The sequence below is a fragment of the Arthrobacter nitrophenolicus genome (assembly GCF_045833485.1).
Taxonomy (GTDB): Bacteria; Actinomycetota; Actinomycetes; order Actinomycetales; family Micrococcaceae; genus Arthrobacter; species Arthrobacter nitrophenolicus.
Genome location: NZ_CP174504.1, coordinates 3517259 through 4240493, shown reverse-complemented (window position 1 = coordinate 4240493; position 723235 = coordinate 3517259). Strand labels below are relative to the sequence as shown.

Here is a 723235-nt window from a genome sequence, read left to right as displayed (position 1 = left end):
CGGACCAGGTGGTCCGGGCCCGCTGCCGTGCGTGGCTGGAAGTGCTACTGCCTCAGGAAGCTGATGGCGTCGTCGTCGGTGAGCTGTTCGAAATGCCGGTAGAAGCTGCCCACTGCACGGAACTTGCCCGGCAGGTGCAGGCAGATCACGGCGTCACAAACGCGCTCCACGGAGGCCTCGGCATCGATGGAGGCCACCGGAGCGGCGGCCACCACGGTAGCGGCCCCACCTTCGCGGACTGCCTCGACGGCGGCCCGCATGGTGGCGCCGGTGGCCAGGCCGTCGTCCACCAGCACCACGGTCTTCCCGCTGAGGTCATGTTCGGTGCCGGGGTAGAGGTCCACGCGGCGGAGCAGTTCGGCACGCTCGCGCTCCTCCACTTCATCGAGCCACTCGCGGCGAACCCCGTGCTCCAGGACGCGGTCCAGCAGGGGCTTGTTGATGAGCCGGACAGTGCGGCCGCGTGCCCACGCCAGCGCTCCGTAGGCGGTCTCCTCATGTCCGGGGATGCCCAGTTTCCGCACCAGCACCGTTCCCACGGGAAGGTAGAGGGCCTTGGCGGCCGCAGCGGCCACCGGAATCCCGCCGCGTGCCAGGCCGAGGACCAGGGTGTCCGGCCGCTCCCGGAACTGCGGAAGTACCGCGGCCAGGCGCTCGCCGGCCTCCGTGCGGTCTTCGAAACGGGTAACCATCTGCTCCTCCAGGCTTTCCTGCACCTGGTTTCAGCCTACCGCCAGCCCGGGCAGCCTGTGCCCGGGCACTGCGGCAGAGTTGCCGGACCTATATGGCCAGGAACGCGATGGCGGCCTGTTTGAAGGCCCGGCTGGTGACGGCGTTGGTGTGGTTGCGTCCCGGCAGGACCAGCTGTTCGGCCATGGAACCGGCGCTTGCCGCCAGCTCTGCGAGTTTAGGCAGGCTGCCCACCCGTTCGTCCTGGTCGCCCGAGACCAGGAGCATCGGAACGTGGGGGACGGCCTCGGAAGGGTCGTACGGTTCTGCCTTGATGGCCTCCACCAGGGACAGAAGGGCGAAGATGTTGTTGCTGGGCAGCAGCAGGGCCATCTTCAGGAGGCGGGCAGTGGATTCGTCGGCGATCGGGGTGCCGTCGGCAAGGTAGTCCTGGGCGGCCACCAGGTCGAACTCCGCCAGTGGATCTGCGGTGTTCGCTCCGCCCAGGACCAGTCGGTGGACGATCTCCGGCTGGGTTGCGCCGAACTCCCAGGCGAGCCGGGAACCCAGCGAATAGCCCACAACGTCCAGTCCGCTGGAAGGGTCGCCTGCCTGCAGGGGCCGAACGCCGGCGTCGAACGCTGCCTGCAGCAGGTCCGCACGGATCCTGCTGGGGGAGTAGGAATCACGGTCCTCGGGCGCGCCGCTGCGGCCGTGCCCCGGCAGGTCCACGGTGATCACCCGGCGTCCCGCCTGCAGCAGCGCCTGCACCCAGCCGGTGTCCTCCCAGTTGAGCTTGGAGGAGGAGGAAAAGCCGTGCAGCAGCAGCACCGGCCGGAGCCCGGCATCCTCCTCCGGTTCGTGGACCCCCACGTACAGCTGGGGGTCCGTGCCCTCCACAGTGTGGGTTTGCTGTTGGCCGGTGTGCCTGCCGCTCATGCTGTCAGTCCTCATCAACTCATGCGTCCGGGCGGGCCCGGCGCGACGGTGCCTGGCATCACTCTACCTGCCGTGCTGGCGCCGGGCGGCGCCGGAGGACCGGCGTGTAAACCGGGCTCCCAGCGCGCAGGCCAGGGCGATGCCGGCGATCAGGGCAAAGGTGCTGAAAAGCTGCACCCGGCTGGCGTCGGCGCTGAAGCCGACGGCAAAGATCAGTGCCAGCAGGACCAGGCCAACAATTGTGAGGCCGGGGAAGCCCTTCATCCGCAGGGGGAGGCGGATGCCCTCCCGGTCCGCGCGGCGGCGCAGCACCAGCTGGGACACCAGCGCGCTGCCCCACACCACCAGGCAGGTGGACCCCACCAGCTGGAAGAGTGCCGGCAGGATGCGCTCCGGGAAGAGCAGTTCCAGGACGGTGGCAATGAAGCCGAAGGCCACGGAGACCGCGACCGCGAGCATGGGGACGCTCTGCCCGGCCAGCCGGGAGAGGAAAGCCGGCGCCTCCCCCCGCTCCGCCAGCGAATAGACCATCCGCGAGGCGCCGTACAGGTTGGCATTCAGCGCGGAAAGGAGCGCGACGACGGCCACCAGGGTTATGGCGGTGGCGGCACCCGGGATGCCTGCGGCGTCGAGGACGCCGGCGAAGGGCGACGCCAGTGCGCCGGACGTGGCGGGAAGGACTGCGGCGATGACGAACACCGAGCCGATGTAGAACACCAGGATCCGCCACACCACGGTGCGGATGGCCTTTCCCACGCTGTGCTCGGGATCTTCCGTCTCCGCTGCCGCCACCGAGACGATTTCGGTTCCACCGAAGGCGAAGATCACCACGAAGAGCGCCGAGGCGATGCCTCCCAGTCCCTCCGGGGCGAAATCCGTGGTGAGGTTTGCCAGGCCGGGCGAGGCAACGTCCGGCAGGAGTCCCAGCAGAAGGGCTGCGCCCACCACCAGGAACAGTACGATCGCGGCCACCTTGAGGATGGCAAACCAAAATTCGAACTCCCCGAAGTTCCGGACGCCGGCCAGGTTGATCCCGGTGAAGACCACCATGAACACCAGTGCAAGTGCCCAGACCGGGATGACGGGCCATACCGAAAACAGCAGCCCTGCGGCGCCGAGTGCTTCGGCGGCGATCACCACCACCAGCTGCAGCCACCACAGCCACCCGATGGTGGCCCCGGCAGTCTTGCCCAAGGCCCTTTCCGCATAGACGGAAAAGGCCCCGCTGGTCGGATTCGCCGCCGCCATCTCGCCCAGTGCCCACATCACCAGGATGATGAGTGTCCCTGCCACAAGGTAGGAGACCAGCACCGCGGGGCCCGCCGCCTGGATGCCGGCGCCGGAACCGAGGAACAGGCCGGCGCCGATGGCGGATCCCAGCCCCATCATGGTGAGCTGCCGGGGCTTCATGCTGTGGCCGAGGTGGTGCTGCGGGCGGGCGGGGGCGGACTTCGTCGTCATGGAAGTGAACCTTCTTGGGGTCTTGGGTTTTCGTCCTCTTGGGACCACTCGAATTTACCGCCTGGCGGGCGCCTTGCCGAACCGCACCGGCCGGGCCTCCGGGCGCATCCGGCCCGGGGCGCGTTTCAGTCGCGTCGGACACATTTCCGGTTTAGGGCCCGACGGCCTTAGAATCAGTTATGGTCACGTTGACTATAACTGTCGGAGCCGGCAGCCGGACCGTAATTACGAAGGAGGTGGATGCATGTACTACAGCTCAGCGAATGTCTCCGAGCGCCGTGCCGCGCCCCCTTCGCTCGCCATTTCCACGGTCATTTTCGCCCTGCGGCCCAGCGAAACATCTGGCCGGCCCACCCTGTGGCTGCCGCTGGTGCGCCGCATCCGCGAACCCTTCAAGGGACTGTGGGCCCTGCCCGGCGGACCCCTCAGCCATGATGAGTCCCTCCAGGACGCCGCATCACGGAACCTTCGGGAAACGACCGGCCTGGCCCCCAACTACCTGGAGCAGCTGTACGCCTTCGGCGGCCTGCACCGGTCACCCACCCAGCGGGTGGTCTCCATTGTCTATTGGGCCCTGGTCCAGCCGACGGAGGCGGCGCTTGCCGACGTTTCCGAGAATGTGCGGTGGTTCCGGGCGGACCGGCTGGGCGACCTGGCGTTCGACCATAACGCGATTGTGGACTACGCACTCTGGCGCCTCCGGAACAAGCTGGCCTACGGCTCGGTGGCCTACCACCTCCTGGGCGAGTACTTCACCCTCGCCCAGGTCCGCGAGGTCTACGAAGCGGTCCTGGACCGCCAACTGGACCCGGCCAACTTCCGGCGCCAGCTCAGATCCACCCCGGAAATCGAAGAAACAGACCAATTCCTCCAGGGCGGTAAACACCGCCCGCCCCGCCTCTACCGCTTTACCGGCCGTCCCGGCCTTGATCCAGACAACAGGAGCACACCATGAGCAGCGTCAACACAGCAATCCAGCTCATCACGCGTGAACAGGCCGAAAAGGGCGCAGCCGCCAAAGGCAGCACCTGCAGCCCCGCCCTCGCCAAGGGCCCGTGGGACTACGATCTGGCCGAGGCGCTCGCCGGTGTCCCCGCCTACGGTCCGGGGGCCTCGAGCGCCGACGTGGCACCGGCGGCTACCCCCCGGCAGGGGCAGCTGCCCGAGGAATACAAGCTCGCCAGCGACGCCGAGCTTGCCGAACGCATCACCGCCGCCAAAGCTGCACTGGGGGACCGTGCCGTCATCCTGGGGCACTTCTACCAGCGGGACGAGGTTGTCCAGTACGCGGACTTCGTGGGCGACTCCTTCCAGCTGGCCAACGCCGCACTCACCCGGCCGGACGCAGAAGCCATCATTTTCTGCGGGGTCCACTTCATGGCCGAAACCGCGGACATCCTCTCCGAGCCCGACCAGGCTGTCATCCTGCCCAACCTCGCCGCCGGCTGCTCCATGGCGGACATGGCCGACGCCGACTCCGTCGCCGAGTGCTGGGAACAGCTGGAGGAAATCTTCGGGACCGAGCCCGACGCCGACGGCCGGGTTCCGGTGATTCCCGTCACCTACATGAATTCCTCCGCAGCCCTCAAGGCATTCTGCGGCGAGCACGGGGGCATCGTGTGCACCTCGTCCAACGCTAAGACAGTCCTTGAATGGGCCTTCCAGCGGGCACAGCGCGTGCTGTTCTTCCCGGACCAGCACCTGGGCCGCAACACCGCAAAGGCGCTGGGCGTGCCGCTGGAGCAGATGCCCATGTGGAACCCGCGCAAGGAACTCGGCGGCAACGGTGAGCAGGCGCTCCTGGATTCACGGGTCATCCTGTGGCACGGGTTCTGCTCCGTCCACAAGCGCTTCACCACCGCCCAGATCGACAAGGCACGGGCCGACTACCCCGGCGTCCAGGTGATCGTCCACCCGGAGTGCCCCATGGAAGTGGTTGACGCCGCCGATTCCGCCGGTTCGACGGACTTCATCAAGAAAGCCATCGCCGGCGCCACGGAGCCCACAACCTTCGCGATCGGCACCGAGATCAACATGGTTAACCGGCTCGCCGCCGAGTACCCGCAGCACACCATCTTCTGCCTTGACCCCGTCATCTGCCCCTGCTCAACCATGTACCGGATCCACCCGGGCTACCTCGCCTGGGTGCTCGAGGAACTGGTTGCCGGCCGGGTGGTGAACAGGATCACCGTGGACGATGCCGTGCAGGCCAACGCCCGGACCGCCCTCGAGCGCATGCTCGCGGCCAGGCCGTAGCGAAGGCCCCACCATGTTCGAGCGAGGGACGGTCCCGTCCGGGACCAGCTCAGCAGCGCCCGCCCGGCAGCGGCTCGTCGTCGTCGGAAGCGGCATCGCCGGCCTGTACGCCGCCCTGTTGGCGGCCGACGCCGGTGCCGACACCGTCCTGCTGACCAAGGGCCGGCTGGGCGAAAGCAACACCTGGTACGCCCAGGGCGGGATTTCAGCCGTGCTCCAGGTCCCCGCGCCCGGCGACACCGTGGCCGCGCACATCGCCGACACACTCCGGGCCGGTGCCGGGCACTGCGATGAAGTGGCCGTCCGGCTCATGTGCACCGAAGCGCGGCTGGACATTGAGGGCCTCCGGCGGTTCGGCGTGCGCTTTGACATGGGGAACGGCGGCGGCCCGGCCCTTGGCCTGGAAGCGGCGCACAGCGCGCCCCGCATCCTCCACGCCGGCGGCGATGCCACCGGCGCCAGGGTTGCCGAGGCCCTGATCCGTGCCGTGCTGGCAGCGCAGGCGGAAGGCAAACTGCGGGTCCTGACCAGGGCCTACGCAACCGCCCTGCTGAAGGACGGCGGCCGGGTCACCGGCGTCGGGTATCTTCAGGACGGCCGGACAGCCGGCATCGAGGCCGACGCCGTCCTGCTGGCCACGGGCGGCGCCGGCCAACTGTTCGCCCGGACCACCAACCCCGGCGTTGCCACCGCCGACGGCCTCGCGCTCGCCGTCCGCGCCGGCGCAGCCACCGCGGACCTGGAGTTCTTCCAGTTCCACCCGACCTGCATGGTGGACGCGGCCGCTGACCGGGCTGCCGCCCCGGTCGGGCCGCTGCTGATCTCCGAAGCGGTCCGCGGGGAAGGCGCCATCCTGGTTGACGCCGGCGGGCGCCGCTTCATGCGCGCCTACCACCCCGACGCCGAACTCGCCCCGCGCGACGTCGTATCACGCAGCATCGCCCTCCACCTGGCCAAACTCGGCGACCCGAACGGCCACGTCTACCTGGACGCACGCGTCATCGAGGAGGCGCGCGGGGCAGGGTTCCTCGAGCGCCGGTTCCCCACCCTCACCCGGAAGACCCGCGAGGCCGGCATCGACTGGACCCGCGAACTTGTCCCGGTGGCGCCGGCGGCCCACTACTGGATGGGCGGCATCGCCACCGACCACTCCGCCCGCACCAGCATCCCCGGGCTCTACGCCGCCGGCGAAGTCGCCCGCACCGGTGTCCACGGCGCAAACCGGCTGGCCAGCAACTCGCTCCTCGAAGGACTCGTCTTCGGCCGCCGCGCTGTTGAGGACTTCCTCTCAGGCTCCACTTGGGGTTCGCCTGACGGCACCCCTCCGCGTGCTGTCTCGGCCGCGGGCGGCCTCGCCTTGACGCACGCTTCCGGGGCACCATCAGGCGACCGCTCGAACGTCACCTTTTCGGCGGCGTCAGCAGCTGGCGGGGCCGGTTTCTCGTTGAGTGGGGGAGGGGATGCTCGTTTTTCGCGGGAGGCTCTTCGCCGGTTGATGACCTCGCATGCTGGTGTTTTGCGGTCGGGGGAGCTGTTGGGGGAGGCCGCCGGCACCCTGGAGCGGTGGGCCGGCGTCGTTCCAACCGGTGCTCCTGATGCCGTCGCTGCGCATGAGGACCGGAACCTGTTGCTGGCAGCCCGGCTGCTGGTTGCTGCAGCGCTGGAACGCTCGGAATCCCTTGGTGCCCACTACCGCAGCGACGAACCCGTCGAAACCATGTCACTTCCGAAAGCGAGCGTTGTCCATGACTGAGCACTCCGTAATCGACCAGGCCGTCCGTCCCGGGCGGGCGCCCGGCCTGACCCTTCCCGCAGGCCCTGTCCGGGAAATCCTGGAACGGGCGTACGCCGAGGACGCCCCCGCCGGGGACATCACCTCGCAGCTGCTGATCCCGGCCGCCGCCCGCGCCACGGCCGTCCTCAACGCCCGGGTGCCCGGGGTCCTCAGCGGGGCCACCGTGTTCCGCGATGCGATGCAGCTGGTGGATCCGGGCATCAGCGTCGAACTGCTGGTGGCGGACGGGGAAACGTTCGACGCCGGCACCCACCTCGCCCGGGTCAGCGGCCCCGCCCGGTCGGTTCTGCTCGCCGAGCGGGTTGCACTCAACCTGGTCCAGCGGATGTCCGCCATCGCCACCCGGACCGCCGAGTTCGTGCAGCTGACCCGGGGCACGCGGGCACGGATCACCGACACCCGGAAAACCACCCCCGGCCTGCGGATCCTGGAGCGCTTTGCCGTCCGCTGCGGCGGCGGGGCCAACCACCGCTACAGCCTCTCCGACGCCGTGCTGGCCAAGGACAACCACCTGGCGGTGATGACCGGCGGGGACCCGGCCAGGCTCACGGAACTGCTGCTCGAAGCCAGGGCGCAGCTGGGGCACACCACGCACTTCGAAGTGGAAGTGGACCGGATGGACCAGATTGAACCGGTCCTGGCGGCAGGCGTGGACACCATCATGCTGGACAACTTCAGCACCGAAGAGCTGGCCGCAGGGGTTGCCCTGGTGGCGGGACGGGCCCGGGTGGAAGCGAGCGGGAACGTCAACATCCACACGGTTGCGGAAATCGCCGCCACCGGCGTGGATGTCATCTCCGTCGGCGCCCTGACGCACACAGTGGCTGCCCTCGACCTCGGCCTGGACGTGGAACTGACCGTCGGGTGAGCACACTGTGATTTTCCTGGATGCCGCCGCCACCACCCCCGTCCGCCGTGAGGTGCTCGAGGCCATGTGGCCCTACCTCACCGGAGAATTCGGAAACCCCTCCAGCCACCACACGCTGGGGGAGTCCGCCGCGCGGGCACTGGCTGACGCCCGGGCCTCCGTGGCCGCCGCACTGGGATGCCGGCCGGGCGAAGTGACCTTCACGTCGGGAGGGACCGAAGCTGACAACCTGGCCGTGAAGGGCATCGCCCTGGCCCGGCAGGCCGCGGACCCTGCCGTGAACCGGGTGGTGATCAGCGCCGTCGAACACCCGGCGGTGGAGGAATCCGCCCGCTACCTGGAACGCTTCCACGGCTTCAGCGTGGACGTGGTGCCGGTGGACAGCTATGGACAGGTGACGCCCAAGTCGCTCGGGGACGTCCTCCGGCCGGAGACGGCGCTGGTCAGCGTGATGTACGCCAACAATGAGGTGGGCACCGTCCAGCCGATCACGGAGCTGGCCGCCCTGGCCCGGGAGCGCGGAATCCCCTTCCACACCGACGCCGTGCAGGCCGCAGGCTGGCTGGCCCTGGACACCAAGGCCCTCGGCGTGGACGCACTGAGCATCTCCGGCCACAAACTGGGGGCGCCCAAAGGCTGTGGCGTGCTCTATGTCCGGAGCCGGACAAGGATGGAACCGCTCATCCACGGGGGCGGGCAGGAACGCGGCCGGCGGTCCGGCACCGAAAACGTTGCCGGCGCCGTCGGCCTGGCCACCGCGCTGGCACTCTCCCAGGCACGCCAGCAGGACCAGCAGGCGAGGGTCACGGCGCTACGGGACAACTTCGTCAGTACAGTGTTGTCGGCCGTCCCCGGAGCCGTCCTCACCGGCCACCCCACGGACCGCCTCCCGTCCGTGGCGTCCTTCTGCTTTCCCGGCACCAGCGGCGAGTCCGTGCTGCTGGAACTGGAACGCCAGGGCGTGGTGTGTTCCAGCGGATCGGCGTGTGCCGCCGGATCGGATGCGCCGTCGCCGGTGCTGACGGCCCTGGGGATTCCCGCCGAGGTTGCCCAGACGGCGGTCCGGTTCAGCTTCGATTCCTCCGTCACCGCGGAGGACCTGAGCGCTGCGGCCGCCGCCGTGGGTTCCGCCGTCACCAGCGTCAGGGCCCTGGGCGCAGGCTGACGGCGCCGGCTGAACGCACGGGCTGACGGCGCTGGTCGCTGATCGCTGGCCATGGGCGCCGGCAGCATTGTTTGACGGCGCGACGACGCCACGGCCCCGTGGGCGTCAGTACAGTTCGCCCACCGGGATCTCCACGGCCAGCCGGTTGGCCGGGCCCGGCAGGGGGCACGCCCACGCCTCGTTGTAGGCGCAGGACGGGTTGTAGGCAAAGTTGAAGTCCAGGACGAACGTGGCATCGGCGCCGGTGCCCTGGACACCGTGGAAGGCGCCCTTGATGGTGTCCAGGAGGTACCGTCCGCCACCGTAGCTGCCGCCCGGCCGGCCCGCCGTCGCATCCCTGAACGGCACGAAGATGCCGCCGCCGTACCCATGCAGCTTCCACACGGCAAGCTGCCCCATCTCCGGCAGGTCAAAGGTGCCCAGCCGGATGAAGTGGACCACGCCGTCGGTCCCGGTGTCCACCGCCATCTCCCGCCCGGCACCCTCCTTGGTCAGCGGCACGTGGAACCGGTAGATGGGGTCGTAGTCGGCCGTTTTGAGGCCGGAGAAAAGCGCCTTGCCCTCGGCGGTGAGTGCCGAGGCCGGGTGCGTGGCAAACATCAGGTCCCGCTGGTGCCGCCAGTAGGAATGCGCCTCCGCCGGACTTTCGGCGGAGATCTTCCGGACGTTTTCGTACAGGGCAAAGGTCCGGAGCCGCCAGTCCGCGATGTCGACGGCGGAGATGTCCGCGGGGTTTTCTTCGGCCGTGCCGTGCTGTTCCGCCATAGTCCCCAGCCTAGCCCCCGTGACAGGTATGCAGGTTCGACGGCGACACGCCCACCGGGCACGCCCGGTCCTGCGGGTGGGATCCGGACGGGAGGGGCGGGCAGGAAACACCCCGCCGCCCGCCGTGGCAAGCAGGGAAGCGCGGCTAGGCTGGCTCCATGAGAGGCAAGGCACCGGTTCCCGTCCTGTCCGCCGTTTTCCTGCTGGCTGCTGCGTTGGCCGTGCCTGGATGCTCCGGACCGCAGGACAGCGGTCCCGGTTGGACGGCGCAGCCTGACGTGACGCCGTCACCTGCCGGCCCAAGTGCCGGTTCCGGCGCGTCACCAGCCCCGGCCACGGACGGGGCTTCCGCCACTGCCACCGCCGGACCGTCACCTGCCGCCACGGCCGCCGCCTGGAAGACGTTCTCCGATCCCGCGAAGACCGTGAGTTTCGAACTGCCGCAGGAGTGGATCGCCCAGTCCGTAACTCCTGATGAGGGGACCCTGCCCGGTGCGCTGAAGATTGAGGTCAAGAAGCCCGACGGCACGTTCATGGCAGCCCTGCGGACCGGACTGCCGCCGTCGGCCGCTGACTGCCCCGAAAGCGTCCGCAAGCCGTACACCGTGATCAGCAGCCTGCCGGTGGACGTGGCGGCCGCGGGCGGCGAGGGGACCATCCCGCCGCGGATGGTGTTCCGGGTGATCCAGGGGTACAGGTTCTTCGGGTCCTACGGCATCACCAACGTGGTGGGCGGCGCCGGCAACCAGGCGTGCGAACTCCGGAACGTGGTCCGCGGCCCGGCGGGCAAGGGGGACTGGTCCTTCGGCGACCTGGTGTCCCTGAAGGCGTTCGCGCCGGACGAGAGGGTGGCCCCGGCCAAGGCGTTCGACACCCTTGGGCAGGCGGCTGAGTATGTGGAGGGAAGCGCGGACTTCGCCAACGTGCAGCGGATGCTAATGTCTCTGGAGATCAAAAACTAGTCCCGCTGCCGGCTCCCACAGGAGCGGGCATGGCGGGGGCTTTCCTTCCGACGCCGACACCCCCCGGAGATTCATGGAACGCTCTGTTTCCGCACGCCTGGCCTTCCGCACCGCAGCCAATACCAAGGTGGCCATGGCCATCGCAGTGGCGCGGAACAGCGGCTACTCCTCCTTCAAGGAGTCCCTGTCCGTCAAGGCCGGCGGCGAGGAGGTGGCGCTGACCGAAATCGGCGACCACCACGGCGGCAGGTTCCACTACATGGAGTTCAGCGAACCCTCCGACGTCACGGTGGAGTATGCGGCCACCGTGGCCGGGCGGGGGGAGCCGGAGGACACCGGCCTCGCCGACCGCATCCGCTACGTCCGTCCCAGCCGGTATGCGGAGTCGGACCGGCTGCTGCCCACCGCCTATGCCGAGTTCGACAGCGTCTCCGGAACCGGCCTGCTGCACGCGGTGCGCAACTGGGTCCACGGCGAGCTCCGCTACCTCAGCGGCTCATCCCGCGGCACCGACGGCGCCGTGGAAACGCTGCTCAGCAGGCGCGGCGTGTGCCGGGACTTCGCGCACCTCGCCATCGCCCTGCTGCGGTCCAAGGACATTCCGGCCCGCCTGGCGGCGGTCTACGCCCCCGGGCTCAACCCCATGGACTTCCACGCCGTGGCCGAGGCCTACGTGGACGGCGCCTGGCACGTCATCGACCCCACGGGGCTCGCCCCGCGCGAGTCGATGTTGCGCATCACCGCCGGGCGGGACTCCTCAGATACCGCCTTCCTCTCCACGGTGGGCGGCAGTCTGGTCCTCAACCAGCTGAAGGTCACCGCCGTCGTCAACGGGGACCTGCCGGTTGAGGATGCCGGCCGGCTGGTGCAGCTGGGCTAGCGTTTCCCCAGGGAATCCCGGAGCTTGTCGGTCAGCCGGCGGAGCTCCTTCTGCTCCGCCGGTGTCAGGGCCGGGCCCACCAGCGCGGAAATGTCGCGGACGTGCTCACGGCCAATCTCCTTCTGGAGCTCCCGGCCTTCATCGGTGAGCTGGATCAGGATGCCGCGGCCGTCCTCCGGGGCCGGCATCCGTGCCACCAGCCCGCGCTTCTCCAGCCGCTCCACCAGCCGGCTCAGGCTGGACTGGCTCAGCAGGACGTTGTCATTGAGCTCGTTGAGCCGCAGCCAGCCGGAAGGGCAGCGGGACAGCGTGAACAGGACGTCGTACTCGTTTACCGCCAGCTTCCGGAAAGCCGGGCCCGACTGCAGTTTCCGCATCACAGCCACCTGGGCCCGGAACAGCGACTCCCAGGTCTCCGCCGCGAGGCGGACGGGCGATTCCGGTCCTCCGGCAGCCATTACGCCTCCGCCGGGGTCTTTGCAGCGTCCTGGGCAGCCAGCAGCGTGGCCACGCGGCCTGCATGGGTGGGCGGCTCCGGAACGTGGGCGGGTTTGCGCGCGGCGTACTCCTTGCGCAGCACCGGAAGGACTTCCTCGCCGAACAGGTCCAGCTGCTCCAGCACCGTCTTCAGCGGAAGGCCGGCGTGGTCAATGAGGAACAGCTGCCGCTGGTAGTCGCCGAAGTGCTCGCGGAAGGTCAGGGTCTTTTCAATGACTTCCTGCGGGCTGCCCACCGTAAGGGGCGTTTGCGCGGTGAAATCCTCCAGCGACGGCCCGTGCCCGTAGACGGGGGCGTTGTCGAAGTAGGGCCGGAATTCCCGGACGGCGTCCTGGGAGTTCTTCCGCATGAAGAACTGGCCGCCCAGGCCAACGATCGCCTGGTCCGCCTTGCCGTGGCCGTAGTGCTCGTAGCGCTCGCGGTAGAGGCCGATCAGCTGCTGGTAGTGCTCCTTGGGCCAGAAGATGTTGTTGGCGAAGAAGCCGTCACCGTAGTACGCGGCCACTTCGGCGATCTGCGGCGTGCGGATGGAGCCGTGCCAGACGAAGGGGGCCACGCCGTCGAGCGGGCGGGGCGTGGAGGTGAAGTTCTGCAGCGGGGTGCGGAACTTTCCGGACCAGTTCACGGTGTCCTCGTCCCACAGCCGGCGCAGCAGGCTGTAGTTCTCAATGGCCAGCTCCACGCCGTCCTGGATGTTCTTGCCGAACCAGGGGTACACCGGTGCGGTGTTGCCGCGGCCAAGGACCAGGTCCACGCGCCCGTCGGCAAGATGCTGGAGCATCGCGAAGTCCTCGGCGATCTTCACGGGGTCGTTCGTGGTGATCAGCGTGGTGGCCGTTGACAGGATGATCCGCTCGGCCTGAGCCGCGATGTAGGCGAGCGTGGTGGTGGGGGAGGAGGAGAAGAACGGCCGGTTATGGTGCTCGCCCAGCGCATAGACGTCCATCCCGATCTCTTCGACCTTTTTGGCGATGGCAACAGAGGCCTTGATCCGCTCGTTCTCGGTGGGAGTGCGGCCCGTGGTGGGATCCGTGGTGATGTCGCTGACGCTGAAGACGCCGATCTGCATGATGTGCCCTTTCCTCTGGAGTTGCGAGCTTGGTTCAAGTGTAAACCAATTTAGATGCATTTGCATCTATCGTCGGGTACAACGCAGCCGGGCGGCGAATATTCCCTGTTTTACTCCGGGCTTCCCTGGGCGGCACGGCGGCCGCTGACCTTGGGCACCATGCCCGTGGTCCAGTCGTCGAATTCCTCATCCACGTCGGTGGCGGCAGCGAACTCGGGGCGTTCCTGGAGTTCCCGGAGCAGCGCCTTCTTCTCGCGCCGGCCCTCCACCAGCCGGTACAGCACCGGGACCAGGACGAGCGTCAGGGCCGTTGAGGAGACGAGCCCGCCGATCACCACCACGGCCAGCGGCTGCGAAATGAATCCCCCGCCGCCCGTGAGCCCCATTGCCATGGGGGTAAGGGCGAAGACCGTTGCCAGTGCCGTCATCAGGATGGGCCGGAGCCGCTGGCGGGCCCCGTGCGTGATGGCGTCCGCAACGTTCATCCCCGGCCGTCCGTCACGTGGCTGCCGGTACTGGTTGATGAGGTCGATCAGCACGATGGCGTTGGTGACCACGATGCCCACCAGCATGAGCATGCCGATCAGGGACGGGAGGCCAAGCGGGACGCCTGTCACCAGCAGCAGGGCCACGGCCCCGGTGGCCGCGAACGGAACGGAGACCAGCAGGATCAGCGGCTGGACTAGGGATTTGAAGGTGGCCACCATGATCACGTAGACGATGGCGATGGCCGCCAGCAGGGCCAGGCCAAGCTGTCGGAACGATTCCGCCTGCTGCGTGGTTGCGCCGCCGATTTCTGCGGTCACCCCCGGCGGGAGCTGCACGTCAGCCAGCCGCTTCTGGACTTCGGCGCTGACCGCACCAAGGTTGGAGCCCGACGGCGTGACGGAGACCCGTGCGGTCCGCTGCCCGTTGCTGGCAGTGATGGAGACCGGAACGTCTACCTGTTCCACGGAGGCGATGGTGCCCAGCGTCACCGGGCCGGCGGCTGCGGGCAGCGGGATGTTCCGCACGGCGTCGATGCTGGTGAACCGGGTTCCCTTGCCGATCTGCACCGGGAAGTCGTCGGTGTCGATCCGGACTTCGCCTGCCGGGATGGGGCTGATGGTGGATGCGAGGACCCCGGCAACCTGTTCCTCGTTGAGGCCCGCCGCCACAGCCTTGGCCCGGTCCACCTTCACCTGCACGACGGGCTGGGTGGCTGCCAGGTTGGTTTCCACCTCGCTGCTGCCCGGGACACCGGCCATGGCCGCAACCATTGTGTCGCTGGCTTCCTGCAGGTCGGCGGTGCTGGCAGCCTTGAGGGTGATGTCCACGGTGGAGGACGTGCCGAAGCCGCCCTGCTGCGTTCCCACCGACACCTTGCCGGAATCCGGCACTTTGGCCAGTTCGGAACGCACGGTGTCCTGCAGCTCCACCTGGTCCGCCTTTTCGTCGGTGACCACTGTGAAGGTGGAATTCGAGGAGCCGGTGGAGACGAGGGCGGCGAACCCGGCCTGTGCGTTGCCTGATGTCACCTGGACGTCCTTGATGCCGTCGATGCCGCGGAGTACCTCCTCCAGCCGGACGGCAGCCGCGCTGGTGTCCGCCAGGCTGGTTCCGGCAGGGAGCACCTGGCGGACGGTCATGCTGTTCTGGCCGGAATTGCCCAGGAGGTTGGTGGCCAGCAGGGGAGCCATGGCGGCGGTCGCGCCCAGCACCAGTACTGCCGCCACCAGGGTGATGACGGGGTGCTTCTGCGTCGAGGTCAGGATGGGCAGGTAGCCCCGCTGCAGCCGGCTGCGCTGCTCGGCTTCCAGCGCCTTCGCCCGGGCCTCGGCGGCGAAAGCCCGCGCCGCGGCGGAATCCGCCTGCAGTCCGCCGGGCACCGCGCCCTTGTTCCGGAGGAACCAGTAGGCCAGCACCGGAACGATGGTCAGCGAGACCAGCAGCGAGGCCAGCAACGCCATGGTGACAGTCAGGGCGAAGGGCCGGAACAGCTCGCCGGCCAGTTCACCCACGAAGGCAATGGGCAGGAACACGGCAACCGTGGTCAGGGTGGAAGCGGTGATGGCACCGGCAACCTCCCGGATGGCGGTGAGGATGGCGGTGACCTTCTCCTCCCCGTACGTGAGGTGCCGCTTGATGTTTTCGATGACGACGATCGAGTCATCCACTACCCGGCCGATGGCGATGGTCAGCGCGCCGAGCGTCAGGATGTTCAGCGAGTAGTTGGTGGCCGAGAGCCCGATGAAGGTGATCAGCAGGGACAGGGGGATGGAAACGGCGGTCACCAGGGTGGAACGGGTGGACATCAGGAAGACCAGGATGACGGCCACGGCGAAGCCCAGTCCCAGCAGGCCCTCCGTGGTCAGGTCCTTGATGGACTTCTCGATGAAGGGTGCCTGGTCAAAGACCGGCGTGAACTTCGCGCCGGAACCCAGTTCGGTTTCCAGGTCGCCCAGCATGTCCCGCACGGCGTGGGAGATGGCCACAGTGTCACCCTCGGGCTTCTTGGTGACGGACACCGCAAGGGTTTCCTCCCCGTTGGTGCGGGTGATCGACGTGCGTTCATCGTCCTGCAGCGACACGTCCGCCACGGAGCCGACGGTGGCGGCATTCTTCGCCCCGGACAGCGGGAGGGCCTTGATGGCGTCGAGCGAGTCCACCGGGCTGCCGATCTGCAGGGACAGCGTATTGCCCTCTTCCTCCAGGGTTCCGGCCGGCACCAGCGCACCGTTGTTTGCGAGCGCGTCCCGGATGGAGGTGATGCTGGCCCCCGCGGCCGCCATCGCCTCAGGGCGCGGAAGGATCTCGATGTGCTGGGTGGCCCCGCCGGTGACGTCGGCTCCCCGGACGCCGTCGATCTTCTGCAGCCTCGGCACGCTCAGGCGCTGAAGGTCGGCATTGAGTTCGCTGAGCGGCTTGTCCGAGGACACGGCCAGGAAGACGATCGGGAAGTCGCTGATGCTGCCGGCGATGGCCTGCGGCTGGACGTCCTCCGGCAGCGTCCTCTTGGCGTTGGAGATGGCGCGGTCAATCTGGGCGCGGGCGCGGTCCAGGTTGGAGCCATACGTGAAGACCAGGGTGATCTGCGAAACCCCGTTCCGCGAGGTGGAGGAGGTGGACTCCAGCCCCTCCACCCCGTTGAGCGCCGTCTCCAGCGGCCCGCTCACCTGCTTGTCCACGACCTCCGGAGAGGCTCCGGGCATGGCGGTGAGCACCGTGATCTGCGGGAACTCAATGGAAGGAATGAGCTCCTGCTTCAGCGAGGTCATGGTGATCACGCCGAAGACGGACGCAAAGACGGTGATCAGTGCGATCAGCGCCCGGTTCGCCAGGGAGAGGTGGGCCAGCCGGAACATCGCATGCACTCCTGGAGGGTAGGGGAACTGGTGCGTTCCCGCTGGTGCCGGCCGGTGGCCCCGGCCGGGTCAGCGGCCGGCGGAAACGCTCTCCAGCTGCAGTGACTTGGCGGTCGCCTGCTCCAGCTCGACGGCGAGGTCCGGATTCTCATCCAGCTTCACCCCGTAGCCGGGCATCATGTCCTTGAGCTTCGACTGCCAGCCCTTGAAGTTCTTCGGGAACGTCTTCTGCAGCAGTTCGATCATGATGGGAACGGCGGTCGAAGCTCCGGGGGACGCGCCGAGGAGCGCGCCGATGGAGCCATCACGGCCGGCGATCACTTCAGTACCGAATTGCAGGACACCGCCCTTGTTGGGGTCTTTCTTGATGATCTGTACACGCTGGCCGGCGGTAATCAGTTCCCAGTCGCCATCCTTGGCCTCGGGGTAGTACTCACGCAGCGCCTCCACCTTGTCCCCGTGCCGCTTGGCCACTTCCTTGATCAGGTAGGCGGTGAGGTCCATGTTGTCCTTGGCCACGGCAAGCATCGGAATGATGTTGGACGGGCGGATGGACAGCGGCAGGTCCAGGTAGGAGCCGTTCTTGAGGAAGTTGGTGGAGAACCCGGCGTAGGGGCCGAACAGCAGTGAACGCTTGCCGTCCACGTAGCGGGTGTCCAGGTGCGGGACGGACATGGGCGGAGCGCCCACCGACGCCTGGCCGTACACCTTGGCGCTGTGCTGGGCCGCGATGGTTTCGTCGGTGCAGCGGAAGAACTGGCCGGACACGGGGAACCCGCCGTAGCCCTTGCTTTCCGGGATGCCGGAAGCCTGGAGCAGGTGGAGGGCGCCGCCGCCGGCACCGACGAAGACGAACTTGGCATGGATCTTGCCGTGTTCGCCGGACTTCGGGTACTTCAGCGAGAGGTCCCAGCCGCCGTCGGACGCGCGGGAAATCCCCGTGACGTCGTGGCCGTAGTTGATTTCGACGCCGTTGTTCCCCAGGTACGTTGTCAGCTCGCGGGTCAGTGCCCCGAAGTCGACGTCGGTGCCTTCGGCGGCACGCGTGGCGGCAACGCGCTGCTTCGGGTCGCGTCCCTTGACGATCAGCGGAGCCCACTTGGCGATCTGGGCCTGGTCCTCCGAGTACTCCATGCTCCGGAACAGGGTGTGCGGCTTCAGCGCCTCATACCGGGTCTTCAGGAAGCGGGTGTGGTCCTCGCCGATCACGAAGCTCATGTGCGGCACGGTGTTGATGAAGCCCTTGGGCGAACCGATGAGGTTCCGGTCCACCAGGTGGGACCAGAACTGCCGGGAGAGCTGGAACTGCTCGTTGATGAGCAGTGCCTTGGCGGGGTTTACTGAGCCGTCTTTGGCTGCAGGGGAGTAGTTGAGTTCGCAGAGGGCGGCATGGCCGGTTCCTGCGTTGTTCCACGGGCCCGAGCTTTCAAGCCCGGGCTGGTCCAGCCGCTCGAACAGGGAGATGGTCCAGTTCGGCTCCAGCTGCTTGAGAAATGCCCCCAGCGTGGCGCTCATGATGCCGCCGCCAATCAGGACGACGTCGGCATGCGGGGTCTTGGAAATGAAGGTCACGATCAGTCTCCGATTGCAGCGGCTCTGGCTGTCACAGAATATCCCCGGGCAGCCGACATACTGAAATTGGCTCCGCCCGTCAAGGCTTTAGTTGCACCTTCGTGAAAACTTCATTTAAGACCGGCGAGGCCGGGTAGCCCACAACCCGGTCGGAGAGGGCCAGTGCAGAGATGGGGAAGGCGATCGGAACGGCCGGTACCGTGGCAGCGATCTGGGCGTTGATGGTGTGATATTGCTCATCCCGCTCCTGTCCTTCCGGCAGGCCACGGGCGCGGTTGATCTTGGAGAAGACCTGCGGATCCTGGTAGCCGAACTCGCCGTTCTTCTCCCCGAACAGGGGACCCACGAAGTTGTCGGCATCGGAGTAGGAGCCGTTCCAGCCGAGGAGGTGGAGCGCGTGGTCGCCAGGTGACTGGACCTTCTGGAGGTAGCCTTCGGACCATTCCACCGGGACCGGCCGGACATTGAAGCCCGCCGCGGTGAGCTGCCGGCTGAGCTCGGCGTACACCTTCTCAGGGGTGGGCAGGTACGGCCGCGTGACGTTCAGCGGGTAGTAGAACCTCAGTTCCTCGCCCGCGTAGCCGGCTTCCTTGAGGTACTCCTTGGCTTTTGCCAGGTCATGGCCCAGTTCCGGGGCATCGTTGTTGAAGCCGCTGATCTTCGGCGGGACAAACTGGGTTGCCTTTGCCGTGTTGTCGATGAAGAACTTCCGGATCAGGGTTTCCTTGTCGATCGCCATCTCGATGGCCTGCCGGACCTTCAAATTCTGCAGGACCGGCACCTCCTGGTTGATGCCCACGTACATCACCGAGAACGGGTCCCGCTGGACGATCTGCTTTCCACGCTTGACCAGTTGGTCGAAGTTGCCGACGGTCACGGCATCGTAGCCGTCGATCTTGCCGTCGAGCAGGGCCTGGAGCCGGAGCTGCGGATGGTTGTAGGCCAGGAAATTGATGGTGGCAATCTGGCCCCGCTCGCCCCAGTACGCCTCGTTGGTCACCAGGGTGACACTTTCCGCGTCCCAGGAGGCGAGGCTGAAAGGACCTGTACCCACGGGACTGGTGGCAAAGGCGGACAGCGGGGGACCACCGCGGTCCTGGTCCAGGACGTCTGCGGTGCCGGCAGCGAGTGCGGCAGGTGACGCCATGGCGAACGCGGGAAGGGTGAGCGCCTGGAGGAACGCGGTGAACCGCTGGGTCAGGTCGATCCGTACCGTGTGCTCGGACAGGGCCGTGCAGCTCTTGAAGATGGACAGGTCCGGCTCATCCGAGTGTGCCTTGAAGACTCCCTTGAACGAGCTTCCCGGGGCCTGCCGGCGCAGCTCCGCGGAGAAGGCGAACCACCGGTTGAAGTTCACGCAGACGGCGTCCGCGTTGAAGGGTGTGCCGTCCTGGAAGACCACTCCCTTGCGCAGCGTGAAGGTATAGGAGCGGCCCTCGTTGGACTCGCTCCATTCCGTGGCCAGCAACGGTGTGGGCTTGCCCGTGGTCTGGTCCACGCCCACCAGCCCCTCAAGGATCTGCCGGGTGATCCGCTGTGACTCGACGTCGCTGGACAGTGCCGGGTCAAGTCCCAGGGGCTGTGCCGCGGTGCCGAAGTTGAAGGTGGCCGTGGGTTCGGGTGGGGTGGTGGCGCTGGGTGAACCGGACGACGGCGAAGGGGCCGGAGCTGCCGTGCACGAGGTTGCACCCAGTGCCAGGAGGGCGGCGCCGGCCGTCAGGACCGTCCGCCGCGATGGACTGCTGGGCACTCGTGGATCACCTCTGGATATTGCCGGCTCCGCTACCTGCGGGCCGGAAAGGCCAGTCTAATTGACGGTGCTGCCGGTGCCGGCACCGCTGTTGTCCCCCACATGCCGCCGCCGTTTAAGCGCCGGCGCCGGGCTCCGCGGTTGGCGGGGCCCGGCGTCCGGATGGTTCGCAGTGCGGTAGTGCCTGCTGCCTACTTGGGCATCAGCACAGAGTCGATGAGGTAGACGGTGGCGTTCTTGGTCTTGACGCCGCCGCAGATCACGTTGGCGTCATCAACCTTGAGCGCGTCGCCGCTGCCGCTCACGGTGACGGAGCCGCCCTGGACAGTTGCGTGGGTGCCGGCGATCATGTCGGGCGTGATCTGGCCGGGGACAACGTGGTAGGTGAGGATCTTGCTCAGGAGTGCGTCGTCGGTCTTCAGCGTTTCGATGGTGGCCGGGTCGATCTTGGCGAAGGCCTCGTCCACCGGGGCGAAGACCGTGAATTCGCCGCCGTTAAGCGTGTCCACCAGGTCAACCTTGGGGTTCAGCTTCCCGGAAACGGCCGCGGTCAGGGTGGTCAGGATGGGGTTGTTCGAGGCGGCAACTGCCACGGGATCGAGGGCCATGCCTTCAACCGAGCCGGCGCCGGTGGGAACCTGCTCGGCGTAGCCGGCGCAACCCGGGCCCACCAGGTTTGCTGCGGGATCCATGGCAGCGGCGGACGGGCTTGCCGACGGGGAGGCGGCCATGCTGGAGGCTGCCGCGGACGGGCTTTCAGCCGCGGCGGAAGACCCCGAGGTGCTGCCGGTCCCGCCACAGGCGGTCAGGCCCAGCAATGCTGCAGCGGCAACGCCTGCGACGCTGAAGGTTGTGCGCGTGATTGTCTGCATTTCAGTTCTCCTTGGATCATGGCTTCTGCTCGCCGCAGACGGACTGTCCGCGGCGTCTATCAGGTCTGGCTTTGCAAGCACCTGCCCCAGGCTGGTGTCTCATTGGCTATTCGGCCGGTGGACAGGACCGGATGGGTGGATCCAGGAAGTTTTTCGGCGGCGGACGAAATCCGGCCGCAGCGAACGCGCAGGTGAAGGGGGTGTTGGCCCTGTTAAAGCAGAAGATCCCCGCTGCCGGATGAACTGCACCCCGGCCCGGGGATCTCCTGATGTGATGTGCGCAAGGGGGGACTTGAACCCCCACGCCCGAAGGCACAGGAACCTAAATCCTGCGTGTCTGCCAATTTCACCACTCGCGCGTGGCGTCATGCCGAGATACGTAAAACCGGTACCTCAAAGCAGTACCGGCAATGCGTACGACGGCGGATGCCAGTTTTTATTGTAGCGTCGCCCGCGGCGTGGCCATGCCAGGCCGCGACAGGTCAGGCGTCCAGCTTCAGGTCGCGGCGCAGCTTGGCGACGTGGCCGGTTGCGCGGACGTTGTACTGGGCAAGCAGAACCTGGCCGTCGGGGTCCACCACGATGGTGGAGCGGATCAGGCCCTCGTACGTCTTTCCATAGTTCTTCTTTTCGCCCCAGGCGCCGTAGGCCTCGGCCACCGCGTGGTCCTCATCGGCGAGCAAAGGAAAAGTCAGTTCCTCCTTGGCGGCGAACTTGGCCAGCTTTTCCACCGGGTCCGGCGAAATTCCCATAACGTCGTACCCGGCCGACTGCAGGGACGACAGGCTGTCACGGAAGTCGCAGGCCTCCTTGGTGCAGCCCGGCGTGGAAGCGGCCGGGTAGAAGTAGACGATGGTGTGCCGGCCGTTGCCCGGGGACAGGCTGACGTCCTGGCCGGATGAGTCCTTGAGGGTGAATGCGGGGGCTTTGTCGCCAATCACGAGTCTGTCAGCCATTGTTTTTCTCCTAGTTGCAGGCGGGACACAACAGCCTAGTAAGGGGGAGGGGCCGGTGCTAATCGGCACTTGGCTATACTTGCTGCTATGCCTGATATGGAGCACTGGCCCACGGGACGCCTCTTGTCCACTGCTGCGCGCCTCGTAGAACACTCATGGAACGAAAAACTTGGTGCCATCGGTCTCACGCATGCCGGAGTCATAGCCATTGAGGTTTTGGCTGCCCAGGGACCCATGACCCAGGCACAGCTTGCCCAGTTTGTGCGTGTACAGGCACAAACCATGGGCAAAACCCTCAGCCGGCTTGAGTCGCACGGGCACATCGTGCGGGTTCGCAGCACGTCGGACCGCAGGAGCCACGTGGTGTCACTCACGGAACGGGGCAAGGAAGCGGTTGCGGCTGCCGTCGAGATGGAGCGTTCCGTCCTTGCCTCCGCGTCGATCGACCCTGAAGTACTACGGCAGGAGCTCAAGGCCGTGGTCCGGGAACTCGCCAGCCAGTTCGGCACCGTGCCCAGCAACGCCGCGGCCCTCGTGGAGAATTCACCCTAGGCAGTTCCTGCCGCCGGCCGTTCCGGACAAACGGGGCGTGACCGCAGTTTCAGCAGAAGCTGCAGTCACGCCTTTTTTGTGGGCGCTGTAACCACCATTGGCGGGCGGGTACGGCGCTGCCACCCCGTATCCGCGGCATAAAAACAAAACAGCCCCCGGCCCGCGTTTCCGCAAGCCGGAGGCTGTTTTCCCAGTGGTGCACCCCCCGGGACTTGAACCCGGAACCCATTGATTAAGAGTCAATTGCTCTGCCAATTGAGCTAGAGGTGCATCTTGTTTGTTTCAGTCATTCGGGCTTTTTCTTTCCCGTTGACCTCCGCAACGACATGAAACTCTACACGAACTTTTGGTGCATGTGAAATCGGGCCCCGCTTCGAGGGGCGGGTCGCGTTCGGGCTGGCAAAACCCCCGGAAAATCAAGGGTTTCCGGGGGTTTTGCGCGTCACTGCCTGCCGGAAAAGACGTCCTGATCCTGCAGGGCCGGCCGGCGGATTCCTGTGAGTTGGGCCACAGCCGGCCGGGGTGGCTGCTAAAGGCGCTTGCGGCGGGGCGCCCGGAAACCCGCGGCTTCCGCATGCGCCGCCGATTCAAACCAGACGTCAGCCCTGGTTTCCCCGAAGTCCGGGTGCCCTTCCTCGTAATAGACCATCGCGCCGGCGTCGCCCTTGACCTCGAACCCGGCAGGTCCGCTGCCGTCCGGCCCTGCTGCGGCCGAGCCGGCACCATAGGGTTCGGCTGCGGCGAGGTGCCCCGCGGCTTCCGGCTGGTATCCGGCCCCGGCGTCTTCCCCGGGACCCCGGTCCTGCACGTCGTGGTCGGCCCCTGTTTCCACCAACGCAGAGGACTGTGCCCGGTCCAGGGTCTCGGCTTCCGCCGCACCGGCCGGAACGGCAGGGCCTGTTGCCGCGGGGGTCGTCCCTGCCGCCGCGGTTCCCTGTGTGGCAGTTCCCTGCGTGGCGGGGGAGGGGGTTCCGGTGGCGCCTGTCCGGGCCGCTGCCGGGGTGCCGGCGTCGTCCGCTTCTTCAACTGCGGCGGTTTCGGCGCCCGGAAGGGTCGGCGCATGCGGTTCCGTGTACTCGGGATGGTGGACGGGCCGGGCAGGTTCCGCGGCGGACTGTTCCGTCGCGCCGTGAGGCGCTGCCGGAGCCACTGCTTCGGGGGTGGTATGCGATGCCGCTGCTGAACTGGCGCGGGCGGAGGGGGAGCCACCTGCTTCGGACCACTGTGTTTCCCATTCGGCCTGGTCCTGGTGCCGCCGCTCGTCGTGGGATGTCCCGCCGGCGCTGCCATGAGAGGCATCCGCACCGGCCGGCGTTGCCGCGCTGGACCCGGCCCCCGACCGCTCCCGCCGCGGCGTTTCTTCCACCGGTGCCGGGGCCGGTTCGTCAGCGGTAGTGGGTGCCGCGGGCTCGGCAGGCCGGCCGAAGCCGGCCGCAGTGGCGATCCCCGTGGTGCCTGCCGCCTCAGCGGAAGGAGCGGCCCCACCTGAGGACAGTGCGCCGTCGCTGCGGGGAGCATTCGTCACGGTCGGCTCGTGCTTCGACTTCGTCGAATTGCTGCGGTTCAGCAACCACCACACGATGCCGACGGCCACAACAATCAGAATGACCCAGAAAAACGTATCCATGGCTAACCCTTCAATCAGGAGGCAAGGTGTCCTGCCCCCGACGCTACGTCGGGTGCCTAACGCTGTCTAGGTTTTCGCACGCCGGAAGCGGGGCGGCGGTAACCGCCAGGGGTGAGGCGGGCCACACCCGGAATGCCCCGGATGGTGTTTGCGTCTCAAAATATGAGATGCCAGTCCACTATCTGGCAGAAATAATCCGGATTTTCGGCTTTGCCCGCCTTGCGCGGTCCTTCCGGCCCCCGTCGGAGCCATAGACTTTCCCCTATGAGTGAGACCACCATCGCAACCGACAACAAGCCTGACATCAAACCCCGTAGCCGGGTCGTAACCGACGGAATCCACGCTGCACCGGCACGTGGCATGTTCCGGGCGGTCGGCATGGGGGACGACGACTTCGCGAAGCCCCAGGTCGGTGTCGCGAGCTCGTGGAACGAAATCACTCCCTGCAACCTCTCCCTTAACCGGCTTGCCCAGGGCGCCAAGGAAGGCGTCCACGCCGGCGGCGGTTTCCCCATGCAGTTCGGCACCATCTCGGTCTCGGACGGCATCTCCATGGGACATGAGGGCATGCACTTCTCCCTCGTGTCCCGCGAGGTCATCGCAGACTCCGTGGAAACCGTCATGCAGGCCGAGCGCATCGATGGATCCGTGCTGCTGGCAGGCTGCGACAAATCCCTTCCCGGCATGCTCATGGCCGCCGCCCGCCTGGACTTGTCCAGCGTGTTCCTCTACGCCGGCTCCATCATGCCCGGCTGGGTCAAGCTTGAGGACGGCTCCGAAAAGGAAGTCACTCTCATCGACGCCTTCGAGGCTGTTGGCGCCTGCGCGGCCGGCAAGATGAGCATGGAGGACCTGACCCGGATCGAAAAGGCCATCTGCCCCGGCGAAGGTGCCTGCGGCGGCATGTATACGGCCAACACCATGGCCTGCATCGGTGAGGCCCTGGGCATGTCCCTGCCCGGCTCCGCAGCCCCGCCGTCGGCGGACCGCCGTCGCGATGAGTTCGCCCGCAAGTCCGGCGAAGCTGTGGTCAACCTGCTGCGCCAGGGCATCACCGCCCGCGACATCATGACCAAGAAGGCCTTCGAGAACGCCATCGCCGTAACCATGGCGTTCGGCGGCTCCACCAACGCCGTCCTGCACCTGCTGGCCATCGCCCGTGAGGCGGAGGTCGAGCTGACCCTGGACGACTTCAACCGCATCGGCGACAAGATCCCGCACCTTGGCGACCTCAAGCCCTTCGGCCGCTACGTGATGACGGACGTCGACAAGATCGGCGGCGTCCCGGTCATCATGAAGGCGCTGCTCGACGCCGGCCTGCTGCACGGGGACTGCCTCACCGTGACCGGCAAGACCGTCGCGGAAAACCTCGAGGCCATCAACCCGCCGGACGTGGACGGCAAGATCCTGCGTGCGCTGGACAACCCCATCCACAAGACGGGCGGCATCACCATCCTGCACGGCACCATGGCCCCCGAAGGCGCCGTCGTGAAGAGTGCCGGCTTCGACGCTGACGTCTTTGAAGGCACTGCCCGCGTGTTCGAGCGCGAGCAGGGAGCCCTGGACGCGCTGGACAACGGCCAGATCAAGGCCGGCGACGTTGTCGTGATCCGTTATGAAGGCCCCAAGGGCGGTCCCGGTATGCGCGAGATGCTCGCCATCACCGGCGCCATCAAGGGCGCGGGCCTGGGCAAGGACGTCCTGCTCCTGACCGACGGCCGGTTCTCCGGCGGCACCACCGGCCTGTGCATCGGCCACGTTGCGCCTGAAGCGGTCGACGGCGGCCCCATCGCCTTCGTCAAGGACGGCGACCGGATCCGCGTCGACATCGCCGCCCGCAGCTTCGACCTGCTGGTTGACGAAGCCGAGCTCGAAGCCCGCAAGGTGGGCTGGGAGCCGCTGCCGGCCCGTTACACCAAGGGTGTCCTGGCCAAGTACGCCAAGCTGGTGCACAGCGCCAGCACCGGCGCATACTGCGGCTAAGAGGTTTCGACAGGCTCAACCACCGGCCGTTGGTTGAGCCCGTCGATACCGTTGGTCCTGCATCGCGGGATCAAAAGGTGGACAATGTTGTCCACATGGTGAGATAGGGTGGTGCTTCGTTGACACCCATCCCACCAGAGGGAAAACTGAACGCATGACTTTCGTTACCGCCGGCACCGTCGTCGTCCTTACCAAGCGCGTGGCACTATAGCCTCCTCTGGTAACGAACCGTCACGCGCAAACCCCTCGAAGAGCCGCCAGGCTGAGGGGTTTTTTTATTTCCTGCAGTTTCCATGAACCACAGATGATCCACAAGGAAGAGTCCGATGAGCAAAGGATCGCCGATCAGCCCCTCGCTGTTGGCTACCAAGTCCACTGGAGCCACCAAGGCTCCGGAACGCGCCGACCGGACGGCTGACAATGCCGCCGTCGTCGCCGACCTTGCTGCCGCCTCTCCTGTCCTTGGGCCGAACAACGTTGTACCCCCAACGGTGATGACCGGCTCGCAAGCTATTGTCCGCTCGCTCGAAGAACTCGGCGTCGACGATATTTTCGGTTTGCCTGGTGGCGCGATCCTGCCCACCTACGACCCCTTGATGGCCTCCACCATGAATCACGTGCTGGTCCGTCACGAACAGGGAGCCGGCCACGCCGCGCAAGGCTACGCCATGGTCACCGGACGGGTTGGCGTCTGCATCGCCACCTCGGGCCCGGGTGCCACCAACCTCGTTACCGCCATCATGGATGCCCACATGGACTCCGTGCCGCTGGTGGCCATCACCGGCCAGGTGTCCAGTGGAGTGATCGGCACCGACGCTTTCCAGGAAGCGGACATCGTGGGCATCACCATGCCCATCACCAAGCACTCGTTTCTGGTCACCGACCCCAACGACATCCCGCACGTCATGGCGGAGGCGTTCCACCTCGCCTCCACCGGCCGTCCCGGCCCGGTGCTGGTGGATGTTGCCAAGGACGCCCAGGTTGGCCAGATGACGTTCTCCTGGCCGCCGAAGATCGACCTGCCCGGATACCGCCCCGTCACCCGGGGCCACAACAAGCAGGTGCGCGAAGCCGCGAAACTCATCGCCGCTTCCACCAAGCCCGTCCTGTACGTGGGCGGCGGTGTGGTCAAGGCACACGCAAGCGCCGAACTGCTGGCCCTCGCCGAGGCCACGGGCGCCCCGGTGGTGACTACGTTGATGGCCAAGGGCGTGTTCCCGGACTCGCACCCGCAGCATGTGGGCATGCCCGGCATGCACGGCAGTGTTTCCGCCGTTACGGCGCTGCAGCAGGCCGACCTCCTGATCACCCTGGGCGCACGGTTCGACGACCGCGTTACCGGCGTGCTCAAGACGTTTGCGCCGATGGCCAAGGTCATCCACGCCGACATCGACCCCGCGGAAATCTCCAAGAACCGCACCGCCGATGTCCCCATCGTCGGTTCGGTCAAGGAAATCATTCCCGAACTGACCGACGCCGTGCATGCGCAGTTCGGCAGCACCGGAACCCCGGACCTCACCACGTGGTGGGCTTTCCTGAACAACCTCAAGGAAACCTACCCGCTGGGCTGGACCGAACCGGACGACGGCCTCACCGCTCCGCAGAAGGTCATCGAACGCATCGGCGCCCTCACCGGCCCCGAAGGCGTGTACGTGGCAGGCGTGGGCCAGCACCAGATGTGGGCAGCGCAGTTCATCAAGTACGAGCGCCCGCACGCCTGGCTGAATTCGGGCGGTGCCGGAACCATGGGTTACGCCGTACCGGCCGCCATGGGCGCCAAGGTGGGGGAGCCGGACCGGGTGGTCTGGGCCATCGACGGCGACGGCTGCTTCCAGATGACCAACCAGGAACTGGCCACCTGCGCCATCAACAACATTCCCATCAAGGTTGCGGTCATCAACAACTCCTCACTGGGCATGGTGCGCCAGTGGCAGACCCTCTTCTACGAAGGCCGCTACTCCAACACCGACCTCAACACGGGCCACGACACCGTCCGCATCCCGGACTTCGTCAAGCTGGGGGAGGCCTACGGCTGCGCGTCGTTCCGCTGCGAACGCGACGAGGACATCGACGCCACCATCCAGAAGGCCCTCGAGATCAACGACCGGCCCGTCGTCATCGACTTCGTGGTCAGCCCCAACTCGATGGTGTGGCCGATGGTGCCCGCCGGCGTGAGTAACGACCAGATCCAGGTCGCCCGCAACATGACCCCGGAATGGGAAGAAGAGGACTGAGCATGAGCCGCCACACCCTGTCCGTCCTTGTCGAAGACAAGCCGGGCGTCCTGACCCGCGTCGCGAGCCTCTTTGCCCGCCGCGCCTTCAACATCAACTCCCTGGCCGTCGGCCCCACCGAAGTACCGGGCATCTCCCGGATGACGGTGGTTGTCGACGCCGACGGCGACCTGATCGAACAGGTCACCAAGCAGCTCAACAAGCTGATCAATGTCATCAAGATCGTTGAGCTGACCTCCGAATCTTCCGTACAGCGCGACCACATCCTGGTCAAGGTACGTGCGGATGCCGCAACACGCCTGCAGGTTACCCAGGCTGCAGACCTGTTCCGTGCCGCCGTCGTCGACGTGTCTACAGACTCGTTGGTGATCGAGGCAACCGGTACCCCGGAGAAGCTTGCAGCGCTGCTTTCAGTGCTGGAGCCCTTCGGCATCCGCGAAATCGTGCAGTCCGGCACCCTGGCCGTTGGACGGGGATCCCGCTCCATGAGTGACCGGGCGCTGCGTTCCGCCTAGGCCTGCCCAGGCGGAACTCCGCCCGGAACCGCAAGCACCACACCACCTATCTACCAAAACACTCAAGAGGAGTTACGCAAGTGACTGAAATGTTCTACGACGACGACGCCGACCTGTCGATCATCCAGGGCCGCAAGGTTGCCATCGTTGGCTACGGCTCGCAGGGCCACGCCCACGCGCTCAACCTGCGCGATTCCGGCGTCGACGTCGTTATCGCCCTGCAGGAAGGCTCCAAGTCCAGGGCCAAGGCCGAGGATGCGGGCTTCACCGTCAAGAACGTGGCCGACGCCGCCGAGTGGGCCGACGTCATCATGATCCTGGCGCCGGACCAGCACCAGCGCTCGATCTTCAACGACTCCATCAAGGACAAGCTGACTCCGGGCAAGGCACTGGCCTTCGCCCACGGCTTCAACATCCGCTTCGGCTACATCCAGGCACCGGAGGGCGTTGACGTCATCCTGATCGCCCCGAAGGCACCCGGCCACACCGTCCGCCGCGAGTTCGAGGCCGGCCGCGGCATCCCGGACATCATCGCCGTCGAGCAGGACGCCTCCGGTTCCGCCTGGGATCTGGCAAAGTCCTACGCCAAGGCCATCGGCGGCACCCGCGCCGGCGTCATCAAGACCACTTTCACCGAAGAGACCGAAACGGACCTCTTCGGCGAGCAGGCCGTCCTGTGCGGCGGCGTCTCCCAGCTGATCCAGTACGGCTTCGAGACCCTGACCGAAGCCGGCTACCAGCCGCAGATCGCCTACTTCGAGGTGCTCCACGAGCTCAAGCTCATCGTTGACCTCATGTGGGAAGGCGGCATCGCCAAGCAGCGCTGGAGCGTCTCCGACACCGCAGAGTACGGCGACTACGTCTCCGGCCCGCGCGTTATCACCCCCGAGGTGAAGGAAAACATGAAGGCTGTCCTGGCCGACGTCCAGTCCGGTGCCTTCGCCAAGCGCTTCATCGAGGACCAGGACAACGGCGGCGTGGAGTTCAAGGAACTGCGCGCCAAGGCTGAGCAGCACCCGATCGAGGCCGTGGGCCGCGAGCTGCGCTCCCTGTTCTCCTGGCAGCAGCAGGACGTGGACTACGTGGAAGGCTCCGCAGCCCGCTAAGGCTGCCGGAAACCCGCCCTAACCAGGGCCGCGGTGAGGCCGGGTTCACACTTAACAATGTGAGCCCGGCCTTTCCGTCGGCCTAGACTTGTTCCATCCCCAGGACTGCAACGCAGAGGATCAGCCGTGTCAAAACCCGTAGTACTGCTCGCCGAAGAACTTTCCCCCGCCACCGTCGAGGCCCTTGGCCCGGACTTCGAAATCCGCCAGACCGACGGCGCCGACCGTTCCCAGCTGCTCTCGGCGATCAGTGACGTTGACGCCATCCTGGTCCGCTCCGCGACCCAGGTGGATGCTGAAGCCATCGCCGCCGCAAAGAACCTGAAGGTCATCGCCCGCGCCGGCGTGGGACTGGACAACGTGGACATCAAGGCCGCCACGCAGGCAGGCGTGATGGTGGTCAACGCCCCCACGTCCAACATCGTCTCCGCTGCGGAACTCACCGTGGGCCACATCCTCAGCCTCGCCCGCCATATCCCGCAGGCCAGCGCCGCCCTCAAGGACGGCGAATGGAAGCGCTCCAAGTACACGGGCATCGAACTGTTCGAGAAGAAAATCGGCATCATCGGCCTCGGCCGGATCGGCGCCCTCGTCGCAGCCCGGCTCAAAGGCTTCGACACCAAAATCCTCGCGTACGACCCCTACATCACCTCCGCCCGCGCGGCCCAGCTCGGCGTGCAGCTGGTCACCCTGGACGAGCTCCTGGCCCAGGCCGACTTCATCACCATCCACATGCCCAAGACCCCTGAAACCGTGGGCATGCTCGGCGCGGACGCCTTCAAGAAGATGAAGAACACCGCCTACGTCGTCAACGTGGCCCGCGGCGGCCTGGTGGACGAGGAAGCCCTCTTCACGGCGCTTCAGGACGGCGAAATTGCCGGCGCCGGCGTCGACGTCTTCGCCAAGGAGCCCAGCACCGACCTGCCGTTCTTCAAGCTCGACAACGTGGTGGTCACCCCGCACCTGGGCGCCTCCACCGACGAAGCCCAGGAAAAGGCCGGCGTTTCGGTGGCAAAGTCGGTCCGCCTGGCCCTCGCCGGTGAGCTGGTCCCGGATGCCGTCAACGTCGCCGGCGGCGTCATCGCCCCCGACGTCCGCCCCGGCATCCCGCTGATCGAAAAGCTGGGCCGCATCTTCACCGCCCTGACCCACGATTCCCTGACCCAGTTCGACGTCGAGGTTGCCGGCGAAATCTCGTCGCTGGACGTCAAGGTCCTGGAACTGGCAGCCCTGAAGGGCATCTTCGCGGACGTCGTGACCGAGCAGGTCTCCTACGTCAACGCCCCGGTCATCGCGGAGCAGCGCGGCATCAACGTCCGCCTGATCACCACTGCGGAGACCGAGTCCTACCGCAACGTCCTGACCCTGCGCGGCGCGCTGAGCGACGGCAGCCAGATCTCCGTGGCGGGAACCCTGACCGGTCCCAAGCAGATCCAGAAGCTCGTAGGCATCAACGGCTTCGAGGTGGAAATCCCGATCAGCGAGCACGTGGTGGTTGTTGGCTACACCGACCGCCCCGGCGTCATCGGCACCATCGGCCACATCCTGGGCATGAACAACATCAACATCGCCGGCATGCAGGTGGCCCGCCACGACCAGGGCGGCCAGGTCCTCGCCCTGCTCACCGTGGACAGCTCCGTGCCGCAGCAGGTGCTGGACGCCATCAAGGCCGGCATCGGCGCCGACATGGTCCGGGAAGTGGACCTGGAAGACTAAACACCCCGGCAGTGGCCGGGAAACGCCGTACCAACGGCCCCCGCCGGGCGTGTCCCGGCGGGGCCACATATGATTGGCCGGTCTGCTTACAATGGCTTGGTCCTGGTTCAGGACCGGGCCGGCAGGCCGGCCATCACCTTTTGCACATCCGTCCGTAGTCGTCCATGTCCGCCGGGGGCACGGTGTGCGCACGCAATCCAGGTTTCAGGGAGTTCCATGAACGCCGTCCAGAGGTTCATCAGAAGCAAAGTGCTGCTGTTGACCGCTGCTATCTTGATCGCAGCCATGTGCTTGTCGGTCCTCGTCCAAAGCCAGTCCCAGGCCGCGCTCAACCGGACCGTGGATGAAAATTCCCGGGGCCTCTACGACGTCCTCGTCCAGGCCAAGGCGCCCGCCGGTGCCCTGCTGCAGCCGGAAATCGCCAACGGTACCGGCGGCATCAGCTTCGAGCAGCTGGAATCCATCAAGAAGCTGTCCGGGACCTCCGTGGCCGCACCCATCAGCCTGGTTTCCCGCGTGACCCAGAACCTCGAAGCGCCGCGCCTGGATGCCATGGACTACCTCGGCTACAACGCCGGCCTCGCCGGCACCGCGACGGCGGACCAGGCCGCCGGTGCCACGGCGCCGGACAAGTGGCCTGCCGCGGAGTCCGTCCTGAGTGACGAGAGCAAGAAATACCGGCTCACCGCCAGCGCGGTAAGCTCCGACGGCGTCTCCGAGCAGACCCTCTTCAAGTCCACGGCCGAGGGCACCCTGGGCAAGGCGAAACTTGTTGAGGAACAGGCCGCCGGCGGCAGCAGCATCCGGATCGCGGCCCCCGAGGGCGAAACGGGCATCAAGTTCCCCGCGCCCGCCGGAGGCTCCGAGCACAACCTGTTCAACCTGTCCGTGTCCCTGCCCCTGGCGCCCGAAGTCACGGAATCCGTGGTGGCAGTCGACCCCGCCGCGGAGCGCGCCCTGCTGGGCTCCGCCGGTGACTTCCTGGCGCCGCTGGAAAAGGCCCCGCCGGCCGACGCCCGCAACGCCGGTGCCATCGGCCGCTACTTCGAAGGCCTGTTCACCACCGGAATCGGCCTCGACCAGCTGGAGGAAGGACCGGACTTCCTGGGCGTCAAGCTCAAGTACTGGGCGCCGCTGATGACCCAGTACCAGCAGGCGAAGCGCAACGGCCAGCTCACCGCAGACTCCCAGGCGATTCCGCTGATCGTGCGCTCCGGCACCTCGCTGGACCTTAAGTACAACGTCAAGATCGAAGAGATCGACGAGTCCGGCAAGGTGGTCAAGGACGTCGGAACCGTCTCCCGGTCGCTGGACAAGGACTACCTGCCGTTCGTCTCCAAGGACCCGTTCGTCCTGTCCTGGCCGGGCTCCACCGACCACTCGTCGCTCCTGGGTGCCACCGGCAACTTCAACCAGGGTCTTTACACTCCCGCCACCTGGAGCACGGACTTTGCCGCCGCGCCGAAGTACACCGACGGCGAGGAGGCGGCCAACGGCGCCGTGGACAAGACCGCCGTTCCCGGCGAATGGGTCACCATCAACCGCCTGCCCGAAAAGAGCGCCAACGGCACGCCCGTGGACCAGACCCAGCGCGAGCCGGTGGACGAGCGGTCCTACCGCGAGAACCTGGCAACGGGTGAAAAGACGGCAGCCCCGCTGGCTATGGTCTACGGCACCTTCGACCCCGCAGCCGTGGCCGAGGCCGCCGGCGACGTCAACAAGCTTCCCTTGGGCGGCTACGATCCCACCCCCTTCACCCTGGTCAAGGACGCCGAAGGCAAGGACGTTCCTGCCACCGAGCTTGAGCCCTCGCTGAGCGCCACCGGTCTCGCCAGCCAGTCGGCGGGCGCGATCACCGACTACTACGGGCTCGCCGCTGCCCGCGGCTACACGGACAACGCCGACGTGATCGACGCCGTGCGCGTCCGCGCCAAGGCACCGGGAAGCTGGAAGGAAGCCCAGCCGGAGGTGGAGAAGCTCGCCGCCGAGATCCGGGACATGGGCCTGGAAGCCACCATCGTGGCCGGCTCCGCCCGTGAGGACGCCAGCATCTTCGTGCCCGGCTATTCCAAGGACGACGCCGGCAAGGAGTCCGCGCTGGGCACTGTCCAGCAGTCGTGGGTGCGGCAGAACGCGGCCGAGGCCGTGACGGGATCGCTCTCCGGAACCAACGTGACCCTGCTCTTCCTGACCCTGTGCGGCGCGGCCCTGCTGACAGGGGCGTCCACCGTGAGCTACATCCGGAAGCGGCGCAGCGAAGCCGGAACCCTCCGGGCCATGGGCTGGACCCAGCGGCGGATCCGCAGCTGGGTGCTGGAGGAATTCGGCGTGGGCGCAGTGTTGCTGGCCGTGGCCGGCCTCGTCCTGAGCCTGGTCAGCTGGAGCATCGCCACTGCCCTGGTGTGCGTGGCTGTCCTGCTGCTGTATATCGGCGCCGCGTTCTTCGCAGCGCAGCAGCTGCGCCACCGCGACGTGATCGACCAGGAGCCGCAGCACGACGAGCGGCTTATTCCGGTGGATTCGCCGCTAACGTTTGCCAACCGCCAGCTGGGCACCAACAAGTTCAACACACTGGCCCTGGCCGTGGCCGTCGGTGTTTTCGGCGCCGCCGTGGGCGGCCTGATCGCCCTGCTGATCGACATTCCCCGGGCAGCCGGGGCGAGCGCCCTGAGCGGGTTGGCCGCCGCCAGCGTGGCCCTGCCCAGCATCCTCCTGGCGCTGGCCGGCGTGGTGGTCGGCCTGGTGCTGACCCTTGTGACCGGAAGGTTCGAGCTGAATGCCAAGCGGCAGTACCTGAGCATCCTCGAGGCCATGGGCTGGAACCCTGACATGCTCCGCCAGGTCCGCCTGTTCGAAAACGCGCTGGTGGGAACCGTGGCCCTGCCCCTGGGCGTGCTGGGCGCCCTGGGCATCGGCCTCCTGCTGGCACCCTATGCCGCACTGTGGGCAGGCGTCGCCGGCCTCGTGGCTGTACTTTGCTGGATACCTATTGCAACGAAAGTGGTCCAATGACAAACCCGACCAATGTCCAGCGGAGCCGCAGGAGCGGCTCCGGCGAGGTTCCCCTGCAGACCCGCGCGAACACCATCGTCAAGGCGGCTGACCACGCCACCCCGCTGGAATTGAGCGACATCACCATCCGCTACGGCGGCGGCAAGGGCGGTGCCGAGGCCGTCAGTGTGGTGGAGGGCTTCGACCTGACGCTGCACGCCGGCGAGATGCACTGCGTGGCCGGCCGAAGCGGCTCCGGCAAGACAAGCATCCTCACCGTCGGCGCAGGACTGACGCTGCCGACGTCGGGCCGCGTCTTTTGGGAAGGCGATTCCCTGGAGAGCATGGGCGACGACGAAATCGCCGACCGCCGTCGTGCCCTCATCGGCTATGTCGACCAGGGCGGCGCCCTGATCGACGGCATGAGCGCCCTCGAGAACGTCCTCCTGCCTGCCGTTCCCGACGGCGAAGTGGACCAGCGGCGGGACATGGCCAAGGACCTCCTGGACCTGGTGGGCCTCGGCCGCCGCATGCGCCACCGGCCGGCGCAGCTGTCCGGCGGTGAACGCCAGCGCGTCGCCATCGCCCGCGCGCTGATCCTGGGAACCCGGGTCCTGGTGGTGGACGAACCCACCGCAAGCCTGGACCGCGCCTCGGCCAACCGCATCATCAGCATCCTGAAAGACACTACTAACGACGGCATTGCCGTGCTGGTTGCGTCACACGACCACGAACTGGTCCGGCTCAGCGATACCCTGACTGAACTGATCTAGCCTGTCCCTCCGCACCGAAGGTAACCGTCCGCACGTGACTGCTTCAGAGAAGACGCCGTTCTACATCACCACGGCCATCACCTACCCCAACGGCGTGCCGCACATCGGCCACGCCTACGAGTACATCGCCACCGACGCCATGGCCCGGTTCAAGCGGCTGGACGGCTATGACGTGATGTTCCTGACCGGCACGGACGAGCACGGCATGAAGATCGCCCAGGCCGCCGAAAAGGAAGGCATCACCCCCAAGGAGCTGGTGGACCGGAACGCCGAGGTGTACAAGGCGGCGCACGCCGCCCTCGGCATCACCTACGACCGCTTCATCCGGACCACGGATGCCGACCACTACGCGGCCTCGCAGGCGATCTGGAAAAAGATGGAAGCCAAGGGCGACATCTACCTGTCCAAGTACGAGGGCTGGTACTCCGTGCGGGACGAGGCCTTCTACGGCGAGGACGACACCGTGGTCAAGGACGACGGCGTGCGCTACTCGAAGGAAACGGACACCGAGGTGACCTGGACGGCCGAGGAGAGCTACTTCTTCCGGCTGTCCGCCTACCAGGACAAGCTGCTGGCTCTCTACGAATCCCACCCGGAGTTCGGTGCGCCGCAGTACCGGTTCAACGAAGTGATCAGCTTCGTCCGGCGCGGCCTGGAGGACCTGTCCATCAGCCGCACCACGTTCGACTGGGGCGTTCCGGTTCCCGGCAACGACAAGCACGTCATGTACGTCTGGGTGGACGCGCTGACGAACTACCTGACGGGCGTGGGCTACCCGGATGTCGAGTCGGAGAAGTTCCGCAGGTTCTGGCCTGCGGACGTCCACATCATCGGCAAGGACATCTCCCGTTTCCACGCCATCTACTGGCCGGCCTTCCTCATGAGCGCCGGCCTGGAGTTGCCCAAGCGGGTAATGATCCACGGCTTCCTGCACAACAACGGCGTGAAGATGTCCAAGTCGCTCGGCAACGTGGTGGCTCCGGCCGACTTCGTGGCGCAGTACGGCCTGGACCAGGTGCGGTTCTTCTTCCTCCGCGAAGTCCCCTTCGGCGCCGACGGAAGCTACAACCACGAGGCCATCGTGGGCAGGATGAACTCGGACCTCGCCAACAACTTCGGCAACCTTGCGCAGCGGTCGCTCTCCATGGTGGCCAAGAACTGCGGCGGCGCCGTTCCCGTACCGGGGGAGTTCACTGCAGCCGACGCGGCCATCCTCGCGCAGGCCGGTGGGCTCCTGGAGACTGCCCGGGCCGCATTCGAAAAGCAGGAATTCAGCCGGGCCCTCGAAGCCATCTGGGTGGTCCTGGGTGACACCAACGCGTACTTCGCCGAGCAGGCGCCCTGGGTCCTCCGGAAGACCGACGTCGGACGCATGAACACCGTGCTCTACGTGACGCTCGAGGTGCTCCGGATCGTGGCCATCCTGGCCCAGCCGGTGATGCCCGGAGCCACGGGGAAGCTCCTGGAAAGCCTGGGCCAGCCCGACGGCGAGGCCCGGCTGTTCTCGGCGATCGCCACTCCGATCACCCCCGGGACTGCCCTCCCGGCACCGTCACCGGTATTCCCCAAGTACGAGGAACCCGCCGGCGCCTGACAGCTGCTTCCCGGGCCGGCCTGGCCGGCCCGGGGGACCCGGCCACGAAACAAGTAGTGGCCCATTTTTATATGAGTACCGGCTACTGGAGATTCGCCGGAGTACTCAACATAGCCTTTTCCTGTTAGCAAACTGATGATTCGCATCTGGGAGAACCGTCGCCTCGATGCCGTCTGTTTGCCTTTTTTATGTCGTCACCCGGGGCGCCGTTTTTCCTGCACGTTCGTCAGTTTGAAGCAGACGAAGGACGGAGACGGAAATGAAACGGATCCTTGCCGCGCTGGGGGTCACAAGCCTCGCACTGTTTGGTGCATCAGCCACGGCCAACGCCACAGGCGGAGCATCGGGTGACAACGAAAAAATCACCATTTGCCACGCCACAGGCTCGGAAACAAACCCGTACGTGCCAATCACCATCGACCTCAACGGGCTGAACGGCCACGTGGGCCACCAGCATGACGAGGACATTATTCCCGCCAACAACGGGAAGGTCCTCCCCGGCGGCCAGAACCTGGACAAGGTGGACTGGTGGAACGCCGGCTGCACCAAGCCCGGAGGGGCGGTAACGCCCACGCCAAAACCCACCCACCCGCACGATGACAATGGCAAGAAGATCAGCATCTGCCATGCCACGGGATCGGAAACCAACCCCTACGTGGTGATCACCATTGCCCTCCAAGGCCTCAACGGACACGCAGGCGCCCACCACCAGCACGCTGAGGACATCATCCCGCCGAATGACGGAAAAGTGATGCCCGCAGGCCAGAACTGGACCGCCGAGGGCCAGGCAACCTGGAACAACGACTGCGTCCCCGTAAAGGTGCCGCCGACTACACCGCCGACGACCCCGCCGACAGTGCCGCCAACAGTCACGCCGACAACCCCGCCCACCGGAGCGGTTGTCCCCGCACCGAAGCCCAGTGGCGCAGCAGTTGGTAAGCCGGCAGGCGGAGCAGGCGCAGTGACCGCCAACAACCAGGGCTTCAATGTGCAGACCGCCGTGGCCGGGAACCAGGAACCCGGAATTGCCCCGTGGCTCGGCGGCGCGGCAGCACTGCTGCTGGCCGGCGCAGCCATTGCGGCCCGGAAGTCGCTGGCAGGCGGCGGAACCCAGGGCAGGCATCACCAGTAAGTCCCCGGCTGCCGCTTCCGCGGCAACCGGCTGAACAAGCGCAGGGCGCCGTGCCGGCACGTGGGCACGGCGCCCTCCGCGCGGGGAGCCGTATGCACGAACCATCCTCGACAGAACCGGAAGCAGACAGCGCCGCCCACCGCCACCGGACGGACGGGCAGCTGGGGCGCCTGCGCCTCCTCGCCGGTGCGCTCCTGCTGGCCGGGCTGGCATGCCTGGTGCTGTTCCTGCCCTCCCTGGCCGGACGGGATGGAAACACTTCCCTTCCGGAGGTTTCCGCTCCTGCGGCCACAACAGCGGCGGTGGCCACGGCCCCGGCACCTTCCAGCGCCGCACCAGCACCTGCCACCAGCCCGACTCCCGAGGGGCCGGCGGCTGCAGCACCCCAACACCTGGCCTACCCGGCGGCGGGGATCGATGTGGTGGTCCACCCCCTCGACCCGAGTGCTGAGGACCAGGAACGCCGGACCATCATTCCGCCGTCCACGAAGGACGGCTACTGGCTCACGCCCTACGGCACCCCCGGTGCCGGCTCCGCAAACACCACCTACATCGTGGGCCACAGCTGGCAGGACCAGGACGCGCCCTTCAACCACCTCAGCACCAGGGCCGCTGCCGGAGACCTGCTGACGGTCACCACCTCAACCGGCCAGCTGGCCTACCGGGTGGAATCTGTCACCACCTACGAAAAGTCCAGCCTGAAGGACAGTCCCATCTGGGCCGTCGCACCCAACACGGTGGTGCTCATTTCCTGTTATACGGACGACCTGTGGGGGACGAACGTGGTGGTCGTGGCAACGCCCGCATAATGAGACGGCTTGACCACGATATGGATCGCTTGGCTACCCTGAAACTATGAGCGCATCCTCCATCGATCTGGCAGTTATCCCCGGCGACGGTATTGGCCCGGAGGTCATTGCCGAGGCAGTCAAAGTCCTGGAAAAAGCTGTCGCAGCCGAAGGGGTGGAGCTCAAGCAGACCCACTACAAGCTCGGCGCGGAGCACTGGCTGGCAACGGGGGAGACCCTTCCGGACGAGGTCCTCGAGGACCTGCGGACCCGGGACGCCATCCTCTTCGGCGCCGTGGGTGCAGCCCCCGGCGATACCCGGATCCCGTCGGGCATCATCGAGCGCGAGATGCTGCTGAAGCTCCGCTTCAGCCTGGACCACTACGTCAACCTGCGGCCGTCACGGCTGTACGGCACGGTGGGCAGCCCGCTGGCCAATCCGGGCACCATCGACTTCATCGTTGTCCGTGAAGGTACCGAGGGCCCTTATGTGGGCAACGGCGGAAGCCTCCGGGCGGGCACCCCCCATGAGGTGGCAACCGAAGTTTCACTGAACACCGCCCACGGCGTGGAGCGCGTGGTGCGGGACGCCTTCCGGCGTGCAAGTGCCCGGGAGCGCAAGCACGTCACCCTGGTCCACAAGCACAATGTCCTGGTCTACGCAGGCCACCTATGGAAGCGGACTGTCGAGGCCGTGGCCGCGGAGTTCCCGGAGGTCACGCACGACTACCTGCACGTGGATGCAGCCACCATTTTCATGGTCACGGACCCGTCCCGCTTTGACGTGATCGTCACGGACAACCTCTTCGGCGACATCCTGACCGACCTGGCTGCCGCCATCACCGGGGGCATCGGGCTGGCGGCATCCGGCAATATCAACATGGACCGCACCGCCCCGTCCATGTTCGAGCCGGTCCACGGCTCCGCGCCGGACATCGCCGGCCAGGGCAAAGCGGACCCCACCGCCGCCATCCTGTCCGCCGCCCTGCTCCTGGACCACCTCGGCTTCACCGCGGCGTCACGCAGGATCGAAGCGGCAGTGGTTGCCGACGTCGAAAAGCGCGACGGCGGTGCCCGCAGCACCAGTGCGATCGGCGACGCGATCGCGGCCGGACTCTGACCCCGCGCCGGGGCCTCCGGCATCGGGCGTAAGCTTGTCTCGAATCACCAAATGCCGCCCTCGCGTTCAGCGCTGAACCCGGGCGGCCGATCGTGGAGGAACCATGACCCAGACTGCCCACGGCGTCGAATTCAGCCGGCAGCTATCGGCCAACCCGAAGTCTGCTGAAGAGCGTGCAGCCATCCTGGCGAACCCGGGATTCGGCAACCACTTCACCGACCACACCGCCATCGTGGACTACAGCGTCGACGAGAACGGTAAAGGCGGATGGCACAATCCCCGGGTGGAGGCCTATGGGCCCATCTCCCTGGACCCGTCCGCGGCCGTGCTGCATTACGGGCAGGAAATTTTCGAAGGGCTCAAGGCCTACCGCCACGCCGACGGTTCGGTGTGGACCTTCCGTCCGGAAGCCAACGCCGCCCGCCTCAACAAGTCGGCCCGCAGGCTGGCGCTGCCTGAATTGCCTGCCGAATACTTCCTCGGCGCCATCCGCGAACTGGTGACCGTCGACAAGGAATGGGTTCCGGACGGTGACGGCGAGTCCCTGTACCTGCGGCCGTTCATGATCGCCACCGAGGCATTCCTGGGCGTCCGGGCTGCGCGCGAAGTCTCTTTCCGGGTCATTGCCTCACCGGCAGGCAACTACTTCGGCGGCGAGCTCAAGCCGGTGTCCATCTGGATTTCCAGGGAGTACGCGCGGGCCGGCCGCGGCGGCACCGGTGCGGCCAAGTGCGGCGGCAACTACGCTGCTTCGCTCATTGCGCAGCAGGAAGCCGAAGCGAACGGCTGCAAGCAGGTCCTGTTCCTCGACCAGTTCAATGACAACGCGGTGGAAGAGCTGGGCGGCATGAATGTGTTCTTCGTCATGAAGGACGGCTCACTGGCCACCCCCGCGCTCACCGGCACCATCCTGGAAGGCGTCACCCGCATGTCCGTCATCCAGGTGGCCAAGGACATGGGCCGGGAAGTCGCCGAGCGCAAGATCACCCTGGATGAGTGGCGCGACGGCGTTGCCTCCGGCGAGATCACCGAGGTTTTCGCCTGCGGTACTGCCGCCGTCATCACCCCGATCGGTGTCCTCAAGGACGCCACGGAATTCATTGGATCCGAGGACGCCAAGGCGGGGGAGACCACCATGGCCATCCGCGAACGGCTGCTCGGCATCCAGACCGGCACGTCCCCGGACACCCACGGCTGGCTGACCCGCCTGGCTTGAGCCGGGGCTTATCGCCAAACAACGACGGCGCCTGCGGGGCTTCTGCCCGGCAGGCGCCGTTTTGCGGGTGGACAGGTCAGCGGCGGGCGGCTTTCCTGGCGGCGTTCTTCAGCGCCTTCCGCGAAACCGGCTTCAGCGCCTTCCGGGCCGCTTCTTCCGCGATGGCCTGGTTGCGGCGGGCATCAATGATGTCGTTCCACAGGGTCGTGGCGAAGACGCCCCCGTCCTGGGCGTAGACATCGTAGGGGTAGCCCGCAAAGACGTGCGGCGTCGAGTTGCCGGCGGGTAGATCCTTGCCTGCTGCCTTCGCGGCGGCGTCGCCCACGGCCCACGTCCGGGTCAGGTGGCGGGTGAGGTTCTCCTGGACAAAGATGCTTGCGTCGCTGGCCTCGGCGGCGCGCCTGAGGAGACCCTCCAGGTCTCCAGCCAGGATGCCGGCTGCCCGTTCCTCCACGGTTGCCGGATCTCCCGCCAGGTCCTTTTCCGCTCCTTCCACCGCCGTACTCCAGTCGGCGGTCTCACGGAACTTCCGCCACGTGGGAAACCAGACAATGCTGCCCGTCGCGTGGTTGTGGATGTGCAGGAGCCCGCTGTTCTTCTCTGTTGCGGCATGGTCATGACCGGCCGAGTCCGCTTCGGCGAGGAGGTCTGCAAGCGTGATGGTGCTCATGGTGTGGTTCCGGCTTCCTGGAGGCAACGAGTGGGTTCACCCGTGGTCAACCCGGGCACCCCGCCGTTCTATTCCGGAGCCTATTCCGGGAAGCTATTCCAGGAAGCAGGCGGCGGTGGTCCGGCAGCGGATGCAAAGATGGGATGGTGACGTCAGCCTCCGGTTCCATCCTGCAGCGCAGCTCCGCCCTGACCCAATACATCCTGGCCCCCAATCCCGGCCCCATGAGCCTGGAGGGGACCAACTCCTACATCGTGCGGGCCACCGGCCGTCCCGGTGCAGTTGTGGTGGACCCAGGCCCCCTCGACGACGGCCACCTGCGCGCGCTGGCCGCCGCCGGCCCGGTGGAACTCATCCTCGTAACCCACCGCCATGCGGACCACACGGCAGGATCTGCCCGCCTGCATGAACTGACGGGCGCCCCCGTCCGGGCGGCGGACCCCGCACACTGCCACGGCGGCGGTGAACCCCTGCACGCCGGGGTGATCCGCGCCGCGGGGCTCGAGATCAACGTGCTGCCCACGCCCGGCCATACGTCCGATTCGCTGTGCTTCCACCTTCCGGAGGACGGCCCCGGCGGTTCGGTCCTGACCGGAGACACCATCCTGGGCAGGGGCACCACCATGCTGGACTTCCCGGACGGCACGCTGGGGGACTACCTCGGAACTTTGGACAGGCTCGAGGCCCTGGGCCCGGCCACTGTCCTCCCGGCACACGGGCCCGTGCTGCCCTCCGTGGAGTCGATCGCACGCGACTACCGGCTGCACCGGCAGGAGAGGCTCGGCCAGATCCGCGCGGCGCTGGAACAACTCGGCCGGGACGCATCCGTGGGTGAGGTGGCAGACGCCGTCTATGCCGACGTCGTGCCCTCCGTCCGGCGGGCAGCCGAAATGTCCGTCGCCGCCCAGCTGCATTACCTGCGGGAAGAAGCCGGACGGCTTTAAGCCTGGCGAGGGCCGGCGGCCCGGCACGGACCGGCCGGCGCGGAACGGTAGGGTAGGACCCATGCGTATTGCCAGGTTTGTTGTCGATTCTGATCCCCTTTACGGTGTTGTTGAAGGCGGGCCGGGCAGTGAGGAAGTCACTGTCATCCATGGAGACCCCTTCTTCAACGGCGTGGAGCGCACGTCCGTCCGCCACAAGCTGGAGGATGTCCGGCTGCTGGCCCCCATCATCCCCCGCAGCAAGGTCATCGGTGTGGGGCGCAACTACGTGGAGCATGCGCGCGAGCTTGGCAATGAGGTGCCGGCGCAGCCGCTCCTTTTCCTGAAGCCCAACACGGCCGTCGTGGGTCCCAACGATCCCGTGGTCCTTCCGGAGTTCTCTGAGGAAGTCTCCTTCGAGGCCGAACTGTGCGTGGTCATCGGCCGGATCTGCAAGGACGTTCCCGAGGACCGTGTGGATGATGTCATCTTCGGCTACACCTGCGGCAACGACCTCACGGCCCGTGACGTCCAGAAGACCGACCTGCAGTGGACCCGGGCCAAGGGTTTTGACACCTCGGCGCCACTCGGCCCGTGGATCGAGACAGACCTCGATCCCGAGGACCTGCAGATCCAGGGGCGGCTGAACGGCGAGGTGCGCCAGGACGGCAGCACCAGCCAGATGATCCGGGGCGTGCGGGAACTGGTCTCCGTGGTGTCACAGGCCTTCACCCTCCTGCCGGGCGATGTCATCATGACGGGAACCCCCGCCGGCGTGGGCCTGGTGAATGCAGGCGACCGCTTCGAGGTGGAGATCGAGGGGATCGGGCGCCTGTCCAATCCGATCGTCCGCCGCTGACTCCGGCGGACGGCCGCCGCCGGCATCCGGTGCCGCCGCGCCGGGCGGCGGCGGCAGACGGTAAAGTTGGAGCCACTATGACTACTCCTTCTGCGTCCCCTGCTGCCTCCCTGCCATCCGTTTCAGCCGATACACCCGTGCGCGTCCGGTTCTGCCCCTCGCCCACCGGCACCCCGCACGTCGGCCTGATCCGGACGGCGCTCTTCAACTGGGCCCATGCCAAGCACACCAAGGGAACGTTTGTCTTCCGCATCGAGGACACCGACGCCGCACGCGACTCGGAGGAAAGCTACCAGCAGCTGCTGGAGGCGCTGAAGTGGCTGGGCATCACCTGGGAAGAAGGCGTGGAAGTCGGCGGACCGCACGAACCCTACCGGCAGTCGCAGCGCCTGGACCTCTACAAGGACGTCGTAGCCAAGCTGATCGCGGGCGGTTACGCCTATGAGTGCTACTCGTCCCCTGAGGAAGTGGAGGCACGCCACCGGGCTGCGGGACGCGATCCCAAGCTCGGCTACGACAACTTCGATCGGGAGCTCACCGAGGAGCAGGTGGCGGCGTTCAAGGCGGAAGGCCGCCAGCCCGTGCTGCGGGTCCGGATGCCCGACGAGGACGTCACCTTCACCGACCTGGTACGCGGCGAAATCACTTTCAAGGCCGGCAGCATCCCGGACTATGTGATCGTGCGCGCCGACGGCTCACCCCTGTACACCCTGGTGAATCCTGTCGACGACGCACTCATGGGCATCACGCACGTGCTGCGCGGGGAGGACCTGCTCTCGTCCACCCCCCGGCAGGTGGTCCTCATCCGGGCCCTGATGGACCTGGGCGTGGCCAGCTACATGCCCGAATTCGGCCACCTGCCGTACGTCATGGGTGAAGGCAACAAGAAGCTGTCCAAGCGGGACCCGCAGTCCAACCTGTTCCTCCTGCGTGACCGCGGCTTCATCCCCGAAGGCCTCCTCAACTACCTCTCGCTGCTGGGCTGGAGCCTGTCCGCGGACGAGGACATTTTCACCGTGGACCAGCTCATCGAGCACTTCGACGTGCATGACGTCCTGGCCAACCCGGCACGCTTCGACATCAAGAAGGCCGAAGCCATCAACGGCACCCACATCCGGATGCTCGCACCGGAAGACTTCCGGGACCGGCTGGTGCCCTACCTGCGGAACGCGGGATACCTGGGGGAACAGCTCACGGAACGGCAGGAGCAGATCCTTACCGACGCGGCGCCCCTGATCCAGGAACGCATTGCCCTGCTGGGCGAGGCGCCGGACATGCTGGGGTTCCTCTTCAAGGCCGATGACGCCATCGACATCGCCGATGACGCCCGCAAGGGACTGCCGCAGAACCTCGAGGAAGTCCTCGACGCAGCCATCGCCGCGCTCGAACCCGTGGAGGAATGGACGCCGGACACTATCCAGGCTGCACTCAAGCAGGCACTCGTGGAGGACCTCGGCATCAAGCCGCGGCTGGCCTTTGGCCCGGTCCGCACGGCCGTGTCCGGCCGCCGGATCTCGCCCCCTCTGTTCGAATCCATGGTGATCCTGGGCAAGGAATCCTCCCTGCGCCGGCTCCGGACCTTCCGCGCCTGATGACTGCTCCCGGCAAGGCGCGCAGCGGCGTCCTGGAGACACCCTTCGGGGCGGTCCGCGGTGTCCTCTTCGATATCGACGACACCCTGGTGGACCTCGAATACTCGATGACCACTGCCTTGCGGGAGGTCAGCGAACATCTCCTGCCCGGCCTGGACCAGGCCGGGTGGGAGCGGTTCGGGCGCATCTTCACCCACGAGACCACGCACTACTACGACCAGTACCTCGCCGGCGAAGTGACGTTCAACGAACAGCGCCTGCTCCGCGGCCGCGCTGCCCTGGGGCACTTCGGGGTTGAACTGGCCGACGGCGAGGAATCGCACCGGTGGCTCAGCGCCTACATGGAGCGCCAGCCTGCCTACGTCAAGCCTTTCCCGGACGTCCTGCCGCTGCTGGATGTCCTGGACGGCGCAGGCATCCCCTACGGCGCGGTCAGCAACAACGTCCACGACTACCAGCGGGCCAAGCTGGACAGCGCCGGACTGGAACGCGTCACGCACCTGGTGGGCACCGACACGCTCGGCGTCGCCAAACCCAATCCAGCCATGTACCTCGAGGGCGTTCGGCTGCTGGGCACCGCCGCCTCCGAAACGCTCTACGTGGGCGATAACCGGCTGCTGGACGCCGAGGGTTCCACCGCAGCCGGGCTGCTGGGCGTGTGGCTGAACCGGACGGGTGAGCCGGTGACAGGGTTCGACGGCCACATGGTTGCCTCGCTCGATGGGCTGGTAAGGCACGTCACACCCGGCCGATTTGTGCGGGCTGAAAGTCTCGGGTAGAGTATTTTCTCGTGCTGAGGCGCACGGAGCGGGGTGAAAGCCCTGACAACCGGCCCGAAAGTGCCATTGGGATATGGTGTAATTGGCAACACTACGGTTTCTGGTACCGTCATTCTAGGTTCGAGTCCTGGTATCCCAGCTCTGGTTTGAGCACCGGTTTTCCGGTCTCGGGACAGAAAAGTTCCAAACGGTCCGCCGATTTGGAACACGAGCGAAGTGTATGAAACAATCACTGAGCTTGACCAGCGGAAACGCTGGCAGGAAGTACGCGGCCCCATCGTATAGCGGCCTAGTACGCCGCCCTCTCACGGCGGTAACGCGGGTTCGAATCCCGCTGGGGTCACCAACGAAATGGTCCCGGGCAGAAGCCCGGGACCATTTTTCTTTGTCCTGTTAGAAGTCCCCGCCGGCCGGACAATTCCGCCGGTCATGCCCGGCGGAAAGGCCCGTCTGCAGGGGAGCCCCGCCGTCGTTTGCCGCTGACCGGGCGGCGTGAGCTGGCATGATGTTGCTGTGACCTCCCGGAACGAGCACGATGATGCAGCCCAGCCGGCGCAGACCGCCGAAGCGGTGGCCCTGCTGGAAGATGTGCGGAGCGCCCTTGCGGAGGTCAGCCTGCCGCTGGCGCTTCCAGGTGCTGACCAGGCCCGGCGTGAAGCTGCCGGCGCCGCGAGCCAGCTGGAGGACTACATCCTTCCCCGGTACCGGAGCCTGGACGCGCCGCTGCTGGCCGTTGTTGGGGGTTCCACCGGCGCCGGGAAGTCGACCCTTGTGAATGCGCTCGTGGGCCATCCGGTGACCCGTGCCGGCGCCATCCGGCCCACCACGCGCCAGCCCATCCTGCTGCACAACCCGGCGGAGGCGGCGTGGTTCGAAGGCCAGCGTGTCCTACCCGGCCTCAGCCGGATCCGCGGCGCCCTTACCGGCCAGGCCGCCGCCGGGCAGCCTCCCGCCGGGCAGGCACCGGAACGCCCCGGGACGGCGCCGTCGTCGTCGTTCGTCCTGCTGGCGGACCCCGCCGTTCCCGCCGGGATCGCCCTGCTGGACGCCCCGGACGTCGATTCCATCGCCGATGAGAACAGGAGGCTGGCAGGACAGCTGCTGGCGGCGGCAGATCTCTGGGTTTTCGTCACCACCGCAAACCGCTACGCCGACGCCGTTCCGTGGAAGCTGCTGCTGGATGCGGCCGGCCGGGACATCATGGTGGCCGTGGTGCTGGACCGGGTTCCGCCGGGGGCGGAGGCTGAAGTCAGTGGGGACCTCCGGGCGCTCCTCGACAAGGAGGGCCTGGGCGCTGCACAGCTGTTCATCATTCCGGAGACCACACTGGATGCAAAAGGAATGCTGCCCGCTGCAGCTATCCGTCCGCTGGCCACATGGCTGCAGGACCTCGCGGCGGACGCTGCCGGCCGCTCGGACGTCGCCCGGCGGACCCTCAACGGGGCAGTCCGGGCATTGGCCGGCAAGGTATCCGCCATCGCCCTGGCTGCGGCAGAGCAGCGGCGTGCAGCGGGCAGCCTGGAGTCCGATGCCGTGTCGGTTTACCGGGACGCGGCGGAGCGCATCATGGATGCCACCCGCGACGGTGCGCTCCTGCGTGGTGAAGTACTCGCCCGGTGGCAGGACTTCGTCGGTACCGGTGAGTTCTTCCGCGCCCTGGAGCAGAACGTTGGACGGTTCCGGGACCGGCTGGGTGCCTTCTTCCGGGGTGAACCGCCGCCCGCCGTGCGGGTGGAGGCCGCCATCGAGACAGGCCTGCAGGCCGTCATCCTGGACGAGGCAGCCACCGCGGCCGAGGAGACCGACCAGCGCTGGCGGTCCGATCCGGCCGGGCGCCAGCTGCTGGGAACGGACGATCTTTCAGGTACTGCTCCGGGCTTCGCCGACCGGGCCGCCGCGGAAATACGTGCGTGGCAGGAGGCCCTCATGGAGCTCATCCGGACAGAGGGCCAGGGCAAGCGGACCCAGGCGCGCTGGCTTTCCTTCGGAATCAACGGCCTCGGTGCCGCGCTGATGATCGTGGTCTTTTCGATGACCGCCGGACTGACAGGCCTGGAAGTCGGTGTTGCCGGCGGGACTGCCGTGGTGGGCCAGCGGCTGCTGGAGGCGGTGTTCGGCGAGGATGCCGTCCGCCGGATGGCCGAAAAGGCACGGGAGGACCTCGCGCTCCGGTGCCGGCGGCTGCTGGATGAGGAGCAGCAGAAATTCCTGGACCGGCTGCCGGACAGCGTCGAGGGCACCGAAGCCGTCCTCACGGCACAGTCAAGTGCCCTGGTCCGGCTGGCAGGCAGCGCGTGAGCCGCCACAGTGCCGCCAGGGAGGCTTCCCGCCTGGACAGCAGGCTCCAGGCACTCGACGACGCCCGCGGTCTTGGCGAAGGCGTCCTGCCCGACCAGGCGCTGGAGGAAGTCCTGGCTGTCCTGGACAGGGCAAGTTCCCGCCGGTCGCTGTCCGCGGACCACACCGTGGTGGGCTTCTTCGGTGCCACGGGCAGCGGCAAATCCTCCTTGTTTAATGCGGTCAGCGGCGCGGAAATTGCGACGGCGGCGGCCCGCCGCCCCACAACATCGGAACCTTTGGCAGGGGTCTGGGGCGCCGACGGCAGCGGGCCGCTCCTTGACTGGCTCGAAGTCCGCAACCGGCACCACGCGGCCGCCGTGGACGGCTTCGCTGACGAGGAGACGGGGCTGATCCTGCTGGATCTGCCCGATTTCGACTCCACCCGGGAAGCCAACCGTGAAGTGGTGGAACGGATGGTAGGCCTGGTTGACGTTCTGGTGTGGGTCCTGGACCCGCAAAAATATGCCGATGCGGCGGTCCATCACGGCTTCCTCGCCCGGCTCGCCTCCCACGGCGCGGTGACCCTCGTGGTGCTGAACCAGGTTGACCGGCTGCCGGTGCCGGACGTGGAACCGGTGCTGGAATCCCTCCGCGCCATCCTGGCCCGCGACGGCCTCGGGCAGGTGAGGGTGCTTCCGACGTCCGCGGTGACAGGCGCCGGCGTCGATACCCTGCGGGCGGCCATCCGGTCCGTTGCCGTCCAGCGCCGCGCCCAGTCGCAGAGGCTGGCCGCCGATGTTTCCAAGGCAGGCCGGGACCTGCGGGCAGCCTCGGGGGACGGGGAAGCGGCCGGGGTTGCGCCGGCGGCAAAAGCCAGGCTGGCTGAAGAACTGGCAGTGGCCGCGAATGTGCCGGTTGTGGTCAGCGCCGTTGCCCGGTCCTACCGGCTGGAATCAGTGCGGCGGACCGGCTGGCCCGTCACCAGGTGGCTTGCAAGGTTCCGTCCGGACCCCCTGCGCCGGCTCAATCTCCGCAGCACCACACCGGCCGAACTGAACCGGACGTCACTGCCGGCCGCGGGTGCCCCGGAGAGCGCCCGGACGGACGCAGCCGTGCGGGCATTCGCCGATGCCGCCAGCGCCGGTGCGCCCGGACCGTGGCGGGCCGCCATTAGGAGCGCCGCCCGGGAAGGCCGTGAAAGGCTGCCTGATGCCCTGGACCAGGCGATTGCCGGCACGGACATCGGCGCCAACCGCAAGGCATGGTGGTGGGGCCTATTCAATGTGGTGCAGTGGCTGGCGCTCCTGACCGTGCTGGGCGGGCTTGGCTGGCTCGGCGTGCTCGCCGGCCTGGGCTACTTCCAGATGCCGGTGCCGGAGGTGCCGCGGGTGGAAGGCTGGCCCATACCCACCCTGATGGCCGCGTCTGGGGTGGTGCTGGGGGTCTTCCTTGCCGTCACCGGCCGGGTCATTGCCGCCGGCGCCGCAAACGCCCGGGCCAGCAGGGCGCGGAAGCGGCTGAATAAAGCCGTGGCAGCTGTGGCCCACAAGCTGATCGTGGAGCCGGTGGAGGTGGAGGTGGGCAGGCTTGCCGCCTTCAACGCCGCCTTGAGGCGTGCCGGGGAGAGCTAGGAACCGGCCCGCAGGCCGTCCGCTACCGCTGACCGCCGGACGCCTCCAGCGCGGCCGCGGCGTCACGGACCTTGATGAGCGTCCGCAGGTTGCGTGTTGTGGTGGCCGACTTGAACTTTGCCTTTGCCGAGAGCTTGCTGAAGGGGCTGTCCAGCGTTCCGCCGGCCGGTGCCAGCCAGGCGAGGGCTTCCGGACCGAGCCGCTGCTGTTGGGTGCCTTCGAGGGCGGCACCCGCGGCATCCAGATGGTCGAGCACCTTGGTGTCCGACGACAGCGTGATGTAGGTATGGGTGGATTTGTCGTCCGCCGGCCAGGGGCAGGCATCCACCAGTGCGGCCACCCGGGATGCATCCAGGACCACAACCCAGGCCTCGTAGCCAAAGGCCGCGCGGAGGCAGTCTTCGCATTCCCGCTTGACGGCACGGGCATCACGGCTGCTGGTGAGCACCACGTTTCCGCTGGCCAGGAGGGTCTTTGCGTCGGCAAAGCCGCAGCCCTTCAGGGCCTCCCGCAGGTCCGCCATTTTGATATTGATCCCGCCCACGTTGATGCCGCGGAGGAACACCGCATAGCTGCCCATGGCCACAGCCTAGCGCCCGGTGCCCGCGGACGGTCGGGACTTGTCAGTCGTTGTTCTTGCGCAGGGCTTCGGTGAGGATGCGCCCGGCGTTGCACACCACTTCCGCGTGCAGCCGGCCGGGCTGGCGGGTGAGCCGCTCGATGGGGCCGGAGATGGACACGGCCGCGATCACCCGGCCGGACGGCCCGCGCACGGGTGCAGAAACGGAGGCAACCCCCGGCTCACGTTCGCCGAGGCTCTGGCCCCAGCCCCGGCGTCGTACGCCCGCCAGCACGGTGGGCGTGAACCGGGCGGACTGCAGGCCTTCCAGCAGTCGGTCGTGGTCCTCCCATGCCAGGAGCACCTGCGCAGCGGATCCGGCCTTCATGGACAGCTGGGTGCCCACCGGAATGGTGTCGCGAAGGCCGATGGGGCGTTCCGCCGACGCCACGCATACCCGCCAGTCACCCTGGCGGCGGAAGATCTGTGCACTCTCGCCGGTGGCGTCCCGCAACTGCATCAGGACTGGTCCTGCGGAGGCGATCAGGCGGTCCTCGCCGGCGGCGGACGCCAGTTCAACGAGCCTGCTGCCCAGGACGAAGCGGCCCTGGATATCCCGGCTGACCAGCCGGTGGTGGACCAGTGCAAGTGCCAGCCGGTGGACAGTGGGCCGGGCCAGGCCGGTGGCAGCTACCAGCTGTGCCAGCGTGGTGGGGCCGGCCTCCAGTGCATCAAGCACCTGGGCAGCTTTATCAATGACACCGACTCCACTAGAATTGTCCATGTAATGATATTGCCGTCTCAATATCTGAGATGCAAATCTTTCGGCTGGCGCACGGTGAAGCCGTCCTGCTTCAGTTGGAACAATCAATCACAACAGCAGTGAAGGGAGCTGGCCATGGCAAAGACATTGGCCGAGAAAGTCTGGGACGCGCACGTGGTGCGCAAAGGTGACGGCGACGGAGCCAACGCCCAGCCCGACCTTCTCTTCATCGACCTTCACCTGGTCCACGAGGTCACCTCGCCGCAGGCCTTCGAAGGCCTCCGCCTGGCCGGACGCAAGCTGCGCCGGCCTGACTTGACCATTGCCACGGAGGACCACAACACTCCGACGCTGGACATCGACAAGCCTATCGCTGACCTCACCAGCCGAACCCAGATCCAGACGCTGCGCAACAACTGCGCCGAGTTCGGTGTCCGGCTGCACAGCCTGGGCGACGCCGAACAGGGCATTGTGCACGTGGTTGGCCCGCAGCTGGGCCTGACCCAGCCCGGCATGACGGTGGTCTGCGGCGACTCCCACACGTCCACCCATGGTGCCTTCGGTGCACTTGCCATGGGCATTGGCACCTCGGAGGTGGAGCATGTCATGGCCACCCAGACGCTCTCCCTTAAGCCGTTCAAGACCATGGCCATCAACGTTGAGGGCACCCTCCGTCCCGGCGTCACCGCCAAGGACATCATCCTCGCCGTCATCGCGAAGATCGGCACCGGCGGCGGCCAGGGCTACGTCCTGGAATACCGCGGCTCGGCCATCCGCGCCCTGTCCATGGACGCCCGGATGACCATCTGCAACATGTCCATCGAGGCGGGCGCCCGCGCCGGCATGGTGGCCCCGGATGAAACAACCTACGCCTACATGAAGGGCCGCCCGCACGCGCCGGAGGGCGCTGACTGGGACGCCGCAGTCGAGTACTGGAACACGTTGAAGACCGACGACGACGCCGTCTTCGACGCGCAGGTGGACCTGGATGCCAACACGCTGGAGCCCTTCGTCACCTGGGGCACCAACCCCGGCCAGGGCGTTTCGCTGTCCGAATCAGTGCCGTCGCCGGAGGACTTCGGCGACGAGAACGCCAAGGCAGCCGCGGAGCGCGCCCTGCAATACATGGGGCTTGAAGCCGGCACCCGTATGAAGGACATCCGCGTCGACACCGTCTTCCTGGGTTCCTGCACCAACTCCCGCATCGAGGACCTCCGTGCGGCGGCGGACATCATCCGCGGCCGGGAAAAGGACCCCAAGGTCCGCATGCTGGTGGTTCCCGGTTCCGCCCGGGTCCGCCTGGAAGCCGAAGCCGAGGGCCTGGACCGCGTGTTCAAGGACTTCGGTGCCGAATGGCGCTTTGCCGGCTGCTCCATGTGCCTGGGCATGAACCCGGACCAGCTGGAGCCGGGGGAGCGCTGCGCCTCCACCTCGAACCGCAACTTCGAAGGACGCCAGGGCAAGGGCGGCCGCACCCACCTGGTGTCCCCGGTGGTGGCCGCAGCCACAGCCGTCCGCGGCACGCTCAGCTCGCCGTCGGACCTTGGCCCGGCCCCTGAACCGGCGGCCAAGCCCGCCGGAACCGCCATCCGCACCGACGCAGCCTAGGAGCCAGCCATGGAAAAGTTCACCAAGCACACCGGCGTCGGCGTTCCGCTGCGCCAGAGCAACGTCGATACCGACCAGATCATCCCCGCGGTCTACCTCAAGCGGATCACCCGCACCGGGTTCGAGGATGCCCTGTTCTCCGCCTGGCGCAAGGATCCATCATTCATCCTGAACCAGGAGCCGTTCAACGCCGGCTCGGTCCTGGTGGCCGGCCCGGACTTCGGTACCGGGTCCTCGCGTGAACATGCGGTCTGGGCCCTGAAGGACTACGGCTTCAAGGCGGTCCTTTCCTCCCGGTTCGCCGACATCTTCCGCGGCAATTCCGGCAAGCAGGGACTGCTCGCCGCGCAGGTGGCCCAGGACGATATCGAACTGATCTGGAAAGAGCTGGAGAACGCTCCGGGCACCGAGGTCACCGTGGACCTCGAGTCCAAGACAGTGGTGTGCGGCAACATCGTGGCACCGTTCGACATCGACGACTACACCCGTTGGCGCCTGCTGGAGGGCCTGGACGATATCGGGCTGACCCTGCAGCACGAGGCGGACATCACGGCGTACGAGGCCACGCGTCCGGCCTTCAAGCCGAAAACCCTGCCGGCCAAGCTTTCCTGACCGCTCCACAGCTTCCGTCCGCAGTACCCGGGCCCCGCCACACCACGTCGGCGGGGCCCGCGTATTTCGGTTCGGTAACACGACCTCCTATGCTTGGGTGGAGCCTTTGCAAGGATTTGGGGGCGAGTAATCGTGAGGAAACCGGTATATGAGTAGTGTTCTGACAATCCGCGGCGGAGTCCCGCTTACAGGCCGCGTCAGCGTCCGGGGGGCAAAGAATCTGGTTCCCAAGGCCATGGTGGCCGCATTGCTGGGCAATGAACCGTCGGTGTTGCGGAACGTCCCGGAAATCAAGGACGTGGAGGTAGTCACCTCCCTGCTGCAGCTGCACGGCGTCACGGTGGTCAAGGACCCTGTCAACGGCGATCTCACCCTTGATCCCAAGGATGCGAAGACTGCGCCGAGCACGGCCATCGACGCCCACGCCGGCGATTCCAGGATTCCCATCCTGCTCTGCGGTCCCCTGATCCACGCGATCGGCGAAGCCTTCATCCCGGACCTGGGCGGCTGCAAGATTGGTGACCGCCCCATCGACTACCACCTGGACGTCCTGCGCCAGTTCGGTGCCGTGGTGGAGAAGCGTCCCGGCGGCATCCACATCTCCGCGCCCAAGGGACTCCACGGCGCCAAGATTTCCCTGCCGTATCCCTCCGTGGGTGCCACGGAGCAGGTGCTCCTGAGCGCCACCCGCGCCGAAGGCATCACCGAGTTGTCCGGTGCAGCAACCGAGCCGGAGATCATCGACCTCATCGCCGTGCTGCAGAAAATGGGCGCCATCATCAGCGTCCAGACGGACCGGACCATCCGCATCGAGGGTGTCCGCGACCTGGGCGGCTACAACCACCGGGCCCTGTCCGACCGGAACGAGTCCGCATCCTGGGCTTCTGCCGCCCTGGTCACCCGCGGCGACATCTTCGTTGAGGGGGCATCCCAGCGGGACATGATGACTTTCCTGAACACCTACCGCAAGGTGGGCGGGGGAATGGACATCGGCGAGGACGGCATCCGCTTCTACCACCCGGGCGGAAAGCTCAACCCGCTGGTCCTGGAAACGGACGTCCACCCGGGGTTCATGACCGACTGGCAGCAGCCGCTGGTGGTGGCCCTCACCCAGGCTGAGGGCGTATCCATCGTCCACGAGACGGTCTACGAGAACCGGTTCGGCTTCACCGACGCCCTGATCAGGATGGGCGCCAGCATCCAGGTGCACCGCGAATGCCTGGGCAGCGTTCCCTGCCGGTTCGGGCAGCGGAACTTCCTGCACTCGGCAGTGATTTCGGGACCCACCCAGCTCAAGGGAACAGACATCGACGTGCCGGACCTCCGTGGCGGCTTCAGCCACCTGATTGCCGCCCTGGCGGCCACGGGCACCTCACGGGTCACCGGCATCGACATCATCAACCGCGGCTACGAGCGCTTCACTGAAAAGCTCGCCGGACTCGGTGCCGATTTCGACATCACCACCAAGAAGTAGCGGGGGACCGTGAAGGAATCGGCCAAGAGCAGGGCCACGTTCATTCTCATTGCCGGCGTTGCGCGCCCGCTGCTGAACCTCATGATGGGGAAGAAGTGGGAGGGAACCGACAAGCTTCCCGCCGGCGGGTTCATTGCCGCCCCGAACCACTGCACCGAGATTGACCCGCTGGTGGTGGGCCACATGCTGTACAACAACAACAGGGCGCCGCACTTCCTGGCAAAGGCGGCCCTCTTCAAGGTGCCCGGCCTCGGCTGGCTGCTGCGCGCAACCAAACAGGTCCCCGTGGAGCGTTCGACGGCGGGAGCCAACCGCTCGCTGCAGGTCGCCCAGGAGATCGTCGCCGAGGGCGGGGCCATCATCATCTACCCCGAAGGCACCCTGACCCGGGATCCGGACCTGTGGCCCATGAAGGGCCATACCGGGGCGGCCAGGCTCGCGCTCGAGGGCGGAATCCCGGTAGTACCCATCGCGCACTGGGGAGCCCACGAGGTCTTTCCCCGCTACGGCAAAAGCTTCCACCTGTTCCCCCGCAAGCAGTCCCGCGTGGTGGTGGGGGACCCCGTGGACCTCAGCGCGTTCGCCGGCAAGCCCCTGGACAAGGCCACGCTCACGGCGGCCACTGACGCAATCATGGACGCCATCACCGGCCTCCTGGCTGACCTGCGCGGTGAACAGCCCCCGGCCGAGCGCTGGGACCCGGCGCGGCAGCAGCAGGCCAAGCACGGGCGGTTCGTTGAACGCGGACAGCAGCAGTCCGGCGACGGGGCGGATGCCCAGTGACGCTTGACGCGGACATGACCGGTTCGGCGCGGTCCGTGGCCGTGCTCGGCGCCGGATCCTGGGGGACTACCTTCGCGAAGATCCTGGCCGATGCCGCCATCGCCGCGGACTCCCCGCGCGCCATCAGGGTCTGGGGCCGGCGGCCCGAAGTGGTGGAACAGATCAACGCCAGCCATCGCAATGAACAGTATTTGAAGGACATCGCCCTTCCCCCCAGCATCACAGCGTCCACCGACGTCCGTGAGGTGCTCCACGGGGCCGACCTCGTGGTCCTTGCGGTCCCGGCCCAGTCGCTGCGGCCGCAACTGCGGGAATGGAAGGGCCTGATCTCGCCGGGGGCCATCGTGGTCTCCCTCATGAAGGGCCTTGAGCTCGGGACCGACTCGCGCATGAGCCAGGTCATCCAGGAGGAGCTGGACCTTCCCGCGGACCGGATCGCCGTCGTCTCCGGCCCCAACCTGGCCATGGAAATTGCCCGCGAGGAACCCACCGCCTCCGTGGTGGCCTGCGCGGAACCGGCAGTCGCCGGCTGGCTGGCCAGAAGCTGCACCGCGCCGTACTTCCGGCCCTACACCACCTCGGACGTGGTGGGCGTCGAAATCGGCGGGATCGTCAAGAACGTCATCGCACTGGCAGTGGGCATCTGCGAGGGCAAGCAGATGGGGGACAACACCAAGGCCTCGGTCATCACCCGGGGACTTGCGGAAACTTCACGGCTGGCCCTGGCCCTGGGCGGTGAAGCGAAAACCATGGCGGGCCTCGCCGGCCTGGGTGACCTGGTGGCCACCTGTTCGTCGCCGCTGTCCCGGAACCATACCGCCGGACGGCTTCTTGGCCAGGGCCTCACCCTCGAGGAAGTGGGCCAGAAGATGACCCAAACAGCCGAGGGCATCAAGTCGGGCCAGGCCGTGCACGAACTGGCCGGCAAGCTGGGCGTGGACATGCCCATCACGGCCGCCGTCGTGGCAGTGCTTGCCGGCAAGCTGTCCGTTAACCAACTGGGGACTGTCCTGCTGTCCCGGGAACTGAAACCTGAAGGCGATTACTGACCATGTCCCATGACAACCTGACCGCAGGTAAACCGGCCAAACCCCGGGTCGCGGTACTTTTCGGCGGCCGCTCGAGCGAGCATGCCGTCAGCTGCGTCACCGCTGCCGGCGTCCTCGGTGCCATTAATAAGGACAAGTACGAGGTGATTCCGATCGGAATCGCCAAGTCCGGGCAGTGGGTACTGGCCTCCGCCGACACCGCCCAATGGTCCCTTTCCTCATCATCGCTGCCCGAGGTTGTGCCGTCGGCGGAGACCGTAACGCTCGCGGAGATCGGCGGCGAGCACCAGTTGATCGTGGCGGCACCCAACGAAGTCCCCAAGGAGCTGGGAACCGTCGACGTGGTGTTCCCGCTGCTGCACGGCCCGTTCGGCGAGGACGGCACCATCCAGGGGCTGCTGGAGCTTTCAGACACCCGGTACGTGGGCGCTGGGGTCCTGGCTTCCGCCGTGGGCATGGACAAGCACTTCATGAAAGTGGTCTTCGAGGCAGCCGGACTGCAGGTGGGCCCGTACATCGCGGTCACGGACCGGCAGTGGCGCAAGGACCCCGAAGCCGTCCGCAAGCAGGTGGACCGCCTCGGTTTCCCTGTTTTCGTCAAGCCCGCCCGGGCCGGTTCCTCCATGGGGATCTCCAAGGTGGACTCCATGGAGCACCTGGACTCCGCCATCGAGGAGGCACGCCGGCACGATCTCAAGCTGGTCATTGAGGCAGGAATTGCGGGCCGCGAGATCGAGTGCGCCGTACTGGAAGGCAGGGGCACTGACGCTCCGCGGACCTCGATGCCCGGTGAGATTTCCGTGGCCGGCGGCGGCCACGAGTTCTATGACTTCGAGGCAAAGTACGTGGAGGACAATGCCGCAGCGCTGAGTTGTCCCGCCGACATGCCGGAGGAAGCCATCGCCCGGGTCCGTGAGCTTGCCGCGGCAGCGTTTGACGCGGTTGGCGCCGAAGGGCTGAGCCGGGTGGATTTCTTCTACACTCCTGAGGGCGAACTGGTGATCAACGAGATCAACACCATGCCGGGCTTCACGCCCAAGAGCATGTACCCGCAGATGTGGGCCGCGTCCGGGCTCAGCTATCCGGACCTGATCGACGAGCTCATCTACCTGGCATTGAACCGCAGGACCGGCCTGCGCTGACGGGCCGCGGAGGGCCCTGTCCGGGGCAACCCGGAAGGGCCTTCCTATTGGCTCTGCGGCAGGTCCTGCAACTCTTCCTGGCCCACGCAGTTCCGGGTCGCCGGGATCTTGCCGGCCGAGGTGGCAAGGTCAGCGAGGACCGTGGCCGAACTGATCTTGTCCGGATCCATGAGAATTTCGGTGGCTGGCTCACGGCCGTAGGTGGTCAGTGTCCACACCGGGTCACCCTCCTTGATCACCCAGTCAATGCCGTTCACGGTCACGCACCGGTCCGTCGTGGGCCCGGGCACGTTGACGCCGCAGCGCAGGATGACGAGGGACGGGTCGCCCCAGGCGGCCGTTGCCTGGCTGTTCGTCTTCCGCAACTGCGCCTCTCCAATCGCATCAGGCAGTGACACCATCATGGGGGCGCAGGCCGGATTGGCAGCATCCTTGGCAGCCGTGACGTCCACTGCGGGGGAACACCCGGCCAGGGAGAAAGCGGCAAGGGCTCCAACCAGTGCAATCCTGGCGGCACGGACGAAGAAGGAAGGCATGGGGTGGTGCATTTTTCCATCATCCCGGCTTGCGCGTGGCAAGACCAATCGCCCGGCTGTTTCCCCTTGTCAGCGCCGCCGGCGCCGAAGTGCAGCGTTGCTGACGCACCCTTATAAGCTGGCTTCATCATGAAAATCACCGCTGTTGCTGCGCCATCCCACCGGCTGGATCCAGAAGCAAAGACCTCCCGGCCCATCCGCGCGCACAGCATCAGGGCGGCGGGTGTTCTTGCCGCCGTCGCGGTCCTGGGCTTCCTCTCATGGTTCCGGCTTCCGGAAGTGACCCGTGGCACGCTCTGGGCGGAGGACGCGGCAGTCTTCCTGGCCGACACCATGTCCATCGGAGCATGGCAAAGCATCGCTGACCCCTACGCCGGCTACCTTCACACAATCCCGCGGCTTGTTTCCGGCATCGCGTATACGGTTGCCCCGATCGACGCCTATGCCACGCTTGTTTCCTTCCTGAGCTGCGTGGTGGTGGCCGCGGTTTCCGTGGGTACCTACTTTTTGTCCGCGCAGATTTTCCCCCACCGGAGCTACCGCCTGATGCTGGCACTGATCCCGGTCCTGGTTCCGGTGGGCCCCCTGGAGGTCCTGGGCAACGTTGCCAACCTCCACTGGTACCTGCTCTGGCTCTGCCCCTGGCTGCTCGTTTATGAGCCGCGGGGATGGACTGGGCGTGCCGGGCTCGTTGTTGCCACCCTGGCCGCCGCCACCACCGAGATCATCGTGGGCATCTTCCTGCCCCTGGCACTGTGGTCACTGGTGAAGAGGCGGAACTATGCAGCGCCGCTGGCCCTGGTTGCCGGCATCGGCCTCCAGCTGTTGGCCACGGTCGCGGATCCCCGCTACGCAGAAACGCCCCGCCTGGACTCCATGCAGCCTTTGTCGGTCATCTACGGATTCATCCTGCAGGCAGTCGGCTCGATCTGGGAGCCGGACGCCCGCACCATGGCGCTGAACATCGTGACTTTCGGCGGCTTTGCCGTGGTTGTCCCCTCCATCATTGTCCTCGGGTTGCTCGCCTACATCACCATTTACGGGCGCGCCCCTTTGAAGGTTGCTGCCTTGTATGCAGCGGGCGCTGCCGCGGCCTGCTGGGCGGCTGCGACAGTGCTTAATCCCTCACCCGAATTCGATTTCGCGAATTTCTCGAGGGACGACTGGCTGTCCGGCTTCACGTTCTTCCGCTATGCGGTCACGCCTTCCATGTTCCTGCTTGCCCTGGTTCCCATGGCCTGCGCTGTGGCTGAGGACAGAGGGATCATCGGACGCAACCGGGCCAGGTACCTGGCTCCGGTCCTGATGGCGGTCTTCCTGTCCACGAGCTATTTCGAGGCCACGCCTGCCAGGCAGACCGGGCCCGAATGGACGACCGGGGTCCGGGCGGCCGCCGCGCAGTGCGCGGCGGACCCGTCCCTGACCGAGGCAGTCATTGCCGTGACACCCGCCACGTGGCAGGTGGCTGTTCCCTGCCGGGTGCTCTCCGGCCGTTAATTGGACAGCGGTAGTTGGACAGCGGGCAGGCACCCAATGTCAGGGGCGCGCTGTAGCGTAGTGCCGTGCCTGAAAAGCCCTTGAGCAACAGTGAATCCATCCGACCCGGCGCGGGCAGCGCCGGCCCTGCGCCCCAGGACTCCTTGCCCCTGGGCTCCTTGACCCTGGAGTCCGGCAGCCGGGAGCGGCAGCCGGCCGTGGCCGGATTGTCCGAAGCCGAACTGCTGGCCAGGATCTTTCCCCGGCTTGCCATGGGCAGCGCGCATACCGAGGCCACGCTGCTCGGCCCCGGGGATGACGCCGCGGTGCTTGCCGTACCGGACGGGCGAACCGTCATCAGCATCGACACCCAGGTCGAGGACCAGGACTTCCGCCTTGCCTGGGCCAACGGCTACCGCACCACCGGCTACGACGTCGGCTGGAAGGCAGCTGCACAGAACCTCAGCGACATCAACGCCATGGGGGCCAGCGCAACATCCATGGTGGTAAGCCTCACGCTGCCGCCGGATACCCCGGTCAGCTGGGTTGAGGACCTGGCAGACGGACTCACCGCAGGAATCCGGGAACTGGGTGCCGGCCGCTGCTCGGTTGCCGGCGGCGACCTTGGCCGGGGGCGGGAAATCTCCGTTACCGTCGCCGTCCTTGGAACGCTCGACGGCGGCGCTGCCGTCCTGCGTTCCGGTGCGCAGCCAGGCGATGTGCTGGCGCTGGCGGGCACGGCGGGGCACGCCGCTGCGGGCCTCGCGCTGCTCGAATCAGATGTGCCTGTGGACCGCCTCAACCCGGAGCAACGTGTGTTCCTGGAACTGCAGTGCCGGCCGCGGCCGCCACTGTCAGCTGGTCCAGCCGCCAGGGCTGCCGGGGCCAGCGCCATGCTGGATATCTCGGACGGCCTGGTCCGCGATGGCCGCCGGCTGGCGGTTGCCAGCCGCGTGGCCGTGGACCTCGACCCGGAACAGCTGGCGCGCCTGGCGTCCGTCCTCCAGCCGGCCGCAGAGCTGCTCCGGGCCGATGCGCGGGAATGGGTCCTCAGCGGCGGGGAGGACCACGGACTGCTCGCCACATTCCCGCCCGGCATTCAGCTGCCTCCCGGATTCACTGCGATAGGCTCGGTACAAGCACTGGGAATCAACGAGGTTCCGGGCGTCAGGATTGCGGGCCGGTCCGCGGACACCGGGGGATGGGATCACTTTGCACACTAAGGTTGCCGCCAACGCGCAAGCGATGAAGAGATGGCTGGGCAAGGCCGAAACTGCCCTGGGCAACCACAGCGACCGTCTGAACGCCATCAATATCTTCCCCGTTGCAGACGGGGACACCGGCACCAACCTGTACCTGACCGTCCGGGCCGCAGCGCGCTCCCTCGCCGCGGGCACGGACCAGCCGGCACAGGTGGACGTTGGCGCAGTCCTGTCCACCGCAGGGCAGGCTGCCCTCGAAGAGGCAAGGGGCAATTCCGGGACGTTGTTCTCCGTTTTCCTTTGCGCCGCCGCAGAGCCGCTTGAAGGCCATACCCGGCTGACCTCCACCCTGCTTGCCGCGGCCCTGAACCGGGCCCAGATCCGTGCCTGGTCCGCATTGAGCGACCCCGTACCGGGCACCATGCTCTCCGTTATGGAAGCCGCAGCGCGCGCGGCAGCCGCAGTGGATGCCGGGCAGAACGGAGATGACAGCAACCATGCCCTGGGCCTGGCGCTGGATGCCGCCGTTGAGGGGGCGCTGGCAGCTGTCATCCAGACGGAGGACCAGCTCGATGCCCTGACCACCGCCCACGTTGTGGACGCCGGCGGCGTCGGCATGCTGCTGATCCTTGACTGCCTCCGCTCCGCGGTCATGGGGGTTGAGCTCCAGAGCGAACTTCTTGACGGACTCCACGGCTACGACGTCGCGGACCCGCACATCCATGCCGACATGCCGGACGACGACGGCGTGGAGGTCATGTGCACCATCAACCTGTCCCCGCTGAACGCCGCCACCCTCCGGCAGCGCCTGGACGAAATCGGCGAGTCCGTCATCATGAGCCAGGTGGGCAGCGGCGCTGACGCGGGCGGGAACTACCGGTGGCGGGTCCACGTCCACGTTCCGGATCCGGAGCCTGCCGTCGCCATCATCCGGTCCCTTGGCGAACCCTCCCAGATCAGCATCAGTGAACTCGCGCTGCCGCGGGAACCTGATGCCAGCGCAGTCAACACCGCCGGGCATGAACGCTGAGCTGGACCTGGCCCTGGAACGGCGCATCGGCAAACGTTCCGCCGCCGTCATCGAAAAACACCTGGGCATCACCACGGTCGAGGAGCTGCTGAACTACTTTCCCCGCCGCTACCTCACCCGCGGCGAACTGACGCCCATCAGCGACATTCCGCTCGATGAGGACGTCACCCTGATCGCCCGGGTGCTCTCCAGCAGTACCCGGACCATGCGCGCACGGAAGGGAACCATCACCGACGTCGTCATCTCGGACGACGACGGCCAGGCCGGGCTGCGGCTCGTGGGCGGCACCGATTACCGCGGGAAAGCCCCGGGTACGCTCAAGATCAGCTTCTTCAACGGTTACCGGGCCAAGGCTGAATTGCTGCCCGGCAGGCGGGCGCTGTTCTCCGGCAAGGTCACCAGCTTCAAAGGTTCGCTTGGCCTGACAAACCCCGATTACCACGTCCTGGACGAGGAGCCCTTCTCCGCGGGCGGGCAGGATGCCGGCAAGCTGGCCGCCATGCCCATTCCCGTCTATCCGGCAACGGCAAAGCTCCCGAGCTGGAAAATCCAGAAGGTGGTCGCCGCCCTGCTGGAGACGGCGGACCTCGCCTCGCTGCCGGACCCCGTTCCAGCGGCCGTTGCTGAACGCGAAGGCTTCCTGCCCCTCCACCAGGCGTACCGGCTGATCCATGCGCCAGAAACGGCGGCGGACTGGAAGCAGGCGCGCGAGCGGCTCCGGTACCAGGAAGCGCTGGTCCTGCAGTCGGCGCTCGCCCGGCGCAGGGCCCAGTTGGCTTCAGAGGAGGCCACCGCGCGGCGGCCACGACCGGACGGGGTGCGGGCCGCGTTCGACCGCAGCCTCCCCTTCACGCTGACCGACGGCCAGGCCGCTGTGGGCAAGACCCTTGCCGGGGAGCTGGCGCGCGATTTCCCGATGAACCGGTTGCTCCAGGGCGAGGTGGGCTCCGGCAAGACGGTGGTGGCGCTGCGTGCCATGCTGCAGGTAGTCGACGCCGGAGGGCAGGCGGCCCTGCTGGCCCCCACCGAAGTGCTGGCCGCACAGCACTATGATTCCATCCGCCGCACCCTCGGCCCGCTCTCCAGGGATGGGCTGCTGGGCGGCCTGGGCGCCGGGGACGACGCATCCGTCCAGGTCACCCTGCTCACGGGGTCCATGCCGACGGCGGCCCGCAGGCAGGCAATGCTGGACGCCGCGTCCGGAACGGCCGGCATCGTCATCGGCACCCACGCCTTGCTCAGTGACAACGTGTCCTTCTACGACCTCGGCCTGATCGTGGTGGACGAGCAGCATCGGTTCGGTGTGGAGCAGCGTGATGCCCTCCGCGCCAAAGCCCGGAAACCGCCCCACCTGCTGGTCATGACAGCTACTCCGATTCCCCGCACGGTGGCCATGACCGTCTTCGGCGACCTTGAAACATCCACTCTTGACGAACTGCCCAAGGGCCGTGCGCCCATCACCACGCACCTGGTGGGCCTCGCGGAAAACCCTGCGTGGGCCGGCCGGATCTGGGCCCGCGCGCGCGAGGAGATCGACGCCGGCCACCAGGTGTACGTCGTCTGTCCCAAGATCGGCACCGACGACGACGGCGACTTCAGCCCCGGCGAAGCGGAGCCGCCCGGCCTTGATGCCGAGGAAAGCCAGCGGGAACTGGCGTCGGTGACAGCCGTCGTCGAACATCTGCAGGGTGAACCTTCCCTGTCAGGCGTGCCGCTGGCTCCGCTGCACGGACGCCAGGACCCCGAGCTGAAGTCGGCCACGATGGCCGGGTTCGTGGACAACACCGTCAAACTGCTGGTCTCGACCACCGTGATCGAGGTGGGCGTGGACGTCCACAACGCAACACTGATGGTCATCCTAGACGCCGACCGGTTCGGCATCTCCCAGCTGCACCAGCTCCGCGGCCGCGTGGGACGTGGAGGACTGCCCGGCACCTGCCTGCTGGTCACGGCACTCGAACCGGGCCATCCCAGCCGGCGGAGGCTGGAAGCAGTGGCCGCGACCACCGACGGCTTCGTCCTGTCGCAGGAGGACCTGAAGCTCCGCCGCGAGGGCGACATCCTGGGAGCCTCCCAGTCCGGCGGGCGCTCCACCTTGAAGCTGCTGCGGGTCCTGGAGCACGAGGATGTCATTGCCCGGGCCAGGGAGGACGCGCAGGACATTGTGGCCGCGGACCCGTTCCTGTCCCGCCACGAGGAACTGGCGGACGCCATCGAGAAGTACCTTAACCCGGAAAAGGAGGCGTTCCTTGAACGCGGATAACAGGGGAGCTGCCGGATACGCCGGCGCTGCCAGGAGGCCAGAATGAGCCGGATCATAGCCGGTGCCGCCGGCGGCACCCCGCTGTCAGCGGTTCCGGGCTCCTTGACCCGCCCCACCACCGACCGCGTCAAGGAGGCACTGTTTTCCCGCCTTGACGCTTTCGACGTCATCTCCGGCGCCCGGGTGCTGGATCTTTATGCCGGCTCCGGCTCGCTGGGAATCGAAAGTGGCAGCCGCGGCGCACAGTCCGTGGAGCTGGTGGAATCCGATGCCAAGGCCAGCGCTGTCTGCCAGCGGAACGCGGACCTCCTCAACGGGGTCCTGGGGCGCAAGGCGGTAACGGTGCACCGGTCCAGGGTTGAGCCGTTCCTGGAGCGTGCCGCACCGGCCACAACCTGGGACCTGGTCTTCCTGGACCCGCCATATCCCCTTGAGGAGCTGGCAGTGTCCGCTGTGCTGGCGAAACTGGCCCCGCATCTCGCTCCGTCGGCGGTCGTCGTGGTGGAACGCTCATCCCGTTCGCCGGAGCCGGAATGGCCCGGAAGCCTGGCACGGTTCGCGGAAAAGAAATACGGCGAAACCAGGCTGTGGTTTGCCGAGCCGAATGTGCCGGACGCAATTGCCGGCGATGATATCCCGGAGGCGGCAGAGGCGGAGGGGCAAAGCCAATAGGCGTCAGCCCGCCAGGGGATCGAGATCCACTCCGGCGAGCACCCTGGCGGGGTGCGGGCCGCGGGCCGTGAGTTCCACGGACCACTCCCTTGGCCATGGCACCTGTGTGCCCGCCAGTATGATGTTGCCGGGGTACCGGCCCTCGAACATGCCCGCTTCTGCGATGGCGGCCACATCGGCCATCGCCTGCCGCATCGCGGTCACCTGGCTGCGCACCAGCGTCAGGCCCGGCTCGTCGCCCACGTTGACCACCAGCACGCCCTCCGGGCCCAGCTTCTCCCGCGCTTCCCGGTAGAAGCCGGCGCAGGCAAGATGGGCTGGTGCTTCAGGCCCCGAAAAAATATCGAGGATGATGACGTCGAAGCTGAGCTCCGGGTCCAGTTCATCCAGTGCATCCCTGGCATCCCCGGTAATGGTGTGGAGATCCGTTCCCTCCGGGAGAGGAAGCTGGCGCAGGACAAAATCGAGCAGTTCACGCTCCAGTTCCACTGCATACTGCAGTGACCCCGGCCGGGTGGCCTGGATGTAACGGGCCAGCGTCAGTGCTCCGGCGCCCAGGTGCAGCGCCCGGATCGGTTCTCCCGGCGGGGCTGCAAGGTCTACCAGGTGCCCGATCCTGCGGAGGTACTCGTAGAAAATCTCTTCCGGGTGGCCCAGGTTGACGTGGGACTGTTCGGCGCCGCCGATACTCAACACATAGCTGCCCTCCGTGAAGCTGTCAGGATCAATAGCTGCGTGCTGGCCCGTGCTGCGCAGGAACCTGGTGGCATGGCCCGCATTCCCGGCGGACATCAGAGCTTTTCGCTGAGGGTGGCCAGCCTTCCGGCTGCTTCCTCAAGGACGGCGGCCTTCTTGCAGAACGCAAACCGGAGCAGGCTGCGCGTCCGTTCCGCTCCTTCCGGGTGGCAGAACACCGGGACCGGTATTGCCGCCACGCCCACCAGGGCAGGCAGGCGCCTGGCAAGGTCCACCGAGTCCGTGATGCCCAGGGGGGCCGTGTCCACGTTGACGAAATAGGTGCCCTGCGGGGAGAAGACATCAAAGCCGGCGGCGCGCAGGCCGGCACTGAGGATGTCCCGCTTGCGCTCCAGGTCAGCGGCGATGCCCTTGAAGAAGTCATCCGGCAGGGCCAGTCCGGCTGCAATCGCCGCCTGGAAGGGCGTCCCGGAGCTGTACGTGAGGAACTGCTTCACGGTCCGCGCCGCCGCCACCAGTTCCGCCGGGCCGGAGAGCCAGCCCACTTTCCAGCCGGTGAGCGAAAAGGTCTTTCCGGCCGAGGAGATGGTGATGGTCCGCTCTGCTGCCCCGGGAAGGCCGGCCACCGGGGTGTGGCTGACGCCGAACGTCAGGTGCTCATAAACCTCGTCCGTGATGATGATGCTGTCGTACTTCCGGGCCAGCTCCACGATCCGTTGCAGGACGCTGCGCGGGAAGACGGCCCCGGTGGGATTGTGGGGATTGTTGAGCAGCACAACCCGGGTCCGTTGGCTGAAGGCAGCTTCGAGGGCGGCCATGTCCGGGAGGAAGTCCGGCGCCGCAAGCGGTGCCGTCACATGGGTGGCACCAGCGAGGCCGATCACCGCCCCATAGGAATCGTAAAAGGGCTCGAAGGTGAGCACTTCGTCGCCGGGGCGGGCGAAGGCAAGGAGGGACGCGGCGATGCCTTCGGTGGCTCCGGTGGTGATGACCACCTCTGTTTCGGGGTCCGGGGCCAGGCCATAGAAGCGCTCCTGGTGCGCCGCCACCGCCTCCCGCAGCAGCGGGAGGCCCTTGCCCGGGGCGTACTGGTTCGCCCCTGAGCTGATGGCGGCGCGGGCCGCCTCACGGATTTCCAGCGGACCGTCCTCATCCGGGAAGCCCTGGCCCAGGTTGATCGCTCCGGTACGGACGGCCAGCCCGGTCATTTCCTCGAAGATCGTCACGCCCAGTCCGCCGTCGGGCGCCAGGAGATTGGCGCCGAGCGCCGTGCGCTGCCAGGGGGCAGGAGCTGGGGAAGGTTCCGGTCGAGGATGCATCAAGTCATGTTATCCCGGGCTTTTAATGGGGTAGGTTCGGAGCATGAGACGAGCTGTCTGCCCAGGATCCTTCGACCCCATCCACAACGGCCATCTTGAGGTTATTGCGCGGGCGGCCGGCCTTTTTGATGAAGTCATTGTGGCCATCTCCACGAATTACGCCAAGAAGTACAGGTTCACCCTGGACGAGAGGCTGGAGATGGCCCGGGAAACCCTGGCCTCGCTCAAGGGAATCGTTGTTGAGCCCGTGGGGGAGGGCCTGCTTGCGGAGTACTGCCGCCAGCGCGGTGTGTCCGCGATCGTGAAGGGGCTCAGGTCCTCTTCGGATTTCGACTACGAACTGCCCATGGCAACCATGAACCGCCAGCTCAGCGGCGTGGAGACCGTGTTCCTGCCCGCAGAGGCCCACTATGTCCACCTGTCGTCCACCCTCATCAAGGAAGTGGCCGGCCTGGGCGGCAGCGTGTCCGACTATGTGCCCAGGTCTGTGCAGCGGCGGATGCTTGCTGGCGAGCCTGCGCAGGATCAGCAGCCCAGGCGGTAGGCTTGTCCGGTACTTCGAGCCCGCCGGCACCCCGGTTTGAGTCCCCGGGATTCTTCAGGCTAAAATAGTACGTCGGTCATATGTTCAACAGGAGTTCTCATTAAAAGAGATGCTGGTTCGCCCTTGGTGTTCGATGTCAAGGATCTCGGTCGAAGCCCGGGAAGCATGCGGACGCTGAAGGAACATGTACCCGCACCAAGTGATCTTGGTGTGCCGCTCATTGGTGTTCAGGAAGGCTCGGATGTCGAGCTGGATCTGAGGCTTGAGGCCGTACACGAAGGAATTCTGGTATCAGGAACCGCCCTCACCGAAGTAACCGGTGAATGCGGCCGATGCCTGGATCCCCTTGCGTATGACCTGGAGGTCAATGTGCAAGAACTTTTCTTCTACGAAGGCGCTGAGCTTTCGGACGGAGAAGATGATGAAGAGCAACGTCGAGTCGAGCACGATCTAATCGATCTTGAACCGGTGTTGCGGGACGCGGTTGTTACCATGCTGCCGTTCCAGCCGGTGTGCCGGGAAGACTGCCAGGGCCTTTGCTCCGAATGCGGAGCTCGCCTGGAAGACGAGCCGGGGCACCACCACGAGGTCATTGATCCTCGCTGGGCTGCCCTAGCTGATATGGCTAAGCCTGACCGGCAAAATTGATTTGTACGTGTTTGTCTAGAGAGAAATGAGTTAGCCGTGGCTGTTCCCAAGCGGAAAATGTCTCGCTCGAATACCCGCGCCCGCCGCTCGCAGTGGAAGGCGACCGCCCCCCACCTGGTGAAGACCGTTGAGAACGGCCAGGTTACATACAGCCTGCCGCACCAGGCGAAGGTCGTTACCGACTCTGCTGGCACTGCGCTGTTCCTTGAGTACAAGGGCCGCAAGGTCGCTGACGTCTAATCGGCCACTCAGGCTGACCAGATGTCTTCAACTGAAGAGCTTCTGAAGCGTCTCGGTGTCACTATTGACGCCGGGACGCTTCGTCTTGCGCTGACACACCGTTCCTACGCCTACGAGAACGGCGGCATTCCCACCAACGAACGGCTCGAATTCCTGGGTGACTCCATCCTGGGGTTCTCGGTGACGGATGCCCTCTACCGGGACAATCCGGACCTTCCCGAAGGGGACCTGGCAAAGCGGCGGTCCGCAGTGGTCAGTACCCGTGCCCTGGCCAACATCGGGCGCAGCCTCGGCATCGGCGAGTACATCTACCTTGGACAGGGCGAAAAGCTCACCGAAGGCAAGAACAAGGCGTCGATCCTGGCCGACACCATGGAGGCGCTGATCGGTGCCACCTACGTGTCCAATGACATCGAGACCGCCCGCCAGCTGGTCATGCGGCTGATTGGTCCGCTGCTGAAGGACGCTGCCGTGCTGGGCGCCGGTACCGACTGGAAGACCAGCATCCAGGAGCTTGCGGCCAGCCGGCAGCTGGGCACCATCCACTACGCGGTGGACGGCGCCGGCCCGGACCATGCCCGGACGTTCACGGCGGTCCTGAACATTGGCGGGACGGCCTACGGCAAGGGCTCCGGCCACTCCAAGAAGGAAGCGGAGCAGGAAGCCGCCGCCGACGCCTGGCGTGTCCTGTCCGGAGCCAAATCCACCGACGCATCCGGCACGTCGGCTGGTTCCGTAGCAGCGAAGTAGCGCATGCCCGAACTGCCCGAGGTGGAAGTGGTGCGCCGCGGCCTGGTGAGCTGGGTCCGTGGCCGCACCATCGAAGCCGTCGACGTCCTGGACCCGCGTTCCATCCGGCGCCATGCCCTGGGAACCGAAGATTTCATCGGCAATCTTGAGGGTGCGGTGGTGGCGGACGTCGTGCGCCGGGGCAAGTTCCTGTGGATGCCGCTGCTGGACCGCGCCGGCCTGCAAGGCCGGCAAATGAACGGAAGCGGCGACGTCCCGGCGGTGGCGCTGATGGCGCATCTTGGAATGAGCGGCCAGCTCCTGATGCAGGACCGGGACGTTCCCGACGAAAAGCACCTCAAGGTGCGGTTCCGGCTCAGCCGCAGTGACGGCATGCCGGAACAGCTGCGGTTCGTGGACCAGCGGATCTTCGGCGGACTGTTCGTCACGGCGATGGTCCCCACGGACGACGGCGGTCCGGGCGGCCTTGCCGAGTCCCCCCTCGCACTGATTGCGGAAGAGGCTGCGCACATCGCCCGGGACCCGCTGGACCCGGCCTTCTCCTTCGACCTCTTCTTCCGCCGCCTCCGCAAGCGCAAAACCGGACTCAAGCGCGCATTGCTGGACCAGGGACTGGTCTCAGGAATCGGTAACATCTACGCCGACGAAGCCCTGTGGGCTGCCAAACTGCACTATGCCCGGCCCACCGACACCCTGCGCAGGGCCGAGGCCGAAAGAGTCCTGGAAAGCGCCCGCCAGGTCATGCTTGACGCCCTTGCCGCGGGTGGAACCAGCTTCGATTCCCTCTACGTCAACGTGAACGGTGCCTCCGGCTACTTCGACCGGTCACTGAATGCCTACGGCCGCGAAGGTGAGCCCTGCAAGCGGTGCGCCGCAGCAGGAATCCACGCCACCATCCGCCGGGAGCAGTTCATGAACCGCTCATCCCACACCTGCCCGGTCTGCCAGCCGCGGCCGCGCAACGGACGCTGGTAACCGCCTGCAACCGGGACCACTTGCGGGGGACAACCGCGGGAATCCGGGACTTTGGCCGCGAACCCAGTAAATTTGGGAGTTCCAAGCAGCAGCTGCAGCCACCGAGGAGATCCGAAACGCCTTGCACCTCAAAAGCCTCACCGTCCGGGGGTTCAAGTCCTTTGCGTCGGCAACCACCTTCGACTTCGAGCCGGGGGTCACCGCGGTAGTCGGCCCCAACGGTTCCGGCAAGTCCAACGTGGTGGACGCGCTGGCCTGGGTCATGGGGGAGCAGGGCGCCAAGACCCTTCGCGGGGGCAAGATGGAGGACGTCATCTTCGCGGGCACCTCGGGCCGGCCTCCGCTGGGCCGGGCGCACGTGTCCCTCACCATCGACAATTCCGACGGCGCCCTGCCCATCGAATACAGCGAAGTCACCATCTCCCGCACCCTCTTCAGGACCGGCGGGTCTGAGTACGCCATCAACGGGGCATCGTGCCGCCTGCTGGACATCCAGGAGCTGCTGTCCGATTCAGGACTTGGCCGGGAAATGCATGTGATCGTGGGCCAGGGGCAGCTGGACCGGGTCCTGCACGCCACACCGGAGGACCGGCGCGGTTTCATCGAGGAGGCCGCCGGCATCCTCAAGCACCGGCGCCGCAAGGAACGGACCGTCCGCAAGCTCGAGGCGATGCAGGCGAACCTCCAGCGCCTCACCGACCTCACCGGCGAACTCCGGCGCCAGCTCACGCCGCTCGGCAAGCAGGCCGAGGTTGCCCGGCGTGCGCAGCGGGTCCAGTTCGATGTCCGCGACGCACGCGCCCGCCTTCTGGCCGACGACCTGGTCCAGTTGCAGCTCGCCCTGGAACAGGACGTCGCGGACGAAGCCGCCCTCAAGGCACGGCGCGGCGTCGTTGAACATGAGTTGGAAACCGGCCGGCGGCAGCAGGCAGCACTGGAGCAGATGGCGGCAGAGGCCACGCCCAGGCTCAACGCAGCCCGGGACACCTGGTACCAGTTGTCCGCCGCCCGGGAGCGGCTCCGGTCCCTCGGATCGCTTGCCCGCGAACGCAGCCGCCTGCTCGGCTCGGCTGACGCCGCGCCCGCCTCCGGCCGGGACCCGGAACAGCTGGAACGGCAGGCTGCCCGGGTGCGCGAGGAACTGGCCGAACTCGAGCGGACGATTCTGGACCGGCGGAGTGCACTGGAAGCGGCCACGTCGGCAAAAGCCGGGGCCGAGCAGGCCGCGACCGCCGAAGACCAGCGGCTCACGGTCCAGCTTCGCGCCGCTGCTGACCGGCGGGAGGGCCTGGCAAGGCTGGCCGGGCAGGTGGCGGCAGCCAGGTCGCGGGTGGAATCCGCACAGGCTGAACTCGGCAGGTTGCGGGAATCGCTTGCGGCCGGGGTGGAACGCCGTGCCCGCGCCCAGGAAGAGTTCACGGCGCTGGAAAACCAGGTGGCGGGAGTTGAAGAGGGCGAGGAATCGCTCGACGCCGACTATGAGGACGCCAGTGCTGCGCTGGAGGCAGTCCTTGACGACATTGCGCGCCTCAAGTCCGAAGTCAACGAGGGCATCCGCAAGCGTGATGCCCTGGCGGCGCGCAGGGACGCACTCAAGCTCGGCCTGGACCGCAAGGACGGTGCACGGCACGTCCTGCAGTCCGGCGTCGCAGGCATCGAAGGCAGCGTCGCAGGGGAACTGGCGGTGGAACCTGGATACGAGACCGCCATCGCCGCGGCGCTGGGGGAGGCCTCCGATGCTGTGCTGGTGCGGGACGCCGAAACGGCGGCCACTGTCCTGCAGCTGCTCAAGGACGACGACGCCGGCCGCGCCACGCTGCTGCTCCGGTCCGCCGCCGAAGCCGGGCAGGGCAGGAACGCGGACAGCCTGCCGGCCGGAGCCCAGTGGGCCGGCGACCTGATTGGCGGCAGCGGCCCCGGCCCGGACGTGGCCAGGCACCTGCTGTTCGGGACCGCCATCGTCGAAGATATTGCAGCGGCAATTGCACTGGCATCCAGCCGGCCCAGGATCAGCGCCGTGACCCGTGCCGGTGACATCCTCACCGCCGTCTCTGCCACGGGAGGCTCCGCCAAGGCGCCGTCGCTGCTGGAGGTCCAGGCCGCCGTCGACGACGCCGCACAGCAGCTTGCAGTCGTCACTGCGGCCATCGAGCAGAACAGGTTCGCCCTGGCCGGCGCCGAAGCACGCCGCGCCGAAGCGCAGGAACGGGCGGACGCCGCCCTCGACCGGCTGCACGAGTCGGATGCCCGCCTTGCCGCCGTCGCGGAACGGCTGGGCCACCTCAACTCCGTCCTCCGCAGCGCCGCCGGCGAGAGCGACCGGCTTGCCGCCTCCCTCGCCAAAGCCGAAGCCAACGTGGCGTCGGAACAGGAAGCACTCGCGGCCGTCGCCGCCCGCCTTGCCGCGGCGCAGGAGGCACCGGTGGAGCAGGAACCGTCCACTGGGCACCGGGACGCGCTCGCCAGGGCGGCGTCCTCCGCCCGGGCCGCCGAGGTGGAGGCGAGGCTGGCGCTGCGCAGCGCCGAAGAGCAGCTGGCCGCCACCCGCAACCGCGTTGCTTCCCTGGAACGTGCGGCCGCCACAGAGCGCCGTGCCCGGGAGGAAGCAGCCGAACGGGCCAGGCGCCGGCGCATCCAGGCCCGGCGTGCCGCGGCAGTCGTGGCCGCGGTCGAGGCCGCGCTCCGCCACGTGGATGTTTCCGTCGCGATCGCCGCAACTGAACGGGACCGCGCCGAAGAGAACCGTGAGCTGCGCGAGCAGGGCCTGAAAGACGTCAGGAGTACCAATGATGCGCTGGCCCGGGAACTCGCCGAGCTGACAGACAACGTGCATCGCGACGAGCTGGCCCGCGCGAGGCAGCGTGCGCAGATCGAGGCGTTGGAAACCCGGTCGGTGGACGAACTCGGCATCACTCCGGACGCCCTGGTCAGCGACTACGGGCCGCACGTGCCGGTGCCGGTCCCGGCAGAGGAAAGTGGGGACAAATGGGCCGCCCTGCGGGCCCCCGTGGACGCCGGCGGGGAAGAAATCCTGGAAGGAAAACCCTTCAACCGGTCAGAGCAGGAAAAGCGGCTCCGGAAAGCCGAACGCGACCTCGCCAGCCTGGGCAGGGTAAACCCGCTGGCACTCGAGGAATTCGCGGCACTGGAGGAACGCCACCAGTTCCTCAGCACCCAGCTTGAGGACCTTAAGGCTAGCCGCAAGGACCTGCTGGACATCATCAAGGAAGTGGACCTTCGCGTCCAGCGCGTCTTCACCGAGGCGTTCGAGGACACCCAGGCGCAGTTCGTCAGGGTCTTCGAACGGCTCTTTCCCGGCGGCGAGGGACGGCTGGTCCTCACCGACCCTTCCGACATGCTTACCACCGGCATCGACGTCGAGGCGCGCCCGGCAGGCAAGAAGATCAAGCGGCTCTCACTGCTCTCCGGCGGCGAACGGTCCCTGACCGCCGTTGCCCTGCTGGTGGCGATCTTCAAGGCCCGTCCCTCACCCTTCTACGTGATGGACGAGGTGGAGGCCGCCCTTGACGACACCAACCTGGGCAGGCTCATCACCATCTTCGAGGAACTGCGGGAGTCAAGCCAGCTCATTGTCATCACCCACCAGAAACGCACCATGGAAGTCGCTGACGCCCTGTACGGCGTCACGATGCGGGGCGACGGCGTCTCCACGGTGATCAGCCAGCGCCTGGGGGCCGACGCGTAGCGCCGCGGTCCGGGCCCCGTTGCGGCGGGGCGGGCGCCGCGGAGCCGCCAAAGGCGCCTGCTTCGTTGTGAGAAGCTAGGGGAGTGAATGACATCCTTCCCATTATTCTGTCCATTGTTGCTGCCCTGGCGGTTATCGGCGGGCTGATTCCTGTCCTGCTGAAGACTCGGAAGAACATCACCCAGTACCCGGGCACGCGTGATGCAAACGACCCCGAAGTGCAGTCCGGCGGCAGCACGCTCGTCGATGAACGCCCGGTCCCGGCGGCGGACCGGAAGGCGCCGGCCGGCGTCGACGTCGCGGACCTGGACACCACCACGGTCCCGGACGATGCGGCCGGGCTGGAAGTCATCCCGGTGGAAACCCCGCTGCCCGTCGCAGGGCGCCTGGTCCGCCTGCGGGAGCGGCTTGTCCGCTCCAACAACATCATGGGCAAGGGCCTGCTGGCCCTGCTCTCCAGCGACAAGATCGACGAGAACGTCTGGGACGAAGTCGAGGAAACGCTGCTGCTGGCAGACCTTGGGACCGAACCCACCATGCAGCTGGTGGACGCCCTGCGCGAGCGGGTCAAGGTGCTGGGCACCCGGACACCCGAGCAGGTCAAGGCACTGCTGCGGGAAGAACTCATCAAGCTTGTGGACCCGACGATGGACCGCAGCCTCAACGTCCAACGGCACGCCGACAAGCCGGCCGTCATGATGGTGGTGGGTGTCAACGGCGTGGGCAAGACCACCACGGTGGGCAAGCTCGCCCGAGTGCTGGTCGCCGAGGATAAGGACGTCCTGCTGGGAGCCGCGGACACCTTCCGCGCCGCTGCCGCCGAACAGCTGGCAACCTGGGGCCAGCGGGTGGGGGTTCCCACGGTGAAGTCGGACATCGACGGCGCCGATCCGGCCTCCGTTGCCTATGAGGCCGTCAAGGCGGGCATCAACCAGGAAGTCGATGTGGTCATGATCGACACCGCGGGCCGCCTTCAGAACAAGGTGGGCCTCATGGACGAGCTCGGCAAGGTCAAACGCGTCATCGAAAAGCTCGCCGAGGTGGACGAGGTCCTGCTGGTCCTGGATGCAACCACCGGCCAGAACGGCCTGAACCAGGCCCGGGTCTTCTCGGAAGTGGTCAATATCACCGGCATCGTCCTGACCAAGCTGGACGGAACGGCCAAGGGCGGCATCGTCGTCGCCATCCAGAAGAGCCTGGGCGTCCCCGTGAAGCTCATCGGGCTGGGTGAAGGGGCGGACGACCTCGCCCCGTTCGAAGCCGAAGGCTTTGTTGACGCGCTGCTGAACTAGATGCAATTCAACTAGCGGTGTCCGGAGCCGGTACCCGGGCCTTGACCAGGCCGGGTGCCGGCTCCCGGCTTTTAAGGCTTCGCCTGGCGCAGGGTTTCGCGCGTGGCCAGCCACGTGCAGGCCGCCACCAGCATGATGCCGCCGGTTACGCCGAAAGCCCAGCCGAAGCCGAGCCGGTCAGCCAGGACGCCGGCCAGGACCGGCCCCGCGATCGCGCCGACGTCGGACACCATCTGGTAGACCGCAAGTACCTTGCCGCCGGACCGTCCGTTGCCGATCACGTCCGCAACGGCAGCCTGCTGCGCGGGGCCGAACAGCCCCGACCCGATTCCGGCCAGCGCCGAGGCGGCCAGGAACCACCACAGGTCCTGGGTGAAGCCGATGCCCGCAGTAGCCAGCCCCGCCACCAGCAGGCCCCAGATCATCATCGGCTTCCGTCCCAGCGTGTCGGCCAGCCGCCCCGAGACGGTCAGGGCCAGCGCATTTCCACCGGCGAAGACTGCCAGGGCAATGCCCGCAGCTTCCGGTCCGGAACCAAAGGCAGCAGCCGCAAAGAGTGGAACCGTGGCCATCCGGACTCCAAACGTCGCCCATCCGTTGGCGAAGCTGGAGAACAGCGCCGACCGGTAGGCCCCGGTTGCCAGGGCTTCGCCGAACGGCATGTCGGGGGCCTTCGTCCGCCCCTCAGTTGACCCGCGGCGCTGGTGGCTCAGCTGGGTTTGGACCACGACGGCGGCCACCACCAGGGCGGCGGCATAGGCCAGGAACGGAATGCGGAGGCCGAACCCGGCCAGCAGGCCGCCCACGATGGGTCCACACACATTGCCGACCAGGAACGCGGACGCGTAGGCCCCGGATACCCGGCCCCGGCTCTCCGGCGGGGCCAAGCGCACCACCAGCGCCATGGAGGCGACGGTGAACATCACCGACCCGGCACCGCCCAGCCCGCGGAAGAGCAGCAACTGCCAATAGTTCCCGGCGAAGGCGCAGGCTGCCGTGGAGGCCGCCACGATCAGCAGCCCCGCGACATAGACCGGCCGCTCACCCAGCCGGCCGATCAGCGTGCCGCCCGCCGGCGCAAAGATCAGCCGCATGAAGGCGAAGATGGCAACGATCACCGCAGCCTCGGTGTTTCCTACCCCGAAGGTTGTGGCGAATTGCGGCAATACGGGCGCAACAAGCCCGAATCCGAGGGCAATCAGGAACGCCGCAACCAGCATCACCTTGATATCGCGCGGGAGCTTGTCCCGCCGTGGCCGAAGGCGGGCCAAAATCCTTGATGTGGCGCCGCTCACGCGGGGTGCTGCAGTCATGAAGCGAAGTTCCTTGCACAGTGGGTTGCGGGGGTGCGGCTGGGGTAGTGAAACACAACCGTAACAACCCGGATATGCACCATTTACTTCCTAGAGGTTCTTGTAACAGACCGGCAATCTAAATCCTCTCCGGGCGAAACACGCCGCCGACACACTTTTTACAGGACGCAAAAGGCGTTGGCAGGCGGAAGACTCCGCAACATTCGGATGAGAGAGGACGTGCACCATGGAACTTACCGCAGGTCACGTATGGCTCATGGTGGCGGCAGCGCTCGTGCTGCTCATGACACCAGGTCTGGCATTTTTCTACGGCGGCATGACCCGTGCCAAGGCAGCACTGAACATGATGATGATGAGCTTCATCTCCATCGGCATCGTGAGTGTTGTGTGGGTACTGTGGGGCTACTCCATGACGGGCGGTGACGGCTTCCTGCAGATCGTCGGGAACCCGTTCGCGAGCTTCGGCCTCGAGGGAGTCAACACGGCGGATTCGCCGGACGGCCTCATCCTGGTGGGCTACGGGGCAACCTTCGCCATTATCACCGTGGCCCTGATCAGCGGCGCAATCGCCGACCGCGCCAAGTTCGGCGCATGGAGCGTCTTCGTGCCCGTCTGGGTCACCCTGGTGTACTGCCCCCTTGCCTACATGGTGTGGGGCGGCGGCCTCTTCGGTGAGGAAGGCGCCATCGGCCAGGCGCTCGGCCCGGCCATCGACTTCGCAGGCGGCACTGTCGTCCACATCAACGCCGGCGTGGCGGCCCTGATCCTGGTCCTCATCATCGGCAACCGCAAGGGCTTCGGCAAGGACCCCAACCACCGCCCGCACAACATCCCGTTCGTCATGCTCGGCGCTGCCATCCTGTGGTTCGGCTGGTTCGGCTTCAACGGCGGCCTCGCCTCTTCCGCAGAACAGGGCGGCCTCATCTGGGTCAACACCCTCGCCGCTCCCGCCGCCGCGATGCTCGGCTGGCTTGTTACCGAGCGCATCCGCGACGGACACCCCACGTCACTCGGTGCCGCCTCCGGCGTGGTTGCCGGCCTGGTTGCCATCACCCCGGCCTGCGCCAACGTCAGCCCGGTGGGTGCCCTCGGCCTCGGCGTCGTGGCAGGTGTGGCTTCCGCCCTCGCAGTCGGCCTCAAGTTCCGCTGGGGCTTCGATGACTCGCTCGACGTCGTCGGCGTGCACCTTGTGTCCGGCATCATCGGCACGGTGGCCCTGGGCTTCATCGCCCTCCCCACCGACGGCGTGGGCGGCGGCCTCTTCTACGGCGGCGGCATGGCCCAGATGTGGGCCCAGCTCGCAGCGGCCGGCATCGCCATCGCCTACTCGGCAATCCTGACGCTCATCATCGCCCTTGCCATCCACAAGACCATGGGCTTCCGGGTCTCCCAGGAACAGGAAACCGTGGGCGTGGACCTGAGCCTGCACGCCGAAACGGCATACGAGTTCGGTGTGGGCGGCCACGGCGGCTCCTTCCAGCCGCTGCACGACATGATTACGGGCAAGGGCCAGCAGGACTCCGCTGCGCAGCCGGCGAAGGCTGCACAGCAGAACGAATCAGCAACAGGTAAGGAAAGCGTGGGGGCATGAAACTGATCACTGCAATCGTCAGGCCGGAAAAGCTCGAAACAATCCGGGAAGGACTGGAAGCCTACGGCGTACAGGGCCTGACGGTCAGCGCGGCCAGCGGTTACGGCCGGCAGCGCGGCTACACGGAGGTCTACCGCGGAGCGGAATACAACGTGGATCTCCTGCCCAAGATCCGGGTGGAGGTGCTGGCCACGGATGAGCAGGCGGACGACATCCTGGACGTGATCATCGCCAGCTCCAACACCGGCCGCGCCGGGGACGGCAAGGTCTGGACAGTGGACGTCTTTGAAGCCGTCCGGGTCCGGACCGGCGAACGCGGAGTAGCCGCAATCTAGGCAGGGCAGTCAGCAGGCAGAGAAAAACGGGCGGGATACCGGAAGGTATCCCGCCCGCTTTTGCTGTCCCGGAAAGCTGCTGTACCCCGTAAGCCGCTGCGCCGGTGCCGGTGCCGGGAAGCAGGCAGGGGCAGGCCCAGGACGGCGTGCGGCCTACCCGCGCCGTCCGGTGGTGGGCCACGCTGCGGGACCGGCCGAGCCGGCGTCGTACTCCTCAAGCAGCACCGCGTCCTGCTGCCACGCCGTGAGCACAGGCTCAACGATCCGCCAGCATTCCTCTGCCGTGTCGCCCCGGACCGAGAGCAGCGGATCGCCCGCCAGCACCCCTTCGAGGACTTCCCCATAGGGAAGCAGGTCCGACGCACTGAGTTCGGTTTCGAGAGTCGCGCGGCTGAGGCTGAAAATATCGCCCGGACCGTTCACGTCCACGTCGAACTGCAGGGTGTCGGGACCGAAACCGATCCGCAGCTGGTTGGGGGAGTCAACACCCGTGAAGCCCGCGGGAAGGTGCGGCACCGGCCGGAACGTGACAATTGCCTCCTTGCGTTTGGCGCCGAGGGCCTTGCCCGAACGGAGGATGAAGGGGACGCCCTTCCACCGCCAGTTGTCGATTCCGACCTCGATCTCGGCGAGGGTCTCGGTTCCGCGCTTCGGGTCCACGCCGTCTTCCCTGGCATAGTCGGGGACATTCTTCCCCGCTGCCGTCCCGGCTGTGTAGCGTGCCCGCCGGGTGCAGGCGGCCAACGGGGTGTTGACGCTGCTGGCGCGCAGTACGGCGGAGATGGCGTCCCGCAGGTCGCGCTCGCGGATGGTGGCGGGAGGTTCGATGGCCAGCAGCGCCATGATCTGCAGGAGGTGGCTCTGGATCATGTCCCGGAGGGCGCCGGCGCCGTCGTAATAGCGGGCGCGTCCTTCCAGGGCGAGGTCCTCGTCGAAGATGATTTCCACCTTTTCGACGTGGTGCCGGTTCCAGACCGGCTCCAGGAAGTTGTTCGCGAAGCGCAGCCCCAGGATGTTTAGCACGGTGGCCTTGCCGAGGAAATGGTCCACCCGGTGGACGTGGTCCTCGGGGACGAGCCGCACCAGCGTCCGGTTGAGGGAGCGCGCTGATTCCTCGCTTGAACCGAACGGCTTCTCCATCACCAGCCGGGTCCCGGGCGGGACATCCTCCGGCCGCAGTGCTTCGCAGGCAAGCTGGCTGATCTTCGGGGGGAGCGCGAAGTACACTGCCACCGGTCCCTCAAGGCTGTTCAGCAGCGACGCCAGGGACCCTGCGCCGGTGACATCCAGCTGGTGGTAGACGGTCTCCTTCTCCAGCGCCTTCAGCGCATCCCTGCCGTCCGCGCCGGCAGCCTCGGCGGCTGCCGTGAATGAGGACTGCACGCGTTCCCGCCACTGCTCCGGGGTCCAGGGGTCCGACCCCGCCCCGACGAGCCGGAGCCCGCCCGCGCGTCCCCGTGCCACCAGGCGCGCCAGGCCGGGAAGGAGCAGCCGGCCGGTCAGATCCCCAGAAGCGCCGAGGATGAGCAGGGTTTTTACAGTTGTTTGGCTCGTCATTTTGCCAGCATGCCATCTGGCGGGCCCGACTTGGTACCCTAGATAGTCGAGTCCCGATCATCTCCTGAAAGAAGTGCGCGGCGCGTGTTCAATTCTCTGTCTGACCGGTTGACAGCAACCTTCAAAAATCTCCGCGGCAAGGGCCGCCTCACTGAGGCCGACGTCGATGCCACAGTCCGTGAGATCCGCCGTGCCCTCCTGGACGCGGACGTTGCCGTTCCCGTGGTGCGTGAATTCACCGGCAGGGTCCGCGAACGCGCATTCGGCGCCGAGGTGTCGGCAGCGCTGAACCCGAGCCAGCAGATCGTCAAGATCGTCAACGAGGAACTTGTCGAAATCCTCGGCGGCGAAACCCGGCGCATCCGCCTCGCCAAGAGCGGCCCCACCGTCATCATGCTGGCGGGCCTCCAGGGTGCCGGTAAGACCACACTCGCGGGCAAGCTCTCCAAGTGGCTCAAGGCCCAGGGGCACAGCCCCATGCTGGTGGCCTGCGACCTCCAGCGCCCCAACGCCGTCACCCAGCTCCAGGTGGTGGGCGAGCGGGCCAAGGTGCCCGTCTTCGCTCCGCACCCGGGCGCCACCTCCACTGAGCTCGACCAGCCCGCGGGCGATCCCGTGGCCGTGGCCCGCGCCGGCGTCGAGGAAGCCCGCCAGAAGCTGCACGACGTCGTCATCGTGGACACCGCCGGCCGGCTGGGCGTCGACGCCGACATGATGGAGCAGGCGCGCCAGATCCGCCGGGCCATCGTGCCGAACGAAGTGCTGTTCGTCATCGACTCCATGATCGGCCAGGACGCCGTGAACACGGCACTGGCCTTCGATGAGGGCGTGAACTTCACCGGCATCGTCCTGTCCAAGCTCGACGGCGACGCCCGCGGCGGTGCCGCGCTTTCCGTCGCGTCGGTCACCGGCAAGCCGGTCATGTTCGCCTCCACGGGTGAAGGTCTGGACGACTTCGAGCTGTTCCACCCGGACCGGATGGCCTCGCGCATCCTGGACATGGGCGATGTCCTCACGCTCATCGAGCAGGCCGAGAAGTCCTGGGACAAGGAAGAAGCCGCCCGGATGGCGAAGAAATTCGCTGACCAGGAGGACTTCACCCTGGAGGACTTCCTCGCCCAGATGCAGCAGATCCGCAACATGGGATCGATGAAGAAAATGCTCATGATGATGCCGGGTGCCCAGAACATCCGCCAGCAGCTGGAGCAGTTCGACGAGCGCGAGATCGACCGCGTGGAAGCGATCGTCCGCTCCATGACGCCGCATGAGCGCCTGGCTCCCAAGATCATCAACGGCTCGCGCCGCGCCCGCATCGCCCGCGGTTCCGGTGTCCACGTCTCCGAGGTCAACGGCCTGCTGGAGCGCTTTGCCCAGGCCCAGAAGATGATGAAGAAAATGGCGCAGGGCGGCATGCCGGGAATGCCGGGCATGCCGGGCCTTCCCGGTGCCGGCGGCGGGGCGCGGAAGAACGCCAAGAACGCACCTAAGAAGAAGGCAAAGTCCGGCAACCCGGCCAAGGCAGCCCAGGAGCGGAAGGACGCCGAGGCCCGCCGGGCCAACGCCGCCAAGGCGCTCCCGACCGGTGCAGCCTTCGGCCAGCAGTCCGGCGACTTCGACCCGTCCCAGCTGAACCTGCCCAAGGGCTTTGACAAGTTCCTCGGCAAGTAGCAGCCTCCACCGGCTGGCCGGCAGGGGATGCTTCCGCGGCACGCCCGCCGGGCATCGGCTGTTGGCCGCCCCGGGCGGCTCCCGGGGAAGTCGGTGCCGTGGAATAGGGTTGGGACATGTTCAAGCAGAGGGTAGTGTTCGTGCACGGCGCCGGAAGTTACGGTGCCGCAGCATGGCCGCGCCAGCACGGCATGGCGCTGTCCTACGATGCCCTGTTCCTGCGCCGCCACGGCTTCGATCCCGTCGCCGAACCTGTGGAATCCTCGTTCGCCGCGGATACCGCCATCGTGTTGAGGTCGCTGGCAGATGACGGGCGCGGCGCCGCCGGCGGCCACATCGTTGCTCACGCCCAAGGCGCCATCGCCGCCATGATGGCTGCCGTGGAACGGCCGGATCTCGTCTATTCCCTGACCCTCGTGGAACCGGCATGCCTGTCGCTGACGGCGGAACTGCCGGCCACGGCGGCGCACATCAGCCTCATGAAGCCGTTGTTCGAGGTGCGGCACCAGCTCAGCGACGAAGACTTCCAGCGCGAATTCGTGCGGCGGGTCTATGCCACAGACCTGCAGGAACCGGCCACCGCGGAGGAGAAGCGGTCCGCCCGGCGCCTGCGGCTGCAGGCGCCCTCCTGGGAGGCGCCGCTGCACATCGTTCCCGGGGTCCCTACCCTGGTCCTGACCGGTGGATGGGAACCGCTGTACGAGGAAATTGCCGGCTACCTCCGCGAAACCGGAGCCGTGCACCGCACTGCTGCCGGCGGGCACCGGCCGCATGATTCCCCCGACGGGGACCGGGCCGTCCGCTCCTTTATCAGCGACGTCGGCAGGGCCCGGTCCGCCCGCGCCTCCTGACGGAGCGCCCGGGCTTCCCCTCCGTCCGGCCGGCCCCCAATTGCCAGCCGGACGAAGGGGAAGGTTTCTACGGGGAGACCGCCTCGGGCAGCCGCGGCTCCGGCAGGTAGACCTTGCCGCCCGACGCCAGGAATTCCTGGCTCTTCTCCCGCATGCCGGTTGCCCGGTCCGCCAGGGCTGCCTGCGCCTCCGCGGACCCGTATTCGTCCCGGATGTCCTGGCTGATCCGCATGGAGCAGAACTTGGGCCCGCACATGGAGCAGAAGTGTGCCGTTTTGGCCGGCTCCGCGGGAAGCGTCTCGTCATGGAAGGCCTCGGCGGTCACCGGATCCAGTGACAGGGCGAACTGGTCGCGCCACCGGAATTCGAAGCGCGCCTTGGACAGGGCGTCATCGCGTTCGTGCGCGCCGGGGTGGCCCTTCGCCAGGTCCGCAGCGTGCGCTGCAATCTTGTAGGTGATGACCCCCGTCTTGACGTCGTCCTTGTTGGGCAGGCCCAGGTGTTCCTTCGGTGTCACGTAGCAGAGCATCGCGGTGCCGTAACGGGCGATTTCCGTGGCGCCGATGGCTGAGGTGATGTGGTCGTAGCCGGGTGCCACGTCGGTAACCAGGGGACCGAGGGTGTAGAAGGGCGCACCCTTGCACAGCTCCTGCTGGCGCTCCACGTTTTCACGGACCAGGTGGAAGGGGATGTGCCCGGGACCTTCCACCATCACCTGGACGTCGTACTCCCAGGCGCGCAGGGTGAGCTCGGCCAGCGTGTCCAGTTCGGCAAACTGGGCGGCGTCGTTCGCGTCGGCCGTGGCACCCGGCCGCAGACCGTCGCCAAGCGAAAACGCGACGTCGTACCTGGCGAAGATCTCACACAGCTCATCGAAGTGTGTGTACAGGAAATTCTCCTGGTGGTGCGCCAGGCACCAGCCGGCCATGATGGAGCCGCCGCGCGACACGATGCCCGTGACCCGGTTTGCAGTCAGCGGCACGTAGCGCAGGAGGACGCCGGCGTGCACCGTCATGTAGTCCACGCCCTGTTCGCACTGCTCAATGACGGTGTCGCGGAAGATCTCCCAGGTCAGCTTGTTGGCTTCGCCGTTGACCTTCTCCAGCGCCTGGTAGATGGGCACGGTACCGATCGGTACGGGGGAGTTGCGGATGATCCATTCGCGCGTGGTGTGGATGTCATCACCGGTGGAGAGGTCCATCACGGTGTCCGCGCCCCACTGCGTGGCCCACTGCAGCTTGTCCACCTCTTCCGCGATGGAACTGGTGACCGCGGAGTTGCCGATGTTGGCGTTGATCTTCACCAGGAACGCCTTGCCGATGATCATCGGCTCCGACTCAGGGTGGTTGATGTTGCTGGGAATGATGGCGCGGCCCGCCGCCAGTTCACTGCGGACCAGCTCCACGTCGCAGTTTTCGCGCAGTGCCACGAAGCGCATTTCGGGGGTGATGATGCCCTGCCGGGCGTAGTGCATCTGGGTTACCGTCCGGCCCCCGACGGCGCGGCGGGGCACCGGCTGCGCGCCCTTCCACTCGGCTGACGCGGCGCCGCGGCGGACGGCCGAGCGGCCGTCGTCGAGCAGGTTCCTGCCCCTGCCGCTGTACGCCTCGGTATCTCCCCGCCCGGCGATCCATGCTGCCCGGAAGGGCGGCAGCCCCCTCACCGGATCACTGCCTGGCCCGGCAGTCCGGTAGGTGCGGAAAGGCGGGTTCGCGTCTCCGTTGGGGGACGGTTCCAGGGAGATTTCCGTTACGGGAACCCGGATGCCCGATCCATCGTCGATGAAGGCCAGCGCATGCGACGCCAGGGACCGGGTGGCAGTTGCTGGTTTCCCCTCCGGCAGCACGTTCCCGGACTGGTTTTGGGCAGGGCTCAGCTGTTCATTTGGTGTACTCAAGGAATACTCACTTCCTTCGCCGGCATTACCCGGACAGGTTCGACGGTCGCAGGCTGCCTCAGCCCGATCTCAGCCCCTGCAGGGGCACCCGTGTGGTCAGGAACGAAGCTACCACAGCCGGTCCGCCGATCCTTGTCACAACTGCCGGTGTTAGCCTGACTGGCGACGAAAAAGGGGATCCGATGCCGGAAATCATAGAATTCAGCGGCCCTGTGCTGACCGGGCCGGCCAGCGAACACCGCGGCCTGTGGTCCGTGGACGGGGCGCTGACATTTGTCCGCCCGCAGCAGGCTCCGGGCCGGGTGCTGGACGGCTGGGTGCTGCCCGGCCTGGTGGATGCGCACTGCCACATCGGGCTGGGGCCGGAGGGTCCGGTGGACTCCGCTGCCGCGGCGGACCAGGCCCGTGCGGACCTGGCTGCCGGCACGCTGCTGGTGCGTGACGCCGGCTCGCCGGCTGACACCCGGTGGATGCAGGGCGGCCGGGACTTCCCGGTGCTGATCCGGGCCGGGCGCCATGTGGCCCGCACACGCCGCTACCTCCGCGGCTTCGCTGACGAGGTGGAACCGGAGCACCTCGTGGAGGCCGTGCGCAAACAGGCCCGCGACGGCGACGGCTGGGTCAAGCTCGTCGGGGACTGGATCGACCGCGGGGCCGGGGACCTGGCACCCTCGTTTCCTGCCGCCGTCGTCCGGGATGCTGTCCGGGCCGCCCATGACGAAGGCGCCCGGGTGACTGCCCATTGCTTCGCCGAAGACACCCTCGACCAGATGCTGGATGCGGGCATCGACTGCATCGAGCACGCCACCGGCCTCCTGCCCCGGCATCTTCCCCGGTTTGCGGAACAGGGCGTGCCGATCGTCCCCACCCTGGTCAACATCGCCACGTTCCCCGATATCGCTGCGCAGGCACGGCACAAATTCCCGCGCTACGCGGCGCACATGATGGCCCTGTGGGAGCGGCGCCTGGAGCGCGTGGGTGAGGCCTACGACGCCGGCGTGAGGATTTTCGCAGGGACGGACGCCGGCAGCGTCATCAGGCACGGGCGGATCGCCGACGAGATCCTTGCCCTGCACCAGGCAGGCCTGCCCATGGCGGCTGCGCTGGACGCCGCCTGCTGGTCGGCACGGGAGTGGCTCGGAGCGGACGGCGTGGCTGAGGGGGCGCGTGCCGACGTGGTTGTCTGCCGAAAGGATCCGCGTACCCGCCCGGAGGCCGTCCGGGACCTTTCCCACGTGGTGCTGGGAGGCCGCATCATCTCAGGGCCATAAGAAGGCTCTTGGAATAAATTGAAGCTTCAAGTAATTTTAACTGTGACAGGCCGTGTCCTCCGTGCGGCCGCCAGTACAGGGAGCATTCAATGACCGCAGAAGCCACCAGCCAGGACCTTCTTCCTGCCGACCTCACCATGGGCACCGTGATGCTCAAGGTCGGTGACATGAAGGTCATGACCGACTACTACCAGCGCGCCCTCGGCCTCGACGTTGTTGCCGAGCAGGACGGCGGCCTCTACCTCGGCCGCCTCCGGAAGCCGCTTGTCCACCTGGCGCCCGCGCCGGGGCTGAACCTTCCGGGCAGGGGGGAGGCGGGCCTCTTCCACACTGCGCTGCTGTTCGAGGACCAGGCCTCCCTCGCCGCAACCGTCGCCACCGCCGCACGCTTCAACCCGCACTCGTTCACCGGCAGCGCGGACCACCTTGTCAGCGAGGCCTTCTATTTCACCGACCCCGAAGGCAACGGCATCGAGCTGTACTGGGACCGGCCGCGCAGCAACTGGTCCTGGAACGGGACGGACGTGGTGATGGACAGCCTGGCGCTGCCGCCGCAGCGCTACCTTGAGCAGCACCTCACGGAGGAATCCCTGGAAGGACAGCACACCACCGCGGCCGGCGTCGGCCACGTCCACCTCCAGGTGGGCGACGTGCAGTCCGCCCGCGACTTCTACGTTGGCATCCTCGGCTTCGAGAAGACCGCGGGGTGGCACGGGCAGGCCCTCTTCGTCTCAGCGGGCCGGTACCACCACCACATGGCCATGAACGTCTGGAACAGCCGCGGCGCCGGCCCCCGGAAGGACACGCTGGGCCTTGGCGAGGTCCTCATCGAAGTGCCCGCGGGTGACGACGTCGGCGCGCTGGCTGACCGCCTGAAGGTCTCCGGAATACCGTCCAGCCACACCGGGGCGGAGTTGCTGTTCGAGGACCCGTGGCGCAACAACATCCGGGTGGCAGTACGCTGACCCCGGCGCCCCCGTACTAGGCTGAAACCGAAAGGCCGGTGCGGGTGACCGCCCCGTCCGCCGCACTTTCGACGGAAGGTTACCCCAATGGGCTTCACCGAGATCTTTGTCGCCACCCATGATGCAGCTCTCAAGCGCGCCGGTCTCCTGGACGCAGGCGGGGGAGCCCCCGCCGGCCAGGGCGTCCGCATTCCGGACATCACGGACTATGAGGTGGAACAGCTCGGCGACCTGGCCGGCACGGCCGTGCACGCCGGGGGAGCCGACTACGAGCTGACGATGGTCGATGTCACCAGCGATTCGCTGCTTGCCGTACCCCCTGCCATGGTCCGGGCGCTGGCCGACCTGCTGACCTACGAAACCGAGGGCGAAGGCAATGTCCTGGACGACGTCGCCGAACAGTGGGCGGCGCAGGAGGACATGCCATTCGGCGCTGCCCAGGCCCGTGTGTACGTCCAGCAGCTGGCCGAACTGGCCGGTGACGTGGACGATTCAGAACGGACAGGGCTGTACGTCTGGTCCGCGTAAGCGTTTGGCGCAACCTGTCCTGGAGCGCGCTTAATGCCGGCCCTTCCAGGGCCTGCGCCGCGCCAAGTCGAAATCGCGGCGCTCATCTGGCACAATAAACAGGTACTCGATCTGCGTGGCCCCTCTCTCCGCGTCCGGATCCTGTCCTTCGAACCCGCAAGTACGGCCCGCCCCACGGGTGCAGAAAACCGGGCTCACCCCCTTTTTCTGAAACAGGAGTGACCACAAAAGTGGCCGTAAAGATTCGCCTTAAGCGCCTCGGCAAGATGCGCGCCCCGTACTACCGCATCGTCGTCGCGGACTCACGCACCAAGCGTGACGGCCGCGCCATCGAGGAAATCGGCAAGTACCACCCCACCGAAGAGCCCTCGTACATCGAGGTCAACTCCGAGCGTGCGCAGTACTGGCTGTCCGTCGGCGCCCAGCCGTCCGAGCAGGTTGCCGCGATCCTGAAGATCACCGGTGACTGGCAGAAGTTCAAGGGCCTGCCGGGCCAGGAAGGCACCCTCAAGACCAAGTCTGAGAAGGAAGCCTTCGTTGCCCCGGAAAAGGGTTCCGTGATCATCCCGGAAGCCATCACCAAGAAGGCCTCCAAGTCTGACGCAGCAGAAGCCCCGGCCGAAGCCGAAGCAGAGACCACCGAGGCTGAGTAAATTGCTGGCAGACGCGCTGGAGCACCTGGTCCGCGGGATCGTTGATTCCCCGGACGACGTCAAGGTCAGCTCGAAGAGCAACCGCCGCGGGGACACCCTCGAGGTGCGTGTTCACCAGGATGACCTCGGACGGGTGATCGGCCGCCAGGGCCGCACGGCACGCGCACTGCGCACCGTCGTCGCAGCACTGGCCGGCGGCGAACCGGTCAGGGTCGACGTCGTCGACACCGACCGCCGCCGCTGAGCGCACGGCAACACCAGTTTTTTGCTCCGGCCCCTCCACCAGCAGGTGGAGGGGCCGGAGTCTTTTCCAGAACACCCGCTTTACCGACCCGAACAGAGGAAGACATGCAGCTTCAGGTGGCCCGCATCGGCAAACCCCACGGCATCCGCGGGGAAGTCACGGTCCAGGTCCTGACAGACGCTCCTGAGGACCGCTTTATCCCCGGCACCGAGTTCGTGGTTGAGCCCGCGTCCTCCGGCCCGCTGACGGTGAGCAGCGCACGCTGGAACAAGGACATCCTCCTGTTGGGATTCGAAGAAATAGCCGACCGCAACCAGGCAGAGACGCTGCGTGGAGCCAAGCTCTTCATCGAAACGGCGGACCTGGACGAGGATGACGACGAGGGCTGGTACGAGCATGAACTCGTGGGCCTCGAAGCCCGCGTGGGCGACCAGGTGGTGGGCAAAGTCACCGCCCTCAACACGGCCCCGGCCCAGGACCTGCTGATGGTCACCACCCCGGAAGGCGGGGAAATCCTGGTCCCGTTTGTGGAGCAGATCGTCCCGGAAGTGAACATCGGGGAGGGGTACATCCTCCTCACCCCGCCGGACGGCCTCTTCGAGCTGAATTCGGAAGACGCCGCCGCATCCGGTGAGGAAGGCAAAGCGTAGATGCGGATCGACGTCGTCACAATTTTTCCGGAGTACCTGGCACCGCTGGAACTTTCGCTGATCGGAAAGGCCCGGCAGGACGGCCTGCTGGATCTTCGGGTCCATGACCTGCGCGCTTTCACCACCGACAGGCACCGGACGGTGGATGACACTCCCTACGGCGGCGGCGCCGGCATGGTGATGAAGCCCGAGCCCTGGGCGCAGGCGCTTGCGGCCATCGCCGGAGACCGTCCGGAGGGTGCCGGCAAACCGGTCCTCATCGTCCCGTCACCGGCGGGGGAGCGGTTTACGCAGGCCCTTGCCTACGAACTGGCCGAGGAAAAGCACCTGGCCTTCGCATGCGGGCGCTATGAGGGCATCGACGAACGCGTCATTGACTGGTCCCGGGACCACTTCGACGTCCGGCCCGTCAGCCTCGGAGACTACGTCCTGAACGGCGGGGAGGTGGCTGTCCTGGCGATGGTCGAGGCCATCGGCCGGTTGCTGCCCGGCGTGGTGGGCAACCCGGAATCCCTGGTCGAGGAGTCCCACTCGGACGGGCTCCTGGAATACCCCGTCTACACCAAGCCCTCAGTCTGGCGGGACCGGGAAGTGCCGGCGGTGCTGCTGAGCGGCAACCATGGCAGGATTGCGCAGTGGCGGCGGCACGAACAGTTCCGCCGGACTGCCCAGCGCCGCCCGGACCTCCTCGAAGGGTTCGACGCCGGCAAGCTGCCACGTGCCGACCGCACCGAACTGCAGGACCTGGGGTACGACGTCGTCGACGGGAAGCTGGTCCGCCGCGCCGGGGCGGCGGAAGAAGCACGCGACTGACGATGCCGCCCCGTCCGCCCGGACTGTGGGCGGATTGGCTGTAATGGCGCTGCTGTGGCAAAATTAGTCCTTGTGTCTGCTGGGCCAGCGCCTGCCACAGGGGGAGCGAAGCCAACAGCCTGACAACCGGCCCCGTCAACAATTGGGGTGGCCGGACTACTTAGCTTTCGGCAGCATTTCCGGCGCTACCTGCGCCGTGCCCTGCTGCCGTGACCCAAAGTGAATGACCTGTGGCGTTCACCAGGAGTGCAATCATGCATATTCTCGATTCCGTAGACGCAGCTTCGCTGCGCACCGATGTTCCCGAATTCCGCGCGGGTGACACCCTCAAGGTTCACGTGAACATCATCGAAGGCAAGAACTCCCGCGTCCAGGTGTTCCAGGGCTTCGTCCTGGGCCGCCAGGGTGACGGCGTCCGCGAGACCTTCACGGTCCGCAAGGTCTCCTTCGGTGTCGGCGTTGAGCGTACCTTCCCGGTACACTCCCCGATCATCGAAAAGATCGAGGTTGTCACCAAGGGCGACGTTCGCCGCGCCAAGCTTTACTACATGCGTGCACTGCGCGGTAAGGCTGCGAAGATCAAGGAAAAGCGCGACTTCAGCACCGCCAAGTAAGTCCTTTTCGGACATACGCAGGCTGGGCCGCAGCCGTATCCGGCCAGCGCCGGAGCCAATCAGCACCAGCGCCAGGATACGGACCATGGACCAGACAAAACGCCAGCCCACAAGAATGGGCTGGCGTTTTGCGTTCCTGGCACTGCTCCTTGCCGTGGCCGTCAGCGGGGTGGTCCGGTCACTGTGGCTCGACGTCTACTTCATTCCGTCCGAGTCCATGGAACCCCTGCTGGAAGGCGGGGACCGGATCCTGGTGTCCCGGACCGACTTCCAGGCAGAACCCATCCGCCGGGGCGACATCGTGGTGTTCGACGGCAGGGGTACGTTCGCACCGCTCAACAGCGGCAGGGGCCCCGTCGTGGATGCGGCCTCAGGCGTCGCCCAGTGGCTTGGACTCACCGGCAGCGACACCACCTATGTCAAACGCGTCATCGGTCTCCCCGGCGACACCGTGGCCTGCTGCGACGCGGCGGGAAAGATTACGGTTAATGGCGGGGCGCTGGACGAGCCCTACCTCTTCAGCGGCGACGCCCCCAGCACGCAGAAATTCACCGCGGTGATCCCGGAGGGGCGGCTGTGGCTCATGGGTGACCACCGTTCGCTGTCCGCCGATTCCCGGAGCCTGCTGGGCGCCCCCGGCGGCGGCATGGTGCCGATGGAACGCGTCGTCGGGCGTCCCGTCCAGATCATCTGGCCCCTTGATAGATTTGCTCCAGTACCCCGCCCGTACGCGGCGGAACCAATAACAGAGAACGGACAGTAGATGCCCGAGAATCACGCGCGGACACCGGAACCGCGCCCCGACGGCGCCTCTGAGACTCCGGCAGGCCAGACCGCCGGCGGGCCCGTCCCCGGCCCGGAAGCGCCTGACCCGGCGCCGGCGGAAAGCCGGTCCGCCGCGAAGGCAGCCGCAAAGCCCGCCGGCAGCCCGGTGTTCGCATGGCTGAAGGAGGTCGCCACGGTGGTGGTGATCGCCGTCGTGCTGTCCTTCCTCATCAAGACTTTCCTTTTCCGGGCGTTCTTCATTCCGTCCGAGTCCATGGTGAACACCCTGGACGTCGACGACCGCATCTTCGTCAACCTCCTGGTGCCGGAGCCCTTCTCGCTCAGCCGCGGAGACATTGTGGTCTTCCGCGATACCAAGGGCTGGCTCCCGCCGGTCGAAGAGAAAGCGGACGGCCCTTTCACCTGGGTGCAGGACGGGCTGACGTTCGTTGGGCTGCTCCCGGACAATTCCGAGCAGCACCTGGTCAAAAGGGTCATCGGGCTGCCCGGCGACCACGTGGTCTGCTGCGATGCCGGCGGTAAACTGACCATTAACGGCTCTGCCGTGGACGAGCCCTACGTCAACCCCGCCGAGGTCCCGCAGGTCCGGAACTTCGACGTTGTGGTTCCCGAAGGAAAGGTGTGGGTGATGGGCGACAACCGGAACCATTCCGCCGATTCGAGGGCGCACATGGACTCCGACGGCGGTTTCATCGACCTTGACGACCTCGAAGGCAAGGCGGCAGTCATTGCGTGGCCGCTGAACCGGATAACAACGCTTGACAACTATCCGGACGTGTTCCGGAACGTACCCGCCGCTCCCTGACATGTCCCCGGCAGTCAAGACAGTCCCGGCAGAGGCCGCTCCGGCCCGTCGCCGGTCCGGTTCCACGAAAGTGCCCGCGGGCACCAGGGCGTCCGCCGGGCGCGCCAAGGCGCCGACGTTGCGGCACGAGCGGTCCTTCAAGGCCCAGGGGGTCCGTTTCCTCGCCGGGATGGACGAGGTGGGCCGCGGCGCACTGGCCGGGCCGGTCAGCGTCGGCATCGCCGTCGTCGACCTTGAACGCCAGCGCAGCCTTGCCGGGGTGCGGGACAGCAAGCTCCTGCCGCCCGCTGAAAGGGAACGCCTGGATCCACTGGTCCGCCGCTGGAGCGTGGCCTCGGCGGTCGGCCACGCCAGCGCCCGGGAAATTGATGACTTCGGCATCATGGCCGCCCTGCGCCTGGCGGGAACCAGGGCCTGGAACGCCGTCCTGGCGGCCGGGGTCACACCGGAACTCGTGCTCCTGGACGGCAACCACAACTGGCTTTCCCCGGCGGAGCAGCCGTCCCTCTTCGAACCGGTTGCCCTCGACGCTGCCTGCCAGGCCCCGGTGCACACCAAAATCAAGGCCGACATGCAATGTTTGAGCGTTGCGGCGGCGAGCGTTATCGCCAAGGTGGAACGGGACAGGGCAATGCGGGAACTGCACGCCGAGTACCCGGACTTTGGCTGGGACATCAACAAGGGCTACGCCACGGCGCTCCACCGCGACGTGCTGCGCGCTGCCGGACCAAGCCCCTACCACCGCGTGAGCTGGAACCTGCTCGGCGGGGAACTCCGGGACAGGGAAGCGGCGGACGGTGAGGTGCCGGACGACGAATGTGCTTTGGACGAACTTTCCCTCGATGAACGGTCCGGCCTGGCGGAATCCGCCGCGGACTGATCCCCGCTCCCGTCCGGGCGCCCGCGGCGGCGGACATGGTGCAAGATGGAAGCATGAGTGCTGAGGATCTTGAAAACTACGAAACCGACATGGAGCTCCAGCTCTACCGTGAATACCGCGACGTCGTCGGACTGTTCAGCTATGTAGTCGAGACCGAACGGCGCTTCTACCTGGCAAACCACGTGGACCTGCAGGCCCGCAGCGCAGACGGCGAGGTCTACTTCGACCTGACGCTGCAGGATGCCTGGGTGTGGGACGTGTACCGCTCCGCCCGGTTCGTCAAGAGCGTCCGGGTCCTCACCTTCAAGGACGTCAACGTGGAAGAGCTTCCGCGCAATGAAGAACTGGCCATGCCCAAGGACGTGGACCTGGGTAACTAGGTCCGGGGCCGCCGCGCCACTTTCCCTTCACAGCCCGCCGTATGCACATACGGCGGGCTGTGCTGTCCGCCGCTACTTCCGCAGGCCCAGGCTGGTTAACGGAGGTAGAAACATGAAATCGAAAGACCTGCTGGGCCGGCACGGCGAGGAACTCGCCGCCGGCTACCTGGAGTCGCTGGGCATGCTGGTGGTGGAACGCAACTGGCGCTGCCCCGAGGGTGAAATCGACATCGTCGCCCTGGACGGCGACGCCCTGGTGATCGCCGAAGTCAAAACACGGCGTTCCCTGGACTACGGCCACCCGTTCGAAGCGGTAGGGCCCGAAAAGCTTGCCCGGCTGCACCGCCTCGGCTCGGCATGGTGCCGCGACCGGGAATTGCGGATGCCCCTGCGGCGGGTGGACGTCATTGCCGTCGTTGATGACGGGGGAGGCCAGCCCACCGTGGAACACCTCAAGGGGGTCGGGTGATGGCACTGGGCCGCACATATTCCATCGCGCTGGTGGGCCTGAACGGGTACATGGTTGAGGTCGAGGCCGACATTGGACAGACCCTGCCGGCCTTCATCATCCTTGGGCTGCCCGATGCCTCCCTCAACGAAGCACGGGAGCGGATCAGGTCCGCTGCCAGGAACTCCGGAATTCCGCTCAGCCGCAGGAAGATCACTGCCAACCTGATTCCGGCCTCGCTTCCCAAGCGCGGTTCCGGCTTCGACCTCGCCGTGACCATGGCCGTGCTCCGCGCCGCCAATGACATCCGGCCCACTGGCCGGACGGTCTTCATCGCCGAGCTTGGGCTTGACGGCCGGCTCCGGCCGGTCCGTGGAATCCTTCCCGCGGTCATGGCCTCGGTGCAGGCAGGATTCCCTGACATTGTGGTGGCGCACGCCAACCTCGCCGAGGCCGCCCTGGTTCCGGGAGCACATGTGCGGGGCTACCGCACCCTTGCCAGGCTGGCACTGGACTTCGGAGCGGATCCGCAGGAGCTCGCCCTTGACTTCGAACCCGAGGACCAGGACGGTGGCGATGACCTTTCCGCCACGGACGGGCCCTGCCCCGACATGGCTGACGTGTCCGGGCAGGCCGATGCCCGCCGTGCCCTGGAGGTCGCAGCTGCCGGCGCCCACCATCTGCTGCTGACCGGCCCGCCCGGCGCCGGCAAAACCATGCTGGCGGAACGGCTGCCCGGCCTGCTGCCAGACCTTGGCGACCATGAATCCATGGAGGTCACCGCCATCCACTCGCTCTGCGGGCTTCCCTCCTCCACGGTCCAGCTGCTTCGGCGGCCGCCCTTCGAAAGCCCACACCATTCGGCAACAGCCGCAGCCATCATCGGCGGGGGTTCAGGGCTGCCGCGGCCCGGGGCAGCCTCGCGGGCGCACCGCGGTGTGCTGTTCCTGGACGAGGCACCCGAATACGAGCGGCGGGTCCTGGACGCGCTGCGGCAGCCGCTGGAAAGCGGGGAACTGGTGATCCACAGGTCGGCCGGGACAGCGGCGTATCCTGCACGCTTCCAGCTGGTGCTCGCAGCCAACCCCTGCCCCTGCGGCAAGGCTTCCGGGAAGGGGCTCGAGTGCACCTGCACACCCATGATGCGGCGCCGCTACCTGGCCAGGATGTCCGGGCCGCTGCTGGACCGGGTGGACATCCAGCTGCAGGTCGAACGGGTATCGCTCGCCGAGTTTGGCCAGTCCGGAGCTGAGGAGGATTCAGCGGCCGTAGCCGGACGGGTGCGGGAAGCCCGACTCCGCCAGTCGGAGCGGCTGCAGCCCTTCGGACTGGAGACCAACTCCCAGGTGCCCGGCCGCATCCTGCGCGGAGAACTGCGGCTGGCGCCGGCGGCAACCCGGATCCTGGACCATTCCCTGGAGCGGGGCATTTTGACTGCACGCGGCTATGACCGCGTGCTTCGCCTGGCCTGGACACTCGCCGACCTGGGCCACCGGGACAAGCCGGACACCGACGATATCGGACAGGCACTCGGACTGCGGCAGGCCGCGGCGGTGTCGGCATGAGGGAAACATCAATGGACCCCGACCGCCTGGCCCGCGCCGCGCTGTCACGCCTGATGGAGCCGCAGGACGCCGCCGGACTTGCCCTCGTACAGGTGGCGGGAGCCGTGGATGCCCTCGGCATCGCTACCGGGGAGTTGAAGGCAGGGCCGGAACTGGAACGCGAAATCACGGCACTCCTCGCGGACAGCGGAGCCGCCACCAGCTGGGCCGGCATGGCGGCTGCGCTCAAGCGGTGGCAGCCCAGGATCCCTGACCTGGCGCCCGAGCGGGACCTCGCCACCATGGCCCGCCTGGGCGGACGGCTCATCATCCCCTCCGACGAGCTGTGGCCCGCCCAGTTGGCAGATCTCGGGATCCAGGAGCCGCTCTGCCTCTGGTGGCGCGGCCAGGAGCAGCCCCTGCCGGCGGTGGACACCAGCATCGCACTGGTGGGTTCCCGGGACAGCACCAGCTACGGGGCCTCGGTGACGGGGGATCTCGCCTACTCGCTGGCCCAGCGCGGCTTTACCGTGGTGTCCGGCGGCGCCTACGGGATCGACGCCCATGCACACCGGGCAGCGCTCGCCGGCGGTGCAGGTGCTGTTCCCACCATCGCGGTCATGGCAGGCGGCGTGGACAGGTTCTATCCGTCCGGCAACGAGGACCTCCTGCGGGCTGTCTGCAACCAGGGTGCTGTCCTCGCGGAGGTGCCGCCGGGATCAGCCCCCACGCGCTACCGGTTCCTGCAGCGCAACCGGCTGATTGCGGCACTGTCCGCCGTCACCGTCGTCGTGGAGGCGCGCTGGCGGTCCGGAGCACTGAACACGGCCCATCACGCCGAATCCCTCGGCCGTGCGGTCGGTGCAGTGCCGGGGTCGGTGCACAGTGCGAATTCGGCAGGATGCCACCGGCTGCTGCGCGACGGGGGAGCCGTGTGTGTTACCGATGCCGCAGAAATTGCCGAACTCGCCTCGCCGAGCGGCAGCGCGCTGCCCGAACAGCGGCAGGCCAGCGCCCAGGTGCAGGACGGATTGACCCTCGAGGACCTGATCCTGCTCGATGCGCTGCCGCTGCGCTCCACCACCTCCGTCGAGAAGCTCGCGGCCGTGGCCGGGCTGGGGCAGGAATCGGTGCGTGCCGGCCTGGGCAGGCTCGGGCTGCTCGGCCTGGCCGTTTCCGAACGGGGCGGCTGGAAGAGAGGCAAGGCTTCCGTCTGATGTACCGCCCTGATGGAGACAAAGTGGTGGCCGGCGCCGTGTCAGCCCACAGGTACGGCTCCAGGAACTGAGACAGTAAGGGAGTGGAAAATGAGGAAATGCCACCAGGACTCAGCGACGCCCTGGACGCGTTCGCCGGCTACCTGTCCGGAGAGCGTGCGGTGTCGGCCCACACGCGGCGTGCCTACCTCGGCGACGTCCGCAGCCTCCTGGCGCATGCCGCCTCGGAAGGTGCCTCCGTGCTTGGGGACCTCGAACTGGGCATGCTCCGCCGCTGGCTGGGTGTCCAGAGCCAGTCCGGCGCCGCCCGGGCAACCCTGGCCAGGAGGTCCGCCACGGTAAGGTCATTCACCGCATGGGCTTTGCGCGAGGAACGGATCGCCGTGGATCCTGCCCTGCGGCTGAAGGCGCCCAAGCGTGAACGGTCCCTGCCCGGTGTCCTGCAGAGTTCGCAGTTGACCCGGCTGCTGGGCCAGCTGGAGCACAGTGCAGCCGACGGCGAGCCCCTGGCCGTCCGCAACCGCGCAATAGTGGAACTTCTCTACGCCACCGGCGTGCGGGTGGGGGAACTTGCGGGGCTGGACATCGATGACCTGGACCCGGACCGGCGAACGCTGCGTGTCCTGGGCAAAGGCAACAAGGAGCGTACCGTTCCCTACGGCGTTCCCGCCGCGGTGGCGGTGGATGACTGGCTGCGCCGTGGACGGCCGCTGCTGGCGCGGGAGAACAGCGGCCCCGCCCTGTTCCTCGGCGCCCGCGGGCGCCGGGTGGACCAGCGGCAGGTGCGCGAATTGGTCAACCGGCTCCTGGAAGCGCTGGGGGATACCTCGGCTTCGGGACCCCACGCCCTGCGCCATTCCGCCGCTACCCACCTGCTGGACGGCGGCGCGGACCTGCGGGCGGTGCAGGAAATACTGGGGCACAGCAGCCTGGCCACGACGCAAATCTACACGCATGTTTCGGTGGACCGGCTGCGCAAAAGCTACCAGCAGGCCCACCCGCGGGCCTAAGTTCCGGAAAGCTAATCGCACTGGCGTAATTCTGCGGCGTACGGCACAATAAGAGTCACGTCCGGCAACTTTCAAGTACCGCTTGAAGCCCTTGGGCTGCAGGCGGTGCGGCAAGTCCGGACGCAGCATTCATATCTGAATAACCAGGCAAGGAGTCCCGCAGGCAGGGCACAGCGGTTCCATCCAGGCAGAGGTCGTTGGGGAAGACGTACCTAGAGCTATGGAGGATGGAATGTCTGTTGCAATGACCCGCGGTGTGCTTTTCGTTCACTCGGCCCCTACGGCCCTGTGCCCTCATGTTGAGTGGGCCATAGGTTCCGTCGTTGACAAGCGCACGGACCTTGAGTGGACCCCTCAGCCTGCCGCGCCCGGAATGTTCCGTGCCGAGTTGTCCTGGACCGGGACGCCCGGCACCGGGGCTAAGTTGGCGTCCTCACTGCGCGGCTGGGCGCACCTCCGCTTCGAAGTGACGGAGGAGCCAAGCCAGGGAGTGGACGGCGGGCGGTGGTCGCACACCCCTGAGCTGGGTATTTTCCATGCGGTGACGGACGTGCACGGCAACATCATGGTGTCCGAGGACCGCATCCGCTACGCCTACGAGTCCGGAGCAGGGGACCCCGCTGCCGTCTACCATGAACTGTCCCTGGCACTCGGTGAAGCCTGGGACGAGGAGCTCGAACCCTTCCGGCACGCCGCGGAAGGCGCGCCCGTGCGCTGGCTCCACCAGGTGGGCTGACCGCCGTCGTACCCCAGCCCGGATTCCCGGACCGAAACACCACTCCATAGCAATGAAGGAGGCCCCGCCAGCCGGCGGGGCCTCCTTCTTGTTCCGGGTATGTCCCGGTGATGTCAGACGCTTCGGACGGCGACGACGGCGTTGTGGCCGCCGAAACCGAACGAGTTGCTGAGCGCCACGATGTTCCCGGCAGGCAGGTCGCGAGCGGAGGTCACCACATCCAGCGGGATCTCCGGGTCCTGGTTTTCGAGGTTGATGGTCACCGGCGCCTTGCGGTCGTATACCGCAAGGACGGTGAGGACCGCCTCGACGGCACCCGATGCGCCCAGCAGGTGGCCCATCTGCGACTTCGTGGCGGAGACCGCCACGTTGTCCACGTGGTTGCCCAGGGCGGCGCGCAGGGCGGTGTACTCGGGCTTGTCACCAACAGGGGTGGAGGTGGCGTGCGCGTTGACGTGGACCACGTCCTCCGCCTGGATCCGGCCGTCGAACATAGCGGCCTTCAGTGCGCGGGTGGCGCCCAGGCCCTCCGGGTCCGGCGCGGTGATGTGGTAGGCGTCGGCGGTGACGGAGGTGCCGGCGAGTTCGCCGTAGATCCGCGCGCCGCGGGCCAGGGCATGCTCCTCGGCTTCAAGGACGAGGGCGCCTGCACCCTCGCCCATGACGAACCCGTCACGGCCGGTGTCGTAGGGCCGGGAAGCACCCTGCGGGTCATCATTGCGCCGGGAGAGCGCCTGCATGGAGGCGAACGCGGCCAGGGGCATCGGATGGATGGCTGCCTCGGCGCCGCCGCACATGACCACGTCAGCCTTGCCGGAGCGGATCAGTTCCAGGCCAAGGTGCATGGCTTCGGTACCGGAGGCGCAGGCGGACACCGGGGTGTGGGCGCCGGCCCGGGCGCCGAGGTCCAGGCTGACGGCCGCGGCAACACCGTTGGGCATCAGCATGGGCACGGTCATGGGCAGGACCCGGCGGGGGCCCTTTTCCTTCAGGGTGTCCCAGGCGTCCAGCAGCGTCCAGACACCGCCGATACCGGTAGCGAAGGCGACAGCCAGGCGGTCCTTGTCGAATTCGGTGATGCCGGAGTCTGCCCACGCCTCGCGGGCGGCAATGACGCCGAACTGGGTGGAGGGGTCCATCCGCTTGGCCTCAACGCGGCTGAGCACGTCAAGGGCAGGGGTGCTGCAGCGGGCAGCGAAATGGACGGGAAGCTCGTACTTGGCGACCCAGTCATCCTCCAGGGTGCGGGCACCGGAGACCCCCTTGAGCGCGTTGCTCCACATTGTGGGAACGTCGCCGCCGATGGGCGTGGTGGCGCCCAGACCGGTAATGACTACTTTGCGTGTCATGGGATCACTCTTTCGTCGGTGGGAATCCGTCTCCGTCTTCCGGAGGGTCCCGCGTGTTGATGGCCGGCCTCGGCCGGGTGGAGAAAATGCAGCGGGGGGGGCGCGGCCGGCAACCCCGCCCCCCCCCCCCCCCCACCCCGCCCCCCCCCCCCCCCCCCCCCCGCGCCCCCCCCCCCCCCCCCCCCCCCCCCCCCCCCCCGCCCCCCCCCCCCCACCCCCCCACCCCCCCCCCCCCCCCCCCGGGCCCCCCCCCCACCTCAGGCTGCCCCCCCCCGCCCCCGCCGCGGGCGGGCCCACGGCCGCCGCCCAGCGCCTGGCCGTCAGGTTCTTGACCTCTTCATCCGGAATGCGCACGCCGAACTTCTCTTCGGCGTTCACCACGATGGTCATCATGGAGATGGAGTCGATGTCCAGGTCCTCGGTGAAGGACTTGTCCAGCTCCACAGCCTCAGGGGCCAGGCCGGTTTCCTCGTTGACGATTTCAGCCAGGCCGGCCAGGATCTCTTCGTTGCTAGCCATTGATGGCTCCTTTTCTTGTATTGCCGGCAGGGGCTGCCGGAAATGGTTCAGGCCGCGGATGCGAACCCTTGGGGACGTTCCTAGGGAAGGACAACTACCTGCGCGCCGAAGACCAGCCCGGCGCCAAAGCCGATCTGCAGGGCCAGCCCGCCGCTGAGCTCCGGGTTTTCCTGCAGCAGCCGGTGCGTTGCCAGCGGAATGGATGCAGCGGACGTGTTGCCGGCGTCGGCAATGTCCCGTGCCACTGTAACCGTCTCCGGCAGCTTCAGCTTCTTCACCATCTCGTCGATGATGCGCATGTTGGCCTGGTGCGGGATGAAGGCCACCAGGTCCTCGGCCTCGACGCCTGCGGCTTCAAGTGCCTGCTGCGCTACCTTGGCCATTTCCCAGACAGCCCAGCGGAAGACGGTCTGGCCGTCCTGGCGAAGCGTGGGGTACAGCTCCTGGGCCTCCTCGAGGAGGGCCAGGTCCCCGGTGGAGTCCGACTGGCGGGCAGCCAGGCCGAGGTCCCGGACATCCAGCATGGAGCGCGTCATGCCGATCGCATCCCACTTGCTGCCGTCCGAGCCCCATACCGAGGGTGCGATGCCCGGGGTTTCGGAAGGACCGATCACGACGGCGCCTGCACCGTCGCCGAGCAGGAAGGAGATGGTGCGTTCACGGTTGTCGATGACGTCGGAGAGCTTCTCCGCGCCGACCACCAGGACGTACTTGGCGGTTCCGGACCGGACCAGGGCGTCACCCTGGGCGATGCCGTAGCAGTAACCGGCGCATGCGGCGGAAATATCGAAGGCCGGTGCCGGCGTGGCTCCCAGGCGGTCAGCCAGGCTGGCTGCGGCGGAAGGGGTGGCGTAGGGGTGGGTCACCGTCGAAACGATGACGGCGCCGAGCTCCGAAGCCTCGATGCCGGCCTTTTCCATCGCCTCGCGGGCAGCGCCCTCGGCCATGTCAATGACGCTTACATCCGCCTTGGCGCGGTGGCGGGTGACGATTCCCGTCCGCTGGCGGATCCACTCGTCGGAGGAGTCGATCCACTGGCAGACGTCCTCGTTGGTCACGATGACGTCCGGCCGGTAGGCGCCCAGGCCGAGGATGCGGGTGTGCTCCTGGATGGGAGCCTGTTTCAGCGTGGGAACGCTCATGCGTTGCCCTCCAGTTCTGCAAAGAGCGCCAGGGCGGCAGATAGGTCGTCGGGGGTCTTGACCGCGACGGTCTTGACGCCGGGCATGCCGCGCTTTGCCAGGCCTGCAAGGGTGCCGGCGGGAGCGAGTTCGATGACTCCGGTCACTCCGCGCTGGACCAGGGTCTCCATGCACAGGTCCCAGCGCACGGGGCGTGACACCTGCGCGATCAGGCTGTCGACGGCGGCACGGCCGTCGGTGACTTCGCCGCCGTCGTAGTTGGACAGCAGGGGAACGGCCGGCGCCTGCGGCTTCAGCTGCGGCTCAAGAGCCTTCAGGGCGCTGACGGCAGGGGACATGTGGCTGGTGTGGAAGGCACCCGCAACCTTGAGCGGAATGACCCGGGCCTTGGCGGGTGGGTTGTCCGCAAGGGCCTTGAGCTGCTCGAAGGTTCCGGCCGCCACGGTCTGGCCCGCGCCGTTGACATTGGCCGGAGTTGCACCGGACGCCTCGATGGCTGCCAGGACTTCGGCAGGATCGCCGCCCACCACGGCACTCATGCCGGTGGGGGTGACGGAGGCTGCGGCCGCCATGCTGTTGGCCCGTTCGCGGACGAACGTCATGGCTTCCTGTTCGGTCAGGACGCCGGCAAGGGCGGAGGCGGTGATTTCACCTACCGAGTGGCCGGCCAGGATGACCGGCAGCGAGTTGAGTTCGACGTCGAAGAGGGACGCCGCGGCCACGAGGCCGGCGGCAACGATCAGGGGCTGCGCAACGGCAGTGTCCTTGATGGTTTCCTCGTCGGAAGTGGTCCCGTGAGCGATCAGGTCGATTCCGGCGATGTCGCTCAAGGTGGCCAGTTGGCCTGCCACCGGGGGCAGTTCCAGCCAGGGGGCCAGAAAACCCGGGGTTTGTGAGCCCTGTCCAGGGCAGACTATTGCAAGCACGTAACCAGCTTTCCAAATTACTTCGTGATCCAGCGGTGTTTGTCCGCACCAAGCTCACGGGGTCAGGTTGTAGGAAGTCTACAACGGTTCAGGGCTGAGTCCGCGACGGCTGACGTTCCGTGGCGGCTTTGGGAGGGGCCGAAAGCCGGCCCACCACCAGTGCTGCCTGCAGGACGAAAGCTTCCCGCGGGAGGAGCGGGTCCCAGCCCGTGACATCACAGACACGCTTGAGCCGGTACCTGACCGTGTTGGCATGGACGAAGAGTTCCCGGGCCGTGGCTTCCAGCGAATGGCCCAGCTCCAGGTAGGTGCCGAGGGTTTCCACGAGGCCGTTGGATGCCGCCAGCAGGGGCCGGTAGATGTTCTTGACCAGGGAGCGGCGTGCGGCGTCGTCGCCCGAGATGACCCGCTCTGGAAGCAGGTCGTCCGCGGCCACCGGCCGCGGCGCGGAAGGCCATGCCTTGGCGGCGGTGAGGCCGGCAAAGGCGGACTGCGCGGAGCCGCTGGCTTCGAGCAGCGATCCCGCCTCGGGACCGTACACAACAGGGCCGGGGGCGAACATGTCGCTGAGTTTGATGTAGGCGGTTTCCCGGTCCTGGACGCCCCCGAGGATGAGGATCAGCCGGTCGCCCTGGATGCCCACCAGTGCGTCCTCGGCATACCGGCCGGCCATGCGCCGCAGCTCGCTGACGTAGCTGGCGCTCGGCTCGGAGGGGGAATTGCCCACCATGACCGTGAAGCGCTCCTGCGCTTTCCAGCCCAGCGCAGCGATCCTTGACCGCAGCGCGTCGGTGTTTTCGCCCCGCAGGATGGCATCCACGATCAGGGCTTCGAGCCGGGTGTCCCACGACCCGCGGGACTCGGCGGCGCGGGCGTAGACGTCCGCGGCGGCAAACGCCACCTCCCGCGAATAGCGCAGCACGGCTTCGCGAAGGGACGGCTGGTCAGCCTCGGGCGCGATGACCGGGACCTGGTCCTCCACCACCTCCACCACGATCCTGATCAGCTGCAGCGCTTTCTGCAGGCTGATGGAGCGCGTGAGTTCGGTGGGAGCGGTGCCGAAAACGTCGGTGAGGATCCACGACGGCGAGCTCGGCCGCTCGTACCAGGTGACGAACGCCGCAATGCCGTTCTGGGCCACCATCCCCAGCGCCGACCGTTCGTCCGAGCTCAGCCGGCTGTACCAGGGCAGCGACTTTTCCAGTTCCCGCATGGTGGTGGTGGACAGCTGCCCCACGTTGGCACGCAGTTTCTTGAGGGTTTCCGACTTCTCCGGGGTGACCGCAGGCTGGGCCGGTTTACGCTTCGCGGACGGGGTGGCAGGTGCTGGCATGCTTTGAGCATACGGGCAGCGGGCGGCAACCTCCATTTGTGCGAAGGCTACAATCCGCTTTGTCATGCATCACACGTTCGGGACAGCCTCCCGGGCAACGGACGACGGCGGCCCCCGCCTTTCGGTGGGAGCCGCCGTCGCTGCTGCTGGCCGGGGAGAGGTTACGCCTCGCCTCCGGCGTTGCCGGTGGTTCCGGCATTCACGTTGTGCAGGCGGTACTTCTCGATGGCCTTGACCGGAGCCTGGGCGTCCACTTCACCGCGGCGCGCCAGCATCTCAAGCGCACGCACCACAATGGAGTGGGTGTCGTTCTTGAAGAAGCGGCGGGCTGCGGCGCGGGTGTCCGAGAAGCCGAAGCCGTCGGCGCCCAGGGTGGCGTATTCATTCGGGATGAACTGCCGGATCTGGTCCGGAACAGCCTTCATGTAGTCCGAAACTGCGACGACAGGCCCGGTGGCACCCTCAAGCTGACGGGTGACGAACGGGACCCGGGCGGGCTGTTCGGGGTTGAGGAAGGCTTCCTCTTCGGCGGCGAGGCCGTCGCGGCGGAGTTCGTTCCAGGAGGTGACGGACCAGACGTCGGCGGAGACGGACCAGTCTTCGGCGAGGATCCGCTGGGCTTCGAGGGCCCAGGGGACGGAGACGCCGGAGGCCAGGAGTTGGGTCCGGGGGCCGTCGATCTTGGCGGGCTGGAGCAGGTAGATGCCCTTGATGACGCCCTCGACGTCGAGTTCCTCGGGTTCGGCGGGCTGGACGATGGGCTCGTTGTACACGGTGAGGTAGTACATGAGGTTCTTGTCCGTGCTGTCCGGGCCGTACATCCGCTCGAGGCCGTCGCGGATGATGTGGCCCATTTCGTAGCCGTAGGCGGGGTCGTAGGTGACTACTGCCGGGTTGGTGGAGGCGAGCAGGGGGGAGTGGCCGTCGGCGTGCTGGAGGCCTTCGCCGGTGAGGGTGGTCCGGCCTGCGGTGGCGCCGATGATGAAGCCGCGGGTCATTTGGTCCGCGGCTGCCCAGAAGGCGTCGCCGGTGCGCTGGAAGCCGAACATGGAGTAGAACACGTAGACCGGGACCAGGGGTACGCCGTGGGTGGCGTAGGCGGTGCCGGCGGCGGTGAAGGCTGCCACGGCGCCGGCTTCGTTGATGCCGGGGTGGATCAGCTGGCCGGCGGGGGATTCCTTGTAGGCCAGGACCAGGTCGCGGTCCACGGACAGGTAGTTCTGGCCCTTGGGGTTGTAGATCTTCGCCGTCGGGAAGAACGCATCCATGCCGAAGGTACGTGCCTCGTCCGGGATGATCGGGGCGATGTGCTTGCCGAAGTTCTTGTCCCGCATCAGGTCCTTGAGCAGGCGGACGAATGCCATGGTGGTGGCTGCCTGCTGCTTGCCCGAGCCGCGCTTGGCCACCTCATAGGACTTCGCCTCGGGCAGCGTGATCTCGGCGTGCTTGGAGCGGCGCTCCGGCACGGACCCGCCCAGGGCCGCCCGGCGCTCCATCATGTACTGGATTTCCGGCGCATCGGTGCCCGGGTGGTAGTACGGCGGCCGGTACGGATCCTTCTCCAGCTGCTCGTCGCTGACCGGGATCCGCAGGTGGTCGCGGAACTTCTTCAGGTCATCCAGGGTCAGCTTCTTCATCTGGTGGGTCGCGTTGCGGCCCTCGAAGTGCGGTCCGAGTCCGTAGCCCTTGACGGTTTTGGCGAGGATGACGGTGGGTTTGCCCTTGAATTCGGTGGCTGCCTTGTACGCGGCGTAGACCTTGCGGTAGTCGTGGCCGCCGCGTTTGAGGTTCCAGATCTGGTCGTCGGTGAGGTCCGCGACGAGGTCCTTGGTGCGGGGGTCCTTGCCGAAGAAGTGTTCGCGGACGAACCCGCCGGACTCGGCCTTGTAGGTCTGGTAGTCCCCGTCGGGGGTTTCGTTCATGATCTTCACGAGCGACCCGTCGGTGTCGCGGGTGAGCAGGTCGTCCCATTCCCGGCCCCAGACGACCTTGATCACGTTCCAGCCCGCGCCGCGGAAGAACGCTTCGAGTTCCTGCATGATCTTGCCGTTGCCGCGCACCGGCCCGTCCAGGCGCTGGAGGTTGCAGTTAATGACGAAGTTCAGGTTGTCCAGGTTCTCGTTCGCGGCGAGCTGGAGCAGGCCGCGGGATTCGGGCTCGTCCATTTCGCCGTCGCCCAGGAACGCCCAGACCTGCTGGTCGGAGGTGTCTTTCAGGCCCCGGTTGTGCAGGTACCGGTTGGACTGGGCCTGGTAGATCGCGTTCATCGGCCCGATGCCCATGGACACGGTGGGGAATTCCCAGAACTGCGGCATCAACCGCGGGTGCGGGTAGGAGGACAGGGCGTGGCCCTCGCGGGACTTTTCCTGCCGGAACCCGTCCAGGTCCTCCTCGGAGAGCCGGCCTTCCATGAACGCGCGGGCGTACATGCCCGGGGACGCGTGGCCCTGGAAGAAGACCTGGTCCCCGCCGCCGGGGTGGTCCTTGCCGCGGAAGAAGTGGTTGAACCCGACCTCGTACAGGGTCGCCGCGCCGGCGTAGGTGGAAATGTGCCCGCCCACGGCGATGTCCGGCCGCTGCGCCCGGTGCACCATGACCGCTGCGTTCCAGCGCATGTACGCCCGGTACCGGCGCTCGTATTCCTCGTTGCCCGGGAACGGTGCTTCCTGGTCCACCGGGATGGTGTTCACGTAATCGGTGGTGGTCACCATCGGCACCCCGACGCTCTGCGCGCCCGCGCGCTGCAGCAGGCTCCGCATGATGTATTGGGCACGCTCGGTACCCTGTTCCCTGATCAGCGCGTCCAGGGACTCAACCCACTCGGCAGTCTCTTCCGGATCACGATCAGGCAGCTGGTTAGTCAACCCGCTGAGGATATGGGAGGTATCTTCTCCTGCAGCCACGTCCAACCTCTCTTTGCGCGCATGAATCGGCGCACTCAGGCCAGGCAGGGTGACTGCCCGGCGTATATACGCCGTGTGCGACGTATCGGTTACAACAGCCCGGTCATGTGTGCCGGGCAGGGTCCTAGAGCTCCTATGTCTGCACGGAGTTACAAGGTTGTTGTCCCGCAGGCATAGTTGTCATCAGCCACTCTAGCCCTCACCGCAAGGCGATGCGTAGCCGCAGCCCGGGCACTCCAGTTGTATTTCGCCGTCATACTGGTTCTGTGACGAAAAGCCGCTGCACAGCGGGCCGGCCGCACCCGATGTGACGCAGAATATGCTGCACGGCGGGGGCGGCAGCTTGAAGCGCAGGCACAAAGGGTGTTGGCTTGGGGAGTAATGGAAATCACTATGTGCACTGCATATCTAAGGCATTGGAGGAACACGTGAGCGAGGCCGACGCCGCCACTTCGGTAAATGTGGCGGAAAAATTGGGTTTCAAGAATGGGGATCTGATTCAGGAGTTCGGTTACGACGACGATGTCGATTTCGACTTGCGTGACGATATAGAGGACCTCACCGGTTCGGAGTTGCTGGACGAGGACGACCACGAAGTTGCGGACGCCGTCATCTTCTGGTGGCGCGACGGCGACGGCGACCTGGTGGACAGCCTCATGGATTCGCTGACGACGCTGGGGGAGAACGGCGTCGTCTGGCTGCTGACCCCCAAGTCCGGCCGCGACGGCTACGTCTCGCCGGCGGACATCCAGGAGGCCGCGCCCACCGCCGGCCTGCACGTCACCACGTCCGCAGGTGTGTCCAAGGACTGGAGCGCCAGCCGCCTGGTGAGCAGGAAGAACAAGTGACGGCAGCGCTTGCCGCTGCCTCTGCTGCTGTCCCTGCGGTCGGCGTGACGGCCCCCGACTTCGAGCTTTCCAACCAATACGGCGAGCCGGTCCGGCTTTCGTCGTTCCGCGGCCAGAACGTGGTCCTGGTTTTCTACCCCTTCGCGTTCTCGGGAATCTGCACCGGTGAACTGTGCGAAATCCGGGACAACCTGGCTGTGTTCGAGAACGCGGACGCCACGGTCCTTGCCATCTCGGTCGACAGCAAGTTCAGCCTCCGCGCCTACGCTGAGCAGGAAGGGTACGGATTCGACCTGCTGGCAGACTTCTGGCCCCATGGCGGCGTCGCTTCCTCCTACGGTGTTTTCGACGAAGAGACCGGGATGGCCAGGCGCGGCACGTTCATCATCGATGCGGCGGGAACAATCCGGTACACGGTGGTGAACCCGAGGGGCCAGGCCAGGGACTTCGAGGAGTACCGCGCGGCACTTGCCGGGCTGGCGGAGGCCTGAGCGGGCATGGAAGGGCAGCGGCACGGGGTAGGCCTGACGGGCTTTGCCAGCATGCCGCCGGCACCCGCCGCCGCCCCCTCCAGCCAGGACCTTGAGGTGCTCCGCAGGATCCGGGACCTCCTGGGCGGAATGCGCTTCGCGCTGCTGACGGGCGCCGGGCTCAGCACTGATTCAGGCATCCCCGACTACCGGGGCCCGGGCTCGCCGCCCCGTACCCCAATGACCTACCAGGAGTTTGTCCGCGAAGCAGCGAACCGGCAACGGTACTGGGCACGGAACCATATCGGCTGGTCACACCTTCGGCACGCGGATCCGAATCCAGGGCACTTTGCGGCCGCCCACCTCGAACGGCGGGGCTACCTCACGGGCCTGATTACGCAGAACGTGGACCGCCTCCATGAGGATGCCGGCAGTTCGAACGTCATCGACCTCCACGGCAGGTTCGACCAGGTGGTCTGCCTCGACTGCACCCGCACCTATTCCCGGAAGCTCCTGGCCGGCATGCTGGCCGAACTCAATCCGGATTTCCTTGAACGGGCTGCGGCCACCGGTCTCGTGGAGATGGCGCCCGACGCAGATGCCACCGTGGAGGACCGGGCGCTGATCAGCAGTTTCGTCGTCGCTGCCTGCCCGGCATGCGGCGGAACCCTGAAGCCGGACTTTGTCTATTTTGGCGAGAACGTTCCCAAAGACCGGGTGGAGAAGGCCTACGCGATGGTGGACGCGGCTGCCGCCGTGGTGGTGGCCGGTTCCTCGCTGACCGTGATGAGCGGTTTGCGGTTTGTGCGGCACGCCGCCAAGGACGGCAAACCTGTGGTGATCATCAACCGGGGCGAAACCCGCGGGGATGACAAAGCCACCATCAAGCTGGAAGCGGGCGTTTCGGAGTCGCTTACCTGGCTTGCCGGGAACCTGCCGCCGCTCTGACATGCTGGTCCGTGCAGCAGCCCCTGCGCCGATTCGCGTTTGGGGCTCCGCGTCAGGTAGAGTCTATGTTCGTTGGTTGCGGCGGAAACGCCGGATTCAGCGCCTTGGGTCTTTAGCTCAGCTGGTAGAGCGCCACGTTTACACCGTGGATGTCATCGGTTCGATCCCGGTAGGACCCACCACAAAAACCCCGCATTTCCTGCCTTCCAGGCTCACGGAACTGCGGGGTTTTTTCGTTGGCGGCACAGCCGAATGTCAGACCCCCGCCATAGCTTTGCAGTCATGGAACACGTGATAGTCCGCAGGGGCGGAGATGGAATGCCGACGGCGGTGGTCTGCCGGGGACGGGAATGGTCCGTGGGTGCCGAGCCGGTGAGATGGTTCGAACGGATTAACTGGTGGGAGACCCACCGGAGGATGCCAAAGGGCAGAAGCCGCGTGGACGTGGAGATCCTGCAGGTCCAGGTGCGGCTGGGAAGCAACCGGAACTCCGCCCTGACCACCATGGTGCTGGAACGTGACGGACTCGGGGGCGGCTGGCGCCTGCGGGAGTCCCTGGCCGGCGCGGCGTAGCACCAGTCCCAAGGGAAGGGCCTGCGTGCGGGCATTGGAAAACCCTCCACCGCGACTATTGGGGGATGCCGCGGTGGAGGGCCTGAGTTGAATATACCGTGAACTGCAGGAAACAAAAAGTTACCGTTGAATGTGTCTGCAGCATTACCCGGGGCCGGAGTCTTGGGTCACGGCCGTCAGCGGCGGACCGGGATGAAGACGCGCGGCTGCTCGGTCCAGGTATCGGCCATCCGGGCCATGGTCCGGCGAAGGATCCGGTCGGAACCTTCCCTCGCCGCCGCGGCGTCGCCCCTGGCGATCGCTTCCGCCACGTCCACGTGCCACTGCAGGGCAGCCTCGTTGGGGTGGTCGGGCATGAGGCCGTGCACCGTTCGGCCGGTCAGCGTCTCCGCCACCTGGCCCATGAGGTTGGCGAACATCTCATTGCCGGAGCCGGAAAGCAGGAGGGAATGGAACTGGATATCCAGGTCCAGGAAGCGCGGCACCTCACCGTTGAGGCCGGCGTCGCGCATGGCATAGGCCACGTCCACCAGCTCGAGCCTCAGCGGGGCCGGCGCGTTCTGGGCGGCCAGCTCGGCCGCGGCAGGTTCAACGGCCGCCCGCAGCTCGGCGAGGGAGCGAAGCTGCGCGCCGCGGGCGTCGCTGGCAAGCCGCCACCGGATGACCTGCGGATCAAAGGGATTCCAGCGGCTGGGCGGCAGGACCCGGATGCCCACCCGCTTCGTGGTCTCCACCAGCCCCAGTGACTGCAGGACGCGGACTGCTTCACGGATGACGGACCGGGAAACCTTGAGTTCGTCTTCAAGCTGCTCTGCGAGCATGACATGGCCAGCAGGCAGCTCGCCTGCGATGATGCGGGTGCCAAGATTTTCGATGGCACGGTGGTGCAGGCTGCTGGTCATGCCGTTAAGCCTAGTGGGAACGGGCCCGGCGGCCAGGCTGGAGGCGGCCGGCGGCGACACAAAGCATTCCAGTATCCGGTTGCCCCTTTCCTCATACCTCCGGAATATATATGCTTTATTCCGACCCTGGTCATGGCGGGCGGCTTCGACGAGGCTGCCGCCATTCGTCCTGAAGCAATGAATTGGAGTTTTGATGTCTGCACACATCGGTGTCACCGGCCTTGCGGTGATGGGTGCCAACCTGGCCCGCAACCTCGCGCGGAACGGCTTCACCGTCGCCCTGCACAACAGGTCCGTGGAGAAGACCGACGCACTGCTGGAGCGGTACGGATCCGAAGGCGACTTCATCCGCACCGAAACCCTGCAGGAACTGGTCGACTCACTGGAGAAGCCCCGGCGCGTGCTGATCATGGTCAAGGCCGGCAAGCCGGTGGACTCGGTCATCGAACAGCTTGAGCCGCTGCTCGAACCGGGCGACATCATCATCGACGCCGGCAACTCCCACTATGAGGACACCCGCCGGCGCGAAGCCGCGCTGGCCAAGAAGGACCTGCATTTCGTGGGCGTGGGTGTCTCCGGCGGCGAGGAGGGCGCGCTGAACGGCCCGTCCATCATGCCGGGCGGCTCCAAGGAGTCCTACAAGGCCCTCGGCCCGCTGCTGGAAAAGATTTCCGCCAAGGTTGACGGCGAGCCCTGCTGCGCCTGGGTGGGCACCGATGGCGCCGGCCACTTCGTCAAAATGGTCCACAACGGCATCGAATACGCGGACATGCAGGTCATCGGCGAGGCGTTTGACCTGCTGCGCTCCGGGGCCGGAATCGAACCCGCCGAGCAGGCCAAAATTTTCTCGGAATGGAACAAGGGCGAGCTCTCCTCCTTCCTGATCGAAATCTCCGCCGAAGTCCTGGGCCACGTTGACGCGAAGACCGGCAAACCGTTCGTCGACGTCGTGGTGGACGCGGCTGGACAGAAGGGCACCGGCCGCTGGACCGTCATCTCCGCCCTGGAGCTCGGTTCCCCGGTGTCGGGCATCGCCGAGTCCGTCTTCGCCCGTGCACTCTCCTCGCAGGCCGGCCAGCGCAAGCTGGGCCAGGAACTGCTGGAAGGCGGGGAAGCCGCCGTCGAGATCCCGGACACCTTCGTCGAGGACGTCCGCCAGGCGCTCTACGCCTCAAAGCTGGTCTCCTACGCGCAGGGACTGGACATGCTGACCTCGGCAGCCAAGGAATACGGCTGGGACCTGAAGCTGGACGAGATTGCTTCCCTGTGGCGTGCGGGCTGCATCATCCGTGCGGAACTGCTCAAGGACATCACCAAGGCCTACGCCGCGGACGAGAAGCCGGCCAACCTGCTGTTCGCCCCGGCCTTCACGAAGGCCATCGCCGATGCCCTGCCGGCATGGCGGCGCGTGGTGGCCACCGCAGTCCAGCTCGGAATTCCTGTCCCCGTATTCTCCTCCTCGCTGGCCTACTACGACGGCCTGCGCCGCAAGCGTGTTGCTGCCGCCCTGATCCAGGGACAGCGCGACCTGTTCGGTGCGCACACCTACGGCCGGATCGACGCCGAAGGCACGTTCCACACCCTGTGGGGCGAGGACAAGTCCGAAATCGAAGCGGTGGACACCCACTAGCCAGTCCAACGGCAAACGGCCGGCAGTTCCTGGAGATCTCCAGGAACTGCCGGCCGTTACTGTTTGCCTTACGGGATGCCAGCAAAATGGCGGCAGGTCAGATCCGGTATTCGATGTCGTACTCGGCCGGGTCCACCGCGGGCTTGGTCTCCCGCTGCGCGTCGCGGTGCCGCCACTTGGCAGGAACACCGGTGACGATTGACTCCGGCGGCGCGTCCTTAACGACGACGGCGTTCGCGCCCACGGCGCTGTCCCGTCCAATGGTGATCGGTCCCAGGATCTTGGCCCCGGCGCCAATGGTGACGCGGTCGCCAATGGTGGGGTGCCGCTTGATGCGCGCCAGGGAGCGGCCGCCGAGGGTCACACCGTGGTACATCATGACGTCCTCGCCAATTTCGGCAGTCTCACCAATGACCACGCCCATGCCGTGGTCGATGAAGAACCGGCGGCCGATGGTGGCGCCCGGATGGATCTCGATGCCGGTCGCGAACCTGCCCAGCTGGGAGATCAGCCGGGCCGGGAACCGGAGGGCAGGATTCTGCCACAGCCGGTGCGTCAGCCGGTGGATCCAGATGGCATGCAGGCCGGAGTAAGCGAAAAAGTTCTCAAAAGAACCTCGAGCCGCCGGGTCATGGGACCGGGCGGCGTCGAGGTCTTCCTTCAGTCTTGCGAAAAAGCCCACAAAGTTCTTTCTACAGGAAACGGGCGGAAAGCGGCCTGATCAGCCCCGGATGTCGTCATAGAGCACGGTGGAGATGTAACGCTCGCCGAAGTCGCACACGACGGCGACGATCAGCTTGCCCTTGTTCTCGGGCCGCTTGGCCAGCTCCAGCGCGCCCCAGACAATGGCGCCCGAGGAGATGCCGCCCAGGATGCCTTCCTTGACGCCGAGGTCGCGGGCAACGCGCACGGAATCCTCCAGCGTGGCGTCGAGGACCTCGTCGTAGACGTTGGTGTCGAGGATTTCGGGGACAAAGTTGGCGCCGATGCCCTGGATCTTGTGCGGGCCGGGGGCGCCGCCGTTGAGGATGGCCGAGTCCTTGGGTTCGATGGCCACGATCTGGACGCCGGGCTTGCGCTCCTTCAGGACCTGTCCGACGCCGGTGACCGTTCCGCCGGTGCCGACGCCGGCAACGAAGATGTCCACCTCGCCGTCGGTGTCGGCCCAGACCTCTTCGGCCGTGGTGGTGCGGTGGATCTCCGGGTTGGCCTCGTTCGCGAACTGGCGCGCCCAGATGGCGTTCTCCGTGTTGGCAACGATTTCCTGGGCCTTCTCCACGGCACCGCGCATGCCTTCGGAGCCGGGGGTCAGGACGATCTCGGCACCGAAGGCGCGCAGCATGACCCGGCGCTCGGTGGACATGGTCTCGGGCATGGTGAGGATGACCTTGTAGCCGCGTGCAGCACCCACCATGGCCAGGGCGATGCCCGTGTTGCCGGAGGTGCCTTCCACGATGGTTCCGCCGGGCTTCAGGGCACCGGACTTCTCGGCGGCGTCGACGATGGCCACGCCGATACGGTCCTTGACGCTGTTGGCAGGGTTGTAGAACTCCAGCTTCACGGCGACGGTGGCTTCCAGCCCCTCGCTGAGCCGGTTGAGCCTGACCAGCGGAGTGCCGCCGACCAGCTGCGTTACATCGTCATAGATCCGTGCCATGTACATACGCCTATCTCTGAAGGGTGGATACTGAGGTCAGCCTAACGAGGCGGCGTAACCGTGGCTAAGCGTTAAGCCATGCAGAGTAATATTTCCTGGCCTTGGCCAGCTTGGGGTTGATGATCACCTGGCAGTACCCCTGCTCCGGATGCTTGGCGTAATAGTTCTGGTGGAACTCCTCTGCCACATAAAAGCGCGGAAGCCGGCTGACTTCGGTGACGATCGGATCCCGCCACAGCTCCTGGTTCCGTTCGATCGCCTCCTCGAACAGGATCTTCTCTTCCGTGGTTTCGTAGAACATCGACGAACGGTACTGCGTGCCGACGTCGTACCCCTGGCGGTTCAGGGTGGTGGGGTCATGGAGGGCGAAGAACATGTCAAGGATGACCTCGGCCGGGATGATGTCCTCGTCGAAGGTCACGGCCACAACCTCGGCATGGCCAGTGGTTCCGCTGCAGACGGAGTAATAGTCGGGGTGGGGGTCGTGCCCGCCGGTGTAGCCGGACACCACCGAGGTGACGCCCATGGTCTTCTGGTAGACAGCGTCAAGGCACCAAAAGCAGCCTCCGCCCAGAACAAAAGTTTTCATGACCTCTTCAATGGTTGGCGGGCCCGGATGATTCCCCTGCCGGCTGCGGTACCCGTCACGGTACGGGGCCGACCACGGCGGATGGGGTAAAACTAAGACTATGGAACCTGTGGACACCGACGTTACCGGCCCCGAAGACCACAACGACGGCGACGCCCCCTCGGACCCGGCGGCGGCCGGTACGGCGGAGGCTCCAAGCCTGGGCGACCTGCTGCTGGCGGTGGAGGAACTCTGGCCCGAATCCCTGGCCGAGGACTGGGACGAGGTGGGACTCGTTGCGGGCCACCCGTCCACTCCCGTCACCAAGGTGATGTTCGCGGTGGACCCTACGCTGGAGGTCATCGAGGAAGCCGTGGAGTGGGGCGCCGAACTCCTCATCACCCACCATCCGCTCCTCCTCAAGGGGGTCACCTCGGTTGCCGCCACCACGGCGAAGGGAAGGGCAGTCCACCGGCTCATCGAGTCGGGTACGGCACTCCTGACGGTGCACACCAACGGTGACTCCGCCGTCGGAGGCGTTTCTGACGTGCTGGCAGACGCCCTGGGACTCCGGGACGTGGCACCCCTGACCGTTGCCGCCAACGGGCTGCCGGAAGAGGGCATCGGCCGGGTCGGCGACCTGGCGGATGCCATGACCCTGGGTGAGTTCGCCGCCCGCGTCTTCGGGATCCTGCCGTCCGTGGCCGGCGGCGTCCGGGTGTCCGGCGACAAGGACGGCCTGGTGCGGCGCATCGCCGTCTGCGGCGGCGCGGGCGACTCGCTGCTCAACGAGGTCCGGGCCAGCAACGCGGATGTCTACGTCACGGCCGACCTCCGGCACCACCCCGCATCCGAAGCCCGGGAGTCGGCGCTGAACGGCCGGCCGTACCTCGTGGACGTCTCGCACTTCGCCAGCGAATGGCTCTGGCTGCCGGCTGCGGCAGCCGCCCTGGGCAACGTCCTCGCGGACCAGGGGCACGACGTCGAAATCCAGGTCAGCACCACCAACAGCGATCCGTGGGACTTCATACTCACTCCGGGCTAAGCCGGGGGAGCAGGCCACGCGCTAGAGTCAAGGAAGCGCCTGCAGGGTGCCCGGCTCCGGCCGGAAGGGATCAAGCGGAGGTAATAGTGGCGAAGGCAGCACCGGCGGAACAGTTGAAGTTGCTCGAACTGCAGGGGCTGGACGCCAGGCTTAAGTCGCTCGCCACCCGCCGCCGGGCGCTGGAGAACGATCCGCGGATCAAGGACCTCGAAGCCGCCCTCTCGGTTGCCAACGGCGAACTTGGCGCAGCCAAGGTGGCCGTCCACGACGCAGAATCCGAGTTGAAGCGTGCCGAGGCGGACGTGGAACAGGTGGCCACCCGCATCGAACGGGACGAGGCACGGCTCAACAGCGGCACCGGCCTGTCCAAGGACCTGGTGGCCCTCCAAAAGGACATTGCGTCGCTGAACAAGCGCCGCTCCGACCTGGAGGACGTGGAGCTGGAAATCCTGGAAAGGCTGGACGCCCTCAGGGCCCGCCAGGCAGCCCAGCAGGTCATCGTGGACGATATCCAAGGTTCTTTCGGCGGTATCCGCGCCGAGCTGGATGAGGCCATCGCCGGGGTCGACGCGGAAGCCGCCGGGGTCCGGGCCAGGCGGGATGAATTCGCGCAGGGACTCGACGCCCCACTGCTTGCCGTCTACGAGAAGACGCTCGCGAAGCGGGGCGTCGGCGCTGCCCGGCTGTTCCACGGAACGTCGGAGGCTTCCGGCATGAAGCTCAGCCCCGGCGACCTCGCCGAGATCAAGGCAGCCTCCGCGGACGACATCGTCTTCTGCCCCGACTCCGGCGCCATCCTGGTGCGTTCGGAGGAGTGGGCCTGACCTGCCGGGCTTTCAGTCCTGCAGGATGATGTTCAGGGCGTGCGGCTTCCGCGCCGATCCCGCAACCAGCTCCGCATCCCATTTCTCCCGTGCCGCGCCCAGAAGCTGTTCGGGGCTGGCAGGAGCCTTCCCGCGACGGACCAGCAGGTGGCGTGCGAGCTCACCACGGGTGTGCTTGGCGAAGTGGCTGACCACCTTGCGCACGCCGCCGGTCTCCGTGAAGACATTGACCGCGACCGTCCGGGCAGGGGGCGGGGTCCACGCGGCTGCGTAGGTGCTGGACCTGCAGTCCACCAGCAGGTGGCCCTCCACCGCCCCGCCGAGTGCGTCCGCCAGGAGCGGCTTCCAGAACGGGGCGAGCCGGCCGACGTCGGGCAGTGCAGTCCCCATTGAGAGCCGGTAGGCAGGGACGCTGTCGCCGAAACGCAACGCTCCCCACAGCGCCGAAATGACCAGCACCGATTCGTCTGCCTTGCGGCGCTGGGCCGGGGTGAGGCTCCGGTAGCCGAGGGCGTCGTACAGGACGCCGGAATAGATCGTGTGTGCCGGTGCCGCCGGCTCCGCGTGGAGCCGGGTGTTGCGGCGGACGTCGTCGCTCAGCGATGCTCCCACCCCCAGGAGCGCAAGGGCGTCCTCGTGCGCGCTGACGGTCCCCAGCGCCTCGAGGACTTTGGCGCGGTAGGGGTTGAGGGCGGGGAAGCCCAGGGACTGCCAGTCGACGGCGGCACCGCGGACTGCCGGCGTCTTGCCTTCGGAGGGGGGAAGCAGAATAAGCACCGTCCGATCCTACCGGCGGCGGAAAGGACGCCCCGCGCCGGTAGACTGGTTGAGGATGGGACAGCCAGACGGCCGCGCGCCACGCAAGTGGCTCGAGGAACGTCCGGGCTCCACAGGGCAGGGTGGTGGGTAACGCCCACTCGGGGTAACCCGCAGGCAAGTGCCACAGAGAACAGACCGCCCGCATCCTTTGTCCGTGGACGGGGGAGCGCGGGTAAGGGTGAAACGGTGGTGTAAGAGACCACCAGCTTCCCGGGTGACCGGGAAGGCTAGGTAAACCCCACCCGGAGCAAGGCCAGACAGGACACGTTTGAGGGCTGCCCGCCCGAGTGTCCGGGTAGGCCGCTGGAGGGTACCGGCAACGGTACTCGTAGATGGATGGCCGTCGCTCCACTTCCGGCAACGGAAGCGGGGAACAGAACCCGGCGTATCGGCTGTCCCGTCCATCAACCGGTTTGACCTTGGAAGTTTTGTTGGTGATCCTGAACCGTGCCCGCAAATACTGATCGCCACCCGGACAGCCAACCGGCCCGGGGTGCCACTCCCGGCCGCGCCAGGCAGGCGCTTGCCCTGCTGGGCTTCCTGGCCCTTTCCCTGGCCGCGTGGGCGCTGGCCTCGGTTCCCATCATCCTGCATTCGCCCGGCTGGTTCGCGGAGTCAGTCAAGGCGCCCTGGATGCCACCGGGATGGATGTTCCGGTCCATGTGGATCGCGCTCTACATCGGCGTCGCCGTTGCCGCCTGGCTGGTCTGGCGGAAAGGTGCCCTGACCAGGGGGACGCTGGCCTGCTATATCGTCCAGCTGGTGCTTAATGCAGGGTGGCCGCTGACGTTCTTCGGACTGTATCCCGTCCTGGGGACCGCTGCCCTGTGGGTCGCGTTCGCCGTCATCGCCGGCCTGGCAGTGACCCTGGTCTTCCTGATCATGCGGTTCGGACCGGTCAACACAGGTGCCGGGTTACTGGTGCTGCCCTACTTCTCCTGGGTGGTCTTTTCCGCCAGCCTCAACCTCTATTCGGCCCTGCACAATTAGCTTGCCCGGCCGTGTGAGTGATTTCACGCGCCTGCAGCCTGTTGCGGGGCGCGGGCCAATTTAGAATGGATAGCGGACGTAGGGGTTCTTCCGCCGGGAGTTGCGTTCGCAGCCGGCGGTTTTTCTTTGCACACGATCCATGCGCCTGGGGGCCGAACCCTGCAGGCGTGGGTGCCCCTGGACATCATCCGGTGGCCGACATCCGCGTACGAGGACGTATGCGGCTGAACCGAGGAAGGTATTTCTGTGAGCCAGACGTCAGATTCTTGTCTTGATACATGGATGGGCCGGGAGGCCCTCGCCGAGGCCATGATTCCGGTGATCGGCCGGCTTTACCGCGAAAACAACGTGGTGACCAGCATCCATGGCCGGAGCCTGATCAACAAGTCCACCATGAACATCCTCAAGGCGCACCGCTTCGCGCGCCGGATGAGCAAGGACGAATTGCTCCTTGAAGAGACTGCCCCGCTGCTGAACACCCTGGCCGGGCTTGAGCTGGGCGCGGCTGCGATCGACATTGCCCGCCTGAACCAGAAGTTCAAGGAAGAGGGCGACGGCGCCACCCTGGAGGAGTTCCTCCGTGCCGAGCTCGCCGAGATCGTGGGCAAGCGCGGCGCTGACGAGCGCACCAGCACTGACGTGGTGCTGTACGGCTTTGGCCGGATCGGCCGGCTCCTGGCCCGCCTCCTGATCGAAAAGGCCGGTGGCGGCCATGGCCTGCGCCTGCGCGCCATTGTGGTCCGCCGCGGTTCCGACAACGACCTGGCCAAGCGCGCCAGCCTGCTGCGCCGCGACTCCGTGCACGGCTCCTTCGAAGGCACCATCCGCATCGACGAGGAAGCCAACACGATCACGGCCAACGGCGTCCGGATCCAGGTCATCTACTCGAACGATCCGGCAACCATCGACTACACCGCCTACGGCATCAGCAACGCCCTGGTGGTGGACAACACCGGCCGCTGGCGCGACGCCGAAGGCCTGTCCCAGCACCTGCAGAGCAAGGGTGTTGCACGGGTTCTGCTGACCGCGCCGGGCAAGGGCGAGCTGAAGAACATCGTCCACGGCATCAACCACGGAACCATCGAGGACACGGACACCATCGTCTCCGCGGCGTCCTGCACCACCAACGCCATCACCCCGGTCCTGAAGGCCCTCAACGACAAGTTCGGCGTGGTCCACGGCCACGTGGAAACCGTGCACTCCTTCACCAACGACCAGAACCTCATCGACAACTTCCACAAGGGCGACCGGCGCGGCCGCTCCGCCGCGCTGAACATGGTGATCACCGAGACCGGTGCTGCCAAGGCCGTCGCCAAGGCACTGCCGGAACTGCTGGGCAAGCTCACCGGCAGCTCCATCCGCGTTCCCACCCCGGACGTCTCCCTGGCCATCCTGAACCTGACACTCGAGAACGGGACCACCAAGGACGAGGTGAACAACTACCTCCGCGAGATGTCGCTGCACTCGGACCTGCGCAAGCAGATCGACTACATCGATTCCCCCGAGGTGGTCTCCACCGACTTCGTCGGTTCCCGCCGCGCCGGCATCGTGGACGGCCTGGCGACCGTCTCCACCGACAAGAACCTCGTGGTCTACGTCTGGTACGACAACGAATTCGGCTACAGCTGCCAGGTGGTCCGCGTGATGGAAGAGATGGCCGGCGTCAACCCGCCGTCCTACCCCGCCAAGGAAAGCGCCAAGGCGCTGGCGGCCATCGCCGTCTAGCCATTCGCGGGTCACGCTAATTCCCGGCTGGTTCTCTGGAATCAGCCGGGAATCGGGACCACACTAATGGCATGGAAAAAGATTCGACGCTCCAGCACGACACCACCCTGGAACACGCACTCGACGTCGCCAAGGCAAACCACAAGGAAGCCGTCCGGCTCCTTGAGCGGGCACGTGCGGCACACCAGGCAGGCGACGTCGGCGAGGACAGGGTACGCCAGCTCGAGGGCCTCCTGGCCATTGCCGAAGAGGACCTGCGGCGGGTGATGCGGGAGCAGTAACCGCTCCACCCGATCCGTCACCTGCCCTCCACACTGTGGAAAACGGCGAGGTGGAGTTCTCGCTGCCCTAGGCTCGTGGGGTGCAGGACGTCAGCCGCCGGCAGGGAAAGCCGTGACCGTGAGCTGGTCCACCTACCGGCGGGCCCGCCGCCGCTCGCGCCAAGCGTGGGTCATTCTGGCACTGGCCGCGGTTTCCATCGTTGGGGGCCTTGCCTGGTTCTTTAGCGCGGGCCAGTTCGCCCTCGCGGAACCGGCGCCGGCAGGTCCTTCCGAGGCCCCCGTCTTCGATCCCGCGTGGATGAAGCCGGTGGCAGCCGTCCACCCGGTCCCCGGCGGACGTGCGCTTGACGCTTTGGACACGCTGCCGGTCAAGGGCCGGGCAGCGAAGGGCGGCTACGACCGGGAAGCCTTCGGCCAGGCCTGGTCCGACGTGGACCGGAACGGCTGCGATACCCGCAACGACATCCTCCGCCGCGACCTGGCGGACGTTGTCTTCGCCGAAGGTTCCAGGTGCCGGGTCTCGGCCGGCCGCTTCCATGAGCCCTACACCGGCCAGCACGTCGGTTTCCGCCGCGGCCAGGACAGCAGCAGGGCTGTGCAGGTGGACCACGTTGTTGCCCTGGCGGACGCCTGGCAAAAGGGCGCCCAGCAGTTGACTCCCGGGCAGCGCCAGAGCCTCGCCAATGACCCCTTGAACCTCATCGCCGCGGACGGGCCGGCCAACCAGCAGAAAAGCGCTGGCGACGCCGCCACCTGGCTTCCTGCAAACAAGTCCATCAGGTGCCATTACGTGGCACGGCAGATTTCCGTGAAGGCCGCCTACGGCCTCTGGGTAACCGGCGCGGAGAAGGACGCGATGAAGCGCGTCCTCGGCTCCTGTCCGGACCAGCAGACGGTGCGGGCCCGCTGACAGCCGCTGCGTGCCTGGAGGCAGCGGCCGGCTAGTGTCCGAACGGGTCCGGATCCACTCCCGGCATCCAGGTCAGGCCGGGCACGCCCCAGCCGTTCTTCTTGGCCTGTTTCATCGCCTTGCGGGAGTAGCGGTCCATGAGACGGTTGACGTAGAGCTTTCCGTCCAGGTGGTCGTATTCGTGCTGGATGACCCTGGCGAACCAGCCGGTGGCCTCGAACTTCACCGGCTCCCCGAATCCGTCGAAGCCTTCAACCCGGGCCCATTCGGCACGCTTGAGCGGATACACCTCCCCGGGAAAGGACAGGCAGCCCTCTTCTTCCTCGTCCGGGTCCGGAGCGGCGCCGGAGATTTTGGACAGCGTCAGGACCGGGTTGACCAGGACACCGGTGGGTGGAGCGCCGTCGTCGTTTGCGTACTTGTAGACAAAGATCCGCTTACCGACGCCGATCTGGGGGGCCGCGAGGCCTACGCCGTTGGCTGCATCGTTGGTTTCAAACATGTCGGCGATTAAGGCGCGCAGGTCGTCGTCGAACACCTCAACCTCGGAGGCCCGGCGGTGCAGCACGGGTTCTCCCCAGATGGTGATTGGCAGAACGGTCATGTCAGTGGTCCTTCGGCTTGCGGCCCTGGCCGGGGCCTGGGGCGATGCTGCAACAACAAAGGAGGCCGTACCGGATATCCGGTACGGCCTCCTTCTTGGACGGCTACCTGCCGTCCTGTGAGGGTGAGCGACGGGGGTTGAACCCGCGACCTCCTGGACCACAACCAGGCGCTCTGCCAACTGAGCTACGCCCACCATGTTTCCCGCAGAAAGACCGGCTTCCCGGCCCCCTGGAAAGGCAACTCAAATAGCTTACCTGCTCTTCAGGGGTGCTTTGTCCACTTTTGGCCTTTTCGGGAAAAATTCCTGCAAACGTGGCGCAGATTACGCTTCCGGGAGCCTGGCCGTTTCCGCTGCCGTGATGCGGCGGGCAATCTGCTGGGCCGTCACGCTGTCCGGACCCGGGGAGGGGACGAACACGGCCTCGCGGTAGTAACGGAGTTCGTCGATGGAATCCTTGATGTCCCCCAGGGCCCGGTGGCCGCCCTTTTTGGCGGGGGACTGGAAGTAGGCACGCGCGTACCAGCGGCGGGACAGTTCCTTGATGGTGCTGACGTCGATGACCCGGTAGTGCAGGTGTTCCACCACGGCTGGCATGTCCCGGGAAAGGAACACCCGGTCAGTCCCTACCGAGTTGCCGCCCAGCGGAGCCTTCCGCGGGTCCGGCACCCATTCCGCGATGTACTCCATCACTGCCGCCTCTGCCTCGGCCATGGTCTTTCCGAACGGAAGCTCCTTCAGCAGGCCGGACTTGGTATGCATATCCCGGACGAAATCGTTCATCTGGGCAAGAGCGGCATCGTCCGGCTTAATGACCACATCCACGCCGTCACCAAGGACGTTCAGTTCAGAATCGGTGACCAGGGCCGCCACCTCGATCAGGGCGTCGTTCTTGATGTCCAAACCGGTCATTTCGCAGTCGATCCAGACGATTCGTTCGTTAGAGATAGGCACCGGACCAGCCTACCGTTACACCTCCCGGCATCCGGCCGGTGCTAGGATTTCGGTACGCGGCGGGTCGCCCTGCTGTCGGACGAAAAGCGCCCCCGGACGGCTGTGCTGCCTGCCGGGCACAAGCCGCGCACACGCAAAAAGATTGGACGATCCTGAGATGACGGCGCCTTTGCCCGCGGCGGGGGAGTTGGCGGCCGCCGCCACCGCCGGAGCGGGCACCGCCGGAATGGACAATCCCCGCTTCCCGCTCCTGGCCGGCTTCATCGGTTCCATGTTCCTGCTGGTCGGCTCGCTGGGCGTGGGCTGGCTCGCCCCCGTCTCGGAGCTGCGCCGGATGCCCCTGTTCATCTGGATGCGCGCCGAGGCAGCCGGAGTGGCCCTCTCCATCGTGCTGCTGGCCGTGGGGGCCATGCTGCTGGTGCGGGCCTGGCTGCGGCTGGGGCAGATCGTCCACGTCTGGGGGGCCGAGGCGCGCAGCGCCACCCTGAAGGCTGTGGTGGCGTGGGGGCTGCCCATGATGTTCTGCGTGCCTCTGTTCAGCCGTGACGTCTATGCGTACATCGGCCAGGGCCGGCTCATGGTGGAAGGCTTCAACCCGTACGAGAACGGCATCTCGGCGCTGTCCAACTACTTCCAGCTGGGCGCGGACAAGATGTGGACGGAAGCACCCGTTCCCTACGGCCAGCTGTTCCTGTGGATTGAGCAGCTGGTGGTGTGGTCCACGAACGTCCAGCCGGAAGCCAGCGTGATGCTGTTCCGGCTGGTGGCGGTGGCCGGCGTCATCCTCTGCGTCATCTACGTGCCCAAACTTGCCGAACTGCACGGGATCAACCCGCACCGCGCCCTGTGGCTGACCGCCGCGAACCCGCTCTTCCTGACCAACTTCATCGCCAGCGTCCACAATGATGCGCTGATGATCGGCCTGGCTCTGGCCGGGCTGTACTACTCGGCCACCCGGCGGGCCATCCGGGGCATCGTGCTGGTTACCCTGTCCATCGCGGTCAAACCCATCACCATCGTGTTCCTCCCGTTCATCGGCCTGCTCTGGGCCGGCCGGGAGGCGGGCTGGGCGCGGAAGTTCGTGTTCTGGGCCCTGACCGGCGGGCTGAGCCTGGCCCTGCTGACCCTCATGGCCCTGGTCAACGGCTTCGGTTTTGGCTGGATCAGCGGGCTCTCCGCCCCCGGCAGCATCTCCATCTGGTACGCGCCCGTCGGGCTCATCGGAATGGTGGTGGCCTCGCTGGCCAACTCCTTCGGCTTTGACGGATCCGTGCCGGCCGGCTGGGTTTTCAATGCCGGAAAGCTGCTGGCTGTGGCTGTCGTCTGCTGGCAGATTTTCCGGGGCGACTATGACCGTCTCATGCGGCGCCTTACGCTGGCGCTCGCTGCCGTGGTGCTGCTGGCCCCCATCATCCAGGCATGGTACGTGGTGTGGCTCATCCCGCTGTTTGCCGTCACCGGCATCCGCAATGACTGGCAGGTCAAGGCACTCTACTTTGTGGTGTCCTTCTTCATGATCTACGCCATCTCCGACCAGCTGGAGGTCTTCCCCTACCTGCAGACCGAGGACCTCGGTTTCGCGCTCGCCCTGGCCCGGGTTGCCGCGGCGGTGACCGGGCTGCTGTTCGGGCTTTACCTGATCTTCTGGGATCCGCAAACCAAGCGGCTGTTCCGCAAAGCCGGCGGGCCCGTCGTCGAGCGTCCCGTGATCTAGGCCGGACTTTCCTGCCCGATCCGCCGCAGGGCCTCCCTGCGGGACAACGGGCTCATCCGGGACGCGTGTGCGGCAACGAAGGCCGCCACCCATGCCGGCGCCGTCTTCGCGTACTCCCGCAGCGCCCAGCCGATCGCCTTGCGGATGAAGAACTCGGGGTCGGCCAGGTTCGCTTCGATAACCTCCGCGAGCAGTGCGGCGTCGGTGGCGTCCTTGGCCTTGAGCTGGGCAGTGATGGAAGCCCGCCTGATCCAAAAATCGGGGTCCCTGCTCCAGCTGCGGAGCACTGCCGACATCTCCGGCCGGTGTGCCTGCAGCAGCCCGCAGAGCCGTCCGGACACCCCATCCGTGAAATCCCACCACGCCCCGCTCCGGATGATCTCCTCATATACCGGGAGCATCTGCAGGTCCCCGGCCACCAGCCGGCCTCCGGTCAGGTCGATGGCTGCGTACCGCTCCTCCCGGACGCCCGCGGTGCGCCACAACTCCAGTACGGTGGCGCGGAGTTGCCCGGGTGCGGTAAAGGGTGCGGCCGCAACAGCTGACGCCACCACCTTGCGGACCTCCGGCACCCGCACCCCCAGCGCCGGCTCGCTGGACTTCATGTAGGCCTGCATGCCGGCTGCCCGGACGGGATCTGCCCGCTCCCGAAGGGCGTTGTGGATCAGGCGGAGGACAGCCTCGTTTTTCCTTTCCCCGGTGCCCATGTCCGCCACTCTAACGTGCAGGTCACCCGAAGGGTTGCGATAAGCTGGTGAGCGCTAACATCCTATTTTCCGGAGCTCACTTTGGCCGCTACTGAATTCACCATCGCCTCGGGCCCCTACACGGCCCTGATCACCGCACGCGGGGGAGCGCTCCGCAGCTTACGGCACCTCGGGCGGGACCTTGTGGTCGGCTTCGCCGCTGACGGCCCCATTCCCGACTACCGCGGCGTCATCTGTGCACCGTGGCCCAACCGCCTCGAGGATGGAAAGTACACCTACGCCGGACAGGATTACGAGGCGCCAGTGAATGAGCCGGAGAGGGGGTCGGCGCTCCACGGCCTGGCCACGGACCAGGTATGGAAAGTCCTGGCCGCCGGCGGAAGTGAAGTGACCCTGGGTTTCCGCGTGGAACCAGGACCGGCATTCCCTTCTCAACTGGACCTGACGGCAACCTATGCCCTCTCGGCGGCCGGCCTGCACAGCACCGTGAAGGCCGTTAATACGGGCAAGGCCGCCGCGCCCTACGGTGTGTGCCCCCACCCCTACCTGGTGGCAGGGCCTGCGCCGCTGGACGACTGGGCACTCGAACTTCCCGCCGGCGAGTTCCTCGAGGTGACGCCGGACCGGTTGCTGCCCGTGGGGATGCGGAGCGTTGAACGGCATGCGTTCGACTTCCGCACGCCGCGCCGCGTCGGGCCACTGAAGATAGACCATGCCTTCACCGGCATCACCCGGGACAAGGATGGGCAGGCATGTGTACGGGTGACGGACCCGGCGGGAACGGGAGTGGAACTGGCCTGGGGCCCCGAGTGGCCGTGGGTCCAGGTCCACACCGCGGACAAGCCCGCGGGTCCGGACCGGCTGGGCCTTGCCGTGGAGCCGATGACCTGCCCGCCGGACGCCTTCAACTCGGGCCGGGACGTGGTGCACCTGCAGCCGGGCGGTTCCCACTCGGCGTCGTGGACCATCCGTGCCACCGGTTGACGGCGGCAGGCCGGCGGGCGTAAACCCCTAGTTTTTGGCGGCGGCTGCTGCCAGTGGCGCCGCTGCGGCCGGCCCCGCCCAGCCTGCCCGTGCCAGCCAGTCCGCGCAGAGGGAGGGCCACTGGGCCGTCCCCGGTTCTTCGCCCGCCAGGCCCAGCCCGTGGCGGCCCTGCGGAAAGACGTGCAGTTCCGCCGGGACGCCGGCTGCCATCAACGCGCCCGCATAGCGCAGGCTGTGGCTGACCGGCACCGCCGCGTCATCGGCGGTGTGCCAGAGGAACGCCGGCGGCGTCACGCTGCTGACGTGCAGGTCGGCGGACAGTGCTGCGAGGAGGTCCGACGGCGGCGCGCCGCCCAGGAGGTTGTCCACCGAACCCTGGTGCACTTCGTGCGTCAGGGACACGACGGGGTAGCAAAGGACGCTCAAGTCCGGGACGGCCGCGGGGACGTCCAGCCGTGGGCTGCCGGTGGCAGCCCCCGTGGAAAGGGTTGCAGCCAGGTGTCCGCCGGCGGAAAACCCGAGCACGCCCACCCGCTCCGGGTCCACGGCCAGGCCGTGAACACCGCTGCGGATGTACAGCATGGCCTCCTTGGCGTCTTCAAGGGGTGCCGGATGCCGGTCCGGTGCCACCCGGTAGCGCAGCACGAAGGCGTGGACGCCCAGCGAAGCCAGCCACTCCGCCACGGGCTCCGCCTCATGGTCCGCCTGCCTGGCGTACCCGCCGCCCGGAAGCACCAGGAACGCAGGCCTGGTGCCGCCCCCGCTTCCGGCCGCGGCCGGGACTAGTCTCAGGTCGATCGCCACGCTCATGCCGCCTCCGTGCTGCGGCGCAGCGTGACCTCGCCGGTGATGGGCTGCGGCGCGCTGTCGTCGTCGCCCGCCAGGGGCGCCGTGGCCCGGGTGGCGAGCCGGCCGATCTCCTCCAGCGGCAGGCTCACGGTGGAGAGTGCCGGACGGAAATCCCGCAGGGTCTCGATATCGTCAAAACCGGCAATGGCTGCGTCCCGCGGTATGCGCAGTCCTTCCGCCCGCAGTGCCGCTGCCGCTCCAATGGCCATGACGTCGTTCACGGCGAAGATGCACATCTTCGGGCCGGCCGGTTCCCCGGTTCCGGTGCTGCCGCCCTTGATCCGCGCTGCCAGCTTCAGGCCCGCCTCGTAGCCGCCGGCCCGGTTGAAGGAACTGCGCAGGATTTCCGCCGGCGCCCGCCCTGCCTTCGCCAGGCCCTCCTGGAAGCCGTGGATCCGGTCGTCAGAGGTCAGCAGCCCCTCCGGTCCGCCGATGATGACAAAGTCCCCGCCCCAGTGCGCGGCCAGTTCGGTGGCCAGCGCGCCGGCAAGTTCCTGGTTGGGTACGGCCACCACGTGGTATCCGTCCTGCGCCGAGGCGCCCACCACCGGATGCCCGACGACGGCCACGCGCCCGCCGTTGCGGCAGTACCTGTCCAGCTCCGCCGCCAGTTCCGCGTTGTCCTCCCGGTCCTCGGTCCGGGACGACCGCGAACCGGCGATCACGATGGAGTCGGCGCGCCGGGCGGCAAAGGCGGCCACGGCTTCCTTCTCCTCGGCGGGTGCGCCGCCGGTGGTGGCCAGCAGGACCATCTTGCGCTGCTCCCGGGCAGCCTCCTGCACCCCGCGGGCGATGGCGGCGAAGTAGGGGTCGGCAATGTCATGGACGATGAGGCCGATAAGGCCGGAGCTGGATTTGGCCAGGCCCTGGGCCTGGGCGTTGGGGATGTAGCCGAGCGAATCGGCCGCCTGGCGGACCCGGTCCGCGATGTCCTTGCCGGGCTTGCGTGCCGAGCCGTTGAGGACGCGCGATGCGGTAGCGGGGGATACCCCGGCGAGCCGGGCCACCTCGGTGAGGGTACTTGCAGCCACAGCATCTCCTGGGTGTCGTGGACCAAATTAAGCGGTTATCACATTATGGCGCAGAAACTTGTTGGCGGAAAGCGCTTGCCAACCAGCGGTGCGGCGTGCATCATTGAAGAAGTGGGAATGCGCTTTCCCAATACGACTTGAGTAAAACTGCTCACTCACCGTGGAGGACACATGGGCTTCGAAACGAAAACGATCCGCATCGCCATGAACGGCATCACCGGCCGGATGGGCTACCGCCAGCATCTGCTGCGGTCCATCCTTCCGATCCGTGATGCCGGCGGCTTCACCCTGGAGGACGGCACCCGGGTCCAGGTTGAGCCCATCCTGGTGGGACGCAACGAGGCCAAGATCCGCGAGCTCGCCGAAAAGCACAAGGTTGCCGAGTGGAGCACCGACCTCGACGCCGTCATCAACGATCCCACCGTGGATGTTGTCTTCGACGCGTCCATGACCAGCCTTCGCGCCGCAACCCTGAAGAAGGCGATGCAGGCGGGCAAGCACATCTTCACCGAAAAGCCCACCGCGGAAACCCTCGAGGAAGCCATTGAACTGGCCCGCATGGGCAAGGAAGCAGGCGTCACCGCAGGCGTCGTCCACGACAAGCTGTACCTGCCCGGCCTCGTCAAGCTCCGCCGCCTGGTGGACGAAGGCTTCTTCGGCCGGATCCTCTCCATCCGGGGCGAATTCGGCTACTGGGTCTTCGAAGGGGACATCCAGGCCGCGCAGCGCCCGTCCTGGAACTACCGCAAGGAAGATGGCGGCGGAATGACTACGGACATGTTCTGCCACTGGAACTACGTCCTGGAAGGCATCATCGGCAAGGTCAAGAGCGTCAACGCCAAGACCGCCACCCACATCCCCGCCCGCTGGGACGAGGCCGGCAAGGAATACAAGGCCACCGCGGACGACGCCTCCTACGGCATCTTCGAGCTGGAAACCCCGGGCGGCGACGAGGTCATCGGCCAGATCAACTCCTCCTGGGCCGTCCGGGTCTACCGTGACGAACTGGTGGAGTTCCAGGTGGACGGCACGCACGGCTCCGCCGTCGCCGGCCTGAACAAGTGCGTCGCCCAGCAGCGCGCCCACACCCCCAAGCCCGTCTGGAACCCAGACCTGCCCGTCACCGAATCCTTCCGTGACCAGTGGCAGGAAGTCCCGGCCAACGCCGAACTGGACAACGGCTTCAAGCTGCAGTGGGAAGAATTCCTGCGCGACGTCGTTGCTGGCCGCGAACACCGCTTCGGCCTGCTCTCCGCCGCCCGTGGTGTCCAGCTCGCCGAGCTCGGCCTGCAGTCCAACGACGAACGCCGCACCATCGACATCCCGGAGATCACCCTCTAATGACCTCGCTCATCCTTCCCTCCTCCGACGGCGGCACCCGCGAGTACCGCCTCCAGGGTGCCACCACGTGGGCCCGCCCCACCGCCCCGCTGACGGCCCGGCGCGCCTATGCCGCTGCGCACGTCATTCCCGAAGTCCTCGCCGACAACACCCCCGGGACCCCGGCCCGGCTCGACTGGGACGCCACCATGTCCTACCGGCACGAGCTGTGGTCCTACGGCCTGGGCGTCGCCGATGCCATGGACACCGCCCAGCGCGGCATGGGCCTGGACTGGGCGGCCACCCAGCAGCTCATCAAGCGCACCGGCGTGGAAGCTGCTTCGGTGGTCTCGGCCGGCAACGCAGCAACTGCCGGCAAGTCCGTGCGCGACCTCGTTGCGTGCGGTGCGGGCACCGACCAGCTGGACATCGACTCCCTTCCCGTCGGTGAAGCCGGCCTCAAGGCTGTCCTTGAGGCCTACCGCGAGCAGATCGCCGTCATCAGCGAGGCCGGGCCCAAGGTCATCCTCATGGCATCCCGAGCCCTGGCCAAGGTGGCCAGCGGCCCCGAGGACTATGTGAACGTGTACTCCACCCTGCTGCAGGAAGTGGATCAGCCCGTCATCCTGCACTGGCTGGGGACCATGTTCGATCCCGCGCTCGCCGGCTACTGGGGCTCTGACGATGTGCCCGCCGCAACCGAGACGTTCCTGAACCTCATCAAGGACAACGCGGACAAGGTTGACGGTGTGAAGGTCTCGCTGCTGGACGCCAGCCACGAGGTGGCCCTGCGTGCGGCCCTGCCCGACGGCGTCCGCCTCTACACCGGCGACGACTTCAACTACCCGGAACTCATCGACGGCGACGGCAGCCACCACTCGGACGCGCTGCTGGGCATCTTCGCGGCGATCTATCCGGCCGCCTCGGTGGCCCTGCAGAACTACGACGCCGGAAACGCCGCCAAGGCGCGGGAAATCCTTGACTCCACCCGCGAGCTGGGCAAGCACATTTTCAGCGCCCCCACGTTCTACTACAAAACCGGCATAGCCTTCATGTCCTGGCTCAACGGCAAGCAGCCCGGCTTCCAGATGGTGGGCGGCCTGCACTCCGGACGGTCCGTCTGCCACCTGGCCAAAACCTTCGAGCTGGCCGACCAGGCCGGTCTGCTGAAGGACCCCGCCCTGGCCGCCTTCCGGATGTCCGATTACCTGCGGATCAACGGAGTGGGAGTATGAGCGACTTTTCGCGCCTGTCCATCAACAGCGCCACCACCAAGAAATGGACCCTGGCGCAGGTCGTTGAGGGCTGCGTCAACGCCGGTATCCCCGCCATCGGCCCCTGGCGGGACCGCGTGGAGGAGGCCGGGCTGGACAAGGCCGCGCGCCTGATCAAGGACGCCGGGCTGCGGGTTTCCTCCCTCTGCCGGGGCGGCTTCCTCACGGCTGCCGACGCCGAAGGCCAGGCGGCCGCGCTCGCGGACAACCGGGCGGCCATCCTGGAAGCCGTTGCCCTGGACACCCGGGAGCTGTTCCTGGTGGTGGGCGGGCTGGCCCCGGGGGAGAAGGACGTGGTGGCCGCACGCCAGCGCGTGGCGGACCGCCTTGCCGACCTTGTCCCGTTCGCGGAGGAGAACGGTGTCCGCCTGGTGCTTGAGCCGCTGCACCCGATGTACGCCGCGGACCGTGCACTGATCTCCACCCTCGGCCAGGCGCTGGACCTCGCGGCCCCGTTCGACGCCTCTACGGTGGGCGTCGCCGTCGACACTTTCCATGTCTGGTGGGATCCGGAACTGAAGGCGCAGATCGAACGCGCCGGCCGCGAAAACCGGATCGCCTCCTATCAGGTGTGCGACTTCAACATGCCCATCGCCGCCGATCCGCTGCTCTCCCGCGGATACATGGGCGACGGCGTGGTGGACTTCGCCACCATCGGCACCTGGGTGCGCGACGCCGGCTACACCGGCGACATCGAAGTGGAAATCTTCAACCAGGAAATCTGGGACACGGACGGCAACACCGTCCTGTCCACGGTGAAGGAGCGCTACGCGGAGCTTGTCCTCCCGTTCGCCTGACATCGTCCGGATACCTGGCCAGACCGCGGGCTCCTGCTACGTCACGGCAGGAGCCTGCGCCCCACAGAAAAGACCCGGACCGCGCACGCAGCGCGGTCCGGGTCTTCTGTGTGGTGGAGCTGTCTTCTGTGTGGTGGAGCTTAGGCGTACAGCGCCGCGCAGCTCCGGTAACGGGCCAGCACTCCAGCGTCGTCCCTGCCCGCGGAAAGAACGACGGCGTCTGCCGCCCACTCCGGGAAGCGTCCCGCCAATGCCGCGGCGGCCTGCCGTGCGGCGCCGTCGGCCACATATTCGCCCGGCTGCGGCACGGCGACATCAAGTTCCAGCAGCCGCGGTGCCACCTCCTGCACGGCGGCGGACTGGGCGCCGCCGCCCACCAGCAGGATCCGCCGGGCGGCGACCCCCTGGCCCTGCAGCGCGGCAAGCCCGTCGGCCAGTGAGCAGACCACGCCCTCGACGGCTGCACATGCCATGTTCTCCGGGGTGTAGTTCGCGCGGGTGATGCCGTGCAGCGATCCTGTGGCGTCCGGCAGGTTGGGCGTCCGCTCGCCGTCGAAGTACGGGACCAGGGTCAGGCCCCCCGCTCCGGGCGCCGCCGACAATGCAAGCCGGTTGAATTCCGGAAGGTCCACTCCCAGCAGCGCCGCCGTCGCATCGAAAACGCGCGTGGCGTTCAGGGTGCAGACCAGCGGCAGGTAGTGCCCTGCGGCATCGGCGAAGCCGGCCACCAGTCCGGAGGGGTCCGCCGCCGGCGTTTCCGAGACGGCAAAGACCGTACCGGAGGTGCCCAGCGACATTACGGCGTCACCCAGCCGTGCCCCGGCGCCGAGGGCGGCGGCAGCGTTGTCCCCGGCGCCGGCGGCGACGAGGGCACCCTGCGGAGTCCGGCCTGCCGCTTCGAGCGGGCCGAGCACCCTGGGCAGCACCGGCACGTGGCCGAGCGAGGCTGCCAGGACCTCCGGGAGGTACCGGCCCTCCGCCGTCGAGTAGTACCCCGTCCCCGACGCGTCAGAACGGTCCGTGGCGAGGGCCTGCAGCCCTTCCCCGCCGCTGCCGGGGCCGTGGCCCATCAGCCGCCAGGAAAGCCAGTCGTGCGGAAGGCAGATGGCAGCCACCCTGGCGGCGTTTTCCGGTTCGTTTTCCGCCAGCCAGTGCAGCTTGGTCAGCGTCAGCGAGGCTCCTGGCACTGTGCCGGTCGTTTCTGCCCAGTAGCGGGCGCCGGCGGCAATGTCGCCGTCGCCCGCCGTCTTGATCAGGTCCGCCGCGGCACCTGCGCTGCGGGTGTCGTTCCAGAGCAGGGCGGGCCGGACTACCTCCCCGCCGCTGTCCAGGCAGACCATGCCGTGCTGCTGGCCTCCCACGGAGACCGCGGCAACGTCCTCGAGCCCGCCCGCCCGGGCGATGGCTTCCTGGAGTGCCGTCCACCAGTGCTCCGGGTGGATTTCCGAACCGTCCGGATGGGCGGCCCGTCCCTGCCGTACCAGCGCTCCGGTGTCCGCGTCGCGGATCACCACCTTGCAGGACTGGGTGGAGCTGTCGATGCCTGCTACGAGGGCCATGGCCTAGCGGGAGCCCAGGAGGTGTTCGATGGCGAGCTGGTTCAGCCGGACGAAGGCGAAGGAGCGTTCGGCGGCCTTGTCGGCGTCGAAATCCTCGAACGAGGCTGCGTCCTGGAGCAGGTCCGCGGCGGTTTCGCCCTGGGCAAGGGTGGCTTCGCCGAGTTCGAAGACACCGGAGGCCGCGAGGGCTTCCTGGATCTCGGAGTCTGCGCGGAAGGCGGTGGCACGTTCCTTGAGGAGCAGGTACATCGCCATGTTGGCCTTGGCGGACTCCCAGACGCCGTCGTAGCCGTCGGTGCGGGAGGGCTTGTAGTCGAAGTGCCGGGGGCCGTCGTACTTGGGGCCGCCGTTGGGGAAACCATTTTCGAGCAGGTCCACCGTGAAGAAGGCGCTGGTGAGGTCGCCGTGGCCGAAGACCAGGTCCTGGTCGTACTTGATGCCGCGCTGGCCGTTGAGGTCGATGTGGAAGAGCTTGCCGGCCCAGAGGGCCTGGGCGATGCCGTGGGTGAAGTTCAGGCCGGCCATCTGTTCGTGCCCGGTCTCGGGGTTCAGGCCTACGATGTCGCCGTGCTCGAGCTGGGCGATGAACGCCAGTCCGTGGCCGACGGTGGGCAGGAAGATGTCGCCGCGGGGCTCGTTGGGCTTGGGCTCGAGCGCGATGCGGAGGTTGTAGCCCTTTTCCTTGATGTAGGCGGCGGCTGTGTCCACGCCTTCCTTCATGCGGTCAAGGGCGGCGGAAAGGTCCTTGGAGCCGTCATATTCGCTGCCTTCGCGTCCGCCCCACATAACGAATGTTTCGGCGCCGAACTCGGCGGCGAGGTCGATGTTGCGCAGCACTTTGGACAGGGCAAAGCGGCGGACGGAGCGGTCGTTGGAGGTGAAGCCGCCGTCCTTGAACACCGGGTGGCTGAACAGGTTGGTGGTGACCATGGGTACCTTCAGGCCGGTTTCGGCGAGGGCTGCCCGGAAGTTCTTCAGGATCAGGTCCCGCTCCGAAGCGGTGGCTTCGAAGGGGATCAGGTCATTGTCATGGAAGGTGATGCCGTAGGCGCCGAGTTCACTGAGGCGGTGGACGGCTTCAACAGGGTCAAGGGCGGCGCGGGTGGCAACGCCGAACGGATCGGCTCCCGTCCAGCCAACGGTCCAGAGGCCAAAGGTGAACTTGTCTGCGGGGGTGGGGGAGAGGGTCATTGATGCTTCCTTGCATTCGTGCCGCAGCAGTGCGGGCAATTAGTTCATTGCCTGAACTATATGCACCGCCGTAGGCTGGGGTCAAGAGGTCCGGCGCCCCAGCCGGAGAAAAATTCTTTAGGGAGGTTCCATTGGCGACTGCCCCGGCTTTGCCTGCAACTGCGGCCGGCGTGCCCGGAAGCATGGGCGACGTCCGCCGGAGCAATACCGCGCTGGTGCTTGGGGCAGTAGCCAAGGCGCCCGCCGGTATCCACCCCAGCCGGGCCCAGCTGGCCACTGCCACGGGGCTGACCAAGGCGTCCGTGTCCAGCCTGGTCCTGGACCTCCTGGACGCGGGGCTCCTGCGTGAAACAGGGCAAAGCCAGCAGGGCCGCGGACGGCCCGGCGTCGGCCTTGAACTCAATCCCGCCCGTGGTGTCCTGGGCATGGAGATCAACGTCGACTACATTGCGGCGGGGCTGGTGGACCTGTCCGGAAACCTCCTGGTCCATGAAGTGCGCGAGCAGGACAACCGGTCCGCGGGTACAGGCCCCGTGCTGGCGGCACTGGCAGGCCTGGCCGGCACGGTCCGGGCCGCGGCGGGGGAGCGCGGCGTCGAGGTCCTGGGTGGAGGGCTCGCGGTGCCCGGTCTTGTGGATCCCGCGGCGGCACGCATCCTCACCGCGCCAAACCTGGGGTGGGCCAACGTCACGCTGGAGCCCGGCGCGGTGCTGCCGGGCGCGCCCCTGGGCGTGGCGCTTTTCAACGAAGCCAACGCAGCAGCCCTGGCCGAGGTACGGCACCGGCCAAAGGACGGCTCCGACTTCCTGTTCGTTTCGGGCGAAGTGGGTGTCGGCGGCGGGCTGGTCATCGGTTCCGAACTGTTTACGGGCCCGGACGGGCATGCCGGGGAGGTTGGGCACGTGGTGGTGGAACCCGACGGCACCGGCTGCTCCTGCGGGGGAACCGGGTGCCTGGAAACAGTGGCGGGCCAGGACGCGATCCTTGCCGCCGCCGGTATCGCAGCCGATACCCGGACACGGTCTGCGTCGATGGCCCTGCTGGTACAGGCGCTGCAGGCGGGCGAACCCGCGGCGCTGGCGGCCGTGAACCGTGCCGGCCGGTATCTCGGTGTGGCACTGGCTTCGACCATGCGGGTGGTAAACATTGGCTCCGTGGTGCTCGGTGGCCACTTCGCCGTCCTCGATCCGTGGCTGCGGGCACCGCTGCTGGCAAGCCTCGGCAGGTACGCCCCCGGCAGGTTTTCCCCGGAGCAGGTGACTCTTTCCGTGGTGGGGGAGTCAGGGGCGCTTCTCGGCGCCGCCGGCAGCGTGGTCCGCTCGCTGATCGACGCGCCACACCTGCTGCAGTCCTGACCCGGCGTTAACGCGCGACGCCTCCGGTTCCTCGAACCGAAGGCGTCATCCGGCGTGCCCCAGGAGGGAATCGAACCCCCGACCGGCGGATTAGAAGGCCGCTGCTCTATCCCCTGAGCTACTGAGGCAGGTGCATCCGGAGCTGAACTCCGGCGCCTCGAAAAGTTTACATTGCCGGGACTGCCTGTGGTGCGTGTCCATCCCCGGGTGGTCGACTTCCCCTCTACAGGCGTCGCGAATGCGATGTTGTCCACATAGGAGCTGCGTGCCCTCGCCCCGTCAACGCTCCGGCGGCAAGCTGGTCTTGCCTGCTAGGGCATCACCATTAACGACAGGACGAAGAGATGAGCGACACCATCACGATCCGGGGCTTTGTTGCCACCGAGATCACGAGCGGCACCACGCCGGGAGGAACCGCCACTGCCTCCTTCCGCATAGCTTCCACCACCCGTCGGCGCGACAGGGAGACCGGCGTCTGGTCCGACAGCCACACAAACTGGTTCCTGGTCCAGGGCTACCGGCACCTTGCGGGCAGCATTGGCTGCAGCATCAGGAAGGGCCAGCCCGTCATCGTGGTAGGAAAGCTCAAGATCCGCAGCTGGGAAAGGGACGGCAGGGTCTACTATTCCCACACCATCGACGCCGACTCCGTGGGCCATGACCTCATGTGGGGCACGGCCAACTTCACCCGTTCTTCCACGAAGCCGGCTCTCTCGCTTGTGGAGCACGGGACCCCTCCCGGCCCGGCACACACCATCCACCCGGATGGCCCGCTCGACGAACCCGATGACGGCGACGACGACGTGGATGGCGGTGATCCTGCCGCCACCTACGTGGAGGACGGCGACGGCAACCTGGTGCCGCTCAATCTGGAAACGGGGGAACTCGCCGAATCAGGAGTCTAGCTTTCCCCAGTCAACGCGCCCACCAGGTTCCTGGGCGGGCAGGGTGCCGGCACCCCCCGGCCGCGCCCTGTCCGCCCAGGCTGCAAAACCGGCCAGGTTGCCGTGGCAGAATGACAGCATGCGGCTTACTCCTGACCACCGGCAGATCAACAGGGCCGGCGGCTCACCTGCTGCTCCCTCAGCATCCTTCCGTTTCCGGACGATGCCGCTTCGTATGCTTGCAAGCGCGGCGCTCCTGGTCCTGATGTCGGCCTGTACCCCCGGCTCCACCACTGAACCTGCCGGGTCCGCCACAGGCAATGAAGAGCCGGCTGTGCAAACTGCTCCCGCCGGAGACAGCGGAGCAGGCGGCCAGGCGCTCGCAGACACGTCGGCCAAGCCCTCAGCCAATCCCGAAGCTGTGGCCACCGAAGAGGTTAAGGAGACGGTCACTACCGTGCTGACCCAGCTCGCGGCGGCGGCGCCCAAGCCGGCCACCGCCCAGGTGACCGACGCCCTTACCGGCGCCGGCATTGCACCCGGCGTCCTGCAGGTCTCCCAGAGCCGTACCCCCACCGGCCTGGAGGCTGATGCCATTGAAGCGGCCGTGCTGCAGGGCAAGGATTGCGTCATCGGCCAGGTCAGGGAAGGGACAGTGACGGTCACGGTCCTGCCCGTGCTGGCGAACGGCAAGTGCTTCGTCGGCTCCTGAGTCTGCCGCAAATATGAGTTAAGCCCGCCAACCCACTAGATTTGGAACCATGGCGGAATTTATCTACACAATGACCAAGGCCCGAAAAGCCGTTGGCGAAAAGCTCATTCTTGACGACGTAAGCATGTCGTTCTTCCCTGGCGCCAAGATTGGCGTTGTAGGCCCTAACGGTGCCGGTAAGTCCACCATCCTCAAGATCATGGCCGGACTGGACACCCCCTCGAACGGCGAAGCCCGGCTCAGCCCCGGCTACACCGTGGGTATCCTGCTCCAGGAGCCCCCGCTGAACGAAGAGAAGACCGTCCTGGGCAACGTCCAGGAAGGCGTGGGCGAGATCTACGGCAAGATCCAGCGCTTCAACGAGATTTCCGAGGAAATGGCCAGCCCTGACGCTGACTATGACACCCTCCTCGAGGAGATGGGCAAGCTCCAGGAAGCCATCGATGCCGCCGACGCCTGGGACCTGGATTCCCAGCTCGAACAGGCCATGGACGCCCTCCGCTGCCCGCCTGCCGACGCCGACGTCACCAACCTTTCCGGTGGTGAGCGCCGCCGCGTCGCCCTGTGCAAGCTTCTCCTGCAGAAGCCGGACCTGCTGCTCCTCGACGAGCCCACCAACCACCTGGACGCCGAAAGCGTCCTGTGGCTCGAACAGCACCTCTCCAGCTACCCGGGCGCCGTCCTGGCCGTGACCCACGACCGTTACTTCCTCGACCACGTGGCGGAATGGATCGCCGAGGTGGACCGCGGCCACCTATACCCCTACGAGGGCAACTACTCCACCTACCTGGAGAAGAAGCGCGCCCGCCTGGAGATCCAGGGCAAGAAGGACGCCAAGCAGGCCAAGCGCCTCGCCGAGGAACTCGAGTGGGTCCGCTCCAACGCGAAGGGCCGGCAGACCAAGTCGAAGGCCCGTTTGGCGCGCTACGAGGAAATGGCAGCCGAGGCTGACCGTACCCGCAAGCTTGACTTCGAAGAGATCCAGATTCCGCCGGGACCCCGCCTGGGCGGCCTGGTGCTGGAGGCCAAGAACCTCCAGAAGGGCTTCGAGGACCGGGTGCTCATCGACGGACTGTCCTTCAGCCTGCCGCGCAACGGCATCGTCGGCGTCATCGGACCCAACGGCGTGGGCAAGACCACCCTGTTCAAGACCATCGTCGGCCTGGAGCCGCTGGACGGCGGCGACCTCAAGATCGGTGACTCCGTCAAGATCTCCTACGCGGACCAGAGCCGCGGCGGCATCGACCCCAACAAGACGCTGTGGGAGGTTGTTTCCGACGGCCTCGACTTCATCCAGGTGGGCCAGGTGGAAATGCCGTCCCGCGCCTACGTGGCCGCCTTCGGCTTCAAGGGCCCAGACCAGCAGAAGAAGGCCGGCGTGCTTTCCGGCGGTGAGCGCAACCGCCTGAACCTCGCGCTGACCCTCAAGCAGGGCGGAAACCTGCTGCTCCTTGACGAGCCCACCAACGACCTCGACGTCGAAACCCTCAGCAGCCTGGAGAACGCGCTGCTCGAGTTCCCCGGCTGCGCCGTCGTCGTATCCCACGACCGCTGGTTCCTGGACCGGGTGGCCACGCACATCCTGGCCTACGAAGGTGACGACGAAAACCCCTCCAAGTGGTATTGGTTCGAGGGCAACTTCGAGTCCTACGAGGAGAACAAGGTGGAACGCCTGGGCCCCGATGCTGCCAAGCCGCACCGTGTGACCCACCGCCGCCTGACCCGCGACTAGGAGTCAAGCGCCAAGGAGGCCGGCACCCGTTGGGTGCCGGCCTCCTGCGTATCGTCGTGCCTGCTACTCCCGGCCGGCTTTGCGGATCTGGTGTTCCAGGACCTTGGACTGGAAAGCCCCCACCACCTTGCTCTTCACATCCGTGGGAACCCGGACCATGCCCTCCTGCGCCACCGAAGCCACGTGCTGGCCGGCCTGGTTAAAGATCTTGCCGGTGGCCAGCCCGCGGGCGCCCTGCGCACTGGGGGACTCCTGGACGTAGAGCAGCCATTCATCAACGCGGGCGGGCCGGTGCCACCACATGGCGTGGTCGAGGCTGGCAACGTTCATTCCCGGCGTCATCCAGCTCAGGCCGTGCCGGCGCAGGATGGACTCGAGGAGCGTGTAGTCGCTGGCGTAGGCGAGGGCCGCCCGGTGCAGGTTGGCGTTGTCCGGCATGGGCCCGAACGTCTTCATCCATACCGCGTTGCGGGCTTCCCGGGTGCCTTTGGCCGAGATGTACAGCGGCGGATCCACGTGCCGGATATCGAAGGGCCGTTCATAGGCGTAGTGCCGCGCGACGGGATTGTCGAACTTGCCGAGCAGGTCCGCGGTGGAGGGCAGGGACTCGGGGTCCGGGATCCCGGCAGGCATGGCCGACTCGTGCTCGACGCCCTCGTCCTCGCCCTGGAAGGACGCGATCATCGACAGGATGGGCACGCCGTCCTGGTAGGCGTGGACCCGGCGGGCGGAAAAGGAGCGGCCGTCCCGGAGGCGCTGCACCCCGAACGTGATGGGCTTGTTGGCATCGCCCGGCCGCAGGAAGTACCCGTGCATGGAATGGACGAACCGCTCCGGGTCCACGGTGCGGATGGATGCGATCAGCGACTGCGCCAGGACCTGGCCGCCGAACACGCGGTGGTGGGGCTGCTGCTGCGACGGCCCAAGGAAGATGTCCTCGTCCGTCCGGGCTCCCTCCAGCTGGCCAAGGTCAAGCAGTTTGATCAGCGACAACGTGGGGTCACCGTTCGGCGGCGCCAGGAGTCCGGCTTCGGCTTCAGTCATGGTTTGACTCTAGACGGCGCCCCGGCACTGCTCAACCGCGGCCCAGCCGGTAGTGTTCTTGATGTGTCTGATCTCCTCACCTCGTCCTTCCGCTTCGCTGATCCCCGCGATCTTGCCGACCTGAAGACTTATGCCACGCGCGCCAAAGCGATCGACGACGGCGCCATCCGGCTGCAGGCCGCGGGTTCCGTCCTCGCCGCGTACGTGTGCGTGCTGCGGCCCCGCCTGCTGGGTGAATCCACCCCCACCATCCTCGGGCTGCGCACCATGGCCTTGGCAGCGCCGTCGGAAACGGACGTTACGGTGACGCTGTCGGCTGTGCTGGACCGCCTGGCCAGGGCAGGGGAGGACGACGTCGAGTTGCCGGTTCCGCCCACCACCGTCACCGAGTCCTGGACGGGCGTGGGTGCGCCCCGCAGCGGCTGGGAGCTGCTGGGCCCGCGAAGCGACGCGTCCCTGCGGGAAGCAGCCGAAGCCGGAATCGCCGAAGTGGCCTCGATTGTGCCGGATAAGCCGGGCGCGATGATCGTCAACAACGCGAGGGCAGCCGTGTGGGGCAGGGAACTGGACGATTCGGGGCTGCCTGCGGGTGCAGCCTTCGCCGCCCTCGCCCTGGGTTTCCTCGCGGACGGCGACCAGAAGCTGTACCGCGCCGGCCGCTGGTTCCGGCTCTCCGGCCCCCGCGGACACGTCCTTGCCCGGACCGGAAGCGGGTTGCTCTAGGAGCAGGAACCGCCTACTGGCCGGACGGGCTGTTAATCATGGACAGCGCTGCCCGCTCCATGTAGTCCCACAGGGTGCCTTCATAAAGGGGCGGCAGCTCCAGGGCGTCCACGGCCTTGCGCATGTGGAACAGCCAGCGGTCCTTGGCCTCGGGCGTCACCTTGAACGGCATGTGGCGCATCCGGAGACGCGGATGGCCGCGCTCCTCGCCGTAGGTGGTGGGACCGCCCCAGTACTGCTCCAGGAACATCAGGAACCGCCGCTTGGCCGGCCCCAGATCCTCTTCCGGGTACATCGGGCGCAGCAGCGGATCGGTCGCCACGCCGTCGTAAAAGACATCGATGAGCTTGGCGAACGTGTCGTGGCCGCCGACGGCGTCGTAGAAGTTGTCCGTGTAGCCGGGCTGGCTGAAGGGATCGTTCTGCATCAGCTGGCGCGGCCGCTGGGGCTCAACGGGAATCGTCATGGCTACTCTCCGGCTTTCTGGTTTGTCTTCGTGTTCTCGGCACCGTGGTCCGAGCCCTGGTCGGTGGTGCCGTCCGGCCCCTCATGCAGCGGGACGTAGTTTCCCTGCGACCGGTTGCCCACGCGCAGGATTTCACCGTTGCGCAGGTACCAGATGGCGCCGTCGTCGGACCGGACGCGGGTGATGCGCAGGCCCATCGACTCAACCACGCCCACCACCTCGCTGGTCTCGATCACGTCGCCGATCCCGTACTGGTCCTCGATGGTGATGAAAATGCCCGCCAGGAAGTCGCGGATCAGCTGCTGGGCGCCGAAACCGATGGCCACACCCAGGATTCCGACGCTGGTGAGCAGCGGGGCGATGTTGATGTCCAGGTTCTGAAGCACGTACATGCCGGTGATGACCACCACCAGCACGCCCACGACGCTGTTCAGCAGGGACCCGATGGTCTCGGCGCGCTGCACGCGCCGTTCATGGTCCAGCGCACGCAGCGCGGGGGCCACCCACTTGAAAGTGCGGTTCTTGAAGAAGTTGCTGCCGGACGCCACCCGCCGCGTGATGCGGGAAATAACGAACGTCGCCACCAGCCACACGGCAACGCCCACGCCGAGGCTGATCACGATCCCCGTGATACTGACGCCGTCCGGATCGGACGCGGCGGACGGCAGGACTGACAACATATTGACCATAGGTGGGAAAACTCCTTGAAGCGCGGCTCTGTTCTCCTTTAACCCTAGCCCCGTAGCGTGGAGCAATGCGCATCCTCATCCTCGGCGGAACCGCCTTCCTGTCAGCAGAAATCGTCCGCCAGGCAGCCGGCGCAGGCCACCGGATTGCCTGCCTGGCGCGGGGAACGGCGGGCCCGCCACCGCCGGGTGCCGAGTGGATCCGGGCAGACCGTTCACTGGGCGCGAAAGCCTATGGCGGCGTGTCGGGGGAGTGGGACGCCGTCATCGACGTCGCCCGGAACCCGGCCTTCGCCCGGGACGCGCTGGCGTGCCTCGCAGACCGGGCGGCGCACTGGACTTTCGTATCCAGTTGCTCCGTCTATGCGGACCACTCGGTCCCCGGGGCAACGGAGGACGCGGCACTCCTGCCGGCACTGGACCCGGGTGTGGAATCCACTGCCGAAAACTACGGCGAATCGAAGGCGGCCATTGAGGACGCCACCCTTGCTGCCGCCGGCGGCAGGGCCCACCTTTGCCGGGCAGGCCTGATTGGCGGCCCCGGCGACGGCTCGGACCGCTACGGCTACTGGCCGGCGCGCCTGGCCAGGGACAACAAACCGGTCCTCGTCCCGGACATCGGCGGGTACCCCACGCAGGTCATCGACGTCCGCGACCTTGCCGGCTGGATTTTGCTGGCCGCGGAACGAGGCACCACCGGTGCTTTGAACGCGGTGGGGGAGACAGTGCCGTTCGGACAATTCCTCGAGGCGGCGCGGGCGGCTGCCGGCCATCGTGGGCAGATCGTCACGGCTGGCGAAGAATGGCTGGCGCAGCAGGGCGTGGAGTACTGGTCCGGCCCGGACTCGCTGCCGCTGTGGCTTCCACCCGGCCATGACGGCTTCATGGCCCGCAGCAACCAGGCCGCCAAAGCGGCAGGACTGGTCCTGCGGCCCTGGCAGGAAACCCTGGCGGACACCCTGCTCGACGAACGCAGCCGGGGCCTGGACCGGCCACGCAGGGCCGGGCTGGCACCCGCCACGGAAGACCGGCTGGTGGCGAGCCTCGCAGGCTAGGCAACCACCGTGACAGGTTCGTGCTCCACCGGGAAGTTCACGCTCCGGGCAATGAAGCAGACCTGGTTGGCCTCGTGGTGCAGCCGGGCGGCCAACTCCGCCTGGCCGCCGTCGGCGAGGGTGACCCGGGGGCGCAGCGTCACGCGCTCAAACTGGCCGCTGCCGTCCCGGTTCAGCCGGAGCATCCCCGTCGCTTCGTCGCGGTAGTCCGTCACCACCACGCCGTGCTTGACGGCCACATGCAGGTAGGAAAGCATGTGGCACTGCGCCAGCGCGGCCAGGAGCAGCTGTTCCGGGTTGTACCGTTCCCGGTCGCCGTGGAACGTCGGGTCGGCGGAACCCTTGAGGACAGGCAGCCCGGGGATGATGATGTCGTGGTCCCGTGAGTAGGCGCGGTAGGACGTGGTCCCGTCACCCAGGTTGCCGGTCCACTGCACCGCCAGTTCGTAGTGGTGTTCGGAAAGGCCCATCATTCACCTCCGGCCGGCGTGCGGCTACACATCGGCGGCCCTGGCACGAAGGGCGCGCGCGACGCCGTCGCGGTTTTCCAGCATCATCCGCCGCAGCGCCGCGCTTCCGGGCGGCAGGGCTGCGAGGAAGCCGTCCGTTCGGTCGATGGTGGCCTGCGTGGTCAGCAGCGCCGGGTAGAGTCCGACGACGATCTGCTGCGCCAGTGCGTGCGTCCGGCTCTCGACTATGCCCGGCACCGCCTCGAAGTACTTCTCCGCGTACGGTTCAAGAAGCGACCGGTCATGGACGCGCATGAAGCCGCTCACAGCGGACCCCTGCAGTGCGTTGGACAGTTCGCCCTTGACCACGATCGACTCCCACGCCGCCGCCTTCGCTTCGGGAGTGGGGATCGCAGCCTTGGCCAGGGCCGCGGCGTTCTGGCCGCTGGAGGTGTTGTCGCGCTGCAGTTCGGCGTCGATCCCGTCCTGCCCCATCCGGCCGCCGGCCACCAGCGAAGCCACCAGCTCCCAGCGCAGGTCCTGGTCCACGGCCAGTCCCTCCAGCACCGCCGAGCCGTCCAGCAGCCCGGCCACCTTGTCCAGCTGCTCCTGGCTGCTGGCGAGCAGGGCAAAGGACTTCACGAACTGCAGCTGCGCGTCGGAACCGCCGGGGACCCCGGACGCGAGCGTCCACAACCGGTCGGCCGCTGCCACGGTGGCCGCTGCGCGGTGTTCCTCCGCCACGTAGAAGTTCAGCGTGGTGGCCAGCTGGCGGAGCTGCACCAGGATCACCGAGGAGTCGGACTCCGCCGCCACGTTGGCCAGGACCAGCTCCACGTACTTGCGGGCAGGAGTTTCGCCGTCGCGGGCGGCGTCCCACGCGGAATTCCAGACCAGGGTCCGCGGCAGGCTCGCCGCGAAGTCCTTCAGGTGCGCCGTCGCCGTGGCCAGGGACTCCGGGTCCAGCCGCACCTTCGCGTAGGCGAGGTCGTCGTCGTTGACCAGGATCAGGTCCGGCCGGGCCAGGCCCACCAGGCCGGGCACGTCCGTGCGTTCGCCGTCGACGTCCAGCTCTTCGCGGTGCACCCGCTCGAGCTTTCCCGCGCCGTTCAGGTTGTAGAACCCCACGGCGAGGCGGTGGGGACGGATGGTGGGCCACTCCTCCACGGCGGACTGCACGATCGCGAAGGACCGCAGGGTGCCATCGGAATCTGTTTCCAGTTCAGGGCGGAGGGTGTTCACACCGGCGGTTTCCAGCCATTGCCGGCCCCAGTCGTCCAGGTCGCGGCCGCTGGCCTTCTCCAGCTCCACCATCAGGTCGCTCAGTTCGGTGTTTTGCCAGGAATGCTTGGCGAAGTACTCCCGCACGCCCGCCATGAACTGCTCCGGCCCCACCCAAGCCACCAGCTGGCGGAGGACGGACGCACCCTTGGCATAGGTGATGCCGTCGAAGTTCACCTCGACGTCCTGCAGGTCATTGATCTCGGCAAAGATCGGGTGGGTGGTGGGCAGCTGGTCCTGCCGGTACGCCCAGGATTTCTCCACCGAGGCGAACGTGGTCCAGGCGCCCGTGAAGGAGGTGGCTTCCACCGCAGCCAGGTGTGACATGTACTCAGCGAAGGATTCGTTGAGCCACAGGTCGTTCCACCACCGCATGGTCACCAGGTCGCCGAACCACATGTGGGCCAGCTCGTGCAGGACGGTGATCGCGCGGCGCTCAACCTGCGCCTGGGTGACCTTGCTGCGGAAGACGTAGCCCTCCAGGATGGTCACGGCACCCGCGTTCTCCATGGCCCCGGCGTTGAATTCAGGCACGAACAGCTGGTCGTACTTTTCGAAGGGGTAGGGGCAGCCGAACTGTTCCTCGAAGAATGCGAAGCCCTGCCGGGTCAGCTCGAAGATGTTGTCCGCATCCAGGTACTGCATGAGCGACTTCCGGGCAAAGACCCCCAGCGGGATGACCCGGCCGTCGGAACTGGACACTTCGCTGCGGACCGACTGGTAGGGGCCGGCGATCAAGGCTGTGACGTAGGAGGACAGCCGGGGCGTGGGGGCGAACGTCCACACTGAGCGGGCCCCGCCGTCGTCGCCGGGCGCTGCGGGGGACGGCTGGGGAGTGGGGGAGTTGGAGATGACATCCCAGTGCGACGGCGCCGTGACGGTGAACGCAAAGGTTGCCTTCAGGTCCGGCTGCTCGAAGACGGCGAACATCCTGCGGGAATCGGGAACCTCGAACTGGGTGTACAGGTAGACCTCGTTGTCCACAGGATCCACGAACCGGTGCAGGCCCTCGCCGGTGTTCATGTAGGGCGCATCCGCCACGACGGTGAGCTCGTTGTGCTCCTGGAGGTCCGGCAGCTGGATGCGCACCCCGTCGGCCACGGCGGCAGGATCGAGGGCCCGGCCGTTCAGGGTGGCACTATGCACGGTGCGCGTCACGGCGTCGATGAAGGTGGACGATCCTGGCCTTGCCGTGAATTTCACGGTGGTGGTGCTGCCGAAGACCTCCCCGCCCTTTGTCAGGTCCAGGTGGATGTCATAGGAGTCGACCGTGATCAGATCGGCGCGCTCACGGGCTTCGGCGCGGGTCAGGTTCATGCCTGGCAAGTGGACCTCCAGAGAAGTTGCGGCTGCGGAGGTGGGGGTACCCAGCTCCGGCACTGATCATTCTTGCATTGCCCGGCCCGGTACGTTGCCCGCGTCACACCCGCGTGCTGCACAGGCACGGCAACGGCCGGTGCGGAGTAGCGTTAAGGCATGGGTAAGTTCCTGGATTCGGTGGATGCCAAGGCCCTGCGCTTTGCCGTCGGGTTTCCGGTTGTCCTGGCCGGCGCGTTCGTCCTCTGCGCGTTCCTGCTGCGGCGTGACCTTCCCGAGCCGCTTGCCATCCGCTGGACGGACGACGGCGGCGCGGCGTTCGCCCCGTTCGGCGCCTACGTCGGGGTGGGCGCCCTGATGATCGTTGTGTTCGGCTGGCTGGTCCTCTGCCAGGCCGTGCCGCTGGGTCGTCCCGTGGTGATGCGGCGGATCATGATGGGCGCCGGGCTTTTCCTCACGCTGTTCATCACCAGTGCCCTCGCTGCCGGCCTTGTTGGCCAGGCAGGACTGGCGGACGCGCGCGAATCGCGGGTGGACCTGACCGTCCTGGCCCTTGGCAGCGGAGCCGCCGTGTCCCTCGGCGTCATCATGGGCTTCATGTACAAGGCGGACCAGCAATGGTCCCCGGACGACGACCGGGCTCTCCAGGCCGCCATCGCCACGGAGCTCGATCCGGACCTGACCCGGGACAGCATGCGCCTGTGGGTCCATGCCAGGAGTTCCGTCTTCGTCATGATCGGCATCGCCTCACTGTTCCCGGCGGCGCTGATCGCCATCGCCGTGCCGTGGCTTGGCATCCTGCTCGTGGTCCTGGCCTTCTTCGGCGCAGCGTTCCTGTTTGCCCGGGTCAAAGCGGACCGCGGCGGCCTGAAAGTCCTGCTGGCCGGCGTGGTACCGGTGATGGACATCCCGGCAGGCTCCATCACTGCCGCCAGCGCGGCGGACGTCCGGGCGGCAGACTATGGCGGCTGGGGCTACCGGAAGCACGGCGAAACCGCGGCGATGCTGGTCAGCAGCGGACCCGCCGTCGTCGTGCGCAAGGCTGACGGCCAGCGACTGGCCGTCAGCAGCGGCAGCCAGGCTTCCGCGGCCCGGCTCGCAGAGGTCCTGACCCGGGTGGCCGCCAGGGCACGTCGCGCCGGCGGACCCCCGCAGCCCGGTCCGGCGGAGTCCTAGTATCCTTGTCCGTGTCATTCCACCGGCCGGCTCCTCCGGGCCCGGCCGCCAGCGCCGCCAACTGAACGGATTCTGCTCGTGACCTCTACCCCTGCCTTCCCGCGGGTCCACATCGCCACCGACCACGCGGGCATGGAGCTCAGCGCCCACCTGGTTTCCCACCTGACCGCCAAGGGCTACGAAGTGGTGGACCACGGCCCCAAGGTCTACGACGCGCAGGACGACTACCCGTCCTTCTGCATCAACGCAGCACTCGCAGTGGTGGCGGACCAGCAGGCAGGAGTCCACGCGCTGGGCATCGTGCTGGGCGGCTCCGGCAACGGCGAACAGATCGCCGCCAACAAGGTCAAGGGCGTCCGCGCAGCCCTGGCGTGGAACCACTCCACGGCCACCCTGGCCCGCGAGCACAACGACGCCAACGTGGTGGCCGTGGGCGGCCGCCAGCACACCGTGGAGGAAGCCACGGAGCTCATCGAAGCCTTCCTGGCCGAGCCTTTCAGCAACGATGAACGGCACGTCCGCAGGATCGGCAAGATCGCCGCTTACGAGGCCACCGGCGAGGTCATCGAGTAGTGCCGGAGGGGCATTCAGTCCGGCGCCTGGCCCGCCAGTTCGGCGACGTTTTCGCGGGCCGGCGGCTTGCCGTGTCCAGCCCCCAGGGCAGGTTCAGCGGGGGAGCGGCGCTCCTGGACGGCCACACGCTGCTCACCGCCGAAGCCCACGGGAAGCACCTCTTCCTGCACTTCGACAACTCCCTGGTCCTGCACGTCCACCTGGGCCTGTACGGGGCCTGGAGCTTCGGCGGCGACCGCACCTTCACCGGGGCCTCCAGCATTGGAGCGCCCCGCCGGGTGGGGGAGCAGGAAGCCTTTGCGGACGGGGATGACGACGCCGATGCCGCCTATGCCGGGCCTCCAGCCCCGGTGGGCGCGGTCCGGGTCCGGCTCGCCAGCAGCCACGGCTGGGCGGACCTTCGCGGCGCGACAACCTGTGAAACCATTACAGCCGCGGAAGCGGAGGCGGTGCTGGCCAGGCTGGGCCCGGATCCCCTCCGCAACCGGCGCGGCGACGCCGGACGCTTTGCCGCCAACCTGCAGCGCCGCAAGACACCCCTGGCCGCGCTGCTGATGGACCAGAAAATCATTGCCGGCATCGGCAATGTGTACCGGGCCGAGGTGCTGTTCCGCCTGCGCCTGCACCCGTGGCTGCCAGGCTCCGCCGTGCCGGACACCGCCGCGCGCAAGCTGTGGCGCGACGTCGTCGCCCTCATGAACGACGGCGTGGCCGACGGCCGCATCATCACCACGCCGCCAAAATACTGGACCCTCGATGGCACGACGGCCGCCAAAGCCGCCGCCGCCGGCCTGCCGGTCCCGGCCAGGAGCAGCAGCTTCCCCTCCAGGGAGGACGCCCATTTCGTGTACAAGCGGCACGGCCTGCCCTGCCGGGTATGCCGCACCGTCGTGCTGATGGCCGACCTGGCCGGACGCAACCTGTACTGGTGCCCCACGTGCCAGCAGGAGTAGCGGGGCCTGCCTGCGTCCTTCCCGGGGCACTTTGACACGGACACGCCGGCCGCCGGCGGGGAATTGGGCAACTGCGCCGCCAAAGTGCCCCAGGACGGCCCTGCAATTTTCGGCTTAACGCAAAAGGACCCCCGGTCGGGGGTCCTTTTGGTTTGGAGGGGACGACGGGAATCGAACCCGCGTAATCAGTTTGGAAGACTGAGGCTTTACCATTAAGCTACGTCCCCGAAGGAAGATCCATTTGCAACATTAGCAGTTGGAAACTCCGGGCTGGCTGTCCAAGCCGGATATAACTAAACCTAATCCATGGGCTACGTGTCAAATGTGCAAACACGGCGCGTATCACCGTAGACTTGCCTGTGCACTAACGGGGTGTAGCTCAGCTTGGCTAGAGCGCCTGCTTTGGGAGCAGGAAGTCGCAGGTTCAAATCCTGTCACCCCGACTCTGCGGCCCGGACCACACGGCCTGGACAAAAACATTGCGTTTGCAGAAACCCATCCCACAAACCCAGGAGTACTTAGACCGTGAAGAGCGCTGTCGAGAACCTCACCCCCACGCGGGTCAAGCTCAACGTTGAGGTTCCCTTTGAGGAACTGAAGCCCAGCATCGACTCGGCTTACAAGACTGTTGCTTCGCAGATCCAGGTCCCTGGCTTCCGTAAGGGCAAGGTTCCCGCCAAGCTCATCGACCAGCGCGTCGGCCGCGGCTACGTCCTCGAGACCGCCATCAACGAAGGCCTCAACGGCTGGTACCAGGCTGCCGTGCAGGAATCCGGCATCCGCCCGCTGAGCCGTCCCGAGGTTGAAATCACCGAGGTCCCGGACCCCTCCGCCACCGACGGCGGCCTGAAGTTCGCTGCCGAGGTCGACGTCCGTCCCGAGATCGAACTCCCGGACTACGCCGGCATCAAGGTTGAGGTCGCTGCTGCCGAGTCCTCCGAAGAAGACGTGGACAAGGCCCTGGATGAACTGCGCGGCCGCTTCGGCACGCTGAAGTCCGTTGACCGCCCGGCTGCCGATGGTGACTTCCTCACCATCGACATCACCGCCACCATCGACGGCGAAGAGGTTGACTCCGCATCCGGCCTGTCCTACCAGGTTGGCTCCGGCACCATGCTCGAAGGCCTCGATGAGGCAGTCACCGGCCTCAGCGCCGACGAGGACGCCATCTTCAACACCACCCTGGTGGGCGGCGACCACGCCGGCCAGGAGTCCCAGGTCAAGGTTGTGGTCAAGGCCGTCAAGGAGCGCGAGCTGCCTGAGGCCAACGACGACTTCGCCCAGCTGGCGTCCGAGTTCGACACCCTGGCCGAACTCCGCGAGGACCTGGCCAAGCAGGCCGCCGACTCCAAGATCGTTGAGCAGGGCGTCGAGGCCCGCGACAAGGTCCTGGACAAGCTCGTCGAACTCGTCGAGGTGCCGGTTCCGGACTCCGTCGTCGAAGAGCAGCTCGAAGCCCACTTCAAGGAGGGCAACGGCCACGGCGAAGGCGAGCACGACACCGAGGAGCACCGCGAAGAGGTCCGCGCCAACACCGCGCGCGCCTTCCAGAACGAGATCATCCTCGACGCCATCGCCGAGAAGGAAGAAGTCAACGTCAGCCAGAACGAGCTGATCGACTACATCGTCTCCACCGCCAGCCAGTACGGCATGGACCCCAACCAGTTCGCCCAGATCATCGATCAGAGCGGCCAGGTCCCCATGATGGTTTCCGAGGTCCGCCGCCGCAAGGCGCTGGCCGTTGTCCTGGGCCAGGCCGAGGTGACCGACACCGACGGCAAGGCCGTTGACCTCAGCGACTTCGTCCGCCCGGGCGGCGAAGAGGCTCCTGCGGCCGAGGCAGCAGACGCCGAGGCTGTGGAGGCGGAAACCGCCGAGACCGCTTCCGAGGACGACAAGGCCGAGGCAAAGGCCTAGTCTTTCCCGACGCATGAACGGCCCCTGGATCACCGGATCCGGGGGCCGTTCGCGTTCCGCCCGGGTCCCGGCGCACCAGGTTCGCCCAGCGTGCGCCGTCAGCGAACAGCCGTCGGGGCGCGAACAAAATGTCGGTGAAACCGGTTAGTGTCCAAGTAGTGATTTTCAGTGATGTCACCGTCACCAGCGAGAGGTAAGTAAACATGTCACAGCACCCAGAGGCCCCCCGGATGGCGACCGTCGATCCCGCGGCCCAGGACAACTACATTTACAACCGCCTGCTGAAGGAGCGGATCATCTGGCTTGGCTCGGAGGTGCGCGATGACAACGCCAACGCAATCTGCTCCCAGCTGCTCCTCCTGTCCGCCGAAAACCCGGACAAGGACATCTACCTGTACATCAACTCCCCGGGCGGCTCCGTGACGGCCGGCATGGCCATCTACGACACCATGCAGTTCATCCCCAACGACGTCGTCACCGTCGCCACCGGCCTGGCCGCCTCCATGGGGCAGTTCCTGCTGTCCTCGGGCACCAAGGGCAAACGCTACGCCACCCCCAACGCCCGCGTCCTGATGCACCAGCCGTCCGGCGGCATCGGCGGCACCGCGTCGGACATCAAGATCCAGGCGGAACTGATCCTCCACATGAAGAAGGTCATGGCGGAACTGACCGCCGAGCAGACCGGCCAGACCGTGGAAACCATCCTCAAGGACAACGACCGCGACAAGTGGTTCACCGCCACCGAAGCGCTCGAGTACGGCTTCTTCGACAAGATCGCCGCCCACGCCGGCTCCGTCTCCGGCGGCGGCGGAACGTCGAACGGCTCCGGCAGCCAGCCGGCATCCGAGAACTAAACCGGCACCACGAACACTCAGATCAGGAGCAACAGAAAATGAACTACAACTTCGGGTGGTCCGCCGGTAATCTTCCGTCCAGCCGCTACGTCCTGCCCCAGTTCGAGGAGCGCACCCCTTACGGCTTCAAGCGCCAGGACCCCTACACCAAGCTGTTCGAGGACCGCATCATCTTCCTGGGCGTGCAGGTGGACGACGCCTCGGCGGACGACATCATGGCCCAGCTGCTGGTCCTTGAGTCCACCGACCCGGACCGCGACATCACCCTATACATCAACTCGCCCGGCGGCTCCTTCACCGCCATGACGGCGATCTACGACACCATGCAGTACATCCGCCCGGAAATCCAGACCGTCTGCCTGGGGCAGGCTGCCAGCGCCGCAGCAGTCCTCCTCGCGGCCGGAACCCCGGGCAAGCGCCTGGCCCTCCCGAACGCCCGCGTCCTGATCCACCAGCCCGCCCTTTCCGGCGGCCAGGGCGGACAGGCCTCGGACCTCGAGATCCAGGCCGCGGAAGTCATGCGCATGCGGTCCTGGCTCGAGGACACCCTGGCCCGCCACTCCGGCAGGACGTCCGAGCAGGTCAACAACGATATCGAGCGTGACAAGATCCTCACCGCGGACGAGGCCCAGGCTTACGGCCTGATCGACCAGGTCCTGGACTCACGCAAGATCAAGCCTCAGGCAATTACGAGGTAGCAGTACGTAAAGCGCCGGTGCGGGCCAGTTCATTTGGCCCCACCGGCCTTTTCCTTCCACCCTTGGGAGCCAATGTGACCTAGAGTGGATGTTGTCACAAACCGGTCCTCGCAGGCTGGTGATGATTCCAGCGACCGTGCAAGGCTGCTCGGCAGCAAGATACTAAGGGGTTCACATATGGCTCGGATTGGCGAGAGCACGGATCTGCTGAAGTGCTCTTTCTGCGGAAAGAGCCAGAAGCAGGTGCGCAAGCTCATTGCCGGGCCCGGGGTGTACATCTGCGATGAGTGCATTGAACTGTGCAACGAAATCATCGAAGAGGAACTCGCGGAAGTCGCCGACCTGGGCAGCTTCGAACTGCCCAAGCCCCGCGAAATCTTCGACTTCCTGCAGGAATACGTGATCGGCCAGGAGCCTGCCAAGCGTTCCCTCGCCGTCGCCGTCTACAACCACTACAAGCGCATCCAGGCCGGGCACGCACCCAAGTCCGGAAGTCTGGCCGACGGCGGACACCATGACGACGTCGAGATCGCCAAGTCCAACATCCTGCTCATCGGCCCCACCGGCTGCGGCAAGACCTACCTGGCCCAGACCCTCGCCCGGCGTCTGAACGTGCCGTTCGCCGTGGCCGACGCCACCGCCCTGACCGAGGCCGGCTACGTGGGCGAGGACGTGGAGAACATCCTCCTCAAGCTCATCCAAGCGGCGGACTACGATGTCAAGAAGGCCGAACAGGGCATTATCTACATCGACGAGATCGACAAAATCTCCCGCAAGAGCGAAAACCCTTCCATCACCCGCGACGTTTCCGGTGAAGGCGTGCAGCAGGCACTCCTAAAGATCCTCGAGGGCACGGTCGCCTCGGTACCGCCGCAGGGAGGCCGGAAGCACCCGCACCAGGAATTCATCCAGATCGACACCACCAACGTGCTGTTCATCGTGGCCGGCGCGTTCGCAGGCCTGGAAGAGATCATCGGCTCCCGGTCCGGGCGCAAGGGGATCGGGTTCGGTGCACCGCTCAACGAAGCCAGCAAAAAGGTGGACTCCTACGGCGAGGTCATGCCGGAGGACCTGCTCAAGTTCGGCCTGATTCCTGAATTCATCGGCCGCCTCCCCGTGATCACCACGGTGTCCAACCTGGACCGCGAGGCACTGATCCAGATCCTCTCCACGCCGAAGAACGCCCTGGTCAAGCAGTACCAGAAGATGTTCCAGATTGATGGCGTGGAACTCGTCTTTGACGACGCCGCGCTGGATGCCATCGCCGACCAGGCGCTGGAACGCGGCACGGGCGCCCGGGGCCTGCGGGCGATCCTGGAGGAAGTCCTGCTGCCGGTCATGTTCGACCTTCCCAGCCGCGAGGACGTGGCCAGCGTGGTCATCACCGCGGACGTTGTGCTGAAGGATGCCGAACCCACCATGATTCCGCACGCGGCCAAGCGGCGTAAGTCTGCCTGACGCCCCGCCTGATCCGCAACACCTGCCAGCCGTGGCTGCCGCGCGGGCAGCCGCCACCACCCGAAGGACCTGCTATGCCTGAAACCGTCAAGAACAAGGCCGACTTCTGGTTCGATCCGCTGTGCCCCTTCGCCTGGATCACGTCCCGGTGGATCGGGGAAGTGGAGGGCGTCCGTGACATCGAAACGGTGTGGCACGTCATGAGCCTCGCCGTGCTCAATGAGGGCCGCGACCTGGAGCCGTCCTACCGGGAATCCATGGACAACGCCTGGGGCTTGGTCCGCGTCATCATCGCCGCCCAGCAGGAGCACGGGCAGGAGACCGTTAAGGCCCTGTACGACGCCATGGGCACCCTGATCCACGACGGCGGCGAAAAGGACCGCGGCCTCGTCATCACCAAGGCGCTGGCGGAATGCGGGCTGCCCGCCTCTTTGGCCGAAGCGGCCTCCACCGACGCCTACGACGCGCAGCTCCGCGCCAGCCACGAGGAAGGCATTTCGCTGGTGGGCCAGGACGTGGGAACCCCCGTGGTGGCCATCAACGGCACCGCATTCTTTGGCCCCGTCCTGACCCGCATTCCGCGGAGCGAGGAGGCCGGCAGGCTCTGGGACGCCACCACCGTCCTGGCCGGCTACCCGCACTTCTTCGAGCTCAAGCGCAGCCGCACGGAGCGTCCGGAATTCGACTGAACCGTTGGCCTCCCGCAGCGGAAAGGGCCTAGGGAAAACTACTCGTTTGTAGTTCTCCCGGGGCCCTTGCGCATGCCCCCGGCCGGGACAACAATGGTTCTTACCCACTTCGAAAGAAGCGGGACGCAGGAACCGAAGATTCAGTGATATGTATCTGACGCAGCCATCGGCAAAGCCAGATACAAGCTACCAGTGACGTGGTAGGAAGACCTGAAATTTCCCAGGATCCTGCCAGACCATCAAGTCGTCACCAGATGGCCGAAAAGTCGAAGCCCCACCAACGGCAAAACGCTGATGGGGCTTCCCCTTTGTCCGGAATCCGGACCCAGGCCTTAAAACCCGGCCTTAGGCCTTGGCGGGCTCGTCCGTAACGGCAAGGTCCACGCCGTTGACCGTAAGCTCACCGTCGGCCGCCACCAGGGTGATGTCCCGGGCGTTGGACGCCGCCTTCAGGTCGGACAGGCCGGCCTGCAACTGAGCGGTCAGTGCTTCAGGCGCCGTGATGGTCGCGGACAGCACCTCGGTGCGCTGCTTGACCTTCGCCTCGGACTTGGCCTTGCGGACACCGCTGAGTGCGAGTCCCACCGTGGCCAGCATGGTGGTGTCCCCGCCGGGAACCTCCAGCCCCGCGGGCCATTCGGCGCGGTGGACCGAGCCGTTGCGCCACCAGCTCCACACCTCCTCGGTGGCGAAGGGCAGGAACGGGGCGAACAGCCGCAGCAGGGTGTCCAGGGTGGTGGCCAGGGCCGCCAGCACCGAAGCCTGCTCTGCTTCGCCGGCCGCGCCGTAGGCGCGGTCCTTGATGAGTTCGACGTAGTCGTCCGTGAACTGCCAGAAGAAGCTCTCGGTGATCTGCAGCGCCCGGGCGTAGTCGTAGTTGTTGAACGCCTTGGTGGACTCCCGCACTACCTCGCCGAGCTGGGCCAGTAATGCACGGTCCAGAGGGTTGGTGAGCACGGACAGGTCCGCACGGAGCACCGAGTTTTCCGTGGCCCCGAGGTTGAGGACGAACTTGGAAGCGTTGAGCAGCTTGATGGCCAGGCGGCGGCCGATCTTCATCTGCGCAATCTCGTACGCGGTGTCCGCACCCAGGCGGGCGGAGGCCGCCCAGTAACGGACGGCATCGGAACCGTACTCGTCCAGGACGTCGGTGGGAACCACCACGTTGCCCTTGGACTTGGACATCTTCTTGCGGTCCGGGTCCAGGATCCAGCCGGAGATCGCCGCGTGCTTCCACGGCGCGTTCTTCTGCAGTGCGTCGGCACGCACCACCGAGGAGAAGAGCCAGGTCCGGATGATGTCGTGGCCCTGCGGGCGCAGGTCGAACGGGTAGACCTTGGCGAAGAGTTCCTCGTCGCGGCTCCAGCCGCCCACAATCTGCGGAGTCAGCGAGGACGTGGCCCAGGTGTCGAAGATGTCGGCGTCACCGGTGAAGCCGCCCGGCACGTCGCGCTGGGATTCCTCGTATCCCGGGGCGGCGTCTGCCATCGGGTCCACCGGGAGCTGCTCATCCGAGGGAACGATGGGTGCGTCATAGTTCGGGTTGCCGTCACTGTCCAGCGGGTACCAGACGGGGATGGGCACGCCGAAGAAGCGCTGCCGGGAGACCAGCCAGTCGCCGTTGAGCCCCGAGATCCAGTTCTCGTAGCGTGAGCGCATGAAGGAGGGGTGGAAGTCGATTTCGTGGCCGCGCGCAATCAGCCGTTCGCGGCGGTCCTCATCGCGGCCGCCGTTGCGGATGTACCACTGCCGGGAGGTGACAACCTCGAGCGGCTTGTCGCCCTTCTCGTAGAAGTTCACCGGGTGCATGATCTTCTTCGGCTCACCCTCCAGGAGGTCCGCGGCGGCCAGGAGCTCCACCACGCCTTCCTTGGCGCTGAAGACCGTCTTGCCGGCGATCTTCGCGAAGGCCTCACGGCCGGCGTCGGTGGTAATCCACTCCGGGGTTTCCCCGACGATCCGGCCGTCACGGCCCACGATCGCGCGGGTGGGCAGCTGCAGTTCGCGCCACCAGGTGACGTCCGTCAGGTCGCCGAAGGTGCACACCATGGCGATGCCGGAGCCCTTGTCCGCCTTCGCGAGCGGGTGCGCCTTGACCTCGACCTCGACGCCGAATACGGGGGAGGTCACCTTCTTGCCGAACAGCGGCTGGTACCGTTCGTCGTCGGGGTTGGCCACCAGCGCCGCGCAGGCAGCCAGCAGCTCCGGACGGGTGGTCTCGATGTAGATCTTCTCCCCGTCCTCGGTGAAGAAGGGGTAGCGGTAGTAGGCGCCGGGCACTTCGCGGTCTTCGAGTTCGGCCTGCGCCACTGCGGTCCGGAAGGTGATGTCCCACAGTGTGGGCGCCTCGGCCATGTAGGCGTCGCCGGCAGCGAGGTTGGCCAGGAAGGCGCGCTGGGAGGCGGCGCGCGAATTGTCGTCGATGGTCCGGTACGTCAGTTTCCAGTCAACCGACAGGCCCAGTGTCTGGAACAGGTTCTCAAAGACCTTCTCGTCCTCGACTGCCAGCTCTTCACACAGTTCGATGAAGTTCCGGCGGGAGACAACGTCGAAGTCCCGCTGGTTCTTGGCCGGCTGGGCCGGCGGGCGGTAGTCCGGGTTGTAGGGGATGGCGGGGTCGCAACGGACGCCGTAGTAGTTCTGCACCCGGCGTTCGGTGGGCAGGCCGTTGTCGTCCCAGCCCATGGGGTAGAAGACGTTCTTGCCGGTCATGCGCTGGTAGCGTGCCAGCACGTCGGTCTGGGTGTAGGAGAACATGTGCCCCACATGCAGCGACCCCGAAGCGGTGGGTGGGGGAGTGTCGATCGAGTAGACCTGTTTCCGGGTGGTGTCGGGGTCGAACTTGTAGGTTCCCTCGGCCAGCCAGCGCTGCGTCAGGGCAGCTTCGAGGCCCTCGAGGGCCGGCTTGTCCGGAACGTTGATGGGGGCGGTGATGGGCGTGTCTGTACCCTGCGTGTCTTCAGCCATTGGGCAATTCTTTCATGCTCCGTTGCTTCGCACAGAACCGCCGGGGGAGTAGCATGCCGCCCATGGGTGCCAAAGGAGCCGGCTTCGCCGTTAAACGGATCTACGATCCGCCGGCGGACGACGACGGATACCGGGTCCTGGTGGACAGGCTTTGGCCCCGCGGGGTGGCGAAGGAGGCCGCGGGCATTGACCTGTGGCTGAAGGAGGTGGCACCATCCACCGGCCTCCGCAAGGAGTTCGGGCACCACCGGGAACGCTTTGCCGAATTCGCTGAACAGTACCGCCATGAACTTGACGGGAACCACGCCGTGGCAAAGCTGCTGGACCTCGCCGCCCGCCACCCCCGCGTCACGCTCCTTTACGCTGCCCGCGACACCGAAGCAAACCACGCCCGCGTCCTGCTCGACTATCTCGCGCCTGACCCGGACTGACCTGAAGCGGTGTTGCCCCGGTCCAGGTTCGTGGCGGCAGGCGGCTAGGGTGGTGCCATGACTGACGATGTGCACAAGAAAGCAGCTTTGGTGACCGGCGCGAGCAGCGGGATCGGGGAAGCCGCGGTGCGCGCCCTGGCATCCGGCGGATGGACAGTCTTCGCCGTGGCCCGCCGGGCGGACCGGCTCGAGGCGCTGGCGGCCGAAACCGGGGCAACCGCCATTCCCGCCGATATTTCCGCGGACGACGACGTGTCCCGCCTGCTGAGCCAGGTCACCGAAGCGGGCGGCATCGACACCCTGGTCAACATTGCCGGTGGTGCCAGGGGCGCCGACCGGATCGCGGACGCCAGCACGGAGGACTGGGACTGGATGTACCGGGTGAACGTCCTGGGCACCATGAAACTGACCCGCGCCTTCCTGCCCATGCTGCGCGCCCACGGGGAAGGAACGGTGCTGAACCTCACCTCCACCGCCGGCCTTGCCGCGTACGAAGGCGGCGGAGGCTACAACGCCGCCAAATACGCCCAGCGTGCCATGACCGAGGCGCTCCGGCTGGAGGAAGCCGAACACAACATCCGCGTCATCGAAGTTGCGCCTGGACTGGTCCACACCGAGGAGTTCGCCCTCAACAGGCTCGGGAACCGGCAGGCGGCCGACAAGGTCTACCAGGGAGTGGAGAAGCCCCTGACGGCCGGGGACGTTGCGGACGTCGTCCGGTACGCCGTCAGCGCCCCGCACCACGTCAACCTGGACCAGATCGTCATCCGGCCGGTGGCCCAGGCCTCCAACTACAAGCTCATCCGCAAGGGCTAGCCCGGGGGCCGCAGGACCAGGCCTACGACAGCCGGATCTCCAGCACCGCCAGGACGGCAGCGTGGTCCGTGCCCGCAACCCGGCGGACCGAGTAGCCAGACCCCGTGATGTCCGGGCTCGTGACCAGATGGTCCAGCGTCACCCCGGGAAGGTAGTAGCCGCGCATCGGCCAGGTGGGGACCAGCCGGCTTCCGGCGGCTGCGGAAACATCCACCAGCGGCCTCGTCCGGCTGTCCCCCGCCAGCAGGTCCCGGAACTCCCGGTGGTCGAGGGTGGCGTTGAAATCGCCCGCCAGCAGGAGCGGCCCGGCTCCGGCGTCAATCCGGTCCAATGCTGCGAGGTCACTGCGCCATTGAGCGAGGCCGTCATTGACGGGCGCGAGGGTATGGACGGCGACTACCCGCAGGGCCGCTTCCTGCCCGGCAGCCGACAGGTCGACGCTGACCACGGGCATCCTGAACGGGCTGTCGGGCACCATCCCCACCTCCCGGAGCGACAACGAGGAGAAGACGGCAGCGCCGGCGGCCCTGGCCCTGGGATGCGCCACCTGGTGGGGGAGCAGGCGAGGCAAGCCGGCCGCAGACAACCTGTCCGCCAGTTCCTGGGTGTATTCCGCCACCACCAGCAGGTCCACCTGGTGTTCCTGCACCAGGTCCACGATGCCGGCGGCGTCCGCCTGGCCCAGCCCGGCATTGATGGCCATGGCTTTCACCTCCACCACCGGCTGGCCCGCCTGCGCTGTTTCAGGCGAAGCGGCCGCCGGGGGAAAGAGCCACAATACCTGGACACCGAGAAGCGCCGCGGCCACCAGCTGCAGCGGCCTGCTGCGCGCGGCAATGGACAGCAGAAGCGCGACGGCGGCCGGCACCGTGAACCAGGGAACAAAGGCCAGCAGTTGGACGGCCATCACGGGCCAGTCAGCGGGAATGGCGCGCAGCAGGCCAATCAGCGCCACGGGAGCGACGGAGGCTGCCGAGGCCCAGCGGAAGGCCCGGGCGCGACGACGCCGGGCGGGCGGGACCGGGGCCGCGTCAGTCATGCCTCCGATTGTAGGGACTGCCGGCGGGAAGCGGGCGGGCTGAATGGAAACCTGCGCCTGATGGATAGTAGAATCGAAACCGGCTATGACCCGGCAATCACCGGTGAGCTTCCGGAAGAACACGCGGACTGGCTTGTCGAACCTGGCATCCCGGCACGCGCCAGTAGAACCGGACGGGTAAGCCCGTCACAGCAGTAATGAGTGGCCGTCGTCGCGTACGTTCCTTCCGGAGCACGCAACGCGGTAAGTGAGGTGGTACCGCGGTGAGCGTGGAGTCCGGCGGACAACACGGAAACCGTCCTCGCATCCTGAACGGAACAGAAGGCGCAAGCCGGCAGTTCGCCAAGCTCAACCCAGGATGTCGACATGACGTATTACCCCAAGGCCTCGGCCAGTACTTCCACCAGCGCGTCGTCCGGCGGCGGTGCCGCTGTGTCCGCCTCCGTGAAGTTCCCGGAGATCGAAGAGCGCATCCTGAAGTACTGGGACCAGGACGGCACCTTCCAGGCCAGCATCGACCAGCGCAGCGCCGACGCCCCCGGCGGTGAACCCGGCAGCAACGAGTTCGTGTTCTACGACGGCCCGCCCTTCGCCAACGGCCTGCCGCACTACGGCCACCTCCTCACCGGCTACGCCAAGGACCTGGTGGGCCGGTACCAGACCCAGCGCGGCAAGCGCGTTGAGCGCCGCTTCGGCTGGGACACCCACGGGCTGCCCGCCGAACTGGAAGCCATGAAGCAGCTGGGCATGACGGACAAGACCCAGATCGAAGCCATGGGCATCGACAAGTTCAATGACGCCTGCCGGGCATCCGTCATGAAATACGCCGACGAATGGCGCAGCTACGTCACCCGCCAGGCACGCTGGGTTGACTTCGACAACGACTACAAAACGCTCAACGTCGAGTACATGGAGTCCGTCCTCTGGGCTTTCAAGCAGCTGCACGAGAAAGGCCTGACCTACAACGGCTACCGCGTGCTTCCCTACTGCTGGAAGGACGAGACGCCGCTGTCCAACCACGAGCTCCGGATGGACGACGACGTCTACAAGAACCGGCAGGACCAGACCGTCACGGTCACGTTCCCCATCACCGCCGGACAGTCGGAGCTGTCGCAGAAGCTTGCCGGCGTCCAGGCGCTCGCCTGGACCACCACGCCCTGGACCCTGCCGACCAACGCCGCGCTCGCCGTCGGGCCTGCCATCACCTACGCCGTGCTGCCGGCCGGTCCCAACGGCATCAAGGCCGCATCCGCCGACGCGCCCGTCACCGGCAGCTTCCTGCTGGCCGCCGACCTGGTGGGCAGCTATGCCAAGGACCTGGGCTACGACGACTTCGAAGCGGCCCAGGCCGCCGTCGTGTCCACGCACACCGGTGCCGAACTGGAGGGCCTGGCCTACGAGCCGCTGTGGCATGACTTTGCCGACAACGAAAAGTACGGCATGGAGAACGCCTGGCGTTTCCTGGTGGCCGATTACGTCACCACCACCGACGGCACGGGCATCGTGCACCAGGCCCCCGCCTACGGCGAGGACGACCAGAAGGTCTGCGAGGAAGCCGGGATCCCGGTCATCCTCTCCGTGGATGAAGGCGCCAAATTCCTGCCTCTGTTCAAGCACGGCGACCTCCACGACATTGTGGGCCTGCAGGTGTTCGAGGCCAACAAACCCATCACCCAGGTCCTGCGCGCCCAGGGCCGGCTCGTCAAGCAGGCAAGCTACGAGCACAGCTACCCGCACTGCTGGCGGTGTCGCAACCCGCTGATCTACCGCGCCGTCTCCTCCTGGTACGTGGAGGTCACCAAGTTCAAGGACCGGATGTCCGAACTGAACCAGGAGATCAACTGGATCCCCGGCAACGTCAAGGACGGCCAGTTCGGCAAGTGGCTGGAAAACGCCCGCGACTGGTCCATCAGCCGGAACCGATACTGGGGCAGCCCCATCCCGGTGTGGCAGTCCAGCGACCCCGAATACCCCCGCACCGACGTCTACGGCTCGCTGGCGGAAATCGAGGCCGACTTCGGCCGGCTGCCGCTGAACCAGGACGGCCAGGTGGACCTGCACCGTCCGTTCATCGACGAACTGACCCGGCCCAACCCGGACGACCCGCGCACGCCCGAAGAAGGCCGGTCCGTGATGCGCCGGGTGGAGGACGTCCTGGACGTCTGGTTCGACTCCGGCTCCATGCCCTACGGCCAGGTGCATTACCCGTTCCAGAACGAAGCCTGGTTCGACACCCACAACCCGGCAGACTTCATCGTGGAGTACATCGGGCAAACCCGCGGCTGGTTCTACATGCTGCACATCCTTTCGACGGCCCTGTTCGACCGGCCGGCGTTCCGCAACGTCATCAGCCACGGCATCGTGCTCGGCTCCGACGGGCAGAAGATGTCCAAGAGTCTGCGCAACTACCCGGACGTGTCCGAAGTGCTGGACCGCGACGGATCCGACGCCATGCGCTGGTTCCTGATGTCCAGCCCCATCCTGCGCGGCGGCAACCTGATCGTCACCGAGCAGGGCATCCGCGACGGCGTCCGGCAGGTCATCCTGCCGCTCTGGAACGTGTACAGCTTCTTCACGCTCTACACCAATGCCGCCAACGGCGGCGCCGGCTATGACGCGCAGCTGCGCTACGACGGGTACACGGACACCCTGGACCAGTACCTGCTCGCCAACACCGGCGAACTGGTGCGGAACATGACCGGGCAGCTGGACACCTACGACATCTCCGGCGCGTGCGACGAGCTCCGCGGCTACCTGGACATGCTGACCAACTGGTACGTCCGCCGCAGCCGCCAGCGCTTCTTCGACGAGGACCGGGACGCCTTCGACGCCCTGTACACCGCCCTGGAGGCTGTCTCACGTGCGGCGGCGTCGCTGCTGCCGCTGGTGACGGAAGAAATCTGGCGGGGTCTCACCGGCGGCCGCTCCGTGCACCTGGCTGACTGGCCCGACGCCGCACAGTTCCCGGCCAACCCGGACCTGGTCGAGGCCATGGACCGGGTGCAGCAGATCTGCTCCACCGGTTCCTCCCTGCGGAAGGCAGCGAACCTGCGTGTCCGCCTGCCACTCCAGGAACTCACCGTGGTGGCACCCGGGGCCGATGCGCTGGAAGGCTTCGCCGCCGTCGTCGCGGACGAACTCAACCTCCGCTCGGTCCGGCTGCTGGACGCCGCCACTGCCTCCCCCGAGGAGTTCGGCATCCAGCAGAAGCTGGTGGTCAACGCCCGCGCTGCCGGCCCCCGCCTGGGCAAGAACGTCCAGGTGGCCATCAAGGGCTCCAAGTCCGGTGACTGGTCCGTGGATGACGCCGGCGTGGTGACCGCGGGCGGGCTCCAGCTGGAACCCCAGGAGTACACGCTGGAAACCGTCGTGGCGGAATCCGACGGCGGATCGGCCTCCGTGGCGGTGCTTCCGGGCGGCGGCTTCGTGGTCCTCAACACTGAGGTCACCCCGGAGCTCGAAGCCGAAGGCCTGGCACGCGACATGGTCCGCGCCATCCAGCAGGCCCGTAAGGACGCCGGACTCAACGTCAGCGACCGGATCCGCACAACGGTGACGGCAGCCCAAAACGTGGTGGACGCCCTGCTGGCGAACGCGGAGCTGGTCAAAGGTGAAACACTGACCGTGGACCTCGCCGCGGAGCCTGCCGACCTGGCCGAGCCCGCCGTCGCCGTCGAAAAAGTGGAGGCCTAGGACATGACCGATCACTTCTCAGTGGAAAGTGTCTACGCCGAACTGCTCGGCCGGGCACCGGAAAACAAGATGGAACCCCGGCTGGCTCCGCTCTTCCGGGCCATGGAGGTGCTGGGTGAGCCCAACAAGGCGTACCCGATCATTCACGTGACGGGCACCAACGGCAAGACCTCCACCTCCCGCATGATCGAAGCCGTCCTCCGCGCCCACGGGCTGAGCACCGGCCGCTACACCAGCCCGCACCTGTCCAAAGTCACCGAGCGGATCAGCATCGACGGCCATCCGGTCCCTGACGAGACGTTCGTCCGGATCTGGGATGAGATCCGTCCCTACCTGCAGATCGTGGACGCGGAACTGGAAGCGGAGGGGCAGCCGCGCCTCACGTACTTCGAGTGCCTCACCATCCTGGGCTTCGCCGTCTTCGCGGACCAGCCGGTCAACGTGGCCATTATCGAGGTGGGCCTTGGCGGCATCACCGACGCCACGAACGTGGGCGACGGCCAGGTCTCGGTCATCACCCCGATTTCGCTGGACCACACCGACCTGCTGGGGGACACCCCCGGGGACATCGCCCTGGAAAAGGCCGGCATCATCAAGCCGGGCGGTTACCTGGTGAGCGCAGCGCAGCCGCTGGACGCCGCGCAGGTGCTCCTCGAGAAAGCCAAGGAAGTGGGCGTGCCGTTCCGCTTCGAGGGCGTGGAGTTCGGCGTCGAGTCCCGGACCGTGGCGGTCGGCGGCCAGATGGTCACCATCCAAGGCATCGCCGGCCGGTACCCGGACCTCCTGGTGCCCCTGCACGGTGCCCACCAGGCCCAGAACGCCGCCGTGGCGGTGGCCGCGCTGGAGGCGTTCTTCGGCGGCGAAAAGGAACTCAACTTCGAAGTGCTGCAGGAGGGCTTCGCCGGGGTGACGTCCCCCGGTCGGCTGGAAGTGGTGCGTACCGCGCCCACCATCATCGTCGACGCCGCCCACAACCCGGACGGCATCAAGGCGTCAGCCGCCGCACTGCAGGAGGCCTTCACGTTCACCCGCCTTGTTCCAGTGGTGGGCGTGCTCAAGGAAAAGGACGCCGAGGAGATCCTGCGCGAGCTCAAGGAATCCCTGGGTGGCATTGCCGAGGAATACTGCTTCACGCAGTCGAACTCGCCGCGCGCCGTTCCGGCTGCCGAACTCGCCGAACTTGCCGTTGACCTCGGCTTCGGCGAGGACAACGTGCACATCGCCGAGAAGCTTGACGACGCCCTTGAATGGGCCGTGGAGCGGGCCGAAGCCAATGACGACCTCTCCGGCGGCGTCTTGGTGACCGGTTCCATCACGCTGGTTGCGGAAGCCCGGATCCTGCTCGGAAAGACGGAGGCATAGGAATGGCCAGGCTCACCAAGGCCCAGCGGGAGTGGCGGCCGGGCATGCCCCGGAAGCGCCGCTCCACCAAGGTCATGTTCGCCTCCACGGTGCTGCTCCTGGAAGCATTCGTGATGTTCTTCGCCACCCTGGCGGTCTTTGGCCTGCGACGCGGCGAGTTTCCGCCGGCGCTGATCCTGGGCGTCGGCATCGGCCTGAGCGTGGTCATGGTCCTGGCCTGCGCTGTCCTGACAAAGCCCTGGGGCGTCGGCCTCGGCTGGATCCTGCAGATCGTGCTGGTCCTGACCGGCATCTTCGAACCCGCCATGTTCCTGGTGGGGGCCCTCTTCGCACTGGCTTGGTGGTACGGAATCAGGACCGGCATCCGGCTGGACCGCGAAGCTGCCCAGCGCGAGCGTGAGCAGGCCGAGTGGGAAGCAGCCCACCCGGACCAGGCCGCCGGTCCCGGCCAGCCGCAAACCCCCTAAACCGGCCGGATCCTGCCGGCGGGTCCCCGTAGACTTGTCCCGAAACCCCACCAACGCATTGGAGCAGTTGTGACCACTGAGCGCACCCTCGTCCTGATCAAGCCCGACGGCGTCGCCCGTAACCTCACCGGTGCCATCCTGGCCCGCGTCGAAGCCAAGGGATACACCCTTGCTGAACTGAAGAAGGTGGAAGCCACCCGCGAACTGCTCGAGCAGCACTACGAGGAGCACATTGGCAAGCCGTTCTACGAGCCGCTGGTGGAGTTCATGCTCAGCGGACCCGTGGTGGCGGCCATCTTCGAGGGCCACCGCGTCATCGAGGGCTTCCGCTCGCTGGCCGGCACCACCGATCCTACGACGGCGGCCCCGGGCACCATCCGCGGCGACTTCGGCCGCGACTGGGGCCTGAAGGTCCAGCAGAACCTGGTGCACGGCTCCGACTCCACAGATTCAGCCGAGCGCGAGATCAAGATCTGGTTCTAGGCGACCTGAACGAAGCAAAAGGGAAGGCCGGTGTTCTGACGAACACCGGCCTTCCCTTTGCCGTTAATGCGCCTAGAATCCTGACGTTCCCGCGAACACCTGGATGAACGCGAAGAAGATGCTGGCGGCGACGGCCACGTAGAGCAGGGCCACGATGATCCAGCCGGAATCAGCCACAACACGTGCTGCGCCGGAGCGGAGCGGGATGATGCCTGCGCTGATATTCCGGATGGTGACCCAGATGAAGAGGGGGATCATGGCGGCCCAGACGATCATGCAGAAGGGGCACAGGATGTGGATGTCGTAGAGCGCCTGCGACCACAGCCACACCACGAACGCGAAGCCCAGGGTGACGCCCGTCTGCAGGCCCACCCAGAACCACCGGGCAAAGGTGGCGCCGGACAGCAGTGCCATGCCTACGGTGATGATGACGGCGAACGCCACGATCCCGATAAACATGTTGGGGAAGCCGAACAGGGAGCTCTGCCAGGTCTTCATCACATCCCCGCAGGAAATCCAGGGATTGACGTCGCACACGGTGGTGTGGTTCGGGTCCTGGAGCACGGCAAGCTTTTCCAGGACCAGGGTCCCGGAAGCCAGCCAGCCGACGGCCCCGGTGATCACCAGCAGCCAGCCGAAAGGCCGGTTGCGGGCCATGAAGGGCACGGCTGCGGAACTGGTGTCCGGGCCGGTGGTCCGGTCCGGGGCTTCGGTGCCGCTGGCGGGGGAGATGCTGGGCATTGGTATGGGGTCCTTTTCGTCCGGTGCTCCTTGCCCGATTGTAACGCCGCGGGCTGGATGCCACTCCCAGGAAAAAAGGTCCGCAGCCTCCGCCTCCGCCGTGATTTAGTCCGGATGTGAGAGAATGAACCTGGCTGGAAGCCGATCCACATTCGGACTCCGGTCCGGTGGACTGTTCTCAAGACCGCCAATGATGAGCAGGGCAGGCTTCGAAGGCTGACAGCACTCCCGCGACTCCATTGGACGGCACCTGGTTGTGGCACGTAGAACAACGGGTTTCAGGACGTCCCCCGGCTCCCACGGGCTGCCGCACCCCAATGCCGGTGCGAACCTGGGAGTATCCACTTGACTTCTGTCAACGCCTGCGGGTTTTGACAATATGTGCCCCAATGGGTGCCGGATGTGGCGGTACGTCAGGGGCAGGAGTGTAGCTGCATATGGAAAACGAGCAAGACTTGGCCGTTAACGGCGAAACGACGGCCACAGAGCCCGCCGTTGCACCCAAGAGGACCCGCCGCAAGGCGGCACCGAAAACCGACGACGGCGGCGCCACTGTCCCGGCCGACGCCGCCACCGCGGAGAATGTCGAGGCTGCGGCGGAGGAAACCAAGGCACCGGCCCGCCGGACCCGTGCACGCAAGAAGGTAGACGCCGCGGAGCCCCTCCCCGTGTTCGCCGGCGACGCCGCAGAGACCGCAGCCGCTTCGGCTGATGCCGCCGAGGGCGCGCCTGCCGCGCCGGAAGCGGAAGAGAAACCCGTCCGCCGCCGTCGAGTTGCCACCCGGAAGGCCGCTGCCCCGGCAGCCGGGGCTGCAGCAGCAGAGCCGGCTGCGGAAGCTGCGCCGGCGGAAACTGTTTCCGCGCAGCCGGAGGCGGCTGCCGGCGGAGCGGAAGACACCGTCGCAGCTCCTGCCGCGGAGCAAACACCTGAGGCAGCGTCCGAAGAGGCGCCCGCAGCTGCGGACGCCGGCCAGACGCCGTCGGACGCTGCCGCCGCCAGTGAAGCGCCGCAACAGCCAGTGGCCGGGCAAGCAACCGAGACGGAGGAGCCTGCAAAGGAGGCTGCCAGCCCCTTCGCCTCGCTGTTCCTGGAACCGGCTTCCCCTACTTCCGTACTGTTCCAGGCCCCCGACCTGAGCACTGTCGTGCGCCCGGCTCCGGCCGTCCCCGAGGAAGTGGAAGAGGACGACGCCGAGGACGACGACACCGACGATTCAGCTGGCCGCCGCAGGCGCCGCAGCCGTGGCCGCCGCAGCCGCGGCCGTAGCGAAGACCGGGCCGCGGAGGCTGCCACTGACGGCGACGCCGGCGAAGACGCCGAAGCGGAGGGCGACGAAGGGTCCGCACTCCTGGAAGAGGGCGTCACCTCGCGCCGGCGGCGCCGGCGGCGCCGCGGCGACCAGGACCTCGAACTGACCGGCGGCGGGGACGACGATCCGCCCAACACGGTGACCCGCGTCCGTGCGCCCCGCGCGGTGAGCGAAGCGCCCGTGAGCAACCGCGTGACCAGCGTGAAGGGTTCCACCCGCCTTGAAGCCAAGAAGCAGCGCCGGCGTGAGTCCCGCGATACCGGGCGCCGCCGCACGGTGATCACCGAGGCAGAGTTCCTGGCGCGCCGGGAATCCGTGGACCGCCAGATGATCGTCCGCCAGCGCGACGACAGAATCCAGATCGCAGTCCTCGAGGACGGCGTCCTCGCCGAGCACTTCGTCTCCAAGACCCAGCAGGACTCGCTGATCGGCAACGTCTACCTGGGCAAGGTCCAGAACGTGCTGCCCTCCATGGAGGCGGCATTCGTTGACATCGGGCGCGGCCGCAATGCTGTCCTGTACGCCGGTGAAGTCAACTGGGAAGCCGTCAACCTCGAAGGCAAGCAGCGCCGGATCGAGAACGCCCTCAAGTCGGGCGACACCGTCCTGGTCCAGGTGACCAAGGACCCGGTGGGCCACAAGGGCGCACGCCTGACCAGCCAGATCTCGCTGCCCGGCCGCTACCTCGTGTACGTCCCCGGCGGGTCCATGACGGGCATCTCACGCAAACTGCCCGACGTCGAACGCAACCGGCTCAAGCGCATCCTCAAGGACCGCCTCCCGGAGCAGGCCGGCGTCATTGTGCGCACCGCGGCGGAAGGGGCGTCCGAGGAAGAGCTCACCCACGACATCAACCGGCTGCGCGCCCAGTGGGAAGGCATCGAAAGCCAGTCCACCTCCACCAAGGTCCTGGCTCCCGAACTGCTGTACGGCGAACCGGACCTCACCATCAAGGTGGTGCGCGACGTCTTCAACGAGGACTTCTCCAAGCTGATCGTCTCCGGTGAAGAGGCCTGGGACACCATCGAGGCCTATGTCACCTACGTTGCCCCGGACCTGGTGGGCCGTCTCGAGAAGTGGACCAAGGACCAGGACATCTTCGCCGCCTGGCGGATCGACGAGCAGATCCACAAGGCCCTGGAACGGAAGGTCTTCCTCCCGTCCGGCGGTTCCCTGGTGATCGACCGCACCGAGGCCATGACCGTGGTGGACGTCAACACCGGCAAGTTCACGGGCAGCGGCGGCAACCTGGAGGAAACCGTCACCAAGAACAACCTCGAAGCAGCTGAGGAAGTGGTGCGCCAGCTCCGGCTCCGCGACATCGGCGGCATCATCGTTATCGACTTCATCGACATGGTCCTGGAATCCAACCGCGACCTGGTGCTGCGCCGGCTGGTGGAGTGCCTGGGCCGCGACCGCACCAAGCACCAGGTCGCCGAGGTAACGTCCCTGGGCCTGGTCCAGATGACCCGCAAGCGCATGGGCACCGGGCTCCTGGAGGTCTTTGGGGAGCAGTGCGAGGCTTGCGCCGGACGCGGTGTCGTCACCCACGACGACCCCGTGGAGCACCGCCGCGCCAACATCGTTGCCGCTGAACACCATGTCCAGCGCACCGACAACCGGCCTGACGCCCGGGCCGAAGGCCACCGGAACGAGGGACAGCGGACCGACAGCAGCCAGCCCGGGGGACGCCCTGACCGCAAGCGCCGGCGCGGACGCGGCGGCCAGCAGCCCGAGGCTGCCCCGGCAGCCGCGGTGCATGTCCACACCGTCCATCCGGACCCGGCCGACGCCGAGCGCCACGCCAAGGCTGAAGCCACCCGGCTGGCCCTTGCCAACATCGCGGCGGCCGCGCATGCTGCGCACCTGCATGACGACGAGGTTGCGGCGGCCCGGCAGGCGCAGTCGGCCGCCCAGCCGGCAGCGCCGGCCGTGGAAGAGAAGCACGACGCCGGCACCCCGCCACGTCCTGCGGCTGTCCTGACCTTCGGCGGCGAGAAGGTTGTCCTTCCGTTCGTGGAGCATGCGGAAGAGCAGCAGCCCCGCCCGGCCCTCACCCTGGACAGGCTTGCCGAAGCGTTCGCCCACCTGGGCGAACCGGCACCTGCCGCCGAAACACCGGCGGAAGAGCCGGAAGCCAAGCGGCCCGAGGCCGTTCCGGCGCAGGTGGAGCAGCCGGTTGCCCCCGCGGAAGCTGGGAAGGACTGGTCGGACCACACGTTGGAACAGTCCCGCCAGCGCCGGCCGCGGCGCAACCGCAGCGCCAGCCGCGCCCAGGGTGCCGCCAACGAAACCACCGTGCAGCAGCACGAGAACGTTCCGGCGGCCAGTGCCGGACATACCCATGCTGCAAAGGCCCCGGAACCCGCGGCGTCCTCACCGGAAGGCAAGGAAGGCGCGCCCAAGCCCGCCGAAGCGCCCATCATCCTGGGCGTCGGCGTTCCTGCCTCGGAGCTCTAGCTGTACTAACCCGGTTGGTTGGTGACACGGCTGACTGGTGAGGCGCCTTTGAGTGCGGTGTGGGGCCTGCGGCGATTGTAGTACTGGATGAAGTCCGGGTAGCAGGCTTGCCGTTCGGCTTCTGAGCCGTAGGCCCTGGCGTAGGCCCATTCCTCCTGCAGGATGCGGTTGAACCGCTCAACCTTCCCGTTGGTCTGTGGCCGGTATGGTCTGGTGCGTTTGTGCCTGATCCCGGCCTCGGCCAGGACAGCGGCGAAGGCACGGGAGCGGTAGCAGGAGCCGTTGTCGGTCAGGACCCGCTGGATCCTGACGCCCTGGGCGGCGAACGCGGCGATGGCGTTGCGCATGAATGCCGAGGCCGTCTCCTTGGTCTCGTCCGGCAGGATCTCGGAATAAACGAACCGGGAATGGTCGTCCACCGCGTGGTGCAAGAATGTGTAGCCGCGGACCTGGCCCCGGCCCCTGGTCCGGCCTTCAGCGAGGTTCCGGGCCCGGGCATTCGCTTCGCCCTGCACCCGCCCATGGATGCGGTGGCCGCCACCGTTCGGGATCCGGCCGAGTTTCTTGACGTCCACGTGGATCATCTCGCCCGGCCACGCGTATTCGTACCTGCGGGCGCGGTCCCGGCCACGGACTCTGATCCCTGTTGCCGGGTCGGTGAACCGCAGCGGAGGGCAGAGATAGCGGGCCAGGATGCGGTGAACCGTGGAGACGTTCAGGTGCAGGTGATAGGCGATCCGGGCAGGGCCCCACCGCCGGTTCACCCGCAGTCCGAGCACACGCCTCTCGGTGCGCACCCGGGTCCGGTGCGGGCAGGTCAACGGCCGGCTCCGCCGGTCCTGCAGCCCAGCCTCTCCCAACTCCCGGTAGCGGCGGGACCAGCGCGCGGCCGTCGGAACGGAAACGTTGAACCGCTCAGCAGCCCGGCGCAACGGCCACCCATCAACCACGATGCAACGGGCCAGCTGCCGACGCCCCGAATGAGCCAAAAACGCGTTACGGTGGGACACGAGGACCTCCTGGTTTGTGTTCGCTCTCGACAAGCACCACACAACACCCGGAGGTCCTCTTATTGCTTCAAATCAATCCCCGTGTCACCAACCTGCCGGGACAATACATCTAGCCCGGGCAGGGCCAGCCACCGGGAAGTCCCCGTTTCATGGACGATTCCCCTCCGCATCCCGGGGGGAACGGTCCATGAAGCGGGGACTTCCTGCATGCGGGGGCTGTCACTTTTCCCGGGCTCCCATGTCAGCGGCTAGGCTGGGAAACCGACACGGGGTGCCGCGCGAAGGGCCGGCTGAGATCCAGACCCGTTGAACCTGTCCGGCTAGTACCGGCGAAGGGATGTCTTTTGTCTTCGACGCTCTTAATACCCGCGGAAACTTCCCAGCCAGGCGCTGTCCCGGATGCAACCGTCCAGGCCGCGTCCGCCCGGCCGGCGGCAGGCCGGGACGTGCCGCGCGTCCTGTCCATTGCCGGTTCGGACCCGTCGGGTGGCGCCGGCATCCAGGCGGACCTGAAAAGCATTGCAGCTCACGGCGGCTACGGCATGGCCGCCATCACCGCGCTCACAGCGCAGAACACCCGCGGCGTGGCGGCAGTCCACCTGCCGCCCGCGTCATTCCTCGCCAGCCAGCTGGACGCCATCAGCGACGACATCACCATCGACGCCGTCAAAATCGGCATGCTGGGCGACGCCGGGGTGATCGCCACAGTCCGGACCTGGCTGGAGAAGGTGCGTCCCGCCGTCGTGGTCCTCGATCCGGTGATGGTGGCCACCAGCGGCGACCGGCTGCTCCAGGAATCCGCCGAGGCGGCGCTTCGCGACCTGCTGCCGCTGGCCCACCTCATCACGCCGAACCTGGCCGAACTTGCGATGCTCGTGGGCGAAGAGCCCCAGGATTCCTGGGCCGGGGCCCTGGAACAAGGCCGGAAGCTGGCCGACGCCACCGGAGCAACCGTGCTGGTGAAGGGCGGCCACCTGTCAGGTGCGCAGTGCCCGGACGCCCTGGTCAACACCGCCGGCCTGCTGCGGACCGAAGTCATCGAGGTGCCGGGGGAGCGGGTGGCCACCAGGAACAGCCACGGAACGGGCTGCTCGCTGTCCTCTGCAATGGCCACGGTGCAGGCGCGGCTGGGGGACTGGGAAGCGGCGCTGCGGGAAGTGAAGCCCTGGCTGGCAGGAGCGCTGGGGGACTCTGCCCGGCTTGAGGTAGGGACCGGGAACGGGCCGGTGCACCACTTCCACCACCTGCGGCCCGTTCCGCAGCCGGGGGCGTTTGAGGCCCTGCTCCGGGCGGAAGCCGAAGCGGACCTGGATGCCATCTACCGCCTGGACTTCATCCGCGGCCTGGTCTCGGGCAGCCTGCCGGAACGGGAATTTGCCTACTACCTGGCCCAGGACGCCATTTACCTGAACGGCTACTCCCGCGTGCTGGCACGGGCAAGCGCCCTGGCCCCCACGGACGCGGAGCAGCTGTTCTGGGCCGGATCCGCGCAGCAGTGCCTGGAGGTTGAGTCCGAGCTGCACCGGTCCTGGCTGAGCACGCGTCCCGTCCGGGCCGAACTCGGCCCCGTGACAAAGTCCTACGTCGACCACCTCACCGCGGCCTCGGCGTCGGGCAGCTACGCGGTGCTTGCCGCGGCTGTCCTGCCGTGCTTCTGGCTGTATGCGGAGGTGGGCAAGACCCTCCACGCACAGTTCCTCGCCGCGGGGGAACCGGCCGGCCACCCCTACGCGGAGTGGCTCCGGACCTACGCTGACGAGGACTTTGCCGCAGCGACCCGCAAGGCTATCGCCATCGTGGACGCGACCGGACGGGCCGGCTCGGACGGCGAACGGGCGGCCATGGTCACGGCCTTTAAACAGTCCTGCCGCCTGGAAGTGGACTTTTTCGACGCGCCGCGGCTGCACGCCTGAGCCTCCGGGCCCCGTCCCGCCGGTACCATTGTTGGTGCGCGGTCCCGCCGCCCGGCCGGCCTGTGGTTGCTATCACAGCCGGCGCGCCGGAGCCAGCCTCATTTGCGGCCGAAGACGAAATTAGCGTAGTCTAGTTCTTCGGTGCTTACGCCAACACTTGGGTTATGACCCCACGGCGTTGAGGCACAGCGAGAAGCCAGCCTGTTAGAGCCGGTTCCGCACGCAAATTTAGTTAGAAACGTCGAGAGAAGTGAGTTCCCAAGTGGTGTACGCGATTGTCCGCGCAGGCGGCCGCCAAGAGAAGGTTTCCGTCGGAGACTTCGTTACCCTGAACCGCGTCGCCGGTGGGGCTGGCAGCACCATACAGCTGCCCGCGCTGCTCCTGGTAGACGGTGACAAGGTCACCTCCGCCGCTGCTGACCTGGCCAAGGTGACTGTTACGGCTGAGATCCTCCAGGACCTCCGCGGTCCCAAGGTTGTCATCCAGAAGTTCAAGAACAAGACCGGTTACAAGAAGCGCCAGGGTCACCGCCAGGAACTGACCAAGGTCAAGATCACCGGCATCAAGTAACCACCGGTTACTGTTCAGGTTTTTCAGCAAATTCCCCAGAATTTAGAGGCAGGCATTTCAGATGGCACATAAAAAGGGCGCGAGCTCCACTCGCAACGGCCGCGACTCCAACGCTCAGTACCTCGGCGTCAAGCGCTTCGGCGGCCAGGTAGTTTCCGCCGGCGAGATCATCGTCCGCCAGCGTGGCACCCACTTCCACCCGGGCGCCGGCGTGGGACGTGGCGGCGACGACACCCTGTTCGCACTGACCCCGGGAGCCGTTGAATTCGGTACCCGCCGCGGTCGCCGCGTCGTCAACATCGTTGCTGCTGCAGCTGCAGAGTAACAACCAGCATTAAAGCGGTGGAGCGGGCCTGATGGCCCGCTCCACTGTTCTTTTAACCGCATTACAATCGTGATGGCGCTTTTGGCGCCGCGAAAACAGCACTGAGGAGATTTACGTGGCCAGCTTTGTAGACCGGGTAGTACTGCACGTATCCGGCGGTAGCGGCGGCCACGGGTGTGTCTCCGTCCACCGCGAGAAGTTCAAGCCCCTCGGCGGGCCCGACGGCGGTAACGGCGGCAACGGCGGGGACGTCATCCTGCGCGTGGACCACCAGACCACCACCCTCCTTGACTACCACCACGCACCGCACCGCCACGCCACCAACGGCGGTCCCGGCATGGGCGACTGGCGCGGCGGCAAGAATGGCGAGACCCTGGTCCTGCCTGTTCCCGACGGCACCGTGGTGAAGTCCAAGGACGGCACCGTCCTGGCGGACCTCGTGGGCGAAGGTGCCGAATTTGTGGCGGCGGCCGGCGGCATCGGCGGCCTGGGCAACGCGGCCCTGTCCTCCCAGAAGCGCCGGGCTCCGGGCTTCGCGCTCCTCGGCATCGAGGGCGAATCCCGGGACATTGTCCTGGAGCTGAAGTCCATCGCGGACATCGCACTGGTCGGCTTCCCGTCTGCGGGCAAGTCCAGCCTGATCGCCGCCATGTCCGCCGCCCGGCCCAAGATTGCCGATTATCCCTTCACCACCCTCATTCCAAACCTTGGCGTGGTGCAGGCAGGCGATGTCCGTTTCACCATCGCCGACGTGCCCGGACTGATCGAAGGGGCCAGCGAGGGCAAGGGCCTCGGCCACCACTTCCTGCGCCACGTGGAGCGCTGCGCCGCGCTGGTCCATGTCCTTGACTGCGGCACCCTGGAATCGGACCGCGATCCGCTCTCCGACCTCGCCATCATCGAGGCCGAGCTCGAAAAGTACGCCGTGGACATGAGCTACGCCGGACAGGACGGCGAAGTCGTCCCGTTGAACCACCGTCCGCGCCTGGTGGCGCTGAACAAGGTGGACCTGCCGGACGGCAAGGACATGGCCGACTTCGTCCGCCCCGAGCTGGAGTCCCGCGGGTACCGGGTGTTCGAGGTGTCCGCCACCAGCCATGAAGGACTGCGCCAGCTCGGCTTCGCCATGGCGGAGATCGTCCAGGCGGCCCGCGACGCGGTGGCTGCCGCGCCGCCCAAGGTGCAGCCGGCCGTGCTGCGGCCGCGCGCCGTCAACGAAACCGGCTTCCGGATCCGCCGCGAGGAAAAGAACCTGGAGCCGCTGTTCCGGGTCCTGGGCGAGAAGCCCGTGCGCTGGGTCAAGCAGACCGATTTCACCAACGAGGAAGCCATCGGCTACCTCGCCGACCGCCTGGCGAAGCTCGGCGTCGAAACGGAACTGTTCAAGCAGGGCGCCAAGCCCGGCGATACCGTGGTGATCGGCGAGGACGACGGCGTCGTCTTCGACTGGGAGCCCACCATGATGGCGGGTGCCGAGCTCCTGGCGTCCCCGCGCGGAACGGACGTCCGGTTCGCGGACATTGGTGACCGCCCCACCCGCAGCCAGAAGCGCGAAGAGCAGCAGGAGCGCAAGGATGCCAAGGCTGCGGCCCGGGCCGAGCTGGAGGCTGAGCGCAAGGCCGGCATCTGGACCGAGTCCGTGAGCAGCCGCCGCGTGGCCAAGCCCCTCAAGGAAAGCGGACTCGACGCCGATGACTTCTAGGACGGCCGCCGCGGAACCGGAAACCCGGGCCGTGGACAGGAGTGTGCTCGCCAATGCCCGGCGCGTGGTGGTCAAAGTCGGTTCGTCGTCGCTGACCAGCATCAAGGGCGGCATCGCCGAGGAATCGCTCATCGCCCTCGCCGATGCCCTGGCCGCCAAGCGCAACGCGGGCACGGAACTGATCCTGGTGTCCTCCGGCGCCATTGCCGCCGGGCTCGCCCCGCTGGGCCTTGCCAAGCGGCCGCGGGACCTCGCAACCCAGCAGGCCGCGGCCAGCGTGGGGCAGGGGCTGCTGATGGCCCGTTACACCCAGGCCTTCGGGGCGCACGGCGTGACGGTCAGCCAGGTGCTGCTTACCGCCGAAGACCTGATGCGCCGGAGCCAGCACACCAACGCCTTCCGGGCCCTTGACCGGCTCCTGAACCTGGGCGTGGTCCCTGTCGTCAACGAGAATGACACCGTCGCCACGCACGAGATCCGGTTCGGCGACAACGACCGGCTCGCCGCCCTGGTGGCGCACCTGGTCCGGGCCGACGCTCTGGTGCTGCTGTCCGACGTCGACTCCCTTTACGACGGCCCGCCGTCGCATGGGGCCAAGCGGATTCCCCTGGTCGAAGGACCCCACGACCTCGAAGGCGTCACCATCGGCAAAGCCGGCAAGGCCGGCGTCGGCACCGGCGGGATGATGACCAAGGTGGAGGCAGCCACCATGGCCGCCGGCTCCGGCATCCACGCCCTGGTCACCTCCACGCCCAACGCGGCCGCCGCCCTGAACGGCGAAGACGTGGGCACCTGGTTCACTGTCAACGGCTCACGCAAACCCGTCCGTCTCCTCTGGCTGGCACACGTCGCCTCCGTGCAGGGCCGCCTGGTCCTGGACGACGGCGCGGTGCGGGCCGTGCGGCACCACCGCACCTCCCTGCTGCCCGCGGGCATCTCGGCGGTGCACGGGGATTTTGAAGCCGGCGACGCCGTCGAGATCGCGGGTGTCGACGGCACCGTGGTGGCGCGCGGGCTGGTGAACTACTCGTCCGAGGAACTGCCGCGCATGCTCGGACGGTCCACCCGGGACCTCGGGGAGGAACTGGGCACTGGCTACGACCGCGAAGTTGTTCATGTTGACGACCTGGTTCTGGTCTGAGTCCCCGGCTCGCCTAAACTTGGAACATGACTGAGGCCCTGATTTCCAACACTGCTGACAATTCCGTAGACGCTGCCGCTGCCGGTGCGCAGCCGGGCACGCCTGCAGCAGCGCCGGAATCCGCCTCGGTTCCCCTCTCCGAGGCCGAGGTCCAGGCTGCAGTCCACGCCATCGCCGACCGTTCACGCACCGCCGCCCGCCGGATGGCCATGGCCAACCGTGCCTGGAAGGACCGGGCACTGCGGGCAGTGGGCGCCGCCCTGGAGGAAAACACCCGGGCGATCCTGGCCGCGAACGCCACGGACGTTGCCGCCGGCAAGGCCAACGGCACCTCCGTTGCCATGCTTGACCGCCTGACGCTGACCGAGGCCCGCATCGCCGGGCTGGTGGCAGCGCTCGAAAACCTGGCCAACCTGCCCGACCCCGTCGGCAACGTGGTCCGCGGCCAGACCCTGCCCAACGGCCTGCGCCTGCGCCAGGTCAACGTCCCCATGGGCGTGGTGGCAGCCATTTACGAAGCCCGCCCCAACGTCACCGTGGACATCGCGGGCCTGGCCCTCAAGAGCGGCAACGCCGTGATCCTCCGCGGCGGCAGCGCTGCCGAGGCCACCAACGAGGTCCTGGTGCGGGTGCTGCGTGAGGCACTCGAATCCGTCGGCCTGCCCGCCGACGCCGTGCAGACCGTGGACCAGTACGGACGCGCCGGCGCCAACGTGCTCATGCGGGCCCGCGGCAAGGTGGACGTCCTGATTCCCCGCGGCGGCCGTGACCTCATCCAGACGGTGGTCAACAACTCCGCCGTCCCCGTCATCGAGACGGGGGAGGGCAACGTGCATATCTTCATCGACGAATCCGCCGGCGAAGAGATGGCCGTGGAGATCCTGCTCAACGCCAAGACCCAGCGGCCAAGCGTCTGCAACACCGTTGAAACGCTCCTGGTCCACTCCGGGTCCACTGTACTTCCCGCCGTCGCTGCCGCCCTGGGCAAGGCCGGCGTGCGGCTGCACGCGGATGACCGCATCCGTGCCGCCCTGCCTGCCAACATCGAGGCGGAACCGGCCACGGATGAGGACTGGGGCACCGAGTACATGGACCTGGACCTGGCCGTTGCCATGGTGGACAGCCTCGATGAGGCCGTCAGCCACATCCGCACCTGGTCCACCGGCCACACCGAAGCCATCCTCACCAACAACCTGGCCAACGCCGAACGGTTCATTGCCGAAGTCGATTCGGCAGCGGTCATCGTGAACGCGTCCACGCGGTTCACCGACGGCGGTGAACTGGGGCTGGGTGCCGAGGTGGGCATTTCCACGCAGAAACTGCATGCCCGCGGTCCGATGGGCCTGACCGAGCTCACCACCACCAAGTGGATCGTGCAGGGCGAGGGCCAAGTCCGCGGGTAGCAACGCGGTAACATAGACCAGACGCCAGAAAGCAGCGGACCTTTCCGCTGCCACCAACCTTTGAAACCCTAGGGGAGAAAATGCTGCTCCAGCAGATCGCCATGACCGTCGCCGAAGGCGAAGAACACGAACTCGCGCCGTTGTGGGCTGAGCCGTGGGTCTTCGGCGTGGTCATCTTCGCCATCTTCCTGGTGCTGATGTTCATCACCCTCTCCTACAAGAACCTGGGCAACCGCCACGCTGCGACCGAGGAGCACGCGGATCCCCACCGCCAGCACCCGAACAAGCACGATCACGGGCAGGGCCACTAACATTTCCCGCGTTTTGCGCCACAGCGGCCCCGGCCGCAGGCTGCGCCTGGGCGTGATGGGTGGGACGTTCGATCCCATCCATCACGGCCACCTGGTTGCTGCCAGCGAAGTTGCCGCCGAGTTCGACCTGGACGAGGTGGTTTTCGTCCCCACCGGCCAGCCGTGGCAGAAGTCCCACAAACAGGTCAGCGAGCCCGAGCACCGGTACCTCATGACGGTGATTGCCACGGCCTCGAATCCGCGCTTCACCGTGAGCCGGGTGGACATCGAACGTCCGGGCCCCACCTACACCATTGACACCCTTCGTGACCTGCGCGCGCAGCGTCCGGATGCGGATCTCTTCTTCATCACCGGGGCGGACGCCCTGGCCCAGATCCTGTCCTGGAAGGACATCGACGAACTGTGGTCGCTGGCCCATTTCGTCGGCGTCACCCGCCCGGGCCATGTGCTTGACGGCATGGGACGGGACGACGTCAGCCTGCTCGAAGTGCCCGCCATGGCCATCTCCTCCACGGACTGCCGGGCCCGGGTCGCGGCGCACGACCCCGTCTGGTACCTGGTGCCGGACGGTGTGGTGCAGTACATCGCCAAGTACGGTCTCTATGCCCAGGTGCCGGCGGACGGGAACCAGCCATCCTCCGAAGCACGTGAACCAGCCAGTACTGAATGAGTTCTCAATGAGCCAGGAACAGCCCCCCATCCGCAGCCGCCGGGAACTCCGGAAGGCCAGGGACGCCCAGCAGGCGTCCGTGTCCACAGGCCCGGAGCAGCTTGCCCCTGCCACTGACCGGCAGCCTGCGGCGCTGCCGGACGCCAAGCGCCCGGCAGGCCCGGGCGCTGATGTGACCCCTCCTGCCGCCGGCGCGCAGGCGGCCGCCGCCAAGACTGCCGACCCGGTTTCCACCCAGCGGTCGTCCCAGATCCGGGCCCGGGACCGCGCAGCATTGCGCACCATCAAAGAGCTGGAAGAAAAAGAAGGCCAGCTTGCCGCCGGTGGTCCGCCCACCCGCCGCCAGCTCCGCCTGCAGCAGCTCAAGGAACAGGCGCTGACCGCCGCCAACCCCATCGTTCCGCCTGCCGCGGGTCCTTCGGCTGCTCCCGCCGAACCTGCCGCCGGGGCGGGCCACAAGCCGCAGCCGGCACAGGATGGCGCCTCGCCTGCGGCCATGACGCCGCCTGCAGCGAAGAACCCGCCCGCCAAGGGAGGACCGGCCGCCGCTGCCCGCTCCGGGGGACCGGAGGGTATGACGGTTGAGCAGGCCCTTGCTGCCAGGGCACTTATCGCCGAGCAGGCCAGGAACCAGATCGCCAAAATGGAGCACATTGCCTCCATGGATCCGGAAGCGGTGGACCCCGACATTCTGGCGGAGCAGATTGCCCTCGCCGAACGAGCCGCCGTCATGAACCGCCGCGCCCTCGCCAAGCAAAAACTTGCCGAGCAGGCCGGCACGCCACCGGTCCCCGCTAAGGACCCGGCCACCAAAGACGCAGCCTCCCAGGAGCGCCCCGGCCCGTCAACAGCCAGCAACCTGGCCATGGTCACACCGCTTGAGTTTGTGCAGGTTCCCGGCATCGACCGCCCGGTGATGAAGCCGCCGGCCACCTCCCACGTACCCGTTGCCACCCGCCCCGGTACAAAGGTCCCGCCTGCCGGCACAAGCAAGCAGCGGCGTCCCGCCAGCCGGCCCAACCAGGCAGCGGCGGACAGCGCATCCGGCCGTTCCCAGGTCATCGCCCGCGCCGAGGCTGCCGCCCGCGCGGCCACCCGTCCCAAGGCTGTTGTCTTCCCGGAAGACCAGTCCGAGGGACTCGCTGATGAACTGCCCAGGGTCCCGGCCAGTTCAGCCTACGGGCTCGACCCCCTGGACGCGGCCACTGCCGGACTGGCCCGGGCAAAGCGGAACCGGGTACTGCAGCTGTGCATCCTGCTTTTCGGCATCGTGGCGCTCATCTCAGGCATCTTCCTGATTATCAGCGGCATCTCCAGCTGACCGGCGAGCCCCCACATTTTTTCACCAACAAGGAGTCCCGTGACTGCATCAGATTCATCCATCACCATAGCCCGCACCGCCGCAAAGGCGGCCGCGGACAAGATCGCCCAGGACATCGTGGCACTTGACGTCAGTGAGCGGCTGGCGCTGGCGGACGTGTTCCTCATCGCCTCCGCGCCCAGCGAACGCCAGGTCAACGCCATTGTGGACGGTATCGAGGAAGAGCTGGCCAAGCAGGACCTGCGGCCGGTGCGCCGTGAAGGCCGCTCGGGTGGCCGCTGGGTCCTGCTGGACTACTCCGACATCGTCATCCATGTGCAGCATGAAGAGGACCGGGTGTTCTACGCCCTCGAGCGTCTCTGGAAGGACTGCCCCGTGGTGGACCTCCAGCTCGGTGACGACGCCTCCGCGAAGGCAGCGGCAGCTTCCGAAGGCGAGTAGCTGGCGCACCGGCGCGGCGAATATTCCCGATTTGGAATTTTCGGAATTGCTGTTCTAAGATATTTGAGTTGCTTCGGGGGAGACCCGGAGAAAGCTTGAAAGAGCAGCAACAATCCGGGGCTGTGGCGCAGCTGGTAGCGCACCTGCATGGCATGCAGGGGGTCAGGGGTTCGAGTCCCCTCAGCTCCACCGGACAAATCCGCCGGAATCATCTGATTCCGGCGGATTTTTTGTTTCCCGCCAGGAAGTCGACGGCCTCCGGACCCCATCCACGGGCTGCTCCAGTCGCCCTACTTATGGGCTGCACGCCGCAGACTTTCCCGATTTGGTGCATCCGCAAAAGTGCATTAAGCTGGTCAGGTTGCTCCGGGGAATTCGACCGGAACGGCAAAAGTACGGGGCTGTGGCGCAGCTGGTAGCGCACCTGCATGGCATGCAGGGGGTCAGGGGTTCGAGTCCCCTCAGCTCCACCCGATTCTCCACCAGGAGAAGGAAAGAGGAACCATCCTTCAAGGATGGTTCCTCTTCTGCTTTAAATCCGGACCCCGCGCGTCAGAGCCAGGCTGTCAGGCGCAGCGGAGGTTCCTGTCCGCCTGGCCGCTGCACCAGGACCTGGTTCACTCCGGTCAGGTTGTTCTCAAAGCCCAGCGCGCTGGAAGCCATGTACAGCCGCCACACCCGGGCCCGGCCCAGGCCGGCCAGCCCGGCCGCCTGGTCCCAGTTCTCCTCCAGCCGCCTGACCCACGCGCGCAGCGTCAAGGCGTAGTGGCGGCGCAGCGCCTCCACGTCCAGGACCTCGAAACCGGCGGACTCCAGGGCCGCAACCATCTCGCCGAGGCTGATCATCTCGCCGTCGGGAAAGACATACCGGGGGATAAACGAATCCGGATCCGGCTTTGTGGGTCCGGCGTTCCAGGAAATGGCGTGGTTGAGCAGCCGGCCGCCGGGCCGCAGCAGCGCAAACAGTGCCGCCGCGTAGCCGGGGGTATGTTCACGCCCCACATGCTCAGACATGCCGATGGAACTGACCGCATCAAACGGCCCGTCCGGTATGTCCCGGTAGTCCTGGACCCGGATGTCCACCTTGTCCGTCAGCCCGGCATCTGCTGCGCGTTTCCGGGCGAGGACCGCCTGTTCCGCCGAAAGCGTTACGCCCACCACGGTGGCCCCGTACTTTCCCGCCGCGTGCAGGGCGAAACTGCCCCAGCCGCAGCCCACGTCCAGCACGCGCATGCCGGGTTTCAGGTCCAGCTTCCGGCAGACAAGGTCCAGCTTCGCTTCCTGTGCCGCGTCCAGCCCCTCCACCAGGCGGGCGCCTGCCGTCGGGCCCCGCATACCCTCAGCATCCCCGGGCCAGACGGCGCACGAGTACACCATTGACGGCCCCAGCACCAGGGCGTAGAAGTCGTTGCCGACGTCGTAGTGGTGTGAAATGGCGGCCGAGTCCCGGCGGCGCGAATGCAGCCTGCCTTTGCGCTGGATCCGGGCCTCCTCGGGTGGCGGCGCCGGATTGGGGCCCAGGGCCCCCAGCCGGATGGCGGTGCGGACCAGGGACCAGAGTTCGGCGGGGGTGGGCGGCCGGAATGGACCGGGCTCGGTGAATTTTCCCACCGAACTCAACGCCGAGAAGGCTTCGAAGACGTCCCCGGGCGCATCGATCTCGCCGGCGACGTAAGCCCTGCTCATCCCCAGCTGCCCGGGCGACCACAGCATCCGGCGCAGGGCCCGCCGGGAACGGAATTCCAGGACGGGTGCCCCCTCCGGGCCGGCTTCGGAACCGTCCCAGGCCTTCAGGCGCAGTGGTATCTGTTCGGTTCCCAACACGATGCCCAATGCCTTGGCCAGTTTTGCTGCCGCACCGTGGTCTCTCCTCATGGTGGCTGCCTTCCCGTACAGCCCGGGCCGCCCCGGGTAACCTTGCCGTGCCCTCCCGGGCCGGTTCCTTGGGCCAACCCTAAAGCCGGAACCCCCCGCCCGACTATCATGGGGGAGTGAATTCTGCCCGCGTCGACGTCGCCGTGATCGGGGCGGGCCAGGCGGGGCTGTCCGCCGCCTACCATCTGCAGCGCCGCGGGCTCCACTACGTGGTGCTCGACGCCGAAGAAGGGCCGGGCGGTGCGTGGCGGCACCGGTGGCGGAGCCTTCGGATGGCCACCGTCAACGGAATCATCGACCTTCCGGGCATCGCGAAACCCGCCGTCGACCCCTCCGAACCCAGTTCAGAATTCCTGACCCGCTACTTCCGTGATTATGAGGAAGAACTGGGCCTCGCTGTCCGGCGCCCCGTGAAGGTCCGCTCGGTCAGCCGCGAAGATACCGACCCGGCGGGCAGGTTGGCGATTTCCACCTCCGACGGCGAGTGGGCGGCAAAAGCGGTCATCAACGCCACGGGCACCTGGACCCGGCCGTTCTGGCCCATCTACCCGGGGCAGTCCACCTTCCGGGGCAGACAGCTGCACGTGGCCGACTACGTTTCCGCCGAAGAGTTCGCCGGCCTGCATGTCATCGTGGTGGGCGGCGGAATCTCCGCCGTCGGACTTCTGGACGAAATCTCGCAGGTGACCTCCACCAGCTGGTTCACCAGGCGGGAACCGGTGTGGCGGGATGCGGAGTTTGACGCCCGGGCGGGACACGACGCGGTGGCGCTCGTGGAGGAGCGGGTCCGCAAGGGTCTGCCGCCGCAGAGCGTGGTGTCGGTGACGGGGCTGATCTGGACGCCCGCACTCCGGGCTGCTTCGGCACGGGGCGCGCTGCACCGGCAACCCATGTTCACGGCCATCGAGCCGGACGGGGTGCGCCTGGCAGGCGGGAGTCTCCTGAGGGCCGACGTCATCCTCTGGGCCACCGGATTCCGTGCCGAGCTCGAGCATCTGGCGCCGCTTCACCTGCGCGGGCCCGGCGGTGGAATCGTCATGGACGGAACACAGGTGGCGGCCGAACCGCGCGTCCACCTGGTGGGCTACGGGCCGTCGTCGTCCACCATCGGAGCCAACCGGGCAGGCCGCGCGGCCGTGGCCGCCATCCTGAAGCTGCCAGGAGTCGCTCCCGCCGCGGAAACGGTAACGTGGGGCTGACCCCGTTTTCCGACGTGAAAGCGCGGTCCGGGCATCGGGAACAGCAGAAAGCAGCAGGCATCAGTGGCAACCAACCGTCTTGAGGACGTCTTCCAAGTGCTCCGGCGGCGGCCCGACGTGGAGGCCCCCAACCTCCAGGCGTGGGATGCCACCGACCGGCTGCTGCTGGAGACGGCCCGGGACCACGTCGCCCCGGGCAGCCGGCTGGCGGTCATCGGCGACCGGTACGGCGCACTGACCCTCGGCGCGCTGGCGGTGCTGGAACCGGCAGCGGTCCGCGTGCACCAGGACCTGATCACGGGGGAGCGGGCGCTGCGCCTCAACGCCGCGGACTGGCTGGCTGCAGGGCACGACGCCGGCACAGCCACCGAGCCGGCCTTTGAACAGGTGCCGCTTGGCCCCGCGCTCCTGGCTGACGCGGACGCCGTGCTCCTGCAGTTGCCGAAGACCCTGGCTGAGCTGGAGGAAATTGTGGCCGCGGTGGCCCGGCACGCGCCCGCCGGTGTGACCCTGCTGGCCGGTGGCCGGGTCAAGCACATGTCCCTGGGCATGAATGCTGTCCTGGAAAGATTCTTCGACTCGGTCCAGCCGCAGCTCGCCCGGCAAAAGTCCCGTGTCATCCTTGCCACCGGCATCAAGGCAACCCGGGAGCCGGACCGCTTCCCCGTCGTCGGCCATCTTGCCGAACTGGACCTGGAGGTCGCCGCGCACGGGGCCGTCTTTGCCGGCCCGAAGCTGGACATCGGCACCCGGTTCCTGCTGACCTTCCTGCCGGCCATGAAACCCGCCCGCCACGCTGTTGACCTCGGCTGCGGCACCGGCATCCTCGCTGCCATGTATGCCAGGCACTCACCCGAATCCACCGTCACCGCCACCGACCAGTCGGCCGCTGCCGCGGCCTCCGCCCTGGCCACTGCCCGTGCGAACGGGCTTCAGGACCGCATCCGCGTCCTGCAGGATGACGCGCTCAGCACCATGGAGGCCGGCAGCGCCGACCTGGTGCTGCTGAATCCGCCGTTCCACGTCGGGGCCGGAGTGCATGCTGGCGCCGGGCTGAAAATGATCGAGGCCGCGGGGCGCGTGCTGGCCCCGGACGGTGAACTGTGGACCGTGTACAACCGGCATCTGCCCTACCTCCCTGCGCTGGAGCGCCAGGTGGGACCAACTGCCGTCATGGGGCAGAACCCCAAGTTCCTGGTGACCCGGAGCATCAAGCGCAAGTTCCCATAAAGGTACGCAAGGTCCGGTAAATGTATGCGCAAAGTAGGCCTCGCCGCCGTCGCGCCCTATGGGTCTGCGCCTACGCGTAACGTACGATTCAAGCAGCACCACAACCACGTGGCCGAAGAAGTTTAGGGGACACCGTGACCGAGATCCGCCAATCCTCTCCGAGGCGCGGAACCAACCTGCCCCGGATGGGCGACTTCAACCTCACGGTGATCCTGGATGCCATCCGCAGGTCCTCCGGCGGGCTGAGCCGCGTTGAGCTCGCACAGATCGTGGGCTTGTCGCCGCAGACCATCTCCAACATCTCCCGCCGCCTCCTGGACCAGAACCTCATTGTCGAAGCCGGCAAGGAAGGCAGCGGGCCTGGAAAGCCCCGCACCATCCTCCGCCTCAACCCCCGCGGCATGTACGCCCTGGGCGTCCACCTCGATCCCGCCGTCACAACCTTCGTGGTCCTTGACCTCGTGGGCGCCGTGGTGCGGCACTCGCGGATCAAGACGCCGGGCGGCAACGATCCGTCCGCCGTGATCAGCACCATCGCGGCCGAAATCGCCCAGCTTGTGGAGGACTCAGGGGTAGACCGGGACCGGATCGCCGGCCTCGGGGTCGCGGCACCGGGTCCCATCGACCTGGACAACGGAACTGTGGTGGACCCGCCGCTGCTGCCGGGCTGGGACCGGGTGGAGCTGCGCAACGCGCTCTCGGACGCCACCGGCTACTCGGTCCTCATGGACAAGGACGTGACCAGTGCCGCTGTCGCCGAAACATGGGCCGGCGGACCCAGCGGCGCGGGCAGCTTCGTGTTCATGTACATGGGTACCGGCATCGGCTGCGGCATCGTGCTCAATGATGAAGTGGTGCGGGGAACGTCCGGCAATGCCGGCGAGATCGGCCACATTGTGGTGGACCCTGACGGGCCCCAGTGCGACTGCGGGCTGCGCGGCTGCGTGAAATCTTCCTGCATCCCCCAGGTCCTCGTTGCGGAAGCCGAGGCTGCCGGCATCCTGGACGGCTCCCGTGCCGGAAACAGCGGCGCGGAGATCCAGCAAAGCTTCGCCCGGCTCTGCGAACTGGCCGACGCCGGCGACCAGCGCGCTGCCGCCATCATCGACAAGTCCGCCGTGCTGGTTGCCCGGGCGGTATCGGTGGTCACCAACACCCTGGACGTCGAACGCGTGGTCTTCGGCGGCCCCTTCTGGAGCGGCATGGCAGAACGTTTCCTGGCGAAGGTTCCGCCGGTGCTGGATGCCAACAGTGCGGCCCGGCTGATCCACCCCATCGAGGTGGTGGGGACTGGCGTGGGGGAGGACGTGGGTGCCATCGGTGCAGCCTCGCTGGTGCTGGAACACACTCTTGCCCCCCGCGCCCAGCGGCTGCTGCTGGAGAGCTGACCCGACGCATTGGACCGGTGCCTTGATTGCGGCATCCCGCCCATCTAGCATGTGCATATTGCCGCGGCTGGGGCCCGCTGACAACGGGGTCCGCAGCTTTAACTGAATGGAGCACCATGCGTCACCGGGCCCTGAAAAACATGTCATTGTTCGCCGCGGCACTGGTTGCGCTGGCGGCCTGCAGTCCCGGTACTCCGGACGAGGGGTCCAAGACCCTGAAAGTGGCGTACCAGAAGACGGATTCCTTCACCGCGCTGGACACGATGTTCCAGTCGGCCAAGGAGGAGTTCGAGGCAGCGAACCAGGGCGTCACCGTTGAGCTGCAGCCCATTCAGGGCAACGACGATGACTACGGCACAAAGCTGGCCCTCGCCCTGCGCTCGTCGTCCACCGCGCCCGACGTGTTCTACGAGGACACGTTCAAGGTTCGCTCGGACGTGGACGCGGGCTACCTCCTGAAGCTTGACTCCCACCTTGAGGGGTGGGAGGACTGGGACAAATACGACGACGCCGCCAAGGCAGCCGGCCGCGCGGACGACGGCGGCACGTACGCGGTGCCGCTGGGCACCGATACCCGGGCCATCTGGTACAACAAGAAAGTCCTCGCGGCCGCCGGCATCAGCGAACCCTGGCAGCCGCGCAGCTGGCAGGACATCCTCGACGCCGCCCGGAAGATCAAAGCCAACGATCCCTCCGCCATCCCGTTCAACATGTACGCAGGCAAGGGAACCGGCGAGGGCACCGTCATGCAGGGGTTCTACGAACTGCTCTACGGCACCGGATCCAGCCTCTACGACGAGGAATCCAAGAAATGGGTCGTCGGGTCCGCCGGATTCAAGGACTCGCTGGGCTTCCTCAAGACGCTCTATGACGAACAGCTGGCCGTCACCCCCGCGGAGGCACTTGACGCGAACGTCTGGAAGAAGGTGTTCGGCGAATGGTTCCCGAACGGAAAGCTGGGCGCCACCGTGGAAGGTTCCTACGCGCCGTCGTTCTGGCAAAAGGGCGGCAGCTACGAGTGGCCCGGCTACGAGCAGGACATGGGCGTGGCCCCGTTCCCCACCCAGAACGGTGACGCTCCCGGCGCAGTCAGCATGTCAGGCGGCTGGACCCTGGCAGTGGGCGCCGAAACCAAGGAGCCGGACCTGGCGTTCAAGTTCCTGTCGACGGCGCTGAATCAGAAGAACTCCCTGGCGTTCACCGTGGAGAGCTCGCAGATCGCCGTCCGGACAGACGTGGCTGCCGACCCCGGCTACCAGGACGCCAACCCCTTCGTGAAGGATGTCTCAGACCTGGTGAAGGTCACCCGGTACCGGCCGGCCACGTCCGACTACCCCCGGATCTCCGCCGCTGTCCAGGAGGCAACCGAGGCGGTCATCACCGGCAGCCGGACGCCGGAGCAGGCCGCCGCCGACTACGACGCAGCAGTCACGGATATTGTGGGCGGCGACAAGACCGTCCGGAAGTAACCTGTGCTGCTGAGCCACCGGGCCCGGCAGCTGGTCCGCTACCTGCCGGTCCTTCCTGCCGTCCTGCTCCTGCTGGTCTTCCTCGCCGGCCCCGTTCTCTGGGCCTTCCAGGCGTCGCTGACCAACGCCGGGCTGACCGGCCGCAGCGCCAGGAATCCCGAATGGGTGGGCCTGGAAAATTACCAGCGGCTGCTCACCGACCCCGTCTTCCCGCTCTCCCTCTGGCTCACGGTTGTGTTCGTGGGAGGATCGGCGGTGCTGGGCCAGAACCTGCTTGGCCTGGCCATCGCTGTACTGATGCGCCGGGCACGGCCGGCGGTCGCATCCCTCGTCGGGACGGCCGTGGTGGCCGCATGGGTGCTGCCCGAGATCGTGGCCGCCTTCGCCGCCTACGCGTACTTCAGCAAGGACGGGACGCTTAACCAGCTGCTCGGGGCCCTGGGCTTCGGCAGGCCGGAGTGGCTGTACGCGTTCCCGATGGTGGCCGTGATGCTGGCCAACGTGTGGCGCGGGACGGCCTTCTCCATGCTCGTGTACAAGGCCGCTCTCAACGATGTTCCCACCGAGGTCACGGAGGCTGCCCAAATGGACGGCGCCCGGGGCTGGCAGCGTCTGCTCTTCATCACGCTGCCCATGATCCGGGGCAGCATCGCGACCAATCTGATGCTCATCACCCTGCAGACCCTGGCGGTGTTCACCCTGGTCTGGGTGATGACGGCGGGCGGGCCGGCCAACGCCAGCACCACGCTGCCCATCCTGGCCTACCAGGAGGCTTTCAAGTTCGGCGACATCGGGTACGGGACGGCGGTGGCTTCCGTGCTCATCCTGGTCGGCGCTGTGTTCGGCGTCGTGTACATCCGGCTGCTGAAGGAGCCGCGGGCATGACCGCCCCCGCCAGGACATTGCCGCCGCGCGGGGTGCAGGCTCTGCCACCCCGCCGCAGGCGCGGTACCACCCCGGCGGACCTGGCCCTGCTGCTGGTGGGCGCTTGCTTCCTGCTGCCCCTCCTGTGGCTGGTCCTGGGCTCCCTGGACCCGCAGGCCGGACACGAAACCAGGGTGCCGCGGCAGCCCGGGCTGGAGAACTTCGCCGCCATCCTGACCCCGGAACTGCTATTGCAACCGCTGTGGAACAGCGTGGTGCTGTCCGCCGGGACAGGGGCCGTCACGCTGGTGGCCGCCGTGCTGGCGGCCTATCCGCTGTCCCGTTACCGGTCCCGGTTCAACACGCCGTTCCTGTACGCGGTCCTGTTCGGCACCTGCCTGCCCATCACGGCCATCATGGTTCCGGTGTACGGCTTGTTCGTCCAGCTGGAGCTGCTGGACTCCATGCCGGCCACCATCTTCTTCATGGCCACCACCACGCTGCCCATGGCCATCTGGATGACCAGGAACTTCATGGACGGCGTGCCGGTGTCCCTCGAGGAGGCCGCCTGGGTGGATGGTGCCTCAAGGATGGCGGCGCTGCGGACCATCGTGTTGCCGCTCATGCGCCAAGGCCTCGGCGTCGTCTTTATCTTCGTGTTCATCCAGGCGTGGGGGAACTTCTTCGTCCCGTTCGTGCTGCTCCTGTCCGAAGCGCGGCAGCCCGCCGCGGTGTCCATCTATAGCTTCTTCGGACAACACGGGGCAGTCGCGTACGGCCAGCTGGCCGCATTCTCGATCCTCTATTCACTGCCGGTCCTGGCCCTGTACATCATTGTGGCAAGGTGGTCCGGCAGTTCCTTCGCCCTCTCCGGAGCGGTGCGGGGCTAGGGCCTCTTAGTCGATGTCCTCGACCACAACCCCGAACGGGATGCTGTCGTCGAGGTGGGCCTGGTGGCCGGTGGCTCCGGGGTTGTAGGTAACCCGGACCCCGTGGAGCTTGTCTGCTGCGGACTGCATCAGGACAGGCCTTACAGTGCTGACGAACATCTCGTTCTTGTCGGCGAGAAATTCCTTATAACTGGCTGGAAGCTCAATCATGGCAAAAGGATAGACCTGCCAGGCCCTGATGGGGAGGGGTCCCCATTTGCCGGATCCGCGGTCCAGGTCTTGGATAGGATGGCGGCGAAGTGCATCTGTTCCATCCAAGGGCACAGGGCACGGCCACGAACAGCCACCAGGGGGATAGACAGTGCTTCAAACCAGTGCGTCCGCGAGGATCGAACCGGCGGAGCTGGCACGGGCACAGCAGGTGGCCGCCAGTATTTCCCGGAGCTTTGAAGCCAAGGTGGTGGGCCAGTCCCGGCTGCGGGAGTCACTGCTGGTGGGGCTGCTGACGGGCGGCCACATCCTGCTGGAAAGCGTCCCGGGCCTTGCCAAGACCACCGCGGCGCAGACGGTGGCTGAGGCGGTCAGCGCCGACTTCCGCAGGATCCAGTGCACCCCGGACCTGCTGCCCAGCGACATCGTGGGAACGCAGATTTACGACGCCGCCAAAGGAACCTTCATCACTCAGCTCGGCCCAGTCCACGCCAACATCGTCCTGCTCGACGAAATCAACCGCTCCAGCGCCAAGACCCAGAGCGCCATGCTGGAGGCAATGCAGGAGCGCCAGACCTCGATCGGCGGCCAGGACTACCGGCTGCCGTCACCGTTCCTGGTGCTCGCCACCCAGAACCCCATCGAACAGGAAGGCACCTACCAGCTCCCGGAAGCGCAGATGGACCGGTTCATGCTCAAGGATGTGCTGGACTATCCGTCTCCGGCCGAGGAAGCGGAAATCATCCGGCGGATCGACGCCGGCGTCTACACGCTGGAGCAGGCTCCGGCGGCAGCAGCGTCACTGGATTCCGTGGCTGAAGTGCAGGAGATCGTCCGGCGGATCTACATCGATCCCGCCATCGTCAACTACATCGTGGGGCTGGTCTTCGTCACCCGCAACGCCCACCAGTACATCGACCAGCGGCTGGCCGGCTTCATCGAGTTCGGTGCCAGCCCGCGTGCCAGCATCGCCTTCAGCCAGGCGGCCCGGGCCGTCGCGCTGCTGAACGGCAGGGACCATGTCATACCCGAGGACGTCAAGGCGCTGGCCCACCGGGTGCTGCGCCACCGGCTGATCCTGAACTTCGATGCGGTGGCCGAGCAGGTGCCGGTGGAATCGGTGATCGACGCCGTCGTCGCCGCCGTCCAGACCCCCTGAGGCCGGCATGGCCAGCCTCCTCCTGCGGGTGAAGTCGAAGATGGCAATCTTCGCCCACCGCAAAGCACGCGGCCTGCTCGACGGCGAGTACGGTTCAGTGTTCCGCGGCCGCAGCCTGGACTTTGACGATCTCCGCGCCTACGTGCCCGGAGACGAAGTGCGGGACATTGACTGGAAAGCGTCGGCGCGGCACGGGTCGCCGCTGATCAAACGCTACGTGGCGGTCCGCCGCCAGACGCTCCTGCTGCTCACCGATACCGGACGGAACATGGCCGCCATCTCCCGGACGGGGGAGCCGAAGAAGGACATCGCCGTCATGGCGCTCGGCGTGATGGGCTACCTGGCCCACCGTCATGGCGACGTGGTGGGGCTGGTCAGCGGCGACTCCGTCCGCACCCGCTTCATTCCGGCCAAGGGGGGCGAGGCCCACCTGGAGCGGCTCCTCCGGCAGGTGCATGGCGACGCCGGTGCCGGGGTGGCACCCAGCAGGCTCGAAGACCAGCTGGACCACGTGGCCCGGACCGTGAAGGGGCGGAACCTGCTGTTCGTCGTCGCGGACGAAATCGCCGCCACCCCTGCCATGGCAGGGCTGCTCCGCCGCCTTCGCGCGCAGCATGAAATCCTTTGGCTCACGGTGCGCGACGCGGATCTGGCGCCCAGCCAGCCCGGCCCGGGCGGCGCCGTCGCGGACTTCTACAGTGTTGCCGACTCCGTCCTTCTTCCCGCGCACCTGGCCCAATCCGACACCGTGGTGGCCGCGTACACGAAGGGCATTGCCGAGCGGGACGCCGCCCGCAAGGCCATGCTGCGGCAGGCAGGCATCACGGAAGGCGACGTGGCAGGCAGCCAGGGCGTTGTCACCGCGCTGTTCGCGCTCCTGGAAAGGCACCGCCGTGCAGGCTGAACCCGGCTTCTACGGTCCGCTCCAGTACAGCCCGGTATGGATGTGGGCAGGCGTGGCACTCCTGGCAGTGGTGGCAGGCTGGTATGTCTTCGTCTTTGCCGTCACCCGGCATCCGCGGACAACGGCACACCGCCCGCGCGCGGCATCCCTCACCGACCTTCCCGCGCTGAAGGCCGCCTACCTGCAACGCATCGACGACGTGGAACGGGCCGCCGCGGCCGGCCAACGCGGCGTGCGTGCCAGCCACCAGGACCTCAGCCGCCTGCTGCGCAGCTTCGTCCGGGACGCCTCAGGCGTGGACGCACTCCGGATGACCCGCCAGGACCTCGAACGACACCCGCTGCCCGCCGCCGCGTCCGCCGTCGGCGCGTTGTATCCGGGCGAATTCGGGCAGGAACCGCTGCCTCCGGTTTCCACCGCCGCCGCCAAGGCACGGGAGACGGTGAGCACATGGGGCTGATGTTCTGGTGGCTGCTGCCGCTGGCGGTGGTTGCCGCCGCTGCCGTCGGCGTTGCTGCCTTCCGCGCCGGCACCAGGGGCAGTGCCCGACGCCGGCCTGCAGCGCACGCCGACCGCCTCACCCTGCTGCCGGAGTACCAGGCTGCGGTCAGGCGCTACCGGCGGTGGCTGGCTATTGCTGGGCTCGCCTGCGCGTCACTGCTGGTGTCGTCAGCGGTGGCGGCGGCCCGTCCAGTTGACGTCACAACGATTCGGCCCGAGCAGCACAACCGGGACATCATGCTGTGCCTGGACGCATCAGGCTCCATGAGCAGCGCTGACGCGGCGGTGGTGGAGGCCTATGCAGAGCTGGCACGGAAGTTCGACGGTGAACGGATCGGACTGGCCATCTTCGACAGCACGGCCATCCAGGTGTTTCCCCTGACTGATGACTATGACTACGTCCAGGAACAGCTGCAGCAGGCCAGGGACGCGTTCGATGGAAAGCCGGGGAGCTCCGGGTTCCTGGACGAAACCTGGAGCGGCCGCGGCTCGTCCCTGATCGGTGACGGGCTGGCATCGTGCCTGAACAGTTTCCCCTCGCCGGACACCGCCGACGGCGGGGCACCAAGCGCTCCCCAGCGTTCGCGGTCGGTGGTGCTCGCCACGGACAACCTGCTGTCCGGCGAGCCCATCATGACGCTGGCTGAAGCTGCGCAGCTGGCGGCAGGCCGCTCCGTGCGGGTATACGCGCTGAACCCGGCGGACCTCGATTACGGCGCCGGTGCCGGCCAGCCGGGGGCCCAGCTCCGGTCGGCTGCTGAATCCACCAGCGGGGCCTATTACGCGCTGGACAATCCGGACGCCATCGCGGGCATCGTGTCGGCGGTGGAGGAAACGGAGACAGCGGCAATCAAGGGTGCTCCGCGCGCGGTGGTCTCGGATGAGCCGGCGGTGCCCCTGGCGGCTGCCCTCGTGTCCGGGCTGGTCCTGTGCACCGCGTTGTGGCGGTTGCGGATATGACCAGGGTGCGGATTCCCCGAAGGATGCCAACACGTGCCTGGCTGCGCCGGGGCCTGCTGGTGGCGCTCCTGCTCCTGGCGCTGGTACGGCCGGGCGTGTCCGGCGGTACAGCCCAGGCTGCGACGTCGGACCTTAACGTGTTCTTCGTGGTGGATACCACCACCAGCATGGTGGCCGAAGACCACGGAAGCGGGACTCCCCGGATGGACGGCGTGCGGCGGGACATCATGGCCATCGCGGCAGAGCTGCCGGGGGCACGTTTTTCCGTGCTGACCTTTGACACCAAGGGACACGTCCGGATGCCGCTGACCACCGACACCCTTGCCCTGGAAACGATCACGTCCGTCCTCGAGCCCCAGGTCACCGCGTACGCCAAGGGGAGCAGCATCAGCGCGGCCCGGCAGGTGCTCGCTGAACGCCTCGCGGCAGCCCGGGACAGCCACCCTCAACGGCCACGGCTCGTCTTCTACCTGGGCGACGGCGAGCAGACCAGCTCCGCTGCGCCCGAACCGCTGGGTATGGGGAACGGCCTGGTATCCGGGGGAGCGGTGCTCGGTTACGGCACCCCGGCCGGCGGGCGGATGAAGGAGAATACAGGCGTGGCGTCCGACGGCGGCGACCGGGAGTCGCGGTATGTCCAGGACATGGAGGGCAGGGACGCAGTCTCGGTCATTGACGAGGGCAGGCTCCGGGAGATTGCCTCGCAGCTGCAGGTGCCGTATGTGCACCGGGCCGCCGGCGATCCTGCTGCACCGATGCTGCAGCAGGCCCGCCCAGGCACAATGGAGTCCGCCGCGAATGACGCCTCGCTGCCGGGAAGGACAGAGCTGTACTGGGTCCTGGCCGCCGGCGCCTTTGCCCTGGCGCTGGTGGAATTCGGTGTGGTCATTCGGAGGGTCCGCGCCCTGCAGCCCGCCAAGGCGCCCGAACCGGAAACATCGGCGCAGAGCCGCAGGGGCGGGCGCTCCGCCAAAGCCAGGGAGGACGCCCGATGATTCCTTCCGTTCCGGCGCCTTCCGCATCCGGGGACAGGCGAAGCCGGATGCGCCGCCGCCAGCTTCTGCTGTTATGGTCCGCCGTACCCGTGCTGGTTCTGCTCGGTGTCGCCGCAAAATTCCTCAGCCTTGGGCTCCTTGCAGGCCAGGCCGCGGAAGCATATGCGGCCAAAGACACTGCAGCTGTCGAGGCTGCAGCTGAAGGGCTGAACCCCGCCAACGTCGTCGAACGGCACAAGGCACCGTTCGCGGCAGGCGACGCCAAAGTTCTGGCGGGAGATTACCCTGCCGCCAGGATCCTCTTCCAGGAAGCGCTGGACGGCGTGCCCGCCGTATCTCCTGACGACTGCGTCATACGGGTGAACCTCAGCCTCGCAATCGAACACATCGGTGACGCCAAGCTGCGGGCGGAGGACCCGGCGTCGGCTGCTGCCCTTTACGCAGAAGCCCTGGATGTGGCGGTGGCTGCGCCGCCGGGATGCTTTTCCGGGGCCAGTGCCCAGGACGCAGGGAAACAGCTGACCGAAGCGGAGCGGCGCCTGACCGAAAAACTGGCCGCCGCCGCGGAGTCCACAGAGGCGCCGGGGGAATCGGAGCCGGAGGACAGCGCCGAGGAACAGCCCTCTCCGCAGAAAAGCCAACTGGAACAGCTTGGGGAGAGCGCCCGGCAGGCGGAACGCGAACGCAATGCTGCCCGCGAGCGGGACGACTACCTGAGGGATACCGGGGATGCGGGGCCCGACCGTCCCTGGTAGCGGTGCAGTGGCCGGCGGGAAAAGCAGCAACCAGGCGAAGAAAATTCCATTTCAGCAATGAAACAAGGCGTAAGACTGCGTCTTAATTCGGAGGCCAACTTGAATGCTCGGGCCCCCGCTCATAGAGTCTTATACAAGTTACCGCGGTAACGTGTCAGCGATCCTCCGTGCGGGAGGGTGTGGGTGCCCCCATGTGGGCCTGACATTTGCTCACGGACAACTTCATTTCAGGCGTAACAGTCGCGGCTGCGTCCTGTGGAGTTCCCCGTGTGTTCCCCAAACTCAATTCATTGCCGACTGCCGCCACGTTTATGGCAGCAGGCCTCAATGGCCCAAAGCCAAGGACGCAAATGTCACCACCAAGCCTTATTGAGACACATCCGAATCTATCTGACGCCGCTCCCGTAGCGCTGTCCTATGAGCTGTTCCCGCCCCGTTCGCCGGCGGCCGCAGAGACGCTCTGGACTACCATCCGTGTACTCGAAACCACCGAGCCGGACTATGTCTCCGTCACGTATGGTGCCAGCGGATCCAACCGGGACACCGCCGTCGAGCTCATCAACCGCCTCCTGCTCGAAACCACGCTTCGGCCACTGGCCCACCTGACCTGTGTCGGGAACACCCCGCAGGAACTGGCGGGCATCATCGGCCAGCTGCTGGACACCGGCGTGCGCGGCATCCTTGCCTTGCGCGGCGACCTGCCGGCCGACGGCCAGGTTACCGACGGTTCGCTCCGTTATGCCCAGGACCTGATCGAGCTCATCCGCCGGGTCGAGCAGCGCCGTTCGGCACTGCTGTGTGCCGGGAAGATCGCCGTCGGCGTCGCGGCCTACCCTGCGCGCCACCCCGAATCGCCGAGCGAGGAGCACGACGTCGAGGTGCTGCTGGCCAAGCAGCGTTCCGGTGCCGACTTCGCCATCACCCAGGTGTTCTTCCACGCGGACCAGTACGCCGACCTCCTCACCAGGGCACGCCGGGCCGGGGTCACCATCCCGATCATCCCTGGCGTCATGCCGCTCACCAGCCTCCGGCGCCTCAACCGCCTGGGCGAACTGACCGGCGTGGAACCGGCTCCGGAACTGACGGCCAAGCTGGCCGCGGCCGACACCGACCTGGAACGACTCCACATCGGCGTCGACGCCACCGTCGACCTTTCCAACGCAGCCCTGGATGCCGGGGCGCCCGGCATCCACATCTACACCTTCAACGAGCACCAGAGCGCGCTGGAAGTGCTGGACAAGCTCGCCCTGCCGCGGCGCGGCCGTGCCGGCGTCCGCCCGGCCTCCACGGTCCGCCCCCAGCTCGCCGGCTGACGCAGCACACCCGCCGGCCACGCAGTTTGACGCCGCCCTGGTCCGGCAGCTCCGCGCTGCCCTCTTTTCCCCTGTGCCTTCGATAACCAGTGCCTTTCATGCAGAGCACAACGAATTTTAAGGACTTTGCCATGACTGAAAAGAACACTCCCTTCCCGTCCGCCTCACTCCTTGGCTACCCCCGTATCGGCCGCCGCCGCGAGCTGAAGAAGGCCGTGGAAGCCTACTGGGCCGGCAAGATTGACGCCGCCGCCCTTGACGCCGCAGCCAAGGACATCCAGCTGACCATCGCAAAGCGGCTGCAGGAACTCGGCCTGACCGAGGCCGCAGCCGTCCCCGGCACCTTCTCCTACTACGACCAGGTCCTGGACACCACCGCACACCTCGGAGCCGTGCCCGCCCGCTTCGGCAAGCTCCTCAACGCCGAAGGCCAGCTGGACCTCGACGGCTACTTCACCCTGGCCCGCGGCAACAAGGAGCAGCAGCCGCTGGAAATGACCAAGTGGTTCGACACCAACTACCACTACCTGGTTCCCGAAATCGGTCCGGAGACCGAGTTCACCCTGGCTTCCACCGCCAAGGTGGACGAGTTTGCCTACGCGCTGGCCAACGGCATCGAGACCCGCCCCTACATCGTCGGCCCGGTCACCTACCTGCTGCTGTCCAAAGCCTCCGACGACGCCCCCGCCGGGTTCGCGCCGCTGTCCCGCCTCGAGGACATCCTGCCCGTCTATGTCCGGCTGCTTGAGAAGCTCGCTGCCGCCGGTGCCGGCTGGGTCCAACTCGACGAGCCCGCCCTGGTAGTCGACCAGGACACCCCCGCCGCTGAAATTGAAGCAGCCGTGGCACGGGCCTACGAGGTACTCACCGCTGCCACCAACCGCCCGCAGATCCTCGTGTCCACCCCGTACGGCTCCCTGGACAACCAGCTCGGTACCCTCGCGGCCACCAACATCGACGCCCTGCACATCGACGTCTTCAAGGGCGCCGTTCCGTCCGAGGCAGCCCTCGCGGGCCTGGGCAACAAGACCCTGGTTGCCGGTGTGGTTGACGGACACAACATCTGGCGCAACGACCTCGCCGCCTCGGCCGCGAAACTGGACGCACTGAAGGCCGCCGCCGGCAGGATCGCTGTGTCCACCTCAACCTCCACGCAGCACGTCCCGCACGACGTCGCCGAGGAAACCCAGCTTCCCGATCAGCTCCGCAGCTGGCTGGCGTTCTCAGACCAGAAAGCCGTCGAGGTCAAGACCCTCGCGTCCTACCTTGCGGATCCCGCCTCCGCTAAAGCCGCGATCGACGAGGCAACCGCCGTGATCTCTTCCCGCGCCACCGCCGAAGGCGTGCGCCGCGCCGACGTCCGGGCCCGCACCGAAGCCCTGACCGCCGCCGACTTCACCCGCGCCGAGTACGGGGTCCGGGCAGCAGCCCAGGAGGAAGCGCTGCAGCTGCCGCCGCTGCCCACCACCACCATCGGGTCCTTCCCGCAGACGTCCGAGATCCGCTCCGCCCGTGCCCGCAACACCAAGGGCGAGCTGAGCGACGAGCAGTACCAGCAGCTCATGAAGGACGAAATCAAGCGCGTCGTGGACCTGCAGGAAGAACTCGGCTACGACGTCCTGGTGCACGGCGAGCCCGAGCGCAACGACATGGTGCAGTATTTCGCGGAAAACCTCGAAGGCTTCGACGTGACGGTGCACGGCTGGGTCCAGTCCTACGGCTCACGCTGCACCCGCCCGTCCATCCTCTGGGGCGACGTCACCCGCTCGGCCCCCATCACGGTGGAATGGGCGAAATACGCACAGTCCCTGACCAGCAAGCCGATGAAGGGCATGCTCACCGGCCCGGTCACCATCCTGGCCTGGTCCTTCGTCCGCGATGACCAGCCGCTGGCCGAGACCGCCAACCAGGTTGGCCTGGCGCTGCGCGACGAAATCGCCGACCTTGAAGCCGCCGGCATCCAGGTCATCCAGGTGGACGAGCCCGCACTGCGCGAACTCCTTCCGCTGCGCAAGGCCGACCACGCCGACTACCTGAAGTGGTCCGTGGACTCCTTCCGCCTCGCCACCGCGGGCGCCAAAGACGCCACCCAGATCCACACCCACCTCTGCTACTCGGAGTTCGGTGTAATCATCGACGCGATCGACGGCCTCGACGCCGACGTGACCTCCATCGAAGCAGCCCGCTCCCGCATGGAGGTTGTCCACGACCTCGAGTCCCACGGCTTCGGCCGCGGCGTCGGCCCTGGCGTTTACGACATCCACTCGCCCCGCGTGCCGGGAGAGCAGGAAGTCACTGAACTCCTCAGCACCGCCGTCAAGCACGTCCCGTCCCGCCAGCTCTGGGTCAACCCGGACTGCGGCCTGAAGACCCGCGGCTACGCCGAGACCGAAGAGTCCCTGCGCAACCTGGTCAAGGCAACCCGGACGGTCCGCGCGGAACTGCTGGAAGCCGCGAAGTAGCTGAATAAGGTTTCGACAAGCTCACCCGTTGAGCTTGTCGTCGCTTTTGTGTCCGGTGGTTGAGCCTGTCGAAACCCCGTCAGGTTTCGACAGGCTCAACCACCGTCGGTGCTTCAGGACTCCCAGAGGATCTCGTCGTCAACAACGCCGTCCTCATCAGCGGAGGCCACCAGGACTTCGTCCGTGAAATGCTCGCCGAGGGTGAAATCCAGAACGAAGTAGCGTTCAGGCTGGCCGGGGTAGATACCCACATGGCCGAGTTTCAACGCCTTGAGGAACACGTCATTGGTGAGCTGGCTGCGTTCCTCCACGCCGAAGACCTTCTGCAGGTGCTCGTCCTTGAGGGCGTTGCAGTGGAAATGCAGGTACTCCCGCGGGCTGGTGCCTTCCTGCTCCAGCTCCTCGGCGATCATGTCCCGGACTTCGTCCACCAGTTCCGGCAGGAACCGCAGGCGGTAGTCCACCTTGCGCAGTGCGGCTTCGTCGAAGTGGTCGTGGGCGGTGATGTTCAGGTCGAGTTCCAGCGGGTGGCCGCGCAGCTCATGCTTGGCGGCGATGGAGTGGTCCCTGCCGTGGTTGAGCTCTATCTCTCCAAAGTGCTGGCTCGCTACCTTGCTCATAGTCTCAACATAGACCCGAACAGCAGTGCATTCCAGCGTTCACGCCTAATTCACCGACGTCCGCATTCCGGCGAGGGTCTCGGCCAGCAGATCGACGAAGAGCTGCACCCGGGCGGTTTTCCTGTCGTTGATCAGCAGTGCGAAGACGTTGCGGGCCAGCCGGATCTCGGGAACATCCAGGACCACCACACCTGCAGGCTTGTTCCGCAGCGCGAGCTCGGGCACCAGTGCCGCGCCCAGCCCGGCGGCGGCCATCTCCAGGCTGGCGTGGAAGTCGTCGCTGTGTGCCACCACCCGGGGATGGAGGTTGCAGCCGGCAAAGAGCCGCTCGATCACCATGGCGTCGCTGGTCCCGGGATGGTGCATGATCCATGGCATTTCGGACAGATGGTCTGCCGCCACCTTCGCGTCCGGCCGGAAACCCCAGCCGGCGGGCAGGACAACCCGGAAATCGTCGTCGCCGATCCATTGCCGGTTGATGGTTGCCGGCCAGGCCACGCCGGTCTGGCCCACCTGGAACACCACGGCCAGATCCAGGTCGCCGCCGGCGCGCAGCCCCTGGATGGTCTGGCCGGGCTCGGCCACGGACACCCTCAGGTCAATGCCCAGGTTCTTCCATGCCGGATTCTTCAGGATCCGCGGCAGGACGTACGTGGCAAGGCTGGGGAAGATGCCGAGCCGGAGTTCCTGGCTGGCGCTGTCCTGGGTCTTGGCGGCGGCGGCCATCAGCGCTTCGATGTCCGTCAGCACCTTGGCGGCGTGCCGGGTCATGACGACGGCGGCCTCCGTGGGCACGACGCTCCGCGCCGACCGCTGGAACAGGACCACCCCGGTGTCCCGCTCGAGGGCGGACATCTGCTGCGATACGGCGGAGGCCGTGTAGCCAAGGGTTGACGCGGCGGCCGCAAACGAGCCCAGCCGCGTGACCTCCATCAGGGTCTTCAGGTGTACCGGATTTACCACCAGCCCACAGTACTGCGCGCAGCACCTTTCCGCGCGCGGGACCATTCCGGCGTACGCACCCATCCGCGGCGGCGGCGGCACCGAATTGCCCTCTGTATACCCACCCTTGGCAAGTGTTCAGCAGAGGAGCATGAATGTCACCCAACCCAGCAGCGAGTGCAGGCGGACGACGGCGAGTGGCCGTCATCGGCAGCGGCGTCGCCGGACTGACGGCCGCCTACGTCCTGAACAGGCAGGACGACGTGACACTCTTCGAGGCCGATTCGCGGCTGGGCGGGCACGCGCACACGCACGAGATGCCGCAGCCCGACGGCACGTTCCTTGGCGTCGACACCGGGTTCATCGTCCACAACGAACGGACCTACCCCACCCTGCTGCGGCTGTTTGCCGAGCTGGGTGTGGAAACCCAGGATTCCGAGATGAGCATGTCCATCCGCTGCGACGGCTGCGGCCTGGAATATGCCGGTGCCCGCGATGGCGGCCGCGGCATCATCGCCCGCCCCTCCAGCCTGCTCCGCGGCCGCTACCTCCTGATGCTGCTGGAGGTCACCCGCTTCTACCGGAAGGCAAGGGCCCTGCTGAAAACCGCGCCGGTGGCTGCCGTCAGGGGCGGGGACAGCGTTCCCGAACTGACCCTCGGTGAATTCCTTGCCCGCGAGAACTTCAGCCCCTACTTCATTTCCCACTTCATGACCCCTGTGGTCAGCGCTGTCTGGTCCTGCGATCCCACCACCGCGCTGGCGTACCCGGCCCGCTACCTGTTCACCTTCCTCGGGCATCACGGCATGCTGGGCGTCAAGGGCTCGCCGCAGTGGCGGACCGTCACCGGCGGATCCGCCCGGTACGTCGAGAAACTCGCCGCCACTCTTCCGGACGTACGGCTCAACACTCCCGTCAGTGCCATCCGGCGCCGACCCGACGGTGTGGAAATCGCAACGGAAGACGGGCTGGAAGACTTTGACGCCGTCGTGATTGCCACCCACCCGGCCCAGGCGCTCGGGTTCCTGGCCGATGCCACGCCCGAGGAGAAAGAAGCACTGGGCGGCATGCCGTACTCGGTCAACCACACCGTTTTTCACCGGGACCCGGCGGTGCTGCCATCTGCGGACAACGCGAAGGCGTCCTGGAACTACCGGCTCCCGTCCTGCGAGGCCCGGCCGGACAAGGTCCTGGTCAGCTACGACCTCACCCGCCTGCAGCGGCTGGCACCGGCAGACGGACAGCCCTACCTGGTGAGCCTGGGGGAGTCCGAACTGATCGCCGGCGACGCCATACTCGAACGTATGGTCTACGAACATCCTCAGTACACCCCGGAATCGCTGCGTGCACAGGCGGCCATAGCCGCCCTGGGCGACAGCCGGATCGCCTACGCCGGGGCCTACCTGGGCTGGGGCTTCCATGAGGACGGCGCGCTGTCCGGTGTCCGTGCCGCCGAAAAGCTGGGCCGCTCCTGGCCTGTCGCCCGGCCGGCGGATGATGAGACGTCCTCGGACGACGGCGAGCGGGAGCTTGCCGCGGCAGCGGAACCTGCATGAGTGCCGACGCAGCCATCTACCGCACGTCCATTTCGCACGTGCGGCGCAGCCCGCTGAAGAACGCCTTCACGTACCGCAGCTACAGCTGGTTCGTCGACGTCGACAGGCTTCCCCGCCTGCCGCGGCTGCTCCGGCCGTTGGCCGTGTTCCGCGCCGGCGACCACCTTGGCGATCCGGATGCGACCATCCGTGCCAACGTTGAGCGCTACCTGCGGACCCAGGGGATAGAGCCCGACGGCGGCGCCATCCACATGCTGACAAGCGCCAGGGTGTTCGGTTACGTCTTCAACCCGCTCACCCTGTTCTGGTGCTACCGGTCCAGCGGGGAGCTCGAATGCGTGGTGGCCGAGGTCCACAACACGTACGGGGAGCGGCACTGCTACCTGCTCCGGACGGACCCGGCCGGCCGGGCCTCCGTCCCGAAGGCCTTCTATGTCTCGCCGTTCAATGACCTTGACGGCCAGTACCGGATGAAACTGCCCGCCCCGGGGGACCGGCTGGCGGTGTCGATTGTCCTGGAACGGGAAGGCCACCGGCCGTTCGTTGCGACCATGGACGGCCGGCGGCATCCGGCCACCCTGCGCAATATCCTGGCCGCCGCGCTCGCCGTGCCGGCCGCGCCGCTGCTCGTATCCGCACTCATTCGGGTGCAGGGCATTACACTCTGGGCAAGACGCCTGCCCGTCGTCGCCCGGCCACAACATACTTCCCAGGAGGCAGTTCAATGACAATGACGGACGATAATGGAACCGCCTTCGCCGGTGGCAATGCCGGCAAGGCCGGCCGGGATGTTCCGGCGGCCTGGACCAGTACCGGCGTTCCGGCGGCGCCGGCCACCATCGACGTGGACGTGTGGCCGGAAGTCGCCCGGCCGCCGTCGGGCGCCAAGGCCGCGGTGGCCGGAAAGGCCGCCGGACTCCTTTTCAAGGGAGCGGTCAAGCGCCTGCCGCTCCGGGTGGAGTACCCGGACGGCACTGTGCTGGGAACAGGCGGGCCGGACGCGCCGGTGATGATGATGGTGCGGCCGGAAGCCTTCGAGGCGCGGATCGGCGACAACGGCCTGATCGGTCTTGGCGAATCCTTCATGGCAGGGGACTGGGAAGCCAGCGACCTCGCGGCCGTGCTTGAGGTTTTCGCCGCCTCCGTGGACACGCTTATTCCGATGCCGCTGCAGAAACTCCGCGCCCTCTACCTTCCGCGCACCCCGCGGCAGGAACGGAACGCCGAACAGAACACGCGCAGCAACATCTCACGGCACTACGACCTCTCCAACGACCTGTTCTCGAACTTCCTCGACGCCACCATGAGCTACTCGTCAGCACTTTTTCCGCTCGGGGCAGGGCGGCTGGAATCTGTGGGCTGGCAGGAACTGGCAGGAGCCCAGCAGGCCAAGATCGACAGGCTGCTGGACAAGGCCGGAGTAGGGAAAGGCACCCGGCTCTTGGAAATCGGGACCGGCTGGGGCGAACTGGCACTGCGTGCAGCAGCCCGCGGCGCCACCGTCTACAGCGTTACCCTCTCCAGCGAACAGCAGGCCCTTGCCCAGGAACGCATTGCCGCCGCCGGCTACGCGGACCGGGTGACCGTGGCGCTGCAGGACTACCGGGCAGTGGAGGGCGAGTACGACGCCGTGGTGTCGGTGGAGATGATCGAGGCCGTGGGCTATGAGTACTGGCCCATCTACTTCCAGACCATCGACCGGGTCCTGGCTCCCGGCGGCAAGGTGGCCATCCAGGCCATCACCATGCCGCACGGCCGGATGCTGGCCACCCGCAACGCCTACACCTGGGTGCACAAGTACATCTTCCCCGGCGGCTTCCTGCCTTCCGTGCGTGCCATTGAGGGTGTGACGCAGCAGCACACCACCCTGAGGGTACGCGAGCGGATGGGCATGGGGGACCATTACGCGGCCACCCTCCGCCTCTGGGAAGAGCGGTTCCTGGAGCGTTCACGCGAGGTTGGCGAACTGGGCTTCGATGCGGTCTTCCAGCGGATGTGGCTGTTCTACCTCTGCTACTCAAGGGCCGGTTTCCAGTCCGGATATCTCGATGTGCAGCAGATCGTGCTGGACCGCCGGGAGGCGCAGCTCTAGCCACCGCACCCTGCCACCGCACCACTACGGCGGCCCGGGCACCCGGGCGGGTCCCGGCGTCGTGCCATTAATCACCACGAGGGGTTCCGAAGGTCACTTCGGAACCCCTTTTTGGTGTTTTCGCCTTCCTCCCCGGAGGCCGCGACACGCCGTCTTTCGCGCGACACGCTGGGCGTTAAATGTGCCTAACTACTCCACAGGGTGTGGATTCCGTCCGCGAAAAAGCCGTGATTCCGGACATTTTGAAGGGCCCTGCCTGTGGATTAACGGTGCATTAAATGACATACTTGTAATACATCATCTTGGGGTTCCAATGAGGCGTCTGCACTACATGTAGTATCGACATACAGCTTGGACGGGGACACCGGGCCAGCGACGATTTCGACAAAAGGGGACAGCGACCATGACCGTAACGGTTTACACCAAGCCTGCTTGTGTTCAGTGCAACGCCACCTACCGTGCGCTCGACAAGAAGGGCATCACCTACCAGAGCGTTGACATCTCCCAGGACGCCGACGCCCTCGAACGCCTGAAGGCCCTGGGCTACATGCAGGCACCCGTTGTGGTCACGGACCAGGACCACTGGTCAGGCTTCCGCCCGGACAAGATCGAAGAACTGGCCCTCTCGGCCGTTTCCTCCGTGGCCTAGGAGCCCTGCTTTTCCTGCCGGCAACAACCAACCAGCCGAGGTGACTCCCACGGCAGCTCCAACAGCACAGCAAGGCCATCCGGCTTCGCAGATCCACGCGGCTCAGCGCGTGGAGGTGTCCCCACCGGCCCGGCTTCCGGATAACCCGGAACCGGTCCGGACAGACAGCCAGCTCATCTATTTTTCCTCGGCATCCGAGAACACCAGCCGCTTTGTCACGAAGCTCGGACGCGATGTGGCTCGGATCCCGCTCTACTCCAGGGACGCACCCCTTCTTGCCACCCGGCCGTTCGTGCTGGTGGTGCCCACGTATGGCGGCACCGGGGGAGAGGGGTCCGTTCCGAAGCAGGTCATCCGGTTTTTGAACAACCCGCAGAACAGGCAGCTTCTCCGCGGGGTGATCGGGGCCGGCAACACGAATTTCGGTGACAATTACTGCCTGGCCGGCGACATCATCGCCGCCAAGTGCGGGGTACCGCACCTCTACCGCTTCGAATTAATGGGCACGCCAGACGACGTGTCCCGCGTCAACCATGGATTGGACACGTTTTGGACACGACTGTCGCAGACACAGAAGTAACCAGGGCCCAGAAGCCCGAGATGCCGGCCGCCTACAAGGGCCTGGGCTACCACGAGTTGAACGCCATGCTGAACCTGTACGGTCCCAGCGGCGAGATCCAGTTCGAGGCGGACCGCGAGGCCGCCCACCAGTACTTCCTGCAGCACGTTAACAACAACACCGTGTTCTTCCATGACCTGGAGGAAAAGCTCGACTACCTGGTGAAGAACCAGTACTACGAGCGCGAGACGCTGGACCAGTACACGATGAACTTCATCCGTGACCTGTTCAACCGGGCCTACAAGAAGAAGTTCCGCTTCGAGACCTTCCTGGGCGCGTTCAAGTTCTACACCTCCTACACGCTGAAGACGTTCGACGGCAAGCGCTACCTGGAGCGCTACGAGGACCGCGTCTGCATGGTGGCCATGCACCTTGCCCGCGGCAACGAGGAACTTGCCACCCGCCTGGTGGATGAAATCATTGACGGCCGCTTCCAGCCGGCCACCCCCACCTTCCTCAACGCCGGCAAGGCCCAGCGCGGCGAACTCGTCTCCTGCTTCCTGCTGCGCATCGAGGACAACATGGAGTCCATCGCCCGCGGCATCAACTCCGCTCTGCAGCTGTCCAAGCGCGGCGGCGGCGTGGCCCTGTCCCTGACCAACATCCGCGAGCACGGCGCGCCGATCAAGCAGATCGAAAACCAGTCCTCCGGCGTCATCCCCGTGATGAAGCTCCTCGAAGACAGCTTCTCCTACGCCAACCAGCTTGGCGCGCGCCAGGGCGCCGGTGCCGTGTACCTGCACGCCCACCACCCGGACATCTACCGGTTCCTGGACACCAAGCGCGAGAACGCGGACGAGAAGATCCGCATCAAGACCCTCTCGCTGGGCGTCGTCATCCCGGACATCACGTTCGAGCTGGCCAAGAAGAACGAGGACATGTACCTGTTCTCGCCGTACGACGTCGAACGCGTCTACGGCATGCCCTTCTCCGACGTCTCGGTCACCGAGAAGTACTACGAGATGGTGGACGATTCCCGGATCAAGAAGACCAAGATCAGCGCCCGCGAGTTCTTCCAGACCCTCGCCGAGATCCAGTTCGAGTCCGGCTACCCGTACATCATGTTCGAGGACACCGTGAACCGGGCCAACCCGATCGCCGGCAAGATCACCATGAGCAACCTCTGCTCGGAGATCCTGCAGGTCTCCACGCCGTCCCTGTACAACGAGGACCTGACGTACCAGACCGTCGGCAAGGACATCTCCTGCAACCTCGGTTCGATGAACATCGCGAAGACCATGGATTCGCCGGACTTCGGTGCCTCCATTGACACTGCCATCCGCGCGCTGAGCGCAGTGTCGGACATGTCCTACATCAACTCGGTGCCGTCCGTGGCCGAGGGCAATGCGAAGTCCCATGCCATCGGCCTGGGCCAGATGAACCTGCATGGCTACCTGGCGCGCGAGCGGGTCCACTACGGCTCCGAAGAAGGCCTGGACTTCACCAACATCTACTTCTACACGGTGCTGTTCCACGCCCTGCGTGCGTCCAACAGGCTCGCCATCGAGACCGGCCAGAAGTTCGGCGGTTTCGAGAACTCCAAATACGCGAGCGGCGAGTTCTTCGACAAGTACACCGAGCAGGAATGGCTTCCGGAGACTGAGCGTGTGCGCGAGCTGTTCGCCGGCCACCACATCCCCACCCAGGATGACTGGCGCGAGCTGAAGGTCTCCGTCATGGAGCACGGCATCTACAACCAGAACCTGCAGGCTGTTCCGCCCACGGGGTCGATCTCCTACATCAACAACTCGACGTCCTCCATCCACCCGGTGGCCGCCAAGATCGAGATCCGCAAGGAAGGCAAGATCGGCCGCGTCTACTACCCGGCGCCGTACCTGACGAACGACAACCTGGACTACTACCAGGACGCGTACGAGATCGGCTACGAGAAGATCATCGACACCTACGCCGCTGCCACGCAGCACGTGGACCAGGGCCTGTCCCTGACGCTGTTCTTCAAGGACACCGCCACCACCCGCGACATCAACAAGGCGCAGATCTACGCATGGCGCAAGGGCATCAAGACGCTCTACTACATCCGCCTCCGCCAGCTCGCGCTGGAAGGGACCGAGGTGGAGGGTTGCGTCTCCTGCGCACTTTAATCTTCAACTAAATCTTGCCAGTACGACGGCGGGCAACCGCCCGCCGTCGTACGCTTTAACTTAGAGAACCACCCAACAATGAGGGGATGACATGACCGAGAAGGTCAAGCTTCTGAGCCACGTCGAGGCCATCAACTGGAACCGCATCCAGGACGACAAGGACGTGGAGGTCTGGAACCGACTCGTCAACAACTTCTGGCTGCCCGAGAAGGTGCCGCTGTCCAATGACGTCCAGTCCTGGAACACGCTGACGCCGGCCGAGCAGCAGCTCACCATGCGCGTCTTCACCGGCCTCACCCTGCTGGACACCATCCAGGGCACCGTCGGTGCCGTCTCCCTCATCCCGGATGCGCTGACCCCGCATGAGGAAGCCGTCTACACGAACATCGCGTTCATGGAGTCTGTGCACGCCAAGAGCTACTCCTCCATCTTCTCCACGCTGGCTTCCACCAAGGAGATTGACGAGGCGTTCCGCTGGTCCACCGAGAACGAGAACCTTCAGAAGAAGGCCCAGATCGTCATGGACTACTACCAGGGCGACGACCCCCTGAAGCGCAAGGTGGCCTCGACGCTGCTGGAGAGCTTCCTGTTCTACTCGGGCTTCTACCTGCCCATGTACTGGTCCTCGCGCGCCAAGCTCACGAACACCGCTGACCTGATCCGCCTGATCATCCGCGACGAGGCCGTGCACGGCTACTACATCGGCTACAAGTTCCAGCGCGGACTGGAGACCGTCTCCGAGGAGCGCCGCCAGGAGATCAAGGACTACACGTTCGAGCTGCTCTTCGAACTGTACGAGAACGAGGTCCAGTACACGCACGATCTCTACGACGGCGTGGGCCTGGCCGAGGACGTCAAGAAGTTCCTGCACTACAACGCCAACAAGGCGCTGATGAACCTGGGCTACGAGGCGATGTTCCCGGCCTCCGTCACCGACGTGAACCCGGCCATCCTCTCGGCCTTGTCCCCGAATGCCGACGAGAACCACGACTTCTTCTCCGGGTCCGGCTCCTCCTACGTGATCGGCAAGGCCGTCAACACCGAAGACGAGGACTGGGACTTCTAGCCGAAGAAGATCGGGGGCCATCCGAGCGCTCAAGACGGTTCATCCCGAGAACCGTTAACCCATACTGGAGCGAGAGCACTCCTTGGCCAGGACCCGCGGCCGCCCAAGGCAATTGCCTTGGGCGGCCGTCCCGGTTAAGGGTGCGGCTCGCCCAGCCGCTGCTGCTTTGACGGGGCAGCAGCTCAAAGGCTTTGACATCGTGATGGACTTGTAGAGTTCGCCGGTAGCCGGAGACTGCTTTTTCTTCCTTGCCGGTGGGATGGTGCCTGGTGCTTGCTGGTGGCATGGTGCCTGATGAGCCGTATGTCGCCGGGTTTGGCAGTTGGGATTTTTTCTGCCTCTGTTGGGTGCGCGGGTGCTGGCGTAGACTTGGAGCGCCTGCAGGTAACCATCAGATGACGCCGGGTTGTTCGGGACATGCGAATGTCCGAGCCTTCTCTTAGCGAGATCGCGAAGGTACCTGCAGGTTCTGCGTTTAAGGTAGTTGGGCTGCCTCTCCGGGCGGAACTTCCTGTGCCGGGATGACGTTCCGGTTCCTGCCGACAATGCGTGAATGTACTGGACGTTTGGCTCTTGCGGCGCCCCGCCAGCCCCACACGATAATCGTTCAGGCGTTCATCGCGGCATAGTGTCCGAAGCCTGCAACCCGTTTGTCCTCAGAACAACGGCCAGGGGACCGCAGGCATCTCAGCTCTCGGCGCGGGGAAACGCCCTGCGGACCGCAACCGGGCGCAGCGCGCTCCGAGTGAGGCGACTTCTTCGGCGCTGAGCAGGTTGTCCAGACTTCGGCCCAGCTCACCGCGCAGTCCTTCGATGATGCGATCGATGCCGTCGCGTTCCTCGGCGGTCAACGTTTCTCCCAGCCACCCCCACAGCACCGTGCGCAGCTTGTAGTCCTGGTGGAAGGTGAGCCCGTGGTCCACGCCGTGCCGGTGGCCGTCCGCCATGGCAAGGATATGGTCGCCTTTGCGGTCGGCATTGTTCACGACGACGTCGAACACCGCCATGCGCCGGAGCGCCGGCGTGTCCTCGTGGACGAGGGCGACTCTCCGTCCGCTCCCATCCTGGCCCTCAAGGACCTGTTTCCACCCGTTACCGGGTGCGCCGTCGTCCGCCGCGACAAGATCCACCGCAGTCTGGTCGGGGTCTGGCTCCTGCCACAGCTGCACCATTCCTTCGCCCAATGGGCCGTCGCGGAGCCAGGTGAACGGCACCACGTTCCAGCCAAGGACCTCGGAAACCAGGTACGCTGCGACCTCCCGGTGGGCCAGGAAGCCGTCGGGAAAATCCCACAGCGGTTTCTCCCCGGCTATCGGCTTGTAGACGACCGAGGTGCCGCCGATGCTGCCCAGAAAGGTGGCGTTCGACGCCGTCGCGATGCGACCGGTGAGGGTCAGCTCGGCAGTCAGCAGGTCGGGCGCCGGCATCAGGCCTCGGGCAGTGTGCAGACGTGCCCGTCGGGGTCCACGGGGTAACCGCAGAGCGGGCATGCGGGACGCCCGGCACCCACCACCTCACGGGTGCGTTTGGCAAAAGCGCGGGCGGTGCCAACGGGCATCCGCACGAGCAGCATCTCGGGTACCTCGCCGCCGTTCCCATCAGCCAGGTCGTCGTCGTCATCAGGATCGCCATCCATGATGGGGTAGGCCTCTATGACCACCTGCGCCGTCGTCGGGTCCCAGCCCAGGGTCATGGCCCCGGCACGGAACTGCTCCTCGACCGCCTCGAGCTGGTCATTGTCCACGAGTTCGATGGGCGTGCCCGTGGGAACGCTGAAGGGGTTGCCCTCAAGCGTGATGAGCTGATCGAGGATTTCGTCGATCTTCTCGGCGAGCTGGGCCGACTGCTGCTTCTCCAGGGCGATGCTCACAATTTGCTTCCCCGTGCGCACCTGCAGGTAGAACGTGCGTGCCCCCGGAAGGCCGATGGTGCCAATGACGACCCGGTCAGGCCAGGCAAACTCGTGAACAAGTGTGGGCATGTCAGTATCTTAGGCACATGAGGTCTACTGCGCCGTGTGCCCTGCACCGCCGCCCACCGGCGCATCGCCGGTTTTGACGCCCTTCGACAGCCACGAAAGATCTCCGGCGTCGGTGTTCGTCACAAGGACGCTGGGCCGAAGAGCACCATAGTGCACGATCGATACGGAAGCGGGACCCACGTTAATGCGCTGGAACAGATCGAGGTGCATTCCGAGCGCGTCCGCCAGGATCGATTTGATGACGTCGCCGTGACTCACTGCCGCCCACACCGCTCCCGGCCCATGTTCGGCTTCGACGGCTGCATCGTGGCGTCGGATCGCCGCTACCGACCGGGCCTGCATCGCCGCCATGGATTCGCCGCCGGGAAAAACGACGGCGGACGGTTGCGACTGCACAGCCGCCCACAGCTCTTCGGTTGCGAGATCACTGAGCATCCGGCCCTGCCACTGGCCGTAATCGCACTCGGTGAGATCGGGCTCGGCCAGCGCGGCAGGATTACCAGCCTGGCGCTCCAGGATGAACTGTGCGGTTTGCTGGCAACGCTCGAGCGGGCTCGAGACCACGCCGGCCAAGGGCACCACCGCGAGCCGGTCTCCGGTCGAGGCTGCCTGCTCGCGCCCGGTCTGGTCCAAACTGACGCCGGCCGCCCGGCCCGCCAGCAGTCCGGCGGCATTGGCTGTGGTGCGGCCGTGCCGCACGAGGATAACTGTCGCCATCCATCCAGCCTAACCAGCATCGCTCGCCGGATCCTGCGGGCGCGGTTGATTCAGCGCGGTTGATTCGGCCCGGCGGTTACCGGTGGATGCGCTCCCGCCAGTCTGCCGGCACCTTGCCTGCCGGCCCGGGGGACGGCTGCTCCGGCGGTCTGGACTGGGGGTCCGGAAGCCGCGGGCCGCGGAAGAACTTCTTCGTGGGAAGTTCGTAGAACCAGTCCTCCCCGGGTTCAAAGGACCTTATGACGGGGTGCCCGGCGGCGCGTGCGTGGGCACTGGCATGCTGGGAGGGGGATGAGTCGCAGCATCCGATGTGGCCGCATTGGGCGCACCGGCGCAGATGCAGCCACCAGCCCGGGCCGTCGCCCCTGAGGCACTCCGCACACCCTGTTCCACTGGGTGCGGCGGCGAGGCTGATTCCGGGAATTTGGCGGTCTTCCATGGCGCCTCATTCTGGCAGAATCTCCGCACCTTGTCCCCGCTGTCCCGGCGGGAGTATCGTGATCGCCACCGAACCCCCTTGATCCGGAAAGACGGCGGCCATGGACGACTCGGTTCCGATCATGCTGATTGCCACCCCGGACCCGGCCTCCCGGCGCATCCTCGAAGATGAGCTACGCCGACGGTACGGCGCCGACTATGAAGTGGTGGCCTGCGCCGGCCACGCCCACGGGCGGGCAGTGCTTGAAGGGCTCCGGCACTGGAACCGCCAGGTGGCCCTCATCCTCGGATGCTATGGCCCGGCTGACCGGGGCGGACTCGATTTCCTGCGCCGTGCCTACGGCTTCCATCCGGCCGCCAAGCGCGGTGTGGTGGTGACATGGGGTGACTTCGAAAGCGCCCCCACTGTTTTCCAGGCGATCGCGCAGGGATACGCCGAACTACTGATCATTCGTCCCGAACGGCCGCGCGACGAAGAGTTCCACGGGGCCATCACCGACGCCCTCGATGACTGGCACCTGGCCCAGGGTGTCGGGTTCGAGGCGGTCCGGCTGATCGGCCAGGTAGGCGACGAAAGGACCCACGTGCTGCGCGACTCCTTGAGTCGAAACCACATCCCCGTCGGCTTCCATCCGGTCGGATCAGAGACGGCGCAACGGACGCTGGAGAACCTGGGCCTGCGCGACCCGGTGCTGCCGGTCATGGTGCTGCAGTTCACCGCTGCCCCCATTGTCCTGGAGAACCCTAGCGACCTTGAGATCGCCGAAGCCTTTGGGGTGACGCGGCCACCACCGGCAGACAAGATCTTTGATGTTGTGGTGGTGGGCGCCGGTCCGTCCGGTCTCGCCACCGCCGTCTACGCCTCCTCGGAGGGCCTCTCCACCATGGTGGTGGAGGAAGAGGCCGTGGGCGGCCAGGCCGGCACCAGTTCGTTGATCCGCAACTACCCCGGCTTCTCCCGCGGCGTCAGCGGAGCCCACCTGGCCTTCCGCTCATTCCACCAGGCCTGGACCCTGGGCACGGACTTCCTCTTCCTGCGGAAAGTGGAGAAGCTCAGTGTTGATGGAGCCCTGTACCGGGTGTCGATTTCCGACGGCACCGTGGTGCGGTGCCGCACAGTGGTGGTGGCCACCGGCGTGGACTACCGCCGCCTCGGCATACCCCAGCTTGAAAACCTGGTGGGGAGGGGAGTCTTCTACGGGGCAACGGTCTCCGAGGCGCCGTCGATGACCGGCAAACACGTCTGCGTTGTGGGCGGCGGCAACTCGGCCGGACAGGCCGTCCTGCACCTTGCGAAGTACGCGAAGAAGGTGACGCTGCTGGTGCGCGGGCCCACCTTGTCGGCCAGCATGTCCGAGTACCTCATTTCCCAGCTTGAGGCCACCCGGAACGTGGCAATCCGGTACGGTACGTCGATCGTGGGGGCCCGCGACCAGGACGGATTCCTTGCCAGCCTCAAAGTGGCCGCGACCGGTGCCGGCGGCGCAACGTCAACCGACGAGATTGAAGCGGGCGGCTTGTTCGTGCTGATCGGATCGATGCCACGTACCTCCTGGTTGCCCGACACCGTGGAGCGGGACCAGGCCGGCTTTCTCCGGACGGGCACCAGCCTGGATAACAGCAAGGCTGGGGCCACCACGCCGGACCGGCAGCCCTTGGCCCTGGAAACGAGCATGCCCGGCGTTTTCGCGATCGGTGACGTCAGGGCCGGTTCTATCAAAAGGGTGGCTACTGCAGTGGGGGATGGGGCCACCGTGGTCTCGATGCTCCATGCCTACCTGGCCGGGCACCCCCTGCCCGCCCCGCCCGCCGCCCCAAGTGTGGCAGCCGCACCCGAGGAGCACTCCGGTGACGTCCGCTACAACTGACGCCGCACCGGTGATTGCGCCGATGCGGTGGCTGCTCTACATCGCCGCATTCCTCGTGTTTCTTGCCGGCCTGGTGCTGTTCGTGTTTCCGCTCCGGACTGCGGAATGGTTCGCATGGACAGTCAATCCGCCCATGACCGCTGTATTCCTCGGTGCGGCATACTGGTCGGCCGCCGGCCTGGAGGTGGCGGGCGCCCGCGCAGCAAGCTGGGAGTCGGCGAGGCTGGCAGTCTGGCCCGTATTCGTCTTCACCACGCTGACCCTGGGAGTCACGCTGATCCATCTCGACCGCTTCCACCTCTCGCCCGGCGCTGGCCCTCTCGCCCAGGTCGCCACCTGGGCGTGGCTGGCCATCTACGCCATCGTGCCCGTGGCGATGCTGGTGATCAGCTGGGTGCAGATCAGGTCCCGGCGCCCGGCCCCGGCATCGGTGGCGGCGGCACGGCCGGTGCTGCCCCCTGCGCTGCGGCTGCTCCTGGTGGTCATCGCCGGAGTGCTGGTGCTCTATGGCGTGGCGCTCCTGGCAGTACCCGCTGCCGCTTCGACGTGGTGGCCGTGGACATTATCCGAGCTCACCGCGAGGGCCGTCGGAGCGTGGCTGGTGGGCCTGGGCTGGTCCGCCGCGCAGGGCCAGTTCAGCAGCGATGTCCGCACCGTCCGCCCCGTGGCCCTCACCTCCGTCGTTTTCGTCATCCTGCAGGCGCTCGCCCTGCTGCGGCATGGCGACGCCCTCACATGGACCGGCGCGCCGGCCGTCGGCTTCGTCACCGTCCTGGTCGCCATCGGAGTAGCCGGTGCATGGGCGCTTGCCTTATCCCTGTGGCCGGCAGCCCGGGCCGGAAGCGCATGAGGACCGGAGCCTAGAAACTGGTCACCAGTTCGCCGAGCACCTCCTCGAGCCGGTTCGGATCCGTCGCGTCGTAGTAGTGGGCGCCGCTTGCCTTCGCGATCTGGAGGAGGGTGGGGACATCGGCGTCGGGCCCGTAGGCAAGGGTGAAGACGAGCACCGGCGTCGAATGGTTCTGGTGGCTTAGCTGCTCGCTCACCCCGCCCAGGTCGCCCGGATGCCTGGTGTCATTCTTGCCGTCGCTCAGGAGCACGATGGTGTTGATGAAATCATCCTTGTATCCCTTGGCCTGCTCTCCAGCGAAGCGGCTCACAGCCTCGAAAAGTGGCGTGGCATCCACGGCCTTCAGCTCATTGAGCTTGGCGATGAGGTCCGCTTTGTTGGACTTTAACGGGGCCACGGGGGTCACGATGCCCGGCTGCAGCGGTCCGTCGCCCTCATGGGAGAAAGCGGCCAGTCCAATCTCATCCTCGCCCGTGAAGTGGTCCAGCGCTTTGACCACCGCATCCTTGGCCCGCTGCAGCTTGTTCGCCCCCGGATCCTGCACCATGGACTCCGAGACGTCCACCAGGAACAATGCCCTGGCCCGCTTGCGGACGTCGGGGAAGCTGCCTTGCATGGCCGCCAGGGTCTCCGCCTTTGGCAGCGGCAGCGGCTGGAGCGTCTGGGCGTAGCGACCGGTGCCTGCCACCTCCGGATCAAGCTCGCCCTGGATGGACCGGTAACCGGACGCCTTGACAACGTTCTGGCCCTGTTCCGTCACTGCAAAGGCGAGGAAGTCCTGGGCCGCGGACCGTTGCAGGCTGTCCACCCAGTCTCCACCGAGGACCACAGCCGGATTGTCCGCCACGTGCACTCCGTCGCTGGGGTAGATGGCGCGGAGCGGCTCCTTGGGGGCGGGTCCCGCGTGCTTCGTTGTCCCGTCCTCGCTGACCACGCCGCGGTTGTAGTCCCAGACGGATTTTTCATCGACAATCACCGCGGAGAGGAATTCCGCGACGTTCCCGGCGTCGTCCGCCTCCCTGGCGTGCCACAGGAAATGTTCCGGGGTAGCCATGTAATGGCTGGTGCCCAGTTCCACGGCACGCACCTTGTCCACCAGGGAGGATGCCTTGAGGTCCATGGCGTCAAGGCCACCCACGCTGCCGCCGGCCGCGCCGTAGGAAGCAGCAAGGGCCATCAGACCCGCAGTCGAGACCAGCGGACTGGCCTTGCCGAACTTGAACTTCCCCCAGTCGCCGTGGCCCAGGCGCTCCCAGATGTCCTGCTCCCCCGCCATCTTGAAGACGTCGGACCACGACGGCGGCTGGTCGTCCCAGCCGAGGGCGGAGGCCATCGTCTCCGGCATGGCCACGACGATGGCGCTGCGGGCAATGCTGGTTCCCTCGCCAGAGACAGTATTTCCGCCGCCTTGCCGGGCGATCCGCAGCCAGGCGGAGGAGTCCGGCAGCCAGAGGGCGGGCCTGTCGCCGGCCGGAACACCGGGGAACTGTGCAGCCACCTTGCCGGCAGCGGCCCCCGATTTTTCCTGGGTCACTTCCGGCGTCACGCACTTGCCGTCCACATTGCGCGGTTTTGCCGTGTACTCGGCCGCCAAGGCACGCGCCATGTCGGCGTTCTCAAGCGACGTCAGGATGTTCAGCGCGATGCAGGGTGAGGACCCGGCGACGGCGGGAGGACTGTCCTGCGCGAGCGGCCCGTTGGTTGAGGGCGGGCTGCCATTCCCCGCGGATGGGCCGTCCGCTGCATCCGGGAAGATCAGCGCCCGCAGCACGAACGCGCCGCCAACAATGAGAAGCGCCACGGTGGCCGCCGCGGCGATCCACACCCAGCGGGGATAGCTCGGGTCAGTTGCTGCGCGTCGACGGCCCATGCTCGTTTCCTTTGAAATCCACCGGGTTTCCCCGGCGTGAATGCAAATTATGAAACTTGCCCGCGGCACTTCCACCGCGGCGCGCCTAGCCCCCTGCACCTGGATACGCCCTTTGAGGATAACCCCCGCTGGCGCTAACTGAGTGTCCGGATCCACATTTTTGGTTCAATCTTGCGGGTTCCGCACTCATCCAGGGCCTTGGCACTCAGTGCCCGACGACGTCGAGCGCCACGAGCTCGGCGCCCTCACCTTCCGCGAAGATCGCCATCCCGGTGCTCGCCTCGGCGGGGAACACAAGGTCCGTGATGGTGGCAAGCCCGTCCTGGGCGAAGACTTCCACGGAGCACCGGTCGAGGTACACACGCAGGCGCAGGCGCCCGTCCCGCAGCGGCACGGCCACGGTTTCCATCGACGGAAAGGCTTCATGGAACCCGGTGTTCCCTGACTCCCGCCGGTCCAGGCGCAGCACGCCCTGGCGGGTGTCGTAGGTGAGGACAGTCCGCCCGGCGTCGCCTGCATGGAGGACCAGGCCCACTGCAGCGGCACTGCCCGGACGGAATTCGGCGTCGATGCGCGCTGCCGCCGCGGAGACGGGAAGCTCCACCACCCCCGGCGCCAAAGCCCGCGGACCCAGCCGGAAGTCCTGGACGTCCGGCCCGGTGGAGTAACCGATGGCTTCCTGTCGAAGCACCACCCTGCCGTCCACGCGGGTGAGCGTGACCTCCCGCGGCAGCGACATGGCACTGCGCCACGCTCCGGTGGGCGTGGAACCGGCGTAGTCCCAGTTGTTCATCCAGCCGATCATGATCCGGCGGCCGTCCGGCATGTTGCTGAACGAAACGGCCGCGTAGTAGTCCCGTCCCCAGTCCAGCCAGCCGTACTCGTGCATGCGCGAGCCGTCCTCCTGGAGCCCCTCGGTGACGGTCGATCCGGACCGGAACGCCACGCCGTCGAAGTCTCCCACGAAGTACTGTCCCGCCGAACCGCCGGCGATGCCTCCCGGGTTGATGTTCACGACGAGGACCCACCGGGTGTCCTGCGGGTTCCCGTCCACCGGCAGCTCGAACAGGTCCGGGCATTCCCACACCCCGCCGGTGGCGTTGGCCGGGCCGAACGTGCTCAGGTACTCCCAGGACTGCAGGTCCGCGGACCTATAGAGCACCACCTGGCGCTGCACCGCTTCGACGGCGACCATCACCCAGTAGCTTTCGCAGCCGCCGTCGTACCAAAAGACTTTGGGGTCGCGGAAGTCCGCCGAGGCGCGGTCCAGGACCGGATTGCCCTGGTGCTTCGTCCAGGTCCGGCCTTCGTCCAGGCTGTAGGCGAGGGACTGCGCCTGCCGGCCGGCAAGCGGGGAGGCCCCACCGTACGCGCTGGTGTAGATGGCAACCAGCGGAGGTGTGTCCGCCGCGCCGAAGCCGCTGGTGTTGCGCTCGTCGAACACGGCGGAGCCGGAAAAGATGGCTTCCTGGTCATCGCACGGGATGGCGACCGGCTGCTCGTCCCAGTGGAGCAGGTCCCGGGACGTGGCATGGCCCCAGGACATGTTGCCCCAGTCCGGGCCGAAGGGGTTGTGCTGGTAGAAGAGGTGGTAGGTGCCGTTGAGGTACACGAGCCCGTTGGGATCGTTGAGCCAGTTGCGCGCGGCGGAGTAGTGCCACTGGGGCCGGAACGGGTCGGTGAGGGACGCTGCCGGTGCGCCGGCCGCCGTCGATAGTGTTGCCACGGTTCAGCCCTTCACGCCGCTGGAGGCGATGCTGTTGACGAATGAACGCTGGAAGGCGATGAAGAGCACCACCACCGGAACGGTGATCAGGGAGGCGTACGCCATCACCTCGCCCCAGGAGACGTTCAGCTGGAAAAAGTACTGGATGCCGATCATCACGGGCCGCAGCTCCTCGGACTGGACCACCATCAGCGGCCAGAGGTAGGAGTTCCACGCCGGCAGGAAGGTCAGGATCGCCACCGTGGCCGTTGCGGGTCCGGACAGCGGCATGACCACCTGGCGGTAGATCTTGAACCAGCCGGCCCCGTCGATCCTTGCGGCTTCGTCCAGTTCCTTGGGGATGGACTCGAAGTACTGGTGGAACAGGTAGATGGAGAAGGCGTTGGCGATGAACGGGATGATCTGGACCTGGTAGGTGTCCAGCCAGCCCTTGGAGAACTCGAGGCTGAAGCCGTTCAGCTCGAAGTAGGGGAGCTGGTTGACCCACCACACCAGCGGCAGCGCCAGGGTCTGGAACGGGACAATCAGGGTGGCCAGGATCGCGGTGAACACGATCTTCTTGCCGCGGACCTGCATGCGGGACAGGGCGAAGGCGCAGAGGCTGTTGACGAAGATGCCCAGGACCACGGTGACGGCGGAGACGCCCACCGAGTTGAGCAGGAAGCGCGCCGCGGGGACACGGTCGAAGACCGCCGCGTAGTTGTCGAAGGAGATGTTGCCCACCGGAAGGAACGCTGCCAGCGAGGACATGTCACCGAAGATCTGCTGGTCCGGCTTGAGCGAGGACACCAGCATGAAGACGATGGGAAACGCGGCCACGACGGCGAAGAGGATCCGCACCAGCATGGTGCCGGCGCTCTTGAGGAGCAGTTGGTTTTTCATGTCAGTCTTTCTCCCGGGTGAGGTGGCGCTGCACCGCGGAGACGATCAGCACGAGGACGAAGAACACCAGCGAGATGGCGGAGGCGTAGGAGGTCTCCTGCTGCCGGTAACCGGACTGGACGGCCTCATAAATGATGGTGGTGGTTGAATCCATGGGCCCGCCCTGGGTCATCACGCTGATCTGGTCGAAGAGGCCGAGGGCCTGGATGGTGATGGTGACCAGGACCAGGCTGCGGGTGTGGAACAGGCCCGGCCAGGTGACGTAGCGGAACTGCTGCCACCGGCTGGTGCCGTCCAGCTGTGATGCCTCGTAAAGCTCCCCGGAAATGCCCTGCAGCCCGGCCAGCCAGATGATCATGTGGAAGCCGGCGGCCTGCCAGATGGACAGGATGATGATGGCGGGCATCGCGGTGTTCGGATCCCCGAGCCAGTCCGGCCCGTTGATCAGGCCGAGGCTGACGGCGGAGAGGATCTCGTTGATCAGGCCGTCCTTGCGGTACATGAACAGCCACAGCAGCGAGACCACCACCATGGAGGTGACCACGGGCAGGAAGTACACGGTGCGGAAGAAGTTCACGCCGCGGAACTTCTTGTTGATCAGCAGCGCCATCACCAGGGCCAGGCCGGACTGCACCGGAACGATGACCACGGTGAAGTACGCGACGTTGAGCAGGGCCCGGTAGAACGTGGGGTCCGAAAAGAGCCTGGCGAAGTTGTCCAGGCCCACGAATTCGACCGGACGCGGCGAGATGAGCCGGGCGTTCGTGAAGGCCAGCCCGAATCCGAGGATGGCCGGGATGAAGATGAAGGCCAGGAGCAGCAGCGCCGCCGGGGCGATCATGCCCCAGCCGCTGAGCTGCTCGCGGCGGAAGCCTGGCCGGCGGTGGGCCTTGCGGGCCTTTCCGTCAGTGTTCGACGGCGGCAGTGCGGCTTCAGGGGCGGCAGGACGCGGGCGGGTGGGAAGGTCAGTTGCCATGGGGGTCTCCGTAGGTCCGGCTGCCGGCGGGCTGGGGCGCAGATATGGCGCCACAGCCCGCCGGACATGCTCCGGCTAGTTCTTGTAGCCGCCGTTGGACTTGATGTTGGCGTCGATCGCCTTCACGGCGTTGTCCAGCGTGGACTTGGCGTCGGCCCCGTTCAGGATGTCCTGGACGGCCTTGCCGTATTCGGTGGCAATGAAGGGGTAGGCGGGCGTCTCCGGACGCATCACGGCGTACTCGCGGGAGAAGTCCATGAAGATCCGGTTTGCGCCGCCCTCGGCGAAGCTGGGGATCTGAGCGGCCGCCTCTTCACTGGCCGGGATGGCGCCGGTGGCCTTCGCCACCGCGGCGATGTTCTCCGGCTTCAGCGAGTAGGAGAGGTAGTCCATGGCGGCCTCGGCGTTGCTGCAGCCGCTGGTCACGCCCCACTGCCAGGAGGCGCCGCCGATCTTGGGGCCCTCGCCCAGGTCCACCGGCGGCATGACCACCAGGTCGTCGCCGAGTGCGGCCTTGGCTTTGTCAGCGGCCCACGAACCCGTGTACACGATGGCACTCTTGTTGTTCAGGAAGTCCTGGGTGGAATCCTTGCCGCTCTTCTTGGCCATGAAGCCCTGGTCGGCCAGCCCACGGAACCACTCGGCCCACTGCACGGCCTTGTCGCCGTTGAGCTCGCCCTCGGCGCTCTGGAAGCCGTCCCTGTTGACGAGGTCGCCACCGAAGGACTGCAGGAAGGGGGAGTAGGCGTAGGGGAGCCATTCACCGGTGCCGGCGGTGCCCAGGTCCAGCGGGTGTTCCCACTTGCCCAGCGCCTTGAGCTTGGTCAGGGCTTCCTGGAACTCCTCCTTGGTCCAGGGTTGCTCCATGGTGGCCACGCGGACGCCGGCAGCCTCCAGATCCGAGGCCCGGGCCATCATGGCCAGGGCGACGTCGTAGTAGCCCACGGCGTAGGGCTTTCCGTCCCACTCGGCCACGGTGCTGGGAAGCTGGCTCGAAAGGTCCGCGTCCAGTTCCAGGGGTGCCAGGTAGCCGGCCCAGGCCCAGTTGGGCACGTTGGGGCCGTCGATGTCCACGATGCAGGGCAGGTTGCCCGCTGCTGCCGCGGAAACCACGGAATCGTTGTAGGAGTCCTGCGGGAATGCCTGGACCTTGATCTTTACCTTGTCCTGGCTGCTGTTGTAGGAGTCGACGATCTTCTGGACAGCGGCCAGTTCGTCCGGATTGCCGGCGTTGTGGGTCCACAGGGCAATCTCGCCGGAGCCCTCGGATGAGGAGGAGGCGCTGCCCTTTCCGCAGCCGGCGAGGGTGGCGGTGAGGGCTGCGGCAGCTATGCTGGTCGCCAGGATCTTGGTGAACTTCGTGTTCATGGGTCAGTCTTTCTGCTTGGACAGCGGGGATTGATGAGGGTCCTGCAGGGAACGCGGCCGCTGCAACGGCTGCGTTCCCGTTTTGTTGGGGATTGTTTTGGTGCGGCCGCCGCTTTGGCGGCCCGGGGAGGGTCAGCCCCGGGGAGGGGCGACAGAATCCCGCACCACGAGCGGGCAGCTGCTGGACTCGTGGGCGCGGGGAGTTTCGGGATTCTCAAGTTCGGCAAGCAGCTGGAGGACAGCCCACCGGCCCATCTCGTAGTGGGGGAGCGCCACGGTGGACAGCCCCGGCCACAGGCCGTCGGCGATGAGTTCAAGGTTGTCGACGCCGACCACCGACAGGTCGGCAGGGATTGTCAGGCCCAGGTGGCCGGCGGCCTGGTAGGCGCCCATCGCCATCTGGTCGTTGAAGCAGAACAGCGCTGTGGGCCGGTCCGCTCGGGACAGCAGGCGGAACGCAGCCTCCCGGCCTCCTGCTGTACTGGGATGGGCGGACACCAGTTGGCCGGGCCCCAGCCCGAGTCCATGGCGTTCCAGCCCGGCCCGGAAGCCGGCCAGCCGTCCGTGGGCGGCGGGAATATCGTCCTCGTTGTTGATCATGCCGATCCTGCGGTGGCCTGCCTCCACCAGGAGTCCGGCGGCCGATTCACCGGCACCGAACTCGTCCGGCACCACCGAGGAAAGCTCCGGATTGTCCGTGGTGGCATCCAGGACGATGGTGGGCATGCCCTGGAGCTCTTCGGGGACGGACACCAGCTGGTTGTACATGCGGGCGTAGATGATCCCGTCCACCTGGTGCTGTTTCAGGGCCCGGATCTCGTGCTTTTCAAGTTCATTGTCGAGTCCGGAGTTCACCACCATCAGCAGGTGCCCGTGCTCCGAGGCGGCATCCTGCGCGCCCTGGATCATGGCGCCCGCGAAAGGGGTGGTGGTGATCTCGTCGCTGACCAGGCCGAGGATCTGGGAGCGCTGGTTCCGCAGCCCGCTGGCCAGCCGGTTGGGGGCGTAGCCGAGGTCGCCGGCTACGGCCTTGATGTGCTCCACTGTGCGGGCGTTGACCCGGGAGCTGTGCGTTTCGCTCAGGGCATGGGACACCGTGGTCACAGAGACGCCGGCTGCCTTCGCCACGTCCCGGATGTTCACCTTCGTCGCCATCGACTGTTCCTTTGCAAAACGTTTTGTATGTTGCCTGCATCACTATATGCAAAACGTTTTGCATCCGTCAAGGGGCAAGTTTCAGACGATCCGCGGGTACGCTCCCGCTATGGAGGTACACACGGTCTCGGTAGTTATTCCTACCCGCAACGATGGTGCACAGCTGAGGACCTGCCTTGCCCTGCTCACCAGGCAGACCAGGCCGGCTGACGAGATCATCGTGGTGGACAATGCGAGCAGCGACGACACTGCTGCGATCTGCGCGGCAGCGGGGGTGAAGCGGATAACCGTGGACCTTCCGGGCATTCCGGCTACGGCTGCCGCCGGTTTTGATGCGGCCACAGGATCAATCATTGCCCGGCTGGACACCGACTCCCGTCCGCCGCGGGACTGGCTGGAACACGCGGAGCGGATCCTCCGGGCGGCCGCACCGCTCACCGCCGTCACGGGACCCGGCGATTTCTACGGCGGGAATGCACTGGTCCGCTGGGCCGGCCGGCACGTATTCCTCGGCGCATACTTCACGGTTGTCGGCTTCCTCCTGGGACATCCGCCGGTATACGGGTCAAATTTCGCCCTGCGCCGGGAGCTTTGGGAAGGAATCAGCTCCTCGGTTGTCCGGGACAATGCCCTGGTCCACGACGACCTGGACATCTCCTACCGGCTGCGGCCGGACATGGGCGTCCTGTACGACCCCACCCTGAAAGTTGGCGTGTCGGCACGCCCTTTTGCCAGCTGGGCATCATTCCGGCGCCGCATCGTCATGTCGGTGGTGACCTTCCGCGTTGAATTCCGGCATGAGCCGCCACTGCGCCGCCGCCTCGACAGGTTCCGGTGGCGCCGCGGGCACCGTAGTCCTGCTACGCCGGCTCGTCCGCCTTGGCATAGAGGGCGATAAGGTCGCGGCTGAACTGGTGCGGGGACGTTTCGCACGGGCTGTGCCCTCCGCGGTAGACGCCGATCCGGGCTCTGATTGCCTGGGCAAACAGGCGGTGCAGCCGGAGCGGCCAGAGGTCATGTTCGCCGACGGCGACGAACTTGGGCAGGGACGCCTCCGCCAGCGTCGCGCGGAGGTCCGGCGCATCCTGCATCAGTGTGTAGATATCCCGGACCGACTGCCTGCGGGTGAAGCGGAACCGGTAGTTGACGAAGCTTCGCCGCCCCTTGGGTACATGGACGAACCTGCCGCTGCGGATGCCCCAGATCAGCAGCGCGGCGCCGATCCTGCCATTTACCCAGCTGCTGAAACGGCCGATGCGGCTGACGCCCCGGAAGCTCTGGCCGGGTTCCGGCGGGCAACTCTGCAGCGTGAGGGACCTGAACAGCTCCGGCCGCTGCGCGTACGCCAACTGGGCAATGATGGCAGCGAAGGAATACGCCACAACGTGGGCCGGGCTGGTTGCTGCGGTTTCCAGGACGGCCAAAAGGTCATCAACGAACAGCTGGTAGTCGTAGTGCTTCCTGGGCGGCATGAGATTTTCCGGGCCGGCGGCCGCTGACTCATACTGCCCGGCCAGGTCGTAGCTCAACACGAAGTAGCCGGCGTCGGCGAGGTCGGGCATCATGAGCAGGAAATCTTCTTTGGAACCCGTCGCGCCCGGAACCATCACAATGGCCGGATTGTCCGGATTCCCCATGGTCAATGCCGCCAGGCTGCCGCTGGGGACTTTGATGGTGCGGCTCACGGAGCCTTTGGGGGGTATCGACCAATCAACGTCACCCAGTTCCGCATCCCTGAGGGCTGCAGCATCCACCCGGGCTGAGCCGAGCTCCCCGGGGTCAACCCCGTCCTGTCCCTTGCCCGGATCCGCCATGTTCCCACGATAGCCCCGGCTGCTCCGCTTGGTCAGTGCCCGGCTGCGGCGACCAGGCAACCCGCCGGACAAATGCATGGAGGCGCCGGTAGACCTCCTGGGATTCCGGATAACGGTAATCCTGCTGCCAGGTGTGCTCTGTATTTGCGCTGGACCAGGCGTAGATGAGCGTTTCCACCGGCACGGCGTGGTGCTGAAGCCGTTCGATGAAATTGAGGTTTGCGCGGTAGAAGAAGTCACGCTCCGAAGTTGTGACAAACACGGGCGGGTGGCCCGGGCCTAGCCACTCGATCGGCGACACAACGGCGGCTGCGTCCTGGAGGTGTTCAACGGTCCGGCGGGATCCGGGGAATCGTCGGGACCGGCCGGCGGGAGGACCCGCCGCGGGCAGGAGCATCCGGACAAAGTTGAGGCTGAGGACAAAACTGCGCTCGAAAAACACGGAGAAGTCCACCGCGCTGCAGTGCTGCACCAGCCCCTTGAGCTGCGTGCCGGAAAAAGCCGGCTCCAGGGCGTAATGGGCAGCCAGCTCGGGCCGAAGGCTTACTGCCGTGAGCAGGGCTGAGATGTGCCCGCCGGCGGAGTCGCCGCCCAAGATGAGGCGCTCCGGGTCCCCGCCGTAGTCCCGGATATGCGCGGCCACCCATGCCAGCGCCGCATTCGCGTCCTCAAGCACGTGCCCCATATGGAAGCGGGGTGCCTGGCGGTAGTTGACGTTGACCACCACCATCCCGCCCAGCACCTGGCTGGCGCAGTATTTGGTCACCGCTGCCTTGTCCCCGGACGTCCATCCTCCACCATGGAAATAGACGTAGACGGGAAGCAGTTCCCCATTGGCGGGCGGCCGCTGAAGGGCCGGGGGAGTCCCCTCAAGGGGGGTCAGGACATCGAGTCGGTGGCTGGGCAGGCCGTCGCCGGCGTAGTCGATGTCGTGGGCGTACGCGACTTCGGTGATGGGATCGGTGTTGAACCATGCCCGCTCGCGTTCACTCACGGCCCGCATCAGAAGCCGCCATGTCCACACAGGCACGCGGCGCAAGACTCCCCGCGCGCTTCTGGCGAAGGAAAATGCGCTGCCGGACTGGGCGGCCACCGCGGTCATCCTCCCATTTTACCGACAAGCGCGGAGTGCGTGTGTTGTCAGTCCTGGCGCCCTTCGAGGAGGCGCCGGGCGTTCTCCTGGGCCTCCAGGGCCTGCTCGGTCACCACTTCGCCCCGCAGATGCCCGGCTGCGGAGAGGATGGTCCGAAGTTCCTGGACGGTGCGCGGTGTGCTGACGCCCCGGTGCGCCATGGCGTGGCAGTTGGCGCACAGCGGAACAAGGTCCGTTATGGGATCCAGTTCGTAGCCGGCCTCGAGCTGGGCTGCCGGCACCGTATGGTGCACGTGGATGAAGCCGTTTCCGATCTCGCCGTAGGACGCTTCAAAGGAGAAGCCGCACGCTGCGCAGGCCGTTCCATGGAACGCCAGGCAGACGCGGCGGGCATCGGCGTCGCGCTCGTATCGGTTCGCGCCAACAGAGGCGGCTGCCTCAGGCGGATAGGCGCCCGGAACGACGTCGAAAGGGTCCACTGCCGCCGGCCCCTGCTCCCGCCAAAGCCGCCGAAGTCCGGACTCCGCCGGCGGTGGGACGGACAGGAGCGTGGAATCTGCGGCGTCCCCCCAGGGGATGTCCGGGACTTCCGCGGCCAAGGTGTCCGAAGGAATCTGCTCACCCAGGGGCAGCAGGACGTCGAAGGCCACGGCCACCGCCCCGCCAGGGGCGGCGCCTTCGGTGCCACCTCCTGACTCCGCGGTTCCGCAGACCACAATGCCGTGCCCGATCAGGCCGCTGCCCGCGCCGCTGCTTCCGTGGAAAAGCAGCCACACCTCGGTACCTGGCCGGATTATTCTGCCCGGGCCGACATCCCAGCGGTCAAGGATGCGTCCTGACGTGAGGACCTGTTCGACGGCGGCACGGTAGTTCCAGCGGTTCCAGTGGCTGGCGTTCCACACCAGGACTACCGCAGCCGGGCCCATGCCGCGCTCACGTCCCGCCATGCGCGCTCACTCCGCCCGTCCGCGGCGGGAAATGAGGACCGGGCCCCGTGCGTGGTGCAGCACCGCGTGTGCCGTTGAGCCGATCGTCTCCCGCAGGAAACCGCGCCCCTGCGTTCCCACCACCAGCATCCTCGCCTGCGCAGAGGCCATCAGGATGGCATGCGGTATTGACGTGTCAGCCAGGACCGCGCCGTCCACCGGGACGCCGGGTGCCAGCGCCCGGGCGCGGGCCAGGGCGCTTTGAAGGACTTTGTCGGCCGCCGCCTCCGCTGCAACAGCCTCGGACGGATCCGGCTGCCGGTACCCCGCCGGCATGTGCCGGACGTGGACCACCATGAGCCCCGCCCGTGACACCGACGCCATGGCACAGGCATCCTCAAGGGCCGCGGGGGACCCTGAGCCGTCGACTGCCACCACCACCGGCCCCGCAGGGTGGATATCGGACCTGATGACGGCAACGGGGCAGCCGGCTGTGGCGGCGAGTTCCAGGCTCACCGATCCCACCAGCAGGCCAAGGAAACCGCCCAGGCCCCGGCTGCCGACGGCAACCATTGCCTGGCCTTCAGAGATTTGGGCCAAGTACGATGCCGGCAGCCCGTGCAGCAGCGTTCCCTTAACGTCCAGTCCGGGTACGGCCGCCCCCGCTTCGGCTACACCTTCCTCAAGGATTGCCTCTGACGAGCGCTCCAGCCCGCTGTCAGCAACACCGGGGACCGGGCCAAGGTTCCTGGTCAGCAGGGGCCAGATGGAGCAGTGCACCACGTGCAGGGGACAGCCGCGCAGGTCCGCCTGGTGCGCTGCCCAGTGGACCGCTGCGACAGCTTCAGGCGAGCCGTCGTAACCGGCAACGATGGACCCGTTCTCCTGCATCGCTCCCTCATTCCTGGTCCGGGGGACCTTCGGCACTGGAAGGGCCTCCAGGGAAGTTCCATCCTGATGTGGTGGGGCACTGCCTACCCGCCTATCTAAGCAAGCACCACAAGCCGGGGGAAGCAACAACGCTGACGATCCGAGGAGCATCTCATGTCCGTGTGGCAGGAAAACATCACCCCTGGCAGGTTCGAGGGCCAGACCGTCATCGTGACCGGGGCTGCCTCCGGCATCGGACTGGCGACTGCGCTGCGGGTTGCACGGGAAGGCGGCCGGGTCATCGCCAGTGACCTCAGCAGCGAAGGCCTGGACAAGCTCACAGCCGGTCATGGCGACCTTGCCCTTGTGCCGGTACCGGGAGACATCAGCTTGGAGGACGTGGTCCAGCGTGTGGTGGCGGCCGCCGGCGGACGGGTGGACGCACTCGCCAACGTGGCAGGCATCATGGACAGCTTCCAGCCGGTGCATGAGCTCGACGACGAAACATGGCACCGGGTCCTGGACGTCAACCTGACCTCCATGATGCGCCTGATGCGGGCAGTGGTGCCGTTGATGCTTGATGCGGGCTCCGGGTCCATCGTCAACGTCTCGTCCGAAGCCGGTTTACGGGGATCCGCGGCAGGTGCCGCGTACACCGTGAGCAAGCATGCCGTCATCGGGCTCACCCGGAGTTCCGCCGTCATGTACGGGCGCCGTGGAATCCGGGTAAACGCGGTGGCGCCCGGCGGCACCAGGACGGACATCCACGCCGAATTCAAGTCCCAGCTTGCCGCCGAAGTCCTGGGACCCTTCATGCAGGTGAACGTCCCGCCTATCGCTGAGGCCGGGGAACTGGCTGCCGGGATCACATTCCTGCTCAGCCGGGACGGTTCAAACATCAACGGCGTAGTGCTCGCCTCGGACAACGGGTGGAACGCCATTTAGGCCGCCTCCCGTGGAAACCGCTCTTTACGGGAGCCGGAAGGCAGGAGGTCCGGTGCGAAGGATCATAGGCATGGCTTTCGCCCTGGTCGCACTGCTGCTGGGCTTCACTGCCGCTGCTGCGGCTGTTCCGCCGGTGTCCGTCCAGGTTGAGGACAGGGCAGGGGTCCTGGACCGGAGCACGCTGCTTCCGGCCTTGGAGGGTATTGAGTTCCATGAGCCCACCCGCGTGGTGGTTTACACCTACAACGGCAGGGCAGAGGACAACCTGAACGAGGAAGTCCTGAGGTTCGCCCGGACCGAACACCCGGAGTGGATCAGCTCTGACGGGCAGAAGTGGGCCGACGGACTGTTTATCTTCGCCCTGGATCCGGTGGGCCGCCATGTTGGCACCTACATGGGTGAAGACCGCAAAGTGTCCCTCGAGCAGCGCAGCGACATCCAGGACGCGGCCAGGGATCTCCTGCGTGACGCCCAGTGGACGGACGGCACCATCGCCGGGGTCCGGCGCGCGGCAGAACTCATCAACCAGCCGTGGTACCAGTCCACGGCCCTCCTGGTTACCGCGTGGGTGACGGCGGGAACGGCGGCGCTGGGGGCGGGTGCCTGGCTCATTGTGCGGGCAGTCACCAGGTCCGCCAGCCGGAAGGAAATAGAACGCGGGGACCAAAGCTACGCCAACGTCAGCATGGACCTTGAGGTGACGGAACTGAACGCGGCCACCATCCCGGCGTCGTCCCGGTACGGAAGCCAGGTGCTGGAGAAGCACCGCACCTTCCTCAACCGCTACAACCTGGCCAGCGGGCTTGCCAACAGGGTGCATGCCTTGTCCAACGGGTCGCTGGGCATACGCAGGAATCTCAAGCTCGCCCGTGAATACGCGGACGCTGCCTCCGAACTGGACGCCCTGGACGACGTCATTGCGGACAGCAATGCCCTCCTGAACCGCGGCAGCACGTGGCAGACGGCCTGGGACCGGCAGCTGGCGCCCTTCCGCAGCGACCTCGCGGGGCTGGAACAACTCCTCACCAGGCGGCACGCGCAGGGGGACTCGGCAACGGCAGCCGCGCTCCGGTCCTTCCGCGACCAGAGCCTGCGGGACATTGAACGGTGGACCGCGGACCTGGCAGAGGAAAGGATCAGCCCGGAAAAAGCGCTGGACCGCCTCTATGAGGCCCGGACCAGGCTCGCCGGCCTGCTGGAGAACCACGCAGCGACCGTCATCGACGGCTATGCGAAAAACGGACGCGAAGCCGAGCTGATGCGCAAGGAGATGGCGGCGGCACAGGAGGGCCTCGACCACAAACGGCGGAGCTATGAGCCGAGCATCCTGGGCACTGTCTACCCGTCCTACCAGTTCTTCTCCGTTGCCACCTTCAACTCTGGGTTCAACACGGGAGTCAGCAGCGTCAGCTCGGCCCGCGGCGGGGACGGCAGCACCACCGGGTACGGGAGCAGCGGCGGGAGCTTCTCCGGGTCCGGCAGCTCGTCCAGCTTCTGAGGGCCGCCGCATGGACTGTGGCTACAGGGCCCGGCCCAGGCTCCGCTGCAGAAGGTAGGACCCGAGGGCCAGCAGCCCCAGCGCCATGGCCGCAAGAACGCCCAGCTGCGGAAGGATGTCCGCCAGGGAGCCGTTATGCCGCTGGATGTCCGCGAAAGCGTCATACGCCCAGCGGTGCGGCGTTAGCCAGGACACTGCCTGCAGAGTCTCCGAAAAGAACTCCGGCGGCACCATGGAACCGCCAAGGCCTGCCAGCACCAAACCTGCCCCTACCCCTACGCCTGCCGCGGCGGCGTCGTTATCCATCACGGAACCGATCACCATCGCCGCTGCTGCCGATACCGCGCAGAAGACAACCAGGACCAGTCCGGCGGGCAGCGGGTTGCCCCAGTCGACGCCGAACAGCAACGCCGTGCCGGCCATAATGTAGCCGCCCTGGACCGCAGCGATTCCGAAGCGTCCCAGGGCCTGGCCGGCGAGCGCCTGCCAGCTTGCGACGGGCGCTGCCATGACGCGCGCAACGACTCCCAGGCGCCTGGATTTGATGAGGGTGGCGGCACCCGTGAGGGAACTCAGGAAGACAAACAGCAGGAGCTGCTGTGCGGCTCCAAGGTCGAACCGGCCCAGGCCCTGGAACTCCCGCGAGACGTCGCCGGTGTCAACCAGTTCAACCCGCGGCTGTTCCACCGTTTCCCGCGCCTGGGCGAGCGCCGCTGCAGCTTCTGCGGTTCCAACCCCCGCGGACTCCAGGAGGGATTGCTGCCGCCGCTCCGTGCTGACGGCCTGGATGGAAGCCCGGACCTCCTGGAGGACGGCCTGGGCGGCCGACTGCGAGGCGGTCACCACTTCGAGGTCCGCCGGGCGGCCGGCCGCGAAGTCGGCGGCATCGCCGTCGCTGATGAAGATCCCGACGTCGGTCCTGCCGCGGCTCAGCTGGTCCCGCACCGTCGCGGCTCCTGCAGCGGACACCTGGACGCCGTCCTCCGCCAGTTGCTCCGACAGGGCCTTCGCCAGTTCCGTGTCCGCCCCGCCGGACAGCGCCACCCGCGACTGGCCGCTGTTGGCGCCAAACTGCGAGCCGAGCAGCAGGATCAGGAGGAGGGGAAAGATGAAGACAAAGAAAATATTGGACCTGTCCCGCAGGAAGAGTCGCACCTCCACGGCAGCAATCCCAAGGATGCTCCTCATGCCCGCACCCCCCGGTCCGGTACCAGCCGGGAGGCCAGGGTTGCCGCGGCGGCGAACCCCAGCATGATGGTGACGGGGACGGCAACTTCCGCCACCCCGCCGCCGCCGGCCGTGATGCCCAGCCCGCGGATGAAGGCGGCAATGGGGTTCAGGTCCATCAGGGTGGCAAGGAAGCCGGAGGCCTCGATGGGGAAGAAGGCCCCGCCGGCTATCCCCAGCAGCATGGCGAGGATGGACTGGACGATGTTCGCCTGCTCCGCGGTCCGCACCAGGCGGGCAACAATGAAGGTGAGGCTCGTCGCGGCTGCCCCCACCGCCAGGACGAGGAGTGCCACCGCCGCCGGCGAGCCGAAGGAGACGCCGAAGAGCGCGCTGCCCGCAGTCAGCAGGATGGTGGTGGCCACGACACCGAGAATGAAGCCCACCAGGGCCTTGGCGGTGATGATGGTCCCCGGGGCAACAGGGGTGGACTGCAGCCTGGCCAGCGTGCCTTCCTCCCGCTCGGCAAGCAGTCCCAGGACACCGAAGCCAACGGTGAACAGCAGGAACAGCCCGGTCTGCCCCGCCACCAGCGTTCCCTTGAGGGAGAGCTGTTCGGCGGATGCCTTGCCTTCGGACAGCGTCAGGGCCGGAATGCCGGCGGCGGCCTGCTGCGCGAGTCCGCCGAGGGCTTCGTGGGGGAGCCCGGCGATGCCCCCTGCTTCAGCGGTCACGGTTCCCGCCGTGAACTGTTCCAGGAGTCCGTCCACGACAGAGATCAGGACGTTGGTTTCGAGCCCGGCCGAGTCCCCTTCAATGACCTGGACGGTGACGGCCTGCCCGGACGTCACTGCGGCAGTGAAATTGGCCGGGAGGATGACGCCGAGGTCCGCTCCCGTGTCCTTGGTCTCGCGGCTGACATCGGCGGCGGCGACCCTGCGGACGGTGACGTCCATGACGGGCAGTGAGCCGACGGCGTCCAGCAGCGCGCCTCCAAGCTGGCCGCTGTCCTCGGAGCTTGCGACGACGACGGCCGGCTTCAGTTCCACGCTTTCGGTGTCGAAGCCGCCGAAGGACAGGTTCAGTACAGCCATCAGGGCCAGGGGTACCAGGAGGGAGAATATGAAAACGGATTTGTCCCGGACCCGCTGCCGGAGGTCGTTGCCGACCATTGTCCACAATCCGCGCACGTCAGTCCCGGAGGGCTCTGCCCGTGAGGTGGAGGAACACGGATTCCAGGTCGGGGCGGACGATCTCCACAGAGGTCAGCGTCATTCCCGCCCGGCCCGCTGCCGCCACGATGGGGGCCAGGAGGCCGGGGCCATTGTGGACGGTCAGGATCAGACCGGATGCTCCGCCGTCGACCTGCTGCACCCCCGGCAGCAGGCGAAGGGCGGCTGCAGCGGCACTGGTGTTGCCGCTGCCATGCAGGTCGATGCGGTCGGCGCCGCCCGTCAGTTCCACCAGCTGGCCCCTGGTGCCTTCGGCCTGGATCCTGCCTTCGTCAATGATCGCGATCCTGTCGCAGAGGCGCTCCGCCTCTTCCATGTAGTGCGTGGTGTAGAGGACGGCCATCCCCTCCGTGGCAAGCCCCTCCACCGATTCCAGGATGGAATTCCGTGACTGCGGGTCCACCCCCACGGTGGGCTCATCCAGGATCAACAGGGTGGGCCGGTGCAGCAGGCCGATCCCGATATTCAGCCGGCGCTTCATTCCGCCGGAGAACTTCTTGGTCTGCTCGCCGGCCCGGTCGGCAAGCCCGATGAGGTTCAGGACCTCCGCGATCCGATCCTTCAGCCCCTGCCCGCGCAGGCCCTGAAGCCGTCCAAAGAACAGCAGGTTTTCCGTAGCCGTCAGGTCCGGATAGATCGCAAGTTCCTGGGGCACCAGGCCGATGTTTCCCTTGGCGCGGGTGTTCGCGGGGGTCATGGCCGACCCGGCTAGTTCGATGGCTCCGGACTCTGCAGGGATGAGCCCGGCCACCATGGAAATGATGGTGGTCTTGCCGGCACCGTTGGGGCCGAGGAGTCCATAGGTTTCGCCGGCCTGGATGTGGAAGGAGACGTCATCCACAACGGTGCGGCCGCCATAACGCTTGACCAGGCCCTTGACACCCAGGACCTGGGCCTTTTGTGTTTGAACGTCAGCCGTCATGGCGTCACTGCCTCTCCCGGACTCCTAGGCGGCACCGAGGGAACCTGCCTTGCCGGTACGGAGTGGACGGACCTGGGGGCCGCGCCGCGGCGGCCTGGCCCGGGCAAGGCCGGCAGGAGCGAGGTCGGTGATCAAACCGGTGCCGGCGCATTCACGGACATCCTCGATGGCAGCAGCGGCGTGGTACTTGTCCGGGTACTGTCCGGACACTGCCAGGACGCTGCCGTCCGGCGCCACCAGCCTGAACCTGATGCGCGAATCCTCATCGGCAAACAGTTCGAACGTTCCCGCCATAAGCTTTCTCCCTCAATAGTCCTGTCTCCAGCCGCTGCGGAGCACGTGGGCAACCGGCATCCCGGTGCAGCCCGGACACAGCACCCCAGCCTTGGTGCATCCTTGGGCCTCCCTTTACCGTGCCAGAGGGCAGGACCAGGCATTAGGGACCAAAGTCCCGTATTGACCATTCACTGGGGTAACCGGGAGCGCCTGCTGCCGGACGCCACATACTCTGGGTTCATGAGCGAGCGTAAGAGCACTTGGCATGTGCGGCACAAGGAGAGCTTGAGCCGGGGTGAGCGGGCGGCGGACATCCTTCGCAACGGGATGGGCAGCTGGACGTTTGTGGGAATCTTCGTCGCGTTCATGGTCGCGTGGGCCGTCATCAACTCCTATGCCCTTGCGGCGGACGCCTGGGACCCTTATCCCTACATCCTCCTCAACCTCTTCCTCTCCATGCTGGCCGGGCTCCAGGGCGCCATCCTGCTGATCGCGGCCAAACGGCAGGATGCGATCGCCGCGGCAATGGCCCGCCACGATTACGAAACGGACGTGCAGTCCGAGTCTGAAATCGAACGGCTGACGGCCATCAACAATGAGCAACTGGAGTTGCTGAACGAGCTGCGGTCCATGCTGCTGCGCGCCGAAGCCCTCGCGGGCAGGGACGACGGCGGCCCCGGCCGCGCCACGGGCGCCGGCACATAGAACACGGCTGCTGCCGCTGGACGTGGCTGGCGGCTACGCTGTCGGCCAGACCACCTTCGTCTGCCATTTGGCAGGATCCGGTTCCTGCTCCGGATCACTCAGGTAGTACTCCCACATGCTGTCGGACGGCGTGAGGCCCTCGGCCTGCATCTGTTGCTGGATGGCGCCGTAGGTTTCGCCGAGGGTGTCGTAAGGTCCGGTGTGGATGGCTTCGAAGGCGTCGCCCCCGGGCAGCACCGACGTCTGCACTCCATCTGTTCCGGTGAAGTGGCCGGCGATGGGGAAACCCGCTTCGACATCGACAGTGTCGCTGGGCATGCCGTGGTACCTGGCGAACGGAGGGCCGGCGGGGAAGACACCCTGTTTCTGCGTCGCTGCCATGATGGCGCCGAAGGCACGGCCGAAAAACTCGGTCAGCGAGGTCATGGGGACCCGTTCACGGATGACGGCGACCGGCTGTTCCGCGGCGTGGATTTTCCTGGGCTGTGGATCGTTCATGGCACCAGCGTCCGCTTCCGGAGGCTGGCGGGACAGGGCATAAAGCCCCTAAACCGCAACCGGCCTTATGCGGCCGACGCGTAGGCCTCGCGCATCCACTCCTGCACCTCGCCGTCGAGGACGCTGGTGTCCGGAAGCTCCAGGTGGTGCATCCAGACAGCGGGGGAGGGATGGGCCACCTCCTTGAAGCGTGGCGATCCGTCCTCCCGCGGCAGGGGAAGCGAAAGGACCAGCGGAATATTCGAGGTGACATACATGCCCGGGCGCCACAGGTACGCGAAGCTGCGGCGCCGGCGGAACGCGATCTGGCACTTGCTGACACGGATATCCATCGGCCCCAGGCTGGCGGCCATCCGTTCCGCCGCCTCGTAAATTGCCTGGGCCGGGGGTGACCCTTCCAGGAAGCGGGCAACGGTCCAGGCATTGCCGTCGGGGTCCATGTGCCCGAAGCCTTTGCCCCTATTTCGCGGCGTCGGCAAGGTCATCCGCCATTTGGCCGCCCGGCTTTCCTCACCCGTGAGCAGTGGCCCTTCCGTGCCCTTGACGTAGAACGCCATGGGACCGCCGATAATGCTGGCGCCGGCGTTCTCGAGGGCGCGGGTGATCTTCCTGCCCGCGTCACCGTGGATGAACAGCTTGAGCCGGGTATCGAACGCGGCCGCCTTCACCCCGGCCAGTCCGCGGGCGGCCAGGTCTCCGAGTGCCCGGACGATCGCCGGCGTGGGCCGCCAGCCGTTGATCGGGCTACCCACGACGAGCAGGTCGCCGGCCTGGATGCTTCCGGGCTCGAACCCGTCCACGGGAACAGCCCTGGCACCGGCGCCGAGTCCGGAAGCAACGGCCTCGGCAATGGCCTTGGTGTTTCCGTAGCCGGAGTCGTACAGGATGACAGCCTTCATATCGTCGTGTCCTTTGCGGTGGTGCCGAAGATCGGGATTGTCTCCCAAGAAACGTACAAAGGACGCAGACGGTGGGGCAGGGCCGAAAGTCACAAGGGGCATCGGGAAATTCAGCCCGGAGCTCAGGCCTAAATGCCCTAGTTCGCCTGCGGGGGGCCGGGTACCTTCGGCGTATGCATAACGACCCTCCGCAGCCTGCCACCGAAGTCCTCCGCCCGGGCGACTGCTGGGACTTCCTGCGCGGTGTTTCGGTGGGCCACCTGGCAGTGACGGTGGACGACCATCCGGAAATCTTTCCGGTGAACTTCAAGGTGGACGACGAATCGCTCGTGTTCCGGACCGGCGAGGGGACCAAGCTTCGAAGTGCCGGCGGCCATTCCGCCGTCGCACTGGAAGCCGATGGATTCGACGCCTCCACCCGGACGGCCTGGAGCGTCCTGGTCAAAGGCCACGCCGTTGTCCTGGAGCCATCCCCGGAGCTGCTGACCGGCGTCGGGCTGACGCTTTTCCCGTGGCAGGCCGGGCAGAAAGACCATTTCGTCCGCGTCGTTCCGGCATCCGTCACGGGACGCCGGTTTGGCGTAACGTCGCCACTGACCTGGTGGAACCAGCTCGATGTTGCCCCGCGGGCGGCCGGTGGATGAAGCGGCCGGCAGGTCCGGTTGACGCCTCGGCCGCTACCCGGCTGACCGGGCACATGGATGCCGGCACTGACCGGGGAAGCCGTGCCGGCAGACTTCTCCGGCAATATCCCCTGGTGGCGCTGACCTCCCTCATGATCCTGGCCACCGTGCTCCTGCCGCAGTTCGGCCTCGAAGGGCCGGTCCGGCTGCTCGCTTCGGTCTACGCCGCCGCCGTTGTGCTCGTCAGGTCCGTGTCCATGATCCGGACGCTGCGGAAGGGCCGCTGGGGCATTGATCTTCTGGCGCTGATGGCCGTGGCCAGTACTGTCGCCGTGGGCGAGTACCTCGCCGCGCTGGTGGTGATCCTCATGCTTGCCAGCGGTGAGGGGCTTGAAGACTTCGCCCACGGCAGGGCAGTACGGGAGCTGAGGTCGCTGCTGGACCGCGCGCCCCGGTTTGCGCACCGTGAGATTGCCGGACCGGTCCTGGACGACGTGCCCGTCGACGCGGTGGTGCCGGGGGATGTGCTGGTGGTGCGTCCCTCCGAGCTGGTCCCGGTGGACGGGGAGCTCCTGTCGGACTCGGCGAGCCTGGACGAATCGTCGCTGACGGGGGAGAGCCTGCCGGTGGAGCGGCACCGCGGGGAACTGCTGCTCAGCGGGTCAGTCAACGGCGAGGCGGCCATCAGGATGCGCGCGACCGCCACGGCTGCCGATTCCCAGTACAGCCGGATCATCGCCCTGGTGGAGGAAGCATCCGCCAGCAGGGCACCGGTGGTCCGGCTGGCGGACCGTTATGCGGTGCCCTTCACCGTCCTCGCCCTCGCCATGGCCGGAACCGCCTGGCTGCTGTCCGGGGACCCCGTCCGGTTCGCCCAGGTCCTGGTGGTAGCGACACCCTGCCCGCTCCTCATAGCCGCACCGGTGGCATTCCTTGCGGGCACCAGCCAGGCTGCCCGCAAGGGCATCATCATCAAGAACACCAGCACACTCGAACAGCTGGCCAGGGCGCGGACCGCCGTCTTTGACAAGACCGGAACCCTCACGTCCGGCCGGCCGGTGCTGGACAGGGTGGAGCTGGCTTCCGGACCTGGGCAGGGCAACGGCGAAGGTTCCGCCGCCGGACGGCTGCTCCAGCTGGCTGCATCTGCCGAACAGTTCTCGTCCCACGTCCTGGCCTCATCCGTCATCGAAGCCGCTGCCGCGCGGAACCTTCGGCTTCTCCCGGTGACGCAGGCAACGGAACATGCCACGCAGGGTGTGGAAGCAGTGTGCGGGGGCGAAAGGGTAGTGGTAGGCAAGGCAGGCCTCGTCGGCGCTTCAGCAAGCGGGTTCCGGGCGGCCGCCCTGCAAAGCGGCCAACTGGCCGTCTATGTCGCCGTCAATGGAACCTATGCAGGCGCCCTCATCATGAAAGACCCGCTGCGCGCCGACGCAATGGACACGCTCGCCACGCTCCACCGGCTGGGCATCCGGCACACCATGCTGCTTACCGGCGACGCCCACGCGACTGCGGCGCATATCGCCAGGGAGGCGGGCATCCGGCACGTCAAGGCTGAATGCCTGCCTGCTGACAAGGTGAGCGAGGTGGCTGCGATCGCTGAACGCCCGGTGCTCATGGTGGGCGACGGCGTCAACGACGCCCCCGTCCTGGCCGCTGCCGATGTCGGCGTCGCCATGGGAGCAAAAGGTGCGACGGCGGCGAGCGAGTCCGCCGACGTCGTGGTCATGCTGGACGACCTCTCCAAGGTGGCCCTGGCAGTAGCCATCGGCAAGCGCACCCTCGCTGTGGCGCTGACCAGCATCTGGACCGGAATAGGTGCCAGCATCGCGTTGATGGCGGTGGCCATGACGGGTTACATCCCCGCGGTCACCGGGGCCCTCCTCCAGGAACTCGTCGACCTGGCCACGATCGTGAAGGGGTTGCGGGCGCTTCACGGGGCAGACCGCCTTCCGGGCATGACCTCCAGCCCTGTCGGGGCCACCAGCCGGGAGGCGGAGTACATGTGAGGGCGGCGGAGGGCCTGACCTCCAGGCAGGCGGCGGAGCTTCTCCAGCGGACAGGACCCAACCTCCTTCCGGCGGAAAAGCCCGTTCCCCAATGGCGGAAACTCTGGGGCGAGATGACCCACTTCTTTGCCCTGATGCTGTGGTGCGCCGCTGTCCTTGCCTATGTCGCCGACATGCCGCAGCTGGCGGTGGCGATTGTGGTCGTCGTCATCGTCAACGGCGTCTTCGCCCACATCCAGCAGGAACGTGCCCAGCACGCAGCCGCCAGGCTCCGCGGGCTGCTGCCCGCGGACGTGGTGGTGCGGCGGGACGGACGGGTCCGCACGGTCCACGCGAGCGAACTCGTGGCCGGCGACGTGGTGCTCCTGGCCGCAGGCGACCGCGTTCCGGCCGACGCCGTCCTGGCCACGGCATCAGCCTGCGCGGTGGACGAGTCCATGCTGACCGGCGAGAGCGAGCTGGTGCCCAAGAAGGCGGGCGATGCCGCATGGGGTGGAACCTTCCTGGTCAACGGGGAGGGCGAAGCGGTTGTGACGGCAACCGGTGCCCGCACCCAACTGGCCGGGATCGCTGCGCTCACAAGCCAGGCCGCGCCTCCGCCCACCCCGCTGTCCCTCGAGCTGCGCAGGATAGTCCGGGTCATCGCCGGTGTGGCCCTGGCAATTGCCGCACTCTTCTTCATCACCTCGCTGTTGGTGGGCTTCCAGTGGCGGGACGCCTTCCTCTTCGCCATCGGCGTGGCCGTGGCCCTCGTCCCCGAAGGGCTGCTGCCCACTGTCACCCTTTCACTGGCCATGGGTGCGCAGCGCATGGCATCTCGCAAGGCGCTGGTGCGCAACCTGGAGGCCGTGGAGACCCTGGGATCCACCACTTTCATCTGCACCGACAAAACCGGCACGCTGACCCAAAACAGGATGAACGCCGTGGAAGTCCTCACGACGGCGGGCCGCGTCCAGGTGGCGGGAGAGGGCTACCAGCCTGAAGCGGCGGTGCAGGGGGAAGGGATCGGCCGGGCGGCTGAGGCAGCGCTCGCGGCGCTCGCCGCATCCCAGGGTGGCGCAGAGTTCCGCGACGGGCAATGGCGGGCACAGGGGGATCCGATGGAAGCAGCCATCGATGCACTTGCCCGCAGGCTGACCGGACGGACGGCGGAGCGGCAAACACCCCTGCGCCGCATTGCCTTTGACCCCGCGCGCCGCCGGGAAACGGCGGTTGTCGGAACGGACGCGTACTGCAAGGGCGCCCCGGAAGCCGTGTTTCCTTTGTGCCGCGACGTGTCGGCGCTCCTGCGGGACGAGGTGCAGGGCATGGCATCAAGGGGCCTGCGGGTGATCGCAGTGGCACGACGCCGGCTGGACGCCGATGATCCTCCTGCCGCGGCCGGCAGGTGGCAGTCGTGCCCCGCGGAGCTCATCGAGCGGCGCATGGAGCTGCTGGGACTGATCGGCCTGCATGATCCGCCCAGGCCCGACGTGGCCGAAGTGATCCGGACGGCGCGCCGGGCAGGACTCAAACTGGCCATGATCACTGGCGACCATCCTGAGACTGCCGCCGCCATCGCCCGCGAAATCGGCCTGATCGGGACTCCGGAGGTTGTGGTGGAGGGCGCCGGCCTCCCGGATGACGAACAGATGCTCGGTGCACTGCTGGACCGGGACGGGGTGGTGGTGAGCAGGGTGTCCCCGGAGCAGAAACTCCGTGTGGCCCGGGCCCTGCAGTCCAGGGGCCACGTGGTGGCCATGACGGGAGACGGCGTCAACGACGGGCCGGCGCTCCGCGAAGCCGATATCGGCGTCGCCATGGGCCTGACCGGCACCGATGTGGCCCGCGAAGCCGCAGACCTGGTCCTCCTCGACGACCATTTCGGCACCATCGTGGCCGCCATCGAGCAAGGCCGCGCCACCTATTCCAACATCCACCGCTTCCTCACGTACCACCTCACGGACAACGTGGCCGAGCTGACCCCTTTCGTCATCTGGGCGCTCTCCGGCGGACAGTTTCCGCTTGCCCTCGGCGTGCTCCAGATCCTGGCCCTGGACATCGGCACCGACCTGCTTCCCGCGCTGGCACTGGGGGCTGAGCCCCCGGGCAAGCATGTCCTGGCCCGGCCGCCGGAGCGGCGGCACCTGATGGACAGGCAGCTCATGATCCGGGTTTTCTGCGTGCTGGGACCAGTGGAGGCTGCGGTGGAAATGGCGGCGTTCTCCGCCGTGCTGTTTGGCGGCGGCTGGATCCGCGGCGAAGCCCCGGAGGCGGGGCTCCTGATGGCAGCCTCCGGGGCAGCCTTCACCGCCGTCGTCCTTGGCCAGCTCGCCAACGCCTATGCGTGCCGGAGCGCGACGGCGGCGCCGTGGCGCCTGGGCTGGGGTACCAACAGGCTCCTGGCCTGGGCCGTCCTGGCCGAACTGGCCGTCCTCGCCGCGTGCCTGTACATTCCCCAGGCCGCTGCGCTGCTGGGGCACGCCCCGCCGCCGCCTGCCGGCCTCCTCCTTGCTGCCCTGGCAATTCCTGCGGTCCTTGCCGCCGACTGGGCCTACAAGGCCATCCGGGGCCGGATGCGGGCGGCATAGCCGTGGCCGCCGGTGCCCGCCCGCCCGTGCCCGCAGGACCAAAGCCTCTGCCCGCACTCTTCAGCCAGGCACAAAATCGAGGAATGAAAGCTGCCGCGGCACCATCCGTCAACAATGCCCGTGTGATGTGGATCGGGGAGACGGGCATCGGGGACATCGCCTCCGTTGGGGGGAAGAATGCCTCGCTCGGGGAGCTCAGCCGGTCCCTGCGGTCGGCCGGCGTCAGCGTTCCGGAAGGGTTTGCGACCACTGCTTCGGCGTACAGGGCGTTCCTGGAAGCCAACGCCCTGGTGCCGCGGGTCAAGGAACTCGTTGCGGACTACCGCAGCGGACAGTCAACGCTCCGGCAGGCAGGCGCCGCCATCCGGGAGCTTTTCCTGGCAGCGACGTTCCCCGAGGACACGGCGGCCGATATCCGCGAACACTACCGGGCGCTCTGCCGCCGGGCGGGGGAGCAGCAGGTGCCGGTGGCCGTCCGCAGCAGCGCCACGGCTGAAGACCTGCCCGATGCCAGTTTCGCCGGCCAGCAGGAGACGTTCCTGAACGTGGCGGGGGAGCGGGCGGTCCTGGACGCCTGCCGCCGCTGCTACGCCTCGCTGTTCACCGACAGGGCCATCACCTACCGCGAGATCAAGGGGTTTGACCACCTCGATGTTGCCCTGTCCGTGGGCGTCCAGCGGATGGTGCGGTCCGACGTCGGTGCTTCCGGAGTGATGTTCTCGATCGACACCGAATCGGGGTTTCCCGGCGCCGTCCTCATCAGTGCCGCGTGGGGACTCGGGGAAACCGTGGTGCAGGGAACCGTCAACCCGGACAAGTACCAGGTGTTCAAGCCCCTGCTCGCCAATGCTTCACTGAACCCCGTCATTGAGCGGCACGTGGGGGCCAAAGAACGGAAAATGGTTTACAGCCATGGCGGCGACGCCCGCACGAAAATGGTGGAGACCACCCCGCACGAACGCAGCTCGCTGGTGTTGTCGGACCCGGAAGTTGTCCTCCTTGCACGCTGGGCTGCGGCCGTTGAGGACCACTACGGGCGCCCGATGGACATGGAGTGGGCGAAGGATGGCATCACCGGCGAACTGTTCATGGTGCAGGCGCGGCCGGAAACCGTGCAGGCCCAAAAGACGGGCTCAACCTTCCGGACGTACCGTCTTCGGCAGCAGGGCAGGCTCCTGACCGCCGGGGCCGCAATCGGGGATTCCATTGCCCGGGGTCCTGCCTGCGTCATCCGTGATGCGAAGGACATTGAAGACTTTGTGGACGGTTCGGTCCTGGTGACCCGGATGACCGATCCGGACTGGGTGCCGGTGATGAAGCGGGCGGCAGGAATCGTCACCGACCATGGAGGACCCACCAGCCACGCCGCGATCGTCAGCCGCGAACTGGGGGTGCCGGCCGTCGTCGGCACACGGAACGCAACGGAAGTCCTTGCCAACGGCGCAGCGGTGACCTTGTCCTGTGCCGAAGGCGAAGAAGGGCACGTCTATGAAGGGCTGCTGGACTTCGCCGTGGAGGAAGTGGACATGGCCACCCTTCCCGCCACCCGGACGGCTGTGATGGTCAATATTGGCAGCCCTGCCGCCGCATTCAAGTGGTGGCGGCTGCCGGCCGCGGGCGTCGGCCTCGCGCGGATGGAATTCATCATCAACAACCTGATCCGCATCCACCCCATGGCCCTGGTCCATCCCGAGCGTGTCGCCGATCCGGAGGCCGCCGCGCTGATCGAAGACCTGACCCGGGGCTACCCGGACCGCCGGGAGTATTTCATCGATGTCCTGGCCACCGGGATCGCGAAAATCGCGGCGCCCTTCTACCCCAAGCCCGTTATTGTCCGCCTCAGCGACTTCAAAACCAACGAATACAGCCACCTCATCGGAGGCGGGGCCTTCGAACAACCCGAAGAGAACCCGATGCTCGGCTTCCGCGGAGCCTCTCGCTACTACAGCGAACATTACCGGGAGGGGTTCGCGCTGGAATGCGAAGCCCTCAAGCGGGTCCGGGAACACATCGGCTTTTCCAACGTAATCGTCATGGTCCCGTTCTGCCGGACGGTGGGGGAAGCTGACCTCGTGATCAAGGCCATGGCGGAACACGGACTGGTCCGCGGCGAAGCGGGGCTCGAGCTGTACATGATGTGTGAAATACCGGCCAACGTGGTGCTGGCCGGCGACTTTGCGCGGCGTTTCGACGGCTTCTCCATTGGTTCGAACGACCTTACGCAGCTGGTCCTGGGAGTGGACCGTGATTCCGAGCAGCTCGCCGCGCTCTTCGACGAGCGGGATCCGGCGGTCACCACCATGATTGCCGAGGCCATCGGCAAGGCCCACGCCGCCGGGATCAAAATCGGCATCTGCGGCCAGGGCCCCAGCAACCACCCCGACCTCGCCGAATTCCTGGTGGACCAGGGCATCGACTCCATCTCGCTGAACCCCGACACGTACCTGCGCACCATCCCCATCATCGCGGCTGCCGAACAGCGGCTGGGCAAACAGGCCTAAAGGCACTGGAAGCGGCGGCGCCTTCACTGGTACTGATGAAGCCATGACCACGTCGCCGACCGCTGCTGCTGCGAAGCCGCCCTTCGACGCCGTGATCTTCGACCTGGACGGCGTGGTCACGAACACCGCATCCGTGCACCGGGCCGCCTGGAAGGACGCGTTCGACCGGATCCTGCAGGACCCCCGGATCCCGCCGACGGCAAACCGGGCCGCGATGACCAAGGCCGACTACCTGAACTTCATCGACGGCCTTCCGCGCGAGGATGGCGTCCTGAAGTTCCTCGCCGCCAGGGGGGTGGAGATAGACCGCGGGACGCAGGCCGACGAGCCGGGGGCATGGACAGCGGTTGGCCTTGGTGCCCTGAAGAACCGCCTGTTCCTGGAACGCCTGAAACGCGGCGGGATCCAGGCCTACCCGGGAACGCTGCAGCTCCTGCAGCGGCTTTCCGGCGCCGGGGTGCCGGCCGCCCTTGTCACGTCCAGCCGCAACGCCTCGGCGATCCTGGAGTCAGCAGGACTTACCCGCTATTTCAACGCGGTGGTGGACGGCAACCTGGCCGCAAGCCTCGAGCTGCAGGGAAAGCCCGCCCCGGACACCTTCCTCGCGGCAGCGTCCCGGCTCGGAGTCCTCCCGTCCCGCTCGGTCGTCATCGAGGATGCCGGCGCGGGCGTGCAGGCTGCCCGCCGCGGCGGCTTCGGACTGGTGGTGGGAATTGACCGCAACGGGACCCGGCGCGAGCTGGAAGCGGCTGGCGCCGCCGTCGTGCTCAACGACGTCGCTGAACTGGACCTGGGACTGGTTGCCGGTGATCCCTGGCAGCTTGTCTATGAGGGGTCCGATCCGGGACACGAAGGGCACCGGGAGGCGCTCACGACCCTGGGGAACGGCTATCTGGCAGTCCGGGGCGCGGCCCCCGAGGGCGGGCCCTTTAGCTACCCGGGCATGTACCTGGCAGGGGTCTATAACCGGGTCTCGGCCGTGGTGGCAGGCGAAGAGCTGCTGGAAGAGCACATGGTGAACGGGCCCAACTGCCTTCCCCTGGACCTGCGCCCGGCCGGCGGAACCTGGTGGTCCGAAGGAGGGCTGGTTGTCCTCCGGGAGCGCAGGACACTGGACCTCCGCGCTGCCGTCCTGGAGCGGCGGCTCCTGCTCGAAGCGGCGGACCGGCGCCGCCTGGAGGTGGTCCAAACCCGGTTCGTGTCCATGGCCGACCCGCACCTGCTGGGCCTCGCCACGAGCATCACCCCGCTGGGCTGGAGCGGAACCCTTGATGTGCGTACCGGCATCAACACCGCAGTGAGGAATGCGAACATCAGGGACCCCTCGTCCGGACAGGGGATCCACCTCAGGGACAGGACCGGTCCCGGACCGGACCGCACGGATCCGGCGGACAGCACGGCTGTGGTGCAGGTGGAGACCACACAAAGCCTGGTCCGGATCGCGGCTGCCTTCCGCGTCGTTGTCCCCGGCGAGGCCGGGGCAGGCGGACGCGGCCGGAAGGGAGGCCTGCACTTCCAGTCCTTCACGCTTGCCCTCAAGGAGGGAACGACGGCGGAGGTCGCCAAGACGGTGGCGGTGGTGACGTCGCGCGACCACGCGATTTCCAGTCCCGAGTCGGAGGCAAAGGCGGTGCTGGAGCGGGCCGGCAGTGACTTCGATGCCCTGCTCTACGCCCACCGGGAGGCGTGGCGGCGGGAACTGCGTCCCTTCCTGGTGGAGATCGACGCCCCCGTACAGGTCCGGCTGGTCCTCAACCTCCATATCTTCCACCTCCTGCAGACACTGACCCACCACACCGCCGAGCTGGACGCCGGGGTCACCGCCCGCGGGCTTCATGGCGAGGGATACCGCGGGCATGTCTTCTGGGACGAGCTGTTCGTGCTGCCCCTGCTGACGTCACGGACGCCCCACGTGGCCCGTGCCCTGATCGATTACCGGTGGCGCAGGCTTCCAGCAGCCCGCCAGGCCGCCCGCGCCCTGGGGCTCCGGGGCGTCAAGTTCCCGTGGCAGAGCGGCAGCGACGGGAAGGAGGAAACGCCAAAGTGGCTGTACAACGAAAAGTCCGGGCGGTGGGTGAAGGACCACTCCCACATGCAGCTGCATGCGGGCCTCGCCGTCGCCTTCAACGCCTGGCAGTACTACCAGGCAACCGGTGACACCGCATGGCTCTTCGAACGGGGCGCTGAGCTGCTGATCGAAGTGGCCCGGTTTTTTGTGTCCCTGGCGCAAGACGACCAGGACACGGGCCGGTACCACCTGCGGGGCGTAGTGGGGCCGGACGAGTACCACACCGGCTACCCGGGAAACGCCGGGCCCGGCCTGGACGACAACGCCTACACCAATGTCATGGCGGCCTGGGTCTGCGTGCAGGCTTCCGAGCTTGTGGCCTCTGCGCACGGAAACGACCTTGCCGAGCTCCTGGAGCGGCTTGACGTGGCGGACGGGGAACCTGCAGCCTGGGCCCGTGTAGGCAAGGCCATGTACGTTCCGTTAGGCCCCGACGGCGTGATCAGCCAGTTCGAAGGCTACGAACAGCTGCAGGAACTCGACTGGGAACACTACCGGGAGGCGTACGACAGCATAGAGCGGCTCGACCTCATACTCGAGGCAGAAGGCGACGAAACCAACCGGTACAAGCTCGCAAAGCAGGCCGACGTCCTGATGCTGCCGTACCTGCTGGGGCATGAGGGCCTTGTCACGTTCCTCAACGAGCTCGGCTACGCGTACACGATGGAACAGCTGCACCGGACCATCGAGTACTACCTGGCCAGGACTGCGCACGGTTCGACACTGAGCCGCGTTGCCCACGCATCCGTCCTTGCCGGCCTGGACGCCGACCGCGCCTGGGACAGCTACCGTGAGGCGCTGGACGCCGACCTTGACGACACGCAGCACGGCACCACCCGGGCCGGCATCCATCTGGGAGCCATGGCCGGCACCATCGACGTCATCCAGCGCAGCTTTGCCGGATTGCGCATGAGCGGCGACACCATGGTGTTCGCCCCCAACCTGCCCGCAGGGCTCAACGCGGTTGCCTTCCAGGTCCGGTACCGGGGACATCTCCTGACCGTGCGCCTCGGGGGCGGCCGCATCAGTGTCGCCTCCGCGCCCGGGAACGCCATGCCCATCAAAGTGCGGGTGGCCGGAAGGGACATGACGCTTGCCGCCGGCCAGGCGAGGGACTTCGCCGCACCCCGGCAAATTAAGGGACCGGCCGGCCCATGAACCTTCCACAACGGCTGGGTGTCCTGACCAGCGGAGGTGACTGCCCGGGGGTGAACGCGGTGATCCGGGGCGCTGTGCTGGGCGGCACCGTCGCGCACGGTTACGAATTCGTGGGCTTCCGGGACGGCTGGCGGGGAGTCCTGGAAGACGACCTGCTGCCGCTGCCCCGGCGGGCGGTGCGCGGCATCTCGGGGCTGGGCGGAACCATCCTGGGAACATCACGCACCAACCCGCTGTCAGAGGGCGGGGTGGAAGCGGTCCGTGGCAGCATGCGCCGCCACCGGCTGGCGGGGCTGATCGCCATCGGTGGCGAAGGTACGCTGGCGGCCGGCAAGGCCCTCTCCGACCAGGGCGTCAACGTCGTCGGCGTGCCGAAGACGATTGACAATGATCTGGGCGCCACGGACTACACGTTCGGGTTCGATTCGGCCGTGCAGACGGCCACCGAGGCAATCGACAGGCTGCGGACCACCGGTGAATCGCACCACCGCTGCATGATCGCCGAGGTCATGGGCCGGAACGCCGGCTGGATTGCACTGCACGCCGGGATGGCGTCCGGGGCCCATGCCATCCTGATCCCTGAACACCGGGTGGCATTGAAGCAGGTGGCCGCCTGGGTCACCTCCGCCCGTGACCGCGGGCGGGCTCCGCTGGTGGTGGTGGCCGAGGCATTTACGCCGGAGGGGCAGGATGCGCCGTACGCGCCCCGCGGCCTGGATACATTTGGACGGCCGCGGCTCGGCGGGATCGGGCTTGCCCTTGAACGGGAGCTGCAACAGCTGACGGGGATTGAAACCCGCGCCACCGTCCTCGGCCACATCCAGCGCGGCGGCGAACCGACAGCCTTCGACCGCGTCCTGGCAACCCGGCTTGGAATGGCCGCGGTGGGGGCAGCAGCTGCGGGTCGCTGGGGGACGATGGTGTCCCTGCGCGGCACGGAGATCGTCAACGTGGGGCTGGAGCAGGCCCTGGGAGCGTTGAAGGTGGTTCCCGAGGCGCGCTACCAGGAGGCGGCCGTGCTGTTCGGCTGACTGGCTCCGCCTTGCTTGCTTCGGCCGGGTGTGCCCAGCTAGCCGTGGGCGGCGACGTATTCCACCAGGCCCCCCACGGTGGCCACGGCGAAATAGTCCCGCTCGGGGATGTCCACTCCCGTAGATCCGGCGATGGTTTCCACCAGGCGGAGGAAATCGAGGGAATCCAGCTCCAGGTCCTGGCGCAGCCTTGCGCCGTCGGCCAGGTCCCCGGGTTCGACGTCGGGCGCCACCTGGCCGATGGCCGCCTGCACTGCCGTTCGGGCGTCCTGCTGGTTCATAGCTCCTCCGGGGTTTGCAACAGTTCGTCGATTCGGGACAGGAAACGGCCGCCGCGCAGCCCGTTGCTGACCCTGTGGTCCGCGGACAGGGTTGCAGTGGCGGCGTGGCGGACGCCGAGCATGCCGTGATGGGCCCAGGGCTGCTCCATGACCCTGCCGAAGCCAACCATGGCCACCTGCGGCGGATAGATGACCCCGTAGACGCTCTCCACGCCGAGGTCCCCCAGGTTTGTGACGGTGATGGTCGGATCTGCCATCTCGGCCCGCTGCAGCCGCCCGGCCCGGGCCCGGTCAACGAGGTCCCGCAGCTGCTCCATGAGTTCGTCGAGCGTCAGGGCGTCCGCATCATGCAGGGCAGGCGCCACGAGCCCGCCATGGCGCAGGGCCACCGCAACTCCCAGGTGCACGGCAGTGCCGGGGTGGAATGAGCCGTCCGTGAAGAAGCCATTCATTTCCGGCACCTCCTTCGCCGCCAGCGCGGTGGCCTTGAGCAGCAATGCTGACGGAACCAGGCGCGAGGCGACAGGCCGCCCGCCGTTGGCCGACGCCATCCATGCCATCGCAGCTTCCAGGTCCAGGGTCGTGGCGAGGTAGTAGTGCGGGATTTCCTTCTTGGAGCGGGACATCAGCGCGCCCACCGCCTGCCGGAGGCTTTCCGCCTTCCCGCCCGCGGCCTCCTTCCGGCCCCGCCGTGCGCCCGTCCCGGCGCCGGCAGGTGCCGCCGCCACTGGAGGTTCCGGCGTCGGGACCGGCGGCTCAACCCGGGATCCGGCGGCTGCTTCGCGGCGCACATCCGCCTCGGTCACCGCTCCCTCCGGCCCGGTTCCGGACAGGCCCTGCAGGTTCACGCCAAACTGTTCCGCCAGCCGGCGCGCCAGCGGCGAGGAGCGCACCCGGCCGCCCCGGCCCGCGCCGGAGGAAGCCGCGTCCGGCACCCGGTCCGGGGCCGGTGCTGAAGGAACGGGCATCCTGGTGGGGGACGCTGCGGCGGCGCGTTCGACGTCGGCACGCGTCACCGCACCGTTCCTGCCGCTCCCGTGGAGCGAGCCGACGTCGACCCCCAGCGAGTGCGCCAGGTGCCGTACGGGGGGGCGGAAGCTTTGCATCCCGGTCAGCGGGAGCCCGGCCACTGGGAGCCTGGTCAGCGGAAGTCCGGTCACTGGCGGGTCGTCCGGAGGGCAGCTGCGCGGGCGTGGCGGTGATCCGGGCGATGGGCGTCCCCACATCCACCGTGTCGCCGATCTCCACGAGGAACTCGGCAACGACGCCTTCCTCAAAGGACTCAATGTCCATCACGGTCTTGTCCGTGTCCACCGCGGCAATGAGATCGCCTTTGCGGACATAGTCGCCAGGCCTGACCAGCCACTCCACCACCTTGCCGTGCTCCATGTCAGCGCCCAGGGACGGCATCCGGAACTCAGCCACGGGTACCCGCAGCTTCCCTTGCTGCAGCCACCACCCGTTCCACCGACGGCAGCGCGGCGAGCTCCATGTGCTTGGCATACGGCACGGGCACCTCCTCGCTGCAGACCCGCTGTACCGGGGCGTCCAGGTCGAAAAACGCGTGTTCGCTGATCCGGGCTGCTATCTCAGCCGAGATGCTGCCGCTGCGCCAGCCCTCGTCCACCACCACTGCCCGGTGCGTCCTGCCGACGCTGCCAAGGATGGTTGCGTCGTCGAGCGGCCGCAGGGTCCGCAGGTCGATGACCTCCGCGTCGATGCCTTCCCCTGCCAGCTGGTCAGCGGCTTCAAGCACGGCAGGAAGGGTGCCGCCGTACGTGATGAGCGTGACGCCGGTGCCCGGGCGCCGGATGGCGGCCGTGCCGATGTCCACCGGGCCGGCATCGTCCGCCAGCTCCCCGGCCACGTTGTACAGGGATCCGTGCTCAAAAATCAGGACCGGGTCCGGGTCTTCCAGCGCGGTCCAGAGCATGCCGCGGGCGTCGGCCAGCGTGGCGGGGGCCAGGATCCGCAGGCCGGGGATATGCGCGTACCAGCCTTCCAGGCTGTGCGAGTGCTGCGCGCCCAGCTGGCGTCCGGCTCCGGTGGTCATCCGGATGACGAGCGGCACGTTGAACTGTCCGCCGGACATGTGCAGGAGCGTCGCTGCGTTGTTGACGATCTGGTCCAGCGCCAGGAGGCTGAAATTGACCGTCATGATTTCGACGACGGGCCGCATCCCGCCCAGCGCGGCCCCGATGCCGGCGCCCACGAAACCCGACTCGGACAGCGGTGTATCGCGGATGCGTTCCGGCCCGAATTCCTCCAGCAGGCCAAGGCTGACGGCGAAGCCCCCGCCGTAGCGGCCCACATCCTCGCCCATCAGGAAGACCCGCCCGTCGCGTTCCAGGGCGTCGCGGAGTGCCGCGCGCAGGGCTTCCCGGTACGTGGTCTTCATCCTGCTGCCCTGCCTGCCTGGTCCGCGCCGGGCGTCCTGTCGCTGTACACGAACCGGGTTAGCTCCTCCACCGGTTCCAGGGTTCCTGCCTCGGCGAACTCGACGCCGGCTGCCATTTCCGCGTCAACGTCCGCCTGCAGCGTTTCCCAGGTTTCCGCCGGCAGTTGGCCCGCAGCGTCCATGGAATCCCGGAGCAAACGGATGGGATCGCGTTCCATCCAGCGGGCCACCTCGGCTTTCTCCCGGTAGAGTTCCGGATCGAACATTGAATGGGCGCGGAACCGGTAGGTGCGGAGCTCGAGGAAATGCGGCCCGCCGCCGGACCGGACGGCGTCAACGGCGCGCCGGGCAGTCTCCTCGACGGCGAGGACGTCCATCCCGTCCACGGCCCAGGCGGGAATCTCGTAGCCGGCGGCTTTGAGCGCGATGTCCGTTTGCGACTCCGAGCGGGCCAACGCTGTGCCCATGGCATAGAGGTTGTTCTCGCAGCAGAACAGGACGGGCAGCTGCCACAGGGCTGCCAGGTTCAGGCTTTCGTGGAATTCGCCCTCGGCCACCGCACCTTCGCCGAAGAAGCAGGCTGTCACCCGGTGCCGGCCACTCATTTTGTCAGCCAGCGCCAGTCCGACGGCGAGGGGCAGCCCGCCGGCGACGATCGCATTTCCGCCGTAGAACCGGGTAGCGGCATCAAAGAGGTGCATCGAGCCGCCCCGGCCGCGGCAGCATCCTTCAAGCCGGCCGTACATCTCGGCAAGGATGGCCCCGGCGGAGACCCCCCGCAGGAGCGCGTGGCCGTGTTCCCGGTAGGTGGCCACCACGCAGTCCTCCGCTCCCAGCGGTTCAAGGACGCCGGCGGCCACGGCCTCCTCTCCGATGTACACATGCAGGAATCCGCGGATCCTCGCGGCACTGTACAGTTCCACGCACTTTTCCTCGAGCCGGCGGATACGCAGCATCTGGCGCAGGAGGTGGCGGGCGTGGTCGGCGTCGGCGGGGCCCTGGCTGCCGCGCACTGCGGTCATGGCCGTTGCTCCGGGGCCTGCTCCAGGGTGGAGAGATCGCCCTCGGGCAGCCCGAGCTCGCGGGATTTGAGGAGCCGGCGGAGGATTTTTCCGCTGCGTGTCCTGGGCAGGGACGGGGTGAAATCGAGCAGCCGGGGAGCGACGGCGGCGCCCAGCCTCTTGCGGGCAAACCCAATAATGTCCAGGCGAAGTTCCTCTGACTGTCCATACCCCTGCCGGAGCTCCACGAATGCCTTGACCAGTTGGCCGGCCACCGGGTCAGGAACGCCAATGACCCCTGCCTCCGCCACGGCGGGGTGCTCCATCAGGCAGCTTTCCACCTCGAAGGGCCCGATCAGGTGGCCTGAAGACTTGATGACGTCGTCCCCGCGGCCCACGAACCAGTAGTAGCCGTCGGCGTCACGCCGGGCGAGGTCTCCGGTCAGGTACCAGCCCCCGGCGAAACAGCGACGGTAGCGTTCTTCCTCATTCAGGTACCCCCTGAACATCGACGGCCAGCCGGGGCGCAGCGCCAGTTCACCGATGGAGTCCGGGTCGTTGACCAGCAAGGCCTCACCGTCACGGAGCAGCGGTTTTCCGTCGGCGTCCCGCGCCACGAGTCCTGCCTCGATTCCGGGCAGGGGCCGGCCCATGGAGCCGGGGCGGATCGGCATCGCCGGGTAGTTGGCGATCATGATTCCGCCTGTCTCGGTTTGCCACCAGTTGTCGTGGACCGGCAGGCCCAGGACGTCCTGGCCCCACATGACAACCTCCGGATTCAGCGGCTCGCCCACGCTTGCCACGAACCGAAGTGCAGAAAGGTCATGCCCGGCCGCCTTGTCCGGACCCGCCTTCATCAGCATGCGCAGGGCGGTGGGGGCCGTGTACCAGACGGTCACCCGTTGTTCGGCAAGGATCCGGTACCAGCGTTCCGCGTCCAGTTCTTCCTCATCCACGACGACGGTGACACCGTGCACCAGCGGGGCGATGATGCCGTAGGACATGCCGGTCACCCAGCCCGGATCCGCAGTGCACCAGTAGATGTCATCCGGATGGAGGTCAAGGGCAAAGCGGCCGGTGGCGTAGTGGGCAGTGACGGCGTCATGGACGTGGACGGCGCCTTTGGGCGTGCCGGTCGTGCCGCTCGTGAAATGCAGGAGGGCCATGTCGTCCGGCCGGGTCACTTCGATGTCCCGCAGAGGGACGGCAGCCGCCATGAGTTCTGCAAGGTCCAGGGTTTCCGGTTCCGGCGTCCCGTCCGCGTCAACCAGGAGGACCACGTGGAGGTCGGGGAGGCTGTCCCTGAGTGGTGCCACCTTTTTGCGGTAAAGCGCCCTGGTGGTCACCAGGACGCGTGCTGCTCCAAGGTGGAGCCGCTGCCGCACCGGCTCGGGGCCGAAGGCGGAGAACAGCGGGCAGAAGACGCTGCCGTTCTTGAAGGTCCCCAGCACTGCCGCATAGAGGTCGGGGCACCTGCCCAGCAGGGAGAAGACGCGCTCGCCGCGCCGGATGCCAAGCTCCCGGAGGACGGTGGCAAATTTACCTGACTGGCCGGCGAGTTCCAGGTAGGTCAGCGACTGCACGCCGCCGTCGGCCCGGATGAAGCGGAGCGCTTCCCGTCCGCCCTGTCCACGGACCACATGGCGGTCAACGGCTTCATACGCCATGTTCAGCCCCCGGCCCCCGGGCAGCCCGGACAGCTCATTCCGGGCCTGGTCCCATGAAAAGGTTCGTCGGGTTGCCTCGTAGTCGGCGAGGTTTGGCCGCACTGCGAAGGATCCGGTGTCCTTGGTGATCGTGGGCCAGCGGGTGGGACCTGCGGTTCCAGTCCTCATCGTCCCATCAGACTCCTTGTGTGGGCGCGGAGGATAGGGTCATAGGTCCCTGCGCTTCCCTGCCCGTCCCGGGGGACAGGCCGGATAATAGTGGCCCGGCGAGGGGCGCCGTTTGTGGCCACCGGGATCACGATACCGCGGGCGACGAGTCCTGCCAGAGGCCGATGATATTCCCCTCCGTGTCCTGGAAATAGGCGTTCCAGCCAAGACCAGGCACCTCAAGCTTGCCGCGCACCGTCTTGCCGCCCGACTGCACTATGTGCTCCAGCGCCGCGTCAATGTTGTCCACCGCGATGGTGATCAGCGGAAACTTGAGCACGTCCCCGCGCCGGAAGATTAGTACTCTCGGACCAGGGCCGAATGGTCTTCCGCGGCTTAGCCTGCCTCGGGAGGGGTGACCGTACCCGCAGTGTCGCCACCGTCGACGACGAACTCGGCTCCGGTGACAAACGAAGACTCGTTGGACGCGAGGTAGAGAACCAGGCTGGCGACTTCACCCGGATGCCCCATCCTGCCGATCGCAACGCGGCTCATATCCGTCTCCACCCCGGCCGTCATTGGTGTGGAAATGACCCCGGGATGAACGGAATTGGCCCTGATCCCGTAGCGACCAAGATCGAGGGCGACACTCTTTGTCAATCCCCGCACTCCGAACTTCGACGCGGTGTAACCAGGAATCTGCTCATACCCCCGCAGGCCGGCAATCGAGGAGATGTTGATGATTGATCCTCCCTTTGATTGCTTAAGGGCCGGTATCGATGCCTTGATCCCATTGAAGGTTCCGGTGAGGTTGACGGCGATGACCGCGTTCCATTGATCCAGGGTGTAGTCCTCGATGGACGCGAAATTTACGATCCCTGCATTGTTCAAAGCCTCGACGGCGGCTTTCACCGCGGCCTCCCACTCCTGCGGGCTTGTCACGTCCAGATGGACGTAGAGGGCGCCGGAGCCCAGGCGTTCAGCGGTTTCCTTTCCTTCACCGTCCAGGACGTCGGCTATGACCACCCGGGCTCCTTCGCCGTGCAGCCTGGCGGCCACGGCGGCCCCAATACCGCGGGCGCCCCCGGTGACGAGGGCTACTTTGTCGATGACTCGTTCCATTGAGTGGTTCCTCCTTGTGATTGCAGCTTCAGACCTGGTGTGGGCCGCTTGGCGAGCCCGGTGTGGACAGGACCTTGTCCTCTCGCGGAAAGCTAGAAAGCTGCTTAGCGTGGATGGGGGAACCAAGCTGCCGCCAGGGAAGGAGACGCCTTGCGTTGGGATCTGGGGTTGACGGGGATTGCGCTCCTTGCGGCCATGTCTTTGGCATTCGGCGGTGTGGCCCATCTCATCGTCGGGAAGAGGGCGTGGCGCTGGACGTGGCTGCTCGGCGCAGCCGGCTACTTCCTTGGCGGCGTGCTGGTCAGCGAAGTGTGGTTTGGGTGGGCCACGGAAGTGGAACTGCAGCCCAACATTGACGGCCTGTCCTTCGACGAGGTCCAGCTCGTGACCTTGTTCGGAATTGTTGTTGCCGTAGTGCTCAGGTTCGTGGTGCGCCGGAAAGCCCCTCCTCCGCCACCGCCGTATTAGATGGTTGTTTTCCGGGGCGACAGGTCCTGCAAGGGCTTATGGCCTGGACCCGGCCAGGCCATAAAGGCCCTTCAGCTAGGCCCGGCTGATGGGGATCTTCGACGAGGTGGACTGTTTGGCCTGGTCGGGCATGGGGGCGCGGACCTCGAGAACGCCGTCCTTGTAGGACGCAGTCACGTCACTTTCCTGGACACCGTCGGGCAGCGGGATCCGCCGGACAAAGGACCCGTAACGGAACTCCGAACGATACGTGTCCTTTTCCTTCTGTTCCTTCTTTTCCTCCCGCTTGGCCTTGATCACCAGGGCACCCTGGGACACCGTCACGTCGACGTCCTTGTCCGGGTCGATGCCTGGCAACTCAGCCCTGACCACCACTGTGTTGCCCTCCACTATCTCCTCCACGCGAATCGCCGAGGCACCCATCTCGCTGTCAAAGAGCCGCTCGAACATGTCGAGGGGGGAGCGGCGGGTATCGAACCACTTCATCAGGTCAGTCATGTCTGCCTCCTGTTGGGTTGAGCCGGACCGTGGAATGGCCGGCACCTCCACCATCCGCCGGGTGCGCGCCGGGTTCCAGAGCCAAAAGTCCTGACTCCGGCAACGGCGTCAGGACGGGCCGATTTTCAGGACCGCGGAGCCTGTCACCCTGTCCGCGGCAAGATCCGCCAGCGCCCTGTCCGCTGCGTCGAACGGGTAGACCGTCACGGTGGGTGCCAGCGGGATCCGGGCCGCCAGCGCGAGGAATTCCCGGCCGTCTGCGCGGGTATTGGCGGTCACGCTGCGGATTTGCCGTTCATAAAAGAGTTCGGACGCGTAATCCAGAGCGGGTATGGCGCTGAGGTGGATGCCCGCGATAGCGAGGGTTCCTCCACGGTCCAGGGCGCGGAGTGCCACCGGCACCAGGTCACCCACAGGGGCAAACAGGATCGCGGCGTCAAGAGGCTCTGGCGGGACATCATAGGCATCGCCCACGAAGACCGCCCCAAGGTCCCGGGCAAGCGAACGGGCCTCCTGTGAGCGGGTCATGACGTATACGCGCGTGCCCTGGAACATTGCCAGCTGTGCGGTCAGGTGGGCCGAACTGCCAAAGCCGTAAATGCCCAGCCGGCCCCCAGGCGGAACGCTGGCCCGCTTCAGCGCGCGATAGCCGATAATGCCTGAACAGAGCAGCGGGGCCGCCTGTTCATCGGTAAAGACGGGCGGAATCGGGTAGGCAAAACTTTGGGATACTGCAAGCTGCTCGGCGTAGCCGCCATCCTTGTCCCAGCCAGTAAAGACGGGGGTGGAGCACAGGTTCTCGTCGCCGCGGAGGCAGTAGGCGCATTCGCCGCAGACCCCGCCAAGCCACGCAACCCCCACCCTGTCGCCGGTCCGGTATGCCGAATTGGCCGCCGCCTCGACGACGAAGCCCACGGCCTCGTGCCCGGGCACAACGTGGGGGTGGCGGGGTGCGAGGTCTCCTTCGGCGAGGTGCAGGTCGGTCCGGCAGATACCGCAGACGTTGACCTGGACCAGGATTTCATCAGCTCCGGGAGCCGGGCTGCTCCGATCGCCCAGCACCAGGGGATGGTTGGTCACCGGACCTGGCCGGTCCACCCACCATGCGCGCATGTTCTCCTCCTTCCGGATGCCCACTCCACCCTCGCACCACCGGCGGCGCGCAACCAGAGCCGAAGGTCACTCCCGATGCGTCCGCACGGACGGTATGCGCCCCCGCTGGTGGTGTTTCACCCCTTCGACGGCAAGGCTTCCCGCGGCTGCCGCCAGGAGGTCCGGGGCGGGCCAGTCAAGCCTGAAGAACTCCACCGCAAGCGGCACGGTGAACAACAGGGCAAGGCCGCCGTACATGCCGGCCAGAATGAGGAACTTCGGCCGGTTGAGCGGGCGGGAAACGGAGACCAGGATCCAGGCTGCAATGAGGCTGAGGGTGAGAGTGGAGGCGGTTTGGACGGCCGCCGTACTGTGTCCGCCGGTTGCGGAAGCGTAGATACTGACGCCCATCACACTGGCGGCGACGCCGACTCCGGCGGGGACAGCAAAGGCCAGGGAACGCTTGAGGAATCCAGGCTCATAACGCTGGCCGGACGGCTGCAGGGCGAGGAAGAACGCGGGCAGGCCTATGGTCAGCCCGTCGATGGCGGAGAGCTGGCGTGGCAGGAACGGGAACGGCAACAGCATGATCCCGGTCGTCAGCGCAATGAGTGTTGAATATATGGTCTTGCTCAGGAAGACCATGGACACCCGTTCGATGTTGCTGATGGCCCTGCGGCCCTCGGCAACAATGGCGGGCAGCCTGTCGAAACGGCCATCGAGCAGCACCAGCCTGGCCACCGCCTTGGTGGCGGGGGAGGCCGAGTCCATGGCGATACCCAGGTCGGCTTCCTTCAGTGCCAGGACGTCGTTGACCCCGTCGCCCGTCATGGCCACCGTATGTGCCCGTCGCTTCAGGGCCCGGATCATGTCCTGCTTCTGGGCCGGGGTGACGCTGCCGAAGACGTGGTGGGCCTCCACAACCTGCTCGAGCAGGTCCGGATCCGCGGGCAGTTTCCGTGCGTCGTAGGCCGCGCCCGTTCCGAATCCCACCTTGCCCGCGAGGACGCCCACGGTCCGGGGATCGTCACCGGAGATGATCTTCACGGTGACCCCCTGCTGCCGGAAGAAGTCCAGTGTCCTGGGTGCGTCCTCCCGCAGGTTTTCATGAAAGGTCAGCAGCAGTGCCGGCGTCGTGTGGCCGGGCACCCCGGCCGTCCCGGTGCCGGCAGCTGGAAGGCACCAGGGATTATGGACAAGTGCCAGGGTCCGCAAACCGGAAGATGCCAGCGCGGCTGCCCGGCGGTGCGCTTCCCTGCAACCGGCTGATGGACCACCCAGGAGTGCATCGGGTGCCCCCAGGATCCACGTCCCGGCGGCGCCGGACGCCGGTCCGAAGGTCACCGAACTCCACTTTTGTGCGGCAGTAAAAGGGACAGCGGACACCTCCGGCAGGGCATTCGACGCCGGAAAGGCTTCACCGATGGCGGCGGCCGTGCTGCTGGTGCCGGCGTTGGCGCCGAACCATTCCAGGGCCGCCCTCCATCCCTCCGCCGGTCCGGCACCCGCGTCATGGACGGCGTCGAAGGCAACGGAACCGGACGACAGCGTCCCGGTTTTATCAACGCACAGGACGTCCACCCTTGCCAGCACCTCCACCGCGGCGAGTTCCTGGACCAGCACCTTCTGGCGCGCAAGCCGCAGCCCGCCAACGGCAAAGGCCACGCTGGTGAGCAGCAGCAGGCCCAGGGGGATCATGGCCAGGACGCCGGCAACAGCCGCCACGGCCGTCACGGTCCACCGTCCCGGGTCCTGCATCCCCGCCCAGCCCCCGTGGGTCTGCACCTGCGCATTGATGACGAGCAGCGCCGTGGGGAGCAACAGCCACGAGACGACGGTGAAGACCCGCTCGAGCCCCCTCCGGATCTCCGACGTCACCAGGGAGAAGCGCCTTGCTTCGGAAGTAAGCCGGTAGGCGAACGTTTCCTCTCCCACTTTGACGACACGGGCCACGCCACCGCCGGCCAGTATCAGGGTCCCGGCCAGCAGCCTGTCGCCGGGATGTTTCCCCACGGGCTCGGATTCTCCGGTCAGGAAGGACTCGTCCACCTCAAGGTAGTCATCGTCAACGAGCTGCAGGTCTGCGGTGACCTGGTCCCCGGCGCCCAGCACAACAAGATCGTCGGGAACCAGGCCTGCCGCCGGAATCTCCTGCCTGACCCCGTCCCGCAGGACCCGGCTCCTCGCGGCATGCAGGACAGCCAGCTGGTCCAGCGAGCGCTTCGCACGGTACTCCTGCAAGATACCGATGACGGAATTGCCCACTGCCGACAAGCCAAACAACGCATCGCGCCATTGATCCAGGACGAACAGGAGCAGGAAACTGCACGCCACGATGCCGTTGAACAGCGTCAGGACATTGGCCCGGATAATCTGCCAGACTGTGCGGCTGGCGGCAAACGGCACGCTGTTGACACGGCCCGCCCTGGTCCGCTCCAGGACCTCGGCAGAGGAAAGCCCCCCGGGTCCGGGGTGGGAACCCCGGGCAGGGCCGGCAGCCAGCGGGCGCTTGCCTCCAGCGTCGGACATGGCCTCCTACTGGATCTACTGCTTGTGTTCGGATTTCCGCAGGTGCGTGATGATGGTGGCGCAGGGCGGCCGGGTCAGCACGGCATGGGCGGTGGATCCCAGAAGGAGCCGTCCAACGCTGCCCCTGCCCCGGCTGCCCAGCACCAGGAGCCTGGCGTTCGAGCCGGCCTGGATCAGCGCATCCGCCGGTTCCAGGACGGTCTCCAAAACCCCGTGCACCACGATGTCCGGGTACTCCTGCCTGAGCCCTGCCACAGTTTCGGACAGGACAACCTGTTCCTCCTCCAGCACATGGGCGGCAAACCTGCTGGACGGAAGCCCAGCCTTGATCCAGCGGTTGGGGCCGGTAAATGCGTAGAGGACTGTCAGTTCCTCGCCCAACGCATCCGCCTCGGCCGCGGCGAATGCCACCGCCTGGGTGGACTCCTGGGATCCGTCGACGCCGACCACGACGCCGCGCCCGCCTTCCTGCCCCGGCCCGATCACCGCGACCGGCGACTCCGCCACGGCAGCGGCCTGCAGTGCCCTGTCCGTCAGTGCGCCGCGTGCGTGGCCGCTGGATCCCAGGACCAGCATGGCCGCGTTCTTCGAATAATCGCCCAGTGAAGCTCCAATCGCCCCCTCAAGCAGTTCGAGCGAAACCTGCAGCCCCGGCTGCATTTCGTGCACGCGTTCCCCGACTTCCTTGAGCATGTCAAGGCCCGACTGTCGCAGGACGTCAACGTAGGGGAGGGCTTCCCCTACTATCCACCGGTCATCCAGGACATGCAGTACAACCAGGGGAACTTTGTGCTTCTTTGCCCGGGCAGCCGCCCAGGCCACGGCAGCGTTGGAGGCCGAAGATTCGGTGATGCCGACGGCGATCGGCTTGCCTGTTTCCATGATGGATCACACTTTCTGGCGTTGATTGTGGCGGCGGATGGGGGAATCAGGCAGTTTCGCCAGTTGCTGCGTCGAGGGGCGGCCACCAGTGCGTGGGTGGTGCGATCACAAACCGCCGGCCGCTGATGTCCGCGGGAGTTATGCGGATGAGGATGTTCTTCTGACCCGGCTGCCATGGGGACAGGCCGGCGTCCATGGCGTCCAGGACTTCTTCGGTGTCCGTGACAATGGCAGCCTGTCCCTTCACCACAACGCTCCAGGCGATGGTGCCGTACTGGTTCATGCCGTCAGTTTCCACGGCCACCACTGTCCGGCCGGGAAGCGAACCGAGTTTGGATCCTTCGCCGGTACGGATCAGGAGGGTTCCGTTGGTGGGGACGTAGTTGGCCGGGAAGATTTCCACCGTTTGGCCGCTGGTGAATGCGACCCGGCAGAGGGAAGTGGAGCGGAGGTACCTCCAGCAGTCGTGGACTCCCAGGTTCTCGATTTCAGGTTTGGCTGCAGCTGTATCCATGGCCGTAGCCTAGGTCGCGGAACCGGTCCGGGATAGGGAAGAAGGTCCTGCCGAATCAACCGGCCTGTCAGCACCTTCCGGCGGCGGCCCGGCGGGCTGTATCGGGCCGCCACCTGATCTTCTACACTGGTCCCATATATCCCTTCTTGACACAGGAGGGACTGTTCTTCCCGGCGGCGCTGCGCGCTCTACCGGTCTTTTCGATGGGCAAGGGCTGCGACGAGGCAGCCGTTCGCCGCAGGAGGTAAGGGACATGAGCAATGACCGGCCCTGGCAGTCCCCGATCAAGGAAAGAGCGGAGGACCTTCTCCGCGAGTTCGTTGCCCGCGCTGACGAGCTGCTGGATACCCAGGAACGGATCAACGGCCTGCTCGGGGCGGTGGTGGCGCTTGCGGAGGACCTCAGCCTGGAAGCTGTGCTGGACCGCGTGGTGCAGTCCGCCTGCGTTCTGGTTGGGGCAAGGTACGGCGCCCTGGGAGTCATCGGGGAAGACCGCAAGCTGAGCCACTTCATCACGGTGGGGATCGATGAGGAGGGCATCAGGTCCATCGGGGACCTGCCCACGGGCCACGGCGTCCTGGGGCTGCTGATCCGCGAGCCAACGCCGCTGCGGCTGCATGACCTCGGCCAGCATCCGATAGCATCAGGCTTTCCCTCGAACCACCCTCCCATGAAGACTTTCCTGGGGGTCCCGGTGCGGGTCAGGGACGAGGTCTTTGGCAACCTCTACCTTACGGAGAAGAACGGCGGCCAGGATTTCACGCCCGAGGATGAAGACCTTGCGGTCGCGTTGGCCGCAGCCGCCGGGGTGGCGATCCAGAACGCACGCCTCTTCGAAGACAGCAAGCGCCGCCAGAAGTGGCTGGAGGCAGGGATGGAGCTCAGCACCCGCCTCATCATGGCCTCCCATGCGGCCGATGAAGCTGCCTTGGACCTCGTCCTGGAAACCGCTTTGGAAGTTTCCGATTCCTCCCTTGCGGTGGTGGTGGCGGGCCCGGCCGGTGAGGGGGTCCTGAGGTGCAGGGCGTCGCTTGGGGCCCAGAGCCTCCAGGCGGGCCAGGAGCTCAAGGCGTCCGAAGTGGTTGCCAAAGTCCTCGAAACGGGTGAGTCCCTGGTGGCCCGGGACCCGCACGAGGTCTTCGACGAAGAGGTCACGGAAAAACTGGGACCGGTCCTGGTCTGTGCCCTCGGCCATCCAGGCAGTGCCAACGGCGCCCTGCTGCTTGCCCGTCCCAGGGGATCAACGGTCTACGCCCAATCGGACATCGACTCCAGCGCGCTCTTCGGGAGCAGAATCGGCCTGGCACTTGACCTGGCGCGGGTCAACGCACTCCGCGAACAGAACCTGCTGTTCACTGACCGGGAACGCATCGCCCGGGACCTGCACGACCTCGTGATCCAGCGCCTCTTCGCAGCCGGCCTTAGCATCCAGAGCCTGCGGCGCTACACCCTCGATCCCGTCGCCAACGACCGCATTGCAGCTGTCACCTCGGAACTGGATGACACCATCCGGAAATTGCGGGACACCATCTACTCCCTCCGGACGGGCGAGGAGGAGCGGGAGCCCCTCACCGGCCGGATCCTGCGGATCATCCGGGACAATTCGCTCAGCTACCCTGTGGACCCCGCAGTGTCCCTCATCGGGCCGGTGGATTCGGTGCGGGAGGATCTTGCCGCGCACCTGCTGCCTGTCCTTACCGAGGGCCTGAGCAACGCGTTGAGGCATTCCGTGGCCGGCGCGATCGATGTTGCGGTGACCGTCACGCCGGACCAGGTCCAGCTGGTCATCAGCGACAACGGCCAGGGTTTCGAGGAGCCGGACAAGACGAGCGGACTGGCGAATATGCGGCGCCGGGCCGGGCTGCTGGGCGGCACCTGTTCCATTGAAAGTGCCCCCGGCGAGGGCACCCGGGTGACGTGGTGTGTCTCCCGCACCTGACCGCAGATTGCCACAGTACTAGCGCTTAGGACGCGTCCGAAATGTTCCGGGTGACATAGACCGCGGCCTGGGTCCGCCGTTCAAACCCCAGCTTCGCGAGGATTGAGGAGACGTAGTTCTTCACGGTCTTTTCCGCCAGGAACAGGTCATCCCCTATTTGCCGGTTCGTCAGGCCCTGCCCGATCAGGGCCAGGACTTTCTTCTCCTGCGCGCTGAGGGCCTCCAGGCGGGGGTCTGTCGGCGCATTGGACAGGCCTGCCATGACCCGCTGCTCCACCCCCGGTTCAAAGAGTGACTCACCTGCTGCAGCCCTGCGGATTCCGCTGAGGAGGTCATCGCTCCTGATCTGCTTGAGGATGTAGCCCGATGCCCCGGCGAGGACCGCGCCGCGAAGTGCCTGCTCGTCGTCGTAGCTTGTCAGGATCAGGCAGCGCAGGCGGGGATCAAGGGAACGCACGTCGCGGCATACCTCAATGCCGGTGCCGTCCGGAAGGCGCCCGTCCAGGATGGCGATGTCCGGGTGCAGGGCGGGTATCCGGCGCGTGGCCTCGGCCGCCGACCCGCTTTCGCCCACCACAAGGAAGCCCTCCCCTTCGAGCAGATCCTTGAGTCCCTGCCTGACGAGTTCGTGGTCATCGAGGATGAACACCCGGACAGGTCCTTGGGGTTCCGGACTGTTTCCCGGCCCCGTCTCTTCCCTTTGCACGCTGCACTCCCAATTGTTCCGGCCCCCAGCCTGCACCTTCTGTGCGGGGCAGCCCTCCCGGAAGGGGGCTGATCCCATTCTTTCCTGTACCGGCCACCTCTGGAAGGGACCAAAGTCCAGTCCTATCCCGCGGCGCCTGACAATGGCCGCACCCTGGTCAGCATGACGTCCATGAAGACGTCCTGGTTGTCGGCGCTGCCCAGGCCGTGTCCGCCGTCGAGCCAGACCAGCTCCTTGTGTGGCGCTGCCAGCATGGTGTAATACTCCTCGACCAGGGGTGCCATCGCGTTGACGTCATACCGGCCGACGAAGAAGAACACCGGTATGTCCAGGACCGGAGCGTCTTTGACGAAGTCCAGGTGCTCCAGTTGGGGATATACGGCGTTGAAGGAGTTGACCAGTCCGCGGGTGTGGTTGATCTTGTCGATGTAGCCGTACTCCGGGACAAAGAACGGGATGACCGGCACGATGAGGGAGTAGCGGGGCGTCCCCATGATGTCGTTGAGCACGTCGAGGTAGTCGACGTAAGGGGCCACTAAGTTGTCCCCGCCATAAGGGGGTGGACCGTTGCGGCGCAACTTCTCCGCGCTTCCGGTATCGCCCTGCTCCTCAAGGTGCCGCAGGGCGCGTTCGTAACCCAGGCGGTCGTTTTCGACGGTGTTCACCATCTGGCCGCTGCTGATAAACGCGTGATAGAGCTCTGGATGCTCCTGGACCAGCCAGATGCCGACGATGCTGGACCACGAGACCCCGTAGAGGTAGATCCTTTCCTGGTTGAACCGGTTGCGCAGCAGTTCCGTGAGGGCAGCGGCGTCCGCCACGAACCGCTCCCTGTCCAGCTCCTCAAACGGCACGGCGCCGTAGGACTTGCCCGTCCCCGGCTCGTCCCAGCTGACCACGGTGAAGTGCTCCTCCAGAGTCCGGAACTCCATCGCGTTGAAGAACCCGCCGCCGCCCGGGCCTCCCATCCCCAGGTTGAGGAGCACGGGGTTGGCCGTGTCGTGTCCGCGGATGGTGACCCACTGCCGCGTGCCGTTCAGCTCAACTTCCTCCATGCTGGCTATGCTGCCGGGCAGTGGCCGTCCGTCCCGGTCCAGGATGGGAGGCGTCGCAGCGAAGGCCTGCGACGCGGCCACGGCCGCTGCCGCGAGCAGCGCCGTGGCTGCGAGGCCATAGAGCTTGTCCTTCGCCTTCTGCCGGCGGAGGACGATCCAGGCGACGGCGGCCAGGCAGGCCAGGAGCAGCGCAAGCCACAGCGGGAGCGGCACCGCCGTGGTCAGCGGCAGGAGCAGTACCGGCAAAGACAGGACGACGGCGGCCACCAGCGCCAGGGCCGTGGTCAAGGTGGCAGACCGGCGGGATGCCGGGCCAACCCGTTGAGCATCCATGCTTACTCCTCGAAGAGAACGTTGATCTCCTCAGCCTGCGGCCGGGAGCAGCGCGGCTGTAGGGGCGAAAGTCATCCTGTACGGGTATGCGGGCCAGGTCGGGGCGGTGACCTTCGGCCCTACCCGGGCAAGCCTGGCCTGCGCCAGTCTGGGGGAGAAGCGTCATAAAGGATGGGAAGCTGATGACTGCAACCGAGGGGCCCAGGATCATTGCCGGGGTGGATGGATCCGAGGCGTCCGTTGAGGCGCTGCGCGTTGCGGCCACACTGGCGGAACCACTCGGAGCCACAGTGGAAGCGTGGGCCTGCTGGGATGTCCCGGCCGGGTACGGGGTGTACTTGGCGGTAAGTATTGAAGGTTTCAAATATGCCGCCGAACAAGTGTTGCAGCAGGCGCTCACTGATGCTTTTGGTGACGAGCGGCCCTCCCGGGTCCGCCCGCGGCTGGTGCGTGGCAAACCCGGCCACCTGCTGATTGACGGGAGCCGGAGCGCCCTGCTCCTCGTTGTCGGACGTCGCGGGCACGGAGGCTTCGTACCCGGGTCGGTGAGCTCCGCGTGCGTGAGCCATGCACACTGTCCCGTCCTGGTGGTGCACACACCGGAGACGGCCACTGCCCGGGGGGCGGAAAAGCAAGCCGCAGCCGATGCTCCTCAGTGATGGCCGGCGTCGTGCGCGTGCCCGTGTCCGTGGCGGACGGCGGACTCTCCCGTCAGCTCGTGGAGTCCCTCCACCGACCCGGCAAGCGACAGTCCTGGTGATTCAGCGATGAACGGCAGCAGGAGGCGGTTCTCCTTGTCCAGGTGGAGGGCGAAGATCCGCTGGATGAGGCTTCCGGCAATGGCGGCCTGAACACCGGTGGCTGTCCGCAGTTCGTCCACCAGTTCCACGATGACCCGGTGCTCCGCGAGCATCCCTTCCACCAGGAGCTTTCCCTCCGGCAGTGCTCGCGGCCCCTCATACAGCAGGCCCTCCTCCGCAAGGGCGTGGGGCACCAGGTCGCTGTCGCACCAGTCGAGCAGCGCGGCCTGTGCCCTTTCCCCGGCGGGGGAGTCACCCGCCTCGAGGGCCTCCACCAGGAGGCCAACCAGCCCGTTGAGCTGTTTCAGCATGTCAGCGTGGTGGGTTTCGACATCCTGGAGTGCCCTGGCTTCGACGGCGGCATCCTTGGCTGTATTCATTGCTCGGCGTTCCGTTCCTCGTGATCTTTACGGTGGCCTGGACGTCTGCTGACCCAACGGATGTTCCGGCTGGTCCAGTAGCCGGCGGCACACATGATGCCGAATCCGATGATGCCCAGGAGCGGAACCTGCAACAGCTGGCCGGTCACCAGGATGAGCAGCCCGGCCAGGATCGCTGCCGCTCCGCTGCGAAGGTGCCTCCTGCCGGGAGCGGTAAACGCATCGCTGCCCAGCAGCAGGGCAAGTTTCGGATCGTCCAGCTCCAGCCGGCTGCTGATCCTGTCGAGTTCCCGTTTCTCGAATTCCGAGAGTGCCACGGCGGTCTCCAAGCTTGTGCGTTGTCATCCGAACACGGCCTGGCGTGCAGGCCGGTTCCCTTCCATCATCCGGCCGGAGGGCAAGGGGCGGCAGAGCCATTGGTCCCAACTTGGCCGTAAGGTATCCGGCGCCGGCCGGGGCTTTTGGCACTTGTTGGGCCGGGCGGATGGGGCAACCCTTGGAGAACCGGAAGCACGAGCTCCGGCTGGCGACGTACGCCTTCCGAGGAGGTTCCGTGAAGTCCCGCGTGAACGCGTTCCTGGTCCGCTGGGTGGGATGGGTGACGTTGGGTGAGAGCCTGGGTTTTCTTGGCCCGGTAGTTGCCCAGCTCACCGCGGCCGCGTTCCTGCCGGACGGAATGCTGCTGCTGGTGCTTGGCGGGGTTGTGGAAGGTGCCGTCCTGGGCTGGTTCCAGGCGCACGTGCTCCGCGGCCGGCTTCCGGCCGTTTCCGTCCGCCGGTGGGTGGGCCTCACTGCGCTGGCAGCTGCGATTGCCTGGACACTGGGGCTGTTCCCGGCCGCCACCGATGCCTGGCAGGAATGGCCCGCGGCCGCACAGATCGGCGGCGCGTCCGTGGCAGGAGTCCTCCTGCTGGGGTCAATCGGGTTTGCCCAGTGGATTGAGTTGCGCAGGCACGTGGCGGGAGCCTGGCGGTGGATAGCCGGAAGTGCTGCAGCCTGGGCTGCGGGCCTGGCAGTTTTCTTTGCCGTGTCCACCCCGCTCTGGCAGCCGGGGCAGGAACAGTGGCTTGTGGCGGCGATCGGTGTTGTGGCGGCAGTCCTGATGGCGTTCACCATGGCCGTGATCAGCGGGGTGGTCCTGATGCGGATCCTTCCGGACCGGCCGTGATGGCATCCCGGACAAAGATTGTCCGGCGGGCGGAAGCTGCGGCGTTTACTCGAATCCGGCCCGCGTGACGTCGTCCAGCGTGGTGTGCCACATCATGGGCGCTGTCAAGGAAAAACGCCGGCCGGTCACGGACTCGGGCACTATCCGGACGAGGTGTTCCTGCCCTACGCCCTGCCAAGGAAACAGCCCGCGCCGGATCTCGTCCAGCGCCGCCCCGGTCGGCTGGGTTTCAACCGCTTTCCCCTTGACCACCACGCTCCAGGCCAGGCCGAACTGCGCGCTCACCGCATCCGCCTCCAGGGCAACGGTGGAATCGGACTGGATAGCCTGTTGCTTGGTTCCACCGCCAGTCCTGAAGATCAATGTCTGATCCTCCACTTTGAAGTTGACGGGGAAGACATCAGGGTGGCCGTCCACGATGACGGCCAGCCTGCCCACCGTCGTCTCCGCCAGGAGTGTCCAGCACTCTTCGGGATCGAGTATCTCTGCCTCAGGCACGTTGTTCTTGTCGCTCATGTGGCCCAGCGTAGGCCGTTTTCCCGGCCGCAGACAGGGCCCAAAGGCCCGGAGGCTGCGTCGCCACGGCTTCGTCTAGAAGCCTGTTCGCCGGAAGCGCTTGTCCACGGCAACAACCAGGGAGGCAAGCAGCGCGATGCCGAGGATCCGCAGCCAGGTTTCAGGGTTGATGGGGGCGGTATGGAAGAGCCCGTTCATCAGCGGAGAGTAGGTGATGGCAAGCTGGCCCGCCATCTGGAGAACCACGCCCAGTACGATCCACGGATTGGCAAAAACCCCCACCCGCCACGCCGGCCTTGTCAGGGAACGGCAGCTGAACAGGTAGAACAGCTCCACCGCAACGAAGAGGTTGACCGCCGCCGTCCTGGCTTCTGCCAGGGACGCGCCGCCGGCGAGCTCGAGCTCGAAAATCCACCACGTACCGGCAACCAGGAGGACCGAAACCAGGATGATGCGCACGGTCAGCACCCAGGTGAGAAGCGGCCGGTCGGGCTTCCTGGGCGGCCGGGACATGATGCCGGGTTCTTTCGGCTCGAACGCGAGCATCAGGCCCAGTGCCACGGCGGTGGTCATGTTGATCCAGAGGATCTGCGTGGGCAGGATGGGAAGCGTTCCGCCGATCAGGATGGCTACCAGGATCACCAGGCCCTCGCCCATGTTCGTGGGCAAGGTCCAGACGATGAACTTGGTCAGGTTGTCAAAGACGTTCCGGCCTTCTTCGACAGCGGCTTCGATCGTGGCGAAGTCGTCGTCCGTGAGGACGATGTCCGCGGCTTCCTTGGCCGCCTCCGTTCCCGAACGGCCCATGGAGACGCCGACGTCGGCCTGGCGCAAGGCGGGCGCGTCATTGACGCCGTCGCCGGTCATCGCCACCACATGGCCCCTGGACTGGAGCGCCCCAATCAGGCGCAGTTTCTGCTCAGGAGACACGCGTGCGAAGACGTTCGTCTGCTCCACCGCGTCCGGCAGCTGGTGTTCCGGAATGGCGTCCAGCAAGGAACCCGTCAGGGCCCGGCTGCCTTCCCCGCTGGTCCGCAGGCCGACGGCGTCGGCAATGGAGAGCGCCGTGCCCACATGATCGCCGGTGATCATCTTCACCCCCACCCCTGCGTCATGGCAGGCCCGCACGGACGCCGCCGCCGCGTTCCTCGGCGGATCAAGCATTGCCTGGAGCCCGGTGAGGGTAAGGCGGCCCTCCAGGACTTCTTCCGCGAGCGGACCGGCGTCCTTCGGGAGGTGCATCATTGCGGTGGCAAGCACGCGCAGGCCGGTACGGGTCAGGCCATGCACCGCCTCCAGGACTTCCTGCCGGCGGATTGGAGCCGGCCTGCCGCTGGGGTCCAGCTGGGTGCCGCAAAGCTCGAGCACCCGCTCCACGGCCCCCTTGACCAATACTGTCCCGCCCTGGCCCGGAAGGGCGGGGGAGTGGAGGGTCGCCATGTATTGCCGTTCGGAGGTGAACGGCAGGGTTCCGCGGCGGGGGTTTGCCGCCAGGAATTCCGCGACGTCGATGCCGCCCTTGCCGGCCACCACCAGCATCGCCGCCTCGGTGGGGTCGCCCTGGGCCTGCCACAGCTGCCCGTCAAGGACGATTTTGGCGTCGTTGCAGGCGCCTCCAGCCAGGAGGGACCAGTAGAGTGCTGCGTCCTGCGTTGACTCCGGCTCCACGGCGGCCCCTTCGGGCGCGCCTTTCCCCGCTGCGGAGATCCGGCCTGCAGGACCGTAGCCGGAACCGGAGACGTCGTAGCTGGCGGAGGGGGTCCACAGAGCCCGCACCGTCATCTGGTTCTCCGTGAATGTACCGGTCTTGTCGGAGCAGATCACCGTGGTGCTGCCGAGGGTTTCCACCACGGGCAGGCGGCGCACTACCGCCCGCCGCCTGGCCATCCGGCGGACACCAATGGCAAGCGTTACCGTAACGGCGGCCGGCAAGCCTTCGGGGATGGCCCCCACTGCGAGCGCGACGGCGGCGGTGAAGGTTTCCGCCGGCTGCTGGCCGCGCACCACCCCCGCCGCGAACGCCAGCGCGGCGAGGGCCAGGATGGCAACCGTGAGCGTCGAACTGAACCGGGCAAGCTTCCTGGTCAGCGGGGTGGCCACGGTCTGTACCGCCCCCATGAGCCGGTGGATTTCGCCGAGCTCAGTTTCACCGCCGATGGCGACGACGATGCCCTCGCCGGTGCCTGCGGTCACCAGGGTCCCGCTGTAGACCATGTTCCGCCGGTCGGCCACGGGGGTGCCTACCGGCAGCACCACCTCGTCCTTGGACACCGCTTCGGATTCCCCGGTGAGGGCGGACTCATCAACCCGCAGGCCGGAGAGGCGGACAAGGCGCAGGTCCGCCGGCACTTTGTCCCCCGCTTCGAGGAGTACCAGGTCCCCCGGGACGAGGTCCTCGGACGGTATCTCCTGCCTCTGCCCGTCCCGCAACACCACCGCGGCGGTCCGTACCAGCGAATGGAGGGCATCCAGCGCCGCTTCCGCGCGGGTTTCCTGGACAAAGCCGATGAGCGTATTGACGAGCACCACGGCCAGGATCACGCCGGAATCCAGGTATTCGCCCAGGACACCCGTGACGGCGGCTGCGGCCAGCAGCACGTAGACCAGGGGATTGTTGAACTGGCGCAGCAGCTTGCGCCACATCCCTCCCCGTTTGGACCGGGGAAGCATGTTGGCGCCAAACTGCGAGCGCCGCCGCGACACCTGGCCGGGGCCGAGGCCCTTGGTGATATCCGTTTCAAGAAGGAGCACCACTTCGTGCACGGGCAGGGTGTGGTGGTCCGAAACCGGAGCGGCCTTCCTGCCCGCAGAGTTGGCCTGCCTGGCTCTTTCCATGGTTCCCTTCTTCGGGGTCCCGCCGGGTCTTTGGACTTACTGCGCAAGCAACGCGTCGAGGGTGGCAAAGCCGTAACCGGCCGCGCTGATGCGGTCGATCACCTGCGGCAAGGCGTCGGCATCGAGGGTGCTGCGGTCGTCGGGGTTGGAGCCAATATGCATGAGGACAATTTCGCCCGGCTGCAGGGCAGCCATGACCCGGTCGGAGACGATCTGGGCGCTGATGCCCCCGCTGGTGCCCTTCCAGCCAAGCGTGTCCACCGACCATCGGACGGCTGCATAGCCCAGATCGTTGACCGCCTCGATGGTCCGGGCATCCCGTTCACCGAAAGGAAAGCGGAACAACGGCCTCGGGTCGGCGCCGGCGGCCAGGATTGCTTCCTCGGCCCCGCGCACCTGCTGCACGATCTGTGCGTCACTGAGTCCGGTGAAACCGGGATGGGTCATGGAGTGGTTGCCCACGCGGTGCCCTGCGGAGACAATCTGCCGGACGCCGTCCGGATTGTTCGCGGCCCAGTTCCCAGTGAGGAAGAATGTTCCGGCCACTCCTTTGGCTGACAGCGCCGACAGGATCTTCGGCAGGCCTGCCGCGTTGGCCCCGGCGTCAAACGTCAGCGCCACGGTGTTCCCGGCGCCGGGAACAGCTGTCAGGTCCTGGTTGCGCAGCCCTGCAGGGAACGGGTCCTGCGGCGGAACGGTGCCCGGGGCAGGTGGTGTAGTAGCAGGTACGGGAGGCACGGTCACCGGCGGTTGCACCGGAGTCTGTCCTGCCTCCGGGGTCTCGGTCCCGGCTGGCGCAGGGGGCGGCGGCGTGGCAGAAGGGCTGGACGGCGTGGGGGAGGCGGCGCTGCTGGTGGCCGCGCTCGTGCCCGGGGACGGCCCGGCCGCGGGCTCGGGGCTCTCCGCGGGGCGCTGCAGCAGGACGGCCAGGACGACGGCGACGAGCACCAGGGCGGCTACGAGTGCAATGGCTGCCGTCCGGCGTCGTCCATTTCCCGGCAGCGGATCCGTCGGCCCGCTGCCGGTCGCATCCGGCCTGCTCACGGCATTCCCCTTCAGGACTTGTTGTGGTCTGTTTCAGGCGTGTGGACCACCAGGACCGGGCAGTGGGCATGGGACACGAGGGCCGAACTGACGGATCCGAGCAGCATGCCCCCGAAACCTCCGTGGCCCCGCCGTCCGACCACCACCATGTCCGCGTCCCTGCTGGCTTCGATCAGTGACTCGCGCGGGTGCCCCCGGACGAGGCCCACCACGACGTTCGACGGCGTCTCCGGGCCGAAGGCTTTTGTCACCGCCTCGTCAAGGATCTGCCCGGCGCGTTCCTCGAAGCCTTCGATGCCCACCATGACGTAGCCGGCGTACACCTGGGGGTAGTCCCAGTAGGCGGTGGCGAGGACCTTGGCGCCAAGGGGCAGCGCCAGGCGCTGGGCCTGCCGGAGCGCCTCCACGGAGGGCTCTGACCCGTCCACGCCCACGAGAATCCGGGCAAATGGTGTTTCCGCTGTGCTCATTTCAGCTCCTCATGTGGCGGCGGTGGTCCCTCGTATCTTGTCGCGGCCGTTGCCGGAGGGGTAGGGCCGAAGGTCCGCCTGGCGTTCCCTGGTTCCTGGTCAAGGGGTCCCTGGTCGAGCCGGAAGGGCGGGTATTCATCACGCATCAAGGCCGTGTAGGCCATGACGCGGTAGATCCAGCGGTTGATCCCGAGTATCAGGTCGAACAGCGGGCGCTGGTAGCGGCCGGTAAAGAGCAGCGCCACCACTGCCACCAGGACCAGGATTCCCAGCAGGGACAGGCCGGTACCCCGTTCATACGTGGTTCCGAGGTCTTCGGTGTCTGCCGGCCAGGTCCAGGTGGTGCCGGCCAGGGCGGCAACGATCAGCAGGTGCGGAATGGACAGGAGCCACCACTTGACGAGGACGAGGCCGCGGGAAAGGCGTTCAGGGTAGTCCACCTCGAAGTCCGCCGGATAGGCCGTGCGTGCCAGGGTGAAGGGCGGGTAGAGGTCGGTGCCTGCTGCGGCGTAGGCGTAGAAGGCCACCCTCCAGTTCCAGCGCATGACCCCGACGTTGAAGTCGAACAGGGCCCGCGGATAGCGGCCGGTGAACAGGATGGCGAACCCGGCCACGACGGTGGTCACGAGGAACGCGAACCACAGGAAGACCAGGACGATGAAGTGCGGGATGGCCAGGAACCACTTCACCAGCCACATGGCCCGTGACAAGGCGGGATCCAGCTCCCCAATGAGCCGAGCGGGATACGGGGCGCTGTCCCGTGCCTCCGGATTCATAGGCGCTTGTGGTGGAAGTACCGCTGCGCCCGGAGGACCGGCGTGCCGCCCGAGTCCCACCGCCCCCAGGATCAGCAGGGGGATGCCGATGGCGAGTGCGACTGCGCCTCCCACCAGCAGGCCGGTGGCCGCAGGCCGGATCAGATCTGAACGGAAGCCGGCCTGCACCTGCGCGTCGACGCCGGTGCTGCCGTCGGCATTCATGATGACTATCGCCCAGCTTCCCGCAGCCAAGTCCCAAGTCAGCTCCTGTTCGCCGGCACCCGCAACGGATGCGCTCCAGAACTGTTGCTCCCGGGGAGGTGCCGGCGAGCCGGTGCCGGGAACGTCACGGTACTCCGCCCGGAAGGGCCGGCTGTCCACCTCGAGGAGCTCGGAGTGGTGCACGCCGGAAAGATATCGCTCAACATCTTCCTGGGGAGCAATCCCCAGGAAGATTTCCCTGCCGGGGTCAACGGAGGATGCGCGCAACCTGAGTGTGCCGACGTCGAAAGGCAGCCGGGGTGGGACGCCCTCGCCCACGGCATCGATTCTTGGCGAGGTCAGGGCGTGGGAGCCCACCGAGAGCCGGGCGGTGCCGGAGGTGAGGTATCCGTCGCCCTGGACGGATCCCACCACTGAGGCAACCACCCCCGCAGCCAGGACGGTGGCCCCGGCGATCGAGGCAAGGATGCCGAGAATGAGCAGGATGACTGCGGGGGTCTTCTTCATGGTGCCGGTCCAGGCCTAGGCCTTGTTCCTGGCGGCCTGGATCCTGGTAATGACCGTGGGGCACGGCAGGTGCTTCAGGACGCCGTGGGCTGTGGATCCGAGGAGAAGGCGCTTGATGCCGCCCCTGCCGCGGCTGCCTACCACCAGCAGCCTGGCTCCGGCGGCGGCATCCACCAGGGCGTCCACGGGGGTCTTTTCGGTCTCGAGGATCTGATGGACTTTCAGGTCCGGGTAGTCTTCCTCAAGCCCGGCTACTGTTTCGGAAAGGACTACCCGTTCTTCCTGCACGATCAGCTCCGCCAGAGTGGTGGACGACAGTCCGGCATCCACGATTGGATCGGGTGTTCGCACCGCGTAGACCACCGTGAGCTCCTCACCCTCCCGGTCAGCCTCTGCGGCCGCAAAGCTGACGGCGAGGGTCGCTTCCTTGGAACCGTCAACGCCCACCACCACGCCGGAGCGGCCGTTGAGATCCTGCGTCCCTACCACGGCAACCGGGACTTTGGCGGTGGCGGCAACCTGGAGTGCCCGGTCGGCCAGGACGCCGCCAAGGTGCCCGGTCCCCGAGCCCACGACCAGCATTGATGCCTTGCCGGAATATTTGGCGAGCGCTCCGCCAACGCTTCCGTTGAGGAGCCGGGTGGTGACGGGAACCTGGAAGGTGCCCCGGATCCGTCCGGCGGCCACCTGCAGGAGCTTGTCGCCGGCCTCTTCCAGCACCCCAAACCAGGGGTAGGGATCTGCCACCCAGCGGTCGTCTACGACGTGGAGAATCACCAGCGGGACATTCGCCCGCTGGGCCCGGCGGGCTGCCCACAGGACGGCCGCCTGGCTTTGGGCCGAGTCGTTGGTGCCTACGGCGATTGGTTTATGGATTGTCATGGCCGTGCTTCCTCGTCTTGTGCGGTGCTGGACACGTTTAACACTCCCGCCCGGGGGCCGCGGATTGTAGGGCCAAAGGTCACGGGCGCGGAGGCGGCCGACCGTGGATATGGAGGGGACCTAAGGCCCTTGGGGGACCCCGGGTTCCAGTGCGAGCCTGTGGAATAAGCCGCGAACAAAGAGGCGCCCACGGGCCACCTCCGGGGAAGGCACAGATGCTCCATCACATCAGGCTCCACAGGACGCTTTGGGCGCTGACCGCCGTCCTCACCCTGCCGGTTGCGGCGGCAGGCGCCGCGCGTCCGGAAATCTATGCCGGGATTGTCAGCAGTAACATCCTGCCCGGGGCATTTTCCCAGGACTTGCTCTCAGTGGCAGCCGGGCTTGGCCTCGGCTATCTTGCCGTCGCGGCCGGACCCGGGAAGACCAGGCACCACATCGCAGCACTGGGGATCCTGGGCTACCTTTTCTACGCGTACGGGATTTATGTGATTGAACGGGCCTACAACGGCCTCTACCTGGCCTACATGGGCATCTTCGCCTTGGCCTTCTGGTGCATGGTCCTGGCGGGCGCGCACTTCAGGCGCGATCTGACCCCACCGGCCCTCCCGAAGGGTATCCGCTTGCTCTCGGCCTCGGGCGCGATCCTCCAGCCGCTGATCTTCTACCCACTGTGGATCGCGATGCTCCTGCCCCTGATGAACAGCGGAGAGCAGATCGATTCCCTCTACTCGATCTTCATCCTGGATCTGTGCTTCATCATGCCCGGCTTCCTGATCCTGTCCGTCCTGACCTTCAGGAACCGCGCCGTGGGGCTTCTGCTTTTACCCGCACTCCACGTGCTGGGTTTCATCCTGATCTTTTCCCTCGCAATCGGAGAACTGGCCAAGCCGCTTTTCGGTGTCCCGCTCAGCCCGCCGGCGCTGTGGCCCCCGCTGGCTCTGTCGCTGCTGTTCCTGGTGCTCGGGATCCTGCATCTGGCCAAGCTCAGGCCGGGCTCGGCCGCACCGGGGGATGCTTCCACCCCGGGAGGCAGGCGCGTACTCTGGGATGACCGTTAGGAAGTAAGCGGCCCGGATGCATTGGGTGATTTTCCCCAGCCCCTCGGAGGAATGCCTGGCAGCCGCTCGAACCCGCACCACCTCTCGGATCCACGAATCACGCGCGGCCCTTCCCGTCTGGCGTTTTCCCATTTAAACGGCTCACGCCTCCCTGACTTTCGACAACTTAAGATGAGGAGTTCCCATGGACCCTGGGGCGCTTCTGGCGCTGGTTGGAGGCTATATCACTGCCGCCATCGGCGTTTTCCTGCTGTACTCGCCGGTCCTTGTCCTGGTGGTCTGGCTGCTCCTCCTCGCAGGGCTGCTGCAGCTGCTGGCGTGGCCCTTTATCATCCTGTTCCGCAAACTGCGCAGGAAGCCGGAACCCCCTTCGGACGGATCCTGGTTGCTGCACTGATCCATGGGGAAAGACCCGGTTCACATCCCGCCCTTTTCATCAGTATGCTTACTATTGTTCGCCCGGAGTTCAAGAGAAAGGCATCACCATGACTGAACAGAACCTCCCCGATGACAACCTCGAGGTGGTCGAGGAAAATGATGTGCTCCTGGATGAAACCCCCGGCGCCGCTGCGTCCTTTGAGCTGGATCCCGTCAAGGGGGAGCCGGACAGCTACCCGGGCGCCGCGGAGAACAATCCGGACCGCTGGCAGGAGGATCCGCTTCTCCAAGGAGAGACTGTTTCGGGTGAAGAAGAGGATTTCCTGAGTGACCAGACGCTCCGCGACGAGACGGCGGACGCCCGGTACAACGCAGGCGATGAGCAAGTGCCGCCGGATGCGCCCACCCTCGGTGAAGCCGTGGCGGACGTCGACTTCGGCGAAAACCCGGCCGGGCCCGAGGCCGAGGCAAGTGACGATACCGAGAACTTCGGAGGGTCGCCGCTCAGCGAGTTCGACCCCGAGGACCTGGAGCGCTGACAGCAGGCGGGGGCCAGCACGCCCTGGCCGAAAACGGGATCACGGCTAGACTAATAAGCAGGCTGATGAATATCAGTTGGTAGATCAGGACTTAGGGAGTTTCACATGAACTTGGGAAGCATGATCAGGAATGCCGCTGGACGATTCACGGGCAGGACCGGCACCAGCGGAACAGTCCGCGGTACCGGGATGAACGCCGCCAGGCGGACGCCGCACGCAACGGGCGGCAGGACCGGCGGCATGGCCCACAAAATCATGGGAATGCTCCGGCGGCACTAAAACCACGAAACCAGGAAGCAGGTCCCGGATACGTCCGGAACCTGCTTTTTGGTCCTTCAGAGCATGCGTGAACTCGTCATCCTCGGCACCGCGTCCCAGGTGCCCACCCGCGCCAGGAACCACAATGGGTACCTGCTGCGCTGGGATGGCGAGGGCCTGCTGTTCGATCCGGGCGAAGGAACGCAGCGGCAAATGATCCACGCGGGTGTTCCGGCAACCCACATCACGCGTATCTGCCTCACCCACGTCCATGGCGACCACTGTTACGGCCTTCCCGGCGTGCTGTCCAGGCTGGCCCTCGACGGCGTGCGGCATCCCGTCCACCTGCACTATCCGGCCGCAGGCGAGGATGTGGTCCGTGCCCTGGTCTCGATCAGTTCGCCCGGCATCGATCTGCGCCTGCACCCCCACGGCAAAGCGGGAATCATCGCCGACGGGCTTGAGGTCCGGCCGCTGAAGCACCGCATCGATACCTTTGGCTACCGGCTTGTGGAACCGGACGGCCGGACCCTGCTGCCCGACCGGCTGGCGGCGGCGGGCATCGCAGGACCCGACGTCGGCCGCCTGCAGCGCGAGGGCACGCTCAACGGCGTCAACCTCGAGGCCGTGAGCATCCACCGGCCCGGCCAGCGTTTCGCATTCGTCATGGACACCGCGCCGTGCGCCGGTGCTGAGGAACTGGCCGACGGCGCCGACCTCCTGGTTGCCGAATCAACCTTCAGCGATGACGACGCCGGCCTGGCGCAGCAATACCGCCACCTCACCGCCGGGCAAGCGGGGGAGCTGGCGTCGCACGCCGGTGCCCGTGCCTTGGTACTGACGCATTTTTCATCCCGCTATGGCGACGACGCCACCATGCTTGCTGCCCAGGCATCCGCACGCGCCGGCGCCGCCGCCGTCATGGCCGCTTCAGACCTGCAGCACATTCCCTTTCCGCAGCGGCGCAGCCCCCGCGCCGACCTGGCACACCAGGCAGTCCACCACCTGACCCGGCAAGGAGGCCGACAATGAGCGCCACGTCCGAGGAAGTCGACGGCGTCACACCTGCGGGCGGGGAGCCCGAGCTGAAACGGGTCCTGGGCCCGAAACTCCTCCTGCTCTTCATCGTGGGGGACATTCTTGGCGCCGGTGTCTACGCCGTCACCGGCACCATGGCCGGAACGGTGGGCGGCATCGTCTGGCTGCCGTTCCTCCTGGCTTTCGTGGTGGCGACGCTGACGGCGTTTTCCTACCTCGAACTGGTCACGCAGTATCCCCAGGCGGCGGGCGCTGCCCTGTACACGCACAAAGCCTTCGGCATCCACTTCGTCACGTTCCTGGTGGCCTTCGCAGTGGTCTGCTCCGGCATCACCAGCGCCTCCACCTCAGCCAACGTCCTGGCACAGAATTTCTTCGGCGGGCTGGAAATCAACGGAGTCATGGGTGATCCCGGCCAGGGCGTCATTACGGCCGTCGCCCTGGCATTCATGCTCCTGCTGGCCGCCATCAACCTGCGGGGCGTGGGGGAGAGCGTCAAGTTCAACGTGGTGCTCACCCTGGTGGAAATGGTGGCGCTAAGCATCGTGATCGGCGTCGGGTTCTTCGTCATGGCCCAGGGCACGGGCAACCCCGGCGGGATCTTCGTCTTCAACGACTACCAGGACAAAGGCCTGTTCCTCGCCGTCACCGCCGCCACCTCCATCGCATTCTTCGCCATGGTGGGTTTTGAGGACTCGGTGAACATGGTGGAGGAAACCCGCCAGCCCGAAAAGATCTTCCCCCGGACCATGCTGACCGGCCTCGGCATCGCCGTGCTGCTGTACATGCTGGTTGCCGTGTCCGTGGTCAGTGTCCTCTCGCCCACCGAACTGGAGGGCATCCGCGAAGCCGAAGGCGCCGCACTGCTCGAGGTGGTGCACAAGGGCTCACCGGACTTTCCCATCGACCGGATCTTCCCGTTCCTGGCCGTCTTCGCCGTGGCCAATACGGCACTGATCAACATGCTCATGGCCAGCCGGCTGATCTACGGCCTGGCCCGCCAGCAGGTCCTGCCGCATCCCCTGGGCAAGGTCCTGCCGGTCCGCCGCACCCCGTGGGCGGGCATTGCCTTCTCCACCGTCCTTGCCCTGGGGCTCATCCTCTACGTGACCAGCGATCCGGAAAGCAACATTGTCGCCAACCTTTCCGGCACAACGGCGTTCCTGCTGCTGTGCGTCTTCACCGTCGTCAACGTGGCGTGCCTGGTGCTGCGGAGGAAACGGGATCCGAACCGGAAAGTCTTCTTCACCTCGCCCGGACCCCTGCCCCTGGTCGCAGCCATCCTTTGCGCCTTCCTGGCCGGGCCGTGGGTGGGACGGAACGTGATCCAGTACCAGATAGCCGGCGGACTGATGGCCATCGGCGTGGTCCTCTGGCTCGCCACCTGGCTGATCAACCGCCGGACCAACCGCGGGGATAGGGTTAACCCATGACTGCAGCTGCAGAATCAACCGTCACTTTCGACAGCCGCTTCGCCAGCGAACTGGCAGATATGGCAGTTCCCTGGCAGGCGGAGGAAGCCCCGGAGCCCCGGCTCCTGGTCTTCAACGACGCCCTCGCGGAAGAACTCGGGCTGGATGCCAGCTACCTGCGCAGCCCGGAAGGCGTGCGGTTGCTGCTGGGCAACCACGTGCCGGAAGGGGCCGCTCCGGTGGCCCAGGCCTACGCCGGCCACCAGTTCGGCGGCTACTCACCCCTCCTCGGGGACGGACGCGCCCTCCTGCTCGGCGAAATCGTGGACGCCAACGGCCGCCTGCGCGATATCCACCTCAAAGGCTCGGGCCGCACACCGTTCGCGCGGGCAGGGGACGGCCGTGCCGTCGTCGGGCCCATGCTCCGTGAATACCTCGTCAGTGAGGCAATGCACGCGATGGGCATTCCCACCACCAGGTCGCTCGCCGTCGTCGGCACCGGACGCATGGTGCGCCGGGACGACATGCTGCCCGGGGCGGTCCTGGCCAGGGTGGCCGGCAGCCACCTGCGGGTGGGAAGTTTCCAGTACGCGCGGGCCACGGACAACCTCGAGCTGCTGCGCCGCCTGGCGGACCACGCCATCAGCCGGCATTACCCTGCCGCCGCCGAGGCAGACAATCCCTATCTTGCGCTGTTCCGGGCGGTGGTGTCGGCCCAGGCTGCGCTCGTGGCGCAATGGATGCTGGTGGGCTTCGTCCACGGCGTGATGAACACGGACAACATGACCATTTCCGGCGAGACCATCGACTACGGCCCCTGCGCATTCATGGACGACTTCAACCCGGCCGCCGTTTACAGTTCCATTGATGTGGGCGGGCGGTACGCCTATGCCAACCAGCCGGTCATCGCCGAATGGAACCTGGCCCGCCTCGCCGAGTCGATCCTCCCGCTGATCAACGAGGACCAGGAGCAGGCTGTCGCTCCCGCCGTGGAGGCGCTGGGCGAATTCCGCGGGCAGTACAGCGATGCGTGGTTCAACGGAATGCAGGCCAAGCTGGGCCTGCCGGCCGTCCCCGCGGGAAGCCCTGAAGCCGAAGCGGCGTCCGAACTGGTGGACGGCGTGGTAGCGATCCTGAAGGACGGCCCCGTGGACTACACCCGGTTCTTCCGCTACCTGGGCGAAGCGGCGCGCGGAAATGAACGGCCGGTCCGCGGCATGGTCATGGACCTCGCGGCATTTGATGCCTGGGCCGGCCGCTGGCGGTCCATGAAACCGGACGCGGACCGGATGGACCGGCTAAACCCCGTGTACATTCCGCGGAACCACCTGGTGGAAGAGGCCCTGGCTGCAGCCACCGGGGGCGACCTGGAGCCACTGAACAGGCTCCTGGAAGCAGTGCGTGCCCCCTATGAAGAGCGTCCCGGCCTGGAACGCTACGCCGAAGGGGCCCCGGAAGACTTCGGCAAGTACATGACGTTCTGCGGTACGTGACAGAAAGAGCCGGACTCTGCCGGAAGCACATTAACGGGCAAGGGCGGCGGCCGGGAGTTCCCGGCCGCCGCCCTTGTCTCTGTACTGCGTCTGTTGCGGCTGCTTCAGCTGCGCCGGGTGACTAGGCTACCCGGACGAAGGAAGCTCCACTGAGCCAGCTGATGGAGTGGACTTCGGTCTTGTAGCCGTCCACGCCGCCGCTGACAACCTGGCCGTCGCCGGCGTAGACGCCCACGTGGCCGGCAGTGATCACCAGGTCGCCGGGGGCGGGGGTGCCCACGGTGGTGCCGTACTGGTAGAACTGGCCGGGAGCCAGGTCACCGACGGACAGGCCAACGGAGCGCAGTGCCTTCTCCACCATGGCGGTGCAGTCCTGCTGCACGCCCAGCTGGCTGTAGGCGGAAGCCAGGATGGCTGCGCCGGTGCCGGTGCCGGTGGCGGCCGGGGCGGGAGCCGGGGCCGGGGCAACGGCGGCGGAGGCGTAGTTCACGGTGGTTCCGGTGCTCGCCAGGGCCGGTGCGGCCGGAGCAGGCGCAGCAGCAGGTGCCACGTAGCCGGCGCCCGGAATGGTGATCTGGTCACCGGGGTAGATGATGGTGGAAATATCCAGGCCGTTGGCGGCCAGCACGTCGTTCAGGCTGACGCCATGTGCAGCCGAGATGGCACCCAGGGTATCGCCGGAGACCACGGTGTAGACGTTGCCGGCGGCGGGGGCTGCGGCAGCGGGAGCAGCCACGGCAGCGGCCGGAGCGCTGTACGCCTGGACGCTAGCGGTTTCGGTGGTGTCCGGGCCGGTCACGCCAGCGTGGGCGGGAGCTCCAACACCGAACGCAATGCCGGACGCAGCGGCAACTGCGAGCACCGGACGGCTGAGCGTCCGGGCCTGGGACTTTGCGGAAGCAGCCAAGCCCTGGAGCGCGATTGAGCGGGCCGGAGTCGCGCGGTGACGGGCGGTAGGAAAATTTTTTGACACGTGTGATCGCCTCTCCCATGCCTGCGGGGTGAGCTGTCGGGTTCGGGTTGGAGATACCCGGCCGAAGGGCGACCGCCCGTAATGGACGAAGGCGCTGTCGACTTAACCCCAAGGCCACAAATGGCCGTGGAAACTTGGTTCCCCCGTCCCTGCCAGCTGGAAAGCGGTTGAATCCCGTATCAGTGGCAGGGCTCGGCATACTGATGGGAATGTCCCGTTTTGGGAGGGACACCTGAAGACCATAACCCGGCCCCGGAGCAATTGTCACGTTTGGGTAACATCCGAGGCGCTTCTATCATATTAAGCAAATGTTTGGAGTTTCATACCACATCCGGTTGACCTCGGGTGATACCGAGCGTCCGGCGCGGCCTGTTATTTGTGTCACAAAATCATAAAGACAAAGCAGGCTGGCGGTCCTAACCCTCAACCTCGCATTGAAACCCGATAGGCTTCGGAACTATGCGCCTGATCGGAAGCATGCTGATGCCCCCGCTGCTGGGAGGGGTGCTGGCCCTCGCCCTGGCCGGCCCGTCCGCCCTGCTTCCGGCGTCCGCGGACGACGCCCCGCCGGGCGGGTATCCCTCGTGGGAGGACGTGCAGAAAGCGCAGCAGTCGGAAGCCGGCAAGGCGGCCGAAATCGAGAAGATCACAGGCCTGCTGCAAGGCCTGCAATCCGAATCCGAAACGCTCGGGGCAGCCGCCGTCGTATCTGCGGCCGATTATGCACTGGCCGACGCCGCCCTGCAGTCCGCAACAACGAGGGTGGATGCCCTTGCCGGCCAGGCTGCCGAGGCAAATGCGGAGTTGCAGCGGCATCAGCAGGCGATTGGTGCGCTGGCCGCCAGGTCGTACAAAACCGGCGGAACCACCATGGGACTCTTTGTGGCACTGGAAGCCCTTGAGAACAACAGCATTCACGGGCTCAATGTGGTTGAAGTCGTGGGAGCCAAGACCGCGGACCTGGTCAGCCGGGCGGAGGCCGCGGGAAAGGCCACCGCTGCCCTGGCGGAGCAGGAAAAGGCCGCCCGGGCGGAGCGTGAACGCCTGTCCGGAGAGGCGAAGGCCAAACTGGACGCTGCCCGTTCCGCCCAGGACGCGGTGGCCCGCCAGGTCGCCGAAGAGCAGCGGCGCAGCGGAGAGTTGACCGCCCAGCTGGCATCCCTCAAGGGCACGACGGCGGCGCTTGAGGGCGAATACCGGCAAGGCCGGGCGGCGCTTGCGGCCTATGAGGCGGCGCAGGCAGCCAAACGCGCCGCTGCCGAGGAGCAGGCCCGCCGGCAGGCGGCTGCAGATGCCGCCCTTGCCGCTGCGCAAAAGCCTCCCGCACCGCCAAACCCGGCCCAGGCGGTACCGGTGCCAGTGAACCCCCCGCCGGTAAATCCGGCACCGGTCAACACCAACCCGGCCCCGGCGGACCCCGGCCCCGTCGCCCCTGCGCCGGCAAGCCCCGCCCCGCCTGCCGTCGTCGTGCCCTCCGTGCCGGGTGGCGCTGTCAACGATCCCGCCGCAGCCAAAAGCTATGCCTCCGGCCGCCTCGCGTCCTATGGATGGGGGCAGGACCAGTTCCTCTGCCTCGCCCAGCTCTGGACGAAGGAATCCAACTGGCTGACCACTGCCACCAACCCCTACTCCGGAGCCTATGGAATTCCGCAGGCCCTGCCGCCCGGCAAGCTGGGAAGCGCCGGCAGCGACTGGCTCACCAGCTACCGCACCCAGATCGAGTGGGGGCTGGGGTATATCCGGGACCGCTACCGGACACCCTGCGCGGCGTGGGACCACTCCGTGGCCAGGAACTGGTACTGAGGGGCGCGCTAGGCTTTCTCCATGCCAGATTTTGAGCGGTTCCGGGTGCTGCTTGAGGAGGAGCGGAAGCGGAAGGCTGCGCTGCTTCCGGACCTCCGCGCGGACATCGCCTCGGCCAGTTCGGCCCGGCTCGATTCAAATGTCGACGACGAGCACGATCCCGAGGGTGCCACAATCGCCTTCGAACTGTCCCAGGCGTCCGCACTCCTGAAGCAGAGCGCCGCCGGCCTGGACCAGGTGGAGGCCGCCCTCGCCCGGCTGGACGCCGGAACCTACGGCACGTGCGCCGTATGCGGCGAAGCCATCGCCGAGGGCAGGCTGGAAGCCCGGCCGTGGACCCCGTTCTGCATCACCCACGCCGGGGCGGGCCGGCGATGAGCGCAGGGCCGGACGTCGTTGACGCGGCAGCGGAGTTCATCGACCGTACCCTGCAGAATGAGGGCTCCTGGTATCGCGCGGACGACGCCGCCGCCCGGCTGGGCGGGATCCTCGCCTCCTACGGTTCCTCCGTGGGCGCTGTCCGGGGAACCGTCCGTGATGCGCTCCGGAAATTCAAGGTTTTGGACCATGATGACGTCGTCCAGCTGGCCTCCGCCCTCTGGGGCCGGCCCAGGCCAGGCGCCAGGCCGGTCTTCGAGCGGCGGCTGGCAGCCGTGGTGCTGCTCCAGGCCAAGGCCGCCTGGCTGCGCCACTCGGACCTGACCCGGATCGAGGGGTTCCTCCGCTCCGCCTCCACGGCGGAACTCGAGGGACCCCTGGTGGCCGATGTCGTGGCGCCGCTGCTTGCCGGGCTGCCGGAGCGGGACCGGCAGCGCGCCGGCGTGGTGCTGGCCCGCTGGGCCGAGGATCCGCACGGCAGCCTGCGGCAGGCGGCGGCAGTGCTTGGGCAGCCGCCAAGCGCCGGCTTCCCGCCCGGGCGCAAGACCCCACAAGAAGGAGACATCCATGAACGATCCCTATGACCTTGGACGCTTCGTCGCTGCACAGGACAGTGGCGGGACGTATGAGCGGGCCCTGGCCGAACTTCAACTCGGTGGCAAGCGGGGCCACTGGATGTGGTTCATCTTTCCGCAGATCGCAGGGCTGGGACAGAGTGCCACCTCCCGGAAGTATGCGATCAGGTCACTGGACGAAGCCCGGGGATACCTTGAGCACGACGTACTGGGCCCGCGCCTGCTGGAGTGCGCACAGGCCCTCACCAACCATGCCGGGCGCGCCGCAGAGGACATCCTGGGCGGCATTGACGCCCGCAAGCTGCAGTCGTCCATGACGCTGTTCCTCCGCGCCGCACCCGGCGAAACAGTGTTCAAAACCGTTCTTGCACAGTTTTTCGACGGCCAGCCCGACCAGGCCACCGATGAATTGCTCGCCGGGCAGGACCAGGCCTAGGACCTATGGGGTGGGGCTGCCGCCGTTGACGTTCAGCGTCTCGCCCAGCACGAAGCTGGACTCGGGCGAGGCCAGGAACACGTAGGCCGGCGCGAGTTCTGCGGGCTGGCCGGCGCGGCCCAGGGGAGTGGACTGCCCGAATTCCGGCAGGTCCTCCTTGGGCTGGCCACTGCTGACCTGCAGCGGTGTCCAGATGGGGCCCGGCGCAACGGCGTTGACACGGATCCCCTTGGGAGCGAGCTGCTGGGCCAGGCCCTTGGTGAAGTTGTTGATGCTGGCCTTGGTGGTGGCGTAGTCCACCAGCGTCGGTGAGGGGTTGTAGGCCTGCACCGACGTGGTGTTGATGATGGTGGACCCTGCAGGCATGTGCGGAAGGGCTGCCTTGGTCAGCCAGAACATGGCGTAGACATTGGTCTTCAGCGTGTGGTCAAACTGCTCGTCGGTGATGTCCGCGAGGTCCTCCTGGGCCACCTGCTTTCCGGCGTTGTTGACCAGGATGTCCACACCGCCCAGGACTGCCACGGCGGTGTCCACCACGTCACGGCAGGCTGACGGGTCCTTGAGGTCCCCGGGCACCTTCACGGCCTTCCTGCCTGCGGCTTCGATAATGCCTGCGATCCTGGCAGCGTCCTCCTCCTCCTGCGGCAGGTAGGACATGACGACGTCGGCCCCCTCCCGGGCGAACGCGATGGCCGCGGCGGCACCGATGCCCGAGTCCGCGCCGGTGACGATTGCCTTCCGGCCTTCGAGCCGCCCCGTGCCGCGGTAGGTTTCCTCGCCGAGGTCCGCCTTGGGCATCAGCTCCGCGTCCAGCCCCGGTTCGGGCTGGTGCTGCTTCGGCGGGGAAATGTGCTCGTAGGCGGTGACCGGGTTCCGGAAGGTGTACTGGTCTGTCATGGTGGTCCTCCTGCTGGTGGAACGATTCCAGGAAAGCTAAGCATGCTTACCGTTCCAGCCTAGGCAACCGGAGGCCGGCTGCCAACCCGGAACTACTCCCGCGTGACCTCGACCAGGCGCACCTCCGCCAGCCGGCCGGCGTCGATAATTGCCGTCATGTACGTGCAGGCGGGCTGGCGCCGGCGGTCCGTGGGCGAGCCGGGGTTGAGCAGCCGCAGGCCAGCAGGGGAGGTGGCGTCCCAGGGGATATGGCTGTGCCCGAAGACCAAGACGTCCGCGTCCGGATAGAGCGCCTCGCACCGCAGCTCGCGCCCCTTTGCCTGCCCGGTCTCGTGGACCATGGCAAACCGGACGCCATCCAGGGTGATGCGCGCGGTTTCAGGGAGCCGGGCGCGCAGATCCGGCCCGTCATTGTTCCCGTAGACGCCCACCAGCGAACGGCTGCGTTCCTGGAATTTGTCCAGCACCTCCGCCTGCACCCAGTCCCCGGCGTGGAAGACCACATCCGCGCTTTCGACGGCGGCCCATACCTTGGCGGGCAGGTCCTTGGCCCGCTTGGGAATGTGCGTATCAGCAACCAGGACGATGTTCAGCGGCATAGGGAAATCCTGCCACGCGGGGCCTGTTCCGGTTCCCGGGAGAGTCGTAATCTGGGGGCTGGAGGTGATTGCCATGGAGGCAGCGCAGGGCGACCGCATTATCGTCCACGGCCGGCATGTTGGATCCACGGACCGACACGGAGTGATCCTGGAAGTGCGGGGACAGGACGGAACCCCGCCTTACCTGGTCCGCTTTGATGACGGGCACGAGACCATCATGTATCCCGGCGGTGATTTCGCCGTCGAACGCGCGCACGGCAACTGACGTCCGCGGATACTGGGCCCGGGCGTGATGCACCTGTCAGACTGGGCTGATGGATCATTCTCTGGCTTCCGCAGCGTCCGCCACCCCGCCCGTCCGCACGGGTCCCCGGGATCCGGGCGACGCCTGGGTGGAAGGGGACCGCGGGCGCTTCTGGGGCCGGTTCGGCGCTGCCGGCGTGCTGGCCTACGATCCGGCGAAGGGTGTGCTGCTGCAGCACCGGGCGTTCTGGAGCCATAACGGCGGAACGTGGGGGCTCCCGGGCGGAGCCCTCCACCAGGGCGAGGAGCCCGTGGCCGGCGCGCTCCGGGAGGCCTGGGAAGAGGCGGCGGTCCCGCCGGAGGGTGTGGACGTGCTGTTCACCTCTGTCCTGGACCTGGGCTACTGGTCCTACACCACGGTGGTGGTCCTGGTGCGCGAGCCCTTCGACCCGGTCATCAGCGATCCTGAGAGCATCGAATTGCTGTGGATCCCGCTCGATGCGGTGGAGCAGAAGGAACTGCATCCCGGTTTCGCGGCCGCCTGGCCCGGCCTGAGGCGGCGGCTCGCTGCCGCCGGCCCCGATCGCGGCGGCGCTTCCTAGTAGTCCGGACCGTATTCCGCCGTGACCAGGATGGGCAGGTGGTCCGAGTTGCCGCGCGGCAGCGTCTCCACGCTCTGGATGTCCAGGCCCAGGGATGTGGCAAAGTCGAAGTGGCCCTTGAAGACCTTGTACCGGGTGTAGGTGCGCCGGTTGCTGAGGGAGAGGGCATACCCGGAGTTCTTCATGTGGATGTCCAGGTTCTTCGTGAAGAACGGGTAGTTGAAGTCACCCACCATCAGCGTCATCAGGCCCCTGCCCATGCTGAGGAGTTCGGCATGGGCGGCGTGGATCTGCTTGCGCCGGAGCGAGTTGGAGGCGGTGAGCGGCGCCGCGTGGAACGAGCCGATGACCAGTTCGTGCTGGGTGTCGTTGTCCATCACCCGCACGCCGATCAGCCGTTCGTGCGCCGGTGCCAGGACCCTGTCATGCATCGACTTTTTCAGCGCGAAGGATTGGGTATCGAGCGCGGTGAAGCGGCTGGTGCGGTAGTAGACGGCGAGGCCCAGCCGGTTTCCCTTGGTGACGTGCGCCAGGTGCAGCGGGCCCAGCGTTTCAGGGAGGTCGCTGGCGTCCACCTCCTGGAGGCAGAGGGCATCGACGTCATGGTTCCTGGCCAGGGCGAGAAGCTCGCCGCTGGCCTTGTGTTTGCGGAGGTTGTAGCTGATGACGCGCATGGAATACCTCGTTTCGAGGTCGCTGACAGGACCAGTTCCTGAGTCTAGTCCGCTGGCTTCATCCAGACTCAATCATTTCGCCGGCACAGCATTTCGCGCCGGACCGCTGCTGCGGTGTTGCGCCAGCCGTTAGAGTTAGTGGCAATTCACTGAAGTTCTCTGCGAAAGGCCAGCGTTGACTGACGAGTTCCCCGGGCTTGCCGAAGGCAACGCCTATTACCAGGTCCTGGGCGGCGGCCACTTCCGATCCACCATCCATGCGCAGGGCGCCTGGAACGCCCACGAACAGCACATGGCGCCCGCCTCCGGGCTCCTGGCCGAAGCCCTTGAACGCCACCAGCCGCGGGCGGATATGCGGATGGCCCGGCTCAGCTACGAGATCCTGGGCCTGATCCCGGGCGGGGAATTCCACATCGAGACCTCCACGCTAAGGCCAGGGAAGACCATCGAACTGCTGCAGGCGGAGTTGGTGGCTGCGGGCCGGACAGCAATCCGGGCAACAGCCTGGCGGATGATCACCAGCGACACTGCTGAAGTCGCCGCCGTCGAGGATTCCGCCATCCCGGGTCCGGACGACTGCAAGCCTTACGACGGTTCGGCCGTCTGGCCGGGTGGCTACATCAGGTCCCTGGAAATGCGTGTTGCCGAAGGGCACCGGCCGGGCGCCGGCAAAGTGTGGCTTCGCACCGACCACCCGCTCACGGACCGGGAGGACAGCAGCGACCTGGCCCGCCTGATGGGCCTGGTGGACACCGCCAACGGCATCGCTGCCCGGGTTCCGCCGGGCAAGGACAGCTTCGCCTTTCCCAACCTGGACCTGCAGATCCACATGTACCGGCGGCCCGAAGGCGAGTGGCTGGGGCTGGACAACGCGGTGTCCTTCGGCCGGGACGGGATCGGTTTGACGTCCACGGTCCTGCATGACCGGATGGGCCCGTTCGGGCGCGCCGAACAGATCCTGACGCTGCGCCGGACGTGACCTGCTGATGATGGTCCTTTAGGAGGCCCTGGACGTATCGTTAAGTATCGTTGTATATCGTTCGCATGCTCCAGAGGAGACCAGCATGAATGGATCGTTCCCGGCTTACGGATTCGGCGGCAGCAGCAATATCGACGGGCTGTGGCAGGCCGTGGAGGAGCTGCGTTCACGGTTCGAGAAACGCGCCGGCACCCGTGCCGGCAAGGGCGAGGTGCGGGCGGCGGTGCTGGCCCTGCTCGCAGAGCGTCCCATGCACGGCTACCAGATCATCCGCGAAATCGAGGAGCGCAGCGGCGGCAACTGGAAGCCGAGCGCAGGCTCCGTGTACCCCACACTCCAGTTGCTGGCCGACGAGGGCGTGATCAGGGCCGAGGAATCGAACGGCCGGAAAATCTACACCCTCACGGAAGCCGGCCGGGAAGAGGTGGCCCGCGACCACCTGTCGGAGCCGTGGAGCGCCGGCGGGCCTGCCGCCGGGGCGGGTTTCGCCTCCCTGCCCCGGGCAGGCGTTGAGCTCGCCCAGGCGGCCGCGCAGGTGGGGCGGACAGGATCACCGGAACAGGTGAAACAGGCCGTGGCCGTACTGGACGAGGCGCGGCGCCGGATGTACTCCATCCTCGCCCAGGACTGACGCAGGTGCCCCCGCTCCGCCACGACCTGCTCAACCCTGTATCCGGCGCGGGAAACACCAGTGCCCGGTACCGGCGGATCCTCCGGTTCGCCGCGTGGAACCTGGCGTCGATCTGGTGGTTCGAGCTCTTCCTGCCCCGGATCGGGCTGGCGCGGGCCGCGGAGCGGACCCGCTCCCGGCGGATGCAGCGCTTCGCCCGACGCTTCCACCTGCTCGCGGTGGACCTCGGTGGCCTGATGATCAAGGTGGGCCAGTTCCTGTCGTCCCGGCTGGACGTGCTGCCCCCGGAAATTACCGACGAGCTCGAGGGCCTGCAGGACGAGGTCCCGCCGGTTCCGTTCGCCGCCCTGCGCACGCTTGCTGAATCCGAACTCGGCTGCCCGCTGGAGCGGGTATTCGCCGTGTTCGAGGAGACTCCGATTGCGGCAGCATCACTGGGCCAGGCGCACCGCGCACGGCTCCTTCCGGAGTTCGCCGAGGAGGCCGGGCTGAAGGACGTGGTGGTGAAGGTGCAGCGTCCGGGCATCGACGTGATTGTCGCCGTCGACCTTGCCGCGCTGCGCAGGGTGGGCGGGTGGCTCAGCCGCTTCCGCCTCATTTCGGACCGGGCGGACGTCCCGGCCCTGGTGGAGGAATTCGCGCAGACCAGCCACGAGGAGATCGACTATCTTCACGAGGCCGCCAATTCGGAGCGGTTCGCGTCTGATTTCGACGGCGACGCCCGCGTTCAGGTGCCCCAGCCCGTCTGGGAACAAAGCACCCGCCGTGTCCTCACCCTGGAGGACGTCACGGCCATCAAGGTCACCGACGTCGCTGCGCTCCGGGCGGCCGGGATCGATCCGGCGGAGGTGGCTCCGGTCTTCGCCGCGGTCATGTTCGACCAGCTGTTCACCAACGGCTTCTTCCACGCCGACCCGCATCCGGGCAACATTTTCGTCACCCCCGTGCATGGCGGCAGCGGTGAAAAACCGTGGAAACTGACGTTCATCGATTTCGGCATGACGGGTGAGGTCACGGCTTCCACCCGCAGCGGCCTGCGCAAGCTCCTGATCGCTGCCGCAGCGCGTGACGGCAAGGGACTGGTGGCAGCCATCAGGGACGTGGGCGTCCTGATACCCGCGGCCGACACGGTGGAGCTGGAGAGGGCCATGACCCAGCTCTTCGCCAGGTTCGGGGGCATGGGATTCGCCGAGCTCCGGGAAGTGGATCCCCGTGAATTCCGTGATTTTGCGGTGGAGTTCGGCGACCTGGTCCGGTCGCTGCCGTTCCAGCTGCCCGAGAACTTCCTGCTGATCATCCGCGCCATGTCACTGACCTCGGGGGTGTGCAGTTCCCTGGATCCGAAGTTCAACCTGTGGGACTCGGTGGAACCCTATGCCGCCCGCTTGCTGCGGGACGAGCGAGGCAACCTGGTGCAGGACGCTGCTCGGCAGGCGCTGGACGCCGCCGGCCTGGTGCTTCGGCTGCCCGGGCGGGTGGACGGTTTCCTGACCCGGGCCGAAGAGGGGAACCTCTCCGTTGCCAACCCCCGCCTTGAACGCCAGGTGGCCCGGCTGGAGCGGACGGCGCGGCGGACGGCCTCGGTCCTCGTGTTTGCCGCCCTGCTGGTGGCGGGCGCGTTGGTCCGTGCTGACGATGCCGGGCTGGGGAATGCCCTGATGCTTGCCTCGGTGGTCCCGCTGCTGGCCGGCCTGTGGGTCGGCCGCCGCGGGCTGTGAACAATGTGGCAGGCGACGGCGTAACCTAGGGTTGGCCTGTCCGCCGGCAGTCCAACCAGGAACTGCGGAATGACCATAAGGGAGCCCGGCACCATGCACCACCCCGTTCAGGAAACGCGCACACTGACTGTGGTGCGGCAGGAAGTTTCGCTGGGAGCGGGGCGGGACCTGGAATTCGGGCTGGAGCTCCTGGCAAAGGCCAGGTCGGGACAGATCGGTCCGGCCCTTCGGCTTTACCGTCCCGCTCCCACCGTGGCGTTCGGCCAGCGGGACACCCGCCTGCCGGGGTTCGAAGCAGCGGCCCTTGCCTGCCGTGACAACGGCTTTGAACCGCTGGTCCGCCGGGCCGGCGGACGCGCAGCCGCCTACCATCAGGGCACCCTGGTGGTGGACCACATCGAGCCGGATGCCGATGCGATTGCCGGCTCCAAAACCCGCTTCGGGTACTTCGGGGAATTGTTCGCCCAGGCCCTGCAGTCCGTCGGTGTCCACGCCGCCGTGGGGGAAATCCCGGGGGAATACTGCCCGGGCGAGTTCAGCGTCCACGGGTCATACCCGGCCGATTCCTCCCGCCGGATCAAGCTCGTGGGCACCGCCCAGCGGGTCGTGGCGGGCGGCTGGCTCTTCAGCTCGGTGATCGTGGTGGAAAACTCCGCCCCGATCCGGAAAGTCCTGACGGACAGTTACGCGGCCCTGGGGCTTGAATGGGATCCGGCCACAGCGGGCGCCGTCGAAGACCTGGTGCCCGGTACCACCGTCCAGGCCGTTGAGGACGCGCTGCTGCAAACGTATGCGGGCCATGCCGCCCTGGAGTCCGCTTCCTTCAGCAGCCTGGGGGCATGACCCGCATCGAAAAGTGTGTGCGGCCGGCCGTGCCTATGCCGCCAGGCGCGCCTTGACCTCGGCTGCCGACGGGTTGGTTGCTGCCGAACCGTCCGGGAACAGGACCGTGGGAACGGTGCGGTTGCCGCCGTTCAGCTGCTCCACGAGTTCGGCGGTGCCATCCACTTCCTCGATGTTGATCTCCGTGTAGCCGATGCCCTGCGCATCCAGCTGCTTCTTCAGCCGGTTGCAGTAGCCGCACCAGGTGGTGGAGAACATGGTGATGGTGCCGGATTCGGGAGTGAAATCCACAGGGGTCTCCTCTGTGTCGATGTAGGGTTCCGTTCCTGTCAACGGTAGCGTGCCTGCGCCTATTCCCGTGCGCCCGCAGCTGCCGGACGGCCCGGATGACAGCAGATGTCGCCGATGGCATGCTGGAGCCATGTGTGGACGCTATGTGATGGCACGCGCCGTGGGGGGCCTCCTGGCGGAATTCGACGCCGAGCTGGAGGATGAGGTGAGCATTCCGCCGTCGTGGAATGTGGCGCCCACCGACGACGTCCCCATTGTCCTGGAACGGCTGGTGGATGACGGGCCGGAGCGCAGGCAGGTCCGGCAGCTGCATGTGGCCCGCTGGGGCCTTGTCCCTTCGTGGGCGAAGGACCCGGGAATCGGCTCGCGGATGATCAATGCCAGGAGCGAATCCGTGCTGGAGAAGCCCGCGTTCCGGAAGGCCGTCCAGTCGCGCCGCTGTGCAGTGCCGGCTTATCTGTAGTTGTCTGTCGGTCGTCCCCGGCAGGTGGGGCTGGAACTGTTGAAGACGCGTCCGTAAGAAGTCCTGACCTCAGTTTTTCGTCAAGCCCGTTGGCGTTCACACCTTTGTGGTCCAGTATTTGAACATAGCCAGAGGCTCCTGATGATTTGAGAAGAGCTTGTCGGCGTTAGTGGCATCCATGGGAGAAGACGATGGGCGGAATCGAAGGTCTCATGGAAGAGTCCAATGAGCGCTGGGCCTATGCTGCGAAAAGAGCTCAGGGGCTGAGTGACGACGGCCTTGGCGAGGCCGTGAAAACCTATTACACGCGGTATTTTCCAGCCGGGCTGGTATTACTCCTTGCGGCCGGGACGGTTGGCGGGATGCTGGCCTTCCCTGGCCTTCGAGGGGATTGGGCATCCTTCCTGGTGTTCGGGTTTTTCCTCGCAGCCGTCGGTGTTCTGATTGGGGGTCTTGTTTACAACTCGAAAAAAGTGGTGCCTGCGGCCAGATCTGGAAGGGTCGATGTGCTGCTTTCGCTGGAGGGCGAGGAAAGAAAGCAGATTCGTAGGGAGATAGCCGGGAAGACTGAGGTGGATCCGCAACACCTTGTAGTCTCGCGGGGTGCCGCGGTGCAACAGCGGAAGGGCCTGGCGACGCAACTCGTGATCCAGGCACCGTTATTTCCGCTTGTCTTTACTCCTCAGGCCGTGAACTTTGCGCTACGCGGTGACATCGTGGCCGCGTGGGTAATGACAGTCGGCGTTGTTGCCGCTGTGATTGCAGCGGGGTTGTTTGTCCGCGACTTCCGGCGTGCGGGCCGGTTCCTGGCACGCACTGCCAACCAGGTGAATCACGGAACATCTATCTGAGCCGGTTGGGTTACTTTCCTGCGGCGGCTGGTTCTATAAGCTCCGGCCCGTCATTGCGGACGTTGTTGACGCGGTTGCTGACAACACGTGGGACCAGGTGCGGTTCGGGCATGGAATCCAGTAAGGCCCTTACATCTGCCTCGGAGGTCGTGTCCGGGTCGAGCCAGCCCGAATACATCTCCGGAGGCACAATCAGCGGCGTGCGGTCGTGGATGTGGCCGAGGGCATCGGAGGCATCAGTGGTGATGACCGTGGCTGTCCGCAGCCATTTGTCGGGGTGGTCGTTGGGCAGGGAAGGATCGGGCCAGTTTTCAAAGAGGGCGGCGAAGGCAAGGATCTGGTTGTCCGCCCCGTGGAGGTATGTGGGGATCTTCCCGCCCTCAGGGGTTTTTTCCCACTCAAAGTATCCGTCGCCTGCGAGCAGTCCCCGTCTTGCCGATGCGGCTTTCCTGAAGGAGGGTTTTTCGGTAATGGTTTCCATTCTGGCGTTGATGAGTCTCGCACCGCCTTTGGGGTCCTTGGCCCAGGACGGAACCAGACCCCAGCGGGCGGTGACCAACTTTCTGGTCACGGGTGCGCCGTCTCCTGTGCTCCGGTCCAGAATCAGCGGGACGGTGTCTGTTGGAGCCACATTGTAGGAAGGCTGGAGTTCGTCGATGTAGGATTCCTCGACGTCGAAAGCCGCGAGAAGATCACCAACAGCTCTGCTCATGACGTATCTACCGCACATATGGCTATTATGCCCGCTGCTGCGGCCGCTGATCCTGTCCCATCGCCGCAACTGTCGTCCACATGCATTGATGGAAGGGGGACACGTTGGTCAGTCGGCGTCGTGCAAAGCAGGGTGGCGCCGCAGCCGCAGCAGTTCGCCATGGGCGGCTTCCAGAGCGGCCTTGAGTTCGGAGATCTCGGCCCGATGCCGGGCCCGTTCTTCTCGGAGGGCGATGGTGAGTGTGCGGACGATGCTGCTTGTGGAGGTTGCCGCGGCGGGCTCGCTGGGCGGCACTGCCGCCCGCATGCCGGCAGTGCGGCCGCGAAGGTCTTGGATGCGGTTACGCAGATCAGGCGTGCGGTAGAGAAAGTCCTTGGAAACGTGGCCCGCCGTCGCGACCGCCTCAAAGGTGATGGGTGTGCCGGCTTTCAGTAGTGCGCGTATGCCGGCGTCAGCGCGGTCGCGTGCTGCTTGGCGTTTTCGTAACGCGGCTTGGGCGAGTAGTTCCGGGTTGCCGCGGCTCATTACGACTCCTGCGGATCGTGTCGGTCGGCGTTGATTCGGGTTTGCTCTCCTGCGCCGCGGATTGGCTCGTGAGCGTCGTCCGATTGGGTCTTGATCGTTTCAACGATGGTCTTGAGTGCGCGCTGCTCGCGGCGGCGGAGGGTGAGCCATACGTGGTTTTCGCTCATCGGTTCTCCTGTGCGTTGCTGGTGCGCAGCCTGCCGGTTGTCGATGAGCTGGTCGAGAGCGACTGCCTCGCCTTCGTGGACGCCAAGGAATCGTTCGTCGGTGACGAACAGGTTGCAGGTGAGGCAGGCGTTGCCTTTGTCGCAGCTCTTGGCCGGGGGCAGTGTGCACCAGCCGTTTGGCAGCACGCGGTCGGTGCGTGAGTCCAGCGCCATCAGCTCATAGAGGTCCTCGCCTTCGATCGCTGATGCGGAGCCCGAGGTTGTGATCTTGCGGTAGCGGAGGAACTCGGCTTTCGCTGTCGCGTCGAGGGTCTGCGCGTAGTGCATCGTCATTTCGGGGCTTAGGTGGCCCATGTAGCGCTGGACGACGTGCAGGGGCACGCCTGCGTTGATCAGGCTTGTCGCTTTCGTGTGCCGGAACCGGTGCGTTTTGCCCAGGTCCAGCGGTGTTCCATCGGCTTCAGTCAACCCGGCGAGGGCAACGAGGTGATGCAGTTGTTGTCGGAAACGTCCGTCCTTGTAGGGGTGCTGGCCGCGAAGGTTGCCCTGAGCCTTCACAAACAAGTACTTCGGTGTCACCCCGGCTTCGAAGTTTTCGGTGAGCCAGCGGCGCTGCTCTGCAATGATGGCGGTGACTTCCTGGTCGACGAAGATCGTGTCCGGCGCGTCCACGATTTTCGTCTGCTGGTAGCGCAGCTTTGCGATGTTCCCGCCTTCAGGGGTGGGGCCCTCGACCGGGATGATCGGATCGAGGTCCAGCATGCAGATCTCATTGATCCGACGTCCGGTAGCCATCATCAGCAGCAGAATCCGCATCCCCTGCTCGTCCCCTAATCCACCGAGCGGGCGAGGGACGCCGAGCAAGTGGGCATGTGACGCCAGCGCCGACATGACCGTGTCGGTAAACAGGTGCCGTTCGTCGTAGCGGTTCTTGTGAACGCGCGGAATGTCTCCTGGCCGCCAGAACCTCAGATACTCAGGACCAATACCGGTCCACCGCTCATCACCGACCGCGGCCGCAGCCTCGGGTCCGAAATCGTTCATAAATGCGTAGAGGCCCCGGACTGCCGCGGTAATCTGGGCGACGCTCCCGATCGAGCGCGGTTTGCCGGTGTTCTTCCCGTGGCGTGTTTTTGCCTGACGGGTTTCGCTCAGGAACTCCAGCATCAACGGGCGCAGCCGGGCGGGGTCCGGCGTGAGTCGCGGACCCGGGAGATTTCGGGCTGCAGCAAATTCTCCGAAGGGAAGGAGCGCGTTGTGCCGGCCGTGCACGCTTGCCCAGGTCAGCTGGCCCGCCTCGAGTTGCGTCTTGACGTAGAACATCGCGCCCTGACGGAACCACGTGGGTTGGAGACGGTGCCAGTGGACCGCGACCTGCGAGAGCATCTCCTGGGGCCGCCGGGGGATTCGCTGGTCCATGGTCAGGTCCCAGATCTCTCGTTGCCACCACGGCCTTGTGTCGTAGGCGAACCAGAGAAGCTTGCTGACCCGGTCCAGCGGTGACAGGAATGTGCGCAGCGTGTTCGGATTAGGCAGCTGCTTCGTGCGCCGGACCCAGGTCGTAGCCAGTTCAGTGCGCCATACGGCCGGCGTGTAGTTCATCAGGCTCTCGAACGGCTGGCCGGCCCGCTGCAGCCGTTTCGACGTCGCGGAGAGCTCCCGCAGGAGTAATCCCAACGGCGCGCAGGGCACTCGCCCGCCGAGCTCGACAATGCGCCAGATCGCGAACATCAGCTCGTTCTGCATCGTGGTGGGCAGGCCGTCGAGGTGAATGTTGCCGATCTTGTCGTGATAAAAACCGAATGAGCTTAGATGCTCGGCCGGGATCGAGTCCCGCGTGTAGTGCAGCAGACGAAGGCCCTCGGGGACTGCGCTGAGCAGTTCCTCGTTCCGTGCCGCAGTGAAGCCAGGTGCTCCGCTGGCATGCAGGATCCCGACCATGTCTGCGTCAGATGTCCGCATGCCCGTCCCTCCATTGTTTTGTCACGGCGGACCAATCGGCCAGTGCCCGCAATTCTTCGTCCTCGGTCACCCAGGCGTAGGTGTTCAGGGTTGTCTGGACGTCTGCGTGACCGAGTCGCCGACTGACCACATGAATTGGTCGGCCAGAGAGAAGCAGGGCCGTGGCATGGGTGTGACGGAACCAGTGCGGCGACCAATGCGCCGGCACAAGGTCACCGAGCACCCGTTTTATCCGGGCGATCAGCTTGTAAATCGTTTCCGGGCGAATTGGTGCGAAGTGCTTTCCGCCGGCGACGTTTACGAAGACGTATGAGCCGTCGATGTCCTCGACTGCCAGGTCCAGGCCTGCCTCGCAGAGGTGCCAGACGTACTCGGCGTAGAGGCGGTCCAGTTCGTCGGAGATGTAGAGCTTGCGGTAATTTCCGCCCTTCACCCGCGCCCCGTGCGGATGGGGGCGCGGGATCACCTCGATGTACGGATTCTCGCCGCCGCCCGAGTGCCAGTCCCGGTGCTGCAATGAAAGCGCTTCGCCAAGCCGCAACCCTGTCTCCTCAAGCAAAGAGAAGAACAGCCGGTCCCTGATCGATCCTGACCAGGACCTCGTGCCGGGGTCCCAGTGCGCGCAGGCTTGTTTGATGGAGTCGATCTGCGCGGGCGTCAAGGTTGGTGCCGCCCGCCGTCGCCGGTGGACCTTTACTGATACAGACGCCGCACGTGACCCGCGTCGGATGTGAGTCAGGAACGGCAAGTACGGCGAGTTCGATTCCCGACCCAGGAACAATGCCGGAATTCCCTCGAGGCCGCGCCACTGCTGGAACACATAGAACGACCGAACCGCCTGCAGCCTCTGGGCCGCCGTTGCATCAGCGATCCGCTCCGGTACGGCGGACAAAGACGATACTCCTGGCGGAAGCCCGGACCGCATCCAGCCAAGGAATCCGGTGAAATCTTCGACACCGAACACGTCCCAGCTCTGGCCACGAAGCTCGAGGAACTCCCACCACAAGGCCAACCCTCGCGCATAAGCCTTCACTGTGTTCGGGGAGGCGTCGGTCTGCCGCAAAAACTCAAGGTACGACTCGATCTCCCTGGCTGGCAGTAGATCAGCACCCAGGACAGTCCAAGTGGGCTCCTCGCCCTCCAACCGTATGCTTTGCACCCTCATCGCACGGCTCCTTCGCCAAGCCCATCGTCCACCCGGCAGACTCGCGGACCTCGCAACGACACGAAAGACGGCCTCAGCGTCAAAGACGCGTACCGGGTAATGCCGACTTGAACACTTTCCAGAAGGCAAAGCGTGACTGTTGAAGACGTTAAAGACCGGGGGATTTGAGTACCGGATAACCCGGCGGACGGCTACTACGAATGGAAGCAGGGCCCGGGGAAGGCCAAGCAGCCCTACTACGTGCATCCCGGGGAAAACAGGGGGCTGGTCTTTGCCGGCCTCTACGAATGGTGGCGGGACCCCTCCGTGCCGGCCGGCGAGCCGGGGCAGTGGATGCTTTCCACTTCCATCCTGACAACTGACACACCGCCGCCGGGATCAGAGTCGACAGTGTTCGGGAAGCTGACAGCGCTGCACGACCGGGTTCCGCTGCCCATGGACAAGGCCACCATGCAGGCCTGGCTGGACCCGGAAGCTGATGATGCGGCCGGGCTGGTGGATCTGGTGCGGTCCGGCGTCAAGGATGTTGCTGCGGACTGGCTCGTGGAGTCCGTGGGCAAGGAAGTGGGCAACGTGCGCAACAACGGCCCGGATCTGATCCGGCCCGTGGAGGCACTGTTCTAGCAGGCCCGCCCTGCCGGGGGACCGGTCAAACGGTGACTGTGCCGGCGTCGTCCACTGCCCAGGTGGGGTTGTACGCCACTTCCCAGCGGAATCCGTCCGGGTCGGCAAAATAGCCGCTGTAGCCGCCCCACGGCTGGGTCACCGGTTCGGCGACGACGGCGGCGCCCGCTGCTGCCGCCTCGGCCATCACCTGGTCCACTTCCTCCGTGCTGCCAAGGTTGTGGCTCAGGGTGATGCTGGGGACCGGGCCGGGGGCGCTGACGCCGGCTTCCGCCTGCATCTGGCCCGCGTCCCAGAGTGAGAGCACCAGGCCATGGTTGACCTGGATGAACACCACGTCCCCGGGAACCTCCTTGTGGACCGGCCAGCCCAGGCCATCCACGTAGAACGCCCTGGACGCTGGAACGCTGCGGACGCCCAATGAAATGAAGTCGACTCTTGGCTGCATGCTTCGATACTGTCAGACGATGGCAACTATTCAAGGAAACGATCGGGACGCTTTGGCCGATAAGGAACAGCTCGCTGCCGTCCGGGTTGCTGTGGATGAGGTGGATGACCAGATTGTCACCCTCATCGCCCGCCGCGAACGGCTGATCCGCATCGCCGGCACCCTGAAGGGCGACGACGCGGAGGTCCGTGCGCCCGACCGCGTGGAACGGATCATCGAACACGTCCGCTCGGCGGCTGAGAAGAAGGACATTGACCCGGACATCGTGGAATCCACGTACCGGGCCATGATCTCGGGCTTTATTGAACTCGAGATGCGGGTCCACAAAGAATCCAGCTGACCGCCCGCGCCAGGGCAAAAAAAGTCCGGGCAAGAAAAACCCCGGGCAACAAAAAGAGGAAGCCTTACAGGGCTTCCTCTACCGGGACGCCGTGCTGGAACTCCCGGCCGTCCGCCTCGCTGAAGGCGGAGATGACATGCCCCTGGCCGAGTCCATTGATGGCGGCCTTGGGGAAATGCCCGGTGATGGTGCTGTCGGAGTGGGTTACGCCGGACAGGTCATAGTTCTCCTCGACCCCCTGTTCGCGGTTGAACGAGTAGAAGGCAATGGCCTCCCCGTTCATGAACTCGATGCACAGCCGCCGCTGCGACGAATAATCCGGGGTGGCACCGACCAGTCCCACCACGTATGCGCCGGATCCGGGAATAGTGCCGTCGATATCGAAGGTGGCCACGAGGGTGGAGTCCTGTGCTTTGAGGCTTGCCTGCTTGAGGAGTGCGTCTTGGGTATCCATGGCTCCATCCTGCTCCCTGCTTTACGCTCCGTCCACCCCCTTGTCCGGTAACGGCGGGGAAGCCCTGCTGCCCATTTCTATGCATCAGGCTGAACCCGGCGTAGACTTGAACTGTTCGAACACATATTCGAATAGGGTCAGGTTATTCCGGGAGGCGGCATGGGCATGTTCAGCGAATCCGTTGATGTCCTGTGCTCGCCGGAAGGCCAGCCTGTAAGCCTTACCTGGGGCGGCCGGTCCTACGATGTCTGCGCCGAACCAATGCGCTGGTATGAGCGGCGGCAGTGGTGGGCAGAGGACAGCAGGGCACCCCTGGGGAGCGGCCCCGGGATAGTGGACCATGAAATCTGGCGGGTGCAGGTATTGCCTGCCCCGGACGGCGCCGCCGGCAGCAATGCCACCGAAGAACCGCTGACCCTTGACCTTTCCCGCCATATCCGCAGTGGCCGCTGGCGGCTCCTGCGGATCCATGATGCCCTCCGGCCCAGAACAGCATGAGCTTCACGCACCTTCACGTCTCCACCGCCTTCAGCGCCCACTATGGGGTTTCCTGGCCGGATGAACTGGCGCAGGCCGCCGCAGCGGACGGTGCCACTGCCCTTGCCTGCACCGACCGGGACGGCTTGTACGGAACCATCAAGCACCTCAAGGCCTGTATGGCTGCAGGCCTTGATCCCATCGTGGGAGTAGACCTTGCGGTCCTTGACGACGACGGCGACCACCGCACCCAGGTGGCAGGCAGGGTGGTTGTCCTTGCCCGCGGGCACAACAACGGCGCGGGCTACCGTGCCTTGTGCCGCCTGATCTCAGACGCCCATGCCCGGACAACGGGAAAAGCCGGGGGAGCGGTGCCCGTGGCCTTGACACGTGCAGAACTTGCCTCCCGGACACTTGATCCGCACACCCTCAAGCCGGTACTGACTGTCCTGATCGGCCCGGATTCGGATGTCGGCCGGGCGATGGGAGGCCGGCGTTATCTCCGCCCGCGCACCCTCTTCAAACAATGGCTGGATGCCATGCCGGGCGGGACTGTGGTGGCTGAGATCGTCTCCCAGCTCAGCGCCCCGGGGTCACCATTGAGCACTGCCCACGCAGTCCGCATGCTCCGGCTCGCCGAGGAACACCACGTGCCGGCGATCCTGACCAACGCTGTCCGGTACTGCGCTGCGGACGGCGCCCCCACGGCTGACGTTCTGGATTCGGCCAGGACCCTGAAATCGCTGCCGGAGCTCGCCAGCGAACCGCTGCTCCAACCCACCGGCCAGGGCTGGCTGAAGTCGGCTGACCAGATGCTCCTGCTCGGCAAGGAAATCATCGCTGCGGCAGGATACGGTGCCGCTGACCTGAAACAGCTGATGACGCAGACCGAGGCGCTCGCGGACCTGTGCCGGATTGATCCTGCCTCAGACATGGGGTGGAAACAGCCCGTGGTGCCGGAGGCCGCCGTGCTGGGAATCAGCCAGGAACCGCACCAGGAACTCGTGGAGCGTTGCAACGCAGGGATAGGCAGGCGCTTTCCAGGCATTAGCGGGGCTGCAGAAAAATCCATGGTTTCCCGGCTGGAGCATGAACTGGGCATCATCCGGAACCTCGGATTTTCCTCCTACTTCCTGACAGTGGCCGAAGTGTCCAGGATGATCCAGGACATGGGCGTCCGGGCTGCGGCCCGCGGATCCGGCGCTTCCAGCCTTGTGAATTACCTCATCGACGTCAGCCACGTGAACCCCCTCCAGCATGACCTGATCTTCGAGCGCTTCCTCTCCCAGGACCGGGCCACCCTTCCGGACATCGACATCGACGTAGAAAGTGCCGAGCGCCACAACGTCTACCGGCGGATTTTCGAGCGGTTCGGTTCCGAGCGCGTCACGCTGATGAGCATGCAGAACGGCTACCGGGCCAGGGGAGCGGTACGCGACGCCGGCATGGCCCTTGGCATGGATGACGGCGAAGTGGGGGAGATCGCCAAGCAGCTGTGGCGCTTCTCAGCCCGCAAGTTCCGTGAAGCGCTGCAGGAAAAACCCGAACTCCGGGAGTTTGCCGGAAGGGTTGAGCAGCGCGACGCCGACGGCAACCAACAGCTGGATCTGCTGGTGGACCTGACCGAACGCCTTGACCGGCTGCCCCGCCATATCTCCATGCATCCCTGTGGCGTGATCCTCGGCGACGCAACCCTCCTGGACCGCACCCCGGTCCAGCCGAGCGGGCTGGGGCTGCCCATGAGCCAGTTCGACAAGCACGACATGGACCCCATGGGCATGCTTAAGCTCGATGTCCTGGGGGTCCGGATGCAAAGCGCCATGGCCTTCGCGGTCCGGGAAATCATCCGGATCCATCCGTCAAAGGATGAGGTTGTTGCTGCCGGCCGGCACTCGGCCGGGTCGGATGGTTCGGGGCCGGACTATATTGCGGACAACGGCCATATCGACCTCAATGCGGTGCCGCTCGATGACGAGCCCACCTATGAACTGATCCGAAGCACCCACACCCTGGGCTGCTTCCAGATCGAATCACCGGGCCAGCGCGAGCTGATCGGCAAGATGGCCCCACGGGAGTTCAACGACCTCATCATCGATATTTCACTTTTCCGCCCCGGGCCCATGAAGTCGGATATGGTGCGGCCCTTCCTTGAACACCGGCACGGGTTTGCCCCGGAGGTCTACCCCCACCCCGACCTGAAACCGGTGCTGGCGGAAACCCACGGTGTGACCGTGTTCCACGAGCAGATCCTGAGGACGTTCGACGTCATGACCGGTTGCGGCCTGGCCAAAGCGGACGAGTTCCGCAGGGCCCTGAGCAGCGAAGAGGGCGAAGCAGGCGTTGAAGAGTATTTCCGGAGGAAGGCAAAAGCGAAGGGGTATTCAGCCGACGTCGTGGACAAGGTTTGGGACACCCTTAAGTCCTTTGCCAGTTTCGGTTTCTGCAAAGCCCACGGTGCTGCCTTCGCTGTGCCCACCTACCAGTCAGCATGGCTGAAAACCCACCATCCCGAGGCATTCCTTGCCGGGCTGTGGGAGCACGATCCCGGCATGTACCCCAAACGGCTGCTGGTTGCCGAGGCGAGAAGGCTGGGTATCCCGATCCTTCCGCTGGATATCAACCTCAGCAAAGCCGAGTATCGGGTTGAACGGATCCAGTCCGGCCCTGACGCCGGAAAACTCGGCATCCGCCTGAGCCTTAACGGTATCTACGGGCTCTCCACAACAGAGTTGAAGAGAATCATTGGCGGACAGCCCTACGAATCGCTGGCCGACCTCCGCGCAAGGTCGAAAATCAGCAAACCAAACATCAAAAGGCTCGCTCAGCTGGGGGCCTTCGATTCGCTGCACCGGGAAGCGGGAGGTACAGCCAACCGGGCCGACCTGGTGCACCATCTGCAGAAGCTCCAGGCGTCCGGCGGCAGCAGGAAAGGCGTCGAGGTCCTGGAGGGACAGCTATCACTTCCCCTGGGGGATGTTGAACTGCGGAATATCACCCCGGAACTGCCGGCCCCAACCCTGGTGGAAAACGTCCGGGCAGAGCTTGACCTGATGGCAGTGGACGTCAGCACCCACCTGATGGACAGCCACCGGCCCCTGCTGGACAGGCTGGGCGTCACCACCGCAGACAAACTGCTGGGACTGCGGAACGGCACCGAGGTCCTGGTGGCCGGGGTGCGGGTGGCCACCCAGACCCCACCCATGCGGGGCGGCAGGCGGGTGGTGTTCATCAGCATCGACGACGGCACGGGCTGTGTCGACTCTGTCTTCTTCCACGAGGCCCAGGAAAAAGCCGGGATGCTCCTGTTCGGCACCAGGCTGCTCCTCATTAGGGGCACCACCCGGCGGACCGGTCCCCGGGGAATCAGCCTGAGTGCCAGCATGGCCTGGGACCTCAGCCGGACCGAAACCCTGCCGTTCCCGGATCCGGCAGCCCGGGAGCAGGACGTGCCCCATCCGCTGGACGGGATCAGCAGAAGCCTTGCCATTACCGGATTCAACGGCTGACCCTGCCGTGCGCCGCGTTGGTCGGCCTATCACCGAACAGATAGCATTGACGATGGCTGGCTGTGGTCCCCGTACGCCACAAGCTATGAAGCCTGAACTTTGAATAGGAGACACCCGTGTCAGATGCCCAGCAGATCACCCTCGTCGTCGATGGCGAAGAGACCAAGGTGACTACCGGGACAACCGGTGCGGAACTCTTCTTTGAGCGCCGCGATGTAGTTGTGGCCCGCGTCAACGGCGAACTGAAGGACCTGGACCAGGAACTTCCCGAGGGCGCCGACGTCGAAGGCGTCACCATTGATTCCCCCGACGGGCTGAACGTGCTCCGCCACTCCACCGCCCACGTCATGGCGCAGGCAGTGCAGCAGCTGCGGCCGGACGCCAAGCTGGGAATCGGCCCCTACATCACCGACGGCTTCTACTTCGACTTCGATGTCGCAGAGCCGTTCACCCCCGAGGACCTCAAGACCCTCGAGAAGATGATGCAGAAAATCATCAACCAGAACCAGAAGTTCGTCCGCCGCGTGGTCAGCGAGGACGATGCCCGCGAGGCCATGAAGAACGAGCCCTACAAGCTTGAGCTGCTGGGCAAGAAGAACGACGCCGCCGAGGCAGGTGAAGGCGTGAACGTCGAGGTGGGCGCCGGTGACATCACCATCTACGACAACGTGGAGCGCAAGGACGGCACCACCGTCTGGTGCGACCTCTGCCGCGGGCCGCACCTGCCCAACACCAAGCTCATCTCCAACGCCTTTGCCCTGACGCGGTCGTCTTCCGCCTACTGGCTGGGCAACCAGAAGAACCAGCAGCTGCAGCGCATCTACGGCACCGCCTGGCCCACCAAGGACGCGCTCAAGGCGTACCAGGAGCGGCTCGCCGAGGCGGAACGCCGTGACCACCGCAAGCTCGGCTCGGAACTGGACCTCTTCTCCTTCCCGGACGAACTGGGCTCCGGTCTGCCTGTCTTCCACCCCAAGGGCGGCATCATCCGCAAGGAAATGGAGGACTACTCACGCCAGCGCCACGTCGAGGCAGGCTACGAGTTCGTCTACACGCCGCACATCACCAAAGGCCACCTCTATGAGGTTTCCGGCCACCTCGACTGGTACAAGGACGGCATGTTCCCGGCCATGCAGGTGGACGCCGAACTGAACGAGGACGGCACGGTGCGCAAGCCGGCCCAGGACTACTACCTGAAGCCGATGAACTGCCCCATGCACAACCTGATCTTCAGGTCCCGCGGCCGCTCCTACCGGGAACTGCCCCTGCGCTTGTTCGAATTCGGCTCCGTCTACCGTTACGAGAAGTCCGGCGTGGTCCACGGTCTCACCCGGGTCCGGGGCATGACACAGGACGACGCCCACATCTACTGCACCCGCGAGCAGATGAAGGACGAGCTCACCAAGACCCTGACGTTCGTCCTGGACCTGCTCAAGGACTACGGCCTGAACGACTTCTACCTGGAGCTCTCCACCAAGGACCCGGAAAAGTACGTCGGTGAAGACGCCGCCTGGGAGGAAGCCACCAGGACCCTCGCCGAGGTTGCGCAGGAGTCGGGGCTGGAACTCGTTCCGGATCCGGGCGGAGCAGCCTTCTACGGTCCCAAGATTTCCGTGCAGGCGAAGGATGCCCTGGGCCGCACCTGGCAGATGTCCACCATCCAGCTGGACTTTAACCTGCCCGAACGCTTCGAACTGGAGTTCCAGGCAGCGGACGGCAGCCGGCAGCGGCCCGTGATGATCCACCGCGCCCTCTTCGGCTCCGTGGAGCGGTTCATGGGCGTGCTCACCGAACACTACGCCGGCGCCTTCCCCGCCTGGCTTGCGCCCGTCCAGGTGGTCGGCATTCCGGTTGCGGAAGCCTTCAACGAGTACATGTTCGACGTCGTCGACCAGCTTAAGGCGGCGGGCATCCGCGCCGAGGTGGACACGTCGTCGGACCGCTTCCCGAAGAAGATCCGCACCGCCAGCAAGGACAAGATCCCGTTCGTGCTGATCGCCGGCGGGGACGACGCCGAGGCAGGTGCCGTGTCCTTCCGCTTCCGCGACGGAAGCCAGGACAACGGCGTGCCGGTGGCCGAGGCGGTCAAGCGGATCACGGAAGCCGTCCGTAACCGGACCAGCTAGCGGAACGGAACCAGCAGCGTGCAGGAGAACACAGGCGCAGGGTATCCAGGGGATGCCGGCGTTACCGACGACTTTGACCTCGCCGGTGTCCCGGACGCCTTCCAGCGCCTGTGGACTCCGCACCGCATGGCCTACATCAAGGGCGGCCAGCACCAGTTCAAGAACGAAAACGACTGCCCGTTCTGCCTGGGGCCGGGACGCACCGACGAGGACGCCCTCATCGTCCACCGCGGCAGGACCTGCTACGTGGTCTTGAACCTTTTCCCCTACAATCCCGGGCACCTGCTGGTGTGCCCCTACCGCCACATTCCGGATTACACAGACCTGACGCTGGAGGAAACCGCTGAGTTTGCCGACCTGACGCAGACCGCCATGCGGGTGCTGCGGAAGGTGGCGAACCCCGGCGGGTTCAACCTGGGCATGAACCAGGGCGTGGTGGGCGGCGCAGGCATCGCCGCCCACCTGCACCAGCACGTGGTTCCACGCTGGGGCGGGGACGGGAACTTCTTCCCGATCATCGCCCAGACCAAGGCCATCACGCAGACCCTCGACGAGGTCCGCCAGCAGGTGGCCGACGCCTGGCCCGGGGAGACGGATGCTGAATAGGCACGCGCGCGGATTCTTTACCGCGCTCTTCACCCCCCTGGCCCGCTGGCTCCTCCGGATGGGCGTCTCGCCTGACGCCGTCACCGTCATCGGAACCGCCGGCGTCGTGGTTGGCGCCTTGGTGTTCTTTCCGCTGGGGCAGCTGTTCTGGGGAACGCTCTTCATCACGGCCTTCATCTTCTCCGACGTCCTGGACGGCATCATGGCCAGGATGCAGGATGTGAAAAGCCGGTGGGGAAACTTCCTCGACTCCACCCTGGACCGCATCGCCGACGGCGCGCTTTTTGCCGGCCTGGCCATCTGGTTCTTCACCGGCGGGGCGGATACCCCCATAGCAGTTGCTGCGATGCTTTGCCTGGTGCTGGGCATGGTGGTGTCCTATGCCAGGGCCAAAGCGGAGTCCCTGGGGTTCACCGCGAACGTGGGAATCGCCGAGCGTGCCGAACGCCTGGTTTCCGTGCTGGTGGTCACCGGCCTGACCGGCCTGGGCCTGCCCCCGGTGGTGCTCCTGGCCACCCTCGTGCTGCTCGCCCTGGCCAGCTTCATCACCGTTGTGCAGCGCGTGCTGTCCGTCCGCCGGCAGGCACAGGCGGAGCCGTCGCCTGCTGATTAAGTACAATTAAGCCGCCCGGCCCCGGTGGGACTAGTATTAGGACTGCCCGGTCAATGGATCCGGCACTATCCGTGTGTGCACAGTCCGGCACTTGCCGCCTGCACGCCCGGCGAAGGTCATCTATCTACCCATAGGGGTTTTTGTGTCTACACCTGATGTAAGCAGCGAGGCCAGTTCCTCCGCGAACAGCGTCACGGGCAGCAGCCGCGTGAAGCGCGGCATGGCCGAGATGCTCAAGGGCGGCGTCATCATGGACGTCGTCAACGTCGAACAGGCCCGCATCGCCGAAGACGCCGGTGCCGTTGCTGTCATGGCGCTTGAACGCGTCCCGGCCGACATCCGCGCCCAGGGCGGCGTGTCCCGCATGTCCGATCCCGACATGATCGACCAGATCATCGACGCCGTGTCCATCCCGGTCATGGCCAAGGCCCGGATCGGCCACTTCGTCGAAGCCCAGGTCCTGCAGTCCCTCGGCGTCGACTACATCGACGAGTCCGAGGTCCTCACCCCGGCCGACTACACCAACCACATCGACAAGTGGAACTTCACCGTTCCCTTCGTCTGCGGTGCCACCAACCTCGGTGAGGCGCTGCGCCGCATCAACGAGGGCGCGGCGATGATCCGCTCCAAGGGCGAAGCCGGCACCGGCGACGTCTCCAACGCCACCACCCACATGCGCCAGATCCGCGCCGAGCTGCTCAAGCTCGCCGCCCTGCCCGAGGACGAGCTCTACGTCGCGGCCAAGGAACTGCAGGCACCCTACGAACTGGTCAAGGAAGTCGCCTCCACCGGCAAGCTTCCCGTGGTCCTGTTCACCGCCGGCGGCATTGCCACCCCGGCTGACGCCGCCATGATGATGCAGCTCGGCGCCGACGGCGTATTCGTCGGATCCGGCATCTTCAAGTCCGGCAACCCCGCCCAGCGCGCCGCCGCCGTCGTGAAGGCCACCACCTTCTTCGACGACCCGGACGTCATCGCCAAGGCCTCCCGCGGCCTGGGCGAAGCCATGGTGGGCATCAACGTCGACGAGATCCCCCAGCCCCACCGTTTGGCTGAACGCGGCTGGTAGTCCTCTGCCTTACGGCAGGCCCTGATCCTCTGCACGCTATTCCCCACGTCCCGCTAAGGCCGCTTCGCGGCGAGCGGGGACGCGGGGCCCCTTTTACGCGTGCTGCCGGACCAGTCCCTGCCTCCCAGTAGTAACGACGCCGGTTCCTCACCCTCTATGGTGGGGGACCGGCGTCGTACTTCTTTAAGCGGGGGACAGGTGACCACTTACTCCAGGCCGCGGCGTTTCAGGAGGGGCTCGAGCCTTGCCTCGCGGCCGCGCAGGGTCCGGAAGGAGTCCAGGGGGTCGCGGCTGTTTCCGCGCGAGAGGAGCTCCCGGCGGAAGCGTTCACCGTTGGCCCGGGTGAGGCCGCCGTTTCCGGAGAACCAGTCCACGGTTTCAGCGTCCAGCACTTCACTCCAGATGTAGGAGTAGTAGCCGGCGGCGTACCCTGCCCCGGCAAAGATGTGCTGGAAGTAGCCCGTCCGGTACCGCGGCGGAATCAGCGGGTGGGCGATCCCCGCCGCTGCGAGGGCCTTCGCCTCGAACTCGAGCGCGTGGTCCGGGACGTCACCCGGCTCCAGTGTGTGCCAGGCGAGGTCCAGCAGGGCCGCAGCAAGGTATTCGGTGGTGGCAAAGCCTTCGCCCCAGAGCCGGGATTCTTCGAGGCGGTCCACGATGTCCTGCGGCAGCGGCTCCCCCGTGACATGGTGCCGGGCGTAGTTGGACAGTACTTCCGGCCACATGATCCACATCTCGTTGGCCTGCGAGGGATACTCCACGAAGTCACGGGGCACGGACGTCCCCGAGAACCGGGGATACGTGACGCTGGACAGGAGCCCGTGCAGGGCGTGGCCGAATTCGTGGAACGCCGTGCGGAGCTCGTCCAGGGTCAGCAGCGTGGCTTCGCCCGCCGGCGGCTTGGAGATGTTCAGGTTGTTGATCACCACGGGGCGGGTTCCCAGCAGCGCTGACTGGTCCACGAGGGAATTCATCCACGCCCCGCCGCGCTTGGACTCCCGGCTGTAGTAGTCGCCCAGGAACAGTCCCAGGCCGCTGCCGTCCTCGTTGCGGACCTCCCAGATCCGGACGTCGGGGTGGTAGCCGGCAAGGTCCGTCCGTTCGTGGAAGGTGATGCCGTACAAGGCGGTGGCGGCATGGAACACGCCATCGGCCAGCACGGTGTCAAGCTCGAAATACGGCCGGAGCGCCTGTTCGTCGACGTCGTACCTTTCCTTCCGGACCTTCGCGGAATAGTAGGCCCAGTCCCAGGCTTCCAGCGGATGGCCCGCGACGGCGGCCAGTGCCTTGGCCTCCGCATCGGCGTTCCGGACGGCGGCCGGTGCCAGCCGGCCAAGCATGGACTGGACGGCCCCGAAGTCCGGAGCGGTCTGCCGGTCCACCACCAGTTCGGCGTAGTTGGCGTATCCCAGGAGGGACGCCTTCTCGGCCCGCAGGCCGGCCATCCGGCGTGCCAGGTCCAGGACGTCCAGTTCGCCGCCACTGCTGCCGCGCGCCACCGACGCCTCGAACAGCCGGCGCCGAACGTTCCGGTCAGCCAGCGAGGCAAGGGCAGGCTGGTTTCCCGGCTGGACGAGGGTGAGCAGGTACTTGCCATCGTGCCCCGCTTCGCGGGCCGCCTCCGCAGCACTGGCCACATCATCGGCCGGCAGGCCCGCAAGCTCATCGGGACTGTCCAGCAGGAGGGCAGCTGACTTCATGCCTTCCTTGACCCGCTGGCCGAACTCCGTGCCGAGCCGGGCCAACTCGGCGTTGATGGCCCGGAGCCGCTCCTGCCCGGGACCGTCCAGCTGGATGCCTGACTGGCGGAACTCCTTCAGGTACTCCTCGAGGAGGCGCACAGACTCGGGATCGCGGCCCGACGCGTCAACGGCCGCAAATCTGTCGAACAGCGCGCGATTCAGGAACACCTCGTCCTGGTGCGCGGAAAACCGGGGCGAAAATTCGGTTTCCAGCTGCCGGATCCGCTCTGATGCGTCGGCTGACACCAGGGTGAAGAACGGCGCCGCGGCGCGCTCCAGCAACCGCCCGGACCGTTCCATCGCCACCACGGTGTTCTCGAAATCGGCAGGCTCAGGGTTATCCACGATTGCCTGGATCTCGGCCATGTGCTCGGCCAGTCCGGCGTGGATGGCTTCGGCGTAGTGCGAATCCTCGATCGATGTGAACGGAGGGAGTCCGTAGGGGAGGGGGCTGGGAGTCAGGAGGGGGTTCGTCATGGGGCAAACCTTTCACAGCAGGGCACGCTTCTCAATGTGGCAACAATGACCGATGCCGGCGGCAGCCATCCCTACAATGACGGGTATGGGGACCATAGCCGCCAGGGCGGCCGGGCGCTGGCGCGCCCATGCCGTGGCATTGTCGTTGGCCGGAGCGCTGGGCCTGACGGGTGCGCTGGCGGGCTGCGGCCTGCTTGCTGAACAGAACGGGACGCCGCCACAGACAGCCTCGCAGCCCGCCACTGCCCGGCCTGGTACGGCCCAACCAACCGGGGCCGGGACACCGTCCCCTGGCGCCACACCCACGCCTGTTCCCACTCCCGGGAAGGGGCCGGCGTGCCCGGTGCTCCGGTGCACCTCTGTCCTGGTCACCGGCGACATGCTGGTCCACACCCAGCTGTGGCAGCAGGCGCAGCAGGATGCCGCCGCCGCCGGAAGTCCCGGCCTCGATTTTGTGCCGCTGCTGGAGGGCCAGCGCCGCTATATCAGCAGGAGCGATCTTGCCATCTGCCACCAGGAGACGCCGGTGGCCGGGCCGGAGGGGCCCTTCTCCGCCTATCCCTCCTTCAATGTCCCGCCGCAGATCATTTCGGCGTCAAAGGCGGTGGGCTACCAGGCATGTACGACGGCGAGCAACCATACCATCGACCGTGGCACCGACGGGCTGCTGCGCACCCTCGACGCCCTGGATGCGGCGGGGCTCAAGCACACCGGCTCATACCGCACGGAAAACGAGTCCCACGGGATCCTCATCGTGCAGACTCCGGCCGCCAAAGTGGCTGTCATCCAGGCTACGTACGGACTCAACGGACTGATCCCCGAGTACCCGTGGCAGGTGGACATGCTGGACGCACCGGCCATGATTGCCAAGGCGGAGAAGGCCAGGGCACTGGGCGCGGACATCGTCCTGGCCGCCATGCACGCAGGCGACGAATACGCCAGCGCACCGAATGCCCAGCAGCAGGAGATTGCCCACGCCCTGGCTGACAGCGGCCAGTTCAACCTGGTGTACGGGCACCACACGCACTCGGTCCTGCCGATCGAAAACTACAACGGAACCTGGATCGTCTACGGGCTGGGCAACGGGGTCACGGAACTCTCGCCCTGGTATGTCGTGAACAACGAGGGCCTGCTGGTCCGGGCACAGTTTGGGCAGGACGGTTCCGGTAAGTGGAGCGTCACGGACCTAGCCTGGGCGCCGTCGGTCATTGTCCGTGATCCCTACCGCTGGTGTTCGGTCGCTTCGGACGCGCCGCAGGGTCCCTGCGCCGGGCAGGAGGCTGACGCCGCCACCCGGCAGCGGACGCAGGCAGTGGTGGAGTCGATGGGGGCGGCGGCTGCCGGAGCCCACGAACTGCTCATCAGCCGCGAGCCGTAAGCCTTGTCAGCGGGGACGCCGGGCTGCGTGTTCCCTTGCCAGCACGGCATACCTGTCGTCCGGGTGGCCCGGCTCGAAGGTTCCGTACCTGCGCTCCGCCGCCGTACGGATCAGGAAATCCGCGATGGCCGGGTTTTTCGGCAGCAGCGAACCGTGCAGGTAGCTGGCAACGATGTTCCGGTAGCGGGCACCTTCATGTCCGTCGCTGCTGTTGTTGCCCGTCCCCTTGGCGGTGGTGCCCAGGGGGCGGACACCCTCTCCCAGGGTGGTCTGGCCGCTGTGGTTTTCGTACCCGAGGACTTCGCCGAACTCGGGCGTGGAGACCTTGACGTTGCCAATCAGCCGCTCATCGGTGCCGTGGGTCTCGACGTCCAGGACGCCGATGCCGGGGATGACGGCGCCGGTGCGGGTCTTGAAGAACCGCCCGAAGAGCTGGTAAAGGCCGCAGATCAGCAGCATGGGCGCGCCGTCCTCCGCCAGGCCCTTCAGCTCCGCGGCCCGTGCCTGGAGGTCGTCCTGGATGACGAGCTGCCCGCTGTCCTGGCCGCCGCCGCCCACAATGATGTCCACGTCCGCCGGGAACGGGTCGCCCACGTTGTACTCAAGCAGTTCGGGCGTGTAGCCGTGCCAGCTGATCCTGCGCTGCAGGACCAGGGCGTTGCCCCAGTCGCCGTAGATGTTCATGTCCCGCGGGTAGAGCTGGACAACGCGGAGCGCGCCCTTGCTTCGGCCTCCAGCCGCTTCTGCGGAGGGTGTTTCCAGACTCACGAGACAACCTCCACGGTGGTGATCTTGGACAGTTCGCGGCGGATCGCCAGCATGGCGGTGTACGTGCAGAAGATCCGCTTGGGCTTGCCCGAAGCTTCCCGGATGAAGGCGGCCAGCGCCGGCGCGATCTCGGGCTGGACTGATCCGAAGGGGACCTCGTCATACTGCAGCCGCAATGCCATGTCGTAGGCACGGGATCCGGTGAGCTGGTCCACGCCTTCCGCCCGCAGGGAATCGAACTCCACGTCCCACAGCCAGGACATGTCCCGGCCGTCGGCGTAGTTGTCATTGATGGCTATCATCGTGGCGTAGCCGCCCGCCGGGAACGACTTCAGGCCGAGCCGGAAACCGCTGGGGTTCTTGACCAGCACCAGGTCCAGGGGCTGGCCGTCCACGGTCAGGCTTTCGCCGCGGCCGAACGCCGGTGCCACCTGGGACAATGCCTCCAGCAGCGTTTCGTGGTTTGCGGTTGCGGCGCCTCCGCCGCAAATGCTCCTGGCGAGGGTCAGGGCGGCCGCTGCATTAAAGATGTTGTACACGCCGCGGAGCTTCATCGCCGTGGTGACAGTGCCGCCGTCGTACTCGAATTCGGCGGTGTCGGCACCCACATTGCGGAGTACGACGTCGGCCGCCGGCTTCTCCGGAAGGCCGGCCGGGGCGGGACTTCCGGGAGCGGCGCGCATGTCGTCGTCGTTGGGGAACGTACCCAGCAGCGACTCGTCCAGCCCGAAGTACTTCACGTCCTGCCCGGTAAGGGTGTCGGCGATCCTTGCGACCCTTGGGTCCTCGCGGTTCAGGACCACCGTGCCGGTGGTCTTGGCTGCGATCTGCTGGAGCAGCTGGGCTGTCTTGTCGATTTCACCAAACCGGTCCAGCTGGTCCCGCAGGACATTCAGGAGCAGGCAGTAGCGGGGCGGGACGCTGTTGACGAAGTGGACGGCATGGGCTTCATCGAGTTCCAGGACGGCGATATCGGCATCGAGCCTGCCGCGCCAGTCCACCTCCCCCAGCAGGGCGGCTGCGACGCCGCGGGTGAAATTGCTGCCGGTGCGGTTGGTGAAAACCTTGAGCCCCTGGCTCTCCAGCAGTTCCACCACCATCTTGGTGGTGGTGGTCTTTCCGTTGGTGCCGCTTACCACCGCAACGCCATGGGGGAGGGTGCTGAGCGTCCGCCGCATGAAGCCGGGATCGATTTTTTCGACCACCAGGCCCGGCAGGGCGGAGCCGCCGCCCCGGAGCCGGGTGGCCCGGCGGACCAGCTTGCCGAGCGGAACACTAAGGGAAAACATGTTTCGAATATATCCCAGCAACGGCATGCAACCGCCGCGTGGTGTTCCCCGCGGAGCGGGCGGCAGGGCCCGGGCCCGTATGCTGGATGGATGACAAATTCCCTTTCCGCCGATTCCGCGCGCGTTGGTGCAGGCCTGCGGATCGGCGTCCTGGCGCTCCAGGGTGACTTCCGCGAGCACCTTCGCGCCGTCGAGGCCACCGGTGCCGAAGCCGTAGGCATCCGCCGGCCCAAGGAACTGGACGGCCTGGACGGGCTCATCATTCCCGGCGGCGAGTCAACGGCAATCGACAAGCTCGCGCGGGCCTTCGACCTGGCCGAACCGCTGCGGGAGCGCATTGCCGAAGGACTGCCGGTCTACGGCTCCTGCGCCGGCATGATCCTGCTGGCCTCGGACATCGCCGACCCCGCCACCGACCTCTCCGGCGCCCCGCAACAGACCTTCGGCGGCCTGGACATGACGGTCCGCCGCAACGCCTTCGGCCGGCAGCGGGACTCGTTCGAAACGGACCTGGACTTCAAGGGCCTGGACTTCAGCGCCACGGATGCGGGCGTTCCGCCCGTCCACGCCGTGTTCATCCGGGGCCCCTGGGTGGAGCGGGTGGGCCCGGACGTTGAAGTGCTGGCGCAGGTGGAACCCGCGGAGCCGGAGCATGCGTCCCACGCTGTCCCCCTGCCCGGGACGGCTAGAATTGTTGCAGTGCGTTCGGGCCAGCTGCTGGCCACCTCCTTCCACCCGGAAGTGACTGGGGAAAAACGCGTACACGAACTCTTTATCCGGATGATCAGAGGAGAAGCGTAAAGCATGTCAGGCCACTCCAAATGGGCGACGACCAAGCACAAGAAGGCGATCATTGACAGCCGCCGCGCAAAGTCGTTCGCCAAGCTGATCAAGAACATCGAAGTCGCAGCCCGCATGGGCGGGCCGGACCTCGCCGGCAACCCCGGCCTGGAACTGGCAGTCACCAAGGCGAAGAAGACCTCGGTCCCCAACGACAACATCGACCGCGCCATCAAGCGCGGTGCAGGCCTCACCGGTGAAGTGGTGGACTACACCGAGATCATGTACGAGGCCCGCGGACCCCAGGGCTCGGCGCTGCTGATCGAGTGCCTCACGGACAACAAGAACCGTGCCGCCTCCGAGGTGCGCCTGGCCATCTCCCGCAACGGCGGCACCATCGCCGATCCCGGCTCCGTCAGCTACCTCTTCACCCGGAAGGGCGTGGTGACGCTGCCCAAGAACGGCCTCTCCGAGGACGACGTCCTGATGGCGGTGCTCGATGCCGGCGCCGAGGAAGTCAAGGACAACGGCGACAGCTTCGAAATCCACTCGGAGCCCGGCGACCTGCCCGCCATCCGCGAGGCGCTGAAGGAAGCCGGCATCGAATACGACACCGACGAAGTCGAGTTCGTGCCCTCCATGCAGGTGGACCTGGACCTCGACGGTGCCCGCAAGTTCCTGAAGCTCTCCGACGCGCTCGAGGACCTCGACGACGTCCAGAACGTCTACACCAACGCCGACCTCAGCGACGACGTCCAGGCCGCCCTGGAATCAGAGTGACGTCCGGCCTTGCCTGCTGAACAGGGCCCTGCCGCCCGCGTCCGGCACGCGTGACCCTGCGCGTGCTGGGGGTGGACCCCGGCCTCACCCGCTGCGGGATCGGCGTCGTGGACGTCGAGCGGAACCGGCGGGCCACCATGGTGGCCGTCGGCGTGGTCGGGACCTCCCCGGAGGAGACCCTGGACCAGCGGCTGCTGGTGATCGCCACGGCTATCGACGAATGGCTTGACCGCTACGAGCCCCAGGTCCTCGCCGTCGAACGTGTCTTCTCGCAACTGAATGTCAGTACCGTGATGGGCGTGGCGCAGGCGTCCGGGGTGGTGATCGCGGCGGCAGCCCGCCGGGGCATCCCGGTGGCCCTGCACACGCCGTCGGAAGTCAAAGCCGCGGTGACGGGCAGCGGCTCGTCCAACAAGGATGCCGTGACCAAGCTGGTTACCAAGATCCTTCGCCTTGACGCGCCGCCACGACCCGCCGACGCTGCCGACGCCCTGGCTCTCGCCATTACCCACGCCTGGCGGGCCGGAAGCGGAGCGGCGTCCGCCACCACCGGTCCCGGCAGCTCCTCGCTGACACCCGCCCAGCAGGCCTGGGCAGCGGCCGAGGCAAAGGCGCGGCGTGCCCGCTGAATGTCCTGGCCCCTTGCTAGGGTATTCGTAGATATGTTCGGATAGCCGGTCCCTGCAGGGGAGCCGGCCTACACCAGGAGCCCCGGCCTTGATCAGTTTCCTCCGCGGAACCGTAGCGCACGTAGGCCTGTCCACGGCCGTCATCGACCTCAACGGCGCCGGCATGAGCGTGTTCGCCACCCCGCAGACCCTCAGCGGACTGCGCACGGGGGAGGAAGGGAAGCTGTTCACGTCCCTGATTGTCCGGGAAGACTCCCTGACCCTCTTCGGATTCGCCACCGATGACGAACGGGAAGTGTTCGACGTGCTCCTCAGCGTCAGCGGCGTCGGGCCACGGCTGGCCCTTGCCGTCCTGGCGGTCCACGATCCCGAGGCCATCCGGGTTGCCGCGCACACCGGCGACAGCAAGACCTTCACCAAGGTCCCCGGCATCGGACCCAAGGTGGCGGGCCGGATCGTCCTGGAGCTGGCCGGGAAACTCGTTCCGCACGGCACCGCCGGTTCCGCAGCCGCCCCCACTGCCGCCGAGGCAGCATGGAAGCCCCAGGTGGTGGCGGCGATGACCAGCCTCGGCTGGTCTGAAAAGGACGCCTCATCCAGCATCGACAAAGCCCTGGCGGATGAGCCGGAAGTATCCTTCCGCGGCAACGTCCCCGAAATCCTCCGGACCACGCTGCGCTGGCTGGGCCAGGACGGCGCCCGGGCGGGCAACCGCGTAGGCAGCCGTGGCTGAACCGTCACTGGTGGCGGCAGGGGAGGAGCCGGAAGAGCGTGCCATCGAAGCCGCCCTCCGGCCCAAGAACCTGGACGACTTCGTGGGCCAGCACCGGGTGCGCAAGCAGCTGTCCCTGGTGCTGAAAGCCTCCCGGATGCGCGGCCGCAGCGCGGACCATGTGCTCTTTTCCGGCCCGCCCGGCCTGGGCAAAACCACCCTCGCCATGATTGTCGCGTCCGAGATGAACGCCCCGCTGCGCATCAGCAGCGGCCCGGCCATCCAGCACGCAGGCGACCTCGCAGCCATCCTGTCCTCGCTGTCCGAAGGCGAGGTGCTCTTCCTCGACGAAATCCACCGCATGTCCCGTCCGGCCGAAGAAATGCTGTACATGGCCATGGAGGACTTCCGGGTGGACATCGTGGTGGGCAAGGGGGCCGGGGCCACGGCCATTCCGCTGGAACTTCCGCCCTTCACCCTGGTGGGTGCCACCACCCGGGCCGGCCTGCTTCCCGGACCACTGCGCGACCGGTTCGGCTTCACCGGGCACCTGGAGTTCTACTCCGTCCAGGAGCTGGAACTGGTCCTCCGCCGTTCAGCCGGACTGCTGGACCTCAAGGTGAACTCCGCCGGCTTCACGGAGATTGCCGGGCGTTCGCGCGGCACCCCCCGGATCGCCAACCGCCTGCTGCGGCGGGTCCGGGACTGGGCCCTGGTCCACGAAATCGAGCAGATTGACGCCCGTGCAGCCTCCGCCGCGCTGGACATGTACGAGGTGGACAAGAAGGGGCTGGATCGCCTGGACCGGTCAGTCCTCGAGGCCCTCATCACCAAGTTCGGCGGCGGGCCGGTAGGGCTGTCCACCCTGGCCATCGCCGTCGGCGAGGAAACCGAAACTGTCGAAACGGTGGCAGAGCCTTTCCTGGTCAGGGAGGGCCTGCTGGGCCGCACGCCCCGGGGCAGGATCGCCATGGCACCGGCGTGGACGCACCTGGGCTACGCCATCCCGTCCGGCGTGTTTGCCCAGGAGCAGCTGGAGCTCTTCGATCCCGACTCCGACGCCGCCGCAGCATCCGACGGCTGGGCCCCGGAAAGCCAATAACAGGCTCCCTTCAGTTTTTCCCCTTAGACTGGTATGACGCTCGGCACGTCCGGGCCCGTGTTTCGCCGGCGCCATTCAACTGGCCGCCTCGGTGGGAAAGGGATTCCGTCAGGCATTTGCCTGGCAGTCCGGCCACCGGCGGAACGGGGCGGACGTTGCCGGAAAAATCGGTTCGGCACTTTAAGGAACGGAATTCCCCTTGGATCCAATGTCAATTCTCCTGTTCGTCATGCTCGGAGTTTTCATCTTCATGATGTTCCGGCGCAATAAGAAGACGCAGCAGCAGCAGGCGGAGCTCCAGTCGAAGTTCGGCCCGGGCGTCGACGTGATGACCAGCTTCGGCCTTTTCGGCCGGATCGTCGCCGTTGACGAAGCCGAGAACAAAGTCACCCTTGAACTTTCCCCGGGCAACCTCGCCACGGTCCACCGGCAGGCTGTCACCAAGATCGTCGAACCCGTGGCCGTTGAGCCCATGACCGTTGAGCCGGAGCCCGCTGCGCCGGCCGTACCGGACGATGCCTCCTCCCTGACCGGCCGTGAGGGCGGCAGCACCGCCACCACGCCGGTGGAGACGCCCGACGAAACCCTCAAGCGCCTCAACGACGAGGGCAAGAAGGACAGTTAGTCCCGCTGAACGCATAACCCTCTACCGCTGCGGAATGCCGCCGGTGCTGGCCACAGCAGGCACCGGCGGTTCTTCCGTGATCAAGAGAAAGATCGACAATGGCACGAACTGGCCCCAAGAAACCAGGCCTCAGGGTCCTGGTCTGGCTCGGCGTAATCATCGCCGCGCTGACCGCTGTCCTGGCCGGCGGCACCCTCAGCGGGCAGGCAAGCTGGGCGCCCAAGCTCGCTCTGGACCTTGAAGGCGGAACCCAGATGATCCTGGCGCCGAAGGTCGAGGGCGGCTCGGACATCAACGAGGAACAGCTCAACCAGGCCGTGGCGATCATCCGCCAGCGCGTTGACGGCTCCGGTGTTGCCGAAGCCGAAATCAGTACCCAGTCCGGCCGGAATGTGGTGGTCAGCCTTCCGGGAACCCCCTCCAGCCAGACACGCGACCTCATCCAGGCCTCCGCGGACATGAACTTCCGTCCGGTCCTTCTCAACGGTGCCGGCGCACCTGTTCCCGAGGAATCACGGGCGCCCGAGGACCAGCTGCCCAAGCCCACCGCGGAGCCGGCCAACAGCAGCGACATCAACTGGATCACCCCGGAAATCTACCGGCAGTTCGAGTCCCTGGACTGTGACAACCCGGCCCAGGATGAACAGGAACGCTCGGATCCGGCCAAGCCGCTGGTCACCTGCGAGCCTGCCACGGACACCACCCCGGCCATCAAGTACATCCTGGGTCCGGTGGAGGTCAAGGGCAGCAACATCGTCACCTCGTCCTTCCAGCTGCAGCAGGGCGCCCAGGGCGCCGTCACCAACGACTGGGCCGTGAACATCCAGTTCGACGACGAGGGCACCGCCAAGTTCAAAGAGGTCACCGAGCGCCTCAACCAGTTCTATGTGGCCGCCGGCGGCGAATCAGGCACCGACCCCAAAGCCCAGTTCGCCATCGTCCTGGACGACCAGGTGATCTCGGCGCCCCGGTCGCTGGCCGTCATCACCGACGGACGCCCGCAGATCACCGGCGGCTTTACGGAGCAGACGGCCAAGACGCTGTCCGACCAGCTCCGTTTCGGCGCCCTGCCCATCAGCTTCGAAATCCAGAGCGAGCAGCAGATTTCCGCCACCCTCGGCGGCGAGCAGCTGCGAATGGGCCTCCTCGCCGGCCTGATCGGCCTGCTGCTGGTGGTGGTCTATTCGCTCTTCCAGTACCGGGCCCTGGGCTTCGTCACCATCGCCTCGCTGGTGGTCGCGGGTATCCTCACCTACCTGGCCATCGCCATCCTCGGCTGGACGGAAAACTACCGGCTCTCCCTCGCCGGCGTCGCGGGCATCATCGTGGCGATCGGCCAGACGGCCGACTCGTTCATCGTCTACTTCGAGCGCATCCGCGATGAACTCCGCGAGGGCCGCGGCCTGGTGTCCGCCGTCGAAAACGGCTGGAAGCGCGCCAAGCGCACGGTCCTGGCCTCCAAGGCCGTGAACCTCCTGGCCGCCCTGGTCCTGTACTTCGTGGCCGTCGGCAACGTCCGCGGCTTCGCCTTCACCCTGGGCCTCACCGCCATCGCGGACCTCATCGTGGTGTTCATGTTCACGCATCCCACGCTGCAGCTGCTGGCCCGCACCAGGTTCTTCGGCGAGGGCCACCCGCTGTCCGGGCTCGATCCCAAGCGGCTGGGCGCCGTGCCGCTGTACCGCGGTGCCGGACGCGTCCGCACCCCGGAGGACAGGCCGGCGGCGGTCCGCGCCAAGAACGCGGGCGCGGCTGCCGAAGCCGAACGCAGGATGACCATTGCCGAACGCCGCCTGGCGGAGAAGCAGGAGCAGCTTGCCGGTTCCTCCAAGACGGCAGCGAAGGAGAACAAGTAATGTCAGGCTTCGCCAACTTCGGCAACGAGCTCTACACCGGAAAGCGCTCCTACGATTTCGTGGGCTCCAAGAAAATCTGGTTCCTCATCGCCGCCGTGGCGGTGGCCCTGTCCATCGTCATCCCGGCGGTCAAGGGCGGCTTCAACCTGGGCATCGAATTCCGCGGCGGCTCCGAGTTCACGGTCTCCAACGTTCAAACGACGGACGCTGCCCTGGGCGAGAAAGCCGTCACGGACGTCGTCGCGGGCAGTGTTCCGCGCGTCGCCAACGTGGCCGGGACCACCATGCGGATCCAGACCGACAAGCTCACGGACGATGAGACCCTCCGCATCAAGGAGGGCCTGACCGCGGCCTACGGCGTCACGGAAAACGAGGTGACGTCAACCTTCGTAGGTCCCACGTGGGGCGCGGACGTCACCAAGCAGGCGCTGATCGGCCTGGTGATCTTTGTCCTGCTGGCGGCGGTCCTAATGGCGCTGTACTTCCGCACGTGGAAGATGTCGCTCTCGGCCATCGCGGGCATGGCGGTGACCATGTTCATCACCGCAGGCGTCTATGCGCTGAGCGATTTCGAGGTCACCCCGTCAGCCATCATCGGCTTCCTGACCGTCCTGAGCTACTCGCTGTACGACACCGTGGTGGTGTTCGACAAGATCCGTGAGAACACCGCGGAGATCGACGCCTCCACGCGGCGCACCTTTGCCGAGGAGGTCAACCTCGCCGTGAACCAGACCCTGGTCCGTTCCATCAACACCATGATGGTGGCCATCCTTCCCGTGGGCGCCATCCTGTTCATCGGTGCCGGACTGCTGGGCGCAGGTACGCTCCGTGACCTGTCACTGGCCTTGTTCGTGGGCATCCTCATCGGCACGGCCGCCACCATTTTCGTGGGGGCACCCATGTACGCCTGGCTGCGGCAGAACGAGCCGGACCTGGTCAGGCAGGCCAAGCGCGTGGAGCACCGCCGTGCCGGCGCGGCCGGCCGGACGGCCTCCACCGAACCGGCCCAGGCCTGACCGCCGCATCATCCCAGTCGAGGGCCTGAAGACGGCCCCGGGCCGGACAGCGCAACCATCGCGCTGTCCGGCCCGGCACATTTAAGGGCCGGTTATAAAACTGCAGGGCGTGGGGAATAGACTGAAGTAATTAAAGCGGTGGTGAGGAGTGCTTCATTGGAAGAACGTTCGGCGTCGGCGCCAACGGCACAGGGAGACAAGAATCCTGCCGGTGTGCAAACAGGGCTGGCGGCATCGGCGCGCCCTGGTTCCTTGGTGCCCGTCGACAACTCCGGGTCCCGTGCCACGTTTCCGGGGCGCCGCGAACGTACCCGCTCCCGGCTTGCCCGCCTGACCGGGCGCAGCACAGCCACGTACTCGCCCATCCTCGAGCCGCTGCTGAGGACAGTCCGGGCCAACAATCCGAAAGAGGATTTTGACCTCATCCAGCGCGCGTTCGACGTGGCGGAGCGGAGCCACCGGGGCCAGAAGCGCAAGAGCGGCGACCCGTACATCACCCACCCGGTGGCTGTGGCCACCATCCTGGCCGAGCTCGGCCTGAGCGGCACCACGTTGGCGGCAGCCCTCCTGCACGATACCGTGGAGGACACGCCGTACACCCTCGATGACCTGAAGCGGGATTTCGGCCCGGAAGTGGCGATGCTGGTCGACGGCGTCACCAAACTGGACAAGGTGAGCTTCGGCGAGGCTGCGCAGTCCGAAACCGTCCGCAAGATGGTCGTGGCCATGGCCAAGGACATCCGCGTGCTGATGATCAAACTGGCCGACCGGCTCCACAACGCCCGCACCTGGCGGTTCGTATCCGCAGAGTCCTCCGCCCGCAAGGCACGCGAAACGCTGGAGATCTTCGCCCCGCTGGCCCACCGCCTGGGCATGAACACCATCAAATGGGAGCTCGAGGACCTTTCCTTCGCGGCACTCTATCCCAAGGTGTACGAGGAAATCGTGAGGATGGTGGGGGACCGCACCCCTGAGCGCGAGAAGAGCCTCAGCGTCATCCGCGACCAGATCACCGAGGACCTGCGCACCGCACGGATCAAGGCCACCATCACGGGCCGGCCCAAGCACTACTACTCGATCTACCAGAAGATGATTGTCCGGGACAAGGACTTCGACGACATCAACGACCTCATGGGGGTCCGGGTCCTGGTGGACTCCGTCCGGGACTGCTATGCAGCCCTTGGCACCATGCATTCGCGCTGGAACCCGCTGCCGGGCCGGTTCAAGGACTACATCGCGATGCCCAAGTTCAACATGTACCAGTCGCTGCACACCACAGTGATCGGCCCGGGCGGCAAGCCCGTGGAAATCCAGATCAGGACCCACGAGATGCACCGCCGCGCGGAATACGGTGTGGCGGCGCACTGGAAGTACAAGGACCAGCCCAACCGCACCGCCGTCGGCCCCGGCAGCCCCCGCGACGGCGACATGGGGTGGCTGCGGTCCCTGGTGGACTGGCAGCAGGAGACGTCAGATCCCGGTGAGTTCCTCGATTCGCTCCGGTTCGAGATCAACGCCCGCGAAGTGTTCGTCTTCACCCCCAAGGGTGAGGTCATGGCACTGCCGGCAGGCTCCACTCCCGTCGATTTCGCGTACGCCGTGCACACCGAGGTGGGGCACCGGACAATTGGCGCCCGCGTCAACGGCAAGCTGGTGCCGCTCAACAGCGAGCTGAACCACGGCGACTGGGTGGAGATCTTCACCTCCAAGGCCGAGGGCGCCGGTCCCAGCCAGGACTGGCAGCACTTCGTCAAGAGTGCCCGGGCCCGGAACAAGATCCGGCAGTGGTTCAGCAAGGAGCGCCGCGAGGAAGCGATCGACCGCGGCAAGGAACTGCTGACCCGGGCAATGCGCAAGCAGAACCTTCCGCTGCAGCGCCTGATGACCCACGAGGCATTGGCGGCCGTGGCCGAAGAGTTCAAGTACGTGGACATCTCCGGGCTCTACGCCGGTGTCGGCGACGGCCACACCTCCGCGCAGGCGGTCATGGAGAAACTCGTCGAAAGCCTCGGGGGGAAGGAAAGCGCCGACGACGACATCACCGAAGTCAGCATCCCCACCCAGGTCACCAAGGCACGTTTCTCGGACTCGGGCGTCGTGGTCCGCGGCGTCGGCGACGTCTGGGTGAAGCTGGCGCGCTGCTGCACCCCCGTTCCGCCCGACCCCATCCTGGGCTTCGTCACGCGCGGATCCGGGGTATCCGTGCACCGCACGGACTGCACCAACATCTCCGACCTCAAGGACCAGCCGGACAGGATCGTGGACGTGGACTGGGCGCCCACCCAGTCCAGCGTGTTCCTCGTGGAGATCCAGGTGGAGGCCCTGGACCGCAAGTCGCTGCTGTCCGACGTGACCCGGGTGTTGTCGGAGAACCACGTGAACATCCTGGCCGCCAGCGTCCACACGTCCACGGACCGGGTGGCCATCTCAAAGTTCGCCTTCGAGATGGGCGACCCCAAGTACCTGAGCCACGTCCTGAGTGCCGTCCGCCGGATCGACGGCGTCTTCGACGTCTACCGCACCACCGGAAACAAGCGCAGGAGCTAGGGAAGCGAGCTTCTCCAGCGCAGCCCTCTTGTGCGGAACCCGCGGCGAGGCCTCTATCGCAAGGACCAGCAGCCGCAGCCGCACGTCCTGCTGGGGGCGTGCCAGCAGCGCCGCAAGCGCAGGAATGGCGCGCTCCGCCTCCACGTGCAGTGCCACGTCCAACGCCGTGCGGAGCGGGCTGGAGACCATCAGCCCGCCCAGGCTGACGACGTCGAAGGGGCCCAGCCTGACCTCATGCAGCGTGCAGCCGCGCGTGTTGCGCAGGCTTGAGACACGCCGTTTGGCATCCACCAACAACGCAAGCCGGTCCGGCTCCGCCGCGCACCCGTAGATCCAGGCCGCCGTCATCCGGCCTGCCACGACGCGCTGCCTGACCGCCTGGGGAACACCGCCCGCGGCGGCCCGCGCCCGCAGCTGGGGCGAGCCCTGCACTTCCGGCAGGGTGTAGCCGTTGTGGTGGAGCCGGGCGAGCAGGCCGTCCGCGGCGAGGGACTGCAGTTCCGGACCGGCGAAGGGCATCCCCGGCGCATACAGTTCGGGGAAGCGGGGCGCCTGGCTCCCCGCTGGGTGGTCAAGGCCTGGGGCAGCAGGGGAAGCCGGTGATGTCGCCATCCATCCATCCTGCCCCTTGGCGTTAACGGCCGCAGGCCCGGTTCCGGTTATGTGGATAACCGGGACCGGGCCTGCGCGTTGCGGGTGGCGCGGGGTCAGGAAAGCTCGCTGGCCGACCGCTGGATCTGGTCGAGCCAGGCCTGGCGCGCCTCGAGGGCTTCCCGGGCAGCCTTGATCTTGCGCTGGTCGCCGCTCTTCTCGGCTGCCGCCAGGTCCTCCTGCAGACCGGCGATGGCCGATTCAAGCTGGGACAGCGCGCTGTTGGTGCGTGCCTTCCGCTCCGGGTTGGACCGCTGCCACTGCTCTTCCTCGGCCTGGCGGACAGCGTCCTCCACCTTGCGAAGCCCGGCTTCGATACGGCCCATGTCCGCGCGCGGAACCTTGCCGGCTTCCTCCCAGCGGTCGCGGATGGACTGCAGGGCCTTCTTGGCGGCTCCGAGGTCCTTCACCGGGAGGATGCCGTTGGCTTCCTCCAGAAGGGCTTCCTTGACGGTGAGATTGGCGGCGTATTCCTGGTCGATCTCGTCGTTCGCGGCCTGCCGGTTGGTGAAGAAGACATCCTGGGCAGCACGGAACCGCGCCCACAGGGCGTCGTCGTCCTTGCGGCTGGCCCGCGGGGACGCCTTCCACTGGTCCATGAGGCGCCGGTATTCACCGGCGGCGAAGCCCCAGTCGGTGGACGTTGACAGTGCCTCGGCTTCGGCAATCAGCTTTTCCTTCGCAGCCTTGGCTGCGGAGTTGTTGCTGTCCAGCTGCGAGAAGTAGGCGCGGCGGTGCCGGTCGAAGACGGTGCGGGCTGCCCGGAACCTCTTCCACAGGGCGTCCTCGTTGCTGCGGCCCAGCCGGACACCGCTCTTCTGCGCGGCTTTCCAGCTCTCGAACAGTTCGTTCATCCGTGCGCTGGACGTCTTCCACTGCGTCTGGGCCGGGTCCTGGCCGGAAATCTGTTCCGCTTCGGCAACGATGGCCTCACGGGCGGCCAGTTCGGACGCACGGACGGCCTCGTGCTCGGCCTTCTCCGCCTTTTCGAGTTCGGTGATCTGCGTGGTGAGTGTGTCCAGCCGTGCCTCGGCCGCACGGAGGTCTCCCACCATGTTGCGCTCGGCGAGCTGCTCCCGCAGGTGGGTCACGGTCTTTTGCATGTCGGTGCTGGGGGCCTTCGAGCTGACGCGCTGTTCCAGCAGGACGATCTGGGCCACGACGTCGTCGTATTTCCGTGCGAAGTACGCCAGCGCCTCGTCATCGCTGACGCCCGGGTACTGGCCCACGGGGTGCTCGGCGCCGTCGATGGTGAGGAAGACATGTCCGTCGCCTTCCACCCGGCCCCACTTCGAAGCCTCGGCCAGGGATGTGGCGGGCGGAGCCTGGACGGGCGCCGCTGCGGGAGCGGCAGCCGCCGGCTTGGGGCGGGATGCGAAAGCCGCGGGCGACGGAGCAGAGGGGCGGGGCCCCGGGGCGGGTGCAGGGGCTGGAGCAGCTGAGGCAGCGGGAGCGGGCGGCGCATCCACCGCGGGAGCGGTGCCGGTTGCTTCGTCCTCAGCCACCGCTGCGGGCGCGCCGGCCGGTTCCTGGCCGTTCTCTGCCGCGGGGGCTTCCGTTTCCGGAGTGCCCACTGCCGGGGCTGCGCCGTCCGTGGTGGCCTGGGCCGTCCCGGTCAGTTCTGCTGCTGTTTCGTCGGATTTCTGACTGTCTGTCACCGCTAAAAGTCTTTCGCTTGGAGGGAATACTTCCGTACTGCACCGCGGCCGCGGGCCGGGCTCCTACTTCAGAGAAAACGAGTCTATCGTGACTGGTTGCACAGGTGCGCCGTCCGTGTCACTGGTGACGGGAGTAATCCCGGCGGCGGCAATGGTGGATACCACGTCCAGTCCGGAGGTCACCTTGCCCACCACCGTGTAGCCGCCGGCGCTGTCCGCGGGGATGGTGGTGTCCTTGTAGACGATGAAGAACTGGGTCCCGTTGCCGTAGGCGTTGTTGCCTGTCCGGGCCACAGCGATGGTCCCGGCAGGGTAGGTGTTGTCCGCGGGGGTGTTTTCCAGGGGACCCCAGGTGTAGTTGGGATCGCCCTTGCCGTCGCCGGTGGGGGAGCCGCACTGCATAACGCCGAAAGCGTCGCCGGTGGTCAGGCGGTGGCAGGTTTTTCCGCTGTAGTAGCCCTCGTCGCTGAGGGACTTGAAGACGGCGGCGGCCTGCGGTGCGCTGGTGCCGTCCAGCTCTACGCCCAGGGGGCTCCCGTTCAGCACCAGCTCGCCGGTAAACGTCTTTCCGGCGGCGGTATCGGCCGCCGGAATGTTGGGGCCGTTGGTGGCCTGCGCAGACGGAGTGGCGGAAGCCGACGGGCTGGTGAGGCCGGCCTCGGCCGCAGCGAATTCATCCTCTGTGGGGTTGCCGGCAAAGGCAGTGAGCTGGAGCACGACGGCGAGGACAACGGCGGCGGTTCCGGCGCCGGCGGCCACGAGGTTGTCGCGCTTGCGCCGCTTCTCCTGGTCCCGCCGCAGCTCGCGCTTGGCCTCCATCTGCTGGATGCGCCGTTTGGCTTCGCGGGCACTGCGTGAACTGGCCGGCAAGGGTCCTCCTCATAGTCGGGCTGCTGCACTGCGGCCAACAGGGCCGGCAGCACAGGTTTTTTGGCGGCCGGGCCCTGCCGCCCGTGCGCATTAGAGATGCACACCGATGACGCATAAACTGACTGCCGCACATAGTTTATGCATGACTGGCTGGACTGCCGCCGATCGGCGCCCGCAACGGGCGGAAAGCGGCCAGCATCCGGCGCTTTAAGAGGAGAACTTCCATGGCACGCACCGCCTCCCTGTCCGGATTCCCCGAGTGGCTTCCCGAGGAGCGGCTGGTGGAACTTCATGTCCTGGACACGCTGCGGCGGGTTTTCGAGCTTCACGGCTTCGCCTCGATCGAGACCCGTGCCGTGGAGACCGTGGGGCAGCTGCTGCGCAAGGGCGAGATCGACAAGGAAGTGTACGGCCTCAGCCGCCTCCAGGAGGATGACAGCGACAACCCGGTCAAAGGGGGCAAGGCCGACCCGCACGCGCTGGCCCTGCACTTCGACCTCACCGTCCCGTTTGCCCGCTACGTGGTGGAAAACGCCGGCTACCTGGCCTTCCCGTTCCGGCGGTACCAGATCCAGAAGGTGTGGCGCGGCGAGCGTCCGCAGGAGGGGCGTGCCCGCGAGTTCACCCAGGCTGACATCGACGTGGTGGGCGACGGCGAACTGCCGTTCCGGTACGACGTCGAGATCGCCCTGGTGATCGCCGAAGCGTTGAGCGCGCTGCCCATCCCTGACTTCCGGCTGCGGATCAACAACCGGAAGCTGGCCGAAGGCTTCTACCGCGGCATCGGCCTGGATGACACCGCCGGTGTGCTCCGCAGCATCGACAAGCTCGAGAAGATCGGGCCTGAGAAGGTGGCCGAGCTGCTCAAGTCCGAGCTGGGTGCCACGGATGAGCAGGCGCGGAAGGCACTGCAGCTGGCCGCCATCCGGACGGAGGACACTTCCTTCGTGGCCCAGGTGCGTGCGCTCGGCGTGTCCAACGAGCTGCTTGATGAGGGGCTGGATGAGCTGGAGCAGGTCATCGACGCCGCCGTCCAGCGTGCCCCGGGCAAGGTACTGGCAGACCTGAGCATCGCCCGCGGCCTGGACTACTACACCGGCACCGTGGTGGAGACCGTCCTGGTGGGCCACGAGCAGCTGGGTTCCATCTGCTCCGGCGGCCGGTACGACGCCCTCGCCTCGAAGGGCAACCGGAAGTTCCCCGGCGTCGGCCTGTCCATCGGTGTCACCCGGCTGGTGTCCCGCATCCTCAGCCAGGACCTGGCCAGGGCTTCACGCTCGGTCCCCACCGCTGTCCTGGTGGCCCTCACCCATGACGACAGCTGGGGTGCCGCGCAGGATGTTGCGGCCCAGCTGCGCAGCCGCGGCATCCCCACCGAGGTGGCGGCCAAGGCGGAGAAGTTCGGCAAGCAGATCAAGTTCGCCGACCGGCGCGGCATCCCGTTCGTGTGGTTCACGGACGACGACGGCACCCACCAGGTGAAGGACATCCGAACCGGCGAGCAGGTGGTGGCAGCCCCCGAAACCTGGATGCCGCCGTCGGAGGACCTTTCGGTGCAGGTGGCCAGCGCGGAGCCCGCCGCCGTTTAGCCGGATTGCCCGCAGCAGGGGCCGCCATGGGGCGGCGGTCCCTGTCCAGCGGGTAAACTCGGACAGGACTGTTCCTGCAACGGTCCTTTTATATCTCCCACAGTTTCCCCCTGATCTCTCTAGAAAGGCGTGCTGTGCTGCGCACACATGACCTCGGATCCCTTCGTTCCGAGCACATTGGACAAACCGTAACCCTGGCCGGCTGGGTGGGCCGCCGCCGTGATCACGGTGGTGTGGCATTCGTGGACCTGCGCGACGCTTCCGGCGTGGCCCAGGTGGTGGTCCGCGAGGAAGAGGTCTTCCACGGGTTGCGCAACGAGTACGTCCTGCAGGTCACCGGCACTGTGTCCAAGCGCCCCGAGGGCAACGAAAACCCGGCCCTGGCCACCGGCGACATCGAGGTCATGGCGGACAAGGTGGTCATCCTGAACACCTCCGACCCCCTGCCGTTCCAGATCGACGAGCACGTGGAGGTTGGCGAGGAAGCCCGGCTGAAGCACCGCTACCTGGACCTCCGCCGCCCCGGCCCCAGCCGCAACCTCCGGCTGCGCTCCGAGGCAAACCGGGTGGCACGCGAACTCCTCCACAAGGACGGCTTCGTGGAGATCGAGACGCCCACGCTGACCCGCTCCACCCCCGAAGGCGCGCGCGACTTCCTGGTTCCGGCCCGCCTGGCGCCCGGTTCCTGGTACGCGCTGCCGCAGTCCCCGCAGCTGTTCAAGCAGCTGCTGCAGGTGGGCGGCTTCGAGAAGTACTACCAGATTGCCCGCTGCTACCGGGACGAGGACTTCCGCGCCGACCGCCAGCCGGAGTTCACCCAGCTGGACATCGAGGCGAGCTTCGTTGACCAGGACGACATCATCACCCTCGGCGAGAACATCGTCCAGGCCGTGTGGCGCCTCATCGACGTCGAGATCCCCACGCCCATCCAGCGGATTACCTACGCGGACGCCATGGCCCGCTATGGCTCGGACAAGCCGGACCTGCGTTTCGGCCAGGAACTGACCGAGCTGACGGAGTTCTTCAAGGACACCAACTTTGGCGTGTTCAAGGCACCGTACGTCGGTGCCGTCGTCATGCCCGGCGGCGCCTCGCAGGCCCGCCGCGCCCTGGACGCCTGGCAGGAATGGGCCAAGCAGCGCGGCGCCAAGGGCCTGGCCTACGTCCTGTACAAGGAAGACGGCGAGCTGGCAGGTCCCGTTGCCAAGAACCTGACGGACGCCGAGCGCGCTGGCCTGGCCGACGCCGTCGGTGCCAAGCCGGGCGACTGCATCTTCTTCGCCGCCGGCGAGAAGACTCCGTCCCGCGCCCTCCTCGGTGCGGCACGGGTGGAGATCGGCCACCGCACCGGCCTGATCAACCCCAGCGACTGGGCTTTCTGCTGGGTTGTCGACGCCCCGATGTTCGAACCGGCAGCCGCCGCGGTTGCTTCCGGCGACGTCGCGGTCGGCGCCGGGCAGTGGACCGCCGTGCACCACGCGTTCACCTCGCCCAAGCCCGAGTTCCTGGACACCTTCGACAAGGATCCCGAGTCTGCACTGTCCTACGCGTACGACATCGTCTGCAACGGCAACGAGATCGGCGGCGGCTCCATCCGTATCCACCAGCGCGACGTGCAGGAACGCGTCTTTGAACTGATGGGCCTGGACAAGGAGGACGCGCAGACCAAGTTCGGCTTCCTGCTTGAGGGCTTCAAGTACGGCGCCCCTCCGCATGGCGGCATTGCCTTCGGCTGGGACCGCGTTGTCTCCCTGCTGGCCGGCGTGGATTCGATCCGCGACGTCATCGCCTTCCCGAAGTCCGGCGGCGGCCATGATCCGCTGACCGACGCGCCGGCCCCGATCACGCCGCAGCAGCGCAAGGAAGCCGGCGTCGATTTCAAGCCTGAGGCAGTCAAGCCGGCCGAGGCCAAGAAGGCTGAAGCAATCGCGAAGTAAGCACGCACCAGCTGCATGACAGGAGGCTTCCCGGCCGCGCCGGGGAGCCTCCTGCCATTAATGAAGGAGGTCCTGTGGCCACAGGTGTGACCGGCATACATGCGGGCCCGGCCGGCGGCGCTGCTGCCTGGGATGTTGAGGCAGCAATGGACGCCGCCTGGCCAGCTATGGAACGGCACTCGGCCGGCGGCTGGGTGTTCCGTGCCGCCGGCGGGGTCACCCAGCGGGCCAACTCGATCTGGCCACGGCATCCCGGCGGTACTGAAGTGCCGCCGGCGCTGCTGCGGGACGCGCGCGCCTGGTACAGGGCGCGCCGGCTGCCGGTGATCTTCCAGGTGCCCGCCGGCGCCCGGACAGCCGCGCTCGACGAGTTCCTCGACGCCGAAGGGTTCACCCGGCAGTCCGAGACGCTGATCATGACCCGAGGCCCCCTGCCCGATGCTCACACGCCGGAAGCTTCGGTGGAGATCCGCACCGACCCGTCGGCCGACTGGCTCAACGTGTGGTGGACAGTGGACGGACGGGGCGGCGCGGACGCCCTCGCCACCGCCACGGACATCCTCAAGGGCTGCCCGTCCCTGTACGCGCTGGTGAGGGACGACGCCGGCCGGCCGGCCGCCGTCGGACGCCTCGCCATTCCCGCTGGGGACACAGCGCCGCGGGGTGGGGACACGGCCCGGCGCGGCGGCATCTACTGCATGGCCACGCTGCCTGACGCACGCGGCCGCGGCTATGGCACCGCTGTCCTGCGCGCGCTGCTCCACGCCGGTTCCGTGCAGGGACTGGACGGCTACTGGCTGCTGGTAACCGTCGCGAACCGGTCCGCCCAGGAGCTGTATGCCCGGGCCGGGTTCCGGGAAACCGGCCGCTACCTGTACCGGCAGGAGCGGCCGCGGCGCGCACTGACCGGCTGCTAGCGCTCACCGTTCGACGGTTCCCTGCGCACTCGATGCTCCGAACCATCGAATCGGCAAGGAATCGTCGAATCGGCGGCGGAACTGGCCTACGGCGGGGCGTCCGTCACCTGCACCTTTACGGAGCAGGCGTCCGCGGCCGCCTTCCTCAGCACGGCCAGCCGCGGGTCGGAGACGTCGAGGTAGGGCAGCCGGGGCAGGCGCGCGTAGTCCCTCAAGGCAGGGTGCCCGAGGACCAGGTCAGCCAGGGCCCGGTCGCCGCCGGGGACCACATACTCGAAGGCTTCCGGGCCGAACACCTCCGCGGCCTGCTGCGCCACCGCTTCCACCAGCGCATCCGCCTGGTTGGACCTGCGCCGGGCAAACCTCTGCTGCGACTGGCCCCCTGCGGCTGTCCTGCCCTGGACGTACCGGGTTCCGGCCTTGGAAGCCAGCAAATCCCCTTCCGCCGCGACGCCGATGCCGTACCCGCCGCGCCTGACCAGGAGCAGGCCAAGCCGCCGCGGCTGCGCCGCGAGGCTGGCCAGCCGTTCCAAAGCGTCGGCGCCGCGGCCCGGCCGCCCGTCCGCCGGCCATGGTGCCTGGAGCAGTGCGGAGGCGCCGTCGCCCGCCACCAGCCGCAGCCCGTCGTCGTCGTCCGAGAGACGGTACCCGCCATGGGACGCACCGAACCGCTCAGCCCAGCCGGCAACGCGGTTCCCCGGCACAAAGGCGGTCCGGACGGACAGGGGCCTGACGCCGGGGGAGTTCTGTGCTGTCATGGCGGCATCCTTCGGGAGATGGCTGGCGGCGGGAAAGCCGGGCGGGTCCAAGTAGCCTATCTATGTGGAAGATCTCTTCGGGCACGGGCCGGGCAACGACGACGACGGCGACGACGGTGCGCCTGCCGCACGCCGGAGTGCCGGGGGAGCGGGCAGTGCCTCCCCGCGCGGTCCGCTCGCCGTCCGGATGCGTCCCCGCACCCTCGATGAAGTAGTCGGCCAGCAGCACCTCCTGGGCCAGGGCTCGCCCCTGCGCCAGCTCGCTGCCGGGGCCGGAGCGGACACGTCCGGCCCTGCAGGACCCAGTTCACTGATCCTCTGGGGGCCGCCGGGCACCGGAAAAACCACCCTGGCGCATGTCATCGCCCGCGGTCCGGGCCGGAAGTTCGTGGAGCTCTCAGCCATCACCGCCGGGGTCAAGGACGTCCGTCGGGTGATGGACGAGGCCCTCACCGCCCGCGACCTCTACAAGACCACCACCGTCCTGTTCCTGGACGAGATCCACCGCTTCAACAAGGCCCAGCAGGACGCGCTGCTTCCCGGCGTCGAGAACCGCTGGGTGGTCCTGGTGGCCGCCACCACGGAAAACCCGTCGTTCTCGGTGGTCTCCCCGCTGCTGTCACGCTCGCTGCTGCTGACCCTCAAGCCGCTCACCGACGCCGACATCGAAGGGCTCCTGGTCCGGGCGGTGCAGGATCCGCGCGGACTCGACGGCAAGGCCGAGCTCGATGAAGAGGCGCTGGCCCACCTGGTCCGGCTGTCCGGCGGCGACGCCCGGCGCGCACTGACCGCCCTGGAGGCGGCTGCTGGCGTGGCCTTCGGCGATGCCGATGACGCCGCCGGCGGCGACGGCCCGGTGAAGGTGGAACTCAAGCACACCGAGCGGGCCCTGGACGTGGCAGCCGTCCGCTACGACCGGGCCGGGGACCAGCACTACGACGTCGCCAGCGCCTTCATAAAATCCATCAGGGGATCCGACGTCGACGCCGCGCTGCACTACCTGGCCCGGATGCTCGAGGCGGGGGAGGACCCGCGCTTCGTCGCCCGGCGGATCGTGATCTCCGCCGCGGAGGACGTGGGCATGGCCGATCCCACCGCGCTGCAGACAGCCGTTGCCGCGGCGCAGGCGGTCCAGCTCATCGGCATGCCCGAAGGCAGGATTATTTTGGCGGAGGCGGTGGTCCACCTTGCCACGGCGCCGAAGTCCAATGCCGCCTACATGGGCATCAACCAGGCCATCGCCGACGTCCGTGCAGGCATGGGCAACGGCATCCCGGCGCATTTGCGCGACTCGCACTACCCCGGTTCCAAGCAGCTGGGCCACGGCCTGGGCTACAAGTACGCCCATGACGCACCGCACGCGGTGGCCACCCAGCAATACCCGCCGGATGACCTGGTGGGGAAGGACTACTACCGGCCGACGGGCAACGGTGCCGAGCGGGACATCGCGGTGCGGCTGGAGCGCCTGCGGCGGATTGTCCGGGGGAAGTAGCCCCATGGTAGGATGGATGTTTGTCTGGCAAGGCACGGACGCACAATCCCCTTGAATTTCCTTCGAGTAGGTTATGCCCTGTGCCCAGTAGCAAAAGGCAGCGGTTGGCCGATGCTCTCCATCGTGGAGGCCAGTAACACTGACACACCGCAGATATTGGAAGGACACAAGTGGCTAACAACACTCGTGCTCGCCGTCAGGCCCGCCTCTCGCGGTCCCTCGGCATCGCTCTGACCCCCAAGGCCGCCAAGTACATGGAGCGCCGCCCGTACGGCCCCGGTGAGCATGGCCGTGCCCGCAAGAAGCAGGACTCCGACTACGCCGTACGTCTGCGCGAAAAGCAGCGCCTGCGCGCCCAGTACGGCATCCGCGAAGCACAGATGACCCGTGCCTTCGAAGAGGCCCGCCGCACCAAGGGCCTGACCGGTGAGAACCTCATCGAACTGCTCGAAATGCGCCTCGACGCCCTGGTCCTGCGTGCCGGCTTCGCCCGCACCATCGCCCAGGCCCGCCAGCTGGTTGTGCACCGCCACATCATGGTTGACGGCGTCCGCGTTGACCGTCCGTCGTTCCGCGTCGGCGAGGGCCAGCTGGTCCACGTCCACAGCCGCAGCGAAACAATGGTTCCGCTCCAGGTTGCAGCAGCCGGCGCCCACCGCGACGTCCTGCCTGCCGTCCCCGCTTACCTGGACGTCAAGCTCGAGGCACTGCAGGCCCGCCTGGTCCGCCGCCCCAAGCGCTCCGAAATCCCGGTGACCTGCGAAGAGCAGCTCGTCGTCGAATTCTACGCACGCTAATCCCAAGCAGCGTATCCAAAGAAGCCCGTGGCAAGCGCCGCGGGCTTCTTTGTATGTAAGGTACTTGGGGGACATCTGCAAGAACGCGCTTCCTGGGCGCGCGCAGGATGGACCAAACCACAGAATTCGAGGAGATGAACGTCTATGTCTGGTGGCGATATCGCCGGCCTGATCGCTGCCGGGGTATTTGCGCTCCTGGTGCTGCTGCTTGCCGTGCCCATCCTGAAACTTGGGAAGGTGTTTGACGAGGTGCGGACGGCCATCAGGTCCATCAGCGACGGCGCCACGCCCCTGATGGATGAGGTCACCGCCACGGTCTCCACCACCAACCAGCAGCTCAAGAAGGTGGACGGCATCTCGTCCAACGTCTCCGACGCGTCCGCGAACCTCTCCGCGCTGTCCTCCCTGGTTGCCGCCACGGTAGGGTCGCCGCTCATCAAGGTGGCGGCGTTCAGCTACGGTGTGCGCACCGCGCTGTCCAACCGCAAGAAGCCCGCTGCCGGCCGCCGCAGCCGCTAGATCCAGAAAGAACCGGAAATGAAACGACTTGTCTGGATGGGAATCGGCGTCGCGATCGGGATCATCGCCTTCCGCAAAGTAAGTGAAGCGCAGTCCAGCCTGGGGCCGGAAGGCCTCAACCGCGCGGTCGGCCGGCTGGCTGACGGCGTGTACGAATTCGCCGACGCCGTCCGCGACGGCATGCGCGAACGGGAAACGGACCTTCGCGCCGCCCTGGGCGTCGAGGCCGAAGCCGCCCGCCACTGACCGGCAGGCAACCGGCCGTCGCCGGCCGGAACAACACCGGCAGGGTCCGTCCCCGGACTCCTGCCAACTGAACGAACTATCCGCGCCGGTGCGCGGACCAAGAAGGGTAAGTAAACAGCTCATGAAGTCGCAGGAGATCACAAAGCGCTGGGTGGACTTTTTTGTCAGCAAGGGCCACACGGCGGTTCCCTCCGCGTCGCTGGTCTCCAGCGACCCCTCGCTGCTGTTCACGGTTGCCGGCATGGTGCCGTTCATTCCTTACCTCACCGCCCGGGAAGAAGCCCCCTACTCCCGCGCCACCAGCGTGCAGAAGTGCATCCGCACCGGCGATATCGAGGAAGTGGGCAAGACCGCCCGGCACGGCACGTTCTTCCAGATGTGCGGCAATTTCTCCTTTGGCGACTACTTCAAGGAAGACGCCATCAAGTACGCCTGGGAGCTGCTTACCAGCAGCGTTGACGACGGCGGGTACGGCCTTGAGCCCGAGCGCCTTTGGGTCACGGTCTACGAGGAGGACGACGAGGCGAAGGACCTGTGGCTGAAGAACACGGGCGTCCCCGCAGAGCGCATCCAGAAGATGGGCAAGTCGGACAACTACTGGCACACCGGCCAGCCCGGCCCGGCAGGTCCCTGCTCGGAGATCTACTACGACCGCGGCCCCGCCTACGGCGTGGAGGGCGGCCCCGAAGCGGACGACAACCGCTACGTCGAGATCTGGAACCTTGTGTTCATGCAGTACCAGATCGACAACGTCCGCTCGAAGGTGGACTTCGACATCGTCGCCGACCTGCCCAAGAAGAACATCGACACCGGCCTGGGCATGGAACGCCTGGCAATGATCCTGCAGGGCGTCGAGAACATGTACGAGACCGACCAGGTCCGTCCCGTGATCGACAAGGCAGCCGAACTGTCCGGCAAGGAATACACCTCCGCCGAGTCCGACGACGATCCGCACCACACGGACGACGTCCGCATGCGCGTGGTGGCCGACCACATCCGGTCCGCCCTCATGCTGATCGCCGACGGCGTGGTCCCGTCCAACGAGGGACGCGGCTACGTCCTGCGCCGGCTCATCCGCCGCGCCGTGCGCGCCATGCGGCTCCTCGGCGTCGAGCAGGCCTGCCTGCCCGAACTCCTGCCCGCGTCCCGCGACGCCATGAAGGGCGTCTACCCGGTGGTGGAGACCGACTTCGACCGGATCAGCCGGATCGCCTACGCCGAAGAAAAGGCCTTCCTGCGCACCATCGCCTCCGGCACCGCACGGCTGGAAGAAGCCGTCGTTGCGTCCAAAGCCGCCGGCAAGCCGCTCTCCGGCGAGGACGCCTTCACCCTGCACGACACCTACGGCTTCCCGATCGACCTGACGCTGGAAATGGCCGAGGAGGCCGGGCTGAAGGTTGACGAGGCCGAATTCCGCAGCCTCATGCAGGAACAGCGCAAGCGTGCCCAGGCGGACGCCAAGGCCAAGAAGGGCGGGCACGCGGACATCTCCGCGTTCCAGGAACTGCTCGGCGAAGGCGAAACGGTCTTCACCGGCTACACCGAGCTCGACGGCGAGTCACGGGTCCGTGGCATCATCCACGGCGGGCAGCGGGTGGCTCACGCGGCCACCGGCGACGAGATCGAGCTCGTGCTCAGCGAGACGCCGTTCTACGCCGAGGCAGGCGGCCAGGCGGCAGACACCGGCCTGATCACCGGTGACGGCTTCGTCGTTGAGGTCCTGGACGTCCAGCGCCCCGTCAAGGGACTGAGCGTGCACAAGGCGATCGTCCGCGAGGGCGAAATCCCGGCCGACGCCTTGGTGCGCGCCGCCGTCGACCGTGAACGCCGCCACGCCGCAGAACAGGCGCACACGGCCACCCACATCGTGCACGCCGCCCTGCACCAGATCCTGGGGCCCGAAGCCACCCAGCGCGGTTCCTTCAACAAGGCCGGCTACCTGCGCTTCGACTTCGCCTGGGGCGAGGGCCTGAGCACTGCCACCCGCTCCGAAATCGAGGAAGTCTCCAACCTCGCCATCCGCAACAACTACGCGGTGGAAACCAAGGTGATGGCGCTGGCTGAAGCCAAGGCCATGGGCGCCATGGCGCTCTTCGGCGAGAACTACGGCAGCGAAGTCCGCGTTGTCGAGATCGACGGCGCCTGGTCCCGTGAGCTCTGCGGCGGCACCCACGTCGCCAACACGTCCCTTATCGGCAGCCTTTCCCTGCTTGGCGAACAGTCCGTCGGCTCTGGAAACCGCCGTGTTGAGGCCTTCGTTGGCATGGACGCCTTCCGGCACCTGGCCGCGGAGCGGGCCCTGGTGACGGAACTCACCGAGATGCTGAAGGTTCCGTCAGGGCAGCTGGCTGACCGGATCGCCACCACCCTCGCCAAGCTCAAGGCGACCGAGAAGGAACTGGAGCGCCTGCGCAAGGAGCAGCTGGCGGCAGCGGCCGCCCAGCTGGTCAACACCGCCCGGGACGCCGCCGGTGTCAGCGTGATCGCCCACGACGCCGGCATGGTCAGCGGCGCCGACGACCTGCGCGGCCTGGCCCTGGACCTGCGGAACAGGCTCGGCACCGCCCCGGCCACCGTGGCCGTGGCCGGTGTGGCCAACGACCGTCCCGTTATCCTGGTGGCCACCAACGAGGCAGCGCGCGGCGCCGGCGTGAAGGCAGGTGCCCTGGTGCGCCTGGCTGCCGGGATCCTCGGCGGTGGCGGTGGCGGCAAGGACGACGTCGCCCAGGGCGGCGGAACCGACGCCGGCAAGGTGGGCGCCGCCCTGGCAGCCGTCGTCGACGCCGTCGAACGGCGCTAACACTGCCATGACCAATCCTGCAGCTGCCGGCGGCTACCCCCAGGGCGTGAAACTGGGGGTGGACGTCGGCACCGTCCGGGTCGGGGTGGCCATCTGCGACCGGGACTCGATCCTCGCCACGCCCTACAAGACGCTGGACCGGAACGCGAAAAAGAACTCCGACGTCAAGCTCATTGCGAGGCTGGTGGAGGAGCTCGGTGCCGTCCAGGTTTTTGTCGGGCTCCCCAGGACGATGAAAGGCGAAGAACACTCGTCTGCGCGGATGGCCGGCGACTACGCGGAACTGCTGGTTGCCGAGCTGGCTGGCCGCAATCAGGACGTGCCGGTCAACCTCGTGGACGAGCGGCTCAGCAGCGTCACGGCCCACCGCAACCTCCACGAAGCTGGCATGAGCAGCAGGAATCACCGTAAAGTAGTGGATCAGGTCGCGGCGGCAGGGATTCTCCAGCACGCCATCGACATGCAGAAAGCCAGGGGAGCGGATGTCGGCTCACGCGTGACAGCGCCATCCCCGTCCGTGGACCAGGGTGCCGGCGGGGTGGACGCGTCCGTCCCCGGCACTTCGGGGGACACGACCCGATTTTCAGATAATGGAAGGCAACAGTGAGCCCTGCCAACATTGACGACGCTTCCGGCCCCTTTGACGGCGGGACGGCGAGGCCGCTGACCCGCAAGGAAATCCGGGCACGGGAAAAAAGCCTCAATACCGGCGGCCAGGGCACTGTTCCCGAGCAGGCTTATGAGACCGGACATGACGTTCCGCCGCCGCCCGCCGAACCTCCCGCTGTTCCTGAGCCGCCCGCTGTTACCAGTGCGCCCGCTGCACCCGCGCCGGCCGCTCCGGTGCAGGCGGCTGAACCTGCCCGGGTTGAGGAGCCGGTCCCGGCTCCTCCCGCGATGCCTCCGTCCATCCAGGACGCGCCCCCCGTAGAACACCACGATGTCGCCGTGCATGAGCACGATGGGCATGCGGGCGACGTGCACGCCGTCCATGACGAGCCTGCGCTGGTGGGCCGGCAGCATGCACCCGCCACCCAACACCTGAACCAGGTCCATGTTCCCGCGCACGGCTACCGGGAAGAGCAGGCCTACCGGGACGACCTGGACCACGGGCAGGCCTACCACGACGAGGCTTACCACCATGACGTCCACCCCGACGACGCCCACCACGGCATCCACCATGACGCCGGGCACCATGACGCCGGGCACCACGATGACGAGCACCATGACGACGGCGGCCACCACGGCCTGCTGGCCGGCTCCACGGCGGCGCAGGTAGTGCCCAGGCCCTCCAAGAAGGTCCGGCGCCGGCGCCGGCTGCTGGCACTCTTCCTGACCCTTGCCGTTTTCGTCACTGCCGTGGCCGTCGGCGCACAGTTCCTCAAGCCCCTCCTCGGCAGCGACAAGCCCAGCGACTTCCCGGGCCCGGGAACGGGGGAAGTCCAGGTAACCGTGGACAACGGCGAAGGCACCCGCTCCGTCGCTGTCGACCTTGAGAGCAAGGGCGTGGTGGCCAACGCGGACACTTTCCTGCAGGCGTTCGCGGCTTCGGGGGGGACCCTGTCGCCCGGCGACTACACCTTCCGGTCCGAAATGAAGAACAGCGACGCCGTGGATGTCCTCCTTGGCCAGGACAAGGCAAAGGTCATCTACTTCGCCCTGAGCGCCGGCCTGCGCGTCAACGAATCCCTGGAGGCGATCGCCGAGGGGTCCGGGATCTCGATCCAGGACCTGCAGGCACTCAGCAACCAGCCCGCGCAGTTCGGACTGCCCGCCAACGCGAAGAACCTGGAAGGCTACCTGGCACCGGGAGAACACCGGTTCCCCCTCGGGACCCCGGCAAAGGACATTCTCCAGTCGCTCGTCAAAATCACGGTTGACGAACTCGTGTCCCAGGGAATCACCGATCCGGCCAAACAGTACGAAGCCGTGATCGTGGCCAGCATTGTGCAGGCCGAGGGCGGCCAGGCCGAGTACGGCGATGTGGCCGGTGCCATCTACAACCGGCTGAAGCCCAACGACCAGACCAACGGCTTCCTCCAGGTGGACTCCGCCGTGACCTACGGCCTGGGCACCAAGAGCTACAACTTCACCGACGAACAGCGCCAGGACAAGTCCAACCCGTACAACACCTACGCCAATCCGGGACTGCCGCCAGGTCCCATCGGATCGCCCGGCAAGACCGCCATCGACGCCGCCGCGAGGCCCAAGACCAATGACTACCTGTACTGGGTGACCATCAACCTGGACACCAAGGAGACCAAGTTCTCCCGCACCCTGGCGGAGCACAACGTCTACGTTGAGCAGTACAACGCGTGGTGCATGGCCAACGCGGGCCGCTGCGCATGAGCCTGCGGGCTGCCGTCCTCGGCCACCCGATCAGCCACTCGAAGTCACCGGCACTGCACCATGCGGCCTACACGCGGCTGGGGATAGGGATCAGCTACACGGCCATCGACGTCACAGAAGAGCTGCTGCCATCGCTGATGCGGCAGATCCGCGACCAGCCCGGCTGGCGCGGACTGTCGGTCACCATGCCGCTGAAAACGGCCATGCTTAACGAGGTGGACGAGGTGCGCGGCGTGGCCCGGACGCTGGGCGTGGTCAATACGGTGTCCTTCGAAGACCACGACGGCGGCCGGAAGATCGTGGGATCCAACACCGATGTTGCCGGGATCGTTAACGCCCTCCGGCATGCAGGGACGGGAACAGCTCCTGCCGCCGTCATCCTTGGCGGCGGCGGAACAGCCGCGTCTGCCATCGCCGCGCTGAAGGAACTTGGGACGGACCACGTCCAGGTCTTCGTCCGGGACACCTCCAGGACGGGCGAGGTACGCTCCGCCGCCGCAAGCCTGGGGATGGACCTGGACATCCGCCGCCTGGCGGACGCCGCGCACCCCACGGCAGCCGCCGACGTCGTCATCTCCACCCTGCCGCCGCGGGCCGCGGATGGCCTCGCGTCCGAAATCGCGGAGCTGAAGACCGCAACCCCCGGTGTACTGCTGGATGTTGCCTACGATCCCTGGCCCAGCCTGGTTGCCTCGGTGTGGCAGGCGGGCGGCGGCACCGTGGTCCCCGGCCTCGAGATGCTGCTGTACCAGGCAGTGGAACAGGTACGCCTGTTTACCCGCCGCGGCGATGACGTCAATGCGGCCGTCATAGATGTGATGTGCGCCTCAGTCGGCCTTCCCCGACGGGCTTTGTAACCGCCCCCCGTGGCAGGATGGAAGATATGTTGCGTTGGTTGACTGCCGGTGAATCCCATGGTCCGGCTCTGATGGGAATTATTGAAGGCGTCCCCGCCGGTGTGGAAATCACCAGCGGGCACATCGCAGACTCCTTGGCACGCCGCCGGCTGGGCTACGGCCGTGGCGCGCGCATGAAGTTCGAGCAGGACGTTGTCACCATCCTCGGTGGCGTCCGCCACGGCATCACCCAGGGCGGCCCCGTGGCCATCCAGGTGGGCAATACCGAATGGCCCAAGTGGGAGCAGATCATGTCCGCGGACCCCGTGGACCCCGCACTGCTCGCCGACCAGGCCCGCAACGCCCCGCTCACCCGCCCCCGCCCGGGGCACGCCGACTTCACCGGCATGCAGAAGTACGGCTTCGACGAGGCACGTCCCGTGCTGGAACGCGCAAGCGCCCGCGAAACCGCCACGCGCGTGGCCATGGGCACCGTGGCGGCCCGGTTCCTCAAGCACCTCGGGATCGAACTGGTCAGCCACACCGTGTCCATCGCAAGCGTGACGGTTCCGGAAGGCCGTCCGCTGCCTGTCCCCGCCGACGTCATCGCCCTCGACGCCGATCCGCTGCGCTGCTTCGACCGCGAAACCTCCGACGCCATGGTGGCCGAAGTGGATGCCGCCCACAAGGAAGGCGAAACCCTTGGCGGCGTGGTGGAAGTCCTTGCCTACGGCCTTCCCCCGGGACTGGGCAGCTACGTGCACTGGGACCGCCGCCTCGACTCCCGGCTCGCCGCCGCCCTGATGGGCATCCAGGCCATCAAGGGAGTGGAGGTCGGTGACGGCTTCCGCACCGCCGCGCGCCGCGGTTCAGCCGCCCACGACGAAATTGTCCGCGACGACGCCGGCCGGATCGTCCGCGCCAGCAACCGCGCCGGCGGCATCGAAGGCGGCATGAGCATCGGCGACGTCCTGCGCGTCCGTGCTGCCATGAAGCCGATCGCCACCGTGCCCCGCGCCCTGAAGACCATCGACGTCAGCACCGGCGAGCCCGCGAAGGCGCACCACCAGCGCTCGGACGTCTGTGCCGTCCCCGCCGCAGGGGTCGTGGCCGAAGCCATGGTGGCCCTGGTCCTGGCCGAAGCCGTCGCCGAGAAGTTCGGCGGCGACTCCGTGGCCGAGACCGCCCGCAACATCAAGGGTTACCTGGACAGCATTCCGGCGTCCCTGGACTCGATCGGCCAGTAGTGCCGCACCGCAGCAATACAGGTCCAGTCGGCGACCGGCCGATTGTCCTGATCGGTCCCATGGCCGTGGGCAAATCGGCCATCGGGCAGCAGCTGGCCCAGCAGCTCCATGCCCCCTTCGTTGACACCGACGCCGTCATTGTCGCCGGACACGGCTCCATCGCCGAGATCTTCGCCGGCCGCGGCGAGCATGCCTTCCGGGAAATCGAAGCCCGGACAGTCGCCGCCGCCGTCGAAGCTGCGCAGGGAACCGCGACGGTCATCTCACTCGGCGGCGGTGCAGTCCTTGACTCCGGAACCCAGCAGCTGATCAGCCGCTGCACCGTGGTGTACCTGGAATGCGATGCCGAAACTGTCGCCAGCCGCATCGCCCGCAACTCCGGGCGTCCGCTGCTGGCCGGGGACGCCATGGGCCGCTGGACGGCCATGTTCGCCACCCGCAAGCCCGTCTACGAACGGCTTGCAGATATCACCCTGGACGTTCGCCACGGTTCGGTTGCCGAACTGGGCGAACGGCTCGAAGCAGCACTGCGGACCTACGCAGCTGCCAAACAGGAAGTTGAACAGTGAACACTTCATCAACAGTGATCAAAGTCACCGGTGAATCCGCCGCCGACAATTACGACGTCGTCGTGGGGCGGGGCCTGCTCGGCGAACTTCCCGGGCGGCTGGGTGAGCGTGTCCGGCGCGTGCTCGTTATCCACCCGCGCGCCCTGCGCCTCACCGGCGACACGGTCCGCGACGAACTGGCCGAGGCCGGTTTCACCGCCCTGACAGCCGAAATCCCGGATGCGGAGGAAGGCAAGCACATCCAGGTTGCCGCCTTCTGCTGGCAGGTCCTTGGCCAGAACGATTTCACCCGTTCCGACGCCATCGTCGCGGTCGGTGGCGGCGCTGTGACTGACCTGGCCGGCTTTGTGGCTGCCACCTGGCTGCGCGGGGTGAAGGTCATCCACATGCCCACCAGCCTGCTCGGCATGGTGGACGCCTCCGTGGGTGGAAAAACCGGCATCAACACCGCCGAGGGCAAGAACCTGGTGGGCGCGTTCCACCCGCCGGCGGCGGTCCTGGCCGACCTGGACACCCTGGACACGCTGCCCAGGAACGAAATCATTTCCGGAATGGCCGAGGTCATCAAATGCGGCTTCATCGCCGATCCCGCCATCCTGGACCTGGTGGAGCGGGACACCGCGGCTGTTGTTGACCCGCACTCCGAGGCCATCCGGGAACTGATCGAGCGGGCCATCGCCGTCAAGGCAAAGGTAGTCTCCGAGGACCTGAAAGAGTCCGGTCTGCGGGAGATCCTCAACTACGGGCACACCCTTGGCCACGCCATCGAACTGGTGGAACGCTACTCCTGGCGGCACGGCGCGGCCGTGTCCGTGGGCATGATGTTCGCCGCCGAACTGGCGCGCAGCGTGGGACGGCTCAGTGACGCCGACGCAGACCGGCACCGCACCATCCTGGAAGGGCTGGGCCTGCCCGTCACGTACCGCCGCGACCGGTGGCAGGGCCTGCTGGACGGTATGCGCCGGGACAAGAAATCGCGCGGTGACCTGCTGCGGTTCGTCGTGCTCGACGGAGTGGCGAAGCCGGGAATCCTGGACGTTCCGGATACCTCGCTCCTGTTCGCCGCCTACCAGGAGATTGCCTCCTGATGGCGGGCGGCATGACGGGAACAGCAGACTGGCCGGAGGCCGGCTTCCCCGGGATCAGGATCAATCCGGAAACACTGCTGCCGGCAATCGTGAACGAGGATGCCTGCCGCGAAGCACTGGCCGCGTCCACCGACCCCGCGGACCATATCTTTGTCCTGCTGGTGGAGGGCCACGCCTCCGAAGCCGCCGAGCTTCTCGCTGAAGCACGGTTCCGGGATCCGGAGTCCTTCCGGCTGCGCGCCTTCGAAGCCGAAGTGCTCCGGGTCTCCAACCGCCCGGACCGCGCGGTGGAGCTCTTCCGCCAGCTCCTCAGCGAGGTGCAGGGAACACCCCGCGAAGCACTCGTGCTGCAGTTCCTGGGCAAGACCCAGTACAGCGCAGGCCAGACGTCCGCGGCGGTGGAATCCTTCACGCGTGCACTCGACCTGCGGGTGGCGGAATCGGCTGACGCGGCCCTGATCTACTCGTCCACGGTGGCCCTCCAGCGGGCGCGGGACGTCCTGGAACTGGCCTGCTGAACTGCCCCCGCCCCGCTCCGGGGAAACCTGCCGGCGGATTACCGGTAGAATGGTTCTTGGATTTTTTCCGAACCGCGCGATTTTTGACAAACACGCGCCGGCGGGCCGTCTGGCCTGCCCGGCCGGCATAGAACGTCTGACCAACCTGCCAGACAGAGAAACCAGAGGAAACCAGTGGCAACCACTAACGACATCAAGAACGGAACGGTCCTTAAGCTCGAGGGCCAGCTCTGGAACGTCATCGAATTCCAGCACGTCAAGCCGGGCAAGGGTGGCGCCTTCGTGCGGACCAAGATGCGGAACGTGATGTCCGGCAAGGTTGTGGACAAGACGTTCAACGCCGGCCTCAAGATCGAGACCGCCACCGTGGACCGCCGCGACTACCAGTACCTCTACCAGGACGGTGCCGACTTCGTGTTCATGGACACCTCCGACTACGACCAGATCACGGTCTCCGGAGCCACCGTTGGCGACGCCACCAACTTCATGCTCGAGAACCAGATGGTCAACATCGCCATCCACGACGGCACCCCGCTGTACATCGAACTGCCGCCGAGCGTCGTGCTGGAAATCACCTACACCGAGCCGGGCCTGCAGGGCGACCGCTCCTCGGCAGGCACCAAGCCGGCCACCCTGGAAACCGGCTACGAGATCCAGGTCCCGCTCTTCATCGAGAACAACACCAAGGTCAAGGTGGACACCCGCGACGGCAGCTACCTCGGCCGGGTCTCTGAGTAGTGAGCGCACGCGGTAAAGCCCGCAGCAGGGCACTGGATGTTCTTTTCGAGGCCGAGCAGCGCTCGGTCTCACCCTTCGACGTCCTGCGGGCGCGCCGGGAAAAGACTGACCAGATCGTCAATCCGTACACCGTGGAAATTGTCGAGGGCGTGGTGTCGCAGCAGGCCGCGATCGACGAGTTCCTGGAGACCTATTCCCAGGGCTGGAGCCTGGAACGGATGCCTTCCGTGGACCGGGCCATCCTGCGCATCGGCACCTGGGAACTGCTCTACAACGACGACGTCCCGGACGGTGTGGCGGTCAGCGAGGCCGTGGCGCTGGCCAAGACGCTGTCCACCGATGAGTCGCCCCAGTTCATCAACGGGCTCCTGGGCCGCCTGCAGCAGCTGAAGCCGTCGCTACTCGCCTAGCAGCCGCGCCGGGCTCATTATGCCGTACGGGCCGGCCCCCACGAACAGCGTGAACTGCTCCCCGAAAGTTGGACTGAAAATTCAGTTCCGGCTGACGGGGAGCAGTTTCCTGTTTAAGGGCAATCCGTTGCTTGGGGAGCAGCGCTGAACCGCGGCCGGGAATCGCGTACTACAGTGGATGCATGGCTCCCAGCCGCCATCCGCTCGACGACCTGCGCGAAACCATCGGCCATCTGGCCGATCAGCTCAAGCTGCCCGGTTCGGAGCGCGTCGACGACCTCGTCGGTGATCTCATCGGTCCGAAGCCCGGGCCTGCCCGTCCGCTGTCCGAGGTGCAGGCCGAGCTCGACGCGCTGGTCGGACTGGAGACCGTGAAGGAACAGGTCCGGGCCCTCGTCGCACTGCTCCAGGTCCAGGCCCGCCGTAAGGCGCACGGCCTGCCGGAGGTGGCCACATCACAGCACTTGGTGTTCCTCGGAAACCCGGGCACGGGCAAGACCACCGTGGCGCGGCTCCTGGCCGAGATGTACCGGGCGGTCGGACTGCTGCAGAAGGGCCACCTGGTCGAGGTGGACCGTTCGGGCCTGGTGGGGCAATATGTCGGCGCCACCGCCATCAAGACAGACCGGGTGATCCGGCGTGCACTGGACGGCGTTTTGTTCATCGATGAGGCCTATGCGCTGGCCCCGGAGGACGGCCGGATGGATTTCGGGCCCGAGGCGATCGAGGTCCTGCTCAAGCGGATGGAGGACCACCGCCACCGCCTGGTGGTGATCGTGGCGGGGTATCCGCGGCTGATGGAGTCCTTCCTGCTCTCGAACCCCGGCCTGCGTTCCCGGTTCGCCCGCGAGATCACGTTTCCCGATTACTCTGTCGAGGCACTCCAGACGATCTTCCACCAGATGCTGGCCCAGCACGAGTACACGCTGGAGCCGGGGGCGGACGAGATGCTGCGCCGCATCTTCACCGGCCTGCACGCGAGCGAGGACTCCGGCAACGCACGGTTCGCCCGCACACTGTTCGAGCAGGCGCTCAACCGCCAGGCGCTGAGGCTCTCGCGCGACAAGGAACTAAGTCTCGACGAGCTCGATCGTGAGGCCGTCATGACGCTCACTGCGGATGACATCGTCGAGGCCGCACTGGCCCTGGGCGAAGCGCCGGAGCCGGAGCCGGAACCGGTGCCGGACCCCGAGCCGTCACGCTGGTGGCGCTGGCTGGCCTGACAGCCTGGCCGCTACGGCCCTGGACGCCGTGTTAGTGCCGGCCTTTACGACGCCACCGCTGCGCGGAGGGCCAGGATGTGCTGCAGCTGCTGCCGCTCTTCAGCCTGGTGCAGCGGGACGTCACGGCCGCTGAGGATCCGCTGGCGGGTGTTGGCCAGCCGGGTGGCCGCCTTCAGGAATTCCTTCATCTGCCGTTTCCGGCCATAGCTGCCGGCCCAGTTCAGCACGGTGCGGCGGCCCCCGAGCGTGGCCAGGAGTTCCACCTCGGCCGTGGTGAACCAGCCGGCAGCGGAGTATTCCAGCAGCCGCTGCCGCGTCAGCCTCTTCTCGGCAACGCGCAGCAGGACGATCCCCGCCACGGCCAGGAAGAAGATGGGCACCTGGACAAAGACATAGTCCAGCAGGAAACCCTGGCCCATGCTGTTCCAGCGGTTATGCAGGAACATTGCAGGCAGCAGCCCCACAATGAAGGCCGCCACGGAAGCCCCCGCATGCCAGCGCCGGGCGGCGAAGCCCATGATCAGCCCTGTCGTGCCAGTGAAGATGGCATGGGCAAAGGGCGACATCACGCCCCGCAGGAAGAACACCTGGGCGAACTCGCTGGCCGGGCTGGCCGATTCGGCGATGGCCCGGCCGAAATAGAGGATGTTCTCGGTGAATGCGAACCCGCCGGCGATCGTGAACGCGAACACCACCCCGTCCACCGGCCCGTCGAAATGCCGCCGGGCAAGGAGGAGCAGCAGGAGCAGGCCCAGGGACTTGGCGAATTCCTCCACGATGGGCGCCTGGACGGTGGCCATGTAGGTCTGCAGGTCCGGGATGTCGGAAAACTGGAAGGCCAGGACGAAGAAGGGCTGGATCAGGAGGGTGGCGGCGATGGACACCGCGGCGCCCCACGTGAAGGCGAAGAAGAGCAGCCGCTTCGGCTCGGGCTCCCACTTGTCGATGACATAGACGGCCAGCAGCACCACCGAGAGCGGCAGCAGCGAGGCCAGGAACCCGATCAGGAAGCCGGCTGTGCCCGTATTGGACAGCAGGAAGGGCACCACCAGGAACAGGCTGAGGAACGCGAGGGCGCCGCCGGCCACCGTCAGACCAAGCAGTCCGCCGCTGGTCCGTGCCGCCCGCAGCGCGGTTCCCTGCACCTGCGGCGGCAGTACCGCCTCCACCGGCCCGCCGTAGTGTCCCGGCGCCGGCCGGTAGTTCTCCGGCTGCACGTGTCCCATCCAGCTCGGATTTGCCTGGCGGGGGAGCGGGGAGGCAGGGCCGGAGTAGGGATCTTCAGGGCGCCCGGGCGATGGCTGGCGGGGATGCGTCGACATACCCGAAAGCCTAGGTGTGCCGTGCCGCCCGTCCAAGGATCCTTACCCCGCGGCGGCCCCGGATGTGACCATCGCCGCGTTCCGCCGGCGCCGGTCCGCGGAACGCCGTGTGGTAATTTTGGAACCGCACATGATCCTTTTTTAATTCCGTCCTGTGAGGCGGGGAAAGGGGAGACGAGCGTTGACTTCTGTCACCAGCGCACCGGTTCCAGCCAGGACAGTCCTGAATTCGGCTGACATTGACCGTGCGCTCACTCGTATCGCCCATGAGATCCTTGAGGCCAACAAGGGGTCCAAGGACCTGGTCCTGCTGGGCATCCCGCGCCGGGGCTACCCGCTGGCAGTCCGGCTCGCCGAAAAAATCGCGGCCGCGGACAGCTCTGTTGATGCCGCGGCAATCGTCGGCCAGCTCGACGTCACCATGTTCCGTGACGATCTCTTCCACCAGGGAACCCGGCCGCCCTATCCCACCAAACTGCCACGCACCGGCATCGACAACAAAGTCGTGGTCCTGATCGACGACGTCCTCTATTCGGGCCGCACCATCCGCGCCGCGCTGGACGCACTCATCGATCTGGGCCGTCCCCGCATTGTCCGGCTGGCCGTGCTCATCGACCGCGGCCACCGTGAACTGCCCATCCGCGCCGACCATGTGGGAAAGAACCTTCCCACGTCCTCCTCCGAGAAGGTCCGGGTCCGGCTCGAAGAAACGGACACGCCCCCCGGCGGCGCCCCCACCAACGAAGTAGTGATTGAAGGCGGCTCGTGAAGCACCTGCTCTCCACCCAGGACCTTAGCCGTTCCAATGCCATCAGCATCCTGGACACCGCCGAAGAGATGGCGGCCGTGGGCGACCGCGAAGTCAAGAAGCTGCCCGCGCTGCGCGGCCGCACCGTGGTGAACCTCTTCTTCGAAGACTCCACCCGCACCCGCATCTCGTTCGAAGCCGCCGCCAAGCGCCTCTCCGCGGATGTCATCAACTTCGCGGCCAAGGGATCATCGGTGTCCAAGGGCGAGTCCCTGAAGGACACGGCCCAGACCCTGTCCGCGATGGGCGCGGACGCCGTCGTCATCCGCCACTGGGCCTCCGGCGCCCCGCATCGCCTGGCCGCGACGGACTGGATCGACGCCGCCGTCATCAACGCCGGCGACGGCACCCACGAGCACCCAACCCAGGCGCTGCTTGACGCGTTCACCATGCGCCGGCACTGGGCGCGGCTGTCCGGCACCGGCTCCGAGGGCGCCGACTTGAAAGGGATGCGCGTGGCCATCGCCGGCGACGTCCTGCATTCCCGGGTGGCCCGCTCCAACGTCTGGCTCCTCCGCACCCTCGGCGCGGAGGTCACGCTGGTGGCACCGCCCACCCTGCTGCCCATCGGCCTCGAAAAATGGCCCTGCAAGGTCAGCTACAACCTGGACGACACGCTGGCGCAGGGCGTGGACGCCGTCATGATGCTCCGGGTCCAGGGTGAACGGATGAACGCCTCCTTCTTCCCCAGCACCCGCGAATACTCGAGGCGCTGGGGCTTCGACGACAACCGCCTGCGGGCGCTGGACCGCCTCGGCATGAAGGACACCATCATCATGCACCCGGGCCCCATGAACCGCGGCCTGGAGATTTCCGCGGCCGCCGCCGATTCGCCCCGGTCCACCGTCCTGGCCCAGGTCCGCAACGGCGTGTCCGTGCGGATGGCCGCCCTGTACCTGCTGCTCTCCGGGGACACCCGTGAACCAGCCCAACCGGTCCTGGCCGCGGCCGGCACCGCCCAGACCAAGGAGAGCAACTGATGGCAGGCAACACCGGAACCTATCTGATCCGCGGAGCCTCGATCCTGGGCGGCGAACCGGCGGACCTGCTGATCCGGGACGGCGTCATCGCCGAAACCGGAAAGGGGCTGTCCGCTGACGGGGCCACCGTGATTGACGCCGCCGGCCTGGTGGCCCTGCCGGGCATGGTTGATGTGCACACGCACCTCCGGGAGCCCGGCCGGGAGGACGCGGAGACCGTGGAAACGGGAACCCGCGCCGCGGCACTGGGCGGCTACACCGCCGTGCACGCGATGGCGAACAGCACCCCCGTGGCGGACACCGCCGGCGTGGTGGAGCAGGTCTACACCCTTGGCCGGACCGCCGGCTGGGTTGATGTGCGGCCCGTCGGTGCCGTCACCGTGGGCCTCGCCGGCGAGCAGCTCGCCGAGCTCGGTGCCATGGCAGACTCCCGTGCCCGGGTCCGGATGTTCTCCGACGACGGCATCTGCGTCCACGACCCCGTACTGATGCGCCGCGCACTGGAATACGTCAAGGCGTTCGACGGCGTGGTGGCCCAGCACGCGCAGGAGCCCCGCCTCACCGCCGGCGCCCAGATGAATGAAGGCGAAGTCTCAGCCGTCCTGGGCCTGACCGGATGGCCGGCCGTCGCCGAGGAAAGCATCATCGCCCGCGACGTCCTGCTGGCCCAGCACGTCGGCTCGCGCCTGCACGTCTGCCACGTGTCCACCGCCGGATCGGTGGACATCATCCGCTGGGCCAAGGAACGCGGGATCGACGTCACCGCCGAGGTTACGCCGCACCACCTGCTGCTCACGGATGACCTGGTCCGCAGCTACGATCCCGTCTTCAAGGTCAACCCGCCGCTGCGCACCGACGCAGACGTCCAGGCCTTGCGCGCCGGGCTGGCTGACGGCACCATCGACGTCGTGGGTACCGACCACGCGCCGCACCCCAGCGAGCACAAGGAATGCGAGTGGGCGCAGGCAGCCATGGGCATGACCGGACTGGAAACAGCCCTGTCCGTGGTGCAGCACACCATGATCGAAACCGGCCTGATGGGCTGGGCCGACTTCGCCCGGGTCACCTCCACCACACCTGCCAGGATCGGCCGCCTCGGTGACCAGGGCCGTCCGCTGGAGGCAGGGGAGCCCGCCAACGTCATCCTGGTGGACCCGGCGGCACGCTGGACCGTGGACCCGTACCGGATGGCCACCATGGGACGGAACTCGCCGTTCAAGGGCCGCGAACTGCCCGGCAAGGTGGTGGCCACGTTCTTCAAGGGGCACCCCACCGTCCTGGACGGCGAACTCAACACCCCCTACCCGTACGCAGCCGCTCCGGCAGGCGCCGCCTGATGGACAAAATCCTCCCCGGACTGGCGATGCTGGCGGTCATCGCCGTCGTCTTCGTCCTGCTCGCCATCGGCTGGCGGAACCGCCTGAAGCGCCAGTCCGACGTCGAACAGCTGCCTCCCGTGCCCGCGGCGCCCGGCGAGCCGATCACCACGGCCGAAGGCCAGTACGTTGCCACCACCACCGGCGGTGACTGGCTGGACCGGATCGCCGTGCACGGCCTTGGCATCCGCACCAACGCAACCCTCTCGGTGTACCCCCACGGCGTCCTCTTCGACCGCTCCGGCGCCCCGGCGCTGTACATTCCCGCCGCCGCGCTTGGCGGCGTCCGGCAGGACAGCGGGATGGCCGGAAAGTTCGTCGAGAAGGACGGCCTGCTGGTGCTGACCTGGCTGCACGGCTCCCACGAGCTGGACACCGGGTTCCGCACCCGCCGCGCCGCGGACAAGGACACGCTCTACGCGGCACTCCAGGAATTGATCTCCTCAGCCCCGGCCGCAGGCGCCACCAGTGGAAAGTAAGACAGTGACGGATATGCCCGCAGCAAACACACCAGCAGCCACAGACCCAGCAGTGAAAGCGAATACAGTGACAGCAACTACCTCCGCTCCGGCAGCCCTCGTCCTCGAAGACGGCCGCATCTTCCGCGGAACCAGCTACGGCGCCACCGGAACGGCGCTGGGCGAAGCAGTCTTCGCCACCGGCATGACCGGGTACCAGGAAACCATCACGGACCCCTCCTACGCCCGGCAGCTGGTTGTCCAGACCGCCCCGCACATCGGCAACACCGGCGTCAACAGCGAGGACGCCGAGTCCCGCCGCATCTGGGTGGCGGGCTACATCGTCAGGGACGCCGCACGCCGGCCGTCCAACTGGCGGTCCGAACGCTCCCTCGACGAGGAACTGGTGGAGCAGGGGATCGTCGGCATCCAGGGCGTGGACACCCGCGCCATCACCCGCCACCTGCGGGAGCACAAAACCATGCGGGCCGGCATCTTCTCCGGCGAGGCAGCCCAGGCAACCGACAAGGAACTCCTTGACGCCGTCCTGGCTAGCGCCCCCATGGAAGGCGCCCGCCTGGCCGAGGAGGTCAGCGTGGATGAGGCGTACGTCGTGGAACCCAAGGACCACGGCTGGGACGGCGAACCCCGTTTCACCATCGCCGCGATCGACCTCGGCATCAAGGCCATGACCCCGGTCCGCTTCGCCGAACGCGGCGTCCGCGTCCACGTCCTGCCCGCCACCGCCACCCTTGAGGACGTCAAGGCCGTACACCCGGACGGCTTCTTTATGTCCAACGGCCCCGGCGATCCCGCCACCGCCGAAACCCAGGTCAAGCTGCTCCGCTCAGTACTGGACGAAAAGCTGCCCTACTTCGGTATCTGCTTCGGCAACCAGATCCTGGGCCGTGCGCTCGGCTTCGGTACCTACAAGCTCCGCTACGGCCACCGCGGCATCAACCAGCCTGTCATGGACCGCCGCACCGGCAAGGTGGAGATCACCTCCCAGAACCACGGCTTTGCCGTGGACGCACCGCTCGACGGCGCCACCCAGGCTCCGGAGGAGCGCTACGGGCGCGTCGAGGTCAGCCACGTCAGCCTCAACGACGACGTCGTCGAAGGCCTCGCCTGCCTGGACATCCCCGCGTTCTCCGTGCAGTACCACCCCGAAGCCGCAGCCGGCCCGCACGACGCCGCCTACCTCTTCGACCGCTTCATCGAACTGATGGCGGGCACCCGGGACGGCCGCACCGCCAACCTGTCCAAGGAGCCCGTGGACTCCGTGCATAACCCGATCGACCGCGACGCCGCCCAGCAGGGCACCGACAAGACTGAGGACAAGAAGTAATGCCCAAGAGAACAGACCTGAAGAGCGTCCTGGTCATCGGATCCGGACCCATCGTCATCGGCCAGGCCGCCGAATTCGATTACTCCGGCACGCAGGCGCTGCGCGTCCTCAAGGAGGAGGGCCTGCGGGTCATCCTGGTGAACTCCAACCCGGCCACCATCATGACCGACCCCGAGTTCGCGGACGCCACCTACATCGAGCCCATCACCCCCGAGGTGGTGGAGAAGATCATCGCCAAGGAGCGTCCGGACGCCGTCCTGCCCACCCTGGGCGGCCAGACTGCGCTGAACACCGCTATCGCGCTGGACAAGAACGGCGTGCTCGAGAAGTACAACGTGGAACTCATCGGCGCCAACATCGCCGCCATCGAGCTCGGCGAGGACCGCGAAAAGTTCAAGGGCGTGGTGGAGCGCTGCGGCGCTGAGTCCGCCCGCAGCCACATCATCCACACCATGGACGAGGCGCTCGAGGCCGCCGGCGACCTCGGCTACCCGATGGTTGTCCGCCCCTCCTTCACCATGGGCGGCCTGGGCTCCGGCCTGGCCTACAACGAGGACGACCTGCGCCGCATTGTCGGCCAGGGCCTGCAGTACAGCCCCACCAGCGAGGTCCTGCTCGAAGAGAGCATCCTCGGCTGGAAGGAATACGAGCTCGAGATGATGCGGGACAAGAACGACAACGTGGTTGTCGTCTGCTCCATCGAGAACTTCGATCCCGTCGGCGTCCACACCGGCGACTCCATCACCGTGGCCCCCGCGCTGACCCTGACCGACCGCGAGTACCAAAAGCTGCGCGACGTCGCCATCGCCGTCATCCGCGAAGTGGGCGTGGACACCGGCGGCTGCAACATCCAGTTCGCCATCGACCCCGCCACGGGCCGCGTGGTGGTCATCGAAATGAACCCCCGGGTTTCCCGGTCCTCCGCCCTGGCGTCCAAGGCCACCGGCTTCGCCATCGCCAAGATCGCCACCAAGCTCTCGCTCGGCTACACCCTGGACGAGATCCCGAACGACATCACCCAGAAGACGCCCGCGTCCTTCGAGCCCACCCTCGACTACGTCGTGGTCAAGGTGCCGCGGTTCGCGTTCGAGAAGTTCCCGGCAGCGGACAACACGCTGACCACCACCATGAAGTCGGTGGGCGAAGCGATGGCCATGGGCCGCAACTTCACCGAAGCCCTGCAGAAGGCCCTGCGCTCCCTCGAGCAGAAGGGCTCGCAGCTGGACTTCAGCAGCGTCCCCGAATGGGAAGTCGCCGAGCTCATCGAAAAGGCCAAGCGCCCCACCACGGAGCGCCTGCACCAGGTTCAGCGCGCCCTCCTGGGCGGTGCCACCGTGGAGCAGCTGTTCGAAGCCACCAAGATCGACCCGTGGTTCCTCGACCAGCTCCAGCTGCTGAACGAGATCTCCCGCGAGATCCGCCAGGCCGGCGCCCTCACCAAGGAGATGCTGCAGCGCGCCAAGCGCCACGGCTTCTCGGACGAGCAGATCGGATCGCTCACGCACAACTCCGAGGCCGTGGTCCGCGGCGTCCGCCAGGCCCTCGGCATCCGCCCGGTCTACAAGACCGTGGACACCTGCGCCGCCGAATTCGCCGCCTACACCCCGTACCACTACTCGGCGTACGACGAAGAGGACGAGGTGGCGCTGCACTCCAAGCCGTCCATCCTCATCCTGGGCTCCGGGCCCAACCGGATCGGCCAGGGCATCGAGTTCGACTACTCCTGCGTGCACGCCTCCATGGCGCTGCGCAAGGCCGGCTACGAGACCGTCATGGTCAACTGCAACCCGGAAACCGTCTCCACCGACTACGACATCTCCACCCGCCTGTACTTCGAGCCGCTGACGCTCGAGGACGTGCTGGAGGTCATCGCGGCTGAGGAACGGACCGGCGGCGTCATGGGCGTGTTTGTCCAGCTCGGCGGCCAGACCCCGCTGAAGCTCGCACAGCAGCTCGCCGACGCCGGGGTCCCGATCCTCGGCACCTCCCCGGAAGCCATCGACCTGGCAGAGCACCGCGGAGCGTTCGCGCGGGTCCTGGACAAGGCAGGCCTCGTCTCCCCGAAGAACGGCACCGCCGTATCCTTCGAGGACGCCAAGAAGATCGCCGACGAAATCGGCTACCCCGTGCTGGTCCGCCCGTCCTACGTCCTGGGCGGCCGCGGCATGGAAATCGTCTACGACGAAGCCAACCTCTCCCGCTACATCGCCAACGCCACCGAGATCACCCCGGACCACCCGGTCCTGATCGACCGCTTCCTCGAGGACGCCGTCGAGATCGACGTCGACGCCCTCTTCGACGGCACCGACATGTACCTCGGCGGCATCATGGAGCACATCGAGGAAGCCGGCATCCACTCCGGCGACTCCGCCTGCGTCCTGCCGCCCATCACGCTGGGCAGCAACGTCATCGAGCGCGTGCGCACCGCCACCCGCGCCATCGCGGAAGGCGTGGGCGTGCGGGGCCTGATCAACATCCAGTTCGCGCTGGCCTCGGACGTCCTGTACGTCCTCGAAGCCAACCCCCGCGCATCCCGCACGGTTCCGTTCGTGTCCAAGGCAACGGGCGTCCAGATGGCCAAGGCCGCAGCCCTGATCGGCACCGGGGTGACCATCAACCAGCTCCGCAGCGCCTACAAGATGCTGCCCGAGTCCGGCGACGGGTCCACACTGCCGCTGGACGCGCCGGTGGCCGTCAAGGAAGCCGTCCTGCCCTTCAGCCGCTTCCGGACGCTCGAAGGCAAGGTCGTGGATTCCCTCCTCGGCCCGGAAATGCGGTCCACCGGCGAGGTCATGGGCATCGACAAGCACTTCGACACCGCCTTCGCCAAGAGCCAGGCCGGCGCCAACAACGCGCTGCCCACCGAGGGCAAGGTCTTCGTCTCCGTGGCCAACCGCGACAAGCGCTCCGTCATCATGGGCGTCAAGCGGCTCTCGGACCTCGGTTTCGAAATCGTCTCGACCGGCGGCACCGCCGATGTCCTGCGCCGCAACGGCATCCAGGCCACGCCGGTCCGCAAGGTCGCCGAAGGGAGCAGCGCCGAAGGCGAGGGCACCATCGCCGACCTGGTGGTTGCCGGCGAGATCGACATGGTCTTCAACACGCCGTCCGGCGGCGAGGCCCGCAGCGACGGCTACGAGCTGCGCGCCGCGGCCACGTCCATCGGCATTCCCTGCATCACCACGGTGGCCGAGTTCAACGCCGCGGTCCAGGCCATCGAGGCCATGCGCACCTACGAGTGGTCGGTCACCAGCCTGCAGGAGCACGCCGCCGCCCTGGCTGAATCGCAGAAGGCGGCCCTGCAGAATGCCTGAGCAGGTATCCGCTGCCGGGCAGGTATCCGGCACCGGCCGGGAGTCATTCGGCTCCCGGCTGGGTGCCGCCATGGCCGCCCGTGGCCCCCTCTGCGTCGGAATTGATCCGCACCCCGCACTGCTGAAGAGCTGGGGACTGGACGACGACGCCGCCGGGCTGAGGAGCTTTTCGCTCACCGTTTTGGAGGCGGTGGCTTCCCTCGCTGCCGCGGTCAAGCCGCAGGTGGCGCTCTTTGAGCGGCACGGCTCGGCGGGCATGGCTGTGCTCGAAGAACTCCTCGCCGCCGCCCGCGACGAATCGGTACTGACAATTGCCGACGCCAAACGCGGTGACATCGGCTCCACCATGGCCGCCTACGCGGACGCCTGGCTCCGCGACGGCTCACCGCTGGCGGCCGACTCGGTGACGCTCAGCCCCTACCTGGGCTTTGAATCGCTCCGCCCGGCGCTGGACCTTGCGGCGGAGACCGGACGAGGAGTTTTCGTCCTCGCCCTCACCTCCAACCCGGAGGGCCCGTCCGTCCAGCACGTGGGGGGAGCGGAGTCCGTGGCCCGCAGGATTGCCTCGGCCGCTGCTGCCGAGAACACCCGCTACCCCGGTGCGCTCGGATCCGTCGGACTGGTGGTCGGCGCGACAGTGGGCAGCGCCCTGGCCGACCTCGGGATGGATCTTGCGGCAGTGCACGGTCCCATCCTCGCCCCCGGGCTGGGGGCCCAGGGGGCCACCCCGGCAGATCTCCGGGCAACGTTCGGAACGGCCTACCCCCAGGTCCTGGGGACTTCCAGCCGGGACATCCTGGCTGCGGGCCCGGGGCTTGGCGGACTCCGGGAGGCGGCCCTGCGGACGCTGGACGGGCTGCGCGGCGAATAACGTTCCGTTTGCCCGGATGCATTGATTCAGGCCGCACCAAAGGGTAGTTTCAGGGACAGGTTCAAGGGCGGCCGCCCTTGAACGAATCCGCCGAATCCGGGGGTGTCTGCCATGGTGCTGCGACCTTTGACCGCATCGGAACGGGCTGACGCCCTGAACAAGGCGGCTGCCGCCCGGGCCACCCGCGCGGCGGCCAAGGAAAGCCTGAAGAACGGCAAGAGGTCCGCGGCGGACATCATCAACTCCGCCATGGAGGACGACGCCCTGGCGCGGATGCGGGTCTCCGAGCTTCTCGAGGCGCTGCCCGGGATCGGCAAGGTCCGGGCCGCGGCCATCATGGAGCAACTGGGCATCGCCACCTCCCGCAGGGTCCGCGGGCTGGGCGTCCACCAGCGCCGGGCGCTGGTAGATTTTATAGACGAGCATTAGGGCGGCACGCACCCCGCCCATCCCCGAACTTCGGCAAAGGAATACGTGAGCAAGAAACCTGGACTGACAGTCCTCGCTGGTCCGACGGCTGTTGGCAAAGGCACCGTGTCCACCTACATCCGCGACAACTACCCCGAGGTCTGGCTGTCCGTCTCGGCCACCACCAGGGCTCCACGGCCCGGCGAAGTGGACGGCGTCCACTACTTCTTCAAATCCAAGGAGGAGTTCGAGCAGCTCATCGCGGACGGTGAGCTGCTGGAATGGGCAGTGGTCCATGGCCAGAACACCTACGGCACGCTCAAGAGCACGGTGGACAAGGCAATCGCCGAGGGCCGTTCCGTGCTCCTGGAAATCGACCTGCAGGGTGCGCGGCAGGTCAAGGCGGCCGTCCCGGACGCCCAGTTTGTCTTTCTGGCCCCGCCCACCTGGGACGAAATGGTCCGCCGGCTGGTGGGCCGCGGCACCGAAACGCCGGAGGAACAGCAGCGGCGCCTGGAAACCGCTAAACTGGAACTTGCTGCTGAACCGGAGTTCGACCACACCGTCATCAACGACGACGTCCGCCGGGCAGCGGACGAGCTAGTTTCACTCATGGGGCTGACCCCGCATCCGCACCTGCCGGAACCGTCAGCCCGCTAGGAATTTGGAGAATTCGTGTCCACGAACCTTGAAGGCATCATCAACCCGCCGATCGACTCGCTGCTTGAAGCAGCCGATTCCAAGTACGGCCTGGTGATCTTCGGTGCCAAGCGTGCTCGTCAGATCAACGCTTACTACGCCCAGCTGCACGAGGGCCTCTTCGAGTACGTCGGCCCCCTGGTCGACACCAAGCTGAACGAGAAGTCGCTCTCGATCGCCCTGCGCGAGATCAACGAAGGCAAGCTGGTTTCCACGCCGATCCAAGCCGCAGAGTAATTTGCCGCTGAACTGACTTGCTGTTGACGGAGGTCACGTGCGCATAGTCCTCGGAGTCGGGGGAGGGATTGCCGCCTACAAGGTGGCATCGCTCCTCCGGCTTTTTACTGAAGCCGGCCACCAAGTGACCGTCATTCCCACGGAGGCGTCCACCCGCTTCGTGGGTACAGCCACCTGGGAGGCGCTGTCCGGGAACCCGGTCAGCAACAGCGTTTTCGACGACGTCCACCAGGTCAACCACGTCCGCCTTGGCCACGAGGCCGACCTTGTGGTGGTTGCACCGGCCACGGCCGACCTCCTGGCCAAGGCCGCGACAGGACAGGCCGGCGACCTCCTTACCAACACGCTCCTTATGGCCCGCGGCCCGGTCCTGTTCGCCCCGGCCATGCACACCGAGATGTGGCAGCATGCCGCCACCCGCGCCAACGTGGAAACCCTCCGTGGCCGCGGCGCAGCCGTCCTGGAGCCTGCCACCGGGCGGTTGACCGGTGCCGACTCGGGCCCCGGGCGGCTGCCGGAGCCGCAGGTGATCTTCGACGCCGCCATGGCACTCGTGCAGGGACAGACCGACTTCCAGCTGCCGCTGGCGGGCCGGACCGTCACCATCAGCGCCGGCGGCACCCGCGAACCCCTGGACCCCGTGCGCTTCCTCGGCAACCGGTCCTCCGGCAAGCAGGGCGTGGCCCTGGCCGTGGCCGCCCGCAATGCCGGGGCGACCGTGCGCCTGCTGGCAGCCCACATGGAAGTCCCGCCGCCCGCCGGCGTTGAAGTAGTGACGGTCGAGACGGCACTCCAGCTGCGCGAAGCCGCCCTGGCGGCGGCCGCGGACTCCGACGTCGTCATCATGTCTGCCGCCGTCGCCGACTTCCGGCCGGCCGTGGTCTCCGACACGAAAATCAAGAAACGTGATGACAGCGCCGATCCCGTCATCACCCTCGTCCGCAACCCGGACATCCTGCATGAACTGGTTGAAGTCCGGAACGCCGCGGGGGATGAAGCGCGCCAGCGCCTGATCGTCGGATTTGCCGCCGAGACCGGCGACAGCCATGGAGACGTCCTGGCCTACGCCGAGGCAAAGCTGCAGCGCAAGGGCTGCGACCTCCTGGTGGTCAACCACGTCGGCTCGGACAAGGTGTTCGGCCAGGACACCAACTCCGTGGTCATCCTGGCCCGTTCCGGCTCCGAACCACAGGAGGCCTCGGGGACCAAGGCAGAGGTTTCCGAGGCCATCATCAACCGCATCGGCTTTGAACTGAACTCTGTTTCACCCCGGGCCTGAGTGTTCCGCGCCACGTTTGCTTCGCGGGAAGACATCTCCCGCGGGGCCAACGTGCTCCAACCAGTAAGGTAGTTGAGTGACTTTACCCCTGCACCTTCCCCAGACCTCCGCGGCCACGCCCACGGCGCTCCGGCTCTTCACGTCCGAGTCGGTCACCGAAGGCCACCCGGACAAGATCTGCGACCAGATCAGTGACGCCATCCTTGACGCCCTGCTGGCGGCAGACCCGGAATCCAGGGTAGCCGTGGAAACCATGGCCACCACCGGCCTGGTGCATGTGGCAGGCGAAGTCACCACCGACGCCTACGTGGAGATCCCGCAGATCGTCCGGGAGACCATCCTCGGCATCGGTTACGACTCGTCCGCCAACGGCTTCGACGGCGCCCGCTGCGGCGTCTCGGTGTCCATCGGCCAGCAGTCCAACGACATCGCCGGCGGCGTCTTCAACTCCCTGGAAGCCCGCGAGGGGCGCCAGGAGGACGATTACGACCTGCAGGGCGCAGGCGACCAGGGCCTGATGTTCGGCTACGCCAGCGACGAAACACCCTCCTACATGCCCACGCCGATCTGGCTTGCGCACCGCCTGTCCGAGCGGCTCACCGAGGTCCGGAAGTCCGGCGAACTGCCGTACCTTCGGCCGGACGGCAAAACCCAGGTCACCGTGGGATACGACCGCGACCTTCCCGTCTCGGTGGAAACCGTGGTCATCTCCAGCCAGCATGCTGAAGGCGCAAGCCTGGACCAGCTCCGCGCCGACCTCGCGGCCGTGGTCATCGAGCCTGTTCTTGCCGGGGCCAACCTGGACATCTCCCGCGCCAGGAACATCCTGAACCCGGCCGGGGAATTCGTTATCGGCGGCCCGGTGGGCGATGCCGGCCTGACCGGCCGCAAGATTATCGTGGACACCTATGGCGGCATGGCCCGGCACGGCGGCGGCGCCTTCTCGGGCAAGGACCCGTCCAAGGTGGACCGCTCCGCCGCCTATGCCATGCGCTGGGTCGCCAAGAACGTGGTGGCCGCCGGACTTGCCAAGCGCGCGGAAATACAGATCGCCTACGCCATCGGCCAGGCCCGCCCGGTGGGCACGTACGTGGAGACCTTCGGCACCGAAACAGTTGACCCCGCCCGGATCAGCGCCGCGATCGCCGAAATCTTCGACCTGCGCCCCCGCGCCATCATCGACGCCCTTGACCTGAAGCGGCCCATCTACGCCAAGACCGCGGCCCACGGGCACTTTGGCCGTGACGAGCCCGACTTCACCTGGGAACGGCTGGACCGCGTGGACGAGCTGAAAGCGTTCTTCAACGCCTAGGCCACTTCCGGCAGCCCGAATGTCAGTGGCCGGTGCTTGGCTTGCCATGTCCGGACGAAGGCTGAATGGAGGGGGCCGCAGTGGTTGGTGACAGATCCTCCCAGCCGGGACCCGGCCTTTCCAGTGCGGGGGGACAGGCCGTCCAGCCCTCCCTGCTCCAGGGCTTTCCATCGCGGAAGCTGCCCGGCGGCGCAGCTATGGCTGCCGCGCTTCCCGTGGCCCGTGTGCTGGTGGAATCCTCGCTGCCGCACCTGGACCGGCCGTTCGATTACGCGGTTCCGGCCAGCATGGACGATGAAGCACGGCCGGGTGTCCGGGTGAAGGTCAGCTTCAACGGCCAGGACCTGGCCGGTTTCCTGCTGGAACGGCTCGCCGAATCCGACGCCGGCACCACCCTGTTGCCGCTGGCCAAGGTGGTTTCACCAGTTCCGGTGCTGACCCCCGCTGTCCGGGATCTTGCCGCCGCGGTGGCCGCCCGGTACGCGGGCACACTCAGCGATGTGCTCCGCCTTGCCGTGCCGCCCAGGGTGGCCCGCCTGGATAAGGAGTTTCCCGCCGCCGCTGTGCAGGATGGCGGGGAACCGGCACCGGCCGATCCGGGCACAGTCTCGGGCGGGGAGGCCGCGCCGGCTGTGACCGGCTTGCCGGGCACCTCCGCCTGGTCGGCCTACCGCAACGGACCGGCATTCCTGCGCCACCTTGGCAGCGGCGGATCCCCGCGCGCCGTCATCAATCCGCTGCAGGGGTACGGCCCGGGAGGCTGGCCCCGCCTGCTGGCCGAGGCGGCCGCCGCTGCCCACGCCGCCGGCCGGGGCGCAGTCCTGGTGGTTCCCGACAACCGCGACCTGGACCGGCTGGAAAACGCCCTGCATGCCGTGCTGCCGGAGGCCGCCGTCGCCCGGCTTACCGCGGAGGACGGGCCGACGCCCCGCTACCGCAACTTCCTGCGCCTCCTGGCCGGGCAGGCCCGCGTGGCCATCGGCACCAGGTCTGCGGCGTTCGCCCCCGTCCGGAACCTTGGCCTGGTGGTTTGCTGGGACGACGGCGACGACCTCCACATAGAGCAACGTGCACCGTACGCCCATGCCAGGGAGGTCCTGCTGCTGCGCGCTGAACAGGAAGGCGCGGCCTGCCTCCTTGCCGGGCACGCCCGCAGCACCGAGGTGCAGCGCCTGGTGGAAGCCGGATGGGTGCTTCCCGTGGAGGCGGACCGGCCGGATGTCCGCCGCACCGTGCCCCGGGTGGTCAACACCGCAGACAGCTTCGAGCAGGAACGTGATCCGTTGGCCACGGTGGCCCGGCTGCCCGGCGCCGCCTGGCGCGCTGCCAAGGAGGGCCTGGAACGCGGCCCGGTCCTGGTCCAGGTTGCGCGCGCAGGCTATGCCCCGTCCCTTGCCTGTGAAACCTGCCGTGAACCCGCCCGCTGCGGGACCTGCCGGGGGCCGCTGGCGCTGGCCGGCACCGCCGCCCTGCCCCAATGCCGCTGGTGCTCCACGCCCGCTCCGGACTGGAGGTGCGGCCACTGCGGCGGGCGGCGGCTGCGCAAAGGTGCCACCGGCGTGCTGCGCACCGCGGAGGAACTTGGCCGTGCGTTCCCCGGCACCACCGTGGTGACCTCCTCCGGCGACCAGGTGAAGGCGTCCGTCGGTGACGGCAAGGCCCTCGTCGTGGCGACGGTCGGGGCGGAACCCGTGGCGGACGGCGGTTATGCGGCAGCGCTGCTGCTGGACGGCGACTCCCTGCTGCGCCGGGAAACGTTGCGCGCCGGTGAGGACACTGTCCGGCGCTGGTTCAATGCCGCCGCGCTGGTCCGTCCGGCGGCAGCCGGGGGGCTGGTGGTGGTGACGGCGTCGGATACCGCCGCCACGGGTGCGCTCCTCCGCTGGGACCCGGCCGGCTATGCCCAACGGGAACTCTCCCTCCGGGCCGAACTCCAGCTGCCTCCCGCCGTACGGATCGCGTCCGTCACGGGACCCAGGGCCGCCGTCGAGCATTACACCGGGGCGGTGGAAGCCGAGCTTGAGACGGCCGGGATCACGCTCCGCACGGCCGGGCCGGCGCCCCTGCTGCTGAACGGTCCGCCCTCGCCGCGCCGCGCTGCCGAGGACGTCCGGACGCTCCTGTTCTTTCCCTACAGCCAGGCGGCCGCCGTGGTTCGGGTGCTCCGGGTGACGCGGGCCGCTGCAGCCGCCAAGCGCACCATGGATCCCGTCCAGCTCCGGCTGGACGGCGTGGACGTGCTCTAGCGCGTCCTGCCGCGGCGCCGCTTGACGATCTCGGCGGCCACCTCCACCAGCTGCCGTGCCGATTCATCCCAGCTGAACTCGCGGGCACGGGCCAGGGACCTGCGGGACACCGCCTGCCAGGTGGCCGGGTCCTGGAGCCTGGCCACGGCCTCGGCAAACTGCCCCGGGGAGGCGGGGTCCACGTACGTTGCCGCGTCGCCGCCCACTTCCCGGAAGATGGGAATGTCGCTGGCGATGACTGGAGTGCCGAGCGACATGGCCTCGACCAGGGGGAGCCCGTAGCCTTCGGCGCGGGAGAGGCTGACCAGGGCCGTGGCGGTCCGCAGCAGCGTGGCGTATTCCTCGTCGGTCACCCCGTTGTGGAAGACCACGGAGGCATCCGGTGCCACCAGGGCTTCCAGCTCCGCCCGCCGCTGCGGGGTGATCCTGCTGAGCAGGTGGAGGGTGTAGCCGGGAAGCTGCGCCATGCCGGCCACCATGGTCTCTACATTCTTGTAGGGCATGAAGGAGCCCATGTAGACAATCGACTTCTCCGCCCCGGCCTCGGCGGGCCTGGGGTCCAGTTCGGGCTGCGGGGCGTTGCTGATGATCCGCACCGGGCGGCGGGTCAGGCGGTACTTGGCGATGAGTGCTTCCGTGGTCCGGCTGACCGTGGCCACCGTATCGGCGCGGTCGAGGAGCACCCGCTGCGGCCAGAATGCCTTGTGGTAGAGCCGCCACAGCAGGCGCACGGGTGCGGGCAGGAAGCCGGGGGGATCCGGGTGCTCGTAGTAGATGAGGTCGTGCAGGGTCAGGACCAGGCCGTATTTCCGGCCCCAGGTTCCCATGGTCTGCATGGGGCACACCACCACGTCGGCGCCCAGCGCGTTGACCGTGCGCGCCACGAACAGCTCCCGGGGGGACAGCGGGCTGCTGATCAGGGTGTAGGGGACATCCGGAAGCAGGGCGAGCTGCCGGACATCGGAAATGAGCATGGACACATCGGCGATTTTCGCCGTCGCGGCAATCAGGCTCGCGCCGTAGCGGCTGATGCCGTCGTGGTGGTCGGTCCTGGTGAAACGGGCATCGATGATGATCTTCACGCGGGGTGGTCCTCCAGGAAGCTGCGGATGGAGCGGGCGGCGGGTTCGGGCGTCTCGTAGTGGATCAGGTGCCCGACGCCGGGAATCACCGTGAGCTGCCCGTCCGGAAGGAGTGCCGCCAGGCGGTGCTGGTCCGGAAGCATGGCGATCTCGTCTTTCTCGCCGGCAACCAGCAGCACGGGAAGGTTCAGGCTTCCGGCCACCTCAGCCACGTGGCTGCTGACGGACGCGGTGAAGGCTTCGAGCAGGCTGTCCCGGTTCGCGAACGCACTGAAGTAGGCGTGGTGCTGGCCGTGGATGAAGTTGCGGAGGCTGCTGTCCTTCGTCTTGGCCATGGCTTCGCTCATCACGCGGACGATCAGCGGGCTGCGCAGCAGCGCGAGCCCCAGGGGCCGGGGGAGGCGGGCACCCAGGCGGTAGTAGAGCACTGCCAGCCGGGTCATGATCCCTTTCGGCCCCTCAAGAGCGGGGGCGGCGATGGGGTTGATGAGGATGAGCGGGCTGACGGCGTCCGGATTGGCTGCCACGAAGTGCGCGGCGATGATGGACCCGAACGAATGGCCCAGCAGGACAGTGTCAGGGCCCAGGCCAAGTGCCGCCATGAAGTCCGCAATGAACCGGCCGTAGCGTTCCACCGAGTGGGCGCCGGACCGGAAGGCCCCGGAACTGCCGAATCCGGGAAGGTCGGGCATGACCAGGCGCATGTCCGGAAGCTGGTCGGCCACCCGCAGCAGGCCGTGGTGGTCGCCGCGGAAACCGTGGATGACCAGGATGGTGCGGGTGTCCGGGGTGGCGTGCAGGGGTGCACAGGTCCAGTAGGCAACCGTGGCACCGTCCACCTCCACGGTGGCGGCGGTGGTGCGGGCGGCGAGGTCCGGGCTGATGTAGGCGGGCGCGGTGGACTGTCCCGGGCTGGTTGTTTTCATTGTCACCGGCTCCTAGTTGACGTTGTCGGGATGGGAGCCGGTGCGGTGTCCCCGCTCCAGCCCAGCGATCGCTGCCATGTCCCGCTCGGAAAGATCGAAGCCAAAGACATCCATGTTTTCGCGGATGCGTGCTTCGGAGCTCGCCTTGGGAATGGCCACATGGCCAAGCTGCATGTGCCAGCGCAGGATCACCTGGGCAGGGGTCCTGCGGTGTTCCGCCGCGCAGGCCCCGATCACGGGATCGGCGAGCACCTGGCCCCTGCCGAGGGGACTCCAGGCTTCGGTCATGATGCCCAGCTCCTTGTGCTTGCTGCGCAGTTCCTCCTGCTGCAGCCAGGGATGGAGCTCAATCTGGTTGACGGCGGGAACCACCTCGGCCGTCTGCAGCAGCCGGTCAAGGTGTGCGGGCTGGAAGTTGCTGACGCCGATGGCGCGGACCCTGCCTTCCCGGTACAGCGTTTCCAGTGCCCGGTAGGTCTCCGGGTACAGCCCCTGCCGCGGGCAGGGCCAGTGGATGAGGTACATGTCCACGTAGTCCAGCCCCAGGTTGACCATCGAGTCATCGAAAGCCCGGAGCGTGGCGTCGTAGCCGTGATGGTCGTTCCAGACCTTGGTGGTGATGAAGATATCCTCCCTGGAGAGGGCCGGAAAGAGCTCACCTGACCCTCCGCTGCCCGCCTGCGCGCTGAGCTGGGGGCTGATGCCGCGCGCCACGCCCAGCTCGTTGCCGTACATCGCTGCCGTGTCGAAGTGGCGGTAACCCGCCGCGAGGGCCATGGCAACGAGCCCTTCGGCTTCGGCAGCGGGCACCTTGTACAGCCCGAAGCCGAGCTGGTTGATCAGCACGCCGTTGTTCAGGCTGAGCCGGGGTGAGGTTCTCATGGCATCGACTCTACCCACTCGCGGTGGCGAGGCCTTCGAAATCCACCAGCCGCCGCGCGGTTGCTTCATCCAGGATCAGGTCGGTGGCAAGGATTGCTGCCAGGGCTCCCCGCAGGCTGTCGATCTTGGAGGCGCCGGAGACCACGCAGATCCTCCGCCGCACCTGCCGGAGCTGTGAAAGGGCCGGGCCGGTGGAGCGTTCGTTCAGGACAATGCCGTCGGAGGACCCGTCGCCGCGGAAGAAGACCGTGGCAACGTCACCCACCACATCCGAGGTGGCCAGCGCGTGGAGGTCGTCCTCGTCCAGGTAGCCGCCGGAGTAGACGTGGCTCGGGTAATCGGCATCCACCGAGCCGACGCCGAAGATGGCGATGCTCATCTTCGCCTGCAGTGCCAGGATGCGCTGCACGCTGCGTTCATTCCACATGGCGGTCTTGGTGGCGGCATGGTCGAAAAAAGCGGGCACCGGGAACTGCTCCACGCGGGCTCCGTACGCACTGCCGAAGCGGCGCATGATGTCGCTGGCGTAGGTAATGCCGGTGGTGTGCATGTTGCCCGCACCGTTCAGCTGGACGATGACGCTGTCATGGGTGATCTTCCTTGTCAGGTGCCGGCTGACGGCACTGATGGTCGATCCCCAGGCCACCCCGATGATGGTGTTCGAGTCCACCAGCGGCCCGATGGTCCGGGCTGCCTGGATGGCCACCCGGTCCAGGGTTTCGGCCTCGTTGAGCGTCTCGAGGACGGGGACCACGTGCACGTCCACGCTGTAGCGCTGCCGGATCATGCCCTCCAGTTCGGGCCCGGTGTCCAGGGGGTTGCGGATCTGGACCTGGACCAGGCCGGATTCGCGGGCAGCGGAAAGAAGCCGGGAAACGGTGGACCGGGAGGTCCGGAGTTCCCGTGCGATGGCATCCATGGTGAGATCCTGCAGATAGTACATCTGTGCAGCGCGGAGGGCATCCGCGTGCCGGGAGGGGTTCATCGGCATTCCGTTCTGCACGTTTGTGCATTGAGCTTGACTCCATTTTCCATCACTTCAACCATGGTTTGGGAACGGCGGCGAAAGCGCCGCGCATCGGGAGAAATCACCAGGAGTAGTTGTGGGAGCCACAGAGCCAACCGTCCATCCATCCGCGCCCCGGCAGTCCGCCGAAGCGCCGAAGCCGGGGTCGGTGCGAAGCCCGGTGGGCAACCTGAAGCGGCGTCCGCATGCCAAAGTGCTGGTGGTGGGCGGCGGCATCAACGGTGTGGGCACGTTCCGCGACCTTGCCCTGCAGGGTGTCGACGTCGCACTCGTGGAACGCGGCGACTACTGCCAGGGTGCAAGCGGTGCGTCATCGCACATGATCCACGGCGGCATCCGCTACCTGGAAAACGGCGAGTTCCGGCTGGTCCGGGAGTCGGTGGTGGAGCGCAACAGGCTGCTCCGGATCGCGCCGCACTACGTCAAGCCGCTGCAGACCACCATTCCAATCTTCAGCACCTTCTCCGGCGTACTGGCCGCGCCCCTGCGCTTCCTCACGCACAAGCAGCAGGGCAAACCGAAGGAGCGCGGCGCGTTCCTGATCAAGCTCGGCCTGAGCCTGTACGACTCCTTTTCCCGGGCCGGCGGTACAGTGCCCCGGCACCGGTTCCTTGACCACAAGCGGGCATTGGCGGAGCTGCCTGCGCTGCGGCCCGACGTCAAATACACGGCCACCTACTTCGATGCCTCCGTGCACAACCCCGAGCGGCTTACCCTCGACGTGCTGCAGGACGGCGAACTGGCCGGCCGGACGGGCGCCGCCCCGGGGCAGGGAGACACTGCCCGTGCCAGCAATTACGTGTCACTGCAGTCCATGACGTCCCGGCCCAACCCTGGAACCGGGCGGGGAAGCACTGTCCGGCTCCGGGACGAACTGACGGGGGAGGAATTCGACTTCACCGCCGACGTCATCGTCAATACCACCGGCGCCTGGGTTGACCTCACCAACCAGGCGATGGGCTCCTCCTCGTCCTTCATGGGCGGCACCAAGGGCTCGCACATCGTGCTGGACAATCCCGCCCTGCTTGAGGCCTGCCGGGGCCGGGAGATCTTCTTCGAGCACACGGATGGCCGGATCGTCCTGATCTACCCGATGGGTGACCGCGTGCTGGTGGGCACCACCGACGTGGATGCCGACATGGCCCAGGACGCCGTCTGCACCGACGAGGAAATCTCGTACTTCTTCGACCTCATCGGGCATGTGTTCCCCGCGGTCCCGGTGACCCGCGAACAGATCGTCTACACCTTTTCGGGCGTACGTCCCCTGCCCCGGCATGACGCCACCCAGCCGGGCTTCGTCTCCCGCGACTACCGCATCGAGCGCCGCGGTCCGGCAGCTGGCGGGACGGGCGCCATCGTCCTGAGCCTGGTTGGCGGCAAATGGACCACCTTCCGTGCCCTCGCCGAGCACCTGGCCGACGACGTCCTGGCCGTGCTGGGCAAGGAGCGCCAGGTGAGCACCGCACAGCTGCCCATCGGCGGCGGCGCCGGTTTCCCCGCCGACGAGGCAGGCGTCCAGCAGTGGATCAAGGCGCATATGGCCCCCGGCCGGGACGCGGACCGCACCGCCGGGCTCCTGACGCGCTACGGCACCCGTGCGGAGGCGGTCATGGAATACCTCGACGCCGGCGAGGACCGGCCGCTGCACTCCACCCGCGAGCTGAGCGTGCGTGAACTCGAGTTCATGGCAGCCAACGAGCAGGTGGGCCACCTGGTGGACGTCCTCATCCGGCGGACCTCCCTGGCCTTCCGCGGGCTCGTCACGGGGGAACTGCTCAATGAGGTGGCAGAAGTGCTGGCTGTTCCGCTTGGATGGGATGCAGCAGCCCGGAAAGCGGAGATCCTCCACGCCCAGGACGTGCTGAAGCGCTTCCACCGGGTGGAAACGCCCAGCCTGGTGGCGTAGCGGTACCCCGCCGCCATCCACCGCCACCAAACCGACAAGGACGTCATCCATGAACCAGTACATTCTCGCCATCGACCAGGGCACCACCAGCACCCGCGCCATCATCTTCGACCACTCCGGCGGCATTGTCTCCTCGGGGCAGATGGAGCACGCGCAGATCTTCCCGCAGGCAGGCTGGGTGGAACATGACCCAGCGGAAATCTGGAACAACACCCGCGAAGTCATTGCCTCCGCCCTGTCCAAGGCGAACCTGACGCGGCACGACATTGCCGCCGTCGGAATCACCAACCAGCGCGAAACCGCCGTCGTGTGGGACAAAACCACCGGTGAGGCGGTGTACAACGCGATCGTGTGGCAGGACACCCGGACGCAGGACATCGTGGACGAACTGTCGCGGGACGGCGGAAGTGACCGCTTCAAGCAGAAGGTCGGACTGCCGCTGGCCACCTACTTCTCGGGCACCAAGATCAAGTGGATCCTGGACAACGTCGCGGGGGCCCGGGAACGTGCCGAAGCGGGCGACCTGCTGTTCGGCAACACTGACGCGTGGGTGCTGTGGAACCTGACGGGCGGCGTGGACGGTGGCGTCCACGCCACGGACGTCACCAACGCGTCCCGTACGCTGTTCATGGACCTGGAGACCCTGCAGTGGGACGAGGACATCCTGAAGGTCTTCGGCGTGCCGCGCAGCATGATGCCGGCCATCAGGTCGTCCTCGGAGGTGTACGGCCACGTCCACACCTCCCAGCTGCTCCGGGAAACGCCGGTGGCCGGAATCCTCGGCGACCAGCAGGCGGCCACGTTCGGGCAGGCGGCCTTCGAAACCGGCGGGGCCAAGAACACGTACGGGACGGGCTGCTTCCTGATCTTCAATACCGGCGGGGAGATTGTCCACTCCAGGAACGGACTCCTCACCACGGTCGGCTACAAACTGGGGGACGCCGCCCCGCACTACGCCCTCGAAGGATCCATCGCCGTCGCGGGCTCACTCATCCAGTGGCTGCGGGACAACCTGGGCATGATCAGCAGCGCGCCAGAGGTGGAAACCCTGGCGGCGTCCGTCAAGGACAACGGCGGCGTCTACATCGTTCCGGCGTTCTCGGGCCTGTTCGCCCCGCACTGGCGCCCGGATGCCCGCGGCGCCATCGTCGGCCTCACCCGTTTTGTCAACAAGAACCACATAGCCCGTGCCGCGCTGGAAGCCACCGCCTTCCAGACCCGCGAGGTGCTGGACGCCGTCAACGCCGACTCCGGCGTGCCCCTCAGCGAGCTTAAGGTCGACGGCGGGATGGTGGCCAACGACGCACTGATGCAGTTCCAGGCGGACATCCTGGGTGTCCCCGTCATCCGTCCCAGGGTCATCGAGACCACAGCGCTTGGGGCGGCCTACGCGGCCGGGCTGGCGGTCGGGTTCTGGAAGGACCTGGGCGAGCTGTCAGCCAACTGGTCGGAGGACAAACGGTGGGAGCCGCAGCTCGACGCGGCCGAGCGGGACCGGCAGATGCGCCTCTGGCGGAAAGCCGTCACCAAGTCCATGGACTGGGTGGACGGGGATGTGAAGTAGCCCTTCGGAGCCAGGGCCGGCCCCGGACTCAGACTGTGCCGGTTTCCACGATCCCTTTACTGCCATCCACTGTGACCCATTGGCCGGTGTGCAGGACCCTCGTGGCGTTGCCGGTGCCCACCACGGCCGGAATCCCGTATTCCCGCGCCACCAGGGAGGCATGCGCGGCGAGGTTACCCGTATCCGTGACGACGGCGGCGGCGCTGGCGAAGAGCGGGGTCCAGGCAGGTGCCGTCGCCCTGGCCACGAGGACTTCGCCCGGCCGGAAGCCCGCGAAGTCGGCCGGACCGCCGACCAGCCGGACCTGCCCGCGGGCGCGGCCGGGGCTTGCCGGGTGCCCGCTGAGTGCCCCTGCGGGAAGGGCGCGTTCTGAACGGGCCTTGTTGGCTATCCGGTCAAAGGAGTTGCCCAGCAGGGGCAGAGTGCCCAGGGTGAGCGGCGCGTCGAGTTTCCGCTGCCGCAGCCAATCATCCCGGCGCCGGGACACCTCAGCGTGCCGGGGTGGTCCGTTGGTTCGGAGCTCCCGCCGGGTAAGGAAGTAGACGTCCTCCGGATCGCTGATGGTTCCGGCCTGCTGCAGGATTGTTCCAATTCGCGCAGCGCACCGGCGCAGCAGCGGCCAGCCCAGCGTGAAGTCGCGGGCCTGTTCCTCCCGCAACAGCGCGTAGTGCTGGGCAACGGCCAGGAGGGTGTCGAAGCGGCGCAGCCGGCGGGTTCCGCGCAGGGTCCGACGGCAGGCAGCCTCGGCCGCCCGGCGCCGGTCCGCGGCATTGGAGGGAGCATGGCGCCTGGCGTCGGCCGGTGCCGGTGACACTGCCGGCTCCTCGCCCGCTGTCCTGTGGTACCAGTCAAGGCTGTACACGGCATGGGGCACCTGGGGCGGGGCGGACGGGAGCAGCCCGCCGAGCAGTACCTGGTAGCCCTCAGCCCCGGAAGCCACAGCGGCCGCCAGGTGCCGCCGCCAGAAGCGGGCAAGGGCCATCTCCATCTTCCAGGCGGCACCGCCGGTGACCGAGAAGTACCAAAGGTAGGCTCCTGCCGCGCCCACCACGTCCTCCACCTGGCCGATGATGTCCGGAAGGCCGGCCGCATCGCCGCCCGCCGGCTGTCCCTCCGCCAGGCGGCGGTAGGCCGGGAGGCACTCCGTCCGCCATTCGTCCTCCAGGCTCCGCAGGACAGCGCGGTCGGCACCGCGCGGGTCCAGCATGGGACGGACCACGCAGTTGAAGATGTAGCGCAGCGACCCGCCAAACAGCAGGTGGGGGAGCGCCCTCGGCGTCGGCGGAGCCACGTAGTACCAGCCGTTGACCGCGGCGTGTTCCATCGGCACCTGGACGCCGGTGGAGTGCGCCACAGCCCGGTTGTAGGCGGAGTCCAGGGTTGGCACCAGCCAGTCCATGAAGAGCGGGGTGACCGGTTCGGGCAGCCATTCGCCCAGCCGGAAGTTGCAGATCCACACGCCCTTCCCCGGCCGCTGCCAGGCCACCGGTTCAGGGACGGCGGTCATTGGCCGCGCCTGCACAAGCTGGACCTGGCCGGACCTGTCCAGCGCCCATTCGACATCCTGGGGAGCACCGAAATGCCCGGCGACCCGCTGGGCCGCGGCCGCCACCGCCGTCGCGACTTCCGCCGTCAGGAGGTCCCCGCCGCGGGTGCACGTGGCGCTGCCGTTCCGGACTGTCCATTCTTCTCCGCCCTCGGAGCCGGAGACGAGCCCTTCAGCGAGCCCCGGCACAGCGGAAATAACAGTTTCGTCCCGGGCCCCGGTCAGCGGGTTGGCGGAGAATGCGACACCCGCCGCCGTGGGCTCCACCATCTGCTGGACCAGCACGGCCATGGCTCCGCTGCCGGCCTGGCCGAGGGACTCCTGATAGGCGCGCACCCTGCCGGCCTCCGCCGACTGGAAGCAGCGGGCAACCGCAGCGGCCAGGCCTGCCGGCTCGACGTTGAGGTAGCTTTCGTACATGCCGGCGTAGGACGCACCCGGCAGGTCTTCAGCGGCGGCGGAGGAGCGGACGGCATAGGGGCCGGGGCCCGCAGCGAGGGCAGCGTCCTGCAACAGGCGCAACCAGTCGCCGCGTCCCGAGGCGTCGTCGTAGGCGGCACGGGTGACCACGTATCCGGGCGGAACCCGGAACCCTGCCATCCGCAGCCGGGACAGGGCGGCGGCCTTGCCGCCAACAGCGTCCCGCTGCAGTGCGGCGGCTCCGCCAAGCCGGGGAAAGCGGCCTTCCGCGCCCGCGGCGTTCTCCGCATCATGCATGGCGTCACCTGCCGGATCGGGGCCCGGACGGCCCGGTTCCAGTCTAGTGACGGGCAACCTGCCGGGTACAGCCCCGTTCGTCCCCGCCTCCCGCAGGTGCGCTAAAGTAGTTCCATGCGTGCGATTCTTCTGCTTAGCTAGCCGCCGGGTGTCGGAGACAACGGACAGCTGAGCGGCAGCCCCTCCATGGCGAGGGGCTTTTGTGTGTCCGGGAGGATTTCCCGGGCCGCTGCGGGAGGATCAGGCCGTTATGGCAGCACAAGTGCCGTAACAGAACAGAAGAGGGCAGCAGTGGGCGTTCAGCCGGAGACAGAGACCGGAGCAGCAGTGGCAGCGGAAGCACCCGAGGAGGGCACGTACAGCTTCACGGCCATGGAGGCCAAGTGGCCGCAGGTGTGGGAGGACCTGAAGGTCTTCACCCCTGTCGACGACGGATCACGGGAGCGGCGGTACGTGCTGGACATGTTCCCGTACCCGTCCGGGGACCTGCACATGGGCCACGCCGAAGCGTTCGCGATGGGCGACGTCGTGGCCCGCTACCTCCGCCAGCAGGGCTATGACGTGCTGCATCCGATCGGCTGGGACTCCTTTGGCCTGCCGGCGGAGAACGCCGCGATCAAGCGGAACGCCCACCCCAGCGAGTGGACGTACGCGAACATCGACACCCAGGCCGCGTCCTTCAAGCGTTATGCCATCTCCGCGGACTGGTCCCGCCGGCTGCACACCTCGGATCCCGAGTACTACCGCTGGACCCAGTGGCTCTTCAAGCGCTTCTACGAGCGCGGCCTGGCGTACCGGAAGAATTCGCCGGTCAACTGGTGCCCCAAGGACCAGACCGTCCTGGCCAACGAGCAGGTTGTCAACGGAGCCTGCGAGCGCTGCGGCACCACTGTCACCAAGAAGTCCCTGAACCAGTGGTACTTCAAGATCACCGACTACGCCGACCGGCTGCTCGACGACATGGAACAGCTCCGCGGCCACTGGCCCGAACGGGTGCTGGCCATGCAGAAGAACTGGATCGGCCGGTCCGAGGGTGCCCACGTCAACTTCGTGATCGAGGCCGACGGCGGCAAGCCCGCCAAGGAGGTCACTGTCTTCACCACGCGCCCGGACACCCTGTACGGCGCCACGTTCTTCGTGGTGGCCGCTGATGCACCGCTCGCCGTCGAACTCGTGACGGAGGAACACGCCGCCGCGCTGGACGAGTACCGTGAACAGGTCAAGGCACTGTCGGAGATCGAACGCCAGTCCACGGAACGCGAAAAGACAGGCGTCTTCACCGGCCGGTACGCCATCAACCCGCTGAACGGGGAAAAGCTGCCCGTCTGGGCCGCCGACTACGTCCTGGCCGACTACGGCACCGGCGCCATCATGGCCGTTCCTGCCCACGACCAGCGCGACCTCGACTTCGCCCGTACCTTCGACCTGCCGGTACGCGCGGTTCTGGACACCGGCGAGGAGGACCCGGCCGTGTCCGGCACCGCCACCGCCGGCGAGGGCACCCTGATCAACTCCGGCGAGCTGGACGGGCTGCCCAAGTCTGAGGCCATCCCCGCCGCCATCGCCATCCTGGAGCGTCAGGGCACGGGCGAGAAGTTCGTGAACTTCCGCCTCCGCGACTGGCTGCTGAGCCGGCAGCGGTTCTGGGGTACCCCCATTCCGATCATCCACTGCCCGTCCTGCGGCGAGGTGCCCGTGCCCGACGAGCAGCTGCCCGTCACGCTGCCCGCGGACCTGCGTGGTGAGGACCTGGCCCCGAAGGGCACCTCGCCACTGGCCGCCGCCGAAGCGTGGGTCAATGTCGAGTGCCCGTCCTGCCACGGTCCTGCCAAGCGCGACACCGACACCATGGACACCTTCGTGGACTCGTCCTGGTACTTCCTGCGGTTCGTGTCGCCGCACTACACCGAGGGCCCGTTCGATCCGCAGAAGATCAACGACTGGATGCCGGTGGGGCAGTACGTCGGCGGCGTGGAGCACGCCATCCTGCACCTGCTGTACGCCCGATTCTTCACCAAGGTCATCAACGACCTCGGAATGATAGAGGCCAACGAACCGTTCAGCGCCCTCCTCAACCAGGGCCAGGTGCTTAACGGCGGCAAGGCCATGAGCAAGTCGCTGGGCAACGGTGTGGACCTGGGTGAGCAGCTGGACAAGTACGGCGTGGACGCCGTCCGCCTCACCATGATCTTCGCCTCCCCGCCCGAGGACGACGTGGACTGGGCCGATGTGTCCCCGTCCGGCTCCGCCAAGTTCCTGGCCCGTGCCTGGCGCCTGGCACAGGATGTCGCCAGCGCTCCCGGCACCGACTTCAGTACCGGGGACCGGGCGCTGCGTTCGGTCACGCACCGCACCATCGCGGACGCCGCCGAGCTGCTGGACGCCAACAAGTTCAACGTCGTGGTGGCCAAGCTGATGGAACTGGTCAACGCCACCCGCAAGGCCATCGACTCCGGTGCAGGCGGCGCCGATCCGGCCGTCCGCGAAGCAGCCGAAGCAGTTGCCGTCATCCTCAGCCTGTTTGCGCCCTACACTGCCGAAGACATGTGGAACGTGCTGGGCCACCCCGCATCCGTCGCCAACGCCGGCTGGCCGGTCCACGACCCCGCACTCCTGGTCCAGGCGACGGTCACCGCCGTCGTCCAGGTCCAGGGGAAGGTGCGGGACCGGCTGGAAGTCTCCCCGGATGTTTCCGAGGACGAACTCCGCGAGCTGGCCCTGGCCTCCGAGAACGTCCAGCGCGCGATGGACGGCCGCGGCATCCGCACGGTCATCGTCCGGGCACCTAAACTGGTCAACATCGTCCCGGCCTAGCAGGCCGGACCCGGCCACCGGACAACTCCGGTGGCCGGCCAGTGACACCAGGAGGCCCCTTGCCCGACAGTTCCGCCACCGGCTGGCCCTGGTTCCGGGCCCGCCTGGCAGGTTTCCGCCCCGCGCCCAAGCCCGGAGCCGGCGTCGTCCGCACCGCGGTGGTGACGGACTCGGCTGCGGCCCTGCCGCAGCCGTGGGCGGACGGGCTCAAGGCAGACGGGCTGCTCACCGTGATCCCCATGCCCGTCATGGTGGGAGCGGACATTTACGGCGAGGGTGAAGACGACATCCTGGAAACCATCGCGCTGGCCCTGGCCGCGGGGACGCCGGTCAAGACGTCCCGCCCCTCGCCCGGGCAATTCGAGCAGGCCTTCCGTGCCGCGCTGCGCCGGGGGTACCAGGAGGTCGTCTCCATTCACATCTCCGGTGAGCTCTCCGGCACGGCGGATGCCGCCCGCCTGGCTGCCGCCCGGGTGGGGATCCCGGTGGAAGTGGTTGATTCGCGCACGGTGGGAATGGCGCTGGGCATGGCGGTCCAGGCCGCTGTGGCGGCTGCGGCCGGCGGCGCCGACGCGGTCCGTACTGCCTCCGCCGCGGCGGCCCAGGCCGGGCAGACCAGGGTCTATTTTTACGTCCCGAGCCTCGAGCAGCTCCGGCGCGGCGGCCGGATCGGCCCGGCGGCATCACTGCTGGGCACCATGCTGGCCATCAAACCAATCCTCGCAGTGGAGAACGGCAAGATCGTTCCGCTGGAGAAGGTGCGGTCGGCCGCCAAGGCGGTGGCCCGGCTGGAGGAGCTCGTCGCCGCCGAGGCGCAGGCCCAGCCCGGGCAGGCCGTCCGGCTGGCGGTGCACCATTTCGGAAACCAGGACGAAGCCGAGGGCCTCGCGGCCAGGCTGGCAGCGGCCCTTCCGCAGTGCCCGCCGGCGCAGATCAGTTCACTTCCGGCGGTGCTTGCGGCGCATGCCGGGCTGGGTGTCCTGGCCGTCATCGTGGGCCACGACGCTGCGGGCGGCGCACCCGGGCCCAAGGCGCCGAGCCTGTCCACATAGCACCTCGCGGGCCTGTTGCCAGGTGCCCGGATGTCCCTAGCGTGAAGCCATGTCACGCCGGGATGCTGGAGCAGCGGGTCCTTCGGCGCGCCATGCCAGGTCCCGGCTGCAGGCAAGCCTGGGCGGGCGGAAGGGCCTTCTGGCCGACGGCGGCGGGGAGCAGGATTTCGAATACCGGGGGAGTGAAGAGCCCCTCCCGGACACGGCGGGCGTTGAAGGCGGGCCTGCCGGGCTGGCACCCGTCCTGCGCTGGCGGCTGGGGCTTCGGGCTGCAGTCCTGCTCGGCGTCCTTGCCGTTGCCGCCGGCGCGGTGTTCTGGTGGCAGACCGCGTCCGGCCGCCCGCAGATCCTGCCGCTTGCCGGGATCAGCGCCGGCCAGGCGGCGGAGAGCGGACCCCGGGACGGAGACGGCGGCGACGCCGGGGCGGACGGGGACGGCCTGCCCGGGGTGACTGAACCTCCGGGAAATTCCGCGGGCCCAGTGGTGGTCCATGTTGCCGGTGCGGTGGCCGCGCCCGGCGTGGTGACCCTGCCGGCGGGGAGCCGCGTCCATGACGCCATCGGCGCCGCGGGCGGCGGCACGTCCGACGCCGATCTCAACCGCCTCAACCTGGCACTGGTTGTCGAGGACGGACAAAAAATCCACGTTCCCCGGCAGGGCGAAGCCACGCCCCCGATATCGGAGTCCGCAGGGGCGCCCGGTGCCGCGGGCGGCGCAGGTGGCGCACCGGGATCCGGCGGTGCGAAGGTCAACCTCAACACCGCCGTGGCGGCGGAGCTTGACACCCTGCCCAAGGTGGGGCCGGTGCTGGCCCAGCGGATTGTGGACTGGCGCGCAGACCACGGTCCCTTCAGGAGCGTGGAGGAGCTGGACGCGGTGGACGGTGTGGGCCCCAAGATGCTGGAAGCATTGCTGCCACTGGTGACGGTGTGACGTGCCGCGGCTGGTGAACGGGCATCCCGGTGCCTAGCGACGGAGGACGCGGCAGCCGGTGGAGCCGGTTCGTGGAGGCTGCCGTCAGTGGCGGCCCCGGTAGTGGCGCCAGCGGGGCGAACGGGAACGACAGCGGGAACCCGCCCGTCTCCGGCAAATACTCCGGGCGCATGGACGCAATCCGGGACAGGCTTGCCCTGCCCGGGCGGAGGGGCGGCGCTGCACCACGCGATAGTGCCGGCAGCGACGGCGGGACCGGGCCTCCGCGCCGTCGTACCGATCTTCGCCTTGCCCTTCCGGCTGCCATGGTCTGGGGAGCCTCCCTTGCCGGGTTATGGTTGACGCCCGCGGCCCTGGCCGTGCTCTGCCTGGGCCTGGCTGCCCTCGGCGCGCTGCTGCTGGCGCGTCTCCGCGGCCGGACACCCGCCGTCCGTCCGCAGGGCCGGCGCAGCTTCCGGGCCACCTCTGCCATTGCCCTCCTGCTCGCCGCCGCCGCTGCAGCCCATTCTTCCGTTGCCGCCAGCCAGCGTTTTGACGGCCCGCTCGCCGAAGCCATCGCGGGCGGCAAGACTGCGGTTGCCCTGGTGGAGGTGGCCGGTGCGCCGCGCCCGCTCGGCAGGCCAGGGCTGGCTGGTCCGCCTGAACGCTGGTCCGTGCCTGTCCTGACCCGGGAAGTCGCCACCGGAGGCGTGGTGCTGCGCACCCGGGCGCAGCTGGTGGTCATGGGTGGTGGGGCCTGGGGGACCCTGGTCCCGGGACAGGCGGTGCGGGCCACCGGGAAACTGCGTCCGGCCGATCCCGGACGGTATGAGGCCGGAACGCTGGCCGCCTCTTCCGCGCCGGGCCCGGCCGACGGCGGCTCCGGGCTGGAGAGCGCGGCGAAGGACCTGCGGAGCCGCTTTGTCAGCGCCGCCGCTTTCCTGGCCCCCGATGCCGCAGGCCTCCTCCCGGGCATGGTCACCGGGGACACCAGCGCCCTGGACGAAGGGCTGGAGAACGCCATGAAAGCTGTTGGCATGACCCACCTCACTGCTGTCTCCGGCGCCAACTGCAGCCTTGTCCTGGGCGCGCTGCTGCTTGCCTGCCGGCGGATGCGGATGCCACGTGCACCCGCGGCCGCGGCGGCCCTGGCCGGGCTGGGACTGTTCGTGGTGCTCGTCGGCCCGGATGCCAGCGTCCTGCGGGCGGCCGTGATGGGAGCAGTGGCAGTGGCTGCCCTCGCCGGTGGCCGTCGGGGACGCGGACTGAGTTTCCTCTGCCTGGCGGTGATGGGGCTCCTGCTCGTCGACCCGGGGCTGGGCGGGAGCTTCGGGTTCCTGCTTTCGGTCCTGGCGACGCTGGGAATCATCGTTCTGGGCAGACGGATCATTGACTGGACTCCCGCTCCCATTCCCCGGTGGGCGGCCGCAGCCGTGGCGGTTCCGCTGTCGGCGCAGCTGCTGTGCGGGCCCGTCATTGTCCTGCTGCAGCCCCAGTTTTCGACCTACTCACTCCTGGCGAACGTGGCCGCGTCACCCCTGGTGGCGCCGGTGACCCTGCTGGGAACCGCAGCGGTTCCCCTCATTGTCCTGGTCCCCTGGCCAGCCACGTTCCTCATCGCCGTGTCTGGAACGTTCAGTGCCGGCGTCGCAGGCATCGCCCGGTTCAGCTCTCAGCTTCCGGGGGCTTCGCTTCCCTGGCCGGAAGGCCTGCCCGGGCTGCTGTCCATGCTCCTGCTCTCGGCCCTCACCTTCTCTCTAACATGGGCTGCGGCACGTCCGCGGGCAGTTGTGTGCCTTGTCCGCGCGGCACACCGGATCACGGTCTCTCTTCTTGCGCTGCCGGAGCGCAGGCGCGCAGCCTGGGATCGCCGGCATGGCTTTGACCACGGTGCAGGACATGGCAGGCTGGGATACTCCACAAAATATTCCGGAAGGGATCCCCGATGGCCGCTGCGCAAAAACGAGCAACCCGTCCGGCGGCGTCGAACGCTGCCGCCTGGCGCGAGGCAGCCCCGGCGCCCGTTGTCCTGATCACCGGCCCCGAGGAGTACCTGGGCATCCGGGCCATGGACAACATCCGATCCCAGGTCCGCGCCACGTCGCCCGATGTGGAGGTCAGCCGGGTCGACGCCGCCGCCTACGAGGCCGGAAGCCTTTTGATGCTGGTCAGCCCGTCGCTGTTCGGGGAGAGCAAACTGATTGAGGTCGAAGGCCTCGAATCCATGAATGAGGCTTTCCTGGCCGACGCCCTGGCCTACCTGGGCCATCTGGAACCGGACGCCGTCCTGGTCCTGCGGCATGGCGGGGGAGCGCGCGGCAAGAAGCTCCTTGACGCCATCAAAAAAGGCGGCTGGCCCGTGGTGGACTGCCAGCCGCTCAAGAAGGACGCCGACAAGATGGCCTTCGTGTCCGCGGAGTTCAAGGCGGCCGGCCGGCGGATCGAGCAGGACGCGGTCCTTGCCCTGGTCAACGCGGTTGGCGCCAACCTTTCTGAACTGGCCGCTGCCTGCAGCCAGCTGATTTCCGATGCGGGAACCACCGTGACGTCGGAGCTGGTCGACCGGTACTACGGCGGCAGGATCGAGGCGACGGCGTTCAAGGTGGCCGACGCTGCAATGGCCGGAAACGGGCCCCTGGCGCTGTCGACGCTCCGGCACGCCCTTGCCACGGGGGCCGATCCGGTTCCCCTGGTGGCGGCCCTGGCAGCCAAACTGCGCACGGTGGCCCGGGTGGCCGGTGCCTCGGGCTCTGCTGCACAGATCGCCGCCGAACTGGGCATGCAGCCGTGGCTGGTGGAGCAGGCGCAGCGTGACGTCCGGCGGTGGACTCCGGAGGGGCTGGTCCGGTCCATCCAGGCCACGGCGGAGGCGGACGCGCAGGTCAAGGGGCTCTCGCGTGACCCTGTGTTCGCCGTCGAGAATGCGGTCCGGATCATCGCAATGTCAGTCCAGGGCCGCTGACCCCACCCGCACTTCCGCTTAAAGGCGCGTGGCCGGTACCCGAGGGTACCGGCCACGATCATCAGTTCGGGGAACTGGAAACCTTACAGTGCGTTGACCTTCTTGGAGATCGCCGACTTGCGGTTTGCTGCGTTGTTCTTGTGCAGAACACCCTTGCTGACAGCCTTGTCCAGCTTGCGGCTGGCAACAACCAGGGCAGCAGTAGCTGCATCCTTGTCCGTGGACTCAACGGCGGTGTTGACGGCGCGGATGGCCGTCTTCAGCTCGGACTTGACTGCGTTGTTGCGCAGGCGTGCCTTCTCGTTGGTGAGGATGCGCTTCTTCTGGGACTTGATATTCGCCACGTGTGAACTCTCTTTTTAATGCGGAAATGGTCTAGAGGGCTTTCAGGCTGGCCATTGACTGAGCGGCGTGGGGATACCTATGGCGGCCAACCATCAGTGGCCGTCGACCTGCACGGACACACAGCTATAAAGAATAGCAGGTCAGCCGCCGGACTGGCCATTCAAGGCCTACGTCCAGCCGTGTCGCGAGCGGAGCCCTGCGGCCACGGCCTCAAAGCGCTTGCGGTCCAGCACGGCGCCCTCCCGGCGGATGTCCGCCGGCATGATCTGCAGGATGCGGTCAAGCCGGGCCTCGCTGGGCCTTGCCTGCCGGTCCCAGCCGCCCACGCCCAGGTCCACGTAGTCGGCGGACGCCGATGCTGCGGGCACCCGGTCCCGGCTGGTGAGCATCAGTCCCAGCAGGTACGGTCCGCTGCGTCCCACCAGCAGGACCGGGCGGTCCTTCCCTCGGGAGTGGTCCTCCTGGTACGGCACCCACGCCCACACCACCTCGCCCGGGTCCGGATCGCCGTCGGGCTTGGGCGCATAACTGACGGTGGAACGCCCCCGGAAATCCCCCGGGTAGCGGCCTGTGCCGGCAGAAGCAGCAGGCCCCGAGGCGTCGGAGCGGGACCGGGCCGGGGCGCCGGACGAAGCGGAGCCGGCAGCACCGAGCAGCCGAAGCCCGCTCCGGACGGCATTTCCCAGGGAACGGAGACTGAAAGGCATTCCGCCACCTTACAGCCGGGCCCGGCTGCGGACATGACCGCAAACCCGGCGGGAATGCGGTGCCACGCGCCCGGACGTGGGACACTTGAAGTTGACGATGTGCGGCTGGACCGCGGGAACCTGATCAAGGGTGCACCCGGCGGCAGCCGCGGAAATGCCAACAGTAAGGACCCCTGCGTGTCTCCCATGGCCCGCACCGCCCCGGTGCCCGCCGCGACAGATCCGGCCATCATTCGGAATTTCTGCATCATCGCGCACATTGACCACGGCAAGTCCACCCTGGCTGACCGCATGCTGCAGTCCACCGGAGTGGTGCAGGCACGCGACATGAAGGCCCAGTACCTGGACCGCATGGACATCGAGCGTGAACGCGGCATCACCATCAAGTCCCAGGCCGTCCGCATGCCCTGGGAAGTCGACGGCGTCAGCTACGCACTGAACATGATCGACACCCCCGGCCACGTGGACTTCACCTATGAAGTGTCCCGGTCGCTGGCAGCGTGCGAAGGCGCCGTCCTGCTGGTGGACGCCGCGCAGGGCATCGAGGCGCAAACCCTCGCCAACCTGTACCTGGCGATGGAAAACGACCTCACCATCATTCCGGTGCTCAACAAGATCGACCTTCCGGCGGCGCAGCCGGAGAAGTACGCGGCGGAACTGGCGAACCTCATCGGCGGCGATCCGGAGGACGTCCTGCTGGTTTCGGGCAAGACCGGCGTGGGCGTGGAGGCCCTGCTGGACAAGATCGTCACCGACCTCCCGGCGCCCGTGGGTGACGCCAACGCCCCAGCCCGCGCCATGATCTTCGACTCCGTCTACGACACGTACCGCGGCGTGGTCACCTACGTGCGGGTGGTGGACGGCATGCTGCATCCGCGCGAACGCATCCAGATGATGTCCACCAAGGCCTCGCACGAACTCCTGGAGATCGGCGTCAGCTCACCCGAACCCACGCCTTCCAAGGGCCTCGGCGTCGGTGAGGTGGGCTACCTCATCACCGGTGTGAAGGACGTCCGCCAGTCCAAGGTCGGTGACACTGTCACCAACCTGGCCAAACCGGCGTCGGAATCCCTCAGCGGCTACGCGGATCCCAAGCCCATGGTGTTCTCCGGCCTCTACCCGCTGGACGGAACCGATTATCCGGTGCTCCGCGATGCCCTGGACAAGCTCAAGCTCAACGACGCCGCACTGGTCTACGAGCCGGAAACCTCCGCCGCCCTGGGCTTCGGCTTCCGCGTGGGCTTCCTTGGCCTGCTGCACCTCGAGATCGTCCGGGAACGCCTGGAGCGTGAATTCAACCTGGACCTCATTTCCACGGCACCGAACGTGGTGTACGAGGTGACCCTTGAGGACAAGTCCGTCCTGACCGTCACCAACCCCAGCGAGTTCCCGGCGGGCAAGATCCGGGAAGTCCGGGAGCCCATGGTGTCTGCCACCATCCTTGCCCCGAACGAGTTCGTCGGGGCAATCATGGAGCTCTGCCAGGGCCGCCGCGGTCAGATGAAGGGCATGGACTACCTCTCCGAGGACCGCGTGGAACTGCGGTACTGGATCCCGCTGGCCGAGATCGTCTTCGACTTCTTCGACATCCTCAAGTCCAAGACCCGCGGCTACGCGTCGCTGGACTGGAAGGCCGACGGCGAGCAGGTGGCCGACCTGGTCAAGGTGGACATCCTGCTCCAGGGCGAACAGGTGGACGCCTTCAGTGCCATCACGCACAAGGACAAGGCTTATGCGTACGGCGTGATGATGACCGGCAAGCTGCGTGAGCTCATTCCGAGGCAGCAGTTCGAGGTGCCCATCCAGGCGGCCATCGGATCCCGGATCATCGCCCGCGAAAGCATCCGCGCGATCCGCAAGGACGTCCTCGCCAAGTGCTACGGCGGTGACATCTCGCGTAAGCGCAAGCTGCTGGAAAAGCAGAAGGAAGGCAAGAAGCGCATGAAGATGGTGGGCCGCGTGGAGGTTCCGCAGGAGGCCTTCATCGCCGCGCTGACCACCGACGAGTCCAAGGACAAGGCCAAGAAGTAGTGATGACAGTGGCCGCATCCATCCAGGGCCGCAGCGATGCCTAGCGTTCTTCCTTTGGGCGACCCCGCGCCGCCGGACGGCCTGCTGCCCGCACAGGCGGCCCAGGGCGCGGGCAACCGTGCCTTCGGGCTGTATGTCCACATTCCCTTCTGCGCCGTGCGCTGCGGGTACTGCGACTTCAACACCTACACCGCCACCGAGCTCGGCGGCGGTGCGTCGCAGGACGCCTATGCCGGCACGGCCGCTTCCGAGGTGGCGTTTGCCGCCCGGGTGCTCGCCGGATCCGGGGTTCCGGCGCGGCAGCTCAGCACCGTTTTCTTCGGCGGCGGGACGCCCACCCTTCTTCCCGCAGACGATCTCGCCCTGATCCTTCGGGCGGCAGTCGACGAGTGGGGCATTGAGGACGGGGCGGAGGTTACAACCGAAGCCAATCCGGACTCTGTCACTCCAGAGTCCCTCGCTGTCCTTAAAGCAGCGGGTTTCACGCGGGTTTCCTTTGGCATGCAGTCCGCGGTTCCTCACGTCCTGAAGGTCCTGGACCGGACGCATACCCCGAGCAGGGTTCCGCAGGTGGTGCAGTGGGCCCGGGAGGCCGGACTGGCCGTCAGCCTGGACCTGATCTACGGCACGCCGGGCGAATCCCTGGACGACTGGCGGTACTCCCTGGAGACTGCCCTGTCTTACGAGCCCGACCACATCAGCGCCTACGCGCTGATCGTGGAGGACGGCACCAAGCTCGCCGCGCAGATGCGCCGCGGGGAGGTTCCGGGTATCGACGACGACGACCACGCCGACAAGTACGAGCTCGCCGACCAGCTGATCTCTGCGGCCGGGCTGGGCTGGTACGAGGTCAGCAACTGGGCCCGCACCCCGGAACAGGCGTGCCGCCACAACCTCGCCTACTGGCGGGGGGACGACTGGTGGGGGATCGGACCGGGTGCGCACTCCCACGTGGGCGGCGTCCGGTGGTGGAACGTCAAGCATCCCACCGCCTACGCCGGCCGCCTTGCCCAGGGAGCCTCACCGGCTGCCGGGCGGGAAACCCTGGACGGGGAAACCCGGACTGTTGAACGCATCATGCTGGAGGCGCGCCTCCAGGCAGGCCTCGAAGTGGCCACCCTGAGCGCTGTTGGACGCCATGAGGTGGCGGGGCTGATCGCCGACGGCCTGGTGGACCCGGCCGCGGCATTCCGCGGGAGGCTGGTCCTCACCCTGAAGGGGCGCCTGCTCGCCGACGCGGTGGTCCGCCGGATCCTCCCGGACTGACAGCTGGCGGGGCCCCGGCGCGAGCTTGCGAGTGCTGGGAGCCGGTGGGGACTACTTGATCCAGCGCAGGTTGTACTGGTACCGGTGCGGCTGGCCCTTGTTCACATGGATGCCGGCCGCCACCGAGAAGCACGTCAGGGCGATCCAGATCAGCGTGGCGATGACGGCGAAGATGTTGCCGATCACGGGGATGAACACCAGGATGTTCGCCACCACGGCCGCGATGGTGGGCGGCAGGCTGAAGTTCAGCGCTTCCTTGGATTCCTGCGCCGTAAACGGACCGCGGTCGCGGAAGATCAGGAAGATCAGGAGCGCAGGGACACAGCCGAGGATCCCGCCGAAGTGCGCCAGCGTGGCCCACTGCCGGTCCTCGCCTGCCGTCAGGGGCAGCGCGTTCGCCGGGACGCCATGATATTCGGAGCGGCCTGCGCCGCCCTGGCTGTCCCTGTGATCACGGGTGTTTTCTGCCACAGTCTGTTTCCTTCGAGAGTGCAAATAGTGCCAAATGCCGGTATTGCCTTGCTGCGGCCGCGAACAGCGCCGCAGGACCCGCAGTACCAAGAATACTGGCTATCCGGGACGTGGCTCCCCAATCAGGGCACCGTGAGGAAGTCGATCACTTCCTCAACCCGGCCCAGCAGCGACGCCTCAAGGTCAGCGTAGCTGCGGACGGCGCCCAGCAGCTTCTGCCACCCCAGCCCGATGTCCTCCTTTGTGGCGTGCGGCCATCCGAAGGCCGCCAGCACGCCGGTCTTCCAGTCCTGGCCGCGGGGCACTACCGGCCACTGCTCGATTCCCAGCACAGCGGGCCTGATGGCCTGCCACACATCCACGTACGGGTGGCCCACGATCAGCACATTCCCTGCAGCCCCGGGCGACGCCATCACGGCGTCGGCGATGCGGGACTCCTTCGAGTCCGGCACCAGGTGGTCCACGAGCACGCCGAGCCGCCGTCCCGGGCCGGGCCGGAAATCCGCCACCGCCCCGGCGAGGTCGTCAATGCCGTGCAGCGGCTCGACGACGATGCCCTCCACCCGTAGGTCGTCGCCCCAGACCTTTTCCACCAGTTCGGCGTCGTGCTTGCCCTCCACCCAGATCCGGCTGGCTTTGGCCACCTGGGCCCGCTGGCCGGTGACCTTGACCGAGCCCGACGCCGTCCTGCCGGCACCGCTGCCGGCGGCGGCGCGTGGTGCCGGCGGCATCAGCCGGATGGCCCGGCCCTCCAGGAGGAAACCGAATCCGAGCCGGAACGTCCGCGACTTTCCCCGCCGGTCCTCCAGCGCCACCACGTGCATGCCGCCGGACTTTTCCACCCGGGTCACGGCGCCGACCCACCCGGACTGGACGTCCTCAAGGACCATGCCGCGTTCAACGGGGATTTCGGGCAGTTGGGTGCGGACGGGGCCGGACATCTCCCGGGGCCCCCAGTTCTGGTAATCCATGGATCGACTCCGCCTAGCGCTAGATCAGTGCCGCCGGAATTTCGCCCGGAGCGGTACCAATGCTAACAACGGGCCAAGGCATAATAGACTGTTAGCACTTGGGCATGTCGAGTGCTAACCCCTGATGGTTTGCCCTGATGTTGTTGCACGGGGCGGCGCTGCCGCCCCGACCCTGGATGGAGGTGGAGTGTGAGCGAGCCACGCAGACTGGAAGTGCTGCGGGCAATCGTGGAGGACTACGTCCACTCCCGCGAGCCCGTTGGTTCGAAGGCGTTGGTGGAGAGGCATCATCTCGGCGTATCCAGTGCAACAATCCGCAACGACATGGCAGCGCTTGAAGACGAAGGGCTCATCACCGCTCCGCACACCAGTGCAGGCAGGATACCCACGGACAAGGGTTACCGCCTGTTCGTTGACCAGATCTCGGCCGTGAAGCCCCTTTCCCAGGCTGAACGGCGCGCCATCCAGTCGCTGCTGGAAGGTGCCGACGACCTCGATGATGTCCTGGACCGCACCGTCCGCCTGCTGTCCCAGCTGACCAACCAGGTGGCGGTGGTCCAGTATCCCCACCTGAGCCGCGCCCTGATCCGGCACATCGAATTCGTCCTGCTGGCACCGCGGAAAGTGCTGGTGGTCCTGATCGCCAACAGCGGCAAGGTGGAACAGCGGGTCATCGACGTCGGCCAGGACCTCGGCGACGACGCCCTCGCCGCGCTCCGGACCCAGTTCCTCGGTTCCCTTGCCGGGACCCCGCTGGGCCAGCTGGGGCAGTCCCTGCCCGGCGTCGTCTCCGCTGTCAGCCCGGCACAGCGGCCGGCCGCCCAGGCGCTGGCCCACGGGCTGGAACTCCTGGCACACAGCAGCCGCGAGGAGCGCATGGTCATGGCGGGCACCGCCAACCTTGCCCGGTCCAACGTGGATTTCCCGCTCAGCATCGGACCTGTGCTGGAAGCCCTGGAGGAACAGGTGGTGATGCTGCGCCTGCTGAGCGAAATGGCGCAGGACCACCGTGGCGTGGCAGTCAGCATCGGGCGGGAGAACCCCTATGACGGCCTTGCCGAAGCCTCCGTGGTGGCTACCGGCTACGGTCCGGACAGCGCGGCAAAAATAGGCGTGCTGGGTCCCACCCGCATGGACTATCCCACCACCATGGCCGCCGTCAGGGCTGTTGCCCGCTACCTGTCCCGGATCCTGGGGCCCTGAGCGGGGTGCCGGCTGCCGTGGCAGCCGGTCCGCGGAAGGACACCCCACTGCATGCAGTACAACAAGGAAGAGATACGAACTTTGAGCAGCCACTACGACGTCCTTGGAGTCTCGCCGGAGGCCACCGGAGAAGAAATCAAGAAGGCCTACCGCAAGCTGGCCCGCACCCTGCACCCGGACGTCAACCCGGGCGAGGAGGCTGCTGACCGCTTCAAGGCAGTAACCCACGCGTACGAAGTCCTCTCGGACCCCCAGAAGCGGCGCGTCTACGACACCACCGGCAACGAGAATGGCACGGACAATGGGTTCGGCGGCGGCAGCTACGCCGGCCAGGGCTTCGCTTTCCAGGACATCTTCGACACCTTTTTCGGTGCCGGCGGCTCCGCCGGCCCGGCCTCCCGGGTGCGCCGTGGGCAGGACGCCCTTATCAGCGTCCGGATCGACCTCCGCGACGCCGTCTTCGGCGTCAACAAGAAACTCGAGGTGGACACGGCCGTCACCTGCCCCACCTGCGAAGGCTCCTGCTGCCAGCCCGGCTCGCATCCGGAGCGCTGCGACATCTGCGGCGGCAGCGGCCAGGTCCAGCGGGCGGTCCGCTCCATCCTCGGCCAGGTCATGACGGCTGCCCCCTGCGGCAGCTGCGAAGGATTCGGCACCGTCATTAAGGATCCCTGCAACGAGTGCAGCGGCCAGGGCCGCATCCGCAGCCGCCGTTCACTGACCATCAAGGTTCCTGCCGGCGTCGCCACCGGAACCCGTATCCAGCTGTCCGGGCAGGGCGAGGCGGGACCCGCCGGCGGACCTTCCGGCGACCTCTACGTGGAGATCCGGGTCAACAACGACCCCACCTACGTCCGGGACGGGGACGACCTCCACGCCACACTGAACATTCCCATGACGGCGGCCGCCCTTGGCACCGAGGTGAACCTGGAGACCTTCGACGGGACCCAGGAGATCGACGTCAAGCCCGGTACACAGTCCGGTGAGATCATCACCCTGCGCGGCTTGGGCGTCACCCACCTGCGCGGGTACGGCCGCGGGGACCTCAAAGTGCACCTGCAGGTGGAGACTCCCGCCAAGCTCGATGCCGCCCAGGAAGACCTGCTGCGGCAGTTGGCCAAGCTCCGGGGCGAGCAGATCACCGAGGGAAAGCTGGCTGCCAGCGGCGGCATGTTCGCCAAGCTTCGGGACCGCCTCGGTAACCTGTAGCGGTGAGCAACCCAGTCTTCTTCACCGCCGCCGGGTCCCTCGACGGAATGGCCCCCGGTGGCCTCTTCGTACTGGAAGGGGCCGAGGCCAGGCACGCCGTTGCCGTCAAGCGCCTTGAAGCGGGTGAGCCGGTCGATATCGTCGACGGCGCCGGCACCAGGATGACCGGGCGGGTCGCCGGTGCTGCCCCGGCGGCACTGGAAGTGGAGTGCACGTCCGTAGCCGTCGAACCGCTGCCGGACGTCCGGCTGGTGCTCGTCCAGGCCCTGGCCAAGGGCGACCGGGACGAACTGGCCATCGAAACGGCCACCGAGCTGGGGATCGACGCCGTGGTCCCGTGGCAGTCCGAACGTTCCATCGTGCGGTGGAAGGGTGACCGCGCAGCGAAAGCCCACGCCAAATGGCAGTCGGTGGTCACCGCCGCCGCCAAGCAGGCACGCCGGTCCTGGGTGCCTGAGGTCCGCCCTGCCGTCGACACTGCGGGGCTGTCCGCAGCCGTCGAGGCCGCGGACCTGGCAGTAATCCTGCACGAGGACGCCGTCCGCCCGTTGCGCAGCGTCCTTGAGGGCTGGCAGGCCGGTGGCGGGGGTGCGGAACCCCGCGAGGTGCTCCTGATCGTCGGACCCGAGGGCGGCATCAGCCCCCGCGAAGTCACCAGGCTCTGCGACAAGGGCGCCGTGACGGCGCTGCTGGGGCACCATGTCCTGCGGTCGTCCACGGCCGGGCCCGCCGCCGTCGTGCTGGCCAGCGACATCCTGGGCCGCTGGGCGGCTACCGCACCTTGAAGGCCCTGGTGTCCTCAAACTGGTCCGGACCGCCGCCGGTTCCGGCCTGCGCCGCCCGCAGCTCGTAGTCACCCGCGGGCATGGTCAGGGCCAGGGTGAAAACCCCCGCCTGGCCCTGTTCCGGCGAGGCCGTGGTCTCCCCGGTGAGGAAGGGCTCGGTGCTGCCGTCGGCTCCGGACCGCAGGATCTGCCAGCGGAGCTTTCCGCCGGCGGTTGTGCTTCGTCCGGTGATCTTGACGCTGCCCCCGGGCACCTCCACATTTTCCTGCGGATCTATGATCCAGACGGGCGCCACCAGGCCCGTGCTCCGGGTCATGAGTGCGCCGAGCTGGATGTGGTCGAACGCCATGTAGTCCGTGTGCCCGTCCACCAGGATCCGCACCCGGATCTGCTGCCCGGAATCGATCAGGCCTGAGCTGGCTGCGGCGGCGGTTGCCGTGTACACCAGCTGCTGGATGGCCCGGGCCGCCATGTCCGCATCGAGGTTGCTGTTGAAGGCGTCCTCGGAGACGTCCACGGTGATGACGTCCTTGCCCGAAATGGAGGTGGCGAGCTTGTCCGGGTTCTGCCAGGGCGTGAAAAAGTCGGGGTCGAACGGCTTGTCCGACATCATGGAGCGCAGGGCGCGCGTGACCGGATTTTCCTGGTCCGGGACATCACGGAATTCCCGGTACAGGAAAACGTCGCTGCCGCTGCGCCCAATCCAGTAGACCGGCGCCTTGTTGGAGGACTGGGTGGTTTCCAGCGGCGCACTCGTGGGCGGTGCCTGCGCTGTGCCGGTGGCGATGGGATTGGTGGCCAACGTGCCGGTCGGCGCGGGCCCGGCCTCGGCGATGCAGCCTGTCAGGGCCGGGACAGCTGCCAGGACGCTGGCCAGCAAGAGACCGCGCACGCGGCCCATGGCACGGCCGGCCCTCAGGGGCGCAGCGGTTTCCGGCACGTTCGTCCTGTCCTTTCCTGGCATGGAGGGCCGATCCCCGGGCGGCCTGGGCTTCCAGCTGAAGCTGGATTTCCAGCATGGCACACACCTCCGGGCGTTGCCTCCGCCGGCCCGCCCGCCGGCCGAACTGCAACGGGAACGATATGAGGCCGATATGAAGTTGATACCTAATGACGGAATGCGGTCATCGTTCCCTTCGGGCAGCGGCTTCCCGTATCCGGCGCCGGCGGCTGCTGGCGTAATATGGAAAGACATTCTGAACCGACCTCGAGGGGACCACAGGCCAGCGGGCCATCACTATGACTGAATCAGCGAACGGAAAGCGCCGGTCCGCCGGAGAGGGCAGCAACGGGGAGTTCCCCCATTCGCTGCCAGGCATCCGGACCGAGGTGGTCCTTTTCGACAACTCCGATCAGATGGTCCAGTCGCTTGGCAGCCACGATGAGGCGCTGCGGTACATCGAGGAGCAGTTCCCGGACGTTAACTTCCACGTCCGCGGCAACGAGCTCTCCATCAGCGGACCCACCCACGACGTGCCACGGATCATGCGGTTGCTCCACGAGGTCCGCGGACTCGTGGCACGCGGCACGGTCATCAGCCCCACGGTTCTGCAGCAGCTGGTGGCCCTGCTGCGCACCCAGTCACTGCAGAACCCCGTGGACGTGCTGACCCACGACATCCTCTCCAGCCGGGGCCGGACAATACGCCCGAAAACCCTGAACCAGAAGAACTACGTCGACGCCATCGACGACAACACTGTGATCTTCGGTATCGGGCCCGCCGGCACGGGCAAGACCTACCTGGCCATGGCCAAGGCGGTCCAGGCGCTGCAGCAAAAAGAGGTCAACCGCATCATCCTGACGCGTCCGGCAGTGGAAGCCGGGGAGCGCCTCGGCTTCCTGCCCGGAACCCTCAGCGACAAGATCGATCCGTACCTGCGGCCGCTCTATGACGCCCTGCACGACATGATGGACCCCGAATCCATCCCGCGGCTCATGGCGGCCGGAACCATCGAAGTGGCGCCCCTCGCCTACATGCGCGGGCGCACCCTCAACGACGCCTTCATCATCCTCGACGAGGCGCAGAACACCACGCCGGAACAGATGAAGATGTTCCTGACCCGGCTGGGCTTCGGATCCAAGATGGTGGTCACCGGTGACATCACCCAGGTTGACCTTCCGTTCGGCACCCGGTCCGGGCTGCGCATCGTGGAGGAGATCCTGCAGGGCATCGAAGGCGTCAATTTCTCCGTCCTGGACGCCGCCGACGTCGTCCGCCACCGCCTCGTGGGCGATATCGTCAATGCCTACAGCCTCTGGGACGACTCCCAGCGGGCGAGGGCCAAACACACAGCCGCAAGAGAAAAACGGGGGGAACACGCTTGAGCATCGAGGTGAACAACGAGTCCGGGGTCCAGGTGGACGAAGCCGAACTCGTTGCACTGTCCCGGTACATCTTTGAACAGCTCTACATCCACCCGCAGGCGGAACTGTCCATCCTGCTGGTGGATGAGCCCGCGATGGAAAAACTGCATCTCGAGCTGATGGACGAGCCCGGTTCCACCGACGTCCTGTCCGTGCCCATGGATGAACTCACCCCCGGAACACCTGACCGGCCCACGCCGCAGGGCATGCTGGGTGACATCGCCATTTGCCCGCAGGTGGCAAAAGTGCAGGCCCGGAACGCAGGCCACCAGCTGCAGGATGAGATGCTGCTGCTGACCACCCACGGCATCCTGCACCTGCTGGGCTACGACCATGCGGAACCCGAGGAGAAAGCCGAAATGTTCGGGCTCCAGCGGGAACTCCTGTCCGGCTTCACCGGCAAAGAAGCACCCGCCGAGACCACCCAGTGACGCCTTTGCTCCTGGTCGCGATGGCCCTGCTCTTCCTGGGCGTCGCGGCGGTGCTGACGGCGGCCGAGGCCGCCTTCAATTTCCTTCCGCGCCATGATGCGGAAGAAGCGCTCCTTCGGAGCCGGGGCAATGCGATGCGCCGAATCCTTGCGGAGCCGGTTGCGCACATCCGCGCGCTGCGGTTCTGGCGGATCTGGTTCGAGATGGCCTCCGCGGTGGCTGTTGCCGTCCTGCTCTACAGCCTGCTGGACAACATCTGGCTCGCCGGACTGGCGGCAACAGGCATCATGGCGCTGCTCGGATTCGTCATCGTGGGCGTGTCGCCCCGCCAGCTGGGACGGCTGCATTCCGCTGCCGTGGTCCGGTTCACGGCCCCTACCATCCGGTTCCTGACCTGGGTCCTGGGGCCGATCCCCGGCTGGCTCGTGGCCCTGGGCAGCTCGGCTGCTCCCGGCGCGCCCGGCGGCGATGAGGCCTTCTTCAGCGAGCAGGAGTTCCGTGAACTGGTGGAGCGGGCCAGCGAATCGGACATGATCGAGGACACCGAAGCCGAGATGATCCAATCGGTGTTCGATTTCGGCGACACCCTGGTGCGTGCCGTCATGGTCCCCAGGACGGACATCGTCAGCATCGAATCCGGGTCCAGCCTGCACCAGGCCATGTCCCTGTTCCTCCGCTCCGGATATTCAAGGATCCCGGTCATCGGCGAGGACACGGACCACATCCTCGGCATCATCTACCTGAAGGACGTTGCCGCCGCCGTCCATGAACTTGCGCCGGACGCGGAACCGCCCCTGGTGGATTCGCTGGCCCGCGAGGTCCGGTACGTCCCCGAATCCAAGCCCGTGAGCGACCTCCTGCGTGAACTGCAGAAGGAATCCACCCATGTCGCCATCGTCATCGACGAATACGGCGGCACCGCCGGCCTGGTCACCCTCGAGGACCTGATCGAGGAAATCGTGGGCGAAATCGTGGACGAGTACGACACCGAAAGCGCGGAAGCCGTTGAGCTTGGTGACGGTTCCTACCGCGTCAGCGCACGGATGAGCATCGATGACCTGGGCGAGCTCTTCGACATCGAGCTTGACGACGACGAAGTGGACACTGTGGGCGGCCTCCTTGCCAAGGCGCTTGGCCGGGTTCCCATCGTGGGAAGCCACGTTGAAGTCCACGGCGTTTCGCTCCGGGCCGACCGCCTGGAAGGCCGGCGCAACCGCGTCAGCCACATCATTGCGGCTCCGGTGCCAAGAGTAGACACTGACTTTGAAGACCTCCTCGAAGAGGCGGACACAACCCAGCAGGGAGTTCCACGTGAGCAAGAAAAATAAGGCGGCACCGGCGGAAGACTTCGGCGGCTTCCACGCAGGATTCTCGGTCCTGGTGGGCCGGCCCAATGCCGGCAAGTCCACCCTGACGAACGCCCTGGTGGGGAAGAAAGTGGCCATCACCTCCGCGAAGCCGCAAACCACCCGGCACACCATCCGCGGCATCGTCCACCGGGACGACGCCCAGCTGATCCTGGTGGACACCCCGGGCCTGCACCGCCCGCGAACCCTCCTCGGAAAGCGCCTGAACGACCTCGTGGCGGACACCCTCGCAGAGGTTGACGCCATCGGATTCTGCCTGCCGGCCAACGAAAAGATCGGGCCAGGCGACAAATTCATCGCCGCCCAGCTCGCGGCGGTGGGCCGCAAGCCCGTCATCGCCATCGTCACCAAGGCGGACCTGGTGGACCGCCAGGCACTGACCGAGCAGCTCCTCGCGGTGGCGGAGCTGGGCCGGGAAGTCCTGGGGGAGGAGGGCTGGAAGGACATCGTGCCGGTCTCCGCCACGGACGGTTTCCAGGTGGATACGGTTGCCGATGTCCTGATCAACCACATGCCGCCGTCGCCCCCGCTGTATCCCGATGGCGAGCTCACGGACGAACCGGAAGCGGTGATGGTGGCCGAACTCATACGGGAGGCCGCGCTCGAGGGCGTGCGGGACGAGTTGCCGCACTCCCTGGCCGTGGTGGTCGAAGAGATCGTCCCGCGGGAGGACCGGCCTGACGACAACCCGCTCCTGGATGTGCGGGTCAACCTGTATGTGGAGCGCCCTTCCCAGAAGGCCATCATCATCGGCAAGGGCGGCAGCAGGCTTCGCGAGGTGGGCACCAATGCGCGCAAGGGCATCGAGGCCCTGCTCGGCACGCGAATCTACCTTGACCTGCACGTCAAGGTGGCCAAGGACTGGCAGCGCGACCCGAAGCAGCTGGTCAAACTCGGATTCTGATCCGCCTGTGCGGCCGTTGCCGGGCGGGCGCCCGGCATTCTCCCAGACTGGACCACTAAAATGGACCGGATTTTGATTTTAGAGGAAGGTTCACCACGTGGTTCGAGGCCGCGATATACGCGACAACGAAGCTGATGTGCCAGCCGGAACAGGGCCGGTATCCCGGCACGCGCACGACAGCGCCCTGGGGACGGCGCGGCATCTGGGCCCCTTCCGCGGCATGCCCGTCTGGCTCAAGATCGTCACGGGCGTCCTGTCCCTGGCCATTATTGGCGGCCTGGCTTTCGCCGGGTTCTGGTACCTGCGCCTGCAGAACAATATTTCCAAGGCTCCATTGAATGCCGGCGGAGGCAACAGCGAGACGGTCAGCGACGCGACGGGCAGGATGCAGATCCTCATCCTGGGCTCGGACACGCGCGACGGCAAGAACGCCGAGTACGGCACGGCCGACGACTCCAAGGGCTATGGCAAGTCGGACGTCATGATGCTTATGGACATCTCCGAGGACAACAAACGCGTGAGCGTCATCAGTTTCCCCCGCGACCTGCTGGTGGACATTCCCCAGTGCAAGGACGAGAAGACCGGCCAGGAGTACCCTGCCCGCAGCGGCATCATGATCAACGAGGCCATGGCGGAAGCCGGCATCGGCTGTGCCGTGGACACGGTCAACAGGATCACCGGCCTGGAAGTGGACCACTTCATGATGGCCGACTTCAACGCCGTGAAGGAACTGTCCAACGCTGTGGGCGGCGTGGAAGTCTGCATCAGCGACGCCGTGTACGACCCCGATTCACGGCTGCGGCTGCCTGCCGGCACCTCGATGGTCCAGGGCGAGCAGGCACTCGCCTTCCTGCGGACCCGGCATGCCTTCGCCGATGGCGGGGACCTGGGCCGGATCAAGGCGCAACAGGGATTCCTATCGTCGCTGACCCGCAAGATCAAGGACGACGGCACCCTGTCCGATCCAGGCAAGATGCTGAAGATCGCCGACGTCGTCACCCAGAACCTGACGGTGGATGAAGGGCTGGCCTCCGTTCCCACCCTGCTGACCATCGGCAACCGGCTCAAGGACATCGACATCAGCAAGGTGGCGTTCGTCGCCGTCCCCACCACCCCGGCGGACGTTGACCCGAACAGGCTCCAGATCGCCGAGCCTGCCGGCTCCCAGCTCTTCGCGGCCCTCCGGCAGGACGTTGACCTGACCGATCCCACCGCGCCCGCCACCCCCGCGCCCGGGGAAACTGCCCCGCCGTCGCCCGCCCCCACCGAAACGGTTCCGGCGCCGCCCGCCTACGACAAGGCCCTGCAGCCGGTGACGGTGGCCAACGGCAGCGGCGTGCCCGGCCGTGCGCAGGAAATCGTGCAGGCCCTGGTCTCCGGCGGATTTACCCAGGCCGCCCAGTTCGAAAGCACAGCCGTGGAGCAATCCGTGGTCTACTACGGTTCCGACTTCGCCGATGTTGCCGCCGACGTCGCGGCACTGCTGGGCATCCCCGCGGGCCAGCTGGTTCCCGCCCCCGGCGTCTCAGGAGTGCAGGTCTACCTCGGCACGGACTTCGCCTCGGGCACCACCTACGGGACCGGGGCAGGGGCCGCCCTGCCCGAGGATATCGTGAACCAGACGGCCGGCGACGCCACATGCCAGCAGGCCAACCCGTACCTGATCGTCCAGGAGTAGAGCGTCCGCGAACCGAAAGCGGGGCGCCACCCCAAAGGGTGGCGCCCCGCTTCCAGTTAAGGGCAATGTCCCGGGACAGCTACCAGATGCTGACCCGCTCCGCCGGCGGCATCCACATGCCGTCCTCTTCGGTGACGTCGAAGGCCTCGTGGAAGGCGTCCAGGTTTTTCGCGATCGCGTTCGTCCTGAACTCGTTGGGGGAGTGGGGGTCGGTGGCGAGCCGGCGGACGGCCTCTTCCTGCCGGATCACCTGGCGCCATCCGGCTGCCCACGAGGCGAAGAAGCGCTGCGCGCCGGTGAGCCCGTCCAGGACTTCCGGTTCCTTGCCGTCCAGGCTGATCAGGTACGCCTTGTACGCGATGGCAAGGCCCGCCAGGTCGCCGATGTTCTCGCCCAGGGTGAGCCGTCCGTTGACGAAATGCCCGGGAGCAGCCGACGGCGACAGCGCATCGTACTGGGCCACCAGCTTGGCCGTGAGCTGTTCGAACGCCTGCCGGTCCTCGTCCGTCCACCAGTTCCGGAGGGCGCCGCCGCCGTCGAACTGCGAACCCTGGTCATCGAAGCCGTGCCCGATCTCGTGGCCGATCACGGCACCAATGCCCCCGTAATTGACGGCGTCGTCGGCCTCGGCGGTGAAGAATGGCGGCTGCAGGATCGCGGCCGGGAACACGATCTCGTTCATCATCGGGTGGTAATAGGCATTGACCGTCTGCGGGGTCATCAGCCACTTGTTGCGGTCCACCGGCTTGCCCACCTCATCAAGGTGGCGGTCGACGTCGGCGTTGTGCGCCCGCTCCACGTTGCCCAGCAGGTCGGCAGGATCGATCTCCACGGCGGAATAGTCGATCCATTCATCAGGGAAGCCGATCTTTGCCCGGAAGCCTTCGAGCTTCCGCAGCGCTTCGGCCTTGGTGGCCTCACCCATCCAGCCCACCCCGGTGATGCTGCGGCGGTAGGCCTCGATGAGATTCGCAACGAGCGTCTGCATCCGGGCCTTGTGGGTTTCCGGGAAGTGCCGGGCCACGTAGATCTGGCCCACGGCTTCGCCCAGGGCGGCCTCCACCACGCCCACGCCGCGCTTCCACCGGTCCTTGTTACGGGGCGTGCCGCTGATGGTGGTGCCGTAGAACGCGAAGTTCGCGTCAACGAAGGCTGCTGACAGGTACGGTGCCGCGGCACTGATCACGCGCATGGCAAGCCATTCCTGCCACACGGACAACGGTTCTGATTCCAGTAGCCCGGCTGCGCCTTCGAAGAACGGCGGCGTGCTCACCACGATCTCCTGCCGCTTGTCGCCGTCGATGCCCGCCGCCTCAAACCAGGTGGCAAGGTGCGGGAACAGGGCCGACGCTTCGTCCGCGGTCTTCAGGTTGTAGGTCTTCTGCGGGTTCCGCAGGGTGACGTTGTCCCAGTGGTGCGACGCGAGCTTCGTTTCGAGCTCCACTACCCGCCCGGCCGCGGCTTCCGCGTCCGCCACGCCGGCAAGGCCGAACATGGCCTGCACATGCGACCGGTACGCGGACACCATGGGAGCGAACTTGTCCTCCCGGTAGTAGGACTCGTCCGGAAGCCCCAGGCCGCCCTGGCCGGTGTAGAGCAGGACCCGGTCCGGATTCCCGGCGTCCGGGGCCGGATAGATGTAGAAGAGGCCGCCCACGTCGGCGCGGAACAGCCGCCCCGCCAGTGCTATGAGGTCGGCGGCGGAGGACGTGGCGAAGACGTCCGCAAGCCGCTGGCGGATGGGTTCCATCCCCTTGGCCTCCACGGTCTCCTCATCCATGAAGCTGCTGTAGAGGCCGCCAATCTTGCGCTCGATCCCGCTGGCCGAACCGGCCTTGGCCGCCGCTTCCTCGATGATGTCCCGGACGGCAATTTCGGAACCGTCCCGCAAGGCGGTGAATGTGCCCTCGAGCGGGCGGTCGTCGGGAATTTCCGTGGCCTTCAGCCAGGCGCCGTTGACGTGCTGGTACAGGTCATCCTGCGGCCGGACCGTGTGATCTATGGTGGACAGGTCGATCCCCGAAATGGGCACTGAAACTCCTTTGCTGCAGGCCCTGCATCCGGGCTCCAGCGCCGGAGAGGTCTGCATGGTGGACTTTGCGGACGGTAGTGCCCTTTCATCTTACGCACGCGTGCTAGGCTCAGAATGTGCGTGCAGAGCTCCTTCTCCTTAGCTGCCGCGGCGAGGCCCCAGACGCGATCTAGCGCAAGGCCACCCCTCGCTGCGGAGTTTGTGTTGCCCGGCCACCCTTTCAATGAAGATCTCCAGAAAAGGCCCCACGTAATGCGAAACGCACAAAAGCCCTCCGGAATGCCCGCCCACCGGTACACGCCGTTCCAGGACCTGATCAAGGTCGAACTGCCGGACCGCACCTGGCCGGACAAGGTCATCACCAAGGCTCCCCGCTGGTGCGCTGTCGACCTGCGCGACGGGAACCAGGCCCTGATCGACCCCATGAGCCCGGCCCGCAAGATGAAGATGTTCGACCTGCTGGTCCGTATGGGCTACAAGGAAATCGAGGTCGGCTTCCCGTCCGCATCCCAGACCGACTTCGACTTTGTCCGCCAGCTGATCGAGGGCAACCACATCCCGGACGATGTCACGATCCAGGTGCTGACCCAGGCCCGTGAGCACCTGATCGAGCGCACGTACGAATCCCTGGTCGGCGCCAAGCAGGCGATCGTCCACCTGTACAACTCCACCTCGGTCCTGCAGCGCCGCGTGGTCTTCAACCAGGACGAAGACGGCATCCTGGACATCGCGCTGCAGGGTGCACGGCTGTGCAAGAAGTACGAGGAAACCCTCGGCGATACCCACGTCACCTACGAATACTCGCCGGAATCCTTCACCGGGACAGAGCTCGAGTACGCCGTCCGGGTGTGCAACGCCGTCGCCGACGTCTTCGAGGCGTCCGCCGACGGGCAGGTCATCATCAACCTGCCCGCCACCGTGGAAATGGCCACGCCCAACGTGTACGCGGACTCCATCGAGTGGATGAGCCGCCACCTGCACCCCCGAGAAGGCATCATCCTGTCCCTGCACCCGCACAACGACCGCGGCACCGGCGTCGCCGCCGCCGAACTGGGATACATGGCGGGCGCGGACCGGATCGAGGGCTGCCTCTTCGGCAACGGCGAGCGGACCGGCAACGTGGACCTGGTCACGCTGGGCCTGAACCTGCTCGTCCAGGGCATCGATCCCATGATCGACTTCTCCAACATCGACGACATCCGCCGGACCGTTGAGTACTGCAACCAGCTGCCCGTCCCGGAACGGTCCCCGTATGGCGGCGACCTTGTCTTCACCGCCTTCTCCGGCTCGCACCAGGACGCCATCAAGAAGGGCTTTGAGGCCCTGGAACGCGACGCTGCCGCCGCCGGAAAGGACGTTGCGGACTTCACCTGGCAGGTTCCGTACCTGCCCATCGACCCCAAGGACCTGGGCCGCAGCTACGAGGCCGTCATCCGCGTGAACTCCCAGTCCGGCAAGGGAGGCGTGGCCTACCTGCTCAAGAACGAGCACAGCCTGGACCTGCCGCGCCGCGCGCAGATCGAGTTCTCCGGCGTCATCCAGCGCCGCACCGACACCGTGGGCGGCGAGGTCAGCGGCGCACAGCTGTGGCAGATCTTCCAGGACGAGTACCTGCCCTCCGGCAAGGCTGATGCGCAGTGGGGCCGCTACGCGCTCGGCGCCGTCAAGACCGAAACGGACGACGACGGCGGCATGACCCTGCACGCCGCCCTCACCATCGACGGTGTGCAGGTCAGCCGCACCGGCACCGGCAACGGGCCCATCGCCGCGCTGCTGGGCATCCTGCATGAGGACGGCGTGGACGTCCGCGTCCTGGACTACAGCGAGCACGCACTCTCCGAGGGCGGCAACGCCCTGGCCGCCGCGTACGTCGAGGCGGCAGTGGGGGAGCGGGTCCTGTGGGGCGTGGGGATCGACGCCAACACCAGCATGTCCGCCCTGAAGGCCGTCATCTCCGCCGTGAACCGCGCCATCAGGGACGCCCAGGCCTGAAAACTGCGAGCCGTGCCGCCGGGACATCCACCCGGCGGCACAGCTGTGTCCGGTGGGATGGGAAGCCAAGAGGATGGGAAGATAAAGCGTGGCCCAACACTCTTTCGCCTCCCGCGCATACCGGGATGACGCCGTCGTGCTCCGCACGCACAAGCTGGGCGAGGCGGACCGCATCATCACCCTCCTGACCAAGCACCACGGCCAGGTGCGCGCGGTGGCCAAGGGTGTGCGGCGCACCAGCAGCCGGTTCGGGGCGAGGCTGGAACCGTTCATGGTGGCAGATCTCCAGCTGGTCTCGGGACGCACCCTGGACATCGTCACCCAGGCCGTGGCCAAGGGCGCCTATGGCGGGAGCATCGCGGCCGATTACGGCCGCTACACGGTTGCCGCGGCCATGACCGAAACCGCCGAAAAGCTGACCGACGTGGACGGTGAATCCGGCACAGCCCAGTACAACCTGCTGGTCGGCGCCCTGGCCGCCCTCAGCCGGGATGAACACGCGCCCGGCCTGATCCTCGATTCCTACCTGCTGCGGGCTCTGGCCACCGGCGGCTGGGCGCCAAGCTTTACCGAGTGTGCCCGCTGCGGACTGCCGGGACCCCACAGCGCTTTCGCGGCCCCCCTGGGCGGGATGGTCTGCAACGGGTGCCGGCCTCCCGGCTCGCCGGCACCGGCCCCCGAAACTGTCGTCCTGCTCGCAGCGCTGCTGACGGGCGACTGGAGCACGGCGGATGTATCCCTGCCGGTGCACCGCAAGGAGGCTGCGGGCCTGGTCGCGGCCTACCTGCAGTGGCACCTCGAACGAGTCCTCAAATCCCTCAAACATGTGGAGCGAAGCTGATAGTGGCCCTGGGAAGAAAGAACAACGCAGCCCGCAAGCGGACCCGCCCGGTGGTGGCGCCGTACCCGCACCCTTCCGGGGCCGTGGCGCCGTCCATTCCGGCGGAATTCATCCCCCGCCACGTCGCCATCGTCATGGACGGCAACGGCCGCTGGGCGAACCAGCGCGGACTGCCGCGCATCGAGGGCCACAAGGCCGGCGAACCGGCGCTGCTGGACGTCATGGCCGGCGCCATCGAGCTGGGCATCGAATACGTCAGCGTCTACGCCTTCTCCACCGAGAACTGGCGGCGGTCACCGGAGGAAGTCCGCTTCCTGATGGGATTTAACAAGGATGTGCTGCGGCGCCAGCGGAACCAGCTGGACGAGTGGGGGGTGCGGGTCCGCTGGTCCGGGCGGCGGCCCAAACTCTGGGGCTCCGTCATCCGGGAGCTCGAGGAGGCCGAGGAATTCACCGCCGCCAACAGCACGTGCACGTTGACCATGTGTGTTAATTACGGCGGCCGCGCCGAAATCACCGATGCCGTGTCCGCCATCGCGGCCGACGTCGCCGCTGGCAGGTTGAAGCCAGGCGCCATCAGCGAACGGACGATCCAGAAGTACCTGGACGAGCCGGACCTACCGGACGTGGACCTCTTCCTCCGCAGCTCCGGGGAGCAGCGGCTGTCCAACTTCATGCTGTGGCAGTCCGCGTACGCCGAGTTTGTCTTCATGGACACGCTGTGGCCCGACGTGGACCGGCGCACGCTGTGGGCAGCCGTGGAAGAGTACGCGCAGCGGGACCGCCGCTACGGCGGAGCCGTGGACGCGGCGCGGCCGGCGGACGCCATCCGCCAGGACCAGGCCTGAACGCTCAAAGTCCGGGGCTGCCCTCGGCAGGATAGCCGCTGAGCCACGCGGCGAGGTCCCGGTAGGCCTCCTCCCGCACTGCCCGGCGGGACAGCAGGATGTCGTGGATGGCACCCGGGTAGCGGAAGACAGCCACCCGCCGGCCCAGGCCCAGGGCACGCCGGGCTGTCTCCTCGACGTCGATGACCGCATCCGCCGTCATCATCTCCGCAGACCATTCGAGCTGGATGTGGGTACGGTCGGACAGCAGCACAAGCGCGGGCGCCTGGATATCCAGGCGGCGCTCCACTGCGGCGTGGCCGGCAAGCACCGCACGTGCCCACCCTGCCCTGATCGGAAATGAGGCCATGGGCCGCCACACCGGGTCAAGGTTCCATTCCCCGTGTGCTTCCTTGCTCACGCTTTGCCAGTAGCCCGGCATGTCCGGAAGCCGGAACGGGTAGAGCGGGTTGCTCTTGGAGAGCGGGTCCACCAGATAGGTGGCCAGGCTGCGGAGGAAGCTGCTGCCCTGCAGTTCGAGCCACGGGGCATTCAGGATCAGGGTGCCCAAAGCCTTCGGGTTCCGGTCAGCCCACAAGGCCGCGATGAGGCCACCCAGCGAATGGCCCAGCAGGTGGACGGTCGGCGTGACGCCGGGGCCTGCCTTCTCTGCCACGTCGTCCCTGACCGCCTGGATTGCCGCCGCCAGGTCCTCGTCGTACACGGCAAGGTCGCTGGTGTACCCGGGGGTCTGCCAGGAACGGAGGCTGCGCCCAAATTTACGCAGGTCCACGGCGTAGAAGGGGAACCCTGCACGGGTAAGGTATTCGGCCGCTTCCGTCTGCAGGAAGTAGTCCGCCCAGCCGTGCACGTAAAGGACCGCGTCCATCCGGGCAGCCCCGCCCGCGGGGGACGGCCTCACCGCCGGGACCGCGCACCGCACGAGGGTTGCGACGACGTCGCCCTCCTCATCCGGTGCAAGCGGCAACGTTCGCTGCTGGTACGGGGGACCAAGGATGTCCGCGGTCCATTCGCCGCTGCGTTCCCCGACAGCGGAATACTCGGCCGTCATGGATGCGGCCCGGCCGGGGCGGGCGGAAGGGGATCGCCGCCATAGGCGGACAGCCAGCGGGCCAGCCGGGCGTAGGCGTCCGCACGCACCGCGGCAGGCGAGAGGAAGACGTCGTGCAGCGCGCCGTCGATCCGTTCGATCGTCACCGTCCGGCCGAGGGTGAGGGCCCGGGCGCTGATGGTGTTGACATCAAGGACCGCATCCGTGCGCCGCATCTCCTCAGACCAGAACAGCCCGTTCGCGCTGCCGCGGGAGAGCAGGACCAGGATGGGCACCTCGATGTTCAACCCGCGCGCCACCTTGGCGTGCCCCGCCAGCACTGCGCTGAGCCAGCCGGCGCGGACCGGAAAGGCCATGGGCGGCCGGTACCGCTCATCGAGCGGCCACTCTCCTTCAGCCGCGCTGCTGATCGTGCGCCAGTAGAAGCCGCGCTCGGGCAGCCGCAACACCGCTTCGGGGCGGAGCCGTGCCACCGGGCCCACCATGCCGGAGGCTGCCCGGCGCACCAGGCTGCTGCCGTGCATTTCCAGCCAGGGGCTGTTCAGGACCAGGTGGGACACTGTCCCGGGCCGCCTGCTGGCCCACAGCACGGCCACCAGGCCGCCGGTGGAATGACCCATCAGGGTCACAGGCCCGGCCCCGCCCTCCCGGCTGATCAGCCGGAGGGCCTCTTCGATTTCGGCGTCATAGTCGGCCAGGTCCGATACATATCCGCCCGGATACTCGGGCCGCAGGCTTCGGCCATGGTTGTGCATGTCCAGCGCGTAGAAGTCGTAGCCCGCCTCCTGCCAGAACCGTGCCAGGTCCACGTTGAAGAAGTAGTCGCTCCAGCCGTGGAGGAAGAGGACGGCCCGGCGCGGCGCCCGGGACGGGGCGGAACCGTCCCCTGCAGGGCGGAATCGGACCAGGGTGGCGGTCCGTTCGACGCCGTCGGGGCCTGCCGCAGTGAAGGCAAGGGATTCGAACTCCTCACCCAGGATGTCCTGCTGCCAGCCCATGGATTCATGCTAATGCGCACCGCATCCGCTCCGCGTGATTTTGGAACAGGCAGTCCGAGACGGAAGACTGGAGGCATGCGCGTTTACCCCACTTTTTTCAGGCTGGCCTTTTCATGGATGGACGCCGAGCGCGCCCACAAAATCGGTTTCAAGGGCATCCGGCTCGCGCATGCTTCCGGCGCCGGAAAAATCCTGCAGAAACTGACGGCTCCGGCGCCGTCGCTGCAGACCACGGCTTTTGGCGTGACCTTCCCGTCGCCGTTCGGGCTCGCCGCGGGTTTCGACAAGGAAGGACTTGGCATCGAGGCCCTCTCCGAGCTGGGGTTCGGCCACGTGGAAGTTGGCACCATCACGGGGCAGGCCCAGCCCGGCAACGAGAAGCCGCGGCTGTTCCGGCTGGTGCAGGACCGCGCCGTGATCAACCGGATGGGATTCAACAATGACGGCGCCGCCGCCGTCGCCCCCCGCCTGAAGGCCGCCCGTGCCGCCCTGCAGCGGACGCACACAGGCGTCCGTCCCGTCATTGGCGTCAACATCGGCAAGACCAAGGTCGTGGAACTCGCCGACGCCGTGGACGACTACCTGGTCAGTGCCCGCAGCCTGGCCCCTGCCGCCGACTACCTGGTGGTCAACGTCAGTTCCCCGAACACGCCCGGACTGCGGCTGCTCCAGGACGTGGAGACCCTCCGCCCGTTGCTCACCGCGGTAGGGGAGGAGGCGGACCGGGCCGCCGGGCGGCACGTGCCCCTGCTGGTGAAGATCGCCCCCGACCTCAGCGACGAGGATATCGACGACGTCGCCCGGCTGGCGCTGGACCTCAAGCTGGACGGCATCATCGCCACCAATACCACCATCGCCCGGACCGGTCTCACCTCCCCGGCCGCCGAGGTCGAAAAATGCGGAGCCGGCGGTCTCTCGGGTGCACCCCTGAAGCAGCGGTCGCTCGAGGTGCTGCGGCGCCTGAAGCTGGCAACCGGGGATGCCCTGACGCTCGTGGCTGTGGGCGGCGTCGAAACAGCACAGGATGTCCAGGACAGGCTCGATGCCGGGGCAACACTCGTCCAGGGCTACACCGCATTCCTCTACGAAGGCCCGTTCTGGGCGGCCCGGATCAACCGCGCTTTGGCCAAGAAACGCCGCCCGTAGCGACCTCCTTAAACCGGCAAACCCCGGCGGGTCATCCCGCCGGGGTTTGCTGTTGCTGCAGTTGGTGCCGCTAACTCAGGCCGGGTACTGGCCGCGCTTGACCTGGGGCTTGGGAAGGCGCAGTTTGCGGAACTGCAGGGAGCGCATGGACCCGTACCAGACGGTGCCGCGCTCCACGTCCCCGAACTTCTCCGTGAGCCGCTTGCGGAGTTTGCGGGACAGGATGAAGACGTCCAGGAACACGGCCAGGAACATGACCCAGAACCCACCCAGGACGTAGATCATCAGGTCGCTGGAAGCAGGCACCACCAGGGACACCAGGACAAAGACCAGCGCACCGAACATGAGGTATTCGCCGAGGCTGAAGCGGGCATCCACGTAATCGCGGGCGAACCGCTTCTGCGGTCCCTTGTCCCGCAGGGGGAGGAACCTCTCGTCACCGGTGTCCAGCGCCTGGCGCATTTTCTGCCGCTGGTCCTGGATCGCCTGCCGCTCTGCGGCCTTGGACGCCTTGCGGTCCTCCGGCACCAGCGGGCGCTTGCGCGCTGCTTCCTGGGCCTTGCGGGTTGGGGTTGGAGCTCCCTTGCCAACAACACTGTTAGGCTGCGCCGCAGCGTCTGCCGCCTGCCGGTCTACTGATTCCTGCGCCGAGGGCGCTTCCTTTTTACGTCCGAACACCAGAACAGAATACCCTTGCAGGCCGGTGCAGGCCGCCCTCCGGGTCCGGGCTGCCGCAGGGCCAGATGTGACGCGGGTAATGTTTTCGCCATGACTTCATCACCCCAGGCTGCTCCTACCAACCCTGCCCGTCCCGCCACCCCGGGCCAGGCAGGCCAGAATGTTACGGAAGAACTCCGCGCGTCAATCGACAGCACCTTTGACCGGACCCTGGCCCGGCTCAAGGAACTCGTCGCCATCCCGGGCATCGCCTGGCCAAGCTTCGAGCGTGCGCCGCTGGAACGCAGCGCCGAAGCAGTCGCTGAACTGCTCCGCGCTGCAGGCCTGGACCCGGTACAGGTCCTCGCTTGCCCGAAGGAGGACGGGACTCCCGGCGGTCCGGCCGTCGTCGCCCGCCGTCCGGCCGCCGAGGGCAAGCCCACCATCCTGCTCTATGCCCACCACGACGTCCAGCCGGCCGGAGACGAAGCGCTCTGGGAGACGCAGCCCTTCACCGCAGTGGAGAAGGACGGGCGCCTCTACGGGCGGGGCGCGGCGGATGACAAGGCCGGCATCATGGCCCACATCGCCGCTTACGCCGCGGTGTCCGAGGTCCTCGGTGACGCGCTGGGCCTCGGTGTGACCTTCTTCTTTGAAGGGGAGGAGGAGGCCGGATCACCCACCTTCCGTCCCTTCCTCGAAGCCCACCGGGAGTTGCTGCGGGCCGACGTCATCGTCGTCGCCGATTCGAGCAACTGGAAAGTGGGCGTTCCCGCCCTCACCACCAGCCTCCGGGGGCTCGTGGACGGCACCGTTGAGGTCCAGGTGCTCGAACACGCGGTGCACTCCGGCATGTACGGCGGCCCCGTGCTGGACGCGCCCACGCTGCTGGCCCGCCTGATCGCGACATTCCACGACGCCGAGGGCAACGTCGCCATCGACGGCCTCGTTGCCACGGACCAGGCAACGGTGGACCTGCCCGAAGCCGACTACCGCGCCGATGCCTCCGTGCTCGACGGCGTCCGGCTCGCCGGTTCGGGCAGCATCGCCTCGCGCCTGTGGACGAAACCGGCCCTGTCGATCATCGGTATCGATGCCCCTGCGGTAGCGGTCGCATCCAACACGCTGCTGCCACGGGCCCGTGCCAAGTTCAGCCTTCGGCTCGCCCCCGGCCAGGATCCCGCGGCCGCCATGGACGCGGTGCGCCGGCACGTCGAGGCCCACGCACCTTTCGGTGCCAGGATCATCTTCACCCCGGGGGAGAGCGGCAACCCCTTCCAGACCGACACCTCCTCACCGGCCGCCAAGGTGGCCATGTGGGCCCTCGGCGAGGCATGGGGTGTCCCGGCCGTCAAAACCGGCATCGGCGGTTCCATCCCCTTCATCGCGGACCTGCTGGAGCTTTATCCGGACGCCCAGATCCTGGTGACGGGCGTGGAGGATCCGGACTCCCGCGCCCACAGCGCCAACGAATCCCTCCACCTCGGCGACTTCCGGAAGGCCATCCTGGCCGAGGCGCTGATGCTCGTGCGGCTGAACAGCCAGGGATGACGGGGCCAACGGGAGTGAAAACGGCGCACAGGGAACAAGCGGCGGCCTTGCATGGTTACGTCAGGAGTTAGAGCTACAGGGCTGTCCCGCGTAGCATGTAGCTATAGCCCATACCCCAATCCGTAGGGGCTGGCACCGCCAAGGCGGAGCCGCCAGGACCCGTCCTAAGAAGGTAGGCCAATGAGCACCGCAACCAATGAGAACAGCACCGAAACCACCAGCGCTGCCGGCGAGCTGCCGGTTCATGAGGTCAACCTGACCGACGTCGCAGCAGGCAAGGTCCGCAGTCTTCTCGAGCAGGAAGGCCGTACGGATCTGCGCCTTCGGGTTGCCGTGCAGCCCGGCGGCTGCTCAGGACTGATCTACCAGCTCTACTTTGACGAGCGCCTCCTCGACGGAGACGCCGTCCGCGACTTCGACGGCGTCGAGGTCGTCGTGGACAAGATGAGCGTCCCGTACCTCAGCGGTGCAAGCATCGACTTCGAGGACACCATTTCAAAGCAGGGCTTCACCATCGATAACCCCAATGCCGGTGGCTCCTGCGCCTGTGGAGATTCCTTCCACTAAGCCGGTTGTTTCGCCTGATGCCGGCGCCGTGCCCCCTGCCATGAACATTGGTTGGAGGCACGGCGCCGACATGTGGGCGAAATGCCCGGGGGAGCGGTAAGCTCTACACCGAGTAGTAAAACTTTTAGTGTGCCCGGGGCGCCGATGTGCGCCCGGACAACAGCAACAAGTAGGAAGGGCCGTCTGTGAGTTCGCAGAACCGAACCGGCAGCCGACGCAAAACGATCACTACGATCACTGGCTTGGCTATTGCCGGCGCGTTGGTTTTGACCGGATGTTCGCCAGAGGTAGAGAAGGGGTGGCTGCCCACTGAACGTGGCACCACCAGCAACACCGACCGCATCATGGACCTCTGGGTCAACTCATGGATTGCCGCCCTGGTTGTGGGCATCATTACCTGGGGACTGATCGTTTGGTGCATCGTGGCCTACCGCCGCCGCAAGGGCACTGTCGGGTTCCCGCGGCAGACCAGCTTCAACCTTCCCCTGGAAGTCTTCTACCTCACCATCCCGCTGTTCATGGTCCTGGTGTTCTTCTACTTCACCGACCGCGACCAGCAGGCCATCGATGACCGCTCCCAGCCCGCCGACGTCGTCGTTGACGTCCGCGGCAAGCAGTGGGCGTGGGACTTCAACTACAAGGCCGGCGACGTCATCGAAGAAGACGTCCACGAGGCCGGGGTCCAGGCGCACCTGACCGGCAACACGATCGACAAGGAACAGCTCCCCACCCTATACCTGCCGGTGAACAAGTCCGTTGACCTGGAACTGAACGCACGCGACGTCATCCACTCCTTCTGGGTTCCCGCCTTCCTGCAGAAGCGCGACATGATCCCCGGCAAGACCAACTACATCCGGTTTACCCCCACTAAAGAGGGCACCTACGACGGCAAGTGCGCCGAACTCTGCGGCGAGTACCACTCCGAAATGCTGTTCCGCGTGAAGGTGGTGTCCGAGGCTGAATTCCAGGCCCACATGGACAACCTGAAGGCTGCGGGCAACACGGGCCTCCTCGGTGTGGAGTACGACCGCAACCCGAACCTGAACGAAATTAAGTAAGGGGAGCGACGTGGCTACGTACACTCAATCCGCACCCACCGGAGTCCTGCCGGCTCCCGTGGTTCCCAAGTCCAAGGGGCGCATTGTCGTCAACTGGATCACCTCCACCGACCACAAGACCATCGGGTACATGTACCTGATCGCGTCCTTCGTGTTCTTCTGCCTGGGCGGCGTGATGGCGCTGCTCATCCGTGCCGAACTCTTCGAGCCCGGCATGCAGATCCTGCAGACCAAGGAGCAGTACAACCAGCTGTTCACCATGCACGGCACCGTGATGCTCCTGATGTTCGCCACCCCGCTGTTCGCCGGGTTCGCAAACGTCATCATGCCGCTGCAGATCGGTGCACCCGACGTCGCGTTCCCGCGCCTTAACGCCCTGGCGTTCTGGTTCTTCCTGTTCGGCTCCACCATTGCCGTCTCGGGCTTCATCACCCCGCAGGGCGCCGCCTCCTTTGGCTGGTTCGCCTACGCGCCGCTGTCCAACACCACATTCAGCCCCGGCATCGGCGGTGACCTGTGGGTCTTCGGCCTGGCGCTGTCCGGTTTCGGCACCATCCTGGGCGCCGTCAACTTCATCACTACCATCATCTGCATGCGCGCCCCCGGCATGACCATGTGGCGGATGCCGATCTTCACCTGGAACACGCTGGTCACGGCCATCCTGGTCCTCATGGCCTTCCCGCCGCTGGCTGCAGCGCTGTTCGCGCTCGGTGCGGACCGCCGCTTCGGTGCCCACATCTTCGACCCGGAGAACGGCGGCGCCGTCCTGTGGCAGCACCTGTTCTGGTTCTTCGGCCACCCCGAGGTGTACATCATCGCGCTGCCGTTCTTCGGCATCGTTTCGGAGATCTTCCCGGTCTTCAGCCGCAAGCCGATCTTCGGCTACAAGGGCCTCGTCTACGCCACCATCGCCATCGCCGCCCTGTCTGTCACCGTGTGGGCGCACCACATGTACGTCACCGGTTCGGTGCTGCTGCCGTTCTTCGCGTTCATGACCATGCTGATCGCGGTGCCCACCGGCGTGAAGTTCTTCAACTGGATCGGTACCATGTGGCGCGGCTCGCTGACGTTCGAAACGCCCATGCTGTGGAGCGTCGGCTTCCTCATCACCTTCCTCTTCGGCGGCCTGACCGGCATCATCCTGGCCTCCCCGCCGCTGGACTTCCACGTCTCCGACTCCTACTTCGTGGTGGCGCACTTCCACTACGTGGTGTTCGGCACCGTGGTGTTCGCGATGTTCGCCGGGTTCTACTTCTGGTGGCCCAAGTGGACCGGCAAGATGCTGAACGAGCGCCTGGGCAAGATCCACTTCTGGCTCCTCTTCCTCGGCTTCCACGGCACCTTCCTCATCCAGCACTGGCTGGGCGTTGAGGGCATGCCCCGCCGCTACGCCGACTACCTGGTGGAGGACAACTTCACTTGGATGAACCAGTTCTCCACGGTTGCGTCCTTCGTCCTCGGTGCCTCGCTCATCCCGTTCTTCTGGAACGTGTACATCACCTGGCGCAACGCCGAAAAGGTCCAGGTGGATGATCCCTGGGGCTTCGGGGCCTCGCTCGAGTGGGCCACGTCCTGCCCGCCGCCGCGGCACAACTTCACGTCGCTGCCTCGCATCCGCTCCGAGCGTCCTGCCCTGGACCTGCACCACCCGGAACTCCGCCAGGTGCACACCGTTGAGTCCCCCGCTCCTGCAGCCCAGGTCCTGGGCAACGCCGACCAGAAGGACACCGCACAGTGAAAATCGAATCCTGGATCTTTGGCGCCGGAGTCTTCTTCTTCGTCCCCGTAGCCCTGGTATACGGCTTCCTGACCAACTGGGGTGAATGGGTCGGCATCCTGGGTATCCTGCTGGTCGGCGGCCTCGCCGGCATGATCGGCGGATACCTCGGCTTCACCGGCAAGCGCGTCGGACTCCGCCCCGAGGACCGCAGCGATGCTGAGATCCACGAGGGCGCCGGCGAGCAGGGCCACTTCAGCCCTTGGAGCTGGTGGCCGCTGGTCCTCGGCCTCGCTTGCGCAGGCGGATTCCTCGGCCTGGCAGTCGGATGGTGGATCCTCTTCATCGCCGCCGGCCTCGCCGTCGTGGCACTCATCGGCTGGGTATACGAGTACAGCCGCGGAGACCACGCCCACTAGGCAAGCAGCTTCATAAGTACGACGTCGGGCCCCACCTTAGGTGGGGCCTGACGTCGTTTGTGTTACCGGCGCGCGCCGCGGCAGTGCAGGGGGCCTGGCCCCGCGGCTGCTAGGGCGCCCCCTGGGACTCCAGGAGGCCGGCAAGGTCCTTCAGGGCCTCGCGGGCTTCCTGATGGCTTGCAGGCCCGTTCAGGGCCGTTTCATTGACGCCCAGTTCCACTTCGCAGCCGTGGTGGAAATCGGCCGCCATCACCTGGAGCAGCGACCGGGCGTCCACACCGCTGATACCGGCCTTGGCGATGGTCACAGGCAAACCAGTGTCGGTGACGGCCCGGACGAAAACCGCGGCAGGACGGGCGTGCAGCCCGACAGAGGCCGTAACCACGGCCTTGTGTGTTGGCAAAGGGGACTCCTTCGTCGCGACGGCCCCCACCCGTCGGTGCTGATTTTTCCTGACCAAATATATCGGCCGCACACATTCACCGCCCAAACAGAACCTAGGCCGGACCGGGCTGGTCTAGACCTGACCTACCATAGAAGGGGAAATTCGACGGCAGGGAGAGACCATGGCGCCGGGCGCTCAGGGCATCAAAGGCGAAATTGACCGCACCAGCGGAACGTCCATCTACATCCAGCTCCGGGAAATCCTGCGGGCCTACATTGCTGAGTCATGCCCTCCCGGCAGTGCGCTTCCGTCCGAGCGCGACCTCGCCGAGCGCTTTGGGCTCGCGAGAATGACCGTCCGGCAGGCCATTGACGCGCTGGTCGGCGAGGAGGTTATCGAACGGGTGGTAGGGCTGGGCACATTCGTCCGCCGGCCCAAAGTTGACCTGCAGGTCAAGCTGACGTCCTACAGCGAGGAGATGCAGCGCCGTGGCATGGTTCCGGCGGCCAAGGTGCTCAGTTTCGAGCAGATCGGTGCCAGTGCATTCCTTGCCCGCGAACTCCAGCTCGATGAGGGAACCCCGCTGGTCCGCTTCCGCCGGCTGCTCCTGGCGGACGGGGAGCCCATGAGCGTGGATGAAAACTTCATTCCCGCCCACCGTGTCCCCGGACTCCTGGACGGCGAACCTCCCACGTCCCTGTACAACGTCCTCAGCGAGCAGTTCGGGCTGGTGATGGAGTGGGGCGAGGACATGATCGAGGCGACGGCCGCATCGCCCTCCACGGCCCGGCTCCTCAATGTTGAGGTGGGGTCGCCGCTGCTGAAAATCCAGCGGCACGCGTTCGTGGCGCGGGCGATGGTGGACTACTCCGTGTCCTACTACCGGGCGGACCGGTACAAGCTCTGGGTGCCCCTGCAACGTCCGGGAGCGCGGCGGGCCCGCAACCATTAGAGCCGCCGCTTCCCAGCCCGCAGCAGCCCCCGGAACGTGCTGCCAGGGGGTTAAACAGAAGAGGCCCGGTCCATGCGGACCGGGCCTCTTCTGTTGTGGAACCTAGTGGGACAGGCTCTTGGCTTCCTCGGGAGCTTCGACCGCTGCGTGGCCGTGGCCGTGTGCAGCCTCAAGCTCGGCAGGGGTTGCCGGAGCAACGCGGTCCTCAAAGAACCACTTGGAGAGCAGTGCGCGGCGCTTCTCCTTGCGCGTCACCACGCCGTGTTCGTTCGGAATCGCCGGAATAACTTCCGGTGACTCGAAGCCCACCAGCTTGTAGCGCTTGTACTCATCCAGCGGTGCGTGGACCTCGATGAACTCACCGTGGGGGAGACGGACGATGCGGCCGGTCTCACGTCCGTGCAGTGCGATTTCGCGGTCCTTGCGCTGGAGCGCCAGGGCAACGCGCTTGGTGACGATGAACGCAATGATCGGGCCGATGAAGAACAGTGCACGCAGCCAGTACGTGACGTCGTTCAGCGAGACACCGAAGTGCGTCGCGATGAGGTCGGATCCTGCCGCGGCCCACATCACGCAGTACCAGACGAAACCGGCCATGCCGATCGCGGTGCGGGTGGGGGCGTTGCGGGGACGGTCAAGCACGTGGTGCTCGCGGTCGTCCTTGGTAACCCAGCGTTCGATCCACGGGTACATGAACATCACGGTGAACAGGATGCCCGCCGGGACAAGGGCCGGCAGCAGCACGTTGAACGTGAAGACGAAGCCGAACCAGTTCTGCTCCACCTGCCAGTCACCGAAGGTACCCGGCATCAGGCGCAGGGCGCCGTCCACGAAGCCGATGTACCAGTCAGGCTGGGTACCGGCGGAAACGGGGGAGGGATCGTAGGGACCGTAGTTCCAGATCGGGTTGATGGTGAAGAAGCCGGCCATCAGGGCCAGGACACCGAAGACGATGAAGAAGAACCCACCGGCCTTGGCGGCGTACACCGGACCCAGGGGGTAGCCCACAACGTTGTTGTCGTTGCGGCCCGGGCCGGGGTACTGGGTGTGCTTGTGGACGACCACCATGAACAGGTGCAGGACGATCATGAGCAGGATAAGCGCCGGCACCAGCAGGATGTGCAGCATGTACAGGCGGCCGATGATGGCGGTGCCCGGGAACTCGCCACCGAACAGGAAGAACGAGATGTAGGTGCCGATGACCGGGATGGACTTGATGACGCCGTCGATGATGCGCAGGCCGTTGCCGGACAGCAGGTCATCAGGCAGCGAGTATCCGGTGAAGCCGGCAGCCATGGCCAGGATGAGCAGCACCCCGCCGACAACCCAGTTCATTTCGCGCGGCCGGCGGAATGCGCCGGTGAAGAAAACGCGGAGCATGTGCACGGCGATGGAGGCCACGAACAGCAGTGCCGCCCAGTGGTGTACCTGGCGCATGAAGAGCCCGCCGCGGACATCAAAGGAGATATCCAGGGAAGAGTTGTAGGCCACCGACATCTCCACGCCCTTGAGGGGGACGTAGGAGCCGTCGTAGTGGGTCTCCGCCATGGACGGATCAAAGAAGAACGTCAGGAAAGTGCCCGAGAGCAGTAGGATGACGAAGGAGTAGAGGGCAACTTCGCCGAACATGAAGGACCAGTGGTCCGGGAAAACCTTGCGGCCGAATTCCCGAAGGATTCCAGAGCCGCCAACGCGCGAGTCGACGAAGTCGGTAAACCGGCCGGTCTTGGTTTTGGCGACGAAAGCGGGCTCAGCTGTTGATGCTGCGCTCATGCATATCACGCTCCCAGTAACTTGGTCCTACGGGTTCTTTGAAGTCGCTGGTAGCGACCAGGTAGCCCTCGTCGTCAACTGCGATGGGCAGCTGGGGGAGAGGCCGGCTGGCGGGGCCGAAGATCACCTTGCACTCCTGCGTGAGGTCAAAGGTGGACTGGTGGCACGGGCACAGCAGGTGGTGCGTCTGCTGCTCGTACAGAGCAACAGGGCAGCCGACGTGGGTGCAGATCTTGGAGTAGGCAACGATGCCGTTGTAACCCCAGTCCTCGCGTCCCTCGGAAGGGTTCAGCGAGGCAGGATCCAGACGCATGAGCAGCACAACGGCCTTGGCCTTTTCGTTGAGCTTGCCCTCGTGGAGTTCGTTCAGCCCTTCGGGAATCACGTGGAAGGCCGAACCGATGGTGACGTCCGCAGCCTTGATGGGGGTGCCATCGGGGTCGCGGGCGAGGCGCTTGAGCTTGCCGTCCTGCGGCGCCCACATGGTGTGCGCCAGCTTGTTGTCCGGGCGCGGGCCCAGGTCGCCGAAAATGGCGACGGCGGGGAGCGGAGCCAGGGCAACGGCGCCGAGAAGCGTGTTGCGGATCAGCGGGCGGCGCTTGATGCCGGTCTCCTCGACGATGTCGTCGACGATGCGGACAGCTGCCTTCCGGTCCTCTTCGTAGCGGATCGCGTGGCGTTCCTCGGAGACCTCGTGATCGGGCATCAGGGCCTTGGCCCAGTGCACGATGCCGGTACCGATGCCGAGCATCGCGAACGCGGTACCAAGGCCCAGCAGCATGTTCTGGAGCCGGATGGTGCCGATGGTGGACTCGTCGCCACCCAGATCGATGGCAAAGTACGCCACCAGGAAGATCAGGGTTCCAACAACAGAGATGCCAAATAGTAAGGCGACCTGCCGTTCTGCCCGCTTTGCGGCCTTCGGGTCCGTGTCAGCCAGGCGCAAACGGTGCGGGGGAATTCCAGGATCCTGGAACTTCTCCACCTCATTCTGACCAGCCGTAGCTACGGTGCCCGAGTGGTTCGGACTGCCGTCACTATGGTTGCCCATAATTCGCCTCATCCTTCTCTCGTCCCGGCGGGTGCCGGGTTAGTTTCTAATATCAATCTGCTGACGGTGCAGCAGTAATTCTTGGGCTTGGGCCGGACGTCAGGACGTACGGGAGGTCAGCCAGATGGTGAACGCGATGATGACACCGAGGCCGGCGACCCAGACAAACAGGCCTTCTGCGACCGGACCCAGTGAACCGAGGTCGGCGCCACCGGGGGAACCGGTGGTTTCGATCTGCTTCAGGAAGGTGATGATGTCGCGCTTGCCCTCGGGGGTGATGTTTGAGTCACTGAACACCGGCATGTTCTGCGGGCCGGTGACCATGGCCTCGTAGATGTGCTTTCCGGAAACGTCGGCCAGGGCCGGAGCGAACTTGCCCCTTGTCAGGGCACCGCCGGCGGCAGCTGCGTTGTGGCACATGGCGCAGTTGGTGCGGAACAGCTCGCCACCCTCGGCGGCGTCGCCGCCTTCGTCCAGCAGCTCTTCTTCAGGAACTGCCGGGCCGGCTCCCAGGGAAGCAACATACGCTGACAACTGCTGGGTCTGCTCATCGTTGAACTGGACAGGCTTCTTGAGTGCCTGGGGGCCGTTCATCTGCATCGGCATGCGGCCGGTGCCAACCTGGAAGTCAACTGCAGCGGCACCTACGCCCACCAGGGAGGGTCCATCCTGGGTTCCACTTGCACCGAAGCCGTGGCACGTGGCGCAGTTGGCGTCAAACAGCTTGCCGCCCTCTTCAACGTCGTTCGCACTGTAGGTGGTGGTGGAAGCCTTGGCCTCGTTGACGGTGGTGGCAACGGCGTACAGCCCACCCGTGAGGAGGAGCCCCATCAGGAGCAGCGCTATTGCTGCAAGTGGGTGACGCCGCTTTTGTGAGAGTGCCTTCACGTGGTGGTTCCTTTAGTCGTTCCTGCGCCGGCTCCGGGAGCCGCTACCTGAAATTCTGCCTCTTGTAGAAAAAGAATCAAAGCTGGCTACTTGAGTACGTAGATGACCAGGAAGAGGCCGATCCACACGACGTCCACGAAGTGCCAGTAGTAAGAGGTGACGATCGCAGACGTTGCTTCGAAGTGCCCGAACTTCTTCGCGGCAAAAGCACGGCCCATGATGAGCAGGAAGGCGATGAGCCCGCCGATCACGTGCAGGCCGTGGAAGCCGGTGGTCATGTAGAACGCGGAGCCGTAGGCGTTGGAGGAGAGCGATACGTGCTCGGAAACGAGCATGGCGTACTCGGTGGCCTGGCCGGCGACGAAGAACGCACCCATAAGGAACGTCAGGAGGAACCATTCGTTCATTCCCCAGCGGGAGAACTGGAACGCACCCCCGGTCCGGCGCGGCTGGAGCCGCTCAGCGGCGAAGACGCCCATCTGGCAAGTGAAGGAACTGGCCACGAGGACGATCGTGTTGGCGAGCGCGAAGGGGAAGTTGAGCTTGGCTGTCTCGTCCGCCCACATTTGCGCGCTGGTGGAGCGCAGGGTGAAGTACATGGCGAAGAGACCGGCGAAGAACATCAACTCGCTGGACAGCCACACTACGGTTCCAACGGAAACCATATTGGGGCGGTTCAGCGTGGGGTGCGCCGGGGTACTGGGGGCATGGGTCGCAGATGTCACATAGACATTATGTCTGTAAAAGTCCGTGCTGCCCAACGCAAACCGCCTTTTCGGGGGACTTTTTCTACAAAGACGCGAAATCGCTGCGAAAAGTTCCCCGGGCCGTTCATATTGGTCAGCCCGCGGCTTCCCTCGATAGCATCAGGAGGTGACTTCACAGGCTTCTGCAGCGTCCGCCAACTCGTGGCCCCGGCTCATCTCGTCCTTGATCAGCGGCAGGGACCTTACGGCGGACAACACCTCCTGGGCGATGGACACCATCATGTCCGGGGAGGCCACTCCGGCGCAGATAGCCGGTTTCCTGGTTGCCCTCAGTGCCAAGGGTGAAACCGTTGAGGAGCTTTCGGGCCTCGTGGACGCCATGCTGGCGCACGCCAACCCGGTGACGATTACCGGCGAAAAGCTGGACATCGTCGGCACCGGTGGTGACCAACTTAACACCGTTAATATTTCCACTATGGCGGCCCTCGTCGCTGCCGGTGCCGGTGCGAAGGTGGTCAAGCACGGCAACCGGGCTGCGTCGTCGTCGTCGGGATCAGCGGACGTTCTGGAGGCGCTCGGGGTCCGCCTCGACCTGTCCATCGAGCAGGTGGCACGCAATGCCGAAGAGGCGGGAATCACATTCTGCTTCGCCCAGGTCTTCCACCCGTCGTTCCGCCATACCGCGGTGCCGAGGCGGGAGCTGGCGATTCCCACGGCATTCAACTTCCTGGGCCCTCTCACCAACCCCGCGCAGGTGCAGGCCTCCGCCGTCGGGGTTGCCCATGCCCGGATGGCGCCGCTGGTCGCGGGGGTGCTCGCCCGCCGGGGGAGCCGGGGGCTTGTTTTCCGCGGAAATGACGGACTCGACGAGCTCACCACCACCGGCCCGTCCACGGTGTGGGAAATCCGCGGCGGTGCCGTGAACGAACTGACGTTTGCACCCCAGGACCTCGGAATCAGCCTGGCCACTGTGGAACAGCTGCGCGGCGGGGACGCGCAGGCGAATGCGGCCGTGGTGCGGGAAGTCCTGGCAGGCAAGGAAGGCCCCGCACGGGACGCGGTGCTGCTCAACGCCGCGGCCGGGCTCGTTGCCTTCGACCTTGCCGCGGAGGGACCGTTCCTGGACCGGATGCAAATGGCGTATGCCAGAGCCGCAGAATCCATCGATTCCGGTGCCGCAGCTGCAGTGCTCGACAAATGGGTGGCCCTGACCAGGGCCTAGGCCCCTATTGCTCGAAGCCGAGCGAGAACGCCGCGTCCAGGTCGTGCTGCGAGTAGGCGCGGAACGCGATGTGCGTGGTGGTATGAACCACGGCGGGAACCTTTGAGAGCTTGTCGGCGATGACATCTGCCAGGTCCTCATGCCTGCGGACCCGCGCAACGGCGATCAGATCCCATTCGCCCGTGACCGAATAGACCTCGCTGATCCCGTCGATCGCTGAGATCTCCTCCGCCGTCTCGGGAATACGCGAAGCGTCGGTCTTGATCAGAACGAATGCGGTGATCACGTTGAACCCCTCCGGATCAGTTGCGCCGCGGCAATGCCCGGCAGGCTTGTTAGTGCTGCCAGCCTATTACATCCGCGCGCTGCGCCTGCCCGGCCAGCCAAGTCCAAGGTTACGTTCTCCGGCGGCGGACACCGGCGATGACCAGGCGGTAGCCCACCAGGAGAACGCCAAGGCTCAGCAACGCCACAATAACGAAGGGGAGTACCACCGTCTGGCCGGTGACGGCCCGCAGCAGCATGCCTCCCACGAGGCTGCCCAGCCAGACCGCCAGGCCGCTCCTGCGTACCGACAGGGGATCGCGCCATGCCCGCGCCGCCAGCCATCCAGCTGCCGCCCCTGCCAGGAACGGCCATGCCGTGAGGAGCACGCCGGAGACCACATCCCCGCGCTGGTGGGCGTCACGTCCGACGGCGGCGAAGACCAGGATCAGCACGAGATCGGCTACAGCGGCTGCCGCCGCCACAGCGGTCAACGAAGGCTTGGCTGGCTTCAGATTCCGGGAACTCATGGATTCGACCTTAGCGTCCCGTTCCCGCAAGGGGCGATCCGGATTAGGCTCAAGCCGGAAGGGAGCAAACTATGCCGCGTCGTATCGGGACCTGCCTCTGGTTCGAGAACCAGGCGGAGGAGGCCGCAAAGTTCTACGTCAGCGTCTTCGACGAATCGAAGATCATTGATGTCTCGCGGTTTGGCGAGGGCGGCCCGGGAGCCGCGGGTGAGGCAATCGCCGTCGACTTTGAACTGGAAGGGCGCCCGTTTACGGCATTGAACGGGGCCCGCGGGTCCAGCTTCACCGAAGCCGTGTCCTTCGTGGTGGACTGCGAGGACCAGGCCGTGGTGGACCGGTACTGGACAGCGTTGACCGACGGCGGTTCGGAAAGCATGTGCGGCTGGCTGAAGGATCGGTACGGGGTGTCCTGGCAGGTGGTGCCTTCCGTGCTTCCATCGCTGATTGCCGGACCGGACCCGGAGGGCTCCCAGCGGGCAATGCAGGCCATGCTCGGGATGCGGAAACTGGATATCGCCGAACTGCAAAAGGCCTACGAAGGCTGATAGATCAGGGTTCCCGCCCGCCGCATGCCGTGTATACGTCTGCTGATTGCGCCGGCAGGGGAGGGGGAGGGGCATGGAAGTCCAGGCTACTTTGGAGGTTGCGTGAACAAGCCGCTCTGGATCTGCTGCCTGGTGGGTGCCGCCATTGGCATCACCCTCGGCCTCGCCGTCTTCGACAGCCCGGTTGTCGGTTTCGCCGTCGGCCTGGGACTTGGAGCCATCGTGGGTGCAGGAATCGGCACCAGACAGCCGTAACGGTGATTCGGATTGACCATGTGGCCTGCTGCCCGCAGCCGGGCTGCCTGTGTTCAAGTGGCGGCAGGCCACTGCGGGGCAGCCAGGAGGCGTTCCGGGAGAGCGGTGAATCCACGTTACTGGCATCCCTGCGGATCTAAGCCGGTCGTATTCTCTCGAGAGTCGGATGAGGAACAGAGCTGGGATAAAAGACCACGTGTGCGATAAGCGGTCAGCCGGTATCGTCTCGGAGTAGCAAGGACGGCTACTAGTGGAAGCGATCGACATGCGTGGAGTAGGGCCCTTTTCGCAACGGCAAAAGCTGATAATGACGATCGGGACGTCTAGCTTGACCGCGCTTGCGTTTATTACGTTTGTCGTGCACCTAGTCACAGGTAGCGGCGAATGGCCGTTTTATGGATTGTGTGTTGTAGCTGGAGTAACCATGGTCGTTTGGGTCCGAAAGGCTCCGACTACTGGTGCTCGAGGATGACCGGTCTCGGTTTGAGCCTGTTCGCGATTGGCGCTGTTGGTTTGTTGGCCAGCGTCGTTTATGCGCTCATCGATAAGCTGAAAACTGGGGTCCTGTTTCGGCGGAAGAAACTTCTACTCCCTGTGGCGTTCGGGTCGGGTGCGCTTGGTCTGGTCGGCATGCTGATCGTTTATTTCTCCCAACAGCCTTGAACGGATGAGGCAGGTGGTTCCCAAGCGGTTGCCTCAGGGTCTGGTTCTGAGGTTGACGTAGCGGGACCAGGCGTCGCCTGCCGCGTCTGCGTGGAGAAAGGCTACTTGGTGGCTGTATCCGAGTGCGTCCGCGACCAGTGGCGGTGGTGAGACTAAGAGGTGTTCGTCGAGGGCCGTGTTTCGTGCGCCCCGAAGGTCGATGCCCAAGCTTCGGAGCCTATCCATGATGCCGTTTGGGTGAAGTGGTTGTCCGGCCCGGGTCCCCGGGAAGAGCCAGGGGCTTTGTGCGTCTGATCCTGTTCTGAGATTGGGACGGCCTGCAAGGTGCTCTCGAAGCAAGTCGGCGAAGGGTTCGGGAATGGGCACTGGGTGCGGGCCGAAGGTGATCCGCATGTTCCCGGTGCTTTCATTGGTTTCGATAGCGTCGGTCCGGAGTTTTGCGACCCGAACGAGCGGCTGGGCATAGAGAAGCAGCAGGATGCCGGCGACTCGGTAGGGCAGGGACTCGCTGGTGCCGGTAAGCAGTTCCCGGAGCCAGGCCACGCGCTGGTCCTGGGTGATCGCGGGGCGGGTTTTGGCTGCGTAGTGGCCCATGTCCACTCGGTGGTTTTTGCCGGTGTTCTTGATGAAGACGATGAAGGTGCGGATGGCTTTTCTTGTCGTGGGACCGGTTGCGAGCCAGGTTTCGATGTCTTGCTGGGTGCAGCTCGCAGCCGTCCGCTGGTGGGTTTCCCAGAGCCAGTCCAGAAACTTTACGGTTTCGGTGATCTCTTGCTTGGCCGAGTGGACCGGGGCTTGGGCGCTCTTCTCCGGTGTTGTGATGGACCGGATGCGCCGGAGGTGATGCCAGGTGGCGAACTGTGCGACGGGTTTGGCGACCTCCTCGGGCAGGTGGCGGACCTTGTCGTCAATCCAAGTTTCGAACCGGGCCAGATACGGGTCTTGGTAGGGGAGGAGTCCATGATGAATGAACAGGGCGCGCAGGTGATTGGCTTCGCGGCTGGCTGACTTAGCCGCGGCATCGAGTCCTTCGTGCGTCAAGGGGGTTTCCCCGCTCGATAGAGAGCCGAGGAGTGCTTGGACTATGAGGGAGCGCTTCCACGTGATGATGCTCTCGGGCCGGTCCGCTTTGCAAAGGGCCTCGACGATTTTGCCGGCGGTGTCCGGGTCGACGGGGTGCATGAGCAGTAGTTCGTTGAGGTCCTCCCGGAGGGCGCAGCGGGCGCATATGCCGCGCCGGTAGAACTCGCCCTCCGTATTGCAACGGGTGCAGTGGAAGTCGTGGATGATGCCGGCGCAGGGCGCGCAGCGGGGCCCTCCGGCAGCCGCGGGAGGGCCTGGCAACAGTCGATGCTGGCCGCAGTCCGGGCAGGTCCCGTGGGTGCGGGTGGCGGTGGTAAAGCATGGGCCGCAGATTTTCCCTTCGGGCCAGGTGGCGCGGGTTTTACCGGCGGCCCGGCCGCAGCGTGCGCAGGTAGCAGTCCCGGTGGTGCGGGGCCGGCCGCGGCTGGTGTTGCGGGGGCTGAGACCTTCGGGTTTGTCAGTGATCATTGTCGATGATGCGTGCGCGCCGTGGTCTGACGGTGCGGTTTAGGTCGACGACGTTGGGGGCGCTGGTGCCGGTTTTGCGTCCGCGGACGTCGGCGGCCGTGACGGTGATGAGGTCCTCGGGTCCGCAGGAGAAGATGTCGCAGATCGCGGCGATGACCTGCAGTGCGACGCGTTCAGGTTTCTGGTTGACGAGCCGGTAGACCTGTGGTCGGGACAAGGTGATCCCGCGCTCGGCCAGCAGTGGGATGAGGTCGGTGGTGTTGTGAAGTCCCCGTGCCGCCATGAGCTCGGAGAGCCGCCACTTGTATTCAACTTCGCGTCTCACCATTGACCTCGCATCTGCACGCCCAGGACTTCATCCAGGGTGCGGTCCAGCGCAGCCCGGAGGGTCGTGTTGCGGAAGTCGTCGCTGACGAACTGGTAGATCCCGGTGGTGGAGGCGTGTTCGTGGCCCATCTGATGTTGCACGAATCTAGGATCCCATCCGTCCTCCAGCAGGTGCGTTGCATAGGAGCGCCGGAGCGAATGCAGGTCCAGGCCATCCATTGGCAGGCCCAGCTCGTCGAGGTAGCGCCGGAGCCGGCGCAGCAGGGTGGATTCACAAATTAGGCCACCGCGTTCGCTGGGGAACAGGTCCAGGGTGTCGAGCGTGCCTCGTCCGTTGGCGAGCCAGTCCTCGAGGACGCCTGCGGTCCAGTCGAAGACCGTCAAGACGCTGCGGGGTTTGTGCGGGGACCCCTTGCGGGATTTGCCGAACCGGACCTTGCAGACGCCTGCCTTGCCGAACCTTCGTGCTTGGGGGTTGGCCGCAAAGTCGATGGTTTGCAGGTGCCGGAGTTCGTTGAACCGCAAGCCGTACGAGTAGGCGACTTTCAGCATGACGGCGTCCCGGTAGGCTGCCTGCCAGCCTTTCTTGCCCGAGGCGGCGATGAGTTCGACCTGGTCGTCGGCGTGATCGAACAGCATCTGCAGTTCCGTCTTGGTGAAGGGCCGCTTGGAGGCGCGTCCTTCGTACTCCTGTGTGTGGGAGGCGGTGTTCCAGTCAAAGAAGACCTGGGACGGGTGTGTGCCGAAGCGCTGTTCGCAGACCTGGTCCCAGCCGTAGTCGGGGTTCGACACGTAGGACGTGAACCGGCGGAGCGTGGACTGGTAACCCCGGATAGTGGAGTGCGTCAGCTGGTGGATTGAGCGGAGGTCACCGAAATACTCCTCGACGTGCTCCGGTGCCCAGTTCCAAGGGAACTCGTTCACATGGTTGACGAACCTGCGGACACTTGCGATTCCCTTGTCGATCGTGTCGAACTGGAGGTTCCTGGAGAGCTGCTGGTTGCGCCACCCGGTCAGCATGTCCTCGAGCGTCTGTTCCTCGGGATGCAGCAGCTGCACCGCGCTCAGCTGCAGCACACGCCCGGACGCGTCGACCGCCATTCTCACCCCGCTTTTCCCTCGAAGTTGTGCTCAAATCCTGAATCAATGATTCATTAAATGCATCATCAGCACAAAACTGCAGGTCAGAGGCTTGTCATGACTGCTTAAAGGTTCAGCCGTGCAGCTGCCGGACAGCACCTGACCAGCTGCACATCAAAGCTTTCGCGTCGAATGTTCCGCGGAATCTCAAGGAAGTTAGAGATCTGCTCGCGCATCCGGGGGATCGGGACGATTGATTCATCTGATGCAATACGCAGAGTACTACTTGACATAATGTAGATTATCGGCGTTAGAGTGGGACGAGTAGAAGTAGATGAGAGAACTGGTCCCGCATAGTTTTTTGGTGTTTACGCAGGTCAAACGGCTCCATTGATGCCTCAGCGGCGACGGGCCTGAACGAGTCGCTACGCGCAATGGCGTGGGATAGCGGCCTAATCTCTCACTAAGTGAGAGATTTTTGCGTACAGTTGGATCAGTGAGCATCGAACCTGGGCGCATTCCGGCCTTTCTGACCAACGTCAATGTCGGGCTGCTGCGGGCCGAGGATCGAGTTTTCGAGGCGATGTTGGATGGCTGGCGTGCGCAGATGTTGGCGCGTGGCCTGTCGACGTCGTACATCAAGAGCTCGTGTGGAACGGTCCAAAAGTTTCAGGAGCACGCCAATGAGTATCCGTGGACGTGGTCGGCGCATCACGTAGATGAGTTCCTGGCTGACAGGCGCAGCTCTGAGAAAGGTCTGGCGTTATCAACCCTGAGGGCTAATTCCGGGGCGATCAGGGCGTTCTGCTCGTACCTGACGGACGGACGCTACGGCTGGGCGTCATTCTGCGAACGGATCTTTGCCGACATTCCGGTACAGGTGGTCTTCGAGTGGAACTCACCCCGACACACGACCGATGATGCCGTGCCGGCACGACGCCGGGCCTTCACGCGGACCGAACTGCAGACCTTCTTCGATGCCGCCGACGATCTGGTCGACACTGAGTTCGCCAAGGGTTCAAAGCGATGGCTTCCGGCGCTGAGGGACTCGACGGCGTTCAAGGTCGCTTACGCCTACGGGCTTCGCCGGCGTGAACTGGTGATGCTTGAGTACGTTGATTTCGGCCCTAACCCGCACGTTGAACAGTTTGGACGCTTCGGGGCGCTCCAAGTGCGCTGGGCAAAGGGCACCAAGGGTTCAGGGCCACGTCGCCGGACCGTGCTCACCGTCCCGGAATTCGACTGGGTGGTGGGGCTCCTTGAGTACTGGCTCTCCCCTGACGGCCGTAAACGATTCCCCACCGCTGACCGGTCAGCCAGCCTCTGGCCATCAGAGCGCTCCGGCTCCACTGTTTACCGCAACTTCGACCGCTCTTTCCAGCGGGTGAGGAAAATCGCCGGGCTCCCGGAAGAACTGACCCTGCACACGCTGAGGCACTCCTACGTGACGCATCTGATCGAGGCCGGTTACGACCCCTTGTTTATCCAGCAGCAGGTCGGGCACAGTTACTCCTCCACCACAGCCCTCTATACTTCCGTGTCGGCGGACTTCAAACAGAAGACCATCCAGAAAATGATCGCCCAGCGGCTGCGCAGCGGCGTCACTGATGAGGGGAACGGCCATGGCTGAACAGCGACGGATTGGCTACCGCTGGAACCTCCGGCAGCTGATGGCCCAACGCAACCTCTGGAAGACCACCGAGCTTCTCCCCCTGCTGAAATCCCGGGGTATCAATCTCTCCAACGCCCAGGTCCACCGGCTCGTCACCGGAACGCCGGAACGCATTCCAGCCCAGACCTTCGCGGCGCTCTGCGACATCCTGGAATGCACGCCCAACGACCTGTTCGAACCCTACGTGCAGATGCGCGCCGCGAAGACCGCCAACGCCCCGAAGAGGCCAGAGGATCTTGGGATCACCCCCGGCGCGCCGAGCGCGCGACGGATCCGCGTGCTGCCACCGGATGAAGATGCCTAGGCCGCGAAAAGCCGGCGACCCCATCAAATGGCCCGAAGCATGCGGGCGCTGCGGCGAACACCATCAAATCGCGGTCCGCTGGCCGGACGGCGGAATCTGCGGCTACTGCTACCAGCAGGCCAAAAGAACCCGAGGCACCTGCGCCTGCGGTCACGAGGGCGTCCTGCCCGGCCGCGTCGACACGCTGCCGGCATGCCGGAGCTGCTCCGGAGTCCAGCTCAACATCGACTGCATCGGATGCGGGAGCGAGGATGAACTCCACTCAGGGAACCGATGCTGGTCATGCATCCTCGCCGCTACCGTCGACAGGCTCCTCAGCCCACTGGACAATCAGACGCCCTCCCCCGCGCTTCAAGCAATCGCCACAGCCTTCAAGTCCATGAAACGGGCCAACAGTGGCCTGACCTGGATCCAGCAACCACACGTCACTGCCTTCCTCCAACAACTGTCGGCCGCGCCTGTGATCACACACGCACGTCTCGACGAACTGCCGGCCTCCCGCACCCGCGAATACGTCCGCGGCCTACTCGTTGAACACAACGCGCTGCCGCGCCGCGATGAGCTCAGCGCAAGGTTCGGTGAATGGTCCGACCAGGCACTCGAGCGGATCACCAGCCAGAACCATCGGGACATCATCCGGCGCTACATCCGCTGGCACCACCAACGCCGGATGAACCAGATGGACGAGGTCACCCAAGGCACCTTCCTGAGGGCCAAACAGTCAGTCACCGTGGCTATCGAACTGCTGAACTGGCTCACCGAACGCGACACTGAACTCGCAGAAGTGACCCAGGCGCACCTGGACCGATGGCAAGCAGAAGGCCCGACGACACGAGGCATTGCCTCATGCTTCCTCGACTGGGCAACCAGAACCAGCCTTATCGATCCCTCAGTGAAGCTGCAGCCCCACCGGCGCGGCACCAGCCCACGACTCGACGCCACCGCTCAGACCGAGCTCGTTGCCACCGTCAGCCACACGATCGACATGAACCCGAGGGACCGCGCCGCAGCCATCCTCATCCTGGTCTTCGGCCAGCAGGTCACCAACATCGTCCGACTGACCTGGGACAACGTCACCGTGACAGAGGACCTCGTCAGCATCACCTTCGGAACCGTCGAAATCGCACTCACATCACCGCTCGATGAGCCATGGCGCGAACTCGCAGCCACGCCAACCCACCACCAGACAGCAGCGCACCCCAACAGCAACTGGGTATTTCGCGGCGGCTCACCCGGCCAGCACATCCAAGCCTCAACCCTCACTCAACGGCTGAGCACTGACTTCAGCACCCGAGCGGCCAGGCTCGGAACCCTCCACGAACTCACCAAACTCGCCCCCGTTGCAATCATCGCCGAAGCCCTCGGCTACTCCCCGGCCACGATCGATCGCCACGCCATCGACTCATCAGCCAACTACGCCCAATACATCGCCTCGGCAGCGGCGACCAGGAAGGCACCGAGATGATCCGAATCTCCAAGCGATTCCAGGAAGCTGCGCAGAGAATCCTGGACGGTGACGAATCCAAGATCGCTGCTGCGGCGTTAGAAGGCGTCCTGCTCGATGAATATCTAGGCGAAGAAGACATGGAAAATCTACTCTTCGCTCTTTCCCTTTACGCCCCGGGCGACGGCCCTGAGTATTTTGACGGCCCTCAACTTCGTAGGACCCTTCAGGAAACACTCAGCAACGTCCACTTCCCCAGACCCAAAGAGCAGCCTTAACAGACAACGTGCCGAGAAAACGTCCGCATGAACGGGCCAACTCGTCCCACATCAACACGTCCCGCTGCCAGTCCGCGAATTGTCCCGGGATGGGTCTGGGCCTCTCGATCCTTAGTGCGCTGGAGCCGTGTAGCCACAAGCAATTCCGCAGGTCAGCGGCGCATGCCATTGTCTTAATGTGGGCCCTCGTTAAGAATGGGTCAATGACGGTCTATGTGCGATCACTTGAAACTGCGGTTCCCAAAACCATGCTGGTCCAGTCTGAAGCCCGTGACGTCTTCGCCGCCCAGCCAGGCCTCACGAGGCTGGGTTCGCGGCTGGTCAATACCTGCTTCGACTCGGCTGCCATCGATACCCGGTTCACAGCTGTTGAGGAACTGACCAACGACTTCCGCTCGGACGACCCGCAGTTCTACGACCCGTCCTCTGGCCTTCTCCTGAATCCGAGCACCAAGGTCCGCAACGAAATCTTCGCCCGTGAGGCCACCAAACTGTTCGTGGCAGCCGCCCGTGCAGCACTGGACGCCGCCTCGGAATTCGATTTAGTTGACATAACTCACCTCGTGACCGTCTCCTGTACGGGTTTCTTCAACCCCGGACCGGACTACAAGATCGTCCGTGAGCTTGGCCTGGATCCGGCGGTCCAGCGTTACCACCTCGGTTTCATGGGTTGTTATGCCGCCTTTCCCGCACTCCGCGCCGCGAAGCTCTTCTGTGAGGCTGACCCGAACGCCGTGGTCCTGGTGGTGTGCGCCGAACTGTGCTCGCTGCACGTGCGGACCTCGAACGACCCCGACACCATCATGGGCTCCGCATTGTTTGCTGACGGTGCGGCCGCCGCCGTGGTCACGGCCCGGCCGGATGCGGCGGAAAAGGCACTCCTGCGACTGGACCACTTCGAAACTGTGCTCACGCCGGTTGGCGAGGACTCCATGGCCTGGAACATCGGCGACAATGGCTTTGAAATGGTGCTCGGCAACTACGTCCCGCACATCATCGACGACCACATTGTGGGGGCACTGCAGCCCCTCCTGGCGCAGGAGCCTGAACTGGCAGCACTCCCCTACACGTCCATCCAGCACTGGGGCATCCATCCGGGCGGGCGCAGCATCCTGGACAAGGTCCAGTCCCGGCTCGGCCTGACCGACCCGCAACTGGTGCCGGCCCGCGAAGTCCTGCGGAACTACGGCAACATGAGCAGCGCCACCGTGCTCTTCGTCCTCAAACACATCTTGGAACAGGACGTTCAGCCCCAGGACGGTGCCGGCGGCGGGCGGATCTGCTCCATGGCATTCGGGCCCGGCCTCACCGTGGAGACGGCCCTGTTCACGAAACTGCGGCAGGCGCCGGCGGACACTGCGGCAGTCTCCGGCGGCCGGGCAGCGGAGATCCGGCAGCCGCTGGCGGCGGAAGCCCCGGTGGCCTGACCGGCGTGGATCTGCCGATGCGGAAACGTGACGCCACGGCTGTGGAGCTGATGGACCTGCCTGACTGCGACGCCCGCCGGCTGGACAACACCTACCGCCAGTTCGGCGTCGTGAACCGGGTCCTCGGCGGCTGGCGGCGGCTCTACCGGCGGGAGCTCCGTCCCTTGCTGGCGGTACAGCCGGTCCGGGTCCTGGATATTGGCTCCGGCGGCGGCGACCTTGCCGTCATGCTGGCCCGCTGGGCCCGGCGCGACGGCCTCAGCCTCTCCATCACGGGAATTGATCCCGACCCCCGTGCAGCATCCTTCGCGCAGAAGCGGCCTCCCGTACAGGGCGTCGAGTTCCGGCAGGCACACAGTGCGGACGAGGTGGTAGCCGGCCGGACATATGACGTGGTGATCTCCAACCACGTCCTCCATCACCTCCCCGCGGAGGAACTGCGAACCCTGCTGGCGCATTCGGAGGTCCTCGCCGGGACGAAGGTCCTGCACAACGACCTCCGCCGAAGCCCCGCAGCCTTCACCCTGTTCGGGATGGCAGCCCTCCCCTTTCGCGGCTCCTACATCCGCGTGGACGGGCTGACCTCCATCCGCCGGAGCTACACTCCTGCCGAACTTTCCGCGCTCGCTCCCCCGGGCTGGACAGTGGAACGCAGCGCCGCTTTCCACCAGGTCCTCACCTACCGCCAGGGGTAACCATGAAAGTGGATGTAGATGTGGTGGTGGTGGGCGGCGGTCCGGTAGGCCTGTACCTCGCGGCGGCGCTTCTCCAGCAGGGCATCAGCGTCCGGGTGCTTGAGCGCCGGCAGTCCCGTGACCTCCACTCGCGCGCCATCGGCATCCATCCCCCGGCGCTCGATGCCCTGGACGGCATCGGTGTTGCTTCCGCCCTGGTGCGCGAAGGCGTTCCGATCCGGACCGGAATGGCGGTCAGCCGCGGAAAAACACTGGGCGTCATGGCGTTCGACGGCGTTTCGGACACCTTCCCGTTCGTGCTGGCACTGCCCCAGTTCCGGACCGAGCAACTTCTGGAGACCCGCCTTCGCGCATTGGACAGCGGGGCGCTGGTACGGGGCGTGGAAGCCACCGGAGTGAACGACGACGGCGACCACGTCACCATCGAGGTGCAGCGGCCGCCGGGCACGCCGGCAGGAGCCACGTCCTTCAGCGCCTCGATGGTGGTGGCCGCAGACGGCGCCCGGTCCAGGTGGCGCGGCCTCCTGGGCGTTCCAGTACACAGGAAGACGTATCCGGACCACTACCTGATGGGGGATTTCGCCGATTCCGGCCGCCACGGGGACATGGCGGTCCTCTTCCTGGAGCGCGACGGAATTGTCGAGTCCTTTCCCCTGCCGGGCGGAATCCGGCGCTGGGTGGTCCGTCTCGGCCGACCGGCAGAAGATGCACGGGCCGTGGACCTCGCCGGGATCGTCGCGCAGCGCACCGGTATCCTGCCCGACGCCGGGACCAACAGCATGCTCAGCGCGTTCAGCGTGCGCTCCACCCTCGCGCTGAGAACGGCGGTGGGAAGGGTGGTGCTGCTGGGCGATGCCGCCCATGAAATCAGTCCCATCGGGGGCCAGGGCATGAATCTCGGCTGGCTGGACGCCCGGGCCCTGGTTCCGCTCCTCCTGGAATCCCTGGCAGGAAGGCGCACGGACACCGAATTCACGCGGTTCGAGGCGGACCGGCGCCGGGCTGCGCAGCTGGCCCGCCGGCAGTCGGAAATCAACATGCTGCTGGGACGCCCGCTGCCGTCGCCCCTGGTGCGCTTGCGGAATGCGGCCATCGGCGCCGCCGCCGCAACGCCGGCCGTGAACGCCTGGGTGGCGCGGCGGTTCACCATGCAGGAGGAGCGGCTCCACTCCGGCAACTCGTGCAGGCTTACCGGAAGTAGCAGTCGTAACTGTCCTGGCTGACGATCAGGCCGTCGCTGACTTCGAACACCGAGGACGTCCTCGCCCGAATGGTTTCCCCAGCATCCCAGTACCGGAGGTCCATCAGGACAGTGGCGGACCAGTCCGCTTCCACGGCCACCCTGCCCTCCTCGCACGTGGTGCGGCGGATGGTGAACTTCTGGTCCCGCACCACCGTGGAACTCTGGTCGGCGCCGGCGAGGACATCTGCCAGGGTCCGGGTGGCGCCCTCGGGAGCGAGCAAGTGCGGAGCCTCCACCAGAATGAATGACTCGGCAAGGAATGGCTTGATGCCCGCCGCTCCCCCGCCCGCTTCCAGCACCTTGAGGAAACCCAGGACGCAATCGAGCGGCGACGCGCCGGGCAGAGACGAAATGGCCATGACATCGACAGTAGCCCAGCCCCGCTGCCCAGTAGGCTTTCGTCATGACGCCAAGCACGCCCGGAACGGCCATGACCGACGACCAGATCCGCGAACTGGTGGAGCAGATCCTCTCTGCCGGGATGTTGCCGCCGATCGTCCAGGCCGGCCACCCGGCGCTGCGCCAGCGCGCGGCGGCCTACAACGGACAACTGCCCGCGGACCAGTTGGCCCGGCTGATTGAGCTGATGCGCCAGGTCATGCACGAGGCACCCGGGGTGGGGCTGGCGGCGCCGCAGCTTGGCATACCGCTTCAAATTGCGGTCCTTGAGGACCAGTACGACGTCGATCCGGAGGCAGCCGCCTTGCGCAACCGGATCCCGCTGGAGTTCCTGGCCATCCTCAATCCCCGGTACACGCCGCAGGGCAGCGGAACCGCCGCTTTTTACGAAGGATGCCTCTCCCTGAACGGGCTCCAGGCCGTGGTGGCCCGCCCGGAGAACGTGCTCCTTGAGTATGAAACGCCCGACGGCGCGGCGGTGCAGCGCCAGTTTTCCGGCTGGCAGGCCCGGATCGTGCAGCACGAAACCGACCACCTCAACGGGATCCTCTACATCGACAGGGCCCAGCTGCGGTCCTTGAGCAGCAACAGCGAGTACGCGGCGCATTGGGCTGCGCCCGGAATCGGCAGGGCCCGGGAGGGCCTCGGCTTTGACGACCAGCCGGCGGGCATCAGCGTCAGCTGACGTCCGGGCCGGAGGGGCCGGCCGCCTAAGATGGTGCAATGCCCCCAACAACGGACCTTCCCCTGCTGTGCCCGGTCTGCTCGGCGCCGTTGACCTACACCGCCGCCGAGCCGCCGAAACCGGGAAGGCTTGCCTGCGCCGCACGGCACAGTTTCGACGCCGCACGGCAGGGCTACTTCAACCTGCTGGTCGGTAAGGGCACCGCCTTCAAGGCCGATTCCGCCGCGATGGTGGATGCCCGCTTCAACTTCCTTAGCCGGGGCCACTACCGGCCGCTGGCACAAGCCGTGGCAGCCGCCGTCGTACCCGTCCTGTCCGGCGACCGGCCGGCCGTGCTGGACTCGGGCACCGGAACCGGGCACTACCTGCGCGAACTGCTGGACACAGCCGCCGCACACGGCCGGACAGTGTCCGCCGCAGGGCTTGACATTTCCAAATTCGCGCTGCGCCGTGCCGCCCGGCTCAACCCCGAAGCCATGAACCTGGTGTGGGATATCTGGCAGCCGCTGCCGCTGGCAGCTAACTCTGTTGATGTGGTCACGGTGATTTTTGCGCCCCGCAACGCTGCCGAGTTCGCCCGTGTTCTCCGGCCCGGCGGGCGCCTGGTGGTGGTCACCCCGCGCGAGGGCCATCTTGCCGGCATCGCAGCCCTGGCGGGCATGCTCGCCATTGAGGAAGGCAAGGACGCCCGGCTGGCCGCCGCGATGGCCCGGCACTTCGAGGTGGAGGAAAGCTCCGACGTCGACATTCCACTGGCGCTCAACCGCGAGGATGCGGCAGCCCTGGCATTCATGGGGCCGGCAGGCCACCACACGGACCGCGACGCCATCGTCGCCCGGCTTAGCGGCATTCCGGAGCCGCTGCGGGTCGAGGCGAAGTTCCGGCTGACGGTGTTCCGGCCCCGGCTGCCGGACGGCACGTAACGACTTGGCCACTATCGCCACTGCCGGTTGCGTGACCCGGCCCACAGCCCCGGCCCCGGACTAGGATAAGAAAACAGGTACCAAAGGGCCCGCGACGGTGCCCGGGTGACCAAGGGGGCGGCAGTGTTCGAATGGTTGGGGGAAAACTGGTGGGCCCTGTGGCTCACGGCTTTCCTGGCATTTGCGGTGATCGAGATGATCACGCTTGACCTGTTTTTCATCATGCTCGGCGGCGGTGCCCTGGCTGCCCTGGTAGCAGACTTTGCCGGCGCTGACGGCTGGCTGCAGATCGTCGTTTTCTGCGTGGTGTCCCTGCTGATGATCGCTTTCGTCCGTCCGGTGGCGCTGTCCCACCTGAAGAAGGGCCCCGCCGAGCAGCGCACCAACGTTGACCGGCTGATCGGCGAGCAGGCAGTGGTGATGGAGGCCGTCACCTCGGACGGCGGCCTGGTAAAGATCGGCGGCGACATCTGGAGCGCCCGTTCCGAGGCCGGGGTGCTTCCCGCCGGACAAAAAGTGGTGGTGGCGGCGATCGACGGCGCCACGGCAGTAGTTTCGGCGCCACCCGCCAGCGGCACGTCCTGACACAGCAGTATCAATTGGGGAACAAGGGAGACGCATGGAAAACGCAGGAGGAGCGGCTTTGGCCGTCGTGCTGGTAGTCCTGATCGTGTTTGTGATCATCGTTCTGGTGCGCTCGGTCCGGATCATTCCGCAGGCCAGGGCCGGCGTGGTGGAGCGGCTCGGCAAATACCAGCGCACCCTGAATCCGGGGCTGACCATCCTCATTCCCTTCGTGGACCGGCTCCTTCCGCTGCTGGACCTCCGCGAGCAGGTGGTCTCCTTCCCGCCGCAGCCGGTGATCACCGAGGACAACCTGGTGGTCTCGATCGACACCGTGGTCTACTTCCAGGTCACCGACCCCCGCGCAGCCACCTACGAGATCGCCAACTATATCCAGGCGGTGGAGCAGCTCACCACCACCACGCTCCGTAACGTGGTGGGCGGACTGAACCTCGAAGAAGCGCTGACCTCGCGTGACCAGATCAACGGCCAGCTCCGCGGCGTCCTGGATGAGGCCACCGGCCGCTGGGGAATCCGCGTTTCCCGTGTTGAGCTGAAGGCGATCGATCCGCCGCACTCCATCCAGGACTCGATGGAAAAGCAGATGCGCGCCGAGCGTGACCGGCGGGCGGCCATCCTGACGGCAGAAGGTACCAAGCAGTCGGCCATCCTGACGGCGGAGGGCCAGCGGCAGGCTTCCATCCTTGCTGCGGAGGGCGATGCCAAGGCCGCTATCCTCCGCGCCGACGGTGAGGCCCAGGCCATCCAGAAGGTGTTCGACGCCATCCACCGCGGCAACCCGGACCAGAAACTGCTGGCCTACCAGTACCTGCAGACCCTGCCGAAGCTTGCTGAAGGCTCATCCAACAAGCTGTGGATCATCCCCAGCGAAGTCGGCGAAGCACTGAAGGGAATCGGGAACGCGCTGGGCGGAACCAACCCGGATCCGGCGGCAGCGGGCGGCCTCTTTGATGAGGTGGGAGCGAAGTCCACCGAACCATAAGCAGCATTGCTGACGGGAAGGGATCCGCGTTCCGCGGGTCCCTTCCCTGTTTTGGTTCCGGCGGCATGACCCACGTATAATTGGGTATTTGTCCGGCAGGAGCAATCCGCTGGAACAACAAAGCTTCGCAATGCGTTGAATCCTATGATGCAGCGCAGAGCAAACAGTAGCCCGGTGGTGCTTCATCGCCACCGGCTGGCGCGGGGTCCTGCTCCGCGAACCGAGAAGAGGGAGAAATCATGAGCGATCGCAGCCTGCGGGGTATGCGCCTTGGTGCGCAGAGCATGGAGACCGAGTCCGGGGTTGAGCCGGCTCCGCGCCAGCGCGTCGAGTACCGTTGCGAGGACGGCGAACAGGTTTTCGTTACCTTCTCCTCCGAAGCCGAGATTCCGCCGGTATGGGTTTCCAAGACCGGCAAGGAAGCCCTTCTGGTTGACGGCGAACGCCCGGACACCAGCAACGACAAAGCTGTCCGTACCCACTGGGACATGCTGCTGGAACGCCGTTCCCTGCCCGAGCTTGAGCAGATCCTCGAGGACCGCCTGACCATCCTCCGGGAACGCCGCGGAGAACGCCGCTCCGCTTAGGACCACGCAAAAGGGGCCCGTTCCCGCACAGTAGTGCGGGAACGGGCCCCTTTTCTGTCGTGGGGCCAGCGGTCCTATGCCTGGGTTGAACCTTTTTTCCGGGTGAGCGCGTTCCAGCGGGCAGCGAGCCCCCACTTGGTCACATTGACCATTGCCTCGAGCACGATGTTGCCGCTCATCTTCGATGCGCCGAGTTCACGCTCCACGAAGGTGATGGGACGTTCCTCGATGCGCAGGCCCATGCGGGACACCCGCCAGGCCAGGTCCACCTGGAAGCCGTAACCCACGGAGTCCACCTGGTCCAGGTTGAGCTTTTCCAGGGTTGTCCGGCGGAACGCACGGTAGCCGCCGGTCACATCCTTGATCTTCAGGCCCAGCATGAGGCGGGCGTACGTGCTGCCCACGCGCGAAATAGCCTGGCGGTAGAGCGGCCAGTTCACCACGCGTCCGCCGGGAACCCAGCGCGAACCCATGGCCAGGTCCGCACCGTGGTCGATGGCTTCCAGGAGCTGCGGCAGCTGTTCCGGCTGGTGCGAGCCGTCCGCGTCCATTTCCACCAGCACGTCATAGCCGGCATCCAGGCCCCATTTGAATCCCGCGATGTATGCGGCGCCAAGGCCCTCCTTGCCCTTACGGTGCAGGACATGGACCTGCGCGTCCTCGGCGGCGATGGTGTCCGCAAGCTGGCCGGTGCCGTCGGGGCTGTTGTCATCCACCACCAGGACGTCCGACGCCGGAACAGCCGAGCGGAGCCGCTGAAGGGTCTTGGGCAGCGATTCCAGTTCGTTGTAGGTGGGAATGATCGTAAGGACGCGCACAAAGGGCCTTTCCTGGGAGGAGCGGTCGGTGTGCACCTGACAGCCTGGCTAGCCGCCGGCAGGCGCAACTACCCATTATAGGGCGGAGGGATGCCGGGTCAGGAACGCAGTGCCGGGCTGGAGAACAATTCGACGCCGTCCCGCACCGTCTGCAGGCATACCGGGTCATTGCCGGTATCCAGGGCGGGGAGCAGAGGAGTCCGGGCGCGGGGATCGGTACTCCACGACTGCACGCGCCCGTCGGCCACCTGCACCATCAGTTCCTCCACCTCCCAGACGGCGAAACTGGCGGGGGCGCCGGGCACGAGCTGGCCCGCCATGGGGTTGTGGTACCTGACCGCCCGCCAGCCTGCACGGGTGTGTCCCAGGAACGCGGCGCGGGCAGAAATCCGCTCCCCGGGGTTGTGGTGCTCCAGGCACGCCCGGACACTTGACCACGGCCGCAGCGGGGTCACCGGACTGTCGCTGCCGAAGCAGACAGGGACGCCGGCGGCATACAGGGTGGCGAACGGATTCATTCCAGCGCTGCGCTCCCCCAGGCGCTGCTGGTAAAGCCCCCCGGCACCGCCCCAGGCGGCATCGAACGCTGGCTGGGCGCTGACTGTCACAGAATATCGGGACAATTTTTCGACGGCCGCAGCGTCAACCATCTCCACGTGCTCGAAGCGGTGGCCGGCCGCCCGCACGCGCTGCTCCCCCACCTGGGCGGCGGCAAGGTCCAGCGCGGACAGGGCAGCGTCCAGGCCTGCGTCCCCGATGACGTGGAAGCCGCCCGGGATGCCCAGCAGGGAGCAGGCGGCGAGGTGGGCCGCGGCCTCGTCGACCCCCAGGTAAAGCGAGCCCTTCTCTTCCGGTGCATCACTGTAGCCGGACCGCAAGGCGGCAGTCCGCGACCCCACCGAACCATCGATGTTCAGGTCGCCGGCCAGGCCCCGGATCCCGAAGCCGAGTCCGTCCAGCACGCTGCGGGCATGGTCTTCCGAGGAGACGAGTTCGCCCCAGTACGCGAGGACTTCAGGGACGGAAGGGGTCTCGGGCCCGGTGCTGTTCCACGCTGCTGCCAGGCGCAGGTCGTCGGCCCCGCCGATGTGCGGGGCGCCCATCTCTGCCACCGCAACATAGCCGTTCGCGGCCGCCTCGGACAGGGCACGTCCCTGGTGGCGGCGGAGGTCGGCTTCCGGCAGCCGGCGGGCCGCTTGCCGCGCCGCAGTGTGCGCGGCACGCCTGACCCGGGGACCGCCGTCGAACCCGTCCTGGTCCTGCAGGCCGGCGGACCGGGCCAGCGACGCCGATACCAGGGCCGAGTGCACGTCCACCCGTGACAGGTAGACGGGCCTGCCGGCTGACGCCCGTTCCAGTTCCTCCGCGGTGGGCAGGGCGGCGTCCGCCCAGGTGGTCTCATCCCAGCCGTGGCCCAGGACCGGTCCGTCACCGGGAGCCGCGGCCACCGCATCCAGCAGCTCCCGCGCGGAGGAGATTCCGCCCAGCTGGAGGGAATCCAGCGCGATCCCTGTCTCGGTCAGGTGCATGTGCGAATCGACGAATCCGGGAGCGACGAGGGCGCCCCGCAGGTCGATGACTTCCATGGAACTGTCGGCTATGGACGTGGCCGCCTGTTCGGACCCCACCCACGCCACGGTGTCGCCGTCCACGAGCATGGCGGTGGCGAAGGGATCGGCAGCGCTGTAGACGGAACCGTTGCGGTAGAGGACAGCTTGCGGACGGGACGGGTTTGCGGGACCGGACTGGGTCATACGGGGCAGGGCTCCTGGAGGTTGCGTGCCGGCGGCTGGGCCGGGGGAAGTTCAGAGGACAGAGGAATATGCCACGACGCCGCGGCGGATCAGGGTGATGGCCTCGGCGCACAGCCGGGCGAGGCGGGGCTCAAGGCCGGGGATCTTGGCCAGCTGGTCCAGCAGGTCCACCACCTGCTTCACCCAGCGGACAAAGTCGCCCGCCGCCAGGTCCGTCCCGCTCAGGACATCCTGGAGATGCCGGCCGCGTGCCCACTTGTAGATGGGCCACACCAGTCCCAGCTCCGGTTCGCCGGTCAGCGGAAGCTTGTTCTCCTCTTCTACGTCCTCCAGCGCGGACCATTCGCGCACCACAATGTCCACCGCGGTTTCCAGGGAGACGCTGGGCATCCGGGGCCGGAGGCCGCGGTCTTCCCGCTTGGCCTGGTACACCAGGGCACTGGCCAGCGCTGCGACTTCCACCGCGTCGAGATCGTCAAAGGCGCCCAACCGCAGCGACTGGGAAATCAGCAGGTCCTTCTCGCCGTAGATCCGGCGCAGGCGCTGGCCGTCCGGGCTGATGAGCAGCCGGCCCTCCCCCGCGTCCTCAAGGTAGCCGTAGGCGGAGAGGACATCGCAGACGCGGTCGAAGGTCTTGGCGATGGTGTTGGTGCGGCCCTGGATCTGCCTGACCAGTCCGTCCGTTTCCCGCCGGAGTTTCCACCAGCGCTCCGACCACCGTGCGTGGTCCTCACGCTCGCTGCACCCGTGGCAGGGGTGGGCGCGCAGGGCCCGCCGGAGGTCCGCGATGCGCTTCTCCTGGTTGGGCATGGCGCTGGCACGGCCGAAATCGTTGTTGCGGTTGTGTCCCGGGGCCGGCGGGCGGTTTTCCCGCAGCGCATTCCGGGCGGAGGATGCGAGGTCGCGGCGCGACTTTGGCACCTTGGCGTTGAACGACTTCGGAATCCGGATCCTGGTAACAGGCGAGATGGGGCCTTCCAGATCGTCGGTGCTGATCCGGCGCAGCTGGTTGTCCAGGGTGAGGACGGCGGGCCTGGGCTCACGGCTGCTGTGGTCGGAACTCAGGACGATGGCCGGACCGGGTGCCCTGCCGCCGGGGACGTTGACCACGTCGCCGGGCAGGAGCCGGGCCAGCGAGTCGTCGCTGAGCGACTTCCTGGCCCGGGATTTTGCCCGTGAGGTGGCGTTTTCAGCGTCCGAAAGTTCCCGGCGCAGCCGTGCGTACTCGGTAAAGTCGCCCAGGTGGCACGTCATGGATTTGGCGTAGCCGGCGAGGGATTCCTCGCGGCTGCGCACCTGCCTGGCCAGGCCGACGACGGACCGGTCAGCCTGGAACTGGGCGAACGAGGATTCCAGGATCTCTCGGGCCCGCGCACGCCCAAACTGCGCCAGGAGGTTGATGCTCATGTTGTAGGTGGGCCGGAAACTCGAGTTCAGCGGGTAGGTACGCCGGGAGGCCAGGCCGGCCACAGCCGTGGGGTCCGTGCCGGGCTGCCACAGCACCACCGCATGGCCTTCGACGTCGATGCCGCGCCTTCCCGCGCGGCCGGTCAGCTGCGTGTACTCGCCTGCCGTGATATCCACGTGGGCTTCGCCGTTGAACTTGTCCAGCTTCTCCAGCACCACTGAACGGGCCGGCATGTTGACGCCCAGGGCGAGGGTCTCGGTCGCGAAGACGGCTTTGACCAGGCCATCGGCGAAAAGTTTCTCCACCACTTCCTTGAAAGTGGGCAGCATGCCGGCGTGGTGCGCGGCGAAGCCGCGCAGCAGCCCGTCGCGCCAGGTCCAGAAACCGAGGACGTCCAGGTCGTCCGGCGGAATGTCGTAGCCTGCCTCGTCCACCCGTTGGGCGATGATGCGCTGTTCCTTTTCGGTGGTCAGCCACAGCCCCGAGCCGACGCACTGGGCCACCGCAGCGTCACAGCCGGCACGGGAGAAGATGAAGGTGATGGCCGGCAGCAGGTCCATTTTGTCCAGGCTGGCGATCACCTGGGGCCGGCTGGCCCTGCGCACCCCGTTCGGTTCGGCGCCCCGGACAGGGCGGTCGTTGCCGCGGCGGCCGCGCTGGCCCCGGCCGCCGGGGCCTGGCCGGCTCCGGAAGCCTTGCTGGCCCTCGCTGCGGGCCACTGCCAGGAGGTCCGGATTAACATCGAACCCCCGCCCTGTGCCGGTGTTGCTTTGCACCAGTGCCTGCCCGGGGTCGTCAGCATCCACCGGTGGGGCGATCTCGTCGAAGGTGGTTTCGCCGGCGAACAGGTCCATGATCTGGCGGCCCACCATGACGTGCTGCCAGAGGGGAACGGGCCGGTGCTCGGACACAATGATGTCCGTATCGCCGCGGACGGTGTCCAGCCAGGCGCCGAACTCTTCCGCGTTGGAGACCGTTGCGCTGAGGGAGACCACCTGGACCTCGCTGGGAAGGTGGATGATCACTTCCTCCCACACTGCACCCCGGAAGCGGTCGGCAAGGTAGTGCACCTCGTCCATCACCACGTAGCCCAGGTCGTCCAGGGTGGCGGAATCCGCGTAGAGCATGTTCCGCAGGACCTCGGTGGTCATCACCACCACCGGGGCGTCGCCGTTGATGCTGGTGTCTCCGGTGAGCAGGCCCACCTTGTCGGCACCGTATTTCCCGGCCAGTTCCGTGAACTTCTGGTTGCTTAGCGCCTTGATGGGGGTGGTGTAGAAAGCCTTGAGGCCCCGCTGCAGGGCCAGGTAGATGGCGAACTCGCCCACGATGGTCTTGCCTGCCCCCGTGGGTGCGGCCACCAGCACGCCCCTGCCGTCCTGGAGGGACCGGCAGGCCTGCTTCTGGAAGTCGTCCAGCTCAAAGTCCAGCGTGCGGATGAACGCCCCGAGGTCCGAGGAGGCCTCGGCCCTGCGCTCGGCGCTGGCCCGGTACCGTTCCGCTGGCGAGAGCTCGTCATCGCCGGGAGCCGTGGAGGATGGTCCGCTGGAAGATGGGCCGGAAGGAAACGGCCCGGTGTTGGTGGACATACACCAAGCCTAATGGGAGCTCAGAGGTTCTTGAGCTCACTGCTCGGGGTGGCGACGTCCGCTGTGGCCTCTGTCTCCGCGGCCCTCTTGGCCTCGCGGCGGGCACGCCGCTTGTCGTTCATGAGGCAGATGCCGATGGCGGCAAAGAAAAGAACCAGCAGCGGGCCCGCCAGCATGAACATGGAGATGGCGTCAGCACCGGGCGCCGCTATTGCGGCCAGCACAAAGACCAGGAAGACGGTTATCCGCCACGCCTTCAGGATGGTGCGGCCGGTGATGACACCGGCCATGTTGATGCCAACCAGCACCACCGGAACGAGGAACGCAACCCCCAGAACCAGGACCATCCGCGTGACGAACTCGATGTACGTCCTGGCGTCGATGACGCTCGACGAACCGTCCGGGGTGAACTGGGTCAGTGCCCGGACCACCTGCGGCACCACCAGCCAGCCGGCCCAGATGCCGGCAAGGAACAGCGGAACCGCGGCCGCCATGTACCCCAGTGTGTACCGGCGTTCCTTGGAGGTAAGCCCCGGGGTGATGAAGGCCCACAGCTGGTAGATCCAGATGGGGCTGGAGATAACCGCCCCGATGAGGAGCGACATCTGCAGCTTGAAGTCGAACGGGGAGGCAATGGTTCCGAAGTTGATTGCCGAGAGTCCCCCGGTCTGCTGTGAGATGCGGTTGACCGGGTCAGCCAGCGCCTTCAGCAGCGGATCGTAAAGTATCCAGCCCCCAATGCCGCCAAGGACCACGCCGATTGCAGACTTGATCAGCCGGTTCTTGAGTTCCTTGAGGTGGTCCCAGAGGGACATGCGCCCCTCAGGGTTGGCTTTACGGGCCCGCGACAGTGCCACTGGGGGTCAGGCGCGGTTCGACGGCGGGACGTCCGTGCCGTCTGTCGGCTCACCGGGCTTCGCCTTGGGGTGGTTCACGATGGTGCCTTCCACCGGGCCTGAGGCGTCGGTGGTGTCGGTCTTGCCGTCGTTCTTCATTTCCTTGACCTCGGACTTGATGATCCGCATGGACTGGCCGAGGCTGCGTGCCATGGCCGGAAGCTTGGGCGCGGCAAAGAGAAGCAGCGCGACGACGATGATAATGACGATTGGCCAAGGGCCATCAAAGAGTCTTCCCATGGGAAATCCTTTCCTCTAAATACATCCTACTTCTATGTGAAGTCGAGATCCCCGAGTGCCTGCGGCTGGCCCCGGTCCGCTTTGCGCTGGACCCTCCGGCGGCGGCGTTCTTCCCGCCGCGCTGACGTGGATGCCTCGTAATCATGTCGCATGACGGCAGGCGAGGCAAAAACTGCGGAGCCGGGCAGGGTGGCTGGCGCTGCTGCAGCCTCCTCCTGCTCCTGGAAGGGGCCCAGTTGCCCCAGCTTCTCCCCCGCTGCCCCCAAATCCCTGACCGTCGCCATGAACTGGCGGAAGAGGCGGATGCCCAGAAGGACATAGAACAGCAGGGAGAGGGCGACCAGCGCCACCCACAGAAGGATCCAGGACCACCAAGGCATGCTGAGAAGTCTATCCGCCGTACCTGGCCAGCGACGCCGCCAGCCACTCCCGCGCCGCCGCTGCCAGGTCCTCAGGGGCCAGGATCCGCACCGTTCCGCCGTGCTGGGCCACGAACATGGGAAGCCACGCCGTGTTGCCGAACCTGATCTCGGCAACCAGGCCGCCGTCGGGAAGCTCTGCCGTCCGCTCGGCGTAATAGTCGTCTGCCAGCCCCCTCCCCTGCCGGGTGAGCTGGACGGTGACGGTGGTGTCGTCGTCGTTCGGCGTGAAGAGTTTGGCGGGGACTCCCGCTGCGGGCGTGATGCCGTCCGCCACGGGCCGTCCGTTGAGACGCACCTCCTGGACGCGGTCAAGCCGGAAGTTCCGCAAACCGTCCACCAAGTGGCAGTAGGCCTCGAAATACCACGTGTTATCGAGGGAGTAGAGCCTTAGCGGATCCACGTCCCGTTCGCTGACCTTGTCGCGCTGCGGGGAAAGGTACGTCAGGTGCAGCTGGGCTCCTGATTCGATGGCATCCCGGACGGTGCCGTGGGTGGCAGCATCGGCAGGCTCCATCTGCGGTCCGGCGAGGGACGCCGCCCGCAGGCCCTCCTCGCCCGCAGCAGCGAGCAGCTTGAGGGTCACGGATTCAAGTGCGCCGCCCTCGGCGATGCCCGGGAGTCCGTTGAGGGTTTCGAGGCCGGTGAGGAGGGCACAGGCCTCTTCCACGGTGAACCGTACGGGCCGCTTCAGGTCCAGGTCCTGGGTGATGAAGACATGGTCGTTTTCCCACTGGATGTCCAGCAGGTCATCCGGATACCCTTCCGGAAGCCCCGAGCAGATGAGGATCCGCAGGTCGTCCTCGAGCTCTTTCCGGCTCACTCCGAAATGGCGTGCCACGTCCTGGATGTGCAGGCCCTGGTTGTGCACCAGGAACGGGACCAGTTGGAGCATCCGCTTGAGCTGGTCCTCCGAGGTCCGGGGACGCGCCTGCCGTGCACGGGCAGGCGGGAAAGCGTACGCCGGCGCCGGCGAGTCGCTGAAGGCGGCGGCAGCGCGCAGCCTCCTGCGGACCGCTTCCACCAGGTCTTCCGGCGCGGCGGCGACGGCGTCCGGGCCGTAGGAGGCGAGTTCCTCGGCGAGGGTTTCCGGGTCTCGGTAGTGCAGGCTGATCCGGTCATAGCCGGCGTCGGCCGGGTCAGCGCCGTCACTGGGAGGGGAAGCCGGCAGTGCGCGGCGCCGCAGGGCGAGCAGCCGGCCTTCCCGGACTTCAACGACGGCGGTGCGGAGCGGCAGTTCGGGGAGGCGGTCCAGTTCTTTCCGGATATTGAAGTCCGCCGGGGGCGAGTACCGCTCGTTGTCCAGCGTGGCCACGGCACTGGTGAAGCGGGACAGGCGGAAGTGCCGGGTGGCCTGGCGTGCCCGGTCATGGCCCACCAGGTACCACTGGCCGAACCGGCTGCCGAGGCCCCACGACTCCACGGTCCGCTCTTCCTCCTTACCGGTGCTGCCGGCGAGGTACCGGAAAGTGACCGGGTGCCGTGCATGCATGGCTGCCACGAGGTCGTCGAAGGCCTGGCCGGCGGGCTTGATACGCGGCTGCAGGCCGGCGGGAAGTTCGACGTCGGCCATCCGGCCGGACGCCTGCAGCTTGCGGAGGGCGCTTTGCGCGGCCGTGCCCAGTGCGGCGCGCTCCCACAGCTGTGAAGCCAGGAGGAGCACGGTCCATTCTTCCGGGTCCAGCTGGACGTCGGGCAGGCGGTTGGATTCCTTGCCGATGCGGTAGCGGGTAGTGGCGGGGTCGTCCCCACTCCAGCCGAGGTCCGTCAGTGTTTCCACTTCGAAGCCGAACTGGCGCAGGTCGTTTTTGTCCCGCTCGAACATCCTGCCGAAGGCAACATCATTGCCCGAGGTGTCGTGGTAGACCTTTTCCCGCAGTTCACTGCGGCGCAGGCCGTACCGGGTATTCAGGAGTGCGATCAGCAGATTGAGGAGTCGTTCAGTGCGGGATGCGGACACTCTGGCTACGTTACTAAACTCCGGGCGGAACGCAGAAAGCGCGGCAACTGCCGGGACCTGAACGTCCCGGCAGTTGCCGCGCTCCCGAGGGCGGATCCGCCCGTCAGCTGAAGTGTCAGCGGACGCCGACGAGGTCCACAACGAAGATGAGAGCCTCGTTCGGCTTGATGGCCCCGCCCGCTCCACGGGAGCCGTAGGCCAGCTCGGAGGGGATCTCCAGACGGCGGCGGCCGCCCACCTTCATGCCCAGCAGGCCCTGGTCCCAGCCCTGGATGACCTGGCCAACGCCCACACGGAAGTCCAGCGGCGCGCCGCGGCCCCAGGAGGCGTCGAATTCTTCGCCGGTGGACCAGGCCACACCAACATAGTGGGTGGAGACGGTGTCCCCTGCCTTGGCTTCGCGGCCGTCACCTTCGATAAGGTCCTTGATGACGAGTTCGGTGGGAACGTCGCCTTCCGGGAAATCGATCTCGGGCTTTTGGCGGTCGAATTCCCGCTGTCCGAATGACATGGTTGCTCCTTCGTGGGTGCTGATGGTTGGTACCGCGAGCCAAACGGCCGCGGCCTCCTTGTAAGTCTTGCTACTTGGCGCCGAGGATGTCCACTACGAAGACAAGATCGCCCTTTGCTTCGCCCTGGCCGGCGTCGCCGTAGGCCAGGTCCTTCGGGATGACCAGCAGCACGCGGGAGCCGACGGTCTTGCCGGCCAGGCCCTGGGTCCAGCCCTTGATGACGCCGGTCAACGGGAAGCTTGCCGGTTCGCCGCGGTCAAAGCTGGAATCAAACTTGGTGCCGCCCGCCAGGGTCACGCCGACGTAGTTAACGGTCAGGGTGTCGGTTTCCTTGACCACAGCGCCGTTGCCCTTGATGAGGTCCTGCGATACCAGTGCGGTGGGCGCGGCTACGCCTTCGACGTTGATCTCAGGTACGCCGTCCTTCTCGGTCACGGTGGGCAGGCCCGCGGGAGGGGTGACGGTTTCGCCTTCGGGCTTCTCAAGCGCCGGCGTCACGTCGCTGGCCGAGAGGACCTTGATCACGAGCAGTTGGGTGGGCTGGGCCTCCGCACCGGCGGTGGCAGCCTGTCCCGGAACTGCCAGTGCGAGGCTTGAGCCGACCTTGGCGCCCACAAAGGCGTTGTAGATGACGGGGCTGCCGGTTTTCAGTTCCTCATTGAGTTCCAGGGGTTCCGGATCATTGGGGAACGTATCTTCGAGGGTGGCGCCGTCGGTGCCGTTAAGGGCAAGGATGGAGATGTTGGCGACCTGGTCTGCCTTTACCGTTTCCCCGCTGCCTTCGCTGACCACTTTGATGGTGGGTTCGGCTACCTCGAGCGGCTTGCTGAACTCCACGCCGGGGGCCTTCTTGTCACCGTTGTCGGTCAGTTTGAGGGTGTCGAACTTTGCAGTCTCGCCAGCGGACTGGCTGGTGGGTTCCGACTCTGCGGGGGTTGAGCCGCCGCAGGCGGTGAGCAGCAGCAGGCCGGGAAGAAGGATTGCTAGTAGTCGGCGCACGTAAGAGAACTTTCGTCGGGGCAGGATGGATGCGATGCTCCGCGTTGCAGCGGCTGTGATCGCGGCAGGCCCTGATAAAGGGCCTTATCCAGAATAGACCCTGAAGCTGGGTGTCAGCCCATAGAGTCGAGAAGTGCATCCACGCGCTCGTCGACGCTCCTGAACGGGTCCTTGCAGAGGATGGTCTGGTGGGCGCGGTCGTTGAGTTTCAGGTGTACCCAGTCCACGGTGTAGTCGCGGCCCAGTTCCTGGGCGCGCCGGACGAAGTCGCCGCGCAGCTTGGCCCGGGTGGTCTGGGGTGGCGCATCGACGGCGTCCTTGATGACAGTATCGTCCACGATCCGCCGGACCGCGCCGCGGGACTGCAGCAGGTAGTACAGGCCGCGGCCACGGGAAATGTCGTGGTAGGTCAGGTCGAGCTGCGCAATCCTGGGCGCATCGAGGCCAAGCCCGTGGCGTTCGCGGTAGTTGTCCATCAACTTTTTCTTGATTGCCCAGTCGATTTCGGTCTCGATACCGCGGGAATCCCCGCTTTCGATGGCCTTGAGCGTGCGCTCCCAAAGATCAAGGATCAGGGGAACATGCGGGTTGTGAGCGCCGTTTTCCTTCACGAAGGCGGTGACCTTGGTCAGGTATTCCTGCTGGATTTCGAGGGCGGTGAGCTGGCGGCCGTTGGCCAGCCGGACCAGGGCCCTGCCGCTGAGGTCGTGCGAGATCTCGCGGATGCTGCGGATCGGGTTCTCCATCCGCATGTCCCGCATGATCACACCGGCTTCGATCATCCGCAGGACAAGGTCCACCGTGCCCACTTTCATGAGGGCGGTGGCCTCGGACATGTTCGAATCGCCGACAATGACGTGCAACCGGCGGTAGAACTCGGCGTCGGCGTGCGGTTCGTCGCGGGTGTTGATGATGGGCCGGGAACGGGTGGTGGCTGAGGATACACCTTCCCAGATGTGGTCCGCGCGCTGGGAAAACGCGTACGTCGCACCGTGCGGCGTCTTCAGAATCTTGCCCGCGCCGGCGATGAGCTGGCGGGTGACCAGGAACGGAATCAGGATTTCCGCGAGCCGGGAAAATTCGCCGCGGCGCGGGATGAGGTAGTTTTCGTGGCTGCCGTACGAGTTGCCGGCTGAGTCCGTGTTGTTCTTGAACAGGTAGACGGTGCCGTTGAAACCCTCCGCGGCCAGCCGCGCCTGTGCCTCATCCACGAGGTCGTCCAGGATCAGTTCGCCCGCCCGGTCGTGGGCGATCAGTTGGGCAAGGTCGTCGCATTCGGCGGTGGCATATTCGGGGTGCGAACCCACGTCCAGGTACAGCCGGGAACCGTTGGTGAGGAACACATTGGACGAGCGGCCCCAGCTGACCACCTTGCGGAAGAGGTACCGGGCCACCTCCTCCGGGGCAAGAGGCCTTGAATCGGGGCTCGAATAGGAGATCCCGAACTCGGTTTCAATACCGAAGATTCTCTTGTCCATGTTTCCTCCTAGGCCAGCAATGCAGTGATGTCCGCGTCGTTCAGCCGGCGGAAAGCGCGCCGTGAGCCGCGTGTGCTCTCGGACAGCCTGTCCAGGACTGCTACTTCCAGCGCCCTGGCCGGCATCGGCTTGGCTGATTCACCCGAATCGGCTGCCGGCGCCAGGCCGGACAGCGCCAGCCGGACGGCCTCGGAGAAGCTGAGCGTGCTCCGCCAGCCACCTTCAATGGCTGAGGAAACCTTCTCCGCCTGGCCACCCATGACCACGAAGCTGTGTTCGTCGGCGATGGAACCGTCGAAGGTCAGCCGGTAGAGATGGTCCTCCTCCTGGGTGGGGCCCACCTCGGCCACGGCGAGTTCCACTTCGAAAGGTTTCTGCTCCGCGGTGAACACGGCGCCCAGGCTCTGTGCGTAGACGCTGGCCAGGCCGCGCGCCGTGACGTCCTCGCGGTCGTAGGAGTATCCGCGGACGTCGGCGTACCGGACACCGGCCTGCCGGAGGCTTTCAAATTCGTTGTATTTCCCGACGGCGGCGAAGGCGATTTTGTCGTAGATCTCGCCGATTTTGTGCAGGGACGGCGACGGGTTTTCCGCTACGAGAGCTATCCCGTCAGCGCAACTGATCACCACCACAGACCTGCCGCGGGCGATGCCTTTCCGTGCGAAATCCGCACGGTCCTTCATCAGCTGTTCAGGCGATACATAAAACTGCTGCGTCATCTCAGGCCTCCCGTCCGGCGATAGTGCGGGCTTCGATGACGTTGCGCGCCGCGGCCGCAAGTTCGGCCTCGGGAATCCGGCGGGCGCCGGAACTGTCCACCGTGTAGACCACGGGCCACAACTGGCGCACGGTGTCGGGACCACCGGTGGCCGAATCGTCGTCGGCGGCGTCGTACAGGGACTCCACCGCGACGGCAAGCGCTTCCGCCGCCGTAAGGTTGGGCCGCCACAGTTTCTTCAGGGCTCCCCGTGCGAAGACCGAACCGGACCCCACGCTGTGGTGTTCGTGCTCCTCATACCGGCCGCCGGTCACGTCGTAGGAGAAAAGCCTTCCCACGCCGGCACTGGTGTCGAAGCCGGCGAACAGGGGGACGACGGCCAGGCCCTGCAGGGCGAGCGGCAGGTTGCCGCGGATCATGGCGCCCAGCCGGTTGGCCTTGCCCTCAAGGCTGAGGAGCGTGCCTTCGATTTTTTCGTAATGCTCAAGTTCAACCTGGAACAACCGCGTCAGGTCTATGGCAATGCCGGCAGTCCCCGCGATACCCAGGACCGAGAACCGGTCCGCGGGGAACACCTTTTCGATGTGCCTGCTGGCGATGATATTGCCCATGGTGGCCCGCCGGTCCCCCGCCATCAGCACGCCGCCGTCGTAGCTCATGGCGACGATCGTGGTGGCGTGCGGAACCTGCAGCGGGGCAGCTGCGGACGCAGCACCCTGAGGGGACCGGCTAAAGGGCAAAAGCTCCGGCCGGTCCCGCTGCAGATGTTCCGTAAAGGACGAGGTGGCGTTGGCGGCTACCTGGTTGGCGGTTGATTCCTGCACTCATGAACTCCTTGAACGTAGTACTAAAAGTCGGTACAGATTCCGTCCGTCCGGGGCTTCCGCCACCTTTCCGGTCCGGGTTACTGGCCGCCTTTTTGGACGAAGGCCCGGACGAATTCTTCGGCGTTGGATTCCAGAACGCCATCAATCTCGTCCAGAAGGTCGTCCACGCCTTCCGTGGATGCCGAAGCCTGGGCTTCCGGCGGTGCGGGTGGCGCCTCAGGAATGTCCTCGTCGACCTGGCTGTCGCGTGATTGCGGCTGCGTTTGCTCCTGGCCTGCCATCGTTATCCCTCCCTTAGTCGGTCATTGGATCCGGCGGATCCTCCGATATGCCAATCCTGCCACGCTGGCGGCCGTCCGGCGCGGTTTACGCCGCAGGCGGAGCGGTATTGTGTCCCAGCAACTCTGCGAGGAACGGACCCGCTTCCCGATAGCGTTCGAACAACGCTCCGGTGAGGGTTTTGGTTCCCCTCAGCGGCTCCCTGGTGGGCACCCGCTGCAGGCGGCCGTACCCGGGTACGTCAAAGATCACCGAGTCCCAGCTCGCGCCCACCACATCCTTGCCGAAGCTGCTGATGCACTTGCCGCGGAAGAACGCACGGGTGTCCGCCGGGGGCTCCCCGACGGCGGAAACGATAGCGGCGTCGTCGACGATCCTTTGCATCCGGTCCCTGGCAAGCAAGCGGTAGTACAGCCCCTTTTCGGGCCGGATATCGGACCATTGAAGGTCCACGAGTCCCAGCCGGGCGTCATCCCAGTCCAGGTTGTCCCGCTGGCGGTACCCGTCCAGGAGCGAAAGCTTAGCGAGCCATTCAACGGAACTGGCTGCCGCCGCCCGGTTGCTGTCCAGCTGGGTGAGCACTGTAGCCCACCGCTCCAGGACATCATGCGTGTGTCCATCCCCGTCCACGGCATCGCCGACGCCCGTATCCTGTGCCAGCTTAGCTGCGGCCTCGTGGTACATCCACTGAAGGTCCAGCGCGGTGACCCGCCGTCCGTCCAGCAGCCGCAAAGTGGCCGTCAGAGACGTGTCATGGCTGACCGTCTGCAAGGCCTGGACGGGTTCGTACACCTCGACCTTGGGCGCCAGGCCTGCCTCGATGAGGCTGAGGACCATGGCAGTGGTCCCGAACTTGAGGTAGTTGGATACCTGGCTGAGATTGGCATCGCCAATGATCACGTGCAGGCGCCGGTACTTGTCCGCGGTGGCGTGCGGCTCGTCCCGCGTGTTGATGATGGGCCGGCGGATGGTTGTTTCCAGGCCCACCTCGGCCTCGAAGAAATCAGCCCGCTGGCTGATCTGGTAGCCGGACGCGGACGCGTCCTGGCCGATTCCCAGCCGGCCCGCCCCGCAGAAGATCTGGCGGGTCACGAAAAACGGTGTCAGTCCGCGCACGATGTCCCCGAAGGGCACCGAACGCGGCATGAGGTAGTTCTCGTGGGAGCCGTAGGACACGGACTTGTTGTCCGTGTTGTTCTTGTAGAGGTTCACCGGCGGAAGGTCAGGGTCCGCGGCCAAACGGCGCACCGCTGCCAGCGCCACCAGGTCTCCTGCCGCGTCCCAGGTGACCGCATCGCGCGGGTTGGTGACCTCGGGGCTCGAATACTCGGGGTGGGCGTGGTCCACGTACAGGCGCGCACCGTTGCCCAGGACCATGTTCATGAGGAGCGTGCCCGACTCGTCCTGCCCGTCGAGTTCGAGTTCCTCACGGCCGTACGCCAGGGCCACCGCTTCGGCGTCCAGGACGGGCGGCTGGTCGGTCAGCTGGCTGGGATGCGCGGCGCCGCGGTCCACGGTCCAGCCGCGGGCGTCGTGCAGCGGCTCCTCGTCCGTGTAGTCCCAGCGGGTTTCGGCGCCGCCCGCGGCGCGCTGCCGGGTGACCTGCGCGTAGGCCTGGACCACCCGGGCACTCATCATAGTGGCATTTGCGGAGGGCGCGGACGGGGCATGGATGCCGTATTCGGTTTCCGCGCCCATCACCCGCATGACCCCGCCGGCCGGGAGTGCTCCCCCGGCGGCGGGCTCCGGTGCAGCCGTCATAGATACTGTCCCGTAGTGGGCATGGTTTCGATCGACTTACCAGGCTCCTGGCCGGCCTTGCCCTGGACAATGGTGCGGATGTAGGTGATCCGCTCGCCCTTCTTGCCGGAGATCCGGGCCCAGTCATCGGGATTGGTGGTGTTGGGCATGTCCTCGTGCTCACGGAACTCGTCCACCACCGCCCGCAGCAGGTGCTCGATCCGGAGCCCCTTCTGTTGGGTGGTCAGGAGGTCCTTGATGGCGTACTTTTTGGCGCGGTCCACAACGTTCTGGACCACGGCGCCGGAGTTGAAGTCCTTGAAGTACAGCATCTCGGTGTCACCGTTGGCGTAGGTGACCTCCAGGAACTCGTTCGACTTGTCCGTGGAGTACATGGCCTCCACCGTCCGCTGGACCATGGCGTCCACGGTTGCCTGGACATCGCCGTTGTGCTCGGCGAGGTCGGATTCGTGGAAGGGCAGGTCGGTGGTGATGTACTTGTTGAAGATGTCCGCCGCCGCCTCGGCGTCCGGGCGGTGGATCTTGACTTTGACGTCCAGACGGCCGGGCCGGAGGATGGCCGGATCGATCATGTCCTCGCGGTTGGAGGCGCCGATGACGATGACATTGTCCAGCCGCTCCACGCCGTCGATTTCGCTGAGCAGCTGCGGCACGATGGTTGTTTCGACGTCGGAGGAAATGCCGGTGCCGCGCGTGCGGAACAGCGAATCCATTTCGTCGAAGAACACCACTACCGGGCTGCCGTCCGAAGCCTTTTCCCGCGCCCTGGAGAAGATGAGGCGGATGTGCCGTTCGGTTTCGCCGACATACTTGTCCAGGAGCTCCGGACCTTTGATGTTCAGGAAGTAGCTCTTGAGGTCCACGTTGCCGGAGCGCTCAGCGGCGCGGGCAGCGAGGGAGTTGGCAACGGCCTTGGCGATGAGGGTCTTGCCGCAGCCCGGAGGGCCATAGAGCAGGATGCCCTTGGGAGCCTTCAGCCCGTGTTCCCGGTACAGGTCCGGGTGCAGGAACGGCAGTTCGACAGCGTCGCGGATCTGTTCGATCTGCGGGCCGAGGCCGCCGATGTCCTCGTAGGTGATGTCCGGGACTTCTTCCAGGACGAGGTTTTCCACTTCGGACCGGGGCACCTTTTCCAGCGCATACCCGGTGCGGGAATCTATGGAGAGCGCATCGCCCACACGCAGTTTTTCCGAAAGAAGGGCGCCGGAGAGGCGGACCACGCGTTCCTCGTCGGCGCGGCCGACCACCAGGGCGCGGTCGGCGCCGAGCATTTCCTTGAGCGTGGCCAGTTCGCCGGCCCGCTCGTAGCCGAGCCCGGCCACGATGAGGAGTGCTTCATTCAGCAGGACTTCCTGGCCCACGGCGAGCTGGTTGATGTTGACCAGCGGGCTGATGCCGACACGCATTTTCCGGCCGGCGTTGAAGATGTCCACGGATTCCTCCGTGGCAGCCTGCCCGCTGCTGCCGGGCGCCGGCGGGCGCTTCGGGTTCAGCTGGAGGATGGTGCCGAAGCTGTAGGGCGGCTGTCCTTCCTGGTCCAACGCGTTCTTCAGCCGGAGGATCTCGGCTTTCGCGGTCTCAAGCATGCTGACCAGCTTGGTGTTGTTCTGCGTTGCCGCAGCCAACTGGCGGTCGATGTGCCTGAGCTTGTCCCGGAGGATGTTGACCTGGCGGTCGGCAACCGAGAGGTCATTGGCGGCAGACTGCTCTGCCGGTGTACGTCCGGAGTCCTGGTTTGGAGTCTCCATATGTATCAGCCCCTTCCTGCGCTTCTATTAAGACATTAGCCCCAAGATGGCAGGTAGGGATGGAGACTCCCGAAATGTGGACTAGTTCGTGACCTCGGGACCGTCCTTGACGTTGGTCCCGGCAATCGCGTCCCGGGCGGCGCGGCGCAGCTTCTTGTCGGAGACCAGGCGCTCCCCCACCGCACCGGGCGTCCAAGCGTTGACGTCCTCTTCGTTGAACTCGGTCTTTGACGGACGGCGCTTGACCGAGATGCCGGTGACGCCGTCGGCCAGCCTGCGGGTCACCAGCAGGAAGCCTGTGTGGGCCACCATCCGGTGGTCCGGGCGGACAGCAAGTCCCTCCAGGTGCCAGCCGCGGACCAGGGACTCCCAGGCGTCCGGTTCAGTAAAGCGGCCGTCTGCACGGATGGCCTCGGCCGTACGGGACAGCTGCGTGACCGTGGCGACGTAGTTGATCCAGACGCCGCCGGGGGCCAGGACGGTGGCGACGGCGTCGAGGCACTCCCAGGGTGCCAGCATGTCCAGGACCACGCGGTCCACGGAGCCGGGCGCCTCGCTGCGCACCACTTCCTCCTGGAAATCACCCAGGGAGATCTGCCACGCGGGGTGCGGTCCGCCGAAAATGGTTTCGACGTTGCCGCGGGCGATGTCCGCGAATTCCTCGCGCCGCTCGAAGGAGTGCAGGTAGCCCTGGTCGCCTACGGCGCGGAGCAGGGAAATGGAGAGGGCGCCTGAGCCGACACCCGCCTCCACCACGCGGGCGCCGGGAAAGATGTCCGCCATGGTAACGATCTGCCCGGCGTCCTTGGGATAGACGACTGCCGCGCCGCGGGGCATGGAGAGCACGAAGTCGGAGAGCAGCGGGCGCAGGGTCTGGTACTGCTGGCCCACATTGTTGACCACCACGGAGCCGTCCACCTTGCCGATGATGTCGTCATGGTTGAGGAAGCCACGGTGGGTGTGGAACGCGCCGCCGCGCTCGAGGGTGATGGTGTTCATGCGTCCGCGCTCGTCGGTGAGCTGGACGCGTTCACCTTCCCGGAACGGTCCCCGGCGCCTGGCGGCTCCCACCGGCTGCGAGCTGCCGGCGGCGGCGCCGGACCCGGCTGCTGCTGTGGCGTCGTTGACGGCGGTCTCGCTGCTCATGATGTTCCTCGCTCCTGTAAACCTTTGGGGCCGCGCAGAGATGTCCGTGGGAGACGTGGTGGCTTCTGCGGCGGCAATGCACACCGGCAGGTAACTCTACCGGTTCTGGCCCTGCGGGCGCCTATCGGGCCGCTGCCGCTTCCCGGTGATGGCCGCCAGCACCGCCTCCTGCGAGAGCAGGCCGGTGACCCTGCCGTTATGGTCGATCACGGCGTAGTGGCGTCCCGCCACCTGCGAAAGGAAGGTGATGAGCTCCTGTCCTTTCGCCCATTCAGGGACGTAGGCGCCCGGGGCCAGGGCAAAGGAGACGGCTGTGATGGCGGTGGACGGGGCGGCGGCGGGCGGCACGGCTGCGAGTGCCGTGGCGTCCACCACGGCCTGCGGCCGGCCGTCAGGCCCGTAAACCACCACGGAATTCTGTCCCGCGGCCCCGTAACGCACCGCGTCCTGGACCGTCGCGGTGGCGGGAAGCCCGACGGCGGGGCTCGCCAGTGCCTGCGCGCTGACAAGCGGGAGCCTGCTGCGGAGCGTGCCCTGCCGGATCGAAGCGGAGGCGCCCATCCACAGGAACCCTCCGACGAGGACGGTGATCATTACCAGGCTGAACTCGGGCTCTTCGCCGGCGAGCAGGGGGCGGAGAAGGAACCAGTAGGCAAGGGCGATCACGATGATGCGGCCGCCCCAGCCCGCGGCAATGGTTCCCTTGGCCTGGCTTCCGGTCGCCTTCCAGACGGCGGACTCCACCAGCCGGCCGCCGTCGAGCGGCAGTCCCGGCAGCACGTTGAAGACGGCGATCAGGAAGTTTGCCCACATGAAAATGTTGATGAGGATATCCGCCACACTGCCCAGCGGTACCGAGGTGAGCAGCAGCCACGCGCCGCCGGCCAGGACAAAGTTGGCTGCGGGCCCGGCCAGTGCCACCAGGACTGACCTCCCCGGCGAGGCGGTGAAGCTTTCGAACTGGGTGTGGCCGCCCCAGAGATTAAGGACGATCTTTTGTGTTGGCCAGCCGTAGATCCTGGCCGTCAGGGCGTGGGCCAGTTCGTGGACCAGCACGGAAATCAGGAGCAGGACGGCGTAGGCGAACGCGATGATGTAGGCGGTGGTGCCGAGCGCGGGATTGCTGCGGCCAAGGACCGGACCGTAAACGATCACCGTGAAGGCGGCGATGATGAACCACGAGTAGGCGAGCACCACGGGGACGCCGGCGATCCGGCCGAGCGGGATGCCTTCGCGGCGAACTGGCGTGGGGGTCTCAGCCACGGCCATGTCCGACGGCGGAGGCCGGCTCCCCTGCACTGCCCGCGGCAAGGGCCGGGCTTGCTGCCAGGAGGTCCTCCAGGTCAGGCAGGGACCGGCCGGAGAGGGAGTTCCACAGCGTGTAGCGGCTGTCCTCCGGCAGGGGAACAATGTGGGGTATTGCCACCGTGGGCACCCCGGAGGCAACGGCCGCTGCCACGCCCGGCGCCGAGTCTTCGAGCGCCACGCAATGGTGGATGCCCAGGTCCGGGTCGCGTTCCTGCAGCAGCTCCACGGCGGTGAGGTAGGCCTCCGGGTGCGGCTTGCCCTGCGTGACGGTATCCCCGGTCACGAGGATTTCGAAGTACGGGCGGGGCAGGCTGTCCACCACCTGCCGCGCGAGCGGGCCTTCGGACATGGTGACCAGGGCGCACCGGACCCCGGCCTGGTGCAGGTCCTCAAGGAGTTCCCGCGCACCCGGCCGCCATGGGACCTGCCGCTGCACGCTGCTGATGACCGTCGCGGTAAGGCTGTCGATGATCTCGCGGATCTCCATCCGCACGCCCGCTTCCTGAAGGAGCCCCGCCGAAAACGTGAGGGACTGGCCCACCAGCTGCATGGCCTGCTCATGGGACCATGTGCCGCCATGGGCTTCCACGAGGGCGTGCTCCGCTGCGATCCAGTAGGGCTCGGTATCCACGATGGTCCCGTCCATATCCCAGAGGACAGCTTTGAGCGGGGAACTGGAGGCAGGCGATCGCATGTGCCCAGTCTACGGGGACTTGCTGGGCGGACCCTGTGGGCTTACGCCCTTGGCCGAATCCGGGATGGTTCCCGGCCGCCGGACGCGTATCCGGTGATTTGCGGCGCTTCAGTCATGCGCGGGGAAGCACCTTGGACGTAGGGTGAAGAAATGAATAGCTTCGAGGGAGACACCGACGCACCGGGTGCCGGACCCGAGCGGGAACGGTTCCTGCAGCCCGTGGCTGACGGGAAACGCGTAACCGTGATGCTTGCCGCCTTTGAAGGCTGGAACGACGCCGGGGAAGCGGCAAGCGATTCGCTGCGCTACCTGAACAAACTGTGGGGCGGCAAGAAGGTGGCGTCCATAGACGCCGATGAGTACTACGACTTCCAGTTCACCCGCCCCACGGTCCGCAGGAATGCCGCCGGCGAACGCAAGATTAAGTGGCCCTCCACCCGCATCTACAAGGCCAGCGCACCCAACTCCAATGTGGACGTTATCTTCGTCCAGGGTACGGAGCCGTCCTATAAGTGGCGCGCCTACACGGCCGAGTTGCTGGTGCATGCGGAAGCGCTGAATGTGGACTATGTGGTTCTGGTGGGGGCACTGCTGGCGGACGTCCCGCACAGCCGGCCCATCCCGGTCAGCACGTCCTCGGACGATGCGCCGCTGCGGGAACGCATGAACCTTGAAGCCTCGCAGTACGAAGGCCCGGTGGGCATTGTGGGCGTCCTGGCCGAGGTGGCTCTCCTGGCAGGCATTCCTACCGTTTCGCTGTGGGCCGCCGTACCGCACTACGTGGCCCAGGCGCCGTCACCCAAGGCACAGCTGGCCCTCCTGCACCGGATCGAGGAGCTGCTTCAGGTGCCGCTGGACACGCACGAGCTGGCAGAGGAAGCGGATGCCTGGGAGCGGGGCGTGGACGAACTTGCCACCGAAGACCCCGAGATCGCAGCATATGTCCGTCAGCTGGAGGAAGCGAAGGACACGGCGGACCTGCCGGAAGCAACCGGGGAATCCATTGCCCGCGAGTTCGAGCGCTACTTAAAGAGGCGGGGCCAGGACCGGCCCTGACCCCCTAAAAACCGATACAGCAAAGGGCCTGACGGGAAATCTTCCCCTCAGGTCCCTTTGCTGTGAGCGCAGGACAGCGCGCGCAGTCTAGAGGCGGATCCCCAGGAGGGCGTCCACCGCATCCTTCACCAGGTCCCGGTCGGCGGGGCTGGCGGCAGCACCGCCGTCGTTCGCCTCGCGGGCCCACCGGGAGACCGCGGCAACGGCCGCCGGCGCGTCAAGGTCAGACGCCAGCGCAGCCCGCATGTCGGCGATGAGGGGTTCGGCGGAACCTGCCGGGGCGTGTCCAAGGGCGCGGCGCCAGGCGGCGAGGTCGGCTTTCGCAGCGGCGAAGCCTTCGTCAGTCCAGGACCAGTCGGAGCGGTAGTGGTGGGCAAGGATGGCGAGCCGGATGGCGGCGGGGTCCTCCCCGGCGGCCCGCAGCCTGGAAACCAGCACCAGGTTGCCCTTGGACTTGCTCATTTTTTCGCCGTCGAGCCCCACCATGCCTGCGTGCGCGAAATGCCGGGCCAGCGGCACGCCTGCGAGCGAGAACGCGTGCCCGGCACCCATTTCATGGTGCGGGAAGATAAGGTCGGAACCGCCGCCCTGGACGGTGAACGGGGACGGCAGGTACTTCTGCGCGATGACGGTGCATTCAATGTGCCAGCCGGGCCGGCCGGCGCCGAGGCTTCCACCGGGCCAGCTCGGCTCACCGTCGCGCGCCACGCGCCACAGCAGCGGGTCAAGCGCCTGGCGCTTGCCTGCGCGGCCGGGATCACCGCCGCGCTCCGCGAAGAGCTCCAGCATTTCGCTTTCCGGCCGCCCGGAGATGCTGCCCAGGCTCCATGCTCCCGGTGCCACGGACTGCTTGCCCGCCGCTTCGACGTCGTAATAGACGTCGCCGTCCGGCTCCCCGTTGGTGCCCTCAACCGTGTAGGCCAGGCCGAGGCTCACAAGCCGCTCCACCTCAGGCACGATCAGCCCGATGGATTCGACCGCACCGACGTAATGGTCCGGGGAGAGGACGTTGAGGGCCTCCATGTCCGTCTGGAACAGCTCGATCTGGCTGGCTGCCAGGTCCTGCCAGTCCACTCCGGTGGCCGTGGCCCGCTCCAGCAGCGGATCATCGACGTCGGTCACGTTCTGGACGTACGAGACGTTTTTGCCGGCGTCGCGCCATGCCCTGTTGAGCAGGTCGAAGGCCACGTAGCTGGCGGCATGGCCCATGTGCGTGGCGTCGTAAGGGGTGATGCCGCAGACGTACATGGACGGCCTGGCCTCAGGCTCAAGCTCCACCTCGCGGCCTGCCGCGGTATCGAACAACCGGATGGCAGGCATGCTTCCGGGCAGGGCAGGAACGGGGCGGGAGGACCAGGATTTCACACACCAAGCCTAGTGCTAGGCGCTGATGACTCCGAAACCGAGCAGCAGGTAGAGGCCCAGACCCAGCAATATGCGGTACCAGACGAACAGGCGGTAGCTGCGGGTGGAGACGAATTTCAGGAACCAGCCGATGATGATGTAGCCCACCACGAAGGCGATAACCGTTGCCAGGGCCGTTTCAGGCAGGCCGTAGGGTCCGGTGATGCCGTCCTTGGAGACCACCTTGTACAGCTGGTAGAGCCCGCTCCCGAAGACCGCGGGGATGGCGAGCAGGAAGGAGTAGCGTGCCGCGGCCTCACGCGTGTACCCCATGAGCAGGCCGGCCGTGATCGTTCCGCCGGAGCGGGAGACGCCGGGAATCAGTGCCATGGCCTGCGCGAACCCGTAAAGGATGCCGTGCTTGTACGTGAGGTGGTTGAGGTCGCGCTTCTGCTTGCCAACCGCGTCGGCGACGGCCAGGAAGAGGCCGAAGACGATAAGCATCGTGGCTACGATCCACATGCTGCGCAGCACCGACTCGATCTGGTCCTGGAACAGCAGGCCGAGCACGATGATCGGAAGGCTGCCCAGGATGACCAGCCAGCCCATCCGGGCGTCGGGGTCCTGCCGCGACACTTTTCCGCTGAGGGAACCGGCCCAGGCCTTGACGATCCGGACGATGTCCCGCCAGAAATACACCAGCACGGCCGTTTCGGTGCCCAGCTGGGTGATGGCGGTAAAAGCTGCCCCGGGGTCAGCGGCGTTGGGAAGGAATTGCCCCACGATCCGCAGATGCGCACTAGAAGAAATTGGTAGAAATTCGGTCAGTCCCTGCACTAGGCCCAGCAGGGCCACCTCAAACCAGTTCACGCTAAGACCCTACGGCATGGGTACGGGTGGTTCTGCCCGTAAGCTTGCTGCTATGCAGCAGCGTTACGTCGGCAACAGTGGATTGCGTGTTTCAGCCCTCTCGCTCGGCACCATGGACTGGGCCGGCGAAACCGACGAACAGGACGCCACCGAGCTGCTGCGCACGTTCCTTAACGCCGGCGGGCGGCACGTGGATACGGCAGCTTCCTACTCCGAGGGGCGCGCCGAAGCCATGCTGGGTTCGCTGCTAGGCGACGTGGTGGCCCGCACCGAGGTCACCATCTCCACCAAGGCGGGAATGACGACGCCGGATGGCCGGCGCGCCGTCGACACGTCCCGTAACGCGATGCTCACCGGCCTGGAGGCCAGCCTGGCCAGGCTCGGCACCGATTATGTGGACATCTGGTTCGCCCAGGCCTGGGACGGAAACGTCCCGCTCGAGGAAACCCTGTCCGCCCTGGAGTTTGCGGTCCGCACAGGCAGGGCCCGGTACGTCGGTGTGTCCAATTTCACCGGCTGGCAGGCGGCCAAGGCAGCGGCTGTTGCAGGGTTCCCGCTGGTGGCGGTGCAGGCAGAGTACTCGTTCGTCCAGCGGAAACCGGAAGCCGAGCTCATTCCCGCCGTCGAGGACGCCGGCCTGGGCCTGATGGCCTGGGCTCCGCTGGGCCGCGGCGTCCTGACCGGAAAGTACCGCGGCAGCATTCCGTCAGGGTCCCGGGGGGCTACCGCCTCCGGGGCGGCGTATGTGGAGCCCTACCTTGCGGAGAAGCCGTCCAGGACGGTTGAAGCGGTCTGCATGGCGGCAAAAGGCCTGGGCAGGTCACCCCAGGATGTGGCGCTCAGCTGGCTGCTGTCGCAGCACGGGGTGTCCACCGCGATCGTGGGTGCGCGGACACCCGTGCAGCTGAAGGAAATACTTGAGTCGCAGCTGGCGCCGCTGCCGCCCGAAATCGCCCTGGCCCTGGAGGACGTGTCCGCGGCGCGGTAGCTTCCGTTCTATGCGCTGCCCTGGGCCTTACTCCTCGACGATCTCCAGATCCTCGTCGTCCACGTCGCTGTCCTCGTCCTCTTCGTCCTCGTCATCAAAGACCTGCAGCGGGGTTACTTCGTTGTAGGCCTCGTACAGTGCGTCTTCATAAACTTCGAAGGCATCTGCCACTGCAAAAAATGCTGCCTCCACGGAGGGGTCACCATCTCCGCGGCGGTTGGATGCTGCTATAAGGTGTTCTTCCAAAGCGGTGGTCAGGGACGAAAGCGCGACACGCGGATCGATGCTCATGACTTCACGTTAGCCGGAAAAGGACGAAAATGGAGAGCAATGAAGGAACAATTTCTCACCAGCTCGGTCCAGCGGGAACGGGACTATTTGAGGCAGTACGAGTACCTCGTACTGACGGTGAGCCCCGACGATTCGCTTCATGAGGCACGGCGCCGGCTCGTGGAACACTCCGAGTACGGCAAGTGGGAACTGGAACGCAGCAAGCTGTATGTGGGCGGCGGCCGGCGGTTCTGGCTCCGCCGCAGGGTGTTGCAGGTCCAGCGGACCGTCTAGTTCTCGAGTGGTCCCAGCCAGGCGTTCGCCACCGTGTTGTGGGCCGATTCGTCGTCGGACGGGTGGAACATGCCGGCGAGGACATCCCGGTAGAGTCGCTCAAGTTCGGAACCGCGGAAATAGCTTGATCCGCCGCTGACCCGGATTGCCAGGTCCACTACCCGGCGGGCAGTCTCGGTCGCATTGACTTTGAGCCCCACCAGCTTGGGGAACCATTGGGCGCCATGGTCCGCCTGGGCGTCAACGTCGGCCGCCACCGTTGTTAGGTGCGGGTACAGGCTGTCCATGGCCATGGCTGCCTCGGCGACCTTCCAGCGGATGTCCGGATCCTGGGCGTAGCTCCTGCCGCCGTTCTTGAATGACGTGCGGCGTTTGGCGGTTTCGACGCCCACAGCCAGCGCCCGCTCCCCCAGTCCTGTGTAGACGGCGGCCAGCAGTGTTTCGAAGCAGGCGAAGATGGCGAAGATCAGCGGATCGGGGTTGGGCCCCACGGGGAGTTTGCGGAAGATCCGCTCCGCCGGGACCCGCACGCCCTCCAGGACAGTGGTGGCGGACTGGCTGGCACGCATGCCCAGGGTGTCCCAGTCGTCGAGGATGCGGTAGCCGGCCGTCTCGCGGGTGATGAACCCGTGGACGAGTTCGCCGTCGCCGTCCCCGGCCTCCGCGTCCTTCCCGAAAATCCCCAGCCGCGTCCAGGCCGGTGACAGGCTGGTGAAGATCTTCGTGCCCGTGAAGGCGTACCCGCCGTCCGGCAGCGGGACAGCTTCAGTACGGGAGTCAAAGAGGACGGCGTCATTGCCTGCCTCGGAATTGCCGAAGGCAAAGATCTCGCCCTCTGCCGCTTCCCTGAGGACGAACTCCAGCGAGCTGTCCCCGCGGCTCTTCAGGACATGGGCGACGCCGGTCCACACCAGGTGCATATTCACCGCAAGGGCGGTGGCCGGGGCAGCCGTTGCGAGCCTGCGCTGGCACTGCGCCGCCGTTTCGAGGCCAAAGCCCATGCCGCCGTCGGACGCGGGGACAAACAACTTCAGGTAGCCGGCGGCAGCAAGCTCTGCCAGGTCCTCGTGGAAGAAGGTGTTGTTCCGGTCGTAGCCGGCTGCCCTGCCGCGGATCCGCTCCAGGAGGGAGTCCGGGAGCACGTCTTCAGGCGTCATGGCATTCATTGGTCAGTAGTTGGTGAGCAGGGTGTTGAGGACCCTGGCGCCGAACTTGAGCGAGTCCGCGGGAACGCGCTCGTCAACCCCGTGGAACATGCCGGTGAAGTCCAGCTCGTCCGGCAGCATCAGGGGCGCGAAGCCGTAGCCCGTGATGCCGAGCCTGCTCAGCGATTTGTTGTCCGTGCCGCCGGAGAGGGTGTAGGGCAGGACCTTGGCGCCGGGGTCTTCGGAGTGCAGGGCGTCGATCATGGAGTCCACCAGGTTGCCTGCGAAGGGCACCTCCAGGGAGACATCCTTGTGGACGTAGCTGACATCGACGCCGGTTCCGGCCAGTTCGCGGACGATCTCCAGGACGTGCTCCTGCTGGCCGGGCAGGGTGCGGCAGTCGATCAGCGCCTCCGCGGACTCCGGGATGACGTTGTGCTTGTAGCCGCCTTTGAGCAGCGTGGGGTTGGTGGTGTTCTGGAGTGTTGCGCCCACGAACCGGGCCACGGTCCCCAGCTGGCTGAGCAGCACGTCCGGGTTGTCGGCGTCGAACTCCACACCCGTGAGTTCCGTCACGCCGTCCAGGAACTGGCGGGTGGTGGGGGTCAGCTCAATGGGCCACTTGTACTCGCCGATGCGCGTCACGGCTCCGGCCAGGCGCGTCACGGCGTTGTCCGTGCTGATCTGCGAGCCGTGTCCCGCCCTGCCGTGCGCCACGAGGCGGAGCCATGAGATGCCCTTCTCCGCAGTCTGCAGGAGGTAGGTGCGCTGGCCGCCGATAGTGGCAGAGAACCCGCCCACTTCGGAGATGGCTTCTGTGGCCCCCTCGAAGAGTTCGGGGCGCTTGTCCACGGCGTAGCGGGCCCCCATGGCCCCGCCGGCTTCCTCATCGGCGAAGAAGGCGAAGATGATGTCCCGCTTGGGCTTCTTTCCGGTCCGCGCGAAGCCGCGCAGCACGGAAAGGATCATGGCGTCCATGTCCTTCATGTCCACGGCGCCGCGTCCCCAGATCAGCCCGTCCTTCAGTTCTGCGCCGAACGGGTCCACGGACCACTGGTCACGGAGGGCGGGGACAACGTCCAGGTGGCCGTGCACCACCAGCGCGCTGGCGGACGGATCCTCGCCGGCCATCCGGGTGACCACATTCGCCCGGCCCGGGGCGGACTCGAAGATCTCTGCCTCCAGCCCAACCTCCTCGATCAGCCCGGCGGCGTATTCAGCGGCCGCCCGCTCCCCCGGCCCGGACCCATCGCCATAGTTCGAGGTATCGATCCGGATGAGTTCCTGGCAGATCCGGACAACTTCATCCTCGGGCAGGACGTCAGGCATTGAGAGCTCCTCGTTAGGGAATGACTGGCTGGCACGGGCGGAAACCGCTGCCCTCAGCCTACCCATGTCGCCCGATTCGTTGTTCCTGAAAAGTCGTGTTAGAGTTTTTCTCGCTGCTTCGGAGAGGCGCGAAACACTGAAAGGTGTGAACGGCTCCCGAAATACCACCTGCGCGGGTGGCGGAATGGCAGACGCGCTAGCTTGAGGTGCTAGTCCTCGAAAGGGGGTGGGGGTTCAAGTCCCCCTCCGCGCACAAAGGGAAGCCCCGGAAAATCGTTGATTTTCCGGGGCTTTTTTCATGCCCGCATCCACTCGTGGCTCTTCGTTCTATCGGGTGTGTTGAATCTGACAATGCGAATCGCCGGTCCGCGGAGGGCACTGGCCGCCCGGGTCGGGAAGCGACGGGCGACTGACCGCGGCGCGGGCGCTGGAACACCGGGATCCGCCCATGCCACACCTAAGCTGGTCCAGTGGATCCGACGCCCTCCCCCAGCCCCGTCCAAGTCATTGTGGACACCGGCCCGGCCGAGTGGTGGCAGATTCTTGCCGCCCTGGGTCCGTTGGCCGTGCTCCTTGGTGCCCTGCTTGCCGCTTTCATCGGGTGGAACACCCTCCGGCAGCGGACCACCGCCGATGAGAAGTCCCTCGCGCAGAAACGGGAGGCTGACAACCGGGCCGAATGGTGGAAGCGCACCCAGTGGGCGATCGACAGTTCGATGTCCGACGAGCCCGACCGGGCAAAGCTGGGGCTTCGGGTGATGTCGGTTCTCGCCGAGAGCACCCTGGCCGGGCCGGAGGAACTGCAGATCATCACGTCCGCGTGGGTGGACCCGCTGGAAGTAGCCGAGCAAACCCGGACAGAATTGGGTCAGCAGGCACGTCCGGGCAGAGTGGACGAGGGGCCGGAACCGGGCGACAATGAATCAACAACCAAGGATGAGGTGAGGAGGCGATGAGCATGATGACCGCCCCGGAATCAGACCGCGACCACGACTCAAGTGGCGCTGCGGCGAAGGAACCGAAGCATGCCGCTGGCTCTCCGAAACTCTCCCACCGGCCCGCCTCCTATGACCGCGGTGTGCAGATTGCAGCTGCCCAGTTGAGGCTGGTGACTGACCGCCGGCTCGGGCGGACCACCCCGGAGTGGATCAAGGAACTCGCGCGGGAAGAACCGCAGGCGTCCTGACACGAACTTTTCACACGGAAGAGCCAGCTCCACCGCGAACGGGGGCTGGCTCTTCTTGTAGTGCCTGATGCAACATCCGGTGTCCTTGGGACTCAAAGCGTTCGTCGCCGATGAGGTATGCCCAAACAGCTGTACCTACAGCTTCACGGAGCAGGTCGATCCGCCAGACATCCTTGTTCCGGGTGTCGTCACCGTATCCGGCCAGGAAAGCTGCTTCGAGGCCCGGCCGTTGTTGCCACTGCTGAACCGCCAACCTGCAAAAGTCCGTGGCTGCAGGACGGAAACCGAAGCGGCCGAAGTCTATTGCCCTGACCGCCGTTCCATCGCTGAGCCAGTTCCGGGGCTGCCAGTCCCCATGCGTCGGCACCACTTCCCTGGGGCGTGGCCGATATTCCGCCAGGCGCCGCCGGACTTCGCCCTCGACCTCCTGATCAATACGGTGTTCCCGGTCCAGCCAACTCAACGCCTTCGCCGTAGCCGCCGCCTCATATTCGTCGTCAACCCGCAGTTCCTGGCTATGGAGTGTCTTCAGGATTTTGCCGGCCTGTGCGTGCGTATCCTCGTCCAGTTCAAGGCGGGTGTCCTCAACCAGAGTCCCGTCCAGGTAATCGAAAACCAGAAGGTTCAACTCCCGCCTGGAGTACATCAGCCGCGCCGCCCGGCCCTGGCTCACCAGGGGTCGAGTCCAAGAGGAGTGGGCAGTGATTTCCCGGCCAATGTGATGATTCTCCGGTCCGGCAGCTTTGACGATGACATGCGTGCCGCCGTCACGAACGTGCAGGACTTTGGTGTCCATCTGGCCCCACGACAGATCAGCGATGAGCTCGGGCGCGCCGAACAGGGAGCTGACCAATTCTGCCTGCTGCTGCGACAACCGCCCAGCATCCCAACGCGCCATGTGCCGGAGCCTACCAGCAGCAAACGGCACGGGGCCTGTGGCAGAAGCAGGGCTAGACGGGTCCGGGTAAGGACGGATTGGGGGATCCATGGCAGCGGTGCCGTCGTTCCGCTGGTCGGTCGCAGCCAGCGCACCGAAGGATAGCCTTGACCCTCTTCAAAGATTTCCCCGTGCCTCCGTTGCCGCCCCAGCCAAAGGCGACAAGATACGTCCCGCCGCCCTGGGCAGCCGCACCGGCATACGAGCTGCCTTCCGTAGTCCACATCGGCCAGTTCCTGCATCGGAGTCCCACCATGGTGGTGGCTGTCAAAAGTGCGGACGTGTATTCCACCGGCTGCTCCTTCAACCTGTCCTGGCTCATCCGCCGGGGTGTACAGACCGACGAGGACTGGGCCGACCTGCCGCATCTGTTCTTTCAGCTAGGCATGGGCATCCGCCGGGGCAAGAGACTGGCGACGGGCCTGCTGTTCGGTGTGCAGTTTCCGGACGGGGCAAAGGCAAGTACCGGCAACCAGGGTCCGCACGGCCTGATGGAAACCGGCGGCCAGCAGCCTGAGCCGCCGACCCTCGTTCTCAACAACAGCGGAGGCAGCGGCGCCGATGATGAGTTCGCCGGATCAGGCCTGCTTTGGCTCTGGCCGCTTCCGCCAGCCGAAGGGCTTCGCCTGCTGGTCCAGTGGCTCGACTTTGGACTGGAGGAGACCTCACTGGTGCTCGACGGCGGCCGGCTGCGGGATGCCGCCGCAGGCGCCCGGCAGTTCTGGCCCGAGGCCGGGCTTGCCTGACTTGCATGGGAGGTTGGGAAGGGCATCCGTTGTTTTGAACAACGGACGTGCCCACCATTGGAAGCGTGGGAAGGAAGAACAGTCGGCATGGAACTGCGCTTGCGGTGTGCCTGCTGGGCTTGCTTTGCGGCGCCTCGGGCTGCGTTTATGACTACTCCGAACCCCTGCAGTCAACGACTGCTCCCGCGCCGCCCACGCCGACAGTCGGCCGCCCGTCTCACACAGGGACCCTCCAGCCCTACAGCGATCCGCAGATCCGGGAGCAGGAAGCAAAGAATTATGCTGAACTGTACCGGCTCTTAAGGGCGTCGCCCGGTCCGTCCATCCTCTTTGAAGTAGGCCCACTGGACGGACCCGTCAGGGGCTTCGGCGGGACGGCTGGTGTGCCTGCCTCCGGGCTGTACACCGTCACGGCAGCCTGCGTTGGAGCCATCGGGGCGAAGGTCTCGGTTGGCCAGGAGCATCCCGGGGCCCCTTTCCGGCCTATGGAACTCGCTCTGGATTGCACCGGGACCACCTCGGAAGTTGTGGCTCTTGAGCAGGGGTACGTGTTTGCTTATCTGGTACTGCCGGGCCCGGGAGATACGCCATGGACAGGGGCCGTGGGCGGCGTCCGTGTGATCGCGGCCGGTTGAGGCGCTTGGACTCGGACCGGTATCGGGGACCCGTGGGAGCGCGAAAATCATGATCGGATAACGCCCGCCAAGCTGTCATCACGTGTCCGTAGCCCTTGGATTCGGAACAGCTTTCAGCGGCACCCCTGCTCCTACACTGAGCCATGGATACGATCACCGGCGTGGCCCTGATTATCGGAGCCGCCGTGGCTTGGATGGGCATGACGGTTTTCGTGATACTGAGGCTGCGGCGCCGCCGGAAAGGGTCGACGGTCGTGGCCACCGCTCCCCCGCCTGCTGACAGCGGGAGTTTGCACTACCGGCCCTGGCGGCGCGACCGTCCACCGGCGACGCGGATTCCCCCGCGTCGCCAGCACAGGCTGCGCCTGAAAAGAGTCCGGGGATAACTCCTCCGAACGCCTTAGGCGCACCCAGGCAATCGGCTCCGCCTACGTGTTGCGGTTCCAGCTGCTTGCCGGCAGCAAAAAGCCCGCCTCCAAGGAAGCGGGCTTCTTGCTGCTCAGGCGAGCGGCTGCTAGCCAAGTGGCCGGTCGAAGCGCTGCCCGGCAGGGTTGGATGGCAGGATTGCCATAACGATCAGGGCCAGTGCGCCGAGAAAAGGTACCAGGATCAGCAGGGCAAGCCAGCCGCTGAGGTTCGCGTCATGCAGGCGACGGACCAGCAGGGCGAAGGACGGAACAATGACGGCCAGCCCCCATATGATCAAAAGGATGCTGCCGACCAGCGCTCCGGGGCCGGGGACCGGTGTGCCGTCAGCGGTGACCGTTGACCCAGCAGTGCCGGCCACGGAAGTGATGATGTTGAGGACGACGCCTACCGCAAAGGCAACAAGCGCCCACCACCAGTATTCGCTCCGGCTGGCCCGGCCGGAGAAGGTGGCGTACTTCTTGAAGAAGCGTTGGACGGCGACTGGCAGGGTGGCCCCGTAGTAGGGCGCCCACAGCGGCGGTTCGCCGGCCGTGGCCGGCTGGTAGGACTGTTGCTGCTGGCTCGGATATTGCGGATAGCTCATGGATTCCCCCCGGAACTTTTCGAGTGACGAGACCAGCCCATCCTAGGACCACTCCGCAGCAAAAGTCCTTTCGATGGACAAACTTAACCGAAAATTTGCCGGGCTCCGCCGCTGGATGTACCCGTGCCTTCGGCCCCGACGTTGTTACCCGGGTGGGGCAGGAACTGCTCGCCCTGCGGTGCTCGCTGATGCTGGGGCAGCCGCACCACCGGTACCCGCTGCACTAATGCGGCCTCAACCTCCGCGGCTGCCTGCCCTGTTTCCCCGGCTCCGGACCGGATACTGCCGGACGGTACTGAACGCGGCGGTGCCCTGAGCGCTCCGCGCGCTTCTGCTGCCGGCGCGCCTTGCGTTCCGGACGGTCAATGGCCGAAAGGATGCTGAGCGTCACCGTGACCCACAGCAACGCTGCCAAAAACACCAAGGCAATTTCCATCTCAGTGCCCATGCTTAATTTTAGGCTGCCGGGCTCCCGCCGGCGGGGCAGTCCCGAGAATTTATGAGCCTTCCTGCCGCTCGAGCCGTCACGCCCTAGAACAAGCCCAATTGCCGCACGGCAGCCAGAACGTCCGGGACTTTAACCGCCAGCAAAGCAGGGTCCGGCTCTGCCGAGAACGTGTCACCCCGCCGAAGATCGGCCTTTGTCAGGACGATGTGCGGCCCCGGCGGAGGGCCCCAGAGTTCAGGAGGCGCAGGCCCGAACAACACCACCGACGGCGTCCCGTACGCCGAAGCCAGGTGCGCGGCCCCGGTATCCGCGGAGATCACCAGGCGTGCCGCGGCGATCGTGGCCGCGAATTCCCCCAGCGACAGCCCGCCAGCCAGGACGGCCCCGGGCGGAAGGCCGGCCCGGCGGCACACGTCCACCGCCCTGTCCTTCTCCCCGCTGCCCCCCGTAAAAACGACATTGTGTCCCGCTTCCACAAGGTTGGCGGCAACTGCAGCGAACCTGTCGGCCGGCCACAGCCGGCTGCCGTAGGCTGCCCCGACGTGCAGGACTGTGGCACCGGGAACCGGGCTGGGGACGTGCGGCAGGTGCAGTCCTACATCCAGCGGGTCCGCGTCAATGCCATGCCACTCCAGGAGCCGGACCCAGCGTTCCCGTTCGTGCAGTTCCGCGCGCCACGGCGGTCCATCCCGGTCCGGGCCTCGATGTCCTATGGTCCGCCGGGCCTTCAAAGCATCGATCCGCCCCTGGCTCTCCGGGCCGCTTCCGTGCAGGTTGACGGCTACATCCACCACTCCCGCTTCCATGGCCAGCGGCTCGTCAAGACCGTGGGTGGGCAGGAGTTCATAACCGCCCACCAATCCCAAGGCTTCCGAAAGCCACCCCTGGGCGGCATACCGGAGCCTGTGCTCCGGGAACGCCCGCCGGAGCGCCTTCAGCGCAGGGACTGCAACCAGGAGGTCGCCCAGCTTAAGGGCACGCAGGACCAGGAGCTCCGGTTTTCCATCGATGACGTCACTGCCGCGTTCAAGGTGCCGCACGCCGCTCATGCGCCCTGCCTCACTGCTGCGGTTGCCATCAGGCTCCGCACATCCTCGTACACATCGCGCACCGGGACGCCTGCAACGATGGAGTCGTTGTGCACGCAGCGCGGTGCGGTCCAGCCCACCTGCGTGACATCGATGCCACAGCTGGGGCACGTAGTCACCCAGGACGCGTGAATCCGGTGAAGGCTTCTGCCCAGCGCTCCTGCATTAATGATGTTCCCCGCCCAGAAGATCCCCACCGTGGGCACGCCGAGGGCCTGGGCAAGATGGCGCGGGCCGCTGTCATTTCCGACCACCACAGCGGCCTCCGCCAGCAGGGATACCAATTCGGCCATGTCCAGTGCCCCGGCCACCGAGGTGACGGCTGCCGATGCAGCCTGTTCCGCAATCCGCTCTGCCAGCTCCTGCTCGCTCTTGTCCCCGACGAGCACCACCCGGCAGCCGTCGGCCCCGCAGGCAGCGGCAAGTTCAGCAAATTGCCCAACCGGCCAACGACGGCGGGGATCTGTTGCGCCGGGATGGATCACCACGAGGGGCTGGCCGCCGTCGTCATCTGTTCCGTCACATGCACCGCGGAACTTTGTAAGCGGCTCGAGGCGGGCCTCAAGGTCAAGCGGGAACGCCCCGGCGAATCCCGCGACCTCCACCGCCCGCAGGGGTTCGTGCTGGTAATAAAGGTATGGAACGGTCCGTTCCAGGCTGGCGGCGTCAGGCGTCCGGGTGCCCACCGTGTGGCGCGCACCGAGCCGGAGCAGGAAAGGGTTCGAATATCTGCCGCCGCCGTGCACCTGGACGGCGAGGTCGAAGTTCCGGGACCGCATGTCCGCAAAAAAAGCTTCCAGTGCTTCCGGGTCTTCATCACCGGGACGGACCCCCTCTGCAAACGGAAGTATGCAGACCTCGTCCACCGGGCCCTTCACAGCCGCGAGCAGCGACTTGTGGATTGGCGACCCCAAAAGGGTCAAGGTGGCGTCCGGATAGGCCGCCTTCAGGGCGGCCATGGCAGGAATGGCGAAGATCAGGTCGCCCAGGCCGCCGCCCCGCAACACGGCGATCCTGGACACAGAATCGAACTTTTCCAGCACCGGGCCGACTCCTGTGCCAACCTGCCCGGCACCACCGAACTCTGCAGTGAGCTGCTCCACATACGCCCCTTCGATCCGGGCGGAGATCGCGCCGCTTGCCGCGGCCCCTCCGCTGCCTGCGCGGCCATGCCACCCGCCAGGTGTGATGGCCGCCTCCCCTGAACCCGTACCCAGGCGGGCGCAAATATACTCCGCCTATTGGGGAATAGCCGTCCGATGCTGTACGTTTCATACGCGACAGGCGAACCAAAGAAAAGAGAAGCACCCAAAGTGGCAACCGATTACGATGAACTGCGTTCCGACGTCAAGGAATCGCAGGACAACTCCCTCGAGCAGCTCCAGTCAGCAAATGCTCCCGACGCGCGCAGCGTTGTCCTTGAGCTGGATGAAGCTGACGGGCTCGACGGCGCCGGCGTCCCCGGTGGCGAATTCGTCGCCGAGGAGCTCGTGGTACAGGTCATTCCGCAGGCTGACGACGAGTTCACCTGCTACTCCTGCTTCCTTGTCCGCCACCGGTCGCAGATTGCCCGCCAGAAGGACGGGCACAGCTACTGCACCGAGTGCGAGGGCTAGGAAAACAGGCCTGACGCGGCGCTGCGGATAAGTCCGCGGCTCCGCCAGCTTGAATGGCACGCTGCCCGGCAGCGTGCCTTTCCGCGTTTAAGGCGGTTCCAAGGCAGCGTCCAGCAGCCGCTAGTACTGTGGGCGGCTATGGATCTGTGGCAAACCCTGGTCGAATCGCTCCGCCGTACGGAGGTTCCGGCCATTACCTTCCAGGAGCTCCTGCTGGTGCTCCTCGTGGCAACGGCGCTCTCCATTCCCCGCCGCTCCTGGCGGTACTTCGGACTGCTGGCAACCGCGGTCCATGAGCTGGGGCACGCCCTTGCCGCGGTCACCAGCGGGCAGCGGCTGTCCGGCATCAGGCTGCGGCTCGACCATTCGGGAACCACCACCACGTACAGCCGGAGCAGGGCCGCCGCGGCCTGGTCGTGTTTCTGGGGTTACCCCGTCCCCGCAGTCGTCGGCGCGGGATTCGTGACTGCCGGTTTCAGCGGCTGGGGACCTGCAGCGATCGCGGCCAGCATCCTTGTGCTGGTCGCATCCATGCTCTTCCTCCGGAACCTGGCAGGATTCCTTGTCACCGCCGTTGCCATTGCTTGTGCCCTCGCCCTCATCCTGCTCGTGCCCCATGCTTTCGTGGGCCATGTCGCCGTTGTCCTGGGCCTGGCGATGCTGGTGGCAGCCGTCAGGGACCTTTTCAAGCTGGCAAACGTCCACCTCCGCCGCAGGGACCGGCTGGCGACGTCCGACGCCTACCTCCTGTACCGCGCCACGGCCGTGCCGTCCGGTGTATGGATCTTCCTGTTTGCCGTTCTCGTTGCAGGTTCCTGGGTGGCTGCCTGGCAGCCGATCTCCCTGATCCTTGGCCGGGGCGCTTAGGCTAATGCCATGAGCCAGGAAACGGACAGCATCCAGCAGGCCGCCAGCGGCGCGACGGCGGACCACAGCACCCGCGGCGCTTACGTAACCGGCGGTGCCGAATTCACCAGGGACACCAACTACATCGAGGACCGCATCACCCGCGATGCCAGGCCGGGCGACAACGGCGAGCCGGGCTGGCCGGTGGAAGCAGGGCGGTACCGCCTCATCGCAGCCCGGGCCTGTCCCTGGGCCAACAGGACGGTCATCGTCCGGAGGCTCCTGGGCCTGGAGGACGCCATTTCCCTGGGGCAGCCCGGGCCCACCCACGACGCGCGCTCCTGGACGTTCGACCTCGACCCGGGCGGCGTGGATCCGGTCCTGGGGATCGAACGGCTGCAGGAGGCATATTTCAAGCGGTTCCCGGGATATCCCCGCGGCATTACCGTCCCCGCCATCGTCGACGTCGCGACCGGAGAAGTCGTCACCAACAATTTCCCGCAGATCACCCTTGACTTATCGACGGAATGGACCCAATTCCACCGGCCCGGCGCGCCAAAGCTGTACCCGGAACATTTGCGCGAAGAGATCGACCAGGTCAACAGGAGGGTGTTTACCGAGGTTAACAACGGGGTGTACCGGTGTGGCTTTGCCGGGTCCCAGGAGGCGTACGACTCAGCCTACGAGCGTTTGTGGGCGGCCCTGGACTGGCTGGAGGACCGGTTATCCCGCCAGCGCTACCTGGTGGGAGACACCATCACGGAAGCAGACGTCCGGCTTTTCACCACGCTGGCGCGCTTCGACGCCGTCTATCACGGCCACTTCAAATGCAACCGCCAGAAGCTCACCGAAATGCCCGCCCTCTGGGCCTACGCAAGGGATCTTTTCCAGACGCCCGGTTTCGGGGACACCACCGACTTCGTGCAGATCAAGCAGCACTATTACATCGTCCATGAAGACATCAACCCCACCGGGATCGTCCCCGCCGGCCCCGACCTTGGCGGATGGCTCGAAGAGCACGGCCGCGAGGCACTGGGCGGCCGGCCTTTCGGGGACGGGACTCCCCCGGGCCCGGTCAGGAAGGGCGAGGAAGTAGCAGCAGGACACGGAGCCGGTCACTAGAAGGAAAGCGTTTTCTGGATAAACTGTCCGGGTGCAGACATCCCACGGTTTCGCAGCGCCCGGTTTTGACAATGTCCTGGAACTGTTTGAGTCCTTCCTCGTCGAGGATTCCGGCTACAGCGCCCAGGTAGCGGCCTATCATCACGGGACGCGCGTTGTGGACCTTACCGGTGGCCCGGACATGAGCCCGGACACCCTCACCGGCGCATACTCCTGTTCCAAAGGCGTGGCAGCGATGGTGGTGGCCCTGCTGGTCCAGGACGGGCTCCTTAATCTGGACGGCACCGTGGCCAGCTACTGGCCGGAGTTCGGCGCCCATGGAAAGGACCGGCTGCTGGTCCGCGAGGCCCTGTCCCACCAGGCGGGGCTGCTGGGCCTTGAGGGCGGCTTCGGCCTTGATGAATTCACCACCCCTGCTGCCGCCGAGCGGCTGGCCGCGGCCAAACCCACGTGGCAGCCGGGACGCCAGTTCGGCTACCACGCCCTGACCATCGGGATCCTCATGGAGGAGCTCTGCCGGCGCGCGGCGGGCGAATCGCTGCAAAGCCTCTATGAGCGCCGGATCCGCAAGCCGGAGAACGTCGACTTCTTCCTGGGCCTGCCGGCAGACCTGGAACCGCGCTACCGTGACGTCCTCTACCAGGACCCGGCCGGGCAACCCTGGCTCGATCCACTCAGCCTGGACGGCCTGAACAGCAACGCTCCGGTCAGCACCATTATGGAGCTTCCCAACATCCGCAGTGTCCGCGCGGCAGGAATGTCAGCAGCCGGCGGCGTCGGATCGGCCGAAGGCCTCGCCAGGCTGTACGCTGCCGCCACCACCGGCGCCGAGGGCGAACCGCCGTTCCTCACACCCGGAACAATTGACCTGATGGCCGCGGAACAGGTGTGGGGGCTTGATCGGTCCTCAGGGCTGGACAACGCGTTCGCCGTCGTCTTTATGAAGCCGCATCCCTCGAGGAACTTCGGCAGCCACCACGCGTTCGGCCATGAAGGGGCCAACGCGGCACTAGGTTTCGCCGACCCCGCCTACTCCCTGGCCTTCGGCTACATCCCCCGCCGTCAAGAGGACGGACGTACGCCAGGCAGAGCCCATCGGCTTGCCTCCGAGGTGCGCCGTTCGGCGGCGGCCCTCTCCCGGTAGCCGCTCCTGCAGCCGTTTCGGCCGCTGCTCCGGGGCCCTGACCAGCAGCTTTGGACGCCCACGCAAAGCGCCATACTGTGGACCGGATGGCTAACACTCAAGTACGGCAGCAAGCCCGGTGGGCCAGGGGAACCCGCCTCCTGAAGAATGCCCTGGCAGAACTGTCGGAGGCATTCGCCGCCCAGCGGCTCCAGCTGGCAGCGAAAGCGGCCGTAGCCGCAGGAGTGGCATTCCTCATCGCACCCCACATGCCCGGTGCCGCGGCCAACTATCCGTACTACGCACCCCTGGGTGCCTTGGTGGCGATGTACCACAACGTTGCCGGCTCCGTGAAGCAGGGGCTTCAGGCCCTCACCGGCCTCGCCCTGGGCATCGGGCTTGCCGTTGTCCTGGTCAGCGTCACCGATCCTTCCCCGCTGACCGTGGCGGTGTTCATGGGCATCGGCGTCCTGCTCGGCGGACTGCCGCGCATCGGCTCCGGAAGCGACTGGATTCCGACGGCGGCCCTGCTTGTCCTGCTGGTGGGCGGCAGCAATCCGGACGACTTTTCGTTCGGCTACCTCCTGCAAATGGGCGTGGGCGTTGCGGTAGGCATCGCCGTGAACTTCCTGCTGTGGCCACCGCTGCACCTGAAGGCAGCAGCGGCCAGCCTGGACGACCTCCGGCGCGCCCTCGGCCAGCAACTGACCGACATGGGGAAGGCGTTGAAGGAGGAATGGCCTCCGGAGCACGAAGCCTGGTCCAAACGGTCCGACGAACTCGCTGAGGCTGCGCGTTCCGTTCGGCACCTGGTGAAGGAAGCGGACGCAAGCCGCCGCGCGAACCCCCGCCGGAAGCTCCACCCGAGGGACGTTGACCTCGACTACCGGAACCTGCGCGAGCTCGAACGCGTGACGTTCCATATCCAGGACATGACCGATGTGCTGTCGGACGTGATCTGGGTCAGCGACGCGCCCTACGCCGTCCCGGTGCAGGACAGCGAACCGCTGGCTGATGCCATGACGGCGACCGGTGAGCTGCTGCGCTCCTTCAGCGACAGCGACGAACCGACGCAGCGAGAGCGGTTCCGGGCGGCCCGGGAAGCGGTGGAAGCCTGCATGGCTGCCACCGCCTCCCGGGAACCAACGGGCGATGCCGTACCCGCGTCGGAATCGATCCTGCTGAGCCTCCACCGCATCCTGCGGGCGGTCCGCCCGGCCGATTAAAGCGCGGTGACGGAACCGCTGAAGTGGCGCCGGCCGGACCGGGGGTTCCAGGCGACAAAGCCCGACCGCCGCCAGGCCCCCGATTCGTCCTGCTCGCTTCCGATCTCCAGCGCCACCCGGCTGGGAAGGAAAACCGGAGCGTCGAAATCGACGTCCCAGATGAAGGCATCACCGCGCACTGAACCGACGTCGGCGAGCGCCCGCGACGCGAGGTACATGCCATGGGCGATGGAACGCCGCATGCCCAGGGCTTTCGCTGACAGCACGCTGAGGTGGATCGGGTTGAAGTCGCCGGACACGGCGGCGTAGGCCCGTCCCGCGTCCACGCCCAGTTGCCACAGCGCCGTCGGATCCGGGGCCTTGAAGTCGCCCTTTGGCGGTGCCGCCGAGGGCTTATCGATGCCGGGCAGGAACACCCCTTTGGCCAGGTAAGTGGAGGTTCCATGCCAGGAGATGTCATCTTTCCCTGCGAGGCGCACCTCCGCGATGACGTCCACCTGCGTACCTGCGCGGTGGCCCCGGAGGTTCTCCACCCGGGCCGTGATGTCCAGGGCGTCGGTGAACAGGACGGGCGAGCGCTGTTCCACCCGGTTGCGCAGGTGGATCATGCCGAGCAGGGGCAGCGGGAAGTCATCCCGGTTCATCACGCTCATGGCCACGGGGAAGGACAGGGCGTGGATGAACCCGGCGGGCAGGACGTCGCTGGCTGTCTCGCCCAGCAGGTGCTGGTAGGCGGTCAGGTTGGCCACGTCCACGGTCACACCGCGAACCTCGTGGGTCTCGGACGGCAGGTCTGCCTGGTCGTGGGTCCCCAGCAGCCGGCGCCTGGCCGCCTGGGCGGCCGCGTTGACGTAGAGCTTGGACAGCGAGGGCATGTCGCCGAGGATGACCGGCTGGGCGGGCGTCATGCCCCCACCATGTTCTGCCCGCAGACCCGCAGTACCTCGCCGTTGATGCCCCCGGCGGCATCGCTGGCAAGGAACGCTATGGTTTCGGCGACGTCGGCCGGCTTGCCGCCCTGCTGCAGGGAGTTGGCCCGGCGGGCGACTTCCCGCAGGGCGAACGGAATCCGCTCGGTCATTTCGGTTTCGATGAACCCCGGCGCGACGGCGTTGATGGTGCCTCCGGCAGCCGCCACCAAGGATGACGTTGCGCGGACCATCCCCATCACTCCACCCTTTGACGCGGCGTAGTTGGTTTGCCCCCGGTTGCCGGCTATGCCGCTGGTGGAGGCAACAGAGACAATTCGTGGCGCCGGCCCGAAGTGTTCGGAAGCGAGCAGGGCCTCGTTGATCCGCAGCTGGGCGGAGATGTTGATGTTGATCACCGAGCTCCAGCGTCCGTGGTCCATGTTGGCCAGCAGCTTGTCCCGCGTGATGCCTGCGTTATGGACCATGATGTCCAGCCGCCCGTGCCGTTGCACGGCATGTTCCAGGATCCGTTGGCCGGCGTCTTCCCGGGTGATGTCGAGCTGAAGGGCAGTCCCCTTCACCGCGTTGGCCACAGCAGCCAAATGGTCTCCTGCCGCGGGCAGGTCCACAAGCACCAGCGTGGCGCCGTCGCGGTGCAGGGTACGCGCGATCTGGGCGCCGATTCCCCGGGCTGCCCCCGTCACCACGGCCACCTTGCCTGCCAGGGGCCGCTCGACGTCGTCGGGCAGGCTTCCGGCCGCGCTGGAAACGGTCAGGAACTGTCCATCCACGTAGGCCGAACGGCCAGAGAGGAAGAACCGCAGCGCAGCCAGGACCGAAGGACTTGCTGCCTCCACTCCCCCGTCCAGGAGGATACCGTTCCCGGTTGCACCTGCACGGAGTTCCTTCGCCAGGGAGCGGAGGAACCCGTCCACGCCCTGCCGGGCAGCGGCCGCCGCCGGTGTGTCTGTTTCCCCGGACGGCCGTGAAACGGTCACCACGCGGGCGCAGGGTCCGAGGTCCCGGAGGGAGCCCGCTGCGGCAAGAACCGGTTTCTCAAGATCCCGGGGGTGCGCCACCTCGTCCAGAACCAGAATGATGGCGCCGAGCTTTTCCCGCGGCACCGCATGCCGCCGGACATCGAGGTCCCATGACAAGAGCTCTGCGGCCAGTTTGTCTGCTGCTGCCGTTTCACCCAGGACCACAACAGGTCCGGTAACCAGCGGCTGCCCGGGTTCGTACCTGCGCAGGACTGCCGGCTGCGGCAGACCCAGCTTTTTGGCCACATTCTTACCGAGCCCCTGGTTCACCAGCTGGGCGTACTTGTCCGTCATCCGGTCCCCCTACAGCGATTCGAGGAGAGCGACGACGCCCTGACCGCCGGCCGCGCAAACAGAAACCAGGCCCCGGGCCGGACGTCCGTCAACGCTGCCCTTTTCGTGGAGCAGTTTGGCGAGCGAGGCTACGATCCTGCCGCCGGTAGCGGCGAACGGGTGTCCGGCCGCCAGCGACGATCCGTTGACATTGAGGCGTGCCCGGTCGATCTTGCCGTATGCCCCGTCCAGGCCGAGCCGGGTCCGGCCGAATTCCTCGTCCTCCCAGGCGGCAAGCGTGCTGAGAACCGTCGCTGCAAAGGCTTCATGGATCTCGAAGTAGTCGATGTCCGCCAGGGTGAGGTTGTGCCGGGCCAGCAGCCGGGGCACGGCGAAGACCGGCGCCATCAGCAGCCCGTCCTTGCCATGCACAAAGTCCACCGCAGCGGCCTCGGCGTCCACCACAGCTGCGAGCTTGGGAAGGTCGCGGGCGTCGGCCCACTCGTCCGAGGCCAGCAGGACTGTGGAGGCGCCGTCCGTCAACGGGGTGGAGTTGCCGGCGGTCATGGTCGCGTCGGCGCCCAGGCTCCTGCCGAAGACCGGCTTCAGGGACGCGAGCTTTTCCATGGAGGTGTCAGCCCGAAGGTTGCCATCCCGCGTCAGCCCGCGGTAGGGCGTGACGAGGTCGTCGAAGAATCCGGAATCGTAGGCCGCGGCAAGGTTCCGGTGGCTGTTCAGGGCCACCTCGTCCTGCGCCTCACGGGAGATCTTCCACTGCGCCGTGGTAAGCGCCTGGTGTTCCCCCATGGAAAGCCCCGTCCGCGGTTCAGCGGTTCCCGGTGCCAGCGGGGCCAGGTCCTTGGGCCGAAGGCGGCTGAGGATCTGGAGCCGCTGCGGAAGGGTCTTGGCTCGGTTGAGGTCCAGGATCACTTCCCGGAGTCCCTCGCTTACCACCACGGGCGCGTCAGAAGCGGAGTCGACGCCGCCGGCAATTGCCGAGTCGATCTGGCCCAGCTTGATCTTGTTCGAAAGCCCCACCACGGTTTCCAGTCCAGTGGCGCATGCCTGCTGCAGGTCATAGGCGGGAGTCTCCGGGGACAGGGCCGACCCCAGGACAGCCTCGCGGGTGAGGTTGAAGTCCCTGGAGTGCTTCAGGACCGCGCCGGCTGCCACTTCACCGAGCCGTTCATCCTGGAGCCCGAAGCGTGCGATCAGGCCGTCCAGGGCCGCCGTCAGCATGTCCTGGTTGGAGGACTTGGCGTAGGCGGCACCGGAGCGGGCAAACGGAATCCTGTTGCCTCCCACAACGACAGCCCTGCGGAGGGCAGGGGCGGAACTGGCTGCGGCGCCTGGTGTTGCGGGGCCGTTGATGGACTGTCCGTCAATGGACATGGCTGTCTCCTCTGGTCACAAGCGATTACCGATACCCAGCGTACCTGATACGCTGGGTATCGTGAATATTTCGGACTCCTCCCTTGACGCGTCACCTGCCGGGGCAAGTGCTGACGGCAGATCGGCACGCTGGCAGACACACCGGGAGGAGCGGCGGCGCCAGCTGATAAAGCAGGCGCGGCGTGCGGTGCACGCGCTGGGCAGCGACGCCTCCATGGAAGACATCGCTGCCGCTGCCGGAACATCCAAGTCGGTCTTCTACCGCTACTTCGGAGACAAGGCCGGACTGCAGCAGGCCGTGGGCGAAGTAGTGCTCGACCAGATGCAGCGCCGCATCCGGGAGGCCGCCCAGAGTGCCCTGACGCCCCGGGAAGGGCTGCTGGCCATGGTGTCGGCCTACCTGCAGATGGCCGACACGAGCCAGAACGTCTACACCTTCGTTACCCGTTCCGCGGCTGCGGAGTCTGCCGACAATGCCGCGGGAGGCCCTGTCTCCGGAGCCCTGGGACACTTCTTCGACGCCGTGGCGGAGATGATCGCCACGCCCATGCGCTCGCATCTGGGCGATGGCAAGGAATCCGTCATCGGTTACTGGCCCAAGGCGGCAATCGGCCTGGTCCGCAATGCGGGCGAACAATGGCTGAGCACGCCCGACTCCCCCGCAAAGCCGGGCCAGGAAGCCATGGCACGGCAGATCACCGCCTGGCTGTGCGTCGGCATAGCCCCCGAACTGACCCCTTCAAGCACCACCAAACCGCCTGTCAGCACCAGCAAAGGATATTGACATGACCGAAGTAGTGGACCGCCCCGCCGGCAAGGGCCACAAGCCTGCCACCACGGCCCACCCCGTAACCGACCACGCCCAGCCTGCGGTCAACGTAGACGCACTGGGCCGGCAGCTCCTCGGCAAGTGGGCGGCTGTCCGGCTGCAGTCAAGGGACCTGGCAGGACGCCCCGAACTGCACAAGATCGAGGGGATGACGCACAGCGACCACCGCGCCCGGGTGTCCGGGCAGCTGAAGTACCTGGTGGACAACAGCGCCGTCCACCGTGCCTTCCCGTCCGCCCTGGGCGGCTCGGACGACCACGGTGGAAACATCGCCGGCTTTGAGGAACTGGTGGTCGCCGACCCGTCCCTGCAGATCAAGGCAGGCGTGCAGTGGGGCCTCTTCGGTTCGGCCGTCATGCACCTGGGCACCGAGGAGCACCACACCAAATGGCTTCCCGGCATCATGAGCCTGGAAATCCCGGGCTGCTTCGCCATGACCGAGACAGGGCACGGCTCCGATGTGGCCAGCATTGCCACCACCGCCACCTACCACCCGGAAACCGAAGAGTTTGTGGTGCACACCCCCTTCCGCGCCGCGTGGAAGGACTACATCGGAAACGCCGCCATCGACGGGCTGGGAGCCGTGGTGTTCGCGCAGCTCATCACCCGGGGCGTCAACCATGGCGTCCATGCCTTCTACGTTGACCTTCGCGACCCCCGGACGAAGGAATTCCTTCCAGGCATCGGCGGTGAGGATGACGGCGTCAAGGGCGGGCTCAACGGCATCGACAACGGCCGGCTGCACTTCACGAACGTCAGGATCCCCCGCACCAACCTCCTGAACCGCTACGGTGACGTGGCCCCCGACGGCACCTACTCGTCCCCCATTGCGAGCCCGGGCCGGCGGTTCTTCACCATGCTCGGCACCCTGGTCCAGGGGCGGGTCTCCCTGGACGGGGCGGCTGTGGCGGCCTCCAAGGTCGCCCTCAAGGCAGCCGTCCACTACGCCGCCGAGCGCCGCCAGTTCAACGCGTCCAGCCACACGGATGAAGAAGTCCTGCTTGACTACCAGCGCCACCAGCGGCGGCTGTTCACCCGGCTCGCCACCACGTACGCCGCCGGTTTCGCCCACGAACAGCTCCTGCAGAAGTTCGACGACGTCTTCTCCGGCGCCACCGACACCGACGCGGACCGCCAGGACCTGGAAACCCTCGCCGCGGCACTCAAGCCGCTCAGTACCTGGCATGCCCTCGACACACTGCAGGAATGCCGCGAAGCCTGCGGCGGTGCCGGCTTCCTGATCGAGAACCGGTTCGCCTCGCTCCGGGCAGACCTGGACGTCTACGCCACCTTCGAGGGGGACAACACCGTCCTGCTGCAGTTGGTGGCGAAACGGCTCCTGGCCGACTACGCGAAGGAATTCCGCAGCGTGGACTTCGGCGTCCTGGCCCGGTACGTGGTGGGCCAGGCGACCGGCACTGCCATCCACCGCACGGGGCTGCGCCAGGTGGCCCAGTTCATGGCGGACACCGGGTCGGTGCAGAAAGCAGCGATCGCCCTGCGTGACGAGGAAGGCCAGCGTGCCCTCCTCACCGACCGGGTTCAGACCATGGTGGCCGAGGCCGCGTCCGCGCTGAAAGGCAGCAACAGGCTCTCCCAGGAAAAGGGGGCCGCCCTGTTCAACCGGCACCAGAACGAACTGATCGACGCAGCCCAGGCCCATGCCGAACTGCTCCAGTGGGAGGCCTTCACCGAGGCGCTGCGCGACGTCACGGATCCCGGCACCAAAACGGTGCTGACCTGGCTGCGGGACCTCTTCGGCCTCAGCCTGATCGAAAAGAACCTGTCCTGGTACCTCATGAACGGCCGCCTCTCCATGCAGCGCGGCCGCACGGTGGGCGAATACATCAACCGGCTGCTGGTGAAGATCCGCCCGCACGCGCTGGACCTGGTGGATGCCTTCGGCTACGGCGATGAGCATGTCCGGGCAGCAGTCGCAACCGGCGCCGAGAAGATCCGCCAGGACGAAGCCCGGGCGCATTTCAGGGCCCAGCGGGCGAGCGGCAAGGCAGCCGTGGACGAAAAAGTGCTGCTGGCAAGGACCGCTGCCGGGCGCCACAGCTGACCCCGGGCCGCGGCTGCTGACCGCATAAACGACGGCGGCGCCGCTTCCCCCGGGGGAAGCGGCGCCGCCGTCGTTCTGTCGAAGGAGGGTCAGTGCGCTGCGGGCAGCACCGAGCGGTACACCTCAAGCGTGGTTTCGGTGATGGATTCCCAGGAGAAGTGCTTCTCGGCACGGAGCCTGCCCGCCTGGCCCATGGCGCGGGCGCGTTCGGGGTCCGACACGACTTCGGTGAGGGCCGCGGCGAACTCGCTGACGAACTTGTCCGGATCCAGCGGCGTGCCGGTGCCGTCCGTCACCTGCTCCAGGTCCACCAGCAGGCCGGTCTGGCCGTGCTCAACCACTTCGGGGATGCCGCCCGTGGCGCTGGCTACGACGGCAGCGCCGCAGGCCATGGCCTCGAGGTTCACGATGCCGAGCGGCTCGTAGATGGAGGGGCAGGCGAAGGCGGTGGCGTGGCTGAGCACCTGGATCAGTTCGTGCCGGGGCAGCATGCGTTCAATGAGCACGACGCCGGTCCGCTGGCTTTGCAGGTCCTCGATCAGCCGGGCGGTCTCGGCGGCCAGCTCCGGGGTGTCTGCCGCGCCGAGGCACAGGACCAGCTGGACGTCGTCGGGCAGCTTCGCTGCGGCCCGGAGGAGGTAGGGCACGCCCTTCTGGCGGGTGTTCCTGCCCACAAACACGACGCTCGGTTTGGCAGGGTCGATGCCCAGGGCGCGGACGGCGTCGTCGTTCTCGTCCCGGTTCCACAGTTCAACGTCGATGCCGTTGTGGACCACGCGGACCTTCTCAGGGTCCACGCTGGGGTAGCTGCGCAGGATGTCCTGGCGCATGCCCTCGGACACGGCGATGATTGCCGCGGCTGCCTCGTAGGCGGTCTTCTCGACCCAGGAAGAGAGCGCGTAGCCGCCGCCGAGCTGTTCGGCCTTCCACGGACGCAGTGGTTCCAGGCTGTGGGCGCTCAGGACGTGCGGGATGCCATGCAGCAGCGAGGCCAGGTGCCCTGCCATGTTGGCGTACCAGGTGTGCGAATGGACCAGGTCCGCGCCCTCGACGTCCGGAACGATCCGCAGGTCCACGCCGAGCGTCTGGACGGCGGCGTTGGCCGAGCCAAGATCCTCCGGCACGGAGTAGGACGTCACATGGGCGCCATGGTAATCGGCGTCGCGGGGAGCCCCAAAAGCACGAACCTGCAGGTCAACGTGCTTACTAAGCACCCTGCTCAATTCGGCCACATGCACCCCGGCGCCGCCGTAGATCTCCGGCGGGAACTCTTTAGTCACAATGTCTATTCGCACAAGACCCAAGGTAGTCCTTCACGCATAACTGTTCTAGTGTGAAGGAGTCCGGGCATGCCGGACTGTTTGGGGAGATACGAAGGCGTACAGGAGCGACCACTATGCCGTTGAACAAAAAAGTCCTGGCCATTGTCCTCGCAGGCGGTGAGGGAAACAGACTGATGCCACTGACGGCAGACCGCGCGAAACCGGCGGTGCCCTTTGCGGGCAGCTACCGCCTTATCGACTTCGCCCTGTCCAACCTGGTGAATTCCCGCTACCTTCAGATCGTCGTCCTGACCCAGTACAAGTCGCACAGCCTGGACCGGCATATCTCCGAGACCTGGCGGATGTCCACCCAGCTGGGCAACTACGTTGCCTCGGTGCCGGCGCAGCAGCGCGTCGGCAAGAGCTGGTTCCTGGGCAGCGCCAACGCCATCTACCAGTCCCTGAACCTCATCCACGACGCCAACCCGGACATTGTGGTGGTGGTCGGCGCCGACCACGTATACCGCATGGACTTCGCCCAGATGGTTGCCCAGCACGTCAACAGTGGCGCCAAGGCGACGGTGGCCGCCGTACGGCAGCCCCTCAACATGGCCAACCAGTTCGGCGTCATCGAGGTGGACCAGAACGACCCCCAGAAGATCGCGGCGTTCGTGGAGAAGCCCGCCTCCACGCCCGGCCTTGCAGCCGACCCCACCCAGTTCCTGGCCTCCATGGGCAACTACGTCTTCGACGCCGACGCACTGGTGGACGCCCTGCACGTCGACGCCGAACGGCTGGACACCAAGCACGACATGGGCGGGGACATCATCCCCTACTTCGTCAACCAGGGCGAGGCGGGCGTCTACGACTTCACGCTCAACGAGATTCCGGGATCCACCGAGCGGGACCGCACCTACTGGCGCGACGTGGGAACCATCGACTCCTTCTACGACGCGCACATGGACCTGATCTCCCCGCTGCCGGTCTTCAACCTCTACAACTCCGAATGGCCCATCTACACCCGGCAGAGCATCTCCCCGCCCGCCAAGTTTGTCCGCGGCCAGAACAACACCGTGGGCACGGCGCTCGACTCCATCGTCTCCAGCGGCGTGGTCATCTCCGGCGGCGTGGTGGAGGGATCCGTCCTGTCCAACGACGTCTACGTGGCAACGAGCAGCCGCGTGATCGACTCGGTCCTGATGGACAAGGTGCAGGTGGGTGAGGGCGCGGTCATCAACAGGGCCATCATCGACAAGAACGTCAAGGTTCCCGCCGGTGCAGCCATCGGACTCGACGCCGACCTGGACCGGGCGCGCGGCTTCAAGGTCACTGAGTCCGGCATCACCGTCCTGGCCAAGGGCCAGAAAGTTCCCGAGCCCGGCGAAGAGGAGAGGCAGCTGGCAGCCAGGAACCTGCACCTCGTCCCCAACGCGGTCAAGGCCGCCGCGGCACAGTACCCGGATGTCCAGGAGTCCGTGGACAAGGTGGCCCAGACCCATGCAGCTGCGGCAGCCGACGCCGGTCCCCGCGCCCGGCTCTCCTAGACTGGCTGTTCCGTGGCCGGCGGCACCCCAAGGGGCGCCGCCGGCGGCGTTTAAGCTGCCGCTTCGGGCTGTAAAATTAGCCTAATGAGCTCCCCCGACCTGACCCCTGAGGAAATCCAGGCCTGCCTCAAGGTCCTGAACACCATCCACGCCTATGACGAGGAGCACCCGGACTACATCTCTGTGCGCCGCGCCACCGGGAAGATGTTCAAGGCCGTCAAGCGGCACCGCCGGGTCACCAAGCGGGACCTCATCGCCGAAGCCGACCGGGCCGTCCTTGCCCAGACGGCAACCGCCGCGCCGGACAGGATCGACGACGAAACGCGCGGCAACAAGCTTGCCCCTTCCGCCACGGGGAAAGTGGCCGGACATCTCATCCGGTCCCGGCCTTGCTACATCTGCAAACAGCACTACACGCAGGTGGACGCCTTCTACCACCAGCTGTGCCCGGAGTGCGCTGCCTTCAGCCACAGCAAGCGCGATGCCCGGACCGACCTGACCGGGCGCCGGGCGCTGCTCACCGGAGGCCGGGCGAAGATCGGGATGTACATTGCGCTGCGGCTGCTGCGCGACGGCGCCCACACCACCATCACCACGCGCTTCCCCAAGGACGCCGCGCGCCGCTTCGCCGCCATGGAGGACAGCGGGGAATGGCTGCACCGGCTCCGCATCGTGGGCATCGACCTCCGGGACCCCGCGCAGGTCATGGCCCTCACTGACTCCCTCAATGAGGCAGGGCCGCTGGACATCATCATCAACAACGCGGCGCAGACCGTCCGCCGCTCCGGCAACGCCTACAAGCCTTTGGTGGATGCCGAGGACGAGCCGCTGCCCGCTGCCCTGGAGCGGTCCAACGGCGGTCCGGAGCTGCTGACCTTTGGCCACGCACACGACAAGCACCCGCTTGCCCTGGCCGGCAGCGTCACGGAGCATCCCGTGCTGGCCGGTGACGCCATCACATCGCTTGCACTGTCCACCGGCTCCGCTTCACTGGAACGCATCGCGTCCGGGACGGCGATCGATGCCGGCGGGCTGGTGCCGGACCTCGCCACGATCAACAGCTGGACCCAGGTGGTGGATGAGGTGGACCCGCTGGAAATGCTGGAAGTGCAGCTCTGCAACGTCACCGCGCCGTTCCTGCTGGTCAGCCGGCTGCGGGAAGCCATGAAACGGTCCACCGCCCGGCGCAAGTACATTGTCAACGTCTCCGCCATGGAAGGCCAGTTCTCCCGCGCCTACAAAGGCCCGGGGCACCCGCACACCAACATGGCCAAGGCTGCGCTGAACATGATGACACGCACCAGTGCCCAGGAAATGCTGGAGACGGACGGGATCCTGATGACCGCCGTCGATACCGGATGGATCACCGACGAACGCCCCCACTTCACCAAGGTCCGGCTCATGGAGGAAGGCTTCCACGCCCCCCTGGACCTGGTGGACGGCGCCGCCCGCGTCTACGATCCCATCGTCATGGGCGAGAACGGCGAAGACCAGTACGGCGTGTTCCTGAAGGACTACAAACCCAGCCCCTGGTAGCGGTAAGCTCGCGGCATGAACGCCGAGCCAGCCTCCACTGAAGAGCCATCGTCCGCCGTGCAGAACCTTGAACACCATGAATGCTGGGCCATGCTCCGGACGGTATCCGTCGGCCGGCTCGCCATCGTGGTCGACGGGCGCCCGGACATCTTCCCCATCAACTACACCGTGGACGGCGGCACAGTAGTGTTCCGTACCGGCGAAGGCACCAAGCTGTCCGGCGCCTCGGGCGACTCTCCCGTGGCGCTTGAAGCCGACGGCGTGGATCCCTCGACCGGCATGGCGTGGAGCGTGGTACTCAAGGGCACCTCTGCCGTGGTCAGGGGCACCGAGGAAGTCCTGGACACGGCGCGGCTCTACCTCTTCCCCTGGCAGGCGGGGCACAAGGATGCCTTCGTCCGGGTCACCCCGGACAGCGTGACCGGACGCCGGTTCAAGGTGACAGATCCCCTGACCTGGTGGACCCAGCACAGCAGCGCCGCAAAGTCCTCGCCGGAATAACGCGGCCATAAACCCGGAAATCGGAGCCCAAACCCGGGACTGGTCAGGCGAGCTGCGTGATCTCCACGCTCACGCTCAGGGCTGAACCGCCGCCGCCGGACAGGATGCCCTTGAGCGGGGAGACGTCACGGTAGTCGCGCCCCCGTGCCACGGTGACGTGGAAGTCGCCCGCCGGCTTGTGGTTGGTGGGGTCCCAGCTCCGCCATTCGCCGTCCCACCACTCCAGCCAGGCGTGGGACTGTCCGGCGACAGTCTCCCCGATGCCGGCGCTAGAGCGCGGGTGCAGGTAGCCGGAGACGTAGCGGGCCGGAATGCCGCAGCTGCGCAGCGCACCGATCGCAAGGTGGGCCAGGTCCTGGCAGACGCCCTGGCGCTGGCCCCACGCCTCTTCGGCGTTGGTGGTGACGCCGGTGGAACCGGACATGTACGTCATCTCGCCGCGCATCCACGCGAAGATGGCCATGGCGGCCTCGTGCGGGTTCTTCCCGGCAACCACCTCCGGGATGATTCCCAGGACCTCCTCGCCGGGGCCGCTGAGCCGGGACTGCGGCAGCCAGTCGCTGAACGTGTTCAGCGTGTCCGGCGACGCCAGGACGTCCCAGCCCACGATGTCCGCCTCGGACGGGATCTTCTCGGCCCGGTGGACCTCGACGGTGATGTTGGAGACCACCTCCAGGTGCTCATGCGGCATCTGCATGTCGAAGGCCGTGACCCGGGTGCCCCAGTAGTCGCGGTAGGTGCTGACGGCAGCCTGCGACGGCGAGACCTTCACCACCGACTCCAGCACCACCTGCTGGGAGTCCGTCAGCGGCGTCATCCTGGCCTCGTTGTAGGACAGGGTGACGCGCTTGTTGTACTTGTACGCCGTCTTGTGGGCGATGCTCAGCCGGGTCATGAAACTTCTCCCACCCAGGCCAGTTCATCCGCCTGATTGAAGTACTTACGGGAAATGGCGTCCGATGCCTGCGACACTGCCTTCTGCACGCGCTCCATGTGTTCCGGCAGCTCGGACATGAGGTCGTCGGTGCGGTGGAACTCAAGGAACGTGCGGGCCTGGCCCACGATCCGGCGGGCGTCGTTGATGAAGCCCACCCGCTGTGCTGAGGGGTCGAGTTTGGCCAGGCATTCGTCGGCGTCGCGCAGGGCGTAGACGATGGAGCGCGGGAACAGCCGGTCCAGCAGGAGGAACTCGGCCGCATGCTGGTCGCCGAAGGCCGCCCGGCGGGTCCGGAGGAAGGACTCGTAGGCGCCGGCGCAGCGGAGCATGTTCACCCAGGACATGCCCGCGGACAGCACGTCCCGGGTGGACAGCATGCGGGCGGTCATGTCCGCGCGTTCCAGGGAGCGGCCCAGCACCAGGAACAGCCAGCTCTCGTCATGGCTCACCGTGGTATCCGCCAGGCCGCTGACCATGGCTGTACGTTCCAGCGTCCAGTTGCAGAACCGGTAGGTGCCCACCACGTCCTTGCGGTGCTGGCTCAGCCCGTAATAGGTGGTGTTCAGGCTCTCCCAGAGACCGGAGGACACTGTTTCGCGGGCACGCCGTGCGTTCTCGCGGGCAGCGCCGAGGGAGCCGGCGATGGACGTGGCACTGGTCTTGTCATAGGCAAGGGCGTGCAGCAGTTCCGGCAGCCCGAAGTCCTCGTTCTGCGGGCGGGCGCCCATGACGGCCAGGAGTTCCTGGGCCACGCTCTTGCGTTCTTCCATGGGCAGGTGGTTCAGCCGCTCCAGGTGGACGTCCAGGATGCGTGCGGTGCCGTCCGCCCGCTCCACGTAGCGGCCGATCCAGAACAGGGATTCGGCAATTCGGCTAAGCATTCGCGGCTACCTCCTGCGGGCCCGAAAAGGGAAAAGACTTCTGCCGGGCTGTATCCCGGCTCACTGCTGCTGCTCCGACTGGCGGTCGCGCCAGTTGCTCTCCACCGGCCAGACGGAGACCCGCTCGCGCACCGAGATGGAGGGCCGGGGAACGGTTTCCACGGGCATCTGCGGCGAATCGGCGAGGACCCAGGTGTCCTTGGAGCCGCCGCCCTGGCTGGAATTCACGATCAGCGACCCTTCCTTCAGCGCCACACGGGTCAGGCCGCCGGGCAGCACCCAGACGTTGTCGCCGTCGTTCACCGCGAAGGGGCGCAGGTCCACGTGGCGGGGACCGAACTTGTCGCCGCTGAGGGTGGGCACGGTGGAGAGCTGGAGCACCGGCTGGGCGATCCAGCCGCGGGGATCACTGATGATCCGCTGGCGGAGCGCGTCCAGCTCGTCCTTGGAGGCGTCCGGGCCGATCACCAGGCCCTTGCCGCCGGAGCCGTCCACCGGCTTGACCACCAGCTCGGCCAGGTTGTCCAGGGTGTACTCCCGGGCTTCCTTCTCCTCGAGGCGGAACGTGTCCACGTTCGCGATGATGGGCTCCTCGCCGAGGTAGTAGCGGATCAGGTCAGGAACGTAACTGTAGACCAGTTTGTCGTCCGCGACGCCGTTGCCCACGGCGTTGGCGATGGTGACCCCGCCGGCGCGGGCGGCGTTGACCAGGCCCGGGCAGCCGAGCATGGAATCGGCGCGGAACTGCAGGGGGTCCAGGAAGTCGTCGTCGATCCGCTTGTAGATGACGTCCACGCGCTGCTCACCGGCGGTAGTGCGCATGTACACGCGGTTTCCGCGGCAGATCAGGTCACGGCCCTCCACCAGCTCCACGCCCATCAGGCCCGCGAGCAGCGTGTGCTCAAAGTAGGCGCTGTTGAACACACCGGGGGTCAGGACTACCACGGTGGGGTCGTCGACGCCGGCCGGTGCGGTCTTGCGCAGGGCGGACAGGAGCCGGCGGGGGTACTCCTCCACCGGGCGGATGAGCTGCTGGCCGAACGCTTCGGGCAGGCCCTTGGCCATGGCGCGGCGGTTTTCCAGGACGTAGCTGACACCCGACGGGACGCGCACGTTGTCCTCCAGGACCCGGAACGTCCCGGCAGCGTCACGCACTACGTCGATGCCCGAGATGTGCACGCGGACGCCGCCTGCGGGCTCGAAGCCGTGGACCTGCCGGTGGAAGTGCGCGCTGGTGGTCACCAGCTGGCGGGGGATCACGCCGTCGGACACCACGGTCATTTTGTCGTACACGTCGTTAAGGAACGCCTCCAGCGCGCGCACGCGCTGCGCGACGCCGCGTTCCAGGACATCCCACTCGGCGGCGGGGATGACCCGCGGCACGATGTCCAGCGGGAAGGGGCGCTCCTCCCCCGCGAAGTCGAAGGTGACGCCACGGTCCAGGAAGGTGCGGGCCATCGAGTCGGCGCGGGCACTGACGTCAGCCAGGGAGAGCTTGCGGAGTGCCTCTGCCACCTGCCCGTACGAGTCCCGTGCCTGCTGGCCTGGGGCGAACATCTCATCGTAGGCTCCGGTCCGGGCTGCGGCCTCGGAGTAGTCCTGGAATAGGTCTGGCATGCCCAATAGCCAACCATCTTTTTGTTTCGAACTCATAAACCGGCCCTCAATTGGCGTGTTGGCCGGGGCCGCCGGTTCGCTGATTCCGCGCCGCATCCGGCACAGTAGGGAGGTGCCAGTCAGCAGAAGCCATCCAGCGTCCGGTGAGGGACAGCCCCGCCGCGCTGGCCGGCTGCTTCCCGGACTGGCCACCGCCGCGGTGGCCCTGGTGGCCGCATTCCTGGTCCACGCCGTGGTTCCGGCCCTGCCGGCGATGACCATGGCCGTGGTGCTGGGGGTCCTGGCGGCGAACCTGCCACTGGCGGGCGTGTGGACTGCCGGGCGGGCCAGGCCCGGCCTCGACTTCGCCGGCAAGCACCTGATGCGCGGCGGGATCGTGCTGCTGGGGCTGAAGGTCAGCGTCATGGATGTCCTGGGGCTGGGCTGGCTTTCGCTGGTCCTGATCACCGGGGTGGTGGCGGCAAGCTTCGGCGGCACGTACCTGATTTCCCGGCTCTTCCGGCTGCCCCCGGTGACGGCCCTCCTGGTGGCCACCGGGTTCTCGATCTGCGGCGCCTCAGCCATCGGCGCCATCGCCGCCGTGCGGCGCATCCGGCACGTGGACACGGTCCTGCCGGTGGCCCTGGTAACGCTGTGCGGGACGCTCGCCATCGGCGTCCTGCCCCTGCTGGTGCATCCGCTCCAGCTCACCGCGCCCGTCTTCGGCGCCTGGACCGGCGCATCCGTGCACGACGTCGGCCAGGTGGTGGCCACGGCGCAAACCGCAGGTACGGCGGCGCTGGGCATCGCCGTCGTCGTCAAGCTCACGCGGGTCCTGCTGCTGGCACCGGTGGCCGCCATGGCCGGCACGCACCAGCGTCTCGCGGTCCGCCCGGACAGCGACGGGGCGGACCCGAAGCTTCCGCCCGTGGTGCCGCTGTTCGTGCTCGGCTTCGTGGCGATGGCGGGACTCCGGTCCACCGGCTGGGTGTCCGGAGAATGGCTGGAAGCGGGGGCGGTGCTGCAGGACGTCCTGCTGGGCGCGGCGCTGTTCGGACTGGGCTCGGCCGTGCGGATCCGCACCCTGCTCCTGACCGGCGGGCGTGCCCTGCTGGCGGCCCTTGCGTCCTGGCTCCTGATTGCCGCCCTGGGACTCGCCGCCGCCCTGCTGATCGCCCGCTGATCCCCGCGCCGGCACCGTGATTAGATAGCTGGGTGTCGAATCAGAATCTGCAGCGCGACGAGGCTGCCGAACGGTCAGCCCTGATCACCACCACCAGCTACGACGTCTCGCTGGACGTGCGGCAGGCAGCGGATCCGGACGTCCCCGGCTACACCAGCCGGAGCGTCATCACCTTCTCCGCCGCCGAGGCCGGCACATCAACCTTCCTGGACTTCATCGGCGGCGGGGTGCACAGCGTGTTCCTCAACGGCAAGGGCCTGCGGGTGGAGGACGTGGTGGACGGGGCGCGGATCCGGCTGGACAACCTGCAGCTCGAGAACCAGGTCACCGTCACGGGCACCGCCCTGTACAGCCGCTCCGGCGAGGGGATGCACCGCTTCGTGGATCCCGCTGACGGCCAGTGCTACCTGTACACGCAGTACGAACCGGCCGACGCCAGGCGGGTCTTCGCGAACTTCGAGCAGCCCGACCTCAAGGCCACCTTCACCTTCCACGTCATGGCGCCGGCGGACTGGCATGTGGCATCCAACGGGGTGGAAACGGCCCGCACGCTGCTCACCAGCGACCCCGCTACCGCCCGCTGGGACTTCGCCACCACGGAGCCCATGTCCACGTACATCACCACCGTGCTGGCCGGCCCCTACTTCAAGGCCGAGGACCGCTGGCAGGCAACGCTCGACGACGGGACCTCCCTGGACATCCCGCTGGCCCTGTACTGCCGGGCGTCCATGGCGGACTCTTTCGATGCGGAGGAGCTGTTCCGGGTGACCAGGAACGGGCTGGACTTCTTCAACCGGCTCTTCGCCTACCCCTACCCGTGGGGCAAGTACGACCAGGCGTTCGTGCCGGAGTACAACCTGGGCGCCATGGAAAACCCCGGCCTGGTCACCTTCACCGACAGCTACGTGTTCACCTCCCGCGCCACCGACGCCCAGTACCAGGGACGTGCCAACACCCTTCTGCACGAGATGGCGCATATGTGGTTCGGCGACCTGGTGACCATGCAGTGGTGGGATGACCTCTGGCTCAAGGAATCCTTCGCCGACTACATGGGCACCCTGGGCGTTGACCGGGCCACCGGCTGGGACTCCGCGTGGGTGAGCTTTGCCAACAAGCGGAAGGCGTGGGCGTACGTCCAGGACCAGCTGCCCACCACGCACCCCATCGTGGCGGACATCCCCGACCTTGAAGCGGCCAAGCAGAATTTCGACGGCATCACCTACGCCAAGGGCGCCTCGGTGCTCAAACAGCTGGTGGCGTATGTGGGCTTTGACGCTTTCATCGCAGGCTCGCGGGAGTACTTCCGCAAGCATGCGTACTCCAACACCACCCTGGCGGACCTCCTGGCGGCACTCAGCGCCGCCTCCGGCCGGGACCTGTCCGGCTGGGCACGGAAGTGGCTCCAGACCGCGGGCATCTCCACCCTCGCCCTGGAGGTCACGCCGGACGCAACGGACGACGGCGCCATCGGCAGTGTGGCGATCGTCCAGGAGGCCGCGGACCCGGTCACGGGACGGGACAAGCCCAGGCCGCACCGGCTCCGGGTGGGCCTGTACGATTTCGACGCCTCCGGCGCCCTGGTCCGCACCGGAAGTGTGGAAACCGACGTCGACGGCTCCGCCACGCCCGTTCCGGACCTGGCGGGCAAGCCGCGGCCAGCGCTACTGCTCCTCAACGACGACGACCTGACCTACGCCAAGGTCCGGCTTGATCCGGTCTCCCTGGACACTGTCCTGGCGTCACTGGACAGGATCATCGACCCCATGGCGCGGGCCCTGTGCTGGACGGCGCTGTGGAACTCGGCCCGGGACGGGGAAAACCCGGCCGCACGCTACGTCGACGCGGTGGCGGCGTTCGGCCCGGCGGAAACCGGCATCGGCGTCCTGCTGAACATCCTCGAGAACGCCTGCACCGCCGTCGAACGCTACACCCCGGCTGCCGGACGGGACGGTGTACGGTCCTCGTTCCTGGCGGCCGTCGCTGCCGAGCTGGACCGTGCCGCCCCCGGGTCCGACCACCAGCTGGCGTGGGCCAGGACGCTGGGCACGCTCAGCAGGCACGAGCCCGCCCTGCTCCCGCGCCTGCGCGGACTGCTGGACGGTACGGCACCCCTCGAGGGGCTGGCGGTGGACGCCGAACGCCGCTGGCATCTCTGGCACGCACTCGCCGCGAACGGCCAGGCAACCCTTGCCGAACTCGATGCCGAACTGGCGCGCGACACCACCGCATCCGGGCGCGCCGGCCATGCCACAGCCGTTGCGGCGCGGCCGGACCCCGCCGTCAAGGCCGCCGCGTGGCAGGAAGCCGTCCACGGCACTGCACTCTCCAACCAGCAGCTCAGCGCCACCATCAGCGGCTTCACCACTGCCCCGGCCGGCCTCCTGGATCCGTACGTGGAACCCTACTTTGAGTGCCTGCGGGACGTGTGGGACGGGCGGAGCATCGAAATCGCCAGCAGGATTGTCCGCGGGCTGTTCCCCCTGAACCAGGACCTCGCGGAAGGCATGGCACCTGCGGACCACCCTGTACTCCGCAGGACCGATGACTGGCTGGCAGCATCCGCCGACGCCCCGCGCGCACTGCGGCGCATCATCGTGGAGCAGCGCAGCCACCTGCTGCGGGCACTCACGGCCCAGGACGCCGTCGTGGTTTCATCAGCGCCGTAGCCTTGTGCCGCCGTGCGCAGCGACCACCCGGCTCGCTGCGCACGGGCAGTCCCTGCGCGCCCATCCCGGCGGTCAGCGCGGGGTGCGGTGCTAGGGAACCCGGTGGAGCCATTCCTCAGTACCGAACTTCATGGCCACGCGTTCACGGGCCAGGGACAGTTCACTCTCGGTGAGGGCTGAGGTTGTGGCCCCGTACCGCCCGGTAAAAACCTCCGCCATGGCCTCGATGATCGCCGTCCGGGCCAGGCCGGTCTGCCGGCGGAGCGGGTCCACGCGCTTCTTGGCGCTGCGGGTCCCCTTGTCCGAGAGCTTCTCCTTGCCGATCCGGAGGACCTCCACCATCTTGTCCGCGTCGATGTCGTAGCTCATGGTGACGTGGTGCAGCATGCCGCCGTTGGCGAGCCGTTTCTGTGCAGCGCCGCCGATCTTCCCCTGGTCCGTGGCGATGTCGTTGAGCGGCACGTAGAAGGCCGTGATGCCAAGCTTCTCCAGGGCTGCCATCACCCAGGCGTCCAGGAAGGGGTAGGAATCGGCGAAGCTGAGCCCGTCAACGAGGGTCTGCGGCAGGTACAGCGAGTAGGTGATGCAGTTGCCGGCCTCCATGAACATCGCTCCCCCGCCGCTGATCCGGCGGACCACGCTGATGCCGTGCTTTGCCACGCCGGCGGGGTCCACCTCATTCCGGACGGACTGGAAGCTGCCGATGACCACGGACGGTTCCTGCCAGTCCCAGAACCGCAGGGTGGGGTTGCGCCGGCCGGCACCGACTTCTTCGGTCAGGACCTCGTCCAGTGCCACGTTGATTTCGGTGGGCAGGACCGCGGGCGGGATGACGTTCCAGTGGTGGTCGGTCCACGAGGTTGCCTTGGCCAGTGCCCGGCGCACCGTGACGGCCACGGCGTCGGCGGAGAAGCCGAACAGGCCGGCGTGCGCCGGAAGCGCTGCCGTGATAGCCGCCGCTAGGTCGGCGGCGGGCGTGGATTCGGGCAGGCCGGTCAGTGCCCGGTTGATGTCCAGGAGGGCCTCGTCCGGTTCGAGGAAGAAGTCGCCGCTGATGGAGACGTCCGCCAGGTGCCCGTCGGTCACGGACAGGTCCGCCACCACCAGTTTCCCGCCCGGGACCTTGTACTCGCCGTGCAGGCGGTTGCTGGACTCATTGTGCGGCAGGAGGTGGTGGCTCATGTCGTCCATCCTGCCGCAAATGGGTCCACGGTGTTAAAGCAGGAAGGCCCGCACCGTTGCCGGTGCGGGCCTTCCGATGAAGCTTGGAGGAAGAATTACTTCTTGCCGCCGAAGCCCTTGAAGCGAGCGTTGAAGCGCTCGACGCGGCCTGCAGAGTCCATGATGCGCTGCTTGCCCGTGTAGAACGGGTGGGACTCGGAGGAGATTTCGACGTCGATGACCGGGTAGGTGTTGCCGTCTTCCCACTCGATGGTCTTCGAGGAAGACACGGTGGACTTGGTCAGGAACTTGACGCCGGAAGCCAGGTCGTTGAAAACAACAGCTTCGTACTTCGGGTGGATATCAGACTTCATAATGGGACCTTTGTTCACGCAGCTGGATTTTGCCAGCTGCCAGGTATGAATGGGATGGGATGTTCTGCTGCGCCGAAGCGGAATCAGCAGGACAACCAGCTATCAATCATAGCGGACACCGGTGGTGCTGACGAACCGGCTAGGCCCGTGCCCGCAGCTCCCAGAACGCCACGGCCGACGCCGCCGCCACATTGAGCGAGTCCACGCCGTTCCGCATGGGGATCTTCACGGCGAGGTCGACGGCGGCAAGCGTCTCCGCGCTCATGCCGGCGCCTTCGGTGCCGAGCACCAGGGCGAGTTTGTCGGGGTTCCGTGCCGCGACGACGTCCACATCCTGCGCGTCCGCCGTGAGCTCCAGGGCTGCCACCTCGAAGCCGTGGTCCTTGAGGACCTGGAGATCCTGCGGCCAGCTATCCAGCCGGGCCCAGGGAACCTGGAACACCGTTCCCATGCTGACCCGGACACTCCGGCGGTAGAGCGGGTCTCCGCACCGCGGCGAGACCAGGACGGCGTCGATGTCCAGGGCGGCGGCGGACCGGAAGATGGCGCCCACGTTGGTGTGGTCCACGATATCCTCCAGCACGGCCACCCGCCGGGCGCCGGCCAGGAGTTCAGGCAGCGGGACGGGGGCCGGACGGTGCATGGCTGCCATGGCGCCCCGGTGCAGGTGGAACCCGGTGATTTCCTCGAGCAGCGCCGCCTTGCCGATGAAGGCCGGGACGTCGGGATGCTCGTCAAGGACGTCCCGCAGGTCTTCGAGCCATTTCTCGGCCAGGAAGAACGACCGGGGCTGGTGGCCGGCTGCGAGGGCACGGCGGAGCACTCGGGAGGATTCGGCGATGTACATGCCCTCCGCCGGCTCGCGGAGCTTGCGCAGGTGGACGTCGGTGAGCCGGGTGTAGTCGGACACGCGCGGATCGTCCGCGGACTCAAGATAGTGGATTGTCACCGGGCGATTATTTCAGCAGATTGGCGGTCATGAATCCCAGGGCCACCAGCCCCAGCACGAAGATCACGGCACGCAGCACCGTCGGCGAGAGCCGGCGGCCCACCTTGGCGCCCAGCAGGCCGCCGATGCTCGAACTGACCGCGATGAGCAGTACCACCAGCCAGTTGATCCGGTCGAAGGCGAACAGCAGGTAGGATACGGCAGCCACCAGGTTCACGCCAAGCACCAGGATGTTCTTCATGGCGTTGGCGTTCTGCATGGTGCCGGTCAGGAAGACTCCCAGGATCCCGACCAGCAGGATCCCCTGTGCTGCCACGAAGTAGCCCCCGTAGACGCCGGCGAGGTAGACCAGCACCACCAGGAGCACGCCGTGCCGCTTGTCGCGCACCGCGTGTTCGGGGTTTTCCTCGCGGTTCCGGACCCACGCCTGGAGCCTGGGCTGGAAGACCACCATGAGCAGCGCCACCACCAGCAGCACAGGTGCCACATAGTGGAAGACTTCCTCCGGCAGGTGCAGGAGGAGCCAGGCACCGGAGATGCCGCCCAGGAGCGACGCCGGGAGCAGGCGCAGCAGCTGGCGGCCGCGGCCCTTGAGTTCCCGCCGGTATCCGAAGGCCCCCGCGGCACCGCCGGCCACCAGCCCCATGGCGTTGCTCATGGAGGCGACCACCGGTGTGATGCCCAGGGCAATGAGCACCGGGAACGTCACCAGCGTGCCGGAGCCCACCACCGCGTTGATGGTGCCGGCCCAGAGGCCGGCGATGGACACAAGGATGCTGCTGAGCAGGTCCATCGTGTTGCTTGCCGCTTAGCGGCGCGCGGTGGCGGTGTAACGGCCGGCGCTCTCCGTGACATCGAGGTCAAGGCCGAACGTGGTGCTGAGGTGCTCGTCGGTGAGGACTTCGGTGATCGGGCCTGCGGCGACCACGCCGCCGTCGCGCAGGAGCATGGCATGCGTGAATCCGGGCGGGACTTCCTCCAGGTGGTGGGTCACCAGGACCATCGCCGGAGCCGCCTCGTCGCTGGCGAGTTCGCCGAGCTTGTGCACCAGCTCCTCGCGGCCGCCGAGGTCCAGGCCTGCGGCAGGCTCGTCGAGCAGCAGCAGTTCCGGGTCCGTCATGAGGGCGCGGGCAATCTGGACGCGCTTGCGTTCGCCTTCGGACAGGGTGGCGAAGGTCCGGTTCAGCAGCGGGCCCATCCCCCACTCGTTCAGCAGGCGGAAGGCGCGGCGTTCGTCGTTGCGCTCGTAGCCTTCCCGCCAGCGCCCGGTGACTCCGTAAGCTGCCGTCACCACAACGTTGAGGACATTCTCGTGTTCGGGGATCTGGGTGGCGAGGGCTGCCGAGGAGAGGCCGATGCGGGGGCGGAGCTCGAACACGTCGGTGCGGCCCAGGGTCTCGTCCAGGATGCCGGCGGTGCCGCTGCTGGGGTGGAGCCGAGCGGCTGCGATCTGCAGGAGGGTGGTCTTGCCTGCACCGTTGGGGCCCAGGATGACCCAACGTTCTCCTTCATTGACTTCCCAGTCAATCTTGTCCAGCAGGGTTTTCTTACCTCGGACAACACTGACGGAAGACAATTCCAGAACATCACTCATAGGAGTAGACACTAGGACATAAAAGAGGCCGACTGATAACCGGTGGCCGGGCACCGAAACACGGCCTCCACCGGCGGGATTGCGCAGATGCGGGGCCATGCGCAATGAATTCAAAGGACCCGGCGGCGGCTCGATAAGATTGCAGGCATGACTTCGAACGTGACTGCGGTCAGCTATGGCCAAAATATGACTCCAAACGGGCTGGAGCAGCTGCGTTCCGTCCTGGCCGCCGCCGGCGCCCAGGTGCTGCGGGAAGACTCCCTGGGTGACGAACGTTACCGCGTTCAGGTGGCGGAACTCGCCCTTCCGGACGCCACCGCCGCCGGCCTCGCCGCCCTCCGCCGGGCCGTGGCCGAAGCCGGCATCGACGGCCAGGACACCGCCCTTGTTCCCGGCAGCCTCCGGTCGGCCCCGCGCAAGCTCCTGATCATGGATGTGGATTCCACCCTGATCCAGCAGGAGGTCATCGAACTCCTCGCGGCCTATGCGGGCAAGTTCGAAGAGGTGGCCGCCGTCACCGAAGCCGCCATGCGGGGCGAGCTGGACTTCACCCAAAGCCTGCACGCCCGGGTGGCGGTCCTGGCGGGGCTGCCGGCCGACGTCGTCCATTCCGTCCGGCAGGAAGTGAAGCTCAGCGAAGGGGCCGCCGAGCTCGTGGCCGCGTTCAAGGCGGCAGGCCATGTGGTGGCCGTGGTGTCAGGCGGCTTCAACCAGATCCTGCAGCCGATCGCCGAGGAACTGGGCCTGGACTACTGGCAGGCGAACGAGCTGGAAATCGTCGACGGCGTGCTGACCGGCAAGGTCCTGGGCGCAGTGGTGGACCGGGCTGCCAAGGAGAAGTACCTGCGCGAATGGGCGGCCGCCGAGGGCATCGCGCTGGAACACACGGTGGCCGTGGGCGACGGCGCCAACGACCTGGACATGCTGGGGGCGGCCGGAATCGGCGTCGCTTTCAACGCCAAGCCCGCCGTCCGGGCAGTGGCGGACGCCGCTGTCAACATGCCCTACCTGGACGCCGTCCGATACGTCGCCGGCGTCTGAACGTCTTCGAATAAGCCAAGAAGAAGGAGTCCGGTGCACGCACCGGACTCCTTCTTCTTGGCAGGTTGGGCTACTGCTGCGCGCCCTTGCCGAAGTAGTCTGCGCCGCCGGCGTATTCGGTGTGGCCGGATTCGACGTCGGCGGTCGCCATTCCTGCCACCACCTGTGCAAACTCCTCCACGGAGTACAGCTTGCCGGCCTCTGCGCGGCGGGCCTCAATGGCGCCGGGCGTGGAGCGGTCCAGCAGCGTGGCGGTGACGGTGCCCTCAATCATGTCGCCGGACACTACCACCAGGGAGATCCCCTTCTCGGCCAGGCTGGGGATGAGCTCGCGCAGGGCGTCCTCGCCGGCACGCTTGCTGCGGGCCACGGGCTCGTAGGCGGGCATGGTGGGGACGGTGTTGATGAAGTGCGCCTGGTGGCTAGTCACAAAGACCACGCGGGAGCCTTCCTTCATCAGCGGCACCGCGGCGTTGAGCATGTTCAGCTGGGCGTCGCGGTTCAGCTTAAGCGCGTAGTCCTCGCCCATGCCGGTTTCCATGCCGCCGGAGGCGTTGAGGACCAGGATGTCCAGGGAACCGAAGTTCTCCATCGCCGCGGAGGCCAGGGCCTGGACGCCTTCCTGGGTGGTGAGGTCCGCACCCACGGCCACGGCACGGCCGCCGTCGGCCTCAATCCCCTGGACCACCTTGTTGGCGCGGGGCGCCTTCTGGCGGTAGTTCACGACGACGGCGGCGCCCTCGCCGGCAAGGATCTTGGCTACGTCAGCGCCGATGCCGCGCGATGATCCGGTGACGATGGCGGTCTTGTTGTCCAGCAGTCCCATAGGGGCTCCTTTTGTTCGATACGTCTAAATCCATGAAGGCCTGCTGTCCATCATGCCAGCGGCCGGTGCCGATTCCGTTGTCCGGGTCCCACAAAGAAGCCCCGCGGGGCTAGTTTGGCGGAAGGGGTCAGTGGCCCATGCCCAGGCCACCGTCTACAGGGATGACCGCGCCGGAGATGTAGGCGGCCTCGTCGCTGGAGATCCAGCGGACCACGTTGGCCACCTCGGACGCCTCGGCGAACCGGCCCGCCGGGATGCTGGCCAGGTAGTCCTTCTGGGTGGCTTCGGGGAGCTCGGCGGTCATGTCCGTGTTGATGAAGCCGGGGGCCACCACGTTGGCGGTGATGCCGCGGGACCCGAGCTCGCGGGTCAGGGAGCGGGCGATGCCCACCAGGCCGGCCTTGGAGGCGGAGTAGTTGATCTGGCCGGGGGCGCCGTAGAGGCCGGAGACGGACGAGATGAGGACAACACGGCCCTTGCGGAGGCGGATCATGCCCTTGGAGGCCCGCTTGATAACGCGGAAAGCACCGGTGAGGTTGGTGTCGATGACGGACGTGAAGTCGTCCTCGCTCATGCGCAGCAGCAGCGTGTCCTTGGTGATCCCGGCGTTGGCAACCAGGACCTCAACGGGGCCGTGGGCGGCTTCGACCTCCTTGAAGGCTGCGTCCACGGATGCCTCGTCGGTGACGTCCGCCTTGACGCCGAGGATTCCGTCCGGCAGCTGTGATTCGCTGCGGTAGGTCACGGCCACCTTGTCCCCGTTGGCCAGGAATGCCTCGGCGATGGCCAGGCCGATGCCGCGGTTGCCGCCGGTGATGAGGACGCTGCGGGGGGCGGAAACTGCTTCAGTCATTAAGACGCTCCGGAATTCTGCGGCACGCTGCCGCGGTAGCAAGGGTGGGATGGGCTGCCTGACGATCTTATCGCCAGCTCCGGCACGGGTTTGGGTGGCACTGCCGATGGTGAGAGAATTGATGCAAGCCTTTGGAGCGTGATAAACCACCGTGACCCTTGAAAACCATGCGGGACAGACCGCGGCCGGAGAACCCGGGCGGTTCTCCGGTGACTCGGAGGTCCACAGCATTACGGATGCCGCGGGTGCGCACTCCGAGGACATGCGCAAACGCATGATCCAGTACGCCCTGGCGATGGGCATCCGCATGGTGTGCCTGATCCTGATCTTTGTGGTGGACGGCTGGTTCAAGATCGTCATGGTTGCCGGCGCCGTGTTCCTGCCGTGGATCGCGGTGGTCATCGCGAACGGGAACGACAAAGCCGAGGCGCACAGCGATTCGCTGCTGGACTCCGCTCCCCTGGCCGAAATAGAAAGCCCGCTGCAGCCCGCCCGCGACGACGGTCCCGGCAGTGAGGTGCTGCAGGGTGAGTTGATCGACGACGACGGGACCGATCCCGGGGAGGAGCGGCAGGCATCATGAGCATCTTCGACTTTGCTGCAGGGACCGATCCTGCACTGGCCGAACCAGGGGCAGTCTGCTCCCGCAAGGCCTGCCGGTCCGGCGCCTCCTGGCAGCTCCTCTGGAACAACCCCAAGATCCATGCCCCCGAGCGGCGCAAGATCTGGCTGGCCTGCGGTGAGCACCGGGACTGGCTGGAGGACTACCTGCAGACGCGCGGGCTGTGGAAGGAAACGCTCCCGCTCGACGCCGGCTCCCCGGACAGCGCCCCGGAGCAGGACAGCTGAATGTACCGTTTCCTGTTCTCCAGCAAGTGGCTGGGCTATCTCCTGCTGGCCGCGATCTTTGCCACCGCCTGTGTGTTCCTCGGCCGCTGGCAGATGGACCGCCGGGCGGAGACGCTCGCCGAGATCAACCGCGTGGTGACCAACTACTCCGCAGCGCCCATTCCCTTTGACCAGGCACGCGACCAGTTCAGCCGCCTGGATCCGGCCAAGGAGTGGACCCAGGTGGAGCTGAAGGGCACCTATGACGTGGCAGGCCAGCGCATTGTGCGGAACCGTCCGCTGAACGGGCAGCCCGGCTACGAGGTTGTGGTCCCGTTCCGGCTGGAGTCCGGCGAAACAGTGGTGGTGGACCGCGGCTGGCTCCCCATCGGCAACAAGAACCCGGGCAGCCCGGACTCGGTGCCGGCGCCGCCCGCCGGTGACGTCACCGCCGTCGTGCGTTTGAAGCATCCGGAACCCGAACTGCAGCGCGGGGCACCGGAAGGCCAGCTGGCATCCATCGACCTTGCCGCCTATTCCAAGGAACTCGGCTATCCCCTGCTGACCGGCGCGTACGGACAGCTCGCGTCCGAGACGCCGCCGGCAGCGGACATGCCGGCCGCCTTCCCGAAGCCGTCCACCGAGGAGGGCACGCACCTGTCCTACTCGCTGCAGTGGTTCGCCTTCGGCATCCTGATGTTCGTGGGCTTCGGCTACGCCGCCCGGCAGCAGGCGCGCAACGCGGCCATCGACGCCGAGGATGACGCCCTGGATGACGGAACCGTCCATTCCGCCGCGTCAGCCCGCCGTCGGCCGTCCCCGCCGCGGAAGCGGAAGAAGGCGACGTCCGAGGAAGAGGAAGACGCGCTCCTGGACGCGCAGGGGTACTGACCCATGGCCGACAACGGCAGTGCCGGCCCCGTCGCCTTGGTGAAGTCCGCGCTGGTGGCAGCCGGCGTCGGGGATACCGTGCGCAGCTTCCCGGCCGGGGTGCCCACCGCGATCGCGGCGGCCGAAGCGCTGGGCTGCGACGTCGCGGCGATCACCAACAGCCTGGTCTTTGACCTGAACGGCGAACCGCTGCTCATCCTGGCCAGCGGGGCGGCAAGGGTGGACACAACCCTGGTGGCGGGGCACCTCGGCGAGGGAAGGATCCGCCGCGCCTCACCGGACTTTGTGCTGAAGCATACGGGCCAGGCGGTGGGCGGCGTGTCGCCGGTGGGCCACCCACGGAAGATCCGGACGCTCCTGGACGAGTCACTCAGAGGCCAGGAGCTCCTCTGGGCCGGCGCAGGTGACCACACCACGATGTTCAGCATCACCTACGGCCAGCTCCGCGAGATCACCGGAGCCCGGGAGCTCCGGGTCCGTTAGGCGCTAGGGCGCTAGGCGCTAGGCCAGCGTGATCAGGTCCAGGTAGTCCTCGTTCCACAGGTCCTCGACGCCGTCCGGCAGCAGCACCACACGCTCCGGGTTGAGGGCTTCCACAGCACCTTCGTCGTGGCTGACCAGGACGACGGCGCCCGTGTAGTTCCGCAGTGCGCCGAGGATTTCGGCGCGGCTGGCGGGGTCCAGGTTGTTGGTGGGCTCGTCGAGGAGGAGTACGTTGGCGCTGGAGGCCACGATGGTGGCCAGGGCCAGGCGCGTCTTCTCACCGCCGGAGAGCACGCCGGCGGGCTTGTCCACGTCGTCCCCGGAGAACAGGAACGAGCCCAGGATGCCGCGGACCTCGGCGTCCTTCATGTCCGGTGCGGCCGAGCGCATGTTCTCCAGGACCGTGCGGTCGTGGTCCAGGGTCTCGTGTTCCTGGGCGTAGTAGCCCACCTTGAGGCCGTGGCCGGGAACGATGTCCCCGGTGTCGGGCTGGTCCACGCCGGCGAGCATCCGCAGCAGCGTGGTCTTGCCGGCGCCGTTGAGGCCCAGGATGACCACCTTGGACCCGCGGTCAATGGCGAGGTCAACGTCGGTGAAGATTTCCAGCGATCCGTAGGACTTGCTGAGCCCTTCGGCCGTGAGCGGGGTCTTGCCGCACGGCGAGGGATCCGGGAACCGGAGCGCTGCCACGCGGTCATGCTCGCGGACCGCCTCCAGGCCGCTGAGGAGCCGCTCGGCACGCTTGGCCATGTTCTGCGCGGCCACGGCCTTGGTGGCCTTGGCACGCATCTTGTTGGCCTGGTCCATCAGGACCTGGGCCTTCTTTTCGGCGTTGGCGCGTTCGCGCTTGCGGGCGCGCTCGTCCGTTTCGCGCTGCTGCAGGTAGCGCTTCCAGCCCATGTTGTAGAAATCGATCTGGGCGCGGTTGGCGTCCAGGTGGTACACCTTGTTGACCGTGGCCTCGAGCAGTTCGACGTCGTGGCTGATCACGATCAGGCCGCCCTGGTGGTTCTTGAGGAAGTCGCGGAGCCAGGAGATGGAGTCCGCATCCAGGTGGTTCGTGGGCTCGTCGAGGAGCATGGTTTCGGCACCGGAGTACAGGATCCGGGCCAGTTCCACGCGGCGCCGCTGGCCGCCGGAGAGGGTCTTCAGCGGCTGGTTCAGAATCCGCTCGGGCAGCGCGAGGTTGGAGGAAATGGCCGCCGCTTCCGCTTCCGCGGCGTAGCCGCCGCCGGAAAGGAACTCGGCCTCCAGCCGGTCATAGCGTGCCATGGCTTTGCGCTGGACCTCCGCGTCCTCGCTCGCCATGTCGGCCTGCGCCTTTTTGAGCTTGCCGACGACGACGTCCAGGCCGCGTGCGGACAGGATGCGGTCCCGCGCGAGCTGCTCCATGTCCGGGGTCCGCGGGTCCTGCGGCAGGTAGCCGATCTCGCCGCTGCGGGTGACCTTGCCGGCGGCCGGCAGGCCCTCCCCCGCCAGGACGCGGGTCAGGGTTGTCTTCCCGGCGCCGTTACGGCCCACCAGGCCGATTTTGTCGCCCTTGTCGATGCGGAAGCTCACCTGGTCCATGAGGAGCCGGGCGCCGGCGCGCAGTTCGAGGTCCTGGACGGTAATCACAGCAGGTAAGGCCTTTCACAACAGGGAACGCCCCAGCCTCGGGAGGATCAGGAGGACGCGGGGCAGAATGGCCGGAGAACGGCCCGTACAAGTCTACCGCCCGGTTCAACCCGTTGGGGACCTTGCCTTAGTTGGCTGTCCCTTCGGTGTTTTGCCGGGCACTGGCTCACAGTGTTGCCGCAATGTCCTCGACTGCCTGCGTGAGTGCGGTCATCGACGCCGGGCCGCCGTGCCCTTCGTCCTCGACGATGACGAGCCGGCTTGTTGCCCATTGGCGGTGCAGCCGCCAGGCGGTCACGACGGGGCCGCTGATGTCCCGCCGGCCGTGGATCAGATGGCCGGGATGCCGTTGAGCCGGTGCGCGCGGGCCAGGATCTCCTGGATCTCTGCCGGGCTGGTTGTCGTCACCGCCACCAGGGCGATGCCGAGGACGCGTCCGGGGTGCTCCAGCGCGTATGCAAGGGCCAGCGTGCTGCCCTAGGATGCGCCGGTGACAATACACTGTTCGATGCCGAGGTGCTTTCGGACCGCCTCGATGTCCTGAACCAGTGTCTGGGTGGTGTTGTCGTGCAGATGGTCAAGGTCTTCATAAGCTGCCGGAGTGCTGCGGCCGCAGCCGCGCTGGTCCAGTCCTACCGTGAGGAAGCGGCGCGGGTCGTGGCGTTTCCGGTAACCGCCCTGGCCGAGTGAAGAACCTGGCCCGCCGTGCAGGTACAGGACAGGAAAACCATCAGGATTTCCCGTGGCTTCCCAGTAGATCCGGGCGTGGGGCACGTCCACCCAGCCGCTGTCTGTCTGCATCGTTCAGCCCTGTTCCCGTCGTTCCGTCTGCCCCACACTGGGGAGATGAAGCTGTCATTCCGCCCAGCCCTGCCGGCGGGATTGCGTTCCGTCTTGGTTGCCACAGTACTGGGCGGCACCGTGATGGGGTCCGCGGGTGCCTGCGGGCCCTTCACCACCGGCGAGCCTCCATGTTTCCCGCCGTCCTACACTGTTTCTCCCGACAGCGTGCAGCCGGGAGACACGGTGACCGTCTCCGCACCCGCAGCGAACTGTAATCCGCGGTATGGAACTGATGCCCGGATCCAGGTAATTGTCACCGATGCCAAGGGCGCAGAGGTCGTCAATACAACGGCTCCGATGAGCGACGCCGGAGAGTTCACTTATGCTTTCACGGTTCCTGCAGACATGCCCGTTGGCAAGGCGACGGTGACCGCCATGCCCTACGCGATCGACTGGTGCGACGACACCGGAAAGAACAACAGGGCGGGAGGGGCTACGGATCTCATACGTGCCTCCTGCGTCATGCCCGTGGAAACTCTGACGATCACGCCCTAACTGGTCCATATTCCGCGTTTCCCACTCGGCTGCCTTCTATGCTTCTCAAATGGGGAAAAGCATAATGCGGGAGGGCTCGGGGAAGCACAGGCCAATCTACGTTGAAATTGGTATTCGGGCCTCAATGGACCGGGTGTAACCATCAAAGCCGCGGTGCGCAAGCACGACGTTACCGTTACCGCGACACTGCAAACTTTAACGATGTTCCAGCGAATCGGCCTCATAAGCGGTGTGACCTCTTTCGGATTGCCTGGCGGCAATGATGCCATCTCGGGTCGCCGCCCGGATGACTCCATAGAGAACGTAAAAGAATATGGCCGCAAATACGACCGTCAGAATAATGTCCATCGTTACCCCCAATGGTTTAGCCGTCCAGCTTGAACTTTGCCAGCCTACTTCAGCCGTACAGCTCGCGATCTCGCTAACGTCGCGAGTGGAACCGTCTGCGGGACGGCCAGCAGGGGGTGCTGGTGTCCCGTAATCAGTTCCGTTGTCGTGTGATGCTTACTTCGCCGCTGCCTGCGTTCGCTCGGAGGCAATCAGCGATTCGCTCGGCTTCCTTCTGAGTAGCGGTTTCGAGCAGTTTGATGCTGAGATGCGTTGAGGGCAAGTTTGCAGATTGAATGGCCTCCTCGATTAGTGGGTCTTCCAGGCAGTGTTCGATCGAGGCATCATTCTCCCTGGGGCCGAGAACGGACACGTGCCAGCGGCCCGGCGGCGCAGAGCTGGTGGTTGCCTCGTTTGGTGTCTTACCACAGGCCACGAGGGCAAGAGGCAACAGGGCGAGAGCCATCAAATGACGCGTTCGGCTTTTCACGTGCGGGTCCTTCCCCCAATCCCGAATAAGCCCAGAGCATACGCCTCAACCGGACGAAGGATGCTCCGAGGCCTCTGGTCGTGCAAGAATCGCGGCATGGATGAGGATGAGCGACATGCGAGGGACGAATTAGCAACCCTTGAGGCTCTTTTGCAGGCAATGGATCGGCGCGATGAGATGTTCCGGGTGGTTGACGATTCCGAGACAGTGGACGAAGCAATCCGTCGTGTGGGTCAGCTGTTGGGCATCGGGGCCGTGAGCAGCCGGGCGGTCATCGACCTGCAGGTGAGAAGATTCACCGGAGGCCAGCGTCGGGCCATGGCTTCCCGTGCAGGAGAACTCAGATCAATGTTGCTTGATGCGCGCTAAGCGTTCGGTGAACGAAGGTCGGCTGGGAACCTATAACGCGACGCGCGACCAGCATCTTGCCGGTAAGTCACCAGCATCAATATTTTGGGTTCGCTCAGGTTTCTGACGTCACCATTTCCAGTACGTGCGCATAATTTTGCATGAGCGTAGGTATCCCCATGGTTAGTCGCCTTTCGGCCACGAAAACCACAGAGACAGCTGTGGTCCGGTTTACCTGGACGCATGGGCTGTCTTCTTCTATCCAGTGCGCCCCGGGAATAGTGTGCGTGAGTACGTCACCGTAGAACATGCCAATGGCACGGACGAGCTTTGCCAGTGCGGCCCGGTCGGGGTGGCCGTCCATAAGTTCGTCGACGGCGGCGAGGCCTTCTTTGGAGCGGGGAAGTTCCTTCCCAACAGCGCGGAAGTGGGCCAGTAGCTCGTCGTAACCACCCACATTGGTCGGAGGAGTCGCTGGCACTGCAGACGCCGGTTTGTATTCGGCGTAGCGGCGAGGAAGTCCTTGCGGGAGTTGCTGGAGTGGTTCATCTGAGCGGCCAGTATCCGTCATCTCGAAAGACTAGCCGGGTGCCGGCTGGCTCGAACAGGCTTATCGGTTCCCGGAACCCGCCAAGGACGCCGGAAAACGAAAAATAAGCGGGACTGTCGGCAGACGATCCTTTACCGTGCGCTTACCTGCAACTGGTCATATCGGTTTCATTGCGGAACAGCTGGACCCATGCTTTGTTTCCCGCTGCAGTTCTAGGCTGGCAACACAACAAATTCTGCTTGGGGGTAGTGTTGACGCCAACCGAAAATAGGGCCAATAACGCCAACTGAAAATGAGGCCACTGACCATTATGGAAGGTGATCACATTGGATGTTTGGGCGCAGATACGCCACCGATACGCGACGGAGAAGATCTCCAAGAGGGAGCTGGCTAAACAGCTCGGGGTTTCGCGGGGGACGGTGGACCGGGCGTTGGAGGCAGAGCGGCCACCGAAGTATGAGCGGAAACCGGCCGGTTCGAGCTTTGATGCTTACGCGCCACAGGTGCGGGCCTTGTTGGTGCAGACGCCGACGATGCCGGCCTCAGTACTGGCCGAACGCGTCGGCTGGACGGGCTCTGCATCCTTGTTCCGGGACAAGGTCCGTGGACTCCGGCCCGAATATATGCCGGCGGATCCGGTGGACCGGCTGGTCCATAAACCGGGCCAGGCGATGCAGTGCGATTTATGGTTCCCCCATGAGCCGCTACCCCTGGGGCACGGGCAGGAGGGCAAGCCTCCGGTGCTGGTGATGACGAGCGCGTTCTCCGGATATATCCAGGCCAGGATGCTGCCGACCCGCACGACCTTTGATCTGCTTGGCGGGATGTGGTCGCTGCTGCAGGAGGCCGGCGCGGTCCCGAAGCAGCTGGTCTGGGACAACGAATCAGGGATCGGCCAGGGCCGGCTGACCGAGCCGGCGGCGGCGTTCGCGGGCGTCCTGGGCTGCGAGATCCGGCAGTTGCCGCCACGGGATCCGGAATCCAAAGGAGTGGTGGAGCGGATGAACCGTTACTTCCGCCAAGGCTTCATGCCCGGACGGACGTTCGCGTCCCCGCTGGATTTCAACGATCAGCTCGCGGACTGGCTGCCACGCGCGAACGCGCGCTACTCCCGGACCCGTCATGGCCGTCCGATCGAGCTCTTCGTCCGGGACCGGGATGCGATGCGCCCGTTAACGCCAGTGGCGCCCGAGTTCGCCTTCCGCAGCAGCGTCCGGCTACCACGGGACTACTACGTGCGGGTCTTCTCCAACGACTATTCCGTGGACCCGGGCGCGATCGGGCGGATCGTGAACGTCGAAGCAGACCTGGAAAAAGTCACCGTGAGCGCAGACGGCCGGCTACTGGCCAGCCATGAGCGGCGGTGGGCCAGGCACCAGATCTTCACCGACCCCGGCCACGTAGACAAGGCCGCCTCCCTCCGACGGATCCACCGCAGCGTCAAGGCCGGACGGTCCACGGTAGTGGAGGAACGTGACCTGTCGATCTATGACGAACTGTTCGGCGTCGCCATCCCCGACGATGCCCGCGAGCTCTCCGGGGCAGCACGGTGAACGCTGCAGTGAAGGACATCGAGTACTACGCCCGCGCACTGCGCGCCCCGCGGATCGCCGACGGCTACCGTACCCTCGGCGACCGGGCCCGGGAGGCAGGCTGGTCACACGAGGAATACCTCGCCGCTGTCCTCTCCCGCGAGGTTGCCGAACGCGAAGCCTCCGGGGCCGCCCTGCGGATCAGGGCCGCGAGGTTCCCCGGACACAAGCTGCTGGAGGAGTTCAACTTCGACCACCAGCCCGCCGCGGACCGGAACCTCGTCGCGCACCTGGGAACTGGGGTCTTCCTGGAGGAAGCCAAGAACGTGGTCCTTCTGGGCCCGCCCGGCACCGGGAAAACCCACCTGGCCGTCGGGATCGGGATCCGGGCCGCACACGCCGGGCATCGCGTCCTGTTCGACACCGCGACCGGGTGGGTATCGAGACTGGCCGAAGCCCACGACCGCGGACGCCTGCCCCAGGAACTGGCCAAGCTGCGCCGTTACAAGCTGCTCATCGTTGACGAAGTCGGCTACATTCCCTTCGACCAGGACTCGGCCAACCTGTTCTTCCAGTTAGTCTCATCCCGCTACGAACACGCCTCCCTGGTGCTTACCAGCAACCTCGCCTTCAGCAGGTGGGGCGAGGTCTTCAGCGACGCGACAGTGGCCTCGGCGATGATCGACCGGATCGTTCACCACGCAGAAGTCCTGAACCTCACCGGTAGCAGCTACCGGCTCCGGAACAAGACAAGAACCCAGCTTCAGGCACAATAGAACAGCAACCCGTGGCCCTGTTTTCAATCGGCAAAACTGGCCCTATTTTCGGTTGGCGTTAACAGGTAGAAATAAATGAAACGTGGACGTTTGGTAGAAGCTGCCGTAGCAACCTTTATGGTTGCGATCCCACTCACGGGGTGCGCGCCCCAAGACCAACCGCAAAGCGAAAACTTACGCACATTCAGTTCTATCGATGAGGCATACACTGCCGTCGATGGCATCCTGGGCTGTGAATCTGATCCTGCTGGCGAACCGATAGTTCCTATCGGCGATGGTGTTCCGCTCACGGCAGCACAGAAACTGTGCTTTGAGAATGTCCAGTTAGACCTTTACCCGGATCAAAACGCCCTAAGGGAAAGCTACCAGCTCTTGTCTAACACCAATCAGGGCAAGATCCATCTCGTATACGGCAAGAATTGGATGGTCGTCGACTTCAGCCGCAAGGCAGGCGGGCAACCCTCAACGTGGAACACCGAACGACTGGCCAAGGAACTGAACGGCGAATACGCCAGTGTCGGCACATAGCGGGAACCGCGCGCAACGCTTTTCGGGGCGTCCGCTTGAGGTTCCTTGGAGATCTGATCGACGGCGTAGGCTCGCACTATGAAGCCTCGGGGAGTAATTCTGCTGGCTGTAACCGCGGGTACCGCCGTGCTGGGATCCGCCCTCGTGGTCGGTAGCATGGCAGGCGCAGACCGAGCATGTCCAGCAATGGGCTGGGCGTTTGCGGGTGACGTAGAACTATCCTTCTCCACCCCGCCGGAATCGGTGTTAGCTTGTTTCGGCGAGGGCTGCATTCCTGAGCAGGTGACGAAAAACGCGGAAGGTAAATGGCTAGTGCCGCAATCCCCGCCCTACCTGATTCCGCCGGTCAGCGTCACCTCGATATACGTGGTCGCCAGCACTACCTCTGGAAATCGCCTAACGAGTGCCCTGCCAATAGAAACGGAGTCCACAGGCGAATACCCCTTTGGACGCGAGTGTGGTGGACCTTTCAGATTCAAGCCAGTACAAGTGGTCCTCGGCTAATACTCATCGTCCGGAGAGGGTTCCCAACCGACCAACCGTCCGCGGGACGCTTCCCATGGTTCCGAGGAGAAACCAGGACGAGCAGTGTAATTGCGACTTAGGGCCATCGGAGCGTGGCGATCATCCAAAGAAATCTAATGGCGCTTCCGCAACTGCCCACTGCATGTTTTCAATCGTGACCTGTTCGATAACGAGCAAGCGTTTAACGGTGAAGATCCGGCCTGCTTGGATATCGGCAGCTATGTCTTGTTGCAAGCGAACGGGATCATAGAAGCTCACGCTTATCAGCGAGCCGTCGATGCGCACTGCGGCATCCAGGTAGCCTTTGGCCTCGAATTCCCAGGCGTAATCACCGAAACCAGGCGGTAGGACGAGTTCTCTGTTCACTGGCGGGTCACCTCTTATTGTGAAGCTCGTTTAGTCGTTTCGGAGCTTTCTCGACTCGGCATTTGTGGCTCAAGATAGCATTCGGAGCAAGCCTGACTGCCTGTCGTACATTGTTTTGTGCCCCGAGCGTCTAGTGGTGGTTGTCTTGAATGGAACCTTGAAGTTGTCCCGTTAGCGGCTCCACGAGGAACCCTCAACGGGGCACGTTCTGGCAACACGAAGCCAAATCCAACCGGATCCCTGGCCGAGTGATTACCTAGCCAGCATGAAGAATGAATTTGTTCGTTATCAGGCAAGCGTTCCCAACGACCGCGGTTCTTACCCGGGCATTTTCGCTCTAGCCAACGGCTTGGCTAAGGATGGCAAGCTCAGCTCCCAAGACTGGGCTTCCTGGCGCAGTGCGAACGATCACTATGACACCGCATACACAGACCCAACGACGATAGACAGATCGATTTACGATCGCACGATCAACCCTAGAGCGCAGTCTTGGTTCAAGTGCAGTGCCATGCACCTGTTGACTGGAGTGGAGTTCTACACGGAGCTTCTCACCCGGTACGGGGTGGGCTGGCAGGTCCTCTACTCCCACGATCCAGGAAACGTTCTTTATGAGGACGACGTCCAAATTGTTGTCGCCCCTTATTAGGAAACGCCTTAGATCGCGGTAGTTAACCCTCTGTGGGACGGTCCGGTTCAAGCCCAATTCAGATTCAGCGCGGTGAATTGGGTATGTCGTGCTTTTGGCCGTGTTCCTATGGCTCGGATCCGGTGACGAAGCCAAAACTCACGGCACCGTCATTGGAAGTGCTCATTTGCTGTACTTCCTGCAGCAGGGCTCGCGTGGGCGTCACTAGTCTCGTGGCCACGCCGGTGTCGCGATCTACAACCAGAGAGCCGAAGATTCCGTTGTCTTCGCGGTGACGGAGTATCAGGATCGTCTCCCGTTTGTGCTGCTCGACAGCGACTGGATGGTATTCGTCACGCTGTCGGCCCCAGATCGGCAGCGACAGTGTGTCAATGGCCATTAGTTTCTGCCCACTGGCGGCCAGTTAAAGTGCCCGCCGGTGGCCGTTAAAACTGCCCGGTGATGGCCAACAGATCTGCCCACTGAGGGTTACGGCGGGGGTTGGCCATCCGGGTCGTCTTAGTTCAGTTGGGTGACTCCTTTTCCGGCGAGGGCTTGGGTGAGGCGGATGGAGTCGCCGCTTGTCTGGCAGACGTGGGCGTGGTGCAGGAGCCGGTCAACGGTGGCGGTGGCCAGGGTTTTCGGCATGAGCTCGTCGAACCCGGCCGGGTGCAGGTTCGAGGAGATCGCGACAGAGCGTTTTTCGTAGGCGGCATCCACGACACGGTAGAGGCCTTCGGCGGCGTCGGTGGCCACGGGCAGGAGCCCGATGTCATCGATCACGACGAGTTCGGCGCGGAGTATCCGGGTGACGGCTTTGGTGACGCTGTCGTCGGTGCGGTGGGCGCGGATCAGGGCGCCGAGGTCCTCGAGTCTGAACCAGGCCACGCGCATGCCGGCTTCGACGGCCTGCTGTCCGAGGGCTTCGAGGAAGAACGTTTTCCCGGTGCCTGAGGGCCCGCAGACGACCAGGTTCTCCCTGCGGGTGATCCATTCCAGTGTCCGGAGTGCTTGTTGGGTTGGTGCCGGGATCGACGAGGCAGCGGGGTCCCAGGCGTCGAAGGTTTTCCCGGTCGGGAAGCCTGCCGCCTTGCGGCGGGTGGCGAGCATGGACCGTGCCCGGCCGGCTGTTTCTTCGGTGAACAGGGCCTTGATGACTTCTGCCGGTTCCCAGCGCTGGGCTCGCGCGGTCGCGATGAGTTCCGGGGCCAGTGCCCGGGCGTGGGGCATTTTCAGCTGCCGCATCAGTGCTTCGAGGTCTGCGGGCAGGGGCGGGGCGGCGGTGGTGACGGGGCTCATCGGTTCTGCTCCTTCGACGTGGTGGAGGGTCCGGCGCCGAGGCCGGCCCAGGCGCTGGTGCCTTGGGTCAGTGACCGGGTTTCGTTCGCGGCGTGGGTGGTGGTGCGGCGGATGTTGGCGTTCAGGATTGAGGGCAGGTCACCGTGGGCGAAGCGGCCGTGCAGGGCGGCGTCGCCCAGCGCCCGGTCGACCGCTTCGGTGCCGGCGATTTTGGCCAGGGTCACGGCCTCAGCCATTTTCACGTTCATCCTGCCCGTTCCTGCCGCGGCGGCCTCGATGAGCCAGGTTCTGGCGCCCTCACCGATGGCGAGGAACTCGGCCTCCCCGGCGGTGCGTGCCTTCACGGCGTAGTCGCCCGGGATCCGGGTCCTGGTTCCGGGGAAGTGCTCCTCGATGACCGCGGGGCTGCCGGGCCTGGCCCGGTGGTGGCGGGCGACCTCGACCGGACCGGCGGGGCCGTGGTGGACGATGATGACCTGTTCATCGGGCCCGGTGCCGTGGGAGCGGACGAATACCCGGGCCCCGAGCAGATGCGCCGGGACGGAGTACTGGGCGTTCTCGAAGGTCACCATCGGGGTGTTCTCCGGGACGGTCCGGGCCAGCCCGAACGCGATCGTGTGGGCTGTGTCGGGGATCCGGTGCAGCCGGGGCTGTTCCTCAGCCAGAACGGTAGCCGGTCTGCGGCGGGTGGCCCGGTGTTCGCGGTGGTTGACCTCGTCCATGAAGGCCTGGCAGGCGGCCTCGAGCTCGACGAAGGAGGCATACTCGGGTCGGAGGTTGGTTTCTGTCGGGACGATGTCGGCCTTAGCCAGCTTCACCGATGCTTCGACGCCGCCTTTCGTGGCGGGGTCCGCCGGCTGGCAGGTCAGCACGGTGACCCCGTAGTGGCGGGCGAAGTCCAGGGTCTGCTGGTTCCGCACCGGGACCCCGGCGACGTGAGCGGTGGTCACGGTCTTCTCGTTATCGGTCAGGACGTAGGTCGGTGCCCCGTCCAGGATCCGGAAGCACCGGTCCAGAGCTGCGAAGACGCTCGGCGCGGTCCGGTCCCGCAGCGGGATGACGATCCGGAACCTCGAGAACGCCAGCCAGGCCACGAACAGGATGGTCTTCACCCCACCGATCCGCGGCCCGTCGCCGAAGTCGTACTGCAGCCACTATGCAGAACCCGGAATTATGCGGAAAGTACCCCGACAGCGGATGGGAACCGGCACCATAACGCTGGTCTGGCCCGGATAGCTTTCTGCATAATCGCGGGCGGCTCATGCTTGTTTTCTCGATACGGGAAGGTGAGCAAGATGACGAAGTATTTTCCGGGGCCGATGACGGGCCCCTTGGCGCCGTATGTGGCTGGCTACCGGGAGTTATTGGCTGGGCGTAGGTATGCGATGTCAACGGCGCAGCAGTTGGGTTCGCTGGTGGGGCGGTTGAGCCGTTGGATGGATGCGCGCGGACTGGATACCGGGGCCCTGACGGATGAGGTGCTGCAGCGGTTCGTTGACGAGCTGGCTGAGGAAGCAAACTGGATGCGTCCGACACCGGCGTCGTTTGTTGGGTTGATGCAGTACTTGCGCCGCTTGGGCGTGATCCCGGTTCCTGAGCCGCCACCGGACCGGACGAGTCCGGAACTGATCATTCTGAGGCGGTTTGAGCGCTACCTCCTGAATGAGCGGGGACTCGCGGCCAAAACAGTGCGGAACTATCTTCGGGCAGCCAGTGCATTGATGGACTGGCTGTCGGCTCGTTCCCGTTCCCTGGAGACCATGGGCGGGGCGGAGGTCATTCTCTTCACCACCGGTTTTTACGGTGCGCAATCGGTCGGAAGCGTCAAATATACGATCACGGGGTTGCGGTCCTTTCTGGGCTGGGCGTTCATGGAAGGTCTGTCTGACCGGGCGTTGGCTGGCGCGGTGCCGTCCGTGGCCAGCCACGACAGCAACATTCCGCAAGGCCTGAGCATGCCGGAAGTGGATGCGCTGCTGGCCTCGTGCGGCCGGGACACTGCGACGGGGCGGCGTGACTACGCGATTCTGGTCCTGGCGGTCCGGCTGGGGCTGCGTGCCAATGAAGTCGCCTCCCTGACGCTCACGGATCTCAATTGGCGCACCGGGGACATCGTCCTTCGGGGCAAGGGGCGCTGTGAAGAGAAGCTCCCGCTGCCTCAGGATGTTGGATCAGCCTTGGCGGAATACCTGCGACAAGGTCGGCCCGAGGGTGCCGGCGATGCGCTGTTTCTCAGGGTTCACGCACCCGTGGGAGGGCTGGCATCTGCCGGGGTTTCCGAAGTGATCCTGGCCGCGAGCAGGCGTGCCGGGCTTGAGGGAATCCATGCCCACCGGCTCAGGCACACCGCGGCAACTCAACTGCTGCGTGCCGGTGCTTCCTTGGCCGAGGTCGGCCAAGTGCTGCGCCACCGCAGCCCTGCCACCACGGCCCAGTACGCAAAAGTCGACGACAAGTCGCTGCGTGCGCTGGCGCTGCCTTGGCCTGGGAGCCAGCCATGACCATGCCCCAGAACGACGTAGCGTTGATGGCCGAGCAGTATCTGCACATGCGCCGGAGCATGGGCTACAAGCTGAAGCAGCAGGGGCAACTGCTACTGGATTTCATCAAGTACTTTCAGCGCTCCGGCGACACCCATCTCACCAGCTCGCGGGTGCTGGAATGGGCAACACTGCCAGCAGGCGCCGACCCGGTGTGGTGCTACGCGCGCCTGGGCGCGGTGCGTCCCTTCGCCCAATACTTGCAGGCTTTCGACCCCCTCACGCAGGTCCCTGAACAGTCGCTGCTGCACGATGGGTACCACCGGCCGGCGCCTTACATCTTTTCCGATGACGAGTTGGACCGGGTGCTGGCGGCCGCAGACCGCCTCACCCCCAGCTTCCGTGCCCGAACCTACCGAACCTATATTTCATTGGTTGCCGTGACAGGCATGCGGCGCAGCGAAGCCACCAACCTGGACTGTTCCGACGTCGACTGGGGCCAAAGGCTTTTGACGATCCGGGAAGCAAAATACCGGAAAGCGCGGCAGCTGCCGCTACATCCGAGCACGGTGGCCGCCCTGAAGGAATACTCGGGCATCCGGGACACCGCCTATCCGCATCCCAAGGATCCCGCCGTGTTCCTTTCCACCCGTGGCACGCGCCTGATCGCGGACAACGCCAGCCAGGTCTTTGCCCGGCTGGCCCGGGAAGCAGGAGTGATTCGGCCCGGTTTTCGTCACCAGCCCCATCTACATGACCTGAGACATGGTTTTGCCGTGAAAACTCTTCAGGCCTGGTACCGCACGGGCGTGGACGTCGGGCCGCTGCTGCCGGTGCTCTCGACCTACCTCGGGCACCAGAACCCGGAAGCGACGTACTGGTATCTGAGCGGGACACCGGAATTGATGTCCCTGGTATCGGAACGGCTCGGCTCCTATCTGGCGGAGAAATCATGACAGCCCTGGCACCGATCCTGGAGTCTTTCTTCTTCCGCCGGCTCATGGGGCAGCGCCGGGCAAGCCAGAACACGGTGGCCTCATACCGCGACGCGTTCCGGCTGCTCCTGCACTACGCCAAGGAGGAAACCGGCAAGGCACCTCAAAGCCTGAAGCTTGAAGACCTCGATGCCACTTTCATTGGCAGCTACCTTGCCTGGCTAGAAAGAAGCAGAGGGGCCAGCATCCACACCAGAAACGCCCGGCTGGCGGCTATCCGGGCGCTGTTTCGGTACGCGTCCTACGACTTTCCAGAACATGCTGAACTCATCCAACGCGTGCTGGCGATCCCGGCAAAACGCTCCGACACGGCCATCGTGACCTACCTGACGGAAGAGGAATCCACCGCCCTGATCAACGCGCCGGATGCCTCAACATGGCGGGGGCGACGGGACCGGACGCTTTTGCTCGTAGCCATCGTCACTGGCCTGCGGGTCAGCGAAATTGTCAACATAACCGCAGCCGATGTGCACCTGGAATCCGGCGCCTACCTTTCCTGCCGGGGCAAGGGCCGCAAGGAACGGATCACCCCGCTGGGCAAGGACGCCGGTGCACGCCTCAAGGCGTGGCTTGCAGAGCAAAAACCACAACGACTGGCCCCACTCTTTCCCGGTCCCTCGGGCCAGAAACTGACGCGGGATGCGGTGGCAAAAATCGTTGCCCGGCACGTCAAGACGGCAACGAAAGACTGCCCATCCTTGGCTTTGAAGACGATTTCCCCGCACACGCTACGCCACACCTGCGCCATGCGGCTCCTGCAGGCCGGGATCGATATTGCCACCATTGCCCTCTGGCTTGGCCATGAAAACATCCGCACCACCCAGATCTATCTCCACGCCGACCTGACGCTCAAACAACGGGCGCTTGACAGGACGGCCCCACCAGGATCCCGCCCCGGCCGCTACCACCCACCCGACGAACTGCTGGCCTTCCTGGAAGGCCTGTAATTATGCAGAAAGCTACCCGGGCCAGATCGCCGTGATGGTGCCGGTTCCCAGCCGCTGTCGGGGTACTTTCCGCATAATTCCGGGTTCTGCATAGTGGCTGTTATGAAGAATTCTTCATAACAGCCACATCCCCGGCTCGGTAATCCACGGCCGGTGCACACGCACATGGCCAAGCCGCCAAGCGGCCTTGACCTGCGCGATCGCCCGGCGCGTGGACCGCTCCGACCCCACATAACCAAGGGCCATCAGCTTCTCGTGGGCCTTATCGGCCCGGATCCGGCCCTTGGACGCCTCGACCCATTCCTCGATCTTGGGCAGGTAAGCATCCGTGACCCGGGGTCGGGGAACAGGTTCGGCGATCGGCCGGCCGGCGTCCCGCGCCGCGACGTGCCTGGCAACGGTGTGATGGGAGCAGCCCGTGAGCTCGGCCGTGGCGCGCAACGATCCGGTCAGATCGTAGGCAGCAAGAATTTCCATGATTTCTCCGTCATGCTTCATACAGGGCCTCTTCCTGGGACGACATTTGGTGCGACTAGACACCGTCATCAAATCCCGGGGAGAGGCCCCCACCGCTTAAGACGCGGCAGGTTCAGTTGAGGAAGTGGGCAGATCTCATGGCCACCGGTGGGCAGTTTTACTGGCCGTCAGTGGGCATTTTCGTGGCCGCCTATGGGCAGTTTTTCATGGCCGCTAACAACAGTGGAAATGCGAGCTGCACTTGCTCTGCGAAGGAGCCCGGTATTCGGTCAAGACTTAAATGTCTGGCTTCTTCCCCATCGTGCAGTGTCAGAGTTTGGGGGTCAAAAGACTGTGTCCGCCCGGTTTTGAGACTAGCTGATGACCATCGCATAGCGTTCGGGTGGACGGTAATTGCGAACTGTTCGACGAGGCTACCGTGCTGGCATGTGGACTTGGCGTCGTACTGGTGTCCGTGGCCGCCACTTATTGCTAATCCGATGGCAATGGCTAGTTCCTCTGCAGCGTTGGACGTCATATCGGTATCCTCGCACGCGACCCAGAGGTAAGCGCGCGGACCCGACGGCTCACAACCCTAGCGTTTGAGCCAGGAAAGTTTCGAGGCATCGACCGATGAAAGGGAACCCTCAATGGAACACTCCCCATTGAGGGTGGCGTAGCTTCACCTTCTGCAGCACTCCTGTGGAGCCCAGCCGGAGTCTATATTGAATGGCATGGAGCCCCACGGAGCCAAGCGGAAAAAGGGTCGTGTGAGCAAATGGGCCACCACGCCCGAGGGCTGGATGGGCGCCGAGTCTCAACAGCTTTCACCGTTGACGCTCCTGCTAGTTCTCATAGGCCCAGGCTTCCTCGCATTTGGCCTTATTCAGGCCTTTTTCGGAACCTTGGCAGGTCTCGTTGCTTTCCTAAGCCTAGAACTGGCTGTGCTTGCGATGGTCCGGCGTGATTACGCCCGAAAAAAGGCGGAAGAAGCCCCCAAAGCTGACACTCCAAGCAAGGGGCCCCCTGATCGGGAAGGTCCTCATGATTAGCGGGCAACTAGGTTTAGCACTCATGTTGATAGGCCTAGTGATGACTTTCCCCATAACTATCTTCGAGTCGCGCTACCCGCGTCAGAAAGGCAAGTCGTGGGGTTCGCGGCGGATCGCGCTAATGACCCTAGGCTTCACAGGGGTCTTGCTGTCCCTCTTTGCAAGCGCAGCAATGTTTTTGACCGCCAGATCCGGGGGATACGACCCCTGATCGACATGCGGCCGGCTCCGGGGCCGTCCCGCGGCTGGCCCTGACCTGGTGAGCTGGCATGTCGCCGCGTGGTAAGAATTTTTACTTGGCTGCCGAAGCCAAAAATGGGCATCATGGTGATGTTAGATGCGTTGACGAAGAGTCGAATTAGCAACCTTCACCGGCACGGCTACCACTAAAGGCCGTTTTACGGTCGTGCTTGTGCCACTGGAGTGACTATCACACTCCCTGTGGAGCGCTTTATACCCCACAGGAGCACAGACCCGTCTTCTTTCCGAACGGCTACGGTTTGTTTGACCGTCAACACCGGTCCGCTTGGGAATCGCGATCAGGACAATTCTTCTTCCTCTATCAGATACCGGTACGGGAACTGACCCCATGGGCATGCCTTTTGAATTTTGTCACCGCAGGTCTTCGAAGGTTTCCTCGCCTGGGCGCCAGACCATCCAAGATCCATCGGGGAAACCCTTCAGTTCGGCAATCTCGACATGGACCTCTTCTACCGCTGGATGGATTACTACCGTGCCGGTATCGAGTTCGATTCGAATCCCAGTTCCTGTTTCTTCGCTAGTGGACATCACGGTGCCTGGAGTCATTCGGCGCAACGCGTCACCGTAGCCTAGGTCCTGCTCATGCCAGAGGCGACCCGCCCGCTCTACGAGGGGCCAAACATAGCAGTTGAGGGTAACGGGGCAACCGGCATCAGGAGCTCCATCAAACCGCAACTGGACATAGCTGTTGAGCACGAACTCGACGGAATACATCCGGTCGCCCACCAAGCGCGAAAGCAGTTGATTCGGAAAGTACACCGTATTTCCCCCTGGCTAGCCCCTCTTGCTTGCTGTAACTATGACATGACGCCACACTTCGGGAAGCTCCAACGGGACGTGAACAACAGCCGGGCCGTGTGGGAAACCGCTGACTACAGCTCAGAACGCCTTCTCTGGCGAATCGTAAGGACAGCCCGGATGACCATGTACAGGCAAGTTGCCGTCATCAGCAAGTAGGCGTAAATCCGCCAGGAAACGTCGTCTGAAAACAACTCCATTAGTCCGAAAGCCCCCCACATCAAGGTTCCGATCCCCGCAAACACGAGCATTGCTCGGGGCGCTTCGAGCGGTTTCATGGCCTCTCCAGACTTGGTCCATTACCTATTTTCGCGGGCAGCAATTGGACGCGAGCGTCCGACGACTGGTCGTGGCGTCAGCGTAACAGCGACTAACCCACAGTGGGACTTCCCCGGCTGGTTCATCCTCTGCGCAGCGGTACCACTGTTACTCAGCCCGTATTGGTTAGCAGGTTAACGACTCCAAAAATTAGGAACCCCGCACCTACTGAAAGAAATATCAGACCGGAGACGTAGCCGTATCGGAGCCGTCGTCGATAGGCTTCCTCATAATTGATGTTCTCGTTCACCGCCGAAGAGAGTTTGGCTCCCATATGTGAAAGCCGTGAGCGGCCCCAGAACGAGATAGCTCCGATCACCAGAGAGATGGAGCCGAAAACTATAGGGCCAAGCATCTGGTTCAATCAGGCTCCCAGAACTGTCGTAGTCGTAATGGGTCAAGAAGCCATAGGCTGTTTGTTCACAAACTACTACATGTGGAACTAAGCCGAGCGCACGAGTTTAACGTGCGATTGGACAATTATTCCCCGCGGCTAATCGTCCCGCAGAGGCCCGGCGACGAGGCGTCCCGTAGGCCCGTGACTCCTTGGGCTGATCCGGATCAACGAACTTTATGGACATCGCAATTTCCTGGTGTGATCTCCCGTTGAGGAAGCCCTGTGTCGTCCAGGCAGGACCCCGCCTACGCAACGTCTCGATAGCCGGTCCTGCCTCTAATCACTGGCGATTCAGGACAACCTCTGGCTCAACGGGCCAGCCCGTGCAGACGGCTTTGGACATTGGTGCAGACGACTTCTGAAACTGACAAGAGTTTTCCGCAGCGTTTGAGCAAAAGACCTGCAAATACCCCGCCGAAAAAACTGCCCGCTGAAGGTCGCCCAAGCGCTACAGTTCGCGCCATGACAGCACTACATATCGGCTACGCCCGCGTATCAACGGCCGAACAGGAACTCACCGCGCAAATCAACGCTCTCCGCGCCCTTGGCGTCGAGGACGAGCAGATCTTCGTCGATCACGGATACACCGGCACCAACAGGGCCCGCCCCGGACTGCGGGAAGCCCTGGCGGCATGCAGGAAAGGAGACACTTTCGTCATTACCAAGCTTGACCGGCTCGCCCGATCCCTTCCTGATGCACGTGACATCGTGGAGGAACTCACCCGGCGCCAGGTAAAGCTGAGCATCGGCGGCAGCATCCACGACCCCAATGACCCTGTTGGCCGGCTGCTCTTCAACATGCTGGCCATGGTGGCCGAATTCGAATCGGACCTGATCAGGGCCCGAACCAGGGAAGGAATGCAGATCGCCAAAGCCAAAGGGCGCCTGCGGGGCAGGAAGCCCAAGCTCTCCCCCGCCCAGGAAAAGCTCCTTGTAGACACTTACCGGCGCGGCCAGCACACGACCGCTGAAATCGCGGCGCTGTTCAACGTTGCCCGGTCCACCGTGTACCGCACTATCCAGCGGACGCCAGTAGAACCTGAACCGCCGGAAACGAGGCGTATCAGGCGGTTTCCGGCTCCCGGCCAGGAGACGGGGACCAAGAGAAAGGGCACGACTAAACCAGGAATCGGCTAACCCTGCGTTGGCAGCACCAGCAGGTAGCCCGCCGGCAGGTCGGTGCTCCAGCGCCGCGGCTCGCGGATCACGAACTGCGTTGCCAGCTGTTCGGGCGTGAGCAGACTGTTGGGGACGGGCGACGGACCCCACCGCTCGCTGCCGTGCGGGTACAGCGGATCAAGGACCCGGACACCGGTGACGGTGAACTCCGGGAACACTGCCGGGTCGCCCACCGCTTCAAACCCGCTCATCACCCACGCGTGCCGGCCGCTCCACATCACAAGCCCCACCGGGCGGCCGGTCTCGGAAATGGCCCGCGCCGCGGTCCGCAGCGCGTCCTGATAGCCAGGCACGCTGACCACTGAGTACGGCCCCATGCCCACCTCGGTCAGCACCTGTGCCCATCCCCGCGGGTTCGCCCCGTTGTACGAGTTGGACGACCGTGCCCGCGCCATCTCCCACAGCTCCCCCTGGTGGGCCGAAGCGCTCCACGTGCCGCCGCCCGTATCGTCGATCAGGTTGTGCGCCATCTGGATGCTCGCCGCAACGCACCAGTCAAAGGTGTACTGCGGCACAAAGTCCCCCTCCTGGTACAGGTTGAGGGCGAACGGCTGCGGCACCGGGGGCGGTACGGGAGCCTCCGTGGGAGTTAGAGCCTGCGTCCGGGCAGGAGCCGGGGCAGCTGGCGGCGCGGCGGCGGGTTCCGGCGCGGCCGGAGGGGCAGAAGTGGCCGGCGCCGTTTGCGGCGAAGAATTTTCGTTAAGGCCGACGGCGGGCGCACAGCCAGCGAGGACGGTCACCAGGGCAACCAGCCAGGCAAACAGACGGTATCGGGCACCAGTCATGGTCGAACAAGTCTAGCGCGGCCGGTCCGGCTTCAGGCCTCAGAACGCATAGCGGATCCGGCAGTACGGCGCGATCTTCTGGATCAGCGCGGTCAGCTGCCGGACGTAACCGGCCTTGGCTCCTGAACGGTAGCGGACGTTGCTGAAGCCGTTGGAGGACACCTTCGATTCCTGCAGGTCCGGGCGCCACAGCACCTTCTCAGCCTGCGGATGCCACCCCAGGTTGACCTCATGGAGCCGCTCGTTGTGCGTCAGGAAAATGACCTCCGCAGCGAGCTGCGCCTTCGCGGCATCCGTAAGGGTCGCGTCGAGCTGGCGCAGCAGCTCCTCCCAGTCGCTGAGCCAGGTGTCCGTGACGATAACGGGCGAGAAATTCACGTGCACCTCGTAGCCAGCGGCCACAAAGTCGTTGATGGCTGCCATGCGCTCGGCCACAGGCGAGGTCCGTACGTCCACCGACTTGGCCAGGTCCGCCGGCATCACGGAAAAGCGGACCCGGGTGTGCCCGCCGTGGTCCCAATTGAGCATCGCGGGGTTCACGTACTTGGTGGCAAAGGACAGTTTGGCGGTGGGCAGGTCCCGGAACAGCGAGACGAGGTCCTCCACGTTGTCGCTGACCAGCGCGTCGACGGAGCAGTCGCTGTTTTCCCCGATGTCATAGACCCAGAGCTCGGGATCACACTGGTTGGGCTCCAGCTTGATGCCCTGACGCAGGACGTGCCGCTCGAGTGCCCCCGCGATCTGGTCAATGTTGGCAAACACGGTGACCGGATTGCTGTACCCCTTGTGCCGGGGCACGTAGCAGTAGGCGCATGCCATGGCGCAGCCGTTCGCAGTGGAGGGTGCGATGAAATCGGCGGACCGGCCGTTGGGCTTCACGGTCAGCGCCTTCTTGACGCCCAGCACCAGCGCTTCCGTTTTGATCCGGGACCAGCGCGGGACGTTTGTTTCGTCGCCGTGCAGTTCGGGAATGTTCCAGTGGTTGTCCACCGGCACGACGTCGGCTTCCGGCCATCGCGCGACGATCTCCTTGCCGCGTGGCAGCTCCAGCGCCGCCGGCTGGGCAAAGATTCGCCGGATCTGCAGCAGCCGGTTAAAGTCCATGACTCCATTCTCCCAAGGCATCCCCTGCCAGCCGGGCCGTTAAGCCCAGGGCATCACCCCTTACGGCGCGAGCCGGACGTCCTCGCCGCGGAGGCTGACACGAAAGCCATCAGCGCGCACCGCGACGTCCCGGAGCACGAGTCCCTCCGGCAGCCCCTCAACATCGTGCTCAATGGTCACGAGCCTGCGGACGACGGCGGCAGTCGCGTCCGAGAGAAAGCCAGGACCGCCGAAGTCGATCGAGCGCGGCTCGACCACAAGCCTTCCGGCCGCCACCTCGACAGTGCCGGTGGCTGTGACGCGCAGTTCCCGGCCGAAAGCCTCAACTGTGCGGACCACCCTGGCCTCGCCGCCTCCTGCTGCCCCGACCACTGCCCCGTCACCAAGCTCGCCGGCGACGACGTCGAACGGCACGGTGGCCTCAACGTCGAGCCGTGCGGCAGCCATCCCGTCCGGCCCCGACACCACGTCCTGCCCGGTGGCCCGGACGTCGCGCAGCAGTGAGCCTCCCGCAGCCACCGAGCCCGCATCAAGCGACACATCGGAGAACCACACCCCACCGTCAGGCAGGTCCTCTGGAGGCACTGTCCCCACCGGGCTTGCCGCGCCCGGGACCGGTGAAGGTCCGTCCCCGTTCCTTCCGGCGGGGTCGCTGGCCGCCCACCAGAGAACCACGGCTGCGATACCCAGGACAACCAGCATGCCTGCGGCACCAATCAGCCACTCCCGTATCCGTGTCCACCCCATGAAGCCATTGTGGCAGTTGGCTAAGTCCCTCAGCCTCCGCCCGCCCTTTTAGTAGGGCACCTACAAAATGGCCCCGGTTCCATCCCGGTAGCGTCGGCAGTACATTAGATTCCGCTTGTACAACCCCGACAGGAACCCCATGAGCAACACCGAAACCGCCGCCACAAAGACCCCGCATGCAGGCCGCCGCCGCTGGAACGCCACGGACCTCGGCCTGATCGCCGTCTTCGCCGCCCTGGTGGCCGCCTCGGCACTGGTCCCCGGCCTTGCCGTCAACGGCTTCGGCGTCCCCATCACCTTCCAGACCCTCGCCGTCATGCTGACCGGCCTGGTGCTCGGCCCCGGGCGGGGCTTCGCCGCCGTCGGACTCTATGTCCTGCTGGGCCTCGCGGGCCTGCCGATCTTCAGCCAGGGACGCAGCGGCCTGGGCATCCTCGCCGGACCGTCCGCCGGCTACATCATCGCTTTCCCCATCGCCGCGGGAATCGTGGGCTGGCTGGCCACGGTGGTCATCCGCCGGACCATCAAGGCCCGGGCACTGTGGCTGTTCCTCTCCGCCACGGTCACCAGCGTGGTGGTTGTGCACTCGCTGGGCATCGCCGGCATCGTGCTGAACACCAAGGCCACCTGGGGCCAGGCCTTCCTGAGCGATGTTGTGTTCTACCCCGGCGACATCATCAAGAACGTCCTGGCTGCGCTTATCGCCGTCGCCCTGCACCGGGCCTTCCCGGACATCCTGGTCCGCAGGGTCAAGCGGACCGCCCCGCAGCCCGCGCAAGCCTAGGACCCTGGCCATGCCCAACGTGACCTTTGACCAGGCAGCCGTAACCGTTCCGGTGGACCATCTCCCGGAACCCAAGGTCCTCCTGGACGGCGTGAACCTGCAGCTGACGGAGCGGCGGGTGGGCGTCATCGGTGCCAATGGTTCCGGAAAGTCCACCTTCCTGCGCCTGGTCAACGGGCTCGTCCAGCCCAGTTCCGGCCGTGTGCTGGTGGACGGCGCGGACACGGTCCGCTCGGTCCGGGCCGTGCGCCGCACCGTTGGGTTTGTTTTCACCGATCCCCTCTCCCAGCTGGTCATGCCCACCGGCAGGGAGGACGTGGAGCTGTCCCTGCGCCGGTCCGTGAAGAACGGTGCCGAGCGGCGGAGACAGGCGGAAGACGCCCTGGACCGGCTGGGCCTGCTGCACCTGGCGGACCAGAGCATCTACGAGCTGTCCGGCGGCGAGCGGCAGCTGGTGGCCCTCGCCGCCGTCCTCGCCGTCGAACCCGCCGTCCTGGTCCTGGACGAACCGTCCACCCTGCTGGACCTGCGCAACCGCGAACTGCTGCGCCGGACCCTGGCCGGCCTGGACCAGCAGATCATCATGTCCACCCATGACCTGGACATGGCCCTGGACATGGACCGTGTCCTGGTCATCGACCAGGGCAAGGTGGTGTTCGACGGCGCTGCCGCCCCCGCCGTGGCCGCCTACCGGGCGCTCTGCCTGGCAAGCCTGGACGCGCAGGAAGCGCAGCCGTGAGGGGCCACGGCTTCCTGCTCGCCAACTACGTCGCGGGGGACTCGCTGGTCCACCGTGCGCCGCTGGCATTGAAGTTCCTCCTGGTGTTCGCCTGCGGCCTGGCCTCGTTCGTGACTGTGGACTGGCGGATGTCGCTGGGGATGCTTGGCGCTCTCTGCGGCCTTTTCCTGCTGTCCGGCGCGGGCCCCAAGCGGCTGTGGGGTGCCGTCCGCCCGCTCGCTGCCGTCCTGCTGGTCATCGGACTCTTCCAGTGGTGGCAGCTGGGCGCCCCGACGGCGGGCAGGATTGTCCTGAACATCCTGGTCTGCGTGGTGGCCGCTTCCCTGCTCACCGCCACCACCCCGGTCCACAAACTCCTGGACGGCGTGGTCAGGGCGGCGGGTCCCTTCAAAAGGTTCGGGGCCGATCCGGAACGCTTCGCCCTGACCATCGGGATCATGCTGCGGAGCATCCCCTATATTGCAGGAACCTTCGCCGACGTCCGTGATTCCGCCCGGGCCCGGGGCCTGGAACGCAATCCGCGGGCCCTGGTCCTGCCGGTTTTCATTACCTCGGTGGCGTTCGCGCGCCAGACGGGCGAGGCTCTCGCGGCCCGCGGACTGGGCGAAGCCGACGATGAGGCCGAAGACTGAAGCTCCCTCCCAGGTGCCCGGGGCCTAGCCGTCCTGGAGCTGCCGGTACTCCAGCAGGGCGGCCGTGCCCATCCCGCCGGCGCTGCTGATCATGGCCATGGCCAGGCTGCCCGGAGTGCCCGCCCGGCGTGCCTGCGCCAGGAGGCGTGTTACCAGGACGGCGCCGGATGCCCCGTAGGCGTGGCCCAGCGCCAGCGCACCGCCGTCGATGTTCGCCCGTTCCGGCGCGATCCCCAGCTGGTCCAGGCAGGCCAGGGTCTGCGATGCAAATGCCTCGTTGAACTCCACAAAGTCCAGCTCATCGGCGGTCCGGCCGGCCCCGGCAAGGGCATCGCGGGCGGCTATGGCGGCCCCCACGCCCAGGATCTCGGGATGCACACCAGCGGTTCCGGTGCCTAGGACTACCAGGCCGTCGGCGGCACCCATTGCCCGTGCCCGTTCAAGGGACGTCATGACGACGGCGGACGCGGCGTCGGCGTCGAAGCAGGAGTTTCCGGCGGTGACGGTTCCGCCTTCCACAAAGACGGCCGGGAACCGCGCCATCACCGCGGGAGTGAGGCCGCGGCGCGGACCGTCATCCGCCGCCACAGTTCCGGAAGTGGTGGGCACGGCGACCAGTTCGCCGTCGAAGTGCCCTGCGTCGGCGGCGGAAAGGGCCCGCCGGTGGCTTGCCAGCGCGAAGGAATCCTGGCGCTCCCGGTTGATCCCAAATTGTTGGGCCACTGTTTCGGCAGCCGGGCCCATGTCCGGATCACCGAAGTCCGCCGGCACAAACTGGGCCCGCCGGTAAAAGTCAGCGCCGCCGTCGTCCGTCCGGTGGGCGCGCAGGGGTGCCGTGCTGGTGCTTTCCACTCCCCCGGCGAGGAAGAGGGGGCTGCCGCCGGCTGCCACCAAACGGGCAGCGAGGACGATGGCGTCCAGGCCCGAACCGCACTGGCGGTCAACGGTGATGCCCGGAACACTGACCGGCAGGCCCGCCTCCAGCAGTGCCAGGCGGGCCACGTTCCCGCCGCCGCCCACGGCGTTGCCGATGACCACATCGTCGACGGCTGCCGGTTCCGTTCCGGTGTCGGCCAGCAGTTCCCGGAGCACGGGTGCCAGCAGCTGGTGGGCCCGCAGCCTGCCAAGGGCCGCGTTGGTGCGGCATACCGGGGTCCGCCTGGCGGCGACGATCACCGGCTGCCGGTCCGCCGGCAACACTTCAGGCGCCAAGGTTCCGCACCCGCCGGTCATGATGGTGAATCCAATCGAGAAGCATGGTGCGGCTGATCTTGCCGGCGCCGGTCACAGGAAGTTCCGAGAGGACGAAGTACTGCAGCGGCCGCTTGTCCCGGGGCAGGATCCCCTCCAGGCCCGCCCGCAGCTGCGCCGCAGTGACCCCGCCGGCGGACGGAACGATGCCCGCCACCACGCGCTGGCCGCGGAGATCGTCCGGCATTCCGGCAGCCACCGCGGCGGCAACCCCGGGCACCGCGGCGAGGGCAAGCTCCACCTCGTGCGGATAGACATTCTTGCCGGAGGTGAGGATCATGTCCGCGCGGCGGCCCAGGATGTGGAGTTCCCCTGCCTCCAGATAGCCCTGGTCCCCCACCGTGAACCAGTCACCGAAGGACCGCAGGGCCTGCCCGTCGTCCCCCCACAGATAGCCGTTGCTGACCATCCCGCTCCGCACGCAGATGTTGCCGGACGCGCCGCCGGGCACCGGCCTCCCGTCATCGTCGAGGATGGCAACGTCTACTCCGGGGAAGGGATGGCCGATGCCGGTTCCGCCGACGGCCGCGGGCTGGCCGGCAGGCAGCCCGGCCCCGGAGACGAAGCTCAGTTCCGAGGCGCCGTAGTACTCATAGATGGTGGCGTGCGGCGCCCAGCGCCGGGCAGCCTCAAGGGTCCGGGCGTCCAGTTTTGAACCGGCGCAGATGATGGTGCGCACCCCGGAGGCGTCCACGCAGCCGGTGAGGCCGCGTTCGCTGAGCATCCGCAGCATGGTGGGCACCAAAACCAGCCGGGTGACGCGGTCGTGGGTGATCGCGGAGTGGACGTCCCCGACGTCGAAATGCTCGAGCGTCTGGAATTCCGAGCCGGCGTAGAGGCACTCGCTCAGCGCGTACAGGTTCAGGCTGGCCGCCAGCGGTCCGGGCGCCAGCGTGACGTCATCCTGCCGCAGGCCGAAGAACTCGATGGAGGCGTCGAAGGACTGCTGCCAGGAGCGCCGGGACCTGGTGAAGGCCTTGGGCACGGACGTGGTGCCGGACGTCAGCCCAATCAGGAAGGTGATGTCCCCCGGCCCGTCGCGAAGTTCGTCATCAGGCGAGACCGCCGCGGGCAAAGCGGATGAATCGATGCGGCGGATGATGTCGTCCTGCAGGTGCTTGTGCCAGGCGGGATCCAGGACGGCGCACTGGCGCCCGCCCGCCACGGCGGCCGCGTAGTTGACGGCGAAATCGACGGAATTGGCCTCGCACAGTGCGGTGACCGCCTTCGTCTCCGCAACCTGGCCGGCCGCGGCGTCCCGGAGCTCTGCCCAGGACAGGCGGCGGCCCGCGATCACGACGGCGGTGTCGTTGGGCCGTTCGCCGGCCCATCGCTGGATTCTGTTGAGGAAAGGCATCGGATCAACTTTACCGGCCTGCACGGATTGACTTCCGGGCCCAGGGGTAATGTGACTTTATGAGTTTCAATGACAATGTGCAGCTGGATCCCTCGCAGGTCCAGGACCGGCGCGGCATGGGGCGGGGCGTCAAGGTGGGCGGCGGCATCGGTGGCGGGCTCATCCTGCTGATCGCGGCGCTCTTCGGCATCAATCCCCAGCTCCTCGAAGGCCTGGCGGGCGGCGCGGCCCCTGCCCCGCAAAGCGAGGGTACGGCGCCGGCCTGCGAAACCGGGGCCGACGCCGACGCGCGCGTGGACTGCCGCATCACCGGCACCGTCAACAGCCTCAACGCGTTCTGGCCCGCCTACCTGGAGCAGTACAGCGTCCAGTATCCGCAGCCCGAGACCGTGATCTTCGACGAGGCGGTGAGCACCGGCTGCGGAACGGCCTCCAGTGCCGTGGGACCGTTCTACTGCCCCACGGACACCACCGCCTACTTCGATCCCGGGTTCTTCACGGAACTGGTGAACCGCTTCGGTTCCTCCGGCGGGCCGCTGGCCCAGGAGTACGTGGTGGCGCACGAGTTCGGCCACCACATCCAGAACGTCCTGGGCTACCTGGACCGCGCGCAGCAGGATCCGCAGGGCCCTGAGTCCGGCGCCGTCCGGGTTGAACTGCAGGCCGACTGCTACGCCGGGCTGTGGGCAAAGCACGCCTCCACCCAGCCGGGTCCGGACGGCCAGCCGTTCCTTGAGCCCCTCACCCAGCAGGACCTGAATGACGCGCTGTCCGCGGCTTCGGCGGTGGGCGATGACCGGATCCAGGAAGCGGCCACCGGACGGGTGACGCCGGAGGCCTGGACGCATGGTTCCAGCGAGCAGCGGCAGCGCTGGTTCTACCGCGGCTTCGAAACCGGCGACATCAACCAGTGCGACACGTTTGCGGCGCCGAGCCTTTAACCCATCGATTGCTCCGTAACCGCCGTTTTCGGCCTTCATAAGGGCGGTTACGGAGCAATCGAAAACGGGACGACGACGGCCCGGCCACCTGGCGGGTTCTAGCGGTCGTTGCAACACCCAGAATTTTTGGGAGTTGCAACGACCGTGTCGTCTTTAAGGGAGAAGCCCGCTGGGCGGCGGAGATATTCGCAGGAGCAGAAGGATCAGTTCTTTGCGGCCCTCGATCGGGTTCAAAATGTCAGTGCCGCCGCGAGGGAACTCGGTTTCAATGTGATGACCTGTCACCAATGGATCCGCAAGGCTGGTTTGCCCCGGGGCAAAGTACGGAAGCAGTCGGTGCACCGGAAGTACACGGCTAGGCAGAAAGAGCAGTTCTTCGCCGTGTTCGACCGTCTTAAGAGCACCACGGAGGCTGCAAAGGAACTCGGGCTGAATCCCAATACGTGCGCCGCGTGGGTGCGGAAAGCCGGGCTGAAGGGTCAGGGAAAGCCGGGGACAGGTCCACACCCTGGAAGGGACGAGTTCTCCCGGCTGCGCAACGCCGGCGTGAGCCGACGGAAAGCTGCCGCGGCAGTTGGTATTCATTTACGGACCGCTGAGGAGTGGGACCAGGGAATCCGGAAGTCCGGCGGACGACGCATTTATCCGGATGGCCGGGTGGTCGACTACAAACGTGGTGTGATCACTATGACCTCTGCCGCCGGCACAACAGAAACGGTCCAGGTCCCGGTGGCCGCGCTGGAGAAACCTATCCACCCGCGGTACCTCAACGTCAAGGAACGGGAACTTATCCGGGACCTGCAGGCCGCCGGATCCTCGGTGCGGGCGATCGCCCACGCCCTCGGCAGATCGCCCTCAACAGTCAGCCGCGAGTTGGCCCGAAACACCGATCCGCGGATGGGCTACCTTCCCCACGGTGCACATCGGAAGGCAACTGCCCGGCGGGCCCGGCCCAAGACAGCCAAACTCGCGGGCGAGTCGGACCTGCGTAAGTACGTGAAGGACAAGCTGCTCCTACGCTGGTCTCCGGAACAGATCAGCCACACGCTGGTCGAAGAGTTCCCCGACAACCCGGAGATGCGCGTGAGCCCAGAGACGATTTACCAGGCCCTCTACCTCCAAGCCAGAGGCGGACTTAAACGTGAGGTGCAAGCAGCTCTGCGGACCGGCCGGACCCGGCGAAAACCCCATGCCACCGCTGATCAGCGCACTCCCAGGTTCACCGACCCCATGATCATGATTTCCGAACGTCCGCCCGAGATCGAGGACCGCGCCATACCGGGGCATTGGGAGGGGGACCTCATCACTGGCGCCCACAACCAGTCCGCGATCGCGACCCTGGTCGAGCGCACCACCCGTTACCTAATGCTCGTCCACCTGCCAAAGGACCACTCTGCCTCAACCGTCCGTGACGGCCTCATCAAAACCATGGCCACCCTTCCGGCGCACCTTCGGGGATCCCTGACCTGGGACCAGGGATCGGAAATGGCTGCCCACAAATCCTTCACTCTCGCCACCGACATGCAGGTCTACTTCTGCGACCCCGCAAGCCCGTGGCAACGCGGCTCGAACGAGAACACCAACGGCCTGCTGCGCCAGTACTTCCCCAAAGGCACCGATCTGTCTGTCTTCGGACCCGAGGACCTCGAACACGTCGCCCAGGAACTCAACGGCCGCCCACGCAAAACGCTCGGCTGGAAAACTCCAGCCGAGCGTTTACGTGATTTACTACTAACCACCTAACCAGCAGGTGTTGCAACGACCCCTTGAAACCGCCCCTTCGCCGAGAAGGTGGCCGGGCCGTCGTCGTACTTTGTTCAGATGTTGAAGCCGAGGGCCCGCATCTGGTCCTTGCCGTCGTCGGTGATCCGTTCCGGACCCCATGGCGGCATCCACACCCAGTTCAGGCGCCAGTCGTCAACAACACCGTCCAGGGCCTTGCCCACCTGCTCCTCGAGCACGTCGGTGAGGGGGCAGGCGGCGGTGGTGAGGGTCATGTCGATCAGCAGCGCGCCGTCGTCATCGGAGTACTTCAGCCCGTAGAGCAGGCCAAGGTCCACCACGTTGACCCCGAGCTCGGGATCAATGACGTCCTTCAGCGCCTCTTCGACATCCTCCAGGGCCGTACGGCCCGGCGTGATTTCGGTCATGGCAGAGTCCTAACTAGGCCTGTACCGCTGCGGGAGCGGCGACGGCGGGGCCGGCGCCCTTGGCGTAGCGGTCGTAGCCTTCTTCTTCCAGGCGGTCGGCCAGTTCGGGGCCGCCCTCCTCGACAACCTGGCCGTCGACGAACACGTGCACGAAGTCAGGCTTGATGTAGCGCAGGATGCGGGTGTAGTGCGTGATGAGCAGGGTGCCCATGTTGCCCTCTGCGTGGGCGCGGTTGACGCCCTCGGACACAACCTTCAGCGCGTCAACGTCCAGGCCGGAATCGGTCTCGTCCAGAACAGCGAACTTCGGCTTGAAGAGTTCCAGCTGCAGGATCTCCACGCGCTTCTTCTCACCGCCGGAGAAGCCCTCATTGACGTTGCGCTGGGCGAAGTCGGCGTCGATGCGCAGCTTCTCCATGGCATCCTTGACGTCCTTGGTCCAGGTGCGCAGCTTGGGAGCTTCGCCGTCAATTGCGGTCTTGGCGGTGCGCAGGAAGTTCGTCATGGTCACGCCGGGAACCTCCACCGGGTACTGCATGGCCAGGAAGACGCCGGCGCGGGCACGCTCGTCAACGCTCATCTCCAGGACGTCTTCGCCGTCGAGGGTGATGGAGCCGCTGGTGACGGTGTAGCGCGGGTGGCCTGCGATGGTGGAGGCCAGCGTGGACTTGCCGGAGCCGTTGGGGCCCATGATGGCGTGGGTCTCACCGGTGCGGATGGTCAGGCTGACGCCCTTCAGGATCTCCTTGGTGCCCTGCTCCGTCTCAATGCTGACGTGCAGGTCCTTGATCTCAAGAGTTGACATGCTCTTCTTTCTTGTTCGTTCGTAAGTCTTGTGCTGCAGGGCGCTCAGTAGTTGTCTACTGCCGCGCCGTTCAAAACGTTGGTGACATCCACGTAGACGTCGTCGCCGTCGAGTTCGACGGCGAACACGGGAACGGGATCGTAGGCGGGGAGTTGGAGGGGCTGGCCGCTGCGCAGGTCGAACTGTGAGCCGTGCCCCCAGCACTCAATCGCGCAGCCTTCCACGTCCCCTTCGGAGAGCGAGATGTCGGCGTGCGAGCAGGTGTCCCCGATGGCGTGGATATCACCCATCGAATCCCGCACCACGGCTACCGGGTAGTCGTCGATCAGGATGCGCAGCGCCTGCTTGACCTGGATGTCATTGGCGTTGCAAACCAGCTCGCCCTTGGGCTTCCCACTCATGCGTCCCTGCCTGTCTCTCGTCAGTTGTCAGTTGCCGCGAGTTCGCGTTCCACGGCCTCGGTCAGTCGGTCTTCAAGCGCCGGAACGTTGATCTTCTGGATGATCTCGTTCAGGAACCCGCGGACCACCAGGCGGCGGGCAACGTCTTCCGGAATGCCGCGTGCCATCAGGTAGAACAGGTGCTCGTCGTCGAAGCGGCCGGTGGCGCTGGCGTGGCCCGCGCCTTCGATCAGGCCGGTCTCGATCTCGAGGTTCGGCACGGAGTCCGCGCGGCAGCCGTCGGTCAGGACCAGGTTCTGGTTCTTTTCGTAGGAGTCGGTGCCTTCGGCCTGCTTCTGGATGAGGACGTCGCCAACCCAGACGGTGTGCGCACCCTTGCCCTGCAGCGCGCCCTTGTACAGGACGTTGGACTTGCAGTTGGGCATGTTGTGGTCCACGAACGAGCGGTGCTCCAGGTGCTGCCCTGCGTCGGCAAAGTACAGGCCGAGGAGTTCCGCCTCGGCCCCTTCGCCGGAGAACCGGACGTTGGAGTTCAGCCGGACGATCTTGCCGCCGAGGGTCACGGCGATGTGCTTGTAGACGGCGTCCTTGGCCACCTCGGCGTCGTGCTGGGCCAGGTGCTTCGCGTCGTCTTCCCACAGCTGGACGGAAACAACGGTCAGCTGGGCGCCGCCGCGGACGAAGACCTCAACGTTGCCGTTGTGGTCGGCTGAGCCGTCGTGCTCCAGGATGACCACGGCGCGGCTGTTCTCGCCGGCCTCGATCACGTGGTGTGAGTTGGAGCGGCGGCCTGCACCGTTGCCGGACAGGACCACGCGGACCGGCTCGTCCAGTTCTGCGTTGGCCGGGATCTGGATGTGCAGTGCGTCGTCCGTGTTGGCGGAAGCCACGACGGCGGCACGGTCAGCGGGGACCAGGGTGGCGCCGCGGGGGGCCTCGCCGGCGTGCAGCGTGCGCTGGACGACGGCGGCAGGCGCCTCGATGGCGACGTTCAGGACGCCGGCGTCGCTGGGTGCGTCGGAGAGGAGGTTGGCCAGTTCACGCACGGGGGTGAAGCGCCATTCCTCTTCCCGGCCGTTGGGCAGGGCGAAGTCGGCGACGTCGTGGCTGGTCAGGCGCTCCGCGCGCGAGGCCATGACCTGCACGCCGTGGCTGTGGTGGCGGTCAACCTTGGCGGGAACGAGCTGTTCGCCTTCCTCGGTGAAACCTTCGATCGACGGTGCGCCGATGCGCGCCTTTTCGGTTGTAGCTTCGGCAGTCATTAACCGACGGATCCTTCCATCTGGAGTTCGATGAGGCGGTTCAGCTCGAGGGCGTATTCCATGGGGAGCTCACGGGCGATCGGCTCAATGAAGCCGCGCACGATCATGGCCATGGCCTCGTCCTCGGGCATGCCGCGGGACATGAGGTAGAACAGCTGCTCCTCGCTGACGCGGGAGACGGTTGCCTCGTGTCCCAGCTGCACATCGTCCTCGCGGATGTCGATGTACGGGTAGGTGTCAGAGCGTGAAATGGTGTCCACGAGCAGGGCATCACAGCGCACGGTGTTGGCCGAGTGCTTGGCGCCTTCGCGGACCTGCACCAGGCCGCGGTAGGCTGCACGGCCGCCGCCGCGGGCCACCGACTTGGAGATGATGGAGCTCTTGGTGTTCGGCGCGATGTGGACCATCTTGGAGCCGGTGTCCTGGTGCTGGCCTTCACCGGCAAACGCGATGGAGAGGGTCTCGCCCTTGGCGTGCTCGCCCACCAGGTAGACAGCCGGGTACTTCATGGTGACCTTGGAGCCGATGTTGCCGTCGACCCATTCCATGGTGGCGCCCTCTTCGCAGACGGCGCGCTTGGTCACCAGGTTGTACACGTTGTTGGACCAGTTTTGGATGGTGGTGTACCGGACGCGGGCACCCTTCTTGACAATGATTTCCACCACGGCGGAGTGCAGCGAGTCCGAGGTGTAGATTGGCGCCGTGCAGCCTTCGATGTAGTGGACGTAGGAGTCCTCGTCGGCGATGATCAGGGTCCGCTCGAACTGGCCCATGTTCTCGGTGTTGATGCGGAAGTACGCCTGCAGCGGGATGTCCACGTGGACGCCCTTGGGGACGTAGACGAAGGACCCGCCCGACCATACGGCGGTGTTCAGTGACGCGAACTTGTTGTCACCCACCGGAATCACGGTGCCGAAGTACTCCTGGAAGATCTCCGGGTGTTCCTTCAGGGCGGTGTCGGTGTCCAGGAAGATGACGCCCTGGGCCTCGAGGTCTTCGCGGATCTGGTGGTAGACAACCTCGGACTCGTACTGTGCGGCAACACCGGACACGAGGCGGCTGCGCTCCGCTTCCGGGATACCCAGCTTCTCGTACGTGTTCCGGATGTCCTCGGGCAGGTCTTCCCAGGTGGCTGCCTGCTTCTCCGTGGACCGGACGAAGTACTTGATGTTGTCGAAGTCGATGCCGGAGAGGTCCGCACCCCAGGTGGGCATGGGCTTGCGGTCGAAGTACTTCAGGCCCTTGAGGCGCAGGTCGAGCATCCAGTCCGGTTCGCTCTTCTTGGCCGAAATGTCCCGGACTACTTCTTCGTCAAGCCCACGGCGTGCGTTGGCGCCAACGTCGTTCTTGTCAGCCCAGCCGTACTCGTAGTTGCCGATACCGTGGAGCTCGGGATTCTTTTCCAGAATTTCCGAGATCACAGTGTTTTCGGCTACCGCTTTCTCTGATAGTTGGTCCGTCATCACGGCCTTTCTTGCTGATGGTTGATTTCTTCGTTCAGGCGGGCGGGGGCTGCCGGAGGCCTTGTGGGCTCCTGGACAGACGGCCTGCCTGTAGGAATGTGGGTGGTGCAGACGTGCCCCCCGCGGGAGAGCGTGGAGAGCCTGCGCACGTCGACGCCCACCAGCCGCGAAAACACTTCCGTTTCCACGTCGCAGAACACTGGGAACCGGGCGGCGAGCTGCTGGATCGGGCAGTGGCCCTGGCACAGCTGCACGCTGGACAGCGCAGCCGGGAGGGGCGCCTTGGCCTCGATGGTTGCGGTGGAGGAGACGAAGTTGTCACGGGTCAGGGCGTCCGAGAGGGCCTTGGCGCGGGCGCTGATGTCCGGACCGGCCTTTTCGATCTCCGGCGCGTACCGCCGTTCCATATCCGAGAAACGCTCGACGGCGAACGCCCGGACGGCGTCGGGTCCGGCAACCTTCTGCAGCTGCTGGAGGGCGAGGGCGGCGATATCCAGGTAGTCGTTGCCGAGGCTCGACTGGCCCTGGGAGCTGAGGACGTACCGCCTGGCGGGCCGGCCTGCGCCGGCGCCGGACTTGGCAACCCTCTTGACTTCAATGACGCCCTCGCGGGATAAATGGTCCAGGTGGCGTCGCACTGCCGCCGGGGTGAATCCGAGCAGGTCGCCGAGTTCGGCGGCGCTGACAGGTCCGTTTTCGAGGACCGCCGCAAGCACGCGGTCGCGGGTACGCTCATCCGCATCAGCCACCGGACCGGTAGCCATCCGGCTCCGGTCTGCGGGAGCCTGGGAGGCTCCGTGCCCGGCAAAAGGCACAGCAGTAGCATTGCTCATGGAATACACAACACAATCATGGCGTAATTTAGTCCCCCGCTCCAGTAAGGGCAGGCTGACCTCAGCCCGGGCCCCGGCAGGGCGGCAGCCAGTACTACTTCCCGTAGAATACTGGGGTGCGTTCCCCCCAATCCCCGGTTCTGTCCATCAGCGGGCTCGTTAAGGATGTTGGTCCGCTGCCCAGCCTGGACGGAAAAATGCTCCGGGTGGTCAGCGGCGTTTCACTGCTCGCCGAACGGGGACAAGTCACCGCACTGCTCGGCGCCAACGGGGCAGGAAAAACCACCACCCTTGAATGCGCCCAGGGCCTGCAGAAGCGCAGCGGCGGCAGCATCTCGCTGCTCGGGCACGATCCCGCCGCGGCAGGCGCGGCACTGCGGTCCCGCGTTGGCGTGATGCTCCAGGATGGCGGGCTCCCGCCGTCGGCACGCCCGATCCCCCTGCTTCGCCACATCGCCGGACTGTACGCCCGGCCCTGGCCCGTGGATGAGCTGGTGCAGCGCCTTGGCATCGACACGTTCAGCCGCACTACGGTCCGCAGGCTGTCCGGTGGGCAAAAGCAGCGACTGGCCCTCGCGGCCGCCCTCATCGGCAGGCCCGAAGTTCTCTTCCTCGACGAGCCCAGCGCGGGCCTGGACCCGCAGTCCAGGCAGCTGGTGTTCGACCTCATCTCTGAGCTCCGCGACGCGGGCATGGGAATCATCCTCACCACACACCTGATGGATGACGCCCAGCGCCTTGCCGACTACGTCTACATCATCGACGGCGGCCGGAACGTCGCCGAGGGAACCGTGCAGGAACTGCTGCAGCGCGCCCCGGGGGTGGAGGCAGGCACCGAGCACATCCGGACTCTGGTTTTTGAAGCACCTCCCGGGCTTGACCTTTCCGCTGTCCTGCCGGCCGGCATCGACGTGACGGAGGCCCGGGCCGGAAGCTACTGCGTCACGGGCGCATTGGCACCTCAGCATCTCGCCGCCCTCGCCGCGTGGTGGGAAGCGCATGACATCATGCCGGGTTCGATGAGCCTGCAGGCGCGTAGCCTTGAAGACGTCTTTCTGGATATTTCGGGAAAGGACATCCGATGACCCGGAACCCCGCCGAGGCAGTCCTGGACGGACCCGCCTGCCGGCAGGAGCCGGCCAGCCTGCTGCGGCGCGTCCTGCTGCAGGGCAAGTACGAGTCGCTGGCCATGCTCCGGAACGGGGAACAGCTGATCCTTGCCGTAGTGCTGCCGCTGCTGGCCCTCGTCGGCCTGACCGTGACGCCGTTTCTGGACGGCATGGGCGACAGCCGGATCAACGTGGCTGTTCCAGGCATCCTGGCCCTGTGCGCCATGTCCACGGCCTTCACCGGGCAGGGCATCGCCACCGGCTTCGACCGCCGCTATGGCGTCCTCCGCTTCCTGTCCACCACTCCCCTGGGCCGCGGTGGACTCATTGCCGGGAAGGCACTTTCCGTTCTGGCGGTACTGTGCCTGCAGGTTGCAGTGGTCAGTGCCGTGGCGCTGGCGCTTGGCTGGCAGCCGCCGGCCGCGGGCTGGCTTCCCGGGCTGGCGCTGCTGGCACTGGGCGCGGCCGCCTTCACTGCCCTGGGCCTGCTGGTGGCGGGAACCGTCCGGCCGGAGGCCACGCTTGCCATCACCAACCTGCTGTGGATCCTCCTCGGCGCGCTGGGCGGCATCGTCCTGCCGGCAGAAAAGCTCCCGGCAGGCGGCCAGTCGCTGGTCGGGTTCCTTCCGTCGGGCGCTCTGGGCGAATCCCTGCGCCAGGCATTCCTTGGCGGCGGGCTGAACGCCGGCGCCGCCCTCATACTGTTGCTATGGACGCTTGTCGCCGGAGCAGCAGCCATCCGTTGGTTCAAGTGGAATTGAGAGAATCGTGAGCACGGCTTCACGCCTACCCCAACTGGCCGGCCGCCTGGCATCGAGGCTGCCCCGCACCGTGGACGCCCGGGTGCGCCGCCTCGCCGTCGCCTCCCTGATCGGGCAGACACTGCTGGTGGTCACAGGCGGTGCCGTCCGGCTGACAGCTTCCGGCCTGGGATGCCCGACGTGGCCGCGCTGCACGGAAACGTCGCTGGTCAACACCCCGGAAATGGGCATCCACGGCTTCATCGAGTTCGGCAACCGCCTCCTCACCTTTGCGCTGGCCGCCGTCGCCGCCCTCATGCTCGTGTATCTGTGGAACCTTCGCAAGGAACGCAGGGACCTCTTCCTCCTCGCCCTCGGCCTCCTGGCCAGCATCCCGGCCCAGGCAGTGATCGGCGGGATCACCGTCCTGACCAACCTCAACCCCTGGGTGGTGGGCCTGCACTTCCTGGTGTCGATGGCCCTGGTGGTGTTTGCCACCCTGCTGGTGAACCGGGCGTTTGGCAGGACCGGCAGGTTCATGGCCTACCGGCACCGCGCCCTGCCGGGCATCATGCGCCCGGTGACGTCCGCCGTCGCGCTTTTTTCCGCCCTCGCCGTGATGCTCGGCGTGGTGGTGACCGGCGCCGGTCCGCATGCCGGCGACGCCGACGCACCGCGGAACGGCCTTGACTGGGACCTGTTCTCCCATATCCACGCCGTTCCCGCCTACCTCATTACCGCGGGTACCGTTGTGGCCCTGGCGCTGGTGTTCATGCGCGGCATCACCGGTCCGTTCCGGACTGCCGTGCTGGGACTCCTGGGCGTGACGGTGCTGCAGGCCGTCATCGGCTTCACCCAGTACTACAACGGCATTCCGGTGCTGCTGGTGGCCGCCCACATGCTCGGGGCCGCATTGCTCATGGCCGCAGCCACGAACGCCTGGGACATCGCCCGGTCCAGCCCGGTGGAGTAGGACTTCAGGCCAAAGTCGGCGAAGCGCCCCGGTTCCGAGGAACCGGGGCGCTTCTCTTCATGGACCGGCTAATCCACCTGGGTCAACGCACCGGCCCGGCGTTTGCCAGCTCCGCTGCACGGGCAGCATCCAGGTACTCGATCCCGGCCGTGGTGACCAGCAGCACCCGCGCTGTCGCAATGTCGTAGAACAGGCCTGTTGCCTGCACGGCGCCCCGTGCAAGGGCGGGACCGATCACCGGGTGGGTTTCCAGCTTGGCAAGCTGCACCGCCACGTTGACCATCCCCAGCTGGTCCACCTCGCCGTAGCCGGCCTCGGCCGCAGCCACCGCCACCGGGTGGCCTGCCCGCAGCTCCTGGTAGCTTGGCCGCGCATGTTCCAGCCAGGCGTCAAACCCGGCTCCGAGGGACGTGGCCGCGTTGCCGCCGGCGTCTGCGATGACGGCCTTCATGGCCCCGCAGTTCGAATGCCCGCAGACCACGATTGATTCTACGCCCAGGCCTTTGACGGCGAAGGCCAGGGCGGAATCGATCGAGGCATCCTGGCCTTCGTGGCACACAACGTTGCCAATGTTCCGCAGCGTCAGCAGGTCGCCCGGGCCGCTGCTGGTGATCAGGTTGGGGTTCACGCGCGAATCAACGCAGGCGATGAACAGCGCGTCCGGGTTTTGGCCGTCCGCAAGGTCCTGCACCATGGGCCGGACCTTGTCCGCAAAGCGGCGGTGGTACTTGTTGATCCCCATCAGCAGCGAACGCCGCGGGTCCCGTCCGGCGTCCTGTGCCGGCCCGCCCGCCTGCCAGGAGTTCCTGGGCGGCAGCGGGAGTTCGCTGGCTTCCTGGCGCTTGGGGGCCTGGTCTGCCGCGTCGCGGAACAGGCTGTTGCCGTGTTCCTCCACCTGGACGGTGCCCCCGGCTGCCTCGTACTGGCGGCGCCAGGCGAGCACTGCCTCACGGAAGGCATGGTCCAGGTAGTCGGCGTTCAGTTCCACCACGACGTCCAAGCGCTCCGGAACCGAATGCAGCACCCGGTTCAGCCGCGGCAGGGCGAAGAAGCTGCACGACCCGTTGATGGTGATCCGCCACAGGACCGACGGCGGCACCGGCTGGTGCGCCTGGACGGACGCGCGCAGCACCCGCCACAGCACGCTGGCAGCGGCCAGCGCCAGCCCGATGAGGACGCCCTCCAGCAGGTTCAGGAAGACGACGCAGAGCAGCGTGACGGAGTAGATCAGGAAATCCCCGGTGCGGAGGCTGGTGCGGATATCCGCCACCTTGATCAGCCGGGCTCCGATCACCACGAGCAGTCCGGCGAGGACAGCCATGGGTATGAGCTGGATGAGGCCGGCGAAGAGGGCCGAGAAGGTCAGGACCCAGACACCGTGCAGGACCGCCGAGGTCCGTGTGGCGGCACCGGCTTCCACGTTGGTGGCGCTGCGGACGATGACGCCCGTGACGGGAAGTCCGCCCAGGGAACCGGAGACAATGTTGGCGGCTCCCTGGCCCATCAGTTCCCGGTTCAGGTTGGTACGCGGTCCTGTCTGCATCTTGTCGACGGCGACGGCGGACAGCAGCGATTCGATGCTGGCGATCAGGGCCATCGAGAGCACGGCAAACGCGACGGCACGCCAGTTGCCGTCCGGCAGCTGCGGCAGCGCAACGGCGTCGACAATCGAACCGGACAAGGAGATGCGCTCAACGGCGGGCGCAAACGCAACGGACAGGGCGGTTCCGGCGGCGACGGCGGCCAGCGGTCCCGGAATCCGCCGCACTGCCGGCGGCAGGTGCTTCCAGACCAGCAGGATGGCCACGACGGCGAGGCCCAGCAATGCGGCATGGAGTTCAAGGTTGGTGATGGCCGCCGGAAGGGCAGTCAGGTTCTCCAGGGCCGAACCGGCCGCCCGGGAGCCGAGCAGGACGTGGATCTGCTGGAGGATGATGGTGATGCCGATTCCGGCGAGCATCGCCTTCACCACCACCGGCGAGACGGCAAGGGCCGCCCTGCCGACGCGGCTGATGCCCAGCAGGAGCTGGAGGACTCCTGCCGCGGCCGTGATGGCGCAGGTTACCTGCCAGCCGAATTCCTGGACCAGCCCCGCCACGATGATCGTCAGTCCGGCGGCGGGCCCGCTCACCTGCAGGGGCGAGCCGCCCAGGCTGCCGGCCACGATGCCACCCACGGCGGCTGCAATGAGGCCGGCCATGATCGGGGCTCCGGACGCGGCAGCAATGCCGAGGCTAAGAGGCAGGGCCACGAGGAACACCACCAGCGACGCCGGTACGTCGGCGCGCAGGTGTGCCAGGAAAGCCGGTTTTTTGAATCTTCGGGACGCGCCTGGTCCGGGCGGACTGTGGCTCGGAACGGTTGATGGACCGGATGCCTGTGCCATGGATCTTCCTTTGCTCGCGGGCAGGATCGATCCCAGCGTAGGCAGAATGTCACGCTTGCTGACTCGGAAAGTGATCAACATGACAAATCTGTCAATAACCTGCGCAGCGCGAAGCGCAAGCGGTAACGGATTGCCTGGATGTCCCGGGACGCTCGCTCACTTTTGGTGGCCAAACCCGAAACGCCAGCTCACATGATGCTGCTTTAACCGAACGCCCGCTCACCTATTTGCCTATCCGGCATGACGAGTGAGCGGGCGTTGGCGTTGGGGCCGCCATAAGTGCGCGGGCGTTGAGGAGGGCGGGGCTGCTTAGCCGGCTGCCATGACCGCGGGGCCTACGAACGGATCCACGGCCAGGGCGATGAACAGCAGGGTGAGATAGCTGATGGAACCGTGGAAGACCTTCATGGCCCGCTTTCCGGAGATCTCTTCGCGCTGGGCCTGGCTGTACAGGGAGTGCGATTCGTACAGGAACCACGCGCCGGCCAGGGTGGCTGTTGCGGTGTAGACCCACCCGGCGCCGCCGGCCGGGACCAGGAGGAGCGAGCAGGCCACCATGGCCCATGCGTAGAGGACCACCTGCACGGAGACCACCTTGGCACCCGCGATGGCACCCAGCATGGGCACGTTGGCGTTGCGGTAGTCCTCGCCGTACTTCATGGACAGCGGCCAGTAGTGCGGCGGCGTCCAGAGGAAGATCACCATGAAGAGGATGATGGCGGGCCATTCCACGGTGTTGGTGACTGCCGCCCAGGCAATGAGCACGGGGAAGCAGCCTGCGGCCCCGCCCCAGACAATGTTCTGGGCGGTGCGGCGCTTGAGGATGATGGTGTAGATCACCACGTAGAAGAAGATGGCGCCCAGGCCCAGCCAGGCGGACAGCGGATTGGCACCGAACCAGAGGATGGCGATGGCCGCCGCTCCCAGGACCCACGAAAACACGAGTGCCTCGCGCGGCGTGACCTCGCCGGTCACGAGCGGACGGTTTTCGGTGCGGTGCATCAGTTTGTCGATGTCCCGGTCGATGTAGCAGTTGAACGCGCCGGCGCTGCCTGCCGCGAACGCGCCGCCCACCAGGGTGGCCAGGATCAGCCCGATGGAGGGGAAGCCGCGCTCCGCATAGATCATGGTGGGCAGCGTGCTGACCAGCAGCAGTTCGATAACCCGGGGTTTGGTGAGGGCGAGATACGCCTTGGCTTTACGGGCAAACCCGGCACCTGATGCCCGGGATGCGTTCAGCGGCGTATCTGTTGTGCTCACGGTGGCAGTCACCCGTTCTGTGTGGCAGTTGTGTCTGGCGGTGCAGCTACGGACGGCTGGAAAGGTCCGCTGCCCGGCATTGGCCTCCGAATATCATACCGTGCCGCCACCCTCCCACCTGCCCCCTGATATGCGCACTTGATCGCTCGGGTGCCAATTCGAGCAGATTAACTCAAGCTCACTTAAGGCTGATTCATAAAAGGGGAAATTGCGTCCAAATCCTGAGATTTGCGCCGCCCGGAGTATGGAATAGAGCTAAGCTGTCACCAGATCAGCACGCAGCAGGAAAGCGGTGGAAAACGCATTCCCATAGCTGGCCAGTGGCTGAGTGAGAGATCAACGTTTCGATGGTGAACGGCTGGTACACACCGCAGCGGGCGCCACACAGCGTGCCTTTATTCGGACCCGGTGTGCCGCCTGCCATCAGCACAGAGAGGGGCCCGGTTTTCGTGCCACATTTGGAAGAGCAAGAACTGACTTGGACCGACCTGGACCAGCGCGCGGTGGACACTGTCCGCGTGCTGGCCGCCGATGCCGTGGAGAAGGTTGGCAACGGCCACCCTGGCACTGCGATGAGCCTGGCTCCGGCCGCTTACCTGCTGTTCCAGAAGCTGATGCGCCACGATCCCCGGGATCCTGACTGGATCGGCCGTGACCGGTTCGTCCTCTCCCCCGGCCACACGTCGCTGACGCTGTACATCCAGCTGTTCCTGAACGGGTACGGCCTGGAGCTCGATGACCTGAAGGCACTGCGGACCTGGGGCTCGCTGACCCCGGGCCACCCTGAGTACAAGCACACCGCCGGCGTGGAAATCACCACCGGCCCGCTGGGCCAGGGCCTGGCCTCCTCGGTGGGCTTCGCCTACTCACAGCGCCGCCAGCGCGGCCTGTTCGACGCCGACGCCGCCCCGGGCACCAGCCCGTTCGACCACACCATCTGGGTCATCGCGTCCGACGGCGACCTCCAGGAAGGCGTCACGGCCGAGGCTTCCTCGCTGGCCGGCCACCAGGAGCTCGGCAACCTCGTTGTCATCTACGACGAGAACCACATCTCCATCGAGGACGACACCGACATCGCCTTTACCGAGGACGTCCTGAAACGCTACGAGGCCTACGGCTGGCACGTCCAGCGCGTCGACTGGACCAAGACCGGCGAGTACAAGGAAGACGTCCAGGAGCTCTACTCCGCACTGCTTGCTGCGAAGGCCGAGACCTCCAAGCCGTCCATCGTCTCGCTGCGCACCATCATCGGCTACCCCGCGCCGAAGAAGCAGAACACCGGCAAGATCCACGGTTCCGCCCTGGGTGCCGAGGAAGTCGCAGCACTCAAGTCGGTGCTGGGCTTCGACCCCGCCAAGTCCTTCGAGGTTGACCAGGAAGTCCTGGCCCACGCCCGTTCCGTGGTGGACCGCGGCGCCGCTGCCCGCAAGGAATGGGAAGAGTCCTTCAACGCCTGGCAGGCCGCCAACACCGAGGCCGCCGCGCTGCTGCAGCGCATCGAGGCCAAGGAACTTCCGGCCGGAGTGGACGAGGCCCTGCCGGTCTTCCCTGCCGGCAAGGACGTCTCCACCCGCGCCGCGTCCGGCAAGGTCCTGAACGCCCTCGGCCCGGTCCTGCCCGAACTCTGGGGCGGCTCCGCCGACCTCGCCGAGTCCAACAACACCACCATTGAAGGGTCGCCGTCGTTCGTCCCGGCGTCCAAGCAGACGGACGCCTGGTCCGGCAACCCGTACGGCCGGGTCCTGCACTTCGGCATCCGCGAGCACGCCGCCGCGTCGATCGTGAACGGCATCAGCCTGCACGGCCGCACCCGCGCCTTCTCCGGCACCTTCCTGATCTTCAGCGACTACCAGCGGCCGGCCATCCGCCTGGGTGCCCTGATGGGTGTCCCGTCCCTGTACGTGTGGACGCACGACTCCATCGGCTTGGGCGAGGACGGCCCCACCCACCAGCCAGTGGAACAGCTCGCCTCCCTGCGCGCCATCGTGGGCCTGGACGTGGTCCGCCCCGGTGACGCCAACGAAGTGGCAGCGGCGTGGAAGACCATGCTGGAAAACCACGACAACCCTGCCGGCATCGTCCTGACCCGCCAGAACATCCCCACCTGGGAACGCGGCGAGGGCGCAGCTGACGGTGACACCTTCGGCTCCACCGCCGGTGTTGCCAAGGGCGGCTACGTCCTGGCCGAAGCGTCCAAGGACGGCGCCACCGTCCCGGCCGACGTGATCCTGATCGCCACCGGCTCCGAGGTGCAGCTTGCCGTCAAGGCCCGCGAGACCCTGCAGGCCGAAGGCATCGCCGCCCGCGTCGTGTCCATGCCCTGCGTTGAATGGTTCAACAAGCAGGACGCCGCCTACCGCGAATCCGTCCTGCCCGCCGCCGTCAAGGCCCGCGTGTCCGTTGAAGCAGGACTTGCCCTTGGCTGGAAGGAATTCGTCGGCGACGCCGGCCGCTCCATCAGCCTCGAACACTACGGCGCTTCCGCCGACTACAAGCGCCTCTTCCAGGAGTTCGGCATCACCGCGGAGGCAGTCGCCGCCGCTGCCAAGGACTCCCTCGCCGGCCTCCAGGCCTAAACCCAGAACACTTGAGGAGATAAACCATCATGACTACTCCCACCCAGCAGCTCTCCGACGCCGGAGTTTCCATCTGGCTTGACGACCTGTCCCGCGGACGCCTGGAAACGGGCACCCTGGCCAAGCTCATCGAAGAGAAGAACGTGGTTGGCGTGACCACCAACCCGTCCATCTTCCACGCCGCCATCACCTCCGGCACCGACTACGACGCGACCATCGCCGAGCAGGCCGCCGCCGGCGCCAGCATCGAAGACACCATCTTCGAAATCACCACCACCGACGTCGCCGACGCCTGCGACCTCTTCGCCCCCGTGGCAGCAGCCACCAACGGCGTGGACGGCCGCGTCTCCATCGAGGTGGACCCCCGCCTGGCCTGGGACACCGCGGGCACCATCGCCGAGGCCAAGCACCTGTTCAAGAAGGTCAACAAGGACAACGTCCTGATCAAGATCCCCGCCACCCTGGAAGGCCTCGAGGCGATCACCGCCACCCTGGCCGAGGGCATCAGCGTCAACGTGACCCTGATCTTCTCCCTGGAGCGCTACCGCGCCGTCATCAACGCCTTCCAGTCAGGCCTGGAACAGGCCAAGGAAAACGGCCACGACCTCTCCAGGATCCACTCCGTGGCCTCCTTCTTCGTCTCCCGCGTGGACACCGAGATCGACAAGCGCCTGACCGCCATCGGCACCGAGGAAGCCCTCGCCCTCAAGGGCAAGGCCGGGGTCGCCAACGCCCGCCTCGCCTACCAGGTCTACGAAGAGCTCTTCGCCACCGAACGCTGGGCCCTGCTGGCAGAGTCCGGCGCCCGCCCGCAGCGGCCGCTGTGGGCCTCCACCGGCGTGAAGGACCCGGCCTACCCGGACACCCTCTACGTCACAGAACTCGTCGCCCCCGGCGTGGTCAACACCATGCCCGAGAAGACCCTGGACGCCACATTCGACCACGGCGTGGTCACCGGGAACACCATCAGCGGCACCTACGCCGAAGCCAACGCCACCCTCGATGCCCTGGAGAACCTCGGCGTGTCCTACAACGACGTCGTCGCAATCCTGGAATCCGAAGGCCTGGACAAGTTCGTGGCCAGCTGGAAGGAACTCCTGGCCGACGTCGAAGGTGCCCTCGCCTCAGCACGGAAGGCTTCCTAGTCCCATATGAGCACTCTCAGCTACGACGCCACCGGCGCAGCACAGCAGGCACTCGAGCAGCACATTCCCGCCCTGGTGGCGGACCGGATTGCCACCCGGATCTTCGCCAAGGACCACACCTTGTGGGGTGCGGACGCCGAGTCCGAGTCAGCGATCCGGCTTGGCTGGGTGGAGGCGGCCACCGTCTCCCAGCCCCTCGTGAAGGACATCCTGGAACTCCGTGACGCCCTTCGGTCCGAGGGTGTAACCCGCATCGTACTCTGCGGTATGGGCGGATCCTCGCTGGCACCCGAGGTCATTGCCGGTACCGCCGGCGTCGAGCTGACAGTGCTGGACAGCACGGACCCGGACCAGGTCCGTGCTGCCCTGGCAGACCGGCTGGCCGAGACCGCGATTGTGGTCTCGTCCAAGTCGGGCTCCACCGTGGAAACGGATTCCCAGCGCCGCGTGTTCGAGAAGGCGTTCAACGACGCCGGCGTCGACGCCGCGAGCCGGATCATCATCGTCACCGATCCGGGTTCCCCGCTGGACAAGGCTTCCCGTGAGGCTGGCTACCGCGCCGTGTTCAACGCCGACCCCAACGTGGGCGGCCGTTTCTCGGCGCTGACCGCCTTCGGCCTGGTGCCTTCGGGCCTGGCCGGCGTGGACATCCAGGCCTTCCTTGATGAAGCCGAGGAGGCTGCGGAAATCCTCAACGAGGATGCACCGGAGAACATCGGACTGGCGCTCGGCGCCGCGCTGGGCGGCACCACCCCGCTGCGCAACAAGATCGTGATTGCCGAGGACGGATCCGGCATCGTCGGATTCGCCGACTGGGCCGAGCAGCTCATCGCGGAATCCACGGGCAAGCTGGGCACGGGTGTCCTGCCGGTTGTTGCAGGCCCCGCCTCCCCCGAGGTCAGCCACGGCGCGCCGGACGTCCTGGTGGTGCGCCTGGTGAACGCGGACGCCGACGTCGAACTCGGCGAAAACCAGGTGGCCATCGCAGGCGGCCTGGCCACGCAGATGATGGTGTGGGAGTTCGCCACGGCCGTCGCTGGCCGTCTTCTCGGCATCAACCCGTTCGACCAGCCGGACGTTGAGGCAGCCAAGGTCGCTGCCCGCGGCCTGCTGGACGCACAGCCCGAACCCACGCCCGCGGCGTTTGTCGACGGCGCCATCGAGGTCCGCGGCGGCGACTGGCTCGGTGACGCAGCCACCGCCGAAGGTGCCGTGAAGGCTTTGCTGGGCACGCTGTCCCCGGACAGCTACCTCAGCGTCCAGGCCTACTTCGACCGCCTGGCCTTCGCGGAACTGGAAGGCATCCGCGACGAGCTCGCGGCAGCCACCGGCCGGCCCGTGACCTTCGGCTGGGGACCGCGCTTCCTGCACTCCACCGGACAGTTCCACAAGGGCGGTCCCGCCATCGGTGTGTTCCTCCAGGTGACGGCGTCCCCGGCTGAAGACCTGTCCATCCCGGACCGGCCCTTCACGTTCGGCGAGCTGATCTCCGCGCAGGCTGCGGGCGATGCGCAGGTCCTGGAAGGACACGGCCGCCCCGTCCTCCGCCTGCACCTGACCAACCGTGCCGCCGGCGTGGCGCAGCTGCAAGACATCATCGCAGCGCTCTCCGCCCGCGCATCCGCAACCGAAAGCTAAAGGCGCACAAGCACTATGCCAGAAACTGAATACGGCAGGAAGGCCGCGGGCCGGGGGCGGAATCCGCTCCGCGATCCGCGGGACCGCCGTTTGAACCGGATTGCCGGTCCGTCGTCGCTTGTTTTGTTTGGGGTGACGGGTGACCTTGCCCGGAAGAAGCTGATGCCGGCGGTGTATGACCTTGCCAACCGCGGGTTGCTGCCGCCGAGCTTCGCGCTGGTGGGCTTCGGGCGCCGTGAATGGAGCGATGAGGATTTCGCCGCCCAGGTGAAGTCCTCGGTGCAGTCGTACGCACGCACGCCGTTCGACGAGGCGGTGTGGAACCAGCTTGCCGAGGGCATCCGGTTCGTGCAGGGCGAGTTCGACGACGACGCCGCGTTCCAGCGGCTCGGTGACACGGTCAAGGAACTCGATGATGTCCGCGGCACCCGCGGGAACCACGCGTTCTACCTCTCGATCCCGCCGAAGGCGTTCGAGCAGGTCTGCCGGCAACTGTCCAAGCACGGGCTGGCGCAGGCCGACGGGGACAAGTGGCGCCGCGTGGTGATCGAGAAGCCGTTCGGGCATGACCTGGAATCGGCCCGGAAGCTCAACGACATCGTGGAGTCCGTGTTCCCCGCGGATGCTGTGTTCCGGATCGACCACTACCTGGGCAAGGAAACGGTCCAGAACATCCTGGCGCTGCGGTTCGCGAACCAGCTGTTCGAGCCGTTGTGGAACGCGAACTACGTGGACCATGTCCAGATCACGATGGCCGAGGATATCGGCACCGGGGGCCGGGCGGGGTATTACGACGGCGTGGGTGCTGCCCGCGACGTCATCCAGAACCACCTGCTGCAGCTGTTGGCGCTGACTGCGATGGAGGAGCCCATCTCCTTCAACGCCGATGACCTGCGCGCGGAGAAGGAAAAGGTCCTCGCCGCGGTCAAGCTTCCGGAGGACTTGTCAACGCACTCGGCGCGGGGGCAGTTTACCGGCGGCTGGCAGGGCGGGGAGCAGGTCCAGGGCTACCTGGAGGAAGAAGGCATCCCCGCGGACTCGACCACGGAAACCTACGCGGCGATCCGGGTGGACATCCACACCAGGCGCTGGGCCGGGGTGCCGTTCTACCTGCGCGCCGGGAAGCGCCTGGGGCGGCGGGTGACGGAGATCGCGGTGGTGTTCAAGCGCGCCCCCAACCTGCTGTTCCGTGACCACACGGACGATGACTTCGGTCAGAACGCCGTCGTGATCCGGGTCCAGCCCGACGAAGGTGCCACGATCCGGTTCGGGTCCAAGGTCCCCGGCACCCAGATGGAAGTCCGGGACGTGACCATGGACTTCGGGTACGGGCACTCCTTCACCGAGTCCTCCCCCGAAGCCTACGAAAGGCTCATCCTGGATGTGCTGCTCGGCGAGCCGCCGCTGTTCCCGCGGCACGAGGAAGTGGAGCTGTCCTGGAAGATCCTCGACCCGTTCGAGGACTACTGGGCCTCACTCAAAGAGCAGCCCGAGCCCTACGCCCCCGGCAGCTGGGGCCCCGCGTCCGCGGATGAGTTGCTGGCCCGTGACGGACGAACCTGGAGAAGGCCATGATCGTTGACCTGCCCGATACCACCACCTCGAACGTCTCCAAGAAGATCATGGCCCTGCGCGAGCAGGGTGGCGTGATCGCCCTGGGCCGGGTCCTGACCCTCGTCGTGGTCACGAAGTCCGGACTCGAAGAGGAAGCGATCGAGGCCGCGAACGACGCCAGCCGGGAACACCCCTGCCGGATCATCGTTCTCGCCGACGCCGGAAAGGAGCACGCGGACCGGCTGGACGCGCAAATCCGGGTGGGCGGGGACGCCGGCGCCTCGGAGGTGATCGTGCTGCGCGGCTACGGCCAGCTCGCCCACGAGTCCGAGTCCCTGGTGGCCGCGCTGCTGCTCCCTGACGCCCCGATCGTGGCGTGGTGGCCGCACGGTGCGCCGGAGAACGCGTGCGAAACCTCCATCGGCCGGATCGCGCACCGCCGGATCACCGACTCGGCGAACGAGCCCGACCCCCAGGCCGCGCTGGAGAACATCCGTTCCACCTACAAGGCAGGCGACACCGACCTCGCCTGGACCCGCCTGACCAACTGGCGGATCCAGCTCGCCGCGGCGCTGGACGAGGTGGACACCTCCCCGGTGACCGCGGTCGCCGTCGAGGGTGCCTCGGATTCACCCAGCACCATCCTGCTGGCCGCCTGGCTCACCCTCACCCTGGATGCCCCGGTCACCATCGTGGCCGACCCCGCGGGAACCGGGATCCGCCGGGTGCGCCTCAGCCGCCCCGGCGGCGATGTGCAGCTGTTCCGCCCCGGGCTTTCGGTCGCCGAGCTCACCCAGCCAGGCCAGCCCGCCCAACGGATCTCCCTGCCACGCCGCAGCCTCCGCGACTGCCTCGCCGAAGAACTCCGCCGGCTCGACCCCGACGAAGTGTTTGGCGAAGTGATTACTATTGGACTGCCACGTACCAATCTAAGGAGCGTCCGTCCCAGTGAGCGTTGAGCCCAGAGTAAGCGTCCATCCTGATTCATCCGTCCTGATGGCGGCCATTGCGGCCCGGCTCATCACCAAGCTCGTGGATGTGCAGGACAAACACGGTGAGGCCACCGTGGTGCTCACCGGAGGCACGGTGGGCATCGGCACGCTGAAGGCTGTAGCTGACTCTCCGGCGGCGCCCGCCGTCGACTGGTCCAGGGTGAACTTCTGGTGGGGCGACGAACGTTTCGTCGGTTCAGCGGATCCCGACCGGAACACGAAGCAGGCGTTTGACGCCCTGCTCTCGCGTATCCCGGTCGACCCGCAGCGCGTCCACCAGCCCGGTTCCTCCGACGACTTCGAGACACCCGAGGAGGCCGCAGAGGACTACGCACGGCGGCTGCGGGAGGCTGCGGCAGCCGAACATGCGGCTGACATGTCCGATGACCGGCCCGAACACCCGGCGGCGCTGCCCCGGCTCGACGTGGTGCTGCTCGGCGTGGGGCCTGACGCCCATGTAGCTTCGCTCTTCCCCGAGCAGGCAGGGATCCGGGAAAAGCAACGGACGGTTGTCGGAGTCCGCAACTCCCCCAAACCGCCGCCCCTGCGCGTGTCACTGACACTGCCGGCCATTAACACGGCAGCGGAGGTGTGGATGGTGGTCGCAGGCGAGGACAAGGCGGGTGCGGTCGGCCTGGCCCTCGCCGGGGCCAACCCCGTGCAGGTTCCCGCCGCAGGGCCGCGGGGAAGGTCCCGGACCCTCTGGCTTATCGACGAGAACGCCGCGTCACGTGTCCCGCAGCAGCTCGTCCGAAAGGATGCCGCGGGCGCGTAGCTTTTCCAGCGCTCCCGCCAGGACGTCTTCGGCGTCCTGGCCGGAGCGTCTTTCTTTAACGTACTCAAGATGGCTCTTGTAGCCATCGTCCAGCGCATCGGCCGCTGCCTCCGCATGGCCGTCCCGGGTGGCGGGCGCCCCGCACCTCCGGCAGTCCCACACCACCGGGATCTGGTCTTCCGGCAGCTTAAGGAAGACGGGCTGCGTTTCGTGGCCCTTGGCGCACCAGTAGGACACTTTGATCCGCGGCAGGGGGGCGCCGTGGTCCTCGCCGGACTGGAGGCTGGAACCGGATCCTGCGGTGACGCCTGCACGGGTACCGCGGAAGCCTGATGCTGGATGGACCACCGGAACTCCTGCCTCGAAATGCCTGGCTTAAACAAAACTGTGGCTGTCGGGAACCGACAGCCACAGTTTAGTAGGCAGATCCGCCGGACGGGAGTGCCCGCCGGTGCGCCTCAGCCGAAGAGAATCAGGAGTCGCCGCCGCTGAACCGCATGATCAGGCCTAGGGCGATGATGACGATGCCCCAGGTGACGCCCAGGATCACGGTGAACCTGTTCAGGTTCCGCTCGGCCACGCCGGAGGAGCTCAGGCCCGAACTCATTCCGCCGCCGAACATGTCCGACAGACCGCCGCCCCGTCCCTTGTGGAGAAGGATGAGCAGCGTCAGCAGGAGGCTGGTGATGCCCAGGAGGATCTGCAGGATGACATGAAGAACGTCCACGACGGCCTTTCAGGAAGTTGGGATTGCGGGAGCGTGCGCTGCGGGACGGACTAGTCCGCCACCAGGTGACTCTCGAACCTGACAATATTAGCAAACTCGGCAGGATCGAGGCTTGCGCCACCCACCAGCAGGCCGTCGACGTCGCGCTCCTTCAGGATGGCGGCGGCGTTGTTGGCCTTGACCGATCCGCCGTAGAGCAGGCGGGTCTTGGCAGCGACATCGGCATCGAACAGCGAGGCCAGCTCGGCGCGGATGGCGGCGCACATCTCCTGTGCGTCCTCCGGTCCGGCAACTTCACCGGTGCCAATGGCCCAGACGGGCTCGTAGGCAACGACGAGCTCTGCTGCCTGCTCGCTGGTCAGGCCCGCGACGCCGGCGCGCAGCTGCTCCAGCGTGTGGTTCACGTGCGTGCCGGCCTGGCGGACCTCCAGGCCCTCCCCGACGCACAGGACGGGCGTGACGCCATGCTTGAAGGCGGCTTTGACCTTGGCGTTGAGGACGTCGTCGGATTCGTTGTGGATGGTACGCCGTTCGCTGTGGCCCACCAGCACGTACTTGCACCCGAGCTTGTTGAGGAACTGGCCGGAGATGTCCCCGGTGTAGGCGCCGGAATCGAACTGCGACAGGTCCTGGCCCCCGTAGGCGATGTCCAGGTCGTCGCCCTGGACCAGCGTCTGAACACCGCGGAGGTCGGTGAACGGCGGGAAGACAGCTACCTCGACGCGGCTGTAGTCGTGCTTGGCATCTGAAAGGGTCCAGGCCAGCTTCTGCAGGAGGGTAATGCCCTGCACGTGGTCCATGTTCATTTTCCAGTTGCCCGCGATGAAGGGCTTGCGGTCGAAAGCGCCGTTCGTAGACGAAGTCACGTAATCTCCAAAAAGTCTTGATAAGTGATCGGCCGGCAGGCTGCCGCGCGGGCAACCTGCCGGCCTGAGGACTGGAAGGTGGGTACTGCCTAGCGGTCCAGGACGCTGAGGCCGGGAAGTTCCTTGCCTTCGAGGTACTCCAGGCTGGCGCCGCCGCCGGTTGAGATGTGGCCGAACTGGTCATCTGCGAACCCGAGGGTGCGGACGGCAGCCGCGGAGTCGCCGCCGCCCACCACCGTGAACGCTTCGGTTTCGGTGAGGGCCTGGGCAATGGCGCGGGTTCCGGCGGAGAACGCTTCGAATTCGAAGACCCCCATCGGGCCGTTCCAGAAGACCGTCTTGGCTCCCTTGATCCGGCTGGCGAAGGCAGCGGCCGAGTCCGGGCCGATGTCCAGGCCAATGCCCTGGGCGCCGAAGCTGCTGTCCTCGATGGCGTCCGCGGCGACGGTCTCATGCGCAGCGTCAGCCGCGAACTTCTCCGCCACCACGACGTCGGTGGGCACCACGAATTCAGTTCCGGCGTCCGAGGCGCGCTTCAGGTAGTCCTGGACCACGGGAATCTGGTCCTCCTCGAGCAGGCTGGAAGCCACCTTGTGACCCGCCGCTGCGAGGAACGTGAACAGCATGCCGCCGCCCACCAGGATAGTGTCAGCCTTGCCGATCAGGTTGTCGATGACCGCAAGCTTGTCCGAGACCTTGGATCCGCCGAGCACCACAACGTAGGGACGCTGGGTGTCGGCCGTGAGCTTGCGCAGGACCTCCACCTCGGTGTGCACCAGGTCGCCCAGGTAGGACGGAAGCCGGGTGGCGACGTCGTAGACGCTGGCGTGCTTGCGGTGCACGGCGCCGAATGCGTCATCCACGTAGGCGCCGTTGTCACCGGTCAGGGCCACCAGCTCGTCAGCGAAGGCGCCGCGCTCGGCGTCGTCCTTGCTGGTTTCGCGGGCGTCGAACCGGACGTTCTCCAGGACCAGGGCTTCGCCGTCCTGCAGCGACGCCGCGGCTTCCTTGGCGGAACTGCCGACGGTGTCCCCTGCCAGGGTGACCTTGAAGCCGGCAAGTTCGGCCAGGCGGTCCACTGCGGGGCGGAGGGAGTACTTATCCTCGGGGGCGCCCTTGGGGCGGCCAAGGTGGGCTGTTACCAGCACGCGGGCACCGGCGTCCGTGAGCTTTGACAGCACTGGAAGTGAGGCCTTGATGCGGCCGTCGTCAGTGACTGTAGAGCCGTCGAGCGGCACATTCAGGTCACTACGAACCAGAATGTACCGCCCGCGGACACCTTCAGCGAGAAGTTCGTTGAGGGTGTGTGATGTCATGTGTCTAACCCTAGCCCAGCTTGGACGCGACAAGCTCCGTAAGGTCGACGAGGCGGTTCGAGTAGCCCCATTCGTTGTCATACCAGGAAACAACCTTGACCTGGTTGCCGATGACCTTGGTCAGTCCGGCGTCGAAGATGGACGATGCGGGGTCTCCGACGATGTCGGAGGACACGATGGGCTCCTCCGTGTAGGTCAGGAAGCCCTGCAGTTCCTCGGACTCCGCAGCGCGCTTGAGGGCGGCGTTGACTTCCTCCACGGTGGTCTCGCGGGAGACGGTGACGGTGAGGTCGGTGGCGGAACCGGTGGGCACGGGAACGCGGATGGCGTAGCCGTCCAGCTTGCCCTTCAGCTCCGGGAGGACCAGGCCGATGGCCTTGGCGGCACCGGTGGATGTGGGCACCATGTTGATGGCGGCGGCGCGGGCGCGGCGCAGGTCCTTGTGCGGGCCGTCCTGCAGGTTCTGGTCGGCGGTGTAGGCGTGGACCGTGGTCATGAGGCCACGCTCGATGCCGAATTCATCGTTGACCACCTTGGCCAGCGGGCCCAGGCAGTTGGTGGTGCAGGATGCGTTGGAAATGATGTTGTGGGTGGCGTTGTCGTACAGGTTGTGGTTGACACCCATGACGATGGTGATGTCCTCGTCCGAAGCCGGAGCGGAGATCAGGACCTTCTTGGCGCCGGCGTCGATGTGCTTCTGCGCGTCGGCGGCCTTGGTGAAGAATCCGGTGGACTCGATGACGATGTCCACGCCCAGCTCGCCCCAGGGAAGCTTGGCGGGATCGCGCTCTGCGAGGACCTTGACGACGTTGCCGTTGACGACGATGTTGCCGTCCTTGACCTCGATGGTTTCCTTCAGGCGGCCGCCCACGGAATCGTACTTGAACAGGTGCGCCAGGGCCTCGGGGCTGGTGAGGTCGTTGACGGCTACGATCTCGAGGTCCGCGCCCTGTGCAAGTGCTGCGCGGAAGTAGTTGCGGCCGATGCGGCCAAAGCCGTTAATACCAATACGGGTCGTCACTTTTTCAGTCTCCTTGGTGCTTTTAGAAGCACTACTAGTTGAGCGGGCGTTCAAGCCAACTAACAGATCCCGCACGCCATTGGGCAGAGATGATTTACATACGGAGGGCGACCAGCCTCATTGCTGAAGGCTAACCGCCTTCCGTGACCTATCTTACGTTTAACTGGGTCCGCCCCCGCAAGTGCGGGGGCGGACGGTCCACATCGCGGCCCATTTAAGTCCGAATGTGAAGTTTGTAACAAGCGCGTGTAGCGCAGGTCACTACGGGAGGGTGATGAGTCCCGTGGCGTTCGTGCGTGCTGCTTCGAAGCGCTTGGCGACGTCGGCCCAGTTCACGATGTTCCAGAACGCCTTGACGTAGTCGGCCTTGACGTTGACGTAGTCCAGGTAGAAGGCGTGCTCCCACATGTCGAGCATCAGCAGCGGGGTGGTGCCCAGTGCCGTGTTGCCCTGCTGGTCGTAGAGCTGCTCGATGACCAGGTTGCCACCGATGGGCTCGTAGGCCAGGAAGCCCCAGCCCGAACCCTGCAGGCCGAGTGCGGCTGCGGAGAACTGGGCGCGGAAGGCGTCGAAGGAGCCGAAGGCGTCGTCGATGGCGGCAGCCAGCTCACCCTCGGGCTTGTCGCCGCCGTCCGGGGACAGGTTGTTCCAGAAGACGGAGTGGTTGATGTGCCCGCCGGTGTGGAACGCGAGGTCCTTGGAGAGCCTGTTGATGTTGGCGAAGTCGCCCTTCTCGCGGGCTTCGGCCAGCTGGGCCAGGGCGTTGTTGGCGCCAGCAACGTAGGCGGCGTGGTGCTTGCTGTGGTGCAGCTCCATGATCCGCGCGGAGATGTGCGGTTCAAGGGCGGCGTAGTCGTAGCTGAGTTCCGGCAATACGTACTCGGTCACAAAATCCTCCAATATCGTGGACGCTCGGTCCGGTTGGTAACTCTCGGATTGTGCATCCGGGCGGCTGGCGCCCGGAATCTTTTTGATTCTATGGGTCGGTCACTCGTCCAGCATTTCGGGCGTCACATTGGCGTCCGTACCGGGAATGCCGAGGTCAGCGGCGCGCTTGTCCGCCATGGCCAGGAGGCGGCGGATGCGTCCGGCGATCGCGTCCTTGGTCATGACCGGGTCGGCCAGGCGGCCCAGTTCATCCAGGCTGGCCTGTTTGTGGGCCACGCGCAGCTCACCGGCGTACTTCAGGTGCTCGGGGACGTCGTCGCCCAGGATCTCGAGGGCACGCTCCACACGGGCACCGGCGGCCACCGCAGCCTGGGCCGAGCGGCGCAGGTTGGCGTCGTCGAAGTTGGCAAGGCGGTTGGCGGTGGCGCGGACTTCCTTGCGCATGCGCCGCTCCTCCCAGACCATCAGCGCATCGTGGGCACCCATCCGGGTGAGGAGCGCGGCGATGGTATCGCCGTCGCGGATGACCACGCGGTCCACGCCGCGGACTTCCCGCGCCTTGGCCTGGATGTCCAGCCGGCGCGCAGCCCCCACCAGTGCCAGGGCGGATTCCGGGCCGGGGCAGGTGACCTCCAGCGAGGAGGACCGGCCGGGCTCGGTGAGCGAGCCGTGGGCAAGGAACGCGCCCCGCCACACCGCTTCGGCATCCGCGGCGGACCCGTTGACGACGGCGGAGGGCAGCCCGCGCACAGGCCGGCCGCGGCCGTCCAGGAGGCCGGTCTGCCGGGCCAGCGCTTCGCCGTCGCGCACCACGCGGACCACGTAGCGGCTGGCGCGGCGCAGTCCCCCGGCGGATACGACGATGATTTCGCTCTGGTGCCCGTAGACCTCGGCGATAGCGGCGCGCAGGCGCCGGGCCGTGGATGCCAGGTCCACTTCGGCTTCGATGACGATCCGGCCGGAGATGATGTGCAGCCCGCCGGCAAAGCGGAGCATTGCTGAGACTTCGGCCTTGCGCACCGATGACTTTTTGATGTCCAGACGGGACAGTTCTTCCTTGACCGATGCTGTCAGTGCCATGGCACCTTCCTAACTGTTCCCAAAAATGTCCTGGTACGCCGTCGCCAGACGCAGGGGATCGTGGACGGGCCGGCGTCCCGACGCCCCTACTTTACCCAAGACAACCTCGGCCCCGATCATCGCGGCGGCCTGCTCGAATTCCTGCCGGTCCGGCACCGACGCGGGATCGGCCAGGACAACGTCCACTGTGAACTCCGGGGCGTAGCGCCGCAGCACGTCGAGATGGTCTGCGGCCGTCATGCCCGACGTCTCCTTGGTGTCCGTGGCGAGGTTCATGGTGAGGCAGCGTTTGGCCGGGGTGCTGCAGAGCGCCTGGCGCATTTCCGGCAGCAGCAGGTGCGGCAGCACTGAGGTGTACCAGGAGCCCGGGCCCAGGATGACCCAGTCGGCCAGTTCGATCGCCGTGAGCGCTTCGGTGCAGGCAGGGGCAGCCTCAGGCAGGAGCCGGACGTGTTCCAGCGAGCCCGCCACGGCGCAGCGCGCCTGCCCGCGGATGGTCTGCAGGGCGGAGGCGCCGTCCGGCGCGGTGACCCGGACGTCCCCTTCGATGGTCAGTGGCTCGGTGGACATGGGAAGGACCTGGCCGCGTGCGCCCAGCAGCGCACCGGCCCACTTCAGCCCGGCCACCGTGTCCCCCAGCAGTTCCCACAGGGTGACGATCAGCAGGTTCCCCATGGCGTGCTCGTCCAGCGAACCGCCCGGGCCCTTGCCGGGGCGGAAGCGGTGCTGCATCACGTCGCGCCAGGTCCGGCCCCAGTCCGTGTCGTCGCAGAGCGCGGACAGGGCCATCCGCAGGTCCCCGGGCGGGAGGACGCCGTACTCTTCGCGCAGGCGCCCGGATGATCCGCCGTCGTCCGCCACCGTCACGACGGCGGTCAGTTCGGACGTGAGGAGGCGCAGCGCCGAAAGGGAGGCGGAGAGGCCGTGGCCGCCGCCGAGCGCGACAACGTTGGGACCTTTGTCGTGCTGGCTGGCTCCGGTTCCGGACGCAGGCGGAACCAGCGGCAGCGCGCCGGTGAACAGCGCCATTATTCGCGGCCCAGATCCCGGTGCGTGGTGGTCACGGTGACCCGGGGGTATTGGGCGAGTTTCTTGGACAGTTCGACGGCGACCGCAACCGAGCGGTGTTTCCCGCCGGTGCAGCCCACGGCAATGGTGGCGTAGTGCTTGTTTTCGCGGCGGTATCCGTCCAGGACGGGCTCCAGGGCCATAACGTACCGGTCGACGAAGTTCTTGACGCCTTCCGCCTCCAGCACATAGTCGCTGACGTCCTTGTCCAGCCCGGTGTGCGGGCGCAGCTGCGGAACCCAGTGCGGGTTGGGGATGAACCGGACGTCTGCCACGTAGTTGGCGTCGACGGGCAGGCCGTACTTGAAGCCGAAGCTCATGATGTTCAGCCGGAGCGCCACCGGGCCGGTTTCGCTGAAGAGTTCCGTGATGGCTGTGGCCAGCCCGTGGACGTTGTACCCGGACGTGTCCAGGACGACGTCGGAGCTGTCGCGCAGTTCCTGCAGCAGCTCGCGTTCGGCGGCGATGCCGTCCAGGATGCGGCCGCCGCCCTGCAGCGGATGCGGCCGGCGTCCCTGTTCGAAGCGGCGGACCAGGACGTTGTCGCTGGCGTCCAGGAACAGGACCCGGAAAGTGACGCCGCTGGCGGCGAGGGCCCCGAGGGCGGCGCGGATATCAGCGAAGAGCCCCTTGCTGCGGACGTCGATCACGACGGCGAGCCGCGGGATGGACTGGGGGGCGTGGGAGACGAGCTCGGCCAGGGTGCCCAGCATCTGCGGCGGCAGGTTCTCCACCACGTACCAGCCGTGGTCCTCCAGCGCGTCGGCGGCGGTGCTCCGGCCGGCTCCGGACATTCCGGTGACCACCAGCAGCTCCGCTTCGAGCGGCTTGACGGGCTGCATCCCGTCCTGCCCGGCTCCGGATTCCGCCGTCGTGTCTGCCATTAAGTCCGCCCCGTTTCTGTTGTTGCCATTCAGGGACGCACCCGGCGCAAACCCCGCCCCTTACCCTAGCTAAGTTTCGATGATTTCGCCGGTGGACATGTTGATGGCGGGCACCGTTGCCGCCGCCCGGTCGCCCGTGGAGAAGTGGTTCACAATGGCGCTGGCCAGCGCGGGGCCAATGCCCTTGGCCTGCGAGAGCTCTTCGGCGGAGGCAGCCTTGACCCCCTTGACGGACCCGAAGTGGGCCAGCAGCGCCTTGCGCTTGGACGCGCCCAGCCCGGGAACTCCGTCCAGCGCCGATACCGTCATCGCCTTGCCGCGCTTCTGCCGGTGGAACGTGATGGCGAAGCGGTGGGCTTCGTCACGGATGCGCTGCAGCAGGTACAGCCCCTGTGACGTCCGGGGAAGGATCACGGGGAAGTCGCTGTCCGGCAGCCAGACCTCTTCGAGGCGCTTGGCGAGGCCCACCACGTACACATCGTCGATGCCGAGGTCCGCGAGGGCCCGGGCGGCGGCGTTGACCTGCGGCTTGCCGCCGTCGACCACCACCAGGTTGGGCGGATAGGCGAACTTGGCCCGCGGGGCGGGCGTGGTGGTGTCCTGCAAGGCACTGTCCTGGAGCGTGCTGTCCTGCACGGTGCTGTCCAGGGGCGCCTCTTGCTGCCCGGGCCCCGGCTGTTCCGCTTCTCCCGGATCGGGGGCCAGCAATGATTCGTCCACCTGGGCCGACTTGTCCTGCAGGTAGTGGCGGAACCGCCGGGTGAGGACGTCGTGCATGGCGGCGGTGTCATCGGCGGCCGCGGGCCCGGTGACGGAAAACTTCCGGTAGTCGGATTTCTTTGGCAGGCCGTCCTCCACCACCACCATGGAGGCCACCACATTGGTTCCCTGGACGTGGGAGACGTCGAAGCACTCGATCCGCAGCAGCGGCACCGGCAGGTCCAGCGCTTCCTGGAGTTCCTGAAGGGCCTGCGAACGGACCGTGAGGTCCCCCGCCCTGCGCGTCTTGTGCAGCTTCAGTGCATGTTCGGCGTTTTCACGGACGGTGGTCATGAGGGCGGCCTTGTCGCCGCGCTGCGGTACCCGGATGTCCACTTTGGCGCCCCGGATTCCGCCGAGCCATTCCGCCAGTTCCCCGGCGTTGCTGGGCTCCACGGGTACCAGCACCTCGCGGGGCAGCCTGCCGTGGCTGTCGCCGTCGTTGCCGTAGACCTGCTGCAGGAGGTGCTCCACGAGGTCCGGCGTGGTGAAGTCCTCCACCTTCTCGACCACCCAGCCGCGCTGGCCGCGGATCCTGCCGCCGCGGACGTGGAACACCTGTACCGCGGCCTCGAGCTCGTCTTCGTGGAGCGCGAAGATGTCCGCGTCGGTGTCCTCCGAGAGCACCACCGCATTGCGTTCGAAGACTTTGCGGAGGGCGGCAATGTCGTCCCGGATCCTGGCGGCATGCTCGTAGTCAAGCTCGCCGACGGCGTCCGCCATCTGCCTTTCCAGCTTGGCGATGAAGCGCTTGGCCTCGCCGCCCATGAAGGCGCAAAAGTCCTCGGCCAGGGAGCGGTGGTCCTCAGGCGAGATGCGGCTTACGCACGGGGCCGAGCATTTATCGATGTAGCCAAGGAGGCAGGGCCGGCCGGTGGCTTCGGCGCGCTTGAACACCCCTGCGCTGCAGCTGCGGACCGGGAACACCCGGAGCAGGGTGTCCATGGTTTCCCTGATGGCGCCCGCGGTGTACGGACCGAAGTAGCGGGTGCCCTTCTTCTTGTCGCCCCGCATGACCTGGACCCGCGGGTACTTCTCCCCCATGGTCACGGCAAGGTAGGGGTACGTTTTGTCATCCCGGAACACCACGTTGAACCGGGGCTTGAATTCCTTGATCCAGGTGTATTCCAGCTGCAGCGACTCCAGCTCACTGCCCACCACCGTCCACTCCACGCTGCTGGCCGCATGGACCATGGCGTAGGTCTTGGGCAGCAGCCCCGCCGGGTTGGCGAAGTAGGAGTTCAGCCGGGAACGGAGGCTTTTGGCCTTGCCGACGTAGATGACCCGGCCGTGGGGGTCGCGGAACCGGTACACCCCCGGGTTGGTGGGGATTTCACCCGTCCTGGGCCGGTAACTTGCTGGATTTGCCACTTATCCATTCTACTGAGCCATACCCGCTGGCATTGCCAGCTTCGGCAGAACCCGGCTGCCGTACCGTCGGACTAGTCGACCGCTTTGCTCTGGTTGTAGCTGGTGGACCGTTCCTGGCCGCTGAGTTCCGCGATGGCATCCATGATCCGGTCCGTGACCTCGCGCCGGGCCGGCAGCGAGTGGTCCGGGCCGGTCTTGTCGAAGTACAGCGGCTCCCCCACCTTCATGGTGAAGTGCTGGGGCCGCACGCCTTTCTCGCCGGCGCGCTGCAGGTTCTCCGTGCCGACCAGGCCCACGGGGATTACCGGCGCCCCGGTGGTCAGCGCAAGCCAGCCCACCCCGGTGCGTCCGCGGTAGAGGATGCCGTCCCGGGAGCGCGTGCCCTCGGGGTAGATGCCAATGCCGCGGCCGGACTCGAGGATATCCAGGAGGGTCTTGAGGGCCTGGACACTCGCTGCCTGCTCGCCGCGCTCCACGGGAATGGAGCCCACGGACTCGAAGAAGGCCTTCATGACCTTGCCTTTGATCCCGCCTGTGGTGAAGTACTCGGCCTTGGCGAAGAAAGCCACCGGCCGCGGCATCAGGGCCTGGACGATGACGCTGTCGAAGAAGGACAGGTGGTTGGGTGCCACGATGAAGGGGCCGTCGGTGGGGACGTTTTCAATGCCGACGACGGTAGGCCGGCAGGTGCCGGCGATCAGGCTCCGCGTGGTCCAGCGGACCGCTTCAAACATTTCCATCGTTTGTCACCTCGCTCATTGCTGCACTGTGGATGGCCTGCAGCCGGTCGATGACCTTCACCAGTTCTTCGGCCGTGTGCACGACCGCCACGGAACCGGCATTCTCCAGTTCGCCGTCGGGGGCGAATCCCCAGGCAACGCCGATGCAGTCGAGTCCGTTGGCAATGGCTCCGGAGACGTCCTGGGCGCGGTCCCCCACCATCAGGGCGTGCCGGGTGTCCAGGTCCTCGAGGGCGGCGGCGATGATTTCCGTCTTTCCCATCGGCACGCCTTCGATGGCCGTCTCGTCGTCGGCCGAGCCACGGATGGTGAGGAACAGCCCGTCAATACCGTGGTGCGCCAGGACCTTTCGGGCAAGGTTCTGCGGTTTCTGCGTGGCCACGGCCACCGGCTTCCCGGCGGCCGCGAAGGACTCCAAAACTTCGCGGACGCCCGGGTACAGCCGGCTTTGGGCGATGCCGGTGGCCACATAGTGCTCGCGGTACCGGCGGATGACCTCGTCCAGATGGCGGGCGGGCACCTGTGCCACGTTGAGCAGTGAATCGCTGAGCTTGGGGCCGATCATGGCTTCGAGCAGGTCCTGGCCGGGAACGGGAAGCCCCACCGCGGTGAGGGCCGCTGCAATTCCTTCTGTTATTCCACCGGCCGGATCGACAAGAGTGCCGTCCAGGTCAAAGATCACGGGCACTGTTGTTGAAGTCACCGGGTTAGTTTCTCACGTCAGCAGCAGTGCCTGAAACTCGCATTCCCGCAGCGGAATATTTCTCCCGCTCTAGCCCAGGATTTCGGCGAGGAACGTGGCCGTATGGCTGGTGGTGGACGTTGCCACCTGCTCCGGCGTGCCGGTGGCGACAATCTGCCCGCCGCCGGACCCGCCGTCCGGGCCGAGGTCCACGATCCAGTCCGCGCTTTTGATGACGTCCAGGTTGTGCTCGATGGTGATAACGGTGTTGCCCTTGTCCACCAGGCCCTGCAGGACCAGCAGCAGCTTGCGGATGTCCTCGAAGTGCAGGCCCGTGGTGGGTTCATCCAGCACGTACACGCTCCGGCCGTTGGACCGCTTCTGCAGCTCTGCCGCCAGCTTGACGCGCTGCGCCTCACCGCCGGAGAGGGTGGTGGCCGGCTGGCCGAGCCTGACGTAGCCCAGGCCCACGTCCACCAGGGTGTTCAGGTGCCGTGCGATGGGCGAGAACGCAGCGAAGAATTCCGCGGCCTCCTCGATGGGCATGTTGAGGACCTCGGCGATGGTCTTGCCCTTGTAGTGCACCTCCAGAGTTTCCCGGTTGTACCGGGCCCCGTGGCAGACCTCGCAGGGGACGTAGACGTCCGGCAGGAAGTTCATCTCGATCTTGAGTGTGCCGTCGCCGGAGCAGGCCTCGCAGCGCCCGCCCTTGACGTTGAAGGAGAACCGGCCGGGAAGGTAGCCGCGGACCTTGGCTTCAGTGGTCTCGGCGAAGAGCTTGCGGATGTTGTCGAAAACGCCCGTGTAGGTGGCGGGGTTGGAGCGCGGGGTGCGCCCGATGGGGCTCTGGTCCACGTGGACCACCTTGTCCAGGTGCTCAAGGCCCTGGACGGTCTTGTGGCGTCCTGCCACCTGCTTGGCGCCGTTGAGCTTGTTGGCCAGCACCTTGTACAGGATCTCGTTCACCAGGGTGGATTTGCCGGAACCGCTCACCCCGGTCACCGCGGTAAAGAGCCCCAGCGGGAATGCCGCGTCAACGTTGTTGAGGTTGTTCTCGCGGGCACCCACCACCTTGAGCTCGCGCTTCTTGTCGTATTTGCGCCGCTTCTTGGGAACATCGATGCTCTTGCGTCCGGACAGGTAGTCGCCGGTCAGGGACGCGGTGTTCTCCAGGAGCTCCTTGTAGGAACCGGAGTGCACCACCTGGCCGCCGTGCTCACCGGCGCCGGGTCCGATGTCGACGATCCAGTCGGCGACGTGGATGGTGTCCTCGTCGTGCTCCACCACGATCAGGGTGTTGCCCATGTCGCGGAGCCGGGTGAGGGTGTCGATGAGCCGCCGGTTGTCGCGCTGGTGCAGGCCGATGGACGGCTCGTCCAGGACATAGAGCACGCCCACCAGGCCGGAACCGATCTGGGTGGCCAGCCGGATGCGCTGCGCCTCGCCGCCCGACAGCGTGGCGGACGGGCGCTCAAGGTTCAGGTACTCCAGCCCAACGTCCAGGAGGAACGTCAGGCGCGCCTGGATTTCCTTGAGGACCTGGTGCGCGATCTGGGCTTCGCGGCCGGTCAGGACGAGGTTGTCCAGGAACGCGGCGCAGTCACGCATTGGAAGGGCAGCAACTTCGGCAATGGACTTGCCGTTGATGAGCACGGACAGGGACGCAGGATTCAGGCGCGCACCGTTGCAGGCAGGGCAGGGAATCTGCCGCATGTACTCCTCATACCGGTCGCGTGCCCAGTCGGAGTCGGTTTCGCCGTGCTTGCGGTGAACGTACTGGATGGCACCTTCGAATCCGGTGCTGTACTTGCGTTCCCGGCCGAAGCGGTTGCGGTACTGAACCACCACTTTGTGGTCCTTGCCGTGCAGGACGGTCTGGCGGACGTCCTTGCCCAGTTTCTCCCACGGGGTGTCCATCGAGAATCCGAGTTCCTTCGCCAGGCCCTCGAGGAGCCGGTTCCAGTATTCGGTGGTGGCAGTTCCCATCGACCAGGGGGCAATGGCGCCCTCGGACAGCGAGAGCTCCGGGTTCGGAACGATCAATTCCTCGTCCACTTCGAGCTTGGTGCCGATGCCGCTGCAGGCCGCGCACGCGCCGAAGGGGTTGTTGAAGGAGAAGGACCGGGGCTCGATCTCGTCGATGGCCAGCGGATGCTCATTTGGGCAGGCGAGGTTCTCGGAGAACGCGCGGATGCGTCCGGGATCATCTGCTTCAAGGTCCACGAACTCCGCCAGGACGCGGCCCTCAGCCAGCCCCAGCGCGGTTTCGATGGAGTCCGTGAGCCGCTGGCTGATGCCCTCCTTGACCACCAGCCGGTCCACCACCACCTCGATGGTGTGCTTGAACTGCTTGCCCAGCTTGGGCGGATCGCTCAGCTGGATGAGGTCGCCGTCCACCCGCGCCCGGGAGTAGCCCTTGGCGCTGAGTTCCTTGAAGAGGTCCACGAACTCGCCCTTGCGCCCGCGCACCACCGGGGCAAGGACCTGGAAGCGGGTGCCTTCGTCCAGCTCGAGCAGCTGGTCGACGATCTGCTGCGGTGTCTGCTTGGCAACGGGCTCGCCGCAGACTGGGCAGTGCGGCCGGCCCACGCGTGCCCAAAGAAGGCGCATGTAGTCGTAGATCTCGGTGATGGTGCCAACGGTGGAGCGCGGGTTCTTGCTGGTGGACTTCTGGTCGATGGAAACGGCCGGTGACAGGCCTTCGATGAAGTCGACGTCCGGCTTGTCCACCTGGCCGAGGAACTGGCGGGCGTACGCGGAGAGCGATTCAACGTAGCGGCGCTGGCCTTCGGCGAAGATCGTGTCGAACGCCAGCGAGGACTTGCCCGAGCCTGACAGGCCGGTGAAGACGATCATCGCATCGCGCGGCAGGTCCAGGTCCACGTTCCGCAGGTTGTGTTCGCGGGCGCCCTTCACCACCAGCCGTGACAGGTCGTGGCGCTGCACGATGCCGGTGGAGGGCTCGGTGACGGAGGTGGGTTCGATGGCGGTTTCTTCAGCTAAGGCTTTAGGCACCCAATAATGCTAATCGAAAACTTCTTCGAAGCCGCCACCCGCCAAGGCCCTAGCCGGCGTCGTAGGCTGCCGCCAGCAGCTTCACGGCTTCGGCAAACGTTGCCCCCTGCGACTTGGCGGCTTCGGCGTAGGCAGCGGCGGCCGCGGAGAGCCCGCTGAGACGTTCATCACGTGCGCTGACCACGGTCCCGTTCCGGCCGCGGGTTGCCACGACGCCGGCCGCCTCCAGCTCCTTGTACGCCCGCGCCACCGTGTGCGGGGCCACGTCGAGGCTTTCGGCCAGGACCCGGACGGCGGGGAGCCTCGTGCCCGGGGGCAGCGCACCGCTGTCGGCCAGGTGGATGATGCGGAGCCTTAGTTGCTCGTACAGCGCTACTGTGCTGGCGGTGTTGGGCTTCCAGGTCCCGGGGAAGTCGGGGACAGACCTCACCGGCCCGCCTCGAGTACCCCGGCGCGGCCTGGACGGGCAGCAAACTGGGCGTAGTAGAGCCGGGCGTAGTAGCTGTTGGCCGCCAGGAGGTTCTGGTGCGTGCCCTGCTCGACGATGCGTCCGTGGTCCATGACCAAAATTAGATCAGCGTTCCGTACGGTGGCCAAACGGTGGGCAATCACGAAACTGGTCCGGCCCTGCCTCAGCTGCTGTGTGGCCTGCCGGATCAGCAGTTCGGTCCTGGAGTCCACGGAGCTCGTTGCCTCGTCCAGGACCAGGACAGCGCGGCCTGCCAGCTGCGCCCGGGCAATGGTGACGAGCTGGCGCTGGCCCCGGCTGAGGGGTTCACCCCCGTCCTCGAGCACGGTGTCGTATCCGTCCGGCAGTGCCCGGACAAAACGGTCAACATGGCTGGCCTCTGCCGCGGCGAGGATGCCGGCCTCGGTGGCGCCCGGCAGGCCGTAGGCGATGTTCTCGCGGATGGTGCCCCCGAACAGCCAGGCGTCCTGGAGCACCACGCCGAACTGTGCACGCAGCCGGTCCCGGTCCATCAAGGCGGTATCGGTTCCGCCGATGGTGATCCGGCCCGAGGTTGGGTCATAGAAACGCATCAGGAGGTTCACCACCGTGGTTTTCCCTGCTCCGGTGTGGCCCACGACGGCCACCGTCTGCCCGGGCTCCACCCTGAACGAAAGGTTGCGAACGGCCGGGGACGAGCCCGGGTAGCCGAACGTCACGTCGTCGAACTCGATCGGTCCGCCGGGCGCCGGCAGTCCTGCGGCGGCGTCAGGGGCGGCAGCCTCCTCCGCTGCGTCCAGCAGGTCAAAAACGCGGGCGGCGGACGCGGCGCAGGACTGTATGACATTAAGCAGGCCGCCGATCTGTCCCACCGGCTGGGTGAAGAGCCGGCTGAACTGGATGAATGCCTGGATTCCGCCGATGGTCATGGCACCTCCTATGACCTGGAGGGCCCCGATGACGGCCACCGCGATGTAGTTCAGGTTGGACATCAGCACCATGAGCGGCTGGACGATGCCGGCTGAAAACTGGGCTTTGGTGGACGCCCGGGCCAGTCGCGAGTTGCTGCCCGCAAAAACGCCGGCTGCCCGGGACTGGTATCCGAAAGCTTTGATGACTTCATGGCCCGTGATGAATTCCTCGGCGTGCGCATTGAGCTCACCGGTTTCCGTCCATTGCCGCGCGTAATGCATCTGGGACCTGCGGGCCATGAGAACGGTGATGCAGGTGGACAGCGGCACGGTGGCGAGGGCGATGGCAGCCAGCAGCGGCGAGATCCAGAGCATCATGGCGAGCGAACCGGACAGCATCAGGACGGACATGATCAGTTGTGTCAGGAGCTGGTTCAGCGCCTGGGAGATGTTGTCGATGTCGTTGGTGGCCCTGCTCAGGAGGTCCCCGCGGGAGCTGTCGCGGTAGTAGGCGGCGGGCAGCCGGTGCAGTTTGTCCTCCACGGCAGCCCTCATGTTGTACATCAGCCCCTGGACGGAACGTGCTGTCAATGCGCCCTGGATCCAGTTGAACAGCGACGCGAAGACGTACATCACCGCCACTGCCGCGAGCAGCAGAACCAGGCGGTCCTGGTCCATGCCGCCGCCGGAGACACCATCAACCACCACATCCGTGGCGTCGCCCAGGTACTTGGGCGCGGCCACGTTCAGGCCGGCGAACGCGCAGGTGGCAGCCACGGCTCCGAACATCAGCCGCCGGAACGGCCGCAGCAGCCCCAGGAGCCGCCGGGCTGTGGGCCGGAAACCTGCGTCTGCCGCGCCGGCACCGGCAGGGACTGTCACCGCGGGCCGTCCAGGGCCAGCTGCGATTCCGCGATTTCCCGGTACGTGGACGACGTCTCCAGCAGCTCCCGGTGCGTGCCCTGCGCAACCACCTGGCCGCCGTCGAGCACCAGGATCAACTCCGCACCTTCGACGGTGGAGACGCGTTCGGCCACCACAAGGGTGCTGGCGGCCGCCAGTTCGGCGTCCAGCACCTGCCGCAGCCGCGTGTCCGTGTCGTAGTCGAGGGCCGAGAAGCTGTCGTCGAAAAGGTACAGGGATGATTTGCGGAGCAGTGCACGGGCTATGCAGAGCCGTTGGCGCTGGCCCCCGGACAGCTTGGTTCCGCCCTGCCCCACGGGCGTTTCGAGGCCAAGGGGCAATTCGCTCATGAAACGCATGGTCTGCGCCTTTTCAAGGACCTCCCACAGTTCCTCGTCCGAGGCGCCGGGTGCTGCCATCCGGAGGTTTGCTGCGATGCTGCCGGAAAACAGGTGTGAGTGCTGCGGCACTATGGACATGGCGCCGCGCAGCACTTCCAGGGGCATGTCCTTGATGTTGATGCCGTCGAGTGTAATGGCGCCTTCGGTGGTGTCGAGGAAGCGCGGGACCAGGTTCAGCAGGGTGGTCTTTCCGCTGCCCGTGGATCCCACGATGGCCGTGGTGGTGCCGGGCAGCGCTGTGAAGGTGACACCGGCGAGGACAGGTGCCTCGGCCCCGGGATAGGAAAAGCCGACGCCGGTGAACTCCACGGTGCCGCCCGGCGGGACGGACCTGCCGGGCCCGTCCTGGGGCAGCGCCGGAAGGACGCGGCCGGCACGTTCCCCGGGATCCGTCACCGAAGGCTCGGTGTCCAGCACCGCGCCGATCCGTTCGGCGCACACAGCTGCCCGCGGCGCCGTCATCAGGACGTACATCGACATCATGATGGCCAGCAGGATCTGCATGATGTAGGCGATGAACGCGGTGAGCGCACCGATGTTCATCTGGCCGGCCTGGATGCGCTGCCCGCCGAACCACACGATTGCCACCGAGGACAGGTTCACCACCAGCATGATCATCGGCAGCATGGCGGCCACGAGCAGGGCCGATTGGAGGTTGTTGGCAGTGAGGCCGCCGTTGACACGGGCGAAGCGGTCCTTCTCATGCTGCTGGCGCACGAAGGCCCGGATGGTGGTTACCCCCATGATCTGCTCCCGCAGGATGCCGCCGGCATGGTCCAGCAGGTCCTGCCCCTCGCGGTACAGCGGGATGAGGCGCCGCACGATGGCGGACATGATCAGCACGAGCAGCGGCACGATGACGATGATGACGCCGGACAGTCCCACGTCCTGCTGGAGGGCAAGGATGACCCCGCCCAGGCCCATGGCAGGCCCGGCGACCAGCATCGTGAGCACCAGGAGCGCGAACGCCTGGATTTGCTGGGTGTCATTCGTTGCCCGGGTGGTGAGGCTCTGGGTACCAAAGCGGGCCACCTCGCGCGAGGACAGGGACTGGATCTTCAGGAAGATCTCCGCCCGCAGTTGCTGGCCAAGCTTCATGGCAGTGGCTGCACCGAAGTAGCCTGCTCCGATGGCCGCGGCCGCCTGCACCGCGGCAATTCCCGCCATGACAAGGCCCAGGCGGTGGATGACCGGGGTGTTGCCTGGCACGATGCCATCGTCGATGATCGCCGCATTGATGGTGGGGAGCAGGAGGTTGGCGGCGGCCTGCACCAGTTGCAGGAGGACGACGGCGGCAGCGGAACCCTTGTGCGCCATGAGCAGCCGCCCCATGAGTCGGATCAGCAACGCACCTCCAGAAGGTCGGGAAACCTGCGGGGTGGCGGCAACCGTCCCCCACCAGCCACAACGCTCATTGTAAGGCAGATCACTTACTATTTTTGTCAAACGCGTGACCGCTTCAGTAGAGCCCGCCCTGCGAGTGGACGTGCTAGTTCTTGCGCCCCACCGCGAAGATCCGGCGGAAGGGGAAGACCGTGCCGTGCCGTCCCGGCGGGTAGGCGGTGCGGAGCGCCGCGGCATACTCTGCTTCGAATTCCCTGCCCCCGTCCAGTGACAAGACGGCAAGCGCGGGGCGCAGGGCCGTGCCGCGGACCCACTCAAGGACGGGGTCATCGCCCGGCAGGACCTGCTGGTACGTGGTTTCCCAGGCATCTGCGGTGCAGCCGGCGTCGAGCAGGATGTTAAGGTAGTCCGCCGGCTCCCCCACCGATTCCCCGCCCCGCAGCACGCCGTCGAGTTCCGGTGCCCAGCGTGCCGAGGCTGCAAGGTCCCGCAGCAATGTGTGGGAGGGCGCCCCGAAGTTCCCCGGCACCTGCATGCCGAACCACGCGCCGGGACGCAGGGCGGCCAGCCACTCCCGCATCAGGTCCTGGTGCCCGGGCACCCATTGGAGGGCGGCGTTACTGACCACCACATCGGTTTCCGCCGACGGCATCCAGCCCGCGATATCGATCCGCTCGAACCTCAGGCGCGGAAGCCGGGCGGCCACGGTGCCTGCCTTGTCCAGCATTTCCGCCGACGAGTCCACGCCCACCACCTCGGCTTCCGGCCACCGCCCGGCCAGCGTGGCTGTCAGGTTTCCCGGGCCGCAGCCCAGGTCCACCACCCGTTCCGGCCGGTCCGCCATGATCCTGCCGGTGAGGTCGAAAAACGGCCGGTTCCGGTAGTCGCCAAACTGGCCGTAGATCGCCGGATCCCATTTCATAAGCTTCCCCGCTGCCTGGTTGTGTCACAGATACCGCGAAGCCTAGCCGGGCATGCGGCGGATTTCCGGGAGCACCCTGGCACTAAGCTGGAAATCAATGAAACTCGTTGACCAGATGACCGATCTGCCCCGGAACTCCTCCGCCGCCGTCGATCCCGATGACCTGTACACCCGCTTTGTCGAATGGACGGAAAGCCGCGGCCTGGCGCTGTACCCGGCGCAGGACGAGGCCATCATGGAACTGGCCACCGGCGCCAACGTCATCCTGGCCACCCCCACCGGGTCCGGAAAATCGCTGGTTGCCATCGCCGCGCATTTCCAGGCCATGGCCCAGGGCCGGCGCAGCTACTACACGGCACCCATCAAGGCGCTGGTGTCAGAGAAGTTCTTTGCCCTGTGCGACATCTTCGGTGCCGAGAACGTCGGCATGATCACCGGCGACTCCGGAGTCAACCAGGACGCACCCATCATCTGCTGCACCGCCGAGATCCTGGCAAACACGGCCCTGCGGGAGGGCGCGGCAGCCGAGCTGGGCGCCGTCATCATGGACGAGTTCCATTTCTACTCGGATCCCCAGCGCGGCTGGGCCTGGCAGGTGCCGCTGCTGGAACTGCCGCAGGCCCAGTTCCTGCTCATGTCCGCCACCCTGGGCGACGTCACCCGGTTCGAGAAAGGCCTGACAGACCTCACCGGCCGCCCCACCACCACGGTGAGTTCGGCCGAGCGGCCCATCCCGCTGCACTTCTACTACCACGAGACACCGGTGCACGAGACGCTCGAAGAGCTGCTCACCACCAAACAGGTCCCCGTCTATGTGGTCCATTTCAGCCAGATCGAGGCGATCGACCGGGCCCAGACGCTAATGAGCATCAACGTCTGCACCCGTGAGGAAAAGGACAGGATCGCGGAGCTGATCGCGAACTTCCGGTTCGCCGCCGGCTTTGGCAAGACACTTAACCGGCTGGTCCGGCACGGCATTGGCGTGCACCACGCGGGCATGCTGCCCAAGTACCGGCGCCTGGTGGAACAGCTCGCCCAGGCCGGCCTGCTCAAGGTCATCTGCGGCACCGACACCCTGGGTGTGGGGATCAACGTTCCCATCCGCACCGTCCTGCTCACCGCTTTGAGCAAGTACGACGGCGTCCGCACCCGGCTGCTCAACTCACGCGAGTTCCACCAGATCGCGGGACGTGCCGGCCGCGCGGGCTACGACACCGCCGGGACCGTGGTGGTCCAGGCCCCCGAGCACGTGACGGAAAACGTCAAGGCGATGGCGAAGGCCGTGGCAAAGTTCGGCGACGACCAGAAGAAGCTGCGCCAGGTGGTCAAGAAGAAGCCCCCCGAAGGCTTCGTGTCCTGGGGTGAACCCACCTATAAGCGCCTGGTCGAATCCGTGCCGGATCCGCTCACGTCCAGTTTCACCGTCACCCACGCCATGCTCATGAACCTCATGGAGCGGCCCGGCGATCCCTTCGCGGCGGCGCGGCGGCTCCTGACCGAGAACCACGAGCCCCGCTCCTCGCAGCTGCAGCTGATGAAGAAGGCCCTCGGCATCTACCGCGAGCTGCTGGCTGCGGAGGTGGTGGAACGGATCCCGGCGGACCAGCAGGAAGCGGACGGCCGCAGCGTCCGCCTCACCGTCCACCTGCAGCCGAACTTCGCGCTCAACCAGCCGCTCTCCCCCTTCGCACTTGCTGCGCTGGAGCTCCTTGACCCGGAGTCGCCGTCGTACGCCCTGGACGTTGTGTCCGTGATCGAGGCGACGCTGGAAAAGCCCCGCCAGATCCTCTCCGCGCAGCAGAAGAAGGCGCGGGGCGAAGCCGTGGCCGCCATGAAGGCGGACGGCATCGACTACGACCAGCGGATGGCGATGCTGGAGGAGGTCACCTATCCGCAGCCGCTCGCGGACATCCTCGGGGAAGCCTTCGAGGTCTACCGGAAGGCGGCCCCCTGGGTGGGCGACTTTGAACTGGCGCCCAAGTCCGTGGTGCGGGACATGTACGAACGCGCCATGAACTTCGGTGAGTTCGTGCAGTTCTACGGGCTGGCCCGCTCGGAAGGCATCGTGCTGCGGTACCTTGCGGACGCCTTCAAGGCACTCCGGCAGACCGTGCCGCAGGACATGCTGCGGGAGGACCTCGAAGACCTCACCGCCTGGCTCGGCGAAATGGTGCGCCAGGTGGACTCGAGCCTCCTGGATGAATGGGAGGAACTGGCGTCCGGGGCCATGCCCACCCCGCACGACGCACCGCCGCTTCCCCCGCCGTCGCTCACCTCGAACATCCGGGCCTTCCGCGTGATGGTCCGCAACGAGATGTTCCGCCGCGTTGAACTGTTCGCTGACGAGGACGCGGCGGCCCTGGGCGAACTGGATGCTGGTTCGGGCTGGGACCGGGACCGGTGGGAAGACGCCCTGGACGACTACTTCGACGAGCATGACGACATTGGGACCGGTCCCGATGCCCGCGGCCCGGGGCTGCTCATCATCACGGAGGAAGCCGGCCTGTGGAAGGTGCGGCAAATCTTCGACGATCCTGCCCGGAACCATGACTGGGGCATCTCCGCCGAGGTGGACCTGGCCGCGTCGGACGAAACCGGAACCGCCGTGGTGCGGGTCACGGACGTCAACCGGCTCTGACGCAGGCATTGCCTACAGCAGGCAGAACGGGCCCGGCGGTAAGCTCGAACAATGAGTGTTATCCGCCCCGCAACCGAACACGACGTGCCCGCGATCCTTCGCATGATCCACGAACTGGCCCACTACGAGAAGGAACCGGACGCCGTCCGCAACACTCCGGAGATGCTGCGGCAGGTCCTCTTCGGTGAGAACCCGCGCGTCTTTGCCGCCATGGCCGAGAACGAGGCCGGAGACGTCCGGGGCTTCGCGCTCTGGTTCCTCAACTACTCCACCTGGGAAGGCGTGCACGGCATCTACCTGGAAGACCTGTACGTGAGCCCGGAGGCGCGCGGCGAGGGCCACGGCAAGGCCCTCCTGCAGCACCTTGCCGCCATAGCGGTGGAGAACGGCTACGCCCGGGTGGAGTGGAGCGTCCTGGACTGGAACGAGCCGTCCATCAACTTCTACCGCCGCCTGGGGGCCCGCCCGATGGACGGGTGGTCCACATTCAGGCTCACCGGTGACGCCCTCGAAAAGTTCGGCGGCGCCCCATCCGCCACCGCCGTCCCTGCAGCGGCCCATGGCTGAAGCAGGCCACGAAGTCCGTGCCCGGCACGAATTCCGGGGCATGCGCACGGTGGAGCACTACTTCACCGTGCCGCTTGACCACTCCGCACCGGACGGCGAGGCCATCACGGTCTTCGCCCGGGAGTATGTCTCGGCATCCCACAGCGCGGATTCGGCGCAGAACCTGCCCTGGCTGCTGTTCCTGCAGGGCGGCCCGGGCGGCCGCGGCAACAGGTTCGGCTCCCTCGGCGGTTGGGGCAAGGCTGCCGCGAAGGAGTTCCGGATCCTGATGCTGGACCAGCGCGGCACCGGGCTCTCCGCCCCCGTGGACCGCAACACCCTGCCGCTGCGCGGCACGGCGGCGGAGCAGGCTGCCTACCTGGAGCACTTCCGGGCGGATGCCATCGTTGCCGACGCTGAACTGATCAGGAAGGCACTCGGTTCGGGACCCTGGACAGTGTTCGGCCAGAGTTACGGCGGTTTCTGTGCGCTGACCTACCTGTCCTTTGCCCCCGGCGGACTGAAGGAGGTCCTCATCACCGGCGGACTGGCGCCCCTGACCGGCCCCGCCGACGACGTCTACCGGGCCACCTTCCAGCGGGTGGCGGCGCGCAACGCCGAGTACTTCAGCTGGTACCCGGAAGACCGCACCATGCTGGAGCGGATCGCAGGCCACCTGCGGACCACGCCGGAGTTCCTGCCCGACGGCGGCCCCCTCACCGTGGAGCGTCTCCAGATGCTGGGCGCGTTCCTGGGCGGCAACACCAGGGTGGACAGCCTGCACTACCTGCTGGAGGACGCCTTCACCGAAACCGCCGCGGGGCCGAGGCTCTCCGACCCGTTCCTTGACCAGATGCAGGGCATCGTCTCGCGCCGGTCCAACCCGCTCTATGCCCTGATGCATGAATCCATCTACGCGCAGGGCCAGGCAACCGACTGGTCGGCATGGCGCGTCCTGGCGGAGTACCCGGAATTCCGCCCCCACGCGGACCCGCTGCTGCTCACCGGCGAGATGGTCTACCCCTGGTACTTCGAGCAGGATCCTGCCCTCCAGCCCCTCCGCGAGGTGGCCGGGCTGCTCGCCGCGAAACAGGACTGGCGCCCGCTCTACGATGTCCGGCAGCTTGCCGCCAACCGGGTGCCGGTGGCGGCGGCCGTCTATTCCGAGGACATCTACGTGGACCGGAAGCTGTCCCTGGAAACGGCCGCCGCGGTCCGCGGGCTCGAGGTCTGGGAAACCGGCGATTTCCACCACGACGGCATTGCCGATGACGGTGAAGGGATTTTCAGCCGCCTGCTGGGAATGGCGAGGTCAGGCCGCCGCTGACGCCCGGCGCCCCGCCAAGCGGGTCACGAAGGCTGCGGCCAGGACGAGGGCGCCCACCACTCCGCCCAGCATGTTCAGCCCCAGGTAGCCGGTCCAGCCGAGCACCAGGCCGGAGACCGCGCCCCCTACTGCCCCCGCCGCGCCCATCAGCATGTCCGAGACGCCCTGCACCACCACACGGGATTCCTGTCCGACGCTCTCGGCCAGCAGGGTGGACCCGGAGACGGTCGCGGCGGACCAGCCCATGCCCAGCAGCACCAGGCCGACGGCGACGGCGGCCGTGGATCCCTGTCCAAATCCCGCCACAAGGACAGCGGTGATCAGCAGCATGCAGCCGATCATCACGGTCTCGGTCCGGCCCGCCTTGTCCGTCAGCCAGCCCATGACCGGAGACAGTGCGAACATGCCGGCGATGTGCAGGGAAATAGTGAAGCCGATGATGACCAGCACATCGCCGGACGCCGTATGGCCGGCGTGGGATGCCGCGGGTCCTTCCACGAGGTGCTGCAGGTGCAGCGGAGTCATGGACATAACGCCCACCATGACGGCGTGGGCCCCGACGACGGCGGCGACAGCCAGGAGGGCCATGCGGGAGCCGCGGATTGCCTGCAGTCCGCGCTTGAGCGATCCCGGCGGCCTCGAGGTGCCAGGGTGCGCAGGCTGCTGCCCCGGCTGCCGGGTCGTCCCGGGTCCCGGTGCCGCCGCAGCGGCGGAGGCGAGGTCACGGGCAAGCAGGAGCGGGTCCGGCCGGAGCCCGGCAAGCACCAGTGCGCAGGCGATCAGGAGGCCGGCCCCGGAAATCACGAACGGCCCGGCGATGGGCGGCAGGCCCACGGCCTGGCCCACAACGGTGCCGGGCTGGATGAGGTTAGGCCCGGCAACGGCCCCTACGGTCACTGCCCAGACGACGGTGGACAGGGCCCTGCCCCGATGTTCGGCATCTGCGAGGTCCACGGCGGCGAACCTGGCCTGCAGGTTCGCGGCGGTCCCCACTCCAATGCCCGCGGCGCCCAGCACGAGCAGGACAAAGATCCCGGTGACCACGGCCAGGACCATCAGCACCGTGCCAGCCAGGGCGGCGGAGAGGCCGGCCAGCTGGCCCATCCGCCGGCCCCTGCGGTCCGCCAGCGAGGCGAGCGGCAGGGCGGCCAGTGCCGCCCCGAGGGTCATGACCGTCGCCACGGCGCCCGCCCACGCGCTGGAGCCGGACAGTTCAACGGCGAGGATCGAACCAATGGACACTGTTGCCCCCGTGCCGATTCCGCCAAAGACCTGGGCGGCGGCCAGCAGGGCGACGGTGCGCCGCTGCACCCGCCGCACATCGTCGTCGGTCATCACCGTGGGGGCCATGGACAGAGCATAGTCCCCGGCGGCGGCCTCCCAAAGGGGTAATTAAAGAGCAGCAGTCCCGGCCGCTCGCGTGGCCGGGACTGCTGCTGATATTGGGCTGGGAGACGTTAGTCGACGTCGCTGTGGCTCTTGCGGGCGTCTTCTTCCAGGCGCGGATCCAGGTGCGCCACCTTGGCCTTGGAGCTGACCAGGCTGGCGATCACCGCGATGATGATGGTGCCGACAATGACGGCCAGGGACACGAACGTGGGGATCTCGGGAGCCCATTCGATGTGCTGGCCGCCGTTGATGAACGGCAGCTCGTTGACGTGCATGGCGTGCAGCACGAGCTTGACGCCGATGAACGCCAGGATGAAGGACAGCGCGTGCTTCAGGTAGATCAGGCGGTTCATCAGGCCGCCCAGCAGGAAGTACAGCTGGCGAAGGCCCATGAGGGCGAACAGGTTGGCGGTGAACACGATGAACGGGCTCTGCGTCAGGCCGAAGATGGCCGGGATGGAGTCCACCGCGAACAGCAGGTCCGTGAGGCCGATGGTGATGAACACGATCAGCATGGGGGTGAAGACCTTCTTGCCGTTCACCGTGGTGCGGAGCTTGCCGCCGTCGAACTTCTCCGACATCGGGATGACCTTGCGGATCTTGGCAATGAGCGGGTTTTCCCGGTCTTCCTCGTCTTCGCCCTCGTCCTGGGCCTGCTTCCATGCGGTCCACAGCAGGAACGCGCCGAAGATGTAGAACACCCAGCTGAACTGCTCGATGACGATGGCGCCGAGCAGGATGAAGATGCCACGCAGGATGAGCGCGATGATGATGCCCACCATCAGCACTTCCTGCTGGTACTTCCGGGGCACCGAGAACCTGGCCATGATGATGATGAACACGAACAGGTTGTCGATGCTGAGGCTGTACTCCGTCACCCAGCCGGCAACGAACTGGCCGCCGTATTCAGGGCCGGTGAAGGCGAACATGGCCCCGGCGAAGACCAGGGCGAGGGTGACGTAGAAGGCCACCCACAATCCGGCTTCCTTCATGGAGGGCTCGTGGGGACGGCGGACCACCAGCAGGAGGTCGATGAGGAGGATCAGGCCGAGGACGACAAAGGAGCCGACCTCGAACCACACGGGCAATTCGAGCACAGGGTAGCCTTTCGCAGGGTACAGAGATGCAGTGTAAGTCTCTCCGGCCTGCCAGTGCACTTGGTGCTGATGCGGCGGCCCGCTACGCCCGGCGGGGCAACCATGCCCTGCGTGTTGACGATCGTAGCGCTCGGGATACTCCCCTACGTGACCTTAACTGTACATGAGCCGGGAGCGTTGCCGCTCCCGGCTTACGTTGGGTGTCGCCCGGGCGACGGGTCAGGCGTGCCCCGCCGCCTGCATCTGGCGCAGTTCCTTCTTCAGTTCGCTGACCTCGTCGCGGATCCGGGCGGCCACCTCGAACTGCAGTTCCGCAGCGGCCCCGTGCATCTGCTCGGTGAGCTGCTCGATGAGCCCCACCAGGTCCTCAGCAGGCGCAGCAGCCAGTCCGTCGGCGCGGACCTGCGCTGATGCCTTGGCTCCGGACTTGCTGCGCTTGGCACCCTTGGCCAGCCTGTTATTGTTCAGGAGTTCCTGGGTGTCGGCGTCTTCCCGGGCCAGTTGGTCGGTGATGTCCGCGATCTTCTTCCGCAGCGGCTGGGGGTCCACGCCGTGCTCGGTGTTGTAGGCCACCTGGATGGCGCGGCGCCGGTTGGTTTCATCGATGGCGCTGGCCATGGAATCGGTAATCCGGTCCGCGTACATGTGGACCTGGCCGGACACGTTACGCGCTGCGCGGCCGATGGTCTGGATCAGGGACGTGGAGGACCGCAGGAAGCCTTCCTTGTCCGCGTCCAGGATGCTCACCAGGGACACCTCCGGAAGGTCCAGGCCTTCCCGGAGCAGGTTGATGCCCACCAGGACATCGAAGCTGCCCAGCCGGAGCTCGCGCAGCAGCTCGACGCGCCGGAGCGTATCGACGTCGGAGTGCAGGTACTCCACCTTCACACCGTGGCTCAGGAGGTAATCCGTGAGGTCTTCCGCCATGCGCTTGGTCAGCGTGGTGACCAGGACGCGCTCGTCCTTCTCCACGCGTGTCCTGATCTCGCCCAGGAGGTCGTCGATCTGGCCCTTGGTGGGCTTGACGATGACCTCCGGATCCACCAAGCCGGTGGGCCGGATGATCTGCTGGACGAAGCCGTCCGCCTTGCCGAGCTCGTATTTACCGGGCGTGGCGGACAGGTAGACGGTCTGGCCGATCCGCTCCAGGAACTCGTCCCATTTCAGCGGCCGGTTGTCCATGGCGGAAGGCAACCGGAATCCGTGGTCCACCAGGGTCCGCTTGCGGGACATGTCGCCTTCGTACATAGCACCGATCTGCGGGATGGTCACGTGGGATTCGTCCACCACCAGCAGGAAGTCGTCCGGGAAGTAGTCCAGGAGGCAGTGCGGGGCGGATCCTCCGGCGCGGCCGTCGATGTGGCGGGAGTAGTTCTCGATGCCGTTGCAGAAGCCCATCTGCTGCATCATTTCGAGGTCGTAGGCTGTGCGCATCCGCAGGCGCTGCGCTTCCACCAGCTTGTTCTGCCCCTCCAGGACGGCCAGCCGTTCGGCCAGCTCGTCCTCGATGGACTTGATGGCGCGGCTCATGCGTTCCGGGCCGGCCACATAGTGCGACGCCGGAAAGACGTACATTTCCGTTTCCTCGCGGATGACTTCGCCGGTGACGGGGTGCAGGGTGTAGATGTTCTCCACTTCGTCCCCGAAGAACTCGATCCGGAGCGCGAGTTCCTCGTACATCGGGATGATTTCGACCGTGTCGCCGCGCACCCGGAACGTGCCGCGGTGGAAGTCCATGTCATTGCGCGCATACTGCATGGAGACGAACTTGCGCAGCAGCACATCCCGGTTCATCTCCTGTCCCTTGCGGAGCGTGACCATGCCGGCGATGTACTCTTCCGGCGTGCCCAGGCCGTAGATGCAGGAGACCGTGGCCACCACCACAACGTCCCGGCGGGTCAGCAGCGCATTGGTGGCGGAGTGCCGGAGGCGCTCCACTTCCTCATTGATGGACGAGTCCTTCTCGATGAAGGTGTCCGTCTGGGGAACGTACGCCTCAGGCTGGTAGTAGTCGTAGTAGGAGACGAAGTACTCCACCGCATTGTTGGGCAGCAGCTCCCGGAACTCGTTGGCCAGCTGCGCGGCGAGGGTCTTGTTCTGGACCATCACCAGGGTGGGGCGCTGGACCTGCTCGATGAGCCAAGCGGTGGTGGCGCTCTTGCCGGTGCCGGTGGCGCCGAGCAGCACCACGTCCTTCTCGCCGTTGTTGATGCGCTCCGTCAGCTCCGCGATGGCGGCCGGCTGGTCACCCGCAGGCTTGAACTCGCTGATGACCTCAAACGGCGCTACAACACGGTTAATATCCTGCGCAAGGCTCATGGATCTAATCTACAACCGGGCACCGACAGAACGGGCCGAGTCCGTTACGGGCGAACAGGGCAGCGGGTGGCGCAGGTTTCAGGACGCGTACGACGGCGGCTGCCACCCTGCGCTTTCGGCCCACCGTTCCATGGGTTCTTCGGCATTCCGGAACCACTCCTCCTTGGCCTCCGCGTAGCCTTCGGTGGTTGGGTCGCCTGCATGCTCTTCGGCCAGCCGCCGCTTGAGTGCCAGGTAACCGGCGGCGGCGTCCGGATCGGCGCGCAGCCAGTCCCGGAAGCACAGGGCGAACCGCCATCCGGGCGACCCCGCAGGCCGCACATGCAGGTTGACGTCGCGGCCGGGGTCGGCGCTGGCATGGAACCGCTTGTACCAGTCCTCCGGCCGCGGATGGCCCGGCTTGGGGGCATCTGCGGAACTGCCCGGAACGAAGGGGAACCCGGCGGCGGACAGGATCGGGGCCAGGGTGTCTGCTGCGGCAAGGTCAGGGACGGCGAGCTGGAGGTCGATGACGTCCTTGGCGTCGAGGCCCGGCACTGACGTCGAACCGATGTGCTCCAGGCTGAGGCCGTTGACGTCCACCTCCTCCTGGCGGGCAAGGGCGGCATGGATCCGGGCCACGATGCGCCGTGCCTCCTGCGGCCATTCCGGGCGGGACGGGAGCAGGACGGGTCCGCCTTGCCGGGCGGCGCGGACCCCTTGTGCGATGTTCAGCGCAAAGGGCTGCAGGCGTCCTTTCCAGAGCCGGTCCACCTGCTCCAGCAGTTCCGCGACGCTGCCCGAATTGTCCAGGACCACGTCCGCGGCGGCCAGCCTGTCATCCCGGGACGCCTGGGCCTGGATGCGGGAGCGGGCGGCCTCCGCGGTCATCCCCCGGTGCTCGAGCATCCGCTGCACGCGCACGTCCTCCGGGGCGTCCACCACCACGACCAGATGGAAGTCGCCCCCCTGGCCGGTCTCCACCAGCAAGGGGATGTCCTGCACCACCACGGCGTCGTCCGCGGCGGCGGCCACGATGGCCGCGGCGCGGGACCGGACAAGCGGGTGGACAATCCCGTTGAGGGCCGCAAGCCGTTCCGGCTGCCCGAAGACCAGCGCGCCGAGACGGGCACGGTCCAGCCGTCCGCCGTCGTCGAGCATCTCCGCGCCGAACTCGGCCACGATCCTGGCCAGCCCCTCGGTACCGGGCTCCACGACTTCACGGGCCAGCGCGTCCGCGTCCACCAGGACGGCGCCCAGCTCCTCCAGCCGCGCGGCCACCATTGATTTCCCTGAGGCGATTCCGCCGGTCAACCCGATCTTCAGCACGGTTCCCACCCTATCCCCCACCGCAGCCCTACCCTCGCTGCGCTCGGCCATGGATTCCGGGCGGCGTGGGCCCACCCACCATGGCTAGACTGGGCCGGGTGCATGAGCAAGAGAGCAGGGCGGCGTCCTACACCACCCTGGCCGCGGGTCCGGACTTCCGCCACGAGCTGGAGATCAAGCGTTCGCGGTTCATCACCGTCCTCCGGCGGGCCGGCAACGAAGAGGATGCCCGGGACCTGGTGTCAGGCCTCCGCCGGGAGTTCCACGACGCCCGGCACCATTGCTCCGCGTTCATCATCGGACCGGACCGGGACATCCAGCGGTCAAATGACGACGGCGAGCCTTCCGGGACGGCCGGAATACCGATGCTGGAAGCCCTGGCCAAGAGGGAAACCGCGCCCGGGGTGGCGGATCTCAGCGACGTCAGCGCCGTTGTCGTGCGCTATTTCGGCGGCGTGCTGCTGGGAGCGGGAGGCCTGGTCCGCGCCTACTCGGAATCGGTCTCCTCAGCGCTGTCGCTGGTGCCCCTGGTGCGGCGCAGCCGGCTGCGCATTTGTTCCGCGGCGGTATCCCACGCCGCAGCAGGCAGGCTGGAAAACGACCTCCGGGCCGCCGGTTTCGTAATGGCCGGGACCAGCTACGGCGCCCGGGACACGGTCCTGCGCCTGGCTGTTGCCGATAACGCCGACGCGATCGCCGCTGCAGCGGAACGGCTGCAGGTGCTGACCGCCGGCAGCGTTGAGCTGGCCCCGGAGGGAACGGAGTGGGTGGATGCGGCCCTTGCCTGACGTGTCCCTGGTGGACGTGGACGACGCCGTCATGGAGTCGCTCCTGGCCCTCGCAAAGCGGGACGCGTCACCGGACGAGGTGGCTCCCCCGCTGGGCGGGCCCGGCTGGACCCCGGAACGCACCGCATGGTTCCGCAGCTACCACCGGGCCGCGGCTGAAGGCCTGGACGGGAAGGCCGCCGAGAAATCCTGGGGCATCCTCAGCGGCGTTGACCTGGCCGGCTCTATCCGGCTTCGCCGGCTCGAGCCGGGCCACGGCGTGGCAGGCCCTGAAGAACGTGCCGTGGCTGAGACGGGGATCTGGCTGGGCAGGAGCTTCCGGTCCCGGGGCATCGGGAGTGCCGCGCTCCGCCTGGTCCTGGCCGAGGCCCGGAAGGCAGGACTGGCGCGGGTGGTCGCACGCACCCTGGCAGGCAACGGAGCGGCGCAGCATCTGCTTGCGTCGGCCGGCGGGCACCTGCAGCCCCAGGACGACGGAACTGTCCTCGCCGTCGTCGAACTTTCATCCGGCAGTTAAACGCACAATGGGCCCCTGCTTCCGCAGGGGCCCATTGTGTCAGCCCGGGAATCCGGGCCGGCGGCAATTAGTTGCCGGTCAGCTTCTCGCGCAGGGCGGCAAGAGCCTCATCCGAAGCCAGGGTGCCGGCGCCGGTGTCGGCGGCAGCAGGCTCGGAGGAGTAGCTGGTGGCGCCGGAGTCGCTGTCACCGGACGTTGCAGCTGCAGCGTCGTCGGCAGCGTGCTGGGCAACCTGCTTCTTGTGTGCTTCCCAGCGGGTCTGGGCGTCAGCGTACTGCTGCTCCCAGGCGGCGCGCTGGTTCTCGTAGCCCTCGAGCCATTCGTTCGACTCGGGGTCGAAGCCCTCGGGGTACTTGTAGTTGCCCTCTTCGTCGTACTCTGCGGCCATGCCGTACAGAGCGGGATCGAATTCGGTGCTGTCGGCGTCGACGCCCTCGTTGGCCTGCTTGAGGGACAGCGAGATGCGGCGGCGCTCGAGGTCGATGTCGATGACCTTGACGAACAGCTCGTCGCCAACGGAGACAACCTGCTCGGCCAGCTCCACGTGGCGGACGGCCAGCTCGGAGATGTGGACCAGGCCTTCGATGCCGTCTTCGACGCGGACGAACGCACCGAACGGAACGAGCTTGGTGACCTTACCCGGAACAACCTGGCCCAGGGCGTGGGTGCGGGCGAAGGTCTGCCACGGGTCTTCCTGCGTAGCCTTGAGCGACAGGGAGACGCGCTCGCGGTCCAGGTCGACCTCGAGAACCTCGACGGTGACTTCCTGGCCAACCTCGACAACCTCGGACGGGTGGTCGATGTGCTTCCAGGACAGCTCGGAAACGTGAACCAGGCCGTCTACGCCGCCCAGGTCCACGAAGGCACCGAAGTTGACGATGGAGGAAACGACGCCGGGACGGACCTGGCCCTTTTCCAGCTTGTTGAGGAAGGTGGAGCGGACCTCGGACTGGGTCTGCTCGAGCCAGGCGCGGCGGGACAGCACAACGTTGTTGCGGTTCTTGTCCAGCTCGATGATCTTGGCTTCGATCTGCTGGCCGATGTACGGAGCCAGGTCGCGCACGCGGCGCATCTCGACGAGGGATGCGGGCAGGAAGCCGCGCAGGCCGATGTCGAGGATAAGACCACCCTTGACAACCTCGATGACGGTACCGGTGACAACACCGTCTTCTTCCTTGACCTTCTCGATGTCGCCCCAGGCACGCTCGTACTGAGCACGCTTCTTGGAGAGGATCAGACGGCCTTCTTTGTCTTCCTTGGTGAGCACCAGGGCTTCGACCTGATCGCCGACGGAGACAACTTCTCCGGGATCAACGTCGTGCTTGATGGACAGCTCGCGGGAGGGGATGACACCTTCGGTCTTGTAACCGATGTCGAGCAGGACTTCATCGCGGTCGACCTTGACGACGGTACCTTCGACGAGGTCTCCGTCGTTGAAGTACTTGATGGTGGCGTCGACTGCTGCGAGGAAGTCCTCAGCGGTACCGATGTCGTTAATCGCGACTACGGGGGTACCGGGCTTCTCGGTGGAGGTGATGGTCATGTAGTAGGGGCTCCGTTGTGGATAGTTAGTCGGTCAGGCAAACCGGCGCGCCCGCGCTATGGAACGCAGGCGCGATTCGCGGTGAATCCGACGGATCCTCCGGGTCATCCTGATTTTGTGGATTTTACAGAACGTGCACGTGGTACACGCCCGTTTATTCTAGTCGCAGCCGCCAACAAGGGCAAAAGCGGGCAGGTACCCCTCCCCCTCAGAAGTGGGTAAGGCAGTGCGTGGCCCGCTCCACCGCGAACATCTGGCGGGCCTGCAGCGCCGCGCCGGCACTGCTTTCGCGGATTTTCCCTGCCGCCGCCAAAGTCACCGGGCAGACACCGCCGAGGTAGATGGAGGAAAGCGCTGAGACATCCAGTGCCAGGTCCGCAGGGGTGCCTTCCGGAAGGCGTTCGACGGCGGCCCGGCCGCCCTCCACTGCCAGGGCCCAGGTTCCCGCCGTGAGCCCGAGCGGGTCGTGGAGGTCCAATACCAGCCTGCCGTCCGCCGGGTAGTGCCGGGCCTCAAGGGCCGCGGCGGCGTCCAGGATCCGGAGCCAGAGCATGTCCCTGCTGTCCGAGGAGTCGATGCAGCGCGGGTCGGTGAGGGCCCAGGGCAGGGGGTCGTCAAGTGGAGCTTCGCCCCAGGTGATGCGTTCCACCAGGTCGATGGCCGCCAGGAACTGCCAGAGTTCGAGGTAGGCGTCATTCGTGGCGGCAAGCAGGTCCACCACTTCCACCGTGTAGGGCTTGGTGTCCCAGCCGAGGAACTTGTACGAGACGTAGCCGTCCACGTCGCCGCCGGGGCCGTAATGGAGCGCCACCTTGACGGCGGGGTCCTCTTTGCCTTCGTGTCCGAGTGACCCGGATGCCAGCTGCCGGTACCACTCCTGCCGTCCGATGGATCCCGGGGTAAGCCGGTGCACACGGTCGAACACCACCGGGGCCAGCTCCAGCAGGGCCTTGGGGTCGGCAACCTCCACGGAGCCGGTGGGCTGGTGCTGCAGGGTGAACCGGGTGGTGGTGTCAACCTTCACGGAACGCTCGAAGCTTGCCACCCCGTAGCCGAACCGTCCGTAGATGGACCCCTCGGAGGCCGTAAGCGCCGCCATCGCCACGCCGTCCTCCTTCGCGAGCCTGAGGTCCTCGCTCATCATCCGCCGCAGCAGGCCCCGCCTGCGGTGCGAGGTGCGCACCGTCACCGACGTGACCAGCTGCGTCTCCAGTGTCCTTCCGAAGCCGATGTTCAGGGTCTTCCGGAGAGTCGCGAACGTGGCCACGGGAACCTCGGCGGGCAGCGATCCGGGAGCCACGCTTCCGGTCTGGTAGGCGCCCGTCAGGACCCGGCCATCCACCGCGTAGGTGGCAAGGGCCTTTTCCACGTGCTCGGGCGTGCGGGTGGATTCGTGGAATCCGAAGGACACCGCCCGGGACCACGTGGCGGCTTCCTCGTAGCCGTCGTTACCTTTCGGGACCGCGCCGAAGCGCCGGATTTCATAGTTGCCGCTCAGATCGCCCATTCGTCCGAGCCTAGCCAATCCATCCGGCGTCTGACCAGCGCAAACTAAGGGCAGCCAGGGTCAGAGGAGGCGTACGGGCTGGCGCAGGATGGTCCGGAGTTTCTCCGGCGCCACCTTCCGGGGGTCGCTGAGGTAGATCTCATGGTGCGGCCCGGCGAATCCGTACCCGTGGGCGGGCATGAATTCACTGTGCAGCCGGTGCAGCACCGGCCCTTCGTCGTCATAGCTGCCGAGGTGCAGGATTTGGACCGACAGCCCCTCGTCCAGGGTCTCCAGCCGCAGCGCATCCAGCCCGGGAATCCCCTTGGCAGCCGCCTTGGCCACACCGGCCTGCAGTTCGTTGGAGCCGATCCAGCCGGGCTGCGGAACCATCATGGTCCACTTCCAGCTGTCCTTGTCGCGGGCGGTGAAGGCCCGGGGGTCGTCAGCGGTCCACAGACCTTCCAGCGGGCCCACCGCGTAGTCCCTGCCGGCGTTCTTGCTGGCGAACTTGATGGCGTAGGACACCGAGTACAGCGCTTCGAGCGCGGCGGCGTAGGCGGGGGCGGTGCCCGGGTTTCCCTGCCCGTCCACCATCAGGTACTGGAACGGCGGGACGGTGACCACCTCGAAGTCACGGGTGCGGGGCGCGTACAGCTCCTTGAACTGCTTCCGGACGTCGTATTTGTCCATCGCCCCGCCCCCGTTCGTTTCGTGCTGCCGGTCAGTGCCCGGCGTCGTACCAGCTGGGACCGACGCCGATCTGGACTTCCAGGGGCACGCTGAGGTCCGCGGCGGCGGCCATCTGTTCCGTGACCAGCTGCTCCACGGCTTCGCGTTCCCCGGTGGCGACTTCGAGGACCAGTTCGTCGTGGACCTGCAGCAGCATGCGGGATTTCAGTCCCTGGGACTGCAGCCCGGCGTGGACTCCCAGCATGGCGCGCTTGATGATGTCCGCGGCCGAGCCCTGGATGGGGCTGTTGAGGGCGATGCGTTCGGCGTTTTCCCGCAGCTGCCGGTCGGTGCTGGTGAGGTCCGGCAGGTAGCGGCGGCGGCCTTCGATGGTAGCGGTGTACCCGTCCACGCGTGCCTGGTCCACCACGCCGCGGAGGTAGTCGCGGACCGCGCCGAACCGGTCGAAGTAGTCCTTCATCAGGGTGCGGGCCTCGTCCACGGAGATCTCCAGCTGCTTGGACAGGCCGAAGGAGGTCAGCCCGTACGCGAGTCCGTAGGACATGGCCTTGACCTTCGAGCGCATGGCGCTGGTGACCTCGCTGGTGGGCACATGGAAGATGTTCGAACCCACGAACCGGTGCAGGTCCTCGCCGTCGCGGTACGCCTGGATCAGGCCCTCGTCGCCGGACAGGTGCGCCATGATCCGCATCTCGATCTGCGAGTAGTCTGCGGACAGCAGGCATTCATAGCCATCGCTGACCACGAAGATCCCGCGGACCCGGCGGCCCTCCTCGCTGCGGATGGGGATGTTCTGCAGGTTGGGGTTGTTCGAAGAGATGCGGCCGGTGGCGGCCACGTTCTGGGCGTAGGTGGTGTGGATGCGCCCGTCCTCTGCCACCGACTTCTTCAGCGACTCGAGCATCTGCCGGAGCTTGGCCGCCTCCCGGTGCGCCATGAGCTGGACCAGGAACTCGTGCCCGGTCTTCTCCAGCAGGTTCTTCAGCGACGCGGCGTCGGTGGTGTACCCGGACTTGATCTTCTTCGTCTTGGGCAGCTGCAGTTCATCGAACAGGACCGTCTGCAGCTGTTTGGGCGAACCGAGGTTGACCTCATGCCCGATGGCCGCGAACGCCTGCTCCTGGGCCTGGTCGATGACCCGGGCGAGGTCGGCGAGCTGTTCGTCCATGCGGTCCATGTCGATCCGGATGCCGGCAAGCTCCATGTCCGCCAGGACACGGCTGACGGGCAGCTCCAGGGTGGACAGCAGCTCCTCCGCCTTGCGCTCCTTGAGCTCGGTTTCGAAGTACCGGCTCAGGGAAAGTACGACGGCGGCTGCCTGGACGAGTGCGTCGGCGGCGGCGGTATCGTCCCCGTCAAACGACAGTTCCAGCTGGCCCGCTTTGGCAGTGGCTGCGGGAATTCCGACGTTCAGGTGGTGCTGGGCGAGTTCGTCCAGCTCGTAGGAGCGGCGGTCCGGCTGGATGAGGTACCCGGAAATCGAGGTGTCGTCCACCACGCCTTCCAGCTCCAGCCCGCGGGCTGTCAGGGCCTTCAGGGCGGCCTTGAAGCCGTGCATCACCTTGGGCGCTTCGGGGTCGCGCAGCCAGCCGGCCAGCACGTTCTCCGTTCCGGCGTCCTGGCCTGAGAGGTCGATGTAGGCAGCCGCGCCGTCTCGGACGATCGCCACGGCGGCGGCGTCCTCGCCGATCCGTCCCGGGACCAGGTCCACGGCGAGGGCGGAACGCTGCCCTGCCCCGGCGGCCAGGAACGTCTCCAGCTCGGCGGCGGTTGCGGGGGTGGTGTACTCCGGGGCGTCGATGCTTTCGCGCTCCGCGGCGGGCGTGTCCTCTTCGCTGTAGAGGGCGAAGAGCCGGCTGCGGATGGTCTTGAACTCGAGCTGGTCGAACAGGTCTTCCAGGGCTGCCTGGTCCGGGCGGGGCTGGTACAGTTCGTCAAGCGTGACGGGCAGCTCCAGGTCCGTGTGGAGCTGGTTGAGCATGCGGTTGCGCTTCACGTTTTCGACGTTCTCGCGAAGGGCGTCGCCCACCTTCCCGCCGATGGAGTCCAGGTGTTCCAGGACACCTTCCAGTCCGCCGTAGAGGTTGATCCACTTGGCTGCGGTCTTCGGGCCGACGCCGGGCACGCCGGGAAGGTTGTCCGCCGTCTCCCCCACCAGCGCTGCAAGGTCGGAATAGCGGGACGGGCTGACGAAGTATTTGGCCTCGATGGCAGCGGCGTCCATCCGGGGGATGTCGCTGACGCCCTTCTTGGGGTAGAGGACGAACACGTTGTCTGTGATGAGCTGGAACGCGTCCCGGTCGCCGGAGACCAGCAGCACCTCGAAGCCTGCCTTCTCCCCCATGGCGGCGAGGGTGGCCAGGATGTCGTCCGCCTCGTAGCCGGGCAGTTTGATGGTCTTGATCCCCCACGCCTCCACCACCTGCGCGATCAGGTCGATCTGGCCGCTCATTTCGCGGGGGGTCTCGTTCCGGCCGCCCTTGTATTCGCTGTACTGGGCCTTGCGGTGGGTGGTCTCGTCGGAGACGTCGAAGGCCACGGCGATGTGCGTGGGCTGCTGCTCCTTGATCAGGTTGATCAGCATGGAGGTAAAGCCGTGGATGGCGTTGGTGTGCTGCCCGTTCATGGTGGAGAACTTGTCCGCGGGCAGGGCGAAGAAGGCACGGAAAGCCATGGAGTGGCCGTCCAGGACCAGGAGCCGCGGCTGGCCTGTCATGGGCACCACGGGGGCTGCGGCAGCTGAAACCGACTCACCGGCGGGAGCAGGAACCTTGTCCTTGACGGCGGTGCCGCCCAGGGCACTTCCGCCTTCGAGGGCAGGGTCCTGCGGAAGAACTTCAGACGGGAAAGGGGCCGGTTTGGTTGTTTCACTCACAGGTGCCAGCCTAGTTGGCATGATGGACAATTTCACGCCCGGTCCCTTCGCGGAGGAGCTGGCGGCCGCCGGCGTTCCGGACCACTTGCACGCCTGGCTGGGCCGGTACGGGATCGGCGCCCTGGTGGTGAAGATGGGCATTCGGTTCCTTGAGATGAGTCCCGAGAGAACCGTGGCCACCATGCCGGTGGCGGGCAATACCCAGGTGGCCGGCATCCTGCACGGTGGCGCTCATGTTGTGCTGGCCGAGACGCTGGGCTCGTTTGCAGCGTCCATGCATGCCGGGGAGAGCCGGCATGCTGTGGGCATTGAAGTCAGTGCCGCCCATCACCGTTCCATCGCAGCGGGCATGGTGACCGGGACATGCACCGCCATCCACCTGGGCGGAACCCTGGCAACGCACGAAATCGTCATGACGGACGATCAGGGCCGGCGCCTTTCGACCGCCCGAATCACGAACCTGATCAGGAAGAACGCGCCGGGAGGGCAATAGCCGGCGCCAAGCCGGTTCCGGCACCCGGGCGCCGCTAGGTACTATTGCGGCTGAAAAGGTAGCGCAACTCAACCACGCCCCTGCCCAGGGTGCGCGAGGCAGTCAACTCAAGGGGCGGCGTCGGGCCAGCCAGCGGCAACAGGCGCTTGCCCTCGCCAAGGACCACCGGGATGACCGAAAGGATGATTTCGTCCAGCAGCCCGGCGTCGGCGAACTGGGCGGCCAGGTTTCCGCCGCCCACCACCCAGACGTTCCTGCCGGCAGCCGCGCGCCGGAAATCCTCCACGAACTCGCCCACGTCGCCCCGCACGAAAGTGATGTCCGCCCCTGCGGGCGCGGAATACTCGTGCCTGGTGAACACGTAGCTCGGCGTCCCGGAATAGGGCCACTTGTCCGGCTCGTGCGCCATCAGCCAGGCGTAGGTTTCTCCGCCCATGACGATGCAGCCCACCTCGGCCATGAACGCGTCGTAGCTTTCGGATCCGCCCTCGAAGCCGTCAAACTGCAGGAGCCAGCCGAGGTCGTCGGTGGAGGTGGCGATGAAGCCGTCCAGCGAGGCAGCGACGAAGTACTGGAAGCGTGGCATGCGCCCAGCCTAGCCAAAGCCGCCGGGCGTGGACAGTGGTCCGAACCGCAGTCCTGGCTAGCCGGAGAAGTACGGGATGATCAGGTACAGCCCGAAGAGCACGGCCAGGCCGCACAGGCCGAAGCACACGTAGGCGAACGACTTCTTGATGCCCGGCGAGGCCTGCTGGGAATCTGCAGCGATGGCGGTGAGCCGGACACCCAGCGAGTACAGGGTGACCACGGTAACGGCCGCAATCAGGGTGGCACCGGCCACGGTCACGAGTTCCAGCCACTTCATCGCCGGGGCTCCTTCGGGTTGGTCGCGTCGGCGTCGGTCTGTGCCTGGGCCTCTTGCTGTGCTTTATGTGCCTGCGCCCTGGCGCGGGCCATGGCCTTCTTCTTCCTGAAGCGGACAGCCTGGCCGGCCTCCTCCACTTCAATGGCGTTGTGGTGGCCAACAGCCGATTTGCGGGAGTAGAAGAACATGAAGAGTACGGCGGCGGTGCCGGCGACAGCCGCGATCAGGACGCCCACCACGCCGGTCTTGACCAGCAGGGCGGTGAGGGCACCCACGATGCCCGCGGCGGGCAGAGTGAAGAGCCAGCCGAGGGCGATCTTCCCCACCATGCTCCAGCGGACGCTGGTGCCCTTGCGGCCCATTCCGGAGCCGATCACGGAACCGGAGGCCACCTGGGTGGTGGACAGGGCGAAGCCCAGGTGGGAGGACGCCAGGATGGCGGACGCGGTGCTGGTTTCGGCGGCGAAGCCCTGGGCGGGCTTGACCTCGGTCAGCCCGGCGCCCATGGTCCGGATGATGCGCCAGCCGCCGGCATAGGTGCCGATGGCGATGGCGAACGCGCAGGCGGCGATGACCCAGAACACGGGGCCGGAACCGGGCTCCTGGGTGCCGGCTGCAATCAGGACAAGCGTGATGATGCCCATGGTCTTCTGGGCGTCGTTGGTGCCGTGGGCCAGGGCCACCAGGCTGGAGGTGAAGATCTGTCCCGTGCGGAAGCCGCCGCGCTTCTGCGTGAGCTTGCTGCCCGTTTCAGGATCGTGGCGGGACGTGAGGGCGTAGGCGAGGCGGGTGCACACATACGCCACGATGCCGGCGATGAGGGGTGCGAAAATCGCGGGGAGGATGACCTTCTGCAGGAGGCCCTCAAGGTTGATGGAGTGGATCCCGATGCCGGCTATCGCAGCGCCGATCAGGCCGCCGAACAGTGCGTGGGATGAACTGGACGGCAGGCCCTTGAGCCACGTGATCATGTTCCAGAGGATGGCGCCCATCAGGCCGGCAAAAATAATGTCCGGCGTGATCTGGATGCCGTCCGAGCCCTCACGGATGATGCCGCCGGAAACCGTTTTGGCCACCTCGGTGGACAGGAAGGCGCCCACCAGGTTCAGGATGGCAGCCAGGGTTACCGCGGTCTTCGGCTTGATGGCACCGGTCGCAATGGGGGTGGCCATGGCGTTTGCGGTGTCGTGGAAGCCGTTCGTGAAGTCGAAAAATAGTGCCAGCGCAATGACCAGCGCCACCATGAAGGTGATATCCACCTGTTGCCCAATCTGCAGAGACGACGTTCGGCAGTTTCTATCCCCCGGCTGCTGCCTTGGACAGCATAATTCACCGACTGTTCGTGTGGAATGACTTGCGGCGTTTGCAAAACCGGCGGGAAACCTTATCGATCGTACGCGTCCGGGCCATCAGGTCAAAACATCGGTTGGGTCAGGAACGTGCTGACCGCCGCCAGTTCAGCCGGGGTAATCCCCCGGCGCGGATGCGGCGAAACAAGGCGGATCCGCCGGCCCAGCAGCCGCGCCCACGCTTGTGCCTCCGCCTCGAAATCCAACTGGTCGTCGATCCAGGCCACGGCGTCCGGGCCGGTCGTTTCCACATCGTCCTGGATGGCGCGGAGTTTCCACCATCCGGTGCCGCCGGGCGGCCCCGCCGAGGAGAGATAGGGCCAGGTGCCGCCGTCGAGGCCGATGGCGGGGCACAAGTACTGCGGGGCAAGTTCCTCCCAGCTGGTGAGCCAAACACAGCGGACCCCGTCGGCCCGTGCCAGCGAATTCAGCCCCTCCACCAACTCCCTTGCATAGGCAACGGGCAGGAGGCCGGCGTCCACGTGGCACCACGCTGAACCCCAACCGGTGGTTCCCTCCGGGCCGAAAGGGCAGATGACGCCGTCGACGTCGATATAAAGCGTGCGGCCCACGCTGCCCTGCCTTTCAGTTCCGGCGGAACTCCGAAGGCTCCCGTCCCGATTCCAGCCCGGGAGCAATGCGCTCCTCCAGTGCGGCGACAGTCACGTCCGGCAGGACGATAAGGCCGTCCAGTTCCCGCCGAGCCCGTTTGTATGCTGCCTGGCGCTCGGCGGGGGTGGCGGCATGGTTCTCGGCGATCATCAGCAGCTTCCGGGCAGTGGCCAGCCGTTCACGCTCGGGTCCGGTGAACTTGCTGTCCCTGATGCGCCGGGCTTCCCGCTCCGCCACATCCAGCGCGACGGCGAAACTGTTGACGGCCTGCCGGTAGGCCTCCAGCCGGGCTGGAGACGTGATGTCCGCAGCAGTGTTGGGCCGCTGGCCATCGGCCTCCCGCTTCGCGCGGAGGAATGCCACGGTCAAGGGTTCCCGGACGTCCGTCATCAGCGGAAAATCGATGAGTTTGCCGACGTCCAGTTCATAGTCCAGCCAGCGCCGGGTGGTGGCGTCATGGGTCGCCATCAGGGCTTCCACTTCCGCCGTTGACGCCTGCTCCGCTGCCAGGTGCTGGTTACGCAGTTTGTACAGTTCCATCCTGCGCTGGTGCCGGCGCTCGCTGGCCTTGCGCCAGCTGTTGGCCCAGTGTCCGGTAAAGGCGGCAAGCGGGAAGACCAGCCACCATTTATCGGACAGGAACTCGAAAAGGGATTCCACCCGTCCATCGTCGCAGGCGGTGCCGCGCGCCTCAAGGAGGATTCCGGGCGATGTGCTTCCCGGGGGATGATCCCCCCGGGAAGACAGTCACGCCAGGATCAGGGTGCGCCCGTGGTGCCTTGGGCGGCGTTGACGTTAACCAGCCAGCCGATGCCGTAACGGTCTTTGCACATGCCGAAGACATCTCCCCACGGGGACTTCTCCATCGGCACGGTGACTGAACCGCCGTCGCCGCTGAGCTTGTCGTAGTAGCCCCGAAGCTCTGCCTCGTCCTCGCCGCTGAGCGAGATGGAGATGGCTGACCCCTCACGGTATTCCATGCTGTTCGGGGTGTCGGCGCCCATGAGGACCAGACCCTGGGGGGTGGTCAGCATGCCATGCATGATCTTGTCCGCCTCCGCGGGATCCTCGCTGGCCTGGTAATCACCGAACGTACTGACGCGGAGGTCGCCGCCGAACACGGACTGGTAGAAGTTCAGGGCCTCGCGGGCGTTGTCACGGAAATTGAGGTAAGGGTTGAGGATGGTCGGCATGGCTGAATCTCCTTAGTGGGGACTGACACGGTGAAACCAGACAACATCCTGCCCCAAAGAGGGGCGCGCTGGTAAGGGGGTTTGGGAACGTTGGTGCAGGCGGGGCGGGGTGCCACTAGGCTCGGGGCATGGCCAGATACTTCGATGTTCATCCACAGGATCCCCAGCCCCGGGCCATCACCCAGGCTGTCCGCATCATCCTCGACGGCGGGCTGATCGCCTATCCCACCGACTCCTGCTATGCGCTGGGCGCGCAGATGGGCAACAGGGAGGCCCTGGACCGGATCCGCAGCATCCGGCAGCTGGATGACAAGCACCATTTCACCCTCGTCTGCCGTGACTTCGCGCAGCTGGGGCAGTTCGTGAACATCGGCAACGACGTGTTCCGGAGCATCAAGTCCGTCACGCCGGGAAGCTACACCTTCATCCTGCCTGCCACCCGGGAGGTTCCCAAGCGGCTGCTGCATCCCAAAAAGAAGACTGTCGGCGTCAGGATTCCGGACAACCGGGTGGTCCAGGCGCTGCTGGCCGAGCTGGGTGAGCCCCTGCTGTCCAGCACCCTCCTGCTGCCGGATGAGGAAGACCCGCTGACCCAGGGCTGGGACATCAAGGAGCGGCTGGACCACCAGGTGGATGCAGTGATCGATGCCGGCGACTGCGGAGCCGAGCCCACCACTGTCGTTGACTTCTCCAGCGGCGTCGCGGAGGTCGTCCGGCACGGCGCAGGAGACGCGTCCCGGTTCGAGTAGGTTCCGGTCCGGGTTCGAGTGGCGTACGACGGCGGCCCGGCAGCTGTGCCGGGCGGCACTTCTACCGGTGGTTGGCATGGCCAATGCAACCGCGGGGGGCATCAAGGCTGATAGGCTCCACGAGCGGCCGCTGGGGCCGCCAATTTCAATGTGGGGGAATCCGTTTCATGCGCACCAAAAACCTGCTCCGCCTGTCAGCATATGGGGCAGCCGTCGCTGCCCTGGCAGTCGCCGCAGCAGTGCCGGCCCATGCGGCCAGCACCGAGGGCACGACGATGTCCACCACAAGCGACTGCACCGAACTGGCGCCGGGTGTGACCACGTGCCTCACGATGGAGCAGCGCCGGATCGAAGTGGTGACGCCGTCCGGCACAGCGATCCTCCAGGGGTACCGGGAGTACTCGGATGCCACGACTTACCCTGGGGGCTCGCGGTCAAGTGACGGGACACGCGGATATGTTGCGGTTTTCGGATCGTCGATAATCGTTCCGGACGGAACCATTTACTTCGACCCGAAGGTGACCAGGATCGATGGTTGGGACGTTCTGTCTTACTCGGATGGCCTGACGTGTGTACTGGACACAAATTTCGTCGAAGCCAACGGCACAAACGGCTACAACCACAGCAGCGGGACTTGCACCACCAGCTAATCCCGGTTTCCTGAAGGCCCGGTCCGCTCGGAGCGGGCCTTCAGCGTGCTGCCATAACAAGCAACGTGGCGGTCACGGCTGGTTTTCCACATAGGCGCTGGTCATGGCGGGAATTGTCAGACCGTGCTGGAAGACTCTGTTCATGGAAGCAGTTGGGACGGCGGCAGACCCAGGGTACAGGACGGTTCCGGGGCTTTATGGTGTCCCGACTGTTTCGGACGTGCTTGCCCTGCTCGCCCGCGTGCCCGTCGCTTCTGATGGTGCGGGGATGATTGACCAGTTGCGGCAGCTGGAGGATGTGAAGTCCCTGGCCGGTGCCCGGCAGGCCGACATCACTGTCGCCTTTGATGTGTTCCAGCGGCGGGTTCAGGCCGCGGCGGGTGTCCCGGCCGCGGAGCAGGGCGCCGGTGTGGCTGCCCAGATTGCGCTGGCACGCCGGGAATCCCCCGCCAAGGGCGGACGGCTCCTGGGTTTGGCGAAAGCGCTGACGGGGATGCCGCGGACGTTCGCCGCGTTCCGGTCCGGGCAGCTGAACGAGTGGCGCACCACTTTGGTCGTGAAGGAGACAGCCTGCCTGACTGTGGAGGACCGGGCGGCGGTGGACGAGGAACTCGCCGCTGACACCGGCGCCCTGGACGGTGCCGGGGACCGCGCCATTGTTAGCGCCGTCCGCACCGCCGCGTACCGGCGCGACCCGCGGTCTGTCGCAGGCAGGGCGGCGCATGCGGTGACGGAGCGGACGGTGTCGTTGCGGCCGGCGCCGGATGCGATGACGTACCTGACCGCGCTGATGCCCGTCGCCCAGGGTGTGGCCGCCTACGCCGTGCTGGTCCGGGAGGCCGATGGCGCCCGGTCGGGAGGGGATGAGCGGTCCCGGGGGCAGGTCATGGCCGACACCCTGGTCGAACGCGTCACCGGCACCCGGGGCGGGATCACGGGTATCGACCTCCAGGTCGTGATGACGGACCGGGCGTTGTTCCAGGGCGACAGCGAACCGGCCAGGATCCCCGGCTACGGCATCATCCCCGCCGAAACCGCCCGCATTCTCCTCTTCAACACCGAACGCATCGGTACCGGAGCGCAGGACAGGCAAGACCTGGCACTCTGGATCCACCGGCTCTACACCACACCCGGCACGGGCGAGCTGGTCGCGATGGACTCCCGGGCGCGGCTCTTCCCCGCCGGGCTCAAACGCTTCCTCCAGGTCCGGGACGACACCTGCCGCACGCCGTACTGCGACGCGCCGATCCGCCACCACGACCACATTCTGGGCTGGGCCGAAGGAGGCACCACCACCGCAGGCAACGGCCAAGGGCTTTGCGAAGCCTGCAACCACACGAAAGAAACCCCCGGCTGGTCGGCAAGACCGCTGCCGGGGCCCGGCCTCCGGCACACCGTCCAGACCCGCACCCCAACAGGCCACACCTACCACTCCACCGCACCCCCACTGCCGGGCAACGGGCTGGCAGCAGCCGCCGCTCCCATGAGCGGCCGGTTGCGTAGAATCACTGCCAAACGTGGCACTACTACTCGATCAGGAGCACCGCCCCTGGAACATGCTGCTGTGACAAATCAGGTCCGGGTGTTGGGCAGGGCAGGTCCCGCGGGATAGTGCGGATTGGGCTGCCCCAAGCCCTGCGCGGGAGAGGAACGGCTTCCGGATTAGTCCTGCTTCTTGGCCCGGCTGGGCTGTACCCGGGGCGGCTCGCCAGGCATCTTCGGGTAGTCCGGCGGGAAGGGCAGCTCACCGAGGCCGTCTTTGACGTCGCGCTCCCACCACTCCAACAGGGTGTCAATGCTGCCGGGATTCCGGTGGAAATCGGCCCAGGGGTCGCCGGTGGTCCGCAGGCGCTCCGGAACGGTAAGGATGGTGAAGTTCTTCGGATCGGCATTCCCCAACTCATCCCACGTGATGGGGCAGGAGACCGGGGCATGCGGCAAGGCACGCGGGCTGTAGGCGCCGGCAATGGTGCGGTCCCGGTTGGCCTGGTTGAAATCAAGGAAAATCCGCTGGCCCCGCTCCTCCTTCCACCAGGCCGTCGTGACCTGGTCCGGCATCCGGCGCTCCACTTCCCGGGCCGCGGCGATCACGGCGTGCCTGACATCCAGGAACTCGCGGACGGGGGCGATGGGCGCGTAGACGTGGAGGCCCCGGTTTCCCGACGTCTTAATGAAGCAGTCCAGGCCCGCTTCCGCCAGCACTTCCTTGAGCACCAGTGCGGCCGGGACGGCGTCGTCGAAATCCGTTCCCGGCTGCGGGTCGAGGTCGATCCGCAACTGGTCCGGGTTGTCGGTGTTTTCCGTCCGCGACGGCCAGGGATGGAACACCACCGTGTTCATCTGGACTGCCCAGACAGCCGCCGCGGGCTCATCCAGCACCAGTTGCGGATGGGAGCGTGCGCTGGGGTAAACCACCTTGACCGAGCGGACGAAGTCCGGGGTCCCTTTCGGCGGGTTTTTGGAGAAGAACATTTCCCCGTTGATGTTGTCCGAGTATCTCTGCAGGGACACAGGCCGGTCGCCGTTCGCGGCAATGAAGGCCTCCCCCACGTCGCAGATATAGCGGGCCAGGTCCAGTTTGGTCAGTCCCAGGTCCGGCCACAGCACCCGGCTGGGGCTGGAAATGCGCATCTCGCGTTCGCCGTGGGGACCCTGGACCGTAATGGTGGTCTGTTCGCTCGCCATGGGGACAACGTACACCCCGCCGTCCTGAAGCCGGCACATTTCACCCACCGCGGTCAGGCATGATGGAGTCATGCCCGATGCCGAAACACAGCTCTCCCTTGACGTGGACGGGACCAAAGTCTCCGCAGCCTATGCCCGCCCCGAAGCGCCCTGGGCTACGGTGGTTGTCGCCCACGGTGCCGGAGCCGGCATGGAGCATCCCTTCCTGCGGGGCTTCACCCAGGCCCTCAACGCCCTCGGACTGGCTACCCTGCGTTTCAACTTCCCGTACCGTGAAGCCGGCCGACGGTTCCCTGACCGGCCTCCTGCGGCCATCGCCACCTGGCGGGCCGCCATGGCGGAGGCCGCCGGACAGGCTGCCGAGCATGGTGGATCGGGTCCGGTCTGGGCTGCCGGGAAGTCTTTTGGCGGCCGGATGGCCTCAATGGCCGTAGCGGACGGAATGCCGGCCGACGGGCTCATCTACCTGGGGTATCCCCTGCACCCGCCGGGAAAACCGGAGAAGCTTCGCGACGAGCACCTCTACGGGCTCACCACCCCCATGCTGTTCCTGCAGGGCACCCGCGACACCTTCGCCACACCCGAAATTCTTGAGGGCGTCATCTCCCGCATTGGGCCCTCAGCTGTCCTTCAGTGGATGGAGGGCGGCGACCATTCCTTCGCCGTCGCCGGCCAGAAACGCCAGGCCGACGAGGTAGGGGCCTCGCTGGCAGCCCCCGTGGCCGAATTCATCCGCGCCAGCAGCAACCAGGCGCCCGGCATCCGCTAGGCGGCTTCCTCGTGCCACCAGCCCTCCCAGGCGGTGGAGGTGAGCCGGCCCTCGGGAAACTCCGTCTTTCCGTTGCTCCCGCTGGAAGACCAGGCATCGTCGCCCCGCCGGCCGTCGAGCAAAAGGTTAAGGCTGTTCAAGAGAAACATCTTTACGTCCTTCCATAAGTTGAATGGACCACGCTGTCCATGTACCTGAGAGCCTAGCCACAGCATGTTTCAGCACGTCGACGCAACGTTTCGATCTTGTATCGGAGTTATCACCCGGCCTCACCAGCGCCGACAGGAAGCACCCGGAAGCGGCTTACCTGCGCTGCTTGGTCCGGGCCGTGGCAGGGGCGCTCCAGGGGTCCTCCGGCCATGGATGCTTGGGGTAGCGGCCCCTCATCTCCGCCCGGACCTGGGCGTAGGGGCCGGACCAGAAGGAAGTGAGGTCGTCAGTCACTGCCAGCGGACGGCGGGCCGGGGACAGCAGGTGGAAAAGCACAGGCACGGTACCGTCGAGCAGCCGCGGTGACTCGGCGAGGCCGAAGCATTCCTGCAGCTTCACGGCCACCACCGGCCGGGCGCTCTCGTCATCGTGGCCCGGATAGTCGATGCTGATCCTTGAACCGCTGGGAACCTCCAGCCATTCCGGGGCAAGCTCGTCGAGCCTGGCGGCCTCGGGCCAAGGCAGCAGCCGGCGCAGCGGCTGGGTGAGGTCCACGGACCCGACGGCGGCGCCTGCGGCAAGCTGTTCAAGTTCAGGTCCCATCCACTCGTCGAGGCGCAGCAGGAGGGCCGGGTCCGAGACGTCCGACCACGGTTCCCCCAGTTCCCGCCTCAGGAAGGCAAGACGGCGGCGCAGGGCCGCGGCCGCCGTCGACCATTCCAGGACAGCCAGCCCCTCCGTGCGCAGCGCTCCGGTCACCGCGGCCCTGCCCTCCTCCGGTCCGGGGCGGACGGGAGTGTCGGCAAGCACGATCGCGCCGAGGCGGCGGACCTTCCGTGCCGTGACCCGGCCCTGGCTGAACTGTGCCTCGACAGTCTCGGTGATAAGGCCGGACGCGGCTGCCTGGGCGAGTTCGACCGTCAGCGGTGCCGCCGCCCGGATGACGGCGCCGGTGCCGGCTGAGTCCCGTCCGTCGGCCCGGGCCACCTCGGCCACGGCCAGCCACTCCTGCCCGGACAGGGCGCTCCCGGCGGGCAGTCCCGCCCGCGTCCCGGACGAAAGCAGGTAGCGGGCTGGCCCGTCACCGGGTACCAGGCGGGCCACCCGGTCGGGAAAGGCGAGGGCGACGACGGCCCCCACCGCGGTGCCGCCCGCGCCGTCGATGGAAAGGGCCGGTTGCGGGGCGGAGGACGAATTCCGGGTCAGACGTTCCAGCCGGCGGGCTTCCTCGGCCCAGCGCCGCCCGGCGGGGCCGGAGTCACCGCGGAGCCTGGACAGAAGGCCGGGCAGGTCGGCGCCCGGGGCCCGCTGGTCGCCTGCCACGGCCGCCACCACTTCGGCGGCTTCCCGGGCTCCGAGGGCCGCAGCGCCGTCAAGGAGGGCACGGGCGAGTCGTGGGTCAGCCGGGATCCCGGCCAGGAGCCTGCCCGCGGATGTGGCATGGCCGTCGGCGGAGACGGCGCCGAGTTCCCGCAGCACCTCCACGGCATCGTCCAGGGCCTGCCGCGGCGGACTGTCCGGCAGGGCCAGTCCCTTGCCGCCGGGGGATCCCCAGCAGGCAAGCATCAGGGCGGCGCCCGTTAAGTCCGCAACCTTGATCTCAGGTGTCACATGTGCCGGCGACGCCCCGTACGCCTGCTGGCTGTAGCAGCGCACCACTCTTCCCGGGCCCTGGCGGGCGGCCCGGCCGGCGCGCTGGTCTGCCGATGCGCGGGAGCAGGAGACCGTCACCAGGCCACTCATCCCGCGGCCCGAGTCCCTGCGCGGCTCACGGGCCAGGCCGGAATCGACCACCAGCCGCACTCCCGGCACGGTCAGGGAAGACTCGGCCAGGTCGGTCGACACAATGATCCGCGGGCTCTCTCCCGGCCCGCGTCCGGACACTGCCCGGTCCTGCTCGGCGGCGCCCGCCTGGCCGTGCAGCTCCAGCACGTCCACGGCCGGCCCCAGCCTCCGCCGCAGCCCTGCCGCCACCTCGGAGACTTCCCTGGCGCCGGGGACGAAGACCAGCGCGTCCACGGTGCTGTCCCCGGCCAGTGCTTCCGAGTGCGCCCGCGCCGCCGTTACCGCCAGGTGGTCCAGGAAACCCTGTGTCACTCCCCTGCCATCCAGCCGCGGGCCGCCGCCCGGAACCCATTCCACCGCCAGGGGATGGAGCACGGAGGGGCAGTCGACCACGGGAGCCGCGGATCCGCCGTCGCGATCCCCCAGCAGGGAAGCGAAACGCGGCGCATCCAGGGTCGCGGACATTGCGACGACGGTAAGGTCACCGCGGAGCTGCCGGACTTCGGCCAGCATGCCGACCAGCAGGTCCGTCTCAAGGCCGCGCTCATGCACTTCGTCCAGGACGACGGCGGCGGTGTCCTCAAGGCCGGGGTCGACGAGCAGGCGGCGCAGGAGAATGCCAGGGGTTACGAATTCAACGAGCGTTTCTGCTCCCGCCTGCCGTTCCCCGCGGACGGTGTAACCCACCCGGCTGCCAAGCCGGGTTCCGTCCAGGGAGGCGAGCCGCCGTGCCGCGGCACGCACGGCCACCCGCCGCGGCTGGGTCACCACCACCCGTCCGGCGGGATGCACGTGGTTGGCAAGCAGGGGCGGAACAAGCGTGGTCTTGCCGGTGCCCGGCGGCGCCTGCACGACCGCCGCGCCGTTGCCAAGCGCGGCATTCAGCGCGTCAAGTGACGCTGCGAATGCCAGCCCGGTACCGATCGCGTCGAGGTCGAACGCCCCCGGATCAAGGGGCCGCTCCTGCCGGCTGGGAAAAGTCATCCGTCCATTGTGCCCCGCCGCCGGGCCGTCTACTGCTTGCCCGGCGCTTTGCCCTTCCCCCTGCCCTCCTTGGCCGCATCCGGGACCGCTGCGGGCGGCTCGCCCTGGCCGGACCCAGGCAGGGGCGCGATAACAGGCTCTGCCGGTATCTGCTGGACCGGTTGGGACTGCGTGTCCGGCGCTTCGGACGGGACGGTTTCCGTAGTACCCGGCGCGGCCGCTGCGCCTGCCAGGGACGATTGGAATGCCAGGTGCCCGGCAATGTCCGCGCGGACGGTCTCCAATGCCGTTTCAATGCTCCGGAGCCGCGGCGCGGAAATGCGTCCGTCCCGGGCCGCTGCGTCCAGGTCGCTTTCGAGTGCCTGAAGGGCTGCCAGGGCTCCGTCCATCCTGTTCTCGGCCGCGGCCTGGCTGATGCTCAGGACCCTGATCTGGAAGCCCCGAAGCGTTGCCGTGTCCGAATCCGAGGTCCGGATCCCGGTGATGGCAGCGAAGACAATGGCCGCCAAGGCCAACGCGGCCGCCAGCGCCGCCGCTGCTGTCCGCATCCGCCGCGCAGGAACCGGCTGTACTGTTACTGACCGGCTCTTTGCTGGCCCGGCTTTGACTGGCCGCGCCGTTGCCGGCAGAACATGCTGCCCGGCCGGCTGGAGGTCAGGCGGCATGCCGGCCCCGGAGGGGTGAAACGGCTGCGGGCCTGGCCGGCAGGACTGAGACAGTGGCGAGCCGAACGCCGGCGGCCTCGGGTGCCTGGACTGTGGAAGCGGGCACCGTCTCGGCCGGGACCGAAGCGGCGCGGGCGCGGACCCGGCGGACAAGCCTGCGGAGGCCGGAGCGCACCAGCATCGCCGCCAGGTGGCCGAGCCCCACGCCCAGCAGGACGTGCCCGGCCAGGTACTGGCCGCCCAGGCCTGCTGCGCCGCCGAAAGGGGCGCCCGCTGCCACCGCGGCTCCCCCGGCCGTCAGCGTGATTGACAAGGCAACCGCAAACACTGTGCCCATTACTCCTGCTTCCGTCATCCGATTCATCAGCAAGCTTACTAGTAATGCTCAGCAAGCTTACTACCTGATGCGGGAGGTGCAAGAAGGGCCAGGCAGCTTTCTTTCCCTCCGGGAACTTCAGCCGGCAGCCTCGAGGAGCTGCCCTGCCGGCACCAGTCCCGCATACCGCCCCTTGAAGAACAGCAGCGGCTCGGCATCCTGGCGGGCGCTGAGGTGCCGCACGGCGGCCACGACGATGGTGTGGTCGCCGCCGTCGTATTCGGCGTGCAGCTCGCAGTCGATCCACGCCAGGGCGTCATCGAGGACAGGGTTGCCCAGCGGCGAGGTGGTGTGGCTGACTCCGGCGAATTTGTCTGAGCCGGACCGGGCGAACTGCCCGGCCAGGTGCTGGTGCTCCGCGGGAAGGATATTGACGGTGAAGGAGCCGGCCTCCCGCAGCACCGGCCAGGTGCTCGATGTCCTCGCGGGGCTGAACGTCACCAAAGCAGGTTCCAGGGACAGGGAGGCGAAGGACTGGCAGGTGAACCCGGCAGGCCCATTCCCCGTGGAGCCTGTGATGACCGTCAGTCCTGTGGCAAAGGTGCCAAAAATGTCGCGCAGCCGGCGGGGTGCCAGGTCGGAGGTGAATGTCATGGGCGTGCCCTCTCACTTGGATCGTCACCTCACCAAACCAAAGGCCCGGCGCCCTGATCAAGCGCCCCCGCAATGCTCCGACGCCTCCCGCAACGCGCCGTCACGGCGGGTCATTGCACGACACCGGCCGTCACACGCCGGCCAGTGTTACACCCCGAATGTGGCGCTTTTACGCCCTCCGGTCCAGCGCATCGAGGAGGCGCCGCACCGAACCGCCCAGGTTCCAGTCCGTCGCCAGCCGCTCGAGTTCCGCACGCTGGTTCCCGGTCACCGGCCGCAGGCGCGCGCCGGTCTCCTCAAGGCCTGGCAGTTCCAGGTTCCGAACCAGCCTTACGACGGCGGGGGCTACTTTGAGGTAGTCGGCGGCAGCGGCGAGCTTGGCCCGGACCGGGCCGGCCAGTCCGCTGGCATCGTCCTCCGCCGCCTCCAGCAGCCCCTCGAGGGTGCCGTACTTCAGGAGCAGGGACGCCGCCGTCTTCTCCCCGATTCCGGCGACGCCAGGCAACCCGTCGGAAGCGTCACCGCGCAGGGTGGCGTAGTCGGCGTACTGCTGCGGCAGCACCCGGTATTTGGCCACCACCGTTTCCTCGGTGACCACCTCGAGGTTCCGCATCCCGCGGGCGGTGTAGATGACGCGGACCTGCCGCCCGTCGTCGCACACCTGGAAGAGGTCGCGGTCGCCGGTGACGACGTCCACCGGGAAGGCTGCATGGCTCGCGTACGTCCCCACCACGTCATCGGCCTCATGCCCGGCGGCACCCACGATCGCGAGGCCGGCAAGGCCGAGCACGTCGCGGATCAAGGGCAGCTGGGCCTCGAGCGCGTCCGGGACCACTTCGATGTCCGGGGCGTCAGCCATGACCTCGGCCACCCGGTGCGACTTGTAGGTCGGGATGAGGTCCACGCGCCACTGGGGACGCCAGTCGTCATCCCAGCAGGCCACAAGGTGGGTGGGCCGGTAGTCGGTGGCCAGCCTGGAGATCATGTCGAGCAACCCGCGGACAGCGTTGACAGGTGTTCCGTCGGGCCGGCGGACCGTGTCCGGCATGCCGAAGAAGGCACGGAAATACAGGGAGGCAGTGTCCAGCAGCATGAGACGGTCCGGCATACCTGCATCCTGCCACGGATCTGCCGGGGATTGCAGTTGCCTGCGCCGGTCTGCTGTTGGCAGGCATAGGATGCAAGCAAGGTGGGTACGGGACCTGATGCGAGCGCAACGGAGGGTGGCATGAATCTCGACGACCTGGTGTTCCATCCCTGGGCAATGCAGGGGCCGCGTGACGTGCCGACGCTGGTCGGGGGTTCCGGAAGCCACGTCGTCGACGACGGCGGACGGCGGTACCTGGACTTCGGCTCGCAGCTGGTGTTCACCAACCTCGGCCACCAGCATCCGCGCATCGTAGCGGCGATCAGGGAGCAGGCGGACCGGCTCTGCACGCTGGCACCCGGCTGGGCGTCCGATGTCCGGGGCGAAGCGGCGCGCCTGATCGTGGAGGTGGCCCCGGAGGGCCTGGGCCATGTCCTTTTCACCAGCAGCGGCACGGAGGCCATCGAGCACGCGGTGCGGATGGCGCGGCTCTTCACCGGGCGGCCCAAAGTGCTCGCCGCCTACCGCTCGTACCACGGCTCGACGACAACCTCGATCCACCTTACGGGCGACCCCCGCCGCTGGGCCTCGGATACCGGGGCGGCCGGCGCTGTGCACTTCTTTGGACCATTCCTGTACCGGTCGGCCTTTGGATCGGCGACGCAGGAGGAAGAATGTGAGCGCGCCCTGGCCCATCTGGAACAGGTGATCCTCCTCGAGGGCCCGGGCACCATTGCCGCACTGGTCCTGGAATCGGTGACGGGCAGCTCTGGCGTCATCGTGCCCCCGCCCGGATACCTGCGCGGGCTCCGCGAGCTCTGTGACCGGCACGGCATTATCTACATTGCGGACGAGGTGATGGCCGGTTTCGGCCGCACGGGAGCCTGGTTCGGCGTGGATCATGCCGGCGTGGCGCCGGACCTGATGGCGTTCGCGAAGGGAGTCAACTCCGGATACGTGCCCTTGGGCGGCGTCCTGGTCTCCGATGCCGTTTACGAGCTGTTCACCACCCGCCCCTACCCGGCAGGACTGACATACAGCGGACACCCGCTGGCCTGCGCGGCTGCCGTGGGCGCCATCTCCGCGATGCGGGACGAGGACACCATCGCGGCCGCTGCCCGCCTCGGTTCCGAGGTGCTGGGGCCCGGCCTAGGGGAGCTCGCCGACAGGCACCGGGTTGTCGGGGACGTGCGCGGCATCGGCGGGCTCTGGAGCCTGGAGCTGGTGCGTGACCGGGTGACCCGGGAACCGCTGGTGCCGCCGGGCGCCACCGGCGCGGCGACTGCGCCGATGGCCGCCGTGGTGAAGGCGTGCCTGGAGCGGGGCCTGCTGCCGCTGGTCCTGGGCAACAGGCTGCACGTCGCTCCCCCGCTGAATATCGACGACGGCGACGCCGCGGCGGGCCTGGCCATCCTGGATGAGGTCCTGTCCGCCGCGGATGCGCACGCAGCCTGATGTTCAGGCAGGCTTGGCGTAGGTGGCTGCGCTCATGAGCTCGTAGCCCACGAACGTCTCGTCGCCCTCCACCCAGGCATCATGGCCGGCAGGGATCGAATAGGCGCCCCCGGCCGTGACAGTGGCCCGGGTGCCGTCCTCCATTTCCACTGTCAGGGTCCCCGCCGTGCAAAAGCCCAGATGGTTGACCTGGCAGCTGTCGGTGTGGACCACCGTCTTTACCGTTTCCGACCAGCGCCAGCCGGGTTCGAAGGTCATCCTCGCCAGAGTGGTGTCTCCAAGGGTGACCACATCAACCTGGGTCTTGGGCGGCCGGCGCTTTTCGTCGGGCTCGTCGAAGGACTTTGATTCAAGGGCTTTGACGGTTACTGCGGTCATTTTCTGTTCCTCCTGGCGGAGAGTGTGCTGCTGTTCGTCCGGAAACCGGGGCGGGGTCCGGGTTGCGGGACGCGGCAGGACGGTGCGGCATGGACGCCGCCGCCCGCCGCACCCCATCGACTGCGCTTCCAGCGTGCGCCTGGCAGCATGCCCTGTCAATGCTTCTGACCTGCGGAAACAGACGCATCCCGCCGCGATCGAACGCCGATGATGCCAGCGAGTGGGCAGGCTCCCACGACACCCCCGCCAGCCAACCGGATTGACCGCCGCTCCCGTCACGTCCGGCTGGCGCCCGGCGGGCCGTCCAGAACGGTGGGAATGTATTCGAGAAGCTGGAGCCGGCCGTCGAAGGTCCTGCTGTGCACCAGCTGGAGTGCGACGTCGGGATAGCCGTCGTAGATGCGTTCCCGCCCTGTACGCCCGGTGATCACCGGGAACACCACCAGCCGGAAGCGGTCCACCAGGCCCGCCGCCAGTAGCGACCGGCAGAGGCTGAGGCTGCCCAGCGTGCTCATCGGCCGATCACCTGACAGCTTCATCGTCCGGACCGCCTCAACCGCGTCACCGCGGACCAGTTCGGAGTTCGGCCAGGTCAGCGGCTCCTGGAGCGTGGAGGAAAAGACCACCTTGGGAACCGCGGCAAGCCCTGTCAGCGAGGCACCCTCCTCTTCCGAGAATCCGGAGCCGCCGGCCGCTGCCTCGTCCGACATGCCGGACATCAGCCGGTACGTGTTGGCCCCGAGGAGGAAGGTGTAGTTCCGCTCCGCTTCCTGGTCCAGCCACGCGAGGTACTCCGGGCCCTCCAGCCCCCACCACCCGGGCCACCCCTCTGCCGAGGCATAACCGTCCAGCGAGATAATCAGGTCCACCATCACGCTTGCCTGCGGCGTCTCCGCCGGTGTTCCGCCCATGGCCGCCTCCCCGATCCGATCGGCATCTGCCGTGCGGGGACAGGCTATGCCCGGGCGGGTTGAGGTTCAAGGCCAAACCCCTTTTATCCGGGCCGCGCGAGGCGTAGCGTCATCCCATGGCCGGATGGAATGCGGACACAGCTGCCGGGCCTGTGGGGGCAGGAACCGTCACCCTGGTTGAGGGTTCATCATTTTGTATCTCTTCCGCCAACGGGGATATCCACCCGGAGCATCCCCACGGCGCCTTCCACGAGGACACCCGCATCCTGTCCCGCTGGAACCTGACGGTGAACGGGCAGCCGCTCGAGCCGCTGACGGCCGAGACGAAGGAACCGTACCGCGCCCTCTTCATCGGCCGTGTCCCCCGGTCCGACGGCTATGCGGACAGCCCCCTCATCGTCGAGCGGCTCCGGGAGGTGGCCGCCGGCATCGTCGAGGAAATCACTATCAGGAACTACTCATCGGACCCGTCGGAGTGCAGCGTGTCCGTGGAGGTGGAATCGGACTTCGCGGACCTGTTCGAGGTCAAGGAGGCACGGGTCCAGCGCCGGTGGGAGGAATCCCGCGCCCCGGAGGGAGAATGCCTGACGGTCAGCTCCTCGTGGAACGACGTCCGGAAAACTGTCCTCATCAGCGGGCACGGTGCCGCCGCCACTGCACGGGCCCTCACCTTCACGGCGGTGGTCCCGGCGCGCGGCCAGTGGAACACGCTGCTCAGCGTCACCCCGGCCGGTGCCGACGGCGCGCCCTCGGCCCCGCCCGTCCGCCCCGCCGCGCACGGGATGTCGCCGAGCGACCGCCGGCGCCAGGAATGGGTAGCCAAGATCCCCCGCCTCCACATGACGAACCGCTCCATCGAACGGACCTTGCGGCGCAGCTACGACGATCTCGGAGCCCTGCGGATCGAGGACCCGGCGCATCCGGAACGGATCGTCGTGGCAGCAGGCGCCCCCTGGTTCATGACACTGTTCGGACGGGACTCCCTGTGGGCCTCGGAAATGGCCCTGGCGGTTGACCCGTCCCTGGCGCTTGGCACGCTGCAGACCCTGGCGGACCGCCAGGGCAAGGTGGTGGATCCGATGAGCGAGGAGGAACCCGGGAAGATCCTGCATGAGGTCAGGCTGGGCGTTTCCAGCGGATTGGCACTGGGCGGCAAGTCGGTCTACTACGGCAGCGTCGATGCCACGCCCCAGTTCCTGATGGCGCTCGGCTCCGTCAGCCGCTGGGGCTTCGCCAAGGACACCATCGCCTCACTCCTGCCCAACGCGGACCGGGCGCTGGACTGGATCAGGAACTACGGGGACAAGGACGGCGACGGCTTCGTCGAGTACTCCCGGCTCAATGACCAGGGGTTGATCAACCAGGGCTGGAAGGACTCCTGGGACGGGATCAACTTTGCGGACGGCACCATGGCCGAGCCTCCCATCGCCCTCTGCGAAGTCCAGGCGCTGGTTTACACGGCACTGCTCTCCAGGGCCTGGATGGCGTACGACGCCGGGGACGCGCCCCTGGCGGCGGAGCTCACCGCGGAAGCGGCGCGGCTGAAGAAGAAGTTCAACGAGGAGTTCTGGCTTCCGGAGCGGGGCTACTACGCCGTCGCCCTGGATGGGCGGAAGCGGCCCGTGGACGCCTGCGCATCGAACATGGGGCAATGCCTGTGGCACGGCATTATCGACGACGACAAAGCTCCGCTGGTGGCCGAACGGCTGATGTCCCCGGAGATGTTCAGCGGCTGGGGCGTCCGGACCCTGGCCACGGACATGGGCGCCTACAACCCTGCCAGCTACCACAACGGGTCGGTCTGGCCGCACGACAACGCCATCATCGCAGCCGGCCTGATGCGCTACGGCCTCGTGGCGGAGGCCCAGCGGATATCCACGGCGCTGCTGGAAGCGGCGGAGTTTTCGAACGGCCGGCTGCCGGAACTCTTCTGCGGATTCAGCCGCGACCAGGTTGCCGAGCCAGTGCCGTACCCCACGGCCTGCTCACCCCAGGCCTGGGCGGCGACCACACCAATCATGCTGATCACCAGCCTCATGCGGTATGACGCGCACGTGTCCCGGGGCGGCTTCTGGATGGACCCGGTCCTGCCGGAGTCCTACGGTAATCTGCACATCACCAATGCGCCCATAGCCGGCGGGAGGATGACCATCGACATCGTCGGGTCCGAGCCCACCGTGCAGGGCCTACCGGAGGGGGTTACGTTCCGCCGCGGGCACCGGCCCTGGCTGACCGAGCTCCTGGCCGGGGCGGGCCTGGGCGCCGAAGGACAGATCTAAAGATCCCAGTCGGAGCCGCCGTAGGAGCTGCGCACGTGGGCGCGGAGGTACTCTCCCACCACGGCGGCCCCCAGCCCGCCGACGTCGGGTGCCACCACCCGGCCGTCGATCCGGCGTGCCAGGCGCTGGATGAACCGTTCGAGCCCCGGATCGTCGCCGAGGCGGAAGAACGTCGCCTGCACGCCGGCGCGTCCCAGGCGGTCCAGTTCGGTGACCGTGGCGCGGATGGTCTCCCGGTCCGGCGGCCAGTTGAACCAGGAATCGCCGTCGGCCAGCAGGTGCGCGGTGGGCTCACCGTCCGTGACCACCAGGAGGACATGCTGCATGGACGGGTGCTGCCGGAAGAAGCGGCCGGCCAGCAACAGGCCGTGGTGGAGGTTCGTTCCCTGCTCACGCAGCGCCGGCAGGGCGGTGAGCTGGGCAATGTCCATGGACTGCGCGTACCGGCCGAAGGTCACCAGCTGCAGCCGGTCACCGCGGAACCGCGTGGAGACGAGGTGGTGCAGCGCGAGTGCGGTGCGCTTCATCGGCACCCAGCGGCCCTCGGCCGCCATCGAGAAGGACACGTCCACCAGCAGGACGACGGCGGCCTGCGTCCGTGCTTCAGTCTCCGTGACCTCGATGTCCCCCACCCCCAGGCGGAAGCCGCGGCCCGGATCCCGGCCCTCGGCGACCGTGCGCCGGATGGCGTTGGTCATGGTGCGGGTGACGTCCCACGGCCCGGCGTCCCCGAACTCCCACTGCCGGCTGGAGCCGGTCTGGTCGCCGGCCGCGCCCGCGGCACGCGTTTCGCGCCGGCCCTGCCGGCCGGAGAGCTGCTTCGCGGTGTCCCGCAGCAGCGACTTTCCCAGCCTGCGCATTGCCTGCGGCGACAGCCGGAGGTCCCCGTCGGCACCCCGGCGCAGGTAGCCGCCGTCGCGCATTGCCCGCTCGATCTCCGCAAGGGTCCGCGCGGTGACGGCGGCGTCCTGCCCCAGCTGGCGGGCCAGGGCGTCCAGGTCCAGGTCATCCAGCGCGGAGCCGTTGTAGGACTGGGAGAGCTGTTCGGCCAGGCTGTCGAGTTCGGCAACGTCCTGCAGCACACCGGTGCCGTCGCCCAGCCCGAGCCCTTCCTGGCCCTCGAAGCGCTCAGACCCGCTCCAGTCCTCGCCCGGCCGGAGGGCCCGCAGGCTGGAGTCCAGCTGGTCCAGCTGTGCCATCAGTTCTGGTGACCCGAACGCCTGGGCGGACAGCCGCATCAGCTCTTCGCGCTGTTCGGGTGACATGGACTGCAGGAGCCGCTGGGCCGCTGCCGCCCTTGTGGCCAGGGCGTCGATCAGTTCCTCGACGGACTGCGGATTCTCCGGGAAGAAGGATCCGTGCCGGGCCATGAACTCCCTGAAGTCCGCGTCGGTATCCTCGCCGCGGCGGTGCTTGTCCAGCAGGCCGTTGAGGTCGCGCAGCATCCCGTTCACTGCCTCGCGGTCCTCGTCGGTGGCGTTCTCAAGCGCCTGCTTCATCCCTGCGAAGCGCTGGTCAAGGACTTCCCGGCCCAGCAGGTCCTTGATCCGTTCGTAGGCTTCCCTGGCGGAACCGGACTGCCAGTCGTAGGACGCCAGTTCATTGACGGCGGCGGCCGTGGAGGCCGGCAGGTTCTGCAGCTGCATTTCGCGGAAGGCGCGGTCCGTGTTGTCCATCAGCGCGTCGCGGGCGAGCTGCTTGCGCTCCTCCAGCACGGCGGTGTCCAGCAGCTTGCGCACCTCGTCGAGCGTGCCGTCCAGCCGGTGCCGCCCCAGCAGGTCCTTCCGGCGCTGCTGGACGCGGGCAGCGAGCTGGTCCAGGCCGTCCCGGTTCCGGCCGCCGCGGCGCAGGAACTCCTCGAGGGCGTGCCGCGGCGAGTACCCGGCCATGACGTCCTCGGCCACCGCCTCCAGGGCCTCCGACAGGTCCACCGGCGGGGCGAGCGGGTCCGGCCCTCCGGCGTACCTGCCGTACCGGGACCGGTGGTGCAGCACCATGATGCCTCCTGTGGCTAGCCGTAGACCGTTGCCTCGTCGTCGGACTCCTTGGAGATCCGGCGGGCAAGGTAGAGCCCCTCCAGGGCGAGTTCGACGGCGGCCGCCCGCTGGCCGTCGTTCTCCGCACCCAGGCGCCGGGTGATTTCGTCGTAGAGGCCCGACCCGTTGAGTGAGGGCAGGTTCTGGAGGAATTCCCGGGCGGTGACCTGGTCGCCCGTGGTCACGGTGGTGTGGCCGTCCAGGGCCGCCACCAGTGGACCCATGTCGATGCCCTGGAAATGGGCGCGCACGGCTTCGGCTGTAGCCGTTCGCAGCAGGTGGTCGAGGACGCCCTGTTCCCGGCCTTCCTCACCCGACTCGAATTCGATCTTTCCGGTGAGGACCTCCGCTGCGGGTTCCAGGTCGATGATCCTGGCCACCGCCTGCTCCTCGCCGCGCACGCTGGCCCGGCGCAGGGCGGCCGCAGCCACGGTCTCGGCACCGGCGATCGCGAACCGGGCGGACACCCCGGACGTCTGGTTGATGGCCGGGGACTGCCGCAGTGCCCGGGTATAGCGGGCCAGGATCTCCAGGATGACGGGCGGGACGTCCGCCACCAGCCGGCCCTCCTGCCGGATGACGGCCACCTCGTCCTCCAGCTCGATCGGGTAATGGGTGCGGATCTCGGCGCCGAAGCGGTCCTTCAACGGGGTGATGATCCGGCCGCGGTTGGTGTAGTCCTCCGGGTTGGCCGAGGCGACCACCAGCACATCCAGGGGCAGGCGCAGCAAGTAACCGCGGATCTGGATATCGCGCTCCTCCATGACGTTGAGCATCGCCACCTGGATCCGCTCGGCAAGGTCGGGCAGCTCATTGATGGCGATGATGCCCCGGTTGGAGCGCGGGACCAGGCCGTAGTGAATGGTCTCCGGGTCCCCGAGCCGGCGCCCCTCGGCAACGCGCATGGGGTCGACGTCGCCGATGAGGTCCGCGACGGAGGTGTCCGGCGTCGCCAGCTTTTCCACGTAGCGTTCAGAGCGGTGGCGCCATGCCACGCGCAGCCGGTCCCCCTCGGTGAGTGCCCGGGCACGGGACTGCTCCGTGATGGGATGGTACGGGTGTTCGTTGAGCTCGGACTCCTCGATGACCGGCGACCACTCATCCAGCAGCCCGGCCAGGGTGCGGAGCAGGCGGGTCTTGCCCTGTCCCCGTTCGCCGAGCAGGACAACATCGTGACCGGCGATCAGGGCCCGCTCCAGCTGGGGCAGGACGGTCCGGCTGAATCCGAACAGCCCGGGCCACGGGTCCCGGCCGGCGGCGAGCGCCGCGAGCAGGTTGTCGCGGATTTCATGCCGCAGGTCCTTGTGGACATGGCCGGCGGCGCGCAGCTCACCGACGGTAAAAATATCGGGACGGTCACTCACCCCTCTACGGTAAGCCCGGCCGTGCCGGGAGATCGAGCAAACTCCCATAATTCCTTCCGCCCCGCACCGCCGCTGGCGGAGCAGCCTCGCCAGCGGCGGTGCGCGGTGGGATCATACAGCCATGGCATCCATCCAGCGTCTCCGGCCCGAGGGCCTCGTCTCAAGTCCAGCGTTCAGCCACGTCGCCGTCGTGCCGCCCGGTGCGACCACCATCTATGTTGGCGGCCAGAACGCCGTCGATGCCGCCGGCGCACTAATTGGCGAGGGTGACGTGGCCGCCCAGTCGGAGCAGGCCCTCGAGAACGCCCAAACCGCGCTCGCCGCTGCCGGGGCCACGCTGGCGGACGTCGTGCAGTGGACGGTGCTCTTCGTGGAAGGTGCGGATATCGCCGCCGGGTACGGGGCCATCGCGGCGAAGCTCGCCTCGGCGGAACCTGCCCTGGTGACGGCGGCGTTCGTCAGCGGCCTTGGTGTGCCCGGCGCGCTGGTGGAGATCAGCGCCGTCGCTGCCGTTATGCAGTAGCAGGCGTTCCGGAGGCCAGGCGGTCTGCGGCCCCGCCGCTAGGATGAAACGCGTGCAGCAGTCTACGGAGTGGGATCCGCGTTCACGGGTGTCTGAGCAGGCACCCGGCGTCCATTTCGTGGAAGGACCGGCCTCCAACTGGATAGTGGTCCGCGACCATGCCGGCTTCATCCTTATCGACAGCGGCTACCCGTCCGACCTTCCACTGGTCCTGGCATCAGTCCGCCACCTGGGCCTGGACCCGGCGGACGCCCGCGCCCTCCTGGTCACGCACGGCCATGTGGACCATACGGGCTCCGCCGCCCACTTTTCCGAGGCCTACGGCACCCCCGTCCTGAGCGCGCCGGAGGAACTGGCCCATGTCCAGGGGAAGGAAAAGCACCAGGTCACGGTCGGCCAGGTCCTCCGCCGGGCCTGGCGTCCGCGCGCCTTCCGCTGGATGGTCCACGTCCTGCAATCCGGGGCCCTGGCGGCCACTCCGGCAGCGCAGGCACGGGCATGGGACGCCGCAACGCTCCGGGCACTTCCCGGCTCCCCCGAGCCGGTCCTGCTGCCTGGGCACACGCCGGGCAATGCGGCCATCCTTCTTCGGTCCGCAGGAGCCGTGGCGGTGGGTGATTCATTTGTCAGCGGCCACCCGCTGAGCACCTGGACAGGCCCGCAGATGCTGCACAGGATGTACCACAGTGACCCAGGGGAAGCAGAGGCTGCCGTCCGCGGCCTGGACGGCATCGACGCCTCGGTCATCCTGCCCGGGCACGGCCCGGCACTGCGCATGACCCTGGCCGACGCGCTGGCGGCGCTGCGGAGTCAGACGGGTTGTGCCGGCAGCACCCGGTAGGTCACGTGGGTGACCTGGCTCGCCCCGCGGGACGTCAGCTGTTCCAGGTTCAGGGGCGGGACGCCGTCGAACAGCCTGGTGCCCGCACCCAGTGTCAGCGGCGCGTCTCCCGGCGAGCGCTGTAACGCCCGGATAACGTCCCTGGAACTAGAGTCCGCGGCATGGGTGAGCAGCAGGATGTCCAGAGCCGCGGGTACGATCCAGCGTTTCTGGGCACCGAACTGGAGCCGCCTTCCATCGATGCCGGCCTGCTGGACGACACTGTCGAGCTCAACGGTTCCGCCGTCATCCCCTATACCCACTTCTCCCTGGCTGTCAGTAAGTCCCGCCGGTTTGCCCGCTGGGTTGCCTGGAATATCGACGGCGGCAGCATCAAGAGGTTGAGCCGCCAGGGCAGCGCGTTCATCAAGGACTCCCGGATACCGGAGGAGTTCCAGAACGGCGACGAGCTGTACAACGGCAACCGCCTGGACCGCGGGCACATCGCCCGCCGGGCCGACCTGCTCTGGGGTCCGCTGCCCGAGGCGAAAAGGGCAAACGACGATTCGTTCTTCTTCACCAACATCGCGCCGCAGATGGACGACTTCAACCAAAGCGGCAAGAACGGCATCTGGGGACGGCTGGAGGAGGCCGTCTTTTCCGACGTCGACGTCCAGGACCTTAAGGTCACGGCATTCGGCGGACCCATCTTCCGGGACAACGACCGGGAGTACCGGGGGGTGCCGCTGCCGCGCGAGTACTGGAAAGTCCTCGCCTACCTGGAGCGGGGCGCGCTCCGCAGCGCCGCGTTCCTCCTCACGCAGAACCTGAATCCCCTGGAAGCCCTGGACCTCAACGAGTTCCGCGCCTTCCAGGTGGGTATTTCGGAGTTGGAGGAACGCACCTCCCTGCGCTTTGCGGATCCGCTGCGCGACGATGACGGCCGGACGTCGCTGCGGGCAGCCGGTGACCGGGCGCCACTGGAAAGCCTCGCCGACATCCGGTGGTGACTGCAGCCCGCTAGAGGGGCAGCACCCGCGGGGTCACGCTGATCTGCAGGCCGGCGTTTTCGCCGAGCAGCGGCTTCATCACGTCCGGAACTTCAATGCGGCCGCTCCACCTGTTGGGTGCACCGTCGCGGTCACGCAGCCGGTCCTTCTCCTCGGGGTTCCAGTCGCGCAGGGCAGTGGGGATGGTGCTGTTCCACGCCGCCCAGGCCTTCGGCAGGGGTTGGCCGGCAGACGGTGGTTCGATGTCCACCACCAGCGTGTCCTGCCAGTCTTCCGTCTGCTCCATGTGGTCGTCGAAGAACAGGCGGCCCTGCTTCTCGGCGATGGACAGCAGCCGCAGCTTCAGCGCATGCCGGAGCCTGGGGACCACCCGTCCGCCCACCAGGGGACGGGGCGCCTGGGACGAGAGAAACGTGGTGAGCAGCGGCTTGGGCGAATCTATGGGGTCGCCTTCCCGCCAGCGCTCGATCTGCACGGGACAGAAATGCGCGGCGCTCTGCTCATGGACCAGGACGGGCAGCCCGCGGATGGCCACCCCGACATCCAGCTGGAACTCCACCTCGTCCGGCGCGTCCCTGCCGACGGTGAAGCCCACCAGCTCAATCTGGATTTTCAGGTCCCCGAAGAGGAACCGCTGGAGGTTCTGGTAGCCCTCTTCCGAGTTGACGATGCCGTACCGGCCGCTGTGGCTGCGGTGGACAATGGCCAGGGGGGCACCCCGGACGGCGGCATTGTCGATCTGGACCAGCCCGTCGCTGCGGGGGCCCACAGCCCGGGAGGACAGTCCAAGCGCCACGTCGTAGTCCTCGGGGTTCGAACCGACCAGGCAGAAGAGCTCCGAAACCGGGAACCCGTCGTCGGGCATTTCGGTGCCTTTGAAGCTCTCGCGCCGCAGTGTCCGCCGGCGGGCTGCTGGGGTGAGGTAGTCATACATGCGGTCAGGCCCGAAGATGTCAGCGCCGTGGATGCCGGTGGCATCCCTGATCCGCTCCAGCAGTCCGAACCCGACCGCGAAGTTGATGCCGCCATGGGGTGTGGCGTAGGTGAAGACCCTGGCGACATACTTCGCGCCGGCGGCAGGATCAATCGTTCCGTCGGTGGCCGCCAGTTCCTCCGGAATCACACGCTGCAGGAGGGACCTGCACACCAGCCCGCCCATGGAGTGCGCCACCAGGAAGACCTTGGGGGCTCCGGTCCTGTCGAGCACCAGCTTGATGAGCTTGAACAGGTCCCGGGCGGCCGTTTCAAAGGAGAAGCTCTCCGGGTCCTGGTCAAAGGTGTCTGCGGAGTCGTCGTAGAACCGGTGGATCCACACCGAGGCGGGATTGACGGACCTGGTGTCCACGCCCTGCAGGAACGCCCACTGGTCCCCGTGGACCGGAACCTCGTATTTGTGGTCCGAAATGAGCCGCAGCATGGGCGATTCGAACTGGTGGAACTGCGCCCTGCCGCTGCTGTCCGACCGGACATGGACTGATCCCTGGCTGAAGCCGTAGAACGGGTCGTCCACCGCGCTGTTGATGGCGCCCCCGTTCCCGGCGAAGCCGCGGACATAGATGATGGGCAGCCTGCCGTCCCCACCTGGTGTATCCACGTCCTGTCCCCTTTCCGAGGTTCACATCCGCCGCATCATGTCCACGATCCGCACGGCTGCGGGCATTGGAGCACGCGGGCCGTTACGACGGCGTTACCGGCACCGGTGCGCCCAGGCGGTATCCCGGGTGCAGTAATGCGGCAGTAACGGTGCCGCGCTCTACTGGATGGAGACCGTCCCGGTGTCCGTTGCCGGGGGCGGCGGTTCCCCGGGCGTGTCCCGGCCCCAGCAAAGGAGCGCACATCATGACCGCAGAGACTGTCCGGCCGCACTGCGACACCAAGCCGCAAAGCCGTCCCCTGCTTCGTCCCGACCTCGCACCCGGCAGGGAACGCCTCATCCGCCGGTTGCGGGGGAAATGGGTGAACGGGACGGTGCTCCACTACTGGTTCTTGCAGGGACCGGCCCCGCAAAAGGAGGCAGTGCGGAAGGCCTTCCAGGAATGGAAGGCACTGGGCATCGGCCTGGAGTTTACGGAGGTGGCGGACAGGAGCGAGGCCGAGGTCCGGATCGCCTTTGACCAAAGCGACGGGTCCTGGTCCTATGTGGGGCGCGACGTCCTGGAAATCAACGCCACGGAACCAACCATGAACTTCGGCTGGGACCTCACTGACGAGTACGGCCGGACGACGGCGCTGCACGAAATCGGCCACACGCTGGGAATGCCCCACGAGCACCAGAACCCGTTCGCGGGCATTGTCTGGGACGAGCCCCGGGTCTACGAATATTTTGGCGGAGCACCGAACCACTGGCCGCCGGAGCAGACGCTGCACAATGTGCTGCGGAAGATCGACGCCACCGAGGTTGAAGGTTCCTCATGGGACCCCGACTCGGTGATGGAATACTGGTTCCCCGCCGGGCTCATCAAGGAACCGGCCAGGTTCCAGGCGGGCCTGAATCCCCCGGGCGGCCTGTCCGAAGCGGACAAGGAATGGGTGCTCAAGTTCTTTCCTGCCATCAAACCCGAACTCCCCGTCCTCGACCCGTTCAAGTCCGTCCCGCTGTCCCTGAGCCCCGCGGAGCAGGCCGACTTCGCCCTGGAGCCCTCGGCCTCACGGACCTACGAGATTGCCACCTTTGGGACCGCCGATACCGTGCTGGTGCTGTTCGAGAATGTCGACGGCGAGCTCCGCTTTGTCGCCGGGGACGACGACAGCGGCGAGGACCGCAACTCCCGTGTTTCGGCCAAGCTGTTCCAGGGACGGCATTACGTGGTTCGGGTTAGGCTCTACTGGGCAGGTGAGTCCGGGCAGACGGCCCTGATGTATTGGTGAAGCCCACTCCCCACCGCCGGACCGGCCCTTGCACGCCGCCGGCAATTGCCGCGGCGTGTTGCTCAAGTTTGTCCGAATCTTTGCTAAAGGAAGCGGACTACGGGTTGTTCTGGGGGCAGGATGAGAGCTGACCGGCTCAGTGCCCTGCCAATCCAGGCAGCACCGCAGCCGGCGGGACGGGTTGCCGGCAGTCAAACCGTCACCTTGAACGGGCCTGGTCCCGGCGGAGAGTTGGGGGAGACGATGCGATCGGACGATGCGGGGGAAGAACCTGCCGGCGGGCAGGAAGCAATGCACGACGTTTCGGACGCCGGCACCCTGGTGATCCGTACCTGGCACGAACACGGCGGGCAGTCCCCCGCATTCCGGGCAAGGATCACCTACGGTCCTGCCCACAGCCGTGATCAAACCACAGTGTCCGCCGCCGACCCGGACCGGGTCCTACACATTGTGCAGCAGTGGCTGTTGTCCCAGGCCGCTGCCCCAGGCGGGAACTAGATGGTCCTTGGCTCCGTGGGCCTGGGGTTTTACTGCCTCGCTGATCAGGTGCTTCAGCGCCCCGGAGGGTTCAACGCCCATGTCCTGCAGCAGCTGGTCGTGGTACTTCTCGTACGCCACCAGCGCGGATGCGAGGTTGCCCTGGGCGAGTTCCGCCGCCACCAGGAACCGGACCGCGCTCTCGTACAGCGGTTCGATATGGAGTGCGGCGGCCGCCGCTTCCGCAGCCGCCCCGTGGTCACCCCGGCCGGAAAAGCCACCGGCAAGGAGTGTCAGGGCTCGGAGCTGGTCGTGCCGCAGGCGCCCCTGCTCGAACAGTACCCAGTCCTCATACCAGCCGGGCAGGAATTCCAGGTCGCGCAGCTCCTGGAGGTTGGCTGCCACCATGTCCCCGCCGGGAAGGCCTGCTGCCTTCAGGACGGCCCGGATCTTGTGAAGGTCCACCACAACCCCGGAATGCAGGGACAATAAGGCTCCGTCTTTGACGAGCAGGCCGGGCAGTTGCCGTGTGACCAGGTGTACTGTCACCCGAAGGCTTTCCAGGGCCTTGTCATCCGGATATTCGGGCCACAGCATGCCGGCGAGGAGGTTCCGGAGGCTGGCACCGCGGACCGCGAGTGCGGCGATCAGCCGCTGCTGGCGTGCAGCAACGTGAACGACTTCCCCGTCCTGGCGGAGCTGCCAGGAGCGCATGAGGTCCAGCTCAAAAATTCCATAGTCGTCATTGCCCATGGCTACCCGATCAGAACAGGTGATGCTGCAGTCAATTTGTAAGATTGAGCATCCTCATGTTGACAGTGAAAGTCAATCAACAATTCCCCCTAATTGCGTAGCGAGAGGAGGCTCTCAGCGGGTTCCGGGGCGCCATTCGGACGGGTCAGCCGGCGAATCAGTGGCTGTCCGGGCCGGCCTGTGTCAGCCTGCGGCCGCCCGCGGAAGGAAGGCGCTGGGTTCTTGCCTGATGCGTGCCAGTGCGGACTCCACGGCACCCTGGACGACGGCTTCGGCTCCCAGCGTGCTTGCCACAAGCTCCGGGAGCGGGGCGCCGGTATCGGAAGGGAGCAGGCTGCGTGCATGTTCCAGGACGGGGTCAACGGCCCGTGAGATCCCGCCGGCGATGACCACACGCTCGATGTCGAGGAGGCTGGAGAGGACCACCGCAATCTTCGCCAGCCGGGCGCCGAGCCGGGCGATGATGTCCTTTCCCAGCGGATCGCCCTCGCGGGCTGCCTGGAACACGTCCTCCGCCTTGATCTGCTCCTCCGGAATGTCCCGCAGCGTTGTCCGGCCCTCGAATGAGTTGATGCCCGAGCGGGCCCATTTCCGCGCGAGTGCACCGAACCCGTCGGTGCTGCCTTCCTCGGGCAGGGACTTGTCATCGGTGAACGCGTCCAGGAACCGCATCTCGCCCGCGCCGCCCCGCGGCCCGCGCAGCAGGCGGCCATCGACGATCAGGCCGGCACCAAACCGTTCGCCCGTCAACAGGGTTGCCACGTTGGCTGAGGGCTCCAGCGCCAGCTCGGCGATGGCGGCGAGATTGGCGTCATTGTCGACGACGACCCTGCCCTGAAGGTGCCGGGCGAATCCGCAGTTCATCAGCTGCCAGAATTCCCCTTCGGCAGGAGACGCTCCGCCGGCATCCACGGGCGCGGGGACGCCGATCACCGTGAGCAGCACATCATCAGCGGTGAGCCCGGCATCGGCGAGCGTCAGTCCGATCAGCTCCCGGGCCTTTGCGCAGCGGCCGGCACCTCCCAGCGCATGTGAATCAAGGCCCTCGCGGCGGCTGCCCAGTTCCCGTCCGCGCAGATCCGCGACGACGGTTGTGAAGGAGGTTTCGCCGGCATCCAGTCCCACAACCACGCCCACGGCTTCACGCAGCCGGTACCGCCGCGCCGGCCTTCCCTTGAGGACGCGGCCGGCGTCGCCGCCGTCGTCGACCTCCTCCAGCCACCCCGCGTCAACCAGCCCGTCACAAACTCCCAGCACTGTGGCACGCGTCAGGCCTGTTTCAGCCATCGCCTCACCCGCAGTGAACACCTGCTCCTGCAGGGCAAAGCGCAACAGCGCCTCCGAGTTGATCTGGCGTAACAGTTGCGTGGAGTTCGCCGTGGTCGCGTTCATCCCTTGACGATATCCCTTCCGTCCCCCATCCTCGTATAGGTCCTAAATATAAGATCCAAATAAATCTTCCGAGACCCACCAGGAGCCAATGTTGCCACCCTTGACGTCCGCCGGGACGCGCGTCTCCCGACGAACTTTCCTTGCCGCAGCCGGAAGCGCGCTGGCCGCTTACGGCCTGGCGGGATGCAGCGCGGCGGGCACCCCGCCCACCATCACCTTCCACCAGTCAAAGCCGGAAGCGGTGCCCTATTTCCGTGACCTGGCTGCAAAGTTCACCGCATCCCAGGACCAGTTCCGGGTTCTGCATGACATGGCAACGAACCTCTCCGCCGGATTCGTCCGGAGCAGCCCGCCTGACCTCGGCTGCCTCAACTACAACCTTGAAATGGCCCGGTTCATGGAGCGCGGTGCACTGTCGGACCTCTCCGACCTGCCCGAGGCAGCAGCCATCCGTGAGGACGTGCTCGACCTGACGAACTGGTACCCCACGTACGCAGGCCGTACCAGCGTGATCCCCTACTCGGTGATGGCGGCGTCCGTCATCTACAACCGCCGCATTTTCCAGGACAACGGCCTCGCCGTCCCCACAACGTGGGACGAACTGATCGAGGTGTGTGAGCGGCTCAAGGCTGCCGGGATCACACCCATTTACGGGACCTTCCGCGATCCCTGGACCATCGCCCAGGGCCTGTTCGACTACACGGTGGGCGGCATGGTGGACGTGCGCGCGTTCTACAAGTCGATGCACGGGATAGGCGAGAAGGTGGGACCCGATTCCGAAGTCTCGTTCCAGAAGACAATGCTGGAACCGGTGCAGCGCATGGTCCAGCTGACCAAGTACGTCAATCAGGATGCCTCCAGCCGCGGGTACGGTGACGGCAATACTGCCATGGCGCAGGGGCAGGCAGCGATGTACTTCCAGGGGCCGTGGGCCTTCGGGGAAATTGAGAAGGCCGGCACCGACGTCGACCTCGGGACCTTCCCGCTGCCGATGACCGATGACCCGGCGGACCTCAAGGTCCGGGTCAACATCGACCTCTCGCTCTGGGTCCCCGAGGTGGCCAACGGGCAGCAGGGAGCCCGCGCCTTCCTGCGGTACCTCATGCAGCCGGAGATCCAGAATCCTTACAACGCCCAGTTCCTGGGGTTCGGCACGGTCAAGGACGCGCCGGCGGTCACCGACCCCCGCATCGTGGACATGCAGAAGTTCTACGACGAGGGCCGCTTCTACATGGGTGCCTCACAGTTCATCCCCAACACAATTCCCGCCGCGAACTACATCCAGTCGATCGTCTCCGGAGCGGACGCTGAGGGCACCCTCCGCCGCATGGACGCCGACTGGGCACGCCTGGCCTTCCGCGCGTGAGCGCATCCCGAACCCATGCACGAAACGAGGACCACCCCATGTCATCAATGACGAGACCTTCCACCAGGCCGGTGGTGACGGCTGAACCAGCGGCCAAGCCGGCACGTGTGCGCAAAAGCCGGGTCGACCCGCTCTACTATCTTTTCCTGTTGCCGTCGCTGGCGATCTTTACGCTCGCCGTCACACTCCCTGCCGTACTCGGCTTCGTCTACAGTTTCACGAACTCTGTTGGCTTCGGCGACTTCGACTTCATCGGCTTCCGGAACTTCATCGCTGTCTTCCGCGATGAAGGGATCCTCGGGGCCTATGGATTCACGCTCGCCTTTTCGCTCGTGACCGTCGTCGTCGTGAACGTCCTGGCCTTCCTGCTGGCCCTGGGCCTGACGTCCCGCGTCCGCTTCCGCACCGCGCTGCGGACGGTCTTCGTCATCCCGATGGTGATCTCCGGCATCGTGATTGCCTTTGTTTTCCAGTACCTCTTCTCAAACTCACTGCCGCTGGCAGGCCAGAGCCTGGGAATCGAACCGCTCACCACCAGCATCCTCGCCAACCCGGACCTCGCGTGGCTGGCGATCGTCTTCGTCACGGCATGGCAATCGGTTCCGAGTGCGATGCTGATCTACATCGCCGGCCTTCTGACCGTGCCCACCGAGGTGTACGAGGCGAGCTCCATCGACGGTGCAACGCCCTGGCACAACCTGCGGCACATCACCTTGCCGCTCGTGGCCGGGTACGCCGTGATCAATACGGTCCTGGGCTTCAAGAACTACCTCAACGCGTACGACATCATCGTCGGCCTTACCGACGGCGGCCCCGGGGTCGCCACCCGGAGCGTAGCGATGGCGATCTTCCGCGGCTTCGAAGGCGGCGACTACGCCTACCAGATGGCCAATGCCGTGATCTTCTTCCTGATCAGCGTCGCCATCGCACTCATCCAACTCCGCTTCACCCGTGGCAAAGGAGGGATCGCAGCATGAGCAACGCGACCCGCACCATCCCCGCACAACCAGCGGCTTCCGCCAGGCGCCGCATCCGCACCGGCCACGAGCGCACCAACTGGCCCGCCACCGCCGTCCTGATCGTGTGCACCCTCGCCGTGCTTGTGCCGCTGTACGTCACGGTCAGCATGGCCCTCAAGACCACCGGCCAGGCGGTGGACGGCAACGCCTTCTCCCTGCCGAGCCCCCTGACTTTGGACAGTTTCATCCAGGCATGGACGCTCACGAACTTTCCCCGTGGCTTCATGATCTCTGTCTTCATCTCCGTCACCGCTGTCGTCGGCGAGATCGTGGTATCGGCGCTCGCAGCCTATGCGATTGTCCGCAACTGGGACCGCCGGCTGTTCCGCTGGTCGTTCTTCTACCTGCTGGCGGCGATGTTCATTCCGTTCCCGGTGGTGGCACTCCCCCAGATCCAGCTCACCGGCATGGCCGGACTCGACAACCCGCTCGGCGTCGCGATCCTGCACATCGTGTTCGCCCTGGCCTTCAACACGATGCTGTTCACCGCGTTCCTGCGCTCGATCCCGCTTGAGCTGGAGGAAAGCATGCGGATGGACGGCGCCGGGACGTGGCAGGTGTTCTGGCGGCTGATCTTCCCGCTGCTCGGACCCATGAGCGCGACCGTGGGAATCTTCGCCTTCATCGCATCGTGGAACGACTTCATGATGCCCTCGCTGATTATTTCCGACCCTGAACTGCAGACGATTCCCGTACTGCAGAAGATGTTCCAGACGCAGTTCAGCAACAGCTACAACGTCGCGTTCGCCTCGTACCTGATGGCGATGGCACCCGCGATCGTCGTCTACCTGTTCACGCAGCGGTGGGTCATGTCCGGCCTGACCCAGGGCGCCGTCAAGTAATTCTGCAAGGGGGTGCCTTCCGACGCGACGCGCGTGCGGGGGCGCCCCCTCAGGCTGCGGGCATGGCCAGGGACCGGCGGATGCCGATGATCCTGACGGCGACTCCCAGCAGGACCAGGCCAACACCGAACGCCATGAGGATCCAGACGGGCGCGGCCGCGGCGTCGATGTTCCGGTAGCACTCCGGCGCGAGCGCCGTGATGTGCAGCTGGGCATCGGCCATTTCAGCTGCCTGGCTTTCCGGCAGCAGCGGGCTGCCGCAGAGCGGTCCCGCCGGCCTTAAACCGACCACGATGCTCAGGATATGGACGGCCAGCCCCACGGCGATGACCAGTATCCAGCCGCGCCGTTGACTCAGTTCCCGGTTAATGGACCTGGTGGGATTTTCCGCAGAATCTTGAACCGCCATGATCCGAGCATAATGAGGGTCGAAGTGTTTTGCAGTGTTCGTGCCCCTACCGGCAGCCGTTGAGGACACCGGTGATCGCATCATGCTCAGCCTGCGTCACCCACAGTTTGTACTTGGCCTTCACGGCCGTCTGGCGGACGACGTACTCGCACCGGAATGCCCTGTTCGGCGGGAGCCAGGTGGCAGCATCCTTGTCACCCTTGGCGCCATTGGTGGGTCCATCGGCGGCCATCAGGTTCAGCGGGTCGTTGGCGAGGTCCTTGCGCTCTTCAGCAGTGAGTTGCTGGGCGCCCTTCTGCCAGGCGTCGCTGAGTGCTACGAGGTGGTCGATCTGGACGGCGGAGCTGGTGTCCTGCCCGCGCACGAAATCTATGATTGTGCCGGTGTACCTGTCGGCCAGGGTGCCGGTGACGACGACGCAGTTGTTGGTGCCGGGTTTGAAGGTTTCGCCGGTGAGGTCCCGGGCCAGGATGTCGTTGCGGGTGTCGCAGCCGTTCCGGTCAACGTCAGCCCAGGCGGGACCGAACTCCTCACGGGAATAGCCGGTCTTCGGAGCGCGCCCCTTCACCGGAATGGTCTGCAGCTGGTTGAGGGCGTTGCCGGCAGCAGCCGGATCTGCCGGAGCGGGATAACTGGCTGCGCCGCGGGGAGCGGATTCGATGGCCTCCAGCGCGTTCGCCGCAACATCACATCCGGCAAGGGAGCAAGCCAGCAGAACGGCAGTGGCAGCGGCAAGGGATTTGGCGGCAAAGCGGGAGATCTTCATGGTCCTTTTGGGTCAGCGGGGCTTTCAACGCTAGCGTCCGCTGCTGCTTCCGGGCGGAAGGGTGAACTATGGCGCCTGTCACACCGCGCCGCTCCCCCGGTCCCGGCAGGCGTGCAGGTACATCATTTCTCCCGGCTGCCTGCCTTCGCTGCATATGTGGTGGCCTGGTCACGCACTTGGCGGATGTAGGTGTCGGACTGGTTGTAGGCGTAGATGGCGCCGGTCCATCCTTCCGAGGTGGTGAGGTCCCGGCCGTCGGCGCACAAATAGTGCGCCGCGCTCAGGGCGGCGTCATCGATATTGGACGGGTCCGCCACTCCGTCTCCGTTCCCGTCGCGCGCCACCAGGCGCCAGGTGGACGGGATGAATTGCATCGGTCCCACGGCCCGGTCCCAGCGGGCGTCCCCGTCCAGGGTCCCAGCGTCTGTGTCGGCGATCGCGGCGAATCCGGCGCCGTCAAGCACGGGGCCCACGATCGGGCGGCTCACTTCCCCGTCGGCTGTGAGGACGCCGCCCCCGTACGTTCCGTGTCCTGTCTCGATGAAACCGACGGCCGCGAGAGTGTTCCACCCGAGCCCGCACGCCGGAACGGTATCCTTGACGGTTACAGCCGCGGCAACGTACGCGCGCAGTGCACGCTCGGGGATGCCGGTCTGCCCGGCTGCCCGGACGAGCCATTCGGCATCCGGGCTCCTGGTGACGTTCACGGCGGTGGCCATCCCAGAAGACAGCGCCTCGAACTCGGCGCCCGCCCGGGGCGGCGGAGCAAAGGCCTGCCGCGCGTCGACACCGGCGTGCGCGCGCAACCAGAACAAGGATGCGGTGGAGACAGAGACCGCAAACACGATAAGAACCACAAGACGCCTAAGACCAAGCACCGACCAATCAAACCATCTGCTGCTGATCTTCCCTGTCGGCTCCCCTAGTGCGCATCATCACCCTTGCGTTTTTTCTGACTACACTCATAATTGAGTGTAGTCAACAAGAAAGGCGCTTCGGAATGAAAGCGTTTGTCATCAATAAGTACAAGTCCGGCTTGCAGCCGGCCGAGGTCGCGGAGCCGGTGGTCGGTGAGCAGGATGTCCTGGTCCGGGTGGAGGCGGCCGGGCTTAACCAGCTGGACGAAAAGATCCGGCTCGGAGAGTTCAAACAGATCCTCCCCTACGCTTTGCCGCTGGTCCTCGGACATGACCTGGCAGGAACAGTCCTCCAGGTCGGGACGAAGGTGCGTGGCTTCAAGCCCGGCGATGAGGTTTTTGCCAGGCCGGACAAAGCCCGCATCGGCACTTTTGCCGAGCGCATCGCCGTGGCGGAAGCGGATCTGGCGCTGAAGCCCGCGACGATCAGCATGGCCGAGGCAGGGTCCCTTCCGCTGGTGGCCTTGACGGCGTGGCAGGCCCTGGTGGAACGCGGCAAGGTACAGCGGGGGCAGAAGGTCCTGATCCACGCCGGCGCGGGAGGAGTCGGCTCGCTGGCAATCCAGCTGGCGAAGCACCTCGGAGCGGCGGTGGCCACCACCGCCAGCGCCGCCAACGTGGACTTCCTCCGCGGACTGGGCGCCGACGTCGTCATCGACTACCGCAACGAGGACTTCGAACAGGTCCTCAGCGGCTACGACCTGGTCCTCGACAGCCTCGGCGGGCCAAACCTGCAAAAGTCCCTCCGGATCCTCAAGCCCGGCGGCCAGGCAATCGGAATCGCAGGACCGCCGGACCCCGCGTTCGCCCGGGAACTGGGCCTCAACCCGGTACTCCGCTTCGCCATCACCGGCATGAGCCGGAGCATCCGCAGCCAGGCCCGCCGGCTCGGCGTGCACTACGAATTCCTGTTCATGCACTCCAGCGGCGCGCAACTGGGCCACATCGCAAGGCTTGTCGACGACGGCGTGCTGCGTCCCGTCGTCGGACGCGCCACTCCCTTCGCCCAGACTCCGGAAGCCTTGCAGGCACTGGGAAGCGGCGGTTTGCGCGGCAAGGCCGTTGTGGTCAATCCCCCGCGTAATGCCTCCGCCACCGCCCGGCCTGAAGCCGTCGGCCTTCACAGGTCCGGAGAAACGGCATGAGCGCCGCCAGCATCCCTGGTGCATCCACCTATGCGACTGCACCCACCCGCAGCATCACAACCCGCGGCGTCAGCTATGCCTACCGCGAACTGGGGCCGAAGGGCGGGGTTCCCGTGGTCTTCTTCGTCCACCTCGCCGGCAACCTTGACAACTGGGACCCGCAGATCATCGACGCCGTGGCCAAGGAGCACCACGTCGTCACCTTCAACAACCGCGGCATCGGGGCCAGCACCGGCGTGGTGCCGGGCAGCGTTGAGGCCATGGCCGAGGACGCCGCCGACTTCATCCGCGCCCTGGGCTTTGAGAAGGTGGACATCTTCGGATTCTCCCTCGGTGGCATGGTGGCCCAGGCCCTCATCGGAAAGCACCCCGACCTGGTCCGGAAACTCGTCCTCGCCGGCACCGGACCCCGGGGCGGTGAAGGCATGGACAAGGTTGCAAGGGGTCACGTACTTCGACGTACTGCGGGCCGCCCTGTTCCGGGCAGATCCGAAGGAGTTCCTCTTCTTCGACCGCAGCGCCGCCGGCAAGCAGGCGGCGAAGGAATTCATCACCCGCATCCGGGAGCGCACCACAGGACGTGACCGGCCGGTCCGGATCCAGGCCTTCCGGACCCAGCTGAAAGCCATCAGGAACTGGGGCCGCGCCGAGCCGGCAGACCTGTCGGCCATCAACCACCCGACACTGATCGCCAACGGCGACCATGACCGCATGGTTCCTTCCATCCTCTCCAAGGACCTGCACCGGCGCATCGCAGGATCAGAGCTGGTCATCTACCCGGACTCCGGCCACGGCGGGATCTTCCAGTTCCACCAACAGTTCATTCCCGAAGCCGTCGAATTCCTCAGACGCTGACGCCCGGCGGGTCCCCATTGACTACACTCGAAACCAGCTGAAGACCTTGACCGCCCCGGAGGAATCCCCGCCATGCACCTTGCCTCCCAGCCCGTCGGCCGGCGGGAACGGAACAAGCAGGCCAAACTTGACCGGATCACGGCGGCAGCCCGCGAACTCTTCGCCGAGCACGGTATCGACGACGTCACCACCCAGCAAATCGCTGACAGGGCGGACATCGGCACCGGCACACTGTTTTTGTATGCCAAGAGCAAAGGTGAGCTGCTGCTGCTCGTCCAGAACTCGGCCTACGCGGATGCCCTCGCCAGGGGAACCGCGGAGGCGGCAGGAATTACGGTGCCCCTCGATGCCGTCATGGCCGTTGTCCGCCCGGTGGTGGAATGCAACCGGACCCAGATCGACAACGGCCGCACCTACCTGCGCGAGATGGTCTTCGGCGACCCGGACGAACCCCATCACCATGCCGCGCTCACCCTCGCGGCGGGGACCGAGGCCGCCATCGCCGCCGTCCTGGAACGGGAAGCTCGCACCACCGCTGATTCCGCAGCCAGGCTCGCGCACGTCATCTCGGCCATCATGTTCCTGAGCATGGCTGCTTCAACCAACGTCTCCCGCACGGAAGAGGAACTGCTTCTGGAGATCCGGAACCAGGTCGCAGCAATCCTTCCTGCCTGAACCGCAGCACCCGCCAGCTGCTCTTCAATAAACAGAAGCACCCTCCACCGCACGAAAAAGCCCGGGCGCCATCCCGCAAGTACTGCGGAATGACGCCCGGGACTGCTCTTGCCGTTGTAACCTGCTAAGCGTCGATCACCATGTCGGTCTGTGCCGTGGAGCAGCAGGGCAGGAACTTGCCTGCGTCGATTTCCCGCTTGCGGATACCGCCCTGGTGGTTCATCTCGATGTCCCCGGAAAGCTTGACGACCTTGCAGGAGCCGCACATGCCTTCCTTGCAGTTGGCGCCGATCCGGACACCCGCGCGCTGCGCCACCTCAAGGATGTGCTGGTCGGGATCAATCCGCACGTTGACGCCGGTGCGCAGGAAGGACAGGGTGAGGCTTCCCGTTCCCACCGTCTCAAAGCTCGAGGCATCGGGGGTGACGGCCTCGGGTTGCGCGTCCGCACTGCCCCCGGCCGCGGGCGCATCCGTGTCGACGGTTTCCAGCGGCAGCCCCGTGGCCTGGAGGGGCCCATCGGCGTCGTAGCCGGGCTCATAGAGTCCGAACGCGCTTGGCTGGCCTTCGTAGTAATCCTCGGCTGACTCGGCGATCTCCTCGGCGATTTCCTCCGCGATGTCCGTTGCCAGCGCGATCTCTGCCTGGTACTCAAGGAGTGTCTGGCGGTCTCCCGAGAAGAACTCCATGTAGATGGACGTGTCGTCGACGCCGACCTTCTTGAGGAGCTCGGTGGCGCTGTTCAGGTAACCCTCGGGGCCGCAGGCGTAGACCTGGCGGCCGTTGGCGTCGGGGGCCACCTGGTCGAGCATGGCCGCCGTCAGCCTTCCGGTGAGCCCTTCCCACCCCTCGGGCTTGCTGCGGTCGCCCAGGGAGTAGAAGACCTTGATGCGCGAGTCCACGGAGGCGATGTAGGCCAGCTCCTGGTGGAAGGCAAAACCTCCGGCTTCCGCCCCGTGGTACAGGACCACAACGTCGGCGTGTCCGGGCAGGGAGTGGATGGTCCGCACCATGGACATGATGGGAGTGATGCCTGCGCCGGCGGCCAGGAGAAGGTAACGCGCCCGCCGGTCGGCGTCGGGCAGGTGGAACGCGCCGACCGGTCCGAGCATGTCCAGAACGGTGCCGGGTTTGACGTTCTCATGCACCCACGGAGAAACCAGGCCCGTGGGGTCGCGCTTGACGCTGATGCTGAACGTCCATGGCTCCGTGGGGGAACTGGATAGCGAGTAGCTGCGGTCCACCGGATCCTGGTCCTCACCGTTTACCGGAAAGGCGACGTTGACATACTGGCCCGCACGGAAGGCCAGGGGCGCACCGTCGGTGCGCCGGAACACGAAGGTCATCAGGCCGCCGGCCTCGACAACGGTCTCCACGCATTCGGCCATAAACTCCTGGGGGTGCCAGGGGCCCAATGCACGGGCAGCGCGGGCTGGCGCCTCGGTGCTGCCCATGACCCTGTTCCACGGCATCTCCAGACCGCGAATGCGCTGTGGTTCCTGGATCACCGTTTCAGTGAGGAGTTCTGTCATGCCAAGTGCTCCTGAACGCGCTGCACGTACCAGTTGATGAATGCTTCGACCTGGTATTCGCTCTTCATGTACGGACCGGGCTCGTAGGCAGGGCTGGCAGCGCCCTGCTGGCACAGTTCCACGAACGCCTTGTCCTGCAGGTTGGTCTGTTTCCAGGTGTAGGTGAGCTTCTCCAGGTCGTAATCGACGCCTTCTTCGGCGTCGTCAGCGACCAGCCAGGTGGTGCGGACCAGCGACTGGTGTTCGTTGATGGGGAAGACGCCGAACGTGATGACGTGGTCGCCGAGGAAGTGGAACCAGCTGTTGGGCTGCAGGTGCATGGAGCAGCGGCCAAGGCGGAAGTCCGGCAGGTCGCCAAGCAGCTTCTTGGAGAGCCGGCGCCCGTCGGCGGAGAAGGACTCGCCTTCGCCGTCCAGGGATTCGCGGGAGATGCGGATTCCGGCGATACGGGTGTCAAGCTCCTCGACCACCTCGTAAGGCAGTCCGTAGCGGCGGCAACGCTCTTCAAGGGAGGACTGCGCTTCCTTGTTGCGGTCCCATACTTCCTCAAGATGCGGAGGAATCAGGCCCTCTGTCAGGCCCCAGGTGGGGAAGAGCGAGCATGCGAGTTCCGGGTGTCCATCGCAGTGGTAGCACTCACGGTTGTTCTCCATGACGAGCTTCCAGTTGCCCTCTTCGATGATGTTCTGCTGGTAGGCAATCTTCGTCTTGGACAGGTCGTGCGGGGCCAGGTAGGGCTCGAAGATCTTTGAGGTCTCGTCGAAGTCGGTGGGCGGTTCGTCAGCGATGCAGACGAAGATGAGTCCGGCAACCTCGCGGCTGTGGGCACGCTTGAGCGCGAAGCAGTTCTTGTCGAACTTCGCTTCTCCGGGGGCGGAGGCGTGGATCAGGTTGCCTTCGGGGGAGTAAGTCCAGGAGTGGTAGCCGCAGACGAGGTTTCCGGTGGAGCCGGCAGCTTCGGTCAGGACGCGGGCCCCGCGGTGGCGGCAGACGTTGTGGAGGACGTTGACGTCCCCTTCGTCGGTGCGGAGGACGATCAGGGAGTAGGGACCGTAATCGACCGTAATGTAGTCGCCGGGCTCCGGCAGCTCGGCGACACTTCCGGCAAAGATCCAGTGCTGGCCGAAGATAGCCTCCATGTCGACCTTGAAGATTGCCGGGTCGGTGTAGAAGGGGGCGTCGAGGGAGTAGCCCGTGCGGCGGAACGCAAACAACTCGTTGATCTCAGCCAGCTGCTCGGCAGGCAATGAGGACGCGAGTTTTCCGCGTGAGTTGAGGGGCTGGTGCACTGGAGCAGTCATGGGTTTCCTCCCGGGAGGCGTGGTTACGTGTGATATCTGGGCGACTACGGGTGCGTCGCTGCAGCCGTTGTCAAAAAGCGTTGTTTCAAGAGATTAGGGCGCACGAGCGCCCAATAAAAGCGCAAGAATCCGAAGATAACCGTGCACAATAGGTGCATGATTGATCCCAGACTTATTACGCTCCGAGTATTCGCCCGCTGCGGCACCGTGGGCGCGACCGCGGAGCTCACGGGGTACTCCCCTTCAGCCGTCTCCGCGCAATTACGCGAGCTCCAGCGCGTGCTCGGTTTACAGCTCCTGGCAAAGGACGGCCGCGGTGTGCGGCTGACCGCTACAGGCCGGTTTCTTGTGGCCGGTTCGGACTCCCTCATTGCGGAATGGGAGAGCCTGCGCGCCGCCGCCATGGAGGCCGGCGACCAGGTGCAGTCACATTTCGGCCTCGGTGGATTTTCGACGGCGGCCGCCCAGTTGCTCGCGCCGCTTGCGGCTACTCTCCGCTCAACGCGTCCGCAGTTGGAGGTACAAGTACTTGAGGCCGACCCGGCCCGCTGCTTCGATTTGTTGGTAGCCGAGAGGATTGACCTTGCGGTCATTGTCGCCATGCAGTCGAACACCTACGGCGAGGATGACCTGCGTTTCGAACAGACCGTTCTGCTCGACGATCCCCTGGACGTGATCATTCCGTCTGACCATCCACTGGCATCCCGGGAACGGGTGACGCTTGAAGAATTGGCCTCGGAACCCTGGATCACGGAAGCTGCGGGCTCCACCTACCACTCCCTCTTCACTGCGGCGTTCACGGCAGTTGGTGTGACACCACGGATTGCCCACGAGGCCGTCGAGTGGGAAACCCAGATCGCCTTCGTGGGTGCAGGGCTCGGCGTGGGCTTGCTGCCGCGACTGGCGCCCCTGCGCAATGCAGAGAATGTGGTTCGCCTGCGCCTAACGGGCAAGGGCAGGCCCTCGCGGCGCATTGTCGCGGCCGTACGCAGGGGCAGTATTGCCTCTCCCCTGGTTCAGGAGTCGCTCGACATCCTGCAGAAGAACGCTGAGCGGATCGTCGCCGCCCGGCCGGAGGACGAACTCTGAAAATCGTTTGTCCGAGACCGACATAAAGATGTTGACCTGCGTCACAGTCGAGTATACGCTGGGGTCCAATCTAATATATCAGTTCGCTACTTTTGAATATATCTAAAGGAGGAGGGGCCATGACCCTCATGCAGACAGAGGCAACCGCAGCGGCCCTGGCAGCGCCGGCAACGGAGCAGGCGCAGAAGTTCGTGCTCACGCTCTCGTGCGCCGAGCAGGCCGGGATCGTGCAGGCCGTGACCACCTTCCTGTTTGAGCGCGGCTTCAACATTGACGAGCACCAGCAGTTCGATGACAGCCTGCGCCAGACCCTGCACCTGCGCACCGCGTTCTCCGGGTCCCCGGACCTGACCCCGGAAACCCTCGCGGCCGAATTCGCGCCGGTCGCGGACCGGTTCGGCATGAAGTTCAGCTTCCACGACCAGACACAGCAGCGGGTCCTGGTGATGGTCTCGAAGTTCGGGCACTGCCTGAACGACCTGATCTTCCGCTGGCGCGGCGGGACCCTGGGCGGGGAACTCGTGGCAGTGGTCTCCAACCACGAAACCCACCGGGCGATGGCAGAAGCGGCCGGGCTGCCCTTCATCTACCTCCCGGTCACCCCGGAGACCAAGGCCGACGCCGAGGCGAAACTCCTGGACCTCGTGGACGAGTACCAGGCGGACCTGGTGGTCCTGGCCCGCTACATGCAGGTCCTCTCCGACGACCTCTGCCGGGCCCTGGAGGGCCGGGCGATCAACATCCACCACTCCTTCCTGCCCGGCTTCAAGGGCGCCCGCCCCTACCACCAGGCCTACGACCGGGGCGTCAAACTCGTCGGCGCGACCGCGCACTACGTCACCGCCGACCTGGACGAAGGCCCGATCATCGAACAGGAAGTCATCCGCGTGGACCACACCTACGGCCCCGCCCAGCTCTCCACCGTCGGCCAGGACGCCGAAGCCCTCGCCCTCTCCCGCGCCGTCCGCTGGCACTGCCAGCACCGCGTCCTGCTCGACGACACCAGCACCGTCGTCTTCCGCTAACCCCCACCCGCACCCGGGGCACACAGTCTTTTTTTGAGAATTTGCAGGAGAACCCTTTTATGGAATCGTCGCCACGTATTGTCATCATCGGAGCCGGGATCGTGGGCACCAACCTCGCCGATGAACTCGTCACCCGGGGCTGGAACAACATCACGGTCCTGGACCAGGGCCCGCTGAACATGCCGGGCGGGTCCACCTCGCACGCCCCCGGCCTGGTGTTCCAGACCAACCCGTCCAAGTCCATGGCCCTGTTCGCCAAATACACGGTCGAGAAACTCCTCTCCCTCACCGAAGACGGCGTCTCCTGCTTCAACCAGGTCGGCGGCCTCGAGGTCGCGACCACCGAAACCCGCCTCGCTGATTTGAAGCGCAAGCTCGGCTACGCCCAATCGTGGGGCATCGAGGGCAGGATCCTCTCCCGCGACGAGTGCAAGGAGCTCTACCCGCTCCTGAACGAAGAAGACATCCTCGGCGGCCTGCACGTGCCCAGTGACGGGCTCGCGTCCGCCGCGCGGGCGGTGCAGCTGCTGATCAAACGCACCGAAGCCGCCGGCGTGAAGTACATCGGCAACACCGAAGTGACCGGCATCGAACAGGAAAACCGCCGCGTCACCGGCGTCCGGACCCCCGACGGCGTCATCGACGCGGACATCGTGGTCTCCTGCGCCGGGTTCTGGGGCGCCAAGGTCGGCGAACTGATCGGCATGAAAGTACCCCTGCTGCCGCTGGCACACCAGTACGTCAAAACCACCCCCGTCCCCGCCCAGCACGGCAAAAACGAGCTCCCGAACGGGGCCCGGCTGCCGATCCTGCGGCACCAGGACCAGGACCTCTACTACCGCGAACACGGCGACCGGTACGGCATCGGCTCCTACGCCCACAAACCCATGCCCGTGGACCTCGACGAACTCGGCACCTACAACCCGGACGAGATCAGCGAACACAACATGCCCTCCCGGCTGGACTTCACCCTCGAAGACTTCCTGCCCGCCTGGGAAGCAACCAAACAGCTCCTGCCCGCCCTGCACGAAAGTGAGATCGAGGACGGCTTCAACGGCATCTTCTCCTTCACCCCCGACGGCGGCTCCCTCGTGGGCGAATCCAAGGAACTCGACGGCTTCTACGTCGCCGAAGCCGTCTGGGTCACCCACTCCGCAGGCATCGCCCGCGCCGTCGCCGAACTCCTTGTGGAGGGCAAATCCTCCATCGACCTCGGCGACTGCGACATCCACCGCTTCGAAGACGTCCAGCTCACCGACGCATACGTCTCTGAGACCTCGCAGCAGAACTTCGTCGAAATCTACGACGTCCTGCACCCGCTCCAGCCCAAACTTTCCCCCCGCAACCTGCGCGTCTCCCCCTTCCACGCCCGGCACAAACAGCTCGGCGGGGTCTTCCTCGAAGGCGGCGGCTGGGAACGGCCCTACTGGTTCGAAGCGAACGCAGAGCTCCTCAAAGACATGCCCGCCAACTGGCAGCCCCCGGCCCGGGATGCCTGGTCCGGGATGTTCAGCTCCCCGATCGCCGCGGCCGAAGCGTGGAAAACCCGCACCGCCGTCGCCATGTATGACATGACCCCGCTCAAACGCCTCGAAGTCTCCGGTCCCGGAGCCCAGAAACTCCTGCAGGAACTGACCACCGCGGACATGACCAAAAAACCCGGCGCCGTCACCTACACCCTGCTGCTGGACCACGCCGGCGGGATCCGCAGTGACATCACCGTCGCCCGCCTCACCGAAGACACCTTCCAGCTCGGCGCCAACGGCAACATCGACACCGCCTACTTCGACCGCGCCGCCCGCCACCAAACCAACAACGGCGGCCCGGCCGACTGGGTCCAGGTCCGCGACACCACCGGCGGGACCTGCTGCATCGGCCTCTGGGGCCCCCTCGCCCGCGACGTCGTCGCCGCGGTCAGCAACGACGACTTCACCAACGACGGCCTCAAATACTTCCGCTCCAAGCAAGTCGTCATCGGCGGCGTGCCCGTCACCGCGATGCGCCTGTCCTACGTCGGTGAACTCGGCTGGGAACTCTACACCAGCGCCGACAACGGCCAACGCCTCTGGGACACCCTCTTCAAAGCAGGACAACCCTTTGGCATCATCGCCGCCGGCCGCGCAGCATTCAGCTCCCTCCGCCTGGAAAAGGGCTACCGCTCCTGGGGCACCGACATGACCACCGAACACGACCCCTACGAGGCCGGCCTCGGCTTCGCCGTCAAAATGACCAAAGACAACTTCGTCGGCAAAAAAGCCCTCGAAGGCCGCACCGAAGAGAACTCCGCCCGCCGCCTGCGCTGCCTCACCATCAACGACGGCCGCTCCATCGTCCTCGGCAAAGAACCCGTGTTCTACAAAAACCAGCCCCTCGGCTACATCACCAGCGCCGCGTACGGCTACACCATCCAAAAACCCATCGCCTACGCCTACCTCCCATCCACCGTCAACATCGGCGACGCCGTCGAAATCGAATACTTCGGCCGCCGCATCCCCGCCACCATCACCCAAGACCCCCTCTACGACCCCACCATGACCAGGCTCCGGGGCTAAGCCGCGCCCTGCGGCCAACAAGGCAAGCGGCCCGGACCCTTTCCCTCGCAACGACCGGGTCCGGGCCGCTGTACCCGCCCTCTTCCGCAAGCCGCGCAAGCACCTGCCGACTGCTTCACTTCCAGGATCTGAAAGGGATATCCCCCGTGGCATCCAAAGCCCCCCGCGAAAACATCGACGAGTCAAAGCTGACCGTCACCAAACCCAAGACCAAGGCCGTAGGCATCCCGGCCGTTGCCAATGCGTTGAAAATTTCGCTGGAACAGATGGGGCCACTGCGCAGTGTCCACACGCTCCTGGCAGTGAACCAGCTGGACGGGTTCGACTGCATGGGCTGCGCCTGGCCCGAACACGAAAAGCGCAACGCCGCGGAGTTCTGCGAAAACGGCGCCAAGGCAGTGGCCGAAGAAGCCACCCGTCGCCGTGTCACACCGGAATTCTTTGCCAAGCACTCGGTTGCTGACCTGAAGACCCGCGACGACTACTGGCTGGGCCAGCAAGGCCGGCTCACCCACCCGATGTTCCTCGATGAAGGCGCAACCCATTACAAGCCCATTGAGTGGGATACGGCTTACGACCTCATGGCCGAGGAGCTGCGGGGCATGGACCACCCCGATCAGGCGGTCTTCTACACCTCCGGCCGGACCTCCAATGAAGCAGCATTCGTGTACCAGCTGCTGGTGCGGGGAATCGGCACCAACAACCTTCCTGACTGCTCCAACATGTGCCACGAATCCTCGGGTTCGGCGCTGGTGGAAACCATTGGAATCGGCAAGGGTTCTGTCAGCCTGACGGACCTGGAAACCGCGTCGCTGATCTTCGTAGCGGGCCAGAATCCCGGCACCAACCACCCGCGCATGCTGAGCGCCCTGGAGAAGGCGAAAAAGAACGGCGCGATTATCGTGTCCGTCAACCCGCTTCCCGAGGCCGGACTCCTGCACTTTGAAAACCCGCAGCATGTAGCCGGCATGGTGTCGGGAACCCGGTTGACCGACGACTTCCTGCAGATCCGCGCCGGCGGCGACCAGGCCCTGTTCCAGGGCCTTGGCAAATACCTGCTTGAAGCCGAAGCTGCCGGCCGGAACACCCCGGGCCTGGAAACCGTCCTGGACCACCACTTCATCGAAAACCACACAGTGGGCATTGATGACTACCTGCGCTACCTCGAAAAGGTGGAGTGGGATGACATCGTGGAGGCAACAGGCCTCACCCTGGAGCAAATCAGGGCAACGGGAGAACGGCTGCTTGCGTCGAATGCAACCATCGTGTGCTGGGCCATGGGGCTGACCCAGCACAAGCATTCCGTGCCTACCCTTCGCGACGTGGTCAACGTCCTGCTCCTCCAGGGCAACATCGGCAAGCCCGGCGCCGGCGTCTGCCCGGTGCGCGGCCACTCCAACGTCCAGGGCGACCGCACCATGGGCATCTTCGAAAAAATGCCGGAGACGTTCCATGACCGGCTGGACCAGGAATTCAACTTCCGGTCTCCCCGGGAGCACGGCTTTGACACCGTGGCAGCCATCCGCGCCATGCGGGACGGCAGGGTCCGTTTCTTCATGGGGATGGGCGGCAACTTCGTCCGTGCAGCCCCGGACTCGGAGGTCACCGAGCAGGCCCTGGCCAACACCAGCCTGAGTGTTCAGATCTCCACGAAACTGAATCACTCGCATCTGTCCACAGGCCGCCGGGCGTTGATCCTGCCTACCCTTGGACGCACCGAGAAGGATACCCAGCAGACAGGCGACCAGCGGGTCACAGTGGAAGATTCCATGAGCGCCGTGCACGCATCACGGGGACGGCTCAAGCCCGCAAGCGAACACCTCCACTCCGAGGTAGCCATCGTGTGCAACCTCGCCCACAGGCTGTTTGCAGACGGCCACGGCCGCGTGCCCAACACACCCCAGGCCAGCTGGCTCGCCATGCGGGATGACTACTCGCTGATCCGGAAGCACATCGAAGCGGTGGTTGACGGCTTTGAAGACTTTGAACAGCGGATCCAGCATCCGGGCGGTTTTGTGCTGCCACACCCGCCACGGGATGCCAGGAAGTTCGATACGGCATCCGGGAAAGCCCACTTCACCGGCAACGAGCTGGAATTCATCAAGATCCCTCCCGGCCGGCTGGTCCTGCAAACCCTCCGCTCACACGACCAGTACAACACCACCATCTACGGCAAGGACGACCGTTACCGCGGCATCCACGGCGGCCGGCGCGTGGTGCTCATCAACGCCGAGGATGTCAGTGAGCTGGGCTTTGCCGACGGGGACATGGTCCACCTGATCTCCGAGTTCCAGGGGACGGAGCGGCGGGCCGAAAACTTCCGCATTGTGTCGTATTCGACGCCGAAGGGTTGTGCCGCCGCCTACTACCCGGAGACCAACGTCCTGGTGCCGCTGGACTCCGTGGCGGATACCAGCGGAACGCCTACCTCAAAGTCCGTGATCATCCGGCTGGAAAAGGCCTAGATCCCCCTCAAGTTCCCCATTTCAGTAACACCAACGATTAGGAAGTGACCATGTCAGGAAACAGAGCTGTCGCCTACAAGGAACCCGGTGTCGTCGAAATCATCGACACTGACTACCCGACGTTTGAACTCAAGGACGGCCCCGGCGTCAACCCGGCCAACGTCGGCCGCAAGGTGCCCCATGGCGCGATCCTCCGCACCGTAACCACCAACATCTGCGGATCGGACCAGCACATGGTCCGCGGCCGCACCACGGCTCCGCAGAACCTTGTCCTCGGCCACGAAATCACCGGTGAAGTGGTGGAGGTGGGGCCCGACGTCGAGTTCATCAAGGTCGGCGACATCGTCTCCGTACCCTTCAACATCTCCTGCGGCCGCTGCCGCAACTGCAAGGAGCAAAAGACCGGGATCTGCCTCAACGTCAACCCTGACCGGCCGGGCAGCGCCTACGGCTACGTCGACATGGGGGGCTGGGTCGGCGGACAGGCAGAGTACGTCCTGGTCCCCTACGCCGACTGGAACCTGCTGCGCTTCCCGGACCGCGATCAGGCCCTGGAAAAGATCATGGACCTGACCATGCTCTCGGACATCTTCCCCACCGGCTTCCACGGCGCCGTGACCGCTGGCGTCGGCGTCGGCTCCACAGTCTATGTCGCCGGTGCCGGCCCTGTTGGCATCGCGGCCGCCGTCGGCGCCCAACTGCTGGGTGCCGCCGTCGTCATTGTGGGCGACATGAACGAAGACCGCCTGGCGCAGGCACGCTCGTTTGGCTGTGAAACCGTTAACGTTTCCAAGGGCGACCCGAAGGACCAGATTGAACAGATCCTCGGCGTCCCGGAAGTGGACTGCGGCGTGGACGCCGTCGGCTTCGAAGCCCGCGGCCACGGAAAGGACGCCTCCCACGAGGCACCTGCCACCGTCCTGAATTCCCTCATGGACATCACGGCGGCCGGCGGTTCCCTGGGTATTCCGGGCCTCTACGTGACCGGAGATCCGGGTGCCGTTGATGAGGCTGCCAAGCACGGCTCGCTCTCGCTCTCCCTGGGCACCGGCTGGGCCAAGTCCCTGTCCTTCACTACGGGCCAGTGCCCTGTCATGAAGTACAACCGTCAGCTGATGATGGCCATCCTCCACGACAAGGTCCAGATCGCAAAGGCAGTCAACGCCCAGGCCATCCCGCTCGAGGACGCCCCGCGCGGCTACGCCGAATTCGACGCCGGAGCGGCAACGAAGTTCGTGCTGAACCCCAACGGCTACGTCAAGAACTAGTACGCGACCAACAGAGCCGGGGCCGCAGGGCAAACGCCATTTGGCGGATGTCCTGCGGCCTTCGGTTTCTCCAGCCGGAAACGGGTGACGGCCGCGCGTAAGCTGGGGCCAACGACTATTGGGGGGCCAATGAATATAAGTCCGGCTTTTGGTGTTCTGGGAGTGCTGTACGCGGTGTTCACGATCACCGTCGCCGTCCTGGCGGTCTATGCCCTGGTCCTGGTCATCGTGTTCCTTCGGCTGCGCATCGCAGAACTGAAGCGGACGGCGCCGCCCAGGGACGACCGTCTGCGTAGATGAGACGCCCAGCACTTCGTCCAGTTTCGCTCGGTTACGCTGCTCAAGCCTCAACACTTCAGCAGGCTTCGTTGCGGGTGCTGGCAGTGGCTGAGCAACGACAGTCGATTCGCTTGACGGTTCGCTGGAACCCTCGTGGTATTTACAACCTGCCAGCATGAGGCCGACGGAGACCGCCAGTAAAGCGCCCTTAGAATTTTGGTGCCGCAATCCCCCGGACCTGACATGTCCCTGAGCCTACGCCAACCCATCGATAACGGAGCTGGCATGTAGGCTGACTGGACCATAGGCCTGAGGGGGCAGCGCTATGAAACATCCGCAGATCCTTGCTGCGATACTGGCCGCGGCACTTCTGCTGACCGGCTGCACTTCGAAGCCGACGATCAACGCGCTGGACTCTCCAGCCGAAGCGGAAGACCGGCTTCCTGGCGACGTCACCATCTGGCCGCAAAATGAAATCCCAGCGAACAGTGTGAGGTTCCTGGTCGAGCACAATGACATCAGATATTTCGGAGCGAAAAGCGGCGATAGCCGGCGGGCCGGCGTTGCTGCCTTTCCCAAAGACAGCCAAGCCCGCTGGGTCGCGGGCTGCTCGGACGTGAGGGACGACAGGGAAATTTTCAATGTGAGCGGCACAGGTGTTGTTGAAGTTGTCCTGGTATCTGACGGTTACGACCTGGACAAACTCATTGGCGATGGGTGGAAACCCATCCACAAGAACATCGTGATCGCCACCCCCTAATTCTCCGACCATGGGGCTCCTACCGCTGCCGCTGGCAACTGATTTCGCTGACCCGCCAAGTTTTGGGAGTGGTTTGGGGTCCCCGGACAGCCGATAGGAAACATTGATATATCTTATTCCCATACTTGATATATGAGACTTATACTAGATCGGGGTCCGCTGGAGGATCGATTGTTGGCTCGATGAGGAGTAGAACAAATGCAGCAACTCGCGCACCGTCGCAGAAGGCTGGGCATTGCAACTGCCTTCAGCGGCGCGCAGGACGCGGCCAAGCGGAAAGATCCAGGGGAACCGCGTGCTGACCTTCCATCTGGCGACATTAATGTCCCGACGGCCCCGCTGATTGTCGCGGATTGACACGCGAGCGTGGGCAGGACAACGGAGCATGTCCGCGCCATCGAACTGTGTGAAGAACGACGTTCAGCAGCCAGGTGCGGCAGCCCTCCTCGACCTGCGGCCGAAGCGGACCCATCGAGCAGATCCTGTTCCCCCGCACCCAGAAGCACCGGATCGGCCGCGCATCAAGCGGCAGATGCTGTCTCCCTGCATCCGAATTTTCCAGGCACCACATCCTAGAGAAAGAGAATAATGACACGTATTGGCATCGTGGCCGAGTTGGGTCGCGAGACAAGGGTGGCGGCAACGCCTGCCACCGTGAAGCAGTTGTTGGGTTTGGGCTACGACGTTGTGGTCGAGAAGGGGGCTGGTGAGTCCGCGTCGTTCAGGGACGAGGCGTATGCAGCGGCGGGTGCCTTGATTGTTGGTGCTGATGATGCGTGGGGCAGTGACGTGGTGCTGCGGGTCAATCCGCCCACCGAGGAAGAGATCGACCGCCTCGCTGACGGCGCCACCCTGATCGGTATGCTGAGCCCCGGGCTGCGGCCGGAATTGGTAGAGGCGCTGGCGGCGCGTCCAATCACGGCGCTGGCGCTGGACGCTGTGCCGCGCATCTCCCGTGCGCAGTCGATGGATGTCCTCAGTTCGATGGCGAACATCGCGGGGTATCGTGCCGTGGTCGAGGCCGCCCATGAGTTCGGCCGGTTTTTCACCGGTCAGGTCACCGCGGCGGGCAAGGTCCCGCCGGCGAAGGTCCTGGTCGCCGGCGCGGGCGTGGCTGGCCTGGCCGCGATCGGTGCGGCGAGCAGCCTGGGCGCGATCGTTCGCGCTACCGATCCCCGGCCCGAGGTGGCGGATCAGGTGAAGTCCATTGGTGGTACTTACCTCAAGGTTGAGGTCGAGGAAGAGATGAAGTCCTCTGATGGGTACGCCAAGGCGACGTCGGAGGCGTACAACCGGCGTGCAGCCGAGATCTACACCGAGCAGGCCCGTGACGTTGACATCATCATCACCACGGCACTGATCCCGGGCCGGCCCGCGCCGAAGCTCCTCACGGCCGATGATGTGGCCGGGATGAAAGCTGGCAGCGTGATCGTGGATATGGCTGCCGGGCAGGGCGGCAACGTTGAAGGTTCCGTGGCAGGTGAACGCATCGTCACCGAAAACGGTGTCATCATTCTCGGCTACACCGACTTGCCGGCCCGGCTTCCGGCCCAGGCGTCCCAACTGTACGGGACCAACCTGGTCAACCTCCTTAAACTCCTCACCCAGAACAAGGACGGCCAGCTGGCCCTTGACTTCGAGGACGTGGTCCAGCGCTCCGTGACGGTCGTACGCGAGGGAGAGAAAACCTGGCCCCCGCCCCCGGTCCAGGTCTCCGCTGCATCCCCTGCCCAGGCGGCGGCCACACCCGCCGGTGAGCGCCCTGCAGGCAAAGCCGACAAGAAGACCGGGCTGGGCCCTGCCGGTAAAGCCGGTCTGATTGCTGCGGGTATCGCCGCCCTGTTCGGGATCAACGCGGTGGCCCCGGATCCGCTGCCGCAGCACTTCACAGTGCTGATGCTCTCCGTCGTCGTCGGCTTCTATGTCATCGGCAAAGTGCACCACGCGCTGCACACTCCCCTGATGTCCGTGACCAATGCGATTTCCGGAATCATCGTCGTCGGTGCCCTGCTGCAGATCACCTCCAGCAGCGTGATCGTGCAGGCCCTCTCCGCTGTCGCTGTCCTACTTGCCAGCATCAACATTTTTGGCGGGTTCGCCGTGACCCGGCGCATGCTCGCGATGTTCTCCAAGGGAAATAAGGCACAGGGATGAGCGCCGTTCGCGAAGCAACAGGAATTCTTACGAGGAGCATCACAGTGACTGATACCGTTTCCGACCCCTTGACCGCAGAGTCCGTAGCCGGGGCGGCATACATCGTCGCGGCCCTGCTGTTCATCCTCAGCCTGGCCGGACTGAGCAGGCACGAGAAGGCACGCGCAGGAGTTATCTACGGCATCTCCGGAATGGTGGTTGCCCTGGCAGCGACCATCTGGCTGACCCTCCAAAACGCCTGGGGCTCCTCCCAGGTACTCACCGGCCTCATCCTGCTGGTGGCCGCGGTGCTGGTCGGCGCCGCGATCGGCCTGTGGCGGGCCCGCGTGGTGCAGATGACCGGCATGCCCGAACTCATCGCGCTGCTGCACAGCTTCGTGGGCCTCGCCGCGGTGCTGGTGGGCTGGAACGGGCACCTTGAAAGCCCCGAACTGCCCGACGCACTCAAAGCGATCCATCACGCAGAAGTGTTTATCGGTGTCTTCATCGGCGCGGTCACCTTCACCGGTTCCATCGTCGCCTACCTGAAACTCTCGGCCCGGATGAAGTCCTCACCGCTGATGCTGCCGGGAAAGAACGCGATCAACCTCGGCGCCCTCGTTGTGTTCGTCGTCCTGACCGTCTGGTACGTCAACGACTCCCAGCTGTGGCTCCTGATCGTCGTCACCATCCTGGCCCTAGGCCTGGGCTGGCACCTTGTAGCCTCCATCGGTGGCGGCGACATGCCCGTCGTCGTCTCCATGCTCAACAGCTACTCCGGCTGGGCCGCAGCCGCCGCCGGCTTCCTGCTCAACAACGACCTGCTCATCATCACCGGCGCCCTCGTCGGTTCCTCCGGCGCCTACCTGTCCTACATCATGTGCAAAGCCATGAACCGGTCCTTCATCTCCGTCATCGCCGGAGGCTTCGGCATCGCAGCACCCGCCAGCAAGGGGGACACGGACCAGGGCGAGCACCGGGAAATCACTGCCGAAGCGACAGCGGAAATGCTGGCCAACGCCTCGTCCGTCGTCATCACCCCCGGCTACGGCATGGCCGTCGCCCAAGCGCAGTACCCCGTCGCTGAACTGGCCCACCAGCTCCGCGAGAAGGGTGTCAACGTGCGCTTCGGGATCCACCCCGTCGCCGGGCGCCTCCCGGGACACATGAACGTCCTCCTCGCCGAAGCCAAAGTCCCCTACGACATCGTCATGGAAATGGACGAAATCAACGACGACCTGGGCGAAACCTCCGTGGTCCTCGTCATCGGCGCCAATGACACCGTCAACCCCGCAGCGGCCGAAGACCCGGGCAGCCCCATCGCCGGCATGCCAGTCCTCAAAGTCTGGGAAGCCGAAAACGTCGTCGTGTTCAAACGCTCCATGGCCGCCGGCTACGCCGGAGTCCAGAACCCCCTGTTCTTCCGCGACAACTCGCAAATGCTCTTCGGCGACGCCAAACAACGCGTCGAAGACATCCTTCGCGCTTTCTGACCGACCCGCACCTTCCAAGATGAGGAGAGACCATGCCACAACATCGAACAGCACTCCCTAGCGTGGTTCAGACAACACTTCCTCCACGTAGGCCGAGCCAGATGATGGGCGCTGAAGAAGCACCGTTTGCCCAGGCCTTTGGCATCGACGACTACGCCGCATCGCCTTGGTTAGGCCTTCACTTCCGACACGAGCTCCTACTGCACTGCAACCACGAACTGTTGGTGGATCAGCATCGGAAGGACTAAACCCGAAGCTTCGCCCATTCCCTCGGCTCCAGTTCCAGTGGGCTGGGAGCCCGGTCAATGAGGCACGCTTCAACCTTCGCAAAGGAGGTGTGGACCGTGTCCACACCTCCTTTGCACAGGACGAACAAGACGTTCAACTTTTAGACCGTGCGGATCGAAAGGACCTCATAGACCACGGCCGAGCTCATTGCCGGTGCGCGACAGGTTAGACGGCATCGCGGGCCGCGCTGAGTACGCAGTTCAATGTCGATACGCGCCGGGTGAGGAGGGGATCCGATGATGCGGATCCGCCAGTGTTCACCGTTGCGGGAGGTCTCGACCACCCGTAAGTCATGACGGCCGGCCGGGCCGAAACGCCTGAGCGCGGCGGCGACGGCGGTCTGCTGTGCCGGGAAGAGATCGGTGTATCCGCGCAAATGCTCCGCGCTGATACGGCCGGCGAGGTGTTCTTCAATCGTGGCCACAGACGAGTCCACATCCAGACTTCCGTAGTAGACACCGTCGGGTGCAACCACGACGTTGGCTGCGAACCTGTCACCGCCTAAATGCGAACATTCCCAGACGAGCTCCGGCCACCGCTCGCTCAGCGCACGTCCCACAGGCCGTCCCCACACAGCACAGCATTGGTCATGTTGGCTGTGGGTGCAGACCAGGACGACGGGCGGATAGCCGAGCGTTCCGGGGAGACTGAGGGCCCTCGCAATCTCAGCCAGATCCTCATCCTTGCCCCACGTGCCCCAGTACTGGCGGTAGGCGCCCGAATCCTCGTGCCGCAGGACCGCCCAACGGCTCTGGCCTTCACGGCGGCGGGGGCCGGGCCGTCTCACCAGCAGCACCCGTGCCCGCGCCGCCCCCGCGGCGGAGAGCACGAGCGCCTTGGTTCCAGGATCGAGATCAAGCCCTTCAAAGCCATTGAGAGGCCATCCGCCCCGGTACTCGATGAGGACCCAGACGACGCCATGCGGCGCTGTGCCTGCAACCGGGTCGCCACGCAAGCGGGCCCCTTCAGAGCAGAAGAAGCGCTTTGTGGCCGCTACTGTGGCGAAGTCACTGTCTGGATCACTGTTCAACGGGAACGAGGACCCCCGCGCGCAACAGCCTTCCAACAAGTTCGACGCCGAGATCGCCCGCGGCGTGAATCTCCCCGTCGAGCAGGCGCGTTATCGAGGGCAGATCGGTCTCTGGGAAATCGAGCCAACCCACGCGCGTGGTGAGGCGCAATCCCTCCAGCCGTGCCTCCAGTGCACCGCGAAGCCGGACCACAGACCCGGGGCCCAGGCCGCCCACAGCCGCGAGCTGGGCCAGCGGCCCCAGCGGCGCCGGACGCCCCTGGCCACGGCGGGTGCGGTAGAACAAAGGACTGCTGTCAGCCTCAACGACAGCAGCGGCGAGGCGCTCACGGACGACGTCGAGCTCTGCATCAGGCCCTTCGACTCCCAGCGGCAACGTACGGCGCATCTCGGGATCATCGCACAGCGCTGCCAGGGCGGCCTGCGCCAGCTGTTCTGCCAGCGCATAACGGGTCCAACTGTGGATTCCAAGGGTGAGGTGGATGGACACCTCGCCCTGCGCCTGGGCGGCATGCAACCAGCCCCGCGGCAGGTAAAGGACGTCCCCTGGCTCGAGCACAGTGTCGATATAGGCCTCGGCCTTCGCTGCCTCGGCCACGGCGGAACGGCGGTCGGTCCAGGGCTGGTCACGCAGCGGATCCGTGTGGACCGGCTCATGGATGATCCAGCGCTTGGTCCCCTCAATCTGCAGGACGAAGACGTCGTGGACGTCGTAGTGATCGTCGAAGCCCCGGTTCTGGGGCGGGGTGATGTAGGCATTCGCCTGCACCGGATGTCCCAGCTCTGTGCTCAGACTGCTGCTGAAGTCCGCGACAGGCGCCCAGGTGCGGTGCAGTGCCTGCAGCACCAGCGTGGCACCGTCCGCGAACGTGCGCCACAGCGCTGTGTCGTCGAGCTGGTCAGAGATGGTGGCGCCGACGCCGGCGGGCGAGGTAAACGACGAGTCGGGAAACGTGGAGCCGCCCTTGGCAACGCGGAGAAAAGGTGTGCGCAGTCCTCGGCGCGAGACCAGTTCGTCGACGGCCCCGGCAGAGAACAGATCGGAGAAGTCGCCGGCACCACGTGTGAGAAGTGCCGTGCGTCCCCAGATGTCGCGGGCGAACCTCTCACGGCCAATGTCTATCAGGCGTGTTTCCAGGACCCCGCCGCCTTCAATTGCGCCGGGGTCCTGAAAGTCAGTGCGGGTTGTGCTCAAGATTTAGATGCCCCGTTCTGCGGCTCCCCCGTCGGCGCCGCCATCGGCACCCCCGTCAGCTCCACCGTCGGCACCACCATCGGCACCGCCGTCGTGCATTCCGGGGACGCCGGACGCGCCGCCGTCCGCGGGGCCTTCGGCACCACCGTCGGCACCGCCGTCAGCACCGCCGTCGTGCATTCCGGGGACGCCGGACGCGCCGCCGTCCGCGGGGCCTTCGGCACCACCGTCGGCACCGCCGTCAGCACCGCCGTCGTGCATTCCGGGGACGCCGGCCGCGCCACCGTCCGCGGGGCCTTCCTGCTGGTTTGGATCCTGCTCTGGACTGGTCATGCTTCCTCCCGAGAATCGAATCGCCAGGATCAGCTCCGTTGCCGGCACCTGATCATCCAACCGGGCGATCCTCTATAGGCACCGCCCGTGATCACCCTAACCTCACAGGCCAGCCGTGGGAACAACCCTTTTCTACAACTCCTGTCCCGGCGTCTTGATACAAGGATGGAATCTCTGTGCGGGGCTTGCGAGCCTTTGTGCCGGTAATGAATCGGCCGTTATCGCTCGCGGGCATCACGATGGCTCCCGCGACGGCGTTACCCGCCTCGGCTAGGTGGCAATTTCACGGTGCCCACGAGTATCAAATGCGGCGGCTGATTCCCGCAGGAGGCGCGCTACTGTGTCGACAGGCAGGTTTGCCGTCCTGCGTCGGTCGAACCGTCGCAGGACGATACGCCTGGTCCCCAATCCAGGAACGTCCAGGACGTCCACGCCGTCCTGAACGACGCCGGCCAGAGCCAGTGTGGGTACGATCGCGACACCTTCCCCGGCGGCAACCAGCGCGAGGGCGGTCAGGGTTTCCTGGTACTGATGAACGGTCTCCGCCGCGCCGCCCGTTCGGCGGAGTCGATCGAGTACGGAAGCATTGGCCGCGGAAGGCTCGACTCCCAGCCAGGGAAGGGGCAGCCGGCCGAGATTAACGTTCTCGGTAGCGATCAGTGTTCCGGAAGGAACGACGAGTTTCCATGGCTCGTCCAGCAGCGGTTGCTCAATCATTCCGGCGCCCAATGCTTGTTGCCCTGCCGTGGTCGAGTCCAGTTCGACCACGACGGCGTCCAGCTGTTGTTGACGCAGGAGCCGCATCAGGACCGGGAAGTCGTCTTCCACAATCTGGATCTTCAGCTGCGGGTACTGGGAGCGCCATTCGGGAAGCCGTGGGATCACCAGCGTTCGCACAAAGCTCGTGAATGCGCCTACCTTAACGACACCTTCGACGGTAGCTCCACCCTGCATCCTTCCGAGGGCAACGCTCAGTGCCCGTTCGATCTCTTCGCCGGCTTCAGCTATCGCGAGGCCCGCAGGTGTCAGCGATGATCCCTTGGGTGTACGTACCACCAGGGCATGGCCCGTTTCCGCCTCCAATTTATTGAGCTGTTGGGATACTGCAGAGGGTGTGATTCGGAGCTCGTCTGCAGCTGCAAGGATGCCGCCGGTACGTGCAACAGCAAGGAGAACGCGCAACCGGCGCGGGTCGATATCCATGTTAAGCAGTTCTAAACCACACCTTCAGCAGAATGCAATTGAAGTGAAGGTCTTCATCACTCAATATTTGGCGTAGGGGGCACACTTTGCCGCCTGGCAGATGCGGGATAGCGCTGGGGAAAGGACATCATGGAACTGCTGTGGGAAGCTGCCGGCTGGGGCGGCGCAGTTGCAATTCTGAGTGCCTACTTGGCTGTCTCCATGGGCTGGTTGAAGGCCGGCAAGCGCTTCCAATCAGCGAATCTCATCGGAGCCTGTGCCTTCATTGTCAATGGCGTCTTCCATGGGGCATGGCCGTCGGTTGTGACGAACGTTGCCTGGTTCCTCATCTCTGGCGTAGCGCTCTTTCGTATGCGGGCAGTTCATGAGCCGGCCGTTGGCGAAGTTCAACCTACGCAGCTTCCCGGCGTCCCTGACGCTACAGGCCCACTGCCGATTGTTGGAGTGAGTCGAGCGGTCTAAGGAACAGCCCTCGGGAGGGCGACGCGCATGACGCCGCGGAGCAACTGATCGACCGGATGACGGACGCGGAGATCCTCGGACTGCTCGATAGCGACTCCCCTGATTGCTGTCCCCGCTAATCCCGTTGAGGCTCGGCCGGGGACCGTTCGTGACCGGAGCGGTTTCGCCGGTCGGCGTCCCAGTCGTTCAGTTCACCGTGATAGGCGCCTCCACTTTGTCCCTGCGACAGCTCCACGGGCCGCGACTCGAAACTTGTCGCTGGAGGAACGGGTCGAGCTCGCGATTGGTGTGGAGACCAAAGCGCGGGAAGCTAACGATGCTGCCTCTGTCTGCGTTAACCTGCTTCGTCACCCCCACGCGGGCGGCTGTGCTCTGCCCGCCGCCCAGCACAGCCGGTCAGCTGGGGCGGGCGCGGACAGCTTGCCGAGCCGCCCAGGACCGCCCGACGAGGATGCCGTCCCGGACGGCCGGCCAGCCCTGAGCTCGCTAGGGGCCGTGTTCCTCCGGCCTCTCGGGAAGGATGGGAGGGGCCGGCGAGGGCCCCTCGACGCGGACGGGCAGCTCGTCGTCCCTCCGCAGAATGGCGCGGAGCAGCCGCCGCTCCTCCCCCCTGAGCGACGTGAACGCTTGGCCGTCCCGCAGCACCAGACCCCCGTTCGGGGTGGCGTACCGCTTCTCAAGATCACCCAGCTCCTCGGCCCGAAGCAGCGCGACTGTGCTCCCCGCAGCCAGGTCGACCAGGCGGACCAGCGAGGAGGGTCCGGGCAGATCACTCGCAACGAGGCGCTGCTCGCTCTCGGCGAGGATTGTCTTCTGCGCTGCGCGTGTCACGACCAGGGGACGGGATGGCCCGTCGAGCAGTCCGGTCAATACGTCCGCCGCAGCTTCAGGGCGGCCCGTTCTGCGTGCGGCCGCCTGCATCCGCTGCAGGCGGCCCGGTTCCCGCAGCACCTCGTCGATCTTCCAGCCGATCGTCGCGGGAGTATTGCAGCGGACCGCCGCCCCCTGTTCCATCAGGTAATCGCCGTTGCGGACCTCCTGCCCCGGAATGGTGTTCACAAGCGCCATGGGCAGCCCTGCAGCCATGCACTCCGACGACGACAGCCCGCCCGGCTTGCCCACAAACAGGTCGGCGCGTTGCAGCAGCTGCGGCATCTCCGCCGTAAAGCCGAGCACGCGGTAGCGGTCGCCAGCGGGCGCCACCAGCTGCTCGATGCGCTGCCGCAGCTCATTGTTGCGGCCGCACAGGACCGTGGCCGTAAAAGACGAGCGCATGTGCAGCGTCTGCCGTACGACCGAGAGGGCATAGTCGCCGCCAGTCGCGCCCGCTGAAATCAGCAGCATCGGTCGCTTGGTTGCATCGCGCGCGGGCGCTGGGGCGGGCGGGGCGGCAATGGGGATGCCCGTGACCGCGACGCGGTCGGGCGGCAAGCCCAGCGCCATCAGTTCAACCCTCCCCTCCTCCCTGGCGAGGAAGAGCGCGTGGAACGCGCCCGTAAGCCATAGGCCCTGGAAGTCGTAGTCCGTCGTGACGACGGCGGTCCTCGCGTCAATCACACCACGAAGGAGCAGCGACGCCAGCAGTTGGGCTGGCAGGAAGTGCGTGCATACGATCGCTGTCGGCCGGAATCGCTTGATGGCGTCAGTTACCGGAAGAGCGTTCACCCGTGTCCAAGGGTCTACTGGGCCCCTGCGCCGGAACGGACGGTCGTTGATGTTGTAGCCCCACTCGACCAGCCAGGGCAAGTCCTCGACCAGGACGAAGTAACCCTTGCCCAGCAGTGTGCGGTAGAGCAAGCTGCTCACCTGCAGCACGTCCAGCACCTGCACCTCATCGATGTCGGCGCGCACGGCACAGGCCTGCTCCAACGCCGCCGCGGCGCTATTGTGCCCCGCTCCTACCCCTGCTGACAGGATAAGTACGCGTTCCCTTCCGGCGGCGTCGGGGCCTCGTGCCGACGCTCTGCGCATAAAGGGAGTCTAGCGGGCCGCATGGCCGCCGCCTGAGCCTAACTTGTACTCGATCAGCACGGGACCGGTTGAACCGTCACGGGTTGATGCCGCTCCCATCTCCCGGCGCACCAGCAGCGACCGTCCCAGCATCCGGGTCATGTCCCGCCAACCCTCTTGTGCAACCAGCGGCTGGCGAAAGAGCACTCCAGTTATTGCCAGGCTGAACTAAACAGTCCAACCTGACGTCAGGTCTGCGACGATGTTCAGTTCAGGCTTGGAAATTCCGGGGGCGAGGGCCTGCGCCAAATCGCGGGCAGTGATGCCGACGGCTGGGCGGTCGGCGATCAACCGCCCGTCGGAGCAGGGCCGCGGGCCTGGAAAGCTCCGTTTTTTCAAGAAACTAGCCTGCTGAACCCAGAAGCGTGCTTAGTTCCGGCCTCGCTCTAATCCCCTCGAACCGACGCCCGCTCACCTGTCTCATAACCAAGGATGAGTACCAGATTTTAGCTACGAAGTTATGAGACATAAGTTACGAGAATCGCCTTACGCTCGCGCGTCCACCATTCCCTAGAAGTAAGCGATTGTGCAGGTCACACGTCTCTCCGCTCGATGAGACATCTCATTTTCCCAGGGATACGAGCCAGGCGAGCAGCAGTCGCAAGCCGACCTGACTGCTTCTCACACCCGCCTCTGACATCCAAGGCGACGTTTAGGTGGGCTGAAGCACCGCCATTCATCGCCCCAGACCACACTGTGAACGGCGCGGTGGCGCAAGAACTTAGGATAAATAATTGCCGCCCATGCCGCTTCTTCTGTCAGGCAGCGTCGGGACAGTGTTTGACTTGCGATGCATCATGGCCATACGTAGCCTTGGCCCCACTGCCGCCTCCAAAAATCTGGGCCGGCGGGATCGCAGTCGCAACTGATTTGTGAAATCCGTATTGGGGGATACATGTTTTACAACAAAAAAGCTTGGAAACACTTTTGCCGGTTGGCAGCCACCTTTACTGCCGTCGTAGCGCTCATGGCGGCATCGATTGGACCCGCGGGAGCTGCTGGCGCCAAAACCATAGCCGCGGCCAGCTCGGGCGTCGCCCTGCTTCAACCCAATCCGGCTCAAACGCAGGAAGCTTTGAACCGTCTAAGGCAGGCTAAGTCAGCTGATCCGCTTGGTTTTGCGGTGCGGCTTCAGATTATCGAAGAATCAAAACCGCTTACCGCTTTTCTTTCCTCTGACAGCCGCTTCGACAGCCGGCTTCAGCAAGAATTCTTAGCCGCTTTAATGCCAACTGACGTCCTGACGGCGTTAGTCGAATTAACTGACCTCGGATACCTTTCGCTGGAAGTCAGTGACGGGCCGAACAGCTTGAGAATTGCCCAGATCGTCAAGGCAAAGCCAATCATGGTTGGCGGAGGAAAAGGCAGCATGGGCATGCAGACCGCTTTTCCGCAATGCCCTGCTGCCTGGGCAGCATTCTGGGCGTGGTGGAGCACAAATGCGGCGTTCTGCGGTGCTCTCGGATTCTTCGGACCGATGGCGGCGTTGGGCTGCTCAGCCGCTATGGCCATCGCAGGAACTGTAATCGACATCAACCGAGGATGCCGATGAACAAGAAAATAATCGCAAGGAACTATTGGCTTGCCCTCGCGGCCATGTACGGGCTGACTCTGAGCGTTGTAGCAGTGGCTGAAATGCCTTGGCCCCTGATAATGGGCAGCGCTTTTATCCTCTTCGCCGTCCTCCATAGCATCCGATACCGTCAAGTTGGCAGAAAGATTCAGGGCAAGCTCGCTACCGCCAGCCCTGGTGTGGGGGTGGTTGGAGCGGTATTCGGCGCGGCGGCGGTCCTCATCCACGGCACTCCCATCGCTTTCTGGGCAGGGCCGCTCCTAGGTGCCGTGGTCTTCCTCGGAATGTACCTCTACCTTCACCGCTTTGCACGGTTCTACAGCCAAACGAACGAAACGGCTACCTGACCTGGTCAGGCGGCTATGAGCTGAAATAGTTGTGCACTGGATTATCGAGGGCCCAACTACGTTTAGCGACACTACTCGTGAGAGGGTACGCAGGACAGCAGCTCAAGATCGAATCAGTTAATCCCGAGGATTGCATTTGACCTGGACCTGGGTCGCGGCGACGCGGGAGCGATTGACGAGCTCGTTGCGCTTGGCGGTCAGCTCCCGAGCTTGCCCCGCATCTGGTTCAGGCCCATCCCACGTGTAAACGACCCCGCGGGATACGGTGATCCGGACTGGTTTGAAATCCGGAGACCCGGAATCACCGCGGTCGCCCCGACACTGCATGCACAGGCAGCCCAAGTGCTGCTCGATCTGATGAGCGGTAGGGAGCCGCCACTCACCATCAGCCGGATCCCGGGAGAGATAAGCCGAGGACCGCCTTAGGGATGCATTCGCGCCAATGGGAAGCGTCCAAGCCAAGAAGGAGCCGACGCGATGCTGTATCCATGTGGGATTGCATTGAGGCTGTGACGGCGGCAGGATCACGGGCCTCCAGTGCCCTGTGAATTTCTGTGTGTTCCTTCAGGGCAGCAGCCGCATGTCCCTCATCCGTCAATGCCCGGTCCACCCAAATGCGGAGAAGCGAACGGATGCTTTGCAGGAGCTCCTGCAGTACCTGGTTACCGGAGGCTGCCGCGATTTCGCGGTGGAAGGCAGCATCTGCCTCCACAAACGCAGCCAGGTCGTCCAGCGTGGCCGCCATCGTGTCCAGGTTGGCGCGCATCCGCTCAAGGGCCTCGTCGGTTACGCGCTCCGCCGCCAGCTGGGCAGCCTGGACTTCCAAGCCGCTGCGCAGCTCGACGAGTTCGCGGGTCCTCGGCGCACCCAGCATCAACCCCCAGCTCAGCGTCCGCGGCAAAAGTTCGGAAACGCCGTCCCGCAGATAGGTGCCCGAACCGGGCCGGACCACCACGATGCCCAGGATTTCCAGGGCGGCGAGCGCCTCGCGCACGGCTGACCGGCCCACGCCAAGTGAGGCGGCCAGCTGACGCTCCGCCGGCAGCCTGGTCCCCGGGGCAATGTCGCCGCTGGTGAAGAAGGCCAGCAGGCGCTCACGACCGCTGGGTCAAGCGCGTCTCCGGCGGCGTTGTCCGCAATACTAGAAGCACACCGGACACGGTGGCCCTGGTGATCGGCGGCGGTTCAGGCCACTACCCGGCCTTCGCTGGGTTGGTGGGGCCAGGGCCTGGCGCACGGCGCTGCAATGGGCAACCTCTTCGCTTCCCCGTCCGCGCAGCAGATCTACAACGTGGCCAAGACTGCCCACAACGGCGGCGGCGTGCTCCTGGGCTACGGCAACTACGCCGGCGACGTCCTGCACTTCACGCAGGCCCAGGATCGCCTCCGCCGCGAGGGAGTGTGTCGCTTGGCGAAGGAGGGGTCGCCGGGCTATGGAGCGTCGTAGGGGGCCGCGTTAGAGTACTCACCGGTTTTCGCTTCAAAACATTCGGTGCCCCGATGGTGAATATTCGGCGAACTCGTGCTTGCGGTCAGTGGGAGGTGGGGATACTGGAGTACATGCCTTTTGTTACCCGCCAGTACGTTCCTTCACCCACCCGACGCCAGGTACTCCGTTCGGCCGGCCTTGCCGCTGTTGCGACCGGAGCTGCAACTCTTGCCTTCCAGCCGGCTCAGGCGGCTGACCCAATGTTCGCGCATGGGGTGGCCTCCGGTGACCCATATGCGGACAGCGTGGTGCTCTGGACGCGGGTTAACCCAAGTCCGGAAGCCGCACCTGGTTCAGGACTCGGCCCGGCCGCGACCGTGAACTGGGAGGTGGCCTCGGACCCCGACTTCAGCAGGATTGTTTCCAAGGGCTCTGTGAAGACCGGGCCGGAGCGTGACCACACGGTGAAGGTGGTCGCTGGCCGACTGCAGCCGGGCACGCCTTACTGGTACCGCTTCACCTTTGGCCGCGCGGTGTCCGCGGTCGGCCGGACCAAGACTGCCCCGGCGGCCGGAGCGCAGGTGGAGCGCCTCCGCTTCGGCGTCGTCTCCTGCGCCAACTACCAGGCTGGCTACTTCAGCTCCTACCGCCATCTTGCCCAGCGCGGGGACCTCGACGCCGTGCTGCATCTCGGCGATTACCTCTACGAGTACGCACCAGGGGAATACCAGGCGAGGGACGTCGTGGTACGCCCGCACGATCCCGCCGTCGAGATGACCACCCTGTCCCACTACCGGCGCAGGCATGCCCAGTACAAGACCGATCCCAATATGCAGGCGCTCCACTCCGCTGCACCCTTCATCGTCACGTGGGACGACCATGAGGCGGCCAATGACGCCTGGAGCGGAGGGGCAGAGAACCACACCGAGGGCGCGGAAGGCCTGTGGGCCGCACGCCGCGCTGCGGCCAACCAGGCCTATGCGGAATGGATGCCCGTGCGCTACCAGCCCGGCGGTCCGCTGTACCGCCGGCTTGATTTCGGCTCCCTGGCCAGCTTGTCCATGCTGGATCTCCGCTCCTACCGGAGTGAGCAGGCTGCCAACGGGCTCGATCCCGCGGTGGATAGCCCGGACCGGACCATCACAGGCGATGCACAGATGGACTGGTTGCTGGGCAACCTCACCTCCGGCGGTCCTCAGTGGAAGCTGGTGGGCAACCCCGTGATGATTGCCCCTGTCAGGGTTCCATCGACGCTCAGCCTGGCCGAAGTGGCGGGCGTCCAGAAGCTCATGGGTGGCACCACCATCGACGGTGTCCCCTACAACGTGGACCAATGGGACGGCTACGAGGCAGACCGAAGCCGGGTGATCCGGCACCTGCGGGACCAGGGCGTCAAGGACACCGTCTTCCTCACCGGTGACATCCACTCCGGCTGGGCCTGCGACATTCCCGCGGATCCCCTCACTTACCCCACCACCGGCGACTCGGTCGCGGCTGAACTCGTCTGCACGTCGGTGACCAGCGACAACCTCGACGACATAATGAACACTCCGCCACGGACCTCCTCCCTGGCCGTGGAGGCAGCCATCAGGACTGCCAACCCCCACGTGAAGTACCTGGATTTCGACTCCCACGGCTACTCCGTCCTGGACGTCACGCCCGCAGGGGTTCGGATGGACTGGTACGTCCTTGCCGACCGGACGGCCCGGGCCTCGGCAGCCACACTGTCCACCTCGTTCAGGGTCGGTGCCGGCACAGGCAAAGCCGTTCCGGCAACCGGAGGCGCCCTGTGAACCCGGACCGCCGCCAGTTCCTGCGCCTTGCCGGGTCCGGAAGTGCCGCCGTCGTCCTTTCCGCGGCGGCCGGAACCGCGTGGGCCAGCCCGACGACGAATCCCGGCACCGCCCGGACGCGCACCTACGTCCTTGTGGTGGACGGCTGCCGGCCGGACGAGATCACGCCGGGACTGACCCCGCGGCTCGCCGCCCTGCGGGCGGAGGGCACCAACTTCCCTGCCGCGAGGTCGCTGCCGGTGATGGAGACGATCCCGAATCACGTCATGATGATGACCGGCGTGCGGCCCGACAGGTCCGGAGTCCCCGCGAACTCGGTCTTCGATCCCGCCGAAGGGGCAGCGAGGGACATGGACCGCGAAACCGACCTCCGTTTTCCAACGCTGCTTGAACGCCTGCGCGAGTCCGGCCTCACCACTGCCTCCGTCCTGAGCAAGGAGTACCTGTACGGCATCTTCGGCACGCGGGCGAGCTACCGCTGGGAGCCCTATCCGCTGCTGCCGGTCACCGGACACGCCCCGGACGCCGCCACCATGGATGCGCTGCTGGCCATCGTCAGCGGCCCGGATCCGGACTTCGCGTTCACCAACCTCGGCGACGTCGACCGCATGGGCCACTCGGACCTGACCGGGACCACGCTCCAGGCAGCGCGCACAGCCGCCCTCGCCGCCACCGATCTGCAGGTGGGCCGGCTGGTGGATCACCTGGTTGATACCGGAAAGTGGGAGTCCAGCGTCCTTGTCGTGCTTGCAGATCATTCCATGGACTGGTCGCTGCCCACCAACGTCATCTCGGTGGACCTGATCCTCCAGGCACGCCCGGACCTCAGGTCCTCACTCACCATTGCCCAGAACGGCGGCGCGGACCTGCTGTACTGGACCGGCCCTGCGGATCAGAAGGCAAGCGGCCTCCAGGCTGCGCGATCCCTGGTCCAGGCCCACCCCGGTGTGCTGTCAGTACACGCACCTGCCGAGCTGCGACTGGGGCCGGAGGCCGGAGACCTGGTGGCCTTTTGCCGCGCGGGCTGGCGGTTCTCTGACCCGTACATCGTCTCCAATCCGATTCCCGGCAACCACGGGCATCCCGCCACCGAGCCCATCCCGTTCTTTATCTCCGGAGGCAGCCCCAAGGTGGCCCGCGGCCGCACTTCTTCAGACCCGGCACGGACGGTGGACGTGGCCCCGACTGTCGGTGGCCTCTACGGGCTCAAGGCACCTTCCGGCGGCTACGACGGCACGGCAAGGATGACCGGGTTCACGGCATAGGGCAAAAAGCCCGGCCCGACTTGGGCGACGGGCTGCTTGTGGAACCAAAACCACATCCATGGCCGGGCATCAAGAGGACGAATTCGTTGCCATGAGCCGCTATGAATGGTCCAAAAGAGAGAACAAGGTGTGTCCGCCGAAAAAACAGCCGTAGTCATTGAAGATGACCAGGATATTGCTGGCTTGATAAAAGGGGTTTTGGGACTCTGCGGCATTGAGGCGCACACGACGGCCAGCGGCGAAGTCGGTGTCATCTCGGCCAGACAGCAAGTACCTGACATCGTCGTCCTCGACCACGGTCTGCCCGGCTTGAACGGACTAGACGTACTTCGGCGGATCCGCAGCTTCAGCAATATGCCCGTCCTCATGCTTACCGGTTACCCGCACCTCGCAGACGAATTCATGGCAGCCGGCGCAAATGCCGTCATGACCAAGCCATTCCGGCCCCGGTCGCTGATGGAGCATGCACAGGACATGCTCGCACCTCATGAAGGCGGTGCGTAGCCACAGCCGCGTACCCTGTTGAACCTGGCACCCGGCGGCGGGCATCGGTGGGTGCCTGTAAAGCCACAAACAGGGGCAAGCTCCTACCCGCGGTGACAGGCCTGCATCCTGCCGTTTCATCCTTTGGACACCTGTTGTTGTTTCTCCTGCCATCCCCGGCGCCTAAGTTGGTTCGCGCCCTACCGGGCATCCCCATCACTCACCTGGAGCAGACATGAAGATGAAGCGCGTCCTGGCCATCACAGCGATCGCCGCAGCCGCCCTGACAGCGGGCACCTCCGCTGTGGCGACCAACGGCCAAACCCCGAAGGGCCTCACGGCAGAAGCGGAAGCCTTTGCCAAAGTCGACCGCAACACCCAGTGGAACCAGGTCCAAAAGCTCAAACTCGACTTCCCGACCTACCATCCCCAGGGCATGTCGCTGGTCGGCGACAAAATCTTCCTCAGCAGCGTCGAAATCATTGAACCAACGGTCCGCTACCCCTCGCCTGTCGACGGCTACGACCGCACCACCGGCAAAGGCCGCGGACACGTCTTCGTCCTCGACCGGCAAGGAAACCTCCTGAAAGACATCGTCCTGGGCGAGGACACCATCTATCACCCCGGCGGCACGGACTTCGATGGCGAAAAGATCTGGGTTCCCGTAGCCGAGTACCGGCCCAACAGCAGCTCAATCGTCTACACCATCGACCCGGACACCTACGAGGTCACGGAACAGTTCCGCCAGGCAGACCATGTCGGCGGGGTCGTCGCCGACCGCAAAACCAACCGAGTCAGCGGCGTCAGCTGGGGTTCCCGCAAGCTGTTCACCTGGAACCGCCAAGGGGCGCTGCTGGGCTCGCAGGCAAACCCCAGCCACTTCATTGACTACCAGGACTGCGAGTACGCCGGCGCCGGACACCAGCTCTGCTCCGGCGTGACCGGCCTCAAGACCGCTGACGGGAACCCCTTCGAGCTCGGCGGCCTGGCCCTGACCGACCTCTCAGACGGAAGGATCGCCCATGAGGTTCCCTTCCAGAAATTCTCCACCGCCGGCCACTCCGTGACACGCAACCCGGTTGCGCTGGAATCTGACGGCGATGTCCTGCGCCTGTTCGCCGCCCCCGACGACGGCGAGGAAAACGCGGGCACCGAACTGATCATCTTCGAAGCCCGCCCCTGATTAACTGGGCAGTCCGCAACCGTACATAGGGCATTCCCTCTGTCCAGGCGCCCCGCCATACACGGTTGCGGGCTGCTCCCCCTCCTGCGCCGCTGCCAGACGGCACCGATGTACACGCCGTGACACACTTCGCGTTCACCTCTATGTCATGTGTGCGCTGCCTCAGCGTCCCCTGCGGTATGGCGGTTGCAGGAATGCTTGGGCGTGCTTAATCCCCCATGACACGATTCGGAGAATCATCGTGAAGTACACCAAGCTGCTGACCGCGGCTGCCCTGACCGCCGGCATGGCCCTGGGAACATCCCTCCCGGCCCACGCAGCGGACACCAACCCCAACGGCACGGCCAACCACTTCGACCTCCAGGCCCACCGCGGCGGGCTCGGCCTCACCGTTGAATCCACGCTCGCATCCTTCGCCAAGGCCCTCGAAACCGGCGTGAGCACCATCGAACTGGACCTGCAGATCACCAAGGACGGCCGTGAAGTCGTCACCCACGACCGGAAGATCAGCGCCCAAAAATGCCGGGACACGGCACCGGTCACGGCCGGCGACCCCCTGTTCCCCTACGCCGGCAAATACATCAAGGACCTGACCTTCGAGCAGGTCCGCAGCCTTGACTGCGGCTCCCAAACCCTGCCCAAGTACCCCGGCCAGCAGGCATCCCCCGGCGCGAAGATGCCGACCCTGGCCGAAGTATTCGAACTGGCCCGCAGCTACCGGGCCAGCCAGGTGAAGTTCAACATCGAAACCAAGGTCGAAGCCGGCGCACCCGAGCAGACCGCACCGCGGGAACAGTTCGTCGACGTCGCACTCCGCGAGATCAAGGAAGCGGATATGCTCCAGCGGGTCTCCATCCAGAGCTTCGACTGGGGCGCGCTGCGCCTGGTGCAGGAGCGTGAGCCCGGCCTGCGCACGGTCGCGCTGACCAACAAGGACTTCCTGCAGGCTGGCCAGCCCGGCGCCTCACCCTGGCTGGGCGGCATCGACTCCGACGACTTCGGCGGGGACCTCGTCCAGGCCGCATCCTTCCTCGGCTTCGACGCCATCTCCCCCGTCCACGGCACACCCCAGGACGGCAAGGTCACCGACGCCGGCTACTCCCCCTACGTGACCGTTGACATGGTGGACCGTGCCCATGCCACGGGCATGCAGGTCATTCCTTGGACCGTCAACGATAAGCCCACCATGCGCGCCCTCATGGACGCCGGCGTCGACGGACTGATCACCGACTACCCGGACCGGCTGCACGAGGTCATGGCCGAACGATCACTGAAGCTGCCCAAGCAGTACACCCTCGTTCCCGGCGCATCTGCGCCGGGAAGAAGCTGACCGGTAAGTACGAAGCCAGGAAGCCCCCTGTCCCATCACCGGGAAGGGGTTTCCTGGCATCTCCGGACCAGAGTCCCGCCATGCAGCTACTGTCTTAGCCTGTCCCTGACAGCGTGCTCGACAAGGATCGGAACGTAATCCCGCACCCTGCCGGCGTCGAGCAACCTGTGCTCTTGCTCAACGATGCCTTCGATGTGATGCCGCGGCACGTCCGGGTACTTTTCAGCGAGCCGGTCCACGACATGGCCAAGTGCCCGCATTTCTTCGATGACTCCCATTCGGAGAGTTTCGGGGCAGCCACCCCTAAATTCAAGTCTGGATTTTTTTCGTCCGGCCGGGTCGGCCACCTGCCCATCATTTTGCGGACACCAGCGACCTTCGACGGTCGTCCTTGATGCGTGGGCACCACGGCGGATGTCCCCGACACTTCGATTCGTGGAAGAACCGCACGTCGACACCAACCTGGCCGAAGACAGCCAACTCACAGCGCTCGACAACACCCTGCAGGCATCCAGCCTGGAACACGAGATCATCCAGCACATCGGCCGCGACCCGGCCACGGACATTCTCGACATCGCCACCAGCGGAGAAGCTGCCATGATCGTCCTCGGTTTGCGACGGCCCTCCGCGGTGGGAAAACTCCTCCTCGAAAGCACCGCCCAAAGCATCCTCCTGAACGCCGACTGCCCGGTCCTGACAATCCGAGCGTAAGGAAACGTGAACGCCGATCACGTACCGCAACTCAACCTGCAGATCGGGCGCGGTACGTGTTTCGGCGTTTAAGAATGCGCGACCCGTCACACACGTGAACGTGGCAGACGGGCATTGCATACCTCTCAACACCCCATGCGATGTCTGCCGTCAGCCGGAACGCCACCACAACCTGAGGTCAGCCGGTGGTGTGTCCGGCTGGTCTCGGTCTTTCCATTTTCTGGCGCCTGGACTAGGAAATCATGTGCCCGCACGTGACAGTGGACATATCCCCAGCCCACTCTGAATAAGCAGACGAGGTGTAGACACCATCCTTGAGTTCATCATGTCGTACTCGCAGCCCAAAGCCATGAACAGGTGTTGGCCCACCGGAGACCAACCCGACAGTACCGGAACGAGGAACCACCTGATCCTAGCCCGCAGCAGGCGGAGGACCCACCCGCCAAGGACCTGAACCCGCCACCCACACACCCAAATAGGCCACCGCGGCGGCCAGGCCAAAGACCGCGAACCAAGCGTCAGAGTCAACGGGCCAAAGCTTTGTACACACGCCCACAAAGAAAAACCCCCTCTGACGAGGGGGTTTGCGTGCCCGAGGTGGGACTCGAACCCACACACCTTTCGATACCGCATTTTGAGTGCGGCGCGTCTGCCAATTCCGCCACTCGGGCGCGGAATACGTTGAGCAATAAAGTACGCCCACAGCTGACTGTGAGCAACGCGATCGCTTCACGTACGCGGAATTACTCTACATGCAGATAGGCTGAATTCCAGAATCGCGCCGCCGACGCCGCGGATGACCATGCAAGCCAAGTACAGCCGCGGTGGCACCTAAGATAGTGATGTCCCGCCGTACCTTTTCAAGGAGATCCCGTGACTGAACAAACGGAGTCCAAGCCCACGTCCCAGCCCGCGCGCCGCGTCATTGTTGCCGAAGATGAGACCCTCATCCGCCTCGACATCATTGAGATCCTGCGCGGCGAAGGCTACGACGTCGTGGGTGAGGCGGACAACGGCGAGAAGGCCGTCCAGCTCGCTGAGGAACTCAAGCCGGACCTGGTCCTCATGGACGTCAAGATGCCCGTCATGGACGGTATCTCGGCGGCAGAGAAGATCGTGAAGGCCCGCATCGCCCCCGTGGTGCTGCTGACCGCGTTCTCCCAGAAGGAACTCGTGGAGCGCGCGCGCGACGCCGGCGCCATGGCCTACGTGGTGAAGCCCTTCACTCCGGCTGACCTCATCCCGGCACTGGAGATCGCCCTCTCCCGGCATGAGGAAATCAAGGCCCTCGAAAGCGAAGTTTCGGACCTGCAGGAGCAGTTCGCCACCCGCAAGCTCGTGGAGCGCGCCAAGAGCCTCCTCACCACCAAGATGGGTCTCACCGAGCCCGAAGCGTTCCGCTGGATCCAGAAGACCTCCATGGACCGCCGCCTGAGCATGCGCGAAGTCGCCGAGACCATCATCAACCAGGTCAACTGACCCCGGCGTCCCGGCAGGTAACGCACGACGGCGTCCTGCCGGGTTCCAGCCCCAGGCACCAAAAAGGACCCCTGCCAGCCGGCAGGGGTCCTTTTCGTGGTCGGAAGGGCTAGGCCTTCTTCTTCTTTTCCGGCCAGGGGCCGAGCTTTTCCTTGTTGCTGATGACATCCCCCGCACGGGTGGAGTCGGCAAGGTCGCCCACCTTGTGAACCTTCAGCGAGTTGGTGGAACCGGCCTTTCCGGGAGGCGAACCGGCGGCGATGACCACCAGGTCACCGTCCTGCACCAGACCCATTTCCTCCAGGCTGCGGTCAACCTGCGCGGTCATGGCATCAGTGTGGTCCACCATCTGCACCAGCACCGGCTGGATGCCCCAGGTCAGGGCCAGCTGGTTCCAGACCTGCTCCACCGGGGTGAAAGCGAACACCGGCTTGATCGGGCGCAGGCGGGATAGGCGGCGGGCCGAGTCACCGGACTGCGTGAACGCACAAATGTACTTGGCGTCCAGCTGGTCGGCGATTTCGACGGCGGCACGGGTGATGGCGCCGCCACGGGTCTTGGGCTTGGTCCCCAGCGGGGGGACGCGCTCCAGGCCGTGGACCTCGGTGGACTCGATGATCCGGGCCATGGTCTTGACCGTGTCGATCGGGTACTTGCCCACGCTGGTCTCACCGGACAGCATGACGGCGTCGGCACCGTCGAGCACGGCGTTGGCGCAGTCGGAGGCCTCCGCACGGGTCGGGCGCGGGTTGTCGATCATGGACTCCAGGACCTGGGTGGCCACGATGACCGGCTTGGCCCAGCGGCGTGCCAGCTCAATGGCGCGCTTCTGCACGATCGGCACTTCCTCCAGGGGAAGCTCCACGCCGAGGTCGCCACGGGCCACCATGATCGCGTCGAACGCGTCAATGATCTCCGGCAGCTGGTCCACAGCCTGCGGCTTCTCGATCTTAGCGATGACCGGAGCGCGGCGGCCTTCCTCGTCCATGATCTCGTGCACCCTGGTGATGTCCGAGGCGTCACGGACGAAGGACAGTGCCACCAGGTCCACGCCGCGGCGCAGCGCCCAGCGCAGGTCGTCCTCATCCTTTTCGCTCAGCGCCGGAACGTTGACGGCCACGCCGGGCAGGTTGATGCCCTTGTTGTTGGACACCATGCCGCCCACCGTCACCTCGGCGACCACCTTGACGTCGTCGACGGCCACGGCGCGCAGGGCAACCTTGCCGTCGTCGATCAGCAGGGCGTCGCCCACGTTGACGTCCTCGGTGAGGCTCTTCAGCGTGGTGGAGCAGATCTCCTTGGTGCCGGGAACGTCCTCGGTGGTGATGGTGAACGTGTCACCAACGGCGAGGGCGTGCGGGCCGTCGACGAAACGGCCCAGGCGGATCTTGGGACCCTGCAGGTCGGCCATGATCGCCACGGCCTTGCCCAGGTCCGCTGCAGCCTTGCGGACGTTTTCGTAGGTGTTGTCATGCACGGTGTAGTCGCCGTGGCTCATGTTCATCCGGGCGACGTCAACACCTGCTTCCAGCACCGCGAGGGTGTTTTCATAGCTGGCAATTGCGGGGCCGAAAGTAGCCACAATTTTTGCGCGTCTCATATACCTACCCTATTGGTCACTTGCATTGGTTAAGTTGTCGCGGGGATGAACTTCTGCCCGCGGGTGCAGCGCTAGAGGACGGCGATGGCGCGGTCCGTCGGCGCGACGGGAGCGGGAAGGATGGTGCTTCCCATCAGGTACTTGTCCACGGCGGCAGCCGCAGCGCGGCCTTCGGCAATGGCCCACACAATCAGCGACTGTCCACGCCCGGCATCGCCGGCCACGAACACGCCTTCGGTGTTGGTCATGTAGTAGCCGTCGCGTCCCACGTTGCCGCGGCCGTCGAATTCAGCGTTCACCTGTTCGGTGATGCCCGCCGGCTCCGCGCCGGTGAAGCCCAGCGACAGGAACACCAGGTCCGCGGGGATGATGCGTTCCGTGCCGGCCTTCGGCAGGCGCTTGCCGTCAACGAATTCAGTTTCAGCGACCTTGACGCCGGTCAGCTTGCCGTCCTCGCCCACGAATTCAACGGTGGAGGCGAGGTACGTGCGCTCACCGCCTTCCTCGTGGGCGCTGGCCACCTCGAACAGGGTGGGGAACGTCGGCCAGGGCTGGTGGCTGGCGCGCTCGGCCGGCGGCTGCTTGCCGATGGCGAGCGTGGTCACGGACGCAGCACCATGCCGGTGCGCAGTGCCGAGGCAGTCGGCGCCGGTGTCGCCGCCGCCGAGGATCACCACGTGCTTGCCCTGCGCATGGATCTGGTTTTCGATGGTTTCCCCCGCCACCGCGCGGTTGGCCGGTACCAGGTAGTCCATTGCGAAGTGGATGCCGTCCAGGTCGCGGCCCGGGATGGGCAAGTCGCGCGGAACGGTGGCGCCGGTGCACACCACGACGGCGTCGTAGCGTCGGCGCAGCTGCTCCCACGTCACGTCGGTGCCGACGGCGACGCCGGTCCGGAAGCGGGTGCCTTCCGCCTTCATCTGCTCGACGCGGCGGTCCACCTGCTCCTTTTCCATCTTGAAGTCGGGGATGCCGTACCGCAGCAGGCCGCCGATCTTGTCATCGCGTTCATATACGGCAACGGTGTGGCCCACGCGGGTGAGCTGCTGGGCCACGGCCAGGCCGGCAGGGCCGGAGCCGACGACGGCGACCGTCTTGCCGGTGAGGCGCGCCGGCGGCAGCGGGTGGACCCAGTTGTTGTCCCACGCTTCGTCGATGATGGAGACCTCAACCTGCTTGATGGTCACCGCGGGCTGGTTGATCCCCAGTACGCAGGACGCCTCGCAGGGTGCGGGGCACAGCCGGCCGGTGAACTCCGGGAAGTTGTTCGTGGCGTGCAGGCGCTCGATCGCTTCCTCGCCCTTGTCCCGCCATGTGAGGTCGTTCCACTCGGGAATCAGGTTGCCCAGCGGGCAGCCCTGGTGGCAGAACGGAACGCCACAGTCCATGCAGCGGCCGGCCTGGGCCTTAAGGGTGCCCTTTTCCTGCGCTTCGTACACTTCCTTCCAGTCCATGATGCGGACGGGAACGGGACGGCGCGGCTGGGTTTCACGCTGGCGTACTTTCAGAAATCCGCGTGGATCAGCCACCGGTCACCTCCAGGATTCGAGACCATACTTCTTCGCCGTCCGGGTCAAGGCCCTCTTCGATGGCGTCGAGACGGGTTTGCAGCACTGCCGCGTAGTCGCGCGGCAGCACCTTGGTAATGCGGGCGGCGGTGTCATCGAAGTTTTCGAGGAGGCGCGCCGCCAGCTGGGAGTCAGTTTCTTCAACGTGCTTGACCAGCAGGCCGTGCACGATGTCGCGGTCCTCGGCGTCCAGCTCGCGGAGCTGTAGTTCGCCGGACTGCAGGGCGTCCTTGTTGACCTTGGCAGTATCCAGGTCCAGGACGTAGGCGGTGCCGCCGGACATGCCGGCGCCGAAGTTGCGGCCGGTGCGGCCGATGATCAGCGTCTGGCCGCCGGTCATGTACTCGCAGCCGTGGTCGCCGATGCCTTCGACGACGGCGGTGGCACCGGAGTTGCGGACCAGGAACCGTTCGCCCACCTGGCCGCGCAGGAACATCTCGCCGCTGGTGGCGCCGTAACCGATGACGTTGCCGGCGATGACGTTGGTCTCCGCCTTGAACACATTGGTGCGGTCCGGGCGGACGATGATCCGGCCGCCGGAGAGGCCCTTGCCCACGTAGTCGTTCGAGTCGCCGTACAGCCGCAGGGTGATGCCTGCGGGCAGGAAGGCGCCCAGGGACTGGCCGGCGGTGCCGTTCAGCGTGACGTCGATGGTGTCCGTGGCGAGCACGTCGGTACCGAAGGTCTTGGTGACCACGTGGCCGAGCATGGTGCCCACGGAGCGGTCCGTGTTGATGACGTCCACAGTGATCTTCACCGGGCTGCGGTCCGTGAGGGCCTCGGTGGACATGGTGATCAGCCGCTGGTCGAAGTGCTTGTCCAGCTCGTGGTTCTGGCCGGTCATGTTGCGCAGCGGCGCGTCGTCGTCGAACTCGAGCCCGTGCAGAATCGGGTCCAGGTCCAGGCCGTCGGCCTTCCAGTGGTCGATCGCCTCACGGGTGTCCAGGACCTCGGCGTGGCCGATGGCCTCTTCCAGGCTGCGGAAGCCGAGCTCTGCCAGGATCTCGCGGACTTCCTCGGCAAGGAACTCGAAGAAGTTGACCACGAACTCGGGCTTGCCGCTGAACCGGGCACGGAGCTCCGGGTTCTGCGTTGCAACCCCCACCGGGCAGGTGTCCAGGTGGCAGACGCGCATCATGATGCAGCCTTCCACCACCAGCGGGGCGGTGGCGAAGCCGAACTCCTCGCCGCCCAGCAGGGCTGCGATCACAACGTCGCGGCCGGTCTTCAGCTGGCCGTCAACCTGCACCACCACGCGGTCGCGCAGGCCGTTGAGCATCAGGGTCTGCTGCGTCTCGGCAAGGCCGAGCTCCCACGGAACACCGGCGTGCTTGAGCGAGTTCAGCGGCGAGGCGCCGGTTCCGCCGTCGTGGCCGGAGACAAGCACGACGTCGGCCTTCGCCTTGGTCACGCCGGACGCCACGGTGCCGATCCCGACTTCCGACACCAGCTTCACGTGCACCCGGGCCGAGGGGTTGGCACGCTTCGCATCGTAGATGAGCTGCGCGAGGTCCTCGATCGAGTAGATGTCGTGGTGCGGGGGCGGCGAAATGAGGCCGACGCCGGGGGTCGAGTGGCGGGTCCTGGCCACCCACGGGTAGACCTTCTGCGCCATCAGCTGGCCGCCTTCGCCGGGCTTTGCACCCTGGGCCATCTTGATCTGGATGTCGTCGGCGTTGGTCAGGTAGAGGCTGGTCACGCCGAAACGGCCGGAGGCGATCTGCTTGACGGCGGAGCGGCGCTCCGGATCCATCAGGCGGTCCACGTCTTCGCCGCCCTCACCGGTGTTGGACTTGCCGCCCAGCCGGTTCATGGCGATGGCCAGCGTCTCGTGTGCCTCCTGCGAGATGGAGCCGTAGCTCATCGCGCCGGTGGAGAACCGCTTGACGATGCTGGAGACGGGCTCCACTTCCTCGAGCGGAACCGCGGGCCGGTCGTTCTTGAACTTCAGCAGGCCGCGCAGCGTCATCAGGTTGGTGGACTGGTCGTCCACGCCCTTGGTGTACGCCTTGAAAATGTCGTAGCGGCGTTCGCGGGTGGCGTGCTGCAGCCGGAAGACCGTCTCCGGGTTGAACAGGTGCGGTTCGCCGTCGCGGCGCCACTGATACTCGCCGCCGCCCAGCAGCGGACGGTGGGGCTGCTCGATGCCGCCCTCGGGGTACGCCATCTGGTGCCGTGCCGAGACCTCGGCGGCGATCACGTCCAGGCCCACGCCGCCCAGCTGCGAGTGGGTGCCGGCGAAGAACTCGTCCACCAGCTCCTGGCCGAGGCCAAGTGCCTCGAACGTCTGGGCGCCGGTGTAGGACGCCACAGTGGAGATGCCCATCTTGGACATGATCTTCAGGACGCCCTTGCCAAGGCCCTTGATCAGGTTGTAGACGCCGTCCTGCGGGGTGACGCCGGTGACGTCGCCGGCAGCGATCAGCTGCTCCACGGATTCCATGGCCAGGTACGGGTTCACGGCGGAGGCGCCGTAGCCGATGAGCACGGCCACGTGGTGCGTTTCGCGCACGTCGCCGGCCTCGACCACCAGGGCGGTCTTGGTGCGGTTGGCGCTGCGGAGCAGGTGGTGGTGCACGGCGCTGACCAGGAGCAGCGACGGGATGGGTGCCCACTGCGCGTTGGAGTCACGGTCCGAGAGCACGATGTACTGCACGCCGCGGTTGATCGCACCGGAAACCTGCTCGCAGATTTCGGTGAGCCGGGCGCGCAGGGCGTTTTCGCCGCCCTCGGGGCGGTAGAGGCCGCGGACCTTCATGGCCACGCGGTTGCCGTCGGCGTCCTCGATGTTGGCGATCTTGGCGAGCTGGTCGTTGTTGATCACGGGGAACGGCAGCTGGACCTGGGGCTGGCGGACCTGCTTGGTGTCCAGCAGGTTGCCGTTGGGGCCGATGGCGCAGGTCAGCGACGTGACCAGCTCTTCGCGGATGGCGTCCAGCGGCGGGTTGGTGACCTGTGCGAAGGACTGCACGAAGTAGTCGAAGAGCAGCCGGGGGCGCTTGGACAGCACGGCCACGGGGGTGTCGGAGCCCATGGCGCCCAAGGGTTCGGCACCGGTGCGGGCCATCGGACCCAGCAGGATCTTCAGCTCCTCGGTGGTGTAGCCGAAGGTGCGCTGGCGGATGTTCACGGACGCGGCGGTGTGGACCACGTGCTCGCGCTCGGGAAGGTCGTTGAGGTCGATCAGGTTGTCCTTGACCCAGTCCGCCCACGGGTTGGCGGCGGCGACCTCTGCCTTGACCTCTTCGTCGTCGATGATGCGGCCGGCGTCGGTGTCCACCAGGAACATCTTGCCGGGCGAGACGCGGCCCTTCTTGACCACCTTGGAGGGTTCGACGTCGATGACGCCCACCTCGGAGGCGAAGACGATCAGGCCGTCTTCGGTGATCCAGAAGCGGCCCGGGCGCAGACCGTTGCGGTCCAGGGTGGCGCCCACGAGGTTGCCGTCGGTGAAGGAGACGGCGGCGGGGCCGTCCCACGGCTCCATCAGCAGCGAGTGGTACTCGTAGAACGCGCGGCGTGCCGGATCCATGGTGGCGTGGTTCTCCCATGCCTCCGGGATCATCATCATGATCGCGTGCGTGATGGGTCGGCCGGAGAGCCACAGGAGTTCCGCCACCTCGTCGAAGGAGGCGGAGTCGGAGGCGCCGGGCGTGCAGATGGGGTACAGCTCTTCGGGCGAGTCGCCGAGCAGCGGGTTGGCCAGCTGGGACTGCCGTGCGCGCATCCAGTTTCGGTTGCCCTTGACCGTGTTGATTTCGCCGTTGTGGGCGATGGTGCGGAAGGGCTGCGCCAGCGGCCAGGACGGGAACGTGTTGGTGGAGAAGCGCGAGTGGACAATCGCCAGCTTGGTCTTGAAACGCTTGTCCGAGAGGTCCGGGTAGAACGGCTCCAGCTGGGCGGTGGTGAGCATGCCCTTGTACACGATGGTCCGCGAGGACAGCGACGGGAAGTAGACGCCGAACTTATTCTGGGCGCGCTTGCGGATCCGCCAGGCGCGGGCATCGAGCTCGTTGCGGTCCAGTTCCTCACCCGTGGCGGATGCGAGGAAGGGCTGGGAGAAGTAGGGCATGCAGGCACGGGCCATGGCACCCACCAGGTCGGCGACGACGGGCACTTCGCGCCAGCCAAGGACCTTCAGCCCCTCGTCCGCAGCGAGGCCCTCGATGCCGGCTTTCGCCGCATCGGCTTCACGCTGTTCCGCAGGCAGGAAGGCGGTGCCGGCCACGTACTGGCCGGGAGCGGGAAGTTCGAACTCGGTGACCGCCCGGAAGAACTCGTCCGGGATCTGCATCAGGAGGCCGGCGCCGTCACCGGTGCCCTCGTCTGCACCCACGGCACCGCGGTGCTCAAGGTTGCGCAGGGCGGTAAGTGCGGCGTCAACAATGTCGTACCCGGGCTCGCCGCGGAGGGTTGCGATGATCGCAAGGCCGCAGGCGTCCTTCTCCTGCTCGGGGTTATAGAGCCCGGCGGCCTCCGGCAGGGCTGCGAAGCGCTTGAAGGGCGACAAGGCAGCCTCGGGCTGATCCGGTTCGGACCAGCTGGGAGTGTGCAGAGTTTGGGTCATGGAAGACGTCCTTCCTCCTGATCGTGCGTATGGAAGGGACACCGTTGGCCCCACTCGTCAGGCCCCAGATGATGGGCACAACAAAGTGTTACTTCATGGAAATTGTAGGTCAGCCCGGCCTGCTGAACTAACGGTTACAGAGGCCCCTGCCCAGGGCTCCATCCGGCAGCAGCTCTATGCTGCCCGGCTGGAACCCCATGCCACGACATTGTGGTTTCGGGAGCTCCGAGCGGTGGCTCTGCTGCCCTGCGTGAGGCTGGCGTTTACTTGCTGGTGCCGGCCTCCGGTGCGGATCCTGTGGCTGTGCTGCCGGAGTGTCCGGCAGCCGTGGCATCCGTCCCCGGCTTGGAGCCGGATGGTGCCGCCGTGGCCTTTTCCGTGGGGGCGGAATCAGGCCTGGAACCGTTTTGGTTATCAGGGAGATTATCACGCGATTCACTATCTGAGACAACCGGGTCCGTATCACGGACCCCGTCTTCGGTATCCCCAGCGTCCCCGGTCACGGCCGGTTTTGCCGGTTCCCGCCCCGGAAGATAGACGGTGTCGGGCTCCGGGCGGCCCTTCCTGCCCAGCAGGATGAAGACGGCCAGCGCAGTCACAAAGACGAAAATACTCGTCCAGACATTCAGGCGCGTGGTGAGGCCGAAGAGCGAGATCTGCTCCGCGTCGTCGATGCGCATGGCCTCGATCCACACCCGTCCCAGGGTGTAGTACATGGCGTACAGCCAGAACAGCCGGCCGCGGCGGAAGTTGAACCGGCGGTCCAGGACGAGCAGGAGCGCGACGCCGGCAAGGTTCCAGAGCGATTCGTACAGGAACGTCGGGTGGAACAGTGTGCCGGCGGGAACGCCCGCGGGGAAGTTCGCGTTGTCGGCGTCGATCTCCAGGCCCCACGGCAGCGTGGTGGGCCCGCCGAAGAGTTCCTGGTTGAACCAGTTGCCCCAGCGGCCGATGGCCTGGGCCAGCAGGAGGCCGGGCGCGGCAGCGTCCATGAAGGCGGGAAGCCTGACGCCTGCCCGGCGGCAGCCGATCCAGGCGCCGACGACGCCGAGCACCACGGCACCCCAGATTCCCAGGCCGCCGCGCTGGATCTGCGGGATCAGCGAGAGGTCGCCGGTGCCATCGAAGCCCGGGCCGAAGTAGGCGTCGGGCGATGAGAACACATGGTAGAGGCGGCCGCCGATGATGCCGAACGGGATGGCCCACACCACGATGTCCCAGACGCTTCCTTCAGGCGCGCCGCGCTTGGCCCAGCGGACCGAGGTCAGCCAGAGGCCTGCAACGATGCCGGCCAGGATGCAGAGGGCGTAGGCGTGGATGCGCAGCGTCCCCCACGGCAGCGGGATGTCGAATCCGGACCAGTCCGGGCTGGGAATGCTGGCGGGCACCAGGACGGCTGCCTGGAGGAGGCTCTGCATTGGTTAGGCTTCTTCCCTGGCAAGTCCGGAGCTGAGCTCCCTGGTCAGCGATCCGACGGCGTCCACGCCGCCATTGCCCAGTGCTGACACCAGTGCGGTGCCCACAATGACGCCCTCGGCGTAGGCGGCAATTTCGCGGACCTGCTCGGCGTTGGAGACGCCCAGGCCGACGCAGACGCGTTCCGCGCCGGCGTCGTGCGCCGCGGCCACGACGTTCCGCGCGGCGGTGCTCACCGAGGAACGGGCGCCGGTGACGCCCATGATGGACACGGCGTACACGAAGCCGCGGCTGGCGTCGACGGTCCGCTGCATGCGCTCGGCAGTGGACGACGGTGCTACGAGGAACACGCGGTCCAGCCCGTATTTGTCAGAGGCGGCCATCCATTCGTCGGCCTCGTCCGGGATGAGGTCCGGCGTGATGAGCCCGGCTCCCCCGGCTTCGGCCAGGCGGCGGGAGAACTCGTCCACGCCCATCCGGACCACGGGGTTCCAGTAAGTCATCACCAGGACGGCGGCGTCAGTCTTGGCGGTGATGCCGGCGACCACGTCGAAGACCTGCCGGACGGAGAAGCCGTTGGCCAGTGCCTGCGTGGTGGCGGCCTGGATGACCTGGCCGTCCATCACGGGATCGGAGTACGGGATGCCGATTTCGATCAGGTCGGCACCGTTCTCCGCCAGGGCGATGCCTGCGGCGATGCTTTCCTCCACGGTGGGGTACCCGGCGGGCAGGTAGCCGACGAGCGCGGCACGCCCCTCGGCGCGGGCTTTGTCGATGGCCGCTGCCGACTTGCTGGTCATCTGTGTCTTGCCGGCCGTCTGTGCGCTGCCGTCAATTCCTGCACTGCTCACAGCTGCTCTCCCTCTTTGCCGATTTCCGATTCCGCGGAGTCCTTGTCCAACAGGTTGAACCACTCGGCGGCGGTGGCCACGTCCTTGTCGCCTCGGCCGGACAGGTTCACGATCACGATCTTGTCCCGGGCGGCAGCGGCGTCTTCCGCGGCGAGCCGCTGGCCCACCTTGATGGCCCCGGCCAGGGCGTGCGAGGACTCGATGGCGGGAATGATGCCCTCGGTGCGGCAGAGGAGTCGGAAGGCCTCCATGGCCTCGCTGTCCGTGATGGGCTCGTAGTTCACCCGCCCGATGTCGGCGAGGTAGGAGTGCTCCGGGCCCACACCCGGGTAGTCAAGGCCCGCGGAGATGGAGTGCGACTCGATGGTCTGGCCGTCGTCGTCCTGCATGAGGTAGGAGCGGGCGCCGTGGAGGACGCCCGGCTTGCCCAGGGTGATGGTGGCAGCATGGCGTCCGGTGTCCACGCCGTCGCCGCCTGCTTCGAAGCCGTAGATCTTGACGGACGGATCATCGAGGAAGCCATGGAAGATGCCGATGGCGTTGGATCCGCCGCCGATGCAGGCGCACACGGCGTCCGGAAGGCGGCCTGCCTGCTCCAGGATCTGGGCGCGCGCTTCCTCGCCAATGACCTCGTGGAAGTAGCGGACCATGGCGGGGAACGGGTGCGCCCCGGCGGCGGTGCCCAGCAGGTAGTGGGTGTTGTGCACGTTGGCCACCCAGTCGCGCAGGGCGTCGTTGATGGCGTCCTTAAGGGTCTGCGAACCGCTGGTGACGGGGATGACGGTGGCGCCCAGCAGTTCCATCCGGGCAACGTTCAGGGCCTGCCGGCGGCAGTCCTCGGCACCCATGTAGACCACGCACTCCAGCCCCATCAGGGCTGCGGCCGTGGCGCTGGCCACGCCGTGCTGGCCGGCGCCGGTTTCGGCGATGACGCGGGTCTTGCCCATGCGCTTGGCGAGCAGGGCCTGGCCCAGCACGTTGTTGATCTTGTGCGATCCGGTGTGGTTGAGGTCCTCGCGCTTGAGGAACACCCGCACTCCCCCGGCATGTTCGGAGAACCGCTTGGCTTCGGTCAGCAGCGACGGGCGGCCCGAGTAGTTCTTGTTCAGGTCCGCGATCTGGGCCCGGAAGTCGGGATCGTCCTTTGCCTTCTCGAAGGTCTCCTCGAGTTCGTCCAGGGCTGCGATGAGGGACTCGGGCATCCAGCGTCCGCCGTAGCTGCCGAAGTACGGCCCCGGAGCGTGCCGGAGGGAGCCGCCCGCCAGGAATGCGTCCGCGGCCTTGTTGTCAGCGTTTCCTGAGGGTGCGTCGGCCATCAGTCCCGTCCTGTTCGAAGTTGATCGGTCAAAAGTATGGTCCGGCCGGGGCCGGAAGAAATACCGGACATTGCTGCCCCCTAGATGCGGCCCTGCGGCAGCCTTGCGGGCAGCGCGGCCGGTCAGCCGCGGGCGGCGATGGCGGCCGCGCCGGCGGCCGTGAACTCCGCGATCCGCTCGCGCGGGGTGGAGTGGCTAACCAGCGCCTCCCCGACCAGCACCGCGTTGGCGCCGCTGGCGGCGTAGTGAGTGACGTCGTCGGTGTCCCTGACACCCGATTCCGCCACGACCAGCGCACCGGCCGGAATGCGTCCGGCGAGGGATGCGAACAGGGAACGGTCGACGTCGAGCGTCTTCAGGTTCCGCACGTTGACGCCGATGATGCGGGCCTTGGCCGCGGCGGCGCGTTCGATTTCCTCTTCGGTATGCGTTTCCACCAGCACGTTCATGCCGAGCTCGGCACTGAGGGCGCTGAATTCGTTGAGCTGGGCGTCGGAAAGGGCCGCAACGATGAGCAGGATGAGGTCCGCGCCGTGGGCGCGGGCTTCCCAGATCTGGTACTCGTCCAGCGTGAAGTCCTTGCGGAGCAGGGGGACGTCGACGGCGGCACGGACGGCATCGAGGTCCGCCAGGGACCCGTTGAAACGGCGCTGCTCGGTGAGGACGCTGATGACGGAAGCCCCGCCGTCGGCATACTGCCGGGCGAGCGACGCGGGATCGCCGATGCTGGCGAGGTCGCCCTTGGAGGGGCTGCGCCGCTTGATTTCCGCAATGACCTTGAGCTCGCTGCGGGCCGGCGACGGACCGCCAAGCGCGGCCCAGGCGTCGCGGGCAGGCGCAGCGGCCTGGGCCCGGTCCTTCAGTTCAGCCAGCGAAACGAGCCGCTTCCTGGCCTCCATATCCTCCCGGACACCGGCGTTGATGTCGTCGAGAACTGTTGCCATCAGTGGCCGGAGTTCTTGAGCTTGCTGCCTTCGACTCCGTAGCCTGCCTTGCGCATGACGTAACCGAGGATGAGGCCGAGCACCATCACGCCGGCGCCGACGATGAAGATGGGGGTGCTGGCGATGACGAACGCGATCGATGCGATGAGCGCGCCCACCAGCATGGTGATGACACAGGTCCAGGCGGCGGGGCTATTGCCGTGGCCGAGTTCCTGGCTGTGGTCGATGGCGCCGGGGGCTACCGTGCGGGTGCCGGACTTGGAAACGGACGCAGGTGCTTTGCTCATGGAAAATCTCCTCAGGATGAATACTGCTTACATTCTGCCATTTTTTGGGCCGTGACCTGTTATCGGCGGCCGCCCTGCCGTCACCGGCTGCGGGGCTCCGCCAGGGTCAGGTGGGATCGTCCCCCCGGGAGAGCCGGTCCCAGCTGTCGATCTCGTCCACCGGCCCCGCCGCGGGAGCACTGCCCGCCGCCGCCGGCGCGTCGTATTTGGTTCGCGTCTTCCAGTGCCGGCCCGCGGGAATGATGAGCAGGGCCGCCAGTGCCAGCAGGCAGCCGGCGGCGACGGCGAGGGTGGGGAAGGCGGTGACGTCCACCTGCGCCTGGCTGCCGCTCACGCCTGTCGCGGCCGCAATGGAACCCTGTGCTGCGGCGAGGGGATCGGCGAGCACGGTGGCAGCGGCGGCTATGATGCCTGCCGAGGCGAGGACGATGATGGCGGTGATGACCCACCGGGCGATCCTGCCTGCGATTGCCGCGGCCAGTCCCCCGGCCAGCGCCACCAGGGCCAGCGCGGTCACCGTGGTGGCGGCATCGCTGCCCTGCACCTTCAGCGGTTCCTGTCCGGCACCTGCCTGGCCCACCTGGTTGGGATCCAGGGTGACGGTCATCCAAGTCTGCGTGGTGGTGCCAAAAACCGCCAGCGCCAGGACCGCGATGAGCAGCACCAGCGTTGACTTCCGCGCCCAGGCGGGCGCAGCCCTCTTTCCGCTGCCGGCCTGCCCGGACGCCGTTTCCTGCTGGGGCATCAGGCGTCGGTCCCGCCGGGCAGTGACTCCGCGGAAATGTTCTGCAGCGAGCCGGCCGTGTGGACTGCGCGGAGGGGCGCCGCGGCCTTGTTGACAGTTTCGAGCGCCTCCGTGGGATTCACCGAGTCCGCAACGATGCCGCCGCCGGCCTGGACGTAGGCACGGCCGTCCCGGAGCAGCGCCGAGCGGATGGCGATGGCCATGTCCATGTCGCCGGCGAAATCGAGGTAGCCCACCACGCCGCCGTAGATGCCGCGGCGGTGCGGTTCCAGTTCGTCAAGCAGGCGCAGCGCCCTGGGTTTCGGGGCGCCCGACAGCGTGCCGGCAGGGAAGGTCGCCTTGAGGACGTCGTAGGCCTTGGCCTGGGGCGACAGTTGGCCCACCACCGTGGACACCAGGTGCATTATGTGGCTGAAGCGCTCCACCTCCATGAACTGGGTGACGTCCACCGTGCCGGCCACGCAGACCTTGGACAGGTCGTTCCGGGACAGGTCAACCAGCATCAGGTGCTCGGCGCGTTCCTTCTGGTCGGCCAGCAGTTCCTCGGCAAGCGCCTTGTCCGCCTCCACGGTCTTCCCGCGCGGCCGTGATCCGGCGATGGGGTGCGTGATGACTTCCCCGCCTGTGACGGTGACCAAGGCCTCGGGCGACGAGCCCACAATGGAGTACTCCCGGCCGTCGGCGTCCTCGAGGCTGAAGATGTACATGTAGGGGCTGGGGTTGGTGTTGCGCAGCACCCGGTACACGTCCAGCGCTGAGGCCTTGCACTCCATCTCGAACCGGCGCGAGATGACCACCTGGAAGACTTCGCCGTCGACGATGGCTTCCTTGCCCCGGTCCAGGGCGGCCAGGTATTCGTTTTCGTCCCAGCGTTCCTGGACGCTGGAGGCAAAGTCCAGTGCAGCAGGAGCCAGCACCGACACGGGCTGGGCCACGGGGCTGCTGACCTTGGCCAGGAGGGCCTTGACCCGGGCCACGGCGTCATGCCAGGCCTCGTCAACGCGTTCGGAGCTGTTGTCGAAATTGATGGCGTTCGCGATCAGCAGCACAGTGCCGTCCACATTGTCGTGGACCGCCATGTCGGTGACCAGGTTCAAGGCCATTTCGGGCAGGTGCAGGTCATCTTCGGGAGGGCTGACCAGCCGCTCCCAATGCCGGACGGTTTCCCAGCCCAGGAACCCCACCAGGCCGGAAGTGAACGGCGGCAGCCCCTCGAACCGGTCCGTGCGCAGGGCCTCGATGGTGTCGCGGACGGCGTCCACCGGGCTGCCGTCCACCGGCACTCCGGCGGGCGGCTCGCCCAGCCAGTGCGCGTTGCCGTCCTTGGTGGTCAGCGTGGCCCGCGACCGCGCGCCAATGAACGAATAGCGGGACCAGGCTCCGCCCACCGCCGCGGATTCCATGAGGAACGTCCCGGGCTGGCCCTGGGCCAGCTTGCGGTACAGGCCGATAGGGGTCTCGGCGTCGGCAAGCACCTTGAGCCGGACGGGGATGACGCGGCTGTGGCCGGCGAGTTCCCGGAACTCCTCCAGGCTCGGGCTGATGGTTCCAAGGTCCTGCATGGCTATGGTTTCCGCCTGTTCTCGTGAGGGCCGGCAACGCCGGACGCCTTAATTCTTCCTGCAGCGGGCCGCGGCTGCCGCTATTGTGCGGACGCCGGCAGGGCCGCCGGTACGGTTCAGACCGCCTGGGCCGTGGTGACGTTCAGTTCCCTGCCGTCGAAGCAGGTGCGGGTGCCGGTGTGGCAGGCGGCACCCACCTGGTCCACGCGCACCAGCAGTGCGTCGCCGTCGCAATCCATGGCGACGGACTTCACCCACTGGACGTGCCCGGACGTGTCCCCCTTGCGCCAGTACTCCTGGCGGGAGCGCGAGTAGAAGGTGACGCGGCCCGTGGTCATGGTGCGGTGGAGGGCCTCGTCGTCCATCCAGCCAAGCATCAGGACCTCGTTCGTGTCGTACTGCTGCACCACGGCGGCCACCAGGCCTGCGCTGTCCCGCTTCAGGGCGGCTGCCAGCTCCGCGGGGAGCGGGCCTGCGTCAGCGGCGGCGGGGCTTCCGGGCACGGCGGAACCGGAGGCTTGGACAGTGGTTTGTGCGGGGGCGGGCTGCTCAGACATCAGGTCAAGTCTAGTGCCTTCGGCGGAGCCGTTCCGGATGTGAACAACGGCACGCCAGCGGCGCCCGGGAAGCTGCCCAACTTCGCGCCTGTCGTGCTAGTTTTCCAAGTGATGCATTTCGTCGAACCGTCCCGAGAAGTCCTGGCCGAGACCCTGCTAGCGGCCGGTCCTGATGCGCCCACGCTGTGCAAGGGCTGGCGTACCAGGGATCTCGCCGCGCACCTTTACCTGCGGGAGCGCAAAGCCGCCGTGGGGCTGGGCCTGATCATCAAGCGGCTGGCCAAAGCCTCGGACCAGGCCACGGCAGCCCTCGCGGCCAAGTTGACCACTGCCGAGGACTACGCCCGGCTGGTCAACACGTTCCGGTCGGGCCCGCCTGCATTCTCGCCGATGAAAATCAAGGCCTTGGACGAAAGCTCCAACCTCATCGAATACTTCGTGCACACTGAGGATGTCCGCCGGGCCGTTGACCGTTGGGCGCCCCGGGCCTTGGACGAGGCCTACTCGGACGCCCTCTGGGATGAACTGGTTAAGCGTGCCGCCATCCTCTACCGCGGCGTGGACCTCGGTATCGTCCTGGTGCGCCCGTCGGGGCCCCGCCACGTCGCCAAGCGCGCGCCGGTATCCGTGGCCATCGTCGGCGAGCCGGGAGAACTGCTCATGCACGCCCACGGCCGCACGCGCCACGCCCTGGTCACCTTCGAGGGCCAGCCGGACGCCGTCGCGCTCCTCCAGTCCGCCGAAGTGGGGCTGTAACCGAATTCGGTGATTGAGCCTGTCGAAATCCGGTTTCGACAAGCTCAACCAACGGTTTTAGCGGACTTCGAAGCCTGCGGCCCTGATGGCGTCCTTGACCTGGTGCATCATGTCGTTCGGGCCCCAGTGGAAGATCGAGGCCGCCAGTACGGCATCGGCACCCGCGGCCACTGCCGGCGGGAAATGTGCAGGCTCGCCGGCCCCGCCGGAGGCGATCAGCGGCACCTTCACGGCGGCGCGCACGGCCCGGATCATCTCCAGGTCGAAGCCGTCCTTGGTGCCGTCGGCGTCGATGGAGTTCAGCAGGATCTCCCCCACGCCCCGGTCCGCCGCTTCCCTCGCCCATTCGATGGCGTCGATCCCGGTGCCGGTGCGGCCGCCGTGGGTGGTCACTTCGAAGCCCGACGGCGTGGGCTGCGACCCCGGGCGGGTGCGCCGGGCGTCGACGGACAGGACCAGGACCTGCGAGCCGAAGTGCCGGGTGATTTCATCGATCACGTCCGGACGCGCCACCGCGGCGGTATTGATGGCAGCCTTGTCCGCGCCGTAGCGCAGCAGCTTGTCCACTTCGGCCACGCCGCGGACGCCGCCGCCCACGCATAGCGGAATGAACACTTCCTCTGCGGTGCGGCGCACCACGTCGAAGGTGGTTTCGCGGTTGCCGGATGAGGCGGTGACGTCAAGGAACGTCAGTTCGTCGGCACCGGCGTTGTCGTAGCGGTGCGCCAGCTCCACGGGGTCGCCGGCGTCGCGGAGGCCCTCGAAGTTGACACCTTTGACGACGCGCCCGGCGTCCACGTCAAGGCAGGGAATGACGCGTACTGCTACTGCCATGGGAAACTCCTGGAAATCTTGGTGGTCCTGCTGCGCTGGGTGGAAGGGCTCAGATGCGGCAGGCGTGGATGCTGCTGACCAGGATGGCACGGGCGCCGAGGTCGTACAGCTCATCCATGATCCGGTTGGTTTCCTTCTTGGGCACCATGGACCGGACGGCCACCCAGTCCGAATCCCGCAGCGGCGACACCGTGGGCGACTCCAGGCCGGGGGTCAGCGCGGCGGCCTTCTCCACGAGTTCCTTGCGGATGTCGTAATCCATGAGGACGTACTGCCGCGCCACCAGGACGCCCTGGAGGCGGCGGATGAGGACGTCGATTTCCCGGGCGGTGCCGTTGGCGGCGCCGCCTTCACCGGTGCGGCGGATCAGGACAGCCTCGGACTTGAGGATGGGTTCGCCGAAGATTTCCATCCCGGCGGCCTTGAGGGTGTTGCCGGTCTCCACGACGTCGGCGATGGCGTCGGCCACGCCCAGCCGGACGGAGGATTCCACGGCGCCGTCCAGGCGGACCACCTTGGCGTTGATGCCGCGCTCAGCCAGGTAGCCGCGGAGGAGTCCGTCGTAGCTGGTGGCGAGGCGCTTGCCCTCGAGTTCCTCGGCGGCGGAGAAGTCGCCTACCGGACCGGCGAAGCGGAAGGTGGACGCGGCAAATCCGAGGGGAAGCAGTTCTTCGGCCTCCACCTCGGCGTCCAGCAGCAGGTCCCGTCCGGTGATGCCGACGTCGAGCGTTCCCTGACCCACGTACACCGCAATGTCGCGGGGACGGAGGAAGAAGAACTCGATGTCGTTGTCCGGGTCCACCATGACCAGCTCACGGGTATCGCGGCGCTGGCGGTATCCGGCTTCGGACAGCATGGCGGAGGCGGCTTCGGACAGGGATCCCTTGTTCGGGACGGCTACTCGCAGCATGGGGGATGTTCTTTCTGGATTGGAAGGTCTGGGTGTTCAGGCAGTGCAGGCCACAGGGAGCACGGCGGCGGGAAGCGCGCCGGGCCGGTGGCTACAGATGCTTGTAGACGTCTTCCAGGGTCAGGCCTTTGGCGAGCATCAGGACCTGCAGGTGGTACAGCAACTGGGAGATTTCCTCGGCCGCGGCTTCGTCGGATTCATATTCGGCAGCCATCCATACTTCGGCTGCTTCCTCAACGACTTTCTTGCCGATGCCGTGAACACCGGACTCCAACTCAGCGACGGTGCGGGAGCCTTCCGGGCGGGTGGCTGCCTTCTCGCTGAGCTCAGCGAACAGCGTCTCGAAATTCTTCACACCCTCCAGCCTACTTGCTGCGGGCCGGAGGGCGCTTCCCGGGCCGTAGCATGACGGGCGCGATGTGAGGGATCACACACGCGCCCGCCATCCTGCGGTCCGTTTAGTTTTTGTACTGCTTGAGGACGACGGCGGTGGCCAGCGCCGCGGTGACCGCCTCGTGGCCCTTGTCTTCCTTGGAGCCCGGCAGGCCGGCGCGGTCCAGGCCCTGCTGTTCGGTGTCGCAGGTAAGGACACCGAAGCCCACCGGCACGCCGGTGTTCACGCTGACGTCGGTGAGTCCCGACGTCGCGGCCTGGCAGACGTAGTCAAAGTGCGGGGTACCGCCGCGGATGACGACGCCGAGCGCCACCACGGCGTCGAAGTGCGGTGCGAGCCGGGCGGCGGCAACGGGAAGCTCGAAGCTGCCGGGAACGCGCAGGACGGTGGGCTCGCTGATGCCGGCGTCCTTGGCGGCGCGGAGGGCCCCGTCGAGGAGTCCGTCCATGATCTGGGTGTGCCAGCTGGCTGCCACGATGGCCAGCCGCAGCTGGGAAGTTTCGGCCGGGCTCAGGGTGCTGAGGTCGATGTCGGGGGCGCCGTGTCCGCTCATAGGTACGTTGTTTCCGTTCAGTCTTGTTCGTGGATGAGGGTGTTCGGGGTGGTGACGGGCACGGGTGCGACGTGCGTGTCCAGGAGGAGGCGGTGCTCCATCCGGTCCTTCTTGGTCTGCAGGTAGCGGATGTTCTGGTCGCGGGAAGGCACCTCGGTGGGAACCATTTCCACCACCTTCACGCCTGCCCTGGCCAGCCGGTTCTGCTTGTCCGGGTTGTTGCTCAGCAGGCGGACCTCGTGCAGGCCCATTTCGGCGAGGACCTGGGCGGCGGCGTTGTAGGACCGTGCGTCAATGGGCAGTCCCAGCTGCTCGTTGGCTTCGACAGTGTCGAACCCCGCCTCCTGCAGTGCGTAGGCCTTGATCTTGTTGGCCAGGCCGATGCCGCGGCCCTCCTGGCCGCGGAGGTACAGCAGGGTTCCGCCTTGTTCATGGATCAGCTCCAGGGCGTAGGCGAGCTGCTCGCCGCAATCGCAGCGGTAGGAGCCGAAGACGTCGCCGGTGAGGCATTCGGAGTGCAGCCTGACCAGCGGGGCCTTGCCGTCGCCGGGCGGGTTGGGGGAACTGACGGCCAGGTGTTCAACACCGGTGGCCAGGTCCGTCCAGGCCTGTGCCACGAAGTCGCCGAAGGCTGTGGGCAGCTGCACGATCGGGCCGCCGCTGACAGGATGGGGCACAACCCCGCTGCCGGTCCGCCCGCTGTGGTGGGCGTCCTGGTGGTGGCCATCCTGGTGGCCGTTGCTGGCCGCAGATGCCGTCATCGTTCCTCCTTCTCCCCGGCCGGTGCAGGCCGTACTCCGTGCTCCGGAGCATCCCCCGCCCCGGTTGCAAGGTACCCCACCAGATCTTCGATGGAAATCAGGGGGCAGCCATGCTCCGCCGCGAACGTCCGAAGGCCGTCCAGGCGCATCATCTCGCCGTCGTCATACACCACTTCCGCGATGACGCCCACGGGCTCCAGGCCTGCGAGGCGGCACAGGTCCACCGCGGCCTCTGTGTGGCCGGGGCGTTCCCGCACACCTCCGTCAACTGCCCGGAGCGGAAAAATATGCCCCGGACGGGTGACCGAGGCCGGCCCGGCCTGCGGGTCGGCCAGGACGCGCGCGGTAAGGGCGCGGTCAGTGGCGGAGATTCCCGTGCTGACGCCAACGGCGGCGTCGCAGGAAACTGTGTATGCAGTGCCCTTGGCGTCCTCGTTGACCGCCACCATGGGAGGCAGCGCGAGGGCGTCGGCCCGTTCGCCGGACAGCGGGACGCAGATGACCCCGGAGCTGTACCGGATGGTCCAGCCCATCAGGGCCGGCGTGGCGTGCTGGGCCGCGAAGATGATGTCGCCTTCGTTTTCCCTGTCCTCGTTGTCCACCACGAGGACAGGTTTCCCGGCCGCGATGGCACGGACCGCGGTTTCGATGGAATCCAGGACATGCCCGTGTCCTGCGACGGCTCCGAGGACGGTTTCCGGTGCCACGGCTTCAGGCGCCCCTGTTTCCGGCTTCAGCCGGACGGCGGCGTTCACAGTGCACCGCCGGCGGGTGCGGAGGAACCGCGGAAGGCCAGGAGGCGCTCGGTGTATTTGGCCAGCACATCCACCTCCAGGTTGACGCGGCTGCCGGCCTGCTTGGCGCCCAGGCCTGTCTCAGCCAGGGTGGTGGGGATGAGCCCCACTTCAAACCACGGCTCCGCTTCCGCTGCGTCGCTCACGGCCGTCACGGTGAGGGACACGCCGTCAATGGCAATGGAGCCCTTTTCCGCGATGTAGCGGGCAAGGTTTGCCGGCACGCCGAACCGCAGCCGCTCCCAGTTGCCCAGCGGCTCGCGCTCCAGGAGCACACCTACGCCGTCCACGTGTCCCTGGACAACGTGGCCGTCCAGCCGTCCGCCGGCCGGAACGCAGCGTTCCAGGTTGACGGAGTCGCCGGGGGCCAGCTCACCGGTGGTGCTGCGGACCAGGGTTTCCCCCATGACGTCCACGCTGAACTCCTTGCCGTTGATTTCGGTGGCCGTGAGGCAGACGCCGTTGACTGCGATCGAGCCGCCCAGGGCAAGGCCCTCGGTGGTGCCGGGTGCGTGGAGCCGGATGGTGGCGCTGGCATCGCCATCCCGGTCAACGGACACCACGTGCCCTTGTTCGGCAATAATTCCTGTAAACATCAGTGGCCTCCCTGGGCTTGCTCCGCGCTGTGGCGGGACGGTTGTGGATCAAGGGCAACAGAACGTTGCGGTCGTAAGTGGAGTCGAAGGTCACGGCCCAGCGTGCGCACGGCGCCGCCGTCGGACGGGTCCCATTCCCACTGCTGGGCATCGGGAAGGCTGGTGATGCCCAGGCCGTTGAGGGCCGGCGTTCCCGAGCCCAGCAGCGTGGGGGCCAGGTAGACGACGAGTTCGTCGACGAGACCTGCCGTGAGGAAGGCACTGAGGATGCGGGAACCCCCCTCCACCATGACGTGCCGGGCGCCGGAGGCGTACAGCAGGGACAGCGCATCGTGGGCGTCCCGGGTGGGCAGATGGACGGCGAGGCCGTCTGCCCCGCGGATGGCGGCGTCGGCCGGAATCTCCCGGAGCCCCATGACGGCGCGGACGGGCTGCTTCGCGGCCGGCACCCCCTGCGGGTCCCGGGCGGTCAGCCGGGGGTTGTCCACCAGCACCGTCTGGGTGCCCACCAGGATGGCATCGATGCGGCCGCGGATGGCGTGGTTGTCAGCCAGTGATTCCGGGCTGGAGATCCACTGGCTGGTGCCGTCCTCGGCGGCGATGCGGCCGTCGAGGGTCTGCGCGATATGGAGCGTCACGAAAGGGCGTTTTGCGGCCACTGCCTCAAACCACCGCCGGTTCAGGTCCAATGCTTCCTCGGCCCCCAGGCCGCTGCGGACGCGCACGCCGGCGTCACGCAGGGTGGCTGCCCCGCCGGCAGCGGGATCGTGGGGATCATCCACGGCATACACCACGTCCGTGATGCCGGCGGCAATGATCGCCTCAGTGCAGGGTCCGGTGCGGCCCACGTGGTCGCAGGGCTCCAGTGTGACCACCATGGTGCAGCCGGCCAGGTCCAGGCCGGCCGCCTTCGCCTGCGCGATTGCGTCGGCTTCGGCATGGGCCGTTCCGGCGCCGCGGTGGTATCCGGTGACCAGCCGGAGCCCGTCAGGACCAATTACGACGGCGCCCACCAGCGGGTTTGCCCCCCGCGGCCCCTGCAGGGCTGCTTCGAGCGCAGCCTCCATGGCGGAGGTTTCGGCAGGGGTGAAGGCTGTGAGGGTCCCGCTGGCCGGCCGGAGGTCCGGGTGTCCTGACATGTGGCCACCAGCTGGCCCGGTGGAGGCAAGGGGCCCGGCGGGTAACGGGTTGCTGACCGTCATGCGGTGACCGCTGAACTCGTGGTGGCAGCTGCGGGGGCAGCGGCAGTTTCGGCATCATCAAAGAGCCATCGCATGGGGTTCATTCCTGCGTCGTTCCTTCCCTTTCGAACCGCGATGGCTCCGGGGGTATACGACAGCAGAACGCTGCGGGACCGCACGGCCCTGCAGATACAGCTGTACGTGCTTCTCTCATCCAGACTTTAACTGTCGGTACCGGAATTTCACCGGTTCAACCGTCCGCCGGGCCTTCTCCTGGGAGAAGCACCGGCTCGCGGGTCGCGGACTGTCACCGCCGGTTCGGACTTACACCGACCCCGGAGCACGTATGTGTTTTGTTATTGTGCCACAACAGAATGGGGTGCCCTGTTATTCCGTCGCCGAGCGTAACGTCCGCGCGCCCTTTTTCCGCAGCCTGTCGATGGCGGCAGCGGGATCGTCGGCACCGTAGACAGCGGAACCGGCCACGAAGACGTTGGCCCCGGCTTCCGCTGCACGCGTGATGGTCTCCTCGGTGATCCCGCCATCCACCTGGATGGCCACGCCCACTCCCGAACCGTCGATGGCCGCCCTGGCCCGGCGGATCTTGGGCAGGGTGATGTCCAGGAACGCCTGGCCGCCAAAGCCGGGCTCCACGGTCATGATCAGCAGCATGTCCAGTTCGGGCAGCATGTCCAGGTAGGGCTCCACCGGCGTGGCGGGCCGCAGGGCCATCCCCGCCTTGGAGCCCCTGCTGCGGAGTTCGCGGGCAAGCTTCACCGGGGCGATGGACGCCTCGGCGTGGAACGTGACCGAGGCCAGCCCGGCGTCGGCGAATCCGGGGGCCCAGCGGTCGGCATCGGCGATCATGAGGTGTGCGTCCAGCGGCACCGGGCTGACGGCCTGGATGCGCTGCACCACGGGGAGCCCGATGGTCAGGTTGGGCACGAAATGGTTGTCCATCACGTCCACGTGCACGGCGTCGGCATTGCTGATGCGCTGCAGTTCAGCCTCGAGGTTGACGAAGTCGGCGGAGAGGATGCTCGGGTTGATGCAGCATTGCGTCACGGGGATGCCTTTCACTGGTTCTGGTGGAGGAGTCGGTCAGGGGGCGTGCCCGGCTTGCGGCAGCCACTGCCGCGGTTGCGCCGGGTCAGGCCTTCTTGCGGATCAGGCCTTCTTGTGGATGAGGGCCAGGAACATGGCGTCGGTGCCGTGGATGTGCGGCCAGAGCTGCGCCGTGGATTCGTGGCCGGCGCCCAGGTCTCCGGTCAGGCTGACGGCATCGAGGGCAGCTCCGGCGTCCAGGAGCTCAAGGTCGTCGCGCTTGCGGAGGGCATCGGCCACCACCGCCTTTGTCTCGGCCGGATGGGGCGAGCATGTCACGTACGCCACCACTCCCCCGGGCCGGACAGCAGCCAGTGCCGATGCAAGCAGTTCGCGCTGCAGGGGTGCGAGGTCCGTCATGTCCTTCGGTGACCTCCGCCAGCGGGACTCGGGCCGGCGCCGGAGCGCGCCGAGGCCGCTGCAGGGAACGTCCACCAGGACCCGGTCGTAGGACTCCGGCTGCTCGGCACCGACCTCGCGGCCGTCGCCGGTGCGGACCTGCCACGTATCCCCCGGTACTGCGGACAGTGCCTGGCTGACGAGCTTGGCGCGGTGCGGGGCCGGTTCGTTGGCCAGCAGCGTGGCTCCGCGCTCCTGGGCAAGGGCGCCCAGCAGGGCGGCCTTCCCGCCGGGGCCGGCGCAGAGGTCCAGCCATGTTTCGCCGGTACCGGCGCCGCCCGGGCCGAGGTCCACTGCGGCCATGGCCCGGGCCACGAGCTGCGAGCCGACGTCCTGGACGCGGGTGGTGCCGTTGCGGACCGAGGCGAGCCGGCCAAGGTCTCCGCCGCTGGACAGGGCGGATCCCTCCACGAGTTCACCGGGTGTGGCGCCGCTTTCCAGTGCCTCGTCCAGGTTTCCCAGCCCGGGCAGGGCCACGAGGTTGACCACCGGGGCGGCGTTGTCTGCCTCCAGGAGCTCGTCCATTTCCGCCGCCGGACGGCCGTGCGCCACGAGGGACTGCCGCATGGCACGGACGATCCATTCAGGGTGGGCGTGCCGCAGCGCGGCGATCCGGGTCTGGTCGGTTTCGCCCTCCACCAGGAGGTCCAGCCATTCGTCCAGGCTGCGGGCGGCGACTTTACGGAGGACGGCGTTGATCAGGGCCGATGGTCCGGCCCCGATCACTGCCCTGGCGAGCCCTACGGTCTGGTCCAGGGCGGCATGCGCAGGGACCCGCATGGCGAGCAGCTGGTGCGTTCCGATGCGCAGGGCATCAAGGACGGCGGGGTCCAGCTGGTCCAGCGGCCGGTCCACGCACCGCGCCAGGATGGCGTCGTAGGTTCCCTGGCCCCGGAGGGCGCCGTAACTGAGTTCCGTGGCGAAGCCGGCGTCACGCTTGTCCAGCCCGTGGTGCCGGATCCGGGCCGGCAGGACCAGGTTTGCGTAGGCGTCCTCGGCCGCCACCGCGCGCAGGACCTCGAAAGCCACCAGCCGCGCCGGATCGGCCCGCCGGGTGCGCTGGGACGGAGCGCTTTCAGTGAAGTTCCGCTGCGGTCCGCGGTTGCGTTCGCGGCCCTGGGCGTTGCGCCGGCTGTTGTCCCGGGGGCCGCCCTTGCAGCGGCCACCCCGGTGGGCGCCGTGGCCGGAATTGCCGCCTTGACCGCCGGCGTTGCCCCTGCCTCCGGTATTGCCGGGTCCGCCCTGATTTCCGCTGGAACCGCTCATTCGAATACCACGCCTTCCAGTGAAGCCAGGCCGCGTGCCCAATCAGCAGCGGACATCATCTTTTTCCCGGCGGGCTGGATCCGGGTCAGTTCAACGGCATGCGAGCCCGTGCCCACCAGGACGCTCTTGCCGTGCAGGGATACGGCGCCGGGTGCCATCCCGTCCACGTCGGACCGAAGCCGGACCGGTTCCAGTTTCACGCGCTGACCGCCCAGGATTGTCCAGGCGCCCGGCTCCGGAGTAACACCGCGGGCCTGCCGGGAGATGGCGAGGGCAGGGTGGGTCCAGTTGAGGCGGCCGTCCTCAAGCGTGAGTTTCGGCGCCAGGGAAACGTCGCCGGACTGAGGGACGGCGGACGCCTTTCCTGCCTGGATGGCCGAAAGGGTTTGCGCCAGGAGGACAGCGCCGCTGCGGGAGAGCCGCTCCAGCAGTTCCCCGGCGGTGTCCTCCTGCCCCACTGTCTCGGTGAGGGTGCCAAAAACGGGACCGGTATCCAGCCCTTCCTCGAGCTGGAACGTGACAGCCCCGGTGATATCGTCCCCGGCCATCACGGCGCGCTGCACGGGCGCTGCGCCGCGCCAGGCGGGCAGCAGGGAGAAATGCAGGTTGACCCAGCCGTGCCGGGGTATGCCGAGGGCGGCAGGCGGAACGAGGCCCCCATAGGCGACGATGGCCGCGACATCCGGTGCGGCTTCCGCGATCCTGGCCGTGGCTTCGGCGTCGACGCGGGACGCCCGGATCACGTCGATGCCCAGTTCCGCGGCCCGCGCGGCAACCGGCGACGGCGTCAGCACGCGTTTACGCCCGATGGGGGCGTCCGGGCGGGTCAGCGCGGCAACGACGTCGAAGCCGGCCTCCACCAGGGCGTTAAGGGACGGGACGGCAACGGCGGGAGTGCCCGCGAAAAGGACCCTCACCCGGCGCTGCCGGCGGCGCCGGGTCCGAAGCTGGAGCCGCCAAAGCTCGCGCCGCCGAAGCTTGAGCCGACGGTCTTGGCGCGTTTGGCCGTGGTCCGTTCCGTCACGGCGTCGTAATTGGCGTTGCGGATGGAGCGCAGGGCGGCCTTCCGGTCCTCCCCCTCCAGCCGGTCGGTATAGAGGATGCCGTCCAGGTGGTCGTTTTCATGCTGGAAGCAGCGTGCCAGCATCCCTTCGGCGTCGACGGACACCGGGTTGCCGTGGATGTCCACGCCGGTCACGCGGGTTGCCCGGAACCGCCGCACCGGGAAGCCGAGGCCTGGAATGGAGAGGCAGCCTTCCACCTCGTCCTCCTGGTAGTCGGTGCTGTTTTCCAGCACTGGGTTGACGATATGCCCTTCAACGCCGCCGATACGGTACGTGAAGACGCGCTGGCTGACGCCCACCTGGGGCGCGGCAAGGCCTGCGCCGTCCACGTCCTCCATGGTTTCGGTCATGTCGGCGACAAGTTTGGCAAGCTCGGGTCCGAATTCCGTCACGGGCTCGGCGACTGTGCGCAGCACGGGATCGCCGATGATGCGGATATTCAGGATAGCCATGCGCTGTTTTTCCTCACGGTTGCGGCAAAGGGGACCAATACAGTTTAGGTGCAGTAACCGCCGTCAGGCCGTCCGGGCAGGCACCAGGGGCGGCGGGGCGATGGGCAGCAGCGCTGTTCCGGCGCTGATCGTGTCCGCCGACAGCTCCCATACCCGGCGAAGGGCGCAGAACTTCCACCAGTGGTGCTTGAGGACCTCGGGGTTGGCCCGCACGGGACGGACTTCTGTTTCGCCGATGGCCACTGCCAGCAGCACGGGGTTGTCACCGTACTTCCAGGGCTCCCAGGTTCCCGCGGCCGGATCCACCAGGCTTTCCTCTGCCTTCATCCCCGCCACCAGCTGCATGACCACCTTGTCGTCCAGCGGTTTCACCGTGCCGTCACGGGTTGTGCCCTTGGTCTTGTAGTCGATCAGGCAGACGCGGCCGTTGATGCGGGCAACAAGGTCCAGCGTTCCGGCGTACCCCACGGAGTTGTTCCACACTGTGATTTCCGGGGCGATGGGTTCCACCCGGAAGAGCTCCCACCATTCGTCGAACCGGACGGCGAACGCCTCTTCACCGTTGGCCGCCAGGGCTTCCCGGGCTTCCTTCATGGCGTGGGGGCGGCCGAGTGCCCGGAGGGCAACCTGTTCACAGTAGTAATGCACCCGGTCCCCGCGCCGGGCTGCCTCATCCCGGTAGGTTTCTGCAGCCTTGGCGGCCCGGTTGATGGCCTGCTTGATTTTGGCCGGGCTTCCCAGGCAGTCCGCCAGCAGGGGATCTTTCGCCAGGCTGCTGGCCCCCATGTATCCGAACCACCCGTCCATGCCATGCGGCTGCTGGCTGATGACGGTGGTAATGGACGGCACGGAAAACTGCTCCGACGTGGACCGGGCGTACATCCGGCCGTATTCCGTGGCGTGGGCAAGAAGCGGATCAGTCATGGAAAAGACTCTTTCACAGGGGGCCGACAAAGTCTCCGGGCGATGGTCCGGGCACAAAAAAGGTCCGCTTCCCCTGCTCAATGAGCGGAAACGGACCAATCTTTGGTGGGCGATACTGGGTTCGAACCAGTGACCTCTTCGGTGTGAACGAAGCGCGCTACCACTGCGCCAATCGCCCTGATGCATTTGAATGCTAGCCCACGTTTCCGCCATTTCAAAAATCGGCGGCCGGCGGGCATCGGCTTTTCCTGGATGGACACTGGGAAGCCCGCAGGAAGGTGCCCCCTATAGGAGAACCCCGGCCCGCCACCGTCGGGAATTACACAGCTGTAACTCGGCCACTTCCGCGCCATTACAGGGAAGCAGGCGCATTGCCGCCGCCCACGGAACCCCCGATTTGGAGATTCCCGGAACCTCCTATATTGTTTTTACTCGTTGGAACGCGAGGAAATGCCGGGAACGGCAACGAATCACCCTCCAAAAATGCGGACGTAGCTCAGCTGGTAGAGCACCACCTTGCCAAGGTGGATGTCGCGAGTTCGAATCTCGTCGTCCGCTCGCAGGACACTGTCACAGCAACGGTTCCCCGGAATCAGCGCTTACACGGTGGGTTGGCCGAGAGGCGAGGCAGCGGCCTGCAAAGCCGTATACACGGGTTCGAATCCCGTACCCACCTCGGTGAAAACCATGGTTTCCGGATCCAATCCGGTGCAATGGGCGATTGGCGCAGCGGTAGCGCGCTTCCCTGACACGGAAGAGGTCACTGGTTCGATCCCAGTATCGCCCACTCGGCAAGGTCACTTGCCACAACGCAGTCCGGTTTCGGCCGGAACGCACATGCGGACGTAGCTCAGCTGGTAGAGCACCACCTTGCCAAGGTGGATGTCGCGAGTTCGAATCTCGTCGTCCGCTCTCTTACCTTTTACACAACCCATATGCCGGTCTTCCGGTTCCGGGCGATTGGCGCAGCGGTAGCGCGCTTCCCTGACACGGAAGAGGTCACTGGTTCGATCCCAGTATCGCCCACACATTGCAGCAGCTCTCCGGAGCTGCTTTTTTGTTGTCCGTGACCCTCCTTCCCCGGGATTGCGCTGCCGGCGAACGGCCAAAGCTCCCGATGTCCTTGGCAGGCCTTTCCGGCAGGTCTAGGATCGAATGCGCGAGGAGCGACCTGGCTCCGCGATTGAAGGGAGGTGCTCGTGGGACTATTTGACGATCTAAAGGGCAAAGCTCAGGGTCTCATCCGTGGCAACGAGCAGGCCATCAAGAACGGCATCAACAAGGCCGGTGATTTCGTCGATACCAAGACCGGAGGCAAGTACTCGGGCCACGTCGACAAGATCCAGAATGGCGCTTCCAAGCTCGTTGACAAGAACGGAACCCCGGGACAGGCACCTGCCGCCGGGCAGGTTCCTCCGGTGCCTCCCGTCAACCCGGTTCCGCCGGCTGATAGGACTCCGTAAAGGATTTGGCCAGGGCTTTGCCCTAGTACGTCAACGGGGCGCGGGTCCCGCCGGGAGGCGGCACCCGCGCCTTTGGCGTTTAACCGGCCCCCTCCGCGCCCTGATGGGGCCCGGGCTGTCCGAATTCCTGCCACGCCGTCCGGCACCGGTAACCTGCGGATATGGCGAAGTCCCCCGCATCCCTCAAACCGCATCCGGCCGGCGCAGCATCCAGGCTGGATTCGCGGCCCATTGTCGCGGGCATCGTCACTGCCCTGGTGGGCTTCACCTCATCGTTCGCCGTTGTCCTGGCCGGCCTGAAGGCCGTGGGCGCCGATCCCGCCCAGGCAGCCTCCGGCCTGCTGGCACTCACGCTGGCCGTGGGCCTCGGTGTTGTGCTGCTGGCCTGGCGTTCCAGGGTCCCGGTCACCCTCGCGTGGTCCACACCCGGGGCGGCGCTGCTCGCCGCATCCGGAGCGGCCGACGGCGGGTGGCCGGCCGCCGTCGGGGCGTTCCTTGGCACCGGGGTACTGATCGCCCTGACCGGCCTGGTGCCGGCGCTGGGCCGGCTGATGGCGCGGATCCCGACGTCGCTGGCACAGGCAATGCTCGCCGGTGTGCTCCTGCAGCTGTGCCTTGCGCCCTTCAAGGCCCTGGGCACCGTCCCCCTGTTCGTGGGTCCGGTCATCATCTGCTGGCTGCTGCTGATGAGGTTCGCTCCCCGCTGGGCCGTGCCGGGTGCCCTGCTGGTGGCCCTCGGAGTGATCGTCATTGCATTGGCGGCCAACGGGACCGCCCTCCCGCACACAACTTTGCTGCCCACGCTGGCCTGGACCACCCCGTCGTTCAGCCTGCACGCGATGGTGGGCATAGCCCTGCCGCTGTTCGTAGTGACCATGGCCTCGCAGAACGTGCCCGGTGTGGCAGTCCTGCGCTCCTTCGGGTACGGCACGCCGTGGCGGCCGGCCATGCTGGTGACCGGCGCGGGAACTGCCCTTGGAGCGTCCTTCGGTGGCCATGCCATCAACCTTGCCGCGCTGAGCGCCGCGCTTGCCGCGGGTGAAGAGGCAGGCCATGACCGGAGCCGCCGGTGGGTTGCCGGTTTCACTTCCGGCCTTGCGTACCTGGTCCTGGCTGCCTTCTCGGCGGCCCTCGTGACCCTGGTCAACGCCGCGCCGGCAGGGATGCTGGAAGCCGTGGCCGGGCTGGCGCTGCTGGGGACCCTGGCCGCCGCGGTCTCCGCTGCACTGGCGGATCCCGAGGACAGGATTGCCCCGTCCGTCACCTTCCTGGCAGCGGCGTCCGGCCTGTCGTTCCTGGGCATCGGATCGGCCTTCTGGGCACTGGCTGCCGGCCTGCTGGTCCGGGCCGTCCTGAAGCCCCGCCTCCCCCGGGCTGCCGGCTAGAAGCTAGGAGGGTTCGTGGTTCTGGCCCTCGCGGGCCAGGGCGGTGAGGCGCGATACGGCACGGAAGTACTTCTTCATGTAGCCGCCCGTCATCATTTCCTCGGTGAAGAGCTTGTCGAACGGGACGCCGCTGGCAAGGATGGGGACGTCCTTGTCGTAGAGGCGGTCGGCGAGCACCACGAACCTCAGTGCCACGGCCTGCTCGGTGATGGTGTCCACGTTGCGCCACACCACGCCGTCGATGCCGTCGATCAGCTGCCGGTACCGGCTGGGGTGCACGCCCGCGAGGTGGTGGATCAGCGTGGAGAATTCGTCCTGGGCCACCGTCTTGCCGTCGAACTCCGCCTTCATGTGGGAGGAGAGCTCGCTGTTCTTCAGCGGGGCCGGTGCTGCGGGCAGCCCGCGGTGCCGGAAGTCCTCGCCGTCGATCCGGATGACGTCGAACTGGTCCGCCAGCACCTGGATCTCGCGCTGGAAGTCCACCGCGGCGAACCGGCCGTCGCCCAGGGAACCCGGCAGGGTGTTGGACGTGGCCGCGAGCTTGACGCCGGCGTCGGCCAGTTCACGCATCAGCCGGGACATCAGGACGGTGTCGCCCGGATCGTCCAGCTCGAACTCGTCAATGCAGACCAGCTTGTAGCTGCTGAGCGCATCCACGGTCTTCCGGAAGGACAGGGCGCCCACCAGGTTGGTGTACTCAACGAACGTGCCGAAAGCCTTGGGGCCCGGGGAGGCGTGCCAGAGGGAGGCCAGCAGGTGGGTCTTGCCCACGCCGAAGCCGCCGTCCAGGTAGATCCCTGCGCGGGACTCGTCCTTCTTGCCGAACAGCTTCTTGAACAGGCCGCCGCCGTTGGCCGATCCCACGCCGTCGGCGAAACCCTGGAGTGCCCGGACTGCGGCGGCCTGGCTCGGCTGCTTGGGGTCCGGACGGTAGCTGGCGAATGACACCTGGCCGAACCGCGGCGAGGGATAGAAGCCCTGGAGGAGTTCATCCACCGAAACTGCCGGGGTGCGGGCGGCAAGCTGTTCGATCTGTACCAAGGTGGTCCGTTCTGCTGGTAGGAGGTCCCCAGAAAGGATACCGGCAATGCGGTGCTGCGCCTGGTGCCAGGGCCTGCTGCCGGCGCCGCAGTGACGAAGGCAACATTTCGTCCTGTTAACGGAATACGGACAACGCGCGGGACGCTGGCTAGTGTGGGAGCAGGTCCCGACGCCGGTGCCACTCCAGGTCCAGCGGTCCTCCCGTGTCTCTAATGAAAGGCCATCACCAATGCCCTACCCCGTTGAGCAGAACGAGAAGTTCGCCGCCTACGCCCACCCCGAGCGCCTGGTCTCCACCGAATGGCTGGCCGCAGCCCTCGCGGACGGTGCCGTGGCGAACGGCAACCTCGTGGTCGTGGAGTCTGACGAGGACGTGCTCCTCTACGAAACAGGCCATATCCCCGGCGCCGTGAAGATCGACTGGCACACGGACCTGAACGACGAAGTGACCCGGGACTACGTGGACGGCGCCGCCTTCGCCAGGCTCGCGGCGTCGAAGGGCATTTCCCGGGACACCACTGTGGTCATCTACGGCGACAAGTCCAACTGGTGGGCCGCCTACGCCCTGTGGGTCTTCACCCTCTTCGGCCACCAGGACGTCCGGCTGCTCGACGGCGGCCGGGACAAGTGGATTGCCGAAGGCCGGGAACTGACCAAGGACAAGCCCGCACCCGCCCCCGGCAACTACCCCGTGGTGGAGCGCGATGACGCCCCCATCCGGGCGTTCAAGGAAGACGTCCTGGCGCACCTCGGCACGGGGCCGCTGATCGACGTCCGCTCCCCCGAGGAGTACACCGGCCAGCGCACGCACATGCCCGCCTACCCGGAGGAAGGCGCCCTGCGCGGCGGCCACATCCCCACCGCCGCGTCCGTCCCCTGGGCCCGCGCCGCCGCAGCTGACGGCACCTACCGCAGCCGCGAGGAACTTGAGGCCATCTACCTGGGCGAGGCAGGCCTCACCGCCGGCGACGACGTCGTGGCCTACTGCCGCATCGGCGAGCGTTCCAGCCACACCTGGTTCGCCCTCAAGTACCTCCTCGGCTTCGAGTCCGTGCGCAACTACGACGGCTCCTGGACCGAATGGGGCAACGCTGTCCGCGTCCCGATCGTCAAGGGTGCCGGGCGCGGTTCCGTTTCCGTCCCGGCAGGAGTCTGACGCGGGCACCGCCCCGCGTAAACTTGGACTGATGACTACTCATGCCTTGCCGTCCGCCCTGGCGGCCATCGTCGACGACTTCCAGGCCCTCAGCGAACCCGAGCGGTTGCAGCTGCTGCTGGAGTTCTCCGAGGGACTGCCGCCGCTTCCGGAGCGGCTGAACGACCACCCCGAGCTCCTGGAGCAGGTGGTGGAGTGCCAGTCGCCGCTGTTCCTCACCATTGAGACGGAGAAGAACGACGGCGGGCAGGCGCCTGCCGTGCGCCTGTACTTCAAGGCCCCGGCCGAAGCCCCCACCACGCGCGGTTTCGCCGGCGTCCTGCATGAGGGACTCGACGGGCTGTCACCCGAGGAGATCCTCTCGGTGCCGGATGACATGCCCGAACTTCTCGGCCTGACCCGGGCCATCACGCCGCTGCGCATGCGCGGCATGACGGCCATGCTGGGAAGGATCAAGCGCAAGGTCGCTGCTGCAAGCGGCGTCCGCGCCTGATCCTCCAGCACCGGTGGCACGCAAGAGCGCCTCAACGGGAACCCCGGCCACAGCGGCACTGACCGCGGCCGGGGTTCCCTTTGTGCTGCACCCCTATGCGCACGATCCCTCGGCAGCCAGCTATGGGGCCGAAGCCGCGGAAGTCCTGGGCATTGATCCGGCCCGGGTGTTCAAAACGCTGATGGTCGAGGTGGAGGGAAAGCTGGCGGTGGGGATCGTGCCCGTCAGCGGCAGCCTCGACCTGAAGGCCTTCGCCGCCGCCATGGGGGCGAAGAAGGCGGCGATGGCGGACCCGACGGCCGCCCAGCGCCGCACCGGCTATGTCCTGGGCGGCATCTCCCCGCTTGGCCAGCGGCTGCCCTCCCCCACGGTGCTGGACTCCAGCGCCCTCACGCTGGAAACCCTGCTTGTCTCCGGCGGGAAGCGGGGCCTCGATATCGAGCTCGCCCCGGCGGACCTGGTCCGCCTGACCAGCGCCGCCACGGCACCCATCAGATCGCTGGCGTAGCAGCTCCGGCTGCTACTCAATGACGTAGCGCTGCATCATGTCGTTGTCCTCGTGCTCCAGGACATGGCAGTGCCAGACGTACTCGCCCTTGAACGACTCGCCGATAGCCAGCGGTGCCCCGCCTGCAGCCGCAGCACCGAAGGGAACGCGGATCCGCGTCACCTCGCCCGGCAGCGCCACCACGGTGTCCTTCCACCCTTGCTCGTTGGCGGGGGCGTTCTTCGGACGGCCAATCAGGAATGGATCCACCGGGACCGCACTCCCCTGGCCCGGCACCACGAGGCCGGACACGGGATCCGTGTAGCCGGTGGCCGCCAGGTAGGCGCCGGCATCGAACCGCTGCCGGTTGAGGACCTGGAACTGGGTGAAGTGCAGGTGGATGGGATGTGCGTCCACGGTGGTGTTGATGAGCTCCCACTGTTCCAGGGTGTCGCTTTTCACTTCAGTGATGTCCGGGCTGCCGAACATCCTGTTGTTCAACAGCGCCATGACGGGGATACCGCTGGCATCCACCACTTCCACCAGGGTCATGCTCCTGGTGGCGGCCGTTGGTTTGTCCCGCAGGCTGGTGATGGGCTGGGTCCTCAGGCCGGCAGGCAGGGGCACGGTGTAGCCGGTCTCTGAAGCGACGGTGAACTGCATGATGTCCGGAAGGGGGACGCCGCCCCGCCGCACCGATACCGGCCCGTCGGGATACGGAACGGGGGCACTGTTGCGCAGCACAATCCGGGACCCGGCAGGGAGGCCTGCGAAGTCCAGCACGATGTCCGCCCGTTCACCGGGGCCGATGACCAGCCTGTTGAGCCGGACGGGGGCGTTGAGGAGCCCGCCGTCGGAACCGATTTGGTGGAAGACCAGCGCGGACCCGCCGGCGACGAACTTGAGGTCGTAGAACCGGGCGTTGGAGCCGTTGAAGACCCGGAAACGGTATTTGCCGCGGGCCACCCCCAGGTTGGGCCAGCATTTGCCGTTGACCGTGGCCACGTCGCCAAAGAACTCGGGCGCCCACGGCCGCGGGTTCCCGTCAGCACCCAGGAGGTCGGGATTCGGCGGGTAGGCAAACGAGCCATCAGGATTGAACATGCGGTCCTGGATGATGAGCGGGACCTCGTAGGGCGGCGGCGGCAGGTGCGTGCCGTCCCCCGTGTCGATCCCTGTTCCCCCTGGCCCGGGTGTGTCCCGGAGCAGGTAGCCGCCGGCCAGCCCCGCATAGACATTCAGCCGGGTAATGCCCAGCGCATGGTCGTGGTACCACAGCCCGGCCGCATCCTGGTTGTTGCTGTAGTGGTACGTGTAGGAGGCGCCGGGCCTGAATACCTGCAGCGGTCCGCCGTCGGACCCGGGACTGGTGTTGCCGCCGTGGAGGTGGAGGGACGTCCGCGGGGCATTGGCATCGTCGCTTCCGGCCGGAACCAGTTCACTGTCCACGGCGAAGCCAAGGGGATGCGGCCCGATTCCGTTATGGACCGTCAGGTCGAAGGGGATACCTTTCCGGGCGATGATCACGGGCCCCAGGTACGTCTGTGATGAGCCGGCCTGCTGGTATGCAAGCGTGGGCGTCCTGCCCATTTGTTGATGGAAAAGGTGGCTGGCGTTGATCATGGACAGGGACGTACTGCCGCCGCCCTGCATATCGAGGACGCCAAGTTCGGCGAGCGCGGGCAGCTGCTCGGTAAACAGGGTGACCGGCGCCGCCGGAGGCGCCCCGACGGCAACGTGGCGGGGCGACACGAGCAGGCCCGCGCCGGCCACCGCACCGGCCTGAAGCAATTGACGTCTTGTGATGCGCATGTTTGGGGCTCCATTTCTTCGCCGGCGGTTCCCCCTTGAACAGCAACGGTAGAAAGATCACGGGCGCCACGGTAGGGCCAAGGGTCCCCTTCGGATAAAGGCGAATGAAGCACGCGGCGCTGGTAAGCGGAACCTAGCGCGGGCGGCCGGTGAAGTGGTCCATGGTCTGGTTGACTCCCAGCACGTCCATGAGCCGGTCAAAGGTGCTGACGGGAAGGATCCGCAGGACCGGAAGCAGGTTCACTATGGGCGGCAGGACCACCTTGCGGCGGCCGGTCTCGATGGCGTCGAGGATCCGGGCAGCCACCTGCTCTTCCTGGAGGATGGGAAGGAGCAGCGGCCACCTGGTTCGGACGCCGTGGAACATGCCGGTATCGATGTAGTAGGGGCAGACCACCAGCGTATTGACGCCCGGATGCGCCGTGCGGAGCTCGGCGCGCAGTGACTCGTTGAAACCGAAGGCGGCGAACTTGCTGGCGGAGTAATCCGTCTGCCGGGCGACGCCCACCAGGCCCGCAGCGCTGGCTACCGTGACTACGGTGCCCCGCCGGCGATGTGCCATTCCGCCCAGGAAGGCCCGGGTAACCCAGTAGAGGGCCATGACGTTGACCTTCATGGTGCGTTCGATGTCCTCGTCCGTGGCCTCAAGGAGTTTCCGGCCACTCACCACGCCGGCGTTGTTGACCAGGATATCCACCTGCCCTGCAGCAGCAGCCGCGGACCGGACCGACTCCCGGTCTGTGACGTCGACGGCGTGCGCTTCGGCCTGCCCGCCGGCAGCCAGGATTTCGTCGCGCACCCCGGAACCCCGGGCGGCGTCCACGTCCCAGATGACTACCCGGCTTCCGCGCCCTGCGGCGCCAAGCGCCACACGGCGGCCCAGCCCGCTGCCCCCTCCCGTGATGAGCAGTGTTGCACCGGAAAGGCGGGTTCCTCTGGCCATGTCAGTTCTCCTGGTAGGTGGGCGGCAGGCAATGGTCCTTACCGGGTGCGGGGCAATCTGCCCATCAGGGTGATGGCCCCTTTCATGATGTGGGCGTAGGTCCTGTTGGACATGCCGGGTGTGGGCGCCACCCTCAGCAGGTGCTGCACGGCGACGGTCTGCGGCTCGGTGTATTTCAGGATGCCCTCCCTGCCATGGCGGCGTCCGGCGCCGGAGTCCTTCATCCCGCCGATCGGGGCGTCGTGGGACGCCCAGGTGGCGGCATAGCCTTCATTGACATTGACTGTGCCCGTGAGGAGCCGCCGGCCCACCACCTCCCCCCGCCGGGCGGACCAGACGCTGGCGTTCAGGCCGAAGTCGGAGTCGTTCGCCAGGGCCACGGCTTCGTCATCGTCCACCGCCCGGTAGACGGCAACCACCGGACCGAACGTCTCCTCCCGGGCCAGGAGCATGTCCTGCGTGACCCCGGCCAGGACGGTGGGTTCGTAGAACAACGGTCCCAGGTCCGGCCTGCGGCGTCCGCCCGCGAGCAGCTGCGCGCCTTTTGCCAGGGCATCCTGGACATGCCGGTCCACCCGTTCCACCTGGGCGGCACTGATGAGCGAGCCCATGCCGATGTCCCAGTCCGGTCCGGGGCCCACGCGGATGCCCCTCACCCCGGCGGTGAACGCTGCCAGGAACGGCTGGTACACGTCGGTGTGCACGTAAATCCGCTCAATGCTGACGCAGAGTTGCCCGGAGTTGGAAAAGCAGGCGTGAACGGCGCCGGCGGCGGCCTTGCCAACATCGGCATCAGCGAGCACCAGCATTGGGTTCTTTCCGCCGAGTTCGGCGGAAAAGCCGATCAGCCGCTCACCGCACTGCCGTGCCACGGTCTTGCCGGTCTTCGAGGATCCGGTGAACATCAGGAAGTCCACCTGGTCGATCAGGACGGGGCCGATGTCCGGGCCAGGCCCCGTGACAACCTGGAACAGGTCGGCGGGAAGGCCTGCCTCCCGGAGCAGCCTGAGCATCAGCAGGGCCGTGAAAGGCGTCTGCGCATCCGGCTTCAGGACGATGCCGTTCCCGGCCAGCAGGGCCGGAAGGGCGTCGGAGACAGCGAGGGTCAGGGGGTAGTTCCAGGGACTGATGACCCCCACCACGCCTTTGGGAACGCGGTACTCGGTGGTGCGCGTCAGGACCGGGGCCGCACCCTTCCGGCGGCGCGGCCGCAGGTGCCGTTCAGCGGTCCGCTCGTAGTAGTCCGCTGTCAGGACCACGTCAGCGAACTCTTCGAACGCGCTCAGCCGTGCCTTGCCGCTCTCGGCCTGCACCAGGTCCAGGACGTCCTGTTCCCGATCCAGCAGCAGCCGTCGGAAACGCCGGATGACCGCCCGCCGTTCGGCCACGGATATGGATGTCCAGTGCCGTTGCGCCGCACGCGCGGTGTCGACGGCGGCACGCACGTCGGAAGCGCTGCAGACGGGAACCTCGCCCACCAGGGAGCCGTCGAAAGGGGCGTAGGAAGCCTGCTTTGGCCCGCCCGGTGCTGCCACCACCAGTCCCCCAAGTCCCGCTGCCAGTCCGCGGCCGCGGTCCATCACAGTGGCGGACCGTCGTTCCACCACGTCATTCCCCCGCCGGCGCTTGCCGGGCCGGCGAGCGCGGCGCGGCAGCGGACCCGGGATTGAGCCGCGGCGCGAGCTGCTGCCGCAACCAGGCTTTCACGAGCCGCTCCCAGCGCTCCGGGTCCACGTTCCACTCCTTCGTGTGGCGGGCCTGCTGGAACGGCTCGAAGGTGACCATCTCCGGGTTCCGTTCGGCCAGCAGCGTGGACGGCTTGTAGGGCACATATTCGTCGTCAACGCTGTGGATGATCAGCGTGGGCGTCCGCAGTTCCACGGCACGGACCACCCAGTCCATCTCCTTCAGGTCCACGGGCGCGGCGAGCCCGGTCAGCCTGCGCCCGAGCGGATGCCCGAGCATCAGCTGCCCGTACCGGCCCACCAGGGACGGAATCCGGTTGATCTGGGCGTGGTGCGCCAGGACGTTGACCCAGTCGATCACCGGGGCATCGAGCACCATGGCACGGACCAGGTGCCGGTACCGGGACAGGTCGGCGGTCTGCAGGCAGATGGCGCCTCCCATCGACCAGCCGAACAGCACGATCTCCTCGGCGCCGTTGGCCAGTGCGTACTCGATTGCGGCCTCAATGTCCCGCCATTCGGTGGAGCCCAGGCCATACCGCCCGTCACCGGCCGAGGGTGCGAGCCCGTCGTTGCGGTACGAGACCAGCAGGCTGGTCAGGCCAAGTTCCAGCGCCGGCCCCACGGCACGCAGCGCCTCCTGCCGGCTGGCGCCCCGGCCGTGCACCATCACCGCCCACGTCCGGGCATTGCCGCCCGCACGCACCAGCCACGCCGGTGCCTCGCCGCGGTCCACCGGGATCAGCACGTCCTCCGCGGGAAGCCCGACGGCGGCCGGGTCCGGGTGGACGGCCCCGCTCCACCAGCCCCAGCGTGCGGTGGAGAGGTCGCCGGCGTACACGGCTTCCACCTCGCGCAGCACCGTCCGTTCCGATGGGGAATAGGACACGATCCGGCCGATCCGCGCGTGCCCCTGGCCGCCGTCGAAGAAGAACCCGTACACACCGTCCACGGTGGTGTCGTCGGTGGCGGCAAGGATCACCTGCTGTTTCTGGCCGTCCCTGATCACAGCCAGCACCTCCTGGTCCGCGGTCCGCTGCCGGGAGGGGGTGATGACCCGCCGGGCGAAGTAGACCGCCAGGGCCGAGGAGCCGGTGGCAAGGAGTCCGGCCAGGGCACCGCCGCCGATCGCGCCGCCGATGGCCCACTTGGTCCGCAGTGACATGCCCCCGGTTTCGCTGGCGGACTGTACGGGGGCCGGGCCGGTGCGCTGGAAAAGAGCCATGCCACTATTCTTACCGCCCGCGGACGGTAGCCCGCATTCCGGGACCGCGGACGCGCCCGCCGGCCGGGTGCGGCTCCCCCGGCACAGGGCTAGGCTAAGGCCATGAGCGAACCCATCGTCATCCTGACCGAAGAACCCCTGGGCGCGGACGACCGCGTGAACATCGAACGGCTCGTGGACGGGGCAGAGACACGCCTCCTTGTCCTGGTACCGGCCAACACCGAACGGCACCTGCTGGTGGATTTCCTCGAGAACCTTTCCCTGCTGGATATTGCCAAGGCCTTCCGGGAACTGACGGCGGGCGCACCTGATCCGGGTACCGAGCGGGCCCATGCGGCGGAGACGCTGGCGGTTTCGGTCGCTGCGCTGGAAGGACTGGGCAGTGGCGTTTCGGGTGAGGTTGTTGAGGGCGGAGCTGTTGACGGCCTGGTGGCCAAGGTCCGCGAGACCGGCGCGTCCCAGGCAGTGGTGATCACCCGGCCCCATGCGGTGGCAGACACCTTCCATACGGACTGGGCCAACAAGGCGCAGGACCGGCTGGGCGTGCCCGTGCTGCACCTGTATGCGGGTTCGGGATTTATCGGCGACTCCTGAGCGTTGGCAACCGTATGAACATCTTCGAGAACAGCATCTTCCGCAACCGGGCCACCCACGCCGTCGCGGATCCTGCGGCAGGACAGGACACCGCCCGGGAGGAGTCCGCCACGGAAGCCAGCGACAGGGCCGGTACCGTCCGGAAAAGCGACGCCGAATGGCGGCAGGAACTGACTCCGGAGGAGTTCTACGTCCTGCGGCAGGCCGGCACCGAGCGTCCCTTCACGGGAGAGTACTGGGACACCCACACCGCGGGCGTCTACCAGTGCCGCGCCTGCGGGGCGGAACTGTTCACCAGCAACGAGAAGTTCGACTCGCACTGCGGCTGGCCGTCCTTCTGGGCTCCGCTGGCTGAGGGGAAGGTCCGCTACATCCACGACCGCACCCTCGGCATGGACCGCGTGGAAGTCCGCTGCGGAACCTGCGACTCCCACCTTGGCCACGTCTTCGAGGGTGAGGGCTATGGCACCCCCACAGACCAGCGCTACTGCATCAACTCGGTGTCCCTGAAGCTGGTTCCGCGGGAAGAACCGCAGGTCAGCGGCGGAAGCCCCGAGGCCTGATCCCCCAGCACCGGGAGGCCTCAGGCCCTTCGGTTCAGCCCCGAGCAACAGTGTTTCTTTGGCTGGGCCGCTTTTCAGATTAGTTCTTCTGGTTGCTTGCTACGCTCCCCATAGACAGCAAGCAACCAGAAAGGCAGCCGACGATGACCGAAGTCCTGACCACCGCCCTGACGGGGATCTCCGCCACCAACCCGGACTGGCTCCGGCTCAAGGCCGCGGCCGCAGCACTCCAGCCCCTGCAGGCCCAGGACGGGTCCATCCCGGACCCGGCAGCCCACGCCGCGGCTTCCGCTTCCGTGGACGCGATCATCGACGCAATCCGGGCCCTGGCCCCCGCCTTCCCGCACGATGCCGCCTACCTCGACGCCGCCTGCAGCGACTTCGCAGCCTGGCAGGCCGGAGGTTTCGGCGTTCCCGATTTCCTGTCCTCCCTGCTTGCCTTCCAGCCGCAGGAACAGCGCCGGGATGGCCTGCAGCACCTGGTCGTCTTCCCCATGTACACGCAGAACGGCAGCAGCAGCCGCCTGGTGGAAGCAGTCCTGATCGAAGTCATCTGGCCTGAATTCATCGCCGGCCTGGAAAGCGGCGACTACTCCAACAAGCTGTTCGTCCCCATCCGCTTCCTCGACTTCACCGCCGGCTACGACACCAATTCCGCCGTCCTCTTCCCGGAAACCGTCGCGGTCAGCGAAACCCCCACCTTCACCTGGGGCGCGATCTTCGCCGACCGGGAAGCAGCCCGCTTCCGCCGCGTCCTGAAGGCCGCCGCCGGAATCACCTGCCTGAACCTGCCGGAAGGTGCCGCGGACATGCTCGCCGACCAGGACCTCACGGAGGCCACCTTCGTGATGTGGGACCTGATCCACGACCGCACCCACATGCGCGGCGACCTGCCCTTCGACCCGTTCATGATCAAGCAGCGCATGCCGTTCTTCCTGTACTCCCTGGAAGAACTCCGCTGCGACCTGACCGCCTTCCGCGAGTCCGTGCGGATCGAGCAGGACGAGGACGCGGATCCGGAGGCACGCCGGCACGCGAAGCTGGTGCAGTACGCCATCATCTTCGACCGCATCTTCCGGTTCGCGATCACCGGCAGCCGGGTCCGCAACTACGACGGCCTCGGCGGACAGCTCCTCTTCGCCTGGCTGCACCAGCACCATGTCCTCCACTGGACCGACACCCGGCTCACCATCGACTGGGATGAAGTCGCCGACGCCGTCATCGCCCTCGGCACCGCCATTGATGAGCTGTACTGGCGCTCCATCGACCGGCCCAAGACCGCCCACTGGCTGGCGGCCTACGAGCTGATCTCCGCAACGGTCACCCCGAATCCGGCATCGGTCTGGGCCAAGGGACCGGACGCACTGCCGCTGTCCGGTCCGCCGCGCGGCCTCACCGACCAAGTGCTGGACGACGAATTCCCGCTGTCCATGTTCTACGAGGCATTGGAGAAGAAAATGCGCCCCGTCATCGAGTCCACGGCCGGTATCACCGGCAGCTCCGCACTGTGAGCAGCCCCCGGGCCGAAGAATCCCCACTGAACGTCCTGGTCACGGGCGGCAGCGGCGCCTCCGGCGTGGCGGTGGCCCGTGCGCTTAACCATGCAGGTTGCCGGGTCTTCACGGTCGGCTCGGACCGGCAGCGGATCGAGTCAGCGGCACAGCAGGCGGGCGACGGCGTCACGCCCCTGGTGTGCGACCTTGCCAGGCTCGACGACGTCCGGCGGCTGCGGGAGGATGTTTCCGCAGCCGCCGGGCCGGTGGACGCGGTGATCCACCTGGTGGGCGGCTGGCGCGGCGCCACCGGCATCCCGGACCAGTCCGACGAAGACTGGGACTTCCTGCATCAGGGCGCGGTCACCACGCTGCGCAATGTCTCCCGTGTGTTCTTCGATGACATCGCCGCCTCCGCCAACGGCAGGTTCGCCATGGTCTCCTCCACGGCCCTCGACCAGCCTGCGGCAGGGGTGGCCAGCTATGTCGCCGCCAAGGCGGCCGCTGAAGCCTGGACCATGGCGATGGCAGACGGCTTCCGCAAGGCGGACGGCGGGCAGGCTGCCGCCGTCGTGCTGGTGGTGAAGGCCCTGGTGGACGAGGGCCTGCGGCGCAGGAACCCGGAACGCTCCTTCCCCGGGGCCACGGACGTGGAGGAGCTGGCAGCCGCCGTCGTCCGGCTCTTCAAGGCGCCCGCGGACGAACTGAACGGCGCGCGACTCCGGCTGGCCGGCCAGCCACCGCAGTGACTGTACCTAGACTGAAAGCGTGAGCAAAAGCATGACAACAACAACGGCAGAAACCGGGCACGCGGCGCGGCTGCACGATCCCGGCGTGCGCGGCTTTGCCTCGGACAACTACTCCGGCGTCCATCCCGAGATCCTCGCGGCCCTTGCCGCCGCGAACGGCGGACACCAGGTCTCCTACGGGGAGGATGACTACACGGCACGGCTGCAGGAATTGATGGCGGAGCACTTCGGGCCCGGCATCGAATGCTTTCCCGTCTTCAACGGGACCGGCGCCAACGTCCTGGCCCTGCAGTCGCTGCTCCCCCGCTGGGGTGCCGTGGTGTGCGCCTCCACCGCGCACATCAACATGGATGAGAACGGCGCCCCCGAGCGGATCGGCGGCATCAAGCTGCTGCAGGTTCCCACCCCGGACGGCAAGCTGACGCCCGAACTGATCGACCGCGAGGCCTGGGGCTGGGGCGACGAACACCGCGCCCAGCCACTGGCCGTCTCCATCACCCAGACCACCGAGCTTGGCACCTGCTATACCCCGGAGGAAGTCCGCGCCATTGCGGACCACGTCCATGCCCGGGGCATGAAGCTGCACATGGACGGCGCCCGGCTGGCCAACGCCGCCGCCCACCTGCAGGTCCCGCTGCGGGACTTCACCCGCGACGCCGGGGTGGACATCCTCTCCTTCGGGGGCACCAAGAACGGCCTGCTGTTCGGCGAGGTGGTGGTGGCGCTCAACCCGGAGGCCGCGCACGGGCTGGTCTACCTCCGCAAGATGAACATGCAGCTGGCCTCCAAGATGCGGTTCCTGTCCGCCCAGTTCATCGCCCTCCTCGACGGTGGCCTCTGGCTGCGGTCCGCCGCGCACGCCAACGCCATGGCGGCCCGCCTGCGCGCCGCCGTCGACACCATCGACGGTGTCCGGCCCACGCAGAAAACCGAATCCAACGGTGTCTTTGCCATCCTCCCGCCAGGCGTGGCGGACAGGCTGCGCACGTCCTTCCGGTTCTACGACTGGAACGAGGCCGCCGGGGAAGTCCGCTGGATGTGCTCCTTCGACACCACCGAGGAGGATGTTGATGCCTTCGCCGCCGCAATCCGCCACGAACTCCGCGGTTACCGGAGCGGGCAGGGCACCTAGGCCGCCGGTGACGGCGAGCCTTCCCGCCCTGCCGCGGCCTGTTGCGTAATCTGCCAAGGTGAACGCACTTGACCAGGTTCCCCCGGATTTCCTCCACGCCTTGGGAACCCTCAGGAAAGCCCGGTGCCGCAAGGAACTCCGCCTCGCGGAAATCCCTGCGCCCGCGCGCCTGGCACCCTTCGCCGTCGCGCTGGGAGCGGAAGTCATGGCGCCCGGTGCCGCCACTCCTTCCACTCCCCTCCACGGACCCGCCGCCATTGCCCTGGCCGCCGCCCAGGGATCCGGTGACGACTCCGAAACGGAACTGGCAACCGGACGGTTCATCCTGCTGCACGACCCCGAGGGCTCGGACGTCTGGGACGGCGAATTCCGGATCGTGACCTACATCAGGGCAGAGTTGGAGCCGGAGATGGGCAACGACGAAATGCTCGGAACAGTGGCCTGGACCTGGCTGGTGGAGGCGCTGGAGAACCACAAGGCGCCGTACCGGGCGGCGGGCGGCACGGCCACGCGGGTCCTTTCCGAGAGCTTCGGCACCCTGGCTGAACGGCCGGGGTCCATCGACATCGAGCTCCGGGCATCGTGGACCCCGGCGTCCCCGGACGTCACTGCCCACCTGGAAGCGTGGTCGGACATGGTCTGCACGTTCGCCGGCCTGCCTCCGCTGCCCGACGGCGTGACGCCCCTGCCGCACCGGCGCCGGAACTAGTGCACGGCCACCGGTGCCGGCGCACAGGCAGGCCGCCTTTCCGGGACTGCCCGGTAAACTAAGGGCATCATGACCCCTAACATTCCGGAAAACACCACGGCCGGCGTCCCGGCTGCTGATACCGCACCCCACATCACGGTGGAAGGCTTCGACAGCCCCATCCCCGAAATCATTGAACTGGCAGCGCCCCGGGAGGGCGTGCCGCTGGTCATCGAAACCCAGGCGGGGCTGGAGCGGTGCGCCGCCGCCATTGCCGCCGGCACCGGTCCGGCGGGGGTCGACGCCGAACGCGCTTCCGGTTTCCGTTACGGGCAGCGGGCGTTCCTGGTCCAGATCCGCCGCGAAGGCGCCGGAACCTGGCTGATCGATCCCGAACCCTTCGAGGACCTCAGCATCATCAACGACGCCCTCCGCGGCGTCGAATGGATCCTGCACGCCGCCACCCAGGACCTGCCGTGCCTCCTGGAGCTGGGCATGTGGCCGGACAAGCTCTTCGACACCGAACTCGCCGCGCGCCTGGCAGGCCTGCCCCGGGTTGGCCTGGCCGCAGTCATCGAGCAGCTCCTGGGATTCAGCCTCGCCAAGGAGCATTCGGCGGCGGACTGGTCCACCAGGCCCCTGCCCGAGCCCTGGCTCCGCTATGCCGCCCTGGACGTCGAGGTCCTCAGCGAGTTGCGCGAGGAGCTGGTGGAACTCCTGGAAGCCGACGGGAAGCTCGGTTACGCCGAGCAGGAGTTTGCAGCCATCCTCGCCGCCGGCGTGGCGCCGCCGCGGGTCGATCCCTGGCGGAAGACCTCCGGCCTGCACCAGATCCGGGACCGCCGCCAGCTCGCCGCCGTCCGGGAGTTGTGGCTGGAACGCGACTCGCTGGCACAGAAACGGGACGTGGCACCGGGACGCCTGATCCCCGACTCCGCCCTGGTGGCGGCCGCGAAGGCCATGCCCGCCACCGTCCCGCAGCTGCTGGGCACCAAGGGCTTCCATGGCAGGGCGGCGCAGCGGGAGGCTCCGCGCTGGCTGCGCTGCATTGCCGCCGCCCGGGACCTTGAGGAACTGCCGCCGCTGCACCTGGCGACCAACGCCCCGCCCCCGCCCCGCGTCTGGGCGGACCGCGACCCGGAAGCCGCTGCGCGGCTGGCCACGGCCCGGCCCTTGCTGCAGGAGAAAGCCGAAGAGCTGAACCTGCCACTGGAGAACCTCCTCACCCCTGATTTCCTGCGGCGCGTGGCGTGGCGGCCTCCCGCCCACATCAGCGAGGCATCGGTCGCTGCCGAGCTGCGGGCCCTGGGTGCGCGGGACTGGCAGGTGGAACTCGCCGCACCGCTGATTGCCGGCGCGTTCCTCAATCCGCAGCCGCTGCCGCCCAAGGAACCCAAGGCCGCCGTGGCAGCAGCTGGGGAATGAGGGCCCGGCGGTGGCCTTGCGGGCAAAGTTACCGGTGAGTAACATCTGGGATACATCCCCGTCCTAAGGAGCCCCGTCATGAGCGCCGCAGACTTTACCGATTTCGCCAGCCTGTTCCCCGACGAGACCGTCACGCACTCCAATGTCAGGGACGTCGACCTGCCCGGCGGAGCCGGCACATTCGCCCTCATCACCCTGGACAACGGCCTGGACTCCTCCAAGCCCACAACCCTGGGGCCGAACACCCTGGTGGAACTCGGCACCGTGCTCGAAGAGCTGCGGACACGGGCGGCGAACGGTGAGATCGCCGGCGTCGGCATCACGGGCAAGCCCTCCTACTTCGTTGCCGGCGCGGACCTTTCGGCGGTCAAGTCCCTGGCGAAGCGCGAACACGGACTGTGGATGGCACAGCTTGGCCACGAGGTGTTCCGGACCCTTGCCAACCTGGGGGTTCCCAGTTTCGCGTTCGTCAACGGCCCGGCCCTGGGCGGCGGCCTCGAGGTCGCCCTGCAGTCCACGTACCGGACGGTCTCGACGGGCGCGGGGGCGCTGGCCCTGCCGGAGGCATTCCTCGGGCTGGTGCCGGGCTGGGGCGGCGTCTACCTCCTCCCCCGCCTGATCGGCCCGGAACGTGCGGTCCAGGTCATGATCGAAAACCCGCTCAGCAACAACCGGACGCTGACCGGAACCCAGGCCTTCGAACATGGCATGGCGGACGCCCTCTTTGGCCCGGACAACTTCCTGGAGCAGTCCCTGGCCTGGGCTGCCGGAGTCATCACCGGGGACGTTGTTCCGGAACGTGCCAACGCCGTCGACCCGTCCGCGCCGGACACCGCGGCCCGGTGGGCTGGGGCGGTGGCGGCAGGCCGGAAGTTCGTCACCGCAAAGACGTCCGATGCGGCTCCTGCCCCGGGCAAGGTGCTGGACCTCATGGAAGCCAACCGCACCCTGGGCCAGGCGGAATCGGCTTCGCTGGAATGCGAAACCCTGGCGGAGCTGATGCAGACGGACGAGTTCCGCGCGACGGTCTACGCCTTCCTGGACCTCGTCCAGAAGCGCTCCAAGCGGCCGGCGGGCGCCCCCGACCGCAGCCTCGCCCGACCGGTCGCCAAGGTGGGCGTGGTGGGTGCCGGGCTGATGGCCAGCCAGCTGGCGTTGCTCTTCGCCCGCCAGCTCAAGGTTCCCGTGGTCATGACGGACATCGACCAGGCCCGTGTGGACAAGGGTGTGGGCTATGTCCACGCCGAGGTGGACAAGCTGCTGGCCAAGGAGCGGATCAGCCCCGATGCCGCCGCACAGACCAAGGCGCTGGTCACCGGCTCCGTGGCCAAGGAAGCCTTCGCCGATGCCGACTTCGTGATCGAGGCCGTCTTCGAGGAACTCGGCGTCAAGAAGCAGGTGTTCGCCGAGCTGGAGGGCATCGTCCGGCCCGACTGCATCCTGGCCACCAACACGTCCTCGCTGTCGGTTACCGCCATGGCCGAGGACCTGCAGCACCCGGAACGCCTGGTGGGGTTCCACTTCTTCAACCCGGTGGCCGTGATGCCGCTGCTGGAGATCGTCCGCGCCCCGCGTACCGGTGACGAGGTCCTCGCCACGGCATTCGAACTGGCCAGGACCCTCAAGAAGACGGGTGTGCTGGTCAAGGATGCTGCCGCCTTCGTGGTCAACCGGATCCTGCTCCGGCTGATGGGCGAAGTGACCGCAGCGTTCGATGAAGGCACGCCTGCGGAGGTGGCTGACAACGCCCTGCGCCCGATGGGCCTGCCAATGACCCCCTTCACGCTGCTCGCGATGGTGGGGCTGCCGGTGGCACAGCACGTCCAGGAGTCCCTGAACGCCGCTTTCGGCAGCCGCTTCCCGGTCTCCGCCAACCTGCAGAAACTCATCGACAACGGCATCAAGGGCCTCTGGGAAACGGCGCCGGACGGAACCCGCGTTATTCCCGCATCCACCATGGCACTGATGTCCTTCGGCACCACGCCATCCTCAAGCGAAGAGGTGCTGCGGCGGACCCAGGACGCCCTTGCAGAGGAGATGGGCCTGATGCTCGACGAGGGCGTGGTGGCGGGCCCCGAAGACATCGACCTCTGCATGATCCTGGGTGCCGGCTGGCCGATGTTCCTCGGCGGCATCACCCCCTACCTGGACCGCGTGGGAGCGTCCGAGCGGGTCAACGGCCGGCGCTTCCTGCCGCCGGGAGTGGCCTCGGGTCCCTCCGTGGCCTAGCCGGTACGTCAGGCCTCCGCCAGCCGGCCGCCGTCGAGCACCAGGACGCGGTGCGCCACCTGCCGGGCGTAGGCGAGGTCATGGGTGACGAGTACGACGGCGGCGCCCTCCTCGGCCGCGGACCGGACCGCGGCGTCGAGGACGGCCAGGCTCCCGCCGTCGAGCGCCACCGTGGGTTCGTCAAGGGCCAGGACGGCCGGCGTGCGGGCGAGGACCGTGGCCAGGGCCAGCAGCCGCTGGCGGGATGCGGGCAGTTCCGAGGGATGCGCCTGCGCCTCGCCCTCCAACCCGACGGCGGCCAGCGCCGCCGTCGCGCGGTCCATGGCTGCCGCCCTGCCGACCTGCCGGTCCAGGCCGAAGCCGACTTCGCGCAGGGCGGTCCGCTCGAACAGCTGGTCCCGCGGATGCTGGAAGAGCATTCCCACGGATGCCGCCGTGCTGCCCACGGGCCGCCGTGCAATGTCGGTGCCCTGGACCAGGACCGACCCGCTTCCCGGCCTCAGAAGGCCGTTGAAGTGCCGCAGGAGGGTCGACTTGCCCGCACCGTTGGGGCCAGTAACCGCAACCACCTCACCCGGGTGGACAGCCAGGTCGACGCCCTGCAGTACCGGGAACGGCAGGCCGCCCGCGGCGGAGTCCTGTCCTGCCCGGCGCATGACGCCCCGCCGGCGCCGCTGTCCATCCTGCCGGTAGCCGAAGGTCACGTTCCGAAGTTCCAGGGCGGGGGCCGTGCTGCCGCTGCGGCGGGGCACCGGGGTCTCCGGGGGCTGGAGTTGGTGCGGCCGGAGCCCGTGTGGCCGGAGCCCGTGCGGCCGGAGGATGCCCGCCGGCATGGCACCGCCCTGCTGGAAGTTCGCGGGCGGTCCGCTGGCGCCGACGGTCCCTTCCGCCAGCACAATCCATGTTGCGGCGTCCAGCAGCGGGGCGTCGAGCGCCTGGCTCAGGATGACGACGGCGGTTCCGTCCCCGGTGAGCTGGCGCACCAGCACCTCCACTTCGCGGACGCCGGCGGCATCGAGCGAGGCAAACGGCTCGTCCATGACCAGCACCGGTGGACAGGCGATGATGGCGCAGCCGATGGCCAGCCGGCGCAACTGGCCGCCGGAGAGCCGGGCAGGATCCCTTTCCAGCAGTGCGGTGAGCCCCAGCAGGCCCGCGGCGTGTTCTACCGCGGCGCGCATCTCCGCCCGGCCCATCCCGGCGTTTTCCAGGCCGAACGCGAGTTCCTCGGCCACCGTTGCCTTGACCGTGGACAGGACGGCGGATGCGTCCTGCGGAACGAAACCCACCTGCCGGCCCCACTGTGCCGGATCGATCCGCGGGTCCGCGGCGCTGCCGTCAAACTCGAGCCGCGTCCCGGCCAGTTCCAGGAAACCTGCCAGCACGCCGCCCGCGCCCGGGGACAGCCAGCCGGCGAGAAGCCTGCCAAGCGTCGTTTTGCCGCTGCCGGAAGCACCTAGGACTGTGGTGAGTGTTCCCGGTGCGAGGGCGAGGTCCACGCCGGACAGCACGGGCGCGTCGCCATCGTGGTAGGCGAAGCTGCGGATGCCTGCTGCCAGCACCGGGCGGAGGAGGTGGTGCACGTCAGCTGCCCCCTGCGTAGTGCCACAGCCGCACGGCAACAGCAGCCACGCCGGCGAGCACCAGGACAAGGCGCAGGAAGCGTTGTCCCGGGGAATCCGGCACGATGCGGTAGCTGGTGCGGGGGCCGGTGCTGCTGAAGCCGCGTGCCTCCAGGGCAGCGGCCCGGGTTCCGGCGTCCTCCACCAATGACAGGACCAGCGGGACGGCCTGGAGGCGGAAGGCAGCTGCCCGGTGCAGGATGCCGCGCCGGATCACCAGTCCGCGGGACTCCTGGGCCTGCCTGATCCGCTCGGCGCGTGCGGCGATGGCCGGCAGCAGCGTGAGGGTGGAGGCCAGCACAAACCCGAACCGGCCCCGGATGCCGCGCGCGGACAAGGCCGCCACCAGGTCCGGGACGCTGAGGCTGAAGGAACAGGCCAGCAGGATGAGGACCACCGCGGACACCTGGGCTGCCCGCTCGAGCGCGAAGGAGAGGCCTTCCGCGGTGACGCGGACCGGACCCCACTGGGCCAGGACTGTCAGTCCCTCGGGAAAGGACAGCCCGTGGACTATCAGCAGGGACAGCCCCAGGGGCAGCAGCACGGCGGCGGCAGCGGGCAGCATCCGGCGGGCGGTGCCTGCCGCCACCGAAAGCGCCAGGGCAGCGGCGGACACGGCGACGGACAGCGGAAGGCTCGCCGCCGCCGTCGTGATCACTGCTGCGCTGCCGGCGGCTGCCAGTCCGGTCAGCGGATGAATCCGCACGGGTTTGCCTAGGACGCCTGGCCCGGCCCCTGCACGGTCGCGTCGGTCGCGTCGGGCCGCGTTGCTTCCGGAGCGGCAGCCTTGCCGGCCAGGACGCGGTGCCGGCGGACGAACGGGAACTGCCGGCTGGCACGGCGCGGCAGCGCGTAGACCAGGACAGCCACCACGGTGAAGACGATGGCCTTGTCCATGGGGTCCGAGATGAGTGCCTGCTTGGTGATGGCGGCCAGGAGCGTGTCACCCATCGAACGGAAGGCGCTGACGATCGCCCCGGTGGCCACCCCTGAGGTGCCGCCGAACACGAAGGCCGCAACCGGGGCGGACACCACGCCGCCGATGATCCCGGTGGCGAAGCCGGCCACGGGCGCGAGGTAGAACCGGCGGAACAGGCCGTAACGGGCGGCCAGCCCGGCCAGGCAGCCGATCAGTGCGGCCCCGGCGGCGAACGGAAGCACGGTGGGGTTGAAGAAGGACCAGACGATGCTGCTGAGGGCGCCGGTGGCGGCACCGGCCGCCGGTCCCGCCAGGACCGCGATCAGGACGGTGCCGATCGCGTCAAGGTAGAACGGGACCAGGGTGCTGCCCACGAACTGGCCAAGCACGATGTTCAGGACCAGTGCCACCGGGATCAGCACCACCGTCGAGGCCGGAAGGGTAGGCAGGACGGCGACGATCAGCAGGACAGCCCCGGCCAGGAAGCCGGACAGGGCGACCAGGGCGGCTGCGCTGCCGGGGCCGCCGGTGATGTCGGCAGGCTGGTTGAGCACCAGGTAGACGTAAGTGGCGGCGATGGCCAGGGCGCCGAGGATTTCCAGCAGCCTGCGCCTGCGGACGGCAGCGGGAGCCGGAGACGGCAAGGTCAGGGAGGGCGATGACATGTGGTTCCTTCACGGTGCGGCACTTCAGGGCCCGGAAAACGCCGGGCCGTGCGGGACGCCGCCTATGTCACCTCGGCAGCAGCCGCGCCGGATGGATGGACCGGCGGGCCGCGGACCATTCTACCGGTGCTGCCGTGCCATAGACTGCCCCGTATGCCCCACTATGACCTGGCCATCATCGGCTCCGGCTCCGGAAATTCGCTGATCACCCCGTTCTGGGACGGCAGGCGCGTGGCGCTGATCGATGGCGGCGTCTTCGGCGGGACCTGCCTGAACGTGGGCTGCATCCCCACCAAGATGTTCGTCTATCCGTCGGGGCTGGCCGGCGTTCCGGTCGAAGCCGCAGGACTGGGCGTTGACCTGAACCTGGACAAAGTGCACTGGAACGGCATCCGGGACAGGATTTTCGGGCGGATCGACGCCATTTCCGAGTCCGGCCGGCGCTACCGGGCAGAGGAACAGGACAACGTGGACCTGTACCAGGACCACGTCCGGTTCACCGGACCCCGGTCACTGCAGACCGCCACGGGGGTTGAGATCACTGCGGACCAGGTGGTGGTGGCCGCCGGCTCGCGGGCTGCGCTTCCCGACGTCCCGGGTGTTGGGCTGCCGCAGGTCCACACCTCGGACACCGTGATGCGGATCGACGGGCTGCCGGCCCGGGTGGTGGTTGTTGGCGGCGGCTACATCGCCGCGGAATTTGCTGCCGTGTTCTCCGGGTTCGGCTCCGAGGTCACCCAGGTGAACCGTTCCGGGCGCCTGCTGCGGGGGCATGACGACGAGATCGCCCGGCGCTTCACGGCCGCAGCGGCGGACCGTTGGAAGCTGGAGCTGGGCTGGGCGCTCGAAGCGGTCGAGGACAGCGGCGGCGGGACGGCCACAGCGGTGTTTTCCGACGGCGGCGGGCGCCGGCTGCGGGTGGAAGCGGAGATTGTCCTGATGGCCACCGGCCGGGTTCCCAACACCGACGGGCTCGATGCCGCGGCCGCTGGCTTCGACCTCAACGACGACGGCACACTCGCCGTTGACCCCCACCTCCGGATCCTTTCCGGCGGGCAGCCGCTGGAGGGCGTCTATGCCCTGGGCGACGTGGCGAACCCCTACCAGCTCAAGCACGTGGCCAACCGGGAAGCGCGCGTCGTGGCCCATAACCTCGAGCACCCGGACCGGCTCCGGCCCATGGACTACACCGCCGTGCCGTCCGCCGTCTTCTCCACTCCGCAAATTGCGTCAGTGGGGCTGACCGAGGATGAGGCACGGTCCGGGGTGGCCGCGGGAACGGAGGTGGTGACTGCCGTCCAGGAATATGGCACCACCGCCTATGGCTGGGCCATGGAGGACGCGGAGGGCGTGGTCAAGCTTGTTGCCGAGCGCGGCACCGGCCGCCTGCTGGGGGCCCACATCCTGGGGCATGAGGCCTCGCTGCTCATCCAGCCCCTGGTCCAGGCCATGGCCACCTCGGTGCCGGTGCATCAGCTGGCCCGCGGCCCCTTCTGGATCCACCCGGCCCTCATGGAAGTGGTGGAAAATGCCCTGCTCGCACTGGATGTCGAGGTTCCGGAGGACGCCCCGCTGTAGCCGGCAGGTTTATCCGCGGACCCTCAGCCCAGCCGGGCTGCGAGGCCGCCGACGGCGGTGACCAGTTCACGGAAGGCCTGCTCCGGGTTGTTGCCGGAGACAATCCTGGCGTTGGGTCCGATGCCCCACAGGCCGCGGAAGTCGGCAACCGTTGTTCCGGCGAAAAGCGGCGATTCCGCCTCAACGTCCACCGTAGCCGGCCGGGCGGTGTACTCCAGCGTTCCTGCCGCCACCCCGGCGGCAAAGAAGTCATGGACGTGGGCAAGGTAGCCCTGGTCGTAGCGCCGGTGGAACTCGAAATAGAACCGCAGCGCATCGGACAGGTGCCTGATGATCCCGTTGTCCGAGGTGCTCCGCTGCCCTTCCGGCTGGTCCGGGAGCACCAGCTCGGGGACGGCGGCGCCGGCCGCTTCCGCCAGCTGCCGGACATGCTCCGGCCGCATCTCGATGCGCTCTGTCGTGTCCAGCGAGCACACCACGGGAAGCTTCTCCATGGCCCGCCCGCGGTAGGCGGCGTAGACCTCCTTCGCGGCGTGCGGGTCCACATGGGTATTCCATTCCGCGGTGGGCGTGGTGTTGCCCTGGTAGTAGAAGCAGCCGCCCATGACCACCACGCCGGCCAGGAGCTCCGGCAGGTCCGGCTCCTTGCGCAGTGCCAGCGCGAAGTTGGTCAGCGGCGCTGTAATCAGGGCCGTCAGCTCCCCCGGCCGCGCCTTGGCATGTTCGATCCACAGGTCGACGGCGTGGCGCGGCGACACCCGCCCTTCCGGTTCCGGCAGGACGGCGTGGCCGATGCCCTGCGGTCCGTGGGTTTCCGGCGTGGTCAGCAGCGGAATGGACAGCGGCTGGCGCGCACCGACGGCTACTTCCACGCCGCGCCGGCCGCACAATTCGAGGAGCGCAAGGGTGTTGCGCGCCACCTGGTCGGCATCGACGTTGCCGGGTGTTGCCGTTACCGAGACGAACTCCGTGTCCGGCAGGGCGGCGAGGTAGGCGACGGCCAGGGCGTCGTCGATGCCGGTATCGACGTCCAGGAGGTAGGCGGGCATCGCAGCTCTAGAAGAGGGCCACTTTGGGCGCCGCGGGGAAGATCGAGTCCAGTTCCTGCAGGTCGGCTTCAGTGGGGATCCAGTCGGCTGCCACAGCGTTCTGCCTGACCTGCTCCGGCCTGGTGGCTCCGGCGATGACGCTGGCCACGGACGGCTGCGCGGCAAGCCAGGAGAAGGCGACGTCGATTTCGGTGAGCCCGCGTTCCTTGGCGAAGCGGCTGAACCGTCCCAGCTGCTCCCAGTCGGCGTCGTGCACCATGTGTGTCCGGGTGTGGCTGAGCCGGGAACCTTCGGGGGCGTGCCCGGGCGAGTACTTGCCGGTGAGCAGGCCGTTCGCCAGCGGGAAATACGGCAGGACACCCAGGCCGAACTCCCCGGCAGCCGGTGTCACTTCCAGCTCCGCCCGCCGGTCCAGGAGGTTGTAGTGGTTCTGCGTGGAGATAAAGCGGGCGCAGCCCAGTTCCCGCGCCACGTACTCGGCCTGCGCGATCTGCCAGCCGGCGCGGTTGGAGTGGCCGATGTACCGGACCTTGCCGGCCGTGACCAGCGCATCGAGGGCGGACAGTGTCTCGTCGATGGGGGTCAGCGGGTCCGGGGTGTGGAACTGGTAGAGGTCGATCCAGTCCGTGCCAAGCCGTCGCAGCGAAGCCTCCACAGCCTGGATGATGTAGCGCCGTGAGCCGCGCGCGCCGAAGTCGGGGCCGTTGGCGCCCTTCATGTCCATGCCGAACTTGGTGGCCACCACCACGTCGGCGCGGCGGCTGCCCAGGGCCTTGCCCAGCATTGTTTCGCTGAGCCCCGGTTCCCGGCCGTAGGTGTCGGCGACGTCGAACAGGGTGATCCCGGCGTCGAGCGCAGCGGAGACCACGGCGTTGGTGGCGTCCTGGGATTCGGTGGCGGTGTTGGCGCGGCCGAGGTTGTTGCAGCCCAGGCCGACCGTGGAGACCGTCAGCCCTGATTTTCCAACACGGCGGGAGGTGGTCACGGAAACTCCTAGAGGCTGAACGTGGTGGCGGACTTGGCGGAGTGCTTCACCTTGAAGTTCTCCGGTTCCTTGAACGGGGCCGCGGCGATGGTGAGTTTGGTGAAGTCCAGGTCCTCGCCCCGGGCGCAGACCTTGATGGCGTTGGCGGCCTTGTTGGCGTCCGGGCAGAGGCAGAAGATGTTCAGCTTGAAGTCCGTGAATTCGGACCGGTCCACAGTGCCGAGGCCGCGCCACGCGAGGTGGCTGACCAGGGCATCCTTCGCCTTCTCCTCCAAGTACCGGTCCCGTTCGGTGCCTTCCTTGGTCTTCAGGGCAAACTGCGCCACCACCCAGAACTGCTCCTCGTCCGGAATTTCGGCGTAGCCGTCTTCGGCGCACTGCACGGCGAAGGCGTCCAGCAGCGCATCGGCGGCCGCGGCGTCCGCGACGTCCGTCTCTTCGGTCTTGCTCTGGTGTCCCACCACGCCGAAGTTCATCACGAACTGGCTGTACTCCTCGTCGAACCAGGCCTCGCGGAAGTGGAGGACTCCCTCGTCGTCGCGCTTGTAGACCCTGACAATGCCGCTCATTTGCGTCCCTCCGTGAACCATTCGACGTCGGTGCCGTCAAAGGGTGCCTGTTGTGCCTTGACGGCCCGGTATAGTTCGTCCGCTGCGGCCTGGATGTCTCCGATGAGCCGTTCGGGGTAGTTCATGGTCACGCTGTGGTCGGCAAACTCATCCTGGTCGTCGATGAAGACGCCGCGGTCCGCGGTGCGGATGACGTCCAGGTCCATGTCGATGACGTGGAACTCGGTGACGGCAGGCCGGATGTCCGTCCATTCATGTCCTACTGCCAGGTCCACATAGACGCGTACCCCGTTCGGATGGGCGGAGTCGTAGAAGGTGGCAACCCAGTCGCCCTGGCGCGGGACCAGCAGGACGGCGTCGGACCGGGTGTAGAACGCGGCTCCCGGGCGGGAGCAGAACTCGTTGGTCCCCTGGAAGATCCACCACCCGTGCCGGTCCTCGCCAAGGTAGCGTCCCGGCACCACCCAGTGGGCCTTGCCGTTCCATTTCCGGTTGCGGGACACCACGAGCTGGCCCGGCTGGAGGCCCCTGGGCACCCTCGTGGTGGTGGTGTGAAGGACGGGTCCGGACTCCCCCGCAGCGCCCGGAATCTTCAGCGCATCCTCTTCCCTCACTGGATTGGAAGGCTGCCGGTGGTGGGGTGCTGCTGTCCCGGCAGCGGGCGGGCGAACGGAACCTTTGTTCCCAAAACCTGCGCGACGACGTCGTGCGTAATCTGCTGGGCGGTAAGCCCCACGCGTTCCAGGACCTGGCTGCGGCTGCCGTGGTCCAGGAACTCGACCGGAAGACCCACCTCGTTGAGCGCGGTGTCCACCCCGGCTGCACGCATTTCCTGGCGGATGCGCGAGCCCACGCCGCCGGCGCGGACGCCGTCCTCGATGCAGACCACCAGCCGGTGGTGCGAGGCGAGGGCAATGATGGAGCGGCGGACGGGCAGGGCCCAGCGCGGATCCACCACAGTGGTGCTGATGCCCTGCGCGCCGAGCCTGTTGGCGACGTCGAGGGCCAGCTCCGCCATGGCGCCGACGCTGACAATCAGCACGTCGTTCTCGGTGGACCCTGACGGGCGGCGGGCCAGGATATCCACGCCGTCGCTCAGCCGTTCCAGGGTTTCAACCTCGGCTCCGACAGATCCCTTGGAGAACCGGACGACACTCGGCGCGTCGCTGATGGCGATGGCCTCGCGGAGTTCCTCCCGCAGGCGGGTGGCGTCGCGGGGAGCAGCGAGATGGAGGCCGGGGACCACCTGGACCATGGCCATGTCCCACATGCCGTGGTGGCTGGCACCGTCCGGGCCGGTGACGCCGGCGCGGTCCAGGACGATGGTGACACCGGCCTTATGCAGGGCCACGTCCATGAGCAGCTGGTCGAACGCGCGGTTGAGGAAGGTGGCATAGACGGCCACCACGGGGTGCAGGCCGCCGAAGGCCATGCCCGCCGCGGAGGTCAGGGCATGCTGCTCGGCGATGCCGACGTCGATGACGCGGTCCGGGTGCTTGGCGGCGAACTTGTGCAGCCCCACCGGAATCAGCATGGCTCCGGTGATGCCCACCACGTCCTGCCGCTCGTCAGCGATGGCAGCGATTTCGTCGGCGAACACCGAGGTCCAGGACTTGGCACCGGCTTTTCCGGTGGGTTCGCCGGTTTCCGGATCAATGATGCCCACGGCATGGAACTGGTCCGCTTCGTGTGCGCGGGCCGGGGCGTAGCCGTGCCCCTTCTCGGTCATGGCATGCACGATGACGGGACCGTTGTAGTGCCTGGCGGTGGCGAGGGCGTGCTCCATCGCCTGGAGGTTGTGGCCGTCCACGGGACCGATGTACTTCATGCCCAGGTCCTCGAACATGCCCTGCGGAGCCCACCAGTCCTTGATGCCCTTCTTCATGGCATGCAGGCTCTTGTAAGTGAACTGGCCCACGGGGCCGCCGTTCTGGAGCTTTTTCTTCCACCAGTCCAGCGCCACCTCATACGCGGGCGCCGTGCGGAAGGAGTCGATGGTGGGCCGCAGCGAGGCCAGGTAATCGGCGAAACCGCCCACGGTGGGGGCATAGGACCGGCCGTTGTCGTTGACGACGATGACCACGCGGCGCTTCTTGTCCGCGGCGATGTTGTTGATGGCCTCCCAGGCCATTCCTCCAGTCAGCGCCCCGTCACCGACGACGGCGACGACGTACCGGTCGCCTTCCCCGGTCAACTGGCGCGCACGGGAGATTCCGTCCGCCCAGGACAGTGAGGAGGACGCATGGGAGCTTTCCACGATGTCATGCTCGGACTCGGCGCGGGACGGGTAGCCTGACAGCCCGCCTTCCTGGCGGAGGGTGCTGAAGTCCTGCCGGCCGGTGAGCAGCTTGTGGACATAGGACTGGTGGCCGGTGTCAAAGACAATGCTGTCGCGCGGCGAATCGAAGATGCGGTGCACGGCGAGGGTCAGCTCCACCACGCCAAGGTTTGGCCCGAGGTGACCGCCCGTCTGGGAAACGTTTGTGATCAGGAATTCCCTGATCTCCGAAGCCAGCTGCTTGAGCTGCTCTTCGGTCAACTCGTTCAGGTCCTGCGGATTCCGGATGGTGTCCAAGATTCCCAATGACCCCTCCTTCAGGTGGTAGACGTGCCGTTTAACTCTAACGCCTCGGTCCGAAGGACCGGACCGCAGTACCAGACGCGCCTGCACAGCCGAAGCCCCGGCAGGTCGGTGGCCGGCCGGGGCTTCGGAGATGCTGCCTGCTGGGCAGTTCCCGCTAGTTCGCGGAAATCTGGCGCAGCACGTACTGCAGGATGCCGCCGTTGCGGTAGTAATCCGCTTCACCCGGGGTGTCGATGCGCAGGACGGCGTCGAACGAGGTGGCGGAACCGTCTTCGGCGGTTGCCGTGACCTTGAGGGTCTTGGGGGTGGTGCCTTCGTTCAGGGCGGTGACGCCCTCAACGGAGAACGTCTCCGTGCCCGTCAGGCCCAGCGACGCCGCGGACTCGCCGGCCGGGAACTGCAGGGGCAGGACGCCCATGCCGATGAGGTTGGAGCGGTGGATGCGCTCGTAGCTCTCGGCGATGACGGCCTTGACGCCCAGCAGGGCGGTGCCCTTTGCTGCCCAGTCACGGGAGGAGCCGGAACCGTACTCCTTGCCGGCCAGGACCACCAGCGGGGTGCCGGCTGCCTGGTAGTTCTGCGCTGCGTCGTAGACGAACGCCTGCGGGCCGCCTTCCTGGGTGAAGTCGCGGGTGTAGCCACCTTCGACGCCGTCCAGGATCTGGTTCTTGATGCGGATGTTCGCGAACGTTCCGCGGATCATGACCTCGTGGTTGCCGCGGCGGGAACCGTAGGAGTTGAAGTCCTTGCGCTCCACGCCGTTGGCCAGCAGGTACTGGCCGGCGGGGGTGTCGGACTTGAAGGAACCGGCCGGGGAGATGTGGTCGGTGGTGACCGAGTCGCCCAGCTTCAGCAGGACGCGGGCGCCCGTGATGTCCTTGACCGGCTCCGGCTGCGCCTGCATGCCCTCGAAGTACGGGGGCTTCCGGACGTAGGTGGAGTTCGGATCCCAGGCGAAGGTGTCGCCGGCCGGGGTGTCCAGTGCCTTCCAGCGGTCGTCGCCGTCGAAGACGCCTTCGTAGCCCTTGGCGAACATTTCCTTGTCGATCGAGGAGTCGATGACCTGCTGGACCTCAACCGGGTTGGGCCAGATGTCCTTCAGGAAGACGTCGTTGCCGTCGGTGTCCTTGCCCAGCGCATCGGTTTCGAAGTCGAAGTCCATGGAACCGGCCAGGGCGTAGGCGATGACCAGCGGCGGGGAGGCCAGGTAGTTCATCTTGACGTCCGGGTTGATGCGGCCTTCGAAGTTGCGGTTGCCCGAGAGCACTGCCGCGACGGCGAGGTCGTTGGCCTGGACGGCCTCGGAGATTTCGGCTTCCAGCGGACCGGAGTTGCCGATGCAGGTGGCGCAGCCGTAGCCCACGATGTAGAAGCCGAGCTTCTCCAGGTAGGGGGTCAGGCCGGACTTCTCGTAGTAGTCGGTGACAACCTTCGAGCCCGGGGCGACCGAAGTCTTGACCCACGGCTTGGCGGTCAGGCCCTTTTCGACGGCGTTGCGTGCCAGCACGGCGGCGGCGAGCATGACCGACGGGTTGGAGGTGTTGGTGCAGGACGTGATGGAGGCGATGGTCACAGCGCCGTGGTCCAGCTCGAACTCGCGACCGTCGGCCATCTTGACCGGCACCGGGCTGGAGATGCGTCCGGCGCCGCCGTGTGCTGCCGAGTACTTCGGCGGTTCGCGGTCGGTGTCCGAAACGTGGGTTCCGCCGGTGGTGAAGGACGGGGCGTCCGAGGCCGGAAAGCTTTCCTCAAGGGACTCGTCCAGGGTGCCGGCATCGGCGTCGTGGGAGACGTAGTTCTTGAGGTCGTGGCGGAACTCGTCCTTGGCCTCGGTGAGCTCGATGCGGTCCTGCGGGCGCTTGGGGCCTGCGATGGACGGAACAACGGTGGAGAGGTCCAGTTCTAGGTACTCGGAGAACTTGATGTCGCGGGACGGGTCGTGCCAGAGGCCCTGCTCCTTGGAGTAGGCCTCGACGAGGGCAACGTTCTGCTCGGACCGGCCGGTGAGGCGCAGGTAGTCGAGGGTGACGTCGTCGATCGGGAACATGGCGGCGGTGGAACCGAATTCCGGGCTCATGTTGCCGATGGTGGCGCGGTTGGCCAGCGGCACAGCGGCGACGCCCTCGCCATAGAACTCGACGAACTTGCCCACAACGCCGTGCTTGCGCAGCATTTCGGTGATGGTGAGCACCACGTCGGTGGCGGTGGCACCGGCGGGGATGCTGCCGCTCAGCTTGAAGCCGACGACGCGCGGGATCAGCATGGAGACGGGCTGGCCGAGCATGGCTGCCTCGGCTTCAATGCCGCCGACGCCCCAGCCGAGCACGCCCAGGCCGTTGACCATGGTGGTGTGCGAGTCGGTGCCGACGCAGGTGTCGGGGTAGGCGCGGAGGGCGCCATCGACTTCGCGGGTCATGACGGTGCGGGCCAGGTATTCGATGTTGACCTGGTGCACGATGCCGGTTCCCGGCGGGACAACCTTGAAGTCGTCGAACGCGGTCTGGCCCCAGCGCAGGAACTGGTAACGCTCCCCGTTGCGCTGGTATTCGATCTCCATGTTGCGCTCCAGCGCGCCGGAGTTGCCGAAGGCGTCGATCTGGACCGAGTGGTCGATGACCATTTCGGCCGGTGCCAGCGGGTTGACCCGCTTGGGGTCGCCGCCCAGTTCCTTGACCGCTTCGCGCATCGTCGCCAGGTCAACCACGCAGGGAACGCCGGTGAAGTCCTGCATGATCACGCGTGCAGGCGTGAACTGGATTTCTGTATCAGGCTGGGCATTCGGGTCCCAGCCGGCCAAGGCGCGGACGTGATCGGCAGTGATATTCGCGCCGTCCTCGGTCCTCAGCAGGTTTTCAAGCAATACCTTGAGGCTGAACGGAAGGTTTTCTGCACCTTCAACGGAGTTCAACCGGAAAATTTCATACTCGGTTCCGGCTACATTAAGTTTGCCTTTTGAACCGAAGCTGTCCACAGTGCTCATCGCAGGACTCCTCTCGCAACAGTTTCATCTTTGTCGCGCGGTTGACCGCCTGCTAGTTAGGACGCCCTAATTACTTTCGGGCCCGAAAATTGCACACGGCCGGCCGTGAATACGGGCGCGACGTGGGACTACTACGGCCATCGTAGTCGATAACCGCGGCGGCATCACGGGCGGGGAGCAAGCAGCGCCACTGTTTCAAGGTGGTGGGTGTGGGGGTAGAGGTCGAACGCCCGCAGGCCGGCCAGGTCCCAGCCGGACTGGCGGAAGTAACCCACGTCACGGGCGAACGACGCCGGATCACAGGACACATAGGCAATGGCGCGCGGGTGCGCCGCAACGAGCTGTCCCACCACTGCCTTGCCCGCACCGGCCCGGGGCGGGTCCAGGATGAGGGCGTCAAAGTCCCGCGGTTTCTGGCGCAATACCCGCTCCACGCGGCCCTGGATGATCTCCACCTGCGGGGCGGCGTGCAGGTTCTTGCGGGCGTCCCGGCTTGTTCCGGGGGCACCCTCCACGGAGAGGACGGACCCCGTCTCCCCCACGGCGTCGGCCAGCACGGCGGTGAACAGGCCGGCCCCGGCGTAGA

657 protein-coding genes, 19 tRNA genes, 1 other RNA gene, 9 pseudogenes and 4 riboswitches (1 of these 690 only partly in view) are annotated in these 723235 nt (G+C 66.6%); of the genes and pseudogenes, 378 read left to right on the top strand and 308 right to left on the bottom strand.

The genetic code is table 11. The annotated features are described in order from the left end of the window. Window positions 1-44: 44 nt before the first annotated feature. The 3 genes from ACJJV6_RS19620 to ACJJV6_RS19610 all read right to left on the bottom strand — a co-directional run bounded on the left by ACJJV6_RS19620 (window position 45) and on the right by ACJJV6_RS19610 (window position 3069). Window positions 45-692 (bottom strand): phosphoribosyltransferase, encoded by a 648-nt coding sequence (locus ACJJV6_RS19620; RefSeq protein ID WP_407710527.1) that lies wholly within the window; start codon window positions 690-692, stop codon window positions 45-47. An 88-nt stretch (window positions 693-780) separates the two neighbouring features. Continuing rightward, window positions 781-1608 (bottom strand): alpha/beta fold hydrolase, encoded by an 828-nt coding sequence (locus ACJJV6_RS19615; protein ID WP_133346314.1) that lies wholly within the window; start codon window positions 1606-1608, stop codon window positions 781-783. Between the two features lie 63 nt (window positions 1609-1671). Further along, window positions 1672-3069, bottom strand: coding sequence for an amino acid permease (locus ACJJV6_RS19610; RefSeq protein ID WP_407709615.1), 1398 nt, complete (start codon window positions 3067-3069; stop codon window positions 1672-1674). A 244-nt stretch (window positions 3070-3313) separates the two neighbouring features. Between ACJJV6_RS19610 and ACJJV6_RS19605 the strand changes: the two genes are divergently transcribed. The 5 genes from ACJJV6_RS19605 to ACJJV6_RS19585 are packed head-to-tail and all read left to right on the top strand — an operon-like array spanning window position 3314 to window position 9153. Further along, entirely contained in the window at window positions 3314-4024 is a 711-nt protein-coding gene (locus ACJJV6_RS19605) for an NrtR DNA-binding winged helix domain-containing protein (RefSeq protein WP_133346318.1), read from the top strand. Further along, a complete protein-coding gene (gene nadA / locus ACJJV6_RS19600) occupies window positions 4021-5325 on the top strand; it encodes a quinolinate synthase NadA (protein WP_407709614.1) in 1305 nt (434 codons plus the stop codon). The genes ACJJV6_RS19605 and nadA overlap by 4 nt, the downstream gene beginning before the upstream one ends. A 13-nt stretch (window positions 5326-5338) precedes the next feature. Further along, the gene (gene nadB / locus ACJJV6_RS19595; RefSeq protein ID WP_407709613.1) at window positions 5339-7078 is read left to right on the top strand and encodes an L-aspartate oxidase; all 1740 of its coding nucleotides are present in this window, start codon (window positions 5339-5341) and stop codon (window positions 7076-7078) included. Further along, window positions 7071-7988 carry a carboxylating nicotinate-nucleotide diphosphorylase gene (gene nadC, locus ACJJV6_RS19590; protein ID WP_407709612.1) on the top strand — a complete coding sequence of 306 codons (918 nt, stop codon included), beginning with the start codon at window positions 7071-7073 and terminating at the stop codon, window positions 7986-7988. The genes nadB and nadC overlap by 8 nt, the downstream gene beginning before the upstream one ends. Window positions 7989-7995: 7 nt before the next feature. After that, window positions 7996-9153, top strand: coding sequence for a cysteine desulfurase family protein (locus ACJJV6_RS19585; protein ID WP_407709611.1), 1158 nt, complete (start codon window positions 7996-7998; stop codon window positions 9151-9153). Between the two features lie 105 nt (window positions 9154-9258). Here the strand turns inward: ACJJV6_RS19585 and ACJJV6_RS19580 are convergent, their stop codons facing one another. After that, window positions 9259-9918 (bottom strand): DUF1684 domain-containing protein, encoded by a 660-nt coding sequence (locus tag ACJJV6_RS19580; RefSeq protein ID WP_407709610.1) that lies wholly within the window; start codon window positions 9916-9918, stop codon window positions 9259-9261. A gap of 158 nt (window positions 9919-10076) precedes the next feature. Between ACJJV6_RS19580 and ACJJV6_RS19575 the strand changes: the two genes are divergently transcribed. Both ACJJV6_RS19575 and ACJJV6_RS19570 read left to right on the top strand, forming a co-directional pair. Further along, a complete protein-coding gene (locus ACJJV6_RS19575) occupies window positions 10077-10880 on the top strand; it encodes a hypothetical protein (protein ID WP_407709609.1) in 804 nt (267 codons plus the stop codon). A 73-nt stretch (window positions 10881-10953) separates the two neighbouring features. Further along, window positions 10954-11760 carry a transglutaminase family protein gene (locus ACJJV6_RS19570; protein ID WP_009356526.1) on the top strand — a complete coding sequence of 269 codons (807 nt, stop codon included), beginning with the start codon at window positions 10954-10956 and terminating at the stop codon, window positions 11758-11760. Here the strand turns inward: ACJJV6_RS19570 and ACJJV6_RS19565 are convergent. From ACJJV6_RS19565 to bcp, 8 genes are all read right to left on the bottom strand, one after another. Further along, entirely contained in the window at window positions 11757-12218 is a 462-nt protein-coding gene (locus tag ACJJV6_RS19565; RefSeq protein ID WP_009356527.1) for a MarR family winged helix-turn-helix transcriptional regulator, read from the bottom strand. The genes ACJJV6_RS19570 and ACJJV6_RS19565 overlap by 4 nt on opposite strands. Next, window positions 12218-13327 carry an LLM class flavin-dependent oxidoreductase gene (locus ACJJV6_RS19560; RefSeq protein WP_407709608.1) on the bottom strand — a complete coding sequence of 370 codons (1110 nt, stop codon included), beginning with the start codon at window positions 13325-13327 and terminating at the stop codon, window positions 12218-12220. The genes ACJJV6_RS19565 and ACJJV6_RS19560 overlap by 1 nt, the downstream gene beginning before the upstream one ends. Window positions 13328-13437: 110 nt before the next feature. Continuing rightward, window positions 13438-16671 (bottom strand): efflux RND transporter permease subunit, encoded by a 3234-nt coding sequence (locus ACJJV6_RS19555; RefSeq protein ID WP_407710526.1) that lies wholly within the window; start codon window positions 16669-16671, stop codon window positions 13438-13440. A gap of 69 nt (window positions 16672-16740) precedes the next feature. Further along, window positions 16741-18243, bottom strand: coding sequence for a malate:quinone oxidoreductase (locus ACJJV6_RS19550; RefSeq protein WP_009356530.1), 1503 nt, complete (start codon window positions 18241-18243; stop codon window positions 16741-16743). A gap of 79 nt (window positions 18244-18322) precedes the next feature. Further along, window positions 18323-19993 (bottom strand): ABC transporter substrate-binding protein, encoded by a 1671-nt coding sequence (locus ACJJV6_RS19545; RefSeq protein WP_407709607.1) that lies wholly within the window; start codon window positions 19991-19993, stop codon window positions 18323-18325. 191 nt (window positions 19994-20184) lie between these two features. Further along, a complete protein-coding gene (locus ACJJV6_RS19540; RefSeq protein ID WP_354176747.1) occupies window positions 20185-20865 on the bottom strand; it encodes a fasciclin domain-containing protein in 681 nt (226 codons plus the stop codon). A 277-nt stretch (window positions 20866-21142) separates the two neighbouring features. Further along, a tRNA-Leu gene (locus ACJJV6_RS19535) sits at window positions 21143-21224 on the bottom strand. Between the two features lie 123 nt (window positions 21225-21347). Then, complete coding sequence (bcp, locus tag ACJJV6_RS19530; RefSeq protein WP_407709606.1) at window positions 21348-21821, bottom strand: thioredoxin-dependent thiol peroxidase; 474 nt, start codon at window positions 21819-21821, stop codon at window positions 21348-21350. Between the two features lie 96 nt (window positions 21822-21917). Here bcp and ACJJV6_RS19525 point away from each other — a divergent pair, with 96 nt between their 5' ends. Beyond that, window positions 21918-22373: a MarR family winged helix-turn-helix transcriptional regulator gene (locus ACJJV6_RS19525; RefSeq protein WP_133346564.1), complete on the top strand. Its 456-nt coding sequence runs from the start codon at window positions 21918-21920 to the stop codon at window positions 22371-22373. Window positions 22374-22567: 194 nt separating this feature from the next. On the opposite strand, the gene ACJJV6_RS19520 is transcribed toward ACJJV6_RS19525, so the two are convergent. Both ACJJV6_RS19520 and ACJJV6_RS19515 read right to left on the bottom strand, forming a co-directional pair. Further along, a tRNA-Lys gene (locus tag ACJJV6_RS19520) sits at window positions 22568-22643 on the bottom strand. 259 nt (window positions 22644-22902) lie between these two features. Continuing rightward, on the bottom strand, window positions 22903-24000 hold the full coding sequence (locus ACJJV6_RS19515) for a hypothetical protein (RefSeq protein ID WP_407709605.1): 1098 nt from the start codon (window positions 23998-24000) through the stop codon (window positions 22903-22905). A 264-nt stretch (window positions 24001-24264) separates the two neighbouring features. On the opposite strand from ACJJV6_RS19515, the gene ilvD reads away from it, so the two are divergent. The 12 genes from ilvD to ACJJV6_RS19455 all read left to right on the top strand — a co-directional run bounded on the left by ilvD (window position 24265) and on the right by ACJJV6_RS19455 (window position 41168). Further along, entirely contained in the window at window positions 24265-25983 is a 1719-nt protein-coding gene (ilvD, locus tag ACJJV6_RS19510) for a dihydroxy-acid dehydratase (protein WP_407709604.1), read from the top strand. A 326-nt stretch (window positions 25984-26309) separates the two neighbouring features. After that, the gene (locus tag ACJJV6_RS19505; protein WP_009356537.1) at window positions 26310-28217 is read left to right on the top strand and encodes an acetolactate synthase large subunit; all 1908 of its coding nucleotides are present in this window, start codon (window positions 26310-26312) and stop codon (window positions 28215-28217) included. Between the two features lie 2 nt (window positions 28218-28219). Then, window positions 28220-28732: an acetolactate synthase small subunit gene (gene ilvN, locus ACJJV6_RS19500; RefSeq protein ID WP_009356538.1), complete on the top strand. Its 513-nt coding sequence runs from the start codon at window positions 28220-28222 to the stop codon at window positions 28730-28732. Window positions 28733-28812: 80 nt separating this feature from the next. Beyond that, on the top strand, window positions 28813-29838 hold the full coding sequence (gene ilvC / locus ACJJV6_RS19495) for a ketol-acid reductoisomerase (RefSeq protein ID WP_133346347.1): 1026 nt from the start codon (window positions 28813-28815) through the stop codon (window positions 29836-29838). Window positions 29839-29964: 126 nt separating this feature from the next. After that, the gene (serA, locus tag ACJJV6_RS19490; protein WP_009356540.1) at window positions 29965-31554 is read left to right on the top strand and encodes a phosphoglycerate dehydrogenase; all 1590 of its coding nucleotides are present in this window, start codon (window positions 29965-29967) and stop codon (window positions 31552-31554) included. 216 nt (window positions 31555-31770) lie between these two features. Then, a complete protein-coding gene (locus tag ACJJV6_RS19485; protein ID WP_407709603.1) occupies window positions 31771-34566 on the top strand; it encodes an ABC transporter permease in 2796 nt (931 codons plus the stop codon). Then, window positions 34563-35318, top strand: coding sequence for an ABC transporter ATP-binding protein (locus ACJJV6_RS19480; RefSeq protein WP_133346351.1), 756 nt, complete (start codon window positions 34563-34565; stop codon window positions 35316-35318). Before ACJJV6_RS19485 ends, ACJJV6_RS19480 begins: the two co-directional genes overlap by 4 nt. Before the next feature lie 34 nt (window positions 35319-35352). Continuing rightward, window positions 35353-36912, top strand: coding sequence for a methionine--tRNA ligase (metG, locus tag ACJJV6_RS19475; RefSeq protein WP_407709602.1), 1560 nt, complete (start codon window positions 35353-35355; stop codon window positions 36910-36912). Between the two features lie 259 nt (window positions 36913-37171). Further along, window positions 37172-38044 carry a hypothetical protein gene (locus tag ACJJV6_RS19470; RefSeq protein WP_407709601.1) on the top strand — a complete coding sequence of 291 codons (873 nt, stop codon included), beginning with the start codon at window positions 37172-37174 and terminating at the stop codon, window positions 38042-38044. 92 nt (window positions 38045-38136) lie between these two features. Further along, complete coding sequence (locus ACJJV6_RS19465; protein ID WP_407709600.1) at window positions 38137-38853, top strand: class F sortase; 717 nt, start codon at window positions 38137-38139, stop codon at window positions 38851-38853. 46 nt (window positions 38854-38899) lie between these two features. Next, complete coding sequence (locus ACJJV6_RS19460; protein WP_407709599.1) at window positions 38900-39952, top strand: 3-isopropylmalate dehydrogenase; 1053 nt, start codon at window positions 38900-38902, stop codon at window positions 39950-39952. 103 nt (window positions 39953-40055) lie between these two features. Further along, complete coding sequence (locus tag ACJJV6_RS19455; RefSeq protein WP_009356545.1) at window positions 40056-41168, top strand: branched-chain amino acid aminotransferase; 1113 nt, start codon at window positions 40056-40058, stop codon at window positions 41166-41168. A 76-nt stretch (window positions 41169-41244) separates the two neighbouring features. On the opposite strand, the gene ACJJV6_RS19450 is transcribed toward ACJJV6_RS19455, so the two are convergent. Continuing rightward, window positions 41245-41838, bottom strand: coding sequence for a hypothetical protein (locus ACJJV6_RS19450; RefSeq protein WP_407709598.1), 594 nt, complete (start codon window positions 41836-41838; stop codon window positions 41245-41247). A 143-nt stretch (window positions 41839-41981) separates the two neighbouring features. Here ACJJV6_RS19450 and ACJJV6_RS19445 point away from each other — a divergent pair, with 143 nt between their 5' ends. From ACJJV6_RS19445 to ACJJV6_RS19410, 8 genes are all read left to right on the top strand, one after another. Next, complete coding sequence (locus ACJJV6_RS19445; protein ID WP_407709597.1) at window positions 41982-42782, top strand: MBL fold metallo-hydrolase; 801 nt, start codon at window positions 41982-41984, stop codon at window positions 42780-42782. A 61-nt stretch (window positions 42783-42843) separates the two neighbouring features. Then, window positions 42844-43620, top strand: coding sequence for a fumarylacetoacetate hydrolase family protein (locus ACJJV6_RS19440; RefSeq protein WP_009356548.1), 777 nt, complete (start codon window positions 42844-42846; stop codon window positions 43618-43620). A gap of 77 nt (window positions 43621-43697) precedes the next feature. Beyond that, window positions 43698-45212: a glutamate--tRNA ligase gene (gene gltX / locus ACJJV6_RS19435; protein WP_407709596.1), complete on the top strand. Its 1515-nt coding sequence runs from the start codon at window positions 43698-43700 to the stop codon at window positions 45210-45212. Beyond that, window positions 45212-45991 (top strand): HAD family hydrolase, encoded by a 780-nt coding sequence (locus ACJJV6_RS19430; protein ID WP_407709595.1) that lies wholly within the window; start codon window positions 45212-45214, stop codon window positions 45989-45991. Before gltX ends, ACJJV6_RS19430 begins: the two co-directional genes overlap by 1 nt. Before the next feature lie 67 nt (window positions 45992-46058). Continuing rightward, window positions 46059-46130 (top strand) — tRNA-Gln (locus ACJJV6_RS19425). Window positions 46131-46261: 131 nt separating this feature from the next. Next, window positions 46262-46337 (top strand) — tRNA-Glu (locus tag ACJJV6_RS19420). Window positions 46338-46504: 167 nt separating this feature from the next. Next, window positions 46505-48289, top strand: a complete 1785-nt coding sequence (locus ACJJV6_RS19415) for a dynamin family protein (protein WP_407709594.1) — start codon at window positions 46505-46507, stop codon at window positions 48287-48289. After that, complete coding sequence (locus ACJJV6_RS19410) at window positions 48286-49902, top strand: GTPase (RefSeq protein WP_407709593.1); 1617 nt, start codon at window positions 48286-48288, stop codon at window positions 49900-49902. Before ACJJV6_RS19415 ends, ACJJV6_RS19410 begins: the two co-directional genes overlap by 4 nt. Window positions 49903-49924: 22 nt before the next feature. Here the strand turns inward: ACJJV6_RS19410 and ACJJV6_RS19405 are convergent, their stop codons facing one another. Continuing rightward, window positions 49925-50482, bottom strand: a complete 558-nt coding sequence (locus ACJJV6_RS19405) for a DUF1697 domain-containing protein (RefSeq protein ID WP_009356551.1) — start codon at window positions 50480-50482, stop codon at window positions 49925-49927. Between the two features lie 43 nt (window positions 50483-50525). Continuing rightward, complete coding sequence (locus ACJJV6_RS19400; protein WP_009356552.1) at window positions 50526-51245, bottom strand: IclR family transcriptional regulator; 720 nt, start codon at window positions 51243-51245, stop codon at window positions 50526-50528. A 114-nt stretch (window positions 51246-51359) separates the two neighbouring features. On the opposite strand from ACJJV6_RS19400, the gene leuC reads away from it, so the two are divergent. From leuC to ACJJV6_RS19370, 6 genes are all read left to right on the top strand, one after another. Then, window positions 51360-52832, top strand: a complete 1473-nt coding sequence (gene leuC, locus ACJJV6_RS19395) for a 3-isopropylmalate dehydratase large subunit (protein ID WP_407709592.1) — start codon at window positions 51360-51362, stop codon at window positions 52830-52832. 9 nt (window positions 52833-52841) lie between these two features. Next, entirely contained in the window at window positions 52842-53444 is a 603-nt protein-coding gene (leuD, locus tag ACJJV6_RS19390) for a 3-isopropylmalate dehydratase small subunit (RefSeq protein WP_009356554.1), read from the top strand. Window positions 53445-53592: 148 nt separating this feature from the next. Further along, the gene (gene murA, locus ACJJV6_RS19385) at window positions 53593-54918 is read left to right on the top strand and encodes a UDP-N-acetylglucosamine 1-carboxyvinyltransferase (protein WP_133346377.1); all 1326 of its coding nucleotides are present in this window, start codon (window positions 53593-53595) and stop codon (window positions 54916-54918) included. Window positions 54919-54927: 9 nt separating this feature from the next. Next, window positions 54928-55701, top strand: coding sequence for a lysophospholipid acyltransferase family protein (locus ACJJV6_RS19380; RefSeq protein WP_407709591.1), 774 nt, complete (start codon window positions 54928-54930; stop codon window positions 55699-55701). A 14-nt stretch (window positions 55702-55715) separates the two neighbouring features. Further along, complete coding sequence (locus tag ACJJV6_RS19375; protein WP_035751824.1) at window positions 55716-56750, top strand: NAD(P)H-dependent glycerol-3-phosphate dehydrogenase; 1035 nt, start codon at window positions 55716-55718, stop codon at window positions 56748-56750. 2 nt (window positions 56751-56752) lie between these two features. Then, window positions 56753-57892, top strand: coding sequence for a D-alanine--D-alanine ligase family protein (locus ACJJV6_RS19370; protein ID WP_009356557.1), 1140 nt, complete (start codon window positions 56753-56755; stop codon window positions 57890-57892). Window positions 57893-57936: 44 nt separating this feature from the next. Here the strand turns inward: ACJJV6_RS19370 and ACJJV6_RS19365 are convergent, their stop codons facing one another. Beyond that, window positions 57937-58428: a DUF3515 domain-containing protein gene (locus ACJJV6_RS19365; RefSeq protein ID WP_009356558.1), complete on the bottom strand. Its 492-nt coding sequence runs from the start codon at window positions 58426-58428 to the stop codon at window positions 57937-57939. A gap of 129 nt (window positions 58429-58557) precedes the next feature. On the opposite strand from ACJJV6_RS19365, the gene ACJJV6_RS19360 reads away from it, so the two are divergent. From ACJJV6_RS19360 to rsmD, 5 genes are all read left to right on the top strand, one after another. Beyond that, window positions 58558-59925: a hypothetical protein gene (locus ACJJV6_RS19360; protein WP_407709590.1), complete on the top strand. Its 1368-nt coding sequence runs from the start codon at window positions 58558-58560 to the stop codon at window positions 59923-59925. A gap of 164 nt (window positions 59926-60089) precedes the next feature. After that, window positions 60090-61127, top strand: a complete 1038-nt coding sequence (gene thiL / locus ACJJV6_RS19355; RefSeq protein WP_407710525.1) for a thiamine-phosphate kinase — start codon at window positions 60090-60092, stop codon at window positions 61125-61127. Between the two features lie 22 nt (window positions 61128-61149). Next, window positions 61150-62136 carry a DAK2 domain-containing protein gene (locus ACJJV6_RS19350; protein ID WP_407709589.1) on the top strand — a complete coding sequence of 329 codons (987 nt, stop codon included), beginning with the start codon at window positions 61150-61152 and terminating at the stop codon, window positions 62134-62136. Next, window positions 62126-64399 (top strand): ATP-dependent DNA helicase RecG, encoded by a 2274-nt coding sequence (locus tag ACJJV6_RS19345; protein WP_407709588.1) that lies wholly within the window; start codon window positions 62126-62128, stop codon window positions 64397-64399. Before ACJJV6_RS19350 ends, ACJJV6_RS19345 begins: the two co-directional genes overlap by 11 nt. Window positions 64400-64441: 42 nt before the next feature. Next, complete coding sequence (gene rsmD, locus ACJJV6_RS19340; protein ID WP_354176767.1) at window positions 64442-65071, top strand: 16S rRNA (guanine(966)-N(2))-methyltransferase RsmD; 630 nt, start codon at window positions 64442-64444, stop codon at window positions 65069-65071. A 3-nt stretch (window positions 65072-65074) separates the two neighbouring features. Here the strand turns inward: rsmD and ACJJV6_RS19335 are convergent, their stop codons facing one another. Both ACJJV6_RS19335 and ACJJV6_RS19330 read right to left on the bottom strand, forming a co-directional pair. After that, window positions 65075-65863, bottom strand: a complete 789-nt coding sequence (locus ACJJV6_RS19335) for a spermidine synthase (protein ID WP_009356565.1) — start codon at window positions 65861-65863, stop codon at window positions 65075-65077. Continuing rightward, complete coding sequence (locus tag ACJJV6_RS19330) at window positions 65863-67086, bottom strand: aminotransferase class I/II-fold pyridoxal phosphate-dependent enzyme (RefSeq protein ID WP_407709587.1); 1224 nt, start codon at window positions 67084-67086, stop codon at window positions 65863-65865. The genes ACJJV6_RS19335 and ACJJV6_RS19330 overlap by 1 nt, the downstream gene beginning before the upstream one ends. 43 nt (window positions 67087-67129) lie before the next feature. On the opposite strand from ACJJV6_RS19330, the gene coaD reads away from it, so the two are divergent. The 7 genes from coaD (at window position 67130) to ftsY (ending at window position 75241) form a co-directional block, all read left to right on the top strand. Then, window positions 67130-67630: a pantetheine-phosphate adenylyltransferase gene (gene coaD, locus ACJJV6_RS19325; protein WP_035751802.1), complete on the top strand. Its 501-nt coding sequence runs from the start codon at window positions 67130-67132 to the stop codon at window positions 67628-67630. A 123-nt stretch (window positions 67631-67753) separates the two neighbouring features. Further along, on the top strand, window positions 67754-68278 hold the full coding sequence (locus ACJJV6_RS19320; protein WP_009356568.1) for a DUF177 domain-containing protein: 525 nt from the start codon (window positions 67754-67756) through the stop codon (window positions 68276-68278). A gap of 36 nt (window positions 68279-68314) precedes the next feature. Further along, window positions 68315-68518 (top strand): 50S ribosomal protein L32, encoded by a 204-nt coding sequence (gene rpmF / locus ACJJV6_RS19315; protein ID WP_009356569.1) that lies wholly within the window; start codon window positions 68315-68317, stop codon window positions 68516-68518. A gap of 21 nt (window positions 68519-68539) precedes the next feature. Beyond that, window positions 68540-69268: a ribonuclease III gene (gene rnc, locus ACJJV6_RS19310; RefSeq protein ID WP_354176770.1), complete on the top strand. Its 729-nt coding sequence runs from the start codon at window positions 68540-68542 to the stop codon at window positions 69266-69268. A 3-nt stretch (window positions 69269-69271) separates the two neighbouring features. Continuing rightward, window positions 69272-70243: a bifunctional DNA-formamidopyrimidine glycosylase/DNA-(apurinic or apyrimidinic site) lyase gene (gene mutM / locus ACJJV6_RS19305; protein WP_009356571.1), complete on the top strand. Its 972-nt coding sequence runs from the start codon at window positions 69272-69274 to the stop codon at window positions 70241-70243. A gap of 121 nt (window positions 70244-70364) precedes the next feature. Next, entirely contained in the window at window positions 70365-73949 is a 3585-nt protein-coding gene (gene smc, locus ACJJV6_RS19300; protein ID WP_407709586.1) for a chromosome segregation protein SMC, read from the top strand. 83 nt (window positions 73950-74032) lie between these two features. Further along, window positions 74033-75241 carry a signal recognition particle-docking protein FtsY gene (ftsY, locus tag ACJJV6_RS19295; RefSeq protein WP_407709585.1) on the top strand — a complete coding sequence of 403 codons (1209 nt, stop codon included), beginning with the start codon at window positions 74033-74035 and terminating at the stop codon, window positions 75239-75241. Window positions 75242-75312: 71 nt separating this feature from the next. Here the strand turns inward: ftsY and ACJJV6_RS19290 are convergent, their stop codons facing one another. Further along, window positions 75313-76554, bottom strand: coding sequence for an MFS transporter (locus ACJJV6_RS19290; RefSeq protein ID WP_354176774.1), 1242 nt, complete (start codon window positions 76552-76554; stop codon window positions 75313-75315). 226 nt (window positions 76555-76780) lie between these two features. Here ACJJV6_RS19290 and ACJJV6_RS19285 point away from each other — a divergent pair, with 226 nt between their 5' ends. Both ACJJV6_RS19285 and ACJJV6_RS19280 read left to right on the top strand, forming a co-directional pair. Then, window positions 76781-78145 (top strand): ammonium transporter, encoded by a 1365-nt coding sequence (locus ACJJV6_RS19285; RefSeq protein ID WP_009356572.1) that lies wholly within the window; start codon window positions 76781-76783, stop codon window positions 78143-78145. Then, window positions 78142-78480 (top strand): P-II family nitrogen regulator, encoded by a 339-nt coding sequence (locus tag ACJJV6_RS19280; RefSeq protein ID WP_009356573.1) that lies wholly within the window; start codon window positions 78142-78144, stop codon window positions 78478-78480. Before ACJJV6_RS19285 ends, ACJJV6_RS19280 begins: the two co-directional genes overlap by 4 nt. 153 nt (window positions 78481-78633) lie before the next feature. Here the strand turns inward: ACJJV6_RS19280 and ACJJV6_RS19275 are convergent, their stop codons facing one another. After that, window positions 78634-80037 carry a glucose-6-phosphate dehydrogenase gene (locus tag ACJJV6_RS19275; protein WP_133346414.1) on the bottom strand — a complete coding sequence of 468 codons (1404 nt, stop codon included), beginning with the start codon at window positions 80035-80037 and terminating at the stop codon, window positions 78634-78636. 84 nt (window positions 80038-80121) lie between these two features. On the opposite strand from ACJJV6_RS19275, the gene ffh reads away from it, so the two are divergent. Further along, a complete protein-coding gene (gene ffh, locus ACJJV6_RS19270; protein WP_407709584.1) occupies window positions 80122-81705 on the top strand; it encodes a signal recognition particle protein in 1584 nt (527 codons plus the stop codon). 116 nt (window positions 81706-81821) lie between these two features. After that, entirely contained in the window at window positions 81822-82556 is a 735-nt protein-coding gene (locus tag ACJJV6_RS19265; protein WP_035751806.1) for an alpha/beta hydrolase, read from the top strand. Window positions 82557-82623: 67 nt separating this feature from the next. Here the strand turns inward: ACJJV6_RS19265 and thiC are convergent, their stop codons facing one another. Continuing rightward, entirely contained in the window at window positions 82624-84453 is a 1830-nt protein-coding gene (gene thiC, locus ACJJV6_RS19260; protein ID WP_354176776.1) for a phosphomethylpyrimidine synthase ThiC, read from the bottom strand. After that, window positions 84448-84555: riboswitch (TPP riboswitch) on the bottom strand. Its footprint overlaps the gene before it by 6 nt. Window positions 84556-84635: 80 nt before the next feature. Between thiC and ACJJV6_RS19255 the strand changes: the two genes are divergently transcribed. The 17 genes from ACJJV6_RS19255 to ACJJV6_RS19175 all read left to right on the top strand — a co-directional run bounded on the left by ACJJV6_RS19255 (window position 84636) and on the right by ACJJV6_RS19175 (window position 97997). Further along, entirely contained in the window at window positions 84636-85724 is a 1089-nt protein-coding gene (locus ACJJV6_RS19255) for an amidohydrolase family protein (protein ID WP_009359297.1), read from the top strand. 89 nt (window positions 85725-85813) lie between these two features. Beyond that, window positions 85814-86689, top strand: coding sequence for a VOC family protein (locus tag ACJJV6_RS19250; protein ID WP_009359298.1), 876 nt, complete (start codon window positions 85814-85816; stop codon window positions 86687-86689). A gap of 87 nt (window positions 86690-86776) precedes the next feature. Further along, window positions 86777-87217, top strand: a complete 441-nt coding sequence (locus tag ACJJV6_RS19245) for a hypothetical protein (protein WP_009359299.1) — start codon at window positions 86777-86779, stop codon at window positions 87215-87217. A gap of 230 nt (window positions 87218-87447) precedes the next feature. Further along, window positions 87448-87870, top strand: a complete 423-nt coding sequence (gene rpsP, locus ACJJV6_RS19240) for a 30S ribosomal protein S16 (protein ID WP_009359301.1) — start codon at window positions 87448-87450, stop codon at window positions 87868-87870. A gap of 1 nt (window position 87871) precedes the next feature. Further along, window positions 87872-88114, top strand: a complete 243-nt coding sequence (locus ACJJV6_RS19235) for an RNA-binding protein (protein WP_009359302.1) — start codon at window positions 87872-87874, stop codon at window positions 88112-88114. Between the two features lie 104 nt (window positions 88115-88218). After that, on the top strand, window positions 88219-88764 hold the full coding sequence (gene rimM / locus ACJJV6_RS19230) for a ribosome maturation factor RimM (protein ID WP_354176779.1): 546 nt from the start codon (window positions 88219-88221) through the stop codon (window positions 88762-88764). Beyond that, window positions 88765-89577 carry a tRNA (guanosine(37)-N1)-methyltransferase TrmD gene (trmD, locus tag ACJJV6_RS19225; protein WP_354176781.1) on the top strand — a complete coding sequence of 271 codons (813 nt, stop codon included), beginning with the start codon at window positions 88765-88767 and terminating at the stop codon, window positions 89575-89577. 254 nt (window positions 89578-89831) lie between these two features. After that, complete coding sequence (rplS, locus tag ACJJV6_RS19220) at window positions 89832-90191, top strand: 50S ribosomal protein L19 (protein ID WP_009359303.1); 360 nt, start codon at window positions 89832-89834, stop codon at window positions 90189-90191. A gap of 85 nt (window positions 90192-90276) precedes the next feature. Then, a complete protein-coding gene (gene lepB / locus ACJJV6_RS19215; protein WP_354176783.1) occupies window positions 90277-90954 on the top strand; it encodes a signal peptidase I in 678 nt (225 codons plus the stop codon). Next, window positions 90955-91782, top strand: coding sequence for a signal peptidase I (lepB, locus tag ACJJV6_RS19210; protein WP_133346434.1), 828 nt, complete (start codon window positions 90955-90957; stop codon window positions 91780-91782). A 1-nt stretch (window position 91783) separates the two neighbouring features. Further along, complete coding sequence (locus ACJJV6_RS19205; RefSeq protein ID WP_083875112.1) at window positions 91784-92662, top strand: ribonuclease HII; 879 nt, start codon at window positions 91784-91786, stop codon at window positions 92660-92662. 53 nt (window positions 92663-92715) lie between these two features. Continuing rightward, window positions 92716-93042 (top strand): DUF2469 domain-containing protein, encoded by a 327-nt coding sequence (locus ACJJV6_RS19200; protein WP_009359307.1) that lies wholly within the window; start codon window positions 92716-92718, stop codon window positions 93040-93042. A gap of 112 nt (window positions 93043-93154) precedes the next feature. Then, on the top strand, window positions 93155-93511 hold the full coding sequence (locus ACJJV6_RS19195) for a YraN family protein (RefSeq protein ID WP_009359308.1): 357 nt from the start codon (window positions 93155-93157) through the stop codon (window positions 93509-93511). Next, window positions 93511-95055, top strand: coding sequence for a YifB family Mg chelatase-like AAA ATPase (locus tag ACJJV6_RS19190; protein ID WP_407709583.1), 1545 nt, complete (start codon window positions 93511-93513; stop codon window positions 95053-95055). Before ACJJV6_RS19195 ends, ACJJV6_RS19190 begins: the two co-directional genes overlap by 1 nt. Before the next feature lie 11 nt (window positions 95056-95066). After that, window positions 95067-96251 carry a DNA-processing protein DprA gene (gene dprA / locus ACJJV6_RS19185; RefSeq protein ID WP_009359310.1) on the top strand — a complete coding sequence of 395 codons (1185 nt, stop codon included), beginning with the start codon at window positions 95067-95069 and terminating at the stop codon, window positions 96249-96251. Between the two features lie 98 nt (window positions 96252-96349). Continuing rightward, entirely contained in the window at window positions 96350-97261 is a 912-nt protein-coding gene (locus ACJJV6_RS19180; protein WP_035753752.1) for a tyrosine recombinase XerC, read from the top strand. 232 nt (window positions 97262-97493) lie between these two features. Further along, the gene (locus ACJJV6_RS19175) at window positions 97494-97997 is read left to right on the top strand and encodes a DUF3145 domain-containing protein (protein ID WP_009359312.1); all 504 of its coding nucleotides are present in this window, start codon (window positions 97494-97496) and stop codon (window positions 97995-97997) included. A 113-nt stretch (window positions 97998-98110) separates the two neighbouring features. Here the strand turns inward: ACJJV6_RS19175 and ACJJV6_RS19170 are convergent, their stop codons facing one another. The 6 genes and pseudogenes from ACJJV6_RS19170 to aceE form a co-directional block, all read right to left on the bottom strand. Then, a complete protein-coding gene (locus ACJJV6_RS19170; RefSeq protein ID WP_009359313.1) occupies window positions 98111-99346 on the bottom strand; it encodes a beta-ketoacyl synthase in 1236 nt (411 codons plus the stop codon). A 309-nt stretch (window positions 99347-99655) separates the two neighbouring features. After that, window positions 99656-99865 (bottom strand): annotated as a pseudogene (locus tag ACJJV6_RS19165) (acyl carrier protein); the annotation flags it as partial. Between the two features lie 80 nt (window positions 99866-99945). After that, window positions 99946-101007 (bottom strand): beta-ketoacyl-ACP synthase III, encoded by a 1062-nt coding sequence (locus ACJJV6_RS19160; protein ID WP_009359315.1) that lies wholly within the window; start codon window positions 101005-101007, stop codon window positions 99946-99948. Beyond that, window positions 101004-101933, bottom strand: coding sequence for an ACP S-malonyltransferase (locus ACJJV6_RS19155; protein ID WP_200859197.1), 930 nt, complete (start codon window positions 101931-101933; stop codon window positions 101004-101006). Before ACJJV6_RS19155 ends, ACJJV6_RS19160 begins: the two co-directional genes overlap by 4 nt. Before the next feature lie 88 nt (window positions 101934-102021). Continuing rightward, window positions 102022-103266, bottom strand: a complete 1245-nt coding sequence (locus ACJJV6_RS19150; RefSeq protein ID WP_133346444.1) for a CdaR family transcriptional regulator — start codon at window positions 103264-103266, stop codon at window positions 102022-102024. 161 nt (window positions 103267-103427) lie between these two features. After that, window positions 103428-106169, bottom strand: a complete 2742-nt coding sequence (gene aceE / locus ACJJV6_RS19145; protein ID WP_407709582.1) for a pyruvate dehydrogenase (acetyl-transferring), homodimeric type — start codon at window positions 106167-106169, stop codon at window positions 103428-103430. A 428-nt stretch (window positions 106170-106597) separates the two neighbouring features. Between aceE and ACJJV6_RS19140 the strand changes: the two genes are divergently transcribed. From ACJJV6_RS19140 to ACJJV6_RS19120, 5 genes are all read left to right on the top strand, one after another. Next, window positions 106598-107017, top strand: coding sequence for a DUF3052 domain-containing protein (locus tag ACJJV6_RS19140; protein WP_009372916.1), 420 nt, complete (start codon window positions 106598-106600; stop codon window positions 107015-107017). Next, a complete protein-coding gene (locus ACJJV6_RS19135) occupies window positions 107014-107508 on the top strand; it encodes a peroxiredoxin (protein WP_009372915.1) in 495 nt (164 codons plus the stop codon). Before ACJJV6_RS19140 ends, ACJJV6_RS19135 begins: the two co-directional genes overlap by 4 nt. Window positions 107509-107514: 6 nt before the next feature. Further along, on the top strand, window positions 107515-108435 hold the full coding sequence (locus ACJJV6_RS19130) for an NAD-dependent protein deacetylase (RefSeq protein ID WP_009372914.1): 921 nt from the start codon (window positions 107515-107517) through the stop codon (window positions 108433-108435). Between the two features lie 106 nt (window positions 108436-108541). Next, window positions 108542-108617: transfer RNA gene (locus ACJJV6_RS19125), tRNA-Val, on the top strand. Between the two features lie 100 nt (window positions 108618-108717). Continuing rightward, on the top strand, window positions 108718-109008 hold the full coding sequence (locus tag ACJJV6_RS19120; RefSeq protein ID WP_035751654.1) for a hypothetical protein: 291 nt from the start codon (window positions 108718-108720) through the stop codon (window positions 109006-109008). A gap of 176 nt (window positions 109009-109184) precedes the next feature. Here ACJJV6_RS19120 and ACJJV6_RS19115 read toward each other — a convergent pair whose 3' ends face one another. Then, window positions 109185-109910 (bottom strand): FadR/GntR family transcriptional regulator, encoded by a 726-nt coding sequence (locus ACJJV6_RS19115; protein ID WP_009372912.1) that lies wholly within the window; start codon window positions 109908-109910, stop codon window positions 109185-109187. Between the two features lie 193 nt (window positions 109911-110103). Between ACJJV6_RS19115 and gndA the strand changes: the two genes are divergently transcribed. Further along, complete coding sequence (gndA, locus tag ACJJV6_RS19110) at window positions 110104-111540, top strand: NADP-dependent phosphogluconate dehydrogenase (RefSeq protein WP_354176108.1); 1437 nt, start codon at window positions 110104-110106, stop codon at window positions 111538-111540. A gap of 97 nt (window positions 111541-111637) precedes the next feature. Here gndA and epsC read toward each other — a convergent pair whose 3' ends face one another. The 3 genes from epsC to msrA all read right to left on the bottom strand — a co-directional run bounded on the left by epsC (window position 111638) and on the right by msrA (window position 113786). After that, window positions 111638-112222, bottom strand: coding sequence for a serine O-acetyltransferase EpsC (epsC, locus tag ACJJV6_RS19105; protein WP_009372911.1), 585 nt, complete (start codon window positions 112220-112222; stop codon window positions 111638-111640). A 39-nt stretch (window positions 112223-112261) separates the two neighbouring features. Further along, complete coding sequence (gene cysK, locus ACJJV6_RS19100; protein WP_407709581.1) at window positions 112262-113197, bottom strand: cysteine synthase A; 936 nt, start codon at window positions 113195-113197, stop codon at window positions 112262-112264. A 64-nt stretch (window positions 113198-113261) separates the two neighbouring features. Then, window positions 113262-113786: a peptide-methionine (S)-S-oxide reductase MsrA gene (gene msrA, locus ACJJV6_RS19095; protein ID WP_133351754.1), complete on the bottom strand. Its 525-nt coding sequence runs from the start codon at window positions 113784-113786 to the stop codon at window positions 113262-113264. Window positions 113787-113886: 100 nt separating this feature from the next. Between msrA and ACJJV6_RS19090 the strand changes: the two genes are divergently transcribed. Together ACJJV6_RS19090 and ACJJV6_RS19085 are read left to right on the top strand one after the other, a co-directional pair. After that, window positions 113887-114810, top strand: a complete 924-nt coding sequence (locus ACJJV6_RS19090; protein WP_407709580.1) for a Nif3-like dinuclear metal center hexameric protein — start codon at window positions 113887-113889, stop codon at window positions 114808-114810. 86 nt (window positions 114811-114896) lie between these two features. After that, entirely contained in the window at window positions 114897-115634 is a 738-nt protein-coding gene (locus ACJJV6_RS19085) for a zinc ribbon domain-containing protein (RefSeq protein ID WP_407709579.1), read from the top strand. Window positions 115635-115646: 12 nt separating this feature from the next. Here ACJJV6_RS19085 and ACJJV6_RS19080 read toward each other — a convergent pair whose 3' ends face one another. Beyond that, window positions 115647-116411, bottom strand: a complete 765-nt coding sequence (locus ACJJV6_RS19080; protein ID WP_009372906.1) for a YaaA family protein — start codon at window positions 116409-116411, stop codon at window positions 115647-115649. Window positions 116412-116467: 56 nt separating this feature from the next. Here ACJJV6_RS19080 and rnpB point away from each other — a divergent pair. The 5 genes from rnpB to ACJJV6_RS19055 all read left to right on the top strand — a co-directional run bounded on the left by rnpB (window position 116468) and on the right by ACJJV6_RS19055 (window position 120359). Beyond that, an RNA gene (rnpB, locus tag ACJJV6_RS19075) (RNase P RNA component class A) lies at window positions 116468-116857 on the top strand. Between the two features lie 43 nt (window positions 116858-116900). Continuing rightward, the gene (locus ACJJV6_RS19070; RefSeq protein WP_407709578.1) at window positions 116901-117443 is read left to right on the top strand and encodes a TspO/MBR family protein; all 543 of its coding nucleotides are present in this window, start codon (window positions 116901-116903) and stop codon (window positions 117441-117443) included. A 246-nt stretch (window positions 117444-117689) separates the two neighbouring features. Continuing rightward, window positions 117690-119168: a glyceraldehyde-3-phosphate dehydrogenase gene (locus ACJJV6_RS19065; protein ID WP_083874976.1), complete on the top strand. Its 1479-nt coding sequence runs from the start codon at window positions 117690-117692 to the stop codon at window positions 119166-119168. A gap of 71 nt (window positions 119169-119239) precedes the next feature. Further along, complete coding sequence (locus ACJJV6_RS19060) at window positions 119240-119449, top strand: hypothetical protein (RefSeq protein WP_009372903.1); 210 nt, start codon at window positions 119240-119242, stop codon at window positions 119447-119449. A gap of 112 nt (window positions 119450-119561) precedes the next feature. Next, window positions 119562-120359 (top strand): HNH endonuclease family protein, encoded by a 798-nt coding sequence (locus ACJJV6_RS19055; protein ID WP_407709577.1) that lies wholly within the window; start codon window positions 119562-119564, stop codon window positions 120357-120359. Window positions 120360-120390: 31 nt separating this feature from the next. On the opposite strand, the gene def (ACJJV6_RS19050) is transcribed toward ACJJV6_RS19055, so the two are convergent. The 3 genes from def (ACJJV6_RS19050) to orn all read right to left on the bottom strand — a co-directional run bounded on the left by def (ACJJV6_RS19050) (window position 120391) and on the right by orn (window position 121917). Beyond that, complete coding sequence (gene def, locus ACJJV6_RS19050; protein ID WP_407709576.1) at window positions 120391-120963, bottom strand: peptide deformylase; 573 nt, start codon at window positions 120961-120963, stop codon at window positions 120391-120393. A 122-nt stretch (window positions 120964-121085) separates the two neighbouring features. Next, a tRNA-His gene (locus tag ACJJV6_RS19045) sits at window positions 121086-121158 on the bottom strand. A 129-nt stretch (window positions 121159-121287) separates the two neighbouring features. Next, entirely contained in the window at window positions 121288-121917 is a 630-nt protein-coding gene (gene orn, locus ACJJV6_RS19040) for an oligoribonuclease (RefSeq protein ID WP_407709575.1), read from the bottom strand. 157 nt (window positions 121918-122074) lie between these two features. Here orn and mptB point away from each other — a divergent pair, with 157 nt between their 5' ends. Then, on the top strand, window positions 122075-123631 hold the full coding sequence (gene mptB, locus ACJJV6_RS19035; RefSeq protein ID WP_407709574.1) for a polyprenol phosphomannose-dependent alpha 1,6 mannosyltransferase MptB: 1557 nt from the start codon (window positions 122075-122077) through the stop codon (window positions 123629-123631). Here the strand turns inward: mptB and ACJJV6_RS19030 are convergent. Next, the gene (locus ACJJV6_RS19030; protein WP_407709573.1) at window positions 123628-124338 is read right to left on the bottom strand and encodes a DNA alkylation repair protein; all 711 of its coding nucleotides are present in this window, start codon (window positions 124336-124338) and stop codon (window positions 123628-123630) included. The two genes, mptB and ACJJV6_RS19030, sit on opposite strands and share 4 nt — an antisense overlap. Before the next feature lie 81 nt (window positions 124339-124419). Between ACJJV6_RS19030 and ACJJV6_RS19025 the strand changes: the two genes are divergently transcribed. Then, window positions 124420-125322: an aldose 1-epimerase family protein gene (locus ACJJV6_RS19025; RefSeq protein WP_407709572.1), complete on the top strand. Its 903-nt coding sequence runs from the start codon at window positions 124420-124422 to the stop codon at window positions 125320-125322. A 27-nt stretch (window positions 125323-125349) separates the two neighbouring features. On the opposite strand, the gene ACJJV6_RS19020 is transcribed toward ACJJV6_RS19025, so the two are convergent. Together ACJJV6_RS19020 and ACJJV6_RS19015 are read right to left on the bottom strand one after the other, a co-directional pair. Next, window positions 125350-126132 carry an alpha/beta hydrolase gene (locus tag ACJJV6_RS19020; protein WP_407709571.1) on the bottom strand — a complete coding sequence of 261 codons (783 nt, stop codon included), beginning with the start codon at window positions 126130-126132 and terminating at the stop codon, window positions 125350-125352. Continuing rightward, a complete protein-coding gene (locus ACJJV6_RS19015; protein WP_407709570.1) occupies window positions 126129-127202 on the bottom strand; it encodes a LacI family DNA-binding transcriptional regulator in 1074 nt (357 codons plus the stop codon). Before ACJJV6_RS19015 ends, ACJJV6_RS19020 begins: the two co-directional genes overlap by 4 nt. Window positions 127203-127373: 171 nt before the next feature. Here ACJJV6_RS19015 and ACJJV6_RS19010 point away from each other — a divergent pair, with 171 nt between their 5' ends. Genes ACJJV6_RS19010 through ACJJV6_RS19000 form a run of 3 tightly spaced genes read left to right on the top strand, consistent with a single transcriptional unit; the run spans window position 127374 to window position 130593 of the window. Beyond that, window positions 127374-128543, top strand: a complete 1170-nt coding sequence (locus ACJJV6_RS19010; RefSeq protein WP_407709569.1) for a Gfo/Idh/MocA family protein — start codon at window positions 127374-127376, stop codon at window positions 128541-128543. Then, window positions 128543-129757, top strand: a complete 1215-nt coding sequence (locus ACJJV6_RS19005; RefSeq protein WP_407709568.1) for a dihydrodipicolinate synthase family protein — start codon at window positions 128543-128545, stop codon at window positions 129755-129757. Before ACJJV6_RS19010 ends, ACJJV6_RS19005 begins: the two co-directional genes overlap by 1 nt. Then, a complete protein-coding gene (locus ACJJV6_RS19000) occupies window positions 129754-130593 on the top strand; it encodes a sugar phosphate isomerase/epimerase family protein (RefSeq protein ID WP_407709567.1) in 840 nt (279 codons plus the stop codon). Before ACJJV6_RS19005 ends, ACJJV6_RS19000 begins: the two co-directional genes overlap by 4 nt. A 140-nt stretch (window positions 130594-130733) precedes the next feature. On the opposite strand, the gene xylB is transcribed toward ACJJV6_RS19000, so the two are convergent. Both xylB and xylA read right to left on the bottom strand, forming a co-directional pair. Continuing rightward, window positions 130734-132152, bottom strand: a complete 1419-nt coding sequence (gene xylB, locus ACJJV6_RS18995; RefSeq protein WP_407709566.1) for a xylulokinase — start codon at window positions 132150-132152, stop codon at window positions 130734-130736. Window positions 132153-132155: 3 nt separating this feature from the next. Continuing rightward, window positions 132156-133343 carry a xylose isomerase gene (xylA, locus tag ACJJV6_RS18990; protein ID WP_407709565.1) on the bottom strand — a complete coding sequence of 396 codons (1188 nt, stop codon included), beginning with the start codon at window positions 133341-133343 and terminating at the stop codon, window positions 132156-132158. 182 nt (window positions 133344-133525) lie between these two features. Between xylA and ACJJV6_RS18985 the strand changes: the two genes are divergently transcribed. Beyond that, entirely contained in the window at window positions 133526-134698 is a 1173-nt protein-coding gene (locus tag ACJJV6_RS18985) for an ROK family protein (RefSeq protein ID WP_407710524.1), read from the top strand. A gap of 55 nt (window positions 134699-134753) precedes the next feature. On the opposite strand, the gene ACJJV6_RS18980 is transcribed toward ACJJV6_RS18985, so the two are convergent. Further along, window positions 134754-134826: transfer RNA gene (locus ACJJV6_RS18980), tRNA-Arg, on the bottom strand. A 216-nt stretch (window positions 134827-135042) separates the two neighbouring features. On the opposite strand from ACJJV6_RS18980, the gene ACJJV6_RS18975 reads away from it, so the two are divergent. The 3 genes from ACJJV6_RS18975 (at window position 135043) to ettA (ending at window position 138026) form a co-directional block, all read left to right on the top strand. Then, window positions 135043-135603, top strand: a complete 561-nt coding sequence (locus ACJJV6_RS18975; RefSeq protein WP_133351784.1) for a single-stranded DNA-binding protein — start codon at window positions 135043-135045, stop codon at window positions 135601-135603. A 118-nt stretch (window positions 135604-135721) separates the two neighbouring features. Beyond that, entirely contained in the window at window positions 135722-136294 is a 573-nt protein-coding gene (locus ACJJV6_RS18970) for a DUF6993 domain-containing protein (protein ID WP_407709564.1), read from the top strand. A gap of 49 nt (window positions 136295-136343) precedes the next feature. Then, window positions 136344-138026 carry an energy-dependent translational throttle protein EttA gene (gene ettA, locus ACJJV6_RS18965; protein ID WP_009372887.1) on the top strand — a complete coding sequence of 561 codons (1683 nt, stop codon included), beginning with the start codon at window positions 136344-136346 and terminating at the stop codon, window positions 138024-138026. Between the two features lie 63 nt (window positions 138027-138089). Here ettA and ACJJV6_RS18960 read toward each other — a convergent pair whose 3' ends face one another. Beyond that, on the bottom strand, window positions 138090-139070 hold the full coding sequence (locus tag ACJJV6_RS18960; protein ID WP_354176093.1) for an acyl-CoA thioesterase II: 981 nt from the start codon (window positions 139068-139070) through the stop codon (window positions 138090-138092). A 63-nt stretch (window positions 139071-139133) separates the two neighbouring features. Between ACJJV6_RS18960 and ACJJV6_RS18955 the strand changes: the two genes are divergently transcribed. Beyond that, complete coding sequence (locus ACJJV6_RS18955) at window positions 139134-139793, top strand: hypothetical protein (RefSeq protein ID WP_407709563.1); 660 nt, start codon at window positions 139134-139136, stop codon at window positions 139791-139793. Between the two features lie 13 nt (window positions 139794-139806). On the opposite strand, the gene ACJJV6_RS18950 is transcribed toward ACJJV6_RS18955, so the two are convergent. Next, on the bottom strand, window positions 139807-140259 hold the full coding sequence (locus ACJJV6_RS18950; protein WP_009372883.1) for a globin: 453 nt from the start codon (window positions 140257-140259) through the stop codon (window positions 139807-139809). A gap of 2 nt (window positions 140260-140261) precedes the next feature. Then, window positions 140262-140948 (bottom strand): mechanosensitive ion channel family protein, encoded by a 687-nt coding sequence (locus ACJJV6_RS18945; RefSeq protein ID WP_407709562.1) that lies wholly within the window; start codon window positions 140946-140948, stop codon window positions 140262-140264. Window positions 140949-141013: 65 nt separating this feature from the next. On the opposite strand from ACJJV6_RS18945, the gene ACJJV6_RS18940 reads away from it, so the two are divergent. Beyond that, window positions 141014-142000, top strand: coding sequence for an NAD-dependent epimerase/dehydratase family protein (locus tag ACJJV6_RS18940; protein ID WP_407709561.1), 987 nt, complete (start codon window positions 141014-141016; stop codon window positions 141998-142000). Here ACJJV6_RS18940 and ACJJV6_RS18935 read toward each other — a convergent pair. Both ACJJV6_RS18935 and pepN (ACJJV6_RS18930) read right to left on the bottom strand, forming a co-directional pair. Continuing rightward, window positions 141997-142470 (bottom strand): OsmC family protein, encoded by a 474-nt coding sequence (locus tag ACJJV6_RS18935; protein WP_133351871.1) that lies wholly within the window; start codon window positions 142468-142470, stop codon window positions 141997-141999. The two genes, ACJJV6_RS18940 and ACJJV6_RS18935, sit on opposite strands and share 4 nt — an antisense overlap. Window positions 142471-142494: 24 nt before the next feature. Beyond that, window positions 142495-145047 (bottom strand): aminopeptidase N, encoded by a 2553-nt coding sequence (gene pepN / locus ACJJV6_RS18930; protein ID WP_407710523.1) that lies wholly within the window; start codon window positions 145045-145047, stop codon window positions 142495-142497. Between the two features lie 159 nt (window positions 145048-145206). Between pepN (ACJJV6_RS18930) and ACJJV6_RS18925 the strand changes: the two genes are divergently transcribed. The 3 genes from ACJJV6_RS18925 (at window position 145207) to ACJJV6_RS18915 (ending at window position 147749) form a co-directional block, all read left to right on the top strand. Continuing rightward, the gene (locus ACJJV6_RS18925) at window positions 145207-146223 is read left to right on the top strand and encodes a hypothetical protein (RefSeq protein WP_407709560.1); all 1017 of its coding nucleotides are present in this window, start codon (window positions 145207-145209) and stop codon (window positions 146221-146223) included. Between the two features lie 78 nt (window positions 146224-146301). Next, window positions 146302-146796 (top strand): ribose-5-phosphate isomerase, encoded by a 495-nt coding sequence (locus tag ACJJV6_RS18920; protein ID WP_354176085.1) that lies wholly within the window; start codon window positions 146302-146304, stop codon window positions 146794-146796. Further along, window positions 146796-147749, top strand: a complete 954-nt coding sequence (locus ACJJV6_RS18915; RefSeq protein ID WP_407709559.1) for an Fpg/Nei family DNA glycosylase — start codon at window positions 146796-146798, stop codon at window positions 147747-147749. Before ACJJV6_RS18920 ends, ACJJV6_RS18915 begins: the two co-directional genes overlap by 1 nt. A gap of 153 nt (window positions 147750-147902) precedes the next feature. Here ACJJV6_RS18915 and ACJJV6_RS18910 read toward each other — a convergent pair. Further along, window positions 147903-147976, bottom strand: a tRNA-Gly gene (locus tag ACJJV6_RS18910). Window positions 147977-148117: 141 nt separating this feature from the next. Between ACJJV6_RS18910 and ACJJV6_RS18905 the strand changes: the two genes are divergently transcribed. The 6 genes from ACJJV6_RS18905 (at window position 148118) to ACJJV6_RS18880 (ending at window position 153365) form a co-directional block, all read left to right on the top strand. After that, window positions 148118-148192 (top strand) — tRNA-Pro (locus ACJJV6_RS18905). A gap of 82 nt (window positions 148193-148274) precedes the next feature. Beyond that, window positions 148275-149666 (top strand): trigger factor, encoded by a 1392-nt coding sequence (gene tig, locus ACJJV6_RS18900; protein WP_009372878.1) that lies wholly within the window; start codon window positions 148275-148277, stop codon window positions 149664-149666. A 230-nt stretch (window positions 149667-149896) separates the two neighbouring features. Then, window positions 149897-150520 carry an ATP-dependent Clp protease proteolytic subunit gene (locus ACJJV6_RS18895; protein WP_009372877.1) on the top strand — a complete coding sequence of 208 codons (624 nt, stop codon included), beginning with the start codon at window positions 149897-149899 and terminating at the stop codon, window positions 150518-150520. A 38-nt stretch (window positions 150521-150558) separates the two neighbouring features. After that, window positions 150559-151218 (top strand): ATP-dependent Clp protease proteolytic subunit, encoded by a 660-nt coding sequence (locus ACJJV6_RS18890; RefSeq protein ID WP_009372876.1) that lies wholly within the window; start codon window positions 150559-150561, stop codon window positions 151216-151218. Window positions 151219-151395: 177 nt separating this feature from the next. Continuing rightward, window positions 151396-152676, top strand: a complete 1281-nt coding sequence (gene clpX, locus ACJJV6_RS18885) for an ATP-dependent Clp protease ATP-binding subunit ClpX (protein ID WP_407709558.1) — start codon at window positions 151396-151398, stop codon at window positions 152674-152676. A 74-nt stretch (window positions 152677-152750) separates the two neighbouring features. Next, window positions 152751-153365, top strand: coding sequence for a DsbA family protein (locus ACJJV6_RS18880; protein ID WP_407709557.1), 615 nt, complete (start codon window positions 152751-152753; stop codon window positions 153363-153365). Between the two features lie 345 nt (window positions 153366-153710). On the opposite strand, the gene valS is transcribed toward ACJJV6_RS18880, so the two are convergent. Next, window positions 153711-156332 (bottom strand): valine--tRNA ligase, encoded by a 2622-nt coding sequence (gene valS, locus ACJJV6_RS18875; RefSeq protein ID WP_407709556.1) that lies wholly within the window; start codon window positions 156330-156332, stop codon window positions 153711-153713. 62 nt (window positions 156333-156394) lie between these two features. Between valS and ACJJV6_RS18870 the strand changes: the two genes are divergently transcribed. Next, window positions 156395-156763 (top strand): DUF488 domain-containing protein, encoded by a 369-nt coding sequence (locus ACJJV6_RS18870; protein ID WP_407709555.1) that lies wholly within the window; start codon window positions 156395-156397, stop codon window positions 156761-156763. A gap of 57 nt (window positions 156764-156820) precedes the next feature. Beyond that, window positions 156821-157579: an SDR family oxidoreductase gene (locus ACJJV6_RS18865; protein ID WP_407709554.1), complete on the top strand. Its 759-nt coding sequence runs from the start codon at window positions 156821-156823 to the stop codon at window positions 157577-157579. 22 nt (window positions 157580-157601) lie between these two features. Here ACJJV6_RS18865 and ACJJV6_RS18860 read toward each other — a convergent pair whose 3' ends face one another. After that, the gene (locus ACJJV6_RS18860; RefSeq protein ID WP_407709553.1) at window positions 157602-158618 is read right to left on the bottom strand and encodes an endonuclease/exonuclease/phosphatase family protein; all 1017 of its coding nucleotides are present in this window, start codon (window positions 158616-158618) and stop codon (window positions 157602-157604) included. Between the two features lie 366 nt (window positions 158619-158984). Here ACJJV6_RS18860 and ileS point away from each other — a divergent pair, with 366 nt between their 5' ends. The 4 genes from ileS (at window position 158985) to ndk (ending at window position 164623) form a co-directional block, all read left to right on the top strand. Further along, window positions 158985-162311 carry an isoleucine--tRNA ligase gene (gene ileS, locus ACJJV6_RS18855; RefSeq protein WP_407709552.1) on the top strand — a complete coding sequence of 1109 codons (3327 nt, stop codon included), beginning with the start codon at window positions 158985-158987 and terminating at the stop codon, window positions 162309-162311. Between the two features lie 3 nt (window positions 162312-162314). Continuing rightward, on the top strand, window positions 162315-163673 hold the full coding sequence (locus ACJJV6_RS18850) for a bifunctional folylpolyglutamate synthase/dihydrofolate synthase (RefSeq protein ID WP_407709551.1): 1359 nt from the start codon (window positions 162315-162317) through the stop codon (window positions 163671-163673). Window positions 163674-163675: 2 nt separating this feature from the next. Next, window positions 163676-164140 carry a DUF4233 domain-containing protein gene (locus ACJJV6_RS18845; protein WP_009372871.1) on the top strand — a complete coding sequence of 155 codons (465 nt, stop codon included), beginning with the start codon at window positions 163676-163678 and terminating at the stop codon, window positions 164138-164140. Between the two features lie 69 nt (window positions 164141-164209). Next, window positions 164210-164623, top strand: a complete 414-nt coding sequence (gene ndk, locus ACJJV6_RS18840) for a nucleoside-diphosphate kinase (RefSeq protein WP_009372870.1) — start codon at window positions 164210-164212, stop codon at window positions 164621-164623. A 72-nt stretch (window positions 164624-164695) separates the two neighbouring features. On the opposite strand, the gene ACJJV6_RS18835 is transcribed toward ndk, so the two are convergent. Next, window positions 164696-165364, bottom strand: a complete 669-nt coding sequence (locus tag ACJJV6_RS18835; RefSeq protein WP_354176074.1) for a vitamin K epoxide reductase family protein — start codon at window positions 165362-165364, stop codon at window positions 164696-164698. Between the two features lie 437 nt (window positions 165365-165801). On the opposite strand from ACJJV6_RS18835, the gene ACJJV6_RS18830 reads away from it, so the two are divergent. Then, complete coding sequence (locus ACJJV6_RS18830; RefSeq protein WP_407709550.1) at window positions 165802-169134, top strand: Rne/Rng family ribonuclease; 3333 nt, start codon at window positions 165802-165804, stop codon at window positions 169132-169134. Window positions 169135-169139: 5 nt separating this feature from the next. Here ACJJV6_RS18830 and ACJJV6_RS18825 read toward each other — a convergent pair whose 3' ends face one another. Further along, on the bottom strand, window positions 169140-170144 hold the full coding sequence (locus ACJJV6_RS18825) for an IS481 family transposase (RefSeq protein ID WP_407708878.1): 1005 nt from the start codon (window positions 170142-170144) through the stop codon (window positions 169140-169142). Window positions 170145-170401: 257 nt separating this feature from the next. Further along, a riboswitch (TPP riboswitch) is annotated at window positions 170402-170499 on the top strand. A 91-nt stretch (window positions 170500-170590) separates the two neighbouring features. Between ACJJV6_RS18825 and thiD the strand changes: the two genes are divergently transcribed. From thiD to ACJJV6_RS18765, 12 genes are all read left to right on the top strand, one after another. Next, window positions 170591-172057, top strand: a complete 1467-nt coding sequence (thiD, locus tag ACJJV6_RS18820; protein ID WP_407709549.1) for a bifunctional hydroxymethylpyrimidine kinase/phosphomethylpyrimidine kinase — start codon at window positions 170591-170593, stop codon at window positions 172055-172057. A gap of 262 nt (window positions 172058-172319) precedes the next feature. Continuing rightward, on the top strand, window positions 172320-172628 hold the full coding sequence (gene rplU, locus ACJJV6_RS18815; protein ID WP_035751639.1) for a 50S ribosomal protein L21: 309 nt from the start codon (window positions 172320-172322) through the stop codon (window positions 172626-172628). 61 nt (window positions 172629-172689) lie between these two features. Continuing rightward, window positions 172690-172953, top strand: a complete 264-nt coding sequence (rpmA, locus tag ACJJV6_RS18810) for a 50S ribosomal protein L27 (protein ID WP_009372867.1) — start codon at window positions 172690-172692, stop codon at window positions 172951-172953. A 115-nt stretch (window positions 172954-173068) separates the two neighbouring features. Beyond that, window positions 173069-174655, top strand: coding sequence for a GTPase ObgE (gene obgE / locus ACJJV6_RS18805; protein WP_133351821.1), 1587 nt, complete (start codon window positions 173069-173071; stop codon window positions 174653-174655). Further along, on the top strand, window positions 174645-175796 hold the full coding sequence (proB, locus tag ACJJV6_RS18800; RefSeq protein ID WP_407709548.1) for a glutamate 5-kinase: 1152 nt from the start codon (window positions 174645-174647) through the stop codon (window positions 175794-175796). Before obgE ends, proB begins: the two co-directional genes overlap by 11 nt. Before the next feature lie 26 nt (window positions 175797-175822). Then, on the top strand, window positions 175823-177199 hold the full coding sequence (locus ACJJV6_RS18795; protein ID WP_407709547.1) for a glutamate-5-semialdehyde dehydrogenase: 1377 nt from the start codon (window positions 175823-175825) through the stop codon (window positions 177197-177199). A gap of 80 nt (window positions 177200-177279) precedes the next feature. Next, window positions 177280-177510 (top strand): hypothetical protein, encoded by a 231-nt coding sequence (locus tag ACJJV6_RS18790; RefSeq protein WP_009372865.1) that lies wholly within the window; start codon window positions 177280-177282, stop codon window positions 177508-177510. 55 nt (window positions 177511-177565) lie between these two features. Then, window positions 177566-178180, top strand: a complete 615-nt coding sequence (gene nadD, locus ACJJV6_RS18785; protein ID WP_009356356.1) for a nicotinate-nucleotide adenylyltransferase — start codon at window positions 177566-177568, stop codon at window positions 178178-178180. 7 nt (window positions 178181-178187) lie between these two features. Beyond that, window positions 178188-179501, top strand: a complete 1314-nt coding sequence (locus ACJJV6_RS18780) for a hypothetical protein (RefSeq protein ID WP_407709546.1) — start codon at window positions 178188-178190, stop codon at window positions 179499-179501. 39 nt (window positions 179502-179540) lie between these two features. Next, on the top strand, window positions 179541-179942 hold the full coding sequence (gene rsfS, locus ACJJV6_RS18775; protein ID WP_009356354.1) for a ribosome silencing factor: 402 nt from the start codon (window positions 179541-179543) through the stop codon (window positions 179940-179942). Window positions 179943-180058: 116 nt separating this feature from the next. Beyond that, a tRNA-Ala gene (locus ACJJV6_RS18770) sits at window positions 180059-180131 on the top strand. Between the two features lie 208 nt (window positions 180132-180339). After that, window positions 180340-180412 (top strand) — tRNA-Ala (locus ACJJV6_RS18765). Between the two features lie 82 nt (window positions 180413-180494). Here ACJJV6_RS18765 and ACJJV6_RS18760 read toward each other — a convergent pair. After that, window positions 180495-181817 carry a class I SAM-dependent methyltransferase gene (locus tag ACJJV6_RS18760; protein WP_407709545.1) on the bottom strand — a complete coding sequence of 441 codons (1323 nt, stop codon included), beginning with the start codon at window positions 181815-181817 and terminating at the stop codon, window positions 180495-180497. 116 nt (window positions 181818-181933) lie between these two features. Between ACJJV6_RS18760 and ACJJV6_RS18755 the strand changes: the two genes are divergently transcribed. The 6 genes from ACJJV6_RS18755 to ACJJV6_RS18730 all read left to right on the top strand — a co-directional run bounded on the left by ACJJV6_RS18755 (window position 181934) and on the right by ACJJV6_RS18730 (window position 188857). Beyond that, window positions 181934-183016 carry an FAD-dependent oxidoreductase gene (locus ACJJV6_RS18755; RefSeq protein ID WP_407709544.1) on the top strand — a complete coding sequence of 361 codons (1083 nt, stop codon included), beginning with the start codon at window positions 181934-181936 and terminating at the stop codon, window positions 183014-183016. Between the two features lie 63 nt (window positions 183017-183079). Then, entirely contained in the window at window positions 183080-184246 is a 1167-nt protein-coding gene (locus tag ACJJV6_RS18750; RefSeq protein ID WP_407709543.1) for a class I SAM-dependent methyltransferase, read from the top strand. A 185-nt stretch (window positions 184247-184431) separates the two neighbouring features. Continuing rightward, window positions 184432-185634, top strand: coding sequence for an ROK family transcriptional regulator (locus ACJJV6_RS18745; protein ID WP_133351880.1), 1203 nt, complete (start codon window positions 184432-184434; stop codon window positions 185632-185634). Window positions 185635-185774: 140 nt separating this feature from the next. Then, complete coding sequence (locus ACJJV6_RS18740; RefSeq protein WP_407709542.1) at window positions 185775-187103, top strand: extracellular solute-binding protein; 1329 nt, start codon at window positions 185775-185777, stop codon at window positions 187101-187103. Between the two features lie 3 nt (window positions 187104-187106). Continuing rightward, window positions 187107-187988, top strand: coding sequence for a carbohydrate ABC transporter permease (locus ACJJV6_RS18735; RefSeq protein ID WP_407709541.1), 882 nt, complete (start codon window positions 187107-187109; stop codon window positions 187986-187988). After that, window positions 187985-188857: a carbohydrate ABC transporter permease gene (locus ACJJV6_RS18730; protein ID WP_407709540.1), complete on the top strand. Its 873-nt coding sequence runs from the start codon at window positions 187985-187987 to the stop codon at window positions 188855-188857. The genes ACJJV6_RS18735 and ACJJV6_RS18730 overlap by 4 nt, the downstream gene beginning before the upstream one ends. A gap of 6 nt (window positions 188858-188863) precedes the next feature. Here ACJJV6_RS18730 and ACJJV6_RS18725 read toward each other — a convergent pair whose 3' ends face one another. After that, window positions 188864-189067: a hypothetical protein gene (locus ACJJV6_RS18725; protein WP_235046732.1), complete on the bottom strand. Its 204-nt coding sequence runs from the start codon at window positions 189065-189067 to the stop codon at window positions 188864-188866. 151 nt (window positions 189068-189218) lie between these two features. On the opposite strand from ACJJV6_RS18725, the gene ACJJV6_RS18720 reads away from it, so the two are divergent. The 8 genes from ACJJV6_RS18720 to metE all read left to right on the top strand — a co-directional run bounded on the left by ACJJV6_RS18720 (window position 189219) and on the right by metE (window position 198116). Next, window positions 189219-190226, top strand: a complete 1008-nt coding sequence (locus ACJJV6_RS18720; protein WP_407709539.1) for an AAA family ATPase — start codon at window positions 189219-189221, stop codon at window positions 190224-190226. A 7-nt stretch (window positions 190227-190233) separates the two neighbouring features. After that, on the top strand, window positions 190234-191130 hold the full coding sequence (locus tag ACJJV6_RS18715) for a DUF58 domain-containing protein (protein ID WP_407709538.1): 897 nt from the start codon (window positions 190234-190236) through the stop codon (window positions 191128-191130). Beyond that, a complete protein-coding gene (locus tag ACJJV6_RS18710) occupies window positions 191120-191590 on the top strand; it encodes a hypothetical protein (protein WP_009356344.1) in 471 nt (156 codons plus the stop codon). Before ACJJV6_RS18715 ends, ACJJV6_RS18710 begins: the two co-directional genes overlap by 11 nt. Then, window positions 191581-192591, top strand: a complete 1011-nt coding sequence (locus tag ACJJV6_RS18705) for a vWA domain-containing protein (RefSeq protein WP_407709537.1) — start codon at window positions 191581-191583, stop codon at window positions 192589-192591. Before ACJJV6_RS18710 ends, ACJJV6_RS18705 begins: the two co-directional genes overlap by 10 nt. Window positions 192592-192614: 23 nt before the next feature. Further along, window positions 192615-193586, top strand: a complete 972-nt coding sequence (locus tag ACJJV6_RS18700; RefSeq protein WP_009356342.1) for a VWA domain-containing protein — start codon at window positions 192615-192617, stop codon at window positions 193584-193586. After that, on the top strand, window positions 193583-194341 hold the full coding sequence (locus ACJJV6_RS18695) for a hypothetical protein (RefSeq protein ID WP_407709536.1): 759 nt from the start codon (window positions 193583-193585) through the stop codon (window positions 194339-194341). Before ACJJV6_RS18700 ends, ACJJV6_RS18695 begins: the two co-directional genes overlap by 4 nt. A 350-nt stretch (window positions 194342-194691) precedes the next feature. Further along, entirely contained in the window at window positions 194692-195654 is a 963-nt protein-coding gene (locus ACJJV6_RS18690; RefSeq protein ID WP_407709535.1) for a methylenetetrahydrofolate reductase, read from the top strand. 131 nt (window positions 195655-195785) lie between these two features. Next, window positions 195786-198116 carry a 5-methyltetrahydropteroyltriglutamate--homocysteine S-methyltransferase gene (gene metE, locus ACJJV6_RS18685; protein WP_407709534.1) on the top strand — a complete coding sequence of 777 codons (2331 nt, stop codon included), beginning with the start codon at window positions 195786-195788 and terminating at the stop codon, window positions 198114-198116. Between the two features lie 113 nt (window positions 198117-198229). Here the strand turns inward: metE and ACJJV6_RS18680 are convergent, their stop codons facing one another. After that, window positions 198230-198736 (bottom strand): DUF2004 domain-containing protein, encoded by a 507-nt coding sequence (locus ACJJV6_RS18680; RefSeq protein WP_009356338.1) that lies wholly within the window; start codon window positions 198734-198736, stop codon window positions 198230-198232. Between the two features lie 45 nt (window positions 198737-198781). After that, window positions 198782-199699, bottom strand: a complete 918-nt coding sequence (locus tag ACJJV6_RS18675) for a LysR family transcriptional regulator (protein WP_035751665.1) — start codon at window positions 199697-199699, stop codon at window positions 198782-198784. Between the two features lie 134 nt (window positions 199700-199833). Here ACJJV6_RS18675 and ACJJV6_RS18670 point away from each other — a divergent pair, with 134 nt between their 5' ends. The 7 genes from ACJJV6_RS18670 (at window position 199834) to nrdF (ending at window position 207762) form a co-directional block, all read left to right on the top strand. Beyond that, the gene (locus ACJJV6_RS18670; protein WP_407709533.1) at window positions 199834-201234 is read left to right on the top strand and encodes an NAD(P)/FAD-dependent oxidoreductase; all 1401 of its coding nucleotides are present in this window, start codon (window positions 199834-199836) and stop codon (window positions 201232-201234) included. Beyond that, entirely contained in the window at window positions 201231-201962 is a 732-nt protein-coding gene (locus ACJJV6_RS18665) for a DUF1365 domain-containing protein (RefSeq protein WP_035751638.1), read from the top strand. The genes ACJJV6_RS18670 and ACJJV6_RS18665 overlap by 4 nt, the downstream gene beginning before the upstream one ends. After that, the gene (locus ACJJV6_RS18660) at window positions 201959-203326 is read left to right on the top strand and encodes a class I SAM-dependent methyltransferase (RefSeq protein WP_009356334.1); all 1368 of its coding nucleotides are present in this window, start codon (window positions 201959-201961) and stop codon (window positions 203324-203326) included. Before ACJJV6_RS18665 ends, ACJJV6_RS18660 begins: the two co-directional genes overlap by 4 nt. Window positions 203327-203729: 403 nt before the next feature. Then, a complete protein-coding gene (nrdH, locus tag ACJJV6_RS18655) occupies window positions 203730-203975 on the top strand; it encodes a glutaredoxin-like protein NrdH (protein WP_009356333.1) in 246 nt (81 codons plus the stop codon). 109 nt (window positions 203976-204084) lie between these two features. Beyond that, a complete protein-coding gene (nrdI, locus tag ACJJV6_RS18650) occupies window positions 204085-204555 on the top strand; it encodes a class Ib ribonucleoside-diphosphate reductase assembly flavoprotein NrdI (RefSeq protein ID WP_009356332.1) in 471 nt (156 codons plus the stop codon). A 20-nt stretch (window positions 204556-204575) separates the two neighbouring features. Then, a complete protein-coding gene (nrdE, locus tag ACJJV6_RS18645; RefSeq protein ID WP_035751636.1) occupies window positions 204576-206696 on the top strand; it encodes a class 1b ribonucleoside-diphosphate reductase subunit alpha in 2121 nt (706 codons plus the stop codon). A 91-nt stretch (window positions 206697-206787) separates the two neighbouring features. Next, window positions 206788-207762: a class 1b ribonucleoside-diphosphate reductase subunit beta gene (gene nrdF / locus ACJJV6_RS18640; protein WP_043451063.1), complete on the top strand. Its 975-nt coding sequence runs from the start codon at window positions 206788-206790 to the stop codon at window positions 207760-207762. Between the two features lie 656 nt (window positions 207763-208418). On the opposite strand, the gene ACJJV6_RS18635 is transcribed toward nrdF, so the two are convergent. The 4 genes from ACJJV6_RS18635 to ACJJV6_RS18620 form a co-directional block, all read right to left on the bottom strand. After that, entirely contained in the window at window positions 208419-209189 is a 771-nt protein-coding gene (locus tag ACJJV6_RS18635) for an SCO1664 family protein (RefSeq protein ID WP_407709532.1), read from the bottom strand. Beyond that, window positions 209189-209743 carry a DUF3090 domain-containing protein gene (locus ACJJV6_RS18630; RefSeq protein WP_407709531.1) on the bottom strand — a complete coding sequence of 185 codons (555 nt, stop codon included), beginning with the start codon at window positions 209741-209743 and terminating at the stop codon, window positions 209189-209191. Before ACJJV6_RS18630 ends, ACJJV6_RS18635 begins: the two co-directional genes overlap by 1 nt. 24 nt (window positions 209744-209767) lie before the next feature. Beyond that, entirely contained in the window at window positions 209768-210460 is a 693-nt protein-coding gene (locus tag ACJJV6_RS18625) for an MSMEG_4193 family putative phosphomutase (protein ID WP_407709530.1), read from the bottom strand. Between the two features lie 76 nt (window positions 210461-210536). Next, the gene (locus ACJJV6_RS18620; RefSeq protein WP_407709529.1) at window positions 210537-210899 is read right to left on the bottom strand and encodes a UBP-type zinc finger domain-containing protein; all 363 of its coding nucleotides are present in this window, start codon (window positions 210897-210899) and stop codon (window positions 210537-210539) included. A 100-nt stretch (window positions 210900-210999) separates the two neighbouring features. Between ACJJV6_RS18620 and ACJJV6_RS18615 the strand changes: the two genes are divergently transcribed. Together ACJJV6_RS18615 and ACJJV6_RS18610 are read left to right on the top strand one after the other, a co-directional pair. Then, window positions 211000-212766, top strand: coding sequence for an FAD-dependent oxidoreductase (locus ACJJV6_RS18615; protein WP_407709528.1), 1767 nt, complete (start codon window positions 211000-211002; stop codon window positions 212764-212766). Beyond that, window positions 212747-213616, top strand: a complete 870-nt coding sequence (locus ACJJV6_RS18610; RefSeq protein WP_407709527.1) for a hypothetical protein — start codon at window positions 212747-212749, stop codon at window positions 213614-213616. Before ACJJV6_RS18615 ends, ACJJV6_RS18610 begins: the two co-directional genes overlap by 20 nt. A gap of 10 nt (window positions 213617-213626) precedes the next feature. Here the strand turns inward: ACJJV6_RS18610 and ACJJV6_RS18605 are convergent, their stop codons facing one another. From ACJJV6_RS18605 to ACJJV6_RS18580, 6 genes are all read right to left on the bottom strand, one after another. Beyond that, window positions 213627-215486, bottom strand: coding sequence for a VWA domain-containing protein (locus tag ACJJV6_RS18605; protein ID WP_407709526.1), 1860 nt, complete (start codon window positions 215484-215486; stop codon window positions 213627-213629). 205 nt (window positions 215487-215691) lie between these two features. Then, the gene (locus ACJJV6_RS18600) at window positions 215692-217212 is read right to left on the bottom strand and encodes a glycoside hydrolase family 32 protein (protein ID WP_407709525.1); all 1521 of its coding nucleotides are present in this window, start codon (window positions 217210-217212) and stop codon (window positions 215692-215694) included. A gap of 3 nt (window positions 217213-217215) precedes the next feature. Then, complete coding sequence (locus ACJJV6_RS18595) at window positions 217216-218094, bottom strand: carbohydrate ABC transporter permease (RefSeq protein ID WP_407709524.1); 879 nt, start codon at window positions 218092-218094, stop codon at window positions 217216-217218. A gap of 1 nt (window position 218095) precedes the next feature. Beyond that, complete coding sequence (locus tag ACJJV6_RS18590) at window positions 218096-219070, bottom strand: carbohydrate ABC transporter permease (RefSeq protein WP_407709523.1); 975 nt, start codon at window positions 219068-219070, stop codon at window positions 218096-218098. A 75-nt stretch (window positions 219071-219145) separates the two neighbouring features. Further along, window positions 219146-220438 carry an ABC transporter substrate-binding protein gene (locus tag ACJJV6_RS18585; RefSeq protein ID WP_407709522.1) on the bottom strand — a complete coding sequence of 431 codons (1293 nt, stop codon included), beginning with the start codon at window positions 220436-220438 and terminating at the stop codon, window positions 219146-219148. 132 nt (window positions 220439-220570) lie between these two features. After that, window positions 220571-221593 carry a LacI family DNA-binding transcriptional regulator gene (locus tag ACJJV6_RS18580; RefSeq protein WP_407709521.1) on the bottom strand — a complete coding sequence of 341 codons (1023 nt, stop codon included), beginning with the start codon at window positions 221591-221593 and terminating at the stop codon, window positions 220571-220573. A gap of 109 nt (window positions 221594-221702) precedes the next feature. On the opposite strand from ACJJV6_RS18580, the gene ACJJV6_RS18575 reads away from it, so the two are divergent. Next, a complete protein-coding gene (locus tag ACJJV6_RS18575) occupies window positions 221703-222491 on the top strand; it encodes a glycosyltransferase family A protein (protein ID WP_407709520.1) in 789 nt (262 codons plus the stop codon). On the opposite strand, the gene ACJJV6_RS18570 is transcribed toward ACJJV6_RS18575, so the two are convergent. From ACJJV6_RS18570 to ACJJV6_RS18555, 4 genes are all read right to left on the bottom strand, one after another. After that, complete coding sequence (locus ACJJV6_RS18570; protein WP_407709519.1) at window positions 222454-223407, bottom strand: alpha/beta fold hydrolase; 954 nt, start codon at window positions 223405-223407, stop codon at window positions 222454-222456. The genes ACJJV6_RS18575 and ACJJV6_RS18570 overlap by 38 nt on opposite strands. Continuing rightward, the gene (locus ACJJV6_RS18565) at window positions 223373-224410 is read right to left on the bottom strand and encodes an alpha/beta hydrolase (protein ID WP_407709518.1); all 1038 of its coding nucleotides are present in this window, start codon (window positions 224408-224410) and stop codon (window positions 223373-223375) included. The genes ACJJV6_RS18570 and ACJJV6_RS18565 overlap by 35 nt, the downstream gene beginning before the upstream one ends. A 137-nt stretch (window positions 224411-224547) precedes the next feature. Next, entirely contained in the window at window positions 224548-225447 is a 900-nt protein-coding gene (locus ACJJV6_RS18560) for an HNH endonuclease (protein WP_407709517.1), read from the bottom strand. Between the two features lie 6 nt (window positions 225448-225453). Beyond that, window positions 225454-226317 (bottom strand): universal stress protein, encoded by an 864-nt coding sequence (locus ACJJV6_RS18555; protein WP_407709516.1) that lies wholly within the window; start codon window positions 226315-226317, stop codon window positions 225454-225456. A 153-nt stretch (window positions 226318-226470) separates the two neighbouring features. Between ACJJV6_RS18555 and ACJJV6_RS18550 the strand changes: the two genes are divergently transcribed. Continuing rightward, window positions 226471-227241 carry an SDR family NAD(P)-dependent oxidoreductase gene (locus ACJJV6_RS18550; protein ID WP_354176041.1) on the top strand — a complete coding sequence of 257 codons (771 nt, stop codon included), beginning with the start codon at window positions 226471-226473 and terminating at the stop codon, window positions 227239-227241. A 70-nt stretch (window positions 227242-227311) separates the two neighbouring features. Then, window positions 227312-228739, top strand: coding sequence for a DUF5129 domain-containing protein (locus ACJJV6_RS18545; RefSeq protein WP_407709515.1), 1428 nt, complete (start codon window positions 227312-227314; stop codon window positions 228737-228739). 21 nt (window positions 228740-228760) lie between these two features. Here the strand turns inward: ACJJV6_RS18545 and ACJJV6_RS18540 are convergent, their stop codons facing one another. Genes ACJJV6_RS18540 through ACJJV6_RS18525 form a run of 4 tightly spaced genes read right to left on the bottom strand, consistent with a single transcriptional unit; the run spans window position 228761 to window position 232354 of the window. Beyond that, window positions 228761-229927, bottom strand: a complete 1167-nt coding sequence (locus ACJJV6_RS18540; RefSeq protein WP_407709514.1) for an ABC transporter permease — start codon at window positions 229925-229927, stop codon at window positions 228761-228763. Further along, entirely contained in the window at window positions 229924-231078 is a 1155-nt protein-coding gene (locus tag ACJJV6_RS18535; RefSeq protein WP_009356315.1) for an ABC transporter permease, read from the bottom strand. The genes ACJJV6_RS18540 and ACJJV6_RS18535 overlap by 4 nt, the downstream gene beginning before the upstream one ends. 19 nt (window positions 231079-231097) lie before the next feature. Next, on the bottom strand, window positions 231098-232060 hold the full coding sequence (locus ACJJV6_RS18530; protein WP_009356314.1) for an ABC transporter ATP-binding protein: 963 nt from the start codon (window positions 232058-232060) through the stop codon (window positions 231098-231100). A 24-nt stretch (window positions 232061-232084) separates the two neighbouring features. Beyond that, window positions 232085-232354, bottom strand: coding sequence for a DUF1508 domain-containing protein (locus ACJJV6_RS18525; protein ID WP_009356313.1), 270 nt, complete (start codon window positions 232352-232354; stop codon window positions 232085-232087). A gap of 222 nt (window positions 232355-232576) precedes the next feature. Here ACJJV6_RS18525 and ACJJV6_RS18520 point away from each other — a divergent pair, with 222 nt between their 5' ends. Continuing rightward, a complete protein-coding gene (locus ACJJV6_RS18520; protein ID WP_052013975.1) occupies window positions 232577-233041 on the top strand; it encodes a DUF1003 domain-containing protein in 465 nt (154 codons plus the stop codon). A gap of 33 nt (window positions 233042-233074) precedes the next feature. On the opposite strand, the gene ACJJV6_RS18515 is transcribed toward ACJJV6_RS18520, so the two are convergent. Together ACJJV6_RS18515 and ACJJV6_RS18510 are read right to left on the bottom strand one after the other, a co-directional pair. Beyond that, entirely contained in the window at window positions 233075-233539 is a 465-nt protein-coding gene (locus ACJJV6_RS18515; RefSeq protein ID WP_009356311.1) for a GyrI-like domain-containing protein, read from the bottom strand. A 65-nt stretch (window positions 233540-233604) separates the two neighbouring features. After that, a complete protein-coding gene (locus tag ACJJV6_RS18510) occupies window positions 233605-234438 on the bottom strand; it encodes a DUF5655 domain-containing protein (RefSeq protein ID WP_407709513.1) in 834 nt (277 codons plus the stop codon). A 173-nt stretch (window positions 234439-234611) separates the two neighbouring features. On the opposite strand from ACJJV6_RS18510, the gene ACJJV6_RS18505 reads away from it, so the two are divergent. The 6 genes from ACJJV6_RS18505 to ACJJV6_RS18480 all read left to right on the top strand — a co-directional run bounded on the left by ACJJV6_RS18505 (window position 234612) and on the right by ACJJV6_RS18480 (window position 246398). Further along, window positions 234612-235082, top strand: a complete 471-nt coding sequence (locus tag ACJJV6_RS18505; protein ID WP_407709512.1) for a pyridoxamine 5'-phosphate oxidase family protein — start codon at window positions 234612-234614, stop codon at window positions 235080-235082. Between the two features lie 53 nt (window positions 235083-235135). Further along, on the top strand, window positions 235136-237070 hold the full coding sequence (locus ACJJV6_RS18500; protein WP_407710522.1) for a heavy metal translocating P-type ATPase: 1935 nt from the start codon (window positions 235136-235138) through the stop codon (window positions 237068-237070). Beyond that, window positions 237067-239640 carry a cation-translocating P-type ATPase gene (locus tag ACJJV6_RS18495; RefSeq protein ID WP_407709511.1) on the top strand — a complete coding sequence of 858 codons (2574 nt, stop codon included), beginning with the start codon at window positions 237067-237069 and terminating at the stop codon, window positions 239638-239640. The genes ACJJV6_RS18500 and ACJJV6_RS18495 overlap by 4 nt, the downstream gene beginning before the upstream one ends. A gap of 83 nt (window positions 239641-239723) precedes the next feature. Next, entirely contained in the window at window positions 239724-242141 is a 2418-nt protein-coding gene (ppsA, locus tag ACJJV6_RS18490) for a phosphoenolpyruvate synthase (protein WP_407709510.1), read from the top strand. Window positions 242142-242184: 43 nt separating this feature from the next. Further along, window positions 242185-245367: a beta-phosphoglucomutase family hydrolase gene (locus ACJJV6_RS18485; protein ID WP_407709509.1), complete on the top strand. Its 3183-nt coding sequence runs from the start codon at window positions 242185-242187 to the stop codon at window positions 245365-245367. Then, window positions 245364-246398 (top strand): ATP-dependent 6-phosphofructokinase, encoded by a 1035-nt coding sequence (locus tag ACJJV6_RS18480; protein ID WP_407709508.1) that lies wholly within the window; start codon window positions 245364-245366, stop codon window positions 246396-246398. Before ACJJV6_RS18485 ends, ACJJV6_RS18480 begins: the two co-directional genes overlap by 4 nt. A 38-nt stretch (window positions 246399-246436) precedes the next feature. Here ACJJV6_RS18480 and ACJJV6_RS18475 read toward each other — a convergent pair whose 3' ends face one another. From ACJJV6_RS18475 to ACJJV6_RS18435, 9 genes and pseudogenes are all read right to left on the bottom strand, one after another. Next, the gene (locus tag ACJJV6_RS18475; protein WP_407709507.1) at window positions 246437-246679 is read right to left on the bottom strand and encodes an acyl carrier protein; all 243 of its coding nucleotides are present in this window, start codon (window positions 246677-246679) and stop codon (window positions 246437-246439) included. Beyond that, window positions 246676-247695: a dihydrolipoamide acetyltransferase family protein gene (locus tag ACJJV6_RS18470; RefSeq protein ID WP_407710521.1), complete on the bottom strand. Its 1020-nt coding sequence runs from the start codon at window positions 247693-247695 to the stop codon at window positions 246676-246678. The genes ACJJV6_RS18475 and ACJJV6_RS18470 overlap by 4 nt, the downstream gene beginning before the upstream one ends. Window positions 247696-247719: 24 nt before the next feature. After that, window positions 247720-247785: pseudogene (locus ACJJV6_RS18465) on the bottom strand (hypothetical protein); the annotation flags it as partial. A gap of 154 nt (window positions 247786-247939) precedes the next feature. Further along, window positions 247940-248068: pseudogene (locus ACJJV6_RS18460) on the bottom strand (biotin/lipoyl-containing protein); the annotation flags it as partial. Between the two features lie 28 nt (window positions 248069-248096). Next, a complete protein-coding gene (locus ACJJV6_RS18455) occupies window positions 248097-249077 on the bottom strand; it encodes an alpha-ketoacid dehydrogenase subunit beta (protein WP_407709506.1) in 981 nt (326 codons plus the stop codon). Continuing rightward, a complete protein-coding gene (pdhA, locus tag ACJJV6_RS18450; protein ID WP_407709505.1) occupies window positions 249074-250099 on the bottom strand; it encodes a pyruvate dehydrogenase (acetyl-transferring) E1 component subunit alpha in 1026 nt (341 codons plus the stop codon). The genes ACJJV6_RS18455 and pdhA overlap by 4 nt, the downstream gene beginning before the upstream one ends. Further along, window positions 250096-251913 carry an acetate--CoA ligase gene (gene acsA, locus ACJJV6_RS18445; protein ID WP_407709504.1) on the bottom strand — a complete coding sequence of 606 codons (1818 nt, stop codon included), beginning with the start codon at window positions 251911-251913 and terminating at the stop codon, window positions 250096-250098. The genes pdhA and acsA overlap by 4 nt, the downstream gene beginning before the upstream one ends. 127 nt (window positions 251914-252040) lie before the next feature. After that, a complete protein-coding gene (locus tag ACJJV6_RS18440; RefSeq protein ID WP_009359241.1) occupies window positions 252041-252232 on the bottom strand; it encodes a VOC family protein in 192 nt (63 codons plus the stop codon). A gap of 56 nt (window positions 252233-252288) precedes the next feature. Continuing rightward, window positions 252289-253014 (bottom strand): SDR family oxidoreductase, encoded by a 726-nt coding sequence (locus tag ACJJV6_RS18435; RefSeq protein ID WP_407709503.1) that lies wholly within the window; start codon window positions 253012-253014, stop codon window positions 252289-252291. A gap of 150 nt (window positions 253015-253164) precedes the next feature. Between ACJJV6_RS18435 and ACJJV6_RS18430 the strand changes: the two genes are divergently transcribed. Beyond that, window positions 253165-253482, top strand: a complete 318-nt coding sequence (locus ACJJV6_RS18430; protein WP_240684963.1) for a hypothetical protein — start codon at window positions 253165-253167, stop codon at window positions 253480-253482. 75 nt (window positions 253483-253557) lie between these two features. Here ACJJV6_RS18430 and ACJJV6_RS18425 read toward each other — a convergent pair whose 3' ends face one another. The 5 genes from ACJJV6_RS18425 to ACJJV6_RS18405 all read right to left on the bottom strand — a co-directional run bounded on the left by ACJJV6_RS18425 (window position 253558) and on the right by ACJJV6_RS18405 (window position 258997). Continuing rightward, window positions 253558-253980 (bottom strand): Hsp20/alpha crystallin family protein, encoded by a 423-nt coding sequence (locus ACJJV6_RS18425; RefSeq protein ID WP_133347328.1) that lies wholly within the window; start codon window positions 253978-253980, stop codon window positions 253558-253560. A gap of 108 nt (window positions 253981-254088) precedes the next feature. After that, the gene (locus ACJJV6_RS18420; RefSeq protein WP_407709502.1) at window positions 254089-255093 is read right to left on the bottom strand and encodes a zinc-dependent alcohol dehydrogenase family protein; all 1005 of its coding nucleotides are present in this window, start codon (window positions 255091-255093) and stop codon (window positions 254089-254091) included. A gap of 66 nt (window positions 255094-255159) precedes the next feature. Continuing rightward, window positions 255160-257601, bottom strand: coding sequence for an HAD-IC family P-type ATPase (locus tag ACJJV6_RS18415; protein WP_407709501.1), 2442 nt, complete (start codon window positions 257599-257601; stop codon window positions 255160-255162). 15 nt (window positions 257602-257616) lie between these two features. Then, the gene (locus ACJJV6_RS18410; RefSeq protein ID WP_407709500.1) at window positions 257617-258483 is read right to left on the bottom strand and encodes a universal stress protein; all 867 of its coding nucleotides are present in this window, start codon (window positions 258481-258483) and stop codon (window positions 257617-257619) included. A gap of 46 nt (window positions 258484-258529) precedes the next feature. Then, on the bottom strand, window positions 258530-258997 hold the full coding sequence (locus ACJJV6_RS18405; RefSeq protein ID WP_009359248.1) for a pyridoxamine 5'-phosphate oxidase family protein: 468 nt from the start codon (window positions 258995-258997) through the stop codon (window positions 258530-258532). A gap of 253 nt (window positions 258998-259250) precedes the next feature. Between ACJJV6_RS18405 and ACJJV6_RS18400 the strand changes: the two genes are divergently transcribed. Next, window positions 259251-260936, top strand: coding sequence for a GAF domain-containing protein (locus ACJJV6_RS18400; RefSeq protein ID WP_407709499.1), 1686 nt, complete (start codon window positions 259251-259253; stop codon window positions 260934-260936). Between the two features lie 25 nt (window positions 260937-260961). Here ACJJV6_RS18400 and ACJJV6_RS18395 read toward each other — a convergent pair whose 3' ends face one another. Further along, window positions 260962-261585 carry a response regulator transcription factor gene (locus ACJJV6_RS18395; protein WP_009359249.1) on the bottom strand — a complete coding sequence of 208 codons (624 nt, stop codon included), beginning with the start codon at window positions 261583-261585 and terminating at the stop codon, window positions 260962-260964. A 179-nt stretch (window positions 261586-261764) separates the two neighbouring features. After that, window positions 261765-263030 (bottom strand): alpha/beta hydrolase, encoded by a 1266-nt coding sequence (locus ACJJV6_RS18390; protein ID WP_009359250.1) that lies wholly within the window; start codon window positions 263028-263030, stop codon window positions 261765-261767. A 182-nt stretch (window positions 263031-263212) separates the two neighbouring features. Here ACJJV6_RS18390 and ACJJV6_RS18385 point away from each other — a divergent pair, with 182 nt between their 5' ends. Continuing rightward, a complete protein-coding gene (locus tag ACJJV6_RS18385) occupies window positions 263213-263689 on the top strand; it encodes a universal stress protein (RefSeq protein ID WP_009359251.1) in 477 nt (158 codons plus the stop codon). On the opposite strand, the gene ACJJV6_RS18380 is transcribed toward ACJJV6_RS18385, so the two are convergent. Further along, entirely contained in the window at window positions 263683-264210 is a 528-nt protein-coding gene (locus ACJJV6_RS18380; RefSeq protein ID WP_009359252.1) for a hemerythrin domain-containing protein, read from the bottom strand. The two genes, ACJJV6_RS18385 and ACJJV6_RS18380, sit on opposite strands and share 7 nt — an antisense overlap. Further along, window positions 264207-264527: a DUF3040 domain-containing protein gene (locus ACJJV6_RS18375; RefSeq protein WP_009359253.1), complete on the bottom strand. Its 321-nt coding sequence runs from the start codon at window positions 264525-264527 to the stop codon at window positions 264207-264209. The genes ACJJV6_RS18380 and ACJJV6_RS18375 overlap by 4 nt, the downstream gene beginning before the upstream one ends. 236 nt (window positions 264528-264763) lie before the next feature. Here ACJJV6_RS18375 and ACJJV6_RS18370 point away from each other — a divergent pair, with 236 nt between their 5' ends. Beyond that, on the top strand, window positions 264764-265378 hold the full coding sequence (locus tag ACJJV6_RS18370; protein WP_235047070.1) for a hypothetical protein: 615 nt from the start codon (window positions 264764-264766) through the stop codon (window positions 265376-265378). A gap of 45 nt (window positions 265379-265423) precedes the next feature. Here ACJJV6_RS18370 and ACJJV6_RS18365 read toward each other — a convergent pair whose 3' ends face one another. From ACJJV6_RS18365 to ACJJV6_RS18340, 6 genes are all read right to left on the bottom strand, one after another. After that, window positions 265424-265894: a pyridoxamine 5'-phosphate oxidase family protein gene (locus tag ACJJV6_RS18365; RefSeq protein ID WP_009359255.1), complete on the bottom strand. Its 471-nt coding sequence runs from the start codon at window positions 265892-265894 to the stop codon at window positions 265424-265426. 75 nt (window positions 265895-265969) lie between these two features. Next, the gene (locus ACJJV6_RS18360; protein ID WP_354176024.1) at window positions 265970-268729 is read right to left on the bottom strand and encodes an HAD-IC family P-type ATPase; all 2760 of its coding nucleotides are present in this window, start codon (window positions 268727-268729) and stop codon (window positions 265970-265972) included. A gap of 36 nt (window positions 268730-268765) precedes the next feature. Beyond that, on the bottom strand, window positions 268766-269773 hold the full coding sequence (locus tag ACJJV6_RS18355) for a polysaccharide deacetylase family protein (RefSeq protein WP_354176022.1): 1008 nt from the start codon (window positions 269771-269773) through the stop codon (window positions 268766-268768). A gap of 11 nt (window positions 269774-269784) precedes the next feature. After that, window positions 269785-270243, bottom strand: a complete 459-nt coding sequence (locus tag ACJJV6_RS18350) for a universal stress protein (protein WP_009357476.1) — start codon at window positions 270241-270243, stop codon at window positions 269785-269787. After that, window positions 270240-271730: a DUF4389 domain-containing protein gene (locus ACJJV6_RS18345; protein WP_009357475.1), complete on the bottom strand. Its 1491-nt coding sequence runs from the start codon at window positions 271728-271730 to the stop codon at window positions 270240-270242. Before ACJJV6_RS18345 ends, ACJJV6_RS18350 begins: the two co-directional genes overlap by 4 nt. A gap of 15 nt (window positions 271731-271745) precedes the next feature. Next, window positions 271746-272612, bottom strand: coding sequence for a universal stress protein (locus ACJJV6_RS18340; RefSeq protein WP_354176020.1), 867 nt, complete (start codon window positions 272610-272612; stop codon window positions 271746-271748). Window positions 272613-272827: 215 nt separating this feature from the next. Between ACJJV6_RS18340 and ACJJV6_RS18335 the strand changes: the two genes are divergently transcribed. The 7 genes from ACJJV6_RS18335 to ACJJV6_RS18305 all read left to right on the top strand — a co-directional run bounded on the left by ACJJV6_RS18335 (window position 272828) and on the right by ACJJV6_RS18305 (window position 278791). Next, window positions 272828-273673: a hypothetical protein gene (locus tag ACJJV6_RS18335; protein WP_009357474.1), complete on the top strand. Its 846-nt coding sequence runs from the start codon at window positions 272828-272830 to the stop codon at window positions 273671-273673. Between the two features lie 184 nt (window positions 273674-273857). Continuing rightward, window positions 273858-274070, top strand: a complete 213-nt coding sequence (locus ACJJV6_RS18330; protein WP_009357473.1) for a hypothetical protein — start codon at window positions 273858-273860, stop codon at window positions 274068-274070. 88 nt (window positions 274071-274158) lie between these two features. Next, a complete protein-coding gene (locus ACJJV6_RS18325) occupies window positions 274159-274590 on the top strand; it encodes a hypothetical protein (protein ID WP_009357472.1) in 432 nt (143 codons plus the stop codon). A 105-nt stretch (window positions 274591-274695) separates the two neighbouring features. Then, window positions 274696-274869 carry a hypothetical protein gene (locus ACJJV6_RS18320; RefSeq protein ID WP_160166598.1) on the top strand — a complete coding sequence of 58 codons (174 nt, stop codon included), beginning with the start codon at window positions 274696-274698 and terminating at the stop codon, window positions 274867-274869. A gap of 63 nt (window positions 274870-274932) precedes the next feature. Next, a complete protein-coding gene (locus ACJJV6_RS18315; RefSeq protein ID WP_035752365.1) occupies window positions 274933-275880 on the top strand; it encodes a ribonuclease Z in 948 nt (315 codons plus the stop codon). Further along, window positions 275877-277319, top strand: a complete 1443-nt coding sequence (locus ACJJV6_RS18310; protein ID WP_354176016.1) for an APC family permease — start codon at window positions 275877-275879, stop codon at window positions 277317-277319. The genes ACJJV6_RS18315 and ACJJV6_RS18310 overlap by 4 nt, the downstream gene beginning before the upstream one ends. After that, window positions 277316-278791 (top strand): protein adenylyltransferase SelO, encoded by a 1476-nt coding sequence (locus ACJJV6_RS18305; protein ID WP_354176014.1) that lies wholly within the window; start codon window positions 277316-277318, stop codon window positions 278789-278791. Before ACJJV6_RS18310 ends, ACJJV6_RS18305 begins: the two co-directional genes overlap by 4 nt. A 121-nt stretch (window positions 278792-278912) precedes the next feature. On the opposite strand, the gene ACJJV6_RS18300 is transcribed toward ACJJV6_RS18305, so the two are convergent. Beyond that, window positions 278913-279764, bottom strand: coding sequence for a LysM peptidoglycan-binding domain-containing protein (locus tag ACJJV6_RS18300; protein ID WP_133347286.1), 852 nt, complete (start codon window positions 279762-279764; stop codon window positions 278913-278915). Window positions 279765-279767: 3 nt separating this feature from the next. After that, a riboswitch (cyclic di-AMP (ydaO/yuaA leader) is annotated at window positions 279768-279972 on the bottom strand. Between the two features lie 251 nt (window positions 279973-280223). On the opposite strand from ACJJV6_RS18300, the gene ACJJV6_RS18295 reads away from it, so the two are divergent. Genes ACJJV6_RS18295 through ACJJV6_RS18280 form a run of 4 tightly spaced genes read left to right on the top strand, consistent with a single transcriptional unit; the run spans window position 280224 to window position 282956 of the window. After that, the gene (locus ACJJV6_RS18295) at window positions 280224-281567 is read left to right on the top strand and encodes a lytic transglycosylase domain-containing protein (RefSeq protein WP_354176012.1); all 1344 of its coding nucleotides are present in this window, start codon (window positions 280224-280226) and stop codon (window positions 281565-281567) included. A gap of 21 nt (window positions 281568-281588) precedes the next feature. Next, window positions 281589-281945, top strand: a complete 357-nt coding sequence (locus tag ACJJV6_RS18290) for a TraR/DksA C4-type zinc finger protein (protein WP_035752362.1) — start codon at window positions 281589-281591, stop codon at window positions 281943-281945. Then, window positions 281942-282529, top strand: a complete 588-nt coding sequence (locus ACJJV6_RS18285; protein WP_009357468.1) for a DNA alkylation repair protein — start codon at window positions 281942-281944, stop codon at window positions 282527-282529. The genes ACJJV6_RS18290 and ACJJV6_RS18285 overlap by 4 nt, the downstream gene beginning before the upstream one ends. Next, on the top strand, window positions 282513-282956 hold the full coding sequence (locus tag ACJJV6_RS18280; RefSeq protein WP_009357467.1) for a DUF1810 domain-containing protein: 444 nt from the start codon (window positions 282513-282515) through the stop codon (window positions 282954-282956). Before ACJJV6_RS18285 ends, ACJJV6_RS18280 begins: the two co-directional genes overlap by 17 nt. Window positions 282957-282959: 3 nt before the next feature. Here the strand turns inward: ACJJV6_RS18280 and ACJJV6_RS18275 are convergent, their stop codons facing one another. Then, window positions 282960-283853, bottom strand: a complete 894-nt coding sequence (locus ACJJV6_RS18275) for a glucose 1-dehydrogenase (protein WP_009357466.1) — start codon at window positions 283851-283853, stop codon at window positions 282960-282962. 92 nt (window positions 283854-283945) lie between these two features. Further along, entirely contained in the window at window positions 283946-284452 is a 507-nt protein-coding gene (locus ACJJV6_RS18270; protein WP_009357465.1) for a metallophosphoesterase, read from the bottom strand. Between the two features lie 73 nt (window positions 284453-284525). Between ACJJV6_RS18270 and ACJJV6_RS18265 the strand changes: the two genes are divergently transcribed. Both ACJJV6_RS18265 and ACJJV6_RS18260 read left to right on the top strand, forming a co-directional pair. Beyond that, window positions 284526-284717 (top strand): DUF1918 domain-containing protein, encoded by a 192-nt coding sequence (locus ACJJV6_RS18265; RefSeq protein ID WP_009357464.1) that lies wholly within the window; start codon window positions 284526-284528, stop codon window positions 284715-284717. Window positions 284718-284766: 49 nt separating this feature from the next. Then, window positions 284767-285297, top strand: a complete 531-nt coding sequence (locus ACJJV6_RS18260; RefSeq protein ID WP_009357463.1) for an NUDIX domain-containing protein — start codon at window positions 284767-284769, stop codon at window positions 285295-285297. Here the strand turns inward: ACJJV6_RS18260 and ACJJV6_RS18255 are convergent. Further along, the gene (locus tag ACJJV6_RS18255; protein ID WP_133347272.1) at window positions 285294-285971 is read right to left on the bottom strand and encodes an endonuclease/exonuclease/phosphatase family protein; all 678 of its coding nucleotides are present in this window, start codon (window positions 285969-285971) and stop codon (window positions 285294-285296) included. The genes ACJJV6_RS18260 and ACJJV6_RS18255 overlap by 4 nt on opposite strands. Before the next feature lie 175 nt (window positions 285972-286146). Between ACJJV6_RS18255 and ACJJV6_RS18250 the strand changes: the two genes are divergently transcribed. The 4 genes from ACJJV6_RS18250 to ACJJV6_RS18235 all read left to right on the top strand — a co-directional run bounded on the left by ACJJV6_RS18250 (window position 286147) and on the right by ACJJV6_RS18235 (window position 290142). Further along, window positions 286147-286950, top strand: a complete 804-nt coding sequence (locus ACJJV6_RS18250) for a thioesterase family protein (protein ID WP_354176008.1) — start codon at window positions 286147-286149, stop codon at window positions 286948-286950. A gap of 85 nt (window positions 286951-287035) precedes the next feature. Continuing rightward, on the top strand, window positions 287036-287581 hold the full coding sequence (locus ACJJV6_RS18245; protein WP_009357461.1) for a PadR family transcriptional regulator: 546 nt from the start codon (window positions 287036-287038) through the stop codon (window positions 287579-287581). Window positions 287582-287586: 5 nt separating this feature from the next. Next, the gene (locus ACJJV6_RS18240) at window positions 287587-289299 is read left to right on the top strand and encodes an AarF/UbiB family protein (RefSeq protein ID WP_354176007.1); all 1713 of its coding nucleotides are present in this window, start codon (window positions 287587-287589) and stop codon (window positions 289297-289299) included. A gap of 69 nt (window positions 289300-289368) precedes the next feature. Then, window positions 289369-290142 (top strand): biotin/lipoate A/B protein ligase family protein, encoded by a 774-nt coding sequence (locus ACJJV6_RS18235; protein ID WP_407709498.1) that lies wholly within the window; start codon window positions 289369-289371, stop codon window positions 290140-290142. Between the two features lie 33 nt (window positions 290143-290175). On the opposite strand, the gene ACJJV6_RS18230 is transcribed toward ACJJV6_RS18235, so the two are convergent. Next, on the bottom strand, window positions 290176-290433 hold the full coding sequence (locus ACJJV6_RS18230; protein ID WP_009357459.1) for a mycoredoxin: 258 nt from the start codon (window positions 290431-290433) through the stop codon (window positions 290176-290178). Between the two features lie 130 nt (window positions 290434-290563). Here ACJJV6_RS18230 and ACJJV6_RS18225 point away from each other — a divergent pair. Beyond that, window positions 290564-290887, top strand: a pseudogene (locus tag ACJJV6_RS18225) (SOS response-associated peptidase); the annotation flags it as partial. Between the two features lie 200 nt (window positions 290888-291087). Beyond that, window positions 291088-291747, top strand: coding sequence for a hypothetical protein (locus ACJJV6_RS18220; protein ID WP_407709497.1), 660 nt, complete (start codon window positions 291088-291090; stop codon window positions 291745-291747). A 10-nt stretch (window positions 291748-291757) separates the two neighbouring features. On the opposite strand, the gene ACJJV6_RS18215 is transcribed toward ACJJV6_RS18220, so the two are convergent. The 4 genes from ACJJV6_RS18215 to ACJJV6_RS18200 form a co-directional block, all read right to left on the bottom strand. Further along, window positions 291758-292477: an SOS response-associated peptidase gene (locus ACJJV6_RS18215; protein WP_407710520.1), complete on the bottom strand. Its 720-nt coding sequence runs from the start codon at window positions 292475-292477 to the stop codon at window positions 291758-291760. A 90-nt stretch (window positions 292478-292567) separates the two neighbouring features. Continuing rightward, on the bottom strand, window positions 292568-292984 hold the full coding sequence (locus ACJJV6_RS18210) for a DUF6262 family protein (protein ID WP_407709496.1): 417 nt from the start codon (window positions 292982-292984) through the stop codon (window positions 292568-292570). Further along, complete coding sequence (locus ACJJV6_RS18205; RefSeq protein WP_407709495.1) at window positions 292984-295113, bottom strand: tyrosine-type recombinase/integrase; 2130 nt, start codon at window positions 295111-295113, stop codon at window positions 292984-292986. Before ACJJV6_RS18205 ends, ACJJV6_RS18210 begins: the two co-directional genes overlap by 1 nt. Next, on the bottom strand, window positions 295100-296278 hold the full coding sequence (locus tag ACJJV6_RS18200) for a tyrosine-type recombinase/integrase (protein ID WP_407709494.1): 1179 nt from the start codon (window positions 296276-296278) through the stop codon (window positions 295100-295102). The genes ACJJV6_RS18205 and ACJJV6_RS18200 overlap by 14 nt, the downstream gene beginning before the upstream one ends. 180 nt (window positions 296279-296458) lie before the next feature. Between ACJJV6_RS18200 and ACJJV6_RS18195 the strand changes: the two are divergent. Continuing rightward, window positions 296459-296902, top strand: a pseudogene (locus tag ACJJV6_RS18195) (SOS response-associated peptidase); the annotation flags it as partial. 25 nt (window positions 296903-296927) lie between these two features. On the opposite strand, the gene ACJJV6_RS18190 reads toward ACJJV6_RS18195, so the two are convergent. Continuing rightward, window positions 296928-297350: a VOC family protein gene (locus ACJJV6_RS18190; RefSeq protein WP_035752358.1), complete on the bottom strand. Its 423-nt coding sequence runs from the start codon at window positions 297348-297350 to the stop codon at window positions 296928-296930. Between the two features lie 19 nt (window positions 297351-297369). On the opposite strand from ACJJV6_RS18190, the gene ACJJV6_RS18185 reads away from it, so the two are divergent. Continuing rightward, a complete protein-coding gene (locus ACJJV6_RS18185; RefSeq protein WP_133347260.1) occupies window positions 297370-297690 on the top strand; it encodes a chorismate mutase in 321 nt (106 codons plus the stop codon). Between the two features lie 64 nt (window positions 297691-297754). Here ACJJV6_RS18185 and ACJJV6_RS18180 read toward each other — a convergent pair whose 3' ends face one another. After that, window positions 297755-298144 carry a hypothetical protein gene (locus ACJJV6_RS18180; protein WP_354176001.1) on the bottom strand — a complete coding sequence of 130 codons (390 nt, stop codon included), beginning with the start codon at window positions 298142-298144 and terminating at the stop codon, window positions 297755-297757. 159 nt (window positions 298145-298303) lie between these two features. On the opposite strand from ACJJV6_RS18180, the gene ACJJV6_RS18175 reads away from it, so the two are divergent. The 6 genes from ACJJV6_RS18175 to pdxS all read left to right on the top strand — a co-directional run bounded on the left by ACJJV6_RS18175 (window position 298304) and on the right by pdxS (window position 306541). Further along, entirely contained in the window at window positions 298304-298642 is a 339-nt protein-coding gene (locus ACJJV6_RS18175) for a DUF6504 family protein (protein WP_009357455.1), read from the top strand. After that, complete coding sequence (locus ACJJV6_RS18170) at window positions 298639-302127, top strand: DNA polymerase III subunit alpha (protein ID WP_009357454.1); 3489 nt, start codon at window positions 298639-298641, stop codon at window positions 302125-302127. The genes ACJJV6_RS18175 and ACJJV6_RS18170 overlap by 4 nt, the downstream gene beginning before the upstream one ends. Before the next feature lie 116 nt (window positions 302128-302243). Next, on the top strand, window positions 302244-304253 hold the full coding sequence (gene thrS, locus ACJJV6_RS18165) for a threonine--tRNA ligase (RefSeq protein WP_009357453.1): 2010 nt from the start codon (window positions 302244-302246) through the stop codon (window positions 304251-304253). Window positions 304254-304271: 18 nt separating this feature from the next. Then, window positions 304272-304859: an HIT domain-containing protein gene (locus tag ACJJV6_RS18160; RefSeq protein WP_009357452.1), complete on the top strand. Its 588-nt coding sequence runs from the start codon at window positions 304272-304274 to the stop codon at window positions 304857-304859. After that, on the top strand, window positions 304849-305472 hold the full coding sequence (gene pgsA, locus ACJJV6_RS18155; RefSeq protein WP_009357451.1) for a phosphatidylinositol phosphate synthase: 624 nt from the start codon (window positions 304849-304851) through the stop codon (window positions 305470-305472). Before ACJJV6_RS18160 ends, pgsA begins: the two co-directional genes overlap by 11 nt. Window positions 305473-305614: 142 nt before the next feature. Continuing rightward, window positions 305615-306541, top strand: a complete 927-nt coding sequence (gene pdxS / locus ACJJV6_RS18150) for a pyridoxal 5'-phosphate synthase lyase subunit PdxS (protein ID WP_354175997.1) — start codon at window positions 305615-305617, stop codon at window positions 306539-306541. 206 nt (window positions 306542-306747) lie between these two features. On the opposite strand, the gene ACJJV6_RS18145 is transcribed toward pdxS, so the two are convergent. After that, window positions 306748-308760 (bottom strand): M3 family metallopeptidase, encoded by a 2013-nt coding sequence (locus ACJJV6_RS18145; protein ID WP_009357450.1) that lies wholly within the window; start codon window positions 308758-308760, stop codon window positions 306748-306750. An 85-nt stretch (window positions 308761-308845) separates the two neighbouring features. On the opposite strand from ACJJV6_RS18145, the gene ACJJV6_RS18140 reads away from it, so the two are divergent. Beyond that, window positions 308846-310138, top strand: coding sequence for a CapA family protein (locus ACJJV6_RS18140; protein WP_083875020.1), 1293 nt, complete (start codon window positions 308846-308848; stop codon window positions 310136-310138). Window positions 310139-310144: 6 nt separating this feature from the next. Here the strand turns inward: ACJJV6_RS18140 and ACJJV6_RS18135 are convergent, their stop codons facing one another. Beyond that, entirely contained in the window at window positions 310145-310906 is a 762-nt protein-coding gene (locus tag ACJJV6_RS18135; protein WP_009357448.1) for a type 1 glutamine amidotransferase, read from the bottom strand. Beyond that, window positions 310903-312195, bottom strand: coding sequence for a Mur ligase family protein (locus ACJJV6_RS18130; protein ID WP_009357447.1), 1293 nt, complete (start codon window positions 312193-312195; stop codon window positions 310903-310905). The genes ACJJV6_RS18135 and ACJJV6_RS18130 overlap by 4 nt, the downstream gene beginning before the upstream one ends. A gap of 90 nt (window positions 312196-312285) precedes the next feature. Between ACJJV6_RS18130 and pdxT the strand changes: the two genes are divergently transcribed. From pdxT to ACJJV6_RS18085, 9 genes are all read left to right on the top strand, one after another. Continuing rightward, window positions 312286-312996, top strand: coding sequence for a pyridoxal 5'-phosphate synthase glutaminase subunit PdxT (gene pdxT / locus ACJJV6_RS18125; protein WP_009357446.1), 711 nt, complete (start codon window positions 312286-312288; stop codon window positions 312994-312996). Window positions 312997-312999: 3 nt separating this feature from the next. Continuing rightward, entirely contained in the window at window positions 313000-313755 is a 756-nt protein-coding gene (locus ACJJV6_RS18120; protein ID WP_009357445.1) for a YebC/PmpR family DNA-binding transcriptional regulator, read from the top strand. 50 nt (window positions 313756-313805) lie between these two features. Then, a complete protein-coding gene (ruvC, locus tag ACJJV6_RS18115) occupies window positions 313806-314384 on the top strand; it encodes a crossover junction endodeoxyribonuclease RuvC (RefSeq protein WP_009357444.1) in 579 nt (192 codons plus the stop codon). An 88-nt stretch (window positions 314385-314472) separates the two neighbouring features. After that, entirely contained in the window at window positions 314473-315117 is a 645-nt protein-coding gene (gene ruvA, locus ACJJV6_RS18110; RefSeq protein ID WP_009357443.1) for a Holliday junction branch migration protein RuvA, read from the top strand. After that, window positions 315110-316198, top strand: coding sequence for a Holliday junction branch migration DNA helicase RuvB (gene ruvB / locus ACJJV6_RS18105; protein ID WP_009357442.1), 1089 nt, complete (start codon window positions 315110-315112; stop codon window positions 316196-316198). The genes ruvA and ruvB overlap by 8 nt, the downstream gene beginning before the upstream one ends. A 208-nt stretch (window positions 316199-316406) precedes the next feature. Next, window positions 316407-316823 (top strand): preprotein translocase subunit YajC, encoded by a 417-nt coding sequence (gene yajC, locus ACJJV6_RS18100; RefSeq protein ID WP_009357441.1) that lies wholly within the window; start codon window positions 316407-316409, stop codon window positions 316821-316823. Between the two features lie 98 nt (window positions 316824-316921). Continuing rightward, window positions 316922-318679 carry a protein translocase subunit SecD gene (secD, locus tag ACJJV6_RS18095; RefSeq protein WP_354175993.1) on the top strand — a complete coding sequence of 586 codons (1758 nt, stop codon included), beginning with the start codon at window positions 316922-316924 and terminating at the stop codon, window positions 318677-318679. Further along, window positions 318679-319695 carry a protein translocase subunit SecF gene (gene secF, locus ACJJV6_RS18090; protein ID WP_009357438.1) on the top strand — a complete coding sequence of 339 codons (1017 nt, stop codon included), beginning with the start codon at window positions 318679-318681 and terminating at the stop codon, window positions 319693-319695. The genes secD and secF overlap by 1 nt, the downstream gene beginning before the upstream one ends. A gap of 156 nt (window positions 319696-319851) precedes the next feature. Next, entirely contained in the window at window positions 319852-322242 is a 2391-nt protein-coding gene (locus tag ACJJV6_RS18085; RefSeq protein WP_133347226.1) for a bifunctional (p)ppGpp synthetase/guanosine-3',5'-bis(diphosphate) 3'-pyrophosphohydrolase, read from the top strand. Here the strand turns inward: ACJJV6_RS18085 and ACJJV6_RS18080 are convergent. The 3 genes from ACJJV6_RS18080 to ACJJV6_RS18070 form a co-directional block, all read right to left on the bottom strand. Further along, window positions 322123-322854, bottom strand: coding sequence for a type IV toxin-antitoxin system AbiEi family antitoxin (locus ACJJV6_RS18080; RefSeq protein ID WP_152419546.1), 732 nt, complete (start codon window positions 322852-322854; stop codon window positions 322123-322125). The genes ACJJV6_RS18085 and ACJJV6_RS18080 overlap by 120 nt on opposite strands. A 95-nt stretch (window positions 322855-322949) precedes the next feature. Beyond that, window positions 322950-324551 (bottom strand): DUF349 domain-containing protein, encoded by a 1602-nt coding sequence (locus ACJJV6_RS18075; protein WP_407709493.1) that lies wholly within the window; start codon window positions 324549-324551, stop codon window positions 322950-322952. Between the two features lie 63 nt (window positions 324552-324614). After that, the gene (locus ACJJV6_RS18070) at window positions 324615-325421 is read right to left on the bottom strand and encodes a peptidylprolyl isomerase (protein WP_009357434.1); all 807 of its coding nucleotides are present in this window, start codon (window positions 325419-325421) and stop codon (window positions 324615-324617) included. A gap of 224 nt (window positions 325422-325645) precedes the next feature. Here ACJJV6_RS18070 and hisS point away from each other — a divergent pair, with 224 nt between their 5' ends. From hisS to ACJJV6_RS18055, 3 genes are all read left to right on the top strand, one after another. Then, on the top strand, window positions 325646-327010 hold the full coding sequence (hisS, locus tag ACJJV6_RS18065) for a histidine--tRNA ligase (RefSeq protein WP_354175989.1): 1365 nt from the start codon (window positions 325646-325648) through the stop codon (window positions 327008-327010). A gap of 134 nt (window positions 327011-327144) precedes the next feature. Beyond that, entirely contained in the window at window positions 327145-328947 is a 1803-nt protein-coding gene (gene aspS / locus ACJJV6_RS18060) for an aspartate--tRNA ligase (RefSeq protein ID WP_009357433.1), read from the top strand. Window positions 328948-329093: 146 nt separating this feature from the next. Further along, the gene (locus tag ACJJV6_RS18055) at window positions 329094-329864 is read left to right on the top strand and encodes a GNAT family N-acetyltransferase (RefSeq protein WP_354176116.1); all 771 of its coding nucleotides are present in this window, start codon (window positions 329094-329096) and stop codon (window positions 329862-329864) included. An 86-nt stretch (window positions 329865-329950) separates the two neighbouring features. On the opposite strand, the gene ACJJV6_RS18050 is transcribed toward ACJJV6_RS18055, so the two are convergent. Then, the gene (locus ACJJV6_RS18050; RefSeq protein ID WP_354175986.1) at window positions 329951-330622 is read right to left on the bottom strand and encodes an acVLRF1 family peptidyl-tRNA hydrolase; all 672 of its coding nucleotides are present in this window, start codon (window positions 330620-330622) and stop codon (window positions 329951-329953) included. A 64-nt stretch (window positions 330623-330686) separates the two neighbouring features. On the opposite strand from ACJJV6_RS18050, the gene ACJJV6_RS18045 reads away from it, so the two are divergent. The 15 genes from ACJJV6_RS18045 (at window position 330687) to ACJJV6_RS17975 (ending at window position 345454) form a co-directional block, all read left to right on the top strand. Then, window positions 330687-332114 carry a replication-associated recombination protein A gene (locus tag ACJJV6_RS18045; protein WP_354175984.1) on the top strand — a complete coding sequence of 476 codons (1428 nt, stop codon included), beginning with the start codon at window positions 330687-330689 and terminating at the stop codon, window positions 332112-332114. 170 nt (window positions 332115-332284) lie between these two features. Further along, complete coding sequence (gene rpsD / locus ACJJV6_RS18040; RefSeq protein ID WP_009357431.1) at window positions 332285-332911, top strand: 30S ribosomal protein S4; 627 nt, start codon at window positions 332285-332287, stop codon at window positions 332909-332911. Window positions 332912-333055: 144 nt separating this feature from the next. Then, window positions 333056-333430 (top strand): DUF948 domain-containing protein, encoded by a 375-nt coding sequence (locus tag ACJJV6_RS18035; RefSeq protein WP_009357430.1) that lies wholly within the window; start codon window positions 333056-333058, stop codon window positions 333428-333430. Window positions 333431-333448: 18 nt separating this feature from the next. Next, window positions 333449-333676 (top strand): DUF6167 family protein, encoded by a 228-nt coding sequence (locus ACJJV6_RS18030; protein WP_235046815.1) that lies wholly within the window; start codon window positions 333449-333451, stop codon window positions 333674-333676. A 121-nt stretch (window positions 333677-333797) separates the two neighbouring features. After that, on the top strand, window positions 333798-336476 hold the full coding sequence (gene alaS / locus ACJJV6_RS18025; protein ID WP_354175981.1) for an alanine--tRNA ligase: 2679 nt from the start codon (window positions 333798-333800) through the stop codon (window positions 336474-336476). Between the two features lie 7 nt (window positions 336477-336483). After that, complete coding sequence (gene ruvX, locus ACJJV6_RS18020) at window positions 336484-337083, top strand: Holliday junction resolvase RuvX (RefSeq protein WP_035752341.1); 600 nt, start codon at window positions 336484-336486, stop codon at window positions 337081-337083. Continuing rightward, the gene (gene mltG / locus ACJJV6_RS18015) at window positions 337080-338825 is read left to right on the top strand and encodes an endolytic transglycosylase MltG (RefSeq protein WP_009357428.1); all 1746 of its coding nucleotides are present in this window, start codon (window positions 337080-337082) and stop codon (window positions 338823-338825) included. Before ruvX ends, mltG begins: the two co-directional genes overlap by 4 nt. After that, window positions 338822-339682 (top strand): shikimate dehydrogenase, encoded by an 861-nt coding sequence (locus ACJJV6_RS18010; protein ID WP_035752368.1) that lies wholly within the window; start codon window positions 338822-338824, stop codon window positions 339680-339682. Before mltG ends, ACJJV6_RS18010 begins: the two co-directional genes overlap by 4 nt. Before the next feature lie 26 nt (window positions 339683-339708). Next, complete coding sequence (aroC, locus tag ACJJV6_RS18005) at window positions 339709-340908, top strand: chorismate synthase (protein WP_035752338.1); 1200 nt, start codon at window positions 339709-339711, stop codon at window positions 340906-340908. Further along, window positions 340908-341477 (top strand): shikimate kinase, encoded by a 570-nt coding sequence (locus ACJJV6_RS18000; protein ID WP_009357425.1) that lies wholly within the window; start codon window positions 340908-340910, stop codon window positions 341475-341477. Before aroC ends, ACJJV6_RS18000 begins: the two co-directional genes overlap by 1 nt. Continuing rightward, entirely contained in the window at window positions 341474-342565 is a 1092-nt protein-coding gene (aroB, locus tag ACJJV6_RS17995; protein WP_133347202.1) for a 3-dehydroquinate synthase, read from the top strand. The genes ACJJV6_RS18000 and aroB overlap by 4 nt, the downstream gene beginning before the upstream one ends. Beyond that, window positions 342565-343083: a tetratricopeptide repeat protein gene (locus tag ACJJV6_RS17990; RefSeq protein WP_009357423.1), complete on the top strand. Its 519-nt coding sequence runs from the start codon at window positions 342565-342567 to the stop codon at window positions 343081-343083. The genes aroB and ACJJV6_RS17990 overlap by 1 nt, the downstream gene beginning before the upstream one ends. Before the next feature lie 174 nt (window positions 343084-343257). Continuing rightward, window positions 343258-343821, top strand: a complete 564-nt coding sequence (efp, locus tag ACJJV6_RS17985) for an elongation factor P (RefSeq protein ID WP_009357422.1) — start codon at window positions 343258-343260, stop codon at window positions 343819-343821. Continuing rightward, complete coding sequence (nusB, locus tag ACJJV6_RS17980) at window positions 343821-344231, top strand: transcription antitermination factor NusB (protein ID WP_133347200.1); 411 nt, start codon at window positions 343821-343823, stop codon at window positions 344229-344231. The genes efp and nusB overlap by 1 nt, the downstream gene beginning before the upstream one ends. A gap of 182 nt (window positions 344232-344413) precedes the next feature. Beyond that, the gene (locus ACJJV6_RS17975) at window positions 344414-345454 is read left to right on the top strand and encodes an AAA family ATPase (protein ID WP_009357420.1); all 1041 of its coding nucleotides are present in this window, start codon (window positions 344414-344416) and stop codon (window positions 345452-345454) included. A 44-nt stretch (window positions 345455-345498) separates the two neighbouring features. On the opposite strand, the gene ACJJV6_RS17970 is transcribed toward ACJJV6_RS17975, so the two are convergent. Continuing rightward, on the bottom strand, window positions 345499-346776 hold the full coding sequence (locus ACJJV6_RS17970; RefSeq protein WP_354175978.1) for a PrsW family intramembrane metalloprotease: 1278 nt from the start codon (window positions 346774-346776) through the stop codon (window positions 345499-345501). Between the two features lie 181 nt (window positions 346777-346957). On the opposite strand from ACJJV6_RS17970, the gene pyrR reads away from it, so the two are divergent. From pyrR to ACJJV6_RS17905, 13 genes are all read left to right on the top strand, one after another. Beyond that, a complete protein-coding gene (gene pyrR / locus ACJJV6_RS17965) occupies window positions 346958-347545 on the top strand; it encodes a bifunctional pyr operon transcriptional regulator/uracil phosphoribosyltransferase PyrR (RefSeq protein WP_407709492.1) in 588 nt (195 codons plus the stop codon). Continuing rightward, window positions 347542-348564 (top strand): aspartate carbamoyltransferase catalytic subunit, encoded by a 1023-nt coding sequence (locus ACJJV6_RS17960; RefSeq protein ID WP_407709491.1) that lies wholly within the window; start codon window positions 347542-347544, stop codon window positions 348562-348564. The genes pyrR and ACJJV6_RS17960 overlap by 4 nt, the downstream gene beginning before the upstream one ends. After that, complete coding sequence (locus ACJJV6_RS17955) at window positions 348564-349901, top strand: dihydroorotase (RefSeq protein ID WP_407709490.1); 1338 nt, start codon at window positions 348564-348566, stop codon at window positions 349899-349901. Before ACJJV6_RS17960 ends, ACJJV6_RS17955 begins: the two co-directional genes overlap by 1 nt. Beyond that, window positions 349901-350419 carry a hypothetical protein gene (locus ACJJV6_RS17950; RefSeq protein WP_407709489.1) on the top strand — a complete coding sequence of 173 codons (519 nt, stop codon included), beginning with the start codon at window positions 349901-349903 and terminating at the stop codon, window positions 350417-350419. Before ACJJV6_RS17955 ends, ACJJV6_RS17950 begins: the two co-directional genes overlap by 1 nt. Window positions 350420-350432: 13 nt before the next feature. Further along, entirely contained in the window at window positions 350433-351746 is a 1314-nt protein-coding gene (gene carA / locus ACJJV6_RS17945) for a glutamine-hydrolyzing carbamoyl-phosphate synthase small subunit (protein ID WP_407709488.1), read from the top strand. Further along, window positions 351746-355060 (top strand): carbamoyl-phosphate synthase large subunit, encoded by a 3315-nt coding sequence (gene carB, locus ACJJV6_RS17940; RefSeq protein ID WP_354175975.1) that lies wholly within the window; start codon window positions 351746-351748, stop codon window positions 355058-355060. The genes carA and carB overlap by 1 nt, the downstream gene beginning before the upstream one ends. Next, on the top strand, window positions 355053-355931 hold the full coding sequence (pyrF, locus tag ACJJV6_RS17935; RefSeq protein WP_009357415.1) for an orotidine-5'-phosphate decarboxylase: 879 nt from the start codon (window positions 355053-355055) through the stop codon (window positions 355929-355931). The genes carB and pyrF overlap by 8 nt, the downstream gene beginning before the upstream one ends. A 111-nt stretch (window positions 355932-356042) precedes the next feature. After that, the gene (mihF, locus tag ACJJV6_RS17930; RefSeq protein WP_200859145.1) at window positions 356043-356360 is read left to right on the top strand and encodes an integration host factor, actinobacterial type; all 318 of its coding nucleotides are present in this window, start codon (window positions 356043-356045) and stop codon (window positions 356358-356360) included. A gap of 45 nt (window positions 356361-356405) precedes the next feature. After that, window positions 356406-356999, top strand: a complete 594-nt coding sequence (gene gmk / locus ACJJV6_RS17925; RefSeq protein ID WP_009357413.1) for a guanylate kinase — start codon at window positions 356406-356408, stop codon at window positions 356997-356999. A gap of 15 nt (window positions 357000-357014) precedes the next feature. Then, window positions 357015-357275: a DNA-directed RNA polymerase subunit omega gene (gene rpoZ / locus ACJJV6_RS17920; RefSeq protein WP_009357412.1), complete on the top strand. Its 261-nt coding sequence runs from the start codon at window positions 357015-357017 to the stop codon at window positions 357273-357275. Between the two features lie 37 nt (window positions 357276-357312). After that, entirely contained in the window at window positions 357313-358554 is a 1242-nt protein-coding gene (gene coaBC, locus ACJJV6_RS17915; protein WP_354175972.1) for a bifunctional phosphopantothenoylcysteine decarboxylase/phosphopantothenate--cysteine ligase CoaBC, read from the top strand. Between the two features lie 76 nt (window positions 358555-358630). Beyond that, on the top strand, window positions 358631-359866 hold the full coding sequence (gene metK / locus ACJJV6_RS17910) for a methionine adenosyltransferase (protein WP_354175970.1): 1236 nt from the start codon (window positions 358631-358633) through the stop codon (window positions 359864-359866). Window positions 359867-360063: 197 nt separating this feature from the next. Further along, window positions 360064-362112 (top strand): primosomal protein N', encoded by a 2049-nt coding sequence (locus tag ACJJV6_RS17905; protein ID WP_354175968.1) that lies wholly within the window; start codon window positions 360064-360066, stop codon window positions 362110-362112. Here the strand turns inward: ACJJV6_RS17905 and ACJJV6_RS17900 are convergent. Genes ACJJV6_RS17900 through ACJJV6_RS17885 form a run of 4 tightly spaced genes read right to left on the bottom strand, consistent with a single transcriptional unit; the run spans window position 362109 to window position 365987 of the window. Then, the gene (locus ACJJV6_RS17900) at window positions 362109-363194 is read right to left on the bottom strand and encodes a glycosyltransferase family 1 protein (protein WP_009358819.1); all 1086 of its coding nucleotides are present in this window, start codon (window positions 363192-363194) and stop codon (window positions 362109-362111) included. The genes ACJJV6_RS17905 and ACJJV6_RS17900 overlap by 4 nt on opposite strands. Further along, window positions 363191-364120: an alpha/beta fold hydrolase gene (locus ACJJV6_RS17895; RefSeq protein ID WP_009358818.1), complete on the bottom strand. Its 930-nt coding sequence runs from the start codon at window positions 364118-364120 to the stop codon at window positions 363191-363193. Before ACJJV6_RS17895 ends, ACJJV6_RS17900 begins: the two co-directional genes overlap by 4 nt. 12 nt (window positions 364121-364132) lie before the next feature. Continuing rightward, on the bottom strand, window positions 364133-365002 hold the full coding sequence (locus ACJJV6_RS17890) for an aldo/keto reductase (protein ID WP_354175966.1): 870 nt from the start codon (window positions 365000-365002) through the stop codon (window positions 364133-364135). Window positions 365003-365012: 10 nt separating this feature from the next. Then, window positions 365013-365987 carry a sugar-binding transcriptional regulator gene (locus tag ACJJV6_RS17885; protein WP_407709487.1) on the bottom strand — a complete coding sequence of 325 codons (975 nt, stop codon included), beginning with the start codon at window positions 365985-365987 and terminating at the stop codon, window positions 365013-365015. A gap of 118 nt (window positions 365988-366105) precedes the next feature. Between ACJJV6_RS17885 and ACJJV6_RS17880 the strand changes: the two genes are divergently transcribed. Together ACJJV6_RS17880 and glpK are read left to right on the top strand one after the other, a co-directional pair. Continuing rightward, entirely contained in the window at window positions 366106-367935 is a 1830-nt protein-coding gene (locus ACJJV6_RS17880) for a glycerol-3-phosphate dehydrogenase/oxidase (RefSeq protein ID WP_407709486.1), read from the top strand. Between the two features lie 49 nt (window positions 367936-367984). Then, complete coding sequence (gene glpK / locus ACJJV6_RS17875; protein ID WP_407709485.1) at window positions 367985-369499, top strand: glycerol kinase GlpK; 1515 nt, start codon at window positions 367985-367987, stop codon at window positions 369497-369499. Window positions 369500-369527: 28 nt separating this feature from the next. Here the strand turns inward: glpK and ACJJV6_RS17870 are convergent, their stop codons facing one another. Beyond that, complete coding sequence (locus tag ACJJV6_RS17870) at window positions 369528-371762, bottom strand: PEP/pyruvate-binding domain-containing protein (RefSeq protein ID WP_407709484.1); 2235 nt, start codon at window positions 371760-371762, stop codon at window positions 369528-369530. Between the two features lie 291 nt (window positions 371763-372053). On the opposite strand from ACJJV6_RS17870, the gene leuS reads away from it, so the two are divergent. The 5 genes from leuS (at window position 372054) to holA (ending at window position 379503) form a co-directional block, all read left to right on the top strand. Continuing rightward, on the top strand, window positions 372054-374576 hold the full coding sequence (leuS, locus tag ACJJV6_RS17865) for a leucine--tRNA ligase (protein ID WP_009358812.1): 2523 nt from the start codon (window positions 372054-372056) through the stop codon (window positions 374574-374576). A gap of 59 nt (window positions 374577-374635) precedes the next feature. Beyond that, the gene (locus ACJJV6_RS17860) at window positions 374636-375628 is read left to right on the top strand and encodes a DegV family protein (RefSeq protein ID WP_009358811.1); all 993 of its coding nucleotides are present in this window, start codon (window positions 374636-374638) and stop codon (window positions 375626-375628) included. Window positions 375629-375677: 49 nt separating this feature from the next. Further along, on the top strand, window positions 375678-376562 hold the full coding sequence (locus tag ACJJV6_RS17855; RefSeq protein ID WP_009358810.1) for a helix-hairpin-helix domain-containing protein: 885 nt from the start codon (window positions 375678-375680) through the stop codon (window positions 376560-376562). A 170-nt stretch (window positions 376563-376732) separates the two neighbouring features. After that, the gene (locus ACJJV6_RS17850; RefSeq protein WP_407709483.1) at window positions 376733-378574 is read left to right on the top strand and encodes a ComEC/Rec2 family competence protein; all 1842 of its coding nucleotides are present in this window, start codon (window positions 376733-376735) and stop codon (window positions 378572-378574) included. Beyond that, window positions 378487-379503, top strand: a complete 1017-nt coding sequence (gene holA / locus ACJJV6_RS17845) for a DNA polymerase III subunit delta (protein WP_035753355.1) — start codon at window positions 378487-378489, stop codon at window positions 379501-379503. Before ACJJV6_RS17850 ends, holA begins: the two co-directional genes overlap by 88 nt. A gap of 83 nt (window positions 379504-379586) precedes the next feature. Here holA and rpsT read toward each other — a convergent pair whose 3' ends face one another. Next, on the bottom strand, window positions 379587-379847 hold the full coding sequence (rpsT, locus tag ACJJV6_RS17840) for a 30S ribosomal protein S20 (protein WP_009358808.1): 261 nt from the start codon (window positions 379845-379847) through the stop codon (window positions 379587-379589). A gap of 168 nt (window positions 379848-380015) precedes the next feature. Continuing rightward, window positions 380016-380555 (bottom strand): type II toxin-antitoxin system PemK/MazF family toxin, encoded by a 540-nt coding sequence (locus ACJJV6_RS17835; RefSeq protein ID WP_407709482.1) that lies wholly within the window; start codon window positions 380553-380555, stop codon window positions 380016-380018. Window positions 380556-380732: 177 nt separating this feature from the next. On the opposite strand from ACJJV6_RS17835, the gene lepA reads away from it, so the two are divergent. Together lepA and hemW are read left to right on the top strand one after the other, a co-directional pair. Then, the gene (lepA, locus tag ACJJV6_RS17830) at window positions 380733-382586 is read left to right on the top strand and encodes a translation elongation factor 4 (protein ID WP_009358806.1); all 1854 of its coding nucleotides are present in this window, start codon (window positions 380733-380735) and stop codon (window positions 382584-382586) included. 36 nt (window positions 382587-382622) lie between these two features. Next, window positions 382623-383852: a radical SAM family heme chaperone HemW gene (gene hemW, locus ACJJV6_RS17825; RefSeq protein ID WP_407709481.1), complete on the top strand. Its 1230-nt coding sequence runs from the start codon at window positions 382623-382625 to the stop codon at window positions 383850-383852. Between the two features lie 51 nt (window positions 383853-383903). Here the strand turns inward: hemW and ACJJV6_RS17820 are convergent, their stop codons facing one another. Then, window positions 383904-384323 carry a DUF4870 domain-containing protein gene (locus ACJJV6_RS17820; protein WP_009358804.1) on the bottom strand — a complete coding sequence of 140 codons (420 nt, stop codon included), beginning with the start codon at window positions 384321-384323 and terminating at the stop codon, window positions 383904-383906. 122 nt (window positions 384324-384445) lie between these two features. After that, window positions 384446-385294 carry a DUF3097 domain-containing protein gene (locus tag ACJJV6_RS17815; RefSeq protein WP_407709480.1) on the bottom strand — a complete coding sequence of 283 codons (849 nt, stop codon included), beginning with the start codon at window positions 385292-385294 and terminating at the stop codon, window positions 384446-384448. Between the two features lie 189 nt (window positions 385295-385483). On the opposite strand from ACJJV6_RS17815, the gene hrcA reads away from it, so the two are divergent. The 3 genes from hrcA (at window position 385484) to ACJJV6_RS17800 (ending at window position 388491) form a co-directional block, all read left to right on the top strand. Continuing rightward, complete coding sequence (gene hrcA / locus ACJJV6_RS17810; protein WP_133347149.1) at window positions 385484-386497, top strand: heat-inducible transcriptional repressor HrcA; 1014 nt, start codon at window positions 385484-385486, stop codon at window positions 386495-386497. 81 nt (window positions 386498-386578) lie between these two features. After that, window positions 386579-387706 carry a molecular chaperone DnaJ gene (dnaJ, locus tag ACJJV6_RS17805; RefSeq protein ID WP_009358802.1) on the top strand — a complete coding sequence of 376 codons (1128 nt, stop codon included), beginning with the start codon at window positions 386579-386581 and terminating at the stop codon, window positions 387704-387706. 2 nt (window positions 387707-387708) lie between these two features. Beyond that, complete coding sequence (locus ACJJV6_RS17800; protein WP_133347147.1) at window positions 387709-388491, top strand: 16S rRNA (uracil(1498)-N(3))-methyltransferase; 783 nt, start codon at window positions 387709-387711, stop codon at window positions 388489-388491. Here ACJJV6_RS17800 and ACJJV6_RS17795 read toward each other — a convergent pair. After that, window positions 388478-389392 (bottom strand): GerMN domain-containing protein, encoded by a 915-nt coding sequence (locus ACJJV6_RS17795; RefSeq protein ID WP_407710519.1) that lies wholly within the window; start codon window positions 389390-389392, stop codon window positions 388478-388480. The two genes, ACJJV6_RS17800 and ACJJV6_RS17795, sit on opposite strands and share 14 nt — an antisense overlap. 338 nt (window positions 389393-389730) lie before the next feature. Here ACJJV6_RS17795 and ACJJV6_RS17790 point away from each other — a divergent pair, with 338 nt between their 5' ends. From ACJJV6_RS17790 to ACJJV6_RS17770, 5 genes are all read left to right on the top strand, one after another. Beyond that, window positions 389731-390816, top strand: a complete 1086-nt coding sequence (locus ACJJV6_RS17790) for a PhoH family protein (protein ID WP_407709479.1) — start codon at window positions 389731-389733, stop codon at window positions 390814-390816. Then, window positions 390813-391286, top strand: coding sequence for an rRNA maturation RNase YbeY (gene ybeY, locus ACJJV6_RS17785; protein WP_009358798.1), 474 nt, complete (start codon window positions 390813-390815; stop codon window positions 391284-391286). Before ACJJV6_RS17790 ends, ybeY begins: the two co-directional genes overlap by 4 nt. Further along, window positions 391283-392614, top strand: a complete 1332-nt coding sequence (locus ACJJV6_RS17780) for a hemolysin family protein (RefSeq protein WP_009358797.1) — start codon at window positions 391283-391285, stop codon at window positions 392612-392614. The genes ybeY and ACJJV6_RS17780 overlap by 4 nt, the downstream gene beginning before the upstream one ends. After that, window positions 392598-393557: a GTPase Era gene (gene era, locus ACJJV6_RS17775; RefSeq protein ID WP_407709478.1), complete on the top strand. Its 960-nt coding sequence runs from the start codon at window positions 392598-392600 to the stop codon at window positions 393555-393557. Before ACJJV6_RS17780 ends, era begins: the two co-directional genes overlap by 17 nt. A 97-nt stretch (window positions 393558-393654) precedes the next feature. Then, window positions 393655-395235, top strand: a complete 1581-nt coding sequence (locus ACJJV6_RS17770) for an LCP family protein (protein ID WP_407709477.1) — start codon at window positions 393655-393657, stop codon at window positions 395233-395235. A gap of 79 nt (window positions 395236-395314) precedes the next feature. On the opposite strand, the gene ACJJV6_RS17765 is transcribed toward ACJJV6_RS17770, so the two are convergent. Then, window positions 395315-397267, bottom strand: a complete 1953-nt coding sequence (locus tag ACJJV6_RS17765) for a M13 family metallopeptidase (RefSeq protein ID WP_407709476.1) — start codon at window positions 397265-397267, stop codon at window positions 395315-395317. 252 nt (window positions 397268-397519) lie between these two features. Here ACJJV6_RS17765 and leuA point away from each other — a divergent pair, with 252 nt between their 5' ends. The 3 genes from leuA to ACJJV6_RS17750 all read left to right on the top strand — a co-directional run bounded on the left by leuA (window position 397520) and on the right by ACJJV6_RS17750 (window position 400948). Further along, window positions 397520-399259 carry a 2-isopropylmalate synthase gene (leuA, locus tag ACJJV6_RS17760; RefSeq protein WP_407709475.1) on the top strand — a complete coding sequence of 580 codons (1740 nt, stop codon included), beginning with the start codon at window positions 397520-397522 and terminating at the stop codon, window positions 399257-399259. 88 nt (window positions 399260-399347) lie between these two features. Continuing rightward, complete coding sequence (gene recO / locus ACJJV6_RS17755; RefSeq protein ID WP_407709474.1) at window positions 399348-400100, top strand: DNA repair protein RecO; 753 nt, start codon at window positions 399348-399350, stop codon at window positions 400098-400100. A gap of 2 nt (window positions 400101-400102) precedes the next feature. Beyond that, a complete protein-coding gene (locus tag ACJJV6_RS17750; protein WP_407709473.1) occupies window positions 400103-400948 on the top strand; it encodes an isoprenyl transferase in 846 nt (281 codons plus the stop codon). Between the two features lie 4 nt (window positions 400949-400952). On the opposite strand, the gene ACJJV6_RS17745 is transcribed toward ACJJV6_RS17750, so the two are convergent. Both ACJJV6_RS17745 and ACJJV6_RS17740 read right to left on the bottom strand, forming a co-directional pair. Further along, window positions 400953-401999: an alpha/beta hydrolase gene (locus tag ACJJV6_RS17745; RefSeq protein ID WP_009359022.1), complete on the bottom strand. Its 1047-nt coding sequence runs from the start codon at window positions 401997-401999 to the stop codon at window positions 400953-400955. Further along, a complete protein-coding gene (locus ACJJV6_RS17740; RefSeq protein ID WP_354175951.1) occupies window positions 401996-402997 on the bottom strand; it encodes an alpha/beta hydrolase in 1002 nt (333 codons plus the stop codon). Before ACJJV6_RS17740 ends, ACJJV6_RS17745 begins: the two co-directional genes overlap by 4 nt. A 75-nt stretch (window positions 402998-403072) precedes the next feature. Here ACJJV6_RS17740 and ACJJV6_RS17735 point away from each other — a divergent pair, with 75 nt between their 5' ends. Next, window positions 403073-404143, top strand: a complete 1071-nt coding sequence (locus ACJJV6_RS17735; protein WP_009359023.1) for a quinone-dependent dihydroorotate dehydrogenase — start codon at window positions 403073-403075, stop codon at window positions 404141-404143. A gap of 75 nt (window positions 404144-404218) precedes the next feature. Here the strand turns inward: ACJJV6_RS17735 and ACJJV6_RS17730 are convergent, their stop codons facing one another. Beyond that, on the bottom strand, window positions 404219-404821 hold the full coding sequence (locus ACJJV6_RS17730; protein WP_035753534.1) for a DUF3043 domain-containing protein: 603 nt from the start codon (window positions 404819-404821) through the stop codon (window positions 404219-404221). A gap of 90 nt (window positions 404822-404911) precedes the next feature. Here ACJJV6_RS17730 and ACJJV6_RS17725 point away from each other — a divergent pair, with 90 nt between their 5' ends. The 5 genes from ACJJV6_RS17725 (at window position 404912) to ACJJV6_RS17705 (ending at window position 410112) form a co-directional block, all read left to right on the top strand. Continuing rightward, window positions 404912-406351, top strand: a complete 1440-nt coding sequence (locus tag ACJJV6_RS17725) for a dipeptidase (RefSeq protein WP_009359025.1) — start codon at window positions 404912-404914, stop codon at window positions 406349-406351. A 180-nt stretch (window positions 406352-406531) separates the two neighbouring features. Continuing rightward, window positions 406532-406918, top strand: coding sequence for an iron-sulfur cluster assembly accessory protein (locus ACJJV6_RS17720; protein ID WP_009359026.1), 387 nt, complete (start codon window positions 406532-406534; stop codon window positions 406916-406918). A gap of 185 nt (window positions 406919-407103) precedes the next feature. Further along, a complete protein-coding gene (gene coxB, locus ACJJV6_RS17715) occupies window positions 407104-407976 on the top strand; it encodes a cytochrome c oxidase subunit II (protein WP_035753537.1) in 873 nt (290 codons plus the stop codon). Window positions 407977-407986: 10 nt separating this feature from the next. Beyond that, on the top strand, window positions 407987-409714 hold the full coding sequence (gene ctaD, locus ACJJV6_RS17710) for a cytochrome c oxidase subunit I (protein ID WP_035753543.1): 1728 nt from the start codon (window positions 407987-407989) through the stop codon (window positions 409712-409714). Beyond that, a complete protein-coding gene (locus ACJJV6_RS17705) occupies window positions 409711-410112 on the top strand; it encodes a cytochrome c oxidase subunit 4 (RefSeq protein WP_009359029.1) in 402 nt (133 codons plus the stop codon). The genes ctaD and ACJJV6_RS17705 overlap by 4 nt, the downstream gene beginning before the upstream one ends. A gap of 109 nt (window positions 410113-410221) precedes the next feature. Here ACJJV6_RS17705 and ACJJV6_RS17700 read toward each other — a convergent pair whose 3' ends face one another. Continuing rightward, complete coding sequence (locus ACJJV6_RS17700) at window positions 410222-410515, bottom strand: HPr family phosphocarrier protein (protein ID WP_009359030.1); 294 nt, start codon at window positions 410513-410515, stop codon at window positions 410222-410224. 163 nt (window positions 410516-410678) lie between these two features. Between ACJJV6_RS17700 and ACJJV6_RS17695 the strand changes: the two genes are divergently transcribed. After that, on the top strand, window positions 410679-411449 hold the full coding sequence (locus ACJJV6_RS17695) for a GntR family transcriptional regulator (protein WP_009359031.1): 771 nt from the start codon (window positions 410679-410681) through the stop codon (window positions 411447-411449). A 102-nt stretch (window positions 411450-411551) separates the two neighbouring features. Here the strand turns inward: ACJJV6_RS17695 and ACJJV6_RS17690 are convergent, their stop codons facing one another. The 4 genes from ACJJV6_RS17690 to ACJJV6_RS17675 all read right to left on the bottom strand — a co-directional run bounded on the left by ACJJV6_RS17690 (window position 411552) and on the right by ACJJV6_RS17675 (window position 415922). After that, window positions 411552-413222, bottom strand: a complete 1671-nt coding sequence (locus ACJJV6_RS17690; RefSeq protein WP_354175946.1) for a cytochrome bc complex cytochrome b subunit — start codon at window positions 413220-413222, stop codon at window positions 411552-411554. Beyond that, on the bottom strand, window positions 413200-414273 hold the full coding sequence (locus tag ACJJV6_RS17685; protein WP_009359032.1) for a ubiquinol-cytochrome c reductase iron-sulfur subunit: 1074 nt from the start codon (window positions 414271-414273) through the stop codon (window positions 413200-413202). Before ACJJV6_RS17685 ends, ACJJV6_RS17690 begins: the two co-directional genes overlap by 23 nt. 99 nt (window positions 414274-414372) lie before the next feature. Further along, on the bottom strand, window positions 414373-415161 hold the full coding sequence (locus ACJJV6_RS17680; protein ID WP_035753546.1) for a c-type cytochrome: 789 nt from the start codon (window positions 415159-415161) through the stop codon (window positions 414373-414375). A gap of 86 nt (window positions 415162-415247) precedes the next feature. Then, complete coding sequence (locus ACJJV6_RS17675) at window positions 415248-415922, bottom strand: heme-copper oxidase subunit III (protein WP_268743683.1); 675 nt, start codon at window positions 415920-415922, stop codon at window positions 415248-415250. A gap of 112 nt (window positions 415923-416034) precedes the next feature. Between ACJJV6_RS17675 and trpD the strand changes: the two genes are divergently transcribed. Next, window positions 416035-417090 carry an anthranilate phosphoribosyltransferase gene (gene trpD, locus ACJJV6_RS17670; RefSeq protein ID WP_035753549.1) on the top strand — a complete coding sequence of 352 codons (1056 nt, stop codon included), beginning with the start codon at window positions 416035-416037 and terminating at the stop codon, window positions 417088-417090. 4 nt (window positions 417091-417094) lie between these two features. Here the strand turns inward: trpD and ACJJV6_RS17665 are convergent, their stop codons facing one another. Both ACJJV6_RS17665 and ACJJV6_RS17660 read right to left on the bottom strand, forming a co-directional pair. Next, window positions 417095-417376, bottom strand: a complete 282-nt coding sequence (locus tag ACJJV6_RS17665; protein ID WP_009359036.1) for an Lrp/AsnC family transcriptional regulator — start codon at window positions 417374-417376, stop codon at window positions 417095-417097. Between the two features lie 109 nt (window positions 417377-417485). Further along, window positions 417486-417884 carry a DUF3054 domain-containing protein gene (locus ACJJV6_RS17660; protein ID WP_009359037.1) on the bottom strand — a complete coding sequence of 133 codons (399 nt, stop codon included), beginning with the start codon at window positions 417882-417884 and terminating at the stop codon, window positions 417486-417488. 71 nt (window positions 417885-417955) lie between these two features. Between ACJJV6_RS17660 and ACJJV6_RS17655 the strand changes: the two genes are divergently transcribed. The 3 genes from ACJJV6_RS17655 (at window position 417956) to ACJJV6_RS17645 (ending at window position 419347) form a co-directional block, all read left to right on the top strand. Continuing rightward, window positions 417956-418429, top strand: a complete 474-nt coding sequence (locus ACJJV6_RS17655; RefSeq protein WP_009359038.1) for a VOC family protein — start codon at window positions 417956-417958, stop codon at window positions 418427-418429. Between the two features lie 102 nt (window positions 418430-418531). Beyond that, the gene (locus ACJJV6_RS17650) at window positions 418532-418684 is read left to right on the top strand and encodes a hypothetical protein (RefSeq protein WP_009359039.1); all 153 of its coding nucleotides are present in this window, start codon (window positions 418532-418534) and stop codon (window positions 418682-418684) included. Window positions 418685-419152: 468 nt separating this feature from the next. Continuing rightward, window positions 419153-419347 (top strand): hypothetical protein, encoded by a 195-nt coding sequence (locus tag ACJJV6_RS17645; RefSeq protein ID WP_009359040.1) that lies wholly within the window; start codon window positions 419153-419155, stop codon window positions 419345-419347. 33 nt (window positions 419348-419380) lie between these two features. Here ACJJV6_RS17645 and ACJJV6_RS17640 read toward each other — a convergent pair whose 3' ends face one another. From ACJJV6_RS17640 to ACJJV6_RS17630, 3 genes are all read right to left on the bottom strand, one after another. Further along, window positions 419381-420529: a hypothetical protein gene (locus ACJJV6_RS17640; protein ID WP_009359041.1), complete on the bottom strand. Its 1149-nt coding sequence runs from the start codon at window positions 420527-420529 to the stop codon at window positions 419381-419383. A gap of 358 nt (window positions 420530-420887) precedes the next feature. Beyond that, window positions 420888-421226 (bottom strand): helix-turn-helix transcriptional regulator, encoded by a 339-nt coding sequence (locus tag ACJJV6_RS17635; protein ID WP_235047031.1) that lies wholly within the window; start codon window positions 421224-421226, stop codon window positions 420888-420890. After that, complete coding sequence (locus ACJJV6_RS17630; protein ID WP_009359043.1) at window positions 421220-422326, bottom strand: site-specific integrase; 1107 nt, start codon at window positions 422324-422326, stop codon at window positions 421220-421222. The genes ACJJV6_RS17635 and ACJJV6_RS17630 overlap by 7 nt, the downstream gene beginning before the upstream one ends. A gap of 475 nt (window positions 422327-422801) precedes the next feature. Between ACJJV6_RS17630 and ACJJV6_RS17625 the strand changes: the two genes are divergently transcribed. The 7 genes from ACJJV6_RS17625 (at window position 422802) to ACJJV6_RS17595 (ending at window position 429348) form a co-directional block, all read left to right on the top strand. Beyond that, window positions 422802-423935 (top strand): site-specific integrase, encoded by a 1134-nt coding sequence (locus tag ACJJV6_RS17625; RefSeq protein WP_009359445.1) that lies wholly within the window; start codon window positions 422802-422804, stop codon window positions 423933-423935. Then, a complete protein-coding gene (locus ACJJV6_RS17620) occupies window positions 423928-424281 on the top strand; it encodes a helix-turn-helix transcriptional regulator (protein WP_009359444.1) in 354 nt (117 codons plus the stop codon). The genes ACJJV6_RS17625 and ACJJV6_RS17620 overlap by 8 nt, the downstream gene beginning before the upstream one ends. 460 nt (window positions 424282-424741) lie before the next feature. Continuing rightward, entirely contained in the window at window positions 424742-425746 is a 1005-nt protein-coding gene (locus ACJJV6_RS17615; protein ID WP_354176861.1) for a hypothetical protein, read from the top strand. After that, window positions 425743-426003 (top strand): hypothetical protein, encoded by a 261-nt coding sequence (locus ACJJV6_RS17610; protein ID WP_035753857.1) that lies wholly within the window; start codon window positions 425743-425745, stop codon window positions 426001-426003. The genes ACJJV6_RS17615 and ACJJV6_RS17610 overlap by 4 nt, the downstream gene beginning before the upstream one ends. Window positions 426004-426206: 203 nt before the next feature. Beyond that, window positions 426207-427430: a type III polyketide synthase gene (locus tag ACJJV6_RS17605; protein WP_009359442.1), complete on the top strand. Its 1224-nt coding sequence runs from the start codon at window positions 426207-426209 to the stop codon at window positions 427428-427430. 17 nt (window positions 427431-427447) lie between these two features. Beyond that, on the top strand, window positions 427448-428125 hold the full coding sequence (locus ACJJV6_RS17600) for a class I SAM-dependent methyltransferase (RefSeq protein ID WP_009359441.1): 678 nt from the start codon (window positions 427448-427450) through the stop codon (window positions 428123-428125). Window positions 428126-428127: 2 nt separating this feature from the next. Next, on the top strand, window positions 428128-429348 hold the full coding sequence (locus ACJJV6_RS17595; protein ID WP_354176864.1) for an NAD(P)/FAD-dependent oxidoreductase: 1221 nt from the start codon (window positions 428128-428130) through the stop codon (window positions 429346-429348). On the opposite strand, the gene ACJJV6_RS17590 is transcribed toward ACJJV6_RS17595, so the two are convergent. Further along, entirely contained in the window at window positions 429314-429727 is a 414-nt protein-coding gene (locus tag ACJJV6_RS17590; RefSeq protein ID WP_009359438.1) for a nuclear transport factor 2 family protein, read from the bottom strand. The genes ACJJV6_RS17595 and ACJJV6_RS17590 overlap by 35 nt on opposite strands. Window positions 429728-429771: 44 nt before the next feature. Here ACJJV6_RS17590 and ACJJV6_RS17585 point away from each other — a divergent pair, with 44 nt between their 5' ends. The 5 genes from ACJJV6_RS17585 (at window position 429772) to ACJJV6_RS17565 (ending at window position 433529) form a co-directional block, all read left to right on the top strand. Beyond that, the gene (locus ACJJV6_RS17585; protein WP_354176866.1) at window positions 429772-430452 is read left to right on the top strand and encodes a peptide deformylase; all 681 of its coding nucleotides are present in this window, start codon (window positions 429772-429774) and stop codon (window positions 430450-430452) included. 38 nt (window positions 430453-430490) lie between these two features. Beyond that, window positions 430491-431375, top strand: coding sequence for a putative RNA methyltransferase (locus ACJJV6_RS17580; protein WP_009359437.1), 885 nt, complete (start codon window positions 430491-430493; stop codon window positions 431373-431375). A 123-nt stretch (window positions 431376-431498) separates the two neighbouring features. Next, on the top strand, window positions 431499-431960 hold the full coding sequence (locus ACJJV6_RS17575) for an NfeD family protein (protein ID WP_009359436.1): 462 nt from the start codon (window positions 431499-431501) through the stop codon (window positions 431958-431960). A gap of 34 nt (window positions 431961-431994) precedes the next feature. After that, complete coding sequence (locus tag ACJJV6_RS17570) at window positions 431995-432942, top strand: SPFH domain-containing protein (protein ID WP_035753854.1); 948 nt, start codon at window positions 431995-431997, stop codon at window positions 432940-432942. A 239-nt stretch (window positions 432943-433181) separates the two neighbouring features. After that, window positions 433182-433529, top strand: a complete 348-nt coding sequence (locus ACJJV6_RS17565) for an RNA polymerase-binding protein RbpA (RefSeq protein ID WP_013600997.1) — start codon at window positions 433182-433184, stop codon at window positions 433527-433529. Between the two features lie 74 nt (window positions 433530-433603). Here the strand turns inward: ACJJV6_RS17565 and ACJJV6_RS17560 are convergent, their stop codons facing one another. The 18 genes from ACJJV6_RS17560 to ACJJV6_RS17475 all read right to left on the bottom strand — a co-directional run bounded on the left by ACJJV6_RS17560 (window position 433604) and on the right by ACJJV6_RS17475 (window position 454083). Beyond that, window positions 433604-434347 (bottom strand): polyprenol monophosphomannose synthase, encoded by a 744-nt coding sequence (locus ACJJV6_RS17560; protein ID WP_009359433.1) that lies wholly within the window; start codon window positions 434345-434347, stop codon window positions 433604-433606. A gap of 98 nt (window positions 434348-434445) precedes the next feature. Then, entirely contained in the window at window positions 434446-436101 is a 1656-nt protein-coding gene (locus ACJJV6_RS17555) for an amidohydrolase (RefSeq protein ID WP_407709472.1), read from the bottom strand. 51 nt (window positions 436102-436152) lie between these two features. Continuing rightward, entirely contained in the window at window positions 436153-439098 is a 2946-nt protein-coding gene (locus ACJJV6_RS17550) for a DEAD/DEAH box helicase (RefSeq protein ID WP_407709471.1), read from the bottom strand. Between the two features lie 20 nt (window positions 439099-439118). Then, the gene (gene tatC / locus ACJJV6_RS17545; protein WP_009358593.1) at window positions 439119-439913 is read right to left on the bottom strand and encodes a twin-arginine translocase subunit TatC; all 795 of its coding nucleotides are present in this window, start codon (window positions 439911-439913) and stop codon (window positions 439119-439121) included. Window positions 439914-439961: 48 nt separating this feature from the next. Continuing rightward, complete coding sequence (gene tatA, locus ACJJV6_RS17540; RefSeq protein WP_009358592.1) at window positions 439962-440234, bottom strand: Sec-independent protein translocase subunit TatA; 273 nt, start codon at window positions 440232-440234, stop codon at window positions 439962-439964. Window positions 440235-440266: 32 nt separating this feature from the next. Next, entirely contained in the window at window positions 440267-440614 is a 348-nt protein-coding gene (locus ACJJV6_RS17535; protein ID WP_407709470.1) for a hypothetical protein, read from the bottom strand. 10 nt (window positions 440615-440624) lie between these two features. Continuing rightward, the gene (locus tag ACJJV6_RS17530; RefSeq protein WP_407709469.1) at window positions 440625-442613 is read right to left on the bottom strand and encodes a helix-turn-helix transcriptional regulator; all 1989 of its coding nucleotides are present in this window, start codon (window positions 442611-442613) and stop codon (window positions 440625-440627) included. Between the two features lie 115 nt (window positions 442614-442728). Further along, window positions 442729-443124 carry an FKBP-type peptidyl-prolyl cis-trans isomerase gene (locus tag ACJJV6_RS17525; RefSeq protein WP_009358590.1) on the bottom strand — a complete coding sequence of 132 codons (396 nt, stop codon included), beginning with the start codon at window positions 443122-443124 and terminating at the stop codon, window positions 442729-442731. Between the two features lie 70 nt (window positions 443125-443194). Next, a complete protein-coding gene (locus ACJJV6_RS17520; protein WP_407709468.1) occupies window positions 443195-444124 on the bottom strand; it encodes an FKBP-type peptidyl-prolyl cis-trans isomerase in 930 nt (309 codons plus the stop codon). 113 nt (window positions 444125-444237) lie between these two features. After that, window positions 444238-445602 (bottom strand): Pup--protein ligase, encoded by a 1365-nt coding sequence (gene pafA / locus ACJJV6_RS17515; protein ID WP_407709467.1) that lies wholly within the window; start codon window positions 445600-445602, stop codon window positions 444238-444240. Between the two features lie 8 nt (window positions 445603-445610). Then, window positions 445611-446321, bottom strand: a complete 711-nt coding sequence (gene prcA / locus ACJJV6_RS17510; RefSeq protein ID WP_009358587.1) for a proteasome subunit alpha — start codon at window positions 446319-446321, stop codon at window positions 445611-445613. 1 nt (window position 446322) lies between these two features. After that, complete coding sequence (gene prcB, locus ACJJV6_RS17505) at window positions 446323-447144, bottom strand: proteasome subunit beta (protein ID WP_009358586.1); 822 nt, start codon at window positions 447142-447144, stop codon at window positions 446323-446325. Window positions 447145-447224: 80 nt separating this feature from the next. After that, window positions 447225-447428: a ubiquitin-like protein Pup gene (locus ACJJV6_RS17500; protein WP_009358585.1), complete on the bottom strand. Its 204-nt coding sequence runs from the start codon at window positions 447426-447428 to the stop codon at window positions 447225-447227. Between the two features lie 85 nt (window positions 447429-447513). Further along, entirely contained in the window at window positions 447514-449187 is a 1674-nt protein-coding gene (gene dop / locus ACJJV6_RS17495) for a depupylase/deamidase Dop (RefSeq protein WP_407709466.1), read from the bottom strand. Then, entirely contained in the window at window positions 449184-450935 is a 1752-nt protein-coding gene (arc, locus tag ACJJV6_RS17490; protein WP_009358583.1) for a proteasome ATPase, read from the bottom strand. Before arc ends, dop begins: the two co-directional genes overlap by 4 nt. A gap of 81 nt (window positions 450936-451016) precedes the next feature. Further along, complete coding sequence (locus ACJJV6_RS17485; protein WP_009358582.1) at window positions 451017-452081, bottom strand: tRNA (adenine-N1)-methyltransferase; 1065 nt, start codon at window positions 452079-452081, stop codon at window positions 451017-451019. A 96-nt stretch (window positions 452082-452177) separates the two neighbouring features. Then, window positions 452178-453350 carry a site-2 protease family protein gene (locus ACJJV6_RS17480; protein ID WP_407709465.1) on the bottom strand — a complete coding sequence of 391 codons (1173 nt, stop codon included), beginning with the start codon at window positions 453348-453350 and terminating at the stop codon, window positions 452178-452180. Then, window positions 453337-454083: an HAD family hydrolase gene (locus ACJJV6_RS17475; RefSeq protein ID WP_407709464.1), complete on the bottom strand. Its 747-nt coding sequence runs from the start codon at window positions 454081-454083 to the stop codon at window positions 453337-453339. Before ACJJV6_RS17475 ends, ACJJV6_RS17480 begins: the two co-directional genes overlap by 14 nt. Window positions 454084-454233: 150 nt before the next feature. On the opposite strand from ACJJV6_RS17475, the gene ACJJV6_RS17470 reads away from it, so the two are divergent. Continuing rightward, complete coding sequence (locus tag ACJJV6_RS17470) at window positions 454234-455139, top strand: PAC2 family protein (protein WP_009358579.1); 906 nt, start codon at window positions 454234-454236, stop codon at window positions 455137-455139. A gap of 87 nt (window positions 455140-455226) precedes the next feature. Here the strand turns inward: ACJJV6_RS17470 and mshC are convergent, their stop codons facing one another. Continuing rightward, window positions 455227-456504: a cysteine--1-D-myo-inosityl 2-amino-2-deoxy-alpha-D-glucopyranoside ligase gene (gene mshC / locus ACJJV6_RS17465; protein ID WP_407709463.1), complete on the bottom strand. Its 1278-nt coding sequence runs from the start codon at window positions 456502-456504 to the stop codon at window positions 455227-455229. Between the two features lie 15 nt (window positions 456505-456519). Further along, window positions 456520-457353, bottom strand: a complete 834-nt coding sequence (locus ACJJV6_RS17460; protein WP_133347066.1) for an undecaprenyl-diphosphate phosphatase — start codon at window positions 457351-457353, stop codon at window positions 456520-456522. A 52-nt stretch (window positions 457354-457405) separates the two neighbouring features. Here ACJJV6_RS17460 and ACJJV6_RS17455 point away from each other — a divergent pair, with 52 nt between their 5' ends. After that, on the top strand, window positions 457406-458341 hold the full coding sequence (locus ACJJV6_RS17455) for an aldo/keto reductase (RefSeq protein WP_009358577.1): 936 nt from the start codon (window positions 457406-457408) through the stop codon (window positions 458339-458341). A 27-nt stretch (window positions 458342-458368) separates the two neighbouring features. Here the strand turns inward: ACJJV6_RS17455 and ACJJV6_RS17450 are convergent, their stop codons facing one another. Then, window positions 458369-458632, bottom strand: a complete 264-nt coding sequence (locus tag ACJJV6_RS17450) for a hypothetical protein (RefSeq protein ID WP_009358576.1) — start codon at window positions 458630-458632, stop codon at window positions 458369-458371. A gap of 39 nt (window positions 458633-458671) precedes the next feature. Here ACJJV6_RS17450 and ACJJV6_RS17445 point away from each other — a divergent pair, with 39 nt between their 5' ends. Further along, window positions 458672-458905 carry a DUF5703 family protein gene (locus ACJJV6_RS17445; RefSeq protein WP_009358575.1) on the top strand — a complete coding sequence of 78 codons (234 nt, stop codon included), beginning with the start codon at window positions 458672-458674 and terminating at the stop codon, window positions 458903-458905. On the opposite strand, the gene ACJJV6_RS17440 is transcribed toward ACJJV6_RS17445, so the two are convergent. Both ACJJV6_RS17440 and ACJJV6_RS17435 read right to left on the bottom strand, forming a co-directional pair. Next, window positions 458902-460062: an acyl-CoA dehydrogenase family protein gene (locus ACJJV6_RS17440; RefSeq protein WP_009358574.1), complete on the bottom strand. Its 1161-nt coding sequence runs from the start codon at window positions 460060-460062 to the stop codon at window positions 458902-458904. The genes ACJJV6_RS17445 and ACJJV6_RS17440 overlap by 4 nt on opposite strands. A gap of 12 nt (window positions 460063-460074) precedes the next feature. Beyond that, window positions 460075-461379, bottom strand: coding sequence for a M20/M25/M40 family metallo-hydrolase (locus tag ACJJV6_RS17435; RefSeq protein WP_354176874.1), 1305 nt, complete (start codon window positions 461377-461379; stop codon window positions 460075-460077). A gap of 170 nt (window positions 461380-461549) precedes the next feature. Here ACJJV6_RS17435 and ACJJV6_RS17430 point away from each other — a divergent pair. The 3 genes from ACJJV6_RS17430 (at window position 461550) to ACJJV6_RS17420 (ending at window position 462565) form a co-directional block, all read left to right on the top strand. Continuing rightward, a tRNA-Leu gene (locus ACJJV6_RS17430) sits at window positions 461550-461632 on the top strand. Window positions 461633-461849: 217 nt separating this feature from the next. Then, window positions 461850-462335: a hypothetical protein gene (locus tag ACJJV6_RS17425; protein WP_354176876.1), complete on the top strand. Its 486-nt coding sequence runs from the start codon at window positions 461850-461852 to the stop codon at window positions 462333-462335. Then, complete coding sequence (locus tag ACJJV6_RS17420; protein WP_009358572.1) at window positions 462332-462565, top strand: hypothetical protein; 234 nt, start codon at window positions 462332-462334, stop codon at window positions 462563-462565. Before ACJJV6_RS17425 ends, ACJJV6_RS17420 begins: the two co-directional genes overlap by 4 nt. A gap of 10 nt (window positions 462566-462575) precedes the next feature. Here the strand turns inward: ACJJV6_RS17420 and ACJJV6_RS17415 are convergent, their stop codons facing one another. Next, a complete protein-coding gene (locus ACJJV6_RS17415) occupies window positions 462576-463463 on the bottom strand; it encodes a phosphotransferase family protein (RefSeq protein ID WP_009358571.1) in 888 nt (295 codons plus the stop codon). A gap of 146 nt (window positions 463464-463609) precedes the next feature. On the opposite strand from ACJJV6_RS17415, the gene ACJJV6_RS17410 reads away from it, so the two are divergent. Further along, a complete protein-coding gene (locus ACJJV6_RS17410; protein WP_354176879.1) occupies window positions 463610-464248 on the top strand; it encodes a hypothetical protein in 639 nt (212 codons plus the stop codon). Window positions 464249-465397: 1149 nt separating this feature from the next. Here the strand turns inward: ACJJV6_RS17410 and ACJJV6_RS17405 are convergent. The 3 genes from ACJJV6_RS17405 to ACJJV6_RS17395 all read right to left on the bottom strand — a co-directional run bounded on the left by ACJJV6_RS17405 (window position 465398) and on the right by ACJJV6_RS17395 (window position 468534). Continuing rightward, window positions 465398-465895, bottom strand: coding sequence for a DUF805 domain-containing protein (locus tag ACJJV6_RS17405; protein WP_009358568.1), 498 nt, complete (start codon window positions 465893-465895; stop codon window positions 465398-465400). A 531-nt stretch (window positions 465896-466426) separates the two neighbouring features. Then, window positions 466427-467392 (bottom strand): glycosyltransferase family 9 protein, encoded by a 966-nt coding sequence (locus tag ACJJV6_RS17400; protein WP_009358566.1) that lies wholly within the window; start codon window positions 467390-467392, stop codon window positions 466427-466429. Continuing rightward, on the bottom strand, window positions 467389-468534 hold the full coding sequence (locus ACJJV6_RS17395; RefSeq protein ID WP_035753154.1) for a glycosyltransferase family 9 protein: 1146 nt from the start codon (window positions 468532-468534) through the stop codon (window positions 467389-467391). The genes ACJJV6_RS17400 and ACJJV6_RS17395 overlap by 4 nt, the downstream gene beginning before the upstream one ends. Window positions 468535-468744: 210 nt before the next feature. On the opposite strand from ACJJV6_RS17395, the gene ACJJV6_RS17390 reads away from it, so the two are divergent. The 5 genes from ACJJV6_RS17390 to ACJJV6_RS17370 all read left to right on the top strand — a co-directional run bounded on the left by ACJJV6_RS17390 (window position 468745) and on the right by ACJJV6_RS17370 (window position 473364). Then, window positions 468745-469047, top strand: coding sequence for a DUF4193 domain-containing protein (locus ACJJV6_RS17390; RefSeq protein WP_009358564.1), 303 nt, complete (start codon window positions 468745-468747; stop codon window positions 469045-469047). A gap of 138 nt (window positions 469048-469185) precedes the next feature. Further along, window positions 469186-469914 (top strand): M50 family metallopeptidase, encoded by a 729-nt coding sequence (locus ACJJV6_RS17385; protein WP_009358563.1) that lies wholly within the window; start codon window positions 469186-469188, stop codon window positions 469912-469914. A 9-nt stretch (window positions 469915-469923) separates the two neighbouring features. After that, complete coding sequence (locus tag ACJJV6_RS17380; protein WP_354176882.1) at window positions 469924-471015, top strand: glutathione S-transferase C-terminal domain-containing protein; 1092 nt, start codon at window positions 469924-469926, stop codon at window positions 471013-471015. A gap of 31 nt (window positions 471016-471046) precedes the next feature. Beyond that, window positions 471047-472159 (top strand): serine hydrolase domain-containing protein, encoded by a 1113-nt coding sequence (locus ACJJV6_RS17375; protein WP_407709462.1) that lies wholly within the window; start codon window positions 471047-471049, stop codon window positions 472157-472159. 86 nt (window positions 472160-472245) lie between these two features. After that, window positions 472246-473364, top strand: a complete 1119-nt coding sequence (locus ACJJV6_RS17370; RefSeq protein WP_200859165.1) for an aromatic acid exporter family protein — start codon at window positions 472246-472248, stop codon at window positions 473362-473364. On the opposite strand, the gene ACJJV6_RS17365 is transcribed toward ACJJV6_RS17370, so the two are convergent. Genes ACJJV6_RS17365 through ACJJV6_RS17355 form a run of 3 tightly spaced genes read right to left on the bottom strand, consistent with a single transcriptional unit; the run spans window position 473361 to window position 476980 of the window. After that, window positions 473361-474272: a MaoC/PaaZ C-terminal domain-containing protein gene (locus ACJJV6_RS17365; protein ID WP_009358561.1), complete on the bottom strand. Its 912-nt coding sequence runs from the start codon at window positions 474270-474272 to the stop codon at window positions 473361-473363. The two genes, ACJJV6_RS17370 and ACJJV6_RS17365, sit on opposite strands and share 4 nt — an antisense overlap. After that, window positions 474269-475609 (bottom strand): 3-oxoacyl-ACP reductase, encoded by a 1341-nt coding sequence (locus tag ACJJV6_RS17360; protein WP_009358560.1) that lies wholly within the window; start codon window positions 475607-475609, stop codon window positions 474269-474271. Before ACJJV6_RS17360 ends, ACJJV6_RS17365 begins: the two co-directional genes overlap by 4 nt. A 9-nt stretch (window positions 475610-475618) precedes the next feature. Beyond that, window positions 475619-476980: an acetyl-CoA C-acetyltransferase gene (locus tag ACJJV6_RS17355; RefSeq protein ID WP_009358559.1), complete on the bottom strand. Its 1362-nt coding sequence runs from the start codon at window positions 476978-476980 to the stop codon at window positions 475619-475621. 61 nt (window positions 476981-477041) lie between these two features. On the opposite strand from ACJJV6_RS17355, the gene ACJJV6_RS17350 reads away from it, so the two are divergent. Continuing rightward, window positions 477042-477764, top strand: coding sequence for a TetR family transcriptional regulator (locus ACJJV6_RS17350; protein WP_035753153.1), 723 nt, complete (start codon window positions 477042-477044; stop codon window positions 477762-477764). A gap of 1 nt (window position 477765) precedes the next feature. Next, complete coding sequence (locus tag ACJJV6_RS17345) at window positions 477766-479874, top strand: acyl-CoA dehydrogenase (RefSeq protein WP_009358557.1); 2109 nt, start codon at window positions 477766-477768, stop codon at window positions 479872-479874. 89 nt (window positions 479875-479963) lie between these two features. Here ACJJV6_RS17345 and glgA read toward each other — a convergent pair whose 3' ends face one another. After that, window positions 479964-481169 carry a glycogen synthase gene (glgA, locus tag ACJJV6_RS17340; RefSeq protein ID WP_035752937.1) on the bottom strand — a complete coding sequence of 402 codons (1206 nt, stop codon included), beginning with the start codon at window positions 481167-481169 and terminating at the stop codon, window positions 479964-479966. 101 nt (window positions 481170-481270) lie between these two features. Between glgA and glgC the strand changes: the two genes are divergently transcribed. The 3 genes from glgC to ACJJV6_RS17325 all read left to right on the top strand — a co-directional run bounded on the left by glgC (window position 481271) and on the right by ACJJV6_RS17325 (window position 484717). After that, a complete protein-coding gene (gene glgC / locus ACJJV6_RS17335) occupies window positions 481271-482680 on the top strand; it encodes a glucose-1-phosphate adenylyltransferase (protein WP_009358291.1) in 1410 nt (469 codons plus the stop codon). Window positions 482681-482764: 84 nt separating this feature from the next. Next, entirely contained in the window at window positions 482765-484216 is a 1452-nt protein-coding gene (locus tag ACJJV6_RS17330; RefSeq protein ID WP_009358290.1) for an SDR family NAD(P)-dependent oxidoreductase, read from the top strand. A gap of 15 nt (window positions 484217-484231) precedes the next feature. After that, the gene (locus ACJJV6_RS17325) at window positions 484232-484717 is read left to right on the top strand and encodes a pyridoxamine 5'-phosphate oxidase family protein (RefSeq protein WP_009358289.1); all 486 of its coding nucleotides are present in this window, start codon (window positions 484232-484234) and stop codon (window positions 484715-484717) included. Window positions 484718-484760: 43 nt separating this feature from the next. Here the strand turns inward: ACJJV6_RS17325 and ACJJV6_RS17320 are convergent, their stop codons facing one another. Genes ACJJV6_RS17320 through ACJJV6_RS17310 form a run of 3 tightly spaced genes read right to left on the bottom strand, consistent with a single transcriptional unit; the run spans window position 484761 to window position 488152 of the window. Next, window positions 484761-485612, bottom strand: coding sequence for a transglutaminase family protein (locus tag ACJJV6_RS17320; protein WP_354176887.1), 852 nt, complete (start codon window positions 485610-485612; stop codon window positions 484761-484763). After that, on the bottom strand, window positions 485609-486535 hold the full coding sequence (locus tag ACJJV6_RS17315; RefSeq protein WP_009358288.1) for an alpha-E domain-containing protein: 927 nt from the start codon (window positions 486533-486535) through the stop codon (window positions 485609-485611). Before ACJJV6_RS17315 ends, ACJJV6_RS17320 begins: the two co-directional genes overlap by 4 nt. A gap of 60 nt (window positions 486536-486595) precedes the next feature. Then, window positions 486596-488152, bottom strand: coding sequence for a circularly permuted type 2 ATP-grasp protein (locus tag ACJJV6_RS17310; RefSeq protein WP_354176889.1), 1557 nt, complete (start codon window positions 488150-488152; stop codon window positions 486596-486598). Between the two features lie 112 nt (window positions 488153-488264). Here ACJJV6_RS17310 and ACJJV6_RS17305 point away from each other — a divergent pair, with 112 nt between their 5' ends. Continuing rightward, window positions 488265-489314: a putative sulfate exporter family transporter gene (locus ACJJV6_RS17305; protein WP_354176891.1), complete on the top strand. Its 1050-nt coding sequence runs from the start codon at window positions 488265-488267 to the stop codon at window positions 489312-489314. Between the two features lie 32 nt (window positions 489315-489346). Beyond that, complete coding sequence (gene pepN / locus ACJJV6_RS17300) at window positions 489347-491980, top strand: aminopeptidase N (protein ID WP_009358285.1); 2634 nt, start codon at window positions 489347-489349, stop codon at window positions 491978-491980. A gap of 90 nt (window positions 491981-492070) precedes the next feature. On the opposite strand, the gene ACJJV6_RS17295 is transcribed toward pepN (ACJJV6_RS17300), so the two are convergent. The 5 genes from ACJJV6_RS17295 to ACJJV6_RS17275 all read right to left on the bottom strand — a co-directional run bounded on the left by ACJJV6_RS17295 (window position 492071) and on the right by ACJJV6_RS17275 (window position 496058). Continuing rightward, window positions 492071-493162: a biotin/lipoate A/B protein ligase family protein gene (locus ACJJV6_RS17295; RefSeq protein ID WP_009358284.1), complete on the bottom strand. Its 1092-nt coding sequence runs from the start codon at window positions 493160-493162 to the stop codon at window positions 492071-492073. 95 nt (window positions 493163-493257) lie between these two features. Beyond that, entirely contained in the window at window positions 493258-493515 is a 258-nt protein-coding gene (locus tag ACJJV6_RS17290; RefSeq protein WP_009358283.1) for a type B 50S ribosomal protein L31, read from the bottom strand. Window positions 493516-493654: 139 nt separating this feature from the next. Next, entirely contained in the window at window positions 493655-494464 is an 810-nt protein-coding gene (locus ACJJV6_RS17285) for an RNA methyltransferase (protein ID WP_354176893.1), read from the bottom strand. Between the two features lie 7 nt (window positions 494465-494471). Then, window positions 494472-495257, bottom strand: coding sequence for a sulfite exporter TauE/SafE family protein (locus tag ACJJV6_RS17280; RefSeq protein WP_354176895.1), 786 nt, complete (start codon window positions 495255-495257; stop codon window positions 494472-494474). 15 nt (window positions 495258-495272) lie between these two features. Next, the gene (locus ACJJV6_RS17275) at window positions 495273-496058 is read right to left on the bottom strand and encodes an ABC transporter ATP-binding protein (RefSeq protein WP_009358279.1); all 786 of its coding nucleotides are present in this window, start codon (window positions 496056-496058) and stop codon (window positions 495273-495275) included. A gap of 147 nt (window positions 496059-496205) precedes the next feature. Here ACJJV6_RS17275 and serB point away from each other — a divergent pair, with 147 nt between their 5' ends. Next, the gene (gene serB, locus ACJJV6_RS17270) at window positions 496206-497099 is read left to right on the top strand and encodes a phosphoserine phosphatase SerB (protein WP_354176897.1); all 894 of its coding nucleotides are present in this window, start codon (window positions 496206-496208) and stop codon (window positions 497097-497099) included. A 70-nt stretch (window positions 497100-497169) separates the two neighbouring features. Here the strand turns inward: serB and ACJJV6_RS17265 are convergent, their stop codons facing one another. Together ACJJV6_RS17265 and ACJJV6_RS17260 are read right to left on the bottom strand one after the other, a co-directional pair. Next, a complete protein-coding gene (locus tag ACJJV6_RS17265) occupies window positions 497170-497925 on the bottom strand; it encodes an SDR family oxidoreductase (protein WP_133347006.1) in 756 nt (251 codons plus the stop codon). Between the two features lie 127 nt (window positions 497926-498052). Further along, window positions 498053-498778, bottom strand: a complete 726-nt coding sequence (locus ACJJV6_RS17260; protein ID WP_009358277.1) for a beta-ketoacyl-ACP reductase — start codon at window positions 498776-498778, stop codon at window positions 498053-498055. A 151-nt stretch (window positions 498779-498929) separates the two neighbouring features. Between ACJJV6_RS17260 and ACJJV6_RS17255 the strand changes: the two genes are divergently transcribed. The 4 genes from ACJJV6_RS17255 to ACJJV6_RS17240 are packed head-to-tail and all read left to right on the top strand — an operon-like array spanning window position 498930 to window position 500980. Beyond that, window positions 498930-499361 carry a DUF3099 domain-containing protein gene (locus ACJJV6_RS17255; protein ID WP_009358276.1) on the top strand — a complete coding sequence of 144 codons (432 nt, stop codon included), beginning with the start codon at window positions 498930-498932 and terminating at the stop codon, window positions 499359-499361. Beyond that, complete coding sequence (locus ACJJV6_RS17250) at window positions 499358-499627, top strand: hypothetical protein (RefSeq protein ID WP_009358275.1); 270 nt, start codon at window positions 499358-499360, stop codon at window positions 499625-499627. The genes ACJJV6_RS17255 and ACJJV6_RS17250 overlap by 4 nt, the downstream gene beginning before the upstream one ends. Then, complete coding sequence (locus ACJJV6_RS17245; RefSeq protein WP_009358274.1) at window positions 499628-500497, top strand: SURF1 family protein; 870 nt, start codon at window positions 499628-499630, stop codon at window positions 500495-500497. Between the two features lie 3 nt (window positions 500498-500500). After that, complete coding sequence (locus ACJJV6_RS17240) at window positions 500501-500980, top strand: YbaK/EbsC family protein (RefSeq protein ID WP_009358273.1); 480 nt, start codon at window positions 500501-500503, stop codon at window positions 500978-500980. Window positions 500981-500998: 18 nt separating this feature from the next. Here ACJJV6_RS17240 and ACJJV6_RS17235 read toward each other — a convergent pair whose 3' ends face one another. The 3 genes from ACJJV6_RS17235 to ACJJV6_RS17225 form a co-directional block, all read right to left on the bottom strand. Further along, a complete protein-coding gene (locus ACJJV6_RS17235) occupies window positions 500999-502597 on the bottom strand; it encodes an ABC-F family ATP-binding cassette domain-containing protein (protein WP_009358272.1) in 1599 nt (532 codons plus the stop codon). Window positions 502598-502763: 166 nt separating this feature from the next. Further along, a complete protein-coding gene (locus ACJJV6_RS17230) occupies window positions 502764-502895 on the bottom strand; it encodes a hypothetical protein (RefSeq protein ID WP_009358271.1) in 132 nt (43 codons plus the stop codon). A gap of 179 nt (window positions 502896-503074) precedes the next feature. Next, window positions 503075-503398 (bottom strand): alpha/beta fold hydrolase, encoded by a 324-nt coding sequence (locus tag ACJJV6_RS17225; RefSeq protein WP_009358270.1) that lies wholly within the window; start codon window positions 503396-503398, stop codon window positions 503075-503077. A 45-nt stretch (window positions 503399-503443) separates the two neighbouring features. Here ACJJV6_RS17225 and ACJJV6_RS17220 point away from each other — a divergent pair, with 45 nt between their 5' ends. The 3 genes from ACJJV6_RS17220 to ACJJV6_RS17210 all read left to right on the top strand — a co-directional run bounded on the left by ACJJV6_RS17220 (window position 503444) and on the right by ACJJV6_RS17210 (window position 505121). Continuing rightward, window positions 503444-503935: a hypothetical protein gene (locus tag ACJJV6_RS17220; RefSeq protein ID WP_354176902.1), complete on the top strand. Its 492-nt coding sequence runs from the start codon at window positions 503444-503446 to the stop codon at window positions 503933-503935. A 153-nt stretch (window positions 503936-504088) separates the two neighbouring features. Then, entirely contained in the window at window positions 504089-504316 is a 228-nt protein-coding gene (locus ACJJV6_RS17215; RefSeq protein ID WP_160166611.1) for a hypothetical protein, read from the top strand. A 532-nt stretch (window positions 504317-504848) separates the two neighbouring features. Next, the gene (locus tag ACJJV6_RS17210; protein WP_009358268.1) at window positions 504849-505121 is read left to right on the top strand and encodes a DNA gyrase subunit A; all 273 of its coding nucleotides are present in this window, start codon (window positions 504849-504851) and stop codon (window positions 505119-505121) included. Window positions 505122-505215: 94 nt separating this feature from the next. Here the strand turns inward: ACJJV6_RS17210 and ACJJV6_RS17205 are convergent, their stop codons facing one another. After that, window positions 505216-505671 (bottom strand): DUF6278 family protein, encoded by a 456-nt coding sequence (locus tag ACJJV6_RS17205; protein ID WP_152419579.1) that lies wholly within the window; start codon window positions 505669-505671, stop codon window positions 505216-505218. 296 nt (window positions 505672-505967) lie between these two features. Here ACJJV6_RS17205 and istA point away from each other — a divergent pair, with 296 nt between their 5' ends. From istA to ACJJV6_RS17190, 3 genes are all read left to right on the top strand, one after another. Continuing rightward, window positions 505968-507203 carry an IS21 family transposase gene (gene istA / locus ACJJV6_RS17200; protein WP_009358267.1) on the top strand — a complete coding sequence of 412 codons (1236 nt, stop codon included), beginning with the start codon at window positions 505968-505970 and terminating at the stop codon, window positions 507201-507203. After that, window positions 507200-507958 carry an IS21-like element helper ATPase IstB gene (gene istB / locus ACJJV6_RS17195; protein WP_009358266.1) on the top strand — a complete coding sequence of 253 codons (759 nt, stop codon included), beginning with the start codon at window positions 507200-507202 and terminating at the stop codon, window positions 507956-507958. The genes istA and istB (ACJJV6_RS17195) overlap by 4 nt, the downstream gene beginning before the upstream one ends. Before the next feature lie 75 nt (window positions 507959-508033). Next, the gene (locus tag ACJJV6_RS17190) at window positions 508034-508486 is read left to right on the top strand and encodes a hypothetical protein (RefSeq protein ID WP_152419577.1); all 453 of its coding nucleotides are present in this window, start codon (window positions 508034-508036) and stop codon (window positions 508484-508486) included. 624 nt (window positions 508487-509110) lie between these two features. Here ACJJV6_RS17190 and ACJJV6_RS17185 read toward each other — a convergent pair. After that, a complete protein-coding gene (locus ACJJV6_RS17185; RefSeq protein ID WP_009358265.1) occupies window positions 509111-509377 on the bottom strand; it encodes a hypothetical protein in 267 nt (88 codons plus the stop codon). 508 nt (window positions 509378-509885) lie between these two features. Here ACJJV6_RS17185 and ACJJV6_RS17180 point away from each other — a divergent pair. After that, a complete protein-coding gene (locus ACJJV6_RS17180) occupies window positions 509886-510023 on the top strand; it encodes a hypothetical protein (protein ID WP_354176907.1) in 138 nt (45 codons plus the stop codon). Window positions 510024-510129: 106 nt separating this feature from the next. Here the strand turns inward: ACJJV6_RS17180 and ACJJV6_RS17175 are convergent, their stop codons facing one another. The 3 genes and pseudogenes from ACJJV6_RS17175 to ACJJV6_RS17165 form a co-directional block, all read right to left on the bottom strand. Continuing rightward, window positions 510130-510402, bottom strand: coding sequence for a hypothetical protein (locus tag ACJJV6_RS17175; RefSeq protein ID WP_009358263.1), 273 nt, complete (start codon window positions 510400-510402; stop codon window positions 510130-510132). A 119-nt stretch (window positions 510403-510521) separates the two neighbouring features. Continuing rightward, entirely contained in the window at window positions 510522-511301 is a 780-nt protein-coding gene (istB, locus tag ACJJV6_RS17170; protein WP_354176909.1) for an IS21-like element helper ATPase IstB, read from the bottom strand. Continuing rightward, a pseudogene (locus tag ACJJV6_RS17165) lies at window positions 511298-512455 on the bottom strand (DDE-type integrase/transposase/recombinase); the annotation flags it as partial. The pseudogene ACJJV6_RS17165 and the gene istB (ACJJV6_RS17170), both read right to left, overlap by 4 nt. Window positions 512456-512596: 141 nt before the next feature. Here ACJJV6_RS17165 and ACJJV6_RS17160 point away from each other — a divergent pair. From ACJJV6_RS17160 to ACJJV6_RS17150, 3 genes are read left to right on the top strand one after another with little or no spacing between them, the layout of a single operon-like run. Further along, the gene (locus ACJJV6_RS17160; RefSeq protein WP_009358260.1) at window positions 512597-513802 is read left to right on the top strand and encodes a site-specific integrase; all 1206 of its coding nucleotides are present in this window, start codon (window positions 512597-512599) and stop codon (window positions 513800-513802) included. Continuing rightward, complete coding sequence (locus ACJJV6_RS17155) at window positions 513799-514737, top strand: tyrosine-type recombinase/integrase (RefSeq protein ID WP_009358259.1); 939 nt, start codon at window positions 513799-513801, stop codon at window positions 514735-514737. The genes ACJJV6_RS17160 and ACJJV6_RS17155 overlap by 4 nt, the downstream gene beginning before the upstream one ends. Beyond that, window positions 514734-515723: a tyrosine-type recombinase/integrase gene (locus ACJJV6_RS17150; RefSeq protein ID WP_407709461.1), complete on the top strand. Its 990-nt coding sequence runs from the start codon at window positions 514734-514736 to the stop codon at window positions 515721-515723. The genes ACJJV6_RS17155 and ACJJV6_RS17150 overlap by 4 nt, the downstream gene beginning before the upstream one ends. 120 nt (window positions 515724-515843) lie before the next feature. Here ACJJV6_RS17150 and ACJJV6_RS17145 read toward each other — a convergent pair. Both ACJJV6_RS17145 and ACJJV6_RS17140 read right to left on the bottom strand, forming a co-directional pair. Continuing rightward, window positions 515844-516221 (bottom strand): annotated as a pseudogene (locus ACJJV6_RS17145) (IS21 family transposase); the annotation flags it as partial. 1622 nt (window positions 516222-517843) lie between these two features. Further along, the gene (locus tag ACJJV6_RS17140) at window positions 517844-518251 is read right to left on the bottom strand and encodes a hypothetical protein (protein WP_009358254.1); all 408 of its coding nucleotides are present in this window, start codon (window positions 518249-518251) and stop codon (window positions 517844-517846) included. A 1216-nt stretch (window positions 518252-519467) separates the two neighbouring features. On the opposite strand from ACJJV6_RS17140, the gene ACJJV6_RS17135 reads away from it, so the two are divergent. Further along, on the top strand, window positions 519468-520142 hold the full coding sequence (locus ACJJV6_RS17135) for a recombinase family protein (protein ID WP_009358253.1): 675 nt from the start codon (window positions 519468-519470) through the stop codon (window positions 520140-520142). On the opposite strand, the gene ACJJV6_RS17130 is transcribed toward ACJJV6_RS17135, so the two are convergent. Genes ACJJV6_RS17130 through ACJJV6_RS17120 form a run of 3 tightly spaced genes read right to left on the bottom strand, consistent with a single transcriptional unit; the run spans window position 520139 to window position 522820 of the window. After that, entirely contained in the window at window positions 520139-520969 is an 831-nt protein-coding gene (locus ACJJV6_RS17130; protein ID WP_354176912.1) for a hypothetical protein, read from the bottom strand. The genes ACJJV6_RS17135 and ACJJV6_RS17130 overlap by 4 nt on opposite strands. 39 nt (window positions 520970-521008) lie before the next feature. After that, on the bottom strand, window positions 521009-522073 hold the full coding sequence (locus ACJJV6_RS17125) for a spore photoproduct lyase family protein (protein ID WP_009358251.1): 1065 nt from the start codon (window positions 522071-522073) through the stop codon (window positions 521009-521011). A 60-nt stretch (window positions 522074-522133) separates the two neighbouring features. Next, window positions 522134-522820: an LmeA family phospholipid-binding protein gene (locus ACJJV6_RS17120; protein WP_035752924.1), complete on the bottom strand. Its 687-nt coding sequence runs from the start codon at window positions 522818-522820 to the stop codon at window positions 522134-522136. Window positions 522821-522959: 139 nt separating this feature from the next. Here ACJJV6_RS17120 and ACJJV6_RS17115 point away from each other — a divergent pair, with 139 nt between their 5' ends. The 3 genes from ACJJV6_RS17115 to ACJJV6_RS17105 are packed head-to-tail and all read left to right on the top strand — an operon-like array spanning window position 522960 to window position 524975. Then, window positions 522960-523604, top strand: a complete 645-nt coding sequence (locus ACJJV6_RS17115; RefSeq protein ID WP_009358249.1) for a biotin transporter BioY — start codon at window positions 522960-522962, stop codon at window positions 523602-523604. Window positions 523605-523614: 10 nt separating this feature from the next. Then, on the top strand, window positions 523615-524343 hold the full coding sequence (locus tag ACJJV6_RS17110) for an energy-coupling factor ABC transporter ATP-binding protein (protein WP_009358248.1): 729 nt from the start codon (window positions 523615-523617) through the stop codon (window positions 524341-524343). After that, window positions 524340-524975 carry an energy-coupling factor transporter transmembrane protein EcfT gene (locus tag ACJJV6_RS17105; RefSeq protein WP_009358247.1) on the top strand — a complete coding sequence of 212 codons (636 nt, stop codon included), beginning with the start codon at window positions 524340-524342 and terminating at the stop codon, window positions 524973-524975. The genes ACJJV6_RS17110 and ACJJV6_RS17105 overlap by 4 nt, the downstream gene beginning before the upstream one ends. A 24-nt stretch (window positions 524976-524999) precedes the next feature. Here ACJJV6_RS17105 and ACJJV6_RS17100 read toward each other — a convergent pair whose 3' ends face one another. Continuing rightward, window positions 525000-526208: a thiolase family protein gene (locus tag ACJJV6_RS17100; RefSeq protein ID WP_009358246.1), complete on the bottom strand. Its 1209-nt coding sequence runs from the start codon at window positions 526206-526208 to the stop codon at window positions 525000-525002. Continuing rightward, window positions 526177-527583, bottom strand: coding sequence for a class I adenylate-forming enzyme family protein (locus ACJJV6_RS17095; protein WP_009358245.1), 1407 nt, complete (start codon window positions 527581-527583; stop codon window positions 526177-526179). The genes ACJJV6_RS17100 and ACJJV6_RS17095 overlap by 32 nt, the downstream gene beginning before the upstream one ends. 59 nt (window positions 527584-527642) lie before the next feature. Between ACJJV6_RS17095 and ACJJV6_RS17090 the strand changes: the two genes are divergently transcribed. Both ACJJV6_RS17090 and ACJJV6_RS17085 read left to right on the top strand, forming a co-directional pair. Beyond that, window positions 527643-528524, top strand: coding sequence for a neutral zinc metallopeptidase (locus ACJJV6_RS17090; protein ID WP_009358244.1), 882 nt, complete (start codon window positions 527643-527645; stop codon window positions 528522-528524). Window positions 528525-529211: 687 nt separating this feature from the next. Next, window positions 529212-530267, top strand: coding sequence for an IS30 family transposase (locus tag ACJJV6_RS17085; protein ID WP_152419652.1), 1056 nt, complete (start codon window positions 529212-529214; stop codon window positions 530265-530267). Window positions 530268-530341: 74 nt separating this feature from the next. Here the strand turns inward: ACJJV6_RS17085 and ACJJV6_RS17080 are convergent, their stop codons facing one another. From ACJJV6_RS17080 to ACJJV6_RS17055, 6 genes are read right to left on the bottom strand one after another with little or no spacing between them, the layout of a single operon-like run. Then, window positions 530342-530674 (bottom strand): metal-sulfur cluster assembly factor, encoded by a 333-nt coding sequence (locus ACJJV6_RS17080; protein WP_009357674.1) that lies wholly within the window; start codon window positions 530672-530674, stop codon window positions 530342-530344. Between the two features lie 13 nt (window positions 530675-530687). Continuing rightward, window positions 530688-531479: a Fe-S cluster assembly ATPase SufC gene (sufC, locus tag ACJJV6_RS17075; RefSeq protein WP_407709460.1), complete on the bottom strand. Its 792-nt coding sequence runs from the start codon at window positions 531477-531479 to the stop codon at window positions 530688-530690. Window positions 531480-531523: 44 nt separating this feature from the next. After that, window positions 531524-531880, bottom strand: a complete 357-nt coding sequence (locus ACJJV6_RS17070; RefSeq protein ID WP_009357672.1) for a non-heme iron oxygenase ferredoxin subunit — start codon at window positions 531878-531880, stop codon at window positions 531524-531526. A gap of 20 nt (window positions 531881-531900) precedes the next feature. Then, window positions 531901-533142, bottom strand: a complete 1242-nt coding sequence (gene sufD, locus ACJJV6_RS17065) for a Fe-S cluster assembly protein SufD (RefSeq protein ID WP_009357671.1) — start codon at window positions 533140-533142, stop codon at window positions 531901-531903. Next, window positions 533142-534605 (bottom strand): Fe-S cluster assembly protein SufB, encoded by a 1464-nt coding sequence (gene sufB / locus ACJJV6_RS17060; RefSeq protein ID WP_354176921.1) that lies wholly within the window; start codon window positions 534603-534605, stop codon window positions 533142-533144. The genes sufD and sufB overlap by 1 nt, the downstream gene beginning before the upstream one ends. Next, window positions 534605-535438: a metalloregulator ArsR/SmtB family transcription factor gene (locus ACJJV6_RS17055; protein ID WP_035752554.1), complete on the bottom strand. Its 834-nt coding sequence runs from the start codon at window positions 535436-535438 to the stop codon at window positions 534605-534607. The genes sufB and ACJJV6_RS17055 overlap by 1 nt, the downstream gene beginning before the upstream one ends. A 116-nt stretch (window positions 535439-535554) precedes the next feature. Between ACJJV6_RS17055 and ACJJV6_RS17050 the strand changes: the two genes are divergently transcribed. The 3 genes from ACJJV6_RS17050 to ACJJV6_RS17040 are packed head-to-tail and all read left to right on the top strand — an operon-like array spanning window position 535555 to window position 538260. Further along, on the top strand, window positions 535555-536523 hold the full coding sequence (locus tag ACJJV6_RS17050) for an ABC transporter ATP-binding protein (protein ID WP_009357669.1): 969 nt from the start codon (window positions 535555-535557) through the stop codon (window positions 536521-536523). Next, complete coding sequence (locus ACJJV6_RS17045; RefSeq protein WP_009357668.1) at window positions 536520-537308, top strand: ABC transporter permease; 789 nt, start codon at window positions 536520-536522, stop codon at window positions 537306-537308. The genes ACJJV6_RS17050 and ACJJV6_RS17045 overlap by 4 nt, the downstream gene beginning before the upstream one ends. 7 nt (window positions 537309-537315) lie before the next feature. Next, window positions 537316-538260, top strand: coding sequence for a heme A synthase (locus ACJJV6_RS17040; RefSeq protein ID WP_133346962.1), 945 nt, complete (start codon window positions 537316-537318; stop codon window positions 538258-538260). 82 nt (window positions 538261-538342) lie between these two features. On the opposite strand, the gene ACJJV6_RS17035 is transcribed toward ACJJV6_RS17040, so the two are convergent. Together ACJJV6_RS17035 and ACJJV6_RS17030 are read right to left on the bottom strand one after the other, a co-directional pair. Continuing rightward, window positions 538343-540646 (bottom strand): bifunctional SulP family inorganic anion transporter/carbonic anhydrase, encoded by a 2304-nt coding sequence (locus ACJJV6_RS17035; protein ID WP_354176923.1) that lies wholly within the window; start codon window positions 540644-540646, stop codon window positions 538343-538345. A gap of 309 nt (window positions 540647-540955) precedes the next feature. Next, window positions 540956-541918: a heme o synthase gene (locus ACJJV6_RS17030; protein ID WP_009357667.1), complete on the bottom strand. Its 963-nt coding sequence runs from the start codon at window positions 541916-541918 to the stop codon at window positions 540956-540958. A 446-nt stretch (window positions 541919-542364) separates the two neighbouring features. Between ACJJV6_RS17030 and tkt the strand changes: the two genes are divergently transcribed. The 6 genes from tkt to pgl are packed head-to-tail and all read left to right on the top strand — an operon-like array spanning window position 542365 to window position 550586. Continuing rightward, window positions 542365-544482, top strand: coding sequence for a transketolase (gene tkt / locus ACJJV6_RS17025; protein WP_009357666.1), 2118 nt, complete (start codon window positions 542365-542367; stop codon window positions 544480-544482). A 29-nt stretch (window positions 544483-544511) separates the two neighbouring features. Continuing rightward, window positions 544512-545627 carry a transaldolase gene (gene tal / locus ACJJV6_RS17020; RefSeq protein WP_009357665.1) on the top strand — a complete coding sequence of 372 codons (1116 nt, stop codon included), beginning with the start codon at window positions 544512-544514 and terminating at the stop codon, window positions 545625-545627. 6 nt (window positions 545628-545633) lie between these two features. Further along, entirely contained in the window at window positions 545634-547265 is a 1632-nt protein-coding gene (locus ACJJV6_RS17015; RefSeq protein WP_009357664.1) for a glucose-6-phosphate isomerase, read from the top strand. A gap of 15 nt (window positions 547266-547280) precedes the next feature. Next, a complete protein-coding gene (zwf, locus tag ACJJV6_RS17010; RefSeq protein ID WP_009357663.1) occupies window positions 547281-548840 on the top strand; it encodes a glucose-6-phosphate dehydrogenase in 1560 nt (519 codons plus the stop codon). After that, on the top strand, window positions 548837-549778 hold the full coding sequence (locus tag ACJJV6_RS17005; RefSeq protein ID WP_009357662.1) for a glucose-6-phosphate dehydrogenase assembly protein OpcA: 942 nt from the start codon (window positions 548837-548839) through the stop codon (window positions 549776-549778). The genes zwf and ACJJV6_RS17005 overlap by 4 nt, the downstream gene beginning before the upstream one ends. After that, window positions 549768-550586: a 6-phosphogluconolactonase gene (gene pgl, locus ACJJV6_RS17000; protein WP_009357661.1), complete on the top strand. Its 819-nt coding sequence runs from the start codon at window positions 549768-549770 to the stop codon at window positions 550584-550586. The genes ACJJV6_RS17005 and pgl overlap by 11 nt, the downstream gene beginning before the upstream one ends. On the opposite strand, the gene ACJJV6_RS16995 is transcribed toward pgl, so the two are convergent. The 17 genes from ACJJV6_RS16995 to ACJJV6_RS16915 form a co-directional block, all read right to left on the bottom strand. Continuing rightward, the gene (locus tag ACJJV6_RS16995; protein ID WP_009357660.1) at window positions 550539-550934 is read right to left on the bottom strand and encodes an RNA polymerase-binding protein RbpA; all 396 of its coding nucleotides are present in this window, start codon (window positions 550932-550934) and stop codon (window positions 550539-550541) included. The two genes, pgl and ACJJV6_RS16995, sit on opposite strands and share 48 nt — an antisense overlap. A 124-nt stretch (window positions 550935-551058) precedes the next feature. Further along, complete coding sequence (gene secG, locus ACJJV6_RS16990) at window positions 551059-551313, bottom strand: preprotein translocase subunit SecG (protein WP_009357659.1); 255 nt, start codon at window positions 551311-551313, stop codon at window positions 551059-551061. 50 nt (window positions 551314-551363) lie between these two features. Next, window positions 551364-552179 (bottom strand): triose-phosphate isomerase, encoded by an 816-nt coding sequence (tpiA, locus tag ACJJV6_RS16985; protein ID WP_354176927.1) that lies wholly within the window; start codon window positions 552177-552179, stop codon window positions 551364-551366. Window positions 552180-552268: 89 nt separating this feature from the next. Next, the gene (locus ACJJV6_RS16980; RefSeq protein ID WP_354176929.1) at window positions 552269-553495 is read right to left on the bottom strand and encodes a phosphoglycerate kinase; all 1227 of its coding nucleotides are present in this window, start codon (window positions 553493-553495) and stop codon (window positions 552269-552271) included. A 10-nt stretch (window positions 553496-553505) separates the two neighbouring features. Continuing rightward, the gene (gene gap, locus ACJJV6_RS16975) at window positions 553506-554516 is read right to left on the bottom strand and encodes a type I glyceraldehyde-3-phosphate dehydrogenase (protein WP_009357656.1); all 1011 of its coding nucleotides are present in this window, start codon (window positions 554514-554516) and stop codon (window positions 553506-553508) included. A gap of 261 nt (window positions 554517-554777) precedes the next feature. After that, window positions 554778-555404 (bottom strand): superoxide dismutase, encoded by a 627-nt coding sequence (locus ACJJV6_RS16970; protein WP_009357655.1) that lies wholly within the window; start codon window positions 555402-555404, stop codon window positions 554778-554780. 99 nt (window positions 555405-555503) lie between these two features. Continuing rightward, a complete protein-coding gene (gene whiA, locus ACJJV6_RS16965; RefSeq protein WP_009357654.1) occupies window positions 555504-556484 on the bottom strand; it encodes a DNA-binding protein WhiA in 981 nt (326 codons plus the stop codon). Between the two features lie 9 nt (window positions 556485-556493). After that, on the bottom strand, window positions 556494-557513 hold the full coding sequence (gene yvcK / locus ACJJV6_RS16960; RefSeq protein ID WP_009357653.1) for a uridine diphosphate-N-acetylglucosamine-binding protein YvcK: 1020 nt from the start codon (window positions 557511-557513) through the stop codon (window positions 556494-556496). After that, window positions 557513-558436, bottom strand: coding sequence for an RNase adapter RapZ (rapZ, locus tag ACJJV6_RS16955; protein WP_133346942.1), 924 nt, complete (start codon window positions 558434-558436; stop codon window positions 557513-557515). Before rapZ ends, yvcK begins: the two co-directional genes overlap by 1 nt. Window positions 558437-558505: 69 nt before the next feature. Beyond that, window positions 558506-560566 carry an excinuclease ABC subunit UvrC gene (gene uvrC / locus ACJJV6_RS16950; protein ID WP_009357652.1) on the bottom strand — a complete coding sequence of 687 codons (2061 nt, stop codon included), beginning with the start codon at window positions 560564-560566 and terminating at the stop codon, window positions 558506-558508. A gap of 71 nt (window positions 560567-560637) precedes the next feature. Further along, on the bottom strand, window positions 560638-561306 hold the full coding sequence (locus tag ACJJV6_RS16945) for a 1-acyl-sn-glycerol-3-phosphate acyltransferase (RefSeq protein WP_009357651.1): 669 nt from the start codon (window positions 561304-561306) through the stop codon (window positions 560638-560640). Further along, window positions 561293-562009, bottom strand: a complete 717-nt coding sequence (locus tag ACJJV6_RS16940) for an HAD hydrolase-like protein (protein WP_035752539.1) — start codon at window positions 562007-562009, stop codon at window positions 561293-561295. Before ACJJV6_RS16940 ends, ACJJV6_RS16945 begins: the two co-directional genes overlap by 14 nt. 69 nt (window positions 562010-562078) lie before the next feature. Then, the gene (gene uvrA / locus ACJJV6_RS16935) at window positions 562079-565003 is read right to left on the bottom strand and encodes an excinuclease ABC subunit UvrA (RefSeq protein ID WP_009357649.1); all 2925 of its coding nucleotides are present in this window, start codon (window positions 565001-565003) and stop codon (window positions 562079-562081) included. Window positions 565004-565052: 49 nt separating this feature from the next. Further along, window positions 565053-565433, bottom strand: coding sequence for a GntR family transcriptional regulator (locus tag ACJJV6_RS16930; RefSeq protein WP_009357648.1), 381 nt, complete (start codon window positions 565431-565433; stop codon window positions 565053-565055). After that, the gene (locus ACJJV6_RS16925; RefSeq protein WP_354176970.1) at window positions 565430-567151 is read right to left on the bottom strand and encodes an ABC transporter ATP-binding protein; all 1722 of its coding nucleotides are present in this window, start codon (window positions 567149-567151) and stop codon (window positions 565430-565432) included. The genes ACJJV6_RS16930 and ACJJV6_RS16925 overlap by 4 nt, the downstream gene beginning before the upstream one ends. Before the next feature lie 89 nt (window positions 567152-567240). After that, complete coding sequence (locus ACJJV6_RS16920) at window positions 567241-568998, bottom strand: ABC transporter ATP-binding protein (protein WP_009357646.1); 1758 nt, start codon at window positions 568996-568998, stop codon at window positions 567241-567243. 157 nt (window positions 568999-569155) lie between these two features. Further along, a complete protein-coding gene (locus tag ACJJV6_RS16915; RefSeq protein WP_009357645.1) occupies window positions 569156-569932 on the bottom strand; it encodes a trans-aconitate 2-methyltransferase in 777 nt (258 codons plus the stop codon). A 97-nt stretch (window positions 569933-570029) separates the two neighbouring features. Between ACJJV6_RS16915 and ACJJV6_RS16910 the strand changes: the two genes are divergently transcribed. Genes ACJJV6_RS16910 through ACJJV6_RS16900 form a run of 3 tightly spaced genes read left to right on the top strand, consistent with a single transcriptional unit; the run spans window position 570030 to window position 574443 of the window. Next, window positions 570030-572570 carry a DEAD/DEAH box helicase gene (locus tag ACJJV6_RS16910; RefSeq protein ID WP_407709459.1) on the top strand — a complete coding sequence of 847 codons (2541 nt, stop codon included), beginning with the start codon at window positions 570030-570032 and terminating at the stop codon, window positions 572568-572570. A 51-nt stretch (window positions 572571-572621) separates the two neighbouring features. Then, window positions 572622-573137, top strand: a complete 516-nt coding sequence (locus ACJJV6_RS16905) for a GNAT family N-acetyltransferase (RefSeq protein WP_035752535.1) — start codon at window positions 572622-572624, stop codon at window positions 573135-573137. After that, window positions 573130-574443: an alpha/beta fold hydrolase gene (locus ACJJV6_RS16900; protein WP_354176934.1), complete on the top strand. Its 1314-nt coding sequence runs from the start codon at window positions 573130-573132 to the stop codon at window positions 574441-574443. Before ACJJV6_RS16905 ends, ACJJV6_RS16900 begins: the two co-directional genes overlap by 8 nt. On the opposite strand, the gene ACJJV6_RS16895 is transcribed toward ACJJV6_RS16900, so the two are convergent. The 4 genes from ACJJV6_RS16895 to coaE form a co-directional block, all read right to left on the bottom strand. After that, entirely contained in the window at window positions 574429-575793 is a 1365-nt protein-coding gene (locus tag ACJJV6_RS16895; RefSeq protein WP_009357642.1) for an MFS transporter, read from the bottom strand. The two genes, ACJJV6_RS16900 and ACJJV6_RS16895, sit on opposite strands and share 15 nt — an antisense overlap. 107 nt (window positions 575794-575900) lie before the next feature. After that, complete coding sequence (locus tag ACJJV6_RS16890; RefSeq protein WP_035752533.1) at window positions 575901-576929, bottom strand: TerC family protein; 1029 nt, start codon at window positions 576927-576929, stop codon at window positions 575901-575903. A 219-nt stretch (window positions 576930-577148) separates the two neighbouring features. Further along, window positions 577149-579248: an excinuclease ABC subunit UvrB gene (gene uvrB, locus ACJJV6_RS16885; protein WP_009357639.1), complete on the bottom strand. Its 2100-nt coding sequence runs from the start codon at window positions 579246-579248 to the stop codon at window positions 577149-577151. Between the two features lie 78 nt (window positions 579249-579326). Continuing rightward, window positions 579327-580556, bottom strand: a complete 1230-nt coding sequence (gene coaE / locus ACJJV6_RS16880; protein ID WP_035752550.1) for a dephospho-CoA kinase — start codon at window positions 580554-580556, stop codon at window positions 579327-579329. An 80-nt stretch (window positions 580557-580636) separates the two neighbouring features. Here coaE and ACJJV6_RS16875 point away from each other — a divergent pair, with 80 nt between their 5' ends. Continuing rightward, window positions 580637-581344: a YigZ family protein gene (locus ACJJV6_RS16875; protein WP_354176972.1), complete on the top strand. Its 708-nt coding sequence runs from the start codon at window positions 580637-580639 to the stop codon at window positions 581342-581344. Further along, window positions 581328-581861, top strand: a complete 534-nt coding sequence (locus ACJJV6_RS16870) for a GNAT family N-acetyltransferase (protein WP_009357637.1) — start codon at window positions 581328-581330, stop codon at window positions 581859-581861. Before ACJJV6_RS16875 ends, ACJJV6_RS16870 begins: the two co-directional genes overlap by 17 nt. Before the next feature lie 67 nt (window positions 581862-581928). On the opposite strand, the gene rpsA is transcribed toward ACJJV6_RS16870, so the two are convergent. The 4 genes from rpsA to polA form a co-directional block, all read right to left on the bottom strand. Then, complete coding sequence (gene rpsA, locus ACJJV6_RS16865) at window positions 581929-583404, bottom strand: 30S ribosomal protein S1 (RefSeq protein ID WP_009357636.1); 1476 nt, start codon at window positions 583402-583404, stop codon at window positions 581929-581931. Window positions 583405-583612: 208 nt separating this feature from the next. Further along, complete coding sequence (locus ACJJV6_RS16860; RefSeq protein ID WP_354176937.1) at window positions 583613-584911, bottom strand: GNAT family N-acetyltransferase; 1299 nt, start codon at window positions 584909-584911, stop codon at window positions 583613-583615. A 60-nt stretch (window positions 584912-584971) separates the two neighbouring features. Next, entirely contained in the window at window positions 584972-585583 is a 612-nt protein-coding gene (locus ACJJV6_RS16855) for a GyrI-like domain-containing protein (RefSeq protein WP_009357634.1), read from the bottom strand. A gap of 31 nt (window positions 585584-585614) precedes the next feature. Further along, window positions 585615-588257: a DNA polymerase I gene (polA, locus tag ACJJV6_RS16850; RefSeq protein ID WP_035752548.1), complete on the bottom strand. Its 2643-nt coding sequence runs from the start codon at window positions 588255-588257 to the stop codon at window positions 585615-585617. A 220-nt stretch (window positions 588258-588477) separates the two neighbouring features. On the opposite strand from polA, the gene ACJJV6_RS16845 reads away from it, so the two are divergent. Next, window positions 588478-588951, top strand: coding sequence for a hotdog fold thioesterase (locus ACJJV6_RS16845; RefSeq protein WP_354176939.1), 474 nt, complete (start codon window positions 588478-588480; stop codon window positions 588949-588951). A gap of 34 nt (window positions 588952-588985) precedes the next feature. Here the strand turns inward: ACJJV6_RS16845 and ACJJV6_RS16840 are convergent, their stop codons facing one another. The 6 genes from ACJJV6_RS16840 to ACJJV6_RS16815 all read right to left on the bottom strand — a co-directional run bounded on the left by ACJJV6_RS16840 (window position 588986) and on the right by ACJJV6_RS16815 (window position 592970). Then, window positions 588986-589537 (bottom strand): dihydrofolate reductase family protein, encoded by a 552-nt coding sequence (locus tag ACJJV6_RS16840; RefSeq protein WP_009357631.1) that lies wholly within the window; start codon window positions 589535-589537, stop codon window positions 588986-588988. Window positions 589538-589594: 57 nt separating this feature from the next. Continuing rightward, window positions 589595-589816, bottom strand: coding sequence for a hypothetical protein (locus ACJJV6_RS16835; RefSeq protein ID WP_009357630.1), 222 nt, complete (start codon window positions 589814-589816; stop codon window positions 589595-589597). Further along, entirely contained in the window at window positions 589813-591075 is a 1263-nt protein-coding gene (locus tag ACJJV6_RS16830) for an inorganic phosphate transporter (protein WP_354176941.1), read from the bottom strand. The genes ACJJV6_RS16835 and ACJJV6_RS16830 overlap by 4 nt, the downstream gene beginning before the upstream one ends. Before the next feature lie 155 nt (window positions 591076-591230). Beyond that, a complete protein-coding gene (locus ACJJV6_RS16825; protein ID WP_009357629.1) occupies window positions 591231-591737 on the bottom strand; it encodes an HAD domain-containing protein in 507 nt (168 codons plus the stop codon). Window positions 591738-591750: 13 nt separating this feature from the next. Further along, window positions 591751-592437: a hypothetical protein gene (locus tag ACJJV6_RS16820; RefSeq protein ID WP_354176943.1), complete on the bottom strand. Its 687-nt coding sequence runs from the start codon at window positions 592435-592437 to the stop codon at window positions 591751-591753. A 98-nt stretch (window positions 592438-592535) separates the two neighbouring features. After that, window positions 592536-592970, bottom strand: a complete 435-nt coding sequence (locus tag ACJJV6_RS16815) for a VOC family protein (protein WP_009357628.1) — start codon at window positions 592968-592970, stop codon at window positions 592536-592538. A gap of 128 nt (window positions 592971-593098) precedes the next feature. Here ACJJV6_RS16815 and ACJJV6_RS16810 point away from each other — a divergent pair, with 128 nt between their 5' ends. The 3 genes from ACJJV6_RS16810 to ACJJV6_RS16800 all read left to right on the top strand — a co-directional run bounded on the left by ACJJV6_RS16810 (window position 593099) and on the right by ACJJV6_RS16800 (window position 595981). After that, the gene (locus ACJJV6_RS16810; RefSeq protein WP_009357627.1) at window positions 593099-593719 is read left to right on the top strand and encodes an L-threonylcarbamoyladenylate synthase; all 621 of its coding nucleotides are present in this window, start codon (window positions 593099-593101) and stop codon (window positions 593717-593719) included. 167 nt (window positions 593720-593886) lie between these two features. Further along, window positions 593887-594369, top strand: a complete 483-nt coding sequence (locus ACJJV6_RS16805) for a hypothetical protein (protein ID WP_009357626.1) — start codon at window positions 593887-593889, stop codon at window positions 594367-594369. A gap of 142 nt (window positions 594370-594511) precedes the next feature. Further along, on the top strand, window positions 594512-595981 hold the full coding sequence (locus ACJJV6_RS16800; protein WP_354176946.1) for an HNH endonuclease: 1470 nt from the start codon (window positions 594512-594514) through the stop codon (window positions 595979-595981). A 50-nt stretch (window positions 595982-596031) separates the two neighbouring features. Here ACJJV6_RS16800 and ligD read toward each other — a convergent pair whose 3' ends face one another. Continuing rightward, on the bottom strand, window positions 596032-597054 hold the full coding sequence (gene ligD, locus ACJJV6_RS16795; RefSeq protein ID WP_354176948.1) for a non-homologous end-joining DNA ligase: 1023 nt from the start codon (window positions 597052-597054) through the stop codon (window positions 596032-596034). A 70-nt stretch (window positions 597055-597124) separates the two neighbouring features. On the opposite strand from ligD, the gene ACJJV6_RS16790 reads away from it, so the two are divergent. Further along, window positions 597125-597823 carry an alpha/beta family hydrolase gene (locus ACJJV6_RS16790; RefSeq protein WP_009357624.1) on the top strand — a complete coding sequence of 233 codons (699 nt, stop codon included), beginning with the start codon at window positions 597125-597127 and terminating at the stop codon, window positions 597821-597823. On the opposite strand, the gene ACJJV6_RS16785 is transcribed toward ACJJV6_RS16790, so the two are convergent. The 6 genes from ACJJV6_RS16785 to ACJJV6_RS16760 form a co-directional block, all read right to left on the bottom strand. Then, a complete protein-coding gene (locus tag ACJJV6_RS16785; protein ID WP_009357623.1) occupies window positions 597820-597972 on the bottom strand; it encodes a hypothetical protein in 153 nt (50 codons plus the stop codon). The genes ACJJV6_RS16790 and ACJJV6_RS16785 overlap by 4 nt on opposite strands. A 154-nt stretch (window positions 597973-598126) precedes the next feature. Beyond that, a complete protein-coding gene (gene hrpB, locus ACJJV6_RS16780; protein ID WP_009357622.1) occupies window positions 598127-600742 on the bottom strand; it encodes an ATP-dependent helicase HrpB in 2616 nt (871 codons plus the stop codon). A 29-nt stretch (window positions 600743-600771) separates the two neighbouring features. Further along, window positions 600772-601290, bottom strand: coding sequence for a hypothetical protein (locus ACJJV6_RS16775; protein ID WP_009357621.1), 519 nt, complete (start codon window positions 601288-601290; stop codon window positions 600772-600774). A 106-nt stretch (window positions 601291-601396) separates the two neighbouring features. Beyond that, window positions 601397-601744, bottom strand: coding sequence for a hypothetical protein (locus ACJJV6_RS16770; RefSeq protein ID WP_009357620.1), 348 nt, complete (start codon window positions 601742-601744; stop codon window positions 601397-601399). A gap of 117 nt (window positions 601745-601861) precedes the next feature. Then, entirely contained in the window at window positions 601862-602377 is a 516-nt protein-coding gene (locus ACJJV6_RS16765; RefSeq protein ID WP_009357619.1) for a flavin reductase family protein, read from the bottom strand. A 169-nt stretch (window positions 602378-602546) separates the two neighbouring features. Then, window positions 602547-603485: a 5'-3' exonuclease gene (locus ACJJV6_RS16760; protein WP_009357618.1), complete on the bottom strand. Its 939-nt coding sequence runs from the start codon at window positions 603483-603485 to the stop codon at window positions 602547-602549. Window positions 603486-603605: 120 nt separating this feature from the next. Between ACJJV6_RS16760 and ACJJV6_RS16755 the strand changes: the two genes are divergently transcribed. Then, window positions 603606-604919 (top strand): aspartate aminotransferase family protein, encoded by a 1314-nt coding sequence (locus ACJJV6_RS16755; RefSeq protein ID WP_009357617.1) that lies wholly within the window; start codon window positions 603606-603608, stop codon window positions 604917-604919. Between the two features lie 3 nt (window positions 604920-604922). Here the strand turns inward: ACJJV6_RS16755 and ACJJV6_RS16750 are convergent, their stop codons facing one another. Both ACJJV6_RS16750 and ACJJV6_RS16745 read right to left on the bottom strand, forming a co-directional pair. Next, the gene (locus ACJJV6_RS16750; protein ID WP_133346879.1) at window positions 604923-605297 is read right to left on the bottom strand and encodes a cupin domain-containing protein; all 375 of its coding nucleotides are present in this window, start codon (window positions 605295-605297) and stop codon (window positions 604923-604925) included. Between the two features lie 275 nt (window positions 605298-605572). After that, a complete protein-coding gene (locus tag ACJJV6_RS16745) occupies window positions 605573-606208 on the bottom strand; it encodes a dihydrofolate reductase family protein (protein WP_009357616.1) in 636 nt (211 codons plus the stop codon). 116 nt (window positions 606209-606324) lie between these two features. Between ACJJV6_RS16745 and ACJJV6_RS16740 the strand changes: the two genes are divergently transcribed. Next, on the top strand, window positions 606325-608487 hold the full coding sequence (locus tag ACJJV6_RS16740) for a glycogen debranching N-terminal domain-containing protein (protein WP_354176951.1): 2163 nt from the start codon (window positions 606325-606327) through the stop codon (window positions 608485-608487). Here ACJJV6_RS16740 and ACJJV6_RS16735 read toward each other — a convergent pair. Together ACJJV6_RS16735 and ACJJV6_RS16730 are read right to left on the bottom strand one after the other, a co-directional pair. Next, window positions 608484-610484 (bottom strand): VWA domain-containing protein, encoded by a 2001-nt coding sequence (locus tag ACJJV6_RS16735; RefSeq protein WP_009359123.1) that lies wholly within the window; start codon window positions 610482-610484, stop codon window positions 608484-608486. The two genes, ACJJV6_RS16740 and ACJJV6_RS16735, sit on opposite strands and share 4 nt — an antisense overlap. Before the next feature lie 14 nt (window positions 610485-610498). Then, the gene (locus tag ACJJV6_RS16730) at window positions 610499-611887 is read right to left on the bottom strand and encodes a sigma 54-interacting transcriptional regulator (protein WP_009359124.1); all 1389 of its coding nucleotides are present in this window, start codon (window positions 611885-611887) and stop codon (window positions 610499-610501) included. A gap of 121 nt (window positions 611888-612008) precedes the next feature. Between ACJJV6_RS16730 and ACJJV6_RS16725 the strand changes: the two genes are divergently transcribed. From ACJJV6_RS16725 to ACJJV6_RS16715, 3 genes are all read left to right on the top strand, one after another. After that, window positions 612009-612410, top strand: a complete 402-nt coding sequence (locus ACJJV6_RS16725) for a RidA family protein (protein ID WP_009359125.1) — start codon at window positions 612009-612011, stop codon at window positions 612408-612410. A gap of 52 nt (window positions 612411-612462) precedes the next feature. Continuing rightward, complete coding sequence (locus tag ACJJV6_RS16720; protein WP_009359126.1) at window positions 612463-613251, top strand: MBL fold metallo-hydrolase; 789 nt, start codon at window positions 612463-612465, stop codon at window positions 613249-613251. 161 nt (window positions 613252-613412) lie between these two features. Continuing rightward, window positions 613413-614240, top strand: a complete 828-nt coding sequence (locus ACJJV6_RS16715) for a DNA/RNA non-specific endonuclease (protein ID WP_009359127.1) — start codon at window positions 613413-613415, stop codon at window positions 614238-614240. A 10-nt stretch (window positions 614241-614250) separates the two neighbouring features. Here ACJJV6_RS16715 and ACJJV6_RS16710 read toward each other — a convergent pair whose 3' ends face one another. After that, on the bottom strand, window positions 614251-615834 hold the full coding sequence (locus ACJJV6_RS16710; RefSeq protein ID WP_009359128.1) for a triacylglycerol lipase: 1584 nt from the start codon (window positions 615832-615834) through the stop codon (window positions 614251-614253). Between the two features lie 245 nt (window positions 615835-616079). Here ACJJV6_RS16710 and ACJJV6_RS16705 point away from each other — a divergent pair, with 245 nt between their 5' ends. Continuing rightward, window positions 616080-617108 (top strand): M12 family metallopeptidase, encoded by a 1029-nt coding sequence (locus tag ACJJV6_RS16705; protein WP_009359129.1) that lies wholly within the window; start codon window positions 616080-616082, stop codon window positions 617106-617108. Between the two features lie 441 nt (window positions 617109-617549). On the opposite strand, the gene ACJJV6_RS16700 is transcribed toward ACJJV6_RS16705, so the two are convergent. Together ACJJV6_RS16700 and ACJJV6_RS16695 are read right to left on the bottom strand one after the other, a co-directional pair. Continuing rightward, complete coding sequence (locus tag ACJJV6_RS16700) at window positions 617550-618338, bottom strand: BTAD domain-containing putative transcriptional regulator (RefSeq protein WP_009359130.1); 789 nt, start codon at window positions 618336-618338, stop codon at window positions 617550-617552. A gap of 183 nt (window positions 618339-618521) precedes the next feature. Beyond that, window positions 618522-619730, bottom strand: coding sequence for an ROK family protein (locus tag ACJJV6_RS16695; RefSeq protein ID WP_354176956.1), 1209 nt, complete (start codon window positions 619728-619730; stop codon window positions 618522-618524). Window positions 619731-619818: 88 nt separating this feature from the next. On the opposite strand from ACJJV6_RS16695, the gene ACJJV6_RS16690 reads away from it, so the two are divergent. The 3 genes from ACJJV6_RS16690 to ACJJV6_RS16680 are packed head-to-tail and all read left to right on the top strand — an operon-like array spanning window position 619819 to window position 622957. After that, complete coding sequence (locus ACJJV6_RS16690) at window positions 619819-621096, top strand: ABC transporter substrate-binding protein (RefSeq protein ID WP_200859192.1); 1278 nt, start codon at window positions 619819-619821, stop codon at window positions 621094-621096. Between the two features lie 38 nt (window positions 621097-621134). Next, window positions 621135-622073 carry a sugar ABC transporter permease gene (locus ACJJV6_RS16685; RefSeq protein ID WP_354176958.1) on the top strand — a complete coding sequence of 313 codons (939 nt, stop codon included), beginning with the start codon at window positions 621135-621137 and terminating at the stop codon, window positions 622071-622073. Next, window positions 622070-622957: a carbohydrate ABC transporter permease gene (locus ACJJV6_RS16680; protein ID WP_009359134.1), complete on the top strand. Its 888-nt coding sequence runs from the start codon at window positions 622070-622072 to the stop codon at window positions 622955-622957. Before ACJJV6_RS16685 ends, ACJJV6_RS16680 begins: the two co-directional genes overlap by 4 nt. A gap of 49 nt (window positions 622958-623006) precedes the next feature. Here ACJJV6_RS16680 and ACJJV6_RS16675 read toward each other — a convergent pair whose 3' ends face one another. The 3 genes from ACJJV6_RS16675 to ACJJV6_RS16665 form a co-directional block, all read right to left on the bottom strand. After that, the gene (locus tag ACJJV6_RS16675) at window positions 623007-623366 is read right to left on the bottom strand and encodes a hypothetical protein (RefSeq protein WP_354176960.1); all 360 of its coding nucleotides are present in this window, start codon (window positions 623364-623366) and stop codon (window positions 623007-623009) included. Between the two features lie 46 nt (window positions 623367-623412). Beyond that, window positions 623413-624132 carry an HNH endonuclease family protein gene (locus ACJJV6_RS16670; protein WP_354176962.1) on the bottom strand — a complete coding sequence of 240 codons (720 nt, stop codon included), beginning with the start codon at window positions 624130-624132 and terminating at the stop codon, window positions 623413-623415. Window positions 624133-624254: 122 nt separating this feature from the next. After that, entirely contained in the window at window positions 624255-624989 is a 735-nt protein-coding gene (locus tag ACJJV6_RS16665) for a lytic transglycosylase domain-containing protein (protein ID WP_009359137.1), read from the bottom strand. Between the two features lie 143 nt (window positions 624990-625132). Between ACJJV6_RS16665 and ACJJV6_RS16660 the strand changes: the two genes are divergently transcribed. From ACJJV6_RS16660 to ACJJV6_RS16650, 3 genes and pseudogenes are all read left to right on the top strand, one after another. Next, window positions 625133-626194 (top strand): NADP-dependent oxidoreductase, encoded by a 1062-nt coding sequence (locus ACJJV6_RS16660; RefSeq protein ID WP_009359138.1) that lies wholly within the window; start codon window positions 625133-625135, stop codon window positions 626192-626194. Continuing rightward, window positions 626191-627049, top strand: a pseudogene (locus ACJJV6_RS16655) (alpha/beta fold hydrolase). The gene ACJJV6_RS16660 and the pseudogene ACJJV6_RS16655 overlap by 4 nt, the downstream one beginning before the upstream one ends. A gap of 72 nt (window positions 627050-627121) precedes the next feature. Further along, entirely contained in the window at window positions 627122-627724 is a 603-nt protein-coding gene (locus tag ACJJV6_RS16650; RefSeq protein ID WP_009359139.1) for a TetR/AcrR family transcriptional regulator, read from the top strand. Between the two features lie 124 nt (window positions 627725-627848). On the opposite strand, the gene ACJJV6_RS16645 is transcribed toward ACJJV6_RS16650, so the two are convergent. Both ACJJV6_RS16645 and ACJJV6_RS16640 read right to left on the bottom strand, forming a co-directional pair. Beyond that, window positions 627849-629255 (bottom strand): ferredoxin reductase, encoded by a 1407-nt coding sequence (locus ACJJV6_RS16645; protein ID WP_009359140.1) that lies wholly within the window; start codon window positions 629253-629255, stop codon window positions 627849-627851. Further along, window positions 629252-630556 carry an SRPBCC family protein gene (locus tag ACJJV6_RS16640; RefSeq protein WP_035753623.1) on the bottom strand — a complete coding sequence of 435 codons (1305 nt, stop codon included), beginning with the start codon at window positions 630554-630556 and terminating at the stop codon, window positions 629252-629254. The genes ACJJV6_RS16645 and ACJJV6_RS16640 overlap by 4 nt, the downstream gene beginning before the upstream one ends. A gap of 156 nt (window positions 630557-630712) precedes the next feature. Between ACJJV6_RS16640 and ACJJV6_RS16635 the strand changes: the two genes are divergently transcribed. From ACJJV6_RS16635 to pntB, 9 genes are all read left to right on the top strand, one after another. Continuing rightward, entirely contained in the window at window positions 630713-631645 is a 933-nt protein-coding gene (locus tag ACJJV6_RS16635) for a LysR family transcriptional regulator (protein ID WP_035753626.1), read from the top strand. Between the two features lie 119 nt (window positions 631646-631764). Then, complete coding sequence (gene purU / locus ACJJV6_RS16630; RefSeq protein ID WP_407709458.1) at window positions 631765-632670, top strand: formyltetrahydrofolate deformylase; 906 nt, start codon at window positions 631765-631767, stop codon at window positions 632668-632670. A gap of 59 nt (window positions 632671-632729) precedes the next feature. Continuing rightward, a complete protein-coding gene (locus ACJJV6_RS16625) occupies window positions 632730-635222 on the top strand; it encodes an FAD-dependent oxidoreductase (protein ID WP_407709457.1) in 2493 nt (830 codons plus the stop codon). 146 nt (window positions 635223-635368) lie between these two features. After that, entirely contained in the window at window positions 635369-637687 is a 2319-nt protein-coding gene (locus ACJJV6_RS16620) for an FdhF/YdeP family oxidoreductase (RefSeq protein ID WP_009358906.1), read from the top strand. Between the two features lie 50 nt (window positions 637688-637737). After that, window positions 637738-638955, top strand: a complete 1218-nt coding sequence (fdhA, locus tag ACJJV6_RS16615) for a formaldehyde dehydrogenase, glutathione-independent (protein WP_133346830.1) — start codon at window positions 637738-637740, stop codon at window positions 638953-638955. Window positions 638956-639084: 129 nt separating this feature from the next. After that, a complete protein-coding gene (locus tag ACJJV6_RS16610) occupies window positions 639085-639255 on the top strand; it encodes a hypothetical protein (protein WP_200859176.1) in 171 nt (56 codons plus the stop codon). Window positions 639256-639559: 304 nt separating this feature from the next. Further along, a complete protein-coding gene (locus tag ACJJV6_RS16605; RefSeq protein WP_009358907.1) occupies window positions 639560-639994 on the top strand; it encodes a hypothetical protein in 435 nt (144 codons plus the stop codon). Between the two features lie 588 nt (window positions 639995-640582). After that, the gene (locus ACJJV6_RS16600) at window positions 640583-642148 is read left to right on the top strand and encodes a Re/Si-specific NAD(P)(+) transhydrogenase subunit alpha (protein WP_354177349.1); all 1566 of its coding nucleotides are present in this window, start codon (window positions 640583-640585) and stop codon (window positions 642146-642148) included. After that, on the top strand, window positions 642145-643620 hold the full coding sequence (pntB, locus tag ACJJV6_RS16595; RefSeq protein ID WP_407709456.1) for a Re/Si-specific NAD(P)(+) transhydrogenase subunit beta: 1476 nt from the start codon (window positions 642145-642147) through the stop codon (window positions 643618-643620). Before ACJJV6_RS16600 ends, pntB begins: the two co-directional genes overlap by 4 nt. A gap of 388 nt (window positions 643621-644008) precedes the next feature. Here pntB and ACJJV6_RS16590 read toward each other — a convergent pair whose 3' ends face one another. From ACJJV6_RS16590 to ACJJV6_RS16575, 4 genes are all read right to left on the bottom strand, one after another. Beyond that, complete coding sequence (locus ACJJV6_RS16590) at window positions 644009-644863, bottom strand: sucrase ferredoxin (RefSeq protein ID WP_052014161.1); 855 nt, start codon at window positions 644861-644863, stop codon at window positions 644009-644011. A gap of 64 nt (window positions 644864-644927) precedes the next feature. Continuing rightward, window positions 644928-646133, bottom strand: a complete 1206-nt coding sequence (locus ACJJV6_RS16585; RefSeq protein ID WP_354177347.1) for a JmjC domain-containing protein — start codon at window positions 646131-646133, stop codon at window positions 644928-644930. Between the two features lie 3 nt (window positions 646134-646136). Continuing rightward, window positions 646137-646466 (bottom strand): BatC protein, encoded by a 330-nt coding sequence (locus tag ACJJV6_RS16580; protein WP_407709455.1) that lies wholly within the window; start codon window positions 646464-646466, stop codon window positions 646137-646139. Window positions 646467-646736: 270 nt separating this feature from the next. Next, complete coding sequence (locus ACJJV6_RS16575; protein ID WP_009358911.1) at window positions 646737-647669, bottom strand: LysR family transcriptional regulator; 933 nt, start codon at window positions 647667-647669, stop codon at window positions 646737-646739. A 129-nt stretch (window positions 647670-647798) separates the two neighbouring features. Between ACJJV6_RS16575 and ACJJV6_RS16570 the strand changes: the two genes are divergently transcribed. Continuing rightward, a complete protein-coding gene (locus ACJJV6_RS16570; RefSeq protein WP_083875083.1) occupies window positions 647799-648131 on the top strand; it encodes a CBU_0592 family membrane protein in 333 nt (110 codons plus the stop codon). Window positions 648132-648617: 486 nt separating this feature from the next. Here ACJJV6_RS16570 and ACJJV6_RS16565 read toward each other — a convergent pair whose 3' ends face one another. Both ACJJV6_RS16565 and ACJJV6_RS16560 read right to left on the bottom strand, forming a co-directional pair. Further along, a complete protein-coding gene (locus tag ACJJV6_RS16565; RefSeq protein WP_354177344.1) occupies window positions 648618-650102 on the bottom strand; it encodes an MGDG synthase family glycosyltransferase in 1485 nt (494 codons plus the stop codon). 9 nt (window positions 650103-650111) lie between these two features. Then, entirely contained in the window at window positions 650112-650243 is a 132-nt protein-coding gene (locus ACJJV6_RS16560) for a hypothetical protein (protein WP_268743680.1), read from the bottom strand. Window positions 650244-651036: 793 nt separating this feature from the next. Between ACJJV6_RS16560 and ACJJV6_RS16555 the strand changes: the two genes are divergently transcribed. Together ACJJV6_RS16555 and ACJJV6_RS16550 are read left to right on the top strand one after the other, a co-directional pair. Further along, window positions 651037-651693 carry a hypothetical protein gene (locus ACJJV6_RS16555; protein WP_407709454.1) on the top strand — a complete coding sequence of 219 codons (657 nt, stop codon included), beginning with the start codon at window positions 651037-651039 and terminating at the stop codon, window positions 651691-651693. Then, window positions 651690-652061, top strand: a complete 372-nt coding sequence (locus ACJJV6_RS16550) for a hypothetical protein (protein WP_009358912.1) — start codon at window positions 651690-651692, stop codon at window positions 652059-652061. Before ACJJV6_RS16555 ends, ACJJV6_RS16550 begins: the two co-directional genes overlap by 4 nt. A 385-nt stretch (window positions 652062-652446) precedes the next feature. On the opposite strand, the gene ACJJV6_RS16545 is transcribed toward ACJJV6_RS16550, so the two are convergent. Beyond that, on the bottom strand, window positions 652447-653151 hold the full coding sequence (locus ACJJV6_RS16545) for a FadR/GntR family transcriptional regulator (protein WP_235047006.1): 705 nt from the start codon (window positions 653149-653151) through the stop codon (window positions 652447-652449). Window positions 653152-653153: 2 nt separating this feature from the next. On the opposite strand from ACJJV6_RS16545, the pseudogene ACJJV6_RS16540 reads away from it, so the two are divergent. The 6 genes and pseudogenes from ACJJV6_RS16540 to ACJJV6_RS16515 all read left to right on the top strand — a co-directional run. Beyond that, window positions 653154-653469: pseudogene (locus tag ACJJV6_RS16540) on the top strand (dihydroxyacetone kinase subunit DhaK); the annotation flags it as partial. Window positions 653470-653621: 152 nt separating this feature from the next. After that, window positions 653622-655283: an alkaline phosphatase D family protein gene (locus ACJJV6_RS16535; protein WP_354177341.1), complete on the top strand. Its 1662-nt coding sequence runs from the start codon at window positions 653622-653624 to the stop codon at window positions 655281-655283. Continuing rightward, complete coding sequence (locus tag ACJJV6_RS16530) at window positions 655280-656548, top strand: alkaline phosphatase family protein (protein WP_035753458.1); 1269 nt, start codon at window positions 655280-655282, stop codon at window positions 656546-656548. Before ACJJV6_RS16535 ends, ACJJV6_RS16530 begins: the two co-directional genes overlap by 4 nt. Before the next feature lie 129 nt (window positions 656549-656677). Then, window positions 656678-657052, top strand: a complete 375-nt coding sequence (locus tag ACJJV6_RS16525) for a response regulator transcription factor (RefSeq protein ID WP_009358917.1) — start codon at window positions 656678-656680, stop codon at window positions 657050-657052. 214 nt (window positions 657053-657266) lie between these two features. Continuing rightward, complete coding sequence (locus ACJJV6_RS16520; protein ID WP_009358918.1) at window positions 657267-658214, top strand: DUF6454 family protein; 948 nt, start codon at window positions 657267-657269, stop codon at window positions 658212-658214. A 241-nt stretch (window positions 658215-658455) separates the two neighbouring features. Then, complete coding sequence (locus ACJJV6_RS16515; RefSeq protein WP_009358919.1) at window positions 658456-659544, top strand: glycerophosphodiester phosphodiesterase; 1089 nt, start codon at window positions 658456-658458, stop codon at window positions 659542-659544. Window positions 659545-659630: 86 nt separating this feature from the next. On the opposite strand, the gene ACJJV6_RS16510 is transcribed toward ACJJV6_RS16515, so the two are convergent. Continuing rightward, on the bottom strand, window positions 659631-659822 hold the full coding sequence (locus ACJJV6_RS16510) for a three-helix bundle dimerization domain-containing protein (RefSeq protein WP_009358920.1): 192 nt from the start codon (window positions 659820-659822) through the stop codon (window positions 659631-659633). Here ACJJV6_RS16510 and ACJJV6_RS16505 point away from each other — a divergent pair. Beyond that, a complete protein-coding gene (locus tag ACJJV6_RS16505) occupies window positions 659812-660255 on the top strand; it encodes a universal stress protein (protein WP_083875086.1) in 444 nt (147 codons plus the stop codon). The two genes, ACJJV6_RS16510 and ACJJV6_RS16505, sit on opposite strands and share 11 nt — an antisense overlap. A gap of 589 nt (window positions 660256-660844) precedes the next feature. Here the strand turns inward: ACJJV6_RS16505 and ACJJV6_RS16500 are convergent. Beyond that, window positions 660845-660926, bottom strand: a tRNA-Leu gene (locus ACJJV6_RS16500). Window positions 660927-661128: 202 nt separating this feature from the next. On the opposite strand from ACJJV6_RS16500, the gene ACJJV6_RS16495 reads away from it, so the two are divergent. Next, on the top strand, window positions 661129-661734 hold the full coding sequence (locus ACJJV6_RS16495) for an ANTAR domain-containing response regulator (RefSeq protein ID WP_009358190.1): 606 nt from the start codon (window positions 661129-661131) through the stop codon (window positions 661732-661734). 109 nt (window positions 661735-661843) lie between these two features. On the opposite strand, the gene pyk is transcribed toward ACJJV6_RS16495, so the two are convergent. The 11 genes from pyk to hisI form a co-directional block, all read right to left on the bottom strand. Continuing rightward, on the bottom strand, window positions 661844-663334 hold the full coding sequence (pyk, locus tag ACJJV6_RS16490; RefSeq protein ID WP_407709453.1) for a pyruvate kinase: 1491 nt from the start codon (window positions 663332-663334) through the stop codon (window positions 661844-661846). Between the two features lie 71 nt (window positions 663335-663405). Continuing rightward, window positions 663406-664863, bottom strand: coding sequence for a glutamate synthase subunit beta (locus ACJJV6_RS16485; RefSeq protein ID WP_407709452.1), 1458 nt, complete (start codon window positions 664861-664863; stop codon window positions 663406-663408). Then, window positions 664856-669469, bottom strand: a complete 4614-nt coding sequence (gene gltB, locus ACJJV6_RS16480) for a glutamate synthase large subunit (protein WP_354176314.1) — start codon at window positions 669467-669469, stop codon at window positions 664856-664858. The genes ACJJV6_RS16485 and gltB overlap by 8 nt, the downstream gene beginning before the upstream one ends. Before the next feature lie 263 nt (window positions 669470-669732). Beyond that, the gene (lgt, locus tag ACJJV6_RS16475) at window positions 669733-670887 is read right to left on the bottom strand and encodes a prolipoprotein diacylglyceryl transferase (RefSeq protein ID WP_407709451.1); all 1155 of its coding nucleotides are present in this window, start codon (window positions 670885-670887) and stop codon (window positions 669733-669735) included. A 3-nt stretch (window positions 670888-670890) separates the two neighbouring features. Further along, the gene (gene trpA, locus ACJJV6_RS16470) at window positions 670891-671685 is read right to left on the bottom strand and encodes a tryptophan synthase subunit alpha (RefSeq protein WP_035752880.1); all 795 of its coding nucleotides are present in this window, start codon (window positions 671683-671685) and stop codon (window positions 670891-670893) included. Window positions 671686-671732: 47 nt separating this feature from the next. Then, complete coding sequence (gene trpB, locus ACJJV6_RS16465; RefSeq protein WP_009358184.1) at window positions 671733-673052, bottom strand: tryptophan synthase subunit beta; 1320 nt, start codon at window positions 673050-673052, stop codon at window positions 671733-671735. A gap of 122 nt (window positions 673053-673174) precedes the next feature. Beyond that, window positions 673175-673996, bottom strand: a complete 822-nt coding sequence (gene trpC, locus ACJJV6_RS16460; protein WP_009358183.1) for an indole-3-glycerol phosphate synthase TrpC — start codon at window positions 673994-673996, stop codon at window positions 673175-673177. Further along, on the bottom strand, window positions 673996-674283 hold the full coding sequence (locus tag ACJJV6_RS16455) for an HGxxPAAW family protein (protein WP_009358182.1): 288 nt from the start codon (window positions 674281-674283) through the stop codon (window positions 673996-673998). Before ACJJV6_RS16455 ends, trpC begins: the two co-directional genes overlap by 1 nt. Before the next feature lie 106 nt (window positions 674284-674389). Continuing rightward, a complete protein-coding gene (locus ACJJV6_RS16450; RefSeq protein WP_009358181.1) occupies window positions 674390-675028 on the bottom strand; it encodes a Trp biosynthesis-associated membrane protein in 639 nt (212 codons plus the stop codon). Then, on the bottom strand, window positions 675028-676590 hold the full coding sequence (locus tag ACJJV6_RS16445) for an anthranilate synthase component I (RefSeq protein ID WP_009358180.1): 1563 nt from the start codon (window positions 676588-676590) through the stop codon (window positions 675028-675030). The genes ACJJV6_RS16450 and ACJJV6_RS16445 overlap by 1 nt, the downstream gene beginning before the upstream one ends. Before the next feature lie 116 nt (window positions 676591-676706). After that, complete coding sequence (gene hisI / locus ACJJV6_RS16440) at window positions 676707-677147, bottom strand: phosphoribosyl-AMP cyclohydrolase (RefSeq protein WP_009358179.1); 441 nt, start codon at window positions 677145-677147, stop codon at window positions 676707-676709. Between the two features lie 111 nt (window positions 677148-677258). Here hisI and ACJJV6_RS16435 point away from each other — a divergent pair, with 111 nt between their 5' ends. Next, window positions 677259-677903 carry a TIGR03085 family metal-binding protein gene (locus ACJJV6_RS16435; protein ID WP_354176310.1) on the top strand — a complete coding sequence of 215 codons (645 nt, stop codon included), beginning with the start codon at window positions 677259-677261 and terminating at the stop codon, window positions 677901-677903. Window positions 677904-677960: 57 nt separating this feature from the next. On the opposite strand, the gene hisF is transcribed toward ACJJV6_RS16435, so the two are convergent. The 14 genes from hisF to ACJJV6_RS16365 form a co-directional block, all read right to left on the bottom strand. Next, on the bottom strand, window positions 677961-678737 hold the full coding sequence (gene hisF, locus ACJJV6_RS16430; protein ID WP_009358177.1) for an imidazole glycerol phosphate synthase subunit HisF: 777 nt from the start codon (window positions 678735-678737) through the stop codon (window positions 677961-677963). 49 nt (window positions 678738-678786) lie between these two features. Further along, complete coding sequence (gene hisG, locus ACJJV6_RS16425; RefSeq protein WP_133350834.1) at window positions 678787-679647, bottom strand: ATP phosphoribosyltransferase; 861 nt, start codon at window positions 679645-679647, stop codon at window positions 678787-678789. A gap of 91 nt (window positions 679648-679738) precedes the next feature. Next, on the bottom strand, window positions 679739-680002 hold the full coding sequence (locus tag ACJJV6_RS16420; protein ID WP_009358176.1) for a phosphoribosyl-ATP diphosphatase: 264 nt from the start codon (window positions 680000-680002) through the stop codon (window positions 679739-679741). A 103-nt stretch (window positions 680003-680105) separates the two neighbouring features. Further along, on the bottom strand, window positions 680106-680594 hold the full coding sequence (gene ribH, locus ACJJV6_RS16415; RefSeq protein ID WP_009358175.1) for a 6,7-dimethyl-8-ribityllumazine synthase: 489 nt from the start codon (window positions 680592-680594) through the stop codon (window positions 680106-680108). Window positions 680595-680611: 17 nt separating this feature from the next. Further along, the gene (gene ribA / locus ACJJV6_RS16410) at window positions 680612-681355 is read right to left on the bottom strand and encodes a GTP cyclohydrolase II (protein WP_009358174.1); all 744 of its coding nucleotides are present in this window, start codon (window positions 681353-681355) and stop codon (window positions 680612-680614) included. Then, window positions 681352-682110: a 3,4-dihydroxy-2-butanone-4-phosphate synthase gene (gene ribB / locus ACJJV6_RS16405; RefSeq protein ID WP_407709450.1), complete on the bottom strand. Its 759-nt coding sequence runs from the start codon at window positions 682108-682110 to the stop codon at window positions 681352-681354. The genes ribA and ribB overlap by 4 nt, the downstream gene beginning before the upstream one ends. Next, the gene (locus tag ACJJV6_RS16400; protein ID WP_133350840.1) at window positions 682107-682745 is read right to left on the bottom strand and encodes a riboflavin synthase; all 639 of its coding nucleotides are present in this window, start codon (window positions 682743-682745) and stop codon (window positions 682107-682109) included. Before ACJJV6_RS16400 ends, ribB begins: the two co-directional genes overlap by 4 nt. Next, window positions 682745-683884, bottom strand: a complete 1140-nt coding sequence (gene ribD, locus ACJJV6_RS16395) for a bifunctional diaminohydroxyphosphoribosylaminopyrimidine deaminase/5-amino-6-(5-phosphoribosylamino)uracil reductase RibD (protein ID WP_407709449.1) — start codon at window positions 683882-683884, stop codon at window positions 682745-682747. The genes ACJJV6_RS16400 and ribD overlap by 1 nt, the downstream gene beginning before the upstream one ends. Window positions 683885-684123: 239 nt before the next feature. Then, window positions 684124-684274: riboswitch (FMN riboswitch) on the bottom strand. A 39-nt stretch (window positions 684275-684313) separates the two neighbouring features. After that, window positions 684314-684991, bottom strand: a complete 678-nt coding sequence (gene rpe / locus ACJJV6_RS16390) for a ribulose-phosphate 3-epimerase (RefSeq protein ID WP_407709448.1) — start codon at window positions 684989-684991, stop codon at window positions 684314-684316. A gap of 102 nt (window positions 684992-685093) precedes the next feature. Next, entirely contained in the window at window positions 685094-686695 is a 1602-nt protein-coding gene (locus tag ACJJV6_RS16385) for an RsmB/NOP family class I SAM-dependent RNA methyltransferase (protein WP_407709447.1), read from the bottom strand. After that, window positions 686692-687612, bottom strand: a complete 921-nt coding sequence (gene fmt, locus ACJJV6_RS16380; RefSeq protein WP_407709446.1) for a methionyl-tRNA formyltransferase — start codon at window positions 687610-687612, stop codon at window positions 686692-686694. The genes ACJJV6_RS16385 and fmt overlap by 4 nt, the downstream gene beginning before the upstream one ends. Further along, window positions 687609-688211: a peptide deformylase gene (gene def, locus ACJJV6_RS16375; protein ID WP_009357997.1), complete on the bottom strand. Its 603-nt coding sequence runs from the start codon at window positions 688209-688211 to the stop codon at window positions 687609-687611. The genes fmt and def (ACJJV6_RS16375) overlap by 4 nt, the downstream gene beginning before the upstream one ends. A gap of 63 nt (window positions 688212-688274) precedes the next feature. Next, window positions 688275-689135, bottom strand: a complete 861-nt coding sequence (locus ACJJV6_RS16370; RefSeq protein WP_133350849.1) for a cytochrome — start codon at window positions 689133-689135, stop codon at window positions 688275-688277. A 103-nt stretch (window positions 689136-689238) separates the two neighbouring features. Beyond that, window positions 689239-689313 (bottom strand) — tRNA-Val (locus ACJJV6_RS16365). A 307-nt stretch (window positions 689314-689620) separates the two neighbouring features. On the opposite strand from ACJJV6_RS16365, the gene ACJJV6_RS16360 reads away from it, so the two are divergent. The 7 genes from ACJJV6_RS16360 (at window position 689621) to ACJJV6_RS16330 (ending at window position 691983) form a co-directional block, all read left to right on the top strand. Further along, window positions 689621-689693 (top strand) — tRNA-Gly (locus ACJJV6_RS16360). 47 nt (window positions 689694-689740) lie between these two features. Next, window positions 689741-689811, top strand: a tRNA-Cys gene (locus ACJJV6_RS16355). Window positions 689812-689850: 39 nt separating this feature from the next. Continuing rightward, window positions 689851-689922, top strand: a tRNA-Val gene (locus tag ACJJV6_RS16350). Between the two features lie 52 nt (window positions 689923-689974). Then, a tRNA-Gly gene (locus tag ACJJV6_RS16345) sits at window positions 689975-690047 on the top strand. A gap of 42 nt (window positions 690048-690089) precedes the next feature. Further along, window positions 690090-690161: transfer RNA gene (locus ACJJV6_RS16340), tRNA-Val, on the top strand. Window positions 690162-690334: 173 nt separating this feature from the next. Next, window positions 690335-690598, top strand: coding sequence for an antitoxin (locus ACJJV6_RS16335; RefSeq protein WP_407709445.1), 264 nt, complete (start codon window positions 690335-690337; stop codon window positions 690596-690598). A gap of 161 nt (window positions 690599-690759) precedes the next feature. Next, on the top strand, window positions 690760-691983 hold the full coding sequence (locus ACJJV6_RS16330) for a benzoate/H(+) symporter BenE family transporter (protein ID WP_009357994.1): 1224 nt from the start codon (window positions 690760-690762) through the stop codon (window positions 691981-691983). Window positions 691984-691986: 3 nt separating this feature from the next. Here the strand turns inward: ACJJV6_RS16330 and zapE are convergent, their stop codons facing one another. Continuing rightward, window positions 691987-693024, bottom strand: a complete 1038-nt coding sequence (gene zapE, locus ACJJV6_RS16325; RefSeq protein WP_009357993.1) for a cell division protein ZapE — start codon at window positions 693022-693024, stop codon at window positions 691987-691989. Between the two features lie 229 nt (window positions 693025-693253). Here zapE and ACJJV6_RS16320 point away from each other — a divergent pair, with 229 nt between their 5' ends. From ACJJV6_RS16320 to ybaK, 3 genes are read left to right on the top strand one after another with little or no spacing between them, the layout of a single operon-like run. Then, on the top strand, window positions 693254-694180 hold the full coding sequence (locus ACJJV6_RS16320) for a sulfurtransferase (protein ID WP_407709444.1): 927 nt from the start codon (window positions 693254-693256) through the stop codon (window positions 694178-694180). A 31-nt stretch (window positions 694181-694211) separates the two neighbouring features. Further along, window positions 694212-694673: a SufE family protein gene (locus ACJJV6_RS16315; protein WP_407709443.1), complete on the top strand. Its 462-nt coding sequence runs from the start codon at window positions 694212-694214 to the stop codon at window positions 694671-694673. Between the two features lie 13 nt (window positions 694674-694686). Beyond that, the gene (ybaK, locus tag ACJJV6_RS16310) at window positions 694687-695181 is read left to right on the top strand and encodes a Cys-tRNA(Pro) deacylase (protein WP_407709442.1); all 495 of its coding nucleotides are present in this window, start codon (window positions 694687-694689) and stop codon (window positions 695179-695181) included. 12 nt (window positions 695182-695193) lie between these two features. Here the strand turns inward: ybaK and ACJJV6_RS16305 are convergent, their stop codons facing one another. From ACJJV6_RS16305 to ACJJV6_RS16290, 4 genes are all read right to left on the bottom strand, one after another. After that, the gene (locus ACJJV6_RS16305; RefSeq protein WP_407709441.1) at window positions 695194-696972 is read right to left on the bottom strand and encodes a multicopper oxidase family protein; all 1779 of its coding nucleotides are present in this window, start codon (window positions 696970-696972) and stop codon (window positions 695194-695196) included. A 133-nt stretch (window positions 696973-697105) separates the two neighbouring features. After that, window positions 697106-697915, bottom strand: coding sequence for an SDR family oxidoreductase (locus ACJJV6_RS16300; protein WP_407709440.1), 810 nt, complete (start codon window positions 697913-697915; stop codon window positions 697106-697108). Between the two features lie 38 nt (window positions 697916-697953). Further along, entirely contained in the window at window positions 697954-699495 is a 1542-nt protein-coding gene (locus tag ACJJV6_RS16295) for a succinic semialdehyde dehydrogenase (protein WP_407710518.1), read from the bottom strand. 28 nt (window positions 699496-699523) lie between these two features. Beyond that, window positions 699524-700825, bottom strand: a complete 1302-nt coding sequence (locus ACJJV6_RS16290) for a S9 family peptidase (protein WP_009357984.1) — start codon at window positions 700823-700825, stop codon at window positions 699524-699526. A 102-nt stretch (window positions 700826-700927) separates the two neighbouring features. Here ACJJV6_RS16290 and ACJJV6_RS16285 point away from each other — a divergent pair, with 102 nt between their 5' ends. From ACJJV6_RS16285 to ACJJV6_RS16250, 8 genes are all read left to right on the top strand, one after another. Beyond that, entirely contained in the window at window positions 700928-701419 is a 492-nt protein-coding gene (locus tag ACJJV6_RS16285; RefSeq protein ID WP_354176294.1) for a hypothetical protein, read from the top strand. Window positions 701420-701433: 14 nt separating this feature from the next. Further along, entirely contained in the window at window positions 701434-701982 is a 549-nt protein-coding gene (gene msrB / locus ACJJV6_RS16280; protein ID WP_009357982.1) for a peptide-methionine (R)-S-oxide reductase MsrB, read from the top strand. 143 nt (window positions 701983-702125) lie between these two features. After that, a complete protein-coding gene (locus ACJJV6_RS16275) occupies window positions 702126-703493 on the top strand; it encodes a DUF6421 family protein (RefSeq protein ID WP_407709439.1) in 1368 nt (455 codons plus the stop codon). Next, window positions 703490-704224, top strand: a complete 735-nt coding sequence (locus ACJJV6_RS16270; RefSeq protein WP_407709438.1) for an SDR family NAD(P)-dependent oxidoreductase — start codon at window positions 703490-703492, stop codon at window positions 704222-704224. Before ACJJV6_RS16275 ends, ACJJV6_RS16270 begins: the two co-directional genes overlap by 4 nt. A gap of 31 nt (window positions 704225-704255) precedes the next feature. Further along, window positions 704256-705356, top strand: a complete 1101-nt coding sequence (locus tag ACJJV6_RS16265; protein WP_407710517.1) for a threonine aldolase family protein — start codon at window positions 704256-704258, stop codon at window positions 705354-705356. Between the two features lie 58 nt (window positions 705357-705414). Further along, the gene (locus tag ACJJV6_RS16260; protein ID WP_407709437.1) at window positions 705415-706065 is read left to right on the top strand and encodes a DUF3000 domain-containing protein; all 651 of its coding nucleotides are present in this window, start codon (window positions 705415-705417) and stop codon (window positions 706063-706065) included. A gap of 69 nt (window positions 706066-706134) precedes the next feature. Further along, complete coding sequence (locus tag ACJJV6_RS16255; RefSeq protein WP_133350873.1) at window positions 706135-707469, top strand: HRDC domain-containing protein; 1335 nt, start codon at window positions 706135-706137, stop codon at window positions 707467-707469. Between the two features lie 78 nt (window positions 707470-707547). Next, window positions 707548-709698, top strand: a complete 2151-nt coding sequence (locus tag ACJJV6_RS16250; RefSeq protein ID WP_407709436.1) for a 3-hydroxyacyl-CoA dehydrogenase NAD-binding domain-containing protein — start codon at window positions 707548-707550, stop codon at window positions 709696-709698. An 8-nt stretch (window positions 709699-709706) separates the two neighbouring features. On the opposite strand, the gene ACJJV6_RS16245 is transcribed toward ACJJV6_RS16250, so the two are convergent. From ACJJV6_RS16245 to ACJJV6_RS16235, 3 genes are read right to left on the bottom strand one after another with little or no spacing between them, the layout of a single operon-like run. Then, window positions 709707-711281, bottom strand: coding sequence for an ABC transporter ATP-binding protein (locus tag ACJJV6_RS16245; RefSeq protein WP_407709435.1), 1575 nt, complete (start codon window positions 711279-711281; stop codon window positions 709707-709709). 1 nt (window position 711282) lies between these two features. Then, window positions 711283-712026, bottom strand: a complete 744-nt coding sequence (locus ACJJV6_RS16240) for an energy-coupling factor transporter transmembrane component T (RefSeq protein ID WP_009357976.1) — start codon at window positions 712024-712026, stop codon at window positions 711283-711285. 8 nt (window positions 712027-712034) lie between these two features. Beyond that, on the bottom strand, window positions 712035-712904 hold the full coding sequence (locus ACJJV6_RS16235; protein WP_407709434.1) for an ECF transporter S component: 870 nt from the start codon (window positions 712902-712904) through the stop codon (window positions 712035-712037). Window positions 712905-713057: 153 nt separating this feature from the next. On the opposite strand from ACJJV6_RS16235, the gene ACJJV6_RS16230 reads away from it, so the two are divergent. Further along, window positions 713058-714482 carry a mycothione reductase gene (locus ACJJV6_RS16230; RefSeq protein WP_009357974.1) on the top strand — a complete coding sequence of 475 codons (1425 nt, stop codon included), beginning with the start codon at window positions 713058-713060 and terminating at the stop codon, window positions 714480-714482. A gap of 23 nt (window positions 714483-714505) precedes the next feature. Here ACJJV6_RS16230 and ACJJV6_RS16225 read toward each other — a convergent pair whose 3' ends face one another. The 7 genes from ACJJV6_RS16225 to ACJJV6_RS16195 all read right to left on the bottom strand — a co-directional run. Next, window positions 714506-715531: a nucleoside hydrolase gene (locus ACJJV6_RS16225; RefSeq protein WP_009357973.1), complete on the bottom strand. Its 1026-nt coding sequence runs from the start codon at window positions 715529-715531 to the stop codon at window positions 714506-714508. A 7-nt stretch (window positions 715532-715538) separates the two neighbouring features. Then, window positions 715539-716516, bottom strand: a complete 978-nt coding sequence (locus ACJJV6_RS16220) for an aldo/keto reductase (RefSeq protein ID WP_009357972.1) — start codon at window positions 716514-716516, stop codon at window positions 715539-715541. Window positions 716517-716524: 8 nt separating this feature from the next. Further along, a complete protein-coding gene (locus tag ACJJV6_RS16215; RefSeq protein WP_009357971.1) occupies window positions 716525-717085 on the bottom strand; it encodes a hypothetical protein in 561 nt (186 codons plus the stop codon). Continuing rightward, window positions 717082-717699: a DUF402 domain-containing protein gene (locus ACJJV6_RS16210; RefSeq protein WP_009357970.1), complete on the bottom strand. Its 618-nt coding sequence runs from the start codon at window positions 717697-717699 to the stop codon at window positions 717082-717084. The genes ACJJV6_RS16215 and ACJJV6_RS16210 overlap by 4 nt, the downstream gene beginning before the upstream one ends. Beyond that, the gene (dxs, locus tag ACJJV6_RS16205) at window positions 717696-719669 is read right to left on the bottom strand and encodes a 1-deoxy-D-xylulose-5-phosphate synthase (RefSeq protein WP_009357969.1); all 1974 of its coding nucleotides are present in this window, start codon (window positions 719667-719669) and stop codon (window positions 717696-717698) included. Before dxs ends, ACJJV6_RS16210 begins: the two co-directional genes overlap by 4 nt. 154 nt (window positions 719670-719823) lie before the next feature. Next, window positions 719824-722649, bottom strand: a complete 2826-nt coding sequence (locus ACJJV6_RS16200) for an aconitate hydratase (RefSeq protein WP_354176284.1) — start codon at window positions 722647-722649, stop codon at window positions 719824-719826. A 164-nt stretch (window positions 722650-722813) separates the two neighbouring features. Continuing rightward, window positions 722814-723235, bottom strand: the final stretch of a protein-coding gene (locus tag ACJJV6_RS16195; RefSeq protein WP_009357968.1) for a class I SAM-dependent RNA methyltransferase. It continues 973 nt past the right edge of the window; 422 of the gene's 1395 nt are visible here — the last part of the coding sequence; its start codon lies beyond the right edge, outside the window; the stop codon is at window positions 722814-722816.

Bases quoted from the DNA above. Each gene is read 5' to 3' on its own strand.
- ilvD (WP_407709604.1), top strand. From the start codon at position 24,265: ATGAGTGAGACCACCATCGCAACCGACAACAAGCCTGACATCAAACCC.
- ACJJV6_RS17225 (WP_009358270.1), bottom strand. From the start codon at position 503,398: ATGCAGACAGACAGCGGCTGGGTGGACGTGCCCCACGCCCGGATCTAC.
- ACJJV6_RS17480 (WP_407709465.1), bottom strand. From the start codon at position 453,350: ATGGCCGTGGCTGAGACCCCCACGCCAGTTCGCCGCGAAGGCATCCCG.
- ACJJV6_RS18190 (WP_035752358.1), bottom strand. From the start codon at position 297,350: ATGCAGCCAAGAGTCGACTTCATTTCATTGGGCGTCCGCAGCGTTCCA.
- murA (WP_133346377.1), top strand. From the start codon at position 53,593: ATGAGTAGTGTTCTGACAATCCGCGGCGGAGTCCCGCTTACAGGCCGC.
- xylA (WP_407709565.1), bottom strand. From the start codon at position 133,343: ATGACCCTCTCCCCCACCCCCGCAGACAAGTTCACCTTTGGCCTCTGG.
- mptB (WP_407709574.1), top strand. From the start codon at position 122,075: ATGACGGCGCCTTTGCCCGCGGCGGGGGAGTTGGCGGCCGCCGCCACC.
- ligD (WP_354176948.1), bottom strand. From the start codon at position 597,054: ATGGCGAGCGAACAGACCACCATTACGGTCCAGGGTCCCCACGGCGAA.
- ACJJV6_RS18270 (WP_009357465.1), bottom strand. From the start codon at position 284,452: ATGCCGCTGAACATCGTCCTGGTTGCTGATACGCACATTCCCAAGCGG.
- ACJJV6_RS17570 (WP_035753854.1), top strand. From the start codon at position 431,995: ATGGAAAACGCAGGAGGAGCGGCTTTGGCCGTCGTGCTGGTAGTCCTG.
- ACJJV6_RS17035 (WP_354176923.1), bottom strand. From the start codon at position 540,646: ATGGCACAGGCATCCGGTCCATCAACCGTTCCGAGCCACAGTCCGCCC.
- mihF (WP_200859145.1), top strand. From the start codon at position 356,043: ATGGTGCTGCGACCTTTGACCGCATCGGAACGGGCTGACGCCCTGAAC.
- ACJJV6_RS18235 (WP_407709498.1), top strand. From the start codon at position 289,369: ATGACCATAAGGGAGCCCGGCACCATGCACCACCCCGTTCAGGAAACG.
- secF (WP_009357438.1), top strand. From the start codon at position 318,679: ATGTCAGGCTTCGCCAACTTCGGCAACGAGCTCTACACCGGAAAGCGC.
- ACJJV6_RS17455 (WP_009358577.1), top strand. From the start codon at position 457,406: ATGCAGCAGCGTTACGTCGGCAACAGTGGATTGCGTGTTTCAGCCCTC.
- ACJJV6_RS18970 (WP_407709564.1), top strand. From the start codon at position 135,722: ATGCGGCTTACTCCTGACCACCGGCAGATCAACAGGGCCGGCGGCTCA.
- ACJJV6_RS18360 (WP_354176024.1), bottom strand. From the start codon at position 268,729: ATGGAAAGAGCCAGGCAGGCCAACTCTGCGGGCAGGAAGGCCGCTCCG.
- ACJJV6_RS16510 (WP_009358920.1), bottom strand. From the start codon at position 659,822: ATGGGAGTCATCGAAGAAATGCGGGCACTTGGCCATGTCGTGGACCGG.
- rnc (WP_354176770.1), top strand. From the start codon at position 68,540: ATGTCTTCAACTGAAGAGCTTCTGAAGCGTCTCGGTGTCACTATTGAC.
- ACJJV6_RS18260 (WP_009357463.1), top strand. From the start codon at position 284,767: ATGGATCATTCTCTGGCTTCCGCAGCGTCCGCCACCCCGCCCGTCCGC.
- ACJJV6_RS18620 (WP_407709529.1), bottom strand. From the start codon at position 210,899: ATGGAAGACCGCCAAATTCCCGGAATCAGCCTCGCCGCCGCACCCAGT.
- ACJJV6_RS16895 (WP_009357642.1), bottom strand. From the start codon at position 575,793: ATGGCCCCCACGGTGATGACCGACGACGATGTGCGGCGGGTGCAGCGG.
- ACJJV6_RS18515 (WP_009356311.1), bottom strand. From the start codon at position 233,539: ATGAACGATCCACAGCCCAGGAAAATCCACGCCGCGGAACAGCCGGTC.
- ACJJV6_RS18625 (WP_407709530.1), bottom strand. From the start codon at position 210,460: ATGGCGACAGTTATCCTCGTGCGGCACGGCCGCACCACAGCCAATGCC.
- ACJJV6_RS17070 (WP_009357672.1), bottom strand. From the start codon at position 531,880: ATGAGTGGGAAGCCCAAGGGCGAGCTGGTTTGCAACGCCAATGACATC.
- ACJJV6_RS18295 (WP_354176012.1), top strand. From the start codon at position 280,224: ATGCGCCTGATCGGAAGCATGCTGATGCCCCCGCTGCTGGGAGGGGTG.
- sufC (WP_407709460.1), bottom strand. From the start codon at position 531,479: ATGTCAACTCTTGAGATCAAGGACCTGCACGTCAGCATTGAGACGGAG.
- pdxT (WP_009357446.1), top strand. From the start codon at position 312,286: ATGACAAATTCCCTTTCCGCCGATTCCGCGCGCGTTGGTGCAGGCCTG.
- ACJJV6_RS17405 (WP_009358568.1), bottom strand. From the start codon at position 465,895: ATGAGCTATCCGCAATATCCGAGCCAGCAGCAACAGTCCTACCAGCCG.
- ACJJV6_RS18985 (WP_407710524.1), top strand. From the start codon at position 133,526: ATGGGCGACGTCCGCCGGAGCAATACCGCGCTGGTGCTTGGGGCAGTA.
- gltX (WP_407709596.1), top strand. From the start codon at position 43,698: ATGACTACTCCTTCTGCGTCCCCTGCTGCCTCCCTGCCATCCGTTTCA.
- ACJJV6_RS17970 (WP_354175978.1), bottom strand. From the start codon at position 346,776: ATGTCGACGCATCCCCGCCAGCCATCGCCCGGGCGCCCTGAAGATCCC.
- ACJJV6_RS18660 (WP_009356334.1), top strand. From the start codon at position 201,959: ATGACAATGACGGACGATAATGGAACCGCCTTCGCCGGTGGCAATGCC.
- ACJJV6_RS16910 (WP_407709459.1), top strand. From the start codon at position 570,030: ATGAAACTCGTTGACCAGATGACCGATCTGCCCCGGAACTCCTCCGCC.
- hisF (WP_009358177.1), bottom strand. From the start codon at position 678,737: ATGGCAGTAGCAGTACGCGTCATTCCCTGCCTTGACGTGGACGCCGGG.
- ettA (WP_009372887.1), top strand. From the start codon at position 136,344: ATGGCGGAATTTATCTACACAATGACCAAGGCCCGAAAAGCCGTTGGC.
- ACJJV6_RS16435 (WP_354176310.1), top strand. From the start codon at position 677,259: ATGCATTTCGTCGAACCGTCCCGAGAAGTCCTGGCCGAGACCCTGCTA.
- bcp (WP_407709606.1), bottom strand. From the start codon at position 21,821: ATGGCTGACAGACTCGTGATTGGCGACAAAGCCCCCGCATTCACCCTC.
- ACJJV6_RS18365 (WP_009359255.1), bottom strand. From the start codon at position 265,894: ATGAGCGACAAGAACAACGTGCCTGAGGCAGAGATACTCGATCCCGAA.
- ACJJV6_RS17555 (WP_407709472.1), bottom strand. From the start codon at position 436,101: ATGACCCAGTCCGGTCCCGCAAACCCGTCCCGTCCGCAAGCTGTCCTC.
- ACJJV6_RS17500 (WP_009358585.1), bottom strand. From the start codon at position 447,428: ATGGCAGGCCAGGAGCAAACGCAGCCGCAATCACGCGACAGCCAGGTC.
- rimM (WP_354176779.1), top strand. From the start codon at position 88,219: ATGCAGCTTCAGGTGGCCCGCATCGGCAAACCCCACGGCATCCGCGGG.
- ACJJV6_RS16790 (WP_009357624.1), top strand. From the start codon at position 597,125: ATGCCCGATGCCGAAACACAGCTCTCCCTTGACGTGGACGGGACCAAA.
- ACJJV6_RS16605 (WP_009358907.1), top strand. From the start codon at position 639,560: ATGAAACATCCGCAGATCCTTGCTGCGATACTGGCCGCGGCACTTCTG.
- ACJJV6_RS18055 (WP_354176116.1), top strand. From the start codon at position 329,094: ATGGACGCCGCCTGGCCAGCTATGGAACGGCACTCGGCCGGCGGCTGG.
- ACJJV6_RS17190 (WP_152419577.1), top strand. From the start codon at position 508,034: ATGAAACGTGGACGTTTGGTAGAAGCTGCCGTAGCAACCTTTATGGTT.
- ACJJV6_RS18180 (WP_354176001.1), bottom strand. From the start codon at position 298,144: ATGGATACCCAAGACGCACTCCTCAAGCAGGCAAGCCTCAAAGCACAG.
- ACJJV6_RS16870 (WP_009357637.1), top strand. From the start codon at position 581,328: ATGCGGCCCTTGCCTGACGTGTCCCTGGTGGACGTGGACGACGCCGTC.
- ACJJV6_RS16455 (WP_009358182.1), bottom strand. From the start codon at position 674,283: ATGAGCAAAGCACCTGCGTCCGTTTCCAAGTCCGGCACCCGCACGGTA.
- trpA (WP_035752880.1), bottom strand. From the start codon at position 671,685: ATGACCAGCAAGTCGGCAGCGGCCATCGACAAAGCCCGCGCCGAGGGG.
- carB (WP_354175975.1), top strand. From the start codon at position 351,746: ATGCCCAAGAGAACAGACCTGAAGAGCGTCCTGGTCATCGGATCCGGA.
- ACJJV6_RS17220 (WP_354176902.1), top strand. From the start codon at position 503,444: ATGAAGCTGTCATTCCGCCCAGCCCTGCCGGCGGGATTGCGTTCCGTC.
- ACJJV6_RS18925 (WP_407709560.1), top strand. From the start codon at position 145,207: ATGGGTAAGTTCCTGGATTCGGTGGATGCCAAGGCCCTGCGCTTTGCC.
- ACJJV6_RS19175 (WP_009359312.1), top strand. From the start codon at position 97,494: ATGTCTGTTGCAATGACCCGCGGTGTGCTTTTCGTTCACTCGGCCCCT.
- ACJJV6_RS16535 (WP_354177341.1), top strand. From the start codon at position 653,622: ATGCCTTTTGTTACCCGCCAGTACGTTCCTTCACCCACCCGACGCCAG.
- ACJJV6_RS19130 (WP_009372914.1), top strand. From the start codon at position 107,515: ATGGAAGGGCAGCGGCACGGGGTAGGCCTGACGGGCTTTGCCAGCATG.
- ACJJV6_RS16315 (WP_407709443.1), top strand. From the start codon at position 694,212: ATGACTACTCATGCCTTGCCGTCCGCCCTGGCGGCCATCGTCGACGAC.
- ACJJV6_RS18385 (WP_009359251.1), top strand. From the start codon at position 263,213: ATGACTGCAACCGAGGGGCCCAGGATCATTGCCGGGGTGGATGGATCC.
- ACJJV6_RS19560 (WP_407709608.1), bottom strand. From the start codon at position 13,327: ATGCAGATCGGCGTCTTCAGCGTCAGCGACATCACCACGGATCCCACC.
- tatA (WP_009358592.1), bottom strand. From the start codon at position 440,234: ATGGGAAGACTCTTTGATGGCCCTTGGCCAATCGTCATTATCATCGTC.
- ACJJV6_RS18540 (WP_407709514.1), bottom strand. From the start codon at position 229,927: ATGAGGAGCATCCTTGGGATTGCTGCCGTGGAGGTGCGACTCTTCCTG.
- trpC (WP_009358183.1), bottom strand. From the start codon at position 673,996: ATGGCAACAGTTCTCGACGACATCAACGCCGGTGTCCGGGAGGATATG.
- ACJJV6_RS16565 (WP_354177344.1), bottom strand. From the start codon at position 650,102: ATGCGCAGAGCGTCGGCACGAGGCCCCGACGCCGCCGGAAGGGAACGC.
- ribH (WP_009358175.1), bottom strand. From the start codon at position 680,594: ATGAGCGGACACGGCGCCCCCGACATCGACCTCAGCACCCTGAGCCCG.
- acsA (WP_407709504.1), bottom strand. From the start codon at position 251,913: ATGAGGACTGGAACCGCAGGTCCCACCCGCTGGCCCACGATCACCAAG.
- hisG (WP_133350834.1), bottom strand. From the start codon at position 679,647: ATGCTGCGAGTAGCCGTCCCGAACAAGGGATCCCTGTCCGAAGCCGCC.
- polA (WP_035752548.1), bottom strand. From the start codon at position 588,257: ATGGCTTTCCGTGCCTTCTTCGCCCTGCCCGCGGACAAGTTCTCCACC.
- ACJJV6_RS16860 (WP_354176937.1), bottom strand. From the start codon at position 584,911: ATGGGCGATCTGAGCGGCAACTATGAAATCCGGCGCTTCGGCGCGGTC.
- ACJJV6_RS17645 (WP_009359040.1), top strand. From the start codon at position 419,153: ATGACCGGTCTCGGTTTGAGCCTGTTCGCGATTGGCGCTGTTGGTTTG.
- ACJJV6_RS16690 (WP_200859192.1), top strand. From the start codon at position 619,819: ATGTTGCCACCCTTGACGTCCGCCGGGACGCGCGTCTCCCGACGAACT.
- ACJJV6_RS17260 (WP_009358277.1), bottom strand. From the start codon at position 498,778: ATGACTGAAGCAGTTTCCGCCCCCCGCAGCGTCCTCATCACCGGCGGC.
- ACJJV6_RS18690 (WP_407709535.1), top strand. From the start codon at position 194,692: ATGTCACCACCAAGCCTTATTGAGACACATCCGAATCTATCTGACGCC.
- ACJJV6_RS16275 (WP_407709439.1), top strand. From the start codon at position 702,126: ATGACCGAAGTCCTGACCACCGCCCTGACGGGGATCTCCGCCACCAAC.
- ACJJV6_RS16715 (WP_009359127.1), top strand. From the start codon at position 613,413: ATGGGTGAGCAGCAGGATGTCCAGAGCCGCGGGTACGATCCAGCGTTT.
- ACJJV6_RS19000 (WP_407709567.1), top strand. From the start codon at position 129,754: ATGAGCGACTTTTCGCGCCTGTCCATCAACAGCGCCACCACCAAGAAA.
- ACJJV6_RS16520 (WP_009358918.1), top strand. From the start codon at position 657,267: ATGAAGATGAAGCGCGTCCTGGCCATCACAGCGATCGCCGCAGCCGCC.
- gndA (WP_354176108.1), top strand. From the start codon at position 110,104: ATGTCTGCACACATCGGTGTCACCGGCCTTGCGGTGATGGGTGCCAAC.
- ACJJV6_RS17210 (WP_009358268.1), top strand. From the start codon at position 504,849: ATGGATGAGGATGAGCGACATGCGAGGGACGAATTAGCAACCCTTGAG.
- ACJJV6_RS16640 (WP_035753623.1), bottom strand. From the start codon at position 630,556: ATGACTGCTCCAGTGCACCAGCCCCTCAACTCACGCGGAAAACTCGCG.
- ACJJV6_RS17525 (WP_009358590.1), bottom strand. From the start codon at position 443,124: ATGTCATTCGGACAGCGGGAATTCGACCGCCAAAAGCCCGAGATCGAT.
- ACJJV6_RS16575 (WP_009358911.1), bottom strand. From the start codon at position 647,669: ATGGATATCGACCCGCGCCGGTTGCGCGTTCTCCTTGCTGTTGCACGT.
- ACJJV6_RS17085 (WP_152419652.1), top strand. From the start codon at position 529,212: ATGACCTCTGCCGCCGGCACAACAGAAACGGTCCAGGTCCCGGTGGCC.
- ACJJV6_RS16745 (WP_009357616.1), bottom strand. From the start codon at position 606,208: ATGGGCGGAACACCGGCGGAGACGCCGCAGGCAAGCGTGATGGTGGAC.
- ACJJV6_RS19460 (WP_407709599.1), top strand. From the start codon at position 38,900: ATGAGCGCATCCTCCATCGATCTGGCAGTTATCCCCGGCGACGGTATT.
- ACJJV6_RS19180 (WP_035753752.1), top strand. From the start codon at position 96,350: ATGCCACCAGGACTCAGCGACGCCCTGGACGCGTTCGCCGGCTACCTG.
- ACJJV6_RS18255 (WP_133347272.1), bottom strand. From the start codon at position 285,971: ATGCGCGTCATCAGCTACAACCTCCGCAAACACAAGGCCAGCGGCGAG.
- rplS (WP_009359303.1), top strand. From the start codon at position 89,832: ATGCATATTCTCGATTCCGTAGACGCAGCTTCGCTGCGCACCGATGTT.
- ACJJV6_RS18265 (WP_009357464.1), top strand. From the start codon at position 284,526: ATGGAGGCAGCGCAGGGCGACCGCATTATCGTCCACGGCCGGCATGTT.
- ACJJV6_RS16250 (WP_407709436.1), top strand. From the start codon at position 707,548: ATGAGCGCCGCAGACTTTACCGATTTCGCCAGCCTGTTCCCCGACGAG.
- ACJJV6_RS18935 (WP_133351871.1), bottom strand. From the start codon at position 142,470: ATGGGCCTTTCCGAACACCACTACGAACTGGCGGTGCAGTGGACCGGC.
- leuA (WP_407709475.1), top strand. From the start codon at position 397,520: ATGCGAAACGCACAAAAGCCCTCCGGAATGCCCGCCCACCGGTACACG.
- ppsA (WP_407709510.1), top strand. From the start codon at position 239,724: ATGAAAGCTGCCGCGGCACCATCCGTCAACAATGCCCGTGTGATGTGG.
- ACJJV6_RS16370 (WP_133350849.1), bottom strand. From the start codon at position 689,135: ATGACTGATCCGCTTCTTGCCCACGCCACGGAATACGGCCGGATGTAC.
- ACJJV6_RS16570 (WP_083875083.1), top strand. From the start codon at position 647,799: ATGGAACTGCTGTGGGAAGCTGCCGGCTGGGGCGGCGCAGTTGCAATT.
- ACJJV6_RS18350 (WP_009357476.1), bottom strand. From the start codon at position 270,243: ATGAGCACAGCGGAAACACCATTTGCCCGGATTCTCGTGGGCGTGGAC.
- ACJJV6_RS19115 (WP_009372912.1), bottom strand. From the start codon at position 109,910: ATGACCAGCAGCCTGCACCACCGTGCCATCGAAAATCTTGGCACCCGC.
- ACJJV6_RS17445 (WP_009358575.1), top strand. From the start codon at position 458,672: ATGAAGGAACAATTTCTCACCAGCTCGGTCCAGCGGGAACGGGACTAT.
- ACJJV6_RS18575 (WP_407709520.1), top strand. From the start codon at position 221,703: ATGGAGGTACACACGGTCTCGGTAGTTATTCCTACCCGCAACGATGGT.
- ACJJV6_RS18285 (WP_009357468.1), top strand. From the start codon at position 281,942: ATGAGCGCAGGGCCGGACGTCGTTGACGCGGCAGCGGAGTTCATCGAC.
- ACJJV6_RS18740 (WP_407709542.1), top strand. From the start codon at position 185,775: ATGTCATTGTTCGCCGCGGCACTGGTTGCGCTGGCGGCCTGCAGTCCC.
- secD (WP_354175993.1), top strand. From the start codon at position 316,922: ATGGCACGAACTGGCCCCAAGAAACCAGGCCTCAGGGTCCTGGTCTGG.
- ACJJV6_RS19370 (WP_009356557.1), top strand. From the start codon at position 56,753: ATGTCCCATGACAACCTGACCGCAGGTAAACCGGCCAAACCCCGGGTC.
- ACJJV6_RS18880 (WP_407709557.1), top strand. From the start codon at position 152,751: ATGCCTGAAACCGTCAAGAACAAGGCCGACTTCTGGTTCGATCCGCTG.
- ACJJV6_RS17090 (WP_009358244.1), top strand. From the start codon at position 527,643: ATGAGTTTCAATGACAATGTGCAGCTGGATCCCTCGCAGGTCCAGGAC.
- ACJJV6_RS18830 (WP_407709550.1), top strand. From the start codon at position 165,802: ATGGAAAACGAGCAAGACTTGGCCGTTAACGGCGAAACGACGGCCACA.
- def (WP_407709576.1), bottom strand. From the start codon at position 120,963: ATGACCGTTCTGCCAATCACCATCTGGGGAGAACCCGTGCTGCACCGC.
- ACJJV6_RS18550 (WP_354176041.1), top strand. From the start codon at position 226,471: ATGTCCGTGTGGCAGGAAAACATCACCCCTGGCAGGTTCGAGGGCCAG.
- ACJJV6_RS16725 (WP_009359125.1), top strand. From the start codon at position 612,009: ATGGCATCCATCCAGCGTCTCCGGCCCGAGGGCCTCGTCTCAAGTCCA.
- tal (WP_009357665.1), top strand. From the start codon at position 544,512: ATGACTACTCCCACCCAGCAGCTCTCCGACGCCGGAGTTTCCATCTGG.
- ACJJV6_RS17275 (WP_009358279.1), bottom strand. From the start codon at position 496,058: ATGAGTGATGTTCTGGAATTGTCTTCCGTCAGTGTTGTCCGAGGTAAG.
- ACJJV6_RS18400 (WP_407709499.1), top strand. From the start codon at position 259,251: ATGAGCAATGACCGGCCCTGGCAGTCCCCGATCAAGGAAAGAGCGGAG.
- ACJJV6_RS19485 (WP_407709603.1), top strand. From the start codon at position 31,771: ATGAACGCCGTCCAGAGGTTCATCAGAAGCAAAGTGCTGCTGTTGACC.
- ACJJV6_RS18565 (WP_407709518.1), bottom strand. From the start codon at position 224,410: ATGCGGGCCGTGAGTGAACGCGAGCGGGCATGGTTCAACACCGATCCC.
- ACJJV6_RS16785 (WP_009357623.1), bottom strand. From the start codon at position 597,972: ATGTTTCTCTTGAACAGCCTTAACCTTTTGCTCGACGGCCGGCGGGGC.
- ACJJV6_RS16920 (WP_009357646.1), bottom strand. From the start codon at position 568,998: ATGGGGCGGCTGCTCATGGCGCACAAGGGTTCCGCTGCCGCCGTCGTC.
- ACJJV6_RS19455 (WP_009356545.1), top strand. From the start codon at position 40,056: ATGACCCAGACTGCCCACGGCGTCGAATTCAGCCGGCAGCTATCGGCC.
- ACJJV6_RS16815 (WP_009357628.1), bottom strand. From the start codon at position 592,970: ATGCCGACCATCCTCAACCCTTACCTCAATTTCCGTGACAACGCCCGC.
- ACJJV6_RS16915 (WP_009357645.1), bottom strand. From the start codon at position 569,932: ATGAAATGGGATCCGGCGATCTACGGCCAGTTTGGCGACTACCGGAAC.
- ACJJV6_RS17320 (WP_354176887.1), bottom strand. From the start codon at position 485,612: ATGACCCGGCTGAGCATCGCCCACAAGACGGCGTACAAGTACAACAAG.
- ACJJV6_RS18835 (WP_354176074.1), bottom strand. From the start codon at position 165,364: ATGCCCAGCATCTCCCCCGCCAGCGGCACCGAAGCCCCGGACCGGACC.
- ACJJV6_RS16600 (WP_354177349.1), top strand. From the start codon at position 640,583: ATGACACGTATTGGCATCGTGGCCGAGTTGGGTCGCGAGACAAGGGTG.
- ACJJV6_RS16750 (WP_133346879.1), bottom strand. From the start codon at position 605,297: ATGACCGCAGTAACCGTCAAAGCCCTTGAATCAAAGTCCTTCGACGAG.
- ACJJV6_RS17245 (WP_009358274.1), top strand. From the start codon at position 499,628: ATGTACCGTTTCCTGTTCTCCAGCAAGTGGCTGGGCTATCTCCTGCTG.
- ACJJV6_RS16760 (WP_009357618.1), bottom strand. From the start codon at position 603,485: ATGCCGGACCGTCTCATGCTGCTGGACACTGCCTCCCTGTATTTCCGT.
- ileS (WP_407709552.1), top strand. From the start codon at position 158,985: ATGACGTATTACCCCAAGGCCTCGGCCAGTACTTCCACCAGCGCGTCG.
- ACJJV6_RS19170 (WP_009359313.1), bottom strand. From the start codon at position 99,346: ATGACACGCAAAGTAGTCATTACCGGTCTGGGCGCCACCACGCCCATC.
- ribD (WP_407709449.1), bottom strand. From the start codon at position 683,884: ATGTCAGGACACCCGGACCTCCGGCCGGCCAGCGGGACCCTCACAGCC.
- ACJJV6_RS16400 (WP_133350840.1), bottom strand. From the start codon at position 682,745: ATGTTTACAGGAATTATTGCCGAACAAGGGCACGTGGTGTCCGTTGAC.
- lepB (WP_133346434.1), top strand. From the start codon at position 90,955: ATGCCCGAGAATCACGCGCGGACACCGGAACCGCGCCCCGACGGCGCC.
- hisS (WP_354175989.1), top strand. From the start codon at position 325,646: ATGGCACGCACCGCCTCCCTGTCCGGATTCCCCGAGTGGCTTCCCGAG.
- ACJJV6_RS19010 (WP_407709569.1), top strand. From the start codon at position 127,374: ATGGGCTTCGAAACGAAAACGATCCGCATCGCCATGAACGGCATCACC.
- ACJJV6_RS17125 (WP_009358251.1), bottom strand. From the start codon at position 522,073: ATGGACTTTAACCGGCTGCTGCAGATCCGGCGAATCTTTGCCCAGCCG.
- ACJJV6_RS16835 (WP_009357630.1), bottom strand. From the start codon at position 589,816: ATGAAGTGGCTGGAACTCGTGACCGTGGCCGGTGCCACCCTGATTGCG.
- ACJJV6_RS17440 (WP_009358574.1), bottom strand. From the start codon at position 460,062: ATGACGCCTGAAGACGTGCTCCCGGACTCCCTCCTGGAGCGGATCCGC.
- ACJJV6_RS19365 (WP_009356558.1), bottom strand. From the start codon at position 58,428: ATGCCTTCCTTCTTCGTCCGTGCCGCCAGGATTGCACTGGTTGGAGCC.
- ACJJV6_RS17535 (WP_407709470.1), bottom strand. From the start codon at position 440,614: ATGCCTTGGTGGTCCTGGATCCTTCTGTGGGTGGCGCTGGTCGCCCTC.
- ACJJV6_RS18525 (WP_009356313.1), bottom strand. From the start codon at position 232,354: ATGGCGGGAACGTTCGAACTGTTTGCCGATGAGGATTCGCGCATCAGG.
- ACJJV6_RS18595 (WP_407709524.1), bottom strand. From the start codon at position 218,094: ATGAAAAACCAACTGCTCCTCAAGAGCGCCGGCACCATGCTGGTGCGG.
- ACJJV6_RS19280 (WP_009356573.1), top strand. From the start codon at position 78,142: ATGAAACTGATCACTGCAATCGTCAGGCCGGAAAAGCTCGAAACAATC.
- whiA (WP_009357654.1), bottom strand. From the start codon at position 556,484: ATGGCACTGACAGCATCGGTCAAGGAAGAACTGTCCCGTCTGGACATC.
- ACJJV6_RS17325 (WP_009358289.1), top strand. From the start codon at position 484,232: ATGAACGCCGAGCCAGCCTCCACTGAAGAGCCATCGTCCGCCGTGCAG.
- ACJJV6_RS16810 (WP_009357627.1), top strand. From the start codon at position 593,099: ATGGCCAGATACTTCGATGTTCATCCACAGGATCCCCAGCCCCGGGCC.
- ACJJV6_RS19335 (WP_009356565.1), bottom strand. From the start codon at position 65,863: ATGTCCGCCGGGAATGCGGGCCATGCCACCAGGTTCCTGCGCAGCACG.
- ACJJV6_RS16980 (WP_354176929.1), bottom strand. From the start codon at position 553,495: ATGACATCACACACCCTCAACGAACTTCTCGCTGAAGGTGTCCGCGGG.
- ACJJV6_RS17905 (WP_354175968.1), top strand. From the start codon at position 360,064: ATGGCTGCCGCGCTTCCCGTGGCCCGTGTGCTGGTGGAATCCTCGCTG.
- msrB (WP_009357982.1), top strand. From the start codon at position 701,434: ATGAACATCTTCGAGAACAGCATCTTCCGCAACCGGGCCACCCACGCC.
- ACJJV6_RS19505 (WP_009356537.1), top strand. From the start codon at position 26,310: ATGAGCAAAGGATCGCCGATCAGCCCCTCGCTGTTGGCTACCAAGTCC.
- yajC (WP_009357441.1), top strand. From the start codon at position 316,407: ATGTCAATTCTCCTGTTCGTCATGCTCGGAGTTTTCATCTTCATGATG.
- ACJJV6_RS17565 (WP_013600997.1), top strand. From the start codon at position 433,182: ATGAGCGATCGCAGCCTGCGGGGTATGCGCCTTGGTGCGCAGAGCATG.
- hisI (WP_009358179.1), bottom strand. From the start codon at position 677,147: ATGTCTGAGCAGCCCGCCCCCGCACAAACCACTGTCCAAGCCTCCGGT.
- ACJJV6_RS19120 (WP_035751654.1), top strand. From the start codon at position 108,718: ATGGAACACGTGATAGTCCGCAGGGGCGGAGATGGAATGCCGACGGCG.
- sufB (WP_354176921.1), bottom strand. From the start codon at position 534,605: ATGACGGACCAACTATCAGAGAAAGCGGTAGCCGAAAACACTGTGATC.
- ACJJV6_RS17610 (WP_035753857.1), top strand. From the start codon at position 425,743: ATGATCCGAATCTCCAAGCGATTCCAGGAAGCTGCGCAGAGAATCCTG.
- ACJJV6_RS18665 (WP_035751638.1), top strand. From the start codon at position 201,231: ATGAGTGCCGACGCAGCCATCTACCGCACGTCCATTTCGCACGTGCGG.
- xylB (WP_407709566.1), bottom strand. From the start codon at position 132,152: ATGGCCCTCGTAGCAGGCATCGACAGCTCCACCCAGTCCTGCAAGGTG.
- ACJJV6_RS18335 (WP_009357474.1), top strand. From the start codon at position 272,828: ATGCTCCATCACATCAGGCTCCACAGGACGCTTTGGGCGCTGACCGCC.
- nadA (WP_407709614.1), top strand. From the start codon at position 4,021: ATGAGCAGCGTCAACACAGCAATCCAGCTCATCACGCGTGAACAGGCC.
- ACJJV6_RS16700 (WP_009359130.1), bottom strand. From the start codon at position 618,338: ATGGGCAATGACGACTATGGAATTTTTGAGCTGGACCTCATGCGCTCC.
- ACJJV6_RS17100 (WP_009358246.1), bottom strand. From the start codon at position 526,208: ATGACCGGCGGGTGCGGAACCTTGGCGCCTGAAGTGTTGCCGGCGGAC.
- ACJJV6_RS18200 (WP_407709494.1), bottom strand. From the start codon at position 296,278: ATGAGGGTGCAAAGCATACGGTTGGAGGGCGAGGAGCCCACTTGGACT.
- ACJJV6_RS17240 (WP_009358273.1), top strand. From the start codon at position 500,501: ATGGCCGACAACGGCAGTGCCGGCCCCGTCGCCTTGGTGAAGTCCGCG.
- ACJJV6_RS17895 (WP_009358818.1), bottom strand. From the start codon at position 364,120: ATGAAAACAACCAGCCCGGGACAGTCCACCGCGCCCGCCTACATCAGC.
- ACJJV6_RS17890 (WP_354175966.1), bottom strand. From the start codon at position 365,002: ATGAGAACCTCACCCCGGCTCAGCCTGAACAACGGCGTGCTGATCAAC.
- ACJJV6_RS18700 (WP_009356342.1), top strand. From the start codon at position 192,615: ATGCCAACACGTGCCTGGCTGCGCCGGGGCCTGCTGGTGGCGCTCCTG.
- ACJJV6_RS18940 (WP_407709561.1), top strand. From the start codon at position 141,014: ATGCGCATCCTCATCCTCGGCGGAACCGCCTTCCTGTCAGCAGAAATC.
- ACJJV6_RS17420 (WP_009358572.1), top strand. From the start codon at position 462,332: ATGAGCATGATGACCGCCCCGGAATCAGACCGCGACCACGACTCAAGT.
- ACJJV6_RS17590 (WP_009359438.1), bottom strand. From the start codon at position 429,727: ATGGCCATTTCGTCTCTGCCCGGCGCGTCGCCGCTCGATTGCGTCCTG.
- ilvN (WP_009356538.1), top strand. From the start codon at position 28,220: ATGAGCCGCCACACCCTGTCCGTCCTTGTCGAAGACAAGCCGGGCGTC.
- yvcK (WP_009357653.1), bottom strand. From the start codon at position 557,513: ATGGCGCTGTTCACCGGCGCGCTGCCGCTGGTTCCGCCTGCGTCCGGA.
- ACJJV6_RS17385 (WP_009358563.1), top strand. From the start codon at position 469,186: ATGGATCTGTGGCAAACCCTGGTCGAATCGCTCCGCCGTACGGAGGTT.
- ACJJV6_RS18795 (WP_407709547.1), top strand. From the start codon at position 175,823: ATGACTGAGGCCCTGATTTCCAACACTGCTGACAATTCCGTAGACGCT.
- ACJJV6_RS18050 (WP_354175986.1), bottom strand. From the start codon at position 330,622: ATGACAGCACAGAACTCCCCCGGCGTCAGGCCCCTGTCCGTCCGGACC.
- ACJJV6_RS17635 (WP_235047031.1), bottom strand. From the start codon at position 421,226: ATGGTGAGACGCGAAGTTGAATACAAGTGGCGGCTCTCCGAGCTCATG.
- ACJJV6_RS16905 (WP_035752535.1), top strand. From the start codon at position 572,622: ATGAGTGTTATCCGCCCCGCAACCGAACACGACGTGCCCGCGATCCTT.
- ACJJV6_RS18870 (WP_407709555.1), top strand. From the start codon at position 156,395: ATGGGTGCCAAAGGAGCCGGCTTCGCCGTTAAACGGATCTACGATCCG.
- hemW (WP_407709481.1), top strand. From the start codon at position 382,623: ATGCCTAGCGTTCTTCCTTTGGGCGACCCCGCGCCGCCGGACGGCCTG.
- proB (WP_407709548.1), top strand. From the start codon at position 174,645: ATGACTTCTAGGACGGCCGCCGCGGAACCGGAAACCCGGGCCGTGGAC.
- valS (WP_407709556.1), bottom strand. From the start codon at position 156,332: ATGGCTGAAGACACGCAGGGTACAGACACGCCCATCACCGCCCCCATC.
- hrpB (WP_009357622.1), bottom strand. From the start codon at position 600,742: ATGACTTTTCCCAGCCGGCAGGAGCGGCCCCTTGATCCGGGGGCGTTC.
- ACJJV6_RS18185 (WP_133347260.1), top strand. From the start codon at position 297,370: ATGGCAACTATTCAAGGAAACGATCGGGACGCTTTGGCCGATAAGGAA.
- istB (WP_354176909.1), bottom strand. From the start codon at position 511,301: ATGAGCCCCGTCACCACCGCCGCCCCGCCCCTGCCCGCAGACCTCGAA.
- ACJJV6_RS16765 (WP_009357619.1), bottom strand. From the start codon at position 602,377: ATGACATTCACCTCCGACCTGGCACCCCGCCGGCTGCGCGACATTTTT.
- ACJJV6_RS19290 (WP_354176774.1), bottom strand. From the start codon at position 76,554: ATGACTGCAGCACCCCGCGTGAGCGGCGCCACATCAAGGATTTTGGCC.
- ACJJV6_RS18725 (WP_235046732.1), bottom strand. From the start codon at position 189,067: ATGATTGAGCTTCCAGCCAGTTATAAGGAATTTCTCGCCGACAAGAAC.
- ACJJV6_RS17345 (WP_009358557.1), top strand. From the start codon at position 477,766: ATGACCGAAGTAGTGGACCGCCCCGCCGGCAAGGGCCACAAGCCTGCC.
- ACJJV6_RS19245 (WP_009359299.1), top strand. From the start codon at position 86,777: ATGGGCTTCACCGAGATCTTTGTCGCCACCCATGATGCAGCTCTCAAG.
- ACJJV6_RS18715 (WP_407709538.1), top strand. From the start codon at position 190,234: ATGGCCAGCCTCCTCCTGCGGGTGAAGTCGAAGATGGCAATCTTCGCC.
- ACJJV6_RS16385 (WP_407709447.1), bottom strand. From the start codon at position 686,695: ATGAGCGGTTCCAGCGGAAATCAGGGCGGACCCGGCAATACCGGAGGC.
- ACJJV6_RS16200 (WP_354176284.1), bottom strand. From the start codon at position 722,649: ATGAGCACTGTGGACAGCTTCGGTTCAAAAGGCAAACTTAATGTAGCC.
- ACJJV6_RS16875 (WP_354176972.1), top strand. From the start codon at position 580,637: ATGGCTAGACTGGGCCGGGTGCATGAGCAAGAGAGCAGGGCGGCGTCC.
- ACJJV6_RS18310 (WP_354176016.1), top strand. From the start codon at position 275,877: ATGAGCGCCACGTCCGAGGAAGTCGACGGCGTCACACCTGCGGGCGGG.
- ACJJV6_RS18170 (WP_009357454.1), top strand. From the start codon at position 298,639: ATGAGCTTCACGCACCTTCACGTCTCCACCGCCTTCAGCGCCCACTAT.
- holA (WP_035753355.1), top strand. From the start codon at position 378,487: ATGGCCGCTGCGCAAAAACGAGCAACCCGTCCGGCGGCGTCGAACGCT.
- ACJJV6_RS18475 (WP_407709507.1), bottom strand. From the start codon at position 246,679: ATGAACCAGCAGGACGCCCGAACGGCAGTGCAGGCGGCCATCGGCCAG.
- ACJJV6_RS17470 (WP_009358579.1), top strand. From the start codon at position 454,234: ATGAATAGCTTCGAGGGAGACACCGACGCACCGGGTGCCGGACCCGAG.
- ACJJV6_RS19275 (WP_133346414.1), bottom strand. From the start codon at position 80,037: ATGACGAGCCAAACAACTGTAAAAACCCTGCTCATCCTCGGCGCTTCT.
- ACJJV6_RS18010 (WP_035752368.1), top strand. From the start codon at position 338,822: ATGAGCCTGCGGGCTGCCGTCCTCGGCCACCCGATCAGCCACTCGAAG.
- dop (WP_407709466.1), bottom strand. From the start codon at position 449,187: ATGACGGCTGCACCGGAGCCCGCCGCCGGGGGAGCACTCCCGGCCGGC.
- ACJJV6_RS17360 (WP_009358560.1), bottom strand. From the start codon at position 475,609: ATGACGGACAAGTACGCCCAGCTGGTGAACCAGGGGCTCGGTAAGAAT.
- ACJJV6_RS19470 (WP_407709601.1), top strand. From the start codon at position 37,172: ATGAAACGGATCCTTGCCGCGCTGGGGGTCACAAGCCTCGCACTGTTT.
- ACJJV6_RS18850 (WP_407709551.1), top strand. From the start codon at position 162,315: ATGACCGATCACTTCTCAGTGGAAAGTGTCTACGCCGAACTGCTCGGC.
- ACJJV6_RS19575 (WP_407709609.1), top strand. From the start codon at position 10,077: ATGAGAGGCAAGGCACCGGTTCCCGTCCTGTCCGCCGTTTTCCTGCTG.
- ACJJV6_RS18215 (WP_407710520.1), bottom strand. From the start codon at position 292,477: ATGTGCGGTAGATACGTCATGAGCAGAGCTGTTGGTGATCTTCTCGCG.
- ACJJV6_RS16675 (WP_354176960.1), bottom strand. From the start codon at position 623,366: ATGGCGGTTCAAGATTCTGCGGAAAATCCCACCAGGTCCATTAACCGG.
- ACJJV6_RS16610 (WP_200859176.1), top strand. From the start codon at position 639,085: ATGAATATAAGTCCGGCTTTTGGTGTTCTGGGAGTGCTGTACGCGGTG.
- ACJJV6_RS16225 (WP_009357973.1), bottom strand. From the start codon at position 715,531: ATGCCCGCCTACCTCCTGGACGTCGATACCGGCATCGACGACGCCCTG.
- ACJJV6_RS18680 (WP_009356338.1), bottom strand. From the start codon at position 198,736: ATGAGCAAGGTAGCGAGCCAGCACTTTGGAGAGATAGAGCTCAACCAC.
- uvrB (WP_009357639.1), bottom strand. From the start codon at position 579,248: ATGAGCCTTGCGCAGGATATTAACCGTGTTGTAGCGCCGTTTGAGGTC.
- ACJJV6_RS16580 (WP_407709455.1), bottom strand. From the start codon at position 646,466: ATGACCAGTCCAGAGCAGGATCCAAACCAGCAGGAAGGCCCCGCGGAC.
- ACJJV6_RS17380 (WP_354176882.1), top strand. From the start codon at position 469,924: ATGAGCCAGGAAACGGACAGCATCCAGCAGGCCGCCAGCGGCGCGACG.
- ACJJV6_RS16635 (WP_035753626.1), top strand. From the start codon at position 630,713: ATGATTGATCCCAGACTTATTACGCTCCGAGTATTCGCCCGCTGCGGC.
- ACJJV6_RS17250 (WP_009358275.1), top strand. From the start codon at position 499,358: ATGAGCATCTTCGACTTTGCTGCAGGGACCGATCCTGCACTGGCCGAA.
- ACJJV6_RS18730 (WP_407709540.1), top strand. From the start codon at position 187,985: ATGACCGCCCCCGCCAGGACATTGCCGCCGCGCGGGGTGCAGGCTCTG.
- ACJJV6_RS19060 (WP_009372903.1), top strand. From the start codon at position 119,240: ATGGAAAAAGATTCGACGCTCCAGCACGACACCACCCTGGAACACGCA.
- ACJJV6_RS18345 (WP_009357475.1), bottom strand. From the start codon at position 271,730: ATGAAGAAGACCCCCGCAGTCATCCTGCTCATTCTCGGCATCCTTGCC.
- ACJJV6_RS18380 (WP_009359252.1), bottom strand. From the start codon at position 264,210: ATGAATACAGCCAAGGATGCCGCCGTCGAAGCCAGGGCACTCCAGGAT.
- ACJJV6_RS16670 (WP_354176962.1), bottom strand. From the start codon at position 624,132: ATGAAGATCTCCCGCTTTGCCGCCAAATCCCTTGCCGCTGCCACTGCC.
- ACJJV6_RS16235 (WP_407709434.1), bottom strand. From the start codon at position 712,904: ATGTCATCGCCCTCCCTGACCTTGCCGTCTCCGGCTCCCGCTGCCGTC.
- nrdF (WP_043451063.1), top strand. From the start codon at position 206,788: ATGACCGAGAAGGTCAAGCTTCTGAGCCACGTCGAGGCCATCAACTGG.
- ACJJV6_RS18670 (WP_407709533.1), top strand. From the start codon at position 199,834: ATGTCACCCAACCCAGCAGCGAGTGCAGGCGGACGACGGCGAGTGGCC.
- ACJJV6_RS17205 (WP_152419579.1), bottom strand. From the start codon at position 505,671: ATGACGGATACTGGCCGCTCAGATGAACCACTCCAGCAACTCCCGCAA.
- ACJJV6_RS17855 (WP_009358810.1), top strand. From the start codon at position 375,678: ATGTCACGCCGGGATGCTGGAGCAGCGGGTCCTTCGGCGCGCCATGCC.
- carA (WP_407709488.1), top strand. From the start codon at position 350,433: ATGCCCGCAGCAAACACACCAGCAGCCACAGACCCAGCAGTGAAAGCG.
- ACJJV6_RS18420 (WP_407709502.1), bottom strand. From the start codon at position 255,093: ATGCGCGCATGGTGGGTGGACCGGCCAGGTCCGGTGACCAACCATCCC.
- ACJJV6_RS17955 (WP_407709490.1), top strand. From the start codon at position 348,564: ATGGCAGGCAACACCGGAACCTATCTGATCCGCGGAGCCTCGATCCTG.
- ACJJV6_RS19400 (WP_009356552.1), bottom strand. From the start codon at position 51,245: ATGGACAATTCTAGTGGAGTCGGTGTCATTGATAAAGCTGCCCAGGTG.
- ACJJV6_RS16705 (WP_009359129.1), top strand. From the start codon at position 616,080: ATGACCGCAGAGACTGTCCGGCCGCACTGCGACACCAAGCCGCAAAGC.
- ACJJV6_RS19350 (WP_407709589.1), top strand. From the start codon at position 61,150: ATGAAGAGATGGCTGGGCAAGGCCGAAACTGCCCTGGGCAACCACAGC.
- ACJJV6_RS18630 (WP_407709531.1), bottom strand. From the start codon at position 209,743: ATGCCCACACTTGTTCACGAGTTTGCCTGGCCTGACCGGGTCGTCATT.
- ACJJV6_RS17295 (WP_009358284.1), bottom strand. From the start codon at position 493,162: ATGAGCCACCACCTCCTGCCGCACAATGAGTCCAGCAACCGCCTGCAC.
- glpK (WP_407709485.1), top strand. From the start codon at position 367,985: ATGAACCAGTACATTCTCGCCATCGACCAGGGCACCACCAGCACCCGC.
- ACJJV6_RS17725 (WP_009359025.1), top strand. From the start codon at position 404,912: ATGACTTCATCACCCCAGGCTGCTCCTACCAACCCTGCCCGTCCCGCC.
- pntB (WP_407709456.1), top strand. From the start codon at position 642,145: ATGAGCGCCGTTCGCGAAGCAACAGGAATTCTTACGAGGAGCATCACA.
- ACJJV6_RS18320 (WP_160166598.1), top strand. From the start codon at position 274,696: ATGAACTTGGGAAGCATGATCAGGAATGCCGCTGGACGATTCACGGGC.
- ACJJV6_RS18500 (WP_407710522.1), top strand. From the start codon at position 235,136: ATGGATGCCGGCACTGACCGGGGAAGCCGTGCCGGCAGACTTCTCCGG.
- ACJJV6_RS18275 (WP_009357466.1), bottom strand. From the start codon at position 283,853: ATGACAGACCAGTACACCTTCCGGAACCCGGTCACCGCCTACGAGCAC.
- ACJJV6_RS19255 (WP_009359297.1), top strand. From the start codon at position 84,636: ATGCCGGAAATCATAGAATTCAGCGGCCCTGTGCTGACCGGGCCGGCC.
- ACJJV6_RS16330 (WP_009357994.1), top strand. From the start codon at position 690,760: ATGGCGAAGTCCCCCGCATCCCTCAAACCGCATCCGGCCGGCGCAGCA.
- ACJJV6_RS17135 (WP_009358253.1), top strand. From the start codon at position 519,468: ATGACAGCACTACATATCGGCTACGCCCGCGTATCAACGGCCGAACAG.
- ACJJV6_RS16285 (WP_354176294.1), top strand. From the start codon at position 700,928: ATGAGCGAACCCATCGTCATCCTGACCGAAGAACCCCTGGGCGCGGAC.
- ACJJV6_RS16265 (WP_407710517.1), top strand. From the start codon at position 704,256: ATGACAACAACAACGGCAGAAACCGGGCACGCGGCGCGGCTGCACGAT.
- ACJJV6_RS19265 (WP_035751806.1), top strand. From the start codon at position 81,822: ATGTTCAAGCAGAGGGTAGTGTTCGTGCACGGCGCCGGAAGTTACGGT.
- ACJJV6_RS18860 (WP_407709553.1), bottom strand. From the start codon at position 158,618: ATGACTGACGCGGCCCCGGTCCCGCCCGCCCGGCGTCGTCGCGCCCGG.
- lgt (WP_407709451.1), bottom strand. From the start codon at position 670,887: ATGCAGAGCCTCCTCCAGGCAGCCGTCCTGGTGCCCGCCAGCATTCCC.
- ACJJV6_RS16550 (WP_009358912.1), top strand. From the start codon at position 651,690: ATGAACAAGAAAATAATCGCAAGGAACTATTGGCTTGCCCTCGCGGCC.
- ACJJV6_RS18080 (WP_152419546.1), bottom strand. From the start codon at position 322,854: ATGGCGACATCACCGGCTTCCCCTGCTGCCCCAGGCCTTGACCACCCA.
- ACJJV6_RS17055 (WP_035752554.1), bottom strand. From the start codon at position 535,438: ATGAGCAATGCTACTGCTGTGCCTTTTGCCGGGCACGGAGCCTCCCAG.
- ACJJV6_RS19465 (WP_407709600.1), top strand. From the start codon at position 38,137: ATGCACGAACCATCCTCGACAGAACCGGAAGCAGACAGCGCCGCCCAC.
- ACJJV6_RS16775 (WP_009357621.1), bottom strand. From the start codon at position 601,290: ATGCGGACAGCAGCGGCGGCGCTGGCGGCCGCGTTGGCCTTGGCGGCC.
- ACJJV6_RS17605 (WP_009359442.1), top strand. From the start codon at position 426,207: ATGACGGTCTATGTGCGATCACTTGAAACTGCGGTTCCCAAAACCATG.
- ACJJV6_RS18505 (WP_407709512.1), top strand. From the start codon at position 234,612: ATGCATAACGACCCTCCGCAGCCTGCCACCGAAGTCCTCCGCCCGGGC.
- ACJJV6_RS18120 (WP_009357445.1), top strand. From the start codon at position 313,000: ATGTCAGGCCACTCCAAATGGGCGACGACCAAGCACAAGAAGGCGATC.
- ACJJV6_RS17450 (WP_009358576.1), bottom strand. From the start codon at position 458,632: ATGAGCATCGATCCGCGTGTCGCGCTTTCGTCCCTGACCACCGCTTTG.
- ACJJV6_RS17950 (WP_407709489.1), top strand. From the start codon at position 349,901: ATGGACAAAATCCTCCCCGGACTGGCGATGCTGGCGGTCATCGCCGTC.
- ACJJV6_RS19150 (WP_133346444.1), bottom strand. From the start codon at position 103,266: ATGCCAGCACCTGCCACCCCGTCCGCGAAGCGTAAACCGGCCCAGCCT.
- ACJJV6_RS17595 (WP_354176864.1), top strand. From the start codon at position 428,128: ATGAAAGTGGATGTAGATGTGGTGGTGGTGGGCGGCGGTCCGGTAGGC.
- ACJJV6_RS17120 (WP_035752924.1), bottom strand. From the start codon at position 522,820: ATGGGGTGGACACGGATACGGGAGTGGCTGATTGGTGCCGCAGGCATG.
- ACJJV6_RS19330 (WP_407709587.1), bottom strand. From the start codon at position 67,086: ATGCATCCTCGACCGGAACCTTCCCCAGCTCCTGCCCCCTGGCAGCGC.
- msrA (WP_133351754.1), bottom strand. From the start codon at position 113,786: ATGAAAACTTTTGTTCTGGGCGGAGGCTGCTTTTGGTGCCTTGACGCT.
- alaS (WP_354175981.1), top strand. From the start codon at position 333,798: ATGAAGTCGCAGGAGATCACAAAGCGCTGGGTGGACTTTTTTGTCAGC.
- ACJJV6_RS17370 (WP_200859165.1), top strand. From the start codon at position 472,246: ATGGCTAACACTCAAGTACGGCAGCAAGCCCGGTGGGCCAGGGGAACC.
- ACJJV6_RS16660 (WP_009359138.1), top strand. From the start codon at position 625,133: ATGAAAGCGTTTGTCATCAATAAGTACAAGTCCGGCTTGCAGCCGGCC.
- ruvX (WP_035752341.1), top strand. From the start codon at position 336,484: ATGACCAATCCTGCAGCTGCCGGCGGCTACCCCCAGGGCGTGAAACTG.
- ACJJV6_RS19620 (WP_407710527.1), bottom strand. From the start codon at position 692: ATGGTTACCCGTTTCGAAGACCGCACGGAGGCCGGCGAGCGCCTGGCC.
- ACJJV6_RS18340 (WP_354176020.1), bottom strand. From the start codon at position 272,612: ATGACAATCCATAAACCAATCGCCGTAGGCACCAACGACTCGGCCCAA.
- ACJJV6_RS16645 (WP_009359140.1), bottom strand. From the start codon at position 629,255: ATGACAGAACTCCTCACTGAAACGGTGATCCAGGAACCACAGCGCATT.
- ACJJV6_RS17280 (WP_354176895.1), bottom strand. From the start codon at position 495,257: ATGGACCTGCTCAGCAGCATCCTTGTGTCCATCGCCGGCCTCTGGGCC.
- ACJJV6_RS18535 (WP_009356315.1), bottom strand. From the start codon at position 231,078: ATGGTCGGCAACGACCTCCGGCAGCGGGTCCGGGACAAATCCGTTTTC.
- ACJJV6_RS18205 (WP_407709495.1), bottom strand. From the start codon at position 295,113: ATGCGGACATCTGACGCAGACATGGTCGGGATCCTGCATGCCAGCGGA.
- ACJJV6_RS17475 (WP_407709464.1), bottom strand. From the start codon at position 454,083: ATGCGATCGCCTGCCTCCAGTTCCCCGCTCAAAGCTGTCCTCTGGGAT.
- ACJJV6_RS19570 (WP_009356526.1), top strand. From the start codon at position 10,954: ATGGAACGCTCTGTTTCCGCACGCCTGGCCTTCCGCACCGCAGCCAAT.
- ACJJV6_RS18425 (WP_133347328.1), bottom strand. From the start codon at position 253,980: ATGACTGACCTGATGAAGTGGTTCGATACCCGCCGCTCCCCCCTCGAC.
- pgsA (WP_009357451.1), top strand. From the start codon at position 304,849: ATGCTGAATAGGCACGCGCGCGGATTCTTTACCGCGCTCTTCACCCCC.
- ACJJV6_RS17620 (WP_009359444.1), top strand. From the start codon at position 423,928: ATGGCTGAACAGCGACGGATTGGCTACCGCTGGAACCTCCGGCAGCTG.
- ACJJV6_RS19250 (WP_009359298.1), top strand. From the start codon at position 85,814: ATGACCGCAGAAGCCACCAGCCAGGACCTTCTTCCTGCCGACCTCACC.
- prcA (WP_009358587.1), bottom strand. From the start codon at position 446,321: ATGACGCAGCAGTTTTATGTATCGCCTGAACAGCTGATGAAGGACCGT.
- ACJJV6_RS18485 (WP_407709509.1), top strand. From the start codon at position 242,185: ATGACCACGTCGCCGACCGCTGCTGCTGCGAAGCCGCCCTTCGACGCC.
- ACJJV6_RS18510 (WP_407709513.1), bottom strand. From the start codon at position 234,438: ATGAAGGCTGTCATCCTGTACGACTCCGGCTACGGAAACACCAAGGCC.
- ACJJV6_RS19430 (WP_407709595.1), top strand. From the start codon at position 45,212: ATGACTGCTCCCGGCAAGGCGCGCAGCGGCGTCCTGGAGACACCCTTC.
- ACJJV6_RS19205 (WP_083875112.1), top strand. From the start codon at position 91,784: ATGTCCCCGGCAGTCAAGACAGTCCCGGCAGAGGCCGCTCCGGCCCGT.
- ACJJV6_RS19610 (WP_407709615.1), bottom strand. From the start codon at position 3,069: ATGACGACGAAGTCCGCCCCCGCCCGCCCGCAGCACCACCTCGGCCAC.
- ACJJV6_RS17180 (WP_354176907.1), top strand. From the start codon at position 509,886: ATGCACCTGTTGACTGGAGTGGAGTTCTACACGGAGCTTCTCACCCGG.
- ACJJV6_RS16770 (WP_009357620.1), bottom strand. From the start codon at position 601,744: ATGGGCACAGTGTTTGCGGTTGCCTTGTCAATCACGCTGACGGCCGGG.
- ACJJV6_RS17580 (WP_009359437.1), top strand. From the start codon at position 430,491: ATGCCCCCAACAACGGACCTTCCCCTGCTGTGCCCGGTCTGCTCGGCG.
- ACJJV6_RS16680 (WP_009359134.1), top strand. From the start codon at position 622,070: ATGAGCAACGCGACCCGCACCATCCCCGCACAACCAGCGGCTTCCGCC.
- ACJJV6_RS16255 (WP_133350873.1), top strand. From the start codon at position 706,135: ATGACCCCTAACATTCCGGAAAACACCACGGCCGGCGTCCCGGCTGCT.
- ACJJV6_RS19515 (WP_407709605.1), bottom strand. From the start codon at position 24,000: ATGGATACGTTTTTCTGGGTCATTCTGATTGTTGTGGCCGTCGGCATC.
- ACJJV6_RS16445 (WP_009358180.1), bottom strand. From the start codon at position 676,590: ATGCAGGACCTTGGAACCATCAGCCCGAGCCTGGAGGAGTTCCGGGAA.
- ACJJV6_RS18845 (WP_009372871.1), top strand. From the start codon at position 163,676: ATGGCCAGGCTCACCAAGGCCCAGCGGGAGTGGCGGCCGGGCATGCCC.
- ACJJV6_RS16945 (WP_009357651.1), bottom strand. From the start codon at position 561,306: ATGGAAATGTTTGAAGCGGTCCGCTGGACCACGCGGAGCCTGATCGCC.
- ribA (WP_009358174.1), bottom strand. From the start codon at position 681,355: ATGACGGCATCTGCGGCCAGCAACGGCCACCAGGATGGCCACCACCAG.
- ACJJV6_RS16735 (WP_009359123.1), bottom strand. From the start codon at position 610,484: ATGGTGCTGCACCACCGGTCCCGGTACGGCAGGTACGCCGGAGGGCCG.
- ACJJV6_RS19090 (WP_407709580.1), top strand. From the start codon at position 113,887: ATGGAACCTGTGGACACCGACGTTACCGGCCCCGAAGACCACAACGAC.
- gltB (WP_354176314.1), bottom strand. From the start codon at position 669,469: ATGACCCAAACTCTGCACACTCCCAGCTGGTCCGAACCGGATCAGCCC.
- ACJJV6_RS18390 (WP_009359250.1), bottom strand. From the start codon at position 263,030: ATGGATGCTCAACGGGTTGGCCCGGCATCCCGCCGGTCTGCCACCTTG.
- ACJJV6_RS16740 (WP_354176951.1), top strand. From the start codon at position 606,325: ATGGCCGGATGGAATGCGGACACAGCTGCCGGGCCTGTGGGGGCAGGA.
- ACJJV6_RS18865 (WP_407709554.1), top strand. From the start codon at position 156,821: ATGACTGACGATGTGCACAAGAAAGCAGCTTTGGTGACCGGCGCGAGC.
- ACJJV6_RS19360 (WP_407709590.1), top strand. From the start codon at position 58,558: ATGAAAATCACCGCTGTTGCTGCGCCATCCCACCGGCTGGATCCAGAA.
- ACJJV6_RS17485 (WP_009358582.1), bottom strand. From the start codon at position 452,081: ATGAGCAGCGAGACCGCCGTCAACGACGCCACAGCAGCAGCCGGGTCC.
- ACJJV6_RS17735 (WP_009359023.1), top strand. From the start codon at position 403,073: ATGCGCGTTTACCCCACTTTTTTCAGGCTGGCCTTTTCATGGATGGAC.
- trmD (WP_354176781.1), top strand. From the start codon at position 88,765: ATGCGGATCGACGTCGTCACAATTTTTCCGGAGTACCTGGCACCGCTG.
- ACJJV6_RS18580 (WP_407709521.1), bottom strand. From the start codon at position 221,593: ATGGCGACGAAGGTGAACATCCGGGACGTGGCGAAGGCAGCCGGCGTC.
- ACJJV6_RS19285 (WP_009356572.1), top strand. From the start codon at position 76,781: ATGGAACTTACCGCAGGTCACGTATGGCTCATGGTGGCGGCAGCGCTC.
- ACJJV6_RS18950 (WP_009372883.1), bottom strand. From the start codon at position 140,259: ATGACGATTCCCGTTGAGCCCCAGCGGCCGCGCCAGCTGATGCAGAAC.
- ACJJV6_RS16295 (WP_407710518.1), bottom strand. From the start codon at position 699,495: ATGGACCGCGGCCGCGGACTGGCAGCGGGACTTGGGGGACTGGTGGTG.
- ACJJV6_RS17850 (WP_407709483.1), top strand. From the start codon at position 376,733: ATGGACGCAATCCGGGACAGGCTTGCCCTGCCCGGGCGGAGGGGCGGC.
- ACJJV6_RS19565 (WP_009356527.1), bottom strand. From the start codon at position 12,218: ATGGCTGCCGGAGGACCGGAATCGCCCGTCCGCCTCGCGGCGGAGACC.
- ACJJV6_RS17660 (WP_009359037.1), bottom strand. From the start codon at position 417,884: ATGAGTTCCCGGAATCTGAAGCCAGCCAAGCCTTCGTTGACCGCTGTG.
- ACJJV6_RS19480 (WP_133346351.1), top strand. From the start codon at position 34,563: ATGACAAACCCGACCAATGTCCAGCGGAGCCGCAGGAGCGGCTCCGGC.
- ACJJV6_RS19030 (WP_407709573.1), bottom strand. From the start codon at position 124,338: ATGGGCACCGGGGAAAGGAAAAACGAGGCTGTCCTCCGCCTGATCCAC.
- ACJJV6_RS18245 (WP_009357461.1), top strand. From the start codon at position 287,036: ATGAATGGATCGTTCCCGGCTTACGGATTCGGCGGCAGCAGCAATATC.
- ACJJV6_RS18945 (WP_407709562.1), bottom strand. From the start codon at position 140,948: ATGGTCAATATGTTGTCAGTCCTGCCGTCCGCCGCGTCCGATCCGGAC.
- pyk (WP_407709453.1), bottom strand. From the start codon at position 663,334: ATGAGACGCGCAAAAATTGTGGCTACTTTCGGCCCCGCAATTGCCAGC.
- cysK (WP_407709581.1), bottom strand. From the start codon at position 113,197: ATGGCACGGATCTATGACGATGTAACGCAGCTGGTCGGCGGCACTCCG.
- ACJJV6_RS17885 (WP_407709487.1), bottom strand. From the start codon at position 365,987: ATGAACCCCTCCCGGCACGCGGATGCCCTCCGCGCTGCACAGATGTAC.
- ACJJV6_RS17315 (WP_009358288.1), bottom strand. From the start codon at position 486,535: ATGCTTAGCCGAATTGCCGAATCCCTGTTCTGGATCGGCCGCTACGTG.
- rapZ (WP_133346942.1), bottom strand. From the start codon at position 558,436: ATGGCAGACACGACGGCGGAATCCGGAGCCGGGCAGGACGGGATGCAG.
- ACJJV6_RS17310 (WP_354176889.1), bottom strand. From the start codon at position 488,152: ATGCCAGACCTATTCCAGGACTACTCCGAGGCCGCAGCCCGGACCGGA.
- ACJJV6_RS19345 (WP_407709588.1), top strand. From the start codon at position 62,126: ATGAACGCTGAGCTGGACCTGGCCCTGGAACGGCGCATCGGCAAACGT.
- ACJJV6_RS17160 (WP_009358260.1), top strand. From the start codon at position 512,597: ATGACGAAGTATTTTCCGGGGCCGATGACGGGCCCCTTGGCGCCGTAT.
- ACJJV6_RS16320 (WP_407709444.1), top strand. From the start codon at position 693,254: ATGCCCTACCCCGTTGAGCAGAACGAGAAGTTCGCCGCCTACGCCCAC.
- ACJJV6_RS18975 (WP_133351784.1), top strand. From the start codon at position 135,043: ATGAGCGACACCATCACGATCCGGGGCTTTGTTGCCACCGAGATCACG.
- ACJJV6_RS18590 (WP_407709523.1), bottom strand. From the start codon at position 219,070: ATGGCAACTGACCTTCCCACCCGCCCGCGTCCTGCCGCCCCTGAAGCC.
- nadB (WP_407709613.1), top strand. From the start codon at position 5,339: ATGTTCGAGCGAGGGACGGTCCCGTCCGGGACCAGCTCAGCAGCGCCC.
- ACJJV6_RS17095 (WP_009358245.1), bottom strand. From the start codon at position 527,583: ATGCCTTTCCTCAACAGAATCCAGCGATGGGCCGGCGAACGGCCCAAC.
- ACJJV6_RS19200 (WP_009359307.1), top strand. From the start codon at position 92,716: ATGAGTGCTGAGGATCTTGAAAACTACGAAACCGACATGGAGCTCCAG.
- ACJJV6_RS17005 (WP_009357662.1), top strand. From the start codon at position 548,837: ATGATCGTTGACCTGCCCGATACCACCACCTCGAACGTCTCCAAGAAG.
- ACJJV6_RS18555 (WP_407709516.1), bottom strand. From the start codon at position 226,317: ATGCAGGAGAACGGGTCCATCGTTGCCGGTTACGACGGCTCGCCTGAA.
- ACJJV6_RS17355 (WP_009358559.1), bottom strand. From the start codon at position 476,980: ATGTCCATTGACGGACAGTCCATCAACGGCCCCGCAACACCAGGCGCC.
- ACJJV6_RS18130 (WP_009357447.1), bottom strand. From the start codon at position 312,195: ATGTTTTCCCTTAGTGTTCCGCTCGGCAAGCTGGTCCGCCGGGCCACC.
- ACJJV6_RS17330 (WP_009358290.1), top strand. From the start codon at position 482,765: ATGAGCTCCCCCGACCTGACCCCTGAGGAAATCCAGGCCTGCCTCAAG.
- ACJJV6_RS19375 (WP_035751824.1), top strand. From the start codon at position 55,716: ATGACCGGTTCGGCGCGGTCCGTGGCCGTGCTCGGCGCCGGATCCTGG.
- ACJJV6_RS18325 (WP_009357472.1), top strand. From the start codon at position 274,159: ATGACTGAACAGAACCTCCCCGATGACAACCTCGAGGTGGTCGAGGAA.
- ACJJV6_RS19005 (WP_407709568.1), top strand. From the start codon at position 128,543: ATGACCTCGCTCATCCTTCCCTCCTCCGACGGCGGCACCCGCGAGTAC.
- ACJJV6_RS16840 (WP_009357631.1), bottom strand. From the start codon at position 589,537: ATGCCACGCTTCCAGTACTTCGTCGCTGCCTCGCTGGACGGCTTCATC.
- ACJJV6_RS19605 (WP_133346318.1), top strand. From the start codon at position 3,314: ATGTACTACAGCTCAGCGAATGTCTCCGAGCGCCGTGCCGCGCCCCCT.
- ACJJV6_RS18290 (WP_035752362.1), top strand. From the start codon at position 281,589: ATGCCAGATTTTGAGCGGTTCCGGGTGCTGCTTGAGGAGGAGCGGAAG.
- ACJJV6_RS17365 (WP_009358561.1), bottom strand. From the start codon at position 474,272: ATGACGCCCGCCCAGCCGGTCATCCTCGGCGACATGCCCTCGCTGTCC.
- ACJJV6_RS17115 (WP_009358249.1), top strand. From the start codon at position 522,960: ATGAGCAACACCGAAACCGCCGCCACAAAGACCCCGCATGCAGGCCGC.
- ACJJV6_RS18605 (WP_407709526.1), bottom strand. From the start codon at position 215,486: ATGGGCCGTCGACGCGCAGCAACTGACCCGAGCTATCCCCGCTGGGTG.
- ACJJV6_RS18520 (WP_052013975.1), top strand. From the start codon at position 232,577: ATGAGCGAGCGTAAGAGCACTTGGCATGTGCGGCACAAGGAGAGCTTG.
- ACJJV6_RS18455 (WP_407709506.1), bottom strand. From the start codon at position 249,077: ATGAAGACCACGTACCGGGAAGCCCTGCGCGCGGCACTCCGCGACGCC.
- ACJJV6_RS18615 (WP_407709528.1), top strand. From the start codon at position 211,000: ATGGACGACTCGGTTCCGATCATGCTGATTGCCACCCCGGACCCGGCC.
- ACJJV6_RS18760 (WP_407709545.1), bottom strand. From the start codon at position 181,817: ATGAGGAGAGACCACGGTGCGGCAGCAAAACTGGCCAAGGCATTGGGC.
- ACJJV6_RS16215 (WP_009357971.1), bottom strand. From the start codon at position 717,085: ATGAGCGGCATTGTCAGGGTCTACAAGCGCGACGACGAGGGAGTCCTC.
- ACJJV6_RS17815 (WP_407709480.1), bottom strand. From the start codon at position 385,294: ATGGATTACCAGAACTGGGGGCCCCGGGAGATGTCCGGCCCCGTCCGC.
- ACJJV6_RS16925 (WP_354176970.1), bottom strand. From the start codon at position 567,151: ATGTTCGGAGCCGTGGCTGCCACCTGCGCGTTCGCCGGCCTGAACGTG.
- ACJJV6_RS16450 (WP_009358181.1), bottom strand. From the start codon at position 675,028: ATGCCCCAGCAGGAAACGGCGTCCGGGCAGGCCGGCAGCGGAAAGAGG.
- ACJJV6_RS18140 (WP_083875020.1), top strand. From the start codon at position 308,846: ATGGGGACCATAGCCGCCAGGGCGGCCGGGCGCTGGCGCGCCCATGCC.
- ACJJV6_RS16625 (WP_407709457.1), top strand. From the start codon at position 632,730: ATGGAATCGTCGCCACGTATTGTCATCATCGGAGCCGGGATCGTGGGC.
- ACJJV6_RS16230 (WP_009357974.1), top strand. From the start codon at position 713,058: ATGCCCCACTATGACCTGGCCATCATCGGCTCCGGCTCCGGAAATTCG.
- ACJJV6_RS18635 (WP_407709532.1), bottom strand. From the start codon at position 209,189: ATGCCGGCGCCCGACCTGCTGACTGCCGAGCTGACCCTCACCGGTCGC.
- ACJJV6_RS18405 (WP_009359248.1), bottom strand. From the start codon at position 258,997: ATGGATACAGCTGCAGCCAAACCTGAAATCGAGAACCTGGGAGTCCAC.
- ACJJV6_RS16300 (WP_407709440.1), bottom strand. From the start codon at position 697,915: ATGGCCAGAGGAACCCGCCTTTCCGGTGCAACACTGCTCATCACGGGA.
- pepN (WP_407710523.1), bottom strand. From the start codon at position 145,047: ATGAACCTGACCCGCGCCGAAGCCCGTGAGCGCGCCGATCTGATCACG.
- ACJJV6_RS18890 (WP_009372876.1), top strand. From the start codon at position 150,559: ATGAACTACAACTTCGGGTGGTCCGCCGGTAATCTTCCGTCCAGCCGC.
- ACJJV6_RS19160 (WP_009359315.1), bottom strand. From the start codon at position 101,007: ATGAGCGTTCCCACGCTGAAACAGGCTCCCATCCAGGAGCACACCCGC.
- ACJJV6_RS19190 (WP_407709583.1), top strand. From the start codon at position 93,511: ATGGCACTGGGCCGCACATATTCCATCGCGCTGGTGGGCCTGAACGGG.
- ACJJV6_RS16685 (WP_354176958.1), top strand. From the start codon at position 621,135: ATGTCATCAATGACGAGACCTTCCACCAGGCCGGTGGTGACGGCTGAA.
- ACJJV6_RS16560 (WP_268743680.1), bottom strand. From the start codon at position 650,243: ATGACCCGGATGCTGGGACGGTCGCTGCTGGTGCGCCGGGAGATGGGA.
- ACJJV6_RS16805 (WP_009357626.1), top strand. From the start codon at position 593,887: ATGCGCACCAAAAACCTGCTCCGCCTGTCAGCATATGGGGCAGCCGTC.
- ACJJV6_RS18695 (WP_407709536.1), top strand. From the start codon at position 193,583: ATGATTCCTTCCGTTCCGGCGCCTTCCGCATCCGGGGACAGGCGAAGC.
- lepB (WP_354176783.1), top strand. From the start codon at position 90,277: ATGGACCAGACAAAACGCCAGCCCACAAGAATGGGCTGGCGTTTTGCG.
- leuD (WP_009356554.1), top strand. From the start codon at position 52,842: ATGGAAAAGTTCACCAAGCACACCGGCGTCGGCGTTCCGCTGCGCCAG.
- ACJJV6_RS19405 (WP_009356551.1), bottom strand. From the start codon at position 50,482: ATGGGCAGCTATGCGGTGTTCCTCCGCGGCATCAACGTGGGCGGGATC.
- ACJJV6_RS18145 (WP_009357450.1), bottom strand. From the start codon at position 308,760: ATGACGAACCCCCTCCTGACTCCCAGCCCCCTCCCCTACGGACTCCCT.
- ACJJV6_RS17745 (WP_009359022.1), bottom strand. From the start codon at position 401,999: ATGACGGCCGAGTATTCCGCTGTCGGGGAACGCAGCGGCGAATGGACC.
- rpsA (WP_009357636.1), bottom strand. From the start codon at position 583,404: ATGACCATCACCTCCACCGAGAAGCCCGGTACCCCCGTAGTCGCGATT.
- ACJJV6_RS16305 (WP_407709441.1), bottom strand. From the start codon at position 696,972: ATGCGCATCACAAGACGTCAATTGCTTCAGGCCGGTGCGGTGGCCGGC.
- ACJJV6_RS18560 (WP_407709517.1), bottom strand. From the start codon at position 225,447: ATGGCGGGACGTGAGCGCGGCATGGGCCCGGCTGCGGTAGTCCTGGTG.
- aroC (WP_035752338.1), top strand. From the start codon at position 339,709: ATGTTGCGTTGGTTGACTGCCGGTGAATCCCATGGTCCGGCTCTGATG.
- ACJJV6_RS16900 (WP_354176934.1), top strand. From the start codon at position 573,130: ATGGCTGAAGCAGGCCACGAAGTCCGTGCCCGGCACGAATTCCGGGGC.
- trpB (WP_009358184.1), bottom strand. From the start codon at position 673,052: ATGGCCGACGCACCCTCAGGAAACGCTGACAACAAGGCCGCGGACGCA.
- coaD (WP_035751802.1), top strand. From the start codon at position 67,130: ATGAGACGAGCTGTCTGCCCAGGATCCTTCGACCCCATCCACAACGGC.
- ACJJV6_RS18220 (WP_407709497.1), top strand. From the start codon at position 291,088: ATGGGCGGAATCGAAGGTCTCATGGAAGAGTCCAATGAGCGCTGGGCC.
- serB (WP_354176897.1), top strand. From the start codon at position 496,206: ATGACTTCGAACGTGACTGCGGTCAGCTATGGCCAAAATATGACTCCA.
- ACJJV6_RS17695 (WP_009359031.1), top strand. From the start codon at position 410,679: ATGGCGCCGGGCGCTCAGGGCATCAAAGGCGAAATTGACCGCACCAGC.
- ACJJV6_RS19580 (WP_407709610.1), bottom strand. From the start codon at position 9,918: ATGGCGGAACAGCACGGCACGGCCGAAGAAAACCCCGCGGACATCTCC.
- ACJJV6_RS17150 (WP_407709461.1), top strand. From the start codon at position 514,734: ATGACAGCCCTGGCACCGATCCTGGAGTCTTTCTTCTTCCGCCGGCTC.
- ACJJV6_RS16695 (WP_354176956.1), bottom strand. From the start codon at position 619,730: ATGAACGCGACCACGGCGAACTCCACGCAACTGTTACGCCAGATCAAC.
- dprA (WP_009359310.1), top strand. From the start codon at position 95,067: ATGGACCCCGACCGCCTGGCCCGCGCCGCGCTGTCACGCCTGATGGAG.
- ACJJV6_RS19020 (WP_407709571.1), bottom strand. From the start codon at position 126,132: ATGAGCGTGGCGATCGACCTGAGACTAGTCCCGGCCGCGGCCGGAAGC.
- ACJJV6_RS18315 (WP_035752365.1), top strand. From the start codon at position 274,933: ATGCGTGAACTCGTCATCCTCGGCACCGCGTCCCAGGTGCCCACCCGC.
- pyrF (WP_009357415.1), top strand. From the start codon at position 355,053: ATGCCTGAGCAGGTATCCGCTGCCGGGCAGGTATCCGGCACCGGCCGG.
- ACJJV6_RS19615 (WP_133346314.1), bottom strand. From the start codon at position 1,608: ATGAGCGGCAGGCACACCGGCCAACAGCAAACCCACACTGTGGAGGGC.
- nadC (WP_407709612.1), top strand. From the start codon at position 7,071: ATGACTGAGCACTCCGTAATCGACCAGGCCGTCCGTCCCGGGCGGGCG.
- ACJJV6_RS18410 (WP_407709500.1), bottom strand. From the start codon at position 258,483: ATGGAAACAGGCAAGCCGATCGCCGTCGGCATCACCGAATCTTCGGCC.
- ACJJV6_RS16845 (WP_354176939.1), top strand. From the start codon at position 588,478: ATGATGGACAATTTCACGCCCGGTCCCTTCGCGGAGGAGCTGGCGGCC.
- ACJJV6_RS19450 (WP_407709598.1), bottom strand. From the start codon at position 41,838: ATGAGCACCATCACGCTTGCAGACCTCCTCGCCGAAGCGGACTCGGCC.
- ACJJV6_RS18790 (WP_009372865.1), top strand. From the start codon at position 177,280: ATGCTGCTCCAGCAGATCGCCATGACCGTCGCCGAAGGCGAAGAACAC.
- clpX (WP_407709558.1), top strand. From the start codon at position 151,396: ATGGCTCGGATTGGCGAGAGCACGGATCTGCTGAAGTGCTCTTTCTGC.
- pafA (WP_407709467.1), bottom strand. From the start codon at position 445,602: ATGGACAAGAGAATCTTCGGTATTGAAACCGAGTTCGGGATCTCCTAT.
- ACJJV6_RS18480 (WP_407709508.1), top strand. From the start codon at position 245,364: ATGAACCTTCCACAACGGCTGGGTGTCCTGACCAGCGGAGGTGACTGC.
- purU (WP_407709458.1), top strand. From the start codon at position 631,765: ATGACCCTCATGCAGACAGAGGCAACCGCAGCGGCCCTGGCAGCGCCG.
- ACJJV6_RS18305 (WP_354176014.1), top strand. From the start codon at position 277,316: ATGACTGCAGCTGCAGAATCAACCGTCACTTTCGACAGCCGCTTCGCC.
- ACJJV6_RS17290 (WP_009358283.1), bottom strand. From the start codon at position 493,515: ATGAAGTCTGATATCCACCCGAAGTACGAAGCTGTTGTTTTCAACGAC.
- ACJJV6_RS17655 (WP_009359038.1), top strand. From the start codon at position 417,956: ATGCCGCGTCGTATCGGGACCTGCCTCTGGTTCGAGAACCAGGCGGAG.
- ACJJV6_RS17265 (WP_133347006.1), bottom strand. From the start codon at position 497,925: ATGGGACTGCTGGACAACAAGACCGCCATCGTCACCGGATCATCGCGC.
- ACJJV6_RS17155 (WP_009358259.1), top strand. From the start codon at position 513,799: ATGACCATGCCCCAGAACGACGTAGCGTTGATGGCCGAGCAGTATCTG.
- ACJJV6_RS17870 (WP_407709484.1), bottom strand. From the start codon at position 371,762: ATGCATGATGCGGAGAACGCCGCGGGCGCGGAAGGCCGCTTTCCCCGG.
- ACJJV6_RS18780 (WP_407709546.1), top strand. From the start codon at position 178,188: ATGAGCCAGGAACAGCCCCCCATCCGCAGCCGCCGGGAACTCCGGAAG.
- ACJJV6_RS17045 (WP_009357668.1), top strand. From the start codon at position 536,520: ATGACCCGGAACCCCGCCGAGGCAGTCCTGGACGGACCCGCCTGCCGG.
- ACJJV6_RS18330 (WP_009357473.1), top strand. From the start codon at position 273,858: ATGGACCCTGGGGCGCTTCTGGCGCTGGTTGGAGGCTATATCACTGCC.
- ACJJV6_RS17175 (WP_009358263.1), bottom strand. From the start codon at position 510,402: ATGGCCATTGACACACTGTCGCTGCCGATCTGGGGCCGACAGCGTGAC.
- ACJJV6_RS17740 (WP_354175951.1), bottom strand. From the start codon at position 402,997: ATGGGCTGGCAGCAGGACATCCTGGGTGAGGAGTTCGAATCCCTTGCC.
- ACJJV6_RS17630 (WP_009359043.1), bottom strand. From the start codon at position 422,326: ATGGCGGTCGACGCGTCCGGGCGTGTGCTGCAGCTGAGCGCGGTGCAG.
- leuC (WP_407709592.1), top strand. From the start codon at position 51,360: ATGGCAAAGACATTGGCCGAGAAAGTCTGGGACGCGCACGTGGTGCGC.
- fdhA (WP_133346830.1), top strand. From the start codon at position 637,738: ATGTCAGGAAACAGAGCTGTCGCCTACAAGGAACCCGGTGTCGTCGAA.
- ACJJV6_RS17790 (WP_407709479.1), top strand. From the start codon at position 389,731: ATGACTGAATCAGCGAACGGAAAGCGCCGGTCCGCCGGAGAGGGCAGC.
- ACJJV6_RS18960 (WP_354176093.1), bottom strand. From the start codon at position 139,070: ATGACTGAAGCCGAAGCCGGACTCCTGGCGCCGCCGAACGGTGACCCC.
- ACJJV6_RS17080 (WP_009357674.1), bottom strand. From the start codon at position 530,674: ATGACCGAAATCACGCCGGGCCGTACGGCCCTGGAGGATGTCGAAGAG.
- ACJJV6_RS19445 (WP_407709597.1), top strand. From the start codon at position 41,982: ATGGTGACGTCAGCCTCCGGTTCCATCCTGCAGCGCAGCTCCGCCCTG.
- ACJJV6_RS16800 (WP_354176946.1), top strand. From the start codon at position 594,512: ATGGAAGCAGTTGGGACGGCGGCAGACCCAGGGTACAGGACGGTTCCG.
- ACJJV6_RS17640 (WP_009359041.1), bottom strand. From the start codon at position 420,529: ATGCACCCCGTCGACCCGGACACCGCCGGCAAAATCGTCGAGGCCCTT.
- ACJJV6_RS17690 (WP_354175946.1), bottom strand. From the start codon at position 413,222: ATGAGCGCAGCATCAACAGCTGAGCCCGCTTTCGTCGCCAAAACCAAG.
- ACJJV6_RS17600 (WP_009359441.1), top strand. From the start codon at position 427,448: ATGCGGAAACGTGACGCCACGGCTGTGGAGCTGATGGACCTGCCTGAC.
- ACJJV6_RS17015 (WP_009357664.1), top strand. From the start codon at position 545,634: ATGAGCACTCTCAGCTACGACGCCACCGGCGCAGCACAGCAGGCACTC.
- ACJJV6_RS17720 (WP_009359026.1), top strand. From the start codon at position 406,532: ATGAGCACCGCAACCAATGAGAACAGCACCGAAACCACCAGCGCTGCC.
- ACJJV6_RS18530 (WP_009356314.1), bottom strand. From the start codon at position 232,060: ATGACGGCTGACGTTCAAACACAAAAGGCCCAGGTCCTGGGTGTCAAG.
- ACJJV6_RS18705 (WP_407709537.1), top strand. From the start codon at position 191,581: ATGGGGCTGATGTTCTGGTGGCTGCTGCCGCTGGCGGTGGTTGCCGCC.
- mutM (WP_009356571.1), top strand. From the start codon at position 69,272: ATGCCCGAACTGCCCGAGGTGGAAGTGGTGCGCCGCGGCCTGGTGAGC.
- nrdH (WP_009356333.1), top strand. From the start codon at position 203,730: ATGACCGTAACGGTTTACACCAAGCCTGCTTGTGTTCAGTGCAACGCC.
- ACJJV6_RS18895 (WP_009372877.1), top strand. From the start codon at position 149,897: ATGGCGACCGTCGATCCCGCGGCCCAGGACAACTACATTTACAACCGC.
- ACJJV6_RS18570 (WP_407709519.1), bottom strand. From the start codon at position 223,407: ATGGCGGATCCGGGCAAGGGACAGGACGGGGTTGACCCCGGGGAGCTC.
- metE (WP_407709534.1), top strand. From the start codon at position 195,786: ATGACTGAAAAGAACACTCCCTTCCCGTCCGCCTCACTCCTTGGCTAC.
- rsmD (WP_354176767.1), top strand. From the start codon at position 64,442: ATGAGCCGGATCATAGCCGGTGCCGCCGGCGGCACCCCGCTGTCAGCG.
- ACJJV6_RS17975 (WP_009357420.1), top strand. From the start codon at position 344,414: ATGGCTCCCAGCCGCCATCCGCTCGACGACCTGCGCGAAACCATCGGC.
- ACJJV6_RS17795 (WP_407710519.1), bottom strand. From the start codon at position 389,392: ATGGGCCGCGTGCGCGGTCTCTTGCTGGCCAGCGTCCTGGCAGCTGTC.
- ACJJV6_RS17400 (WP_009358566.1), bottom strand. From the start codon at position 467,392: ATGAGCGGCGTGCGGCACCTTGAACGCGGCAGTGACGTCATCGATGGA.
- ACJJV6_RS19525 (WP_133346564.1), top strand. From the start codon at position 21,918: ATGGAGCACTGGCCCACGGGACGCCTCTTGTCCACTGCTGCGCGCCTC.
- zwf (WP_009357663.1), top strand. From the start codon at position 547,281: ATGCCAGAAACTGAATACGGCAGGAAGGCCGCGGGCCGGGGGCGGAAT.
- glgC (WP_009358291.1), top strand. From the start codon at position 481,271: ATGCCGTTGAACAAAAAAGTCCTGGCCATTGTCCTCGCAGGCGGTGAG.
- ACJJV6_RS17835 (WP_407709482.1), bottom strand. From the start codon at position 380,555: ATGCCTTTCAGTCTCCGTTCCCTGGGAAATGCCGTCCGGAGCGGGCTT.
- ACJJV6_RS18035 (WP_009357430.1), top strand. From the start codon at position 333,056: ATGTCTGGTGGCGATATCGCCGGCCTGATCGCTGCCGGGGTATTTGCG.
- ACJJV6_RS16650 (WP_009359139.1), top strand. From the start codon at position 627,122: ATGCACCTTGCCTCCCAGCCCGTCGGCCGGCGGGAACGGAACAAGCAG.
- ACJJV6_RS18585 (WP_407709522.1), bottom strand. From the start codon at position 220,438: ATGAACACGAAGTTCACCAAGATCCTGGCGACCAGCATAGCTGCCGCA.
- ACJJV6_RS16855 (WP_009357634.1), bottom strand. From the start codon at position 585,583: ATGGACAAATACGACGTCCGGAAGCAGTTCAAGGAGCTGTACGCGCCC.
- ACJJV6_RS18280 (WP_009357467.1), top strand. From the start codon at position 282,513: ATGAACGATCCCTATGACCTTGGACGCTTCGTCGCTGCACAGGACAGT.
- ACJJV6_RS19195 (WP_009359308.1), top strand. From the start codon at position 93,155: ATGAAATCGAAAGACCTGCTGGGCCGGCACGGCGAGGAACTCGCCGCC.
- ACJJV6_RS17435 (WP_354176874.1), bottom strand. From the start codon at position 461,379: ATGCCTGACGTCCTGCCCGAGGATGAAGTTGTCCGGATCTGCCAGGAA.
- arc (WP_009358583.1), bottom strand. From the start codon at position 450,935: ATGGAGACTCCAAACCAGGACTCCGGACGTACACCGGCAGAGCAGTCT.
- ACJJV6_RS19440 (WP_009356548.1), top strand. From the start codon at position 42,844: ATGCGTATTGCCAGGTTTGTTGTCGATTCTGATCCCCTTTACGGTGTT.
- ACJJV6_RS16555 (WP_407709454.1), top strand. From the start codon at position 651,037: ATGTTTTACAACAAAAAAGCTTGGAAACACTTTTGCCGGTTGGCAGCC.
- ACJJV6_RS18415 (WP_407709501.1), bottom strand. From the start codon at position 257,601: ATGTCCGACGCTGGAGGCAAGCGCCCGCTGGCTGCCGGCCCTGCCCGG.
- ACJJV6_RS16290 (WP_009357984.1), bottom strand. From the start codon at position 700,825: ATGGCTCTTTTCCAGCGCACCGGCCCGGCCCCCGTACAGTCCGCCAGC.
- pdhA (WP_407709505.1), bottom strand. From the start codon at position 250,099: ATGACCGCAGTGCGCGGCAGCCAGGGCCCCGCCGACGCCGACCACGCC.
- ACJJV6_RS16755 (WP_009357617.1), top strand. From the start codon at position 603,606: ATGAATCTCGACGACCTGGTGTTCCATCCCTGGGCAATGCAGGGGCCG.
- ACJJV6_RS17685 (WP_009359032.1), bottom strand. From the start codon at position 414,273: ATGGGCAACCATAGTGACGGCAGTCCGAACCACTCGGGCACCGTAGCT.
- ACJJV6_RS16505 (WP_083875086.1), top strand. From the start codon at position 659,812: ATGACTCCCATTCGGAGAGTTTCGGGGCAGCCACCCCTAAATTCAAGT.
- ACJJV6_RS18175 (WP_009357455.1), top strand. From the start codon at position 298,304: ATGGGCATGTTCAGCGAATCCGTTGATGTCCTGTGCTCGCCGGAAGGC.
- ACJJV6_RS18030 (WP_235046815.1), top strand. From the start codon at position 333,449: ATGAAACGACTTGTCTGGATGGGAATCGGCGTCGCGATCGGGATCATC.
- ACJJV6_RS17110 (WP_009358248.1), top strand. From the start codon at position 523,615: ATGCCCAACGTGACCTTTGACCAGGCAGCCGTAACCGTTCCGGTGGAC.
- nrdE (WP_035751636.1), top strand. From the start codon at position 204,576: ATGCCGGCCGCCTACAAGGGCCTGGGCTACCACGAGTTGAACGCCATG.
- sufD (WP_009357671.1), bottom strand. From the start codon at position 533,142: ATGACTGCCGAAGCTACAACCGAAAAGGCGCGCATCGGCGCACCGTCG.
- ACJJV6_RS17585 (WP_354176866.1), top strand. From the start codon at position 429,772: ATGACGCCAAGCACGCCCGGAACGGCCATGACCGACGACCAGATCCGC.
- ACJJV6_RS17990 (WP_009357423.1), top strand. From the start codon at position 342,565: ATGGCGGGCGGCATGACGGGAACAGCAGACTGGCCGGAGGCCGGCTTC.
- ACJJV6_RS17130 (WP_354176912.1), bottom strand. From the start codon at position 520,969: ATGACTGGTGCCCGATACCGTCTGTTTGCCTGGCTGGTTGCCCTGGTG.
- ACJJV6_RS17415 (WP_009358571.1), bottom strand. From the start codon at position 463,463: ATGGCGCGTTGGGATGCTGGGCGGTTGTCGCAGCAGCAGGCAGAATTG.
- def (WP_009357997.1), bottom strand. From the start codon at position 688,211: ATGGCTATCCTGAATATCCGCATCATCGGCGATCCCGTGCTGCGCACA.
- ACJJV6_RS19540 (WP_354176747.1), bottom strand. From the start codon at position 20,865: ATGCAGACAATCACGCGCACAACCTTCAGCGTCGCAGGCGTTGCCGCT.
- ACJJV6_RS17550 (WP_407709471.1), bottom strand. From the start codon at position 439,098: ATGTCCACCAACACCGGGCCGTTTCCTTCCGGCCCATCTTCCAGCGGA.
- ACJJV6_RS19555 (WP_407710526.1), bottom strand. From the start codon at position 16,671: ATGTTCCGGCTGGCCCACCTCTCCCTGGCGAACCGGGCGCTGATCGCA.
- ACJJV6_RS18545 (WP_407709515.1), top strand. From the start codon at position 227,312: ATGGCTTTCGCCCTGGTCGCACTGCTGCTGGGCTTCACTGCCGCTGCT.
- ACJJV6_RS18210 (WP_407709496.1), bottom strand. From the start codon at position 292,984: ATGAGCCGCGGCAACCCGGAACTACTCGCCCAAGCCGCGTTACGAAAA.
- ACJJV6_RS18745 (WP_133351880.1), top strand. From the start codon at position 184,432: ATGGGCGACTTCAACCTCACGGTGATCCTGGATGCCATCCGCAGGTCC.
- rpmA (WP_009372867.1), top strand. From the start codon at position 172,690: ATGGCACATAAAAAGGGCGCGAGCTCCACTCGCAACGGCCGCGACTCC.
- ACJJV6_RS18435 (WP_407709503.1), bottom strand. From the start codon at position 253,014: ATGGAACGAGTCATCGACAAAGTAGCCCTCGTCACCGGGGGCGCCCGC.
- nadD (WP_009356356.1), top strand. From the start codon at position 177,566: ATGGGTGGGACGTTCGATCCCATCCATCACGGCCACCTGGTTGCTGCC.
- tatC (WP_009358593.1), bottom strand. From the start codon at position 439,913: ATGTCCCTCTGGGACCACCTCAAGGAACTCAAGAACCGGCTGATCAAG.